At 62.0% G+C, this 655,000-nt stretch carries 572 protein-coding genes, 2 tRNA genes, 2 rRNA genes and 18 pseudogenes (1 of these 594 only partly in view); 334 read left to right on the top strand and 260 right to left on the bottom strand.

All coding sequences use genetic code 11. The annotated features are described in order from the left end of the window. Positions 1-845 (top strand): 23S ribosomal RNA (locus G5V57_RS07630) (it extends 1,900 nt beyond the left edge of the window). Positions 846-961: 116 nt separating this feature from the next. Next, positions 962-1,076 (top strand): 5S ribosomal RNA (rrf, locus tag G5V57_RS07625). 180 nt (positions 1,077-1,256) lie between these two features. On the opposite strand, the gene G5V57_RS07620 is transcribed toward rrf, so the two are convergent. Then, positions 1,257-3,002, bottom strand: coding sequence for an adenylate/guanylate cyclase domain-containing protein (locus tag G5V57_RS07620; RefSeq protein ID WP_165166937.1), 1,746 nt, complete (start codon positions 3,000-3,002; stop codon positions 1,257-1,259). Positions 3,003-3,299: 297 nt separating this feature from the next. Here G5V57_RS07620 and G5V57_RS07615 point away from each other — a divergent pair, with 297 nt between their 5' ends. Beyond that, positions 3,300-4,154: a sugar phosphate isomerase/epimerase gene (locus tag G5V57_RS07615; protein ID WP_165166936.1), complete on the top strand. Its 855-nt coding sequence runs from the start codon at positions 3,300-3,302 to the stop codon at positions 4,152-4,154. A 4-nt stretch (positions 4,155-4,158) separates the two neighbouring features. On the opposite strand, the gene G5V57_RS07610 is transcribed toward G5V57_RS07615, so the two are convergent. The 3 genes from G5V57_RS07610 to G5V57_RS07600 form a co-directional block, all read right to left on the bottom strand. Next, positions 4,159-4,392, bottom strand: a complete 234-nt coding sequence (locus G5V57_RS07610) for a hypothetical protein (RefSeq protein WP_165166935.1) — start codon at positions 4,390-4,392, stop codon at positions 4,159-4,161. 78 nt (positions 4,393-4,470) lie between these two features. Further along, positions 4,471-4,821: an MmcQ/YjbR family DNA-binding protein gene (locus tag G5V57_RS07605; protein WP_165166934.1), complete on the bottom strand. Its 351-nt coding sequence runs from the start codon at positions 4,819-4,821 to the stop codon at positions 4,471-4,473. Further along, positions 4,818-5,504 (bottom strand): alpha/beta family hydrolase, encoded by a 687-nt coding sequence (locus tag G5V57_RS07600; RefSeq protein ID WP_165166933.1) that lies wholly within the window; start codon positions 5,502-5,504, stop codon positions 4,818-4,820. The genes G5V57_RS07605 and G5V57_RS07600 overlap by 4 nt, the downstream gene beginning before the upstream one ends. A 192-nt stretch (positions 5,505-5,696) precedes the next feature. Here G5V57_RS07600 and G5V57_RS07595 point away from each other — a divergent pair, with 192 nt between their 5' ends. The 5 genes from G5V57_RS07595 to G5V57_RS07575 all read left to right on the top strand — a co-directional run bounded on the left by G5V57_RS07595 (position 5,697) and on the right by G5V57_RS07575 (position 8,371). Beyond that, positions 5,697-6,173: a helix-turn-helix transcriptional regulator gene (locus tag G5V57_RS07595; protein ID WP_165166932.1), complete on the top strand. Its 477-nt coding sequence runs from the start codon at positions 5,697-5,699 to the stop codon at positions 6,171-6,173. Beyond that, positions 6,170-6,577: a VOC family protein gene (locus G5V57_RS07590; RefSeq protein WP_165166931.1), complete on the top strand. Its 408-nt coding sequence runs from the start codon at positions 6,170-6,172 to the stop codon at positions 6,575-6,577. Before G5V57_RS07595 ends, G5V57_RS07590 begins: the two co-directional genes overlap by 4 nt. A gap of 37 nt (positions 6,578-6,614) precedes the next feature. Continuing rightward, a complete protein-coding gene (locus G5V57_RS07585; protein ID WP_165166930.1) occupies positions 6,615-7,031 on the top strand; it encodes a DUF1801 domain-containing protein in 417 nt (138 codons plus the stop codon). 70 nt (positions 7,032-7,101) lie between these two features. Beyond that, on the top strand, positions 7,102-7,368 hold the full coding sequence (locus G5V57_RS07580) for a DUF2277 domain-containing protein (protein ID WP_165166929.1): 267 nt from the start codon (positions 7,102-7,104) through the stop codon (positions 7,366-7,368). Positions 7,369-7,384: 16 nt separating this feature from the next. After that, a complete protein-coding gene (locus G5V57_RS07575) occupies positions 7,385-8,371 on the top strand; it encodes an MBL fold metallo-hydrolase (RefSeq protein ID WP_165166928.1) in 987 nt (328 codons plus the stop codon). Here G5V57_RS07575 and G5V57_RS07570 read toward each other — a convergent pair whose 3' ends face one another. Next, on the bottom strand, positions 8,372-9,076 hold the full coding sequence (locus G5V57_RS07570; RefSeq protein ID WP_165166927.1) for a TetR/AcrR family transcriptional regulator: 705 nt from the start codon (positions 9,074-9,076) through the stop codon (positions 8,372-8,374). It lies immediately after the preceding gene. Positions 9,077-9,113: 37 nt separating this feature from the next. On the opposite strand from G5V57_RS07570, the gene G5V57_RS07565 reads away from it, so the two are divergent. The 4 genes from G5V57_RS07565 (at position 9,114) to G5V57_RS07550 (ending at position 12,673) form a co-directional block, all read left to right on the top strand. Continuing rightward, entirely contained in the window at positions 9,114-10,418 is a 1,305-nt protein-coding gene (locus tag G5V57_RS07565; RefSeq protein WP_165166926.1) for a phenylacetate--CoA ligase family protein, read from the top strand. Then, the gene (locus G5V57_RS07560) at positions 10,415-11,170 is read left to right on the top strand and encodes an enoyl-CoA hydratase/isomerase family protein (RefSeq protein ID WP_165166925.1); all 756 of its coding nucleotides are present in this window, start codon (positions 10,415-10,417) and stop codon (positions 11,168-11,170) included. The genes G5V57_RS07565 and G5V57_RS07560 overlap by 4 nt, the downstream gene beginning before the upstream one ends. Before the next feature lie 87 nt (positions 11,171-11,257). Further along, a complete protein-coding gene (locus G5V57_RS07555; RefSeq protein ID WP_165166924.1) occupies positions 11,258-12,073 on the top strand; it encodes a methyltransferase domain-containing protein in 816 nt (271 codons plus the stop codon). 189 nt (positions 12,074-12,262) lie between these two features. Continuing rightward, entirely contained in the window at positions 12,263-12,673 is a 411-nt protein-coding gene (locus G5V57_RS07550) for a GFA family protein (RefSeq protein ID WP_165166923.1), read from the top strand. Between the two features lie 208 nt (positions 12,674-12,881). Here the strand turns inward: G5V57_RS07550 and G5V57_RS07545 are convergent, their stop codons facing one another. Next, positions 12,882-13,511: a TetR family transcriptional regulator C-terminal domain-containing protein gene (locus tag G5V57_RS07545; RefSeq protein WP_165166922.1), complete on the bottom strand. Its 630-nt coding sequence runs from the start codon at positions 13,509-13,511 to the stop codon at positions 12,882-12,884. Between the two features lie 92 nt (positions 13,512-13,603). Between G5V57_RS07545 and G5V57_RS07540 the strand changes: the two genes are divergently transcribed. From G5V57_RS07540 to G5V57_RS07520, 5 genes are all read left to right on the top strand, one after another. Further along, entirely contained in the window at positions 13,604-14,389 is a 786-nt protein-coding gene (locus tag G5V57_RS07540) for an ABC transporter ATP-binding protein (RefSeq protein WP_165166921.1), read from the top strand. Between the two features lie 90 nt (positions 14,390-14,479). Beyond that, entirely contained in the window at positions 14,480-15,388 is a 909-nt protein-coding gene (locus G5V57_RS07535; protein WP_165166920.1) for an ABC transporter permease, read from the top strand. 71 nt (positions 15,389-15,459) lie between these two features. Continuing rightward, positions 15,460-16,356, top strand: a complete 897-nt coding sequence (locus G5V57_RS07530; RefSeq protein WP_165173916.1) for an ABC transporter permease — start codon at positions 15,460-15,462, stop codon at positions 16,354-16,356. A 30-nt stretch (positions 16,357-16,386) separates the two neighbouring features. After that, complete coding sequence (locus G5V57_RS07525; protein WP_165166919.1) at positions 16,387-17,379, top strand: ABC transporter substrate-binding protein; 993 nt, start codon at positions 16,387-16,389, stop codon at positions 17,377-17,379. Positions 17,380-17,566: 187 nt separating this feature from the next. Then, on the top strand, positions 17,567-18,757 hold the full coding sequence (locus G5V57_RS07520) for a site-specific integrase (RefSeq protein ID WP_165166918.1): 1,191 nt from the start codon (positions 17,567-17,569) through the stop codon (positions 18,755-18,757). Between the two features lie 113 nt (positions 18,758-18,870). Here G5V57_RS07520 and G5V57_RS07515 read toward each other — a convergent pair whose 3' ends face one another. Both G5V57_RS07515 and G5V57_RS07510 read right to left on the bottom strand, forming a co-directional pair. Then, positions 18,871-19,677, bottom strand: coding sequence for a hypothetical protein (locus G5V57_RS07515; RefSeq protein WP_165166917.1), 807 nt, complete (start codon positions 19,675-19,677; stop codon positions 18,871-18,873). A 194-nt stretch (positions 19,678-19,871) separates the two neighbouring features. Beyond that, on the bottom strand, positions 19,872-20,879 hold the full coding sequence (locus G5V57_RS07510; protein ID WP_246737567.1) for an MBL fold metallo-hydrolase: 1,008 nt from the start codon (positions 20,877-20,879) through the stop codon (positions 19,872-19,874). A 335-nt stretch (positions 20,880-21,214) separates the two neighbouring features. Between G5V57_RS07510 and G5V57_RS07505 the strand changes: the two genes are divergently transcribed. Further along, positions 21,215-23,245, top strand: coding sequence for a BTAD domain-containing putative transcriptional regulator (locus tag G5V57_RS07505; protein ID WP_165166916.1), 2,031 nt, complete (start codon positions 21,215-21,217; stop codon positions 23,243-23,245). A 493-nt stretch (positions 23,246-23,738) separates the two neighbouring features. Continuing rightward, complete coding sequence (locus tag G5V57_RS07500) at positions 23,739-24,341, top strand: short chain dehydrogenase (RefSeq protein ID WP_165166915.1); 603 nt, start codon at positions 23,739-23,741, stop codon at positions 24,339-24,341. A 71-nt stretch (positions 24,342-24,412) separates the two neighbouring features. Here G5V57_RS07500 and G5V57_RS07495 read toward each other — a convergent pair whose 3' ends face one another. Next, positions 24,413-26,194, bottom strand: coding sequence for an adenylate/guanylate cyclase domain-containing protein (locus G5V57_RS07495; RefSeq protein ID WP_165166914.1), 1,782 nt, complete (start codon positions 26,192-26,194; stop codon positions 24,413-24,415). A gap of 257 nt (positions 26,195-26,451) precedes the next feature. Between G5V57_RS07495 and G5V57_RS07490 the strand changes: the two genes are divergently transcribed. Then, on the top strand, positions 26,452-27,810 hold the full coding sequence (locus G5V57_RS07490) for an MmgE/PrpD family protein (RefSeq protein WP_165166913.1): 1,359 nt from the start codon (positions 26,452-26,454) through the stop codon (positions 27,808-27,810). A 12-nt stretch (positions 27,811-27,822) separates the two neighbouring features. Next, the gene (locus tag G5V57_RS34795; protein ID WP_256378648.1) at positions 27,823-27,951 is read left to right on the top strand and encodes a hypothetical protein; all 129 of its coding nucleotides are present in this window, start codon (positions 27,823-27,825) and stop codon (positions 27,949-27,951) included. Between the two features lie 204 nt (positions 27,952-28,155). Here G5V57_RS34795 and G5V57_RS07485 read toward each other — a convergent pair whose 3' ends face one another. After that, on the bottom strand, positions 28,156-29,898 hold the full coding sequence (locus G5V57_RS07485) for a tetratricopeptide repeat protein (protein ID WP_371744751.1): 1,743 nt from the start codon (positions 29,896-29,898) through the stop codon (positions 28,156-28,158). Between the two features lie 500 nt (positions 29,899-30,398). Here G5V57_RS07485 and G5V57_RS07480 point away from each other — a divergent pair, with 500 nt between their 5' ends. Beyond that, positions 30,399-31,349 carry an adenylate/guanylate cyclase domain-containing protein gene (locus tag G5V57_RS07480; RefSeq protein ID WP_165166912.1) on the top strand — a complete coding sequence of 317 codons (951 nt, stop codon included), beginning with the start codon at positions 30,399-30,401 and terminating at the stop codon, positions 31,347-31,349. A 105-nt stretch (positions 31,350-31,454) separates the two neighbouring features. Further along, positions 31,455-32,288, top strand: a pseudogene (locus G5V57_RS07475) (IS110 family transposase); the annotation flags it as partial. Positions 32,289-32,308: 20 nt separating this feature from the next. Here the strand turns inward: G5V57_RS07475 and G5V57_RS07470 are convergent. After that, positions 32,309-33,059: pseudogene (locus G5V57_RS07470) on the bottom strand (IS5 family transposase). Between the two features lie 82 nt (positions 33,060-33,141). Here G5V57_RS07470 and G5V57_RS07465 point away from each other — a divergent pair. From G5V57_RS07465 to G5V57_RS07455, 3 genes and pseudogenes are all read left to right on the top strand, one after another. Then, positions 33,142-33,327: pseudogene (locus tag G5V57_RS07465) on the top strand (IS110 family transposase); the annotation flags it as partial. A gap of 465 nt (positions 33,328-33,792) precedes the next feature. Further along, positions 33,793-35,526: an adenylate/guanylate cyclase domain-containing protein gene (locus tag G5V57_RS07460; protein ID WP_165166910.1), complete on the top strand. Its 1,734-nt coding sequence runs from the start codon at positions 33,793-33,795 to the stop codon at positions 35,524-35,526. Positions 35,527-35,684: 158 nt separating this feature from the next. Continuing rightward, positions 35,685-36,623: a sulfotransferase domain-containing protein gene (locus G5V57_RS07455; protein WP_165166909.1), complete on the top strand. Its 939-nt coding sequence runs from the start codon at positions 35,685-35,687 to the stop codon at positions 36,621-36,623. A gap of 114 nt (positions 36,624-36,737) precedes the next feature. Here the strand turns inward: G5V57_RS07455 and G5V57_RS07450 are convergent, their stop codons facing one another. The 3 genes from G5V57_RS07450 to G5V57_RS07440 form a co-directional block, all read right to left on the bottom strand. After that, on the bottom strand, positions 36,738-37,781 hold the full coding sequence (locus G5V57_RS07450) for a site-specific integrase (RefSeq protein ID WP_165166908.1): 1,044 nt from the start codon (positions 37,779-37,781) through the stop codon (positions 36,738-36,740). Beyond that, a complete protein-coding gene (locus tag G5V57_RS07445) occupies positions 37,778-39,253 on the bottom strand; it encodes a site-specific integrase (RefSeq protein ID WP_165166907.1) in 1,476 nt (491 codons plus the stop codon). Before G5V57_RS07445 ends, G5V57_RS07450 begins: the two co-directional genes overlap by 4 nt. 424 nt (positions 39,254-39,677) lie before the next feature. Further along, positions 39,678-39,986 (bottom strand): AlpA family transcriptional regulator, encoded by a 309-nt coding sequence (locus G5V57_RS07440; RefSeq protein WP_165166906.1) that lies wholly within the window; start codon positions 39,984-39,986, stop codon positions 39,678-39,680. 537 nt (positions 39,987-40,523) lie between these two features. On the opposite strand from G5V57_RS07440, the gene G5V57_RS07435 reads away from it, so the two are divergent. From G5V57_RS07435 to G5V57_RS07400, 8 genes and pseudogenes are all read left to right on the top strand, one after another. Beyond that, entirely contained in the window at positions 40,524-40,712 is a 189-nt protein-coding gene (locus G5V57_RS07435; RefSeq protein WP_165166905.1) for a helix-turn-helix domain-containing protein, read from the top strand. Between the two features lie 28 nt (positions 40,713-40,740). Then, entirely contained in the window at positions 40,741-41,415 is a 675-nt protein-coding gene (locus G5V57_RS07430) for a hypothetical protein (protein WP_165166904.1), read from the top strand. Continuing rightward, complete coding sequence (locus G5V57_RS07425) at positions 41,416-43,182, top strand: DNA polymerase (protein WP_206530225.1); 1,767 nt, start codon at positions 41,416-41,418, stop codon at positions 43,180-43,182. Then, positions 43,179-43,547, top strand: coding sequence for a hypothetical protein (locus G5V57_RS07420; RefSeq protein WP_165166903.1), 369 nt, complete (start codon positions 43,179-43,181; stop codon positions 43,545-43,547). The genes G5V57_RS07425 and G5V57_RS07420 overlap by 4 nt, the downstream gene beginning before the upstream one ends. A 486-nt stretch (positions 43,548-44,033) precedes the next feature. Next, positions 44,034-45,376, top strand: a pseudogene (locus tag G5V57_RS07415) (IS5 family transposase). Positions 45,377-45,383: 7 nt separating this feature from the next. Further along, positions 45,384-45,698, top strand: coding sequence for a helix-turn-helix transcriptional regulator (locus G5V57_RS35160; protein WP_165173912.1), 315 nt, complete (start codon positions 45,384-45,386; stop codon positions 45,696-45,698). Between the two features lie 302 nt (positions 45,699-46,000). After that, positions 46,001-46,132 carry an AraC family transcriptional regulator gene (locus G5V57_RS35155; RefSeq protein WP_165173911.1) on the top strand — a complete coding sequence of 44 codons (132 nt, stop codon included), beginning with the start codon at positions 46,001-46,003 and terminating at the stop codon, positions 46,130-46,132. Positions 46,133-46,196: 64 nt separating this feature from the next. Next, complete coding sequence (locus G5V57_RS07400; RefSeq protein ID WP_165166902.1) at positions 46,197-46,649, top strand: hypothetical protein; 453 nt, start codon at positions 46,197-46,199, stop codon at positions 46,647-46,649. Positions 46,650-47,836: 1,187 nt separating this feature from the next. On the opposite strand, the gene G5V57_RS07395 is transcribed toward G5V57_RS07400, so the two are convergent. Both G5V57_RS07395 and G5V57_RS34275 read right to left on the bottom strand, forming a co-directional pair. Next, positions 47,837-51,286, bottom strand: coding sequence for a cadherin domain-containing protein (locus G5V57_RS07395; RefSeq protein ID WP_256378682.1), 3,450 nt, complete (start codon positions 51,284-51,286; stop codon positions 47,837-47,839). Continuing rightward, positions 51,222-51,629 carry a hypothetical protein gene (locus tag G5V57_RS34275; protein ID WP_246737565.1) on the bottom strand — a complete coding sequence of 136 codons (408 nt, stop codon included), beginning with the start codon at positions 51,627-51,629 and terminating at the stop codon, positions 51,222-51,224. The genes G5V57_RS07395 and G5V57_RS34275 overlap by 65 nt, the downstream gene beginning before the upstream one ends. Positions 51,630-53,276: 1,647 nt before the next feature. Between G5V57_RS34275 and G5V57_RS07390 the strand changes: the two genes are divergently transcribed. The 4 genes from G5V57_RS07390 (at position 53,277) to G5V57_RS07375 (ending at position 60,563) form a co-directional block, all read left to right on the top strand. Then, on the top strand, positions 53,277-54,236 hold the full coding sequence (locus tag G5V57_RS07390) for a hypothetical protein (protein ID WP_165166901.1): 960 nt from the start codon (positions 53,277-53,279) through the stop codon (positions 54,234-54,236). A 977-nt stretch (positions 54,237-55,213) separates the two neighbouring features. Further along, the gene (locus G5V57_RS07385; RefSeq protein WP_206530223.1) at positions 55,214-56,947 is read left to right on the top strand and encodes a type I secretion system permease/ATPase; all 1,734 of its coding nucleotides are present in this window, start codon (positions 55,214-55,216) and stop codon (positions 56,945-56,947) included. After that, positions 56,944-58,293: an HlyD family type I secretion periplasmic adaptor subunit gene (locus G5V57_RS07380; RefSeq protein WP_165166899.1), complete on the top strand. Its 1,350-nt coding sequence runs from the start codon at positions 56,944-56,946 to the stop codon at positions 58,291-58,293. Before G5V57_RS07385 ends, G5V57_RS07380 begins: the two co-directional genes overlap by 4 nt. A 173-nt stretch (positions 58,294-58,466) precedes the next feature. Further along, the gene (locus tag G5V57_RS07375; protein WP_165166898.1) at positions 58,467-60,563 is read left to right on the top strand and encodes a VCBS domain-containing protein; all 2,097 of its coding nucleotides are present in this window, start codon (positions 58,467-58,469) and stop codon (positions 60,561-60,563) included. Positions 60,564-61,039: 476 nt separating this feature from the next. Here the strand turns inward: G5V57_RS07375 and G5V57_RS07370 are convergent, their stop codons facing one another. Further along, entirely contained in the window at positions 61,040-61,249 is a 210-nt protein-coding gene (locus tag G5V57_RS07370; protein WP_165166897.1) for a hypothetical protein, read from the bottom strand. Positions 61,250-61,601: 352 nt separating this feature from the next. Here G5V57_RS07370 and hydA point away from each other — a divergent pair, with 352 nt between their 5' ends. Further along, complete coding sequence (gene hydA, locus G5V57_RS07365) at positions 61,602-63,059, top strand: dihydropyrimidinase (RefSeq protein WP_165166896.1); 1,458 nt, start codon at positions 61,602-61,604, stop codon at positions 63,057-63,059. 199 nt (positions 63,060-63,258) lie between these two features. On the opposite strand, the gene G5V57_RS07360 is transcribed toward hydA, so the two are convergent. The 3 genes from G5V57_RS07360 to G5V57_RS07350 all read right to left on the bottom strand — a co-directional run bounded on the left by G5V57_RS07360 (position 63,259) and on the right by G5V57_RS07350 (position 66,040). Then, a complete protein-coding gene (locus G5V57_RS07360) occupies positions 63,259-64,191 on the bottom strand; it encodes a hypothetical protein (RefSeq protein WP_165166895.1) in 933 nt (310 codons plus the stop codon). A gap of 235 nt (positions 64,192-64,426) precedes the next feature. Then, positions 64,427-65,353, bottom strand: coding sequence for a hypothetical protein (locus tag G5V57_RS07355; RefSeq protein ID WP_165166894.1), 927 nt, complete (start codon positions 65,351-65,353; stop codon positions 64,427-64,429). 60 nt (positions 65,354-65,413) lie between these two features. Continuing rightward, entirely contained in the window at positions 65,414-66,040 is a 627-nt protein-coding gene (locus G5V57_RS07350) for a TIGR02466 family protein (protein ID WP_165166893.1), read from the bottom strand. Positions 66,041-66,265: 225 nt separating this feature from the next. On the opposite strand from G5V57_RS07350, the gene G5V57_RS07345 reads away from it, so the two are divergent. From G5V57_RS07345 to G5V57_RS07320, 6 genes are all read left to right on the top strand, one after another. Continuing rightward, the gene (locus G5V57_RS07345; protein ID WP_165166892.1) at positions 66,266-67,078 is read left to right on the top strand and encodes a lytic transglycosylase domain-containing protein; all 813 of its coding nucleotides are present in this window, start codon (positions 66,266-66,268) and stop codon (positions 67,076-67,078) included. Beyond that, the gene (locus tag G5V57_RS07340; protein ID WP_165166891.1) at positions 67,068-67,304 is read left to right on the top strand and encodes a DUF3329 domain-containing protein; all 237 of its coding nucleotides are present in this window, start codon (positions 67,068-67,070) and stop codon (positions 67,302-67,304) included. Before G5V57_RS07345 ends, G5V57_RS07340 begins: the two co-directional genes overlap by 11 nt. Positions 67,305-67,325: 21 nt before the next feature. Further along, complete coding sequence (locus G5V57_RS07335) at positions 67,326-68,570, top strand: M20 family metallo-hydrolase (protein ID WP_165166890.1); 1,245 nt, start codon at positions 67,326-67,328, stop codon at positions 68,568-68,570. 24 nt (positions 68,571-68,594) lie between these two features. After that, complete coding sequence (locus G5V57_RS07330) at positions 68,595-70,196, top strand: M20/M25/M40 family metallo-hydrolase (protein ID WP_165166889.1); 1,602 nt, start codon at positions 68,595-68,597, stop codon at positions 70,194-70,196. Between the two features lie 16 nt (positions 70,197-70,212). After that, positions 70,213-70,563, top strand: a complete 351-nt coding sequence (locus tag G5V57_RS07325; protein WP_165166888.1) for a RidA family protein — start codon at positions 70,213-70,215, stop codon at positions 70,561-70,563. A 128-nt stretch (positions 70,564-70,691) separates the two neighbouring features. Beyond that, the gene (locus G5V57_RS07320) at positions 70,692-71,783 is read left to right on the top strand and encodes a lysine-2,3-aminomutase-like protein (RefSeq protein WP_165166887.1); all 1,092 of its coding nucleotides are present in this window, start codon (positions 70,692-70,694) and stop codon (positions 71,781-71,783) included. Here the strand turns inward: G5V57_RS07320 and G5V57_RS07315 are convergent. Next, positions 71,761-73,134: an FAD-binding oxidoreductase gene (locus G5V57_RS07315; protein ID WP_165166886.1), complete on the bottom strand. Its 1,374-nt coding sequence runs from the start codon at positions 73,132-73,134 to the stop codon at positions 71,761-71,763. The genes G5V57_RS07320 and G5V57_RS07315 overlap by 23 nt on opposite strands. A 127-nt stretch (positions 73,135-73,261) precedes the next feature. On the opposite strand from G5V57_RS07315, the gene G5V57_RS07310 reads away from it, so the two are divergent. Continuing rightward, positions 73,262-74,512: a D-amino acid dehydrogenase gene (locus tag G5V57_RS07310; RefSeq protein WP_165166885.1), complete on the top strand. Its 1,251-nt coding sequence runs from the start codon at positions 73,262-73,264 to the stop codon at positions 74,510-74,512. Positions 74,513-74,689: 177 nt separating this feature from the next. Next, complete coding sequence (locus G5V57_RS07305; protein ID WP_165166884.1) at positions 74,690-75,046, top strand: septal ring lytic transglycosylase RlpA family protein; 357 nt, start codon at positions 74,690-74,692, stop codon at positions 75,044-75,046. A gap of 35 nt (positions 75,047-75,081) precedes the next feature. On the opposite strand, the gene G5V57_RS07300 is transcribed toward G5V57_RS07305, so the two are convergent. The 7 genes from G5V57_RS07300 to G5V57_RS07270 form a co-directional block, all read right to left on the bottom strand. Beyond that, a complete protein-coding gene (locus G5V57_RS07300) occupies positions 75,082-76,290 on the bottom strand; it encodes a serine hydrolase (RefSeq protein WP_165166883.1) in 1,209 nt (402 codons plus the stop codon). Positions 76,291-76,408: 118 nt separating this feature from the next. Beyond that, positions 76,409-77,446 carry an extracellular solute-binding protein gene (locus G5V57_RS07295; protein ID WP_371744750.1) on the bottom strand — a complete coding sequence of 346 codons (1,038 nt, stop codon included), beginning with the start codon at positions 77,444-77,446 and terminating at the stop codon, positions 76,409-76,411. A 69-nt stretch (positions 77,447-77,515) separates the two neighbouring features. After that, positions 77,516-78,544, bottom strand: a complete 1,029-nt coding sequence (locus G5V57_RS07290) for an extracellular solute-binding protein (RefSeq protein ID WP_165166882.1) — start codon at positions 78,542-78,544, stop codon at positions 77,516-77,518. 64 nt (positions 78,545-78,608) lie between these two features. After that, complete coding sequence (locus G5V57_RS07285) at positions 78,609-79,466, bottom strand: ABC transporter permease (RefSeq protein ID WP_206530222.1); 858 nt, start codon at positions 79,464-79,466, stop codon at positions 78,609-78,611. Then, a complete protein-coding gene (locus G5V57_RS07280; RefSeq protein WP_165166880.1) occupies positions 79,459-80,403 on the bottom strand; it encodes an ABC transporter permease in 945 nt (314 codons plus the stop codon). Before G5V57_RS07280 ends, G5V57_RS07285 begins: the two co-directional genes overlap by 8 nt. A 2-nt stretch (positions 80,404-80,405) precedes the next feature. Further along, complete coding sequence (locus G5V57_RS07275; protein WP_246737564.1) at positions 80,406-81,515, bottom strand: ABC transporter ATP-binding protein; 1,110 nt, start codon at positions 81,513-81,515, stop codon at positions 80,406-80,408. A 96-nt stretch (positions 81,516-81,611) separates the two neighbouring features. Beyond that, positions 81,612-82,355 (bottom strand): SDR family oxidoreductase, encoded by a 744-nt coding sequence (locus G5V57_RS07270; protein ID WP_165166879.1) that lies wholly within the window; start codon positions 82,353-82,355, stop codon positions 81,612-81,614. Positions 82,356-82,537: 182 nt separating this feature from the next. On the opposite strand from G5V57_RS07270, the gene G5V57_RS07265 reads away from it, so the two are divergent. The 6 genes from G5V57_RS07265 to G5V57_RS07240 all read left to right on the top strand — a co-directional run bounded on the left by G5V57_RS07265 (position 82,538) and on the right by G5V57_RS07240 (position 88,022). After that, positions 82,538-83,974 carry an amidase gene (locus G5V57_RS07265; RefSeq protein WP_165166878.1) on the top strand — a complete coding sequence of 479 codons (1,437 nt, stop codon included), beginning with the start codon at positions 82,538-82,540 and terminating at the stop codon, positions 83,972-83,974. Between the two features lie 82 nt (positions 83,975-84,056). Continuing rightward, entirely contained in the window at positions 84,057-84,383 is a 327-nt protein-coding gene (locus G5V57_RS07260) for a helix-turn-helix transcriptional regulator (RefSeq protein WP_165166877.1), read from the top strand. Next, positions 84,380-84,892, top strand: a complete 513-nt coding sequence (locus tag G5V57_RS07255) for an SRPBCC family protein (RefSeq protein WP_165166876.1) — start codon at positions 84,380-84,382, stop codon at positions 84,890-84,892. The genes G5V57_RS07260 and G5V57_RS07255 overlap by 4 nt, the downstream gene beginning before the upstream one ends. A 10-nt stretch (positions 84,893-84,902) precedes the next feature. Beyond that, on the top strand, positions 84,903-85,283 hold the full coding sequence (locus tag G5V57_RS07250; RefSeq protein ID WP_371744749.1) for a VOC family protein: 381 nt from the start codon (positions 84,903-84,905) through the stop codon (positions 85,281-85,283). Positions 85,284-85,341: 58 nt separating this feature from the next. Beyond that, entirely contained in the window at positions 85,342-85,737 is a 396-nt protein-coding gene (locus tag G5V57_RS33950) for an SRPBCC domain-containing protein (protein WP_256378643.1), read from the top strand. 254 nt (positions 85,738-85,991) lie between these two features. Next, on the top strand, positions 85,992-88,022 hold the full coding sequence (locus tag G5V57_RS07240) for a GYF domain-containing protein (RefSeq protein ID WP_165166874.1): 2,031 nt from the start codon (positions 85,992-85,994) through the stop codon (positions 88,020-88,022). 47 nt (positions 88,023-88,069) lie between these two features. On the opposite strand, the gene G5V57_RS07235 is transcribed toward G5V57_RS07240, so the two are convergent. Next, a complete protein-coding gene (locus tag G5V57_RS07235; protein WP_165166873.1) occupies positions 88,070-89,098 on the bottom strand; it encodes a histone deacetylase family protein in 1,029 nt (342 codons plus the stop codon). 58 nt (positions 89,099-89,156) lie between these two features. Then, a complete protein-coding gene (locus tag G5V57_RS07230; RefSeq protein WP_165166872.1) occupies positions 89,157-89,924 on the bottom strand; it encodes a DeoR/GlpR family DNA-binding transcription regulator in 768 nt (255 codons plus the stop codon). Between the two features lie 302 nt (positions 89,925-90,226). Between G5V57_RS07230 and G5V57_RS07225 the strand changes: the two genes are divergently transcribed. The 5 genes from G5V57_RS07225 (at position 90,227) to G5V57_RS07205 (ending at position 97,665) form a co-directional block, all read left to right on the top strand. Then, positions 90,227-91,192 (top strand): ABC transporter substrate-binding protein, encoded by a 966-nt coding sequence (locus tag G5V57_RS07225; protein WP_165166871.1) that lies wholly within the window; start codon positions 90,227-90,229, stop codon positions 91,190-91,192. 119 nt (positions 91,193-91,311) lie between these two features. After that, complete coding sequence (locus G5V57_RS07220) at positions 91,312-92,361, top strand: glycine betaine/L-proline ABC transporter ATP-binding protein (protein WP_165166870.1); 1,050 nt, start codon at positions 91,312-91,314, stop codon at positions 92,359-92,361. Next, entirely contained in the window at positions 92,358-94,337 is a 1,980-nt protein-coding gene (locus G5V57_RS07215; RefSeq protein WP_165166869.1) for a proline/glycine betaine ABC transporter permease, read from the top strand. The genes G5V57_RS07220 and G5V57_RS07215 overlap by 4 nt, the downstream gene beginning before the upstream one ends. Further along, positions 94,334-95,221, top strand: coding sequence for a choline/ethanolamine kinase family protein (locus tag G5V57_RS07210; RefSeq protein ID WP_165166868.1), 888 nt, complete (start codon positions 94,334-94,336; stop codon positions 95,219-95,221). The genes G5V57_RS07215 and G5V57_RS07210 overlap by 4 nt, the downstream gene beginning before the upstream one ends. Continuing rightward, positions 95,218-97,665, top strand: coding sequence for an FAD-dependent oxidoreductase (locus tag G5V57_RS07205; protein ID WP_165166867.1), 2,448 nt, complete (start codon positions 95,218-95,220; stop codon positions 97,663-97,665). The genes G5V57_RS07210 and G5V57_RS07205 overlap by 4 nt, the downstream gene beginning before the upstream one ends. Positions 97,666-97,818: 153 nt before the next feature. Here the strand turns inward: G5V57_RS07205 and G5V57_RS07200 are convergent, their stop codons facing one another. The 5 genes from G5V57_RS07200 to hutI form a co-directional block, all read right to left on the bottom strand. Continuing rightward, the gene (locus G5V57_RS07200) at positions 97,819-98,421 is read right to left on the bottom strand and encodes an HdeD family acid-resistance protein (protein ID WP_165166866.1); all 603 of its coding nucleotides are present in this window, start codon (positions 98,419-98,421) and stop codon (positions 97,819-97,821) included. Between the two features lie 121 nt (positions 98,422-98,542). Further along, a complete protein-coding gene (locus G5V57_RS07195; RefSeq protein ID WP_165166865.1) occupies positions 98,543-100,054 on the bottom strand; it encodes an aromatic amino acid lyase in 1,512 nt (503 codons plus the stop codon). Positions 100,055-100,123: 69 nt separating this feature from the next. Next, positions 100,124-101,800 carry a urocanate hydratase gene (hutU, locus tag G5V57_RS07190; RefSeq protein ID WP_165166864.1) on the bottom strand — a complete coding sequence of 559 codons (1,677 nt, stop codon included), beginning with the start codon at positions 101,798-101,800 and terminating at the stop codon, positions 100,124-100,126. Positions 101,801-101,809: 9 nt separating this feature from the next. After that, entirely contained in the window at positions 101,810-102,535 is a 726-nt protein-coding gene (gene hutC / locus G5V57_RS07185) for a histidine utilization repressor (RefSeq protein ID WP_165166863.1), read from the bottom strand. Beyond that, positions 102,532-103,731, bottom strand: a complete 1,200-nt coding sequence (gene hutI / locus G5V57_RS07180; protein ID WP_165166862.1) for an imidazolonepropionase — start codon at positions 103,729-103,731, stop codon at positions 102,532-102,534. The genes hutC and hutI overlap by 4 nt, the downstream gene beginning before the upstream one ends. Before the next feature lie 44 nt (positions 103,732-103,775). On the opposite strand from hutI, the gene G5V57_RS07175 reads away from it, so the two are divergent. The 3 genes from G5V57_RS07175 (at position 103,776) to G5V57_RS07165 (ending at position 107,697) form a co-directional block, all read left to right on the top strand. Then, positions 103,776-105,158 carry a formimidoylglutamate deiminase gene (locus G5V57_RS07175; RefSeq protein ID WP_165166861.1) on the top strand — a complete coding sequence of 461 codons (1,383 nt, stop codon included), beginning with the start codon at positions 103,776-103,778 and terminating at the stop codon, positions 105,156-105,158. A gap of 17 nt (positions 105,159-105,175) precedes the next feature. After that, positions 105,176-106,711 (top strand): histidine ammonia-lyase, encoded by a 1,536-nt coding sequence (gene hutH, locus G5V57_RS07170; protein WP_165166860.1) that lies wholly within the window; start codon positions 105,176-105,178, stop codon positions 106,709-106,711. A 185-nt stretch (positions 106,712-106,896) separates the two neighbouring features. Next, the gene (locus tag G5V57_RS07165) at positions 106,897-107,697 is read left to right on the top strand and encodes an Lpg1974 family pore-forming outer membrane protein (protein ID WP_165166859.1); all 801 of its coding nucleotides are present in this window, start codon (positions 106,897-106,899) and stop codon (positions 107,695-107,697) included. Between the two features lie 13 nt (positions 107,698-107,710). Here the strand turns inward: G5V57_RS07165 and G5V57_RS07160 are convergent, their stop codons facing one another. Then, positions 107,711-108,301, bottom strand: a complete 591-nt coding sequence (locus G5V57_RS07160) for a CGNR zinc finger domain-containing protein (protein WP_165166858.1) — start codon at positions 108,299-108,301, stop codon at positions 107,711-107,713. Between the two features lie 97 nt (positions 108,302-108,398). Between G5V57_RS07160 and hutG the strand changes: the two genes are divergently transcribed. Together hutG and hutH (G5V57_RS07150) are read left to right on the top strand one after the other, a co-directional pair. Further along, positions 108,399-109,187 (top strand): N-formylglutamate deformylase, encoded by a 789-nt coding sequence (hutG, locus tag G5V57_RS07155; protein ID WP_165166857.1) that lies wholly within the window; start codon positions 108,399-108,401, stop codon positions 109,185-109,187. Then, the gene (gene hutH, locus G5V57_RS07150) at positions 109,175-110,677 is read left to right on the top strand and encodes a histidine ammonia-lyase (RefSeq protein ID WP_165166856.1); all 1,503 of its coding nucleotides are present in this window, start codon (positions 109,175-109,177) and stop codon (positions 110,675-110,677) included. Before hutG ends, hutH (G5V57_RS07150) begins: the two co-directional genes overlap by 13 nt. Before the next feature lies 1 nt (position 110,678). Here the strand turns inward: hutH (G5V57_RS07150) and G5V57_RS07145 are convergent, their stop codons facing one another. From G5V57_RS07145 to cysD, 4 genes are read right to left on the bottom strand one after another with little or no spacing between them, the layout of a single operon-like run. Continuing rightward, the gene (locus G5V57_RS07145; RefSeq protein ID WP_165166855.1) at positions 110,679-111,689 is read right to left on the bottom strand and encodes an ornithine cyclodeaminase family protein; all 1,011 of its coding nucleotides are present in this window, start codon (positions 111,687-111,689) and stop codon (positions 110,679-110,681) included. Next, positions 111,686-113,620, bottom strand: coding sequence for a sulfate adenylyltransferase subunit CysN (gene cysN / locus G5V57_RS07140; RefSeq protein ID WP_165166854.1), 1,935 nt, complete (start codon positions 113,618-113,620; stop codon positions 111,686-111,688). The genes G5V57_RS07145 and cysN overlap by 4 nt, the downstream gene beginning before the upstream one ends. Continuing rightward, entirely contained in the window at positions 113,620-113,952 is a 333-nt protein-coding gene (locus tag G5V57_RS07135; protein WP_165166853.1) for a hypothetical protein, read from the bottom strand. The genes cysN and G5V57_RS07135 overlap by 1 nt, the downstream gene beginning before the upstream one ends. Continuing rightward, positions 113,952-114,860 carry a sulfate adenylyltransferase subunit CysD gene (cysD, locus tag G5V57_RS07130; protein WP_165166852.1) on the bottom strand — a complete coding sequence of 303 codons (909 nt, stop codon included), beginning with the start codon at positions 114,858-114,860 and terminating at the stop codon, positions 113,952-113,954. Before cysD ends, G5V57_RS07135 begins: the two co-directional genes overlap by 1 nt. A gap of 163 nt (positions 114,861-115,023) precedes the next feature. Here cysD and G5V57_RS07125 point away from each other — a divergent pair, with 163 nt between their 5' ends. The 7 genes from G5V57_RS07125 to glnT all read left to right on the top strand — a co-directional run bounded on the left by G5V57_RS07125 (position 115,024) and on the right by glnT (position 121,216). Continuing rightward, positions 115,024-115,635: an XRE family transcriptional regulator gene (locus G5V57_RS07125; RefSeq protein WP_246737667.1), complete on the top strand. Its 612-nt coding sequence runs from the start codon at positions 115,024-115,026 to the stop codon at positions 115,633-115,635. A gap of 134 nt (positions 115,636-115,769) precedes the next feature. Beyond that, positions 115,770-116,669, top strand: coding sequence for a glutamine amidotransferase family protein (locus G5V57_RS07120; RefSeq protein ID WP_165166850.1), 900 nt, complete (start codon positions 115,770-115,772; stop codon positions 116,667-116,669). 3 nt (positions 116,670-116,672) lie between these two features. Next, complete coding sequence (locus G5V57_RS07115) at positions 116,673-117,356, top strand: protein glxC (protein WP_165166849.1); 684 nt, start codon at positions 116,673-116,675, stop codon at positions 117,354-117,356. A gap of 7 nt (positions 117,357-117,363) precedes the next feature. Next, a complete protein-coding gene (locus G5V57_RS07110) occupies positions 117,364-118,692 on the top strand; it encodes an FMN-binding glutamate synthase family protein (RefSeq protein WP_165166848.1) in 1,329 nt (442 codons plus the stop codon). A gap of 107 nt (positions 118,693-118,799) precedes the next feature. Then, positions 118,800-119,411 carry a LysE family translocator gene (locus G5V57_RS07105; RefSeq protein WP_165166847.1) on the top strand — a complete coding sequence of 204 codons (612 nt, stop codon included), beginning with the start codon at positions 118,800-118,802 and terminating at the stop codon, positions 119,409-119,411. A gap of 4 nt (positions 119,412-119,415) precedes the next feature. After that, positions 119,416-119,883 carry an OsmC family protein gene (locus tag G5V57_RS07100; RefSeq protein WP_165166846.1) on the top strand — a complete coding sequence of 156 codons (468 nt, stop codon included), beginning with the start codon at positions 119,416-119,418 and terminating at the stop codon, positions 119,881-119,883. A 25-nt stretch (positions 119,884-119,908) separates the two neighbouring features. Then, the gene (glnT, locus tag G5V57_RS07095; RefSeq protein ID WP_165166845.1) at positions 119,909-121,216 is read left to right on the top strand and encodes a type III glutamate--ammonia ligase; all 1,308 of its coding nucleotides are present in this window, start codon (positions 119,909-119,911) and stop codon (positions 121,214-121,216) included. Between the two features lie 426 nt (positions 121,217-121,642). Here glnT and G5V57_RS07090 read toward each other — a convergent pair whose 3' ends face one another. Both G5V57_RS07090 and G5V57_RS07085 read right to left on the bottom strand, forming a co-directional pair. Next, entirely contained in the window at positions 121,643-122,572 is a 930-nt protein-coding gene (locus G5V57_RS07090; protein ID WP_165166844.1) for an SMP-30/gluconolactonase/LRE family protein, read from the bottom strand. Continuing rightward, positions 122,569-123,525, bottom strand: a complete 957-nt coding sequence (locus tag G5V57_RS07085) for a GlxA family transcriptional regulator (RefSeq protein WP_165166843.1) — start codon at positions 123,523-123,525, stop codon at positions 122,569-122,571. The genes G5V57_RS07090 and G5V57_RS07085 overlap by 4 nt, the downstream gene beginning before the upstream one ends. 91 nt (positions 123,526-123,616) lie before the next feature. Between G5V57_RS07085 and G5V57_RS07080 the strand changes: the two genes are divergently transcribed. The 5 genes from G5V57_RS07080 to G5V57_RS07060 all read left to right on the top strand — a co-directional run bounded on the left by G5V57_RS07080 (position 123,617) and on the right by G5V57_RS07060 (position 129,912). After that, the gene (locus tag G5V57_RS07080; RefSeq protein ID WP_165166842.1) at positions 123,617-124,867 is read left to right on the top strand and encodes a sarcosine oxidase subunit beta family protein; all 1,251 of its coding nucleotides are present in this window, start codon (positions 123,617-123,619) and stop codon (positions 124,865-124,867) included. Positions 124,868-125,144: 277 nt separating this feature from the next. Beyond that, positions 125,145-125,435: a sarcosine oxidase subunit delta gene (locus tag G5V57_RS07075; RefSeq protein ID WP_165166841.1), complete on the top strand. Its 291-nt coding sequence runs from the start codon at positions 125,145-125,147 to the stop codon at positions 125,433-125,435. After that, positions 125,435-128,374 (top strand): sarcosine oxidase subunit alpha family protein, encoded by a 2,940-nt coding sequence (locus G5V57_RS07070; protein WP_165166840.1) that lies wholly within the window; start codon positions 125,435-125,437, stop codon positions 128,372-128,374. The genes G5V57_RS07075 and G5V57_RS07070 overlap by 1 nt, the downstream gene beginning before the upstream one ends. Next, complete coding sequence (locus G5V57_RS07065) at positions 128,367-128,975, top strand: sarcosine oxidase subunit gamma (protein ID WP_165166839.1); 609 nt, start codon at positions 128,367-128,369, stop codon at positions 128,973-128,975. Before G5V57_RS07070 ends, G5V57_RS07065 begins: the two co-directional genes overlap by 8 nt. Positions 128,976-129,012: 37 nt before the next feature. Next, positions 129,013-129,912 (top strand): fatty acid desaturase, encoded by a 900-nt coding sequence (locus G5V57_RS07060; RefSeq protein ID WP_165166838.1) that lies wholly within the window; start codon positions 129,013-129,015, stop codon positions 129,910-129,912. Here the strand turns inward: G5V57_RS07060 and G5V57_RS07055 are convergent. Both G5V57_RS07055 and G5V57_RS07050 read right to left on the bottom strand, forming a co-directional pair. Further along, on the bottom strand, positions 129,905-131,110 hold the full coding sequence (locus G5V57_RS07055; RefSeq protein ID WP_165166837.1) for a CynX/NimT family MFS transporter: 1,206 nt from the start codon (positions 131,108-131,110) through the stop codon (positions 129,905-129,907). The genes G5V57_RS07060 and G5V57_RS07055 overlap by 8 nt on opposite strands. A gap of 86 nt (positions 131,111-131,196) precedes the next feature. Next, positions 131,197-132,348: a DUF4375 domain-containing protein gene (locus G5V57_RS07050; protein WP_165166836.1), complete on the bottom strand. Its 1,152-nt coding sequence runs from the start codon at positions 132,346-132,348 to the stop codon at positions 131,197-131,199. A 272-nt stretch (positions 132,349-132,620) separates the two neighbouring features. Between G5V57_RS07050 and G5V57_RS07045 the strand changes: the two genes are divergently transcribed. Then, positions 132,621-134,441: a DUF1963 domain-containing protein gene (locus G5V57_RS07045; protein ID WP_165166835.1), complete on the top strand. Its 1,821-nt coding sequence runs from the start codon at positions 132,621-132,623 to the stop codon at positions 134,439-134,441. Positions 134,442-134,491: 50 nt separating this feature from the next. Here the strand turns inward: G5V57_RS07045 and G5V57_RS07040 are convergent, their stop codons facing one another. Then, complete coding sequence (locus G5V57_RS07040) at positions 134,492-134,701, bottom strand: hypothetical protein (protein ID WP_165166834.1); 210 nt, start codon at positions 134,699-134,701, stop codon at positions 134,492-134,494. A gap of 191 nt (positions 134,702-134,892) precedes the next feature. Between G5V57_RS07040 and G5V57_RS07035 the strand changes: the two genes are divergently transcribed. The 3 genes from G5V57_RS07035 to G5V57_RS07025 all read left to right on the top strand — a co-directional run bounded on the left by G5V57_RS07035 (position 134,893) and on the right by G5V57_RS07025 (position 137,011). Further along, positions 134,893-135,075 (top strand): hypothetical protein, encoded by a 183-nt coding sequence (locus tag G5V57_RS07035; RefSeq protein WP_371744748.1) that lies wholly within the window; start codon positions 134,893-134,895, stop codon positions 135,073-135,075. A gap of 112 nt (positions 135,076-135,187) precedes the next feature. After that, positions 135,188-136,501: an HWE histidine kinase domain-containing protein gene (locus tag G5V57_RS07030; protein ID WP_165166832.1), complete on the top strand. Its 1,314-nt coding sequence runs from the start codon at positions 135,188-135,190 to the stop codon at positions 136,499-136,501. Positions 136,502-136,528: 27 nt separating this feature from the next. Then, positions 136,529-137,011, top strand: a complete 483-nt coding sequence (locus tag G5V57_RS07025) for an MgtC/SapB family protein (protein ID WP_165166831.1) — start codon at positions 136,529-136,531, stop codon at positions 137,009-137,011. Positions 137,012-137,944: 933 nt separating this feature from the next. Here the strand turns inward: G5V57_RS07025 and G5V57_RS07020 are convergent. Together G5V57_RS07020 and G5V57_RS07015 are read right to left on the bottom strand one after the other, a co-directional pair. Continuing rightward, positions 137,945-139,120, bottom strand: a complete 1,176-nt coding sequence (locus G5V57_RS07020) for a pyridoxal phosphate-dependent aminotransferase (RefSeq protein WP_165166830.1) — start codon at positions 139,118-139,120, stop codon at positions 137,945-137,947. 265 nt (positions 139,121-139,385) lie between these two features. Beyond that, the gene (locus G5V57_RS07015; RefSeq protein ID WP_165166829.1) at positions 139,386-140,510 is read right to left on the bottom strand and encodes an AI-2E family transporter; all 1,125 of its coding nucleotides are present in this window, start codon (positions 140,508-140,510) and stop codon (positions 139,386-139,388) included. A 149-nt stretch (positions 140,511-140,659) separates the two neighbouring features. Here G5V57_RS07015 and G5V57_RS07010 point away from each other — a divergent pair, with 149 nt between their 5' ends. From G5V57_RS07010 to mdoH, 3 genes are all read left to right on the top strand, one after another. After that, a complete protein-coding gene (locus G5V57_RS07010) occupies positions 140,660-142,231 on the top strand; it encodes an aldehyde dehydrogenase family protein (RefSeq protein WP_165166828.1) in 1,572 nt (523 codons plus the stop codon). 123 nt (positions 142,232-142,354) lie between these two features. After that, complete coding sequence (locus G5V57_RS07005; RefSeq protein WP_165166827.1) at positions 142,355-143,896, top strand: glucan biosynthesis protein; 1,542 nt, start codon at positions 142,355-142,357, stop codon at positions 143,894-143,896. After that, complete coding sequence (gene mdoH, locus G5V57_RS07000) at positions 143,872-145,758, top strand: glucans biosynthesis glucosyltransferase MdoH (protein WP_165166826.1); 1,887 nt, start codon at positions 143,872-143,874, stop codon at positions 145,756-145,758. Before G5V57_RS07005 ends, mdoH begins: the two co-directional genes overlap by 25 nt. Here mdoH and G5V57_RS06995 read toward each other — a convergent pair. The 13 genes from G5V57_RS06995 to G5V57_RS06935 form a co-directional block, all read right to left on the bottom strand. Next, positions 145,727-146,152: an aconitase X swivel domain-containing protein gene (locus G5V57_RS06995; RefSeq protein WP_165166825.1), complete on the bottom strand. Its 426-nt coding sequence runs from the start codon at positions 146,150-146,152 to the stop codon at positions 145,727-145,729. The genes mdoH and G5V57_RS06995 overlap by 32 nt on opposite strands. Then, positions 146,149-147,429, bottom strand: coding sequence for an aconitase X catalytic domain-containing protein (locus G5V57_RS06990; RefSeq protein WP_165166824.1), 1,281 nt, complete (start codon positions 147,427-147,429; stop codon positions 146,149-146,151). The genes G5V57_RS06995 and G5V57_RS06990 overlap by 4 nt, the downstream gene beginning before the upstream one ends. Further along, a complete protein-coding gene (locus G5V57_RS06985) occupies positions 147,426-150,929 on the bottom strand; it encodes an acyl-[ACP]--phospholipid O-acyltransferase (protein WP_206530220.1) in 3,504 nt (1,167 codons plus the stop codon). Before G5V57_RS06985 ends, G5V57_RS06990 begins: the two co-directional genes overlap by 4 nt. A gap of 83 nt (positions 150,930-151,012) precedes the next feature. Further along, on the bottom strand, positions 151,013-151,693 hold the full coding sequence (locus tag G5V57_RS06980) for an HAD family hydrolase (protein ID WP_165166823.1): 681 nt from the start codon (positions 151,691-151,693) through the stop codon (positions 151,013-151,015). Positions 151,694-151,711: 18 nt separating this feature from the next. Next, positions 151,712-153,316 (bottom strand): 5-guanidino-2-oxopentanoate decarboxylase, encoded by a 1,605-nt coding sequence (locus G5V57_RS06975; RefSeq protein WP_165166822.1) that lies wholly within the window; start codon positions 153,314-153,316, stop codon positions 151,712-151,714. A 20-nt stretch (positions 153,317-153,336) separates the two neighbouring features. After that, positions 153,337-154,329: a peptide ABC transporter ATP-binding protein gene (locus G5V57_RS06970; RefSeq protein ID WP_165166821.1), complete on the bottom strand. Its 993-nt coding sequence runs from the start codon at positions 154,327-154,329 to the stop codon at positions 153,337-153,339. Beyond that, entirely contained in the window at positions 154,326-155,321 is a 996-nt protein-coding gene (locus tag G5V57_RS06965; RefSeq protein ID WP_165166820.1) for an ABC transporter ATP-binding protein, read from the bottom strand. Before G5V57_RS06965 ends, G5V57_RS06970 begins: the two co-directional genes overlap by 4 nt. 10 nt (positions 155,322-155,331) lie before the next feature. Continuing rightward, positions 155,332-156,240: an ABC transporter permease subunit gene (locus G5V57_RS06960; RefSeq protein ID WP_165166819.1), complete on the bottom strand. Its 909-nt coding sequence runs from the start codon at positions 156,238-156,240 to the stop codon at positions 155,332-155,334. Beyond that, entirely contained in the window at positions 156,230-157,243 is a 1,014-nt protein-coding gene (locus G5V57_RS06955) for an ABC transporter permease subunit (protein ID WP_165166818.1), read from the bottom strand. The genes G5V57_RS06960 and G5V57_RS06955 overlap by 11 nt, the downstream gene beginning before the upstream one ends. 57 nt (positions 157,244-157,300) lie before the next feature. Beyond that, positions 157,301-158,896 carry an ABC transporter substrate-binding protein gene (locus tag G5V57_RS06950; RefSeq protein ID WP_165166817.1) on the bottom strand — a complete coding sequence of 532 codons (1,596 nt, stop codon included), beginning with the start codon at positions 158,894-158,896 and terminating at the stop codon, positions 157,301-157,303. A gap of 190 nt (positions 158,897-159,086) precedes the next feature. Continuing rightward, the gene (locus tag G5V57_RS06945) at positions 159,087-160,202 is read right to left on the bottom strand and encodes an FAD-binding oxidoreductase (RefSeq protein WP_165166816.1); all 1,116 of its coding nucleotides are present in this window, start codon (positions 160,200-160,202) and stop codon (positions 159,087-159,089) included. Continuing rightward, positions 160,202-161,266 (bottom strand): dipeptidase, encoded by a 1,065-nt coding sequence (locus G5V57_RS06940; protein WP_165166815.1) that lies wholly within the window; start codon positions 161,264-161,266, stop codon positions 160,202-160,204. Before G5V57_RS06940 ends, G5V57_RS06945 begins: the two co-directional genes overlap by 1 nt. Positions 161,267-161,365: 99 nt before the next feature. Beyond that, on the bottom strand, positions 161,366-161,863 hold the full coding sequence (locus G5V57_RS06935; protein WP_165166814.1) for an O-acetyl-ADP-ribose deacetylase: 498 nt from the start codon (positions 161,861-161,863) through the stop codon (positions 161,366-161,368). Positions 161,864-161,928: 65 nt separating this feature from the next. On the opposite strand from G5V57_RS06935, the gene speB (G5V57_RS06930) reads away from it, so the two are divergent. Both speB (G5V57_RS06930) and G5V57_RS06925 read left to right on the top strand, forming a co-directional pair. Continuing rightward, entirely contained in the window at positions 161,929-162,903 is a 975-nt protein-coding gene (gene speB / locus G5V57_RS06930) for an agmatinase (protein ID WP_165166813.1), read from the top strand. A 5-nt stretch (positions 162,904-162,908) separates the two neighbouring features. Then, positions 162,909-163,334: an EamA family transporter gene (locus tag G5V57_RS06925; protein ID WP_165166812.1), complete on the top strand. Its 426-nt coding sequence runs from the start codon at positions 162,909-162,911 to the stop codon at positions 163,332-163,334. A gap of 372 nt (positions 163,335-163,706) precedes the next feature. Here G5V57_RS06925 and G5V57_RS06920 read toward each other — a convergent pair whose 3' ends face one another. Continuing rightward, on the bottom strand, positions 163,707-164,501 hold the full coding sequence (locus G5V57_RS06920; protein WP_206530218.1) for an aspartate/glutamate racemase family protein: 795 nt from the start codon (positions 164,499-164,501) through the stop codon (positions 163,707-163,709). An 81-nt stretch (positions 164,502-164,582) separates the two neighbouring features. Here G5V57_RS06920 and lnt point away from each other — a divergent pair, with 81 nt between their 5' ends. The 6 genes from lnt (at position 164,583) to G5V57_RS35150 (ending at position 169,084) form a co-directional block, all read left to right on the top strand. Continuing rightward, entirely contained in the window at positions 164,583-166,154 is a 1,572-nt protein-coding gene (lnt, locus tag G5V57_RS06915) for an apolipoprotein N-acyltransferase (protein WP_165166811.1), read from the top strand. A gap of 162 nt (positions 166,155-166,316) precedes the next feature. After that, positions 166,317-166,748 (top strand): helix-turn-helix domain-containing protein, encoded by a 432-nt coding sequence (locus tag G5V57_RS06910; RefSeq protein ID WP_246737563.1) that lies wholly within the window; start codon positions 166,317-166,319, stop codon positions 166,746-166,748. Positions 166,749-166,761: 13 nt separating this feature from the next. Continuing rightward, entirely contained in the window at positions 166,762-166,968 is a 207-nt protein-coding gene (locus G5V57_RS06905; protein WP_165166810.1) for a hypothetical protein, read from the top strand. Positions 166,969-166,970: 2 nt separating this feature from the next. Continuing rightward, the gene (gene metK / locus G5V57_RS06900) at positions 166,971-168,164 is read left to right on the top strand and encodes a methionine adenosyltransferase (protein WP_165166809.1); all 1,194 of its coding nucleotides are present in this window, start codon (positions 166,971-166,973) and stop codon (positions 168,162-168,164) included. After that, positions 168,161-168,826: a tRNA (guanosine(46)-N7)-methyltransferase TrmB gene (gene trmB, locus G5V57_RS06895; RefSeq protein ID WP_165166808.1), complete on the top strand. Its 666-nt coding sequence runs from the start codon at positions 168,161-168,163 to the stop codon at positions 168,824-168,826. The genes metK and trmB overlap by 4 nt, the downstream gene beginning before the upstream one ends. A gap of 90 nt (positions 168,827-168,916) precedes the next feature. Continuing rightward, positions 168,917-169,084 carry a GIY-YIG nuclease family protein gene (locus tag G5V57_RS35150; protein WP_371744745.1) on the top strand — a complete coding sequence of 56 codons (168 nt, stop codon included), beginning with the start codon at positions 168,917-168,919 and terminating at the stop codon, positions 169,082-169,084. Between the two features lie 205 nt (positions 169,085-169,289). Here G5V57_RS35150 and G5V57_RS06890 read toward each other — a convergent pair whose 3' ends face one another. From G5V57_RS06890 to G5V57_RS06870, 5 genes are all read right to left on the bottom strand, one after another. Then, a complete protein-coding gene (locus G5V57_RS06890) occupies positions 169,290-169,643 on the bottom strand; it encodes a gamma-butyrobetaine hydroxylase-like domain-containing protein (protein WP_165166807.1) in 354 nt (117 codons plus the stop codon). Beyond that, positions 169,636-169,821, bottom strand: a complete 186-nt coding sequence (locus tag G5V57_RS06885) for a Trm112 family protein (RefSeq protein ID WP_165166806.1) — start codon at positions 169,819-169,821, stop codon at positions 169,636-169,638. The genes G5V57_RS06890 and G5V57_RS06885 overlap by 8 nt, the downstream gene beginning before the upstream one ends. 8 nt (positions 169,822-169,829) lie before the next feature. Next, the gene (locus G5V57_RS06880) at positions 169,830-170,501 is read right to left on the bottom strand and encodes an LON peptidase substrate-binding domain-containing protein (RefSeq protein WP_165166805.1); all 672 of its coding nucleotides are present in this window, start codon (positions 170,499-170,501) and stop codon (positions 169,830-169,832) included. A 6-nt stretch (positions 170,502-170,507) separates the two neighbouring features. After that, positions 170,508-171,437 carry a thioredoxin gene (trxA, locus tag G5V57_RS06875; RefSeq protein ID WP_165166804.1) on the bottom strand — a complete coding sequence of 310 codons (930 nt, stop codon included), beginning with the start codon at positions 171,435-171,437 and terminating at the stop codon, positions 170,508-170,510. A gap of 138 nt (positions 171,438-171,575) precedes the next feature. Continuing rightward, on the bottom strand, positions 171,576-172,073 hold the full coding sequence (locus tag G5V57_RS06870) for a prolyl-tRNA synthetase associated domain-containing protein (RefSeq protein WP_165166803.1): 498 nt from the start codon (positions 172,071-172,073) through the stop codon (positions 171,576-171,578). 115 nt (positions 172,074-172,188) lie between these two features. On the opposite strand from G5V57_RS06870, the gene G5V57_RS06865 reads away from it, so the two are divergent. Continuing rightward, a tRNA-Gly gene (locus tag G5V57_RS06865) sits at positions 172,189-172,263 on the top strand. A 403-nt stretch (positions 172,264-172,666) separates the two neighbouring features. On the opposite strand, the gene G5V57_RS06855 is transcribed toward G5V57_RS06865, so the two are convergent. The 4 genes from G5V57_RS06855 to G5V57_RS06840 all read right to left on the bottom strand — a co-directional run bounded on the left by G5V57_RS06855 (position 172,667) and on the right by G5V57_RS06840 (position 175,629). Then, positions 172,667-173,533, bottom strand: coding sequence for a PfkB family carbohydrate kinase (locus G5V57_RS06855; protein WP_256378642.1), 867 nt, complete (start codon positions 173,531-173,533; stop codon positions 172,667-172,669). Then, positions 173,526-174,506: a sugar phosphate isomerase/epimerase family protein gene (locus G5V57_RS06850; RefSeq protein ID WP_165166801.1), complete on the bottom strand. Its 981-nt coding sequence runs from the start codon at positions 174,504-174,506 to the stop codon at positions 173,526-173,528. Before G5V57_RS06850 ends, G5V57_RS06855 begins: the two co-directional genes overlap by 8 nt. A 232-nt stretch (positions 174,507-174,738) precedes the next feature. Then, on the bottom strand, positions 174,739-175,131 hold the full coding sequence (locus G5V57_RS06845; protein ID WP_256378681.1) for an MFS transporter: 393 nt from the start codon (positions 175,129-175,131) through the stop codon (positions 174,739-174,741). Positions 175,132-175,281: 150 nt separating this feature from the next. Beyond that, entirely contained in the window at positions 175,282-175,629 is a 348-nt protein-coding gene (locus G5V57_RS06840) for a hypothetical protein (RefSeq protein WP_165166799.1), read from the bottom strand. Between the two features lie 434 nt (positions 175,630-176,063). Between G5V57_RS06840 and G5V57_RS06835 the strand changes: the two genes are divergently transcribed. Further along, positions 176,064-179,384, top strand: a complete 3,321-nt coding sequence (locus G5V57_RS06835) for an adenylate/guanylate cyclase domain-containing protein (protein ID WP_165166798.1) — start codon at positions 176,064-176,066, stop codon at positions 179,382-179,384. An 894-nt stretch (positions 179,385-180,278) separates the two neighbouring features. Here the strand turns inward: G5V57_RS06835 and G5V57_RS06830 are convergent. The 3 genes from G5V57_RS06830 to G5V57_RS06820 all read right to left on the bottom strand — a co-directional run bounded on the left by G5V57_RS06830 (position 180,279) and on the right by G5V57_RS06820 (position 182,147). Further along, entirely contained in the window at positions 180,279-180,515 is a 237-nt protein-coding gene (locus G5V57_RS06830; protein WP_165166796.1) for a hypothetical protein, read from the bottom strand. A gap of 333 nt (positions 180,516-180,848) precedes the next feature. Further along, complete coding sequence (locus G5V57_RS06825) at positions 180,849-181,322, bottom strand: hypothetical protein (protein WP_165166794.1); 474 nt, start codon at positions 181,320-181,322, stop codon at positions 180,849-180,851. Between the two features lie 294 nt (positions 181,323-181,616). Further along, positions 181,617-182,147: an Hsp20/alpha crystallin family protein gene (locus G5V57_RS06820; RefSeq protein ID WP_246737562.1), complete on the bottom strand. Its 531-nt coding sequence runs from the start codon at positions 182,145-182,147 to the stop codon at positions 181,617-181,619. A gap of 510 nt (positions 182,148-182,657) precedes the next feature. On the opposite strand from G5V57_RS06820, the gene G5V57_RS06815 reads away from it, so the two are divergent. Next, positions 182,658-182,951: a hypothetical protein gene (locus tag G5V57_RS06815; RefSeq protein ID WP_165166792.1), complete on the top strand. Its 294-nt coding sequence runs from the start codon at positions 182,658-182,660 to the stop codon at positions 182,949-182,951. Positions 182,952-183,588: 637 nt separating this feature from the next. On the opposite strand, the gene G5V57_RS06810 is transcribed toward G5V57_RS06815, so the two are convergent. Next, a complete protein-coding gene (locus G5V57_RS06810) occupies positions 183,589-184,023 on the bottom strand; it encodes a hypothetical protein (RefSeq protein WP_165166790.1) in 435 nt (144 codons plus the stop codon). Between the two features lie 622 nt (positions 184,024-184,645). Between G5V57_RS06810 and G5V57_RS06805 the strand changes: the two genes are divergently transcribed. Together G5V57_RS06805 and G5V57_RS06800 are read left to right on the top strand one after the other, a co-directional pair. Next, complete coding sequence (locus G5V57_RS06805) at positions 184,646-185,638, top strand: zinc-dependent alcohol dehydrogenase family protein (RefSeq protein ID WP_165166788.1); 993 nt, start codon at positions 184,646-184,648, stop codon at positions 185,636-185,638. Between the two features lie 121 nt (positions 185,639-185,759). Further along, positions 185,760-187,097: an adenylate/guanylate cyclase domain-containing protein gene (locus G5V57_RS06800; protein WP_246737561.1), complete on the top strand. Its 1,338-nt coding sequence runs from the start codon at positions 185,760-185,762 to the stop codon at positions 187,095-187,097. Positions 187,098-187,167: 70 nt separating this feature from the next. On the opposite strand, the gene G5V57_RS06795 is transcribed toward G5V57_RS06800, so the two are convergent. The 4 genes from G5V57_RS06795 to G5V57_RS06780 form a co-directional block, all read right to left on the bottom strand. Further along, positions 187,168-188,013: a universal stress protein gene (locus G5V57_RS06795; RefSeq protein WP_165166786.1), complete on the bottom strand. Its 846-nt coding sequence runs from the start codon at positions 188,011-188,013 to the stop codon at positions 187,168-187,170. 84 nt (positions 188,014-188,097) lie between these two features. Beyond that, positions 188,098-188,352, bottom strand: coding sequence for a hypothetical protein (locus tag G5V57_RS06790; protein WP_165165501.1), 255 nt, complete (start codon positions 188,350-188,352; stop codon positions 188,098-188,100). Positions 188,353-188,450: 98 nt separating this feature from the next. Beyond that, the gene (gene hemN / locus G5V57_RS06785) at positions 188,451-189,863 is read right to left on the bottom strand and encodes an oxygen-independent coproporphyrinogen III oxidase (protein ID WP_165166785.1); all 1,413 of its coding nucleotides are present in this window, start codon (positions 189,861-189,863) and stop codon (positions 188,451-188,453) included. 521 nt (positions 189,864-190,384) lie between these two features. Continuing rightward, positions 190,385-191,344 carry an MFS transporter gene (locus tag G5V57_RS06780; RefSeq protein WP_246737560.1) on the bottom strand — a complete coding sequence of 320 codons (960 nt, stop codon included), beginning with the start codon at positions 191,342-191,344 and terminating at the stop codon, positions 190,385-190,387. Positions 191,345-191,484: 140 nt separating this feature from the next. On the opposite strand from G5V57_RS06780, the gene G5V57_RS06770 reads away from it, so the two are divergent. The 3 genes from G5V57_RS06770 to G5V57_RS06760 are packed head-to-tail and all read left to right on the top strand — an operon-like array spanning position 191,485 to position 194,152. After that, positions 191,485-193,023 carry a CHASE2 domain-containing protein gene (locus G5V57_RS06770; protein ID WP_165166781.1) on the top strand — a complete coding sequence of 513 codons (1,539 nt, stop codon included), beginning with the start codon at positions 191,485-191,487 and terminating at the stop codon, positions 193,021-193,023. Then, positions 192,963-193,379: an adenylate/guanylate cyclase domain-containing protein gene (locus G5V57_RS35145; RefSeq protein WP_371744744.1), complete on the top strand. Its 417-nt coding sequence runs from the start codon at positions 192,963-192,965 to the stop codon at positions 193,377-193,379. The genes G5V57_RS06770 and G5V57_RS35145 overlap by 61 nt, the downstream gene beginning before the upstream one ends. 11 nt (positions 193,380-193,390) lie before the next feature. After that, complete coding sequence (locus G5V57_RS06760) at positions 193,391-194,152, top strand: hypothetical protein (protein WP_165166777.1); 762 nt, start codon at positions 193,391-193,393, stop codon at positions 194,150-194,152. A 107-nt stretch (positions 194,153-194,259) separates the two neighbouring features. Here the strand turns inward: G5V57_RS06760 and G5V57_RS06755 are convergent, their stop codons facing one another. Next, entirely contained in the window at positions 194,260-195,633 is a 1,374-nt protein-coding gene (locus G5V57_RS06755) for a caspase domain-containing protein (protein WP_246737559.1), read from the bottom strand. A 451-nt stretch (positions 195,634-196,084) separates the two neighbouring features. On the opposite strand from G5V57_RS06755, the gene G5V57_RS06750 reads away from it, so the two are divergent. Then, positions 196,085-196,891, top strand: a complete 807-nt coding sequence (locus tag G5V57_RS06750) for a heparin lyase I family protein (protein ID WP_165166775.1) — start codon at positions 196,085-196,087, stop codon at positions 196,889-196,891. Between the two features lie 255 nt (positions 196,892-197,146). Here G5V57_RS06750 and G5V57_RS06745 read toward each other — a convergent pair. Beyond that, a pseudogene (locus G5V57_RS06745) lies at positions 197,147-197,806 on the bottom strand (caspase domain-containing protein); the annotation flags it as partial. 14 nt (positions 197,807-197,820) lie between these two features. Between G5V57_RS06745 and G5V57_RS06740 the strand changes: the two are divergent. Continuing rightward, positions 197,821-198,120: an ABC transporter permease gene (locus tag G5V57_RS06740; protein ID WP_165173893.1), complete on the top strand. Its 300-nt coding sequence runs from the start codon at positions 197,821-197,823 to the stop codon at positions 198,118-198,120. A 136-nt stretch (positions 198,121-198,256) separates the two neighbouring features. Here the strand turns inward: G5V57_RS06740 and G5V57_RS06735 are convergent, their stop codons facing one another. The 4 genes from G5V57_RS06735 to G5V57_RS06720 all read right to left on the bottom strand — a co-directional run bounded on the left by G5V57_RS06735 (position 198,257) and on the right by G5V57_RS06720 (position 203,138). After that, complete coding sequence (locus G5V57_RS06735) at positions 198,257-199,531, bottom strand: MFS transporter (protein ID WP_165166774.1); 1,275 nt, start codon at positions 199,529-199,531, stop codon at positions 198,257-198,259. Positions 199,532-199,860: 329 nt separating this feature from the next. Beyond that, on the bottom strand, positions 199,861-200,541 hold the full coding sequence (locus G5V57_RS06730; protein WP_371744810.1) for a site-2 protease family protein: 681 nt from the start codon (positions 200,539-200,541) through the stop codon (positions 199,861-199,863). A 71-nt stretch (positions 200,542-200,612) separates the two neighbouring features. Continuing rightward, positions 200,613-201,830 carry a GNAT family N-acetyltransferase gene (locus tag G5V57_RS06725; protein WP_165166770.1) on the bottom strand — a complete coding sequence of 406 codons (1,218 nt, stop codon included), beginning with the start codon at positions 201,828-201,830 and terminating at the stop codon, positions 200,613-200,615. 9 nt (positions 201,831-201,839) lie between these two features. After that, a complete protein-coding gene (locus tag G5V57_RS06720; protein ID WP_165166769.1) occupies positions 201,840-203,138 on the bottom strand; it encodes a polysaccharide biosynthesis C-terminal domain-containing protein in 1,299 nt (432 codons plus the stop codon). Positions 203,139-203,499: 361 nt separating this feature from the next. On the opposite strand from G5V57_RS06720, the gene G5V57_RS06715 reads away from it, so the two are divergent. Further along, positions 203,500-204,189, top strand: coding sequence for a hypothetical protein (locus G5V57_RS06715; RefSeq protein ID WP_165166768.1), 690 nt, complete (start codon positions 203,500-203,502; stop codon positions 204,187-204,189). Positions 204,190-204,269: 80 nt separating this feature from the next. Here G5V57_RS06715 and G5V57_RS06710 read toward each other — a convergent pair whose 3' ends face one another. The 4 genes from G5V57_RS06710 to G5V57_RS06695 all read right to left on the bottom strand — a co-directional run bounded on the left by G5V57_RS06710 (position 204,270) and on the right by G5V57_RS06695 (position 207,910). Next, positions 204,270-205,187: a class I SAM-dependent methyltransferase gene (locus G5V57_RS06710; protein WP_165166767.1), complete on the bottom strand. Its 918-nt coding sequence runs from the start codon at positions 205,185-205,187 to the stop codon at positions 204,270-204,272. A gap of 129 nt (positions 205,188-205,316) precedes the next feature. Then, the gene (locus tag G5V57_RS06705; protein ID WP_246737557.1) at positions 205,317-206,153 is read right to left on the bottom strand and encodes a FadR/GntR family transcriptional regulator; all 837 of its coding nucleotides are present in this window, start codon (positions 206,151-206,153) and stop codon (positions 205,317-205,319) included. Next, positions 206,146-207,144 (bottom strand): ABC transporter permease, encoded by a 999-nt coding sequence (locus G5V57_RS06700; protein WP_165166766.1) that lies wholly within the window; start codon positions 207,142-207,144, stop codon positions 206,146-206,148. The genes G5V57_RS06705 and G5V57_RS06700 overlap by 8 nt, the downstream gene beginning before the upstream one ends. 25 nt (positions 207,145-207,169) lie before the next feature. Continuing rightward, a complete protein-coding gene (locus G5V57_RS06695; RefSeq protein ID WP_165166765.1) occupies positions 207,170-207,910 on the bottom strand; it encodes an ATP-binding cassette domain-containing protein in 741 nt (246 codons plus the stop codon). 244 nt (positions 207,911-208,154) lie between these two features. Between G5V57_RS06695 and G5V57_RS06690 the strand changes: the two are divergent. From G5V57_RS06690 to G5V57_RS06655, 8 genes and pseudogenes are all read left to right on the top strand, one after another. Continuing rightward, positions 208,155-209,146, top strand: a pseudogene (locus tag G5V57_RS06690) (substrate-binding domain-containing protein). A 167-nt stretch (positions 209,147-209,313) separates the two neighbouring features. Beyond that, a complete protein-coding gene (locus tag G5V57_RS06685) occupies positions 209,314-210,384 on the top strand; it encodes a substrate-binding domain-containing protein (protein WP_165173889.1) in 1,071 nt (356 codons plus the stop codon). Between the two features lie 93 nt (positions 210,385-210,477). Continuing rightward, positions 210,478-212,736: an ABC transporter permease gene (locus tag G5V57_RS06680; RefSeq protein WP_165166764.1), complete on the top strand. Its 2,259-nt coding sequence runs from the start codon at positions 210,478-210,480 to the stop codon at positions 212,734-212,736. Positions 212,737-212,741: 5 nt separating this feature from the next. Beyond that, positions 212,742-213,557 (top strand): ATP-binding cassette domain-containing protein, encoded by an 816-nt coding sequence (locus tag G5V57_RS06675; RefSeq protein WP_165166763.1) that lies wholly within the window; start codon positions 212,742-212,744, stop codon positions 213,555-213,557. Positions 213,558-213,789: 232 nt separating this feature from the next. Then, on the top strand, positions 213,790-214,590 hold the full coding sequence (locus G5V57_RS06670; protein WP_165166762.1) for a transporter substrate-binding domain-containing protein: 801 nt from the start codon (positions 213,790-213,792) through the stop codon (positions 214,588-214,590). An 8-nt stretch (positions 214,591-214,598) separates the two neighbouring features. Beyond that, positions 214,599-215,264, top strand: coding sequence for an amino acid ABC transporter permease (locus tag G5V57_RS06665; RefSeq protein WP_165166761.1), 666 nt, complete (start codon positions 214,599-214,601; stop codon positions 215,262-215,264). Next, a complete protein-coding gene (locus G5V57_RS06660; RefSeq protein WP_165166760.1) occupies positions 215,264-215,914 on the top strand; it encodes an amino acid ABC transporter permease in 651 nt (216 codons plus the stop codon). The genes G5V57_RS06665 and G5V57_RS06660 overlap by 1 nt, the downstream gene beginning before the upstream one ends. A gap of 14 nt (positions 215,915-215,928) precedes the next feature. Continuing rightward, positions 215,929-216,696 (top strand): amino acid ABC transporter ATP-binding protein, encoded by a 768-nt coding sequence (locus G5V57_RS06655; protein ID WP_305849382.1) that lies wholly within the window; start codon positions 215,929-215,931, stop codon positions 216,694-216,696. Positions 216,697-216,705: 9 nt separating this feature from the next. Here G5V57_RS06655 and G5V57_RS06650 read toward each other — a convergent pair whose 3' ends face one another. Continuing rightward, positions 216,706-217,659, bottom strand: coding sequence for a LysR family transcriptional regulator (locus G5V57_RS06650; RefSeq protein ID WP_165166759.1), 954 nt, complete (start codon positions 217,657-217,659; stop codon positions 216,706-216,708). Between the two features lie 242 nt (positions 217,660-217,901). Between G5V57_RS06650 and G5V57_RS06645 the strand changes: the two genes are divergently transcribed. From G5V57_RS06645 to G5V57_RS06630, 4 genes are read left to right on the top strand one after another with little or no spacing between them, the layout of a single operon-like run. Then, entirely contained in the window at positions 217,902-218,969 is a 1,068-nt protein-coding gene (locus G5V57_RS06645) for an ABC transporter substrate-binding protein (RefSeq protein ID WP_165166758.1), read from the top strand. A 45-nt stretch (positions 218,970-219,014) separates the two neighbouring features. Further along, on the top strand, positions 219,015-219,863 hold the full coding sequence (locus G5V57_RS06640; protein ID WP_165166757.1) for an ABC transporter permease: 849 nt from the start codon (positions 219,015-219,017) through the stop codon (positions 219,861-219,863). Then, positions 219,860-220,681, top strand: coding sequence for an ABC transporter permease (locus tag G5V57_RS06635; RefSeq protein ID WP_165166756.1), 822 nt, complete (start codon positions 219,860-219,862; stop codon positions 220,679-220,681). The genes G5V57_RS06640 and G5V57_RS06635 overlap by 4 nt, the downstream gene beginning before the upstream one ends. Before the next feature lie 11 nt (positions 220,682-220,692). Further along, complete coding sequence (locus G5V57_RS06630) at positions 220,693-221,793, top strand: ABC transporter ATP-binding protein (RefSeq protein WP_165166755.1); 1,101 nt, start codon at positions 220,693-220,695, stop codon at positions 221,791-221,793. Between the two features lie 60 nt (positions 221,794-221,853). Here the strand turns inward: G5V57_RS06630 and G5V57_RS06625 are convergent. The 6 genes and pseudogenes from G5V57_RS06625 to G5V57_RS06600 all read right to left on the bottom strand — a co-directional run bounded on the left by G5V57_RS06625 (position 221,854) and on the right by G5V57_RS06600 (position 229,767). Further along, positions 221,854-225,018 (bottom strand): annotated as a pseudogene (locus G5V57_RS06625) (efflux RND transporter permease subunit). Next, positions 225,015-226,262, bottom strand: a complete 1,248-nt coding sequence (locus tag G5V57_RS06620; protein ID WP_165166754.1) for an efflux RND transporter periplasmic adaptor subunit — start codon at positions 226,260-226,262, stop codon at positions 225,015-225,017. Before G5V57_RS06620 ends, G5V57_RS06625 begins: the two are co-directional and overlap by 4 nt. A gap of 174 nt (positions 226,263-226,436) precedes the next feature. After that, positions 226,437-227,224: pseudogene (locus tag G5V57_RS06615) on the bottom strand (hypothetical protein). A gap of 31 nt (positions 227,225-227,255) precedes the next feature. Continuing rightward, positions 227,256-227,516 carry a hypothetical protein gene (locus tag G5V57_RS06610; RefSeq protein WP_165166753.1) on the bottom strand — a complete coding sequence of 87 codons (261 nt, stop codon included), beginning with the start codon at positions 227,514-227,516 and terminating at the stop codon, positions 227,256-227,258. Positions 227,517-227,687: 171 nt separating this feature from the next. Beyond that, on the bottom strand, positions 227,688-229,097 hold the full coding sequence (locus G5V57_RS06605) for a HAMP domain-containing sensor histidine kinase (protein ID WP_246737664.1): 1,410 nt from the start codon (positions 229,095-229,097) through the stop codon (positions 227,688-227,690). Further along, entirely contained in the window at positions 229,090-229,767 is a 678-nt protein-coding gene (locus G5V57_RS06600) for a response regulator transcription factor (protein WP_165166751.1), read from the bottom strand. The genes G5V57_RS06605 and G5V57_RS06600 overlap by 8 nt, the downstream gene beginning before the upstream one ends. 405 nt (positions 229,768-230,172) lie before the next feature. Here G5V57_RS06600 and G5V57_RS06595 point away from each other — a divergent pair, with 405 nt between their 5' ends. The 3 genes from G5V57_RS06595 to G5V57_RS06585 all read left to right on the top strand — a co-directional run bounded on the left by G5V57_RS06595 (position 230,173) and on the right by G5V57_RS06585 (position 232,029). Continuing rightward, complete coding sequence (locus G5V57_RS06595) at positions 230,173-230,445, top strand: hypothetical protein (protein WP_165166750.1); 273 nt, start codon at positions 230,173-230,175, stop codon at positions 230,443-230,445. A 41-nt stretch (positions 230,446-230,486) separates the two neighbouring features. Beyond that, entirely contained in the window at positions 230,487-230,753 is a 267-nt protein-coding gene (locus G5V57_RS06590) for a hypothetical protein (protein WP_165166749.1), read from the top strand. 253 nt (positions 230,754-231,006) lie between these two features. Further along, positions 231,007-232,029, top strand: coding sequence for a DNA topoisomerase IB (locus G5V57_RS06585; protein WP_165166748.1), 1,023 nt, complete (start codon positions 231,007-231,009; stop codon positions 232,027-232,029). A 163-nt stretch (positions 232,030-232,192) separates the two neighbouring features. Here G5V57_RS06585 and G5V57_RS06580 read toward each other — a convergent pair whose 3' ends face one another. From G5V57_RS06580 to G5V57_RS06560, 5 genes are all read right to left on the bottom strand, one after another. Beyond that, positions 232,193-233,110 (bottom strand): adenylate/guanylate cyclase domain-containing protein, encoded by a 918-nt coding sequence (locus G5V57_RS06580; RefSeq protein ID WP_371744742.1) that lies wholly within the window; start codon positions 233,108-233,110, stop codon positions 232,193-232,195. A gap of 71 nt (positions 233,111-233,181) precedes the next feature. After that, positions 233,182-233,994 carry an aromatic amino acid lyase gene (locus tag G5V57_RS06575; RefSeq protein ID WP_246737663.1) on the bottom strand — a complete coding sequence of 271 codons (813 nt, stop codon included), beginning with the start codon at positions 233,992-233,994 and terminating at the stop codon, positions 233,182-233,184. Next, a complete protein-coding gene (locus G5V57_RS06570) occupies positions 233,936-234,619 on the bottom strand; it encodes an aromatic amino acid lyase (RefSeq protein WP_165166746.1) in 684 nt (227 codons plus the stop codon). The genes G5V57_RS06575 and G5V57_RS06570 overlap by 59 nt, the downstream gene beginning before the upstream one ends. A 184-nt stretch (positions 234,620-234,803) precedes the next feature. Then, positions 234,804-235,526 (bottom strand): carbonic anhydrase, encoded by a 723-nt coding sequence (locus G5V57_RS06565; protein ID WP_165166745.1) that lies wholly within the window; start codon positions 235,524-235,526, stop codon positions 234,804-234,806. Between the two features lie 194 nt (positions 235,527-235,720). Then, positions 235,721-236,590 (bottom strand): NAD(P)H-binding protein, encoded by an 870-nt coding sequence (locus G5V57_RS06560; RefSeq protein WP_165166744.1) that lies wholly within the window; start codon positions 236,588-236,590, stop codon positions 235,721-235,723. 153 nt (positions 236,591-236,743) lie between these two features. Between G5V57_RS06560 and G5V57_RS06555 the strand changes: the two genes are divergently transcribed. Then, positions 236,744-238,318 (top strand): adenylate/guanylate cyclase domain-containing protein, encoded by a 1,575-nt coding sequence (locus G5V57_RS06555; protein WP_165166743.1) that lies wholly within the window; start codon positions 236,744-236,746, stop codon positions 238,316-238,318. 21 nt (positions 238,319-238,339) lie between these two features. On the opposite strand, the pseudogene G5V57_RS06550 reads toward G5V57_RS06555, so the two are convergent. The 4 genes and pseudogenes from G5V57_RS06550 to ppk2 all read right to left on the bottom strand — a co-directional run bounded on the left by G5V57_RS06550 (position 238,340) and on the right by ppk2 (position 241,921). Next, positions 238,340-239,567: pseudogene (locus G5V57_RS06550) on the bottom strand (HlyD family secretion protein). Next, entirely contained in the window at positions 239,560-240,042 is a 483-nt protein-coding gene (locus tag G5V57_RS06545; protein WP_165173883.1) for a hypothetical protein, read from the bottom strand. Before G5V57_RS06545 ends, G5V57_RS06550 begins: the two are co-directional and overlap by 8 nt. Before the next feature lie 600 nt (positions 240,043-240,642). Beyond that, complete coding sequence (locus tag G5V57_RS06540) at positions 240,643-241,071, bottom strand: hypothetical protein (protein ID WP_165166742.1); 429 nt, start codon at positions 241,069-241,071, stop codon at positions 240,643-240,645. A gap of 25 nt (positions 241,072-241,096) precedes the next feature. Continuing rightward, a complete protein-coding gene (ppk2, locus tag G5V57_RS06535) occupies positions 241,097-241,921 on the bottom strand; it encodes a polyphosphate kinase 2 (RefSeq protein ID WP_165166741.1) in 825 nt (274 codons plus the stop codon). Positions 241,922-242,248: 327 nt separating this feature from the next. Between ppk2 and G5V57_RS06530 the strand changes: the two genes are divergently transcribed. The 5 genes from G5V57_RS06530 (at position 242,249) to G5V57_RS06510 (ending at position 249,674) form a co-directional block, all read left to right on the top strand. Next, entirely contained in the window at positions 242,249-244,498 is a 2,250-nt protein-coding gene (locus G5V57_RS06530; RefSeq protein ID WP_165166740.1) for an Orn/Lys/Arg decarboxylase N-terminal domain-containing protein, read from the top strand. A 4-nt stretch (positions 244,499-244,502) separates the two neighbouring features. Further along, complete coding sequence (gene speC / locus G5V57_RS06525) at positions 244,503-246,866, top strand: ornithine decarboxylase (RefSeq protein WP_165166739.1); 2,364 nt, start codon at positions 244,503-244,505, stop codon at positions 246,864-246,866. 24 nt (positions 246,867-246,890) lie between these two features. Next, positions 246,891-248,219 carry a putrescine-ornithine antiporter gene (potE, locus tag G5V57_RS06520; RefSeq protein WP_165166738.1) on the top strand — a complete coding sequence of 443 codons (1,329 nt, stop codon included), beginning with the start codon at positions 246,891-246,893 and terminating at the stop codon, positions 248,217-248,219. Between the two features lie 50 nt (positions 248,220-248,269). Beyond that, positions 248,270-249,220 carry an amino acid ABC transporter substrate-binding protein gene (locus G5V57_RS06515; RefSeq protein WP_165166737.1) on the top strand — a complete coding sequence of 317 codons (951 nt, stop codon included), beginning with the start codon at positions 248,270-248,272 and terminating at the stop codon, positions 249,218-249,220. A gap of 82 nt (positions 249,221-249,302) precedes the next feature. Further along, complete coding sequence (locus tag G5V57_RS06510; protein ID WP_165166736.1) at positions 249,303-249,674, top strand: hypothetical protein; 372 nt, start codon at positions 249,303-249,305, stop codon at positions 249,672-249,674. A 92-nt stretch (positions 249,675-249,766) separates the two neighbouring features. On the opposite strand, the gene G5V57_RS06505 is transcribed toward G5V57_RS06510, so the two are convergent. The 4 genes from G5V57_RS06505 to G5V57_RS06490 form a co-directional block, all read right to left on the bottom strand. Next, positions 249,767-250,495, bottom strand: coding sequence for a class I SAM-dependent methyltransferase (locus G5V57_RS06505; protein ID WP_165166735.1), 729 nt, complete (start codon positions 250,493-250,495; stop codon positions 249,767-249,769). A 273-nt stretch (positions 250,496-250,768) separates the two neighbouring features. Further along, on the bottom strand, positions 250,769-251,008 hold the full coding sequence (locus tag G5V57_RS06500) for a hypothetical protein (protein ID WP_165166734.1): 240 nt from the start codon (positions 251,006-251,008) through the stop codon (positions 250,769-250,771). Between the two features lie 31 nt (positions 251,009-251,039). After that, positions 251,040-252,461, bottom strand: a complete 1,422-nt coding sequence (locus G5V57_RS06495) for an ammonium transporter (RefSeq protein ID WP_165166733.1) — start codon at positions 252,459-252,461, stop codon at positions 251,040-251,042. A 458-nt stretch (positions 252,462-252,919) separates the two neighbouring features. Further along, entirely contained in the window at positions 252,920-254,110 is a 1,191-nt protein-coding gene (locus G5V57_RS06490) for an ROK family transcriptional regulator (protein WP_165166732.1), read from the bottom strand. Positions 254,111-254,203: 93 nt separating this feature from the next. Between G5V57_RS06490 and G5V57_RS06485 the strand changes: the two genes are divergently transcribed. From G5V57_RS06485 to G5V57_RS06460, 6 genes are all read left to right on the top strand, one after another. Continuing rightward, positions 254,204-254,965 carry an ATP-binding cassette domain-containing protein gene (locus G5V57_RS06485; RefSeq protein WP_165166731.1) on the top strand — a complete coding sequence of 254 codons (762 nt, stop codon included), beginning with the start codon at positions 254,204-254,206 and terminating at the stop codon, positions 254,963-254,965. Next, positions 254,962-255,909 carry an ABC transporter permease gene (locus G5V57_RS06480; RefSeq protein ID WP_165166730.1) on the top strand — a complete coding sequence of 316 codons (948 nt, stop codon included), beginning with the start codon at positions 254,962-254,964 and terminating at the stop codon, positions 255,907-255,909. Before G5V57_RS06485 ends, G5V57_RS06480 begins: the two co-directional genes overlap by 4 nt. A gap of 269 nt (positions 255,910-256,178) precedes the next feature. Beyond that, on the top strand, positions 256,179-257,108 hold the full coding sequence (locus tag G5V57_RS06475; RefSeq protein ID WP_165166729.1) for an ABC transporter permease: 930 nt from the start codon (positions 256,179-256,181) through the stop codon (positions 257,106-257,108). A gap of 214 nt (positions 257,109-257,322) precedes the next feature. Continuing rightward, a complete protein-coding gene (locus tag G5V57_RS06470; RefSeq protein ID WP_165166728.1) occupies positions 257,323-258,129 on the top strand; it encodes a sugar ABC transporter substrate-binding protein in 807 nt (268 codons plus the stop codon). Positions 258,130-258,271: 142 nt separating this feature from the next. Then, positions 258,272-259,408: a hypothetical protein gene (locus G5V57_RS06465; protein ID WP_165166727.1), complete on the top strand. Its 1,137-nt coding sequence runs from the start codon at positions 258,272-258,274 to the stop codon at positions 259,406-259,408. Between the two features lie 183 nt (positions 259,409-259,591). Continuing rightward, positions 259,592-260,686: a hypothetical protein gene (locus tag G5V57_RS06460; RefSeq protein WP_165166726.1), complete on the top strand. Its 1,095-nt coding sequence runs from the start codon at positions 259,592-259,594 to the stop codon at positions 260,684-260,686. On the opposite strand, the gene G5V57_RS06455 is transcribed toward G5V57_RS06460, so the two are convergent. Beyond that, a complete protein-coding gene (locus G5V57_RS06455; protein ID WP_165166725.1) occupies positions 260,683-261,492 on the bottom strand; it encodes an NAD(P)-dependent oxidoreductase in 810 nt (269 codons plus the stop codon). The genes G5V57_RS06460 and G5V57_RS06455 overlap by 4 nt on opposite strands. 96 nt (positions 261,493-261,588) lie before the next feature. On the opposite strand from G5V57_RS06455, the gene G5V57_RS06450 reads away from it, so the two are divergent. Together G5V57_RS06450 and G5V57_RS06445 are read left to right on the top strand one after the other, a co-directional pair. After that, complete coding sequence (locus tag G5V57_RS06450) at positions 261,589-262,407, top strand: amidohydrolase (protein ID WP_165166724.1); 819 nt, start codon at positions 261,589-261,591, stop codon at positions 262,405-262,407. 104 nt (positions 262,408-262,511) lie between these two features. Further along, positions 262,512-263,426 (top strand): dihydrodipicolinate synthase family protein, encoded by a 915-nt coding sequence (locus G5V57_RS06445; protein WP_165166723.1) that lies wholly within the window; start codon positions 262,512-262,514, stop codon positions 263,424-263,426. 118 nt (positions 263,427-263,544) lie between these two features. Here G5V57_RS06445 and G5V57_RS06440 read toward each other — a convergent pair whose 3' ends face one another. After that, entirely contained in the window at positions 263,545-264,297 is a 753-nt protein-coding gene (locus tag G5V57_RS06440) for a FadR/GntR family transcriptional regulator (RefSeq protein ID WP_206530216.1), read from the bottom strand. A gap of 223 nt (positions 264,298-264,520) precedes the next feature. Here G5V57_RS06440 and G5V57_RS06435 point away from each other — a divergent pair, with 223 nt between their 5' ends. Together G5V57_RS06435 and G5V57_RS06430 are read left to right on the top strand one after the other, a co-directional pair. Beyond that, positions 264,521-264,994 (top strand): RidA family protein, encoded by a 474-nt coding sequence (locus G5V57_RS06435; protein ID WP_165166722.1) that lies wholly within the window; start codon positions 264,521-264,523, stop codon positions 264,992-264,994. Then, a complete protein-coding gene (locus tag G5V57_RS06430) occupies positions 264,991-267,225 on the top strand; it encodes an FAD-dependent oxidoreductase (protein ID WP_165166721.1) in 2,235 nt (744 codons plus the stop codon). The genes G5V57_RS06435 and G5V57_RS06430 overlap by 4 nt, the downstream gene beginning before the upstream one ends. Positions 267,226-267,373: 148 nt before the next feature. On the opposite strand, the gene G5V57_RS06425 is transcribed toward G5V57_RS06430, so the two are convergent. Further along, on the bottom strand, positions 267,374-268,090 hold the full coding sequence (locus G5V57_RS06425; RefSeq protein WP_165166720.1) for a ribonuclease activity regulator RraA: 717 nt from the start codon (positions 268,088-268,090) through the stop codon (positions 267,374-267,376). Between the two features lie 44 nt (positions 268,091-268,134). After that, the gene (locus G5V57_RS06420) at positions 268,135-269,451 is read right to left on the bottom strand and encodes an amino acid deaminase (RefSeq protein WP_165166719.1); all 1,317 of its coding nucleotides are present in this window, start codon (positions 269,449-269,451) and stop codon (positions 268,135-268,137) included. 276 nt (positions 269,452-269,727) lie between these two features. Between G5V57_RS06420 and G5V57_RS06415 the strand changes: the two genes are divergently transcribed. From G5V57_RS06415 to G5V57_RS06385, 7 genes are all read left to right on the top strand, one after another. After that, positions 269,728-271,704 carry an ABC transporter substrate-binding protein gene (locus G5V57_RS06415; RefSeq protein ID WP_165166718.1) on the top strand — a complete coding sequence of 659 codons (1,977 nt, stop codon included), beginning with the start codon at positions 269,728-269,730 and terminating at the stop codon, positions 271,702-271,704. Between the two features lie 71 nt (positions 271,705-271,775). Beyond that, positions 271,776-272,762, top strand: a complete 987-nt coding sequence (locus G5V57_RS06410) for an ABC transporter permease (protein WP_165166717.1) — start codon at positions 271,776-271,778, stop codon at positions 272,760-272,762. After that, positions 272,752-273,909 carry an ABC transporter permease gene (locus G5V57_RS06405; protein WP_165166716.1) on the top strand — a complete coding sequence of 386 codons (1,158 nt, stop codon included), beginning with the start codon at positions 272,752-272,754 and terminating at the stop codon, positions 273,907-273,909. The genes G5V57_RS06410 and G5V57_RS06405 overlap by 11 nt, the downstream gene beginning before the upstream one ends. Then, entirely contained in the window at positions 273,906-275,657 is a 1,752-nt protein-coding gene (locus G5V57_RS06400) for an ABC transporter ATP-binding protein (protein ID WP_371744741.1), read from the top strand. Before G5V57_RS06405 ends, G5V57_RS06400 begins: the two co-directional genes overlap by 4 nt. Then, complete coding sequence (locus G5V57_RS06395; RefSeq protein WP_165166715.1) at positions 275,657-276,550, top strand: SMP-30/gluconolactonase/LRE family protein; 894 nt, start codon at positions 275,657-275,659, stop codon at positions 276,548-276,550. Before G5V57_RS06400 ends, G5V57_RS06395 begins: the two co-directional genes overlap by 1 nt. 154 nt (positions 276,551-276,704) lie before the next feature. After that, positions 276,705-277,130 carry a DoxX family protein gene (locus G5V57_RS06390; RefSeq protein ID WP_165166714.1) on the top strand — a complete coding sequence of 142 codons (426 nt, stop codon included), beginning with the start codon at positions 276,705-276,707 and terminating at the stop codon, positions 277,128-277,130. Positions 277,131-277,224: 94 nt separating this feature from the next. Beyond that, complete coding sequence (locus G5V57_RS06385) at positions 277,225-278,139, top strand: LysR family transcriptional regulator (protein WP_165166713.1); 915 nt, start codon at positions 277,225-277,227, stop codon at positions 278,137-278,139. A 128-nt stretch (positions 278,140-278,267) separates the two neighbouring features. Here G5V57_RS06385 and G5V57_RS06380 read toward each other — a convergent pair whose 3' ends face one another. The 4 genes from G5V57_RS06380 to G5V57_RS06365 form a co-directional block, all read right to left on the bottom strand. Continuing rightward, the gene (locus G5V57_RS06380) at positions 278,268-279,059 is read right to left on the bottom strand and encodes an amino acid ABC transporter ATP-binding protein (RefSeq protein WP_165166712.1); all 792 of its coding nucleotides are present in this window, start codon (positions 279,057-279,059) and stop codon (positions 278,268-278,270) included. Positions 279,060-279,070: 11 nt separating this feature from the next. Then, on the bottom strand, positions 279,071-279,721 hold the full coding sequence (locus G5V57_RS06375; RefSeq protein WP_246737556.1) for an amino acid ABC transporter permease: 651 nt from the start codon (positions 279,719-279,721) through the stop codon (positions 279,071-279,073). Continuing rightward, the gene (locus tag G5V57_RS06370) at positions 279,718-280,389 is read right to left on the bottom strand and encodes an amino acid ABC transporter permease (protein WP_246737555.1); all 672 of its coding nucleotides are present in this window, start codon (positions 280,387-280,389) and stop codon (positions 279,718-279,720) included. The genes G5V57_RS06375 and G5V57_RS06370 overlap by 4 nt, the downstream gene beginning before the upstream one ends. Positions 280,390-280,450: 61 nt before the next feature. Beyond that, positions 280,451-281,290 (bottom strand): transporter substrate-binding domain-containing protein, encoded by an 840-nt coding sequence (locus G5V57_RS06365; protein ID WP_165173873.1) that lies wholly within the window; start codon positions 281,288-281,290, stop codon positions 280,451-280,453. 174 nt (positions 281,291-281,464) lie between these two features. Here G5V57_RS06365 and G5V57_RS06360 point away from each other — a divergent pair, with 174 nt between their 5' ends. From G5V57_RS06360 to G5V57_RS06310, 11 genes are all read left to right on the top strand, one after another. After that, on the top strand, positions 281,465-282,436 hold the full coding sequence (locus G5V57_RS06360) for a LysR family transcriptional regulator (RefSeq protein ID WP_165166711.1): 972 nt from the start codon (positions 281,465-281,467) through the stop codon (positions 282,434-282,436). Between the two features lie 87 nt (positions 282,437-282,523). Then, the gene (gene speB / locus G5V57_RS06355) at positions 282,524-283,483 is read left to right on the top strand and encodes an agmatinase (RefSeq protein WP_165166710.1); all 960 of its coding nucleotides are present in this window, start codon (positions 282,524-282,526) and stop codon (positions 283,481-283,483) included. Next, on the top strand, positions 283,480-284,079 hold the full coding sequence (locus G5V57_RS06350) for a DUF1989 domain-containing protein (protein WP_165166709.1): 600 nt from the start codon (positions 283,480-283,482) through the stop codon (positions 284,077-284,079). Before speB (G5V57_RS06355) ends, G5V57_RS06350 begins: the two co-directional genes overlap by 4 nt. A 93-nt stretch (positions 284,080-284,172) precedes the next feature. Further along, on the top strand, positions 284,173-285,075 hold the full coding sequence (locus G5V57_RS06345; protein WP_165166708.1) for a LysR family transcriptional regulator: 903 nt from the start codon (positions 284,173-284,175) through the stop codon (positions 285,073-285,075). A 112-nt stretch (positions 285,076-285,187) separates the two neighbouring features. Continuing rightward, the gene (locus G5V57_RS06340; protein WP_165166707.1) at positions 285,188-286,777 is read left to right on the top strand and encodes a peptide ABC transporter substrate-binding protein; all 1,590 of its coding nucleotides are present in this window, start codon (positions 285,188-285,190) and stop codon (positions 286,775-286,777) included. A 38-nt stretch (positions 286,778-286,815) separates the two neighbouring features. Then, entirely contained in the window at positions 286,816-287,754 is a 939-nt protein-coding gene (locus G5V57_RS06335; protein WP_165166706.1) for an ABC transporter permease, read from the top strand. Next, the gene (locus G5V57_RS06330) at positions 287,751-288,701 is read left to right on the top strand and encodes an ABC transporter permease (RefSeq protein ID WP_246737553.1); all 951 of its coding nucleotides are present in this window, start codon (positions 287,751-287,753) and stop codon (positions 288,699-288,701) included. The genes G5V57_RS06335 and G5V57_RS06330 overlap by 4 nt, the downstream gene beginning before the upstream one ends. Continuing rightward, positions 288,698-289,696 (top strand): ABC transporter ATP-binding protein, encoded by a 999-nt coding sequence (locus G5V57_RS06325; RefSeq protein ID WP_165166705.1) that lies wholly within the window; start codon positions 288,698-288,700, stop codon positions 289,694-289,696. Before G5V57_RS06330 ends, G5V57_RS06325 begins: the two co-directional genes overlap by 4 nt. Next, positions 289,696-290,697: an ABC transporter ATP-binding protein gene (locus tag G5V57_RS06320; protein WP_165166704.1), complete on the top strand. Its 1,002-nt coding sequence runs from the start codon at positions 289,696-289,698 to the stop codon at positions 290,695-290,697. Before G5V57_RS06325 ends, G5V57_RS06320 begins: the two co-directional genes overlap by 1 nt. After that, positions 290,694-291,668, top strand: a complete 975-nt coding sequence (locus G5V57_RS06315; protein ID WP_165166703.1) for a dipeptidase — start codon at positions 290,694-290,696, stop codon at positions 291,666-291,668. Before G5V57_RS06320 ends, G5V57_RS06315 begins: the two co-directional genes overlap by 4 nt. A gap of 1 nt (position 291,669) precedes the next feature. Continuing rightward, positions 291,670-293,499 carry a CocE/NonD family hydrolase gene (locus G5V57_RS06310; RefSeq protein WP_165166702.1) on the top strand — a complete coding sequence of 610 codons (1,830 nt, stop codon included), beginning with the start codon at positions 291,670-291,672 and terminating at the stop codon, positions 293,497-293,499. A 164-nt stretch (positions 293,500-293,663) separates the two neighbouring features. Here G5V57_RS06310 and G5V57_RS06305 read toward each other — a convergent pair whose 3' ends face one another. Next, complete coding sequence (locus tag G5V57_RS06305) at positions 293,664-294,374, bottom strand: amino acid ABC transporter permease (protein ID WP_165166701.1); 711 nt, start codon at positions 294,372-294,374, stop codon at positions 293,664-293,666. 75 nt (positions 294,375-294,449) lie between these two features. Beyond that, positions 294,450-295,313, bottom strand: a complete 864-nt coding sequence (locus G5V57_RS06300) for a transporter substrate-binding domain-containing protein (protein WP_165166700.1) — start codon at positions 295,311-295,313, stop codon at positions 294,450-294,452. A 153-nt stretch (positions 295,314-295,466) separates the two neighbouring features. On the opposite strand from G5V57_RS06300, the gene G5V57_RS06295 reads away from it, so the two are divergent. The 4 genes from G5V57_RS06295 (at position 295,467) to G5V57_RS06280 (ending at position 298,993) form a co-directional block, all read left to right on the top strand. Then, positions 295,467-296,606, top strand: coding sequence for a mandelate racemase/muconate lactonizing enzyme family protein (locus tag G5V57_RS06295; protein WP_165166699.1), 1,140 nt, complete (start codon positions 295,467-295,469; stop codon positions 296,604-296,606). A gap of 1 nt (position 296,607) precedes the next feature. Then, positions 296,608-297,390 carry an SDR family NAD(P)-dependent oxidoreductase gene (locus G5V57_RS06290; protein WP_206530215.1) on the top strand — a complete coding sequence of 261 codons (783 nt, stop codon included), beginning with the start codon at positions 296,608-296,610 and terminating at the stop codon, positions 297,388-297,390. Positions 297,391-297,456: 66 nt separating this feature from the next. Beyond that, positions 297,457-298,221, top strand: a complete 765-nt coding sequence (locus G5V57_RS06285; RefSeq protein ID WP_165166697.1) for a FadR/GntR family transcriptional regulator — start codon at positions 297,457-297,459, stop codon at positions 298,219-298,221. Further along, positions 298,214-298,993 carry an acetoacetate decarboxylase gene (locus G5V57_RS06280; protein WP_165166696.1) on the top strand — a complete coding sequence of 260 codons (780 nt, stop codon included), beginning with the start codon at positions 298,214-298,216 and terminating at the stop codon, positions 298,991-298,993. The genes G5V57_RS06285 and G5V57_RS06280 overlap by 8 nt, the downstream gene beginning before the upstream one ends. A gap of 32 nt (positions 298,994-299,025) precedes the next feature. Here G5V57_RS06280 and G5V57_RS06275 read toward each other — a convergent pair whose 3' ends face one another. Next, on the bottom strand, positions 299,026-299,787 hold the full coding sequence (locus tag G5V57_RS06275) for an SDR family NAD(P)-dependent oxidoreductase (RefSeq protein ID WP_165166695.1): 762 nt from the start codon (positions 299,785-299,787) through the stop codon (positions 299,026-299,028). A 201-nt stretch (positions 299,788-299,988) separates the two neighbouring features. Beyond that, positions 299,989-301,224, bottom strand: a complete 1,236-nt coding sequence (locus tag G5V57_RS06270) for a S1C family serine protease (RefSeq protein WP_165166694.1) — start codon at positions 301,222-301,224, stop codon at positions 299,989-299,991. A gap of 110 nt (positions 301,225-301,334) precedes the next feature. Between G5V57_RS06270 and G5V57_RS06265 the strand changes: the two genes are divergently transcribed. Then, positions 301,335-302,090 carry an MBL fold metallo-hydrolase gene (locus G5V57_RS06265; RefSeq protein WP_165166693.1) on the top strand — a complete coding sequence of 252 codons (756 nt, stop codon included), beginning with the start codon at positions 301,335-301,337 and terminating at the stop codon, positions 302,088-302,090. Positions 302,091-302,174: 84 nt separating this feature from the next. Here the strand turns inward: G5V57_RS06265 and G5V57_RS06260 are convergent, their stop codons facing one another. The 3 genes from G5V57_RS06260 to G5V57_RS06250 all read right to left on the bottom strand — a co-directional run bounded on the left by G5V57_RS06260 (position 302,175) and on the right by G5V57_RS06250 (position 304,025). Beyond that, complete coding sequence (locus G5V57_RS06260; RefSeq protein WP_246737552.1) at positions 302,175-302,432, bottom strand: autotransporter domain-containing protein; 258 nt, start codon at positions 302,430-302,432, stop codon at positions 302,175-302,177. Next, positions 302,429-302,974, bottom strand: coding sequence for a hypothetical protein (locus G5V57_RS34990; protein ID WP_165166691.1), 546 nt, complete (start codon positions 302,972-302,974; stop codon positions 302,429-302,431). The genes G5V57_RS06260 and G5V57_RS34990 overlap by 4 nt, the downstream gene beginning before the upstream one ends. Positions 302,975-303,182: 208 nt before the next feature. Continuing rightward, positions 303,183-304,025 carry a hypothetical protein gene (locus G5V57_RS06250; protein ID WP_165166690.1) on the bottom strand — a complete coding sequence of 281 codons (843 nt, stop codon included), beginning with the start codon at positions 304,023-304,025 and terminating at the stop codon, positions 303,183-303,185. An 85-nt stretch (positions 304,026-304,110) separates the two neighbouring features. Between G5V57_RS06250 and G5V57_RS06245 the strand changes: the two genes are divergently transcribed. Next, positions 304,111-305,319, top strand: coding sequence for an outer membrane protein transport protein (locus tag G5V57_RS06245; protein WP_165166689.1), 1,209 nt, complete (start codon positions 304,111-304,113; stop codon positions 305,317-305,319). Between the two features lie 93 nt (positions 305,320-305,412). Here the strand turns inward: G5V57_RS06245 and G5V57_RS06240 are convergent, their stop codons facing one another. Together G5V57_RS06240 and speB (G5V57_RS06235) are read right to left on the bottom strand one after the other, a co-directional pair. Further along, entirely contained in the window at positions 305,413-306,816 is a 1,404-nt protein-coding gene (locus G5V57_RS06240; protein ID WP_165166688.1) for an APC family permease, read from the bottom strand. Between the two features lie 33 nt (positions 306,817-306,849). Next, entirely contained in the window at positions 306,850-307,803 is a 954-nt protein-coding gene (speB, locus tag G5V57_RS06235; RefSeq protein ID WP_165166687.1) for an agmatinase, read from the bottom strand. Positions 307,804-308,056: 253 nt separating this feature from the next. Between speB (G5V57_RS06235) and G5V57_RS06230 the strand changes: the two genes are divergently transcribed. Further along, complete coding sequence (locus tag G5V57_RS06230; RefSeq protein WP_165166686.1) at positions 308,057-309,103, top strand: response regulator transcription factor; 1,047 nt, start codon at positions 308,057-308,059, stop codon at positions 309,101-309,103. A 10-nt stretch (positions 309,104-309,113) separates the two neighbouring features. Here the strand turns inward: G5V57_RS06230 and G5V57_RS06225 are convergent, their stop codons facing one another. Next, complete coding sequence (locus tag G5V57_RS06225) at positions 309,114-309,572, bottom strand: Lrp/AsnC family transcriptional regulator (protein ID WP_165166685.1); 459 nt, start codon at positions 309,570-309,572, stop codon at positions 309,114-309,116. 157 nt (positions 309,573-309,729) lie between these two features. Here G5V57_RS06225 and G5V57_RS06220 point away from each other — a divergent pair, with 157 nt between their 5' ends. The 12 genes from G5V57_RS06220 (at position 309,730) to G5V57_RS06165 (ending at position 321,429) form a co-directional block, all read left to right on the top strand. Further along, the gene (locus G5V57_RS06220; RefSeq protein ID WP_206530214.1) at positions 309,730-310,704 is read left to right on the top strand and encodes a thiamine pyrophosphate-dependent dehydrogenase E1 component subunit alpha; all 975 of its coding nucleotides are present in this window, start codon (positions 309,730-309,732) and stop codon (positions 310,702-310,704) included. Positions 310,705-310,713: 9 nt separating this feature from the next. Continuing rightward, positions 310,714-311,730, top strand: a complete 1,017-nt coding sequence (locus tag G5V57_RS06215) for an alpha-ketoacid dehydrogenase subunit beta (RefSeq protein ID WP_165166684.1) — start codon at positions 310,714-310,716, stop codon at positions 311,728-311,730. Between the two features lie 2 nt (positions 311,731-311,732). Then, positions 311,733-312,857 carry an acetoin dehydrogenase dihydrolipoyllysine-residue acetyltransferase subunit gene (locus tag G5V57_RS06210; RefSeq protein ID WP_165166683.1) on the top strand — a complete coding sequence of 375 codons (1,125 nt, stop codon included), beginning with the start codon at positions 311,733-311,735 and terminating at the stop codon, positions 312,855-312,857. Positions 312,858-312,859: 2 nt separating this feature from the next. Further along, complete coding sequence (locus tag G5V57_RS06205; protein WP_165166682.1) at positions 312,860-313,408, top strand: VOC family protein; 549 nt, start codon at positions 312,860-312,862, stop codon at positions 313,406-313,408. Positions 313,409-313,427: 19 nt separating this feature from the next. Further along, entirely contained in the window at positions 313,428-314,114 is a 687-nt protein-coding gene (locus G5V57_RS06200) for an amino acid ABC transporter permease (protein ID WP_165166681.1), read from the top strand. Then, entirely contained in the window at positions 314,111-314,854 is a 744-nt protein-coding gene (locus G5V57_RS06195; protein WP_165166680.1) for an amino acid ABC transporter permease, read from the top strand. The genes G5V57_RS06200 and G5V57_RS06195 overlap by 4 nt, the downstream gene beginning before the upstream one ends. A 22-nt stretch (positions 314,855-314,876) precedes the next feature. Next, entirely contained in the window at positions 314,877-315,695 is an 819-nt protein-coding gene (locus tag G5V57_RS06190) for a transporter substrate-binding domain-containing protein (protein ID WP_165166679.1), read from the top strand. A 63-nt stretch (positions 315,696-315,758) separates the two neighbouring features. After that, on the top strand, positions 315,759-316,979 hold the full coding sequence (locus tag G5V57_RS06185) for a diaminopropionate ammonia-lyase (protein ID WP_165166678.1): 1,221 nt from the start codon (positions 315,759-315,761) through the stop codon (positions 316,977-316,979). Positions 316,980-316,994: 15 nt separating this feature from the next. Then, entirely contained in the window at positions 316,995-317,792 is a 798-nt protein-coding gene (locus tag G5V57_RS06180) for an SDR family NAD(P)-dependent oxidoreductase (RefSeq protein WP_165166677.1), read from the top strand. Then, a complete protein-coding gene (locus G5V57_RS06175; protein ID WP_165166676.1) occupies positions 317,789-319,015 on the top strand; it encodes a M20 family metallopeptidase in 1,227 nt (408 codons plus the stop codon). The genes G5V57_RS06180 and G5V57_RS06175 overlap by 4 nt, the downstream gene beginning before the upstream one ends. Before the next feature lie 13 nt (positions 319,016-319,028). Next, entirely contained in the window at positions 319,029-320,537 is a 1,509-nt protein-coding gene (locus G5V57_RS06170) for a gamma-glutamyltransferase (RefSeq protein WP_206530213.1), read from the top strand. A gap of 61 nt (positions 320,538-320,598) precedes the next feature. Further along, positions 320,599-321,429: a sulfite exporter TauE/SafE family protein gene (locus G5V57_RS06165; protein WP_165166675.1), complete on the top strand. Its 831-nt coding sequence runs from the start codon at positions 320,599-320,601 to the stop codon at positions 321,427-321,429. A 45-nt stretch (positions 321,430-321,474) separates the two neighbouring features. Here the strand turns inward: G5V57_RS06165 and G5V57_RS06160 are convergent, their stop codons facing one another. The 5 genes from G5V57_RS06160 to G5V57_RS06140 form a co-directional block, all read right to left on the bottom strand. Beyond that, positions 321,475-321,945, bottom strand: coding sequence for a nucleoside deaminase (locus G5V57_RS06160; protein ID WP_165166674.1), 471 nt, complete (start codon positions 321,943-321,945; stop codon positions 321,475-321,477). Positions 321,946-322,092: 147 nt separating this feature from the next. Then, on the bottom strand, positions 322,093-323,034 hold the full coding sequence (locus G5V57_RS06155) for an ABC transporter permease (RefSeq protein WP_165166673.1): 942 nt from the start codon (positions 323,032-323,034) through the stop codon (positions 322,093-322,095). Further along, on the bottom strand, positions 323,031-324,104 hold the full coding sequence (locus G5V57_RS06150) for an ABC transporter permease (protein ID WP_165166672.1): 1,074 nt from the start codon (positions 324,102-324,104) through the stop codon (positions 323,031-323,033). Before G5V57_RS06150 ends, G5V57_RS06155 begins: the two co-directional genes overlap by 4 nt. Then, positions 324,101-325,612 (bottom strand): ABC transporter ATP-binding protein, encoded by a 1,512-nt coding sequence (locus tag G5V57_RS06145; protein ID WP_165166671.1) that lies wholly within the window; start codon positions 325,610-325,612, stop codon positions 324,101-324,103. Before G5V57_RS06145 ends, G5V57_RS06150 begins: the two co-directional genes overlap by 4 nt. Before the next feature lie 6 nt (positions 325,613-325,618). Next, positions 325,619-326,611 carry a BMP family protein gene (locus tag G5V57_RS06140; RefSeq protein ID WP_165166670.1) on the bottom strand — a complete coding sequence of 331 codons (993 nt, stop codon included), beginning with the start codon at positions 326,609-326,611 and terminating at the stop codon, positions 325,619-325,621. Between the two features lie 200 nt (positions 326,612-326,811). Here G5V57_RS06140 and G5V57_RS06135 point away from each other — a divergent pair, with 200 nt between their 5' ends. The 3 genes from G5V57_RS06135 to G5V57_RS06125 all read left to right on the top strand — a co-directional run bounded on the left by G5V57_RS06135 (position 326,812) and on the right by G5V57_RS06125 (position 337,208). Further along, positions 326,812-327,591: an N-acyl homoserine lactonase family protein gene (locus G5V57_RS06135; protein ID WP_165166669.1), complete on the top strand. Its 780-nt coding sequence runs from the start codon at positions 326,812-326,814 to the stop codon at positions 327,589-327,591. 128 nt (positions 327,592-327,719) lie between these two features. Beyond that, on the top strand, positions 327,720-332,996 hold the full coding sequence (locus G5V57_RS06130; protein WP_165166668.1) for a hypothetical protein: 5,277 nt from the start codon (positions 327,720-327,722) through the stop codon (positions 332,994-332,996). A 30-nt stretch (positions 332,997-333,026) separates the two neighbouring features. Beyond that, a complete protein-coding gene (locus tag G5V57_RS06125) occupies positions 333,027-337,208 on the top strand; it encodes a hypothetical protein (RefSeq protein ID WP_165166667.1) in 4,182 nt (1,393 codons plus the stop codon). 771 nt (positions 337,209-337,979) lie between these two features. On the opposite strand, the gene G5V57_RS06120 is transcribed toward G5V57_RS06125, so the two are convergent. The 7 genes from G5V57_RS06120 to G5V57_RS06090 all read right to left on the bottom strand — a co-directional run bounded on the left by G5V57_RS06120 (position 337,980) and on the right by G5V57_RS06090 (position 346,790). Then, complete coding sequence (locus tag G5V57_RS06120; protein WP_165166666.1) at positions 337,980-339,167, bottom strand: ABC transporter substrate-binding protein; 1,188 nt, start codon at positions 339,165-339,167, stop codon at positions 337,980-337,982. A 51-nt stretch (positions 339,168-339,218) separates the two neighbouring features. Next, positions 339,219-340,244, bottom strand: a complete 1,026-nt coding sequence (locus tag G5V57_RS06115; protein WP_165166665.1) for a branched-chain amino acid ABC transporter permease — start codon at positions 340,242-340,244, stop codon at positions 339,219-339,221. A 2-nt stretch (positions 340,245-340,246) separates the two neighbouring features. Beyond that, the gene (locus G5V57_RS06110; RefSeq protein WP_165166664.1) at positions 340,247-341,161 is read right to left on the bottom strand and encodes a branched-chain amino acid ABC transporter permease; all 915 of its coding nucleotides are present in this window, start codon (positions 341,159-341,161) and stop codon (positions 340,247-340,249) included. A gap of 316 nt (positions 341,162-341,477) precedes the next feature. Further along, positions 341,478-342,200, bottom strand: a complete 723-nt coding sequence (locus G5V57_RS06105; RefSeq protein ID WP_165166663.1) for an ABC transporter ATP-binding protein — start codon at positions 342,198-342,200, stop codon at positions 341,478-341,480. Further along, positions 342,197-342,940, bottom strand: coding sequence for an ABC transporter ATP-binding protein (locus G5V57_RS06100; protein ID WP_165166662.1), 744 nt, complete (start codon positions 342,938-342,940; stop codon positions 342,197-342,199). Before G5V57_RS06100 ends, G5V57_RS06105 begins: the two co-directional genes overlap by 4 nt. Beyond that, on the bottom strand, positions 342,937-345,030 hold the full coding sequence (locus G5V57_RS06095) for a hydantoinase/oxoprolinase family protein (RefSeq protein ID WP_165166661.1): 2,094 nt from the start codon (positions 345,028-345,030) through the stop codon (positions 342,937-342,939). The genes G5V57_RS06100 and G5V57_RS06095 overlap by 4 nt, the downstream gene beginning before the upstream one ends. Then, the gene (locus tag G5V57_RS06090) at positions 345,027-346,790 is read right to left on the bottom strand and encodes a hydantoinase B/oxoprolinase family protein (RefSeq protein ID WP_165166660.1); all 1,764 of its coding nucleotides are present in this window, start codon (positions 346,788-346,790) and stop codon (positions 345,027-345,029) included. Before G5V57_RS06090 ends, G5V57_RS06095 begins: the two co-directional genes overlap by 4 nt. 242 nt (positions 346,791-347,032) lie before the next feature. On the opposite strand from G5V57_RS06090, the gene G5V57_RS06085 reads away from it, so the two are divergent. Beyond that, positions 347,033-348,001 carry a helix-turn-helix domain-containing protein gene (locus G5V57_RS06085; protein ID WP_165166659.1) on the top strand — a complete coding sequence of 323 codons (969 nt, stop codon included), beginning with the start codon at positions 347,033-347,035 and terminating at the stop codon, positions 347,999-348,001. A gap of 208 nt (positions 348,002-348,209) precedes the next feature. Here G5V57_RS06085 and G5V57_RS06080 read toward each other — a convergent pair whose 3' ends face one another. From G5V57_RS06080 to G5V57_RS06060, 5 genes are all read right to left on the bottom strand, one after another. Continuing rightward, on the bottom strand, positions 348,210-349,181 hold the full coding sequence (locus G5V57_RS06080; protein WP_165166658.1) for a biotin-dependent carboxyltransferase family protein: 972 nt from the start codon (positions 349,179-349,181) through the stop codon (positions 348,210-348,212). Next, complete coding sequence (locus tag G5V57_RS06075) at positions 349,171-350,046, bottom strand: allophanate hydrolase subunit 1 (RefSeq protein WP_165166657.1); 876 nt, start codon at positions 350,044-350,046, stop codon at positions 349,171-349,173. Before G5V57_RS06075 ends, G5V57_RS06080 begins: the two co-directional genes overlap by 11 nt. Before the next feature lie 150 nt (positions 350,047-350,196). Further along, positions 350,197-351,561, bottom strand: coding sequence for an acetyl-CoA carboxylase biotin carboxylase subunit (locus G5V57_RS06070; RefSeq protein WP_165166656.1), 1,365 nt, complete (start codon positions 351,559-351,561; stop codon positions 350,197-350,199). 211 nt (positions 351,562-351,772) lie between these two features. Beyond that, positions 351,773-352,009 (bottom strand): acetyl-CoA carboxylase, encoded by a 237-nt coding sequence (locus G5V57_RS06065; RefSeq protein ID WP_165166655.1) that lies wholly within the window; start codon positions 352,007-352,009, stop codon positions 351,773-351,775. 11 nt (positions 352,010-352,020) lie between these two features. After that, entirely contained in the window at positions 352,021-352,755 is a 735-nt protein-coding gene (locus G5V57_RS06060; protein WP_246737551.1) for a LamB/YcsF family protein, read from the bottom strand. Positions 352,756-352,873: 118 nt separating this feature from the next. On the opposite strand from G5V57_RS06060, the gene G5V57_RS06055 reads away from it, so the two are divergent. The 10 genes from G5V57_RS06055 to G5V57_RS06010 all read left to right on the top strand — a co-directional run bounded on the left by G5V57_RS06055 (position 352,874) and on the right by G5V57_RS06010 (position 376,392). Further along, entirely contained in the window at positions 352,874-353,785 is a 912-nt protein-coding gene (locus G5V57_RS06055) for a LysR substrate-binding domain-containing protein (protein ID WP_165166653.1), read from the top strand. Positions 353,786-353,921: 136 nt separating this feature from the next. Next, complete coding sequence (locus tag G5V57_RS06050; protein WP_165166652.1) at positions 353,922-354,770, top strand: FecR domain-containing protein; 849 nt, start codon at positions 353,922-353,924, stop codon at positions 354,768-354,770. Positions 354,771-354,796: 26 nt separating this feature from the next. Continuing rightward, positions 354,797-358,564, top strand: a complete 3,768-nt coding sequence (locus G5V57_RS06045) for an autotransporter domain-containing protein (protein WP_165166651.1) — start codon at positions 354,797-354,799, stop codon at positions 358,562-358,564. Positions 358,565-358,710: 146 nt separating this feature from the next. Continuing rightward, positions 358,711-359,844, top strand: coding sequence for a TIGR03032 family protein (locus G5V57_RS06040; protein ID WP_246737550.1), 1,134 nt, complete (start codon positions 358,711-358,713; stop codon positions 359,842-359,844). A gap of 210 nt (positions 359,845-360,054) precedes the next feature. Further along, on the top strand, positions 360,055-362,424 hold the full coding sequence (locus G5V57_RS06035; RefSeq protein ID WP_165166650.1) for a hypothetical protein: 2,370 nt from the start codon (positions 360,055-360,057) through the stop codon (positions 362,422-362,424). Next, on the top strand, positions 362,397-364,862 hold the full coding sequence (locus G5V57_RS06030) for an autotransporter outer membrane beta-barrel domain-containing protein (protein WP_165166649.1): 2,466 nt from the start codon (positions 362,397-362,399) through the stop codon (positions 364,860-364,862). Before G5V57_RS06035 ends, G5V57_RS06030 begins: the two co-directional genes overlap by 28 nt. Positions 364,863-365,321: 459 nt before the next feature. Further along, positions 365,322-368,624: an autotransporter domain-containing protein gene (locus G5V57_RS06025; RefSeq protein WP_165166648.1), complete on the top strand. Its 3,303-nt coding sequence runs from the start codon at positions 365,322-365,324 to the stop codon at positions 368,622-368,624. Positions 368,625-369,567: 943 nt separating this feature from the next. After that, positions 369,568-372,954 carry an autotransporter domain-containing protein gene (locus tag G5V57_RS06020; protein WP_165166647.1) on the top strand — a complete coding sequence of 1,129 codons (3,387 nt, stop codon included), beginning with the start codon at positions 369,568-369,570 and terminating at the stop codon, positions 372,952-372,954. 283 nt (positions 372,955-373,237) lie between these two features. Next, positions 373,238-375,022, top strand: coding sequence for a hypothetical protein (locus G5V57_RS06015; RefSeq protein ID WP_165166646.1), 1,785 nt, complete (start codon positions 373,238-373,240; stop codon positions 375,020-375,022). Beyond that, the gene (locus tag G5V57_RS06010) at positions 375,019-376,392 is read left to right on the top strand and encodes an autotransporter domain-containing protein (RefSeq protein WP_165166645.1); all 1,374 of its coding nucleotides are present in this window, start codon (positions 375,019-375,021) and stop codon (positions 376,390-376,392) included. The genes G5V57_RS06015 and G5V57_RS06010 overlap by 4 nt, the downstream gene beginning before the upstream one ends. 324 nt (positions 376,393-376,716) lie before the next feature. Here the strand turns inward: G5V57_RS06010 and G5V57_RS06005 are convergent, their stop codons facing one another. Both G5V57_RS06005 and speB (G5V57_RS06000) read right to left on the bottom strand, forming a co-directional pair. Further along, positions 376,717-377,175, bottom strand: a complete 459-nt coding sequence (locus tag G5V57_RS06005) for a DUF5681 domain-containing protein (RefSeq protein WP_165165500.1) — start codon at positions 377,173-377,175, stop codon at positions 376,717-376,719. A gap of 183 nt (positions 377,176-377,358) precedes the next feature. Beyond that, the gene (gene speB / locus G5V57_RS06000) at positions 377,359-378,273 is read right to left on the bottom strand and encodes an agmatinase (protein WP_371744809.1); all 915 of its coding nucleotides are present in this window, start codon (positions 378,271-378,273) and stop codon (positions 377,359-377,361) included. A gap of 538 nt (positions 378,274-378,811) precedes the next feature. Between speB (G5V57_RS06000) and G5V57_RS05995 the strand changes: the two genes are divergently transcribed. The 7 genes from G5V57_RS05995 (at position 378,812) to mmsB (ending at position 388,793) form a co-directional block, all read left to right on the top strand. Next, positions 378,812-380,470 (top strand): AMP-binding protein, encoded by a 1,659-nt coding sequence (locus G5V57_RS05995; protein WP_165166643.1) that lies wholly within the window; start codon positions 378,812-378,814, stop codon positions 380,468-380,470. A gap of 17 nt (positions 380,471-380,487) precedes the next feature. Then, positions 380,488-381,657, top strand: coding sequence for an isovaleryl-CoA dehydrogenase (locus G5V57_RS05990; protein WP_165166642.1), 1,170 nt, complete (start codon positions 380,488-380,490; stop codon positions 381,655-381,657). 218 nt (positions 381,658-381,875) lie between these two features. Continuing rightward, positions 381,876-383,483 carry a carboxyl transferase domain-containing protein gene (locus G5V57_RS05985; protein WP_165166641.1) on the top strand — a complete coding sequence of 536 codons (1,608 nt, stop codon included), beginning with the start codon at positions 381,876-381,878 and terminating at the stop codon, positions 383,481-383,483. A 209-nt stretch (positions 383,484-383,692) separates the two neighbouring features. Then, positions 383,693-385,675 carry an acetyl/propionyl/methylcrotonyl-CoA carboxylase subunit alpha gene (locus G5V57_RS05980; RefSeq protein ID WP_165166640.1) on the top strand — a complete coding sequence of 661 codons (1,983 nt, stop codon included), beginning with the start codon at positions 383,693-383,695 and terminating at the stop codon, positions 385,673-385,675. Between the two features lie 19 nt (positions 385,676-385,694). Then, the gene (locus G5V57_RS05975) at positions 385,695-386,840 is read left to right on the top strand and encodes an acyl-CoA dehydrogenase family protein (RefSeq protein ID WP_165166639.1); all 1,146 of its coding nucleotides are present in this window, start codon (positions 385,695-385,697) and stop codon (positions 386,838-386,840) included. Between the two features lie 6 nt (positions 386,841-386,846). Beyond that, entirely contained in the window at positions 386,847-387,884 is a 1,038-nt protein-coding gene (locus G5V57_RS05970; protein WP_165166638.1) for an enoyl-CoA hydratase/isomerase family protein, read from the top strand. Positions 387,885-387,908: 24 nt separating this feature from the next. After that, entirely contained in the window at positions 387,909-388,793 is an 885-nt protein-coding gene (gene mmsB, locus G5V57_RS05965; protein ID WP_165166637.1) for a 3-hydroxyisobutyrate dehydrogenase, read from the top strand. Position 388,794: 1 nt separating this feature from the next. Here mmsB and G5V57_RS05960 read toward each other — a convergent pair whose 3' ends face one another. Further along, positions 388,795-389,412 (bottom strand): glutathione S-transferase family protein, encoded by a 618-nt coding sequence (locus tag G5V57_RS05960; protein WP_165166636.1) that lies wholly within the window; start codon positions 389,410-389,412, stop codon positions 388,795-388,797. An 86-nt stretch (positions 389,413-389,498) separates the two neighbouring features. Here G5V57_RS05960 and G5V57_RS05955 point away from each other — a divergent pair, with 86 nt between their 5' ends. Then, on the top strand, positions 389,499-390,023 hold the full coding sequence (locus G5V57_RS05955; RefSeq protein WP_165166635.1) for a helix-turn-helix domain-containing protein: 525 nt from the start codon (positions 389,499-389,501) through the stop codon (positions 390,021-390,023). Here the strand turns inward: G5V57_RS05955 and G5V57_RS05950 are convergent. The 8 genes from G5V57_RS05950 to G5V57_RS05915 all read right to left on the bottom strand — a co-directional run bounded on the left by G5V57_RS05950 (position 390,014) and on the right by G5V57_RS05915 (position 396,302). Next, complete coding sequence (locus G5V57_RS05950) at positions 390,014-391,546, bottom strand: MFS transporter (protein ID WP_165166634.1); 1,533 nt, start codon at positions 391,544-391,546, stop codon at positions 390,014-390,016. The two genes, G5V57_RS05955 and G5V57_RS05950, sit on opposite strands and share 10 nt — an antisense overlap. A gap of 28 nt (positions 391,547-391,574) precedes the next feature. Then, entirely contained in the window at positions 391,575-392,366 is a 792-nt protein-coding gene (locus G5V57_RS05945; protein ID WP_165166633.1) for an SDR family NAD(P)-dependent oxidoreductase, read from the bottom strand. A gap of 30 nt (positions 392,367-392,396) precedes the next feature. Beyond that, entirely contained in the window at positions 392,397-392,750 is a 354-nt protein-coding gene (locus tag G5V57_RS05940) for a DUF1428 domain-containing protein (RefSeq protein ID WP_165166632.1), read from the bottom strand. Between the two features lie 32 nt (positions 392,751-392,782). Continuing rightward, entirely contained in the window at positions 392,783-394,042 is a 1,260-nt protein-coding gene (locus tag G5V57_RS05935) for an RNA polymerase sigma factor (protein WP_165166631.1), read from the bottom strand. 104 nt (positions 394,043-394,146) lie between these two features. Next, positions 394,147-394,572, bottom strand: coding sequence for a YciI family protein (locus tag G5V57_RS05930; protein WP_165166630.1), 426 nt, complete (start codon positions 394,570-394,572; stop codon positions 394,147-394,149). A 17-nt stretch (positions 394,573-394,589) separates the two neighbouring features. Beyond that, on the bottom strand, positions 394,590-395,027 hold the full coding sequence (locus tag G5V57_RS05925) for a VOC family protein (protein ID WP_165166629.1): 438 nt from the start codon (positions 395,025-395,027) through the stop codon (positions 394,590-394,592). Positions 395,028-395,071: 44 nt separating this feature from the next. Beyond that, on the bottom strand, positions 395,072-395,485 hold the full coding sequence (locus G5V57_RS05920; RefSeq protein ID WP_165166628.1) for a YciI family protein: 414 nt from the start codon (positions 395,483-395,485) through the stop codon (positions 395,072-395,074). Between the two features lie 133 nt (positions 395,486-395,618). Beyond that, a complete protein-coding gene (locus G5V57_RS05915; protein ID WP_165166627.1) occupies positions 395,619-396,302 on the bottom strand; it encodes a DUF899 domain-containing protein in 684 nt (227 codons plus the stop codon). Between the two features lie 137 nt (positions 396,303-396,439). Here G5V57_RS05915 and G5V57_RS05910 point away from each other — a divergent pair, with 137 nt between their 5' ends. Continuing rightward, the gene (locus G5V57_RS05910; protein WP_165166626.1) at positions 396,440-396,886 is read left to right on the top strand and encodes a MarR family winged helix-turn-helix transcriptional regulator; all 447 of its coding nucleotides are present in this window, start codon (positions 396,440-396,442) and stop codon (positions 396,884-396,886) included. Between the two features lie 4 nt (positions 396,887-396,890). Here the strand turns inward: G5V57_RS05910 and G5V57_RS05905 are convergent, their stop codons facing one another. The 5 genes from G5V57_RS05905 to G5V57_RS05885 form a co-directional block, all read right to left on the bottom strand. Then, complete coding sequence (locus tag G5V57_RS05905) at positions 396,891-397,364, bottom strand: SRPBCC domain-containing protein (RefSeq protein ID WP_165166625.1); 474 nt, start codon at positions 397,362-397,364, stop codon at positions 396,891-396,893. Continuing rightward, positions 397,361-397,696 carry a helix-turn-helix transcriptional regulator gene (locus tag G5V57_RS05900; protein WP_165166624.1) on the bottom strand — a complete coding sequence of 112 codons (336 nt, stop codon included), beginning with the start codon at positions 397,694-397,696 and terminating at the stop codon, positions 397,361-397,363. The genes G5V57_RS05905 and G5V57_RS05900 overlap by 4 nt, the downstream gene beginning before the upstream one ends. 101 nt (positions 397,697-397,797) lie before the next feature. Further along, complete coding sequence (locus tag G5V57_RS05895; protein ID WP_165166623.1) at positions 397,798-398,757, bottom strand: hypothetical protein; 960 nt, start codon at positions 398,755-398,757, stop codon at positions 397,798-397,800. Beyond that, positions 398,702-399,064, bottom strand: a complete 363-nt coding sequence (locus G5V57_RS05890; RefSeq protein ID WP_165166622.1) for a macro domain-containing protein — start codon at positions 399,062-399,064, stop codon at positions 398,702-398,704. The genes G5V57_RS05895 and G5V57_RS05890 overlap by 56 nt, the downstream gene beginning before the upstream one ends. Positions 399,065-399,317: 253 nt before the next feature. Continuing rightward, entirely contained in the window at positions 399,318-399,620 is a 303-nt protein-coding gene (locus G5V57_RS05885; protein WP_165166621.1) for a putative quinol monooxygenase, read from the bottom strand. Between the two features lie 149 nt (positions 399,621-399,769). Between G5V57_RS05885 and G5V57_RS05880 the strand changes: the two genes are divergently transcribed. The 3 genes from G5V57_RS05880 (at position 399,770) to G5V57_RS05870 (ending at position 402,159) form a co-directional block, all read left to right on the top strand. Continuing rightward, positions 399,770-400,408 carry a TetR/AcrR family transcriptional regulator gene (locus tag G5V57_RS05880; protein WP_165166620.1) on the top strand — a complete coding sequence of 213 codons (639 nt, stop codon included), beginning with the start codon at positions 399,770-399,772 and terminating at the stop codon, positions 400,406-400,408. A gap of 22 nt (positions 400,409-400,430) precedes the next feature. Further along, positions 400,431-400,751: a response regulator transcription factor gene (locus G5V57_RS05875; protein WP_165166619.1), complete on the top strand. Its 321-nt coding sequence runs from the start codon at positions 400,431-400,433 to the stop codon at positions 400,749-400,751. A 67-nt stretch (positions 400,752-400,818) separates the two neighbouring features. After that, positions 400,819-402,159 (top strand): FAD-binding oxidoreductase, encoded by a 1,341-nt coding sequence (locus tag G5V57_RS05870; RefSeq protein WP_165166618.1) that lies wholly within the window; start codon positions 400,819-400,821, stop codon positions 402,157-402,159. Here G5V57_RS05870 and G5V57_RS05865 read toward each other — a convergent pair. Next, entirely contained in the window at positions 402,156-402,752 is a 597-nt protein-coding gene (locus tag G5V57_RS05865; RefSeq protein WP_165166617.1) for a hypothetical protein, read from the bottom strand. The two genes, G5V57_RS05870 and G5V57_RS05865, sit on opposite strands and share 4 nt — an antisense overlap. Before the next feature lie 80 nt (positions 402,753-402,832). Between G5V57_RS05865 and G5V57_RS05860 the strand changes: the two genes are divergently transcribed. Then, entirely contained in the window at positions 402,833-403,513 is a 681-nt protein-coding gene (locus G5V57_RS05860) for a YafY family protein (RefSeq protein WP_165166616.1), read from the top strand. Here G5V57_RS05860 and G5V57_RS05855 read toward each other — a convergent pair. Beyond that, a complete protein-coding gene (locus G5V57_RS05855; protein WP_165166615.1) occupies positions 403,497-403,994 on the bottom strand; it encodes a CGNR zinc finger domain-containing protein in 498 nt (165 codons plus the stop codon). The genes G5V57_RS05860 and G5V57_RS05855 overlap by 17 nt on opposite strands. 49 nt (positions 403,995-404,043) lie before the next feature. On the opposite strand from G5V57_RS05855, the gene G5V57_RS05850 reads away from it, so the two are divergent. From G5V57_RS05850 to G5V57_RS05840, 3 genes are all read left to right on the top strand, one after another. Next, entirely contained in the window at positions 404,044-405,060 is a 1,017-nt protein-coding gene (locus G5V57_RS05850; protein ID WP_165166614.1) for a branched-chain amino acid ABC transporter permease, read from the top strand. 9 nt (positions 405,061-405,069) lie between these two features. Then, a complete protein-coding gene (locus tag G5V57_RS05845) occupies positions 405,070-405,540 on the top strand; it encodes a hypothetical protein (protein WP_165166613.1) in 471 nt (156 codons plus the stop codon). Between the two features lie 199 nt (positions 405,541-405,739). Next, entirely contained in the window at positions 405,740-410,509 is a 4,770-nt protein-coding gene (locus tag G5V57_RS05840; RefSeq protein ID WP_165166612.1) for an NAD-glutamate dehydrogenase, read from the top strand. Positions 410,510-410,528: 19 nt separating this feature from the next. On the opposite strand, the gene G5V57_RS05835 is transcribed toward G5V57_RS05840, so the two are convergent. After that, on the bottom strand, positions 410,529-410,849 hold the full coding sequence (locus tag G5V57_RS05835; RefSeq protein ID WP_165166611.1) for a heavy metal-binding domain-containing protein: 321 nt from the start codon (positions 410,847-410,849) through the stop codon (positions 410,529-410,531). Positions 410,850-411,125: 276 nt separating this feature from the next. Between G5V57_RS05835 and rimP the strand changes: the two genes are divergently transcribed. From rimP to G5V57_RS05760, 15 genes are all read left to right on the top strand, one after another. Then, positions 411,126-411,737, top strand: a complete 612-nt coding sequence (rimP, locus tag G5V57_RS05830; protein ID WP_165166610.1) for a ribosome maturation factor RimP — start codon at positions 411,126-411,128, stop codon at positions 411,735-411,737. A gap of 1 nt (position 411,738) precedes the next feature. Continuing rightward, positions 411,739-413,340 (top strand): transcription termination factor NusA, encoded by a 1,602-nt coding sequence (gene nusA, locus G5V57_RS05825; RefSeq protein WP_165166609.1) that lies wholly within the window; start codon positions 411,739-411,741, stop codon positions 413,338-413,340. Next, positions 413,337-413,930 carry an RNA-binding protein gene (locus G5V57_RS05820; protein WP_165166608.1) on the top strand — a complete coding sequence of 198 codons (594 nt, stop codon included), beginning with the start codon at positions 413,337-413,339 and terminating at the stop codon, positions 413,928-413,930. Before nusA ends, G5V57_RS05820 begins: the two co-directional genes overlap by 4 nt. Before the next feature lie 83 nt (positions 413,931-414,013). After that, positions 414,014-416,560 carry a translation initiation factor IF-2 gene (gene infB / locus G5V57_RS05815; protein ID WP_165166607.1) on the top strand — a complete coding sequence of 849 codons (2,547 nt, stop codon included), beginning with the start codon at positions 414,014-414,016 and terminating at the stop codon, positions 416,558-416,560. Positions 416,561-416,701: 141 nt separating this feature from the next. Next, the gene (gene rbfA, locus G5V57_RS34260) at positions 416,702-417,088 is read left to right on the top strand and encodes a 30S ribosome-binding factor RbfA (protein ID WP_165166606.1); all 387 of its coding nucleotides are present in this window, start codon (positions 416,702-416,704) and stop codon (positions 417,086-417,088) included. Beyond that, positions 417,085-417,996, top strand: coding sequence for a tRNA pseudouridine(55) synthase TruB (truB, locus tag G5V57_RS05805; RefSeq protein ID WP_165166605.1), 912 nt, complete (start codon positions 417,085-417,087; stop codon positions 417,994-417,996). The genes rbfA and truB overlap by 4 nt, the downstream gene beginning before the upstream one ends. 21 nt (positions 417,997-418,017) lie before the next feature. Next, positions 418,018-418,287: a 30S ribosomal protein S15 gene (gene rpsO, locus G5V57_RS05800; RefSeq protein WP_165166604.1), complete on the top strand. Its 270-nt coding sequence runs from the start codon at positions 418,018-418,020 to the stop codon at positions 418,285-418,287. A gap of 325 nt (positions 418,288-418,612) precedes the next feature. Continuing rightward, positions 418,613-420,766 (top strand): polyribonucleotide nucleotidyltransferase, encoded by a 2,154-nt coding sequence (pnp, locus tag G5V57_RS05795; RefSeq protein ID WP_165166603.1) that lies wholly within the window; start codon positions 418,613-418,615, stop codon positions 420,764-420,766. A gap of 420 nt (positions 420,767-421,186) precedes the next feature. Continuing rightward, positions 421,187-421,879, top strand: coding sequence for an alpha/beta fold hydrolase (locus tag G5V57_RS05790; RefSeq protein WP_165166602.1), 693 nt, complete (start codon positions 421,187-421,189; stop codon positions 421,877-421,879). A gap of 31 nt (positions 421,880-421,910) precedes the next feature. Beyond that, positions 421,911-422,384 (top strand): Fur family transcriptional regulator, encoded by a 474-nt coding sequence (locus G5V57_RS05785; RefSeq protein ID WP_165166601.1) that lies wholly within the window; start codon positions 421,911-421,913, stop codon positions 422,382-422,384. Between the two features lie 4 nt (positions 422,385-422,388). Further along, entirely contained in the window at positions 422,389-423,171 is a 783-nt protein-coding gene (locus tag G5V57_RS05780) for a metal ABC transporter ATP-binding protein (protein WP_165166600.1), read from the top strand. Between the two features lie 27 nt (positions 423,172-423,198). Then, positions 423,199-423,996, top strand: a complete 798-nt coding sequence (locus G5V57_RS05775) for an iron chelate uptake ABC transporter family permease subunit (protein ID WP_165166599.1) — start codon at positions 423,199-423,201, stop codon at positions 423,994-423,996. Between the two features lie 6 nt (positions 423,997-424,002). Next, the gene (gene ispG, locus G5V57_RS05770) at positions 424,003-425,220 is read left to right on the top strand and encodes a flavodoxin-dependent (E)-4-hydroxy-3-methylbut-2-enyl-diphosphate synthase (protein ID WP_165166598.1); all 1,218 of its coding nucleotides are present in this window, start codon (positions 424,003-424,005) and stop codon (positions 425,218-425,220) included. A gap of 88 nt (positions 425,221-425,308) precedes the next feature. Further along, a complete protein-coding gene (locus tag G5V57_RS05765) occupies positions 425,309-425,524 on the top strand; it encodes a hypothetical protein (protein ID WP_165166597.1) in 216 nt (71 codons plus the stop codon). An 8-nt stretch (positions 425,525-425,532) separates the two neighbouring features. After that, complete coding sequence (locus G5V57_RS05760; RefSeq protein ID WP_165166596.1) at positions 425,533-426,378, top strand: aldo/keto reductase; 846 nt, start codon at positions 425,533-425,535, stop codon at positions 426,376-426,378. A 9-nt stretch (positions 426,379-426,387) separates the two neighbouring features. Here G5V57_RS05760 and G5V57_RS05755 read toward each other — a convergent pair whose 3' ends face one another. After that, on the bottom strand, positions 426,388-427,293 hold the full coding sequence (locus tag G5V57_RS05755; protein ID WP_246737549.1) for a polyprenyl synthetase family protein: 906 nt from the start codon (positions 427,291-427,293) through the stop codon (positions 426,388-426,390). Positions 427,294-427,385: 92 nt separating this feature from the next. Here G5V57_RS05755 and mtgA point away from each other — a divergent pair, with 92 nt between their 5' ends. The 6 genes from mtgA (at position 427,386) to G5V57_RS05725 (ending at position 433,089) form a co-directional block, all read left to right on the top strand. Next, entirely contained in the window at positions 427,386-428,195 is an 810-nt protein-coding gene (gene mtgA / locus G5V57_RS05750) for a monofunctional biosynthetic peptidoglycan transglycosylase (RefSeq protein ID WP_165166595.1), read from the top strand. A 75-nt stretch (positions 428,196-428,270) separates the two neighbouring features. Continuing rightward, positions 428,271-428,456 carry a 50S ribosomal protein L32 gene (gene rpmF / locus G5V57_RS05745; protein WP_119388249.1) on the top strand — a complete coding sequence of 62 codons (186 nt, stop codon included), beginning with the start codon at positions 428,271-428,273 and terminating at the stop codon, positions 428,454-428,456. Positions 428,457-428,805: 349 nt separating this feature from the next. After that, a complete protein-coding gene (locus G5V57_RS05740; protein WP_165166594.1) occupies positions 428,806-429,423 on the top strand; it encodes a glutathione S-transferase family protein in 618 nt (205 codons plus the stop codon). A gap of 251 nt (positions 429,424-429,674) precedes the next feature. Further along, positions 429,675-431,024 (top strand): lipopolysaccharide biosynthesis protein, encoded by a 1,350-nt coding sequence (locus tag G5V57_RS05735; protein WP_165166593.1) that lies wholly within the window; start codon positions 429,675-429,677, stop codon positions 431,022-431,024. Then, entirely contained in the window at positions 431,021-432,163 is a 1,143-nt protein-coding gene (locus G5V57_RS05730; protein WP_165166592.1) for a GNAT family N-acetyltransferase, read from the top strand. Before G5V57_RS05735 ends, G5V57_RS05730 begins: the two co-directional genes overlap by 4 nt. Beyond that, positions 432,160-433,089 carry a cupin-like domain-containing protein gene (locus G5V57_RS05725; protein ID WP_165166591.1) on the top strand — a complete coding sequence of 310 codons (930 nt, stop codon included), beginning with the start codon at positions 432,160-432,162 and terminating at the stop codon, positions 433,087-433,089. Before G5V57_RS05730 ends, G5V57_RS05725 begins: the two co-directional genes overlap by 4 nt. Before the next feature lie 28 nt (positions 433,090-433,117). Here the strand turns inward: G5V57_RS05725 and G5V57_RS05720 are convergent, their stop codons facing one another. Both G5V57_RS05720 and G5V57_RS05715 read right to left on the bottom strand, forming a co-directional pair. Then, positions 433,118-433,963 (bottom strand): cytochrome c, encoded by an 846-nt coding sequence (locus G5V57_RS05720; protein WP_165166590.1) that lies wholly within the window; start codon positions 433,961-433,963, stop codon positions 433,118-433,120. A gap of 78 nt (positions 433,964-434,041) precedes the next feature. Further along, the gene (locus G5V57_RS05715) at positions 434,042-434,494 is read right to left on the bottom strand and encodes a cytochrome c (protein ID WP_165166589.1); all 453 of its coding nucleotides are present in this window, start codon (positions 434,492-434,494) and stop codon (positions 434,042-434,044) included. Between the two features lie 267 nt (positions 434,495-434,761). Here G5V57_RS05715 and G5V57_RS05710 point away from each other — a divergent pair, with 267 nt between their 5' ends. Further along, positions 434,762-434,911 (top strand): hypothetical protein, encoded by a 150-nt coding sequence (locus tag G5V57_RS05710; protein WP_165166588.1) that lies wholly within the window; start codon positions 434,762-434,764, stop codon positions 434,909-434,911. Between the two features lie 110 nt (positions 434,912-435,021). Here G5V57_RS05710 and G5V57_RS05705 read toward each other — a convergent pair whose 3' ends face one another. Both G5V57_RS05705 and upp read right to left on the bottom strand, forming a co-directional pair. After that, a complete protein-coding gene (locus G5V57_RS05705) occupies positions 435,022-435,420 on the bottom strand; it encodes a response regulator (protein WP_165166587.1) in 399 nt (132 codons plus the stop codon). Between the two features lie 147 nt (positions 435,421-435,567). Beyond that, on the bottom strand, positions 435,568-436,215 hold the full coding sequence (upp, locus tag G5V57_RS05700) for a uracil phosphoribosyltransferase (protein WP_165166586.1): 648 nt from the start codon (positions 436,213-436,215) through the stop codon (positions 435,568-435,570). A gap of 96 nt (positions 436,216-436,311) precedes the next feature. On the opposite strand from upp, the gene G5V57_RS05695 reads away from it, so the two are divergent. From G5V57_RS05695 to G5V57_RS05650, 10 genes are all read left to right on the top strand, one after another. Continuing rightward, positions 436,312-437,112, top strand: a complete 801-nt coding sequence (locus tag G5V57_RS05695) for a DeoR/GlpR family DNA-binding transcription regulator (RefSeq protein ID WP_165166585.1) — start codon at positions 436,312-436,314, stop codon at positions 437,110-437,112. Positions 437,113-437,305: 193 nt separating this feature from the next. Beyond that, complete coding sequence (locus G5V57_RS05690) at positions 437,306-437,518, top strand: hypothetical protein (RefSeq protein ID WP_165166584.1); 213 nt, start codon at positions 437,306-437,308, stop codon at positions 437,516-437,518. 560 nt (positions 437,519-438,078) lie between these two features. Continuing rightward, entirely contained in the window at positions 438,079-439,614 is a 1,536-nt protein-coding gene (gene glpD / locus G5V57_RS05685) for a glycerol-3-phosphate dehydrogenase (protein ID WP_165166583.1), read from the top strand. Positions 439,615-439,736: 122 nt separating this feature from the next. Continuing rightward, positions 439,737-441,479 carry an ABC transporter substrate-binding protein gene (locus G5V57_RS05680; protein ID WP_165166582.1) on the top strand — a complete coding sequence of 581 codons (1,743 nt, stop codon included), beginning with the start codon at positions 439,737-439,739 and terminating at the stop codon, positions 441,477-441,479. Positions 441,480-441,580: 101 nt separating this feature from the next. After that, the gene (locus tag G5V57_RS05675; RefSeq protein WP_165166581.1) at positions 441,581-442,654 is read left to right on the top strand and encodes an ABC transporter ATP-binding protein; all 1,074 of its coding nucleotides are present in this window, start codon (positions 441,581-441,583) and stop codon (positions 442,652-442,654) included. Further along, positions 442,654-443,721: an ABC transporter ATP-binding protein gene (locus G5V57_RS05670; RefSeq protein WP_165166580.1), complete on the top strand. Its 1,068-nt coding sequence runs from the start codon at positions 442,654-442,656 to the stop codon at positions 443,719-443,721. The genes G5V57_RS05675 and G5V57_RS05670 overlap by 1 nt, the downstream gene beginning before the upstream one ends. Before the next feature lie 10 nt (positions 443,722-443,731). Next, positions 443,732-444,595: a carbohydrate ABC transporter permease gene (locus tag G5V57_RS05665; protein ID WP_165166579.1), complete on the top strand. Its 864-nt coding sequence runs from the start codon at positions 443,732-443,734 to the stop codon at positions 444,593-444,595. Further along, the gene (locus tag G5V57_RS05660; RefSeq protein WP_165166578.1) at positions 444,582-445,397 is read left to right on the top strand and encodes a carbohydrate ABC transporter permease; all 816 of its coding nucleotides are present in this window, start codon (positions 444,582-444,584) and stop codon (positions 445,395-445,397) included. The genes G5V57_RS05665 and G5V57_RS05660 overlap by 14 nt, the downstream gene beginning before the upstream one ends. A gap of 15 nt (positions 445,398-445,412) precedes the next feature. Further along, positions 445,413-445,712, top strand: a complete 300-nt coding sequence (locus tag G5V57_RS05655) for a DUF2160 domain-containing protein (protein ID WP_165166577.1) — start codon at positions 445,413-445,415, stop codon at positions 445,710-445,712. 157 nt (positions 445,713-445,869) lie between these two features. Next, positions 445,870-446,373 carry a hypothetical protein gene (locus G5V57_RS05650; RefSeq protein ID WP_165166576.1) on the top strand — a complete coding sequence of 168 codons (504 nt, stop codon included), beginning with the start codon at positions 445,870-445,872 and terminating at the stop codon, positions 446,371-446,373. On the opposite strand, the gene mtnK is transcribed toward G5V57_RS05650, so the two are convergent. Genes mtnK through G5V57_RS05630 form a run of 4 tightly spaced genes read right to left on the bottom strand, consistent with a single transcriptional unit; the run spans position 446,336 to position 451,190 of the window. Continuing rightward, on the bottom strand, positions 446,336-447,598 hold the full coding sequence (gene mtnK, locus G5V57_RS05645) for an S-methyl-5-thioribose kinase (protein ID WP_165166575.1): 1,263 nt from the start codon (positions 447,596-447,598) through the stop codon (positions 446,336-446,338). The two genes, G5V57_RS05650 and mtnK, sit on opposite strands and share 38 nt — an antisense overlap. 10 nt (positions 447,599-447,608) lie before the next feature. Next, a complete protein-coding gene (locus G5V57_RS05640; RefSeq protein ID WP_165166574.1) occupies positions 447,609-448,634 on the bottom strand; it encodes an ABC transporter permease in 1,026 nt (341 codons plus the stop codon). Positions 448,635-448,651: 17 nt separating this feature from the next. After that, positions 448,652-450,166: a sugar ABC transporter ATP-binding protein gene (locus G5V57_RS05635; RefSeq protein ID WP_246737548.1), complete on the bottom strand. Its 1,515-nt coding sequence runs from the start codon at positions 450,164-450,166 to the stop codon at positions 448,652-448,654. Between the two features lie 16 nt (positions 450,167-450,182). Then, the gene (locus G5V57_RS05630; RefSeq protein ID WP_165166573.1) at positions 450,183-451,190 is read right to left on the bottom strand and encodes a sugar ABC transporter substrate-binding protein; all 1,008 of its coding nucleotides are present in this window, start codon (positions 451,188-451,190) and stop codon (positions 450,183-450,185) included. A 173-nt stretch (positions 451,191-451,363) separates the two neighbouring features. Here G5V57_RS05630 and G5V57_RS05625 point away from each other — a divergent pair, with 173 nt between their 5' ends. The 9 genes from G5V57_RS05625 to G5V57_RS05585 all read left to right on the top strand — a co-directional run bounded on the left by G5V57_RS05625 (position 451,364) and on the right by G5V57_RS05585 (position 461,689). After that, on the top strand, positions 451,364-451,864 hold the full coding sequence (locus G5V57_RS05625) for a VOC family protein (RefSeq protein WP_246737547.1): 501 nt from the start codon (positions 451,364-451,366) through the stop codon (positions 451,862-451,864). Between the two features lie 30 nt (positions 451,865-451,894). Continuing rightward, complete coding sequence (wrbA, locus tag G5V57_RS05620; protein WP_165166571.1) at positions 451,895-452,494, top strand: NAD(P)H:quinone oxidoreductase; 600 nt, start codon at positions 451,895-451,897, stop codon at positions 452,492-452,494. Between the two features lie 67 nt (positions 452,495-452,561). Continuing rightward, positions 452,562-454,046, top strand: a complete 1,485-nt coding sequence (gene glpK / locus G5V57_RS05615; protein WP_165166570.1) for a glycerol kinase GlpK — start codon at positions 452,562-452,564, stop codon at positions 454,044-454,046. A gap of 312 nt (positions 454,047-454,358) precedes the next feature. Then, on the top strand, positions 454,359-455,606 hold the full coding sequence (locus tag G5V57_RS05610) for a DUF3419 family protein (protein WP_165166569.1): 1,248 nt from the start codon (positions 454,359-454,361) through the stop codon (positions 455,604-455,606). A gap of 52 nt (positions 455,607-455,658) precedes the next feature. Next, the gene (locus G5V57_RS05605) at positions 455,659-456,306 is read left to right on the top strand and encodes a class I SAM-dependent methyltransferase (protein ID WP_371744736.1); all 648 of its coding nucleotides are present in this window, start codon (positions 455,659-455,661) and stop codon (positions 456,304-456,306) included. A gap of 48 nt (positions 456,307-456,354) precedes the next feature. Next, positions 456,355-457,041, top strand: coding sequence for a MarC family protein (locus G5V57_RS05600; RefSeq protein WP_165166568.1), 687 nt, complete (start codon positions 456,355-456,357; stop codon positions 457,039-457,041). A gap of 14 nt (positions 457,042-457,055) precedes the next feature. Further along, the gene (locus G5V57_RS05595; RefSeq protein ID WP_165166567.1) at positions 457,056-457,886 is read left to right on the top strand and encodes an alpha/beta hydrolase; all 831 of its coding nucleotides are present in this window, start codon (positions 457,056-457,058) and stop codon (positions 457,884-457,886) included. A gap of 246 nt (positions 457,887-458,132) precedes the next feature. Next, positions 458,133-460,163 carry an FAD-dependent oxidoreductase gene (locus G5V57_RS05590; RefSeq protein WP_165166566.1) on the top strand — a complete coding sequence of 677 codons (2,031 nt, stop codon included), beginning with the start codon at positions 458,133-458,135 and terminating at the stop codon, positions 460,161-460,163. Further along, complete coding sequence (locus G5V57_RS05585) at positions 460,160-461,689, top strand: trimethylamine methyltransferase family protein (RefSeq protein ID WP_165166565.1); 1,530 nt, start codon at positions 460,160-460,162, stop codon at positions 461,687-461,689. Before G5V57_RS05590 ends, G5V57_RS05585 begins: the two co-directional genes overlap by 4 nt. Positions 461,690-461,982: 293 nt before the next feature. Here the strand turns inward: G5V57_RS05585 and G5V57_RS05580 are convergent, their stop codons facing one another. The 9 genes from G5V57_RS05580 to G5V57_RS05540 all read right to left on the bottom strand — a co-directional run bounded on the left by G5V57_RS05580 (position 461,983) and on the right by G5V57_RS05540 (position 471,026). Beyond that, positions 461,983-462,615, bottom strand: a complete 633-nt coding sequence (locus tag G5V57_RS05580; RefSeq protein WP_165166564.1) for a TetR family transcriptional regulator C-terminal domain-containing protein — start codon at positions 462,613-462,615, stop codon at positions 461,983-461,985. After that, entirely contained in the window at positions 462,612-464,177 is a 1,566-nt protein-coding gene (locus G5V57_RS05575) for an ABC transporter substrate-binding protein (RefSeq protein WP_165166563.1), read from the bottom strand. Before G5V57_RS05575 ends, G5V57_RS05580 begins: the two co-directional genes overlap by 4 nt. Before the next feature lie 14 nt (positions 464,178-464,191). Next, positions 464,192-465,157 (bottom strand): ABC transporter ATP-binding protein, encoded by a 966-nt coding sequence (locus G5V57_RS05570; RefSeq protein WP_165166562.1) that lies wholly within the window; start codon positions 465,155-465,157, stop codon positions 464,192-464,194. Then, a complete protein-coding gene (locus G5V57_RS05565; RefSeq protein ID WP_165166561.1) occupies positions 465,154-466,002 on the bottom strand; it encodes an ABC transporter ATP-binding protein in 849 nt (282 codons plus the stop codon). Before G5V57_RS05565 ends, G5V57_RS05570 begins: the two co-directional genes overlap by 4 nt. Continuing rightward, entirely contained in the window at positions 466,002-466,853 is an 852-nt protein-coding gene (locus tag G5V57_RS05560; protein WP_165166560.1) for an ABC transporter permease, read from the bottom strand. The genes G5V57_RS05565 and G5V57_RS05560 overlap by 1 nt, the downstream gene beginning before the upstream one ends. Then, a complete protein-coding gene (locus G5V57_RS05555) occupies positions 466,834-467,787 on the bottom strand; it encodes an ABC transporter permease (protein WP_165166559.1) in 954 nt (317 codons plus the stop codon). Before G5V57_RS05555 ends, G5V57_RS05560 begins: the two co-directional genes overlap by 20 nt. A gap of 16 nt (positions 467,788-467,803) precedes the next feature. After that, entirely contained in the window at positions 467,804-469,813 is a 2,010-nt protein-coding gene (locus G5V57_RS05550) for a CocE/NonD family hydrolase (RefSeq protein ID WP_165166558.1), read from the bottom strand. A gap of 281 nt (positions 469,814-470,094) precedes the next feature. Beyond that, positions 470,095-470,748, bottom strand: a complete 654-nt coding sequence (locus G5V57_RS05545; protein ID WP_165166557.1) for a gamma-glutamylcyclotransferase — start codon at positions 470,746-470,748, stop codon at positions 470,095-470,097. 98 nt (positions 470,749-470,846) lie between these two features. Beyond that, positions 470,847-471,026: a hypothetical protein gene (locus G5V57_RS05540; RefSeq protein ID WP_165166556.1), complete on the bottom strand. Its 180-nt coding sequence runs from the start codon at positions 471,024-471,026 to the stop codon at positions 470,847-470,849. A 159-nt stretch (positions 471,027-471,185) separates the two neighbouring features. Between G5V57_RS05540 and G5V57_RS05535 the strand changes: the two genes are divergently transcribed. The 3 genes from G5V57_RS05535 to speE are packed head-to-tail and all read left to right on the top strand — an operon-like array spanning position 471,186 to position 474,937. After that, the gene (locus tag G5V57_RS05535) at positions 471,186-473,108 is read left to right on the top strand and encodes a BTAD domain-containing putative transcriptional regulator (protein ID WP_165166555.1); all 1,923 of its coding nucleotides are present in this window, start codon (positions 471,186-471,188) and stop codon (positions 473,106-473,108) included. A gap of 42 nt (positions 473,109-473,150) precedes the next feature. Continuing rightward, a complete protein-coding gene (locus G5V57_RS05530; protein ID WP_165166554.1) occupies positions 473,151-474,035 on the top strand; it encodes a dihydrodipicolinate synthase family protein in 885 nt (294 codons plus the stop codon). A gap of 53 nt (positions 474,036-474,088) precedes the next feature. Beyond that, complete coding sequence (gene speE / locus G5V57_RS05525) at positions 474,089-474,937, top strand: polyamine aminopropyltransferase (RefSeq protein ID WP_206530208.1); 849 nt, start codon at positions 474,089-474,091, stop codon at positions 474,935-474,937. Between the two features lie 211 nt (positions 474,938-475,148). Here the strand turns inward: speE and G5V57_RS05520 are convergent, their stop codons facing one another. Next, positions 475,149-475,421, bottom strand: a complete 273-nt coding sequence (locus tag G5V57_RS05520; protein WP_165166553.1) for a DUF4242 domain-containing protein — start codon at positions 475,419-475,421, stop codon at positions 475,149-475,151. 69 nt (positions 475,422-475,490) lie between these two features. Then, positions 475,491-478,112: a LuxR family transcriptional regulator gene (locus tag G5V57_RS05515; RefSeq protein ID WP_165166552.1), complete on the bottom strand. Its 2,622-nt coding sequence runs from the start codon at positions 478,110-478,112 to the stop codon at positions 475,491-475,493. A gap of 206 nt (positions 478,113-478,318) precedes the next feature. Here G5V57_RS05515 and G5V57_RS05510 point away from each other — a divergent pair, with 206 nt between their 5' ends. Then, a complete protein-coding gene (locus G5V57_RS05510; RefSeq protein ID WP_165166551.1) occupies positions 478,319-479,158 on the top strand; it encodes an RDD family protein in 840 nt (279 codons plus the stop codon). Positions 479,159-479,231: 73 nt separating this feature from the next. Here the strand turns inward: G5V57_RS05510 and G5V57_RS35140 are convergent, their stop codons facing one another. Then, on the bottom strand, positions 479,232-479,498 hold the full coding sequence (locus G5V57_RS35140; protein ID WP_371744735.1) for a GNAT family N-acetyltransferase: 267 nt from the start codon (positions 479,496-479,498) through the stop codon (positions 479,232-479,234). Between the two features lie 300 nt (positions 479,499-479,798). Then, the gene (locus tag G5V57_RS05500; protein WP_165166550.1) at positions 479,799-480,932 is read right to left on the bottom strand and encodes a glycoside hydrolase family 3 protein; all 1,134 of its coding nucleotides are present in this window, start codon (positions 480,930-480,932) and stop codon (positions 479,799-479,801) included. A gap of 79 nt (positions 480,933-481,011) precedes the next feature. Here G5V57_RS05500 and G5V57_RS05495 point away from each other — a divergent pair, with 79 nt between their 5' ends. After that, positions 481,012-481,806, top strand: coding sequence for a class I SAM-dependent methyltransferase (locus G5V57_RS05495; protein ID WP_206530207.1), 795 nt, complete (start codon positions 481,012-481,014; stop codon positions 481,804-481,806). On the opposite strand, the gene G5V57_RS05490 is transcribed toward G5V57_RS05495, so the two are convergent. Beyond that, positions 481,803-482,021 carry a TOBE domain-containing protein gene (locus G5V57_RS05490; protein ID WP_165166548.1) on the bottom strand — a complete coding sequence of 73 codons (219 nt, stop codon included), beginning with the start codon at positions 482,019-482,021 and terminating at the stop codon, positions 481,803-481,805. The two genes, G5V57_RS05495 and G5V57_RS05490, sit on opposite strands and share 4 nt — an antisense overlap. 22 nt (positions 482,022-482,043) lie before the next feature. On the opposite strand from G5V57_RS05490, the gene G5V57_RS05485 reads away from it, so the two are divergent. After that, positions 482,044-482,286, top strand: coding sequence for a hypothetical protein (locus G5V57_RS05485; protein ID WP_165166547.1), 243 nt, complete (start codon positions 482,044-482,046; stop codon positions 482,284-482,286). A gap of 49 nt (positions 482,287-482,335) precedes the next feature. Here G5V57_RS05485 and G5V57_RS05480 read toward each other — a convergent pair whose 3' ends face one another. The 3 genes from G5V57_RS05480 to G5V57_RS05470 all read right to left on the bottom strand — a co-directional run bounded on the left by G5V57_RS05480 (position 482,336) and on the right by G5V57_RS05470 (position 485,958). Next, positions 482,336-483,601 (bottom strand): porin, encoded by a 1,266-nt coding sequence (locus G5V57_RS05480; protein WP_165166546.1) that lies wholly within the window; start codon positions 483,599-483,601, stop codon positions 482,336-482,338. 406 nt (positions 483,602-484,007) lie between these two features. After that, positions 484,008-485,279 (bottom strand): porin, encoded by a 1,272-nt coding sequence (locus tag G5V57_RS05475; protein ID WP_165166545.1) that lies wholly within the window; start codon positions 485,277-485,279, stop codon positions 484,008-484,010. 292 nt (positions 485,280-485,571) lie between these two features. After that, positions 485,572-485,958, bottom strand: coding sequence for a helix-turn-helix domain-containing protein (locus G5V57_RS05470; RefSeq protein WP_246737545.1), 387 nt, complete (start codon positions 485,956-485,958; stop codon positions 485,572-485,574). 487 nt (positions 485,959-486,445) lie between these two features. Here G5V57_RS05470 and G5V57_RS05465 point away from each other — a divergent pair, with 487 nt between their 5' ends. The 4 genes from G5V57_RS05465 (at position 486,446) to G5V57_RS05450 (ending at position 491,032) form a co-directional block, all read left to right on the top strand. Beyond that, a complete protein-coding gene (locus G5V57_RS05465; protein ID WP_165166544.1) occupies positions 486,446-487,771 on the top strand; it encodes a TetR/AcrR family transcriptional regulator in 1,326 nt (441 codons plus the stop codon). Between the two features lie 181 nt (positions 487,772-487,952). Then, positions 487,953-488,378, top strand: a complete 426-nt coding sequence (locus G5V57_RS05460; protein WP_165166543.1) for a helix-turn-helix domain-containing protein — start codon at positions 487,953-487,955, stop codon at positions 488,376-488,378. Positions 488,379-488,588: 210 nt separating this feature from the next. Continuing rightward, positions 488,589-489,338, top strand: coding sequence for an SDR family NAD(P)-dependent oxidoreductase (locus tag G5V57_RS05455; protein ID WP_165166542.1), 750 nt, complete (start codon positions 488,589-488,591; stop codon positions 489,336-489,338). Between the two features lie 140 nt (positions 489,339-489,478). After that, positions 489,479-491,032, top strand: a complete 1,554-nt coding sequence (locus G5V57_RS05450; RefSeq protein ID WP_165166541.1) for a DUF4157 domain-containing protein — start codon at positions 489,479-489,481, stop codon at positions 491,030-491,032. Positions 491,033-491,265: 233 nt separating this feature from the next. Here G5V57_RS05450 and G5V57_RS05445 read toward each other — a convergent pair whose 3' ends face one another. The 13 genes from G5V57_RS05445 to G5V57_RS05390 all read right to left on the bottom strand — a co-directional run bounded on the left by G5V57_RS05445 (position 491,266) and on the right by G5V57_RS05390 (position 506,759). Continuing rightward, positions 491,266-493,479, bottom strand: coding sequence for a mechanosensitive ion channel family protein (locus G5V57_RS05445; RefSeq protein ID WP_165166540.1), 2,214 nt, complete (start codon positions 493,477-493,479; stop codon positions 491,266-491,268). A 224-nt stretch (positions 493,480-493,703) separates the two neighbouring features. Beyond that, positions 493,704-495,602, bottom strand: a complete 1,899-nt coding sequence (locus G5V57_RS05440; RefSeq protein ID WP_165166539.1) for a VWD domain-containing protein — start codon at positions 495,600-495,602, stop codon at positions 493,704-493,706. A gap of 261 nt (positions 495,603-495,863) precedes the next feature. Then, entirely contained in the window at positions 495,864-496,184 is a 321-nt protein-coding gene (locus G5V57_RS05435; protein ID WP_206530205.1) for a hypothetical protein, read from the bottom strand. Positions 496,185-496,205: 21 nt separating this feature from the next. Further along, positions 496,206-497,201 carry a cytochrome d ubiquinol oxidase subunit II gene (cydB, locus tag G5V57_RS05430; RefSeq protein WP_246737544.1) on the bottom strand — a complete coding sequence of 332 codons (996 nt, stop codon included), beginning with the start codon at positions 497,199-497,201 and terminating at the stop codon, positions 496,206-496,208. Continuing rightward, positions 497,198-498,613 (bottom strand): cytochrome ubiquinol oxidase subunit I, encoded by a 1,416-nt coding sequence (locus G5V57_RS05425; protein ID WP_165166538.1) that lies wholly within the window; start codon positions 498,611-498,613, stop codon positions 497,198-497,200. The genes cydB and G5V57_RS05425 overlap by 4 nt, the downstream gene beginning before the upstream one ends. Before the next feature lie 45 nt (positions 498,614-498,658). Next, positions 498,659-500,452, bottom strand: a complete 1,794-nt coding sequence (locus tag G5V57_RS05420; RefSeq protein WP_165166537.1) for a PQQ-binding-like beta-propeller repeat protein — start codon at positions 500,450-500,452, stop codon at positions 498,659-498,661. 52 nt (positions 500,453-500,504) lie between these two features. Further along, positions 500,505-500,756 (bottom strand): hypothetical protein, encoded by a 252-nt coding sequence (locus G5V57_RS05415; RefSeq protein ID WP_206530204.1) that lies wholly within the window; start codon positions 500,754-500,756, stop codon positions 500,505-500,507. 64 nt (positions 500,757-500,820) lie between these two features. Continuing rightward, positions 500,821-500,982: a hypothetical protein gene (locus G5V57_RS34255; RefSeq protein ID WP_246737543.1), complete on the bottom strand. Its 162-nt coding sequence runs from the start codon at positions 500,980-500,982 to the stop codon at positions 500,821-500,823. A 40-nt stretch (positions 500,983-501,022) separates the two neighbouring features. Further along, entirely contained in the window at positions 501,023-501,601 is a 579-nt protein-coding gene (locus tag G5V57_RS05410) for a hypothetical protein (RefSeq protein WP_371744734.1), read from the bottom strand. A gap of 67 nt (positions 501,602-501,668) precedes the next feature. Further along, positions 501,669-502,712 carry an HAD family phosphatase gene (locus tag G5V57_RS05405; protein WP_165166536.1) on the bottom strand — a complete coding sequence of 348 codons (1,044 nt, stop codon included), beginning with the start codon at positions 502,710-502,712 and terminating at the stop codon, positions 501,669-501,671. 13 nt (positions 502,713-502,725) lie between these two features. Beyond that, positions 502,726-504,324 (bottom strand): arylsulfatase, encoded by a 1,599-nt coding sequence (locus G5V57_RS05400; protein ID WP_165166535.1) that lies wholly within the window; start codon positions 504,322-504,324, stop codon positions 502,726-502,728. Positions 504,325-504,598: 274 nt separating this feature from the next. Further along, positions 504,599-506,305 (bottom strand): arylsulfatase, encoded by a 1,707-nt coding sequence (locus G5V57_RS05395; protein ID WP_165173853.1) that lies wholly within the window; start codon positions 506,303-506,305, stop codon positions 504,599-504,601. Between the two features lie 109 nt (positions 506,306-506,414). Further along, positions 506,415-506,759 carry a hypothetical protein gene (locus tag G5V57_RS05390; RefSeq protein ID WP_246737542.1) on the bottom strand — a complete coding sequence of 115 codons (345 nt, stop codon included), beginning with the start codon at positions 506,757-506,759 and terminating at the stop codon, positions 506,415-506,417. 259 nt (positions 506,760-507,018) lie between these two features. Here G5V57_RS05390 and G5V57_RS05385 point away from each other — a divergent pair, with 259 nt between their 5' ends. The 12 genes from G5V57_RS05385 (at position 507,019) to G5V57_RS05330 (ending at position 518,936) form a co-directional block, all read left to right on the top strand. Then, complete coding sequence (locus G5V57_RS05385) at positions 507,019-508,776, top strand: hypothetical protein (RefSeq protein WP_165166534.1); 1,758 nt, start codon at positions 507,019-507,021, stop codon at positions 508,774-508,776. Positions 508,777-509,413: 637 nt separating this feature from the next. After that, positions 509,414-510,169, top strand: a complete 756-nt coding sequence (locus G5V57_RS05380; protein ID WP_165166533.1) for an SDR family oxidoreductase — start codon at positions 509,414-509,416, stop codon at positions 510,167-510,169. Between the two features lie 34 nt (positions 510,170-510,203). Further along, positions 510,204-510,620, top strand: coding sequence for a cupin domain-containing protein (locus G5V57_RS05375; protein ID WP_165166532.1), 417 nt, complete (start codon positions 510,204-510,206; stop codon positions 510,618-510,620). Between the two features lie 32 nt (positions 510,621-510,652). Next, positions 510,653-510,871 (top strand): hypothetical protein, encoded by a 219-nt coding sequence (locus G5V57_RS05370; protein WP_165166531.1) that lies wholly within the window; start codon positions 510,653-510,655, stop codon positions 510,869-510,871. Between the two features lie 266 nt (positions 510,872-511,137). After that, a complete protein-coding gene (locus G5V57_RS05365) occupies positions 511,138-512,226 on the top strand; it encodes a M14 family metallopeptidase (RefSeq protein ID WP_165166530.1) in 1,089 nt (362 codons plus the stop codon). A 330-nt stretch (positions 512,227-512,556) separates the two neighbouring features. Then, positions 512,557-513,381 carry an SDR family NAD(P)-dependent oxidoreductase gene (locus G5V57_RS05360; RefSeq protein ID WP_165166529.1) on the top strand — a complete coding sequence of 275 codons (825 nt, stop codon included), beginning with the start codon at positions 512,557-512,559 and terminating at the stop codon, positions 513,379-513,381. Continuing rightward, positions 513,378-513,671: a FadR/GntR family transcriptional regulator gene (locus G5V57_RS35135; protein ID WP_371744732.1), complete on the top strand. Its 294-nt coding sequence runs from the start codon at positions 513,378-513,380 to the stop codon at positions 513,669-513,671. The genes G5V57_RS05360 and G5V57_RS35135 overlap by 4 nt, the downstream gene beginning before the upstream one ends. Next, positions 513,622-514,176 carry a FadR/GntR family transcriptional regulator gene (locus G5V57_RS05350; protein ID WP_165166528.1) on the top strand — a complete coding sequence of 185 codons (555 nt, stop codon included), beginning with the start codon at positions 513,622-513,624 and terminating at the stop codon, positions 514,174-514,176. The genes G5V57_RS35135 and G5V57_RS05350 overlap by 50 nt, the downstream gene beginning before the upstream one ends. An 83-nt stretch (positions 514,177-514,259) precedes the next feature. After that, positions 514,260-515,264, top strand: coding sequence for a substrate-binding domain-containing protein (locus G5V57_RS05345; protein WP_165166527.1), 1,005 nt, complete (start codon positions 514,260-514,262; stop codon positions 515,262-515,264). Positions 515,265-515,399: 135 nt separating this feature from the next. Then, positions 515,400-516,920 (top strand): sugar ABC transporter ATP-binding protein, encoded by a 1,521-nt coding sequence (locus G5V57_RS05340; protein ID WP_165166526.1) that lies wholly within the window; start codon positions 515,400-515,402, stop codon positions 516,918-516,920. Continuing rightward, positions 516,913-517,911, top strand: a complete 999-nt coding sequence (locus G5V57_RS05335) for an ABC transporter permease (protein ID WP_165166525.1) — start codon at positions 516,913-516,915, stop codon at positions 517,909-517,911. Before G5V57_RS05340 ends, G5V57_RS05335 begins: the two co-directional genes overlap by 8 nt. Further along, positions 517,911-518,936: an ABC transporter permease gene (locus tag G5V57_RS05330; RefSeq protein ID WP_165166524.1), complete on the top strand. Its 1,026-nt coding sequence runs from the start codon at positions 517,911-517,913 to the stop codon at positions 518,934-518,936. Before G5V57_RS05335 ends, G5V57_RS05330 begins: the two co-directional genes overlap by 1 nt. A gap of 128 nt (positions 518,937-519,064) precedes the next feature. On the opposite strand, the pseudogene G5V57_RS35130 reads toward G5V57_RS05330, so the two are convergent. From G5V57_RS35130 to G5V57_RS05310, 4 genes and pseudogenes are all read right to left on the bottom strand, one after another. Then, a pseudogene (locus G5V57_RS35130) lies at positions 519,065-519,569 on the bottom strand (ion channel). Between the two features lie 1,225 nt (positions 519,570-520,794). Further along, positions 520,795-524,595 carry an FHIPEP family type III secretion protein gene (locus tag G5V57_RS05320; protein ID WP_165166523.1) on the bottom strand — a complete coding sequence of 1,267 codons (3,801 nt, stop codon included), beginning with the start codon at positions 524,593-524,595 and terminating at the stop codon, positions 520,795-520,797. Then, the gene (locus G5V57_RS05315) at positions 524,596-526,662 is read right to left on the bottom strand and encodes a caspase family protein (RefSeq protein WP_165166522.1); all 2,067 of its coding nucleotides are present in this window, start codon (positions 526,660-526,662) and stop codon (positions 524,596-524,598) included. Continuing rightward, positions 526,659-527,858 carry a hypothetical protein gene (locus G5V57_RS05310; protein ID WP_165166521.1) on the bottom strand — a complete coding sequence of 400 codons (1,200 nt, stop codon included), beginning with the start codon at positions 527,856-527,858 and terminating at the stop codon, positions 526,659-526,661. The genes G5V57_RS05315 and G5V57_RS05310 overlap by 4 nt, the downstream gene beginning before the upstream one ends. A gap of 439 nt (positions 527,859-528,297) precedes the next feature. On the opposite strand from G5V57_RS05310, the gene G5V57_RS05305 reads away from it, so the two are divergent. The 11 genes from G5V57_RS05305 to G5V57_RS05255 all read left to right on the top strand — a co-directional run bounded on the left by G5V57_RS05305 (position 528,298) and on the right by G5V57_RS05255 (position 539,579). Continuing rightward, the gene (locus G5V57_RS05305) at positions 528,298-529,551 is read left to right on the top strand and encodes a site-specific integrase (protein WP_165166520.1); all 1,254 of its coding nucleotides are present in this window, start codon (positions 528,298-528,300) and stop codon (positions 529,549-529,551) included. Beyond that, complete coding sequence (locus G5V57_RS05300; protein WP_165166519.1) at positions 529,548-530,186, top strand: hypothetical protein; 639 nt, start codon at positions 529,548-529,550, stop codon at positions 530,184-530,186. The genes G5V57_RS05305 and G5V57_RS05300 overlap by 4 nt, the downstream gene beginning before the upstream one ends. Positions 530,187-530,225: 39 nt before the next feature. Further along, complete coding sequence (locus G5V57_RS05295) at positions 530,226-530,555, top strand: AlpA family transcriptional regulator (protein WP_165166518.1); 330 nt, start codon at positions 530,226-530,228, stop codon at positions 530,553-530,555. After that, positions 530,552-531,130, top strand: coding sequence for a hypothetical protein (locus tag G5V57_RS05290; RefSeq protein ID WP_165166517.1), 579 nt, complete (start codon positions 530,552-530,554; stop codon positions 531,128-531,130). The genes G5V57_RS05295 and G5V57_RS05290 overlap by 4 nt, the downstream gene beginning before the upstream one ends. Further along, entirely contained in the window at positions 531,127-532,023 is an 897-nt protein-coding gene (locus G5V57_RS05285) for a hypothetical protein (RefSeq protein ID WP_165166516.1), read from the top strand. Before G5V57_RS05290 ends, G5V57_RS05285 begins: the two co-directional genes overlap by 4 nt. Positions 532,024-532,069: 46 nt before the next feature. Beyond that, on the top strand, positions 532,070-532,369 hold the full coding sequence (locus G5V57_RS05280; RefSeq protein ID WP_165166515.1) for a hypothetical protein: 300 nt from the start codon (positions 532,070-532,072) through the stop codon (positions 532,367-532,369). 409 nt (positions 532,370-532,778) lie between these two features. After that, positions 532,779-533,663: a toprim domain-containing protein gene (locus G5V57_RS05275; protein ID WP_165166514.1), complete on the top strand. Its 885-nt coding sequence runs from the start codon at positions 532,779-532,781 to the stop codon at positions 533,661-533,663. Beyond that, a complete protein-coding gene (locus G5V57_RS05270; protein ID WP_246737537.1) occupies positions 533,660-535,762 on the top strand; it encodes a hypothetical protein in 2,103 nt (700 codons plus the stop codon). Before G5V57_RS05275 ends, G5V57_RS05270 begins: the two co-directional genes overlap by 4 nt. 144 nt (positions 535,763-535,906) lie before the next feature. Further along, positions 535,907-536,545 (top strand): hypothetical protein, encoded by a 639-nt coding sequence (locus G5V57_RS05265; protein WP_246737536.1) that lies wholly within the window; start codon positions 535,907-535,909, stop codon positions 536,543-536,545. A 329-nt stretch (positions 536,546-536,874) separates the two neighbouring features. Continuing rightward, positions 536,875-537,975, top strand: coding sequence for an HGGxSTG domain-containing protein (locus tag G5V57_RS05260; protein ID WP_165166513.1), 1,101 nt, complete (start codon positions 536,875-536,877; stop codon positions 537,973-537,975). Between the two features lie 1,052 nt (positions 537,976-539,027). Further along, on the top strand, positions 539,028-539,579 hold the full coding sequence (locus G5V57_RS05255; RefSeq protein WP_165166512.1) for a recombinase family protein: 552 nt from the start codon (positions 539,028-539,030) through the stop codon (positions 539,577-539,579). Positions 539,580-539,764: 185 nt separating this feature from the next. Here the strand turns inward: G5V57_RS05255 and G5V57_RS05250 are convergent, their stop codons facing one another. Beyond that, on the bottom strand, positions 539,765-540,112 hold the full coding sequence (locus tag G5V57_RS05250; RefSeq protein ID WP_165166511.1) for a four-helix bundle copper-binding protein: 348 nt from the start codon (positions 540,110-540,112) through the stop codon (positions 539,765-539,767). Between the two features lie 275 nt (positions 540,113-540,387). On the opposite strand from G5V57_RS05250, the gene G5V57_RS05245 reads away from it, so the two are divergent. From G5V57_RS05245 to G5V57_RS34785, 4 genes are all read left to right on the top strand, one after another. Then, complete coding sequence (locus G5V57_RS05245) at positions 540,388-540,717, top strand: hypothetical protein (protein ID WP_165166510.1); 330 nt, start codon at positions 540,388-540,390, stop codon at positions 540,715-540,717. Positions 540,718-541,031: 314 nt separating this feature from the next. Next, on the top strand, positions 541,032-541,217 hold the full coding sequence (locus tag G5V57_RS05240) for a hypothetical protein (RefSeq protein ID WP_165166509.1): 186 nt from the start codon (positions 541,032-541,034) through the stop codon (positions 541,215-541,217). Between the two features lie 31 nt (positions 541,218-541,248). Then, complete coding sequence (locus G5V57_RS05235) at positions 541,249-541,545, top strand: hypothetical protein (protein WP_165166508.1); 297 nt, start codon at positions 541,249-541,251, stop codon at positions 541,543-541,545. Positions 541,546-541,966: 421 nt separating this feature from the next. Continuing rightward, the gene (locus G5V57_RS34785; protein WP_165166507.1) at positions 541,967-542,299 is read left to right on the top strand and encodes a DUF305 domain-containing protein; all 333 of its coding nucleotides are present in this window, start codon (positions 541,967-541,969) and stop codon (positions 542,297-542,299) included. A 392-nt stretch (positions 542,300-542,691) separates the two neighbouring features. Here G5V57_RS34785 and G5V57_RS05225 read toward each other — a convergent pair whose 3' ends face one another. Together G5V57_RS05225 and G5V57_RS05220 are read right to left on the bottom strand one after the other, a co-directional pair. After that, positions 542,692-543,918 (bottom strand): HlyD family secretion protein, encoded by a 1,227-nt coding sequence (locus G5V57_RS05225; protein WP_165166506.1) that lies wholly within the window; start codon positions 543,916-543,918, stop codon positions 542,692-542,694. Beyond that, complete coding sequence (locus G5V57_RS05220; RefSeq protein ID WP_246737660.1) at positions 543,911-544,372, bottom strand: hypothetical protein; 462 nt, start codon at positions 544,370-544,372, stop codon at positions 543,911-543,913. The genes G5V57_RS05225 and G5V57_RS05220 overlap by 8 nt, the downstream gene beginning before the upstream one ends. Positions 544,373-545,053: 681 nt before the next feature. Here G5V57_RS05220 and G5V57_RS05215 point away from each other — a divergent pair. From G5V57_RS05215 to G5V57_RS35125, 3 genes are read left to right on the top strand one after another with little or no spacing between them, the layout of a single operon-like run. Then, positions 545,054-545,701 carry an RNA polymerase sigma factor gene (locus G5V57_RS05215; RefSeq protein WP_165166504.1) on the top strand — a complete coding sequence of 216 codons (648 nt, stop codon included), beginning with the start codon at positions 545,054-545,056 and terminating at the stop codon, positions 545,699-545,701. Positions 545,702-545,729: 28 nt separating this feature from the next. Beyond that, positions 545,730-545,966 (top strand): hypothetical protein, encoded by a 237-nt coding sequence (locus G5V57_RS05210; RefSeq protein WP_165166503.1) that lies wholly within the window; start codon positions 545,730-545,732, stop codon positions 545,964-545,966. A gap of 41 nt (positions 545,967-546,007) precedes the next feature. Next, positions 546,008-546,259, top strand: a complete 252-nt coding sequence (locus G5V57_RS35125) for an EamA family transporter (RefSeq protein WP_165173847.1) — start codon at positions 546,008-546,010, stop codon at positions 546,257-546,259. Positions 546,260-546,789: 530 nt separating this feature from the next. On the opposite strand, the gene G5V57_RS05200 is transcribed toward G5V57_RS35125, so the two are convergent. After that, on the bottom strand, positions 546,790-547,455 hold the full coding sequence (locus G5V57_RS05200; protein ID WP_246737534.1) for a Crp/Fnr family transcriptional regulator: 666 nt from the start codon (positions 547,453-547,455) through the stop codon (positions 546,790-546,792). Between the two features lie 1,070 nt (positions 547,456-548,525). Here G5V57_RS05200 and G5V57_RS05195 point away from each other — a divergent pair. The 5 genes and pseudogenes from G5V57_RS05195 to G5V57_RS34230 all read left to right on the top strand — a co-directional run. Continuing rightward, positions 548,526-548,873 (top strand): hypothetical protein, encoded by a 348-nt coding sequence (locus tag G5V57_RS05195; protein ID WP_165166502.1) that lies wholly within the window; start codon positions 548,526-548,528, stop codon positions 548,871-548,873. Positions 548,874-549,145: 272 nt separating this feature from the next. After that, a complete protein-coding gene (locus G5V57_RS05190) occupies positions 549,146-549,397 on the top strand; it encodes a DUF2933 domain-containing protein (protein WP_165166501.1) in 252 nt (83 codons plus the stop codon). Between the two features lie 31 nt (positions 549,398-549,428). Next, entirely contained in the window at positions 549,429-550,088 is a 660-nt protein-coding gene (locus G5V57_RS05185) for an isoprenylcysteine carboxylmethyltransferase family protein (protein WP_165166500.1), read from the top strand. Between the two features lie 565 nt (positions 550,089-550,653). Beyond that, entirely contained in the window at positions 550,654-550,923 is a 270-nt protein-coding gene (locus G5V57_RS05180) for a hypothetical protein (RefSeq protein ID WP_165166499.1), read from the top strand. Beyond that, positions 550,920-551,057: pseudogene (locus tag G5V57_RS34230) on the top strand (hypothetical protein); the annotation flags it as partial. The gene G5V57_RS05180 and the pseudogene G5V57_RS34230, both read left to right, overlap by 4 nt. A 110-nt stretch (positions 551,058-551,167) precedes the next feature. Here G5V57_RS34230 and G5V57_RS34225 read toward each other — a convergent pair. Then, positions 551,168-551,419, bottom strand: a complete 252-nt coding sequence (locus tag G5V57_RS34225) for a hypothetical protein (RefSeq protein ID WP_246737777.1) — start codon at positions 551,417-551,419, stop codon at positions 551,168-551,170. Between the two features lie 63 nt (positions 551,420-551,482). On the opposite strand from G5V57_RS34225, the gene G5V57_RS05175 reads away from it, so the two are divergent. Both G5V57_RS05175 and G5V57_RS05170 read left to right on the top strand, forming a co-directional pair. Continuing rightward, positions 551,483-553,351, top strand: a complete 1,869-nt coding sequence (locus G5V57_RS05175) for a copper-translocating P-type ATPase (RefSeq protein ID WP_246737533.1) — start codon at positions 551,483-551,485, stop codon at positions 553,349-553,351. Then, complete coding sequence (locus G5V57_RS05170; RefSeq protein ID WP_165166498.1) at positions 553,348-554,589, top strand: MFS transporter; 1,242 nt, start codon at positions 553,348-553,350, stop codon at positions 554,587-554,589. The genes G5V57_RS05175 and G5V57_RS05170 overlap by 4 nt, the downstream gene beginning before the upstream one ends. Before the next feature lie 143 nt (positions 554,590-554,732). Here the strand turns inward: G5V57_RS05170 and G5V57_RS33945 are convergent, their stop codons facing one another. From G5V57_RS33945 to G5V57_RS05085, 18 genes and pseudogenes are all read right to left on the bottom strand, one after another. After that, positions 554,733-555,044 (bottom strand): ABC transporter permease, encoded by a 312-nt coding sequence (locus G5V57_RS33945; protein WP_371744808.1) that lies wholly within the window; start codon positions 555,042-555,044, stop codon positions 554,733-554,735. Positions 555,045-555,265: 221 nt separating this feature from the next. After that, complete coding sequence (locus G5V57_RS05160; protein WP_165166497.1) at positions 555,266-557,089, bottom strand: ABC transporter ATP-binding protein/permease; 1,824 nt, start codon at positions 557,087-557,089, stop codon at positions 555,266-555,268. Continuing rightward, positions 557,073-557,960: a class I SAM-dependent methyltransferase gene (locus tag G5V57_RS05155; protein WP_165166496.1), complete on the bottom strand. Its 888-nt coding sequence runs from the start codon at positions 557,958-557,960 to the stop codon at positions 557,073-557,075. The genes G5V57_RS05160 and G5V57_RS05155 overlap by 17 nt, the downstream gene beginning before the upstream one ends. Positions 557,961-557,962: 2 nt before the next feature. Then, positions 557,963-560,128: a heavy metal translocating P-type ATPase gene (locus G5V57_RS05150; RefSeq protein WP_165166495.1), complete on the bottom strand. Its 2,166-nt coding sequence runs from the start codon at positions 560,126-560,128 to the stop codon at positions 557,963-557,965. A gap of 16 nt (positions 560,129-560,144) precedes the next feature. After that, positions 560,145-560,453, bottom strand: a complete 309-nt coding sequence (locus tag G5V57_RS05145; RefSeq protein ID WP_246737531.1) for a DUF5676 family membrane protein — start codon at positions 560,451-560,453, stop codon at positions 560,145-560,147. Next, positions 560,440-560,790, bottom strand: coding sequence for a YHS domain-containing protein (locus tag G5V57_RS05140; protein ID WP_165166494.1), 351 nt, complete (start codon positions 560,788-560,790; stop codon positions 560,440-560,442). Before G5V57_RS05140 ends, G5V57_RS05145 begins: the two co-directional genes overlap by 14 nt. A gap of 2 nt (positions 560,791-560,792) precedes the next feature. After that, positions 560,793-561,164 (bottom strand): Spy/CpxP family protein refolding chaperone, encoded by a 372-nt coding sequence (locus G5V57_RS35120; RefSeq protein ID WP_371744807.1) that lies wholly within the window; start codon positions 561,162-561,164, stop codon positions 560,793-560,795. A gap of 953 nt (positions 561,165-562,117) precedes the next feature. Beyond that, positions 562,118-562,767: pseudogene (locus G5V57_RS34780) on the bottom strand (methionine adenosyltransferase). Further along, positions 562,667-563,279, bottom strand: a pseudogene (locus G5V57_RS34775) (methionine adenosyltransferase). The pseudogenes G5V57_RS34780 and G5V57_RS34775 overlap by 101 nt, the downstream one beginning before the upstream one ends. A gap of 9 nt (positions 563,280-563,288) precedes the next feature. Continuing rightward, on the bottom strand, positions 563,289-564,416 hold the full coding sequence (locus G5V57_RS05125; protein WP_165166492.1) for an ABC transporter permease: 1,128 nt from the start codon (positions 564,414-564,416) through the stop codon (positions 563,289-563,291). A 2-nt stretch (positions 564,417-564,418) separates the two neighbouring features. Then, complete coding sequence (gene rbbA / locus G5V57_RS05120; protein WP_165166491.1) at positions 564,419-567,202, bottom strand: ribosome-associated ATPase/putative transporter RbbA; 2,784 nt, start codon at positions 567,200-567,202, stop codon at positions 564,419-564,421. Beyond that, a complete protein-coding gene (locus G5V57_RS05115; RefSeq protein ID WP_165166490.1) occupies positions 567,192-568,178 on the bottom strand; it encodes an HlyD family secretion protein in 987 nt (328 codons plus the stop codon). Before G5V57_RS05115 ends, rbbA begins: the two co-directional genes overlap by 11 nt. Positions 568,179-568,931: 753 nt before the next feature. Continuing rightward, positions 568,932-569,008 (bottom strand) — tRNA-Arg (locus G5V57_RS05110). 70 nt (positions 569,009-569,078) lie between these two features. Further along, on the bottom strand, positions 569,079-569,387 hold the full coding sequence (gene clpS / locus G5V57_RS05105; protein WP_165166489.1) for an ATP-dependent Clp protease adapter ClpS: 309 nt from the start codon (positions 569,385-569,387) through the stop codon (positions 569,079-569,081). Between the two features lie 126 nt (positions 569,388-569,513). Beyond that, positions 569,514-570,362, bottom strand: a complete 849-nt coding sequence (locus G5V57_RS05100) for a CarD family transcriptional regulator (RefSeq protein ID WP_246737529.1) — start codon at positions 570,360-570,362, stop codon at positions 569,514-569,516. Between the two features lie 385 nt (positions 570,363-570,747). Beyond that, positions 570,748-571,086: a ferredoxin FdxA gene (gene fdxA, locus G5V57_RS05095; RefSeq protein ID WP_165166487.1), complete on the bottom strand. Its 339-nt coding sequence runs from the start codon at positions 571,084-571,086 to the stop codon at positions 570,748-570,750. A gap of 153 nt (positions 571,087-571,239) precedes the next feature. Then, positions 571,240-571,527, bottom strand: a complete 288-nt coding sequence (locus G5V57_RS05090; RefSeq protein ID WP_246737528.1) for an RNA-binding S4 domain-containing protein — start codon at positions 571,525-571,527, stop codon at positions 571,240-571,242. Beyond that, complete coding sequence (locus G5V57_RS05085; protein WP_165166486.1) at positions 571,524-574,565, bottom strand: helicase-related protein; 3,042 nt, start codon at positions 574,563-574,565, stop codon at positions 571,524-571,526. The genes G5V57_RS05090 and G5V57_RS05085 overlap by 4 nt, the downstream gene beginning before the upstream one ends. A gap of 630 nt (positions 574,566-575,195) precedes the next feature. On the opposite strand from G5V57_RS05085, the gene rpmB reads away from it, so the two are divergent. The 9 genes from rpmB to G5V57_RS34210 all read left to right on the top strand — a co-directional run bounded on the left by rpmB (position 575,196) and on the right by G5V57_RS34210 (position 584,400). Beyond that, entirely contained in the window at positions 575,196-575,492 is a 297-nt protein-coding gene (gene rpmB / locus G5V57_RS05080) for a 50S ribosomal protein L28 (protein WP_165166485.1), read from the top strand. 69 nt (positions 575,493-575,561) lie between these two features. Beyond that, positions 575,562-576,221, top strand: coding sequence for a DapH/DapD/GlmU-related protein (locus G5V57_RS05075; RefSeq protein ID WP_165173839.1), 660 nt, complete (start codon positions 575,562-575,564; stop codon positions 576,219-576,221). 147 nt (positions 576,222-576,368) lie between these two features. Then, positions 576,369-576,944, top strand: coding sequence for an OsmC family protein (locus G5V57_RS05070; RefSeq protein WP_165166484.1), 576 nt, complete (start codon positions 576,369-576,371; stop codon positions 576,942-576,944). Positions 576,945-577,023: 79 nt separating this feature from the next. Continuing rightward, a complete protein-coding gene (locus tag G5V57_RS05065; protein WP_165166483.1) occupies positions 577,024-578,259 on the top strand; it encodes an NAD(P)/FAD-dependent oxidoreductase in 1,236 nt (411 codons plus the stop codon). A 13-nt stretch (positions 578,260-578,272) separates the two neighbouring features. Next, the gene (locus tag G5V57_RS05060) at positions 578,273-579,499 is read left to right on the top strand and encodes an NAD(P)/FAD-dependent oxidoreductase (RefSeq protein WP_165166482.1); all 1,227 of its coding nucleotides are present in this window, start codon (positions 578,273-578,275) and stop codon (positions 579,497-579,499) included. An 11-nt stretch (positions 579,500-579,510) separates the two neighbouring features. Next, on the top strand, positions 579,511-579,960 hold the full coding sequence (locus G5V57_RS05055; protein WP_165166481.1) for a MaoC family dehydratase: 450 nt from the start codon (positions 579,511-579,513) through the stop codon (positions 579,958-579,960). Further along, on the top strand, positions 579,957-580,271 hold the full coding sequence (locus tag G5V57_RS35115) for a DUF1127 domain-containing protein (protein WP_371744731.1): 315 nt from the start codon (positions 579,957-579,959) through the stop codon (positions 580,269-580,271). The genes G5V57_RS05055 and G5V57_RS35115 overlap by 4 nt, the downstream gene beginning before the upstream one ends. A gap of 312 nt (positions 580,272-580,583) precedes the next feature. Beyond that, positions 580,584-582,587 carry an alpha/beta fold hydrolase gene (locus G5V57_RS34215; RefSeq protein WP_246737527.1) on the top strand — a complete coding sequence of 668 codons (2,004 nt, stop codon included), beginning with the start codon at positions 580,584-580,586 and terminating at the stop codon, positions 582,585-582,587. Further along, entirely contained in the window at positions 582,580-584,400 is a 1,821-nt protein-coding gene (locus tag G5V57_RS34210; protein WP_256378678.1) for an AAA family ATPase, read from the top strand. Before G5V57_RS34215 ends, G5V57_RS34210 begins: the two co-directional genes overlap by 8 nt. 9 nt (positions 584,401-584,409) lie before the next feature. Here G5V57_RS34210 and G5V57_RS05035 read toward each other — a convergent pair whose 3' ends face one another. The 4 genes from G5V57_RS05035 to G5V57_RS05020 form a co-directional block, all read right to left on the bottom strand. Then, entirely contained in the window at positions 584,410-585,402 is a 993-nt protein-coding gene (locus G5V57_RS05035) for an esterase-like activity of phytase family protein (protein WP_165166478.1), read from the bottom strand. After that, positions 585,402-587,294, bottom strand: a complete 1,893-nt coding sequence (gene cobT, locus G5V57_RS05030) for a cobaltochelatase subunit CobT (RefSeq protein ID WP_165166477.1) — start codon at positions 587,292-587,294, stop codon at positions 585,402-585,404. Before cobT ends, G5V57_RS05035 begins: the two co-directional genes overlap by 1 nt. A 9-nt stretch (positions 587,295-587,303) precedes the next feature. Next, entirely contained in the window at positions 587,304-588,293 is a 990-nt protein-coding gene (gene cobS / locus G5V57_RS05025) for a cobaltochelatase subunit CobS (protein ID WP_165166476.1), read from the bottom strand. Between the two features lie 206 nt (positions 588,294-588,499). Further along, positions 588,500-589,099: a J domain-containing protein gene (locus G5V57_RS05020; protein ID WP_165166475.1), complete on the bottom strand. Its 600-nt coding sequence runs from the start codon at positions 589,097-589,099 to the stop codon at positions 588,500-588,502. A 40-nt stretch (positions 589,100-589,139) separates the two neighbouring features. On the opposite strand from G5V57_RS05020, the gene G5V57_RS05015 reads away from it, so the two are divergent. Next, a complete protein-coding gene (locus tag G5V57_RS05015) occupies positions 589,140-589,412 on the top strand; it encodes a BolA family transcriptional regulator (RefSeq protein ID WP_165166474.1) in 273 nt (90 codons plus the stop codon). Positions 589,413-589,469: 57 nt separating this feature from the next. On the opposite strand, the pseudogene G5V57_RS05010 reads toward G5V57_RS05015, so the two are convergent. The 10 genes and pseudogenes from G5V57_RS05010 to G5V57_RS04965 form a co-directional block, all read right to left on the bottom strand. After that, positions 589,470-591,042, bottom strand: a pseudogene (locus tag G5V57_RS05010) (GMC family oxidoreductase). 12 nt (positions 591,043-591,054) lie between these two features. Then, on the bottom strand, positions 591,055-591,591 hold the full coding sequence (locus G5V57_RS05005) for a twin-arginine translocation signal domain-containing protein (protein WP_165166473.1): 537 nt from the start codon (positions 591,589-591,591) through the stop codon (positions 591,055-591,057). Between the two features lie 35 nt (positions 591,592-591,626). After that, the gene (locus tag G5V57_RS05000; RefSeq protein WP_165166472.1) at positions 591,627-592,022 is read right to left on the bottom strand and encodes a VOC family protein; all 396 of its coding nucleotides are present in this window, start codon (positions 592,020-592,022) and stop codon (positions 591,627-591,629) included. 2 nt (positions 592,023-592,024) lie between these two features. Next, positions 592,025-592,393, bottom strand: coding sequence for a cytochrome c family protein (locus tag G5V57_RS04995; protein ID WP_165166471.1), 369 nt, complete (start codon positions 592,391-592,393; stop codon positions 592,025-592,027). An 88-nt stretch (positions 592,394-592,481) separates the two neighbouring features. Next, positions 592,482-592,775, bottom strand: coding sequence for a ribbon-helix-helix domain-containing protein (locus G5V57_RS04990; RefSeq protein WP_165166470.1), 294 nt, complete (start codon positions 592,773-592,775; stop codon positions 592,482-592,484). A 102-nt stretch (positions 592,776-592,877) separates the two neighbouring features. Beyond that, positions 592,878-593,219 carry an NAD(P)/FAD-dependent oxidoreductase gene (locus G5V57_RS04985; RefSeq protein WP_165166469.1) on the bottom strand — a complete coding sequence of 114 codons (342 nt, stop codon included), beginning with the start codon at positions 593,217-593,219 and terminating at the stop codon, positions 592,878-592,880. After that, positions 593,177-593,995 (bottom strand): NAD(P)/FAD-dependent oxidoreductase, encoded by an 819-nt coding sequence (locus tag G5V57_RS04980; protein WP_165166468.1) that lies wholly within the window; start codon positions 593,993-593,995, stop codon positions 593,177-593,179. Before G5V57_RS04980 ends, G5V57_RS04985 begins: the two co-directional genes overlap by 43 nt. A 45-nt stretch (positions 593,996-594,040) precedes the next feature. Then, positions 594,041-594,844 (bottom strand): annotated as a pseudogene (locus G5V57_RS04975) (HlyC/CorC family transporter); the annotation flags it as partial. 26 nt (positions 594,845-594,870) lie between these two features. Beyond that, positions 594,871-596,007, bottom strand: a complete 1,137-nt coding sequence (aroB, locus tag G5V57_RS04970; protein WP_165166466.1) for a 3-dehydroquinate synthase — start codon at positions 596,005-596,007, stop codon at positions 594,871-594,873. Then, a complete protein-coding gene (locus G5V57_RS04965; RefSeq protein WP_246737526.1) occupies positions 595,994-596,560 on the bottom strand; it encodes a shikimate kinase in 567 nt (188 codons plus the stop codon). Before G5V57_RS04965 ends, aroB begins: the two co-directional genes overlap by 14 nt. Positions 596,561-596,879: 319 nt before the next feature. Between G5V57_RS04965 and G5V57_RS04960 the strand changes: the two genes are divergently transcribed. From G5V57_RS04960 to G5V57_RS04945, 4 genes are all read left to right on the top strand, one after another. Beyond that, on the top strand, positions 596,880-597,857 hold the full coding sequence (locus G5V57_RS04960; protein ID WP_165166464.1) for a tyrosine recombinase: 978 nt from the start codon (positions 596,880-596,882) through the stop codon (positions 597,855-597,857). Positions 597,858-598,018: 161 nt separating this feature from the next. Continuing rightward, the gene (locus tag G5V57_RS04955; RefSeq protein ID WP_165166463.1) at positions 598,019-598,972 is read left to right on the top strand and encodes an acetyl-CoA carboxylase carboxyltransferase subunit alpha; all 954 of its coding nucleotides are present in this window, start codon (positions 598,019-598,021) and stop codon (positions 598,970-598,972) included. 92 nt (positions 598,973-599,064) lie between these two features. Beyond that, on the top strand, positions 599,065-599,496 hold the full coding sequence (locus tag G5V57_RS04950; RefSeq protein WP_165166462.1) for a murein L,D-transpeptidase family protein: 432 nt from the start codon (positions 599,065-599,067) through the stop codon (positions 599,494-599,496). Beyond that, on the top strand, positions 599,493-599,735 hold the full coding sequence (locus G5V57_RS04945; protein WP_165166461.1) for a hypothetical protein: 243 nt from the start codon (positions 599,493-599,495) through the stop codon (positions 599,733-599,735). The genes G5V57_RS04950 and G5V57_RS04945 overlap by 4 nt, the downstream gene beginning before the upstream one ends. Before the next feature lies 1 nt (position 599,736). Here G5V57_RS04945 and G5V57_RS04940 read toward each other — a convergent pair whose 3' ends face one another. Further along, the gene (locus tag G5V57_RS04940) at positions 599,737-599,910 is read right to left on the bottom strand and encodes a Flp family type IVb pilin (RefSeq protein ID WP_165166460.1); all 174 of its coding nucleotides are present in this window, start codon (positions 599,908-599,910) and stop codon (positions 599,737-599,739) included. A gap of 248 nt (positions 599,911-600,158) precedes the next feature. On the opposite strand from G5V57_RS04940, the gene G5V57_RS04935 reads away from it, so the two are divergent. The 4 genes and pseudogenes from G5V57_RS04935 to G5V57_RS04920 all read left to right on the top strand — a co-directional run bounded on the left by G5V57_RS04935 (position 600,159) and on the right by G5V57_RS04920 (position 604,483). Beyond that, entirely contained in the window at positions 600,159-601,634 is a 1,476-nt protein-coding gene (locus G5V57_RS04935) for a multicopper oxidase family protein (RefSeq protein WP_165166459.1), read from the top strand. Positions 601,635-601,659: 25 nt separating this feature from the next. After that, positions 601,660-603,318 (top strand): annotated as a pseudogene (locus tag G5V57_RS04930) (amidohydrolase). A gap of 155 nt (positions 603,319-603,473) precedes the next feature. Beyond that, complete coding sequence (locus G5V57_RS04925) at positions 603,474-604,142, top strand: TetR/AcrR family transcriptional regulator (RefSeq protein WP_246737525.1); 669 nt, start codon at positions 603,474-603,476, stop codon at positions 604,140-604,142. Next, entirely contained in the window at positions 604,139-604,483 is a 345-nt protein-coding gene (locus G5V57_RS04920) for an SMR family transporter (RefSeq protein WP_165166458.1), read from the top strand. Before G5V57_RS04925 ends, G5V57_RS04920 begins: the two co-directional genes overlap by 4 nt. Positions 604,484-604,546: 63 nt before the next feature. Here the strand turns inward: G5V57_RS04920 and G5V57_RS04915 are convergent, their stop codons facing one another. Then, complete coding sequence (locus G5V57_RS04915; RefSeq protein WP_165166457.1) at positions 604,547-605,257, bottom strand: outer membrane protein; 711 nt, start codon at positions 605,255-605,257, stop codon at positions 604,547-604,549. Positions 605,258-605,393: 136 nt separating this feature from the next. Further along, complete coding sequence (gene secA, locus G5V57_RS04910; RefSeq protein WP_165166456.1) at positions 605,394-608,123, bottom strand: preprotein translocase subunit SecA; 2,730 nt, start codon at positions 608,121-608,123, stop codon at positions 605,394-605,396. Positions 608,124-608,508: 385 nt separating this feature from the next. Here secA and G5V57_RS04905 point away from each other — a divergent pair, with 385 nt between their 5' ends. From G5V57_RS04905 to G5V57_RS04890, 4 genes are all read left to right on the top strand, one after another. After that, on the top strand, positions 608,509-609,498 hold the full coding sequence (locus G5V57_RS04905) for a peptidylprolyl isomerase (RefSeq protein WP_165166455.1): 990 nt from the start codon (positions 608,509-608,511) through the stop codon (positions 609,496-609,498). 141 nt (positions 609,499-609,639) lie between these two features. After that, the gene (gene argJ, locus G5V57_RS04900) at positions 609,640-610,881 is read left to right on the top strand and encodes a bifunctional glutamate N-acetyltransferase/amino-acid acetyltransferase ArgJ (RefSeq protein ID WP_165166454.1); all 1,242 of its coding nucleotides are present in this window, start codon (positions 609,640-609,642) and stop codon (positions 610,879-610,881) included. Then, positions 610,881-611,282, top strand: coding sequence for a (deoxy)nucleoside triphosphate pyrophosphohydrolase (locus G5V57_RS04895; RefSeq protein ID WP_165166453.1), 402 nt, complete (start codon positions 610,881-610,883; stop codon positions 611,280-611,282). Before argJ ends, G5V57_RS04895 begins: the two co-directional genes overlap by 1 nt. 11 nt (positions 611,283-611,293) lie before the next feature. Beyond that, positions 611,294-612,076 carry a 2-keto-4-pentenoate hydratase gene (locus G5V57_RS04890; RefSeq protein ID WP_165166452.1) on the top strand — a complete coding sequence of 261 codons (783 nt, stop codon included), beginning with the start codon at positions 611,294-611,296 and terminating at the stop codon, positions 612,074-612,076. Here G5V57_RS04890 and G5V57_RS04885 read toward each other — a convergent pair. Continuing rightward, on the bottom strand, positions 612,073-612,945 hold the full coding sequence (locus G5V57_RS04885) for a methyltransferase domain-containing protein (protein ID WP_165166451.1): 873 nt from the start codon (positions 612,943-612,945) through the stop codon (positions 612,073-612,075). The two genes, G5V57_RS04890 and G5V57_RS04885, sit on opposite strands and share 4 nt — an antisense overlap. Before the next feature lie 50 nt (positions 612,946-612,995). On the opposite strand from G5V57_RS04885, the gene G5V57_RS04880 reads away from it, so the two are divergent. The 5 genes from G5V57_RS04880 to G5V57_RS04860 all read left to right on the top strand — a co-directional run bounded on the left by G5V57_RS04880 (position 612,996) and on the right by G5V57_RS04860 (position 615,800). Then, the gene (locus G5V57_RS04880; RefSeq protein WP_165166450.1) at positions 612,996-613,769 is read left to right on the top strand and encodes a ComF family protein; all 774 of its coding nucleotides are present in this window, start codon (positions 612,996-612,998) and stop codon (positions 613,767-613,769) included. 33 nt (positions 613,770-613,802) lie between these two features. Further along, on the top strand, positions 613,803-614,063 hold the full coding sequence (grxC, locus tag G5V57_RS04875) for a glutaredoxin 3 (RefSeq protein WP_165166449.1): 261 nt from the start codon (positions 613,803-613,805) through the stop codon (positions 614,061-614,063). Next, positions 614,060-614,899 (top strand): carbon-nitrogen hydrolase family protein, encoded by an 840-nt coding sequence (locus G5V57_RS04870; RefSeq protein ID WP_165166448.1) that lies wholly within the window; start codon positions 614,060-614,062, stop codon positions 614,897-614,899. The genes grxC and G5V57_RS04870 overlap by 4 nt, the downstream gene beginning before the upstream one ends. A 5-nt stretch (positions 614,900-614,904) precedes the next feature. After that, positions 614,905-615,366, top strand: a complete 462-nt coding sequence (locus tag G5V57_RS04865; protein ID WP_165166447.1) for a DUF1178 family protein — start codon at positions 614,905-614,907, stop codon at positions 615,364-615,366. A gap of 77 nt (positions 615,367-615,443) precedes the next feature. Then, positions 615,444-615,800 (top strand): VOC family protein, encoded by a 357-nt coding sequence (locus G5V57_RS04860; RefSeq protein ID WP_165166446.1) that lies wholly within the window; start codon positions 615,444-615,446, stop codon positions 615,798-615,800. Position 615,801: 1 nt separating this feature from the next. Here G5V57_RS04860 and ubiG read toward each other — a convergent pair whose 3' ends face one another. Then, positions 615,802-616,554: a bifunctional 2-polyprenyl-6-hydroxyphenol methylase/3-demethylubiquinol 3-O-methyltransferase UbiG gene (ubiG, locus tag G5V57_RS04855; RefSeq protein WP_165166445.1), complete on the bottom strand. Its 753-nt coding sequence runs from the start codon at positions 616,552-616,554 to the stop codon at positions 615,802-615,804. Between the two features lie 156 nt (positions 616,555-616,710). Between ubiG and G5V57_RS04850 the strand changes: the two genes are divergently transcribed. The 6 genes from G5V57_RS04850 to G5V57_RS04825 all read left to right on the top strand — a co-directional run bounded on the left by G5V57_RS04850 (position 616,711) and on the right by G5V57_RS04825 (position 624,943). After that, a complete protein-coding gene (locus G5V57_RS04850) occupies positions 616,711-617,967 on the top strand; it encodes an aspartate kinase (protein WP_165166444.1) in 1,257 nt (418 codons plus the stop codon). Positions 617,968-618,053: 86 nt separating this feature from the next. Then, positions 618,054-620,318, top strand: coding sequence for a phosphoenolpyruvate--protein phosphotransferase (gene ptsP / locus G5V57_RS04845; RefSeq protein ID WP_165166443.1), 2,265 nt, complete (start codon positions 618,054-618,056; stop codon positions 620,316-620,318). 110 nt (positions 620,319-620,428) lie between these two features. Next, a complete protein-coding gene (locus tag G5V57_RS04840; protein WP_165166442.1) occupies positions 620,429-621,565 on the top strand; it encodes a helix-turn-helix domain-containing protein in 1,137 nt (378 codons plus the stop codon). Positions 621,566-621,771: 206 nt separating this feature from the next. After that, positions 621,772-622,854, top strand: a complete 1,083-nt coding sequence (gene prfA, locus G5V57_RS04835; RefSeq protein ID WP_165173833.1) for a peptide chain release factor 1 — start codon at positions 621,772-621,774, stop codon at positions 622,852-622,854. Further along, the gene (gene prmC / locus G5V57_RS04830) at positions 622,851-623,708 is read left to right on the top strand and encodes a peptide chain release factor N(5)-glutamine methyltransferase (protein WP_165166441.1); all 858 of its coding nucleotides are present in this window, start codon (positions 622,851-622,853) and stop codon (positions 623,706-623,708) included. The genes prfA and prmC overlap by 4 nt, the downstream gene beginning before the upstream one ends. A gap of 335 nt (positions 623,709-624,043) precedes the next feature. Then, the gene (locus tag G5V57_RS04825; RefSeq protein WP_165166440.1) at positions 624,044-624,943 is read left to right on the top strand and encodes a DUF4167 domain-containing protein; all 900 of its coding nucleotides are present in this window, start codon (positions 624,044-624,046) and stop codon (positions 624,941-624,943) included. A gap of 124 nt (positions 624,944-625,067) precedes the next feature. Here the strand turns inward: G5V57_RS04825 and G5V57_RS04820 are convergent, their stop codons facing one another. Then, positions 625,068-625,676: a class I SAM-dependent methyltransferase gene (locus tag G5V57_RS04820; protein WP_165166439.1), complete on the bottom strand. Its 609-nt coding sequence runs from the start codon at positions 625,674-625,676 to the stop codon at positions 625,068-625,070. Between the two features lie 124 nt (positions 625,677-625,800). Between G5V57_RS04820 and clpB the strand changes: the two are divergent. Both clpB and G5V57_RS04810 read left to right on the top strand, forming a co-directional pair. Beyond that, positions 625,801-628,399: pseudogene (clpB, locus tag G5V57_RS04815) on the top strand (ATP-dependent chaperone ClpB). A 283-nt stretch (positions 628,400-628,682) separates the two neighbouring features. Then, a pseudogene (locus G5V57_RS04810) lies at positions 628,683-629,228 on the top strand (autotransporter domain-containing protein); the annotation flags it as partial. 150 nt (positions 629,229-629,378) lie between these two features. On the opposite strand, the gene G5V57_RS04805 reads toward G5V57_RS04810, so the two are convergent. Together G5V57_RS04805 and G5V57_RS04800 are read right to left on the bottom strand one after the other, a co-directional pair. Beyond that, positions 629,379-630,221 (bottom strand): amino acid ABC transporter permease, encoded by an 843-nt coding sequence (locus G5V57_RS04805; protein WP_206530201.1) that lies wholly within the window; start codon positions 630,219-630,221, stop codon positions 629,379-629,381. Beyond that, positions 630,218-631,054, bottom strand: coding sequence for a transporter substrate-binding domain-containing protein (locus tag G5V57_RS04800; RefSeq protein ID WP_206530200.1), 837 nt, complete (start codon positions 631,052-631,054; stop codon positions 630,218-630,220). The genes G5V57_RS04805 and G5V57_RS04800 overlap by 4 nt, the downstream gene beginning before the upstream one ends. 135 nt (positions 631,055-631,189) lie before the next feature. On the opposite strand from G5V57_RS04800, the gene G5V57_RS04795 reads away from it, so the two are divergent. From G5V57_RS04795 to G5V57_RS04785, 3 genes are read left to right on the top strand one after another with little or no spacing between them, the layout of a single operon-like run. Continuing rightward, the gene (locus G5V57_RS04795) at positions 631,190-632,338 is read left to right on the top strand and encodes a patatin-like phospholipase family protein (protein WP_165166437.1); all 1,149 of its coding nucleotides are present in this window, start codon (positions 631,190-631,192) and stop codon (positions 632,336-632,338) included. Beyond that, the gene (locus G5V57_RS04790; protein ID WP_165166436.1) at positions 632,335-633,117 is read left to right on the top strand and encodes a 3-hydroxybutyrate dehydrogenase; all 783 of its coding nucleotides are present in this window, start codon (positions 632,335-632,337) and stop codon (positions 633,115-633,117) included. The genes G5V57_RS04795 and G5V57_RS04790 overlap by 4 nt, the downstream gene beginning before the upstream one ends. A 21-nt stretch (positions 633,118-633,138) precedes the next feature. Further along, complete coding sequence (locus G5V57_RS04785) at positions 633,139-633,528, top strand: winged helix-turn-helix domain-containing protein (RefSeq protein WP_165166435.1); 390 nt, start codon at positions 633,139-633,141, stop codon at positions 633,526-633,528. A gap of 39 nt (positions 633,529-633,567) precedes the next feature. Here the strand turns inward: G5V57_RS04785 and arcD are convergent, their stop codons facing one another. Next, positions 633,568-634,998 (bottom strand): arginine-ornithine antiporter, encoded by a 1,431-nt coding sequence (gene arcD / locus G5V57_RS04780; RefSeq protein ID WP_165166434.1) that lies wholly within the window; start codon positions 634,996-634,998, stop codon positions 633,568-633,570. A gap of 572 nt (positions 634,999-635,570) precedes the next feature. Here arcD and G5V57_RS04775 point away from each other — a divergent pair. The 8 genes from G5V57_RS04775 to G5V57_RS04740 all read left to right on the top strand — a co-directional run bounded on the left by G5V57_RS04775 (position 635,571) and on the right by G5V57_RS04740 (position 646,203). After that, entirely contained in the window at positions 635,571-637,103 is a 1,533-nt protein-coding gene (locus G5V57_RS04775; protein ID WP_246737658.1) for an arylsulfatase, read from the top strand. 126 nt (positions 637,104-637,229) lie between these two features. Beyond that, positions 637,230-639,755 carry a fused MFS/spermidine synthase gene (locus tag G5V57_RS04770; RefSeq protein ID WP_206530199.1) on the top strand — a complete coding sequence of 842 codons (2,526 nt, stop codon included), beginning with the start codon at positions 637,230-637,232 and terminating at the stop codon, positions 639,753-639,755. Continuing rightward, a complete protein-coding gene (locus G5V57_RS04765; protein ID WP_165166432.1) occupies positions 639,752-640,744 on the top strand; it encodes a MoxR family ATPase in 993 nt (330 codons plus the stop codon). The genes G5V57_RS04770 and G5V57_RS04765 overlap by 4 nt, the downstream gene beginning before the upstream one ends. A 73-nt stretch (positions 640,745-640,817) precedes the next feature. Then, on the top strand, positions 640,818-641,822 hold the full coding sequence (locus tag G5V57_RS04760) for a DUF58 domain-containing protein (protein WP_165166431.1): 1,005 nt from the start codon (positions 640,818-640,820) through the stop codon (positions 641,820-641,822). A gap of 2 nt (positions 641,823-641,824) precedes the next feature. Beyond that, positions 641,825-642,352, top strand: coding sequence for a DUF4381 domain-containing protein (locus tag G5V57_RS04755; RefSeq protein WP_165166430.1), 528 nt, complete (start codon positions 641,825-641,827; stop codon positions 642,350-642,352). Next, positions 642,339-643,334, top strand: a complete 996-nt coding sequence (locus G5V57_RS04750) for a VWA domain-containing protein (protein ID WP_165166429.1) — start codon at positions 642,339-642,341, stop codon at positions 643,332-643,334. Before G5V57_RS04755 ends, G5V57_RS04750 begins: the two co-directional genes overlap by 14 nt. Beyond that, positions 643,331-644,896, top strand: a complete 1,566-nt coding sequence (locus G5V57_RS04745) for a VWA domain-containing protein (RefSeq protein WP_165166428.1) — start codon at positions 643,331-643,333, stop codon at positions 644,894-644,896. Before G5V57_RS04750 ends, G5V57_RS04745 begins: the two co-directional genes overlap by 4 nt. Next, a complete protein-coding gene (locus tag G5V57_RS04740; RefSeq protein ID WP_165166427.1) occupies positions 644,893-646,203 on the top strand; it encodes a BatD family protein in 1,311 nt (436 codons plus the stop codon). Before G5V57_RS04745 ends, G5V57_RS04740 begins: the two co-directional genes overlap by 4 nt. A 2-nt stretch (positions 646,204-646,205) precedes the next feature. On the opposite strand, the gene modC is transcribed toward G5V57_RS04740, so the two are convergent. The 5 genes from modC to G5V57_RS04715 all read right to left on the bottom strand — a co-directional run bounded on the left by modC (position 646,206) and on the right by G5V57_RS04715 (position 649,646). Then, a complete protein-coding gene (gene modC, locus G5V57_RS04735) occupies positions 646,206-647,294 on the bottom strand; it encodes a molybdenum ABC transporter ATP-binding protein (protein ID WP_165166426.1) in 1,089 nt (362 codons plus the stop codon). Then, entirely contained in the window at positions 647,291-647,989 is a 699-nt protein-coding gene (gene modB, locus G5V57_RS04730) for a molybdate ABC transporter permease subunit (RefSeq protein WP_165166425.1), read from the bottom strand. The genes modC and modB overlap by 4 nt, the downstream gene beginning before the upstream one ends. Positions 647,990-647,998: 9 nt before the next feature. After that, on the bottom strand, positions 647,999-648,763 hold the full coding sequence (modA, locus tag G5V57_RS04725) for a molybdate ABC transporter substrate-binding protein (protein WP_165166424.1): 765 nt from the start codon (positions 648,761-648,763) through the stop codon (positions 647,999-648,001). A gap of 162 nt (positions 648,764-648,925) precedes the next feature. Next, positions 648,926-649,462, bottom strand: a complete 537-nt coding sequence (locus tag G5V57_RS04720) for a hypothetical protein (protein ID WP_165166423.1) — start codon at positions 649,460-649,462, stop codon at positions 648,926-648,928. After that, positions 649,440-649,646: a molybdopterin-binding protein gene (locus G5V57_RS04715; protein WP_165166422.1), complete on the bottom strand. Its 207-nt coding sequence runs from the start codon at positions 649,644-649,646 to the stop codon at positions 649,440-649,442. The genes G5V57_RS04720 and G5V57_RS04715 overlap by 23 nt, the downstream gene beginning before the upstream one ends. A 179-nt stretch (positions 649,647-649,825) precedes the next feature. Between G5V57_RS04715 and G5V57_RS04710 the strand changes: the two genes are divergently transcribed. Next, entirely contained in the window at positions 649,826-650,140 is a 315-nt protein-coding gene (locus G5V57_RS04710) for a hypothetical protein (RefSeq protein WP_165166421.1), read from the top strand. 98 nt (positions 650,141-650,238) lie between these two features. On the opposite strand, the gene G5V57_RS04705 is transcribed toward G5V57_RS04710, so the two are convergent. The 4 genes from G5V57_RS04705 to G5V57_RS04690 all read right to left on the bottom strand — a co-directional run bounded on the left by G5V57_RS04705 (position 650,239) and on the right by G5V57_RS04690 (position 654,636). Continuing rightward, the gene (locus G5V57_RS04705) at positions 650,239-651,924 is read right to left on the bottom strand and encodes a M23 family metallopeptidase (protein WP_165166420.1); all 1,686 of its coding nucleotides are present in this window, start codon (positions 651,922-651,924) and stop codon (positions 650,239-650,241) included. A 365-nt stretch (positions 651,925-652,289) separates the two neighbouring features. Beyond that, complete coding sequence (locus G5V57_RS04700; RefSeq protein WP_165166419.1) at positions 652,290-653,702, bottom strand: MFS transporter; 1,413 nt, start codon at positions 653,700-653,702, stop codon at positions 652,290-652,292. Beyond that, the gene (locus G5V57_RS04695) at positions 653,699-653,995 is read right to left on the bottom strand and encodes an MFS transporter (protein ID WP_165166418.1); all 297 of its coding nucleotides are present in this window, start codon (positions 653,993-653,995) and stop codon (positions 653,699-653,701) included. Before G5V57_RS04695 ends, G5V57_RS04700 begins: the two co-directional genes overlap by 4 nt. Continuing rightward, a complete protein-coding gene (locus G5V57_RS04690; RefSeq protein WP_165166417.1) occupies positions 653,992-654,636 on the bottom strand; it encodes a metalloregulator ArsR/SmtB family transcription factor in 645 nt (214 codons plus the stop codon). The genes G5V57_RS04695 and G5V57_RS04690 overlap by 4 nt, the downstream gene beginning before the upstream one ends. Between the last annotated feature and the right edge of the window lie 364 nt (positions 654,637-655,000).

Raw genomic sequence — 655,000 nt, 5'->3', positions numbered from 1 at the left:
TGCGGTCAGACGGAAAGACCCCGTGCACCTTTACTATAGCTTTACACTGGCATTCGTGCTGGCATGTGTAGCATAGGTGGTAGGCTTTGAAGCGGAGGCGCTAGCTTTCGTGGAGCCGAAATGTGAAATACCACCCTTGTTGACATGGATGTCTAACCGCGGCCCCTTATCGGGGTCCGGGACCGTGTATGGTGGGTAGTTTGACTGGGGCGGTCGCCTCCCAAAGAGTAACGGAGGCGCGCGATGGTAAGCTCAAGCTGGTCGGAAATCAGCTGTCGAGTGCAATGGCATAAGCTTGCCTGACTGCGAGACTGACAAGTCGAGCAGAGTCGAAAGACGGTCATAGTGATCCGGTGGCCCCACGTGAGGAGGGCCATCGCTCAACGGATAAAAGGTACGCCGGGGATAACAGGCTGATGATTCCCAAGAGTCCATATCGACGGAATCGTTTGGCACCTCGATGTCGGCTCATCACATCCTGGGGCTGGAGCAGGTCCCAAGGGTTCGGCTGTTCGCCGATTAAAGTGGTACGTGAGCTGGGTTCAAAACGTCGTGAGACAGTTTGGTCCCTATCTGCCGTGATTGTAGGAGAATTGAGAGGATTTGTCCTTAGTACGAGAGGACCGGGATGAACGCACCTCCGGTGGACCTGTTATCGCGCCAGCGGTACAGCAGGGTAGCTATGTGCGGACGGAATAACCGCTGAAGGCATCTAAGCGGGAAATCCACCTCAAAACCAGTTCTCCCTTGAGAACCGTGGAAGACGACCACGTTGATAGGCCAGGTGTGGAAGCGCTGTAAGGCGTGGAGCTTACTGGTACTAATCGTTCGAACGGCTTGATTGTTCTCATTTTCAATACCCATCCGGTATTGCCGCATCAGCCCCAAAGGTTGCAGACCTTTCGGATCAGCTGACGCGTACAAAAAGCAAAAACCTAGTTGATTGTCTGTCTTTCGCCGGCCTGGTGGCTATGGCGAGGTGTCCGAACCCGATCCCATCCCGAACTCGGTCGTTAAACGCCTCAGCGCCAATGGTACTTCGTCCTAAGACGCGGAAGAGTAGGTCGCTGCCAGGCCTGCAAAAGACAGACACATATGTGCAAAACAACTTCTTCATCGATCTCTTTAAAACCCGCCGCGCGAGTAATCGCACGGCGGGTTTTTGCTTTTTGGGACGCGGCAAGATTTGATTGCGCCTCGAGCCGCGAAGCCTGCGAGAGACGGGCTTCGCGGGCGCGGCCTCGATAGGCGTCGGGTCAGTCCGGCAGTCCGGCCTGGCGCAGGCCTTCCGCCAGCCTGCCGAAATCCTCCGGCCGGCGCAGTTCGGGGAAGTTCTCCCGCAAGGCCGATATGCGTAATGCAGGGTCGGCCTTGATGATCGGCGCCAGGCGTTCCTTCGCTTCCGCCAGACGGCCGAGATGCGCGGCACAGGCGACCGTCAGATATTCGGTCAAGGGCAGGCTCCGGCCGCGCAAGGCCTTCAATGCCCAGTGCAGCGCCTCCTCATAGCGCCCGATGCAGAATTGGGCGGAGCACAGCGCGTCATGGATCAGGAAAATCTGAGGATCGTTGGGGCCGAGCCGCAAGGCATTGTTCAGCCGCTCGATCGCAGTCTCGAATTCGCCAAGCCATAATTTCGTCCAGCCGCTGAACAGCCAGGCCCAGGCGAGGTTGGGATTGAGGGTCAGCGCCTTGGATGTCAGCGCGTCGCCTTCCTCGACATCGCCCACCACATAGGCCAACGCAATTCCGGCGGTGCACAGAACCAGCGCATCGTCGGGGCCGAGGTCGACGGCGCGCCGGACGAGGCGCGAGGTTTCCCTGGCATCACGGACGGGGTCGACATTCCACCCGCCGGCCTTGCGCTGCGAATAGCAGCGCGCAGCGAGGCCATGGGCGGCGGCGAATTTCGGATCGATCTCGATCGCCTTATAGAAGTGTGCCAGAGCGTCGGCATTGCCTTCCCGCGTCCATAGATGGACGCTCGCCATGCCGCGGAGATAGTGGTCATAGGCGTCGAGGTTCTCCGTCGGCTTGCGCCGCGAACGCTCGATCTCCACCTGCTCGAGCTTAGGCGCGACGGCCATGACCACGCTGGCGGTGATCTTGTCCTGCAGATCGAAGACGTCTTCCATCTGTCCGTCGAAGCGGTCGGCCCACAGATGCGCCGCACTGGCGGCTTCGATCAACTGGCCGGTGATGCGCACCCGGTTGCCCGATTTGCGGACGCTTCCTTCCAGGACATAACGCACGCCGAGCTCACGGCCGACCTGCTTGATGTCGATGGCGCGGCCCTTATAGGTAAAGCTCGAATTGCGGGCGATGACGAACAGCCAGCGCATGCGGGAGAGCGCGGTGATGATGTCCTCGACGATACCGTCGGCAAAGTAGTCCTGCTCGGAATCGCCGCTCATATTATCAAAGGGCAGCACGGCAATGGAGGGGCGGTCGGGAAGCGACAGAGCGGGGCGTGGCTGGAGCGGCGGACTCGCCCGCCGGAGACGGTAGACCCTGACCGGACTCGCGATATTCTTCAGCGCCTGCTCGCCAAAATCGTCGAACTGGAAATCGACTTTGCCGTGGATCTGACGGTAGAGACTGTCGGAGATGCAAATGCCGCCCGGCTCGGCGATCGCCTCGAGCCTTGCCGCTATGTTCACGCCGTCGCCCAGGATGTCGTCGCCCTCGACGACCACATCGCCCAGATTGATGCCGATCCGCAGCAGGATCCGTGAATCCTCGGGCAGATGCTCATTGGCGGCGGCGAGTGCCGACTGCAGCTCGACCGCGCATTGGACGGCGCTGACGGCGCTCGGATATTCGAGGAGGACACCGTCGCCCATGAGCTTCACGATCCGGCCTTTGTGGCGGGCGACCAGCGGTGTCAGGATTTCGCTCCGGTGTTTCTTGAGGGTCGCTACCGTGCCGGCCTCGTCCGCCTCCATCAGGCGGCTGTAGCCGACAACATCGGCCAGGACGATGGCGGCCAGGCGGCGATCCATGTCGCGTCTCCTTGGCCTAGTGTGCTGAACGCGAAGTTCCTGATATCTGGCGGCTTGCACCGACAGGAACTTCGCGTTCAAAAGCACACTAGAATTATTAGGTTTTCTAGTGTCCTTCCGAATCCGAAGTTCGCTCGAAGGTCCCGCTGGCTGTGGCGAACTTCGGATTCGGGACACTAAAGACTACTTTGCGTTGCGGCAGGAATCCACAGCAATACGAAGTCCGCACAATCCGCTGTCGCGCCCCGGGGTTGGCAGGCCGGGGAAAGTCGGGGAAGATGCGGCGGGAGGTGCCCTATGCCGCAAACTGGAAATTGGACTCTCGGCCTCATCGATTCGGCCTGGTTCGGCACGGATTATGAAGGCCGGCGCGGGCGCGAGGAGGCGAAGCGCATCGGCTTCGAAAGCCTCGATCTCTTTGTCGGCTTCGATCCGGGCAAGCTCGGCAAGGCTGAGCGGCAGGCCTATATCGATGAGAATCTGTCGACCGGCCTGCCGGTCGTTTCACTTGTCTGCACCTGTCTGGGCCTGAGCGACTTCAATCCGGCCATCCGCTTCTATCATATCGAGCGGGCGAAGAATGTCGTCGATCTCGCCGCCGACATTCCGACCACCCGCAATCTCTGCTTCGTGCCCGGCGAATACATGTTCCAGAAGAAGCTCATCCCGGCCAAAGGCGAATGGGACATGGTGGTCGACGCGACGCGGCAGGTGGGCCAGCATGCGGCGGCGCGCCAGCGCGAGCTCGCCATCGAATTGCTGCCCTTCGAATTCGCCTTCATCAATTCGCTCGACACGATGGAGCGCTTCCTCGACGAGGTGGGCCTCGCCAATGTGAAGGCGACAATCGACATCTCGCATTTCTGGCTGATGCGCATACCGCCGGAACAGGTCGCCAAGCGGCTCAAAGGCCGCATCGCCCATGTGCATATGTCGGATTGCGACGGAACCAATCACGGCGATATGCCGCCCGGGCGCGGCAACACGCCCTTTGCCGACTATCTGACGGCGATCCGCGAGACGGGATTCCAAGGCGCCGCCTCGATCGAGCTCGAATTTCCGCCCGACCCGAAAGGCATGGCCGCCTGGGTGGCGGAAGCCCATGGCGCGGCGCTCAAGCTTCTGCGGGGTGCGGGTGTGCATGCACGCTGATGCGTCATCGTTCCGGCTCACTTGAGGCACGCCTGCGCGCCAACTGGACGCTCATTCTGAACTCGGTGCGATCGAGCCCGATGTCGCGCAGAATGTAGTCATTCAGCGCGGTGACATCGCGGGAATGAAGGCGGTGCCGACGTCTCTTCGGACCGGCCTGGAGCAGATATGCCAGAAGCCAGCGCAGCGGCATCGCCGTCGATTCTTCGCACGGGCGTTTATCGGTATCGTGAGTCAAGTCTCACCTCCTCGATCAGGAGGCGGCAATTGACCGGAGATTGCGAGAAGGCGCTAGGCCAGAATCTGTAGCGAGCTATTACCGCGCTTGCGCCTGCTCTTCGAAAGCTTTCACCAGCCGCTTGGGCGCGGTGGCTTTCCAGGATCTGAAGAGCAGCGGCTTCACTTGCTGGGGATGCGCCTTGGATAGTCGTATCAGCACCATCGGCCAGCCCTTGTAGTGGTCGGTGATGTAGAAGATGTCGGGCGAGGCTTCCATCAGCATGTCGCGCTCGTCGGGATCGACATCCTTGATGACGAGGCTGTCGCCGTCCTCCTTGAGGCGGGTGAAGAACTTGCCCTTGATCTTGAGCGCCGGCGTTCCATAGGAGGTGCCGTCCTCGACGCCGGGCCAGGCCAGCGCTATCCGGCGCACCTCCTCATAAGTCATGACGCCAGGACCTCATCCACCCAGCGGGCGAAGTCATCCAGGATTTCGTCCAGCACCTCGGCATCCTTGCGGCCGCTTTTCGCCGGCACATGGAAGGAATGATCGGCCGGATCATAGAGCTTCAGCGTAGCACCTTTGCCGAGGTCCTTGACGACCGGCTTCAGGAGATCGAGCTCGGCCAAAGCGTCGTGCGTGCCTTGCAGGAAGAGCATCGGGATATGGACATGTTCCAGATGATCGGCGCGCTCGCGCCCGGGCTTGCCGGCCGGATGAAGCGGGAAGCCCAAGAAGATGAGACCGCGCACGCCGTCCAAAGGTGCGACGGCCTGAGCGCCTGAGGTCATGCGGCCGCCGAATGACTTGCCGCCGGCGAAAAGCGGCAGCTTGGGCGCGACACGCCTGGCTTCGGCGACGGCGGCGCGCACCGCGGCCTGCGCGAGCTTCGGCGGATCAGGCCGCTTCGATTTTCGCTCCATGTAAAGGAATTGATAGCGCAAGGAGGCGATGCCGCGCTCAGCCAGGCCTTTGGCGATCGCCGTCATCGAAGCATGCGTCATGCCGGCGCCGGCGCCATGGGCGAAGACATACAAGGCACGCGCGTTCTTCGGGTTCAGGAGAAGTCCCGAGACATGGCCTTCGCCGGCGACATCGATGGTGACGGGCGTGGCATCCGGTGCCGGCATTGCGATTTCCTGATCTTGGGCTGAGACGAGGGTTTCGCCTATACTGCCACCCGGAACGATCATTCTCCAGCGGGGATGCGAAAAACTGGGCATCGGTTTTTCGCAACAATCCCGCGCTGACATGAGAATTGATCACGTTTAATGATTTCGGATTGATTCAATCCAAGCTCATCGTGATCTGGAGGAGGGCATATGGGTCAGGATCCGGAGCTGCTGCGACGCCTCCTGCGCGCCAAGGATCGGATGGACGCCGCCTCGCATGAGGAATGGCCCGTCCGGCGGTTGGCGCAGGTGAGCGGCTCCTCCGAGGCGCATTTCGCAAGGTCGTTCCGGCAAGCCTTCGGCGTCCCGCCGCACCGCTACCTGCTTTCGCGGCGCATCGAGCGGGCCACGGCGCTCTTACGCGAAACGGATCTGCCGATCACGGAAATCGCCTTCCAAACCGGCTGGAACAGCCTGGGCACGTTCGGGCGGACATTCCGGGACGTGACGGGCGAGAATCCCGCCGCGATCAGGGCGCGCGAGCAGGCCGCTCCGGGCGACCGCGAGCGCGTGCCGGAATGCGTCCTGCGCGCGGCGCAGCGGCCCGGCCTCACAATAGCAGTTTCGGAGAAGCGTCGGCAGGAAGAGGCTGGTACGGAGGGCCCCCAAGAAATGGAGGTCCTATGAGCCAAGGTATTGATGTGGTCGGTGTTTATGTCCGCGATCAGGACGAGGCGCTCGCCTTCTATGTCGACAAGCTGGGATTCCGCGTCCATGCCGATGTGCGCAATGGTCCCTATCGCTGGCTCACGGTTCAGCACCCGGACCAGCCGTCGTTCCAGCTCGGCCTGTTCGCGCCTGGGGCACCGGTTCACGATGCGGCGACCGCGCAGACCTTGCGCGAGATGGTTGCCAAGGGCGCCATGCCGCCGCTCGTCCTCCTCGTCGACGACTGCCGCGCCGCCTATGAGCGCTTGTTGGCGCGCGGTGTGGAATTCACGCAGGAACCGGTTGCGCGCTACGGCAGCGTGGATGCCGGGTTCCGCGACCCTTCGGGCAATGGCTGGAAGATGATCGAGGGGCGCGGCTGACGGTGAAGATAGGACAACTTTCGAGGTACCGATCCCCATGAATGCGACGGAACGCATCGACCAACTGATCGCCGCGCTCAATGACTGGCGCGGCAAGACACTCGCCAGCGTGCGCAAGAGCATCCTCGCGGCCCACCCCGAGATCGTCGAGGAATGGAAATACATGGGAAGCCCGGTATGGTATCGCGATGGCGTCATCGCGGTCGGCAACGCGCATAAGGACAAGGTGAAGCTCACCTTTGCCCATGGGGCGAGCCTTGCCGACCCCGACAAGCTCTTCAATGCGGGTTTCAACGGCAAGGTATGGCGGGCGATCGATCTATTCGAAGGCGATAAGATCGATGCGCGCGCTCTCACCGATCTCGTCCGCGCCGCCATCGCGTACAATCAGAGCAAATCGAAGCGGAAGACGGCCGCGAAAACGCGCACGAAGGCCCCACGCGACAAAAGGTGAGGCACGTTTGGCAGGCGGCATGTTTCGCCTATACTGCCTCCGAGACGGTCATTCTCCAGAGGAGGCGCCGATGTGCCGGAACATCCGCACATTGTTCAATTTCGAGCCGCCGGCGAGCGAGGACGAGATCCGCGCCTCGGCGCTGCAATTTGTCCGCAAGCTGTCGGGCTTCGCCAGGCCATCCAAAGCCAATGAGGCGGCCTTCGATCAGGCGGTCGATGAGGTGACGCAAGCCGCGCGCAAGCTCATCTTCGCGCTCGAGACCCAGACGCCGCCGCGCAACCGCGAAATCGAGGCGATGAAGGCGCGCGAGAGATCGAAAGCGCGCTTCGCTTGAAGCAGGGAGGCGGACCATGAGCCGGATCGAGCCCGTCGATAGTGCCGAAGTCCACATCCTGGTCGACAATGTCACCGACAGCCTGTCTTCGGTGCCCGCCTTCGTCGAGACGGAATTTGCCGGCCTCAACCGGCGGCGGCAGGATCATTGGGTGCTGGGCGGCAACTGCCTGTGCTGCGCGGCACATGGGCTCTCATGCCTGATTACGCTGCGGCGCGGCGGCGAGACGAAAACCCTGCTTTTCGATACCGGGCCCGAAGACCGTGTCTTCGAGCAGAATGTCTCGCGGCTCGGCGCCGATCTCGGACCGGTCGAGGCCATCGTGCTGTCGCATGGCCATTGGGACCATGGCGGGGCGATGCTCCAGGCGCTGCAGATGATCCGCGACCGCAATGGCGGCAAGCGCGTGCCCTATTACGCCCATCCCGACATGTTCCGGAAGCGGGCGCTCAAGATGGCGAACGGGACGATGCGTCCGGTCGAGGACGTGCCCGGCATCGAAGCCCTGACCGATCAGGGCGCCGATGTCGTCAATACCACGGAGGCGAAAAGCCTCTTCGGCGGCATGGCCTATGTGAGCGGCGAAATTCCGCGCGTAACCGGGTTCGAGCGCGGGCTGCCCGGCCAGCACCGCCTGACGCTCGACGGCAAGGGGTGGGAACTGGACGAGCTCACCATGGACGAGCGCTTCGTGGCGGTGAATGTCAAGGGCAAGGGGCTCATCGTCTTCACCGCCTGCTCGCATGCCGGCGTCGTCAATGTCCTGAAGCACGCCAAGGCATCGTTTCCCGATGTTCCGCTCTATGCGGTGGCGGGCGGCCTCCATCTGTCCGGCACGAATGAGCGGATCATCCCTGAGACGGTGGCAGGCCTGCGCGACTTCGGCCTCAGCGTCATTGCGCCAGGCCACTGCACCGGCTGGCGGGCCATCACGGCGCTGGTCCGTGAATTCGGCGAAAAGATCCTGGTGCCGCTGGCGGTCGGCAAGCGCTATTCATTCTGATCAGTTTTGGACGCCGTAAGCGCCCGAACACCATAAGTCGGTGAGGATGTCGGCGATCCTCTCCTCATGGTCAGCGAGATGCGCCAGGGCCGGCTCCTTGCGCAAATAGATCTGCGCCAGGAATTCATCGATCATGCCGCCCAGCGCATAGGCTGCGGGCATGTGCTCATGGGCTGTGCTGCCATCCTCCCGTCCCCTGGCGATGGCGCCGGCCACGCGGCCGTACCAGTCCCGGTTGAGGCGGCGATAGGCGCGGGCAAAAGCTGTTTCCTCGGCACTGAGCCCGGTCAGGCAGCGCATCAGCCCGGCGTTGCGGCGGAACAGGCGGGCGAAGACGAGGGTCGCCGCCTTCACGCGCTCCCGCGCCCCCGCCTCGGGGTCGGCGCGCGCCGTCTCCAGATGCGTCTCGACGAAGGCCGAAAATTCCTCGATCAGCGCCGCGACCGCCGCCGGCATATCAGGAAAGTAGCGGTAGAAGGTGCCATGGGCGAGGCCGGCGCTGCGGGTGACCTCGGCGACCTTGAGATCATGCCAGGTGAGGCCCGAGCCGAGCTCGCGCGCCAATGCCGCGAGGAGCCGGGCCCGGGTGCGGTCCGTCTTGCGGGCAGCGCCGTCGCGGGCGGCGCCGAGCAAGGTCGCGGCGAAGACGAGCGGGTCGGAAGCGTCAGTCTGCATCGGTCCATATTGACATGATTTGGCTTTCATGAAAATGATATCATTGTCATTTCATGAGGAAAGTTGCATGCTGCTCAAGCGGGCGGACTTTGCCGATCTCGTAGATCTGGCCACGCATCGGCAGCGACTGTGGGAAAGCCAGTCCCTCTATGTGGCGGCGCATTCGGCACTGCACCGGCGCGCCTGGGTCGGCAAGACGCCGCCCAGAAGCCTCGACGGGCTCGCCGAGCTGCCCCTGGTCGACAAGGAAATGCTCAGGCTGAGCCAGCGCCAACACCCTCCTTTCGGCGATTATCTGGCCGCCCCCGAAGCGACGATCGCGCGCATCCACCGGACCTCCGGCACCACGGGCACCGCGATGAATCTGGCGCTCTCGGCACGGGATGCCCACGAGACGGCGGTGATTGGCGGGCGCGCCCAGGCGGCGAGCGGTCTGGGCCCGGGCCACCGCGTCGTCCACTGCCTCAATTATCGCCTGTGGATGGGCGGCTTCACCGACCATGCGACGCTCGAGGCGACCGGGGCGGCGGTCGTGCCCTTCGGCGTCGGCGACACGCAGCTGCTGGTCCGCACCATCAGGGAACTCGGCATCACGGCGATCTCCTGCACGCCCTCCTATCCGGGTGTGCTGGAGCAGGTCATCGCCGAGCATTATCCTGGCCTCGAGCCACGCGATCTCGGCCTCAGGCTCGGGCTTTTCGGGGGCGAGGCCGGGCTCGACGACCCCCAATTCAGGCAGCGGCTCGAAACCGTCTGGGGCTTCAGCGCCCGAAATTCCAATTATGGCGTCACCGATGTCTTCTGCAATTTCGCCGGGCAGAGCGAGGTCGACAGCGATCTTCATTTCATGGCGCTCGACGTGCTGCAGCCCGAGCTGATTGATCCGGCGACAGCAGCACCGCTGCCCTGGTGCGAAGGCGAGCGTGGCGAGCTGGTGCTTACGCATCTGAGCCGGCAATGCCAGCCGCTGATCCGCTTCCGCACCGGCGACATCATCCTGATCACCGGAACGGGCAAAGCGCACTGCGGGCGGACGGCGCCGCGCTTCCGCGTGGTCGGGCGCAGCGACGACATGGTGGTGGTGCGCGGCATCAATGCCTTTCCGACGCAGATTTCGGCCATATTGAACCAGTTTCCGGACCTCTCGGGCGAATACCGGATCGTGCTCGTGGGGACGGGGCCTTATGACCTGCTGCCGGTCGAGGCGGAACTCGCCGCGGGGCGGACGCCTGCGGAAGGCCTCGCTGGCGAGATAGAACGGCACATCAAGCTGGACATCGGCGTATCGGCGCGGATCAGCCTTCTGCCCCATAACAGCCTGCCACGGACCGAAGGCAAGACGCGCCGGGTAATCAGGAAGGACAGAGCATGAGCAAGACGGTTCTCACCCGCTATCTGGGCGATGGCGTGGAGTTGATCTCGCTCAACCGGCCGCATCGGCTCAATGCGATCGTGCCGGAATTGCTCGACGATCTCATCTCGGCACTCGCCGCCGCCAATGCCGACGAAAAGGTCGGCGCGATCCTGCTGACCGGCGAGGGGCGCGCCTTCTGCGCCGGGGACGACCTCAAGGAATTTGCCACGCAGGCCACCGACGAGGCGGGCACAACCGCCTATATCGAGCGCATCCAGGACGTCACCCGCGCCATGGTGCTGGGGCAACGGCCGGTTATCGGCGCCATTCGCGGCTGGGCGGTGGGTGGCGGCCTCGAATGGGTGATCAACTGCGATTTCGCCGTCGCCGCCCAGGGCACGCGCTTCTTTTTCCCGGAAATCGCGCTCGGCGTCTTCGTCACCGGCGGCGTGACCGAGCTTCTGCCGCGCTTGGTCGGGCTGCAGCGGGCGCGCGAGATGATCCTGCTAGGTGAGAAATTCGATGCCGACCAGGCGAAGGCCTGGGGCTTGCTGCGCGACGTCGTGGCCGATGAGGCCCTGCTGCCCGCGGCGCTCGATCTCGCGCGGCGCCTGGCGGCGCTGCCCCGCGCCAGGGTCAGCGATCTCAGGCGCATTCTCGCGCGCGCCGACGGTGCCGGGCTCGCGGCCGCGATGGCGGCCGAAACGGCGGCCACGGTCAAAGGCTTCCTCGATCCCGAAACGGCGCAACGGGTGGCGCAATTCCGCTGATCGGCGATTGACCGAAGGGGCCCCACCGCCGCAGACTGCCGCGACCGCCTTACTGTTCCTGCCCGACACCAAAAACAGGAGCGTGCCGTGACTCAGCCGGATGCATACTTGCTGGGACGTGCCGAAGCAGAAGAAACGCGCCTCAAGCGCCAGATCGCCAATCTCGCCCCCGATTCCGACGCGCAGTTCGATAAGATCGGCATCAAGCCGGGCGAGCGCGTCGTCGATCTGGGCTGTGGGCCGGGCGGCGTGCTGCATCTGCTCGGCAAGCGCGTGGGACCCGAAGGCTCGGTGCTCGGCATCGAGCGCAGCGGCCATTTCGTCGAACAGGCGCGTCGCTTCGTCGACGGCCACGCGCTGGCGCAGGTCGAGGTGCGCGAGGGCGACGCCTATGACACGGGATTGCCGCGCCAATCCTTCGACGGCGCCCATATGCGCCTCGTTCTCGTCAATGTGCCGGAGCCTGAGCGCATCGTGCGCGAAATGATCGCCCTGGTACGCCCGGGCGGCTGGGTGGCGAGCTTCGAGGCCGATTACTACGCCCATATCTGCGACCCGCCGCTTCCCGCCTGGTCGCATCTGCTCGAGGCCTATACCAACTATACGGTCGCGCAGGGCATCGACATCTTCGTGGGGCGGCGCATCCATCGCCTGTTCCGTGAAGCGGGTGTTGAGGGCATCCGTGTCGACGCGATCGTGCATGTCTATCCGCCGGGACATGACCGGCGACCGATCCTGCGCGATTTCATCAACAATGTGCGCGACAAGCTCATCGGCGGCGGGTTCATCACGCAGAGCGAGCTTGAGCGCGACATGGCCGACCTCGAGCGCCATCTCGCCGATCCCGACGTGATGGTGACCTCGCATATGTTCTTCCGGCTCATCGGGCGCGTGCCGGAATAAATCGGTGGATGCCGGCTATCGCCGGGATGACGAATGATGCTACCCTGAAGCGGACGGCTGCCTTGCGATCACGATCAATTCAGGTCGAGCCGACTTGAACTGATGAATGTGATCGGAATCTCAAGTGTGCGCGTGATCGGAGGGAACACGGGAATCCACTTTTCCTGATCACGCACTGGGGAGGGACACATGCGCTACAAAGGAAGCTGTCATTGCGGGAAAGTCACGTTCACGGTCGAGGGCGATCTCAGCGGCGGCGCCGTCGATTGCAATTGCTCGATCTGCGCGCGCAAGGGCGCGCTCCTGCTCGTGGTACCGCGCAACAATCTGCAGCTTCTCTCGCCCGAAACCGATCTGCAGAAATACACATTCAACAAGCATGCCATCGCGCACCGCTTCTGCCGCACCTGCGGCGTGCATCCTTTCGCCGAGGACAGCGCCGGCACGGCAGAACGGATGGCCTATGTGAATATCCGCTGCCTGCAGGGCGTCGATCTCGCCACGATCCCGGTCATAGCTTCGACGGACGCTCGATGTGAATTCAGCCGACCTCGAGAGCCGGCAGGTCGGCTTGCGGCGACGGGCGCAGCGCTTTCGTGACAGGCACGTGATCAGGAAAAAGTGGACACCGGTTTTCCGTCCGATCAGGCGCCAGCTACAGCATCGGACCGAAAAGTGCGAAGCGGATTTCGGATAATCCGATGCGTAATTCAAAGAGTTAGAGCGCCGGACCGATTCCATGTGAGCGTCCGGCGCTCTAGGATTACGATCACGTTCATCACCTCAGATCGATTCGATCTGAGTGTGATCACGATCTCGGCCTCAGCCCGTCCTGTATCAGCCGCATGATGGTCGTCTCGGCATCGGGGAAATGGTCGCTCGTCTCGCCCAGCACGGCGCGGATCTGGATGTCGAAATCGGCATAATGCTGGGTCATCGCCCAGATGGTGAAGATCAGGTGATAGGGATCGATGGGGGCGATCTGGCCTCTGGTGATCCAGGTCCTGATAGTGACGGCCGTATCGTCGACCAGGGCCTTCATAGGGCCCGCCAGGAAGTCGCCGATGATGGGCGCGCCATGCAACATCTCGTTGGCGAAGAGCCGCGAGGCCTTGGGGTTGTCGCGCGACATGGCCATCTTGGCGCTCACATAGCGCGCGATCTCGGGCAGAGGCTCGCCTTCCGGATCGAGGCCACGCAGCGGCGCCAGCCAGTCGGCCAGCGTCTTTTCGAGGAGCGCGCGGTAAATGTCGTCCTTGCGCCGGAAGTAATAAAGCAGATTGGGTTTCGACATGCCGGCCCGTTCGGCGATCTGGTCGACGGTTGAGCCGCGATAGCCATAGACAGAAAATACCTCGAGCGCCGCCTGAAGGATGATATCCTCGTTGATGGCCTGAATACGGGTCTTGCCCTGGGTCTTCGGCTTGGATTGCGCCATGTAACCATGGTGTTAATTCTTGATCAAATGGTCAAGAGCGCTTAGCATCATTTGCAACGAGTCTCATACAAAAAGAAAGCAGGGGAGGTTGAATGGCGGCAGCGTCCGTAATCGAGGCGCGCGAGCTGAGCCTGACATTCGAAACGGCCGACGGGCCCGTCTATGCATTGTCGAAAGTCAATCTCACCGTTCAGGACGGCGATTTCGTATCCTTCATCGGGCCGTCCGGCTGCGGCAAGACTACCTTGCTGCGCGTGATCGCCGATCTCGAACAGGCGAGCGAAGGCCATATCTCGGTCAACGGCATGAAGCCCGACGAAGCGCGGCGCAAACGTGCCTATGGCTATGTGTTCCAGGCGCCGGCGCTCTATCCGTGGCGCACCATCGAGCGCAATGTGGCCTTGCCGCTCGAGATCATGGGCTTCAGCGGGCCTGAGCGCGCAGAACGGATCTCGCGCAACCTCGGCCTCGTCAATTTGAATGGCTTCGAAAAGAAGTTTCCCTGGCAGCTGTCGGGCGGCATGCAGCAGCGCGTCTCGATCGCGCGGGCTCTCGCCGTCGATCCGAAGCTCCTGCTGATGGACGAGCCTTTCGGCGCTCTCGATGAGATCGTGCGCGACAAGCTCAACCAGCAGCTTCTCGAACTGTGGGGCCGCACCAAGAAGACGGTGGTCTTCGTCACCCACTCGATCCCCGAGGCGGTCTTCCTGTCGACACATATCGTGGTGATGTCGCCGCGGCCGGGACGCATCATCGACGTCATCGAGACGAAATTCCCTAAAGAGCGCACGCTCGACATTCGCGAGACGCCGGAGTTCCTGGAAGTGGCGCATCGCGTGCGCGAGGGCCTCAGGCATGGGCACTCTTATGACGATTGAACGGCAGCTCAAGGGACACCCTCATCCGCCCTTCGGGCACCTTCTCCCGCAAGCGGGAGAAGGGGAAGCTCGGCGAGGGAGAACAGCCGCATGATCCTCGCGACGGTGACATCGAGGCCGACATTTGCGCGCGCCGTCGCTTCCGGCTCGGCGCTGCCGGTCACCATCATCGTGTTGATCGTGATCGCGGTCTGGTATCTGGCCGCCATCCCGATGAACAAGGTGCTGACCCAGCCTTTGATCGAGGCGGCGGGCGGCGGGCTCTACAACACACTGGCGATCTCCTGGTCGTTGCCGCGGCCTGTTCTGCCGGCGCCGCATCAGGTGCTGAGCGAATTGTGGAACACCATTGCCCTGGTGGAGCCGTGGCGGCCGCGATCGCTCCTCTATCACTGCTGGGTGACGCTCTCCTCGACCCTCCTGGGCTTCCTGCTCGGCACGCTTCTCGGGATCGGGCTCGCCATCGCCATCATCCATGTCAAGGCGCTCAATCGCAGCCTGATGCCGTGGATCATCGCCTCGCAGACCATTCCCATCCTCGCCATCGCGCCGATGATCATCGTGGTGCTGGGCGCCATGGGCCTTACCGGCCTCCTGCCGAAATCGCTGATCTCGATGTATCTGTGCTTCTTCCCGGTCACCATCGGCATGGTGAAGGGGCTCACCTCGCCCGATCCGATGCAGCTCGACCTGATGCGCACCTACAATGCCAGCACGGCGCAGGTCTTGAGGAAATTGCGGTGGCCGGCTTCGCTGCCCTTCCTCTTCGCCTCGCTCAAAGTGGCGGTCGCCATCGCGCTGGTCGGCGCCATTGTCGGTGAATTGCCGACCGGCGCCCAGGCCGGCATCGGGGCCCGTCTACTCAACGGCTCATATTATGGCCAGACCCAGCAGATCTGGGCGGCCCTCGTCGCCGCGGCGGTGATGTCGTCGGGTCTCGTCTGGCTCGTCGGCTTCATCGAGCGCCGGGTGGCGCTGGCCATGGGAGGCCGGCCGTGATCGCCGCCCTGCGCCGCAGCCCCATCGCGGTGATCGTGCTCATCGCCCTAGCGGGCGCAGTTCTGTGGCTGATGGCGCATCAGGCCTCGGCGAAGCCGGGGGCGATCTTCTGGCTCGGCGTCCTCATTCAATGGGCTCTCATCTGGATCGGCAATGACGCGCTGTCGGGGTTGCCGATCTCCTCGCCGCTGGCGATGCGTCTGCGCAACCTCGCGGTGCCGGCGATCTTCGGGGTGACGCTGCTGCTCCTGTGGCAACTCGTCGTGAAGGGCTTCGGCATTCCCCTGGTGCTGCTACCGGCGCCATCCGACATCTGGGCCAAGCTTTCGACCTCGCTGCCTATATTGGAAGCGGATTTCATCCAGACCTTCTTGCGCGCGGTGCTGCCCGGCTGGTTCATCGGCTCGCTCGCGGGCTTCCTGGTGGCGATCATGTGCGACGCCTGGGGATTCCTGAAACGCGGGCTTTTGCCGCTCGGCAATCTGTTCGCCGCCTTGCCGATCGTCGGGGTGGCGCCGATCATGGTGATGTGGTTTGGCTTCGACTGGCAATCCAAAGTCGCCGTAGTCGTCATCATGACCTTCTTCCCCATGCTGGTGAATGCGGTGACGGGCCTCCAGGCGGCGGGCGCGCTCGAGCGCGACCTGATGCGCTCCTATGGCGCCTCCTATCTCGATACGCTCTTGAAGCTCAGGCTTCCCGCCGCGATGCCCTTCATCTTCAATGCGCTCAAGATCAACTCGACTCTGGCCCTGATCGGGGCCATCGTAGCGGAATTCTTCGGAACCCCCATTGTCGGCATGGGCTTTCGCATCTCGACCGAGGTCGGCCGGCTTGGCCTCGATATGGTCTGGGCCGAAATCGCCGTCGCAGCCATCGCCGGTTCGGCTTTTTACGGGATCATCGCGCTCATCGAGCGCGCGGTGACGTTCTGGCATCCGTCCTACCGGGCACGCAAAGACCGGTAGGCAAACAGGGAGAAAGAGGAGACGTTCAGCATGAAGAAGTTTCTGATGGCCGCGGCGGCGACCGCGGCGCTTATGGCGGGCAGCGCCGCGGCTTATGCCGAGGCGGTGACCATCCAGCTCAAATGGGTGACGCAAGCCCAGTTCGCCGGCTACTACGTGGCGCAGGCGCAGGGCTTCTACAAGGAAGCCGGGCTCGACGTCACGATCAAGCCGGGCGGACCCGATATCGCGCCGCCGCAGGTGATCATGGGCGGGGGCGCCGATGTCGTCATCGACTGGATGCCCTCGGCGCTCGCGTCGCGCGAGAAAGGCGTGCCGCTGGTCAATATCGCCCAGCCTTTCAAGCGCTCCGGCATGATGCTCACCTGCCGCAAGGAGACCGGCATCACCAAGCCTGAGGACTTCAAGGGCAAGACGCTCGGTGTGTGGTTTTCGGGCAACGAATATCCATTCCTGTCGTGGATGAGCCAGCTCGGCCTCAAGACCACAGGCGGCCCGGACGGCGTCACGGTTCTGAAACAGGGCTTCAATGTCGATCCGCTCCTGCAGAAGCAGGCCGACTGCATCTCGACGATGACCTACAATGAATATTGGCAGGTGATTGAGGCGGGTGTTAAGCCAGAAGACCTGATCGTCTTCAAGTATGAGGACCAGGGTGTGGCGACCCTCGAGGACGGCCTCTATGTGCTGGGAGACAAGCTCAAGGATCCGGCCTTCGTCACCACCATGGCGAAATTCGTCAAGGCGTCGATGAAGGGCTGGGACTGGGCCCGCGAACATCCGGATGATGCGGCCAAGATCGTGCTCGACAATGACGCCACGGGTGCGCAGACCGAAGGCCACCAGAAGACGATGATGCAGGAGATCAACAAGCTCACCGAGGGTTCCGACGGTACACTCGACACGGCGGCTGCCGAGCGCACGGTGGAGACGCTGATGAAAGGCGGCTCGGATCCCGTCATCACCAAGAAGCCGGAAGGCGCCTGGTCGTCGGTGGTCACCGACGAAATGAAGAAGATGTAAACTCTTATTCCCCTCCCCCTTGTGGGAATGAGGGGCGTGTTTTCTGATGTATGCGGGTAATGTACTGCGTTGGATAACCTGTTGAAACCGCTTGATACGTGTTGGCATTCGTGGCTCGGTGTTTTCCATCGTTTGATCTCAAACGCTACCTATGCGTGGTCCAGGTAGCAGCGCTGGAGAACACCGAATGCCCAAAGCTCACCTCACCAAGAGCTTCATAGACCAGTTGGTGCCTGGCGCGAAAGACGCCATCTATTGGGACGACAGCCTGTCCGGATTTGGCCTCAAGGTAACGCCGAAGGGCCGCAAGGTGTTTCTGGTGCTGTACCGGACCCGCGATGGATTCCACAGGCTCCGCAAATATACAATCGGACCCTATGGCCAGTTGACGCTGGTCATTGCTCGGCAAGCGGCGCAAAAGATCCTTGCAGCGAGACTTGATGGAAAGGACCCGGCGGCTGAAAAGAGGCAGCTGCGCCGCAGGATCATCCGCGATTCCGTAAATGACGTCATGGCGGAGTACTGTCTTCGCCACGTAGACAGCACGCGATCCGCAAAGGAAACCCGGCGGGTCATGGATCGCGAGATTCTTCCCCGGTGGTCCGGCCGCTCGATCCACGACATCGGCAAACATGATGTGCTGAAGCTTCTCGATGAGATCGTCGACAGAGGCTCGCCGGGAATGGCGAATTCGGTGTTCTCGGATGTACGGACCTTCTTCAACTGGGCAGTAGGACGAGGGCTGATCGACAAGTCGCCCTGTACCGGCCTCTCCAAGCCGTCAGTCGAGAGGTCTCGCGACCGCGTTCTCACGGACGATGAGCTATCGGCTGTCATTCTGGCGGCGCGCCAGATTGGCCATCCCTACGGGACGATTGTCGAGCTCTTGGCCTTGACGGCACAGCGCCGCCAGGAGGTTTCGGGGCTATCGTGGGCTGAATTGGACCTCGAGGGGGCGGTTTGGACCATTCCGGGCAGCCGGGCGAAGAACGCCAAGGCTCACATTGTTCATCTTGCGCCAAGGGCGGTCCAGATTCTGAGGGGAATTGAGCGCACCGACGATATGCTCTTTGCAAATAGAACCGGGAAACCGTTCAACGATTTCTCGAATGGCAAGATCCAGCTTGATCTCGCGAGCGGCATAACGGGTTGGGTTCTTCATGACCTCAGGCGCACTGCGGTCAGCGGAATGGCGCGACTGGGAGTTCCCCCTCACGTCGCAGACCGCATTCTGAACCATCAGGCTGGCACTATTGCCGGCGTCGCTGCCGTTTATCAACGGCATGAGTTCGTTGAAGAGCGAAGAGAAGCGCTAAACCGGTGGGCCGCGCATATTCAGTCGATTACCGTCAATCGGAGCGTTTCACGCGCTGCATGATCCCATTGGAGATACATTGATGGCGGAAATTGGCTTTTGCCGCTAATGGCTAGGGGCTCACGCCTGCGACGAGTTCGGCGTCGATCTTCGCAATTCTGTCAGCAAGAAAGGCGTCATATGTGCTGATTCCTTCGGACCGCAGACCCTCTCGTGCCAGTTGTATCGCCTGCTTCGCCTCCCCTATCAGCTGGCCTGAGCGCGTTCGAACGCCCAAAATGAGCAGCGTGGTACCGAGATTGTTCTGGGTCATGGCCCAGTCCAGCGGGATCCGCTCGCGTTTCCTTTCCCTCAGCGTCGCGCGATAGGCGGCAACCGCTGCCGCTCTCGCGCTCGCCGAGCGTCGAAAGTGCATTACCGAGATTGTTCTGGGTCATGGCCCAGTTCTCTGGATCGCTTTCGCGCGGTGACAGCGCAAGTGCTGCCTGGTAGGTTTCAATAGCCTTCCTCAGCGCGTCATTGTCGCCCTTGTTGTCACCGTAGTTGTTGAGCGCGTCGGCCTCACCAATCTTGTAGCGCAGAGCGAGGCGGTCATCGTTGCTTTCGGCCTGTTGATAGGCCTTGGCATATTGATCGGCGGCGGTCTTGAAGTCGAAAGCCAGGATCGCGGTTTCCGCATAGTCGGCATAGGTCGATGCAAGGTCGAGCCGGTCCGCCTTCACCTCGGCTTGTCGCTGGTCGAGTGTCTTGCCCAGGTTGTCGGCGCGGGCGGCCGCTTTCGCGCGATAGTCCTTGGCAAGAGCGATAAGCCCTTCCAACTGTGCCCGGTCCGCCAGACCCGCCAGCCGGACAAGCTCGGAATCCTGGCGCAGTGGGGTGACCTTCTCGGCTAGCAGCTTCTTCAGACTGTCCGCTCCGACCCTGAGCTGCTTGTCAAGGTCTTCTGGCCCGGCACTTGTGTCCACCTTGAGCTCCTTCAGCATGTAGCGCAGATTCGAGGCTCCAGTTTCAGAGCTTGAGAATCACGCCCGACCACCAACCCGCAATAGTCCTGCGCCGCTACCGCTCTGAATTCCCGGCTGAAACCGATGCTGCCGCGCGCCGGCTGCGCGCGTCTACTATGACACCAACGTCTATGGCGGCATCAGTGCCTTAAGCTACCGCTTCGGGTGACGCTCTACACCGCCGCCACGTATTGATAGGCGCTATCCTTCCTCTCGGCGTGGCCGACGCCCGGATAGGGCCAATGGAAACCGAGGAGCTTCGTCTTGTCGGTGGCGGCGCGGTCCAGCAACTTTTTGCGGTTGGCAATGGCCAGATCGTGGATCGCGTCGAAGGCCAAGCGCCACTCCGGGTGTGGGAAGTAGATGATGGGTAAGCCGATCGCATCGCCGACGATGATAAGCCCACCGTCGCCCGCCACTTCGAAGGAAACGTGCCCCGGCGTGTGCCCGAAGGTTTCGAGCACGCGGATGCCGGAGACGATGTCGTCTCCCGGCTTCACCATAGTGACGCGATCCTTGACGCCATTGAGATGCTTCTGAGCGCCGAGCACGAAGGGGTGCATCTCTTTGGGCATCTGGGTGAGAATGTCCTTGCCCATCCAGAAATCCCATTCGGCGGCAGCGCAATAATACGCGGCGTTGGGGAAATTCAGCGCCCCGCCGGCACCCACGGTAGCCCAGATGTGGTCGGGATGGGCATGGGTGAAGACAACCTTGGTGATTGCGCCCAGATCGATCCCGGCGAGCTTCATATGTTCAATGAGCTTGCCGGCCGTCGGCTGGAACTCCGTGCCTGAACCGTTATCGAACAGGATGAGGTCGGCGCCCGACTTGATGAGGGTCACGTTGGTTGGTGCCTGAACCTCGTTGCCGGTGACACCGGCCGCGGTGAACAAGGCTTTCCGCGCTTCCGGCGGTGCATCGGGCGCGAAAACGTCAATTGGTAGAACAAGGTGGCCGTCGCTGATTACCGTCACATCGACGGTGCCCTGCTTGAAACTGTAGGGGCCCGCCAGCGCCAAGACGCTTTTCGGCATCAGGCCGGCGGCGACGAAGCCAGCGGCGGCAGCCAGGAACTTGCGGCGATCGACGACGATAAACGGCTTTGAGTCCAGCATCATCATCCCTCCAATTCGAATACGTGGAAGCCCATAATAGTCATTTTGAGCGCGAAGTTTCAACGACCGACAGTGCTGTGGAATTCGGCCGCTGTCGGGGCATAGCGGACATCGAACAAGCAACACCAATCACGCTCAATTTACGAGTACGCGCCCTAATGGTGCTTCTCAGCCCGAGTATTTGGAAACGCGGGCAAGGCAGTTCGGAGCCATGAATACCCGGTAGGATTGCAATCGTCGCGGCCGTGGAGACAGCGACCATCGCTGTGCGGTCTCCGTCGGGACAGAAAGGCCGGAGCTGCTGGATAGCCTGCGGCTCGACCTCTCTCAAGTGTATCATCGGGCCAAGCGGGTTTACATCGTGCCTTGCCTTGTCTCCCTTGGCATTTGAGGAGAGAATGGGCGGCGGTCGTGAGCTGAAAGTCGTGGTCAACGTCAACACAGTGCAAAATCAAGGATTGCGCTCCCCTGCGGGCGCAACGGGTCTTCGCATCCGGATCCGGTTACTCGGCCCGATATCGATCACGAGCGACGGCGGACCGATCGCTATCCCTTCCAAGAAGGCGCGCGCCCTCATTGGCTATCTGGTACTCCGGGAAGGCACGGCGATCGCTCGCACCAGCCTTACCGGAATGTTGTGGGGTGAGCGCTCCGAGGATCAAGCGCGGGCGAGCTTGCGTCAGACACTCTCCGAGCTGCGGGGCGCACTCGAAGATACGGCGCAGCATTTGATCATCGCGACCAAGGAAACGCTCGCTTGGGTACCGGGATCCGCATGGATTGACGCCAAGGTGCTTGAGGCTGCCGCCACCTCAAAGGACGACGGCGCGCTGCGGGAAGCCGCCGAGTTGGTGGTTGGCGATCTGATGGAGGGTTTGTCGGTCGGCGAGGCAAGTTTTGAGCAATGGCTGGTGACAGAGCGCGAGCGCTTCCGCCTCCTCGCCTGCACCGTCTATGCGCAATTGGTTGAACGGACAGAGCACAGCGGAAAACTGGAAGAGGCGCTGTTTTTTGGGCTCAAGCTTCTCTCTCTCGATCCGCTCCAGGAGCACGTCCACCGCACCCTCATGCGGCTCTATGCGGCGCAAGGCCGCCACGATGCGGCGCTAGCGCAATTTGAGCGATGCAAAACTGTTCTCGCCGAGGAGCTTAGCGCAATGCCCGACTCTGAGACAGAGGGGCTTGCCAAAGCGCTTCGGTCACGCCGCCGCGCCGCAACGGTTCCAGCGGTGAATCGCATGGCGGAGCGGCTTGCGCTGCCGGATCGTCCATCGATCGCGGTCTTGCCGTTCACGCCGATCGGCGCCGATCAAGAGAGCGGCTACTTCGCTGAAGGTGTGGCCGACGACATCACTACGGAACTGTCCCGCAACAGGGATCTATTTGTTGTCGCGCGCCATTCCTCATTTCGTGTCGCACAGGACAACAGCGACCCCGCTGCAATAGGGAATATTCTGGGAGTGCGGCATATACTCACCGGTTCGGTCCGTCGTGCCTACGACCGCCTGCGATTGTCGGTTCATCTGATCCGTTGTGCAACGGGCGATGAGGCATGGGCTGAGCGATATGACCGCGAAATCGGCGATTTGTTCGCGTTGCAGCTCGACATCGCCAGGATAGTCACCGCAACGATTGCAGGACGCCTTACGGCCCTCGCTGAAGCGGCTAGCGCGGCCAAAGCGCCCGAGAACTTCGATGCCTATGATCATGTGCTGAGGGCGCAGCATTACCTCCAGCGTTACACGCGGGCCGATTACGCCATCGCTCGCCGGCACCTTGAACGCGCCATTGAAGCCGATCCGAGTTACGCGCGGCCTTACAGCCTACTTTGCCTTGCGGGTGTTTACGACTGGTTCTGGGACATGGCGGAGGGTGGGCTCACCATTGTCCTGGCCAAGGGTGAAAAGGCGCTTTCGCTCGACGATCACGACGCCAAGGCTCATCTTGCCCTCGGGATCACCCAGCTTTTCTCATACAATCACGACCGCGCAATCTATCACTTCGAAAGGGCCGTCACGCTCAATCCGAATGATGATCTTATCGCGGCTGAGCACGGCAGGCTGCTGATGTATCTCGATCGGCCCGCCGACGGGCTGGATCGGGTGCGGGAAGCCAGGCGGCTCAATCCGTTCCATCCGAACTGGTACTGGAACCTGGAGGGCAGATGTTTGCACACTGAAGGGCGCTACGAAGAGGCAATCGCCGCGTTCGACCGCATCGATGTACCTCAGTTCTGGACCGAAGCGTATCTAGCGGCCTGCCATGCCATGTGCGGCCGGAGCGAGCGCGCAGCTCATCATGTCGCAAGGCTGCGTGAAATGCGTCCGGATTTTCGTCTTGCCATCTTTAAAGGAATATTGCCTTACCAGAACAAGGCGACGCTCGAGCGATTTCTCGACACGTTCCGAAAGGCTGGTATAACGGATTGAGATGTGCCGTGCACAGGATCAGAGTGTCAGCTGGCAGGATACAGCCCACGCGGAGTTCGCACTTTCTCACAGTTCTCAGCACCTTTCACTGATCCGGGAGGACCTGCTAGCGATCGCACACTCGATCACGAGGACGTGTGGCAGCTGGCATCTATGTCTAAATCTGTCCCATCGCGTCATTTTGTTGCGCTGCAGAAATTTAGTCGCTATCGGAGCATTGCGGACATGGCCGGATTTGCTATTGAGCCAATCGCGAATGACCCATCTCGGACATTCAGCAGCGATGGCGTCGCTAGAGGGCGCCCGGGATCTTGCTCAGATGCAAGTACAGCCGCTTATACCCTAATGGCATGCGTGAAGGGCGGGCCGAGACACGGTTCAAAGCGTCGTTTCGCGAGTTAAATTTGGGGGAAATCGGCATACCGCGGTGAGTGCGTCGGGCGAGCCACCGGTGGTATAAGGAGCGTCCAACACGACGGAGCAATCATCATCTATGCGTATTCTTCTAGTTGGCGCTACCGGTACCCTTGGTGGGGCAATCAATGCGGAACTTGGCAAGCGGCATGACATCGTCAAAGCCAGCCGAACCCGTGCCGACGTTCTTGTCGACGTGACCGACAGGGCGTCAATCGCGGCTATGTACAAACGGGTTGGGAAGGTCGACGCGGTCGTCAGCGCGATCGGTGATGCGCATTTTGGCCCGCTTGTGAAGACCACCTACGATGAGTTCATGATCGGCGTAAAGAACAAGCTCATGGGGCAAGTCGATCTAGTGCTCCAAGGCTTCGACTACGTGACTGACGGCGGCTCGTTTACGCTGACTAGCGGAATTACGGAGCGAGATCCGGTCCGTGGACTCACGAATTCAGCGACTGTGAATGCCGCCTTGGGTGGCTTCGTGCTGGGGGCTTCGATCGAAATGCCGCGTGGTCAGCGAATCAACGTCGTCAGCGCGGGGCTCTTTGCCGAGGCTGCCGAGAAGTATGGGAACTACTTCCCCGGACACGTCCCCGTGCCCGTGGCAGTCGTTGCGATAGCCTTTGCGAAAAGCGTTGAGGGTGGAATCACCGGGCAGAAGATTATAGTCGATCGCTGACGATATGAAGACATAGTCATGTAGCAGCAAACGGGCCCGCTCGGGATGCCCGTTATTGGCCCGAAGCTATCCTAAGTGCCGTCCAGAAAAATCGATGATTCAGATACACCAGCCTTGCGCAGGCCTTCGGCGAGATGAGCTCGGTGCGCCGGATCAGCATAGGGACTGGTGATTTTCCAGTAGCGCTCCGCATCTGCGAACGTGAATTGACCGAACTCCGCGAGCACTATCTTAGCCTCCTCGGTGCGTCCGAGTTGACCAAGGCTGGCGAGTAACGTGCGAAACACGACTGGTATTCGTCGACCACGCAGTGCGCGCTCGGCATAGCAGACCGCCTCCTCGTAGTTGCCCTGGTGATACTTCGCCAGCGCCAGCCAACCAACTTGAAATCCCGCCAGCGGATCGTTTGGACTGAGGCGGAGGCTGCGGAGCAGCGGATCGATGGCCTCCGCGAAGCGTCCGATATAAACGCGAATCCAGCCGAGGGCATAATACCCGAGGGCAAAATTGGGATTGAGGTCGATGGCCCGCTGTGCCTCCGCCAGGGCCTGTTCGTGCTGACGAGCCAGCATGTTGACGCCGAATAGCGAATAGTGCGTGTAGGCGTCTCGATCATCGAGGGCAACCGCGCGAGTCGCTGCCGCGTAAGCCGCGGACAGATCTTGGTCGATGCCGCGGCTCCATCCCCACCAGATTCGGGCGCTGAGCGTCCGCGCGAGCGCCATGTGGGATTGAGCGAGGTTCGTATCAAGGTCGATCGATCGTCGTAGCCAAACCTCGGCCTGCATATTGTCGTCAGGCACGAACTGATGGAAATGCCACACACCACGCATGCAGCAGTCGTAGGCATCGAGATTGGCTGTTGGATTCTTGCGCGCCGCCCGCCTCCCCTCGACCATCAGCATCTCAGGCTCGATCGCGGCGACCACGCTCTGCGTGATCTCGTCCTGAAGGGCAAAGATGTCCACCAGATCGCGATCGAATCGCTCGGCCCAGATGTGGTTGCTGGTTTCCGCCTCGATGAGCTGGGCGCTGGCGCGAATCCGATTGTCCACCCGCCGCATGCTGCCTTCCAGCACATAGCGTACTCCAAGCTCTCGAGCGACTTGCTTTACATCAATTCCGGGACGCCCCTTGTACGCGAAGGTCGAATTACGAGCGATGACGAAGAACCATCGGTAGCGCGACAGCGCCGTGATGATGTCGTCGGCAATACCATCGGAAAAGTACTCCTGTTCCGGATCACCACTCATATTGGAGAAAGGCAGTACGGCCATTGACGGCTTATCGGGAAGCTCAAAAGCTCCGCTGTGCAACACACCAGGGATAGTTGGAGCATCTACGTCCCAATCGATTCGACAAACTTGAACTGGCCGCGGAATGTTCTTAAGCGAGCGCTCGCCCAAAACGGTAATTGGAAAATTGAGTTTCCCCTCAATCTGCTCGCGCAAAGCTCCGGAGATGCAGATGCCAGTGGGCGCGGCGAGTCCCTGCATCCGGGCAGCGACGTTAACGCCATCACCGAGCAGATCTTTGCCTTCGACGATCACGTCGCCAAGGTTGATCCCGATGCGGAACTCCATCCGCCGCTCGAGAGCTAGATCGGCATTGCGACGCTGCAGAACCCGTTGGATAGCTACCGCTGCGCGAACGGCCTCAACGGCACTCGTAAACTCGGCTACCACGCTGTCGCCGGCGATACTGAAAATCCGCCCGCCGTGCTCGTCGATAAGTTCGGACATGACCGCGCGATATGCTTCGAGCGTATGCAGCGTTCCTTCTTCATCCTCTGCCATCATCCGGCTATAGCCGGCGACGTCAGCAGCCAGAATAGCGGCGAGACGGCGTTTCATGGCCGAATATCCTTCAGCTGGGAGACTACTCCACGGAAGAAGCGGAGGCTACACGGACGGAAGTTCATTTGGAGCTTCCGCTTATGGCTCTTATAGGCGACATCTCAGTAACCAATTACGATGTCTGGCTTTTTTGATCCATAAGCGTCATAGTTACCAAAGAAGATGCGCTCGAGGTGGATTTCTGGCCTCTATCCAAGAGCTTGTTTGAGCCGCTACGATGCCACCTCATTGGCTCGAGGATAGACGAGGCGACCATGCTGGATATCACCCGCCAAACTGCAGATTTCGTTGCGAGCCTGAAGCCGTCCGACCTCCCGGACAGGTGCCGGGAGGCGGCGCGTATCGGCACTATGGATTGTGTCGGGGTCATGATTGCCGGCGCGGCCGAGCGTCCGGTGCGGATCGTGTCGGCGATGCTCGCTACGTCCACGCAAAACGACGGTGCGCCAGAGATTCCGGTCGGCCGCAACCTCGCGGCCTCCGATGCGGCGCTGGTCAACGGCGTCGCGGCGCAAGTGCTCGACTATGACGACGTGGCGCTTGCCGGCCATCCAAGCGCGGTTCTGGTGCCCGCCATTCTGGCAGAGGGTTGGTCGCTTGATTCCAGCGGCAGCGATGCGCTTGCGGCCTATGTCGCAGGCTATGAGGTTTGGGCGCAGATCGCCGCGCTGGAGCCAGGGCACCTCCACGAGCGCGGCTTTCATCCAACCGCAGTCATGGGCGCGCTCGCGACGGCTGCGGCCTGCGCGAGGCTGCGCAAGCTCGATTCCGAGAAGACGGCGCATGCCATCGCCATATCCGCTTCGCTGGCCTCGGGCCTTGTCGCCAATTTCGGTACCATGACTAAATCGCTGCATGCCGGCCGCAGCGCCCAATCGGGTGTTATCGCGGCGCGCCTCGCCGACCAAGGGTTCACTGCGTCGCTCGACGTGCTGGAGCATCAGACCGGTTTCCTGCTCGCCCATTCGCCGTCAGGCACGCCTGACATCGAGAGCGGGACGATCGATATCGGCAAGAACTGGCGGCTGGCCGAATTCGGCATCAATGTGAAGAGGTATCCTACCTGCTATGCCACGCATCGCTCGATCGACGCGATGCTGGGTCTGGTGAGCCAGCACAAGTTGAAGCCGGATGATGTGCGGGAAATTCGTGTCCATACTGGCATCACGCAAAGGCTGATGCTGCGCAACGGCAATCCGCAGACCAGCCTCGAGGCCAAATTCAGCATGGAGTTCGCAATGGCATCCGCGCTGATTGCCGGACGGGTCAGTCTTTCGGAATTGACGGACGAATTTGTGTCGCGACCGGAAGTCGGCGCCACCTTTGCGAAAGTCCGCTGCACGACGACGGATGAAATCATGCCCGGGGATTTGCCGTGGGCGCCGGCCGATCGGGTCAGCGTTGTCCTTGCGTCGGGTCAGGTACTGGAGCACGCGCCGGTGGTTCACGCCAAAGGCAGCTGGCAGCGGCCGCTATCGCGCGACGAGCTGAAAGAAAAGTTTATGGATTGCGCGACGCGCGTGCTCAACCGTGCCCAGGCTGCTGATCTGTTCGAACAGCTTTGGAATCTGGAGAAGCTGGGCTCGATCCGCATGCTGCGTCTGGGCCACTGACCGGATCGACGCATGACGAGAGCGGCCCCGAACGAGGGATCGGTGCTGCGCATCTGGCATCAGTCGATCAGGACCGCCAAATCAATCGGCCTTACTCTATTGCCGATGCTGCTTGGGCGCGCCGACGAGGTGATCGAATGATGTCGCCTATTCGCCCATCGCATAATATCGCTCGCCGCAGAAATTTGGTCGCTATCGGAGCATAGCTGACATGGCTGGACTTGCTGCTGCTCGACCTCGGTAGCGAATGACCCTAACCGGACATTCTCAAACTTTCGTGCCGTCCCCAGCTGTGTCTAGGAAATTCTGCCAGTATTACGCCTTCGTGAGGGTAGAGTAGAATCGTTACATGGGCAGCCCGGCCTTGGTGTACCCATCAATGAAATGTTGCCGATCTGCTTCATAGCGGAAAGGAACTATACTGGCCCAATGTTGTATTGTGAAATTGGGGTTTATCGCTAAGAAACGTCGCCCTTCTACCTTTGCTTCGTCCAGGCGGCCGAGCTGTGCCAAACTGGCCGCCAAAAGACGACACGAGCCGGTTTGATATGTTGTTTCGTGCCTAAGTGTCCGGACTGCGTCCTCATAGTGGCGCGCGGCATATTGGGTATACCCAAGAAGCCAATGATACCATCCAGGCGGATACGGGTTTAGGCGAAATGCCTTCAGCGCCAATTCGACGCCGTCGAGTGCCAATCCCTCCGACACTTTGAGTTCACCCAAAAACGCCCAGCCGTTGGCGTGATTCGGGTCAATACGGAGCGCGATTGCAAGTTCCGCCTCGGCCTTATCCAATTCACCTTCATGCAGGAGATGGTTACCAAGGATTGTATGCGCGTCCGCATTTTGCGGATCGAGCGCCAGGGCTCGCTGAACAGCTGCCAGGGCGAGCGAATGATGAGGTTCCTTGGCCTCCCCCCCGTACGTCCATGCGAATTCATGGCTCTTCGCAAGCCAAGCATGTGCGTCAGCAAACTCGGGATCGAGTTCGATTGCCTTTTCAAGCAGCGGAAGAGCTGCTCTATTGCTTTCGGGCGATTGAATTACCACTGCCCGGCCACGCACGAACATATCATAAGATTCGAGGGTCGTCGCTTTGCGTCTGGAAGGAAGGGACGGTGAAGGCAGAGCTCCAGTTAGAGCATTTACGATTTTTCCAACGATTTCGTCCTGCAACAGGAAGACGTCTGCGAGATCGCGGTCGAAGCGATCAGCCCATAGATGGCTGTTGTTTGCTGCATCAATAAGCTGGGCATTGATCCGCAGGCGAGTTGCCGAACGGCGGACACTTCCTTCAATGACATAGCGCACCCCCAAATCCTTGGCGACTGACCTGATGTCGACAGCCCTGCCTTTGTAAGCAAAGGTGGAATTTCGGGCGATGACCAGAAACCCAGGGATCTTCGACAAATCGGTTATCAAATCGTCAGCCAGTCCATCGGCGAAATACTCCTGCTCAACATCACCGCTCATGTTTTGGAAGGGCAGGACGGCGATCGATGGCCGGTCGGGAAGTGGTCGCGCATCCCTAGCCGGCGACGCGGATAAGCTGTTGACGGATGCATTGGCCGGCTTCACACGATAGGCGCGCACCGGCTCCGCAATGTTGTGCACCCGTTGCTCGCCGAGGTCATCATAGGTGTAAGCAAGTTTGCCCTTCACTTGATCGTAGATGGCGTGACCGATGCAGACACCGCCTGGCTCCGCGAGCTTTTCCAGCCGCGCCGCGACGTTCACGCCGTCTCCGTGGATCGTGTTGTCCTCGGCGATCACGTCGCCAAGGTTCACACCTACGCGGAACGCCATGCGCCTGTCTTCCGGTAGATTGGCGTTCTGGCCGTCCAGCTCACGCTGCACCTCAACAGCGCACTGCACCGCATTGACCGCGCTCGCGAACTCGATCAGCAGGCTGTCGCCCGCGGACCCGACGATGCGCCCGTAGAACTGGGCGATCTTTGGCTCGAATACCTCGGCTCGGAGCCGCCTGAGTCGTCCCAGCGTGCCCGACTCGTCAGCCGCCATTAGGCGCGAGTAACCCGCCACATCGGCAGCCAAGATCGCCGCCAGCCTACGTTGCCCTTCTTGCAAGGACAGACCTCCTGCCAGTTGGAGGCATCTTAGCCTATGGAGCGGCGCGCGCGAGCCCTTGTTAGGATGCCTCGAAGGTCCGAAAATGGCCCACTACTAGACGGGGCGGTTGGGCCCACCGTTTCTGACCGTTATGCCCTCAGGGCAATAGCGGGGTCGCAAAATACCCTGTAACATCTCACACGGAATTTGGTCGCCCATTGGTGATGCCAATGAAAATCTCGTATTGACCGCCGATCGCTGCTTGGAGCGTGCATCGCCGTCGCGATGTTTCAAGCGAAATACATGCCCCGCGTTGACAGTCAGTGACACGAAAAGGCCTCTCGGCGAAGATGAGCACGCATTCACACGCAACCCGTCGGCTTGCATCTCAATGTGCGGTCTGCGGAACGATGCTTGCCGGTACGATCAGCATCTTTTACCGGTGCCTCGGCATTGGCCGCAGCACCCGAAATCCGAACATTTGTACACGCTGCAGTACTCATGTTGAAGAAGGCCGGATGGTCGAAATCAGTGTTCTGTTCGCAGATCTTTCCTCCTTTACAGAGTTGACACACAATCTCGGTGCCGAGAGGACGCATGAAGTCGTGGATACCTATCTCCGAATGGCGACGGATATTCTGGTGAAGCATGGTGCCTTCATCGACAAATATGTCGGCGACGCGGTAATGGCGTTGTTCAATATTCCGTTGCGACGAGATGACCATGCGCGCCGAGCGATCTTGGCCGCGATTGAGATCAGTGCCGCGCTGAAAAAACTTGGCGACCGCTTCAATCTTCCGCTGCAGGTATCGACGGGCGTTGCCACCGGTTACGCGCGTGTGGGCCGACTTGGATCGGACGATGCCAAGGACTACACCGCCATCGGCGATGTGGTGAATCTGTCTGCTCGCCTGCAGAGCAAAGCAGGTGCGGGTGAAGTTCTGATCACTGACGAGTGCTACCGCCTGGCCGGTGAAGGTTTTCCGGACGCTCGCTTGGAAGAAGCACGGCTGAAGGGATTTCGTGATCCAATCCGGGCTTATCGCTTGCAGATGGCAGGTGTCGGGCCCCTAAGTGATGATGAAGCGGACTCCAGCGCCAGCCGAACGATTAGCATCGGTGCAATTATATTTGGCATACTGGGAGCGCCGTGTGCGGTCGTGACCCTGATTGGCCCGCTGGCAGTAGCGGTTGGCGCCACCAGTCTGTTTGGGCTGTCTGCAATTTTGACCGTGCTCGATCAAAGCGTTCTGCGGATTCCATTGCTAATTCTGGTGACACTGGGCGCCGCAGCCAATCTCTATACGGTTTGGCATGCTCGAAAGCTTCGCGCCCACTCCCAAGTCCCAGAACAGCTCAGGACAATGACGGCGCTGGAAAGGCAAAGAACGAGATTTGTTCTTGGGGCTTCAGGGATTACCATAGGCTTGGTCGTCTTTGAACTTGTGGCCCACTCTATGCTCCACTGAAGTTTGAGTGGTCCGCTTGTGATGCTGTGGACGGCTCCTCCACCTGGTGCGCAAGCGCCATAGGATTGGTTGCCAAAAGGTGACTACGATTCGGAGGAGCTCGATATGCAAGCGGTGACGACAATCGGTTTCGACATTGCGAAGTCTGTTTTCCAGGTTCACGGCATTGACGCAGACGGCCAGGGCGTTATTCGCCAGCGCCTCAGGCGGTCACGGGTTCTCGGCTTCTTCAGGAAGCTTTCGCCTTGCGTGGTTGGTGTCGAGGCATGCGCGTCCTCGCACCACTGGTCGCGCCAGTTGCAGGCACTCGGGCACACGGTTCGATTGATGCCGCCGGCCTATGTGAAGCCGTATGTGAAACGCCAGAAGAACGATGCGGCCGATGCCGAGGCCATTTGCGAGGCGGTGCAGCGGCCAAGCATGCGGTTCGTGCCGACCAAGACACCCGACCAGCAAGCCTGTCTGATGCTCCACCGTACGCGGCATCTGTTCATTCGCCAGCAGACTGCGCTGATCAATGCGATCCGCGCCCACCTTGCCGAGTTTGGCATTGTCGCACCAGTCGGCCGCAATGGCGTCGAGAAGCTGCTCGATGTGGTTGCCGATCCCGACGATGGACGCGTGCCCGAGATTGCGCGCGAGTGCCTGGAGGCACTGGGCCGTCAACTATGGCAGCTGAAGCGGCAGATCCTGACGTTCGACCAGCATATCAACGCCTGGCATCGCTCAAACGAGACCAGCCGTCGGCTCGACGAACTCCCCGGGGTCGGTCCGGCGTTGGCAACCGCGCTGGTCGCCAGTATTCCCGATCCGAGGGCGTTTCGCTCGGGACGCGACTTCTCAGCCTGGATTGGGCTGGTGCCGAAGCAGAACTCCAGTGGAGGCAGGGAAAGGCTTGGCAATATCACCAAACAGGGCGATCGATACCTGCGCTCGCTGTTCTGTGCAAGAGCCTGTCTTCAGTTGAGCAAGATGAAAGCCGAAGCCAAGTGGACGCCGGCTAGAAAGTTTCTGGCGAGCTTATCGTAGCGGGTTGCGATAGCTCGAAAGTGCTTGAGTTTATTGAAGAAGCGCTCGACGAGGTTGCGTTCGCAGTAGAGGGCGAAATCGCAAGGCAATGGGATCTTACGGCGGGGATGAGAGGCAATGACTGGGGTGATTTGCTTGTCGGCGAGGGTTGTGAGGAAGGCGTCGACATCATAGGCCTTGTCGGCGATGAGGGCGGCGGGATCGGAGGTCTCGAGCAAAGGCTGGGCACAAATGATGTCGTTGGTTTGTCCTGGCGAAAGCATCACCTTCACGGGATTGCCCAAGGCATCGACGAGCGCGTGGATTTTGGTGCTCAGTCCGCCACGCGAGCGGCCGATCGCTTGCTCGCCGTTTTTTTGCGCGCTCCTGCACTATGTTGATGAGCCCGCACGATGGTGGCGTCGATCATCATGTACTCGTTGTCGTGATCGCTCGCTAATAGCTTGAAAATACGCTCGAAAACGCCACTTTTGACCACCGACTGAAGCGTTGATAGACGATATTCCAGTCTCCGAAACGCTCCGGCAGATCGCGCCAGGGAATCCCCGCTCGGTAGCGATACAGCACCGCATCAACAAACAATCGATTATCGGCAGCTGTACCGCCGACATGGCCTTCACGGCCGGGCAGAGAATCCTTGATCCGATCCCACTGATCGTCACGTAATGCATAGCGTCGCATCGGTCGGCCCTCCAAAAACCGACCTCCCATGAATCACTCAATCGCTGATTTGGGAATCCCTCAACTGAAGACAGACTCTAGCGCGTTGGCGGTGATCCGATACGCGAAAATCCACGGCACCAAGCATCGGCCATGGCTTGCCAAGCTGCTGGAGCGGCGGCCGACAAAGGTGGCCGCGATCGCGCTCGCCAACAAGATCGCCCGCATGGCCTGGGCGATGATGGCCAAGGGCGAGCGTTACACGGAACCCGTCGCGCTGGCTCGCTAGGGCACGGCGACTTTGGAGGAGATCGCGCCCGCAAGGGCGTGATGTGAAGGCTGGAAAGGACTGACAGCAGGTAACGCAGAACCGGTCGATCCGGCGATCAGGACAATCCACATGGGCCACAGCATTGTCGAATGCGAGCTTTTGACCGGGACATGATCCACGGGAGGCATAATGGCCAGCGGCCCTATGAGCCGCACTCAAAGGCCGAACACATGGCTGCTACGACCAGCGCTGCGACATGCAAAAGAACCTTGACAGCCCGGAGCCGTCCACACATGGCCCATTGCGTCATTTTGCTGCGCTGCAGAAGTTTAGTCGCTATCGGGGCATAGCCGACATAGCTGGACTTGGCTGCTGGCTCGGCCCGGTAGCGAATGACCCGAACCGGAAGTTGGGGCCAATAGACTCTTCACCCTCAGTAATCATACAATCGGGTAGCTTGATCATTATTAGCAATTGTTACAGATGGCCGAAGAACGCGCCCAACGCCGCCTCGCCGCCATCCTGGCCGCCGACGTGGTTGGCTACAGCCAGCTCATGGAGCATGACGAAGTGGGAACACTGGTCGCCCTCAAGGCTCGGCGGAATCGCATCCTTAAGCCCCTTACTGCCGAACACCACGGCCGCATCTTCAAGGTGACTGGCGATGGTGTTTTGGTGGAGTTCGCCAGCGCCGTCAATGCTGTGCAATGCGCCGTCGATCTACAGCAGGCCATGATCGCCGCCAACGGTGACCAGCCCGAAGATCTTCACATCGTACTGCGCATTGGCGTCAATCTGGGCGACGTGATGGTTGAGGGCGGCGACCTCTACGGTGATGGCGTTAACATCGCCGCACGCCTGGAAGCACTCGCGGAACCGGGCAGCATTTTCATCTCAGGCACCGCTCACGACCACATCCGAAACAAAGTCAAGGTTGGCTTCGACGATCTGGGCGTACAGAGTTTGAAGAACATCTCGGAGCCGGTACGTGTCTATCGCCTTACGCTGCCCATTTCCACGGAATCGGTAGACGCCGGTCAGCCGGTCCAGGCGGCGAGTGACAAGCCGTCGATCGCGGTGCTGCCCTTCACCAACATGTCGGGCGATCCGGAGCAGCAGTATTTTAGCGATGGCATCACTGAGGACATCATTACTGAGCTGGCCCGCGATCGCTCCCTACTCGTCATTTCGCGCAACGCCTGTTTCCAATTTCGGGGGCCTGCCACGGACATCGCTGCAGTACGACGAGCGCTCGGCGTGCGATACATCGTCGAAGGGAGCGTGCGCAGGGCGGGAGATCGCATTCGGGTAACAGCACAGCTGATCGATGCTGTGAGTCAGAGCCATCTCTGGGCAGAGCGGTATGATCGCAATATTCAGGATATTTTCACCGTCCAGGACGAAGTGACCCGCGCGATTGTGGCAACGTTGCTTGGCCGCCTCTTAACCATCGGGGCCGAGTATTCCCGTCACAAGCCGACCAAGGATTGGGTCGCCTACGACTGCTTCCTGCAGGGACGGAACTGTGACTATCACTACGATCTCAAACAATCTGTCGAATTGTTCCGGCGCGCCACTGAGCTCGATCCCGACTTCGCCCAGGCTCATGCCTGGTTGGCCAGTCAGTTGTGCTTCCGCTATTTGCTCGACGAAAGCCCGGAGACGATCGAGGAGGCGGCAGTACACGCTCAGAGAGCGTTGGCACTCAATGAGAATGATGCATACGCGCACAACAGCATGGGATGGGCTGCCCTTCGGAGGAGGGAATTCGATCTCGCCGGCCAACACTTCGATCAGGCTGTCAACCTCAGCCCGCATGACGTGAGCATGGCAGTGGATTGGGCCAACTGGCTGATGTATGTGAACAGATTGGATGATGCACTGGGTTATCTGGGTGATCTCCTGCAGCGCGATTCCTATCCTCCGACCTACATCTGGGAGGTGCGCGGTCAGACGCAGTACTTTCTGAGGCGCCACGAAGAGGCGATCGCCTCGCTCCGGCGGATGCACGGCAAGCACTTCTGGACGCCAATGTTTCGGGCCGCAGCGTTCGCTCAACTGGGGCAAGAAACAGAGGCGCGGCGCGAGCTGGGTGACTTTCTTGAGGCTAGGCCGAAAGCGTCGCTCGATTCTGTGGCAAAGAAACTGGGCTATGCCGACAAAGCGCTGGGCGATCACCTGCTTGATGGACTGCGCAAAGCGGGGCTTCCGGAGTAGCCTCAGCTCCGCGGTCGCTGTGGTCCGGTTGTGGCCCTAAGGTGACATCCTAACTATCAATCTGCATCAATTTTACCTGGGTCTCGCTTCGTTTTGTACTTTGACCTAGCATTCCGTTGGGTTGACTCGGGCCACCGGCAAATCAGGGACTGGAAGCGATGAATGGTGAGCGAGCCATCGTTTTGGCATCTGCAACCGCGAACTACCGTGGAGATCTAACGACGCCCGAGCGTTGGTCCACATGGGAGCCGCGAACAGGCGACATTGTGGTCTGCACTCCTCCCAAATGCGGCACAACGTGGACACAGACGATCCTTACAATGCTCATTCACGGCGGAAGCAATTTAACCGACCGTGTTCACGTGCTCTCGCCTTGGGTTGATGCGGCGCTTGGCGACGCGGAAGAGGTGGCGAGCGCCCTCGCGCGGCAACGCGGTCGCCGGGTGGTGAAAACCCATACACCGGCAGATGGTTTTCCCGTCTGGGACGGTGTGACCGTAGTTGCTGTATATCGTCACCCGCTCGACGTGTTCTTTTCTCTCCGCAAACATGCCTTGAACAGGAAGAACGCTCCTGAACACCCCATGCGGCGACCCCTCGAGATTGCACTGGCCGACTTTCTTTCGTCCGAAGTCGACACGCAGGATTTCGACCGCGATTCTCTAGCGACGATTGCGCAACATTTCCGTGCGACCGTGTTGGAGCGGCGGCTCCCGAGGCTAGTTCTTCTGCACTACGCGGATATGGTCGCGGACCCGCACGCCGCCGTGCGGCGCCTCGCCGAAGGGGCTAGGATCAGCGCCGACGTAAAGTTGGTGAATGAGGTCGTGAATGCGACTGCGTTTGATGCGATGCGCGCCCAGGCGGACCGTTTCGCGCCCCAGGGTGGCAAGGGGTTTTGGGAGGACGACGCTGCATTCTTCGATTCGGGCGGTACCGGTAAATGGCACGGGCAGCTCGATGGCAGCGATCTGGAACGTTATGGGGGGCGAATGGCTGAGCTTGTGCCGAATGAACACGCCCGGCAATGGCTGGAGGTTGGGGGTAAGGACTTGCCCGGCGTCTCGGACTGTCGTCGTTCGCGCCAGATTGAATGACCGATTCTGGCCCATTGCGTCGCTTTGCTGCATCGCGAATTTTGGTCCGCTATCGTGGCATAGCGGACAATGGTGAAGGTCGCACAAATCTTGCTCGATTCATGAGTGCGCGCTCTAGCTGCATCCGCTACCATCTGCTTTCTCCACCAAAGAGGAGAAAGCTCGCCCATAGCTGGCACCACGTGTCCGATTGTAATGGCGCTCGGTTACTGTTTTATCGACATGTTGAAGAAGCCCCGATGCCAGGTCCGGATCATCACCAGCATGCAGGTATGCGGTTGAGGCCGCGCATGACCGCATCAGGTGGGGCGAAACGGCGATACCGAGCGTCGTCCTTGTCGTTTCAGTGACGACCTGTGCACACCCTTTGTATGAAAGATCGCCACCATAAGTCGAAACCCACAAACCGTCCGATTGAGGCTTGAGCAGCGGGCGATAGATTTCCACATATTTGTCAAGGTAAGGGGCAAGAAATCGCGGCACCGGGCGTTCGTCGGCACGTCCTGACTTGTTATCGGTTGCTGGAATGATGAGCTGCCAATGCTTTCTGTAATTCACGAGATTCTTGCCGATCCTCAGCGCCGAAAAGTTCTTCAGCCGGATTGGCAAGATCGCCAGGAAGGCGATCATTAGGCCGTTGCGATAGTTGTGGGCGCGCCTGAGAGGAGTGAGGTGGTGCGCCGTTTCTGCCTCCGCCATGAGTGTCATGCCGGCCTGAACAATACGGTCCGAATCGACGATGCGATCGAATTTTGATGTTGGCTGCTTTGCCCAATCGAGATCCTGCTCGATCTCCTGAAGCCATCCCAAATCCATGTCAGGCGCTACCAGCTGGACGAACCGGCGCAGCTTGCGGATGCTGCCATAAACCGTCACCGAGCTTAATCGGGCCTTCAGCTCGGCAAGATACCCATCAACGTTCGTTGGTATCACGTATGCACCGGCTTCGGCGTCCATATCGAGGAATGACGCCCTCGCGATGTAGTCGAGGAAAAACCCGTAACGTCGCTCAAGGTCTTTCTGGCTGACGGGCTTGAGATGAGCGGCTGTACCACCTTTTCCCAGTTTCCTGGCTGGCCTGCAGGCACGCTCCCAGGCCTCTCGATCCGCATTCGGCCACTCCGCGATCTTGAGCGATCGAATCTTGGATATGGTCATTCGTCGGCATCCTCACTGAAAGCGAGGCGGCTTTCAATCAGTTCGCCAAAATGCTTGCTTGCCTGAAAACTCTCGAGACCGGCATAGAAGCGAACGGTCGTCTGCACGTTCAAATGCCCGAGGACGCGGCGGGTAAATTCGTAGTTTCCGGGATTGGCGCGGAGAATGACGGCCGCCGCCGCGTGCCGGAACTGATGTGCGGTAATGCGGATGCCGGTTTCCTTGAGCATGCGCTCGGCGATTGAGACGCTAGCATGAGTAGCATTTCTGGCCTTCTGTTCGCCGGGGAATAGCCAGTCAGAGCGATGGGAAATGCCGAGATGCGGGCGGAAGAGCTGGATAAATTCGTCAATCAGCTTTGACGTCGGCAGGCTCAGCGGAAAATCCAGATCGATCCGGTTTTTGACGTCATATTCAGGAAACAGGAGCACATAAGGCGCCTTCATGCCACCGGGCTTGATCAGATTGTGCCCGATGCGAATGCTCAGGAGGTTGCTCACCCGGACAGGTGCCCTAGTCAGGAGCAGGATCTGAACACCCAGGGCAGCCCGGCTTGCCGCCTTGGACGGCGACTTATTCAGCAGGCGCTTCGCCTCCATCATCATCACAGCCGGAAGATCGCAGACGTGATCCCAGACGTCGGTCGTCATCACCGCCCTGATCACGGTCATGTTCTTCTGGGTCATCGTGCCGCCGCGTTGAGCTTCGAGCGCTTCGCGCATGTCTTCAAGCCGCTCGATTGTTTCCGAAGCAGCACCAATCGACCTGGCGATCGCCAGAAGCTTCCAGGGAAGGTCGATGACATACCGGGTCGGCTTATCCTGACCCATATAGCCCTCCAGGACTGTCTGAACGACTGCGGGAGCCAGGAGAGCCGGCAGGGATACCAGGCTCTCAATCGCAATGCCATTGGCTACGGCCTTGTTGGCGAAGGCGACAAGTTCGCGCCGGCGTGTATCTATGCTGGACTTCTTGGATGGCTTTCGGCGCTTGCCTTTGGAGGTTCTGTGGGGCTTGGCGAGCTGGTCGAGATACCTGGCCACGTCATGGCGTAGGCCGTCCGGAAATTCAGCCCATTTGCGGGATTCGGATTTGCACTCAAGGTCCGGCAGCCGAAGTCTGATGTCAGGCCAGCCGGGTACCGAGCAGGCGCACCGATTCCAGGCGCGCGAAAGTTCTCGCTGACGGGTGATGCCGGTTTCATAGAGGCTCGTCTCGCGTCTGAAGGCAAAATACGCAGCCACTATCTGCTCGTTCACGGACTGAGGTTTGATGCCCCTTACGCCGGAGTAGCGGGCTATGCCGCTAAGAAGACGGGCCGCCTTGACTTCGGTTATCGACTTAATGATAGCCGTCCACTCGGGGGATAGCGGCGCGCCGCGCGAAGGTATTCCTTCAACCGCCATGAAATGGACGATGGCTGCCTTGACGTTCGATCTATGATTGGAAAGCGTCTTTGGCGCAATGCCCATGAGAACGGGGCTGAGCCGAGCCAAATGGTGACGGAGCGCTGTCAAGCGGACAGGGAGCGATTCTGGGGGTTTCCCAATGCCTTTGGCAGTGATCCGCAGGCTTGTAAGCCAATGCCGCCTCCGGCTCTCTGGAAGGTCCGGTGACTGCTCGAGGAAAGTCATTGCATCGCGAAGTGACGGCTCAAACAATAGGGCGGCACCAGGATTGGTCGTTGCCCTAGGAGGTTGAGAAAGGTGATCCATACCAGCTCCTTAGGAACTTGGGATATCGGACGCAGTTTCACTAGGAAGTAAACAGTAGTATTACGTTAGAAATTAGGAATACGCTACAAGTATATTGGCTACCTTTACTGTGAGGCGATATCCTAATTGTTCAGAATTACTTTGTAATACTTAGTCTCGTTATTGCGGATATATCCCATGATTACTTGCCCTCCCGATACTCGGATGTCGATTGGTAGCGGTTCTGACGCATCCAGGCTTCGAGATCGGCCAAGCGATAGACAATCTTCTTGGCGCCCAACCTGATGAATTCCGGACCGGTCCCGGCGACGCGTGCCTTATCGAGATAGCTCTTCGACAGGCGCAGGAAGACGGCAGCTTCCTTGACCGACAGGTAGTTGTGGGCTGTAACCGGTGGTGTTGAGGTTTTGGCAACGGACTGATTGACCAGGCCGGGGTACTTTGTGCCGGCCAAGGTGGGATGAGCAATCAGGGTGGGCTTGGTTTTCATAGCATCACTCCTTTTGTGGCGTGCTGTTGCCAGCTGTTGGAATGAGGCTAACAGTTGAAAATGGGTCGCGTTTGCCTATTTTCGGAGACCAGTTTTTCCATTTCCCATAGAAATACCAATGCGTTAAGGGGTATCACCAACGCGGGTGGCGTGCGTCCTCCGGTCGAGCGCAATCCACTGATTTCGATCCCATAGGGCGCAAGCAAACCCCCAGCGCCCAAAACGCATTTGGCAACCAGCCCATGCCCGCTTCCTCCCTTTGGCGCGCATTGCCCAGCCGAATCGCCGTTAGGGCTCAGGGTCAGAGGTCGGCCCCGTCAGCACCGGCGAGATGAGATTTTTATCAGTATACTGACGATCTATCAAAGGAACTAAGACTTTGAAAACACGTCATTAATTTCTCTCTGTCAGCGCCTTGCAATGCGGTTCCATTGGTTAAATGGGCCATGAAAAAAACCCGGAATCGAGCCCTGCGAAAGTTTCTATCCTGTCCTCAGTGATCCGGACTCATCCGCTCACGACCAGGAGGACATACGAATGACCGAGCCGATTGCTGTACCCGTCCTGGAAGCCGCCCGTCTTGGCGGTGTCGGACGCTCAACTCTCTATTGCGAGATCCAGAAAGGCAATCTTCGAGTGCTGAAGGTTGGCCGGCGTAGCCTCATCTTGGTGGCTGACCTGAGGGCCTGGCTCGCCTCCAAAGCAAAGGACGCGGGAGATGCCTGAATGGCACCCAGAACGGAGGGTAGATATCGTGACCGAGGACGAGGCGTTTGTCGTCGCTGTCGGCGACGGCCCGTTTCCCAACCATCCAGCCAAACATGGAGGTATTTCGATGACCGAGAAACCGACGCTTGAGCTAATCGACAACGCGGCGAGCAGCGATCCCTTCGATCTGACAAAGCTGCGCGTCAACCGGGAGAATATTGAAGGCGCGGCCGTTAAGAAATTGCTGACGACTGTGCCGGTGAAAAAGCCGAGCCCCCATGACTTCATACGCGTGCGTCCCGAGCCGGCGTTCCGCGAGACATTTGCCTTCGTCGAGTTCAAGGACAATCGCGAGTTTTATCTCGTCGACCTCGGCGCGGTGCCGGAAATGTACAGCGAGTGCTTCATCGCAACGCTGTTCACCGTCATCACCCGCACCGACGTGCTGTTCATGTGGCCGGTTCGGATCCCCGCCGCAGACGGGCGCGTGAACAACTGGCACCAGTCGGCGGCCTCAGCCGTGCAGCACGCCATGACGCGGTGGGTGCGCGTCAAGGCGAACATGTCGCTCGGTGCCAATGAGATCTTCGAAGCCGAGAGTTCTATTCCCGATCCGGTTTGGCCGGACATGGGGTTTGACGAGATCTACCGAATCGCGTTTCGGGATCGCCTGATCAACCACCCCGATCATCCCGTCATCAAGCGCCTGCGCGGTGGCTAGATGCTCGAGGGGCTGCCGTTCCGCCATGTGGTGGCCGTCGATTTCGAGTTTGAGTTCGGCGGCCACCTGACGCTCGAGGACGCCGGCCGATCTGGTGAGCGGCCGCGGCCTGTCTGCATGGTGGCCAAGGAACTACGCAGCGGCGAGATCTGGACCCTGTGGCGCGGTGAATTTGGAACCGATCCACCCTTTCCGGTCGGCACCGATACGTTGCTGATCGCCTACTATGCCAGCGCCGAGCTCGGCTGCTTCAAGGCGCTCGGCTGGTCACAGCCGGTTTTCATCCTCGACCTGTTTACCGAATTCCGCGCCCGCACAAACGGTCTGACGTTGCCTCATGGTGCGGGCCTGCTCGGCGCTGCGGCCTGGTTCGGCATCGATGGCATAGACATCACCGAGAAGCAGGAGTTGCGCGCCTGCATCCTGGCCGGCGGCCCGTGGGCGGCCGAGGACCGGGCGGCCATCCTGCAATACTGTGGCAGCGACGTGCGGACGCTCGAGCGGCTGCTGGCGGCGATGCTGCCGCGGCTCGACCTGCCGCGGGCGCTGCTGCGCGGACGCTTCATGAAGGCGGCCGCCGCCATCGAGTGGAATGGCACGCCGGTCGACACTGTGGCCCTCGAGCTGCTGCGCCGATACTGGACCGCGATCCAGTATGAGCTGATCGCCGACATCGACCGGGACTACGGCGTGTTCGACGGGCGCAGTTTCCGACTGGACCGATGGCAACGCTACCTTGCCAAACATGCCATCCCGTGGCCAGTGCTCGAGTCCGGCCGTCTCGACCTGAGCGACGATACATTTCGCCAGATGGCACGTGCCTGGCCGGCGGTCTCGCCGATGCGCGAGCTGCGCAGCGCGCTGTCGGACCTGCGGCTGGCAGATCTTGCGGTCGGCAGCGACGGGCGAAACCGGACCATTTTGTCCGCCTTCCGCTCGCGCACCGGGCGCTGCCAGCCGAGCAATACCCGCTACATCTTCGGCCCGAGCGTATGGCTGCGCAGCCTGGTCCAGCCACCAGAAGGGTTCGGGGTCGCCTACATCGACTGGTGCCAGCAGGAGCACGGGATCGCTGCGGCGTTGTCTGGCGACCCGGCAATGCAGACGGCGTACCGGTCGCGGGACCCGTACTTTGAGTTTGCCCGCCAAGCCGGTGCGGTTCCCGCCGGCGCCACAAAGCACACGCATGGCCCGACGCGCGAACTCTTCAAGCAGTGTGCGTTGGCGGTGGCGTACGGTATGGAAGGAGAAGGGCTGGCACGCCGCATTGGAAAACCGCCGATCGTAGGGCGCGACCTGCTGCGCATCCACCATGAAACCTACCGGACGTTCTGGAGATGGTCGGACGCGACGGTCGACCAGGCCATGCTTACCGGATCGCTGCAGACTGTGTTCGGCTGGCCGGTCCTGATCGGCGAGCATCCCAACCCGCGCTCGCTGCGCAACTTCCCGTGTCAGGCCAACGGCAGCGAAATGTTGCGGCTCGCTGCCTGCCTTGCCACCGAAGCCGGCATTGAAGTGTGTGCCCTAATCCATGATGCGGTGCTGATCTGCGCGCCGCTCGATCGGCTGGACCATGACATCGCGCGTATGCGGGACGCCATGGCGAAGGCGTCCCGGATCGTGCTCGATGGCTTCGAGTTGCGCACCGACGTGCACCTCACCCGGCATCCGGATCGCTACAGTGACCCGCGCGGCGCGCTGATGTGGAACCGGGTGATGAAGCTGATCGAGGCCTGTCAGGCGCGCCAGCAGGTGGTGGCATGACCATGAGCCATGACCCATTTGATCTCAGCCGACTGCACGTCGATGGCGAGACAGTTGCGCGCAAGGTCAAGAGGCCGAAGTCTTGGCGGCACTATTACGTGCGTGTACCGTGGACATGGGTTGAGCAGCTTCGATCGACGAAGCGCGTCAGCACCTATCGTGTCGCGCTCGTACTGCTTTATGAGCATTGGCGCAGAGGTGGCAAACCCGTCGCCCTGTCCAACGTCATCACCCAGCAGGAAGGCGTGGCCTCGCGCTCGAAGTGGCGGGCCCTTGATGAACTGGCGAAGCTCGGCCTCATCACGGTCGAAACCAAACCTGGTCGTTCACCGCAGATCGTGGTGCTTAAGACTGCCGCGGATTGAACCCGCGCCCGATCTGGCGCAGGTAGGTGTGACCGATCTGGCGCAGGTTTGTGCTCAACCTGCGCCAGCTCTGGCACAGGTGTTCCCCTTATCTCTTATGGTTCTCTATATTGTTTTCAAAATAGCGGGGGTGTGTCTGGTTTCCCGGCCCGAACCAACCCACCTGCGCGGGCACTTGTTCGGTCGAAAACGCGAAATAACCGATTGTTGTGGGCCGCAACCGAGGCCAACCAAGGCTCAACAATCCTCGCCCACTTAAATTTGGCGCCGCAGGAGGTTTGGATCTCTGCCAGAGACATACTATTTCGTCCCCCGTGAGCTATCCCCAACTCATTGATTGATTTGATTGATCATTGAGGTTCTAGATTTTGATTTTGCAGGGAAGGGGCGGGGCGAGGTCGATTTCCTTGCAGATTCGCTTTTCAATTCACGAAGCCCTGGAAGCGTGATTCACTGGTGTTAGGGGATCGGCCAGGGAGATTCGCAGTGAAGCCACAGGATCGCCGCGAGACGGGGGACCAGGACCTGTTCCGCTCACGCCTCGACCAGATCATCAGCATGAAGCATGAGCTGGTGAAGCTCGCGCAGACGATCACCTGGCCGGCGATCGAGGCGAGGTGCGGGGAGGCTTGCAGAGAAGGCCCCGGCATGCTGCCCTTGCCGACCCGGCTGATGGCGGAACTGGCGATCCTCAAACATACCTTCGATCTGTCCGATGAGGAGCTGTGCGCGCGCTGGGTGGAGAACCCCTACTTCCAGTACTTCTGCGGCGAGGAATTCTTCCTGCGCGAGTTGCCCTTCGACCGCTCGTCGATGACGAGGTGGCGTCAGCGGATGGGCGAGGATCGGATCGCCGCGTTATTGCAGGAGAGCCTGTCGATTGCGGTGAGGATCGGCGCCATGGCGCCCCAGGATACACGCCGGGTGATCGTCGACCCGACGGTCGAGCCAAAGAACGTTATGTTCCCCACCGATGCCAAGCTCCTTCAGCGGGCGCGCGAGAAGTTGGTGAGCTGGCCAAGAGGGTCGGCCTCGAGTTGCGGCAGAGCTACACGCGGGTGGGCAAGTTGCTGCTGGTCAAGCATCAGCGCTATGCCCACGCCAGACAGTTCAAGCGGGCCGGCAAGGCGCTGCGCAAGCTCAAGACCTATCTGGGACGTACCATTCGCGACATTGGCCGGCAGATTGCCGGCGAGGATGACCTTGCGGGCATCATCCGGCGGCCGCTCTCCCTGGCACGCCGTGTTCTCGAGCAGAGGCAGAACCAGCGCGGCATGAAGGTCTACAGTCTGCATGCGTCTGAAGTGGAATGTATCGGCAAGGGCAAGGCGCATCGGCCCTACGAATTCGCCGTCAAGGTGTCGATCGCCACCGCGCTCAAGCGCTCGAAGGGCGGCCAGTTCGCGCTGCATGCCAAGGCGCTGCCCGGCAATCCCTATGACGGCCACACGCTGGCGAGCGTGATCCCTGAGATGGAAGGCATGCTCGGCAACGGCATCGAGCGCCTTCTGGCCGATGCCGGATACAAGGGGCACAACTCCCCGCTCTCCCACAGGTTCAGGGTCTACACCTCTGGCCAGAAGCGCCGGATGACGCCTTTAATCAAACGCGAGATGAAGCGGCGGGCCGCCGTCGAACCGGTCATCGGCCTAGTCAAGAACGAACATCGCATGGGCCGCAACTATCTCGCCGGAACACAGGGCGACGCCATCAACGCCATCCTCGCCGCCGCCGGCTATAACTTCCGCCTTCTCCTCACCTGGCTGAGGTTCTTGCTGCGCTTGCTGCTCGCCGCCATCCTGACGCAGCCAATATCGCTCGCCACCTGAATGGCAGATTGTTCACGACCGACGAACGACTCTCCAGCGGAAATGCGCGAGCGAAGGTAATTGCAGCAGATTTTGGAATAAGCGAACGCGAACCCTTGTACGCCGCCTGGCCGAGCTAGGCGCCTCTTTCGCGCAAATTGTCGACCGTCTGCGGCATGACCTTGCCCTCAAGTACTTGAGTGAACGGGATCTGAGCCTTACGGAAATAGCCTTTCTCCTCGGCTATTCAAACCAGAGTGCGTTCAGCTCAGCCTGTCGGCGCTGGACGGGAAAGACGCCCCGCGAAATAAGAGCCCAATTCATTCTGGCGTCAAATAGTTAGCATCTGGCAGAAAATCGAAATCCGCGGGCCCTTAAATATTCTAAATCGAGGATCAACCTTCCGCTCTAGGTGGTCCGCTGATTGCAATTGTCATCGGTAATGTCCCCGCAAGTCAACTTCACAATCCGTGGGGCTTGTTCGTGTTTGTAGCGATCAGCGCTGTTGGGTTTGGCTCTGTTTGAAGGCTTGATGGCGGCGGCAGACTGATCCTACAAAGACCAGAATGCCGCCCGGACGCCCCCGGCTAGACTTCGTATCCCTAGCCGGGGGTTGTTGTTTTTGCCCGCTGGCACCAGCGGGACCTGAACCTCACGCACATTGCCTTTCTTCTCGGGTACTCGAATCAGAGCGCCTTCAGTTCTGCGTGCCGCCGCTGGACGGGAAAATCCCCACGAGAACTAAGGTCGGCCCAAGAGTCGACATTAAGCGCTTGAACCTCGGCCACTCACGGCTTTGGCGTCATGGAATAAGTTGTTGGCGGGCATTCGAAATCGCTCCATGTCCAGATCCTTTATCCAAAGCCTTGGGACACTCAAGCCGAAGGGAGGCGGGATGGTTTTGGGGTTTTTCAAAGAGCGGAATCCCGAGGCCGCATTGGATAATATGATTATCCGGATGTACGGATCTCTTAGTCACGAAAAGACTGCGAACCTCGAGAAGGCGTCGCAGATCGCGTTCAGAGACCTTCTGTGCGAATGCATTGATCAGACGTTGGTGCAGAATAAGGCGGCGGAGCTTTTCGCTGAGCCAATTCCCTATTCGACGAATGATCTCGCACTCTCAGTAGCATTCGCGTTCTTCAAGGACCCAAGCAGGTACGAGTACCTGAAAGAGGCACAGATGATTGCGCGCCTGCGGCTTGTGAAATGGGTAGAGGCCGGCTCGGTGGCGAAGCCTCTCGCCATGGCGTTTGAGATCACTTTGTGCGAACTCTTCAAACGGGCGTGCTAATTTCGAGCGCTCAAAGTATAAGCGTCGCCAAACGGCGCTTTTCACCACACGCCCCGTTCTTTGATTTGTGGCGAGGCCGACCTATGCTGCCGGATCATGGCCCTGATGCGGCGCTTGGACCATGATGCGCTCGACGCCCAGGCGAAGCGCGCGTAGCATATCGTGGGGTCGCGCGGCCGCCGAAGCGCTCGAGCAAGGCCTTGGTCAGCAATGAGTGAGGTTGGAGGTACCCCAATGAGAACCATGCTCGATGAAGCGATGGCGGCGGTCTTCAAGGGACACGATCATGATCCGACCCGACTCGGTTGAACGCGCGGTCGACGTGGTCATTGACGCGCCCAAGGCACGAGCGTCACGAACTTGCAGGAGCGTTCGGCCGCTAGACCGGTGCTCATCTTGTGCTGTGGATGACCCCGTACATAGGACAGCATGGCTGCTTTAACAAATTACTGTCTTGAACAAATGACTGTCTTGTGGCTTACTGGCGGATGTCGCGCGAGCAGGTATCCTTCACCGAGCGGTAGCGAGTGCCAGCGTCAAGCGCCTTCGGGCCAGTGACCAGTGCCAGGAACCCAAAGAAGGCCGCGACACGCGCGAAGCCATGGCAAGATTAGGGAGGCTCGGAAGACGTTCCGGGCCTCTTTCCTTTATCCCGCGCCAGCGCACCCATGACCTACCGAAATGGACATCACCGCCTTGATTCTACTAGGGCGCACCGTAGCGTTGATCGGTCATCTCAACCTCCTACTCCTTTGTTCGTGGTCTTCCCGCATCGGGTCATTGGATTCGGTCATTGAAGGTTACGAGAAAGTAGGCCGCGATCGCGTCAGCGGCAGCGCCGATGAGCGCGGGCTGGTCGTAGAAGTCGATCTGTCCGCGCGAAGGCAGCCATAGTTCCTCGTGCGGACCTGCAAGGCTAGCGCACCGGTCTCCTGCCATTTACTCTCCGCCGCACGTCCCCGTGCAACCGTCCAGATCGCCCGATATTCTGATCTTCTGGAGGGCGACTCCCATGCTGGTCAACAGGGCTATACCGATGCGACGAATTCGGCCAATACGGTGGCGATAGGGGTTTAGAATACGTTCGCCAGCTTCCATGCGGCTAGCATCAGCGCCTTCAGATCAGTACTCCACGCTCTTACCCGAGCGCAGCGATTTCGTCACATGCTTGCCGATGTGGATGCGTGCTACGTGATATCGAGATAGTCGAATTTTGCCGTCGAATTCAGCCCCTGCATGAGTGTGGCCTGATCGAGTATCGAGTCGTTGTTCGTGTCGGAGAACAGCCAGCCGTCGGTCGTGCCTGCGACAAACACGGCGACCGTGCCGCTCGCCATCAGAGAGTTCGCGGTCGCCAGCGCGGTGGCGTAATTATTTGTCGCGATGGTCCCTTCGGCATAGGCAGAGGATGCTATAGGGCCGCTGACAAATGAGAAATCAATCTTATCCACACCGGTCTCGAAGTCGGTGATCCGATCATAATTGGCGCTATTGAGGGACGAGTCTCCGGGATTGAAGACGAATGTGTCGGCTTCAGTGCCGCCCGTCATTGTGTCCTTTCCGGTCCCACCGATCAACCGGTCGGATCCAGCCTGGCCCGTCAGGGTGTCGGTTCCAGCTCCTCCATCCAGCAGATCCGCGCCAGCACCTCCTTGGAGAGTGTCGCCGCCTGCCTGGCCAAAGAGGAAGTCATCGTCATTCCCGCCGAACAGCGAATCATTGCCGTCGCCTCCATTCAGCGTGTCCGAGCCGGAATTGCCATTGAGGGTATCGTTGCCCAGATCTCCAGACAGAATGTTGTTGGCCGAGTTGCCGTTGATCGTATTGTCGAGTGTATTTCCCGTCCCATTAATGGCGGCCGTTCCCGTCAAGGTGAGCGTTTCCACTTCCGCCGCCAGTATGTAGCTCACGGACGCGTTCACGACGTCGTTGCCGCCGCCCGCCAGCTCGGTTACGATGTCGTCATTCGAGCTGTTGCCGTCATCGGAGAAGGTGTCGACGGTATATGTGTCATCATCCGCGCCGCCCTCCATGATGTCGGCGCCGGTTCCGCCATCCAGCTTGTCCGCTCCCACGCCACCGCGAAGAGTATCCGCATCGGCGCCACCGGAGAGGATATCATTGCCGTCTCCGCCATCGAGCAGATCGGCGCCGGCATTGCCGGTCAACGTATCATTGCCGAGGTCGCCCAACAGAATGTTGTTGGCCGAGTTTCCAATGATGATGTTGTTGAGCGTATTGCCCGTGCCATTGATATTGTCGGTGCCGATAAGTGTCAGATTCTCGACTTCCGTCGGCAGGCGGTAGCTGACCAGCGCATTGACCAGGTCGGTTCCCGCCCCGGCGACCTCGATGACCAGGTCATCGTTGCCGTCGAAGCCGTCGTCCGAATAGGTATCGACCGTGTATGTATCGTTGCCAATCCCTCCTTCCATGTGATCCGCGCCACCACCACCGTCGATGATGTCATTGCCCGCCAGCGCGAATATCGTGTCGTTGAGCGCCGTGGTCTGAAGCGCGAGATTGGCCGTTGTTGGCGTGATCGTATTGTTGCCGGAGGTGCCGGTGATCGTCCTGCCGACCTCACTCACATCCGTGACAGTGATCGCGAGCGCCTGGGTCGCCGTGAATGTGCCATCGGTCGCACCGATAATGACATTGTATGTGCCGTCGTTTCCGGCATCCAGCGGATGCTCGAAATCAGGCGGCGCAATGAACTGCAGAGCGCCGGTCGTTGCGTTGATGCTGAATAGCGCCGCGTCCGCGCCTCCGGTGATGACGTAAGTCGGGACTGTCCCATCCGCGTCGCTCGCGGCAACCGTCGTCACCGCCGAGGTATTCTCCGCGATGCTGAGATTCGCCGTCGCGCCGCCGCCATTCGAGCTTATGACCGGCGTATTGTCATTGGCATTCGTGACCGTCACATTGAGGGTCTGCGTAACGGTGTTGAGGCCATCGGTCGCCGAAACGATAACCTCGTAGGTTCCGTCAGTACCGGCATCAACGGGGTTCTCGAAGTCCGGAGCGGCCAGAAACTGCAGTGCTCCCGTGGCAGCATCAATGCCGAAGAGCGCCGCGTCGGCGCCACCTGCTATGGCATAGCTGGGCGTTGTTCCATCAGCGTCCGTTGCCGCCACCGTCGTCACCGCGGTCGCATTCTCGGCGATGCTCAGTGATGCAACGGCGCCACCGCCATTGGAAGTGATGACAGGTGCATTGTCATTCACGTTGGTAACAGTCACAGAAAGCGCCTGTGTGTCGGTATTTGCCCCATCCGTTGCACCGACAATCACTTCATAGGTGCCGTCATGCCCGACATCCAGGGGATTTTCGGCGTCAGGCGCCGAGACGAAACTCAGCGCTCCGGTGGCCGGGTCTATGGCGAACAGCGCCGCGTCCGCTCCGCCCAGGATGACGTAGCTCGGCGTCGGACCGTCGGCATCCGTCGCCACCACCGTCGTCACCGCCGTCGTATTCTCGGCAATGCTGATCGAGGCCGTGGCACCACCGCCATCCGAACTGATGACCGGAGCAGCGCCGTCGGCCACATCTGAAACAGTCACTGAAATGACCTGCGTATCAACACCGCCATTTCCGTCAGAAGCCCGCACAATGACGTTGTAGATGTTGTTCCCGTCCGAATCCGTCGGATTCTCGAAATCCGGGGCGCTCGCAAAGGAAAGCGCACCCGTCGATGTATCAATCGTGAACAACGCCGCATCGTCGCCACCGGCTATCGAATAGGTCACTGTCTGGCCGGCGTCCACGTCGCTCGCCACAACCGTCGTGACTGAAGTCGAGTTCTCCGCGATCGTCAGCGCGGCCGTGTCGCCGCCGCCGTCGGATGTGATTACCGGAGGATGATTGAGAAGATTTGCCGGAATGGTTCCATCGGCAAACTGGAAGAATTCCACGTTCTTCACCAGATCGACGCCATCCGGCGAAGACGGACGCAGGTCCGTAATGGTGAACGACACACCGTCCGCATTCAACACGATCGAATAGTCATCTCTATTGCCAGAGTATATGGCGGTATCTATATCGGCCGCGCCATCGATCGTGTCGTTGCCGCTGCCTCCCTGCAGCAAGTCATTCCCGGCATCGCCGCGCATGAAATCATTTCCGGCCTCACCATTCAGGGTATCATTGCCCGTGCCGCCGTAGGTTTCGTCGTCTCCGGCGCCGGCAAAAATCGTATCGTTGCCGGATCCCCCGTCCAGCTTGTCGTTACCGCTGGTGCCGGGATCGTCGCCATAGAGCGTATCGTCGCCGGCTTCACCAAAGAGGTTATCGCCCCCGCGCCCGCCATAGAGCACGTCATTGTCGTCGCCGCCCTCGAGCCGGTCGGTTCCGGCGCCGCCATAGAGCGTGTCATTGCCTGCCCCGCCCTGGACCAGATCGTCGCCGGATATTCCATTGTAACCCAGGTCGTCGCCATACAGAGTATCGTTGCCGGACCCGCCCCTTATCGTATCCGAGCCCCGATAGCCGAATATCAAGTCGTTGCCAGCATCGCCATCGATAGTGTCCTTACCAGCGCCGCCGATGACAATGTCATCGCCGTCACCCGCGTTAATGGTCACATCCTTCGCAATCCACCCCGCCGGCACCGTGGCCCGTAAGGTCCAGGAAATCATTTCCGCCGCCCAGGAAAAACTGCTCGATTGAAACAAAGCCCCCGACGCCACTGCCAAACGTGCCGTTATTGTAGAGGATCGCGTCACTGAGATTCGAGCCGTAGATGACGTCCGACTTTTCTCCACCCTGAATGAGATCGGTGGAAACCTGGACATTGGTCATGTTGACCACATAGGCGGAGCCGTCGGCGTTCTTTATCGCCGTTGCCCAGCTGAGAGAGGGCAAGGTTGCGTCCGGCAAAATATGGTCCAGATTGGCGTCGGAGGTGAAGGCAAAGAACGTATCCTGCAGGTTCGTTCCGACGACCGTGAGACTTCCCAATGTGTTGAAGAAATTTGGCATCAGTCAATTCCTCCTGCGGCGGTGCTGTCTTGTCACTGTTCGTGAAAGGCGAAACATTCCGCCTTCCCTTGGTTATAACCCTTCAGCCCAACGCCATTTTGCCTCTGTCGGCGACTCAGTCCCGTTCCCTTGGCATCATTTAATCCAGAGATATCCAAGCGATCAGCTCGCATATGCCGCTCTGTCCGGCTCTTGCCGACCGTCGCAGGACAGGCAAAAACGGGCCGGTGTGCCGTTACCACCGACCCGCTCTTTACGGCCTGGGTACAACCTTCCAGACAACGTCAATGACCCGCGATGTTGCGCATTGCGACCCCACGCGAGTTCATAAACGACGCGCACAATCCATAAGCGCTGCGCATCAGGAATACTTACGGCTACCCGCCAATGCCTTGCGGTTTGACGCCAAAACCCGCGAAGCGGGGGTGCCCATGGCGGGGTTTTCCAGAGCGGTCCGAAGTCGCCGATTTTCTGGGCGGGGACCGCCGCCCTCGTGTTATCGTTCCGGTCGTCACCAGAGGCGCCGCGACCGTTCCCGAGCTGAACTGATAGAAGGGCGGGGCAGCGCTCATATCGCCGCAGTTTGAGGCCGGTCGCGGCAAGAAGGGTGTACCGCAGCACGTTACGGGCGCCGCTGTTATTGGCGGCTTTTGCACCGTCGGTCTCGAACGAGAAAACCCCGCCGGCGGGACCGGACGAGGTTTTCCAGACACGTTGTCCGCGCGCTGAATGAGGAGACTGGCGGACGGGGCCTAGCATGACCGAATTCAGTAAACCAAAAGTTGAGGGGCCTGGCGCGGCCCGCCTGAACGAGAAACCCCGCCGAGGGGACCAGGCGGGGTCTACTCGTAGGGTTCCGCTCGCTCGGGGAAAGCTTGCGGTCGGGATTGCAATGCAATGCTCGGATCATACCGAACTGCGGATCGCTATCAACTAGACCTTGATATAGGAAAGCGTGGCTTTCCGATTGCAGTTGATCGGCCCGAAACAAAAAAACCCCACCTGGCGCCGTGAAGCGGGGTTTTCCCCACTCGCGAATGGATGTCCGCGTGCCTTGCCGCTATGACACGAGTCCAATACTCCCAGACGAGAAAGCCCCGCTGGCGGGGTGCTCGGCATGATGCACAAACGGCATCCACCCATCGGCCTTGTCGAGCGACCGCCAATCAAGGCCGGACGCAGAAAGAGCGGCCTCGACATCCGCTCCCTCCTTCTTCAGCTCGGTAGCAATGCAGCGGGTCCACAGGGGCCTAACCAACAAAGAGATGTCACTTGCCATGGAGACCCTTCATTCTCCCCGTCCAGCGGGAGTAGTGGCACCGCCCAGCGGAGTTAAGGCCTTTTGGCGTCAAATCGCAAGATATAGGCGGATAGCCGTAAGTGTTTCTGATAAGAAGCGCTTACTTGATTGTGCGTGTCGCGTTGGGTTGCGGTAACGCAATATCGCGGGCCATTGACGTGCGCCTTTCCGATATAGGCCCCAACTCGGCAACCTGAGGGAAGCCGATTTTCTAAAAATCAAAGCCTCCCCTCACCGTCGTGAACAAGGCGACGACGGCGGGCATATACTGTCAAAAACAGCCTTATCCGGGAATGAGAGTACAAATTAATATGGGACAAACTCCAATCAAAGAGCCAAACGTCGTCGTGAATAACGCCGCCAAGGATGACGTTGTCGGTCTGAACGGTGACTTCACGTTTACCATCGCTGACCTGCTCGCCAACGATCCGGGCGGCGCCGCCAAGGTCAACGTCACCAAGCAGTTTTTCTTTGGTAACACCAGCGACTACGACGGCCTCGGTGCTAACGATTTCGGCGTCGTTGACTTCGCCCACGGCGGCATCCCGACTGTCGCCCAGCAGACTGCTTATCTGCTTGCCCACAACATCACGGCCAACGCTGATTTCACCGAGTTTACGATCGGTGCCGGCGGTAGTGATATCGAGTACATGGTCCAGATCGGCAACAAGGGCACGTGGTCGCAGGCTGACGTTGACGTGACGGCCCCCGTGCCCGTGCCGCACGTCGGTGGCAATCTGTTCACCGAGAACTTCGATGGTTACGACTCCAACGTTCAGCAGACTTACTATGACCCGGCAGATTCCACCAATGCCGTGTTCGCGTCGGTCAACCTCAACAACGCCAGCGGCTGGACCGGGGCTCAGAATTCTGAGCTTGGTGCAGACGGCTATGGCGGCATCAAAGCCACTTCCGGTGGCCCCGATGGTTTCTGGCTCGACACGCAGAACACGCCTGGCCAGATCAACATCTCGCACGACTTCACCGACTCGACCGCTGCGGTCGGCGGGAAGACAGCAGTGTTGAGCTTCGACATCGCCAAGCAGAACCTGACTTATCTTGGCAATGCTTACCAGACGGAGGCGAACGCTTCGTTCGATGTCCGGATCGACGGTGTGACGGTCAAGACAATTCTTGCTTCTGATCTCGTTGAGAACAATCAGATGTATCACTTCGACGTGGACATCGCGGATTATGCGGACAATGCTGACAGCACCCACACGATCACGCTGGTCGACACGTCGCCGCAGGCGGATTTTACCGGCTTTTCGATCGACAGCATCCAGATCAACGACTGGGTCGTTTGATAGGAATCGGAGTTAGGGGCAGTAACGCCCCTTCTTGATCCTGACAGTGAGAGGGTCGGCCCCGGCAACTGACCGGGACCGCCCTTTTTTCTTGTGAACATGTGCACAAGTGCAACGTATATAGCGACACGGAATAGCATAGGCTAGACTAGACGCACCTACCGTGAATATCACTGCCGTCATTGCCTTGGGCCAACCGCATTAAGCCCACGCCGACGCTCATTACGCGCAAATTTCTGCATTATGCTGACGAACCCATCGTAAAGTCGCCTTGGTAGCCGCCAGATATCGTTTGGCGTGAAATGATAAGATTTTGGCTAACCTGCATATGTATTTCCAATGCGCGTCGCTTACCTGAATAAGCGCTGACATATCGATCCTGGTCCGCACGGCGGACCGAGCCAATAGTAAGGTGTATCATGACTCGCCTTTCCCCGAGCCCCCGTCGCCGCCCTCGCTTTCCGCGGGTGTTGGGCTTTTATTTAATGGTGATGTGTTGGCCAATCACAGGGCTTATCTATTCCTCGGCCTCAGAGCTTAATCACGGCGTACCGTGGAGTATGATCTTGGGGGACGTTCTGACGGCTATCCTCATTTGTTTTCTGGGATGGTTGAGCTGTCTTGTCATACATCGGCTTGTTCGCGCGCGCCTCTCCGACACTACATGCTCTGTAAGTCTCGAATCCGAACTTCCTCGTCGATCAGTCCACGCAAGTGAAGATCGGCGGCCTCGGTTTCCTCTCGCGGCGCGGCACCGTGGGCGATCTGCAGCTGAACCGGAGCGACGTCCATCACGTCTACGGGCTTAATGGGGAAAAGGGTCGGTCCCGATGACTGATCGGGCCCGGCCTTTCTCCTGTGAACAGATAATCAAGTGCAACGTAAATAGCGACACGGGGGATTCCATGCCCCGCAACCACAACACGCGAGTACGGGTAATGATAAAAGCACCGCAGCCGCCGGCCCTACAGGTAGTGATGAAAGAGGCCCGCCGGGCCGTCAAACCACTGATCTGGTTCAGCGCCGGGATCAACGTGCTGATGCTGACCGGGGCGTTCTACATGCTCCAAGTCTACCATCGCGTGCTGTCGAGCCACAGCTTGGAAACGCTGGTGATGCTATCGCTGATGGCGGCGGGCGCGCTCATCGCTATGGCGGGATTGGAAGTGGTGCGCGCCCGTTTGCTGGCTACCGTCGGCGCGTGGATGAACGCTCGGCTGGCCCCGGTTCTGCTGACGGCGTCTGTCGAACACGCCGCCGCTGCCCCCGGTCAAACGAACGCGCGACCCTTGCGCGACCTCGACCAAGTGCGGAGTTTCTTCACCAGCCCCAGTATCTTTCCGATCCTCGACGCGCCGTGGGCGCCACTTTTCTTCGCCGCGATCTTCCTAATGCACCCGTGGCTGGGTTGGTTGGCGCTGGGCGGCGGGGTCGTGTTGTTCGGGTTGGCTTTGCTGAACGAGGCCATCACCCGCAAGCCGCTAGCGGCCGCCGCTGGCGCACAAACACGGGCCCACGCACAGGCCGAACAAGCAATCCGTAACGCCGAAGTCGTACAAGCCATGGGCATGCTCAAACCCTTGCTCGAAGGCTGGAAGGCGCAACAGGACGAGGCGAGCATTGGACAGGTTGTCGCGGCAAACCGGGGTGGGATCATCGCGGCGATCGCCCGGTGCCACCGCATGGCTCTACAGATGGGCGTCCTCGGCCTCGGCGCTTATCTGGTGCTGAAGAACGAAGCTTCACCCGGCGTTATGATCGCCGCATCAATCCTGATGGGGCGGGCTTTGGCCCCGGTCGAGCAAGCGATTGGGACGTGGAAGGCGACGATCGGCGCACGGGCTGCTTACAAGCGCCTGACCGCCGTCGCCGGCCAGCGACCGGAAGCCGCACAAGTCCTGCCGTTGCCGCGCCCCACGGGTAGGTTCGACGTTGAGAACGTGGTGCTGGCCCGACAGGGCGGCGAACCGATCTTGCGCGGAATCAACTTCCAACTCAGGCCGGGTGAAACAATGGCGCTGATCGGCCCGAGCGCGGCCGGGAAGACGAGCTTGGCCCGCGTGCTGGCCGGCGCCTGGCGACCGACCGGTGGGCGAGTCTTGCTCGACGGCATGAGCGTCGCTGAATGGGCGGCGGAGGACCGGGGGCACTACGTCGGCTACCTGCCGCAGGACATCGAGCTCTTTGCCGGTACCGTGGCCGAGAACATCTGCCGCTTCGCGAAGCTGAACCCGGCGGTCTTTGCCAACGTCGTTCGGGCGGCGCAGATGGCGGGCGTCCACGAACTGATCAAGGGCTTGCCGCAGGGCTATACCACCGAGATCGGTGATGCGGGCGCGATCTTGTCGGGCGGACAACGCCAGCGGATCGGCTTGGCTCGCGCCCTCTACGGTGACCCGGCTCTGCTGATCTTGGACGAGCCGAATTCCAACCTCGACCGCGAGGGCGAGGAGGCGTTGGTCGCAGCCATCAGCGCGGCCAAGGCAGCGGGGACAACCGTTATCCTGATCGCGCACCGGCCGAATGTGATGGGGAAGGTCGACAAGGTCCTATTCATCAATCGGGGTCAACAGGAACTCTTCGGACCGCGTGATGCAGTCTTAGCGGAGCTTGCTAACCGCGCCCGCAAAGTAAGCCCGATCACAAGAATCAGCCCTCTGGCGATCAAAGAAGTCAGAGAAGTAGAAATCCAAGAGGTCAAGGAAGCATGAGCCGGTCTCCAGCATTGAACGTCGTCCCGCTACCCGTTACGCCGCCTTCCCTCTTGGAGCCGGCACCCTTGCGTCTCGCGGGCGTAACGCGCACCGGTTTCGCCATCCTGATCATGTTCTTCGGCCTGGCCGGGGGCTGGGCTGCATTGGCCCCGCTGGATAGCGCGGCCGTCGCACCGGGCGTCATCAAGGTGGCGGGCGACCGCAAACTGATCCAGCACCTTGAGGGCGGGATCATCGCGGAGTTGAACGCGGTCAACGGCGACATCGTCAGGGCCGGCAAGACCCTTATCCGGTTGGACGATACGCAAGCGAAAGCGCAGCTTGATCTGATCCAGAGCCGGATTGCCGCCCGCGAGGCGCTGGTCGCGCGGTTGCGGGCGGAGCGTGATAACGACGCGGAGATCGTGTTTCCAGCGGAACTATTGGCAAATCCGTCCCGCGTGGCCAAAGACGCGATAGCTGTGCAGAAGGACGTGTTCGCAGCGAAGAGCCACAACCTGAAGGATGAGCGGGCGATTTTCGCGGAGCGCCGGGTCCAGACCGAGGAAGAGATCACCGGACTGGAGAAACTGATCGCCACTGAAGACAAGCAGATCGCGGCGATCGAGAGCGAATCCAAGGACCTCGAAGGGCTGCTCGAGAAGCGGCTCACTACCCGCGAGCGGCCCTTGTTGCTTAGACGGCAGCAACGTGAATTCGAAGGCGAAAGGGCGACGAATCTCGCCTCCATCGCCCGCGCCAAGAGCGCAATGGCCGAGATCGACATGCAAATTCTGAACCTCGACACGGTGCGACTGAACGAGGCCGTGGAGGAATTGAGCAAGGTCGAGGCGGAACTGTTCGATCTCCGCGAGCAGGAGCGGGGAGCCAAAGACGTCCTCACTCGAACTCGCATTATCGCGCCAGTGGACGGCATCGTCATGGACCTTAAGGTTCACACGACCGGTGGCGTGGTGAAGCCCGGCGATACGTTGCTGACGGTCGTCCCGCTCGGTGAGCAATTGGTGGTCGAGGCTATGGTCAAACCTGAGGATATCGAGACGATCGCGCCCGGTCAGGTTGCTCGCGTCAACTTCCCGGCTTTCGCCCGCTATAACCTGCCGCCACTAGACGGCGTCGTGGAAACCGTCTCGGCCGACCGATTGGTGGAGGAGCGCAGCGGCACACCATACTTCGCCGCGACCGTCATTATCAACAAGGGCGAACTCGACAAGCTGGAGGGCCGCAAGTTGCTGCCCGGCATGACGAGCGAGGCGATGATCCGCACGGGCAGCCGGACTGTACTGGCATACCTCAGCGAGCCAATTACCCAGAATTTCCGCCGCTCGCTGCGGGAGAAGTAAGATAGGCACCATGTGAACAACTGATTACGGAATATATCTAACAGATTACGGGAAATTGGGGGCCAACTACCTTCCCAATTTGAAAATACCCAACTCAGTTCGTCGTGAACGGGCCGACGACGAACTGTGCCTGCTTCTAACAGCCCTTATCGTTGAAGAAAGTAACACACATCATGGCAGTAATTGTAGATAGCAACCAAACGGTGGTCGAGCACGCGACCACCGCACTGAGGGCCGCGATCGACGGCAGTAGCGATTTCGCTAGTTGGGTCGGTTGGGAGTACCTCCAGAAGAATCCGGGCAACTTCCAGATGGCTCTTGACATCGTCAAGGCGATCGATGAGGGCAAGTATTCCCTCGATGACCTGTTCATCGCCGCGCAGAGCAAGACCGGCGGGATGACGAACATCGCCGGCGAGCCGGACCCGACGTTGAAAGTTCTGGGTCAGACCTTCAACATCGGTCATTTGCTCGGAGATACGACCACCGAGAACTGGACAAGTGGTAACGCCAAGAACGTGCAGTATCACGCTCGTGAGTACTTCACGTCGGTCGACAGCAACAGCCCGAAGGGCTACGTCGAGGGCTGGGAAAACCCCAACAAGGCTCCGGTGGTTTCTGCTGGTGCGGAAGCTGTTGATGAAGACGTCATCCTCAATGATTCGGTTGCTCACTACGCTACCGATGCCAACAACGACGCGCTGACTTTCTCGCTGAACGGGACCTCCCCGGCCGGCCTGACGTTCAACTCCGACGGCTCCTACAGCTTCGACGCCACTCACGCTAGCTACCAGAATTTGGCGGCGGGTGAAAAGTTGCCAATCACCGTCAATTTCACAGTTGATGACGGTCACGGTGGCAAGACATCCTCGACGCTCACCATCACGGTTACCGGCACCAACGACAAGCCGATCGCCGTCGCTGACGTGGCTGCTGTTAACGAAGACCTCACCGTCAATGGTTCGATCGCTAACGACAGCGACGTTGATCATGGTGCAGTCCTGACCTACTCGCTTGACGAGCAGGTTGATGGTCTGTCGATGGATGGTGAAGGCAACTACAGCTTCAACGCCGGTCACGATGCTTATCAGTATTTGGCTGCTGGTGAGACGGTCGAAGTCGTTGCTGATTATACCGTTTCTGACGGTAAAGGTGGCACTGATACTTCGACGCTGACCATCACTGTTACTGGCACCAACGACGCTCCTGTGGCGAAGGTGGTGACGGGTGATGTTGACGAGAACGATTCGTCGGTCACGGTTAAGGCTGACTTCAAGGACGTCGACACCAACGACACGCACAGCTTCGCGGTCGATACGACCGGGACGCTGGGTTCGGTGACCAACAACGGTGACGGTACCTTCAGCTACGACGCGAACGGCCAGTTCGAGTCGCTGGCGGCTGGTGAATCGGCGACCGACAGCTTCACCTACACGGTGAAGGACAACAACGGCGCGGAATCGACGGAGACGGCGACCATCACCATCCACGGCCAGAACGACGGCCCGACGGCGAAGTCTTGGTCGGTGTCTGCCAACGAAACAGATTCGAAGACCAACACCAAGGCAGTCGTGGACATCCTCAAGATCGACTTGCTCGATGGCAAGTACGTCTCGGACGTTGACAGCGGTGATGTGCTCAATATCTCCAACATTAAGATCGGCGGTCAGCCGTTGCCTTCCTACATGAAGTTGGACACTGACGGGCACACCTTGCTGGTGGACCTGAACAGCGCCGCGCTGGACGGCCTCCACAAGGGCGACCACCAGCTGGCCAACATCACCTATGAGGTGTCGGACGGTGAAGTGACGGTCAACAACTCGGTGTCGCTCGACATCATCGGTACGGCCGACCAGTACCAGGGGTCGGTGACCGCGCACGGCGAGAAGACCGCACATAACCCATCCAACGGTAACGACATCGAGCAGAAGTTCAGTTTCGACCTGCATACTGATGCTGGCGCGTTTGACTTCACAAACGGTAAGGTGACCGTGGTCGTGCAGGGTGACATCGACGCCAACAACGAGACAGCCATTGTCGCGGATGTCTCCAGCGTCGACTTCACCGGCTTCACGATCATTGGCGGCGGAGCGCCCGGTCAGGTTGACGGGACGGATCCTGACAACGTTGTGAGATCGGGTTTCGCGAACGTCAATGCCGCCGCTCTGTCCGACGGTCATGTGGACTTCGACGTCACACTGAGCGACAAGATCGACAGCGACAACCACACGCTTGTCGACGCGACCCTGACGTACGACTACTGGGCGTAACACCTAGTAACTCGACAGCCGGCCCCAGTAGTCTGGGGCCGGCTTTTTCGTGGGTATATCTCTACGGCTGCTACGTATGACTAACACACGGAGACAACGACCCATGACCCCGACCGAATTCCTGACCGCCGAGATCGCCAAGATCGAAAGCGTCATCCGCGAAGTTGGCACTGACCCGCTGAACCGCGCCGTTGACGGCATCTAAATGCCGGCGACTGCCTCCGCCAGCAGCGGCAGGCATTGCGCACCCTAAGCGCACTATGACTCTTGATCTGCCCTCTGCGTTCTCTGCACCACTATTTTCTCGGTGGCCATAGATAATTGGAGCGCGGCTGCCATGTTGGCAGGTAAAGCTGATCGGTGAGGCGCGGCGTCTCTATGGAATCCCAAGGCAGGTTGCGTGCCTTGAGTTCGGCAACAAGCAGGCGGTCGGCTCCCTTTGGCAGAGCAGATTGTTGATGTAGTCGACCTCGCGGTCATTGATGACGACGCGCACAAGCAGTTCGGTGAGCTTTTGGGCAAAAGCTGGATATTTCCTCTGCCAATTCATCGCGCACAGCCTTGGCTTTGTCATAGGCCGCTTGCCGACGTGCATTTTCTTCCTGATCTTTCAACTGTGCGAGCCGCTCCCGCAATTTTCCCAAGGCCGCTTGCAATCGGTCGCGCTTGAAGGCGACGTCATCCATGCTTTTGCGGGCGTCCGTCAGTTCAAAGCCAGACAAAGTGGGATCGACAGCATGGTTGCGCGCCCCTCTGACCCCCAGATTAGTAGTCTGGTATAGGTTGTTAATGCTCTGCTACCTATGTGTTGCCTTTCGTAATAGAAACCAGTTATTGCCTAGAATTTTACAATGAGAAACAGTAGCTTAGCCTTAATAAGGAATGGTGTAGTCCTTCCTTGTGGGGAGGGGGTAGGGGTGGGGGTCCGGCGGTCTTTCCAATTTCAGTTCTGAAAGACCACCCGACCCCCACCCTGGCCCTTCGGGCCTTCCCTCCCCACAAGGGGGAGGGAGAATTGACCAAATTACGGAGGCTTCCATGTCCATTCTCATCCGCGGCGGCACCGTCGTAAATCATGATCATTCGCGGCGCGCCGATGTGCTGATCGACGATGGCCGGATTGTCGCGGTGGGCGAGAAGCTCGAAGCGCCAAGCAAGGCGGAGATCATCGACGCCGGCGGCCTCTATGTGATGCCGGGCGGCATCGATCCGCACACGCATATGGAGCTCATGTTCATGGGCACCGTCTCAGCGGACGATTTCGAGTGGGGCACCAAGGCCGCCCTTTCCGGCGGCACCACGATGATCGTTGACTTCTGCATTCCTGCGCCCAAGCAGTCGATGCTCGCTGCCTATCAGGACTGGCGGCGCAAGGCCGAGAAAGCGGCCTCAGACTACTCCTTCCACATGGCGGTGACCTGGTGGGACAAACAGGTCTTCGACGAGATGGAAACGGTGGTGAAGACCTACGGCATCAACACTTTCAAGCATTTCATGGCCTACAAAGGCGCGCTCATGGTCAATGACGATGAGCTCTACCATTCCTTTTCGCGCTGCGCAGGTCTCGGCGCGATGCCGCTCGTCCATGCCGAGAACGGCGATGTCGTCTTCCGCATGCAGGCCGATCTCCTGGCACAGGGCGTCACCGGGCCCGAGGGCCATGCCTATTCGCGCCCACCGGAAGTCGAAGGCGAAGCCACCAACCGCGCCATCATGATCGCCGACATGGCGGGATGCCCGCTTTATGTCGTGCACACCTCCTGCCGCGACGCGCATGAGGCGATCAAGCGCGCACGCGAGGCCGGCAAGCGCGTCTATGGCGAGCCGCTGATCCAGCATCTCACCCTTGATGAGGACGAGTATCGCAACAAGGACTGGGACTATGCGGCGCGGCGCGTGATGTCGCCACCCTTCCGGCCAAAGAAGCACCAGGAATCGCTGTGGGCCGGCCTGCAGTCGGGCTCGCTGCAGGTGGTGGCGACCGATCATTGCTCCTTCACCACTGAGCAGAAGCGCATGGGCGCCAAGGACTTCACCAGGATCCCGAATGGCACCGGCGGTCTCGAGGACCGCATGCCGGTGCTGTGGACGGCGGGCGTGAATACGGGCCGCCTGACGAAAGAGGAGTTCGTCGCCGTCACCTCCGCCAATATCGCGCGCATCCTCAATATGTATCCGAAGAAAGGCCGCGTCGATGTCGGCTCCGACGCCGATCTCGTCCTGTGGGATCCGACCAGATCGAAGACGATCTCGGCCAAGACGCAGGTCAGCCGCATCGACTACAATGTCTTCGAAGGCTATCAATGCACCGGCCTGCCGGTGACGGTGCTGTCGCGGGGGCGGATCGCCTGGAAGGACGGCGATCTCAGGGCCAAGGCCGGTGACGGCGATTTCGTGCGCCGCGATCCCTATCCCGCCGTGCATGTCGCCAACTCGACCTGGCGCGAGATCAACCGGCCGCGCGCCGTTAAGCGCGCCGGCGTGGTCACGCCTTAGCGCGCATCCCGGCGGAGTGGTAACACTTCGCCGAAAGAATTCGCTCAATATGTTGGAGCAAATCCTTATCGCCAAAGTCTTCAACTTTGGCGGGATTTGCTCTAAATCACGGAGTGCGAAGAGTTTGCATGAACCAACATTTCTTCACGCTCTTCGTGCTTTGCCCGTTGACGGCCTCGGTCTTCCTCTGAAGTGAGCTTCATGGCTTGGCCGTACCAGGAACGGCCACGCAATTGGCGGCGGGCGGTATCGCGACGCAGCGGACGACCTGAGTGAGGTCGGCACTTTGCGTGAGGTCGGTCACGAGTTTTGTGCTGCGAAGCTCATCGCCCATCATCCGGTACATGGAGGAGGGTGGAGCGCGCTCGAACAGGTCCAGCAGCGTCGGCTCGACGCCCATCTTCTTCAGATAAGCGGTGAGCTTCTTCTGCAGCTGTTTGTCGATCTTGGTCGACACCAGGCTCTTCATCGGCTTGCGGCTGACAACCTTGCGGCTCAGGACCTTTTTCTTGCCGTTGACGATGAGATAGCGCTCGAGATAACGGACCTTCTCGCGCGTGATCACCCGGCTGATCTGATGCACGCCGATGTAATTTTCGGGGCCGCCGAAGCGGCGTGTGCCGGAAGCCAGGATCAGGGGACAAGCCGAGGTACAGAAGCTTTGCCCTGCGACCACGAAGCCGCGATAGACGCCCTTCTGCTCCTTGGGCGGCTTGCAGGTCTTCTGATAAGGCGCACAGCCGCCGAAATGGGTCCCGCCCACCGCGACATCGAGACCGCGCTTGCGGATCATTTCGCCGATGGAAAGCGCGGCGTCGAGATCGCCGCCTGGCGAGGTGATGATGACGGGAAGCTTCTCGTCGCCAATCTTGGCCAGCGCCTTCTTGAACACGGCAGGCGATTTCGCGGTGATCTGCCCTTCCGCCGAGATCCATTGTGGGCATAAGGGTTCACAATTGCCGATAATGTTGCGTACGATCACCACACGCAGCGGCTGCTCATAAACGGACTTTTCGGACTCGGGCGCTTTCGTCTTTGTCTTCTTGGTGGCGGCTTCACCGGCACCGGCGAGCAGAACACAAACAGTCAGCACGGCCGTCAGTACGAGGAGGAAAGGCGAGACAATCTTCATGGACTGCACCGGACAATCGCCAATTTCCGGACTATATACGGATTTCTGACGCAACGGGAAGTGCCGGTGACGGTGCTGTCGCGCGGCCGCGTCGTCTGGAAGGAGGGCGACCCAAGCGGTTAAGGGCGATTTGGTGCGCCGCGATCCCTATCCCGCCGTGCATGTCGCCAACTCGACCTGGCGCGAGATCAACCGGCCGCGCGCCGGCGTGGTCACGCCTTAGGCCGTGGCACCGTCAGGGGGATAGTGATTTCCGTTCGATGGTCGCAACGCGCTCGATGCAGTTGTCAGCGACGGGCTCAGCCTGGCACAGCTGGTTGTCGACCAGGCTGCGGGAGCTGTCCATGCTGGTGACGAGCTTTGCAGTAAGCGCGTCGTGGCCGGTCACGTAATAGATCGACGTCGGGATCGCCTTGCCGAACAGGGCGAGGAAGCCCTTGCCGAGGCCCATTGCCGCCGCATAGGTATTGAGCGTGCGGCGCGAAGCCTTATCTAACTTCGTGGTGGTGGTGGTCTTGGCCGGACCGCGTCTGACGATCTTCCGGCTGATGATCTTCTTCTTGCCGTTGACCATGCGATAGCGCTCCTCCCAGAAGACTTTCTGGTTGGTCAGCGTCACAGAGATGGGCGTGACGGCGATCGTGGTGCCGATCGCCAACCTCTTTCGCCCGCCGGCGAGAATGAAGGTGCAGGACGAAATACAGAAAGCGCGCCAGGTGACCGGTATGCCGTCATAGACGCCGCGCTGCTCTGCCGGCAGCTTGCACGCCTTGTCGTCGGGCCAACAGCCGGCGAACAAGGTCCAGGCAACCCCCACATCGAGGCCGTGGGCGCGAATGAGCTTGCCGATCGCCATGGAAGCGTCGAGATCGCCGCCCGGCGAGTTGATCAGGATCGGCAGCCGGTTCTTGTCGACCTGCTTGAGGAACTTTTTGAACAAAGCCGGTGTCTGCCGGGTGACCGCACCTTCCGCCGAGATCCATTGCGGGCAATTGGGCTCGCATCCTTCCGTATGGCTGCGGACGACGACGAAGCGCATCGCAGGCCCGAGCGCGCCTTCGGCTTGCGCCGGCTTGGCCTTGCCCGCTGCTTCGGCAGGGCCGGTTGCACATGCCAGAGCGGCGACGATCAGGGCATAGAGAAGCAGGTGCAGGATACGCATGAGATCAGCATGACTACCATTGCGGCCAAGCTTACACGATTTCCACCCGCCGCAAACGGGTCAGCCGATCACCAGATTGAAGCTCACGCTGATGCGCTCGCCGGCCGCGCGGTTGAGCGGCACCTCGTGGCGCAACCAGCTTTCCCAAAGAAGCAAGGCGCCCGGCGTCGGCTCCTGCGAAACATAAGTCTTGAAGGTGCGGGGCGCGGAAGCTTTGCGCGGCGGGGCCGCCATCATCAGCGCATGGCGCGGATCCTCGAAGACGATGGGTCCCGCGCCCGGCGGCGATTTTACGTAATATGTGCCGCTCAAGACAGCATTGGTGTGAATGTGGGAACTATGCGAGCCGCCCTCGGGCAGCACATTCACCCACATCGTGTCGCAGAGCGGCTTGCCGCCGCGCAAATCCCAATGCAGCTCCTTGGCAAAACGGGCGGCATGCTGCTCGATGAGGCGCTTCAGCCGCGCAAAGGGCTGGCTGCGGTCGGGGAGATCGGCAAGCGAGCCATAGGATGTGTAGCCCGGATAGCCGTGCCTGGCGCACCAGCGCCTGCCCGCCTCGTCATGCTCGGCGAGCCCCAATGCCGCCTCTTCCAGCGCGTGGTTGAGAAGGCCGGCACGGCTGAGGCCGGCGCGATAGACGAGGGTGGGAAACAGCGCCTCGATATGGGACTGCGTCTTCTGCATGGTGGTATTCGGCCTCCTGATGCCATCTCATCCAAGCGGTGACAAGTGCGACTTCTGATGGCAATGTCCAGCCACTAGAACGCTTCCCGCCAAAGTTGCTCGACTTTGGCGATAGGGAGGCGCTCCAGATTGGATATTGTTCGAGCCTTTTTCCCACTTTGATCGAAACGCATCGTTTCGATCAAAGTGGGAAGGCTCTAATGACGGAAAGAGGCGGAGAACGGCATGAGGCAGAGCAAATGGATGGGCGTGGTCGCGGGGCTGGCGGTCATGGTCCTGGCGGTGAACGCGGCGAAAGCCGCCAAATGCGGCAATACCGGCGCCAATTTCGAGAGCTGGAAGCAGAGCTTCGCCGCCGAGGCGAAGCAGAACGGCATCAAGCCCCGGGCAATCGCCGCCCTCATGGACACGACCTATTCGACCGCCACCATCCGCGCCGATCGCGGCCAGAAGAGCTTCAAGCTGTCACTCTCGGCCTTTATGGCGAAGCGCGGCGCACCGGCCATCGTCGCGCGCGGCCGGGCGCTCAAGAACTCCAATGCGGCGCTGTTCGCGGCGATCGAGAAGCGCTACGGCGTGCCGCCCGGCCCGCTTCTCGCCATCTGGGGCATGGAGACCGGCTTCGGCAACATCACCGGCAACCAGCATACGCTCTCGGCGGTGGCGACGCTTGCCTATGACTGCCGCCGTCCCGAATATTTCACCGAGCAGCTCTATGCGGCACTCGCCCTCATCGACCGCGGCACATTATCGGCCTCGGCGCGCGGCGCCATGCATGGCGAGGTCGGGCACACGCAGTTCCTGCCCAAGAATGTGCGGCTCTACGGTGTCGATGGTGACGGCGACGGCCGCGTCAATCTCAATTCCAAGGCCGACGCGTTGGCCTCGACCGCCAATTTCCTCAAAGGCCATGGCTGGGTGAGGGGGGCCGGCTATCAGCCGGGGCAGACCAATTTTGCCGCAATCCAGGGATGGAATGCCGCCTCGGTCTACCAGCAGGCGATCGCCATCATGGGCAAGCAGATCGATGGACGATAAGTCGCAGGACGGGCAGCCCAAGGCGAGGACCTACGAACAGGCCTCGCCGTTCTACCGGCCCTTGTGGCGGCGCATCGCCATTACCGCTGTCGTGGCATTCTGGCTCGCCGTCGAGACCTATTACAATAACGGGCTGTGGATCGCGATCGCCTGCGCCATGCTCGGCTATGCGATCTGGACTTTCTTCCTGAGTTGGCCGAAGACGCCCGACGAAGACTCAAAATAACCCGTGCGAAGAGGCCGTTTCATGACCAGCAAAAGCAACCTCACCATCAATCCGCAGCGCCTGTGGGACGCGCTCATGGAGACTGCGAAATATGGTGGCACGCCGAAGGGCGGCATCAAGCGGCTCACCGTCTCGGACGAGGACAAGAAGGTACGCGACTGGTTCAAGGCGCAATGCGAAGCCTTGGGGTGCAAGGTCTCGATCGACTCGGTCGGCAACATGTTCGCCGTGAGGCCGGGCAAGAACAACACGCTCGCCCCCATCGCCATGGGCTCGCATCTCGACACCCAGCCGACGGGGGGCAAGTTCGACGGCGTGCTGGGCGTCCTGGGCGCCCTTGAGACGATGCGTAGCATGGTCGATCTCGGGTATGAGACCAATGCGCCCTTGATGATCGTCAACTGGACGAATGAGGAAGGCGCCCGCTTCGCGCCCGCCATGCTGTGCTCGGGCGTCTATGCCGGCGTCTTCACCGAGGACTTCGCCTATTCCAGAGCCGACCGTGACGGCATCACGCTCGGCGACGAACTGGCGCGTATCGGCTACAAGGGTACAGAACCCGTCGGCTCGCACAAGTTCCAGGCGATGTTCGAGCTCCATATCGAGCAGGGTCCGATCCTCGAGGCCGAGCAGAAGATGATCGGCGTCGTCACCGGCGTCCAGGGCATGCGCTGGTACGAGGTGACCGTGAAGGGCCAGTCGGCGCATACCGGCGCCACGCCGATGCTGTTGCGCAAGAATGCCCTGGTGGGCGCCGCGCGTATGATCGAGGCAATCAACCAGATCGGCCTCGACCATCTGCCGGGCGTCGCCAGCGTCGGCCTCATCGAGAGCCAGCCGAACAGCCGCAATGTCGTGCCGGGTGAGGTTTTCTTCACCGTCGATCTGCGCCATCCCGACGAAAGCGTGCTCGACAAGATGGAAAAAATCTACCAGGAGGCGATCCCGCGCATCGCCAAGGAGCTCAAGCTCGAGGTCGAGGAGAAACGCATCTGGAAGTCGCCGGCGGTCAAATTCGCGGCCGATCTCATCGACTGCGTGCGCCACGGCGCCGAGCAGGCCGGCTTCGCCACCCGCGACATGGCCTCAGGCGCCGGCCACGATGCCGCGTACATCGCACGTGTCGCGCCGACCACGATGATCTTCGTACCCTGCCTCGGCGGGCTGTCGCACAATGAGGAAGAATCGACCACTTTCGAGGAATGCGGAGCGGGCGCGCAGGTTCTGCTCAATGCCGTGCTCGAATACGACCGGCGCTTCGCCTGAACCAGCGGCGATCGGGAGGAGCCCGTGACCTTCGATCTCGCGGCCCGGACCCGCGCGGCGGCCATCCAGATGACGCAATGGCGCAGCGTCACCGGATCGCCGGAGGAATGCGATTTCCCGCATCTCCTCCGGACGATGCTGGCGCAGAACCGCTATTTCCGTCTGAACCCCGAGCATCTGAGGGTGCAGCCGCTCGGTGACGGAACGCGCCGGTCGAACCTGCTGGCGCTGGTGAAGGGCGAGGGACGCAAGACGGTGGTGCTCGCCGGGCATTTCGACACCGTGCCCTTCGACGACTATGCCGAACTCGCTCCTTTCGCCTGCGATCCGGAAGCGCTGTTGCCGATGATCATCGACAAGCTCAAGCGCACCGGCGAGAATCCGCAAGCTCTCGCCGATCTCGAATCGGGCGAGTATCTGCCGGGGCGCGGGCTGCTTGACATGAAATCGGGGATCGCCGCCGGCATCGCCGTGCTCGAGGCCTTCGCGGCGGAGGAGCATCGGCAAGGCAATGTGCTGCTGCTGGCGACGCCCGACGAGGAGGACCGTTCGGCCGGCATGCGCAAGGCGGCCGCCCTTCTGCCCGAGATCGCGCGCGAAAGCGGTCTCGACATCAGCCTCGTCATCAATCTCGATTCGATCGCCGATGACGGCGACGGCTCCTTCGGGCGCTCGGTGACGACGGGATCGATCGGGAAGCTCTTGCTCACCGCACTGGTGATCGGGCGCGAAACGCATGCGTGCTATCCCTTTGCCGGGATAAACGCCAGTTATCTCGCCGCCGAGCTGCTCAGCGAGTTCGAATGCGCGCCCGAGCTTGCCGAGACGAGTGGCCATGAGATCGCCGCACCGCCCAGCGCCCTCTACGTCAAGGATGTGAAGAGCGGCTACAATGTCACGACGCCAGCGCGCATCTTTCTCTACTGGAACACGCTGCAGCATCGCCGGGGACCGGCGGAAGTCTTGAGCATCGCGACCGGCATGGCGCGCGAGGCCATGGAGCGGGCGGTGGCCCGGCTCGCGGCGCGGGCCCGGGCGGTCAGCCCGCCGCAACCCTTCGGTGAGGAAAGCGTGGCGGTGCTGAGCTTCGCCGAGCTGGTCGCCCAGGCGCGCCGATCCGATCCCGATTTTGAGACCTCGTTTGCGCTCCTCAATCGGGAATTGGCGGACCGGCAGGATCTTGATTTCCCGGCCCGGGCCAGGCTCATCACCGAGTTCGTGTGGGCCTCGACCAAGCTGCCCGGACCCGCCGTGATCCTCGGTTTCGGCTCGCTGCCTTATCCGGCGGTGACGCTGAAAGATGAGGCGCTGGGCGAGCGCCTGATGGCGGTGCTCGACCAAGCCGCGGCCGAAAAGGGCACGACTGTCTCCCGCCTCGGCTATTTCCCAGGCATTTCGGATATGAGCTTCCTCGGCGAGGCATCGGGCGACTTGTCTGCGGCTGAAGCCAATACGCCGGTCTGGGGCGCCAGTTTCGCGCTTGGCCCGTCGCCCGCCTATCCGGTGATCAATATCGGGCCCTGGGGGCGCGACTATCACCATTGGCTGGAACGGCTGCATATGCCCTATGCATTTGACGTCTTGCCTCTCCTGGTCCTTCGTGCCACCAAGGCCGCGCTCGAATAACAAGGAGGAGAGTGCAATGGCTTTGAAGCGTATCGGCGCCGGCAACCGCATGAGCGACGCGGTGATCCATGGGAACATGATCTATCTGTCCGGCTATGTCGCGGAGAAAACGGTCGGCAAGTCGGTCAAGGAACAGACCAAGGACATCCTGGACCAGATCGATGCCACGCTGAAGGGAGCCGGCACCGACAAGACGAAGATCGTCAAGGCCAATATCTGGCTGACCGACATCAAGACCTGGGCCGAGATGAACGAAGCCTGGGATGCCTGGGTAGTCCCCGGCCAGTCGCCGGCCCGCGCCACCGTCGAATCCAAGCTTGCCGGCCCCGGTCTCGATGTCGAGATCATGGTCGAGGCGGCGATCTGAACTGAACATAGCCGGCGCCCGGCAATGGGCGCCTGAGCTTGCGAAGGGGAAGCGCGCGAGCCATCCCGTCAGAGGTGACGGGAGGTTCGCGCGCTTCAATTTTTTCGAAGGAGGAGATCGGCAGAACCATGTCCGCAGAGAAGCCCGTGCGTATTCCGGCCAAGGCGCTGAACTCGCTCGACGCCCTTGTCGAACACGGTGTCGTCCCGCAAGGGACCGACGGCGAGTTGCGGCCCGTGGAGGAGAATTTTTCGATCCGGCTGACCCCGGAGACATTCCGGCAGATGCGGGCGCTCGATGTTTCGGATCCGGTCTATGCGCAATATGTGCCGTCCACGGATGAACTGTATGTCCGCAACGAGGAGATGGCGGACCCGATCGGTGATGAGACCTTTCAGAAGGTCAAAGGCATCACTCATCGCTATCCCGACAGGCTACTGCTCAAGCCCACGCATACCTGCCAGGTCTATTGCCGCTTCTGCTTCCGGCGGGAGAAGGTCGGCCAGGCCGATGAAGCCCTGAGCCATGAAGAACTCGAGGCCGCTCTAGACTATATTGCGCGGACGCCGGACATCTGGGAGGTCATCCTCTCCGGCGGCGACCCCCTCATTCTGTCGGACCGCCGGCTTGGCGCCATCCTGCGACGAATTTCGGAGTTGCAGCATGTGGATGTCATCCGCTTCCACACCAGAGTCCCGATCGTCGATCCCGGCCGCATCACGGACGATCTCGTCGCGGCGCTCAAGACCAGGGCCGCGGTCTATGTCGTCGTTCATGTCAATCATCCTAACGAGTTGACGGATGCCGTCAGGACAGCACTCGCCCGGCTGGCCGATGCCGGCATACCCCTCTTGTCGCAAACCGTTCTCCTCAAGGGCGTGAACAACAATGTCGACGTCCTGGCCAGGCTCATGCGCGATCTGGTGCGGGCGCGGGTGAAGCCCTACTACCTTCACCATCTCGACAAAGCGAAGGGCACGGGGCATTTCCGCTGTTCCATCGCTGACGGACAGAAGCTCGTGCAGGCGCTGCGCGGCCGCCTGTCGGGGCTGTGCCAGCCGACCTATGTGCTCGACATTCCGGGCGGGCATGGAAAAGTGCCGATTGGACCGTCCTATATTATCCAGGAGAACGATGGAAGCTACGTGCTCCGGGATTATCTGGGCGGAAGCCACAGCTATGAGGGTGGCGCTGACCCTACCGTCCGTCCTGATAGTTGAACCACAGATAGGCGCCCTTGAGGTAAAGCGGCCGCAGTCCGGCAAGGGGGAAGCGGGCGAGGCGCCTGGTCAGGACCGATGGGAGATTAGCGCGTTTCGGGTCCCCGGCGATGAGATCGGCGAGGGCCATGCCGGAATAGGTCGCCATGGCGACGCCATTGCCGTGATAGGCGATCGCGGTCCACACCGTCTTTTCCGTATCGAGCGGTCCGACATAAGGCACGAGGTCGTAAGCGAGGCAGACGAAGCCGCGCCAGAAATGGGTGATGTCCGCGGCACCGAAAACCGGGAACATCCGGCGCAAGGTCGCGGTCATATGGTGCTGCATCGGAGCGGCGCCCGCGTCCGAGGCGTCGGTGCCGCCGCGCCCGCCGAAGAGAAAGCGGCCATCGGGCAGAAGCCGGAAATAATGAAGCAGATTGCGCGTGTCGAAAGCCATCAGGCGCGAGGTCCAGCCCTGCTCGGCGCGTTCGGCCTCGCTCAAGGGGCGGGTGACGATGATATTGGAGAGCGCCGGCATCAGGCGGCCGGCATGGTGGGGTGAGACGTCTTCCGGCGTGTAGCCATTGGTAGCGACGATGACACGTCGGGCGGTGAGCGTGCCGCCCTGAGTCGTCAGGCGATGGCGGCCCCCGGCCTGTTCCCAGCGCCGCACGCGCGAGGAGCCGTGGATGGGAACGCCGGCTGAATGAACGGCGCGGGCCAGGCCCCGCGCATAGTTCAGGGGATGGATGCTGAAGCCGGTGGCATTGTGGATGCCGCCATGGAATGTCGGCGCCCACAGGCCTCGCGCCTTCAACTCCTCGACGGTGAAGATCGACAGCTTCTCGCCAAAGATGCGGGCCATGAAGTCGCGCTCTTCCTCCAGTTCGGCCCAGCGACTCGGCAAATGCGCCAGCGAGATCTCGCCGCCCTCATGGATCCAGGCGTCGATGCCGTGACTTGCGCAGAGCTCGCGCACCAGGTCGACGGCATCCTTCATGGCGCCATAGAAGCGGCGCGTCTCGTCGAGGCCGTAGGATTGGATCAGCGAGCCGTAGCTGCGCTTGTGACAGCCGATGCAGGCAAAGCCGCCATTGCGTCCCGAGGCGCCCCAGCCGGGCTCGCCCGCCTCAAGGACGCGCACATCGAGGCCGTATTCGCTGCTGAGCCTGAGGGCGGCGGCAAGGCCGGTATAGCCGGCGCCGATGATCGCCACGTCGCATTGGGCGTCACCCGCCAAAGGCGGCGTCGCTAGCCCCAGAGGGGCGGCGCTCGCTTCCCAGAAGCTGCGGACGGGATGGTCGAAATGGAAGGCATCGGCGTGGGTGGTGGAGGGCATGTGCGCTTCGATATTGTCGGACGGCCTCATCTCGCCTACCACTAGCCAATGATCCGGAAAAGTGGATGCCGGTTTTCCGATAAGATCATGGGCAAAAAAATGGGCCAAGGCGTGATAGCCGTCGCGACTTGGCCTGGGTCAGGAAAAGCGGGCGGTCATGAAAGCACTGGTTCTGGGGGCAGGCATTGTCGGGGTGACGACGGCCTATGAATTGAACCGCGACGGGCATGAGGTCACGGTCATCGACCGCGAGGCGCTGCCGGCGGCCTTCACCTCCTATGGCAATGCCGGGCTGTTCGCGCCGAGCCACGCCTATGCCTGGTCGTCGCCCGCGGCCCCCGGCATCCTGCTGCGGTCGCTCTGGCGCAATGACCAGGCTTTGCGCTTCCGGCCCACTCCCGATCCGCAATTCTGGCGCTGGATGTGGAAATTCTGGCAGCAATGCACGGCCGAGAAGGCGGCGCTCAATACCGCGCGCAAAGCGCGGCTCTGCGCCTATTCGCTCGATGTGTTCCACGAGACGCTGGCGCGCGCCAGGATCGCCTATGACGGGCGCAAGGACGGGCTTCTCTATCTCTATCGCAGCCAGAAGGGGCTCGACGGGGCGGCGGCGAAAGCCGAGATCCTGCGCCGGCAGGGCTGTGTCATCGAAGTGATCGGCCGCGACAAAATCGCGGCGAAGGACGCGGCGCTCGGCGAGGTCAAGGACAAGTTCGCCGGCGCCCTCTATGCGCCCTATGACGAGAGCGGAGACTGCCGCCTCTTCGCGCGCAACATGGCGACGTGGCTCGAGGGGCAGGGCGTGAAATTCAAATTCGGGACAACGGTCAAAGGTTTCGACAAAGATGGTGACCGGATCAACGCTGTTGTCACCGACAAAGGCCGCGAGACGGCCGACATCGTCGTGCTGTCGCTCGGCGTCTATTCCCCGCAATTGGCGCGCGAGCTCGGCGCCGACCTGCCGATCTATCCGGTGAAGGGCTATTCGATCACAGCGCCCGTAGCGGGTCGGAACAATCCGCCGGCCATCGGCGGCATCGACGAGGAAAATCTCGTCGCCTATGCGCCCTATGGCGATCGCGTGCGCGCCACCGCGACCGCGGAGTTCTCATGCTACAACCGCAGTCACCGGCCGGAGGATTTCCGCACCATGCTTGCGGTGATGCGCGAGCTCTTTCCCAATGGCGCCGATTGGCAGCAGGCGGAGCATTGGGCGGGACTGCGGCCGATGACGCCGGAGGGAACGCCGATCCTGGGGCGCGGCCGCTACAAGAATCTGTGGTTCAACACCGGCCAGGGCCATATGGGCTGGACGATGAGCCATGGCGCGGCGCGCATCACGGCGGATCTTGTTGCAGGCAAGACACCGAATATTCCCCTGGATGGGATGGCTGACCTAGCGTCATAGCGGTCACATTCTCGCCTTATACGCCCCCTACGCCACATTCTACGGGATGTGAGGGAACACTATTCACGGCATTCCGCTCTTCACTCGCGGGGAACCGTCAGGGGACCTGTTTTCAAGTTGAATCAGTCCAGAGACATTTCTGGTCTTTGGGTTCCGTATAAAATCGAGGGGAATGTGATGAAGCGATTTCTCGCTGCGCTGATCTTTTGCGCTTTTGCAACGCCTGTCCTCATTTCATCCGCAGATATCGCCCAGGCACAAGTGGGCATGGCTTCCTACTACAAAACAGGCCGCAAGACCGCGAATGGCGAGAAATTCAATCCAAACGGCTTCACCGCGGCGCACCGCTCGCTGAAATTCGGCACCAAGGTGCGCGTCACCAATCTGCGCAACGGCCGCTCGGTCATTGTGCGCATCAATGACCGCGGCCCGTTCGTTCGTGGGCGCATCATCGATCTCGCCTATGGCGCGGCCATGGCCGTGGGCCTGCACGATACCGGCGTCGCCAAGGTGCAGGTCGCCGTTCTGCAGTGATCTGAATGAGTTGATCCCGCGGCGTTCAATTCTTCTCAAACGAGCTCATTGGCCAGCGCGTGGATCATGCGCAAGGTGTTGACGCCGAGCTCGATATTGAGGAAGTCAGGCCAGCTCGACAATTTGACGACAACGAGATCGCGGGCCGGGTCGATATAGATGAGCTGCCCGAAGACGCCCCGGCACATGATCGCCGGGCGCGACACATCCTCGATCCAGAACTGGTTGCGATAGGCGCCGTTGGGCGTGGTGAGCGTATAAGGCTCGCCGAACAAGCGCGCATCGCCGATCCGGGTCTCCAGCACCCAGCCGGCCGGCACGATCTGCCTGCCGTTGAAATATCCGTCCTGCAGATAGAGCGCGCCGAAGCGGGCATAGTCGCGCAAGGTGGCATTGAGCCCGCCATCGGCGAGCGCATAGCCGGCCCTGTCGAGCGTGAAGCAGGCGCTCTCATCCGCCCCCATCGGCTGCCACAAGAGCTCGGAGACGAGTTGCGGCAGACGTTTGCCGCTGGCGCGCTCCATGCAGAAGGCGAGCACGTCGGTTTCAATCGAACGGTAGACAAAAAGCTCGCCATGCGGGCGCTCGAGCGCCGTGAGGGAGAGGATGAGCTCCCACATATGCTCGGGAAAGCCGTCAGCTCCGGCAGGGGCGGGCTTCCAGCCCGAGGCCACATCGCTGCGGCCTATGTCGGAATGCGGATCGGTGTAATCCTCCGAGAAGCGCACGCCCGACGTCATGTCGAGGACGTGCCGGAGCCTGGCGCCGCGATAGGCCGTCCCTTCGAGCTCGGGCAGATAATAAGTGATGAGCGCATCCGGATCGAGAAGGCCTTGCGCCACCAGGCAGCCGGCGGCGGCGGCCGTCACCGATTTCGCCATGGACTGGGAAAGATGCAGGCTGCGCTCGCCCATGCCGTTGAAATAGCGCTCGGTGAGGATGCGGCCCTTGTGCAGGACCAGGAAGCCGTCGGTGTAGCTCTCATCGAGAAACGACTCGACTGTGCGACCGACGCCGTCGGCGCCGGAGAATTCGATGCCGCTCAGATCGTGCGGCACTTGCGGCAGGCTCGATGGCGGGCCGTTGCCGCGCCAGACTTCCGCCGTCGGCAGCAATTCGCGCACATGCTGGAACGACCAGCGGTTCCAGGGCGGGCGGTCCCAGTCGGCAAAAGGCACGCGCAATTTGGGCGGGCTTTCGCGCATGATCGGCGGGCGCGGCTCTGAATTCTTATAGGATGTCATGATTTGAGAAAGGACTCCCGGCCGATTTCCGCCGGGAGACGTTACACACTATTTCGTCAGTTCCGTCCAGACGTCGGGTGCCTCTCCCGGCCCGTGGACGGGAGAGGCGAAGGGCGGACTACTTGAGCAGCTCGGTCCAGATCTTCGAATAGAGTGCCGTCACTTCCGGCTCGCAGAGCTTGAAGAAGTGGCCCTTGTCCACGAATTCGGCCGGAATCTCGACTTCCGGCGCGCCCTTCATCTCTTCCGGCAGGAACTGCTCCGATCCCTTGATGCCGTTCGCATATTTGGCGAAGGCGGAGATCAGCGCGGCATTCTGTGGATCCATGATGAAGTTCTGGAACAGCTTGGCGTTCTCGACATTCTTGGCGTCCTTCAGCACGGCGACGCTGTCCATGAACAGAGGATAGCCTTCCTTCGGATAGCCGAAGCGGACATCCTTGTTCTTCATTCTGGAACGCAAGGCGGCGCCGTTCCAGTAATAGGCGGCACCAAAATCGCGGCTGGCGAATTTGTCGATCACGCCATAGTCCATGGATATCCAGCTCTTCTTGGCCTCGATCAGCGTGTCGCGCGCCTTCTTGAGGAGCCCCTTGTCAGCGGTGCACCATTCGCCACCCAGATACCAGATGACCGCCGCCATGACGTCGTTCATCTCAGGGGCCACATTGATCTTGCCCTTGAGCTCGTCCGGCGGGTTGAAGATGATGCCGGACGTGTTGATGTCGCCCTTATAGAGGGAGGTGTCGACGATGACGCCGGTCGAGCCCCACTGCCACGGCACAGTATAGTGGCGGCCCTTGTCCCATTCGACATTCACCCAGCGATCGTCGACATTCTTGAAATTCTCCATCTGGTCGGGTCGCGTCTCGAGGAGGAGCCCCTCCTTGACCCACACAGGCACGAAATTCGCCGACGGCACGACGATGTCGAAGCCGTGGCCGCCGGCGCGGACCTTGGCGAGCGCCGTGTCGTTCGAATCATAATCGGTCACGGTGACCTTGACCTTGTAGGTCTCCTCGAACTTCTTGATGAGATCGGGATTGGTGTAGTTGCCCCAATTGTAGATATTGAGCTCGCCCTCGGCCAAGGCGGGACTCGCGGCAAAGGCGGTCATGGCGAGGCCAAGTCCCGCCCATTTCAGTTTCATCGTCATTCAAGCTTCTCCCTAACGTCGTTATAATTTAGGCCCCGGTTTTGACGCCGGGGCCCGTTCAGTCTGCGCTTATTTGGTGATGTCCGTCCAGATGCGGGTGTAGAGCGCCTGCACTTCCGCGGAGCAGACGGGGTCGAATTTCCCGGGCCCCTGCAAGTCCGCCGGAATCACCACTTCCGGCGCCGTCTTCATGTCTTCGGGCATGAACGCTTCCGAGCCCTTGATGCCGTTGGCATAACGCGTGAAGCTCGAGATGAGCCCGGCGTTCTCCGGAGCCATGATGAAGTTCAGAAACAGCTTGGCGTTATCGACGTTCTTGGCGTCCTTGATGATGGCCGCGCTGTCCATCCAGAGGGAATAGCCTTCCTTCGGATAGCCATAGACGAGCTTGTCGTTCTGCAGGCGGGCGCGGAAGGCGGCGCCGCTGTAATTGACGCCGGCGGCGAAGTCCTCCTTCACGTATTTTTCGACGTTGCTGTAGTCCATGGACAACCAGTTGGGCTTGGCGGCGACGAGCGTCGCATGCGCCTTCTTGAGGATCTCCTTGTCGTCCGTGCAGAGCTCGCCGCCATTGTATTTGATCGCGGCGCCCAGCGTATCGAGCATCTCGGGCAGCACGTTGATCTTGCCCTTCAGCTCCTCGGGCGGGTCGAAGATGATCTTCCAGGTATTGGGGTCGCCACTATAGACCTTGGTGTTTACGATGACGCCGGTAGAGCCCCAGGCCCAGGGCACCGTGTAGTGGCGGCCCTTGTCCCATTCGACATTCACCCAGCGATCGTCGACATTCTTGAAGTTCTCCATCTGGTCGGGGCGCGATTCGAGCAGGACGCCTTCGTGGATGAAGATCGGGACATGCGAATTGGAGGGCACGACGATGTCGAAGCCATGGCCGCCGGCCTTGAGCTTGGCGAGAGCGGTGTCGTTCGAGTCGAAATCGGTAACCGTCACCTTGACCTTGTAGGTGTCTTCGAACTTCTTGATCAGCTCGGGGCTTGTATAGTTGCCCCAGTTATAGATGTTGAGTTGGCCTTCGGCAAATGCCGGGCCCGCCGTCAACAGGATGGTCAAGCCTGTTATGACTGCTCCATGCTTCATGATTTTCCTTTCCTTGAATACATCGTATTTCAAGGCGTCACGTGACGCCTTTTGGTCCGGTGCGTCAAGTCCGCTTGCGATTGAGGAAGAAGAACAGCGTCACGATGACGACGGAGATGAGCAGGAACACGCTCGATATGGCGTTGATCTCGGGCGTCACCACGCGGCGCAGCTGTCCCAGCATGTAGGTGGGCAGCGTATCCTGGCCGCCGGATTTGACGAGCTCGGTGATGACGACGTCGTCGAGCGACACGACAAAAGCGAGCATCAGGCCGGCGATGATGCCCGGCCACAGCAGCGGCAGGGTCACCTTCCGGAAGGTCATCCAGGGCGTGGCATAGAGATCGGCGGCGGCGCGCTCCAGCGTCAGGTCCATGTTCTCGAGGCGGGCGCGGATGGGCAGATAGGCAAAGGGAATGCAGAAGGCCGTATGGGCGGCGATGAGGTATCCAAGGCCGGTGTAACCGGTCCAGACCTTGACCATGGCGAAGAAGATCAGGAGCGCGATGCCGGTCACGATCTCCGGCACCATCAGCGGCTGGTTGATGAAGCCATAGATGAAATTCAACCCTCGATAGGGTCTGGTGCGGGTGGTGGCGAGCGCCGCCATGGTGGCCACCGTGGTCGAGACGACAGCGGCGAAACTCGCGATCACGAAGGAGCGGATCGAGGTCTCGACGATCTGCTGATTGTTCCAGGCCGCGACATACCAGCGCCAGGAAAAGCCTTCCCAGATGGCGAGCGAATTGCCGGCATTGAAGGAATAGACGACGAGCGTGGCGATCGGGAGATAGAGCAGCACGAAGCAGAAGAGCGCGATCCCGCCGAAACCGGTCTGCCGCCTGACGGAGAAGGTGGCGCCTTTGCGCGCACCTGCCGGTCCGGGAACGGATCGTGCATTGCGGAGCGATGCGTCAGCCATGGCGCGTCTCCGAGCGGCCGGCATAACGCACATAGACCATGAGCGCCACCATCACGATGGCCATCAAGGTGATGGAGAGCGCGGCGCCCAAAGGCCAGTTGCGGCCCTGGCCGAACTGCAGCTCGATGAGATTGCCGAGCATCATGTTCTTGCCGCCGCCCAGCACCCGCGGCGTCACATAGGCGCCGAGTGAGGGGATGAAGACCAGGATGGAACCGGCGATGATGCCGGGCTTCACGAGCGGGATGATGACGCGGCGCAGCACCTGGAAACGGTTGGCGTAGAGGTCGTAGCCCGCCTCGACCAGGCGGAAGTCGAGCTTCTCCATGCTGGCATAGAGCGGCAGCACCATCAGCGGCAGATAGACATAGAGCATGCCAAGCATGATGGCGACATCGGTGAACATGATCTGGATCGGGCTTGAGATGATGCCGAGCTTGATCAGCGCCGTGTTGAGGATGCCTTCATTGCGGATGACCTCCTGCACCGCGAAGGTGCGGATGAGCAGATTGGTCCAGAAGGGGATGGTGATGAGGAAGAGCCAGATGTCGCGGCTCTTCTCGGGACGCGTGGCGATGAAATAGGCGGTGGGGAAACCGAAGGCCAGCGCCGCCAGCGTGGTCAGCAAGGACAGCTTCACCGAACGCCAAAGGATCGAGAGATGAGCGTCGGCGAAAGTCGTCGTGTCGTCGAATATGTCCTTCTCGAACAGCACCTGGAACCAGGCCTGGCCGGAGGGCTTCCAGACCACGCCGCCATAATCGCCGGGGGTGAGGAAGGAGTAGACGAGGACGATGAAAAGCGGGCCGATGGCGGCGAAGAGGATGATCAGGAGGGCAGGAGAGGCGAGGAGCCAGCGACCGCGGATTTCGCGCCTGTCGGCCTCGGCGGCGACCTGGGCGGCGCGGGTGGGAAGAGGCGAATTTTCCACGGCCATGATCAGTCCTTCAGCACTTGCGCCGCATTCTCGCCGATCTCGATGCCGACCGGCATGCCGGTCCTGAAGTCCTCGCTCGCTCCGTGCCGGTTCTGCTGGCGCACGATGAAATGCGGTCCCGAAGCGAGCTTGACGTGAAAATGCGTGTCGGTACCGAAATAGACAATGTTCTCCAGCGTGCCCTTGAGCGCGCCTTTGTCGGGCTTGGCGTGGATGGCGGCATGTTCGGGGCGCACCACGATGGTGACATTGCCTTCGGGCGTGAAACCCTCGGATATTCCGGCATCGACCTCGGACCCCGCATCAAGCACAATGCGCGCCTTGCCAGGGCCCACCGTCTTCACCGTGCCCTCGAGGAAGTTCGTGTCGCCGATGAAATTGGCGACGAAACGCTCGGCCGGGCGGTCATAGATGTCGCGTGGCGAGCCGATCTGCAGGATGCGGCCCTTGGACATGACGGCGATGCGGTCCGACATGGTGAGGGCTTCTTCCTGGTCGTGGGTGACGAAGATGAAGGTGATGCCGGTCTCGTGCTGCAGACGCTTGAGCTCGATCTGCATGTCCTTGCGCAATTTGAAATCGAGCGCCGAAAGCGGCTCGTCGAGGAGCAGCACCTTGGGCCTGGGCGCCAAAGCGCGGGCGAGCGCCACGCGCTGCTGCTGGCCGCCGGAGATCTGGCTGGTGCGGCGGTTGCGCAGTTCCTCCATGCGCACCAGCTTCAGCATCTCGCTGACGCGGGCATCGATCTCGGGGCGCGGCTTGCCCAGCATTTCGAGGCCGAAGCCGATATTCTGGGCGACGGTCATATGCGGGAAGAGAGCGTAATTCTGGAAAACGGTGTTGACCGGCCGCTTGAAGGGCGGCAGCGGCGCGATATCGTCACCGTAAAGGCGGATCTCACCCTCGGTCGGGAAATCGAAGCCGGCAATCAGCCGGAGGAGAGTGGTCTTGCCGCAGCCGGAAGGCCCGAGTAGCGTGAAAAATTCATTCTCGCGGATGGTGACATCGACATCGTCGAGCGCTTTTACCGCATCGTCACCGCCGCCGAAAATCTTGCTGACGCCGATCGCCTCAATGGCGCTGCGCCGCTCCCCAGAACCGGCTATACCCAATCACAACTCCCCTGATGACGCTTTTTCTGTTCTCGTCGCCCTTGATCCTATGAGGATTGCGACGCCTTGCCAACAGGGTTGTGGCGATCGGATATCTCAACCGGACCAGCCGCCATCGATGACGAAAGTCTGACCGGTGATGAAGGCCGATTCCTCGCTGGCGAGATAGATGACGAGAGCCGCGATCTCCTCGGGCTGGGCGAGGCGGCCCATGGGCTGGCGGGCGATGAAGGCCTGGCGCGCCTTCTCATAGTCACCCTGCTGGCGCATGCGTTCATTGAGAGAAGGCGTGTCGACGGTGCCGGGGCAAATGGCATTGCATCTGATGCCCTTGCCGACGAAATCGGCGGCGAGCGCCTTGGTGAGGCCGATGACGGCGGCCTTGGTGGCGCCATAGACGAAGCGGTTCGGCACGCCCTTTATCGAGGAGGCGACCGAGGACATGTTGACGATCGTGCCCTTGCCCTTGGCCAGCATGGCCGGCAGGAAGGCCTTGATCATGCGGTAGTGCGCCTTGGTGTTGAGGTCGAAGGAGAAGTCCCAGGACTTTTCGTCACAATCGAGAATCGTGCCGTGATGAACGAAGCCCGAGCAGTTGAACAGGACGTCGACATCGGGGGCGCGCTCGGCCGCCTTCCGGATTGCCTCGGGATTGAGCACGTCGAGGGCGAAGGCCTCGATCCCGGGCGCCTCCTTGGGGAGATCCGCCAGAAGGTCGTCGCGGATATCGGTGGCATAGACCTTGGCGCCTTCACGCGCCATGGCGATCACTGTCGACCGCCCGATGCCCTGCGCCGCCGATGTCACCAGCGCCGTCTTACCCTTCAGCCTGTCACCCATGGACGTTGTTCCCTTCGCTACGTCGGACCAGATCACGATGAGTTTCGAATGAAATCAATCCAAACTCATAAACGTGATCGACTCATATATGCCAGCGCGGGATCTTTGCGAAAAACCGGTACCCACTTTTTCGCATCCCGGGCTAGTGTGGTGCCTCTAGCGTGCTTGACCGAGGCTTGTCCATGACCGACGACGATCTTTGCTATCTGCCTGCCGCGCAGCTCCTGAAGCTGTTCCGCGCCCGCAAGCTGTCGCCGGTCGAGCTCCTCAAGGCGCAGATCGAGCGCGCCGAGGATATCCATCCGACGATCAATTGCTTTACCGACCGCTATTTCGACGAAGCGCTGACGCAGGCCGAGGCGGCCGAGGCGGCTTACGGCAAGCGCAACGGTAAGCCGCGTCCGCTGGAGGGCATCACGCTCGCGGTCAAGGACGCACAGCGCCTCAAGGGCAAGCGCACCACGCATGGATCGCTCATCTTCATCGATAATATCGACGATCATTCCGACCCGATGATCGAGCGCCTGACCGAGGCCGGCGCCATCGTGCATGCGCGCACCACCACGCCGGAATTCTGCCTCTCGGGGGTGTGCCATTCGCGCGCCTGGGGTACGACGCATAATCCCTTCAACACCGACTATGGGCCGGGTGGCTCGTCCGGCGGCTCGGGTGCGGCGCTTGCGGCCGGCCTCACCACGCTCGCCACCGGAACCGACATCGGCGGGTCGATCCGGATCCCATCGTCGGCCTGCGGCACGGTCGGCTTCAAGCCGCCGCATGGGCGCAATCCCGACGGCGCCCCCAATTGCTTCGACCGCTATAACCATTGCGGGCCGATGACACGCGCCGTTGCGGATGCGGCGCTGATGCAGTCGATCACCGCCGGCCCGCATCCGCTCGACCACGATTCCTTGCGCGAAACAGTCACGCTGCCGGAGCGGGGAAATTCGCTCAAGGGCTTCAAGGTCGCCCATTCAATCGACTTCGACTATGTGAATGTCGATCCCGATGTGCGCAAGAACACGCTGAAGGCGCTCGGCTTGTTCCGCGCGCTCGGCGCCGAGGTGGAGGAGGTGCGCCTCGGCTGGACCGGCGATATCGAGATGAATGCGCTCCATTGGTACAACGCGATGGATTTCGGCCGCCAGACCGTGTGGTGGAAGAAGACGCACGGCCATCTGATGACCGACTATGCGCTCAAGACGGCCGACGCGATCGACAAGCTCACCGGCATCGACGATGTCCACAAGGCGTGGGCGCAGGCGCATCGCATGTATCAGACGCTGGGACCGGTGCTCGACGCGCATGACGTTTTCATCTGCCCGACGCTCAATCTTCCGGCGGTGCATGCCGATCACGATCCGTGGGATCCGGACTTCCGCATCAACGGCATCAAGGCCGACGGCGAATATGGTTGGGTCATGACGCATCAGTTCAACATGCTGCATAACTGCCCGGTGATGGCGGTGCCTTCAGGCTTCGCCGGTAGCGGGGTCCCGACCGGCATCCAGATCGTCGGGCGCACCTTCGACGACGCCACCGTGTTCAAGGCGGCGCTCGCCTATGAAAGGGCTGCGGGCGGCTGGTTCACCGATAGGAAGGGGCGGCCAAAGTTCTGAAAAACAAGAAGTCTTCGGGAGAGGAAGGTGCATTCTTTATTTAAGAGTTGATTTATTTAAGTATATGCTACAATGTCTGGCCATGGACAGTTTCACGGCCATTTCCGATCCCACCCGCCGCCGCATCATCGGCCTCCTGGCCGAGCGTGAGCTTTCCGCCGGCGCACTGGCGGAGAACTTCCAGATGACGGCGCCGGCGGTGTCGCAGCATTTGAAAGCCCTCAAGGAAGCGCGCCTCGTTCAGGTCAGGGTGGACGGGCAGCGCCGCATCTATTCGCTCAACCCGCAAGGTCTGAGCGAGATCGACGGCTGGCTCGACACGATCCGGCGCTTCTGGCGCGGCAGGCTCGACGCGCTCGAAGAGGCGCTGCGCCAGCCCGATCCCCTTAAGAAGGACAATCCGAAATGAGTTATGATGGCGTCTTCCTCGACAACAGCACCGTGCGCTTCGAACGCCTGCTGCCCGGCCCCATCGAACGGGTCTGGAACTATCTGACGAAATCCGAATATCTCGAGACCTGGCTCGCCGGCGCCAAGGGCGACTGGCGGCCGGGCGGCGAGATCACGCTCGCCTTCACCTTCAGCGCCCAGGACGAGTGCGGCGACAGCTCCTGCAAGGGCGTCATCCAGGATTACGACCCGCCGCGGCTCCTCTCCTACAACTGGACGGAGCTCGATCCGGCAGGGAAAGCGAAGCCTGCCTCGATCGTGCGCTTCGAGCTATCGCCTGAAGGCGACGAGGTCCGCCTCGTCCTCACGCATCGCAAGCTCGCTGCCGATGAGATGCCGGGCTTCGGGGCAGGGTGGGATTCGCATCTTCACTATCTCGCCGCGCGGCTGGGCGGAGAACCGGTCAAGACCTTCTCAGAGGTCTTCCAGCCGGCGCTCAAGCACTATGCAACTTTGGCAAAACAGTAAGGAGTATCCGTTGACCAGTACCGATCTCAAGTTCCGCGGCGGGCGCAATATCGCGATGAAGTTGCCGCCGCATCAGTATGAGGCGACGATCACATTCTATCGCGACACGCTGGGTCTCGACGTCAAGCAGACATCGGACAACTCGCATGCAGTCGATTACGGCCCGATCCGCCTGTGGCTCGACCGTTGCGTGAAAGCCTCGCATGCCGAGCTCTGGCTCGATATCGGGACGAACGACACAAAGGCGGCAGCACAGCATCTGGCGCAAAAGGATGTGGTTCGTTGCGACGCGATCGAGGAGCTGCCCGCGAATTTCGATGGCTACTGGATCGCGAGTCCCGCCGGTGTCGTCCATATCGTCAGTGGTTACGAGGATTCAGGCGCGGTTTGAGCGTCGATCCTGATGGAAGTTATTCAAATGGCCAATATCGAACATGTTCAATATGTGAATGCTCCGGCTGCCCGGGTCTTTGCTGCTCTCACCCAAGAGGAGGGATTGGCCGAAATCTGGACAAAGACATTGTCGGTCGAAGCGAAGCTCGGTGCTGTCAGAGTTCAGATTCGGCGACGAGGAGCCCACTCTGATGAAGGTCATCGAGTTGGAGAATGCCAAGCGGCTTGTGTGGCATTGCGTCGATTCCGAGCCGGAATGGGTAGGAACCGATGTCAGCTTCGATCTCAAGGAGGAGAACGGCAAGACCTCGGTGCTTCTGAAGCACATGAATTGGCGAGAGGTGACGGAATACTTCCGGTCCTGCAACTATAACTGGGCCATGTTCCTCTATAGCCTCAAAGCCTATTGTGAGGCGGGCGAAGGACTGCCCTATCAAAAGCGCACATTCTAGCGCCATTCAAGGAGAGGGATCCGACTTCCGTCATCCCGGCGCATAGCGGCGGCGTCCATCTGGGGGCGGCCATGAGGATTCGCGCGCAGCGTGAGGCCTCTGCCTCTCCAGTGTTGCATTTCAGACGCAAAACACACTAGCTTAACCTCCTGCGCAGAGCGAGCATCGATCGTTTGAGGTCGATACGCCGTCTCGTCCGGCCCTTTTCCGCGGACCCTCACTTGACCTAGAGTGGCGTCAAAGAGGGGGTGATCATGGGATGGCTGGCATTTACACTCGGCGCTGTATTAGGAATAATACTGCTCTCCAGACTCGCCATCTGGGGATTAGGGGCCTGGAAAGCCCAGAGTATTGCGCGCCTTGTTGTTGCTCATCTGCTGACCTACATTGTAGCTGCGGTCGGCTCCGCCTACGGCCATGCGGATGGCGGTCCCGTTCAATGGGAATGGGGATTTCGTGCTTACGCGTTGCCATCTCTACTTGTAATGGCCTTCGATATATTTGGCTTGTTACGGGCGAAGCGGGGAGACAGAGCTCCCATTCCCCAGGGCTCTGGTGAAGTGGATGTGCCTACATGGTTCGTTCATGTGAACGGGCAGGAGAGGGGGCCGCTGGCCATTACGGCCGTCAAGGACGCACTGGCGCAAGGGACGCTGAAGCCGGACGACTGGATCTGGCGACACGGGATGCAAGACTGGGCGCAAATTTTCGCGATCGACCAGTTCACGGTGGCGCCACAAGATACGTCCGTAGTCGCTGAAACAAAACGTCCTCCCTCGAATTATTTAATCAGGCACTGGCGTGGTCAGCTGTCCCTCGTCAAAAGCTATTGGCTGAACAGCTTTGCCGTCGCCGGCCTCCTTGCTGTGCCCATCGTCATTGTCGGTGCGGTTGGATTCTCTAATTACCCGCGCCTGATAAGCGCTATAATAATCTTCCTCTGGCCAATGACGCTCATTGGTCAGCTTTGGCTCAGCGTCGGCATATGGCGGTCGGCCGAACGATATTCCAGTCAGCATCCAAGGAAATATTGGGGCGGCATCGCGAAATTCCTCACGTCGCTGGCGGTACTTTCGACAGTCACCACTTTTGTGAGAGAAGGGCTGCCCCAGATCGGAGGATATGTCGAAATATTCGCGGAGGCTAACGAAAAGCGGTATGTGATCCGTCCCCTTCGAAATAATTCCGAGCTGGAAATAACCGGGCCTTTGGATTTTGGTCTCGCGCAGGATGTCGAGAGCATTCTCGGACAGCATCCGACGATCAAGGTCATCCACCTGCACAGCGAGGGCGGACGGCTGGCCGAGGCTGAGAAACTCTCGACGTATATCCTGCAGAGGGGGCTGAACACATATGTGTCCAATTCCTGCGCAAGCGCCTGCGTCAACGTATTTGCCGCAGGCAAGGAGAGGTGGCTTGCGAAAGGCGCTGTTCTAGGGCTTCACAAGCCCTATTTTCCGGGGCTGTCGACAGTCGATCTGGAGAGCATTTCTGAGGAGACCAGGAGGTTCCTGATTTCAAGAGGCGTGACTGCCGGCTTCGTCGATCGGGGATTGTCTGTTCCGCATGAGTCGTTCTGGATGCCGACACACAAGGAATTGTTCGAGTCTGGCCTAGCCACCGCCTATGTTGCGGAATCGGATGTCGCCCTTTCCGGATTGTCGAAGGACATGGCGACATTCGAAGAGGCTCTGCAGAACATCGAGCTATACAGAGCGCTAAGCATTCGGCATCCGACCGAGTATGCCGCTATCATTGATATCTTCAAAGCGGGCTATGAGAAGGGACAGACGATTGCGGATCTGCGCGGGCAGACATGGGAAATCATCCTGCCTCTGGTGAACAAGAGCATGCCATCCGCTTCAGACGAGGCGCTGATGAACTTCTATCAGGTCATGAAGGAGGAAGTGGAGGCATTCTCGAGAATCGGTACGGATGCTTGCGATGCCTATCTCAGAGGGAATCACAGAGGGTTTGATTTCAATGCCCTTCCGGCCGACCTCCAGAAGCGAGATCTTGATGCGACCGCACAGCTTATAGGGTCGCAAGGAACATATGCAGGCGGCAAGATCATCGATCAGCAAATTGAGCATATCTTTGGGGCGTTTTCTGCCGACGCACAGGCGGCGGGCCTCAGTGAAGATGAATTCTATCAAGGGACGCAGCTGCAGCTCAGCGCCGCGCAAAATTGCAAGGCAATGCTTGTCTTTCTCCAGTCTATAATGGCTCTCAAAGCCGCCGACCGAACGTTAGTTGTGCGTTATATGTCGCAGCAAATCCCATGATCAGTCGGGAGCGGTTTCCAAGGGCGAAGCTGGAAGGTGGTGACGCCTCATCCGTTCAAGAAGCCATCCAGAACATTCACCGTGTTGATGCCGATGGCCTCCACCGCATAGCCGCCTTCCATGACGAACAGGGTCGGCAGCCTGGCCTTGGCGATCGCCGCGCCATAGGTGCGGAAGTCGTCGGAAGTGAGCTTAAAGAAGCTGATCGGGTCGTCCTTGAAGGTGTCGACGCCCAATGAGACGACGAGAGCATCGGGCTTGTAGCGCTTGATCTGGCCGAGCGCGGCGCTCAGCGCCTTGCCCCACACATCGTACTTTGCCCCCGGCGGCATTGGATAGTTGATGTTGAACCCTTCACCTTTGCCCGTGCCCTTTTCATCCTTGTAGCCGAGGAAATAGGGGAATGCGTCTTCCGGCTGGCCATGCAGCGAGCAGAAGAGGACGTCGTCCCGCGCATAGAAAATGTCCTGCGTGCCATTGCCGTGATGGAAGTCGACATCGAGAATGGCGACGCGCGTAGCACCCTGGTCGCGAAAACCCTGCGCGGCGATCGCCGCATTGTTGAGGAAGCAGTAGCCGCCATACATGTCATGATGGGCATGATGGCCGGGCGGACGGCATAGAGCGAATGCGGAACGGGCGCCGCCGGCGACAAGCTTCTGCGCCGTTTGGGCGACGGCGGCGGAGGATACGGCCGCCTCCCAGGTACCGGCGGTGATGCAGGTCTCCATCGAGAGGATGTAATAGCCGACCTTGCCGTCGATATGATTGGGCTTCTTCTGTCGCATTCCCCGCGCGGCGAAGCCGGTCGGGATGATCTCGCCGCGGAAGCCGGCTTCCGTCCATTCGCGCCAGGCGCTGGCGAGAAACTCGAGAAAGCCTTTGTCATGCACCTTGGCCACCGGCTTCATGTCGAGTTTGGCCGGCGCCATGAGGTCGTCCATCTTACGGCGCTTCAATTCGCGCAGGATATATTCGACACGCGAGGGCCGCTCGAAAGGCGTCACGAACTCGCCGCCATAGAGCTCGCCTTGCGGGAAATGCAGACGGTGATCCTCGGAATAGACGACTTTCATGGGCGTGCCCCGTTTCCTTCGTTGCGCGCCATTTCTGTAGAGTCGAAAGGGCGTCTCATCAAGGGGAGGCGACCTCGACCATGACATTGGCCGCAGCGAGCGCGCGGGCGAGATCGGCCGGCGGCTTCGCGTCGGTCACCAGGCAGTCGAGCGCCGCGAAGCCGCAGACATTGACAAGAGCGCTCTTGCCGAACTTGCTGTGATCGGTGACGACGACCCGGCGCTCGCCGCGCGCGAGAACGGTCGCGGCGAATTCGGCCTCGGCGAGAATGTAGTCGTTGACGCCGGTCCTGGAATCGAGCGCGCCCGCGGTGATGATGGCATGGCGGACATTGAAGCGCTGCACGAAGGCGATGGCGGAGTTGCCGAAGGCGGCGCCATTGTCGCCCTGCAATTCGCCGCCCGCCAAATGCACTTTGTTGCCGTTGACGGTGGAGAGCGTGAGGGCGATGTCGGAGGAGTTGGTGACGACAGTGAGCCCTCGCTTCTGCACGAGCTCGCGCGCGAGATAACTGGTCGTGGTGCCCGTATCGAGCATGATGCTGTCGCCGTCGGCGATGGCGAGAGCGGCGCGGCGCGCGATCGCCCGCTTGCCGAGCGCGTTCTCGCGCATGCGCCGCTCGAAGGGGGCTTCGCCCACCGCATGGGGCAAGGCGGCGGCGCCGTGCATCTTCAGTACCTCGCCGCGCTCGGCCATCAGTCTCAGGTCGCGGCGGATGGTCTCGGCCGAGACGCCCAACCATTCCGCGAGGTCGCTGACCGAGGCCGACATGTGGTCATGCAACATCTGGCGAATCTCGGCATGGCGGCGGGACAGACGGTTCATGAGCTCAACTGACCGATTTTCGTCAATCTGATCACGGAACGGTCAATATCGGCAACATAAATCTCTCAAATCCACAAAATGCCACGAAAATCTCTGTTTGGGATTGACACAAATGCGCTTGTGCCGTGACATTCGCGGCTGCGGACCAAACCAAAACATCAAGTCCGCCAGAGCGCTTCCCGCAAAGGTCGGTCGACCTGCGCGATAAGCGAAGCGCTCCGGACTAAGACGATCGAGCCTTAACCCGATCGGAATGTCCGTTCGGGAAGGCTCTGTGGGAGCCAGGAAGAGGATTCACATCCATGAGCATATTGCGCGTAAGACGTGCCGTGCTTGGCCTTGCCGTTCTGGCGGCGACGGCGTTGACGCCGATGACGTCCCAGGCGGTCGAGTCGAACGATCCGATCAAGATCGCGCTGTTCGACTGGACCAGCGTCAATCTCAACGCCAAGATCCTTGGCGGCATTCTCGAAAAGCTCGGCTACACGGTCGAATATCCGACGGCGGACTATCTTTCGAGTCTCACTACCGGTCTCACCAATGGCGACCTGACGGTCGGCGTCGAATTCTGGGACACGACGGCGGGCGAGGCGATGAAGGCCTCCGACGCCACGGGCCAGACCGAGAGGCTCGGCACGCTCGGGCCGAAGGCCAAAGAAGAATGGTGGTATCCGATTTACATGAAGGAGAAATGCCCGGGGCTCCCCAATTGGGAAGCGCTGAAGGATCCGAAATGCGCGGAAGCCTTCTCGACACCGGAAACGGCGCCCAAGGGCCGCTATCTCGGCGGACCGGTGACCTGGGAAGGCTTCGACGACGAGCGTGTCGTCGCGCTTGATCTGCCCTTCACCGTCGTTCATGCCGGCACCGACGCGGCGATGTTCGCCGAGTTGGATTCCGCCTATCAGCGCAAGGCGCCGATCATGCTGTGGATCTATTCACCGCATTGGGCGCCCGCGAAATATGAGGGCGAGTGGGTGGCGTTCCCGGAATATACGCCGGAATGCTACACCGACCCGAAGGCCGGCATCAATCCGGACAAGGCCTATGATTGCGGCAAGCCGCATGGCGAGATCTGGAAATATTCCTGGGCCGGCATGAAGGATAAGTGGCCGATCGCCTACAAGGTCGCCAAGGCCTATCAGATCGACACGGCGGAGCTGAACAAGCTCTCCGGCGAGGTCGACCTCGATGGCAAGTCGCTTGATGAGGTCGCGGCCTCGTGGATCGCCGCCAATGAGGCGAAGTGGAAGGCCTGGGCGCAATAGGCTCCGGTCTGTCGCCGCCCAACCCCCACCCTAACCCCTCCCCGCAAGGGGGAGGGGAATCAGGGGGAGGCGGCGGCACGGCTGGCGCGTTGACGATCAATTATACGGAACGACCTTCAATGACCGATGCGAAGCGGCCGGTGAAGCTTTCTTGCCGCAATCTATGGAAGGTCTTCGGTGCGGGCGCCGAGGACTTCATGCGCCGTAATCGGGGGGCAACCTCGGCGCAGGCGCTTGCCGAAGCCCGGCTCATCGGTGCGGTGCGTCAAGCCAGCATCGATGTGCATGAAGGCGAGATCTTCATCGTCATGGGGCTGTCGGGCTCGGGCAAGTCAACGCTGCTGCGCTGCCTGTCGCGGCTCATCGAACCGACCTATGGCGAAGTTAATTTCGACGGACGCGATCTCCTCAAAGCAAGCGAGGCCGAGCTGATCGAGATCCGCCGCCACAAGATGGGCATGGTGTTCCAGCATTTCGCGCTCCTGCCGCATCTGACCGTGCTCGAGAATGTCGGCTTTCCGCTGTCGGTCCAAAGCGTGCCTAGACCCGAGCAGAAGAAGCGCGCCCAGGCGATGATCGATCTGGTCGGCTTGAAAGGGCGCGAGCATCATTATCCGCGTGAATTGTCGGGCGGCCAGCAGCAGCGCGTCGGCATCGCCCGCTCGCTCGCGGTGGAGCCCGAAATCTGGTTCCTCGACGAGCCCTTCTCCGCGCTCGACCCCTTGATCCGGCGCGAAATGCAGTCGGAACTCATGCGGCTGCAGAATGTTCTGAAGAAAACGATCGTCTTCATCACCCATGATTTCGACGAGGCGATCAAGCTCGCCGACCGCATCGCCATCATGAAGGACGGCGAGATCATCCAGATCGGCGCGCCGGAGGAATTGGTGCTCAATCCGGCGTCCGACTACGTGGCGGAATTCACCCGCGACGTGAATCGCGCCAAGGTGATGTCGGCGCAGAGCCTGATGCATGCCGGCAATGCGAACGGCCAGCATGCCGGCAAGGTCAACGCCAAGGCCAAGGTGGAGACCTTCGCCGCCGACATCGTCGGCGCGAAACTGCCCTTCGCCGTCACCGACGGAAATGGCAAGCTCCTGGGCGAGATCACCCCGCAGGCGGTCATCGATCTGCTCGCCGGGCGGAATGCGAAGCAGGTGCGGCCATGACCGATGTCGCGCTCACCCACCGTGACTCGCGACTTGATGCGCTTCCGGGCTGGCGCCAGACAGCACTCGTCATCGGTGTCGTGGCGGCCGCTCTCGCCATCTCCTGGATCGTGCCGGGCGCCTGGGACTATCCGGCCTCCGCGATCATCCCGTTCGCCGACTGGATCAGCGCGATCATGCTGTGGGTGAAGGCGACCTTCACCTGGGCGACGCGCGGCCTCGCCGATCTCATCAACATCCCGCTGCAACTCGCCATCGGCTTCCTCGCCAAGGGCTACCGGATCAACCTCACTGAAGGCTTCGTGACGCTGCCGCGCTTCTCATGGATCGGCATCTGCGCCGTCGCGGCGCTCATCGGCTATCGTTTCGGCGGCCTGAAGCTGGCGCTGCTCAGCGGCCTCTCCTTCCTCGCCATCGCGCTGTTCCGGCAATGGGACAGCGCCATGTTGACCCTGGCTCTGATCCTGGTCTGCGTGCCGATCTGCGTGGCTACCGGCCTCCTCGTCGGCATCTGGGGCTATCTCAATCCGCGTGTGAACCGCATCCTGATCATGCCGGCGCTCGATCTCCTGCAGACGATCCCGACCTTCGCCTATCTGATTCCGATGCTGCTCCTGTTCGGCAACAGTCCGGTCTCGGCGCTCCTCGCCACCGGTCTCTTCGCCACGCCGCCGATGGTGCGGGCGACCGTGCTCGGCCTCTCGAAGGTACCGCAGGATGTCAAGGATTTCGCAGATATGGCGGGCTGTACCAGGCGACAGAAGCTGTGGCGCGTGCTGGTGCCGAGCGCCAAGCCGTCGCTCATGCTGGGTGTCAACCAGGTGATCATGCTGGCGCTCAACATGGTCATCATCTCCTCGATGATCGGCGCCGGCGGCCTTGGCTATGACGTGCTGCTGGCACTCAGGGCCTTGAAAGTCGGCCAGGCGATGGAAGCGGGCCTCGCCATCGTCGTCCTCGCCATCGTGCTCGACCGCGTAAGCCAGGCGGCGGCTCAGCAACCGCCGGAGCAGGAGGCGGTCGCCAAGCCCTGGCATCAGCGTCACGCGAGCCTTATCGCCATCCTGGCCATCCTCGCCGCGACGACGCTTGCCAGCCTCGTTCTGCCGGCCTTCGCCAAGGTACCGAACGAGATCACCTTCACCACGGCTCCCGCCTGGAAGGTGGCGGTCGACTGGGTCACGGTCAACTATTTCAACGTGATCGAGGCGGTGCGCGTCACCTTCCTGCTCTATGTGCTCAATCCTCTGCGCGCGTTCTTCGAAGGCCTGCCCTGGCTCGGCGTGGCGCTTCTGCTCGCCTTCGCCGGCTGGCGGCTCGGCGGCCTGTGGCTGGCGGCGATCGTGGCGCTGCTCACCACCTTCTGCGCCGCGACGGGCTTGTGGGTCCAGACGATGGCGACGCTCTATCTGTGCGGCGTCGCGGCTCTGATCGCGGCACTTCTCGGCATCCCGATCGGCGTCCTCGCCTCGCGCTCCGACCGGGTGGAGAAGATCGTCACCCCCTTCATCGATACGCTGCAGACCATCCCGTCCTTTTGCTTCATCATCCCGGTGGTGATGCTGTTCCGTATCGGCGATGTGACGGCGCTGATCGCCACCGTCGCCTTCGCCATCGTACCGGCGATCCGCTATACCAATCACGGGATCAGGCAGGTGCCGCATGAGCTGATCGAGGCGGGCACGGCGGCGGGCTGCACAAGGCGGCAGCTCTTCTGGCGCGTGCAATTGCCGGTGGCGATGCCGGAGATCATGCTCGGCCTCAACCAGACCATTCTCCTGTCGCTCAGCATGATCGTCATCTGCGCCATGATCGGCACGCGCGATCTCGGGCAGGAAGTGTTCAAGGCGCTCTCCAAGGCCGATGCCGGCAAAGGCCTCGTGGCGGGACTCGCCATCGCCTTCATCGGCATCGTCGCCGACAGGCTGATCACCGCCTGGGTCAATCGCATGAAGGCCGAGCGCGGTCTCGCATGAGCGCCACGGCCGAACAACGGGTGCGGGAGCTTTCCTGCTGGCGGGGAGCGGTCGCACTCGAGCCTCTCAAGGGCGGCTTGAGCAATGCGAGCTTCATCGCTACTGACGACACCGGCAAATATGTCGCCAGGGTCGGCGAGGATTTTCCCTGCCACCATGTATTCCGCGACCGGGAGTTGCGCGCCAGCCTTGCCGCCTATGAAGCGGGACTGTCGCCGGAAGTCGTCCATGCCGAGCCCGGGCTGATGGTGGTGCGTTTCATCGAGGCCCATACGTACGCGGAAGCGGATGTGCGCAGAAACCTCGAGCGCTGCGTCGATATCGTGCGCAAATGCCACCGCGACATGAAGCGGCTCGTTACCGGGCCGGCCTCGATCTTCTGGGTGTTCCATGTGCTGCGCGACTACGGCCACACGCTGGCGGACGGCTTCCATCGGCGCAGGAACGACGTGCCGCGTTGGCTGGCCGCGGTTGGTACGCTCGAAGACGCGCAAGTTCCGCTTCCCGTCGTCTTCGGCCATCACGACCTCTTGCCCGGCAATTTCATGGATGACGGCGAAAGGCTGTGGCTGATCGACTGGGAATATGGCGGCTTCGGCACTGCGATGTTCGACCTTGCCAATATCTCCGCCAACAACTCGCTGAGCGAGGTCGAAGAGCGCCAGCTGCTCGAGATCTATTTCGACCGCACGCCGGCGGAGACCACCTTGCGCGCCTTCGATGCGATGAAGACGGCCTCCGCCTTGCGCGAGGCGATGTGGGGCATGGTCTCCGAGCTGCATCTCAATGCGCCGGGCGTCGACTATGCGGCGCATGCCGATGAATATCTCGGTCGCTATGAGCGGGCACTCAGGACCTTCCAAGACCGATATGGAGCAACATGACCGTTTCCCTTCCGGCCCACGCCCAGATCATCGTCATCGGCGGCGGCATCATCGGCTGCTCGACCGCTTATCATCTGGCGCGCGACCACAAAGCGGATGTCATTCTCCTCGAGCAGAACAAGCTCACAGCGGGCTCGACCTGGCATGCGGCGGGCCTCGTCGGGCAATTGCGCTCCTCGGCCTCGATCACCCAGGTGCTCAAATATTCGGTCGAGCTCTACAAGAACCTCGCCAAGGAAACCGGGCTCGAAACCGGCTGGAAGATGACCGGCTGCCTCAGACTCGCCTGCAACGAGGACCGCTGGACCGAGTATAAGAGGCTCGCCACCACGGCGCAGAGCTTCGGCATGGAGATGCATTTGCTCTCGCCGAAGGAGGTCAAGGCGATGTGGCCGCTGATGGAGGTCTCCGATCTCGTCGGCGCCAGTTTTCTTCCGACCGACGGGCAGGCGAGCCCCTCCGACATCGCTCAGTCGCTCGCCAAGGGCGCGCGTTTGCATGGCGCCAAGCTCTTCGAAGGCGTGCGAGTCGAGGGTTTCGAGATAGACCAGGGCCGCGTGGTGGCGGTGGAGACCAATCACGGGCGCATCGCTTGCGAGAAGGTCGTCAATTGCGGGGGACAATGGGCCAGGCAGCTTGGCGCCATGGCGGGCGTGAGCGTGCCGCTGCAGCCGGTCAAGCATCAATATATCATCACCGAGAAGGTCCAGGGCCTCGCCACCGACATCGCCACGATCCGCGATCCCGATAGGCGCACCTATTTCAAGGAAGAGGTCGGCGGGCTGGTGATGGGCGGCTATGAGTCCGATCCGCAGAGCTGGACGCTCGGCGATGTGCCGGACGATTTCGAGTTCCAGCTCTTCGCCGACGACTGGGATCATTTCGAGCAGCATATGAGCCAGGCGCTGGCCCGCGTGCCGGCGCTCGAGACGACCGGAATCAAGAAGATGATCAACGGGCCGGAAAGCTTCACCCCCGACGGCAATTTCATCTTGGGCGCCGCGCCCGAGCTTGCCAATTATTATGTCGGCGCCGGCTTCAACGCCTTCGGCATTGCGAGCGGCGGCGGGGCGGGCTGGGTGCTGGCGCAATGGGTCGCCTCGGGCGAGGCCCCGATGGATCTGTGGGTCGTCGATATCAGACGCTTCTCCGGCCTGCACAAGGACCGCGACTGGGTCAACGAGCGCACGCTCGAAGCCTATGGCAAGCATTACACGATCGGTTTCCCGCATGAGGAATATCAAAGCGGCCGGCCGCGTATCGTCTCGCCGCTCTATGAGCGGCTCAAAGCCGCCAATGCCTGTTTCGGCTCGAAGCTCGGCTGGGAGCGGCCCAATTGGTTCGCAGCCCGTGGCACCGAGCCCAAGGATATCTATTCGATGGGGCGGCAGAACTGGTTCGGTGCCGTGAGCGAAGAGCACAGAGCGGTGCGCGAGCGGGTCGGCGTCTTCGACCAGTCATCCTTCGCCAAATATGAGATGAGGGGCAGGGATGCGGCGGAAGCGCTGTCCTGGATATGCGCCAATGACGTGGCGCGGGCGCCGGGACGGCTCACTTACACGCAGATGCTTAATTCGCGTGGCGGCATCGAATGCGACCTGACCGTTGCCCGGCTTGCCGGGGATCATTTCTACATCGTCACCGGCACCGGCTTCCGCACGCATGATCTCGCCTGGATCAGTGACCACATCAAGCCCGGCCTCGATGCGACGATTGCGGATGTCACGGAAGGTTGGGGCACATTATCGGTGATGGGCCCCAAGTCGCGCGATGTGGTCGCCCGCATCACCAAGGCCGACATGTCGAATGCGGCATTCCCCTTCGGCCATGTGCGCGAGATCGAGATCGCCGGCCACAAAGTGCGCGCGCTGCGCGTGACCTATGTGGGCGAGCTCGGCTGGGAATTGCATATGCCGATCGAGGCGACCGGCGATGTCTATGACGCGCTGATGCAGGCAGGTGCCGCCTGGGGTATCGCGCCCGCCGGCTATCGCGCGCTGGAGGTGCTACGTCTCGAAAAAGGCTATCGCGCCTGGGGCGCTGACATCACGCCCAACGACAATCCCTTCCAGGCCGGGCTCGGCTGGGCGGTGAAGCTCAAATCCAATATCGCCTTCATGGGCCGCGAGGCCTGCGAGAAGGCGGCTTCGTCGGCCCTGCCCAAGAAGCTGGCCGGCTTCACCACGGATGACGCTTCCGTCGTTCTGCTCGGCCGCGAGACCATCCTGCGCAATGGCAAACAGGTCGGCTATCTCACCAGCGGCGGCTATGGCTACACGCTCGGCAAGCCGATCGGATATGGCTATATCCGTGATGGCGGCGGCGTCGACGACGCCTATGTGCGGGATGGCCAATACGAGCTGGTGGTGGCGAAGGACGTCGTCAAGGCGCGCGTCCATCTCGAGCCGCTCTATGATCCGCGGAATATGCGCGTGAAGGCTTAGATAGATCGTTTCTCCATTTTCCCTCATGCTGAGGCGGCCGCGAAGCATCCATCAGAATAGAGCGAGAATGTTGCGCGATACCCTTCGAGGCTCCCCCGGCCTAAGGCCGGGTGAGCGCCTCAGGGTGAGGTTTCGTTGTCGTGCCGGCGTCGTTCAGGGTGACGGTTCCGTTGTCGTGCCGGGGGCGCTCTTGCGCACATGCCAGGCGAGATAGGCGATGGCCGCGCCGATGCTGATCAGGTTTATGCCGAGCAGGAAGCCGATGAGCCACACGGCCGTCAAGGGCAGGCTCGCCCATAGAATCAATGCGAGCAGGATGCCGACCAGGCCGCTCGCCAGCACCCAGCCCCAGTTGGGGAAGGGGCGGATGGTGAGGGCGAAGACGACTTTGGAAATACCTTCCATCATGAAGAAGACGATGAGCAGCAAAGCCAGCGTCATCATGCCCTGGGTGGGATCGCGCAGGAACAGGAAGCCGATGAGGATGGCCAGGATGACCGAAATGAGCTGCAGCCAGAAATGCGGCACTTGGCGTGCGCCGAGCAGACTCAGTCCCTGCAGCAGGCCACTGGCGATGAGCAGCCAACCCAGAAGGATCACCACCGCGCCAGACGAGATCACCGGATAGATGATGGCGAGGATGCCGGCGACGACGAGGAGAACGCCCTCGATCAGATACCAGAGAGAATAGCGCTTGACCGTCTCGCGCATCGCCTCGCGGAAGACCTCGGCGGCGAGATCCAGGGACATGCTCATGGCGCCACTCCTCTGCGATTCAGACTGAAGAGGAATAATATCAGTTTTCGAGCGCCGCGCCCAGCTTCACGATGAAGAAGCGGATCAGCGACTTGCGCGCCGCATCGCCGAGCGCGATGCGTCAGAGGCCAAGATCAGTCCGTTCGCCGGCTTGCGTCAAGACGCGGTCGAGGAGCTCGCCCGATTGCAACTCGGCGATCAAGGGAGCTATGTCGAAGATCGCATCGCCTTCGCGGCCGATCGGCAGCATCTCGCCCAGTATATCCATAGCCGGGCGGATGCCGCGGCCGAGATCGGTCATGTCCAGACGCCGGCGCTTCATCGCCCAGAGCGCGATCATCAATTCGAGGCCGGCGATCTTCCAGCCGGCGTCGATGACGCGGATCAGGTCATGCACGGCATGGAGCGCGTGGCTCGCCGTGTCTTCGACGCCGTCAGCCACCTGGCCGACGGAATTGAGCAGGCTGGGTCGCGCCCAGATCTTCACGGACGTGACAAGGGAGGCGGTGATATGGCCCAGATTGAGGAATTGCACGCCGCCGACGGCACCGCCTTCCTCGGCAAGGCCGGTCGGCAGGCCGGTGAAGGCCGGCCATTGCTGCTTGTGCACGCGCTCGCCGGCGAGATCGCAGATTTTGCCCAAGGCCTGACGCAAGTGATCGGCGGCCAGAGTGAGGCGGGTGGTATCCATATTGCCGTTCGACACGGCGCCGGCGGTCTCCCGGTCGATAATAGGATTGTCGTTCACCGAATTGAGCTCGGAATTCCAGATGCGCGCCGCCGAGGCGAAGACTTCCGCCGCCGCGCCATGGACCTGCGACACGCAGCGGAAGGACAGGGGATCCTGCAACAGGCGCGCCTCGCCTTGCTTCCACAGCCGGCTGTCGGCGAGCAGATGGCGCAGGCGCTGGGCGGTTCGGTGCTGGCCCGGCCGCTTATGGGCGCGGTTCGCCGCTTCGGATATGGCGCCGAGATTGCCGCGAAAGCCTTCCAGTGCGGCCGCGGCGGCGAGATCGAAAGCCGCAAGCAGGCGCTCGGCCGAGGCCAGGGCCATGGCTCCTTGTGCCAGCGAGACGGCGTTGTTGTTGATAAGCGAAAGCGTTTCTTTGGGTTTCGGCAGCCCAAGCTGTTTTGCTTGCGGATGGTTAAGCAGCCAATGCGCCAGTTGCGCGTTGGGCACGAGATCGGACGCGCCGACCGAACCCGATCCGTCGATCTCGGGCATCTCCGTGCCATTGATCGCGGCAGCGATCACCTCGACCAGTTCCGGCGACACGCCGGACAAGCCATTGGCAAATTGATTGACGAGGAAGATCAGGGCGCCGCGCACTGCTTCCGCCGGCAGGAGCGGGCCCGGCACGCGTGTCGCATGAGCGGCGACCAGCCTGGCATTGTAGGACGCCGCGGTCGCCGGATCGACGGCGAAATCCTTCTGTGAGCCGACTCCGGTGGTGATGCCGTAAGCCGGCCGGTTCTCCTTGAGGATCGTCTCGACGATGGCGCGGGCCTCGCCGACCGCCGTGAAAGCGGAGGGAGCGATAGCGACGGGCAGGGCGCCCGCCGCCGCTTTCGCAAGGCTGCGGAAATCGAGATCGTGACCGGTGATAACCAGCGAAGCCTGATGCCGCGTCATGATCGCATCATTCCTTTGTTATGGCGCATCGGTTTATCCGAAAAGTCTGCAACTTTTCGGACCGATGCTTCAGATACCGATGCCGAGCGAGGGAAGCTTGAGACCCTGTTCCTTGGCGCAATCGATGGCGATGTCGTAGCCCGCATCGGCGTGGCGCATGACGCCGGTGCCGGGGTCGTTCCACAGCACGCGCTCGAGGCGGCGCGCCGCATCGTCGGTGCCGTCGCAGACGACGACCATGCCGGAATGCTGGGAATAGCCCATGCCGACACCGCCGCCATGATGCAGCGACACCCAGGTGGCGCCGCTCGCGGTATTGAGCAGCGCGTTGAGAAGCGGCCAGTCGGAGACGGCGTCGGAACCGTCCTTCATCGCCTCGGTCTCGCGGTTGGGCGAGGCGACCGAGCCTGAATCGAGATGGTCGCGGCCAATGACGATCGGCGCCTCGACCTCGCCCTTCTTCACCATTTCGTTGAAGGCGAGGCCCAGGCGATGACGCTGGCCGAGGCCGACCCAGCAGATGCGGGCGGGAAGGCCCTGAAAGGCGATACGCTCCCTGGCCATGTCGAGCCAGTTGTGGAGATGCGGATCATCCGGGATCAGCTCCTTCACGCGCTGGTCGGTCCGGTAGATGTCTTCCGGGTTGCCGGAGAGTGCCGCCCAGCGGAAGGGGCCGATGCCACGGCAGAAGAGAGGACGGATATAGGCCGGCACGAAGCCAGGGAAGGCGAAAGCGTCCTTGAGGCCCATATCGAGGGCAACCTGGCGGATGTTGTTGCCGTAGTCGAGGGTCGGCACGCCGGCCTTGTGGAAGGCGAGCATCGCCTCGACATGGTCACGCATGGATTTCTTCGCCGCTGCCTCGACCGCCTTCGGGTCGGAGACGCGCTTCTCTTCCCATTCAGCGATGGACCAGCCGGCCGGCAGATAGCCATTGACCGGATCATGCGCCGAGGTCTGGTCAGTGACCGCATCGGGCCTGATGCCGCGCTTGACCAGATCGGGCAGGATCTCGGCGGCATTGCCGAGCACGCCGACCGAGATCGGCTTGCCCTGCTTGTGCGAGCGCTCGACCATCGCCAACGCCTCATCGACGCTTGCCGCCTTGGCGTCGAGATAACGCGTCTTCAGGCGCATCTCGATACGGGACGGCTGGCATTCGATGGCGATCATCGAGGCGCCGGCCATGGTGGCGGCGAGCGGCTGGGCGCCGCCCATGCCGCCGAGGCCGGCGGTGAGGAACCATTTGCCCTTGAGATTGCCGCCATAATGCTTGCGGCCCACTTCAGCGAAGGTCTCGTAGGTGCCCTGCACGATACCCTGCGTGCCGATATAGATCCACGAGCCCGCCGTCATCTGGCCGTACATCATCAGGCCCTTGCGATCGAGCTCGTTGAAATGCGCCCAGTCGGCCCAATGCGGCACGAGATTGGAATTGGCGATGAGGACGCGCGGCGCGTCCTTGTGGGTGCGGAAAATGCCAACCGGCTTGCCGGACTGAACGAGCAAGGTCTCGTCAGCTTCGAGCGAGCGTAGTGAGGCTACAATGCGGTCGAAGGCTTCCCAGTTGCGGGCGGCGCGGCCGATGCCGCCATAGACCACGAGCTCCTCGGGCCGCTCGGCGACGCCCGGATCGAGATTGTTCATCAGCATGCGCAGAGGCGCTTCGGTGAGCCAGCTCTTGGCGCTGATTTCGCTGCCGATCGGCGATCTGATCACACGGCTGTTGTCGCGGCGGGTATCCATGGGCAACTCCTACTGGCTCAGGGTTCCTGAGGGGGATGTCTTGTAGCGGCTGTACAGCGCATAGCGGCTGGCGGGGTAGATCAGGGTCGCGACGGTGACGACGTGACCCTTGCTCCAGCTGCGGCGGTGAAGTGCGAGGCATGGCTCGTGATCGCCGATATCGAGCAAGGCCTGCTGGTCGCGCGTCGGCATGATCGCCTCGACCGTGTGCTCGAGCTCATCGACCGGCACCGCGGCGACGAGATAGGCGGTCGGCGTGATGCGAGCGAAATCCTGATCGTTGAAATGGGGCACTACGACCGGGTTTACATAGCGTTCCTCGATCTGCACCGGCACGCCATTCTCGCTATGCACCATCACCAGATAGAAAAGCCGGGACGACGGTCTGAGCTCGAACTCCTCAGCGAGCGCCGGCGCCGCCTCGATCGTCTCGCGCCGGTCGATATGGGCGGCATGGACATGGCCGCGCTGGGCGATCTCCTCGGCGATATTGCGCAATTCGAGCAGGCTCGAGCGCGCCGGCGGCTCCTTCACGAAGGTGCCGACCCCCGGGACGCGGGCGAGGAAGCCGTCGGCGGTCAATTCCCGCAGAGCGCGGTTCGCCGTCATGCGCGAAATGCTGAAAGTCTCGACGAGCTCGTTCTCTGACGGAACGCGGGTGCCCGGCGTCCAGGCGCCCGAGCGGATATGTTCGAGGATGTGCTCCTTCACCTTGGCATAAAGCGGCGCGGTCATCGGATGCCACCTCGCACGATCTCGCCATTGCGGATCACCGCGGCGCAAGGGTTGAAGCCGAGAGGATAGGCGAGGTCGCCCGGCCGATCGACATTCCACAAAACGAGGTCGGCCTTCATCCCGGACGCGATCACGCCCCGGTCCTTGAAGCCCAGTGCGCGCGCCGCATTCGCCGTCACGCCGCGCAGGGCCTCTTCCGGCGTCAGGCTGAAAAGAACGCAGGCCATGTTCATGGTGGTGAGCAGCGAATGGACCGGCGAGGAGCCGGGATTGAGATCGGTCGCGACCGCAATTGGCACTTTATGGGCGCGCAAGGCGGCGACCGGGGGATGCTGCTTTTCCTTCAGATAATAGAAGGCGCCGGGCAGCAGCACGGCGACGGTGCCCGACCGCGCGATCGCCGCGACGCCGTCCTCGTCGAGATATTCGATATGATCGACGGACAGCGCGCCATAGCGGGCGGCGAGAATGGCGCCGCCCAGATTGGAGAGTTGCTCGGCATGAAGCTTGACCGGAAGGCCGAGCTGCTTCGCGACGGCGAAGACACGATCCGTGTCGGCGACCGAAAAGGCGATGCCCTCGCAAAAGCCGTCGACCGCATCGGCCAACTGGTCGCGCGCCGCCGCGGGCAGGGATCGATTGCAGACGAGATCGACATAGGCGGCATGGTCGTCGCGGTATTCGGGCGGGAAGGCATGGGCGCCGAGGAAGCTCGTCACGACATCCACGGCGTGGCTTTCGCCCAGCTGGCGCGCGGTGCGCAGCATCTTGAGCTCGGTTTCGACATCGAGACCGTAGCCGGACTTGATCTCGATCGTTGTGACGCCTTCGGCGAGGAGCGATTGGAGTCGGGTCGCCGCCGATCTGAAAAGTTCGGCCTCGCCGGCTTCGCGCGTGGCGCGCACCGTCGACACGATGCCGCCGCCGGCCTTGGCGATCTCGGCATAGGAGGCGCCATTGAGGCGCATCTCGAACTCGTTGGCGCGATTGCCGCCATAGACAATGTGGGTGTGACAGTCGATGAGGCCAGGGGTGAGGAGGCGGCCACCGCAATCGGTCTTCTCGTCTTGCGGCGCCTCACTGGCACGACCGGCCCAGACGATCCGGCCTTTCTCCACCAGCACAGCCCCATCCTCGATCAGCCCATAGGGAGAGCCGTTCGTCATCGCGGCGAGCTTGAGATTGGAAAAAAGCATCGAAACCTACTTGTATAAGGTTGTATATACAGTATAGTCGGATCATGGCACAGCGCAAGTTGAAATTTGCTTCCGCCCTTCTCCCCTCAGGCTGGCAGACGGATGTCGTCCTGACCGTCGATGCCCAGGGCTTGATCGAGACGGTCGAAACCGGCAATTCCGACAAGACCATCACCACGCTCACGGGCTTCGCCATTCCGGCGGTCCCCAATGTCCACTCGCATGCCCATCAAAGGCTGATGACCGGCCTCGCCGAAGTGGCGGGACCGGGCGCCGATTCCTTCTGGACCTGGCGTGAGGTGATGTATGGCTTCGCGCTCAAGCTCTCGCCCGAAGACCTGCAGGCGGTCGCCGCCCAGCTTTATGTCGAGACGCTGAAAAGCGGCTCCACCGTCATCGGCGAATTCCAATATCTGCATCATCAGCCGGATGGCTCAGCTTACGCCGAGCCGGCGGAGCTCACCTTGCGCTGCCTCGCCGCCGCGGAAGAGGCGGGCATCGCCATCACGCTTCTGCCGACGCTCTATGCCTATGGCGGCTTCGGCGGCCAGGCGCCGACGCCGGGCCAGCGCCGCTTCTTCAACGGCGCCGAGCGCTATCTCGATATCCTCGCCACCTTGCAGAAGGCGATAAAGGACAAGCCGCTGCACCGGCTCGGAATCTCGCCGCATTCGCTGCGCGCGGTGACCAAGGAACTGCTCAGCGACGTCATTGCCGGGCTCGATCGTATGGGCAAGAAAGACGCGCCGATCCATATCCATGTCGCCGAGCAGACCAAGGAGGTCGATGACTGCCTCGCCTGGTCGGGCGCGCGGCCGGTCCAATATCTCATCGACAATTTTGATCTCTCGTCGCGCTGGTGCGGCATCCATGCCACCCACATGACGGCGGACGAGACCGAGCGCATGGCGACAAGCGGCATGATCGCAGGGCTCTGCCCCACGACGGAAGCCAATCTGGGCGACGGTATCTTCCCCGCCGACCGCTTCCTCAAGGGCCGGGGTGCGATCGCCATCGGATCCGACAGCCATATCAGCGTCAGCCCGGCGGAGGACCTGCGCCAGCTCGAATATTCGCAGCGTCTGCGCGACCGTACGCGCAACGCGCTGGCGGCAGGTCCCGGCCAATCGACGGGGCGCACGCTCCTCGATCAGGTGCTTGCCGGTGGCGCGCAATCCATGACGCAGCCGGTCGGCGCGCTCAAGGTGGGCCTCAGGGCCGATATCGCCGTGCTCGACGAGGAGCATCCGGCGCTCATCGGACGTTCGGGCGACAAGGTGATCGACAGCTGGATCTTCTCCGGCGGCAATCCATGCGTGCGCGATGTCTTCGTCGCCGGGCGGCAGGTCGTCGAAGCGGGTCGCCACATCCACGAAGACGCGATCAAAAAGAATTTCCGAGCCGCGGTGAAGCGGCTCACAGCCTAACTCAACAAGGTGCAGCGATGACCATCCGTATCGGCGACAGCCCTATCACCCTCGCTTTTATCCGCCAGGCGCTTGCGGGTCCGATCACGATCGAGCTTTCGCCTGAGGCCCGCGCCGCCATCTCGCGCAGCGCCGAGACCGTGACGAAACTGCTCGCCACCGGCGATGCGATCTATGGCGTCAATACCGGCTTCGGCAAGCTCGCCAAGCAGCGCATCGCGGCGAGCGACCTCTCCGCACTTCAGCTCAATATCGTGCGCTCGCATGCGGCGGGTGTGGGCGCGCCGCTCGATCTCAGCGTGGTGCGTGCCATCATGCTGCTCAAGATCAACGCGCTGTCGCAGGGCGCCTCCGGCATCAGCCTTAAGGCCATGGAGACGTTGGCAAGCCTTCTCAATCAGGACATCCTGCCGGTGATTCCGGGCCAGGGCTCGGTCGGCGCCTCGGGCGATCTGGCGCCGCTCGCCCATCTCTCGCTGGTGTTGATCGGCGAGGGCGAGGCCTTCGTCAAAGGCAAGCGCGTTCCCGGCGCCGAGGCGCTCAAGGCAGCGGGTCTCGCGCCCGTGCCACTCGGACCCAAGGAAGGGCTAGCACTTCTCAATGGCACGCAAGTGTCGACGGCGCTCGCGCTCAACGGCCTCATCGCCGCCGAGCGCAATGCCGCGGCGGCGATCCTCGCGGGCGCTCTTTCCGTCGATGCGGTGATGGGCTCCGACACGCCCTTCGATCCACGCATCCACCGCTTGCGGCCGCATCCGGGACAGGAGCTCGCAGCCAAGCACTATCGCCGTCTGATGGCGGGCAGCGCCATCCGCGCCTCGCATGTCTCGGGCGACGACCGCGTGCAGGATCCATATTCCTTCCGCTGCCAGCCGCAAGTCATGGGTGCCTGCCTCGACATCCTCACCAATGCGGCGCGTACCCTCGTCATCGAAGCCAATGGCGTCTCCGACAACCCGCTCGTCTTCGCCGAGGACGGTGCTGTGCTGTCGGGCGGCAACTTCCATGCCGAGCCGGTCGCCTTCGCCGCCGACATCATCGCCATGGCGGTCGCCGAAATGGGCTCGATCAGCGAGCGCCGTATCGCCGCTCTGATCGACCCGACCATCTCGCTGCTGCCGCCCTTCCTCATCCGCAATCCTGGCCTCAATTCAGGATTCATGATCCCGCAATGCACGGCCGCCGCGCTGATGAGCGAGAACAAGCAGCTCTCGCATCCCGCCAGCGTCGACAGTGTGCCGACCTCGGCCAATCAGGAAGACCATGTCAGCATGGCGACCCATGGCGGCCGCCGCCTGACGCTGATGAACGCCAATCTGACGCGCATCATCGCCATCGAACTCCTCTCCGCCGTCGAGGGTATCGACTTCCGCCGTCCGCTCGCTTCGTCCGAGCCGCTGGAAGAGGCCTACAAGCTCGTCCGCGGCAAGGCCAAGTCACGCGAGACCGACCGCGAATTCGCCACCGACATCGAAAGCGTGGCACAAATGGTGGAAGAGGGCGCTTTCGACCGTTTCGTGCCGTCCCTGTTGCACGAGCTTGGTGTCGCCTAAAGCTCGCGGTGCCTTCACCGAAATGCAACTTTCGATTTAAAGAATGGTCATTATTCTTGTACTGGTTGTTTGGGGTGTTGCGCGCAGAACACAGTCTCAGGAAATTCCGCGAGATAACACCCGCTTGTTTTGACTAAAGACCGGCTCGACGCCATCTTGTCGGCTCGTCTCATTGGGGGATCCAGATGAAATCCACAATCCTCGGCGCGGCCGCCGTCCTGGCATTGTCCGGAGCTGCTTTTGCGGCCGACCTGGAACCTGCGCCGGCAGGGGGCGTGTTCGGCTATGTCTCCGGTTCCTATTTCTTCGAGGACGCAATTCAGGATTGGCGGCTTTTCAGCGATACCGAAAAGGAATCGTTCGGCGACGGGTACGGCCTTCAGGGACGCCTGGGCTACCGCTGGAGCGAATGGGACTTCGCCATTGGCGGCCAATATGCCGATTTTGGCGCGGGTAATCGTTCGGACACGGGTGATCTGCGGGCCGATAATTTGTATGCGGATGCGCAGGCGGGATATAATTTCATGTGGGGCGAGACTGCGGCGCGCACCGCTTTCGGCGTGCGTTACGCCGAATGGAATAACGATGTCCACGATAGCAACGGCGCGCGCATCAAGCATGATTTCTGGGGCGTCGGACCCCGCGTGGAGATCAATACTGATACGCCGCTCAGCGAAAATCTCAGCCTGCTGTTCGACGGCGGCGTGGGCGTGCTCTTCGGCAAGATCAAGACGGACGCCAACAGCGATTGGAACTGCAACGAGTGTTCCGACGAAAATACGACGTCCTTCAATGCCGATGCCAAGCTGGCGCTTGGTTGGGCGATGACACCGGGTGTCAAGCTGGCGGCCGGCTATCAGGTGCAATATTGGGGCAATGTCAATGTCGCGACCACGGACTCTACCGGCTTCGGCGACAATGAGGGCAAATCGGACCATCTGATCCACGGCCCCTTCGGCATGATTAGCTTCGATCTGAGCAGATAGGGTCGGTTCTATCTCATATTGCGTGACGCTTGCGGAACAGCGCTACATTGAAGCGCGTGGCGCAGCGCTTGCTGCAGAAACGCTGGCGTCCGGGCTTGGAGTGATCGGCGAAGAATTCCTGGCAAGGCGGCGCTTCGCATCGATGCAGGCGCTTGGGTCCCAGCGCCGCCACGAGATCGGCAAGGCCGCGCGTCACCACCGCCTCGATATGCTGTGCAGGCTTGAGATGCGGCGATGGCACGAACAGGACGCGGAAGGTCTTCCCGTCCTCTACGGGATGGGCGATCCACGCCCAGTGGTCGAGCTTGTGGTCGAGATAGGCGGTGAAGTCCGCCATCGCCACGTCGCCGGCGACGAAGCGGGAGAGCATGGCACGCAGGTCGTCGCGATAGAGCTGCAGGCGCCGCGCCAGCCTGCCCCAGTCGAGATCCCAGTCCAGCTCGCACCATTCGCTCAGGAAAACGCGGCAATATTCGGGATTGGCGAAGAGATCGGGGACGGCCCGCACCGGATCGTAGGAATTGACGAAGGCCATGGCGAAGGCCGCGGGTTCGCGGTCTGCGCGCAACCGGGCCGGACCATGAAGCGCGATGTCCTGATCCATCGTCACCTTCGCTCGGCGGAACCTGCCCCCGCCGCCAGTATAGAAGCCGGTCGATTTTCGTCTACCGCTTTATCCACATGCAAGATAGGTTCCGACCATGACTACACTTTTCGAGCTCCGCCCGGGCGACAGCCCCCTGATTTTCTCGGTGCCGCATGCCGGCACGGATCTTCCCGCCGACATCGAGGCGCGGCTGACGCCGCATGCGCGGACGCTTCCCGACACCGACTGGCATGTCGAGCAGCTTTATGATTTCGCGCCCCAGCTCGGCGCCGGCATGATCCGCGCCAATGTCAGCCGCTATGTGATCGACCTCAACCGGCCGCCTGAGGACGAAAGCCTCTATCCGGGCCAGGCGACGACCGGCCTCTGCCCGCCGATCGAATTCGACGGCACGCCCATTTATCTGGATGGCGGCAGCGTGCCGGAAGAAGAGGTCGCACGCCGCCGCGCGGCCTATTGGCAGCCCTATCATGACGCACTTGCCGCCGAGATCGCGCGGGTGAAGGCGCGCCACGGTTATGCGCTGCTCTACGATTGCCATTCCATCGCCTCGCGGGTGCCGCGCCTCTTTTCCGGCACGCTGCCCGATCTCAATCTCGGTACGGTGAAGGGCGAAAGCTGCGCGCCGGGTCTTCAGACCGCGATCGAGCAGGTGATGCAGGCGAGCGGCCTCACGCAGGTTTCCAATGGCCGTTTCGTCGGCGGCTATATCACGCGCCAATATGGCAAGCCGCGGGAGGATGTGCATGTCGTTCAGATGGAAAAGGGCCAGGACTGCCATCTGATGGACGACGGCTCGACCCGGCTGGATCCGGCCAAGGTGGCGAAGCTCAAGCCGGTCCTGCGCCGGATCGCCGAAGCCATGCTGGCATGGCGGCCGTGATCCTCGATGGACGTTCGCTCGATGCGAAAAGCGTCGAGCGCGTCGCGGATGGCGAGAAAGTCGTCATCGACGAAGGCGTGCGGCCTTTGCTCGCCAAGGGCCGGCGCGTCGTCGAACAGCATATTCAGGCCGGCATACCGGTCTATGGCCTCAATACCGGTCTCGGTGCGCGGGCGGGGCAGATGCTCGATCCCGCGGCTCTGGCGGATTTCAGCGTCCGCATGGTGCGCGGCCGCGCCCAGGGCGTCGGCGCGCCGCTCAGCCCGCGCGAGGTGCGTGCCGTCATTGTCACGCGGCTGAACACGCTGCTGTCGGGCGCCGCCGGAGCGAGTCCCGGCATCGCAGATCATCTCGCCGAAATTCTCAATCGCGATATCGTGCCGGTGATGCCGCGTCACGCCTCGATCGGCGCCGGCGATCTTGTCGCCATGGCGGCGCTGCCTCATGCGCTGATCGGCGAAGGCGAGATTCTCGTGAGTGGCGAACGCAAGCCTGCTTTGGATGTATTGAGGTCCGCAGGCCTCGCGCCGCTCGCGCTTAAACCCAAGGACGGCCAGGTCCTGTGCAGCTCCACCGCTTTCTCGGTCGGGCTCGCGGCGCTGGCGGCGGCGCGCGCCCGTCGCGCAGTGACAGCGCTGCAGATTGCCGGCGCGCTGTCCTTTGTCGGCTTTCGCGGAAACCGCACGCCTTTCGCCGTGCCGGCGACACGCATCCGCCCGCAGCCCGGTGAAATCGAAGCCGGGGATGAATTGCTGGCCCTCACCGACTTCGGTGCCGGCGATTACAAGTCGCGGCGTTTCCAGGATCCCTTGTCCTTCCGCTGCATGCCGCAGGTCCATGGCGCGGCTTACGCCGAGGCGGCAAGACTCGAGGCGGCGCTCGCCGTCGAGCTCAATTCGGTCGCCGACAATCCGGTGGTGCTTCTCGACGAGGAGAGGATCATCGGCACGAGCAATTTCCATATGCCGCATCTGACGCTGGCGCTTGACGGCATGGCGCGGGCTCTGGCGCTCGCCGCCACCGACAGCGTGTCGCGCATCGCGCGTTTGATGAGTGCGGGCTTCTCCGAGCTGCCGCCGCTGTTGTCGTCGGGAAGCGCCGATCGCGCCGGCTTCGGGCCCTTGATGAAGCCGGCGGAAGCCTTGCGCGCCGAGATCATCCATCTCAGCCATCCGGTGCCGATCCTGCCCAGCCACAATGCCGACGGCCAGGAGGACGCGGCGACCTTCTCCGCGCTTGCCGCACAGAAGCTCGGCGAGCTGCTCGACCGCCTCGATCTTCTCACCGCCTTCGAATTGCTGGCAGGGGCACAGGCCGTCGATCTCGCCGGTCTCCCGGAACTCCCAGCGAAACTGGCGCCCATTCACGCCAGCATCCGGGCCATCTCGCCTTTCATCGACGACGACCGGCCGCTCGGACGTGAGATCGAAAGGATTGCTCGCGAGCTGGTGCGAACGGGCGAGCTGCTTTCCCTCGCGCCGCAAGCGTAGTTCAAGCGTAGGTCAGCGTCTGGCCGATGCCTAGCGTCTTTGCCTTTTCGAGCATCGCGGCGCCCAACGCGATGTCGGACAGCGACAGGCCGCGATGCCAGAACAGGATCGTCTCGTCGTCACGCACGCGGCCGGGCTTCTTGCCGGCGATGATTTCGCAGAGCTCGCCATGGACGGTTTCCTCGCTGACGAGCCCCGCATCGATATGGGGGCGCAGCGCCCCGAATTTGCCGGCGCGAAACTGGCTGAAATCGTCGATGACGATCTTGTCCATGATCGTCATCATGGACAGTTCGAGAGCGCTCACCGTGCCATAGGGGATCACGCAGGCGCCTTTGCCGATCCAGGACGTCTTGAAGGTCTCCTCACGGGTTTCGAGGCGCGAGGCCTCGACCATGATGTCGGCGCCTTCGAGGCAGTTTCGCCAATCCTCGGTGACGATGATTTTCTTGCCGAGATCACGCGCGAGCGTCTCGGCGAAAGCCTCGCGACTCTCCTTGCGGCGCGAATGGACGCGGATTTCATCGAAGCTGAAGAGATGGTCGAGGAGCCGTATGTTCCAGTAGGAGGTGCCGCGGGCGCCGACGTGACCCAGAATCTTCGAGTCTTTCCGCGCCAGATGCCGGGCGCCGAGCGCGGTCAAGGCGCCGGTGCGCATCTCGGTGATGGCGGTGGCATCGAGAATGGCGACCGGCATGCCGGTCCGCGGATCGAACAGATTGAGAAGGGCCATTTCTGACGGCAGCCCCTTCTGCCAGTTGTCGACATAATCGCCGACGATCTTGACGCCGGCGAGCGACAGCGGCGCCACATAGCCGCGCAGCACGTTGAAATGGCCGCGAAATGCGGGATCGGGCGTCAAATGCATGCGCGGTTCGATCACCGTCTGGCCGCGACCTTGCGCCAGAAGGCCGCCTTCGACCGCCGCCAGTATCTCCCCATCCGTCATGGCGAGGCGAGCGATATCAGGCCCGTTCAGCCAGGTGAAGCGGATGGAACCGCCGCTGGTCATTGCGAGTCCGCTCCGTTGACGGAGCTATCGGGTGAGAGCCGGCCGGCGTCGGTGAGATGGCTGATGATCTGCTGGGCCGCCTGTTCGGAGGAGAGCGTCGTCGTGTCGAGACGCAGCTCAGGTCTCTGCGGCACTTCATAATCGGAATCGATCCCGGTGAAGTTCTTGATCTCGCCCCGCCTTGCCTTGGCATAGAGGCCCTTCACGTCGCGGCTTTCGGCGACGGCGAGCGGCGTGTCGACGAAGATCTCGACGAACTCGCCTTCGCCCACCAGCTCGCGCGCCATCAAACGCTCGGAGCGGAACGGCGAGATAAAGGAGACCAGCACGATGAGGCCGGCATCGACCATCAGCCTCGCCACTTCGGCGACGCGGCGGATGTTCTCGACGCGGTCGGCATCGGTGAAGCCGAGATCCTTGTTGAGGCCGTGGCGCACATTGTCGCCGTCGAGCAGGTAGGTTATGTGGCCCATGGCATGCAGGCGCTTCTCGACCAGATTGGCGATGGTCGACTTGCCCGAGCCCGACAGGCCGGTGAACCACAGGATGGTCGGTTTCTGGCCGGCCTTGGCGGCGCGGGAAGCTTTATTCACATCCAGCGCCTGCCAGTGGATGTTGGAGGCGCGGCGCAGCGCGAAGTTGATCAGCCCCATGCCGACGGTGTTGTTGGAGAAGCGGTCGATGACGACGAAGCTGCCGAGATGGCGGTTCTCATCATAGGGCGCGAAGGGGATGGCGCGGTCGAGATCGATATTGACGACGCCGATCTCGTTGAGGCCGAGGGTCTTGGCCGCCACATGCTCGAGGGTGTTGACATTGACCTTGTGCTTGGGGTGCTCGAAGGTGCCGGGTATGGTGAGGGGACCGGCCTTGATCAGATAGGGGCGGCCCGGCAGCATCTCCTCATCGTCCATCCACAGGATGCGGGTCTCGAACTTGTCGGCGACGGCAAGCGGCGAGGCCGCCGCACAGATCACATCGCCGCGGCTGATATCGATCTCGTCTTCGAGCGTCACCGTCACCGCCTGGCCGGCGGTCGCCTCAGCGAGATCGCCGTCATAGGTGACGATGCGCTCGACCTTCGAGGTGCGCCCCGAGGGTACGGCGCGGATCTCATCGCCGGGCTTCACCATGCCCGCCACGACATTGCCGGAAAAGCCGCGAAACGCCTGGTTCGGCCGGTTCACCCATTGCACCGGCAGACGCAAGGCGCCGTCGCTCGGGCCATCGCCGATGGCCACGCTCTCGAGATGCGCCATCAGGGTCGGCCCGTGATACCAGGCCATCGCCTCGGACGGCTCGATCACATTGTCGCCCTTCAAGGCCGAGAGCGGGATGCAGGTGAAGTCCTCGAGCCCGAGGTTCTTGGCGAAGGCGCGGTAATCCGCCTCGATCGCCTCGAACACGTCGCGGCGATAATCCATCAGGTCCATCTTGTTGACGGCGACCACGATGTTCCTGATGCCGAGCAAGGTGGCGATGAAGGAATGCCGGCGCGTCTGGGTGAGCACGCCCTTCCTGGCATCGATCAGGATGATGGCGAGATCGGCGGTCGAGGCGCCGGTCGCCATGTTGCGGGTATATTGCTCATGGCCGGGCGTATCGGCGACGATGAACTTGCGCTTGTCGGTGGTGAAGGCGCGATAGGCGACGTCGATGGTGATGCCCTGCTCGCGCTCGGCGGCGAGGCCGTCGACGAGCAGCGCGAAATCCAGCGCCCCGCCCTGGGTGCCGACCCGCTTCGAATCCGCCTCCAAAGCGGAGAGCTGGTCCTCGAACAGCATCTTGGCCTCGTAGAGAAGCCGGCCGATCAGGGTGGACTTGCCGTCATCGACGCTGCCGCAGGTGATGAAGCGCAAGAGGTCCTTCTCCTCCTGCGAGCGCAGATAGGCCTCGACATCGCCGCCCTGGAACTCGATGAAGCGTGACATCAGCGGTAAATCTCTCTCTCAGTGCTCTTATGTACCTTTGCCCAACTCGTCATGGCCGCCCTTGAGGCGGCCATCCAGCCCATCCCCACGGCAGCTCTCTGGCGTCCCGTCTGGATGGCCGGGTCAAGCCCGGCCATGACGAGCGTGGGGAATGGCGTCTCGGCGCCAGGTAGCCGTCTTACCTCATTCGTCATGGCCGCCCTCGAGGCGGCCATCCAGCCCATCCCCACGGCAGCTCCATGGCGTCCCGTCTGGATGGCCGGGTCAAGCCCGGCCATGACGAGTAGGGGGAACGGCGCCTCGGCGCAAGGATGGGGGAGTGCAACGCGCATCAGAAATATCCCTCCTGCTTCTTCTTCTCCATCGAGGCGGCCTGGTCCTTGTCGATCACCCGGCCCTGGCGCTCGGACGAGGTCGTCACCAGCATCTCCTGGATGATGTCGAGCAGGCTCGCGGCGGTGGATTCGATGGCCCCGGTCAGGGGGTAGCAGCCCAGCGTGCGGAAGCGGATCAGCTTCATCTCAGGGCTCTCTCCCACATGCAGCGGCATGCGCTCGTCGTCGACCATGATGATCTGGCCGTCGCGCATGACGACCGGGCGCTCCTTGGCGAAATACAAGGGCACGATCGGGATGTTCTCGAGGAAGATATATTGCCAGATGTCGAGCTCGGTCCAGTTCGACAGCGGGAAGACGCGGATCGACTCGCCCTTGTTCTTGCGGGCATTGTAGATGTTCCACAGCTCCGGGCGCTGGTTCTTGGGGTCCCAGCGGTGACGTGAGTCGCGGAAGGAGAAGATGCGCTCCTTGGCGCGCGACTTCTCCTCATCGCGCCTGGCCCCGCCAAAGGCGGCGTCGAAGCCATATTTGTCGAGCGCCTGCTTGAGCGCGTCGGTCTTCATGATCTGGGTGTGCAGCGCCGAGCCGTGATCGAAGGGATTGACCTTCTTGGCGAGGCCGTCCGGGTTGGTATGGACGATGAGGTCGAGGCCGAGCTTGGCCACCGTCTGGTCGCGAAAGGCGATCATGTCGCGGAACTTCCAGGTCGTATCGACATGCATCAAGGGAAACGGCGGCTTCGAGGGATAAAACGCCTTCATCGCCAGATGCAGCATCACCGCCGAATCCTTGCCGATCGAATACAGCATCACCGGATGCTCGCATTCAGCCGCAACCTCGCGGATGATGTGGATGCTCTCGGCTTCCAGTCGTTCAAGATGGGTCAGCTTGCTGGGGGGCATGATGATCTCGCGGAACGGGGGCCTGCTTATGGCTCTTGTGCACTGCAAACTCAAGCTTCTGTTGAGCTTGGCGGGCCTGCGTCCTAATAAGGGCTTCAGGAGGTAAGTCTTGGACAAATCAGGCGGCGGACGGGCGAAGAAATCTCGGCAGGATACCCATTCCCTGCCATATCAGGAGCCGCATCAGACGGCGCCCGGCGCGCACAAGCTCCTCGAGGAATCGATCGGAAGAGAGGTCAAGCGCTTCCGCGAGAAGCTCGGCCTGACGATCAGCGAGGTCGCCAAGGCGGCCGACATGTCGGCAGGCATGCTGTCGAAGATCGAAAACGGCGCCACCTCGCCGTCGCTCAGTTCCCTCCAGGCCTTGTCGCGCGCTTTGCATGTGCCGGTCACCGCCCTGTTCCGCGGCTACGAGGAGCTGCGTGACGCCACTTTTGTCAAGGCTGGTCAAGGACTTACCATTGAGAGGCGAGGGACCCGGGCGGGTCATCAATATCAGCTCCTGGGCCACAGTCCGCACGGGCCGGTCATGGTCGAGCCCTATATGATCACACTGACCGCCCAGTCGGATGTCTTTCCGACCTTCCAGCATGCCGGCGTTGAATTCCTCTATATGCTCGAGGGCGAGGTGGTCTACCGGCATGGCGACAAGACCTATGACATGCTGCCGGGCGATGCCCTGTTCTTCGATGCGGATGCGCCACACGGACCGGAGGAACTGCGCAAGCTGCCGATCCGCTATCTCTCGGTGATCTGCTACCGGCGCGACGAATAGGATTCCGCACGCTTCGTGCTACAGCCCGATACCCGGCTTCATTCCTGTGGGGAAAAAAATATTCCCTCCAGTTGCAAGTTTGCCGAGGCGCTGTTACATGATCGGGGAACCCCACCTTTAAGGGAGACCGTGCCATGTGCGGTATCGTCGGCCTCTATTTGAAGAACCCAAAACTGCAGCCGAAGCTCGGCCAACTGTTCAAGCCCATGCTCATCGAAATGACGAGCCGCGGCCCCGATTCGGCCGGCGTCGCCATCTACCGCAACCCGGCCAAGAAGGGCTTCACCAAATTCTCGCTCGCCCATGACGACGCGAAATTCGGCTGGAAGAAGCTGGCAGCGGGGCTCAAGGCGCATACCAAGAAGCAAGTGAGCGTCGAGCAGATCGGCAACCACGCCATCGTCACCACCAATGCCAAGGAAGAGGCGGTGACAACGTGGCTCAAAGCGCATCACCCGCAAGTGCGCATCGTCGGCTCCGGCCAGGCGATCGAGATCTTCAAGGAGACCGGTCTGCCCGAGAAGGTCTACGAGAAGTTCGATCTCACCAAGGCGAAAGGCAGCCACATCATCGGCCATACCCGCATGGCGACGGAGAGTGCGGTGACGACCGCGGGTTCGCATCCCTTCGCCACCGGCGCCGATCTCTGCCTCGTCCATAACGGCTCGCTGTCGAACCACAATCGCCTGCGCGACAATCTCAAGCGCGAGGGCCTCGAATTCCAGACCGAGAACGACACCGAGGTCGCCGCCGCGTATATGACCTGGAAACTGCGCCAGGGCGCTTCCCTCAAGGAGACACTCGAGGCCGGTATCAAGGATCTCGACGGCTTCTATACTTTCTGTGTCGGCACGCATGACGGCTTCGCCGTGGTGCGCGATCCCATCGCCTGCAAGCATGCGGTTCTCGCCGAGACCGACGACTGGGTGGCCATGGCGACCGAATTCCGCGCCATCGCCCATCTGCCCGGCGCCGACAAGGCGAAGATCTGGGAACCCGAGCCGCAAACGATCTACAACTGGGGTGGTCACTGAATCATGATCGAAATCGATCTCGAAAAAGAAGGCGTGCGCGGGGTCAACTCGCGTCTCCATTCGCTTCCCAAGGACACCAATGAACGTCATTGGCTGATCAAGAATCCGATGGGCCAGCATGCCATCGCCTGCGGCCTCGACGCGCCGCTCACGGTGGAGATCGGCGGCCATGCCGGCTTCTATTGCGGCGGCATGAACAAACAGGCCGAGATCCTCGTCCATGGCCATGTCGGTCCCGGCGTCGCCGAGAACATGATGTCGGGGATCGTGCGTGTCGCCGGCAATGCCAGCCAGTCGGCCGGCGCCACCGGCAATGGCGGTCTCCTCGTCATCAAGGGCGATGCGGCATCGCGTTGCGGCATTTCGATGAAGGGTATCGACATCGTGGTGGGCGGCTCGGTCGGCCATATGTCGGCCTTCATGGCGCAGCGCGGCCATCTCGTGGTGTGCGGCGACGCCGGCGAAGCGCTCGGCGACTCCATTTATGAGGCGCGCCTCTATGTGCGCGGCAAGGTCGACAATCTCGGCGCCGACTGCATCGAGAAGAAGATGACCGACCATCATCTCGCCAAGCTCGCCCGCCTTCTCGATAAGGCCGAGATCAAGGCCAATCCGAAGGACTTCCGCCGCTTCGGTTCGGCGCGCAAGCTCTACAATTTCAACATCGATCACGCCGACGCATACTGAGGCCATCATGGATCCCAATACGCCGCGCACCACGCCCCGCAAATCGGCAACCTTCGACGACTATACGCTGTCGGAAATCCGCCGCGCCGCCACCACCGGCATCTATGACATCCGCGGCGCCGGCGCCAAGCGCAAGCTACCGCATTTCGACGATCTGCTCTTCCTCGGCGCCTCGATCTCGCGCTATCCGCTCGAAGGATATCGCGAGAAATGCGGCACCAATGTCGTGCTCGGCAGCCGCTTCGCCAAGAAGCCGATCGAACTCAAGATCCCCATCACTATCGCCGGCATGAGCTTCGGCTCGCTCTCCGCGCAGGCCAAGGAAGCGCTCGGCAATGGCGCAACCCTCGCCGGCACGTCGACGACGACCGGCGACGGCGGCATGACGCCGGAAGAGCGCGGCCATTCGAAGACACTCGTCTACCAGTATCTCCCCTCGCGCTACGGCATGAACCCGGATGACCTGCGCCGGGCCGATGCGATCGAGGTCGTGGTCGGCCAGGGCGCCAAGCCCGGCGGCGGCGGCATGCTGCTCGGCCAGAAGATCTCCGACCGCGTGGCGCAGATGCGCTGTCTGCCGAAAGGCATCGACCAGCGCTCGGCCTGCCGCCATCCCGACTGGACCGGGCCTGACGATCTCGAGATCAAGCTGCATGAACTTCGCGAGATCACCAACTGGGAGAAGCCGATCTATATCAAGGTCGGCGGCGCCAGGCCCTATTACGATACAGCACTCGCGGTGAAGTCGGGCGCCGACGTCGTCGTCGTCGACGGCATGCAGGGTGGTACCGCCGCGACCCAGGAAGTCTTCATCGAGCATGTCGGCCAGCCGACGCTCGCCTGCATCCGCCCGGCGGTACAGGCGCTGCAGGATCTCGGCATGCATCGCAAGGTGCAGCTCATCGTCTCGGGCGGCATCCGCAACGGCGCCGATGTGGCGAAGGCCCTGGCACTCGGCGCCGATGCCGTATCGATCGGCACCGCGGCGCTCGTGGCGCTCGGCGACAACGACCCGCATCTCGAGGAGGAATATCAGAAGCTGGGCACCACCGCCGGCGCCTATGACGACTGGCACGAGGGACGCGATCCCGCCGGCATCACGACGCAGGATCCCGAACTCGCCAAAAGGCTCGATCCCCAACTCGCGGGGCGCCGCCTCGCCAATTATCTGAAAGTCATGACGCTCGAGGCGCAGACCATCGCGCGTGCCTGCGGCAAGAACCACGTCCATAATCTGGAGCCGGAAGACCTGGTGGCGCTAACCGTCGAGGCGGCCGCCATGGCGCAGGTGCCGCTCGCCGGCACCAGCTGGATTCCGGGGAAGAGCGGATATTGATGAGGAAGGCTGTTGCCATCCCAAGTGGTCCGGCTCCTGGCCCTGCCAGTGGCTCTCACCGGATGGCGGCCTGCCGGTCTATAGAGGGCGGGTAAGGAGACACAGCCATGGACCTTTCCGCCCTTTTGATCTTCGCCGGCGCGCTGGCTCTCGCCGCCGGGTCGCCCGGCCCCAGCATCGCCGCTCTCGTCGCCCGCGTCATCTCACGCGGCTATGGCGGCGTCATTCCCTTCACCGCCGCCATGTGGATCGGCGAGGCCGTTTGGCTCGCCCTTGCCGTTTTCGGCCTATCGGTGCTCGCGCAGACCTTCTACTGGGCCTTTCTCATCATCAAATATCTGGGCCTCGCCTATCTCGTCTATCTCGCCTACAAAATGTGGACGGCGCCGGTCGCGGTCACGGAAGACGAGCTGCCGCAAGCGGATTCATCCTTCCGGCTGTTCCTCACCGGGCTCGCCATCACGCTCGGCAATCCGAAGATCATGGTCTTTTATCTGGCGCTGCTGCCGACCATCATCGATCTCAACAATATCTCGCTGATCGGCTGGGGCGAGCTGACGGCGACCATGTTCGTTGTTCTGGCGGCGATCGACATCGGCTATATCGTGCTCGCCGGCCGGGCGCGAAAGTTCATCCGCTCGGCAAGGGCGATGCGGGCCGCCAACAAATGCAGCGCGCTTGCCATGGGCAGCGCGGCAATCGTCATGGCAACGAGGTAGCAGAATGGCTCATCTCCACACCGCCCGCATCCTCTGGGAAAGCAATACCGGCGACTTCACCAAGAATCAGTATTCGCGCGCCCATCACTGGTCCTTCGACGGCGGTCAGACGGTGCTCGCCTCATCCTCGCCGAACGTCGTACGCGTGCCGTTCTCCGATCCGGCCGGCATCGATCCGGAGGAGGCAATGGTGGCGGCGATATCGAGCTGCCACATGCTGACTTTTCTCTATTACGCCGCCAAGGGCGGATTCTCCGTTCAGCGTTATGAGGACAATGCCGAAGGCCTCATGGCGAAGAACGGTGAGGGGCGGTTCGCCATCACACGCTGCACCCTGAAGCCGCTCGTCACCTTCACGGGCAAGGAGCCGACGCGGCCTGAGCTCGATCATCTGCATCATCTGGCGCATGAGGAATGCTTCATCGCCAATTCCGTAAAAACAGAAATCATCTGCGAACCGCAGGGTGTTTAACTAGGGTTGGAAACAGGAGACCTTTATGGCCGGAGATCTGGCTAAATATGCAAAAGACAAAAAAGTAAAATTCTTCCTCTTCAATTTCACCGATCTGTTCGGTACGCAGCGCGCCAAGCTCGTGCCCGCCGAGGCGGTGGCCAGCATGCAGAAATCGGGCGCGGGCTTCGCGGGCTTCGCCACCTGGCTCGACATGACGCCGGCGCATCCGGATATCTTCGTCATGCCGGATGCGGATTCGGTGATCCAGCTGCCGTGGAAGCCGGAAGTGGCCTGGGTCGCGGGCGATCCGTGGATGGAAGGCAAGCCCGTCGGCCAGGCGCCGCGCATCGTGCTCAAGAACCTGCTCGAGAAGTCGGCCAAGCGGAACATGAAGCTGATGGCGGGCGTCGAGCCCGAGTTCCATCTCATCAATGCCGACGGCTCCTCCGTCTCCGATCCGCGCGACACGCAGGAGAAGCCCTGCTACGACCAGTCGGCGGTGATGCGCCGTTTCGACGTCATCTCCGAGATCTGCACGACGATGATCAATCTCGGCTGGGGTCCGTATCAGAACGATCATGAGGACGCCAACGGCCAGTTCGAGATCAACTGGAACTTCAACGACGCGCTGACGACGGCGGACCAGCTCTCCTTCTTCAAGTTCATGGTCAAGTCGATCGCCGAGAAGCATGGGCTCCGAGCGACCTTCATGCCCAAGCCCTTCGTCAACCTCACCGGCAATGGCTGCCATGTGCATATCTCGGTGTGGGACAATGCGCGCAAGACCAATCTCTTCCACGACAAGAAGGGCGAACTGGGTCTGTCGCCCTTGTGCTATAACTTCCTCGGCGGGCTCATGCATCACGCCGAGAGCTTCGCCGCCATCACCAATCCGACGGTGAACAGCTACAAGCGCATCAATGCGCCGCGCACCACGTCCGGTGCCACCTGGTCGCCCAACACGGTGACCTTCGGCGGCAACAACCGCACCCACATGGTGCGCGTGCCGGACGAAGGCCGCGTCGAATTGCGGCTGCCCGACAATGCCGCCAATCCCTATCTGATGATGGCGGTGATCCTGGCGGCGGGCCTGCACGGCGTCGACGAGAAGATGGATCCCGGCAAGCGGCTCGACATCGACATGTATGCGAACGGCCATACGGTGAAGGGCGCCAAGAAGCTGCCGCTCAACCTACTCGACGCGATCCGCAATTTCGAGAAGGACAAGTACATCCAGGAGGCCTTGGGCGCCGAATTGTCGTCGGCCTATGTCAAGCTCAAGACCAACGAGTGGAACCAGTATTGCCGCCATCTCACCCAGTGGGAGCGCGACACGACACTGGATTGCTAGCCTCCACCTTTCGTCATGGCCGGGCTTAACCCGGCCATCCAGTTTGTCCGCTGCTCAGAAGCCCAGATAGAGATATTCCCATTCGGGGTTCATCTTCTTAATGAGATCAAGCTTCATTGCGCCTGTTCGGCACGACTGGATGGCCGGGTCAAGCCCGGCCATGACGAACTGGGAGGCGCGTGACGACGTAAAAACAGAATGGCCGGGTCAAGCCCGGCGATGGCGAACTGAGAGACGTGTGGCGACGTAAAAACAGAATGGTCGGGTCAAACCCGGCCACATCCATTCCCCCGACTCGTCATGGCCGGGCTTGACCCGGCCATCCAGTTTCAACGGCCCTTAGTCGTTCGATGGGTAAGCTGGATGGCCGCCTCCATGGCCGGGTTAAAGTCGGCCATCTGGCCATGACGAGCGGGGATTGGGTCGTCAGGCTCTACATGGATCGAAATTCAGGCGATGGCCCGGGCGCGGCCATGGCGTGCTGACCAGCCGGCCGGTGCTCGACAAGGTGATGTAGGCCGTCTTCAGGTCCGGCCCGCCGAAGCAGATATTGGTGCAGTAAGGATCGGGCATGGCGACGAACTCGACAAAGACGCCATCCGCCGCGATCACATTGATACCACCCAGGATCAGCGAGGCGATACAGATATTGCCGTCCTGCTCCACGGCGAGCGAATCGAAAGACGTATAGCCTGATGGGCCCGCCAGATGGCGGCCGCCATTCTCATGGGGCGGCTCCTTGCGGATGACGCCCGGCGATACGATGTCAAAGGCCCACAGATGTCCCGTCCGTGTTTCGGCGACATAGACGCTGCGGTCATCGGGCGACAGGCCGACACCGTTCGGCATGATCATCGGCTGCACGAGCTCGCGGATCAGGCTGCCGTCGCACTTCGCGTAATAGAGCCCGCCCAGATCCACGTCGCGGGCGCGCCTCTTGCCATGATCGGTGAAGTAAAAGCCGCCGTGACGGTCGAAGACGAGGTCGTTCGGACCCTTCAGGGGATGGCCGTTGCAGCTGGTGTAAAGCACCTCCACCTTGCCGGTATCGATATGAATGCGCTCGATCCTGCCGCCGCTATAATCATCCGGCTGACCGGCGGGGACCAGCCTGCCCTCCACCGTCTTCCAGGCGAAGCCGCCATTGTTGCAGACATAAAGATGGCCGTCCGGTCCGAAGGCGGCGCCATTCGGCCCGCCTCCCGGTGTCGCGAGAATGGACTTGCGGCCTTTCGGGTCGATGCGCGTCACGCAACCTCTGGCGATTTCGACCACGGCGATGCCGCCTTCCGGCAGCATGACCGGGCCTTCGGGAAAAGCGAGGTCCGAAGCAATTTCCGTCAGAAGGGATGTCATTTGCGCTCCGCTCTCGGCGACATGCCGGTCTCGGCCTTGTAGCAGGTCGAGAAATGGCTCGCATTGGCGAAGCCGCAGGCGATGGCGATCTCGGTGATGGTGAGCGCCGAATGGCGCAAGAGCTCGCCCGCCGCCTCGAGTCTTTGGCTGCGATAGTGATCGGTGAAGCTCTTGCCCAGATGCCGCGCGAAGAGGCGGTCGAGCTGGCGCGTCGAAAGCCCGATGCGCCTGGCCACCGCCCCGCGGCCCAAAGGCTCGCTCAGATGATCCTGCATCAGCTCGAGGGCGGCAATCAGGTCGCGGCGGTGGATGCCGTAACGCTCGCCGATCGAGGCGCGCTGCGGCCCGCCGCCCGGACGGATCTCCGTATGCAGAAACCAGTCGCTGGTCCGTGTCGCCAGCGCCGCGCCATGCCGCTCGGCGATGAGCGCATGCATCATGTCGAGGGGCGCCACGCCGCCGGCGCAAGTGACCCGGTTGCGGTCGATCACATAACGCGCCCTGGTCAGGAGCAGATCGGGAAATTCCTCGGCGAAGGCCTGGGCGTGCTCCCAATGAATGGTCATGCGATGGCCGCCCATGATGCCGGCCCGCGCCAGGATGAAGGGGCCGCCGGAGACGCCGCCGATGCGCAGGCCGCGCTGCGCCAGGCGCCTGAGCCAGGCAAGCGTCGGGCGATGTGTGAATTGCGCCGGGTTGCCGCCGGCGCAAACCAGTAAGAGATCGAGATCGAGATCGTCGCCGACTTTGGCGGTGCAGGGCAAAGTGGCGCCGCAGGAGGCCGGGACGACCGGCTCTTTGTGCGTGATATGGATCCAACGGTAGAGCTCGCGTCCGGCGAAAAGATTGGCGGCGCGCAAAGGCTCGATCGCCGAGGCATAGGACATCAGCGCCAGTCCCGGTACAACCAGGAAGCCGATGGTCTGAGGCGATACTTCGCTCCGGGATTCCATGTCTCAATTCTATCGGAAACTGTCTCTATGAGACAAGACAGCATTCCGTCCTCTGTCACACTGCCGGCCACTCAACAGGGGTTTTGTGCTCGTGCGCTATTCCGTCTTCTCGCTTCTCAAGCAATCCCTCTCCGGCCACAAGAACTGGGCGCCCGCCTGGCGCGAGCCGCAGCCGAAGAAGGAATATGACGTCATCATCGTCGGCGGCGGCGGTCATGGTCTTTCGACCGCTTATTACCTCGCCAAGGAGCACGGCATCACCAATGTGGCGGTGCTGGAAAAGGGCTGGCTCGGCTCCGGCAATATCGGGCGCAACACCACCATCATCCGCTCCAACTATCTTCTCATCGGCAACAACCCCTTCTACGAATGGTCGCTGAAGCTGTGGGAAGGCCTGGAACAGGACTTCAACTTCAACGCGATGGTATCGCAGCGCGGCGTCCTCAATCTCTTCCATTCCGACCCGCAGCGCGACGCCTATGCAAGGCGCGGCAACGCGATGCGGCTCGACGGCGTCGATTCGGAGCTCCTCGACCGCGAGGCGGTGCGCGAGATGGCGCCGTTCCTGAGCTTCGACAATGCGCGCTTCCCGATCATGGGCGGACTGCTGCAGCGGCGCGGCGGCACGGTGCGCCATGACGCGGTGGCCTGGGGCTATGCCCGCGGCGCCGACTCGCGCGGCGTCGATATCATCCAGAATTGCGAAGTGACCGGCATCCGTATCGAGAACGGCAAGGTCAAGGGGGTCGAGACCAACAAGGGCTATATCGGCTGCAAGAAGCTCGGCCTCGCGGCGGCCGGCAACACGACCGAGGTCGCCCAAATGGCCGGCATGAAACTGCCGATCGAAAGCCATGTGCTGCAGGCATTCGTGTCGGAAGGCATCAAGCCCTATCTCGACACGGTCATCACCTATGGGGTGGGCCATTTCTATGTCTCGCAGTCGGACAAGGGCGGGCTTGTCTTCGGCGGCGATCTTGACGGCTACAACTCCTATGCGAGACGCGGCAATCTGCCGACCGTCGAGCATGTGATCGAGGCCGGTGTGGCGATGATGCCCGGGATCGCGCGCATCCGCGTGCTCAGATCCTGGGGTGGCATCATGGATATGTCGATGGACGGTTCGCCGATCATCGACAAGACCGACATTGACGGGCTCTATCTCAATTGCGGCTGGTGTTATGGCGGCTTCAAAGCCACGCCGGCATCGGGCTGGTGCTTCGCGCATACGATCGCGAAGAACGAGGCGCATGCGCTCAACGCGCCCTACCGGCTCGACCGCTTCCGGCGCGGCTACATGATCGACGAAAAGGGCGTCGGCGCCACGCCGAATCTGCATTGAGGCAAGTGATGGATCTGCTCCTTGTTCCTATGCACGACCCGCAACCAGGACTTCCCCTCTCCCGCTCTGCGGGAGAGGGTGGCCGAAGGCCGGGTGAGGGTGTGGCTCAAATATTGACGAACGAATTTCTTGCTTCCGCAACATCGCCAGAGCGGATCTCTGCGTCTTACGCCGGCATGGTTGCGCCAACACCCTCATCCGCCCTTCGGGCACCTTCTCCCGCAAGCGGGAGAAGGGGAAAACAGGCAGCTATGAAGAAGATCGGGAACGCTCATCCATGCTGATCAAATGTCCCCATTGCGGCCCGCGTCCCTCGGAAGAGTTCACCCAGCTCGGCGATGCGTCGGTCAAGCGGCCCACTTCCAATGATCCCGCGACGATGGATCAGTGGTTCGACTATGTGTATCTGCGCGACAATCCGAAGGGCCGGTTCAAGGAATACTGGCATCATGGCGGTGGCTGCCGATCCTGGCTGGTGGTCGAGCGCGACACGCAGACCCATGAGGTCTTCGCCACCGTGACGGCGCGGGACTTTGCGCAGACGCAAAACAAGAAGGGCAAATCCTGATGGCCGGCTTCCGTCTCGCCAAAGGCGGTCTCATCGACCGCGGCACGACGCTCAACTTCACCTTCGACGGCAAAAGCTTCAGCGGGCATCAGGGCGATACGCTGGCTTCCGCCCTCATCGCCAATGGCGTCCACCTCATGGGGCGCTCGTTCAAATATCACCGCCCGCGCGGCGTGATCGCAGGCGGTGCTGCCGAGCCCAATGCGCTGGTCGAATTGCGCGACGGCGCGCGCAAGGAAGCCAATACGCGCGCCACGGTGATCGAGCTCTATGACGGGCTTAGCGCCCGCAGCCAGAATCGCTGGCCGTCGCTCAATTTCGACATCGGCGCCATCAATTCGCTCGCCGCTTCGGTCTTCGTCGCCGGCTTCTACTACAAGACCTTCATGTGGCCGAAGAGCTTCTGGGAGAAGATCTACGAGCCCTTGATCCGGCGCGCCGCGGGCTTAGGTGCGGCCACGCATGAAGCCGATCCCGACAAATACGAGAAGTCCTACGGCCATTGCGATCTGCTGGTCATCGGAGCAGGGCCCGCCGGCCTGTCGGCGGCGCTCACCGCGGCACGCGCCGGTGCCCGTGTGATCCTGCTCGATGAAGGCTCGCGCCTCGGCGGTTCGCTCCTCCATGAAAATGAGGAGATCGGCGGCCAGAGCGGCTTCAATTGGGCACAGGGTGCCATCGCCGAGCTTGGCGGCCTTGCCAATGTCACCCTCATGCCACGCACCACCGCTTTCGGCGCCTATGACGGCAATGTCTTCGGCGCGCTCGAGCGCGTGAACGACCATGTGCTGACGCCGTCGCCCTATGAGCCGCGGCAGCGCTACTGGAAGATCATGGCCAAGCGCTGCGTGCTGGCGGCGGGTGCCGAGGAACGGCCGATCGTCTTCGGCGGCAATGACGTGCCGGGCGTGATGCTCGCCTCCGCCATGCGCGGCTTCGCCAACCGCTATGCGACCGCGTCGGGCAGTTCTGTCGTCGTCTTCACCAACAACGATTCGGGCTATCGCACCGCGCGCGATCTCAAGGCCAAGGGCGTGCATGTCGAGGTGATCGTCGATTCGCGGAAAGATTCCGCCGCCGACGCCGCCGGCATTCCGGTGCTCAAAGGCCGCACCGTCACGGATGCCGAAACCGGCAAGATCGTCTCCGGCGTCGAGCTTTCCGATCACACCCATATCGCCTGCGACACGGTGGCGATGTCGGGCGGCTGGAGTCCGGTGGTCAATCTGCTCTGCCACAAGGGAGCGAAGCCCCGATGGAACGACAGGCTGCAAGCCTTCCTGCCGCCCAATGGCGATGCCCAACTCGCCGCCGCGGGCTCCGCCAATGGCGCCATGCTGCTCTCCGAAGTCCTGCGCGAGGGCGCGGAGAAGGCCGCCAAGGCGGTGAGCGATCTCGGCTTCACGGCGAAAACGGATATACCCACATGCCGTGACGAGGCCTATTCCATCCAGCCGCTGTGGTGGGTGAAGGAAAGCCATGGCAAGGCCTTCGTCGACTACCAGAACGACGTGACGCCGAAGGACCTGCCGCTCGCCGCGCGCGAAGGCTACAGCTCGATCGAGCTGGCCAAGCGCTACACGACCGCCGGCATGGCGACGGACCAGGGCAAGCTCGGCAATGTGAACGCCATCGCCATTCTCGCCGAAGCGGCGGGCAAGAGCATCGCCGAGATCGGCACGACGACCTTCCGGCCCTTCTACACGCCGGTGCCCTTCGCCGCTTTCGCCGGACCGTTCAAAGGTCATCACTTCATGCCGACGCGCAAGACGCCGCTGCATGACTGGGCGGAAGAGCAGGGCGCCGTCTTCGTCGAGACCGGCCTGTGGCTGCGTTCGAGCTGGTTCCCGCTGCCCCATGAAAGTGGCTGGCTCGATCCGGTCATCCGCGAGGTCAAGGCGGCACGTGAGAAAGTCGGCATCTGCGATGTCTCGACGCTCGGCAAGATCGACGTGCAGGGCCCCGATGCGGCGGAATTCCTCAACCGGCTTTATTGCAACGGCTTCGCCCAGCTCGAAGTCGGCAAGGCACGCTACGGCCTCATGCTGCGCGAGGACGGCGTCGTCATGGATGACGGCACGACGTCCAGGCTCGCGGCCGACCATTTCTTCATGACCACGACCACGGCGAACGCGGCCAAGATCATGACTCATATGGAGTTCTGCCACCAGGCGCTGTGGCCCGAGCTCGATGTGCAATATGTGTCGGTGTCCGAGCAATGGGCGCAGATGGCGGTCGCCGGCCCCAAGGCGCGGCCCACCTTGCAGAAGATCGTCGACGACGTGACGCTCGACGACACCACCTTTCCCTATCTCGCGGCGAAGGAGATCCGCATCCTGGGCGGCATCACCGCCAGGCTGTTCCGCATCTCGTTCTCGGGCGAGCATGCCTATGAGCTGTCGGTGCCTGCTGATTATGGGAACCTTGTGGCCCGCGCGATCATGCAGGCGGGCGAGGAATTCGGCATCACGCCCTATGGCGTCGAGGCTTTGTCGGTCATGCGCATCGAAAAGGGCCATGTGGCGGGCGGCGAGCTCAACGGCACGACGACGGCGGATGATCTCGGCCTCGGCCGCATGATGTCGACCAAGAAGGACTATATCGGCCGCATGATGGCGGGACGCGAGGGCATGGTGGCGAAGGACCGGCAAGTGGTCGTCGGCATCCGGCCGGTCGACAAGGCCGACCGCATTCGCTCCGGCTCGCATCTCCTGAAGAGGGACGATCAGCCGTCGCTCGCCGGCAGCCAGGGTTACATCACATCCGTCGCCTATTCGCCCACCCTCGGCTACTGGCTCGGACTGGCGCTGTGCCAGAACGGCCGCCAGCGCCATGGCGAGATCGTCAAGGTCTTCGACGGGATACGCAACATCCACATGTATGCCGAGATCTGTGATCCGATGCACTACGACAAGGAGAACAAGAAGCTCCATGCTTAACGCCGCCATTGCCATCAAGCGCGTCTCGGTCCTCGCCGATGTCGCGGTCCAGGGCCGCTTCGGCGCCGACAAGGGCGCCCCCGGCGTCACGCTCTCGGTGCGCCATCCGATGTCGATCGTCACCGTCATCGCCCGCAAGGACAAGACGGAAGCGCTCGGCCAGGCGCTCTCAGCCGCCTATGGGATTTCGCTACCCGCTGTCGGCGAAAGCACGGGCAAGAACGGCCTCGCCCTCCATTGGTGCGGGGCCGATCAGTATTTCGCCGTCGCCGAAGACAAAGGGGAGGGAGAGCTTTATCGCGACCTCAAGGCGCGTCTCGAAGGCCTCGCCTCCTCTTCGGAGCAGAGCCATGGCCGCGTGATCATCCGCGTCTTTGGACCCAAAGCCCGCGCGCTCCTCGCCAAGGGCACGCCGGTCGACCTGCATCCCTCCGCCTTCGGGCCGGGCAAGTCGGCTATGACGCAGATGGCGCATATCGGCGTCCATCTGGTCCAGACGGACGCTGGCACGTTCGAGCTCTCGGTGTTCCGCGGTTTTGCGGAGAATTTCTGGGAGTGGCTGACGGAGCAGGCGGAAGAATACGGCTATCAGGTGCTGTGAGCTTGAGGCGATCCGGGTACGGGCCTAAACTTAGGCCATGTCCGAGGTCGACCATCGCGCGCTTCTCGCCGGGCTCACGGCGGAGCAGCGTTGTGAGCTGACCGGCTTGTCGGATGGCAAAGGCCTTCTCCAGCTTGCCCTGCATCTGGCGCTCATCTTCGTCCTCGCGCTGCCGATCGCTTTTCGCGTTTCCTATTGGCCCCTATTTCTTCTGCCGCTTGGCATCGCGCTCATTTTCCTCTTCACCGCGTTGCATGAGAGTGTACACGGGACCGCCTTCAAATCGGCGTGGCTCAACCAGGCGGTCGCTCATGTGGCGGGCTTCATCGTGCTCGTGCCGGCGACCTGGTTCCGCTACTTCCATTTCGCCCATCACCGCCACACCCATGACGACAAGCTCGATCCCGAGTTGATGGCGCCGAAGCCCGAGACGATCTGGCAGTATGTGAAATATCTCTCCGGCGTGCCGGTGTGGATCTCGCTGGCGAAGTCGCTTTGCGTCAACGCGCTCGGCCGCGGGAGGGAAGATTTCGTGCCGGAGAAGGCGAAGTCCCAGGTCGTGCGTGAGGCGCGTGTCACGCTCTCTCTCTATGGCCTATGCCTCGCCACGTCGCTCTACTGGCGCGATGCGACACTGCTGTGGCTATGGATCGTGCCGGTCCTGCTCGGCCAACCCTTCCTGCGCGCCTTTCTCCTCGCCGAGCATGCGCGCTGCCCGCATGTCGCCAATATGCTCGCCAATACACGCACCACCTATACGACGCGCTTCATGCGCTTCCTCGCCTGGAACATGCCTTATCACGCTGAGCATCACGCCTATCCGATCGTGCCCTTCCACCAATTGCCGGCGTTCCATGAGATCGCCGAGGCGCATCTCAAGGAGACCGAGCGAGGCTATGCGCGTTTCAACCGCAATTTTGCAGCTGGGCTCAGATAGAGCGCCGCATCGGAGGGAACGCGCGCAGCCACAAGGTCAACAGCAGAGCGAGGAGGGCCGCGGTCGCCACCGGCCATGCCGCGGCGGGCCAGCCCGCCCAATCGACGGCAGCACCCACCGTCACCGGTCCCACCACCTGGCCCAGATTGCTGCCCTGCACGATGAGGCCGAGCGACATGGGGGTGAGGCGCGGCTCGGGCGCGAGAAGCGGCGCCGTCGTCATCGCCGTCGCGGGCAGCAAGCCGCCCACGCCGGAGAAAATCACGCAGAGCAGGAATATGACCGAAGCCGGCAACGGCACGAGAAAGATGGCGATGCCGGTAAGCCCCATGATGAGAGGGGCGATGGCCATCAACGTCCAGCGCGCCACCAGATTGCGCCCGAGCAGGGCCCCTGCCGCGAGATTGCCGAGAATATTGACCGCTATCACAAGCGCGCTCAGAAGCCCGGCCCAGGCTGGCGAGACCTGCATACGCTCGCCAAGCAGGATCGGCAGGAAGCTCGCCAGGGCGAAATAGAGTAGGCTGTAGAGGCTGAAGACCAGGGCGACGAGCATCGGCCCCGCGGCGGTATAGGTCGTCCAGGCATCGCGCGCCAGTTTCGCCCAAGGCTCGCCGGCCTTGTCCTGGTCGCGCGGTATGATCAGCGTCGCGGCCGTGAGCATGAGCAGGATCAGCCCGGCATTGACGAGCCAGAAGCCGCGCCAGCCGGCGAGGCCCGCGCCGCAGATGAGGGCGATGGCCATGCCGGCGGGCATATAGGTGCTCCACAGGCCGAAGGCGAAATCGCGGTCGCTGTCCTCGACGATGCGCCGCAGCAGGGCCGGAGCGGCAACCGTCGTCAGCAGGAAGCCGATGCCTTCGATGGTGCGGCCGGCAAGCAGAAAGCCGTAGCTTCCGGCAAAGGCGCTCATCAGGCTGCCGATGGCGAGCACGACAAGGCCCAGAAGACAGGTGTAGCGGTCGCCGAAACGGTTCACCAACATGCCGGCAGGGATGCCGAGAAACACGCCGAGAAACGCGAAGATCGAAATCACCCAGCCCGCCGCCGCCAGCCCAAGCGAGAAATCGAGGCGCAACGCCGGCAGCGCGATGATTCCCTTGCCGACCTGAAGGGCCGCGACCACGCCCGCCGCGACGACGACAGCGACGGCGCGCCAGTCGGTGAGCGGCGGATGGTCATTCGGTCCGGCTATCATGATTGTCCTGCCATTTCCGCTCGCATTGCGGCGCGCGCCGCCAGGTTCAATGCGCTTATCCTCTCAAAGTGCGCTCCATCGGTTGCTCAATCGTCGCGCAGACTTTGCTCATGAGCAACGATCTCCGCCACAGAAATGGCATCGTAACGCTCCCCAGGCTTTTGTCCCACCAGAAAGAACCTCTCATTTTTCTTGGACAACATGAATATCTCGTCGCCAACAACGATCTTGAATATCGGGTTGGGAATATCGCGGACCATTTCACAGGGCTGGATCGTGAAATCGGTCAAGTCGGGCCGGGCACGGCTGAGCAAAAGATCGGCCGCCGCGGCAAGGGGCTCGCCTTTGACAAAGGAGAGCATTCGATCGATATCCGGTTTCCCGGCCGACCCTATGAGGGAAACTGCCCCCCAAGTCACTTCCTTGCCGGCAAGTTGTAGCGCGTAGAGCCGAACCCCGTTGCTGTCACAAATTGCTCCCCGCAATCCATAGCTTGTCCGAACAATCCAAGCTTCCACATGGCGCCCTTCGGCATCGATCGCCTCCGCATTCCTGCCCTCGAAAATAACTTCGTCTGCCGCATCGGCCGCCATTCCGATGCCCAGGTGAACACTATCAGACAGAGTTTCCCGGAACGCTTCGACGCGAGCCTTTGACACGCGATGTGAACGGTTTGGGTTTGCCCGTGCGCATCGGTCCCATGCCGAGCTAAGGTCGGCCGGCTCGATGAAACGGATTTCTTGCCAGCTTCTGATCCAGGCAGCGGCACGAAGTGCCACGGGATTTTTCGCCTGTTCCCGGCTGAACGCCTCGTCCAACTTGTCGAGGGCGGGATCCCTGCCTCCTTTGAAGCCAGTTTGTGCGGCTGCACTATCGGGATTGGCGGCCGTCCAGGCGGCCAGTTCCCGCATCAGGCTTGCTTGACCCGCAGCTCCCATGGCTGCCAGTCCGGCTTCCGCATTCGCGAAAATGAACTGAGCCTGTGCCCCGCAGTTATGAACGAATTGGCTATGGCCACCATTGTCGATCTGAGCGACATAGAATTCTGCGTGATACAATTGAACAAGATGAGGCGGCAGTTCTTTCAGACGATAGAAGCCGTTGGTAAGGAGATGGTTGACGAAATTTACGACGGTCGAAATGAGATCGGCAGAAGCATCAGGGCCATCAATGACGCCGTCTTTGGAAACTGGAATCGTGAAGGCAGGCAATGGTCGGCTTGTGCGCTTTCCAAACATGTAGTTGATTCTCCCCCAACCTTTCCAGTATTTCAACACCCGGGCCTGTGCGAGCAAAGCAACATTCGCAACACTACAGGCCTCCGCTGCAAAGACCGTTAAGATCGCGGTCCAAATCCCATTGGCAATCGGTCAATGGATCCGGCGCGCGACAAAAGCGTCTCGGTAACGGTTCGTAGATCATGCCGCCTAAATCTTTCTTCAGCTTGGTCCCATATGGGCTGTGGCGAGTCTGCCTGCGAAGTCCTTTGCCACTCCTCATGGCACAGCCGATGAAGAATCTTCTTGCGAGATTTCTGAACCACAACATCGAGATGCTGGCCAAGGCACCCGACAACGCCGCCAGCCACTATGATAACGAAGTCTGGCTGCGCGCCGTAGTTCCTGCTCGCCCGATAACGACTGAGATCGGGTGGGTCGGCGGGAACCCGGCGCTGCCGGCTCCCTTCCACTGGCCCAGCAGGGGCGGGCAACCGTATCAGTTCCTTTGTCAGATCAACTGTGCATCCTTGCCGTCCGCATTGTGGGGCGGCCTCGGGCCCAGAACGGGATGGCTCGCTTTCTTTATGGCTTCTTCCGGACAGATCGACGCCAAGGTGATCTACGCGGCGCAGCTCGGCCCGGAACGCCGGAATGAGGACGCATGGCGCAAGAGCGCCACCGGCCTGCACTGGGTCGATGGAAAATATGATGCGCTGCTGGGCGCGCCGCCGAGGTGGGGGCTCGATTTCGTGTATCCGGCTGACGGCAGGAGCGGCGTGCCGGACAGACTCCGGCGACGCCCGCACGCCGATGACACTTTCTCAGTGGCCGCGACCGGACACCGACCTGTCAGCTGGGAGACATTCGACCTACTTTTGGAAGAAGCGCTGTCGCAATCAAAAAAGTCGACCGCACATCTGGACGATCTGGCTCGACAGCAGAATGCGAGCCTGAAACCGCCGCACCCGGACATGATGGCCGCGCTGAAGGAGATGATCGAAACGGCGGATCGATTGTCTGATGCGCTCAAGGCGTCGGAAACCCCGCAGCCATTCTCATTGCAGAGCTGGCTATCCCACGCCGGATTGATCTTTCGCCTCCGGGAACTGGACGACGAGGTATCGTTGCAGCGCGGCGAAAGCTTCCTGACCGTGGTGAGGAAAGCGGATATAGCCTTGGCCAACGGTCAGGGCACGTTGGCGGGCCGTTTGCAGACGCCCCACTTTTCAGCAGACAGCGCGCAGGGGCGCAGGCATGCCGATCTGATGCAGCTGGTTTGCAATGTTGAACGCGACCTCAACAAAGATCCAATGGTCCCGCCACATGGGCCAGGGGCGTCTGACGTCGCCGCGTGGCTGGCATACCGCGAAAAGTACTCTCGGGAGTGGGCCGCCTATGCCGGTCGGGTGCGCCACATCCGGAAGCTCTATTATGCATTTTGGGCTGACAATGCCGAGACGATCGTCCCCCGAACCAAACGCTCCCTCATGGCGCCTCCTCCCGACACGTTGGAGAAGGCCTTGGCGAGGGCGGACAGCTCCCGGCAATGGGCGGTGGATCGACTGACCAGTCTGGAGAATGGCGGCCCCGATGCGCAGCAGAAGCTCTCCGACTACCAGCGCAGACGGACGGAAGCCGAGATGCTTATCACGCAACTCGAAGGAGTCAGGCAGAGGGGGCATCAAAGACGCCGCGAAGCGGCGTTTGACCCGGATGAATGGACGGCCAGTTATCGGCTCCTTGATGAAAAGGAAGCCCGACAGGTATTGCCGCGATATTGGTCCACGACATACAGGATATTGCGCTCTGAAGCCGCTAAACGACTTTACGCAAGCGATCCGGATTCGTTGAGCCTGGCCGTGCGGCAAGCCCTCGAAGCGGAATGGGCATTCGATGCCGAGCAAGGTACGCTTCAGATCGGCGGGACGCCGAGAGGGTGGTGTGTAACCTACATCGAAAATAAGCCCGACTCGGTTGTCCTGCTGCAATTTCCCACGAACAATCTCACGCATTTCACCTGCGGAGATGTCAGCGACCTCGTCGTCTCCATCTCCAGAACCGACCTGGAGCGGCAGAACTTCGCGGCGGCGCGGGTGGACATATCGAATTGAGTTCGCCGGCCAACGGGCTCCTTGGAACCAGGGGCGCGCGTGCCAACGATCTACGGCGTCTGCGGGTTGAACTCGATCGCGCGAACACAACCTCTGCCGGCCATGATGGCCGCCACTATGTCCTCAAGGGCGACCTTCTCGTCGGGGTGATCGCGCTGAAGAGTCTGCGCGGCTTTATATACGTCCAATATGCCGTGGTTGTTTTTGACGTCGTCCAGAATTGTACGGATGGCGTCCCTCAGCCGTGTGGAAATGTTCATGGGAGCTGCCTTTCATGTCGGTGGTCAGGCTACAGCTTCGGCACCGACAAGCAATGCCGCAAAGGAGGCTTCGCGGCCTCCTCCGCATGGAACTATCTTGCGGTGTTGTGAGTTATTGAGGCTCTAGGCGACAAATGAGTAAGAGGTGCATGAAAGTGAAGGCAAGACACCGTTCGATCCGCCTGCAGATCATGCTCGACGCCACCGAAGTCGCGGCGCTCGAAGACTGGCGATTCAAGAGGCGTATGCCGAGCAGAGCATCGGCGGTGCGGGAAATCATCCGGCGCGGTCTTGCCGCCGAAGGCTTCGAAATCGCTTCCATCGGACAAAAGTCCGCAGACTTCGGCATTGTTGAAACAGGCGAGGAGAATTGACCTTCTCCGCTGGAATTTCTCTGATACGAGTTGGTCATCCGCGCCGGGGCGGGTGCTACTGCCCTACCAATGAAGATCAATAAGATGGCGCCAATAAACTCAGGGGAGCTTCGTGTGGATCGATAAGCGGTTGCCGATGCTTCGGCGCCATCCCGGCTTGGGCATCATCGTCAGCGTCGGGCTCGTCGCATCGGTTGTCGTGCTGAAAGGCATATTTCCCGACTTGCCCGCTTTCCTGCCGCTCTATCCGGTGGTCCTGCTCAGCGCTTTCATCGGTGGCCGGTATCCCGGCATCCTGGCGTGGACGGCTTCGACCATCCTCGGCGCTTATTATTTCTCGCAGACGGACGGCTTTCCGGGCAACTGGGGTTATCTGACGATCTTCGGCTTCGCCTGCGTGTGCGCGCTCATCGTCTTCATCGTCGATCTGCTCGACCGCGCTATCCAACGGCTTGAATTCGAGCGCAACCGGCTGGCGCTCGCCCTCAAGGCGGCAAGCCTCGCGACCTGGGAACTTCATCCGGACGGCCGCCTGCGCTGGGACGAGAACTTCTATCACATGGTCGGGCTCGATCCGACCAAGGACCCACCCTCGACCGAAAAGTTTCTGGCCATGGTCCATCCCGAGGACCGTGCGCGCATGTTCGAGGCCAGGAGCCGGATGAGCCAGGGCGAGCCGCCGACGCAGAAAGAGGAGTACCGGCTGACGCGGCCCGATGGCCGCATGGTCTGGCTTGAGAATTATCGTGCCGCGGTCAAGGGTGAGCGCCAGCATTTCATCGGCATCACGCAGGATATCTCGTCGCGCAAAGGCTATGAACGGCGCATCAAGGGGCTGATGCGCGAGCTCGCCCACCGGGTAAAGAACCAGTATGCAGTGATCCTCGCCATGGTGCGCGAGACGAACAAGCAGGCCCGCACGCCGCAGGAGTTTGAAAGCCTCATCCAGTCTCGCATCGCGGCGCTGGCGCGCTCGCATGACCTCCTGGTGCATGGGGAATGGGAATCTGCCGATCTCAAAGACCTTCTCCTCGCCCATGTCGAGGCCTTCGGGCTGTCTGATCGCCTCGCTGCGGAAGGTCCGCCCGTCGCCTTGTCCGCAATGGCGGCGCAGTATTTCGGGATGGCCTTCCACGAATTGTGCACCAATGCGGTCAAGCACGGCGCCTTTTCCGTGCCCACCGGGCGCGTGCGTGTCCGCTGGGAGGTCCGCGATGGTGTGGAGCAGAACAATTTTATCTTGACCTGGCAGGAAATGAACGGACCGGCGCCACAGGCGAGCGACAGTCCGGGCTTCGGCTCGAAGGTGCTCACTCAATTGATGCCGACGGCGATATCAGGAACCTCCGAGACCGAACTGGCGCCGGGTGGCTTGATCTGGAGGGTGAAGGGGCGTCTCGAATCCCTTCAGTCGAATGATGATTAGGAACTGAACTGTGTAACGGGGTGCGGCATGTTACCGACGATCGATCCCTCTCTGATTCTGTCACACGCCGCCGCCCTGGTGAGCGCCTATCTGCTCGCCTTTCCCATCGGCTGGGACAGAGAGAAAGTGGCGCGTAGCGCCGGGTTGCGGACCTTCCCCCTTGTCGCGCTCGCCAGCTGCGGCTTCATCCAGGCAAGTGAATCCCTCATGACGGATGCGCCGCAGGCCACGGCCTATGTCGTCGAGGGCCTCATCACGGGCATGGGGTTCATCGGCGGCGGCGCCATCCTCAAGCACGGCGCTTCCGTCTATGGCACGGCAACCGCGGCGAGCCTGTGGGCCACCGGCGCGATCGGCATGGCCGTGGGCCTTGGCAGCTATGAAGTCGCCATCATCATTTCGTTGATCACCTTCCTGACGCTGAAGCTGCTGCCGCTTCTGAAGGAAGAGGAAAATGCGGACAGCCCGGCGTTGGCAAAGGCCGCCGTGAAGAAGCCAAAAAATCGCTAGAGCATCGGACCGAAGAGCTTGTGGTCGGGCTTGACCCGACCATGCGAAGCGGTTTTCCGGAAAGATCATGCGCTGAACTCGAAACGGCTTCGTCACCTCTCGCCGCAGCGATGGGCGCTTGACATCGTGGGCCAAACGGCAGGATTGGGAAATATCAGGTTTGGAGTTGCGTTCGGACTTCGAATGCGGTGTTGGACGGCCGGGCTTAGCCGAACCGCGTTGGTCTCCATCCGAATTCCGATAAAAGGATCAACCGAATGGCTCTCTTTCTCCGAAAGGCCTGTGAATTCGTGCAAAAGTTGCTGCGCACGAGAAACAAGAAGAATGGGGATGATGTCCTCGAGAATGTCGCACAAGCGGGCATGGCATCCGGCGATGGAAACAACGAGAAGCCCGCGCGTGTGGGAACAGGATCTTCCTCCCCATTACAGCCGGCCAGATTGCGTGCCGGTGAGCGCGCAACACAATTGATCATTGGCGGGACACATCAACGCCCTGAGGATACAAAGATGGGATCAAGTGATCCCGGAATTCACATCGATGCCTCACGCAGACGGTCATGGAGGCATGGCGGAACCGCAAAGACCACTCCGTCCGGAATGGCGCAACCATCTTTCGCCTGGCCCATGGTGAATCGGATATGGCCAAGAAAGCCTGCATCAAGAGAAGCAGTTGCCGGATATTCTGGCAAAGGGGTCACCAACAAATCCGCTAGTGTGCTGAACGCGAAGTTCCTGATATCAGGCGGCTTGCACCGACAGGAACTTCGCATTCAAAAGCACACTAGAATCATTGAGTTTTCTAGTGTCCTTCCGAATCCGAAGTTCGCTCGGAAGGTCCCGCTGGCTGTGGCGAACTTCGGATTCGGGACACTAGCAGGTGTCGCCACGTAAATTGTGCGAGGTTTGATGGTGCACCCTTCTCGCGCGATGGTCAGCCGATCCTCTCCGCGAGCCGGCGGATGCGTTTGCTCGCTTCGGTGATCTGCGCCTCGTCGACGGTGAGGGCGACGCGCAGATGTCCGCCGCCGCCCTCGCCGAAGCTTTCGCCCGGCATGGTGACGACGGCCTCCTCGGCGAGCAGGCGGCGGGCGAATTCATCGCCCGTGAGGCCGCTCTTGCGCACATCGACCATCACGAACATGCCGCCTTCCGGCATGCGCGCCGAAATGGTCCTGGCGCCCTTCAGGCCGGCGATGAGCGCGCGGGCGCGCTTCTCGTAATTCACCTTCATTTCCTCGACCTCGGGGAAATAGTTCTCGAGCGCGAAGGCGGTGGCATCCTCGAGGAAAGGCTGCGAGCCGAACAGGATGGTCTCGGACATCGGCAGGATGCGCGCGCAGAACTCTTCCGACGCGGCGATCCAGCCGCAGCGGAAGCCGGGCATGGCATGCGACTTCGACACCGAGGAGACGACGATGGTACGCTCCTCGAGGGACGCGTCATCGAATGGCGAGACGAATACGGTGTTGCCGTAAGTGAGCGTCGCATAGACCTCGTCGGAGATGATCCACAGATCATGCTTGCGGCAGAGCGCGCCGATCCCGGCGATCTCGTCGGCGGTGAACACCGTGCCGGTCGGATTGCCGGGCGTGTTGAGAAGGAGGGCGCGGGTCTTGGGGGTGATCTTGCGGGCGAGGTCGTCGGCATTGAGATGGAAGCCGCGGTCAGGGTCGGCAAGCACCGGGACCGGAATACCGCCGGCCGCGGCAATGACGCCCTCATAGGTCGCGTAATAGGGGTCGGGGAGCAGCACTTCATCGCCGATGTCGATGGTCCCCATGAAGGCGACATAGAGGGCGGTCTGGGTGCCGGGAAGGAACAGGAACTGGCTCGGCGTCACATGGCGGCCGCTGCGCTTCGAATACATGGACGACAGGGCGCGCAGAACCTGCGGCTCGCCGCGGCCGTTGGAATAGCGGGTGCGGCCGGCGCGCATCTGCCTGTCGGCGACATCCATGATCGCCTCCGGCACCGCCGCATCGGGCTCGCCGATGGAGAGAAAGATCAATTTCTCGCCCCTGGCCTCGCGCTCCTTGCCTTCGACGTGAACAGCCCATTTCTCGGAGCCGAGGCCCTGGAGCCTCTCCGTGATCTTCGCATAACGCATGATGCTTCCTCGCTTCGGGCGAGCTTTCTAGAGCAAAGCCCAGGCCGCGTCGAGGTCGGGCGGGGCTAGTGTGCTGAACGCGAAGTTCCTGATATCAGGCGGCTAGCACCGACAGGAACTTCGCGTTCAAAAGCACACTAGAATCATTAAGTTTTCTAGTGTCCTTCCGAATCCGAAGTTCGCTCGGAAGGTCCCGCTGGCTGTGGCGAACTTCGGATTCGGGACACTAGATTCGGCGTGCCGTTTCTGTGTCTGAGAGGCAAGATCATTCCTCGCCGTTCAGCGGCTCGGCAGCGGGCGGGGTGCCGGACAGGAACTCGCCGAAATGGGCGAGGCCGGGGAAATTGTCGCAGAAGACCTTGATCACGACCAGGATGGGCACGGCGATGAGCGCGCCGACAATGCCCCAGATCCAGCCCCAGAATGCGAGGGAAATGAAGATGACCACGACGTTCAGCTCAAGCCGGCGGCCGAGGATGAGCGGGGTGATGAAGGCGCTTTCGAGCGTGTGAAACAGGAGATAGGCAGCGGGCGCGAGGAAGGCCGGGCCGATCGTGCCATAGGTAATCAATGCGGCGACGAAGGTTGCGCCGACGCCAATGGCGGCGCCTACATAGGGGATGAAATTGAGCGCGGTGGCGACGGCGCCCCAAAGCAGCGGATTGGGCATGCCGAGAAACCACATGGCGGTGGCGACCGCGGCACCGAAGCCCAGATTGATGGCCGTGATGGTGAGGAGATAGCGCGAGACCTCAAACTCCACATTATGGACGAGGCGCACCGAGCGCTTCTTGTCGCTGAGCGTCGGCAGGATGCGCACCACCTTGTGCAGAAAGAGATCGCCGGAGGAGAGCAGGAAGACGACCAGCACCAAGGTGGCGCCGAGCGTCGTGCTCAAGCCGCCGAGCGCGTTTGCGGCCCAGCCGGCAAGACCGGACTGGGCGACGACGACTTTCTCGGCCGCCGGCCCCGCCGTGTCGGCCAGTTCCTCGAGCTGCGCCGAGGCGCTCATCACCCGGCGCAAGGGCTCGCGCAACGGTGCGAAGCGCTCCTCGATGCGCTGGGCGATGGTCGGTAAGTCGGAGATGATCTGACTTATCGGATCGGAGAGATAGAGCGACGCCGATCCCAGGAAAGCGAACAGGACCAGAACCAGAAGGACAGCCGAGACGGCGGAGGGAACGCCATGACGGCGCAGATAGCGCACCATGGGCGAGAAGGTGAGCGTGATGAGAAGCGCCAGCATGACCGGCAGGAAGAAGCTGCGGGCGAAGTAGAGAGCGCCGACCAGAAGGATTACGAATATGCCGATAATGGAGAAGGATACCGGCTTGGAAAGATGTAGCCGCGCGAGTGCCGCAGTCTCGCGGTCGACCGGACCCAAATCCATGCCGTCATCCTTCAATATACAGGGAGCCTGCTCACAAACGCCCGAGGGAGGAGCCGGTTCCATGCAAGGAAATGTCCTGCCAAGGTCGGTCTTCACGGCAGCGGCATGACAGGGTAGCCTCGACTTACTCCTACGAAAGTATTCCCGACATGGCAAAAGCCCTGCCGCGTGTGACCTATTCCAATAACGGGGCCGACTTCAGGCCGCTGCATGACTGGCTCGACGAAGCCTTGCCAGGCTTCCGTAGAACCATTCTGGGCCAGGCGTGGCCCAATGTAATGGCGGGACGCCATGATGTGACCGGGAGAGCCTATGAAGTCCTTTGCCCCTTCGATCGCAATCTGGTGGTGGCACGGCTCGTCTCGGCCGATCGCAGGGCGGTCAAGGCCGCGGTGCAGGCGGGGCGTGAGGCATTCCCCGCCTGGTCCGCCATGGGCTGGAAGGCGCGGGTCAAGTTTCTGCGCAAATGGGCGAAGGAGATCGACCGGCGCAAATATGAGCTCGGCATGGCCGCCCTCTATGAAGTCGGCAAATCGCGTCTCGAGGCGATGGGCGAGATGGAGGAAGCGACCGATCTCATCACCTGGTATTGCGATGAGATGGAGCGCCGGAAAGGTTATGCGCAGGCGTTGCGGCGCTCTCATGTGGACGAGGAGACCACCTGCCTGCTCAAGCCGGTCGGCCTTTTCGCGGTGATCGCGCCGTTCAATTTCCCGGTGGCGCTGGCCTGTAACATGCTAGGCGCCGCCTTGGTCGCCGGCAATACGGCGGTGCTCAAGCCCGCGCCGCAATCAGGTCTGACATCGGCGCTCCTGATGGAAACAGTCGAGGCCGCCGGGCTGCCGCCGGGTGTGATCAACTTGATCAATGGGGCGGAAGCGGGACCGCTCCTGGTCGATGCCGAAGGGGTCGACGGCGTGGCCTTCACCGGCACGCATCAGACCGGTATGCGGATCTACCGCAAGCTCGCCTCAAGCCCCTATGCGCGTCCGGTCATCTGCGAGATGGGGGGCAAGAATCCGGCCTATGTGACGGCCAATGCCGATCTCGACATGGCGGCGGAAGGACTTATCCGGGCGGCTTTCGGGTTGCAGGGCGAAAAATGCTCCTCCTGCTCGGTCGCCTATGTCGAGGCGGGGGTGAAGCACGACCTCCTCAAGCGCCTCAAAGCCATGGCGCAGGCGATCGTCGTCGGCAATCCGGAAGATCGCCGGACTTTCATGGGACCGCTCATCGATGAGACGGCCGCCGAGCGCTTTCAAAAGGTCGTAAAGGCGGCGCGCCTCAAGGGGCGCATCATCCATGGCGGCGAGCGCCTTTCCGGCCCGGTTTTCAATAAAGGCAATTTCGTGTCGCCGACGGTGGTGGCGGAACTTCCCCCGGATCATTGGATTAATAGAGAGGAATTGATTCTGCCCGTTCTCTCGGTGGTGGCCGTAGCCTCGCTGGAGGAGGGTATCGCTCTGGGAAACCGAAATGTCTACGGGCTGTGCGCGGGTCTCTATTCGGGAAACCCCAAGGAGGTCGAGACATTTCTCGCGCTCGCCGAAGCCGGCGTGCTTTATGTCAACCGGCGCACTGGCGCCACAACCGGCGCCTGGCCCGGGGAGCAAACCTTCTGCGGCTGGAAGGGGTCCGGCGTCGATGGCAAGGGCGGCTTCGGGCCGTTTACCATTCCGCGCTACATGCGCGAACAAAGTCTCACCATTATGCGCGGCTAGTTCATTCGGCAGGGCTTTACAAATCGTTCTTGGGGCTTCATGTTGCGCCGCACTGTGGGGTGCTCCCAGGTTCCAAAAAACATTATCCGGCATGATGTTAAGCCGGCCGAGGAGTTTGTTTGAATGAGCGTTACGCGGCGCGGCATGCTGAACATGCTGCAAGGGCTTGCGATACTGGGTGCTGCGTCCAAGACGGGCCTCCTCGAGGCATCCGCCCAAACGACCGAGCTTTTTGGCAAGCCGGAAGCGTTCAGCGACGATTATGTTCTTGAGCTCGCGCGGGCGCGGGCCAAGACACCTTTCGTCGAAGAGAAGATCCAGCTGCCCCCCGGCCTCGACAATCTCACCTACGACCAGTATCGCGACATACGCTTCAATCCGGAGAAGTCGATCTGGCGCGGCCAGCCGCATGGCTTCTCGTTCGACCTCTTCCATTCTGGCTTCTATTACACGTCGCCGGTCGACATCCACATCGTCGACAATGGCGAACAGGCGAAGCTCAACTACGTCCCCGACCTGTTCACCTTCGGCCCATTGGTGCAACAGCCCAAGGGCGACATCGACCTGCATTATGCCGGTTTCCGGCTGCGCTACCCGCTCAACAGCAAGGACTACAATGACGAGTTCTGTGTGTTCCAGGGGGCGTCCTATTTCCGCGCCGTAGGCAAGGGCCATCTCTACGGACTGTCGGCGCGCGGCCTCGCCATCGACACGGGCCAGCCTAATGGCGAGGAATTCCCGTTCTTCCGGTCCTTCTGGATCCGCACGCCGACACCCGATGCGGTATCGGTGGTCGTGTGGGCGCTGCTCGACAGCCCATCCGCCACGGGGGCCTATCGCTTCACCATCAAGCCGGGTGTGGCGACGCAGATGGATGTCGAGATGACGATCTTCCCGCGCCGCGACCTCGAGCATGTCGGCATAGCGCCTCTCACCAGCATGTTCCTCTATGACGCGATGAATCATGCCGCCTTCGACGACTATCGTCCGGCGGTGCATGATTCGGACGGCCTCATGATGCTGACCGGGGCTGGCGAGTATCTCTGGCGGGCGCTCGCCAATCCGAAGACGCTGCAAGTCTCGGCCTTCGTCGACAACAGTCCCGGCGGCTTCGGTCTGATGCAGCGCAAACGGCAATATGACGACTTCCTCGATCTCGAGGCCAAGTATGAAAAGCGGCCGAGCCTGTGGGTGGAGCCGATCGGCGACTGGGGCCAGGGGGCCGTCGAGCTCTACGAGATCCCCTCACAGCGGGAGATCCACGACAATATCGCCGCCTTCTGGCAGCCCAAGCAGAAGCCGGCCAAGGACAGCTCCGTGTCCTTCGTCTACCGGCTCTATTGGTGCGATGAATGGCCGATCGACCGGCAGGATTTCAAGGCGATGGCCAGATTCTCCGGCGGCGGGCTCAATTTCGACCAGAACAAGCGTCTCTACGTCATCGACTTCGAGGGCAGCGATCTCACCGGCGATCTCGTCGCCGACGTGACGGCTAGCCAGGGTACGATCAGCAATGTCGTCACCCAGCCCAATCCGCAGAACGGCGGCATCAGATTGTCCTTCGAAATCGACGTCGGAAGTGCTGAAATGTCCGAGTTCCGGGCAGTGCTCAAGCGCGGCCAGGACAAGGTGAGCGAAACATGGCTCTATCGGTGGACAAAATAGTAGATATCGCGCCGAGCAAGGACGATCTTCTACCGCCGGAATCCCGGCTCGACATGCCGGTCCAGGATCTGAGGCACTGGGCTCCCGGCAAGGCACTTCCCGCCGGACGTGATCGCTCGAGCGTTCATGTCTGCCGCTGGTTCGTTTTCTCGGCGACGCTCGCGCTGACCGGGCTCGGCACCTATGAGATCTACCAGGTGATCAGCCCGGCCGACATCACCTGGCTGCAGGTGATCTTCGCCGCGCTGTTCGCCGTCACCTTCGCCTGGATATCCTTCGCCTGCGCCAGCGCGATGCTGGGTTTCCTGTGCATGCGCAAGCAGCGCTACGTGCTGGCGGATCTGGCGGACGTGAAGCGCACGGCGCTGCTCATGCCGGTCTATCACGAGGACCCTGAAACGGTTGCCGAGGCGCTGGCGCGCATGGGCCGCGCGCTTGCCAAGGAAATGGCCGGCGACAAGTTCGACATCTTCGTGCTGAGCGACAGCCGCGACGCCGTCCATATCCGCCACGAGGCCCAGGTCTTCGCCAAGCTCCGCCAGGATCTGCGCGACGAGATCCAGGTCTATTACCGCCGCCGCCCCGACAATCATCACAAGAAGGCCGGGAACATCTCCGATTTCGTGACGCGCTGGGGCGGCGCCTATGAGGCGATGATCGTGCTGGACGCCGACAGCATGATGGCGGGCAAGACGCTGGTCACGCTGGCGCGCGCGATGGCGGCCGATCCCAAAGCCGGCATCATCCAGAGCCTGCCGATGCTCCACAACCGCTGGACACTCTATGCGCGCATGCAGCAATTCGCCGGGCGGGTCTATGGACCGATCGTCGCCAACGGTCTTGCCGCGTGGCATGGGCGCGACGGCAATTATTGGGGCCATAATGCCATCATCCGGGTGAAGGCCTTCGCCGAATCCGCGGGTCTGCCCGAGCTGCAAGGCCGCAAGCCGTTCGGCGGCCATATCATGAGCCACGATTTCGTCGAGGCGGCACTCATGCGGCGTTCCGGCTGGGCTGTCTATATGTTGTCCGGCCTCGGCGGGTCCTATGAGGAGACGCCGCCCAATCTGATCGAGCTCGCGGCGCGCGACCGGCGCTGGAGCCAGGGCAATCTGCAGCATATCAAGCTCCTCAATGTGAAGGGCCTGCATTGGGTGAGCCGCCTGCATTTTCTGCAGGGCATCATGTCCTATCTGGCCTCGCCTTTGTGGCTCTTCCTGCTGATGACGGGCCTCGTCCTGTCGACGGTCGCCAAATACGCGCAGCCCAACTACTTCCCCGAGGGCTTCACGCTGTTCCCGGCGTGGCCGGTCTTCGATCCCGAACGCGCGCTTCGCCTTTTCACCTTGACCATGGCGGTGCTGTTCGTGCCGAAGATCCTCGGCATCATCGCCGCGATCTTCGATCCGGAGCTCAGGCGCGGCTGCGGCGGCGTCACCGGCCTGATCAAGAGCCTGTTCGCTGAATCCATCCTCTCCGCGCTCCTGTCGCCGATCATGATGCTGATCCAGTCGGGCTTCGTTCTCGACATTCTCCTCGGCCGCGATTCCGGCTGGAAGGCGCAGAAGCGCACGGAGGAGGCGCCGCCCTTCACCGAGCTCCTGTACAAGCATGCCTGGCATATCATCGCGGGCGTGCTCGTCGGCGTGCTCGCTTTCCTGATCACGATGCAAACCTTCCTCTGGCTGTCGCCGATCGTGCTCGGTCTTGCCTTGTCGGCCGTCGTTTCGTGGAGCACCGGGCTCGTTTCGGTCGGACGGAGCGCCCACGACTGGAATGTGTTCCGTATCCCCGAGGAATCGAAACCGGTCTTCGAAAATATGGACGGGGCTAGCCCGGAACGGCTCGCGGCAGCGGAGTGATCGTTCCGTCGGCGTGGACGGCGAGGGCCTGCTCGACGGCAAGACCGGCATAGGATTCTTCGTCGAGCGAGAGCACCGGGCAGGTCTTCCCGTAGAGCACTTCCGCAACGAGCGCGCCGATGGTGAGATTGATGTCGGGCTTGGTCAGAATGATGGCGGCGGGCGCCGTGCCGAGGCGGATCGCTTCAGCCATGCCGCCGGGCGCTGTGCCGGAGCCGCGCGTTTCGCGCATCATCAGAATAGTGCCGGCAATGCGGACACCCTTCTGGGGATGATGGATGTCGATGATCTCGCCAGTTCTCGGATCGAAGGCGCCCCAGAAGCTCAATGGCGCGTCGAGGGCGAGAACCTCGCCCTGCGCCGCTCCGCCATGCAGGATACGCGCGCGGATCATGGGAGACCGTTCGTCCATAGTTGCGGATCGCGCCGGACCTCGCCTTGCACCGCGCTTTCGACGCATTCAGCGAGGCTGCCGAAGCAGACTTCGACGCCCAGCATGCCTGGCGCGTAATAGGCCCATTTGGCCGCATTGGTCATTATGCGGCCGCGGCATTGGCGCACCGCCGGCGAATAATAGGTGCAGGTGTCGGCGATGACCGTCGCACCAAAGGCTTCGAGTTCGGTGATCCATCCCAGCCGTTCCGCCTCAGCGCGAACGAAGCGGCTGGTCGAGACATAAAAAGCGAGGCCGCATTTGATCCTGCGGCCCGAGACCAGCGGCATCAGGCGCTCGAACTCGGTGAGCGAGAAATGCGGCGTGCCGAGCGCCACCATGTCGAGCGGACCGTCGGCGGCGCTCGTCAGATCACGGCGCGCCTGCGCCAGATCGGCGGCCGAGAGGTCGAGGACACGCTCGGGGTCACGGCCCTGGAAGGCCCGTTCCTGCGTGTCGGCTTCGGGCGTCACGCCGACCGCATGCCACATCTCGACGCCGCCCGAGGAGGCGGCCGCGGCGGCCAGGGCTTTGAGCGAATCCATCGTCTCCTGCGGCGGCAGGCCTGCGATCACCGGAATGGCTTGTCCGGCCAGCTTTCCCAGATGATGGCCGAGCAGGTGATAGAAGATGTTTTCTCGCTTCCAGATGTCCGAGATGGCGTCGGTGCGGATGAGGATATGGCCGCGCCGTCCTTCGTCGCGATGAAGTCCCGCATAGGGCGCTTTGCCGATGAGGGCGCAGGCGACATCGAGATAATCGCCATATTTATTGGTCCTGGCCCCGACGACGGCATTGTAGAAGGAGACCGCATTGGATTCTCCGGCGACGATCTGGTCGCCAAACTGGGGCCCGCCGGGCAGCTGATAGGGGGCGCAGGTCCAGACCGGCCGGCAGCCTAACTGCTCATAGAGCTTCATCAGCCTGCGCGCGCCGCGCACCATCTGCGGATCGCCGGATTCGGGCCGGATATCGGGATCGGTAAGGCTCACGACGCCATTGTTGGTCCAGGCCGGGACCGCGAGCCGGGCGCCGTGATCGAGGAGAAACTGCGCGAAATCGACATGCGCCTCGCCACTATAGAAACAGGCATCGATATGGGCGAAGCTGACCGGGATCAGCGCCTCGGCGCCCAATATGTCGGCGGCCTTGAGCACCAGCTGCATCGCAAGCCGCATCGCGGGGCCATGGGCGCCGTCGAGAAAACTCAGGTCGCGATCATCGAGCACAAGGCTCACGAGGGGAATTTCTCCCGCGCCATCTTGTTGAGGGTCACATAGTCGGTCTTGCCGGTGCCGAGGATCGGCATGGTCTCGATCGGCACGATAATGCGCGGCGTCATCAGCTCCGGCACACCCAGATTCTTGAAGGCATCCGACAAGGCCGTGCGGTCGAGCTTCGGCTCGGTGGTGAAGAGGACAAGCTGCTCGCCCTTCTTCGGGTCCGGAATGGCGACGACGCCATGGGCACTGTCGGGGAAGGCTTCGTATATATGGATTTCGACGGCGGCGAGCGAGACCATCTCGCCGGCGATCTTGGAGAAGCGCTTGGCGCGGCCCTGGATCGTGATGTATTTGCGCTCATCGACGGTGACGATGTCGCCGGTGTCGTACCAGCCCTCGGGCGGCGGCTGGAGCTGGCCGGGCTCTTCGGCGCGCAGATAGCCCAGCATGATGTTCGGACCCTTGACATGCAGCCGGCCGCCTTCGGCGATGCCTTCGACCGTCTCAAGCCGATAGTCGATGCCGTCGAAGAGACGCCCCACCGAGCCGGCGCGATAGTGGATCGGCGTGTTGACGGCGAGCACCGGCGAGCATTCGGTGACGCCATAGCCTTCAAGGATGCGCAGACCGAACATGTCCATATAGGTCTGACGCGTCTCCAGGCGCACGCGTTCGGCACCCGCCACCACGAAGCGTACCGCATAGAGATCGTAGGGGTGCGCATTGCGGGCATAACCGGTGAGAAAGGTGTCGGTGCCATAGAGCACCGTCGCATTGATATCGTAAACGAGCTCAGGGATGATCTTGTAGTGGAGCGGGGAGGGATAGAGGAACGTCCGCACCCCGGCGAGCACCGGCAGGAGCGTGCCGGCATTGAGCCCGAATGTGTGGAACATCGGCATGGCGTTGAAGACGATGTCCTTGGGCGTGAAGTCGATGCGCGCCGCCGCCTGATGGCGATTGGCCTGCAGATTGTAATGCGAGAGCACGACCCCCTTGGGAGTTCCTTCCGAGCCCGAGGTGAAGACGATCACCGCGGGGGCATGGGCGTCCGGATTGTAACCGAGCTTGCGCAAAGCGGGTTTCGGGAAAAGGCTGGACCATAGGCCATAGAGCTTGTCGGCAAGCGCGATCTTCGCCCGCACATCCTCGATCCAGATGATCTTGGCCTGCTTCTCGAGCAGCGCCACCGCGTCGCCGAAGTCGCCGGCCTCGACGAAGCGGCGCGACGTGATGACGGTCTTGACCTCGGCGGTGCGGCAGGCGGCTGCCATGTTCGCAGCGCCGGTCGAATAGTTGAGGAGCGCCGGCACGCGGCCCGAAGCGTAAAGGGCGAACAAGGTGATGAAGCAGCCGGCGGCGCTCGGCAGAAGCACGCCGACATTTCTTTCGCCGGGCGTCGCTTCAGCGAGGCGGCGTCCAAGGATGAAGCTTCCCAGCACGATGCGGCCATAGGTCAGTGGCGTACGCTGAATGTCCTCGAGGATCTGATGGTTCTTGCCATGGATGTGCCGTGCGGTGAGAAGCGACTGGAACAGCGTTTCGTCGGCGAAGCTGGTGCGGAACATCATGTCGGTCATGATGTCGTAGGTTCGGTCGGCGAGGTAATCGCGTAAAGCGCTGCTCTTGAGATCAGCCGGCGCCTTGATCTTGACCGGCGGCAGGAAGGTCAGGGTGATCTTGGGGAACCAGCGGATCCTGAGCTTGCCCTTCATCAGGGAGAATGGCGTGTATTGGGCGCCGTTGATACGAATGGGCAGGATCCTGGCGCCGGCCAGATGCGCGATGACACCGGGTCCTTCATAGATCTTCATCAGCGAGCCGGTGCGGGTGATGCGGCCTTCCGGGAAGATCACCACCTTGCGGCCATGCTTGAGACCGCTGGCCAGCGTCTTGATCGCCATCGGATTGGTCGGGTCGATGGGCAGGAGGTCGAAGAGCTGGAAGGCCGGCTTCACCCACCAGCGATCGGCGACACGGGTATTGATGGCGAACTGGCAGCGTTCGGGCAGGAAGGCGGAAAGCAGCGGCCCGTCGAGGAAAGACGTGTGATTGGATATGATCAGCGCCTTGCGGCCGGCCTTGGCGAAGTTCTCGAAGCCTTTGATCTCGACGCGATAGAAGAGACGGAACAGACGGCGCGCCACATAGGCAGCAAGCTCCTGCGGCAGCAGGCGGCAGATCCACAGAGCGGCGATGGCATTGGCGAGGCCGACAATCAGGAAGAGGCCGCGTACCGAAAGTCCGGCATTGAGGAGGAGAAACGAGAGAATGGTCGCCGCCGTCATGAACACCGCATTGATGATGTTGTTGGCGGCGATCACGCGGGCGCGCTTCTTGGGCGACGAGCGCTGCTGCACCAGCGCATAAAGGGGCACGGCGAAAAGGCCGGCGCACAAGGCGATGGCGGCGAGATCGATCAGGACCCGCCAGCCGGAGAAGCTCGAAATGAGCTCCATCGGGGTGCGCAAGGTGCTGGCGTCCGTGGTGCGCAGAGCGCCGGTGGCGAAATAGAGGTCGACAATGAAGAGGGTGATCAGAATCGCGGCGATCGGCACATATTTGACCGATACCTCGCCCTTGAGCAGGCGGTTGGTGACGACCGAGCCGACGCCGATCGCCACGGTGAAGGCGGCGATGATGAGGCTCGCCACGGTCTCGTTGGCGTTGAGCTCGGTCTGAGTGAAGAGCGGAATCTGCGTGAGGAAGACGACGCCTAAGAACCAGAACCAGGAGATGCCGAGAATGGCCAGGAATACGTCGCCGCGCTCGCGCGCGATCGCGATCATGCGCCAGGTTTCCTGGGCGAGATTGGCGTTGACCTTGAGCTCGGGCTGCGGTGGCGGCGCAGCCGGGATCTGCCGGGCGCTCATATAGGCGATGATGGCGAGGCCGATCATCACGATGCTCACCCAGTGGCGACCCCATTCGGAGCTGATGGCGAAACTGCCGAACAGCGTGCCGAGCAGGATCGACAGGAAGGTGCCCATCTCGATGAGGCCATTGCCGCCGAGGAGCTCGCGGCGCTCGAGATGCTGCGGCAGGATCGAATATTTGATCGGGCCGAAGAAGGCGGACTGGGTGCCGGTCAGGAAGACGGTGAGGAGCTGCAGCCAGACCTGGTCGGTGAACAGGCTGAAGGACGCCAGGGCGACGATGGCGATCTCGACGAATTTGATGCGCTGCGCCAGCATCGCCTTGTCGAATTTGTCGGCGATCTGACCGGCCAGGGCCGAGAACAGGAAGAAGGGGAGGATCAGGAGGCCGGCGGAGAGGGTGTTGAGCAGGCCGGCATGGCCTTCGGCGAAACCGAGCCTGGGACCCAGATCGTAGATGAGCAGGATCGAGAGCGCATAGCGAAAGGCATTGTCATTGAAGGCTCCGATCGCCTGGGCGACGAAAAGCGGCAGGAACCGCCTGGTGCGGAACAGTGCGAATTGGTTGGAATGCCCTGTGTCCATCGTGGAGCCCGATCCCCTTCCGACATAGATCACGATGAGTTTGGATTGAGTCAATCCAAACTCATGAACGTGATCGGTCTTACATGTTAGCGCGGGATTCTTGCGAAAAACCGGTATCCACTTTTTCGCATCCCGCGCTAAAGTTTAAGCGCGTCTTCTATATGTTTCAGCGTATCCCGGTGATGATTGCAAATCCGCTCCGCCCCGGCTTCGGCCAGGCGGCGGGTCCTGGCGGGATCGCGGGAGAAGCCGATGAAATGAACCTCGTTGGCAAGCCCCGCCTCGACATCGTTGAGATTGTCGCCGATGAAGACGATCCGGTCGCGCGGCAGGTCGAGGCTCGCTATGGCGCGGGCCAGGATCTGGCGCTTGGCGCCGCCGCCATCGGCGCCGAAACCATGGGCTTTGAGTCCGTCCCAGAGGCCGCAGGCGGCGAGCCTGAGTGCCGCGGCCTCGAGCAGATTGGCAGTGGCGATGCCGAGCCGGGCGTTGCCCGTGAGGCTCGCCAGGAGATCGCGCGCTCCGGGCACGACCTCCGGCTGCAGCCGCTTCATGTGCAGATCGCTCGCCAGATGGCTCAGATAGGCCGTCACAACGGCCTGGCGCTCAGCCGGCGCCGGCTTGCGCCCGAAATGCGTCTCGAGGATCTCATCGATGATGTCCTCGTCATTGCGGATGCGGTAGCTGTCCCAGTCGTGTGACAGGCCGGTCAGCCGATGCAGCTTGGCGAAAGGCCAGAAGAATGCGTCTTCCTCAGGCGCCGTCAGGTCGAGCAGGACGCCGTCGACATCGAAAATGACGGCGGCATCCGAGCGCATCGGCCTGCTCCCGCGAATCTAGCCCAGCATACGCGGCGTCATTTCGATCAGCGTCGGCCCGTCGGCCTTCAAAGCGCGCGCGATCGCCTGGCCAAGGGCCTTCAGCGAGTCGGGCTTCTCGGCATGGCAGCGATAGGCCTTGGCGAGCGCCTGGAAGTCCGGATTGACCAGGGTGACGGCATTGGGCTGGATGCCCTTGTTCACCATGTCGTCGCGGATCTGGCCGAGCGCGTCGTTGTTCCACATGAGGATGACGAGCGGCAGCTTGTGCTCGGCGGCGGTGCCCAGCTCATTGATCGTATATTGGATGCCGTAATCGCCGATCATCACCGCGACCGGCTTGTCGGGGCAGCCGAACTTGGCGCCGATGCCGGCGGGCAGCGCGAAGCCGAGGGTACCGAAGCCCACCGGATGCAGCCAGCTGCGCGGCTCGTAGACGGGGAAGATCTCATTGGCCGCATAGGCGATCTGCGTCATGTCGGAAGCGATCACCGTCTCACGCGGCAGGCTTTCGCGGATGACGGACAGCACCTGGCGCAGCATCTCGCGCAACTTGTCGTCGGTGCCGGGCTCGGCGGCGAGAATGTCGGCGATGCGCTTCTCGGTCGCCTTGCGGCGGGCCGAATGATCGCCGGCGGGAAGGCTCGCGGAGATGGCCTCGAGCGCCGTCGCGGCGTCCGCCAGAATGGCGATGTCGGCGCCATGAGGTTTCGCCAGCACCATCGGGTCGAGATCGATGCGGATCAGGCCCTTGCCGAGAAGGAAGCCGGTCTCCCAGAAATCCGTCTCCGCCAGTTCCGAGCCGGCACACAGGATGGCATCGGCCTCGCGCAGAAGCTTGCGGCCGGAAGGCGAGGCAAGCCGGTAGCCGAGGCAGAGCGGATGATCGCCCGGGACCGCGCCCTTGCCGGCCGTGGTGGTGAGAATGGGCGCGCCGAGCTTTTCGGCGATGGCGAGCGCCGCCGATCCTGCGCCGAGTGCGCCGCCGCCGAGCAGGACGACCGGAGATTTGGCTTTGCCGAGGAGCTCGGCCGCTTCCTTGATCTGGTCGGCGGCAGCCTGCGGGAGCTTCGGCGTCTTGTGCGTCGTCCAGCCGCTGCCGGACGGCAGTTTCAGAAGGTCGAGCGGCAGTTCGAGATAGGCCGGGCGCGGACGCCGCGACGCAAAGGCCGAAAAGGCGCGCGCCACGCCGTCGCGCACGTCCTGCGGCGTATAGGCCCTGACGGCGAGATCGGTGATCGTCTGGGCGGCGCCGAGCTGGCTCTGCATCTCATGCAGGCGGCCGCGCCCTTGCGCGCTGTCGGCGATGTCGAGGGCCGAGGAGATGCACAGGACCGAGCTCGAATCGGACCAGGACTGGCCGAGCGGCGTCATGATGTTGGTGAGGCCGGGTCCGGTGATGGTGAAACAGACGCCGGGCTTGCCGGTGGCCCTGGCATAGCCGTCCGCCATGAAGCCGGCGCCTTGCTCGTGGCGCACCAGCACGTGCTTGATCTGCGAGCGCGGCAAAGCGCGATACATCTCGACATTGTGAACGCCCGGAATGCCGAAGATGGTGTCGACACCATAGGATTCGAGCAGGCCGACAAGAGCTTCGCCGGTCGAGTGTTCAGCGCGGGGCATTCGCTTCTCCGATTTGGTGATCAGGCCGCCTTGGGCGCGGCCTCGGGCTTGTTCACGGCATGGCATGCCACAAGGCTTGCCTCATGCGCAAGCAACTCCGGACTTTCGACGCGGCAGAGATCGAAGGCGAGCGGACAGCGCGGATTGAAGGTGCAACCGGAAGGCGGATTGAGCGGGGAGGGCAATTCTCCCTTGAGTACGATGCGCTCGCGCTTGCGCTCGGGGTCCGCCATCGGCGTCGCCGAGAGCAAAGCGCGCGTATAAGGATGCTGCGGGTTGCGGAAAATGTCGTCGCGGCTGCCATATTCGACGACGCGGCCGAGATACATGACCATGACGTCATTGGCGATATGGCGCACCACCGAGAGATCGTGGCTGATGAACAGGAAAGCGAGATTGAGCCGCTCCTGGATATCGGCCAGGAGGTTCAGCACCTGCGCCTGGATCGACACATCGAGCGCCGAGACGGGCTCGTCGAGCACCAATATGTCGGGATCGAGCATCAACGCGCGGGCAATTGCGATGCGCTGGCGCTGGCCGCCCGAGAACATATGGGGATAGCGCTCGTAATGCTCGGGGCGCAGGCCCACATTCGTCATCATGGCGCGCGCTTTCTCGGTGCGCTCCTTGGCCGAGAGCTTGGTGTTGACGAGAAGCGGCTCTTCCAGCGCATGGCCGATGCGCTGGCGCGGATTGAGCGAGCCATAAGGGTTCTGGAAGACGATCTGCACTTTCGCGCGCAGACTTCGCAGTGTCTCGGCCGAGGCACCGGCGATCTCGTGGCCGGAGATCTTGAGCGAGCCCGAGGTCGGCGGCTCGATCATGGTGACGAGGCGGGCGAGCGTGGATTTGCCGCAACCCGATTCACCGACGACGGCCAGCGTCTTGCCGCGCTCGACGGTGAAGCTCGCGCCATCGAGCGCCTTGAGCGTCGCGCTATCGCGGAAGGCGCCGCGCGAGACTTCGTAATAGCGGGCGAGGTCGCGGGCGACGAGGACGGTTTCGCTGCTCATGCGGCTTTCTCCTTACCCGGATGGCCGAGCGCCACACCGTTCTTCAACGGATAGTGGCAGAGCGCGTCGCCCAAGTCCTTCTGTTGCGGCGGCACTTGCGTGCGGCAGAGCTGCGTGGCGTAAGTGCAGCGCGGCGAGAACAAGCAGCCGGCGGGCCGGTCGAACTGGCCAGGCACCACACCCGGGATCGAGGGCAGGCGCTTCACATGGGCGCGCTCGGGAAGCGCGGCGAGAAGGGCGGCCGTATAGGGATGATGCGGGTCCTTGAACAGGCCCTTGACCGGCTGCTCCTCGACCTTCTGGCCGGCATATTGCACCGAGACGCGTTCGGCGGTCTCGGCGACGACGCCCATCGAATGGGTGATGAGCACGAGGCCCATGCCGGTGTCGCGCTGTATCTTGAGAAGGAGGTCGAGAATCTGCGCCTGGATCGTCACATCGAGAGCGGTGGTCGGCTCGTCGGCGATCAGGAGCTTCGGATTGCAGGAGATCGCCATGGCGATCATGACGCGCTGGTTCATGCCGCCCGACAATTGATGCGGATAGGAACTGAGCCGGGACTCGGGCGCGGGGATTCCGACCAGGCGCAAAAGCTCGATGACGCGTTCGCGGCGCTCAGCCTTGTCCATGTCGAGATGGGTCTTCAGCGCCTCGGTGAGCTGATAGCCGATCTTGAAACAGGGATTGAGGCTCGACATCGGCTCCTGGAAGATCATGGCGATGTCCTTGCCGATGATCCTGCGGCGCTCGGAACTGCTCATGCCCAGAAGGTCGAGGCCCTCGAACTGCATGCGGTCGGCGGTGACCTTCGCCGTCCACGGCAGGAGGCCCATCACCGCCAGCATGGAGACCGACTTGCCGGAGCCCGATTCGCCGACGATGGCGAGCACCTCGCGGGGATCGACTTTGAAGGAGACGCCATCGACGGCGCGGAACCAGCCGCTGCCGGTCTTGAATTCGACGGTGAGATTCTGGATATCAAGCAGGGTCATAATGGGCCTCTCAGCTCTTCCTGAGCCGGGGATCGAGCGCGTCGCGCAAGCCGTCGCCCATGAGATTGATGGCGAGCACGGTGATCAGGATGGCGATGCCGGGCAGGGCCATGACCCAGGGATGCGACGTGATGAGATCGCGTGAATCGGCGAGCATGGAGCCCCATTCAGGCGTCGGCGGCTGAGCGCCAAGGCCGAGGAAGCCGAGGGCGGCCGCCTCGAGGATGGCGTCCGACACGCCCAATGCCGCCTGCACAATGAGGGGCGGCAGGCAGTTCGGCAGGACGGTCACGAACATCAGCCGCAAGGGGCCGACGCCCGACACTTTCGCCGCGGTGACATAGTCCTTCGACAGTTCGGTCAGCGCCGAGGCGCGCACCAGACGCACATAACGCGGCAGGTAGACGACGGTCACCGCGACGATCGTGTTGGTGAGGTTCGGGCCGATGATGGCGACGATGAGGATGGCGAGCACCAGGCTCGGGATCGACATGATCAGGTCCATGATGCGCAGGATGATCACGTCGACGGCGCCGCCGAACCAGCCAGCGGCGAGGCCAAGCACGACGCCGACGATCATCGAGACCGCCATCACCGAAAGGCCGATGAAGAGCGAGATCCGGCTGCCATACATGAGGCGCGAGAGCATGTCGCGGCCCAACGCGTCGGTGCCGAGCGGAAAGTTCCACGAGCCGCCCTCGGCCCAGACCGGCGGCAGCTTGGTGAAGCCGCGAAACTGCTCGAAGGGATCATGCGGCGCCAGGAAATTGGCGAAGATGGCGATGAATATGACGGCCGAAACCACGATGAGGCCCAGGACAGCGCCGCGGTTCTCGCGGAAGGACCGCCAGAAGGCCAGGAGCGGACTTGGCGGTGCCGCGGGACTGGCGACGGCGGGCAGGGTGGCGTCAACGGGCATGGCGGATTCTCGGATTGATGAGGCCGTAGGTCAGATCGACCAGCAGATTGACCACGATGACGATGCTCGAGATCAGCATGATGCCGCCCTGCAAAGCGGGATAGTCGCGCCGGCCGATCGATTCGATCAGCCATTTGCCAACGCCCGGCCAGGAGAAGATGGTTTCGGTGAGGACGGCGCCGGCAAGCAGCGTGCCGACCGACAGGCCGATCACGGTCACGACCGGTATAAGCGCGTTGCGCAAAGCGTGGATGCCGATGACGCGATAGGGTGCCAGTCCCTTGGCGCGCGCCGTGCGCACATAGTCCTCTTCCAGCACTTCGAGCATCGAAGAGCGGGTCATGCGCGCGATGACGGCGAGCGGCACGGTGCCGAGCACGATGGTGGGTAGGATGAGATGGCGCAGGGCGTCGGCGAAGGCGCCCTTCTCTCCGGAGAGCAGGCTGTCGATCAGCATGAAGCCGGTCACCTGCGGATAGTAGTATTTGATGAGGTCGACGCGCCCCGACACCGGCGTCCAGCCCAGCGTGTTGGAGACGACGAGAATGAGGATAAGGCCCCACCAGAAGATCGGCATGGAGTAGCCGGTGAGCGCCAGGCCCATCAGGCTCTGGTCATAGATGCCGCCGCGGCGCGAAGCGGCAAGGACGCCAGCCGGAACGCCGATGATGATGGCGAAAAGCAGCGCGCAAGTCGAAAGCTCGACGGTGGCGGGAAAGAGGGTGAAAAATTCCTGCAGGATCGGATTCTTGGTGATGATCGAGACGCCGAAATCGCCGTGCAGCAGGCCCCAGACATAGTCGAGGAACTGTTTCCAGATCGGCTGGTCGAGGCCCATCTCATGGCGCAGCTCCGCCAGCCGCTCGGGCGAGATGCCGCGCTCGCCGCGGCGCACCTCGATCGGGTCACCGGGCACCATGCGGATCATCATGAATGTGACGAACATCAGTGCCAGGAATGTCGGCACAGTCAGCGCCAGACGGCGCAAAAGGAATCGAAACATGGCTTTTGGCTATATCAGTGAAGCGGGGCGGTTTTGGGCCGCCCCGCTTCGGTTCCGTTATTCGGCGATATCGACGCCGTAGAACTCGTGGCGTCCGAAGGGGCTGATCTTGTAATCCGACACCTTCTTGCTCACCGGCTCGAAGACGGTCGAATGCGCGATCGTCACTTGCGGCGCCTCGTCATGGGCGATGACCTGCATCTCCTCATAGAGCTTGGTGCGGTCGGCCTTCTCGGACAGCTTCTTGGCCTGCTGGAGCTTGTCCTCGAAGGACTTGTCGCACCACTTCGAGATGTTCTGGCCACCCTCGCGGGCACCCGTGCAGCCCAGGAGGAAGAAGAAATTGTCCGGATCGCCATTGTCGCCGGTCCAGCCGAGGAGGCCCATCTGGTGCTCGCCCGCCTGCAGACGCTTGCGGTACTCGCCCCATTCATAGGACTTGAGCTCGACGTTGATGCCGACCTTGGCGAGGTCCGCCTGCATCATCTCCGCCATGCGCTTGGCATTCGGATTGTATGGGCGCTGCACCGGCATCCACCACAGGTCGCTCGAGAGCTTCTCGACGCCGGCGGCCTTCAGCATCTCCTTGGCCTTCTCCGGATTGTACTCGTAGTCCTTTATCTGGTCGTTGTACGACCAGATGGTCGGCGGGATCAGGTTCTTGGCCTTCTGGCCGGCGCCCTGATAGACCTCCTTGAGGATCGAGTCGCGGTCGATCGCCATGTTGATGGCCTGACGCACTTCCTTCTTGTCGAAGGGCGGCTTCTTCACGTTGAGCGCGAGATAGCCGATATTGAGGCCGGCCTGCTGCATGAGGTTCAGGCTATCATCCTTGCCCATCGCCGCGAGGTCGGCCGGGTTCGGATAGCCCATCACATGGCACTCGCCGGCCTTCATCTTGGCATAGCGCGCCGTCGCATCCGGCGTGATAGCATAGACGAGGTTGTCGATCTTGGCCTTGCCGCCCCAATAGGCGTCGAACGCCTTGTAGCGGATGACCGCGTCCTTCTGATAGGCGACGAACTGGAACGGCCCCGTGCCTACCGGAATCTGGTCGAACTGCTCCGGCGTGCCCTTGTCGAGCAGGTACTTGGCGTATTCGGCCGACTCGATGGTGCCGAAATCCATGGCGAGATTGGCGAGGATCGGCGCATTCGGCTCGCTCAGAGTCATCTTCACCGTCAGGTCGTCAACCTTCTCGAGCGACTTGAGAAGATTGGGCATGTCCATGTCGTTGAAGTAGTCGTAAGCGCCGCCGGACACCTTGCTGTACGGATGATCGGCCTTCCACTGGCGCTCGAAGGACCACAGAACGTCATCGGCATTGAAGTCCCTGGTGGGGGTGAAGCCGTTGACGCCGGAATGGAACTTGACGCCCGGGCGAAGCTTGAAGGTGATGGTGAGGCCGTCCGGCGAAACCTCAAAGGATTCAGCCAGCGCCGGCACAACATTGGTCGAGCCGCGCTCGAATTCGACGAGCTGGTTGAAGACCGGGCGCGCGGCGTCCAGGCTGGTGCCGGTGGTGTTGAGCGCCGGGGTGAAATTCTCCGGCGAGCCTTCCGAGCAATAGACCAAGGTCTTGGCCCCGGCAGCGCCTGCCGCCAACATCGTGCTGACAAGCAGTGCCGATGCCAGCGTTAACGTTCGTTTCATTGAAGTCCTCCCTGGTGGGTCTGGTAGCGCCTTATTCATTCAAGGCGTGGCGGCATATAAGCAGCTTTTCCAGCAGAAGTGAACTCGCCGTCAAAGCGCGGTGAAGGCCGGTTTATAGGGGGTCGCCGGGTATTTGACGGCTTATACTTTTGGAAGAGGCTCCGGAGCGTGCTCAGGAAAAGGGGATAGCCTAGATGGGCCGGCCGGGGGCAATATCGGAAAGCTCGAGGCCTTCTCTTTCTATATAGGCAGGCACGGCCTCCTGGCGGACCAGGGAGGCGGCGAGGTCACCCAGCGCCGGCGAGGTCTGGATGCCATAGCCGCCCTGGCCGATGAGCCAGAAGAAGCCTTCTGCCTCGGCGTCATAGCCGCAAACCGGATTGCCGTCCGGGACGAAGGAACGCAAGCCGCCCCAGCTTCCGTCGAGGCGCGTCACCGGAATATCGATAGCCTCCTCGAAACGGGCGATGCCTTCCGCGAGCGTCAGGTCGTCGGCAAAGGCATCATGCGGCTCCACCGGCTCGGCCTCGGCCGGCGACACCAGGAGCCGGCCGCCCGAGGGCTTGGCATACCAGGTCTCACCGACATCACCGACAAAGGACCAGCCCATGAAGTTCATGCCTTCGGGCGCCGGTACGACGGCCATGCTGCGCCGCTTGGGCTGCAGGCCCTGCGGCCTGACGCCGGCGCGCCGGGCGATCTCGTCGCCCCAGGCGCCGGCGGCATTGACGATGATCGGCGCCGAAAATTTGCCGGCGGGCGTCGTCACCTGCCAGGCGCCGTCCTGGCGCGCGAGGCTGTCGACCGGCGCCCGGCAGACGACTTCGCCGCCCAGCGCCTTGATCCGGCGCAGGAAGCCCTGATGCAGGAGATCGACATCGATATCGGCGGTGGAGGCGTCGAGCATCGCATGCCGGGCGTAGCTCTCCTTCAGCGCCGGAAAGTGGCGACGCGCCTCGGCGACGCTGATCTCCTCGAGATCCGTGCTGCTTTTCATCAGGGCGGCGCCCTGCTCCTCCTGATGGTCGGGAACGACGAAGATCGTCGGGCGTGGCGAGATGAGCGGGGCCGAGGCAAATCCATCGGGCGGAGCTTCGAAGAAGGAACGCCCGGCGCGGGTCAAGGCTCTGATCGAGGGCGGACCGTAATTCGGCTCATAGGTGGCCGCCGAGCGGCCGGTCGAATGATAGCCGGGGCGCTCTTCCATTTCGAGCACCACGAGCTTGCGGTTCTCCGCCAGGCGGGCGGCGGCGGAAGCGCCGGCAATCCCGGCACCGATGACAATGAGGTCGAGATCGGTCGGCATCAGGCGCCCCAGCTGCGCTCGAGCACGTTGATCCAGTTTTCGTAGCAGAGCTTGCGCAGGACGTCGTCGGTGAAGCCGCGCTTGCGCAGTGCCTGACGCAGGTTGTCGAGTCCCGCCACGTCGGCGATCTCGCCGGGCACCACCGCGCCGTCGAAATCGGAGCCCAGGCCGACGCCCTCGATGCCCAGATGCTGGATCAGGTAATCGATATGGCGCAGCATCTGGTCGATCGGCGTGGCCGCGTCGACCTGGCCGTCGGCCCTGAGGAAGCAGGTGGCGAAATTAAGCCCGACGATGCCGCCCGAATCGCGGATGGCGGCGAGCTGGCGGTCGGTGAGATTGCGCGTGTGCTGGCAGATGGCATGGACATTGGAATGGGTGGCGATGAGCGGGGCCTTGGAGAGACGCGCCACATCCCAGAAGCCCTGCTCGTTCAGATGCGACAGGTCGATGGCGATGCCGAGCTCGTTGCACGCCTTGACCAGCGCCTTGCCGGCATCGGTGAGGCCGGGACCGGTGTCGGGGGTCGCCGGATAGCGGAACGGCACGCCATGGCCGAAGATGGTGGGTCGGCTCCAGACCGGTCCGATCGAGCGCAGGCCCGCCTGATAGAAGACCTCGAGCGAATCGAGATTCTCGTCGATGGCCTCGGCGCCCTCGATATGGAGCACGGTGGCGAGCACGCCCCTGGCGATGCAGTCGCGGATCTCGGCGGCGGTGCGGCACACTTTCACGCGCCCATCCGAGGCGCGTTCGATGCGGAACAGGATGGCCATCATGGCGAGCGCCGTCGGCATTGCCTCGGGTGCCTCGATCAGGCGCGGCAGCGGCACGTCATAGGACGCCCCCCGCATCATTTCGTCGATATCGCCAATGTCGTCCTTGGAGGAGATATAGACGGCGAACATGCCGCCGGCGAAACCACCCTTGAGGGCGCGCGGCAGGTCGAGATGGCCCTCGCCGTCGCCGGCCAGGAACTGCTCCGCGGCGTCTGGGCTTCGCTTGTTCAGAAGCCGGAGAAGCACGTCATTGTGGCCGTCGAATATGGGCAGTCTGTCGGACATTGGGTAAACCGTCAGAGTGAGGAGGAGGGTTGCCCTTACCTTATGTGCCGGCCGGAGTGAACCCCTCCCCTGAGGATGCAGCCTTGAAAGCCCTGCACGTCAGGCGAGAAGCTCCCGATAGAGGCCGGCCGTCTCGGCGTCGAAGCAGCAGAAAATGACCCGCTCCGGCAGGGCGGCCTGATGTGCCCTGACGGTGGTGACGGCGATGCCGGCGGCGGCGGCTTTGGGATAGCCATAGATGCCCGTCGAGATCGCCGGGAAGGCGATCGACTTGAGTTTATGACGCTCGGCCAGCGCCAAGGCATTGCGGTAGCAAGCGGCGAGAAGCTCCGCCTCGCCGGCGCCGCCGCCCTGCCAGACGGGCCCCACCGCATGGAGGACGAAGCGCGCCGACAGGCGGTATCCCTTGGTCATCTTGACCTCGCCGGTCTTTGCTCCGCCCAGCATCCGGCATTCCTGGACAAGCTCGGGCCCGGCCCGGCGGTGAATGGCGCCGTCGACCCCGCCGCCGCCCAGCAGCGACGAATTCGCCGCATTCACGATCGCATCGACACTGAGGCCGGTAATGTCGCCCTGGACCACCTCGATCGATGCCATGTCTCCAGTATCTCCCGCCTGCCCACTTGGTTTAGGATAGATCCCATCCTAACACGGAGCCTTCCATGCCGGGGAACGACAGCGTCACATTCAACCAGCCGGTCTCGGGTTTCGTTTCGCCGCGTTTTGGCGGCATCGCCACCTTCATGCGCCTGCCGCATGTGCCGCTCGACGCGGCCCAGGGCATCGACATCGGCCTTGCCGGTATCCCCTGGGACGGCGGCACCACCAACCGGCCGGGGCCGCGCCATGCGCCGCGGCAGATCCGCGACAATTCCGCCATGGTGCGGCGCCTCCATCCGGTCTCGCATGTCTTTCCTTATGAGCTCGCCAATTGCGCCGATCTCGGCGACTGTCCGGTCAATCCGGCCGATGTGCAGGACACGCTGAAGCGGGTCGAGACCTGGTTCAAAAAGCTGGTCGGCCAGGGCGTCCGGCCGCTCGTGGCGGGGGGCGATCATCTCTGCTCGTTGCCCATCCTGCGCGCGGTGGCCGAGAAGCGTCCTGTCGGCATGATCCATTTCGACGCCCATACCGATCTCTACGACGAATTTTTCGGCGGCTTCCGCTACACCCATGGCACGCCGTTCCGCCGCGCCATCGAGGAAGGCCTGCTCGATCCCAAGCGCGTCGTGCAGATCGGCATCCGCGGCTCGATGTATGATTTCGAGGATGTGAACTATGCCGAGAAGGCGGGCGTGCGCATCATCCGCATCGAGGAGGCGATGGAGAAAGGCCCGAAGGCGATCATGGCGGAAGCGCGCCGCATCGTCGGCGATGGCCCCACCTATGTCAGCTTCGACATCGACATGCTGGATCCTGTCTATGCGCCGGGCACCGGCACGCCCGAGATCGGCGGCTTCACCACGTTCCAGGCCCAGCAGATGCTGCGCGAATTGCGCGGGCTTAACATAGTCGGCGCTGACGTGGTCGAGGTGTCGCCGCCCTTCGATCCGTCCGGGCTCACCGCTTATGCCGGGGCGACCATGATGTTCGAGATCCTCTGCCCGATGGCGGAGGACGTGGCGAAGCGACGGTGAGGGCAATGGCGGCTTCCTGGCAATTCTGGGCATTTCTTTCGGCCATCTTCGCCGCCTTGACCGCGCTTTTCGCCAAGGTCGGCATCGAGAACGTCAATCCCGATCTCGCGACGTTCATCCGCACGCTGATCATCGCCGCGGTGCTGGCCGCCATCCTCGCCGCGACGGGCCAGTTCCAGTCGCCGTCGAGCATATCGGGCCGGACTTATCTCTTCCTCATCCTGTCAGGACTCGCCACCGGCGCCTCATGGCTGTGCTATTTCCGCGCCCTCAAGATCGGCGACGCGGCGCGCGTCGCGCCGGTCGACAAACTGAGCGTCGTCCTGGTGGCGGTGTTCGGCGTCCTGATCCTCGGCGAGAAGCTGTCGGCGGTGAACTGGCTGGGCGTCGTCTTGTGCACAGTGGGGATCATTCTGGTGGCGGTGAGGTGAAACCACTCCCTCAACCGTCATCCCGGCGAAAAGCCGGGACCCATTAGATAAGCACACGCGGGCGGCGCTGCCCACGCTCAAAGAATTTATTGGATCCCGGTTTTCGCCGCTATCGGATTCACACATCTTGTGTCGGGTGCGCTTATACCCTCGCCCCCAACGGGGGAGAGGGAGGGACCCGATGCGAAGCATCGGGAGGGTGAGGGGGAACTGACGGCAATTGTTCTGACATCGCATCAGGATTGTGCCGCTGGTTCCCCCTCACCCTAACCCTCTCCCCCGCTTGGGGGAGAGGGGATCGCTCAATAGCCGTCTCAATACGATGTGTGAATACGCCAGCGGCTTTCGCCGGGATGACGAATGGGAAGCGGGTCAATCCGCCAATGGCAGCGTGAAGAGCTTGCCCCATTGCGGCAGGGGCTCGTCATAATTGGCGAGGCGTAGCGCATGCCAGGCCATGGCGTGGTTGGAGGAGGTGACGGGGATGCCGATCTCCTTCTCGATTTCGGCGGCGGCCTCGGCGAGGCGGATCGAGGTGCAGGAGACGAAGACCGCGTCGATCTCGGCGCGCTTCCTGATGGCGAGAATGCCCTCCTTGATTGATTTCGGCGCGATGCGTGCGACGAGATTGTCGTTCTCCTCATTGAAGGAGCCGAAGACCGGCACGGTGAAGCCGCGCGCCTTGATGTAATCCGCGACGATGCGATTCACATCGGCGCGATAGGGGGTGAGCACGCCGATGCGCCGCGCTCCCAAAGCGCGGAAGGCGGCGAAGGCGGCGGTGATCGGCGTCGTGCATTCGACATGGGGACGCACCTCGCGGATGCGCTCGAACACTTTCTCCTCGCCGATCGCCATCGCGGCCGAGGTGCAGCCATAGGCGATCACGTCGAAATCGGCGCCGGGCAGGATGACGTCGGCGCAAGCAGCGATGCGCGGTTCCATGGCACGCAAGGTTTCGGGCGTGATCTGCGCGTCGTTGCGGATGCGGCTCTGATAGAGAGCCACGCCGGCGAGGCCGGTAAAAATGCGGCGCCATTCGTGCTCGATCGTATAATCAGTGGCGAGCACGATGAGGCCGATGCGGGCCCGCGACGCGATACCGCGATCCGTCTCGAACGGCAGGCCTTCGATCAGTTGCATGCCGGGGTCAACCTTGCCGGCCATCAATGCCTCCTTTGGCCGCACGCCGGCACTGTATCAGGGCATGCGGCCCGAACCTATAGTGCGCCGATCATGAATCGCTTCGTGGCAATCGTCCGGACCTTGGCGGGGCTCGGCTCCTGGCGCAAAGCAGGGTTTCTGCTGCTCGCCGGTGGACTGGCTGGCCTTGCCATGCCGCCCTTCAACTTCTGGCCGCTGCTCTTCGTCGCCTTCCCGCTCTTCATCTGGATCATGGACGAGGCGCCACCGCGACGGGCCTTCTTCCTGGGGTGGCTGTTCGGGCTCGGCTATTTCACCGTCTGCTTCTACTGGATCGGCATCGCCTTCCTGGTCGATGCCGCCACCTATCTGTGGATGATGCCTTTCATGGTGGGCGCGCTGGCCGGCGGCATGGCGCTCTATTGGGGCCTCGCCGCTTTCGCCACGGTGCTGCTGCGCCAGACGGGACTCGCCAAACTGATCGCCTTCGCCGTCTTCCTCGCCATCGCCGAATGGCTGCGCGGCCATCTCCTCACCGGCTTCCCGTGGACGGCGCCCGGTCTCGCCGTGAACGGCATGGGCGGGCTCGCGCAGGCGGCCTCTCTCATCGGCATGCCGGGGCTGACGCTGCTCATCGCTTTGTGGGCTTGTCTTCCCGCGCTGTTCGGTTTCGCCGAGCGCCGACCCCGCGAGCTGATCGCCGCCGCACTTCTTCTGGCGCTATTGCCGGGCTTATGGCTGTGGGGCGCCTACCGGCTGGCGGAAGCGCGCCCGCTTTCGTCCGTGAGCCTGCGCATCGTGCAGGCCAATATCGCGCAGGACGACAAGTGGCGCGGCGACAATGCGCGGCCGATCTTCGACAAGATGAAGATGATGTCGCAGGCGCCGACGCCGGCGCGTCCGGACGGTATCGAGGGCATCTCGGTGGTGATCTGGCCCGAGAGCTCGCTCTCCTTCCTCATCGACGAGAATGCGCAAGGCTTGGCCGAGCTCGCCGACCTGCTGCCGGAGGGCACCTCGCTGGTGCTCGGCGCGCTGAGGCGCGACCCGCAGGACCAGACCGAAGGGGCTGAGCGGCGCGTCTACAACAGCGTGCTCGGCCTCGACAGCGCGGCCAATGTGGTGGCGCGCTACGACAAATGGCGGCTGGTGCCGGGCGGCGAGTTCCTGCCCTTCGAATCGATCCTCGAGCCTTTGGGTTTCCGCAAGGTCGTCACGGTTCCGGGGAGTTTCACCGCCGGGCCGGGGCCCCGCAATATCAGCCTGCCGGGACTGCCGCCCGCCGCGGTGCTGATCTGCTACGAGGCGATATTTCCGCATCAGCTCATCGATCCGGCCCAGCGGCCGGACTGGATCATCAATGTGACGAATGACGGCTGGTTCGGCGAATCGAGCGGGCCTTACCAGCATCTGGCCCAAGCGCGCCTGCGCGCCATCGAGCAGGGCCTGCCACTGGTGCGCGCCGCCAATACCGGTATCTCGGCCATCATCGACGCCAAGGGGCGCATCGAGGCGGAGCTCGGGCTCGGCGCGGAAGGTGTCATCGATGGCTCGCTGCCGCCGGCCATATCTGCAACAATCTATGCGCGCGCCGGCGATTGGATGCTTGTCGGGCTGCTTTTTCTGTTGAGCGCTGTTGGAATTGTCGTACGACAATCGCGCGCGGCTTCAACATGATTGAACTCGCGCAAATGTGAGTTGTCGCACTCACTTCTTGTTGAACTTAAGTATAAATCCGTTTGAAAAAATCAATTGGGTGTATTAAGCATTACGCCGCCGTAATGACAGGACGTAAGCCCTTAATTCGGTAAAGAACATTTCGTCAGACCGGGGGAAATAGTGGTCGGACAAAAAGTACTTTCAATGACAAAAAGAGACCCGAACTTCGTAGACCGTCACGTGGGCAATCGGGTGCGCATGCGGCGGTTGCTCGTTGGTATGAGCCAGGAGAAACTTGGCGAACTACTAGGGATAACGTTCCAGCAGGTACAGAAATACGAGAAAGGCTCGAATCGAGTAAGCGCCAGCCGCTTGTACCAGATCTCGCGCGTTCTGGGCGTGAGCGTCCAGTATTTCTATGATGAGCTGAAGAGCGACGATGACGATTTGGCGGGATTGGCCGAATCGGAAGGCGCCGACGCGATCGCCGGCGCGCTGCAGTCGCCCGACGGTGTCCAGATTGCCCGGATCTTCAGCGAGACGACCGATCCGGACAAGCGCAAGCTCATCCTTAATGCGGTGAAATTGCTGGCGGATTACAAAGGGGCCTAACCCCTGATCCGGAATGGCGGCGGACGGTTTTGCCGTTGAGATCACGCGCCAGATCCAGGATTTTCGATCACGTTCATCACTTCAGGCCGTGCCGGCCTGGAGTGATCGTGATATGGCCTATTTTCGCAAAAAAGGGGCCCGCTTGACCTGCCTTGGCAAGCCTGCCAGAAGACGCCCGGCTTTCCGCGGCTCGCGCGGGGGGATTATTGATGTGGGATGACAATGTCGCGGAAGAACTATCTTTTCACCAGTGAATCGGTCTCCGAAGGGCACCCCGACAAGGTGTGCGATCGCATCTCCGACGAAGTGGTCGACCTGTTCTATCGGGAGGCCATCGCCCAAGGCATGAACCCGGCGCATATCAGGGTTGCCTGCGAGACGATGTGCACGACCAACCGGGCCATCATCGCCGGCGAATATCGCGGCCCCGTCAGCGTGACGCGCAAGAAGATCGAAGCCGCCGCGCGCGCCGCCATCAAGGATATCGGCTACCAGCAGGACGGTTTCCACTGGGAGAAAGCCAAGATCGAGATTTTGCTGCACAGCCAGTCGGCCGATATCGCGCAGGGCGTCGATGCCGGCGAGAAGAAGGACGAGGGTGCGGGCGACCAGGGCATCATGTTCGGCTATGCCTGCGATGAGACGCCGGAGCTGATGCCGGCGCCCATCTACTACGCCCATCGCATCCTGCAGGCGCTGTCCGAGGCCCGCCGTTCCGGCAAGGAGAAGGCGCTCGGCCCCGACGCCAAGAGCCAGGTCACCGTTCAGTACAAGAACGGCAAGCCTGTCGCCGTCACGCAGATCGTTGTGTCGCAGCAGCATCTCGACGAGAGCCTCACCTCCGCCGACATGCGCAAGCTGATCGAGCCCTATGTCAAGAAGGCCCTGCCCAAGGGCTGGATCAACAAGAACACGGTGTGGCACATCAACCCCACCGGCAAATTCTTCATCGGCGGTCCCGATGGCGATTGCGGTCTCACCGGCCGCAAGATCATCGTCGACACCTATGGCGGTGCCGCCCCCCATGGTGGTGGCGCCTTCTCCGGAAAAGACCCGACCAAGGTCGACCGTTCGGCGGCTTACGCGGCCCGCTATCTCGCCAAGAACGTCGTCGCCGCGGGCCTCGCCAAGCGCTGCACCATCCAGCTCTCCTATGCCATCGGCGTGGCGCAGCCGCTGTCGATCTATGTCGATACCCACGGCACCGGCAAGCTCGATGAGAAGAAACTCGAAAAGGCGCTGGCCAAGGTCATGGACCTGACGCCGCGCGGCATCCGCAACCATCTCGGCCTCAACAAGCCGATCTATGCGCGCACCTCCTCCTACGGCCATTTCGGCCGCAAGGCGGAGAAGGACGGCGGCTTCGCCTGGGAGAAGACCGATCTCATCAAGGCGCTCAAAGCCGCGGTGAAGTGAGCGATACCGAGAGGCGGTTCCAGTTCTATGGGCGGCGCAAGGGCAAGACCTTGCGTCCCCATCATGCGAAGCTGTTCGCCGAACTCCTGCCTGAAATCCGGTTCGATCCGGCCAGATTTGCAGCCTCGCAACAGCCCGTCCATCTCGAGATCGGTTTCGGCGGCGGCGAGCATCTGGCGCACCAGGCGTTGCTTTATCCCGAGATCCGCTTCATCGGCGCCGAACCCTATGTGAATGGCGTGGCGAAGCTCCTGGCGCTGATCGAGGCAAAGAAGATCGGCAATATCGCCGTCCATGCGGGCGATGTGCGCGAGCTCTTCGCGTTGCTGCCCGACGCGTCGCTCGAGCGCATCTATCTGCTCTATCCCGATCCCTGGCCGAAAGCGCGCCATCAGCGCCGCCGCATGGTCTCGCAGGAGAATCTGCGGCACTTCCGCCGGCTGCTGAAGCCCGGCGGTTTGTTCCTGTTCGCCAGCGACATCGAGCATTATGTGCAATGGACGCTGTTCGAGACGCGCCAGGCGGGCGGCTTCACCTGGACCGCCGAAGGCCCGAACGACTGGCGGACCCCGTTTCCGGACTGGATCGTTACGCGCTATGAGGCCAAGGCCAAGCGCGAAGGCCGCGTGTCGAGCTATCTGACGTTCAGAAGGGATGAGTGAATGTTTCGGCTTGCAAACATCCCTCGACATCCCTCACCCTGAGGTGCCCGCCGAAGGCAGGCCTCGAAGGGTCCCGCAGGATTGGCAAGAATGGCCTGGATGTACATTCTGCTCTGTGCCGATGGCAGCTATTATACGGGGCTCACGCGTGGCGAGGATCCCGACCAGCGAGTTTCAGAACATCAGATGTTTCGCCAAGTGCGTACACGGTATCGCGGCTTCCGGTTCGGCTGGTTTACTCGGAATACTTCGGCCTGATCGTCGATACGATTGCGGCAGAGCGCAAAATCAAAGGATGGTCCCGCGCCAAGAAGGAATCGTTGATCCGGGGAGACTGGAAGCTGATTCAGATTCTGGCGAAACAGCGCAGCGGCAAGGACAGAGCTTCATCCTGACGGACCCTTCGAGGCTCCCCCGGCGCAAGGCCGGGATCGCACCTCAGGGTGAGGTACTTCAAGAGCCGCTATCTCGTCAGCTTCTCAGCGGCGAGCTTCTCGAGATAAGCGGCCCAGCGGGTTTTCTCGTCGCGGCCGAGCTCGCGCAGATAGTCCCATGTGTAAAGACCAGTGTCGTGCCGGTCGTCGAAGACGATGCGCAGCGCATAATGGCCGACGGGCGAAAGCCTGACGATGCGCACATTCTTTTTGCCGGCGACGGTGACTTCCTGACCGGGGCCGTGGCCCTTCACTTCGGCGCTCGGACTCTCGACGCGCAGATATTCGGCCGCGAGCGCATAGATCTCCTCAGGGCCGTATTGGATTTCGAGGGTGCGGCCGTGATCCTTGAGACGGATCTCTTCCGGCGGCTCGCTATTCATTTTCGCCGAGCTCACGGGCCTCGTCCGCCAGCATGATGGGGATGCCATCGCGGATCGGATAAGCGACACGGGCGGCGCGGGAAATGAGCTCCTGCGTCTCGCGGTTATATTCGAGGCGCGTCTTGGTCATCGGGCAGACCAGAATTTCGAGCAGCTTGGGATCGGTTTGCCGGCTCATCTCGTCCCTCACTGCAGGCTCGAGCGCGAGCCCGAGCCCTGGCGCGCCAGCGCCATCTCGGTGAGGGCGATCAGCACGTCGGCGCGCGACTTGAGATCCTTCGCCTCGAGCAGCGCCTGCTTGTCGCACGGCGCATGCGGGGCCAGCACGGCCAGCGTGTTGACCAGCGCCTCGGTGGAGGCGGCCCTGACCTGGTCCCAGTCGGCGCTCATGTCGTTGGCCGCCAGATATTCGCGGAAAACCTTGAGGAGGGAGCTTCTGTCGACATCCTCCTCGTCCTCGGGTGCCGAGAGATCGCCGGCGAAGGCGGAGAAATCCGGCTCGATTTGGCGATAGGGCTTGTCGGAGGCGACTTCCCTGCCGATGGCGAAGCGGCAGACACCCGACAGCGTGATCAGGATGCGCCCGTCCAGCGTCTCGGCGAAGGAGGTGATGCGCCCGGCGCAGCCGACCTGCTTCAAGGTCGGGCTGCCGGTCAGATCGGCCTCGTCGTCATCGGGCTGGATCATGCCGATGAGACGGTCGCCGGCGAGGGCATCGGACACCATGGCGAGATAGCGCGGCTCGAAGATGTTGAGCGGCAGCTCGGCATGCGGCAGCAGCAGCGCGCCCGGCAGCGGGAACACTTTCAGGACGCGCGGCAGGTCGTCAGGCGAATGATACTGGTCGAGAAAACCCATGGCCCATCAAGAGAACAGAATAGAGGACAATTTGCGGCGGCCCTGCAGCGTGAACTCGTCCTTGGGGCCCCAGGCCTCGAAGAACTTGACCAGCTGCTTGCGCGCCGCCTCTTCGTTCCAGTCGCGTTTGCGGCGCACGATATGGAGAAGATGGTCGAGCGCCTCCTGCTTCTTGCCGGCGGCATTGAGCGCCACCGCCAGATCGAAGCGCGACGGGTGATCGTCGGCATTAGCCTCGACGACGCGGGTGAGATTGGCGATCTCGCCGTGATCGACCGGCGTCTCGGCAAGCTCGAGTGCCGCCTTGGCGCTCACCACTTCCGGATCGTTCGCCTTGGCCGGCGGGACCAGAGCGAGGGTCGCCTTGGCCTGCTCGAGATCGCCCGAGGCGATCTGGCATTTGGCGAGGCCGGCAATGGCGCCGGCATGCTCGCGGTCGGCGCCCAGCACCTGGGCGAAGATCTGCGCCGCCTCGGCGAGGTTGTTCTGGGCCAGCGCCTCGCGCCCGGCCGTGACCGCGGCTTCGATCTCCTCGGCCATGCCGCCCTGGCTGCCGAGCCGGTCGATGAACTGCTTGATCTGGCTTTCGGGAAGCGCCCCCATGAAACCGTCGACCGGCTGGCCGTCGACGAAGGCGAAGACGGCGGGGATCGACTGGACGCGCATCTGGGCGGCGAGCTGCTGATTCTCGTCGACATTGACCTTGACCATGCGGACCTTGCCGTTGGCCTGCTTCACCAGCTTCTCGAGCATGGGGCCGAGCTGTTTGCAGGGGCCGCACCAGGGGGCCCAGAAATCGACGATGACCGGCACCTTGCGCGAGGTCTCGACCACATCCGCCATGAAGGTGCGGGTGTCGGAATCCTTGATCAGCGCGCCCGCGGGCGGGGCGCCGGCGCCATTGGACTTGCCGGGGACGGGCGGGAAGATTTCCATGAAACGGCCTTTCGGAGCGGGATTTTCAGCCCCTTAGATGGCGGATCGGCGGAGCGATTGCAACCCGGCCGGTTCCAGCGCGTGATCAGGAGAAGCGGGTGCCGGTTTTCCGTCCGGTCAGGCGCCAGCGTAAAGTTCTTACGGGGCGGCGAGCGCGACAATCCGGGGCTCATGCCCGCAGGAGCGGATGAAGGCGAGGAGGTCCCCGGCGGCAATGGTGGTCGTCGCGTCATTGCTGAGCGGGTGATAATTGAGCAGGTTTTCCCGCATCATGCGCTCCTCGAGGATGACGGTGATGCGGTTGCCCGTATCGTTGATGAGGCCGAAGGGGGTGACGGAGCCGGGCTCCACCCCCAACAGCTCCATCAGAAGCTCCGGCTTGCCGAAAGTGAGCCGTTTCGATCCGATCTTGGCCGGGGCCGCCTTGAGGTCGATCCGGGCATCCTCCAGGCAGACGATCAGCCAGACGGCGCCCTTCTCGTCTTTCAGGAACAAATTCTTGCAATGGCCGCCGGGAATCGTCCCGCGCAGGTCGCGGGCCTGGTCCACGGTGAAGGCGGGCGCGTGCTCCCGGGTCTCAGTTTCGATGCCGAGTTGCGAGAATCGGGCCATCAGATCGGCGCGGCTGGCAGGCATTTTCACCTTCTCAATGAAGCTTTTACGATCAATGCGAGGTTCCTATTGCATTTGCGCGAGTCATAGGCAATAAGACGCCCGCGCCGGGAACTTAGACCCTGGCGCCTTACCTAATGCGGGCGTAGCTCAGGGGTAGAGCACAACCTTGCCAAGGTTGGGGTCGAGGGTTCGAATCCCTTCGCCCGCTCCAGTTTCCGATGGTCTATACCGGAGACATGGGTCACGGATTATTCCTGAGACATAGGTAACACTTTTGGCCCGAACGGACTTTCCAGTCGTTCCATCCGGCCTCACCTACTTGATGCCGACCTTCGGTCCGGCGAAGATCTGACTGAGATTGATCTTGCGGCGGTTGAAGCAGATGCGCCCGCACGCGTGACCGTGATCGTCTTGTCGATCCGAGCCGGGCAGTCGGCCAGCCGACTGCATCGTAGTTCGGTGTCCCTACCGTAGCCCTGGCCGAAGCCGTCGATGCCGAGGGGTCAGTCGAGGATGTCGCACGGAAATTCGAGGTTCCGGTCTATTTCGTCCGTGACACGGTGCAATTTGAAGAAGGCCTTGCCGAGCTCTATCACAGCGCAGAACCGCGCCGATCAGCTAACACCATCTGCGCAAGACACGAACCGGGCCGCTGAAATATTGGCCTCGGAAACAGCGTCTGCCAACTCAACACCTTGTGCGATCCGAGCGGCAACGACCCCGCAGAAGAAATCGCCGGCGCCATGCGTCGAAACGGGCTTTACTTTCACGGCGGCGATGAGGTCGGGTTTGCCCCTATGCGCGCACAGAGCGCAGCCAAGGTTGCCAGCGGTTACAACCGAGTTGCAGCCATAGGATGATAGCGCTTGAGCCGCCCGCGCTGCATCGCTGAGCGAAGCAATGGCGATTCCGGTCGCATCGGTCGCCTCGACACGATTGGCGACGATCAGGTCGACATTGTGCAGCAACTCGTCAGAAAGGGGGAGAAAGGGCGCTGTGTTGTAGATAACAAAGGTGTTGTCGCGCTTGCACGCGCGCGCCGCATCGAGCGTGACCAAAGAGGAGATCTCGTTCTGGATGAGCAGGACGCGTACCGAGAGATTTTCATACTGGGAGGGCTGGATGCTTTGGTTCGCGCCGGAGACGACGACGGCACTATAATTGCCGCTGGCATCTTCCATGGCGACACTCATTCCCGATCCGGCCATTGGAACGATGCTCACACGCGAGCGGTCCACCTGGGCCGCATCCAGATTGGCCAAAAGCCGGCTGCCGAAATCGTCATTGCCGACGCAGCCCACAAAGGCTGTTCTGGCGCCGGCGCGCGCGGCTGCGACCGCCTGGTTGCCGCCCTTGCCGCCGCATTTGAAATGCCATGACTGGCCAAGGACAGTCTCATCGAGCGCTGGAAGCCGCGGCGACTTGGTCATGATGTCGAGATGCAGTGATCCGACAACGGCGACATCGAAATGGTCAACCATAGAGGGCCCGATTGACGATGCGCCGCGCCCCGACGGCGTCCTGTCTGGCAATGGCGGCCTCTAGCTCGGTGTCGGCAACGAGCCGCTTCACGACGCTTTGCATGGCATTCACGGCCTCGATATTGGCGGTGCATTCGGCCACCGGATCAAGGCCGCTGGCATCGGGAAAAGTATCGAAATAGATAGCGCTCGAATATCCCAGCTTAGCCACGACATGCAGCAGCTCGATCGTCTCGAAGACATGGACGGATCCCGCCATCAGTCCGTCGTCGCGTTTACCATAGCCGTCATTGAGGTGGATGCCGAGCAGCTTCGAATGACGCGCCGCGAGCGTTGCCGCGAATGCCGGCATCTCATCGGCATAGAGAAGGTGGGCAAAATCGAGCGTTATGCCGAGATTTTTTGCGGCGATTTCCCCGACCAGCAGCAAGGTCGTGCCGATGTCTGGCATCAGAGCAAAGGCACGCGGTTCGTTCGGCTTGTATTCGATCGATATGTTGACGGCAGAATCATGGGCACAGACTTCGCGGATCGCCGCCACTTCCATCTCCCACGCTCGGGCATAGTCGATTTGAAAGGCGTAGTCGAAGCCATCCTGACCCATCCACAAAGTCATGAGGTCGCCGCCCGCTTCCCGCATCGCGTCGATTCCGCGCTTCGTCAGATCGATAGCCTTGCGCCGGACCGCAGGATCCGGATTGGTGAAGGCACCGACCTTGAACGCCGGCTCGGTGTAATAACGCATGGCGAAACCGTTGAGCGAAAGTCCCAGGTCTGCCAGCCGAGTGCCAAATTCCCTCGCACTTATTCCTTCGAGATGATCAGGAAAATTAAGGTCGACGGCACCGAGGCCTGGAACCGTCGCAGCGCGTGTGACAAGGTCTAGCGCCGTCACCCGGTTCTTGTGCGGCCAGTAGCTGGCGGCCCCAGATTTGAAAGAATTCAGCCGGGCGGCGAATTTGGTATCGGGCAACTGTACCTCACTGGCGGAAGGTCGGTTATTATATAAGTCCTAAGGGTAGCATTGATCGGCGCAACGCACAGGCTTTTCGGCATCGGCAGCCTGGCTCATGAGCAAGCAATTGCTCGGCATCCTTTCTGGCGGCATCGAGAATGGCTTTGATGCAATCGGTTTCGCCCCTGCGGAGGAAATGGTCCCTCCTGTCAGCCGATGTCTCTGGCCAGCGCGGTGGCAGCGCCAAACCTCAGCCGACCCTCACCGCATGGCTGCGCCGCCGCCATTTCGACCAGACCAGCAGCCAACCTATCAGCGCCAGGTTCACCAGGTTCCACAGCAGCCCGTGCAGGAAGGCGAGCCGGTAGGACTGCGTGGCGTCGTAGATAAAGCCGGCCGCCAGCCCGCCGCAGGCCATGCCGAGCACCGTCGCGGTGAGGACCAGGCTGATGCGCGCGCCGGCTTCCCTGGTCGGCAGGAACTGCCGGATGATCACCGCATACCTCGGCACGATGCCGCCCTGGAACAGTCCGAACAGGCCCGCGATCACCCAGGGCGAGGACAGGCTGTCGAAGAACAGATAGAGCAGCAGCGCCACCGCCTGCATCGCTGAGCCGATCAGCATCATCGGCCCGGCGCCGATGCGGCCAGAGCTGACGCGGCTTTCACGATATGACGGTCAAGATGCGGGAATTCGGTTGTGATACTTCGCTCTCATTAGAGCTTGTCGGCTACCTCATTCCAGATTTACGGAGCACCTTTTCGATGGGGCCAAGGCATAATCAATGGACAGCTAATCGACAATGATCGACACAGCTTGGTACGGCTCCAGATAAAAAACCTTATCGTCTATTTGGTCGATCCGCGTAGTGCAGGACTCTTTCTGCTTTCCGAACTTGTCGCAAAGGTTGTTGCCTTTGATCCGCCAAGTTCCGGCCACTTCGGGCTTTCCGTCCATGTTGGATGTTGCAGTTCCGTCAGCGTTATACTTTGTGACGCCACTAACCTTGTATTTTTCTGCCTTCCATTTGAGCGTATGCCCGATGAGCTTTTCTTTGATTTGATCGCCGGTTAAATCAGCCGCCGATGCCGCTGAGGTCGAAATAATGAGAGATAGACTGGCACAAATTAAGAAGCGCATGGATTCCCTCCCGTTGCCCCGGATCTTCTGTCAGGGCAGATGCTGGCGCGAAAACCGTCAACAGGCAATACCCATGCAGCAACTCATGCCACAACACTCTGTCGCCCAACGGCTACTCCAAATCGATGAGGGCAGCGTGATGCGATCGCCAGCAGGCCCTGCAATCTGGCCAGCGTCCGCTTAGGGTCATTCGCTACCGAGGTCGAGCAGCAGCTAGTCCAGTCGTGAATACTTTCCTCAAACCTGGTAGGCTACCGGGAGTGCGATGGACTGCAGAGGAAAAGCAGTGGCGATAGAAAAGCCGACCTGCCCGCCACACTGGCCGTCAACAGTCTTCTATATAGGCAGGCGCCTCAACTGGACATTTCATCAAAATGCCTGTCAATATCGCGATAGTTTGCCTTTGATACTTCTGAGGGATCATACTTCGAAAGATGTTGGCCCTGCCTGAACTCGAGGCACTTGGTCTTGACCGGTATGCCGAGCTCTTCGTGGCGCACGGCATCGACATCGATGTGCTCGCCGACCTCACTGACAGCGATCTCGAGAAGCTTGGCCTGGCGATTGGAGATCGCCGTCGGATTTTGAAGGCCGCCCAAAAACTGCAACGCGTTGCTGCACCGGCCGTATCAACACCTTCCCCGGCTCGAGAGGCTGAGCGCCGGCAGCTTACCGTGATGTTTGTGGATCTTGTGGGTTCGACGGCCTTGTCAGAGCGGCTTGACCCTGAGGAGATGCGCGACGTCCTGAGAGCCTACCAGAATACTGTGACCGGCGAGATCAGCCGGCTGGAGGGGTTCACCGCCAAGCTGATGGGCGATGGTGTGCTCGCCTACTTTGGATGGCCCAGAACGCATGAGGACGAGGCCGAACGCGCAGTTCGAGCAGGGCTCGCCGTGGTGGGAATGGTCAGCAGGCTGCCAAATGCCGCAGGCCTGCCCTTGGCTGCCCGCGTCGGCGTTGCTACGGGTTTGGTCGTCGTCGGCGATCTCATAGGGGAGGGAGCAGCGCAGGAACAGGCGGTGGTGGGGGATACGCCGAATCTTGCAGCGCGACTACAAGCCTTGGCTGAGCCTGGCATGGTTGTCATTGCCGATGCCACCCGGCGGTTACTAGGCGATCTATTTGAAATGCGTGAGCTGGAGGCGCTGAACCTAAAAGGTATCCGGGAGAGCGTGTCTGCCTTCGTGGTTCTCCGTGAACGGACGTTGGAAAGTCGGTTCGCCGCTCGCCAGTCAGGTCGGGTGGCGCCTATCGTCGGCCGCGACCAGGAACTTGGCCAGCTACTGGAGCGCTGGCGGCAGGCGACAAACAATGAAGGTCAGGCGATCCTCCTCACGGGTGAAGCGGGCATCGGGAAGTCGCGCATCAGCGAGGCTGTCGTAGAAGCAGTAGCGAGCGAACCGCACTTCCTGATCCGTTACCAGTGCTCGCCATATCACACCGATTCCACGCTCTATCCGGTGATCCAGCAACTCACCCACGCCGCGCGATTTTCAGCGGATGACAAGGTCGAGCGTCGGCTCGAAAAACTCGAGGCGTTGCTTGCTGAGGCCGGCGGGAGTGGCGTGGCCGCCGCGCCCCTGCTTGCGGAGCTTCTCGGTCTCGACGGGACACTACGGTATGGAGCGTTGAACCTCACTCCACAGCAGCGTCGCAGCCAAACGCTGGCCGCCCTTATTGATCAACTCTCCGGATTGGCCGGTCGCAAGCCGGTGTTTTGGTTGATCGAAGACGCGCACTGGGTCGATCCAACCACGCTCGAACTGGTCGAACTGGCGCTCGACCGTGTGCAAAGCACGAAAGTTCTTCTCCTCATCACCGCCAGACCGACATTTGTGGCCGGCTTTGCCAGCCATCCGGTAGTTACGCGTCTCGCGCTCAACCGGCTTGCGCGCGCCGCGACGCAGGCGATTGTCGCTCGCATAACCCAAGGCAAGCGCTTGCCCGATACATTGTTGGATGAGATCTCTGCCAAGACAGACGGTGTTCCGCTCTTCGTCGAGGAAATGACCAAAGCGGTCGTCGAATCTGGCGCCTTGCGCGAAACTGCTGATGCCTATCATCTCGACGGCCCGTTGAGCGCGCTTGCCGTGCCGGCCACGCTGCATGACTCGCTGATGGCGCGCCTTGATCGCCTGCACGGTGTCAAGGAAGTGGCGCAGATCGCTTCTGTCATCGGTCGCACTTTTGATCACGCAACGATCGTTGAACTGGCAGCGCTGCCGGAAAGCCAGCTGACCGATGCATTGCAGCAATTGCTGGCGGCCGAATTGGTTTTCCGCCGTGGCTTGCCACCGGACGCAACTTACCTCTTCAAACATGCATTGGTGCGCGACGCCGCCTATGAAAGCTTGCTCAAGGCCAAGCGCATTGCGCTCCACGCCCGACTGCTTGGCGTGCTGGAGCGTCGGAGTGACTCGGCCCCCGAAATACGAGCACAGCACGCGGAAGCAGCGGGTCTTGTTGAGCGGGCTTTGGATCTGTGGGAGGAGGCAGGCAAGAGAGCCATTGCCCGGCCGGCCTACAAGGAAGCGATCGCAAGCCTTGAGAATGGCGTCCGCCTATGCAGTGTCTTGGGCGACGACCTTCGGTGGAAGAGGCGCGAGCAGGGTTTCCACGTGCAGATCGGTCAGGCGCTGATCGCGAGCCAGGGCTACCAGGCATCGGCGACGCTGCGTGCTTTCGAGTGTGCGATGGTGTTGGCCGATGAGATAGGCGATGTGTCATTACAACTGCCGGCAATATACGGGAAATGGGTCGCCCCGTATGTCGCCGGCACGGGTTCGGAGGAACTCGCTCAGCGTTACGCCGCACTCGCCGACACTCTGCCCGAGACCGGGCCGCGCCTTGTCGGTCTGCGCATGCTCGGTCTTGAGGCCTTCCATAAAGGAAAATTCAGAGAGTCGCTCGCGCTAATGACGGAGGCCTATGACGGCTACGATCCGGTTGTGCATCGCGATCTGGCGTTTCGTTTTGGCCACGATCCACGCGCCGCAACCGCCAACTATCAAGCCTGGAATCTTTGGCACCTGGGTTTTCCCGACCAGGCCGTATGCAAGGTCGAAGGGGGCCTGCGCTGGGCACGCGAGATCAATCACACCAACACGACTGCTTTGATTTTGTGTTATGGGGCCAACATCGTGCACATCTGGCTACGTCGGCCGGACCGAGTGGAAAGCGGAGCTCGCGAAGCGCTGCGGCTCGCCGAAGACAACTCCATGGCACTTTACTATGCCTTTGGACTGCCCCAGCTCGGCTGGGCCCTCTCGCAGCAGGGGAAGGCGCCTGGCCTCGACGAGATCGAGCTCGGCCTGCGCGAGGCGAGCCGCATCAATGCCGGCCGGCTCAATCCCCTCCATTTTAGCCTCGCCGCAGATGCCTACGCTCGTGCTGGCATGCATGACCAATCACGTGAGTATATCGGCAAAGCATTTTCATTCCTGGCTCGGAACGGCGATCTTGCTTTCGCTGCTGAGCTTCATCGCATGCGTGCAATGCTCCTGTTGCGTGCTGAAAGAAGTGCGCACGGGGCTGCCGAGACAGACCTGCGCCGTGCACTTGAAGTCGCGCAACAGCAAGAGGCGTTATCGCTGGAACTACGTGCCGCGCGAGACCTCGCATTTCTGTTGGCAGAGCGTGGTGAAAAGCAGCAGGCAACCGATCGCCTGGCGCCCGTCTATGGCAAATTTACTGAGGGCTTTGACACGCCGGACCTCAAGGAAGCCAAGGCATTGCTGGACGCGATCCGCTAGTGTCCCGAATCCGAAGTTCGCCACGGCCAGCGGGACCTTCCGAGCGAACTTCGGATTCGGAAGGACACTAGAAAACCTGATGATTCTAGTGTGCTCTTGAACGCGAAGTTCCTGTCGGTGCAAGCCGCCTGATATCAGGAACTTCGCGTTCAGCACACTAGATCACGATGAGTTTGGATTGAGTCAATCCAAACCCATAAACGTGATCGATTCCTATATGTTAGCGCGGGATTCTTGCGAAAAACCGGTGCCCACTTTTTCGCATCCCGCGCTAGGGATCCTTGAACCTCCGCTCTTTGGTGCGGCCCATTTGAAGTTAGACAGGAAATGCGCTCTCGGAGTAATCGCCCGGAGCTGCCTGCAGACGATGACTTTCCCGCTACCAAGTGCCCAGATTTAACTTAATCTCCAGCCATTGCACCGTGCGTCCGCGATAGAACTGATATGCTAGGCGCCAAACCGATATCGGCTCGCGGTCATTTTTGACCTAACCGAGCCACAGTGTTCGCCAGTTGATGTCCGCTTTGCCCCAGTAGCAACCGGTGTGCTTGGCGCGGGTCGTTTCCTCGAGCGCAGCCGGCATAGACGGTCATCTGGGTTTTCATGCCGTCGCCTAGGACGGTGGCCCGCCAGGGACTGGGCATAGCGAAGTGATCGCCTGGCGGGCCTTGGGGCTACCTGCCGGAGGGCAGGCAAGAGGCAACGGAGCGCCACATCGATTGTTCCTCGCGTTGCTTTGGAGCTTTCCCAGCGCGGTGTGTATGACGCTTCTGATTATCATCATTCACCCGCGGCTAGACGCGCGCGAGCGGTGCGTCCGTGGTCGTCGCACCTCGCACCGACTCGCGCACCTCCGCTTCATGGCACCGCCATCACGGAGCCGGTTTGCGGCTCTCAAACGGGTCGGCCATGATCGGGCGCGCCGCCGTTGTTGCCACGGCCATCGGGCGCGCCGCTGCCGGGTACTGGTGTTGGCGTTCCACCGCCTTCGCCGCCGCCGCCACCGCCGCCGCTGTCACCGCCAGACCCACGACCATCGGGGACGCCACCGCCAGGCCCGCGGCCATCGGGTGCGCCGCCGCTGTTGACGCCGCTGTCACCGCCAGGCCCACGGCCATCGGCGAGAATCACCGGCGATGCTGGATTGCCTGCTGTTGCAGCGCTTGCGCCGGACGACGGTGCGAATGACTGTTTCGAAAACGCCTGACTTGTTGCCATTAATGCCAATACAGCCACACCGGCGAGAATCGAGATTTTTTTTATTGCTCTCTCCACTGTCAGATTACTTTCTGACTCAGCGAGCCGTCCCGACAACCCAAGTATGTTCAACAATCGAAATTACGACAAGCAAGAATCATTCGTTAGGATTCGCAGAAAGAACAACTCAAATTGAAACAAAAAATGTCTCCGCTACGCAAAGGCTTGCCAGAGCGCTAAGGCCATTACCTCTAATCACCCGGCGCTCTATTCTTCCACCTGCAGCGACTCGAGATATTTCACAATTTCCATCACCCGCCGTTCGATCTTTCTCTCAGCGGCTTTGGCTGCATCGAGAGAAGTGCCATCCTCAAGTGCCTCATCCATCAACCAGTCGCCCCAGATCGGCATTTCTCGGGTGCCGTGGGATCCGGTCATCTTGAGTCCCAATATCCAGTCATATACGGCCTGTTTGTCGAATTTACCGTGAGCCCTTTGCTTGATGCGTGTAAGGTCAGGTGGAATTTTGGTGAGGTTCTTCGTCAGCGGACCATTTCCTCTAGCGTCCGCATTGTGGCATTCGGCGCAGAGGGCCTGGAAGTCATCGCGAGCGGTATTGGATCCCGCATGGGCTGTACCGATCGAGACCACAAGCACTGCGGCAAAAGTGGCACAGCCACATGCTCTGGTAGCGACCCTCATATTGTATATTTTCATCATGTTGGCGAGCATTGCTTGCATGGGGACTGCCTGCGCCTTCACCGCATTGGCATATTCCAGGCTTCGGCCTGTGCTTCAGTGATTGTAAGCCCGCTCTTGAGGACGGCAAGAAGGCGTGGTTGCCGCAATTATATGCGTCTGCTGGTCGTCCCCATCATGCTTTGATCCGGCATCCCGCTGATCTGAAGTCCCGTATAGCCCAAGGCAGCTTGAATGCGCATTATGGTCTTTGAAGGTTTTGTCGGGTCGGAGCGCGAGTCAATTGCGAAATGCTCGCGCTCCAGGCTGTCCGGGACGGTCTGCTATCACTGTCGATCAGGCTGCCTTCACCTCGATTTTCTTGGCTGGTTTCATTGCCTCGGCCTTCTTGGGTAGAATGACGGTCAGCACGCCATCCTTAAGCGTTGCCTCGATCTTTCCAGAGTCGACGCCCTCGGGAACACGGAAGTTCCGTTCAAAGGATCCATAACGCCGCTCCGACAAGTGGTTGCCGGTTTTTGTCTGTTCTCGGCTTTCCTTCTTTTCACCCTTGATCACCAAGAGATCGTTGGTGAGTTTTACTTCGAGGTTGTCGGCGTTCATGCCAGGCACTTCGGCAGTAACCTCATATGCCTTATCCTTATCGACGATGTCGACCGCAGGTGACGACCAAGAGGCCTCGAACCGAGCCCGTGGTTCAAAATCGAAGATCGAGTGGTGAAGGAACGGTCGCCAACCGCGGTCAAACTGATCGAAGATCTGATTGATTTCATGCTGCAGGCCCAGCAGTGGCCGCCATGGCGCTGCGTCTTGCCTTTGAGTCTCCTCCTTAGCGACAGGCAGTTTGGTGACTGTTTGCGTCATCATATCCCTCCATTCAATAAGGGGCTATCATTGCAATTATGCCATGTCTGTTTGATCGTTCCTTGATCTCGATCAAGCCGGCCCGAAATTTCGGTGGTCTAAATGTGGGAGGCCGCTAAATTTTGTAGAACTTTTCCCCGGTGCGAGCGGCGACGATCCGTCGATACAGGTAGCGTTCCCGAGTGGACGCCAATTGGCAACCCAACCGAGGATGAGGAAGCTCTCCTCGACAAGTCTCTTGAAAGGTGCCTCGTGCAAGATGCTTGCCTCCAGCTATGCGCAGGCACGCAATGAGCGTCACGAGCGAGTATCGCCCGATGCGAAATAACTCAATGAGTTCACGCTGAATTGCCAGGACCGTGACCCGAAGTATCCGACCATAGCTTCGCTAAGAGCCAGAGACGCACTCGTTGATGCGGCGTATCAGGGTGATGAACGATGATCCGCAGAGACTGTTGCGGAGCAAGCTATTTTGCATCTTGATAAGTCTCTTTCCGCGCGCAGCAGCAGGGTGTGGGCGCGTTTCCGCTGCCGTACCGCAAAGTCCGCGTAGAAATTGTGGTGCCCAAGAAACCTGGACGCGGCGCGATCACGACCGCGCCCGTACGCTTGGCGCGCCAGGGCCAGATATTTCCTGGCATCAGCGGCTCGGTCCCGCGCCAGTTCGACATGGACATCGCGGGCGCTCAGGAAATCTTTAGGGCCGAATCGCATAGCTTTCGCTTTCTCCATTCTTCTTCCAAGGCGCAGTTGGCGCGGCCGGTGTCGATGGCGTCCTCGATTCTCGAGTCAACGAGGAGGACCTGAGCAGGTAATTGCGTAAAATCGAGCCACATCGCGCGGCCACTCGGTTGAGCCTTCTTATGTTCTCGACGGCTTCGCGGATCCGCTCAATGTAGGCTCGCTCAACCAAAAATTCTTGTGGGCGGCCGCCAATACACTGCGATTTGATGCCAACGCCGTCTTCTATGGGCCTCTGCCCTTTGCCAATTGGTCGGTCTTTAACAGCCCGGTGGAGGAAAGATCAGCATCTACGCCAACAATTGAACGACGGAGAATGTCGCCGTTGCTTTTACCCCCAGGACGGGGGCCCCTCTCGTCTGCCGCGAAATCTAGATTGGCTTGATGCCGCACCCATGAGAGGTGGGGTAAATTCGATTTTGAACTTGAGCGGGGAAAACTCGAGCACTTGGAAGAGCTGGAACGTGGCGGCCTGCGGGTCGGTTATCGCCCTACGCCCGCTCGCGTCGCCCTTGCGGGCCCGCGGAGCACCTCAAGGCTGGCTATCATCTCCATCTGCCCTCGCCTTCGAAATCGCCGCCTACGGTGCATCCACATACTTGCGGAGGGCAAAGCCGGCGTCGCCTTCGCTAACAACTAGTCGCATCAATATGCCGTGTGGGGGCGGAATGAGTCCGCCCCCACCTCCAGGCGACGTCCCAACTCAACCATGGCCGACCGGGTCATCCTTCCCACGCCCGCGCCGGGCCATTTGAAGCAACGGATCGAAAGTCTTGATGCTGGCATGGCCAGCGGGATCGTCGGAGCCATGGCCACGTCCACCGCGGTCGTCACCGGCGGGGTCGTCAGCTCCACGCCCGCGCCGGGCCATTTGAAGCAACGGATCGAAAGTCTTGATGCTGGCATGGCCAGCGGGATCGTCGGAGCCATGGCCACGTCCACCGCGGTCGTCACCGGCGGGGTCGTCAGCTCCACGCCCGCGCCGAGCAATTTCAATCGCCACACCGTCGGTCGACTTGGTAGCCACGCTCTTGATGAGCGTGAGAGTACTCTGGTCGCTACCAGTGTGCGCTCCTGCCGGTATGATAAAAGTGGTGAGTGCTGCAACTGCGGCAAGTGTGAGAATGTTCCTTGTCATGGCCCTAGTCCTCTGCTCTGTGTTGCGCTGCGACTCCTCGTCCTTTCGACGCGCCGTAGCTGTCGCGAAGCTAGACAATGAGCCGGGACCAAAATAGTGTCCTAGGACTTCTCCGCCGATCCATGGGACCTATCGCGGTTCACGAACAGACGAACGTCTGACTAGCTATTTGGACCATGGTCGGACAACAATGTTGATCGCGTGTGGATCGAGTCGGACAAGCGCGGTAATGAATCACCGAGGATATCGAACTTGCGATTGGCCATGCATGTTGTGGTCGAAGGTGGCAAGCTAGTTCCATGTCATAGTTGGAGGTCACCATGGCGCTGTCCAAAATGCGGCAACCCGCAAACAGGTGGTTTCCCGAAGGCTTCGTGAAGGTCAGGCTGCGTCTCGCGCGAGCCTGGTCATCCGCAAGGAAGTGAAGAGCATGGCTATGACCTCGTCATGCCGGTGACGGAGTCAGAAATCTCACTGCGACCTCTGCCGTCTCGTGCACTACCGCGCGGGGGAGGAACAGGATCTCGGGCATTTAATCCGCGCGGTTTGTCACAGGTGAGTATATTTCGATCATCGAAGGCGATGGCGGGCACACATATCGTGTGGTAACAGTCGAGAGGTTATGACGGTGTCGAGCGCCATGATGCTGGTCGAATATGGCCGGCCACTTGAAATGCGCGAGCGTCCCTTGCCGGCGCCACAGTCCGGTGAAATTCGCCTAAGCATCAGCGCCTGCGGGGTTTGCCGCACGGACCTGCACGTCGTCGATGGCGATTTGCCGAAGGTCCCGCTGCCTCTCGTTCCCGGTCACGAAATCATCGGCTATGTCGAGGAGGTCGGCGCCGGTGTCAGCGGCCTTGAGCCTGGACAGCGGGTGGGCGTCCCATGGCTCGGCCATACGTGCGGCCGCTGCTTCTATTGCCTCTCCGAGCAGGAAAATCTCTGCGACCGGCCACTCTTCACCGGCTACACAAGGGATGGCGGCTATGCGACTCATACGATTGCCGATGCGCGCTATGCCTTTGCCCTCGAAGGCGGCACGTCTGACCTGCTCCTTGCGCCGCTTCTCTGCGCCGGTCTCATTGGATGGCGATCGCTCAGGATCGCGGGCGATGGGAAATCGCTGGGTCTTTACGGCTTCGGAGCGGCCGCCCACATCATAACCCAGGTTGCCAAATGGCAGGGCCGGCGAGTCTTTGCCTTCACGCGCAAAGGCGATGGGCAAGCCCAAGACTTCGCCAGAAGCCACGGCGCCGAGTGGGCGGGAGCATCAGATGAGACGCCTCCTGAGCTGCTGGATGCCGCCATCATCTATGCGCCCGTTGGCGCGCTTGTACCGCAGGCCCTGAAGGCGGTGCGCAAGGGTGGCCGCGTCGTCTGCGCCGGAATTCACATGAGCGACCTGCCAAGCTTTCCGTACAGATTGCTGTGGGAAGAACGACAGATCCTCTCGGTGGCAAATCTCACGCGCGATGACGGCGACAGCTTCTTCCACATGGTTCCCCAAATCGGGATCCAGACGTCGGTCACTCCATACCCGCTTGCGGACGCCAATCGAGCTCTTGACGATTTGCGCGAGGGGAGGCTGCAAGGTGCCGCGGTCCTGACAATGTGAGAAACTGGTCATGCGACGACAGAAAGCCCGGCGAAACCGAAACTCAGATGCGCGATGACCGGCCTCATTCATCTCGCTTCCGATCTCCTGAGACAATGCCGAAAAGAGGCATCGTGACACAGTGAAGAGGATTGACGGTACTACAGGCAGGTCCGGCGCCGACGCTCTGGAGGAGCCCTTTCCGCTGCAGCGACGATATCGGCAACGTTTCCTTCCGCTCCTCGCGCTATTTGTCCTGTCGTTGGTTGTTATGACGGCACTGGCCGTGCGGCAGGCGGTGCGTGATATTCACTTGGAATTTGCAGCGCGGGAAGTGGCAGAAATAGTCGCAGCGGTTGAACGAAAGCTTCCCGCCGAATGGAATGCCCTGCTCGCGGGCACAGCGGACATCGAACAAACAGAGCGGCTTCAGGTTCCGCTTCAAGAGTCCGTGGCCGAGCACGACCTTCCACAATTCAAGATCTATACTCACGACGGCAAAGCGGTCTTCAGCACCGATCGGGCCGAAATCGGGCTCGTGGAGGAAAACGCCGCGCTGACAGCGGCTCTTGAGAGGCAAGAGCGTGTCCTGGTCCCGCATCTGGAAGCGGACGGCAAGCGCTACAATGAATTTTACATCCCGGTATCCAGAACTAATGGCGAAGTCGGACTGGTAACCGAAATCTATCAACCAGCCTGGTACTTGCGCGACATCCTGATACGGGCGCTTATTATGCCTACTCTCGTCCCGAGCCTTCTGCTTGCGGGGCTGGTTTTCGTCCTCAGCTATCTCATCAAGAGGGCACAGTCCGGAATTGATTTGAGGGCGGCGCGAGTGCGCGAGCTATCGGCGAGACTGCAAAGCTTCATGTCGTCGAGTGCAGTCGGTGCGGTGCGTTCCGCTCCTCCAGGAAGCGACCTGCCTTTAAGACGAATTGCGGTATCGCTTCTCTATTCGGACGTGCGGGATTTTACTGGCTACTCGGAAATGGTGGCTCCGGAAGAGGTTGTTGCCTTTCTAAACCGTATTATGGCGGTGCAGATCGATTGCATTTCCCGGCACGGTGGCGACGTCGACAAGCTGATTGGCGATGCCTTGCTTTCACGGTTCGAAGGACCGGACAAAGAACGTCGGGCAGTGGCTGCGGCCCTAGATGTTCAGGCTGCCGTTGCGAGAGACAATCTGCCGCGAGGGGTTGGCATAGGCGTGTTCACAGGCCCCGCCATCTCCGGAGCAATCGGACCCGAAGCGCGGCGGGATTATACGGTCATCGGGGATTCCGTGAATGTGGCCGCGCGCTTATGCTCTGAGGCTCACCGAGGTGAGATTGTCTGCGATGCTGTGACAATCGAGAGAAGTGGCCTGCAAGCGCGACCAATTGGAGCAGTAGAGCACATCCATGTGAAAGGCCGCGAAAGGGCAATTGACATCCGGCGGATAGCACACGCCGATGCGGGGCCAACCGGCGGGAGTGTGTAAGATCGCTGTTTCAAATCAGCGTGATCGTGCTGTAGTCGAGATATACGGGGCTGACGATCGCCCGCATCCTTTAGTGAGACAGAAACAGCGGGACGGGGCAGTGGCGGAGGAGAGACTGGGTGACGCCGCCGAGTATAAGCTGCCGCAGCCGGGCGCGGGCGAAGCCGCCCATCACGATCAGGTCCGAGCCGGAACGGTGGGCATATTGGCGTAGCGTTTCTGCTACGCCGCCATCGCGGGCATCGATGGTCTTCGCTACAATTTTGACGCCATGGGCCAGAAGCTGCGCTGCCAAAGCCGATCCGGGGACTATTCTCGACAGGTTCTTCTCTCCTTCTATCTGGACCGCTTCAACTGTTGCAGCAGCACGCAGGATAGGCAAGGCATCGAAGAGCGCGCGCGCCGCCTTGGAACTCCCGTCCCAGGCAACGACGACATGTTGGGCGTTAAAAGCCCTATGTTCAGGGGGAACGACGATTAATGGGCGACCGCTATCGAGCAGGGCGGCTTCGATGAGATCACGGTCGACGTCGATGGCCTGGGATTCGCTGTCAAGTATGCATAGATCGTGCAGGCGAGTCTCGTTTGTGAAGCCCTCGACTAGCTTCTGGCGCTGGAGGTGTGAAGACGTTACTTTCGCCTTGACGCCGGCTTCCCTCGCCTGCGTTTCAATTCGTTTGACAGCCTCGCGCGCCAGTTCCTCGAGGTAGCGGTTTTCAGCTGCCACTATGCCGGCGGCGGCGCCACTGACAAAGGCATGCGGTAGAACGAGTTTTACTGTTGGCGCATACACGGTCACCAGTGCATGCGCAGATTGTGCCAGGGACAATCCATAGCTGATCGCTGCGGTCGGTTCATCCTTGGCTTCGACCGTCAAGCCGATGAGTATGTTCTCGATACCGCGTATGGTTCGCATGACCTGCTCCTCTGTATCACGCCCTGGCGTGTTCAAGCGCCGGGGGGCTTGATCTGGCGCAATCCGCCGCCGATGGCAAGCAGGCTAGTCGGTCGCTGGCGATTGGTCTTGCATAATTTCTATCTGCAGTTCCTGAATTTCTGACGATCTTTGCCACTGGTTGAACAGCAGATGATCCAGCTTTTCAGGCGGCTTGTCATGACCAAACTCGGAAGTCTTGTCGTGCATATGGGCGGACAGGGCGTTTCGGAATGTCCTGAAGTGGCCAGGCCCGGCGCGCTCCACATAGCGCACGCGGCCCCCGTCCGCGATCAGGTAAAGTGTTCTCGGTACCCGCATGGCAGCTCTCCTTTCAGGAAACGAGACGGCATGGCATCCAGGGGCTTTGACTTGGGTCAACCGCCAGGAACCGCTTCCTCAAAAGTTCGCGCGCTCGCTCAGATTGCTCTGGCGTGCCGAGGGCTGGCTCCGTGATCTGCGATATATTGGTCAAAGGTCGCGCAGATTGACCGCAAGAAAGGTCGGCCCAGTCGAGTTACGGCGAGGACAGAGCCACGCAGCCGGACCAGGCCGTCGTCCTGCATGTCATCGAGTCGGGCAAGGGCCGGTGCAAGGACGGATGCCGGCATGTCCCACCGGCGCAAAAGGTCTATGAAATCGACTTCGAGGTCGCACATGAGCGCCTGGATGATGTCGGACCAAAAACGATCCTCATGGGTCAAGGCGATTCCGCGGCAGGTCGCGAGCTTTCCGCGGTCGATGTCTTCCCGCCATCTGCGGACGTCGGGGCAGTTCTGTGCGTAGCCCTGCTCGAGGCTGCTGATCGATGAAGCGCCCAGGCCTATGACGGTTCTCGTGTCATCGCTCGTATAACCTTGAAAATTACGCTTCATCAGGCCATTCTCCGCCGCGATGGCGAGATCGTCCACCGGCAGCGAGAAATGGTCGAGGCCGATGGGATGATAGCCTGCTTCCTGGAGCCTGTTGCCAGCCACGAGCTGTTGCTGATAGCGCTGACGCGAGTCCGGAAGTTCGTCTTCCCGGATAAGCTTCTGACGCGGCATCATCCAGGGCACATGGGCATAGCCAAAGAGCGCTACCCTGTCAGGTTCGAGCGTGGCGACCTGGTCGATGGTTGTCCTTACTCCGTGAAGAGTCTGACGTGGCAGTCCATAGACAAGGTCGACATTGATCGACGTCACACCTTCTCGGCGCAGGGCGGCGATCGATTGCGCGACCATTTCAAAGGGCTGGATGCGGTTGATTGCTGCCTGGACGTCCGGATCCAGATCCTGCACGCCAATACTCGCTCGGGAGAGACCCAGGCGGGCAGCGACCCTGATCCACTCGTGAGTGAGAAACCGCGGATCGAGCTCAGCGGCGATCGTAGCCTGATCGGCGAAAGTGAACCTTTCGCGCAGACGAGTGAAGAGCCGGGCCAGGTCCGATATCGACAGCATGTTCGGAGAACCGCCGCCCAGATGCAGCGCGGACACTACCGGCCGGTGCGGGATCGCAGCGGCCACGAGATCGATTTCACGCAACAGCGATTCGACATAGCCGACGATGGGTTCGCGCCTGTGGCTCACCCCGGTATGGCAGGCACAGTACCAGCATAGCTGTCCACAGAATGGAATATGCAGGTATAGCGACAAGGGTTGATCCGGACTGAGGGCGGCAAGCCAGCTGCTGTATTGATCCGCTCCGATGCCCGAACCGAAGTTCACCGCGGTGGGATAGCTCGTATAGCGGGGCACGCGACCGTGATATTTGTCGACCAGCGATCGCGGCTCACCGCGGGGTTTACAATTCTGCTTCAGGTTGCACTTGGAGTTGGGGCGATCGTTCATGAATACAACATTGCGCCGCGATGCCGGCAGATACTTTGATTTCGATCAAGCCTTTAGTGGGATTTGACCTGGATCATAGCGAATCCGGCCTTTCCTCCTAGTGTGCTTAACGCGAAGTTCCTGATCTCAGGCGGCTTGCACCGACAGGAACTTCGCGTTCAAAAGCGCACTAGAATCATTAGGTTTTCTAGTGTCCTTCCGAATCCGAAGTTCGCTCGGAAGATCCCCCTGGCTGTGGCGAACTTCGGATTCGGGACACTAGACTGGACAGGCACAGATCAACGACACCTCATGAGAAAGGCATTGCCAAGCGCAGGCCCAAGCTTCCCGGCTTCCGCTGTCTGCATTGGGCGGTAAGAAACGGGCGGTTTGTGGGGCAATGAGCGAGGAGCAGATTTTCCGTTTGAGCGAGATTTCGCGTCGCAAGAAATACAGTGCCGGACAGATGATCCTTTACGATCAGGAGCCGGTCACCTTCTTTGCAAATGTTATTTCTGGCACGATCAAGCTCACCAAGACGATCATGGACGGCCGTCAGCAGATCGCAGGCCTTTTGTCTGGCTGCGCCGCCGCCATTTCGGCCAGACCAGCAGCCAGCCTATCAGCGCCAGGTTCACCAGGTTCCACAGCAGCCCGTGCAGGAAGAGCCGGTAGGACTGCGTGGCGTCGTAGATGAAGCCGGCCGCCAGCCCGCCGCAGGCCATGCCGAGCACCGTCGCCGTGAGGACCAGGCTGATGCGTGCACCAGCTTCGCGCGGCGGCAGGAACTGGCGGATGATCACCGCATACATCGGCACGATGCCGCCTTGGAACAGGCCGAACAGGCCCGCGATCACCCAGAGCGAGGACAGGCTGTCGAAGAACAGGTAGAGCAGCAGCGCCACCGCCTGCATCGCTGAGCCGATCAGCAGCATCGGCCCGGCGCCGATGCGCTCGGCGATCACGCCGGAGCCCACGCGGCCCACCACGCCGAGGCCCAGCATGAGCGAGACGATCTGCGCGCCCACCGCCACGCCGTAGCCGAGATCGCCGCAATAGGCGACGAGGTGGAGCTGCGGCATCGACATCGCCATGCAGCAGGCAAAACCGGCCACGACGAGCACGCCTTGCAGCCGGCGAGCCGAGAGACCGAGTTCCTCGCGGGCCGCCTCCGTGGCGGCCTCGGCGGCGGCATAACCGGTCCCCGCCTCGATGTGGTGATCGATGACTTTTGCGACCGCCATCTCGTCCCGCAAAGAGGACATCGCCGTCAACCAGGACGGCTCGTCGATGTCTATTTCGGCCCAAAGGCGCCAAAAGGCCACGAAGCGAACTAAGTCCAGACCAATCCGGACAAGGGATAGTTTGCCTATATTCGCTTCTATGGGCCGACCGTTCTTCGACAAGTCATGGACATTGCCCAACGTGATGAAGATCGACTGATCACCCAGGAACGCTGCGACAAATGTATCGCGGCGGCCCGGCATACAGGCGCGCGTCATTTGTGCCAAGCCAACGCTTTCACAGCGTGGTTTTCGCCTGAGCTTTCATGGTGTAGCCTGCATGTCATCGGTGCTTCAGTGGGACGCGGGTGACATTCGGCCGATACATTCGGGCGGTGACAGCAAGGGAGGTGGCCATAGTGCTCTTCCTTGCCGCAGCCGTTCTTTTGGTTGCCGGTTTTTCCCGCCCATTGGAGAATCTATACCGCGATCTCCTCATAAGTTCTGTCTCACCCTTCATCGATCCGGGCCAGGACATTGTGATCGTAGCGATAACCGAAGAGACGCTTGCCGGCCTCCACTATCGCTCACCCATCGATCGTGAGTTCCTGGCAAATCTGATTGTGCATGTAGGAAAAGCTGGGCCAAGGGCTGTTGGTATCGACATTCTGTTCGATCAGGGAACAGAACGGGCCAAAGATGAACTGCTGGAAAGGGCCCTGGAGAATGCCCCATTTCCTGTTGTCATCGCTTCCGCCGAAAATGCCGATGGGCTTACTGATAGTCAGGTCACTTATCTGAAGAATTTCGCGCCCGGCGTATCTCGCGGTCTCGTCTCTCTTGCCCGTGATCCATTGGATGGAGTGGTGCGAGGCTTATTCGCAGGTCGCGAGAACGGTGGCGTGTGGCAGCCGAGTTTCGTCGGTGCAATCGCCGCCGCCGGCGGAGCGAGTCCGTCTGCAATCCGATCAGATCTGGCATATTTCCGTACGCAACATGCGACACCCTATGATTTTCCGGTCTATCCCGCACATTTGGCCCGTGTCCTGCCGGTGCAGTGGTTCACTGGCAAGTATGTGCTGATTGGCGCTGATCTTCCACTGGACGATCGTCATCTTACGCCCTTTACGGCGCTCGACGGGGTAAAGGCCGGCACGCTTCCGGGTGTGGTCATTCATGCGCATGCTTTGGCGCAGTTGCTCACCGGCGATCAGATTGTCCAAGCTGGCGCGCTGACTGTTGGCTTGCTTCTCGCAGCCGGCGCCCTTGTCGCCGGCTGGTTTGCCTGGCGACCGCTGCCGGTACTCGTCAAGCCACTGATATTGCTTGGTCTGATATTCTCAATTTTTGCCGGCGCAGCGACACTGTTCTCGCGCATCGGAGTGCTGGTCCCAGCTGTATGGCCCAGTGTGCTCGTGACAGGCGTTTTTAGCATTGTTGCATTCATGGCTTGGCATCGTGACAATGCCGAGCGGCGCTTCATTCGTCACGCCTTCGCCCAGTATGTGAGCCCGGCAGTCGTCGAAACGATCATTAGAAACCCTGCCAGTCTGCGCCTCGGCGGAGAACGGCGCACCATTACTTGCGTCTTCACAGACCTGGAGGGCTTCACTGGTCTTAGCGAAACTCTGCCGCCGGAGAGAATCGCCGCACTGCTCAACGGCTACTTGGATCTGGTGTGCGATCAGTTTGTGAAACACGGTGCAACCATCGACAAGGTGGTTGGCGACTCGGTTGTAGGCTTCTTTGGTGCGCCCGCCACGCAGGCAGACCAAGCAGAACGCGCCGTTTCGCTCGCGCTTGAACTGGATACACTCGCCCAAGCATATCGAGTCGCAGCGGCCCGCGGCGGTGCCCATCTGGAGTCACGCGCATCGGTATTCATAGCGGACCGGCTGTGGTGGGCAACTTTGGAGGAAAGCGCTTCTTCGACTACACGGCCATTGGCGACACAGTGAATACAACATCGCGCCTGGAAGGAGCAAACAAGTATCTGGGTACCAGGATCTGTGTTAGCGTCAACGTCGCGGATGCAGCTCCATCGTTTCTATTTCGGCCGGCAGCAATATTGTACCTGGCAGGCAAAACCAAGGGAATCAAAGTATTCGAACCATTGAATGCCTGTTCGCCGGAGGCAGCATATGTTGATGAATATCGTGAGGCATACGATCTTATGACATGCGGGAAGCCAAGCGCTAGCGATGCGTTTGCAAGAATTGTGGCGCAGCATTCTGATGATCGACTGGCAGCAGTTCATAGCAGCAGGCTGGCTTCCGGTGCCTTGGGCGCGGATGTTCATTTAAGTTCAAAGTAGGGCCTTGCCGAATGGTCACAAAGCTCACATCTTGGCTGGTTTCACTTAGTCTAGCGACATTCTTGTGGGGGGTCACGTCACTGCCGGCGCATGCCGCAAATCAGTATCTCGTGATTTCTGCGAAACCGGCTTCCGATGTCTACCCGGTCGGAAAAGTCCTGGGAATTAACGACGAGATAGTCATACCCTCGGGGACCATCGTAACACTTCTCGGCGAAGACGGCTCAGTGAACAGGATTCATGGTCCCGATCATCTCATCGTCACTGAGGAAAAGATCGACGTCAACCAAGAGGTTTTGAAGAACCGCTCGATTTTCGAGCGCGTTACCGATCTTCTCTTTGGCAGCAAGCCCAATTCCGATTCTCTTGGTGTGACGCGTTCCGTCGGTGGAGAAAATGGGGTAATTGGTCCCATGGATCCATGGTCTATATCGATACATGAATCGGGACCGGCATGCGTGCTTCGGGACCGTGTCGTTCTCTCTCGCTTACAAGATCTAAGTGAAATGCCGCTTGCAATCAGTGCCGACAACGGCATGAAACGGAATGATCTTGTCTGGGCCAAGAACGTTTCAGTATTCGAGGTGCCTTTGCCACTCGCCGAACAAGCAAGTGAGCTTACTGTCCATGCCGGAAGTACCGTGCGCCATGCCCAACTCAATCGGTTGCCTGCCGACATCGATTTGAACAATGTTATGGATGTTTTGGCGTGGATGCTCGACAAGAACTGCAGAGTTCAGGCAGCTATATTCGCGCGAAATCTGGGGGAATGAGTTCAACGCGTGGCTCTTTGGTTTGCTCGCGCATCCCTTTTCTTTGCAACAATTATCCAGGAGTTCTCACGTCTAGAAGTCTCGCGATTGCGAGAGAGCGAAGCAGATTAAACTTTCGAGAGACGGATGGTTCCCCTGCACGAGCCTCCGACATGCTGGAACCGGCCACTTCCAATCGCTCCGCTGACCTTACCTTTCAAAGTGTTGCGACCCGGCTTGCCGTTGTTGATGAACCCCAGAGAAATATTCAACGCGCCATTCGATGCGATCGTGCCTGTCAATCCCTCACCGCTCACTTTTCCACCTTTGACAACAAACTCCTGTGAAAGCTCCTTCCATCCGCATGACGAGTTTGTCGCATGGCGAGTTAATCTCCACATTCCGTCAAAGGGTCCTGACTCAGCCGTATCTATGCTCGCGACGACCGTTTTCCTGCTGGTAGGTTGCTGCGTCTCAGTCTCGACGACTTTACTGGTGTCCTGGCTCGATTTGCGCTCGGCCTCCAGTATCTTCAGTTTGACTCGCGCCAGAGGCACAAAGGCACCGTTCGGATATTGTTCAAGATAAGTCTGATACATGAGCGGATCATCCGCATCTTTCACAGTATCCCAGAATGCGAGCTCTACGGCTGTTTCGGACCCTGTTTCTTCCGCTGATTTGCCACTGGTGTTTTGTGTGCCGGTGTCTTTTGCGCTCTTCTCATCCAATTTTGGAACGAGAATTACATCCCCTGTCAGCGAGGAGCTATCCCAAGGCACTTGCTTGCCGCCGGTTGCCTCAAGAACATCGCGACGCACAAGGACCATATCCTGGGTGATACCCTGACCGGGCGTACCGAGATGCCTGAGCAGTGCCTTGGTGAACGGCGAATTTCGGCCTGTTCCATCAAGGGCAACATTGCCAGGTTGTGTGGCGAATGCAATCAGCGAGCCCACGCTGCTGCCAAGCCTTGCAAGTCCGCGCCCGATCGAGCCGGAACGGGTGCCCATAGAACGAGCGAGGTTATTGGCCAGAGGATTGTCACGGCAGGCATCGAGAAATACGAGGTTGACGTTGGTGTTCCTTTCCATCGCAGTGAGCACAATTCCCATGGAAACCGCTTCGAACTCTAGGTCTTCATAGCTTTCCATCTGAGCATCCACAGGCACTATGTAGTTCTCGCCATTTACCTGAAGGCCGTGACCGGCATAGTAGAACAACGCCACTTCTGCGCCCGATAGTGTCTTGATGAACTTGCGTGTTAAATCGCGCAGAGCAACCAGGTCGAGATCGATGCCGCTCACGACTTCAAAACCCATGTCTTTAAGCTTTGCAGCCATGTCGGCAGCATCGTTCTTTGGATTTGCCAGCGCAGGAACGTGGGTGTAGGACGAATTTCCGATAACCAGGGCCAGACGCTTCGCCGCGATGGCAAATTCCGGGCTGGCCATCCAGCCAATCAAAAGGGCAAAGAAGACCGCAAATATCCGAAGCTTAGTCATGGGCAGTTATCCATGCTCGACGGGTGCAGCCGCAACCTGATGACCCACATCCTGCCATATCTTTGAATTTGCCACCAGCGCACGCAGCAAATGGCAATGAGTCAGGCGGAATTCCGCGGCACTTTTGTCTGGCCAGCGCAGGCAGGCCGAATGCCGCTTTCCTGGGGATGGAGCCCACAAGCAGCGCAACTCACGACGCTTCGGAGTCTGTTCGACGACTACCGACACCGAACGCATCAGAGAGCGAATTGTGTAGACGTGAATGGCGCAGGTTGGAGCAAGTTAGTCTCTCACTGCGTCTGGCACAAAATATTGGTCAGGCTACAGCGACCGAGTTTACAACAACCTGAGACTCTGTAAGCTGCCATATGAAACTGTAGTGACAGGCATGAACAAGTTGAATTTTGTCTAATGTCTCCTTTCGGGGCCATCAGCCAGGAGAATCATGAGAATGAGATTTTCATCTAAGATTTTCCAATGCATTGCAGTTGCTTTGGTATTTTTTGTGGTCGACGCTTCGGCGGCGCAAAAGAAATTCAAGGTCACCGGTTTCGATAAGCCGTTTCTGGTTTCCAATCGCAACCAACCGGGCGGGTTCACTATGGATAGGGACCCAGTGGACGCGATCAACAAGAAGAAGGTTTACAGGTTCGAAATCGTTCCCCGCAAATGTGTTTCCGACGACTGTGAGCAGCAGTCAGCTCGAGCATCGGTACAGCAGGTGCCGGAAGGCACGTTGCAGCCCAAAGAGGCCTGGTACGGGTGGGACATGTATTTACCCACAGAGTTCCCGTTCAGTACGGCTCAAACCAGAGGCCACGAGATTTTCACCGAGTTCAAGGATCAGCACCAATGTCAGTTGGTGGCGCTTATAACCAACCCCAACCGTAACGACGATTTCTTGTCCTGGTCCATGGAAAAGCCGACAGGCCAAAAAATGACTCAGTTTGGCGGCGACTGCGAAGTAGTTTTTGAGAGACCAGTAATCCGAATTCGAGAGGTCTTGGGTGGATGGCACCGCTATGAACTGTTTGCCCGCTGGTCGAAGAAGAATGATGGCAAATTCCAACTGTACCTGGATGGCACGGAGGTCGTGAATTACAATGGGATTACGTGCTGGTCGTGTGACAAAATGAACTATTTCCTGTTCGGCAACTATCTCTGTTGCACTCCAAACACCCAGAAGATAGCCCGTTCGACCGTCTTCTATCGTTTTGTCAGCCGCGCAAGGACGCGCGATGGGCTGGTGTGGGAGTAGGACCAGGCATCTCAGGGTGACATCCGGTAGAACTCAGACGCGAGCTCAGTGGAATGCTTTATCCTGCTGGCTAACGGGGTCGCACCGGGGCTGGCTATATCAGATTCGGTCGACCTACGTATATCTGGCTCATCTAATCACATATTTATTTGGTTCCTAGTTCATGGCAATCCGTTGCCAATCTGCTTCTTATTTTAATCGAGACAGCTGTAGCCGGACTGTGTAGTGAACTAAGGCAACATCTGGCGTAGAGCCTCACGGATTGAAGAAGAAGTCGTCCTTGAGAGAGGAGTTGTTCCAGGGCTGTTGTTGGTTATCGGTGAGGTTCTGCACCTCGCGGCGGACCCTCTTGAACATCTGCTCGACCTCGATCCCCTTGGCATCGAGGTTGTTGATGAGCGCCCTGGTGAAGGGGCTGTGATCACCCTCACCGTCGGCGGCCACCTCGCCAGGAGCCGTTGCAAAGCCGATGAGGACACCCCCCTGCAGGGCGGGAATGGCCATGCCCTGGCCAACCGCTCCCGAGCGTGAGGCGCCAAGGCATCTGGCAAAGCGGCGGGCCAAGGGATTGTCACGGCAGGAATCAAGCAGCGCAATGCTCACCCGGCCAGGGGCTTCCATGTAGTTCAGCACCTGGTCGGCACTCACTGTCTCGAAGTCAACGGCGGTCTCATTGGCCAGCTGGGCATCAATCGGGATGAGATAGTTCTTGCCCTGCACCTGCATGCCGTGGCCGGCATAGAAGAGCAATCCCACCTCGGCGTCCGAAACCTGCTGGGCGAACCTGCGCACCATACCATCCATCGCAACCTTGGTGAGATCCTCGCCCTCGATCACCTCAAAGCCCAGGCTTTTCAACTTCTCGGCAATGGCACGGGCATCATTCTTCGGGTTGGGCAGCTCATTGGCGTTCTGATAGGCCGAGTTCGCTGTCCGGTGTTCTGGCTAGCATTGCAGGCTTCACTCTGGTCGCCCGCATTGGCGCTGCGGAGCCAATTGGCGGTAATGGGTTCGAACTCCAGGCTATCGGTGCCGCGGTGATCGGAGGTGCCAGTCTGTTTGGTGGCACGGGCAATCCCCTTGGGTCGCTTGTCGGCGAGCTCACTTTGGGCGCCATGCAGAACGGGTTAACCCTTCAGAACGTGCCCTCCGTCTGGCAGTATGTGGCGACCGGCGTGGTGGTTATCCTTGCCGTCCTTGCAGATCAGATCACCCGTAAGCGCCGCTGAAATGGGTGTTGTTTCTCTGCATTGACGAGTAGCTAAAGCCTCCATTTTAAGTGCCCTTCGCTTGTTTCGCCCCTGTGAGGGAATAGTCCCTCCTGTCAGCCGATGTCTCTGGCCAGCGCGGTGGCAGCGCCAAACCTCAGCCGACCCTCACCGCATGGTTGCGCCGCCGCCATTTCGGCCAGACCAGCAGCCAGCCTATCAGCGCCAGGTTCACCAGGTTCCACAGCAGCCCATGCAGGAAGGCGAGCCGGTAGGACTGCGTGGCGTCGTAGATGAAGCCTGCCGCCAGCCCGCCGCAGGCCATGCCCAGCACCGTCGCCGTGAGGACCAGGCTGATGCGTGCACCAGCTTCGCGCGGCGGCAGGAACTGGCGGATGATCACCGCATACATCGGCACGATGCCGCCTTGGAACAGGCCGAACAGGCCCGCGATCACCCAGAGCGAGGACAGGCTGTCGAAGAACAGATAGAGCAGCAGCGCCACCGCCTGCATCGCTGAGCCGATCAGCAGCATCGGTCCGGCGCCGATGCGGTCGGCGATCACGCCGGAGCCCACGCGGCTGACCACGCCGAGGCCCAGCATGAGCGAGACGATCTGCGCGCCCACCGCCACGCCGTAGCCGAGATCGCCGCAATAGGCGACGAGGTGGACCTGCGGCATCGACATCGCCATGCAGCAGGCAAAGCCGGCCACGACGAGCACACCTTGCAGCCGGCGAGCCGAGAGACCGAGTTCCTCGCGGGCCGCCTCCGTGGCGGCCTCGGCGGCGGCATAACTGGTTGCGGCGGGCTTGCGGTTGAGCGCCAGGCCGAGCGGCACCATTGCGATGGGCACGAACAGGCCGATGCCGACATGGACGGCGCGCCAACCATAGGCGGACTGGAAATGCTCGATCACCAGTGGCCATACCGCACCGGCGAGATAGCTGCCCGAAGCGGCGAAAGACACAGCGACCGCCCGGCGCTTTCTGAACCAATGTGAAAGGTCGGAGATCAGCGGCGCGAAGCCCGCGGCCGAACCGAAGCCGATCACAGCCGAAAGCAGCGCGAACTGCCAGATGCTGGAGGTGAGCGCGGCGAGGACATAGCCGGCGCAGATGAGAGCCGCGCCGATCAGCACGGGTACGACGATGCCGAGCCGGTCCACCAGGCGTCCCATCAAGATGCCGCCGGCGGCGAAGCCGAGCATCGCGCCGGTAAAGGGCAAGGAAGCGCCGCCCCGCAGCGTCCCGAATTCCGTCTGCAGGGAGGGCAACACCACGATGACCGACCAGGTGCCGACACAGGCCACGGTGCCCAGCAGCAAAGTGAGGACGAGGCGCAGCCAGGCATAGGGCGAATCTACGTCGCCAGGCGTGGCGGCCACAGGGGGCAATAGGGTCACGGGCGTTTCCTCACAACTAGCGCGCATCCCGGCGACGTGGAATCACTTCGCGTCTTGGGCAATTTAACCCCGATATTTCTGATTTTCGTTGTGTTGACTTCGTGGGCCAATCTGGACGAGTTTGGAAATGGTTGGATGGGGTGGTGGGGCTGTTCTAAGGGGCGATACCAGGAATGCAAGTCGAGGTTTGGGCAGATATAATCGGTCGGGCTGCATTTGTAGCTCTGCTGTTTGTGGTGATTACCCCTCTGACGCCCTATGCGGAGTGTGCCCTCGGACAGCTTGTGTCCCGCTTATGGTGTCGCGGGTTTCGGCTTGTCGGCGACGAAGCCGCAACCATTGTTCCTACTCACCTCTCAGCCATGACCGGTGACCGCGAGTATCCAGCCTATGACGGTCCCCACCGAGGAAGAGAGAACCTGCGTGGCGGCGTCGAGATCGAGGCCGAGCTGTGGCCCGACCATCGGCAGGACGATGAACAGGCCGATCAGGATGATGAAACCATAAGGCTCGAGCCTGGCGAGGGGGGCTGCGAGCACCCGGGGAAGTATGCCCACCAGGATGCGCCCACCATCGAGCGGCGGGATCGGAAAGAGATTGAAGACGGCCAGCACGACATTGATGATCAGGGCATTCTTCAAGTTGTCCGCCAGCCACTGCGCGGCGAGCGAGGGAAGGTAGCCGACGACATGGAAGGCCAGGGCGGCGAGTGTCGCGATGAGGATATTCATCGCCGGTCCCGCCGCCGCGACCAGCGCCATATCGCGTCGGGGATGCCCGAGTGCCCGGAAATCGACCGGCACCGGCTTGGCATAGCCGAACAGGAAAGGGGCCTGCGTCAGCAGCAGGATGCCCGGGAGCAGCACCGTGCCGAACGGGTCGATATGCTTCAGGGGATTGAGGCTCACGCGCCCCAGCCGCCAAGCCGTGTCGTCGCCCAGACGACGCGCGGCATAGGCATGCGCGGCCTCGTGAAAGGTGATCGCGATGATCACCGGAAGGGCCCAGATGGTGATGAGATAGATGGTATTCTGGATCACGAAAACGAATTCCCCACGGGTGAGGCTTTACGGGAACATAGGCATAAGATGGCCGGATTGCACGGACGCTATTCCATACTCCAGCTCACGGACCACGCTATCGCCACGTAAGTTAAGAAGAACGGCTTCCGGAATACCCGGAGCAACTTCTTCAGTGGGCGTCTCAGCCTTCGTTTTGTATTGTGGAAGGCGTTCCAGCCCTTCGCCAGCAGGTCCAGTTGGAAATCATCAGGGCCGACGATCACACACGCCATAGGCTTGTTGCTGTCCCAGAGCTCCTGAATGACATGGCCGTCCATGGTCGTGGACGCGTCCATATCGGCGAATGTGCCGCTCTTGAAGAACTCCTCGACCACCAGATACTCGAGCACCAGTCCGGGGCTGAATTTCCGGTAGTTTTCATCATATGCGCATTTGAGGGTGAAGAGAGTCGAGCCGCTGGACATGTTGACGCTCATGGCGATCGGATTGCCGTCCAGAAGCAGGCTGTCCACGACGGCCAGCCCCTTGGCGCCGTCCTCGCCTCCGAACGCCAGTCGGGCAAAGGTTGCATCTCGCTCCCTTGACAGAAACGCTGTGCCGTTCTCACCTTTCCAGCCCGATTGCTCGATGGCGAGAAACTGCTCGATACGCTGCTTTACCTGCTCCGGTTCGCAGGCGCGCTCGAAACCGACCGAGCCAATATTTCGCAATCGCCGCAGATTGCGCTCTATGTCCTTAACGCGGCTTTTCTTGATGACCTTGGCGCTGTGTGCTTCAGAGCTTCCGGCCCTGCCGGTCAGACTTGGCCGCCGATAGGGCGCGACAGCGCGCAGACCCAGGCCGCGTTCGCCTATTTGCGCCCTGACGCTTTCGATGAAGCCGCTGTTCAGGTCGATATTCGAAAATGTCCAGAAGCGGCTTGGCGCGCCTGCCTTGATGCCGTCGAGCCATGCGCCGACGACTGCATCTGTGCACTTGCGCGATGCCAGCGGCGCGCCGGCAAACTGATAGATATTCTGCGCTCCGACGGCCACCGGCCAAGGAAAGGGCGGCAGGATCCGGAGGCGAAACGGGAAAAAGCCGACGAGCCGCTCGTTGTCGTCGCTCATGGCGACGGCGCGCACACGGGCACCAGTGTCGATTGTTTCCAAGCCGGCGAGAACATACTGGCGCGAATAGGCGGGGTTTTCGGTAACGGCTTCACGCGAAAGGAGGTCCCAATCCTCGACCGGCAGGGCCTTTATCGCTTCTGCGTCAAGCACGCGGCGCGAAAGGCGGTCGTGAGGTTGTACGATCTGATTCATTGGGTGGACTCACGTACCCGCCAGCCGGCTGGCGCCTAACGGGAGATAGAGATTGAGATTGCGCTTGGCGAAGCCGGCGGCGAGCAGCCCCCGGGCGGCGAGCGCAATAGCGGACGCCCACGCCGCCCCTGCAGGTCCCATGCGTGGCACCAGGAGGAAATTGAGCGCGAGATTGACGGCGAGCGCTGCCGCTATGCAGATCAGCCCGGCCCGCTCCTGACCGAGCATGTTGAGCGTGTCTTCTCCAGGTCCCAGCAGACACGCAAAGGCGATGCCGCCGGCGAGGATGATTACCAATGGCGCCGCCTGGGCGTAATCGTTGCCGAACAGCGCCAGAAGATAGGGGGCCAGCACGGCCATGCCGAGTGCCGCCAGTATGGCGAGCCCTCCGGAAACAAGCGTCGTATGGTCGATCAGCGCCTGCAACCGCCCGCGCTCGCGGCTTTCGGCAAGTGCGGCCATGCGCTGCGCCGTCACGGCACTCATGCCATAGGGAACATAGGTCAGCACCTGCGCCAGACGCGTCGCCGCGAAGTAATAGGCGATGAGTTCCGGCCCCACGAACATGCCGAGGATCAGTATGTCCGCGTTCATGAAAAGCAGTTCCGCGGCCTCGCCAAGGGCCATTGGAAGTGCTGTTCGATACCATTCATGCTGCCGATAGACCGGCAGAGTGCCGCGCAGCAACCCGGCAACATGATGGTGCAGCAGAATGAACTGTATTACGAGGCTGATGACGAGGCCGATGATCGTCATGCTCATCACCGTCACCGCACCGGCCTGACAACCGAGCAGAAAGGCGGAAAGTAAGCCGAAAATAATCGCCAGGTGCCGAACCAGGTAGGCCGGCGCAATTCCGAGCGCCGGACGGTCGACGCCGCGTGCGATGGCTTCCAGAAAATCCTGCAGGACGAGCAGCGGAACGGCGCTGAAAGCCAGCGTTGCCAGCAGGATCGTTTCGGGGCCTACGGCAATTATGCCCGTGTGGATCAGGAGAACGGCGCTCAGCCCAAGCGTTGTGCCGACTGCCAGCACGACTGAGATCGCCCAGCGCAGCAATCCGGCTATTGCGGGCATGTCGCCGGACTTCAGATATTGCGCGATGTAGCGGCAGAGCAGGGGATTGGTTCCAGCCGTCGCGCCGTGCCCCAGCAAGAGCAACCACACAAGCATCAGGCTATAACGCCCGAACTCCTCCGCGCCGATGATCCGCGAGGCGATGACCTGGGCAAGCAGGGCCAACCCGGCGCCGGTGATTCGGACCAGGATAATGGAAATGCTGCCTCTGATTGTGGGCGCGCTGGACATCTCGGGTCCAGCAGATAACAGATGAGCCGGGCGGGGCGAAGCGCAAATTTCCCGCACCGACCGGCAAAAACCGACCCAGGTCGCCATTCTGCAACAGGCTTTGCCTTGTATCTCATCGCGGCGTCAGCTCTTCCAGGTCAATCAATTCATGGGGATTTCGCCGCTGGCTGAGATCTGGCCTTCGCCCACAATGAGTTCCCCGCGAGCTTCGCGTGGTATTGTCTGGTATACAGGCCGGGCTGATTGTGGTTTGCTAGAATGTAACCGGCTGGCGCGAAAGAAATTGCGTCGTGGTTCAGTAGAATTCGAAAGAATTCACCTGCCCTTGTCGAGCGCTGTGCGAGAAAGGCGAACGGCATTTATGAGTGAATTTGAGAACAGGGTTTTGAAAGAAATCGAAAGGCGCGCGCTTGTGCCTCGGCCTAAAATGTATTTTCTTACCAGGCGATCAGCATTCTTGGCACTTGCAGCAGCGTCAATCGCCTTCGCCAGTCTCAGCTCCGCCCTTGCTTTCTTTGCCCTGGAGGAATTCTCGGAAGTTGCCAAGCGTGGCGACACCGACATGCCGGTTGCTGAAATCATCGGAACCCTGTTGGCGGTGTGGCTTATAAGTCTCACCTTGTTGATCTTGGCAACCGTTTACGGAATTCGGCGCACCAGGCGCGGTTATCGATATCGCTTCGCCGGCGTAATTGGTGCGTCAATGGCGGCGAGCGTTGGGCTTGGTGCGTTGCTTCATGTGACAACGGTGAGTGAGCGGGTCAACCGATATCTGACCGCGCATGTTCCGGCCTATGCCAAATACGCCTATTTGCCGTACAAAGGGTGGAACCGGCCCAATAACGGTTATCTTGGCGGAGCTGTTCTGTCAGTTGACAATGACCACAGTCTACGCCTCAAGGACTTTTCGGGGCGTGAATGGACAGTCGACATCACCGTGGCGACAATTGACACGAAAGATCCGCTGAATGATGAGGACGATGTCGCTATTCGCGGCAAAAAGACCGCTGCCTCTGAGTTTAAAGCCGATTCAGTCGAATCCTTTGATTGACCTTTGCGCAATGCGTCTTTGCCTGTTTGAAACATGCAGACATCCCCGATAGCGAAGACGAAGAGTTTCAAACGACATCTTCACGTGCGCCGGCTGAGAAGCGCCAGCGAGTTTGGAACCATGATACGACGCTTGTCATCGTAAAGCGGCCCGAACGATACCTGGATAGACGGATCGAGTGTATAGACTGCCTCCAGGATATCCGGCTCGGAGTAGGACCAAATCTTGGCGCCGATGCGAGCAGACACCATCCGGTTGGTAAAACTGATCAGAACTTTCGTTTCGCGATCCATAAGGCTTATGATGCTTCCGAGATAAGTTGCCAACTCTGACGGCGGAACGTGCCTCATAACTGAAAAACTCACGACAAACTGCGGTGAGGCCGCCTTTGCCTCGTCAAGTGAAGTAGGCGATATGACACGCAGGCGCGGGGCCTTACATTCCAGTTGACTTTTGGGAAGAAGCGTTTTTCCTGCTTCGAAGAAGTCGTCGATAATGTCGAGGCCCCAGTAATTTCCGGGATCGAGATAGTCCAAAAGATGCTGTCCAACGCGGAGACTGCCGCAGCCATAGTCGACGCAGACATGATGCGGCCGCAGCCCGGCGTCGATAGCTGCGGTGAAGAAGTTCAGACCACCTTTCCTGAAGTCCGCCGCGGAGAGATCCTTGGCAGTCGAGAAAAGCGATCCTGAAAGAAATGCCTTGGCGCCGAGCGCCTTGTGGCTTCCACCATGACGCAGCTTTTGCGCAATCGTGGCTGCGTAGTATTCGGCAAAGGTCGCCTTGCCGTGCCAAAGCTTCCAAATTTGATAGTGCAAGTCGATCAGCGGCACTGACGCCCGCGCACCAGGTCCTGAATTGAAAAAATCGAAGAGATGCCGCCTTAAACCGCGGCGCTCGGGCGCGACAGTAATGTTATTGGCATAGCAGCTTGCCTGCGGGATCGCTCTATCCGGACCGAGCTTCGCTGAAACCGCCTCGGTTTGTCCATCCGCCATGATCACTTCCCCAACAAGAATCGAGGCGCTGACGCGCGTCCTCGAGGGAACAGAAGATATTGGCGGTGGGCTTAATTGATGGCGCGAGCATTACTTCTTTGTGATGCCGCCGTAAGCTGGAGACGATGACTAGCGAGATGCTCGGTTCACGTCTCGCTGCTTCTTCGGCAAGTGCCGCCTGATGAAATCGTCCGAATGCTCGAGGAGCCGGCGTACCGCCATGCGCGCGCCCTGGACCTTGCGCAGGCGGATGTTGCGCTCGATGTTGTTGTGCAGATCCTGCGCGAAATGCAGATCATTTGCCTCGCGGGTGATGAAGACAAAGAGGTTGTCAAGGGCGGAGTCGATGATCACGCCCATCGGAACCAGAAGGTCGTTGTTCGATGCCTTGAGGACAGCCAGATGGAAGCGGACGTCGGCCTTGGTGCGGTCCGACAAGGTAGGCGCCGTCGCCATGTCGTGGCAGGCAGATGTGATCTCGTCCATCTGCGCTTCGGTGCGGTATTGCGCCGCCAGCGCCGCCGCCTCGGGCTCGATGATATGCCGGAACTGCTGCAGCGACTTTAGGAATCCGGCGCGGTCCGGCGACAGGGCATACCAGGAGAGAACGTCGTGATCGAGAAGGCTCCAGCGCTCCTTGTTCTCGACACGGCTGCCGATCTTCGGCCTGGAAACGATCAAGTTCTTCGCCATCAGGATCTTGATCGCCTCGCGCACGGCCGACCGGCTGACCTTGAAATCGGCGGCCCATTTCGCCTCGTTCGGCAATATCGTGCCGGGCGGGAACTTGCCCTGGACAATGCTCTTGCCGATCGCTTCGGCAATCGAGGTATGGATATTGCCGCGGCCGCGCAACAGCACCGGCGGCGCCGTGCGGGCAGGGGAGGCGTGCGAGGGGCTCTGGTTCCCGGGTTTGGCTCCGTTCTTCAACGTGGTCATCCGCTTCGTCACGCGCATTTCACTCATCCAGTTCCTCCCTGGCCCGAAGCCGGTCGAAGGCCACGGCCAGGACTATGAAGCTGCCGACAAATGCGCCTTGCCAAAAACTGCTGATTCCCAGAAGCGACAAGCTGTTGCGAATGACCTCGATGAGGGCGGCGCCGACCACCGCGCCGAATACCGTACCGGCGCCCCCCATCAGATTGGCCCCGCCAATCACCGTTGCCGCAATGACACTGAGCTCCATCGATTGGCCGAGATTGGTGGTGACGCCTCCCAGCCAGCCCGCTTCCAGCACGCCGGCAATGCCGGCGGTCAGGGAGGAGAACATATAGACGCTGACCTTCAGGCGCCGGACGGGCACGCCGGTCAGGATTGCGGCATGCTGATTGCTGCCGATGGCGAAGACCCAGGTCCCCCAGCGTGTCCATTTGAGCACTAATCCGGTGATGACGGCGAGGATGGCCAGCGCGATGACCGGGTTCGCGATGCCAAGCGTAGAGCCACCGCCCAGCCAGAAGAGCGCCTTCTCGTCCGGCCCGAACTGGTAGATCATCCTGTTGTTGGAAAGAACCATGGCAGCACTGCGGGCCACCGATAGCATGCCGAGCGTGGTGACGAAAGGCGGAATGCGGACATAGGCGATCAGGTAGCCGTTGATGGCGCCGACCAGCATCGATGCCGCAAGCGCCGCGGCAATGCCGGCCAACAGGCTGAAGCCCGCATTCATCACGATCGCCAGGACCATGGCCGAGATGCACAGGGTCGATCCGACCGACAGATCGATGCCACCCGAGATGATCACCACCGTCATCCCCAGCGCAATGATGGCGACGAAGGCGAAGTTGCGGGTGACGTTGAAGAGGTTCTGCGGCGTCGCGAAGGTATCGGTGAGGATGCTCAGCGCCAGGCAGGCGAGGGCCGCAGCGAGGAAGACCCAGAAGGCGGGGCGGGTCACGATCCAGCCGAGGAGGCCGGGGCTTTCGCGCTTCGTGACATCATCGAGGGCGGCGGTCATGGGGGTGGATCCCTCCAAGGGTGCATCAGGCTGTTTCGATAGCGCCGGTTATGAGCCCGGTGATTTCCTGAGGCGATGTGCTGGCGGTCGGCTTGTCGGCAACCTTCCGGCCGCGCCGCAGGACCGCGATCCGGTCGGCGACGGCGAAGACATCGGGCATGCGGTGACTGATCAGGATCACCGCGAGGTTCTGGCTCTTGAGCTCGCGGATCAGATTGAGGACCTCGGCCACCTGGCGCACTGAGATCGCCGCGGTCGGCTCGTCCATGAGCAGGATCTTCGCTCTGGCGAGCCTCGTCCTGGCGATGGCCACCGCCTGGCGTTGCCCGCCCGACATGGCGCGGACGAGATCGCGCGGCCGCGTCTCCGATTTGAGCTCCTTGAACAGTTCGCCGGCCCGGGCGTTCATCGCCGCATAGTTCATGACTTGCAAGGGGCCGAAGCCGGTCGTCAGCTCGCGCCCGAGAAACACATTGACGGCTGCCGAAAGGTTGTCGCAGAGCGCGAGATCCTGATAGACGATTTCCACGCCCTTGTTACGGGCATCGATCGGGCGATGGAATTCCGCTTCCGCGCCGTCGATGGTGATCGTGCCCCGGCTCGGCTTGTAGTTGCCGGCGATAATCTTCACGAGCGTCGATTTTCCCGCCCCATTGTCGCCCATGAGGCCAAGGATCTCGCCGCTCGCCAGTTCAAGAGACACCCCGTCGAGCGCCTGTATGGCGCCGAAATTCTTGGATATTCCATTCAGCTGCAAGACCGCCATGACAGGCTCCTTGGTTGCTTCAAGAATTTCACCATCCGCCAGGTGATGCAACGGCTATTCCGCAATTGATATGTATTATCTGATTTGTCCGACAAATAAGTTGACGTTGCGCAGCCGTTGGGGTTAGCTGAAGTGGGCCTGACGGCCGGCAACAGGCCGAAGAGGGGGCCTTGGAAGGAGCCGGGAACGCCGCTGCTGTTCCCGATGCCGGGTCTAAAATGAACACATGGTCAGGGAGGTAGAAATGAAGTGTTTCTCGCTCGCATTGCTCGCCGCCACGGCTTTCGGACTGGCGACCGCTCCGGCGCAGGCGGCGGACAAGATCCTTGCGATCGTGGTCAAGGGCCTCGATAACCCGTTCTTCGAGCAGATCCATCTCGGCTGCGAGAAATGGAACGCCGAAAATGCCGGCAAGGGCTATTCGTGCTTCTATACGGGACCGGCATCGAGTGCCGACGAGGCGGGTGAAGTCCAGATCGTCGACGACCTCCTGGGCAAGCCCGATATCGCGGCCATCGCGATTTCGCCATCCAATGCGCCGTTGATGGCGAAGCTGCTGCGTGAGCGTAATCCGTCGATCCCGATCATGACCATCGATGCCGATCTCGGCAAGGATGATGCGGCGCTGCGCAAGACCTATCTCGGCACGGACAATTATCTGATGGGCGTCAAGTTCGGTGAGTATCTACAGAAGCTCAAGCCCAGCGGCGGCACCATCTGCCTCCAGCTCGGCAATGTCGCGGCCGACAATATCAATGCCCGCGCCGCCGGCACGCGCGATACGCTCTCCGGCGCCAAGGGCACCGAACGGCTGACGGGACAGAACGGCTGGACGGAAATCGATGGGTGCCCGGTATTCACAAACGACCAGGCTGATCTCGCCAATCAGCAGATGGCGGACACATTCACCGCTAATCCGGCGCTCGACGCGTTCGTCCTCGAGGGGGCTGGGCGCAGTTCGCGCCGCAAGCCTATGCCCAGGTGACAGATCAGGTGAAGGACAAGATGGGCGCCAAGAAGCTGGTGATCGTGGCAGGCGATACGCTGCCGCCGCAGATGGAGGCGCTCAAGGCCGGACGCAGCCATGTGCAGGTCGGCCAACGGCCGTTCGAGATGGGCTATCGCGCGCCGAGCGTGATGCTCGACCTCCTGGCGGGCAAGGCGGTCGAGCCGGTGATCTATACCGGCCTCGATGAATGCACGCAGGATACGGCGGGAAGCTGTATCGCCAAGTAGCTCGTCAGCGCGGGCGGCGGCCGGCAACCTACCCGGCCGCCTGTCGCCCTCCGGCCACGGGTGGCCCTTGCGGCAGTTCCATGACTGGATTAGTCTCGGCATTGCTATTCATCAGACAAATAAGACAAATAACTGAAACTCGGGAGGAGATCATGAAATCGCTGCTCATGTCGACATGTGCGTTGTCGCTGGCCGTGCTGATGTCCGCTGGTGCCAGCGCCCAGCAATCCGGAACCGTCAGCAAGGCTGTCGGCGGCTACAGTTTCGAGGACGCCGCGAAGGAGGCGGAAGGCACCAAGAATTTCCATTCCGCCGACGGTCATCTGACCTTCGCGATCGTCACGCATACGGCCGGCAACGGATTCTTCGATCCGGTCTATGTCGGCGCCACCGTCGCCGGCAACATGATCGGCGCGAAGATCCTGCTGCTCGGCTCGGAATCGCCGACGGACGATCCGGCGCGCGAAATCGAGATCCTCAATCAGGTCATCCAGGATCCAACCATCGATGGCCTGATCATGACCACGCCGCAGGTCGGCGCCTATGACGATATCGTCAAGGCCGCCGCGAAGAACGGAATCCCGGTAGCGACGACCAATTCCTTCGATCCCAACATATACAACCGGCTGGGCATCAGCCACACCGGTCAGGATGCATCGGCCGCGGCGATCGCCGGCGCCGCGCTCGCCAAGTGCCTGGCGGACAAGGGTGTCACCAAGGGATCCATCATCTTCCCGAACGATACCGCAATGGGAAATATCGAAGTCAACAATCGGGTGACTTCCGCCTATAATGCGACCATCGGTGCCCTGAAAGCGGCCGGCACGCTCGATAACTTTAAGGTCGATGCGGGTCCGGAAAGCGTCGGCGTTCCCGCCGACATGAACGATCCGGTCAACAGCATCATCGGCCTCATCGAACAACGCGGCGACGTGGTGGGCGCTTTCGCCGCCAACAATGTCTTCACGCCGGCTTTGGTGAAGGCGATCGCGCAGCTGAAAATGGGCGGCAAGATCTGTTCCTATGGCTTCGATCTGGGCCCCGCCCAGCAGGAGGGCATGAAGAGCGGCGATCTTACCGGCGCGCTCGGCCAACAACCCTTCCTGCAGGGCTTCTGGCCGGTCATGCAGCTCTATCTGCAGATCGACCGCGGCATCTCGGCCGCCAATCTCGACACGCGCGCCCAGCTGGTCACCAAGGAAACGGTCAGCAATATCGGCAAGCGCTTTGAAAACTGAGCACTGCTGCAAAGGCCGATTGTCTGGTAAACAGCGGGAGGGCAGGGGCCCTCCCGCGGTCCAGCACGCCGTGCCGCGGATGACCTGAACTTCATGCCGGTGCGCGCAGTGACCGTGGGAAGCCGCCATCCGCAGCAGTTCTTCGGCAGCTGGGAGCTGGGCCTCCTGGTGCTCATGGCGCTCCTCTATATCGGCGGCGCCCTCATCAATCCGGCCTTCTTCGGCACGCCCGACGCGCTCCATGCGTTGCTCCGCGATTCCGCGCGTTATGGCGTCATGGCCGTGGGCATGACCTTCGTTATCGTCAACAAGGACATCGACCTCTCGGTCGGCTCGACCTTCGGACTGGTCGGCGTCGCCTTCTCTATCCTGTTCTCGCCGACCCACTATGATCTGGGGCTCGCCCCGGCGTTGGGTTTCTGCCTCCTGCTCGGTGCCGCGATCGGTCTCATCAATGGCGTGCTGGTGACGATCCTCAAGGTCCCCGCCTTCATCGCCACACTCACCATGCTGCTCATCGGCCGCGGCCTGGTGCTCGGCCTTACCGGGGGCAAGAACATCGCCTATCCGGCCAAGGCGCAGGACTATGCCGGGTTCTTCCAGATCAGCGAAACGAACGCCCTCGGCTTCAACAACCAGATCATCATATTCATCGTGGTGGCCGTGATCGGTGCCATCGTTCTCGCCAAGACCCGGTGGGGCTATGAGACATTCGCCACGGGCGGCAATGAGCAGGCGGCAATCTATGCCGGCATCCCGACGCGCTGGGTGCGCATCCGGGCCTATCTCCTGTCGTCGCTGTCGGCGACACTTGCGGGTCTGATGGCGATCGCCCAGGACAAGGGCGTCACCTCGCAATTCGGACTCAGCGCAGAACTTATCGTCATCGCCTCGGTCATTATCGGCGGGGCGTCGATCCTGGGGGGCAGGGGCCGGATCGCCGGGAGCTGTCTCGGCACGATCCTGACCGTCCTCATCAACAAGGTCCTGCGCGAGGGCTGGCCCACGACCCGCACAGTCAAGATCGACGGCGTCGATGTGACCGTCAATGCGCTGAGCCAGCTGCCGGCCGGCGCGGTGCCCGCCTTTCTCGGCCTGATCCTGCTTGCCGCCGTGCTGATCGAGCCCTTCGTCCTCAGGCGCCAGCTACCAGCGCGGCTGTGGGCGTGGCTGCGCGGCCGCCCGCCGCCGCCCCCGCCCGAAAGCGGCGGCGTCGCCATGGAAGGCATCGGAACACGCGGAACCGTCGCGAGCGACAGGGCTCTCCATGCGCGGGGGATGGGCAAGTTCTTCGCGCGCCGCGATGCGCTGGCGATCGTCCTCGTGCTGACATTGTGGGCGACCGGCCTCTATCTGAGGCCCGATTACTGGGGCAACCTCGCTAACACCTTCGCCATTCTCCTCAATTTTACCGAAGTGGCCCTGCTTACGGTGGGCCTCACCTATGTGATCGCCTGCGGTGACATCGATCTCTCGGTCGGGGCCGTATTGGCGCTCGCAGGCAGTACCGCTGCCTATGGCCTCAAGGTCATGGGCGTCGATCCGATGACGGCGGTCATGATGGGCATGCTGGCCGGCATGAGCGCCGGCATCGTCAACGGGCTCCTTACCGTCGGCTTCGGGCTGCCGTCCTTCATCGCCACGCTTGGCATGTATTACATCGCGCGCGGGCTAGCGGCGTGGATCGTCGCCGGCCAGCAGCTCACCGGCTTCACCGAGAGGTTCAATCTGTTCGGACGCAAGATCGGCGATATCCTCAACTATTACGGTGTGCAGCTGCCGGAGGGCGTGTTGCGTGCCGTCGCCGACGCCGTCAGCGTGCAGACCCTGTGGACGCTGTTCGTGGCAGTCATCGCCGGCATCGTCCTCGGCCTCATGCCGTTCGGCCAGCAGGTGCTGGCCACCGGCGGAAACCGGCGGGCGGCCGACTATGCCGGCATCAACACAAAGCGCGTGCGCTTCCTGGCGCTTGCCTTTGCCGGCACGTGCGCCGCCATGGCCGGGATCATCAATGTCGCATATTTTCGCAGCTTCAATCCGGTGGCGGGACAGTTCCGCGAGCTCGACGCGATCGCCGCGGTGATCATCGGCGGCGGGTCGATCTTCGGCGGTTATGGCACGATCATCGGCTCGCTGGCAGGGGCGGCCGTCATAACGCTGGTGCGAGCGCTCCTACAGCTCAATATCATCACCGCCGACGGGCGCTCGATCGTTCTCCCCCAGCATTGGGTCAACGTGTTCATCGGCCTCATCCTCATCGCCGCGGTGCTCATCGACATCTGGCTGAGGCAGGCCGACATATTCGGAAGGGTCCGGCAGTTCCTGGCGAAGCGCCGGACGTCACCAGGGTGATGCATATGGCAGCTGCCGAAGCCGACATACCCATTATCGAGATGCGCGGAATCAGCAAGGCGTTCGGCGCGGTTCAGGCCTTGAAGAATGTCGATCTCAAGCTCTATCCGGGTGAGATCCTCGGGCTCGTCGGCGATAACTCAGCCGGCAAGTCGACACTCATGAAGATCATGACCGGCGCCTATCATCGCGATGCGGGCGACATCGTCGTGGGCGGAACGCCGGCAAATTTCCGCAGCCCGCATGAAAGCCGCGCCGCCGGGATCGAGATGATCTACCAGGATTTCGCCCTGTGCGGGAACATGGATGTCGGACAGAACATCTTTCTCGGACGTTGGCCCGTCAAAAGATGGTTCGTCGACCGCAAGAAGATGTATGCCGAGGCGAACGATGTGCTCAAGCGCCTCAAGGTCGATGTGAATTCGGTGCATCAGAAGGTGGAGAGCCTGTCGGGCGGACGCCAGCAGTCGGTCGCCATCGCGCGCGCCATTTCATTCGAGCCGCGCGTCGTCATTCTCGATGAGCCGACCGCCAATCTTTCGGTGATGGCCACGCAGCGGCTGCTCGAGACCATGCTCGAACTGAAAAAGCATGGCGTCGCCCAGATCATCATCTCGCACAGGCTTCAGGACATTTTCGCCGTGGGCGACCGCGTCATGGTGCTGAAGCGAGGCGAGAATGTCGGCGAAAGGGTAATCTCCCAGACAACCGAACAGGACGTCCTGCAGGTGATCGTCAGCGGCAGACCGCAGAACGGCGCGGCAGAGCGTGCGGGCACTGACACGCTCACTTCTGGAAAGGGCGATAGCCACGCGCGATAGGCGGCCGCGACACAGCGACGTGACTTAAATCGCCGCGGGAATCGCGCCAAATCAACAGGTTAGTGTGAGATCTGGCAAAGCTCTGGGCTCGGATCTAACAAAAGTCCGACACTTACATGGACGGTCGCCGAACTGACTTTCGGCGCACGGCTATTGACTGGAATGACGAAGGGGCGACATTGAGACCGACGCGCCGAAGATGCGCGCATGGAAAAACTCTCAGGAGGTTTACATGACACTTTCCCTATCCCGCAGGGCCGGCTTGGGCTGTGGTCTCTCGCTCGTCGCTGTCCTGCTGCTCGGCCCGCTTGCTCCTGCACAGGCCGATGTACTCGATGACGTCACCAAGGCCGGCGTCATCAAGATCGGCATCTTCGAGGACTTCCCGCCCTTCGCCTCGATGGGCTCCGACATGAAGATCCAGGGCTACGATACCGAAGTTGCCGAAAAGCTGGCCCAGGCTCTCGGCGTCAAGGCCGAACTGGTCGGTATCACCGGCCAGAACCGCATTCCCTATCTCACCGAAGGCAAGGTTGATCTCCTGCTCAGTATCGGATTCAGCGATGAGCGGGCCCAGGTCGTGGGCTTCACCGATCCTTATGCGCCGTACTACATCGCCGTCATGGGCCCGAAGGAGGTGGAGGTGAAGAATGCCGCCGACCTCGCGGGCAAGACCATCGCCGTCAATCGCGGCACGCTGGAAGATACGGAAGTCACCAAGGTTGCCCCGGCAGGGGCCGACATCCAACGTTACAGCGACTATAATGGCGTGATCTCGGCGTTCCTTTCCGGCCAGGCGCAGCTGATGGTCGTCGGCAATGATGTGGGCGCAACCATCCTGGCCAAGAATCCGGCGATCGAGCCGGTCGAGAAGTTTCAGCTCCTGACGTCGCCATCGCATATGGGCGTCAAAAAAGGCGAGACGAAACTCCAGGAAAAAGTGAATGCAGCACTCGTCGCGATGAAAGCGGACGGCAGCTTGAATGAAATTGCCGTGAAGTGGCTCAAGCAGCCCTTGCCCGCCGGATTCTGAGTTCGCCCGTGGGGTATGAGTTCGACTTCAGCGCGATCGCGGAAAATCTGGGCCTGCTCCTGCATGGGGCGGGGATAACCCTGCTATTGACCGCGATCTCCGCCACACTCGGCATCGCATTGAGCATCGGTGGGGCCGCCACCTCGCGCTGGGGCCTCGGCTGGGCGCGCAAGCTGGTGGCCGCCTATGTCGAACTCATCCGTAATACGCCGTTCATTGTCCAGCTTTTCTTCGTCTTTTTTGGCTTGCCCAGCCTCGGCATCAAAATGTCGGCGCTCACGGCGGCGGTGCTCGCCATGACGATCAACCTGACGGCCTATTCCATTGAAATCGTCAGGGCAGGGATCGAAGCCGTGCCGCCGGGCCAGCGCGAAGCGGGTTTCGCGCTTGGCATCACGCCGCTTTCGGTGTTCATCTACATCATCCTGCCGCAGGCCATTGCCAATGTTTATCCTGCCCTGGTCAGCCAGATCGTCATCACCATGCTGGAATCAGCCGTCGTGTCGCAGATCGCCGTCACCGATCTCACCCACGCCGGCGACTTCATCCAATCGCGCACCTACCGGGCCTTCGAGACCTATTTCGTCATCGCTTTGATCTATCTCGGCATGGCGATAGCTCTGCGCTGGGTGTTCGCCCGCGCCGGTCGCCGCCTTTTCGCGGGGCGCCGCTGATGGTCAGTCTCTCGCTTGCCGATATCATTCCCTTCCTCCTCCTGGCGGCGCGCTGGACGTTGCTCTTGGCGGCGATCGCCTTCGCCGGCGGCGGTATGGCTGCCTTGCTGCTGTTGTTCTGGCGCTATGCCTATCCCAAGTCCGGCGGCCCGCTGACCAATCTGTACATTCAACTGCTGCAGGGAACGCCGCTGCTGCTCCAGCTGTTCCTGGTGTTCTTCGGCCTGCCTCTCATCGGTGTCGACGTCTCGCCCTTGCTGGCGGCGGGCGTGGCGCTGACGCTCTATGCCGGCGCTTTCCTGGCCGAGATCTGGCGCGGCTGCGTCGATGCCATTCCGCGCGGGCAATGGGATGCGAGTGCCAGCCTCGGCATGAATTTCATGACGCAAATGCGCTATGTGATCTTGCCGCAATCCCTCAAGATTGCGATACCGCCAACGGTGGGCTTCCTGGTTCAGCTACTCAAGAGCACGGCTTTGGCCTCGATCGTCGGTTTCAATGAACTGACCAGGTCCGGCCAGATCATCGCCAATGCGACATTCCAGCCTTTCCTCATCTATGGGCTGGTGGCCATCATCTACTTCGCCATGTGTTACCCGCTGACCGTCGGTTCCAGGGTCCTGGAACGGCGCCTGAGCGGCACGCGATAGTCCGGAGGCCCGAAATGGTATCATCGTCACTCCTTCCCAACGCTGACGCGCCGATGATCGAGATGCGCAATGTCAACAAATGGTACGACAAGTTTCAGGTGCTCAAGGATATTTCGCTGACCGTGCGCAAGGGCGAGCGGGTGGTGATCTGCGGACCTTCGGGTTCAGGAAAATCCACCGCGATCCGCTGCATCAACCGGCTGGAGCAGCATCAGTCGGGCCAGATCTTTGTCGAAGGCGTGGAGCTCAACGAGCAGGTCAAGAATATCGAGCATGTGCGCCGCGAGGTCGGCATGGTGTTCCAGCAGTTCAACCTGTTTCCGCATCTCAGCGTGCTTGACAATCTGACATTGGCGCCGCGGCGGGTGCGCAAGATGGCGCGCAAGGAAACCGAGGACCGCGCCATGGAATATCTGAAGCGCGTCCGCATTGCCGAACAGGCGCACAAATATCCGAGCCAGCTCTCAGGCGGACAGCAACAACGTGTCGCCATCGCGCGGGCGTTGTGCATGGAGCCGCATATCATGCTGTTCGATGAGCCCACCTCGGCGCTCGATCCGGAGATGATCAAGGAAGTGCTCGATGTCATGGTGGAACTGGCGAAGGAGCATATGACCATGATTTGCGTCACCCATGAAATGGGTTTCGCCAGGACCGTCGCCGACACGGTTGTCTTTATGGATCATGGCCAGATCGTCGAGGTTGCGTCGCCCAAGGAATTCTTCGCGGCGCCCAAGAACGAGCGGACCAAACTGTTCCTCAGCCAGGTCTTGAAACACTGATCGGAAATTTCAGACGGTGGCCGGCACCTTGACCGGCATAGCCGCCGCGGCATTGGCCGGCGCCGGCAGTGCGTGCGCCAGACGCAGTTCGCGCAGAAATGCCGACAGGACGGGCTTCTTCGTTTCCGTCTTGCGCGTCGCCAGATAGACCGGATTCTGATAACCGAGCGTCTGTTCCAGCAGCGGGTGCATGAGATCCTGCGCCACCCAGTGCTGGGCGAAGAGCGCCGGCAGAAAGCCGATATATCTGCCGGACAGGACGAAAACCGCAACCCCTTCCATGAGATCGGCGACTGCGGTCGAGACCAGCTTGATGCCCGGCGGAAGTTTTACCGGCGCCGCATAGGCACGGCGGACAAATTGCTGCCCACCCAGGTCGGCAATCCCGATTTTGGTGCTGCATCCGAACAAAGGATGGCTGCGGCCGCAATAGAGCACTTGCCGCTCCTCGAATAGATCTTCGTATTCGAGATAGGGCGAGTGACGGCCGCAGGTTCCAAGCCCCAGGTCGCAGCTGCCCTCCAGCACGACACGTTCGATTTCTGATGGAGAGGTGACGCGAATGGTGATCTGGACCTCGGCCGCCTTCTGGTTGAAGGCCGCGATGGCGCGATCGAGGGCGCAAGCCGGATTGACGATGAGGCTGTCGACAATGCCAACCACCAGATTGCCGGTCAGGCAGTTCCGGGCAGCGCCGGCGTCGGAGCGGAATTCATCGAGCGCGGCGAACAGGCGCTGGCTTGCCTGATAGATGAGCTTGCCCCGCTCGGTGAGCTCGAACCCGGAACGCCCGCGCTCGCATAGTCTGACGCCGAGCCGCTGCTCAAGCGAGGTCATATGGGTGCTGATGGTGGACTGGCTGATATTCAGATCGATCTGCGCCGCCGAGAACCCGCCAGCCTGGACGACTTTGGCAAAGACCTTGAGCAACCGGATGTCGCCCTCGGAAAGATTGGTCAGCAAGCGCGACCGCCTTTCGGGAGATAACCTGCCCCGACGCCATACTAATACTTTTGGCGCCACTCCTCAATATTCGGCCGCCGGCCCGCTCGGCCGCAACCGCAGTTACATTGATGCGGCGGAAACTGACCATTGTCACTTGTATATTGCACCTTTCCGCCGATGATCCCACGGTCGCAGCCGGCTCGCCCGTGGAGGTTTGCTCCCGGAAGCAAAGCCGGCAAAACGCTGAATGGGAGATTTTCATGACATTGCTCACCAGAAGGCAGACCCTCAAAACCGCCGCCGCCGCCATCGCAGCCAGCTCATTTGGCCTGGCGGGCCGCGCCTCAGCCGCCACCGAACTCACCGCCGTCGAATGGGGCGGCGATGTGGTCAATGCCATGAAGCAGATCGAGGCCAAGCAGGACCAGGTCACGATCAACTGGGTCCTGCACCAGGGCGGGTCGGGCGCCATTCTCCCCAAGATCAAGGCAACCTGGCCGCGCGCCGAATTCGACTATGTCGCAGGCTGGGAGGGATCATTCAACGGCATGATCAAGGAGGACTGGCTGGTTCCGGTGACCACTGAAATGGTGCCGAACCTCGCCGACATTCCACAGAAGATCATCGTCAAGGATGCCAAGGGCCAGTGGATGGCGGTCCCGCGCGCCGTGGGCGGCATCTATTTCGCCTACCGCAAAGATATCTGCCCCATCGAGATCAAGCGCATCGAGGATCTTTTCGACCCAGCCCTCAAGGGCAAGATCTGCTGGCCGGGTCCGACCCAGAGCATGATGCTGCAGATCGTCGCTCTGGCGCTGCATACCGGCGGCAACGAGAACAAGATGGACTCGGGCTGGGACCTCATGAAGAAACTGGCCGAATCCGGCAATATCGGCAGGATCGCGGTGACCGATACGGATTTCACCACATCGCTCACCAGCGGCGAGACGGTCGCGGGGTTCTATTCGGAGCCGCAATTGACCGCCGTCGCCAAGTCGTTCCCGCTGGTCCGTCTCACCAAGCAGGAAGGCATGCCGGTATTCCTCTATCAAAGCGGTTTCGCAGTGTTCCAAAACCGGCCCAATCTCGCGGCGACGCTCGGCTTCATCAACCATGCGATCAGCCCCGAGATGAGCAATCTCTATGCCCAGGTCGCCGGCGAGGCGCCGTTGAACGTCAAGGCGAAGACGCCCGATCATCTCAAGCACCTGTCGTTCACGCCCGAAGAATTCGACAAATTTGTCTATGTGCCGGATTTCAACGTCGTGCTCACCCAGCAGGACGCGTGGACCAAGCGCTGGGAGAATGACATAGCGCCGCTCCTCTGAGGCAAGGCACATGTCATCGGGGAGACATCAGGACGGAGGCGGGCAGTGATACCGGCGCGCGGCCCGCACCTCCTGTTCTTACCGGCGGCGGCGATCTTCCTCGCGCTGTTTGTCCTGCCGATGGCCGGGCTGTTCGTCGAAAGCTTCCGGCTGTTCGAGCCGGGCAGGATCGGGTCAGCCATCGACGCGCCCTTCACGGCCGTCAATTATTCCGAACTGCTGACGCCATCCTTTGCCGGCTTCTTCTTCCAGACACTGCGCATCAGCTTGTTGGCATCGCTTGCCGGCATGTTCTTCTCGTTGCCGCTGGCCTATTGGATCGCGCGGCGCCTGTCGGCGCATTGGCGGGCCATCGCGGTCGGGTTCTTCGTAACCCTCATGTTCCTCAGCGTATTGGTGCGGACCTATGCGCTGGAACTGACATTCGGTGCCGCCGGACCGATGCGCTCCACCCTGCTGGCGCTGGGGATTTCACCCAATGGCCGTGGCTATATCGAAATTCTGGTCGGCGCCGGCCTGCTTCACTACATCATCCCGATGTCGACACTCACTCTGCTGGGCACGATCCAGAATGTCGATCCGAGGCTCACCGATGCCGCCCAGGCGCTGGGAGCTCCGGCATGGCGGGCCCATCTGACCGTCACCCTGCCGCTCTGCATGCGGGGTATCCTGGCGGCCTTCCTGTTCGCTTTCACCTTCTCCATCAGCGCCTTCGTCATACCGATGATCCTGGGCAAGGGCCGTGTCCTGTTCATCTCCAATCTCATCTATAACCGCTTCAGTGAGATCGCCAATTATCCGAGCGGCGCTGCGATTTCGATCGTGCTTTTTGTCCTCGCCATGCTGATCGTCTATGTGATGACCCATCAGGTCAACAAAAGGTGGCAGTCATGAGTGGACGCCGCGCCGATAATATCGCCCGGTTTCTCTGCAGAGCGATGAATGTCATCGTCGTGCTGTTCCTGCTGACACCGATCGTGGTGACGGCGGTGATGGCTTTCGACTCGCGTGACTATCTTGGACCCTTGCCGCCGCCGTCGCTTTCGTTCCGCTGGTTCGTAACGTTCTTTTCCGACAGCTATTTCCTGAACGGCCTGAGCACCAGCGTGCAGCTGGCTTTGGCATCGGTCGCGATTTCGCTCGCCGCAGGGATCGCTACCGCCTACGCCATCGACCGCACGCAGTTTCGCGGCAAAGATGCGCTGATTTCCTTCTTCCTTTCACCGCTGGTGGTGCCCCCGGTCGTCATCGGCTTCGCCCTGCTTCTGTTTCTGTCGCAAATGGGACTGTTCAACGGCTTCGCCCGGCTGCTGTGCGGCCACATCATCATCACCGTGCCCTATACAATCCGCGCCACGCTGGCCGGAATTTCCGGCATCGACCGCTCGCTCACCGAGGCAGCCCTCATCCTGGGGGCCAATGAGAGGCGGGCGTTCTGGGACATCACCTTCCCGCTCGCCCGCACCGGCATCGTCAGCGGCGCCATTTTTGCCTTCGCCGTGTCGATGGACGACGTTGCTGTGTCAATCATGCTGACCGACGCGCAGACCTATACGCTGCCGATCGCGCTGATCAGCAGCATGCGGGCGAATTTCGATCTCACCATCGCGGCGGCATCGCTGATGCTGATGGTCATGACGCTGGTGCTCATCGCCATTCTGGAGAAGTTCGTCGGTCTCAATCGCGCCATCGGACAAGGCGTGTTTCGGTGAAGGTCAAGTCCATGCAAGCAACCGTTGATCCGGTCATCAAATTCGACGGCGTCGGGAAATCCTTTGGCGGCTTCACCGCGGTCGATGGCATCTCGTTCTCGGCAGCGGCGGGTGAGACGGTAGCGCTTCTTGGCCCCAGCGGCTGCGGCAAGACCACGACCCTGCGCCTGATCGCCGGCTTCGAAGAGCCGGACAAGGGTACAATCGAGATCAGTGGGGAATCGATGGCCGGCAAGCGGCCCTATGAACGCAATGTCGGGCTGCTTTTCCAGCATTATGCGCTGTTTCCGCACATGACGGTGCAGGAAAACATCGCCTATGGGCTGAAGCATCGCGGCTGGCCGAAGGCCGATATTGCCGATCGGGTCGCTGAGATGCTGCGCCTGGTGCAGCTTGAAAGCTTCGCCGATCGCCGGCCGCGGCAAATGAGCGGCGGACAGCAACAGCGCGTGGCGCTGGCCCGGGTGCTCGCGACAAAACCCAAGCTGGTGTTGCTCGATGAGCCCTTGTCGGCGCTCGATGCCAAATTGCGCGAAGAATTGCGGGTGGAGCTGAAGGAAATCCTGACCGCCGTCGGCTCGACGACCATTGTCGTTACCCACGATCAGGACGAGGCGATGAGCCTCGCCGACAGGATCATCGTGATGAATCGCGGCCGTCTCGAGCAGCAAGGCGCACCCGATGAAATCTACTCCCGGCCAGCGACATCTTTTGTCGCAACGTTCATCGGCCGGACGAATTGGTTTCACGGGACGATTTCGGCCGCCAAGCCAGGCAGCTACGCCCATGTCGTGACAGCGGCAGGAACGCTGTTGACGGTCAGTGATCCGGGCATTGCGGATGAAACCCAGGTCAGTATCTGTGTCCGCCCGGAGCGTATTACCGTTGCCGTAGCCGGGACGAAGAAATCGGGATCGGGCGCCAACCAGTTGCCCGGCACCGTTGCCGACATGATCAATATGGGGCCTGAACTCCATTACAGCGTCGATTGCGCCGCAGGGCCATTGATGGTCGTCGAGCCGAACCGTGGCGGCAAGCGATTCGGCAAAGGCGACAAGGTCTGTGTCGGATTCCGTGCCGAGGATTGCGTCGTGCTTCCGGCCGCGCCGTAGCGCCATGACGTGCCAGTTCGAACTGCGATAACTGCAATAAGCGCGACCCGGAAGCACTCCTCATTCAGCAGCCACCACCATCGGTTCCGACTGCGCTCGCCGCCGCTCCGCCAGGCGCCGGACGACGACATAGAAGACCGGCGTCAGGATCAACCCGAACAGCGTCACGCCGAGCATGCCGGCGAAGACGGCGATGCCCATGGCTTGGCGCATCTCGGCGCCCGCACCGGTCGCGATGGCCAGCGGCACGACGCCGGCGATGAAGGCGAAGGACGTCATGAGGATCGGCCGCAGGCGCAGACGGGCCGCCTCGAGGACCTCAAGGGATCGAGCCCGTCATCCTCCCTGGCGCGCGCGAATTCCACGATCAGGATGGAGTTCTTGGCAGCGAGACCGACCAGCACGACGAGACCGATCTGGGTGAAGATATTGTTGTCGCCACCCCAGAACCAGACGCCCGCGATGGCCGAGCAGCGCCATCGGCGCGATCAAGAGCACCGCGAAGGGCAGCGACCAGCTGTTGTATTGCGCCGCCAGGATGAGGAACGCGACCAGCACCGACAGCGGGAATACGAACAATGCTGTGTTGCCCGCCTGCTTCTCCTGGAAAGTGAGCTCGGTCCACTCGAAATGCATGCCGGCCGGCAGCGTCTCGCGGACGATCTTCTCGATGGCATCGGTGGCCTCTCCGGACGAGAAGCCCGGGGCCGGGCTGCCGGTGATATCGGCCGACGGGTAGCCATTGTAATGCATGACGCGATCAGGCCCAGAGCTTTGCGAGATCGTGACGAGGGCGGCGAGCGGCATCATCTCGCCTGCGGCGTTGCGCAGTTTCAGCCGGCCGATGTCCTCGGCCTGCATGCGGAAAGCCGAGTCGGCCTGGACCATGACGCGGTAGGTGCGGCCGAAACGATTGAAGTCATTGGCGTAGAGAGAGCCCAGATTCACCTGCAGCGTTTCGAAGATCTCGGTCAAGGGAACGCCTTGCGCCTTGGCCTTGACCCGGTCGATGTCGACCTCGATCTGCGGCGCGTTCACCTGGAAGCTCGCCATCATGCCGGTCAGCTCCGGTGCCGCAGCCGCCTTGGCCAGGATCTCGCCTTGCGCCTTCGCCAGCGCCTCGAAACCAAGCCCCGCCCGGTCCTCGATCTGCAGCTTGAATCCGCCGATGGTGCCAAGCCCCGGCACCGCCGGCGGCGGAAATATCCCCAAATATCCGTCCGGTATCTGGCCGAACTTGCCCCACAGGCGTCCGGCGATAGCGTTGGCCGACAGCGATGGATCCCGGCGCTCCTCGAAGGGATCCAGCATGGCGAAGATCACGGCGGCGTTCGGGATGTTGACGAAGCCGTTGACCGACAGGCCGGGGAAGGCCACCACACTCTCCACGCCCGGCTCGGCGAGCGCGATCCTCGACATCTCCTTGACCACCGCCTCGGTGCGGTCGAGCGAAGCGCCGGTCGGCAATTGGGCGATGCCGACGAGATAATACTTGTCCTGCGCGGGCACGAAGCCCGCGGGCACGCTCTGAAAGCCCAACCAGGTGACGGCGAGAAGGCCGGCGAAGATAGTCAGCACCAGACCGCTCAAACGCACGGCGCGCCGCACCGACCAGACATAGGCGTTCGAAGCGCTGTCGAAGAAGCGGTTGAACAACCGGAAGAACCAGCCGAACAGCCGGTCGATGATGCGCGTGAGAAGGTCCTTGGGCGCGCCGCCATGATGCGGCTTCAGGAGCACGCCGGCGAGCGCCGGCGAGAGCGTCAGCGAATTAATCGCCGAGAGAATGGTCGAGATCGCGATGGTGAGCGCGAACTGCCGGTAGAACTCGCCCTGAAGTCCGGTCAGGAAGGCCGAAGGTATGAACACCGCCGCCAGGACCGAGGTGATGGCGATGATCGGCCCCGTGACCTCGCCCATCGCCCGGCGCGCCGCTTCCTTGGGAGCTTCGCCCAGCACGATGTGACGCTCGACATTCTCCACGACGACGATCGCGTCGTCGACGACGATGCCGATCGACAGCACCAGGCCGAACAATGACAGCGTGTTGAGAGAGAAGCCTAAGAGGTGCATCACGGCGAAGGTGCCGATGAGTGATATCGGCACGGCGACGAGCGGAATGATCGACGCCCGCCAGGTCTGCAGGAACAGCACAACGACGAGCACGACAAGCACGACGGCCTCGAGCAAAGTGACTGCGACCGCTTCCAGCGACGCGCGCACGAAAACCGTCGGATCATAGGCGATCCGGTAGTCGAGGCTTTCCGGAAAATCGCGCTTGAGCTCCGCCATGGCGCCGCGCACCGCGTTCGAAACGTCGAGCGCATTCGCTTCAGGGTTCTGGATGATCTGCAGCGCCACCGCTGGCTCGCCGTCGAGGAGGCTGCGCAAAGCATAGGCGTCGGCGCCGAGCTCGATGCGCGCAATGTCGCGCAATCGCGTGACCTGGCCGTCGCCGCCGGTCTTGACGACGATGTCGCCGAACTGTTCCTCGCTGGTGAGGCGTCCCAGCGTGTTAACGGTGACCGGGAACTCGGCGGAGGCGTGAGGCTGCTGGCCGACGGAGCCAGCGGCAACCTGCACATTCTGCTCATGGATCGCGGCGACCACGTCGCTCGCGCTCAAGCCCCGGGCGGCAACCTTGCCGGGATCGATCCATATGCGCATGGCGTATTCGCCCGCACCCCAGACGACTGCATCGCCGACGCCGGAGAGCCGGGCGAGCACGTCGCGCACCTGCAGGATCGCATAGTTCGAGACGTAAAGCGGATCGTAGCGTTTGTCCGGTGAGAGAAGATGCACGACCATCAGCACGTCGGGAGACGTCTTCTGGGTGACGACGCCGATCCGCTGTACCTCTTCCGGCAACCGCGGAAGTGCCCGCGAGACGCGGTTCTGCACCTGGATCTGCGCGATGTCTGGGTCGGTCCCTTGCGCGAAGGTGACGGTGAGCGTCATCCGCCCATCGGTGGCCGCCTGCGCACTCATATAGAGCATGCCTTCGACGCCGTTGATCGCCTGTTCGAGCGGCGAGGCGACGGTCTCGGCGATCACCTGCGGATTTGCGCCCGGGTAGCTTGCGGTCACCTGGACGGTCGGCGGCGTGACGGCGGGATATTCGCTCAAAGGCAGCTTGACGAGGGCGACCGCGCCGACGATCACCATCAGCACCGAGAGCACGACCGCGAAGATCGGGCGGTCGACGAAAAACCGAGGCAGGTTCATCGGGATGCCTCCTTAGCCGCCAGATCGGTCTTGCCGCCGGCGGCGGCCATTGAAACGGGTTGTGGCGTGACTTCCATGCCGGGGCGGACCAGTCCCTTCACGATGATGCTCTCACCGGAGTTGAGGCCGCGGGTGACGACGCGCAGGCCGTCGACCACCGGCCCGAGCTCGACCGGGCGGTATTCGGCCTTGTTCTGCGGGCCGAGCACCAGCACATAGCGGCGGCCCTGGTCGGTCCCGACTGCTTGGTCGTCGATGAGGATCGTCTGCCGCGGCGCATCGGTGGCAAGCCTCACCCGCGCGAAAAGTCCCGGTGCGAAGCGCCCGTCAGGATTGGCGACAACGGCGCGCGCCCTGACCGTGCCGGTCCCGCGGTCGATCCCATTGCCAATGAAATCAAGGACGCCTTCATGCGGAAATCCCTTCTCCGTCACGAGCGCGATCCGAACCGGAAGCTTGACCGCGTCACGTTCCCCACGGTCAGGCCTGGCCCTGGCGGCAAGATCGAGATAGGTCGGCTCGTCGATGTCGAAATGCACATGCACCGGATCAATCGAGACGATTGTGGTGAGAAGCGTCGCCGCTCCGGCATTGCCGCCGGTGACCAGATTGCCCCTGGTCACCAATACACGATCGACCCTGCCGGAGATGGGCGCCGTGACACGCGCATAGGACAGATCGAGCCGCGCGGCCGCGACCGCGGCCTTGGTCGCCTCTACCTGCGCCTGACGCTCACGCTTTTTGGCCGACGCATCGTCATAGGTCTTGCGCGGGATCGCCCCATTCGGCACGAGCTTCGCGGCCCTGTCGAAATCGGTCTCGGCCTGCGCGAGCAAGGCCTCAGCCTGGCGCAACTGCGCTTCCGCGGTCTCGACAGCCACCTCAAATGGACGCGGGTCGATCTGGAACAGAAGCTGTCCTTCGTCGACCAGCCCGCCCTCGGGCACGCTCACCTCGTCGATGGCGCCGCCGACGCGCGGCCTGAGCTCGACGCTACCGACCGCCGCGACATAACCGGTGAATTCGCTCCAGGGGGCGACCTCGCGTGTGACAACTTCCGCAACCGGAACCTGAGGAGGGGGCGGCGCCGCAGGCGGTCCAGCACCTTCGAGTTCCGCGCCAGGGGAGGGCGCAAAGTCGAGGACGGGGCCGACATGGGGCGTTATCTCGTCCCGATACACATAGACGAGGACGCCGGCGACAAGAGCGGTCGCCAGGAAAAAGAATGCGGCCCTGCTGGCCATGACAAATCCACCTTCGATACGTTGAGCCGCCCGATCAAACGAGCGGCGGAGAAACGACTTGTCGCGAAGGTGGTGGTTCCAATCATGGGAAGGTCAAGGCCCATCTCGTCGCGCGGTCTGTTTAGTTCTCCTTGCGAATAATGCCGGGGCTGAAATTGGAGCGAACAGTGACGGTCACCAGCGAGACGGCCCAACGATCACCCGTTCCTCGCCTCGGCCGGTTGCCGTCATGAAAATGACGGTTGCGACAATTCCGAGCAAGAACAGCAGGCTGGTAAAGGTAGTGCCCAATCCGAGCCCGCCATATTCGACCGGCTGGGATAATGCATCGCCGAAGGAGGCGCCGAGTGGCCGCGTGAAAATATAAGCCAGCCAGAATGCCGCAACTGCATTGAACCCCATCAGATAGGCATAGAAGCACGCGATGACTATGCCGAAGAAGAGGACGCCCGTGGCGAAGTAACCGAGCTCAAACTTCTCGGCGACCAGATCGCCCACTCCGGTGCCCAAGGAAAAAGTGAAAAGGATCGCCAGCCAGTAAAATATCTCACGCCGCGTCGTGATTACGTGTGGATGGAGAGAGTGCGTTCGAACCAGTACCAGATTACAAATGTGAGTAAGAGTGCAATGCTGAACAGCGCCACTGTTGTCTCCAGCCGGACTCCGAGATTGTCCACCAGATTGTCGGTGATGAGAGTGCCCACCACGCTGATCATGACAACCGCGGCCCAGTAAGCCCATGGGACGTAACGCTTCGGTCGAAACTGCAGGAAGATAAAAACCGCCAGGATTGCGCTCATTATCCACGATGTTGCGGCAAGTCCGAGACCGAGATTCACGGCCAGATAGTCAGCGGCTGTTTCACCCATTGTCACGGCCAGAAGCTTGACCAGCCAGAAGTCGGGAGTGATCTGCGGGACGCGGTTGGGAACACGTTCGATGCTGTTGGCAAAATCTCTCATAGTGAGCTCCTTCTCGCGGCTGCCGACGCCGCTACTTCTTGATGACGAGCTTCAGCGCTTCATCAAAGAACTGATCCGCACGCTTGTCGTCGTCGGCGTTGCAGCGCTCGATGCCTTTGCTCTCGAGTTCTGTTACCTTGCTCTTGTCGGGTTCACTCAATGATGCCGCTTTTTCCGCGTCGCGCAGCTGCTTGAGCATATCTTCGCAGGGCACGGCTGCCGCCGCGTTTGCGATTGCGCTGCCCGCCACAGACAGACAAAGTGCAGCTGTGGCGAGGGTGAGCTTGTTCATGGTTCCGGATCTCCCGATTGCGGTTGAAATCGCTGTGATGCCGGGCGAGCTTGCAGCCGGCCCTGCGAAGAATGCCCAGGGCCGGCTGTCGCCCGTCTGTCTGAATCTTTACGGATCGTTAAACGGCCGGCCAAAATTCCGTACTATCAGGGGGCGTTGCGCGAGAGAGACCTAAATATGGCCTGTCGATGGAGGGGCGCCAACGCGCGGTTCGCCGAGAGGAATCCTCATGATGGCGCGCAGGCCAGGGCGGTTGTCTTCCAGGTCGATGTGGATATCATGAAGGCTGGCGACCGCGGCCACGAGGGAAAGACCCAGGCCATTGCCCGGCGTGGTGCGACTTGCGTCGAGCCTATAAAATCTCTCGAAAACCCTCTCCCGCTCGGCTGCTGGAATGCCAGGTCCAGAGTCCGCTACTTCGGCAATGATACCGCTGCCGCCTGCTTCGAGCTTCAGGGTGATCTTTGTTTGGCCAGGAGTGTGGCGGATCGAGTTCTCGATCAGATTCGCGAGCATCTGGGTCAACAAGTCGCGATCGCCGATGATCCGCAGGTCCGGTTGGATGAAGGTAGTCAGTTCCTTTTCCATATCCTCCGCCACCGGCTGATAGGCGCGCGCCACCCTTTCGGCTACTTCCGAGAAATGAACCAGCTGGAAGCCTTGCTTGCGCGATCCGGATTCAATCTGTGCTATTCGAAGCAACCCGGCAAAGGTCGCCAGCAAATTGTCGGCTTCTTCGATTGCCGTGTCGATAGCCGCCACATACGCCTTCCGCGGCTTGCCGTCCGCTCTGGCGGAGTCGAGAGTCTGGCGAAGCCGGCTGAGTGGGCTGCGGAGATCGTGAGCGATGTTTGTCGTGACCTGCTTGAGGCTGTCGAGGAGCGTTTGATTGTTGTCAAACAGGCGGTTCAGATTGGCTGAAAGCCGGTCCATTTCGTCCGACGTTCCTTTGATTGGAATGCGTTCCTTCAAGTGGCCGTTAATGATGGCCAGGCTTGTCGTGTTTATCGCATCTATCCTGCCAAGAAATTTCCGGCTCGCGAATATGCCGGCGAGGATTGCGACAAAGAGGGCTGCGGTCATTGACCAGGCAAATGACTGAAGAATAGCCTCCCGTGTCGAGATTACAGGATAGGCGTCCTGGCCAACGAAAACAAATGATCCGTCGGGAAAGCCCGTGCCTCGGCCCCACAGCTCGTGATCCTCGTCTCCCAACAGGCTCGGGTCCGCGACCTGTTTGGAATTGAACGGCCCTTCGTGCCACCCTCTCAGATCGGCCGCCGCGCCGAGGTTCCCTGCCAGCTTCCGCCCATGGCTATCCTGGAGATAGTAGTACCGGTTCATCCCCTGCGCGTATCGCAGCCGCTCACTCACATCGTCGACGATTGACTCTACTCCTTCGGCGGTCGCGTCGGTTACCAGCTCCGTCGAGTCATTTTCGATCGACTGCCGCAACTGATCACTCATTGCTCCCGTCGTCGCGAAATAGGTGATCAAGATGAGGGTGGTAAAGCAGAAGGCGAAGAGGGCTGCGACCAGTACGGACAGGCGGAAACTGATGGTTCCGAATGCTCTAAGCATCTTCACGCAACGAATACCCAACACCGCGCACGGTTCGTACGAGTTCGGTGGCGAAGCCCCTGTCGATCTTGGCGCGCAGTCGGCTGATATGGGTCTCGACCACGCTTGTTTGCGGGTCGAAGTGGAAATCCCACACATTCTCCAGGAGCATCGTTCGCGTCACTACCCTGCCGTCGCTGCGCATCAAATACTCAAGGAGGCGAAATTCCTGTGGTTGCAGCTCGATCGCCTTCCCTGCCCTGCGTACGGTGCGCTTGAGCAAATCCATTTCCAGATCGCCGACCCGAAGCGTGGTCTTTACGTCCGAAACCGGCGGCCGGCGCAATATGGCCGAAAGGCGGGCAAGCAATTCCGACATGGCAAAGGGCTTTACGAGATAATCATCGGCGCCTGCATCCAGACCTTCAACTCTGTCGTCAATTCCAGACATGGTGGTCAGGAAGATCGCCGGCGTATGGTTTCCCATCGCCCTGAGCATTTTGACGATGCTCAACCCGTCGAGATTAGGAAGCATGCGGTCGACAATTATCACGTCGTATTTTTCGGTCGCGGCAAGGTACAGGCCATCCTTGCCGTCCGCAGCGCTATCAACGACAAAGCCATTCTCTTTGAGACCTTTGACGATGAATGTCATGGTGCTCTTGTCGTCCTCGATCAGGAGTGCTCGCAAAACCTTGCTCCTGCCACTTGGCTTTGTTGATCGATCGCTTGCCGCCTCTTTCTGGCAAGGCAGCTGCGCGCTCCGGGGCGTTATGGACATAACTTGTGGCCTTCAAATGGACAGAGGCATCGGTCCGCTATCCATAGAGGGGCGAAACTTTGTTCAGCCTTACCGGGACTTTACCGATTTGTAAGGGAGATGGCCGGGACGACGCCTATTAGCGGTCAAGGTCGTCCAGACGGTTGCCTATCTGCCGGAGCGGGACACATCCGTTCGCTTTCACGTCGGCCTGCAGTATTTGCGGGGAAGCGGCGCGCGATGTCCGCAGTAAACCCCGGACAGGGCTTGAACTCCGTGTTGGGCGGGGCTAACGAGCTGCGTGATCCAACTCAACGTGATGCAATCGGCCGGGCCATGCTGCGATCATCTCTCAAACACCTGTGGGCGTGGCTCAACAGGGTAATGCGCGACCCGCTCGCGCTCCTCGCTTTCGTCCTGGCGGTCGTCGTGGGCGGTGGCGCCACCTTCCTGGTCCTCTGGATGTCGGCCCTTCTGGGCCTGATCTTCGCGCTCGTCGGAATTCCTGTCGTTTTCGGCCTGTTGAGCTTCGTGCCTAGAGTAGGTGGCGCGCTCAGTCTTAGCGGGAATATCGGAGCGGGGATTGTGCTGGTGGCGCTGATCGTCTGATATGGACAGGTCCGCAGCTTTGGGAGCGTCAAAGGATGCGCATGGCGACTGTGATTATCGGCGTGTTGGACACGGTCGTCTGGCTTGCGGTTGCCGCCGGCATGTTTTTCTCAACTTCAGATCCCGCCACCAGGGGCCTCGACAGCATGGCCGGCGTTCTGGTCACGGCGCTGTTTCTGCTCACCGGCCTGCCGGCGCTGCTTCTCGCCTGGCGCGGCGCGAGGCCGGGGCTGGCGCTTGCGCTGGCCGTCGCCTTTCCGGCGACTTTCGCGATCCTCTTCGTCGCGGCGATGGTTGCCTTTGCATGAGGATTGGGAACTCCGGCCGGGAGACTGAATGACGGGGGTGTCCGTAGTTTTGCGGCGCGCTACAGGAACATTCTGGCTTTTCGCGCGTTAAGTAAGCCTCCGGACCGGACGCGCCGCGCCAGGAAAGAGCGGTGGCGGGCCTCTTTTCTCACTCCGATACCCCCCAACCCCGAGAGTCCGATCCTTTCGCCGCCTGCATGATGCACATGTCGTAGGCAATGGAACGGGACGGCCTGAACGACGTTTGGTCACCATGTCCATCTGGGAAGATCCCTCTCTACCGGTCCAGTTGAGAAAGGCTGACATCGATGCCTTTCCGATCCGGCGGGCTCGCCCCGGAAAAATCCGGCATGTCACCAATGGAAAGGCGCGATCGATCAGCTCCCGCGATGCCGCCAGGATCGCGAAGCTTGTCATTCCGCCGGCCTGGCGGGATGTCCGCATCAGCGCCGACCCGCGCAGTCACATACAGGCGGTGGGGCGCGACGAAGCCGGACGCCGCCAATACATCTATCATCGCGACTGGGAGGTGGTCCGCAACGACGTGAAGGCGCGCCGTCTCGCCCGGCTGATAGCCGCCTTGCCGCGCATAAGAGGCAGTATCGCGCGTGACCTCGATCGGGAAGGAGACGACGCCGTTCTCGCGACCGCCGCGCGGCTGGTGGATCGTCTGTGCCTGCGCGCCGGGCATGAGGAATATGCGGGCGAAGAAAGCGGGCGCGGCGTGGCTACGCTGCTGCGCAAGCATGTCGCCGTCTCCGGCGCCATTGTATCCTTCGATTTCCCGGGCAAGGGCAAGAAGCATATCCAGGCCAGTCTCGATGACAGCAAGTGCGCGCGCAACATTGCCCGGGCAAAGCTGTCGTCCGGGCGGCGCCTGTTCAAGTTGAGAAGTGGCAAGGGATACAGGAACATGACGGCCGGTGATCTCAATCGCTATCTCGCGGGCATAGCGGGTGCGAAGATCTCAGCCAAGGACTTCCGGACCTTGCGGGCATCGTCCGTTGCGCTTGAGCGTCTCGCCGGCAGCGCCGGCGGAACCGACACGGAAAGGCGGCGTGCGCTGGCTCAAGTCGCGAAGGAGATCAGCGCCATGCTCGCCAACACGCCAGCCGTGACCCGCAAAAGCTATATTCACGCGGCGATCATCGAGCAGCATGAGAATGGCTCTCTGTCCTATTGCACGGGAAAGCCACTTCCCAGATGCACAAAGGCGGAGCAGGGCCTGCACGATTTCCTCCGCGCGGCCGGCAAGCGTCACAAGAGGAATAATTGAAGGCCTCACGTGCTGATCGGAGAGCTGGAAATTTTCCGTTGGAGACCTGGGGTCGTGATCGCGCCAGCGGCGCCCGATTGGAGCTGAAGTGCTGGGACGCTGAGCTCAGTCGAGATAGCTGACACACCTGTCGACAGGGCATAGATCGCCGGGGATCCTCCATCTACAATCGCTTGCGCCTGACTATTGCCCAGAGAACGACGATTAAAAGCAGCGGAGCGGCAGGCCAGTGGAACCAAATGTCGTCTAGACCGCTGAATACATTAATCAAGAACAGGAAGCCCACGACCGCACAGATCACGGCGATTGGGCGGGGCAGGCTTAGATACCACTCCCAAATGCGGGCGAGGACAGTCTTCTGATCTCGCGCGGGGTGTTGGGATGTGGCGGGCGCCGCCCCCTTGTCAGACCGCGATTTGGACTCTCGCGTCATCGAGCCGCCTTGAACGACCCGATAGATCTCGATCGGGTTGGCGATATTCTTCACGTGCTGATGGCCCAGACGGTCAAAGCCGATAGACAGCTTATTGTGCACTTGGTCGTAAGCCGGGCCGGAGATTAGAATTCCGCCGGGCTCCGCCAATTGCTGTAGACGGCCGGCGATATTGACGCCGTCTCCGTAGACGTCATCGCCCTCCACCATCACGTCGCCGAGATTGATGCCAATACGGAATCTCATCTGTTTCTCATCCGGCAGGGCACTATTGTGACCGGAAAGCTCTTGCTGGATCTCGACGGCACATTGCACGGCCTCTACGACACTGGCGAACTCGGCGATAATCGCGTCACCCCAGGTATTGATGATGCGCCCATCGTGCCGCTCGATCAGATTCGCCATCGCGGAACGGTAGCGGCGCAGCGTCGAAAGCGTGCCCGCTTCGTCCGACTCCATCAGGCGAGCATAGCCCTCAACGTCGGCGCTCAGCACCGTGATCAGCCGTCGCTTAACCTTCGTCATGGAGCAGCGAACCTCATCTAGAGCCTTTCCCGTTTTGATCGAATCAATGGCTTCGATCAAAACGGGATAAAAAAGCTCGATTACATATATTTGGAGCGCTTCCTTGTCGCGAAAGTCGAGCAACTTTCGCGGGAAGCGCTCTAGAGGCGTTTGGCCACAATATCGCATACTTTGGGGCCGGGCCGCTCCAGTTCTCACGGGCGGAACAGGCGGTCATAATACTCGAACAAGGGCGCCAGGTCATATTGCGCATCGACCGGAATAGCCAAAGTCGAGTGCTGGATCACATTGCTCTGGGTATCGCGGAGCGGGGCCGGGACATCATCCACCATCAAAGCGCCGGACCTCAGGCGTCGCTCGATCGCGACGCTTCCGATCAACGCTTCAAGGGCCGACACTTTCCCGACCAGACCGATCAGCTCGCGTGCCATCAGGACGGAATTAGGAAAAGCGGGCGAATAGTCCTCGTCACCCTCGGCCATGTAGCTCTCGGTCAGAAGCAGCACCGGTGCAGTCTTCGTCAGAGCGGTGCGCGCCAGGCTGGTCATGGTGTAGGTGATGTTGCGCGTATAGAGGCCGTCGAACGCGTCGGGATCGCCGGCGACCAGTCCGGACGGTAGATCGATGAAGGGATGGGACACCATCTTCAGCGCCCGGCTGTTGCTGCCGATCACCACCAGGCCCAGCGCCTGGCGCAGATGATCCATGCCGAGCGTGACCTGGCTCGTGTCATAGTCGGGAACCGAGATCAGTTCCTTGCTGGCGACGACGACCACTGGAGAGCCGTGGTTGGAGTTGGCGAAGGATTCGAGCACGGGCACGAACTGATCGAGCGCAAGACGAAGCGCCGCCAGCGTGTGGACGCTGTCCCGAAGACTGAGGAAATCCTGGAGCTGACGCGGTCCACCTGTTTCCCAGAGGTGGCTTCCTTTGAGCAGCCTTTGCATCTCATTGCGAATATTCTGCTGCGAGCGCGAGGCATCCTGTCGTGAGCCGACTTCTCTCAGCGGCGCCAGATTGGCGCGAAAGCCTTCGATGGTGAGGGCGAGTGCAGTTTCCTGCGCGCAGCAAGGCCTCGGCGCGGCGCACCACCTGCGCGGCATAAGCGACGGTGATGAAGTTATGGGTCAGGAGATTGGTCGCTTCTCCTGCCTTCAGCTCGAATTTCGGGTCCGCCAGCAGGCTCATCGCGGCTTGGGCATTGGCGGTCAGGTCCGCATCGCCCATGGAGTTGCCGTATTCGACATTATCGGGAACGGCATTGCCATTCACCCGCTCGATCAGCGTCGCGACAAGATCGGGGCTGGCGCCCGAGAAGCCCCGCGCGAAACTGTTGACGAGCAACGCCCATGCCGCGCGCATGGTGCCGCGCTCAACCAACGGCAGCGTCCCGTCACCGACCCGCGTCGCTTCCTGAATGATATTGATGCGCCCGAAGCGCCGCATCGCGTCGGGCGGCAGGGTGGTCTGGAAGTCGGCTCCATACATCGTGGTGATGCCGTAAGCGGGCAGTCCCTTTTCGATATAGTGATCGACGACGGCGCGGGCCGTGCGAATTCTCTCCATCCCCTCCGCCGACACCGCGATCGTGGCTCTGCCTTCGGCGATGTCCACGATATCGGCGATGGTCAAGCGTTCGCCGCTCAGGATAACGACCCGGCCTGTCGTGGCCGGCTGATCGGACGCAGCGCTGCCAATCGCCGCGCTGGTCAAGAACAGGACAATTGAAAGAACTCGCGCGAGAGATGCTGCAGCGGTGTGGAAGAGCATGGCTGGCCTTGGCGTGATGGTTGCAAGGAAAGGCGTTGCGGCCATCTCAATCGAGATAACTGACCATGCCTGTCTGCAAATCATAAATCGCCGCGGTGATCTTGACCTTACCGGCGCCGGCGAGGCCGGCGATCAGCGTGCTCGCGGCGGAGACCCGCTTAGCGGTCCGCCTGGCGCTTTCGCGGGCAGTGTTATCGACGAAATCGCCGGTATCTTTCCGCATCGCGATCGCGGCCGGCAGAATGGGCTCGATCATCGGGCCGATGGAACCCGGATAGGTCGCGTTCTTGCTGACGACATCGCAGGCGGCCTTCACCGCCCCGCAACTCGTATGGGCGAGGACGACGATGAGCGGCGAGCCGAGCACGGCGGCGCCGTATTCGACCGTGCCCAGGGTCGCAGTGTCGACGAGGTTGCCGGCGTTGCGCGCGACAAAGATCTCACCGACGCCGTGGCCACCGAAGATCAGCTCCGGCGGCACACGGCTGTCGGCACAACTGATGATCGTCGCCCAGGGAGCCTGGTGTCCGGCAACCGCGCCGCGCTGCTTCGCCAGGTCGATCGAGCAGAGCTCCGGATGGTCGACATAGCGCTGATTGCCCGCTTTCAGCTGGGCCAGGGCTTCATCGGGGGTGAGCGCGGTCGGCGCGCCCTCGGCGGCGCGTGCCTGCCGTGACAGACCGCCAAGTCCGAGGGCCACGAGGCTCACCGCGCCGATCTTCAGCAGGTCTCTCCGGCCTATCCCATATTCCTTGCAATGATCGCACATGTCCCGTCTCTCCCATGACCCGGCCGCCTTGGCCTGTTCTTGCCCAAATGGATTTGCTGTATCGCGCAAGGCGTTACATAACATGTATATAACGTTAGGTCACTTGCTCAGTCCGCGGGGTGGAGCAAATCCATTTCACCAGAGTCTTCAACGCCGGCGGGATTTGCTCTGGCTTGCGATGAGCTTGGATTGAATCAGGACGGAAGATCTTCAGTGCTTGTCGGACAGGCGGCAGTCGAGTTTCGGCGAAGGTAGCTCTCGAAATCCTCCGGCCGGCGCGTCGCGGAGGCCGGGTACCGCGCGGACACCTGCGCAAATCGTCCTTCGCGGATCGAAGCGCACATGCTGGAGAAGGCTACTGGCCAAGGATCATCCAGCTCCGCCTCAAGCCGGGTCAGATATTCATCCGGTGGGCAGTCCCGGTAGGTGAATCCCCGCCCCATGGCCGCGCTTGCCACGCGCGAAATTTCGGGCATCGAATAGGATCTGGATCCGGTCATATTCCAGACGCCGTCGGCCCGTTCGACCACCGCCTCGACCGCGGCGTCGGCGACATCATCGCGCGATACAGGCGCGATGCGCGCATCCGCCAGCGGAAGCGAGATCATGGGCTCCGCCAGCCAGTGCCGATGGATGAATTCGCAGTAGAGGCCGCATCTGATGATGGCAACCGCGAAGCGCGACGCCTCGAGCCGCTGCTCGGCGTCCCGATAGACCGTCGCATAGTAGAAGGGTGAGCTATCCTCGATATCGACGATGCTGGTAAAGACGACATGGGCGATCCTCTGCCGTTCGGCTGCGTCTATGACATTGGCATGCTGGCGCATCATGTCGCCGGCAAAGCCGTCGCCGGCCACGAACAACAAGCCGGTGATTCCGGCGAAGGCCCGATCCAGACTTCCGGGATCGTCATAGTCGGCAATGGCCAAGGGCGTCTCCGGCGGCACAGACTTGCGAAGCCGCGCCTCGTCGCGTCCCATGGCGACGACCGGCATTGCGAGGTCCCGCAGGCGATAGACCGCCTTGCCTCCGATGTAGCCACCCGCACCCGTAACGAGAATCATGCAGACTCTTCTCATATTGTTCGACGGCCGTCACGATCCCGGCCGGGCGTGCGCGGCGGCGGGCCTGCCGTGAAACTATTCCCGGCATTGCCAGCGGCAAGGATTCTCGGACAAAGTATCTGTTTCCGGTTCGGAGACACGGGTGATTCCTCCATGACCAGCCCTCAGGAGACGACGGCCCGCGGCAGCTTGCCGGGCTGGGCGATCGCCATCGGTGTGCTGCTGCTTCTGGCCGGGCTGCCTTTGGCGGCCTGGCTCGATCTACGCAATCTCGCCGAAGGGTCGCTCCGTCTCCAGGCCAGTGACCTCAATTCCGTCATCACCAGCGTGCGCAGCTATTATGCCAAGAATGTTGTCGGCCGCGTGCTGGCGCATTCCGGTGAAACCCGGGTCATCCACAATTATGCCGATGTGCTGGGCGCCATCCCGATCCCGGCGACGCTCTCCATCGAGCTCGGCAAGGTGATCGGCGAGCAGCAGGGCAATATCACCTATCGCTTCGTCTCCGACTATCCGTTCAAGGGGCGGGCACCGCATGAGCTCGACGGCTTCGAGCAGGACTCGCTCAAGCAGCTGAGAAGCGACCCGAGCCTTGTGATCAATCAGGTGTCCTGGAGCAATTTCAACGGGCGCGTGCGCCTGGTTGCGCCTGTGCTCATGTCTGCCCCCTGCGTCGCCTGTCACAACAGCCATCCCGAAAGCCCGAAGCATGACTGGAAGGTGGGCGATGTGCGCGGCATCCAGGAGGTCATCGTCGACCAGCCGATCGCCAAGAACCTGTTCTCCTTCAAATATCTCATGAGTTATTTCGGCATCATGGCGCTGTTCGGCCTCGGCGTGGTCGGCTGGCAGCGCCGGCAATCCGGCCTGATCGCCGGCATGAACCGCGAGCTCGAGACGAACAATGCCTTCCTGGCCGCCGTCTCGATGAAGATCTCTCGCTATCTCTCGCCGCAGCTCTACAAGAGCATCTTCGCCGGCGAAAAGGATGTTGCGATCCAGACCGAGCGCAAGAAGCTCACCATCTTCTTCTCCGACATCAAGGATTTCACGGCGACCACCGAGCAGCTGCAGCCGGAAGAGATCACCCATCTGCTCAACGAGTATTTCACCGAAATGTCGACCATCGCGCTGCGCCATGGCGGCACCGTCGACAAGTTCATCGGCGATGCGATCCTGATCTTCTTCGGTGATCCCGAGACCAAAGGCGTCACCGAGGATGCGTTGGCCTGCCTCAGGATGGCGCTGGAGATGCAAGCGCGCACCGCCGAGCTCAATGCGAAATGGCGCGGCGAGGGCGTCGAGCAGCGCTTCCAGGTCCGCATCGGCATCAATACCGGCTTCTGCAATGTCGGCAATTTCGGCAGCGCCGACCGCATGGACTATACGATCATCGGCGCGGAGGCCAACCTGGCGGCGCGGCTGCAATCCATCGCCGGGCCGGGCCAGATTGTGCTCTCCTACGAAACCTATGCGCTGGTGAGCGAGATCTTCGCCGCCCATTCCCTGCCGCCCATCCAGATGAAGGGCATCAGCCGGCCGGTCGTGCCCTATGTGATCGATGGCGTGCGCGCCAGCGGCGGGGTGGTGTCGAACCTGATCAGCGAGCATGCGCCGGGGCTCGATCTCTATCTCGATCCCTCGCTTATGGATGACGCGACTGCCGAACGCACGAGAGCCCTCCTGGAGCAGGCGATCGCCACCCTCGATGCGAGGCCGAGGAGTTAGAGAGCTAACGCCAGGCCGCCATCAGTGTCCCTGGAAAACTAGTGTCTGCACCGGGAGGAACAGCGCCTGCATGCGGAGGATCATGGCGTGCACGAGTGCCAGGGCGTCTACGGCATGCAGGAATATCCCGCGCAAGGTGCCTGTATCGGGCGATTCGATTTCGTCGTGATGGTTGCTGTAGGCATTGGCAATGCAGCTGCTGCCAGGCGGAATGCCGTCCAGCGCATTCTTGAAGAGCGGCTCCAGATAGACGGTGATTGTTCCGGGCGCCGCCATGTTCTGCACGTCGAGCAGTTGATCCCCCTGCCGGAGTTGGCCGGCGGCGATGACATCCTGCACCTGGGCCACGACCAACGGAATGATCGTGAAAGGTTTGCCTATGCAGGTGGCCTCGGCGATCATGCCGGGTTTCATCACGTTGGCCTCGATCTGGCCGAAGCCCGCAATCAGCCGGCCACGTCCGGCATCGGTCGGCACCAGGATGCCTGCAGGCCGTATCAAGGTATTCACAATATCGCCCCGCCTGAGCGTGAACTGCTGGACCGTTCCGCTGACCGAGGCACTGATAAGCGTCTTGTCCAGCGCGACCTGCGCCTGCGCCAGAGCTGATTCCGCACTTGCCTTCTGGGCGGGCAGAAGCGAGCTGATCTTCGTCTGAAGTGTCTGCTTGTTGGCCGTCGCAGCGTCTACCGCGCCCTTCCGTCCGTCCACGGCGACCTGAAGGCGCTCCACTTCACGCCGCGAGACGACATCTTTTTTCACGAGTTCGGCCTTGACCTCCAGTTCGTCTACCGCTTGCTGATACGCGCCCTGGGCCTGCTGGATCAGGCCATCCGCCGCGGCAAGTTCTGCTTCAGCGACTTTTGTCTCAGCCTCGACCTCGAGGATGCGGCGACGGGCAGTTTCCACCGCGGCCTTCTGCTCCGGAATCGTCGAGCCGGAACAACGGAGCACCCGCCTCGACCTTTTCGTTCACGGTCGCATACACCTCGGCGACGCGGCCGACGGACTCGGGCATGATGCTCACGGTCCGGAACAAGGCCGTGACCTGCTTCGTCGAGGGATGAAAGTAGAAAATAAGCGTTACCAGCGAGATCGTGAGCAGAAGGCAGCCGGTGATGCCATAGCGCAACTCGTACCACATCGTGGTGAAGGTAATTTCGCGACCTATGCGTTTGTCTTGAACATACCGGCGGTAGAGGTAATCCGGAAGGATCGTGAGCATCGAGCACAGCATCAACTCAAACATGGCTGAGCTTCTTTCCAGCATCGACTTTCGATGCTTTGACGACGTCATGCGGAGGGGGGGCCTCGACGCCCGTTTCCGCACTATCGGTGGCCTGTGGGTGCGGAGGGTCATCCTGTTTGGCCAGCCGCCTGAGTGACCCCGCCATCGATGACAATGGACTCGAGAAATCCGGCAGTTCAACCATCGCCAGCAGCAGTGCCGCAATCCAGTAAATGTGATTGTGCGTGAAAAGGGAGATGACGCACAGGACGGCCACGATCTCCATCTGCACCTTGCTCGTCCGATGCGCCATGTGCTCGGGCAGTGCATGAAGCTTGAAATAAAAGACGCCCAGCAGGAAAACAAACAGTAGGAGAAAACCAACGACGACGTTGAAGAGGATGTCGGTCTGCCCCGGAGCTGTGATGAAAACCGGAAGATGCTCAATCGCAACAGGGTGCAGCTGATCGCTACTTGCCTCCTCCGCACAGGTCAGACGGGCAAAGAGCGGGGCGGAGAAAATGAACGCTCCCAGGCGCGCTACCGCAGGCACGAATGGGGGCATCCTCGATCCACATTGCTGCTGACCACACAGGCGTTCCCTTAAGTCCGCGCCCCCTCCAGACAGGTTCCGGCATCCCGGCCGATTTGTGGCGCCCGTTCGCGTCGACAACCACCTGTATGCATGCACTTCAGGGGCCGTGATCATGCAGATCCACTTTCGTATGCTACTCGTTCAAATCGGCACTCGACGAATGATAGTGAAAGGACCTTGCTCTGCCTCCCTTGCGCATGAAAGGCGCGCGGAAAGACGGACTGCTAATGATTGTATACTGCTTTGGCGACTGCTTATCAATGCGAGCCAGAGTAACGGTGATTTGATGGGCTGTAATCTGCGGCCAATATCAAGGACATTGAGAAGGGAGGGCTGAAATGCCGGTGAGATAGGATTGCCTCGTATCCTCGCGGTCGCCGAAAATCATGGTGACGCCGATCTTCGCCAACAGGCCGGCTCGTTCCAGTGTCTCGAAGACCAAGCTATGGAAGCCTCCTCATGGGAAGGACACGTCTTCGCATATGCTGGAAACGCGCCGCCCTACCAGGCCAGATACATGCCGACATCGCCCGGCACTCCATCGGGAAAGCTGACGATCTCGGCGCGCACCTTGAATCCAAGGGGCCGGAGCTCCTTCTCGAAATACTGGAACGCCCGCTTGCCAAAGCCCTCGAGTGAATTCGGCCAATCCGGCTCGGCATTGTTGATGCTGCGCCCGCCGTCATTGGTGAAGCTCGCGGGGAACCGGAGCACCAGGACCTCCCGCACTCCCCGGCTGGCCGCGGCACGAACTGCCGCATTGATACGCTCGGCGGCTTGCGGAGCGACATCGCGCGACTGGAAGGCCTTTTTCATATCTTCGTTTGCCTGATCGGACTGGCGCTTCTTCGCGAGGTCCTCCTTGAGTTGCTCCATTATGGCGTCTTCGGAAATTTTTTTGAGATCGTCCGGTTTCAGAATTTGGGCCATTCTTCTTCCTCCCGACCGCCACCGGTCAGTATTTTTCGGTAATCCAACGGCGGTGTTTCATTGTCGCCTGGTCGTCATAGGCGTGTTTGTCCGAGCGCTTGGGCAGTTTCACCTTGGAACGCGACACCTGCTCATAGGGAATGCGCGACAGGAGATCGGCAATGCAATTGAGCCTTGCTCGTCGCTTGTCGTCGGAGCGCACGATATGCCAGGGGGAGCTCTCGGTGTCGGTGGCATCGAGCATCCGGTCGCGAGCGCGAGAATATTCGTACCAACGTTCGCGCGATGGCAAGTCCATGGATGAAAGCTTCCACTGCCGCATCGGATCATCGATGCGCGCTTCAAAACGACGCTTTTGCTCGGCGTTACTCACTTCCAGCCAATATTTGATCAGCAGGATGCCTTCCTCACGGATTTGCCGTTCGATAAGCGGCGCCAGCTTGAGGAATTTTTCGTATTGCTCCTTGGTGCAGAAGCCCATGACCCACTCGACGCCGGCACGATTGTACCAGCTGCGGTCGAAAATGATCACTTCGCCGGCGGCAGGAAATCTCCCGATATAGCGTTGGATAAACAGCTGGCTTTTCTCGCGCTCCGAGGGCGCGGGCAGCGCGACGACTTGAAAAACACGCGGGTTCACGCGCTCGGTGATCGCCCGGATGAGGCCTCCCTTGCCCGCGGCATCGCGACCCTCGAACAGGATGATTATCCGTTGGCCGGTGTGCTTCACCCATTCCTGGAGAACGCATAGCTCTGTCTGGAGCTTCCTAAGCTCCTTCAGATATTCCTTTCCCTTGAGCTGTTCCTTGTCGCCCTCGAGCTCCTTGATATTCTCAGGCTTGCCATTCATGGGGGTGCTCACTTCCTGGCTTGGACAGGCTGCCCAGCCGAACATAACACCGGCAATCTCGCCTGTGGAGCCTAAATGGATGTGGAGGAAGGACGTTCCGGAAGCCGAGTGCCCGATGCGAAGCCCGCCCTATGCGCAGCATACGCGTTGGATTTCTGCTGGCGTAACACTTGGGCGACGAGATCCAACGAGTGCGCCATTGCGGACTATTTTCTCCTTCCGAAAATCATGATAGGGTGAAATTCAGATTGGCGGGCATGGCCCGAATCCAAGCGTGAATGTCGTGTCTCATACGCCGTGCCGAAATGGCCTCCGATGGAGTCAGCGATGAATCTGCGAGACGCTTTCCCAATTGCGATCATTGACGAAGATTTTGAAGCGAAGAGCGCCGCCGGCCGCGGCATGCGGCAGCTTGCGGCGGAGATCGAGAAGAGGAATTTTCGGACCGTTTCGGGGCTGAGTTACGCCGATGCGCACCGGCTGGCCACCGTCTTCAATAATGAGTCCTGCTGGCTCATCTCGGTGGACGGCGCCGAGAATTCTCCCAAACAATGGGAGATACTCGAGGAGGTCCTGGTCGCCAAGCGCGCCCGCAACGAGAAGCTGCCGATCTTTCTCTTCGGTGATACGCATACGGCCGCGAATGTGCCGACGAGTGTGCTAAAACATGCCAATGCCTTCATGCATCTGTTCGAAGACTCCGCCGAGTTTCTGGCGCGGGCGATCGTGCATGCCGCGGAAGTCTATATAGAGCGCCTTCCGCCGCCGATGTTCAAGGCGCTGATGGACTACACGCTGCATGGCAGCTACTCATGGCACACGCCGGGGCACGGGGGCGGTGTCGGCTTCCGGAAAAGCCCGGTGGGACAGCTATTCTACGAATTCTTCGGCGAGAACACCGTCCGTTCGGATGTCTCCGTCTCTGTCGGCTCGCTCGGGTCGCTGCTGGACCATACAGGCCCGATTGCGGAAGGCGAGCGCAACGCCGCGCGCATCTTCGGGTCCGATGAGGTGATGTTCGTCGTCGGCGGCACCTCCACATCGAACAAGATCGTCTGGCACGGCATGGTGTCGCGGGGCGATCTCGTGCTCTGCGATCGCAACTGTCACAAGTCGATCCTGCATTCGCTCATCATGACGGGCGCAACGCCAATCTACCTGACGCCATCCCGGAATGGTCTGGGAATTATCGGCCCGATCTCGCGCGATCAGTTCACAGCGCAATCGATCAAGAAGAAGGTCGCCGCAAGCCCCTTTGCCAAGGACACGAGCGGTAAGGTCCGGCTGATGGTGATGACCAATTCGACCTATGACGGGCTTTGCTACAATATCGACAAGATCAAGGAAACGATAGGCGACAATGTCGAAGTGCTGCACTTCGACGAGGCCTGGTATGCCTATGCCAACTTCCACGAGTTCTATGACGGCTATCACGCCATCTCGTCGCGGGACGCGCAAAGGTCCGAAAACGCGATAACCTTCGCCACTCACTCGACCCATAAGCTTCTCGCGGCCTTGTCCCAGGCATCGATGATTCATGTCCAGCACGCCAAGAAGCGCAAGCTGGACATGGCGCGGTTCAATGAATCGTTCATGATGCACACATCGACCTCACCGCAATACGGCATCATCGCCTCATGCGACGTGGCGGCCGCAATGATGGAACAACCGGGCGGCCGTGCGATCGTGCAGGAAACGATCGATGAGTCCTTGAATTTCCGCAATGCGATGACTGCGGTCCGTAAGGATCTCAAGCAGGACTGGTGGTTTGAGGTCTGGCAGCCTGATGCCATGGCCAAGGAACCGAAAAGCGAGAGACCGAGGTGGGTTCTCAAGCCGGGCGACAAATGGCACGGGTTCAAGGATCTGGCCGAGAACCACGTCCTCCTCGATCCGATCAAGGTGACGATCCTCAGCCCGGGCCTCTCAGCCGATGGTGCCATGCAGAAGCAGGGTATCCCGGCCGCGGTGGTCACCCGTTTCCTGTCTACCCGCCGCATCGAGATCGAGAAGACCGGGCTCTATTCATTCCTCGTGCTCTTCTCGATGGGCATTACCAAGGGCAAGTGGAGCACACTCGTCACCGAGCTCCTGAATTTCAAGGATCTTTATGATGCGAACGCGCCGCTGAGCCGGGTGTTTCCCGCAATTGTCGAAAAGCATCCGGATGCGTATCAAACGATGGGACTGCGCGATCTCTGCGACAGCATTCACAAGGTGTATCGCGATGACAAGGTGCCGGCGGCGCAGCGCGACATGTACACCGTGCTGCCGGAAATGGCGATGCGGCCGGCCGACGCCTATGAGCGCCTTGTTCACGGCGCGGTCGAAAGTGTGGAAATCGACCATCTCATGGGCCGCATCCTGGCGGTGATGCTGGTGCCCTATCCACCCGGCATTCCGCTGATCATGCCGGGCGAGCGGATCAGCGCGGCGACCAAATCCATCCTCGACTATATGAAGTTCGCGCGGGAGTTCGACGGCAAGTTTCCGGGCTTTGAAACCGACATCCATGGTCTGCGCTTCGAGCCGACTGCCGACGGCCGGCGGTATCTCGTCGACTGCCTGAAGGAGTGATTACGTGATTCCGCGCTCGGTGAAGGCTCCGACCGTTCCCATCCAGTTCCACAAGCTTCTCAAGATCGTGGCGATCGTGGATAAGGATAATTCACAGACGAAGGAGCTTTTGGCCAGCCTTGAGGCGGAGCGCTTCGAGGTCGAGGTCAGCGATAGCTATGAGCGGGACGTCTCCGAAGATGCGGATGTCGGCGCCTATCTGATATTCGTCGATGGCGAACGCCGTGAGAAGGCGAGATCACTTGGTCGCGCCGTAAGGGAGATCGGGTTCAAGATTCCAATCTGGGCGCTCGCTGACTCGCATGAGGTCGCTGACCTCATGGTGGTCGAGATGACGGGCGAGGTCGATGGCTATGTCTATCTTGGCCAGCAGACGCCGCAGTTCTATGCCAAGCAGATCGTCTCCAGTCTCATCCACTATGGCATGAGTTTGCTGCCGCCCTTCTTCGGCGGGCTCATGGCCTATGACGTGGAGGCGAATATTGCTTTCGACTGCCCAGGTCACCAGGGCGGCCAGTTCTATCGAAAATCCCCGGCAGGCCAGCTTTTCTTCAAGCATTTCGGCGAGAGTATCTTCCGCAATGACCTGTGCAACGCCGATGTCGATCTGGGCGACCTTCTGATACATGAGGGCGCCGCGGCGCATGCGCAGCGTTATGCGGCACAGGTGTTCGGCGCCGACAAGACCTATTTTGTGCTGAATGGCACCTCCACCTCGAACAAGATCGTCACTAACGCTGTACTGCGGCGGGGCGATCTCGTGCTTTTCGACCGCAATAATCACAAGTCATTGCATCAGGGGGCTCTGGTTCAGGCTGGCGCCATTCCGGTCTTCCTGCCCACCGCCCGCAATTCCTTCGGCATGATCGGGGCGGTAGATTGGGATGCCTGGGATGAGGACTATCTGCGCAAACAGATCCGCGCCAATCCGTTGATGAAGAATCCGGATCTTTACATGGCCGAGCGCCCCTTCCGGCTGGCCTGCATCCAGCTCGCGACCTATGACGGCACGGTCTACAATGTGCGCAAGGTGATGGAGAAGATCGGACATCTCTGTGACTACGTGCTCTGGGACGAAGCCTGGATCGGCTACAATGCGTTCCACCCGCTGTTCAAGGATCACAGTCCCATGCGGCTCGAAACGCTGGGACCCGAGATGCCGGGGCTGTTCTCGACGCAATCGGTGCATAAACAGGGCGCGGGCTTCTCACAGGCTTCGCAGATCCACAAGCGTGACCAGCATATTGACGGTCAGCGCCGTTTCATCGATCACAAGCGCTTCAATGAATCCTTCCTGATGAACGTCTCGACCTCGCCCTTCTATCCGCTCTTTGCCTCGTTGGAGGTGAACGCGAAGGTGCATGAAGGCAAGTCCGGCGAGATGTTGTGGGATCACTGCATCGAGCTCGGTATCGAGGTGCGCAAGAAGTTCCGGGAGTTCGGCGCATTCTATACCAAGGCGGGAAAGACCCCGGAGGAACAGTGGTTCTTTGATCCATTCGTCCCGGACGTCGTGACGATCAAAAACTCGGACTTTACCAAGGATGCGAAGAATGTTCCGTGGGAGAGCCTGCCGACTGACGTCCTGAAGCGCGAGCAGCAGTGCTGGGTATTCGACCCCAAGGGCAAATGGCACGGCTATGCCGGCTATGCCGAGGGCTATGCCATGGTGGACCCCAACAAGCTCATGCTGCTGACGCCGGGGATCACTCGCAAGACCGGTGAATATGCCGACTTCGGCGTACCCGCGACGGTCGTCGCGAATTACCTGCGCGAAGAACGTATCGTTCCCGAGAAGTGCGATCTGAACAGCATCCTGTTCCTGATGACGCCGGCCGAGGATGAGAGCAAACTCAATGCGCTCATCGCCAAGCTCGTCAAGTTCAAGAATCTCTGGGACCGCGATGCGCCCTTGGCCGACGTCCTGCCGACACTCTATGCCGCGCATAGCGACCGCTATGATGGATATTCTATCCGGCAGGTATGCAATGAAATGCACAGTTTCTACAAGAGCGCCGATATCAAAGGGTTGCAACGCGGCTGTTTCCGTGCATCCAGCTTCCCCGAACAGGCCATGACCGCCGAGGATGCTTATCAGGCACTGGTGTCCAATGACGTTGAATATCTTCCTCTCGACCAGATCAGAGATCGCGTCTCGGCGACGCTTGCTCTGATCTATCCGCCGGGGATCGGTGTCGTTGTTCCAGGCGAGCGCTGGACTGAAAAGGCCCAGCCCATGATCGATTATCTCCGGGCCTTTCAGGAGTCGTTCAACAGGTTCCCGGGCTTCAACTATGAAGTGCAGGGGGTGTTCCAGGAGCGCGTCGACGGACGCATCGTGTTCCACACCTATGTGGTTCGCGAGTAGGGGTGGGCATTCAGGGAGAACGCCATGGCGGAGACAGCTCAACCGAAAAAAATGAATCTCATCCAGCTGACCTTCATTGTTGCGGTGAACATGATGGGTTCGGGCATCATCATGCTGCCCAGCAACATGGCCAAGGTCGGCGCGATCTCCCTTCTGTCCTGGCTGGTCACGGCGGTGGGATCCATGGCCATCGCCTGGGGCTTTGCCCAGGCGGGCCTGTTCAACTCGAGGCAGGGCGGTCTCGCGGCCTACGCCGAGGATGCCTATGGCAAGGACGGCTACTTCACCGTCTTCTTTCTCTATTTTCTGTCGCTCGTCATCGCCAATGTCGCCATCGCCATCTCGGCGGTGGGCTATCTCGCGACCTTCCTGCCTTGGCTGTCCTCGACACCCATAGCCACCTGCATCGGCGTGATCATTCTTCTGTGGCTGACGACGATCGCTAATTTCGGGGGGCCGGGCATTACCGGCAAGATCGGAGCGGTGACCGTATGGGGCGTCATCATTCCCGTCGGCCTGCTCTCCATCATCGGCTGGTTCTGGTTCAACAAGGAAACCTTCAACGCCGCCTGGAATCCGCAAAACCTGACATTGGTCCAAGGCATGGGCTCCAGCATCACATTGACGCTATGGGCATTCCTTGGGATGGAATCGGCTGCACAGAATTCCAACGCCGTGGAGAACCCCAAACGCGATGTGCCGCTCGCCTGCATGTTCGGCACCCTGGGTGCTGCGGTGATATACATCCTGTCGACCACCGTCATCCAGGGCATCGTGCCGAACGCTGAGCTTGCCGCATCGACCGGCCCCTTCGGGCTTGCCTATGCCAAGATGTTCAATCCGACCATAGGCTGGATCATCATGGTGCTGGCCGTCATCGCATGCGTGGGCTCGTTGCTGGGCTGGCAGTTTACAGTCGCACAGACGGGAAAGGCGGCCGCGGACGATCGCATGTTCCCGGCTCTGTTTTCGAAGATCAACAGCAAGGGCGCTCCGATAAGAGGCATGATCGTACTCGGTATCGTACAGACGCTTATGGCCCTCATGACGATCTCACCCACGCTTAACGAGCAGTTCAGCGCGCTGGTGAGTCTGTCGGTCGTAACCAACGTGATTCCTTACATAGTGGCACTCTCGGCGCTCGCCGTGATGATGAGGAACGCAGGTGTCTCCGGCGGCAAATATACGCTGAACATGATCGTCGTGCTGGTCGCCATGCTCTATAGCACCTATGCCGTCTATGCCTCCGGCGCCACGGCAGTGATTGGCGGCGTTCTGGTCATGTGCGTCGGCTTCATAATCTGGGGTTTCATAGCCCCCCGCTTCGTAAACACCAAGACCATCAGCGCCTAGCGGCTTGCGATCCATCGCATCGCTTCAGCTGCGCTTAAGGGAGGCTCGATATGCATTATGCTCAAACTCAGACCAAGCGCGCCCCTGGTGCTCTCGGGAGTAAGAGGGCTGCATGGTTCCTCGCGCTGATGCTTCTGGTTCCTTTGGGCCTGTCGTCGATGGCCAGGGCGGACACTCTCGATCGGATCCGCACGACAGGCGCGCTGACGCTCGGCTATCACGATGGCGAACGTCCGTTCTCCTACAAGGACGAGGCGGGACAGCCCGCGGGTTTCTCCGTCGTCCTTTGTCAGAAGGTCGCCGATGAGATCAAGACGGAACTCAACCTTCCAAGCCTGACTGTAAAGTGGGAAGCGGTGCCCATCGAAGATCGTTATAACGCCCTTCAGCAGGGTCGGATCGATCTGCTCTGCGGCGGCGATACGGTGAGCCTGTCCGCGCGCAAGGATGCGAGCTTCTCGCTGCCTATCTATCCGAGTGGCGTTGGGGCGATCATGCGTGCGAATGCGCCCAACGGGCTGCGCGAGATCCTTGAAGGCAAGCCAGCCACAGGGGCCATCTGGCGCGGTTCGCCCGCCCGCATCCTGAACCAGCGGACCATCGCCGTGGTCAAGGGCTCGACGGCCGCGAAGTGGGTGGACGAGCGTATCCACCATTTCCAGCTGGATGTGGTGACCCTGCCCGTCGAGGACTATGCGGCAGGCGTCGCCGCCCTTACTGACGCCAGAGCAGATGTCTTCTTCGGCGACCTTGCCATCCTTGTCGAGGCGGCGGCCAACCAGCTCGCCGATGGAAGCGTGGTGGAGCTTGATCGCCGGTTCACCACCGTCGCCGTGGCGCTGGCCATGGCCCGCGACAATGACAATCTGCGGCTGATTGTCGATAGGGCGCTGACCAAGGCTTACACATCGCCGGAGTTCCGCGATCTCTTCACCAAGTATTTCGGAACGCCGAGCGCTGGTATCCTGTTGTTCTACGAGATCGCCTCGCTCCCGGACTAGGATGACCAACGATTGAAGTGCCGAAGGAAAGTTTGGGTCGTGCCATAGACACAAGCAGTCCTGCAAAAGAGGAGCCCCATCGATGACACCTTCTTCGTGCAAAAGCGGCTTGAACATGAACGCGCCGATGCGGAAACTCAGTATGCTCGTCGCCGCCGCGACGATGGTGCTTGGCGTTGCGCTTCAAGGGCAGCAATCATCTGCCCAGGACGTATCGTACAAGAGCTTCCCATACTTGATATATTGCGAATTCGAGGGGATTGCTCATGCCTACTACTTTTCTCAGCTGCGGAAGGACGGGCGCGCCATTTATATGACGCCGGACAATCAGGCTGGTATGATTACGATCACGGGAGTCGCGGAATCAGTACACGGAGACCGGGCGGGGAACTGCCTCAACAAGACGCTGAAGGACCTGCGATCGTCGGGCCAGGCATTTGATCTGCCCCATTGAACGTGGGACGCTGAGACGGATACCAGAGCGTCGTGGCTCGCCTTGATCTGGCGGGGATGCACCGCCGCCCCGCCGCACGGTCTTTCGGCGGGTCAGCGCGTCGCTGAAACAATCAGAATCATCGGCCGCTCATTCTCCTCGGCGAGATCGGGCGTCGCCTCGACCTGCTCCGGCGTCGGCGCCCATTCCTGAACATGCCGGACAGCAAAGCCGGCGCCGATCAGCGCGTTGAGCGTCGTGCCCAGCGTGCGATGCTGCTTGACGACGCCCTTGGCGAGCCAGTCCGACACGCGCGGACCTTCCTGCGCATAGCTGTCGAGCGGCCACGTCTTGCGCCCTTCGGCATCGATCACAAAGCCGGGATGAGAAGGCGCCATGTAGATCGGGTGCTCGATGGTGAAGACGAACCGGGCGCCGGAAACAAGGGCGCGAAACACGCTCAGTGTCAGCCGGCCGAAATCCTCGATATAGTGAAAAGCGAGCGAGCTATAGGCGAAGTCGAAGGACGCCTCAGGGAGATCGAGCCGCTCGAGATCGGCGATGCGATATTGGATGGTTGGATCGAACGTGTCGGCCCTGGCGCGGGCGATCATCTTCTCGGAAAGATCGAGCCCCAGCACCGAGGCGGCACCGTTCTCCCTGGCAAAGCGGGCGAACCAGCCGAAGCCGCAGCCGAGATCGACGACGCGCTTGCCCTCTAGATCGGGGAGTAGGGACTTAACCGCCGGCCATTCGGCGGCGCCGGCAAGGCCATGCACCTGACGGTGCAATTGACTGTAGCCGGCGAAGAAGTCGGGTTTATCGTAGATGTTCTGGGCCATTTTTCACTCCATCGAATTGCCGATGGACGGGACGCCATGTCCAACAGAAAGCCCCGTCCATATCCGGCGGGGCTTGCGGCTCTGCGATACGCTTTTCAGCGTGCTCGATCAGCCCGCATCCCGCCTGTTGGGATGCCGGCAGACCGGGCAACGATGTGCGTGTCGATCTCGAGCATGTGGCTATGTGCCAACGAGCGATGCCGCTTGTCAACCCTTTGAGGGTTGCGAGGTTCCCGGCGGAGGGTGCTCCGCCGGGGGCCGTTCGCTTTCAGGTCACTTCTTCGCTGCCGGCCGCCTCGGCTTGCCGTCCTCGGTGAGGCAATTGGCGATGCCGTGTCGGCGGTAATAATCCGCCGCCTCGTTCATCTCCTTGTTCTCATCGATGATGCAGCGATAGTGCCACCAGATCCAGAAGCATAAGGCGGCGGCGACCAGAAGCCATTCCAGCCCCTGGAAGGGATAGAAGGCGCCGATCTTGTCGAGTTCAGTCCAGTCGGTCAGTCCGGTTTGCATGACGGTGTCTCCTCAATGATGTCGTTGTTGCTCACAGCCGCGCGGCTTCATTGCGTTCGAGCGCCTCGAACTCGGTCACGACACCGGCGCCATAGGGATAGATGTCGCGGTTGTGCCAGGTGTCGGCGCCGGCAAGCTCGACCTCAGCCGGTTCGCGCAGGATGCCGAGGCGCTGCAGACCCTTCGCCACCAGCCAGGTGGCGAGGAAGCCGAACAGGCCGAAGCAGAGCACCGCACCGATGATCATGCCGAGCGGATTGATGGCGGGATCGCCGCCCGGCGTGGTGCCGAGCCAGCCGATGGACGAGGCCCAGTTCTGCACATCGGGTGCGGCCGGCGCTGCGGGATATCCCCACAGAACGAAACCGCAGGCGATGAGACCAAAGACGCCGGCATAGCCATGCACCGCGATGGCACCCACCGGATCGTCGATGCGGAAGCGTCGCTCGACATAGTGATGGAGCTTGAAGGCAATGACTGCGCCTGCCGCGCCAATGAACATGGCGATGAGCGGGTGATAGAGGTCGTTGCCGGCCGATGCCGAGATGATACCGGCGAGGCCGCCAGACAAGGTCCAGTAAGGATCGGCGCGGCTCACCAGATAGGCGCCCATGAGACCGCCGGCGAGCGACATCAGGAAGTTGAAGGTGATCGCCGACAGCGTCGTGGGCGTACCGTAGATCGTCGTGGCGGCGAAGCGCACGGCCTCGGCGTCGCGGCTCACATCGATGATGGGGATGTTGCAGGCCGCATAGAAACCCCAGAAGCCGGTATAGATGATGAACAGGCCCAGCACCGACTGAAAGGAATTATGCGGCTTGATCTCGCGCACCTCGCCATTCGGCCCGAATTTGCCGATGCGGGGGCCGAGCACGATGGTGAGGGCGAGGCAGGCGCCGCCGGCAATCGCATGGATGACGCCCGAGGCATAGGCGTCGTGGAAGCCCAGCAATTGTGTCGTCCAGCCCTTGGCGTTCCAGCCCCAGGAAGCATGCCAGATCCAGGTGATGGAGCCGACCAGCACCGAGAGGATCATGAAAGCGCCGGTGCGCACGCGCTCGATGGCGACGCCCGACAGGATGGCGCTCATCACCCAGGAGAAGAGCAGGAAGGCGGCCCAGAACACGCCCTGGATATTGTCCTGGAAATGGGGACCCATTTCGGGGGCCCAGGGCAAAGCGGCGGCGGTCGCCTTGTCGGAGATGAGGTCGCCGAAAAGGAACGGGCCGTTGCTGAAGGCCCAGTAGATCCACCAGGCGAAGAGGAACCAGGTCACGGTGACGAGCGCCAGGCTCATCGTGTGGCGTACCAGCGTCTGATTGAGGTTCTTCGGCCGCGTGACGCCGAATTCATAGGCGAGCAGGCCGACATGGATGAAAAACATAATCACGACGGTCACCCAGTAATAGAACTCGGTGAACATCGTCGTCAAAGCGGTAACTTCGCTGTTCATGCATTTCCTCCGATGGGGTGTTTCTTGTTTTGCGGCGCAAGGCAGCGCATCCGCGCGATGCGTGGACCGCGGCGCCGTATCGTGCGCGATGTAAAAAAAGTACCCCTGGCAGCTGGCGTGTATGGATGACGCAGGCCAGCCATGGCGTCGCTCAGGGGCAGTGTGGTGGGAAGGTAAGGAAGGTGAGCTCGCGCCAGTTGAGCTCTTTCGCTCGCAAGTGATTTTCCGCCGGATAGGGCGAAGGACCTGCGTTCAAGGGGTGCGAACCGGATACCACGCGACGTCCTCTTTCGTGCTGGCGAAACGAGGTCGTCCCCGGGGGTAGTCAAGGCGCAGGTCGTCCTGCACGTCAGGAACTTTAATTTCCTACCAGTGGAATTTCAAGAGGATTCGGCGGTGGTTCTTAACTGCGTCAGATCTTCAAATGTTCCAGGATCATGATGACGAGCTCGCAAAGCTCAAACTAGAAGTACTAGAACTCTTTGAGCTTCATTCGCCGGTCCCGACGTCGTCGCGGCGAGGATCGGCAGTGCTGAGGCGCCGAGTGCCGCACTTCTTTCGCCGAGCGTGCTGAGCCGCAAGCGGTCGACGCCGAAATCCTGGCGCACCGAGGGCCTGAGCGTCCGCAAATTCGCGACAAGCTTTTCGAGCAGCGCCGGAGGTGCTGCGCCGCCGATGATGATTGTCTCGGGATCGAAGAGGTTCTCGACCGTGGTGAGGCCAAAGGACAACGCTTCGCCGGCGCGCGCGATCCAGCCTTCCAGCGCCGTGTCCGCATCTTCTCCGCGCGCTGTGGCCTCGGCGAGATCTCGGCGCATGGCGCTCAGGGAAAGATATTGGCCGAGGCAGCCGCGATTGCCGCAATAGCACTGGGGGCCATGGGGATCGATGATAGCATGGCCGAACTCGCCGGCATTGCCGCGGTTGCCACGATAGGGCTCGGCTCGAATCACGATGCCGCCGCCGACACCCTCGCCGATGAAGACATAAAAGAAATCGTTGAGATTGCGCGCTTCGCCATAGAGCTTCTCGCCAAGCGCCGCAGCGGTCGCGTCGTTCTCGAGCAGCACGTCGCTGCCCGTCTTCTCCGCAAGCTGCTCGGCGATGGCGCGGCTCTGCAGGGAAGAGACGGCGCCCGGTGTCGGTATGCCCGGCCACGACGTGTCGAAGGGACCGGGTGTCACCAGGCCTAGCCCTAAGCAGCGATCGGCGCCGAAACGCTGGGCGAAATCGGCATAAATGCCGCCGAGGAACTGAAGCCAGTCGTCGCCCGCCACGGCGGGGGCCGCGCCTTCACGCGTCTCGATGATGTCGCCGGCGAGATCGGCGGCCACGGCATGATAATGAGTCGCGTCGATACGGATGCCCAGCGCATAGCCGCCGTCCTTGGCGATCTCGATCTCGATCGGCGGCTGGCCGCGCTTGGCCTTGCGCCGTCCGGCCTCGCGCACCAGACCCGCGCCGATCAGATCCCCAACGATATTGGCGATGGCCTGCGGGGTGAGGCCGGTCGCCCGCGCCAGCTCGGCGCGTGACAGACTGCCCTGCACACGCAAAGCGTGGAGCAGGACCCGCCGGTTGTGGTGGCGGACCCTGCTGGCGGAATTGGCGGAAAGTGCGGGAAGGGGCGTTGAATTTCCATCAAGCATGGCTGAGAGGTTACTCCATTAAAGTAAAACAATGAAATTGATTTATTGACTCTGATAGTCGCCTTTCCTAGTCTCGGGGCAGGAAGGGACATTATGACTGACGGCGCCTTGGTAGACCTTGTCGGCATCACCAAACAGTTCGGTGGCGTGCACGCGCTGAAAGGGGTCGATCTTTCGGTAAGTGGCGGCGAGGTCGTGGCTCTGGTCGGCCATAACGGGGCCGGCAAGTCGGTGTTGGTGCAGATTCTCTCCGGCGTCTTTCCGCCGTCCTCGGGCGAGATCCGCGTCGGCGGCAAGCCTGTTTCCTTTGCCTCGCCGTCGGATGCGCGCCTCTATGCCATCGAGACGATCTATCAGACGCTGGCGCTCGCCGATAATCTCGACGCACCGGCGAATTTCTTTTTGGGGCGCGAATTGCGTACCCGCTTCGGCTTCCTCGACAAGAAGAAGATGGCCGAAGAAGCGGCCAAGGCGCTCACCGATCTCAATCCCAATTTCACCGACATAGAGCGTCCGGTGCGCCAGATGTCGGGCGGCCAGCGCCAGGCCATCGCCATTGCGCGGGCCATCCATTTCCAGGTGCAGCTCCTCATCATGGATGAGCCGACCGCGGCCTTGGGTCCGCATGAGACGGCGCAGGTGGGTGAGCTCATCAAGCGGCTCAGAGCCCAGGGCATCGGCATCCTGCTGATCAGCCATGATGTGCGCGACGTGCTCCGTCTCGCCGACCGCATCGTCGTCCTCAAGAACGGCGAGGTCGTCGGCGCGCTCACCGCCCGGGACACGCATGAGGACGAGGTCGTGGACATGATCATCCGCGGCCGCAGGCTCATTTCCAACGGCGACCAGAAATGACGGCCGCTTCCGCTCCCTGGCGCCTCATCACGCCGATCTGGCCGGTGCTGCTGGTGCTGGTGATCGGCGCGTCCCTTCTCTCCGGTCCATTCCTGTCGCCGGCCAATATCGCCGCCGTGCTGCAGCAGGGCGTCATCACCGGAATCGTGGCGCTCGGCATGACCATCGTGCTCATCGGCGGGCAGTTCGATCTCTCGACCGGCGCCACCGTGATGATGGCGGCGGTGATGGCGCTGCTGCTCAATCCGTCGGATGGTGCCGACACGCTGCTGGCGATCCTGGTGCCGCTCGCCATCGGCGGCGCCATCGGCCTCATCAACGGTCTGGCCGTCTATCGTGCCGGCGCCAATTCCATCGTCGCCACCATCGGCATGCAATTCCTGGTCATCGGCGCCGTGCTGGCGCTCGTCTCCGGCCAGCATGTGCGCGCCGACGATATGAGCGAGTTCTTCACCTCGCTGTCGCGGGCGCGCTATTTCGGCATTCCGGTCTCCGTCTACATTTTCTTAGGGCTCGTCGTCCTGCTGTCGGTGCTGATGAGCCGCACCGTCTTCGGCCGGCATGTCTATGCGCTGGGCGGCGACATCGAGGCGGCGCGGCGCGCCGGCATCAAAGTCGCGCGGACGGGCATCGCTACCTATGTAATGTCGGGCATGCTGGCAGCGCTCGCCGGCGTGCTCATCGCCTCGCTAGTCGGCAATCTCGATCCGACCGCGATCCGCGGCTATGAATTCCCGGCGCTGACCGCCGCCGTGCTCGGCGGCACCAGCTTGACCGGCGGCATCGGCAGGCCTGCGGACACCGCCGCCGCCATCTGGGTCATCGCCGTCATCACCAATGTGATGACCATCCTCAACTACCAGTATCCGGTGCAGCTCCTGGTCCAGGGCGTCGTGCTCACTGCCGCTGTCGCCTTCTATTCCTGGCAACGGGCGAGGGGCTGAGCGATGCAGTACCTCCTGTCGGGCTCCTTCTTGCGTGATCATTCCCGCTTCGTCTTTCCGACAAGTTCCCCTTCTCCTGCTTGCGGGAGAAGGTGGCGCGAAGCGCCGGATGAGGGTGTTCTCCGCAAAGGGCGTGACAGAGGACGTGTCTCTCGATCCAACACCCTCACCCGCCCTGTCGGGCACCCTCTCCCGCAAGCGGGAGAGGGGAGAAATCGGAGGCAGCTCGCGCGTCTAGGCCCTCATCCATGCGGAACGAGGCGCTGATCATGTCCATCACGCTCTTTCCGATGATGATACGCCTCTTCATCAAGCCGCCGATCATTCCGCTGCTCGTTGCCGCGAGCTTCGTCGACGGCTTCTGGTCGCTCGGCAATCTGCGCACGCTCGCGGAATCGATCTCGACCGACGGTCTCATCGTCGCCGGCATGACCACTGTCATGATCGCCGGTGGCTTCGACCTCTCGGTCGGCGCGGTGATGGCGATGGGCGGCGTCGCCGCGGTGGTGCTGCTGCCCTTCGGTATCCTGCCCGCGACTGCCGGCGCGCTTGTCGTTGGAAGCTTGTCCGGTTTTCTGAGCGGCACCTTGGTGACAAGGCTCAAGATCAATCCCTTCATCGCCACGCTCGCCATGATGGTGATGGTGCGCGGCGCGACGCTCGCTTACACCGACACGCGGCCCGTCGTCGGCCTCGACGACACCTTCCTGGCGCTGGGCGGCGGCGATCCCTTGCCCTATGCCTTTCTCATCATGATCGCGGTGATGCTGGCCGCCCATGTGCTGCTCTATCATCGGCCCTGGGGCCGGCATGCCTATGCGGTCGGCGCCGATGAGCGCGCCGCGCAGATGACGGGATTGCGCGTCAACCGTCTCAAGATCGAATGCTACATCATAAGCGGCGCGCTCGCGGCGCTGGCCGGCCTCCTGCTGGCGGCGCGGCTCGGCACCGGATCGCCTATCGTCGGCGAGATGACGCCGCTCACCGCGGCGGCCGCCGCCTTGATCGGCGGCGCTTCCTTACGCGGTGGCGAGGGCTCGATCATGGGCGCCTTGTGCGGCCTCCTCTTCGTCGGCTGCCTGATCAACGTCATGAACCTTCTTGGCGTGCCTTCCTATTATCAACGCATGACCATAGGCGGGCTGCTGTTCGCCCTGGTCGTGGTGGAGGGCCTGCTGCAGCGCGCGCGGCCGCGCTGAGAAAGAAGAAGCCGCCGGGGCCGGCGTTCCGGCCTGTAACAAAAGTGTGGAGAGGAACGAGTCATGTCAGTTAGCCTGAAATTCTCGAGGCGGGTCGCGATCGCGGCGCTTGCCTCCTTCATGGCCGCCACGTCTTACGCCGCCGCGGCGGAGAAGATCGTGATCGGCCATTCGCAGCCCAATCTCGGCTGGCCCTATATCGCCGCCGTCACCAATGCGCTTCGAGGCCGCGGCCAAGGGCATGGACGGTGTCGAAGTCGTGACGCTCAGTGCCGATGGCGATATCGCCAAGCAGAGCAGCGATATCGCGACGCTGGTCAACCGCAAGGTGAATGTGCTGCTCGTCACATCGCTCGACGGCAATGCCGTGGTCCCGGCGCTGAAGAAGGCGAGCGAGGCCGGCATCCCCATTCTCGCAGTGTCGAACGAGCCGGCGGAAGCAGGCCAGGCACTGCTAGCCGGCTATTCCGGTCCCGACGACTATGTGCAGGGCGTGATCGCTGCCGAACTGCTGAATGACGCACTGAAAGGCGAGGGCGCCATCGCGGTCATCGAGGGCTCGCCCGGCCAGAGCACGACGCTTCTACGCACGCAAGGACTCAAGGACGGCCTCGCCAAGCTCAACTCAAAGATCACCATCATCGGCTCGCAGACGGCCGACTGGAATCCGGTCAAGGCAAAAGACGTGGCGCAGGCGTTCCTGACCGCTTATGGCGACCAGCTCAAGGGCGTATTCGCGCAGGACGACAATTCAGGTGCGGCGGCGGCTGAAGTCTTCAAGGCGGCGGGTCGCGGCGACATCAAGGTGGTCGGCACCGGCGGCACGATCAACGGGCTCAAGGCGATCCGCGACGGTCTCATGTATGGCACGATGGACCAGTCGCCGACCACCGACGCCAAACAGGCGCTCGATTTCGCGGTGAAGCTCGCCAAGGGAGAGAAGCTCGCCGAGAAGCGGAACATCATCCCGATGCCCAAAATCACCTCCGCCAATGTGAAAGAGTTCAAGGGCGAGTGGTGAGCTAGAGCATCGGGCCGAAAAGTGCAAAGCGGTTTTCGGACAATCCGATGCGCCAGCTAAACGACAGAACCGCGCTACGCCGCGCGACAGCCGGCCGGATCATCCGGCCGGCATATTCCCCCTCTTTCGAAGGTTGAGCGTCATGTTTGATCCGCGCGTCGGAATGAAGATCTATGACAATGTCTGGTATCTGCGGCACCGGCTGGAGCCGCAGCAGGCGGCGGATATCCTGGCGTCGATGGGCGTCACCTATGTCATGGCGCAGAGCAAGATCCTGCCGATGCAGGACAGCGCGATCGAAAGCGAGGTGACGGCGGAAGAGCAAGCGCGCTTCGAAACGCTCAATGACCGTGCTTTCCGCGACGCACTGAAAGCGCGCGGCATCGCCTATTTCGCCAGCATCAATATCGGCTTCGATCCGCAATTCATCGCCGCCAACCAGGAGCTTCTGCCGATCGACCAGTTCGGCCGGCGCGAGGGCAAGACCGATTGGTATATCGGCCTGCCGCCCGACCGCAAACGCAATATCGACCACAAGCTGGCGCTGCTCGAAAACGCCACTAAGGCGCTCGCGCCGGACGGCGTGCATCTGGGCTTCATCCGCTGGCCGGGCTTCTGGGAGATCTGGCTGCCCGATGTGAAGCGCGCCGACATGCCGGATTACTGCTACGGGGACGAGACCCTTGCCCGCTTCCGCGACGCGACGGGACTCGATGTGCCGGTCAGCGATCCGGTCGCGGCGGCGGCGCTGATCGCCAAGGCGCACAAAGCGGCCTGGCGCGATTGGAAGTGCGGCGTGACGGTCGCGGCAGTGGGCCGCATCCGCGATGCGCTGCGCGCCATCAAGCCCGACATCAAGATCGCCATCAACACGCTGCCCTTCTTCCTCTCGGATTTCGACAATGTGGTGGAGGAGGTCTTCGGCCAGAGCCCGTCACGGCTGAAAGAGGTGGCAGATGTCTTCGAAGTGATGGCCTATCACCAGATTCTCAGGCGGCCGCCGACCTGGCCGGCCGAGATCGCCACCGACGTCAAGCGGCGCAGCCGATCCACCACCGTCTCGACCATCCAGGGCGGGGCACTCTATCTCGATGGCATGCATGCCGATCGTGGCCGCGCCACCGAGATCACCACCGATGAGTTCATCGGCATGGTCGACGGCCTCGAAAAGAGCGAGACGGACGGGCTTTGCGTCTTCACCTTCACCGACTTCCTCGACATGCGCGGCACGGCGGAAGGCAAGCGGCGCATCGAGCGGCTGCGGGCGTTCCGGCGGTAGCGGCGTGGGCTGCTACCGTGCTGGCGCCGACCATTCGCTTTCAGATGCCGTTGCAGCGCCCCTTCGGACCTGATCGGCAGAATTTATTTGCTGCGATTGCGATCTTAAGTTGAGGCACGGCTTGCAACCTTCGGCAGTCTCCTTGAGAATGAAACACTCCGCGATATCAACGGCGAGTGTATCATGCCCGAAACACAATTTCTCGCGCCTCATAACCACTCAACTTTCAGTTTCAGGGCTGCCGGTGATGTTTATGAACCGGACCATGATCTGAACGTACCGCCTGTCACGAAGTGGATCAGGAACGGGTGCTTCTTTGTTTTCGTCAGTCGCGCTGATCCGGCTGTTCATTTCCACGAGCCGCAGAGCGGGAAACGCTGGTCGATACCGCTTCCTCCGCGTTCGCACCCCTTTGACCTGGTGGTGTGGCGGAACTGGCTCTTCATCGCGGCGGGCGGGAAGAGACTCCTCGCCACCGCAGAGTGGGAGCCGGCAACGACATGGATATCCCTCCCTTGCGACAAGGATATCGATGCGCTGGCCATTCACCAAGACACGTTGCTTGCCCTCGATAATATCGTGCAGCCGAAATGGCTCCTGCGTTACGAACTGACATCGGCGGGGGCGCAGACGCCCTCCCGGATCATGCTGCCCGTCCACGGCACCTATGAGCAAATAGAAGCAGCTGCCTATTGCGACGGCAAGTTTGCGGTCCTTTCGAGGACGGTCAATTTCGGAAACGTCGGAAAACATGTCTGGATCCTCAACTGTTCGACGTTCGAAGAGCTGGGCCATGCTTGCAGCTTCGAAGCGTGGCTTTATCCACAGTTCGATTCTGGTTTTCCGCCTCTAGTATGTGCGAGAGATATTGCCGCCTGTTGCGATGCGGTCGTCATTGCCGGAGATCGCTACGGTCTTATGTTGACAAGGCTAAGCAGCGAGCCAAGTGAAAACCATAGGGGCATATTGAACGATAGTTTTCGGCAAATCTGGCCAAATCCCGCAAAGCGCTGTCCTATTGTCCGGGTGCAGGCCTGCGAAGAGCCGGCGGGCTTCATCGTGACTTCAATAGCGCGCATCCAGGGCCAGAGAGGCACGCCTTGGGAAGTTGCGGTAAGCAGGAGGCAGACAAGCGCGGCCTCGTCTTTCCTCTCCTATGAGCAGGCGAACAATCTCCTTAATTCGCTGCCGCCGGGAACAATGTATGGAACACCGTGGCGGGATCGATCAATGCGAGCCGAAATGCGCCGCGAAGCCGGGAAGAAGAATAGGGTCTAGCGCCGCCTCGGCGCGTAACCGTCGGAGACGAAAGGACCACCCTGGTATTTGACCGCGGGATCGGTGAAGTCGCGCTTGTCGCCATCGGGGATCAGCTTGGCGGCAAAGGTCTCGGCATTGTCCTGCGGGTGATAGTCGACATGAGGAGCCAGATGGTTGCTCCACCAGCTTCGGTCATTGTTCGAAACGCCATAGAGAATCGTGCAGCCGAGCTCCGGCGCGGCGAAGCAGGCCTCGATCATGCGCAGGAGATCCTCATAGCTCTGCCAGGTCGAGAGATGGCGCGGATCGATGGGATCGGGCCGCGCCGTGCCGATGCGCAGGCAGGCGATATCCATGCCGTATTTGTCGGCGAAGAAGCTGGCGAGGTCTTCGCCGAAGGCTTTGGATACGCCATACAGCGAATCGGGACGCTGGGTGACGCTGGCATCGAGCCGGTCGTCGCGGGTGTAGAAGCCGATGGCATGGTTGGAGCTGGAATAGACGACGGGACCGGCATTATGCCGGCGGGCCGCCTCGAAGACATTGTAAGTGCCGGCGATGTTGGAAGCGAGGATGCGGTCGAAGGTCGTCTCGAAGGAGATGCCACCGAAATGGATGATCCTTCCCACGCCGTTGACCAGGCGGTCCACCGCCTCGGCGTCGGCGAGATCGGCGACGACGATCTCCTCGCCAGGCAGCGCCGGAGCGAACTCGACCACATCGGAGGAACGCAGCGCGCCATATTTCTCGATCAGGCGCGGCCTCAGCCAGCGGCCGAGGATGCCGGCGGCGCCGGTGAGCAGGGTCGGGCGGGTATCGGTCATGTCGTATGGGTCCCGGTTGGTTGAACGGCGCTTGGACAAACTTGTCAGGCGAGTTTATATGCTGCGTGTCAGCACGAGCGCAACCCGGAAGGTGAGATGATTGTCGATAGCCATGTCCATGTCTGGTCGGCGGATCCTTTCGCCTATCCCTGGCAGCCGCTGCTCGCCCATGTGCCGCCGCCGCAATCGCCCGCCCCGGTCGAGACGCTGATCGCCGACATGGATCGGGCCGGCGTCGCGATGGCGGTGCTGGTGCAGCCCAGCGTCTATGGCCGCGATCACCGCTATCTCGCGGCATGCCTGAAGGCTCATCCTGAGCGCTTCGTCGGCGTCTGCCTCGTCGATCCCGCATCCTCAGTTCCCGATGCCGATCTGCGGCAGCTCCTTGCCGAAAACAGCTATCGCGGGCTGCGCCTCAACACGATCCGTCAGGGCGACTGCGCCGGCCTTCTGGCGCCGGATCGGCGCCGCCTGTTCGACGCAGCCGAAGAGCTCAGGCTTTCCGTCTCTTTCCATATGGATATCGACCAGGCGCCGGTAGTGGCGGAACTGGCCGAACGTTATGTGTCGACGCCTTTCATCATTGATTATCTGGGGCCGGACATCCATGCGCGGGCCGATGCGGCGCGTCATCTCGATCTCCTGGCCGCCCATCGCAATGTCTATTTCAAGCTGCTCTGCGTCGCCGAAGATGCCGAGACTCCCTATCCCTTCGCCGACATCATGCCCTTCTACGAAGCGGTGCTCGCCCGCTTCGGGGCGGAGCGCGTGATGTTCGGTTCGGACTATCCAGGTGCGGCCAGGCTCTGCGCCTATGAGAAGCTCATCGCCTGGGGCCAAAATTTCCCCGGCCCCACGGTAGCGGGCAGAAGGCTGGTGATGGGCGAGACCGCCCGCCGCCTGTTCGGCGCTTAAAGACGTAAGACAAGTTTATGTCTCTGGTTGACTCGTAGGCCGCGGGCGGGCTAGGACTCGATCTCACCCTTCCAGCAACCACGACTCGCCGACGGGGAAGACCAGTGCATAGTGATCCGGGAAAATCCGTCGTTGCGGTGCCGCCGCTCGCCCGCAACGCCGACCTGACCCTCAATATCAAGGCCAATGGGGCGCTCATCCGTCATCTCGAAGCCGGTGGCGTGTCGACGCTGATGTATGGCGGCAACGCCAATTTCTATCATCTGGGGGTGAGCGACTATCCGCGTGTGCTCGACATGCTGCTCGAGCTTGCGGCGCCCACAAGCTGGATCATTCCCTCGGCCGGCCCCGATTTCGGCAAGCTCATGGATCAGGCGCGCTTCCTGCGCGAGCGGCCGTTCCCCACCGCCATGGTCCTGCCGGCGAGCGGCTTCTCGACCGATGCCGGCACCGCGGACGGCATCAGTCGCTTCGCCGACGCGTTCGGGCGGCCGGTCATCCTCTATCTCAAATCGGAGAGCTATCTCTCGGTGGCCTCGGTGGCGCGGCTACACGACAAAGGCGTGGTCGCCGCCATCAAATATGCGATCGTGCGCGATGATCCGGGTCGCGACTCCTATCTCAGCCAGCTCGTGACGGCGGTCGACCGGTCGCGCATCATCAGCGGCATCGGCGAGCGGCCCGCCATCCAGCATTGGCGCCAGTTCGGGCTCAGAGGCTTCACCTCCGGGTCGGTGTCGATCGCGCCTCGGCTTTCCAGCGCGCTGCTCGCGGCGCTGAAAGCGGAGGACCATACCGAGGCCGAGCGCTTGCGTGAGCTCTTCCTGCCTTTCGAGAATGAACGCGATGCGATCAATCCGACGCGCGTTCTGCATGACGGGGTGACACTCGCCGGCATCGCCGATATGGGGCCGATTCTTCCGCTTCTGTCCAATCTCGACAATATCGAGCGCGCGCGCGTGGCGCCGGTGGCACGTCAGCTGCAGATGTTCGATGCCGCGCTGGCGAAAGCCGCCTAGAGCGCCGGACACTCACATGGAATCGGTCCGGCGCTCTAACTCTTTGATTTGCGCATCGGTTATCCGAAAACCGCTTCGCACTTTTCGGTCCGATGCTGTAGATCTGCGCGCGCGGAAATTAGGGTTCGATGCTGTCGCTGAGGACGCGCAGGCGGGCGTTGTCGATATGGGTGCGCATGGCGTTGCGCGCTTCTTCCGGCTCCTCGGCGGCGATCGCGGCAAGGATGCGGCTGTGTTCCTGCTGAACGAGCTGCAGCCGCCTGGTGCTCTGGCGCAGCGACAATGTGCGCGCCAGCTCCATGCCGCGCAAAGTGTGTTCGGAAAGCACTTCCATCATCTGGACGAACAGCTGATTCTGGGCGGCGGCGCCGATCGCCACGTGGAAGGCCTGATCGGCCTCGCTGCCGACCTCGCCCCTGGCGATGACCTTCTCCAGCTCGTCGAATGCACGCTTCATGCGGTCGAGATCGGCCTCGGTGCGCCGGGTGGCGGCGAGAAAGGCAGCCTCACCCTCGAGTCCGATGCGGAACTCCATGCAGCGCATCAGCCCGGCAATGTCGTCGATCGGCGCCAGCATAGAGAAGGCCTGGTTCGGGCGGCGCTGGACGAAGGTGCCGGAACCATGGCGCGAGATCACGACGCGGTCAGCCTGCAGACGCGACAGGGCCTCGCGCACCACCGGCCGCGATACGCTGTATAGTTCGCAGAGCTGGCTTTCGGACGGCAGCTTTTCGCCTTCGGGCAGAGCGCCCGAGACGATGCGGTCGAGGATCTGGCCATAGAGCTGGTCGGCAAGGCGAGACGGCCGGCTCGGTGATTGCACCTGCCATTCCGCTTTGCGCTGCGCTTTTTCGCTGGATTTGCGAGCCAAACCCTTAACTCCCGTCTTTCCGTTTCTCTTCCGCGCGTTATCCGCGCCGATTGCAACCCGCCCGTGTTTGCAGCATCGCCTGATCTTGTGCAAGTCCCCCAAGGGATAGCTTGCCCAAAGATGTCAGATAAGTTTACAATTATGCGGCCGGAACGCAAGATCGGGCCTGTAGCCGGGGTCCGGGCGGTCAGCGGCCAGCTATCACCGACAGGGACTTCATATCATGAGTGTAAATTTCAAGGACCGCCTCGCCGCTCTCGGCGCGGAACTACCGCCCGCCGCGAAGCCGGGCTCGCCTTTCTTCCTGCAGGCCGCGACAATGGGAAATCTGGTCTTCATGTCCGGGCAGATACCGCGGCGCGGCGACGAGATCCTGTTCAAGGGTCGCCTTGGTAACACACTCAGCAATGAGGAAGGCTACAAGGCGGCGCGGCTGTGCGCGCTCAACCTCGTGGTCCAGCTCGAGGAGGCCCTCGACGGGCGTATCGAGCGGGTGAAGCGCTTCCTGAAGCTCACCGTCTTCGTGAATGCCGCACCCTCCTTCATCGATGCCTCGAGTGTCGCCAACGGCGCCTCGGAACTGCTCATGGAGGTCTTCGGCGACGCCGGCCGGCATGCCAGGAGCGCCATCGGCGTCGCCACCCTGCCGCGTGGCGTCGGCGTCGAAGTCGAGGCCATCGTGGAGATCGCCCCATGACGCAAGGATCGGCAGCCCACCCGACCGGCACGGCGCCGCGCCGGCGCGATCCGCGCTATGACCTGTTGTTCGAACCTATCCGCATCGGCCCCAAGGTGATGAAGAACCGGTTCTATCAGGTGCCGCAATGCACCGGCGCCGGCCATCCGCGCCCGGGCTCGAATGCCGGCCATCGCGCCGTCAAAGCGGAAGGCGGCTGGGGCGGGCTCTCGACCGAATCCTGCTCGATCCATCCGGAAGTCAATCAGACCGGCTCGACCAACACGACGATGTGGGACGAGGGCGACGTCATCAATCACCGCCATATGGTCGACGAGGTCCATAAATGGGGGGCGCTCGCCGGCGTCGAGCTCGGCGCCGGCGGGGTCAAGGACAATCTGTGGAGCCGCTATGTGGCGCCTGCCTTCGATCGCTTTCCCTCGGGCGGGACCCCCAAGGTCTATACCTATGCCGCGACCGAGGAGGATATCGCCCGCGTCATGCAGATGTATGAGGACGCGGCCCGGCGCGCCAAGGATGCCGGCTTCGACATTCTCTATATTCACGGCGCCGCCGGGGTCTTCCCGGTGCATGCGCTGTCGCGCCATTTCAACCGCCGCACCGACGGCTATGGCGGCTCGTTCGAGAATCGCGCCCGCTTCTGGGTCGAGGCGCTCGAAAGGCTGAAGAAGGTCGCGGGCGATGACTGCGCGGTGGCCACGCGCATCTCGATCGACGATCTCGCCGGCCCCTGGGGGCTCGAGCTTCATGATGAAGGCCTCGCTTTCGTCGACTACATCACCAAACTCGGCCTAGTCGACATGTGGGACGTCATCATCGGCGGCTCGGGCGAGGACATGTGGGGCGAGGATTCCGGCCCGTCGCGCTTCTACAAGTCGAACCACCAGTCACCGTGGAACGCCGAAGTCAAGCGCATCGCCAAAGTCCCGGTGGTGGGGGTCGGACGCTTCACCGAACCCGACGAGATGGTGCGGGTGATCCGCTCGGGCCAGCTCGACATCATCGGCGCCGCGCGCCCCTCGATCGCCGATCCGTGGCTGCCGCGCAAGATCGACGAAGGCCGTGTTGAGGATATCTGCGAATGCATCGGCTGCAATGCCTGCGTGTCGCGTTTCAACCTCAACAACATGATCATCTGCACGCAGAATCCGACGGCGCTCGAGGAGTATCGGCGCGGCTGGCATCCGGAACGCTTCGAGCCGGCACCAAATCCAGAGATGGTGCTGGTGGTGGGCGCGGGGCCCTCGGGCCTCGAATGCGCGCGCGTGCTCGGCAAGCGCGGCTATGAAGTGCATCTCGTCGAGGCAAAGGAGCAGCTGGGCGGCCATCTGCGCGATGTCGTGCGGCTGCCCGGCCTTGCCGAATGGGGCCGCGTCTATGATTATCGTGAAAGCCAGATCGCGGGCATGTCCAATATCACGGTGATGCGCGGCACCGGTCTCGTCACGGCGGAAGATATCCTTAATTACGGCGCGCGGCGCGTCGTGCTGGCGACGGGCGCGCGCTGGGTCGGCAATGGCCTCGGCGCCAGCGGACCCGATACGGTTCCCGGCATCGACGCGGCGCTCGACCACTTCGTCACGCCGGAACAGTACTTCGCCGGCAAGGCGATCGGCGGGCGCGTCGTGGTGCTCGATTCGGACGGCTATTTCATGGGCATCAGCATCGCCGAGACGCTGGCGGACCAGGGCAAGGAGGTGACTCTGGTGACGCATCTCGAAACCGTGGCGCCGATGACGGCGCTTACCCTCGAGGGCTACAATCTGCGCCGCATGATGCGCGAGAAGGGCATCAAAGAGCGGACCGGCCACTGGGTCGACAAGGTCGAGAAGGATGCGGCCGGCGTCAAGGTCGCGCTCTATGACCGCTACCGCGACGGCTCACGGCGCACGACGACGCCGCAGAACGGCGTCTATCCGCGCCGGCTCGGCGATGCGGTCGAGATTCTCGATTGTGACAGCGTGATCCTGTGCACGGCGCGCGAAGCCAAGACCGCTCTCCATGACGATCTCATCGCGTTCAAGCCGCGCTGGCAGGAGTCAGGGCTCGAAGTCGTGGCGCGCTCGGGCGATTGCCTGGCGCCGCGTTACCTGGCGGACGCGATCTTCGATGGCCATCGCATCGCGCGCGAATTCGAGAGCGTCAATCCGGAGCGGCCGAAGGCGATCATCCGCGAAAGGCAGATATGGGGCCATGAGACGTTCCCCAAGCTCGGCGATCATGTGGTGTGAAAAAGCGCCCGTCATTTTCGATAACGTCACCCCGGCGAAAGCCGGGGCCCATTGAATAAGAGCAATCTGGGCGGCGCTGGTCGCGTGGATAGAGTTTAATGGGTCCCGGCTTTCGCCGGGATGACGGAGATAATGTGTCGAACGCTTGTCATCGCCCCTTCTTCCAAGCCTCGAATGCGGCCACAGTCTCGGCATTGGGCGGGTAGAGGCCGAAGATCGACTGGCCGGCGAGGACGCGTTCGGTGACGAAGTCCTCCATCAGCGTCTGCTCTGTGCCCTGGCGCGCCACCTCGTCGGCGAGATGGCGCGGAATGACCACCACGCCCTCGCGGTCGCCGACGATGATATCGCCCGGATAGACAGGCACGTCGCCGCAACCGATCGGCACATTGATGTCGACTGCATGATGGCGGGTCAGATTGGTGGGCGCGGCGCGGCCGCCGTAATAGACCGGATAATCCAGCGCTTCGATGGTGGGTGAATCGCGCAAGCCGCCATCGGTGACGACTCCCGCCGCGCCGCGCATCATGGTGCGGGTGACCAGAATGCTGCCGGCGCCGGCGGCGCGGATGTCCTGGCGGCAATCGATGACCAGCACATGGCCCTGAGGAATCGTCTCGACCGCCTTGCGCTGCGGATGGTTGCGGTCCTCGAAGACGGCGGATACGTCGATATCCTCGCGCGCCGGGATGTAGCGCAGCGTGAAGGCCTCGCCAACCATGGAGGGACCGCCGGTTGTCAGGCGGTGCACCTTCTGCATGAAGGTGTTGCGCAGGCCGCGCGCCATGAGCTGCGAGGTCAGGGTTGCGGTGCTGATCTGCGACAGCAAAGCGCGGGTTTCCGGGGAGAGGGGTTCAGTGCTCATCGCGAGGTTCCTGGTTGTGGGCCGGCAAGTGGATGACGAATGGATCAGAAAAACGTGCGGATGGCCGAGACGACATTGTAGTCGTCGTCGACGACGCAGATGACCTGCCATTTGTCGAAGGTCGTGCAGGGATGGGAAATGCCGAAGGCGACCATGTCGCCGACGGCGAGCGGGCTCGTCTCGGGAATCTGCAGATGGCAATGCTGGTCGTTGAGGCCGGTCACCACGTGATCGGGCCCGATCGGACGCAGATCGGCGGCGGTGGCACCCTTGGCGGGCCTGATCCATTTCAGCGGCGTCGGCATGGCCGAATCGAAGGAGATGTCGCGCCGTCCGACGGTGAGCAGCACCTTGCCGGCTTCCGGGCGCGATTGCACATAGGCCCAGACCTCGAGGGCCGCCTGGGGACCTGGCCCCAGATCGTCGACCCAGCTGTTGCGTGCCCTGAGCTGCTCGAAATGCGTGACATAGCTCGCCGAGTCATGGGTGAGATAGCAGCCGCAGCGCAGCACGACGCGGAAGGGGCGGGACATCTTCGCCTTGCTGAAATGCCGGGTCACCAGATCGTAGAAGACGGTGCCGCCGGCGGTGAGCAGGACGTCACCTGCACCGAACAGGTCCTCACGGTCGCAGCCCAAAGCGATGTCGAGAAGATGCGTCAGGAAGTCGTCGACGGCCTTGGCCGATTCATCGGGCGACGGCCGGCGCAGCAGGCCTTCATAGCCGCCGACACCGCGCAGCGAGAGATAAGGGGCGGCGGCCTTGACGGCGCGCGCCACCGCGAGCGCTTCTTCATGTGTACGGCAACCGGTGCGGCCGCCGACGAAGCCGCCTTCGATGATCACCTGCAGCGGGCGGTCGAGCTTGCCGTCGCGTGCGACCTGGCTAAGCTGGCGGACGAGGTCGACGGAATCGACGAAGCAATAGAAGTCGAAATCCTTGTCGCGCTTGAGCTCCTCGACGACATATCGCTGCGACTTAGCGCCGACCGGCTGATTAGCGAGGAGGAGGCGCTGGAAGCCGAATTGGCGGGCCACCTGCAACTGCTCGACCGAGCCGATGGTGATCGCCCAGGCCCCGTCAGTCACCTGGCGCGAGAAGAGCTGCGGGCTCATCGTCGTCTTGCCATGCGGCGCGATATCAGCGCCGGTCGCCTTGAGATAGCGCCGCATCCACTCACTGTTATGCGCGATCGCGCTTTCGCGCATGACCGCGAGCGGCAAGGGCAGGTCCTCGCGCAGGACGTTCCATCCGCGTTTGCCGATGTCCTTGAGTGCCAGGGGTGACAGATCACCCGGCATGCCTTTCACCGTGCGATCGAGCGTAAAGGCCTCGATGGCCGTCAAGTCGATGGTGGTCATGGGTCTTGCCCCGTCCTTGCCTGTTTTGCTTCCCTAAGTTGTCTTACATCTTTGTGCGATCAAGATTCAACGGTTTTTCAGCATCTTGCTGCAGGGAGATGGAAAATGTTGGAAAAAGGCCCGATTTTCCGGAGCGGTCCAGCATCTGACCGGTTGATCAAAAGATGACTGACAAGTTGATGAATTCTTGACAGCTGACCTACGTCATGTAAGCCTACCCGGCAGCCAATCGAATTCCAGATAATAACCAGGGAGGACTACCAGGTGAGGAATGTCATGATGGCGCATGCCGCCGGCACGGTGACCGATGCCGGCCGGGGATTCAGGACAACCCGGCGACGAGCGACCGGCCTTATCGCGGCTTTCGGCGCACTCTGCCTCGGCGCGACGGCGGCCTCGGCGGTCGAATACAAACAGGCGCCGATGCTCGATGAGCTCGTCAAGGCCGGCACCTTGCCGCCGGTCGCCGAAAGACTGCCGAAGGATCCGCGCGTCGTCACGCCGGTCGAGAAGGTCGGCAAATATGGCGGCACCTGGCGTTCCGGCATGGTCGGCGGCTCCGACCGCAACTGGCTCTTCCGCATGGCGGGATACGAGCCGCTGCTGGCCTGGGACCGCGAATGGAGCGGCAAGGTGATACCGAACCTCGCGGCGGAAATCAGCAACAGCGCCGACGCCAAGGAATACACGATCAAGCTGCGCCAAGGCCTGAAATGGTCGGACGGCAAGCCCTTCACCAGCGACGATATCGGCTTCTTCATCAACGACATCGCCGGCAACAAGGAATTGCTGGCGAATGGCGTCGACTGGATGATGAGCGGCGGGGAACTCGGCAAGTTCGAGAAGATCGACGACACGACCTTCAAGATCACCTTCAAGGAACCCTATGGCGTGTTCCCGCAGAAGCTCGCCAGCGTCTATGGCGTGCAGATGACGATGATGGCGAAGCATTATTGCTCGCAGTTCCAGCCGACCTATAACAAGGACGGCCTGGACGCGCTGATCAAGGAAGCCGGGGTCGCCAATTGGACGGAGCTGTTCATCAAGAAATGCGCCGTCGACACCGAAGCCAATGAACGCTGGCAGAATCCCGACCGGCCGACCATGGAGCCCTGGGTCATCAAGGATCCCTATATCGGCGGCGCCACACTGGTAACGCTCAAACGCAACCCCTATTATTTCAAGGTCGATCCGGAGGGCAACCAGCTTCCCTATATCGACGATCTGAGCGTCTCGGTGAATGCCGACAAGCAGACTCTGGTGCTCAAGGTGGTGAATGGCGAGATCGACTACCAGGACCGCCATGTGAACGCCAATGCCAACCGCGCGGTGTTCGCCGATGCGGCGGAGAAGGCGCAGATCCATCTCTCCGACGGGCCCAATGCCGACATGAATACGACGATCATCTCCTTCAACCTGACCCACAAGGATCCGGTGAAGCGTGAGATCTTCAACAACAAGGACTTCCGCATAGGCTTAAGCTACGCCATCGACCGGCAGGCGATCATCGATGCCGCCTTCGTCGGCCAGGGCGAACCCTGGCAGGCCGCGCCGCGCAAGGAGTCGCCCTATTACAATGAGCGGCTCGCCAAGCAATATACGGAATACGATGTCGCCAAGGCGAATGAGCATCTCGACAAGGCGTTTCCGAAGAAGGACAGCGAGGGTTTCCGGCTCGGCCCCGACGGCAAGCGCATCAGCTTCAACATCATGGTGATCCCGGCGCTCGGCGACTTCCTCGACTCGACCCAGCTCACCGCCCAGTACTGGCAGGCGGTTGGCGTCGATGCCAAGGTGCAGACCGTCGACCGCACGCTGTTCTATGACCGCAAGGACTCGAACGACCATGACGCGGCCGTCTTCCTCGGCAGCGGCGGCATGGGTGATGCCCTGTTCGAGCCGACCTTCTACTTCCCGTTCTGGAACGAAACCCTGTTCGCGGTGCCGTGGGGCAACTGGTACGCCTCGGGCGGCAAGGCGGGCGAGGAGCCCTCGGCGGCGGCCAAGAAGCAGATGGACCTCTATCGCGAGATCCTGCGCTCGGCGGACGTGGCCAAGCAGAACGAATTGATGCAGCAGCTGCTCAATATCGCGGCGGACGAGTTCTATGCCATCGGCATAAATTCGCCGGGTCCATTGTTCGCCGCGGTCAAGAACAACTTGCACAATGTCTATCCGCGGCCGTTCGCCTGGACCTATCCGAGCCCGGTGGCGAGCAATACGGAGCAATATTACTTCGACCCGCCGCGCTGATATCAGCATAGTATGTCACCGGCCGGTGCCCCGCACCGGCCGGTGTGTGTCTGTCTCAAGATTGTTCGGTTATGCTCGGTTTCATTTTCCGCCGCTTTCTTTGGATGTTTCCATCGTTCTTCGCGGTGACCGTCGTCGCGTTCGTGATCATCCAATTGCCGCCGGGCGACTTCGTCACCAGCTATGCGGCGGACCTCGCGACTTCGGGCTCGCCGGCGGACAGTGCCACACTCGATGCGCTGCGCCTGCGCTACGGTCTCGACCAGCCGATGGTCGTCCAGTATTTCACCTGGGTCGGCAATGCGCTCAAGGGCGATCTCGGCATGAGCTTCGAATACCGCTCGCCCGTTTCCGACATCATCTGGGACCGGCTCGGCATGACGACGCTGGTCGCCTTCTGCACGCTCGCCTTCGTGTGGCTCATCGCCTTTCCGGTCGGCATCTACTCGGCGGTCCGGCAATACAGCATCGGCGATTATGTCGTCACCTTTCTGAGTTTCCTCGGCATGGCGACGCCGAGCTTCCTGCTCGCTCTTGTCGTCATGTACCTGTCGGTCGAGTTCCTCGGCTATTCGGTCGGCGGGCTGTTCTCGCCCGATTTCGTCAACGCGCCGTGGAGCTGGGCGAGGGTCGTCGACCTCGTGCAGCATCTGTGGATCCCGGTGGTCGTGCTGGGCGTCGCCGGCATCGCTGCTTTGGTACGCATCATGCGCGCCAACCTGCTGGACGAGCTCGGCAAGCCCTATGTCGAAACCGGCCGCGCCAAAGGCCTGCCGGAGACGACCCTTATCCTGCGCTACCCGACCCGCGTCGCGCTCAATCCTTTCATCTCGACGGTTGGGTGGGTGCTGCCGGTCCTGGTTTCGGGCGACGTCATCGTGTCGAGCGTGTTGAGCCTGCCGACCTCGGGGCCGATCCTGATTCAGGCGCTCAAGACGCAGGACATGTATCTAGGCGGTGCCCTCATCATGTTCCAATGCATCCTCGTGCTCATCGGCACGCTGATGTCAGACATCCTCCTCGCTTTCGTCGATCCGCGCATCCGTTATGACAACTAGCCCCGCCATCCTGCCCGAAGCCGAGACACCGGCCGCCAGCGCCGCGGTGGCGCAGCGTGATTCCGCGTCGCAATGGCGCCTGATGTGGTGGCAGTTCCGCCGCCATCGCCTCGCCATGGTGAGCACCTTTGTGCTGCTGTTCATCGCCATCGTCGGCATATTCTGCGAGTTCCTGGCGCCGTTCTCGCCCAACGCCTTCACGCCGCGCTACACCTATGCGCCGCCGCAGCGCCTGCACTTCTTCGACCGCGACGAAGAGGGAAGCCTGGTGTTCCGCCCACATGTGAACGGGTACAAGGTCACGATCGAGCAGACCGCGCTGCGCCGCGTCTTCACCATCGACGAGAATGTGAAATACCCGGTCGGTCTCTTTGTCAAATCCGAACCCTATCCGATGTGGGGCGGACTCTTCATGCTCGAGACCAAGCTCTTCGGGCCGCTCAAGAAGGGCGATCCGATGTTCCTGCTCGGCGCCGACCGGCTCGGCCGCGACATGCTGAGCCGCATCGTCTATGGCACGCGCATCTCGATGTCGATCGGCCTCGTCGGCGTGGCGCTGAGTCTGTTCCTCGGTATCATCCTCGGCGGCATATCGGGCTACAAGGGCGGCATGATCGACAATGTCATCCAGCGGGTCATCGAATTCATCCTGTCCTTGCCGACGACGCCCTTGTGGCTCGGGCTCGCCGCGGCGATGCCCAACAACTGGCCGCCCTTGCGCATCTATTTCGCGATCACGCTCATCCTGTCGCTCATCGGCTGGACCAGTCTGGCGCGCGTCATTCGCGGCCGCTTCCTGTCGCTCCGGACGGAGGATTTCGTTACCGCGGCGCGCCTCGACGGGGCGAGCGAGAAACGCATCATCTTCCGCCATATGGCGCCGTCCTTTGTCAGCCACATCATCGCCGAAGTGAGCCTTGCCATCCCGGCGATGATCCTGGCCGAGACGGCCTTGAGCTTCCTCGGTCTCGGTCTGCAGCCGCCGATCGTGAGCTGGGGCGTTCTGCTTCAGGAGGCGCAGAATATCCGCTCGATTGTTACCGCGCCGTGGCTGTTCGCGCCCGGCGTCGCGGTGGTGATTGCCGTGCTGGCCCTCAATTTCGTCGGCGATGGGCTGCGTGATGCCGCCGATCCGTACCGGCAATGATGTCCAAACCCCCGATGCCAGCCCCGGAGAGTGACATCGTCGTCGAGGTAAAGGACCTCTCGACCTGGTTCGATACCGGCAAGCAGGTCATCAAGGCCGTCGATGGGTTGAACCTCACGCTTAGGCGTGGGCGCACCCATTGCATCGTCGGCGAAAGCGGCAGCGGCAAGAGCATCACGGCGCGCTCAATCCTCAATATCGTTCCGAAGCCCGGGCGCATCATGAAGGGCGAGGTGCTGCTCCATGGCGCCGGCTCGGCCCGCGAAGTCGTCGACCTCGCCGCCCTCGATCCGAAGGGGCGACGGATCCGCGCGGTGCGCGGCCGTGATATCAGCATGATCTTCCAGGAGCCGATGTCGAGCCTGAGCCCGGTGCATACGATCGGCCAGCAGATCATGGAGACCATCCGGCTGCACCGGCGGGTCGGCAGGAAGGAGGCGCGCGAGCGCGCCATCGAGGTTCTGGCGCAGGTGAAGATACCGCGCCCGGAGCGCAGCATCGACGCCTATCCGTTCGAGTTCTCGGGCGGCATGCGCCAACGCGCCATGACGGCGATGGCGCTGATCTGCGAGCCCAAGCTCGTCATCGCCGACGAGCCGACGACGGCGCTCGATGTCACCACCCAGGCCGAGATCCTCGATCTGATGAAGGGCCTGCAGCAGCGCCACGGCATGGCGCTGATGTTCATCACCCACGACATGGGCGTCGTCGCCGAGATCGCCGATGACGTGACCGTCATGTATATGGGCGAAGTGGTCGAGCACGGGCCGGTGAACGATGTGTTCTTCGCGCCGAAGCATCCCTACACGCAACGCCTTCTCGGCTCGGTCAGGGCGCTCGAGCAGCGCTCGCATCGTGCCGGCCCGGCGCCGAAGCTCTCGGGCGACGATGCCATACTGGACGTCGCCAATGTTTCCATGAATTTCGAGGCGCGGCGGCGCTTCTTCAGCCGCGGGCCCAAGGAGCCGCCGGTCAAGGCGCTGGACGATGTGAGCTTCACGCTCAAGCGCGGCGAGGTCCTCGGCATCGTCGGCGAAAGCGGCTCGGGCAAGACGACACTCGGGCGCTGCGTGCTGCGTGTCCTCGATCCGAGCGCGGGGCGTATTGTCTTCAAGGGGCGCGGGGCCGAGCCGGTCGATCTCGCGGCGCTGCCGAAGTCCGGCATCAAGCCCTATTGGCGCAAGATGCGGATGATCTTCCAGGATCCGTTCTCCTCGCTCAATCCGCGCATGACCGTCTTCCAGGTGATCGCCGAGCCCTTACTCAATCACGGCATGACCGACAAGCGCGTACTCGAGGCGGAGGTGGCGGGGCTGCTCGAGCGCGTCGGCCTGCCGCGCGAGGCGATGTGGCGCTATCCGCATGCGTTCAGCGGCGGCCAGCGCCAGCGCATCGGCATCGCCCGCACCATCGCGCTCAGGCCGGAGCTCATCGTCGCCGACGAGGCGACATCGGCGCTTGACGTGTCGCTGCGGGCCCATATGCTCGACCTGCTTCTCGGCCTCTGCCGCGAGTTCGACATGAGCTTCATCTTCATCAGTCATGACATCGGCGTGATCCGCTATATGTGCGACCGGGTGGCGGTCATGCATCGCGGGCGTATCGTCGAGATCGGTGATACCGACACGGTATGCGACCAGCCGAGCCATCCCTATACGCGCTCGCTGATCTCGGCGATCCCGAAGCCTGATCCCCGCTTGCGCGGCAAGACCCAGCGCATCCGCTATAAAAGCGAGGCGGAAGCCTGATGGCGACACTGCGCAAGCCCGAGGTCCACTGCGTGCTCGACATCAGGGCCGAGCTTGGCGAATGCCCGGTCTGGTGCGGTGATGAGCAGGCGCTCTACTGGATCGACATCTATGCCGGGCGTCTCAACCGCTTCGAGCCGGCAACGGGCGTGAACCGAATCTGGAAATTGCCCGAGGCGATCGGTTCCTTCGCGCTGACCGATGACGGCAGCGTGCTGGTGGCGCTCAAATCCGGCCTCAAGCGCTATGATCTGCGGACCGGAGAACTGACTCCGCTCGTCCAGCCGGAAGCGCATCTGCCCCATAACCGACTGAATGACGGGCGCTGCGACCGACAAGGCCGCTTCTGGGTCGGCAGCATGGAGGATCCGGTCGATCCCGCCGGCCCGAAAGGGTGGCTCTATCGTTTCGACGGGGACAGGCGCTGCACCCGCATGACCGGTGGTCTTTTCGTCGCCAACGGGCTCGCCTTCAGCCCGGACGGGCGCACGCTCTATCACTCCGACAGCTTCAAGGCGGTGCGCAGCATCTGGGCCTGGGATCTCGATCCGGATGACGGAGCAATCAGCAACCGCCGTCTCTTCGTTGATACCAGGGACATGCCGGGAAGGCCGGATGGCGGCGCCGTCGATGCCGATGGCTGCTATTGGATGGCCGGCAATGACGGCTGGGAGATCGTCCGCTTCACGCCCGCAGGCGGAATCGACCGGCGCATCGCCCTGCCGGTCGCCAAGCCCAGCATGCTGGCATTCGGCGGCCGGGGCCTCGACATTATATATGTGACCTCGATCCGCCCCGCGACGGAGCTCGAAAACCAGCCCATGGCGGGAAGCCTGTTCGCCGTCCAGGCGGGGGTGACCGGCCTGCCGGAACCGCGCTTCAAGTGGCGGTGATTACAGGGTTTTTCGGGAGGTGCATTCGTTCTATTTTCTAGAACGTATTATTCTATATTATTCGGATTGTTAGAATAGAGGGTAAGCGCCAGATTGTCCGCAACGGCAGGCGCTTCATGGTGTTGCGCCGCCTCACAATCCTGAGGATTTCATCATGTCTGTCGCCACCACCTTCAACGTCAATTCCACCAACGCGACGTCTGCCAATGTCGCCGCCATTCTCGGCCGCGTCCTGATCAGCGCCATCTTTATCCAGGCGGGTCTGTCCAAGCTCACCGCCATCTCCGGCACAATCGGCTATATCGAGGCGGCCGGTCTGCCGCTGGCGCCTGTCGCCCTGGCCGTCGCCGTGGCGCTCGAGGTAGTGGGCGGTATCGCCTTGATCGTCGGCTTCAAGACCCGCTGGGTCGCGGCTGCGCTGGCGCTCTTCAGCGTGGTCACCGCCTTTGCCTTCCACGGCAATATCGCCGACCAGAACCAGTTCATCCACTTCTTCAAGAATATCGCCATAGCCGGCGGCCTTCTGCAGCTCGTCGCCTTCGGCGGCGGCGCGCTCAGCCTCGACGCGCGCAAGCGCTAACCCTGCGAGCGGGAGCGGCTTATGGGCCCTCCCGACTCCTCTGCAACAAACATGTGCCCGCGCTATTGCGGGCATATCGCCTGCAAGGATGTCCATGGTCACCGATCCCGGCACGCCGACCCTCGATCAGCTGCGCGTCTTCATGACGGTCGCCGATCTCGGCAGCTTTGCCGGCGCCGCCCGCAAGCTCGGGCGGGCGACATCGGTCATCAGCTACGCGATCGCCAATCTCGAGGCGCAGCTCGGCGTCGAGCTGCTCGATCGCTCCTCGACGCGCAAGCCGCAATTGACGGAAGCCGGGCGCGCGGTGCTGGCGGAGGCGCGCGGCATATCGACCGGCATCGATGGTTTGCGCGCCAAGGTGAAAGGGCTGCAACAGGGGCTCGAGGCCGAGATCCATGTCGTCGCCGATGTGCTGCTGCCGGCTGCGCGCATCGTCAACGCGCTGAAAGGTTTCCAGAAGGATTTCCCGACCGTCGCCTTGACGCTGCATATGGAGGCGCTGGGGGCGGTCAGCCAATTGGTGCTCGACCGGGTGGCGACAATCGGCATCAGCGGCCCGCTCGCGGGTGAAGCCGGCATCGCCGGCATCGAGCGTATCGGGGTAGGTTCGGTCATGCTCATTCCCGTGGCGGCGCCCGATCATCCGCTCGCCAGGAGCGGCGCGCTCGATCCGGGCGAGGCGCGCCGGCACACGCAGCTCGTCCTCACCGATCGCTCGCCGCTCACGCGCGGCGTCGATTTCGGCGTGGTCAGCCCCAAGACCTGGCGGCTCGCCGATCTCGGCGCCAAGCACATATTGCTGAAAGAAGGTGTCGGCTGGGGCAATATGCCGATCCCGATGGTCGAAGAGGATATCGCCGCCGGCCGTCTCGTCCGTCTCGATCTGCCGGATCGCACCGGGGGCGCCTACAGGTTCGATGCGATCTACCGCACCGACGCGCCGCCCGGTCCCGCCGGATCCTGGCTCATTTCCCGCTTGCGCCAGCAGGCGGCGGGAAGCGACTGAAACGCTTAGAGCCTTTCCCATTTTGATCGAATCAATGGATTCGATCAAAACGGGATAAAAAGGCTCGATTACATATATCTGGAGCGCTTCCTTTTCGCGAAAGTCGAGCAACTTTCGCGGGAATCGCTCTAGATCGAGCGCTCGCGCCAGGTATTGAGGAATTGCTTCAGCCGGTCGCTCCGGGGATCGGCGAAAGTGGCGCGCGGATCACCCTTCTCGACGATGCGGCCCTGATCCATGAAGACCACCGTGTCGGCGACATGGGCGGCAAAGCCCATTTCATGGGTCACGACCAGCATTGTCATGCCTTCCTGCGCCAGTTGCTTCATGACCGACAGCACTTCGCCGACGAGCTCGGGGTCGAGTGCCGAGGTCGGCTCGTCGAACAGCATCACGCGCGGCTTCATGGCAAGCGCCCGGGCGATGGCAACGCGCTGCTTCTGCCCGCCCGACAGCTGCTCGGGATATTTCGCGGCATGGCTGGCGATGCCGACTTTGTCCAGCATCTCACGGCCGATCGTCTCGGCCTCGGCGCGGCTCAGGGATTTCACCAGGCGCAGCGCCTCCGTGACATTGGCCATCACCGACATATGCGGCCAGAGATGGAAATGCTGGAACACCATGCCGAAACCCGAACGGTCGGCGTTAAGCTCGCGCTCGCCGGCGCGGCGGCGCCGGCCGCCTTCCTCGCGATAGCCGATGAGGCGGCCCTCGAAGGTCACGCTGCCTTCGTCATAGGCTTCGAGAAAGGCTATGCTGCGCAGGAGCGTGCTCTTGCCCGAACCCGAAGGACCGATGACGCACAGGACCTCACTGCGGTGGATGTCGAGATCAAGGCCCTTCAGCACCTCGATCGTGCCGAAACGTTTGCGCAGGTTGCGCACCTCGATCAGCGGTCTGGCGGTCGCCTCAGGCTTCATGTTGCATTCCTTCAGCCATGCGCCGCCTTGCGCTCCAGCCAATGGCCGGCGATGGCGAAGAGTTCGATCAGGAGCCAATAGAGCAGCGCCACCGCCAGATAAGGCTCGATGACGGCGAAGGTCTCATTGGCGATCTGGGCGCCGATCTTGGTCAATTCCGGCACGGTGATGATCGACAGAGCGGCAGATTCCTTGATGAGCACGATCACCTGGTTGATGACCGGCGGCGTCACCAGACGCCGCATCTGCGGCAGCTCGATGCGGGTGAGGATGCGCCAGTTGGGAATGCCCAGCATGCGCGCCGCCTCGCGCTGGCCTTGCGCGATCGACTGCAGGCCGGCGCGAAAGATCTCGGCGAAATAGCCGGCGCCATAGAGGCCGAGGCCTATTATGCCGACCGGCTCGGCCTCGAGCACCAGCCCGATGCTCGGGCCGCCATAATAGAGAAGAAAGAGCACGACCAGGATCGGCGTGCCGCGCATCACTTCCACATAGAGCCGGCCCAGTGCCTTGAGCGGGCGGTAGCGGCTTCGGAGCAGCAGCGCCACGCCCAAGCCCAAAGGAAGGGCGAGAACCGTCGCCAGGAAGCAGATGCGCAAGGTGGCCCAGAGGCCGGAGAGGAGGAGGGGCGCATAGGTATCGAAAAAGGTTATCGCGGTCACAGCGAAGCGCCTCCCCGGCGGCTGAGATGCCGCTCGATCGTGAGGCCCAGCAGGGCGACAAGGAAGCAGATGATGAGATAGATGAGGCCCGCCGCGACATAACTTTCGAGCGGACGGAAGGAATTGGACGCCATCTGCTGGCTGACACGCGTCACCTCGGTGACGGCGATGACCGAGACGAGCGAGGAATTCTTGATGATGATGACGACCTCGCTGACGAGCGCCGGCAGCACGAGGCGGATGGTCTGCGGCACCAGAATACGCCGGCGGATGGCGACCGTGCCGATCCCCAGCATGCGCGCCGCCTCGATCTGGCCCGTTGGAATGGCACTCAGGCCGGCGCGATAAATCTCGGCCTGGAACGCCGTCGTGTTGAGCGCGAGCGCCAGGATAGCGGCCAGCACCGGCGGCACATCGATGCCGATCACCGGCAGGAGATAGAAGACGACGAGCAGCTGGACGAGTATCGGCGTGCCGCGCCAGAAGCTGCGGTAGAGCGCGCAAACGGCGCTGAGGTAGCGGTTCTTCGAGACGAGCCCGAAGGCGAGCCCCAAAGCGGGCGCTGCGCCCAGCAGGATGGCCGCGCCGGAGACAAAGGCGGTCATCACGATGCCCTGGAATAGCGAGGGCGCATATTTGACGAGCAGATCGATCATCGGGGATGGCATGCCCTCACCCCGCACGCGCAGCGCGGCGGGGAGAGGGAAGGGGCCCGGCGAGCGTTGGCGCTCACTTCGCCGGTTCGGGCAGCTTGTCGGTCGGCAGTTCCATTACGGCGCCGAACCACTTCTTCTGCAGTTCGGCGAGCTTGCCGCTCTGGCCGAGCTTGCGCAGCTCTTCGTCGATCAGCGCGTTGAGCGCGGCGCTGTCGGCATCCTTTCGGCCGGCCCATGAGAAATAGGTCTTGGGGCCGAAGGTCGGCAGCACCACCTCGAAGACATCGGGACGCTGGCGCGCCGCCTCGAGCAGGTTCGGCAGGCTGTTGACGACGGCATCGAGACGTCCGGCGCCGAGATCGGCATAGGCTTCGCTGAAATCGACATAGGTCTTGGTGCCGCCGATCGGCGTGCCCTTGCCGCTGAGCTCGGCGGCGAAGGCCTCGAGCGCCTGAAGCTGGGCCGAACCCGTCTGCGAGCCCACCGTCTTGCCGGCGATGTCCTCCGGCTTGCTGATCGACGCATCGTCCTTGCGCTTCAGGATCGCCATGGTCGCATCGGCGATCGGCAGGCTCAGATGATAGGCGTCATAGCGTTCCTTGGTGACGGTGACCGAGGTCACGACATAGTCGAAGCGCTTGGCGGCGAGGCCGGGCAGCACGCCTTGCCAGGGCAGATCGAGGCGGTCGAGTTTGACGTCGGGTAGTGCCTTCATCACTTCCGCCATCATATCGGCCGAATAGCCGACGATCTGGCCGTTCTCGACGAATTCGAAGGGCGGGAAGCGCGCTTCTGTGGCGACGGTGAAGGTACCTTTGGCCTTGACGCCGTCCAGGAGATCCTCTGCCGACGCCGGTGCGATCAAAGCAGCGCTCAGGCCGGCGGCGATGACGAAAGCGCGGGCAAAATGCATCTGCAAGGGATTGAGCATGGTCGTTCCACCCTGTTCTATGTGTTGGTTTTGCGACGGATAGCATCCAAACAGAGTTGCATGTTCCGAAAAACACGAAGTTGCTGCTATTCATATCGATTTGGTTGATGTGATCGGCCGATCCGCGCTATGGGTGGAATATTGCGGAGACGAACCATGCGTTTTTCCCCCAGCGATCTTAGAGCCTTGACCGTGTTCCGCGCTCTCGTCGAGCATGGCGGTTTCCTCGGCACGCAACTGGCGCTCGGCATGAGCCAGTCGACGGTGAGCTTCCATCTCAGGGCGCTCGAGGAACGGCTTGGCTTCGAGCTCTGCCGGCGCGGCCGCAAGGGCTTCGTCCTGACCGAGCGGGGACGCGCCGTCTATGAGGGATCGAAGGCGCTGGTCGCCTCGATCTCGGCCTTCGAGGGCATTCTCGGCGACCTGCATCACAAGCTGGTCGGCACGCTTCGCGTCGGCATCGTCGACAATACGATCACCGATCCGAGGCTGTCGCTGCCGAATGTCCTGCGCCAGTGCATGCGCAATTCGCCCGATGTCGAGATCAAGCTCACCGTCGCGATCCCCGAGATCCTGATGTCGCAGATCGCCACCGGCGGCATCGATATCGCGGTGACGCCGAGCCTCGACATCGTCAGCGGCTTCGACGAGATGTTGTTCCATGAGGAGATCCACTCGCTCTATTGCGGCCGCCTGCACCCGCTGTTCAAGGGGCGCCCCACCGTCGCACAGATCGAGGAAAGCGAATTCGTGGTGCGTCCCTATGCCAACAACCGTGAGCTCCGGCATTTCCGCAAGGCGCGGATCAGGGCGCATGCCTCCAATATGGAAGCGCAGGCGGCTTTCATCCTGAGCGGGGAATTCGTCGGCTATCTGCCCGAGCATTATGCGCGGCAATGGGTGGCGACGGGCGAGATGCGCACCCTCATGTCGCCCGAGACGCGCATCGTGTCGCCCTTCGCCGTCATCACTAACAGCGACACGCCGACCTCGCCTTTGCAGAAGCTGTTCATCCGCGAACTTGCGGCACATGGCTCCCTGGCGCGCGAGGGGCGGAAACCCGCGAGGACCTCGCCGCGCCGGTCGAAAGGTGCAGGCGTCGGCGGGAAAGCGGCATCAAATCGATAGATTCGATGTGAAGGTGATTAAATTCGGCTTTTTCATGTGATGGGCGCGGGGCGATACTGGGGCAAATTTCGGAGACGGAAACTGATCATGGCGCATGGGTATGAGAGCGGCAGGCTGGACCTGCCTTTCGTAGGGCACTGCACATTCGGCAAGCGGCCGGTCTGCACCGACTGGAACGCGATCGACGCCGATGTGGCGGTGCTCGGCATTCCCTATGACATGGGGACGCAATACCGCTCCGGCGCCCGCTTCGGTCCGCGCGCCATCCGCGAGGCCTCGACGCTCTTCTCCTTCGGCCATGGCGGCGCCTATGACCATGAGGACGACGTCACCTATCTGCCGCTCGACAAGGTGCGCATCGTCGATGTCGGCGATGCCGACATGGTTCATACCGACACGGCGAGGAGTCACGCCAATGCCGAGCGCGCGGTGCGCAAGATCCTCGAGCGCGGCGCCATGCCGGTGGTGCTGGGCGGCGATCACGCCATCAACATCCCCTGTGTCCGCGCCTTCAGCGAGCATGGACCGATCCATATCGTGCAGATCGACGCGCATCTCGACTTCGTCGACGTGCGCCACGGCGTGCGCGAGGGCCATGGCAATCCGATGCGCCGCGCGGCGGAACAATCGTATGTGACGGGCCTTACGCAGATCGGCATCCGCAATGTCTCCTCCACCGCGAAGGAAGGGTATGAGGATGCGCGCGCCCGAGGCTCCTCCATCCTGTCCGTGCGCCAGGCGCGCCGCCTCGGCACGCAAGGTGTGCTGGCGAAGATCCCGGAAGGTGCCCGCTATTATGTGACGATCGACATCGACGGCTTCGATCCCTCGATCGCGCCCGGCACCGGCACGCCGAGCCATGGCGGCTTCCTCTATTACGAGGTGATGGAGATCCTGCAGGGCCTGGTCAAGCGCGGCAATGTCGTCGGCGTCGATCTCGTCGAAGTGGCGCCGGCCTACGATCCTTCCGGCATCACAGGGTTTCTCGCCGCGCAGGTGCTCTTGAACTTCATCGGCTATATCTTCGAAGCGCGGGGAAAGAAATGACTGCAAGTGAAATTTTGACTCTGCCGGCCCGCAAGGGCAGGGCCAGCCGCTTAAGCAAGGGCCAGGCGATCAAGATCATCAACACACATGGCCATCAGGTGGTCGACACCTGGGCCTTCAATGCGGAGGACCTGCGCGAGTTCATGTCGCATGAGCATTCGCGCCCGCTCACCGGTTCGATCTTTCCCAAAGAGGGGCAGCATCTCCACACCAACCGGCGCCGGTCCATCCTGTTCTTCGAGGAGGACACCTCGCCCGGCGTCCATGACACTCTGATCGCGTCCTGCGACGATTATCGCTACGGATTGCTCGGCTGCACCGAATATCACGATAACTGCACCGACAATCTCCATGCCGCCTTGCGCCAGATCGGGCTCATACCACCCGACGTGCCGGCGCCTTTGAATCTGTGGATGAACATCCCGGTCGGCCAGGACGGCCAGATCATCTGGGGCGAGCCCGTCTCGAAGCCCGGCGACTATGTCGTGCTGCGCGCCCAAATGGACTGCATCGTCGCGATGTCGGCCTGCCCGCAGGACATCCTGCCGGTCAACGGGGGTAAGCCGGTCGAGGCGCATTATCAGATTTTGTCGTAAGGCCAGCCAGCCACTGGATTGAGCGCGACGCTCCCGGTAAGAATGCTGGATTGATGCCGTTCGAGCATCTATCCGCCTTGTGAACCTGGCCCGATGTCGATCGAAATCCGCCATTTGCGCGCCTTTGTCGCCGTCGCCGAGGATCTGAATTTCCGGCGCGCCGCGGAGCGGCTCAATCTGGCGCAGCCGGCGCTCAGCCGCACCATCCGCGACATGGAAAGCCTGATGGGTGTCAGGCTCTTCGAGCGTTCGACCCGCAGCGTGAGGCTGACGCCGGCCGGCTCTTCGTTTCTCGCCGAGGCACGCGAGATGCTGGAGCAACTCACCGCGGCGATCCGCAATGCCCAGCGCTTCGAAAGTGGCGAGCTCGGCACGCTCAACGTTGGCTTCAATGATTTCGCCATCAATGACGCCCTGCCGCCGATCATCATGCGCTTCCGCAGCCGCTATCCCGATATCAGCGTCAATCTGCGCTCGATGTCGTCGCCCGACATGGCCGACGCCATCCGCAAACGCCGCCTCGATATCGGCTTCCTCACCGGCGCGCATCTGGTCGGCGGGCTGTCGCACCAGGTGTTGCGCAAGGAGAGGCTGGTGTGCCTGCTGCCCAAGGGCCATCGACTCGCCAACCAGAAGTCGATCGCGATCGCGAGCCTTGCCGGCGAGCCCTTCGTCACCGGCGCGTCGAGCGGCTGGCAGTCCTTTCTCGACGTGGTCAACGCCTACTGCATGGCGGCGGGTTTCCTGCCGCGGGTGGCGCAGGAGGCCTCGCACAGCGACAGCATCGTCAATCTCGTCGCGGCGGGCATGGGCGTCTCGATCTATATCGATGCCGCCTGGGTGAAGGAGCGCCGCGACGTCGTCATGCGGCCCTTGGCGGAGAAGCCGCCCATCGTCGTTTCGGTCGCCGCGTGGCACCCCGAGCTCAAATCGCGGATTCTCGAGAATTTCGTGAAAGTGACCCAGGAAGTGGTCGCGGCTCCGCCAGAGTATTGATGCCACTTGGGCCTCAATCCAGCGCAAATAAGTATTAGAAATGAAATTAAGCTGTCCCTATGGTCGCGGGGTATCGGCCACCCACAAGGCCGGAAATAGTTGGGGAGAGAACATGCTGAAAACTTACATTCTCAAGGCTTTCACCGCCGCCGCTCTCATCGCCACGGCGCTCGCCGGCCCCGCTGCCGCGACTGAGAAGACCGCCTTCCGCATGATCGTCGGCGAGCCGCGCTATATGGATCCCAATCTCGCCACCGACTTCGCCATCTATGTCAATGCGCAGCTCTTCCAGCCTCTGGCGCGCACCGACAAGGACGGCAATCTCGTTCTGTTGCAGGCCAAGAGCATCGATCTCGCCCCCGATGGCCGCACCTGGAAGATCGCGCTCAACCCAGATTATAAATGGTCGAACGGCCAGCCGATCACCGCCGCCGACTGGGTCTATTCCTGGAAGCGCATTCTCGATCCCAAGACCGGCAGTGAAGCCGCGAGCTTCCTCAGCGATGTCGAGAATGCCATGGACTACAACAAAGGCACGCTCACCGATCCCGAGAAGCTCGGCATCAAGGCGACCGGCGACTTCACCTTCGAGGTCGTGACGGCGCTGCCGGCCCCGCAGTTCCGCGCCAAGCTGGCGCTGCCCTATCTGACGCCTGTGCCCAAGGCCGTTGTCGAGGAATTCGGCGAGAAATGGGTGGCGCCCGAGCATATGCTCTCCAACGGCCCCTACAAGCTCGTGAGCCGCGTTAACGACCAGTCGATCGTGATGGAGGCCAATCCGCATTATGGCGGCAAGAAACCCGCCATCCCACGCATCGAGATGACGATCGCGTCCGGTGATCAATGCACGGCGCAGTTGCGCGCCTATGAGGCGAATGAGATCGACTTCACCACCTGTGTGCCCTCGCAGGACATCGCCCGCATCCGCCAGGACGCCGAACTGAGCAAGCAGCTCGATCCGTTCCCCCTTGCCGCCACCGAATGGGTGCAGTTCGACATGACGCAGGCGCCGTGGAGCGACAAGCGCGTGCGCCATGCGCTGGCGCTCGCTATCGACCGGCAGGCCATCGTCACGGCGGTGAGCGACGGCACCAACCGCATCGCCTCCACGATCATCCCCGACTCGATCCCCGGCGGCAATTCGGGCGATGCGCTGAAAGGTTCGATCGAGGATGCCAAGAAGCTCCTCGCCGAAGCGGGCTTCCCGGACGGCAAGAGCTTTCCGCAATTCACCCTCTCTACCCCGGCCACGCGCGAGCGCCCGCTCATCGCGCAACTGCTGCAGCAGATGTGGGCCGATAATCTCGGCATCCAGATGAATATCAATGTGCTGGAGTCAAATGCCTTCCGCGCCTGGGTGCAGACGCGCAAGACGGAAAAATACGATATCATGATCAATGGCTGGTGGTCGGACTATGCCGATCCGGCCAACTGGTTCGGTGATCTCATCACCGCCGATGTGCGGCAGAACCATTTCACCAATGCCGCCTTCGCCGAGATCGTGAAGAAGGCCGATGCCGAGACCGATCCCGCCAAACGGGCCGAGACCTTTCGTGAAGCCAACAAGATCCTGGAGGACGAGCAGCCGATGATCGCTCTGCAGAATCCGACTGATCTGTGGATGGTGAAGCCCGATGTGGAGGGGCTCGCCCATGAGGGCGTGCTCAACATGTATCATATCGGCGAGGCTGCCTTTAAATAGAGCGGACTTGGGATCAGTTCCGCGGGCAGGGTGCCGATATGCTTTTCTTTCTGTTCAAGCGCATTCTGTCCGCGATCCCCACTTTGCTGATCGCCTATACGCTGGTGTTCTTCATCGCGCATGCGACGCCGGGCTCGCCCTGGGATTCGGGTGGCAACCGGCCGATGGAGCCGTCCGTCAAGGCAGTGCTCGATGCCAAATACAATCTCGATAAGCCGCTTTACGTGCAATATACCAGCTATCTGTGGAATGCGCTCAAGGGCGATTTCGGCCCGTCCTATCGCGATCGCACCCAGTCGGTGACCGATATCGTGGCGCGCTTCCTCCCCGTATCGTTGAAGCTTGGCGCCGCCGCCATGCTTCTCGCCATATTGCTCGGCCTGCCGCTGGGCGCGCTCGCGGCCCTGACCCGGCATCCGATCGTCGACGGCATCATCCGCATGATCAGCACGCTCGGCATCTCGATGCCGACCTATGTCGTGACCTCGATCCTGATCGTATCCCTTGGCGTGGGCCTGGGTCTCGTGCCGACTTTCGGTTGGAAGGGCCTGTTCACCACCTCGTCGCTGGTGCCGGTATTCTCCTTGGCGCTGGCGCCGCTCGCAGCCGTCATCCGCTGCTTCCGCACCAGCATGCTGGAAGTGATGAATCTCGATTTCGTGCGCACCGCCCGAGCCAAGGGCCTCAAACCCATGGCGATCATCATCCATCATATGGGGCGCAATGCCCTCATCCCGGCGATCACCGTCGCCGGCTCCTACACGGCCTATGTGCTGGTCGGCTCCTTCTTCGTCGAATCGATCGCCGGCATACCGGGCTTCGGGCGCTATTTCGTGCTCGCCATCGCGGCGCGCGACTATCCGGTCATCATCGGCACCACGCTCATCTATGCCGCCCTCGTGGTGCTCATCAATCTGCTGGTCGATCTCTCCTATTTCCTGCTCGACCCGCGCGCCCGCCTGGATCAGGGCCGATGAGCGCCGTCGATCTCGCCCCAATGCGTGGCGCAGGCATGCTTGGCCGACTGTGGCGCTTCGCCCGGCATAATCCGGGGCTGAGCTTGAGCCTCGCTTTCCTGCTCATGGTGCTTCTCCTGGCGCTCTTCTCTTCTTTCCTGCCGCATGACGCCTATCGCCAGAATGTGCTGGTGCGCAATTCCGGTCCCTCGCTCAAATACTGGCTCGGCACCGATGCGCTCGGGCGCGATATGATGGCGCGGCTTGCCGTCGGCGCCCGCGTGTCGCTCACCGTCGCGGTGGCCTCGACGATCATCGCGGTGGCGATCGGTGTGCTCGTCGGCACGATCGCCGCCTATGCCGGCGGCTTCATCGACAATGCCATCATGCGTTTCGTCGACAGCATGTATGCCTTTCCCGACACGCTGTTCGCCATTCTCTTCGCCGCCCTGATCAAGGGCCAACTCGGCGGCGAAGCGAGCGGCTGGCTGGCGCCGCTGGCCGAGGCCTATCGCCTGTCGGGCGGACTTCTCGGAGTGCTGCTGACCCTCGGGCTTACCGGCTGGGTCACGACCTCCCGCCTCGTGCGTGCCCAGGTGCTCTCGCTCACCCATACCGAATATGTGCTGGCCTGCCGGCTCGCCGGCGCGTCGGACTGGTTCATCATCCGCAAGCATCTCCTGCCCAATACGCTGCCCGTCATCCTCATCGCCGTCACCTTCGTCGTGCCCAATGCGATCCTGCTCGAAGCGGGCTTAAGCTTCATCGGCGTCGGCATCGATCCGCCAACGCCGAGCTGGGGCACGATGATCGCCTCGGGAGCCCAGTCGATCCAATCCTATCCGCATCTCCTGGTCTTCCCGGCGCTCGCAATCGGCCTGACCTTGCTCGCCCTCAATGTGGTGGGCGACGCCTTGCGCGATCTTCTCGATCCGGCGGCCAGCGCTGCGCGAGGGGCCGCCGCATGAGCCAGCCGCTGCTCGAAGCCCGCGATCTTCATGTCCGCTTCAATGCGGTGCGCGCCGTCGACGGGGTCAGCCTCGCTGTCGGGCCGGGAGAGACGCTGGCGATCGTCGGCGAAAGCGGCTGCGGCAAGACCACGCTCGGACGCTCGCTGGCGCTGCTGCAGCGGCCGACCAGCGGCACAGTCACCTTCAACGGCGCCGAGCTGACCCAGCTCTCCAACCGACACTTGCGCAAAGCGCGCCGGCAATTGCAGATGGTCTTCCAGGATCCCTATGCGAGCCTCGATCCGCGCCAGCGGGTGGCCGAGATCGTGGCCGAGCCCTTGCTGATCGCCGGCGTCGACAAAGCGCCGCGCCAGCGCCGCGTCGCCGAGCTTCTCGATATGGTAGGCCTCGGCGCCGACATGGCGCAGCGCTTCCCGCGCGAATTCTCGGGCGGCCAGCGCCAGCGCATCGGCATCGCGCGGGCGCTCGCCAGCGAGCCCAAGCTCATCATCTGCGACGAGCCCCTGAGCGCGCTCGATGTTTCGATCCAGGCGCAGATCGTCAATCTGCTTATCGATCTGCAGCGCCGCCTGCGGTTGACCTATGTCTTCATTTCGCATGACCTAGCCGTGGTGCGGCAGATGGCGAGCCGCGTGGCGGTCATGTATCTGGGCCGGATCGTCGAGCTCGCCGAGACCGAGCGGCTGTTCCGGGCGCCGCGCCATCCCTATACCGTGGCCTTGCTCTCCTCGGTGCCGACCTTGGCCGAGAGCGAGGCGCCGGTGAGCGAGGAATTCCTGCTGGCCGGCGATCCGCCTTCGCCGTCGCGCGTGCCGCCAGGCTGCCGCTTCCACACGCGCTGCTGGCTGCGCCGCAAGCTCGGCGATCCGGCGCGCTGCGCCGCGGAGACGCCCGAGATATTGGGCGATGACGCGCATCAGGCTGCTTGTCACTTCTCAGACGAGATCGCGCCGCGCCTTCCAGCCTCGCCGGCTTTGAAGGGGGCTGCCTGATGCCGGTACCCTTGCTCGAGATCGAGGATCTACGCGTGCGCATCCCCAGCCGGCGCGGCGAGGTGAAAGCGGTCGACGGCCTGTTCTTCAGCGTGGCGCAGGGGGAAGTGGTCGGCATCGTCGGCGAGTCGGGCTCAGGCAAATCCATGCTGGCGCTGTCGATGCTGCAGCTCATCCCGAAGCCGGGGCGCATCACCGGAGGGCGGATCGCGCTCGAGGGCCGCGACCTCGTGAAGCTTTCCGAGCGCGAAATGCGCCAGGTGCGCGGCAACGATATCGGCATGATCTTCCAAGATCCCTCCGCCTCGCTCAATCCGGTGCTGCGCATCGGCCGCCAGGTCGCCGAGACGATCGAGGCGCATCATCATGTTACGCCGGCGCAGTCCTGGCGCCGTTCGGTCGAGATGCTGCAGGGTGTGCGCATCCCCGATCCGCAAGCCCGGGCGCGCGACTATCCGCATCAATATTCCGGTGGCATGCGCCAGCGCGTGATGATCGCCATGGGCATGGCGAATGCGCCGAAGCTGCTGATCGCCGACGAGCCGACGACGGCGCTCGACGTGACGGTGCAGGCGCAGATCATGGGATTGCTCGGGCGCATGAACAAGGAGACGGGGACGGCGATCATCCTCATCTCGCACAATATCGCGCTCGTCTCGCGCTTTTGTACCCGCGTGCTGGTGATGTATGCCGGACGCATTGTCGAAGCCGGGCCGACGCGCGACGTCTTCGCCGCGCCGTGCCATCCCTATACGCGCGCTCTTCTCAATGCCGTGCCGCGCATCGACCGGCGGGTCGAGGAGGGGCTTCAGACCATTGCCGGACGTCCGCCCGATCTTGCCGCCCTGCCGGAAGGTTGCGCCTTCGAGCCGCGCTGCCCGGCGCGTTTCCGTCATTGCACTGAACAGCAGCCGCCCGTCTTTCCAACCGGCGAGGGGCGCTTCGCGCGCTGCTGGCTCGCCGACACTCACAGCACTCAACAAGGAAACAGCGGATCATGAGAGCCGACACTTCCCAATCGAAGCCGATCTATCTCGATGCAACGGCGCCCATGCTGCAGCCGCGCGAGCTCGGCAAGTATCTGCCGGGCATCGTCGCCGGCGGCATCGATGCGGTGTTCACTTCGGCGGGCGCGATCGAGGACTTCCGCACCACCATGGAGATCATCGCCAATTGGCTCGAGATCGAGCGGGCCGGCAAGCAGAAGATCAAGATCGCCAGATCGGTCAGAGATATCCGTTCGGCGAAGGCAGCGGGCGAAACGGCGATCGTCTTCCATTTTCAGGGCGCCGACCCGATCGAGGACGAACTCGATTTCCTGAATGTCTTCCACGATGTCGGCCTGCGCGCCATGCAGCTCACCTATAATTCGCGCAACCGGCTGGGCGACGGCTGCTTCGAGCCGACCGATGCGGGCCTGAGCAAATTCGGCCGTAAGGTGATCCGGCGCATGGAGGATCTTTCCATGGCGGTCGATCTCTCGCATGCGGGTGCGCGCACGGCGCTCGAGGCGACGGAAGCGGCGACCCGTCCCATCGTCGTCACCCATGCCAATGCGCGCGCGCTGCTCGATACGCCGCGCAACATCTCCGACGATCTCATCCGCGCCGTCGCGGCATCGGGCGGTGCGATCGGCGTCTGCGCCGCGCCTTTCTTCCTCACCCGCGAGAAACAGGCGACGCTCGACATGCTGATCGACCATGTCGCCTATATCGCCGATCTCGTCGGCATCGAGCATGTCGGTCTCGGCTTCGACTTCGCCGAGGAGGACGAGGACGACTATGTCTATTTCGGCTATGACGAACGCTATATCCCGATGCCGCCCTGGCAGTTTCCGGTCGGGATCGCCAGCCACGCGGAAGCCGGCAATGTCCGCTCGGCACTCAAGGCACGCGGCTTCTCGGACAAGGAGGTGACGGGCGTCCTGGGCGAGAACTTCCTCGCCGTGTTCGAGCGCATCTGGGGCGCGTGATATGGACAAGTTCCGTGCCGTGCTGGCGGCTGAAGTGGCGACGCCGGCGCTTTCCACGGCGGAGGCGATCAGGCAGGAGACCCAGTTCGTCACCATGCGCGACGGCACCAGGCTCGCCGCCCATCTGCATCTGCCGCCCAAGCTTCCCGCTCCCGTCATCGCGGTGCGCAGCCCTTATGGCAGATCGCGCTATGCCGACATCTCGATGGCGCTGGCGCGGCGCGGCTACGTCGTGATCTGCCAGGATGTGCGCGGCACCGGCGACAGCGAGCCGGACAGCTGGGATTTCTACATCCATGAGGGAGAGGACAGTTACGACTTCGTCGAATGGGTGACGCACCAGGCCTGGTATGAGGGCTTCATCGGCTCGATGGGCGGCTCCTATGATGGCGGCACGCAGTTCTGCATGGCGACGCATCCGAAAATGACCGCCACCATGCCGGAAGTGGCGGGCCTCGGCATCGCCCCGAGCCACGGCGTGCGCTTCCACATGTTCCTCAACGCCTATTCGCGCACCGTCGGCAAGGGTAAGGACAAGGTGAAGGTCGATCGCGCGCTGCTCGAAGCGCAGATGAAGGACGAGACCTGGGCGAGTGGCTATTTCAACGATCCCTTGCAGGCGCCTTTGCCTGAGCCGGTCAAGGCGCGCTTTCCCGAGCTTGAGAGGCTGTCCGAGCCGACGCGGCGGGACTGGTTGTGGAAGCACTATAACAGCCTCGCTCCGTCCGGCCGCGCCGAGTTCCTCAAGAACGCACTCGGCGAAGAGATTTTCACCTTCGCCTCGACCACCAAACTCAACCCGCTCTTCGGCCCCGAGATAGATCCGGACGCGCTGATGCTGTCGCGCGCCAGCGTTTCCAAGCTCTGCGCCGCCATCCAGGCGCCGGCCTTGATGGTGACGGGCTGGTATGACTGGTGTCTCGGCGACGCGCTTGAAAGCTACACGCAAATAACCCGACAGGGTGGGCCGAGGGCGCGCGCCAGCCGGCTGCTGATCACGCCCGGCGCGCATAATGTGCCGGGCTATCACGAAGGCGAGGCGGAGCACGCGGCGTTGCGGCGCACGTACCGCTCGGCCGAGAATCTCGAATTGCTGCTCCATTGGTATGGCACAGTGCGGGAAAAGCGCACGCAGGAGATCCCGCCCGTCACCTATTATCTGATGGGCGCCAATGAATGGCGCAGCGCTGAAGCCTGGCCGCCGCCGGAAGCGACGCAGAAGCGGCTTTATCTCAAGGATGACGGCGCGCTCGCCTCCGATCCGCCGGCCGCCGCGTCTTCGCCCGACACTTATATATATGATCCGGACGATCCGACCCCGACGCTCGGCGGCAGCATCCTCTCGGCCGTCTATCGGGCCGGCAGCGTCGATGTCTCGGGGCTCCAACAGCGCGGCGACGTCGTAACCTATACGACCGACGTGCTCGACCAGGATCTCGATGTCGTGGGGCCGTTGCTTCTCATCCTTTACGCCAGTTCCTCAGCAGTCGAGACGGATTTCTATGGCCGTCTCAGCGATGTCTTCCCCGACGGCCGCGCCATCCAGTTGCAGAATGGCGTGCTCAGGACGCGTTATCGGCCGCTCAAGGACGACGAGAACGCACTGTTGGAACCGGGCCGGATCTATCGCTTCGAGATCGACATGTGGGCGACGGCAAATCGCTTTGCCGCCGGCCATCGCCTCAGGCTCGACATCTCCTCGGCGGATTTCCCCAAATTCGAGCGCAACCGCAATCGCGGCGGCAGTGCGGGGCCATCGGCCAAGGCCGCGCAGACGATCTTCCACGACGCACAGCATCCGTCCTATCTGATCATTCCGGTTGTGGAGTGAACGCTAGGTTTTTCCCTTCTCCCGCTTGCGGGAGACGCGAAGCACCGGATGAGGGTGTTAGACTCTCAGTTGGTTGCTGTACGAAGAGACGATGATCGCCGCCGGGCCCTGGGCATTGGCAGCAGGCCTGGGTCCCGCGATCCTCGTTCTTGCCTTTGCACTCGTCACGCGGCGCTGGGGGTAACGCTGGCGCCTGCTTTCCTCTCGTCGCGGGCGCGCTGTCCCTTGCGGATACGTTCCTCCAGCACTCTTACGGCGAGGCCTGAAGGGTAGCAGACGGCGAAATAGAGCAGGGCGGTCACCGTATAGACGGTGAAATACTGGAAGTTGCGAGCCGAGATGATCTGGCCTGAGAACATGAGCTCCTGCACGGTGACGACGGAAGCGAGCGATGTGTCCTTGAACAGCGAGATCAGATAGTTTGCGAGCGTGGGCAGGATGGCACGCGTTGCCTGCGGCAGCACCACCTTGCGGAAAGAGAGCCAGCGCGACAGGCCGAGGCTCAACGCCGCTTCCGTCTGGCCCTTGGCGATCGACTGAATACCGCCGCGAAACACTTCGCTCAAATAGGCGGAATAATGCAGCGTCAGGCCGGTGATGGCGGCGACGAGCGGGTTGAGCTTGATGCCGGCGGTCGGTAGCACATAGTAGATGTAGATCAGCTGCAGGATTAGCGGCGTCGCCCGCATGAATTCGACGAAGACATTGGCGGGCCAGCGGAAGAGGCGATTGCCGGAGAGGCGTGCCAGCGCCAGGGGGATGGCGGCGAGCGTCGCCAGCACCATGGTGACGAGAGTGAGGAAGATGGTGAGGCCGAGGCCGCGCAGGAAGACGTGCCAATAGTCACGGATGACGTCGAAGTTCAACAGATCCATTGCGTTCCTCCAGACCCGAAAAAAATAAGCGGGCGATCAGGATCACCCGCTTATCGTCATCGTGGGCTCCAGCTCTTACTTGTTGTTGAGCGGGAAGAAGAACAGATTGGCGTCGTTGAATCCATACTTCTTCAGAACCGCCGAGACCTCGCCGTTGCCACGCACTTCCGCGATGCCGGCGCTGAACGCGGCCCTGAGCACGCAGTCTTCCTTGCGGAAGCCGGCGCGCACATAGCCATAGCCATATTCAAAGATCAGTTCGTCCGGCACCTTCACGCCCTGCAGTAGCTCGAGCGGCGAATCCTTGTTGGCGGCGAGGAAGAGGTTGATCTTGGTGTCGTCATCGACGATGGCGCTCACCCGGCCGGTGGCGACCGCGCTGAACTGCTCGGCGTCGGTCTGGAAGGGGACGACCTCGGCGCCGACCTTGCGCAGATATTCGTCGGCGGCCGAGCCGGCGATGGCGCCGATCTGCTTGCCCTTGAGATCGTCATAGGACTTGATCCCGTCGGGATTGCCCTTCTTCACCATGATGGCTGGTCCGTACCAATAGGCCGGGCCGCCGAAGGAGATGACCTTCTTGCGGTCGGGCGTGATGTGGAGCGCGGTCACCACGTCGATGCGCTTGGCGAGCAGCGCCGGGATGAGCTGGCCGAAAGGCATGACTTCGTATTTCAGCTTATCGATGCCGGCCCATTTATAGGCCGCCTCGTTGATCTCGACTTCGAGGCCTTCCGCTTTCTGGGTATCGGGATTGAGCGAGGTAAAGGGCGGAGAAGGCGAGATGCCGATGGTGATGCCGTCGGTCTTGGCCTTCTCATAAGACGCATCGCCGCACGCTTCGAACAGCGGCGAGGCCTCGTGTTTGAATTCCTGGGCAAAGGCGGCGCTCCCGCTCACGGCGAACAGGAGTGCGATGGCAGCAACAGTTACTCTCATTACTTCTTCTCCCTTGGCGCATTGTGAATTTTCATTGCCGAATTGAGCTTGCGGCTCTTGGTAAGCTTTGTACAATGGCCTGACCAATTCATCATGTTCTCCCCCAGACCGCAAGAAGTTTTGTCAGACAAGTAATGGAACCTCGGTCATTTCATGACGGGCGACACAAGCATCGAGCGCATCGAGACCTGGGCGGTGGATCTGCCGTTGCCCGGAGCACTTTCCTTCGGGGCCTTCACCGTGACGGCGCGCCAATATGCGGCGGTGCGGGTGGTGACCGAAGGCGGCCTCGTCGCCGACTGTCTCGGCCATACAAGGCGCTCGCCCGTCGATGTCGCGATCTCCGATCTTCTTGCCCCCAGGCTCGTCGGCAAGAATGCGCTCGAAACAGCCGCCCGGTTTGAGGACATGAGCCTGGTCAGCCGCGCCACGGATGAAGACGGCGTCATCGGCCGCGCCCGTTCGCTCCTCGACATCTGCCTGTGGGATTTGAAAGCGCAGGCGCGCGGCGCGCCACTATGGAAGCTGCTCGGCGGCACGTCGCGCAAACTGCGCGTCGCGCTGGTCGAAGGCTATGAGATCGCCGGCGAGAGCGAGGACGACATCGCCGAACGGCTGATCGCGCGCGCCGGGCAAGGCTATCGTTTTTTCAAGCTCGAAGCGGCGCATTATTGCGCGGCCGAGCCGGTGCGGCGCATCCTGACGCGGGTCCGCCAGGCGGTGCCCGATGCCGAGTTCACCTGCGATCTCGCCTGGTCCTGGGGCACGGCGCGGCAGGGCCTCGAAGCGGCCGAGATGTGGCGCGATCTCGGCATTGCCTGGATCGAGGATCCGATGGCGCGCACGCGCATCGCCGAGATCGGTCACCTCACCCGACAGTCGCCGGTGCCGGTCGGCGTCGGCGATGAATGCACGCGCGCCCGCGATCTCGAAGCGCTGATGGATCACGCGGCGATCGATGTGGTACGCGTCGATGCGACGACGATCGGCGGGATCGGCCCGGCGCTGAGCCTCGCCGCGAAGGCAAAGGCGCTGAACCTGCGCGTCTCCTACCATGTCAATCCGGAAGTGCATCGCCATTGCGTATTCGCGAGCGATGCCGCCGATCACATCGAGATCTTCCCGGCCGACCGGCCTTTCGACTGCTCGCATATTCTGATCGAGAGGCCGGCCTTCGACGACATCAAGGACGGCCATATCGAAGCGCCCGGGACGCCTGGAACCGGACTCAAGTTGAAGGACGATATGCTGGAGCGCTACGCCTATCGCCATGCCGTCCAGAAGAGGGCTTGATATGACAGCGGAAGTCAGAACCGTCCTCATCACCGGCGCGGCGCGCGGCATCGGCTGGGCCACCGCCAAGCTTTTCTGCGGGAACGGCTGGAACGTCACGATTGGCGATGTCGACATCGTCGAAGCGCGGATGCGTGCCTCGGCCTATCCCGGGCGCATGTTGGCGCTGCATCTCGACGTCACCGACCGCGCCTCGGTCGAGGCCGCCTTCGCGACTTCCCTCGCGCGATGGGGGAGGCTCGACGCCCTTGTCAACAATGCCGGCATCCAGCGCCATGCACCGCTCGCCGAATTGAGCTTCGAGAACTGGTTGGCGGTGCTCGATATCAATCTCAATGGCTGCTTCCACTGCCTCAAGGCGGCGGCCGGAATCATGCTGAGGCAAGGGTCCGGCGCGATCGTCAATCTCGCCTCGGTCGCGGCGACGCGCGGAGCCCCCGGACGCGCGCCCTATGCCGCCTCGAAGGCCGCGATCGTGTCCCTGACCAAGACGGCAGCGGTCGAATGGGCGGAACTGGGTCTGCGCGTCAACGCCGTCGCACCCGGCTATGTCGAGACCGATCTCGTGCGCAATGTCATCGCCGAGGGCCGCCTCGACGTGCAGCCGATCCTCGACCGTACCCCGGCGCGCCGCCTTGCCGATCCGGCGGAAATCGCCCACGCGATCTACTTTCTGTGTTCCCCCGAGGCATCCTACGTGAATGGCCATGTCTTCCATGTCGATGGCGGCTTCGAGGCCGATTACGGCGTGCCCTTCTTTCCGCCCAAGCCGGTCGGGACATGAGTCAGGCGTCTGGAGCAATGCGTGCAACTGGTATATCACTCGCCTTGCGGGTGAGGGACAGAGCTAATGGGCACGAAGAGCGTGGCTGAAGAAAAACAGGAACGGCCGGCGCTGGACGATATGGCGCCGATCGAGCGGGTCTCGGTCGCCGAGCAGGTGGCGCGCAATCTGCTCGACCTGATCCGGACAGGCAGTGTCCGGCCGGGCCAGCAATTGCCGACCGAGCGTGAGCTTGCCGCCACCTTGCAGGTCTCGCGCCCCTCGGTCAGGGAAGCGGTGCGCGGCCTGCAGATACTGGGCGTCCTCAAGGCGCGCCAGGGCGGCGGCCTCTTCGTCACGTCGCTGAAGGCCGCCGAGATCCTGGCGCCGCTGCAGATGCTGATCACGCTGTCGGCCGATAATTTCGAGGCGCTGCATGAATCGCGCGTGGTCGTCGAAGGCGCCATCGGTCGTCTGCTTGCCCAGAAGATCACCGCCGCCACCATTGCCAGGCTGCGCAAGATGATCGAGATCCAGCGGGGCCTTACCGGCAATCCGGTGGCATTCCGCGTCTCCGACATTGAGTTCCACCGCACCCTGGGCGCCGGTCTCGACAATCCCTTCCTCGAGCGCATCTCAGAATCGCTCTATGTTCTGGGCTTCGAATACCGCAAGATCGCCTGGGAAACGCCGGGCGTGCTTGCCCGCTCGGTGAAGGATCACGAGGAGATCGTGGCGGCGCTGGAAGCCAAGGACTCGGAGAGGACGGCGGCCGCCATGGTGCGCCATATGCGCAGCGTCCATGATACAACTAAGGCGGCGATGACGAAAAAGGGAAAACACAATGGCTGACTGGAAGGTCCAGGCGGCGAGCACGCTCACGCTGGAGCAATTGCTGGCGGACGGCTTCTCGACGCCCTTCGACGCGCCCTCGGTGCCGGCTTTTCCCTTCACCTTCCGCAATGCCGAGGTGATGACGCTCGCCTGGCGTAGCGACAGGGAGGCGATCCAGCACATTCTGCCTCCGCCCCTCGAAGCGGCCTCGGATGTCGTGCTGGCCCATATCTACAAGATGAACGACACGGAATGGCTGGGGCCCTATTTCGAAAGCAACATCATGGTCGGCTGCCGCTACAAGGAGACGGCCGGTGGCTACTCGCCCTATCTCTTCCTCTCCTCTGATGGCGGCGTCGTGCATGGCCGCGAAGTGCATGGCCAGCCGAAGAAGCTCGGCCGCCCAAATCTCGAGGCGCGCGGCGACGCCTGGATCGGCACCATCGAGCGTAACGGCATCGATGTCTTGACCGGCACCATGGCCTACAAGCAGAAGCGCTCCGACATCAAGAGGTTGGATGAGTATTTCGACTTCGCGCTCAACATCAATCTGAAGGCGATCAACCATATCGACGGCAAGCCGGCGATCCGGCAATTGACCGCCCGCCGCCTGGGCGCGCTTACGGTGCATGAATGCTGGTCAGGTCCCTGCACCGTGGAGCTCCGGCCCAACGTGCAGGCGCCGGTCTATCGCCTGCCGGTCAAGGAAATGCTCGAAGGCTTCTGGTGGCGCGCTGACTTCACGCTCGTGGCCGGCTATGTGCTGCATGATTATCTGGTGGATAGGTGAAAACCACTCCCGATTTCGCCGGGATGACGAAACTAGAGTTGGGGCAGCCCGACGCGGCTGCGGAATCCCGCATCGCGGATATTCACCTCGCCGCCTGAAAGATCATCGCCAGCACCGGAGAGAAGATAGGCGGTAGCGCGCGCCGGCTCCTCGGGCGGACGTAATGCTGTCCTGGGCAACCGACTGACCTCATTCACGCCCGAAGCGCGGATCGTCGCCTGCATATCGGTGTCGAAGACGCCTGGCAGCAGGCCGAAGGCGAAGACATTCTCATGCGCGTATTCCAGTCCGGTCGAGTGTGTCAGCATCGCGAGTCCGGCCTTGCTGGCGCAATAGGCATTCCAGCCTTCCAGCGGCTGATGCGCGGCGCCGCTCGATATGTTGACGATGCGCCGCGGAGCCGTGTTCGGGACTTGCGCCAGGAAGGCGTGGGTGAAGCGATAGGGCGCTACCAGATTGGTGGTGATGACCGCTTCCCATTGCGCCGGATCGGTGTCGGCGATACGGGCGATCGGATCGATGAGGCCAGCATTGTTGACGAGACCGTCGACCTTGCGCCAGCGCTTCATGCCGGCTTCGATCGCCGCTTCGGCGGCGCCGGGCGCCGTCACATCGCTGGTCACGACCGTGCAATTCGAACCGAACTCACCGGAAAGCGCGGATGCCGCGGCCTCGGAGCGCACCACCAGCACGACGCGACCGCCCTTGCCTATGACCTCGGCGGCGATAGCCTTGCCCAGGCCCTTGCCGGCGCCGGTGATGATGACGACGGGACCTTGCGCATCCACGCTCATGATGTCTCCTTCAATCTTTCTCGCTTCGTCTAGGCACGCGCGGCAATCGTGTCAATTGGCCTGACCAATCGGTTCGCGCTGCCGAGCTTCCCGCGCATCGGCGTGAAGAAGATGAGTTCCGTGTCCAATGGCGACATGTGGCGCATCCTGATGGCGGCACGCCCTGCGAATAGTACCTGCGCCGGGCGCTGATCTGGCCTGTTACCCCTTGCAGGCGATGAACACGGTGAACTTCTTCGCCTTGTCGGCGATGGCCGGCAAGTCAAGGACGGCGGCATCGATGCTCGTCTCATAGGGTATCGAATGTGCGTCGAGGAAGTTCATGCCGACATTGGCCTTGATCGAGAAATTGACATTCTGCGGCAGGCTGCCGCTCGCCTCGGCGGCGGCGAGGTCGTTGAGCTTTCCGCTCACGATGCCGGCGACCGCCCCCTGCATGTCAAGCAGCGGACCGCCGCTATTGCCGGGCTGAACCGGAGCGGAGATCTGTAAGAGGCGCACGTCGTCGGCGACGCCCGCCAAGGAACTCACATTGCCGCTGACGATATTGCCGGAGGCACTGAGCATACCGGTGAGCGGAAACCCATAGGTCGCGATGGTCTCGCCGGCACGCAGCGAGCGGGCGCGGAAACGCGCGATCTCGTCAGGTGCCGGAGACGAGTCGATCTTGATGACGGCAAGATCGTTGATGACGTCCTTGCGCAGGACCGTGGCGGGCTGCGCAATGTCGCCGGTGCGGGAGACGGTGATCGTACCGCATTTCTCAACTACGTGATGATTGGTCAGCACGTGTCCCTTCTCGGAGACGATGAAGCCGGTGCCCGTGCTGTCGCGCGGTTTGTTCTCCGTCGCTTCAGGCGCTTTGGCCGGCTTGGCCTTGGCGGCGGCCTTGTTGTTCGCCTTGGGTTTGGCGCCCGGTGTCTCCGCGACCACGCCGTTCTCCGCGGCAAGGTTGACATCCACGCACTGCGCCAGCGTTGTCAGCATGCGCGATGTACCGTCGAGCCGAAAGCTGTATTCGCCTTGTGGCATGCTGATATCCATGATCCGGCTGCGGCGGAATAGCCTGACGTGAGCTGCATCGTCCGCCACGTTCCAATAGAAAAGTCTTCCTTCTTCATGGGCCCAGACGTCCGTGGTAAACCATTGGCCATAATCGAAACGATAAGCGAGACGGAACACTCCCTTGGGCATGCGCCAATTGTCGCTACTAAAGCCCAGGCCCCATCTATAGTCGCGATAGACAATGGTATGGAGATTGACATTGCTCTTGTAACTGCCCCAAGCCATGCAATTGGCAAATTTGCCGGTGGCGGTATCGCTATAGGCTGCCGCTTCCCAGCCCGCGACTTCGAAGTCGTGCAGTTTCACCAGTTCGGCAACTGTCGCTTTCCAGCCCAGCAGGAATGCCAGGAGTCCGATGATCAGCCGTGCCATCCTCATTCTCTCCCGTCGCAAGATGCTAACGGAGAAGCACTCGTGATGCAAATCAAACACCGAGGGGTGGCAATTCCACAACGTAACATAGTGAAAATGAGGAAGACGACATGAAACTGCGGCTCTTCCGCAATGCGACGCTGAAGCTCGATTATGCCGGGAGAACGGTCCTCATCGATCCGTATCTGGCGCCGAAGCACAGCCTGCCGTCCTTCACCGGGCGCTCGCCCAATCCGATGGTCGATCTGCCGGCGCCGATCGAGGAGATCCTCGAAGGTGTCGAGCTGGTGGTCGTGTCGCATCTCCATACCGATCATTTCGACGGCGTCGCCAAGGAGCGCGTGCCGAAGCATCTGCCGCTCCTCTGCCAGCCGGGCGATGAGGGCAAGATCCTCGAGGCGGGCTTCACCGATGTCAGGCCCTTGCTCGACGTCTTCGACTGGAACGGCCTGGTCTTCACCCGGCGCCAGGGCAGCCACGGCCTGGGCCCGGTGGTCGAGAAAATGGGGCCGGTGATGGGCTTCACGCTCGCCGCCCAAAACGAGCCCAAGATCTATTGGGCCGGCGACACGGTGCTCTATCCGCCGGTCGCCCAGACCATCGCCGAGGCCAGGCCCGATATCATCGTGACCCATTCCTGCGGCGCCAAATGGGATGGTGATCTCATCGTCATGGACGCCGAGCAGACGCTCGCCACAGCTGAGCTGGCACCGAAGGCGACGGTCGTCGCCGTTCATATGGAAGCGCTCGATCACGCCACCACGACGCGCGCCGATCTCCGTGCGACGGCGGAAGCACGGGGGCTTGCGAAGGGACGACTTATCATACCGGATGATGGCGAGACGCGCAGCTTTGCGGCAAGCTGAAGCGATCGAGTGGGGGCCCCGTGCGGGGGGCAGTGTTTGGGGCCCGCCCTGTCCGTCAGGCCTGCATGGCCTGAAGCGTCACTATCAGAACGCCACCGCGAAGCTCGCCTGGCCGCTATGCTGCTCGGTGTTGCTGCCGATCTCACCCATACAAAGAAGTCCGAAGCTGGTCGAGGCGCTTAAGCCCAGATCGAGGCCCGCTTCGAGGATCGCCGTATCCTCGGCGACCGGCGCGCCGGCAATGCTGAAGCTCTCGGCGCCGGTGAAGGCGACGGCGGCCGCCGGCGTCAGGTTGCCTTCGGCGTGACGCCAGCCGGCCATGCCGTGCAGACTCAGCGTCATATCGTCGAAGGCGAAGCCGCCTTCGGCGCGCAGGCCCAAGGTCGAGAAGTGCCGGGACTCGTCACGTAGATGCGGCTGCCCCCGCCGCCGCCCCCGCGCCCGCCATTGCTGCCCGAACCGATCGAGGAGGCATGGCCGCCATTGCCGCCATTGGCGCCGTAAGTGTTGGTGCTGACCGAGTTGGTGCTGTCGGTGGTGATCGCATAGCCGACACCACCGGCGCCGCCGCCGCCGCCGCCGGCGCCGCGACCCGTTGCCCGGCCACCGCCGCCGCCCCAGTCGGATATGCCGCCGGCGCCGCCCACGACACCGCCGCCGCCGCTTGCGCCGCCGCCGCCATTGGTGCCGATGACAATGCCATTGCCGGACTGGCCGGCAGCGCCGCCGCCGCCGGGATTGACCCCGGCACTGGCATTTCCGCCCTGGCCGCCCGCCTGCTGCGCCAGCGCCAGGGGGCCGCGATGAACAAGGGGGCGACCAGCGCCGTGCTGGCCAGAAGTATCGCATGGCGGGGAAACCGCCAGCGGCCGGTGCCGTTTCAATCGATCACTTTGATTATGCCCTGCTTCCATCGCGGCTCGTCAGGCAAAGCTACGCCCGTCGCGGACGCGCATGCATCCGCTGCCGCCATGTTGCACTTTTAAGTCATGGGCCTCGGATCCCCCTGAGCCCGCGCGAAAAGTAAAAGCGCGTCTCTCCGGGGTCAATTCGGCGGAGCGGTCCGGAGACCTACTATTATTGGGGGGGATGTCACACGCCGGTCACGAGGCCATAGGCCTGATCGATGATGGCGAGCTTGACCGCCTGGGCCATCGTGTATTCAAGCCTGAAGCCCTGTGACACCCACATCACCGACTGGCCGCGCTTGCCCTGCCAGCCGATGCTGCCCAAGGCTTCCGCGTCGCGCAATTTGCGCACCAGATGGCTGCGTGACAGGTGCAGCCACGCCGCCATTTCCTTGACCGAGGTGATCGTGGTTGGGATGCGTTCGCTCCCAGCATCGGCCTCGTCGATGCCGGCGATGATGCGGTCCATGACGATGCCGCCATTGTTGAGCCAGGTGAAGAGCGAGAAGGTCTTTTCCGGCTCACGCACCTTGGGGGAGGAGAGAAGGGCGTCAGCTATCAGAGGTTGAATGACGGTCGTCAAGCCTGGCGTCTCGTGACAGGTTTGCGCTCTTCTGCCGCCATCAAGGCCGTCGAGGGTCGCGAAATGCACCACGAGCCAATCCTGAATCTCCTTGAGGCTTGCTTCGGTGGGCTCGATCGGCCGGGCGCGCCGGTCATTCGCGCCTCTCACAATCCGCGCGAAGTTATATTTCAGCATCTCCTTGACGAAGGTATCGGCGGTGTTGCGGCTCGCCACTTCATGGCGGTCGATCAGGTCGAGGAACTCGGTGATCTTGAAGCCCTTGTCATGGCTGCGGAAATACAGCGCAAGCGCCAGGTGCGCCATCAGCCAGCGCTGCTGGGTGGCGAAGACCGAGGCGAGCCGCGGATTAGCCTCGAAAGCCTGCACCAAAGCGGCCGATTGCCGCCTTATGCAGGCCGGCAAGGCCGGGTGAGCGGCGATCTCGTCTGTCGTCAATCCCATGTTTCAGGTGCCCCACGCGTGATCCGTCTTGCCAGACGCGTCGAATTTCCGCCAGAGTGTAAACGCAGGGGGAAATCTCGCTCATATGACCATCCGTATGTCGCTGCCGGTTTTGGCCGCCGGCTCGCTGATGCTGGCGGCTATGGCCCCGGCTTTTGCCGGTGGTTTCACGCAAGGCAGCGCCGATGTGAGCATTCTGTTCGAGGATGAACGGTTCGCCGTCCGCTCCGGCGTGACGGTGGTGAGCCCGACGCGGCGCTATTCCCGCAATCCGGGCAATCCGGCGCTGGAAGGCACGGACTATGCCGCCACCTACGAGATCCCTTCCTTTGCGGTCAAGGCCGACCTCACCGACCAACTGCGCTGCGCCGGAACCTACGCCAAGCCGCTGGGCGGCCATGCCGAATTTGACAGTCCAAAGAACGCCGCCCAACCGAAGCCCGTGGCACCCGGCATCGCCAATGCCGGCAAGCTCGACGAGGAATTCTCCATCTATGAGATGGGGCTTACCTGCGCCGTTTCCTTCGCGTTCCGGGGCGGCGAGGCCTGGCTCCTGGCCGGTGCCTTCCGGGAGAGCTTCGCCTATGACCGGCTTGATATACTGATATCGCGCGGCCTGCCGGGCGTGCCCGACGGCTCGCAAATCGGCGAAGCGCGGCTCGCCTACGACCAGAAGCAATATGGCTATCGCCTTGGGGCTGCCTATGAGATCCCGGACATGGCCTTGCGCGCCGCGCTTGTGTATCGCTCGGGCACTTCCTATGACCCGGAAGGGGAACTCGAGATCGATCTGCCCACCGGTGTCTCGGTGCTCGATGCATACGGATTGGGCGACATGCCGCAGAGCATCGAGCTCACCGTGCAATCCGGCATGGCCGAAAGCTGGCTCGCCTTTGGGGCGGTGAGATGGACCGACTGGAGCGTGGTGAAGGAGTTCCTCTCGCAATCCTATTGGTCGCCGGGCGTGCCGGGACCCGGCAGCGTCAACGAGTATTACTGGCGCGACGGCTGGACGGTGAGCGGCGGCATGGCACATGAATTCGATGAGCATGTATCGGGGCTTCTGGCGGTGACCTGGGATAGAGGCGTCGCCACCGGTTATGATCATGCGAGCGAGAACTGGACGGTGACGAGTGGTGTCGCGCTCGATTGTCCGTGGGGCGGGATACTCAATGCCGGCGGGGCGCTCAGCTACATCGCCGCCTCCGAGGAAAGCCGCTATGGTGCCGCCAACACCGCGGTCGAGGCCGGCTGGGCCTATGCGCTCAATGTCGGTTATCGGGTGGCGTGGTAGGGCTGCGCATACAGCCGTCGAATGGAAAGAAGGCAAATAAAAAGGCGTGATGGCGACTTGTGGCCATCACGCCTCGCGAAGTGGCGGATTGATTTACTTCTTCGACAGGAACGCCCTAACCAAAAAGCCCAGCACCGCCAAGATCGTCACGACCAGCGGCACTGCCCAGTTCTCATACCAGGGCAGCTCCGGGAAGCGTGGCCAGGAGATGTTCACCGTCTGGAAGATGAGCCAGATGGCCGCCGTGATGATCACCACGCCCGACCATTTGCCGAGGTTGAAGCTCGCGGGCTTCGGTCCTTGCGTGATCCGCTCATAGGCGGCGGCCAGCGCCGGGAAGAGGAAGGAGATGTAGAAACCCGCGGTCGTGAAGGTCAGCAGGATCATATAGATGTTGGTGAAGCTCAAGGCGAAGAAGATGAGCGACATCACCGCCGCCGCGAGGATGGCGTTGACCGGCAGACGATCCTCGCCCGACAGCTTCGCCAGTGCTTTGGCCATCGGCAGGTCGCCCTCGCGCGCCAGGGCCCAGATCACCCGTGACACCGACGCCTGCAACCCCACCATGCAGGCGATGAAGCCGATGACGAAGGTGGCGGTCATGAAATGGAGGCCGACCGGGCCCAGATGATGCTCGATGGTCGCCGCGACCGGATCCAGCACATTGCCGGCCTTGACCGCTTCGAGATCGGGAATGGCGAGGATGACGGCGAGTGCCGAGAAGGCGACGATGGTCGACACGAAGAGCAGCGAGAAGATCATTGCCTTGGGCACCGCGCGCGCCGGGTCCTTGACCTCTTCCGCGATGGAGCCCGCACTTTCGAAGCCGACAAAGGCCCAGCCGGCGATGGCGACGCCGAAGAGGAGGGGCGGCAGGAGGAAGCCGCCGGTCGCCGGATCTATCACGCCCTGGCTCAGCACCGAGAAATCATTCACCTGGTAAAGCGTCAGGAAGGCGATGCCGAGGCCGATCGAGCCGATGATCTCGGCCACGATGCAGAGCCCGATGATGAGTTTCAGGTACTTGCGGCCGACCGTGTTGGCCAGCGTGATCCCGGCGATGAGTGCCAGGGCCAGCACGACGGTCACCGGCTTCGACGAGGCATCGAGCCCGAGGAACTGGGCCAGGAAGCCGGCGCCGCCGAGCGACACCGCGGCGATGGCGATCGGCAGCGTCCAGATATAGGCCCAGCCGGCGAACCAGCCATAGGTCGGGCCCATGATGTGGCGCGACCATTGATAGATGCTGCCTTCGAGCGGCATGCGCGACACCAGCATGGCGAAGGAGAGCGCCACCAGCATCTGCCCGGCCAGCGTGATGGGGAAGCCCCACCAGAAGCCCGGGCCCACCATGGTGAGGGCGACCGTGAAGATCGAATAGAGCGCCACGATCGGCGAGATGAAGGCGAAGGCCAGCGAGAAGGCCGAGGTGGCCGTGAAATCGCGCAGCAATTCGCCCGGGCCGGCCTTGCGGCCGGCGTCTTCAGCAACAGACATGTGTTTCCTCCAGATCCCGCTCGGAATGGCGGGTTATTTAAGAATGGACAAGGTTTCGAGAATGATGCGGCAAGCGGCGATCTGCGTCGTCTTGGTCACATCGAGAGAGGGAGCGACCTCGACGAGGTCGATGGCGCCGATATTCAGGTTCCTGAACTCGGCGATGATGGCGAACATTTCGCGCAGCAACATGCCGCCGGCGGTCGGCACGCAGGTGCCGGGCGCCACGGTGAAGTCGAGCGCGTCGATGTCGATGGTGAGATAGACGTCACCGTCGCCCACCGCAGCGGCGGCCTTCTTGCCGATCGTCTGGGCGCCATCGCGGATCACATCGTCGAGCGAGAGGATGGTCATGCCCTGCTTCTTCGCATATTCGAGCTCGGAGCGCGGGTTGAGCCAGCCGCTGATGCCGATGAGAACCGTGTGCTTCGGATCGAAGCCAGCATCGACGGCGCGGGTGATCGGGCAGCAATGGCTGTCCTTCAGGCCGCCGACATTGTCGGCGGTGTCGAAATGCGTGTCGAACAGAATGAGGCCAGGGTTCTTGCGCCGCTTGGCGAAGGCGCGCACGCCGCCGATCGTCACCGAATGGTCGCCACCCAGGATGAAGGGCCGGGCGCCGCCATCGAGGATCTCGCCCGCCATATGGGCCGCCTTCTCCATGGTGGCCGCAACGTCACCCGGAACCACGGGCACATCGCCGCAATCGGCCATCTTCAGCTTCTTGGCGAGGTCGATGTCGGACGTCGCGTTATAGGTCAGGAACAGGCTCGAATGCTCGCGGATGCCGCGCGGGCCGTAATTGGCGCCGGTGCGGCTGATCGAGGTCGAATCGAAAGGGAAACCCAGAAAGCCGACGTCGAGCTTGGCTGCCGCTATGGCCTTTTGATCGGCGGCGACATAAGGAAGGCGGAAGATCGAGCCGGCGATGCCGGCATGGATCAGGCCGTTCCACATGGTTTCGTCAATGGCGGTCGTGCTGGTCAATGCGGGGCTCCCCTTTGTTGTTGTGCTTGTCGAAAATCGCCGGAACCATCCGAAGAAAGCCAACGGCTGGCAATCATGACGGGCGTCATGGATGGCAGGCCGGTCTTTTATGTAGAGGCCCCACCCGTCTCGCTTCGCGAGCCACCCTCCCCACGCATTCGCGTGGGGAGGGAGTGGCGACTTCTCCCTCCCCGCACCTTGCGGGGAGGGTGGCGCGAAGCGCCGGGTGGGGTTCTTTCCATGGCCTCATCCCATGACCCCGCCGCAAGCATCATCGGAAACCCTCCTCGCCCAGGCCATCGCCGCCATCGGCAAGCCGCATCTCTATGAGGCGATCGGCCAGTGGCTGGCGGTCGAGATCAAGAGCAGCCAGTTCATCGTGGTGCGCTATGCGCTCCATGGCGCACCCGAAATGATCGTCAATGACGTGCTGCCTGCGGAAGTGCTCGATCTCTATCTGGGCGGCGGGTACCGGTTCGACCCGCTGCTGCGCCTGTGGCGCGAGCGCCAGGCGCCGTGCTGCGCCATCGTTAATGAGTTGTCGGAAGATCCCGAAACGGTCGAGCGTTATCTGGAGGCGATCTTTCGCCGGGCCATCATTCGCGACGAGCTGGCGCTGCTCGCGCCGGCGCCCGCACCCGTCTGCGTCGCCTTCTGTCTCGAAAGGCGCAACCAGGAATACACGCGGGACGATCTCCAAGCGGCCGAGCGTTTGCTGCCGGTCGTCACCGAGCTGGTGCGTCTCCATATCGAATTCTCCGTGCTGGCGAGCGGGACATCCGCCGCACCCTCGATCTTCGGCGACTACCGCATGCCGCTCGCGGTCATCGATCGGGCCGGGCGCATCGTCCACGCCAATGAGCGCTGGACCGGCGAGGGCCTGAGCCGTCTGCTCTCCGACACGTTTATCGCCGAGATGGCGGCGATCCCGTCGGGCGAGCGGGCGCTCGACCGCGACTGGCGGCTCGACTGGCATGTGCTGGCGCCCGATTTCCCGCTGGCGCCGAAGGGCTCGCTGGTGGTGGCGCACCGCATCGAGGCCGCCAAGGCCGATGAAGGCTATGACGCGGCCTTCGCGCGCTTCGTGCGTCGGCACAGATTGACGCCGCGCGAGACCGATGTGGCGCGCCTCGCTTTGCTCGGCTTCCCCAATGAGCAGATCGCCCGCAAGCTTGATCTCACCCCGGGCTCGGTGCGCAATCACCGCTCGAATGTCTATGGCAAGCTCGATGTGACGAGCGAGCGTGAGTTCTTCCGCTCCTTCCTCGCCGAGGTGCTGACCAAGGTGGCGGCCGACTGAAAGGATGCCTTCACTCGATCGGGATGGTGAGGCCGACCTTCACCCGGTCCATGACCACCAGCGTGTTGAAGCGGCGGATATTCTTGTTGTTGAACAGGAAGTCGCTGGTGAAGCGCTCATAGTCGATCATGCTCTTCACCGCGACGATGAGGATGAAATCGACCTCGCCGGTAACATAGTAACATTGCATGACTTCCGGCGTCGTGCGCATCGCCTTCTTGAAATCGCTCATGATGTCGGGACGCTCGCGCTCGAGCGACACCTCGACCACCATCATCAGCGGATGGCCGACGGCCGAGGGCGAGACGACGGCGATCTCGGATTCGATCACGCCTACCTCGCGCAAGCGGTTGAGGCGGCGCAGACAGGCCGAAGGCGACAGCCCGACTTCCTCCGCGAGCTCATGCGCGGTGCGCCGCGAATTGGCCTGCACCAGCTTGAGAAGACGGACATCGAATGGATCGAGCATGAGTGTTGTCGCCTGAATTTTTCACCGGCGGCTGCTTTACGCGGAAAATTCGCGGAACTGAACTCAAATCGCAAAAATCGCGCGGACGTCCAATCTATTCTCGTATCGAAGAAGGTCGCCCGTGCTGTCCTTGCGGCACAGGGCTTGGGAGAATGGAATGACAGGATTGCAGCTTTCGCGGGAGCAATTGCTCAAAGCCTATCGCCTGATGCGCATGATACGCGTCTTTGAAGACCGCGTCAGCGCCGAAATGGCGAGCGGCGACATACCGGGCAACACCCATCTCTATGCCGGCCAGGAAGCGTCAGCCGTCGGCATCTGTCTCCATCTCCGCGAGAGCGACCGTATCGCCTCGACCCATCGCGGCCATGGCCACTGCATCGCCAAGGGCTGCGATGTCGACGGCATGATGGCGGAGATCTTCGGCAAGGAGACCGGCATCTGCCGCGGCAAGGGCGGCTCCATGCATATCGCCGATCTCTCCAAGGGCATGCTCGGCGCCAACGGCATTGTCGGCGGTGCCCCGCCGATCGCCTGCGGTGCGGCACTCACCTCGCAGATCCTCGGACGCAACGACGTGTCGGTGGCGTTCACCGGCGACGGCGGCATCAATCAAGGCACCACGGCCGAGAGCATGAACCTCGCCCAGGTGTGGAAGCTGCCGGTGATCTTCGCCGTCGAGGACAATGGCTTCGGCGAGGCGACCGCGAGTTCCTTCGTCGTCGCGGGCGAAATCACCAAGCGCGCTGAGGCGCTCGGCATGGCCTTCGCCAAGGTCGACGGCGTCGACTTCTTCGCCGTGCACGAAGCGGCGGGCGAAGCGGTGGAACGGGCAAGGCGCGGCGAGGGACCGACGCTGCTCCACATCGAGACGCCGCGCTATTACGGCCATTTCAGCGGCGATCCGGACAATTACCGCACGGCGGAGGAGAAGGCGGCGATGCGGCGCGACCGCGATTGCCTGGTGCGTTTCCGCCGCCGTGTCGATGAGGCCAAGTTGCTCGGATCAGACGAGCTCGACAAGGTCGATGCCGAGGTCCAGGCGGCGATCGACCATGCCGTCAAAGCGGCGCGCGCCGCGGCACAGCCGGCGCTATCGACCCTCACCACCGATGTTTATGTCCGTTACTGAGCAGCATTCATGGCACAGAAATCCTTCCGTCAGGCCTTGAACGAGGCTCTCAATCACGAAATGCGCCGCGATCCGAATGTGATCGTGCTCGGCGAAGATGTCGCCGGCGGCTCCGGCGCCTCCGGCCAGAAGGACGCATGGGGCGGCGCCTTCGGTGTCACCAAGGGACTTCTCGGCGCCTATGGTCCGGCGCGCGTGCGCGACACGCCGATCAGCGAAAGCGCCTTTGTCGGCGCCGCGGCGGGGGCTGCGATGACGGGCCTGAGGCCTGTCGTCGAGATCATGTTCGTCGACTTCCTCGGCGTCTGCTTCGATCAGATCTTCAATCAGGCGGCGAAGTTCCGCTACATGTTTGGCGGCAAGGCGGTGACGCCGCTGGTGATCCGCGCCACCTATGGCGCCGGCACGCGTTCGGCGAGCCAGCACAGCCAGGCGCTCTATCCGATCTTCACCCATGTGCCCGGCCTCAAGGTAGTCATTCCTTCGTCGCCCTATGACGCCAAGGGACTTCTCATCCAGGCCATCCGCGACAATGATCCGGTGATCTTCCTTGAAAACAAGGTGCTCTACGACACCGTGGGCGAGGTGCCGGACGGCGCCTATACGGTGCCATTCGGCGAAGCGCATATCGTGCGCGAAGGCGGCGACGCCACCATCGTCGCGATCGGCCGCATGGTGCATTTCGCCCGCGAGGCGGCCGAGACGCTTGCCGCCGAGGGCATCGACTGCACGGTGCTCGATCCGCGCACGACGTCGCCGCTCGATGAGGACACGATCATCGAAATGACCGAGGAGACGGGGCGAGTGGTGATCGTCGATGAAGCCAATCCGCGCTGTGGCATGGCCGCCGACATCTCCTCGATCATCGCCGAGAACGCTTTCGGTGCGCTCAAGGCGCCAATCATGAAGGTGACGGCACCGCATACGCCGGTGCCTTACGCGCCCAATCTCGAAGCCGCCTATATCCCCGACGCCAAGCGGATCGCCGATGCGGTGCGCAAGGCCGTCGCCTTCCAGAGGTCATGACGATGAGCGAGCGCATCCAGGCAATCACCATGCCCAAATGGGGCATGACGATGACCGAAGGCAAGCTCGCCGGCTGGCTCGCCGGCGAAGGGGCGGAGATCGCCGCCGGCCAGGAGATCATGGAAGTCGAGACCGAGAAGATCACCAATGTGGTCGAGGCGCAGGGCAACGGCCGGCTGCGCAGGATCGTGGTGAGCGAGGGCGCCACCGCGCCGGTGGGAGCGCTGCTGGCGGTGCTTGCCGATGCGGATGTGTCCGACAGTGACGTCGAGGCCTTCATTGAGAGCTACGCCGACCGCGCCGGATCGGCGTCGGACGCGGCGGGCGATGCGCCCAAGGCGCGCATCGTCGAGGCCGGCGCGCACCGCTTCAAGGTGCTCAGCCTCGGCTCAGGCGGCGTGCCCGCCGTGCTGATCCATGGCTTCGGCGGCGATGGCGGCACCTGGCTCTTCAATCAGGATGCGCTGGCGCAGGACCGCAGCGTCCATGTCATCGACCTGCCGGCACATGGCGATTCCGAGCCGACGGTGGCGAGCGGCAGGATCACCGACATCGCCGACGCCGTGCTCTCGCTCTTCGCCGCGCTCGCTATCGAGAAGGCGCATCTCGTCGGCCATTCGCTGGGCGGCGCCGTGGCGCTCGCCATCGCAAATGCGGCACCTGTGCGCGTCCAATCGCTCACCCTCATCGCGCCGGCGGGGCTCGGGAGCGAAATCTCCGCCGCCTATATCGACGGCTTCCTCGCCGCCGATCGCCGCAAGGCGATGAAGGAAGTTCTCGCGATGCTGTTCGCCGATCCTCAGGGCATGAACGCCGAAATGGTCGAGAATGTGCTGCGCTTCAAGCGCCTCGACGGTGTGCCGGATGCGCTCGCCGCCATCGCCGGCCAGCTCATGACCGACGGCATGCAGGCCATCGATCTCAGAGCCGTGCTCACTGGCAGCGCCGTTCCGGCGCTCGTCATCTGGGGCGAGGCGGATCAGATCATTCCGGTCGGCCAGAGCGAAGGGTTGAACGGCAATATCGACGTGGCCCGCCTTGCCGGCGCCGGCCACATGCCGATGATGGAGCAGGCGGCCCAGGTGAACCGGCTCATCACCGCCCATCTCGCCAAGGCGGGTGGCTGACCATGAGCGCTTCGCCGCCGAGATCGTCCAAGGGCCTGCCTGGCTTACGCGGCACCGAGCATATCGGTCTCACTGTTCCCGATTTCGACGCGGCGGTCGATTTCTTCACGCGCGTCATCGGCTGTGACTTCGTCCTGGACGGCGGCACCTATGCCGATCCCGATTTCATGGAGCGCCAGATCGGCGTCGACCGGCAGGCGCGATTCCGCTGGGGCTTCGTGCGCTGCGGCAATGGCCCGAACTTCGAGATCTTCGAATATTCGGCACCCGATCAGACCGATGCGCCGCCGCGCAACAGCGATATCGGCGGGCATCATCTGGCCTTCTATGTCGATGACATTGAAGCGGCGGTCGCTCATCTGAAAGCGCAGGGCGTCACGGTGCAGGGCGACATCCAGAGGATCGAGGAGGGCCCGGCGGTGGGGTCGCTGTGGGTCTATTTCCTGAGCCCCTGGGGTCTGCAGATGGAACTGGTGAGCTATCCCAATGGCAAGGGTCCGGAAGACTCGCCGGCGCGGCGGCTCTGGCATCCAGGCAGGCCGGGCCAGTGATCATGGCGGGGCGTCGGTCATGATCGATTTCGATTTCCTCAGGTCGCTCGATTTCACGATTGTGTGGAAATACCTGCCGGTCCTCATCGCAGGAATCGGCACGAATATCCTGCTGACGGCCATCGGCTTCATCTGCGGCGGGGTCATCGTCGGCACGCTGCTGGCGCTCGCCAATCTCTCGCCGCGCCCGCTCATCCGCTGGCCCGCCTGGATCTTCGTCGAATTCTGGCGTTCGACGCCGCTGCTCGTCCAGGCGATCTGGGTGCATTTCGCCGTGCCGGGCATCACCGGCATTTCGATGACGCCGTTCCAGAGCGGCTCGATCGCCCTCATCTTCAATGTCGCCGCCTATTGCAGCGAAATCATCCGCGGCGGCATCAGCGCGATTGGCAAGGGCCAGTTCGAGGCGGCGAAGGCACTGGGCCTCGGCTTCTATCCAACCTGGCGGCTGGTGATCCTGCCGCAGGCGGTCAGGTTGATGCTGCCGCCGCTCGTCGGCACGACGATCAGCATCTTCAAGGCGACGATGATCCTCTCGGTGCTCGCCATCGACGACCTGATGCGCACCGCGAGCCGGCTGTCGTCCAACACCTTCCAGCCGGTCGAAGTCTACACGGCCGCGGCGCTGCTCGCTTTCGTGGTTGGCGCCGCCATCACCTTCGCCGGCTTTGCCGCCGAAAAGCGCCTGAAGCGGGGGATGGCATGAGCCTCGATCTCGGACTTGTCCTGCGCAATGGCGGAACGCTTTTCGACGGCGTGCTGGTCACGCTCGCCATCGCCCTCGTCGGCGCCCTCGTGGCGATCCTGGGCGGCGCGCTCATCTGCGCCGCGCGCATCTCGAAGAGCGCCGTGCTCAAAGGCGTCGCACGCGGCTACATCCTTTTCTTCCGCGTCACGCCGGAAGTCGTGCTGATTTTCTGGGCCTACTACTGCGTGCCATTGATCTTCGCCACGAAAGTCTCGGGCTTCTGGGCGGGATCGATCGTGCTCGGGCTCATCGGCGCGGCCTTCCTCGCCGAGATCCTCCGCGCCGGCATCGAATCGGTGCCGCGGGGCCAGGTCGAGGCGGCGCATGCGCTGGGCCTGCACGCTTTGCCGAAATGGGGCGTCGTCATCCTGCCGCAGGCTTTGCGTTTCTCGATCGCGCCGCTCGTCAACTACTTCTCGGAGTTCCTGAAGAACACGACGCTCTTGTCGGCGATCGGCGTCGCCGACCTGTCGCTGCAGGCCTATCTGCTGGGCGGGCAGACCTATCGCTATATCGAATTCCTGTCGGCCATCGCCGTCATCTATTTCTTCATGATCTTCCCGGTCATCCTGTTCGCGCGCCGGCTCGAATATCGCCTCGGCCAGCCGGGCAGGCGCGAGCGCACCTTCGGCACCTTCCTGCCCAAGCTGGCGCGTTCGTCGCGCAGCGCCGCCCGATCACGCCTTGCAAACCCCTGAGAATGAGACGGAGGAAATTGACATGAGATCCTTGTTGAAGAAATGGAGCCGGTGCGTGGCGCTCGCCGCGGCGCTCGTCTCCTTCGCCACCCTGCCGGCCGCGGCCGATCTGCTGAAGGAGATCCGCGATCGCGGCGTGCTCCGCGTCGGCATGGCCGAGACGCAGCCCTGGCAGGCGCCGAATCCCGAGACCGGCAAATATGAAGGCTTCAATGTCGAGCTCGCCGAGCGCGCCGCCAAGATCATGGGCGTCAAGCTCGAGATCGTGCCGGCCACCTGGGCGACCCTCGTCCCCGGCCTCGAAGCCAATCAGTTCGACGCGGTCTTCGCCAATCTCTTCGCCACGCCGGAGCGTGCGCTGGTCGTCGACTTCACCGAGCCCTACTTCACTTTCGGCTTCCATGTCGTCGTCAACGCTAATTCTAAGATCCAGTCGCTCGCCGATCTCAATTCTCCGGATGTGACCTTCGTCGGCCAGAGCGGCACGGTCGAGGAGAGCTATCCGAAGGAGATGTTCCCCGAGGCCAAGGTGCGTGGCGTGCTCACCAATGACGTCGCCGCCTGGATCAGCGAAGTGGCCTCAGGCCAGGCCGATGCCGCCTTCCTCGATCCCGGCACGTACCGTCTGCTCAAGGCCAAGAACCCTGCCTTCGAACAGCGCCTGCGCGTCCTCAACGGTGAGGATGCGCTGCTCAAGCCGGTCGGCCTTGCCTATGCGATCCGCGCCGGCGAGCCGCATTTCCTCAACTTCCTGAACACGTTCCTGCGCGATGTCGTGCGCAGCGGCGAGAATGTGAAGCTGCGCGACAAGTGGTTCGACGCGCTGGCCAAACGCCAATAACGCCCAACCAGACCGGGCTTCGCGCCAGCGGGCCCGGTCCCGACTAAAAAGTAGGAATACAAGATGCAACTTCAGCGGCACTCCGCATTGGCGGTCCACAATTCGCATGTCGACAGGGCGCGTCCCTATAGCGACACGGAACGGCGCGTACTCAGCCTCGACGGCTTCCGCAAGGCCCAGGCTGAGATCACCTCCTGGCCCGGCTACGACCCCACACCGCTTATCGCCCTTGACGGATTGGCCGGCCGTCTCGGCCTGGCTAAGGTCCTCTACAAGGATGAAGGCCAGAGGCTGGGCCTCAAGAGCTTCAAGGCAATCGGCGGCGCCTATGCGGTGCTGACGGTGCTGAAGGACTATCTGGCCGAGAAGCACGGGATCGAAGGCGCCACCGTCGCCGATCTGATGGCCGGGAAATACCGCGAGGAAGTCGCGGGTGTGACGGTCGCGGCCGCCACCGACGGCAATCACGGGCGCTCGGTCGCCTGGGGTGCCCAGATGTTCGGCGCCAATTGCGTCATCTATCTTCACGCCCATGTCAGCATGGCGCGCGAGCGTGAGATTGCCCGCTTCGGCGCCAGGATCGCGCGTGTCGAAGGCCATTACGACGACTCAGTGCGCGCATGCGCCGCCGATTCCGTCAAGAATGGCTGGGTGCTGGTGGCGGACACGTCGTCCGATCCCCATGCGCGCGTTCCCTCGCTCATCATGCAGGGCTATTCGCTGATCGCCGAGGAGGTTCTGGACCAGACGGAGCCCGCGACGCGGCCGACGCATGTGTTTATCCAGGCCGGTGTCGGCGGGCTGGCGGCGGCCTTCGGCGCCCATTATTGGGAGCTCTTCGGTGCGGAGCGCCCGCGCCTCATCGTTGTCGAGCCGATCCAGGCCGATTGCGTGTTCCGCAGCATCGCCGCGGGCCAGCCGACGACGGTGCCCGGCGACACGAACACCGTCATGGCCTGTCTCGCCGCAGGCGAAGTCTCAGCACCCGCCTGGGTGGTGATGCAGCATGCGGTCGACGACGTCATAGCCCTTCCCGAGGATGCGGCTCCCCAGGCGATGCGCGCTCTGGCCGCGGGCATCGACGGCGATCCCGCCATCGTCGCCGGCGAATCCGGCTGCGCCGCCACGGCAGGCGCGATCGCCGCAGCGCTCGATCCGAAGCTAAAGGAAGCTTTTGGTCTCAATCAGGACTCGCGCGTCCTGGTGATCGGCAGCGAGGGGGCGACGGATGAGGAAGCTTATCAGCGCATCGTCGGCCGCGCGGCCGAGACGGTCGCGGCCTGAGCAGGAGAAGAAACGATGAGCGGTGAAACCAGCAGCCTGCTCGCAGGCAAGACGGCCTTCATCACCGGCGGCGCGCAGGGCATAGGCCTTGCCGTCGCCGAGGCCTATCTGAAGCATGGCGCCAGGGTGATCGCCGCCGATATCGACAAGCGTGCCCTCGGCGAGGCGAAGGACCGCCTCGCGACACTGGCAGGTGACCGCGCGAGAGTGATAGAGCTCGACGTCACCGACGCCGAGGCGACGGAAGCGCTGGCGGAGCGCCTGTTCAAAGACGGCGGCGTCGATATCGTCGTGCCCAATGCCGGCATTCTGGTGCTCAAGCGCGCCGTCGATCTCGAGCTTGCGACCTGGCGGCGTGTGCTCGACATCAATCTCACCGGCGCCTTCATCACCGCGACGGCCTTTGCGCGGCGGATGATCCCGCAAGGCAAGGGCGGGCGCATCATCCTCACCTCGTCACTTTTCGGCCTGCGCGGCGGCGTCGAGAACGGCGCCTATTCGGCCTCCAAATTCGGCATGATCGGGCTCATGCAGTGCCTCGCCGCCGAGCTCGCCGGCGACGGCATCCTGGTAAACTGCGTCTGCCCGGGCCAGATGGACACGGCGATGATGGACAAGCTGTTCGACGCGCGCGCCATCCTGCAGGGCAAGCCCGCCGAAGAGCTCAAGGCGGCTTTCAAGGCGAAGATCCCGCTGGGCGAGCTCGGCAAGCTCGACGACCTCGCCGGCGCCTATGTCTATCTCGCCTCCGACCTCGCCCGCTATGTCGTCGGCCAGTCGCTCGTCATCGATGGCGGATGGCAGGTCGGATGACGGTCGCGCCGGTCGATATCGCCGCCATCAAAGCCTTCGCGCAAGCCCGGCGCGATGAGCTGTTGCGCCTGTGCGCCGAGCTCGTCGCGGCGCCGAGCCCGCAGCCCGTGGGCGATACGACCGCACCGATCGCCGTTCTCGAAGGAACCTTGCGCGCCGCCGGGCTCGCGCCCGAGTTACGCCACGCCGATCCCCGCAAGCCCAATATCGTCTGTAGCTTCGAAGGTACTGGACCCGGGCCGCATCTCGTGCTCAACGGCCATGTAGATACGCTCAATCCGGGTGACGAGAAAGCCTGGTCGGTGCCTGTCTATACGGTGTCGCGCCGCAACGGCCGCATGAGCGGCCTCGGCATCGGCAACATGAAAGCCGGCACCGCCGCCTTGACCGAGGCCTTTATTGCTCTTCATGCGCGCCGTGCCGAAATCGCCGGTCGCGTGAGCCTGACGCTCGTCTCCGATGAAGTGGTCTTCGGACCGGCGGGCTCGGCTTTCCTGCTCGAAGCGGATAACGGGCTCCGCGGCGACTTCCTGATCAATGCCGAAGGTCCCGGCCACATGAATCTCGCCGTCGCCGAAAAGGGCCTGCTGTGGCTCAGGATCGAAGCGACCGCGGCAGCAGGGCAGGGCATGCTGACCGGCACCGGCAGCTCAGCCATTGCACGATTGGCCAGGCTCCTGGCCGAGATCGACGGATGGAATGACGAGAGAGCGGCGCCGCCCGACGGTATGACGGCGCTTGCCGATCACGCCGGCGAACATGGCCTCAGGCTTTCCGTCAACACCGGAAAGATCGAAGGCGGAAACTTCGTGAGCCAGGTGGCAGTGAAAGCCAGAGCCGAGGTTGATTTCCGCGTCCCGCCGGGCCTCACGATCGAGGTGATCGAAAGCCGCGTGCGCGTTCTGGCTGAACGCATCGGCGGCATCACCCTTGCGCGCATCAAAGGCTGGAATCCGAACTGGACGCCGATCGAGCATCACTTGTCGCAAGCGGTCATGGCGGCAAGCGCCGTGGTCCGCGGCAAGCCCGCCGCCCCGGTCGTCCGCCTGCCGGCGAGCGATGCCATGCGCTGGCGCGCCTTGGGCGTGCCGGCGATCTGTTTCGGGCCGCAGGCGGAGCTCGCCTCCGGCATCGACGACTATGTTTTCGAACAGGACGTGGTCGACTGCCTCGCCATTTACATGGCGACGGCGCTTTCTCTTCTGAGCCCCTCGCGGGCGTGACGGAGCCTTCAACGTGAATACCTCGAAAACCCAGACCACCGAGCCCGTGCTGCTCGCCGATGCCTTCGCCTCGCGCGAAAGGCCGGTGCTCACCGGCCGCACCGGCGCGGTCTCCGCCGCCGATCCTTTCGCCGCGGCAGCGGCCCAGGAAATCCTGACCGCCGGCGGCAGCGCCGTCGATGCCATGGTGGCGGCGCAAGCGGTGCTGGCGGTCGTGGCACCCGATGCCTGCGGGCTCGGCGGCGACATGCTGTGTCTCATTCGCGAGCCGGATGGAAATGTGCTGGCGCTGAACGGCACCGGCGCGGCGCCGGCCAAGCTCACCAAGGTCGCGACCGATGGCGGCGCCGGCATCACCGTGCCCGGCATGGTCGCTGCCTGGGATGTGGCGCTCGAGCGCCATGGCCGTCTCTCCTTCAGCCGGGTGCTGGAGCCGGCGATCCGCATCGCCCGTCTCGGCATGCGCATGCCGGCTTCGCTGGCGCGGGCGGCGCAGACTCACCGGCCGCGGCTCGAACGCTATGGCGCCGGACAATGGGGGCTGCTCGCCGCGCAGGTCGGCGACCTCGTCATCCAGAACGAGCTCGCCATGACGCTCGATCGCATCGGCAAGGAAGGATTGGGAGGCTTCTATCGCGGCGAATGCGCTGCGGCGACCGCCGCGGCAGTGCAGGCGCAAGGCGGCGCGCTGTCAATCGGGGATCTCGCCTCGCATCAGACAATTGTGGCCGATCCCATCGCGGTCACGTTCCGCGGTGCCAGGCTGATGGTGCAGCCGCCGATCTCGCAAGGCGTCCTTCTCGCCATGGCGGCGCAGGCGCTCTCCGACCTCGGCGATGTGCCGGGAGACCGTCTCGACCATGCGGCGATCGAACTGACGGAAGCGAGCTTCGCCTATCGCGACCATATCGCCGAGGGCGATCGGCTGCTGAAAAAGAAACTCACCCTCGATCTCGACAAGGCCGGCCATCGCGGCGGACCGCGCGCCTATCTGCATACTGCCGGGGTCTCCGTCGCGGACCGCCATGGCTGTGTCGTCTCTTCGCTGGTGAGCGTGTTCGACGATTTCGGCTCGGGCGTCCTGGTGCCCGAATGCGGTTTCGTCCTGAACAACCGCGCCGGCGGCTTCACCCGCGCGCCCAATGACGCAGCGCCCGGCAAACGGCCGGTACACACGCTGGCGCCGGCCATGCTCGAAACGGCACGCGGCGCCATCGCTCTATCGACGCCCGGCGCCGACGGGCAGGTGCAGACGCTGCTGCAGGTCCTGTCGGGACTGATGATCGAAGGCATCGATCTCGCCACGGCGATCGGCCGGCCGCGCTGGCGCAGTGAGAACGGTCTGCTTCTCGTCGAACAGAGTCATCCGCGTCAGGATCTCCTGGCGGAACTCGGCCACAAGGTCACGCCGATGCGCGACGGCGACATGCGGGCGGGCGCTGTCACTGCGGCGGGCTCGATCGACGGCGCGCCGATCGCCTGCGGCGACTGGCGCCGCCACACCTGGGCCGGCATCGTGTAATCCAGGGCCGTCATCCCGGCGAAAGCCAGGATGACGAAAAGGAACTTTTCAAGGACAATACATGCTTGCCTCGCCTGACCTCGCCCATATTCTGATCTATGCAGCGGCGCTTCTCTTCACCGGGGCGCTCGGCGGCTTCGTCGCGGGGCTCCTGGGTGTCGGCGGCGGCATCGTCATCGTGCCGGTGCTCTTTTATATCTTCACGCTGCTCGGCATCGATGAGGATGTGAAGATGCATCTGGCGGTGGGCACGTCACTTTCGACCATCATCTTCACGTCGGCCATGTCGGTCAGGTCGCATTGGCGGCGCGGCGCTGTCGACAGGGACATGCTGAAGCGCTGGGGCATCGCCATTTTCGCCGGCGTCGTTGCGGGCACCTTGCTCGCCGCACAGGTCAAGGGCCCGGTTCTGATGGCGGTATTCGGCGCGGTGGCGCTGCTGGTCTCGCTGCATATGGCCTTCTCGAAGCCGTCATGGCGTCTCGCCGACAAGCTGCCGGGCGGCGTGATCGAACAGGCGATGGCATCCGGCATCGGCGCGGTTTCCGCGATGATGGGGATCGGCGGCGGCACGCTGTCGGTCCCGACCTTGTCGCTTTTCGGCTACCCGATCCACAAGGCTGTCGGCACCGCGGCGGCGATCGGCTTCATCATCGGTGTGCCCGGCACGATCGGCTTCGTCCTGAGCGGGCTCGGCGAAAGCGACCTGCCGCCTTTCTCCTTCGGCTATGTGAGCCTTATCGGGCTCGCCCTCATCACGCCGACCTCCATCCTTATGGCGCCCGTCGGCGCCTGGGCGGCGCATGCGCTGCCGGTGCGCGGCCTCAAACTCGCTTTCGCGGCATTCCTCTTCGTCACAGGCCTGCGCATGCTGTGGACGGTGTTCGGTTAAGATCTCGAGTCCGAACGATTAGCCAAGCGAATCCGATGGGTTCTGTCACCAGAAATCCTTGTGGTCGTTTACGATCTCGTCTTCGAGTTCAGGGAATGGGCCACGGATCGCTACGGGGCGCCGTCCGGCGGCGAACACTTGGTGACAGCTCAGATCGAGGGTCAGATTCTCGGGGTTGTCTCCCGTCAGCTCGGCCAACCGTCTTTCGCTGAGTCCGTAGACCAGGGTGCCGATGCCAGCCCAGTAACAGGCTCCGGCGCACATGCAGCACGGCTCGACCGAGGTCACCAGCGTGCATCGCTCGAGAAAGGTCGGATCGTATTGCCGCGCGGCCGCGCGGGCCACATTTGCCTCTGCGTGGCCAACGCCGCGATCTCGCGCGTAGGTGTTGCCCGACGAAAGGAGCACGTCGCCCTCCGGCCCGACCAAAAGCGCCCCGAAGGGATGATTGCCACTGGCCCGGCTCTCGGTGGCGATCTCCACGGCGAGACGTAGATATTCGGTATCGCTCCTCATGGCCGCCTCCTTGGGATGCCCATTCGTAACTGCACGCGTAAAGGCCCTTCGCCTTGATTCTATAGTCTTGGAGCGCTTGGGATCTGTCCAGTCATGGGCATTGAATTCATGGTTGTCGCGCAGGCCATGGACCCGCGCTCGAAGAGGCTATCGCTTCTCCGGATCATACGGCTCCATCAGCGCGGCGGGAGCCGCCGCGAAGCGCGTATTGATGATCACCACGATCAGTGTGGCCACATAGGGCAGGGCCAGGAAGAGCTGATAGGGCAGGTCGAAGGCGCCGCTGGTCTGAAGCCTGAGCTGGAAGGCATCGACGGCGCCGAAGAGCAAGGCCGCGCCGGCGCAGGCGAGCGGATTCCAGCGTCCAAGCACCACAAGCGCCAGACAGATCCAGCCGCGTCCCGATATGATGCCGAAGGTGAAGGAGCCGAAGGCCGCGAGATTGAGATAGGCGCCGGCGAGGCCGGCGAGCGCGCCCGCCGCCATCAGGGCCAGAATGCGCACCTTGATCGGATCGATGCCGACGCCCGCCGCAGTGCGCGGGTTCTCGCCCACGGTGCGCAGAGCAAGCCCTGCGGGCGTGCGGAACATGAAGAAGGCCAGGGCTGGCACGAGCAGATAGGCGATATAGGTCAGCGCATACTGGTTGAAGACAATCGGCCCGATGACGGGAATGTCCGACAGAAGCGGGATCGGAATGGTCGAGAAGGGCGTGATGGCGGGCGGCGTCGTCGATTCGCCGAAGCCCAGCCGGTAGCTGTAGAAGACGAGACCCGTCGCGGCCATGGTGACCCCGAGCCCTGCGACCGTCTGATCGAGCCTGAGGATGACGACGAGCACCGCCATGATCGCGCCGACAAGGGCGCCGAGAACCAAAGCGGCAAGCACGCCCAGCCACAGAGATCCCGTCGCATGGGCGGTGGCGAAACCCGCAAGCGCGCCCGTCAGCATCATGCCCTCGATGCCGAGATTGAGAACGCCCGAGCGCTCAGAGACGAGTTCGCTCAGCGTGCCAAGAAGAAGCGGCACCGCGAGCCTGATGGCAGCTGCGAAGAAACCGATATCGAGGATGATGTCGAGCATGCTCATGTGGCGGTCTCGCGCTGGGGCGCCGGGCGCAGCCTGATCCGGTAGCGCGCCAGGGTCATCGCCACGAGCACGGCGATGAGCGACAGGCCCTGCACCGCATCGGCGATGAAGAAGGGAACGCCGGTCTGGCGCGACATTTCATCCGCGCCGGTGGTGAGCGCTGCGAGGAAGAGGGCGGAAGGAATAATGCCGACGGCCGTGAGCCTGGCGAGCATGGCCACTACCAGGCCGGCATAGCCGAAACCGGGCGAGATCGAGGCGATCACCTGGAACTGGGTGCCGCCGACTTCGCCGGCGCCGGCAAGCCCGGCCAGCGCGCCGGACAGAAGCACAGCGAAGAGCGTGACGCGTCCGACATTGAGACCGGCGTGATGGGCGGCCTTGGGATTCTCGCCCACCACCTTCATGGCGAGGCCGAAGGACGTGCGCTTCAGGATGATGCCGACGGCGATGACGGCGATAACGGCAACGAGGACACCCAGATGCAGCCGCGTGCCGGCCCAGAAGACCGGGAATTCGGCATCCATGAGAATATCGGGGCTGTCGGTCCAGCCGGTCACCGGATCCTTCCAGGGGCCCGAAAGCAGCGCCATCATCAAATACATGACGATGAAATTGAGCCTCAGCGTGCTCACCACCTCGTCGACCTTCAGCCGTGTCTTGAGCAGGCCCGGAATGGCGGCAAGTGCTGCTCCCGCGAGCGCGGCGCCGGCGATCATCGCCGGAACGAGAAGCGGCACCGGCAGATCCGCGCGCGCGCCGATCCAGGCGGCCGCCATGGCGCCGACCAGCAACTGGCCCTCGCCGCCGATATTCCAGAAGCGGGTGCGCAACGCCACCAGAGCGGCGAGGCCAGTGAGGATGATCGGCGCGGCTCTCGCAAGCGTCTCGGTGATGGCGAATTTGCCACCGAAGGCCGCCTCGCCCATGATGGCGAAAGCCCGCAACGGATTGGCGCCGGCGATGATGATGAGTAGGCCGCACAGAGCGATGCTCGCGGCGATCGCCGCGAAGGGCATGAGCACTTCGCGCCAGCGCGAGGGGGCGCGCTTTTCGAGCATGATCCTCATGCCGGCATTTCCACGGCGCCGCCATTCATCGCAAGGCCGATGCCGGCGACCGTCGCCCGCTCGACCGGCATGTCGCAGACGATCGCGTTTTCATACATGACCGCGATGCGGTCGGAGAGTTGGAAGATCTCGTCGAGATCATCGGAGATCAGCAATATGGCACGGCCCTCGGCGCGCAGCCGCATGAGCTCGCGGTGGACGAAGGCGATGGCCGTCACGTCGAGGCCACGCGTCGGTTGCGCAATGATTAGCACCTTCGGCTGGAAGGCGAGCTCGCGTGCGACGATCGCTTTTTGCTGATTGCCGCCGGAGAGCAGGCCGATGGGAAGGCTCGGATCGGGGGGACGTATGTCATAGGCCACGATCTGCTTTTCGACGAAGGCCGCCATGGCCCGGCCGTCGAGCCAGCCATAACGCGCGAAGGGTTCAGCACCGAAGCGCGACAGGATCATGTTCTCGGTGACCGGAAGTGCGCCGACGAGACCGGCGCCGAGACGGTCCTCAGGGATATAGGCGAGCCCCGCCTCCTGCATCTTGCGCGGTGATCCGGAAGGCATGGCCTTGCCGTCGATCAGGATCGCGCCGTCGGCGGCCGTCTGGACACCGGCGATGGTTTCGGCGAAGCGCACCTGGCCGTTACCGGAGACACCGGCAATGCCGACGATCTCGCCGCCATGAATCTTGAGATCGATCGCAGGCGCCGCCTTGCCGAGGCGAAGTCCCGACATTTCCAGCCGTGCCGCTCCCGTTTCATTCGGCTTGCGGGTGATGCGTTCCGGCTCGTGTCCGCACATAAGTACGGCGAGGCCGGCATTGGTGAGCGTGCCGTCATTAGCGGCATTCGCCACCACCGCACCCCGGCGCATGACCACAACCCGGTCGGTGATGGCGCGCACCTCGTTGAGCTTGTGGCTGATGAAGACGATGCCGACGCCGTCGGCCTTGAGCGCTGTTATGGCGGCAAAGAGACCTTCGGTCTCCTGCGGTGTCAGGACCGAGGTCGGCTCGTCGAGGATGAGGATGCGCGCCTTGCGGAACAAAGCGCGGATGATGTCGAGGCGCTGTTTTTCACCGACCGCGAGATCGCCGACGAGGCGATCGGGCGCGATATGGAGGCCATAGGCGGCGTCGATATCGGCGAGGCGCGTCAGCGCCGCCCGGCGGTCGAGCAGCCCGTGGCGGCCAGCAAGGCCCACCATCAGATTGTCGAGCACCGTATGACGCGCCACCACATGCGTGTGCTGATGCACCATGCCGATGCCGAGCGCGATCGCGTCCGCCGTCGAGCCGATGGTGGCCGGCCTGCCGGCGACGACAAACGTGCCGGCATCGGGGCGATAGAGGCCGAAGGCGATATTCATCAATGTGGTTTTGCCGGCGCCGTTCTCGCCGAGCAGGCCGACGACCTCGCCCGGTTTGAGGGCGAAGTCGACAACGCGGTTCGCCACCACCTCGCCGAAGCGTTTGGTGATGCCGGAAAGGGTCAGAAGCGGAATGCCGTCAGGCATCGGCGGTCAATCGGTCTTCGTCTCGCTCTCTTCATAGGTGACAGAGAACTTGCCGGCGGCGATATCCTTCGACTTGGCGTCGATCGCCGCCTTGACCTCGGCCGGCACCCTGTCTGCAAGCGCGCCAAAGGGGGCGAGGTAGTTCACGCCATTGGCGATGTTCTCGAGCGTGCTGTAGTCCTTGGCGGCGAAATTGCCGGCCTTGACGGCCTCGACCGCGGCCTTGATCACCGGATAGGGATCCCAGATCACGCTGCTGACCACAATCGCCGGATTGATCGCCGACTGGTCGGTCATATTGCCGATGGCGAGTATCTGGCGCTCGGCGGCTGCCTCGATCACGCCGATGCGCTCGGCGAAGACGACATCGATACCCTGGTCGGCCATGGCGATGGTCGCCTCCTTGGCCTTGGGCGGGTCGAACATGGAGCCGATATAGGCGGCTTTCAGCGCAATATCGGGCTTCATCTCCTTGGCGCCGGCGCGATAGGCGTTGAGGAGGCCATAGGTCGTCGGCACGGCGATGCCGGCGACGACGCCGATCTTGCCGGATTTGGAGAGGCCGGCGGCCAGCATGCCGCCGAGATAGGCGGCCTCGTAGTTCTGACCGTAGAAGGTCGCGAAATTCGGGTCCGTCGGTCCCATCGCCGAGCCCATGGTGAAGGCGGTCTTGTCATAGCCGCGCGCCACCCGGCGGCAGATCTGCTCGGTGCCATAGGCATCGCCGACGATCAGTTCGACCCCTTCCTCGCACCATTGCCGGAGCACGCGCGAGAAATCGGCGGCCTTCACCGATTCCGAATATTTGTAATCGAGCTCCGCTTCCTTGGCGATGCGGGTCATGGCGAGGTGAAGCTGGGTGACGAAGGGCTCCTCCATCGGCGTCTCGTAGATGCCGCGGATGCGGATCGCCGCAGCCTCGGCCGCGCCAAAGGGAACCGCTGCCGCCAAAGTGCCGAAAGCGGCAATCTTCAGGACGTCGCGCCGAGTCTTGTGCATGTCTTCTTCTCCCGGTATCGCGGCATGTGCCGCGCCTTCATTGTTGATTGCCGGAAAGTGTAGAAGCGGCCTTGCGGCGGAAATTCGCGAAACTCGGTCGTTCATGCAAAAAAACGGCATCCAGACGGGCGGATCACAAAAAATCCGCAGGCCTCGGGGCCTTATTCTGAAAGTCAGGCATTGAGGGGAGACATATATAAGTGACGCTCGCCAGGAAATTGACGATTTTGCTCTTGGGCTACGAGATCCTGCCCAAAACCGTCTCGACACGCGACCGCGGCAGCCGCTTCGTGATCGCCGAGCCGATCTGCGCCTATCTGATCGAGACGGCGCGGGGCCATGTGCTCTTCGACACCGGGGTCAATGCCGACAATATCCGCGATCCGGTCCGGTGCCAGGAATATTTCATGAGCCGCGGCTGGCTCGCCCCGCCGATCGTGCTGCCGGAACATGACTTTCTGGCGCAGCTTCAGGCGGTCGGCGTCGCGCCCAGAGACATCAAGGACGTGGTGCTGAGCCATGTCCATTGTGACCATACCGGTCATCTGAAACACCTGCGCCATGCCAATATCTGGATCCAGCGCATCGAACATGACTATGCCTTCTCGGCGCATGGCAATCTCGCGGTGTTCAACGACGATTTCGACTTCCCCGACATGAAGTGGCGGATCGTCGATGGCGATTTCGAGCTCATGGCGGGCATCGAAGGCATCTTCACGCGTGGCCACATGCCGGGCCATCAATCGCTGGTCGTCACGCTGCCGAAGAGCGGCGTCAAGGTGCTCACCGCCGATGCCGGCGACCTGTGGGAGAATTTCGAGGAGGAAGTGCTGCCGGGCGAAAGCTGCGACGATGTCGCGGCCCTCGCCTCGATCCGCAAGCTCAAGGCGATCGCCAAGGATCGCTCGGGCGAGCTCATCCTGCTCCATGACCCAGTCCGGGTGCAGAAGCTGAAGCTTGCGCCGGAGTACTACGATTGAGCTGCGATCTCGTGCACCTTGCCAGCGGCGTGCACGTAGCGTAAGGTTTAACGTGGGCGACTACTTAGCGTTTCACAGACTGACGAGACGTGTTCTCGTGAACGTGCTTGTGATCGAAGGTGGCCGCCATGATCAGCGCTCAGAAGCGATTGCGGGAACTGGTGTTCGGTCATCTCGATGCCAGCACACCGGCGCGACGCAAAGACCTCAAGCAGCTGCAGAGCCTCCTGTCCCGGGCGCAGATTCCCGAGGACGTGGCGGCGTTGAAGGGTAGCAGCTTTTCCTTCGAGAGCTCGGACTTCCTCGCCGGCGCGACAATTACCGATGAGAACGCCGCACTTCTGCGGACCCTCGAGACAGAGAGAGCGCCCGAAGATCTCCAATATCGGGTTTTCGTGCGCGAAGTCCCGGTGCGCAGCACGCAGCTTCACGCCTCGAGCCCGCCGTGGGCGGCGGGCGCGCTGGCGGAACATTCGCTGGGGCCCTTCGCCAATGCGGACGGACGGCTTCTCTGGTTCGACTTCTTTCGCGTGGAGAAGCTCGTCGCGCTCTATGTGCAGGGCCATGCCTATCCGGCACTCCTGTTCAAGATCACCAGAGGCTTCCAGTTCATCGACGCCACCCTGCCGCTCGCCGCGGACCCGCTGCCGAGCTACCGTCTGAATGCCGGCAGCATCTGGATTAATACGCTGCTGCTGGCGCCTGATGCGCCGCCCGGCACTTTCACCGGCCTCACCATCCGAAGCGGCACCGTCTCGCTCGGCGCCAGGCCGCAAGTGATCGGCGGCAAGCTGACAGCGGCCCCCAACAGTCAGGTCACGGTGAAACTGCAGTTGAAGCAGAAGCAGGTGACCGATGCGGACGCCGCGAGCCCCTATGGCGGCGATGCCCGCAACATGACGCTCGATCTGCCGCAAACCCTGGCCTTCCATTTCACCGGCCTCAGCAGCGCGTTCGACGAGGTCGGCGATGCCGACTGGTCGCTCTACGGCCAGGAGATTTCATTCAGCTGGAACGCGCAGCAGGCGGCGAACTATGACGGCTTCCTGCACCGGGTCCTGATCCCCTTCAAGGCCTCCGCCCGGAATTTCCAGGTCCAGGCCAATGAGTCGCCCTTCCATACGCTGGCGGGGAAGGCGGCGATCGCCGGCAGCTACTGGGCCTTGTCCGCGGCGCCCATCGATGTCGCCAATCCTTCGCCCGCCGATGGCACCGGCGCCATGCTGGTGCGGACCAAGCCAGGCTTGACGGCACGTTGGAGCGGGCTCGCCGGCGGCGCGCTCAATCTGGGCCAGCCCTATATCATGGCGGAGCCGGGCCGCATCGCTCTCACCGATCTCGCCGCCGGCAATGTCGTCGCCCACCATGACTTCGATCTCTGGCGAGACCAGCAGAACCCGTATGGCGTGAAAGCGCGCCTGCAGATACCGGCTGCCGCGCCTTACTTCTACAACACCCTGGCCAACGGCACCGAGCTGGTCATGACCTTCGGCAATGCCGATGTGCAGGCCGATCGTCCCGTCGCCGTCGACGGCAAGCCGCTGGAGCTGCGCTCGAAGAATTCGCTGTTGCTGCTCGCCGTTTCGAAGGCCTTCCGTCTGATCTATCTGTTCGACGATAATCTGCTGGCGGATTCAATCGATCTGACTAAAACGCCGCCCGTCTTCCCCAAGCCCATCGCGCTGGCGCTGACCAACGCCCTGTTCAAGGTGACGCCCGCCAATGGCTGCCTGCTCTTCGGCCAGCTGGGAGAGGATTTCGTCAAGGTCGAGCGCGGCATTCTGTTCTTCACACTGGGGCTCCTCGCCTATCTGCCGACATTGCCCGACCCCTATGCGGCGAATATCGGCCAGCTGAAGTTTCAGTTCCGCGGCGGCTTGAAGACCTACACCACCGGCGCCTTCACGGGCGGGCAGGCGGTCTGGCAATGGCTCGTCGGCCAGGTGAAATGGGAGCCGGATGCGGGCGATGACGACAAGGTGGAGGTTTCGTTCCACTTCGCGCCGCTGCAAAGCACATTGCTGGAGGCGGTCATTCCGCCGCCCGAAACCGCGCAGCCGGATCTCGATCTCGGCGATACCGGCGATGCCGGCACGTCGCCGAAAGCGTACAAGGTGGAGGAGCCCAGCGACGTATTCGAGCCCCCGAAGCCTCTGCCAGACTATGGCCAAGTCTGGGAGGACGCGACCCGCCTGATCACCGATGACTATTTCGCACTTCTCGATGTGAGCACCAATGCGGATCTGCTCGGCATCAGCTTCAGCACCTTCCTAAATACCCGGGTCGGCATGTTCAAGACCCATGTGCCGGCGACGTCGGCTGAGTTTCCGCTGCAAGTGAAGAAAATGGACGTGGTGAGCCCGGGGCTGAATGTGCGCGCCTTCACTGTGCCGCAGATTTCCTGGGAACCGGCGCTCAACTTCACGCGCCCGAAAGTCCTCGGCGACCCCGCGGAGGGCGTCAACTATTATCCCGATGACGGCGGGCCCACACGGATCCTCAACAACAGCGGCGAGACCGTCGCGCTGGCGCCGCTGCCGCTTACCGATTTCCTGGTCGAGAACTTCGCCGGCGACGACAAATTCGCCGCCGTCGCCTTGTCCACCTTGCCCTTCGGCATGCGCATGCTGGCGCTGCTGCAGAAGGGCTATGTGTATCAGGGCCAGACCCGACCCGGCGCCACCTTCGGGATCAACGCGAAGAAATTCCCCGATAATCTGACCGGCGCCCGGCAATTGCAGGCCGATGGCGGCGACGCGCTGCGCAGGAACGAGAGTAAGATGTTCATGGGCAGCACCCTGCAGGTGAACAACGTCCTCGACCTCTACGGAAATGGCACAGGCAACTCCACGCTTGGCCGAAGCGTTACCGAGATCTTCAACAACGAATGGATGCTCGACCCCTTCCAACTCGTCCGCCAGCGCGGCGTGCCGCTCGAGCGTGTCGACTGGAGCGGCTATGGCTCCAGCATCTTCAGCAATTGGCTCAATCCAAATGCCGCTATCGCCGAGACGAGCCAGGCGAAATTCGACGTGTGGGTCGGGCGCTGCGCCCATGAGATCATCCAGGTCAGAAGCATCGTCTATCCGTGGGCGATCAAGGTGGTGCGGACCATAACGCTGTTCCGGACCTTGACCGGCTATGTCTACCGCTACGACACGGGCTGGCGGGCGGAAAGCGACGGGCGCTTCGACTTCCGCTATTTCATCTACGAGCCTAATCCGGACCCGGCCCATCCCGGCACGCTCATTCCCAAAGAGCGCCAGGCGCCGTACCAGATCCATCCCGGCGTGGTCGGCGGGCTCTTCCTGGTGAAGGACATTGAGGAGACCAAGGATATCGAGCCAGTCACCGGCACCATGACGGTCCATGGCAAGTATGTCGACATCAACGGCAGGGAAGTGGATGCGGGGATAAACGGGACCAGCTTCCCGTTCGAGCTGCAGCCTATCTACTTCAATGCCGACATCGAAATCGAAAACCCGGTGAGCGGCTTTGCCGAAAAGGAACTCGCGGTCGGCGTGAAACGCAAGCTGGTGCCGGCACGCCAGATTCTGGGCTTCGTGCAGATCGCGCCCCGAGGCATGCCACTGACCGAGGAGGCCTTCAAGCAACTGATCGACCGGCAGGCGGGCTCGATCGGCGCTCCCATCGACTGCGTGGTGGATATCGCCAAGAGCGGCCAGCAGATGCGCCTCGTCCGCTTCGACATCAGCAATTCCTTTCAGCAGGATGGGAGCAAACCCGCCTTCGCTGTCGCTGGGCGCGGCAATGTCCTCCTGCCGAAGGACGGCGCGTGGAGCCTGGTCCGGCACGAATTCGGAACGGGCGCGGTCAGTCCGGTGCCGAAGGAGCTCAGCGTGCCGCTCATCCGCATCGGCAAGCTGGTCAGCAAGCCCGTAGACATATGGGGACCCGACATCGCGCCGCAGGATGCCCTCCTGCGCATCGCCAATCCGGCCGATCTCCTGCGTCCCGCCGCCGCCGATACCTTGAATTACGGCTTCCTGCAGAGCACCGACACGCAAAAGGCGCTGTTCCTCACGCCGTCCTTCAAGGTCGGCATCGAAAAAATGCTGAGCAAGTCGCCGCCGCTCTTCGCCGATGCCTTCCGCATCGTGAATTCGAAGGCGATCTTCCCGAATGTCGGGAAAGCCATTCCGGGCAACATCGGCGATGCGATTTCGCTTCTGGAGAATGCCGGCCAGTTCAAGAAGGCGGCTGGCATCCTGGACGGCGCTACGGATGTCTTCGAGCTGATGCAGATCAATGAGACCGCCGCCGGCGTCAAGAAGGAAGGCTACAAGCTTCTCAAGCAGCTCGCTGAGCCCTTCAAGCTGCCCAACAAGGAATGGACGCTCATCGATCTGGGTGGCGCATTCAAGATCTACCTCGAATACAAGGCCGACAAGATACAGACGCCGGGCGGCGAGAAGAACGCCGTGGGCGGGCTCGACTTCGACATCAACTCCTTCACCAACACCGTCGCCGACCAGTGGAAGAGCAAGATGGCGAATGTGGGGGTGGTCATTGATCTCGGCCCGATCAAGCGGCTGATGACGATCAAGGGGAACTGGGACGCCAAGAAAGGCGCCGAGGCGCAATATGCGGGAAATGCGGCCGATCCGGATTTCCCCTCGCCGCAGATCGAGTTTGCGGACGAGTTGGAGCCGGTCATCGAGATTCTGCAGATTCTCCAGGACCTGCAGGGTGAGAACTACAAGGACGCCTTCTCGCGCGGCCTGAAGCTGGCGATGAGCAACAAGGCCGGCAGCTGGGAATACAAGATGGAAGCCTCGAAGGAAATTCCCGTCGTGCGCTTCCCGATGCCGATGTTCATGTATAACGACCCGAACGCGCCGCTCAAGCTCGAGGCCGGACTGAAACTCGGCGCCTATTTCAACGCCGCGCTCAAGGTCACCACCGACCCAAATCAGCTGCTGCCGACCGCCGGCGCTTTCCTCGGCTTCTACGGCAAGCTGTCGGTGATGTGCGTGTCCATCTCGATCGCGACGGTCTACGCCGTCGGGCAGGTGAATCTCGACATCGCCGCCGACACCAAGACGGGCCCGTCGCTGCGCATGAAGTTCGGCTTCGGCGCGCAGATCGTTGTCGGCCTGCCGGTCGTCGGCAATGTCAGCGTGCTCTATATGGTGACGGTCGAGATCTACACCAATGCGACGGATGTGGTGGTGTCGGCGGGCCTGCTTTTCCAGGGGCATGCCGAGCTGCTGGCCGGCCTCGTCAGCGTCACAATCACGATCGAGGCCAAGGGGACCGTTGCAAAGCTCGGCGACCGCACCGACCTCGCGGCGCAAGTCACCTTCGGTCTCGATATCAGCATCTTCCTGGTCATCAATATCAGCTTCAGCACCTCATGGGAGGAGCAGCGGCAAATAGCATAGCGAATAGGCTGCCAGAACGGGCGCGCGGATATGGAACAGAACAGACGTTTCACCATTCTTCCTTTCCCTCAATATTTTGACGGCGTCACCTTGACGCTCAACGTCGTCGTGCTGCCCAGAAACCACAATCCGCTGAAGCAGGCGATCGAGGGTGCGCCGGGAGTACCAGATCCGGGTATCAGCTTCGCCGAGGCGGAGCTCACCTTCAAGGCGCGTATCGTCAGCAGCCTTGTCGGCTTTCCGAATAATTTCTCAGCTGGCGCCGAACTCCCGCTCACGACCACGCCGCCCGCCAATGCCAAGGCGCTGTTCGAGGCGCTGGCGGCGAATTTCAGCATCGCCAATCTGACGGCCGAAAACACCAATGGCAATGTCAACAACTCTCTGAACGATCCGCCGCCCCTGGCCAGACCGGGCTTCCCCATCCGCAAATATCTGCCGCTGAGCTATCGCAAGGCGTTCAACTTCACCACCCCGCGCACCAGGGCGGCGGTGACCGATGACAGCTATCATTGTGCCATTCGCGATGCGAAGAAGGTGTCCCCATTTCTGCGGACGTCCGAGACCATTTCCTGGGGAAAGGCCTTTGCCTATGCCCTGCGGCAGCCCTCGCTGGCACGCGAGCTGGGCATGATCTACACCACCTCATTCCGGGTGCAGGCCGGCCATTTTCCGGCGGGCGGGTGGCTGTATGTGGATCTGGCGGATGACAGCGACTTCCGCGACCAGATGAAGGCGGCGGACGATGCGCCGGACGGAAGCTTCATCCGGAAATATGCGGCGCGCATTCCGGCCCTCACGCCTGGCAGCGAGCGCACGCTCTTCGCGCCGCTGTTGTTTCCCGTGCTCTACAAGAAGAACGCGGCCGACCCGGATCCGTCACCGCCCGACGGCAACTATGATCAGCTGTTCATCGAGGCGTCGGAATATGACGACGGTTTCGCCAAGATCGTCCACGCCATGCAGCCGCGCAGCCGCAATTTCCTGTCGGAAACGCCCGCCGACGGCAAGCCGGTCAAGGACGCCGGCATCCGGCTCGGATGGGACGACGAGCAGATCCTGATCTGGTATCTGCGCCAGCTGGCGGAAGACACCAGCATGCCGGGGCCTGGAAAACGGATCGATGCGCCGCTCGGCGTCTTCGGCTATGCGATCGACGTGCGCGAGACCGGCGCGCCCGAAAAGCCGTGGGAGACCTTGAACGAGGTGACGAGTGCGGCGCCGCTGGCTGTGCCGGCCCCGCCGCAGGGAAGCATTTCACTCGGCAATTTCGCGGGCGAGCTGCCGTACCAGGTCTATCCGACACGACTCGATGGCAATCCCGACGGCATATTCTGGCTGCCCATGTATTTCGCCAATTGGGGCGGGCACAGCATGGTGCTGCCTGACCAGGACGCCGTCAAAATCTACCGCCACGCCGAGCTCGACGAGACGAAGGACGCAAACGCCGTCGGCACGAAAGTGCAGGCGCCCGACAACAATCTGAGCAAGATCTACAAGCCCGCTCCGCTGGCGACCAAGCTGCGCTACGGCCGGCAGTATGATTTCCGGGTGCGCATGCGCGATCTGAGCGGCGGCGGCGCCGCGCCCGATGCCAAGCCGGCGCTTGAAAGCCCGTCGGCCATTCATACGTCGCCCTTCAAGCGCTATGTGTCGCCCAGTCAGCCGCGCCTCGAAGACCTGCCGGTCAATTCCGACGCGCCCAGCGATCCTGACAGCCTGACCATCCGGCGGCCGCTGCTCGGCTATCCGGCGGTGGTCTATACCGGAAAATACGCCGATCCGATCGGGCGGCTGGTGCAGGCATCGAACGCGCTCGCCGGCAAGGAAGCCTTCGGCATTCCCGACCCCGACGTGGACCGGATCGAAATCACTGTCGAAGTCGAAACGCTGAAGCTTGACAATCTGCTGAGTGTTTCCGGGAAAGAGAACTATGTGCATCTCTACACGACCGAACGGAGCTTCCCGGCGGTCGCGGGCGATGATGGTTATGCCGCGGCGCTCACCGTCCCGGTGGTCTACAAGGATGTCAAAGTGCTCCATCTGGGCGATGAGCTCGATCTCGAAGGCGATCTCGATCTCGCCGCCGGCATCGACGACCTCGCCGAAATTGTTCTGCCGACCGCGCGGCGGGTGCGCCTGACGCTGCGGGCCCTGTGCGAAGAGAAAGACGATGACGGCGAATATTACGGCCTGCTCAATCCCGGCGACCATGATCTCGACAGCCGTTATGGCCACATCATCGAAACATGGTGCTACCGGGAAAGCGGCGACGAGACGGATCTGTTCGTCGACAGCGCGCCGTCCGAGCGGTTGCGCGGCATATTTCTGCAGCCCGATCCACCGGTGATTTTCGACGGCAAGTTCCAGACATTGCTCTTCGGCAAGAAAACACAAAGACCGCCCGACATGGTGCAGCGGCTCGCCAAGCAGCTGGGGCTCGAGACAACCGGCCTGACGCTCGTCGCACCCAAGGGCGAGCGGGTGCAGTTCGGTTGCTCCAGCCGCATCCGGCATACGCTGTCGCCCGACAATTCTTCGCTGACCTTCTCCTCCAAGGGCGATCTGGCGAACCATTGGCTATGCTGCATCCAGCTCACCATCGACCGGGACTGGATGTGGAATGCGCTCGCGGACTGCAGCTTCGCCTTCGAGAGAACGCTGCTCTTTACCGGCGACGATCCGCTGACGGAAACCGAAGTGAAGACCGTCGGCGACATCGAAGTGCGCCGCACGGCTTCCTTCGAAATGCTGAGCTCCCCGAAACGCACCTATACGAGGCTCATCTTCATCGACGCCGTCGAGCCAAAAAACGAAAGGACGCGACCCGCGCCGAACCAGACCGAGCCGCGCTTCCCCTCCGATATCGAGGTGACGTATTCCGTCTCGACCTTCTTCAAGGAAGATCATGCAGGCCAGCAGGACGACGACGAATCCCTCGATATCGAGCTGCCGGTCACCACACCACCCTCGCAGGTGCCGAAGATCGCCTCGGCGGGTATCGCGCTGTCGCCTTATGTGCGAAACGAGAAATACAGCGCCACCGACCCGCGCCGCCGCTTCCTGTGGGTCGAGTTCGAAGACCTGATCGCCGATCCGAACGACACCTATTTCGCGCGTTTGCTGGCCTATTCGCCCGATCAGCTGGTCTCGAACAATAATCCTGAGCTCTTCATCGCGCCGGAAGAGCCGACGCTGCCGATCGATCCGGAAGAGACGCGGGTCATCATTCCGGACGCCACCAACGACCTAGCCGGCCTCACCGCCATGCAGCCCATGACCAAGGCCGAGGACAGCGACCGCCACTATCTGCTGCCGCTGCCGCCCGGGCTGCACGCCGATGCCGACGAGCTGTTCGGCTTCTTCACCTACGAATTTCGTGTCGGCCACTACCGGAACAAGGACACGCTCGAAATGGCGTGGACGACGGCGCAAGGCCGCTTCGGACGCCGTTTGAAGGCGACCGGCATCCAGCATCCAGCACCGACCCTGACCTGTGCGGTGAACAGGGACGAGAAGAAGGTCTGGGTCGTGGCGCCCTATGCGGTCGCCGTGTTCGACGGCAGGAACGTGACCGCCGACCCGCCGAGAACGCAGCTCTGGTGCCTGCTCTATGCCCAGGTGCGCCAGGCGGACAATCTCGATTTCCGCAATATCCTGCTCGACGACAAGCAGCTGGACTGGCGGGTGCAGGTCGAGGACAGGCCGGAGTTGAGCCCGTTTCTGAGATATGACGACCTGCAGCTCAAGACATTGAGAAATGTCGCAATGAAGAGTGTCAAGTCCGAGCTGAGCTACGCCCAGCTCTCACAGTCCTACAAGCTTGTTGAAACCGAAACGGTGAACAAGGACGCCAAGAAATTCGGCACCGTGGTGTGGAGCAACGACGAGATTGCCCAGTGGCTGAACCTGTTCGGCCTGCCGCTCGATCCGCCGCTGAGCGTGCTGGTGGTGGAGGTGCTGCCAACGATAACCAACATCTTCGATCACTTCTCCATCGAGAGGGAGGATGTGAATGCGAAGGTCCGGGAGACCTTGCGTACTGACATTCCGGCATTCAGGCAGGCCGCGGAACTGTCGGCCATGCGGCGGCAGCAGGCCGACTTCCAGCAGGGGCCGAGCCCGGTGAGCGATCAACTGGGCCATCACCGGATCATGAGAACGTCGCCGCTGACGGAAGTGCCCTTCGTATGCTGCCCGAACTGCGATTGATCTGCCCTCTCACCCGTCATGCCGGGCTTCGACCCGGCCATCCAGTTGCGACGCCATACAGCCGCTGCACGGATGGGCTGGATGGCCGCCTCAAGGGCGGCCATGACGAGTTAGGCAAACGACCGCTCCCCCGCTCGTCATGGCCGGGCCTCGACCCGGCCATCCAGTTGCGACGTCATACAGGTGCTGCACGGATGGGCTGGATGGCCGCCTCAAGGGCGGCCATGACGAGTTAGGCAAACGACCGCTCCCCCCGCTCGTCATGGCCGGGCTTCGACCCGGCCATCCAGTTGCGACGCCATACAGCCGCTGCTCGGATGGGCTGGATGGCCGCCTCAAGGGCGGCCATGACGAGTTAGGTAATCTGGTCTGTGACGGCTCATCCGCCCGGTTCACTTCACCCTGAAGCGCGAGCACAGTTCCCCCCGCTCGTCATGGCCGGGCTTCGACCCGGCCATCCAGTTGCGACGCCATACAGCCGCTGCACGGATGGGATGGATGGCCGCCTCAAGGGCGGCCATGACGAATTGGGTAATCTGGCCAGTGATGGCTTGTCCGCCCGGTTCCGTTCACTCTGAAGCGCGAGCACATCTACCCCCGCTCGTCATGGCCGGGCCTCGACCCGGCCATCCAGCCTCGACGCCATACAGCTGCTGCACGGATGGGCCGGATGGCCGCGTCAAGGGCGGCCATGACGAATGAGGCGATGTCACAGACAAAAAAGGCTGGGACCGCAGGGGCCCCAGCCCATATCGGAGATTTTCGCTCCCGCTACTGCTTCAACAGATCGGCCACCGGAATGGCCTCGCTGATCGTCCATTGATCGACGACGGCAGGCTTGCCGTTATTGGTCTCGATGATGAGATAGCGGCCTTTATTCTGGTGATGGATCTCATTGGTGAAGGTGCGCGGGCCGAACAAGGTCGGCTCGTCCTTCATCTTCTCGAGCTCCGCCACCACCGCATCGGCATCGGTCGTCTTGGCCCGCTCCACCGCCTTGGCCCACACATCGATGAGCACATAGCCCGGATAGACATACTGGCTCGACGGATCGCCGCCGGTCACTTCCTTGTACTTCTTGTTGAACTCGTTGACCTTCGGGTTCGGATCATCGCCATAGATCGAGCCCTGGGCCGGCACATAGAAGTTGGAGAGATCAGGCACCGCCGAAAGCCAGTAGCTGCCGTCGACGCCCGAACCGTTGAGGATCGGCGCCTTGATGCCGGCGGCGCGGATCTGCTTGATGGCCGAGACGGCGCCCGGCATCATCGTGCACAGCATGATCGCATCCGGCTCCTGCGGCAGCGCCTTGATGCGGCTGATCTGCGAGGCGATCGAGGCGTCCTCGTTCTTGAAGGTGTCGCTGCCGACGAGCTCGGCGTCCTTCAGGCGCGGCAGCTGCCAGTCGAAACCGTCGCAGATGCCCTTGTTGTAGACCGTCCAGGTATCGAGCAGACGGTAGAATTTACGCGCATTCTTCTTGTTGTAGGCCCATTCCGCCATGGTGGCGCCCTGGACCGCCGCCAGGACCGAACTCGAGAAGGAATGCGGACCCACGCCCGGTATGCCGGCCTTGATCGATTCGGCACACAGGAAGAAGGAGACTTTGCCCGCCGCTTCTGCCGCGAGCGCGGCCGGCGCGCCGAAATCATAATCGCACGAGACGATCACCAACTCGGCGCCCTTATCGAGCACCTCAAGGCCGGCCTTGGCGCCCTCGGCGCGGTCCGTCTTGGTGTCGGCGGTGACCACCTTGATCTGCTTGCCCAAGAGGCCGCCGGCCTTGTTGATCTCATCGATGCGGATCAAGGCCGCATCCTGCGCCGGCTTATCATAGGCCTGCATGAAGCCTGATTCCGCCGTGGCGAAACCGACGACGATCTCATCCGCCGCCCAAGCCGTCTGGGCGATCAGCGTGCCGAACACGGCCGCCAATGCAAGTGTCTTCACTCTATTCATCGTTTCCTCCTTGTCGTTTTAACGCACGTCTTCAAATACTCCTCAAAACGGTCAGCCATTCCCTTTGCCGACGCGCCAGGCGATTTCGCGGTTGCGCGTCAGTCCCGACGGCCTGAACATCAAGATGACGATCATGACGATCCCGATGGTGATTTCCTGCAGCCCATTGGGAATAGCGATCGTCGTGCCGCCCAGATCGACACCCTTTTCGAGCCAGCGCAGCAGCTGGATGATGGTCGATATCACGATGACGCCGATCACGGCGCCGGACAGGCTGTTCATGCCGCCCACCACAAGCATGGATAGCGTAATGAAGGTGATGCCCAGATAGAAGGCGTCCGGATTGACGACGCCCAGGAAATGTCCATAGAGCGCGCCGGCGACGCCGATGACGAAGGCCGAGATCACGAAGGCGATGAGCCGTTCGCGCACGATGTCGATGCCGGAGGCGGCGGCGGCCGTCGCCTCATCGCGTGCCGCGCGCAGAGCCAGCCCCGAGCGCGAGATCTGATACAAATAGGCGATGATGACGACCAGTATGGCGCCGCCGAGCGCCGTCCATATGCCGGTATAGAAGGGGATGCCGACGATTGAGCCGGTGCCGCCGGTCACCGAATCCCAGTTGGAATAAACGACATTGATCACCGCCAGCATGGCGAAAGTGGCGATCGAGGCGGCGATGCCGGACAGGCGCATCAATATGCGCCCGACGATCAGCGCGAAAAGTGCCGCGAAAATACCGGCCAAGGCAGTGGAGACGAGGAAGTGCAGCTGTGTCTGCATGAGGAAATTCGGCAGGCCCGGCAGCGTCACCTGCTTCATCATCGGCGGGATGGTGAACCATGCGGCGGCATAGGCGCCGATGCACATGAAGCCCATATGGCCGAAGCTGATGACGCCGGAATTGCCGACAAAGATATAGAGACCGGCCACCAGCATCACGCGGATGAACATCTCCACGATGGTGCGGCTGAAGGGACCTGATCCCACCAGCTTGGCGAGCACCGCGATGACAATCAGGATCGCGATAAGGATGATCGGGGTCGAGATCGTGCGGGTGAGGAGAGAGCTGCGCATGGTCACACTCTCTGCTTCGCCGATTTGGGCGCGAACAGCCCCTGCGGCCGCCAGATCAGGCAGGCGATGACCGCGCCATAGACGAAAGCGTCGCGGAAGGGTCGCGCCTCGAGCGGCAGGATGACCTGCATCAGCACGCTGGCGCCGCCGATGAGGAAGCCGGCGATCACCGCGCCCGGCAGGCTGCCCAGTCCGCCGATGACCGTGGCGATGAAGGCGACCAGCATGATCGAGACTCCCATCTGGATGTCGACGGTGCCGGTCTGGGTGGCGAGGATGAGGCCGATGGCGGCGGCGAGCATGCCCGATATGGCGAAGGCCAGCATGATCACCCGGTTGGCCTTGACGCCCAGCATGCGCGCCATGGTGAAGTTCTCGGCCGCGGCGCGCATTTCGAGGCCGAAGCGGGTGCGCTTGAGAAAGGCGGTCAGCGCCAGAAGGATGGCGATCGTGATGGTGATCGTGATGACCTGCAGCAGCGGGATGCGGGCGCCGGCGATCTCCACCTGCTGGCTCAGATTCGACCACAGGTCTATGGATTTCGGCCGGCTCGAGAACAGCATCAGCAGGAAGTTCTTGATCACATAGCCGAGCGCGAAGGAGGCGATCATCATAGTCGCCGGATTGGCGTTGCGGAAGCGGCGGAACACCAGGATCTCGGAGAGAACGGAGAGGCCGGCGCCGATGGCGAGGATGAGCGGAATAAGGATGATGGTCGGCAGATTGCCGGCGAAGACGATCGCCGCGGCGTCGATCGACGGCCACAGCATGGCGAAGACGCAGAAGGAGATGTAGTCGCCATGGGCGAAGTTGACGAGCCGCATCACGCCGAAGATGAGGGCGATGCCGAGCGCGCCCAATGCATAGAGGCTGCCAAGGCTCAAGGCGTCGAAGAGGATCTGGAGGAGGGCGGTCATGTGCTCCCTTCACTTCCCGACATAGATTCTCGCTCTCCGTCATTTCCCCTTCTCCCGCTTGCGGGAGAAGGTGGCCGAAGGCCGGATGAGGGTGTCCTTTCAGGTTTATGCTTAGGGGAGCCGTCAAGCTTGGCGACGATGCTCAAGCCTTTGCTCACCAGGGAAAGCCTGTCGCATATGGAGCCAACACCCTCATCCGCGCTTCGCGCACCTTCTCCCGCAAGCGGGAGAAGGGGGAAACAAGGAGAGTTCCGTCCCTCGATAAGGCGCATTGCCCGCAAGGAATGACGGATTGAGGGATCAGAGCCCTTCCTCATCAATGCTCCCCATAGCCGAAATAGGCCTTCTTCAGCGTATCGCCGCGGGCGAGGCTTCTCGCATCGCCCTCGAGCACGATCTGGCCTGAGCGCAACAGGATCATGCGGCCACCGGTCATCATGGCGCGGGTCGAGCTCTGCTCGACGATGAGCAGCGTCAGGCCGCGGCTGTCGCGCAATTTGAGCAGCGTCTCGTAGACCTGGTCGATGACCTTAGGCGCCAGTCCCAGCGACGGCTCGTCGATGGCGATGAGGCGCGGGGCTGTCATCAAGGCGCGGCCGATCACCAGCATCTGCTGCTGGCCGCCCGACAGCACACCTGCCGGCTTGTCCTTGCGCTCCTTGAGCATCGGGAAGACGTCATAGACCTGCTTCAGATCCTGGGCGACGCGGGCGCGGTCCTTGCGCATGCCCGCCCCCAGCATCAGATTCTCCTCGATCGTAAGCGCGCCGAAGACATGGCGGCCCTCCGGCACCATGGAGAAGCCGAGGCGCGCGGTGCTTTCGGGTGTCGCCCCCGTGATCGTCTGGCCGTCGAGGCGGATGGCGCCTTCCGCCGCCGGCACCACGCCGGCGATCGCCTTGAGAAGAGTCGATTTGCCGGCGCCATTGGGCCCGGTGACGAAGATCGTTTCGCCGTCGTCGATCTTCAGCGACACCTGGCGCAAGGCGGTCAGGCGGCCATAGCGCACGGTGACATTGTCGACGCTGAGCAGGGTCACAGCACCACCCCTCCGGCTTCGGCCTGCGTGCCCATATAGGCATGACGCACCTTCTCGCTGGCCTTGATCTGGGCAGGCGCGCCGTCCTCGATGATCTCGCCCGAATCCAGCACATGGATATGGTCGCAGATATTGAGGACGAGGCCGATATTGTGCTCGATCAGGAGCACGCCGCATTTGAGCTCGGCGACGATCCTGCGGATGAGGGCGATCAGGTCGTCGGCCTCCTCCGCCGACATGCCGGCGGCGGGCTCATCGAGCAGGAGATATTTCGGCTCCATCATCAAGGCCCGCCCGATGGCGACGCGGCGCTCATCCGTATAGGGGAGGCCGCCGGCGATGCGCCCGGCAAGGGCTGATATCCCGATCCACTCCAGCATCGCTTCCGCCTTGGCGCAAGCCACGCGGCGCGAAAGCCCCAGGCCGACGCCTGTCACCTCGAGATTGTCGAGCACGGCAAGCTCGCTGAACAGCCGGCCCGACTGGAAGGTGCGGGCGATGCCGAGCCGCCTTATGCCGAAGCTGGTGATGCCGGCGATGTCCTTGCCGTCCATCGCCACTGTACCCGCATCGGGCGCCTGGAAGCCGGTCAGCACATTCACGAGCGTCGTCTTGCCCGCGCCATTTGGCCCGATCAATCCGGTGACGCGCGCTGGCGGAATATCGAGCACGACATTCGACAGCGCTTTGAGCCCGTCAAAGGAAACCGATACATTCCGGGCGCTGAGGGCGGTGTTCATCTGCCTCCCGTCTTTCGCTTGGCCGTGATGACATAGGAACCTGAGCTATCCAACTTCGCCGTCCAGCCCGGCTCGATGACGATGGTGGTCGTCACCTCCTCGATGATGGCGGGCCCCTTGATGGTGGCGCCGGCGCCGAGCCTGCCGCCGTCATAGACTTGTGTCCTCGTGCCCTTGCCCTTGGCGTCGAAGATCGCCTTGCGGTGACCCTTCAAGGCCTTGGCGACGGTCGCGCCCTTGGCCAGCTTCGGCAAACGCGGCTTGTCGATATAGCCGTAAAGAGTCGACTCGATATTGACGACCTCCACCGCATTGTGGCGCTCCGAATAGGTGTAGAGCTCCTCATGGCGCTTGTGGAACGCCTCCTTCACTTTCTCGATGCTCCTGGCATTGATGTCGAATGTGCCGATGTCGACGGTGCATTCGTGCACCTGGCCGACATAACGCATGTCGAGGCTGCGCTTCACGCCGATGGTCTTCTTCGTGAAGCCGTCCTTCTCCAGATGCTGGATACCCTTGCGCTCGACCTCCTTGAACAGCGTGTCGATGCGCTTATAGGCGGCGTCATTGTCGAGGCGCACCGGCGCCGTCGCCATGTAATTATATTTGACGTCGGAGATCGTCTGGCCGAAGGCGCACAGGCCCGAGGCGAGCTTGGGCAGCACGATCGTGTCGATGCCCATCTCGCGCGCCAGTGCAGTTATATGGGCGGCGGTGGCGCCGCCGGCGCCGACAAGCACGAAATCGCGCGGGTCATAGCCGCGCTCGACCGAGACGCGGCGGATGCCGTTCACCATGTTGTTGTTGACGATGGTGAACATGCCATAGGCCGCCTGCTCAGGGCTGATGCCGAGCGGCTCGGCGATCCGGCGCAAGGCCTCGCGGGCCTTGTGGAGATCGAGCGGCAGCTTGCCGCCGAGCAGCCCTTCCGGATTAAGATAGCCAAGCACCAGGTTGGCGTCCGATGTGGTGGGCTCGATGCCGCCCTGGCCGTAGCAGGCAGGCCCCGGATCGGCGCCCGCCGATTGCGGGCCGACCTGCAGGAGGCCCAGCGAGTCGATCCAGCCGATCGAACCGCCGCCGGCGCCCAAGGTCTCGACCTGGATCATCGGCACGCCGATGCGGTAGCGCAGGAAGTCGATATTCTTGTTGAGATTGGTCTGGCCGTCCTTGGTCAAGGTGATGTCGAAGGAGGTGCCGCCCATATCGACGGTGATGACATTCTTCTTCTTGAAGGGGGCGCAGACATAGAGGCCCGCCTGAGGTGCCGAGGCCGGGCCCGAATTGATGGCATAGACGGAACGGTCGGTCATGACTTGGCCAACGGCGAGGCCGCCATTCGACTGGAAATAGCGTACCGGCTGCTTCGCCCCCAACTGCCGGAAATATTGGTCCACGGCGCTCACATATTTGCGCATCACCGGGGCCAGATAGGCATTGGCCACTGCCGTCGAGCTGCGCGTATATTCGCGTATCTGCGGATAGAGCTCGCAGCCGACGGTGAGGATTACATCAGGCATCATCTCGCGGACGATCTCGGCGGCGCGCTTTTCATGCGCCGTGTTGAGCACCGACCAGACGAAGGAGATGGCGACGGTCTCTACGCCCTCCTCGAGGAACAGCCGGCAGGCGTCGCGCACATCCTCCTCGTTCATCTGGGTGCGGACCGAGCCGTCGGCGAGCACACGCTCTCTGACGCCCTTGCGCAGATAGCGCGGCACCAGCATGGTCGCGGCGGGATATTCCGGATCGTAGCGGTAGCCGTCCTCCTTGTGACCGTTGCGGATCTCGAGCGAATCCTCGTGGCCGGCGGTGCAGATGAGGCCGGTCTTGCCGCCTTTATGGGTGATGAGGGCATTGAGGCCCACCGTCGTGCCGTTGATGCAGAGATCGCAATTGGCGACGATCTCCTCAGCCGACTGGCCCAGATTCTCAGCGATCAAGGCGAGGCCGTTCTCGATGGCCTTGGTCGGATTGGCCGGGGTGGAGAGCGCCTTGAACAATTTGATGGCGCCCGACTTGCGGTCGGCGATCACGAAATCGGTGAAGGTGCCGCCGGCGTCGATGCCGAGACGATATTGCGCGGTCATTGGGCACCTCCGCGAAGGCTGCGGGTCGCGTCAAGGTCGACGGTGAGGCTCGCGGCATCGGAGATGACGACGCCGTAATCCTGGCGCGCGCCCTGAACCGAGACAAGGCCGTTCTTCACGTCCCAGAGGACCTTGTCGATCGGCCGTTCATGCGGATTGCCATAGCCGCCGCCACCCGGATTCATATTGGTGATGGTCTCGCCGGGCTGGATGGTCTCAAGGATGTTCTTGCGCTCGACATCGGTGCCGCCCTGGCGCTTCAGCTCGACGCGGCCGACCTTGGTGTCGATGAGCGTGGACTTGGCGCCGGCCGCCCCCATGGCGGGGATGCGGCGTCCTTCGCCGAAGCCGATGCACAGCATGTCCTTGTAGAGCGGCTCGACTTCCCAGGCGGTGCCGGAGCCGCCGCGGTATTTTCCGGCCCCTCCCGAATCGGTCATCAGCGAATAGCGGTGGATGATGATCGGATAGGAATATTCGAGAAGCTCGACGTCGCCGGAGGTCAGCGCGCCGAAGCAGCATTCGGGGCCGACGGCATGCCAGCCATCCTGCTGCGGTGTCGCGCCGCCGCCTGAGATGATCGTGGCGAGCACCATGGTGACGAATTCCTCGCCACTGCGCTCATCGCGCCCGGCGATATTGAGGCCGTTGGCATGGCCCCAGGAGGCGGCGACCTTGGAGGGCATCGCCTTCTCGAAGGCAAGGCGCACCGCATCGGTCAGGGTCTCCATCGGCGTCGTCGTGCAGTTCATATGCGGCGCCGGCTCGGCGGCGTTGCACAACGTGCCCTTCGGGCCGAAGTCGATCGACACGCAGCGATAGAGGCCTTCATTGTAGGGCGGCGGCAGGGCCGCGAACATCATGAGGCCCAGATAGACGCCCGAATGCGAGTTGCCCTCGTATGAATTGATGAAATAGGGCACCTGCGGCGGACTCTTGATGGCGATGTGGCAGGTGTCGCCCTTGATCTTCACCGTCGCGGTGATCTCGAAGTCACCGAGCCCGTGACCGGCATCCTCGAGGATAGCGGTGCCGCTATAGGTACCGTCCGGGACCGTCTTGATGAGCGAGCGCATATGCCGGTCGGCCATGTCGAGCAGCTCGTTGATGCAGGTGTCGACGGTCTGGGCGCCATATTTGTCGACCATGGCGAGAAGGTTGCGCTCGCCGACCTGGCAGGCACCGATCAGCGCGTTGAAATCGCCTTCCTGGTCGCGCCTGGCCCGCATATTGGTGAGGATCATGTTGATCACGTCGTGACGCGGCTTACCCTTGTCCCAGATCTTGACCGGCGGGATGCGCAGGCATTCCGCATAGATCTCCTTGGCATTGGGGTTGTAGCCGGCCGGCACCGGCCCGCCGATATCGGTCAAATGGCCCTTGCACACGGTCCAGTAGGCGAGCTTGCCCTTGTAGAAGACCGGCTTGTACATGCAGGTGTCGATGGCATGGCTGCCGCCGAAGGCCGGGTCGTTGTGCAGGATGAGATCGCCTTCATGGATGTCGTCGCCGAAGAACTTCGCCACCGCCTTCATCGCCGGGATGAGCGAGCCCAGATGGATCGGGATGTCCTGGCCCTGCAGGATCATCTCCGGCTTGGCGTTGAAAAGGGCGGTCGAATAGTCATGCGCCAGGTTGAACACCGAGGAGCGCGCGGTTTTTTCGAGGGTGAGCGTCATTTCGCGCTGGGTCGTCTCGAGGACGCCGCGCACGACGGAAAGGGTGATCGGGTCGACTTTGGATTTGCGTTTCGGCTTCATCGGGACCTCGCGGCTCGCTGAACCACGCCGAAAGCCGAAATGGCCGGATCCCGGTCCGGCCTCATTTTCCTCACCTTCGGCATGGCGTCTATCGCACCATTGCGGAGCGGGAGCCTAAGCCTCGTCTGGGCCTCAGGTCTTTGCTGCGGGTGAACGCGGATTTGATTTCCCGTGCAGTCGGCACGGTTTCCATTGCGCCGGCGCGTTTGCCGCCGTAACATTTTCCGCATGCGGAGTGCGGCATGAAACGGCGTATTTCCACCAACAGCGTCGCGCTCAGCGAGCGCAGCCGGCATTGGCACGAGACGATCGCCAAAGCCTATTTTCCGCTCGATCTCAGCTTCCGCGATCCGGCGCGCTTTTCGGGCGAAATCACCGACTGGAGCCTCGGCGGCGTGTCGCTCTCCAGGCTCACATCCGATGGCCTGTGCTATCGCCGATTGCCGCATCATTTCCGCGCCGAGCGCGACGAGCATTTCCTCATCACCGTGCCGGCGCTCAGCGAGGTGTTCTTCTCGCAGTGCGGCAAGGACGTCTATTGCGCGCCAGGCTCCTTCATCCTCGAGCGCAGCCATGAGCCTTACGAGTTCAGCCACAGCGAAGCGTCCGATCTCTGGGTCATGAAGGTCGAGGCGAAAGCGCTCGGCGGACGCCTGCGCGGGCCTGACCGTTTCTGCTCGCTGCAATTCGACGCCGCCAATGGCGCCGGCGGCTTCTTCGCCGACATGCTGCATCTGATCCCGGACCGCTTCGACGAAATGAACGACGAGACGCGCGCCACGATCGGCCAGCAGCTCATCGATCTTCTCGTCCTGGCGCTGAAAGCGGACGACCGGACGCTCACCTCCGGCGGCTCGACCATGCGGGCGGCGCATCTGATGCGCATCGAGGCCTTCGTGCGCAAGAACCTGCGCAATCCGGCGCTCGACCCTGAGATGATCGCGCGCAATTGCGGCATCTCGCTGCGCTATCTGCATGAGCTCTTCCGCGACACCAACCAGACGCTCAGCGCCTGGATCCGCGACCAGCGGCTTGATGCCTGCCGCATGGCGCTCTGTGACCGCAACGCCACGCAGAGCGTGGGCGAGATCGCCTATCACTGGGGCTTCGGCGATCAGGCTCAGTTCTCGCGGACGTTCAAGGCTCATTTCGGTATGTCGCCTAAGGAATATCGCGACGAGGCGCGTGCCCGCGCGCGCCTCGATGCATGAGGCGAGAACGCTCTCCGAACCTTCCCCTTCTCCCGCTTGCGGGAGAAGGTGGCCGAAGGCCGGATGAGGGTGTTCTTTGAATGTGATATGTGTGTGCATCATCGCATTCGTAACATACGAGCAAGCTTCTTCAGGCCCCCGCAAGTCTGACCGACACCCTCATCCGCCCTGTCGGGCACCTTCTCCCGCAAGCGGGAGAAGGGAAAGATCATGAGAGTGTCGCTCTGACCTTATTGAGCACGCCTTCGCGCTCATGGCGCGCTTGCAGCGCAGCCTCGAGATCGACGGCCACGAACTTCGTCGGCGTATGCGGCTGCAATTGCCCGATGATATCCATGTCGGCCGATATCACGGTGCCGAGCATGAAATAACCGCCGCCCGACACAGCGTCGCGATGCAGCACGATGGGCTCGGTGCCGCCCGGCACCTGGATCGAGCCGTAAGGATAGCAGGCATCGACGATATTGGAGGGATCTGAACCGGCGCCGAAGGGTGGCGTGCGCGGCACGAAATCGAGCGGCCGTCCACCCTTGAAGCGATAGCCGATGCGGTCGGCCTCGGGTGCCACCTTCCATGTATCCTCGAAGAAATGCTGGCCGGCGGCTTCGGTGATGCGGTGCCAATAAAGTCCCGGCACCATGCGCAGTTCGGCCGGATTGCCGGGCACACGGCGCAAGCTCACCGGCAGCACGCGGCCGTCCTTGGCGCCCTTGCCGTCGCCTACAGGTAACTCATCGCCGGCCTCGAGCTTGCGGCCCTTGAAGCCGCCCAACGCCCCCAGCGCGTAGGTCGAGCGCGAGCCCAGCACCACCGGAACATCGATGCCGCCGGACACGGCGATATAGGCGCGCGCCCCCTTCTTCAGGTAATCGAAGGAGAGCACCTGGCCCTTCTTCACCGCAAAGGTCGTCCATGTGTCGCGGGCGGCGCCATTCACCTTCGGCGGCAATTCGGCGCCGGTGACGGCGACCGTCGCATCGGCGGTGAATTCGAGCTCGGGGCCCATGAAGACGGCTTCGAGGACGGCGGCGCCTTCATCATTGCCGACTAGCATATTGGCGGCGCGGGTCGCGAGGCGGTCCATGCCGCCCGACAGCGGGATGCCGATATTGTAATAGCCGGGCCGTCCCAGGTCCTGGACGGTCGTGGCAAGCCCCGGCTTGATCACCTTAATGGCCATGGAGCACCTCGTTGAGCTTGCGGTTCGTGGCGTCGATGTCCTTGTGGAAGTCGGCCAGCGAGAAGGTGACATCGCGCATCAGCGGCGCGAATTTCCCGGCATCGACATCGGCCACCGTCGCATCATACTGGGTGCGGTCGATCGGCTTCCATTTCACGATGTCGCCCGGTTTGAACAGGCACATGAAATCGCGCAGGTAGCTGATCTTTTGGTTGGGATCGTAGATCGGCATGGGCGTGATGCCGAACATCTGATAGCCGCCGGCACCTCTCACCGAATAGATGCAGCCGAAGCAGCCGCCATGGCCGACGGTGAGCTTCGGCGTGTCGGTGCGCGGGCGCAGATATTTCGGCGCCTCGATCTGCCGCTGCCGCTCGACCATCTGATAGAGGAAGGGCAGGCCGGCGACGAAGCCCACCATCGACACGAACCAGGGTGAGCCCGAATGCGCCTTGATGAAACCCTCCGGCCCGCCGAGATTGTTGATGCGCGCGGCATATTCGATGTCGGTCGATTTCGGATCCTGGTGGCGCTCGCGGAAGCGCATCAGCGTCTCATGCGTCCACGGATCGTTGTAATAGACCGGGATCTCGATGATGCGCGTCTTGATGACGGGCTCCGCCTTCTCGGCGACGGATTCGAACTTCTTGAGTTCGCTGAGCATGTCGGCGGGCTTGATCACATCGGGATCGAACTTGATCTGCATCGAGGCATTGGCCGGGCAGATCTCAGCGACGCCCTTGATCTTCGCGTCCCTCACCGCATTGGTGATGAACAGGGCCTTGAAGAAAGCGTCGAGCGACATCTCCTCGTCCATCTCGGCGAAGATGTGCTCGTCACCGCCATAGGAATATCGGGTCTTCATCGAAGCGCCACCTCCCAAGTCTTATCGTCATCCCGGCGAAAGCCGGGATCCACTAAATTCGTTCAGAACGAGCGGCGCTGCCGCAATCGCTCCTATTGAAAGGATCCCGGCTTTCGCCGGGATGACGGAGGAGAGGATGAGTACATCCTCTTACTCCGCCAATCTCGATGCGTTGGCTTCAAGCCAGGGCTCGAGCCAGCGCGTATGGAATTTTCCTTCGCGCACTTGCGGATCGGCGGCGAGGAGGAGATGCAGCGGCTTCGTCGTCTTGAGGCCACCGATCTCGAGTTCGCCAAGCGCCCGCGTCAGGCGGTCGATCGCCTGTCCGCGTGTCTCGTCCCAGACGATAAGCTTGCCGAGCAGGGAATCATAGAAGGGCGGCACCTGATAGCCGTCATAAAGCATGGTGTCGAAGCGCGTGCCCGGACCGCCCGGAACGTGCAATCCCTTGACGGTGCCGGGGAAGGGCATGAAGTTTTTGGCCGGGTCCTCGGCATTGATGCGCACCTCGATCGCATGGCCGGCGCGTTTGATGTCCTTCTGCTGATGCCGCAGGCGCTCGCCGCCGGCGATGAGGATCATCTCGCGGACGAGATCGAGGCCGGTGACGAATTCGGTCACCGGATGCTCGACCTGTATGCGGGTGTTCATCTCGATGAAATAGAAGTGCCGCGTCTCGTCGTCATAGAGATATTCGATCGTGCCGGCGCCCTTGTAGTGGACGGCTTCGGCCAGCGCCACGGCCGAGGCGCAGAGCGCCTCGCGCACCTCCTCGGGTAAAACGGGCGAGGGGGCTTCTTCCCAGAGCTTCTGGCGGCGGCGCTGCAGCGAGCATTCGCGCTCGAAGCAATGGATAGCGCGCTCGCCGTCGCCCAGCACCTGCACTTCGATGTGACGGGCGGCGGGGATGAGCCTCTCTATATAAAGGCCGCCATCGCCAAAGGCCGCCTGGGCCTCCGCCTGCGCCTGCGGCAGAAGTTGCGTGAACTCCCCGGCCGTTTGCGCGATGCGGATGCCTCGTCCGCCGCCCCCGGCCGCGGCCTTGATCATGATGGGATAACCGATGCGGTGGGCGACCCTCGCGGCCTCATCGAGATCGTCAATCCGGCCGCCGCTGCCCGGCACGACGGGCACGCCCGCTTTCTCGGCGGCGATGCGGGCGGAAACCTTGTCGCCCATGGTGCGGATGGCATCGCCACTCGGGCCGACGAAGATCAAACCGGCGGATGTGACCGCGTCGGCAAAGCCGGCATTCTCGGCGAGGAAACCATAGCCCGGATGGATGGCGTCGGCGCCGGCCTTCTTCGCAGCCTCGATGATGACCGGAATATTGAGATAGGACTTCGCCGCATGCGGCGGGCCGATATTGACGGCCTCGTCCGCCATCTTGACGGCGAGCGAGTCGGCATCGGCGGCGCTGTGTGCCTGGATGGTGCGGATTCCCAATTCGCGCGCCGCGCGGATGATGCGCACCGCGATCTCGCCGCGATTGGCGATGAACAGGGATTTCAGCATGGGGAGGCCGTGAAACCCTCGCCCCGCTTCAGCGGGGAGAGGGGAGGGACCCGCCGCAAAGCGGCGGGAGGGGTGAGGGGCCTGTTGAACGAGAAGGTGTGATCTTGATGCGGGCCCCTCACCCTCCCCATTGCTGCGCAATGGGTCCCCTCCCTCTCCCCGCTGACGCGGGGCGAGGGCTCATCGGCGAGGAGCACGTCGAACTTCATCGTCACGCGATTTCCGCCAGGGGCTGGCCGGCCATTACCGGCTCCTCATTGTCGGCGAGGAACTTCACGATTTTGCCGGCGACCTCCGCCTTCACCTCGTTGAAGGACTTCATCACCTCGATCAGGCCGATGACGTCGCCGACCGCGACCTCGTCGCCCTCATTCTTGTACATCGGCTTGTCGGGGGAAGGACGGCGATAGAAGGTTCCGGGAAGCGGCGAAAGAAGCTGGTTGGACATGGGCGCTCTCTTCAGTGTCTGGCGGCATCGAGATAGGGGGCGACGGCTTTGCGCACGGCGGCCGCGATGGCGACGGCGTTGGGCGTGTCGGAATGGATGCAGATGGTCGCCGAGCCGACGGTGACGTCCTTGCCGCCGACGCTTCTGACCTTGCTCTCCTTGATGGCCCGCACACATTTGGCTGCCGCCTCGTCGGGGTCCTTGGCCTCGTGCTCGCGGGTGATGATCAGGCTGCCGTCGTCGCGATAGTCGAGATCCGCGTAAAATTCCGGGACGAAGGTGTGGCCGCGCGCTTTGTAGACCGTCTCATGCAGCGTGTTGACCATGCCGAAGAGCGGCACCTTGAAGATATCGGCGGCGTCGCAGACCGCATGCGCCATATCCTCCTGGCGGGCCGCCATGCCATAAAGCGCGCCATGCGGCTTGATGTGGTTGAGTTTCATGCCGGCGGCATCGAGAAAGCCCTTCAACGCGCCGATCTGATAGATGAGGCAGTTGGTGAGCTCCTCGCGCGGCATCTTCATCTCGCGCCGGCCGAAACCCTGGAGGTCGGGCAGCGAGGGATGGGCGCCGACCTTGACGCCGTGTTTCTTCGCGAGCTCGACGGTGATGCGCATATGGTTGAAGTCCGAGCCGTGGAAGCCGCAGGCGACATTGGCGACATCGATCAGCGGCATCAGGCCGGCATCGTCGCCCATTCTATAGAGGCCGAATGCCTCGCCCATGTCACAGTTGATAGCTGTCACACTCACTCCTCCCGATAGGTCCGGCCGTCGCGGCTCTTGTTTGCGGATGCAAATATTGAGTTGGGAAGCTGATATTGTAAAATCGGAAAAACTGTGCTCGACTATCGGAAAATCAGATATGGCCCTGTCGATCAAGCAAGTGCGCTATTTCCTCGCCGCCGCCAATGCCGGGCAGGTGAGCCAGGCGGCCATCGAGCTCAATGTCTCGCAATCGGCGGTAACGGCGGCGATCAAGCAGCTCGAGGAGGATCTCTCCGTGCGCCTGTTCGTGCGCCTGCCGACCGGCGTGGCGCTGACCGCCGAAGGCACGCGTTTCCTGCAGCATGCGCGCATCATCATGGCGGCGGTGAACGAGGCGATCAGCGCGCCTTTGACGGAGGACATGGCGCATGCCGGCCATATCAGGGTCGGCGTCACCTATACGGTGGCCGGCTATTTCATGCCGCGCCACTATGCCCGCTTCCTGCGCAACTATCCGCGTATCAGCGTCGAGCTGCGCGAATTGCCGCGCGAAGCGATCGAGCGCGGGCTCGTCGACCGCACCCTCGATATCGCGGTGATGCTGGTTTCCAACCTCGCCGACACGGCGCGCATCGCGTCGGAGACACTGCTGCGCTCCAGGCGTCGGCTGTGGCTGCCGGTCGAGCATCCGCTTCTCAACAGCGAGAACATCACGCTCGCCGATGTGGCGAGAGAGCCCTATGTGATGCTCACCGTCGATGAGGCCATGGATACGGCGGGGAAATACTGGGCCAAGGCGGGTCTCGAGCCGCGCATGCTGGTGATAACCTCGTCGGTCGAGGCGGTGCGCAGCATGGTTGCCGCCGGCATGGGGGTCACCGTGCTCTCCGACATGGTCTACCGGCCCTGGTCGCTCGAGGGCCAGCGCATCGAGACGCGCAATGTGATCGGCGATATCCCGAGCATGGATGTGGGGCTCGCCTGGAACCGGGCGGTGCAGCAAGACCCCGCGACCCGCGTCTTTCATGATTTCATGAGCATGACTTTCAGCGGCGCCGCGGCCGTGTGATCGAGAATCCCGAATTTGTCCGATCGTTCTGCAACCGAAGGTTTGTAGCAGTACAGCGACGGAAGCCGATTGTCTTTCGCGTGGAAACCCGTCACACTTCATTACTCAGGGGGAGACGGCTGGGGATTTCCACGGGATGGCGCTTACTGCCCGACTGTTGCTTGCGGCTGCGATAGGTCTGTATTCATTTTCGGCTTTCGCAGGCGCCGCAACGCCCATTGGCAAAGTTGTCGCCGTTGCCGGCGCGCCGACCGGCTCCGGCCGCGCCCTGAGCGCCGGGACCGCGATATTCGAGAACGACGAGATTGTCACCGGCAAAGGCAATGTCCAGATCCTCTTCGTGGACGATACCAAGCTGGTGGTCGGGCCCAATTCCACGCTGGTGATCGATCGCTTCCTGATGCGCGGCGGCAACCGCGCGCAGAAATTTTCCGTCGACGCGCTTCGCGGCACCTTCCGCTTCATCAGCGGCAGATCGGCCAAGAACGCCTATGACATCAAGACCGCGAATGCCACGATTGGCATCCGCGGCACGGCGTTCGACTTCTCTTCGGATGGCGATACGCTGATCGCCGTGCTCGAGGGCGGGGTAAGGCTCTGCGTCTCCGGGCGCTGCGAAACGATCCCCGACAATTGCGGGGTCGGACGGGCGCGGCGCAACGATGTCGATCAGCTGGGCGGCCGCGCCAAGGGCCAGGCGCTCAGGGCGCTGCCTTACATCGTCAATCAGGGAACGCTGGCCCGGTCTTTCCGGCTGAATACGCGCTCCTGCCGCTCGAGCCTCGGCCTGATCCTGAATACTCCGGATGGCAATCAAGGCGGCGGCCCGCAAGGATCGGGGCCTGGCGGAAGCTCGGGCGGCGGCGGATCGCCCGGCGGCCCTGGCGGCGGCAATCCGGGCGGCGGCGCTGGCGCCCCGGGTGGCGGATCGGCGGGCGGCGGTGGCGGCAATGAGGGCAGCGGACCCGGCCAGGGCGGCAATTAGTGATTTGAACGATGGGACGTCGGGACATGGCTAGGCCGCTGATCAGGATGAATTCGGGTGCTCCCGCCGGCAGAGCCAGCCGCATCCTGCGCAATCGCCTGACGCTCACCACCATCCTGGCAATGTCGCCGTTCCTTTCTTATGGCCGTCCGGCCCATGCCGATTGTACCGCCTCGTCGGCGCCCAGCTATCAATGCAGCGGCACGGATACCGACGGCATCACGATCAACGAGGACAATGCGCAAGTATCGACGCTCGCCAGCCCGCCCTTCGTGGTCGAGACCGGCGGCCTCACCATCACGGGTGACGGCAATATCAGCTTCACGGACGACAATGCGTCTTCCATCACGAATGAGGATGGCACCGGGCTTTTCGTCGTTTCTGATGACGATGTATCGGAGGAAATCGATGGCTCGCTGACGATCACCGGTAACAGCATCATCACGGGCACCAAGAACGGCATATTCGCCAAGAATTTGAGCAGCGGCAATCTCGCCATCACCGTGAATGGCGAGGTGACCGGACTGGACCCGGATGATCCGGAGATCGCCAGCGACGGCATATATGCCTTCAACACAGGGCGGGATCTCACGATCACCACCGGCGCCCGGAGCGTAATCACCGGCGACGACAACGCCATCGAGGCACGCAATTACGGCACCGGCAATCTCAGCATCGACATCCAGGGCCGGGCCAGGAGCAACGATTTTGATGGCATCTTTGCCCGCAACGGCAGCATCTATGACAACGCGCCCGAGGCTGACGATCTGAAGATCACCATCGGCGCGCAGGCTGTTGTCGACGGCAACTTCCGTGGTATCCACGCGCAGAATTACGGCACCGGCGATCTGTCGATCACCGTCGACGGCGCGGTGACCGGTCGCAACCGCGACGGCATACAGGCCGTCAACGAAGGGCAGAATCTCATCATCGCCGCCGGCGCCTCGAGCGTGATCCGCGGCGAGGCGCCGGTGAATCCGCTAAATCCAATCCAGGACTCCAATGGCATCGATGCGCTGAACAAAGGCTCCGGCTATCTCAAGATCACCGCCGACGGCGTCGTGTTCGGCAATATCAATGACGCCATCTTTGCCAAGAATTATGGCACGGACCTCATCGTCCAGACGGGCGAGCAAAGCCTGATCCAGGGCGGCGGCAACGGCATCGGCGCCTATAATAGCGGCATCGGCAGGCTTGAAATCACAGCCAATGGCCTGGTGGGCGGCTACGCTCAGAATGGCGACGGAATCCATGCCGTCAATCGCGACGTCGACATCTATGCCCCGGTTTACAATCCCGATCTCACCAAGAATATGAGTATCACCACGGGCGCCGCCAGTACGATCAGAGGCGTCGCGGACGGCATCGATGCGCGCAACTACGGCGCCGGGAGCCTGACGATCACTACCCGAGGCGAAGTCACCGGCAAAAATGGCGCCGGCATTTTCGCCCGCAATGTCTATAGCGAGTTGTGGGTGGGAGGCGATTCAGGTGGATTTGTCGAGGGCAGGGCGCTCGGCCTTACCATCGCCACGGAGAGCGCCAGCAAGGTGACCGGCAGATATTATGGCATCTATGCCGAGGACAGCGGCGACGGCGAGTTCCTGATCACCGCCAATGGCCAGGTCACAGGCCAGACGGGTGATGGCATATTTGGCCTCGACGGCAGCGAAGGTTTGACCGAAATCGGCGGCGACTTCACCATCATCACCGGCGCGGGCAGCATCGTCGGCGGCGACCGACACGGCATCCATGCGCGCAATTACGGCTCCGGCAACCTGAAAATCGAGGTCAATGGCCAGGTCACCGGCGCCTATGAGGACGGCATTTATGCGATAAGCAATCCGGACAGCGATGACAACGACCTGACGATCATCACCGGGCCGGGAAGCGTGGTGACAGGCGGGGATGACGGCATCGACGCCACGCAAGACGGCGCGGGCGGCGCCTTCAAGATCACGGTCAATGGCACGATCACCGGCCTGGGCGAGGATGGTAATGTCACCGCGAACTGCATCTGCAATCCCGGCTTCGGCATCTACGCCGACAATAATCGTGGCGACAGCACCGAGATCGAGATCGGCGGCGCGGGCCTGGTGCAGGGCAGGGCCTCCGGCATCTATGCAAAGTCGCGGGACGATCAGTCGATCACCATCACCAATGACGGCATCGTGCGCAATCTGTCGGCGCTGTCCGATGCCTACGCGATCGTGGCGACCGGCGGCGCGACCGAGATCAACAATACCGGCGCGATCATCGGCACGGTGCAGCTCAGCACATCCGATGATACGTTCAACAATGACGGCCTGTGGTCGACCACCGGTGAAAACAACTTCGACGACGGCGGAGACGATGAGGTTAACAACCGCGGTGTGTTGTTCGCCGCAGCCGATCCCGGCGCGCCCGAGACATCGATCCTCGCCGGTCTCGAGCGCTTCAACAATTCAGGGCTGGTTTCGTTGGTCGACGGCCAGGCGGGCGACAGCCTGGTGATCCGTAGCGTGTTCGCCGGCGATACCGACTATCTGAGCGAAGACGGCCATTTGTCGGTCGACGCCATCCTCGGGCCCGAGGGCAAAGCGGACGAGCTCCACATTGAAGGCAATGTCACGGGCGTGACGAAGGTCCACGTCAATGTCGTCGATGCCACGGGCGCCAGCGAGGGTATACCGGTCATCCGCGTTTTCAGCGGCATCACCGGCGCTGGCGACTTTGTCCTCGACGGGCCGCTTTATGCCGGCTTCTACAGCTGGGACATGCGCTTCAACGCAGCTGAAAACGTGCATGAACTGTTCACCTCCGGCATCGGCATCGGCGCCGAGGAATTCGCCGGCGGCATGACCGGCGCCCAGGATATGTGGTTCCAGTCGCTCGGAACGCTGCTCGGCCGGCAGATGGATCTCAAGTCTTTGCTCGGCGGCACCGGCGTCACCCCGGTCGCCGATTTCGGCGAGCCGGTCGCCCCGACACCCGTTGCACGCGTCACGCCCGGCTTCTGGTTCTCAGGCGTCGGCGCCTATCTCGAGCGCGACGACGAGCAGGATGGCTTCATCCTCGACCGCAAGCAGACGATCTGGGGCGGTCTCGCGGGCTTCGATTTCGGCACCCAGGATGTCGGCGACGCGCTTTTGTTCGGCGTCTTCGGCGGCTATCTCACCTCCACGCTCAAATTCGACGAGACCAATACCGAATGGACTTATGAAGGCCCCTCGGTCGGCGTCTATGCGACCTATCTCGACCGCGCCTTCTTTGTCGATGCGACGCTCAAGGTCGACTTCCTCGACATCGGGATCGATCCGGAAGACTTGGCACCCGCTGCCGATGACGGCGACACCGACGCTCTGAATATCGGCGGCCGGATCGACACCGGCTACAAATTCGGCGAAGGCCTGTTCGTCGAACCGCAGGCCTCGCTCGCCGCGGTGCATAGCGAGATCGACGATGTCGATGTCTTCGGCGGCACGGTCGCTTTCGATGACGAGACCAGCGTCATGGGCAGGCTGGGTCTCAGGCTCGGCTTCGATCATACCGCCAGCGACGCCATGATCTATTCGGGCGATGTGATCGCCAGCGTCTGGGAAGACTTCTCGGGCGACAACAATGCCACCATCGCCACCCCGGGATTGCCGGATCTCGGCGTGTCGGATGATCCGGGCGCCACCATGGGCGATGTCTCGCTCGGCTTCGCCGTCGCGAGCCCGGAAGGCTGGTCGGGCTTCCTGCGCGGGAACTATCAATTCGCCAGCGATTATGACGCCTATAGCGGCAATGCCGGCATCAGATATGCCTGGTAGGTCAGCGCGTGACGGCGCTGCGGGAGACAAACTGATCGGCCATCGCGTCGAATAGTCGAGCCCGCTTCCAGATGGAAGTTGATCGGACGTCATGAAGCGCGCTAGGTCTTGCCGCTCATCGCATTCGTTTCAGTAGGGAATCCGCCTTGTCTCCGTCCGACTCATCGCCATCAATCGAAGCTCCGGCACCCGCCGAGGACAAAGCTCAGCCAAACCAAGCCGCCGACAAGGCCCCCGCCGTCACCTATTCGATGTCGAATGGCTTTCCGCGCCTGCTCGCCCGTCTCGACGTCTCGGCGGGCTTCACCTCCTATCAGTCCGGCAAGCTCTATCTCCTCGGCCGCAATCCCAAGGGCGGGCTGATGGTGGATGAGCGGCTGTTTCCCAAGGCGATGGGCCTTTGTGTCGAAGGCCACACGCTGGCGCTCGCCACCTTGTTCCAGATCCAGCGCTTCGAGAATGTGCTCGACAAGGGCCAGGCGATCAATCACACGCAGGACGCCTGCTATGTGCCGCGCCTCACCTATACGACCGGCATACTCGACGCGCATGACATAGGGCTGATGGCCGACGGCCGGATCGTCTTCGTCAACACAGCCTATAATTGTCTGGCGGTGCCGTCCGAACGCCACAGTTTCACTCCGATCTGGATGCCGCCCTTTATTTCCGCCCTCGTCAATGAGGATCGCTGCCACTTGAACGGGCTGGCGATGGAGGCGGGCAGGCCGCGCTATGTGACCGCCGTCTCGCGCTCGGATACGATCGACGGCTGGCGCGACCGGCGCGCCGATGGCGGCATCGTCATCGATGTGGAGACGGGCGAGATCGTCTGCTCGGGCCTGTCCATGCCGCATTCGCCGCGCCTGGTCGACGGGCGCCTGTGGCTGTTGAATTCCGGCACCGGCGAACTGGGTGAGGTCGATCTCGCGACGAAGTCTTTCCGCCCCCATATGTTCTGTCCGGGCTTCGGCCGCGGCCTCGCGATCCGGGGCCGGCATGCCTTCGTCGGCCTGTCGAAGCCGCGCTACAAGCGCTTCGAGGGACTGAAGCTGGATGAGCGGCTGAAAGCAGCCGATTCCGAGCCCTGGTGCGGCATCCAGGTGATCGATCTCGACAAGAAGACCTGTGTCGAATGGTTCCGCATCGACGGGGCGGTGGCGGAGATCTATGACGTCGCCGTGCTGCCCGGCATCGCCTGTCCGATGTCGCTGGACTTCGCGTCCAATGAGATCAAGTCCCTTATCACCCATGATCCTTTGACGCCTGAAACCGTGTCCTGAGGCGGCTGGCGCCGTTTTGGGACAGCTACAAGTTGAATGTTGCCGGCGTAGTTTACGACCGGAGATATCCGGGGCCATGGCGGGTTGTGGCTAAATGGCCACACCATCAAATTTCCGTGCGCTTCTCTGACTTAGCGTCGGTTTCTTATTGAGCGCGAAGCCTGCCTCGCGTTATCACTTTGAAACATTCGGATTTCCGCTGAGGGAATTATGGGGTCGAGCCGCCTGTTTCGCCGCCGTCTGGCATTGACGACGATCCTCACCGTTGCGCCTTTCTTCGGCTATGGCCGCCAGGCCTCTGCCGCCTGCGATCCGTCACCGTCTCCCACCTTCTTATGCGGCGGCGCCAATATCGTGACGCAGGCCATCACCGCCGACAATGCGAATGTATCGACGGTTCCGGGCTTCAGCGTGAACGCGCCCGCCGGCCATGGCATCAGCATCACCGGCGATGGTCATCTGCAGTTCGTCGACGGCAACGCATCGATAATAACTGGTGATGACAACGGCCTCGATATGCGGGTGACGGGCGACGCCGGAGCCACGCAAGGGGCGATCACGATCACCGGGAACAGCACCATCACCGGCGGCGACAACGGCATCCATGCCCGGAATGACGGCGGCGGAGATATCAACATCACCGCCAACGGCAGTGTCACGGGGCTCGCTTATGACGGCATAAACGCCGGCAACACCGCGATCGGTGGCGATGTGACCATCCGCACCGGGGCAGGGAGCACCGTCTCCGGTTATACGCACGGCATCAAGGCCGATAATGCGGGCACGGGCGATCTCGAGATCACGGCGGATGGCAAGGTCACCGGAGCACGGGTCGATGGCATATCCGCCTCTGTCGGCTCGAGTGGCCGGAACCTGACGATAACCACCGGCGCGGAGAGCGAGGTCTCGGGATATGGCGACGGGATCGACGCCCGCAGCTTGGGCTCCGGCGATCTCACCATCACCGCCAATGGCAAGGTCACGGGAATGGAAGGCCAAGCGCATGGCATCTTCGCCAGCACTTCGGCAGCTGGTGAAAATCTGACGATAACGACCGGCGCGGCGAGCGAGATCACCGGCAATTTCATGGGCATCCGCGGCGTCAACGGAGGCAGTGGAGACCTTACGATTAGCGCTCATGGCGAGGTCGCCGGGACAGAGCGGGAAGGGATCTATGCCCTCAATCTTCCCGGCAGCGGCGATCTGACGGTCACCGCCGCCGCCGGAAGCGTCGTCACGGGCGGCTATGACGGCATCGAGGCGCGAAGCCTCGGCCATGGCGCGCTCCTGGTGGCAGCTTATGGCGAGGTCACGGGCACAGTCGGCAGAGGCATATGGGTCGTCAACTATTCCGGCGCCAGCGCGACGGTAAAGACCGGGGCTGAGAGCAACGTCACGGGTTATGATGGTATTGCCGGCCGAAACGACAGGGGCGATTTCACCATCACCGCCGATGGCGAGGTCACGGGGACGGAGCGCGACGGCATATATGCCCTGAACACGCCCGGTGCCGGCGCCCTGAAGATCACCGCCGGATCGGGCAGCAATATCACCGGATATCGAAATGGCATCCTCGCCCGGAATAACGGGGATGGCGATCTCGATATCATTGCCCATGGCAATGTGACGGGCGAAACCCGTTATGGCATCGAGGCTTTCAACTCGTCCAATGGCGGCGACCTGACCATCACGACGACGGCGGGAAGCGACATCACCGGCAAGCTCCACGGCATCCGCGGCAAGAACTATGGCAGCGGCGGCGATCTCGTCATTACCGCCGACGGGGAGGTCACTGGAGAGCACGGCGACGGCATAGTAGCGGACAACCGGTCGCCGGCCGTCAGTCTGACGGTGACCACCGGGGCTGCGAGCGTGATCACCGGCGATGCAAATGGAATCAACGCCAATAATTCCGGCAGCGGCGATCTCACTATCACGGCCAATGGCAGCGTCGAGGGAACGACCCGTGCCGGCATCACCGCCTTCAATTCCAACAACGGCAAGAATCTCAAGATCACCACCGGTGCGGCAAGCGCGGTCACCGGGGGAACCCATGGGATCTATGCCACGAATTCCGGGCAAGAGGATCTTGAGATTGTGGCACTTGGTGATGTCACAGGCCTCGATGGCTACGGCATCCGCGCCCAGAACAGCGCCAACAGCGCCAATCTGACGATCACCACCGGAGCAGGAAGCGACGTCAAGGGAAGCACCGATGCCATCGAAGCCCGCAATTCCGGCAGTGGCACGCTCGCCATCACGGTCGATGGCGCCGCCACCGGGACAACTGGCAATGGCATAATGGCGGTTAATTATGCGGCGGGTGACGCCCTGACGATCGAGACCGGCGCGGGAAGCGCCGTCAAGGGGTTCAACGGCATCGCCGCCCAGAACAGCGGCCGCGGCGCTCTCACCATCACCGTCGATGGCGACGTCACCGGCACGAATTTCGACGGCATATATGCCCGCAACTTCGACAACGATGCTCAACTCACAATTATCACGGGGGCCGGGAGCAACGTCAAAGCGCCACTGACGGCATCGACGCCCGCATGGCCAATGGCGCCCAAGATCTCGTGATCGCGGCGGATGGCCTGGTCACGGGCGAAGATGGCGATGGCATACATGCGGAAGCTGTCTCTGGTCGGAATCTGACCATCACGACCGGCGCCCGGAGCAACATCACCGGTGAGGCGGATGGTATCGATGCCGATAATGACGGCACTGGCGATCTCTTCATCACGATCGGCGGGACAGTGACCGCCAAGACCAGCGATGGCATCGATGCCTCGAATTCGGGCGTGAATCTCACGATCACCGCCGAAGCGGGCAGCGCCATCAATGCCAACTACGAGGGCATCGACGCCCAGAATGACGGGACAGGCGATCTCACCATCACCGCGAATGGCGCGATCACGACCCTGCATACGGGCGGCAACGGCATCGGCGCCGAAAATAACGGCCGCAACCTTACGATCACCACAGGCGCCGGAAGCTTCATCTCGGCTGGGGACGACGGGATCTATGCCGAGAACGATGGCGCCGGCAATCTCACCATCACCGTCAACGGGATCGTCGAGGGGCGCGGCGACGACGGGATCTATGCCGAGAACGAGGGCGCCGATCTGGCGATCACCACCGAAGCGGGAAGCGTCGTCAGCGGCGCGAATGACGGCATCGACGTCCGCCACGAGACCAGCGGTGCGTTCCAAGTCACCGTGAAGGGCGCGGTCACCGGCACGGAGTCCTACGGCATAAGAGCCGTCAATACCGGCGATGCGACCACCGACCTCAGAGTGGCGGGCGGAGGTCTCGTCCAGGGCGACGAATCCGGCATCTGGGCCCGTTCACTGAACGAGCAGGCCATTTCGATTGCCAATCACGGGACCGTGCGCAATCTCTCCGGTGAGGCGGATGGCCGGGCCATCACGACCACCGGCGGCGCCGCGACGATCAGCAACGACAATCAGTTGGTCGGCACGGTCTCGCTCGGCGCTTTCGGCGATACGCTCAACAACAGTGGCCTGTGGGAAGTCGGCGGCGTGGGACCGTCGGCGAGCGATTTCGGCGACGGCGACGACGTCGTGGACAATACCGGTGCTCTGCGCGCCGCGCATGACGGCGAGGACAGCGAGTTCACGGAGCTGCTGAATCTCGAGACCTTCAACAATTCCGGCGTCGTCTCGTTGATCGACGGGCATGACGGAGACACGCTGCGCCTCAGCGGTGCGACGGAATTTGTCGGTCATGGCGGCCGTCTGGCGATAGATGGCTTTCTGTCGGAAGACGGCGCCACCGATAAGCTTGTCGTCGATAGCGACACGAGCGGAACCACGCGTCTTGTCGTCAATCTGACAAACCCGGCCGGCAGCACGCCGAATTATGTTGGCCTGCCGGTAATCTTCGTGGGCGGAAGCACGGACGCATCTCATTTCGACGTCGAAGGCGGCGTGCTCAATGCCGGCTTCTTCGCCTGGGATCTGAGGCTCGATGGCGACACGCATGAGCTTTACACCTCAGGCCTCGGCGCCGGTGCTCATGAATTCGCGGCCGGTATTACGGCTGCGCAGGACATCTGGCAGCAGACGACCGGCACGCTGCTGCAGCGCCAGGCCGATCTGCGTCCGTTGCTCACCTCGACGCAGGTGACACCGGTTGCCGATTTCAGTGAGCCGGTCGCGCCCGCGGCAGCCGGCCGTGTGGGTCCAGGCTTCTGGTTCAAGGCGGTCGGCGGCTATCTCGACCGCGACGGCGAGGAAGATGGCTTCACGCTCGACCGCAAGCAGACGGTGTTCGGCGGTCTCGCCGGCTTCGACATCGCTGTCGACGGGATCGGCGATGCCATGCTGCTCGGCCTGTTCGGCGGCTATGTGACATCCGATCTCAAATTCAGCGAGACTAACACCAAATGGACTTATGAAGGCCCGACGCTCGGCGTCTATGCGACCTATGTCGCCGGCGCCTTCTATGCCGATGCGGTCGTCAAGGCTGACTTCCTCGATGTCGATATCGATCCCGAGGATCTGGCGCCGGCGGCGGATGATGCCGAGACTGACGCCTTCAATCTCGGCGGCCAGATCGATCTCGGCTACAGGCTCGGCCTCGATCATGGCCTGTTCGCCGAACCGCAGGCCTCGCTGGCGCTTATCCATACCGAGATCGATGATGTCGGTGTCTTCGGCGGCGCCGTCTCCTTCGACGACGAGACGAGCCTGCGCGGTCGGCTGGGACTGAGACTCGGTCACGAGCTGATCGCCGGCAATGCTGTCATCTATTCCTCCGATGTCACGGCGAGCGTCTGGCAGGATTTCTCGGGCGACAATGACGCCACCATCACGGCGCCGCTTTTCCCCACGACGGGTGTGGCCGACGATCCTGGCCAGACGATCGGTGATGTCTCGGTCGGCTTCAGCGTGATCGCCCCCGACGGTTTGTCGGGTTTCCTGCGCGGCCATTACCAGTTCGCCGAGGACCTCGATGCTGTCACCGGCCATGCCGGGTTGCGATACGCGTGGTAGAGAATTCTCCCGCCACCGCCGAAGGCGGCGAGAGTGGCGCGCAGGAGAAACCTCACGCTGAGGTGGCCGCGAAGCGGCCCTCGAAGCGAGCGTGCTGCAATACACCTTCGAGGTGGATTGAGTCACCTTGAGATCCGGCTCGATGACGATGTGTCGATTCCGGATTTGCTCAACGAGACGTTGCGGCGAACGCACGTTCTCGCTGCAGTGCGGAGCCTTGACTCATCCAATGCGAGATGAGGTCCGCTGCGGTTGTGTCAGCAGAGCCACGGTCTATCGATTTCGTGCTGATTAAGTAAAATATTCTGTTGCGATTACCCGATGTCAGCTTAATCCTGTCCGCCAACGGGTGCCGATTTGCCCCGCATCGCTGGGGGACGGTACGTGATACGGAAGACTTGGACGGCATCTTCGGATGCTTCTCGCGCGCAACGTGCAAGCCGCGCATTTCGCAATCGATTGGCTCTGACGACGGTCCTGACCGTGGCGCCGTTCATGGGCTATGGCCGCCAGGCCGAAGCCGCCTGCGTGCCGGATCCGGTGGCGCCGACTTATACCTGCAGCGGCGCCAGCGGGGCGCAGACCATCACCTCCAATGATGCCGCTGTCACGACGGTTGCGGGTTTTGGCGTGACGACCGCCGCCGGCAACGGCATCACCATCACCGGTGACGGCGCCATGAGCTTCATCGACCGCACCGCTTCCGTCATCACCAGTACCAATGGCCATGGCCTCTATGTCGGAGCGACGGGCAATAACACCGATGATGGCGCGGTGACGATCGAGACGAATGGCGCCATAACGGGGAGCGCGGCGGGCATATACGCCCGCACTGATGGTCAGGGCGATATTGACATCACGGCCGATGGTACAGTCACGGGGGAGAGCGGCGCTGGCATCCACGCCTATAGTAATATGGGCGACGATATGACGATCACCACCGGTATCGGCAGTGCCGTCACCGGGGCTGACGGCATCCTCGCCGACAGTGAAGCCATGGGCAATCTCGACATTACGGCCAATGGCCGGGTTACCGGCTTGGCGGGCGACGGCATTCGTGCCGTGAGTAATCTCGGCATGGGCACTGGCCTCGATCTGACGATCACCACCGGCACGCAGAGCAGCGTCTTTGGCCGCGAGAACGGCATCAACGCCAACAATTTCGGCAAAGGCGACCTCATCGTCACTGCCAGAGGCATCGTCACCGGCGAAGAGCGCGCCGGCGTCTATGCCTACAATTCCGAAAACGGCGCCAACCTGACGGTCGCCACCGAATCGACCAGCGTGATCAGCGGTGACGACAACGGCATCAATGCCCGCAATTATGGTGGCGGCGATCTCACGGTCATCGCCGACGGCCAGGTCACCGCCTATTCCGGCGACGGCATCCGCGCCTATAATTTGGGAGGTGTCAAGGTTTATGGTGGGGGTGACTATGACTTCAAGAATGGCGCCGGTCAGGATCTGACCATCACCACGGGCGCGGGCAGCGTGGTCACGGGAGAGCGCAGTGGCATCACGGCGTTCAATGGGGGGGCGGGCGATCTCTCGATCACCGTCAATGGCCTGGTCACCGGCAATGATGGCGACGGCATCCGCGCCTATAATTTCAACGGCGACAGCGGTTATATCCCGCCCGTTCAACGGAGATATTATGGCGCCGCCCAGAACATGACGATCAGCACGGGAGCCGCCAGTGTGATCACCGGCCGCGACGACGGCATTGACGTCGGCAACACCGGTGCAGGCATTCTTGCGATCACTGTCAGGGGCACGGTCACCGGCCAGGGAGACGACGGCATAGGTGCCTACAATTTCAACTATGGCGATGACCTGAAGATCGTCACCGACGCCGGCAGCCTGGTAACGGGTATCGGCGGCGACGGCATAGATGCGAACCACTATGGCGCCGGCGATCTCGACATCACCGTCGACGGTCGTGTCACAGGCCGGGGTGAGGAGGATCTCTTTGGGTCCGGTATAGAAGCCGAAAATGATGGCGGTGGCGACACCCTCATCAAGATCGGCGGCACTGGCCTCGTCGAGGGTGATTTCGCCGCTATTGAAACCGTTTCCGACGGCGAACAGACCATCGCGATCACCAATGACGGCGTGGTCCGGAATCTCTCGGCCGAATCTGATGACCAGGCCATCTACACGGGGGGCGCCGAGACGGATGTCCTGAACCGGGGCACCCTGATCGGTTATGTGGATCTCGACGACCACGATGACACCGTCGAAAATGCCGGCTTGTGGAACATGGCGAATGGCACGAGCAAATTTTACGATGGCGATGATGAGGTGACGAACTCCGGTACGCTCCTCGCCGCCGACGATAAGGCCATGGATGAGGAGACGGTCCTCGAGGGGCTGGAGAGGTTCGGGAACTCCGGGCTGGTCTCGCTGGTCGACGGACGGGCTGGAGACATCCTCAGGCTGATCGGGGAAGGACCCGGCGAGGTGGATTATTCCGCGACGGATGCCCGCCTCGCGGTCGATGCGGTGCTGGGCGCCGGCTCGGACGGACTGTCGGACGTGTTGTTCATCGGCGGCAATGTCAGTGGCGGGACAACCAGGATCTCGGTCAATGTCGTCGATGTTCTGGGCGCCAATATGCTCGGCATTCCGGTGGTCGATGTCATCGACTGCGAGACCGGCGAGGGCGATTTTGTTCTGCAGGATGGCCCGATCCAGGCCGGCTTCTTCAGCTGGGATCTGAGATACAATGCGCTCGAGAACTGGCACGAGCTCTACAGCTCAGGCATAGGCATCGGCGCTTATGAATTCGCCGCCGGCATCACCGGCGCCCAGGATATCTGGCACCAGACCACCGGCACGCTGGCGCAGCGCCAGGCCGATCTGCGCCCGCTGCTCAACGGCACGCAGGTGACGCCGGTTGCCGACTTCGCCGAGCCGGTGGCGCCGGCCGGCGTCGGCCGCGTCGGCCCGGGCTTCTGGTTCAATGCGGTGGGCGGCTGGCTCGACCGCGACGCCGAGCAGGACGGCTACACGCTCGACCGCAAGCAGTCGATCTATGGCGGCCTTGCCGGCTTCGACGTCGCCACGGATGCGGCGGGCGGCGAGACCTGGCTGTTTGGCATCTTCGGCGGCTATCTCGGCTCGACGCTGAAGTTCAGTGAGACCAACACCAAGTGGACCTATGACGGCCCGACGGTCGGTGCCTATGCGACCTATCTCAACGACGCCTTCTATGCCGACGTCACTGTCAAGGCCGACTTCCTCTCGATCTCGATCGACCCGGAAGACTTGGCGGCGGCGGCCGACGACAGTGACACCGACGGCGTCAATCTCGGCGGCCGCGTCGATACCGGCTACAAGATCGGCGGAACGGAGGGCGTCTTCTTCGAGCCGCAGGCCACGCTCGCCGTGGTCAACAGCGATATCGACGACACCGAGATCTATGGCGGCGATGTCGATTTCGACAGCGAGACGAGCGTTAAGGGCCGGCTCGGCTTGAGGCTCGGTTATGATCAGACCGCCGGCAACGCCGTCGTCTATTCGTCGGATGTGACGGCGAGCGTCTGGCAGGAGTTCAACGGCAGCAACGACGCCTCGATCGCGGTGACGGGGCTCGATGATTTCGGCGTTGCGGACGACACGATCGCGACGCTCGGCGATATTTCGCTGGGCTTCGCCGTCACGGCGCCCGAAGGCTGGTCGGGATTCCTCCGGGCCAATTACCAGTTCGCCGAGGATTTCGAGGCGATCACCGGCAATGCCGGCGTGCGATACGCCTGGTAGGGAATTTTCTCTCCATCGCCGAAGGCGACTATCCGATTCACACAACTTGTGTCGGGTGCGCTTATACCCTCGCCCCCAACGGGGGAGAGGGAGGGACTCGATGCGAAGCATCGGGAGGGTGAGGGGGAACTGACGGCAATCGTTCCGGCATCGCATCAGGATTGTGCCGCTGGTTCGCCCTCACTCCCGCTCATTGCAGTACGCAAGGCCTTTACCCGGTTTCCCCTTCTCCCGCCTGCGGGAGAAGGGGAATGAAGGCGAGTTCCGAGTCTCGTTAGACAAGACGTGTCACGAATCCCATTCTTTACGTGATTTTCTCTGGCATGTCGTAAGTTTCCCCGGACAGCCCTCCCGCCGGGGGCGAGGGGATCGTTCAATAGCCGTCTCAATACGATGAGCGTGATGGCTCTAAAAGGAATCGCCCTTCCCAAAGAAACCTCACGCTGAGGTGGCCGCGAAGCGGCCCTCGAAGCGCCCACTAGGATGGGGTGAGTTTGTTGCAACACTTCCTTCAACGTCCGGCAGCGATAGGTAGAACCGAACTCGTCGCGCTCTGCGTCCCCGCAAGAGCTACTCACGCCCATTGATGAGCGCTGGAGACACCACACCCGTCCGCCCGTGGGCGGACACACTCTCCGCGCTTCGCATGGCGGAGGGAGAAGCCGCCGCCGGGGAGCGGACCGAATCACTTCGAGATCCGACGCACTTACGAGATATCAAATCGAGATTGCTCAACGATATATTTCGCACGCTCTCGGTGTGACGCCGCGATCTAGCTCATCCAGTGCGCGAAGAAGTCCGCCGCGTCTGTGGCAGAAAAGCCACGTCACATCGATTTTGCGCGGTCGGGGAAAAATTCCTGTTGCAGTGACTTTATGTCAGTCTAATTTCCCGCCCATCTGCGGCTCCGAATCCGGACCCGCACACATTTTCGGGAGGGCACATGGAACGGCATATCAAGGCAGCAACTCAGGATGTATCGAACAAGCGGCGCGTGGGCACTGCCTTTCGCAGCCGGCTGGCCTTGACAACCGTCCTTACCGTCGTGCCGTTCATCAGCTATGGCCGCCAGGCTGTGGCCGCCTCGGCCTGCGTCCCGACGGGCCCTTCGACCTATTCCTGCGGCGGCGCCAGCGCGGGGGAGACGATCAATATCGATAGCGCCAGCGTCGCGACGGTCGCGGGCTTTTCCGTGACCGCGGCCGGCGCCGACAACGGCATCACCATCACTGGCGACGGCCGGTTGAGCTATATCGACACCAACGCCTCGCCGATCACGAGCGAAAACGGCACCGGCCTCCTTGTTCATGCGACCGGCAATATCGAGGATGAAGTCACCGAGGCAGGTGGGGTCATAATCGACACGAACGGCAATATCACCGGCGCCACCGGCATCGACGCCCGCAATGACGGCGCCGGCGATGTCTCGGTGACGGTTGGTGGCGCGGTAACGGGGAGGACCGGCGACGGCATCTCCGCGCTCAACTATGGCAACGATCTGACAATCACCACTGGCGAGGACAGCGACATCTCCGGCGGCAATGACGGCATCGAGGCCCGCAACCATGGTGAAGGCGATCTCGACATTACCGTTAATGGAAATGTGACCGGGTGGAGCGGTGCCGGCATTGTTGCCAGGAACGGCTTCTTTCACCCGGTGAACGAGCATCCTGTCGGCGACGATCTGACGGTGAGAACCGGCACGCAAAGCGAGGTCACTGGAGAGCGTGATGGTATCTTCGCGGACAACGATGGTTACGGCGAGCTTGAGATCTTCGCCGACGGTACGGTGCAGGGATACGGTGGCAGCGGCATTCGCGCCGAAAATTCAAGCTACGGAACAAACCTCATCATCACCACGGGTGCCGAGAGCGTGATCATCGGCCATGGCGCAGATAGCGAAGTGTTTGACGCAGGCCCTGGCCCCGGTCATGGCATCTATGCCCGCAACGATGGCTCCGGGGATCTCGATATTACCGCCAATGGTCAGGTCACTGGTCTGGACGGCGCTGGTATCTATGCCCGGAACTCGTCAAACGGCATCAATCTGGCGATCACCACTGGCGCGCAGAGTGCGATAACCGGCTCTCGCGACGGCATTTACGCCGAAAACTACGGTGAAGGTAATCTTGACATCACGGTCAACGGCCTTGTCGAGGGCTTGGACGGTGACGGCATATATGCCGACAACGATGATAACGGCGTCGATCTGACCGTCAGCACCGGCGCGCAGAGCGAGGTCATCGGAGAAGACTATGGCATCTACGCGGAGAACGATGGTCGTGGCAAGCTCGAGATCACCGTCAACGGCGCAGTGACCGGGCGTAGCGACGACGGTATCTACGCGGAAAATTCATCCAACGGCACCGGTCTCACGATCACCACAGGTGTCGGAAGCGTGGTCTGGGGATACGATGACGGTATCTATGCCGAACAGAATGGTGATGGCGATCTCACCATCATCGTCAATGGCAAGGTAACCGGTTACTACAACGATGGCATCGAGACGGAAAATGATGGTTCTGGCGAGACGATTATCACCATAGGTGCGAGCGGCATCGTCGAGGGCAATGATTCCGCCATCGACGCCGATTCGGATTACGGCCAGGACATCTCGATCACCAATTTGGGTACGGTGCGCAACCGGTCGGGCTCATCAAGCGATCGCGCCATCGAGACTGACGACGGCGACACCACGATCAAGAACTATGGCAATCTCATCGGCACCGTGGACCTCGGAGACTTTGAAGACTTCACCGATAGTCGCCTCAACAATGCCGGTTTCTGGGACACGTCCGACGGCTGGAACGACTTCGGTGGTGGTGAGGACGAGGTCACCAATTCTGGCGTTCTGCGGGCGGCCAATGACGCGACGGAGAATGAAGAGACGCTCCTCGGTGGTCTGGAGAGGTTCGACAATGACGGCGGCCAGATAACGCTCGTCGACGGGGCTGTCGGCGATACCCTCGTGCTGGTCAACGAAATGTTCCTGCCGTTCGGCGATTCCATGCTGTTCGACCATAACCCAAGCCTGACCTATTCCGCCACGAATGGCCGCCTGGCGGTCGACGCCGTGCTCGGCGCCGGAGACGCCGGCAAATCGGACACTCTCGAAATCCACGGCAATGTCGATGAAGCGAGCACGACCACCATCGCGGTGAATGTCGTCGGTGTGTCGGGCGTCAATGTGCTCGGCATCCCGGTGGTCAAGGTCATCAATGGCGAGACCGGCCCCGATAATTTCAGCCTCGCGGGCCCGGTCAATGCCGGCCTCTTCGCCTGGGATCTGCGCTTCGACGAAGGAGAGAACTGGTACGAGCTCTTCACCTCGGGTGTCGGTATCGGCGGTTATGAGATGGCGGCCGGTCTCACCGGCGCCCAGGAGATCTGGCACCAGACGACCGGCACGCTGGCGCAGCGCCAGGCCGATCTGCGCCCGCTGCTCAACGGCACGCAGGTCACGCCGGTCGCCGACTTCACCGAGCCGGTCGCGCCGACAGCCGCGGGCCGTGTCGGCCCGGGCTTCTGGTTCAACGCGGTCGGCGGCTGGCTCGACCGCGACGCCGAAACCGACGGCGTCACGCTCGACCGCAAGCAGTCGATCTATGGCGGCCTCGCCGGCTTCGACTTCGCGACGGATGCAACGGGCGGCGACACCTGGCTGTTCGGCCTGTTCGGCGGCTATCTCAGCTCGACGCTGAAATTTAGCGAGACCAACAGCGAATGGACCTATGACGGCCCGACGGTTGGCGCCTATGCCACCTATCTGAGCGGTTCATTCTATGCCGATGTGACAGTCAAGGCCGACTTCCTGTCGATCGACATCGAGCAGGACGACCTGGGTGCCGATGACAGCGACACCGACGGCATCAATCTCGGCGGCCGTATCGATGCCGGCTACAAGATCGGTGGCGTTGGTGAAGGCGTGTTCTTCGAGCCGCAGGCAACTCTGGCCGTGCTCAACACCGATATCGACGATACCGAGGTCGGTGGCGGCGATGTCGACTTCGACAGCGAGACCAGCATCAAGGGCCGGCTCGGTCTGAAGCTCGGCTATGATCACATCGCCAGCAACGCCATGGTCTATTCGTCGGACCTGACGGCGAGCGTCTGGCAGGAGTTCAACGGCAGCAATGACGCGTCGATCTCGGCGACGGGCCTCACCGATTTCGGCGTGTCGGATGACACGATCGGGACGCTCGGCGACATCTCGCTCGGCTTCAGTGTCACGGCGGCCGAAGGCTGGTCGGGCTTCCTGCGCGGCAGCTACCAGTTCGCCGAGGATTTCGATGCCATCACCGGCAATGCCGGGGTGCGATACTCCTGGTAGGCGAGGAGACGGAGCGGATCGAATCACGCGGGCAGCCTGTCGCAATGACAGGCTGCTTGCCTGGCGTAGTTCAACGAAAAATTGCAGCGGCGTACACGTTCCTCGTGTGACGCCGCTTTTTTGTTCATCCAGGGCGCGAGAAGTCGACTTCGCTCGTGGCAGAAAAGCCACGGCGCGCCGATATTTGCGCGCGCTGGGAAAAGTTCCTGTTGCAGTGACTTAATGTCAGTCTAGTTTTCGCCCATCTGCGGCCCGAGGCCGGTCCGCATGAAGTGGGGGGCACATGGAACGGCATATCAAGGCGGCAACTCAGGCTGTATCGCTCACACGGCGCGTGGGCCGTGTCTTTCGCAGCCGGCTGGCTTTGACGACCGTCCTCACCGTTGTGCCCTTCATCGGCTATGGCCGTCAGGCCTTCGCCGCCTGCGACCCGACAGACCCGTCGACCTATATCTGCAGCGGCGACAGCGGGAGGCAGACCATCACTGCCGACAATGCCACTGTCACGACGGTGGCGGGCTTCAGCGTATATACCGACGCAGGCAGCGGCATCGTCATCACCGGCGACGGTCAACTGACCTTCATCGACACCAACGCCTCCTCCATCAGGAGCACCGACTCGGCCGGGCTTGCTGTCATCTCGACTGGCAATGACGAGATGAGTGGCGGGGTGACGATCGAGACCAACGGCAATATCAGGGGTGCCACCTATGGCATCTACACCCGCAATTACGGGAACGGCGACCTCTCGGTTACGGCCGATGGCGCTGTAGAGGGGGAAAATTCGGACGGCATCCATGCGCGCAACGATGGTAATGACCTGACGATCACCGCCGGCGAGGGTAGCGTCATCTCTGGTCGCGATGAAGGTATCGAGGCCTTCAATGAGGGGATAGGCGAACTCACCGTCACGGCCGAAGGCGAGGTGGCCGGTAGGAATTATGGACTGCTGGCCGTCAATCGGGGTTCGAATCTCGAGATCACCGTCGGCGCGCAAGGCGCCATCGCGGGCGGGGATACTGGGATCATCGCCGATAATCAGGGTGATGGGGATCTGGATGTCAACGTGTACGGCCAGGTGACCGGGGAAGGCTATAGCGGCCTCTATGCCAGAAACGAGGGTACCAATCTCACGATCACCACCGGTGTCGGGAGTGTGATCATCGGAAAGGGGCTGGCCTATAGAGAGTATGACGAAGGCCCCGGTCATGGCATCGATGCACGCAACTACGGCGAAGGCAATCTCGCCATCACGGTCAATGGCCGTGTCGAGGGCGAGGACGGTGACGGCATATTTGCCGGGAATGGCAACTGGGACAGCAATGATGGCGCCGATCTGACTGTCACCACCGGTGCGCAAAGCAAGGTTACCGGAAGTGACGATGGCATCGACGCGGAGAACAACGGCCGTGGCAAGCTCGAGATCACCGTCAATGGCACGGTTATCGGCACCAGGAACAGCGGCATTGAAGCAGAAAATTCAGATTCCGGCACCAGCCTCAAGATCACCACTAATGTTGGAAGCGTTGTCGAGGGAGACGATGACGGCATCGATGCCGAGCAATATGGCGACGGCGATCTTACGATCGTCATCTATGGAAGGGTGACCGGTTCTAGCGATTACGGAATTGATAGCGAGAATTATGGAACCGGCGACACAAGGATCGTCATCGGCGCCAGCGGTCTCGTCGAAGGCGCCGGCAGCGCCATCGATGCCTATTCGGATGACGGCCAGGACATCTCGATCATCAATGATGGTCTGGTGCGCAATCTGTCCGGCCGTTCGGACTACCTCGCCATCGAGACCGATGGCGGCGAGACAGAGATCACGAACAATGGCAATCTCATCGGCATCGTGAACCTCGGCATCGGTGGAGAATCCGGACAATTCAACGATGACCGTCTCGACAATGCCGGCTTCTGGAACACCGCCGGCGGCGCGAACCTGTTCGGGGGCGGCGACGACGTGGTCACCAATTCCGGCACGCTGCTGGCCGCCAATGATGCGACGCAGGTTGAGAGAACGCGCCTCTTCGGTCTGGAACGTTCACCAATTCCGACGGCTTGATCTCGCTCGCCGACGGGGCGATCGGCGATCGGCTCGAACTTCGCGGGGATGGCGAGGGGAACTCGACCTATTTCGCCAGCGAGGGCCGGCTCGCGGTCGATGCCGTGCTCGGCGGCGGAGCTGGCGGCGAAGCCGACATGCTGGAGATCGACGGCAGCGTCGGCGAGGACGGAACGACCTGGATCTCGGTCAATGTCCTCGATGCGCTGGGCGCCAATGTCGTCGGCATTCCGGTGGTGGGAGTGTCGACCGGTAACACCGTCGAGGGTGATTTCCAGCTCGCGGGTCCGCTCAATGCCGGCTTCTACGCCTGGGATCTGAGATACGATGCCGAAAACAATGTGCATGAGCTCTACAGCTCCGGCATCGGCGTCGGGGCTTACGAGTTCGCCGCCGGCATCACCGCCGCGCAGGACATGTGGTTCCAGTCGACCGGCGTGCTGCTGCAGCGCCAGGCCGATCTGAGATCGGTCATCGCCGGCATGCTGGTCACCCCGGTCGCCGACTTCACCGAGCCGGTCGAGGCGACGCCGGTCGCCAGGCTCCTGCCGGGCTTCTGGATGAGGGGTGTGGGCGCCTGGCTCGAGCGCGACGACGAGCAGAACGGTTTCACGCTGGACCGCAAGCAGACGGTGCTCGGCGGCATGGCGGGCTTCGACTTCGGCCTGGAGAATGTCGGCGGCCAGGGCGATGCGCTGATGTTCGGCCTGTTCGGCGGCTATCTCGGCTCCGATCTCGACTTCAAGGATACCAACACCGAATGGAGCTATAGTGGCCCGTCGCTTGGTGTCTATGCGAGCTATCTCAATGGCGCCTTCTATGCCGATGCGACCGTCAAGGCGGACTTCCTCAATATCTCCATCGACCCCGAGGATCTGGCGCAGGCGGCGGATGAGTCCGACACCGACGGCCTCAATATCGGCGCCATGATCGATGCCGGCTACAAGTTCGGCGCCGGCGTCGGCGCCTTCTTCGAACCGCAGGCCACCTTGGCGTTGCTCCACACCTCGATCGACGATGTCGATATCTTCGGCGGCACGGTCGAGTTCGACGACGAGACGAGCCTGCGCGGCCGTCTCGGCCTCAGGCTCGGTTATGACCACGCGGCGAGCAATGCGGTGGTCTATTCGTCGGATGTGACGGCGAGCGTGTGGCAGAACTTCTCGGGCGAGAACGGCGCGACGATCATCGACCCGCTGATCCCGGCCTTCGGCGTGGCGGACGATCCGGCCCAGACCTATGGCGATGTGTCGCTCGGCTTCAGTGCCACGGCGCCGGAAGGCTGGTCGGGCTTCCTGCGTGGCAACTACCAGTTCGCCGACGACTACGAGGCTTTCGCCGGCAATGCCGGGGTGCGAGTCGCCTGGTAGGCGACGGCTTGTGTTCTACCGTTGATTTTTGTTTCGTGACGGCGACAAGACGATGGGCCGGTTCGGACCATGTGCCGAGCCGGCCCGGAGTCGTGCCTGCTGTTAGACCTATCATCCTCATCCTGAGGTGGCCGCGATGCGGCCCTCGAAGGATCGCTTCATCCTGACGGATGCTTCGAGGCTCCCCCGGCTCAAGGCCGGGGTCGCACCTCAGCATGAGGGTGTTTTGAGAAAAGCCTTTCCTTCTTGAGTCATCACGCTCTAACGGCGCAGTGTGTGGAATTTGTTTCGTGACAGCGACAAGACGGCGGGCCGGCTCGGACTTTATACCGAGCTGGTCTGGAGTTGTGGCCGCCCACCTTGATCCTGAGTGTGCGGTTTAGGATCGACGATCACGATTTCAAAATCCACTTCCTCACTCGCTCCAGGCGTGTCGCCGTCGCTCAACCGGGCCTGGGCCGCCACTCTATCCTCGCTATCGATCACCATCTTCAGGAAGGCTGCCTGCGCGCGCAGATCGCCCTTGGCCGCGGCGGCGGTCAACGCCCTGATCACGCTGAGCGCGACAGGCATGCTGATTTCCTCGTCATCCACAGTCATCTTGGTGAGGCGAAAGGCTTCTTCGAGGATGAGCGCCTGTAGGTCGCGCGCCGCCGATTTCGGCCGGTTTCGGCTGCCTTTCGGCCGTCCGTCCGGATTTCCCGACTGGCCTTTCCGGAAACGCCTCCCGACCGGCGGGCGGCCATAGCCAACGCTTGAAGAGGATGTCTTGCCGTCGTTCATCGCACGCCTCCGAATTTCACTTCACTTCGTGGGCTTGTGTTCCCTATAAGCCCGCGAAGTCAAGGCGGCGCGGCAAATTCGATATGGCCCCGCTGCTTTCGCGGCGAGGCCAAAAATCGCTGTAGATCCCTGTAAATCCCCAGTTAATTCCCCTGCAAAGTACAGGGTAGTATGAGCGGAACGTCAGGCGCGGCGCTTCACGCCCGGCAGCACGCAAAGCATCTCGAAGAGGAGATTGGCGCCGGTGAGGGCGGTGTTGCCGCTTGGATCGTAAGGCGGCGACACTTCGACGAGGTCGCAGCCGACGAGGTTGAGACCCCAGCAGCCGCGGATGATCTCGAGGCCCTGAATGGTGGTGAGGCCGCCGATCTCGGGCGTGCCCGTGCCCGGCGCGAAGGCGGGATCCAGGCTGTCGATGTCGAAGCTCAGATAGACCGGGCCCTTGCCCATCTGCTGGCGCACTTCATCCATGAGCGGGCTCAGCGACTTGTGCCAGCATTCCTCGGCCTGGACGACGCGGAAGCCCTGCTGGCGCGGCCAGTCGAAATCATCGGCCGCATAGCCGGTGGCGCGCAGACCGATCTGGACGCAGCGCCTGGTGTCGAGCAGCGTATCCTCCACCGCGCGGCGGAAGGGCGTGCCATGGGCAATCTTCTCGCCGAACATGTTCTCGTTGATGTCGGCATGGGCATCGACATGGATGAGGCCGACGGGGCCGTATTTCTCCGCCATGGCGCGCAGGATAGGATAGGTCAGCGTGTGGTCGCCGCCGATCGTCAAGGGCTTGCACCCCTTGGCGATGATGCCGCGATAGGCATCGGTGATGATGTCCATGTTCTTCGGCAGGTTGAAGGTGTCGATCGCCACATCGCCGATATCGGCCACCATCAGGCTGTCGAAGGGGGCGGCGCGCGTCGCCATGTTATAGGGGCGGATGAGGCAGGATTCGGCGCGCACCTGGCGCGGGCCATAACGCGTGCCGGCGCGGTTGGAGGCGCCGATATCCATCGGGATACCGACGAAGCAGGCATCGAGGCCCTCGGTGCCGACCTGCGTCGGCAGGCGCATCATGGTGGCTGGGCCACCGAAGCGCGGCATCTGATTGCCGCCCAAGGGCTGATTCAACGTACGTGTCACTTTACACCTCATACAGGCTGGACTTCGGCCCACAGGTGGCACGATGAGCCTGGATAGGCAAGGGTCCCACACGGCAGCCGCGACCTGGCGCCGCGTGCCACTGTCCCCGGGTTTTCCCCTTCTCCCGCTTGCGGGAGAAGGTGGCCGAAGGCCGGATGAGGGTGTTCTTTGGTGAAAGTGAATAGAGCCTCATAGAGCGCGCCGCCCGAGCCAACACCCTCACCCGCCCTGTCGGGCACCCTCTCCCGCGAGCGGGAGAGGGGGAATACTTGGCAGCGCCGCGTCGACCGTCACCGCAGCCCAGCCGCCTCGGCAATCTATATTTCGATGCTCCGGCCTTGTGCGTGATGGTGATCATCTTGATCTCGGTCATGGCTCAGAGCCTATGCATGCCGCCGAGCCGCGCGCTAGGTAGCAGGCCGTGCACAAGTTTAGACTTTCGGTCGTCGCGGTTGAAAACCGGGCCATATTCCTATTTGGTAACTATTGGAGGACCGGTATGGCCAGGCTGACACAGAGCTATGTACACGGGGTCGGCGATACCCCGCTGATCGGCCAGACGGTCGGCGCCTTTTTCGACGACGCGGCCCGGCGCTGGGCGACAAGCGACGCGCTGATCGTGCGCCATCAGAAGGTGCGCTGGACCTATGCGGAGCTGAAGCAAAGGGTCGATGACTTCGCCGCCGGCCTGCTGGCGCTGGGTCTCGTTCCCGGCGACCGGGTCGGCATCTGGTCGCCAAACAATGCCGAATGGGTGATCACCCAATTCGCCACCGCCAAGGCCGGCCTGATCCTGGTCAATATCAACCCGGCCTACCGGCTCGCGGAAGCCGACTACGCCCTCAACAAGGTCGCCTGCAAGGCGCTCGTCACCGCCAGCCAGTTCAAGACCAGCGACTATGTCGGCATGCTCAATCAGCTCCAGGCCGACGGGCGATTGCCGCATCTCGAGACGGTCATCCGGATCGGCGGCGCTGTACCCGGCATGCTGGGCTTCGACGATATCGCCGGTCTCGCCAAGCCCGAACACCACAAACGGCTGGCGGATCTTGCGGGTGAGCTCCAGTTCGACGAGCCGATCAATATCCAGTTCACCAGCGGCACCACCGGGTATCCCAAGGGCGCCACGCTCACCCATCACAATATCCTCAATAACGGGTTCTTCATCGGCGAGACGATGAAGCTCACCGAGAAAGACCGCATCTGCATCCCGGTGCCGCTCTATCACTGCTTCGGCATGGTGCTCGGCAACATGGCTTGCATCACCCATGGCTCGGCCATGGTCTATCCGGGCGAGGGCTTCGATCCGCTGGCCGTGCTGGAGACCGTCGCTGCGAAGCGATGCACCGGCCTCTATGGCGTGCCGACCATGTTCATCGCCGAGCTCGGCCATGCCGATTTCAAGAAATTCGATCTCTCCTCTTTACGCACCGGGATCATGGCGGGCTCGCCCTGTCCGATCGAGGTGATGAAGCGGGTGGTGAGCGAGATGCATATGAACGACGTCACCATCTGCTACGGCATGACGGAGACGAGCCCGGTGAGCTTCCAGACCTCGCCCGACGATCCGCTCGAAAAGCGCGTCGGCTCGGTCGGGCGCATCCATCCGCATGTCGAGGTCAAGATCGTCGACGCCGAAGGCCGCATCGTGCCGCCAGGTGTCGCGGGCGAATTGTGCACACGCGGCTATTCGGTGATGCGCGGCTATTGGGACGATAAGGAAAAGACGGCGGAAGCCATCGATCCGGCGCGCTGGATGCATACCGGCGATCTCGCCACGCTCGACGAGGAGGGCTATTGCAACATCGTCGGGCGCATCAAGGACATGGTCATCCGAGGCGGCGAGAATATCTATCCGCGCGAGATCGAGGAGTTTCTGTACCGGCATCCGAAAGTGCAGGACGTACAGGTGATCGGCGTGCCCGACCAGAAATATGGCGAGGAACTGTGCGCCTGGGTCAAGCTCAAGGCCGGCGTCGTCTGCACGGATGAGGAGATACGCGGCTTCTGCCAGGGCCAGATCGCCCATTACAAGATCCCGCGTTATGTGAAATTCGTCGACGCCTTCCCGATGACGGTGACCGGCAAGATCCAGAAATATCTGATGCGCGAGCAGGCTCGCCAGGAGCTCGGCCTCGAGGAAGAGAAGACGGCATGATGGGAGCTAAGTGAGGCATGGCACAGAGCAATTTCGGCCTCGATTTCGACCTCGGCGAAACCGCCGAGATGATCCGCGACACGGTTTCGACCTTCGCTCAGGCCGAGATCGCACCGCGTGCCCAGGAGATCGACAAGAGCAATGAGTTCCCGCGCGATCTGTGGCCCAGGCTGGGCGAACTCGGCCTGCACGGCATCACGGTCGAGGAGGAATTCGGCGGGCTGGGCCTCGGCTATCTCGACCATGCCGTGGCGATGGAGGAGGTGAGCCGCGCCTCGGCGTCGGTGGCGCTCTCCTATGGCGCCCATTCCAATCTGTGCATTAACCAGATCCGCCGCAACGGTTCGGATGAGCAGAAGCGCCGTTATCTGCCGAAGCTCATTTCGGGCGAGCATGTGGGCGCACTCGCCATGTCGGAGCCGGGCTCGGGCTCGGACGTCGTGTCAATGCGCACCAAGGCCGAAAAGAAGGGCTCCAAATACATCCTCAACGGCAACAAGATGTGGATCACCAATGGTCCGATCGCCGACACGCTGTTCGTCTATGCCAAGACGGACCCTGCCGCGGGGCCGAAGGGTATCACCAGCTTTCTGATCGAGAAGGGCTTCAAGGGTTTCCGCACCGCGCAGAAGCTCGACAAGCTCGGCATGCGTGGCTCCGACACGGGCGAGCTCATCTTCGAGGATTGCGAGGTGCCGGAAGAGAATGTCGTCGGCGACGTCAACAAGGGTGTGCGAGTGCTGATGTCGGGGCTCGATTATGAGCGCGCCGTGCTCGCCGCCGGCGCCGTCGGCATCATGCGCACGGCGCTCGACGTCGTGTTGCCCTATGTGCACGACCGCAAGCAGTTCGGCCAGCCGATCGGCACCTTCCAGCTGGTGCAGGGCAAGCTCGCCGACATGTATGTGCTGATGAACGCGGCGCGCTCCTATGTCTATACGGTGTGCAAGGCCTGCGACCAGGGCCGCGTCACCCGCGAGGATGCGGCGGGCGCCATCCTCTTCGCCGCCGAGAAGGCGACGCAGGTGGCGCTCGACGCCATCCAGCTGCTTGGTGGCAACGGCTATATCAACGACTTCCCGACCGGGCGCCTGCTGCGCGACGCCAAGCTCTACGAGATCGGCGCCGGCACCAGCGAGATCCGCCGCATGCTGATCGGGCGAGAGCTCTTCGAGAAGTCGGTGTAGGGGATGGGATTCCGAATGACGCAATCGGCGCATGTCACCCTCGCCCCTCAAAGAGGGGAGAGGGTAGGGGCCCGCCGCAAAGCGGCGGGAAGGGTGAGGGGCTTCTTGCAGGCATTTCCGCATCCGTCCCAGAGGCCCCTCACCCTCCCATTGCTGCGCAATGGGTCCCTCCCTCTCCCCGCTTCGCGGGGCGAGGGTAAAGCGCGAGTCCGCGCCCCATGACCACTCTCAAGAGCGATATCGATCCCGGCTCCGACAAGTTCAGGCGCAATGAAGAGCATATGCGCGGGCTCGTCGATGATCTGCGCAAGGTCTCCGGCGCCATCATGCAGGGTGGGCCCAAGGCATCGCGCGACAAGCATGAAGCGCGGGGAAAACTGCTGCCGCGTGAACGCGTCCTGCGCCTGCTCGATCGCGGCTCGCCCTTTCTCGAAATCGGCCATCTTGCCGCGCATAAGATGTATCACGGCGAGGTGCCCGCGGCCGGCCTCATCGCCGGCATCGGGCGCGTCTCCGGCCGCGAATGCATGATCGTCTGCAACGACGCGACGGTGAAAGGCGGCACCTATTTTCCCCTCACCGTCAAGAAGCACTTACGCGCCCAGGAGATCGCCGAGCAGAACCGGCTCACCTGCGTCTATCTGGTCGATTCAGGTGGCGCCAATCTGCCCAATCAGGACGAGGTGTTCCCCGACCGCGACCATTTCGGGCGCATCTTCTTCAACCAGGCCAATATGTCGGCCAAGGGCATCCACCAGATCGCGGTGGTGATGGGCTCCTGCACGGCGGGCGGCGCCTATGTGCCGGCCATGGCGGATCAGAGCATCATCGTGCGCGAGCAGGGCACGATCTTCCTCGGCGGCCCGCCGCTGGTGAAAGCGGCGACCGGCGAAGTCGTAAGTGCGGAAGATCTGGGCGGCGCCGATGTCCACACTCGGCTTTCGGGCGTGGCCGATCACCTGGCGCAGAATGACGAGCACGCGCTGGCGCTGGCGCGGCGCGCCATCGCGCATCTGCAGATCAGGAAGCCCGGCGATCTCGTTCTGCGCGACGCAAAACCGCCGCAACACGATCCGGCCGAGCTCTATGGCGTCATGCCCCCAACCTCGCGCGAGCCCTTCGATGTGCGCGAGGTGATCGCCCGCATCGTCGACGGCAGCGAGTTCGACGAGTTCAAGGCGCTCTACGGCAAGACACTGGTCTGCGGCTTCGCTCATATCGCTGGCATGCCGGTCGGCATCCTCGCCAATGACGGCATATTATTCTCGGAATCGGCGGTGAAGGGGGCGCATTTCATCGAGATCTGCTGCCAGCAGCGCATCCCGCTGCTCTTCCTGCAGAACATCACCGGCTTCATGGTCGGGCGCAAATATGAGAATGAAGGCATCGCCAAGCACGGCGCCAAGCTCGTCACGGCGGTGGCGACAGCGCAAGTGCCGAAGATCACGGTGATTATCGGCGGCAGCTTCGGCGCCGGCAATTACGGCATGTGCGGCAGGGCCTATTCGCCGCGTTTCCTGTGGATGTGGCCCAATGCCCGCATCTCGGTGATGGGCGGCGATCAGGCGGCCAATGTGCTCGCCACCGTCAAGCGCGACGGTCTCACGGCGAAGGGCGAGAGCTGGAGTGCTGAAGACGAGGAGGCCTTCAAGGCGCCGATCCGCGAGCAATATGAGCATCAGGGCCATCCCTATTTCGCCTCGGCGCGCTTGTGGGATGACGGCGTCATCGATCCGGCCGAGACGCGCCGTGTGATCTCCCTGAGCCTGTCGGCCGCCCTCAACGCGCCGATCCCCGAAACCCGCTTCGGCATATTCAGGATGTGAGTGATGGCATTTATCTCTCCAGCGATCGCCGAGAACCCCTCGCCCCGCTTCAGCGGGGAGAGGGTAGGGGCCCATTGCGCAGCAATGAGAAGGGTGAGGGGCATGCCGATTACGTCTGACGGGCCCCTCACCCCTCCCACCGCTTCGCGGCGGGGCCCTCCCCTCTCCCCGCTGAAGCGGGGAGAGGGTTATTGCGAGCAATGCTCATCATGCTGAAGTCAGTTCTCATTGCCAATCGCGGCGAGATCGCCTGCCGGGTCATCAAGACGGCGAGGCGTCTGGGCTTGCGCACCATCGCCGTCTATTCGGACGCCGACGCGGATGCGCTGCATGTCGCCATGGCCGACGAGGCCGTGCGCATCGGCGGGCCCTTTGCGCGCGACAGCTATCTCAAGATGGACGCGGTCATCGCGGCGGCGAAGCAGACAGGGGCCGAAGCCATTCACCCCGGCTATGGCTTCCTCTCCGAGAATGCCGGCTTCGCCCAAGCCTGCGCCGAGGCGAAGATCGTCTTTGTCGGGCCGCCGGCTTCCGCCATTCGCGCCATGGGCGGCAAGAGCGAAGCCAAGGCGCTGATGGCGAAGGCCGGCGTGCCGCTGGTGCCGGGCTATCACGGCGACGACCAGGATCCGGCCAGGCTCGAAAAGTCAGCCGACGAGATCGGCTATCCCGTGCTCATCAAGGCTTCCGCCGGTGGCGGCGGCAAAGGCATGAAGGTTGCCCAGAAGAAGAGTGAATTCCGCGACCAACTCGCTTCGGCCAAGCGCGAGGCGCAGAACTCCTTCAGTGACGACCGGATGCTGATCGAAAAATATCTGACCCGGCCGCGCCATGTCGAGATCCAGGTCTTCGCCGATACGCACGGCAACTGCGTCTATCTCTTCGAGCGCGACTGTTCGATCCAGCGCCGACATCAAAAGGTGATCGAGGAGGCGCCGGCCCCCGGCATGACGGTGGCCCTGCGCCAGCGCATGGGCGAAGCGGCGGTCACCGCGGCGAAGTCGATCGGCTATGTCGGCGCCGGCACGGTTGAGTTCCTGCTCGACGCGGACGGCTCCTTCTATTTCATGGAGATGAATACGCGCCTCCAGGTCGAGCATCCGGTGACCGAGTTCATCACCGGCCTCGATCTCGTCGAATGGCAGTTGCGAGTCGCCGCGGGCGAAAAGCTGCCGCTTGCCCAGGACCAGCTCGTTCTCAATGGTCATGCGCTCGAAGTCCGGATCTATGCCGAGGATCCCGACCGCGATTTCCTGCCGCAGACCGGGCGCATCACGCATCTGCGTTTCCCGGCCGAAACCGCGCATGTGCGGGTCGACACCGGTATCACAGAGGGCAAGGCGATCAGCACCTATTATGATCCGATGATCGCCAAGCTCGTCGTGTGGGACCGCGACCGCGGCGCCGCGCTGGCGCAGCTGCGCCGGGCGCTTGCCGAAACCGAAATCTCCGGTCTCGTCACCAACACCGCCTTCCTGGCGAAGCTCGCCGGCAACAAGGCCTTCGCCAAGGCGGATCTCGATACCGGTTTCATCGGCAGGCATGAGAAGGAGCTTCTGCCCAGCGTGCCAGCGGCCGGCGATGAGGCTTTATTGCTGGCGGCCACTGGCCTTCTGCTGAGCGGCCGTTCAGTGGCCGAGGACGATCCGTGGTCGGTGGCCGATGGCTGGCGACTTTATGGCGGTGGCCAGGATCACCTGTCCCTGATCGATATCAGCGGCGGCCAGGCGATCCACAGAATCGTCTTCGACTATGCCAAGGGCGGTTTCGTCTTCCATCTCAAGAAATCCACTATGCTGGTGACGGCCACCCTGTCGTCCGAGGGCCGGCTCGGCGCCGAACTCGGCGGACGCCGGGTTTGGGCGGGCTTCGCCAAGAGCGGCGACGACGTCACCCTGTTCCTCGACGGCGCGAGCTACCGCATGAGGCAGGCGCCCATCGCGATGGAAGACGAAGGGGCTGAAGCGGCGGCGCTCAGGATCATCGCGCCGATGCCGGGCCGGATCATCGCCGTCCATGTGGCAGAAGGCACACAGGTCGAAAAAGGCGCCCCTCTCGCCGTTCTGGAGGCGATGAAGATGGAACATGTGCTGAAGGCCGGTCATTCCGGTACGATCGAGCATGTCGGCTGCAAGCCGGGCGATCAGATTCGGGAAGGCCAGGAGCTTTTACGCTTTGCGGCCCCGGGCTGAATCCGTCTAAAGTCAGTGCATGGATTTTGCGCTGACAGACGAACAGACTCAAATCAGGGACATGGTACGCGGCTTCGCGGCTGAGAAGATCGCTCCTTACGCCGCGCAATGGGAGAGTGAAAAGGCCATTCCGCGCCAGATCCTCAAGGAAGCGGCGGGACTTGGCCTGGCCGCTATCACGGTCAGGGAAGAAAGCGGCGGCTCCGGCCTGTCGCGGGTCGAGTCCGTCCTCATCTTCGAGGAACTTTCCTATGCCGACCCGGTGGTGGCGAGCTTCCTCTCCATCCACAATATGTGCGCCTGGATGCTCGATACCTACGGCAATGCCGAGCAACGCAAGGCCTGGCTGCCGAAATTCTGCGCCATGGATGTGGTAGCGAGCTATTGCCTGACCGAGCCGGGTTCCGGATCGGATGCGGCGGCGCTCAAGACCAAAGCGGTCAAGGACGGCAACAGCCACTATCGTCTGACGGGCGCCAAGGCCTTCATTTCGGGCGGGGGCTACTCCGATCTCTATCTGGTGATCTGCCGCACGGGTGAGGAGGGGCCCAAGGGCATTTCCTGCATTCTGGTCGAAAAAGACACGGATGGCCTGAGTTTTGGCGCCAATGAGAAGAAGATGGGCTGGCACGCCCAGGCGACCGCCATGGTCAATCTCGACCAGGCGCGGGTGCCGGCGGAGAACCTGATCGGGGCAGAGGGCCAGGGCTTCTCGATTGCGATGAGCGGGCTCAATGGCGGAAGGCTCAATATCGCCGCCTGCAGCCTCGGCGCCGCGCAAAACGCCCTCGACAAGGCCGCCGCTTATATGAAGGAGCGCAAGGCCTTCGGACGCCAGCTGGCGCAGTTCCAGGCGCTGCAGTTTAAAATCGCCGACATGGAGACGGAATTGCAGGCGGCGCGCGTCTTTCTCTATCATGCGGCCTGGAAACTCAGCACCAATGCACCCGATGCGCGGAAATTCTGCGCCATGGCGAAGCGTTTCGTCACCGACACGGGCTTTCGCGTCGCCAATGAGGCGTTGCAGATCCATGGCGGCTATGGCTATCTTGCCGATTTCGGCATCGAAAAGATCGTGCGCGACCTGCGCGTTCATCAAATCCTCGAGGGCACCAATGAAATCATGCGGCTTATCGTTGCGCGCGACATGCTGGGCGGTGATTAGCCAGCGATGACAGCGGATATCATTGCGCGGGTCGACGGCTCAGCCGGGCGCATCACTCTCAATCGGCCGAAGGCTCTCAATGCCCTCAATCATCCCATGGTACGCGCCATCAAAGCGGCGCTCGCCGAATGGCGCGACGACGACCGGGTCAGGCATGTTGTCATCGACGGTGAAGGCGAGCGCGCCTTCTGCGCCGGTGGCGATATCCGCGCTGTCTATGACATGATACCGACCGCGCCCGATGCGGCGCGGCAATTCTGGCGCGAGGAGTATGAGCTCAACGCGATGATCGCGCGCTATCCCAAGCCCTATGTCGCGCTGATGGACGGCTTCTGCCTGGGCGGCGGCGTCGGGCTCTCCGGCCATGGCTCGCATCGTATCGTCACCGAGCGCTCGGTGGTCGGCATGCCGGAAACGGCGATCGGCTTCACGCCCGATGTCGGCGGCTCGCTGCTGCTCGCCCGGGCACCCGGCCATGCGGGAGAATATATGGCGGCGACCGCCTATCGCATGAACGCCGCCGACGCGATCTATGCCGGTTTCGCCGACACGATGATCACTGGTGAGAACCGGGCGGCCCTCGTCGCCCAACTGTGCGAAGGACGTAGTGCCGATGACGCGGTCGGGCAATTCGCCCTGTTCTCCGGGCTGAGCGACCTCGCCGCCCGGCAGGCCCGCATCGATCGCGCCTTCGGTGCGGCGACAATCCAGGACGCGGTCCGGCGTCTCGAGGAGAGTCCGGAGGCCTGGGAGCAGGAGACGCTCGGAAAGATCGCCATGCATTCGCCAACCGCTCTGGCGGCGGCGCATATTTCCGTGCGCCAGGTGCGGCATTTCAAGACGATCGAGGAAGCCCTCGCTCACGAATATCGCTATGCTTATCGCGCTGTCGACCTGCATGATTTCCGCGAAGGCATCAGGGCGCTGATCGTCGACAAGGACGGCAAGCCGCAATGGCTGCCGTCAAGTATTGCCGAGGTTTCAGCGCAGGATGCCGAGGCGCTGTTCGCGCCGATCGGAAGCCATGAATTGACGCTGGCTTAGCGCGTGATCTGAAGGAGTTCCGCCATGAAAATTGCCTTCATCGGCCTCGGCAATATGGGCGGGCCCATGGCGACCAATCTCGTCGCCAAGGGCTTCGTCGTGAAGGGCTTCGACATTGTCGCGGCCAATCTCGACAAGGCCGCCGAGCGGGGCGTGGTGGCGGCGCGCAGCGCCGTTTCCGCGGTGAAGGATGCCGACATCGTGATCACCATGGTGCCGGCGGGCCAGCATGTGCTCGATCTCTACCGCACCATCCTGTTGCCGGCGCGGCGCGGGACGCTGTTCATCGACTGCTCGACCATCGATGTGGCGAGTGCCCGCGAAGCCCATGCCATGGCGCAAGGGGCCGGCATGCAAAGTCTCGATGCGCCGGTCTCGGGCGGCACGGCGGGAGCGGCCGGGGCAACGCTCACCTTTATGGCAGGTGGCGACGCCGAGGCCTTCGAACGTGCTCATCCCGTACTTTCGGCGATGGGCAAGCGGATCGTCCATTGCGGCGGCGCCGGAGCCGGGCAAGCCGCCAAGATCTGCAACAACATGATCCTCGGCGTTTCGATGATCGCGGTGTCGGAAGCTTTCGTGCTGGCCGAAAAGCTCGGCCTGGAGGCCACGGCGCTCTATGACGTCGCCTCCGCCGCGTCGGGTCAATGCTGGTCGCTGACGAGCTATTGTCCGGTGCCGGGCGTCGGCCCGGCCTCACCCGCCGACAATGACTACAGATCCGGCTTCGCTGCGGCGCTGATGCTGAAGGATCTGGCGCTCGCCCAGCAGGCGGCTGCCGCGGCCGGTGCCGCGACGCCGCTCGGCGCCCATGCCGAACAGCTCTATCGCAGCTTCATCGCGGCGGGCGGTGCGGAGAAGGATTTCTCCGCCATCATCCGCTATCTCGCCGAGACGCCGCGCGATTAGCTCAATTCGTCATGGCCTGCCAGCTCGGGCGCTGGCGCAGTCGCTCGGCCCAGCGCTGCACATTGGGGATCTCCGCCGGCATCTCGTAACCGAAGAATCTTGAAACCATCAAGGTGACCATGCCGCAGATATCGGCGATCGAGAACTCGTCACCGGCAAGATAGGGACGGCCGTCGCTTATCTCGCGGTCGAGCCACATCCATTTGCTCGGTATGGCCCGGCGCTGCGCCTCGGCGAATTCCGGAACCTGGGTGTGCCGTTCCTTGAAAAACTCATCGGTGTGGAGGACGACATTTCCGATCGTGCCGAAAACCTCCTGCTCCATGCGCCGGTTCCACATCTCGGCCTTGCCCTGGTGCGGCGCGTCCGAGCCGAACAATGGCGGTGAAGGATGGATCGCTTCCACATAGCGGCAGATGGCGACGCTTTCGGTGATGACTTCGCCGTCGTCAAGCTGCAGCACTGGCACCTGGCCCAGGGAATTGAGCTTGAGGAATTCCGCCGATTTATGCTCCCGCTTGCCGAAGTCGATCGGCACGACCGGCAGGTCGAGGCCTTTCTCGGCCAGGAAGATGCGGACGCGGTCTGAATTCGGGCCGGGGCCCAGATAGAGCTTCATGTCGTTCCTCCATTGAAGTCATTGGACGGCGATTTGCCAAAGTTGCGACTGATGAGATAATGCAACCGGTATGGAGGTTCTCTTCCATGAATGCTGAGCACCGGTCGGGCTGTCCCATCAATCTCACTCTCGAAATTCTGGGGGACAAATGGAGCCTGCTGATCATCCGCGACATCATCTTCGGTGACCGGCGTCATTTCCGCGAATTGCTGACCCGATCGGAAGAGGGCATCGCTTCGAATATTCTGGCCGACCGGCTCAAGCGGCTGGTCGAGGAGGGTGTGCTCACCAGAGCCAACGATCCCAGCCATAAGCAGAAAACCGTCTACAGTCTCACTGAAAAGGGTATCGAGCTCCTGCCGGTGCTGGCCCAGATGGCGGTCTGGGGCCGCAAGCATCTGCCGGTCAGCGACGAACTCAGCATCAGGGCCCAACTCCTTGACGAAGGCGGGCCCGATCTGTGGGCCGATTTCATGAAGGAATTGCGCGAGCGTCATCTGGGCATCCTCTTCAAGGCGCCGTCCGGTTATGTTCCGGTCGGCGCACGCCTGCAGGCGGCCTATGAGGCCGTGGTCGCCCGCAACAGAGCGCGCAAGCCCGGTCAGGCATGATGCGCCGCGGGTTCAACCCGCCTCAGCAGGAAAGCGGCGAGGAGTGCCGCGGCGAGCGCGATCACCGTGCAGATCACGGCCGTCATCACCAGCGCATCAGTGAAGGCGGTACGCGCTGCGGCGACGATGACCGCGGCCGCATCCGCCGGCAGTTCCGACGCCACAGCGATCGCGCCACCGAGTGTGCCTTGTACCGCTTCCGCCGCGTCCTGCGGCATGTCGGCCGGGATCACCTTGCTCATGGCGCCGCGATAGAGCGCCGTCATGACGCTGCCCAGCACCGCGATGCCGAGCGCGCCACCGAATTCGGCGCTGGTCTCGGAGATCGCGGCTGCGGCGCCGGCGCGTTCGGGCGGCGCCGCGTTCACCACGAGATCGGTGGTGAGGGTGAAAGCAGGGGCGAGGCCAAGCGACATCAGGATGAAGCCCACGATCAATATCGCCAGACCATGGGAAGTGTCGATCTGGGTGAGCATCAGGCAGGCGAGGCCGGCGATTGCGAGGCCGCCGGCCATCACATAGGCCGGGTGGAAGCTGCGCACGATCTTCGGCGCCAGCATCGAGCCCAGAATGAAGGATAGGCCCGAGGGCAGCATCCACAGGCTCGCCTCGAGCGGCCGCATGCCGAGGACGAGTTGAAGATATTGCGAGATGAAGAGGAAGAAGCCGAAGGCGACCAGTACGCCCAGCATATAAACGGCGAGCGAGGCGCTGAAGGCCGGCTTGCGAAAGAGGCTGAGGTCGATCAAGGGATGGCTGAGCTGCTTCTGCCTTCTCGCGAAGACGAAAGCGACGACGATGCCGATCGCCACTGACAGGACCGGCTGCCAGCCCATGCCATACTCGGCGAACTGCTTGAGCCCGTAGATGAGCGCCAGGACGGCGATGAGCGACATGGCGGCGCTGGCGGTGTCGAGCGGCGTCGCCGCCTCGTCGCGGAATTCCGGCAGAAGGAGCGGCGCCGCAATAAGCAGCAGGATCATGATCGGCACATTCACGAGAAAGACCGATCCCCACCAGAAATGCTCGAGCAGCACGCCGCCGAAGATCGGACCGATGGCGCCACCGACGGAGAAGGAGGCGACCCAGACGCCGATCGCCGTAGTACGCTCGCGCGGGTCGTGGAACATGTTGCGGATGAGGGAAAGCGTCGAGGGGGCGAGCGTCGCTCCGGCGACGCCCAGCGCCGCCCGGGCCGCGATCAGCATCACCGCATTCGAGGCGAAGGCGGCGAAGATGGAGGCGATGCCGAAAGCGGCCGCGCCGATCATCAAGAGTTTGCGCCGGCCTATGCGGTCGCCGAGATTGCCCATGATGATGAGCGAGCCGGCGACGAAGAAGCCATATATGTCGATGATCCACAGAAGCTGCGACGCCGACGGCTTGAGTTCCTCGCTCAATTGCGGCACGGCCAGATTGAGAACGGTGAGGTCCATCGAATAGATGAGACAAGGCAGCGCCAGCACGGCGAGGCCGATCCATTCGCGGTTTCCGGCTTTGGCCGGCGCATCGGTCGTCGTCATAAGATATTCCCAGTCGGATGTTGGATTATCAATCCACCAGCGCACCGCAGGTGAGATTGGCGATGGTGCCTGTCATAGCGCCGGCTTTGTCGGATGCCATGAACGCGGCCGTCTGCGCCACTTCGGCGAGTGTCGGATAGCGCTTCAGCAACGTTTCGGCGGGGCCCGCAAGCATCTCGTCCACGCTTATGCCGGCCTGAGCGGCGGCCGGCTGGAACACGGCGCGGGCATGCGACTGCAAGGCGAGAGCCTCTGGCAGAGCATGCGGCCTGAGGCAGATGACACGGATGCCGGATGGCGCCAATTCACAGGCGAGCAGGCGCGAGAAGCCCTCCACCGCGGCGCAGGCCGTACCGAACCCCAGATAGCCGGTGCCCGGCAGACGGCCGCCGGGTGTCGACAAAGTGAGGATGACGCCGGACCGCCGCTTCGCCATATGCCAGGCGACGGCCTTGGCGGTGATGAAGTTCATCTGCGCGTAAGCCGTGATCGGGAAGGCGAAATCATCGAGCGAGAGATGGGCGAAGCCCTTGCCCTGAACATGGAACAGGCCGACCGCATTGAGCGCGATGTCGATCCCGCCCATCTTGGCTGCCACATCGTCGGCATGGGCCTTGACCGCTTCCTCATCCATGACATCGAGTTCGGCAATCTCGGCTGTGCCTCCCGCAGCGGATATGTCGTCCGCCACCTTCTCGAGCTTGGCGAGGCTGCGGCCGGCGATAAAGAGGCGCGCTCCTTCCCCGGCAAAGGCACGAGCTACCGCGCCGCCCACCGCGCCGCCGCCGCCATAGATGATGGCGGTTTTGCCTTTAAGCATGGGATTTCCCTCTCTGCTTTCTTTGTTCGTCTAGATACTGAGAAAGACCTTGAAGCCGCCATAGATCATGCGCTTGCCGTCGAAGGGCATGTTCTTGTTGTCCATCTGCAAGCGCGGATCGGCCATCACCTTCTTGAGGATGCGATTACGCTCGGCCCGCGACTTGTAGGTCACCCAGGAGAAAATCACCGTCTCGTCGGGCTTCTGCTTCACGCTGCGCGGGAAGGAGGTGAGCTTGCCCATCTGCACATCATCGGCGACGCATTCCACGTAGCTGGTGGCGCCATGCTCGCGCCAGACCTTGCCGGCGCGCCTCGCCATCTTGCGGTACTGCGCCATATTCTTCTTCGGAACAGCAACGATAAATCCATCGACATAGGCCATGCTCGTTCTCCTTCAGATTGGTTCGTGCTTGATTATGACTGCCGGCAGGCGTCGGCGCGCTGCAGCAGAAGCGAGCGCTCGCGGGCATTCTGCGTCAAAGCCGCGGCCCGACGGAACTCGGTCTCGGCCTCGGCATGCCGGCCCAACTTGACGAGAAAATCGCCCCTGACGCTGGGCAGAAGATAATAAGCCTTCAGCGCTTCCTCTCCGAGCAAGGCGTCGAGGAGGTCGAGCCCGGTTTGCGGACCACTCTTCATGGAATGCGCGACGGCGCGGTTGAGTTCCACCACAGGCGAGTCCTCGCGCGCCGCCAGAAGGTCGTAGAGCGCGGCGATGCGATTCCAGTCGGTATCGGCCGCCCGGGCGGCACGCGCGTGGCAGGCGGCGATCGCCGCCTGAATTCCATAGCGGCCAGGCGCCGAGGTCAGGGCCTCGGCTTGCGCCAAAGCGGCAAGCCCGCGGCGGATGAGGAGTTGATCCCACAGCGCGCGGTTCTGCTCGAGCAACAATATGGGCTCGCCGTCGGGTCCGGTGCGTGCGTGCAAGCGCGATGCCTGGATCTCCATCAGCGCCACGAGGCCATGCACTTCGGCTTCGCCAGGCATCAGCCCGGCGAGGATCCGGCTGAGCCGCAAGGCCTCTTCGCAAAGCTGCGGACGCATCCAGTCCTCGCCGTTGGTGGCCGAGTAGCCTTCGTTGAATATGAGATAGAGGACCTCGATAACCGAATCGCGCCTGGCCATGAGCTCGGCGCCGCGCGGCAACTCGAAGGGGACCTTCCTGTCCGCCAACGTGCGCTTGGCGCGCACGATGCGCTGCGCGACGGTCGCTTCCGTCTGCAGATAGGCGCGGGCGATTTCGTCCGTGGTGAGGCCGCCGATGAGGCGCAAGGTCAAGGCGGTGCGCGCGTCGCTGGTCAGCACCGGGTGGCAGGAAATGAAAATGAGGCGGAGAAGATCGTCGCCGACGGGATCGTCGAGCGCGGCTTCGAGTTCCTGGAGCGCTTCCTCTTGCTCGGCGTCGCGCGCGCGGCCGATCTCCGCATGCTTCGTCTCCGCGAGCTTCGCCTTGCGAATTCTGTCGATGGCGCGGTTCTTCGCCGCCGCCATGAGCCAGGCGCCGGGCTTTTCCGGAATGCCCGATTTCGGCCATTGCTCGAGGGCCGTCAACAAGGCTTCCTGAGCCAGCTCCTCGGCCTGGCCAATATCGCGGGTGAAGCGTGTCAGGCCGGCGATAAGCTTCGCCTGCTCGATCCTCCAGATGGCGTCGATCGCGTGATGAGTCTCGGACATGCCGCCCGTAAGAACCACTTTCGCATCGATATCGCAAGATTTGCTTCATGCGCCAAAGCCCTTGAGATGATATCGCCCGCGACTGGGGTCGCGGGCAAAGCTTGTCAGGCCCTTGTCAACTTCTGGGCTTCGGCCAGGAGTCTCTCCTCCTGGGCCCTGAGCTCAGGCGTGAAGGCCTCGCCGAAATCCTCGGCCTCGAAGACCTGCCGGATCTCGAGCTCGTCGCCTTCCGCCATAGGACAGCGTTTCACCCATTCGACGGCTTGCTCCATCGACTTCACCTTCCACATCCAGAAACCGGCGATGAGCTCCTTGGTTTCGGCGAAGGGGCCGTCGGTCACCTTGGGCTGCGCCTTGGTGAATTTCACCCGCTTGCCCTTGGAACTGGGGTGGAGACCGTCGCCGGCCAGCATGATACCCGCCTTGACGAGCTCTTCATTGTAGTTGCCCATCGCGGCCAGGAGCTCGGTCGACGGCATGACGCCGGCTTCCGTTTCCTTGTTGGCCTTGACGATCACCATCACTCTCATAGCGTACGCTCCTGTTTTCAAGCCTGCGCGGTGACGACCATCCAGCCCACACCGAACTTGTCGGCGACCATGCCGAAGCTCGAGGCGAAGAAGGTCTTGATCAGCGGCTGCTGGACCTTGCCGCCTTGGCTCAGGGCGTCGAAGATCTTTTTCGCCTCCGCGTCGTCTTTGGCCTGAAGGGCCAGCGAAATGCCGGTGAAGTTGGTGTTGCCCGAACACATGCCGTCGGTGGCCATGATCAACGAATCGCCGACCTTGAACTCCGAATGCATGATCTTCTCGGCGGAATGGGCCGGCGGAGCGCCCATATCGGCGCAGCCATTGCCCGACATCTCCATGGGCGGCGCTTCCTTGAAACGCATCTTCACGCCGACCTTGGCGCCGATCGCCTTGGCGTAGAAATCCAACGCCTCTTCGGCGCGGCCCTCGAAAGACAAATAAGGTTGGACTTGCATCTTCATACTCCTCTGCTACGTGAAAAAATCCGGTCGCGGGCGCGCTAGCTCTTGGCGCCGCTCATTTCCATCTCGCGGAAGCGCTCGATCGCTTCGCCCTGGGCGAAGTCCTCAAGCTCGAATAGTTGGCGGACTTCGATCTCGCCGTCCTCACTGTGCGGATTGGGGAAGCGGCGCGCCCATTCGAGCGCTTCCTCGCGTGATTTCACCTGAATGAGGGTGTAGCCGGCAACGAGTTCCTTGGTCTCGGTGAAGGGGCCGTCGACGACCCGGCGCTTGCCGCCCTCATATTTGATACGGAAGCCCTTCGAGCTCGGCTGCAGGCCGTTGCCGTCGAGCAGAATTCCGGCCTTGGCCAGTTCCTCGTGGTAAGCCGCCATGGCGGTCAGGATCTCTTCACCGGGCATGACGCCGGCTTCCGAATCCTTGCTGGCCTTGACGATGATCATGAAACGCATGGGGCAATTCTCCTGGTCTGGTGGGGAGCCTCGGAGGGCTCTGTCACCACGACGAACGGGCCATGGCGAAATCGACAAGCGGGCGAAAAAAATATCGAGAAATTTTTCTAACCCTGCGGAAGGCCTTGAATATTCAGGCTCCTTGTCGCCCGAGAGGTGTCATATCGAGATAATGCAGGACCGGGACGAGGGGTTCCACGCCGCGCGCGTAAGTCGAATAGGTGTGGAATATCTCATCGCCCTCGCGCAGGAAGACGCTGATGCCGTGATGCTCGCCATCGGCGAACCATGCCTCGTTATTGGCGATGTGGTCGGCACGGGAACGATAGTTGTATTCCGATGGCGCCACTTTCTCGTCCGTCGTCGCGTGGAAGTCGTAGTTGAAATCGCTGCCGAAGGACGAATAGAGCGGAATGTCCCAGCCCATCGTCTGGGCGTAGTCCCGAAGCTTGGCCTGGGGGGCGCGCGAGATGAGAGCGAAAGAGGTGTCACGCTCATGGAGCCCCTTCATGCGGGGAAGGTCTTCCACGAAACCGGTGCAGCCGGGACAGGCCTTCTCCCAGTCGGGATCGAACATGAAGTGATAGACGATGAGCTGGCGGCGGCCGTCGAAGAGGTCGAGCAGGGAGGTCTTTGCCTCCGGACCTTCGAAGACATAGTGCTTGTCGATCCTGACCATGGGCAGCCGCCGACGCTCTTCATTGAGCGCATCGCGCTCGCGCGTCAGGCGCTTTTCAGTCTCGAGCAGGGCCCTGCGGGCGATGAGCCAATCGGAGCGCGATACGACCTTCGGAAGCGTTTTGGGTGAATCAAGCATACGAACCTCCCTCGTTCCCGGTTAGTGGGCTCATGCCCGCCGGGCCATTACGTCCGACATAATCGATGCGGCGATGCGTCCCCGATCGCGCGGGTCAATTATCTTGACAATTAGGTTGATATCAACAGAATTAGCATATGTCAATTCGGCTGGGACCTTCTCGCGAAGAAACGCTGCACGTCCGCGACCATTGCCTGTGCCTTCATGTGCAAAGGGCGGCGCGGGCGCTGGCGCGGCGGTTCGATGTCGCCTTGCGGCCGCTCGGCATCAATCAGGGACAGTTCTCGCTGCTGATGTCGCTCAACCGTCCCGATCCGCCGACGATCGGCAGTGTCTCTGCGTTCCTGGCGATGGACCGCACCACGCTCACCGCCAATCTCAAGCCGCTCGAAAAGCGCGGACTTCTCCAGGTCGCGGTCGATGAGGAGGACCGGCGTAGCCGGCGATTGACGCTGACCAATGCCGGACGCCGCCTGCTGTACGAGGCGTTGCCGATCTGGAAGAAAGCTCATGCCGAGGTCGACCTCCTGCTTGCCGAACAGAAGGTCGAGAATCTGCGCGGCGTGCTCAATCTCCTGGCCTAGATTTTCATGCGTCATTTTCAGCTGTGACGACGTAAGCGGCGAGCTTGTCGAAAGCCTCACTCCAGCCGCCTTCATGACCATCGCGGTCCTCGGCGGTCGGGAAGGGCGCCTGCGTGAAGGTCATGCGGGTCTTGCCGTTCTCCTCGGCAAAGGTGATGGTGACGAGATTCTCCTGGCTGCCTTCGTCCTCCCAGGCAAAGGTGAAGACGAGGCGCTTATTCTCGACCACTTCGCGATAGACGCCTTGGAACCAGTAGTCCTTGCCTTCGGCGGAGCGGATCAGCGCGCGGTAGCGCCCGCCCTCGCGCACATCCAGCTTCACCGACGGGGCGGTGAAGCCCTTGGGTCCCATCCAGCGGGCCATATGCTCAGGCTCAGTCCACACTTTGTAGACCAGCATCGGCGGCGCATCGAGCACGCGCGTGATCACGAGTTCGAGCCGGTTCTGCCTCACATCCTTGCTGTTCGCCAGATTCATGACGTCCCTCCCTTGGACTGAACTTCCTGCAGATAGCTCTCGAGGCGGTCGAAGCTGCCTTCCCAGAAGCGGCGATAATGCTCGAGCCATTCGGCCGCCTCCTTGAGCGGGCCCGGCTCGAGGCGGCGCGGCCGCCATTGTTTTTCGCGGCTCTGCGCGATCATGCCGGCCTTCTCCAGCACTTTGAGGTGCTTGGAAATCGCCGGCAGGCTCATCTCGAAGGGCTCGGCAAGCTCGGTCACCGAGGCATCCCCCAAAGCGAGCCGGGCCAGGATGGCGCGCCGGGTCGGATCGGCGAGGGCAGCAAAAGCATTGCTGAGGCGGTCAGTCATTTGTACTGAACCAATAAGTTAATTAATCATTTGGTTAAATACTTTTTTGACCTGCAGATGTCAAGGGGGCGCCCGCAGCCTCGATGTCTGTCGATCCTGCCTCAGAAAGCGAAGCTCGCGACGTATATGACAAACGCCGCGAGTACGATGTAAGGCAGCTTCAGAACTGTGATCACCTGCAGAAGCCAACTGGTCGGTGGCCGCTTCTCCGGCGATATCGCAACCTCGCCTTTGGAAATGAAGTTGCACCAGTAGTTGCATACAAATTCCTCGTCGAAGAATTCGCTGTGACTTCTGTCGTGATAGCGGTCGACAACAAGCGGGGACTGGAAGCCGAAGCGACCGCTGCTGCCATAACCCCAGGTGCTCGCGTGAGCGAAGATTGGCCAGATGTCACGCCAGCCGCAATCGTTGACGACGCGTTGAAGCGGATACTCGGCGCTGTCGATCGGTGGAAGCTGCTCGCGAACCGACTGCCAGTCGAAATCCTGCGTCAGGACAGCACCGCACAGTATCAGGCGATGCAATCTGATATCAGGGTTTCTCTTGAGAACTTGCCCAACCAGGTGAGTGCCAAAACTGTGTGCGATGACAGACACGCGTGTCGTCGTCGGGTCAGCGCTGACTATCCTGATCTTTGATTCCACGCGCCTCAGTGCCGATCGCTTGGCGAATTCGAAAGGCATGAGAAAGCGAGGGAAATCGAAAAAACCGAAACCTGCCGCCACGGGGTTGAGGGTGTGATCATGCGATCTGAATATTCGTTCCGCCTCAGAGAACCACGCCGCCTCAGTTCGAATTCCGTGAACAAAGATCACGACGTGATCGCGTATGACATGCTGCACCCAGCCGCTGGCATTGTCGAACTGACGAAAGAAATCGACGAAGTCGAGATTCTCTTTGAGGCTATCGGCATGCAGGACCACTTCGACATCCAGCGGCTTGCTCAGGGCGTGCAATTGTTCGGTGAGGACTTTTGCCATGATTACGGCGACTTCTTTTGGATCAAATTTTGCGAAGCCCGTGCCCAGCGCGGGGAAGGCAATCGAATTGAGTTCCATCTTGTCCAGCAAGGCTATCGAATTCGCGGAGGCGGGTGACGCCGTGAAATATGTGGGCCTGTTTCTTGAGTTCTCCCGCCGATGTTACGACGACGCTGCCCAGTTTGTGCTTGCCAACCTTGCCGGCCAACTCGGTGCTAATTCCGTCGCCGGCCGCCTGCCTGATGGCCTTGGATACGCCACTACGCATCGAGAAATGATCATCGTCCGAGCTGACCAGAACATCAGCCTCGGAGTCGATGATGTCGCCGATCCTCAAAGTGACGGTTGATTTTCCGATGGTGTATTTCTGGCCGTTGGTAGGCATGAACACCTCTCAGAGGAGGCAAATCGTTCGATTTGCTCAGTGAAATGTCGAAACTCCTGACGCGGTCGGTAGCTTTCGTTTGGGCAGAGCAGCGAGTTGAATTCCGCGACAGCCGAAGCGATCGGAACGCACATTCAGGTCCATGCCAATAACCAAGTATGTTTGCTATGTGCAGCGAGAGCTCAAAGATATACCCGCCGCACAAGGCTTACAAAGCAAATGCAGAAGCATGTCTACCGGAGGGCAGGTCGCGCTAATCCATGCGCGGCAGCCCCGGGCCGCCGACGGGCAAGGTCGGGATTGAACTGTCGAAGCCGGCGATCATTGGCATGGCCTTGTTGATGGCGGCGCGCACCTGCGGAAGGCTCAAGGAGGATTTATGGCTCGCCTCATTGTCCCACACTTCGGTGATCCAGATCGCGTCGGCATCGGCGGGATCCTTGGCCACGACATAGCTGAGGCATCCAGGCATCGAGTCGATACCGTCAAGCAGTATGGCGAGGAGGTCAGCGCGCTGGCCGGGCTTTGCCCGCATCTTTCCGATCAGACCATACATGAGCGGCTCCTTTCCGGCGATCATGTCCGGGCGATGGGTGTCTGTCGAGCCCACTGTCACATTAAGAAACAAACGCTTGTTTGTTTAATCGACTATGCTAGTGTCGGCCGCGGAGAAGGCAAAGCCCTCAGCCCAGCGTGGGAGAATGCATGGCTCGGACCCGTGGATCCGTCGGCGCCGAAACCGAGAAGGCCATCCGCAAGGCCGCCGTCGAACTGATCGCCAAGCATGGCTTTGAAGCCATGACCCTGCGCGATCTCGCCGAGCATGTCGGGCTCCAGCCCGGCTCGATCTACCGCTATATCGCCACCAAGGATCAGATGCTCGTCGACATCATGGCGGAGCATATGGAAGCGCTCATCGCCGCCTGGCGTGCGGCCGACCGGCCCGACGCCAATCCGCGCCTCAGGCTCGAAGGCTTCGTCGATTTCCATATCCGCTATCATTTCGAGCGGCAGAAGGAAGTGGTCATCGCCAATCTCGAATTGCGCAGCCTGACGCCGGACGCGCGCCGCGCCTGTGTGGCCTTGCGCAAGACCTATGAATGCGAGCTGCGGTCCATTGTCGAGGTCGGCATAGAGCAGGGAGTGTTCGCGCCAACCGACAGCGGCATCGCCACCAACGCGATCATCTCGATGCTGACCGGCGTGTGCTTCTGGTACAGCCCGAAGGGCAGGCTTGCGGCCGACGAGATCATCGCCATTCACAAGCGGCTGGTGCTCGGCGGTCTTTCCGGCACAGCACGCGGCGAAGCCAAGATCATCCCGCTTTCAGCGGAACGCAACTGAGATGAAGAATGAGGAGGCCAGCATGGATCACTCGATAACGGAGGCACACCATGCCATCCCGGCGCCGGATGGCTATCATGCGATGCCGAGGCTGCGTCGCCGCTTAAGCGAGATTCGCTCCTATGGCTATCGTCCCACGGAGGCCAAGCTCACCGGCCAGCAACTGCTGATCGCTCAGCTGACCGCGCTTGGCCTCGCCAACAAGGAGATCGCCTATCTCGCCGACATTTCGGAAACGACGGTGAAGGCGCATATCAGCGCCGCCTTGCGCAGCCTCAACCTGAAGCGCCGCACCCAGCTCTGCCGCTATATCTTCGAAGGCAGGCTGCTCGGGGGTGAGTAACGCCCCCAATATTGACTTTGCGTAAATTATAGCCGAGGAGAGAAGAGGGCGCTCGGGGACTTTTCTAATGCCGGTCAATCTTCTCACGCGGGACGACGATGACTCCTCGCCTGGCGGCGATGTCATCGAGCCGGGCCACGAGACCTATGACAAGTTTCGGAAGGTCTGGAACGGCACTGTCGACAAACGGCCCGCGCTCATTCTGCGCGCCCGGAGCGTCGCCGATGTCAAAGCCGCCATCGGTCTTGCCCGGGAACGCCACTACCCTCTGGCGGTACGCTGCGGAGGCCACAGCATTCCCGGCTTTTCAACCTGCGATGATGGAATCGTGCTCGATCTCTCACCCATGAACCGCGTCTCGATCAATGCGGCCGACCGCATGGCCGGGGTCGAGGGCGGAGCATTGCTCAGCGATCTCGATCGAGCGGCCTATCCGCACGGGCTCGTGACGCCGGCCGGTGTCATTTCGCATACGGGCGTCGCCGGACTGACCTTGGGCGGCGGCATGGGCTGGCTCAGCCGGCGCTTCGGTCTGACGATCGACAGCCTGGTTGCGGCCGATGTCTGCCTCGCGGATGGACGCATGATCCGTGCGAGCGCCGAGATCGAACCCGATCTCTTCTGGGCGCTGCGCGGCGGCGGGGGAAATTTCGGCGTCGTCACCAACTTCATCTTCCGGCTGCATCGGCTCGGCGACGTGCTTGTTGGCCGCTGGGAATATCCCGCACAGCAGATGCGCACCGCGCTCCAGCGCTATGGCGAACTCGCGGCGTCTGCCCCGCGCCAGTTGAGCACGAGCTTCGCCGCGACATCCGCGAGCTTGGGGGTCACGGCCTTCTGGTCCGGCGAGCTCGATGGCGCCGAAGCCGCGATCGCCCGTTTCGGCGCCCTTGCTTCCGGAAGCGAGGGCAGCATGGGAGGTACGACCTATCTCGACCTGCAATCGCGCAACGACAATCATGTGAGCTGGGGCAGGCGCTATTATGTCAAGGGCGGGTTCCTGAACACGCTCGATAATGCTGTTATCGACTGCATCGGAGACTACGTCGGCAGCGCTCCAACCCGCGATTCGGAGGTCTACGTGCTGCAGCTCGGCGGCGCGGTCGCGGACATAAATGAGGCGGATACGGCCTATTCCGGCCGCTCAGGCGCCTACTATTGGCTGGTGCAGGCTATCTGGGACGACATGGCGGACGACAAAGACTGCCTGTCCTGGGGACGCGACGCGGCGCGGCGGCTCGCCGGTTTCTCGGCAAGCCGCAACTATGTCAATGAACAGTCGGACACCGGCGTGTCATTCGTGAAACAGGCCTATGGCGAGGAAAAATACAAGCGACTCGCGAAGCTTAAGTCATTTTATGATCCGGCCAATCTGTTCCGCCTGAACCAGAATATCACGCCGGGCTAGAGCAATGTGCCAAAGCTCATGTCTTCGGGCTCGATCAAAGCGAGGAAGGCCTTGCACAGATCACTGTCATGCCAGCTGGCGCATATGGCCTTGGCACGCTCGCCGCTCTCGGCGAAGGCGAGATCCATGAACAGGCCGTCATCAAGTTTGACGAGATGCTGGCGCCGCCAGCCGGACTTCCGGGCGAGATAGAAGTCCACCATCGCCAGATGCGCGGCGCGCATCGCCTCTTCGCTGACGCCGGGCTTCAGCCGGAAGCGGCCCAATTCGATGCCATTGCCGGTGAAGATCGGTTGCGGCTGGGCCTCGTCCATCAAATAATGATCCATCCCGGACAGGCTTTCGATCGAGGCGCAGAAGCCGGCAAATTCGTCTGCGGTGCCGACCTTGTCCGCCGCGGCCCGCGCCTCCTCTAGGCTGCGCCAGATGAGGAGATCGACTCTCTGCGCCGGATCGGCAGTCCCGTGGAAGGCCTGCCAGGCGATGAATCCCGAAAAGGTTTCCAGGCGCTTGCGCGCTTCGCTGCGCGCCGCGTCCGCCGCGCGCGGGCCGGTGACGCGATAAGTGACGATCTCATAATGAAGATGGGACATTGCGAGTTCCTTCAGTGATACCTCCCGATAGCGCTTCGCCCCTGACAGTTTTCGTCAGGGTCGCGGCTTAGGGATGAGGCATGCGCACCCTTCGCCTGTTCTCCCTTCTCGACCGCCTTCGCGCCAGCCGCGATCCCATCGCGGCCGAAGCACTGGCGCGCGAGCTCGATGTCTCTTTGCGCACCATCTATCGCGACATGGCGAGCCTTCAGGCCATGGGGGCGCCGGTACGCGGCGAATCGGGCATCGGCTATCAGATCGAGAAGGGCTTTTTCCTGCCGCCGCTCAGCTTCGACCCCGATGAGCTCGACGCCATCACTCTCGGCATGCGCCTCATCGCCGCGAAAGGCGACGGTCAACTCGCCGAAGCCAGCCGGCGCGTCGCCGCCAAGATCGGAGCCGTGCTCAGCAGCGATCAGAGCGAGCGTTTCGCCAATTCACCGCTTCTTGCCGTCACACGCGGCAGCGCGGAAAACCGCAAAAGCGAGGCGCATCTCAGCGGACTCCGGCAGGCCTTGCGCGAGCGGATGTTCGTCATGCTGCGCTATGTCGATCTCAAGGAGCGGGAAAGCCTGAGACTGTGCCGGCCTCTGGGGCTCGTCGCCTTCGATGATGTCTGGGTGCTCACGGCATGGTGCGAGGCACGCGCCGATTTCCGCAATTTCCGCGTCGACCGGCTTCTCTCCTTCGAGGCGACAGGCAAGCGCTTCCGCCCCGAGCGCGGCAAGCGCTTCGAGGACTATCTCAAGTCGATGCGCTGAGCTGCTGCTTCTTGCGCGCATAATAGCGCCGCGCCTTGGTGCGGCTGCCACAGAGGCCGGCGATGCACCAGCGCTTGTTGGCATTGCGGGTGCGGTCAATGAACAGCCAGCCGCAATTACCGCAGACCCGCACGCGCTTGGCGTCGGGCGAGAAGGCGAGCGCCATCGCCTGATGCAGGATGGTGGACAGAAAAGGATCGCGGTCGCGGTTCAAAGTCTCGGCGTAGAGGGATACCAGCAATGGCCAGCCGGTCCCGGCGCGAAAGAAACCGTCGATCGCCTCGCGCACCTCCACACAGCGATCAACTGACGAAACCGGAGAGGGCAGGTCGCCGAAAGCTGCCCATGCCGCGAGATTCTCAGGCGACCGGCCGCGGTCCTGCTCGCGGCCGGACTGGCCGCGCCAGACCACCATATTGGCGAAATCGAGTGCCGCCTGGCGGTTGATGAAATGATGGTCGTGCCAGTGGAAGGCTGTCATCGTTCCAATTGACAGAATAGGGGCATCGCGTCATTCTTACTAGCAAACCATGGTTAGCTCGTCAAAATGGATTGTCAGTTTCCTTGCCGGAGCAGGAGCGTCCATCCTCTTCGCCGAGCCGGCTTTCGCCGACAGCACCGTCAGGTCACTCGGCTATGCGATCCAGCAGCTCGTGAATGCCTGTCTGGTCGGCGCACTCTACAGCCTGCTCGCGGTCGCCTATGCGCTGCTCCACGGGATCACCAACCGGATCGTGCTGTCCTTCGGCGATTTCGCGACCTTCGGCGCCTTCGGCACGATCTACATGATGCTGCTGATGCTGGCTTCCGGCTGGCAGGCGGGGCTCGCCATCGGCATCGTCTTCCTGATCGCCACCACGTCCGCCGCTGCGCTCAGCGCCATGGTGCAAAAGTCGGTGTTTACGCCTCTGGTGCGTTCGCCCACCCAGGCGATCATGATCGCCTCCATCGGCATCTCGATCGCGCTGCAGGAGAGCCTGCGCGTCCAGTCCGGCGGGCGCGAGCAATGGCTGCCGCCTATTTTCGCCAGTCCTCTGGTCAATGCCGATTTCGACGGGTTCAACGTGCATATCACCGGAATGCATATTCTCATCCTCAGCATAGCGGCGGCTCTTCTCATCGGACTCACCCTGGTATTGACGCTGAGCCGGGCGGGGAGGCTATGGCGGGCCTGCTCGCAGAATCTGGCGCTGGCCCAGCTTTGCGGCATCGACACCAACAGGGTTCTCACCTGGACCGCCGCGGCGGCAGGCGGATTCGCCGCCGTCTCCGGCTGGATCATCGCCATCGGTTATGGTGGCGTGAGCTTCTATATGGGGCTGGTGCTCGGCCTGAAGGCGCTGTTCGCCACGATCATCGGCGGCTTTGGCACGATCGGCGGCGCGATAGCGGGCGGCTTCCTGCTTGCCGGCATCGAAACCTTGTGGAGCGCCTATTTTCCGATCGTCTATCGCGACGTCGCGGTGTTCCTCTTCGTCATTCTGGTATTCGTGATCAAACCCGATGGGCTGTTGGGCGTCGATCTCAGACGCGACAGCGAAGCGTGAGGTGTTTCCATGATGTCGCGCAGGCTCCTTCCTCTAGCCTTTGCTGTCCTGCTCGCCGGCTGCGGCGAGGACCCGAACAGCCCCTATCTGAGCTTCGCCGGCGGTGGCTTCGTCTTCAACTACCGCAATGCCGAGGCATTCTACGGCTTCGTCGCCAAGCCGCTCAGGACCCTGCCGGAAGGTGGTGCGATCGAGGCTCAGTTCGAGGTGCCGGGCAGCGCCGAGCCAGCGACGGTGACGGAAAAGGTCGTCACGGGTCAAATCCGATATGCGTTCCAGTCACCCAATCTCACCGGGATCAAGGCCAAGCGCCCCTACAAGGCGGTCATGCGTCTGCTTGACGTCCAGGGGAAGGAAATCGCCCGCTATGAACAAGATTTCCATTCGGATATCGACCAGTCGAGCTTGCCGGACCAGCCTTTGGTCGTGGGGCCCGGTTACCAGAAAAATCCCGATCTCAAGCCGGGCACGCTTGACTGAACCGCTCGCCGCCCAAGTTGCTCGCTTCAGGCGATAAGGCCGGGCGCCGAAGAAATTGCGCTTTGAGCCATTTGCCAAGTCTATCGAAAGACTTGACCAAGGCGGATGGCACTTTAAGCCGCGCCTTATTCCTGTAGCTCTTCTGTCGCAATGCTTCTAAAGGATGGCGTCGAAAAACGCTTTTCGATGGAGTTTCGCGATGTCGCCGCATGATCCCCTGGTCGCCCTGATACGCACGACGGAGGGGAAGGTTAAAGGCGAGCGGGAAAAGCTGTTGACGCGGCTGCTGCTCGAGAAGGCGCCGCCCGAAGACCTCCAGGATTATCCGGCCGCCGATCTGGGGCATCTGGTGTCGGACCGCATGGCCTTCCTGGCCGAGCGTAAGCCCGGCCGCACCAAGATTGCGGTGAGCAATCCGGAAGCGCCCTTCGGGGCCGTCACGATGGTCGACATCCTTAATGACGACATGCCGTTTCTGGTCGATTCGACCATCGGCCTCCTGACCGAACGCGGTTATGACGTGCGCCTGGCCCTGCATCCGGTTCTGTCGGTGAAGCGCGACGGATCGGGTAAGCTCACGGCTCTCGAGGCAAAGCCTGGTTCCGACGCGCACGCCATGCGCGAAAGCTTCATGCATATCCACCTGTCGCGCATCAACGCTGATGAAGCCTGGGCGCTGGAGGAAGATCTCAAGGCCGTCTTCGCCGACGTGCGCGTCGCGGTCTTCGACTGGCGCGCCATGCAGCAGCGCCTGCGCGAGGCGATCGCGAGCTATCAGAAGAATCCGCCGCCGCTGCCGATCGAGGAGCTGACCGAATCTATCGCCTTCCTCCAGTGGCTTCTCGACAATCACTTCACCTTCCTCGGCATGCGCGAATACAAGTTCGAAGGTGGCGCCAAGAAAGGCGTGCTCGAGCCGATCGCCGATACGGGCCTCGGCATATTGCGCCAGCCGGAGATCGAAGTGCTCAAACGCGGCAGCGAAGCGGTTACGATATCGCCGCAGATCCGCGAGTTCCTGATGCAGCCGGCGGCGCTCATCATCACCAAATCCGACATGCGGGCCAACGTCCATCGCCGTGCGGCCATGGACTATATCGGCGTCAAGCTCTTCGACGCCGAGGGCGATCTGTGCGGCGAATTGCGCGCCATCGGGCTCTTCACCTCGTCCGCCTATACGCAAAATCCCAACGAGATCCCGTTGCTGCGCAAGAAATTGCAGCAGGTCGTGCAGGCGTCGGGCTTCTCGCCTTCCGGCCATTCCGGCAAGGCGCTGGTCGCGGTGCTCGAAGGCTTCCCGCGCGATGAGCTGTTCCAGATCGACGCCGACGTCCTCTCCGACATGGCGCAAGGCATATTGCGTCTCGAGGAGCGGCCGCGCACGCGCCTCTTCGTGCGGCGCGACAAGTTCGACCGCTTCGTCTCGGCTTTCGTGTTCATCCCGCGCGATCGTTTCGATTCCGATGTGCGCCGCAAGGTCGGCGAGATTCTGGCCGAAAGCTTCGATGGGCGGGTGGCGAGCTTCGCGCCGTCCTTCGGCGAGGGAACGCTGGTGCGTGTGCATTTCATCGTTCTGCGCAAACCCGGCAAGGACCCGAAACCCGATCTCGTCGAAATGGAGCAGCGCATCGTCGAGGTGGTGCGCAATTGGGACGACCGGCTCGAAAGCGCGCTGATCGCGGCGGGCGCGGACCAGGCCCGCATCGCGCGCTGGCGTTCCGCCTTCCCGCCCGGCTATCGCGATTCGACCGATCCCAAGGCCTCACTCAAGGATATCGAAGAGATCGACGCCCTCGCCGAACGTGACCGGATTGGCGTCGAATTCACGCGCTCGGCCGCGGACGGCCCGCGCGATCTTCATTCACGGCTCTATCATCAGGGCGACGCCATCGCACTTGGCCGGCGATTGCCCATTCTCGAAAATCTCGGCCTGCAGGCCATTTCGGAAACGACCCACATATTGTCTCCGGGCTCGGCCGCCGGCCGTAAGCGCGCCGTCATCCACGACGTGCTACTGCAGGCGCCCGCCAACGCATCGATCGACAAGCCCGAAATGCTCAAGGCGCTGGAGGAGGCTTTCCTCGCGGTATGGACGGGCATGGCCGAGAATGACGGCTTCAACGCGCTCACGCTGCGCGAGGGGCTTTCCTGGCGCGACGTCTCGCTGCTGCGCGCGCTCGGCCGCTATATCCGCCAGTCGGCGGCGTCGTTCTCGCCCGACTACATGGCGCAGACTTTGGTCAAATATTCGCCCATCGCGCGCCAACTCGTCACGCTGTTCTATGCCTTGTTCGACCCCCGGTCGCAGAGCGACAAGGCCGCCGAAGTTGCCCGGGACAAGATCGAGAAGGCGCTCGTCGATGTCTATAATCTCGACGAGGATCGCATCATCCGGCGCTATGTGAATCTGGTCAGCGCGCTGCTGCGGACGAATTTCTTCCAGGACGCCAAGACCGACGGGGAGCCGCCGCTGATCAACTTCAAGATCAATTCCAGGCAGGTGGAGGGCATTCCGGAGCCCAAGCCTTTCGCCGAAATCTTCGTCTATGCGCCCGATGTCGAGGCGGTGCATCTGCGCGCCGGCCCCATCGCGCGCGGCGGCCTGCGCTGGTCGGACCGGCCAGAGGATTTCCGCACCGAGGTACTGGGCCTCGCCAAGGCGCAGAACGTGAAAAACGCGGTGATCGTGCCGGTCGGCGCCAAGGGCGGCTTCGTGCCGAAGCGGCTCAAGGTGGGCGACAGCCGCGAGGCCATCCAGGCGGAAGGGGTGCGCGCCTATAAGCGCTTCATCTCGAGCATGCTCGACATTACCGACAATCTGAAGGGCGACGAGGTGGTGCCACCGCAGCAGGTGGTGCGGCGCGACGGCGATGACCCCTATCTGGTCGTCGCCGCCGACAAGGGCACGGCGACCTTTTCGGACACCGCCAACGCCATATCGGCCGGCCACGGCTTCTGGCTCGGCGATGCCTTCGCTTCGGGCGGATCGGCGGGCTACGACCATAAGAAGATGGGCATCACCGCAAAGGGTGCCTGGGAGGCGGTCAAACGTCATTTCCGCGAGATCGACGTCGACATCCAGACCACGCCCTTCACCGTCATCGGCGTCGGCGACATGTCGGGCGACGTGTTCGGCAACGGCATGCTCCTGTCGCGCCAGATCAAGCTTCTCGCGGCCTTCGACCATCGGGACATCTTCATCGATCCCAGCCCGGACAGCGAGACATCGTATAAGGAGCGCGAGCGGCTCTTCGCTTTGCCGCGGTCGAGCTGGCAAGACTACGACAAGTCGATCATCAGCAAGGGCGGCGGCGTTTTCGCGCGCTCGCTCAAGGCCATTCCGCTTACGGACGAAATCAGGAAGCTCACCGGCCTCGCCGGCGACAAGGCGACACCGCAGGAGCTGATGCATGCGCTGCTGACGGCGTCCGCGGATCTCCTGTGGTTCGGCGGCATCGGCACCTACATAAAGGCATCGAGCGAGACGCAGGCCGACGCCGGCGACCGCGCCAATGACACGCTGCGCGTCGATGCGAGTGAGCTCAAGGTGAAAGTGATCGGCGAGGGCGCCAATCTCGGCGTCACCCAGAAGGGCCGCATCGAATACGCGCTCAATGGCGGGCGCATCAATACCGATGCGGTGGACAATTCCGCCGGCGTGAACTCGTCCGACATCGAGGTCAATATCAAGATCGGCCTGTCGCGGGCGGAGGCGCAGGGCCGGCTCGGGCGCGAGGAGCGCAACAAGCTCCTGGCCGAGATGACCGACGATGTCGCGGCCCTCGTGCTGCGCAACAATTATCTGCAAACGCTCTGCCTGTCGCTGGCGCTCGAGCAGGGCACCACGGAGAATTCCTACGCCCTGCAATTGATGCAGCGGCTGGAAAAATCGGGCGAACTCGATCGCAAGCTCGAGGCGCTCCCCAGCGACACGCTCGTCATCGAGCGCGATCTCAAGGGCGGCGGCATGACGCGACCCGAGCTCGCGGTGCTCATGGCCTATGCCAAGATCTCGCTGTTCGGCGAAATCATCGGCAGCGACGTGCCGGATGATCCCTATCTGTCGCGCGAGCTCAAGCGCTATTTCCCCAAGGCGATGCAGGAACGCTACGCCGAGGACATCGAGAATCACAAGCTCCGGCGCGAGATCATCGCCACGATGCTGGCCAACAGCATGATCAATCGCGGCGGCCCGAGCTTCATCGCCTATGTCATGGGCGAGACCAGCGCCGGCCCCGCCGATATCGCCGCCGCCTATGCGGCGACGCGCGACAGCTTCGATTTCGTCGAGCTCAATACGCTCATCGACGGGCTCGACGCGAAAGTGCCGGGCGGGTTGCAGAACAAGCTCTATGCCGGGTTGCAGCTGCTGCTGCGCTGGACGACCGTGTGGTTCCTTCGCCATGAGAAGCTCGATGATGGCCTGCAGCAGCTCATCGAGCGCTATCGCGACGGCCTTGCCAAGGTCGCGGCGGTGCTCTCCAAAGCCGTCCCGGCGGCCGATCTGGAGGCCATGCATGCCCGCCAGAGCGAGCTCGAGAGGCACGGCGTGCCCGCCACGCTCGCCGCCAGGCTGGCAAGCCATCGCTTCCTGCAGCGGGCGCCCGACATCGTGAAGATCGCCGAGCGGACGGGCGCGGACATCGAGACAGTGGCGACCGTGCTGTTCGCGACCGCATCCGAGCTCGGTGTCGAAAGACTGATCGAGGAAGGCAATGCGCTCAGGGCCCGCGATCTTCTCGAGAGGCAGGCGATCAACCGACTGCGGGCCCAGGTGTTCGAGAACCATCGCGGCATTGTCACCAGGATCGTTCAGAGCAAGATGAGCTGGCCGGACTGGCGGGCGAAGAACGAAGCCCGCGCCAGCGCGGTCATCGAGAACATGGATACGATCCTGGCGAGCAAGCCGTTCGACATCGCCCGCTATGCGGTGGCGCAGGGCACGCTGGCCGATCTGGCGATCAGGTGAGGCCCGGTCGTCGCGGTCCTTATTCCACCCTGACGGCGGTCCCCGCCGCCGTCACCATCAGCATGCTACCATTGGAGCCGATCGTCTCGTAATCGAGATCGACACCGATCACGGCATTGGCGCCAAGCGCTGCAGCCTTGTCGGTCATTTCGCCGACAGCGGTCTGGCGCGCGTCATTCAGCACCTTCTCATAGGCGCCGGAGCGGCCGCCGACGAGATCGCGGATCGAGGCGAAGAGGTCGCGGAACAGATTGGCGCCGAGGATCGCTTCCCCGGCCACGAGGCCTTTATATTCGACGATACGGCGGCCTTCGATGGCGTTGGTCGTGGTCACAAGCATGCTTACCTCCGCGCGCGGGATGCGAAAAAGTGGACACCGGTTTTTCGCAATAATCCCGCGCTGTAATAGAATCGATCACGTTTATGAGTTTGGATTGGTACAATCCAAACTCATCGTGATCTATGGCACCCCTAATTAGGGAGCCCGGAGGTGGGTTTCCACTGCGTCTTGCCTTTTGGTCGCCTCGGGCCTATATGAGGTCAACTTAGGTTCACTCACATAGCTAGAGTTATGAGGGTGGGTCCCAGCCGGGGCCCGCCTTTTTTGTTACCTGAAATGACCGATCAGAGACTGACACGTGAGACAGGGCCCGCTCTGCGGGTGGCAAAACTGGTCGAGCCGGTGCTGGACGGGCTCGGCTTCCGCTTGGTGCGCGTCAAGATGAGCGGATCGACCCTGCAGATCATGGCGGAGCGCCCCGACGGCAGCTTCACCATAGATGACTGCGAGCAGGCGAGCCGCGCCATAGCGCCGGTGCTCGATGTCGAAGACGTCATCCCGAGCCGCTATTTCCTCGAAATGTCCTCGCCCGGCATCGACCGCCCGCTGGTGCGCCAGGAGGATTTCGAGCGCTGGGCCGGGCATGAGGCCAAGATCGAAATGCTCGTGCCGCAGGCCGGGCGCAAGCGCTTTCGCGGCGTCCTCGAAGGCTTCGCCGATGGCGAGGTTCGCCTCTTCATCGACAATCCGGAAGGGGGCGCCGAGAAGCTTCTGATCGGTGTGCCCTTTGCCGATATCGGCGAGGCCAAGCTTATGCTCACCGACGCCCTGATCCAGGCGGCGAAGGCGCGCAAGTCCGGTGAGGCCGTGGCCGACGGCAGCGATTGGACCGAAGACGACGAACCAGCAGACGAACAGACAACGGATTTGGACGACAGGAGACAGTGACATGGCCGAAGCCGCAGTAAGCGCCAACAGGCTCGAACTTCTACAGATCGCCGACGCGGTCGCGCGCGAGAAATCGATCGACAAATCGGTGGTGCTGGCCGCCATGGCGGAAGCCATCCAGCGCGCGGCGAAGTCGCGCTATGGCGCTGAGAACAACATCCAGGCCGAGATCGACCCGCGCACCGGCGAGACACGCCTCAACCGTCTTCTTCTGGTGGTCGAGAAGGTCGAGAACGAGGCGACCGAGATCAGCCTCAACGAAGCGCAGCGCCGCAACCCGGCGGCGACCATCGGCGACCAGATCGCCGATCCCCTGCCGCCGATCGAATTCGGGCGCATCGCCGCCACCAACGCCAAGCAGGTGATCGTGCAAAAGGTGCGCGATGCCGAGCGCGAGCGCATGTATGACGAATACAAGGACCGCATCGGCGAGATCGTGCATGGCTCGGTGAAGCGCGTCGAATATGGCAATGTGATCGTCGATCTGGGCCGCGGCGAAGCGATCGTCCGGCGCGACGAGACTTTGCCGCGCGAGACCTTCCGCCCCGGCGACCGCATCCGCGCCTATGTCTATGACGTGCGCCGCGAGCAGCGTGGCCCGCAGATCTTCCTGTCGCGCACCCATCCTGAATTCATGTCGCGTCTTTTCGGCCAGGAAGTGCCGGAAATCTATGACGGCGTCGTCGAAGTTGTGTCGGTCGCCCGCGATCCGGGCTCGCGCGCCAAGATCGCGGTGCGCTCGAAGGACGGGTCGATCGATCCGGTCGGCGCCTGCGTCGGCATGCGCGGCAGCCGCGTCCAGGCGGTGGTCAATGAACTGCAGGGCGAGAAGATCGACATCATCCCATGGTCGGCCGACGTCGCCAATTTCGTTGTCAACGCGCTCGCTCCCGCCGAAGTGGCGAAGGTCGTGCTCGATGAGGAGGCCGAGCGCATCGAGGTCGTCGTTCCCGACGAGCAGCTCTCGCTCGCCATCGGCCGGCGCGGCCAGAATGTGCGGCTCGCCTCGCAGCTTACCGGATGGGATATCGACATCATGACCGAAGCCGAGGAATCCGAGCGCCGGCAGAAGGAATTCGCCGAGCGCACCCAGCGCTTCGTCGAAACACTCGATGTCGACGAGATCCTGGCTCAGCTGCTCGCTTCCGAAGGTTTCGCCACGGTGGAGGAGATCGCCTATGCGGATCTCCAGGAGATCTCGAGTCTCGAAGGCCTCGATGAGCAGACCGCCCAGGAGTTGCAGACCCGGGCGCGCGATTATCTCGACAAGATCACCGCCGAGCAGGATCAGCGGCGCAAGGATCTGGGCGTGGCTGATGACGTCGCCGAGGTCGACGGCGTCACGCTGCCGATAATGGTGGCGCTGGGCGAGGCGGACATCAAGACGGTCGAAGATCTCGCGGGCTGCGCTACCGACGATCTCGTCGGCTGGACCGAGCGCAAGCCGGGCGAGACCGTCAAGCACAAGGGTGCCTTCTCCGAGCTCGAGGTGTCGGGGGCGGAAGCCGAAGCCATCATCATGGCGGCGCGCGTCAAGGCCGGCTGGATCGAGAAGCCGGCTGAGATCGTTGAAGAGGTCGACGCGGAGGTACAGGACACTTGAACCCAACCGCGGCCGAGGCAGAAGAGATTGTGGTCGAGCGCATGTGCATCGTGACGAGAGAGGTCATGGATGAGGCGCAGCTCATTCGCTTTGTGCGTGGTCCCGATGGGGGAGTCGTTCCGGATCTCAATCGGAAATTGCCGGGGCGAGGTGTCTGGGTGGGCTTAAGCCGCGCCCGGGTCGCCGAGGCGGTGAAGCGAAAAGCCTTCGCCCGCGGATTGGGCGAAGGCAGTGCCGCTACGGAAGATCTGCCCGAGCAGATCGGGGGGCTTCTCCGCAAGGCCGCTCTCGCTTATATATCGCTGGCAAAAAAGGCTGGCGAGGCGGTCGCCGGAGCCGTTAAGGTCGAGGAAATGTTGGCAGCCGGGCGGGCGCGGCTTGTCATCCACGCAAAAGAAGCAGCCCAGAACGGCCGGCAGAAGATCGACAATCTTTCGGGGCCAGGTGTGGAGACGATGGGTTTCTTCACCTCGAGCGAATTGGATTTGGCCTTTGGCCGGACAAATGTGATACATGCGGCGGTGGCCAAGGGGGGGCTTGCGGAAAAGCTCCTTCAAGCGACACGTCGCATGGAAGTTTATGAAGCCTAGAGGGCTTTCCGAGCCTTTCCCGCCCGGGCCGACTTGACCCGGGCGGGAAAGGCTCTATAGCCGACGCAGACTGGCAAGGACGAATGACGGATACGAACGATAGCAATGATCGCAAGCTTGGCGGCGCCGGACAACAGGGCCGCACCCTGAGCATGCGCCGTCCGGTGGAGCAAAGCCGGGTGAAGCAGAATTTCTCCCATGGCCGCACCAAGACCGTGGTCGTCGAGACGCGCCGCAAGCGTCCCGGTGGTCCCGGCGGCAAGGAAGAGGATCAGCGTCCAGCGCCCGAGACCAAGCCGCAATTCCACGCCCAGCCGCGTGTCGCGCCCTCGCATGATCGGCCGCGGCAGAGCGATCAGCAGCGCTCAGGCGTGGTGCTGCGCACGCTGACGCCGGAAGAGAAGGAGGCGCGTGATCGCGCTCTCGCCGACGCGCGTCTGCGCGAGGCCGAGGAGCGTAAGCGCCAGGAGGCCGAGGCTCTGCGCCGGCGCGAGCAGGAAGACCGCGAGCGCAAGGAGCGCGAAGCCGCCGAACGCCGCAAGGCCGAGGACGATGCGCGTCACCGCTCCGAGGAGGAGGGCCGCAAGAAGGCTGAGGAAGCGGCCAAGAAGCTTCCCGCCCAGCGCCCGCCTCAGACGGCAGAGAGCGAAGAAGCCAAGGTCAAGCCGCGCCCGGGTCTGGGCGTCAAGCGCGAGGTTAAACCGCCGGCGCCGACGCGCACCAAGAATGATGCGGAGAAGCGCCGGGGCAAGCTGACGCTCTCCAACGCGCTCGACGAGAATGACGACCGCGCACGCTCCATCGCCGCCTTCCGCCGCCGCACCGAGCGCCAGAAGAAGCAGGCGCAAGGCTTCCAGATGCCGACGGAGAAGATGGTACGCGAAGTCACGATTCCCGAGGCGATCACCATCCAGGAACTGGCCAACCGCATGTCGGAGCGGGCCGTCGACCTGATCAAGCTTCTGATGAAGCAGGGCCAGATGCATACGATCAACGACGTGATCGATGCCGATACGGCCCAGATCATCACCGAGGAAATGGGACACCGGGTCCGTCGCGTCGCCGAAGCCGACGTGGTCGAGGGCCTGGCCGGCGATGCCGATGCCGCGGAGACACTCAAGCCGCGCGCTCCCGTCGTCACCATCATGGGCCATGTCGATCACGGCAAGACGTCTCTGCTCGACGCGATCCGCAAGACCAATGTGGTCGCGGGCGAGGCCGGAGGCATCACCCAGCATATCGGCGCCTATCAGGTCGAGACCAGGAACGGTCTCGTGACCTTCATCGACACGCCGGGCCACGAGGCCTTCACCTCGATGCGCGCCCGTGGCGCCAAGGCGACGGACATCGTCGTGCTGGTGGTCGCCGCCGATGACGGTGTCATGCCGCAGACGGCGGAAGCCATCAATCATGCGCGCGCCGCGGAAGTGCCGATCATTGTGGCGATCAACAAGATCGACAAGCCGCAGGCCAATCCCAATCGCGTCCGCACCGGGCTACTCCAGCACGAAATCGTGGTGGAAAGCATGGGTGGCGAGGTGCTGGAAATCGAAGTGTCGGCGCTCAAGGGCACCAATCTCGACAAGCTGCTCGACACCATCCTGCTGCAGGCGGAAGTGCTCGATCTCAAGGCCAATCCCGATCGTGAGGGCTCCGGCATCGTCGTCGAAGCGCAGCTCGACCGCGGCCGTGGTCCGGTCGCGACCGTTCTGGTCCAGCGCGGCACGCTGCATCTGGGCGACATCTTCGTCGCCGGCTCCTCCTGGGGCCGGGTGCGCGCCCTCATCAACGACAAGGGCGAGCATGTGAAAGAGGCCGGGCCGTCGGTTCCGGTCGAGGTGCTGGGCTTGAACTCGGCGCCGGAAGCGGGCGATCAGTTCGACGTCGTCGCAAACGAGGCGCGGGCGCGCGAGATCACCGATTATCGCGAGCGCAAGCGGCGCGAATCGCGTGGCGTCGCCAGCGGCCGCGCGTCGCTCGAGCAGATGATGTCGCAGCTCAAGGAAGGTGCCCGCAAAGACTTCCATATCCTCGTCAAAGCGGATGTGCAGGGCTCGGCGGAAGCGATCGTCCAGGCGCTGGAGAAGATCGGCAATGAAGAGATCGGCGCCCGCGTCATGCATTATGGCGTCGGCGGCATCAGCGAATCGGACGTGCAGCTGGCTGCCGCGTCGGGTGCGGTGATCCTCGGCTTCAATGTCCGCGCCAACGGCCAGGCGCGCGACGCGGCCGAGCGCGAAGGCATCGAGATCCGCTATTACAACATCATCTACGATCTGGTCGACGACATCAAAAAGGCGATGTCGGGCCTGCTCGCGCCCACTCTGCGCGAGACCTTCCTCGGAAATGCGGAGATCCTCGAGATCTTCAACATCACCAAGGTCGGCAAGGTCGCCGGCTGCCGGGTCACCGAGGGCTCGGTGCAGCGCGGCGCCAAGGTCCGCCTCATCCGCGACAACGTCGTCATCCACGAAGGCACGCTGTCGACGCTCAAGCGCTTCAAGGACGAAGTCAAGGAAGTGCAGGTCGGCCAGGAATGCGGCATGGCCTTCGAGGGCTATCAGGATATGCGGGCCCGCGATGTCATCGAATGCTTCCGTGTCGAGAAGGTGCAGCGGACGCTGGATTAACCCAATTCGTCATGGCCGGCCCCGACCCGGCCATCCAGGCTCGACGCCATGCACCCGCTGCACGGACGGGCTGGATGGCCGCCTCAAGGGCGGCCATGACGAGTTGAGAGCGCTGCGCGTCCCGATTGGGAGATCTTCATCATGACCTCATCCAAAGCTCCCTCACAACGCCAGCTGCGCGCCGGCGAGCTCATACGCCACGCTCTGGCGGAGATCCTGTTGCGCGGCGAAGTTGGCGATCCCGAGCTCGACCGTTTCGGCGTCGGCGTTCACGAAGTGACGATGTCGCCCGATCTGCGCATTGCCACCGCCTTTGTCCGCCCGCTCGTCGACGGCCAGAACGAGAAGGCTCTCAAGCTGCTCGCCAAGCACGCCCGCTATATGCGGGGCCTGCTCGCACCGCGTCTCGACATGAAGTTCATGCCGGAACTGCGCTTCCGCATCGACACGGCGCTCGACTACGCCGACAAGATCGACAGGCTCCTGAAGGACCCGGTCGTGGCGCGCGATCTTCCCGAGAAGAAGTGAACAAGCGTCAGAATATCCATGGCTGGATAGCCCTCGACAAGCCGGAAGGACTGGGATCGACCCAGGCCCTGGCCAAGGTCAAGCGGCTGTTCAATGCCGCCAAGGCCGGCCATGGTGGCACCCTCGATCCCCTGGCTTCGGGCCTCCTGCCGATCGCGCTCGGAGAGGCGACCAAGACCGTGTCCTGGGCCATGGACGGGCACAAGACCTATCGGGTTCTGATCGAGTGGGGCGAGGCGCGCACCACCGATGACCGGGAAGGCGAGGTCTGCGGTCGCTCGGCTCATCGCCCCGAGACCCGTGATATCGTCGCCAATCTCGCCCGGTTCGAAGGCGAAATCCTGCAGACGCCCCCCAAATTCTCGGCGATCAAGGTCGGGGGCGAACGGGCCTATGATCTGGCCAGGGCCGGGGAAGAGGTGGCCCTCTCGGCCCGGACGGTGCAGATCGATAAAATCGAGCTCCTGGCCCAACCGGACCCGGATCATGCTGAATTTTCAGTCACTTGCGGGAAGGGGACGTATATCCGCTCGCTCGCCCGCGATATGGCGGAGGCGCTCGGCACGCTCGGCCATGTGGCGCGCTTGAGACGCACCGCGGTCGGACCGTTTACCGAAGGTGATATGATTTCGCTGGAAAAGCTGGCTGAACTGAGCCATAAGGCGGCCGGCGACAACGCCATGGAAGGGGTTCTCCGACCCATCGAGACCGTGCTGGACGGCATCCCGGCACTGGCCGTGAAGGACGCGGAGGCCCAACGCCTGAGACAGGGCCAACCAGTTCTGCTCAGAGGCGCAAGCGCTCCCATCGCACAAGATGCGGTTCTCGTTATGTGGGGTCGAAGACCCCTCGGGATCTGCTCTATCGAAAAGGGCTCGCTCAAGCCGAAGCGTCTTTTCAATCTATAACCACCATTTGGAGATGACCGAATGACTATGACTCAGGAGCGCAAAAACGCTCTCGTTAAGGAATATGCCACCAAAGCCGGCGACACCGGCTCGCCCGAAGTCCAGGTCGCGATCTTGACCGAGCGGATCAACACGCTCACCGACCACTTCAAAGCCCACAAGAAGGACAATCATTCGCGCCGCGGCCTCCTCAAGATGGTCAGCCAGCGCCGCGGTCTGCTCGACTATCTCAAGAAGGTCGATGAAGGGCGCTATCAGTCGCTGATCAAGCGCCTCGAGATCCGCCGCTAGAGCAAATCCCGCCAAAGTTGAAGACTTTGGCGATAAGGATTTGCTCCAACATATTGATTTGGTGCGAATCCTTTTCGGCGACTTGATTCCACGTCGCCGGGATACGCACTAAGCAACAAGCCGAAAAGCGGAGAGCCGGTTTTCGGATGCCTAGAGAGTAAGTGTAACGAAGTCAGTATGAGCGGGCGGATCACCGATTTGCCGCCCGCGATCCCCCAAGTGGCGTCCGGCAATAGGGCCGGCGCCAGAAGGCCCATAGGGGATGCCGTCCACGGAGTAGGTGAACGCAAGTCTAGCGGCGGCCAAGGGCAATCAGGAAAATCACATGTTCACGATAGACGTTGAAGAGATCGAATGGGGCGGCAAGAAGCTACGCCTCGAAACCGGACGCATGGCCAGACAGGCCGACGGCGCTGTCCTCGCCACCTACGGTGAAACCACCGTCCTCGCCACCGCAGTGGCGGCCCGCTCGGAAAAGCCCGGAATCGATTTCTTCCCGCTGACCGTCAACTATCAAGAGAAGACCTACGCCGCCGGCAAGATCCCCGGCGGCTATTTCAAACGTGAAGGCCGTCCCACCGAGCGCGAGACACTGATCTCCCGCCTCATCGACCGGCCGATCCGTCCGCTGTTCGTCGAAGGCTTCCGCAACGAGACGCAGGTCATCGCGACCGTGCTGTCCTACGATCTCGAAAACGACTCCGACATCGTCGCTCTGGTCGCTTCGTCCGCGGCGCTGACGCTTTCCGGCATCCCCTTCATGGGTCCGGTCGGTGCGGCGCGCGTCGGCGTTGTCGATGGTGAGTTCGTGCTCAATCCGACGATCGAGCAGATGAAGACGTCGGAGCTAGATCTCGTCGTCGCCGGCACCCAGGATGCGGTGCTGATGGTGGAATCGGAAGCAAAGGAGCTTTCGGAAGAGCAGATGCTCGGCGCCGTCATGTTCGGACATGCGCATTTCCAGCCGGTGCTCGAGGCGATCATCCGCCTGGCCGAGCGTTCGGCGCGCCAGCCGCGCGACTTCACGCCGCCGGATCAGGAGGCGCTGTTCAATTCGGTGAAGCAGATCGCCGAAGCGGATCTTCGTTCGGCCTATGCCATCGCCAAGAAGGAAGATCGCCAGGAAGCCGTCGCCAAGGCGAAGGACAAGGTGCTGGCTGCCCTCGTGGTCGAAGGACAGGAAGATGCGCCGGCCGCCAACAAGGTCGGCGAGGCGTTCAAGCATCTCGAGAAGGACATCGTCCGCAACAGCATCCTCGACACCGGCCACCGCATCGACGGGCGCAATCTCGTCACTGTGCGTCCAATCGTGGCGGAGGCTTCGGTTCTGCCGCGCACGCATGGTTCGGCTCTGTTCACCCGCGGCGAAACCCAGGCGCTGGTGGTCACCACGCTCGGCACCGGCGAGGACGAGCAGTATATCGACTCGCTTGAAGGGACCTACAAAGAGACTTTCATGCTGCACTACAACTTCCCGCCCTTCTCGGTCGGTGAAACGGGTCGCCTCGGCGGCGCCGGTCGGCGCGAAATCGGCCATGGCAAGCTTGCCTGGCGCGCCATCCATCCGATGCTGCCGCCCACCGACCAGTTCCCCTATACGATCCGCGTCGTCTCGGAGATCACCGAGTCGAACGGTTCGTCCTCGATGGCTTCGGTCTGCGGCGCCTCGCTGTCGCTGATGGATGCGGGCGTGCCGCTGCGCGCTCCCGTGGCGGGCATCGCCATGGGCCTCATCAAGGAAGGCGAGCGCTTCGCGGTGCTCTCCGACATCCTGGGTGACGAGGACCATCTCGGCGATATGGACTTCAAGGTGGCCGGCACCGCCAACGGCGTGACCTCGCTGCAGATGGACATCAAGATCACCGGCATCACCGAAGACATCATGAAGACGGCGCTGTGGCAGGCCAAGGACGGCCGGCTGCACATCCTCGGCAAGATGTCGGAAGCGCTCGAAAAGGCGCGTCCGGGCCTCGGTGAGCATGCGCCGCGCATCGAAGTGATCACCATCCCGACCGACAAGATCCGCGAAGTGATCGGCACCGGCGGCAAGGTGATCCGCGAGATCGTCGAGAAGACCGGCGCCAAGATCGACATCTCCGACGACGGCACCGTCAAGGTCGCGTCCTCGTCGGGTCCGGCGATCGAAGCGGCGATGAAGTGGATCAAGTCGATCGTGTCGGAGCCGGAAGTCGGCGAGATCTATGACGGCAAGGTCGTCAAGGTCGTCGATTTCGGCGCCTTCGTGAACTTCTTCGGCGCCCGCGACGGCCTCGTCCACGTGTCGGAACTGGCGCCGCGCCGCGTCGCCAAGGTCTCTGACGTCGTCAATGAAGGCGACATGGTCAAGGTGAAGCTGCTTGGCTTCGACAATCGCGGCAAGGTGCGCCTGTCGATGAAGCAGGTCGACCAGCAGACCGGCGAGGACATTTCCAAGAAGCAGGCGGAAGAAGAGCCGGCGGCCGAAGGCACCAACGAGTAAGATCGCTCGATATTGAGAGTTTGGAAGGCGCGGGAGTATCTCCCACGCCTTTTTTTATGTGCTCGTCATCCCGACGAGAGTCGCGATCGCATGCACACATCTCGCGAGGGATGCGGTTCTCCCCCCCTCGCCCCGCGGAAGCGGGGAGAGGGAGGGGCCCATTGCGAAGCAATGGGAAGGTGAGGGGCACCCGGTCTCTTGGCGCAATGATGAGCAGATCTATCGCGATTGCTGCGTAGAAGGGTAACAAGGATGCCCCTCACCCTCCTAACGCTGGCGCGTTGGGCCCCTCCCTCTCCCCTCTTTGAGGGGCGAGGGGTGACCTGCATCCCTCACGAGATGTGTGAATACGATAGTGACTTGCGCAGGGATGACGGGGCTTTGGTTGACCTGATCTCCTCCGCTTAGTAAGCCGGCATCATGCTTCCCCTCGTGATGATACCGGCGCTGTGCTGCGATGAAGGCCTTTACGACGATGTAAAGGACCGCTTTGCCGATCTCGTGAATCCCCGGATCGTCATTCCCTATGAGAACAGCCTTGCAGCCTGCGTCGAAAAGGTGCTTGCCGCCGTCGAGGGCGACTTCATCATCATGGGCACATCCTTCGGCGGACATGTCGCGCGTGAGACGGCGCTCGCGGCGCCTGGACGCGTGAAGGGCCTGTGGATCATCGGGGCAGGGGCGGGCGCCGTCGCCAATCAGCAGGCCGGCTTCGAGCGCGGCGCCAAATTGCGCGACGGCCGAGCCGAGGAGGTCTATCGCCAGTTCGCCGAAACCATCACCCACCTGCCCGGCGAACGGGGGCAGGCGGCGGCGGATCAGTTCCTCGCCATGGCGCGCCGCGCCGATCCTGAGAAAGTGGCGCGGCAATCAGATGCCCTGGCGGTGCGCGCCGACCGCTGGGCCGATCTGCCCCGGATCGCCTGCCCAAGCCTGCTGATGTGGGGCGTCCACGACCAGTTTTCCCCGGCGGCGGACGGCTTGCGCATGGCCGGCCTCATTCCCCATGCGCGCTATGTCGAGATCGCCGACTGTGGTCATCTGCCGACGCTCGAGACCCCGGAGGAAGTGGTCGATGCGGCCCGGCACTGGCTGGCTGACATCCGTATTTGATATTTCCCCGGACTGTTATATTATAACAGTCATGTCTTTCCCCGACCCCCGGCACAACCATGCGCATTGCACCGCCGATCTGGTGAAGCGGGCCGAGCGTATCTGCGCGCGCCGCGGCTCCAAGCTCACCAGCCAGCGGCGCGACGTGCTCGATTGTGTCGCCCAGAGCCACCAGGCGGCCGGCGCCTATGAGATCATCGAGCGCATGGCGGCCAACGGCCCGCGTCCGGCGCCCATAACCGTCTACCGCGCCCTCGACTTCCTCCTGGCGCATGGGCTGGTGCACAAGATCGAGAGCCGCAACGCTTTCATCGCCTGCTCGCATGCGCATGAGGGCGAGCCCGCGGCACTCCTCATCTGCGAAGGCTGCGGCATCGTCGCGGAGCTCGACAGTCCGGAAGCTTTTGCATGCCTCGCCCGTCAGGCGGCGGTGCAGGGTTTCAGGGCCGAACGCACCATGGTCGAGCTTTCGGGCCGCTGCAGCCATTGCGCCGGGAGCGCCTGACCCCATGGATGCGCTGGTGCCAAGCGAGCCCTTGATCGAAGGCCTGGGACTTTCCCTCAAATATGGCAAACGCGTCATTCTCGATCATGTCGATATCGAGGTGATGCCGGGTGAGATCGTCACCCTCATCGGGCCCAATGGAGCGGGAAAGTCGTCGCTGGTCCGCGTCCTGCTGGGGCTGCAGAGACTGAGCGGCGGACGTATCAAGCGCAAGGCCGGCTTGCGCGTCGGCTATGTGCCGCAGCGTTTTCCGTTGACGCCGAACGTGCCGCTCGATGTGAAGCGCCTGCTCTCCCTCACCTTGCGGGCCGCCCCCGCTGACATCGATGCCGCACTCGCCGAGACGGGCATATCGCATCTGAAGGACGCTGCCGTCGCCTCGCTGTCGGGCGGCGAGGTGCAGCGCGCGCTCCTGGCGCGGGCGCTGTTGCGCAAGCCGGAGCTCCTGGTGCTCGACGAGCCGGTGCAGGCGGTCGACTTCATCGGCGAGACGAAACTCTATGAACTCATTTCGCGGATCCGCCGCACTCATGGCTGCGGCATATTGATGGTGAGCCACGATCTTCACATGGTCATGGCGGAGAGCGATCGCGTGATCTGCCTCAACGGCCATATCTGCTGCGAAGGCGGGCCTGAAACGGTGCGCCAGAACCCCGAATTCATGAAGCTCTTCGGCCCGCAGGCGGCGCGCGTGATCGCGGCCTATTCGCATCACCACGATCATGATCACGAAAGTCATGACCATTCCCACGACCGTGACCACAAGCATCATGACCACAAGCATTGAGCAGCCTCACCCCTTCCCGCAACAGTGATGTCCATCCTCTCTGAACCATTCTTCATTCGCGCCCTCATAGCCGGACTTGGTATCGCGGTGATCGCCGGACCCATCGGCTGCTTCATCGTCTGGCGGCGCATGGCCTATTTCGGCGAGACGCTCGCCCATGCCTCGCTGCTGGGCGTGGGCTTGGGTCTTTTGTTCGGCGTCGATCTCACGCTCGGCGTCATCGCGACGACGGTCGCCGTCGCGGTCGCCCTTCTGGCGCTGCGCTCGCAACGCGAGCTCGCGACCGACACGCTGCTCGGCATCCTCTCGCATGGCGCGCTTGCCGCCGGCATCGTCGTGGCGAGCCTCCTCACCTGGGTGCGCTTCGATCTGATGAGCCTGCTTTTCGGCGACATCCTCACCGTTTCCGCTGGCGACATCCTCTGGGTCTGGCTCGGCGGGGTCGCGATGATGATCGGGCTTGCGTTCCTGTGGCGCGATCTCCTGGCGCTCACCGTTCACGAGGAGCTGGCGACAGCCGAGGGCGTCAAGGCGCAAAGAGTGGAAGTGGGTTTCGTGCTCCTCATCGCGGTGCTGATCGCGGTCGCCATGAAGATCGTCGGCATTCTCCTGATCACGGCTCTGCTCATCATCCCGGCGGCGGCGGCCCGGCGCATGGCGCGCTCGCCCGAAGCCATGGCGGTGTCGGCGAGCCTCCTCGGCATGGTTGCGGTGGTGGCGGGCCTCGTATTGTCGGCGCTCATCGACTCGCCCTCCGGCCCCTCGATCGTGCTGATGGCTGCGGCGCTGTTTGTCTTGACCTTGACGCTGCCGAAGACCAATTAAGCCCGCATGCTACTTCCGCGCAGAACCTCCATCGGTGTTTCGACCGGTTCCGTCCAGATCGGCGGCGGGGCGCCGATCGTCGTCCAGTCGATGACCAATACCGACACGGCCGATATCGAGGGCACCGCCCGGCAGATCGCCGCTCTCAATCGCGCCGGCTCCGAGATCGTCCGCATCACGGTCGATCGCGAGGAGGCCGCGGCCGCCGTTCCCCATATCCGCGACAAGGTCGCGGCCAAGGGCCTCGACGTGCCGATCGTCGGCGACTTCCATTACAACGGCCATATGCTGCTCAGCCAGTATCCGGCCTGTGCCGAGGCGCTCGCCAAATACCGCATCAATCCCGGCAATGTCGGCTTCAAGGAGAAGAAGGACCGCAACTTCGGCACGATGATCGAGACGGCCATGCAGTTCGACAAGCCGATCCGCATCGGTGTGAACTGGGGCTCGCTCGATCAGGCGCTGCTGACCGAGCTCATGGACCGCAATGCAAAGTCGGCTGCGCCCATCGACGCGCGCGCGGTGATGCATGAGGCGGTTGTGCAGTCGGGCGTGCTGTCGGCCGAGCGCGCGCGCGAGCTGGGCCTCGGCGCCGAGAAGATCATCATCTCGGCGAAATGCTCGGAAGTGCAGGATCTGATCGCCGTCTATCGGCTCCTCGCCAGGCGTTGCGATTACGCCTTGCATCTGGGCCTCACCGAAGCGGGCATGGGCTCGAAAGGCATCGTCGCCTCGACGGCCGCACTCGCCGTCCTGCTCCAGGAAGGCATAGGCGACACGATCCGCATCTCGCTCACGCCCGAACCCGGCGGCGACCGCACCCGCGAGGTGATCGTGGCGCAGGAGATCCTGCAGACGATGGGCTTGCGTTCCTTCGCGCCCATGGTCATCGCATGTCCCGGCTGCGGGCGCACCACCTCGACGGTGTTCCAGGAACTGGCGCAGGACATCCAGACCTATGTGCGCGACCGCTTGGTCGACTGGCGGCGCGATTATCCGGGCTTCGAGACGCTGTCGCTCGCGGTCATGGGCTGCATCGTCAACGGTCCGGGCGAATCGAAACATGCCGATATCGGCATCTCGCTGCCGGGAACCGGCGAACTGCCTTCCGCGCCCGTCTATGTCGACGGCAAGAAGGTCGCCACTTTGCGCGGCGCCGACATCGCCAACCAGTTCAAGGGCATCGTCGAGAATTACGTCAGGGAGCGATGGGGCTCGGTTTAATTCTCTGCTGGACAGCGGATTGACATTGAACTCTGTTCTTATTTCGTTCTATATTCCGCCTCCCATCATCATGAAGAGAGGCCCCCTCATGACCCGTCCCTTCAGCTTTTCCGACCGCCAGCATTTCGTGCAATGCCTGGCCATCGTGCGCAATCTCTCCATCGCCTGCGCAATGGGCGAGCGGCCCGATTCGGAACTCGGCAAGCGCTGCAATATGCTGGTGACCTCGGTCGATGACGTGATGGGCGAACTCGTCGGCGACTCGGCCTATTTCCACGTCCAGGATGGAGCCAACCGAGCATAGGGGTGCGTATGCAGACGAGACGCTTCGGAGCAGCGGGACGCGATGTCCCGGTCATCGGCCAGGGCAGCTGGTATATCGAGCATGCGGAGAAGACGAGCGCTATCGCCGCCCTGCGGCGCGGGCTCGATCTCGGCATGACTCATATCGATACCGCCGAGATGTATGGCTCAGGCCAAGCGGAGACGATCATCGGCGAGGCCGTCAAGGGCCGGCGCGAAGAGGTCTTCATCGTTTCCAAGGTGCTGCCCAGCAATGCGTCCAGGGCCGGTACGAAGCGTGCCTGCGAGGCATCGCTCAAGCGTCTCGGCACCGACCGGCTCGATTGCTATCTTCTCCACTGGCGCGGGCAATATGCTCTCGCCGAGACCTTCCAGGCTTTCGAGGACCTGAAAGGCGAGGGCAAGATCCTCTCCTGGGGCGTCAGCAATTTCGATGAAGGCGATCTCGCAGAGGCGCTCAGCGTCGCGGGACCCGGCAGGATCGCCTGCAATCAGGTGCTCTATCACCTGGAGGAGCGCGCCATCGAGCATGCGGTCATTCCGTGGTGCGAGGCAAACGATGTCGCGGTGGTCGCCTATAGTCCCTTCGGCCATTCGGGTTTCCCCGACACCGCGAGCAAGAGCGGCAAGGTGCTGGCCGAGATCGCCGCCGTCCATCGCTCGAGCCCGCGCCAGGTGGCGCTCGCCTTGCTCACGCGCAGGCCTTCGCTCTTCGCCATTCCGAAAGCGGCCAAGCTCGCGCATGTCGAGGACAATGCGAAGGCGGGCGGGCTCGTCTTGAGCGCCGCCGAGATCCAGCGTCTCGATCAGGCCTTTCCGCTCGGCCGCAAACCGCGCGGCCTGCCGATGATCTGAAAACCTGATCTATTTCCGCCGTGCGACCACATAGTCCGCGGCGGCGGCCAGGATCGTCGCCTTGCCGGCAAAGAGTGCGAGCGCGTCCTTGGCTTCATCGACCAGTTTTCGCGCCTCGGCCTTGGCGCCATCGAGGCCGAGAAGATCGACATAGGTCGCCTTGCCGGCCACCTTGTCCTTGCCGGCCGTCTTGCCGAGCGTGGCGCTCGAGGCTTCGACATCGAGAATGTCGTCGGCGATCTGGAAGGCAAGTCCGATCCGGTCGGCATAGAGGCTCAATGCCGCGCGTTCGTTCGCGCCGGCTTTGCCCAATATGGCGCCGGCGCGCAAGGCGAAGCGGAAGAGGGCGCCCGTCTTCATCGCCTGCAAGGTGACGATGCGGCCGAGATCGGCGATTTTCTCGCTCTCGGCCGCGAGATCGAGCATCTGGCCACCGGCCATGCCGTCCTTGCCCGCCGCCTTGGCGAGCTCGGCGATGAGCTCGCCGCGCACCGAGGCGTCCGCATGCGTGGCCTCGCTGCTCAAAATCTCGAATGCGAAGGTGAGCAGCGCGTCGCCGGCGAGGATCGCGGTCGCCTCATCGAAGGCCTTGTGCACCGTGGGTCGGCCGCGGCGCAAATCGTCATCATCCATTGCCGGCAGATCGTCGTGCACGAGCGAATAGCAATGCACGCATTCGATCGCCGCGCCCGCCTGCAAGGCAGGGATTTCGCCGACCTCGAAGAGGCGGGCGCTCTCGGCGACGAAAAACGGCCTGATGCGTTTGCCTGGCGCCAGAAGGGCATAGCGCATCGCTTCGACGAGCCGCGGTGCAGGGGCGCCGCCAGTGGGCAACAGGCGTTCGAGATGGGCCGCTATGGTCCCGGCAAAGGCACTGAGACGCCGTTCGAACTCGGTTTGCGGGAGTGACGCCAAGATGCTGTCCTGTGCTAGGGTTCGGGCAAGCTGTAGAGAGAAGGGCAAGGAAACTCAACCTATGGGGCGCCGCGTATTGTATCGGGCCGGTCATGACTGATATCGAGGTCAGACGGCGGGCGCTTTTCCAGAGACGTGCGGCGCATCCCCCCACCGAAACGAGCGACGAGACCCCATCCGTGGCCTCCAAGACCTGGCGCATCACCGGCCTGCTCAAGCGCTTCGATCCCTGGCCGCGCCGGATCGCCACAGTGGCCATTATCGCCGCGCTATGGCCCGTCGTGATGACCCTGGTCTATACGGTCGTGCCGCCGCCCGCTTCCAATCTGATGATCACCCGGCTGTTCAGCGGCAATGGCATTGATTATCGATGGGTCAGCTTCGATGAGATATCGCCGCATCTGTCGCGCGCCGTCGTTTCCTCGGAGGATGCCCGCTTCTGCTCGCATAACGGCGTCGACTGGATCGAGTTCGGCGATGTGCTGGACGAGGCGACCGATGGCGACGGGGAAGGGCCGATCCGCGGCGCCAGCACCATCTCCATGCAGACTGCCAAGAATGTCTTCCTGTGGGATGGCCGCAGCCCGGTCCGCAAGGCGCTGGAGTTGCCGTTGGCCTACTGGATGGATCTGGTCTGGTCGAAGCGCCGCATGATCGAGATCTATCTCAATATCGTCGAATGGGCGCCCGGAATTTACGGAGCGGAAGCTGCCTCGCAATATCATTTCAAGAAACCCGCCGCCAAATTGTCGAAGCGGGAGGCCGCCCTCTTGGCGGCGGTCCTGCCCAATCCGATCAAGCGGAACGCCGGGAAGCCGTCCAAAAGGGTCAATCGCATCGCCCAGCGAATCATGGCCCGGATGAACATGATCGGTCCCTATGTGACTTGCCTCGGGCTTTGAAGCCCGCTATAAGCGCCCCAGATTTGGCGCCCCGGCCCGGCCGGGCTTGCGCCTTTTGTTTGATGGAGAGTTTAAATGGCCGTTCCACGCAAGAAGATGTCCCGCAGCCGCATCGGCATGCGCCGCTCGGGCCATAAGCTGCAGACCGTCACCTGGATCGAGGACAAGAAGTCCGGTGAATTGCGCCGTCCGCACCATGTCGATCTCAAGACCGGCATGTATAAGGGCCGCCAGATCCTGGAACCCAAGAGCGATTTCTGATCCGCTCAAGCTCAAGCATTTCGAGCGGGTTCTGAGGGGAATTCGTTCAAGCGGGGGCCGGCGCTTGCGCCGGCCTTAGCCTTTATTGCGGCTTCTGATCAGAATCAGTAATTCAGTCCCGCTTTGACGATGTTGATACGCAGATCGACATCGGCGTCGAAATTACCGCCATCACCCTCACACAGCTCGATGCTGTCGGAGCCCAGATCCACAAAATCGTATTCGAGGCCAGCCGACCAGTCGTCTGTGAAGGTCCATTCGATGCCCGCGCCCGCGGTCCCGCTGCGATTCCTTGTGGAATGCCGGAAGGCCGGCGATCTATGGGCCTAGCCATGGAAAGAGGATGGTGATGAAACTCTATTACCAGACGCATTCGCCTTACGCACGCAAGGCGCTGGTCTTTGCCCATGAAGCCGGATTGGCGGCGCAGATCGAGGTCATCCATCACGAGACCAGCCCGACGCGCCGCAATGATACGGTCTTCGCCGAGAATCCGCTCGGCAAAGTGCCGGTGCTCGTCCGACCAGGACTTGCGCCGATCTTCGATTCGGACGTCATCTGCGCTTATCTCGACACGTTGGCGCCCGAGCGCCGCCTGATCCCGCGGGAGGGCGAGGCGCGCTGGACAGCCTTGCGCCTGCAAGCCGTGGCGCAGGGCCTCTGCGAGGCCGGCATCGCTCTGCGCTGGGAGACCGTGCGCCGCCCGGCCGAGCTGCGCTACGCGCCGCTGCGTGACGGCTATGTCGAGAAACTGGTCTCAAGCTATGACTGGCTCGAGACTAATCTGGATGTATCGACACCCCTCCATGTCGGCCATATCGCACTCGCGACGGCGCTCGACTGGATCATATTCCGCGGCCTGCCTTCCTTCCGAGCCGGCCGGCCTCGCCTGACAGCGTGGTTCGATGAATTCGCCGCTCGTCCCGCCATGCAGGCGACACCGCTTTCGGGGGAAACGCGGGACTAGTGTGCTGAACGCGAAGTTCCTGATATCAGGCGGCTTGCACCGACAGGAATTTCGCGTTCAAAAGCACACTAGAATCATTAGGTTTTCTAGTGTCCTTCCGAATCCGAAGTTCGCTCGGAAGATCCCGCTGGCTGTGGCGAGCTTCGGATTCGGGACACTAGATTCATTCCGCGAGTGGGCCGTTAACCATCCCCTCAAAGGGAAGTTTAGGTATTCGCCCTTAGCTTGCGCCGCACTCATCATGGGGCGGAATGGAACAGCTGCTGAAATGGGTGCCGCCGGCCTTGCGACAGCCGGCCGAAACGTTGCTCTGCAGCAGCGGTGAAGGTGCACGTTCGGGCCGCGGCGCGCTCATTGCCTTCGCCATCCGTATCGCCTCTGCCTGTCTCGCCTTTCTCAGCCAAATTCTGCTCGCCCGCTGGATGGGCGCCTTCGAATTCGGCATCTTCACTTATGGCTGGGTGTGGGTGCTGGTCCTGGGCTCTCTGGTGTCGGTCGGCTTCGCCACCTCGGTGATGCGCTTCCTTCCGCAATATCGCGAACAGGAGAAATGGGAGCTGTTCCACGGCTTCCTGCGCGCCGGGCGCATGATCGTCCTCGTCCTCGGCGCCATCATCGCGCTCATTGCCGTTCTGCTCATCAGGGATTGGAGCGGACTCATCGAGCCGGTCTATCTCGTTCCGCTCGGTCTCGCGCTGGTGAGCTTGCCGGCCTATGGCCTCACCGATTTCCAGGATGGCGTGGGCCGCGCGCAAGGCTGGATCGATCTGGCGCTTTTCCCGCCCTATATCCTGCGACCCATCCTGCTCTTCGTCTGCATTGGTATCTTCTACTGGGCAGCGCGTCCGCCCGACGCCGCGACGGCGGCGCTGGCGCTGGTGCTCGCCTGCTGGCTAACCGCGATCGCGCAATATCTGGCACTCAGAAAACGTCTCGAACGGTCGACGCCGAGAGCGCAGCCGGCCTACATGTTGGCGAACTGGACCCGCACCTCGCTGCCGCTCTTCATGATCGACGGCTTCACGCTGTTCATCCTCAATCTCGATGTGCTGCTGCTCGAATATCTGCGCGTGCCGCCGGACCGGATCGGCATCTATTTCGCGGCGCTGAAAACCATCTCCCTCGTCGCCTTCGTGCATTTCTCGATCGGCGCTGTGGCGATGCCGCGTTTCGCCATCCTGCACGCCCGCGGCGATCTGGCCGAGATTCGGGCCTTCCTCACCCGCATGCAGAACTGGTGCTTCTGGCCTTCTCTGCTGGCGGCGGCCTTCCTGCTCGCTCTCGGCAAGCCGCTGCTCTGGCTGTTCGGCCCGGACTTCCTGGCGGCCTACCCGGTCATGTTCATCCTCGCTGTCGGCCTCCTGGCCCGCGCCTTCGCCGGCCCGGCGCAGAACTTGCTTGCCGTATCGGGACATCAGGACAAGGCGGCGATGATCTTGCTTGCAACATTCCTGCTCAATGGCGGTTTGGGGCTGGCCCTCATCCCGCGCTATGGCATCGAGGGCGCCGCGGTCGCCATTTCGGCCGCCTTCACCTTCGAGGCGATCGCCACGCTGCTGGTCACGTGGCGTCTTTTTCCCGCGCAGGGACCGAGGCCATGAATATGTTGCCGGTGACGGGCAGCGCTGAGACCATCAGAATTGAGATACTGGCGACGCTTGCCGAATTCGAGCGGATCTCGGCGCCCTGGCGGTCCCTCGGCGCGCGCAGTTTCGTCCCCGCCGGTTCCGCCCTGCAGGCCTGGCTCGCGCCGGCATTGATGCACTATTCGGCGCAGCTTCCCGCCGAAATAGTGGCGCTTTGGCGCGGCGAGGAACTCTGCGGTGTCTTCGCCCTCAAAGCCGGCCACGGCCTCGTGCGGCGCGCCTGGACATCGCCCCTGAGCTTCTCCGGCACGCCGCTGATCGGCGCGGAAGATCCAAAATCCACGCTCAAGGCGTTTCTGACGGCGCAGCGCGGCCGGGCAATTCAATTCCGCGCGCTTCCGGTCTCCGGCCCATTCTGGGACATGCTCGGCGAGGCCGTCGCGGAAGGCGGGGGAGCCATCGAGATTATCTCCCGCTGGGAAAGAGCGGCGCTTGGGTTCCAGGGCAGATTCGAGGACTGGGTCTCGCACAATTTCGAGCGCAAGCGGCGCAAGGAATATCGCCGGCTCAGATCCAGGCTCGGCGAGGAGGGCAAGCTCGATTGCACCGCTTGGGAACCCGGTGATCCGGTCGATCCCTGGGTGGATGCGTTGATCGCCCTCGAGGCCAAAGGCTGGAAAGGCCAGCGCGGCACGGCACTTGCAGCCGATTCGGTCATGGCCACAGCATTCCGCGAAGCGGTCCATCTCCTCAGCGCCGAGGGCAGCCTCCGGTTCTGGAAAATCGCGCTCGACGGCAAGCCCGTCGCCATGATGTCCGGCATCGTCCAGGGTGCGCAGGGCTGGCTCGGCAAGATCGCCTATGACCAGGACTTCGCCCGCTATTCGCCGGGCGTCATGCTGATCCTCGAGGCGACCGAAAGGCTGCTCGACAAGGAACGCCTGGCGCTCGTCGATTCATGCGCCATACCCGGCCATCCGATGATCAGCAATATCTGGCGCGACCGGATTGCGCTCTGCGATGTGATGATCCGCGGGCCTGAGCTTTCATCGGCGGCCTTCCGCCTGCTGGTCGAGGCCGAGAAGGGACGCATCGCGGCGCGCGCTTTGGCCAAGACCATGTACTATCGGATCATGAGGAGAAGAGAATCATGAGCATCGTCACCGTCGACGCCCAAGTGGCGCGCGAGAAGTTCCTCAAGGCGCCCTTCGCGCTCCAGCATGGTCTCGCCGATCATCCGCTGTTCACGCTCGAGCGGCTGATCCAACTCGCCCAGTCGATGCCGCGCGATCGCATCGAGTACAATTCCGGCAAGCTCCTGCCGGGCCAGAAGCCGGAAGACATCCCGAGCATCGACATGGCGCCGCCTGAGGTGATCAAGCGCATCGAGGAGGCCAATGCCTGGATGGTGATCAAGGGTGTCGAGCTCGATCCCGATTACGCGGCGATCCTCAAGGCCTTCGTCGATGCGGCACAGTCGGCGGCCGGCAAGAAGGCCGGCGATTACAGCGATCTCCAGGGCTATATCTTCGTCTCCTCGGCCAATTCGACAACACCTTTCCATGTCGATGCCGAGGAGAACATCCTGATCCAGATCAGGGGCGACAAATTCGTGCACATCTTCGAGAATGGCGACCGCGCGCTCATCTCCGAGGAGGCGCTCGAGATTTCTCCGTCCAAGCACCGCAACCAGCATTACGAACCGTCCTTCGAGCAACGCGCCCAGGTCTTCCCGATGAAGGAAGGCGATGCGGTGCATCTGCCCTATATGTGGCCGCATTGGGTGCGCACCGGCGGGCGCTATTCGGTGTCGATGGCGATGACGTGGAAGACGCCGGAAGTTAATCGTATGAACAAGATCAGGCTGATGAACGGCACGCTGCGCCATTTCGGCTGGCCGCAGCGCCCGCCCGCCGTCTCGCCGGTGATGGATGCTGCCAAGGTCTTCGCCCATGATGCGATGCGCGCGGTGATTGATCCCCTGCGCAAGTCGGAGGCCATGCGCCGTCTGCTGGGCGGCGCCATCTACGGCAAGAAGGCCAATTACTACTACGGCAAGGACGAGAAGAAGCCCGTGTAGCTATTGGTGCTGAAAGGGCCGCACCAAGTTACTTCAGGCTGACGAGATAATCGGCGATGGCCTGGAGATCGCCTTCCGGCAGTTTCGACAGGTTCGTCTGCACAGCCCCCATGCCGCCCGAGGACAGCTTATCGTAACCCAGCATCTCGCCGAACTGCATGGCGGAGATGAGGTCCTTGGCGTCCTTGTAGCGGCCGCGCTCGATGAGACCGCGCAGCGAAGGCACATTTCCGCTCCCTTCGAGACTCGGCGCGCCGGCAAACGCCCGCGTCTCGTCGAGTGTCATGAGCAACGTGCGCGGCGTATGGCACTGGGCGCAATGGCCGGGACCATTCACCAGATAGGCGCCGCGATTCCAGCTCGCCGTCTGCTGAGTGTCGGGCTGCCACTTCGCGTCGGAAAGGCCCAGATGATTCCACAGGCCGACGCCGCGGCGCAGGATGAAAGCCAGAGGAATGTCGGCGGGTCTCGCTTCGGACTTGACCGGCGCCAGTGTCATCAGGTGGCCGCGAATGTCGAGGATGTCCTCTCTACGCATCAATGCATAGGATGTGTAGGGAAAGGCCGGGATGGCATGGCTGCCCGCAGGCGAGAGGCCGCGCTCCAGCGCGTTGAGGAAATCGAGCTCGCTCCATTTTCCGATTCCCGTTTCCAGGTCGGGCGTCAGATTGGGCGGAAAGAAAATGCCGATCGGAGTCTTGAGCGGTGCGCCTCCGGAGGGCAGGTCGGCCGCCGCCGATGCATTAGCGGGATCAGGCTTGTGGCAGTTGAGGCAGCCGCCGATATTGTACATCAGGGCGCCATTGGTGAGATCGGCCTGATGCGCGGGCAGCGCATCAGGACCCAAGGGCCTGGGGGCGGAGAGAATCCACAAAACTGCCCCGCCCAGCAGGACCAGTCCCGCCAGGCCGAGCAGCCTCGATCGTGTAAGAAACCGGTTCTTCAGCGCACACTATTCCTTCGGGCGGCGATACTTGGTGTGACAGGCCTTGCAGGCCTCGCCCAGGCCGGCCAGAGCCGTCTTGAAACCCGCCTCGTCGGTCGTCGCCGCCATGGTCTCGACCGCCTTCAGGGCGTTGTTCTCGGCCGCCTTGACGCCTTCCGGATCGCTCCAGATCTCAGGCTTGGCATAGGTCTCGGGTGGACCTTTGTCACTGCGGGGAGTGAAGTTGGCGAAAGCCTGTTTCATGCCGGCCAGCATCGCATCGGCGCTGGTCTTGACGACGGCGGCGTCATAAGGCGCCTCGCCCTTGGCAATACCGGCGAAGACACCTATCGCCTTGCCGACCTGCTTCATTCCCGCCTGGCGGTCCTCTATGGGGCCGGCGAGGGCCAGAGTTGCACCCAGTCCCGTGAGAACCGCAAGAATGGTCATTGATTTCAATATCGTGGCTGGCTTCACCATGAATGTCTCCCGAATGGCATTGGCTCGCAACAGGAGTATACGCACAGAGACCTGTGGCAATTTCATCACGATTGATTGTTTTTTTGTCCCGCCATGAAATGGCCTGCCTTCAGCCGCGCGAGCGCCTGCCTCGCTCCCCATCTTTACATCATGAACGCAGGATGAACCGCTCGTTCGGATGTGTGTCAGTCGATGCGTTGTAGAGGGGTCTTAGGTAATTCTTAGATTCAGCGTGTTATGAGCGAAGATACCGAAGGAGAAGTTGTCATGCGTAGCGTCGAGGCGTCAGAACGCACAGAGCCCTATCAAGGGCACGTCAATCGGCCGGTGCGTGTCAGCCCCGAAATCGCTGAGTTCCTTCATATGCTGAATTCTCTCGAGAATCGTTTGGTCGAGAAGGCGAACGGAACCGACTGAGGCTCACCTCAGAAGACAAGATCCATCGATCCGAAGAGCGCCGGCATATCGTGCCGGCGTTTTCATTTCGTGCTTAAGGGAACGTTGCGCGGTACGTCGAAGGGTGTAACTCAGCGCAGGATCTTCTGGATCGCCGACTGCAATTCGCTGCGTCCCGCGGGCTTAGGCAGCGCCATGTCGAAGCATTCATGCCACTGGCCGCCCTTGTGCCAGTCCGCCAGATAGGCCGACAGCGCCATCAAGGGCGTGCGGGCGGCGCCACCGCCCAGAGCGCGGATCTCGCGCGCGGCGATCATGCCGTCCATCACCGGCATCTCGATATCGAGCAGGACCAGATCATAGGACTGGGTGCGCACTTGGTTCACCGCTTCCTCGCCATGCTCGACAGCGTCGACATCGCAACCCATCCGCCTCAGCAAGGCGGCTGTCACCAGACGGACGGTATCCGAATCCTCGGCAAAGAGGATGCGTGGGCGCGATCCGTCGAGGCACTTGAGCTGGGTCTGCATTGTCGGCGCCATATCCTGTGTGGTCTTCTTAGAGACCGGATTGTGCCCGCCAATTCCTGCCTAAATATTGTCGAATCGAAAAAGCGCCGCGCATAGCTAACGAAGGGTAACTGACGTTGCGTCCGCATTTCTGCGGGCCGATGCGTCCTATTTCGTTCCGAACATGCGGTCGCCGGCATCGCCGAGACCCGGGACGATATAACCATGGCTGTCGAGCTTGCGGTCGACCGCGGCGGTGAAGATCTGCACGTCGGGATGATCGGCGTTCACGTGTTTGATGCCCTCCGGCGCCGAGAGCAGGCAGACGAGCTTGATGTCCTTGGCGCCTTTGTCCTTCAGCCGCTGTATGGCGGCCGACACCGAATTGCCGGTGGCGAGCATCGGATCGACGACAATCACCCGGCGCTCGGCGATGTCCTCGGGCACTTTCAGATAGTATTCGACCGGCTGCAGCGTTTCCGGATTGCGGTAGATGCCGATATGGCCGACGCGGGCCGAGGGCATCAGATCGAGCATGCCCTCGAGGAGGCCGTTGCCGGCCCTCAGGATCGAGACGATGACCAGCTTCTTGCCTTTGAGAATGGGGGCTTCCATCTCGGCGAGCGGCGTCTCGATGGTTTGCGTCGTCATCGGCAGATCGCGCGCCACTTCATAAGCGAGCAGCAGGCTGATCTCGCGCAGAAGCTGGCGGAACACCGCCGACGGCGTGTGCTTGTCGCGCATCAAGGTCAGCTTGTGCAGCACCAGCGGGTGGTCGACGACGACCAGATTCGCCGGCAGTTCGGCTTTGCTCATGGAGGCCTCCTGTTACCGCCTTTTCTTACGGGTACGGGCGCTCTAAACTCAAGCCGGACGTGCAGGCAAAACCGCCTTCATCCACCGGAAAAACCCATGACATCGCTTAATTTTCGCCAGCATGAGATCCTCCTGATCGCCCGCCAGAGCGGCAAGGTGACGGTCGACGGGCTGGCGGAGCGGTTCGATGTCACCCCCCAGACGATCCGCAAGGACCTGAACGATCTGTGCGAGCAGCGGCTCCTGACCCGCACCCATGGCGGGGCGCTTCTGTCATCGGGTGTCGAGAATGTCGCCTATGAGGCGAGAAGGCTGCTCGCCGAATATGAAAAGCAGCGGATCGGCGAAAGGGCCGCCCAGCTCATCCCCAACAATTGCTCGCTCTTCATCAATATCGGTACGACGACCGAGGAGGTGGCGCGCGCGCTGACCAAACATGAGGGGCTGCTCGTCATCACCAACAATATCCATGTGGCGACGACCTTGACACCATGTCCGGGTGTCGATGTCATCGTCATCGGCGGCATGGTCCGGCGCTCCGACGGTGGCATCGTCGGCGAGGCGGCAGTCGACTTCATCCGCCAGTTCAAGGTCGACTATGCGGTGATCGGCGTGTCGGCGATCGACGATGACGGGGCGCTGCTCGATTTCGATTATCGCGAAGTGCGCGCCGCGCAGGCGATCATCGCCAATGCCAGGCGCACTATTCTGGTATCCGATACGATGAAATTCACCCGCTCGGCGCCGGTGCGCATCGGTCATCTGAGCCAGATCGACACTTTCGTCACCGACCAGCCGCCGCCGGACACGATCATCGATATCTGCCGGCACAATGGCGTGACGCTGGAAGTGGCGGCGCCGGCGGAAGAGCCGGCAAGCGGCCTGTCGGCGGCCTAAGTGCTTTTGCCGGGATCACAATCGCGGCGCCCGAAAATATTGCTGGCAGCCCGGGGACCATGCGGGATTAAATGAGATGACCCGGGACCGCGGGCGAAAGTGTCTCGTAGATCACAGCCCCATCAGGTCAGATGCAACAGCAATCCGGTCAGGCTGCTCGACAGTGTCCGCGCATTGCTCGCGAGACCTCTTCGTGTCCTTACTTGCCCTTGCCTCGATCCGGCGCAGCGATGCGCGTGCGCTTCACGCCATCGCCATCGCCACCACTACGACTGCCGCCATCGCCACCACCGCCACGGCTACCGCCATCGCCACCACCACGACTGCCGCCATCGCCACCACCGCGGCTACCGCCACCGCCACCGTAGCCGGCCTGCGCCCGCTTGGGCTGGGCCAGCAAGGCTAACGCTGGTGCGGCATAAGCGAAGCGCCCGATCTGTCGCAGCACCGCGCGGCGTGCCGCTTCGTGGCCATCCTCGGTCTCTTGTTGCGTGGGCGCGCGAACTTCATCCCCGCCGGACGTAGTCATCCTTGCCCTCTCACTTCGCTGTCACTGCGAAGAATCGCCTAATAATTTGAGGCAAATGCATTGAGCGATCAATATATCGAACGATTTAGTCGTTCGTGTTGCGCGACTACGCTGCGAGAGTGTTTCGAGGGCTGTTGAAAAACCGCGTCAGCTTGCCCCTCACCTGGAGGGGGCGGGCGGCCCGGGCAAAAGTTAACGGCGAGAAATGGATGAAGCAGCGGGTCGTGCGCCAGGCTTTTGGTGCGCCAATTTCAAGAATTCTCTCTCCATCCAAGGTTGATGGCTCGTGTTCATGCGATTTTCGTTGAGTTTCGATTTTTTTCGTAATATAGCGAATGGAGAAAAGTTAATGGTTCATTTGGTTCGCATATGCGAGGAGTTTCTTTCGCATGTGCAAAATCCGAATCGAAATGAATCGCTAGTCCGATGGGAGCGGCATGGCCGGGGAAGCGGGCGTTTATGATCTGGCCATTATCGGGGGCGGCATAAACGGCGTCGGCATCGCGCGCGATGCCACCGGTCGCGGCCTCAAGGTCATCCTCGCCGAGCAGGGCGATCTTGCCTCCGGCACGTCGTCAGCTTCGACCAAGCTCATCCATGGTGGCTTGCGCTATCTTGAACATTACGAATTCCGCCTGGTGCGCGAAGCGCTGATCGAGCGCGAAGTCCTGCTTAATGCTGCGCCCCATATCATCTGGCCGCTGCGCTTCGTGCTGCCGCATCACAAGGGCCTGAGGCCCTGGCCGGTGCTGAGGCTCGGCCTCTTCCTCTATGACCATCTCGGCGGGCGACAGATTCTGCCCGGCACGCGCGGCGTCGATCTCACAAACGATGTCACCGGCGCGCCGCTCAAATCGGAATTCACCCGCGGCTTCGAATATTCCGACTGCTGGGTGAATGACGCCCGCCTCGTGGTGCTTACCGCGCGCGACGCACAAGAGCGCGGCGCCGACATTCGGCCGCGCACGCGTTGCGTGTCGGCGCGGCGCGACGGGAATATGTGGACCTGCGTGCTCGAGGACGCGAATAACGGCGCCAAAGCCGAGATCAAGGCCAGGCTCCTCATCAATACCGGCGGGCCCTGGGTCAGCCAGGTCCTGGGCGCGGTGATCGGCGAGAACAATCCCGACAAGATCCGCATGGTCAAAGGCAGCCACATCGTCGTCGACAAGCTCTATGATCACGACCGCTGCTATATTTTCCAGAACACCGACGGCCGCATCTGCTTCGCCATCCCCTATGAGCAGAATTTCACACTGATCGGCACCACCGACGAGGACCACAAGGGTGACCCAGGCAAGCCGGAGATCTCTCAGGCCGAGCGCGATTACCTCCTCGCTTCGGTCAGCGAATATTTCAAGAAGCCGGTGACCGCCGACATGGTGCGCTGGACCTATTCCGGCATCCGACCCCTCTATGACGACGGGGCGAGCAAAGCGCAGGAAGCGACACGCGAATATGTGCTGAAGCTTGATGCCTCCGCCGGCCAGGCACCGCTGCTTTCGGTCTTCGGCGGCAAGATCACTACCTTTCGCAAGCTCGCCGAAGCGGTGCTCGACAAGATCGGGCCGTTCTTTGCGGGACTCAAGCCGTCCTGGACCGCAACGGCGGCACTGCCCGGCGGCGATTTCCCCTTTGCGGAGGTCGAGAAAAGGATCGCCGATTTCCAGCGCCGTCACGCGTTCCTGGCGCCCTCGAATGCGCGCCGCATCTTCAGGGCCTATGGCACGCGGGCGGATCGGATCTTCGAGGGCGTGCGCTCCCCGCAGGATGTTGGCGAGAGCTTCGGTCTGCTCAGCGCCCGGGAAGTGAATTATCTGGTGAAGGAGGAGTGGGCGGATACGCCCGAAGATATTCTTTGGCGGCGTTCCAAGCTCGGACTGCATCTGTCCGTCGCCGAGCAGTCGGCGCTGCAAGCCTATATGACGCGTGAAGCGGGCGACAAGACCCGCAGGAGAGCTTCAGCTCTCTGAAAGGTGCAAGGTCTACCGGAAGAACGGGACACCCCTTCTCCGGATCGTGCCTAGCCTACGCTACCGGACGTGCGTGCGCTCCGGATTGGGCTTAAGCCGCGCGCAAAATGGGAGGACTAGCGATGTCGCTTTTCAGGACTGTATCAGCGGTGGCGTTGCTGCTGGCGCTGGGCGCGAGCCCGGCACTGGCAGACCAAGCTGCCGCCAAGAAGTGGATCGACAGCGAATTCCAGCCTTCGACACTGTCCAAAGAAGACCAGATGAAGGAGATGGAATGGTTCATCAAGGCTGCCGAACCATTCAAGGGCATGGAGATCAACGTGCTGTCGGAGGACATTCCGACGCATGAGTATGAGTCACAGGTCCTTGCCAAGGCTTTCGAGGAAATCACCGGCATCAAGGTGAACCACCAGTATCTCGGCGAAGGCGAGGTCGTGCAGGCGGTTCAGACGCAGATGCAGACCAACCGCAATTTATATGATGGCTATATCAACGACAGCGATCTCATCGGCACGCATTCGCGCCTGCAGAGCGCCATCAACCTCACCGACTGGATGGCGGGCGAAGGCAAGGATGTCACCGATCCGATGCTCGATGTCGACGACTTCATGGGTAAGTCGTTCACGACGGGACCGGACGGCAAATTGTGGCAGCTGCCCGACCAGCAATTCGCCAATCTCTACTGGTTCCGCAAGGACTGGTTCGACCGCGCCGATCTCAAGGAAAAGTTCAAGGCCAAATATGGCTATGAGCTCGGCGTGCCGGTGAACTGGTCGGCCTATGAGGACATCGCCGATTTCTTCACCAATGATGTGAAGGAGATCGACGGCGTCAAGGTCTACGGCCATATGGACTACGGCAAGCGCGCGCCCGATCTCGGCTGGCGCATGACCGATGCCTGGCTTTCCATGGCCGGCGAAGCGGATGTCGGCATTCCCAATGGACGCCCCGTCGATGAGTGGGGCATCCGCATGGAGAAGGACAGCTGCAACCCGGTCGGCGCCTCGGTGTCGCGCGGCGGCGGCGCCAACAGCCCCGCGGCCGTCTATGCCGTCACCAAATGGGACGAGTGGCTGAGGAAATATGCGCCTCCGGGTGCGGCGGATCTCGACTTCTACCAGTCGCTGCCATCGCTCTCCCAGGGCAATGTCGCACAGCAGATCTTCTGGTACTCGGCTTTCACCGCGTCGATGGTGGCGCCCAAGGATAAGGGCAACAACACGGTGGACGACAAGGGTGCACCGCTGTGGCGCATGGCGCCTTCGCCGCACGGCCCCTACTGGAAGGAAGGTTCGCAGCGCGGCTATCAGGATGCCGGTTCCTGGACGCTATTCAACTCCACGCCCGTCGATCGTCGCAAGGCGGCCTGGCTCTATGCCCAGTTCGTCGTGTCCAAGACGGTGGACGTGAAGAAGAGCCATGTCGGTCTTACCTTCATCCGCGACAGCACGGTGCGCCACCAATCCTTCACGGAACGCGCGCCGCAACTTGGCGGTCTGGTCGAGTTTTATCGCTCGCCTGACCGGGTGGCCTGGACGCCGACCGGCGTCAACGTGCCCGACTATCCGAAACTCGCCCAGCTCTTCTGGGAGAATATCGGTGACGTGAACTCAGGCGCCTTCACACCGCAAGAGGCCATGGACCGCCTCGCTTCGCAGATGGACCAGGTCATGGCCCGCATGCAGGCGGCGGATGAGAAGAACAAGGCCTATCATGGTTGCGGCCCAAGGCTCAATCCGGAGAGCGATCCCAGCAAGTGGCTCAGCAAGGACCACGCGCCATGGGCAAAGCTCGACAACGAAAAGCCGCAGGGTGAAACCATCGCCTATGACGAGCTTATCAAGCGCTGGACGAACAACCAGTAGCTTTCTCGACGCGCTGCCGGGATGCGCCAGTGATGCGCATCCCGGCGGTTTGTGCGAATATCACCTGTTCATGCGGAAACCGACAGGCTGGCGATTGCGTCATGGCTCTTGAGCTCAGGAACGTGTCGAAACGGGTGGGTGCTGCGACCCATATCCATGAAACCAGCCTTGTTCTGGAATCAGGCCCGTTCAATGTGCTGCTCGGAACCACACTTGCCGGCAAGACGACGCTGATGCAGCTGATGGCGGGTCTTGAGCGGCCGACCTCGGGCGAAATCTGGTTCGCCGGCCGCAATGTGACGGGCGTCGCCGTGCAGAAGCGCAATGTGTCGATGGTCTATCAGCAGTTCATCAACTATGCGAATTTCAGCGTCTATGACAATATCGCCTCGCCGCTGCGCGTGGCGGGAATGAGCGCCCGGGAAATCGACAAACGGGTGAACGAAGCGGCGGAGCTGCTCAGGCTCTCGCCGATGCTCAAGCGCCGACCTTCCGAGCTGTCCGGCGGCCAGCAGCAGCGGACAGCGATCGCGCGGGCGATCGTGAAGGATTCCAACATCATCCTGCTCGATGAGCCGCTGGCCAATCTGGACTATAAATTGCGCGAGGAATTGCGTGATGAATTGCCAAAGCTTTTCGGCGGGCGCGACTGCATCGTGGTCTATGCGACGACGGAGCCGTCCGAGGCGCTGCTTTTCGGCGGCAAGACGGCGACGCTCTTCGAGGGGCGCGTGACCCAGTTCGGGCCCACATCGGAGATCTATCGCAACCCCAATACGCTCACCAGCGCCAGAGTTTTCTCCGATCCGCCGATCAATGTGGCCGAGGTGAGGAAGGTCAATGGCGAGATCATCCTGGGCGACAAGGTGAAGTGGAAGGCCGGCAAAGCGGGGCAGGCGCTTGCGGACGGCCCTTACACCATTGCGATCAGGCCGCACCATATTACGCCGGCGAACGGCGAACAGGCGCTGGCGATGATCGAGGGCAGGGTGCTGGTCGCCGAGCTTTCCGGATCGGATAGCGTCATCCATTTCGACATGAACGGGCAGACCTGGGTGTCCCAGTCACACGGCGTCCATCCGTTCAAAGTCGGTTCGACGGCAAAGCTCTATGTCGATGTCGACAGAAGCTATTTCTTCGACGTGAATGGCGCGCTTGTCGGGGGAGCAGGCTGATGGCGCAAATCAGAATGGAGAATCTGAGGCATAGCTATTATCCCAACCCGCAGCGCGACGAGGACTGGGCGCTGAAACGGCTTACGCTTGAGCTCGCAGATGGCGGCGCCTTCGCGCTATTGGGCCCTTCGGGATGCGGCAAGACGACATTGCTCAATCTCATTTCGGGCCTGCTCAAGCCGACGGAAGGCCGTATCCTCTTCGATGATCGCGACATGACCGATACGACGCCCGAGCAGCGCAATATCGCCCAGGTCTTCCAGTTTCCGGTCATCTACGACACGATGACGGTCTATGACAATCTCGCCTTCCCCTTGCGCAATCGCGGCGTCGGCGAAAAGGATGTCGACAAGAAAGTGCGTGAGATCGCCGCGATGCTCGATCTGGACCGCACCCTCACCAAGCGTGCTTCCGGCCTCACGGCGGACGGCAAGCAGAAAATCTCGCTCGGCCGCGGCCTCGTGCGTTCGGACGTCAATGTCATCATGTTCGACGAGCCTCTGACCGTGATCGATCCGCATCTCAAATGGGTGCTGCGATCCAAGCTCAAGGAGCTGCATCACAGAATCCGGCGCACCATGATCTATGTCACGCATGACCAGACCGAGGCGCTTACATTCGCCGATCAGGTGGTCGTCATGAAGGATGGCGAGATCGTGCAGATCGGCACGCCGATCGAGCTCTTCGAGAAGCCAAAGCACACTTTCGTCGGCCATTTCATCGGCTCGCCGGGCATGAATGTGCTGCCTTGCCAGGTCGCCGGGGGAAAGGTGACCTTTGCCGGCAATATCGTGGAGGCCGCGAATGCCAAGGCCTATCAGGGCAATGGCAAGAAGCTCGAACTCGGTGTCCGGCCGGAATTCGTGCATTTCGCCGAAAAGGGCATTCCCGTCGAAATCGTCAAGGTGGCCGATGCCGGACGCTTCAGGATCGTCGAGACGCGCAATGGCGAAGGCAAGATCAACCTTCTGGTCCGGGAAGGACGGGATATTCCGACGCAGAATGTCCATGTCACTTTCGATCCCGGCCATACACAGATCTACGAAGATGGCTGGATGGTGAATTGAGGCCAATCAGATGAACAAGACGGTCAACAACAAGGCGTGGTTCTTCGTGCTTCCGGTCGTCCTGCTCGTTGCGTTCAACGCGATCATCCCCCTGATGACGGTGGTGAATTTCTCGGTCCAGGAGACTTTTGGCGACAATGTCTTCACCTGGGCAGGGGTGCAATGGTTTGAGGATGTCCTGCATTCGGAGCGTTTCCACGGCGCGCTTCTGCGCCAGATCGGCTTCACCGCGACAGTTCTCGCCATCGAGATTCCTCTGGGCCTGGCGATCGCCCTCACCATGCCGCGCAAGGGGCCGTGGGTTTCGGTCTGCCTCGTGCTGATGTCGCTGCCGCTGCTGATCCCGTGGAATGTGGTCGGCTCCATGTGGAATATCATGGCGCTTCCCGATATCGGACTGCTGGGCAAGTTTCTCAATGGCATCGGCTTCGAGTACAACTATACCCGCCAGCCGGTTGCCGCCTGGTTCACCATCGTGCTCATGGATGTATGGCACTGGACGTCACTGGTGGCGCTATTGTGCTATGCGGGCCTCGTCTCCATTCCGGATGCCTATTACCAGGCCGCAAAAGTCGATGGCGCGCGAAGCTGGGCAGTATTTCGCTACATCCAGTTGCCCAAACTTCGTCACGTGCTCACCATTGCCGTACTGCTGCGCTTCATGGACAGCTTCATGATCTATACGGAAGCCGTTGTCCTGACCGGCGGTGGTCCTGGAAGCACCACAAGCTTCCTGTCCCTCGATCTCGTGAAGACGGCTCTCGGCCAGTTCGATCTCGGCCCCGCCGCGGCAATGTCGATCATCTACTTCCTGATCGTCCTGGTGTTCTCGTGGCTGTTCTATACGCTCATGATGCGCAATGAGGAGACGTGACATGAGAAACTGGAGTCGCGCCGTTCCGGTCCTCTACATCATCTTTCTGATGCTGCCGATCTACTGGCTGCTCAATATGTCATTCAAGACCACCAACGAGATACTCGGTAGCTTTTCGCTTTATCCGCATGACTTCACATTCGAGAATTATGCCAAGATCCTGACCGATCCGTCCTGGTATATGGGCTATGTGAATTCGATCGAATATGTCGTCATCAATACGGTTCTCTCCGTATCGGTGGCACTGCCCGCGGCCTATGCTTTCTCGCGCTATCGCTTTCTCGGCGACAAGCATCTATTCTTTTGGCTCCTTACCAACCGGATGGCGCCACCCGCTGTTTTCGCCCTGCCTTTCTTTCAGCTTTATTCGGAGGTGGGTCTGTTCGACACGCCCTGGGCCGTGGCGCTTTCGCATACGCTGTTCAACATTCCGCTCGCCGTGTGGATTCTCGAGGGGTTCATGTCGGCAGTGCCGAAGGCTCTCGACGAAACGGCCTTCGTCGATGGCTATTCCTTCTGGCGCTTTTTCCTCCGCATTTTCATACCGACCATTGCCGCCGGAATCGGTGTCGCCGCATTCTTCTGCTTCATGTTCTCCTGGGTGGAACTGCTGCTCGCCAAGACGCTCACCGCCGTTGCCGCCAAGCCGATCGCCGCGGTGATGACGAAGACGGCCAGCACGTCCGGTTATGAGCTGGGCCTGCTGGCCGCGGCCGGCTCGCTTACCCTCATACCGGGCGCCGTCGTGATCTATTTCGTCCGCAACTACATCGCCAAGGGTTTTGCCCTTGGCCGTGTGTGACGCCGGAGGCTTCTTATGGACGTGCAAGGTGCGACATTTCTGTCCTGGATGGCATGGACCTGGCCGACGGCAGCCTTCTTCCTGTTCATCTTCCTGTGCCTCGTCGGCATGTCGGTCTGGGAATATTATTCGCCGGGCGGCGATCCCCGTCACGGCATCCTTGGACTCAATACCACGCGCGGGGACCGGCTGTTCATCTCGCTGCTCGGCAGCGCCTTCATTTTCCTGGCCTGGCTCGGCCTCATGGGCACTCCGCTCTGGGGGCCACTCGCCATCGCGCTCGTCTACGCCTTCTGCGTATTCAAGTGGGTTTAGAGCATCGGCTGATCCGAGAAATCGTCTTCCCGACGCGGCGACGGGGCGCTTGACATCGTGGGCCAGACGGCAGGATTTTGGAAATATCAAGTTCAGGAGTTGCGTTCGGACTTCAACTCCTGAGTCTGACCGATATAACTCGGATAGGATCAAGCGAATGGCTCTCGGCCTCCGAATAATCCATGAAATCGTGCAAGCTTTACTGCGCGTGTGGAACAAGAAGGATGAGGGTAATCGTAACGGCAAGCCCGCGCTTGCAGGCGATGGAGCAGCGAGACGATCGCCCGGGACTCCATCACCGCTGGCGAATGTACAGACCATCCATGGCCGGCCATTGAATGCGGCCGGATTGCGTGCCGTTGAGCGCGCAACACAATTGGGCTTTGGCGGAACAGGGACACATCAACGCCCCGAGAATACAAACAAGGGATTACGTGATCCCGGAGTTCACATCGATATGGCCAAGAAAGCTCCGCACCAGGAGAGGCAGTTGCCGGAAATTCGCTGCAAAAGGTCCAGCGAAGTCATTGGCAAAGTCGGCCAGCAACAAGTCCGCTGGCAGGTGTCGCCACGTAAAATTACGCAAGGCAGGCAGGTCAACCCAAACTCATCGTGCTCTAGCGTCAGCGAGAGCCCAGAACCGCGCGCGCCGCATGCGTGACCTCGTTCATGCCGGAGAAGCGCTCGGCGTCGAGGATCAACCGCCGCGCCAGGGTCAGGGCCTGGCGCTCACATTTGGCGCGCAGCGGCGGGTCCTTGATACTCTCGAGATCTTCCGTGTGGGCGAGGCCCAGGATGCGGCGGATCATCTTGATGCCGGCAAAGGAAATCGAATCGGTGAGGAGCTTGCGCATGAACCGTTGCTTCTCGGCAGCGAAGGCGGCGGCGCCCTCGGGCCCGGTGAAAAGCTCCGGCATATAGGCATCGCCGGTCCTGCTTGCGTCCCAGAGCTCGAGGAAGCGTTTGGTGAATACCCGCCATACTTTCTCGGTCTGCAGCAGGATCCAGTGGCGATAGGCGTTGCGGCTGCCGATACGCTCCTCATGGCCGGTCTGCGCATAATAGGCGATGAGCAGATTGCCGATGACGGCGCCGATATCGAAGCCCATCGGACCGACAAAGGCGAATTCGGGATCGATGATACGCGTATCCTGCGGCGTCAGCATGATCGAGCCGGTGTGAAGATCGCCATGGATCATCGCCTCGGCCGAGGTGAGGAACTGCAGCTTGCGCTCCTGAACCTTGATCTTCAGAGGCTCGTCGCGACGGAACTCGGCGGCAATGTCGTCGAGATAAGGCGTCGTCCAGCGATTGAGCTTGGCGATCCTGTAGGGATCGGTGAAGACCAGATCCTCGGTGATCTTGCAAAGCTCGGTGTTGCCGGCGAATGCGCCGATCCGCTGCTTGTGTTCGGCCGCAGGTAAGGCAAGGGCGGAGGTGTTGAACAGCGTCTGCGCCATGAACTCGGCGATATGGCCTGCGAAAAGGGGATATTCGGTGCCGCGGATCAGCCCCTTCCTCATGATGATATGGGGGCTGAGATACTCCATCACGATCAACGCCAGGCCGCGGTCAAAATGGTGGATCTTCGGCACCAGGCCCGGCGCATGCCTCGCCTGCTCGCTGAGAGCCATATGCTCATAATAGGAACGGTCGAGCGGCAAGGGCCAGGAATCGCCGACCAGACGCACATAGGGCAATGCCTGCTTGGCGACCACGGCGCCGGCCGGACCCTTGATGATGAAGACCAGGTTGAGATTGCCGTCGCCGACTTCCTGGACGGTCCAGCTTTCGGGAGCGCCGCCGAGGCGGGCGCGGACATCGGGAAGAGCTGACAGGACACCCGGCAAGGTGCCGTCGTTCAGGGCGCGATAGGCGGTCGTCATGGTACCTGGTTCAATGCGAGGCTGAGCGCGAGACGCGCAGACGCTCGGCATAGATATTGATGATCAAGGCGGCAAGCAAAATGAGGCCGCGGATCAGGATTTTCAGGAAGCTGTCGATATTGATGTGGTCGAGACCGTTATTGAGCACGCCGAGCACGAACAGGCCGATGATCGTATTGCCGATGCCGCCGCGCCCGCCGAAGAGGCTGGTGCCGCCGACGACGACGGCGGCGATGGCGTCGAGCAGATAGGTGCCGAACTCGTTCTGCTGGGCGCTGCCGAAATAGGCGACACCCAGCATGCCGGCGAGCCCCGAGCAGAAGGCCGAGATCATCAGCACGGCGGTGATGATCAGCTTGACATTGACGCCGGAATATTCGGCCGCCTCGCGATTGCCACCGACCATGTAGACGTAGCGGCCGAAGCGCGTATAGGTCAGCACGACATGGCCGATCATCAGCGCCAGGGCGGCGACGATGATCAGCCACGGAATGCCGAAGATCGAGCCCGAGCCCAGCGTAGCGACGAGCGAGGGCACGGCATAGGCGATCTGGCCTCTGACCAGCATGGCGCTGATGCCGTCACAGATCTGCAGCATGGCGAGCGTCATGATGAAGGACGGGATGCCGATCCGCGTCACGCCGAGGGCGGTGATGCCGCCAAGCGTCAGGCAGGTGGCGATGGCGAGGATGATGGCGAAGCCGCCGGCGAGCGGGATATTGGCGATGTTGACGCTCGCATCCTGCAAGGTGAAGAAGGCGACGACGATACCGGTGGCATTGGCGACGCTGGCGACACTCAGATCAATCTCGGCGGTGAGGATCACGAAGGTGAGGCCGACCGCGATAATGGCGGTGATCGACACCTGCTGCAGGATGTTCTGCAAATTGCCGAAGGATAGGAACGAGGAACTCGCGAAGCTGAAGAAAGCGACCAGGAACAGGAGCGTCAGGAAGGGCGCGATATTGCTGAGCTGGTTGCGAAACCAGTCGCCGGCCGACCGGCGTGCCGGCCGAGCTTCCGAGGTCGAGGTCATGCCATTTCCCCCATTTGTCATGCCGCCGCCAACAGGCGATCCTTGCTGATCGTCTCGTCGGCGAATTCCTGCGATACTGCGCCCTTGCGCATCACCATGATCCGGTCGGCGAGCGACAGGACGGTCTCGGGCTCGGTCGAGAATACTATAATGCCCACCCCCTGGTCGCGCAGATTCCGCACGATCTTCACGACATCCTCCTTGGCACCGACATCCATGCCGCGGGTCGGCTCGCTGAGGATGAGGACTTTGGGCAGGTAGGTCAGCCACTTGGCGACGCCGACCTTCTGCTGGTTGCCGCCGGAGAGATTGCCGAGCAGCGCCTCGGTGCCGGGCGTCTTGATGCTCAGGCGCTCGATATGCTGGCGGGCGATACGGCGCTCGGACTCAGGTTTGAGCCAGAGGCGCGACAGGCGCTCCAATATGGCGATGGAAGTGTTCTTGTAGATCGGCTCGTGGTGGAACAGCATGCTGCGCCGGCTTTCCGGCACATAGGCGATGCCGGCCCTGGCGGCATGAGCGGTGTTCGACAATCTGCGTGGTTTTCCATCGAGCTTGAGCGCGCCCCTGTCGCATCTGAGCTTGCCGAACAAAGCGCGCGCGAGCTCGATCTGGCCGCAGCCCATGAAGCCATAGATGCCAAGGATCTCGCCGCCCCTGACGGTGAGGCTCACATCCTGGAAGGCGCCGGCCTTGCTCAGGCCTTCGACTTCGAGGACGGTTTTTGCGCCCGCGGGGCTTGCCAGCGCGACATCGCCCAGATAACTCGATTCCAGCTCCTCATGGCCCTTGCCGATCATGCGCTGGATGATCCAGGCCTTGTCGGTCTCGGGCGTCACCGGCGCTGTCACGACCTTGCGGCCATTGCGGAAGATGGTGATCTGGTCGGCGATCGTGAGCACGTCCTCGAGGAAATGCGAGATGAAGATGATGCTGTTGCCCTGGTCGCGCAGCGCGCGCAGCGAGCGGAACAGGCGCTCGATCTCGGGTGGCGACAACGCCGAGGTCGGCTCATCGAGGATGATGATGCTAGCGCCCGAGAACAGGACGCGGGAAAGCTCGACCAGTTGCTGTATGCCGATCGGCAGCTCGCCCAGAGTGATGCGCGGATCGAGATCGAGGCCGAGCTTCTTCAGTTGCTCGCGTGCCCCCTTGGCCATTGCCGGCCAGTCGACGGCGCCCAGCCGGTTCACCGGCTGCACGCCCAGATAGACGTTCTCGGCGACGGTGAGCTGCGGCACGACGCTCAGCTCCTGATGCACCATTCCGATGCCGTGCTTCAGCGCGTCGCGGGCGGAATGGAAATGCACCGGCAAACCATCGAGCAGCATTTCGCCGTCAAAGCCCGCATGCACCCCGGCAATGATCTTCATCAAGGTCGATTTGCCGGCGCCATTCTCGCCGACCAGAGCGTGAATCTCGCCGCGGCGCAATGTGAAGTCCACACCCCGAAGCGCTTCGACACCGCCGAAGGACTTCGAGATGTGCGACATTTGCAGGCGAATAGCGGCCTCGTCCATGTTGGCCGACATTATCTCAAGACGGTCCTCAAATCAGGAACTGCTCCTGCATCCAGGCCATGCCGGGGGCATTAGCCTTGTTGACGACCGGGCCGTCGGTGATGATGTGCTTCGGTATGCCTTCGCCCGTTTTGGTGCCATGCACGACGGCAGCCACGCCGGCGATGATGGAGCCGCCATGGATGCGGGAGGAGGGGTTGCGCACGGTGGCGAACATGCGCCCGTCGGTGACGGCGGCGATGGCCGGCGGCATGGCGTCGACACCGCCGATCAGGATGCCCTCACGGCCCTTGGCCTGCATGACCTTATGGGCGGCGAGCGCCATGTCGTCATTATGGAAGAAGGCGGCATCGATCTGCGGATACTTGGTGAGGAGCGTCTCCCAGATGCGGGCGACCTTGGTGACGTCCCAATCAGCCGGCTGCTCGTCGAGCACCTCCATGTCGGGGAACTTCTCGATCACCGATTTGAAGCCCTTGGCGCGGCCTTGCGCGCCGGTATGGCCGAGCGCGCCCTGCGTCATCACAATCTTACCCTTGCCACCCAGCTGGTTGACGAGGGCCTGGGTCACCGAGGCGCCCATGAACTCATTGTCGGGAGCGAGGAAGGTGTGGACATTGATCGTGTCAAGGGGGGCGATCAGCGTGTCCATGTCCATGACCGGAATGCCGGCGTCGATCATCTTGTTGACAGGCGCGGTCAATGTGCCGATGCCGAATGCCTGGATGGCGACGAAGTCCCATTGCTGCGAGGCCATGTTGTCGATGGCCGCGCGCTGCTTGACGGCGTCGAGCTGGCCATCGAACCAGGTCACGTCGACATTGAAAAGCTTGCCCCAGTATTCGGCGGCCTGCTTGCCCTGGGCGCACCAGGTGGCCTGCAATCCGGCATTTGAGAAGGCGGCCTTCAACGGTTTTTCGGATTTGCCGGCTTCCTTGGCGAGCGCCGCGAGACCGGGGGCGAACAGCCCGGCCGCGCCGGCAACCGAGGCAAGCTTCAGAAGGTCACGGCGAGACTGCACATGAGAGTCCGACATCTGGGTTCCTCCGTTTCATGTCAGGGACATTTGTCATACTTATTGTTTTTTCAAATTTATAAAGTGACTTTTTGGCTTTGCCTAGCCGCTACGAAAGGACACTTGATCTACCCGGCCAAAGGGCCTATTTACTTCTGTAACATTAAATGTTACAAATAAATCAGGAGAAGCCGGTGACCACGACAAAGACCGCGCCGATCGCCGCCGGAACGCGCATCGGCCATGTGCATTTGAAAGTATCCGATCTCAAGCGCGCCCTCGACTTCTATTGCGGCGTGCTGGGCTTCGAGCTCATTCAGAAATATGGCAGCCAGGCCGCCTTCATCTCGGCCGGCGGCTATCATCACCATATCGGCCTCAATACCTGGGAAAGTGCCGGCGGTTCGCCACCGCCCACGGGCACCACCGGTCTCTTTCATCTCGCGATCCTCTATCCGACCCGCGCCGATCTCGCCGATGCGTTGAAACGGCTCGCCGCCAACGGCATCGCGCTCGACGGCGCGTCGGATCACGGCGTCAGCGAGGCGCTTTATCTGCGCGATCCCGACGAGAACGGTGTCGAGCTCTATTGGGACAAGCCCGAGGATCAGTGGCCGCGCAATCCGGACGGGACACTGGCGATGTTCACACGCCGCCTCGATCTCGAGGATCTTTTGCGCACCGCGCAGAGTTAACAAACCACCGACATAGCCGAAAGGGATCGCATGACCAAAGTGCTTGTGCTCTATTATTCATCCTATGGCCATATCGAGCAAATGGCGTACGCCGTAGCGGAAGGCGCCAGATCGGCGGGCGCTGACGTCGACGTGAAGCGCGTGCCGGAACTGGTACCGGAAGAGGTCGCCAAGAAGTCGGGCTTCAAGCTCGATCAGAAGGCGCCGATCGCCACGGTAGACGAACTGCCGAATTACGACGCGATCATCTTCGGATCGGGAACCCGCTTCGGCAATGTCACCGCGCAATTGCGCAATTTCATGGACCAGACCGGTGGCCTGTGGATGAAGGGCGCGCTGGTCGGCAAGGTAGGATCGGTCTTCACCTCGTCGGCCACCCAGCATGGCGGCCAGGAATCGACCATCCTGACCTTCATCCCGACGCTGATGCATCAGGGCATGGTGGTTGTCGGCCTGCCTTACGCATTCCAGGGCCAGATGGGCGTCGATGAGATCAAGGGCGGTTCACCCTATGGCGCCTCGACCATCACTCATAGCGACGGCAGCCGCCAGCCATCGGCTGTCGAGCTCGAAGGGGCCCGCTATCAGGGCCGCCACGTGGCGCAAATCGCTGCCAAGCTCGCGAAATAATTGACTTTTTTGTTGACCTTCGCGGCTCTCCCCAGGAAACTCCCTGCGGCTTAGCGGGGAGTCTTCCATGGCGCCTTACATCCTGGCCGTCGACCAGGGCACGACCTCGACACGCAGCATCCTGTTCCGGCCTGACCTGTCTGTGGCGGGGGCGGGCCAGCAGGAATTTCCGCAGCATTTCCCGGCCTCGGGCTTGGTCGAGCATGAGCCCGAGGATATCTGGCGCACCACTCTCGAAACGATGAAAGCGGCACTTGCCAAGGCCTCCGCCGAGGCCGGTGATGTCGCCGCGATCGGCATCACCAACCAGCGCGAGACCACGCTGATCTGGGACCGCAAAAGCGGCAAGGCCATCCATAAGGCGATCGTCTGGCAGGACCGGCGCACCGCCGATATGTGTGCCAGCCTCAAGGAGCAGAGCCATGAGGCGCTGGTGGCGGCGAAGACCGGGCTTCTGCTCGATCCCTATTTCTCCGGCACCAAGATCGCCTGGCTTCTCGACAATGTGCCGGGCGCGCGCAAGAGGGCCGAAGCGGGCGAACTCGCATTCGGCACCGTCGACACGTTTTTGCTGTGGCGGCTCACCGGCGGCAAGGTCCATGCGACCGATGCCACCAATGCCTCGCGCACGCTCGTCTATGACATCCATCGCGGCCAATGGGACGATGAACTCTGCCGGCTGCTCGGCGTGCCGATGTCGCTTCTGCCCGAGATACGCGACTCCTCCGGCGATTTCGGCGAAACCGACCCGCAGCTCTTCGGGCGCGCCATCCCGATCAAAGGCATTGCCGGCGATCAGCAGGCGGCAACGGTCGGTCAGGCCTGCTTCCTGCCCGGCATGATGAAGTCGACCTACGGCACCGGCTGTTTCGCGCTGCTCAATACCGGCGCCTCCCCCGTCGCGTCGAAGAACCGGCTTCTGACGACCATCGCCTATCAACTGAACGGCAAGCGCACTTATGCGCTGGAAGGCGCCATCTTCATCGCCGGAGCCGCGGTGCAATGGCTGCGCGACGGACTCAAGATCATCGATGCGGCGCAGCGCAGCGGCGATCTCGCCGCGACCGCCGATGCGAGCCAGCAGGTCTATCTCATACCCGCCTTTGTGGGTCTGGGGGCGCCCTACTGGCGGCCCGAGGCGCGTGGCGCCATGTTCGGTCTCACGCGCGGGACAGGACCGGCCGAATTCGCTCGCGCCGCGCTCGAGGCGGTGTGCTACCAGACGCGCGACCTCCTCGAGGCGATGCAGGGTGACTGGGGCGACAAGAAAAGCACCATCCTGCGCGTCGATGGCGGCATGGTCGCTTCCGACTGGACCATGCAATTCCTGTCCGACATTCTCGACGCACCGGTCGACCGTCCGAAGGTTCTCGAAACGACGGCAGTGGGTGCCGCCTATTTGGCGGGGCTCGCGCAAGGCCTGTGCCCGGCGCCAGAGGAATTCGCCAAGAGCTGGCAGCTCGAACGACGCTTCGCGCCGAAAATGGATCCTCAGCTTCGCGACGAAAAATATGCCGGCTGGCAGGACGCGATGCGCAAGCTGTTGAGCTGACTTACCCTCGTCCGGCGTAACGCCTGCCCGATTTCATAATTTTTCCCTCCCCCTTGCGGGGAGGGTCGGTCCGAAGGACCGGGGTGGGGGTCGGGTGGTGCTTCATAATTTTCTTCTTTGCAAATTTTGCCAGAGCACCCGACCCCCATCCGGCTCCCCGGCTTGGGCCGGGGAGCCACCTTCCCCGCAAGGGGGAAGGATGAAGATGCGTGAGCGCGACAGCCGCGCAGCGAGGAAGGCGACACGCCTGTCATTCGCTCGTCACGGAAACGCCGCATAGCCTCCCTCGTCAGATGAGAGAGAGAATCACCGATGCGTGCCATAGCCGCCGATACCGAGCTGTCTTCCTCAGATGCTCTCAAAGCGGCCGTCCATCAGCATCGGGCCATCTCCTTCAATGGCGCTCTCGAGAGATTGTTCACGCTCGCCTTTGGCGGACTCGTCTATCCACAGATATGGGAAGATCCGGTTGTCGATCTGGACGCCATGGAACTCGCCCCCGATCACCGCCTGATCGCCATCGCGTCGGGTGGCTGCAACGTGCTCTCCTACATGACGCGCTCGCCTGAGAGCATCGTTGCCGTCGACCTCAATCCCGCCCATATCGCGCTGATGAAGCTGAAGCTCGCCGCGGCGTGGCAACTGCCCGCCCATGAGCAGTTCCGCCGCTTCTTCGCCGATGCCGACAGCCATGCCAACACCGCCGCCTATCACGCTTTCCTGCGCCCAGGTCTCGATGACGAGACGCGACGCTATTGGGAGAAGAAGACGCTCAATGGCAGGCGGCGCATCGACATGTTCGCCAGGCGTTTCTACCGCCATGGCTTGCTCGGCCGCTTCATCGGCGTGGCGCATCTGGTGGCGCGGCTCTATGGCGTGCGCCCGGAGAGCATCATCAACATGTCCGATCTTGCCGAGCAGCGCATTTTCTTCGATGATCACATCGCGCCGATCTTCGACAAGCGGCTGGTGCGCTGGTTGACCGGCCGAAGGCTGTCGCTCTATGGCCTCGGCATTCCGCCGGCGCAATATGAGAAGCTGGCCGGCGGGCGCTCGATGGCGGAAGTGCTGATCGAGCGGTTGCGCAAGCTCGCCTGCGACTTCCCGCTGAGCGAGAACTACTTCGCCTGGCAGGCCTTTGCCCGACGCTATGACACGGGGGCCGCGGCGGCGCTGCCGCCCTATCTGCAGCGCGAGCATTTCTCCGCGGTGAAGCACGGGGCGGCACGGATCACACCCTATCTCGGCTCCTTCACGCAATGCCTCAAGACGCATGAGGCGGAAAGCCTCGACCGCTATGTGCTGCTCGACGCACAGGACTGGATGACGGATGATCAGCTCAACGAATTGTGGAGTGAAATCACGCGCACAGCCAGGCCCGGCGCACGGGTGATCTTCCGCACCGCCGGCGAAGCCACGATCCTGCCCGGCCGGGTGAAGGCTGACTTATTGGAGCGCTGGTCCTATGAGGCGGAGCGCTCACGCATTCTGGGCTATAGGGACCGTTCGGCCATCTATGGCGGCTTCCATCTGTATCAGCTGAGGGCGGCTCCACAATGAAGCATAAGCCATCTTCGATGTCGGGAGATTTTCTCCCATGTGAAATCGCCGCGTGACTAAGGATTCTCACGGCGATCTGATGGATCACATCTATCGCCATCAGCGGCATTTCTACGATGCGACGCGCAAATATTATCTCCTGGGACGCGATCAGCTGATCGAAGCCCTGGCGCCGCCCTTCAATGGCACGGTGCTGGAAATCGGATGCGGCACAGGGCGCAATCTCCTCGCCGTACGCCAGCGCTATCCGCAGGCGCGGCTCTTCGGCCTCGACATCTCCGAGGCGATGTTGGCAACGGCGCGGGCCCAGTCGCAGGATCGGAACATCCTCTATGCCAGAGCCGATGCCGCGGCTTTCGACCCGCAACAGCTTTTCGGCGTTGGGCATTTCGACCGCATCTTCATCTCCTATGCCTTGTCGATGATCCCGCCGTGGCAGGCGGTGCTTGGGCAGGTGTGCGGGATGCTGCCTTCCGGCGGCGAGCTGCATATCGTCGATTTCGGCCAGCAGGAGCGTCTGCCGAAACTTTTCCGTTCGGCCCTGCGGGCCTGGCTCGCCTGGTTCCACGTCACTCCCCGGGCCGAATTGCGCATAAGGCTGGAGGAATTGGCGCACGCCGAGGACGCCTGCCTACAGTTCACCGAGGTCAAGGGCGGCTATGCGTGGCTTTTCGCCATGAAGAAGCCGGCTTTCATGTGAAAGCCGGGCTTGTCAGAAGGATCGAATTCCTCTCTATTCTAAGGTCTTATGTGGCTATTCAGTAGCGCGATCAACAGCTTCCTCATCGCCCTTCCGGCGCTGTTCTCGATCGTCAATCCGATCGGCATCGCGCTGATTTACCATCAGGTGACCGCCGGCAACACACGTGCCGAGCGCAGTGCCCTGGCCTGGCGGGTGGCGGCTTATTCGCTGGGCGTCATGCTGGTCTCGCTGTGGGTGGGCGCCACGCTCATCGGCTTCTTTGGGGTTTCGCTCGCCGCGCTCAGGATCGCGGGCGGCCTTGTGGTTGCCGTCAAGGCCTGGGAAATGCTTTCTGCGCCCGAGCAGAGCGAGGGCCGCAAGCAGGAGCAGGCCTCCAATGCCACCGGCTCGAGTGCCGACGCCTTCTTCCCGCTGACGATGCCACTCACCACCGGTCCCGGCACGATCTCCGTGGCGATCGCGCTGAGCGCCAACCGGCCGAAAGATACGCTCGACATCATCCCCTACTTGTCCGGCATGTCGGTGGCGGCGATGGCGGTGGCGCTCCTGATCGGCTTCTTCTATGCCTCGGCGGACCGGGTCGTGTTGCTGCTCGGCCAGGCCGGCTCGCGCGTGGTGACGCGCATGTCGGCCTTCCTCCTCCTGTGCATCGGGGTGCAGATCTGCCTTACCGGCATGCAGGAAGCGCTGATTCCGCTCATCCCGGCGCGCTTCATGCCCTCGAATGTGTGAAGGATAGATTGCGCATGATCTTTCCCCCGATAAACGATTGGAGCGATGCCTATACGAACGGCGCCTATATTGCGGGCGGCGACTCCTATCCGGCGCGCTGGTCCGAGCTCGCGGCGGCCTTCCGCGGTCGGGTGAATGAGTTCGGCGGCGCGAGACTCGATCTCGCCTATGGCCCTGAGCCGCGCAACAGGCTCGATCTATTCCTGCCGCGCGCTGCGCCGACAGGCCTCTTCGTCTTTGTGCATGGCGGCTTCTGGATGCGCTTCGACAAGTCGAGCTGGTCGCATCTGGCGGAAGGGGCGCTCCGGCGCGGCTTCGCGGTGGCCATGCCCAACTATACGCTCTGTCCCGATATCCGCATCGCCGGGATCGGGCGCGAGGTCGCCGCGGCCATCGGCTTCGCCGCGCGCGAGGTCGAAGGGCCGGTCTATCTCGCGGGTCATTCGGCCGGCGGCCATCTCGTATCGCGCATGATGGCGGCACCGGCTCTCTTGTCCGACGATGTGGGACGGCGCATCGTCCATGTCGTGTCGATATCAGGATTGCATGACCTGCGCCCTTTGATGAAGACGGCGATGAACGATACGCTGAAGATTGATACGGCGGAGGCGCCCGCTGAAAGTCCGGCGCTGCTCGAACCTGTCGCTCATACGCGGATCACCTGCTGGGTCGGGGCGGCGGAGCGCGCCGAGTTCATCCGCCAGAACGCGCTCCTCGCCAATGTCTGGCGGGGGCTAGGCGCTGCTACGGTGGAAGTCGTCGAGCCCAACCGCCACCATTTCAATGTAATAGACGGCCTGACCGATCCGGGCTCGCCCTTGACCGTGGCCATATTTGAAGCCTGATCCGTTCATATAAAAGTGGCTGAGGAGGGCGCTCGTCGATGAGCCATCCAAAGCCGATAGGCATCCCACCCAACGAGCCGCGGCCGATGCCCGCGCCCGAGCCGCCGCGTCCGGCGCCGGTCCCGGATCCGGGGCCGAAGCCACCGCCTAGCGGTTGAACAGCTACGCTGCCCCGCGCCGTGAACGGGGAGGGCCATTGCCTTTGCTCATTCTCTTGTTGTACAATCGTTCAACAAGGAATCTTCCATGTTCAACCCGCGCTATGCCAGGCTGTTCGAGACGGTGAAGATCGGGCCCAAGACGGCGCCGAATCGTTTCTATCAGACGCCGCATGCGAGCGGCATGGGCTGGCGGGCCCCCAAGGCCTCGGCCGCATTGCGCGGCATCAAGGCGGAAGGCGGCTGGGGCGTCGTCTCGACGGAATATTGTTCGATCCATCCTTCTTCCGACGACTTCCCCTTCGGCTATCTGTCGCTGTGGGACGAGGACGATGTGCGCGCGCTGGCCAAGACCGCCGAGGCCATCCACGAGCATGGCAGCCTCGCCGCCGTCGAGCTCTGGCATGGCGGATTCCACGCCAACAACCGGCTGACGCGCGAGCCCCTGCTGTCGCCCTCGGGACAGCGCGCGAAGTTCATCCAGCCCATGTCGGCGCGCGCCATGGACAAGGCCGACATCGCGGCGTTCCGGCAATGGCAGAAGGAGGCGGCCCAGCGCGCCAGGCGGGCGGGCTTCGATATCGTCTATGTTTATGCGGGACATGACTACCTGCCGCTGCAGTTCCTGTCGCCGCGCACCAACCGGCGTGGCGATGAATATGGCGGCAATACCGAGAACCGCACGCGGCTCCTACGCGAGATGATCGCCGAGACGCGGGACGCGGTCAAAGGCGACTGCGCGGTGGCGCTCAGGCTCGCGGTCGATGAGTTGCACGGGCCGAAAGGCATCACCCATGACGGCGAGGCCCGCGACATCGTGGCGATCCTCGCCGAGCTTCCCGATCTATGGGATGTGAATGTCGCGGGCGCGCTCGGCAACGATTCCAAGAGCGCCCGTTTCTCAGACGAAGGCTTCCAGGAAGACTACGTGTCCTTCGTCAAGACGCTCACGACGAAGCCCGTCGTCGGCGTCGGCCGGTTCACCTCGCCCGACATGATGATGAGCCAGCTGCGCCGCGGCATCCTCGACTTCATCGGCGCGGCGCGGCCCTCGATCGCCGACCCCTTTCTGCCGCAGAAGATCCGCGAGGGCCGCGAGGACGAGATCCGCGAATGCATCGGCTGCAATATCTGCCGGGCCGCGAACAATGAATCGATTCCGCTACGCTGCACGCAGAACCCGACCATGGGGGAGGAATGGCGGCGCGGCTGGCATCCCGAGAAGATCGCCACGAAGCGTTCCGAGAAAAGCGTGCTTGTCGTCGGCGGCGGCCCCGCCGGCCTCGAATGCGCGCTGGCGCTCGGGCGGCGCGGCCATCAGGTGGCGCTTGCCGAAGCGTCTCGCGAGCTCGGCGGACGCGTGCTGGCCGAGGCGCGGCTTCCCGGCCTCGCCAGCTGGATCCGGGTGCGTGATCATCGCCAGCATATGATCGGCAAGCTTTCCAATGTCGCCGTCTATCGCGAAAGTCCCATGACGGCGGAGGACGTCGCAGGCTTCGGCGCCGACCATGTCGTGGTGGCGACCGGCAGCTCCTGGCGGCGCGATGCGATCGGGGCTGTCGGCGAGGAGCCGTTGATGCTGCCCGAGGCCGGCATGATACTCACCCCGGATGAGGTGGACCAGCTGTCGCCTTCTGCCAGATCGGTCATCGTCTATGACGACGATCACTATGCCGTCGGCAGCGCCTTGGCCGAGATGCTGAAACTAAAGGGCCACGACGTCACCTATGTGACGCCCGCCCCCGTCGTCTCCTCCTGGACGCAGATGACCGACGAGCAGGGCTTCATCCAGGCGAAATTGATGTCCATGGATGTCCGGCTGGTGCTGTCGCATCGCCTCGCTGGCCTGGATGGCGGCGTGCCGCGCTTCGCTTGCGTCTATACGGAGCGCCCGATGGCATTGCCGTGCGACGCGATGGTGCTGGTGACAGGGCGTCTTCCCGATGACGCGCTCTATCGCGCGCTCCTCCAATCCTTGCCGGCAGGTTCGATCAGCGCCATCGGCGATTGCCATGCGCCGTCTCACATCGCCGATGCGGTCTTTGCCGGCCACCGCTTCGCCCGCGAATTCGGCGAGCCCGGAACCCAAATCCTTCGCCGCGAAAGGCCCGAGCCATGACCAGAGCTAATCCGAGACGGCGCGAACGGGCGCAAAGAACGCCCGGCGCTCTGCAGCAGCGGCCGTGGAAGCAGTTCACCTTGCCTTACCGGCCGATCGAGGTCCTGAGCGCCGACCAGGTGGAGGCGATCCATCAGACGGCGCTCACCATCCTCGAAGAGATCGGCATGAAGGTGCTGGAGCCGCGCGCCCGAACCCTCTATGGCGCGGCAGGCGCCTCCGTCGATGAAGGCGAGCTGCAGGTGCGCTTCGACCGCGCCATGATTACCGGGCTCGTGGCCAAGGCGCCGGCGGAATTCTCTCTGCGCGCGCGCAATCCCGCCCGGAATGTCCGGGTCGGCGGCCGCCATGCGATCTTCTCATCGGTGGGCGGCCCCGCTTATGTGAGCGATCTCGAGCGCGGCAGGCGCGCCGGTACCTATGCCGAGATGTGCGATTATCTCAAGCTCATCCAGTCGCTCGACATATTGCATCAGGAAGGCGGTGGGCCCTTCGAGCCGCTTGATCTCCCGGCCGAGACGCGTCATCTCGATCTCTACTATGCCGAGATCACGCTGCTCGACAAGAACTGGCAGCCGCAGGGCCTCGGTGCGGAGCGTGCCCTCGACGCGCTCGAAATGGCGGCGATCTCGCTCGGCACGACGCGCGAAGGGTTGATCGACGATCCCGTCTTCACCTGCGTCATCAATACCAATTCGCCTTTGCAGCTCGATATCCCGATGGCGGAAGGCCTGATGACCTTTGCGGAGCATGGCCAATGCGTGATCGTGACCCCCTTCACTCTGGCGGGCGCCATGTCGCCGGTGACGCTCGCCGGCGCTCTCGCCCAGCAGCATGGGGAAGCTTTGGCCGGCATCGCGCTCACCCAGATCGTACGCCCCGGGGCGCCGGCTATGTATGGCGGCTTCACCTCCAATGTCGACATGAAGTCGGGGGCGCCCGCCTTCGGCACGCCGGAATATGCGCAGGCGGCGCAAGCCTCAGGCCAGCTCGCGCGTCTGATCGGCATGCCGTTCCGCTCGAGCAATGTCACCGCCGCCAATGACGTGGATGCACAGGCGGCATATGAGAGCATGATGGCGCTGTGGGGGTCGATCATGGGCGGCGCGCATCTCGTGCTGCATGCGGCGGGTTGGCTCGGCGGCGGCCTCACCGCTTCCTTCGAGAAGCTCATTCTCGATGCCGATCTCCTGCAGATGATGGCCGCCTATTGCGAGCCGTTCCAGGTCACGCCTGAGACGCTGGCGCTCGATGCGGTGCGTGAAGTGGGCCCGGCCGGGCACTATTTCGGCACGGCGCACACATTGCAGCGCTATGAGACGGCCTTCTACCAGCCGCTCATCTCCAACTGGGACAATCACGACACCTGGATCGAGCGCGGTCGCGAGACGGCGCCCCTCAAGGCCAACCGCATCTGGAAGCAGATGCTGAAGGAATATGAACAGCCGCCGATCGATCCGGCGGTTGATGAGGCGTTGCGCGACTATATGGAAAGACGCAAGCGCGGGGACAGCTCTATTCGGTAGTCTTAACCGTCATCCCGGCGCAAGCCGCTTCACACATCTCAAAGCCCGATTAGAACGAGACGAACTCACCGTGCGAAGGTCGCACAAATTCCCCTCTCTCCCGCGCAGCGGGGAGAGGGAGGGGCCCAACGCGCCAGCGTTGGGAGGGTGAGGGGCGTCCCTGTTACCTTTTTATCCCCGCGCATGACTTGGGGCGATACGTCATCTTTGCACCAAGCGACCGGGTGCCCCTCACCCTCCCATTGCTGCGCAATGGGCCCCTCCCTCTCCCCTCTTCGAGGGGCGAGGGTATATCAACGTTCCAGTTTCCCCAGTCGCGCTTCAAGCACGTCATAGACGGCGGCGCGCGCCGAGTCGCGGTTGACGACGGAGGAATCGAGACACCATTCGATCCACAGCCCGTCGATCAGGGCGATGACGGTCATGGCGAGCGCCTCGCCGTCGGCCTTGACCTTGCGGGTGGTGGCGATCTCGTTCAGCGCCTCGCCGATCGCCCGGCGATAAGCATCATAGGATTTGCGGTGCGAGGCCTTGAGCCTTGGATTGGTGGCAACCTCCCCCCACAGCGCCAGCCATGCCCTGAGCGATGATTTCGAGAACATCGGTGGGCGGAACATGGTGTCGATGACGGCGGCGAGCCGTTCCTCAGGCCCGCCCTCGAAGAACAGGTTCTCGCGCCCCGCCGCCAGCATCGACTGCGTCATGGCCTCGTAGACCTCGATCAGGAGGCCCCCAATGCCGTCGAAGTGATGATTGATCAGCCCGCGCGAGACATTCGCCTCGCGCGAGATGCGATCCACCGTGAAGGCCGCGATCCCGCCTTCCGCCAGGCAGCGGATCGCGGCGTCGATGAGCATCTGGCGGCGCAGATCTGCTTCGACGCGCGCGAAGCGCGGCTTGTTCCCGGCGGCGGCGGTTTTGCTCATGACTTCAGCTTCTTGAAGCCGACCGGGTTGGGATAGCCGTCGGCGAGGATCTCGGGCTCGAAGGTGTTCTTGTGGATCGCCACGAAGGGCTCATGGCAGATGAAGATGAAGCCGCCCGATTCCTCCATCAGATCCTCCATGCGGTTATACATCGCCTTGCGCTTGGCCTGATCGGCTTCCGACAGGGCCTTGTTGTAGAGCTCTTCGTATTCGGGACTGTTGAATGCTGACCAGTTATAGACGCCGATCTGATCGGGACGGAACCATACGAGATTCTCCGACGGATCGATGCCACCGGCAAAGGCCATCAGCACGAGTTCCAGGTTCTTGTAGCCGTCGCCCTGGGTCTTGTCGCCCAGTACCCAATAGGCGCCTTCATCATAAGGCTGGATCTCGATAGTGATGCCGGCCTGGGCCATGGTCGCCTGGATGACCTGGCAGGCCGTCATGTAGCGTGAGTCGTTGAGTGTGGCGAGGTTGAGCTTGAGGTCGCTCACCCCGGCTTCGGCCAGGAGCGCCTTCGCCTTCTCGTAGTCGGGCTTGTCGATGAGGTTCTTCGCCCTGGTGAAGGCGGTACCCGGCTGCACCACGCCGGTCGAACGCGGCACCAGCCCCTCATACGTGCCGGCGATCACCTGCTCGCCGTCGAAGGCGTATTGCAGCGCCTGGCGGACCTTCGGATCCTTGAGCTTGGGGTTGTCGATATTGATCGTGAGCCACACATAACGCGTCGACTGCGCCTCGATGAGGGTGGTGTCGGGCAGCGGCTTCTCCTTCAGACTCTTGGCGGAGGCGGCCGAGACGCGGCAATAGTCGAAGGCCTTCGCCTCATAGGCGAGCTGGGCTGCCTGGTCGTCCTCGACGATGTTCACCTCGACCATGCCGAAATCGGGCTTGGGGCCTGGCCAGTCGGGATTGGCCTTGAAGGTCATCTTCTGCTTGGGCTCCCATTTGTCGAGGAGATAGGGGCCGCATTGCGCCGGAATCTCTGTCGTGTATTTGCCGCCGGCCTTCTCGACCGCCGCCTTGCAGACGATGTGGCCGCCATAATAGGGCAGCGAGGCGAGCCAGATCGGCTGGAACGGTTCTTTCAGACGAATGATGCCGGTGCGCTCGTCCTTGACCTCGACATGATCGAGCTTCTCGAACTGGTATTTCCACGGCGATTCATTGGCCGGGTTGGCGATGCGCTCGAAGGAGTATTTCACGTCCTCGGGCGTCACCGGGCCGAAATCGCCCGTCCATTTGAGGCCGGGCATCAGCGTGAAGGTGATGGTGGTGGGGTCGGTCTGCTCGATCTTCTCGGCGCCCCAGGGCGTGATCGTATTGCCCTTGCGCATGTCGGACAGGCGCACCAGCGAGATGAGCACGCAGCGATTGGTGATGTCCTCGAGATTGCCAATCTCATAGGCCGGGTCGAGCCGTGTGATGTCGCTGTCGCTCCGGATACGCAGGAGATCGCCCTCGGCCGCGAAGGCGAGACGCGGCATGACGAGGCCGGCGCCGAGCAGGCTCGAGAGCTGCAGGAAGCCGCGTCGATCGAAATGTCCATTGATCTTCATTTTTCTATTCCTCCCTAATTGATTGGGTAGTGACAACGCACTTTATGGTCGGCAGTCAGAGGCGTGAGGGGTGGCGCTTCAGCGCGACAGCGCTCTTTTGCGAAGGGGCAGCGGGTGTGGAATTCGCAGCCGCTGGGCCGCATCAGGATGCTCGGCACTTCGCCGGTGATGGCGAGATGACGACGCTTCCGGCGCGGGTCGGGGATGGGTTCGGAAGCGATGAGGGATGCCGTATAGGGATGCCGGGCCTTGGCGAAAATCTCCGTCGTCGGCCCTTCCTCGACGATGCGGCCCAGATACATGATGGCGATGCGCTCGGAGACGTGGCGGATCATCGCCAGATTGTGGGTGACGATGATGTAGGAGAGGTCGAGCTCCGCCTTGAGCCTGGTCATCAGATTGAGGATCTCGCCCTGGATGGAGACGTCGAGACCCGCGGTCGGCTCATCGGCGATGACCAGAGAGGGCCGCAGCGCCAACGCACGGGCGACGCCGGCGCGGCGCGCCTGGCCGCCCGATAGTTCGTGCGGATATCGGCTGATGAATTCCTTGGGCAAGCCGACCAGCGTGAGCAGCTCCTCCGCCGCGGCGCGGCGCGAACTCATCTCGGCGCCATGAATGACGAAAGGCTCGGTGATGGCCGAACCTATGGCGAGCCTCGGGCTCAGCGAGGCGACGGGATCCTGGAACATCATCGCCGTCTTGCGGCGCAGATGCCGGAAACCGTGCGTGCCGACCGGCTCGATGGGCTTGCCTTCGAAACGGATGCTGCCCCGGCTGCGCGGCACGAGGCCCAGAAGGGCCCGGGCCAAGGTTGTCTTGCCCGATCCTGATTCACCGACGAGGCCGAGCGTCTCGCTCGGGTGAATCGCGACGGATATGTCCTCGAGAATGGCGAGACGGCGATGGCCGAGGCCCAGAAAGCCGCCGGGCGCCCGGAAACTTACAGCCAATCCTTGGGCTTCGATGATCGGGGTCATCGCCGTCGCTCCTCAGTGAAGAACGCGCGCTCGGAATCGCTGATCACCGGCAGATAGGGGGTCGGTTCGCGGAGGCGGGCAGGATCGCAGGCGAGGAGCGCCCGCGTGTAGGGATGGCGGGGGGTGTGGAATATGTCGTCGACCGCTCCCTCCTCGACGACCTCGCCCCGATACATCACATAGACGCGGTCGCACAGCTCGGCGACGACGCCCAGATGATGCGTCACGATCAGAATGCCGCCGCCGAAGTCACTCCGCAGTTCGCGGAAGAGATGGATGATCTGCGCTTCCATGGTCACATCGAGCGCCGTCGTCGGTTCATCGGCGATGAGAAGGCTCGGATTGACCAGGAGGGCGGCGGCGATGGCGGCGCGCTGGCGCATGCCGCCTGACAGTTCATGCGGATAGCTACGGGCGCGCATGTCCGGGTCGGGAATGCCGACGCGGGCGAGCATGGCGACGGCGCGCCGGCGCTTCTCATGGACGCCGCCCGGAACCCGGCTCTGGAAGTCGACCAGCTGATCGCCAATGGTGAGCACGGGGTTGAAGGCGGTCATCGGATCCTGGAAGACCATGGCGATCTCATCACCGCGCAGCGCCCGCTGCCGGGCTTCGCTGCCGGTGATGATGGCGCCCTTGAAGGCGATGTCACCTGCGTCGATATGCGAGCTCTCCGGCAGGAGGCCCGGAATGGCCGCGGCGAGCGTGGACTTGCCGCTGCCTGACTCGCCGACGAGCCCCACGGCTTCACCCAGGCGGATTTCGAGATTGGCATTGCGGACCGCCTGGACGTGGCCGGCGTAGCCGATGGAGAGGTCGCGGATCCTGAGGAGGGGTGCTGTCATCAGGACCGCCTGACCTTGAGCTTCGGATCAAGCGCGTCGCGCAGGGCCTCGCCCAGGAAGGTGAAGCCGAGCGTCGCGATGACGAGCGGAATGCCGGCGGCGATGACCAAAGCCGGGTTGGTGCGCAGCGAGACATAGCCGTCATTGAGAATGGTGCCCCAACTCGGTGTCGGCGGCTTGACGCCGAGACCCAGATAGGAGAGCGCGGCTTCGAGGGCGACGACGGTTGGGATATCCATGCTGACCAGGATAACGAGCGGACCAAGTACATTGGGAAGCAAGTGTATGCCGACGATGCGCGGCAGGCTGGCGCCCATGGCTTGTTCGGCCAGAATGAACTCGCTGCGCCTGAGCGACAAGGTCTGAGCGCGCACCAGTCGGCCATAGACGGGAACGGAGATGACGGCGATGACGAAGATGAGCGTCGAGGTGCCGGGGCCCAATATGACGATGACGGTGAGGGCGAAGAGGATGAGCGGAATGGCGCTGAGCGAATCGAAGAAGAAGATGAGGACGGCGTCGAGCCAGCGCGGCCCATAGCCCGCTAGGATGCCGAGGATAAGTCCGACAAAGGCGCCGATGCCGATGGAGAAGACGGCGATGCCCATGGCGACGCGGGCGCCGTAGATGATGCGCGAGAACGTGTCGCGGCCGAGCTGATCAGTGCCAAGCCAATGCGCGGCGGAAGGGCCCTGAAGCTTGTTCAGGACGTCGATCTTGGCTGGATCGTAAGGGGCGATCACGTCGGCAAAGAGCGCGGCGCCGATCACGATGACGACCAGAACAAGACCCAGAAGGCCCAGCGGGTCGCGCATCACGCGCCTCAGGATTTCAAGCACCCCGGAAGGCATCCCTGATCCTCGGATCGAGCCGCGCGATCAGCAGATCGGCGGCGATGGTGATTGTGACATAGATGGCGGTCATGACCAGGACTGAGCCCATGACGACCGGATAATTGCGCAGATTGACGGCGGCGGTAACGAGCTTGCCGATGCCGGGACGCGAGAAGATGACTTCGACGAAAACGGCGCTGGAGATCAGCCCGCCCAGGCTGACGGCGAGTAGCGAGAGCGTCGGGATGAGCGCGATGCGCAGGCCGTATTTGGTGACAATCTTCCATTCCGGCACGCCGAAGGCGCGCGCGGTGCGGATATGGGGCTCGCCCATGACGTCGAGCATCGAGGCGCGCACGAGGCGGGCAAGGTAACCGACCCAGGTGAAACCGATGGCGAAGGCGGGCAGGATGAGGGCGTGGATCTGGCTGCCGATGTCGCCCGCATCTCCATCGCCGATGGCGGGGAGCCAGTTGAGCTCCACGGCGAAGATCAGGAGCGCATAGATGGCGATGACATAATAGGGGAGCGAGATGACACTCACCGAGACGATGCTCGCGGCGCGGTCGATCCAGGTGCCGCGCTTGAGCACGGCGAGACAGCCGAGCGGAATGGCGAGGAGAGTCGCCCAGCCGAGGCCGACGACACAGAGAATCAGCGTGTTCGGCAGAACTTCCCAGATCTCGGCGGCGACAGGGCGGTTGGAAATGACATCGATGCCGAGATTACCGGTGAGGACATTGGTGAAGAAGTTGTAGATCTGGACGAGATAGGGCTGGTCGAGGCCCATTTCGCGGGTGAGCCGGTCGACCATTTCCTGGGTCGCGCGGGGACCCAGTGCCGCTCTCGCCGGATTGCCCGGCACGATGAAGACCGCGGCATACATGGCGAACATGACGCCGATGAGGATCAGGATTCCGAGGCCGATGCGTTTGATCGTGTAAGCGAGCATGGCCCTTCCCGCCGCCTCAACAGAAGTCGCGTTTTATGGCGCGCGTCGCGCCCTTGCTGTGGATGACGCGGCCTTGCTCGCGCGCCTCGATCGACCAGGTAAGATAGAAGTTCTCGTGATCGGCGGTGAGCTCGGTGCGTGAACGCGCCTCCATGTCGGAAGGCCCGCTCTTGATCGCCCAGGCATATTCGGTGACGAGCTTCGCCGACAAGGGATCGTCGGGATGGATGATGAAGGTGTCGTTGTTCCAAGACGAAGTGGTGATGGCGCGGTCATCGATCGATTGCGTGCCGCCGTTGCTGCGCAGCGTGATGGTGCGCAGCCCGGAACCCAGATCGTCCTCGACGGTCTTGGTGGTGGCGCCGGCGGCGATCTCGGTCGCGGGCACGGGGCTCGCGATCTCCGCCGGCTCGAAGGCGATGCGCTTGTCGAGGGGACTCGCCGGGCGCACCGGCAGGCGGATCGTCGAGAGGCCGGTTCTGATCGTCGCGGTCGCCAGCGTCGGCTGTGGCCACAGAATGAACCAATGCTGCGTGGCGATGGCGAGCCTGATGCAGTGGCCCTTGGGAATCTCGCGGGCGAAGTCGTTGAGCTTCAGCCTGACCGTGAAGGGCTCGCCGACCGGACAGGGTTTCGGGAATTCATGGCTGTCGCGATGGCTCAGATTGAGCACGCCATAAGTCATGAGCGCCGAAGTGCCATCCGGATAGATGTCGCAGAGGCGCAAAGCGAGATTGACCTTCGGCACATCGACCATGAGCTCGAGCTCGATCTCGGGCGCGCCCAGCAGTGTGATCGTCTCGGCGAGCGGTTCGGTGTCGAAGCAAAGCGCCTGACCGTCCTCGCGGCGCTGGTCGATGGCGAGATCGGGCGTGGTGCCGCCATAGCCGCCCCAGCGTCCACAATCGGTGCCGGCGGTGGCGGGCGAGCGCACCGAGCGCAGGGCGCCGGTTTCGGGCTCGGAGCCGAGCCCGGTCGGATTGAGATAGCGCGTCTGCCACTCGATGCGGGGGCTGGGCCAGGCTTCCTCGGCGACCCAATGACCCTCGTGGTTCTCGTAAAAGGGTCGCGGCCGTTCTTCACCGATGACGAAGACGCGGTAGAGCGGCTCGTCCATGATGCCTGTCTCGTCGTCCGCGAGCCAGTGCTTCCACCAGCGCAGCCCTTCCTGGAGATAGCCGATGCGCGGGCCCGGATCGCCGCGGCAGGGGAAGGCATGTGTCCAGGGGCCCATGATGGCGAGCTTGGGGGATGTAAGGCCTTCGAGCAAGCGGGCGACGGAGTTGGAATAGCTGTCCTCCCAGCCGCACACCGCCAGCACGGCGCAGTCGATCTTCGAGAAATCCTCGCAGACCGAGCCCTGTTTCCAGTAGGCGTCGCGGCGCTGGTGCTCGAGCCAGTGCTCAGACCAGGACCGGTTGGCATCGAGGCGCTTCATCCACATATCGCGCCAGGCGTCGCCGACGATCTGCGGATCGGGCGGCATGGCATTCTTCACCAGCATGAAATTCGACCACATCTCATTCTCGGTGATGAGGGCGCCGCCCATATAGTGGACATCGTCGGCATAGCGGTCGTCGGTCGAGCACAAAGTGATGATCGCCTTCAGCGCCGGGGGGCGGCGCGCGGCCACCTGGAGCGAATTGAAGCCGCCCCAGGAAATGCCGACCATGCCGACATTGCCGTTGCACCAGGGAAGCGCCGCGAGCTGCGCGATGATCTCGCAGGCATCCTCCTGCTCGCGCGGCAGATATTCATCGGCGAGAAGGCCGTCAGAATCGCCGGCACCCCTGATGTCGATGCGGCAGCAAGCGACGCCGAAGCCCGCCCAGTAGGGATGGATCTCGAGATCGCGGAAGATGGTGCCGTCGCGCCGGCGATAGGGGATCATCTCGACGACGAGCGGGACCTTGTCGCTGGTCTTCGGCTTCCATAAGGTGGCGGCGATGCGCGTACCGTCGGAGAGCTCAATCCACAAGGGATCTATGACCTCCACCGCGAAGGGGAATTCTCTTCTGACCGTCATGGCGTTTCCTTGTTGAACAATCGTACAACAAGGAGCGGAACGGATTCAATGGTAGATTTATGAATTTCCGGGATTTGAGGAGGTTCGGAGAGTCGACTTCAGGTTTCCCATCACGCACGCTACGCGGGAGGCGGGAGGTTTCGCCCCGGCTCTAAGGCATGATCAGATTAGTTACCGCCTATAACCCTCACCCTGAGGCGCCCGCCGAAGGCGGGCCTCGAAGGGTGGCAAGCAAGGCCTGTGTAGCTGGATCATGCTTCGAGGCTCGCTTCGCTCGCGCCTCAGCATGAGGGTGTGTTGGTGTCTAAAATCATCGCGCTCTCAGCGCGCTGGGAGGCCAGTTTCATGATCTCCCTGGCGACGAGCGCTTCCAGCCCGCTGATATAGTCATCGGCCAGGCCCAACCTGGCGAGGCTTTCCACCGTCTGATGGAGATAGGCGGCGCCGGACCCGATGGCGCCGCAGGCCCGCGCCAGCATATGGGCCTGTTCCGCCAATGGCTTGTCCACGAACATCCGGCTCTCGATGGGGTCGGCCCAGCAGGCGAGCGCGCGAACAACACCCTCCGCGGTGTCGACCTCGATCCAGCGCAGTGCGCGCAGATCTTCCTCTCCGTCGACTTCCCGCTTGAGCAACTGCACCAGCTGCGCGTGAGCGTGATCGGACATCAGGCGCAAAGCGAGGCCGGTACAGCTGCCGCCCTTGCGCAGGGCCATCATGAGACCCGGCTGCTCGGGGCTTCCCCGCCAGCGCCGGATCTCCATGCAGAAGTCGCGCCGCCAGCCCTGGGCCTCAGCCCGGCGGCTCTCCGCCGCCTCGAAAGCCGGGCGCCACAGAAGCGAGCCATAGGCAAACACCCAGACAGGCGCGCCAGCCGCGGCATCGAGGAGCCTCGCGGCAGCGGCCTGATAGTCCTCTTCCGTAAAATAGGACACTCCGGGCTCGCGTCCCCGCTTTGGTTCGGGTCTTTCACAAAGAGCGACCAGCTCGGGAGTAAGTCTGATCCTCTCGGTCGCGCCGTCATCCAGCATGGTCAGTCCCGGCCGCGCCACTTGCGCATTTCGTAGTACCACATGGCGTCCGTGTCGGAGGCGCTCTGCAAGTCGAAGTCGATGCGGTCGGGCCACTCTTCTGGCGGGACATGCGGAGGCGGGAGGTCCGCCGGATGAACGGGGTGCAGGACGGCGGACAACATGGACCTGATGTTCAGCATTGTCGGGGTTCCTCTGCTTGTCTAATATTTCCCGGGGGCAAGACTGCCGCAGCTGCGTGAATTGTCGCGGAGGCCGCGCGTGAAATCTTGCCACAAGGAGCTCGCCGGAAACCCGTCCGTCCGTGAATTCTCCGTGAATTCGTCTCGTGAGGCGCGGCCGTGGTGATATGGTCGCTTCAGCTTCTCGGCGGGTTCGCGCTCAAGCGGGGCGGTGAACCGGTCGATCTGCCCCATCGCAAAGACCGCTCCCTCCTCGGCTTTCTGTGCCTCAATTCCGACCGTCCCGTGTCGCGCGACAAGCTCGCCGGCCTCCTGTGGGCCGACCGGGCGGAAGAGCAGGCCCGCGGCAGTCTCAGGCAGTCCCTTGCCGCGCTGCGCGCCGTCTTCGGCGAAGATTCGGACAATGTTCTCCTGGCCGGGCGCGACAGCGTGAGCGTGAAGCCAGCCGGATTGTGCTGCGATGTCGAGGCCTTCGAGCGGGCCGCGGCCGATATGGCCACTCTCGCCGATGCGCCTGGGCTTTATTCCGGCCCATTGTTCGATGGCTGCGAGGCACCGAGCCTGGATTACGAGCAATGGCTGGCGCCGGAGCGCCAGAGGCTGGAAGACCTGGCCGCGTCGGTGGTCGAACGCCTAAGCAAGGTCGACATCAGTCCGCGCCATCTGGAGCCGGCAATAGCCCTGGCCCGCCAACTGCTGCGGCGCGACAGGCTGCGCGAGCCGGTCTACCGCGCGCTGATGCAGCTCCTGGCGCGGGACAACAAGCGCGGCGAGGCCCTGAAGCTCTATGGCCAATGCGAAGCGGCGCTGGTGGAAGAGCTCGGCGTCAAGGCGGCGCCTGAGACGGAGGAAGTCTATCGCCGTATCCTCAAGGGCGAGACGGCCGCCGCGATGCAGGCCGAAAGCGCGGCCCCGGCTGGCCACGAGCGGCCGTCGATCGCGGTCATGCCTTTCCAGAATATCAGCCGCGAGAGCGAGCTCGATGTGCTGTGCGATGGTCTGGCGGAAGACATCACCTCCGGGCTCGGCCGGTTCAAGCTCTTCTCCGTCATCGATCGCTTCTCGTCGGCGCAGGTCGCCAGATCCACGTCAGACGCGCTTGAAATCGGGCGACGCCTCGGCGCTGATCTCGTGGTTCAAGGCAGCGTGCAGCGGCTGAAGGACAATCTGCGCTTGACGGTCAGGCTGGTCGACACGGCGACGCGGCTTCAGAAATGGAGCGGCCAGTTCAGCCTGAAGGCCGACGACGTCCTGACGGCGCCGGACAAGATCATGGCCGCCGTGCTACCCAGCATCAATTCGCAAGTCGAAAGCACATTGGTCGAGCGCAGCCGCCGCAAGCCGGCGCTCGCGGCTTATGAGCATCTTCTTGTCGGCATCAAGCACTTGCGGGGATATGAGCCGGACGACAATCGGATGGCGATCGAGCATTTCGACAAAGCTCTCGCCCTGGATCCGGGCTTCGCCCTCGCCATGGCCTATCGTGGTTTCGCCAATGTCGTCTTTCACGGCTATGAAACGACCCCGCCCGATATCCTCAACGCCTCCCTTGCGCTGATCCGGCGAGCAGCCGTTCTCGATCCGGAAGAGCCGCGTATCTGGTGGCTGATGGGGATAACGCTCGCCTATGCGCGCGATCTCGACGCCGAGGAGCAATGCTATCGCCGATCCGTCGAGCTCAATCCGAGCGACGCGAATGCGGTCGCGGCCCTGGCGATTGTCCTGGTGATGCGGGGCGAGCACGAAGCCGGGCTGGAGCTGTTCAAGGAGGCGTTCAGGCTCAACCCCTATCACCCGGAGTGGTACTGGGTCGATTTCGGCAGCACCCTCTATGTGTGCGGGAAATATGAGGAAGCGCTCGCCGCCTTCGCGCACCGGAGCGATCCGCATATCTGGGTATTGAGCCGCATGGCCGCCTGCTATGCGCAACTGGACCGAATGGCGGAAGCGCAGGCCGTGGTGGCGAGAATCATGCAGATGAAACCGGACTTTCGCCTGTCGCAGCAAAGGTCCGGCAGCTGGGGGTCGGACGATACCGCGCGATTCCGGGCCGGCATGATCAAGGCCGGCCTGCCGGAGTGAGACGGATTGCAAGAGCCGCCCGGTCGTGTATCACGATTTGCCATGTTCTCCGGCGCCTATGCCATTCTCTATGCCTTCTTCGATGCCACGAACCGGCTCGACCGCGCCGCCATGCGCCGGAAGGTCGAGGGCAGCATCACGGCCGGCGCCCACGGCATCGCTGCGCTGGGACTCGCCACCCAAGTCGCCAAGCTTTCGCGTGACGAACGCCACCAGATCATGGATTGGGTGGCGGAGGATGTTGCAGGCCGCGTGCCTGTGGCCTTCACGATCTTCGGTGCAACCGCGGAAGAGCAGATCGCGGAAGCCCACCGCGCCAGGAGCGCCGGCGCCAACTGGCTGATCCATCAACCGCCGCCCAAGGACCGCATCGCGCCCGAAAGGCTCGGCGATTTCTTTGCCGAGGTGATCGGCACGTCCGGCCTTCCCGCCGGCATCCAGAATGCGCCGGCCTATCTCGGCATCGGCCTCGATATGCAGGGCGTTACCGATCTGGCGCGTCGCGTGCCCTCCCTCAAGATGCTGAAAGGCGAGGGGCCGGCGATCGAGATCGCCGAGACGATTGCCGGGCTCGGCCCAGGCTTTCCGGTCTTCAACGGCAGGGGCGGGCTCGAGCTCATCGACAATCTTCGGGCGGGCTGCGCCGGTGTGATCGTGGCGCCGGATGCGATCGACGTCATCGCGCACGCCATCGATGCCTATCGCGGTGGGCGCCTGGAGGAGGCGGACGTGCATTATCGTCGCGCTCTGCCGACCATCGTCTTCGTCATGCAGTCGCTCGACACGCTCATCACCTATGGCAAGAGGCTAACCGCCTTGCGCTTGGGGCTGGGGCCGGTGCATGACCGGGCGCCAGTCCTCGGCCCGACCGCCTTCGGGCTTGAGGTGACGGAGCGCCTCGCACGAGATCTTGGGCGCTTGCCGTAAGCCAGCCGAGTGGCTATTCGAGGCTCGGTTCGCATTCCGGGAGATCGTCATACATGCTGCAGGATTTCGTCGAAAGCCTTCATGCCGATTACGGCCAGCGCTTCAGCGTGGACGAGGTGCTCTATGAGACACGCACCGAGCATCAGCATCTGGTGATCTTCCGCAACAAGCGCATGGGCCGCGTCTTGGCGCTCGACGGCGCGGTGCAGACGACCGAGGCCGACGAATTCATCTATCACGAAATGCTGGCGCATGTGCCGATCCTCGCCCATGGCGCGGTGCGTAAGGTGCTTATCGTCGGCGTGGGTGATGGCGGAATCGTGCGCGAGGTCACGCGCCACAAGGGCATCGAGGAGATCGTCGCCGTCGAGATCGACCAGGCGGTGATCGACATGTGTCTCAAATATCTGCCCAATCATTCAGCCGGATCGCTGGACGATCCGCGCCTCAAGCTCATCATCGCCGATGGACTCGATTACCTACGCGAGAGCGCCCAGACGTTCGACGTGATCCTGTCGGACTCGACCGATCCGATCGGGCCCGCCGCCAGCCTGTTCAGCAACGACTTCTATCGGCTAAGCCGGCAACGCCTCGGCGAGCGCGGCATTCTCGCAACGCAAAATGGCGTGCCCTTCCTGCAGCCCGACGAATTGCGCCAGACGGCGAAGAACCTGGCGCAGTCTTTCCCCGACCGGCATTTCTTCCATGCCGCGGTGCCGACCTATATCGGTGGCAGCATGAGTTTCGGCTGGGGGGCCGTCGATCCACAGGCGCGCCATGTGCCGCTCGCGACCTTGCGTGAGCGCTTCGCCGCGAGCGGCCTCAAGACGCGCTACTACAACCCTGAGATCCATCAGGCGTCCTTTGCGCTGCCGCAATATATGCTCGACCTGATGGAGTGATGGGCCCGAAAGGTCCGTGACCATTCGGGCCGACTCTACATAAAGTCTCGCCAGTGCTTCAGGGCCTCTTTCTCACGCGTAAGACCGACATCCTTCATCAGGTGACCGTTCAGCCTGTCGGTCCTTGCGATGCTGCGCTTCTCCTCGGACGCCGTTCCCAGCCATCTGGCGAGAACAGCTGTGAGCTGGGAGAGCGCGCTGGTTCTGACGGTCACAGGTAAAAATAAGGATCGAGAACCCGGACCTCGCTGATGCGGTCGACCGGCAGCCCGTTGTGCTCGGCGACCTTGCGAATGGCTTCCGGCGTCGGTCCGTCATAGACGCAGAAGGTCTTCTTCTTGTCCTGGGTTACATAGGAGTGGACCCAGGTGACGCCTTCCTCGGCATTGCGGCCGACGACCTTGAGCGTGCCTGCGGCACCTTTGTCGTTCATCGGAATTTCGAGGCCGTCCGGAAAGGTTCTTTCGATGACATAGCGTGGCATGATCGGCTCCTTGTGGTTAGCGGATGGAGCCTATCCGGCGCCGCTTGGCGCCACATCGGGATGGTCTCCCTATTTTGGCATCGGCACTTCCCTATTTTGGCCGACCAGCCCGCCAGCCAACGCATGCGCGGCGGCCTCGGCGCGCGTTTTCACGGCGAGCTTCGCCAGGATCGCCGAGACGTGGTGGTCGACGGTCTTGGGCGAGATATGAAGTTTTATGCCGATCTGCCCGTTGCTCAGCCCGCAAGCAAGGCAGTCGAGCACGCCCATCTCGCGGCTGGTGAGCCCATGCGGATTACCGAGGGTCGTGGCGCGGGGGCCGCGCGGTATGCGGCGCGTTCCGGTCTCGCGCAGGCGCTGGCGCAGGAGAGCGGCCGCCGGTGCCGCGCCCAGCCGATCGAAGATATCGAGCGCCGATAATTGCGCCGAGCCATCGCCGTCAGCCAAGGCGCGCGCCTCTTCGTAGGGACATTTGAGATCGCGCCAGGCGGCGGCGGCCCCCTTCCAGTCGCCGGCGATCTGCAAGGCGAACGGCTTGGCGCACCATCTGGGTGGCGAGACGTCCTCGCCGGCGCGCCGGCGCCAGTAGGTAAACTCGCCGACATGCCATTGATGGCGGTGACTCATGGCCAGTTCATAGGCCGCCGTCGCCTCGGCCGCGGCGCGCGGCTTGTCGCCGGCGAACCAGGCGGCTTCGGCCCGCGCCGCATGGACCGGTGCCAGGCGCTGCAGCGTGTTGGTCTGGCGTGCCAGATCGAGCGCCTCGTCGAGCACGGCATCGATGCCGGGATCGCCGCGCCGCACGCGCAGACGGCCCAATGCCACCAGCGCCATGACCTTGCTGACGAGCGAGAAGTTGGGACAGTTGACGACCGCGGTCGCGTGATCGCCGGCCTCGTCCCAGAGGCCCTTGTAGAGCAGCGTCAGAGCGAGCCAGGCCGACATGTAGTTGTTGGAATGATCGAGGTCGCAATCCTCCGCATAGGCGATGCCTTCGCGCAGCAGCGCCTCGGCCTTGTCGAACTGATAGAGCTCGCCATAGGAAGAGCCGAGATTGAGAAAGGCGAGACCGACAAGATCATCCATGCCGTCGGCGCGGGCCAGAGCGACGCTTCTATTGTAATGTGGCAGCCCATTGTCGTCGCCGCTCACCAGCATGGCGGCCCCCACGACCAGCTCGGCCGAGGCGAGCGTTCTCCTGTCCTCGAAGCGCGTCGCCAGCTCGATCGCCCGCTTGCCCCAATGCACCGCCGGCGCCTTGTCGCGGTCGAGCATGCGCAGATGCGCCTGCATGCGGCAGGCTGCGGCGAGTTCGCGCGTCGGCGGCAGCGCTTCCAAGAGCGTGATCGCCTGCCGGCTCGCGTCCTCGGCGGCGGCATTCTGGCCGCTGCGCACGAGCGGCCAGGCGAGATTGGAGAGTGTCGCGCCTTCCTGCAGGGGATCGCCCGCCTCGCGCCATAGTCCGATGGCCTGACGGCGGGCCGCGATCGCCTCGCCGAGATTGTCGATGATGGCGCATTGCTCAGCGTAAGAATCGAGGAGCCGGGCGCGTTGTGCCGGCGGCTGCGCCTGGGCGAAAGCGAACGTGCGCTTGTACTGCGCGGCGGCGGCGCGATGGGCGCCGACTGCGGCTGCGGCCTTGGCGGCGTCCGGCCCGTAGGCGAGAACGGCTTCGGCATCCTGGGCGCCCTCCGCAAGATGCGCCATTTGCGCCAGATCGACGCGATCGATGCCCGATGCGCGCATCGCCGCGAGGATGCGGCGGCACAATTCGCGAAGTTGCCCCGGGGCCAGCGCCGCCAGGATCGCGTCGCGCACCAGCTCATGGCGGAAAATGATCTCCTGTCCCGCCATTTCGAGAAGGCCTGAGCGCATGGCGGCGTCGATATCCTCGGCGGCCGCGCCGCATATCACCTCGAGCCGCGCCTGGCCCATGCGGCTGCCATAGATCGCGGCCGTTTCGAGCACATGCCGGGCGGATGGGTTGAGCCTGGCGAGTCGAGCCTGGACCGAATCATTGACCGAATCCGGTATGCCGTGCCCGTTGGCGGAGAGCACCTCGGTAAGGAAGAAGGGATTGCCCGCCGTCTGCCGGTGGAGCAGGGCGGCATCGACTTCACGGCTGCCCACGAGATCGCGGACCGCCGCCAGGGTCAAACGTCGCAGAGCAAGGCGAAGTGTGGCGCGCGACGAGGCGAGATCACCCAGAAGCAGATGCAAGGGGTGCCGGGCGCCAATCTCGTCAGGCCGGTAGCTGAGGATTAGCAGGGAGCGGGTCTGGGCGATGCGGCGGCCGAGATATTTGAGAAGATCGAGGGTCGCCTCGTCGGCCCAGTGAATGTCCTCGAAGACAAGCAAAGTAGGCTGCGCCGGATCGCGCAAGATATCCAGCATCGTCGCGAAGAGATGCGCCCGCGGCGCATCTCTCTCGAGCTGGGCCAGGAGCCGGCCGCCGAGTTCATGTGCGATGTCGTGGAGCGGCGCCAGAGGAGTTGGCGTGAAGAGGGAATCGCAGTAGCCGGTGAGCACGCGCGCCGCTTTGCCGCTCTGCGCGATGAAATGGCTGATAAGCGACGTCTTGCCGATGCCGGCCTCGCCGCTGACCAGCGCGACACGCCCCTGGCCGGTCATCGCGTCGTCCAAGGCGGCGGCAAGCAGGCTCAGGTCACGGTCACGTTCCAGAAGCGGCATGGCATTGGCACGTCTGCGTTGTGGGGCAATCGGGATACCCGCGGGATACGGCCAAGAGAAGCGGAGTATTTCATGAAACCAGTCTGAAAGGCGAGATTTTTGCCACCGTTCTTTCCAGGTCAAAATTTTGTTCACGGGGATCCGCTTGATTGACGCCGCGCCAGGATTCCCTCATATCGCGGCAGGTAAATATTCCGAGGGCATGAATGTCGGTCGCCGAGTGGTTCTTCTTGAATGGTGTGTATGAGGCAGGTCCGTTCACGCGCGATCAAATCCAGTCGCTCATTTCAGTATCCTCGATCAATGGCGAGACGCTCCTGTGGCGCCCCGGCTGCGTCGAGTGGATGCCCGCGTCCACCTTTGCCCAGTTCTATGTCGGGCCGCAGCAGCCGAGTCGCAATTCGAGCTGGCATGAAAGCACCCTGCACATAGCGCCAAGAGAGGATTTCTTCGCCGCGCCGCATGAGCCACCGGCACTGGTCGATGCGCGGCAATGGATGGATGAAACACCGCATCCTTGGCGACGCAATTTCGCCCGTTGCCTGGACATGTCGCTGTGGACGGGGATCATCATGCTCCTGATCGGGATCGGGCTCACTTTCCTTGACCCGCAGATCATCGAGCGAATCACCGGTGCTCTGACACAACCTGGCAGCATCGCCGCCCGGTTTTTCCTGGCTTTCGTTCTGGCCCTGATTCCGAACGCTCTGCTGATCGGCCTGACCGGCGGCACTCTTGGCAAGTGGCTGTTTGGCGTGCGCGTGCTGGACGAGACGGACAGGCCCATAGGTGTCACCCGGTCATTCAAGCGTGAAGCGAGGGTGTTCTGCCAAGGTCTCGGGCTTGGCATTCCCATAGTCAGCCTGATCACCTTGTTCATTGCCTATCGAAAACTGAAGATGAGCGGCGCTACCGGCTGGGATCAGGCTCTCCATCTGAAAGTGGTCCAGCGTCGCAATGGATTGGCGCAGTATCTCGCTTCCGCGGTGGGAATTGCTCTCTTGATCGTCATCACCGGCGAGATATGGATGCTCGCTATCGTCTGATATCCATCCTTGTTCCCGGCAGGGCTATCTCATTTGCAGCTTCTCAGGCGGATGTGCCTCTCCGCTCCAGGATTCAGCTGGTGTACCCCATGCGAATGACCGCGAACGGCAAACCCTCATCATCTTCACCTGCGCGGGAGACTTCTACAAACCCCATTCGCTCGTAGAATGAGCGAGCGTTTTCGTTGGCCTCATAGACCTCGACCTCGAGCTTTCCCTTGAGTTGAATAGCATGGGCGACCAGGGCACGACCAATCCCACCGCCTTGATACTTGAGACGAACAGGGCGCCAATGTAGGCATCCATCAGCCCAAGGAAACCTACGGGCTCTCCGTTGCATGTGGCGACCCAAGTATCGGATTCCGGCAGATAGACGGATTCTACCAACTCTCTCTGCTCGCGCAGCCGGTCATCTCCCAGAAACGCGTGAACCTGCCGGGAAGCTTCAAACCAGATCGTTGAAAGCGCGGGAAGATCCGATGCCTGATAAGCGCGGATAGTGACTTCCGAGTTTTTCATGACTACTCCGTAGTGTCGATTTTGCACAGACAGCGCACGGGCACCGCAGCATAGTGGTCGCTCGGCTTACCAATAATCTTCATGTCGCAAGGCGACGTCAGGTCATGCCTCGGCTGTTAGACTAGATCTTCGCCGCGCCCGTGGCGTTGGCCGGGACGGGTGCGCGGGGCCGCAAGGGGGCAAGAGCGGCATGCTGCTCGTAAGTCTGTTCGCCGAGCCTTTTGACGTCGTGCCTGGGGGCGTCGGCGAGAAGGGCGGCCACCCGCTCATGGGACGTGCGGAAAGTCTCCTCCTTGAGCGTGCCGTCCTTCAGCCCGGCCTGCATGAAGTCGATCATCCTCAGGATGCGCGACGTGTCGGCCCAATAGGCGCACATGCACAGAAGGTCGGCGCCGGCATTGACGATGCGCTGCGTCGTCTCCGGCTGATCGAGCTTGGAGGAGATCGCCGCCATGCCGAGATCGTCGGTGACAACAACGCCCTTGTAGCCGAGCTCTCCGCGCAGGATGTCATTGAGGATCACCCGCGACATGGTGGCGGGGATGCCGGGATCGACCTGCGAAACGACGATATGGGCGGTCATGAACAGGCGCGTCCTGGCATCGGTGAAGGTGCGGAAGGCTTCGATCTCGCGCTTGCGGAAGGTGTCGGGATCGACATCGATCACCGGCAGTGAATAATGCGAGTCGACTCCGGTGTCGCCGTGGCCGGGAAAATGCTTGGGGCAGCCGAGCACGCCCTCCGCCTGCATGGCGTCGAGAAAATGGCGCGCCGGAGCTGCCACGGCTTCAGGCGTCGTGCCGAAGGAGCGCGGGCCGATGACCGGATTGGCCGGGTTGGAATTGACATCGAGCACCGGCGCGAAATTCACGTTGAAGCCGAGATGGCGCAATTCGACGCCCATGGCGCGGCCGACCGCCCCAGCCTGGGCCGGCCATTCGCGTGCATAGGCGAAGGGCGTGATGGGGGCGGGCGGGCGCAGCACGCCGCCGCCTTCATGGTCGATGCAGATCAGCACCTCGTCGCGGCCGATATAGTCGCGCACATCGGCCAGCAGTTTCGCATGCGAGGCGAGCCATTCGTCATAAGGCGCGTTGGCGAGGAAATTGGCGCGGAACAGCACGACGCCCGCCGGACGCAGCGTCGAAAGCAGCTTCTTGTCATGATCGCCGAGCACCGGGCTCTGCTGCAGGCCGATGAGGAAGCGATGGCCAAAAGACTGCGGGCCACGGCCGAGATCGAATTCCAAGTCCATCTTCTGGTCCTTTGCGCAAAGCGGCTTGCCGCGGTGCTCTTTGCTGATATGTCAGCCCATTATGGTGATCAAGGTCTTAATGGGGGCAGTGAAGGTGGGGAAATTCGACGATCTCATGGCGGAAGCGCGTCAGCGGCCTTTCGAAGGCTGGGACCATTCCTATGGCGGGCGGATCGTCACCGAGGAGCCCTGGGATTTCGGCACCCTTGTCGATGCCATGGCGGCAGTGTCTCCCGATCTTCTCGACATGGGAACCGGCGGCGGCGAATGGTTGAGCGCGCGGCGCCTGCCCGGACGGGTCGTGGCGACGGAAGGCTGGGCACCGAATGTGCCGGTGGCAAAAGCGCGGCTGTCACCGCTTGGCATCGAAGTCATCGCGGTCGACGGCGCGCCGGAGAATATCGAGCAGGAGGAGGGGGCGGAGGAAGGCGAGCTGCCTTTTCCCGACGGTTCCTTTCATCTGGTGGTCAACCGGCATGAATCCTATGTGGCCAGCGAGGTGCTGCGCATTCTGACGCCCGGCGGATGCTTCGTCACCCAGCAGGTCGCCTCCACCATTGCCCGGGATTTTCATCGTCTCCTCGGCGAGACGTCGCCGCCGATCGCGAAGGCATGGGATCTGGATTTCGCCATCCGCCAGATCATCGAAGCCGGATTCGCGATCGAGGAGCAGGCGCAAGGCGCTCAGCTCATGCGTTTCGCCGATGTCGGCGCATTCGCCTGGTATCTGAAGAGCCTGCCCTTCATTGTCCCGGATTTCTCCATCGATCGGGCGTGGGCGCAGCTCGCGCGGCTCCATGATGCGACAGGTGAAAAGGGCATCGAGGTGCGCCAGCCGATTTTCCGTCTCACGGCGCGCAAGTCGATGGCCTAACCGATATCGAAGACCACGGCCTTGTCGCTGTCCCAGGCAAGATCGATCGTCTCGCCCGGCGCGAAAGTCCGGCTTCGCGCGCTGTCGCCCTGTGTGGCAATGTACTGGCGGCCGGCCGCGTCGGCGAAAGTGAGCTTGAGGAAGGAGCCCTGGAAGACCTGGTTGATGAGCGTGGCGGGCAGTGTCATCTCCGGGTCGGACCCTTTGCGACCCACTCTTATATCCTCGGGCCGGATCATGACCTCGACGGCGCCGTCGCTGCGCGAGCTCTTCGTCGAGACGCTCGCGGCGCTCAAAGCGCGTGGTGATCTCCAGAGCGACGTCGATCCGGCCGAACTCGGCTATTATCTCAAGGCGATGAAGCACATGCTCTTCGACTATTACATCGCCGACGACCAGATGAGCTTCGAGCGGCATGCCAGGGAGATACGCCGCGGCCTGGAGCTCGCCATGACCGGGCATCTGACGCGCGCCAAATAAAAAACCCCCGCAACTCGCATTGCGGGGGTCTGCGTGATGCATATCGCCCTTACGGGAAGCGCAGCCAGGTTCCGAAGAACACTTCGAGGCTGTTGTCGTTGTCGATATTGTCGATCTTGCCATCGTCGATGACGGAGGCGTTCTTATAGTCGATATAGGTCGCGCCGACGCCCAGGGTGACCTGGCTGACCGGATCCCAGTAGACGCCGCCGCCGTAGCCCAGCGCCTTGCCGGCGTGGTCATAGTCCTCATAGCCGACGCCCAGCTCGAGGCGGGTGTCATCGGAGAGGTTGGCGAGAACGCCGACGGAGCCCGACCAGAATTCCTCGTCCGCGGTGATCGGCTCGAGGTTGCCGGCGAAGCTCGACGTGCCTTCACCATAGACCGCCGCGCCCATCAGCTGGATGCCGTCGGTGATCTGGAGCGCCGCGCCGCCGCCGATCGCCCAGTCGTCCTTGTCGCCGAGATCATCGGTCTGATAGAGGCCGACGATCTGGCCGGTGATGCTGTCGGTCGAGTACATGAGATAGCTCTGCACCGACGGGAGGTCGCCGCGATCCGCCGACGCGTCGACGATCTCGCCGTTCTCCCACTTGACGCCGGCATCGGCATCCTCGACCGCGATCGCGAAGGAGAGCGGTCCGGAGGCGTAGGTGAGCCGAATCTGCTCGTTATAGGGGTTGGACGGACCGAAGGTGCGGGTCGGGCCGGTGGCGGCAAGCCAGTCCCAGCTCGTCTGCAGCGCGGCGGTGTTGTCATTGTAGCCGGCCAGGAGCTCCCAGTCAGGCGCGAACTTCCACCAGCCATAGGCCTTGTTCATCTTGACGTTTTCGGAGTAGTCCGAAAAATCGCCGCCGCCATTGGCCTGGAGACGGAAGTAGCCGCCGACTTCGCCGACCGCCGTGTCGGCCTTGCCACGGATGAAGATACGGCCGCGGACATTGATGTCCGCGTTGTCGTCATCCTGGAAGTCCGTATAGAGGAGGGCGGTGCGGATTTCACCGGACACCGACACTTCGGCGGTGGGCGCCACATCGGCGGTCGGAACGACCGAGAGCGTGAAGCCCGATTCCTCGCGGATGCGGTCGGCGGCGCGTTCGGGGGCTGCGCCCGCGAAATTACCCTGGCCGTCGCGGATCGAAAGCAGGCTATAACCCGACGGCATCGAAGCCTGCGGCTGCGCCTCGAGCTCCGATACGCGGTTCTGCAGCGCCTCGATCTGCGTCTTGAGCGCGCCGAGATCGTCGGCACGCGCGGCGGTGGCCGTCACGGCAACCGCGGCGCCAGCGAGAAGCGCCCACTTCATCATGTTCATTCCTAAACTCCATCAATACAGCGAAGAGCGCCGTGTTGCTATTCTGAGACAACACTCCGGATGGGCGCGGTCTCAACCCCCACTCAATGAATTGAGGTTGTGCGGATACTTATCCGAGGCTCGATGAAACACAATTGCTCAGCGCGCGCATGATGCCGATTGATTTCGCCTGTGGGGTATTTGTAACAGGAACAAATATGTGCTTCGGCGTCGCGGCGATAAGAGAACACCAATGCATGGGAGTCGCATGCGTTGAGTTATCGGTTACGGGAGGGTTCCTTTGTTGTCTCGCTGTGACTCAAAAGAAACCCCCGCAATTCGCATTGCGGGGGTCCCTGTAGGGGATCGGAACTCAGGGGCCGGAAGTGGGAACCACCGGCACTAAATTACAATCCGCGTCCCTTTATCAGGGGAAGCGCAGCCAGGTGCCGAAGAACACCTGAAGGCTGTCCTCGCTGTCGACCACGTCGATCTCGTTGCCGTCGGCAACCAAGGCGTCCTTGTAGTCGATGTAGGTGGCGCCAACACCCAGGGTGACCTGGCTGACCGGATCCCAGTAGACGCCGCCGCCGAAGCCGAGGGCGGTGCCGGAGTGGTCGTAGTCTTCGTAGCCGACGCCCAGCTCGAGGCGGGTGTCTTCCGAGAGGTTGGCAAGAACGCCGACCGAACCGGCCCAGAACTCTTCATCGGAGGTGAGCGGGCCGAGGTTGTTGGCGTAGGACGCGGTGCCTTCGCCATAGACCGCGCCGGCCGTCAGCTGGAACATCTCGCCGAGGCCGACCGTGGCGCCGCCACCGATCGCCCAGTCGTCGTTGTCGCCGATGTCATCCTTCTGATAGAGACCGACGATCTGCCCGGTGAAGGCATCCGACGAGTACATCAGGTAGGACTGAACATTGGGGAGGTCGCTCTTGTCGCCAAAGTCGTCCTCGATGGTGCCGTTCGTGAAGTCGGCTTCGATGCCATTGTCAGCATCTTCGACCGCGATCGCGAAGGAGAGCGGACCGGACGAGTAGGTCAGGCGCATCTGCTCGTTGATCGGGTTCGACGGACCGAAGGAAGCGACCGGGCCGGTGGCCGCGAGCCAGTCCCAACCCACCTGGAGGGCGCCGGTGTTGTCGTTGTAGCCGGCCATCAGTTCCCATTCCGGGGCGAACTTCCACCAGCCATAGGCCTTGTTCATCTTGGTGTTTTCGGAATAATCGCCGAAATCACCACCGCCATTGGCCTGGAGACGGAAATAGCCACCGACTTCACCGACGGCCGTGTCGGCCTTGCCCTTGATGAAGATACGGCCGCGGACGTTGATGTCCGCGTTGTCGTCGTTCTGGAAGTCCGTGTAGATCAACGAGGTGCGGATTTCGCCGGACACCGAGACTTCTGCGGCGGGAGCCGCGTCGGCGGTCGGAACGACCGAAAGCGTGAAGCCCGAATCATCACGCACACGGTCAGCAGCGCGCTCAGGCAGAACGCCCTGGAAATTGCCCTGGCCGTCGCGGATCGACAGCAGGCTGTAGCCCGACGGCATCGAGGCCTGCGGCTGAGCTTCGAGCTGCGTCACGCGCGACTGCAGGCCTTCGATCTGAGCCTTGAGCGCGCCGAGTTCGTCGGCGCGAGCGGCGGTGGCGGTCACGGCGAGAGCCGCGCTGCCGAGAAGCGCCCACTTCAACATGTTCATTCTATTCTCCCTCAAAACAGCGACAATCGCCGTGTTGCGATAGTGCAGCAAATTTCCCCCTGGGGAACATTGCCTCAAACCTCTCATCTATGAATCGAGGTTGCTCGCTGGATACTTTTCGCATGGTGCAATTGCAATTGCCGCCTGCGTTGCGGAAGACGATTTGCCGGCCGTTGTGCGGTTTCGGTAACAGGAACAAGTATGTAACTTAAACACATCGTCGCGGCGGCGGGCGCAAAAATGCCACGCAGGGCGCTATTCCGCGGCGTCATCGATTAACGAAAGGCTAAAATTACTGCTCGGCGGACTGGGCTTCGAACTCGCGGCGCGCCGCCTCGAAAGCGTTCTGATGCTCAATCGTCCAGTCGACGATCTCCTGCGCATAATGCAGAAACTGCTTTCCGAGCTCAGTCAGATTGTACTCCACGCGCGGCGGAACGACTGGGAAAACACGACGGGAAACGAGGCCGTCGCGCTCGAGCTGCTTCAAAGTGCGGGTCAGCACGCGGGACGAGATGGGCGAATCCTGCTCAAACCTGCGCTTGAGATCGGTGAAGCGGATGGGCTCTCCGGCGACCTGATGAATGACCCGCACGCTCCATTTGTCACCCAGGCGCGAGAGTATCTCGCGCACAACAATGCAGTCGTCGCCGCCAACCGCCGCATTCATCGAGGACATTGAATCATTTTCCTGAGTCGAGAGGCTCATTCTCACTTACCACGAAGTTTATTTCTGAAGATTTCACGGATTTGCATATAGGGAATTGGAGTCATGCCGACAACGAAGATTGGGTATCAAATTGTATTCGCGGCGCGCTCTCCGTCGGCTCGGCGCCGCATCGATCACATGATGGTGAAGTGACGCTCGGTTCGACGCGTGCAGGGAGATGAATCGCGCCGCACCGGCGCGATGGATCGAGTCATCTTGCGTCGCGTCTCTCTCATCGTTTCTCTGTGCAGAGAGATTTCGCCCCAATTTCGCCATCATAACCTCGGGACACGCGCTTCCTTAGAGCTCGAGCGGCGCATTGACGCGCCTTCTGCCTGGCGCAGCGGTCAACATGCCGACGTCCGGCTCGGAAAAACGGTGTCGGTCACACGAACAAGTATGTTACTATCGAGTCACATGATGTTACTGAACAGTAACAAAGTCAAGCGGGAAGCTCATGAATGTGAGGAAGAGCGCTATCAGTGATGTCAAACCGCGCGAACGCATCATCGCGGCGGCGTGCGAACTCTTCGGGCGCCTCGGCGTGAAGGGGGTCGGCGTCGACGAGATCGCCGCGGCCGCCGACAGCAACAAGATGACGCTATACCGACATTTCGGCTCGAAGGAGAAACTCGCAGTCGTCTGCCTGCAGGCGGTGATCGAGGAGATCGACGGCAAGTGGCGCGCGGCCGAGACGCGCGGGGAACCTGCCTTGGCGCTCGATGACTGGATCGGCACGATGGCGGGCGGATGCGCCGGTGCCGACAGTAGGAGCGAGCTCATCTTCGCCGTCTTCCGCCAGGCACGCGATGATGCTGCCGCGCGCCCGCTTCTGGACAGCTTCATCGCGCGGCATCGCAAGCGGTTGGCCGGAATTTGCCGCAAGGCCGGCGCCGCCGACGGGGAAGCCCTGGCGACCGCACTTGCGCTTCTCGCCTATGGGGTGCGCGCCGATCCCTGGGGCCTCGACAAGAGAGGCCGTGGCGCCTTGTTCATCACATGCGCGCGTTTCCTGACGAAACTGTTCACCGCGAGCCCGGCAAAGGTCGCGCCCCTCGCCACGCGCGCCCGACGCGAGCCGCAGGGCAAGTGGGAGCCGGCGGAGGCGCCGGGCCACGTCGCTAGGCCGCGTGACCGCATTCTCGCCGCGGGGTGCGCCCTTTTTCACAAGCATGGCATCCTGGCGGCGAGCGTCGATGAGATCGCAGCGGCCGCCGACAGCAACAAGATGACGCTCTACCGGCATTTCGGATCCAAGGAGAATCTGGCCGTTCAGTGCTTCAAGGCGGCGCTGGCCGAGGCGGAGGCGATCCTCAAGGAAATCGAAGCGAAATACCCGGGCAGCGCGCCATGTCAGCTCGACGCGTTCATCCGGCTGATCGCCGGCGCGCTGGCGGGCGCCGACAAGAGGACAGAGATGATCGGAATGGCTATGCAAGCCATGCGGAACGAGACGGCGGGGCAGGCAATGATGCGCGATTTCGAGCTGGCCGAACGGCGATGGCTGGCACGGGTCTGCCGCGGGCTCGGCGGCGTGCGGCACGAGGTCCTGTCGGACGCGCTGCTGCTGATCATGCATGGCGCGGACGCCAATCCCTGGGGACTCGATCGGGCCCGTCTCGGGACCCAGTATTCGGCGACCGCTGACGCGATCGTGAGGCTGTTCAGATCGCAATCGGGACGGGACGATAAAGCGCGCGATGTCGCGGATCGCGGCGTTGTGAGCACGAAACACATGACGCGAGGGGCGTCGCGGCGAAGCGCAGCCGATGTTCATAAGTGACAAACTTGTCCCTTCTTGCGGGACGACTTGGCTCTCCTATATCTCACCCGGGATCGCGATCATTCCACCGGCGTCGGGCGGAAATGATGTCGTGGTCGATTTTGATCAAGTTGGCGCGTGATCGGACGAAAGGCCGCTACGGACTGTTTCCTGATCATGCGCGAATAGGGACGCCATATATATGTTGACGTTGATTAAGGAAGAAAGCTCGCCGAATGTTCGCGAGGTGAAGTCGGCTCACGCTACCGAGCACCGTGCAATTATCCGTGAACTCTTCGAGCGCATGGGCGACGATGCGACGCTACGTCTGGTATGGCATCTCAATGAAGCGCCGGCGCGCCTCAGCGAACTGCGCGATTTCGTCGTCGATGTGTCACAGCGTAAGTTCAGCCTGGCGCTGCGCCAGCTGATTCGTAACGGTTTCGTGGCGAGGCGCCATTCCGACACGTTCCCGTCCTGGACGATCTACAGTCTGACCCCGATGGGCATAGCCTTCCTCGAACGGGTGACGGAACTGGCCCAATGGATCGACGCACATGGAGCGGACATCAAGTCGGCGCGCAGCCGCTTCGGCAAGCGCAGCGTCAAGATGCTGGATGCGGCTTAGATCGAGCTGAGTTTGGATTGAATCAATCCAAACTAAGTCTTCGACGTTCCAATGGGGCTGCTCCTGCGCTCCTTCTCTGCCTTTTGCCCGGTTCGATGCTTGGGTCGCCATTTCTGAGAGGCCAACCGATATCGACCGGGCGGTAATCATCCATTATAGTTCCAATCCGCCGGGGGAACCTCCAGAGAGACCTATGCGCGGAGATATGCAATGCAGATCTCATTCAAGGGCAGCAAGGTTCTTGTAGCGGGCGGCAGTCGTGGCATTGGCCGATCGATCGCTCTGGCATTCGCGGCCGAGGGCGCCGCTGTGGCGATCTGCGCGCGCGATGCCAAGGGGCTCGACGCGGCTGCAACTGAGCTAAGAAGGCGCGGAGGGACAGTCTACAGCATGTCCTGCGATCTCGCGGAGGCGTCCGCGGCGTCGCGTTTTGTGACGCAGGCCGCCCACGCGCTCGATGGCATCGACATCCTGGTCAACAATGCGTCAGGGCTCGGGGTGAAGGATGACGAGAGCGGGTGGAGGGCCAGTATCGACGTCGACCTGATGGCGACGGTGCGAGCCACCCAGACAGCCATACCCTTCATGGAGAAGGGCGGCGGCGTCATCATCAATATTTCGTCTATTTCCGGCCTCAAAGCCGTGCCGCGGACACTGCCATACGCCGCCGTCAAGGCGGCGCTCGTCAACTACACAATGAGTCAAGGGCTGGCGCTTGCATCGAAGCGCATCCGGGTGAACGCCATCGCGCCCGGCGCGATCGAGTTTCCGGGCGGCGTGTGGGATAACCGCAAGACGAGCGATCCCCAGCTCTATCAGCGCACGCTCAGCGGCATGCCCTGGGGGCGATTTGGGAAGCCGGAGGAAATCGCGCAGGTAGCCCTGTTCCTGGCGAGTGAAATGGGGAGTTGGGTGACAGGGCAGACGATTGTGGTCGACGGCGGACAGTCACTGGCTTGAACGCGCGCCGGGTCTCCACAAAGTCACCGGTCCTTGGCCGCTGAATAATATCCGTTTGAGAAACTGTCCCGCGATGCGATATTGACCGCCATCCGGGATGCCACGTCGACCTCGAGCCTTTGCGATTGAGAAGGTGTGCGATGTACAGTTTCGTCCAGGAGGCAAGAACGGACAGCCCGTCGCCCCGCGCGGCGAAAACCACTGTACAACCCAAGCTCCAGATTGGCCGTATCGACGATCCGCTCGAACGCGAAGCCGATCGCACGGCGGATGCGGCGCTTGCCGGGAAGCCGGCGCCGGGGCCGGCCGCGTCCCCCTTGGCGATGTCTCAGAATGCGCCGACCGGTGTGCGCGACGTGCTCTCGTCTCCGGGGCGGCCTCTCGACGCGTCGCAGCGTGCCTATTTCGAGCCGCGCTTTGGACATGACTTCAGTGACGTGAGAGTGCATTCGGATATGGGTGCCGCGTCGTCAGCGCTGTGTCTGGGGGCGGCTGCCTATACTGTCGGACCTCACATAGCATTCGCTGCCGGCCATTTCGCTCCTGGAACATCAGCCGGATCCCGGCTGATGGCTCATGAGCTGGCACATGTGGTGCAGCAGCGTCGTGCAGGTCCTTTCATCCAGCGTGAGCCGCTGCCTGAGTACAAGAGCGCCGACAGCGTTCTCGATCTCAAGTACGTGATCAAGCCGGAGGGTGAAGCGTGGCAGCTGAGCGTTGAAGGGGATTTCCCGACACCTGAAGCTGTCGGGCGCCTGATCTGGCCCATGCGCGATCAGATTCCGCCAGGTGTCTCGATCAAACCCCTGCCGACATTCATCACGCAGGTGGAAGGTTGGTACGGGGAGGACGACAAGAAAAAGAAGCCGCCCGTCGTGCACAGGCAATTTGCAAACTACGAGCTTACCGGCGTCGCCCTGTTCACCCTTCGCACCATGGAGCCCTCGATCGCGAAATTGTTCGCCGATCAGGGGCTGGTGGAGGAGAGCAAAGAGGTCAAAGAGGCACGGGCGGCGTTTCGAGAGCGGCGCAGCTATTTCGGTCAACCAGTGCTTGATAACATCGATACAGCTCTCAGCCGCATCACGCGAAACAACCCCGATCTTCTCGTGGCATATTATCGTGCCTATTTGTCTGACTGGAAGCTGACCGACGATATTGCGAGGACGAGCGGCGCCGCCGGCGACACGGATCAAGGGCTCAAGCATCCCAAGGGGTACACCGATATCAATATCGGGGTGCTGCACCGCGAGCAACTTCCGAAACTGTCTACGGATGACCCGCTCAGCCTTCTCGGCGAGACATTGATACATGAATTTGCCCACAAGGCTCACGCAAGAGACTATCTCAAAGGCCCCGGCGAGGGTAAAGCCTATGGCATCGAGAGCTTCTTTGCGATGCGTCTGGGGGATAAGAAGAGGGAAGAAGCAGCAGACGACCTGGGCACCAGGCTAGGGGATAAATTAGCTTTCAATACGTCTTTCTCCGTTATGAAGCGTTTGTACGAAGTCATCGACACTCAACGTTCAATCCTTCCCAGCCTCAAGAATGTAACTCCGCAGCGCGCGCGAGAAATGGTCGTGGAGTTCATTTCCAAGAACAAGGAAGATTTCGGCGACGAGCTGAGGAAGTTCATATTGGCGGAGTTCGATGAGGCCGCATATAACAGCCTTCCCTCCCGCGAAAAGAACTGATCTCGAACTTGCGCGACGCCCGGCGACGGTCTGCTGGCAGAGTTCTAGAGCGTCGAATTCGAGCCTCGGGCCCTCAGATCAGGAATGGGATGATCCGACAGCCGTTCGAGTCGGCTCGATGCGGTAACGCTTCTGCACTCCGCAGGCTCGACGCGATCACGCGTAACGCTGTCGAGGCCGAGAGGCCGCAAATCGTCCTTCACATGCCCAATTTGTTCCGCGGCATGGTCGCTTCAGACGGCGGGAACGACGGTCGCAGGTTGTTGCACAGATGTCGTCGCTGCCGCAGCTTCAGCCTGTCCGCCCCCACGTACCGTGACGGCGTTGGACGCAAATTCGATGCCCGCTTTGTTGAAAGCAACGTATATGCGCTTCAGAGCCTCGCGCTGAATGGAACTCGCCATCGGCGGCTTTGCTGTGAACTTCGCGCGGATGATGATGGCGGAGTCGGCTATTTCATCCACCCCTTGCATCTTCAGTGGCATCATAAAGCCATCTCCGTACTCTGGATCGGACTGCATTTCGGCCCCGATCTTCTTTATCGCCTTTCGTGCTTTCTCGATGTCGGCGGCGCGATCAAGTCTCAGGCTGAATTTTACGGTCGCCCAATCGCGGCTGGCATTGGTGACAGAGCTTAACGTGCCGAAGGGAATGGTGTGCACTAAGCCGCTTTGATGGCGTAACTGCAGCGAACGGAGGCTGATCTTTTCGACTGTGCCCTTAAGTTTACCGGTGTCGATATATTCACCGACGCGAAAGGCATCTTCGACCATGAAGAAGAAGCCAGAAACAATATCCTTTACGAGAGTTTGCGATCCGAAGGAGACCGCAAGACCCAATATTCCAAAACCCGCAAGCAGAGGTCCGATGTCGAAGCCAAGTTGGCTCATGACCAGGAGGATCGTGAGACCGACTACTGTGCCGATCGTGAAACCACGCAAAATGGGAAGGACCGATCCTAACCGGGTCTGTACGGTAGTTGCCGTGACAACGTGATCGTCATTGTCGGTAGAGAGCGCCGCACGCGGCGAATAAGCTCTGAACAGCGCATTTAGGAAGCTCGTCAAGGCCCATGCCGCGACGACGACAGCCAGAATGCTGATGGTATTCTTTAGTACCGTCAAACCTTCAGCCGACTGCGATTCCATCAAATGAGAACGCCAGGTCCAGCCGAGTAGAAGGAGCCCGAGAAGCCACGCAGCCGCGCCGCTAAGCTTAACCATCAAGGTTCGCAACGCCGCCCGTATTGGGATTGGGTCAGGATCGGTGCCGATAAGACGCTGCCTTACGAGCATCGACGCGCCGACAGCAAGGATTGGGATCAAAATTACCAGCACCTGGGTGACGCTCGAGGCGGCGACCAATTGTTCCCCATCTGGCAAAGTTTCAGCAATCCGACCGATGGCCCATAACAACATGGAGATTAGAATCAGAAGCCAAGGCGTCGCAATTGCAAATAGGCGCCGTAAGACGCCCGGGTTACCAACCTCCGGAGCCCCAGAGAGTATGACCTGACTGATGTCGTGTCTCGCGTCCCAAAACCACCAAATCCGGAATAGCAGGGCCAACGTCGTAACCACAATGAAGATTCCGGCAGTCGTGCTCGCCGTGCTGACCTCGTCGCCAAGCTCGACGAAGACTGCCAGCAGCACCATAGTGATCGCGGAATAGGCGGTGAGAATCCCGAAATGGCGTTTGGCGCGCGGCAGCATGAAAAGCTGCAGGCGGGGTTCACCCGGCGACAAAAGGAACCGGCCAACTATGACAAAAGCCGCAATGGCAGGTATGACGCGAATGAGTTGTTGAGTGAGCTTGCCCTCCGCCGCCAGCGGGTTGAAGAAATGCGAGAAAAGAGCCCATGCAACAGCAATGAATACAGCGACCGCCGCAACGTCCTTCGCAAGGCGCGCCAGGGCCGGCCGCAGCTTCTGATCGAGTGGCGCTGGATCGGAAGTTGGGAGAGCGGGGCCCATGGACTTGAGCAACCGCAATGCGAGCCAGCCGGCAAATCCGGATATGCAGAGTAAGACCAGCAACTTGAATAGATACAGCAGCAGGCGTGGGGACTCCGGCGCCGACTGCCACCAATGGGCAAAATCGCTAAGGTATTGCGGCGCCCTTGGGATCGCGTTCCATCCTTCCCGCAGCCCGCGCACGAACAGGCCAAAGACGCCCTCAAACGAGACATCTTCAGCTACCTTGCTTGCGACAGTGGCTTGCGGTTTGGGGGCAAAACTAATGGAGACGGGGTGATTGTCGCCAGAAACTTCGTCGATGACCTTCTTTAGCGCCTCCGCCGTTTCAGTACCGTCGACAACAATGTTAACGGGACCCTTGACTGTCGCCGCCTGCTCCGCCTCGGCGGGTTGCGGGAGAATAGTGAGAAGCAGCAAGCATAAGCACGGCGACAACAGCAGCGCCAAAAATCGCGACGGCAGCAACATCATGCCAACCCTCAGTAGGTTACCCGAACTGTTCAGGCTCCGGGAAAGAAGTTATCGTGACGAGCATCCTTTGACAAACACGGCTTATCTCCGGGATGAACGCAATGGCTCAGTACAGCTTGGACAGCGTCTGCCCCGGCTTCCAAGTCCCGACGCGGATTCTCTCGATTGCCGCTTCAAGTTCGGCCACTCGCCGGTTTTTCGCTGTTGCCGCGATCACACCGAGTTCATCGCGCCACTAGGACTGCGACTGGTGGCGAGGTGTTGGCGAAAACATTTGCAGCGGACTCCCTCCCGAAGAACGCCACATCGAGAATGCAAGCGTCGAGTAGCGGCCCCTCCTTTACGCCTGCCGCGAAGCAAATACCTTGGGCACTTTCGTAGATCTTTGGATCGAGATCCCGGCTGTAGAATGGTCTATCCGGGTTGCTTTGCTCTACGTATTTGTCGCCGCATACCGACAGAAGCGACTCCTTTTCAGATACGCGCCAGCTGTCGCCATAGCGATAATAGAGATCCTTGAACGAAACAGGTAGGGGAAGGATCGTGCCGTCACTCATTCCGAGATTGCTGGTGTTGCCGCCGGGGTTGGCGAGCAATCCGACCACCTTTGTGGGCCACTCGCCGAGCCCGACTGAGACGTCGATATAGGGACCGTTGACCTGTGCGCGGATACTATCACCGCTCTGGCTCGTCACGATATAGGCATTACCCATAAGCGACACGGCGACATCGTCCGACACCCCGATCGTCTGGCCATTCTTGATATCGACCGGGCCGCCGTCGATGACGAGGCGCTCCGGCCCGGTGCAGATCGCCACTTGCGTCTTGCCCATCCTGGTTGCGACAGCCTTGTTGATCGTGGCGTCGGGCCACACCGGCCGGCCCGAGACCTGCCGGGTCTGCACGACGAAGTCAGGACCGCGTTGCGCCAGCAGGAAATCACCTGCCGCCTGGAAGTCGTACAGCAATCCGCTGAACGTTGTGAGGTGCGTGTCGCCTACGCCGGTCGCGGCGGCACAGTTGGAGGTTGCCCCTCCGGTGCTCGACTCTACAAAGATGAGTGCCGGACCGGGAGGTGAGCTCGCGGGCGCAGGAGACCCGAAACTGAGGTTGTTGGTCTCGGCCGTGAATCCGGTGGCGGCGCACCCGGGCGGTGCAGTGCCCCCATAGTTGATCTGAGTCCTCGGCGTCACCGTCGATCCGGCATTGAAGACGGCCTGGCTTCCAGCACCGGTGCTGTCGCCACCAGGACCGAACACGTTGAACTCCGACATTTGCCAAGCCCCGGTCGCGCCAACCGCATTGTCACCTGTCAGGATGAAAGCTCCCGTATCTGTCGTCAGCGTGAGGCCATCTTCGGTGAGGCTGACCCGGCCGGTCAGTCGCAACTGTCCAAGGTTGGTGATGGGTTGGTTCGGCACCTGAACGGCGCCGCTGGTATTGTTCTTGAAGCAGGATCCGCCAACGGCTCCATTGTGCGTCCATCCCGCGTTGGGCGGGCAAGTCGCGCCGAAACTAACCAGCCAATACTGGATAAAGATCGTGCCCTGGGTGCCGTCGTTGAAGTAGACCCACTGCTGCCAGCCGCTGCAGTTGGCGTTGGTCGATGCGGCACAGGCGGTTGAGCCAACGAAGAAATTGGGATTAATCTGCAGAGTATAGGCATCTGCTACAAACGGGCCGGTATTGCCGATTTGTCCGCTCTCGCTCGTCACACCGGCAATGGTGAATGATCCCGTAGTGGACGAGATCGTACCGGATGGGGCCGTAGCCGCGATGTCGTCGGTGTTACCGACAACGAGTGGTCGAGGGCCCTGGCGAGGCGGCATCGGAATATCTGGAGCCTTTACGCATGGAACCTCCTTCCATTCGGGATTCGGATACCTTGCTTCAAAACAGCCTTTCTTGGGGGCCGGGGCGAGCTCAATGGCGTTCTGCCATTCTTCGCGCTCCTTGGCGTTACGAGCCCGCGGGGTCTGTTGATCTTTGGCGATGGGGATTTCGTCGCTTCCCACTGCGGTTACTTGCCCCGCAAACGCCTCTGTCGAGGAGGTCGCCAACGGAAAGAGGATCGTCGACAACGTGGCGATAAATCTCGCCCAGCCGGCGAGAAGTTGAAGCATGGCCCTCATGTCAGCTACCTCCATCCTTCCAGGATGAAAAGCGAGCTAGCGCCCGCACCAAAATCCTCTTCGCCTATCGGTAGGCAAGGTTAGACTTTTTTGATGTACGACGTAGCGCTCGATGCGATTCCAGGACCACCGAGACAAGAAGAACCATACCATGTTTTTTGTCGATTTTCCACAATGAGAGGCTTCCTGCCGCCAAGGTCGTGCGTCAGACTTATGGCCAGTGGGGCAGGCGGAGCGAACGCGGCGCCGCCGCTATTGCTCAAAGGACCCGACCTTGGTGTCGGGCAGGCCTTGCGCCGGTCCGTAGGCGTATTCGCGCTCGGCATCGTCGTGCAGAACCAGCATGCCGAACCGTGGTCCCTCACCCGCTTCGGTATATTCGAGCATCTCCTGATCGCCGGTTGAATTGCCCGCGGCGAACACCGGCCGGCGTCCGATCATCAGATGAATGCCCTCCGGCTTGCCGGCATCATTGTCCTTGAGAAGTTTCGGTTCCTTGATGAGGACCGGCTTGCCCTCCTCGTCGTAAGCATAGGTGGTGCCCGCGCCGCCGCCAGATGCCGGCGAAGCCAAGAATCGTTTTGTTTGAAGCATTCATCTGCGCTCAAATTTCCCTCGGAAGACCCAGTACACCCCGATCGTATAAGCGGCAATCACCGGCAGTACGATGATCCCGCCATAGAAGAAAAAGCGCAAGGAAGCGTCTGGCGAAGCAGCGTCGGCGATGGTCAATGCATAGGGAATCATGAAGGGCCAGAACATCACGCCGAGCGTCAGAAACGCCGCCAGAAAGAATGCGACCGTCATCGCGAACGGAAGGCTGTCGCGTTTCGTCCGCGCACCGGCGAGAACGCCCGCCAAGGCCGCCAGGCTGAGGATCGGAAAGACGAGCCCCCAACTGCGCAGCTTGAGATTGCTTTGCGCGATGGCGCCGGCATCGATTGTCAGCGAGACGATGAAGGCCATACCAATCACCACGAAGACCATTGCAACGAGCCCGGGGATAAGCGAATAGGCCCAGTCTCGAAGCGCCGCCTCAGTCCTGAAGACGAGCCAGCCGGCGCCGAGCAATGCGTAGCCGAGAACCAGGCCAATCCCTGTCAGGACCGGGAAGGGATGTAGCCAGACGAAGGCGCCACCGGCATATTGCATCCCTTCGACCGGAATGCCGCGCATCATCGCGCCGACTGCCGCGCCCTGGACAAAGGCGACCAGCACAGACCCATAAAAGAATCCGCCATCCCAGAAGCGGCGCATGCCGACGCTTCGATAGCGGAACTCGAACGCGATCCCGCGGAAGATCAATCCGAAGAGCATCAATAGCACCGGCAGGTAAAAGGCGCCGAGAAAGACGGCATAGACGGCGGGGAAGGCCGCGAAGAGACTGGCGCCGATCACCACCAGCCAGGTCTCGTTGCCGTCCCAGAACGGCGCGATGCTGGTCATCATCTGCCCGCGCATGGCCTCGTCGCGCGTGACGCCGAATAGAATGCCGACACCGATGTCGAATCCATCGAGGATCACGTAGATGAGAATGGCGGCGGCAATAACCCCGGCCCAAAACAGGGCGAGTGTGCTTGGCTCCATCATGGTGATCCTTTCGCCCTGAGCTGGCTGCCGGTGGCGCTGGCGGCCGTATCGGCAAAAGCCAGCGGGCGGTTGGCGGTAGCGTTGGGGATCGGCTCGGCCGGGGCAGCCGGCCCTTGCCGAAGCAGCTTGTAGATGTAGTAGGTGCCAAAACTACCCAGGATGGCGTAGACCAGTACATAGCCTATGAGCGACAAGAGCACGTCACCGGTGGTCAGTGACGGCGTCACCGCATCGCGAGTACGCAGAAGGCCATAGACAACCCATGGCTGGCGGCCAACCTCGGCAGTGTACCAGCCGCTCAAGATTGCGATGAATCCGGCGGGGAAGGACAGGAACGTCCCCCAAAGGAACCAGCGCGTCGTCTCCAGGCGTCCGCGCCAGCGCAGGAAATTACCGAGCCAGGAGACTGCCAGCATGATCAGCCCCATCCCGACCATGATGCGGAATCCGAAGAAGGGGATGAGCACCGGCGGGCGATCCTCCACGGGGAAGGTATCGAGCCCGATCTCGCGGGCGGTCCAGTTACCGGACGCGATGAAACTGCCGAGTCTCGGTATCTCAAGCGCGAAAAGATTGCGCTCGCTCCCCGCATCGGGCCAGGCGATCAGGACCTCCGAGGCCGGTTGCTGGCTCTGCCAACGCGCCTCGATCGCCGCGAACTTGGCCGGCTGATGCTTGAGCACATAGAGACCCGTGAGGTGGCCGAAGAACAGCTGCACCGGGATCAGTACAGCGGCGATTCCAAGTCCCCAGTGCAGCATGACACGCGCTTCCAGACGGTGCGCCCCGCGCAGCGCATACCAGGCGCCGGTCGCGGCGACGCTCATCGCGGTGGTCAGGAATGCTGCCAGGAGCATATGGGGCCAACGCACCATCATCACCGACCCGAGCACAATGGCCTCCCAGTCCGCCGGAATGATCTTGCCGTCGACGATCGCATGCCCGAGCGGGACCTGCATCCACGAGTTATTGGCGAGGATCCAGAACGAAGAGAACATCGTCCCGAGCGACACCATGCAGCAGGCGAAAAAATAGAAACCGCGCGACACCCGTTCGCGCCCGAGCAACATGACGCCGAAGAAACTCGCCTCGAGCATGAAGGCGGTGAAGGCTTCGTATCCGAGGAGTGGACCCTGTATCGGCCCGGTCCGCTCGGCCAGCACACCCCAGTTGGTGCCGAACTGGAAGGCCATGACGATCCCTGTCACAACGCCCATGCCGAAGGACATCGCGAAGATCTTGAGCCAGAAGTCGAAGATGCGCCGATAGAGCGGATTGCCGGTGAAGAGTCGCGCGCCTTCGATCGTCGCCAGCCACGCCGCCAGGCCGATGGTGAAGGCCGGGAAAATAATGTGGAAGCTGATGACGAATCCAAACTGGATCCGCGACAGGATTACCGGGTCGAGTTCCATACATAACCCCCAATCTTCATCCTAAGCATCGCCGGGTCCATGGCCTCACTGGACCGTCGCGGCGTTGTCGAGACCGAGCACGACGACCTTGGCGTGCCCGGGCCTCGTGGGCCAAGCGAGGTTCGAAAAGCCCGCCGCGACAGCAATCTTTTGCGAACCGCCCGCGGTATAGGTGATAACACCGCCGGCGATACCGCCGCCCAGATCCTGCCCCCAAAGCTTCTGGCCGGTGGCGGAATCGAGCGCGTAGAAGTTGCCGCCGACGTCGCCGAAGAACACTACTTCGCCCGCCGTCGGTGTCATGCCACCGACGATCGGATAGTTCGACTTCAGGCGCCACTTCCAGACGCCGGTGTCGGCGTCGACGGCGTAGACCCACCCCGCCCATGTCTTATCGAAGCGGCCGAACGGGTCGAAAGGGTTCCACGTCCACACCCCCGCCCAAGGCTGCCCGATCTCCACCTGTCGCAGTTCATCAAGATTCTTCGCCCTTACCGTGTCGCACCATTCGACTTCGCCGACGAGGACAAGATTCGTCTGCGGAACGTAGGACGGGCTGTTCCATTCCGCCCCCCCCACCGCGCCCGGACAGAAATGGACGGCCTGGCCGTGTGAAAACGCTTCGGCGACTTCCTCGATACGGGTAACGGGAACCTTGTAGAGCGCGCTGTTGTCGGCGAGATCGAAGGCGTAGAGGTATCCGTCCTTTGGAGTGGCCACCATGAGGTGCTTGCCGCCCCTCGTTCGAATCAAGATCGGCGCGTTGGAGACATCCCAGTCGTGCCAATCCTTCTCCACAAGCCGGAAATGATTTTTGTAGTCTCCAGTTTTGACGTCGAGCACGACGACCGAGTCGCTAAAGGAATTGTCTCCCTCGCGCGCGCCGACTACGAAATCGGGGGCTGGATTGCCGCCGGGGACGTAGAGCAGGCCGGTTGTCGTATCGAGTGTGTAGGACGTCCAGGTTCCGCCACCGCTGATCGGTATGCCGGTCGCATTTTTCCAGGTCGCCGTATCGAGCGGGCTCTTGCCTTGCGGTCCGCGGACGGTGTCGCCTTCGGTCTTGGGAACCAGAAAGAACTCCCAGACGATCTTGCCGGTCTTCGCATCGAGCGCGTACATGCGACCCTTGGCGCCTTTGAAGTCTCCGCCCGCATTGCCCACGAAGACGAGCCCGTCCCAGGCAATCGGTGCGGACGATACGACCTCGTTAAGCTTCGCGTCCCCGATGGTCGTTTCCCAAATTCGCTTGCCGGTCTTGAAGTCATAGGCCAGCACCCGACCGTCCTGGGTGCCGCGAAACAGCATGCCGTCCCAGTAGGCGGCGCCGCGATTCGCCGGCAGAATGCTGCGATTGTAGTCCTCGTGGGTTCGCCAATTCTCTTTGCAAGTATTCGGGTCAATCGAGAAAATATCATATACGGTCGTGCCGATCAGTGCGTTTTCCACCATGATCAGACCGGACTCAAATGCCGCGAACTCACCGACGTCATAGGTGCACAAAACCTTCAGCTTCCCGGCATTCTTCGCATTGATCTCGCTGAGGGGCGAGTAACGATCCGAAGCGACTGTTCGGTTGTAGCTTGGCCAGTCTCCGGCGGCGCTCGCCGATGGCGCGTCGACGGCAGGCGGGGCTGCAGCAGCCTCGGCAGCTTTGTAAGCCGCATTCAATTCCGTGGTTGTCGTGCCGGGCGGTGTCGAGGAAACAATGTAGTTGCGTACCAGCCCCCCAGCTATCTCGACCTGCACCGGGTAAAGAAGGTACAGCGCTCCACCGGTGACTGCGCCTATCACAACAAGTGCGCCACCGATGAGAAGTATCTTCTTTGTCTTCGTCATCTGTCCCTCCACGACTACGCGCGCGCTATTGTCGTCTTCCATTAAGAGGCTGTCATTCTTCGAAAGAGAAGATTCGCTTCCAGTCCTTTTTCATGCTGACAACGATCCAGCCATTCTTCATGGCTTCATCGTAGAGTTCCTGCGTGAAGGTCCCGACCTTGGTGTCGGGCAGGCCGTTGGCCGGCCCGTAGGCGTATTCGCGCTCGGCATCGTCGTGCAAAACCAGCATGCCGAACCGTGGTCCCTCACCAGCTTCGGTATATTCGAGCATTTGCTGATCGCGGGAGATCAGAATTCTTCGCATGAGAACTTCCCCTGCCTTTCAGGTGACATCGGCATGTCTGCCTTCTCTTTTGGCCTCTACGAGATCACCAATTGCGGCACGGTGGGTTGGGGTAGTAGCCACAATGCCCTGAATTCCAGTTGTCTTCACGCGAATACCAGGCGCCGTGATATTCGGGCGCATGCCAGTAATTGCCATTGTGCCAGGCGCCGCCATTCCAGTAGCCGCCGCCGACATGGTCGCCCATGTCCCCGCCAAACCCATCGCCTCTACCGCCAAATCCACCGTCACCCCCGAAACCGCCTCCGAGATCCGCCACGTCCTCCGCCACCTCCGCCACGGTCGATGAACAGCGCGGCTGGCCCGGCGGCGCCATTAAGATTTCCTTCCAGCACGGCAATCTCGAAGGTGAGCGTGGTGCCCTCGAGCTTCGGCGACTTGATCGTCACCACAGCATCGATCACTTCGCTGCCATTGCCGCCGCCCAATACAGAGACGGTGGCATTGGGCGGATCAACGGCGAAACTGTTCTTGCCTTCATCCCACTGCATCAGGAATTGGTCGGTCATTTCATGCCCGGCCGAGCGTATGGGGCGGTCCGCAAATACGATCGTATTGGCCGACACATCGGTGAGAATGAGCTTATTGCCTTCAAGTTTTGCCCCGCCCGAGTTGAGCACGAAGAGCGACGGTACCGGCGCCGTCGCGGTGACTTCGCCGATCGTCTTTTGGAGCGGAACGTGCGGCTTCTTCGTCGTGTCTTGACCGAATCCCGTTCCGGTTGCCCAGACAAGTGCGCCGGCAAGCACGGGTAGGCAAGCGATCTGCTTAATACTCATGATAGCCTCCTTTGCCTCGAGCGACATCCAATCGAAGAGGTAGTGCGCACCACGCTTTTTCTGTCTCTGGTCGTCCGACAGCCGCGCAGCTGGGTTAGGGTTCAAAAGAGAAGATACGTTTCCAGTCCTTTTTCATGCTGACGACGATCCAGCCATTCTTCATGGCTTCGTCGTAGAGCTCCTGCGTGAAGGTCCCGACCTTGGTGTCGGGCAGGCCGTTGGCCGGCCCGTAGGCGTATTCGCGCTCGGCATCGTCATGCAGAATCAGCATGCCGAACCGTGGTCCCTCACCTGCTTCGGTATATTCGATCATCTGCTGATCGCCGGTTGAATTGCCCGCGGCAAATACCGGCCGGCGTCCAATCATCAGATGAATGCCCTCCGGCTTGCCGGCGTCATTGTCGTTCAGCAGGAGCTTGGGCTCCTTGGTCAGGATCGGATTTCCGTCCTTGTCATAGCTGTAAGTCGTGCTTCCGATCGTCCCCACGACCTGCTCCGGTGGAATGCCGTAGGTTGACTCGGCGTAGACGCGGACGAAGTCCTGGCCGCCACCGGTGACGATATAGGTCCTATAACCATTGGCGCGCAGAAATTTGAGCACCTCTTGCATCGGCTGATAGGTCAAATCAGTGTATGGACGCTTCCAGCGCGGGTCCCTGGCGCTGGCGATCCACTTCGAGACCTGTCCTTGAAATTCATCGACTGTCATGCCGGTGAGTGTTGCGGCGAGAATCTTCTCCAGATCATGCATCGGCAATTTAGCGATCGCCTCGCGGTCGCGCGACATCACCGTCTTGAACGGCTCGACGTCCTTCAATTCGGGCTTGGCCTTGACCAGGTCGGGAACCCGCTCCAGGCAATAGACCACCTGACTATAGATCGGGTGCTCCACCCACAATGTGCCGTCTTGGTCGAAGGTTGCGATCCTTTCTTCCGGCGGCACGAAGGTCCTGCTGCCTTCTTTGGTCGTTGCTTGTACGAACTCGACAATCGCCTGCTTGCTGGTGGTGTCGTTCCAGGATGGCAAGGGATCGGTCTGGGCCCACGCGCCGGGACAAGCGACCATGACTGGAACCAGAATGGCCAGCGCTGCAACCAATGAACGGCGGCTGAACTCGAAATGATAGAACACTCGCATCTTGCGTCTCCCGTCAGTCGGCGTTCTTTCGCGTCAGCATTTCCATGGCCTGGTCGACGGAGAAACTGCCGGGCCGCTGGCGTGGTGGAAAAGCCTGGAACGAGCTCAGGTAACGACCCACGATCGTCTGGGCCGGCAGCAGTACGAACGCGTGCTCAACGAACCACGCGTCGTACCCACCGGCCTCGTGCTCCGCGCGTTCGAAGGGATCTGAACGGAGATTGAAGATTTTAGGCGCGCGAAGACGTATGAGCGGCTGCATCCAGACTTCGAGCCCGTGCGCCTGCTGCTCCAGGAATGCGACCTTGTACTGGTCGAAACGCAACCCCGCGAGGTCGCCATCGTCGGTCCAATAGAAGAACTCGCGGCGCGGATCGGTCTCGCGACCGGAAAGGAGCTCACGCTGGTCGTAGCCGTCAATGTGGACCTTGAAGGTCTTATCGCCGGCGGCGTATCCCTCGAGCAGCTTCTCCTTGATGCCCGGTTCGCCGGCGGCGGCGAGCAGTGTCGGCAGCCAGTCCTCCGCGGAGAAAATTCCGTTGATCTCGCTGTGAGGCGCCACCATGCCCGGCCAGCGCACCAGCGCCGGCACCCTGTATCCGCCTTCCCAATTGGTGTTCTTCTCGCCACGGAACACTGTCGTGCCCCCGTCCGGCCAGCTGAACGTTTCCGCGCCATTATCGGTCGTGTAGATGACAATGGTGTTGTCGGCGATGCCAAGCTCATCGAGCTTGTTAAGCAGTATTCCCACTTTGCCGTCATGTTCGACCATGCCGTCGGGATAAACGCCAAGACCGGTCTTGCCCTGTGACTGGGGTTTGAGACGTGTCCAGATATGCATTCGGCTTGGGTTGAACCAGGCGAAGAATGGCTTGTTTGCGGAATGGGCGCGACCGATGAAATCCATCGTGGCGGCAAGGAACTCGTCGTCCACCGTCTCCATGCGCTTCTTGTCGAGCGGCCCGGTGTCCTCGCAGTTTTGCTTGCCCCATGCCCCGAAGCGTGGATCCTCGCCAGGTGTGTCTGCGCTCGTCGCGGTGCAGCGCAGCACGCCGCGCGGCCCGAACGTCAGTCTGAACTCGGTGCCCTTTGGATATTCAGGGTGTTCCGGTTCGTCTTCCGCGTTGAGATGATAGAGATTGCCAAAATATTCGTCGAAGCCATGCACGGTCGGCAGGAAATCGTTACGGTCGCCGAGATGGTTCTTACCAAATTGTCCGGTCATGTAGCCTAATGGCTTCAAGAGATCGGCGATCGTCGGGTCCTTGTCCGACAGCCCCTCTTTTGCCCCGGGCAGGCCGACCTTCAAAAGGCCTGTTCGCATCGGACTTTGCCCGGTGATGAAGGCGGCGCGACCGGCGGTGCAGGATTGTTGGCCGTAATAGTCGGTGAAGAGCGCGCCTTCGGCGGCGATGCGATCGATGTTTGGCGTGCGGTAGCCCATCATGCCGCGATTGTACGCGCTGATGTTCCAATAGCCGATGTCGTCGCCCATGATGACGAGGATGTTGGGCTTGGCGGAGGTGCCAGCGTCCTGGGCTGATGCCGGCACCACCAGCGGAAAGCATAGCCCCACAACAGCGACGATTAATTTCTTCAACAGTCCGTCCATGAGTCCCTCCTGCGGGGTCGGCAGGCGCCCGCAACGGACGCCTGCATCGTGCGATAACCAGCGTGGGCGCTGAAGGGGCGGCCATTTCCGGCCGCCCCGCGCGTGTGCGTTAGTCGGAACCGGTCTTCATTTCCCGGACCTGCTGCATGACCTGCTCAAGATTGTAACTGGTCGGATTCTGCATCGGACGCCCCGTGGGGCGCCCGCCTTCTTGTCCAAGTTCGCGATTACTCGCTGCGGCGGCACTCGCACGCATCATCTACAAGTATCCGTGCTACTGGCTCGCGTGTCCCACTCCGTTCCTGATCTGCTCGGTTACCTGATCCAGGTTCCAGCTCTCCGGGCTCTGAAGTGGAGGGAACTCTTTATAGCTCTCGAGCTCCCTGAGCCACAGTTGCTGGCCGAGGGGCAGCATGTTCCAGTCGTAGATATAAGCCGTAACCGGCCCGGCGAGCGCACCGGCGAACGAGTTGGGTTCCGTCTTGTTCCATGTGCCAGAGGTAACGGCCTCCTCGAATGGATCGCGCATGAGGTTCGTCATGGTGGCCATGAACTGGGTCTGGACTCCGGGGAACGCGAAGCCCGTGGGAGTTTCGGGCGCGATCGCGAAATACATCTTCCAGTTCTTGTAGCGCACCGCCGACGGGCGCGGGCCGGCATAGTAGAAGAAGACGTCGCGCGCGGATTTCTGCGACTTGCCCGTCAGATAGTCGAGCTGGTTGACGCCGTCGAGCTTCGTCTTGACGATGCCCGGGTAGCTGCCCTTCTCGATCTCGTCATTCAGCGCGTTGCCCTTGGGCCCGCCCCCGATTTCGACGAGCGTCGGCAGCCAATCGAGCGACGCGAAGATGTCGGTGTAGACCGTGCCCGGCCTGATATGGCCCGGCCAACGGATGACCGCCGGCGCGCGCATGCCACCTTCCCAGGTGTTCATCTTCGAGCCCTTGAACGGCGTGACGCCGCCATCGGGGTAGGTGAAGGTCTCAGCGCCGTTGTCGGTCGTGAACACCACGACCGTGTTGTCAAGCTGGCCCATGTCCTCCAGCTTTTTCAGCACGTAGCCGATATTGTCGTCCATCTGTTTCATGCCGGCTTCGTTGACGCCCCAGTCCTTGCCGCCGCGCTCAGCGACCATGTCCATGTACTTGTCCGACAGCACGGTCGTGATGTGCATGCGCGCCGGGTTATACCAGACGAAGAACGGCTTGTTGGTTTTCTTCGGATCATTACGATCGAGGAAGTCGATGACCTTGGCCGAGATTTCCTCGTCCACGGTCTTGGACCGCTCGAGCGTCAGCGGACCCTGGTCCTGGCAGGTCTGGTTGCCACTCGTGCCGTCGGAGGATTTGCACCACAGCACGTTGCGAGGCGGGGTCAGGCAGACCGTGGTCCTGGGATCGACGGCCGCTGGATCATCGGGCACGCCCGGGATCGGCGTGTTCTTGCATGGCGGCGCAAGCGTCTGCTCTGTCGGGGACTTGTTGATGTCGGGGAAACTCACCTGCTCCATCGCATCCAGGTGGTACAAGTAGCCCCAGAATTCCTGGAAGCCGTGCGCCGTAGGCAGCGCGTCAGTATGGTCACCAAGGTGGTTCTTGCCGAACTCGCCGGTGTTGTAGCCCAGGTCATGGAGGAACTTTGCGACCGCTGGCGTACCAGGCCGCAAATAAGACGGGCTGCCTGGAAGCTGCGGTGGGATCATTCCCGTACGAAGTGGATTCATGCCGGTGAAGAACGCGTTACGCCCGGCAGTGCAGCTCTGTTCGGCGTAGTACCCCAGGAACTTCCCGCCTTCCTTGCCGATACGGTCGATGTTCGGGGTTTCGCCGACCATGAGACCCTGGTGATAGATGCTTGGTTGCATCCAGCCGATATCATCGCCCATGATAAAGAGGATGTTGGGCTTTGACTGGTCCTGGGCCGCCGCCGGCGCCGCGAACTCGAAGGCCGCGACGCCCAGCGTGAGGGCGCTCGCGCACATCGCACCTGCGCAATTAGCGAGGGCGCTCCACTTTCCTTGCCGCGTCATTTTTACCTCCTGTCGTTGTCGTTGCGTTGCTTCGATGTGTCGGACCGGGACATTGTCCGATTCAGCCTTCGTTGGGGCGCGGGGCGTCGAGGATCGCGAGGATCTCCGCCTCGAGTTCCTCCAGCATCTGGCGGTAATCATTCGCCTTCGTGACGCCGGCAGGTCCCGCCCCCTTCCAGCGTTGAAACGCTTGCCACGCCTCCGCATAGTCTTCGCAGATCTCCGCGAACTTCGGGTCGCGAGCGCACCTGCGGCGTATTTCCAGCTCGCGCAGCGGGAACCGAGTCACGATGACAGCGATATTTGACGCCATCATTGGTTCGCACCATATGCTTCGCACCATCAGCCGAGGATCGTTGAAACGGAGAATAATCACGCTGAAGTGCGCGGCGGAAGGCGCGAACATGTACGAACATGTACGTACGCCCCGTGGGACGGGGCAATGCTGCTCCGGCAGCGGAATGGCACCAGGATGTCACGCAAGTGTCACCGATCCTGGCTATCCCACCCGCACGCTTCCCCTGCTTCATGCGTTCAGCTATGGTGCGGCAGCAATCTTGCCTTAATGGGCTTGGGCCTGAGGATATTCGATGGCCTTAACGCTTGACCCCGTTGGTCGCGGGAAAGCATCAGCTAGTCCGTCGCCAGCCACGATCCGCGCACAGTTGGAACGCATCCTCGACGATGCGACGTTCCAGGCAAGCCCGCGGCGGCGGGCGTTCCTGCGGTACCTGGTGGAAGAGACGCTGGCGGGACGTGCCGACGGGTTGAAAGGGTATTCGCTCGGGCTTGCAGTCTTTGGCCGCGATGGGACGTTCGAGTCCCAGTCCGATCCGATTGTCCGTCTCGAAGCCCGGCGCCTGCGGCGCGACCTTGCCAGCTATTACGTGGATGCCGGCGCCCGAGCCCCCGTGCGTATTACAATTCCGAAAGGCCACTACGTCCCACATTTCGCGTGGCACCAGGCGCCGACCGAAGCGGCGCCCTCCGATGACACCGAATGCGAGTCCGGAAATGGGACGGTTGTCGGAGCGACGGGCGCAGCGTCGGTCGCCGGCGAGGCGGATGGGGCCGGCCTGGCTGGGCGCGGCCGCCGGCGCGTCCTCATCTTGGTGGGTCTGCTCGCCGTCGCGCTCCTCGCGGCGGCCGGCGGGCTGTGGCCATGGCTCCGCGGCCCATCGATGTCGGGCGCGGAGCAAGCTCGCGGTCCGGCCGTTGTCGTCCTGCCCTTCGATACGCTCAGCGCCAGCGAGGACGACCGCTTCCTTGCTGCCGGCGTGACCCAGGAGCTCATCACCGACCTGATGCGGTTCGAGGGGTTCAGGCTATATTCGGTGCCGGCGAGCTTCAGCCAGGACGCACATGCCGATCCGGTAACGCTCGGTCGTGACCTCGGGGTCGGCTACGTCGTCAAGGGCAGCGTCAGTTCCGATGCGGCGACCGTGCGGCTTGGGGCGCAGGGCTTCGACGCACAAACGGGCCGTGTGATATGGAGCGAAACCTACGAACGGGCGCGGACAGCGGGCGCGCTGCTCGGTATCCGGGCGGAGCTCGCCGCCAACATCGCGACGGTGCTGGGCCAGCCCTACGGCATCGTCCGGAGCGACATGGCGGCCCGCCTGTCGACCGGCGTCGAGCCGAGCATGGCCAGTTACGCCTGCGTGCTGCGGGCCTATGCCTACCGGCGTACCTTCCGCGACGACCTCCGTCAGCCTGTCCTCGCCTGTCTCGAAGAGGCCGTACGGCGCGAACCCGACTATGCCGAGCCGCGGGCGCTGCTGGGCTGGCTGCACCTCGATGCCGCCCGCTATGGTTTCGTGCCGGATGTCGAGGTCCCGCGTGAGATGGCAAAGGCGCTCGAACTGGCCTCCAGGGCGGTCGCGATCGAGCCCGAGAACATCGTCGCGCTACAGGCGCTTTCCGCGATCCAGTACCACCTGCGCAACTTCGACGAGTCCGAACGCATCCAGCGCAAGGCGCTGGCGCTCAACCCGAATGACCCCGATACGCTGGCGCAGCTTGGCTGGCGTCTGGCCTTGCGCGGCCGCTGGGACGAGGGCCTCGCCTATAGCGAACGCGCGATCGCGCGGACCATCGATCCGCCGGGCTGGTACTATGATCCGATTACGATCCACCTTTACCTGGAGGGCCGCTACCGCGAAATGCTCGCCGCCGCCGAGCATTCGGCCGCCGGGGACTCCCAAGGGGTGGCGTTCCTCGCCATCGCCCACGGGGCTCTCGGGGACGGCGCCGCTGCGCGGGAAGCGCTGGACACGATGGCGAAGCAGGCACCTGCGTTCAACCGCAATCCCGCCGCGGTCTGGCGCCGCTTCCAGCCGCTCGAAAGCATCGTCGACCCGCTTATGGACGGCCTGCGCAAGGCCGGCTGGACTGAACCTGGTGCGCCGGCACCGCTGAACTAGCCTATCTGGATGGCGCCAGCGATAGTCGAGATCGACTGCCAGAGGCGGTTTTCGGACGAAGCCAATAAAATGGGCCCCGTGTAAGCCGAGGCAATTATAGTAGCCTTGCGACCACGATGCTCACTCGAAACTGAACGCATAGCCAATGGCGAGTCCTGTCGCTGTGGCATTCCAGCCACTTTCATAGCTTCAATGGAGCTCACTGTAGATAGTGTTGTGCTGATTGACGTGGAAACTGCGCTTGGTCGTCAAGCGGGGGGATAGTCATTGTCGTATTGAAGGTATTACGATAACGGAAGGTGATGACGTTCCAGGTCACCCGATCACAGATGGCCAGCTGGAGGCCGGTGCGAAAGACGTAATAGGCGACGCAAGCGAATTCCGAGTTCGGCGGCGCGTGCCAACCCTCGCGGGGCCGGCGGCGCAAGTAGTTGATACGGCCATGGGTAAGGCGGTCAGCAGGAGAACAAACATGAGCTTGGACAATACCTCACAGCCCTCGGCCCACATCGGCTTAGGCGATCAGGTCGACGAGGATAGGAGACTTGTCCGCAAGACAGTCAGCATCCCGCCCAGCGCCACGTAGCGTGTGAACTGGCTGTCCTGCCGGCAGAAACAGCACGATGGAGTGTAAACCATGAAGATCGTCGTCATCGGTGGCACCGGCCTGATCGGTTCGAAGACCGTCGCCATTCTGCGCAAGGGCCGTCATGAGGTCGCCGCCGCGTCACCCAAGAGCGGCTTCAACACCATCACCGGCGAGGGGCTCAAAGAGGCCATGGCTGGCGCGCAGGTTGTGATCGACCTTGCCAATTCGCCTTCATTTGAAGACAAGGCGGTGCTGGAATTCTTTGAGACCTCCGGCCGCAATGTTCTTGCAGCGGAAAACTCGACGGGCGTGCGGCACCATATTGCACTCTCCATCGTAGGAACCGACCGCACGCCCGACAATGGCTATTTCCGTGCCAAGGTCGCCCAAGAAAAATTGATCACGTCCTCAGGCATCCCCTACACCATCGTCCGCTCGACCCAGTTCCTGGAATTCCTCGGCGCCATCGCCGCTTCGAATGTGGATGGAAACATGGTCAGGATTTCGCCCGGCCTGTTCCAACCCATCGCAGCCGACGACGTCGCCGCCATCGTTGCCGATGTGGCGCTCGCGACGCCACGAAATGGCATCGTCGAGATCGCAGGCCCGGAACGAGCGCCGTTCAACGAAATCGTCGCCCGTTATCTGAAGGCAGTCGGCGACCCGCGTGAGGTCGTGAGCGACCCCGAGGCCCGATACTTCGGTGGGCGGGTTGAGCAGCTTTCGCTGGTGCCGTTGGGCGAAGCGCGCCTCGGCCACATCGCTCTCGACGAATGGCTCCGCCGCTCACGGGCAGCGGGCTGATCCGGTATTCGCAACCGAAGCATAGGAGGTCTCCATGAAACGCATCCTCTGTTCACTGCTTATTGCCACACTGCCGTTCGGCAGCGCGCTCGCGGATACGCCGAAGTCGAAGAACGCCAAGGTGACTCTCGTCTACCAGCACGAGCTGCCGAATGTTCCCGGCAAGAGCGTCAAGGGCGTGCTCGTCGAATACGGCCCGGGCGGCTATTCGCCTGGTCATACGCATCCCAAATCCGCGTTCATCTACGCGACCGTGCTTGCGGGAGCGATCCGCAGTCAGGTCAACGACGGACCGGTGAAGACCTATAAGGCCGGAGAGAGCTTCTCCGAGTTGCCCGGCGACCGGCACGGCGTCAGCGCCAATGCCAGCAAGTCGAGGCCGGCCAAACTCCTCGCAGTGTTCGTGGTGGACACGAACGAGACGGAACTGACGATCCCATTCGGGGACTGAGCTTCTCCGCAGGAAGAAAAGGCGACAGCGCTATGGCGAGAACCTACCGTGAAGTTGCCATTGAGGAAATGCTGCGAACCGTCGAAGAAGCGATGAGTGGCGTTGTCGACTGGTGGGGAGACCTGCCGTCGCCGATGAAAGAAGCGATCGCGCAGTTTCGCACCCAACTTGGAGCGGCAATCGATTCCGTAGAATTTGTCAAAAAGGCACTCGACAGAGAAATACACGACCGAGGGGATGGCCCTGCCTGAGGCGGCTTCGGAGCTGATGCGAGGCAGCCAGCAGGACAAAATGCGGCCAAGGACAGTGGCAAACATTGCCTCTTAGATGGGGACTCGGGAGGATTCGAACCCGCGGCCCTCGGATTTGGAGTCTGATGATCCATGCTGCTGAGCAACGGCGTCACTCGGGAGATGCTTTAAGACAGCGGCCGACGATGCCCTGTTGTGGAGTGCTCGCCGGTGGCTTGAAGTGAAGACCCTGCTAAACCTGTCACTCTGGCGACTGGATATTCGGAATGACCACCTTCCAAACCTTTAGTACCGATTACAGCGAGGCTCGCGAGAAGTTCTTGACTGCGGCGCACATCGCCGGCGCCACGATGGCGCACCATGAGAGTGGTACCAGAGGTCCTAGGGGCGAAGCACTCTTTGCCGATATTGCGTGGCTGGGGCCCGATGACGCCGACAGAGTCGTCATGACGATCTCTGGTACGCACGGCGTCGAAGGATTCTGCGGCTCCGGCTTTCAAATCGACTGGTTACGCCGCAAGGGTGCCGCAGCCTTGCCCCGCGGTGTGGCGGCCCTCCATGTGCATGCCATAAACCCTTACGGATTTGCGTGGCTGCGCCGCGTGACCGAGGAGGGCAGTGACCTCAATCGCAATTTTGTTGATCACACGAAACCCTATCCTCAGAATCCGGGTTATGAGGAAATCGCCAATGCCGTGGTGCCGTCCGCTCTCAGCGGACCCATTTTTGAAGCGGCCGAAGCGAAGCTTCGGGCCTATCGCGCTCAGGTAGGAGAGCTGGCGTTTTTCCGGGCATTGACCGGCGGCCAATATACTCATTCCGAAGGCCTCTTTTATGGCGGCGGCGGTCCATCATGGTCAAATCGCACGACACACGCCATCATCGACCGGTTTCTAACGCGCCGCACCGACATTGCTATCCTCGATTTCCATACCGGGCTTGGCCCCTATGGCTATGGCGATCTGATAACTCACTACGAACCTGACTCACCGGGCTCGAAGCGCGTGCATGCCTTCTGGGGTGAAGCAGTAACCGAGTCAAAACGTGGCCAAGGGGTTTCTCAGGCGCTCCACGGTCTTACTCATTTTGCCTACAATGAAGCGTTGTCGAAAGCCAGGGTGACCATAGCAACCTTGGAGTTCGGGGCATATGACCGAGAGAGCAATCGCCGTGCGCTTCGGGCTGACCACTGGCTTCATACATATGGTGATCCGCTGAGTTCTGAGGCTGAGCCCATCCGTGCTACCATGCGCAAACAGTTTTACCCTGACACTGACGAATGGAAGGAAATGATGCTTTTTCGTGGGCATCAGGTGGTGCGACAGGCATTTCAAGGAGTGACAAGAGAGCCATAGAAAAAGGTCCAGAGAATGAGGGCTATTGCCCATCCTGCGAAGAGGGAGCTTTGTGGAAAACAAGCGCGCCAGTTGCGAGCCTTCCGGCAAAGCCCATCCGAACACCGTCGCCGGTCTCAAAATGACTCTGACAATGAGTTTCTTCCGGCGTGACCCAGCGTAGCCGACCGCAGGAAATAGTAGTCTCGGAGGAGTTGGCGCGCCGCGTAGTTGGCCTTAGGTCCCCACACTGTCATTCCCGGCGTTTTGACTTCTAACCAGGTGCCCAGAGTGGACAGACCACTTTTAACCTAGTATGCCTTTGTCACGTTTCTCAAAGCGGAGTCCGTGATGGAGGACTTGACTGGAAAGGTGGCGCTGATCACCGGGGCGGGGCGCGGGATCGGCCGGCTGGCTGCTGTCCGACTCGCCGGGCGTGGTGCGCGGGTGGCGTTGGTGGCACGCAGCGCCGGCCAAATAGCCGGCACAGCCGGCTATATCGAAGCAAGAGGCGGGACGGCCATCGCAATCCGGGCCGATGTCGGGTCTCCACAGTCTGTCACCGCGATGAAAGCCGAGGTTGAGGACCGCCTCGGTCATCCTTCGATACTGATCAACGCCGCAGGCATCTTTGGGCCGATCCAGGTGGCATGGAAGACTGACCCCGCTGCGTGGATCAACACTGTCATGGTCAACGCAATCGGACCTTATCTCACCTGTCACGCCTTCATAGAAAACATGATGCAGAAGGGCTGGGGGCGGATTGTCAACGTCACCTCTGCCGCAACATTGCACGAGCCTGGGCCCATCAATAGCGCCTATGGAGTGAGCAAGGCGGCACTTAACCAGTTTACGCGCCATCTAGCTGCCGAGATCGCCGGCAGCGGAGTGACGGCTAATGTGATCCACCCCGGCGACGTGAAGACTGAGATGTGGATGAACATCCGCGATGGCGTCGAAGACCTCGGCCCCATCGCCCAGCGTTATCGCGATTGGGTTGACTGGATTGAAAGCAACGGAGGCGACGACCCCGAGAAGGCTAGCGATCTCATCGAAGCGTTGATGAGCGAGCGCGCCGCTGCAATCAGCGGCAGGTTCTTGTGGATCAAGGATGGCCTGCAGTCTCCGATCCCGAGCTGGGGCGAGTTTAGACCGACAGAGGCGTGGGATAGATGATGAGGCAAGTGTCCGAGCGGACAGCAAGAAAATCCAAGGTCAAACTACAAGCCATCGCTGGCGCATTACAGCCGGTCAATGCCGGCGTTGCGCAATCGGTGGTGGAACAGATCCTCGATCTGGTGAGGACCGGCATGCTGCGCTCGGGTGACCGACTTCCCTCAGAACGTGAGCTCATCGAAATCCTCAATATCAGCCGCCCAAGTCTGCGGGAGGCAATCCGCGCACTTTCAACGCTGGGTGTCGTCGAGACTCACCACGGCGGGGGGGGCCTATGTCACCGACCTTAAGGCGCGTACATTACTTGCCCCACTCGATTTCTTTATCTCGCTCTCGCCATCCAACCTCGCCGATGTCTTCGAGAGCCGCAGCATCATCGAGATCGAAATCGTTCGGAAGGCCGCGGTCAATGCGACGCCCGACGATGTCGAAGCTCTGAACGGAATGCTGGCTGCCCACGAGAAGGTGCTTACGGATCCGGTCGGCTTTCGCATTCTGGACGCGCGCTTTCACTCGCAGCTTTCGGAGATTGCCGGCAACAGTGTCCTCGAGCGGATCGCCTACGGTCTTTACAATATGGGCCTCGATATTCGTCGCCGGGCGACGGAGAATGTGGCGCTAATACGCCGTAGCCTCGGCGAGCACACAACGATCGTGCGAGCCATCGAAGCCGGGGACAGCACGGCGGCCGCAACTGCAATGGCCGTCCATCTCGCTCACATCGAGGCAAGCACTCGGGCGGTGATCGAGGAAGATGTGGCGGCCTTCTCACGGCGCGGTAGGACATCCGACTGAGGAGGGCGCTCAAGGTCCATCTTGCCTTCTGCACAAGGAGTGACTAAAAGTGGTCTGTCCACTTTGGACAAGGGAGGTTCTCAATGAGTGACATCTCACGTCGCACTTTGCTGCAAGGTGCCGCGGCAATCGGCATCGCACCGGCGTTAGCCACAATCCCTGCATTCGCGGCGAATAACCCACCCAAGATCGGTATCGTCGGGAAGGTGAAGATCCCATGGTTCGATAATGTAGAGAAGGGAGTCCTGAAGGCCGGTCAAGAGCTCGGTGTCGATGCCTCGATTATCAATCCGACCACCGATGATCCCGCCGAACAGGTTCGCGCAATCGAAGATTTGATCGCCAAGAAGGTGGATGTAATTGGCGTCGTCCCGAACGACGGCAAGGCGCTGGAACCTGTGCTGAAGCGCGCGCAGGACGCCGGCATAAAGGTGGTGATGAACGAGTCGCCCGGACAGAAAAACGCCGACTGGGACATAGAATTGATCCAGGACAAGGCGTTTGGCGAGGCGCATCTCGAAGCGTTTGCGCAAGCTATTGGCGGCGAGGGCAAGTACGTTGTGTTCGTTGGTGGATTGACTGTCGCGCTTCACAATTTGTGGGCCGACTATGCGGTCGCCCTGCAGAAGGAGAAGTACCCGAAGATGCAGCAGGTTGGGGATCGCTTTGGCGTCTCGAACAGCGTGGACGACAGCTACAAGACGGCGATGGATCAGATGCAGGCTAATCCGGATCTCAAGGGATTCCTGATTTTCGGCGCCAACGGCCCGATCGGCGCCGGTAATGCCGTGAGCGATCGCGAGCAGATCGGTAAAGTCATTGTGGTTGGCCCCTTCATTCCGAGCCAGGGGCGCAAACTGATGAAATCGGGCGCCATAACCCGCGGGTTCCTGTGGAACCCGATCGATTCCGGTTATGCAATGGTGGCACTTGGCAAGACGATTGCCGCTGGCACCGAAATCAAAGACGGCATCGATTTGCCTGGTATGGGACCGTGCCAAGTCGACATGTCGACCCAGGTGATCCGCGCCAACAAGCAAATTGATCTGAACCCTCAAACGATCGATCAATTGGCCGAGATCATCTAAGCTCGATCCGCACTATGTTCTCGAAGAGTGCGGAAGCCGTGTGGCAGCTTGCGTCCTGGTCCACAAAAGGACCGGGACATTACGGGTTACGAAAAGGGTGGAGCGGCCACTGTGGCCTGAGTGTCCGGACATGAAATGACCAACTCACCAGCCTCCGGGCACGTCCTTGGCCCTCCGCTACTCTCGCTTTCGAACATAAGCAAGCGGTTCGGCGGGACGCTGGCATTGGATACGATCGACTGGTCGGTCGCCGCAGGCGAGGTGCATTGCCTGGTTGGAGAAAATGGCTCCGGCAAATCGACGCTGATCAAGATTCTCTCGGGCGTTCACGCGCCCGATGCCGGCGGCGCCATCACGTTGGACGGTGTGTCTCATCCGTACCTCACGCCACACCTGGCGCGGCAGCTCGGCATTCAGGTCATCTTCCAGGACCTCTCTCTGTTCCCTAATCTCACAGTCGAAGAGAATATTGCCATCGGCCTTGAACTGTCGGTACCGCTGAAGCCTCCGCCGCGAAAACTGATGCGCGACGCGGCGAGGGCAGCGCTTATACGCCTCGATGCCCATTTGCCCTTAGACACACCTGTCGGCAGGCTGCCGGTCGCGCAGCGGCAGATCGTGGCCATCTGCCGAGGCCTGGCTGCAAATGCGCGCATTCTGTTCATGGATGAGCCGACGGCATCGCTTACAAGGCACGAGGTCGACCTGCTGCTGGCATCGGTTCGCCGGCTAAAGCAGCAGGGTGTCAGCATAGTCTTCGTGAGCCATCGGCTTGACGAGATCGTTGAAATCGCCGAGCGCGTGACTGTGCTTCGCGACGGGCGGAAGGTGGGAACGTTCCCGGTAGCCGAGATAGACGACAATCGACTGGCCGAGTTGATGACTGGCGAAAGCCTTGAACACACACTTTCAGCAAAGCCCATGTCGGGCCGAAGGCCAGTGCTCGAAGTAAGCGCCGCCAGTCGCGTCGGTGAGTTTGAGGACGTCTCATTCACCCTCCATGAAGGGGAGATCCTCGGCCTCATCGGCCTGCTCGGAGCGGGCCGGACCGAGTTGGCGTTGTCGCTGTTCGGCATGTCACGATTGGACAGCGGTGGAATTGCCATGGATGGCAGACGGCTGACATCCCTTTCGAACAAGGCGGCAATCGCGGCCGGGATCGCATACGCGTCCGAGGACCGCTTGTCGCTCGGCATTAACCTGCGCCAGTCGATCGCCGACAACATGGCTGTCACCGTTCTCGGCCGATTGCGCAACCTCCTGGGCTTGATTCCGTTTGGGCGGCGGGCGGCGTTGGCGCGCTCATGGATCGACCGGCTGAACATCCGGACTCCCGGTGTCGACGTGGCGGCGCAAACCCTCTCAGGCGGCAACCAGCAGCGCGTCGTGTTGGCCAAGTGGCTCGCGACACAACCGAAGGTGCTGATACTCGACGGGCCGACGATCGGAGTCGACATTCGCAACAAGGCCGGGATCCACCGGCTGGTGCGGTCGCTTGCCAACAAGGGCATGGCGATCTTGGTGATATCAGACGAGGTGCCGGAAGTTTACTTCAATTGCGACCGGGTCCTGCACATGCGCAACGGGAGCATCGTCGGCGAGTTCGTCCCTGGCACGGCGAGCAAGGCGCAGCTCTCGGAGGCGCTCTATGCTTAGATCGGCGTCGTGGATCTTTGGTCGGACCGAACGCGCGTTGGCGGCGGCGACCCTAGTCACCGTCGTCATTCTGTCGCTGTCATCGCCCTACTTCCTGACGATACCTAATCTCGTCAACCTTGCCGAAGCCTATTCGGTCACCGCGATACTCGCGGCCGGAGTTCTCGTTGTGCTGGTCTGCGGTGGTATCGATATTTCGTTCACCGCGACGGCGGCCGCGGCGCAGTATTTCGCCGCTACGCTGGCCACAAAACACGGCATGCCGCTTGTGCCTACGCTGGTGCTCTCGGCGTGCCTCGGTATCGGACTCGGCGCATTGAACGCGCTTCTCATCCATTACCTCAGGGTCGGCTCGATCATCGTGACCATCGCGACATCGAGCATCTACTATGGGATGCTAATCTATCTGACCGACGCCCACGAAATCTACAACCTGCCTGACTGGTGGGCGGAACCCGTTGCGCTCTTTCGAACCGTATTGCCCTCTGGCGACGTGGTTAAGATAGGATTGCCCATCCTGATCATGTGCCTGGTCGTGCTGCTTACTCACATGCTTTTGAACCACACGCGGCTCGGCCGGCAGATCTACGCCTTCGGGGGTAATCCGGAGGCCGCGAGCCGCATTGGGATCAACATCGTCGGCGTCCAGTTGTTCGCCTACGGCTATCTCGGATTTCTCGCGGCGGTCGCCGGTTTCATGCAGGCATATCGAGTCCATCAGGCGGTGCCGACCGCCATGGCCGGGTTGGAACTCAACGTACTCGCGGTGGCGATCCTCGGCGGCGCCAGCCTGGTCGGCGGGATCGGAACGATGGGCGGCGTGGTGCTCGGCCTGCTTTTCCTCGCCGTACTCCAAAACGGTCTCAATCTGCTTGGCGTCTCGTCGTACTTTTTCGGGGTGGTCACCGGCCTGGCGATATTGGTTTCGATCCTGATGACCGGCTACGCCGATAAGCGCGCACGACGGCCACACATGGCACGGGGAGGCTGATGGATCATTCTGTTTCGGATAGCAAGCGGCGGCTCTTCGGAAGCGGAGCGGATCGGCTAATTGATTGGATGCGCCGCGGCACCATCGGTGTTGGGGGATTGATAGCCCTTCTTGTGGTCCTCGTCGTCTTCTTCTCGCTCGTCGAGCCTATGACGTTTCCGCGCGGGACGACCCTGCAGGCGATCATGTTCCAGTTGCCGGAGCTGGGCCTGCTGTCTCTTGCAATGGCGATACCTCTGATTTCCGGTGGCATCAATCTCGCGATCATAGCCACTGCCAACCTGGCTGGATTGCTGATGGCGTGGATTCTCACCGCAGTAATGCCATCCGACGTGGTCGGGATGGAGCTTGTCTGGTGGCTGCTTTTTGCCCTCATCGCGGGTTTCGTATTGTGCGCGGTCGTCGGACTGGTGACAGGGTTGCTAGTTGCGCTGATTGGCGTGCACCCGATCTTGGTAACTCTCGGTACGATGACTCTGCTTCATGGGATCGGTATCTACTTCACTCGGGGACGTACATTGTCGGGATTCCCAGAGCCGCTGATTATGCTCGCAAACGAGACTATTCTCGGTATTCCGATCTCATTTCTACTATTTACGCTTGTTGCCATTGCCGTGCACGTGTTTCTCACCAGGACCGCCCTTGGCATACACATCCACATGACCGGCTCTAATCTCGAGGCGACGCGTTTCTCAGGTGTTGATACGCGCCGCGTACTGGTTTGGGTGTATCTGCTGTCCAGCCTGCTTTGCTGGGTCGCGGCTGTGGTGATGATGGCGCGCTTCAACGCCGCAGGTGCTGATATTGCTCAATTCTACTTGTTGATAACGATTCTCGCCGCAATTCTGGGAGGCATCGATCCCTATGGCGGATTTGGCCGCATCGCCGGCCTATTTGTCGCTTTGATCGTCCTGCAGGTTATTGCCAGCGGGTTCAACATCATGGGCCTCAGCCCGCACCTGGCGCTCACGAGCTGGGGCTTAATGCTTCTGCTGGTTATTGCGATCAAGCGAGTACGGGCTTGATTTGTGGTCAACCAGGACTTTTTTGCGTGTCGCTGCTCGCGCAGGAAAAGTAACGTGAAACCAAGGCTGCGACTGGGCCCCGCAGCGCCCGGTCGCCGATGGTTCAGTATTGTTTGATTAGGGATATGTCAGGCAGGCCTTTGATTTGGCGTAACATTGACCGGATCCATCGATCTCTTCCTGGCCCGTATTCTGTCGAGCTTGCCGAATTCGGTCATGATGCTTACCAGAACGCTCCCCGTCCAGCCGAACGTGAACAAGCCCGACATCGCTATGATTGGTCCGATCAGACGCCATCGATCAGGCAGGCTGACGCTGCCTTCGCCCAGCGTCGTGTAGCTCTCCAGAACAAAGTAGTAACTGTCTCGCATCGAAGAGATCAATCCCGTCAGTGATAGAGGGGCTGCCCAAAGAAGAGTTTCAGCAAAATGCAGGGCCGCGAGAACTGATTGTGGCGGCAAGCAGCAGATTGATCCTCCAATGCGGCGTGGCGCTGTTCATATGGATCCAGGACTTGCTGAAATGCTGGTTGATTGTACGAATGCCAACGCCGTGTACGAAGATGATGACAATCATGATCAAGGTACCGAGAAAAATTTCAAGGACAGGATTGGGAGCCGAAAGTTCGTCCATTGTGTTATCCTTCTGGTGCTGACGCGAATGCATCAAGCCACGGGGAAACATCTCGTAGCGGATTGGGTGGAGGTCGGTTGTCGAGAAAGGCTCTAGGTCACGCTCGGAACACTCGCATCCCGTGAGCCCCGCTGCCGCATCAAACGCTACAGCATCGGACCGGAAAGCTTGTGGTCGGGCTTGCCCCGACCATGCGAAGCGGTTTTCGGAAAATCCGATGCGCAAATCAAAGAGTTAGAGCACCGGACCGATTCCATGTGAGCGTCCGGCGCTCTAGCGCCGTCCGATGCGACGGTAATCCAAGATCCGACCATTTCGAGAGCGTACCGCTATCTCATAACGGCCGTTACGCCGCGACGCGTGATAGATGAAGTTTTGGCCACGACAATCAATCCGCCTAATATCACGAAAACCTTCACGCCTAAGCAGCCGCTCTCCTTCTCGGCAGCTTACTGGGTGACCGGAACTGATACCTCCTCCAGATCCAAAATCGATATGGATACTGATCGCGTTCGCAACCGTGGGCATGACAATTTCGGTTGCGGGCAGGCACAGAAACGCCGTCAGGATAATGGCAACGAAACGAGACATGCTTACCTCCTCGATGCTAGCGGCCTGGAGATTGGTCAAGCTAAGCGACGCAGGACCTCTCGGTCAATGTTTCCGGGACTTAGAGCCTTTGCCGTTTTGATCGAATCAATGGATTCGATCAAAACGGGATAAAAAGGCTCGATTACACATATCTGGAGCGCTTCCTTTTCGCGAAAGTCGAGCAGCTTTCGCGGGAAGCGCTCTGGGCAGCTTCCGCCATGGGAATCGCTGAATGTATTTCAGGGTGGTGGGCGCTATCAGAGCCGCCCGCTTTACCCCAGGCAGGCAGCCATGACTATCCCAGCAGCGCCTTCGAGCGCTTCGACTAATTCATATCCTGTGCTCCCAATGAGGTCGCGCACTTTTTCGCCGATCGCGGGAATTTCCTGAGCGTCCGGAGGGATCAGGGTCGAACCGCGCTGAACGAGAGTACCCTTCGCTCCACTCGAGTACAGATCCTCCGCGATATCGTGGCAATTGCCGGTGCCGATGACATGGGGGCTCTTGTCCTTCCATGCCTCACCGTCATTTTGTGGAGTGTCGACGGTCGCACCCCTATGCTGGGGGATGCGGGCCGATCAAGTCCAAATGGCGGCACGTCTCCGGGGATGCACAAAAGCAGCCCTATCCCGTTTCAAGCCTTGACGGCTGTTGCGCCGCGAGCGCTTTTGAAATTACCGAAAATCGTTCCCTTTTTTACGACGCTCAGATTGGGCGCAAGCTCCTGAAAGGCGAGAACTATCAGGTCCGGAAGTTCCGACTGGACAAGCCTGCGCATGGATCGGCGAATATCCATGCCCGTCAGTATGACTGGGCGCTGCTTCTTGACTGCGGAAAGATCGCCAACAGTGCCGCGCACGGCCTTCACGATCGTCTGCCGGTCATCCTCGGACATTTGTTCGCGGCGCTCGCGAATCTTCGAAGCCAGTTCCGAGTCCAGCAGATAGACCTCCAATGTATTGTGGCCATTTGTGTACTTGTGGGAAATGTAGCGCTTTAAGCACGCCCGAAGGAAGTTCACATAGTCGGTAGGAACCAGATCCCTGATCGTCTTGTCGCAATCGACGAGGGTGACATTGTTTGCATGGGGAAAGAACTCAACGTATCGATCAATATTCAGGTCTGTCGTGCCGTTGATGGACAGAAGACACTCGAGGACCGTCCGCAGATCCCTGATGGAAATCTGTTCATCCAGGACTTCCCTGAGGAGGCGGCAAAGTTCGCTGTCCGTGAACCTCAATCTGGTCTCCTCGACCAGAATGGGCAATGTTGCTGCAAGCGTATCGAGCATGTGCTGGGTGAGATCAAGCGTGAGAAATCTCGCCGCGTTCATCCGAATGAACCCGGAAAGCTTGGCCAACGGATCGTCAGCAGCACTTTCGTCGCCGGCCATAGAATACTCCTGGCCATTCAGCCCGAAGCGAAGCTGGTTCTCTGAAAGATGAGGATCAACGCTGACGGCCACTTCCGGGACGACGATTCCAAGCTCCTGGAAGAGCGTATCCTGCATGGATGCGAGGCGATCACGGAGTGCTGGATCATTGTCCGGTACCGAGAGGGTCAGAAAAAGGGCGGCGGAACTGGACGTGGCATCGTCCCAGCGCGCGTCCGCGTCCAAGCGCGGCGATGGACTCAAACGCCGGTTCCAGGAGAACGGCTTGCGCCCTTGAGTAGGCGGATCCAGCGTGATCTCCTTGCCGATTCGGCCTTGCGCAGTGTCATCCAGTTCATGCCGCGACAAGACGCAGATGTCAGGAAACTCAAATTCGACCAGTCTACGAACGAACGGCCTCAGGGTTGCGGCCTCCACGAGAATAACTGTCTGGGCGTTCGGCTGAACAACGGTCCGGATCGCCGAAAGGGCGTCCCTGCAACGTTGCGGCTCAAGGGCCAACACGGCCGAGGAAGGATTGCGATAGATCGAGTCGGCGATTTCGGCCTCGAAATGCCGGCCCAGAGGATGGATCGCATGACTTGCATCGTTGCCCGGCAGTCGGGAGCGAATCCCGGATAGCGAGCGAATGGCCTCGACGATATCCTGGAGATCGCCGGTCTCCGAATAGGCCTCTTCGAACTCGGTCAACAGCTGGGCGAAGGGCACTATCGGCACACCTTCGACAATGAGAGCCCTACATACCGAAACGAAGGCCGAATACATGCCCGGACGCCGGCGCATTCCCGTGCGAGCCTCGGGGTTTGCGGCATCCGTCAACTTCGCCACCTCCTGATGCCCGAGGAACTCGACGAGATTGCCCGTGATCACCGTCTCGAGGTGTCTGATGACGGAATCCATGCCGGAGGGTTTCGCCGTTCCGCTGGCAATCGGAATTTCCATAACGAGAATCGTATAGCTTCCGGGAGGAAGATTGCCAGCCTCGCTTCCGCGAAAGCGAACGCCTGGAATCGTGACACCGAAGCGTTCTCTGATCCGCGCTCTCATGCTTTCGACGAGCGCCAGAATGTCACGTGAAAGGTCGCTTCCTGCCGGACTGATGGCGGGCACCAGATCGTCGGCCACCTCGACATTGATCGGTGTGACCATCGCTTCCTTTGCAATCGCCCGCTCACCATAACGCAAGACAAGGTCGCGCTGCCTGTTCAGCCGTTGGATGCTTTCTTCGTATTGCCCAGATGGTCTAAGCCGGTTCGCTTCGCCGAACGCGGCGATTGCGTTCTCCAGCTCCACAAGCCGTTTCCCCGGGGTCTTCCGCCGCTCCCACGCGCCTGCGAGATTGCTGTGAATGATATTGTCATCGGGCTTGAGCTCGATCGCTTTGATATAGCGATCGATCGCACCTTGATAGTCGCCTCGTTCGTAGTGACTGTTCGCTTCCGCATTGAACAGCAAGGCCCGCTCCTTGCTATTGGCCTCCTTGTTGCCGTCAATTGAAAGCGCATTTGCCAGTTCTTTCTCCGCCTGTCGGAATTCCTTTCCGTCGCGATAAATGCCGGCTAGATACCGATGGCATCTCGCTTTGAGTTCATCGCCGACAGAACCGATAGCATCTTGATATAGGCGTATCGCTTCCTCGGGCTTTTCTTTGCTGACATAGTCCGAAGCGATGAGTTTCAGGATATCCAGCGCCGATTTGCTGTTGCGATTGGCGGCAAGAATCCCGATCACCTGCGCTTCGGCGTCTTTCGTTCGCCCGAGTCTCCACTGCATTTCGGCAGATTTCGCTCGCGCCAGGCAGGCCCAATCCGGCCACCATCGCGGTGCCCTGTCGTACCAGGTCATGGCATTCTGCCAATCCCGTTGCCGCTCATAATAGCCCGTCAGCCCCCAGTATCCGGCGTAGTTCTCGGGTGCAACGCCGATGGCTTTCGAATACGCCGCCACGGCCTCTTCCCTGTTGCCCTCTTTTTCGTGCAGGGCGGCAAGTGCGGTGTAGCCTCCAGGCCGCGTGGGCTCGAAGGCGACTGCCCTCTCGTACCATTGCCGTGCCTCGCCATAGGAGTCATTCCGCTCAAAAGCAAAACCCGCATCGCAATAGCTCTGGTACTCGTCTTCCGGGCTCACTATGGAGATCTTATTGACGAGTGGCGCAAGATCCTCCTTGTGCTTCCTGAAAAATCGCGGAAGTCCGTATAGATTCAGCAGACGTGCATATGCGGAGCTGTCGCCGGGATCGATCGAAGCAGCGGCTTTATATGTAGCTTCGGCCTCGCTGAGGGCCTCTTCGTATTCGAAGCATTCGCCAATTCCAACATGTCCGCGCGACGATGTCGGCAACAGTCTCATGGCGCGATTGTAGTGGGCCTTGGCCTGCTCGACGTCCTTGCCGTTGTGTTTCCAATAGTCGCCCAGGGCGCAAATGATGCGATCGTCTTCCGGGGCCAATTTCTCCGCACGATCAAGCAATGTCTTTGCCGCATCACCATCCTCAAAGTGATAGAGTTGAATCTCTGCGCACATGACGAGCAGGCTGGCTCTGGTCGATGTGCTCACGAATTCGGATGTAATAAGCCTTTCAACTGTGGCGTAGGTTTCTGGCCATCGCGCTTGATACATAAGGTGGGCCGCATTCCGGATACCCTTGCAGTCCTGTTTGTCCGAGAATGGAAAATGCTGGTCGCCTAGAGCGACAGCGAAGGCGAGGCGAAAGCGCGAAAAGGCGTCCGCCATTATTTCCACCCACTTCTTCCAGCCATCATCCGCAGAGCGTGCAAGTGATCGTTGTATCTGTTTACTTGCCGCAGCGACCAGAGCGTCTTGATAGCGAGTCCGCAAATCACCAAGCATCTGCCGCAAAGCAGGTGTCTCAGCCTTGCCGATCTCGTCGTCAATGGCATCCCAAAGGTCGAGCCAACGTTCGCTGAATGCGGCGCGAATCGTATCCAGGGTCCGCCGCGCCGCCACGCCGTCGACTGTCTGCCGGTCCGCTTCCTTTTCGGCTGTTTCAACCAGTTCAAGAAAGGCGACCTGCGTCAGCATTCAGTCTGACTCCCGAAGGTTAATCTGCGAGGTCGCCGCATCTTTACGGTTTTTCTCGGAAACACGTATGCTGGAGCCGGATTGCGAGGAGAAGCCGTCAGCGGGTCCGCTAATTGCCTCGGGTTCCGGGTCATCGTTGGCTGCCGCCTGCAAGCATTTGTCAAAGGCATCATCGATGGGAGTCACGAATGTACTGACAAAGGTAGGAGTAATCTGTTTCTTGGGATTCCAGTATCTGAATGCCTCATCAAACACGACGCAACCGTCGAGAAACAGTTCATACCGAGTCATCTTGGCTTTCAGCTTTATGTAGTTCTGCAATTGTGAGATGGCTAACTTGCGCAGTTTGGGCTGTATGAGCAGGAGAAAGTCGCTCTTTCTCTTTCCGCCCTGTGGATTTTTGGCCAGTATTATTCGATGCTCTCTAGCTATCGAGATGCAGGGGACCTGCAATTTTCCCAGCTTGTCCTTCGCCGCTTCACGAACCGTTCTTTTCAGCGTTGCCGCCAGCTGAGACAGCTCAATCTCCTCCTGATCTTCGGATTCATCGAACCGCAGGATTCTCAGAAGTTCGCTGGTGAAAATACTATTCTCGTCGTGTTCGCTTTCCCAAGACTCCTGACCAGCTTCGCAGGATGCTATGAAGTAAGGGCAGGCAGACTGAACGTCACCATATTGGTATCCGATGTTCGCAGATTTCGAGCCGTCCTTTGTCGTCATGCCGCCGGCATGACATGCGTCGAGTAGGAAGACCAGCTGTGTTGTCTCTTGCTGCAACTCGGCAAGAAAGCCCGTGAGTTCCTTGTCCCAAAGGGCAGTGGCGCGCAGCATGTTGCGATCAGCGTCAGAGGGCACCAGATAATTGCGCCCCTTGTAGTCAACCGTGCCATGCCCGGAGAAAAAAATGAGGGCAATTGGAGCGCAGCCGTTTGCTTTCGACTCTTCACACTCTTTTCTTAGGTTCTCCAGCCCAACCCTAATACTTCGCAAAGTGGCATCTTTGTCCACTAGCTTGGAAACCTGCCAGTCTTTCGACTGGAGTTCCTTTTTGCCGAGGAACTCAGCGAACTTTTCCGCGTCGTTGCGCGCACAACGCAAATTCAGGAACTTGTCCTGCGGGTAGCTGATTACCTCGCCCGGCCTGCCCGGCTTGACGCTTATCCCATTGTCATGGTTGCCCACGCCAATGACGAGGGCGAAGGCCTCGGCGGGAAGTGACGGTGGTTGGATTTTCGTTGAGTCGTCCCAGTCCGTCATCTGGAAGTATGGTTCCGGAATGCTTGAATCCTGTTTGCGCAACGCGTCCAGTTCGTCCTTGACCCGATCGGTCACTCTCTTCATGTCGGGGAGCCAGCGAGGAGCATTCGGAGGATCAGATAAGATACTGTCCAGCAACTCGCTGTCGGACATTGCGTCGATCACATGCGTCGAGAACAAGCCACGGCCCTGCAGGCCAAGGTTCTTTGCGGGCTGACCGGGCCGCGCAGCTAAGAAAACGAACTGGCTATTTTTCTTGCTCCTACCGAGCGGTCTCTTGCTTGTTGGAATCCCGGCGTATTGCAGATCCTCCTCGTGAAGGCTGCAGGCATCGACGATGACAATCTGCCGCCGGCAGTTTGCAAAGGCGCTGGTCTTGAAGCTTGCCAAAAGGTTATCGAGATACAGGTTTCGCTTTTGCTCTATCGTGGCATCAGCAAAAAACAACCGGTGACCCGTGTGATCGTCCTCCCGGTGCGTTACGCCGTGGCCGGCCCAGAAAATGATGATCAGGTCCGCAGCAACCTTGGCGAGTTTTTCAATGGCTTTGTCTATCTCTGTACTGGTCGCCGATCTATCGTGATCAATCTCCGACGGAAGCTTGTCGATCTGTGCCTTACTGTCGTCCTCGAGGGATAGAAACAGCTGGATCTGTTTGGGTGGAACGTTCCTATCGTGCAGCCACTGGCAAAAGGCGACAGCATCCGCCACGGGTCCGCGCAGCTTGTTCCATTTGTCGCCGGCGTCGTATTTCTCGATACCGACCACAAGCGCATGAGTTTTCTTGGGGTCAATCGGCGCATCGATCATGGCAACACGTCCATAATTTTCGCCCAGACCTCGGGATTAGTCCAATATGCACTATGGGAGTAAGGAAAGGACTGGCGGTTGTTGACTTTGTGATCCTCCACCTGACCCGGAAAAATGCATTCTGCGACATAGCTGAGGAAATCGCGCGGGTCGTAGATGTTGAGCCATTTCTTCGGAAAGTGGGACGGCAGAGGCGATCCAAAGGCGAGCGAACGAAGGGCACCGATCTCATAGAGAAATGGTGCTTGCGAACCGACAGTGACCAGCAAGTCGATGCCGCAGGGCTTTTCGACCAGCAGGTCGACGCTGGCAATGCCGCCGAGGCTGTGGGCGAGCAGCACACGGGGAGCGCTGGCCCCCTGAACACGCTCTTCGATTCGCTCTCGTATGGTCTTACCGCATGCTTGGTACAAAAGGATATCGCCGGCGGCCGGATAGGCAGAATCGGTTATGGCGCCGCGCTTGCGCTGCACATACCACGACGCCACGGAGGCGGCCTGGCCGCCCAGCTGCCGCTTGAGCCAGTCTCCGACGACTCCCATTTCCTGCCCGCCCAGTTCTTCGATCAGGAGTTTCTCGACGACATCGCGCAAGGACGCGTCGCTGGCAATCCTGGGGACGCCGTCTTGCTGCTGAGTCTCGACTATCGATTGGGCGATCAGTGCGCGTGCGATCGCACCACGGTGCTCGGCGAGACCGGCAGGCGCTGCCGCGAGCGCGTCCTGATAGACGTCGGTGCCAGTCACCGCCGTGCGGGCGGTCTCGAATGTTTGGTCAATTCCGCCTTGCGCAAGCTTGGAACGGAGGTCTGGGGTGAGTTGAAACTCGCGCCCGCGTTGCGCCAGTTGGGCGCCAGGTGGCAACTCCCCCGGGGAAAACTCGCCATCGGTGCTCTTCCGCAAGCTGAGGAGTCGAAGCTCATACAGGGGATCGTCATAGAGCTTCCCCCAGAGCGCGATCAGATAGTCTTCATCGGTCGCATAATCTGCCGCGCCGATATCAGCGACGGCGCGCGTCGTATCATATTCAGGGATCGATGCGCCCTTCTTGTTCAGGACGCTACCGAGATCCCCCCAGTAGCATTCAGCAAGCGTGATGCGTTCGTGTCCCGCTAGGGCCTCCTGCACCTCCTTGAGCGCCGCGTCATAGGCCTTTCTGCGAACCCCCGTCCCATGAACGAACACCAGGGTCGTCATTGGATTCACCGCTCACGATCAATCTCGGCCCGACGCAATTCAAGATTTTGCCGCAATCAGGCAATCTTGGCAACAAGCCCCTTCAGCGCCCCTTGTGGCATGAGTCGGAATAGGTCGGAGATTTGGTCTGTCGGTGAAGACAGGGGGGCAGGCGCGGTGTTGGGATAGACACACGCGCCACATCCTGGCGCTTCAAGTTATCGGTCTAACCGATTGAAATCATTGGCGACCCCGAGAGGATTCGAACCTCCGGCCCTCAGATTAGGAATCTGATGCTTAAAGGTTTCACGGAGTAGCGCGCTGGTGCACCCAGTCGTACGTCCGCTGATTTTCCTTGCAAATCGCAACTCTTGGTATCAGATTTCGTCTCAGGGGACAACACCAAAGCGCAGCGATCTTGTTGTCCCGGTGTTGTCCCCGGAGTCAGCAGGGGAAATCAATGGTCCGAAAGATGCTCACCGACCGAGGCCTGAAGGCCTTGAAGTCGGCGCCACCCGGTAAGCGCCAGATAATCTGGGATGCCGCTGTTCCGGGGTTTGGCATACGCATCACCGACAGGGGTCACCACTCTTTCGTTTTGTGCGTTCGTTATCCAGGCAGCCGGTATCCGACACCCAAGAGCCTGGGCGATGTTGGTTCGATCAGCCTTGAGCAAGCCCGCAATAAGGCGCGCCAGCATCTGGAGCTGATCCAGCGGGGCATCGACCCCAAGGTTGACGCCGAGCGGAGACGGCAGGCCGAGCTGCGAAAGCAACAGCACAGCTTCGAAAGCGTCGCCGAGGCGTTTATCGCCAAGCATGTGAGCAAGCTGCGCACCGCCGACGATGTCGCCCGCGATCTGCGGAACGAGTTTGTCAAGCGATGGGGGAAGCGGCCGATCAGCGAGATCGACCGCCATGACGTTGCGGCCGTGATTGAGGCCAAGGTGAACGCCGGTGCGCCGTACCGGGCTAGAACACTATTCGCCTACGTCAGGAAGTTGTTCGGCTGGGCCGCCGCCCGCGGGACGTATGGCATCGAGGTCAATCCCTGCTCCCTGCTGAAACCATCCGACCTAGTCGGCGCGCCCGCCATCCGGCAGCGCATCCTGACCGAACCGGAGTGGCGGGTGCTGTGGAAGGCGACAGGCGAACTCAGGTATCCATTGGGCGATTTGGTCCGAGTCCTGGCGCTCACCGGCGCCAGGTTGCGCGAGATTTCGGAGGCTACGTGGTCCGAGGTCGATTTCGACAAGAAACTGCTCACGCTGGCGCCCGAGCGCATGAAGGCCGACGCTGCGCATGTGATCCCGCTGACGGATAGCGTCATCGAGATTTTCAAGGGCTTGCCGAGCCACGACGGATATCTGTTCAAGGGCAGGCGCCGCAGGGGTGAAGGCGACGTGCCAGTATCGGGCTTCTCCAAAATGAAGCGCCGGTTGGATGCGCTCATGCTCGAGGAAATCAAACTTACCGAGTGGCGCGTCCATGACATTCGCAGGTCGATGCGCACCGGCCTCTCGGCGCTGGGGGTCCAGGATCGTATCGCTGAGATGACAATCGGACACCGGGTCCAAGGTCTCCACAAGGTCTATGATCTGCATTCCTTCCTCAACGAGCGGCGCGAGGCCCTCAAGCGCTGGGAGAAGCATCTGCTCGGCATCGTCGAGCCGCGGCCGAACGTGGTGCCGTTCCTCGGGAAGGCGGACACATGAAGAAGGGAGACAAGCGAAAGGTCGCAAAGCTCAAATCCGACGACCAGGAGGATGCTGCCTTGAAGCGGACCGTGGCTTACCTTCGCGATCACATCGATGACATAAGGCCGGACCCGGTAAATGGTCGCCGGGGATTGCGCCATGCTGGCGTGGAGCTGTTCAAGGAAATGCACAAGGTTGTTGGTGCTGAGCAAGCGGAAAGCGCGATGCTAGGCTGGATTTACCATGCTCTCCGCGGAGATGAGTTCAGCCACGATCTAATTATGGGGACAGCCGCGGATCACATCCTGTCCGGCAGAGCGGTCCCCGAAACACTTCGCGCCTATGTCGTTAAAACCATGCTTCGGCCACCGAACTACCGAAAGCTAGGTCGCAATCGATATACCCTGGCAGGGCGAGACGTCACCATAGGCATGTTAGTTGCGGATCTTTGCCGCGACTACGGAATCAATCCGACCAGGAACCCTTTAAACGAAGCGGTGATGTCGGGCTGCTCGATTCTCAGCAAGGCTCTTGCTGAGATTGGCTCGCCCATGACCGAGGGCGCCGTTGAGAAGGTGTGGAACAGGATGGTTCGGATGATGAAAGAAACAATGGCGCGAAATTTGTCAGACGAACGGGCTGCGCGAAGCTGATATGCAGATCATCGCCTCTTAACAAGATGAAGCGATGACATGACCCTTCAAACTGACGACGATCCCCCTCGCATCAAGCAACGTGTGGCCGAGCAGAAAGCCGAAACGGATCGGAGAAATGCCGAGAACGGTGCGGCCAATGACCCGCATCACGGCCACCCTGGCGAATTTCTGACAGCGGACGAAGTGTGTGTGATGATCGGCGGGCGGCAACGCCCAATCAGCCGGGCAACCCTTTACCGTCTTATCAAGCTCGACATCATCTCGCCGCCCGAACATCCGAGCCCGGGCATCAGTCGTTGGCGCCGCGGTAAGACTCGCGCCGAGATTGATGCGCGCGCCGCGGCCCAGAGCGGGGGAGGCCAGTGATCCGCCGTGGTCCAGGCGGGCCTGATGGGGATTTCGTCTGCGATCTTCCTGAACGCGATGGTCTCGAAAAAACCCCTCACGCCATTACTGGCAAGGAAGTCACCGAGCCGGCGATGGAGGCGCGACCCCTTCGCGTCTTGATCGAGCTTTGCGGCCACGGCGCTCGCGGCCCCAGGTTCTTGGTCAGGATGAACGGGCCGGATGGCATGGTCATCGTCGAAACCTCGACCGAGCCCCCGTTCGATTCCGCCCGGGTTCTGATGTCGACGGGTTTCACCGGCAAGATCGAGATGTGGGATGTCGTTCGGCCGTTTGCTCGCATAAGGAGCGACATCGAGCTCATCGCAGGCATGACTGTTAGTGGAGGTGACGCCGGCATTGCCCTTCGCAGGTATGTGGAGCGCACCGTAGGGGGCGATTTCGAGGGCGAGGGCACATCAGGCGCCCGAAATGAAAGCGGCCGTCCTAGACTCGTTTTGCAGGGTGCTGGCGATGGCGACATAGCTAACCTCGATCTCCACATCGCCCCCGGCACTTTGGCCAGATCGTCGGCAAGAACGGCGGTGGCGGCATGACCCACCAATCTTATGCGGCGAGCCCCATAAAGCGCTCCAGGGCCACCCGGGCCGATATGGAGGAACGTGCCGCCTTTATGATCGACTATGCGAAGCGCTGTGGGCCTGTGACGGTTCGTGGCCTCTACTACCAGTGCGAAGTCCATGGTCTCCCCGGCATCGACAAGACGGAAGCCGGCTATGACAAGGTGCAGCGCCAGGTGCTCTCCCTTCGCCGTCAAGGGCGCATGTCCTATGACTGGATTGCCGATGCCACGCGGTGGATGCTCAAGCCGCATTCCTTCGATGGGGCGAAGGCGGCAATTGCGGCGGCGGAGGCATCCTACCACAAGGACCTCTGGATCGACGCCGACAGCTGCTGCGAGATATGGTGCGAAAAGGACGCCATCAGCGGCGTCATCTTGCCCGTGACCGAGCTCTACGACGTGCCCTTGATGGTGACGCGCGGGTTCTCGTCGGAGACCTTCTGCTTCGAGGCCATAGCGGCGCGCGAGCACGACCGACGCCCATACCATGTCTATTACCTGGGCGACTTCGACCGTGCCGGCAGGGACGCTGCTCGCTCCCTACGGGACAAGCTGAATCGGTTCGCCTCAGAAAAGGACGTCTCGGTCGTCTTCGAACAGATCGCTGTCGATGTCGCGCAGATCAACGCCTTCAAGCTGCCGACACGCGAACCCAAGCGCAAATCGCCGGCTGACCGAGCTTGGCCTTATGACTTCGCCTGCGAGTTAGATGCCCTGCCGCCCGACACGATGCGCGACATCGTCGAGGAGGCCATCAACCGGCACTTGCCGGCCCACCGGTTGAACATCCTCAAAACCGCTGAAGCAAGCGAGCGGGCATTCCTTAAGAGCTGGGCTTCTGCCGCCCTTAAACCAGGAGCGAGCTGATGAGCAAACGGCGTCACAGGACCGCAATAGCCGACGAGGAAGTGTCATGACCATCGATTTCGCCGAAATCAGTCGCGCAGCGCTCAATCAGTTGCCCGTACTGTTGCGGCGGTGGCTGCCGGACGGACAGCTGGCAGGCCGGGAATACACCGCACGCAATCCGACTCGTGTTGATCGACGACCTGGTTCCTTCCGTGTCAATATCGCGACCGATCGCTGGGCTGACTTTGCCACTGGCGAGAAGGGTGGCGACGTGGTGAGCCTTGCCGCTTATCTAGGAGGGTTACGGCAAGCGGAAGCGGCGCGCCGTCTCGCCAATATGCTCGGCACGGACACGCGGCGATGACAGACGACGTGGACACCAATTTTGCCCCGCTGCAAGGTGAGTGGCGTCCGATTCTGCCAGCGCCTGTTCCGCCACCGCCCCATCCAGAGCATCCGCGGCGTGGCCGCCCATCTCATATATGGACTTACCGCGAACCATACGGTGCCGTTCTGTTCCTCGTATGCCGCTTTGAAGAGCCGGACGGCCAAAAGGAATACTCCCTGCTTACCTATGGCGTGCTTGATGGCCGAGCGGGCTGGCATTGGAAGGCGCCGCCGGCGCCACGTCCCTTGTACGGTTTGGACCGGCTTGCCGCACGCCCGGATGCGCCTGTGATCGTCTGCGAGGGCAGGATCTGGACTCTTGGGTGGAGGCGGGAGGAGGCGGGAGGTCGCGTTACTAGCACCGCACAAGCCGCTGAGGCGGCGTGATGCACGCTGAAGCCCTCGCCAAGGCCCTAGGCGGGCGCAAAGTCGGCGCCTCCTGGATGGCGCCGTGTCCGGCGCATGACGACCGCGCACCGAGCCTCTCGATCACCGATGCCCGAAACGGAAAAGTGCTGGTTCGCTGCCATGCCGGATGCGATCAGCGCGGCGTGATCGCCGCGCTTAGGGAACGCGGCATCTGGGATGGCGGCGAGCGACGGCCGATCCGATACTTGTGTAAGCCACTGCCCGAGCCCGACCTTGCGGTCATGAGGCGAACGGAAGCGGCCCTTGCCATTTGGCGAAACTCGGAATCGGCGGGGGGAACGCCCGTCGAGGCTTATCTGCGATCGCGAGGGCTCACTCTTCCGGTGCCGGCTTCTATTCGCTTTCATGCCGGACTGAAGCATCCCGCGGGTGGCGTCTGGCGGACGATGGTGGCGCTGGTGACGCAAGGCACTGATGGCAAGCCGACCGGCCTTCACCGCACATTTTTGACACGCGACGGAAGTGCGAAAGCTCCGGTTCGGCCGGCGAAGATGATGCTTGGAACGTGTCGCGGCGGCGTTCTCCGTCTTGCCGAACCCCGACGCATCCTGATGGTCGGCGAGGGGATCGAGACCAGCTTTTCCGTGATGCAGGCGACATGCCTTCCGGCATGGGCTGCTCTCTCGACCTCGGGCCTTCGCGCTCTCGACCTGCCGCGCGAGGTTCGCGACGTGATCGTGCTCGCCGATGGCGACGATCCGGGCGAAGCGGCTGCGCAAGATTGTGCCTGGCGCTGGAAGTCAGAGGGTCGGCGCGTGCGAATTGCCCGTCCGCCGCGAGGCATGGACTTCAACGATCTGCTGGTGCGTCAGGCGCTTCCTATCGAGGAGGCTGAGCAATGAGTATTCCGAATACTCCCGGAAATGATGACGCGATCCGCACGGCCATTGTCGATGCGGAGGAAGTCCGCAATCCGCTTGACGATCTCGTCGAACGGACGAGGGCTGAGCCCAGCGCCGCCTTTGCTCCCGAAATACTCGAACGGCTCAGCGCGATGAAGCGAGGTCATCCCGCGACCTTCGAATCGCTCCGGGCGCAATTGAAAAAGGCCGGATGCCGGGTGACGGCCCTCGATGACGCGATCGCCGAGGAAAGCGGCGAAGCCGGCGGGCGCCCCCCGACGCAGGCTGACACTCTGATCGAGCTCGCGCAATCGGCCGAACTGTTCCACGCATCAGATGGAACCGGATTTGCCGACCTCGACATCAACGGCCACAGAGAGACCTGGCCGATCCGCGGAAAGGGCTTTCGGCGGTGGCTTGCCCATCGCTTTTTCGAGGCCACTGGTGGAGCGCCGAGCTCCGAAGCGTTGCAATCGGCCCTCAACGTGATCGAGGCCAAGGCCCATTTCGATGCGCCCGAGCGTATCGTACATGTTCGCGTTGGCGGGCAAGACAGGCGGCTTTATCTCGACCTCTGCAACGACACATGGCAGGCGGTTGAAATCGATCCAGACGGCTGGCGGATAATTGCCAATCCGCCGGTGCGCTTTCGTCGCGCTGCCGGAATGCAGGCGCTACCGGCGCCGATTCCGGGTGGTTCGGTCGAAGCGTTGCGATCGTTTCTCAATGTCCGCTCCGTTAGCGACTTTGTGCTCGTTATCGCTTGGGTATTCGCCTGCTTGCGCAACCGCGGTCCCTATCCGGTGATGGTATTGTCCGGCGAGCAGGGCTCGGCTAAGTCTACCTTCGCGGCATTACTGCGAGCACTGCTCGACCCCAACACCGCGCCTTTGCGGGCTTTGCCGCGCGACGATCGGGACTTGTTCATCGCCGCAAGCAATGGCCATATGCTTGCCTTCGACAACGTTTCGGGTCTGCCAGCATGGCTTTCCGATACGTTCTGCCGTTTGGCCACCGGCGGCGGTTTCGCAGTCCGTCAGCTCTATACCGACCAGGACGAGGTGCTGTTCGACGCCACCCGGCCGGTGATCCTCAATGGCATTGAGGACTTTGTGACGCGGCCCGACCTTGCGGACCGTGCCCTGCTCCTGACCTTGGAACCAATATCCGAGGAACGCCGTCGGCCCGAACAGGAGTTGTGGGCAACGTTTGAGGCCGAGCGCCCGCGCATTCTCGGCGCGCTTCTTGACGCGGTGGTTACGGGTCTAGCGATGCTGCCGCACATCCGACTCGAACGGCTGCCGCGCATGGCCGACTTCGCGCTTTGGGCGAGGGCCTGCGAAATGGGGCTTTGGCCCGAGGGCACGTTCGAGTCGGCCTATTGGGGCAACCGCGACGAGGCGGTGGAAGGCGTGATCGAGGCGGATCCGATCGGCGCCGCCGTGCGGACGTTGATGATGTCACGGACGGAGTGGACGGGCACCGCTTCGGAGCTTCTGGGCGCCCTGGCTGGGATTGTGGGTGAACGCATCGCCAATTCCAAGCCTTGGCCGGACAGTCCTCGGGCACTCTCGGGCCGCTTGCGCCGGGTAGCACCCTTTCTGCGCAAGATTGGGGTTGCGATCAGTTTCGACCGCGAAGGCCGAGCACGGACCCGCACTATCCACATCAACAAGACTGAACCGCAATTACCAGACGAGGAAGGGGTGCGACGGTCCGCATCGTCCGCATCGTCCGCGCATCGGCCGATGATCAATCCCGTCAACGGCTTCAGTTCGGGCGGCGCGCGGGCGGTCGCCGCTCAGGCGGACCGTTCGAGCAAGAGCGATGATTCGATCGTCCGTGACAACTCCTTGAGATCCAGGACCGCGGACGGTACGGACGGTGCGGACGCAAAAAATCTCAAGGGGACCCCGCTGGTAGCGCCGACAGACCCTGAGAGCGTGACGGCAAGCAGGGACCGTGTCGAGCGGCAGGCCGATGACTGGCCGGAGATGCCGCATTTTCTTCGCCGACCGTTTAATAGAACGGTGGAAGGCAGGAGCGACGAGCAACCCGCACAGATCGAGACGACTGGGATCGAGGCAGGCTCCTCGTAATCAAGAGGGTCGGAATCCAAACGTAATGGGAATTCTCACGATGAACGATGTCCGGGATGCAGAAGGCGGGGTGGAGCAAGATGACGATGAGTGATGCCTCCCCGGCGTGCGACCGCTAATTTCACTCATGAGGCGGCCGGTCAGATGGGCAAACGATCCAACTTCGAACGCCGCGAGGCCGATTTCTATTCGACGCCACGGGCAGCAGTGTTCCCGCTGATCCCGCATCTTCGCGGCATAAAGTGCTTTGCCGAACCCTGCTGCGGCGACGGCACCTTGGTGAGACATCTAGAAGGGTTCGGCCTGCGCTGCGTCTATGCCGGCGACATCCGCACCGGCCAGGATGCGCTCAAGATCCACCATTACGGCGAGATCGATGCCATCATCACGAACCCGCCCTATACCCGCCCGGTCATGCATGCGCTGATCGAGCATTTCGCGAAAACCGCGCCAACTTGGCTCCTGTTAGAATATGATTGGACAGCAACCAAGCAGGCGCAGCCTTTCATGAGGACGTGCAGCAATATAGTTGTGATTGGCCGCCTGAAATGGATTCCCGGCACGAGATACAGTGGCAAGGATAACTTCGCCTGGTGCCGTTTCGATGCACGCCATGACAGTGGCCCAATCCTCCACAATGGCGAGCTCCCTTCCACGCGGCGGACGCGGTTGTGCGATGGTTGCGGCGGATCCTACCGGCCACACCGTTCTGATTCTAAGTTCTGTTCGGACCGCTGCCGGCAACACGTCCATCGTCAGCGGTTAAGCGTGACACAGCCGTGACAACGCCGGTTCCCCCGGCGCGTGCTCATAATGATGACGGGAACTGCCTCGCTGCGAAGACGGCGTCTACCGCGCCAGATCTCCCCCACAATAAATACAATGTATGGGACCGCGGACCGTCGCGGGCCAGACCCATCGATTTCCCAACAGCCGTCGCACGACACATTGCGCTCGTGTCGTGCTAAGATGATTCTAGATTTGGCTTCACTCGACTAGGGCTGTGACGAGTGCGATGGGCGTCTGACAGATCGGTTGCGAGAGCGCTATAATCCCTAGGCCGGCTTCACCCGCGCCGCGCGCTGGTGGCAGCCGCCAACCGGATGAGAGGCATGATGGCACCCAAACCTGTGCCGCAACGTTCGCATGTCGCGAGTAAGACCGTCGAGGCCGCTGCCCTGTATCGCGAAGCCTCGGTCATGGCAAAATATGGCGATCCTCTTAGCTCCATGATCCGCCGAGAAGCCGAGCGCGCTGAAGCGGAGGTACATGCTCCGGTTGGCTATTCCGACCGGGTTACAACCGTGGGAGGCGAGGCACCGCTTAACCCTTTGTCCATCCGCGATATGAACGACAGGGAGATGGTCGACACGGTACGGAGTCCGAACCTCGTCACCTCCGCGGCCACGCTGGAACGCTTGCGCCAGGCCGAGAAAGCCGGCTGCCTGGAGATAGCGCTCGATACTGCCGAGACTATCAAGGCCAGTAACAACCTCGAGCGCATGCTGGCACATCAGGTTGCGGCGGCTCATAGAGCAGCCATGACGTTGAGCGGCGCTGCAATGTGGCACATCCATAGCGGGGCCGGGATGTCCGAGCGTCCCGAGGACCAAGGCATGCCCACCCACGATCTGAGACGCATGGAGCAAATGCGGGAACACAACTGCGAAGCGGCACGTCTCTGCAATGCCTCTGCCCGAATGATGCAGGCATTCAACGATGGCATCGTCACACTCGCACAGCTACGCAGAGGCGGAAAGCAGCATGTCATTGTTCAGCACCAGCACGTGAACGTCGGCCCCGGTGGGCGGGCCGTCGTTGCCGGCAGAATCACGGGCAGCGACAGGCGTAAGGGGGGGTCTCAAACCCAGAGGGGCCAAATGATGGAAACGACGGGAGACCTTATGGCTAGCGGGCTCGGCATGCTGTTGAACGGAAATCCTTCGTTCGACCTACGGAAGGTCAAACGTTGTGGCGCCAAGAGACGTAAGCGGCTAGAATTGTGTCGTCAGCCAGCGATGCGGAACGGCCGTTGCTGCATCCACGGCGGCAAATCCACCGGCCCAAGGACCGCGGAAGGTATCGAGCGCATCCGGCGCGCAAGCACGAAGCACGGCCGACGGAGCAAGGCGGCGATTGCGGAGCGAAAGCGAAACGCCGAGACCAAGCGGCAAATCCGGATCCTCGTAAGCATGTGCCGGCGCAGCATTTGACCCGAAGGACTGAGCCGACAAGCGAAGCCTGGCGGGGTTGAGGGCGCCCAGGATCAGCGGGCGCCCAATAGGCGGTTTTTAAATTCTGAGGAGGCGACGAGCACGACAATTTCGCCCAGCTGCCGATCGACCTGCACAACACCGCCACGCGCCACTGGCCGGTCTGGCAAAGGAGGGAAGATGATAACATTCGTCCGTTTCACACTCGACCCCTTGGAACAGAAGCGCGTCGATGCTGTGTTACCAAAAGGAAGGTCGCCGAAGGACATCGCGGTACCCCGGTGCGGACGCCGGTTGTCGCCTGCGCCCAGATCGATAAAGTCAACGTCGTTACGGCTCTTGTCGATCGTGAAGAGAACGAATTGATCGCTTGGCCGGCTAGTTTACACAACATCCGAATTGAGAACTTCGTTACAGTGAAAGGCGCCTGATGTGACCGCCAACGATTTCAAGGATGGACGGCAACCATCATACTGGAGCGCCATCCCGCCGGATGCCGGTGACCGACACAAGGGTGGCCGGCTCAGCGCCGGAATCCTCGAAAGAGATTGGCGGTCGCCGAATCCTACCGACCTCACCGTACTAGTTCTGTTCGGACGCAGCCGTGACGACGATCGGTTCCGGTCGATCAGCCTCAATGGCCCAAACGGTACTCCAGCCATCGCGGGATATTCCTATCAGGCGCTCAGCTCCTATAGGAGCCGGCAGGCCGAAAACACGACCAACTCGGAACTCGCCCAGACGCTCCGTGGCATCAAGGAGGTCCATGGGATGAGCATCCCTCCATACTCCATGGCCTTGGTGGCAACAATGTCGGCGGACGCTTCTTCTTGTCGATGCTTAGGGCCACGATCTCATCGGAGTAGATGGGCTCTTCCGCATCGGGCGTAGTCGCGAGGCTGATATACGGGGTTATTCGTCACGGTCTCACTAGGCCTTGCCCGTGTGAGTCTGTCAGAGGTAGCTTGTGGGAGTCTCACACGAATGGCAATTGACATTGAGACTGAATGGTCTCACATCGTCATCGAGCCCAATGAGATGGAGCGAACCCCATGCGGATCGGATATGCGAGAACCAGCACTGTTGAACAGATCGCGGGACTCGAAGGACAAGAACGGGACCTCCGGGCCGCTGGGGTCCAGAAGATCTTCGCTGAGAGGGTCTCCTCTGCGGCCACGCGAGGGCAGCTTGAAGCGGCTCTAGAGTTCTGCCGGGAGGGCGACGTCCTAACGGTGACGAAGCTGGATCGCCTGGCCCGCAGCATTGATGACCTCGTGGCGATCACCCAGCGCCTCAAAGCCAAGGGCGTCACTCTCCACATCCTTGGCATGAACCTCGACACCTCGACATCCACCGGCAAGCTGATGCTTAATCTCCTTGGTTCCATCGCCCAATTCGAGCGGGAATTGATGCTAGAGCGTCAGCGCGAGGGCATCGCCAGGGCCAAGGCCGAAGGCAAATACAAAGGCCGCGTTCCGACCGCACGACGGCAGGCTGCCGAAGTGACCAAGTTGAAGACGGAGGGTCTGAAGGCTGAAGAGATCGCTTCCAAGCTCGGGATCAGCAGGGCTTCCGTTTTCCGCGTCCTGAGGGCATCAGCGTGACGGCCCCCTTGCGGCGCCTCCTTTTCAACGGGCAGTCTCCTTCTTCACAATGGGGAAGCCCTCGCGCTCAAGACGCTTGATGACTTCCTTTGAGGCCTCGCGGCACCGAGGGAAGGGGCTGCCCTCATCCACGCATATGGCATTGGCTATGATATCCTCGAGTACCTGAATCGAAATCTTCGACCTCAAGCAGCCCGATGGCCAGCCGCCATGGTCCTGCAGCTCTCAGTACAACGCCGACACGCCTCCACGCAATCGGCCATGTCGCCGATGCGCTCGCAGTCCTCAGCGCATTGTTTGCAAATATCGGCGCACTCCGCGCAAATCCCTTTGTGCTGAGGCGAGTTGATCAGCATGAAATGGGCAGCGGTCCGGCAGATTTCGGCACAGGCTGAAATGAGGCGGAAATGCTCAGGTTTGGTGTGCTCGCCGCCTTTCTCGAGGCAGTGCGTCATTGCCGTGCTCACGCACGCTTGATAACAGTTGAGGCATTCTTTGATGCAGGATTGCATTTCACGGGATATATGCTGCATGGATCTTCTCCTATGATCGAATTCCTTCGCACTAGCGCCGATTGCGTATCTGAATCGCTCACGTTGATTGAGCGCTCGGCCGTCGATGGGTGGTGAATGCGCCAGGAAGACCCGGCGTAATGCCACTAACCTAAATCAAGTCAGTTTGGACGGCGGGAGTACATTTTCGAGATCGCGCCACGGGCCGATCGCACGTGCACAACGGCTCGCCGTGTGCTCATTCCATTGTGCGGTAGGTACATCGTCGATCGTCAGATTGCAAGCCGAGTAGCAGCATGAATTACCGTGGCCGGGCTCACCCCCGAGTTGTCTCATCGGCCTATCAGTCAAGTTGGATAGATTTAGTCCTACATTGCGATCTGCGTGGCCTGTCGATGTTCCTGCCGCGTCAATGCCCAAATAAATGGACACGCGATCGGGTATCTGGTTTAGAGCCATCGGCCTTGCCGAAATTCCTGCTGGCTGTTCTTGTCACCATTGTTTTGATGCTGCAGATGAATCTGATCAGCGATATAGCGAATTTCGCCGCGGCGACGACGCTTTCCCATGCCGTCCATCCCCTTGTGCAGTTTTCTCTGGTTGGCCTCATGCCGGTGGCGGGCTGATGGTGCTGATGGTGGCTGTCGCACTGTCTATCTATAAGCCACGTGGCATGACTGGGGTATGGCTGGCGTAAACAGCATGAACAAGGATCGGTGCCTGTTTCAAAGTAGACGTGGAACCTCGCCGCCTTTCCTGATCAATATGTATGCTACGACCTATGGATGTAAGCGTGGTCATCGTCGGGGCGACATCGCCGGACTAGCACTGCCATAGCACTGTGTAGGGAGAGCATGTCCAGGTTGTCGAGTAAGCAGATGAATTTGGGGAAGTCGGTGCTGCGCATTCCCTTTGGCTGAATGCACTGCGTGCGCTTGTTATGCTTGACCTGGGTGATGAAGTGCGGCGCGGCACGCCGGAGAAGCTGAGCGGCCTGCGCGAGAGGCGCTGGGTGATGCGGGCCGATCCAGCGCTGGCGACCCGGTACGAGTCTCCGATCCTCATTCATCGGGCCGACCTGATCCATTCTGGTGCTGCCGCGAGACGTTCTGAAAACCGGTATTAAGGTAAGCCACGTGCACGATCAAGGCGAACAGGTGGCCATCGAGCAGGAGAAAGGCCAGACCGAGGCGGCAATCGTTATCGGTGCCGATGGCATCCTAGCACCGCGCGACGTTCGCTCATTCCCAAATCCCAGCAACCTCGTAATGGGGGGCAATACTTGTTGGCACATCATTACCAAGGGCTTCGACCAGCCGGTGACCGAGGGGGTGGGGCACTTTAATGACCTGTCGCCAATTGGGGGGAACTTTTTTCCCTTCGCCCCGTTCACCCATTTAGCTTCTTTTGCGTTCCCTTCAATACTCGCATATCGAACTATCAGGGTGAGATAGACACTTATGCGCATCCTTTGGCGAGCTGCGGGAACCGGACGGTGCACAATGACCGTTTTTCTAAGTCTGGTCTTCCTTGTGACGCAAGTGCTGCTTATCGCGCACGAAAAGCAGAGGCCCTTTGATGCATCGGGCATCAGTCAATCTGCTGCCTCTCCTGGCGGAAGTTCCTGTGACTTCAATAATAAGATTTGTTGTCAGGTGTGTTTGGCCACTGCGGGCTGGATGGCGATTTCCGACTTAATACCGCGTTCCGGCGCGAATAAACGTGTCCTTTACCCGGCTGATTTGGTCAATGGAATAGCTCCAAAGCCGTTGAAGAAACCTCCGCGATTGATTTGATACCAGTTTCGCCGCTCAGAAACTTTACCTGATCCCCAAGGTTGCCGCCGAGCGCGGCCTGAACTGAAGGAGTTTTAAAATGATAACGCTTAGGCTTGCTATTCCCCTCGCACTTTCCCTCATCATGGGTGTTGGTACCGCAGCACTTGCCCAGGATATGGGCTACGAAAAAAAGATGATGGCTGCTCACAAGAAGATGATGGACGATATGACGGCCATGAAGTCCACCGGCGATCCGGATAAGGATTTTGCCATGATGATGTTGCCGCATCATCAAGGAGCAATCGATATGGCTGAGGTCGAGCTAAAATACGGGAAAGATCCAATGCTAAAGAAAATGGCTCAAGAGATCATTGATGCTCAAAAGAAAGAAATCGAAGAGCTCAAGAAATGGCAGAGTGAGCACCACTAGCCGATGATGGACTGACCCCCTAGGCGCCCGGGCTTACGTTTTAGGTCCGGGCGTCACTGATGTAGGGCCACGCTTGCGCTGATTCAACCGGATCGCTGCAGGAGGAACAGCCTCATCACCCAGAAGCTGGCAACAGGCTACCGATAATCAGCACCGCCAGCGTCACGCGAGTGAGGTTCTGATATGGACGGCCCGGGCTAGCCGAACCATTTCTTGCCAAATCCTAACCTCGTCACGATTAGAGACCGTCGTTGCAGGACTTGCATGATGATGGCCGCGACAGGGACCGTCGGCGCCGACAAAAGGCAACAAAGTCTTTGCGTATCCTGCCTTAGGTTATCAACGGTACAAGCACCATTGCCCAGAAGTCAAAAGTGTGTTCCGACCGCATTTCAGTGTCCCTTTAGGACAAGTGTCTGCGCCGGCAGGAGTATCGCCTGTATGCGGAGGAGCATGGCCTGTACGAGCGCGACCGTGTCCACGGCATGCAGGTAGATCCGGCGCATGGTGCCCGTATCCGGCGATTCGATCTCGTCGTGATGGTTGCTGTATGCATTGGCGATGCAGCTGCTACCAGGCGGAATGTCGTCCAACCCGCCCTTGAAAAGTGGTTCCAGATAGACGGTGATAGTTCCGGGCGCGCCCTGGTTCTGCACGTCAAGTAATTGATCCCCCTGCCGCAGCTGGCCGGCGGCAATGACATCCTGGACCTGGGCCACGACCAATGGAATGATTGTGAAGGGTTTGCCGATGCAGGTGGCCTCGCCGATCATGCCGACCTTCATCACGGAGGCCTCAATCTGGCCGAAGCCTGCGATGAGCCGGCCGCGCCCCGCTTCGCTAGGCACGAGGATGCCTGCCGGCCGGATCAGCGGATTTACGATATCGCCCCGCCTGAGAGTGAACTGCTGGACTGTTCCGCCGACCGAGGCAACGATAAGCGTCTTGTTCAGTTCGACCTGCGCCTCCGCGAGAGCGGCTTCCGCGCTTGCTTTCTGGGCAGGAAGAAGCGAGCTGATCTTCGTCTGGAGTATCTGCTTGTTGGCAATTGCAGCGTCAACCGCGCCCTGCCGTCCCTCCACGGTGACCTGAAGGCGCTCCACTTCACGCCGCGAGACGACATCCTTTTTCACAAGCTCGGCCTTCATCTGCAACTCGTCTACCGCTTGCTGGTAGGCTCCTTTCGCCTCCTGGATCAATCCATCCGCTGCGGCGAGCTCCGTTTCCGCCACTTTTGTTTCAGCCTCGACCTCGGCTATTTGGCGACGGGCAGTTTCCAGCGCCGCCTTCTGCTGGGAGTCGTCGAGACGGAACAACGGAGCACCCGCGTCCACCTTTTCGTTCACGCTCGCGAACACCTCGGCCACGCGGCCGACGGACTCGGGCATGATAGTCACGGTCCGGAATACGGACGTGACTTCTCTTGTCGAGGGGTGAAAGTAGAAGATGAGCGTTATGAGAGAGATCGTGAGCAGGAGGCAGGCAGTGATGCCATAGCGCAACTCGTACCATACCGAATGAAACGTGATTTCGTGCCCTATGCGCTTGCCTTGAACGTACCGGCGGAAAAGGTAGTCCGGAAGGATCGTGACCATCGAGGATAGCATCAACTCAAGCATGGCTCGGCTTCTTTCGGCCCTCGACTTCCAATTTTCGTACGATGGCACTCGGGTGGTCGGCTTCAACCCCCCGGTCGTCAACAGCAGCCGCCGGCGATGGCGGACGTTCATCCAGTCCCGCCAGCCGCCTGAGCGATGCAGCCATCGATGATAGAGGAGTAGAGAAGTCCGGCAATTCAATCATCGCCAGCAGCAGCGCTGCAATCCAGTAGAGGTGGTTGTGCGTGAAAAGGGCAATCAGACAAAGGACGGCCACGATCTCCAACTGCACCTTGTCGGTTCGATGCGCCATGTGCTCCGGCAGCGCATGAAGTTTGAAATAGAAGACGCCGAGGAGAAAAATCACCCCCAGGAGAAAGACGACGATGACGTTGAAGAGGATGTCGGTCTGCCCCGGAGCGGGGATGAAGCCGGGCAGGTACTCAGTTGCGACCGGATTGATCTGGCGTGCCAGCTCGGTACCTGCCTCCTCGGCACAGGCCAGACGGGTAAAAAGCGGGAAAGCGAGAACGAGCGCTCCAATGTGCTTCGTGGCGCGTGCAAATGAAGACATCTTAGATCGCTCTCCTGCTTGCCACATAGGCGTTCCCATGGATCCGCGTGGTCACCTGGCAGGTTCCAGCTTCTCGCGTTTGTTTTGATGAGCCTGGTCGCAGGCCTATAATCGGCCAGCGCGCGAATTTTATCAAGGCCTACATGGATCGGATCGTCGAGCCGGGTAGGCTTGACATGCCCTGAATGGCCGCAAGTCCGATTAGGCTGGGGCAATCTTGGATCGGGAAACTTCTTCAAGCCCGGACGCTCACCGCGTGGCGCAACCGCGTTTGGACCGGCCAACCGTTCAAGTCTGCACGCGTCGATAGCGGCTCCTCCTGCGCGGCTGCACGCCCTGTCTGACCCTCGTATTTGTCTCGGCCAGCGACGTGCCGTTGCTCGTCAAGCCTTGCCATGATTAACCCCGGCCCAGCGCGCGCGGCGTCCGCGCTGTGCGCGAGATGGGCGCCGCCGAAACGTTCCGCCTTTCGACCGGCCGGGAAAGCTTGATCTGGGTTAAAGACCAGGGAAGAGAGGCCGGCTCAAATGCTTGGGAAACATTGAGAAATGGACGTTCTTGGCCGCCTGGGATGGCGCTACAATGACGAAGACCGATGATCAGGAGGGCCAAGATCCACCCCGTAAAGTGCGGGCAGAGGACGCTGCCAAACCTCATGACACCGCAGTCCAACGGGCCCTTGTCGAAGCGCGACAGGAGATACTCCTGTTTCTCCAGCAGCGCCTGCGCAACCGCGACGAAGCAGAGGAAGTGCTGCAAGGTTTTTCGGTCCGCGCCCTCGAGCGCGCATCGCAGCTCCGGGATATCCAGACAGTACGTGGCTGGCTCGGCCGCATCCTCGCGACAACCATCATCGACTATCAGCGCAGTGCGAGCAGGCGACGCCGCCGAGAGATTCGTGTGAACGAGGCCGACATCGAGAATCTCCCTGCCGACGCCGAGCTCGACGGAGCGGTTTGCAATTGCCTCTATCGTTTGCTGCCGACGTTGAAGGCTGAGTACGCGGACGTCATCTGGCGTGCTGATATTCTGGGTGAGCCGCGCGACCGACTGGCCGCAAGTCTCGGCACCTCCCTGAACAATGTCACCGTGCGCCTTCATCGGGGACGACAGGCGTTGCGAAAGCGGCTCAAGGAGATGTGCCGGACCTGTCCGGTTCATGGCTTTCTCGACTGCCACTGCGAGACCGGAAGGAACATCCGAACCGCCCGCGAGAAAGCGTCTCGATAGTTACCTCTTGGCACCGTTGCCGAAATGGATGCGTTTCGCGGATTGCGACGCTCAACCAGCCCAAGCGAGCCTCAAGGGCGATTTGAGATGGTTTCGTGAAGTCAGCCGACCTCAGAACGATTTCGCCCGGCGCCCCAAAGAATGCAGCGGCAGTCATGATCAGGAATCTCGATGGTGGATCGCGGCGAGGTTGGTTCTGGTCGCGGCGCTGAAAGCGATTTGCTACCCGCTCATCGTGATCGAATCCGCGTTTGCCCACACCTGACCTTGGCCAAGCTGCGCGCTGTTATCGCAGGCTAGGCGGCGATCGCCGCCTTACTCCGCCGCCCGCTTCCGAAAGACGCCCGGTCCTGGCTCGCCCTGTGTGGCATCGGATTCGGCGCCAGGATATTTGGCTACCTCGGGATGTCCCACGCCGCAGAGTTCGTGTCGCCGGGCCTGGCCACAATCGTCGCGAACAGCCAACCGCTCATTGCGGCGATCCTCGCCTGGACCTTCTGTCCAAACGGCTGCGCAAGGCGCAGTATCTCGGTCTCGCACCCGGCTTTTTGGGAATAGTCGGCATCAGCGTTGGTCAGCTGCGTGGCGCGGGAGGGACAGGGTTCACAACAGCCCTTGCCTACATCCTGCTCGCCATCCTGGGTGTCGCAGGTGGCAACATTCTGATGATCCACCGTCGATCCACTCGTGGCGATGGCGGGCCAGTCGCTCATGGGGAGGGTCCCGCTCATGGCGATGTCGTTCGTCTTCGTCCGCCCGCTGCAGGTCCAGCCAACGCCAACCTTCTTCGCGACCCTGCTCGGCCCTGCGCTCCCGGGAACGGCGCTTGCCTCTGGCTGTGGTTCTCAATTCTCGACCGCGTACCACTGGAGTGAGCCAATGTGTTCACATTTCTGTCGCCGTCCATCGCCGTCATGATCGGCCTCGCCGTCTTCGACGAACGTGTCGGCGCTTCCCGTGATCGTTGGCCTGGCTTCTTACTGGCTCGGAGTATTCCTCGGCGAACGCAAAGCCGGACGCCCGCCCTTGCGGGAACCGCACTTCGCAGGTGGCCCGCCGTGTGGCGTCACGCCGCAATCGAGTGCGTCCTACGCCCAGGGGCGCCGCTCGAGCCAGGACATCGCGATCATCGGGTCGACGCCGGCGACCTCAATCAGCCGATCGGGATCGAGTATCCGCAGACGTCGGTAGTGGAACTGGACGATCTCCTCCTTCCGCAGGGCGCTAAGAACCCGGTTCACATGGACAAAAGTCAGGCCCGTCGCGTCACCGATCTGCTCCTGTGTCAGAGGAAGCACCATCTCCTCGCTGCGATTTCCCGGCCATTGCGCGCGATATCGGGTGAACAACTCCAGCAGCAGATGAGAGACTCGTTCCCGGGCCGAGCGCCGGCCGATGCTCGTGAGATGATCGAAGGCCAGGTTGCAGTCGTGCGCGAGCGAGCGCGCCAGCCGTATCCCGATTTCCGGTTCGACATGCGAATACGACGTCAGGATGGACAGGGGGATCACCGAGACCACGACGTCGGTCAGTGCTTGCGCACCCACCGTGGCAGGCGCGCGCCTGGACGGCAGCACGCCCAGTATTGCACCAGGCAGCGCAAACTGGACGATCTGCCGTCTGCCGTCCTCCAGCAGGGTATAGACCGCGACCCAGCCGTCGAGGAGATTGAAGATCGTTTTCCCGCTCGATCCAATGCTGAACAGATCCCGTCCTGACTCAATCTTGCGGTCGCCATGGCGATAGCGCGGCATCAGTCGATGCCGCTCCATTGGCAATGAAACGCTATTCGGCGGATCACATGCCTCGCCATCGTTTCCTCCTTTCGGGCACGGTGGGCGCCTGCTCAACTCGCCGACCCGCGCACCCATCCGACATTGCGGCGTGGCAAACGGCAATTCACTTGAAAACGGTCCATTCCGTTCGCGCTCGATGGTTCCCCAATCGTCGCGACGAAGCGACCGGGCTGTCTCTTCGGATAAAGACGCTCGATCCCAGCTCACATTACACCTCCTGGGCGCGAAGGCCCGTTGCGGCAGCTACGAGCGCAGGCGATCAATTGTGGGTGAAAGTGCGACGCACCTGGCGCTCGCCGCGCGACGTCTAGCGGGCGCGTCAAATCGATCGCACTTTCAAACCGACCTGCTGGACAGGTTGGTGAGGTGGCGATTGAAACGAGTGGCCCTAGAGGATGTGATTTCGGGGAATTGGGGGATCGTGGCCGAGAATGACCGAGCGCAGGCAATCCTGACGCAAAGTCAGGAATTGCGACTTGCGCGGAACGCCCGCGGTTCCCTTCTGGTTGAGTAGGAACGGCAGGTAGCACGGCGCGCACATGGACGAGCAGCAGTTCGCCCGGGGGGCACAATCCTCCCTTTCGACCGGGGAGGTTGTCAGCACCGTGCCGGCGCCACCGCGCTCCGAGTGGCTCGGCACCGGCTCACTGACATCCGCCATCAATGACCCGACCTGCGCCAGGACAGCGATCACACAGAATATGAGCAGCGCCAGATACCTAAGCATACGCTCGAATTTACACCCGTTGACATCGCGCTTCGCCGCACTCCACCTTTATCCGTGCCGAGCATACTCCACACGTCGCAGGGCGGAAAGCCGAACTCCCGCAATCTACTATCAGGTCTCAGAACTGCCTTGACCTAGATCAATCGGCTGTCGGGCCTCCTCACGGTCCGGTCCGCTCCGTGCTTCCGCCGGAACGCGCGCCGCCCTTGTCGGCGTCGCGCCATATGGTTGATCGAGATTAAGGTGCGGACCGCGAACGGATGGTTCTGTCATCTTTGTCGAACTCTTCCGCGAGTCGGAAATGTCAGCGATAGCCCTTCCGCAGGCAGATCGAAAACGCTGGATCGCCGTGCTTGTCGCCCGCACACGGAGGAAAGCGGTTCTCAGCCCATTCTTCTCAAAATCCGATGGGCTTCTCGTGATCGATCCCTGCAGCCATGCCCGCGAGTTTCGGCAAAACCCCGAGCGTACCACCGAAGCCACGCGCGAGCTCATCCTCGCCAGCGGCATAGGTCGGCTTGTCTGCGGCTTCATCGCCAAGCCTGACCGGGACACACTTTCCGCGCGCGGCATCGATATTCGGATCGGCTCGTGCGCCCGCTCGATCGATGCCCTGATACGCGATTTCGAGAACCTTCCTTCAGCCTAACCCTTCCGGCCGCGGGCCAGCCTGGCGACCTCCAGTATTAGCGGCGACGGTCCATCGCCACGACGCGTCTGGCGCGGCCCCGGTGCAATCACGCCGCATACTACCCCGGATGAGAACTTAACCCGCATCAAGGATTCCCGGCATGCGGCGTCGCATCATCCACCCCCAAGGAGACGGTGCATCCTGGGCATGAATAACGATCGCTCTGAACGCTGCTCGCACGGGTCTCCTTACGCCTTCCGTCGCGATCTCCAACCGCCGGACGAGACACCATGGAACCGAACCAGCATACCCTCCACAAGGACGAAAACCGTGGGCGTCGGTTCACGGCCGCCAACATCGTCCTCTGTGGATTACTCGCAATCGCGGCCTTCTATCTCATTGCAGAACATCGCGCGCACCTTCTGGGCTGGCTGCCCTGGCTGCTGATCCTCGCTTGTCCACTTCTTCACATCTTCATGCATGGCAAGCACGGCGGGCACGGTGGCGACGACACATCCGCATCACAACAACCGCCCCACTAGCATTGAACGTTCGATCCTGGAGCGCGCATCTATGCAAGACGATATTCCCGCTTACGGACTGTGGTCCCTCGTGATCCTCAACTCGGCAATTTTCATCTTCTTCGCCTTCACCTTTTTCAAGCCGACTACTAAACGGGACTGGCGCTCGTTCGGCGCCTTCAGCGCCTTCATCGTCGCGCTTTTTACCGAAATGTATGGCTTTCCGCTGACGATCTACCTGCTGTCGGGCTGGCTGCAGACCCGCTATCCGGAGATCAACTGGTTCTCCCACGATGCCGGCCACCTTCTCGAAGAATTCTTCGGATGGCGGAGGAACCCTCATTTCGGGCCGTTCCACATCCTGAGCTTCATCTTCATCGGCGGCGGGTTCGTTATTATTTCCGCGGGGTGGAAGGTGCTCTACGAGGCGCAGCGCAGGGGCGCGCTCGCGACCACGGGCATCTACGCCCGCATCCGTCATCCGCAATATGTCGGCTTCGTACTCGTGATGTTCGGCTTCCTGCTGCAGTGGCCAACACTGCTCACCCTGGCGATGTTTCCGGTCCTCGGCTTCATGTACTGGCGTCTCGCACGGCGTGAAGAGCAGGAGGTGCTCGCCGAGCACGGTGAGGCCTATGCGCGCTACATGCGCGAAGTGCCTGCCTTCTTCCCTCGCTTGTCTGCCCGCGAGGCCAGACGCGGGAGCCGCTAACGGCATCCAACAGCGCATCTTGCGGCTTCGAAACTGCCGCTCTTCGGCAGGGAAACCGCACTGCACTGAAGTGTTCAATCGACTTGCAGGGAGTCGAGGCCCTTATCGACAAGGATCGCGTCGCCGGACTGCTCGCCGAGATCTCGACGCCGACGCATTCTTAATGCTGACCGACGTTGACGCCGTCTATATCTCGACTGGGGAATGCGCGGCAATAGTCGATCCGGGGCAGCGAGCCCGGCAGAGCTCTCGATGCATCGATTACCACCCGACTCCATGGGTCCGAAAGTCGAAGCCGCCTGCATCTTGGCGTCTCGCGGAGGCCGTATCGCCGGCATCGGAAGATTGGAAGACGGCCGCGCAATCCTGGAAGGCAGAGCGGGCACACCGACCGGCTAACATGAATTTAGTTTCTTCAACGCTTGCGAGACCCGAACATGGTGATCCCAGCAGGGCGCGCTGACCCTCGACCGGCTGTCGAAACTTGACATGGGTTAAAGAATGGCCCGTTGCGGCCGGATACCCACGTCGAGGATTTGACCGTGAATTGAGAGGAGCGCCCGCCATGTCGGCGAAAACCTGCGCAGATAAGACGCCGCCAACCCGGGGCGTTAACAAGAAGAAGTCGGGATGTGGCGGCATCGCGACGGTCAAGCGCGGAACCATGATGGCAGGCGCTGCCGCGCATGATTGCTGCCTGCACAAACAAGCGGCTGAAGGCGGCCGCTCGTCAATTGGCTGTGCGTCCCCAAGCCACGAGACTCCCTCGGAAAGCGCCACTTACAGGCAAGCCGACGAACCCGGCAAGCGCGTTTGCAAGGGAGACAACGAATGAAGTCAACCACGCTTGATGTGGGCGGCATGGTCTCCGCGCTCGACTATCAGTGCATCGAGAAGCAGTTGCGCCAACTCCGCGGCATCCATCAGGCCGGGAGCAATCCAGCTTCGAACAGCGTCTCCGTCGAATACGACGAGACGGAGATTTCCGTTTCGGAGATCAGGAGCAAGATCAAGAAATGCGGCTTCCACTGCGCCGGCGAGGTGGTCCCGAACCATCTCTCACATGCACATGCCCATCATCAGCACGGCCACCCGCCGACCGTCGAGCCGAGCCCATCCTCCGAACCTACTTCCAAAGCGGGACACGCCGACCACGGAGCTCCGACCATTTCCGGCCGTGCAATGACGCCGGCGAAGACCTCGGGGATGCTCATATCGCACGATATGGCCCACGAGATGGGCCACGCCGCCGGGATGGATATGCAAGCCATGGTGCGCGACATGCGCAACCGCTTCTGGATCAGCCTCGTCTTCTCCGTGCCGATCTTCATCTATTCCCCGATGGGCGAGATGTTCGTGCCGCCGCCGGCGCCCTTCGGCCTGAGGCTGGAGGTGTGGCTGTTCATCCTCGCCAGCGCAGCGATCCTCTACCCGGTCTGGCCTTTTCTCGTCGCCGCCATTCGGGCTTTGCGCAACGGCGTCCTCAACATGGCCGTTCTCGTGCTGCTCAGCGTCGGCACGGGATACCTCTTCAGCGTCGGCGCGACCTTTTTTTCGAAGGGCAGCAATTCTACGAAGCATCTGCCGTCCTGCTCGTCTTCATCCTGCTCGGCCACTGGCTTGAGATGCGGGCACGCGCGGGCGCCTCCGAGGCCATCCGCGCCCTGCTTGATCTGGCTCCCCCAAAGGCGATGGTGCTTCGCGACGGGCGCGAGATTGAAGTTCCCACAGCCGACGTGCTGGTCGGAGATACGATCGTCATCCGTCCTGGAAACAAAATCCCGGTCGATGGAACTGTCCTGGAAGGCGCGTCGCAAGTCGATGAATCGATGCTCACGGGTGAATCGATGCCGGTCGGCAAAAAGCCGGGCGACCCCGTCATCGGCGCGACGATCAACAAGAGCGGCACGTTCCGCTACACCGCAACCAAGGTCGGCGCCGATACCGCCCTCGCCCAGATCGTGAAGCTCGTCCAGGAAGCGCAAAACTCGAAAGCGCCGGCGCAGTTGCTTGCCGATCGTGCATCGCAGTGGCTCGTCCTGATCGCCATCGTCATCGGGCTGGCGACCTTCGCGGTCTGGTTCTTCTGGCTCGGGCAAACGTTGCTGTTCGCCTTGACGATGACCATCACAGTGTTTGTCATAGCTTGCCCCGACGCACTTGGGCTTGCGACCCCGATGGCGGTGATGGTCGGCACCGGCCTCGGCGCGATGAACGGCATCCTTTTCAAGAACGCCGCCGCGTTGGAAGAAGCGACCAAGCTCGATGTCATCATCTTCGACAAGACCGGCACCTTGACCATGGGCCAGCCGGAAGTCGTCGACGTCGTCACCGCAAGAGACATAGCCGTCGACCATGTGCTGTCGACTGCCGCCGCCGTCGAGCAAGGCTCCGATCATCCTCTCGCCCAAGCAATCCTACGGCGGGCGCGCGACCTAGCCGTCCCCGTCCAGACCGGTTTCGAGAACCTTGAGGGGATGGGCGCCCACGCTCAGATCGATGGAGATCCGGTGTTTCTCGGCAACCGCCGGCTGATGGATTCCCAGACGCTTGAGCTTGGATTGCTCACCGCCGAAGCTCAGCGGCTGCAGGGCGCCGGCCGCACCGTCGTCCATGTCGCACGCGCCGGAAAGGTCATCGGGCTCATTGCAATTGCTGACGCGCCACGTCCAACGGCGGCCGCCACCGTCGCAAAGCTGCGCGAGCGCGGGGTCCAGGTCGCGATGCTGACCGGGGATAACGCCGGCACCGCCCAGCGCATAGCCGGCGACCTCGGTCTGGATATGGTTCTCGCCGACGTGCTCCCCGGCCAGAAGGCCGCCAAGATCAAGGAACTCCAGGCCCAGGGCAAAAGAGTCGGAATGGTCGGTGATGGCGTCAATGATGCACCGGCTTTGACCCAGGCCGATGTCGGATTTGCCATCGGCGCAGGAACGGATGTCGCCATCGAGAGCGCCGATGTCGTCCTGATGAAGAGCGATCCATATGACGTTGTCGGCGCCGTCGAACTTTCACGCGCCACGCTTCGCAAGATGCATCAGAACCTCTGGTGGGCGGTCGCGTACAACGTCATAGCGTTTCCGCTCGCCGCTGGCGTTCTCTATCCCGTCCTGCTCAGCCCGGAGATCGCCGCCCTGGCTATGTCCGGGAGCTCGGCGATCGTTGCGGTCAATGCGCTTATGCTGAAGCGGACGCGGCTGGCGGGAATCACGCGGCATCGTACGACCGATCCGGCGATCCAGCCTGTCGCCGCTTCGGCATGATGATGGCTCTCGAGCCGCCAACACTGGGCTGGGGTCCGCTCGCGGCCATACTTGCTGCGATGTTCGCCATTTCGGTGGGCTATGGGGTCGTCCTGCCGATCCTGCCCTTCCTCATAGAACGCCTCGTCGGACCGCTCGAACCGGCGAGGCTTGCATCGCACACCGGGCTGCTGACCGGAACCTACATCCTCGCCATCTTTGTTTTCGCCCCTCTCTGGGGCGCGCTTTCCGATCGCTGGGGACGCAAGCCCGTCATATTGCTGGGTCTTGCCGGCTTCGCGGCGACCATGGCGCTGTTAGCGACAGTCCAGAGCCTGACGATGCTCTACGTCGGCCGGCTTCTGTCCGGCCTGTTCGCGGCCGCCGTCACACCGGCAGCGTACGCGCTTATCGGTGACCACGCTCCTTCCAAGGAATGGCGAGCCCACCGCTTCGCCTTGATCAACATTGCAGGAACCGCCGGCTTCTTCATCGGCCCGCTGCTCGGCGGGCTCGCGGTTCGCCTCTCCGACGGGATGTTCGGCGTCGCGCCGGATGAGGCGTTTTCCACGCCCTTCCTGGCGGCGACAGGCCTGGCCGCTGCCGCCACACTCCTTGTCACTTTTGTAGTTCCCGGCCAAGTGAAGCGCGATGTCGAGAATGGACCAGCCGAAGCAAGCCAGGTTGAACGCAGTGCCGCCCTGCGCCTGCTAGCCATCGCGTTCGTTACGGCGCTTGCCATCGGATCCTTCGAAGTCGGACTTTCGTTGCAGGGCAAGAGTCTTAGTCTCGACGCTGCGCATATCGGCACGATGTTCGCCGAATGCAGTCTCGTCATGGCCGTTGTCCAGGCCCTCATCTTTTCACCGCTCATAAAGCCCGAGCTGACGCGCTGGTTCATCGCGCCGGGCCTCGCAACACTGTCCATCGGTCTCATCGTTGTGCCGCTTGCCAACGCTTCGCTTGCGATGACGGTTGCCGTTGCTCTGGTTGCGGCCAGCGCCGGCGTGCTGTCGCCCGTCGCTACCTACTGGGCCTCGCTGGGCATGGGCGCGAGCCAGGGCGCTGCCCTCGGTCGCATGACCGCATCGGCGAGCCTTGGCCAGGCGATCGGATCAGCCGTCGGCGGACTGCTGTTCGATGTGCCGTTCCTGCCGGCCGCCGGCTTTTTGCTCGCGGCACTTGTCGTCTTCGCAGCTTTGCTGGTCAGCTTCCCCCTGCCGCAGCTTCTTGTGCCGCGCGTCGAAAGTGTGAAATAGGACGGCAGTGAACCGGCCCCGTTGCCAGATGTTCACATCGCCGCCGCACTCTGCGAGAATAGCGTCCTATGATTGCCGCGCGAGCATGGCCTTGAAGCGAAAGAGCGCGACAGCGACAAACGCAGCGCTGAGGCCGATCATTGTCAGGAGCTCCCGCCACACCACCTCAACATCAGCTCCGCGGTAGAGCACCGATTGCCGGTCGAGGGCGAGAGGCCCATCACGAGATGGAGGAACCGCGGCATGCTTTCGAACGGCGTGAAAGATCCGGACAACAGGAACATCAACACGAACACCGGAATAGACAACAGCGCAAACTGTGGCGTCGAGTTCGCTACAGTCGCCAGCATGATGCCGAGCGACGTCGCCCCAAAGAGGTAGATGGCCGTTCCCACCAGAATGTGCGCGCTGGTCAACGGCCTTGGAATGCTTCGCCATCCCGTCGTGATCCACATCGCTGCCCCCGAAAACGGCAACGCCACCCGTAGCGTGCCCACAACATGTCTTCCTTGTGGGCAGCATGGGCGACAATAGTGAATGCAAACATGAGGCACGTGAACATCATCGACCAGCGCCATAGCGCGAGACGGATATTCCACCGAGCAATGTGCTTGCTGCGAAGCACGGACAACCATTCAGATGATCTCAAGCTCCCTATCGCTTGTTTTGATCTGACTCAAAAGGTCGCCCGCACCACAGCAGGGGCTTCACCTTCGGTGGCGCCGGTGGCAGGTGAAGTGGGACGGCCACCACCTGAGGAGGCCTTGAAAGAGGCCACCGGCTGGGCGGTGAGATGGAGTATTCGTGGGTAGAAGTTGTGCTGGACATCATTACTTGTGATGCTGACGACGCTCGCTTCGGACAATTCCTGCCCGAACAATGAAAACATGATCTCACGGCTGTCCTCGCTGAGGTGGCAAATTGCCTCATCGCTGATGATCCACTGCGGCTTATGGATGAGGAGTTGCGCGAAGGAGAGGCGCTGCACCTCGTCGGCCATTAACTCCTTGTCCCAGCGCGCGATGCGATCGAGCGAAGGGATCAGGTGCTTCAGGTTCGTGCGCTCAAGTGCATTGATCAGATCTTCCTGCAAGAAACTTGAAGCCGTCACAGGATAGGTCAAGACTTCACGCAACGAACCAGGAGCCACATAGGATCGTTGCGGTAGGAACATCGTGCCTGCCCTCGGGGGCACCGCGAGCCTGCCCCTCCCCCAGGGCCACAGGCCGGCGATCGCCCGGAAGAACATGCTCTTGCCGATGCCCGGCTTGCCGATGATGAGCACACGCTCGCCGGGCCGGATCTCCACAACTCCATCGAGCGCAATTTCCCGATCCGCCACACGTATCGCGACATTGTCGAAAACCAGGCTCGCAGAGTCCTTTGCGATGTCGATCCTGGGATAGGGTTGCTCCAGCCGATCAATGGCGAGAAGTGCGTGGCGGAAACTCGTGACGCGCAAGAGCGCAGCTCGCCAGTCCGCGATGCCGCTCGCATTGTCGACAAACCAGCGCAGGGCCTGCTGAACCTGGTTGAACGCAGCCACCGTCATCATCAGCTCGCCGAAGGTGAGTTGGCCGCCGAAATATCCGGGCGCCGCAATCACAATCGGCGCGATGATGGCAAACCAGCCATATCCCGCCGTGATCCAGGTCAGACGAGCTATCCGGCCGACCAGCCGGCGCATGGCAACGATCACTCGGTGAAGCTCCCGCTCGATCCGCCGGCGCTCGTCGGCCTCACCGCCGTAGAGGGCGATCCCGTCGGTCGCCTCGCTTACCCGGACAAGCGCAGATCTCAGTTCGGCCTCCCCGGAATATCGCTCCGCGCTAATGTCAATCAAGGGCCGGCCGACTCGCCAAGTCAGCCACGACCCCGATACTGCATAGATCAAGGCGGCCCAGACCATGATACCCGGTATGACAATGCTGCGTCCGCTGATTTCGAGTGCAACACCTCGCGATAGAACCCAGAGCACGCCGATGAAGGTTGTGAGCAGGAGCGCAGACTGGAGGAAACCGATAGCTAGGGCCGTGGACAGTTCGGTCAAGCGTCGCGCGTCATCATGTATGCGCTGATCGGGATTGACGCCGATCTGACCGGCCCCTGCAAGGAGGAAGGCCCGTTTGGGCGCCATCCACTGGAGCAGCAGATCGTGTGTCAGCCACGCGCGCATTTCCACTTTTGTCATCTGGTCGAGCCAGGTCTGCGCAACGTTAAGGACTAGGAGCGCCGTCGCAATGATCCCGAATACGATGAGCTGGAACAAGAAGCCATCTATATCCTTGCGCTCGATGGCGTCGAAGAATGGCTTGTTCCAGGCGTTCAATAGAAACTGACCTACGGCAGTCGCGCCGATGACCAGAACGAGGCCGACTGCGAGAAATATGAGTTTCCTGCGTGCCGGCGGAGCGCCAACGGCTGCAACCAGAACACGGATCTGCTCGGTTACGGTCGGAGAGTTGAGCGTCCATGTGTCCGGTTCAGGGTGAGGCGTCATTGGAGTCATCTCCGCCGGTGAGGACTTGGGTTTGGGATTTTTGCGCACCCCAAAACGCAATCCAGTGGGCCCAGCGACCGAGCAGCATAATAGACGTGAACCCCCCAATTTGAATGATGCGGTCGGTTCGTCCATCGAGATGATCCTTGAGATTAGGGTGGAACCCCATCGGCCAGAACAGAATACGCAGAAGCCATGAATCAGGCCGATCCGGTTCGACGACAAGCAGACGGCCATTGGGCTTCAACACCCGATTGATCTCTTTCAACCCGCTGGCCTTCAGATTGGGCGGCAAATGATGGAGGACAAGGCTTATGATCGCTGCGTCGAAACTTGCGTCGGCGAAGGGGAGCGCCTCCATCGCCGCAAGCTTGAACCTTGCGGCGCTCCCCTGGCGGTCGGCATCCTGCATTGCCGTTCTTATCATATCGGGGGCCGGATCTATGCCCCACGCTTCGCCTGCCGGCCCCACGATGGCCGCTATCCGGCGGGTCAACACACCGTTCCCGCATCCAGCGTCCAGCACATGATCGCCCGGCCGCAGCCCGGCAAGTGCCAGCGCTCTGTCTCGAAATCGCTTTCCCAAGCCGAAGATCGAGCAGTGGACATCATACCAGGGCGCAACCCAGTTGAAGTAACGCGTGTCTCCGCAGGTGCTCGGCGTGGGTTCCAGCGGGACCGGCAAGGGTCGACCTCCCATGAAATAGGTCCACAGGATCACGACCGGACACGCAAGCAGCATTGCCAACAGGATTAGCGTCCAAAGGGAAAGACCCAGTCGGAAGGCGACCATTGCCGCGATGACCAGCATGACGAGACTGCAAAGCCAAGCGCGCAAGTTGGGAAGATGTTTGGTCGATTCCGTCTTCATTCCTACGTCGATATACTCATGCGTTTAAGAAGGGCCGAGTTGGCAATCACCGACAGCGAGCTCAGCGCCATTGCCGCGGCCGCGAAGATCGGATTGAGAAAGCCGAGGGCGGCGATCGGAATGCCGATGGCATTGTAGATGAACGCCCAGAACAGGTTCTGCTTGATTTTCCGCAAGGTTGCGCGTGACAGGCGGATGGCGAGGACGACCTCACGAACATCGTCCTTGATGAGGATGATTCCGCCGGTCTCCTTGGCGACATCCGAGCCCGATCCGATGGCGATGCCGATGTCAGCGGTTGCAAGCGCCGGCGCGTCGTTGACGCCGTCGCCCACCATGGCAACGATCTTTCCCTGGTTCTGCAGCTCTTTGATCACCTTTGCCTTATCGCCAGGCAGGACCTCGGCAATGACGCGATCGATATGCAGTTCACGGGCAATCGCGTTGGCGGTACGCTCATTGTCGCCGGTCAGCATTACGACTTCGATCCCTTCGGCGCGCAACGCCGCGATCGCGTCCCTGGCCTCGGGCTTCAGGGTATCGGCAACGGCAATGATCCCAATCGCCTTCCCCCCCGCCCCGACGAGCATGGCCGTCTTGCCTTCCCGCTCCAGACGCGCCATTGCCTGCTCGGCGTGGTCGATCGGCACCTTTTCCCGCTTGAACAGGCGCCGATTTCCGAGAAGCACATGCCGTCTGTCGACGACACCGCGGATACCATGCCCCGCAATCGCCTCGAACCTTGAAACGCGCGGCACGTCGATCTGCCAATGGGAAGCCGCACGAACAATCGCTTCGCCAAGCGGATGCTCCGATCCGATTTCGACTGCGGCGGCCATACGCAACACGGCGGTGTCCTTCATCTTGCCGAAAGGAATGATGTCAGTGACGTTCGGCTCGCCGCGCGTGAGCGTCCCGGTCTTGTCGAAGACGACGGCGTTGAGCTTGCGCGCGCGCTCGAGCACCTCGGCGCCACGGATGAGGATACCGGCCTCGGCACCTTTGCCGACGCCGACCATGAGCGCCGCCGGTGTGGCAACGCCCAGAGCGCAAGGGCAGGAAATGATCAGCACGGCAATAAATGAAAGGAGCGCCTGCGGAAAGTCGCCCGCTATCCACCAGCCGACAAATGCCGCAAGGGCGACAGCGACGACGGCTGGAACGAAGTAGCGCGTCGCTTCGTCGGCGAGCCGCTGAACCTGGGCCGTGCTCGCCTGCGCGTCTTCGACGAGCCTGATGATCTGTGAAAGCGCCGTATCCTTTCCGATCCGGGTCGCCCGGAAACGTAAAAGGCCGCTGCGATTGAGCGTGCCGCCGATGACGCTGTTGCCCGGCGTTTTCTCGACCGGCATGGACTCGCCTGTAAGCATCGATTCATCGACAGAAGACGAGCCTTCGACCACTTCGCCGTCGGTCGCAATGCGCTCTCCTGGTCTGACGATGACGGTCTCATCGACCATGATCGACTCCGCCGGTATCTCCACTTCCGCGTCCTCGCGAACGACATGAGCTACCGCCGGCCGCATATCCATGAGCTTGCGCACGGCGGCCGAAGAGCGCTTCTTGATGATCTCCTCCATGTACTTGCCCAGCAGCACGAAGGCGATGATCACCGCGGAGACCTCGAAATAGACGTCGCGCTGCTCCACCTTCACCGGCAGGAGATCCGGCGCGAAGACAACCACCACGCTGTAGAGATAAGCGACCGTCGTTCCCAGCGCGATCAGGAAGTCCATGTTGATGGAGCGCGTCCGGATCGAATTCCACGCACCCTTGTAGAAGCCCCAGCCACCTATGAACTGAACCGGGGTCACCAGGATGAAAAGCCAGACTCCCCAGGTGAACCAGGGTAGTGCCGGAATCGGCGCCCAGGTGACAATCGTGGCGCCCGCAGCCAGCGCGAGGAACGCGCCGGCGCGCAGGATTGCGAGGGCAAGGACGCCGGTCAGCGCGATCGTGACCCGTGTGCGCATCGATTTGAGCTCGCGCTCAGGATCCTCAAAGGTCCGCTTGCAGGCAGGACTGCAGAAATAATATGTACGGCCGCCGCGCTCGGCCATGAGCGCGGTGGTTTTGTCGACCATCATTCCACAGATCGGATCCTTGGCCAGACCCGCGGAGGGAGCATCAGGCCTGGCTGTCTCCGCGATCGCGTCATGGGCGTGCATCGTCATCTCCTTGCCCTTAACGCCAGCGCTGGACAAAGAAATTGTAGAGCGGCACGAAGATCAAGGCTGCATACCAGCCGTACCCAAAGGTTTCGACGATGCCGAGGATGAAGCTCGGCCAGGTCAGCAACTTGAAGCCGGGCAGGAACAAGGTGAGCACCGCGTGCTTCACCACCGACTCAGGGAACAGCAGGTAGAACAGGACGCAAAGCACATAGGAAATTACCAGGAACACGCTCAAGGCCATGCCCAGCGAGAAGACTGGAATTCTATGCGGTTCGCCGGCATCGCTCATGCCGCCGGCAGTCCTTTTAGTGGTGCTCATGACCACTCTCCATGGTTGAAGACCGACTGGTCTCGCCTTTCGCATAGGACGCAGGCGAAGCTTCGAATTTGTCGCGGCAAGTTTGCGAGCAGAAATAATAGGCGCGGCCTTCATAGAGGCTCGGCTTCGCATTCGCGGTATCAACCGTCATTCCGCAAACCGGATCGCGGGCCTTTTCTGGAGTCCGACGTACATTCGTGCCCGGCAGATCAGAGCTCTCATCCGGTCTCGGCCCGCCATGCCGGTGACCGTGTCCCATGACATGGGAGCCGCATCCGAAGCGCATCATGAGAAAGATCAATCCTGCCCACAGCAGAAAATAGAGGAGAGCCTGCATAGCTAGGGCCCTCCCATGGGCATCATCGCAGGCCCGCACATGTCCCTATGAGCAACGAGCAATTCCTCCGCGATCTTCTTCTGGTCCTCGGACAGAGCGCTGTAGAGGGTTCTATATGCGCCAACAAGATCGAGCCGCGCCTTCAGCAGCCGATCCTCGAGATCAAGCTTCTGCGGCAACACGGAAGACGTCTGACCGTTTGCCGGCTTCATCATCATCGGGCCATTTCGGACGTCGCCGAGTTTCTGCGCGCTTTCGCGAATGCGATCGGCGAAGTGGTCCCAGGTCTTCCGCTGATCATTGCCGATCTTCAGTTCGGCGCGGAGGAAAGCCAGCCGTCCTTCGATATGATCGATGGATGCCGCATTTTGCATGCAGGGCATTGCATCCGCCGCTCGGCCCATCATCTGCATCATGTTCATCATGTTTCTCATCATTCCCTGACCATCCGGCATGCCGGACTGATCGCCTGTTCCGGGAGTTTTGGGACCGGACTCAGCGGCGAGTTCCTGCTGTCCCTGAGGATGATGGGGATCCGGCTGGGCTTGGGCCGCGGCCGCAAGTGGCCAGACAGCGACGAGTGCGGCCGACAAAGCCGCGCCGATGAGGAAGCTCTTGTTCACGTGTTGGTTGGCAATGCCGGATGCAGCATCCTGGCGATGCGACGCGCTTGCTGTGCAAGCATGTTGTAAAGGACTTATAAATCGAGTCATGGTCATGATCCTTCAATCAGTGAGAATAAGGCTCAGCACAGCCGGCTAAACCGCGTGCAACAGTGCTCAGGCGCTGGCCGGGACTCTCGGGGGACGGAAGTGCGACACAGCCTCGGAGCTGACGAGGAACAATGTTCGGGCGTGCCATGGGGAGAGCTTGAGACCGGCGGGAGTAGTCGCCGTTTCGCTGACCACGGCAACAAAAGAACAGCCCGACCCGAAAGTGCAACTGCACTGGATATGATCCTTACCTTCACGATCGCCCGGATTGCATGAATGGTCAGAATGCGCGACGACTAGGAGATGGGCGCCATTCAGGTGCATTTGCACCGGTGTTAAATGCGATGGTGCTTCGATTGCTTGAAGGGAGCCATAGGTCACAAAGGCGAAGACAAGGAAAAGGCATAGCAAGATCGACCGCCGCTGTGGCGTGCCCGACAGGTATCTCGGACGCAGGAGTGCCATTCGCATTTCCACTTCTATTCACTGTCAGACTAGCCAGTTCCCGGGACCCCGGCATTGACTTCGATCAAATTCCGCGAGGCGCGCCCTCAAAAGGGCGGCACGGCCAAGTTTCCCTGGACAGGCGATTTAGAATATTTCGGGTCCGCCGCTTATGAGTTTCTCGACGAGCTCCGGAATACGGAAAAGCTGTCGGCAACGATTTCCCGTACCTCCCTTTTCCATTGCAAAGCGACGCGCGATTTCCGGGCGCAAGGTTGACTTGCTAGGCTGATCAGGGGCACGCGAATCTGACTCATCAGCAGGCAATTTGCCGCCGTGATCTCGCGGTTCCGCGCGACGAGCGATCTGGCGACCTCGCGCGCAACGACGTTGTAAATCTTGCCGACGTGACTTATCGGGTTCTTTCCAGCGGCTGCTTCGAGACTCATTGGCCGGCAAGGCGTGATGAGTCCATTCACCCGGTTGCCACGCCCACCTGACCGTCGTCTCCCGCTTCAGCCGAAGTGCCGGTTACAGTGAGATAGACGGAACCAGCTGAGGGGTTGTCCGCCGCGTTGATGGTGATCTGCGCTGCGGCGAAGCCATGGCGAGCGGCAAGTTCCCGCGCGATCTCTCCGATGGAGGCCTTCTCAGCCAGATAGTCGCCCATATGGGCAACATGGCGCCCGATCAGCCCGCAAGCGATTGTCAGTTGTACGCTATTGCCATTTCGCACACCCATGACCTTGATGTTCTCGCCCCATGCCGGATGTTCCGCATAGCGGTTTCTTCCGTTGATCCGCCCTTCGATCGCAAGCACGAGCTGTTCCACAGGGCTCAATGGCGGCATAGACGACGCCTATCGATGTGTCGTTGGCGAGATGGACGTCCGGGCCTGACCGCCCCGAGAAGACCGCCTGCAGATCATGAGAGCCGGGCCGCAAGAGTTCGTGTATCAGCACGTGGCGCTCGACATCCAGGCCATGCAAATTGGCGCGCAACCACGCGCGCGATCCCTCGACCGCAATGTCCCTGACGGGGATAGTCTTGAATCCGGCGTCCACGACCGCTCGCCCCGCCAGGTAGATTTCAATGGGCGCCAATATGGTGCCGCCACTGAAGGTCGGAGCCGCCTGTCCGCCGCGCAGCAGCCTTGTCGACGTTGTAATGGAGTATGCGTCCGAACCGTGCCCGATATTCGCGAGCGAGATTGCGAAAAAGTGGTTCGGCGAGCGCATCGCAGATCGTGTCCGGATGTCCGAGGCCTTTGCGCTCGACGATTTCCACGGTATCATCGGCCGTCTCGAGCGGGGGAAATGTCGATCGTTCCATACGAATTCACTAGCTCTGGCGCGCGAGCATCGCCCTGAATCTCCACAGAGCAGCGGTGAGGAACGTGGCACCGAGCGCACTCATGATCGCGAGATCGCGCCATACCACGTCGATGCCGGCGCCGCGGTAGAGGACTGACTGGGCAAACCTCACAAAATGCGTCGCTGGCGAGACATACATGATGTCCTGCAGGAAGTCAGGCATGCTTTCGAACGGCGAGAACGAACCCGACAGCAGGAACAGGACGATGAAGACGGGGATCGAAAGCAGCGCGAATTGCGGCATCGAGTTCGCGATGGTGGAAAGCAAAATACTGAGCGAGGCCACGGCAAAGAGATAAACGGCCGCTCCAAACAGGAACAGCTCGACCGAGCCGACGATCGGCACGCCGAGCACAAACTGGACCACGACATGAAGGGAAAAGCCCGCCGCCAGGAGGATGATCAGGCCATTTGCCCAGATCTTGGCGGCAACGATTTCGCTTGGGCGCACCGGCATCACTAGCAGATGTTCGATGGTGCCGCGCTCACGTTCACGCATAACAGCCGCACCGACGAGTATGATGGCTAGAATCGTGACATTGTTGATGACGCCCATGCTTGCGGTGAAGCGAAGCGCCTCAAGATTCTGATTGAACAAGGCGCGAATGACAGGATCTACGGGAACGGCCGGGTTGGCCCTGCTCTGTTTCAGAAAGCTTGCCGTTTCGCGCACTATGATTTCATGAATGTAGGCAGTTCCAACGGCGGCCTGTGTCATTGCCGTCGCATCGACGTTGATTTGAATGGATGGGCCGCGGCCTGCCAGGAGATCAGCTTCGAGTTGTGGAGGTATTTCCAGGACAAAGGTGTATTGTCCCTTGTCCAGCGCCTGATCGAGTTCCGAACGATCGATTTCCCGAGGTGTCCGAAAATAGGGCGGCTGCAGAGCGTCCTTGATCCTGGACGACAATGTCGACTGGTCGGCATCGACGACAGCCACGCTGGCATCGTTTATGTCGGTTCTCATGCTGGTCGCCTCGGAGTAGACCGCGAGGGTGAAGACATAGGCGATCAGAGAGACCATGACGAAGTCGCGCGAGAGGCTGGCGATCTCCTTGAGGCCGAAGTGGATGACGTTCTCGATCCAGCGCTGCATGGCTAAACACCTTGCTTGCGGACCGACAGGCGGGCCAAAATGAGAAACATGATGCCAAAGCCAAGCAATATCGCAATTTCCTGGACAAACGCGCTTGCTTCAAGCCCCTTGGCAAAGACGCCGAGGCTCACGGTCTGAAACCATAATGAAGGAAATGAAAGCCCCATGACGCGCCCTGGACCTTCGAGCCCCGATGCGGGGAATAGGAATCCAGAATAATGCGCGGCCGTCATCGAGGTCACGATCGCCGTTCCGAAGATCGCTGCGACTTGCGTCGAGACGAACGCCGAAACGAGGAGGCCGAATGCGGTCGCAGCAAATACGTAAATGAGGGCTGCAACCGACAAGGCGACTTGGGAACCTTTTGGAACAACCCCGAGCACGCCGGCGGCCAGCACCACGAGGCTGATGAAACTGACAAAGCCGATCGCGATATAGGGCAGCTGCTTGCCGACCAGATATTCACCGACCGTAGCGGGGGAGGCGTAAACGTTCGTAATCGACCCCATTTCTTTCTCTCGCACCACGCCGAGGGCCGTCAGCATTGCTGGAAACAGGACAAGCAGAAGCATGATCGTTCCCGGTGTGATCGCAAAGACGCTGCGAAAATCCTGATTGTAGCGAAACCGCGGCTCGACATCGATCGACATGAGTTCAGGATCGTCGCCATGCAGGCGGCGATGTCGATCCGCCGCGTAAGTCAGGACTGCACCCTGGATATAGGCGCGGGTCGTCTCTGCCACGAACGTGTTGCCGCCATCGAGCCAGAAGCTGATCTGCGGCTGGCGGCCCTGCAGGAGGTCGCGGCCGAAGTCGGGCGGGATGTCGATGGCAAACCGCAGTTCTCCTGAACGCAATCGGCCGTCGATCTCGAATTCGTCTTGAAGCGGGGGCTCTTCGGCGAAATAGCGGGAGCGGGAAAACTGCTCGAGTAACAGGCGGCTCTCGAGAGATTGATCGCGATCGAGCACGGCAAAGCGGAGGTCTTCGAGGTCGAACGATATGCCGTAACTGAATGCCAGCAAGAGAAGGAGGGGGCCGAGCAGCGCAAACGCCAATCGAATTCGATCCCTCATCATTTCCATGGCTTCGCGCCGCGCAAACGCCCACATCCGCCGCAGCGAGGCCGTGACTGCACGATGGGACAGAGCGAGCCCAGGCGACGAATCCTGATGGGAGATATTGTGGGCGCTTCGGAACTCTTCGGTCAGTGAGGAAAAGGCGCCATCGGTCGTGTCGGAAGCGGGCAACCCTGCTGCCTCTTGAAGATGGGCGATGAAGGCGTCTTCGAGACTGTCGCTATTGCGGACCCTCCGCAGCTCATCCGGGCTGCCGACGGCAAGTACGCGGCCCGCATGCATCAGTGAGATGCGGTCGCAGCGCTCGGCCTCGTTCATGAAATGTGTAGATATGAAGATGGTGACACCGTTGCGCCGCGACATCTCCACTAACAGACGCCAGAATCGGTCGCGGGCCGCGGGGTCGACCCCGGAGGTCGGCTCGTCGAGGATCAACACTTCCGGCTGATGGAGGCAAGCAGCGGCAAGCTGCAGGCGCTGGCGCATGCCTAGCGGCAGCGCGGAAGGCAGACTGTCCGCGACAGCTGCGAGATCGAAAAGATCGAGCGCCGCCTTTATGCGCGGTTGAAGCTCCGCCTTCGGAATGCGAAACAGACGCCCATGCAGTTCAAGGTTGGCGCGGACCGAGATTTCCTCATAGAGCGAGAACGTTTGTGACATGTAGCCCACGCGCATCCTGGTGGCGATGTCCTGCGCATCCACGGGCTTGCTCAGTAGCTCGGCCCGCCCCTCACTCGCCGGAAGCAGGCCGGTGAGCATTTTCATCGTCGTTGTCTTGCCGCAGCCATTCGAGCCTAGAAAACCGAAGATCTCGCCGCGCTCAATCCGAAAGCTCACATGGTCGACCGCCGTGAAGTGACCAAACCGCATCGTAAGATTGTCGGCAACAATGGCGGCGGGACCATCACTCCTGTCGAATTTTGGAATGATGAGAGGCGTACGCTCTTCGCGGCGCCCCGGGCGCTGAAGTGCGACATAAGTCTCCTCCAGCGTTTCTGCTTTGGCACGAGCAAGGAGCTCGGTCATGCTCCCTTGGGCAATGATCCTGCCTTCATCAATCGCAATTATCCGCTCAAAGCGCTCGGCTTCCTCCATGTAGGAAGTGGCCACAAGAAGCGTTAGGTCGGGCCGCTTGGCACGGATTCGGCCGATGAGTTCCCAGAACTGTCGCCGGGATAAAGGATCGATGCCGGTGGTTGGCTCGTCAAGCACAAGCAGATCGGGATCATGGATCAAGGCGCAGCATAGGCCGAGCTTCTGCTTCATGCCGCCCGACAGCTTGCCGGCCGGCCGGTCCGGAAAGGGATCGAGCCCGGTTGCCACGAGCAGGCGGGCGATGCGGCTTCGCAGCTCGCTTTCCGAATATCCATAGAGGCGGCCGAAGAAATCGATGTTCTCGACGACGGAAAGCGTCGCATATAAGTTGCGGCCCAGGCCTTGCGGCATATAGGCAATCCGAGGAGCAATCGAATCACGGTGAGCGCGAGACGCCATATCGCCACCCAGAACCATGATATTCCCGGACTGAATGCGCTTGACGCCGGCGATCAGGCCAAGGAGGCTCGACTTGCCGACGCCATCGGGGCCTATGACCGCCACGGTCGATCCCGTGTCGATCGAAAGACTGATACCGTCAAGCGCGCCGACGACGCCGTAGCGATGGCTCACGGAGCTGACCTGAACAGCTGCCTGGTCGTCAGGGGACATCTGGAAGTCTCGGTGCAAGGTCGGCAGGCCAGGTCGCTTTGCCCTGTATCTTGACATAGGCGTTGCCCGTCATGCCCGCTTTCACATAGCCGCTGTATTTCTGAAGGATTTCAGGATCTATGTGTAGCTTGATCCGGTACATCAGCTTTTCGCGCTCATTCGCCGTCTCCACATATTTGGGCGTGAACTGGGCCTCTGCGGCAACGAAAGTAACGGTGGCCGGCACGACATACTCCGGGGCACTGTCGAGCACGATCCGTGCGTCCGAACCCAGCTCTACCCTTCCGGCCTGCCCAGTGGGGAGAAAGATAGTCATATGCACATCGGAAAGGTTGAGAAGCGTCAGCACCCGCTCCCCCACGCCCACGACCTCTCCGCTCTGGGCAAGGCGGTATTCAACGCGACCCGAGACGGGGGCTTTGAGAGTCATGTCAGTAATGACTGCTTCGATCTGTGTCACTTGGGCTTCCGCGGCCTCGGTGGCTGCTTTCGCGTCTTCGACGGCCGCCTTGGCGCTGCTGAGGGATGCCTTTGAAATATCCCTTTGCGCGGTGCGTCGGTCCAACTCCGCCAAGGTACCCGCATTGATGCCGGCGAGCCGCGCGGCGCGCCTAAGCTCGATTTCTGCAAGGGTCAAATCGGCCTCACGCAGCGCAACATCGGCCTCTGCCCGCGCGGTGCCCTGGTGAGCGCGGTGGACGGCGGCTCGGGCAGCTGCCAATTGCGCAAGGATTTCCGTCGTATCGAGGCGGGCTAAAACTTCTTCCTTTTGGACGGCATCACCTTCATTCACATGCAATTCGGCAATGCGACCGGCATATTTGGTCGCCACGTCGACTCGTTCAACCTCCACTCGACCATTCGCGCGCGCCAGACCCGCCGGCACGCGTGATGACTGGGCCTGGAGCCAGTATGCGTAACCGCCCGCAGCTCCGGCCACCAATACAACAACAATCAATATGGGAAGAATACGCATGTCGTTCTCTAGTACGCGCAGGTGTTTGCTAGCAATAAGCGTAAGCGGCGCCAGTTTCCAGACGAGATGCGAATTGGTCGCGCCTCCGTTGTACTAATACTGGTTGGAAAATGGTCGACCGCTCTTCGCTGATCGTCCGCCTGATTGCTTCCACAGAAAATGACGCCGTGTCTTGACACAGATCAATTGCCTTCGTTCTCGGAGGCTCAACTATAGGGGTAGAGAGGGAGCCAGCAATTTAGCAGCCGCCAATCCAATTCCAACCGGCATGGAATGCTCGCGGATCGTGGAAACTAATTTCGCGCTCAACGTCTTTGCATTGCTTGTCAACGCGACGCTGATTGACACCCACTACGTCCACTTAGACCGGAATCTTGATCTCAGAAGTGTCTGGGTATCCACTGAAGGCAAGCCGTCAGTCTGCCGATAATCAGGGAAGTCTAGCCAACACGATTTCACGCTTTGCTTCACGATTTGAACGCGCAACCCTCAGATTCGTAGTCTGGTTATCTAGTCTAGTTGAGCCACGCGCGCTGATATTTCAGGTCTGGGGCCATTAACGCAAGTCGCTGCCGCGCGTTCATGCAAGTAGGCGTCATCCCAGCCTGCGGTCCAGATACTTGTCCACTCCGTCAAGAAAAAGAGCTCGATTTCCTAATGGCTGCGTTCGTCGTCATGTTGTCCCAGTTGTTGTCCAGGAGGCCATTCCAGTCGTTTCTAAGGGACATTTTTTAGCTAAGGTTTTGATTTTATTGGCGACCCCGAGAGGATTCGAACCTCCGGCCCTCAGATTAGGAATCTGATGCTCTATCCTGCTGAGCTACGGGGTCACTCCGCGCCGCTTATATAGCGTTCGCGCACCGGACGGAACCCCCGCAGATGCGCCGGCCAGCCGTCTCCTTATTCTTCCGGCTCGGTGGTGAAGAATAGTGGATAGCCCTTGCTCTTGCCGAGTTCGGTCGCCTCTTTTGCTTTCGTGTCGGCGACGTCCTTGGTGAAGACCGCGATGACGCAGGCGCCGCGCTGATGCGCGGTTATCATGACGCCATAGGCGTGGTCCGCGGTCATGCGGAACACCGCCATCAGCACCAGGACGACGAATTCACGCGGCGTGTAGTCGTCATTGAGAAGGATGACCTTCCACAGCTTCGGGCGCTCGACTTTCGCCCTGGTCTTCGTGCGCGGCTTGACGACGGGTTGCTGGCTCATGATTGCCTGCCAGGATGCGGCGAAAGTCTACATCTCCCGCGGCTCCGGCGCCACCGTCGGAAGTCACCGGCAAACAAAAAGCCCGGCGCAGGGCCGGGCTCTTGCTCAACTATTCGAAGCGTCGTTTCAGGCGGCTTCTTCCGCCGGAACGCCGTCATCCGCCTTGGTGTTGCGGTGGGCGTTCTTGGCGAGGAAGGTCTCGATTTCCTTGATCGCCATGTCGTCGTCGATCTTCTTCACGGCGGCGATCTCGCGCGCCATGCGGTCGAGCGCCTGCTCGAAGAGCTGGCGTTCGGAGTAGGACTGCTCGGGCTGGCGCTCGGAGCGGTACAGGTCGCGCACGACCTCGGCCACCGCGATCAGATCGCCGGAATTGATCTTCGCTTCGTATTCCTGGGCGCGGCGCGACCACATGGTGCGCTTGACGCGGGCGCGGCCCTTCAGAACCTTCATCGCATGGTCGATGAGCGGCTTGTCGGCGAGCTTGCGCATGCCCTTCTGTTCCGACTTCGAAGTCGGCACCTTGAGGCGCAGTTTCTCCTTCTCGAAATCGACGATATAGAGCTCGAGCGTGATGCCGGCGATCTCCTGCTCCTCGATCTGCACGACGCGGCCGACGCCATGCGCCGGATAGACGATCAGCTCGTTGACCTTGAACACAAGCTTCTTGGCCGCCGGCGTGGCGACGACCGGCTTGTCGGCCATGTTGGTGATGGGGGCCGGGGCCGCGGGGGCGTGGACCGGATGCGCCGGCTTGTGGGCCTGAGGCGCCTGCGGCTTCGCCGGATGGGCCGGGGCCTGAGGCTTAGGCGCATGAGCGGCGGGCTTATGGGGCTGCGGCGCATGGGGCTTCGCCTCGGGCTTGTGGGCCGGCTTGGCCGCGGACTTGGCCGGCTGAACGGCGGGCTTCATCTTCTTCGGCGTGGCGACAGTCTTGGCCTTCACGGCCGGCTTCTTCTTGGCAGTGGCTTTCACGATCTTTTTCTTACCTGCAGGTTTCAAGGACTTAACTTTGGCCTTTGTCTTCGATTTGGTCATGGCTTTCCTTCGCCTCGCAACCTATCGATGGCGCAAGCCACAGCCTACGCCTTGCACAAACGGCCGATCGACTGATCTCGCCTTTCCGGCAGTCCAGCGGATGGGGATCGCGGGCCCTCTTTCCGCAGTGGACAGGCACTTGGCGAAAAAAATCCGAGCTTTGGGGGCCCGGGATCGTTTCCGTAAGTCTGGTTTACATCATGAGAGAATATAGCACGGCTTTAATGAAAATTAAAGTCCGACCTGTCCGTGTACGGTATAATTGTGCGTAACGAGCGATATTAGCAGGGGAAAAGGTTAATGCCCCCGCAAAATGTAGCGATCAATCACCTTCGCCGGGCTCGGGCGAGAAATACTTGTCGAACTTGCCCTCCACCCCGTCGAACTCCTTGGCGTCGGGGGGCGCGTCCCGTTTTACCGTGATATTTGGCCATTTCGGGGCATATTCGGTGTTGAGCTGCAGCCACTTTTCGAGGCCCGGCTCAGTATCGGGCTTGATCGCGTCGGCCGGGCATTCCGGCTCGCAGACACCGCAGTCGATGCATTCGTCCGGATGGATGACGAGCATGTTGTCGCCTTCATAGAAACAATCTACGGGGCAGACCTCCACGCAGTCCATGTATTTGCATTTAATGCAGTTTTCCGTGACGATATAAGTCATTCGCGGCAATCCGTTCTTTTTTCCGAACGCTCTATAGCAAGGCTTCAGGGTTAGAGCAAATCCCGCCGAAATTGAACACCCTGGCGATCAGGTTTTGCTCTAAAGTATTGATTTAGCGCGAATCCTTTGCGGCGAACTTCGCTGGGATGCGCGCTAATGTTGCAGATTATCGGACGCTGCCGGGTCTGCTATGTCCTCATAGAGGGTCTGGGCTTCGCTGGACGGGCCCCTGCGCTGGGCGACCCCAAGAACCTTGAGCACCCGGACTCGGCCATGGGCGGCGAGGGTGATAATATCGCCCGGCCCCACCTCCTGGGCGGGCTTCACGACCTTGATCTTGTTCAGCCGGACCTGACCCTGCGACACTATGGCCGCCGCTAAAGTCCGGGTCTTCACCATGCGGGCGAACCACAGCCATTTGTCGATGCGCTGCCGGTTCACGTCTTATTGGCGAGTTGCGCCTTCAGGGCCCCCAGCACGGCGAAAGGCGAATCGGGGTCGATCGGCTTCTCGGGCTTGCGCTCGGGGCGCGGCGGCCGCTGCGGCTTATGGGTCCGCTGGGCCGGCTTGCCGCCGTCCTGAGACTTTTGCTCCGGCCGATCCTTGCCACGCCGATGGCGTTGCTGCGGCTGCGGCCGGGCCTCCGGTTTCTGGCGCTCGCGGCGGAAGGGGCCGGTATCCTTGGGCCACCAGACCTCGATCTCGATCTCATCGGCGGCCGACTCGGCCGGCGCTGCCTCGGCAGCCGCCGCCGGCGCGGCTTCTGGCTCCGCCTCATCTTTGGGGGGCTCGGTTTCGATCGCAGCGGCAGCGGCTTCCGGCGGGACCTCGACCACCGGCTCCGTCGGCGTTTCGGCCACCGGCTCCGTCGGCGTTTCGATCACGGGCTCTGCCGATACTTCGGGCGCAGGCTCTGCCGATGCTTCGGGCACAGGCTCGGCCGAGGCCTCCACACCCTCAGGCACCGTATTATCGTCGGTTGCCGCAACAGCGGCCGGCTCGGTGTTGCCCGTTTCAACTGCGGCAGCTGCCGGGGCGAGCCGCTTCACCTTGCGCTTCTGCATGCGGAAATCGAGACTGCGCAGGATCGCCTGGAATTCCTCGCCCGAGCAGCCGACCAGCGACATCATGTCGGGCACGATCGTGAAGCCGCCGCCTTCGATGGAGCCCGCCGGGCGCGGTTCCTCGGGGAAGCGCGGGCGCCAGAAGACGCGGTCGCGGATCATGTCGGCGAGGCGCTCCAGCATGTCGATGCGCACCACGCGCGGTCCGCAGATGCGATAGCCGCAAATGCCGTAGAAGCCGCGCGGTGTCGAGCGGTCGAAGAGGGCGGAGGTGAGGCCCTGGCCCGGTGATTCCGGCAAGGTCTCGACGTCGAATTTGCTGTCCTTGCTGCGCTCCAGGGCCCAGAGCAGCAGGCGCAATTGCGTGGCGGCGGGCTTCAGCAGCACCGGCACGAAGATATTGAAGGCGCCGAAACGCACGCCGAATTTGCGCAAGGCGGCGCGCTCGTCCTGGCTCAGGCCCTTGACTTCCTGCGCAACCTGATCGCGCGGCAGCACGCCCAATGTTTCGACCAGCCGGAAGGCGATGCCGCGGCTCGCACCCGTGAGCCCCTCACCCTCTTCGAGCTTGATCAAGGGTTCGGCGATATTGGCGATGTGGCGGCTCAGAAACTTCTCGAGCCGCGCCTGCACCGCCTCGCGATCGGTCCCGGTCAACTGGTCGTCGGCGATGATGGCTATGCGCGGCTTGAGCAGCGAGGGGCCGGCTTCGAGCCTGGCGATGGGCGCGTTCTGCCAGACGATCTGGCCGAGCCTCGTCAACGACAGGTCGGGATCGGGACAGGCGGCAACAGTCTGGGCGCGGCCTGATATTTCCGCCGCCACGGCCTTGAGCGAGGCTGCCTTCACCGTCTTGCCGGTGGCTCCATCAGCCCCGTCGGGAATGAAGTGGAACCCCTTGATGCGTCCCACATACTCGCCTTCCACATGCAGGGCGCCATCTTCCTCAACCGTCGACATCAATTCTTCCTTTTGGGCCAGTCGCCGCATGAGCACGCTCGTGCGGCGGTCGATAAAACGCTGTGTGAGCCTTACATGCAAGGCATCTGATAGTTTGTCCTCAATTTCGCGGGTGCGCGACTGCCAGAAAAGCGGCGCCTCCAGCCAGTCGCCACGGTTTGCCACAAAAGTCCAGGTCCGCACATGGGCAATGCGGTTGGACAAGGTATCGATGTCGCCGTCGGAGCGGTCGCAATGGCTGAGCTGGCGGGCGAACCAGTCTTCCGGGATACGACCCTTGTCCCGGGACAGGAATTCGAAGATGCGGCCGACAAGCCCGGAATGCTCGCTCGCGCTGATATTGCGGTAGTCGGGGATCTGGCAGACATCCCATAAAAGTGCCACCTGGACCGGGCTGGCGGCAAGACCTGCGATCTCGTTGTCGCGCGCCAATGCCTCGAGCGCCAGGATGTCGGGCCCGGCTTGCGCCCGCGTCAGGCCCTCGAGGCGTGGAAAATGACCGAGGCTTCGCTTCAAGGCGTCGATCGAGCGGAAGTCGAGATCGCGGTTGCGCCACTGGAGCACCGGCACATTGTCGAACTTGTGGTTCTCGAGGCGTTCCACCGTATCGGCATCGAAGGGGTCGGCCTCGGCGGTGGTGCCGAATGTGCCGTCATTGAGATAGCGCCCGGCGCGTCCGGCGATCTGGCCCAGCTCGGAAGGCGTCAGATTGCGGTAGTGGAAGCCGTCGAATTTGCGCGTCGCGGCGAAGGCGACGTGATCGACATCCATGTTGAGGCCCATGCCGATGGCGTCGGTCGCCACCAGATAGTCGACATCGCCCGATTGGAAGAGAGCCACTTGCGCATTGCGGGTGCGCGGCGAAAGCGCCCCCAGAACGACCGCGGCGCCGCCGCGCTGGCGGCGGATGAGTTCCGCCACCGCATAGACGGTCTCGGCCGAGAAGGCGACGACGGCCGAGCGCCGGGGCAGGCGCGACAGCTTCTTCTGGCCGGCATAGGTCAGCTTGGAGAAGCGCGGCCTGGCAATGAAGGTCGTGCCGGGCACCAGCCTCTCGATGATCGGGCGCATGGTGGCTGCCCCCAGGAGCATTGTCTCCTCGCGGCCGCGCCGGTTGAGCAAACGGTCGGTGAAGATATGGCCGCGCTCGAAATCGGCGCAGAGCTGGATCTCGTCAATGGCGAGGAAATTGACGTCGATATTGGAGGGCATGGCCTCCACCGTTGCCACCCAGAAGCGGGGGGCGGCCGGAATGATCTTCTCCTCGCCGGTGACGAGGGCCACTGCATGATCGCCAACCCGCAAGCGGACCCGGTCATAGATTTCGCGCGCCAGGAGACGCAAAGGCAGCCCGATCATGCCGGACCCATGGGCCAGCATGCGCTCGACGGCGAGATGGGTCTTGCCGGTATTGGTGGGGCCGAGGACGGCCGTGACACTACGGGAGGCGGGCATATTCTTGCCCCTCACTTGATGCCCCGGAGGGGCGGGGTCAAGAGCTTCCGACGGGGCAAAATGACCGCGATCTTAACCTTCGGATTCAAAGGCGAACAAAGCCTGCCCGAATCGCTGACCGGACCACAATTCCGGCTTTGTTCCGTAGGCAAAGCATTCATTTCACTGCGTCAATCTATGGGCGTCTTTCCCGGACAAGGGCCGGATGCCGGGCAGAGTGCCCCGTGGAAAGTTAATTTCGTCCCGTCGCAGGTCCTCATGCTTCACAAACTCTGACCAAATGGGCGGCAACTTTCGGCCTCCCGTTAAGGATCTGTTCCCCTTTCGGAACAGAGCATGTCCGAATCGCTGATCTCACGATTTTCTGTATTTGTTCCAAAGGGTTGCGTCTAGATCTTGTGGCCGGTCGGCATCCTGCCACAAGGCCGAGGAGCCTTGTTAAGACTTCCGAGGGGTGGTTCAGGCCGGAGCATTTACCAATTGTATCAAAATGGGACCGGGCGCTTTTTGGGCGATGTTGCGCCCTGCGGCCATATGCAAGCCAAAGAAAGTGCTGCCAAACTTGACGGACGAGGGGGTTTGCCCTTATACGACCGGCCTCTTTCCGCGATTTGAGTTTGGAGCAGTGAAATGGCTCGTCGTTGCGAGTTAACCGGTAAAGGCGTTCAGGTCGGCAATAAGGTCAGCCACGCCAACAACAAGACCAAGACACGGTTCCTGCCGAACCTGTGCAATGTCAACCTCATCAGCGATGCGATGGGACTGAGCTACAATTTCCGCGTCAGCGCCATCGCGCTGAAGTCGGTCGAGCATGCCGGCGGCCTCGATGCCTTCCTGGCCAAGGCCCGCGGCGAGAATCTCTCGCTGAAAGCCCGCCGCCTGAAGAAGAGCGTCGAGAAGCGCGTGGCCGCCGAAAAGGCCGCCTGATCGTTTCAGCGATCGTCGATTTCGCAGAGCCGCTCCTCAGGGGCGGCTTTTGCATTATTGTCCCTGCTCATGACCAAGGACCATCCGAAACGGCATTCGCCCAAGGCCTCGCGTGACGGCGAGCCGGTCATCCATCCTTCGGCGCAGCTGCGCAATGCCAGACTCGGCCGGTTCACTGCGCTCGCCGAGCGCGTCTCGTTCAAGGATTCCGAGCTCGGCGACTACTCTTATGTCGAGCGCCATGCCGAGATCATCTATGCCTCGATCGGCAAGTTCTGCGCCGTCGCCTCAGACGTGCGCATCAACGCGCTCAACCATCCGATGGAGCGCGTGAGCCAGCACAAGATCACCTACCGGCCAAACGAATATTTCCTCGGCAAGAAGCTCGACGGGCGCTTCCGCGAGGCGCGCATGCTGGAGAAGGTGACGATCGGCCATGACGTGTGGATCGGCCACGGCGCCATCATCCTGCCCGGCGTCGCCGTCGGAAACGGCGCGGTGATCGCGGCGGGCGCCGTCGTCAGCAAGGATGTCCCCGCTTACATTATTGTCGCGGGCGTGCCGGCGAAGGTCCTGCGCCCGCGTTTCCCGGCCGATATCGCCAAGCGCATCGCCGCACTCGCCTGGTGGGACTGGCCGCATGACCGCCTCGCCGATGCGGTCGACGACATGGCGGCGCTCGCGGCGGAAGACTTCGTCGCCAAATACGAGACCCAGCCATCCTCGTGACAGGTGCGCAGGGCGCGGCGTGTGATTGCCGCCCGTCTCGCTTTTCAACTCTCGCTTCAACGGTCGCTCAAACGGCATGGCGCGACACCGGCCCGCGTCAACCGCGGGACGAATCCCGCGCCATTCCATCCGCTCAGGAGAGTGCCCATGAACGTCCAGACCAGACCGCCGCGCCAGCCGCTGAACGGTGTCGATACCCCGACACTCATCAACACGATCAACTTCGTCGCCGGCCAGCCCGATCTCGCCAAGTTCCAATTCCGCGCCAGCAATGAATGGCTGGACGGAACCCATAGCCGTACCACAATGCGCGATTTCACCGGCGCCGGGGGCGAGCAGACGCATGTCATGCCCTATTCGGCCGAGAGTGATCATCCGACCGTGCTGTGCGGCGGCGACCGCGCGCCGACGCCGGTCGAGTGGCTGCTGCATGCATTGGCCACCTGCCTGACCGCTGGCATTGGCAACATCGCCGCGGCCAGAGGCGTCAAACTCACCAAGGTGCGTTCCTTCGTCGAAGGCGATATCGATCTGCGCGGTATTCTCGGCATCTCGGATGACGTGCGCAACGGCTATAGCGATATCGCGATCCGCTTCGAGATCGAAGGCGATGCGCCGCGCGAGAAGCTGCAGCAGATCGTCGAACAGGCGCGTGCCCGCTCGGCCGTCTTCGATGTGCTGGCGAACGGCGTTCCCGTGTCGGTCTCCGTCTCGGGCAAGTAACAGCACTCGTCCTAACGGCCCGGCCCTCGCGTGATCAGCAAAAGTGGCCGGGCCAATCCCGCAAATGCTGGAGAAATCCATGTACGCGACAGATGTCGCCATTGTCGGTGCCGGCCAGGCCGGCCTCGCCATGAGCCGCTGCCTTTCCGTTCTCGGCGTCGACCATGTTCTCTTCGAACGCGGCGCGGTCGGCGCCCGCTGGCGCACGCATGTCTGGGAGTCGCTGAGGCTGCTCACGCCGAACTGGCTCAACGGCCTGCCGGACTCGCCCTATCAGGGAGATGACCCGGACGGCTTCATGCGGCATGGCGACTTCCTCGCCCGCCTCGAAGCCTATGCCGACATGATCGGCGCCCCGGTGATGAGCGACACCGAAGTGCTGTCGCTGGCGCGTGAGCCGGAAGGCTTCTGCCTGACCACGAGCAGAGGCACTTGGCGCAGCCGCGCCGTGGTGGTCGCCACCGGCCAATGCGATCTCCCGCGTCTGCCGGACCATTCGTCCGTCAAAGGCGTGCTGAACTTGCATTCGTCGCAATATCGCACGCCGCATGGGCTTCCCCAGGGCGGCGTTCTCGTCGTCGGCGCGTCGGCATCGGGCGTCCAGATTGCCGATGAGATCAGCCGCAGCGGCCGCCAGGTGACGCTTGCCGTCGGCCGGCACATGCGCGTGCCGCGCCACTGGCGTGGGCGCGACATATTCTGGTGGATGGACCGGCTCGGCATACTGGCCGAGCGGACCCACAGCCTTGCCGATCCCGAAGCGGCGCTGCGCGAGCCGGTGGTGCAACTGGCCGGGCGGCCGGATCGTTCGAACGCCGACCTGCCGTCCCTGCAGGCGCTGGGCGTGCGGCTCGCCGGGCGTTTCGCCGGTGTGGAGGCGGGCAAGGTCAGCTTCCACGACGACCTGGCGGAGAGCGTCGCCTGTGCCGAGGCCAAGCTCTACCGACTGCTGGCGCGCTTCGACGATTTCGCCGGCATCGGCCCAAACGCGCCGCGTCAAACGATCGCTCCCGTGACGTTCGAGGCACAGGCGCCCCGCCGGCTGTCGCTGCGCGGCGAGAATATCCGCAGCATCATCTGGGCGACAGGGTATCGGCGCGATTTCGGCTGGCTGAAGATCGCCGCCGCGCTGCGGCCCGACGGCGACCTGGCGCATCAGGAAGGTGCCGCGACCGTGCCGGGCCTCTTTGCCCTCGGCTTCCGTCTCCTGCGCAAGCGCGATTCACATTTCATCGGCGGGGTGGGCGCGGATGCCGCCGTCATCGCGCGGCAGATCCGGGCGTTTCTCGACGAGCGCGCCTGGCGGGCGGCATAGGAGAGCGCGGACAATGAGCAACGAACCCGACCTCAAGCCATACTACGATGCGATCATCGTCGGTGCGCGCTGCGCCGGCGCGGCGACGGCCATGCTGCTCGCCAAGGCTGGATTGCGCGTGCTGGCGGTCGATCGCCAGGCCTATGGCTCCGACACGCTCTCGACCCATGCGCTGATGCGGCCCGCGGTGATGCAGCTGGCGCGCTGGAATCTGCTGGCGTCCCTGATCGAGGCAGGCGCGCCGGTGATCGAAACGACGACCTTTCACTATGGCGAGCAGCAGGTCCCGGTCGCCATACGCCCCGAGCCCGGCCTGCCCGGACTTATCGCGCCGCGCCGCACCGAGCTCGACCGCGTGCTGGTGGATGCGGCGCGTGGCGCCGGCGCAACAATCCTGCACGATACGCTGGTCAGCGATCTGAGCTTCGATGCGCGCGGCCGCGTTCGCGGTGTCGTGCTGGCCGATGCGGCCGGCCACCGCCGCACGATCGGCGCGGGTCATGTGGTCGGCGCCGACGGTCTCGGCTCGCGCGTCGCCCGCCTGGTCGATGCGCCCGTGCTCGCGCAAGGTCTGGCCCAGGTCGCGCATGTCTTCGGCTATGCGCCGATGCCGGCCAGGCTTTCGGGCTATCATTGGTATTTCGCCAAACATGTCAGCGGCGGCCTCATTCCGACGAACGACGGCCTGGCCTGCATCGTCGTATCGATACCGGCATGCCGCTTCGACGCCACATTCCGCGCCGATCTGATCGGCAGTCGCCGGCAGGCGCTCGAGCTGCTGGCGCCGGGCCTCGGAGACTATGCGACCACTTACGAAGTCGGACGCCTCAAGGCGTTCAAGGGCGCGCCCGGCCAGTTGCGCCAGGCATATGGCCCTGGTTGGCTTCTGGTCGGCGATGCCGGCTTCTTCCGCGACCCGCTGACCTCGCATGGCATCTCCGATGCGCTGCGCGATGCGGAGGGCGCGGCGACCGCCATCATTTCAGGTCATGCCGGTGCGTTGCGCCAGTTCCAGGACGAACGCGACAGCCTGGCTCTGCCGCTTCTGGCCGCGACCGACGCCATTGCCGCCTTCGACTGGTCGCTGGAAGAACTGCCCCTGCGCCACAAGCGCTTCAGCGAAGCGATGAAGGCCGAAGTCGAGGTCCTGAAGGGTCGGTCTGGTCGCGATCTTTTCGATCAACTGGGTGGCCGGCGGCTGGTATCGAGACACGTCGAAGAATTTTGTCACGCAAGCTGATGGAGCAGATCATGAGCGAGAAAGCGACGCGATCGGGATGGTGCGGAACCCGCTTCGGCAAGCCGGAAATCGGCGCCAGGGCGGAGATACGGCGAGTGACGCAAGCGAGCGATGTCGTCGCCTTCAGCGCGATGACGGGTGACTGCAATCCGCTGCATTTTGATCAGGCCGCGGCCGCCCGCTCGGTATTCGGGCGGCTGATTGTTCAGGGCGGCGTCACATCCGGGCTACTCAATGCCATCGTGGCGGAGAACCTGCCCGGGCCGGGCTCAGTCTTTCTTGGTGTCGAATGGAAGTTCCACAAGGCCGTCGGCATCGGCGAGGAGATCATTGCCCGCGCCGAAGTGCTGAGCGTGCGCGACGACAAGCCGATCTGCACCTTGTCCACCAGCGTCGCCAATTCGGCCGGCGAGATCTGCCTGTCCGGGACGGCAACGACCTATACGGTGGCGCTCGAATGATGGATCGGTGCGCGACTCCCGGCGCGCGTCGTTTCCTCGCTCATGCACGCGATCGTTCCAACACATGTCGGCGAAAAGGATACCCGTCTAATGGAGATCGTCGAATCATGCACAAACCAGGAGCCCATGTACTGTCCCGCGCTTTGCCCCTTGTGGGCGCGCTTTCCCGGCGGCTCGGCCGCCGGTCGCGCTGCGCCGGGAGGGCGGAGAAACTGTCTGACCACTTGCTGAAGGATATCGGCCTGTCGCGTTCCGAGCTTCTCATCCGGAGACTTGAAGGGCCGGGCCGGGGCGGACGGAGCTGCCGCTAAGCTGGGCTCGCCAAAGATTCTGCCGATCGATGTTGTAAGCGCGAAAAATTATGTTGCGTAAACGGTAGTTTTCTGCCATAAAATGTTGCAGGGGCAACAATCCGATAGTCAGGAATTTCATTCCTGGCCTATTTGGCGTTTTTCGGCTCCTGCATGGAATCTTACGCGTGGACGCGTCATTCCATTCTCAGTCTCCGGAAATCGTAACCATCGAAATGATGACGTCTGAGCTGGGATGACCGGATGACCTTGCCTTTGCGAATGCAATTTAAGGTTCTTGGTGACTTTTCTGTTCGTCTGGACGGTGTGGCCGTGAGCCTGCCGCAGTCGCGCAAGACCCGCGCGCTGCTTGCCTATCTCGCCATGAATGACAAACCGCAGCGCCGCGAGCGGCTGTGCGAATTGTTCTGGGACATACCCGATGACCCGCGCGGCGCGCTGCGCTGGAGTCTGGCGAAGCTGCGCCCGATCCTCAATACCGATGGCGAAACGCGCTTGATCGCCGATCGCAACACGGTCCAGCTCGCACCCGGTTCGTTTGGTCTCGATCACCAGCTGATCAGGGGGCTGGCGCCCGAGGCGATCGATACCGTCGCGACGGAGCGGCTGGAAGCGATTGCCGCGGCATTCTCAGGCCCACTCCTCGCCGATCTTCATCTGCCGCGCTGCGCGGCCTTCGAGGCCTGGCGCGTCTATTGCGCGAACGAAGCCGAAATACTGCACCTGAAGATCCTTCGCACCCTGATCGACCGGCTCGCCGAGGAGCCGGAGCGGGCGATCACCCATGCGCACGCGCTGCAATCGCTGCTGCCTGACGAGGATCTCGGCAAGGAGATCGCTCATCTCGGCCTGCGGGCGCGCCGGCTGGTCAGCGCTAAACCGGCTGTGCCAGAGCCTGTCCCGCCGCCGGCAGCGCAAGCCGCACCGGCCGCGCCGATCCGCGACAGGCGGCTTGCCGTCCCGGAGGTCAACGGGACCGCGACGCAGCGCATTTGCTACACCCAGTCGCGCGACGGCACGCGCATCGCTTATTCCGTTACCGGATCCGGGCCGGTGATCGTGCGTGCATCGCACTGGATGTCGCATCTCGAATTTGATTGGGAAAGTCCGGTCTGGGGGCATTGGATCGACGCCCTGTCCAGCGGCTTCACCCTGGTGCGTTATGACGGGCGTCTGAACGGCCTGTCGGATACGAGCTGCCAGAACATCTCCTTCGAAACTTTCATCAGCGATCTCGAATGCGTCATCGAGGCCACCGGTTTCGATCGCTTCGTGCTTCTGGGGATTTCTCAAGGCTGCGCCTTCTCGGCCGAATATGCGGTGCGCCATCCCGAGAAGGTTGCCGGCCTCGTGCTGTATGGCGGCTATGTGCGCGGCTGGCGGGCGCGCGGCGATGCCAATGAGATCGAGCGGCGCGAGGCGATGTCCGTGCTGCTGCGCCAGGGCTGGGGTCAGGACGACCCGATGTTCCGCCAGGTCTTCACCAACATGTTCATCCCCGGCGCCAACCGTGCCCAGATGGACTGGTTCAACGAGCTGCAGCGGCGCACCCTCACGCCGGAAAACGCCTGGCGGCTTGCCCACGCCGTCGCCGACATAGATGTCGCGGCCGCGATGGACCGGATCACCGTTCCGACGCTGGTGCTGCATGCCCGCAACGACCGCGTGGCGCCGCTCTCGGAAGGCCTCGACATCGCGCGCAGAATAAAGGGCGCGCGCTTCGTCGAGCTGGACAGCGCGAATCACATATTGCTGTCGGAAGAGGCGGCGTTCCAGGGCTTCGTCGCCGAGACGACCGCCTTCGCAAATTCCGTGCTGCAGAGCCGGCCGGCCATGGCGATGAGCCACAAGACCCGCCGCCAGGCGACGATCCCTGTCGGCGAACTTCGTCTCCGCGACCAATCCGGCGGACGAGCTCGCGCCGGAAGTGGCGCTGGACGCGGTCGATCCGTTGCTCAGCCGGGCGACCGAGCTCGTGCAGACGAATGGCGGCACCATCCTCGCCGCTTCCGAGACCGGATTGACGGCGTCCTTCGGCGCGCCCAAGCCGCTCGAGGACCACGCGGCATTCGCCTGCCGGACCGCACTGGCGCTGCGCCAGCTCGCGGCCGCGCAGGCCGGCCCGGCGATCAGCATCTGCATCGCGCTCGATACGGGCAATGTGGTGGTCAGCGACGCACCCGAGCCGGACCGGGCCGAGGTGCGTGGCGGACCGGTTTCGGTGGCTCATCTGATCAGCCAGGCGCCGCGCCCCGATCGCGTGATCGCCACGGAACGGACGCACTCATCCGCCGGCGGCTTTGTCACCATGCGTGAATTGGCACCCCTGGTGTTTTCGGGCGCGAAGAGCGGGCAAAAGCTCTATGAGGTGGTCGAGATCAATCGCGGCCGCTCGCGCTGGCAGCTGCGGACCGAGCGCCAGCTGTCGCCCCTCGTCGGGCGCGAAATGCAGCTTCAGATGCTGAACAAGGCCTGGCACGATGCGTGCGACGGCGAGGGCCAGACGGTGATGATCGTCGGCGATCCGGGTCTCGGCAAGTCACGTATAACGCAGGAATTCGTCGGCGCCATTCCCTGCGGCGATGCGGAGAATCTCGAGGCCGGCGCGCTCGAAACGAATCTGCGCAGTGGGTTTGTGGTCATCCGCAAGGCGCTGAAGGAGCTGTTCGCGGTAGGCGATATGGAAGCTTCACCGGCCGCGCTCGATAAAGTCCTGGCGGCATGGAGTGCGCGCGGTCTCGACCAGCGCCTGCTCGACCCGATCCTGGCGATCATGGAGCTGCCGACACAGGAAGCGCTGTGGATGGCCCTCACCGGCCCCGAGCGGTCGCGCCGGATGCAACAGGCGGCCGTCGCGCTCCTGCTGTCGCTCGCCGGCGTCAGGCCGGTCGTCCTGCTGGTCGAGGATCTGCATTGGATCGACTACGAAAGCGAAGCCATTCTGGCGCGGCTGGCGCAGACCGCCGGCGGCGGCCGCATCCTGCTGATCCTGACCTGCCGGCCGGACTATGACCGCAGCGCCTTCGCCGCGGCGCGGCCGGTCGAAATCCGCCTGTCCGGACTGAGCCCGATCGAATCGCGCAGCCTGATCGACTTTCTCGTCGGCCGGGACAGCGCGCTCGACGGCCTGCGCGAGAGCCTGTCCGAGGCGTGCAGAGGCAATGCGCTCTTTCTCGAAGAAACGGTGCGCAATCTCGCCGAGACGGGAAAGCTCGAAGGCCAGCCCGGCCGCTACCGGCTGACAGGCAAGCTCGACGAGATCGTCGTTCCGTCAAACATCCGCTCGCTCATCGATGCGCGCTTCGAGCGGCTCGACATCGATGCCAAGCGCGTTGCCGAGGTCGCTTCGGTCTTCGGCGGCGAGATCCCGCTCGCATCGCTGAGCCGGATGGTGGCGCTGCCGGAAGCGCGCTTCGACGCGGCGCTGCGCAGCCTCAAGAACGCCGACCTTCTCGTCGAGGTGCAGGTGTTCCCGGATGTCCTGCTGCGCTTCAAGCATGGCCTCATCCGCAATGCCATCTCCGAGCGGATCATGGCGACGGCCCTCGTCGAGTTGCATAGAACCGCGCTGGCGGAGCTCAAGGCCTGCTATGCGGACCGGCTCGAAGAGCACAGCGAACGCCTGGCGCGGCACGCTCAGGAGGCACAGCTGTGGGAGGAGGCGGCGACCCACCTGCTGATCTCGGCGCAACGTGCGATCAAGCGCTCGGCCTATTCGAGCGCCCTCGAACAGCTTGATCTAGGGATCGAGCTGTTGCGGGCGAACGAGGTGGCAGGCGCCGACGAGCACGAGATAGATTTCCAGCTCGCCAAAGGTGCTGCCCTCATGGCGGCGCGCGGCTGGGGCTCACGTGATATTCTCGCGGCCTTCCAGCGCGCCGAGGAACTGTGCCAGAAGACCGGCGACAAGGAACGCCTGTTCACGGCGCTCCGCGGCCGGGCGCAATACTACATGATCAGCGGCAAGCCCGCGGCGGCGCAGGAATTGGCCAGCCGCTGGGTCAGCCTGATGAACGGGCAGGGCGACCCCGGCCTTGCGATCGAGTCCGAATATATGTTCTGGACCAACAATTTCTTTCTGGGCGAGCCCGCCGCACCACGCCCACCGGCGAAGCGGCAATCGGCATGAAGCGGTGTTTCAGGGCTTCAGCGCGAACTGCAGGAGCAGCGTGCGCTGGAACTCCGGGCGGTAGTTGTTATCCGAGAGCACCGTCACGCGCGTCTCGCCATTGAGCTTCGACACCGCGATGCCTTCCATGTTGTCGATGCGATAGAAGGGCATGCGGCCCGAAAAGACGAGGCTCGGCGCCACCGCGCCGCCGGCGACGATATCCTCGGTCTTGATGCGGCGGATCGCCATGCCGGGCAAGTTCGTGCCGCTGAAGCTGCGCTCGACGGTGAGCACGTCGCCATCGGGCAGAATGGCCAGATCGGTGATCGCGTAATCTTCAAGCTGCTTGATCGAGAAGCCGAAGGCCTTCCTGCCGCCCCACACGAAGGCGCGGATGTCGCCATTCTCGTCCTTGTTGAGCTCGGAGATGGCGAGAATGGAGCCGGCCAAGGGGCCGGATGCGAAGCGGCCGATCGCTTCCAGTTCCTGATTGGACGGACCTTTGGCGGCTTGCTTGGGGAGTTTCAAGTCCTTGTAGCGGGCATCGAAACCGCTTTTGCCCAGATCATAGACGCCGGCGCGCGTGCGGCTCTCGAAACCGACGATCACCTTGCCGTCGATGCGCATGGGCTCCCAGCCGGCAACCGCCTCGGCATCGCTGCGGACCTTGCCGTTGAAGGGCTTGCCGTCAGGTCCCAGCATCGGCGCCATGACGGGGGCCTTCAGCCCCGACAGATGGCCATCGGTATAGATGAGATCGGCCTTGAACCAGAGGCCACGATCGGACACCGCGAGGAGGCCGCCGCCGTCCTCGGACAATTCGAGCGAGGAGAGGCCGCCGAAACGCTCATCGTCGCTCGCAAGCTCGACGCCGCCCCGCCATTCGAGCCCGCCGAAGGTCACGAGCTGCGAGAACATGGTGAAGGATTTGACCGGGAGGGTGCGGACCTTGAGCGCCTCCTCCTGGGCGCCGACCGGGCCAGCGAACAGGAGGAGGGCTGTAACCCAGAGCCACTTCATCAGTTGAGCCGGCGCTTGGTCGGGGACCTCGCGGCGCCCTTGCCCGTCTGTTTCTGGGCCCGCTCCTTGAAAAGCTCGGCGAGCTTCTCCGTCATGGCGCCGCCCAGCTCCTCGGCATCCACGATGGTGACGGCGCGCTTGTAATAGCGCGTCACATCATGACCGATGCCGATAGCGATGAGCTCGACCGGCGAGCGGTTCTCGATATCGATGATGATCTGGCGCAGATGCTTCTCGAGATAGTTGCCGGAATTGACCGAAAGCGTCGAGTCGTCGACGGGCGCGCCATCCGAGATCACCATCAGGATGCGGCGCTGCTCGCTGCGCGCGAGCAGCCGGTTATGCGCCCAGATCAGCGCCTCGCCGTCGATATTCTCCTTGAGCAGGCCTTCCCGCATCATCAGGCCGAGATTGCGGCGGGCGCGCCGCCAGGGCGTATCGGCCGACTTGTAGATGATGTGGCGCAGGTCGTTGAGACGGCCCGGGTTGGCGGGCTTGCCGGCGGCAAGCCACCGCTCGCGCGCCTGGCCGCCTTTCCAGGCCCTGGTGGTGAAGCCCAGGATCTCCACCTTGACGCCGCAGCGCTCGAGCGTGCGCGCCAGGATGTCGGCGCAGGTGGCGGCGACCGTAATCGGGCGGCCGCGCATCGAACCCGAATTGTCGAGCAGCAGCGTCACCACCGTATCGCGGAACTGCATGTCCTGCTCGACCTTGAAGGAGAGGGCGTGCAAGGGATCGATGATGACGCGGGTGAGACGTGACGCATCGAGGAGCCCTTCCTCAAGATCGAAATCCCAGGAGCGGTTCTGCTGCGCCATGAGGCGGCGCTGCAGGCGGTTGGCGAGCCTCGCCACCACGCCCTGCAGATTGGAAAGCTGCTTGTCGAGATAGTTCCTGAGCCGCGTCAGCTCCTCACTGTCGCAGAGATCCTCGGCGGCGATCTCCTCGTCGAACTGATTGGTGTAGACGCGGTAGAAGTCCTCGTTCGACAGCGACGAGAAGGGCAGTTGCGGGCGCCAGGGCTCCTCGCCGTCGGGCGATTCCTCGCTCTCCATGTCGTCGGGCATGTCGTCGACATCGAGCTGCTGGGCGTCCATCTCGGAAGCATCGCTCTCGCCTTCGGCGTCCTGCAGCTCCTCGGCCGCCGACTGCTGGCTTTCCTGCTCCTCGCCTTCCGGCGTCTCCTGCTGGTCGCCGGAATCGGGCTCGGCTTCCTGGTTGTCGTCGCTGTCGTCGCTCTCATCCGGGTCTTCGCCCAGCTCATCGGCCATGTCGAGGGCGGCGATGATGTCGCGCGACATGCGGGCAAAGGCCGCCTGGTCGGTGATGGCATCGGTGAGATGATTGAGCTGTATCGCGGCCTTCTCCTCGACCCAGGGCCGCCACAGATCGACGAGTGCCCTCGCCTCCTCGGGCGGGGCTGCGCCGGTCAGCCTTTCGCGCACCAGGAGCGCCACGGCTTCCTCGAGCGGGGCGTCCTTCTTGGTCGCGGGCCGGCCCGCCATCTTCCTCAGATAGCGGTCCTGCAGCATGGCGGTGATGTTCTGCGCCATGCCGGGCATGGCGCGGGAGCCGATGCATTCGACGCGCGCCTGCTCGACGGCCTCGAACATGGCCCGGGCATTCTTGCCTTCCGGGCGATAGCGGTTGTGGACGCCGTCGTCGTGATTGGCGAGCCGCATGGCGAAGCTGTCGGCGATGCCGCGGGTGATCGCGACCTCCTGGCGGTCGAGATCGATCGAGACCTGCGGCAGCTTGGCCTTCTTGCCCTGCAGGCTCGGCGTCTCGGCGCCGAAGGAAACCGAAAGCTCCGGTTCGCCGGCGATGGTCTTCATCGCCAGCGTCAGGACATTACGGAATTCGCCTGCCGGTCCTTCGCGGTCCTGGGCCATCAGGCGTCCTCATGACAGCGCGACATGCGCCGGCGATTCAGGGAGTTCCTCGCCGAAACAGCGCTGATAGAATTCGGCCACCAAAGCGCGCTCGAGCTCGTCGCATTTGTTCAGGAAGGTGACGCGGAAGGCGAAGCCGAGATCGTCGAAGATCTCGGCATTCTGCGCCCAGGTCATGACGGTGCGCGGGCTCATCACGGTCGAGAGATCGCCCTGCATGAAGGCGTTGCGGGTCAGATCCGCGACGCGCACCATGTTGGCGATGACCTTGCGGCCCTTGTCGTTGTCGTAGCTCTTGGTCTTGGCCAGCACGATGCCGACTTCCTGCGCATGCGGCAGGTAGTTGAGCGCCGTGACGATCGACCAGCGGTCCATCTGCGCCTGGTTGATCTGCTGGGTGCCGTGATAGAGGCCGGTGGTGTCGCCGAGGCCGATCGTGTTGGCGGTCGAGAACAGCCGGAAGGCGGGATGAGGGCGGATGACGCGCGACTGGTCGAGCAGCGTCAGCTTGCCCGAGGATTCGAGGATGCGCTGGATGACGAACATGACATCCGGCCGGCCGGCGTCATATTCATCGAACACCAGCGCCACATTGTGCTGGTAGGACCAGGGCAGGATGCCCTCGCGGAATTCGGTGATCTGCTTGCCGTCCTTCAGGACGATGGCGTCCTTGCCGATCAGGTCGATGCGGCTGATATGGCTGTCGAGATTGATGCGGATGCACGGCCAGTTGAGGCGTGCGGCAACCTGCTCGATATGGGTCGATTTGCCGGTGCCATGATAGCCGGTGATCATGACGCGGCGGTTATAGGCAAAGCCGGCCAGGATCGCGAGCGTCGTCTCGCGGTTGAACAGATAGTCCTCGTCGAGATCCGGCACATGCTCGGTGGCCTTGGAATAGGCCGGCACTTCCAGGTTCGAATCAAATCCGAACAGCTGCCGCACCGACACTTTCATGTCGGGGAGGGGGGCTGCTTCGCCATTCACGGTCGCGGTCATATCTTCGTTGCCAATATATGAAGTCTCGGAGTGCGGAGGTTCTAGACGGTCAAAGGGGCCTGGGCAAGGCTCGAAAACCCCTTTGCTGGAGCACCCTTAGCGCGTCAGGAAAAGTGGGTACCGGTTTTCCGTCCGATCGCGCGCTAAATTAAAGATTCCGATCACGTTTATCACTTCAGGTCGATTCGGCCTGAAGTGATCGTGACCTAGCAGAAACCCGTCGAACGCAGGTAATCATAGGCCTGGATGACCGCCTTGAGCGTGTCCTCATTGGCGCGGCTGCCATTATTGGCGTCCGGATGCAGCCTTTTCACCAGGGTTTTGTACTGGGCTCTGGCCTTTTCCTTGGTCGCCGTCTCGTCCAGGCCCAGCGTATGCAGCGCCTTCAACTCAGCATTGCGGAGGGGGCGGGCGCCGCCGGTGTTCACTTCCTTGCCGTTCTCACCCAGGAAATTGAACGGATCCCGGAAACTGCCGGGTTTGGCACGACGGCCCTGGGCATTCATGGAACTCGAATTCTGGCCGAGTTTCCAGGTCGGGCGGTGGCCGGTCTGCGCATCCTTCTGGAAGTCGCGTACCGCGTCATCCTTCATGCCGTCGAAGTAATTGTAGGTCTTGTTGTATTGCTGGACATGCTCCAGGCAGAAGGCATGGAACTGCCCTTCCTGGTTGCGGCCCTTGGGCGCCTTATGACGCCCAGGCTTGACGCAGCCCGGCCATTCGCATGTCGGATGCTTGTCGCGGGTGACGCGCTCCTCGCCCGGCTTCACACGAATCTTGTCGAAATATTTGGAATCGAGTTTCATCACTACCAATTATGGTCATCAGTTGAGACAGGAGCAAGTCATGGCGCTCGGACCCGTTGGCACACATATCAAGGACAAGCTGTCGCAAGCCTTCCGGCCGCAGACGCTCGATGTCATCGATGAATCGCATCTGCATGCGGGCCACGCCGGATCGCATCCCGAAGGTGAAAGCCATTTCCGCGTCAAAATTGTGTCTGAGGCCTTCGCCGGCAAGAGCCGTGTCGATACGCACCGAATGGTAAACGAAACCTTGAAGGACGACCTCAAGACGCGCGTGCACGCGCTCGCCATCCAGGCGTCGGCGCCGAAATAATTTAAGGAGCGCCGTCGCGAGACGGCGCTTAGCGCCGGCAGAAACGTCCTGCCGGTCTCAGAGCGATCCCTTCGCCATTTCGCCGGCGATGTGATCGGCCTGGCGGATGGCGAGCGCCACGATGGTCAGCGTCGGGTTCTCGGCGCCACCAGTGGTGAACTGGCTGCCGTCTGAGACGAACAGATTCGGTATGTCGTGCGTTTGTCCCCACTTGTTGACGACGCCGTCTCCCGGTTTCTCGCTCATCCGGTTGGTGCCGAGATTATGCGTCGAGGGATAAGGCGGCGTGTGGAAGGTCTTGACCGCGCCGACCGCGTCATAGATCGCCGAGCCCTGCTTGTAGGCGTGATCGCGCATCGTCGTGTCATTGGCATGATCGTCGAAATTGACATTCGGCACGGCCAGGCCGAACTGATCCTTTTCGCTCGCATGCAAGGTGATCGCGTTTTTCTCCTGCGGCATATCCTCGCCGACGATCCACATGCCCGCCATGCGGTCATAACCATCCATCGCCTCGGCGAAGGAGCGGCCCCACTCGCCGGGATTGAGGAAGGCGGCCATGAAGGGCACCCCCCAGCGAGAGAGTCTCGAATTCATAGCCGCCGACGAAGCCGCGCGACGGGTCGAGACGTGCCTCGTCCTGGACGATGCCGGCCATTGTGGTGCCGCGATACATGTGGACCGGCTTCTCGAAGATGGCATAGACCGATCCCGTCGTGTGGCGCATGTAGTTGCGCCCGACCTGGCCTGAGGAATTGGCTAGGCCGTCGGGAAACTTCGCCGAATGCGAATTGAGGAGCAGTCTCGGGCTCTCGATCGAATTGCCGGCGACGCAGACAACACGCGCCTTCTGCCGGAACTGCTTGCCGTCCTTGCCGGCATAGACCACGCCGTCGGCCTTGCCCTGATCGTTGTGCGTGATCATCAGCACCTGCGCGTCCGGCCTGACCTCGAGATTGCCGGTCAGCTCGCCATCGGGAATCTCCGTATAGAGCGTCGACCATTTGGCGCCGGACTTGCAGCCCTGGAAGCAGAAGCCGATCTGCAGGCAGGAGCCGCGGCCCTTGCGCGGCTGCGAATTGATCGACATGCGCCCGGTATGGACCTCCTTGTAGCCGACCTTCTTCGCCCCCGCTTCCAGCACCTTGAAATTGTTGTTTCCCGGCAGGCCCGGAATGTTGTTGGTGCGGGTGGTGCCCATCTTGTCTTCGGCCTTGGCGTACCAGGGCTCCATCTCGGCGAGCGTCAAAGGCCAGTCGAGCAGATTGGCGCCGGCGATGTCGCCATAGACCGTTTTGGCCTTGAATTCGTGGTCCTGGAAGCGCAGCGACGCGCCCGCCCAATGGACGGTCGAGCCACCCACCGCCTTGACGATCCAGGCGGGCAGGCCCGGGAAATCCTTCGCCACCCGCCAGCTGCCAGACGTCGTGCGCTTGTCGAGCCAGGAGAGCTGGCTGAAGGCGGCCCATTCGTCATTCACGAAATCCTGGTTCTCGATTCGCGGACCCGCTTCCAGGCACACGACCTTGACGCCCTTCTGGGCGAGCTCGTTGGACAGAGTGCCGCCGCCGGCGCCGGATCCCACCACCACGACAACCGAATCATCATTGAGGTCAAAAGGTGCAGGCATGATCGATCCTCCTCACAACCAGTCGATGTCACCGAAGCCGCGATTGATGTAGCCGCCCTTGTCGGCGGAAGAGCCTTCGTAGCCGAAATGCGGCCACAGCTCCTTGTTGTTGTAGAGGCCGGTGACCAGGGAGCCGCGCAGCTTCTGGAAGAAGGGCGTCGCCTCCATTTCCGTGAGGATCGCCACGCGCTCCTCTTCGCTCGGCACATTCGCATAGGCGCCGTATTTGAGGCCGGTGGCCTTCTTATTGAGCGCCGTGACGCCGTCCTCGAGCAAGGTCTTGAGCTGGGCGTCGTCCTTGGCGGCCTTGTCGAGATCCGCGACGACACTGGCATAGTATTTGTCGGCGATCTGATCGTGCGGATAGATATCGCGTGCCATCTTCACGAGTGTCGCGAAGCTGTCCGGCGAGATCGCGACAGGTTCGGCTGCGAGCGCCGAATGACTGACGATGGCGGCCGGCAGCACCGAGGCCGCGGCCGCCACGGCGCCACCCGTCTTCAACATGTCGCGTCGTGAGACCTTTGGACGTTTGTCGATCAATCTCATGGCATGTCCTCCCATTGAGCCCCTTCGCCGGTCCTTCAGGTGTACCGGCCGTGACGCTGCAAAACCTCGATCTTGTAGCCATCGGGATCCTGCAGGAAAAAGAACTTGGCGAGCAGTTTATCGTCGCGGAAAAACTCCTTCAGCGGCGTCGGATTGAGGCCCGCCTTTTCGGCGCGCTGGTGATCACGCGCCACATCATCGGTCGAGACCGCGAGATGGCCATACCCCGTGCCATGCGTGTAAGGCTCGCTGCGGCCATGATTGACGGTGAGCTCGACCTCGAAATCATTCTCGTCGTTCTTGAGATAGACGAGAGTGAAGCCGTCGAACTCGAAGCGATCCTTCACCTTGAGGCCGAAAGCCTGTTCATAGAAGGCGACCGACTTCGCTTCGTCGATAACCCTGATCATCATATGAATTGCTTTGGCCATTCTCAGTCCTTCTGTGTTGCGAGATAGTCGATGATCGCCTTGCGGATCGCAGGATCGTTCTGGCGATAGAGCATGAATGTGTCGCGCACCATCTTCTTCGGGAAAGTCAGCCACTGATCGAGGGCCTCGGGCGTCCACACGATGCCGGAGGTCTTGAGCCCGGCCGAATAGTTGAAGCCCTCGATGCTGGCGGCCTTGCGGCCGACGACATTCCACAAGGGCGGGCCTACGCGCGTTCCGCCGTTTTTCGCCACGATGTGGCAGGTCTGGCAGTTCTTCACGAAAAGCGCGGCGCCATCCTCGGCCGCCGCCGAGGCTGTCGCGGAAATGATCAGGCCGAGCCCACTCATCATGGCAATGATGCGGTCCATGCCGCCAATCTAGGCACGATCGGATCGATGCGGGTATTATCACCCTACTACATCGAGAAAATTCAGCGGATGAACCGGTGTCCGCCGATCAGCCGGCGGCGCGGCGCGGCTCAGCCGAATTCAGGCCCTGCTCGAGATAGACGAGACAACTGCAGCGCAGGAGCGAGGCGAAATTGCCGACCTCGCCATGGATCTCGAGCGCCTCGTCATGGAGTTGCGACAGGAATTTGCCGACCGTCATGCCCTGAGCGTGAGCGATATCCTCGATGATCTGCCAGAAGCGTGCCTCGAGCCTGACGCTGGTCGGGTAGCCGGAGAGGCGTACCGAACGCGTCTCAAAGGCATAACGTTGTGGATCCTGCCCGGCGAATATCTGGCACATGACGGGGTTCCTCCTGAAATCTGCCTCTTTTAAGCGAGGCTTATCACGCAGTGTACCAATTGTACCAATGGCGAGGCAAGGAATTGCTGGCGCGTGATCCCGTCAGGTTCTGCTTTTGACGCGCTGCTCGAAGCTCTCCAGACTGTCGCCGGGCCAGCCGCGGCGGTGGAAATAGACCTTGCGCGCGAACCAGTTCATCAAAGGCGTGCCGATAACCTGGTCATGGAGCCAGTTGGGGGGAGCCCAATCCATCACGCGGCGCAGGAGAAGTTTCTTGCGCATCTTCGGGATCTCGCGCGCCAGCACGCGCTCCGGCGCAGGACCGTGGCGGGTGAGATGGTCGGCGATCAGTTGCGCGGCGCGCCGGCCATAGCGGAAAGCCAGACGGATGCCGCCGCCGGTCAAGGGCGAGACATGGCCTGCGGCATCGCCGATGAGAAGCACCTGAGGGGCCGCGAAGGGCGAGACCAGGCCGCCCACCGGTATGCGGCCGCTGCGGCGCTCCTGCACGTCATGCTTCGAGAAGCCGAAGAGCTTTTCGGTATGGGTGAGGAAAGCCCTGAGATCGGGCTTGGCGTCTGCATTGGTGGCAAGCCCCACCTGGAAGAAGCCGGGCGCCGGCGCCACCCAGGCGAGATAGCCGCGCGCCAGACGCGAATCGAGGAAGCAATGGAGAAAATCCGGATCGGCCTCGGGCAGAAGGGATACTCGACCTCGATGCCGGTGAGAAAGCGCGTATTGCGGCCGAGATCGAAGAGCCGCGCCACCGTCGAACGGGCGCCGTCGGCGCCGACGAGATAGCGGGTGCGCAGACCTGTTTGCGGCAGGAAGATCATGTCGCCCTGGCGCACCGCGCGGTCGAGCCTCGTCGAGCAGCGTATCTTTGCGCCGGCCGTCTCGGCCTCGCGCGCCATCCAGCGCATCAGGTCGGCGGTGTTGCTGGTGAGGAAGTAATAGCCGGGCGCGAAAAGATCGACGGAGCGCAAAGACGGCGCGTAGAGCCTGACGCCATGCACGGTGCGGGTGAGATGCGGCGGAATGTCGATCTCGTCGGCCGCTTCCTTGACGATGATGCCGGTGGTGGAGATGCGCGCACCGGGATCGGTCTTGGCCTCGAGGACCAGCGTGCGCAGGCCCCTGAAGGCAGCCGCTCTGGCGCAAGCGAGACCGGCGAAGCTCGCGCCCACGATCACCAGGTCATATGCCGCAGTGTCTTTCATCCCGTGCCGGAAGAATAGGAGAGAAGGCGGTTATTTGAAGGCAAGCTATTCCGTCGGCGCCGGGGTCACCCTGAGCGTGGTGATCTGATGCCGGCGCTTGCGCATCACCTCGAAGCGGAAGCCATGGAAGGTGAAGGCCTGACCGGTGTCGGGGATCATGCGCGCCTCATGCACCACGAGGCCGGCGATGGTCGTCACCTCCTCGTCCGGCAGATGCCAGTCGAGCGTGCGGTTGAGATCGCGGATCGGCACCGCGCCGTCGATGATCACCGATCCGTCCTTCTGCTTGCGGATGCGCGGGCGTTCGGCATCGTGCTCGTCGGAAATATCGCCGACGATTTCCTCCAGCACGTCCTCGAGGGTGACGAGACCCATCACCTCGCCATATTCATCGACCACCAGGGCGAAATGGATCTTGCGCCTGAGAAAAGCGGCGAGTTGGTCGGATACGGGGCGCGTGTCGGGCACGAACCAGGGCGGCTTGACGATCGTCTCGATGGGGATCTTCGAGGAATCGCCGCCCTGATCCAGCAGAGCGGCGAACAGATCCTTCACATGCAGGACGCCGATGATGTTGTCGGGACTGTCCTTCCAGACAGGCACGCGGCTATGGCCGCTCTTCAGCACGTCCCTGATGATCTCGTCCTGTTTCGTCGCCGCATCGATCATCGTCATCTTGGTGCGGTGGACCATGACATCGAAGACCTCGAGCTGGGAAAGGTCGAGGATGCCGCCCAGCATGTCGCGGTCCTTCTTGACCACCGCGCCTTCTTTGAGATGCTGGTCGATGGCGCCGCGCAATTCCTCCTGCGCGGTCTGCGGCCTGGCGAGACCCAGCCATTCTAGAAGACGCTTGAAGCCTCGCTGCAGCGCCGTCATGTCCGCGATTGTTCCTCCATCAGGAAGGCCAGCACATCGCTTTCCTTGATATCACGCGCGATGAAGGCCTCGCCGATATCGCGCACGAGGATGAAAGTGAGCTTGCCGGCCACCGCCTTCTTGTCCTGGCGCATGATCTCGAGAAGCTTGTCCGGCCCGGGCAGGTCGCCCGGAATGTCGGCGAGCCGGGTCGGCAGGCCGGCGGCGCGCAGATGTTTTTCGGCACGGTCCGCAAGGCCCTTGGCGCAAAGCCCCAGTCTTTCCGAAAAGCGGAAGGCCTGCGCCATGCCGACCGCCACCGCCTCGCCATGGAGGAGGCGGGAGGAATAGCCGGTCGCCGCCTCGAGCGCATGGCCGAAAGTATGGCCGAGATTGAGGAGGGCGCGTATGCCAGTCTCGGTCTCGTCCTCGGTGACGATGCGCGCCTTCATTTCGCAGCTTTTGGTGATGGCCTTGATGCGCGATTGTGCGTCGCCGGCGAAGAGCGATTGCGCATTGGCTTCGAGCCAGGAGAAAAACCCGGCATCGCCAAGCAGGCCGTATTTCGCGACTTCCGCATAACCCGCCGCGAGTTCCCGCTTCGGCAGCGTGTCGAGGAGCGCAATGTCGATCAGGACGGCGCGCGGCTGATGAAAGGCGCCGATGAGATTCTTTCCATGCGGTGAGTTGATGCCGGTCTTGCCGCCGACGGATGAATCGACCTGCGCCAGCAAAGTCGTGGGAATCTGGATGAAGTCGACGCCGCGCCGGAGAATCGCCGCGGCGAAGCCGGTGAGATCGCCGATGACGCCGCCGCCAAGAGCTATGACGATGTCGCGCCGCTCGATGCCGGCGGCGAGCAGCTGATCGCAGGTTTCGGCCAGATGCTTGTAGCTCTTGGTCGCCTCGCCGGGCGGCAGGATGATGGCGCTCGACGAGACACCTTCCGCTTCGAGGCTTTTGCGCAGGGTGTCGAGATGAAGGGCCGCAACGGCACTGTCGGTCACGATGGCGGTGACCGGGCGCTTGAGGAATGGCCTGATCCGCTTGCCCGCCTCGGCGAGGACGCCTGCGCCGATCGCGATCTCATAACGGCGCGCGCCCAGTTCGACGGCGACGGTGGTGGAGGGTTGAAGCGCTTCAGCTTTGCTCATTGGTCAGGCGGTCCCAGCCCGGCCAGCGGGCCAGGGTCTTGATGATGGAGTTGACGATGGATGTATGGGCCACATCGCGGCTGTCGACGGTGATATCGGCTTCGGCATAGATCGGATAGCGCTCGGCGATCAGCTTGCGCATGACGGCTTCGGGATCGTCATTCTGCAGGAGCGGCCGGTTGGAGCGCCGGCGCACCCGGCGCATCAGGAGGTCGAAGTCGGCCCGCAGCCAGATGGAGATGCCATGGCTGCGGATGGTGCTGCGGGTCTCGGCGCTCATATAGGCGCCGCCGCCGGTGGCGAGCACCTGGGCGCCGTTCTCGAGAAGCCGCGCGATCACCTTGCGCTCGCCGTCGCGAAAATAGGCCTCGCCATGCTCGGCGAAGATCTCGGGAATGCTCTGGCCGGCGGCAAGCTCGATCTCGTGGTCGGCATCGACGAAGTCCAGGCCGAGCTTCTCGGCGAGGCGGCGGCCTACCGTCGTCTTGCCCGCCCCCATAAGGCCGACAAGCACGATGGCATGGCCATCGAGGCGCTGACGAACGAGAGCCATATCCTTGCTGAGCGAGCGGCGGGACATTCTTCTAACTGAGAGTTCACTGCTTCGCGGGATAGCGCATTATCGGGCCAAGGGGAATTGCGGACGGCCCTCAATGTAATTTTATCGCCATAATGGGATTCTGTGATCCTGAATCACTTGGCGCCGCGGTTACAATCGGGCAAAAGGGCGCCGGGTAGGGAAGGACGTGTCTTGCCTGATACTGTTCGCTTTCTGTTAATTATCGCGTGCTTGGCTGGTGCCGTCTACGGGGCTGCCTGGGGCTTGGCCAACTATCCCCCGGAACAGACCGAGATCGTCAGGGCGCTTCCGCATGAAAAGATCAGAGCACAATGAGACGGGCCGTGACAATCGGCTGATCCAGCGCTTTCTGGAAATGATGAGCGCCGAGCGCGGCGCGGCCAAGAACACGCTCGATGCCTATGAGCGCGATCTCGAGGCCTATGCCCTCCATCTCAATTCGGCCGGCGCCAGCCTGCAGCGCGCGACGCCCGAAGACATAAGGAATTATCTGGCGGCGCTTGACGCCGAAGGGCTCAAGGCCGCGTCCGCCGCCCGCAAACTGTCGGCGGTGAGGCAGTTCCACAATTTCCTCTATGGCGAGGGTATTGTTCGCGAAAACCCCGCCACGTCCATCGACGCGCCCAGGCTGCGCCGGCCTTTGCCCAAGGTGATGACGATGGATGACGTTACGCGGCTGATCGGCACCGCCGAGGGGCGGATCGCTGCCCTCGACGGCAAGGCACGCGTCAAGGCGGAGAGGCTCCATTGCCTGCTCGAGCTTCTGTATGCCACCGGATTGCGGGTATCCGAGTTGGTCGCCCTTAAGAGGCAGGCGGTCGCCAAGGGCCCGCAATTCCTGATCATCAAGGGCAAGGGCGGTCGCGAAAGGCTGGTCCCGGTGTCGCAAAAGGCGGCCCAGGCGGTCGCCGCCTATCTCGCGGCGCAGCGCCTGGAGGATATCCCGGAAAGTCCCTGGCTGTTTCCCTCCCATGGTGCCGAAGGGCATCTGACCCGCCAGCATTTCGCCTTGGAACTCAAAGCCTTAGCGGCGGAAGCAGGACTGGCCGCGACGCAGGTGTCGCCGCATGTCCTGCGCCATGCCTTTGCCAGCCATCTGCTTGCCGGCGGGGCCGATCTGCGCGCCGTGCAGCAGATGCTCGGCCATGCCGACATAGCGACAACACAAATCTATACCCATATAGAGAGCGACCGTTTGCGGGCGGCGGTCGAAACCCACCATCCGCTGGCTAGAGCGCTTCCCGCAAAAGTTGCTCGACTTTTGCGATAAGGAAGCGCTCCAGATTACATGCTCTTCGAGCCCTTTTACCCGTTTTGATCGAATCGGAATGATTCGATCAAAACGGGATGGGCTCTAAGTCCGGTTGACATCCGTAACCGGGATAGCCACTTTGCGCCGCATTCCGGCCAACCGGCCCCATCTGAGGTTCAATGCACGCCTATCTCGATTTTGAAGCACCCCTTGCCGAGCTGGAAGGCAAGATTGCCGAGCTCAAGGCCATTTCGGGGCCCGATTCCGCCGTGTCGATCGGCGAGGAAGTGAAGGCGCTCGAGAAGAAGGCGGCGAAAAGCCTGAACGACCTCTATCAGAATCTGACGCCCTGGCAGAAGGCGCAGGTGGCGCGCCATCCCGATCGGCCGCATAGCGTCGATTACATCAGAGAGCTCATCACCGACTACACGCCGATGGCGGGCGACCGCAAATATGCCGAGGACAACGCCATCGTCGGCGGCCTCGGCCGCTTCCGCGGCGAGGCGATCGCGGTCATCGGCCAGGAAAAGGGCTACGATACCCAGACGCGGCTCAAGCACAATTTCGGCATGGCGCGGCCCGAAGGCTACCGCAAGGCGGTACGCCTCATGGAGACCGCCGACCGCTTTGGCCTGCCGGTCCTGACCTTCATCGACACCGCCGGCGCCTATCCGGGCATCGATGCCGAGGAACGCGGCCAGGCGGAAGCGATCGCGCGCTCGACCGATTGCTGCCTCGGCCTCGGCGTGCCGTTGATCTCGGTGATCATCGGCGAGGGTGGCTCCGGCGGCGCCATCGCCATCGCCACCGCGAATGCCGTGCTCATGCTCGAACATTCGATCTATAGCGTGATCTCGCCGGAAGGTGCCGCCTCCATTCTCTGGCGCGACGCGGCGCGCGCCAAGGACGCGGCGAGCGCCATGCGCATCACCGCGCAGGATCTGAAGAAGCTTGGCGTCATCGACGACATCATCGCTGAACCGCTGGGCGGCGCCCATCGCGGCCGCGAACAGGTCTTCCAGGCCGCCGATGATGCGATCACGCGCTCGCTGCGCGCCTTCGCCGCGATGCCGGCGGACGCCTTGCGGATGCAGCGCCGCGACAAGTTCCTGGCCATCGGTCGGGATCTCTGAGCGAATATACTCTTGGGGATCGGCTGATCCGAGAACCGCTTCGCGCGTTGCGCTGCCCAAACTCCGCCGTCATTGCCGGTCAAGCTCTGCCGATGCGAGCCGCGAAGCTGGTGCTTGTCCTCATTGCCGTCCTTGCGGCGGGCTACGCACTATTGTCTCAGTTCCAGCGCATGACGCTCGAAGAGGCGCAAAGGACCTTGCCGCAGCGACTTGCTGAGAAGGGCCTGAGCGAAGGCCAGCCGGTCTTCCTGCGCATCTTCAAGCAGGAGGCCGTCCTCGAACTATGGATGCGCGACGACAAGAGCTGGCGGCTGTTCCAGTCCTATCCGATCTGCCGTTTCTCGGGCGATCTCGGGCCCAAGCTGAAAGAAGGCGACAGGCAGGCACCCGAGGGCTTCTATGAAGTGGCGAGCGGACAGCTCAATCCGAACAGCCGGCATCATCTGTCGTTCGGGCGCATGGCCGAACCGGTTCCTATCTCATGGTGCATGGCGGCTGCAGCTCGATCGGCTGCTACGCGATGACCGATCCCGCGGTCGACGATATCTACGGGCTGGTCGCGGCGGCGCTGCGCAGCGGCCAACCGCAAGTCGATGTCCATGCCTTCCCGTTCCGCATGAACGAAGCCAATCTGGCGCGCCACGCGCAGTCACGCTGGATTGATTTCTGGCGCGACCTCAAAGCCGGCTATGACCGGTTCGAAAATGAAAAGGTTGTTCCAGCGGTCCGGCTGGTCGGCAAGCGCTACAGCGTTGAAGGATAGGTTATGATTGGACGGTCGTGAAACCTTCGGTCAGCAAAGTGAAGAGGGCCGCGAGCTGACCGCCGATGGCTTGCACGGCGGCCAGGATCGCGAAGAAAATGGCAAAGGCGATGAGGCCATATTCTATGGCCGTCGCGCCACTTTCTTCCCTAAGGAAACGCGCCAGCATTTTCATAGGCGATCGCATACGGTGCTCCGACCCCGTGATCTCATTGAAGGAGGAGCCTAATCGAGGGAATTTCAACCCGGGTTAACGGAAGCGTTCAAATGCCAACAACCTGCCGTTTGGTTAGAATGTCGAACCCCGTGCTGCGGTTCCATGCGGAGATTCCGCTGCCGCGCCCTGGACCTTCCCACATGGCAATCCCCAATTAATTTCTGAACCCTATGCCGCAACCCGCCAAACGATAACAGGATACAACTATGCCCTTGATTTCGCGTCGCCATTTCATTGCCGGATTAAGCTCGACGGCGGCTATTCCGCTGCTCAGCCGCGCCGCCTTCGCCGCCAAGGACCAGACCCAGCTGACGGTCGACACGCGTGTCATCGAGGTCAAAGGCAAGGCGGCCAAGGTTTTCAGCCTAGATGCGGCGCGAGGTAAACAGGGTTTTAATTTCGATGCCGGCCAGTCCCTCCGTCTTCGCCTGACCAACCGGCTTTCCGAGCCGACGCTGGTTCACTGGCACGGCCAGACGCCGCCGACCGAGCAGGATGGCGTGCCGGTGCTGTCGCAGCCCGCGCTCAAGCCCAACGAGAGCTATGACTATGACTTCGAGCCGCGCGCCGGCACCCACTGGATGCATTCCCATGTCGGACTGCAGGAGCAGAAGCTTCTCGCCGCACCGATGATCGTGCGCAGTCGCGCCGATGTAGCAACCGATGAGCAGGAGCATGTCGTACTGCTGCATGATTTCACGTTCCGGGAGCCCGAGGAGATTCTCGCCGAGCTGAAATCGGGCGGCGGTGATCATGCGACCCATAGCGGCGGCGGTATGAGCGGCATGGCCGGCATGGATCACAGCAATATGGGCAATATGAGCGGCATGGATCACAGCAAGATGGCGATGCCGGCCCCGGATGCGGGTGCCATGCTCAACGACATCACCTTCGACGCCTTCCTCGCCAATGACCGCACCCTCGATGATCCGGAGGTGGTGCGGGTCGAGAAGGGCGGGCGCGTGCGGCTGCGCATCATCAATGGTGCGGCGGCCTCCAACATGTGGGTGGATCTCGGCGGGCTCGAAGGCGAGCTTATCGCCGTCGACGGCAACGAGATCGAGCCCGTCAAGGAGAAGGTGTTTCCGCTCGGCATCGCCCAGCGCGCCGATATCCGCATCTCTCTGCCTGGCGGAAGCGGCGTTTGGCCTGTCCTGTTCCGTCCCGAGGGCACTCAGCAGCAGACCGGGATCGTCCTGGTCGCGGGCGACGGCCAGATCGCCAGGATCGCGGCGGAAGGCGCAATGGCGCCGGCGCTCGATCTCGCCATGGAGCTGAAGCTGAAGGCCCTGAAGGGGCTGGCGCCCGAACCCCTCACCCGCACCGAAATGGTGATGCTCACCGGTGGGGATAAGGACTATGTCTGGGGGCTGAACGGCAAGGCGTCGATGCACGACACGCTGTTCACCGTCAGGCACGGCGAGCGTATCGCCATCATGATGCATAACATGACCACCATGTCGCATCCGATGCATCTGCATGGTCACCACTTCCAGGTCGTGAACATCAACGGCCAGAAGATCGAGGGCGCCATGCGCGACACCATGCTGGTGCCGCCCAACGCCATGGTGACGGTCGTTTTCGATGCGGATAACCCGGGCAACTGGGCTTTTCACTGCCACCATGTCTATCATATGAATGCAGGCATGATGGGTGCCGTCGCTTATGTGAACGCCGCCTGACGACGATAACAAATCGAGGGTGGGCATGAAGCAGGCCGATATTCTCATCGTCAATGCGCGCATGCTCACCCTCGACGATAGAACACCCCGTTGTGATTGCGTGGCCATCGCCGGCAATGAGATACTCTTTGCCGGCGCGGCTGCCGATGCCCAGGCCTTCAGGCACAAAGGCACCCGCCTGATCGATGCGCAAGGGGCAAGCGTGCTGCCGGGCTTCATCGAAGCGCATATGCATATCTTCTCCGGCGCCGCCGAGCTAGACATGCTGCATCTGACCGGCGTTTCGGGTTTCGCGCGGCTGTCCGAGCTGGCCCGCAACTATGCGTAGTCGCGGCCGGAGGCGAAGCTACTGGTGGCGCAGGGCGCCGATTACACGATCCTGTCGAAGGATGAGCCGGTCACCCGCCATCATCTCGACCGCATTATTCCCGACCGGCCCTTCGTGATGTTCTCGCCCGACCATCATACCGCCTGGGCCAATACGGCAGCGCTCAAGCGTGCCGGCATCCTGAAAGGCCGCGCCGTGGCGGTCGGCAGCGAGATCGTGATGGGGCCGGACGGACTCGCCAGCGGCGAATTGCGCGAAGGTGCGGCGATCGAACCGGTCCGCGCGCTCGGCGGCGAGACACGCGAGCGGCTCGGCCTTGAAACGGGCGGCGAGCCGCGTATCCCGCCGACGGCCGCCGAGCGCGCCTACGACCTTGAAACGATGCGGCGAGGGCTCGCCCATTGCGCCAGGCACGGCATCACCAGCTTCCACAATATGGACGGCAATTTCTACCAACTCGATCTCCTCGCTGAGATCGACGCACAGGAGGGCCTGCCGGTCCGGGCGCGGGTGCCCTTCCATATGAAGAATTTCATGAAGCTCTCGGATCTCGACAAAGCGAGTGAGATGCATCGGCGCTACCGCTCGGAGCGGCTTCGCTCGGGCTTCGTCAAGATGTTCATGGACGGCGTCATTGACTCGGGCACCGCCGTGATGGCCGCCGGCTATGCCGATCGGCCCAATGGCGATCCTCTGTTCCCGGCCGATCAGTTCAACGAGATCGCCATCGAAGCGGACCGGCGCGGCCTGCAGATCGCCGTCCATGCGATCGGTGACGGCGCCGTCAACATGGTGCTCAACGGCTATGAGGCGGCGGCGATCGCCAATGGCAAGCGCGACAGCCGCCATCGCATCGAGCATATCGAAACGGTGCTGCCGCGGGACATACCGCGCTTTGCGAGCCTCGGCGTCGTCGCCTCGATGCAGCCGCCGCATCCGCCGGGCACGATGGGTTTGCCGCTCGAACCGACGCTCGGCCTCATCGGCGAGGCGCGCTGGCCCTACGCCTATGCTTGGCAGACTTTGCGCGCCGCCGGGGCGCGGCTGGCCTTCGCCAGCGACTGGCCGGTCTCCGACATCAATGTGCTGCGTGGCATCCATGCGGCGGTGACGCGGAAAGCCTGGAAACCGGGCCTGCCGGAGCAGAAGCAGTCGCTCGGCGATGCGCTGGCGGGCTATACGCGCGACGGCGCCTGGACGGAATTCATGGAGGACCGCAAGGGCCGCATCGCGCCCGGCCTCCTCGCCGATATCGTCGTCCTGTCGGACGATATCGACAAAGTGGCGCCCAAGACGATCGACCAGCTGAAGCCGGTCGTGACGATCTGCGACGGACGCGTCACCTACGAAGCTTGAGGCTGGGTACAGGGGCGATCTTCTCGCATGGATTGTGTTGCGGAATGTCAACACGGTGTGAGGGGCTTGGTAACTGGTGGACCGCTTGGCAGCCATCCCGCGCGTTTCGTGGACAGCTCCCTGTCCTTAAGAACTTCTCAAGGCCACATTCCAGATTGCCGGAGCTTCCATTTCAATGTTGCGGGGGTTCGGATGTAGAGCTTTATCTGCGACCGCGCCGAACTCCACTGGACAAAGAAACCGTCCAGATGGTATGTTTTTCTATGACTCTCGCCCACCAGCGCAAAAAGGATCCCACCCAGGTTCGCCGCCAGCTTCTGGAGCAGGCCGCCCGGCTCTCCCTCCAGGAAGGTCTGGCTAATATGAGCCTGCAAGGAATTGCGACTGCGGCGGGTGTCACGAAGGGCGGGCTGCTGCATCATTTTCCCTCCAAGCAGGCGCTGGTCGAGGCCATGTTCACGGATTTCCTGGCCATGCTCGACCGTGAGATCGACGAACAGATCGCGGCGGACGATCAGACCCATGGCTGCTTTTCCCGCGCCTATGTCGAGGCGATGTTCCGGCAGGGCGATAGCGGTATGAACAGCCCTTGCGCCGTGCTGGGTATCGCCATGCTCACCGATCCGGGGCTGCGGGATCTGTGGGCGAAGTGGCTCGCCGTCCGCCTCGAGCGGCATCGGCAAACTGATGGCGCGCCTGAACTGGAAGTCATCCGCTATGCCGCCGATGGCGTATGGCTTGCCGATTTCATGGAGGCGCGGCCGGCGAACCGGGCCGATCTTCGCAATCGTCTCATCAGCGCTACAAAAAGAGTTTCGTCATGAATCCGTTGTTCGCCGCCTATGGCGCGCTGCTCATCGCCATCGCCGCCGAGGTCGTGGGAACCACATTGCTCGCCTCATCACAGCAATTCACCCGACTGTGGCCGAGCCTCGGCACGGTCGCGGCCTATGCGCTGGCCTTCTATCTCCTGTCCTTCACCTTGCGCGTGATGCCGGTCGGTATCGCCTATGCGATCTGGAGCGGGCTCGGTATCGTGCTCGTCTCCGCCGTGGGTTTCGTCGTGCTGCGCCAGGCGCTCGATCTGCCGGCTCTGATCGGCATCGGCTTCATCATTACCGGCGTGATCATCATCCACACCCTGTCGGGCTCGGTCTCGCATTAGGATAGCGAATGAAAAAGGGGCGGCTCATTGGTCGCCCCCGATCTGCTTAGCTCTTCTGAACTATCAGAAGTGATAGTTGATCGACGCACGCACAATGTTGGACGTCACACTGCCCGAAGCACTAGCGGGCGCACCCACGATAGCCGGGTCGTAATCATACTTCTCCGAACCAAAGTCGGCATAGAGATACTCGACGCCAAGCGACACGTTCTCTATGACCTTGTAGTCAATACCAGCGCCGATCACCCAGCCTGTGTGAGTATGGCTATCGCTTAACGTCGGCGTCGCATCACTGTGCAGATTGGTAATGCGGCTCTTGAACTCGGCAATGGCCAGACCACCTGTCGCGTAAATCAAAGCATCGCCAGTCGTGATACCAGCTTTCGCCCGCACCGTGCCGAACCAATTCATTTCGCCGTAGGCAAACGCATCTTCCGATCGATCGCAGCCATTCACGGCGACGCAAGTGTCTCCGTCTACGTCAGCGTATGAAATGTCAGCAACGGCACCGAGCACGAAATTGCTGCCGACCATAAAGTCGTAGCCAACCTGGCCACCGACCATCCAGCCATCCATATCAATGGTGCTGTCGCTGCTTGCGAATGCGCCATCGCCATTGAAAGAACCTTTTGACCAGTTGTAGCCGCCGATCACGCCCACATATGCGCCACCCCATGTGCTTGGTGCCGGTTCATACACATCAGCGGCATGAGCGATGCCACCGAAGGCAACGAGGCCAAGCATGGCGACAGCGAGAGAATTACGTCTAAGCATTTCCGCCCCTTGAGAGTTATCGTAGTGAAACGCATATGCATATCATGGCTGGCACCATGCGCGTAACCTATGTCTGGTTGCGCAGCGGGAGCAGTATGTCGCCTAAGGTTGTCTCGACAGGCGGCTGATATTTTGATTACGCGTAAGCCCCGTGGCAGTGTTTGTATTTCTTGCCTGAGCCGCAGGGACAGGCGTCGTTGCGGCCGACCTTGCCCCAGGTGCTGGGATCATGCGGATCGACAGCGGCGCCCTTGGCCTTGCGCGGCGCTTCCTGGCCGAAGATGAATCCTTCGCCGACATCGTCCTGGCCGGTGGTCGCATCGATGTGATGCGCCCGCATCGGCGGCAGGTCGTCCTCATCGGGGAGGAGGTCGTCCGACGGCCGGCTCTGCAGCTCGACGCGCATGATCTGGCCGGTGGTCAGCTCGCGCAGGCGGGCAATCATCGCCTCGAACAGCGTGAAGCCCTCGGTCTTGTATTCGTTGAGGGGATCGCGCTGACCGTAGCCGCGCAGATGGATGACCTGGCGCAGATGCTCGACGGTGACGATATGCTCGCGCCAGAGATGATCGAGGGTCTGCAGCAGAACCGCCTTCTCGACCTGGCTCATGATCTCCGGCGTGTAGGTCTCGCGCTTCCGGGCATAGAACTCGTCCGCCGCCTTGATCACGCGCTCGCGGATTTCCTCGTCCGCGATGCCTTCCTCCTTCGCCCATTCATCGACGGGCAGGTCGAGGGCCACGGTTTCGCGCAGCTTCTCGCGCAGGCCCGCGGCGTCCCATTGCTCGGCATAGGCGTTCTCGGGAATGTGGCGCTTGACCTGATCGTCGATGATCTGGTGGCGCATGTCGTCGATGGTCTCCGAAACGTCCTCGCCGCGCATGATGCCAATGCGCTGCTCGAAGATGACCTTGCGCTGATCGTTCATCACATTGTCGAACTTCAGCAGGTTCTTGCGGATGTCGAAGTTGCGCGCCTCGACTTTCTGCTGGGCCTTTTCGAGCGCCTTGTTGATCCATGGATGGACGATCGCCTCGTCCTCCTTGAGGCCGAGCTTCTGCAGCATCGAATCCATGCGCTCGGAGCCGAAGATGCGCATCAGGTCGTCATCGAGGGACAGATAGAACAGCGAGCGGCCGGGATCGCCCTGGCGACCGGAGCGGCCGCGCAGCTGGTTGTCGATGCGCCGGCTCTCATGGCGCTCGGTACCGATGACGAAAAGGCCGCCGGCCTTCAGCACTTCTTCCTTGTTGCGCTCGATCTCGGCGCGGATCGCCTCCTCGCGCTGCGTTCGCTCAGCTCCGGGCGGCATGTCCGCGAGCTCGGCGGCGATGCGCATCTCGGCGTTGCCGCCGAGCTTGATGTCGGTGCCGCGGCCGGCCATGTTGGTGGCGATGGTGACAGTGCCCGGATAGCCCGCCTGGCCGATGATCTGGGCTTCCTGCTCGTGATAACGGGCGTTCAGCACATTATGGGGAACGTTCATGCTCTTCAGCATGCCGGCGAGGATTTCCGACTTCTCGATCGACGTCGTGCCGACGAGGATCGGCTGTTTGCGCTCGCGGGCGTCCTTGATGACCTCGATGATGGCCTTGTATTTTTCCTTGGCGGTCCGGTAGACCTCGTCGTCCTCGTCCTTGCGGCCGACCGGGACATTGGTCGGAATTTCGATGACGTCGAGCTTGTAGATGTCCATGAACTCCTCGGCTTCCGTCGAGGCGGTGCCGGTCATGCCGGCGAGCTTCTCATAGAGGCGGAAATAGTTCTGGAAGGTGATCGAGGCGAGCGTCTGGTTCTCCGGCTGGATGGCGACGTGCTCCTTGGCCTCGAGCGCCTGGTGCTGGCCGTCAGAATAACGCCGTCCTGGCATCATGCGGCCGGTGAATTCGTCGATGATGATGACCTGGTTGTCCTTGACGATGTAGTCCTTGTCGCGCTGGAAGATCTTGTGGGCGCGCAAAGCCTGCTGGACATGATGCACGAAGGTCACGTTCTCGGCGTCGTAGAAATTCTCGCCCTTGAGCAGCCCGGCGGCGCCGAGAAGCTGTTCCATATGCTCGTTGCCCTGTTCGGTCAGGGACACGGAGCGCTGCTTCTCGTCGAGCTCGTAGTCGCCGGCGACGAGCTGCGGAATGAAGACGTCGACGGCGTTGTAAAGGTCGGACTTGTCGTCGATCGGGCCCGAGATGATCAGAGGCGTGCGTGCCTCGTCGATGAGGATCGAGTCCACTTCGTCGACGATCGCGAAATTGTGCCCGCGCTGCACCATCTCCTCGAGATGGAACTTCATGTTGTCGCGCAGATAGTCGAAACCAAGCTCGTTGTTGGTGGCGTAGGTCACGTCGGCGGCATATTGCTGGCGGCGTTCGGCGTCGGACAGGCCGTGCACGATGCAGCCGGTGCTGAGGCCGAGGAAATTGTAGATCTGGCCCATCCACTGGGCGTCGCGACGGGCGAGATAGTCGTTGACCGTCACCACATGCACACCCTTGGAGGTGAGCGCGTTGAGATAGACGGGGAGCGTGGCGACCAGGGTCTTGCCTTCGCCGGTCTTCATCTCGGCGATGCGGCCCTCATGCAGGACCATGCCGCCGATGAGCTGGACGTCGAAATGGCGCTGCCCGAGCGTGCGCTTGGCCGCCTCGCGCACAGTGGCGAAGGCGGGCGCCATCAGGTCGTCGAGCGAGCGGCCATTGGCCAGCTGCTCGCGGAATTCGGCGGTCCGGGCTTGCAGCGCCTCGTCCGAGAGGCCGGTGAGGCTCGCTTCCAGAGCGTTAATCTCGGCGACGCGGGCGGCATATTTCCCGACCTTGCGGTCATTGGCGGAGCCGAATATCCGCGACGCGATCGAACGCAGTCCTAGCATATTAAGTCTTTCCTTCGGGAACGGGGCGCTGTCGCCGACGCAAGTCTGGGGCCGCCTTTTAATGAAAATGAGGCTTCCGGGCAATTGCCCGGGCGCCGGAAAAGGAAATATTGAGGGCCGGCCTCCAGGCTGGAATAGGCCTTCTCCACGTAGGCGGTCTGTCCAAGGACTTCAATGCGTTGCATCGAGGTCACAGGAGGTAATTGTTCCATATCCCCCCTTGAAGTTGACGTATAATGCGACCATTGTCCGCGCCGCGTTACAACGAATTAGGGAAAATGAGGCCTGGAGGCGGCTTATTCTTGCCGGATTTGGCCGCCAATGAGCTACCATCGCGGCAGGGACGCCGCCCGGTGCCAAGACCCCATATGGGAATGCGATGCTGATGATTCAGAACTTGACCAAATTCGCCGCCTTGTCGGCGGTTTCCTTCATGCTGCTGACGCCGGCCATGGCGCAGGAAGTGAAGGAAGACAAGACCGTCGCCATCGTCAATGGCCATGAAATCAAGGTTTCCGAGGTCGAGATGGCGGCAGAGGACATTCTCGGCCAGCTGCCCGACATCCCACCGAAGCTGCGCTATCCCTATATCGTCGAGTATCTGGTCGAGCGCCATCTCCTGGCCCAGGCCGCGGTCAAGGAAGGCATCGCCGATTCGGACGAATATAAGCGCCGTCTCGCCCTCTATCAGGCGAAAGCCCTGCGCGATGCCTATTTCGCCCAGACGATCGTGCCGACCGTTACCGAAGACGAAATGAAGAAGGCCTATGACACCGAGTCCGCCAAGGTGGCGCAGACCGAGCGTGTCCGGGCCCGGCATATCCTCGTCGCCAGCGAACAGGAAGCCAAGCAGATCCGGGCCCGCCTCGCGAAGGGCGAGAAGTTCGAGGACCTGGCCAAGCAGTACAGCCTCGACGGCTCCAAGGAATATGGCGGCGATCTCGGCTACTTCACGGCCCCGGAAATGGTGGCGGAATTCTCCAAGGCCGCCTTCGCGCTGAAGCCGGGCGAGATATCGCAGCCGGTCAAGACCGATTTCGGCTGGCACATCATCAAGCTCGAAGACCGCAAGATGGGCGGCGCTCAGCCCTATGACCAGGTGAAGACGGCGATCCGCAATATTCTGCTGCGCAAGAAGACGCAGGAGAAGATCATCAGCCTCAGGCTGCAGTCGAAGGTCGAACTGAAGGATCCCGACCTGCAGAAATTCGCCGAAGAGGCGCGCAAGCTGCGCCAGAAGGCGCTAAGCCAGAAGCAGCAGGGTGGGGCCCAGGCCCCCGCGGGCGATCAGCCGGATGCCACGGACGCGCCGGCGCTCACTGGCGAAGAGCCCGCGACAGGCGGCGGCAAATCGGATATGCAGGCGCCGCAGTAAGAGCTTAGCGCGGGATGCGAAAAAGTGGGCACCGGTTTTTCGCAAGAATCCCGCGCTAATTTATTGGAATCGATCACGTTTATGAGTTTGGATTGACTCAGTCCAAACTCATCGTGATCTAGGATTTGGGGGAGGGGAAGAATGGCTAGCAATGTCCGGTCGCCATTGGCGCCGGAGGAGTTTCCAGTGCTTCCTCCCCTGGACGGCGTCACCTTCGCGGTCGCCGAAACGGGCATCCGCTACAAGAACCGCCCGGATGTGCTGCTGGCGCTGGTGGCGCCCGGAACCTCGGTTGCCGGCGTTCTCACCACCTCCAAATCGCGCTCGGCCCCGGTCGACTGGTGCGCCGAGAAGCTTAAAGGCGGCACCGCCCGCGCCCTCATCGTCAATTCCGGCAACGCCAATGCCTTCACCGGCAGCGCCGGGGTGAAAACCGTGACCCAGGTGGCGAAGGCCCTGGCGGCCAAAGCCGGATGCAAGCCTCAGGAAATCTTCCAGGCCTCGACCGGCGTCATCGGCGAACCGCTCAATCCGGCGCCAATCGTGAACGCCCTGCCGCAGCTCTTCGGCGCCTTGCGCGGAGATGCCTGGGCGGAAGCCGCGCGCGCGATCATGACGACCGACACTTTCCCCAAGGCCGCCACCCGCAAGGCGCGCCTGGGCGGGGTGAGCGTCACCCTCAACGGCATCGCCAAGGGCTCGGGCATGATCGCGCCCGACATGGCGACGATGCTGTCCTTCGTCTTCACCGATGCGGCGCTGCCGCCGCGCCTGCTGCAGAAGCTCCTGGCGAAGAGCGCTGCGCAGAGCTTCAATTGCATAACGGTCGACGGCGACACCTCGACATCGGATACGCTTCTGATGTTCGCCACCGGCAAGGCCGGACCGGCGCTCAAGGGCCTCAAGTCGGAAGCCGATCCGCGCCTCAAGGACTTCAGCCGCGCGCTCGACGATCTGTGCAAGGATCTGGCGCTGCAGGTGGTGAAGGACGGCGAGGGGGCGGAGAAGCTCATCGAGATCACCGTCACTGGTGCGGAGAACGACAAGGCGGCGCGGAAGATCGGCATGGCCATCGCCAATTCGCCGCTGGTCAAGACGGCCATCGCCGGCGAGGACGCCAATTGGGGCCGCATCGTCATGGCGATCGGCAAATCCGGCGAGAAGGCGATCCGCGACAAGCTGAAGATCTGGATCGGCGGCGTGCAACTCGCCAAGAACGGCATGAAGGCGCCCGATTATCGCGAAGCGGAGATCATGCCGCATATGAAGGGCCGCTCGATCGTCATCAAGACGGATGTCGGCGTGGGCAAGGGAAGAGCCACGGTGTGGACCTGCGATCTGACCCATCGCTATATCGACATCAACGGCTCCTATCGCAGCTGATGACGGCGGTGGTCCTTGTCGCCGCGGTGGCGCTGGTCGATGCCGATGGCCGCGTGCTCATCGCCAAGCGGCCGGAAGGCAAGTCGATGGCGGGCCTGTGGGAGTTTCCCGGCGGCAAGGTCGAGGCCGGCGAGCGCCCGGAGCTGGCGCTGATCCGCGAGCTCAAGGAAGAGCTCGGCATCGATGTCACCGAGGCCTGCCTGGCGCCGCTCACCTTCGCCAGCCACGCTTACGAGAAATTTCATCTGCTGATGCCGCTTTATGTGTGCCGGCGCTGGAAAGGCACGGTGACGGCGCTCGAGGGCCAGGAACTCAAATGGGTCAGGCCCAATCGCCTGCGCGAGCATCCGATGCCGCCGGCCGATCTGCCGCTCATTCCCCATCTCATCGATCTGCTTTAGATTTCCCGGGCATGACCCGATCGAGCGCGGCGGAAATCCTGGCGAGGCAGCGGCTATCGCTGGCTCCGGTCACATTGGAGCCCGGTCAGCGGCCGGTTGAGGAACGCGAGGCCTATGCGCTTCAGGCCGAGGCGAATGGCCTCCTCGCCGAGGCGCTGGGCCGGATCAGCGGGCACAAGATCGGCTGTACGACGCCGGTCATGCAGGAATTTCTCGGCATCGCCAGCCCCTGCGCGGGCCAGGTCTTCGACAGGACCGTACTGAGCCAGGCGGGCCAGGTCTCGCGCGCCTCCTATCGCAAACTTGGCGTCGAATGTGAAATCGTCGTCGAGATCGGCACGGACATCGAGCCGCGGCGGCAGGATCATACGCGCCAGTCCGTCGAGTCCCATGTGCGGGCGGCGATGGCGGGGATCGAGATCGTCGACGACCGCTATGCCGACTACCGTTCGCTCGGCGTCCATACGCTGATCGCCGACAATTTCTTCAATGCGGGCTGCGTGCTGGGATCGCCGGTGACCGGCTGGCAGGCCCTGGATCTCGTCAGCCTCACCGGTCACATGCGCATCAATGACAGCGAAGTCGGCCGCGGCACCGGGGCCATGGTCATGGGCCATCCGTTGGAAGCCTTGGCGTGGCTCGCCAACGCGCGCAGCGCCCGCGGCGAAGGATTGCGGCGCGGCGAGTTCGTGTTCCTGGGCAGCCTCGTCGAAACCAAATGGCTGAACGCCGGCGACATGGTGATGATCGAGGTCGAAGGGCTCGGCCAGGTTAGTCTGACGGTCTCAGCCTAATCCTTGAGCTTCACTTCCGTGGTCTTGAGAGCATCGGCGAGGCGCGCCTTCGCGCTGCCCGGACGCAGCGGCTGCTGCTGCGACGAATGCGGCGCCCAGCCGATGGCCCAGGCGGCATCGACGGTCGCCCTGATGCGGCCGTCGGCATCGGCGAAACGCGCGTCGTAAATAGCGGCGGCGCGGGCGAGAAGGGCCGGGCTCACGGGCTTGCGCGAGCGGTCGGTGAGGCATTGCTGGAAGCCCAGCGCCTTGATCTCGCGCATGAGCGAAAGCGCATTCTTGTATCTGACCGTCGTCTGATCGAGATCGACGGCGGGCAGCGCGAAGCCGGCGCGCTGCATCAGGCTGCCGATATCGCGCAGATCGGCAAAAGGCGCCACGCGCAGGCTGGCGCCGCCGGTGAGCTCGGCCTCGGCGGCCAGCCAGGCCTCGCGCAGCTCGCTCAAAGTGCGGCCGGCAAACACGCCGCCCAGGAAAAGTCCGTCGGGGCGCAGTGCGTTTCGAAATTGCGTCAGGCTCCCCGGCACGTCGTTGACGCTGCTGAGGCTGAACACGTTGACGATGCAGTCGAGGCTTTGCGGCGCGAGCGGCACGGCCTCGTCGTCGAAGACAAGATCGATGCCGGGCCCGGGCGCCGGGGCGGCGGTGATGATGGCGCCCAGCCGTTTAAGGCAGGCGAGGGCGGTTCTGATCTCGCCGGCGCCGGGGCCGAAAATCAGCGTCGTCTGGAAGTCGCGCAGAATGAGGCCGAGACGGCTTTCCACCTCGGCGGCAAGCGCCTGAGCATAGAAGGCCGGCCGGCTCCCGGCGGCGCGCGCCAAGTGGCGCCGCCGCAGGGCCTTGTCGAAGATCTGGGGCACGCCGCTCATAGCGCGGAACCTAGTCCATGCGGTGACCGGATTCCATGTTACAATCCGGCATGGCCGCCTTGCCTCTCACGCAGATTTCGGAGGGCTTCACGCGCCTCGGCAAATGGAGTCTCGACTGGCTCATTCCGCCGCAATGCCTCGGCTGCCAGAGTGCTGTCGCCGAGGCCTCGGCTCTCTGTGCCGACTGCTGGGCGAGGCTTTCCTTCATCGAGGCGCCCTTCTGCCCGCGGCTCGGCACACCCTTCCCCTATGACCCGGGCCCGGAGGCGGTGAGTGCCGCGGCACTTGCCGATCCGCCGCCGTGGGACGAGGCGCGGGCCGCGCTCATCTTCGATGAGACGGCGCGCGCTCTGGCGCATGCCCTCAAATATCGCGACCGGCATGAGGCGGGGATCGTCATGGCGCGGCTCATGCTGCGCGCCGGCGGCGACATATTGCACAATGCCGCCGCCGTCATCCCGGTGCCGCTGCATCGCCTGAGATTATGGCGCCGGCGTTACAACCAGTCGGCCATTCTCGCCCGCCATCTTTGCCAGGCCACGCAGAAGCCGTTCCAGCCGCATCTCCTGGAGCGGCGGCGGCGGACCCAGGCGCAGACCGGGCTTGATTTCGCGGAGCGTCAGCGCAACGTCAAGAATGCCTTCCGGGTGCCGGAGCAATACCGTCCCGACATCGTCGGCAAGCCCTTCGTGCTCGTCGATGATGTCCGCACCACGGGTGCCACCCTCGAGGCTTGCGCCCGGGCGCTGAAGGAGGCGGGGGCGGGACGGGTGGACGTGCTGACCTTCGCGCTTGTGCCCAAGCCGAAGCATCTCCATATTTAGGGGAGAGTCATTGTCTCATTTATCGTGACGGCCATGCCGAAAGTCACCATCTACACGACGCCCTTCTGCCCCTACTGCCATTCGGCCAAGGCCTTGCTGCGGCGCAAGAATGTCGATTTCTCGGAAATCGACGTCAGCTACGACGCACAGGAGCGCCAACAGATGATGGTGAAGGCCAATGGCCGGCGCACCGTACCGCAGATCTTCATCGGCGAGACGCATGTCGGCGGCAGCGACGAACTCCACGCGCTCGACCGGCAGGGCAAGCTCGATCCGCTGCTTGCCGGAGCATGAGCTTCAAGGCCGGACTTATCCAGCTTCGTTCCGGGCGGGACATGGCGCGCAACATCGCAGAGGCTTCCGCCTTGATCGAAGAAGCGGCGCGGCAGGGCGCGCGCTTCGTCGCGACGCCCGAAATGACCAATATCCTGGAGACGGATCGCGACCGGCTGCGCGCGTTGGTCCGGTCCGAGCATGAGGATGCTTCGGTGGCGGCGTTCGCCGAGCTTGCGCGGAAGCATCGGATCTGGCTGCTGGCCGGCTCCTTCGCGCTCAAAGGGCCGGGGCATAAGCTTCTCAACCGCTCACTGCTGTTCTCGCCTGCGGGCGAGATCACCGCCCGTTATGATAAGGTGCATCTCTTTGATGTCGACCTGCCGAACGGCCTGACCTTAAGGGAATCGGCTGCCTATGAAGCCGGCCATGACGTGCCGGTAGTGCCGCTGCCCTTCGCCACGCTCGGCCTCACCATTTGTTACGATGTCAGATTTCCACATCTCTATAGAGAGCTGGCGCGCAGGGGCGCCGAGATCCTGGCGGTGCCCTCGGCCTTCACCAAGGTAACCGGCGAGGCCCATTGGGAGGTGTTGTTGCGCGCGCGGGCCATTGAGACGAGCAGCTTTGTCCTCGCTCCGGCGCAAGGCGGCATACATGAAAGCGGCCGCGAGACCTATGGCATGAGTCTTGCTGTATCTCCCTGGGGCGAGATCATTGCGCAAGGCGATGAGGAGCCTGCGCTTGTCATGACGATGATAGATCGGTCGCAAGTCCTTGATGCAAGACGGCGAATCCCGGTGTTGAAGCATAATGACGAGCTTACCTTGAATGCCCGGGGTGAGGTTGCTACCTAATCGTCATGATCCGATACGATCTCATTTGCGACAGTGGCCACGAATTCGATGGCTGGTTCTCAGACAGCGCCGCCTATGAGGCGCAGGCGAAGCGCGGGCTCGTCACCTGCGTCCATTGCGGATCGGCGAAGATCGAGAAGCAGCTGATGGCGCCCGGCATCCCGGTGAAGGGCAACCGCCGGAAGGAAGGTCCGGCCAGGCGGGAAGCCGCCAAGCCGGTGCTCGCCACCACCTTCGATCCGCGCCAGGAGAAACTCCTCCAGATGATGCGCGAGATGCGCAAGACGGTCGAAGAGAATGCCGAATATGTCGGCAACCGTTTCGCCGAGGAAGCGCGCAAGATCCATTACGAGGAATCGGAGAAGCGCGGCATCTATGGCGAGACCACGGCCGAGGATGCCAAGGACCTCATCGAGGAGGGGATCGAGATTCATCCCTTGCCGGTCCTGCCCGAGGATGGGAATTGAAGCTGGCCGTTTTGTTCAAGACGTCCTGAGGCGACAAGGCCAAGATGGCCTCATCTTGAGCCGCGGGAGATTCCATCATGAGCACTGAAGGCCAAAATCGGCGGATCGACTATGTCGAGCTCAATGTCGCCGACATAGCCCGGTCTAAGGCGTTCTATGGCGCGGCCTTCGACTGGTCCTTCACGGATTTCGGACCCAGCTATTGCGAGTTCAATGACGGCCGGCTGAAGGGGGGCCTGACGACAACCGCCCCGGTGAATGCCGTGGGAGGACCACTCGTCATCCTCTATGCCGATGATCTGGAAGACGTCGAGACGCGCGTGCGGCGAGCCGGTGGCAAAATCGTCAAGCCGATCTTCAGCTTTCCGGGCGGCCGGCGCTTTCACTTCGCCGATCCGGACGGTTACGAGCTGGCCGTGTGGTCGGCCAAATAGGTCAATTTCCCGGCTTCTGCGCCACCAGCATGTAATTGACGTCCATGTCGCGGGCGCGCCGCCATTCTCCCGAAAAGGGATTGTAGGTGACGCCGGTGCGATCCTGCTGCTTGAGGCCGCTCGCTCCGAGCCAGCCCTCGAGCTCCTCCGGCGTGATGAACTTCTCCCACTGATGGGTGCCCTTGGGCAGCCAGCCCAGCACATATTCGGCTCCCACAATGGCGAGGCCGAAGGACTTGAGTGTCCGGTTCAGGGTGGCGACGAAGATCAGGCCGTTGGGTTTGAGGAGCCGGGCGCAGGTCGCGACGAAGGCCTTCGGGTCGGCGACATGCTCGATCACCTCCATATTGAGGATCACGTCGAACGTGTCGCCCGATTCGGCGAGCGCCTCGGCCGTCATCGCACGGTAGTCGATAGCGAGATCCTGCTCCTGCGCATGGACGCTGGCGGTGGCGATGTTCCTGTCCGACGGGTCGATCCCGGTGATCTCGGCGCCAAGCCTCGCCATCGGCTCGGTCAGGAGCCCGCCGCCGCAGCCAATATCGAGGAATCGCAGTCCCTCGAAGGGGCGTCTGGCAAAGGGGTCGCGGGCGAAGCGGGCCGTCACCTGCTCCTTGATGTAAGCGAGACGGACCGGGTTGAAGACATGCAGGACCGCGAACTTGCCCGTCGGATTCCACCATTCGGCGGCGATCTTGGAAAATTTCTCGACCTCGGCGGGATCGAGGCTCGGGGACTGCGGGACTGCGGTCATCTTGGCTCCAGTTTGTCTCATCCCATTATTGCATAGAGGGGGCCTGTCATCTATGAGTACGCCGCGCCGTATCCCGCCCTTAATTCAAGGATCTAGGACAAGGCGTGCCGGGCCCAATCGGGGACCCCGTGCGCGTGATGAAAGAGGTTTTGGGCCATGGGCCGCTTGGTAATGAAATTCGGGGGGACTTCCGTCGCGGATATCGAACGTATCCGCAACGTGGCGCGCCATGTGGAGCGCGAAGTCAAGGCCGGACACGAAGTCGCCGTCATCGTCTCGGCGATGGCTGGAACGACCGACAGGCTGGTCGGCTGGTGCCGGGAAGCGGCCGCCGTCCATGATGCCCGCGAATATGACGCCATCGTTGCCTCGGGCGAGCAGGTCACCTCCGGTCTCCTCGCCATCGTGCTTCAGGACATGGGCATTCCGGCCAGGTCCTGGCAGGGCTGGCAGGTCTCGGTGAAGACCGACGGCGTCCACGGCGCCGCGCGCATCGCCTCGATCGACGCATCGGAGCTGCGCAAGCGTCTGGAGCAGGGCCAGGTCGCGGTGGTGGCGGGCTTCCAGGGCATCGGCCCGGACAAGCGAATCACCACTTTGGGCCGCGGCGGCTCCGACACCTCGGCGGTGGCGCTGGCGGCCGCGCTCGAGGCGCGCTGCGACATCTATACCGACGTCGACGGCGTCTATACGACCGATCCGCGCATCGTTTCCAGAGCCCGCAAGCTCGACCGGGTGTCCTATGAGGAGATGCTGGAAATGGCGTCCCTCGGCGCCAAAGTGCTGCAGACGCGCTCGGTTGAGCTCGCCATGGTCTACAAGGTACCCTTGCAGGTACGCTCGAGCTTCGAGGCGCCTGACGCCGCCAACCAGAACCGGCCGGACGGCTCAGGCCCCGGAACACTCGTATGCGATGAGGACAGTATCGTGGAACAACATGTCGTAAGCGGCATCGCCTATTCGAAGGACGAAGCCAAGGTCTCGATCCGCAAGGTGAAGGACAAGCCGGGCGTGTCGGCCTCGATCTTCGGACCGCTCGCCGAGGCCGACATCAGCGTCGACATGATCGTCCAGAACGTCTCGACCGACGGCGAGACGGCGAACATCACCTTCACGGTGGCGCGCAAGGACCTGCGCAAGGCGCTCGAAGTCCTGCAGGGACTGAAGGACAAGGTCGGCTATCACGAACTCACCCACTCGGTCGATGTCTCCAAGGTGTCGGTGGTCGGCATCGGCATGCGCAGCCACGCCGGCGTCGCCGCCAAGATGTTCAAGTCGCTGGCCGAGAAGGGCATCAACATCCAGGCGATCACGACATCGGAAATCAAGATCAGCGTCCTGATCGACGAAGCCTATACCGAGCTTGCGGTGCGCGCGCTGCACAGCGCCTATGGCCTCGAGGGAGCCAACTGAGCGATGACGCGCGCGCTCGGCCATAAACGCTGTGCCGCCTTTGTAAGGAAACCGGTAACGCCGGCTTCTCGAGAGGACACTGCCTGATGGTTACATCCGCCTTAGGCCCGCGTGTTCTTCTCAGAAGGCTCCGCGAGGTCATGGCGGAGCCCGAGACGGCGCAGAAGCGGCTCGACAAGATCGTCGTCCTGATCGCGGCCAACATGGTCGCGGAAGTGTGCTCCATCTACGTGATGCGGCCGGGCCAGGTCTTGGAACTCTATTCCACCGAAGGCCTGAAGCGCGAAGCGGTCCACCTGTCCAAGCTGAATGTCGGCGAAGGTCTCGTCGGCACCATTGCCGCCGGGGCGCAGCTTCTCAACCTCGCCGACGCCCAGGCGCATCCGGCCTTCAAATATCTGCCGGAAACCGGCGAAGAGGCCTATCACTCCTTCCTCGGCGTGCCGATCCTGCGCAACGGCATCGTCATCGGCGTTCTCGTGGTGCAGAACCGCACGCGGCGCCACTATACGGATGAAGAGGAAGAGGCGCTGCAGACGACCGCGATGGTCTTGGCCGAGATCATCGCATCGGGCGGCCTCACCGACGTGGCGCGCGACGTCGCCGCCGACATCGCCCATGTGCGCAGCCATCATGTGAAGGGCGAGGCGCTGGCCGACGGCATAGCTCTCGGCCATGTCGTGCTGCACGAGCCGCGCGTGGTGGTCGAAAATCTCATCGCCGAGAACATCCCCAAGGAAAAGCTCCGCCTCGACGGGGCGATCGAGCAGTTGCGCGCCCATGTCGACGAACTCATCGAGGGCACCGACACCCGCGGCGGCGAATATTCGGAGGTGCTCGAGACCTTCCGCATGTTCGCGCATGACCGGGGCTGGGTGAACAAGCTGCGCGAGACGGTGGAGACGGGCCTCACCGCGGAGGCGGCGGTCGAGCGCGTGCAGAGCGACAACCGGGCGCGCATGATGCGCACGCCCGATCCCTATCTGCGCGAGCGCATGCATGATCTCGACGATCTCGCCAACCGGCTGCTGCGCATCCTCACCGGCCAGATCGCCACGGCGTCCCGCGGCGATCTTCCGCAGAACGCCATCGTGGTGGCGCGCAATATGGGCCCGGCCGAGCTCCTCGACTACGACCGCACCAAATTGCGCGGCGTGATCCTGGAGGAGGCGGGCCACACCAGCCATGTTGCTATCGTGGCCAGGGCGCTGGGCATTCCCGCCATGGGCCAGAGCGAAGGCATCATTGATGTCGTCGATACCGGCACGCCGATCATTCTCGATGGCACGGTGGGCGAGGTCTATGTGCGCCCCTCGCCCGAGATCGAGCGCGCCTATGCCGACAAGGCCCGCTTCAACGCCAGGCGGCAGGCGCAGTTCGCCGCCTTGCGCGACACGCCGGCCACGACCCGCGACGGCGTCAAGATCGATCTCGGCATCAATGCCGGCCTGCTCGTCGACCTGCCGCACTTGCACGATTCCGGAGCCGAGAACATCGGCCTGTTCCGCACCGAATTGCAGTTCATGATGGCGCAGCATTTCCCGCGCCTCGATGCGCAGGTGCGCCACTACCGCGGCATCCTCGCGGCCGCGAATGCGCGGCCGGTCACCTTCCGCACCCTCGATATCGGCGCCGATAAGCTTCTCCCCTATCTCCGGCACGTGAAGGAAGACAATCCGGCGATGGGCTGGCGCGCCATCCGCATGGCGCTCGACCGGCCGGCGCTTCTGCGCCTGCAGCTACGGGCACTTCTCAAGGCCGGCGCCGGCCAGACCTTGCGCGTGATGTTCCCGATGATCGCCGAGGTGCATGAGTTCCTCGCCGCAAAGGCGATGGTCGAGGATGAAAAGCGTCATCTGAAGAAGCACGGCCACAAGCTGCCCGCCGCGATCCAGATCGGCGCCATGATCGAGGTGCCGGCGCTGGTGTGGCAGCTCGATCAGCTTCTGCCCGAGCTCGATTTCGTCTCCATCGGCTCGAATGACCTCATCCAGTTCCTTTATGCGTCAGACCGCGCCAATCCGCGCCTTGCGCATCGCTACGATCCCTTGAGCCCGGCCATGCTCAGCGCCATCCGCGCCATCGTGGTGGCGGGCGAGAGGCACGGCGTCCAGGTCAATCTGTGCGGCGAGATGGCGGGGCGGCCGATCGAGGCCATGGCGTTGATCGGCCTGGGCTTGCGCTCGATCTCGATGGCGCCGGCGGCGATCGGTCCGGTCAAGACCATGATCCTCACGGCCGATCGGCAGAGATTGTGGGAGTTCATGGAACCGCTTCTGGCCAGACCCGATCATTCCGTGCGCGAGGCGCTCAGCCATTACGCCAAGTCGGCCGGCATCCGGCTGATTTAAACTTTCCCAAGATGGGTCGGCGTTAGCCTTCTGCTTACCATTCTGAGGCATCTTCAGAAGAGTATTAGCGTTACCGGCCGGTTAAGGCCGGATGTCTGGAGAAGTGCTCCATGGATGCAGTTTCAGCCGATCTCGACCGCGATGGTGATGCCGCGCTTGACGACGCGACCCCATTCTTCCGGCCCAAGCCGGATGGCGATCTCAACCCCGCCGGTGAGGCCGGCTGGTATTTGCAGCGCGAGCGCGAAAAGCGCGGGCTGAGCCTCGACCAGATCGGCGAGGCCACCGGCATTCACCCCTATCATGTCGAGGCCATCGAGCGGGGCGACCTCACGCGCCTGCCCGAGCGGCTCGAGGCACTCGAAATGGTCGGCATCTACGGCGAGTATATGGGCTTCGAGCCGGAGCCTCTGGTCACTCATTATGCGGCTTTCCTGCCGCGCCCGGTGGTCGCCGGTGCCAAGGCGCATCCGGCCAATCCGGGGCCCTTGTCGAGTGCCAAAATCCTCAAATTCGGCAAGCTGCCGCCGTTCCCGCGCTTCAATATCAAATCTTTCCCGGGTGGAGCCGGCGGTGTGATCGGCTCCTGCTTCGGCGCCATCCTGCTGTTCGCCACCGCGAGCTGGGTCATGCAGCCGGTGCCCGAAACATCCACCGGTCAGCAGATCGTCCAGGACGAGACCCAGACCCAGCCCGACGAGGGTGATCCGATGACCACCGCCTCGACCGGCGAAAGCCAGACGAATGTCGCGGTGAGCGAAGAGCCCATGCCCGAGGCGATCGAGCCCAAGGTGATGGAAGAAACCGCCGCCGCCGGCAAGGAGCCCGCGACCGAAGAGGATGCGCTTTCCGGCATCGGCGCCCTCATCCAGGATAATTTCGAGGCCCCGGCAGCCTCGGCGCCGCCCGAGCCGCAACAGGCGGCCCCGCTGCCCCAGCCAGACACGACAAAGCCTGTGGCGAACGCGCCGGACGCCGGCGAGGAGGGTGCCCGCCTGGTGCTCAAGGCCAAGGCGCCGGTCTGGGTGCGCATCGAGGATTCCCAGGGCAATGTGGTCATGACCAAGATGCTGCGCGCTGGCGACACCTATAGTGTGCCCAACCGTCCGGGGCTGGTGGTCATCGCCCGCGACGGCGGACTGCTGTCCTATATCATCGACGGCAAGGAACGCGGCATATTGGGCGTGCCCGGCCAGATCCTTGTCGGCCAGCCGCTCGACATCCCGGTGCTCGAAAAGCGCGGGTAAACCCGCCGGCTCAAAACTTAGAGCCTTTCCCGTTTTGATCGAATCAAGGGATTCGATCAAAACGGGATAAAAAGGCTCGATTACATATATCTGGAGCGCTTCCTTATCGCGAAAGTCGAGCAACTTTCGCGGGAAGCGCTCTAGGAGCAAACCCTCATCGCCTAAGTCTTCAACTTTGGCGGGGTTTGCTCTACAAGCCCGGCATCATGAATGCCATTCCGCAAGCCAAGCTCGACCGCATCCAGCAGCGTTTCGCCGTCATCGAGGCGGAGCTCGCCCAGGGTGCGTCGGGTGAGACCTTCGTCAAGCTGTCCAAGGAATATGCGGAGCTGAGCCAGGTCGTGGCGGCCGCCAGGGCGCTCGGCAAAGCGCGCGCCGATCTCGCCGGCCTCGAGGAGATGATCGGGTCGGGCGACCGCGACATGGCCGAGATGGCGCAGGCCGAGAAGCCGGAGCTCGCCAAACGCATCGACCAGCTCGAGCAGCAGCTCAGGATATTGCTTTTGCCCAAGGACGCGGCGGACGAGCGCAATGTCATCCTCGAGGTCCGCGCCGGCACCGGGGGCGATGAAGCGGCAATCTTCGTCGGCGATCTCTTCCGCATGTATCAGCGCTATGCCGCGATCCAGGGCTGGCGCGTCGAGGTGATCTCGGCGAGCGAGGGTGATCACGGCGGTTACAAGGAAATCATCGCCACCATCACCGGGGCGGGCGCCTATGCGCGGCTCAAATTCGAATCGGGCGTGCACCGCGTCCAGCGGGTGCCGGAGACGGAGGCGCAAGGCCGCATCCACACCTCGGCGGCGACGGTGGCCGTGCTTCCCGAGGCCGAGGAAGTCGATATCGAGATCAACGATGCCGACCTGCGCATCGACGTCTATCGCTCCTCGGGGCCCGGCGGCCAGTCGGTCAACACCACCGACAGCGCGGTGCGCATCACCCATATTCCGACCGGTCTCGTCGTCGCCCAGCAGGATGAGAAATCGCAGCACAAGAACAAGGCGAAGGCGCTGAAGATCCTGCGCGCCAGGCTCTATGAGCGCGAGCGCCAGCGCCTCGATGCCGAGCGCTCCGCCGCACGGCGCGGCCAGATCGGCTCCGGCGACCGCTCCGAGCGCATCCGCACCTATAATTTCCCGCAAGGCCGCGTCACCGACCACCGGATCAATCTCACCCTCTACAAGCTCGACACGGTGATCGAGGGGCCGGGACTGGATGAGCTGGTCCAGGCACTGATGACGGAACATCAGGCCGAGCTCCTCGCCGCCGCCGAGGCGGATGCGGCGTGAGTGGAGATGTCGCAAGCCTGCTGAAGGCGGCGAAACGGGCGCTCGACCGCCAAGGCCATCCGACACCTGCGCTCGATGCCAGGCTGCTCCTGCAGAGAGCGACCGGCCTCAGCCATGAAGCGATGATCGCGGATCCGGATCGCCAGATCGCGGCCGCGGCGGTGGCGCGCTTTCACGAGTATCTCGACCGCCGGCGGCGCGGCGAGCCCGTCTCGCGCATTCTGGGCGAGCGCGAATTCTATGGCCGCGTCTTCACGGTCACGGCGGCGACGCTCGATCCGCGTCCCGATACCGAAACGCTAATCGAGGCGGCGCTCGCCTTCATGCCGCGCGACCGCGCCTGCCATATCATCGATCTCGGCACCGGCACCGGCGCCATCGGCATAACGCTCCTGGCCGAGCGTCCTCTGGCGCATGCCGTCATGACCGATATCTCGCTTGCAGCGCTGGCCGTCGCGCACCGGAATGCCGAAAGCCATGGGGTCGGGGGGCGGGCCAGCTTCATCGAGGGAAGCTGGTTCGCGGGAGTGGAGGGCCGCTTCGACCTAATCCTCTCGAATCCGCCCTATATACCCAGCGCGATTCTACCGACGCTGGCGGCCGAGGTGCGAGATTTTGACCCAGGGACAGCTCTCGATGGGGGCCCCGACGGCCTTGAGCCCTATCGCCGCATCGCCGCCGAAGCCGTTTCGTCCCTGGCCCCCGCGGGGCGTGTCATCGTCGAGATCGGTGAGGGGCAAGCTATTGACATAGAAGCTATTTTCAACGCCCGGGGCTTCGTGCCGGAGAGCCGGTGGAAGGATCTTGCCGGGCATGTCCGCTGCCTCGGTTTTACACAGGCCAAGGCGCGATAAAAAAGGGGTTGGAAATAGCGGGGGGGAAGGGCTACGTTGTTATTGGTATTTCGTTCTGCCCGTTGCGATTTGCGCTAGACGGCAGGTGTCGGGACGGCCCACCAGGGCACATGGTCCCTTCCACATTAAGAATAGCGCGGTTGAAATGTAACGGGTCCTGGCCAGGATACGTTCTCAGGCAGAACAAGACCTTACCTATAACCACAGGGACCGACTTGGCAGGGCTCGTTTGAGAGTCGATCGTCGATCAGAAATCATGCCGGACCGGCATGGTTTGCCTCTGCGTGTGGGAAAACCGCGGATTTAATGAATCTGAACTAAGGCATGAGCAACAAATGAGACCAGGGCAGCATAACAAGCGGGGCCGCGGCCGGAATCGTCGTCACAATGGTGGTGGCGGTGGCGGCGGTGGCGGCAATCCGCTCAATCGCGTCTATGAGAGCAATGGACCCGATGTAAAAGTGCGCGGCACCGCGCAGACCGTCGCCGACAAATATCTTCAGCTCGGACGCGACGCGCAAGTCTCCGGCGACATCGTGATGGCCGAGAGCTATTATCAGCATGCGGAGCATTATCTGCGCATCCTGGCTGCCGCCCAGGCCTATCAGCAGCAGATGCAGCCGCAGTTCCGCCGCCCCGAGGACGAGTTCGGCGACGATGATGAGATGGAGGCCGGCGCCGATGGCGACGACAGCCAGCCGGAGATCGGCAATGAGCGTCCGGCTTTCGCCCAGGATGCGGGCGAGCAGAATGACGGTTTCGATCCGGGGCCGGAGCGGCGCGACTATCAGCAGAACCACCGCGACAATCGCGACTATCAGCAGGGCCGCTCGCAGGACCAGCAGGGCCGCGACCGCAATGACCGCAATGACCGCAACCGCTTCCGCCCGCGCTGGGAAAATCGCCGGGATCAGCGGGAAGGTGGCGAGCAGGGCCGCTACAACAACCAGCAGGGCCAACCGCCGCACCAGGCAAGGCGCGAAGAGCCGCCTCAGGCTCAGGTGCAGCCTCAGGCCCAGCCGCAGCCTCAGCCGCAGCCGGTCGAGGTCGAGCAGCCGCGCCTGCCGATAGCGGAGCCCGCGCCGCCTGCCGCGGCCGCCGAGGTCAATGGCGCCGCCGAGAAGTGGGACGGTCCGCAGCCTTCTTTCTTGAAGCGTCCGACGACCCGTACCCGCAAACCACGCGCCACCGCGAAAGAGAAGGCGGCCGCCTCCTCCTCCGAGGACGCTTCGTAAGCCCGTTGGGCTTGTGTTTCGATAGCCACAGAATATTGACGAAGGCCGGCGCAACCCAAGCCCGGCCTTTGTCTTTCTTGGAACATCGCCGGCGCCCTTGCTCGAGCCCCGATGGGGAAGCCTTTCAGGCTGCGCGGTAAACAAAATAGCGCACGCTGCGCACGCCTGGCGGCAACGGCAATGCGCTTGCGTCAGGCAGCGTCAGCGGCAGGTCGGAAAGCACGATCGCCCCCGGCGCCAGGAGCGCCGGCAGGGCCGCGCTCACGACATCGGCCATTTCGCCATTGAGCGCCTCGTCATAGGTCCCGACATCGGAATTCACCAGAACGGCTTTTCCGGCGAAGCGGTGGCGGGCTTCCGGCAAGGTATCCGACAGCTTGCCGAGAATGAAATCTTCCGCCGGAGGCGTGCAATCGGGAAAGCAGTCGATCTCGCGGTCGAAGACGAAGATCTCGCGCCCCGGCAGATGCCGGCGCATATGGTCATAGGTGCGGCCATGGCCGAGGCCAAGCTCGAAGACGGGCCCGGGCTTGTCCCGGATCTCGCCGAACGCCCAGTTCAGGCTCTTGTGCTGCGCTTCGAGCCTCAGGAGAAGGCGTTCGAGCCGGGTTGGTTCATAGGCCACTGCGACATTGCGCCTTTCGTTCGATTCTCCCGCATTTTCATCGATTTCGGACAGGCGGACAAGCTTGCGGATGGGAAAATCGTTCCCATATTTCGGATGGAAAATCATCTGCCTGGAGCGGAATGCCGAGCTTGAGGGTTCTGGTCCAGGGTGGGATGATCCGATCAGCCAGTGACGGCGTTGGACGGAGTGCCAGACGGGCTCCGGAAACGTGCCGAGGAGGAGAGTACATATGGATTTTGAAAAATACACCGAGCGGGCCCGCGGTTTCATCCAGTCGGCCCAGGCGCTGGCGCTGCGCGAGGGCCATCAGCGCTTCAGCCCCGAACATCTTCTGAAGGTTCTGCTCGACGATGAGGAAGGCCTCGCCGCCGGTCTCATCGCGTCCGCCGGGGGCAACAGCCGCCAGGTGCTGGCCGAGGTCGAAGCGGCGCTCAAGCGCATGCCGAAAGTGTCGGGCGGCGGCGCCGGCCAGGTCTATCTGGCGCCCGAGACGGCGCGCGTCTTCGAGGCCGCCTCGCAGCTCGCCCAGAAGGCCGGCGACAGTTTCGTAACGGCCGAGCGCTTGCTGCAGGCTTTATCGATCGAGAAATCGGACGCCCAGAAGGCGCTGAAGGATGCCGGCGTCACGCCGCAGCACCTCAATGAGGCGATCAACGATCTGCGCAAGGGCCGCACCGCGGATTCCGCTTCCGCCGAGCAGGCCTATGACGCGCTCAAAAAGTATTCGCGTGACCTCACCGAGGCGGCGCGGGCGGGCAAGCTCGACCCCGTCATCGGGCGCGACGACGAGATCCGCCGCACCATCCAGGTGCTGTCGCGGCGGACCAAGAACAATCCCGTCCTCATCGGCGAGCCGGGCGTCGGCAAGACCGCCATCGCCGAAGGCCTCGCCTTGCGCATCGTCAATGGCGATGTGCCGGAGAGCCTCAAGGACAAGAAGCTCTTGGCGCTCGACATGGGCGCCCTCATCGCCGGCGCCAAATATCGCGGCGAATTCGAGGAGCGGCTGAAGGCGGTGCTGTCGGAAGTGACGGCGTCGGATGGCGGCATCATCCTGTTCATCGACGAGATGCACACCCTCGTCGGCGCCGGCAAGGCCGACGGCGCCATGGACGCGTCGAACCTGTTGAAGCCGGCGCTGGCGCGCGGCGAATTGCACTGCGTCGGCGCCACCACGCTCGATGAATACCGAAAGCATGTCGAAAAGGACGCCGCTCTGGCGCGGCGCTTCCAGCCGGTCTTCGTGAGCGAGCCCACCGTCGAGGACACGATCTCGATCCTGCGCGGCATCAAGGAGAAATATGAGGAGCACCACAAGGTCCGGATCACCGATTCGGCCCTGGTGGCGGCGGCTCAGCTCTCCAACCGCTACATCACCGACCGCTTCCTGCCCGACAAGGCCATCGACCTGATGGACGAAGCGGGGTCGCGCCTGCGCATGCAGGTCGATTCGAAGCCGGAAGAGCTCGACGCCCTCGACCGCGACATCATGCAGATGCAGATCGAGCGCGAGGCCCTGAAGAAGGAAACCGACCGCGCCTCCAAGGACCGGCTGGCCCGGCTCGAAAAGGAGCTGGCCGACCTTCAGGAGCGTTCGACGGCGCTGACGCAGAACTGGCAGGGCGAGAAGCAGAAGCTCGCTTCCGCAGCGACGCTCAAGAAGGAGCTCGGCGATGCCCGCACCCTTCTCGAGCAGGCGCAGCGCAAGGGCGATTTCGCCAAGGCCGGCGAGCTCGCCTACAGCACCATTCCGGGGCTCGAGAAGAAGCTGAAGGAGGTCGAGGAGCAGGCCAAGGGCAATCCCATGGTCGAGGAGGCGGTGACCGAGAACCACGTGGCGCAGGTCGTGTCGCGCTGGACCGGCATCCCGGTCGACAAGATGCTCGAAGGCGAGCGTGACAAGCTGCTCAAGATGGAAGAGGCGCTGGGCCGGCGCGTCGTCGGCCAGGCGGAGGCGGTGAAGGCCGTCTCGACGGCGGTCAGGCGCGCCCGCGCCGGTCTGCAGGATCCCAACCGTCCGATCGGTTCCTTCATGTTCCTAGGACCGACGGGCGTGGGCAAGACCGAGCTCACCAAGGCGCTCGCCACATTTTTGTTCGACGACGAGCATGCGATGGTGCGCATCGACATGTCGGAATACATGGAGAAGCACTCCGTCGCCCGCCTCATCGGCGCGCCTCCGGGCTATGTCGGTTATGACGAGGGGGGGTGCCCTCACCGAAGCGGTACGCCGCCGGCCCTATCAGGTCGTGCTGTTCGACGAGATCGAGAAGGCGCATCCCGATGTGTTCAACGTGCTGCTCCAGGTGCTGGATGACGGCCGTCTCACCGACGGCCAGGGCCGCACGGTGGATTTCCGCAATACGCTCATCGTGATGACGTCCAATCTGGGCTCGGAATATCTGGTCAGCCTCGGCGAGGACCAGGATGTCGATGAGGTACGGGACCAGGTGATGGCCGTGGTGAAGAGCCACTTCCGTCCCGAATTCCTCAACCGGCTCGACGAGATCATCCTGTTCCACCGGTTGAAGCGTCAGCATATGGGCGCCATCGTCGACATCCAGCTGGAGCGGCTGGCGAAGCTGCTTGCCGATCGCAAGATCACGGTGAAGCTCGACAAGGCGGCGCATGAGTGGCTGGCCGACAAGGGCTACGACCCGGCCTATGGCGCGCGACCCCTCAAGCGGGTGATCCAGAAGTCTCTGCAGGATCCGCTCGCCGAGGAGATACTCGCCGGCCAGGTCGCCGATGGCGATACGGTGGATGTGGGCGCCGGCAAGGACGGCCTCACCCTCAAGGCGGCGAAGTCGAAGTCCAAGGCGGCGTAAAGCTATCGGACCGAAAAGCGCAATTGGAAGCTGGTCAGGGCGGGAGTTATCCCGCCCTTTCCTTTTGCGCGCGAGCGCGGGGATGGCTTTAGAACGAATCGCATTTCTCAATACACCCTCATGCTGAGGTGCGACCCCGACTTTGAGCCGGGGGAGCCTCGAAGCATCCATCAGGATGAAGCGACCCTTCGAGGGCCGCTTCGCGGCCGCCTCAGGGTGAGGGCGGTAGGTTGAACAAAACTCCTCGTGATCGAGTTCTCCGGTCGTTGATCCTGCCGCGCTCTATGTCGACATGGTGGTCAAGGCGGACTTCCTCGACATCACCATCGATCCCGATGCGCCGGGCGCTGACGACGAGAACGCGGATGGCCTCAATCTCGGCGGCCTGATCGATGCCGGCTACAAGATCGGGGGCGGCGAAGGCCTGTTCATCGAGCCGCAGGCGGCGCTGGCGGTGCTCTACACCGACATCGACGATGCCGAGGTCTTCGGCGGCACGGTCGATTTCGACGACGAGACGAGCGTGCGCGGCCGGCTGGGCCTGAGGCTCGGCTATGACCAGACGGCGGCGAACCAGGTGGTCTATTCGTCGGACGTGACGGCCAGCGTGTGGCAGGAGTTCAACGGCGACAATGATGCGACCATCGCCACGCCCGGCTTCCCGGCCTTCGGTGTCTCGGACAATCCGGGCGAGACGGTCGGCGACATATCGCTGGGCTTCAGCGTGGCCGCACCCGAAGGCTGGTCGGGCTTCCTGCGTGGCAATTATCAGTTCTCGTACGATCTCGACGCGGTCGCCGGCAATGCCGGGGTGAGATATTCCTGGTAAGCGGAAATCGAGCGCAAACAATGGGATAAAGAGTGGTGGCGACTCCTTCTGAAGCCCGCACGCTTTGATCGTTCGCTGCTTCTCTTGATATGAGTCAGCCACTAACCCATTGAGTTGCCGTTTTTACCCTGTATGTACCCTGTATCTTGATCAGTGCCGCTCCTTGAAGCCCTTGCCATAATGGGCCTCGAGGCGGGCCTGGACGATCTCGAAGCAGATCGACAGGATCCAGTAGATCACCGCGGCGGTGGTCAGCATCTCAATATAGCGATAGGCGGTGCGCCCGAAAGACTGCGCCAGGAACATGATCTCCCACACGCCCATCACCGAGATGAGGGACGAGTCCTTGAGCATTGAGATGAACTGCGAGCCGGTCGGCGGGATCACCACCCGCATCGCCTGCGGCAGCACGATACGCCACATCACCACCCATTGATGCAGGCCCAGCGAGGCGCCGGCCTCGCGCTGGCCCTTGGGCACCGACATGATGCCGGAGCGGAAAATCTCGCTCAGGTAAGCGCCGTAATTGAGTGACAAAGCTATGATGCCGGACGGCACCGCAGCCGGCACCGGGCCCAGCTGCGGCAGGCCCAGATAGATGAGGAAGATCTGCACGAGCAGCGGCGTGCCGCGAAAGAACGACGTGTAGAAGGTCGAGATGCCGTAGAAGACCGGGTTCCGCGACAGGCGCCCCAGTGCCGAGATGAAGCCCAGTATGATCGAGGCGATGATGGCGAAGAAGCAGACGAAGAGGGTGAGTGCGGCACCCTGGAGGAAGCCGTCGCGCGTGAGCGTGAGGCCGGTGAGGAAGGGCAGCTTCTCCAGTATGAAGGAGAATTTGAGATCGAAGCTCAGGAAGAAGAAGACGAAGAGCACGAACAGCGTCGCCCAGACCGCAATCACGCGCAGCCGGAAATTCGCATCCGAGCTCTTGGGAAAAGTCGGGGCCGGGACAGTCCCAGCCCCGGCTTCAGGCAAAGGAGTTTCGCTCACTGCTTGGTCGTGATGTCGCGTCCGACCCACTTTTCGGAGATCTGCTTGAGCGTGCCGTCATCCGACATCTGCTTGAAGATCTCCTTGATCTTGGCCTGCCATTCGGGATCGCCCTTGTCGACGGAGACCCAGATCGGCTCGCCGAAGACCGGGTCGCCGACGATCTTGAACTTGTCGGGAGCATTCTTCACGCGCTCCATGGCGGTGAGGTAATTGCTGACGATCGCGTCGAGCCTTTTGCCGGTGCCGAGCGCCAGGTCCTGAAAGGCGGTGTCTTCCGAATCATAGGGCACCGGGGTCAGCTCGTTGAAGGGATAGGTCACGGCTTCCGCGCCCGGAATGTCGATGACCAGGTCCTTCATGATGTATTTCTCGTAAGTGGTGCCGGATTGCGCGCCCACTTTCTTGCCGCTGAGGTCGGCCGCCCCCTTGATCTCGTTGTTGTCGGTGTTCACCACGACGACGGCGGGCGCCGAATAATATTGCACCACGAAATCGAGCACCTCGGCGCGCTCCTTGGTGGGCGTCATCGAGCAGATGCAAATGTCCCAGCGGCCCTTCCAGTTGCCGGCGGTGATGATCTCCCAGGATGGCGTCTCGGTCTTCATGTCGACGCCGAGCCTTTTGGCGAATTCCTTGGCCACGTCGATGTCGAAGCCGATCACCTCGCCCTTGTCGTCGATATAAGAGAAAGGCGGATAGGCGCGGTCGGTCGTCTCGATCATCAGCTGGTTCTTCATGACCCCGTCGAGCACTGCGCCGGCAAAACCGGCCTGGCTCAAGGCCATGGTCGCGCCCAAAGTCAGGGCCGCGAGCGTGAAAGTCATCTTCATGATGGTCGGTCTCCCTGTGATTCCGTTTTTGTCGTGCCGTCAGATTGTCAGCAAAAGCGGCATTCGACCAGACCCTTACAACGAATTCACGCATGCTATGTTGCAATGCAACATCGAACCAAGCTAGGGTCGGCCATGGCCACGGCACCGTTGAAAGACCGGGACAATGTCATATTGGTCCTGCAAGGAGGAGGTGCGCTCGGCGCTTATCAGGCGGGCGTCTTCGAAGCGTTGAGTGAGCATGGCTTCTCGCCTGGCTGGATCGCCGGTATCTCGATCGGCGCCATCAACGGCGCGATCATCGCCGGCAATCGTCCGGAGAACCGCGTCACCCGGCTGCGTCGTTTCTGGGAGCGCGTCTCCTCGGGCGTGCTCGGCATTCCACTCGTCGGCGACGGACGGCACCGCACCTTCTTCAACGAGGCGAGCGCACTGTCGAGCCTCGCCTTCGGGGTGAAAGGCTTCTTCACGCCGCGTTTCCCGCCGCCGGTCTTCATGGCATCCGACGGGCCAGGCTCGGTCAGCTACTATTCGACGGAGCCCCTGGTCGAGACGTTGGCCGAACTTGTCGATTTCGACTATCTCAACCGCGAAGGCCCGCGCCTCAGTGTCGGCGCCGTCAATATCTCGACCGGCAATCTGAGCTTCTTCGACAAGGAAAAGGAGCCGCTCAAGCCAGAGCACGTGCTGGCCTCGGGCGCGCTGCCGCCCGGCCTGCCGCCGGTCAAAATCGGCCGCGATTATTATTGGGATGGCGGCATCGTTTCCAACACGCCCCTGCAATATGTGCTGGATGAAAGTCCGGCGCCGCAGAAGTTCATTTTTCAGGTCGATTTGTTCAGCGCCCGGGGATCGGTGCCGGAAAATCTCCTGGAGGCGGTCGAGCGCGAGAAGGAGATCCGCTATTCGAGCCGCACGCGCTTCAACACCGACATGGCGGCGAAGCGCATCGAATATCGCGCCGCCTTGGCGCGGTTGTTGCGCAAGCTGCCGCCCGAGCTTCGTGGCGATGCGGATGCGAGGCTGCTCGCCGAGATCGGCGAGGAGCCGGCGGTCATCATCGTCCATCTCATTCATCGCGGGCGAGCTTATGAGACGCAGGCGCGTGATTATGATTTTTCCCGCGTGTCGGTCGATGAGCATTGGGAGCAGGGGCGCAAGGATGTGCTGACGACGCTGGCGCATGAGCGCTGGCAGGACTGCATGCCGCCCAAGCCCGGCGTGACCGTGCTCGATCTAACCAAGAAACCTCCCTTATCCGAAAAGCATGGAGCCACCTCATGAAGCTCGACAAGAAGATCGCCATCGTCACGGGGGCCGCCAGCGGCATCGGGCTTGCCATCGCCAGACGTTATGTCGCGGAAGGCGCGGTCGTCGCCATCGCGGATCTCAAAGCCGATGCGGCCCAGGCGGCCGCTGCCGATCTGAGCAAGCAGGGACCCGGCAAGGCCGTCGGCATCGCGATGGACGTGACGAGCGAGGAGCAGGTCAATGCCGGCGTCGCCGAGGTGGTGCGGCAATTCGGCGGTGTCGATATCCTGGTCAGCAATGCCGGCATCCAGATCGTGCACCGCATCGAGGACTTCCCCTTCGCCGAATGGAAGAAGCTGATCGCCATCCATCTCGATGGCGCCTTTCTCACCGCCAAGGCTTGCCTGCCGCATATGTACAGGAAGAAGTCGGGCAGCATCATCTTCATGGGCTCGGTCCATTCGAAGGAAGCCTCGCCGCTCAAATCGGCCTATGTGGCGGCCAAGCATGGGATATTGGGGCTGGCCCGCACGCTGGCGAAGGAAGGCGGCCCCTATGGCGTGCGCAGCAATGTCATCTGCCCGGGCTTCGTGCGCACCCCTCTGGTCGAGAAGCAGATCCCCGAACAGGCCCGCGATCTCGGCATCTCCGAAGAGGAGGTGGTAAAGAAGGTGATGCTCGGCAACACGGTCGACCAGCAATTCACCACCGTAGAGGACGTCGCCGAAGTGGCTTTGATGCTGGCCGGCTTCGAGACCAGCGCGCTCACCGGGCAGTCGATCGTGGTGAGCCATGGCTGGAATATGAACTGAGATGCGCGCTAATATCGGGACATGACTTATCCCAAAGCCTCCGTGCGGATCGAATTCGGGCCTGAGCAGCGCATCGGCCCCGGCAAAGTGCGCCTGCTCGAGCTCGTGGCCGAGACAGGCTCGATCTCGGCGGCAGCGCGCGAGATGGACATGTCCTACCGGCGCGCTTGGCTCCTCATCGATGAGATGAACCATATGTTCAAGGAGCCGGTGATCGCCGCGGTGACCGGCGGCGCCCATGGCGGCGGCGCCCGCCTCACCGAAGTCGGCGAGAATCTAATCGCCGCCTATCGCGCGGTCGAGGCTGATTCGATGCAGATCCTGGCCAAGCGGCTCGGCCGGGTGCTTGGCCAGGTGGCGCGCGGCACGGGTGAAAAAGCGGAAGCGCGCGGGAAGGCCAGGAAGGCCTGACACCGGCCGAGTGTCCAGCGCAGGAAAATTCATCGTGATCTATGACCTGATGTGTCCGCTCAGCAGTCCCGCGAGGCCGATCACAGCCGCGACGATGCAGGCGCCGGCGTAGTACCTCTCGACAGAGGTGAAGGGTGGCTGCCGCTGCTCGGTGCGCGCCCACCAGAACAGAAGAATGCCCGGGGCATAGAGAATGGCCGAGAGGAGGAGATATTTGAGGCCTCCGGCATAGATGATCCAAAGGGCGTAGGCCACGGCGATGAGGCTGCGCGCCAGATCGATATGGCGCAGCCGCGGTTCCTCCCGATAGGTCTCGCCGGTCCAGGCGAGCTTTGCCGCGTAGGCCGCCGACCACAGATAGGGCAGGAGGATCATCGTGGTGGCCAGGTTGAGCAGCGTCACATAGGCCGATGACAGGAGAAGCGTCGCCAGCAGAAAGACCTGCACGAGTATGTTGGTTAGCCACAGCGCCGGCGCCGGTACGCCCCTGGCGTTCTCGCGCCCGAACAGTTGCGGCAGCGCGTGGCCGCGCGCCGCGGCCGAAAGGATCTCCGCGCATAGAAGTGTCCACGAGAGGAGGGCGCCCAGAAGCGAGATCGCCAGGCCCGCGGCGACCAGGATCGCGCCCCAGCGGCCGACGACCGATCGCAGGACTTCCGCCATCGAGGGATTGGGCAAATGCGCGAGATCGGCGCGCGACATGACGCCGAAGGACAGAACATTGACCAGGATCAGCAGGAGAAGCACGCCCAGGAACCCGGCTATGGTGGCGATGCCGACATCGGAACGTTTCTCGGCGCGGCCCGAATAGACATTGGCGCCCTCCACGCCGATGAAGACGAATACAGTGACCAGCATCATTCCGCGCACCTGGCTTGCGACGCCGCCGAGATCGGGACTTTGTGCGCCCCAGAAATCGGCGAAGAAGAGCTCGGAATCGAATGCGAAGATGGCGATAAGGATGAAGATCGCGATCGGAACGATCTTGGCCGCTGTCGCAACGGCATTGATGGCCGCCGCCTGCTCGATCCCGCGCAGGACCATGAAATGCAAGGCCCATAGAAGCAGGGAGGCGCAGATCACCGCAGCCGGCGTGTCGCCTTGACCGAAGACAGGGAAAAAGAGTCCGAGTGAACTGAAGAGCAGGACGAGAAAGGAGACATTGCCGATCCAGGCGCTCATCCAGTAGCCCCAAGCGGAGCCATGACCGATGAAGTTGCCGAATCCGGCTTGCGCGTAGGCGAAGACGCCCGCGTCGAGTTCCGGCTTGCGCAGGGCAAGACTCTGGAATATGCGCGCCAGCATAAGCATGCCGATGCCGGTGACGAGCCAGCCCAGCAGCGCGCCGCCCGGGCCGGCATGGGCGGCGATCACCTGGGGCAGCGCGAATATACCGCCGCCGATCATCGATCCGACCACGATGCCGATGAGCGAGGCGAGCTTCAGCTTCGCTGTTGCTGCCTCCGTCATGAAGTCCGCTTCATCCGAGCCAGGTGAATTTCTTTCGCGGTTCTCATGATGTGCTTCCGATCGTCCGCTGAGTGTGAGAGGCGCGCTACAAGGTCTGTCGGATCGGTGGGTCGGGATAGTTGGACCATGGCCCAATCTATCAGATCATGCCGGCATATTGGGCCAAAGGGCAATTGCGTCTCCCGTCACGCTTTGCGATCGTTCCAGCGTTCTCCTCCGAATAGCAAGGAGCGGCCCCATCCATCCGGGACTGGTTCCTTCTCCGGGCCCCGACCCTCATCCCCGTCCGGGCCAATCCCTCCCGGTCCCCGAACCGGGGCCCGGTTTTTTTCGGCTCCCCCTGAACTCCATAGTAGGCCCTTGGTCCAACTAGAATGTTTTGCCTGTTGTGGGAATGATCAGACAAACGCCCGCCATCGAGAGGATCGATGGAGCGGGTGAGTTTCTCTTTGACAGGAGGCCACGTCATGCGGAAGCAAGTGCCTGAATGCTACGCCAACGAACATCTCCCCTGCAATCTGCTAAGCCGCCTCGCCGGCGGGTTCTTCGCCGGCGCCGTCCTCGTTTCCTCGATGCTTGCGTCGTCGGCGCTGGCGCCAGTGTCGGAAGCCCAGGCCCAGGATGCCGCCAAGCCCAACATCCTCGTCATCTTCGGCGACGATATCGGCCAGACGAATATCAGCGCCTATTCCATGGGTGTCGTGGGTTACAAGACACCGAATATCGACCGGATCGCCAAGGAAGGCATGATGTTCACGGATTATTATGCCGAGAACAGCTGCACCGCCGGCCGATCGACCTTCATCACCGGACAGGTGTGCCTGCGCACCGGCCTGTGCAAGGTCGGCATACCGGGCGCGACTGTCGGCCTTCAGGCGCGCGATGTGACCATCGCCGAAGCGCTCAAGCCGCTCGGCTATGCGACCGGGCAATTCGGCAAGAACCATCTGGGTGATCGCGATGAATTCCTGCCGACCAATCATGGCTTCGATGAATTTTTCGGCAATCTCTATCATCTCAATGCGGAAGAGGAGCCGGAACGGCCCTATTACCCCAAGAATGATGCGGCGTTCGTCAAGAGCAACTCGCCACGCGGCGTGTTGCACAGCTTCGCCGACGGCAAGATCGAGGATACCGGCCCGCTGAACCGGAAACGGATGGAAACCGTTGACGATGAAACCACGGCTGCGGCCATCACCTTCATGGAAAAGCAGGCCAAGGCCGGAAAACCTTTCTTCACCTGGATGAACACGACGCGCATGCACGCCTTTACTCATGTGCGCGAATCCATGCAGGGCCAGAGCGGCATGCCGGGCAATGAATATGCCGATGGCATGATCGAGCATGATGGCGATGTCGGCAAGCTCTTGAAGGCCCTGGACGACCTGAAAATCGCCGATAATACGATCGTCGTCTACACCACCGACAACGGACCCAATCAGTGGTCATGGCCGGATGCCGCGACGACGCCATTTCGCAGCGAGAAGGACACGAACTGGGAAGGTGCTTTCCGTGTGCCGGCGATGATCCGCTGGCCCGGCAAGATCAAGGCGGGTGAGGTCTCAAACGAGATGGTCTCAGGTCTCGACTGGTTCCCGACATTGGTCGCCGCCGCCGGCGACAAGGATATCAAAGACCGCCTGCTGAAGGGCACCAAGCTTGGCGACAAGGACGCCAAGGTCCATCTCGATGGCTATAACCAGCTGCCTTATCTCACGGGCGAGCAGCCAAAGTCTGCGCGTGAAGACTTCTATTATTTCAACGACGACGGTGAGCTGGTTGCCTATCGATATAATAACTGGAAGATCGTCTTCGCGGAGCAGCGCGCCCCCGGCGGCTTCGCGGTCTGGGCCAACCCCTTCACGCCGCTGCGCGCGCCGAAGGTCTTCAATCTGCGCATGGATCCTTACGAGCGCGCGGATGTCGTCTCGGACCAGTATTATGACTGGACGGCCAAGAACGCCTATCTGATCCAGTATGGCGTGTGGCGCGTCGCGCCGTTCCTTGGGACCTTCAAGGATTATCCGCCCAGCCAGCGGCCGGCGAGCTTCAGCGTCGATCAGATGGTGGAGGCCTTGATGAAATCTCTCGACCAGAAGGAATAGAACAATATCTGCATAAGCAGTGCATCGCGAGGGACGCATCGGCAAATCCGGTGCGCCCCTCATCTCCATGACAGAAGGGTTCTCCATGGTGGGGCAAGATGAGTGGGTGGCGTTGGGCCGTCCGGCATGAGAGCCGCGATCGGTAACGTGAGGCGGCATCGCGCAACCGGGTTTCCTCAGGCAGCGCGTTCGAGCGCGCTGTGGCCGGCGCTGCTGCTCTTCGGCTCCGGCCTTGCCGCGCTCACTTTCCAGATCCTGTGGATCAAACAGCTTTCGCTCGTGGTCGGCATCGACATCTTCGCCGTCACGGTCGGGGTCAGCGCCTTCTTCGCCGGGCTTGCACTTGGTGGTCTTGCGCTGGGACGCCTGGCCGACCGGATCCGAAGGCCATTTCTCTTCTATGCCGGGCTCGAGACCGGCGTTGCGGTGCTGGGCGTTGCCGCGACCTGGCTGCTGGCGGCGGCGCCGCCCTGGTTCGCCGCGCTCGCGACGAATGTGGAACTACTGGCCTGGCTGATGGTCTTCGCCCTGGTCGGACTTCCCGCCTTCCTGATGGGCGGCACGCTGCCGGTGCTGGTCCGCGCCTTGACGGCGTCTGCCGCGACCATCGGCAGAAATGGCGGCGGGCTCTATGCCGCCAATACGTTCGGCGCCATTGCCGGAGCCCTGCTTTCCTCCTTCCTGTTCATCCCGAGCCTCGGCATCAAGGGCACCGGCCTTGCCGCTGCCGCCATCGGGCTCCTGGCGGCTTTGGGCGCTGTCCTCGCCGATCGCGGCGCCACGCCGTCTCCGCTCGAGACGAAGGAGGCGGCCGGTTTTTCACGCGATGCGAAACTCGCCATCGTGCTCTATGCGCTGGCGGGCGGCGTGGCGCTTGGCTACGAGATCGTCTGGTCGCAGGCGATCGTGCAGTTCATGAGCACACGCGCCTTCGCCTTCTCGGTCGTGCTCGCGACCTATCTGGCCGGCCTGGCTTTGGGGGCGGCCCTGTTTGCGCGCTGGGCCGATCGGGTCCGCGATCCCTGGGGCATCTTCGGCCTGCTCATCGCCCTTGCCGGGTTCGCCGCACTCCTCCAGATGGCCCTGCTTGGCGACTGGCTGATCGATCTCCAGACGCTTGCCGAAAGGGCGACATGGGCGCTGAGCGAGAATGACCTCGCCCGCATGAGCGCGCGCTTCGCCGTCGCCGCTCTGGCCGTCGTCTTCCTGCCGACCTTGTTCCTGGGCGCCGCTTTCCCGGCGGCGCTTCGCCTCATCGTCGCCGACGGCCATGTCGGGCAAGGGGTCGGCGCGGTGGCGGCTCTCAATACGCTGGGCGGGATTGCCGGTACCGTGCTGACCGGCTTCGTGCTGGTGCCGCAGTTGGGTCTGGTGCGCACGCTCGCGGTGCTCGCGATCACCGCGGCGGCGATCGGCCTCTTCGCTGTCCTGTGGCGGCGGCAGAACGGCCGGCTCGTGGCCGCCACGCTCGCGGCCGCCATCGCCATCTGCCTGACGGCTGCCGTCATTCCCACGGACAAGCTCGCGACGCTGCTACCCGCCGCCCGCAAGGGCAAGATCGTCTTCTATGAAGAAGGGCGGGGCGCCACGGTGGCGGTGGTCGAACAGAAAGGCGGCAAGGGGACCTTCCGGCGACTCTATATCCAGGGCGTCTCCAATACCGGCGATTCACTGCCGTCGCTGCGCTATATGCGGCTGCAGGCGCTGCTGCCGCTCATCATCCATCAAGGCGAGCCGAGATCGGCGCTGGTCGTCGGCCTCGGCACCGGGATCACCGCCGGCGCGTTGCTTACTGTGCCAAGTCTCGAGCGGCGGGTGGCGGCGGAGTTGCTGCCCAGCGTGCACCGCGCCGCCGCCAGCTTTACCGGCAATTACGGCGCGCCGCAGGATCCAAGGCTCGATATCCGCCTGCGCGACGGGCGCCGCGAGCTCCTGCAGAGCGCGGACACCTACGACCTCATTACGCTCGAACCGCCGCCACCCTCGGCGGCGGGCGTCGCCAATCTCTATTCCACCGATTTCTACCGGCTGGCGGCGACACGCCTCGCCTCCGGCGGCATGGTGGCGCAGTGGCTGCCGCTGCCCACTCAGAACGAAGACGACACCCGCTCGCTGGTGAAGAGCTTCATCGACGTCTTTCCCCATGCCACGCTGTGGACGACGGAACTGCATGAGATGCTGCTGATCGGCTCCTTCGAGCCGATGCGGCTCGATCTCGCGACGATCACGCGGCGGTTCAATGAACCGGAGATTCGCGCTGCGCTCGCCGAGGTTGGGATATCGTCGCCGGCGGCGCTGCTTGCCACCTGGATCAGCGACCGTGACGGGCTTATCCGCTTCGCCGGTTCGGCACCCGCCGTCACCGACGACCGACCGCGCATCGAATATGCACCCTGGGTCAGGCCCGATGCCTTCGTGCTTGTTCTGATCGAGCTCTTCGCACTGCGCCGTGATCCGCCGGTCATCGGCGGCGATGCTGTGTTCCAGGCCGAGATGCGGCGCGAGCGCGATCTCCTCGATACATTCTACCAGGCCGGCGTCTACGCCTATATCGGCGATCGTCGGGGCTGGCAGAGCCAGATGGACAAGATCACCGCAGCCCGAAGCAGCAACGCCTATTATGAATGGTTCACCAGCGGAGAGGGGCAATGACGGCACGTGACGACATCGTCGAGCTGGGCAAGCGCATCAACCAGTTGATCATCGGCCAGGAAGGCATGGTCGAGCGCCTTTTGCTCGGGCTCCTGAGCGACGGACATCTGCTGGTCGAAGGGCTTCCCGGCCTCGCCAAGACCAGGGCGATCAAGAGCCTCGCCAAGAATCTCGACGCCAAGCTGTCGCGAGTGCAGTTTACCCCGGATCTTCTGCCTGCCGACATCACAGGCTCGGAGGTCTATTTCAGCGAAGGCGGAAAGGGTGAATTCAAGTTCCAGCCGGGGCCGATCTTCGCCAATCTCATCCTGGCGGACGAGATCAACCGCGCGCCTGCCAAAGTGCAGTCGGCCCTGCTCGAGGCGATGGAGGAGCGCCAGGTGACGGTGGGTGGCGAAAGCCACGGCCTGCCCCAGCTCTTCCTCGTCATGGCGACGCAGAATCCCATCGAGCAGGAAGGCACCTATCCGTTGCCCGAGGCGCAGCTCGACCGGTTTCTCATGCATGTGCAAGTGGACTATCCGGCGCGCGCGGCGGAAGCGGCGATCATGCGGCTTGTGCGCGGCGAGGAGAACGAGAGCGAGAACCAGAGCAAGAGCGGAGGCAACAAGAAAGCGGCGCCGGCAAAGCTCGATCCCAAGACGATATTCGCGGCACGCCAGGAGATCGGGAAGATTACGATCGCCGAACCGGTCGAGAATTATATCGTGGCCCTGGTCTATGCCACGCGCGAACCCGAGAAGCTTGACAAGGATCTGGGCCAATGGATCCAGGTCGGGGTCAGCCCGCGCGGTTCGATCGGCCTCGACAAGGTGGCCCGCGCCAAGGCCTGGCTCTCGGGCCGCGATTACGTAAGTCCCGACGATGTGAAGGCGGTAGTGCATGATGTGTTCCGCCACCGCCTCATCCTCTCTTATGAGGCGCATGCGGCGGGGGTAAGTGCAGACCAGGCGATCGACCGCGTCGTCGAGCTGGTGGCGGTTGCCTAGCGCGGGATGCGAAAAAGTGGACACCGGTTTTTCGCAACAATCCCGCGCCAGATTGATTGAATCGGAGGCATGAATGGGCTTCTCCCTGGCGGCACTCGGACGAGCGAAGGGTGTTCAGCTGCGGCGTGCCGAAACGCCCGTCGCCGACAAGGGCGTCCATGTGACGGTCGAGAGCCTCGTGGCGCTCGAAGCCCAGGCCCGTGACTTCAGTTTCCTCCGCAAGCAGCCGGTGCATCGTTTGCTCGCCGGCCGTCACGCCTCGCAGATGCGCGGACGCGGTCTCGCCTTCGAGGAGCTGCGCAACTATCTGCCGGGAGACGATATCCGCACCATCGACTGGCGGGTGACGGCGCGCACCGGCAAGCCTTTCGTCCGTGTCTATGACGAGGAGAAGGATCGTCCGGCGCTGATCGTCGTCGACCAGCGCCTCAACATGTTCTTCGGCAGCCGCCTGAACATGAAATCCGTCACCGCGGCCGAGGCGGCGGCGCTGTCGGCCTGGCGGGTGATGACGCTCGGCGACCGGGTCGGCGGTTTCATTTTCAACGACAACCGAATAGAGGAGCTGAAGCCGCAGCGCAGCCGGACCGCGGTGATCGGGCTCGCCACGGCGATCGCCCGGCAGAATGCGAAGCTGAACGCGGACTCGACCGAACTGCGCGGGACCGAGCAGCTCGACCGCGTGCTCGAAGCCGTCGCCAATGTCGCGCAGCATGATCACCTGGTGGTCATCATCAGCGATTTCGAGGGCCATGGGCCGCGCACCCGCGATATTCTGCTGCGGCTCACCGTGAGCAACGACGTGGTCGCGATGCTCGTCTACGACCCTTTCATGCTCGAGCTGCCGCAGTCGGGCGATATCGTCGTTTCGGGCGGCAGCCTGCAGGCGGAACTCGCCATGGCCCACGGCAAGGTGAGGAGTGGCATCACCGATTTTGCCAGGCGTCATGGCGAGGAATTGCTCGCCTGGCAGCAGGAGCTCGGGCTGCCGATGCTGCTCGTCTCGACGGCGGAAGAGACCGCACCGCAACTGCGTCGCACGCTCGGCCAATTGGCCTGGCGGCAGCGCCGGCGCTGAACATGGAGCAGACCGCGCCCGGACCCGATCCCCTCACCCGGCTGGCGCTGGAGAAGCTGAACGACATCGTCTTGCCGGAACCCATCTCGTGGATGCCGCAGACCTGGGGCTGGCTGGCTCTGGCATTCCTTCTTCTGCTGCTGATCGCCTGGACGCTGTTGCGCCGGCACCGGCGCTATGTGGCCAATCGATATCGCCGCGAGGCGTTGGCGGAGCTCGCCCGTCTCGAGACGACGCTCAGCGGTGATCATGGCCGCGCCGAGGCGGTCGCGGGCATCGCCGAGCTTCTGAAGCGTGTGGCGCTCAGGGCCTGGCCGCGCACCGCCACGGCGTCGCTCAGCGGCAAAGCCTGGGTCGATTTCCTGAAGCAGAATGATGGTGGTGAGCTCTCCGCTCCCCCGGCATCGCGGCTCCTCGATGACCTGGAATATCACGCGCCCGGCGATCTTTCCGCCATCGCCGAAAGCGACGCGAGGCGCTTCGCCGCCGCGGCGCGCCGCTGGATCGAGAGGCATCATGTATCAGCTTGACCAGCCCTGGCTCCTTGCCGTTCTGCCGCTACCGATCCTCGTGTGGTGGCTGGTGCCCGCCTATCGCAAGACGGTCGCGGCGTTGCGCATCCCGTTCTTCGATGAGGTTGCGGAAGCGGCCGGGGTGAAACCGACGGAAGGTTCGATAGTTCCACGGCGCAACTGGGCGCAGCGTCTGCTGGCGCCACTCTGCTGGCTGCTTATCGTGCTTGCGCTGGCGCGGCCGCAATATGTCGAGCCGCCGATCACCAAAACCGAGCCGCAACGCGACCTGATGCTGGCGCTCGATCTTTCGCAATCCATGGATACGCGCGACTTCCGCGATCCCGCCGGGCAAACGGAGACAAGGGTCGCCGCTGTGAAGCAAGTGGTCGGCGATTTCATCAAGAAGCGGCAAGGCGACCGCCTGGGTCTCATCGCCTTCGGCGATGCGCCTTATCCGCTGGTGCCTTTCACTCTCGATCATGCGACGGTCCAGTTGATGGTCGAGGAAGCGCTGCCCGGCATGGCGGGGCCGCGCACCGCGCTCGGCGATTCCATCGGTCTGGCGATCAAGATGTTCGCCGACAGCAAGGCGCCGGAGAAGGTGCTCATCCTGCTCACCGACGGCAATGACACGGCAAGCCGCATGCCGCCCGACCGCGCCGCCGACATCGCCACGCAGAACGGGATCGTGATCCACACGGTCGGCATCGGTGATCCGGACGCAACGGGTGAGGAAAAGCTCGATGTGGCGGGCCTGCAGAAAATCTCGGTGGCGACCGGCGGGCGCTATTTCTTCGGCCAGGACCAGACACAGCTTGCCCAGATCTACACGACGCTCGACGAGATCACGCCCGCCAATCAGGAGACTTTATCCTGGCGCCCGGTCATCGAGCTCTTTCATTATCCGCTCGGTGCGGCCGTCCTGCTGGTGCTTCTCTATCATCTGCTTGCTTGGCTCGGCGCGAGCCTCGGGGAGCGGGCGAGGGCGGCGCCATGATCGGCGATTTTCATTTCCTCAGGCCGTGGTGGCTCATTGTCATTCCCGCCGCGTTGGTGCTTGTGTTGCTGATCAGCCGGCGTGGCGATGCGCGCACGCGCTGGAAGGACATGATCGCGCCGCATCTGCTCGATCGTCTCCTGATCGACCGTGAGAGCGGACGGGGCTGGCAGCCGGTGCATTTCATCGCGCTTTTCCTGGCGCTCGGCGCCATTGCCGCGGCAGGCCCGACCTGGCAGCGCCAGCGGCCACCCTTCGTCGAAGACAAGGCGCCGCTTGCGCTGGTCATCGATCTGTCGCCGACGATGGATGCGATCGACATCACCCCCTCGCGCCTCGAACGGGTCAAGCTCAAGGTGCAGGACATCCTGAAACGGCGCCCGGGTGCCCGCACCGCCGTGTTCGTATATGCCGGCAGCGCCCATATGGTACTGCCGCTCACCGAGGATGCCGGCCTCGTCAATACCTATGTGGCCGCGCTCCAGACCCGCATCATGCCGGTGGCCGGCAAGGACACGGCGAAAGCTCTGAAAGTCGCCGAACAGGGATTGGCGCGCGAAGACGTGCCGGGCACCATGTTGTTCCTCACCGATGGCGTGGAGCCCGGAGCGCTCGACGCCTTCAAGCGTCAGGGCGGCAACAATGAAATCATGATCCTGGGTGTCGGCACCGCCGAAGGCGGACCGGTAAAGACCGGCGAAGGACAATATCTCTCCGATGCGGGGGGGCGCATATTGGCCAAGCTCGATGTCGAGCAATTGCGCCGTTTCGGACGCGACACCGGAATTGCGGTCGCCACGATCACGCCGGACGACAGCGACATACGCTGGATCACGCAGCGCATCCGCACGCATCTTGAAGCGAAACTGGCGGAAGGCCAGACACATTGGCGCGATGCCGGCTGGTGGCTGACCATCCCCATCGCCGGCTTCGGCGCTTTCTGGTTCCGTCGCGGCTGGTCGGTGCAATGGGCCGTGACGGCCTTGCTCGCCGGCGGCCTGCTTCTCCCCGGTAGGGCACAGGCCGCCGATATCGATTTCATCGGCATGTGGCTGACGCCGGATCAGCAGGGCAGGCTCGCCTTCGAGAAGGGCGACTATGAAAAGGCGGCGGCGCATTTCGCCGATCCGATGTGGCGCGGCGTGGCGCTCTACCGTGCCGGACATTTCGCCGAGGCGGTCGATGCCTTCGCGCAAGTGAGAAGCGCCGAGAGCGCCTATAATCAGGGCAATACGCTCGCTCATCTCGACCGGCTCGACGATGCGGCGGCGAGTTATCGGGAAGCTCTGAAATCACGCCCCGACTGGCCCGAGGCGAAAGCCAATCTGGCGCTGGTCGAGAAGATCATCGCCGATCGCAAGGAGGAAGAGAAGGAGCAGGAACAAGGCCCTAATCTCAAGCCCGACTCGGTCCAGTTTGACAACAAGGGCAGCAAGGGCGAGGCCGGCAAGGTCGATCTCGCCCAGCAGACGGCCGAGATGTGGATGCGCAATATTCAAGTCACGCCCACCGATCTCCTGGCGCGTAAATTCGCCATCGAGGCAGAGGGGACGAAGCCATGATGCGGCGCCTGTTTGCTGTTCTGCTGTTCCTGCTCGCGGCGGTAGGCGCGTTGCGTGCCGGCGAACCTCTAGCGCGCGTCGAACTATTGACCAAGCCGCCGATCGTTCCCGGCCAGCAGGTGCAGATCCAGGTCGATGTGCTGGTGCCCAACTTCTTCCTGTCCGCACCGAAATTCCCTGTCTTCGATCTGCCCAATGCCATCGTCACCCTGCCCGATACGGGGGCGGTCAATCTGGTCGAGACAATTGGTGGTGAGAGCTATGCCGGCATACGCCGGACCTATCTGGTGACGCCGCAGGCCGCGGGCGAGTTCACCTTGCCTCAGACTCGCATCACCTTCAGCTACGCGGCGGTTCCCGGTCAGACGAGCGAGGGTTCGGTGACACTGTCTCCGCTGACCTTCATGGTCGCGGGCGCGCCGGCGGGCGGGGGCGCCGCTGCGGCAAAAATCACGGTGACGCAGGATCTCGACCGCGATCCGAAAGGCCTGAAAGCCGGCGACACACTGGTGCGCACGATCACCATCCAGGCCCAGGGCATGCAGGCGATGATGATCCCGGTGCCGCAATTCGAGGTACCCGACGGCGTGCGCCTCTATCCGCATGATCCTGTGCTCAGCGACAATCAGGATCAGCGCAATGGTCCGGTCGGTGGCAAGCGGGTCGACCGCGTGACCTACGCTTTCGAGAAGGAGGGCAGCTATCAACTGCCGGCCATCGAGATCGGCTGGTACGATCCTGCAACCCAAAAGCACGAAGTGGCCAAGGCGCCCGAGGTCACGGTGACGGTTGCCGCCCAGCCGGGCTTCACGCCGGCTATCAAGCCGCCCGATATCACGGAAGAGGCGGCACCGAAACGGCCAGTTCCATGGCTGGCCTTGGCCTGGGGCGCCGCCGGCCTTGCCGCGCTTGGTCTTCTCCTCTGGATCGTGCCGCTCCTTTGGGCCGGTGTCGGCCGATGGCGTCAGGCGCGCCGCCGGCGCTACCAACAGTCCGAGGCTTACGCATTCCAGCAACTCGTCGCCGCCTGCCGGGGCGGCGAGAGCACGGCTGTCTATGCAGCGCTCCAGTCCTGGGCGGGCCGCGTCAAGGCTGCGCCCCTGCGCGACTGGCTGCGCAGCGGCGGCGACGGCGCCGTGCTTTCTGAATATGAGCGGCTCGAAAGCGTGCTCTTCGCCGCGCGGCCAGGGAGCGGATCCTATGACGCGGGCAAGCTTCTTTCGGGCATCACGGAAGCGCGCCGCAAATGGCTGGCGCGCCAGGCAGAGGTCTCGGTTCCCGCCGCTCTGCCGCCGCTCAATCCCTAGTTCTAGGGCGTCGCCATCAGCCGGTCGTCGATCGAAACGGACTTGATCAGGCAATAGACGTGATCGCCTTCGCCGAGACCCAACTCGTCAACCGCCTTGCGGGTCACCGCGGCGGCCAGAATCTCGCCGCCGATCAGTTCGATCTCGACCATGACCACCGCGCCCAGCGGCTCGGAAATCGCCGAGATTTTGCCGCGCATGGCCGTCCTTATGCTCAGTTCGCGCGGCTTCGACAGTGCGATGGTCACGTCGGTAGCGCGGATAAGCACGCGGATCGGTCCGTCCTGGGGAATGAGGCGTCCCGCCAGCGTGATCTTGCCTGCCGGGTGGCTCACCTGGGTGAGCTGATAGTCGGCGTCATATGATGGTTGGCTGGTGCTAAGAATCGAGACGCGGGCGAAGCGGTCGTCTCCGGGACCGGCCTTGGGGCTCAGGACCTGCTGCGGCGGCCCGTCGCTCTTCACCTGACCCCCGGCCATCAGAATCACCCGGTCGGCAAGACGCGCCACTTCCTCGATCGCATGCGAGACATAGAGGATCGGCAAATCGAGTTCGTCGCGCAGCCGCTGGATATAGGGAATGATCTCGCGCTTGCGGTCGATGTCGAGGGCGGCGAGCGGCTCGTCCATCAACAGGATTTGGGGGGAGGCGAGAAGCGCCCGGCCGATGGCGACACGCTGGCGTTCGCCGCCCGACAGCGTCGTCGGGCGCCGCTCGAGAAGGGCCGCGATGCCGAGGAGCTCGGTGACCTGATCGAGGGTGATGCCGTTCGGCTCCGCCTTCGTGAACCAGCGGCCATAGAGAAGATTCTGTCTGACGCTCAGATGCGGAAAGAGGAGGGCGTCCTGGAACACATAGCCGATGCGGCGGCGATGCGGCGGCAGGAATATTCGGGCGCCCGTGTCGGTGAAGACCGTCCCGTTGACCGAGATGCGGCCGCGGTCCGGCTTGAGCAGCCCGGCGACGAGGTGGAGCACGGTGGATTTGCCGGCCCCCGATTCGCCGAAAAGCGCTGTGATGCCCTGGCCGGCGTCGAATTTCACGGCGAGGGTAAAGCCCGGGCGCGCCAGAACGACGTCGATCTCGATCATGAGAAGCTCGCCACCTGGCGATTGAGGCGGCGCGCCAGCACTTCCGAGGCGACGAGGGCCAAAAGCGAGATGACGATCGACACGGCGGTGAGGCGCAGCGCATTGGCATCGCCCCCCGGCACTTGCGTGAAGGTGTAGATCGCCGCCGGAATGGTCCGGGTCTCGCCCGGTATGTTGGAGACGAAGGTGATCGTCGCGCCGAATTCGCCGAGCGCCTTGGCGAAGCTCAGAATGCTGCCCGCCAGTATGCCGGGGAGCGCCAAGGGCAAGGTCACGGTGGCGAAAACGAAGAGGGGCCGGGCGCCGAGCGTGCCGGCCGCCTGCTCCAGTCTGCGGTCCAGGCTTTCAAGGGTGAGGCGGATGGCGCGCACCATCAAGGGCAAGCCCATTACGGCGGCGGCAAGGGCCGCGCCCGTCCAGCGGAAGGAAAAGACCAGGCCGCAGCACTGATCGAGAAAGGCGCCGATCGGGCCTTTGCGGCCGAAGGAGAGGAGCAGGAGATAGCCGGTGACCACCGGCGGCATCACCAGCGGCAGATGGATGAGACCGTCGAGCAAGGTGCGGCCGGGAAAGCGGCAACGCGCCAGGATATAGGCAAGGACCAGGCCCACCGGCAAAGAGGCGAGCGTCGCGACGCTCGCCACTCTGAGACTCAAAAGGATGGCGGTCCAATCCTCGTCGGAGAGGCCCGTCATCAACAGCACTCACTTGAGGATGGTGAAGCCCTGCGCGGTAAAGATCTCTTGCGCCTTGGGGGAGGAGAGATAGCTGACAAAAGCTTCGGCATCCGGGTTCTTGGAGGAAACAATCACAGCCGCAGGATAAACGATGGGAGCATGCGAGTCCTGAGGAAAAACGCCGACCACCTCGACCTCTTTCTCGGCCTTGGCGTCGGTTGCATAGACGATGCCGAGCTTGGCCTCGCCGCGGGCGACGAGCGCCAGAGCGGCGCGGACATTCTCGCTCTCCGCCAGGCTCTTCTCGACCGAAGCCCACAGGCCGAGCTTCTCGAGCGCCGTCTTGGCATATTTGCCGGCCGGCACCGCCTTCACATCGCCGACCGCGAGCTTCCCACCGGCCAGCGCGCCGGCCAGATCGGCGCCTTCCTTCAGTTCGAGCTTGAGGCCGGAATCCTTGGCGGCGACGAGCACCAGCGCGTTGCCGAGCAGCTCCTTGCGCGTGTCGGCCTTGATGAGCTTCTTCTCCTTCAGATAGTTCATCCAGTCGAGATCGGCCGAGATGAAGACATCCGCGGGCGCACCTTGCTCGATCTGCTTGGCGAGCGCGGAGGAGGCGGCATAGGTGTTCTTCGTTTCCTTGCCGGCTTCCGCCTTCCAGGCTTCCGACACGGCGTCGAGCGCGTTCTTGAGGCTGGCGGCGGCGAAGATATTCACCGCTTCCGCCGAAGCGTGGCCCGCTAAACCGACAAGGATGGCGGCGCTGAGCAGTATTCTACGAATGGCGTGCATGGTTCCCTCGTTACTTGACTTCATTATATCCAACTGAATATAACGAAGTCCGGGAAGCCGCAAGATATCCTCCCCTCCCTTCCGGGCATGTCTTCGCCAAAGCGGCTCGATCCGGAGGCTTCGGCGCGTGATCCTTGTGGTCACGCGCCATTTTCTCCAGCCCTATTCCACCTTCCGGATCGCGACCTTGATCGTGGGCGCCGAGGCGCCAGACAACTGCAGGATAAGCGGCGCATCAGTGAATTCGAAGCGGACGCTCTTGCGCAAATCCGGGCAGTCACGGACCCCCGAAAATTCTCCGGAAGGCCGATAGGCGCCCGCCTGAACGATGTCGATCCAAGCCTCGTCCGACAGCGTCACCTGATAGCGGCCGGGCTTTGTCACCTTCGTGAAGTTGAGCAGGGCGCCCAAGGTCTTGTCGGGCTTTGGCTTGCCTTCGGGCGGAAGCGCGAAGGTGATCTCGGCCATAGGCCTGAGCGCCAGGGTCAACGCACCTTCGGAAAGCTGACTGACGGCCGCGCCCGAGGCATATGCCTTCAGATCGCTCACGGCATCGAACCAGGATTTCTCGACACTGAGCGGCCACTTGAATTTTCCGCAAGCCGCCGTGTCCTCGGCCGCCACCGGGTTCGCCAGGATGAAAAGTAGGGCAGCCGCGCCGGCAAGCCGGCAAGGATCAATCCACCGCGACCATGACATCGGAGGCCTTGATGACGGCATAGGCGGTCATCCCCTTCTTCAGTCCAAGGTCGGCTACCGCTTCGTTGGTGATCGAAGAGGTCACCATATTACCGCCGACGTCGAGGCGGACATGCGACGTCACCGCGCCCTTGCTGATTTCGACGACGGTGCCTTTGAGGACATTGCGCGCGCTCAGTTTCATGTGCAGAGTCTCCTTCGCCAGCTCGTTGTTGCGCTGTATCTCGATTAGCATAACGCTTGCTGCGCATAAGTGGCAATGTTTGGCTTTTCGGTCCTTGACCGAATCGTGCGTTGGAACCCAGATGAACTCACAGCGTTGGGCTCATGCATCGAGCCCTGCTGATCAGAAGGAAACGTCAAATGGCTAGACGTGTCGTGAACAAGAAAGCCGCGAAGAAGGCAAAGAAGGCCGCCAAACGGCCGGCGAAGAAAGCGGTCAAGAAGCGCGTAGTCCGGAAGGCAAGCAAAGCGGCGAAGGCGGCGAGGCCGGCCAAGAAGGCCGTTAAGAAGAAGGCCGCCAAGAAGAAGTCGGCGAGTAGCGTCAGAAGGGCCGTCAGCAAAGCGGTGAGCGGAATCAAGCGCATCGTCGCGGCGCCGGTCGCGGCTGTGACTGCCGCCGTAGCGCCCAGCACAGCCGAACCCAAACCGGAAGGCGGAGATTCGGGATCCAACTGATCTCAGTCCAACTATGGAAAAGCAAACGGCCGGACATGAAAGTCCGGCCGTTTGCTTTTGGGTGGGCTGTGATGTGACCGGGGCCGGATCCCGATGGCTTATTGCTGAACCTGGGCGACGCGGGTGCCGGTCGGGGCCACCTTCATCATGGCGATAATGCGGGACTTGAGCGCCTTGAAGGTCTTCATATCCTTGTCGGCAAGCTGGCGGCCGCCCGACGCCTTGATGCGGGTCGGATTGACGGGGCGGTCGTTCATGCGGACTTCGTAATGCAGATGCGGGCCGGTCGAACGGCCGGTCGAGCCGACATAGCCGATCACCTGGCCCTGACGCACATTGCCGCCCGCACGGATGCCATCGGCGAGACGGCTCATATGGGCATAAAGCGTCTCGTATTTGCCGTTGTGCTTGAGTTTGACGGCGATGCCATAAGCGCCGAAGCGGCCGGCAACTTCGATCTTGCCATTGCCGGCGGCGCGGATCGGCGTGCCGTAGGGGGCGCCGAAGTCGATGCCGGTGTGCATCTTGTTATAGCCGAGCAGCGGATGGCGGCGCATGCCGAAGCCCGAGGTCAGCTTGAAACCGGAGACCGGCGTCTTGAGCAGCGACTTGGTGGCTGAGCGGCCCTGCTCGTCATAATAGTCGGTCTGCCCTTCGGCATCGGTGAAGCGGTAATAGGTCTTGGTCTTGCCGCCCAGAGTGAGCTGGGCATAGTGCAGAACCTTGCGCTTCTTGGACGAGCCGGTGAGCGGGTTGCCGTAAAAGACCTCGAATGAGTCGGAAGCCTTCACCTGGCGCTGGAAGTCGACGTCGTAGGCGAAGACGCGCGTCAGCTCGGCGGTTATGTAATCTGGAACCTTGTAGTCCTTGGCGGTGGCATAGAGGCTCGAGCCGACCCGCGCTTTGGTGCGGAAATGATCGTAATTGGCATAGCGGGAGGCCGTGCCTTCCTTCTCGCCGTCGATGCGGGCGACGAAATGGCCGTCTTCGTCGGCTTCGACGAGGATATTCTCGGTCGGGCCCGGCCTGAAGGCGAGCCGCACGGGGAAGATCACATAGCGGCCATAGAAGTCCTGCTGCTGCTCGAGGGTCAACTCGAACTCGGTGCCATCCTTGAATTGCTTGGTCGGGAAAACCGGCTCGATCGAAGCGACGAGCGCCTGCGCCGCTTCACGCGTGACGCCGCGACTCACGATCTCGTCGACAAGCGTGCTCCCGGCGGCCAGGCGGATCGTTTCGTCGACCGGTTCCGGCGGAGGCGTCTTGGATATGGTGGTGATGTTTTCGGCATTGACCGAGGCGACCGCGAGTTCGGCGTCGAGCACGACGGTGCGCCCGCCGCCATAGGGCAGGTCACCGGCGCTGATGCCCGGATAAACAGCTTCGCCGGTCACACCGCGCTGGGGAACGACGAATTCGCCCGAGACCTCGGGCGTCTCGTCGTCTTCGTCGAAGAACGACTCGCCGAAGGGCCTCAGAGTGACGGATTCGAGAAAGCCGCTGCTCGCCATGTTGCTGCGCTGCGCTTCGCGCGTGCTGATCGAAGCCATGGCGTCATTGGAATAACCGGTAGAGCCGACAAAGCCCAATATGGCCGCGCCGACAACCAAAGTTCCGGCAATGCCGGCGATGCACGTGGTCAGGAGCCAATGAGAGGTACGGGTGGGCTCGGCGGCAAAGGGATCATCGAAATCGGTGTCGAATTGCTCGACATGCACGGGCTGGCTGGCGCCGTTCACCGCGACCGGCAGATTCCCGGTTTTTCTATACCCTCGCGCGATCAAACCCGCTTCCCCTAATCGTGTGCCGTTCGCTATCGCCGGCCAGTTGAACCTTCTGCACCGACCCGCTTCGGTGCCCGAAATTGTTTCTACGACTTAGTCGCGCCTTGGCTGCCTCCGGGCCTCACCCCTGGATGCAACAGGCAGAATTTGCCTTTCCGATTTGCCCAAGTCAACCGCCTTTAACGATGCTCCACGTCAAAGACTTCAATTAACCCATGGGCTTAGGCACTTTTCCGATTAAAGATTGTGACAAGATACAGTTTCCGAAGTCTTAATTCCGCTACGCCGTATCTGACCCCGAAGATGGCAAAACTGGTGACAAAAAATGGCAAGAAAAGGGCGGTACGTAAATTTGAATAAAGTTTTCAGCCTCTTGCGGTTTTCCAGCCGGCGAGACAGCCGACCGCGGCGAGGGGAAGAAAGGCAATGAAAAGCCAGGAGGCCGCTCCCTGGGCGGTTTCGGCGGAGAGGCCATGGGCGAATCCGCCGGCATTGGCGATGATTCCGGCAATGGCGGCCCCTACCGCATAACCCATGCGCTGCATGGTCGGCACCGCCGAGGAGGCGATGGTCTTTTCACCCGGCAGCGAGGCATCGACGATCATACGGGTGACGAATGGCCAGGCCATGCCGAAGCCGCCACCCTGCAAGATGGCGCAGAAGAGGATGAGGGGCAGAGAGCCGGCCGGCACCGCATAGGCGAATCCCACAACGCCGCCGGCGATCATCAGAGCGCCCAGCATGACGACGCGGCCTTCGCGCTCGGGCCGCGTGTTGGCGACGAGGATGGAGAGCACCGACCAGGCGATCGATTCGGACGCGATGATATAGCCCGAGGTAAGCAACGGCACGCCGTGAAGCTGCGTCAGAATCAGGGGCGCATAAAGGCCGAAGGAGCAGGTCGCCACCGAGAAGGCGCCGATCATCGTCATGCCGGTGCCGACCGGCGACCGCCAGTTGAAGGGACGCGACGGGAATAGGCGCGATTCGGGCCGGCGCGAATCGAGCACGAAGACGAGGCCGATTCCGATAAGGCCCGAGATCAGGAACAGCGACGAGCGCAGAGGTGCGATAGCGAGCCCTGCCATCGCGATGAGGATGACGCTCACGGCGAGACAGGCCAGCACCTCGAAGGGAAAGGCGGGCGGCTTTCCCGCAGCCACCGGGGCAACTTCGCCAGCAGCCCGCATGCGCAGCACGATCAGCGAGGCCACCGCCATCGCTAGGCCGCCGACCGCCGATACGCCGAAGGCCCAGCGCCAGTTTATATATTCGGCGGCGAGCGCCCCGAGCATGGGGCCGGAGAAGGCCGACACGCCCCAGATGACCGACATGATGGCAAAGAGCTGCGGCCAGATATCGCGGGAAAAAAGCCGCTCGACCGAGACGAAGGCGAGCGCCACCAGCCCGCCGCCGCCGAAGCCCTCGAGCAGCCGGCCGACCAGGAACCATTGCATCGAGGTGGCCAGCGCGCAGACGACGCAGCCCACCATGAAGAGGAGTGCCGCGATCACCAGATTGGCGCGCAGCGAGACGAAGGAAACGAGCCTGCCGGTCGCCGCACCCGCCACGATGGAGCCGATCTCATAGATGGCGAATGACCAGCCCACATATTGGACGCCTTCGATCTCGCGCAGCATCGCCGGCATCACGGTCATCACCATCGTCTCGTTGGTGGCATGCAGCATGATGCCGAGGCTGATGAAACAGAAACGGGCGAGATCGCCGCTTCTCCACAATTGCAGCCAGTCGACGCGTGCGTTCGTCGTTTCGGTCATTTTTGTGCCTCTTTCAAGGAAGTAACGAGGGTCTGTGGCTCGCGCCCGAGGCCGAACGCCCAGAGCATCATGACGGCGAGAGCGCTGAACGCGCCGCAGATCAGCCACAGCGCATGGCCGCCCGCCGCCGAATAGATCCAGGTGCCGAGCAGGGGCGAGGCGATCTGTGAGATCGAGAAGATCGAATGATAGGCGCCGAGATAGGTGCCGCCGGATTTTTGCTCCGCCGCGCGCATGGCGAGCTTCATGTGGAAGAGCTGCGCGGTCTGGCGGGAAATCGTCTCAACCGTCATCGGTGCGGCGCCAAAGGCGCGATCACATAGGCGCAGCGCCGCGCACCGGCGAGGATGTGCTCGGCGCGCTGGACCGCCACATCCGGCCCCAGGGCTGTGCGGAAGACGGCGAGTTCGGAACGGCAGAAACCCTGGCAGGCGCGCGCCGCGGCGCAGATCGGGCAGTGATTCTCGACGAGGAGGAAGGTGCCGTCGGTGAGCGCCTGCCAATCGGCCATATAACCCTCCTCGCTGCGCAGTTCGGCGAGCTTCGCGACCTTGTCGGCCGTCCCGGCGAGGCCTGAGAGCGCGGCCCGGTAGCGCCTCTCCGTCTCGCTCTCGCGATTGGCGATGACGCGGTCGAGGCCGCTTTCGCCGAAAATGGCGCGCACCGCGCCGATCATCTCAAGGGTCAGGACCGAATGAGTGTCGGGAAAGCGCTTCTCGGCCAGAGGGGTAAGGTGCCAGGTGCGTTTCGGGCGGCCGACCTTGCCGGTCTCGTCGGAAAAGCCGACCAGATCCACCCGAACGAGCGCTTGGAGGTGCTTGCGGGCGCCCGGAAGCGTGATTTCGAGGTGGCGGGCGACCGAATCCGTGCTTTGCGGCCCGCGAAACTTGAGAAACCGCAGGATCTGGCCCTCGCGAGCACCCTCGTCTTGCATCTACAAGCCCCCGTAGCCATATAAAGATACCAATTGGTTATCAAATTATCAGGCGGCTGTGGATAAGTCCAGAGAGCAAAAAAAGCCCCGTAAATGGGGCTAAGTCGAGCGTCCTGAGGAAGTTTGAAAATTCTGCGACAGGGCGCTTGACACCTGAGGCCAGCCGCCCATATAACGCCCGTCACTGAACGGGGCGAGCGCTGCTCGACAGCGCTACGCTCCTTGATGCATCCCGATGCAGCTGATGAATAGGCTGGCGCCTCTTGAAAGGGTCCAGTTTTTCTTCTCGTCTGCGGCGGAATGCCGGAGGATGAAAGTCCTCCCCGCTCTTTGAAATCGTAGAAGAAAGAAAGAGAAACGCAGG

The organism is Nordella sp. HKS 07, from assembly GCF_011046735.1.
GTDB lineage: Bacteria > Pseudomonadota > Alphaproteobacteria > Rhizobiales > Aestuariivirgaceae > Taklimakanibacter.
The sequence above is the reverse complement of the archived record's forward strand: the minus strand, read 5'-3'. Positions and strand labels throughout refer to the sequence as shown.

Excerpts from the sequence above, each read along its gene's own strand:
- G5V57_RS07590 (WP_165166931.1), top strand. The coding sequence starts at position 6,170 with ATGAGCCAAGGTATTGATGTGGTCGGTGTTTATGTCCGCGATCAGGAC.
- G5V57_RS05055 (WP_165166481.1), top strand. The coding sequence starts at position 579,511 with ATGAGCGAGAAAGCGACGCGATCGGGATGGTGCGGAACCCGCTTCGGC.
- G5V57_RS05765 (WP_165166597.1), top strand. The coding sequence starts at position 425,309 with ATGACCCGTCCCTTCAGCTTTTCCGACCGCCAGCATTTCGTGCAATGC.
- G5V57_RS06275 (WP_165166695.1), bottom strand. The coding sequence starts at position 299,787 with ATGAGCGTGGATGCGCAAGGTCCCGTCGTCATCATCACCGGCGCCGGC.
- G5V57_RS07480 (WP_165166912.1), top strand. The coding sequence starts at position 30,399 with ATGGTCGAAATCAGTGTTCTGTTCGCAGATCTTTCCTCCTTTACAGAG.
- G5V57_RS04920 (WP_165166458.1), top strand. The coding sequence starts at position 604,139 with ATGAATCCGTTGTTCGCCGCCTATGGCGCGCTGCTCATCGCCATCGCC.
- G5V57_RS34225 (WP_246737777.1), bottom strand. The coding sequence starts at position 551,419 with ATGAAGATCGGCACGGAGAAGACGAGGCTGATCCAGAAGCGGTTGCGC.
- G5V57_RS07450 (WP_165166908.1), bottom strand. The coding sequence starts at position 37,781 with ATGACCATATCCAAGATTCGATCGCTCAAGATCGCGGAGTGGCCGAAT.
- G5V57_RS05195 (WP_165166502.1), top strand. The coding sequence starts at position 548,526 with ATGTCAGCGATAGCCCTTCCGCAGGCAGATCGAAAACGCTGGATCGCC.
- speE (WP_206530208.1), top strand. The coding sequence starts at position 474,089 with ATGCTGCAGGATTTCGTCGAAAGCCTTCATGCCGATTACGGCCAGCGC.
- G5V57_RS04695 (WP_165166418.1), bottom strand. The coding sequence starts at position 653,995 with ATGACGGTTGAGACGATTTCCCGCCAGACCGCGCAGCTCTTCCACATG.
- G5V57_RS04990 (WP_165166470.1), bottom strand. The coding sequence starts at position 592,775 with ATGTGCCAGATATTCGCCGGGCAGGATCCACAACGTTATGCCTTTGAG.
- G5V57_RS07455 (WP_165166909.1), top strand. The coding sequence starts at position 35,685 with ATGAATGGTGAGCGAGCCATCGTTTTGGCATCTGCAACCGCGAACTAC.
- G5V57_RS05710 (WP_165166588.1), top strand. The coding sequence starts at position 434,762 with ATGCGTAGCGTCGAGGCGTCAGAACGCACAGAGCCCTATCAAGGGCAC.
- G5V57_RS35120 (WP_371744807.1), bottom strand. The coding sequence starts at position 561,164 with ATGCAAAATGCGGCATCCATCGATCATATCGAAGGACGGCTGGCTTTC.
- G5V57_RS05365 (WP_165166530.1), top strand. The coding sequence starts at position 511,138 with ATGACCACCTTCCAAACCTTTAGTACCGATTACAGCGAGGCTCGCGAG.
- G5V57_RS06760 (WP_165166777.1), top strand. The coding sequence starts at position 193,391 with ATGGTCACAAAGCTCACATCTTGGCTGGTTTCACTTAGTCTAGCGACA.
- G5V57_RS04995 (WP_165166471.1), bottom strand. The coding sequence starts at position 592,393 with ATGGACCGCATCATTGCCATGATGAGTGGGCTCGGCCTGATCATTTCC.
- metK (WP_165166809.1), top strand. The coding sequence starts at position 166,971 with ATGTCGCGGAAGAACTATCTTTTCACCAGTGAATCGGTCTCCGAAGGG.
- G5V57_RS07420 (WP_165166903.1), top strand. The coding sequence starts at position 43,179 with ATGACCATGAGCCATGACCCATTTGATCTCAGCCGACTGCACGTCGAT.
- G5V57_RS05850 (WP_165166614.1), top strand. The coding sequence starts at position 404,044 with ATGGTTAGCTCGTCAAAATGGATTGTCAGTTTCCTTGCCGGAGCAGGA.
- G5V57_RS06715 (WP_165166768.1), top strand. The coding sequence starts at position 203,500 with ATGAGTGAATTTGAGAACAGGGTTTTGAAAGAAATCGAAAGGCGCGCG.
- G5V57_RS05940 (WP_165166632.1), bottom strand. The coding sequence starts at position 392,750 with ATGGCCTATGTCGATGGATTTATCGTTGCTGTTCCGAAGAAGAATATG.
- G5V57_RS07240 (WP_165166874.1), top strand. The coding sequence starts at position 85,992 with ATGGGATGGCTGGCATTTACACTCGGCGCTGTATTAGGAATAATACTG.
- G5V57_RS05630 (WP_165166573.1), bottom strand. The coding sequence starts at position 451,190 with ATGTCGGACTCTCATGTGCAGTCTCGCCGTGACCTTCTGAAGCTTGCC.
- G5V57_RS05980 (WP_165166640.1), top strand. The coding sequence starts at position 383,693 with ATGCTGAAGTCAGTTCTCATTGCCAATCGCGGCGAGATCGCCTGCCGG.
- G5V57_RS06330 (WP_246737553.1), top strand. The coding sequence starts at position 287,751 with ATGAGCGCCGTCGATCTCGCCCCAATGCGTGGCGCAGGCATGCTTGGC.
- G5V57_RS06065 (WP_165166655.1), bottom strand. The coding sequence starts at position 352,009 with ATGTCCAACCAGCTTCTTTCGCCGCTTCCCGGAACCTTCTATCGCCGT.
- G5V57_RS05930 (WP_165166630.1), bottom strand. The coding sequence starts at position 394,572 with ATGAGAGTGATGGTGATCGTCAAGGCCAACAAGGAAACGGAAGCCGGC.
- G5V57_RS05540 (WP_165166556.1), bottom strand. The coding sequence starts at position 471,026 with ATGCTGAACATCAGGTCCATGTTGTCCGCCGTCCTGCACCCCGTTCAT.
- G5V57_RS05485 (WP_165166547.1), top strand. The coding sequence starts at position 482,044 with ATGACCTCGACGGCGCCGTCGCTGCGCGAGCTCTTCGTCGAGACGCTC.
- G5V57_RS05885 (WP_165166621.1), bottom strand. The coding sequence starts at position 399,620 with ATGTATGGTCTGATCGGAAAGATGCGGGCAAAGCCCGGCCAGCGCGCT.
- G5V57_RS05905 (WP_165166625.1), bottom strand. The coding sequence starts at position 397,364 with ATGAATCTGGCGAACAGCAAGGATGTGAGGCAGAACCGGCTCGAACTC.
- G5V57_RS05465 (WP_165166544.1), top strand. The coding sequence starts at position 486,446 with ATGAATGTGAGGAAGAGCGCTATCAGTGATGTCAAACCGCGCGAACGC.
- G5V57_RS05835 (WP_165166611.1), bottom strand. The coding sequence starts at position 410,849 with ATGCTTGTGACCACGACCAACGCCATCGAAGGCCGCCGTATCGTCGAA.
- G5V57_RS05150 (WP_165166495.1), bottom strand. The coding sequence starts at position 560,128 with ATGCACGCCCATGACGCGATCGCGGAGACAGCCAGGCCTGATGCTCCC.
- G5V57_RS06790 (WP_165165501.1), bottom strand. The coding sequence starts at position 188,352 with ATGCGGGTACCGAGAACACTTTACCTGATCGCGGACGGGGGCCGCGTG.
- G5V57_RS04800 (WP_206530200.1), bottom strand. The coding sequence starts at position 631,054 with ATGAAGATGACTTTCACGCTCGCGGCCCTGACTTTGGGCGCGACCATG.
- G5V57_RS07120 (WP_165166850.1), top strand. The coding sequence starts at position 115,770 with ATGTGCGGTATCGTCGGCCTCTATTTGAAGAACCCAAAACTGCAGCCG.
- G5V57_RS06315 (WP_165166703.1), top strand. The coding sequence starts at position 290,694 with ATGAGAGCCGACACTTCCCAATCGAAGCCGATCTATCTCGATGCAACG.
- G5V57_RS06955 (WP_165166818.1), bottom strand. The coding sequence starts at position 157,243 with ATGTTTCGATTCCTTTTGCGCCGTCTGGCGCTGACTGTGCCGACATTC.
- G5V57_RS07460 (WP_165166910.1), top strand. The coding sequence starts at position 33,793 with ATGGCCGAAGAACGCGCCCAACGCCGCCTCGCCGCCATCCTGGCCGCC.
- G5V57_RS07290 (WP_165166882.1), bottom strand. The coding sequence starts at position 78,544 with ATGAAGCATGGAGCAGTCATAACAGGCTTGACCATCCTGTTGACGGCG.
- hutU (WP_165166864.1), bottom strand. The coding sequence starts at position 101,800 with ATGGATACCCGCCGCGACAACAGCCGTGTGATCAGATCGCCGATCGGC.
- G5V57_RS35140 (WP_371744735.1), bottom strand. The coding sequence starts at position 479,498 with ATGCAACGGAGAGCCCGTAGGTTTCCTTGGGCTGATGGATGCCTACAT.
- G5V57_RS04850 (WP_165166444.1), top strand. The coding sequence starts at position 616,711 with ATGGGCCGCTTGGTAATGAAATTCGGGGGGACTTCCGTCGCGGATATC.
- G5V57_RS07035 (WP_371744748.1), top strand. The coding sequence starts at position 134,893 with ATGCTCGACGCCACCGAAGTCGCGGCGCTCGAAGACTGGCGATTCAAG.
- G5V57_RS05650 (WP_165166576.1), top strand. The coding sequence starts at position 445,870 with ATGGCTCTCGGCCTCCGAATAATCCATGAAATCGTGCAAGCTTTACTG.
- G5V57_RS05890 (WP_165166622.1), bottom strand. The coding sequence starts at position 399,064 with ATGCCTACCAACGGCCAGAAATACACCATCGGAAAATCAACCGTCACT.
- G5V57_RS07340 (WP_165166891.1), top strand. The coding sequence starts at position 67,068 with ATGGACGATAAGTCGCAGGACGGGCAGCCCAAGGCGAGGACCTACGAA.
- G5V57_RS06945 (WP_165166816.1), bottom strand. The coding sequence starts at position 160,202 with ATGCCGACCGATCTCGACCTCATTGTCATCGGTGCCGGGATTGCCGGC.
- G5V57_RS06855 (WP_256378642.1), bottom strand. The coding sequence starts at position 173,533 with ATGGTTGACCATTTCGATGTCGCCGTTGTCGGATCACTGCATCTCGAC.
- G5V57_RS05925 (WP_165166629.1), bottom strand. The coding sequence starts at position 395,027 with ATGCAAGTCCAACCTTATTTGTCTTTCGAGGGCCGCGCCGAAGAGGCG.
- wrbA (WP_165166571.1), top strand. The coding sequence starts at position 451,895 with ATGACCAAAGTGCTTGTGCTCTATTATTCATCCTATGGCCATATCGAG.
- G5V57_RS05200 (WP_246737534.1), bottom strand. The coding sequence starts at position 547,455 with ATGCCGCGCTATCGCCATGGCGACCGCAAGATTGAGTCAGGACGGGAT.
- G5V57_RS05000 (WP_165166472.1), bottom strand. The coding sequence starts at position 592,022 with ATGGCCAAAGCAATTCATATGATGATCAGGGTTATCGACGAAGCGAAG.
- G5V57_RS05875 (WP_165166619.1), top strand. The coding sequence starts at position 400,431 with ATGGATCACTCGATAACGGAGGCACACCATGCCATCCCGGCGCCGGAT.
- G5V57_RS07045 (WP_165166835.1), top strand. The coding sequence starts at position 132,621 with ATGAAGAATCTTCTTGCGAGATTTCTGAACCACAACATCGAGATGCTG.
- G5V57_RS07495 (WP_165166914.1), bottom strand. The coding sequence starts at position 26,194 with ATGAAACGCCGTCTCGCCGCTATTCTGGCTGCTGACGTCGCCGGCTAT.
- G5V57_RS05065 (WP_165166483.1), top strand. The coding sequence starts at position 577,024 with ATGTACGCGACAGATGTCGCCATTGTCGGTGCCGGCCAGGCCGGCCTC.
- G5V57_RS05340 (WP_165166526.1), top strand. The coding sequence starts at position 515,400 with ATGACCAACTCACCAGCCTCCGGGCACGTCCTTGGCCCTCCGCTACTC.
- G5V57_RS06695 (WP_165166765.1), bottom strand. The coding sequence starts at position 207,910 with ATGGCGGTCTTGCAGCTGAATGGAATATCCAAGAATTTCGGCGCCATA.
- G5V57_RS07145 (WP_165166855.1), bottom strand. The coding sequence starts at position 111,689 with ATGACCAGCGGCGGTTCCATCCGCTTCACCTGGCTGAACGGGCCTGAT.
- G5V57_RS05070 (WP_165166484.1), top strand. The coding sequence starts at position 576,369 with ATGAACGTCCAGACCAGACCGCCGCGCCAGCCGCTGAACGGTGTCGAT.
- prfA (WP_165173833.1), top strand. The coding sequence starts at position 621,772 with ATGAATGCCATTCCGCAAGCCAAGCTCGACCGCATCCAGCAGCGTTTC.
- G5V57_RS05915 (WP_165166627.1), bottom strand. The coding sequence starts at position 396,302 with ATGCTTGATTCACCCAAAACGCTTCCGAAGGTCGTATCGCGCTCCGAT.
- G5V57_RS07500 (WP_165166915.1), top strand. The coding sequence starts at position 23,739 with ATGCGTATTCTTCTAGTTGGCGCTACCGGTACCCTTGGTGGGGCAATC.
- G5V57_RS06195 (WP_165166680.1), top strand. The coding sequence starts at position 314,111 with ATGAGCCTCGATCTCGGACTTGTCCTGCGCAATGGCGGAACGCTTTTC.
- G5V57_RS05155 (WP_165166496.1), bottom strand. The coding sequence starts at position 557,960 with ATGAAGACGGAATCGACCAAACATCTTCCCAACTTGCGCGCTTGGCTT.
- G5V57_RS06480 (WP_165166730.1), top strand. The coding sequence starts at position 254,962 with ATGACGGCCGCTTCCGCTCCCTGGCGCCTCATCACGCCGATCTGGCCG.
- G5V57_RS07375 (WP_165166898.1), top strand. The coding sequence starts at position 58,467 with ATGGCAGTAATTGTAGATAGCAACCAAACGGTGGTCGAGCACGCGACC.
- G5V57_RS06320 (WP_165166704.1), top strand. The coding sequence starts at position 289,696 with ATGCCGGTACCCTTGCTCGAGATCGAGGATCTACGCGTGCGCATCCCC.
- G5V57_RS05600 (WP_165166568.1), top strand. The coding sequence starts at position 456,355 with ATGTGGCTATTCAGTAGCGCGATCAACAGCTTCCTCATCGCCCTTCCG.
- G5V57_RS07085 (WP_165166843.1), bottom strand. The coding sequence starts at position 123,525 with ATGGAATCCCGGAGCGAAGTATCGCCTCAGACCATCGGCTTCCTGGTT.
- G5V57_RS05660 (WP_165166578.1), top strand. The coding sequence starts at position 444,582 with ATGAGGAGACGTGACATGAGAAACTGGAGTCGCGCCGTTCCGGTCCTC.
- G5V57_RS05185 (WP_165166500.1), top strand. The coding sequence starts at position 549,429 with ATGCAAGACGATATTCCCGCTTACGGACTGTGGTCCCTCGTGATCCTC.
- G5V57_RS06840 (WP_165166799.1), bottom strand. The coding sequence starts at position 175,629 with ATGCGCTTCTTAATTTGTGCCAGTCTATCTCTCATTATTTCGACCTCA.
- G5V57_RS04720 (WP_165166423.1), bottom strand. The coding sequence starts at position 649,462 with ATGTCATGGTCGCGGTGGATTGATCCTTGCCGGCTTGCCGGCGCGGCT.
- G5V57_RS07015 (WP_165166829.1), bottom strand. The coding sequence starts at position 140,510 with ATGGATTTGGGTCCGGTCGACCGCGAGACTGCGGCACTCGCGCGGCTA.
- G5V57_RS06540 (WP_165166742.1), bottom strand. The coding sequence starts at position 241,071 with ATGGCCCAAATTCTGAAACCGGACGATCTCAAAAAAATTTCCGAAGAC.
- G5V57_RS07040 (WP_165166834.1), bottom strand. The coding sequence starts at position 134,701 with ATGAACATTTCCACACGGCTGAGGGACGCCATCCGTACAATTCTGGAC.
- G5V57_RS07385 (WP_206530223.1), top strand. The coding sequence starts at position 55,214 with ATGAAAGAGGCCCGCCGGGCCGTCAAACCACTGATCTGGTTCAGCGCC.
- G5V57_RS04795 (WP_165166437.1), top strand. The coding sequence starts at position 631,190 with ATGGCCACGGCACCGTTGAAAGACCGGGACAATGTCATATTGGTCCTG.
- G5V57_RS05395 (WP_165173853.1), bottom strand. The coding sequence starts at position 506,305 with ATGTGCGCGAGCGCCCTCACGCTGGGCGTCGCGGCCTTCGAGTTCGCG.
- G5V57_RS05345 (WP_165166527.1), top strand. The coding sequence starts at position 514,260 with ATGAGTGACATCTCACGTCGCACTTTGCTGCAAGGTGCCGCGGCAATC.
- G5V57_RS06505 (WP_165166735.1), bottom strand. The coding sequence starts at position 250,495 with ATGGCCCAGAACATCTACGATAAACCCGACTTCTTCGCCGGCTACAGT.
- G5V57_RS04765 (WP_165166432.1), top strand. The coding sequence starts at position 639,752 with ATGACGGCACGTGACGACATCGTCGAGCTGGGCAAGCGCATCAACCAG.
- hutG (WP_165166857.1), top strand. The coding sequence starts at position 108,399 with ATGACTACACTTTTCGAGCTCCGCCCGGGCGACAGCCCCCTGATTTTC.
- nusA (WP_165166609.1), top strand. The coding sequence starts at position 411,739 with ATGGCCGAAGCCGCAGTAAGCGCCAACAGGCTCGAACTTCTACAGATC.
- mmsB (WP_165166637.1), top strand. The coding sequence starts at position 387,909 with ATGAAAATTGCCTTCATCGGCCTCGGCAATATGGGCGGGCCCATGGCG.
- mtnK (WP_165166575.1), bottom strand. The coding sequence starts at position 447,598 with ATGACGACCGCCTATCGCGCCCTGAACGACGGCACCTTGCCGGGTGTC.
- G5V57_RS07230 (WP_165166872.1), bottom strand. The coding sequence starts at position 89,924 with ATGAACCGTCTGTCCCGCCGCCATGCCGAGATTCGCCAGATGTTGCAT.
- G5V57_RS04775 (WP_246737658.1), top strand. The coding sequence starts at position 635,571 with ATGCTTGCGTCGTCGGCGCTGGCGCCAGTGTCGGAAGCCCAGGCCCAG.
- G5V57_RS06385 (WP_165166713.1), top strand. The coding sequence starts at position 277,225 with ATGGTCACCGATCCCGGCACGCCGACCCTCGATCAGCTGCGCGTCTTC.
- G5V57_RS35115 (WP_371744731.1), top strand. The coding sequence starts at position 579,957 with ATGATGGATCGGTGCGCGACTCCCGGCGCGCGTCGTTTCCTCGCTCAT.
- rimP (WP_165166610.1), top strand. The coding sequence starts at position 411,126 with ATGACCGATCAGAGACTGACACGTGAGACAGGGCCCGCTCTGCGGGTG.
- G5V57_RS06390 (WP_165166714.1), top strand. The coding sequence starts at position 276,705 with ATGTCTGTCGCCACCACCTTCAACGTCAATTCCACCAACGCGACGTCT.
- G5V57_RS06870 (WP_165166803.1), bottom strand. The coding sequence starts at position 172,073 with ATGCCTGCCAGCCGCGCCGATCTGATGGCCCGATTCTCGCAACTCGGC.
- G5V57_RS05390 (WP_246737542.1), bottom strand. The coding sequence starts at position 506,759 with ATGTTCGCGCCTTCCGCCGCGCACTTCAGCGTGATTATTCTCCGTTTC.
- G5V57_RS05295 (WP_165166518.1), top strand. The coding sequence starts at position 530,226 with ATGACCCTTCAAACTGACGACGATCCCCCTCGCATCAAGCAACGTGTG.
- G5V57_RS04960 (WP_165166464.1), top strand. The coding sequence starts at position 596,880 with ATGAAAAGATCAGAGCACAATGAGACGGGCCGTGACAATCGGCTGATC.
- G5V57_RS06980 (WP_165166823.1), bottom strand. The coding sequence starts at position 151,693 with ATGCGCTCGGATGCCGCCGTCATTTTCGATGTCGACGGCGTCCTGCTC.
- G5V57_RS04915 (WP_165166457.1), bottom strand. The coding sequence starts at position 605,257 with ATGCTTAGACGTAATTCTCTCGCTGTCGCCATGCTTGGCCTCGTTGCC.
- G5V57_RS05280 (WP_165166515.1), top strand. The coding sequence starts at position 532,070 with ATGACCATCGATTTCGCCGAAATCAGTCGCGCAGCGCTCAATCAGTTG.
- G5V57_RS06050 (WP_165166652.1), top strand. The coding sequence starts at position 353,922 with ATGGCGCTTACTGCCCGACTGTTGCTTGCGGCTGCGATAGGTCTGTAT.
- G5V57_RS05560 (WP_165166560.1), bottom strand. The coding sequence starts at position 466,853 with ATGCCTTCCGGGGTGCTTGAAATCCTGAGGCGCGTGATGCGCGACCCG.
- G5V57_RS04755 (WP_165166430.1), top strand. The coding sequence starts at position 641,825 with ATGGAGCAGACCGCGCCCGGACCCGATCCCCTCACCCGGCTGGCGCTG.
- G5V57_RS06120 (WP_165166666.1), bottom strand. The coding sequence starts at position 339,167 with ATGAATAGAGTGAAGACACTTGCATTGGCGGCCGTGTTCGGCACGCTG.
- hydA (WP_165166896.1), top strand. The coding sequence starts at position 61,602 with ATGTCCATTCTCATCCGCGGCGGCACCGTCGTAAATCATGATCATTCG.
- G5V57_RS07285 (WP_206530222.1), bottom strand. The coding sequence starts at position 79,466 with ATGGCTGACGCATCGCTCCGCAATGCACGATCCGTTCCCGGACCGGCA.
- G5V57_RS05300 (WP_165166519.1), top strand. The coding sequence starts at position 529,548 with ATGAAGAAGGGAGACAAGCGAAAGGTCGCAAAGCTCAAATCCGACGAC.
- G5V57_RS06675 (WP_165166763.1), top strand. The coding sequence starts at position 212,742 with ATGGCAGCTGCCGAAGCCGACATACCCATTATCGAGATGCGCGGAATC.
- fdxA (WP_165166487.1), bottom strand. The coding sequence starts at position 571,086 with ATGACTTATATCGTCACGGAAAACTGCATTAAATGCAAATACATGGAC.
- G5V57_RS05780 (WP_165166600.1), top strand. The coding sequence starts at position 422,389 with ATGGATGCGCTGGTGCCAAGCGAGCCCTTGATCGAAGGCCTGGGACTT.
- G5V57_RS05895 (WP_165166623.1), bottom strand. The coding sequence starts at position 398,757 with ATGGAACTCAATTCGATTGCCTTCCCCGCGCTGGGCACGGGCTTCGCA.
- G5V57_RS07205 (WP_165166867.1), top strand. The coding sequence starts at position 95,218 with ATGACCGTTTCCCTTCCGGCCCACGCCCAGATCATCGTCATCGGCGGC.
- ppk2 (WP_165166741.1), bottom strand. The coding sequence starts at position 241,921 with ATGAATGGCAAGCCTGAGAATATCAAGGAGCTCGAGGGCGACAAGGAA.
- G5V57_RS07220 (WP_165166870.1), top strand. The coding sequence starts at position 91,312 with ATGACCGATGCGAAGCGGCCGGTGAAGCTTTCTTGCCGCAATCTATGG.
- G5V57_RS06265 (WP_165166693.1), top strand. The coding sequence starts at position 301,335 with ATGAAACTGCGGCTCTTCCGCAATGCGACGCTGAAGCTCGATTATGCC.
- G5V57_RS07505 (WP_165166916.1), top strand. The coding sequence starts at position 21,215 with ATGGGCGGCGGTCGTGAGCTGAAAGTCGTGGTCAACGTCAACACAGTG.
- G5V57_RS05655 (WP_165166577.1), top strand. The coding sequence starts at position 445,413 with ATGGACGTGCAAGGTGCGACATTTCTGTCCTGGATGGCATGGACCTGG.
- G5V57_RS05005 (WP_165166473.1), bottom strand. The coding sequence starts at position 591,591 with ATGAGATTGATCGACAAACGTCCAAAGGTCTCACGACGCGACATGTTG.
- G5V57_RS06655 (WP_305849382.1), top strand. The coding sequence starts at position 215,929 with ATGGTATCATCGTCACTCCTTCCCAACGCTGACGCGCCGATGATCGAG.
- G5V57_RS07605 (WP_165166934.1), bottom strand. The coding sequence starts at position 4,821 with ATGACTTATGAGGAGGTGCGCCGGATAGCGCTGGCCTGGCCCGGCGTC.
- G5V57_RS34785 (WP_165166507.1), top strand. The coding sequence starts at position 541,967 with ATGATAACGCTTAGGCTTGCTATTCCCCTCGCACTTTCCCTCATCATG.
- infB (WP_165166607.1), top strand. The coding sequence starts at position 414,014 with ATGACGGATACGAACGATAGCAATGATCGCAAGCTTGGCGGCGCCGGA.
- G5V57_RS06075 (WP_165166657.1), bottom strand. The coding sequence starts at position 350,046 with ATGAAGACCCGATATTCCTATGGCGGTGACGAGCACATCTTCGCCGAG.
- G5V57_RS06055 (WP_165166653.1), top strand. The coding sequence starts at position 352,874 with ATGGCCCTGTCGATCAAGCAAGTGCGCTATTTCCTCGCCGCCGCCAAT.
- G5V57_RS06475 (WP_165166729.1), top strand. The coding sequence starts at position 256,179 with ATGTCCATCACGCTCTTTCCGATGATGATACGCCTCTTCATCAAGCCG.
- G5V57_RS35135 (WP_371744732.1), top strand. The coding sequence starts at position 513,378 with ATGATGAGGCAAGTGTCCGAGCGGACAGCAAGAAAATCCAAGGTCAAA.
- G5V57_RS06605 (WP_246737664.1), bottom strand. The coding sequence starts at position 229,097 with ATGCTTAGAGCATTCGGAACCATCAGTTTCCGCCTGTCCGTACTGGTC.
- rbbA (WP_165166491.1), bottom strand. The coding sequence starts at position 567,202 with ATGTCCCCTGACGACCAGGCAGCTGTTCAGGTCAGCTCCGTGAGCCAT.
- G5V57_RS05475 (WP_165166545.1), bottom strand. The coding sequence starts at position 485,279 with ATGAACATGTTGAAGTGGGCGCTTCTCGGCAGCGCGGCTCTCGCCGTG.
- grxC (WP_165166449.1), top strand. The coding sequence starts at position 613,803 with ATGCCGAAAGTCACCATCTACACGACGCCCTTCTGCCCCTACTGCCAT.
- G5V57_RS05975 (WP_165166639.1), top strand. The coding sequence starts at position 385,695 with ATGGATTTTGCGCTGACAGACGAACAGACTCAAATCAGGGACATGGTA.
- G5V57_RS07215 (WP_165166869.1), top strand. The coding sequence starts at position 92,358 with ATGACCGATGTCGCGCTCACCCACCGTGACTCGCGACTTGATGCGCTT.
- G5V57_RS05580 (WP_165166564.1), bottom strand. The coding sequence starts at position 462,615 with ATGAGCAAAACCGCCGCCGCCGGGAACAAGCCGCGCTTCGCGCGCGTC.
- G5V57_RS04895 (WP_165166453.1), top strand. The coding sequence starts at position 610,881 with ATGACGGCGGTGGTCCTTGTCGCCGCGGTGGCGCTGGTCGATGCCGAT.
- G5V57_RS06360 (WP_165166711.1), top strand. The coding sequence starts at position 281,465 with ATGCGTTTTTCCCCCAGCGATCTTAGAGCCTTGACCGTGTTCCGCGCT.
- G5V57_RS04740 (WP_165166427.1), top strand. The coding sequence starts at position 644,893 with ATGATGCGGCGCCTGTTTGCTGTTCTGCTGTTCCTGCTCGCGGCGGTA.
- G5V57_RS07105 (WP_165166847.1), top strand. The coding sequence starts at position 118,800 with ATGGACCTTTCCGCCCTTTTGATCTTCGCCGGCGCGCTGGCTCTCGCC.
- G5V57_RS06380 (WP_165166712.1), bottom strand. The coding sequence starts at position 279,059 with ATGAAGCCTGAGGCGACCGCCAGACCGCTGATCGAGGTGCGCAACCTG.
- upp (WP_165166586.1), bottom strand. The coding sequence starts at position 436,215 with ATGAGCAAAGCCGAACTGCCGGCGAATCTGGTCGTCGTCGACCACCCG.
- G5V57_RS06515 (WP_165166737.1), top strand. The coding sequence starts at position 248,270 with ATGCATTATGCTCAAACTCAGACCAAGCGCGCCCCTGGTGCTCTCGGG.
- G5V57_RS04880 (WP_165166450.1), top strand. The coding sequence starts at position 612,996 with ATGGCCGCCTTGCCTCTCACGCAGATTTCGGAGGGCTTCACGCGCCTC.
- G5V57_RS05775 (WP_165166599.1), top strand. The coding sequence starts at position 423,199 with ATGTCCATCCTCTCTGAACCATTCTTCATTCGCGCCCTCATAGCCGGA.
- G5V57_RS07310 (WP_165166885.1), top strand. The coding sequence starts at position 73,262 with ATGAAAGCACTGGTTCTGGGGGCAGGCATTGTCGGGGTGACGACGGCC.
- G5V57_RS05455 (WP_165166542.1), top strand. The coding sequence starts at position 488,589 with ATGCAGATCTCATTCAAGGGCAGCAAGGTTCTTGTAGCGGGCGGCAGT.
- G5V57_RS05675 (WP_165166581.1), top strand. The coding sequence starts at position 441,581 with ATGGCTCTTGAGCTCAGGAACGTGTCGAAACGGGTGGGTGCTGCGACC.
- G5V57_RS05410 (WP_371744734.1), bottom strand. The coding sequence starts at position 501,601 with ATGTCGCTCGAGGCAAAGGAGGCTATCATGAGTATTAAGCAGATCGCT.
- G5V57_RS05245 (WP_165166510.1), top strand. The coding sequence starts at position 540,388 with ATGAATTACCGTGGCCGGGCTCACCCCCGAGTTGTCTCATCGGCCTAT.
- G5V57_RS06090 (WP_165166660.1), bottom strand. The coding sequence starts at position 346,790 with ATGAAGCCGAAACGCAAATCCAAAGTCGACCCGATCACCCTTTCCGTC.
- pnp (WP_165166603.1), top strand. The coding sequence starts at position 418,613 with ATGTTCACGATAGACGTTGAAGAGATCGAATGGGGCGGCAAGAAGCTA.
- G5V57_RS06080 (WP_165166658.1), bottom strand. The coding sequence starts at position 349,181 with ATGGCCATTAAGGTGATCAAGCCGGGGCTTGCCACGACCGTCCAGGAC.
- glpK (WP_165166570.1), top strand. The coding sequence starts at position 452,562 with ATGGCGCCTTACATCCTGGCCGTCGACCAGGGCACGACCTCGACACGC.
- G5V57_RS06220 (WP_206530214.1), top strand. The coding sequence starts at position 309,730 with ATGACAGGATTGCAGCTTTCGCGGGAGCAATTGCTCAAAGCCTATCGC.
- G5V57_RS05635 (WP_246737548.1), bottom strand. The coding sequence starts at position 450,166 with ATGTCGGCCAACATGGACGAGGCCGCTATTCGCCTGCAAATGTCGCAC.
- speB (WP_165166813.1), top strand. The coding sequence starts at position 161,929 with ATGCCGGGGAACGACAGCGTCACATTCAACCAGCCGGTCTCGGGTTTC.
- G5V57_RS07520 (WP_165166918.1), top strand. The coding sequence starts at position 17,567 with ATGCCCAAAGCTCACCTCACCAAGAGCTTCATAGACCAGTTGGTGCCT.
- G5V57_RS07445 (WP_165166907.1), bottom strand. The coding sequence starts at position 39,253 with ATGGGCATTGCGCCAAAGACGCTTTCCAATCATAGATCGAACGTCAAG.
- G5V57_RS06725 (WP_165166770.1), bottom strand. The coding sequence starts at position 201,830 with ATGAATCAGATCGTACAACCTCACGACCGCCTTTCGCGCCGCGTGCTT.
- cysD (WP_165166852.1), bottom strand. The coding sequence starts at position 114,860 with ATGCCCCCCAGCAAGCTGACCCATCTTGAACGACTGGAAGCCGAGAGC.
- G5V57_RS34210 (WP_256378678.1), top strand. The coding sequence starts at position 582,580 with ATGCGTGAATTGGCACCCCTGGTGTTTTCGGGCGCGAAGAGCGGGCAA.
- G5V57_RS06700 (WP_165166766.1), bottom strand. The coding sequence starts at position 207,144 with ATGACCGCCGCCCTCGATGATGTCACGAAGCGCGAAAGCCCCGGCCTC.
- G5V57_RS05985 (WP_165166641.1), top strand. The coding sequence starts at position 381,876 with ATGACCACTCTCAAGAGCGATATCGATCCCGGCTCCGACAAGTTCAGG.
- G5V57_RS06110 (WP_165166664.1), bottom strand. The coding sequence starts at position 341,161 with ATGACCGCCCTCCTCCAGATCCTCTTCGACGCCTTGAGCCTTGGCAGC.
- G5V57_RS06190 (WP_165166679.1), top strand. The coding sequence starts at position 314,877 with ATGAGATCCTTGTTGAAGAAATGGAGCCGGTGCGTGGCGCTCGCCGCG.
- G5V57_RS05320 (WP_165166523.1), bottom strand. The coding sequence starts at position 524,595 with ATGCTGACGCAGGTCGCCTTTCTTGAACTGGTTGAAACAGCCGAAAAG.
- G5V57_RS06975 (WP_165166822.1), bottom strand. The coding sequence starts at position 153,316 with ATGCCCCGCGCTGAACACTCGACCGGCGAAGCTCTTGTCGGCCTGCTC.
- ispG (WP_165166598.1), top strand. The coding sequence starts at position 424,003 with ATGCTACTTCCGCGCAGAACCTCCATCGGTGTTTCGACCGGTTCCGTC.
- G5V57_RS06995 (WP_165166825.1), bottom strand. The coding sequence starts at position 146,152 with ATGATCCGCGCGCGTATCCTGCATGGCGGAGCGGCGCAGGGCGAGGTT.
- rpmB (WP_165166485.1), top strand. The coding sequence starts at position 575,196 with ATGGCTCGTCGTTGCGAGTTAACCGGTAAAGGCGTTCAGGTCGGCAAT.
- potE (WP_165166738.1), top strand. The coding sequence starts at position 246,891 with ATGGCGGAGACAGCTCAACCGAAAAAAATGAATCTCATCCAGCTGACC.
- G5V57_RS07255 (WP_165166876.1), top strand. The coding sequence starts at position 84,380 with ATGAGTTATGATGGCGTCTTCCTCGACAACAGCACCGTGCGCTTCGAA.
- G5V57_RS07335 (WP_165166890.1), top strand. The coding sequence starts at position 67,326 with ATGACCAGCAAAAGCAACCTCACCATCAATCCGCAGCGCCTGTGGGAC.
- G5V57_RS06495 (WP_165166733.1), bottom strand. The coding sequence starts at position 252,461 with ATGAACAGCGAAGTTACCGCTTTGACGACGATGTTCACCGAGTTCTAT.
- G5V57_RS07260 (WP_165166877.1), top strand. The coding sequence starts at position 84,057 with ATGGACAGTTTCACGGCCATTTCCGATCCCACCCGCCGCCGCATCATC.
- G5V57_RS05900 (WP_165166624.1), bottom strand. The coding sequence starts at position 397,696 with ATGACTGACCGCCTCAGCAATGCTTTTGCTGCCCTCGCCGATCCGACC.
- G5V57_RS07380 (WP_165166899.1), top strand. The coding sequence starts at position 56,944 with ATGAGCCGGTCTCCAGCATTGAACGTCGTCCCGCTACCCGTTACGCCG.
- G5V57_RS06115 (WP_165166665.1), bottom strand. The coding sequence starts at position 340,244 with ATGCGCAGCTCTCTCCTCACCCGCACGATCTCGACCCCGATCATCCTT.
- G5V57_RS07350 (WP_165166893.1), bottom strand. The coding sequence starts at position 66,040 with ATGCAGAAGACGCAGTCCCATATCGAGGCGCTGTTTCCCACCCTCGTC.
- G5V57_RS07360 (WP_165166895.1), bottom strand. The coding sequence starts at position 64,191 with ATGAAGATTGTCTCGCCTTTCCTCCTCGTACTGACGGCCGTGCTGACT.
- G5V57_RS33950 (WP_256378643.1), top strand. The coding sequence starts at position 85,342 with ATGCTCCGGCTGCCCGGGTCTTTGCTGCTCTCACCCAAGAGGAGGGAT.
- G5V57_RS05935 (WP_165166631.1), bottom strand. The coding sequence starts at position 394,042 with ATGTCCGAGACTCATCACGCGATCGACGCCATCTGGAGGATCGAGCAG.
- G5V57_RS06755 (WP_246737559.1), bottom strand. The coding sequence starts at position 195,633 with ATGACTAAGCTTCGGATATTTGCGGTCTTCTTTGCCCTTTTGATTGGC.
- G5V57_RS06735 (WP_165166774.1), bottom strand. The coding sequence starts at position 199,531 with ATGCGCGCTAGTTGTGAGGAAACGCCCGTGACCCTATTGCCCCCTGTG.
- G5V57_RS05565 (WP_165166561.1), bottom strand. The coding sequence starts at position 466,002 with ATGACAGCACCCCTCCTCAGGATCCGCGACCTCTCCATCGGCTACGCC.
- G5V57_RS04870 (WP_165166448.1), top strand. The coding sequence starts at position 614,060 with ATGAGCTTCAAGGCCGGACTTATCCAGCTTCGTTCCGGGCGGGACATG.
- G5V57_RS07065 (WP_165166839.1), top strand. The coding sequence starts at position 128,367 with ATGCTTAACGCCGCCATTGCCATCAAGCGCGTCTCGGTCCTCGCCGAT.
- G5V57_RS04750 (WP_165166429.1), top strand. The coding sequence starts at position 642,339 with ATGTATCAGCTTGACCAGCCCTGGCTCCTTGCCGTTCTGCCGCTACCG.
- G5V57_RS06245 (WP_165166689.1), top strand. The coding sequence starts at position 304,111 with ATGACCATCCGTATGTCGCTGCCGGTTTTGGCCGCCGGCTCGCTGATG.
- G5V57_RS06370 (WP_246737555.1), bottom strand. The coding sequence starts at position 280,389 with ATGCCATCCCCGATGATCGATCTGCTCGTCAAATATGCGCCCTCGCTA.
- G5V57_RS05265 (WP_246737536.1), top strand. The coding sequence starts at position 535,907 with ATGGGCAAACGATCCAACTTCGAACGCCGCGAGGCCGATTTCTATTCG.
- G5V57_RS06145 (WP_165166671.1), bottom strand. The coding sequence starts at position 325,612 with ATGCCTGACGGCATTCCGCTTCTGACCCTTTCCGGCATCACCAAACGC.
- G5V57_RS06165 (WP_165166675.1), top strand. The coding sequence starts at position 320,599 with ATGCTTGCCTCGCCTGACCTCGCCCATATTCTGATCTATGCAGCGGCG.
- hutH (WP_165166860.1), top strand. The coding sequence starts at position 105,176 with ATGACCATCCGTATCGGCGACAGCCCTATCACCCTCGCTTTTATCCGC.
- speB (WP_165166710.1), top strand. The coding sequence starts at position 282,524 with ATGGCGCATGGGTATGAGAGCGGCAGGCTGGACCTGCCTTTCGTAGGG.
- G5V57_RS06335 (WP_165166706.1), top strand. The coding sequence starts at position 286,816 with ATGCTTTTCTTTCTGTTCAAGCGCATTCTGTCCGCGATCCCCACTTTG.
- G5V57_RS06290 (WP_206530215.1), top strand. The coding sequence starts at position 296,608 with ATGACAGCGGAAGTCAGAACCGTCCTCATCACCGGCGCGGCGCGCGGC.
- G5V57_RS06365 (WP_165173873.1), bottom strand. The coding sequence starts at position 281,290 with ATGCATTTTGCCCGCGCTTTCGTCATCGCCGCCGGCCTGAGCGCTGCT.
- G5V57_RS05125 (WP_165166492.1), bottom strand. The coding sequence starts at position 564,416 with ATGCAGCGCTGGATCGAGAACGTCATCCACTTCGGCCTCAAGGAGATC.
- G5V57_RS05530 (WP_165166554.1), top strand. The coding sequence starts at position 473,151 with ATGTTCTCCGGCGCCTATGCCATTCTCTATGCCTTCTTCGATGCCACG.
- arcD (WP_165166434.1), bottom strand. The coding sequence starts at position 634,998 with ATGACGGAGGCAGCAACAGCGAAGCTGAAGCTCGCCTCGCTCATCGGC.
- trxA (WP_165166804.1), bottom strand. The coding sequence starts at position 171,437 with ATGGAAATCTTCCCGCCCGTCCCCGGCAAGTCCAATGGCGCCGGCGCC.
- G5V57_RS05610 (WP_165166569.1), top strand. The coding sequence starts at position 454,359 with ATGCGTGCCATAGCCGCCGATACCGAGCTGTCTTCCTCAGATGCTCTC.
- G5V57_RS07370 (WP_165166897.1), bottom strand. The coding sequence starts at position 61,249 with ATGGATGACGTCGCCTTCAAGCGCGACCGATTGCAAGCGGCCTTGGGA.
- G5V57_RS04980 (WP_165166468.1), bottom strand. The coding sequence starts at position 593,995 with ATGAAAGACACTGCGGCATATGACCTGGTGATCGTGGGCGCGAGCTTC.
- G5V57_RS07425 (WP_206530225.1), top strand. The coding sequence starts at position 41,416 with ATGCTCGAGGGGCTGCCGTTCCGCCATGTGGTGGCCGTCGATTTCGAG.
- G5V57_RS06100 (WP_165166662.1), bottom strand. The coding sequence starts at position 342,940 with ATGAACACCGCCCTCAGCGCCCGGAATGTATCGGTTTCCTTTGACGGG.
- G5V57_RS07595 (WP_165166932.1), top strand. The coding sequence starts at position 5,697 with ATGGGTCAGGATCCGGAGCTGCTGCGACGCCTCCTGCGCGCCAAGGAT.
- G5V57_RS06885 (WP_165166806.1), bottom strand. The coding sequence starts at position 169,821 with ATGAGCCGGCAAACCGATCCCAAGCTGCTCGAAATTCTGGTCTGCCCG.
- G5V57_RS07090 (WP_165166844.1), bottom strand. The coding sequence starts at position 122,572 with ATGACATCCCTTCTGACGGAAATTGCTTCGGACCTCGCTTTTCCCGAA.
- G5V57_RS05440 (WP_165166539.1), bottom strand. The coding sequence starts at position 495,602 with ATGCTTCAACTTCTCGCCGGCTGGGCGAGATTTATCGCCACGTTGTCG.
- G5V57_RS05075 (WP_165173839.1), top strand. The coding sequence starts at position 575,562 with ATGACCAAGGACCATCCGAAACGGCATTCGCCCAAGGCCTCGCGTGAC.
- G5V57_RS06590 (WP_165166749.1), top strand. The coding sequence starts at position 230,487 with ATGGCGACTGTGATTATCGGCGTGTTGGACACGGTCGTCTGGCTTGCG.
- G5V57_RS06635 (WP_165166756.1), top strand. The coding sequence starts at position 219,860 with ATGAGTGGACGCCGCGCCGATAATATCGCCCGGTTTCTCTGCAGAGCG.
- G5V57_RS06200 (WP_165166681.1), top strand. The coding sequence starts at position 313,428 with ATGATCGATTTCGATTTCCTCAGGTCGCTCGATTTCACGATTGTGTGG.
- G5V57_RS06095 (WP_165166661.1), bottom strand. The coding sequence starts at position 345,030 with ATGACCGCGCAATATCGTCTCGGCATCGACGCCGGCGGCACCTTCACC.
- G5V57_RS07575 (WP_165166928.1), top strand. The coding sequence starts at position 7,385 with ATGAGCCGGATCGAGCCCGTCGATAGTGCCGAAGTCCACATCCTGGTC.
- G5V57_RS04770 (WP_206530199.1), top strand. The coding sequence starts at position 637,230 with ATGAGAGCCGCGATCGGTAACGTGAGGCGGCATCGCGCAACCGGGTTT.
- G5V57_RS06455 (WP_165166725.1), bottom strand. The coding sequence starts at position 261,492 with ATGACCGATACCCGCCCGACCCTGCTCACCGGCGCCGCCGGCATCCTC.
- G5V57_RS06030 (WP_165166649.1), top strand. The coding sequence starts at position 362,397 with ATGGCCAATGGCGCCCAAGATCTCGTGATCGCGGCGGATGGCCTGGTC.
- G5V57_RS04885 (WP_165166451.1), bottom strand. The coding sequence starts at position 612,945 with ATGAGCGGCGTGCCCCAGATCTTCGACAAGGCCCTGCGGCGGCGCCAC.
- G5V57_RS06780 (WP_246737560.1), bottom strand. The coding sequence starts at position 191,344 with ATGACGCGCGCCTGTATGCCGGGCCGCCGCGATACATTTGTCGCAGCG.
- G5V57_RS06970 (WP_165166821.1), bottom strand. The coding sequence starts at position 154,329 with ATGAGCAGCGAAACCGTCCTCGTCGCCCGCGACCTCGCCCGCTATTAC.
- G5V57_RS06510 (WP_165166736.1), top strand. The coding sequence starts at position 249,303 with ATGACACCTTCTTCGTGCAAAAGCGGCTTGAACATGAACGCGCCGATG.
- G5V57_RS05470 (WP_246737545.1), bottom strand. The coding sequence starts at position 485,958 with ATGTCCTCGATGAATGCGGCGGTTGGCGGCGACGACTGCATTGTTGTG.
- G5V57_RS05680 (WP_165166582.1), top strand. The coding sequence starts at position 439,737 with ATGTCGCTTTTCAGGACTGTATCAGCGGTGGCGTTGCTGCTGGCGCTG.
- G5V57_RS05670 (WP_165166580.1), top strand. The coding sequence starts at position 442,654 with ATGGCGCAAATCAGAATGGAGAATCTGAGGCATAGCTATTATCCCAAC.
- G5V57_RS06020 (WP_165166647.1), top strand. The coding sequence starts at position 369,568 with ATGGAACGGCATATCAAGGCAGCAACTCAGGATGTATCGAACAAGCGG.
- G5V57_RS05570 (WP_165166562.1), bottom strand. The coding sequence starts at position 465,157 with ATGACCCCGATCATCGAAGCCCAAGGATTGGCTGTAAGTTTCCGGGCG.
- G5V57_RS07325 (WP_165166888.1), top strand. The coding sequence starts at position 70,213 with ATGGCTTTGAAGCGTATCGGCGCCGGCAACCGCATGAGCGACGCGGTG.
- G5V57_RS05555 (WP_165166559.1), bottom strand. The coding sequence starts at position 467,787 with ATGCTCGCTTACACGATCAAACGCATCGGCCTCGGAATCCTGATCCTC.
- G5V57_RS07315 (WP_165166886.1), bottom strand. The coding sequence starts at position 73,134 with ATGAGGCCGTCCGACAATATCGAAGCGCACATGCCCTCCACCACCCAC.
- G5V57_RS06465 (WP_165166727.1), top strand. The coding sequence starts at position 258,272 with ATGTTTGATCCGCGCGTCGGAATGAAGATCTATGACAATGTCTGGTAT.
- G5V57_RS07565 (WP_165166926.1), top strand. The coding sequence starts at position 9,114 with ATGCTGCTCAAGCGGGCGGACTTTGCCGATCTCGTAGATCTGGCCACG.
- clpS (WP_165166489.1), bottom strand. The coding sequence starts at position 569,387 with ATGAGCCAGCAACCCGTCGTCAAGCCGCGCACGAAGACCAGGGCGAAA.
- G5V57_RS06325 (WP_165166705.1), top strand. The coding sequence starts at position 288,698 with ATGAGCCAGCCGCTGCTCGAAGCCCGCGATCTTCATGTCCGCTTCAAT.
- G5V57_RS05510 (WP_165166551.1), top strand. The coding sequence starts at position 478,319 with ATGTCGGTCGCCGAGTGGTTCTTCTTGAATGGTGTGTATGAGGCAGGT.
- G5V57_RS07020 (WP_165166830.1), bottom strand. The coding sequence starts at position 139,120 with ATGCGTTATGCGAAGATCACGGAGAGGCTCCAGGGCCTCGGCTCCGAG.
- G5V57_RS07515 (WP_165166917.1), bottom strand. The coding sequence starts at position 19,677 with ATGCTGAAGGAGCTCAAGGTGGACACAAGTGCCGGGCCAGAAGACCTT.
- G5V57_RS05840 (WP_165166612.1), top strand. The coding sequence starts at position 405,740 with ATGTCGCCGCATGATCCCCTGGTCGCCCTGATACGCACGACGGAGGGG.
- G5V57_RS06205 (WP_165166682.1), top strand. The coding sequence starts at position 312,860 with ATGAGCGCTTCGCCGCCGAGATCGTCCAAGGGCCTGCCTGGCTTACGC.
- G5V57_RS07175 (WP_165166861.1), top strand. The coding sequence starts at position 103,776 with ATGGCACAGCGCAAGTTGAAATTTGCTTCCGCCCTTCTCCCCTCAGGC.
- G5V57_RS04955 (WP_165166463.1), top strand. The coding sequence starts at position 598,019 with ATGCACGCCTATCTCGATTTTGAAGCACCCCTTGCCGAGCTGGAAGGC.
- G5V57_RS06450 (WP_165166724.1), top strand. The coding sequence starts at position 261,589 with ATGATTGTCGATAGCCATGTCCATGTCTGGTCGGCGGATCCTTTCGCC.
- G5V57_RS06555 (WP_165166743.1), top strand. The coding sequence starts at position 236,744 with ATGACCAGCCCTCAGGAGACGACGGCCCGCGGCAGCTTGCCGGGCTGG.
- G5V57_RS07600 (WP_165166933.1), bottom strand. The coding sequence starts at position 5,504 with ATGCCGGCACCGGATGCCACGCCCGTCACCATCGATGTCGCCGGCGAA.
- G5V57_RS05860 (WP_165166616.1), top strand. The coding sequence starts at position 402,833 with ATGCGCACCCTTCGCCTGTTCTCCCTTCTCGACCGCCTTCGCGCCAGC.
- G5V57_RS07490 (WP_165166913.1), top strand. The coding sequence starts at position 26,452 with ATGCTGGATATCACCCGCCAAACTGCAGATTTCGTTGCGAGCCTGAAG.
- secA (WP_165166456.1), bottom strand. The coding sequence starts at position 608,123 with ATGCTAGGACTGCGTTCGATCGCGTCGCGGATATTCGGCTCCGCCAAT.
- hutH (WP_165166856.1), top strand. The coding sequence starts at position 109,175 with ATGGCGGCCGTGATCCTCGATGGACGTTCGCTCGATGCGAAAAGCGTC.
- G5V57_RS06270 (WP_165166694.1), bottom strand. The coding sequence starts at position 301,224 with ATGGCACGGCTGATCATCGGACTCCTGGCATTCCTGCTGGGCTGGAAA.
- G5V57_RS04890 (WP_165166452.1), top strand. The coding sequence starts at position 611,294 with ATGACCCGATCGAGCGCGGCGGAAATCCTGGCGAGGCAGCGGCTATCG.
- G5V57_RS06420 (WP_165166719.1), bottom strand. The coding sequence starts at position 269,451 with ATGACCACCATCGACTTGACGGCCATCGAGGCCTTTACGCTCGATCGC.
- G5V57_RS04950 (WP_165166462.1), top strand. The coding sequence starts at position 599,065 with ATGCGAGCCGCGAAGCTGGTGCTTGTCCTCATTGCCGTCCTTGCGGCG.
- G5V57_RS07545 (WP_165166922.1), bottom strand. The coding sequence starts at position 13,511 with ATGGCGCAATCCAAGCCGAAGACCCAGGGCAAGACCCGTATTCAGGCC.
- G5V57_RS05115 (WP_165166490.1), bottom strand. The coding sequence starts at position 568,178 with ATGCGTATTCTTCCCATATTGATTGTTGTTGTATTGGTGGCCGGAGCT.
- G5V57_RS05210 (WP_165166503.1), top strand. The coding sequence starts at position 545,730 with ATGCGTTTCGCGGATTGCGACGCTCAACCAGCCCAAGCGAGCCTCAAG.
- G5V57_RS06175 (WP_165166676.1), top strand. The coding sequence starts at position 317,789 with ATGACGGTCGCGCCGGTCGATATCGCCGCCATCAAAGCCTTCGCGCAA.
- G5V57_RS34275 (WP_246737565.1), bottom strand. The coding sequence starts at position 51,629 with ATGCCAAATTTCTTCAACACATTGGGAAGTCTCACGGTCGTCGGAACG.
- G5V57_RS06160 (WP_165166674.1), bottom strand. The coding sequence starts at position 321,945 with ATGAGGAGCGATACCGAATATCTACGTCTCGCCGTGGAGATCGCCACC.
- G5V57_RS05445 (WP_165166540.1), bottom strand. The coding sequence starts at position 493,479 with ATGATGTTGCTGCCGTCGCGATTTTTGGCGCTGCTGTTGTCGCCGTGC.
- G5V57_RS06395 (WP_165166715.1), top strand. The coding sequence starts at position 275,657 with ATGGCGACACTGCGCAAGCCCGAGGTCCACTGCGTGCTCGACATCAGG.
- G5V57_RS07345 (WP_165166892.1), top strand. The coding sequence starts at position 66,266 with ATGAGGCAGAGCAAATGGATGGGCGTGGTCGCGGGGCTGGCGGTCATG.
- G5V57_RS34795 (WP_256378648.1), top strand. The coding sequence starts at position 27,823 with ATGACGAGAGCGGCCCCGAACGAGGGATCGGTGCTGCGCATCTGGCAT.
- G5V57_RS06950 (WP_165166817.1), bottom strand. The coding sequence starts at position 158,896 with ATGAAACGAACGTTAACGCTGGCATCGGCACTGCTTGTCAGCACGATG.
- G5V57_RS35150 (WP_371744745.1), top strand. The coding sequence starts at position 168,917 with ATGGCCTGGATGTACATTCTGCTCTGTGCCGATGGCAGCTATTATACG.
- G5V57_RS07300 (WP_165166883.1), bottom strand. The coding sequence starts at position 76,290 with ATGACATCCTATAAGAATTCAGAGCCGCGCCCGCCGATCATGCGCGAA.
- G5V57_RS06345 (WP_165166708.1), top strand. The coding sequence starts at position 284,173 with ATGTCGATCGAAATCCGCCATTTGCGCGCCTTTGTCGCCGTCGCCGAG.
- G5V57_RS06905 (WP_165166810.1), top strand. The coding sequence starts at position 166,762 with ATGGCGGCGGACGGTTTTGCCGTTGAGATCACGCGCCAGATCCAGGAT.
- G5V57_RS05955 (WP_165166635.1), top strand. The coding sequence starts at position 389,499 with ATGAATGCTGAGCACCGGTCGGGCTGTCCCATCAATCTCACTCTCGAA.
- G5V57_RS05590 (WP_165166566.1), top strand. The coding sequence starts at position 458,133 with ATGTTCAACCCGCGCTATGCCAGGCTGTTCGAGACGGTGAAGATCGGG.
- G5V57_RS06280 (WP_165166696.1), top strand. The coding sequence starts at position 298,214 with ATGGCTGACTGGAAGGTCCAGGCGGCGAGCACGCTCACGCTGGAGCAA.
- G5V57_RS05315 (WP_165166522.1), bottom strand. The coding sequence starts at position 526,662 with ATGATCGATGCGCCGATTGACCCCAAGAAAACTCATGCGCTTGTGGTC.
- G5V57_RS06820 (WP_246737562.1), bottom strand. The coding sequence starts at position 182,147 with ATGATGACGCAAACAGTCACCAAACTGCCTGTCGCTAAGGAGGAGACT.
- G5V57_RS05640 (WP_165166574.1), bottom strand. The coding sequence starts at position 448,634 with ATGACCTCGACCTCGGAAGCTCGGCCGGCACGCCGGTCGGCCGGCGAC.
- G5V57_RS04760 (WP_165166431.1), top strand. The coding sequence starts at position 640,818 with ATGGGCTTCTCCCTGGCGGCACTCGGACGAGCGAAGGGTGTTCAGCTG.
- G5V57_RS06630 (WP_165166755.1), top strand. The coding sequence starts at position 220,693 with ATGCAAGCAACCGTTGATCCGGTCATCAAATTCGACGGCGTCGGGAAA.
- G5V57_RS05735 (WP_165166593.1), top strand. The coding sequence starts at position 429,675 with ATGGAACAGCTGCTGAAATGGGTGCCGCCGGCCTTGCGACAGCCGGCC.
- G5V57_RS05310 (WP_165166521.1), bottom strand. The coding sequence starts at position 527,858 with ATGACGACCCTGGTGTTCGTTCATGGGACGGGGGTTCGCAGAAAGGCC.
- G5V57_RS05785 (WP_165166601.1), top strand. The coding sequence starts at position 421,911 with ATGTCTTTCCCCGACCCCCGGCACAACCATGCGCATTGCACCGCCGAT.
- G5V57_RS05995 (WP_165166643.1), top strand. The coding sequence starts at position 378,812 with ATGGCCAGGCTGACACAGAGCTATGTACACGGGGTCGGCGATACCCCG.
- G5V57_RS06310 (WP_165166702.1), top strand. The coding sequence starts at position 291,670 with ATGGACAAGTTCCGTGCCGTGCTGGCGGCTGAAGTGGCGACGCCGGCG.
- G5V57_RS06610 (WP_165166753.1), bottom strand. The coding sequence starts at position 227,516 with ATGAACAAGCTCACCCTCGCCACAGCTGCACTTTGTCTGTCTGTGGCG.
- G5V57_RS06415 (WP_165166718.1), top strand. The coding sequence starts at position 269,728 with ATGATGGCGCATGCCGCCGGCACGGTGACCGATGCCGGCCGGGGATTC.
- G5V57_RS07010 (WP_165166828.1), top strand. The coding sequence starts at position 140,660 with ATGGCAAAAGCCCTGCCGCGTGTGACCTATTCCAATAACGGGGCCGAC.
- G5V57_RS05715 (WP_165166589.1), bottom strand. The coding sequence starts at position 434,494 with ATGGTGAAGCCAGCCACGATATTGAAATCAATGACCATTCTTGCGGTT.
- G5V57_RS05370 (WP_165166531.1), top strand. The coding sequence starts at position 510,653 with ATGGCGAGAACCTACCGTGAAGTTGCCATTGAGGAAATGCTGCGAACC.
- G5V57_RS04690 (WP_165166417.1), bottom strand. The coding sequence starts at position 654,636 with ATGCAAGACGAGGGTGCTCGCGAGGGCCAGATCCTGCGGTTTCTCAAG.
- G5V57_RS05305 (WP_165166520.1), top strand. The coding sequence starts at position 528,298 with ATGGTCCGAAAGATGCTCACCGACCGAGGCCTGAAGGCCTTGAAGTCG.
- G5V57_RS06500 (WP_165166734.1), bottom strand. The coding sequence starts at position 251,008 with ATGCAAACCGGACTGACCGACTGGACTGAACTCGACAAGATCGGCGCC.
- G5V57_RS05790 (WP_165166602.1), top strand. The coding sequence starts at position 421,187 with ATGCTTCCCCTCGTGATGATACCGGCGCTGTGCTGCGATGAAGGCCTT.
- G5V57_RS07060 (WP_165166838.1), top strand. The coding sequence starts at position 129,013 with ATGTCCGAGGTCGACCATCGCGCGCTTCTCGCCGGGCTCACGGCGGAG.
- G5V57_RS06230 (WP_165166686.1), top strand. The coding sequence starts at position 308,057 with ATGACCCCGCCGCAAGCATCATCGGAAACCCTCCTCGCCCAGGCCATC.
- G5V57_RS07550 (WP_165166923.1), top strand. The coding sequence starts at position 12,263 with ATGCGCTACAAAGGAAGCTGTCATTGCGGGAAAGTCACGTTCACGGTC.
- G5V57_RS07525 (WP_165166919.1), top strand. The coding sequence starts at position 16,387 with ATGAAGAAGTTTCTGATGGCCGCGGCGGCGACCGCGGCGCTTATGGCG.
- G5V57_RS07440 (WP_165166906.1), bottom strand. The coding sequence starts at position 39,986 with ATGAAAACCAAGCCCACCCTGATTGCTCATCCCACCTTGGCCGGCACA.
- G5V57_RS05060 (WP_165166482.1), top strand. The coding sequence starts at position 578,273 with ATGAGCAACGAACCCGACCTCAAGCCATACTACGATGCGATCATCGTC.
- G5V57_RS07355 (WP_165166894.1), bottom strand. The coding sequence starts at position 65,353 with ATGCGTATCCTGCACCTGCTTCTCTATGCCCTGATCGTCGCCGCTCTG.
- G5V57_RS05480 (WP_165166546.1), bottom strand. The coding sequence starts at position 483,601 with ATGAACATGATGAAGTGGGCGCTTCTCGCTGGCGCCGCGGTTGCCGTG.
- G5V57_RS05990 (WP_165166642.1), top strand. The coding sequence starts at position 380,488 with ATGGCACAGAGCAATTTCGGCCTCGATTTCGACCTCGGCGAAACCGCC.
- G5V57_RS06645 (WP_165166758.1), top strand. The coding sequence starts at position 217,902 with ATGACATTGCTCACCAGAAGGCAGACCCTCAAAACCGCCGCCGCCGCC.
- G5V57_RS07160 (WP_165166858.1), bottom strand. The coding sequence starts at position 108,301 with ATGGATCAGGACATCGCGCTTCATGGTCCGGCCCGGTTGCGCGCAGAC.
- G5V57_RS06670 (WP_165166762.1), top strand. The coding sequence starts at position 213,790 with ATGACACTTTCCCTATCCCGCAGGGCCGGCTTGGGCTGTGGTCTCTCG.
- G5V57_RS07320 (WP_165166887.1), top strand. The coding sequence starts at position 70,692 with ATGTCCGCAGAGAAGCCCGTGCGTATTCCGGCCAAGGCGCTGAACTCG.
- G5V57_RS07570 (WP_165166927.1), bottom strand. The coding sequence starts at position 9,076 with ATGAAAGCCAAATCATGTCAATATGGACCGATGCAGACTGACGCTTCC.
- G5V57_RS05240 (WP_165166509.1), top strand. The coding sequence starts at position 541,032 with ATGCTTGACCTGGGTGATGAAGTGCGGCGCGGCACGCCGGAGAAGCTG.
- G5V57_RS05920 (WP_165166628.1), bottom strand. The coding sequence starts at position 395,485 with ATGCGTTTCATGATCATCGTCAAGGCCAGCAAGGATTCGGAAGCCGGC.
- G5V57_RS07270 (WP_165166879.1), bottom strand. The coding sequence starts at position 82,355 with ATGGGTGACAGGCTGAAGGGTAAGACGGCGCTGGTGACATCGGCGGCG.
- G5V57_RS07100 (WP_165166846.1), top strand. The coding sequence starts at position 119,416 with ATGGCTCATCTCCACACCGCCCGCATCCTCTGGGAAAGCAATACCGGC.
- glpD (WP_165166583.1), top strand. The coding sequence starts at position 438,079 with ATGGCCGGGGAAGCGGGCGTTTATGATCTGGCCATTATCGGGGGCGGC.
- G5V57_RS06935 (WP_165166814.1), bottom strand. The coding sequence starts at position 161,863 with ATGGCATCGATCGAGGTGGTCCAGGGCGACATTACCGGCCTCAGTGTC.
- G5V57_RS05225 (WP_165166506.1), bottom strand. The coding sequence starts at position 543,918 with ATGCTTGAGTTGATGCTATCCTCGATGGTCACGATCCTTCCGGACTAC.
- G5V57_RS05270 (WP_246737537.1), top strand. The coding sequence starts at position 533,660 with ATGAGTATTCCGAATACTCCCGGAAATGATGACGCGATCCGCACGGCC.
- G5V57_RS05550 (WP_165166558.1), bottom strand. The coding sequence starts at position 469,813 with ATGACGGTCAGAAGAGAATTCCCCTTCGCGGTGGAGGTCATAGATCCC.
- G5V57_RS05880 (WP_165166620.1), top strand. The coding sequence starts at position 399,770 with ATGGCTCGGACCCGTGGATCCGTCGGCGCCGAAACCGAGAAGGCCATC.
- G5V57_RS05190 (WP_165166501.1), top strand. The coding sequence starts at position 549,146 with ATGGAACCGAACCAGCATACCCTCCACAAGGACGAAAACCGTGGGCGT.
- G5V57_RS07305 (WP_165166884.1), top strand. The coding sequence starts at position 74,690 with ATGAAGCGATTTCTCGCTGCGCTGATCTTTTGCGCTTTTGCAACGCCT.
- glnT (WP_165166845.1), top strand. The coding sequence starts at position 119,909 with ATGGCCGGAGATCTGGCTAAATATGCAAAAGACAAAAAAGTAAAATTC.
- G5V57_RS06920 (WP_206530218.1), bottom strand. The coding sequence starts at position 164,501 with ATGGCCGGCAAGGTTGACCCCGGCATGCAACTGATCGAAGGCCTGCCG.
- G5V57_RS06210 (WP_165166683.1), top strand. The coding sequence starts at position 311,733 with ATGAGCGAGCGCATCCAGGCAATCACCATGCCCAAATGGGGCATGACG.
- G5V57_RS05520 (WP_165166553.1), bottom strand. The coding sequence starts at position 475,421 with ATGCCACGCTATGTCATCGAAAGAACCTTTCCGGACGGCCTCGAAATT.
- G5V57_RS07165 (WP_165166859.1), top strand. The coding sequence starts at position 106,897 with ATGAAATCCACAATCCTCGGCGCGGCCGCCGTCCTGGCATTGTCCGGA.
- G5V57_RS06565 (WP_165166745.1), bottom strand. The coding sequence starts at position 235,526 with ATGTGCGATCATTGCAAGGAATATGGGATAGGCCGGAGAGACCTGCTG.
- G5V57_RS06660 (WP_165166760.1), top strand. The coding sequence starts at position 215,264 with ATGGTCAGTCTCTCGCTTGCCGATATCATTCCCTTCCTCCTCCTGGCG.
- modC (WP_165166426.1), bottom strand. The coding sequence starts at position 647,294 with ATGATCGAGATCGACGTCGTTCTGGCGCGCCCGGGCTTTACCCTCGCC.
- cydB (WP_246737544.1), bottom strand. The coding sequence starts at position 497,201 with ATGATGGAGCCAAGCACACTCGCCCTGTTTTGGGCCGGGGTTATTGCC.
- G5V57_RS06560 (WP_165166744.1), bottom strand. The coding sequence starts at position 236,590 with ATGATTCTCGTTACGGGTGCGGGTGGCTACATCGGAGGCAAGGCGGTC.
- G5V57_RS05585 (WP_165166565.1), top strand. The coding sequence starts at position 460,160 with ATGACCAGAGCTAATCCGAGACGGCGCGAACGGGCGCAAAGAACGCCC.
- G5V57_RS06795 (WP_165166786.1), bottom strand. The coding sequence starts at position 188,013 with ATGCGAACCATACGCGGTATCGAGAACATACTCATCGGCTTGACGGTC.
- G5V57_RS07025 (WP_165166831.1), top strand. The coding sequence starts at position 136,529 with ATGTTACCGACGATCGATCCCTCTCTGATTCTGTCACACGCCGCCGCC.
- G5V57_RS06140 (WP_165166670.1), bottom strand. The coding sequence starts at position 326,611 with ATGCACAAGACTCGGCGCGACGTCCTGAAGATTGCCGCTTTCGGCACT.
- G5V57_RS07280 (WP_165166880.1), bottom strand. The coding sequence starts at position 80,403 with ATGGCCGTGGAAAATTCGCCTCTTCCCACCCGCGCCGCCCAGGTCGCC.
- G5V57_RS05460 (WP_165166543.1), top strand. The coding sequence starts at position 487,953 with ATGTTGACGTTGATTAAGGAAGAAAGCTCGCCGAATGTTCGCGAGGTG.
- G5V57_RS06585 (WP_165166748.1), top strand. The coding sequence starts at position 231,007 with ATGTCCATCTGGGAAGATCCCTCTCTACCGGTCCAGTTGAGAAAGGCT.
- modB (WP_165166425.1), bottom strand. The coding sequence starts at position 647,989 with ATGACGGGCCTCTCCGACGAGGATTGGACCGCCATCCTTTTGAGTCTC.
- G5V57_RS07210 (WP_165166868.1), top strand. The coding sequence starts at position 94,334 with ATGAGCGCCACGGCCGAACAACGGGTGCGGGAGCTTTCCTGCTGGCGG.
- G5V57_RS05500 (WP_165166550.1), bottom strand. The coding sequence starts at position 480,932 with ATGGACTTGGAATTCGATCTCGGCCGTGGCCCGCAGTCTTTTGGCCAT.
- G5V57_RS06720 (WP_165166769.1), bottom strand. The coding sequence starts at position 203,138 with ATGTCCAGCGCGCCCACAATCAGAGGCAGCATTTCCATTATCCTGGTC.
- G5V57_RS05515 (WP_165166552.1), bottom strand. The coding sequence starts at position 478,112 with ATGCCGCTTCTGGAACGTGACCGTGACCTGAGCCTGCTTGCCGCCGCC.
- G5V57_RS06925 (WP_165166812.1), top strand. The coding sequence starts at position 162,909 with ATGGCGGCTTCCTGGCAATTCTGGGCATTTCTTTCGGCCATCTTCGCC.
- G5V57_RS05695 (WP_165166585.1), top strand. The coding sequence starts at position 436,312 with ATGACATCGCTTAATTTTCGCCAGCATGAGATCCTCCTGATCGCCCGC.
- G5V57_RS04905 (WP_165166455.1), top strand. The coding sequence starts at position 608,509 with ATGATTCAGAACTTGACCAAATTCGCCGCCTTGTCGGCGGTTTCCTTC.
- G5V57_RS07005 (WP_165166827.1), top strand. The coding sequence starts at position 142,355 with ATGAGCGTTACGCGGCGCGGCATGCTGAACATGCTGCAAGGGCTTGCG.
- G5V57_RS05250 (WP_165166511.1), bottom strand. The coding sequence starts at position 540,112 with ATGCAGCATATATCCCGTGAAATGCAATCCTGCATCAAAGAATGCCTC.
- G5V57_RS07225 (WP_165166871.1), top strand. The coding sequence starts at position 90,227 with ATGAGCATATTGCGCGTAAGACGTGCCGTGCTTGGCCTTGCCGTTCTG.
- G5V57_RS06960 (WP_165166819.1), bottom strand. The coding sequence starts at position 156,240 with ATGCCCGTTGACGCCACCCTGCCCGCCGTCGCCAGTCCCGCGGCACCG.
- cobS (WP_165166476.1), bottom strand. The coding sequence starts at position 588,293 with ATGACCGCGACCGTGAATGGCGAAGCAGCCCCCCTCCCCGACATGAAA.
- G5V57_RS07615 (WP_165166936.1), top strand. The coding sequence starts at position 3,300 with ATGCCGCAAACTGGAAATTGGACTCTCGGCCTCATCGATTCGGCCTGG.
- G5V57_RS06225 (WP_165166685.1), bottom strand. The coding sequence starts at position 309,572 with ATGCTCGATCCATTCGATGTCCGTCTTCTCAAGCTGGTGCAGGCCAAT.
- hutI (WP_165166862.1), bottom strand. The coding sequence starts at position 103,731 with ATGCTTTTTTCCAATCTCAAGCTCGCCGCGATGACGAACGGCTCTCCC.
- G5V57_RS04700 (WP_165166419.1), bottom strand. The coding sequence starts at position 653,702 with ATGACCGAAACGACGAACGCACGCGTCGACTGGCTGCAATTGTGGAGA.
- G5V57_RS06530 (WP_165166740.1), top strand. The coding sequence starts at position 242,249 with ATGAATCTGCGAGACGCTTTCCCAATTGCGATCATTGACGAAGATTTT.
- G5V57_RS05450 (WP_165166541.1), top strand. The coding sequence starts at position 489,479 with ATGTACAGTTTCGTCCAGGAGGCAAGAACGGACAGCCCGTCGCCCCGC.
- G5V57_RS06350 (WP_165166709.1), top strand. The coding sequence starts at position 283,480 with ATGACTGCAAGTGAAATTTTGACTCTGCCGGCCCGCAAGGGCAGGGCC.
- G5V57_RS06835 (WP_165166798.1), top strand. The coding sequence starts at position 176,064 with ATGTTGGCCCTGCCTGAACTCGAGGCACTTGGTCTTGACCGGTATGCC.
- G5V57_RS06150 (WP_165166672.1), bottom strand. The coding sequence starts at position 324,104 with ATGAGGATCATGCTCGAAAAGCGCGCCCCCTCGCGCTGGCGCGAAGTG.
- G5V57_RS07535 (WP_165166920.1), top strand. The coding sequence starts at position 14,480 with ATGATCCTCGCGACGGTGACATCGAGGCCGACATTTGCGCGCGCCGTC.
- G5V57_RS06340 (WP_165166707.1), top strand. The coding sequence starts at position 285,188 with ATGCTGAAAACTTACATTCTCAAGGCTTTCACCGCCGCCGCTCTCATC.
- hutC (WP_165166863.1), bottom strand. The coding sequence starts at position 102,535 with ATGACCGCGCCGCTTTATGCCAAGGTGAAGGAGCACATCCTCGAACAT.
- G5V57_RS05255 (WP_165166512.1), top strand. The coding sequence starts at position 539,028 with ATGCGGATCGGATATGCGAGAACCAGCACTGTTGAACAGATCGCGGGA.
- G5V57_RS05360 (WP_165166529.1), top strand. The coding sequence starts at position 512,557 with ATGGAGGACTTGACTGGAAAGGTGGCGCTGATCACCGGGGCGGGGCGC.
- G5V57_RS06250 (WP_165166690.1), bottom strand. The coding sequence starts at position 304,025 with ATGGGATTGACGACAGACGAGATCGCCGCTCACCCGGCCTTGCCGGCC.
- G5V57_RS05950 (WP_165166634.1), bottom strand. The coding sequence starts at position 391,546 with ATGACGACGACCGATGCGCCGGCCAAAGCCGGAAACCGCGAATGGATC.
- G5V57_RS06035 (WP_165166650.1), top strand. The coding sequence starts at position 360,055 with ATGGGGTCGAGCCGCCTGTTTCGCCGCCGTCTGGCATTGACGACGATC.
- G5V57_RS06045 (WP_165166651.1), top strand. The coding sequence starts at position 354,797 with ATGGCTAGGCCGCTGATCAGGATGAATTCGGGTGCTCCCGCCGGCAGA.
- G5V57_RS04940 (WP_165166460.1), bottom strand. The coding sequence starts at position 599,910 with ATGAAAATGCTGGCGCGTTTCCTTAGGGAAGAAAGTGGCGCGACGGCC.
- G5V57_RS05330 (WP_165166524.1), top strand. The coding sequence starts at position 517,911 with ATGGATCATTCTGTTTCGGATAGCAAGCGGCGGCTCTTCGGAAGCGGA.
- G5V57_RS07115 (WP_165166849.1), top strand. The coding sequence starts at position 116,673 with ATGATCGAAATCGATCTCGAAAAAGAAGGCGTGCGCGGGGTCAACTCG.
- G5V57_RS06085 (WP_165166659.1), top strand. The coding sequence starts at position 347,033 with ATGAAACGGCGTATTTCCACCAACAGCGTCGCGCTCAGCGAGCGCAGC.
- G5V57_RS05870 (WP_165166618.1), top strand. The coding sequence starts at position 400,819 with ATGCCGGTCAATCTTCTCACGCGGGACGACGATGACTCCTCGCCTGGC.
- G5V57_RS05170 (WP_165166498.1), top strand. The coding sequence starts at position 553,348 with ATGATGATGGCTCTCGAGCCGCCAACACTGGGCTGGGGTCCGCTCGCG.
- G5V57_RS04715 (WP_165166422.1), bottom strand. The coding sequence starts at position 649,646 with ATGAAACTGAGCGCGCGCAATGTCCTCAAAGGCACCGTCGTCGAAATC.
- G5V57_RS07540 (WP_165166921.1), top strand. The coding sequence starts at position 13,604 with ATGGCGGCAGCGTCCGTAATCGAGGCGCGCGAGCTGAGCCTGACATTC.
- G5V57_RS33945 (WP_371744808.1), bottom strand. The coding sequence starts at position 555,044 with ATGTGGATCACGACGGGATGGCGAAGCATTCCAAGGCCGTTGACCAGC.
- G5V57_RS05665 (WP_165166579.1), top strand. The coding sequence starts at position 443,732 with ATGAACAAGACGGTCAACAACAAGGCGTGGTTCTTCGTGCTTCCGGTC.
- G5V57_RS05180 (WP_165166499.1), top strand. The coding sequence starts at position 550,654 with ATGTCGGCGAAAACCTGCGCAGATAAGACGCCGCCAACCCGGGGCGTT.
- G5V57_RS06965 (WP_165166820.1), bottom strand. The coding sequence starts at position 155,321 with ATGACCCTGCTTGATATCCAGAATCTCACCGTCGAATTCAAGACCGGC.
- G5V57_RS06680 (WP_165166764.1), top strand. The coding sequence starts at position 210,478 with ATGCCGGTGCGCGCAGTGACCGTGGGAAGCCGCCATCCGCAGCAGTTC.
- G5V57_RS06155 (WP_165166673.1), bottom strand. The coding sequence starts at position 323,034 with ATGAGCATGCTCGACATCATCCTCGATATCGGTTTCTTCGCAGCTGCC.
- G5V57_RS06130 (WP_165166668.1), top strand. The coding sequence starts at position 327,720 with ATGATCAGCGCTCAGAAGCGATTGCGGGAACTGGTGTTCGGTCATCTC.
- G5V57_RS05380 (WP_165166533.1), top strand. The coding sequence starts at position 509,414 with ATGAAGATCGTCGTCATCGGTGGCACCGGCCTGATCGGTTCGAAGACC.
- G5V57_RS06470 (WP_165166728.1), top strand. The coding sequence starts at position 257,323 with ATGCGCTTCGAGGCCGCGGCCAAGGGCATGGACGGTGTCGAAGTCGTG.
- G5V57_RS04840 (WP_165166442.1), top strand. The coding sequence starts at position 620,429 with ATGGATGCAGTTTCAGCCGATCTCGACCGCGATGGTGATGCCGCGCTT.
- G5V57_RS05910 (WP_165166626.1), top strand. The coding sequence starts at position 396,440 with ATGTCAATTCGGCTGGGACCTTCTCGCGAAGAAACGCTGCACGTCCGC.
- G5V57_RS05335 (WP_165166525.1), top strand. The coding sequence starts at position 516,913 with ATGCTTAGATCGGCGTCGTGGATCTTTGGTCGGACCGAACGCGCGTTG.
- G5V57_RS07050 (WP_165166836.1), bottom strand. The coding sequence starts at position 132,348 with ATGTTTGGAAAGCGCACAAGCCGACCATTGCCTGCCTTCACGATTCCA.
- G5V57_RS04865 (WP_165166447.1), top strand. The coding sequence starts at position 614,905 with ATGATCCGATACGATCTCATTTGCGACAGTGGCCACGAATTCGATGGC.
- G5V57_RS05160 (WP_165166497.1), bottom strand. The coding sequence starts at position 557,089 with ATGACGCCTCACCCTGAACCGGACACATGGACGCTCAACTCTCCGACC.
- G5V57_RS06825 (WP_165166794.1), bottom strand. The coding sequence starts at position 181,322 with ATGCAAGCAATGCTCGCCAACATGATGAAAATATACAATATGAGGGTC.
- G5V57_RS04860 (WP_165166446.1), top strand. The coding sequence starts at position 615,444 with ATGAGCACTGAAGGCCAAAATCGGCGGATCGACTATGTCGAGCTCAAT.
- G5V57_RS04965 (WP_246737526.1), bottom strand. The coding sequence starts at position 596,560 with ATGGCTCTCGTTCGTCAGCGCCTCGATGGCCATGCCATCGTGCTTGTC.
- G5V57_RS07400 (WP_165166902.1), top strand. The coding sequence starts at position 46,197 with ATGTCCAGATCCTTTATCCAAAGCCTTGGGACACTCAAGCCGAAGGGA.
- ubiG (WP_165166445.1), bottom strand. The coding sequence starts at position 616,554 with ATGACCGCAGTCCCGCAGTCCCCGAGCCTCGATCCCGCCGAGGTCGAG.
- G5V57_RS06705 (WP_246737557.1), bottom strand. The coding sequence starts at position 206,153 with ATGAGTGAAATGCGCGTGACGAAGCGGATGACCACGTTGAAGAACGGA.
- G5V57_RS06005 (WP_165165500.1), bottom strand. The coding sequence starts at position 377,175 with ATGAACGACGGCAAGACATCCTCTTCAAGCGTTGGCTATGGCCGCCCG.
- G5V57_RS07235 (WP_165166873.1), bottom strand. The coding sequence starts at position 89,098 with ATGAAAGTCGTCTATTCCGAGGATCACCGTCTGCATTTCCCGCAAGGC.
- G5V57_RS04790 (WP_165166436.1), top strand. The coding sequence starts at position 632,335 with ATGAAGCTCGACAAGAAGATCGCCATCGTCACGGGGGCCGCCAGCGGC.
- G5V57_RS06125 (WP_165166667.1), top strand. The coding sequence starts at position 333,027 with ATGGAACAGAACAGACGTTTCACCATTCTTCCTTTCCCTCAATATTTT.
- G5V57_RS06710 (WP_165166767.1), bottom strand. The coding sequence starts at position 205,187 with ATGGCGGATGGACAAACCGAGGCGGTTTCAGCGAAGCTCGGTCCGGAT.
- G5V57_RS05260 (WP_165166513.1), top strand. The coding sequence starts at position 536,875 with ATGATGGCACCCAAACCTGTGCCGCAACGTTCGCATGTCGCGAGTAAG.
- G5V57_RS05285 (WP_165166516.1), top strand. The coding sequence starts at position 531,127 with ATGACCCACCAATCTTATGCGGCGAGCCCCATAAAGCGCTCCAGGGCC.
- G5V57_RS06260 (WP_246737552.1), bottom strand. The coding sequence starts at position 302,432 with ATGACGCTGAGTCTGCACGGCATGGCCGGCTGGCGTCACGCCGAAGGC.
- G5V57_RS06285 (WP_165166697.1), top strand. The coding sequence starts at position 297,457 with ATGGGCACGAAGAGCGTGGCTGAAGAAAAACAGGAACGGCCGGCGCTG.
- modA (WP_165166424.1), bottom strand. The coding sequence starts at position 648,763 with ATGCACGCCATTCGTAGAATACTGCTCAGCGCCGCCATCCTTGTCGGT.
- hemN (WP_165166785.1), bottom strand. The coding sequence starts at position 189,863 with ATGAACGATCGCCCCAACTCCAAGTGCAACCTGAAGCAGAATTGTAAA.
- argJ (WP_165166454.1), top strand. The coding sequence starts at position 609,640 with ATGGCTAGCAATGTCCGGTCGCCATTGGCGCCGGAGGAGTTTCCAGTG.
- G5V57_RS06430 (WP_165166721.1), top strand. The coding sequence starts at position 264,991 with ATGACGCAAGGATCGGCAGCCCACCCGACCGGCACGGCGCCGCGCCGG.
- G5V57_RS06435 (WP_165166722.1), top strand. The coding sequence starts at position 264,521 with ATGAGTGTAAATTTCAAGGACCGCCTCGCCGCTCTCGGCGCGGAACTA.
- G5V57_RS06300 (WP_165166700.1), bottom strand. The coding sequence starts at position 295,313 with ATGAGAGTAACTGTTGCTGCCATCGCACTCCTGTTCGCCGTGAGCGGG.
- G5V57_RS07435 (WP_165166905.1), top strand. The coding sequence starts at position 40,524 with ATGACCGAGCCGATTGCTGTACCCGTCCTGGAAGCCGCCCGTCTTGGC.
- G5V57_RS06880 (WP_165166805.1), bottom strand. The coding sequence starts at position 170,501 with ATGGGTTTTCTCGACCAGTATCATTCGCCTGACGACCTGCCGCGCGTC.
- G5V57_RS07070 (WP_165166840.1), top strand. The coding sequence starts at position 125,435 with ATGGCCGGCTTCCGTCTCGCCAAAGGCGGTCTCATCGACCGCGGCACG.
- aroB (WP_165166466.1), bottom strand. The coding sequence starts at position 596,007 with ATGAGCAAAGCTGAAGCGCTTCAACCCTCCACCACCGTCGCCGTCGAA.
- G5V57_RS05425 (WP_165166538.1), bottom strand. The coding sequence starts at position 498,613 with ATGGAACTCGACCCGGTAATCCTGTCGCGGATCCAGTTTGGATTCGTC.
- G5V57_RS04945 (WP_165166461.1), top strand. The coding sequence starts at position 599,493 with ATGACCGATCCCGCGGTCGACGATATCTACGGGCTGGTCGCGGCGGCG.
- G5V57_RS06485 (WP_165166731.1), top strand. The coding sequence starts at position 254,204 with ATGACTGACGGCGCCTTGGTAGACCTTGTCGGCATCACCAAACAGTTC.
- G5V57_RS07585 (WP_165166930.1), top strand. The coding sequence starts at position 6,615 with ATGAATGCGACGGAACGCATCGACCAACTGATCGCCGCGCTCAATGAC.
- G5V57_RS07055 (WP_165166837.1), bottom strand. The coding sequence starts at position 131,110 with ATGATAGCCGGACCGAATGACCATCCGCCGCTCACCGACTGGCGCGCC.
- G5V57_RS06295 (WP_165166699.1), top strand. The coding sequence starts at position 295,467 with ATGACGGGCGACACAAGCATCGAGCGCATCGAGACCTGGGCGGTGGAT.
- G5V57_RS05865 (WP_165166617.1), bottom strand. The coding sequence starts at position 402,752 with ATGTCCCATCTTCATTATGAGATCGTCACTTATCGCGTCACCGGCCCG.
- G5V57_RS06185 (WP_165166678.1), top strand. The coding sequence starts at position 315,759 with ATGCAACTTCAGCGGCACTCCGCATTGGCGGTCCACAATTCGCATGTC.
- G5V57_RS06750 (WP_165166775.1), top strand. The coding sequence starts at position 196,085 with ATGAGATTTTCATCTAAGATTTTCCAATGCATTGCAGTTGCTTTGGTA.
- G5V57_RS05215 (WP_165166504.1), top strand. The coding sequence starts at position 545,054 with ATGACGAAGACCGATGATCAGGAGGGCCAAGATCCACCCCGTAAAGTG.
- G5V57_RS06460 (WP_165166726.1), top strand. The coding sequence starts at position 259,592 with ATGCCCGAAACACAATTTCTCGCGCCTCATAACCACTCAACTTTCAGT.
- speB (WP_371744809.1), bottom strand. The coding sequence starts at position 378,273 with ATGCCGCGCTTCGGTGGCCCAGCCACCATGATGCGCCTGCCGACGCAG.
- G5V57_RS06685 (WP_165173889.1), top strand. The coding sequence starts at position 209,314 with ATGTCGACATGTGCGTTGTCGCTGGCCGTGCTGATGTCCGCTGGTGCC.
- G5V57_RS06490 (WP_165166732.1), bottom strand. The coding sequence starts at position 254,110 with ATGCTTGATGGAAATTCAACGCCCCTTCCCGCACTTTCCGCCAATTCC.
- G5V57_RS06595 (WP_165166750.1), top strand. The coding sequence starts at position 230,173 with ATGCTGCGATCATCTCTCAAACACCTGTGGGCGTGGCTCAACAGGGTA.
- rpmF (WP_119388249.1), top strand. The coding sequence starts at position 428,271 with ATGGCCGTTCCACGCAAGAAGATGTCCCGCAGCCGCATCGGCATGCGC.
- G5V57_RS05415 (WP_206530204.1), bottom strand. The coding sequence starts at position 500,756 with ATGCGAAGAATTCTGATCTCCCGCGATCAGCAAATGCTCGAATATACC.
- G5V57_RS06400 (WP_371744741.1), top strand. The coding sequence starts at position 273,906 with ATGATGTCCAAACCCCCGATGCCAGCCCCGGAGAGTGACATCGTCGTC.
- G5V57_RS05375 (WP_165166532.1), top strand. The coding sequence starts at position 510,204 with ATGAAACGCATCCTCTGTTCACTGCTTATTGCCACACTGCCGTTCGGC.
- G5V57_RS05495 (WP_206530207.1), top strand. The coding sequence starts at position 481,012 with ATGGGGGCAGTGAAGGTGGGGAAATTCGACGATCTCATGGCGGAAGCG.
- G5V57_RS04935 (WP_165166459.1), top strand. The coding sequence starts at position 600,159 with ATGCCCTTGATTTCGCGTCGCCATTTCATTGCCGGATTAAGCTCGACG.
- G5V57_RS04825 (WP_165166440.1), top strand. The coding sequence starts at position 624,044 with ATGAGACCAGGGCAGCATAACAAGCGGGGCCGCGGCCGGAATCGTCGT.
- G5V57_RS07580 (WP_165166929.1), top strand. The coding sequence starts at position 7,102 with ATGTGCCGGAACATCCGCACATTGTTCAATTTCGAGCCGCCGGCGAGC.
- G5V57_RS07200 (WP_165166866.1), bottom strand. The coding sequence starts at position 98,421 with ATGAGCATGTCCCTGGATCTCGCCGCCGAGGTCTTCCGCGAGGCGATG.
- G5V57_RS05595 (WP_165166567.1), top strand. The coding sequence starts at position 457,056 with ATGATCTTTCCCCCGATAAACGATTGGAGCGATGCCTATACGAACGGC.
- G5V57_RS05015 (WP_165166474.1), top strand. The coding sequence starts at position 589,140 with ATGGCGCTCGGACCCGTTGGCACACATATCAAGGACAAGCTGTCGCAA.
- G5V57_RS05760 (WP_165166596.1), top strand. The coding sequence starts at position 425,533 with ATGCAGACGAGACGCTTCGGAGCAGCGGGACGCGATGTCCCGGTCATC.
- G5V57_RS06940 (WP_165166815.1), bottom strand. The coding sequence starts at position 161,266 with ATGTCCGACAGACTGCCCATATTCGACGGCCACAATGACGTGCTTCTC.
- ptsP (WP_165166443.1), top strand. The coding sequence starts at position 618,054 with ATGGTTACATCCGCCTTAGGCCCGCGTGTTCTTCTCAGAAGGCTCCGC.
- G5V57_RS05845 (WP_165166613.1), top strand. The coding sequence starts at position 405,070 with ATGATGTCGCGCAGGCTCCTTCCTCTAGCCTTTGCTGTCCTGCTCGCC.
- G5V57_RS06890 (WP_165166807.1), bottom strand. The coding sequence starts at position 169,643 with ATGAATAGCGAGCCGCCGGAAGAGATCCGTCTCAAGGATCACGGCCGC.
- G5V57_RS04745 (WP_165166428.1), top strand. The coding sequence starts at position 643,331 with ATGATCGGCGATTTTCATTTCCTCAGGCCGTGGTGGCTCATTGTCATT.
- G5V57_RS05020 (WP_165166475.1), bottom strand. The coding sequence starts at position 589,099 with ATGAAACTCGATTCCAAATATTTCGACAAGATTCGTGTGAAGCCGGGC.
- G5V57_RS04820 (WP_165166439.1), bottom strand. The coding sequence starts at position 625,676 with ATGATTTTCCATCCGAAATATGGGAACGATTTTCCCATCCGCAAGCTT.
- G5V57_RS07075 (WP_165166841.1), top strand. The coding sequence starts at position 125,145 with ATGCTGATCAAATGTCCCCATTGCGGCCCGCGTCCCTCGGAAGAGTTC.
- G5V57_RS06425 (WP_165166720.1), bottom strand. The coding sequence starts at position 268,090 with ATGAGCACTGAACCCCTCTCCCCGGAAACCCGCGCTTTGCTGTCGCAG.
- G5V57_RS07135 (WP_165166853.1), bottom strand. The coding sequence starts at position 113,952 with ATGCGCGTTGCACTCCCCCATCCTTGCGCCGAGGCGCCGTTCCCCCTA.
- mtgA (WP_165166595.1), top strand. The coding sequence starts at position 427,386 with ATGACTGATATCGAGGTCAGACGGCGGGCGCTTTTCCAGAGACGTGCG.
- G5V57_RS05740 (WP_165166594.1), top strand. The coding sequence starts at position 428,806 with ATGAAACTCTATTACCAGACGCATTCGCCTTACGCACGCAAGGCGCTG.
- G5V57_RS05140 (WP_165166494.1), bottom strand. The coding sequence starts at position 560,790 with ATGCAGGCTCTCCTCTATTTTCTGCTGTGGGCAGGATTGATCTTTCTC.
- G5V57_RS05725 (WP_165166591.1), top strand. The coding sequence starts at position 432,160 with ATGAGCATCGTCACCGTCGACGCCCAAGTGGCGCGCGAGAAGTTCCTC.
- G5V57_RS05960 (WP_165166636.1), bottom strand. The coding sequence starts at position 389,412 with ATGAAGCTCTATCTGGGCCCCGGCCCGAATTCAGACCGCGTCCGCATC.
- G5V57_RS05945 (WP_165166633.1), bottom strand. The coding sequence starts at position 392,366 with ATGCTTAAAGGCAAAACCGCCATCATCTATGGCGGCGGCGGCGCGGTG.
- G5V57_RS07530 (WP_165173916.1), top strand. The coding sequence starts at position 15,460 with ATGGCGCATCAGGCCTCGGCGAAGCCGGGGGCGATCTTCTGGCTCGGC.
- G5V57_RS05970 (WP_165166638.1), top strand. The coding sequence starts at position 386,847 with ATGACAGCGGATATCATTGCGCGGGTCGACGGCTCAGCCGGGCGCATC.
- G5V57_RS06180 (WP_165166677.1), top strand. The coding sequence starts at position 316,995 with ATGAGCGGTGAAACCAGCAGCCTGCTCGCAGGCAAGACGGCCTTCATC.
- G5V57_RS06215 (WP_165166684.1), top strand. The coding sequence starts at position 310,714 with ATGGCACAGAAATCCTTCCGTCAGGCCTTGAACGAGGCTCTCAATCAC.
- G5V57_RS07620 (WP_165166937.1), bottom strand. The coding sequence starts at position 3,002 with ATGGATCGCCGCCTGGCCGCCATCGTCCTGGCCGATGTTGTCGGCTAC.
- G5V57_RS05420 (WP_165166537.1), bottom strand. The coding sequence starts at position 500,452 with ATGACGAAGACAAAGAAGATACTTCTCATCGGTGGCGCACTTGTTGTG.
- G5V57_RS06620 (WP_165166754.1), bottom strand. The coding sequence starts at position 226,262 with ATGGCCAGCAGGGCCGCATTCTTTTTCCTGGCGACCGCTCTTGTCGCC.
- G5V57_RS05400 (WP_165166535.1), bottom strand. The coding sequence starts at position 504,324 with ATGGACGGACTGTTGAAGAAATTAATCGTCGCTGTTGTGGGGCTATGC.
- G5V57_RS04785 (WP_165166435.1), top strand. The coding sequence starts at position 633,139 with ATGACTTATCCCAAAGCCTCCGTGCGGATCGAATTCGGGCCTGAGCAG.
- G5V57_RS06805 (WP_165166788.1), top strand. The coding sequence starts at position 184,646 with ATGACGGTGTCGAGCGCCATGATGCTGGTCGAATATGGCCGGCCACTT.
- G5V57_RS05035 (WP_165166478.1), bottom strand. The coding sequence starts at position 585,402 with ATGAAGTGGCTCTGGGTTACAGCCCTCCTCCTGTTCGCTGGCCCGGTC.
- G5V57_RS07195 (WP_165166865.1), bottom strand. The coding sequence starts at position 100,054 with ATGACGCGGCATCAGGCTTCGCTGGTTATCACCGGTCACGATCTCGAT.
- G5V57_RS05855 (WP_165166615.1), bottom strand. The coding sequence starts at position 403,994 with ATGACAGCCTTCCACTGGCACGACCATCATTTCATCAACCGCCAGGCG.
- G5V57_RS07265 (WP_165166878.1), top strand. The coding sequence starts at position 82,538 with ATGACCGACGACGATCTTTGCTATCTGCCTGCCGCGCAGCTCCTGAAG.
- G5V57_RS05405 (WP_165166536.1), bottom strand. The coding sequence starts at position 502,712 with ATGCGAGTGTTCTATCATTTCGAGTTCAGCCGCCGTTCATTGGTTGCA.
- mdoH (WP_165166826.1), top strand. The coding sequence starts at position 143,872 with ATGGCTCTATCGGTGGACAAAATAGTAGATATCGCGCCGAGCAAGGAC.
- G5V57_RS05275 (WP_165166514.1), top strand. The coding sequence starts at position 532,779 with ATGCACGCTGAAGCCCTCGCCAAGGCCCTAGGCGGGCGCAAAGTCGGC.
- G5V57_RS05145 (WP_246737531.1), bottom strand. The coding sequence starts at position 560,453 with ATGAGCACCACTAAAAGGACTGCCGGCGGCATGAGCGATGCCGGCGAA.
- G5V57_RS06410 (WP_165166717.1), top strand. The coding sequence starts at position 271,776 with ATGCTCGGTTTCATTTTCCGCCGCTTTCTTTGGATGTTTCCATCGTTC.
- G5V57_RS06240 (WP_165166688.1), bottom strand. The coding sequence starts at position 306,816 with ATGTCTGTTGCTGAAGACGCCGGCCGCAAGGCCGGCCCGGGCGAATTG.
- G5V57_RS06305 (WP_165166701.1), bottom strand. The coding sequence starts at position 294,374 with ATGGATCTGTTGAACTTCGACGTCATCCGTGACTATTGGCACGTCTTC.
- G5V57_RS06015 (WP_165166646.1), top strand. The coding sequence starts at position 373,238 with ATGGAACGGCATATCAAGGCGGCAACTCAGGCTGTATCGCTCACACGG.
- cobT (WP_165166477.1), bottom strand. The coding sequence starts at position 587,294 with ATGGCCCAGGACCGCGAAGGACCGGCAGGCGAATTCCGTAATGTCCTG.
- G5V57_RS05705 (WP_165166587.1), bottom strand. The coding sequence starts at position 435,420 with ATGCAGACCCAGCTCAAGTGCCTCGACGGATCGCGCCCACGCATCCTC.
- rbfA (WP_165166606.1), top strand. The coding sequence starts at position 416,702 with ATGACCTCATCCAAAGCTCCCTCACAACGCCAGCTGCGCGCCGGCGAG.
- rpsO (WP_165166604.1), top strand. The coding sequence starts at position 418,018 with ATGACTATGACTCAGGAGCGCAAAAACGCTCTCGTTAAGGAATATGCC.
- G5V57_RS05575 (WP_165166563.1), bottom strand. The coding sequence starts at position 464,177 with ATGAAGATCAATGGACATTTCGATCGACGCGGCTTCCTGCAGCTCTCG.
- G5V57_RS04710 (WP_165166421.1), top strand. The coding sequence starts at position 649,826 with ATGGCTAGACGTGTCGTGAACAAGAAAGCCGCGAAGAAGGCAAAGAAG.
- G5V57_RS06810 (WP_165166790.1), bottom strand. The coding sequence starts at position 184,023 with ATGACAAGGAACATTCTCACACTTGCCGCAGTTGCAGCACTCACCACT.
- G5V57_RS07295 (WP_371744750.1), bottom strand. The coding sequence starts at position 77,446 with ATGACGATGAAACTGAAATGGGCGGGACTTGGCCTCGCCATGACCGCC.
- G5V57_RS07395 (WP_256378682.1), bottom strand. The coding sequence starts at position 51,286 with ATGATTTCCTGGACCTTACGGGCCACGGTGCCGGCGGGGTGGATTGCG.
- G5V57_RS06405 (WP_165166716.1), top strand. The coding sequence starts at position 272,752 with ATGACAACTAGCCCCGCCATCCTGCCCGAAGCCGAGACACCGGCCGCC.
- G5V57_RS06070 (WP_165166656.1), bottom strand. The coding sequence starts at position 351,561 with ATGCTGAAATCCCTGTTCATCGCCAATCGCGGCGAGATCGCGGTGCGC.
- G5V57_RS34255 (WP_246737543.1), bottom strand. The coding sequence starts at position 500,982 with ATGGGCGACCATGTCGGCGGCGGCTACTGGAATGGCGGCGCCTGGCAC.
- G5V57_RS05730 (WP_165166592.1), top strand. The coding sequence starts at position 431,021 with ATGAATATGTTGCCGGTGACGGGCAGCGCTGAGACCATCAGAATTGAG.
- G5V57_RS05085 (WP_165166486.1), bottom strand. The coding sequence starts at position 574,565 with ATGCCCGCCTCCCGTAGTGTCACGGCCGTCCTCGGCCCCACCAATACC.
- G5V57_RS07110 (WP_165166848.1), top strand. The coding sequence starts at position 117,364 with ATGGATCCCAATACGCCGCGCACCACGCCCCGCAAATCGGCAACCTTC.
- cysN (WP_165166854.1), bottom strand. The coding sequence starts at position 113,620 with ATGTCACGCTTCATCGAGTTCCAGGGCGGCGATGTCGAGGCCTATCTG.
- G5V57_RS07560 (WP_165166925.1), top strand. The coding sequence starts at position 10,415 with ATGAGCAAGACGGTTCTCACCCGCTATCTGGGCGATGGCGTGGAGTTG.